The 922,746-nt window shown below is 71.0% G+C and carries 739 protein-coding genes, 6 tRNA genes, 2 other RNA genes and 1 pseudogene (2 of these 748 running past the window's edge); 361 read left to right on the top strand and 387 right to left on the bottom strand.

Annotated features, from left to right (window positions below):
- The 6 genes from ETAA1_RS23125 to ETAA1_RS23100 all read left to right on the top strand — a co-directional run.
- Positions 1-1,353: the 3' portion of a serine/threonine-protein kinase gene (locus ETAA1_RS23125; protein WP_145242717.1), read on the top strand. It extends 501 nt beyond the left edge of the window; only the last 1,353 of its 1,854 coding nucleotides appear in the window; its start codon lies off the left edge, out of view; it ends in the stop codon at positions 1,351-1,353.
- Between the two features lie 16 nt (positions 1,354-1,369).
- Positions 1,370-2,002, top strand: coding sequence for a hypothetical protein (locus ETAA1_RS23120; RefSeq protein WP_145242715.1), 633 nt, complete (start codon positions 1,370-1,372; stop codon positions 2,000-2,002).
- Between the two features lie 79 nt (positions 2,003-2,081).
- The gene (locus ETAA1_RS23115; RefSeq protein ID WP_145242713.1) at positions 2,082-4,055 is read left to right on the top strand and encodes a phospho-sugar mutase; all 1,974 of its coding nucleotides are present in this window, start codon (positions 2,082-2,084) and stop codon (positions 4,053-4,055) included.
- Between the two features lie 74 nt (positions 4,056-4,129).
- Entirely contained in the window at positions 4,130-4,900 is a 771-nt protein-coding gene (locus tag ETAA1_RS23110; protein ID WP_145242711.1) for a Rad52/Rad22 family DNA repair protein, read from the top strand.
- 67 nt (positions 4,901-4,967) lie between these two features.
- Entirely contained in the window at positions 4,968-5,861 is an 894-nt protein-coding gene (gene dapA, locus ETAA1_RS23105) for a 4-hydroxy-tetrahydrodipicolinate synthase (RefSeq protein WP_145242709.1), read from the top strand.
- A 30-nt stretch (positions 5,862-5,891) separates the two neighbouring features.
- The gene (locus ETAA1_RS23100; protein ID WP_145242707.1) at positions 5,892-7,559 is read left to right on the top strand and encodes an N-acyl-D-amino-acid deacylase family protein; all 1,668 of its coding nucleotides are present in this window, start codon (positions 5,892-5,894) and stop codon (positions 7,557-7,559) included.
- Here the strand turns inward: ETAA1_RS23100 and ETAA1_RS23090 are convergent.
- The 3 genes and pseudogenes from ETAA1_RS23090 to ETAA1_RS23080 all read right to left on the bottom strand — a co-directional run bounded on the left by ETAA1_RS23090 (position 7,547) and on the right by ETAA1_RS23080 (position 10,155).
- Positions 7,547-8,218 (bottom strand): annotated as a pseudogene (locus ETAA1_RS23090) (DUF4058 family protein). The gene ETAA1_RS23100 and the pseudogene ETAA1_RS23090 overlap by 13 nt on opposite strands.
- A gap of 49 nt (positions 8,219-8,267) precedes the next feature.
- Positions 8,268-8,714, bottom strand: coding sequence for a hypothetical protein (locus ETAA1_RS33050; RefSeq protein ID WP_238389286.1), 447 nt, complete (start codon positions 8,712-8,714; stop codon positions 8,268-8,270).
- 157 nt (positions 8,715-8,871) lie between these two features.
- Positions 8,872-10,155 (bottom strand): dihydroorotase, encoded by a 1,284-nt coding sequence (locus tag ETAA1_RS23080; RefSeq protein WP_145242696.1) that lies wholly within the window; start codon positions 10,153-10,155, stop codon positions 8,872-8,874.
- A gap of 79 nt (positions 10,156-10,234) precedes the next feature.
- Here ETAA1_RS23080 and ETAA1_RS23075 point away from each other — a divergent pair, with 79 nt between their 5' ends.
- The 5 genes from ETAA1_RS23075 to ETAA1_RS23055 all read left to right on the top strand — a co-directional run bounded on the left by ETAA1_RS23075 (position 10,235) and on the right by ETAA1_RS23055 (position 14,367).
- The gene (locus tag ETAA1_RS23075) at positions 10,235-11,083 is read left to right on the top strand and encodes a hypothetical protein (RefSeq protein WP_145242694.1); all 849 of its coding nucleotides are present in this window, start codon (positions 10,235-10,237) and stop codon (positions 11,081-11,083) included.
- 73 nt (positions 11,084-11,156) lie between these two features.
- The gene (locus tag ETAA1_RS23070) at positions 11,157-11,552 is read left to right on the top strand and encodes a response regulator (RefSeq protein WP_145242692.1); all 396 of its coding nucleotides are present in this window, start codon (positions 11,157-11,159) and stop codon (positions 11,550-11,552) included.
- 27 nt (positions 11,553-11,579) lie between these two features.
- Entirely contained in the window at positions 11,580-13,808 is a 2,229-nt protein-coding gene (gene glgX / locus ETAA1_RS23065; protein ID WP_145242690.1) for a glycogen debranching protein GlgX, read from the top strand.
- A 38-nt stretch (positions 13,809-13,846) separates the two neighbouring features.
- Positions 13,847-14,071, top strand: coding sequence for an addiction module protein (locus tag ETAA1_RS23060; RefSeq protein ID WP_202920351.1), 225 nt, complete (start codon positions 13,847-13,849; stop codon positions 14,069-14,071).
- Entirely contained in the window at positions 14,068-14,367 is a 300-nt protein-coding gene (locus ETAA1_RS23055; protein ID WP_145242686.1) for a type II toxin-antitoxin system RelE/ParE family toxin, read from the top strand. Before ETAA1_RS23060 ends, ETAA1_RS23055 begins: the two co-directional genes overlap by 4 nt.
- Here the strand turns inward: ETAA1_RS23055 and ETAA1_RS23050 are convergent.
- The 8 genes from ETAA1_RS23050 to ETAA1_RS23015 form a co-directional block, all read right to left on the bottom strand.
- Positions 14,364-15,455 (bottom strand): hypothetical protein, encoded by a 1,092-nt coding sequence (locus tag ETAA1_RS23050; RefSeq protein WP_145242684.1) that lies wholly within the window; start codon positions 15,453-15,455, stop codon positions 14,364-14,366. The two genes, ETAA1_RS23055 and ETAA1_RS23050, sit on opposite strands and share 4 nt — an antisense overlap.
- Positions 15,456-15,571: 116 nt before the next feature.
- A complete protein-coding gene (locus ETAA1_RS23045) occupies positions 15,572-16,618 on the bottom strand; it encodes a hypothetical protein (RefSeq protein ID WP_145242682.1) in 1,047 nt (348 codons plus the stop codon).
- Positions 16,619-16,700: 82 nt separating this feature from the next.
- On the bottom strand, positions 16,701-17,870 hold the full coding sequence (locus ETAA1_RS23040; protein ID WP_145242680.1) for a cystathionine gamma-synthase: 1,170 nt from the start codon (positions 17,868-17,870) through the stop codon (positions 16,701-16,703).
- Positions 17,867-19,228 (bottom strand): cystathionine beta-synthase, encoded by a 1,362-nt coding sequence (locus ETAA1_RS23035; protein ID WP_145242678.1) that lies wholly within the window; start codon positions 19,226-19,228, stop codon positions 17,867-17,869. The genes ETAA1_RS23040 and ETAA1_RS23035 overlap by 4 nt, the downstream gene beginning before the upstream one ends.
- A 38-nt stretch (positions 19,229-19,266) precedes the next feature.
- A tRNA-Arg gene (locus ETAA1_RS23030) sits at positions 19,267-19,340 on the bottom strand.
- A gap of 178 nt (positions 19,341-19,518) precedes the next feature.
- Entirely contained in the window at positions 19,519-20,004 is a 486-nt protein-coding gene (locus ETAA1_RS23025; RefSeq protein WP_145242676.1) for a VOC family protein, read from the bottom strand.
- Between the two features lie 156 nt (positions 20,005-20,160).
- The gene (locus tag ETAA1_RS23020) at positions 20,161-20,685 is read right to left on the bottom strand and encodes a PEP-CTERM sorting domain-containing protein (protein WP_145242674.1); all 525 of its coding nucleotides are present in this window, start codon (positions 20,683-20,685) and stop codon (positions 20,161-20,163) included.
- A 95-nt stretch (positions 20,686-20,780) separates the two neighbouring features.
- Entirely contained in the window at positions 20,781-21,602 is an 822-nt protein-coding gene (locus ETAA1_RS23015) for a hypothetical protein (protein ID WP_145242672.1), read from the bottom strand.
- A gap of 104 nt (positions 21,603-21,706) precedes the next feature.
- Between ETAA1_RS23015 and tnpC the strand changes: the two genes are divergently transcribed.
- Positions 21,707-23,089, top strand: coding sequence for an IS66 family transposase (gene tnpC, locus ETAA1_RS23010; protein WP_145238044.1), 1,383 nt, complete (start codon positions 21,707-21,709; stop codon positions 23,087-23,089).
- Here the strand turns inward: tnpC and ETAA1_RS23005 are convergent, their stop codons facing one another.
- Positions 23,090-23,641, bottom strand: a complete 552-nt coding sequence (locus ETAA1_RS23005; RefSeq protein ID WP_145242670.1) for a hypothetical protein — start codon at positions 23,639-23,641, stop codon at positions 23,090-23,092.
- Between the two features lie 358 nt (positions 23,642-23,999).
- Here ETAA1_RS23005 and ETAA1_RS23000 point away from each other — a divergent pair, with 358 nt between their 5' ends.
- Positions 24,000-25,031 (top strand): IS630 family transposase, encoded by a 1,032-nt coding sequence (locus ETAA1_RS23000; protein WP_145235399.1) that lies wholly within the window; start codon positions 24,000-24,002, stop codon positions 25,029-25,031.
- 273 nt (positions 25,032-25,304) lie between these two features.
- On the opposite strand, the gene ETAA1_RS22995 is transcribed toward ETAA1_RS23000, so the two are convergent.
- The 4 genes from ETAA1_RS22995 to ETAA1_RS22980 form a co-directional block, all read right to left on the bottom strand.
- Complete coding sequence (locus tag ETAA1_RS22995; RefSeq protein ID WP_145242668.1) at positions 25,305-26,018, bottom strand: hypothetical protein; 714 nt, start codon at positions 26,016-26,018, stop codon at positions 25,305-25,307.
- A gap of 122 nt (positions 26,019-26,140) precedes the next feature.
- Positions 26,141-26,728 (bottom strand): hypothetical protein, encoded by a 588-nt coding sequence (locus ETAA1_RS22990; protein ID WP_145242666.1) that lies wholly within the window; start codon positions 26,726-26,728, stop codon positions 26,141-26,143.
- Between the two features lie 69 nt (positions 26,729-26,797).
- A complete protein-coding gene (locus ETAA1_RS22985; RefSeq protein ID WP_145242664.1) occupies positions 26,798-28,015 on the bottom strand; it encodes an MFS transporter in 1,218 nt (405 codons plus the stop codon).
- A gap of 39 nt (positions 28,016-28,054) precedes the next feature.
- Positions 28,055-29,068 carry a hypothetical protein gene (locus tag ETAA1_RS22980; protein WP_145242662.1) on the bottom strand — a complete coding sequence of 338 codons (1,014 nt, stop codon included), beginning with the start codon at positions 29,066-29,068 and terminating at the stop codon, positions 28,055-28,057.
- A gap of 441 nt (positions 29,069-29,509) precedes the next feature.
- Between ETAA1_RS22980 and ETAA1_RS22975 the strand changes: the two genes are divergently transcribed.
- The 3 genes from ETAA1_RS22975 (at position 29,510) to ETAA1_RS22965 (ending at position 32,688) form a co-directional block, all read left to right on the top strand.
- Positions 29,510-30,640: a sigma-54 interaction domain-containing protein gene (locus tag ETAA1_RS22975; RefSeq protein ID WP_145242661.1), complete on the top strand. Its 1,131-nt coding sequence runs from the start codon at positions 29,510-29,512 to the stop codon at positions 30,638-30,640.
- Positions 30,641-30,698: 58 nt separating this feature from the next.
- On the top strand, positions 30,699-31,952 hold the full coding sequence (locus tag ETAA1_RS22970) for a PQQ-binding-like beta-propeller repeat protein (protein WP_145242659.1): 1,254 nt from the start codon (positions 30,699-30,701) through the stop codon (positions 31,950-31,952).
- Positions 31,953-32,073: 121 nt separating this feature from the next.
- On the top strand, positions 32,074-32,688 hold the full coding sequence (locus tag ETAA1_RS22965) for a metallophosphoesterase family protein (RefSeq protein ID WP_145242656.1): 615 nt from the start codon (positions 32,074-32,076) through the stop codon (positions 32,686-32,688).
- Positions 32,689-32,692: 4 nt separating this feature from the next.
- Here ETAA1_RS22965 and ETAA1_RS22960 read toward each other — a convergent pair whose 3' ends face one another.
- Complete coding sequence (locus ETAA1_RS22960) at positions 32,693-33,682, bottom strand: hypothetical protein (protein ID WP_145242654.1); 990 nt, start codon at positions 33,680-33,682, stop codon at positions 32,693-32,695.
- Positions 33,683-33,793: 111 nt separating this feature from the next.
- Here ETAA1_RS22960 and ETAA1_RS32315 point away from each other — a divergent pair, with 111 nt between their 5' ends.
- Complete coding sequence (locus ETAA1_RS32315) at positions 33,794-34,198, top strand: hypothetical protein (protein ID WP_202920349.1); 405 nt, start codon at positions 33,794-33,796, stop codon at positions 34,196-34,198.
- A gap of 53 nt (positions 34,199-34,251) precedes the next feature.
- Here the strand turns inward: ETAA1_RS32315 and ribF are convergent, their stop codons facing one another.
- Positions 34,252-35,187, bottom strand: coding sequence for a riboflavin biosynthesis protein RibF (gene ribF, locus ETAA1_RS22950; protein ID WP_145242652.1), 936 nt, complete (start codon positions 35,185-35,187; stop codon positions 34,252-34,254).
- Positions 35,188-35,268: 81 nt separating this feature from the next.
- Here ribF and rnpB point away from each other — a divergent pair.
- An RNA gene (gene rnpB, locus ETAA1_RS22945) (RNase P RNA component class A) lies at positions 35,269-35,757 on the top strand.
- A gap of 98 nt (positions 35,758-35,855) precedes the next feature.
- Here rnpB and ETAA1_RS22940 read toward each other — a convergent pair.
- The 3 genes from ETAA1_RS22940 to ETAA1_RS22930 all read right to left on the bottom strand — a co-directional run bounded on the left by ETAA1_RS22940 (position 35,856) and on the right by ETAA1_RS22930 (position 40,966).
- Positions 35,856-36,722, bottom strand: a complete 867-nt coding sequence (locus ETAA1_RS22940; RefSeq protein WP_145242650.1) for a hypothetical protein — start codon at positions 36,720-36,722, stop codon at positions 35,856-35,858.
- A 103-nt stretch (positions 36,723-36,825) separates the two neighbouring features.
- A complete protein-coding gene (gene treS, locus ETAA1_RS22935; protein ID WP_145242648.1) occupies positions 36,826-40,149 on the bottom strand; it encodes a maltose alpha-D-glucosyltransferase in 3,324 nt (1,107 codons plus the stop codon).
- A 154-nt stretch (positions 40,150-40,303) separates the two neighbouring features.
- Complete coding sequence (locus ETAA1_RS22930) at positions 40,304-40,966, bottom strand: BON domain-containing protein (RefSeq protein WP_202920348.1); 663 nt, start codon at positions 40,964-40,966, stop codon at positions 40,304-40,306.
- 281 nt (positions 40,967-41,247) lie between these two features.
- Here ETAA1_RS22930 and ETAA1_RS22925 point away from each other — a divergent pair, with 281 nt between their 5' ends.
- The 3 genes from ETAA1_RS22925 (at position 41,248) to ETAA1_RS22915 (ending at position 44,370) form a co-directional block, all read left to right on the top strand.
- A complete protein-coding gene (locus ETAA1_RS22925) occupies positions 41,248-41,505 on the top strand; it encodes a hypothetical protein (protein WP_145242644.1) in 258 nt (85 codons plus the stop codon).
- Between the two features lie 74 nt (positions 41,506-41,579).
- Positions 41,580-42,965 (top strand): sulfatase family protein, encoded by a 1,386-nt coding sequence (locus tag ETAA1_RS22920; RefSeq protein WP_145242642.1) that lies wholly within the window; start codon positions 41,580-41,582, stop codon positions 42,963-42,965.
- Between the two features lie 58 nt (positions 42,966-43,023).
- A complete protein-coding gene (locus ETAA1_RS22915; RefSeq protein ID WP_202920347.1) occupies positions 43,024-44,370 on the top strand; it encodes a sulfatase in 1,347 nt (448 codons plus the stop codon).
- A gap of 47 nt (positions 44,371-44,417) precedes the next feature.
- Here ETAA1_RS22915 and ETAA1_RS22910 read toward each other — a convergent pair whose 3' ends face one another.
- A complete protein-coding gene (locus ETAA1_RS22910) occupies positions 44,418-44,606 on the bottom strand; it encodes a hypothetical protein (protein WP_145242640.1) in 189 nt (62 codons plus the stop codon).
- Positions 44,607-44,743: 137 nt separating this feature from the next.
- Between ETAA1_RS22910 and ETAA1_RS22905 the strand changes: the two genes are divergently transcribed.
- Together ETAA1_RS22905 and nikR are read left to right on the top strand one after the other, a co-directional pair.
- Positions 44,744-45,295 carry a DUF2721 domain-containing protein gene (locus tag ETAA1_RS22905; RefSeq protein ID WP_145242638.1) on the top strand — a complete coding sequence of 184 codons (552 nt, stop codon included), beginning with the start codon at positions 44,744-44,746 and terminating at the stop codon, positions 45,293-45,295.
- A gap of 2 nt (positions 45,296-45,297) precedes the next feature.
- Positions 45,298-45,735, top strand: coding sequence for a nickel-responsive transcriptional regulator NikR (gene nikR, locus ETAA1_RS22900; protein ID WP_202920346.1), 438 nt, complete (start codon positions 45,298-45,300; stop codon positions 45,733-45,735).
- Between the two features lie 11 nt (positions 45,736-45,746).
- Here the strand turns inward: nikR and ETAA1_RS22895 are convergent, their stop codons facing one another.
- The gene (locus ETAA1_RS22895; RefSeq protein ID WP_145242636.1) at positions 45,747-46,091 is read right to left on the bottom strand and encodes a helix-turn-helix domain-containing protein; all 345 of its coding nucleotides are present in this window, start codon (positions 46,089-46,091) and stop codon (positions 45,747-45,749) included.
- Between the two features lie 162 nt (positions 46,092-46,253).
- Here ETAA1_RS22895 and ETAA1_RS22890 point away from each other — a divergent pair, with 162 nt between their 5' ends.
- Positions 46,254-47,486, top strand: a complete 1,233-nt coding sequence (locus tag ETAA1_RS22890; protein ID WP_145242634.1) for a patatin-like phospholipase family protein — start codon at positions 46,254-46,256, stop codon at positions 47,484-47,486.
- A 6-nt stretch (positions 47,487-47,492) separates the two neighbouring features.
- Here ETAA1_RS22890 and ETAA1_RS22885 read toward each other — a convergent pair whose 3' ends face one another.
- The 6 genes from ETAA1_RS22885 to ETAA1_RS32310 all read right to left on the bottom strand — a co-directional run bounded on the left by ETAA1_RS22885 (position 47,493) and on the right by ETAA1_RS32310 (position 54,442).
- A complete protein-coding gene (locus ETAA1_RS22885; RefSeq protein ID WP_145242632.1) occupies positions 47,493-50,264 on the bottom strand; it encodes a hybrid sensor histidine kinase/response regulator in 2,772 nt (923 codons plus the stop codon).
- Positions 50,261-50,926 carry a chemotaxis protein CheW gene (locus ETAA1_RS22880; protein WP_145242630.1) on the bottom strand — a complete coding sequence of 222 codons (666 nt, stop codon included), beginning with the start codon at positions 50,924-50,926 and terminating at the stop codon, positions 50,261-50,263. The genes ETAA1_RS22885 and ETAA1_RS22880 overlap by 4 nt, the downstream gene beginning before the upstream one ends.
- Complete coding sequence (locus tag ETAA1_RS22875) at positions 50,923-52,107, bottom strand: CheR family methyltransferase (RefSeq protein ID WP_145242627.1); 1,185 nt, start codon at positions 52,105-52,107, stop codon at positions 50,923-50,925. Before ETAA1_RS22875 ends, ETAA1_RS22880 begins: the two co-directional genes overlap by 4 nt.
- Positions 52,104-52,535 (bottom strand): chemotaxis protein CheW, encoded by a 432-nt coding sequence (locus tag ETAA1_RS22870; RefSeq protein WP_145242626.1) that lies wholly within the window; start codon positions 52,533-52,535, stop codon positions 52,104-52,106. Before ETAA1_RS22870 ends, ETAA1_RS22875 begins: the two co-directional genes overlap by 4 nt.
- A 6-nt stretch (positions 52,536-52,541) precedes the next feature.
- Positions 52,542-54,203 carry a methyl-accepting chemotaxis protein gene (locus tag ETAA1_RS22865; protein WP_145242624.1) on the bottom strand — a complete coding sequence of 554 codons (1,662 nt, stop codon included), beginning with the start codon at positions 54,201-54,203 and terminating at the stop codon, positions 52,542-52,544.
- A 151-nt stretch (positions 54,204-54,354) separates the two neighbouring features.
- A tRNA-OTHER gene (locus ETAA1_RS32310) sits at positions 54,355-54,442 on the bottom strand.
- Between the two features lie 15 nt (positions 54,443-54,457).
- On the opposite strand from ETAA1_RS32310, the gene ETAA1_RS22860 reads away from it, so the two are divergent.
- From ETAA1_RS22860 to ETAA1_RS22850, 3 genes are all read left to right on the top strand, one after another.
- Positions 54,458-56,920: a PSD1 and planctomycete cytochrome C domain-containing protein gene (locus tag ETAA1_RS22860; RefSeq protein WP_145242622.1), complete on the top strand. Its 2,463-nt coding sequence runs from the start codon at positions 54,458-54,460 to the stop codon at positions 56,918-56,920.
- A gap of 86 nt (positions 56,921-57,006) precedes the next feature.
- A complete protein-coding gene (locus ETAA1_RS22855; RefSeq protein WP_145242620.1) occupies positions 57,007-58,464 on the top strand; it encodes a DUF1501 domain-containing protein in 1,458 nt (485 codons plus the stop codon).
- Positions 58,465-58,736: 272 nt separating this feature from the next.
- Positions 58,737-61,337 (top strand): cation:proton antiporter domain-containing protein, encoded by a 2,601-nt coding sequence (locus ETAA1_RS22850; protein ID WP_145242618.1) that lies wholly within the window; start codon positions 58,737-58,739, stop codon positions 61,335-61,337.
- A 127-nt stretch (positions 61,338-61,464) separates the two neighbouring features.
- Here ETAA1_RS22850 and ETAA1_RS22845 read toward each other — a convergent pair whose 3' ends face one another.
- The 3 genes from ETAA1_RS22845 to ETAA1_RS22835 form a co-directional block, all read right to left on the bottom strand.
- Positions 61,465-63,723, bottom strand: a complete 2,259-nt coding sequence (locus tag ETAA1_RS22845) for a bifunctional SulP family inorganic anion transporter/carbonic anhydrase (protein ID WP_145242616.1) — start codon at positions 63,721-63,723, stop codon at positions 61,465-61,467.
- 119 nt (positions 63,724-63,842) lie between these two features.
- Complete coding sequence (locus ETAA1_RS22840) at positions 63,843-64,973, bottom strand: hemolysin family protein (RefSeq protein ID WP_145242614.1); 1,131 nt, start codon at positions 64,971-64,973, stop codon at positions 63,843-63,845.
- Between the two features lie 81 nt (positions 64,974-65,054).
- Complete coding sequence (locus ETAA1_RS22835) at positions 65,055-65,378, bottom strand: hypothetical protein (protein WP_145242612.1); 324 nt, start codon at positions 65,376-65,378, stop codon at positions 65,055-65,057.
- 229 nt (positions 65,379-65,607) lie between these two features.
- On the opposite strand from ETAA1_RS22835, the gene ETAA1_RS22830 reads away from it, so the two are divergent.
- The 4 genes from ETAA1_RS22830 to ETAA1_RS22815 all read left to right on the top strand — a co-directional run bounded on the left by ETAA1_RS22830 (position 65,608) and on the right by ETAA1_RS22815 (position 69,268).
- Positions 65,608-66,726, top strand: a complete 1,119-nt coding sequence (locus tag ETAA1_RS22830) for a methyltransferase domain-containing protein (protein ID WP_145242610.1) — start codon at positions 65,608-65,610, stop codon at positions 66,724-66,726.
- Positions 66,727-66,813: 87 nt separating this feature from the next.
- Positions 66,814-67,677 carry a zinc ribbon domain-containing protein gene (locus tag ETAA1_RS22825; protein ID WP_145242608.1) on the top strand — a complete coding sequence of 288 codons (864 nt, stop codon included), beginning with the start codon at positions 66,814-66,816 and terminating at the stop codon, positions 67,675-67,677.
- A 59-nt stretch (positions 67,678-67,736) separates the two neighbouring features.
- A complete protein-coding gene (locus ETAA1_RS22820; protein WP_145242606.1) occupies positions 67,737-68,783 on the top strand; it encodes a class I SAM-dependent methyltransferase in 1,047 nt (348 codons plus the stop codon).
- Positions 68,780-69,268 (top strand): cupin domain-containing protein, encoded by a 489-nt coding sequence (locus ETAA1_RS22815; RefSeq protein WP_145242604.1) that lies wholly within the window; start codon positions 68,780-68,782, stop codon positions 69,266-69,268. Before ETAA1_RS22820 ends, ETAA1_RS22815 begins: the two co-directional genes overlap by 4 nt.
- A 276-nt stretch (positions 69,269-69,544) precedes the next feature.
- Here ETAA1_RS22815 and ETAA1_RS22810 read toward each other — a convergent pair.
- Positions 69,545-70,664, bottom strand: a protein-coding gene (locus tag ETAA1_RS22810) for an IS3 family transposase (RefSeq protein ID WP_390621225.1) whose coding sequence is annotated in 2 segments (ribosomal slippage) — positions 69,545-70,385 and positions 70,384-70,664 — 1,122 coding nt in all. Because the reading frame shifts where the segments join, the coding sequence is not laid out codon by codon here.
- 108 nt (positions 70,665-70,772) lie between these two features.
- On the opposite strand from ETAA1_RS22810, the gene ETAA1_RS32305 reads away from it, so the two are divergent.
- From ETAA1_RS32305 to miaA, 3 genes are all read left to right on the top strand, one after another.
- Entirely contained in the window at positions 70,773-71,267 is a 495-nt protein-coding gene (locus ETAA1_RS32305; protein WP_202920345.1) for a hypothetical protein, read from the top strand.
- A gap of 172 nt (positions 71,268-71,439) precedes the next feature.
- On the top strand, positions 71,440-73,086 hold the full coding sequence (locus ETAA1_RS22805) for a hypothetical protein (protein WP_202920344.1): 1,647 nt from the start codon (positions 71,440-71,442) through the stop codon (positions 73,084-73,086).
- 23 nt (positions 73,087-73,109) lie between these two features.
- Entirely contained in the window at positions 73,110-74,063 is a 954-nt protein-coding gene (gene miaA, locus ETAA1_RS22800) for a tRNA (adenosine(37)-N6)-dimethylallyltransferase MiaA (protein WP_145242600.1), read from the top strand.
- Here miaA and ETAA1_RS22795 read toward each other — a convergent pair.
- Positions 74,041-74,721, bottom strand: a complete 681-nt coding sequence (locus tag ETAA1_RS22795; RefSeq protein WP_145242598.1) for a 3-keto-disaccharide hydrolase — start codon at positions 74,719-74,721, stop codon at positions 74,041-74,043. The two genes, miaA and ETAA1_RS22795, sit on opposite strands and share 23 nt — an antisense overlap.
- A gap of 125 nt (positions 74,722-74,846) precedes the next feature.
- Between ETAA1_RS22795 and ETAA1_RS22790 the strand changes: the two genes are divergently transcribed.
- Positions 74,847-75,635, top strand: coding sequence for a carboxypeptidase-like regulatory domain-containing protein (locus tag ETAA1_RS22790; protein ID WP_202920343.1), 789 nt, complete (start codon positions 74,847-74,849; stop codon positions 75,633-75,635).
- Entirely contained in the window at positions 75,632-77,143 is a 1,512-nt protein-coding gene (locus ETAA1_RS22785) for an FAD-dependent monooxygenase (RefSeq protein WP_145242596.1), read from the top strand. Before ETAA1_RS22790 ends, ETAA1_RS22785 begins: the two co-directional genes overlap by 4 nt.
- Before the next feature lie 27 nt (positions 77,144-77,170).
- Here ETAA1_RS22785 and ETAA1_RS22780 read toward each other — a convergent pair whose 3' ends face one another.
- Both ETAA1_RS22780 and ilvB read right to left on the bottom strand, forming a co-directional pair.
- Positions 77,171-78,007 carry a hypothetical protein gene (locus ETAA1_RS22780; protein ID WP_145242594.1) on the bottom strand — a complete coding sequence of 279 codons (837 nt, stop codon included), beginning with the start codon at positions 78,005-78,007 and terminating at the stop codon, positions 77,171-77,173.
- A gap of 76 nt (positions 78,008-78,083) precedes the next feature.
- Positions 78,084-79,847: a biosynthetic-type acetolactate synthase large subunit gene (ilvB, locus tag ETAA1_RS22775; protein ID WP_145242592.1), complete on the bottom strand. Its 1,764-nt coding sequence runs from the start codon at positions 79,845-79,847 to the stop codon at positions 78,084-78,086.
- A 324-nt stretch (positions 79,848-80,171) separates the two neighbouring features.
- On the opposite strand from ilvB, the gene ETAA1_RS22770 reads away from it, so the two are divergent.
- On the top strand, positions 80,172-80,858 hold the full coding sequence (locus ETAA1_RS22770) for a HEAT repeat domain-containing protein (protein WP_145242590.1): 687 nt from the start codon (positions 80,172-80,174) through the stop codon (positions 80,856-80,858).
- Between the two features lie 66 nt (positions 80,859-80,924).
- On the opposite strand, the gene ETAA1_RS22765 is transcribed toward ETAA1_RS22770, so the two are convergent.
- The gene (locus tag ETAA1_RS22765) at positions 80,925-81,314 is read right to left on the bottom strand and encodes a bifunctional nuclease family protein (RefSeq protein WP_145244747.1); all 390 of its coding nucleotides are present in this window, start codon (positions 81,312-81,314) and stop codon (positions 80,925-80,927) included.
- 123 nt (positions 81,315-81,437) lie between these two features.
- On the opposite strand from ETAA1_RS22765, the gene ETAA1_RS22760 reads away from it, so the two are divergent.
- The 6 genes from ETAA1_RS22760 to ETAA1_RS22735 all read left to right on the top strand — a co-directional run bounded on the left by ETAA1_RS22760 (position 81,438) and on the right by ETAA1_RS22735 (position 91,628).
- Positions 81,438-82,466 carry a SpoIIE family protein phosphatase gene (locus ETAA1_RS22760; RefSeq protein ID WP_145242587.1) on the top strand — a complete coding sequence of 343 codons (1,029 nt, stop codon included), beginning with the start codon at positions 81,438-81,440 and terminating at the stop codon, positions 82,464-82,466.
- Between the two features lie 97 nt (positions 82,467-82,563).
- Entirely contained in the window at positions 82,564-86,121 is a 3,558-nt protein-coding gene (locus ETAA1_RS22755; RefSeq protein WP_145242585.1) for a hypothetical protein, read from the top strand.
- 115 nt (positions 86,122-86,236) lie between these two features.
- Positions 86,237-87,313, top strand: coding sequence for a hypothetical protein (locus ETAA1_RS22750; protein WP_145242583.1), 1,077 nt, complete (start codon positions 86,237-86,239; stop codon positions 87,311-87,313).
- 209 nt (positions 87,314-87,522) lie between these two features.
- The gene (locus ETAA1_RS22745; protein WP_202920342.1) at positions 87,523-88,251 is read left to right on the top strand and encodes a segregation and condensation protein A; all 729 of its coding nucleotides are present in this window, start codon (positions 87,523-87,525) and stop codon (positions 88,249-88,251) included.
- Positions 88,252-88,377: 126 nt separating this feature from the next.
- Positions 88,378-88,596: a hypothetical protein gene (locus ETAA1_RS22740; protein WP_145242579.1), complete on the top strand. Its 219-nt coding sequence runs from the start codon at positions 88,378-88,380 to the stop codon at positions 88,594-88,596.
- An 80-nt stretch (positions 88,597-88,676) separates the two neighbouring features.
- Positions 88,677-91,628 (top strand): FAD-binding and (Fe-S)-binding domain-containing protein, encoded by a 2,952-nt coding sequence (locus ETAA1_RS22735; protein ID WP_145242577.1) that lies wholly within the window; start codon positions 88,677-88,679, stop codon positions 91,626-91,628.
- Positions 91,629-91,804: 176 nt separating this feature from the next.
- Here ETAA1_RS22735 and ETAA1_RS22730 read toward each other — a convergent pair whose 3' ends face one another.
- From ETAA1_RS22730 to ETAA1_RS22680, 11 genes are all read right to left on the bottom strand, one after another.
- Positions 91,805-93,865, bottom strand: a complete 2,061-nt coding sequence (locus tag ETAA1_RS22730) for a hypothetical protein (protein WP_145242576.1) — start codon at positions 93,863-93,865, stop codon at positions 91,805-91,807.
- A gap of 106 nt (positions 93,866-93,971) precedes the next feature.
- Positions 93,972-96,398 (bottom strand): hypothetical protein, encoded by a 2,427-nt coding sequence (locus ETAA1_RS22725; protein WP_145242574.1) that lies wholly within the window; start codon positions 96,396-96,398, stop codon positions 93,972-93,974.
- A gap of 54 nt (positions 96,399-96,452) precedes the next feature.
- Positions 96,453-98,675 (bottom strand): BatA domain-containing protein, encoded by a 2,223-nt coding sequence (locus tag ETAA1_RS22720; protein WP_202920341.1) that lies wholly within the window; start codon positions 98,673-98,675, stop codon positions 96,453-96,455.
- A 232-nt stretch (positions 98,676-98,907) separates the two neighbouring features.
- Positions 98,908-99,369 (bottom strand): hypothetical protein, encoded by a 462-nt coding sequence (locus tag ETAA1_RS22715; protein WP_145242570.1) that lies wholly within the window; start codon positions 99,367-99,369, stop codon positions 98,908-98,910.
- Positions 99,366-100,256, bottom strand: a complete 891-nt coding sequence (locus ETAA1_RS22710) for a DUF58 domain-containing protein (protein ID WP_145242568.1) — start codon at positions 100,254-100,256, stop codon at positions 99,366-99,368. The genes ETAA1_RS22715 and ETAA1_RS22710 overlap by 4 nt, the downstream gene beginning before the upstream one ends.
- Before the next feature lie 156 nt (positions 100,257-100,412).
- Positions 100,413-101,426: an AAA family ATPase gene (locus ETAA1_RS22705; protein WP_145242566.1), complete on the bottom strand. Its 1,014-nt coding sequence runs from the start codon at positions 101,424-101,426 to the stop codon at positions 100,413-100,415.
- Between the two features lie 181 nt (positions 101,427-101,607).
- Entirely contained in the window at positions 101,608-101,787 is a 180-nt protein-coding gene (locus ETAA1_RS22700; protein ID WP_145242564.1) for a hypothetical protein, read from the bottom strand.
- Positions 101,784-102,404 carry a hypothetical protein gene (locus ETAA1_RS22695; RefSeq protein WP_145242562.1) on the bottom strand — a complete coding sequence of 207 codons (621 nt, stop codon included), beginning with the start codon at positions 102,402-102,404 and terminating at the stop codon, positions 101,784-101,786. Before ETAA1_RS22695 ends, ETAA1_RS22700 begins: the two co-directional genes overlap by 4 nt.
- Positions 102,405-102,439: 35 nt before the next feature.
- Positions 102,440-103,153, bottom strand: a complete 714-nt coding sequence (gene trmB / locus ETAA1_RS22690; protein WP_145242560.1) for a tRNA (guanosine(46)-N7)-methyltransferase TrmB — start codon at positions 103,151-103,153, stop codon at positions 102,440-102,442.
- Positions 103,146-103,649, bottom strand: a complete 504-nt coding sequence (locus ETAA1_RS22685) for a 3-hydroxyacyl-ACP dehydratase FabZ family protein (RefSeq protein WP_145242558.1) — start codon at positions 103,647-103,649, stop codon at positions 103,146-103,148. The genes trmB and ETAA1_RS22685 overlap by 8 nt, the downstream gene beginning before the upstream one ends.
- A 27-nt stretch (positions 103,650-103,676) precedes the next feature.
- Entirely contained in the window at positions 103,677-104,624 is a 948-nt protein-coding gene (locus tag ETAA1_RS22680; protein ID WP_145242556.1) for an HAD family hydrolase, read from the bottom strand.
- Between the two features lie 115 nt (positions 104,625-104,739).
- Here ETAA1_RS22680 and ETAA1_RS22675 point away from each other — a divergent pair, with 115 nt between their 5' ends.
- The 4 genes from ETAA1_RS22675 (at position 104,740) to ETAA1_RS22660 (ending at position 111,920) form a co-directional block, all read left to right on the top strand.
- Positions 104,740-105,717 carry a ketopantoate reductase family protein gene (locus ETAA1_RS22675; protein WP_145242554.1) on the top strand — a complete coding sequence of 326 codons (978 nt, stop codon included), beginning with the start codon at positions 104,740-104,742 and terminating at the stop codon, positions 105,715-105,717.
- Between the two features lie 50 nt (positions 105,718-105,767).
- On the top strand, positions 105,768-108,083 hold the full coding sequence (locus ETAA1_RS22670; protein ID WP_202920340.1) for a hypothetical protein: 2,316 nt from the start codon (positions 105,768-105,770) through the stop codon (positions 108,081-108,083).
- 69 nt (positions 108,084-108,152) lie between these two features.
- Complete coding sequence (locus tag ETAA1_RS22665) at positions 108,153-109,427, top strand: DUF1501 domain-containing protein (RefSeq protein ID WP_145242552.1); 1,275 nt, start codon at positions 108,153-108,155, stop codon at positions 109,425-109,427.
- Between the two features lie 111 nt (positions 109,428-109,538).
- On the top strand, positions 109,539-111,920 hold the full coding sequence (locus ETAA1_RS22660; RefSeq protein ID WP_145242550.1) for a DUF4838 domain-containing protein: 2,382 nt from the start codon (positions 109,539-109,541) through the stop codon (positions 111,918-111,920).
- A 58-nt stretch (positions 111,921-111,978) separates the two neighbouring features.
- Here ETAA1_RS22660 and dps (ETAA1_RS22655) read toward each other — a convergent pair whose 3' ends face one another.
- Complete coding sequence (gene dps, locus ETAA1_RS22655; RefSeq protein ID WP_145242548.1) at positions 111,979-112,467, bottom strand: DNA starvation/stationary phase protection protein Dps; 489 nt, start codon at positions 112,465-112,467, stop codon at positions 111,979-111,981.
- Between the two features lie 93 nt (positions 112,468-112,560).
- Positions 112,561-113,205, bottom strand: a complete 645-nt coding sequence (locus ETAA1_RS22650; protein ID WP_145242546.1) for an HAD family hydrolase — start codon at positions 113,203-113,205, stop codon at positions 112,561-112,563.
- Between the two features lie 83 nt (positions 113,206-113,288).
- Between ETAA1_RS22650 and ETAA1_RS22645 the strand changes: the two genes are divergently transcribed.
- The 3 genes from ETAA1_RS22645 to ETAA1_RS22635 all read left to right on the top strand — a co-directional run bounded on the left by ETAA1_RS22645 (position 113,289) and on the right by ETAA1_RS22635 (position 115,608).
- Positions 113,289-113,885 carry an RNA polymerase sigma factor gene (locus ETAA1_RS22645; RefSeq protein ID WP_238389283.1) on the top strand — a complete coding sequence of 199 codons (597 nt, stop codon included), beginning with the start codon at positions 113,289-113,291 and terminating at the stop codon, positions 113,883-113,885.
- Positions 113,885-114,127, top strand: coding sequence for an anti-sigma factor (locus ETAA1_RS22640; protein ID WP_145242544.1), 243 nt, complete (start codon positions 113,885-113,887; stop codon positions 114,125-114,127). Before ETAA1_RS22645 ends, ETAA1_RS22640 begins: the two co-directional genes overlap by 1 nt.
- 131 nt (positions 114,128-114,258) lie before the next feature.
- Positions 114,259-115,608, top strand: coding sequence for a hypothetical protein (locus tag ETAA1_RS22635; protein WP_145242542.1), 1,350 nt, complete (start codon positions 114,259-114,261; stop codon positions 115,606-115,608).
- A 135-nt stretch (positions 115,609-115,743) separates the two neighbouring features.
- On the opposite strand, the gene ETAA1_RS22630 is transcribed toward ETAA1_RS22635, so the two are convergent.
- The 3 genes from ETAA1_RS22630 to ETAA1_RS33045 all read right to left on the bottom strand — a co-directional run bounded on the left by ETAA1_RS22630 (position 115,744) and on the right by ETAA1_RS33045 (position 118,928).
- Positions 115,744-117,633: a TlpA disulfide reductase family protein gene (locus ETAA1_RS22630; RefSeq protein ID WP_145242540.1), complete on the bottom strand. Its 1,890-nt coding sequence runs from the start codon at positions 117,631-117,633 to the stop codon at positions 115,744-115,746.
- Between the two features lie 205 nt (positions 117,634-117,838).
- Positions 117,839-118,540, bottom strand: a complete 702-nt coding sequence (locus ETAA1_RS22625) for an RluA family pseudouridine synthase (RefSeq protein WP_238389282.1) — start codon at positions 118,538-118,540, stop codon at positions 117,839-117,841.
- Between the two features lie 52 nt (positions 118,541-118,592).
- A complete protein-coding gene (locus ETAA1_RS33045; protein ID WP_238389281.1) occupies positions 118,593-118,928 on the bottom strand; it encodes a hypothetical protein in 336 nt (111 codons plus the stop codon).
- Positions 118,929-119,090: 162 nt separating this feature from the next.
- On the opposite strand from ETAA1_RS33045, the gene ETAA1_RS22620 reads away from it, so the two are divergent.
- Both ETAA1_RS22620 and ETAA1_RS22615 read left to right on the top strand, forming a co-directional pair.
- Complete coding sequence (locus tag ETAA1_RS22620) at positions 119,091-119,315, top strand: hypothetical protein (RefSeq protein ID WP_145242536.1); 225 nt, start codon at positions 119,091-119,093, stop codon at positions 119,313-119,315.
- A gap of 218 nt (positions 119,316-119,533) precedes the next feature.
- Positions 119,534-120,544, top strand: a complete 1,011-nt coding sequence (locus tag ETAA1_RS22615; RefSeq protein WP_145242534.1) for a hypothetical protein — start codon at positions 119,534-119,536, stop codon at positions 120,542-120,544.
- Positions 120,545-120,603: 59 nt separating this feature from the next.
- On the opposite strand, the gene ETAA1_RS22610 is transcribed toward ETAA1_RS22615, so the two are convergent.
- The 4 genes from ETAA1_RS22610 to ETAA1_RS22595 form a co-directional block, all read right to left on the bottom strand.
- The gene (locus tag ETAA1_RS22610; RefSeq protein ID WP_145242532.1) at positions 120,604-120,999 is read right to left on the bottom strand and encodes a hypothetical protein; all 396 of its coding nucleotides are present in this window, start codon (positions 120,997-120,999) and stop codon (positions 120,604-120,606) included.
- A 187-nt stretch (positions 121,000-121,186) separates the two neighbouring features.
- Positions 121,187-121,990, bottom strand: coding sequence for a 3-methyl-2-oxobutanoate hydroxymethyltransferase (gene panB / locus ETAA1_RS22605; RefSeq protein WP_145242530.1), 804 nt, complete (start codon positions 121,988-121,990; stop codon positions 121,187-121,189).
- A gap of 27 nt (positions 121,991-122,017) precedes the next feature.
- On the bottom strand, positions 122,018-122,719 hold the full coding sequence (locus ETAA1_RS22600; protein WP_145242528.1) for a YggS family pyridoxal phosphate-dependent enzyme: 702 nt from the start codon (positions 122,717-122,719) through the stop codon (positions 122,018-122,020).
- A gap of 9 nt (positions 122,720-122,728) precedes the next feature.
- Positions 122,729-123,073, bottom strand: a complete 345-nt coding sequence (locus ETAA1_RS22595; protein WP_145244744.1) for a histidine triad nucleotide-binding protein — start codon at positions 123,071-123,073, stop codon at positions 122,729-122,731.
- A gap of 69 nt (positions 123,074-123,142) precedes the next feature.
- On the opposite strand from ETAA1_RS22595, the gene ETAA1_RS22590 reads away from it, so the two are divergent.
- The 3 genes from ETAA1_RS22590 (at position 123,143) to ETAA1_RS22580 (ending at position 127,423) form a co-directional block, all read left to right on the top strand.
- Positions 123,143-124,108, top strand: a complete 966-nt coding sequence (locus ETAA1_RS22590; protein ID WP_145242525.1) for a ribonuclease H family protein — start codon at positions 123,143-123,145, stop codon at positions 124,106-124,108.
- Between the two features lie 61 nt (positions 124,109-124,169).
- Complete coding sequence (locus ETAA1_RS22585) at positions 124,170-124,904, top strand: BPL-N domain-containing protein (RefSeq protein WP_145242523.1); 735 nt, start codon at positions 124,170-124,172, stop codon at positions 124,902-124,904.
- A gap of 65 nt (positions 124,905-124,969) precedes the next feature.
- The gene (locus ETAA1_RS22580) at positions 124,970-127,423 is read left to right on the top strand and encodes an RNA polymerase sigma factor (RefSeq protein WP_145242521.1); all 2,454 of its coding nucleotides are present in this window, start codon (positions 124,970-124,972) and stop codon (positions 127,421-127,423) included.
- 80 nt (positions 127,424-127,503) lie between these two features.
- On the opposite strand, the gene ETAA1_RS22575 is transcribed toward ETAA1_RS22580, so the two are convergent.
- Entirely contained in the window at positions 127,504-129,399 is a 1,896-nt protein-coding gene (locus ETAA1_RS22575; RefSeq protein ID WP_145242519.1) for a DUF4394 domain-containing protein, read from the bottom strand.
- A 201-nt stretch (positions 129,400-129,600) separates the two neighbouring features.
- Entirely contained in the window at positions 129,601-132,261 is a 2,661-nt protein-coding gene (locus ETAA1_RS22570) for an FG-GAP repeat domain-containing protein (protein WP_145242517.1), read from the bottom strand.
- 712 nt (positions 132,262-132,973) lie between these two features.
- On the opposite strand from ETAA1_RS22570, the gene ETAA1_RS22565 reads away from it, so the two are divergent.
- On the top strand, positions 132,974-133,888 hold the full coding sequence (locus tag ETAA1_RS22565; RefSeq protein ID WP_145242515.1) for a hypothetical protein: 915 nt from the start codon (positions 132,974-132,976) through the stop codon (positions 133,886-133,888).
- Positions 133,889-134,084: 196 nt separating this feature from the next.
- Here the strand turns inward: ETAA1_RS22565 and ETAA1_RS22560 are convergent, their stop codons facing one another.
- Entirely contained in the window at positions 134,085-135,773 is a 1,689-nt protein-coding gene (locus tag ETAA1_RS22560) for a transglutaminase-like domain-containing protein (protein WP_145242513.1), read from the bottom strand.
- Positions 135,774-136,118: 345 nt separating this feature from the next.
- Here ETAA1_RS22560 and ETAA1_RS22555 point away from each other — a divergent pair, with 345 nt between their 5' ends.
- The gene (locus ETAA1_RS22555) at positions 136,119-136,754 is read left to right on the top strand and encodes a hypothetical protein (protein WP_238389279.1); all 636 of its coding nucleotides are present in this window, start codon (positions 136,119-136,121) and stop codon (positions 136,752-136,754) included.
- 25 nt (positions 136,755-136,779) lie between these two features.
- Here ETAA1_RS22555 and ETAA1_RS22550 read toward each other — a convergent pair whose 3' ends face one another.
- Positions 136,780-137,625, bottom strand: coding sequence for an SDR family NAD(P)-dependent oxidoreductase (locus tag ETAA1_RS22550; RefSeq protein WP_145242510.1), 846 nt, complete (start codon positions 137,623-137,625; stop codon positions 136,780-136,782).
- Positions 137,626-137,726: 101 nt separating this feature from the next.
- Here ETAA1_RS22550 and ETAA1_RS22545 point away from each other — a divergent pair, with 101 nt between their 5' ends.
- Complete coding sequence (locus ETAA1_RS22545; RefSeq protein WP_145242509.1) at positions 137,727-138,905, top strand: N-acetylglucosamine-6-phosphate deacetylase; 1,179 nt, start codon at positions 137,727-137,729, stop codon at positions 138,903-138,905.
- A gap of 64 nt (positions 138,906-138,969) precedes the next feature.
- Here ETAA1_RS22545 and ETAA1_RS22540 read toward each other — a convergent pair whose 3' ends face one another.
- The 4 genes from ETAA1_RS22540 to ETAA1_RS22525 all read right to left on the bottom strand — a co-directional run bounded on the left by ETAA1_RS22540 (position 138,970) and on the right by ETAA1_RS22525 (position 144,796).
- The gene (locus tag ETAA1_RS22540; RefSeq protein ID WP_145242507.1) at positions 138,970-141,306 is read right to left on the bottom strand and encodes a DUF4139 domain-containing protein; all 2,337 of its coding nucleotides are present in this window, start codon (positions 141,304-141,306) and stop codon (positions 138,970-138,972) included.
- Between the two features lie 49 nt (positions 141,307-141,355).
- Positions 141,356-142,648, bottom strand: coding sequence for a glycosyltransferase (locus ETAA1_RS22535; protein WP_145242505.1), 1,293 nt, complete (start codon positions 142,646-142,648; stop codon positions 141,356-141,358).
- A 99-nt stretch (positions 142,649-142,747) separates the two neighbouring features.
- A complete protein-coding gene (locus tag ETAA1_RS22530; protein WP_145242504.1) occupies positions 142,748-143,437 on the bottom strand; it encodes an ABC transporter ATP-binding protein in 690 nt (229 codons plus the stop codon).
- Between the two features lie 99 nt (positions 143,438-143,536).
- Positions 143,537-144,796 (bottom strand): HlyD family secretion protein, encoded by a 1,260-nt coding sequence (locus tag ETAA1_RS22525; protein ID WP_145242502.1) that lies wholly within the window; start codon positions 144,794-144,796, stop codon positions 143,537-143,539.
- A gap of 131 nt (positions 144,797-144,927) precedes the next feature.
- On the opposite strand from ETAA1_RS22525, the gene ETAA1_RS22520 reads away from it, so the two are divergent.
- Both ETAA1_RS22520 and ETAA1_RS22515 read left to right on the top strand, forming a co-directional pair.
- The gene (locus ETAA1_RS22520; RefSeq protein WP_145242500.1) at positions 144,928-145,386 is read left to right on the top strand and encodes a hypothetical protein; all 459 of its coding nucleotides are present in this window, start codon (positions 144,928-144,930) and stop codon (positions 145,384-145,386) included.
- Between the two features lie 95 nt (positions 145,387-145,481).
- Positions 145,482-146,072: a peroxiredoxin gene (locus ETAA1_RS22515; protein WP_145242498.1), complete on the top strand. Its 591-nt coding sequence runs from the start codon at positions 145,482-145,484 to the stop codon at positions 146,070-146,072.
- Positions 146,073-146,200: 128 nt separating this feature from the next.
- On the opposite strand, the gene ETAA1_RS22510 is transcribed toward ETAA1_RS22515, so the two are convergent.
- The gene (locus ETAA1_RS22510) at positions 146,201-150,469 is read right to left on the bottom strand and encodes a hypothetical protein (RefSeq protein WP_145242496.1); all 4,269 of its coding nucleotides are present in this window, start codon (positions 150,467-150,469) and stop codon (positions 146,201-146,203) included.
- Positions 150,470-150,732: 263 nt separating this feature from the next.
- On the opposite strand from ETAA1_RS22510, the gene ETAA1_RS22505 reads away from it, so the two are divergent.
- From ETAA1_RS22505 to ETAA1_RS22495, 3 genes are all read left to right on the top strand, one after another.
- Positions 150,733-151,749 (top strand): sialate O-acetylesterase, encoded by a 1,017-nt coding sequence (locus ETAA1_RS22505; RefSeq protein ID WP_145242494.1) that lies wholly within the window; start codon positions 150,733-150,735, stop codon positions 151,747-151,749.
- A gap of 337 nt (positions 151,750-152,086) precedes the next feature.
- Complete coding sequence (locus ETAA1_RS22500) at positions 152,087-154,909, top strand: serine/threonine-protein kinase (RefSeq protein WP_145242492.1); 2,823 nt, start codon at positions 152,087-152,089, stop codon at positions 154,907-154,909.
- A gap of 21 nt (positions 154,910-154,930) precedes the next feature.
- Positions 154,931-156,829, top strand: coding sequence for a matrixin family metalloprotease (locus ETAA1_RS22495; protein ID WP_145242490.1), 1,899 nt, complete (start codon positions 154,931-154,933; stop codon positions 156,827-156,829).
- Here ETAA1_RS22495 and ETAA1_RS22490 read toward each other — a convergent pair.
- The 6 genes from ETAA1_RS22490 to der form a co-directional block, all read right to left on the bottom strand.
- Positions 156,826-158,175 carry a DUF1501 domain-containing protein gene (locus tag ETAA1_RS22490; RefSeq protein WP_145242488.1) on the bottom strand — a complete coding sequence of 450 codons (1,350 nt, stop codon included), beginning with the start codon at positions 158,173-158,175 and terminating at the stop codon, positions 156,826-156,828. The genes ETAA1_RS22495 and ETAA1_RS22490 overlap by 4 nt on opposite strands.
- 85 nt (positions 158,176-158,260) lie before the next feature.
- Entirely contained in the window at positions 158,261-159,832 is a 1,572-nt protein-coding gene (locus ETAA1_RS22485) for a GH3 family domain-containing protein (RefSeq protein WP_145242486.1), read from the bottom strand.
- On the bottom strand, positions 159,832-160,434 hold the full coding sequence (locus tag ETAA1_RS22480; RefSeq protein ID WP_145242484.1) for a class I SAM-dependent methyltransferase: 603 nt from the start codon (positions 160,432-160,434) through the stop codon (positions 159,832-159,834). Before ETAA1_RS22480 ends, ETAA1_RS22485 begins: the two co-directional genes overlap by 1 nt.
- A complete protein-coding gene (locus tag ETAA1_RS22475) occupies positions 160,434-161,285 on the bottom strand; it encodes an alpha/beta fold hydrolase (protein ID WP_145242482.1) in 852 nt (283 codons plus the stop codon). Before ETAA1_RS22475 ends, ETAA1_RS22480 begins: the two co-directional genes overlap by 1 nt.
- Positions 161,286-161,393: 108 nt before the next feature.
- Positions 161,394-162,566, bottom strand: a complete 1,173-nt coding sequence (locus tag ETAA1_RS22470) for an AAA family ATPase (protein ID WP_145242480.1) — start codon at positions 162,564-162,566, stop codon at positions 161,394-161,396.
- Positions 162,567-162,778: 212 nt separating this feature from the next.
- Positions 162,779-164,281: a ribosome biogenesis GTPase Der gene (der, locus tag ETAA1_RS22465; RefSeq protein ID WP_145242478.1), complete on the bottom strand. Its 1,503-nt coding sequence runs from the start codon at positions 164,279-164,281 to the stop codon at positions 162,779-162,781.
- A gap of 194 nt (positions 164,282-164,475) precedes the next feature.
- On the opposite strand from der, the gene ETAA1_RS22460 reads away from it, so the two are divergent.
- Together ETAA1_RS22460 and ETAA1_RS22455 are read left to right on the top strand one after the other, a co-directional pair.
- Positions 164,476-164,829: a hypothetical protein gene (locus ETAA1_RS22460; RefSeq protein WP_145242476.1), complete on the top strand. Its 354-nt coding sequence runs from the start codon at positions 164,476-164,478 to the stop codon at positions 164,827-164,829.
- Positions 164,829-165,383, top strand: coding sequence for a hypothetical protein (locus ETAA1_RS22455; RefSeq protein WP_145242474.1), 555 nt, complete (start codon positions 164,829-164,831; stop codon positions 165,381-165,383). Before ETAA1_RS22460 ends, ETAA1_RS22455 begins: the two co-directional genes overlap by 1 nt.
- Positions 165,384-165,467: 84 nt before the next feature.
- Here ETAA1_RS22455 and ETAA1_RS22450 read toward each other — a convergent pair whose 3' ends face one another.
- From ETAA1_RS22450 to rdgB, 3 genes are all read right to left on the bottom strand, one after another.
- On the bottom strand, positions 165,468-166,526 hold the full coding sequence (locus tag ETAA1_RS22450; protein WP_238389278.1) for a LacI family DNA-binding transcriptional regulator: 1,059 nt from the start codon (positions 166,524-166,526) through the stop codon (positions 165,468-165,470).
- 280 nt (positions 166,527-166,806) lie between these two features.
- The gene (locus tag ETAA1_RS22445) at positions 166,807-167,724 is read right to left on the bottom strand and encodes a site-specific tyrosine recombinase (RefSeq protein WP_145242472.1); all 918 of its coding nucleotides are present in this window, start codon (positions 167,722-167,724) and stop codon (positions 166,807-166,809) included.
- A complete protein-coding gene (gene rdgB, locus ETAA1_RS22440; protein ID WP_145242470.1) occupies positions 167,718-168,326 on the bottom strand; it encodes an RdgB/HAM1 family non-canonical purine NTP pyrophosphatase in 609 nt (202 codons plus the stop codon). Before rdgB ends, ETAA1_RS22445 begins: the two co-directional genes overlap by 7 nt.
- Positions 168,327-168,532: 206 nt before the next feature.
- On the opposite strand from rdgB, the gene ETAA1_RS22435 reads away from it, so the two are divergent.
- Together ETAA1_RS22435 and ETAA1_RS22430 are read left to right on the top strand one after the other, a co-directional pair.
- On the top strand, positions 168,533-169,339 hold the full coding sequence (locus tag ETAA1_RS22435) for a hypothetical protein (RefSeq protein WP_145242467.1): 807 nt from the start codon (positions 168,533-168,535) through the stop codon (positions 169,337-169,339).
- Positions 169,340-169,364: 25 nt separating this feature from the next.
- Positions 169,365-170,123, top strand: a complete 759-nt coding sequence (locus ETAA1_RS22430; protein ID WP_145242465.1) for an energy-coupling factor transporter transmembrane component T family protein — start codon at positions 169,365-169,367, stop codon at positions 170,121-170,123.
- A gap of 90 nt (positions 170,124-170,213) precedes the next feature.
- On the opposite strand, the gene ETAA1_RS22425 is transcribed toward ETAA1_RS22430, so the two are convergent.
- On the bottom strand, positions 170,214-171,218 hold the full coding sequence (locus tag ETAA1_RS22425) for a M28 family peptidase (RefSeq protein WP_238389277.1): 1,005 nt from the start codon (positions 171,216-171,218) through the stop codon (positions 170,214-170,216).
- A gap of 645 nt (positions 171,219-171,863) precedes the next feature.
- On the opposite strand from ETAA1_RS22425, the gene ETAA1_RS22420 reads away from it, so the two are divergent.
- A complete protein-coding gene (locus ETAA1_RS22420) occupies positions 171,864-172,619 on the top strand; it encodes a FliA/WhiG family RNA polymerase sigma factor (protein ID WP_145244742.1) in 756 nt (251 codons plus the stop codon).
- Here the strand turns inward: ETAA1_RS22420 and ETAA1_RS22415 are convergent.
- The 4 genes from ETAA1_RS22415 to ETAA1_RS33515 all read right to left on the bottom strand — a co-directional run bounded on the left by ETAA1_RS22415 (position 172,525) and on the right by ETAA1_RS33515 (position 177,383).
- Positions 172,525-173,796, bottom strand: coding sequence for an acyltransferase family protein (locus ETAA1_RS22415; RefSeq protein WP_202920338.1), 1,272 nt, complete (start codon positions 173,794-173,796; stop codon positions 172,525-172,527). The genes ETAA1_RS22420 and ETAA1_RS22415 overlap by 95 nt on opposite strands.
- Before the next feature lie 205 nt (positions 173,797-174,001).
- The gene (gene kbl, locus ETAA1_RS22410; RefSeq protein WP_145242459.1) at positions 174,002-175,192 is read right to left on the bottom strand and encodes a glycine C-acetyltransferase; all 1,191 of its coding nucleotides are present in this window, start codon (positions 175,190-175,192) and stop codon (positions 174,002-174,004) included.
- 14 nt (positions 175,193-175,206) lie between these two features.
- Positions 175,207-177,093, bottom strand: coding sequence for an aspartate kinase (locus ETAA1_RS22405; protein WP_145242457.1), 1,887 nt, complete (start codon positions 177,091-177,093; stop codon positions 175,207-175,209).
- 164 nt (positions 177,094-177,257) lie between these two features.
- Positions 177,258-177,383, bottom strand: coding sequence for a hypothetical protein (locus tag ETAA1_RS33515; RefSeq protein WP_261341992.1), 126 nt, complete (start codon positions 177,381-177,383; stop codon positions 177,258-177,260).
- A 62-nt stretch (positions 177,384-177,445) separates the two neighbouring features.
- Between ETAA1_RS33515 and ETAA1_RS22400 the strand changes: the two genes are divergently transcribed.
- From ETAA1_RS22400 to ETAA1_RS22390, 3 genes are read left to right on the top strand one after another with little or no spacing between them, the layout of a single operon-like run.
- Entirely contained in the window at positions 177,446-177,712 is a 267-nt protein-coding gene (locus tag ETAA1_RS22400; protein ID WP_145242455.1) for a hypothetical protein, read from the top strand.
- Entirely contained in the window at positions 177,709-178,320 is a 612-nt protein-coding gene (locus tag ETAA1_RS22395) for an Ig-like domain-containing protein (protein WP_145242453.1), read from the top strand. Before ETAA1_RS22400 ends, ETAA1_RS22395 begins: the two co-directional genes overlap by 4 nt.
- Entirely contained in the window at positions 178,305-178,526 is a 222-nt protein-coding gene (locus ETAA1_RS22390) for a hypothetical protein (protein WP_145242451.1), read from the top strand. The genes ETAA1_RS22395 and ETAA1_RS22390 overlap by 16 nt, the downstream gene beginning before the upstream one ends.
- Before the next feature lie 55 nt (positions 178,527-178,581).
- Here ETAA1_RS22390 and ETAA1_RS32300 read toward each other — a convergent pair whose 3' ends face one another.
- The 7 genes from ETAA1_RS32300 to ETAA1_RS22360 are packed head-to-tail and all read right to left on the bottom strand — an operon-like array spanning position 178,582 to position 185,176.
- Entirely contained in the window at positions 178,582-179,220 is a 639-nt protein-coding gene (locus ETAA1_RS32300) for a class I SAM-dependent methyltransferase (RefSeq protein ID WP_202920337.1), read from the bottom strand.
- Positions 179,217-179,981: a hypothetical protein gene (locus ETAA1_RS32295; RefSeq protein WP_202920336.1), complete on the bottom strand. Its 765-nt coding sequence runs from the start codon at positions 179,979-179,981 to the stop codon at positions 179,217-179,219. Before ETAA1_RS32295 ends, ETAA1_RS32300 begins: the two co-directional genes overlap by 4 nt.
- A 24-nt stretch (positions 179,982-180,005) precedes the next feature.
- A complete protein-coding gene (locus ETAA1_RS22380; protein ID WP_145242449.1) occupies positions 180,006-180,890 on the bottom strand; it encodes a PP2C family protein-serine/threonine phosphatase in 885 nt (294 codons plus the stop codon).
- A 53-nt stretch (positions 180,891-180,943) separates the two neighbouring features.
- The gene (locus ETAA1_RS22375) at positions 180,944-182,047 is read right to left on the bottom strand and encodes a TIGR02996 domain-containing protein (RefSeq protein ID WP_145242447.1); all 1,104 of its coding nucleotides are present in this window, start codon (positions 182,045-182,047) and stop codon (positions 180,944-180,946) included.
- Positions 182,044-183,132, bottom strand: a complete 1,089-nt coding sequence (locus ETAA1_RS22370) for a TIGR02996 domain-containing protein (protein ID WP_202920335.1) — start codon at positions 183,130-183,132, stop codon at positions 182,044-182,046. The genes ETAA1_RS22375 and ETAA1_RS22370 overlap by 4 nt, the downstream gene beginning before the upstream one ends.
- The gene (locus ETAA1_RS22365) at positions 183,129-184,313 is read right to left on the bottom strand and encodes a TIGR02996 domain-containing protein (RefSeq protein ID WP_145242442.1); all 1,185 of its coding nucleotides are present in this window, start codon (positions 184,311-184,313) and stop codon (positions 183,129-183,131) included. The genes ETAA1_RS22370 and ETAA1_RS22365 overlap by 4 nt, the downstream gene beginning before the upstream one ends.
- Positions 184,310-185,176 carry a TolB family protein gene (locus ETAA1_RS22360; RefSeq protein ID WP_238389276.1) on the bottom strand — a complete coding sequence of 289 codons (867 nt, stop codon included), beginning with the start codon at positions 185,174-185,176 and terminating at the stop codon, positions 184,310-184,312. The genes ETAA1_RS22365 and ETAA1_RS22360 overlap by 4 nt, the downstream gene beginning before the upstream one ends.
- Before the next feature lie 172 nt (positions 185,177-185,348).
- Here ETAA1_RS22360 and ETAA1_RS22355 point away from each other — a divergent pair, with 172 nt between their 5' ends.
- Together ETAA1_RS22355 and ETAA1_RS22350 are read left to right on the top strand one after the other, a co-directional pair.
- Positions 185,349-185,759, top strand: coding sequence for a hypothetical protein (locus ETAA1_RS22355; RefSeq protein ID WP_202920334.1), 411 nt, complete (start codon positions 185,349-185,351; stop codon positions 185,757-185,759).
- Between the two features lie 59 nt (positions 185,760-185,818).
- Positions 185,819-187,582 (top strand): S8 family serine peptidase, encoded by a 1,764-nt coding sequence (locus ETAA1_RS22350; protein ID WP_145242438.1) that lies wholly within the window; start codon positions 185,819-185,821, stop codon positions 187,580-187,582.
- Here ETAA1_RS22350 and ETAA1_RS22345 read toward each other — a convergent pair.
- Positions 187,575-187,934 (bottom strand): hypothetical protein, encoded by a 360-nt coding sequence (locus ETAA1_RS22345; RefSeq protein ID WP_238389275.1) that lies wholly within the window; start codon positions 187,932-187,934, stop codon positions 187,575-187,577. The genes ETAA1_RS22350 and ETAA1_RS22345 overlap by 8 nt on opposite strands.
- A 56-nt stretch (positions 187,935-187,990) precedes the next feature.
- Here ETAA1_RS22345 and ETAA1_RS22340 point away from each other — a divergent pair, with 56 nt between their 5' ends.
- Positions 187,991-188,746: a carboxylesterase family protein gene (locus ETAA1_RS22340; protein WP_145242434.1), complete on the top strand. Its 756-nt coding sequence runs from the start codon at positions 187,991-187,993 to the stop codon at positions 188,744-188,746.
- A 15-nt stretch (positions 188,747-188,761) separates the two neighbouring features.
- Here ETAA1_RS22340 and ETAA1_RS22335 read toward each other — a convergent pair whose 3' ends face one another.
- Together ETAA1_RS22335 and ETAA1_RS22330 are read right to left on the bottom strand one after the other, a co-directional pair.
- Positions 188,762-190,135 (bottom strand): arylsulfatase, encoded by a 1,374-nt coding sequence (locus tag ETAA1_RS22335; protein ID WP_145242432.1) that lies wholly within the window; start codon positions 190,133-190,135, stop codon positions 188,762-188,764.
- 7 nt (positions 190,136-190,142) lie between these two features.
- Positions 190,143-190,571: a hypothetical protein gene (locus ETAA1_RS22330; RefSeq protein WP_145242430.1), complete on the bottom strand. Its 429-nt coding sequence runs from the start codon at positions 190,569-190,571 to the stop codon at positions 190,143-190,145.
- 117 nt (positions 190,572-190,688) lie between these two features.
- Between ETAA1_RS22330 and folE the strand changes: the two genes are divergently transcribed.
- Both folE and ETAA1_RS33510 read left to right on the top strand, forming a co-directional pair.
- Complete coding sequence (gene folE / locus ETAA1_RS22325; RefSeq protein WP_145242428.1) at positions 190,689-191,348, top strand: GTP cyclohydrolase I FolE; 660 nt, start codon at positions 190,689-190,691, stop codon at positions 191,346-191,348.
- 97 nt (positions 191,349-191,445) lie between these two features.
- Positions 191,446-194,364, top strand: coding sequence for an FAD-binding and (Fe-S)-binding domain-containing protein (locus ETAA1_RS33510; RefSeq protein ID WP_202920333.1), 2,919 nt, complete (start codon positions 191,446-191,448; stop codon positions 194,362-194,364).
- Between the two features lie 59 nt (positions 194,365-194,423).
- Here ETAA1_RS33510 and ETAA1_RS22310 read toward each other — a convergent pair whose 3' ends face one another.
- A complete protein-coding gene (locus ETAA1_RS22310) occupies positions 194,424-195,581 on the bottom strand; it encodes a lactonase family protein (RefSeq protein ID WP_145242423.1) in 1,158 nt (385 codons plus the stop codon).
- A 105-nt stretch (positions 195,582-195,686) separates the two neighbouring features.
- On the opposite strand from ETAA1_RS22310, the gene ETAA1_RS22305 reads away from it, so the two are divergent.
- Both ETAA1_RS22305 and ETAA1_RS22295 read left to right on the top strand, forming a co-directional pair.
- Positions 195,687-196,427 (top strand): 3-keto-disaccharide hydrolase, encoded by a 741-nt coding sequence (locus ETAA1_RS22305; protein ID WP_145242421.1) that lies wholly within the window; start codon positions 195,687-195,689, stop codon positions 196,425-196,427.
- 146 nt (positions 196,428-196,573) lie between these two features.
- Entirely contained in the window at positions 196,574-200,053 is a 3,480-nt protein-coding gene (locus ETAA1_RS22295) for a hypothetical protein (protein ID WP_202920332.1), read from the top strand.
- A gap of 57 nt (positions 200,054-200,110) precedes the next feature.
- On the opposite strand, the gene ETAA1_RS22290 is transcribed toward ETAA1_RS22295, so the two are convergent.
- Complete coding sequence (locus ETAA1_RS22290; protein ID WP_145242415.1) at positions 200,111-201,640, bottom strand: xylulokinase; 1,530 nt, start codon at positions 201,638-201,640, stop codon at positions 200,111-200,113.
- 53 nt (positions 201,641-201,693) lie between these two features.
- On the opposite strand from ETAA1_RS22290, the gene ETAA1_RS22285 reads away from it, so the two are divergent.
- Positions 201,694-202,062, top strand: a complete 369-nt coding sequence (locus tag ETAA1_RS22285) for a response regulator (protein ID WP_145242413.1) — start codon at positions 201,694-201,696, stop codon at positions 202,060-202,062.
- 69 nt (positions 202,063-202,131) lie between these two features.
- Here the strand turns inward: ETAA1_RS22285 and ETAA1_RS22280 are convergent, their stop codons facing one another.
- Positions 202,132-202,773, bottom strand: a complete 642-nt coding sequence (locus ETAA1_RS22280) for a sigma-70 family RNA polymerase sigma factor (RefSeq protein ID WP_145242411.1) — start codon at positions 202,771-202,773, stop codon at positions 202,132-202,134.
- Positions 202,774-202,899: 126 nt separating this feature from the next.
- On the opposite strand from ETAA1_RS22280, the gene ETAA1_RS22275 reads away from it, so the two are divergent.
- Entirely contained in the window at positions 202,900-204,144 is a 1,245-nt protein-coding gene (locus tag ETAA1_RS22275) for a vWA domain-containing protein (protein ID WP_145242409.1), read from the top strand.
- Positions 204,145-204,192: 48 nt separating this feature from the next.
- On the opposite strand, the gene ETAA1_RS22270 is transcribed toward ETAA1_RS22275, so the two are convergent.
- The 6 genes from ETAA1_RS22270 to ETAA1_RS22245 all read right to left on the bottom strand — a co-directional run bounded on the left by ETAA1_RS22270 (position 204,193) and on the right by ETAA1_RS22245 (position 210,490).
- On the bottom strand, positions 204,193-204,738 hold the full coding sequence (locus ETAA1_RS22270; RefSeq protein ID WP_145242407.1) for a hypothetical protein: 546 nt from the start codon (positions 204,736-204,738) through the stop codon (positions 204,193-204,195).
- A 96-nt stretch (positions 204,739-204,834) separates the two neighbouring features.
- Positions 204,835-206,379 carry a tetratricopeptide repeat protein gene (locus ETAA1_RS22265; RefSeq protein WP_238389273.1) on the bottom strand — a complete coding sequence of 515 codons (1,545 nt, stop codon included), beginning with the start codon at positions 206,377-206,379 and terminating at the stop codon, positions 204,835-204,837.
- 287 nt (positions 206,380-206,666) lie between these two features.
- Positions 206,667-208,007, bottom strand: a complete 1,341-nt coding sequence (locus ETAA1_RS22260; RefSeq protein ID WP_145242403.1) for a sigma 54-interacting transcriptional regulator — start codon at positions 208,005-208,007, stop codon at positions 206,667-206,669.
- A 12-nt stretch (positions 208,008-208,019) separates the two neighbouring features.
- Positions 208,020-208,313 (bottom strand): hypothetical protein, encoded by a 294-nt coding sequence (locus ETAA1_RS22255; RefSeq protein ID WP_145242401.1) that lies wholly within the window; start codon positions 208,311-208,313, stop codon positions 208,020-208,022.
- Entirely contained in the window at positions 208,310-209,119 is an 810-nt protein-coding gene (locus ETAA1_RS22250) for a GAF domain-containing protein (RefSeq protein ID WP_202920331.1), read from the bottom strand. The genes ETAA1_RS22255 and ETAA1_RS22250 overlap by 4 nt, the downstream gene beginning before the upstream one ends.
- Before the next feature lie 216 nt (positions 209,120-209,335).
- Entirely contained in the window at positions 209,336-210,490 is a 1,155-nt protein-coding gene (locus ETAA1_RS22245; RefSeq protein ID WP_202920330.1) for a metallophosphoesterase, read from the bottom strand.
- 148 nt (positions 210,491-210,638) lie between these two features.
- On the opposite strand from ETAA1_RS22245, the gene ETAA1_RS22240 reads away from it, so the two are divergent.
- The 3 genes from ETAA1_RS22240 to ETAA1_RS22230 all read left to right on the top strand — a co-directional run bounded on the left by ETAA1_RS22240 (position 210,639) and on the right by ETAA1_RS22230 (position 212,471).
- Complete coding sequence (locus ETAA1_RS22240; protein WP_145242395.1) at positions 210,639-211,457, top strand: hypothetical protein; 819 nt, start codon at positions 210,639-210,641, stop codon at positions 211,455-211,457.
- A gap of 120 nt (positions 211,458-211,577) precedes the next feature.
- A complete protein-coding gene (locus tag ETAA1_RS22235; protein WP_145242393.1) occupies positions 211,578-211,973 on the top strand; it encodes a TIGR03066 family protein in 396 nt (131 codons plus the stop codon).
- A gap of 117 nt (positions 211,974-212,090) precedes the next feature.
- A complete protein-coding gene (locus ETAA1_RS22230) occupies positions 212,091-212,471 on the top strand; it encodes a TIGR03066 family protein (protein ID WP_145242391.1) in 381 nt (126 codons plus the stop codon).
- A 56-nt stretch (positions 212,472-212,527) separates the two neighbouring features.
- Here the strand turns inward: ETAA1_RS22230 and ETAA1_RS22225 are convergent, their stop codons facing one another.
- Positions 212,528-214,228, bottom strand: a complete 1,701-nt coding sequence (locus ETAA1_RS22225; RefSeq protein ID WP_145242389.1) for a sigma-70 family RNA polymerase sigma factor — start codon at positions 214,226-214,228, stop codon at positions 212,528-212,530.
- A 620-nt stretch (positions 214,229-214,848) separates the two neighbouring features.
- Between ETAA1_RS22225 and ETAA1_RS22220 the strand changes: the two genes are divergently transcribed.
- The 6 genes from ETAA1_RS22220 to ETAA1_RS22200 all read left to right on the top strand — a co-directional run bounded on the left by ETAA1_RS22220 (position 214,849) and on the right by ETAA1_RS22200 (position 220,184).
- The gene (locus tag ETAA1_RS22220) at positions 214,849-216,180 is read left to right on the top strand and encodes a hypothetical protein (protein ID WP_145242387.1); all 1,332 of its coding nucleotides are present in this window, start codon (positions 214,849-214,851) and stop codon (positions 216,178-216,180) included.
- Between the two features lie 50 nt (positions 216,181-216,230).
- On the top strand, positions 216,231-216,857 hold the full coding sequence (locus tag ETAA1_RS22215) for a Uma2 family endonuclease (RefSeq protein ID WP_145242385.1): 627 nt from the start codon (positions 216,231-216,233) through the stop codon (positions 216,855-216,857).
- Positions 216,858-216,889: 32 nt separating this feature from the next.
- Positions 216,890-217,054 carry a hypothetical protein gene (locus ETAA1_RS32290; RefSeq protein ID WP_202920329.1) on the top strand — a complete coding sequence of 55 codons (165 nt, stop codon included), beginning with the start codon at positions 216,890-216,892 and terminating at the stop codon, positions 217,052-217,054.
- Positions 217,055-217,072: 18 nt separating this feature from the next.
- Complete coding sequence (locus ETAA1_RS22210) at positions 217,073-218,323, top strand: DUF3754 domain-containing protein (RefSeq protein ID WP_145242383.1); 1,251 nt, start codon at positions 217,073-217,075, stop codon at positions 218,321-218,323.
- Between the two features lie 55 nt (positions 218,324-218,378).
- Positions 218,379-219,716: a PQQ-binding-like beta-propeller repeat protein gene (locus tag ETAA1_RS22205; protein WP_145242381.1), complete on the top strand. Its 1,338-nt coding sequence runs from the start codon at positions 218,379-218,381 to the stop codon at positions 219,714-219,716.
- A gap of 114 nt (positions 219,717-219,830) precedes the next feature.
- Entirely contained in the window at positions 219,831-220,184 is a 354-nt protein-coding gene (locus tag ETAA1_RS22200; RefSeq protein ID WP_261341991.1) for an ArsC family (seleno)protein, read from the top strand.
- A 5-nt stretch (positions 220,185-220,189) separates the two neighbouring features.
- Here ETAA1_RS22200 and ETAA1_RS22195 read toward each other — a convergent pair whose 3' ends face one another.
- Positions 220,190-222,013: an RNA polymerase sigma factor gene (locus ETAA1_RS22195; RefSeq protein WP_145242377.1), complete on the bottom strand. Its 1,824-nt coding sequence runs from the start codon at positions 222,011-222,013 to the stop codon at positions 220,190-220,192.
- Positions 222,014-222,290: 277 nt separating this feature from the next.
- Here ETAA1_RS22195 and ETAA1_RS22190 point away from each other — a divergent pair, with 277 nt between their 5' ends.
- Together ETAA1_RS22190 and ETAA1_RS32285 are read left to right on the top strand one after the other, a co-directional pair.
- Positions 222,291-225,542, top strand: a complete 3,252-nt coding sequence (locus ETAA1_RS22190) for a hypothetical protein (protein ID WP_145242375.1) — start codon at positions 222,291-222,293, stop codon at positions 225,540-225,542.
- A gap of 28 nt (positions 225,543-225,570) precedes the next feature.
- On the top strand, positions 225,571-231,012 hold the full coding sequence (locus ETAA1_RS32285; protein WP_202920328.1) for a hypothetical protein: 5,442 nt from the start codon (positions 225,571-225,573) through the stop codon (positions 231,010-231,012).
- Between the two features lie 144 nt (positions 231,013-231,156).
- Here ETAA1_RS32285 and ETAA1_RS22180 read toward each other — a convergent pair whose 3' ends face one another.
- The 4 genes from ETAA1_RS22180 to ETAA1_RS22165 all read right to left on the bottom strand — a co-directional run bounded on the left by ETAA1_RS22180 (position 231,157) and on the right by ETAA1_RS22165 (position 233,659).
- Positions 231,157-231,936 (bottom strand): NIPSNAP family protein, encoded by a 780-nt coding sequence (locus ETAA1_RS22180; protein ID WP_145242373.1) that lies wholly within the window; start codon positions 231,934-231,936, stop codon positions 231,157-231,159.
- A gap of 104 nt (positions 231,937-232,040) precedes the next feature.
- Positions 232,041-232,490 (bottom strand): hypothetical protein, encoded by a 450-nt coding sequence (locus ETAA1_RS22175; RefSeq protein WP_145242371.1) that lies wholly within the window; start codon positions 232,488-232,490, stop codon positions 232,041-232,043.
- 30 nt (positions 232,491-232,520) lie between these two features.
- Positions 232,521-232,763, bottom strand: coding sequence for a hypothetical protein (locus ETAA1_RS22170; RefSeq protein WP_145242369.1), 243 nt, complete (start codon positions 232,761-232,763; stop codon positions 232,521-232,523).
- A gap of 41 nt (positions 232,764-232,804) precedes the next feature.
- Positions 232,805-233,659: a UTP--glucose-1-phosphate uridylyltransferase gene (locus ETAA1_RS22165; protein ID WP_145242367.1), complete on the bottom strand. Its 855-nt coding sequence runs from the start codon at positions 233,657-233,659 to the stop codon at positions 232,805-232,807.
- Positions 233,660-233,738: 79 nt separating this feature from the next.
- Between ETAA1_RS22165 and ETAA1_RS22160 the strand changes: the two genes are divergently transcribed.
- Genes ETAA1_RS22160 through ETAA1_RS22155 form a run of 3 tightly spaced genes read left to right on the top strand, consistent with a single transcriptional unit; the run spans position 233,739 to position 239,343 of the window.
- Complete coding sequence (locus ETAA1_RS22160; protein WP_145242365.1) at positions 233,739-235,121, top strand: APC family permease; 1,383 nt, start codon at positions 233,739-233,741, stop codon at positions 235,119-235,121.
- 44 nt (positions 235,122-235,165) lie between these two features.
- Entirely contained in the window at positions 235,166-236,098 is a 933-nt protein-coding gene (locus ETAA1_RS32280; protein WP_202920327.1) for a hypothetical protein, read from the top strand.
- Entirely contained in the window at positions 236,029-239,343 is a 3,315-nt protein-coding gene (locus ETAA1_RS22155) for a DEAD/DEAH box helicase (RefSeq protein ID WP_202920326.1), read from the top strand. Before ETAA1_RS32280 ends, ETAA1_RS22155 begins: the two co-directional genes overlap by 70 nt.
- A gap of 59 nt (positions 239,344-239,402) precedes the next feature.
- On the opposite strand, the gene ETAA1_RS22150 is transcribed toward ETAA1_RS22155, so the two are convergent.
- From ETAA1_RS22150 to ETAA1_RS22140, 3 genes are all read right to left on the bottom strand, one after another.
- Positions 239,403-240,284, bottom strand: coding sequence for a DUF58 domain-containing protein (locus ETAA1_RS22150; RefSeq protein ID WP_145242361.1), 882 nt, complete (start codon positions 240,282-240,284; stop codon positions 239,403-239,405).
- A 3-nt stretch (positions 240,285-240,287) separates the two neighbouring features.
- Positions 240,288-241,340 (bottom strand): AAA family ATPase, encoded by a 1,053-nt coding sequence (locus tag ETAA1_RS22145; RefSeq protein ID WP_145242359.1) that lies wholly within the window; start codon positions 241,338-241,340, stop codon positions 240,288-240,290.
- A gap of 87 nt (positions 241,341-241,427) precedes the next feature.
- Positions 241,428-242,714 carry a PQQ-binding-like beta-propeller repeat protein gene (locus ETAA1_RS22140; RefSeq protein ID WP_145242357.1) on the bottom strand — a complete coding sequence of 429 codons (1,287 nt, stop codon included), beginning with the start codon at positions 242,712-242,714 and terminating at the stop codon, positions 241,428-241,430.
- 253 nt (positions 242,715-242,967) lie between these two features.
- Here ETAA1_RS22140 and ETAA1_RS22135 point away from each other — a divergent pair, with 253 nt between their 5' ends.
- Genes ETAA1_RS22135 through ETAA1_RS22125 form a run of 3 tightly spaced genes read left to right on the top strand, consistent with a single transcriptional unit; the run spans position 242,968 to position 246,123 of the window.
- Entirely contained in the window at positions 242,968-243,333 is a 366-nt protein-coding gene (locus ETAA1_RS22135) for a DUF3307 domain-containing protein (protein WP_145242355.1), read from the top strand.
- A gap of 16 nt (positions 243,334-243,349) precedes the next feature.
- Complete coding sequence (locus ETAA1_RS22130; RefSeq protein ID WP_202920325.1) at positions 243,350-244,534, top strand: HlyD family efflux transporter periplasmic adaptor subunit; 1,185 nt, start codon at positions 243,350-243,352, stop codon at positions 244,532-244,534.
- Positions 244,535-244,551: 17 nt separating this feature from the next.
- Positions 244,552-246,123: an NAD(+)/NADH kinase gene (locus tag ETAA1_RS22125; protein WP_145242351.1), complete on the top strand. Its 1,572-nt coding sequence runs from the start codon at positions 244,552-244,554 to the stop codon at positions 246,121-246,123.
- A 150-nt stretch (positions 246,124-246,273) separates the two neighbouring features.
- Here ETAA1_RS22125 and ETAA1_RS22120 read toward each other — a convergent pair whose 3' ends face one another.
- The 4 genes from ETAA1_RS22120 to ETAA1_RS22105 all read right to left on the bottom strand — a co-directional run bounded on the left by ETAA1_RS22120 (position 246,274) and on the right by ETAA1_RS22105 (position 248,316).
- Positions 246,274-247,467, bottom strand: a complete 1,194-nt coding sequence (locus ETAA1_RS22120) for a sialidase family protein (protein WP_145242349.1) — start codon at positions 247,465-247,467, stop codon at positions 246,274-246,276.
- Positions 247,468-247,491: 24 nt separating this feature from the next.
- Positions 247,492-247,713, bottom strand: a complete 222-nt coding sequence (locus ETAA1_RS22115; protein ID WP_145242347.1) for a hypothetical protein — start codon at positions 247,711-247,713, stop codon at positions 247,492-247,494.
- Positions 247,710-248,006 carry a ParB N-terminal domain-containing protein gene (locus ETAA1_RS22110; RefSeq protein ID WP_145242345.1) on the bottom strand — a complete coding sequence of 99 codons (297 nt, stop codon included), beginning with the start codon at positions 248,004-248,006 and terminating at the stop codon, positions 247,710-247,712. Before ETAA1_RS22110 ends, ETAA1_RS22115 begins: the two co-directional genes overlap by 4 nt.
- A 130-nt stretch (positions 248,007-248,136) precedes the next feature.
- On the bottom strand, positions 248,137-248,316 hold the full coding sequence (locus ETAA1_RS22105; RefSeq protein ID WP_238389272.1) for a DUF1328 domain-containing protein: 180 nt from the start codon (positions 248,314-248,316) through the stop codon (positions 248,137-248,139).
- A gap of 144 nt (positions 248,317-248,460) precedes the next feature.
- On the opposite strand from ETAA1_RS22105, the gene ETAA1_RS22100 reads away from it, so the two are divergent.
- From ETAA1_RS22100 to ETAA1_RS22070, 7 genes are all read left to right on the top strand, one after another.
- Entirely contained in the window at positions 248,461-248,892 is a 432-nt protein-coding gene (locus ETAA1_RS22100; RefSeq protein ID WP_145242343.1) for a hypothetical protein, read from the top strand.
- A gap of 176 nt (positions 248,893-249,068) precedes the next feature.
- The gene (gene def, locus ETAA1_RS22095) at positions 249,069-249,620 is read left to right on the top strand and encodes a peptide deformylase (RefSeq protein WP_145242341.1); all 552 of its coding nucleotides are present in this window, start codon (positions 249,069-249,071) and stop codon (positions 249,618-249,620) included.
- A gap of 246 nt (positions 249,621-249,866) precedes the next feature.
- The gene (fmt, locus tag ETAA1_RS22090; protein ID WP_145242339.1) at positions 249,867-250,862 is read left to right on the top strand and encodes a methionyl-tRNA formyltransferase; all 996 of its coding nucleotides are present in this window, start codon (positions 249,867-249,869) and stop codon (positions 250,860-250,862) included.
- A complete protein-coding gene (gene rsmB / locus ETAA1_RS22085; RefSeq protein ID WP_145242338.1) occupies positions 250,859-252,238 on the top strand; it encodes a 16S rRNA (cytosine(967)-C(5))-methyltransferase RsmB in 1,380 nt (459 codons plus the stop codon). The genes fmt and rsmB overlap by 4 nt, the downstream gene beginning before the upstream one ends.
- Before the next feature lie 57 nt (positions 252,239-252,295).
- Positions 252,296-253,822, top strand: a complete 1,527-nt coding sequence (gene miaB, locus ETAA1_RS22080) for a tRNA (N6-isopentenyl adenosine(37)-C2)-methylthiotransferase MiaB (protein WP_145242336.1) — start codon at positions 252,296-252,298, stop codon at positions 253,820-253,822.
- A gap of 84 nt (positions 253,823-253,906) precedes the next feature.
- The gene (trxA, locus tag ETAA1_RS22075) at positions 253,907-254,239 is read left to right on the top strand and encodes a thioredoxin (RefSeq protein WP_145242334.1); all 333 of its coding nucleotides are present in this window, start codon (positions 253,907-253,909) and stop codon (positions 254,237-254,239) included.
- A gap of 177 nt (positions 254,240-254,416) precedes the next feature.
- Positions 254,417-255,697, top strand: a complete 1,281-nt coding sequence (locus ETAA1_RS22070) for a coiled-coil domain-containing protein (protein ID WP_145242332.1) — start codon at positions 254,417-254,419, stop codon at positions 255,695-255,697.
- 98 nt (positions 255,698-255,795) lie between these two features.
- Here ETAA1_RS22070 and ETAA1_RS22065 read toward each other — a convergent pair whose 3' ends face one another.
- From ETAA1_RS22065 to ETAA1_RS22055, 3 genes are all read right to left on the bottom strand, one after another.
- Entirely contained in the window at positions 255,796-256,476 is a 681-nt protein-coding gene (locus ETAA1_RS22065) for a hypothetical protein (protein WP_145242330.1), read from the bottom strand.
- Positions 256,477-256,650: 174 nt separating this feature from the next.
- Positions 256,651-257,499 (bottom strand): aspartyl protease family protein, encoded by an 849-nt coding sequence (locus tag ETAA1_RS22060; protein WP_145242328.1) that lies wholly within the window; start codon positions 257,497-257,499, stop codon positions 256,651-256,653.
- 2 nt (positions 257,500-257,501) lie between these two features.
- Positions 257,502-258,368 (bottom strand): PDZ domain-containing protein, encoded by an 867-nt coding sequence (locus ETAA1_RS22055; protein WP_145242326.1) that lies wholly within the window; start codon positions 258,366-258,368, stop codon positions 257,502-257,504.
- 119 nt (positions 258,369-258,487) lie between these two features.
- On the opposite strand from ETAA1_RS22055, the gene ETAA1_RS22050 reads away from it, so the two are divergent.
- Complete coding sequence (locus ETAA1_RS22050) at positions 258,488-261,787, top strand: hypothetical protein (protein ID WP_145242324.1); 3,300 nt, start codon at positions 258,488-258,490, stop codon at positions 261,785-261,787.
- Complete coding sequence (locus ETAA1_RS22045) at positions 261,784-262,005, top strand: hypothetical protein (protein ID WP_145242322.1); 222 nt, start codon at positions 261,784-261,786, stop codon at positions 262,003-262,005. The genes ETAA1_RS22050 and ETAA1_RS22045 overlap by 4 nt, the downstream gene beginning before the upstream one ends.
- A 1-nt stretch (position 262,006) precedes the next feature.
- On the opposite strand, the gene ETAA1_RS22040 is transcribed toward ETAA1_RS22045, so the two are convergent.
- Entirely contained in the window at positions 262,007-265,519 is a 3,513-nt protein-coding gene (locus ETAA1_RS22040; protein WP_202920324.1) for a protein kinase domain-containing protein, read from the bottom strand.
- A gap of 191 nt (positions 265,520-265,710) precedes the next feature.
- On the opposite strand from ETAA1_RS22040, the gene ETAA1_RS22035 reads away from it, so the two are divergent.
- On the top strand, positions 265,711-266,820 hold the full coding sequence (locus ETAA1_RS22035; RefSeq protein WP_145242318.1) for an N-acetylglucosamine-6-phosphate deacetylase: 1,110 nt from the start codon (positions 265,711-265,713) through the stop codon (positions 266,818-266,820).
- A 46-nt stretch (positions 266,821-266,866) separates the two neighbouring features.
- Here the strand turns inward: ETAA1_RS22035 and ETAA1_RS22030 are convergent, their stop codons facing one another.
- Positions 266,867-267,676 carry a hypothetical protein gene (locus ETAA1_RS22030; protein ID WP_145242316.1) on the bottom strand — a complete coding sequence of 270 codons (810 nt, stop codon included), beginning with the start codon at positions 267,674-267,676 and terminating at the stop codon, positions 266,867-266,869.
- A gap of 221 nt (positions 267,677-267,897) precedes the next feature.
- On the opposite strand from ETAA1_RS22030, the gene ETAA1_RS22025 reads away from it, so the two are divergent.
- Positions 267,898-268,446, top strand: coding sequence for a peroxiredoxin (locus ETAA1_RS22025; protein WP_202920323.1), 549 nt, complete (start codon positions 267,898-267,900; stop codon positions 268,444-268,446).
- A 72-nt stretch (positions 268,447-268,518) separates the two neighbouring features.
- Here ETAA1_RS22025 and ETAA1_RS22020 read toward each other — a convergent pair whose 3' ends face one another.
- Positions 268,519-269,586: a family 16 glycoside hydrolase gene (locus ETAA1_RS22020; RefSeq protein ID WP_145242313.1), complete on the bottom strand. Its 1,068-nt coding sequence runs from the start codon at positions 269,584-269,586 to the stop codon at positions 268,519-268,521.
- Positions 269,587-269,612: 26 nt separating this feature from the next.
- Positions 269,613-269,939: a hypothetical protein gene (locus ETAA1_RS22015; protein ID WP_145242311.1), complete on the bottom strand. Its 327-nt coding sequence runs from the start codon at positions 269,937-269,939 to the stop codon at positions 269,613-269,615.
- A 110-nt stretch (positions 269,940-270,049) separates the two neighbouring features.
- Here ETAA1_RS22015 and ETAA1_RS22010 point away from each other — a divergent pair, with 110 nt between their 5' ends.
- On the top strand, positions 270,050-270,940 hold the full coding sequence (locus tag ETAA1_RS22010) for an alpha/beta hydrolase (protein WP_145242309.1): 891 nt from the start codon (positions 270,050-270,052) through the stop codon (positions 270,938-270,940).
- A gap of 3 nt (positions 270,941-270,943) precedes the next feature.
- Here ETAA1_RS22010 and ETAA1_RS22005 read toward each other — a convergent pair whose 3' ends face one another.
- The 6 genes from ETAA1_RS22005 to ETAA1_RS21980 all read right to left on the bottom strand — a co-directional run bounded on the left by ETAA1_RS22005 (position 270,944) and on the right by ETAA1_RS21980 (position 279,672).
- On the bottom strand, positions 270,944-272,929 hold the full coding sequence (locus ETAA1_RS22005) for a DNA/RNA helicase domain-containing protein (protein WP_145242307.1): 1,986 nt from the start codon (positions 272,927-272,929) through the stop codon (positions 270,944-270,946).
- A 16-nt stretch (positions 272,930-272,945) separates the two neighbouring features.
- Positions 272,946-273,974, bottom strand: coding sequence for a zinc-binding alcohol dehydrogenase family protein (locus ETAA1_RS22000; protein WP_145242305.1), 1,029 nt, complete (start codon positions 273,972-273,974; stop codon positions 272,946-272,948).
- A 172-nt stretch (positions 273,975-274,146) separates the two neighbouring features.
- On the bottom strand, positions 274,147-275,526 hold the full coding sequence (locus ETAA1_RS21995) for a DUF1501 domain-containing protein (RefSeq protein ID WP_145242303.1): 1,380 nt from the start codon (positions 275,524-275,526) through the stop codon (positions 274,147-274,149).
- Between the two features lie 22 nt (positions 275,527-275,548).
- On the bottom strand, positions 275,549-275,893 hold the full coding sequence (locus ETAA1_RS21990; protein ID WP_145242301.1) for a hypothetical protein: 345 nt from the start codon (positions 275,891-275,893) through the stop codon (positions 275,549-275,551).
- A gap of 485 nt (positions 275,894-276,378) precedes the next feature.
- Entirely contained in the window at positions 276,379-279,024 is a 2,646-nt protein-coding gene (locus tag ETAA1_RS21985) for a PSD1 and planctomycete cytochrome C domain-containing protein (protein WP_145242299.1), read from the bottom strand.
- A 111-nt stretch (positions 279,025-279,135) separates the two neighbouring features.
- Positions 279,136-279,672: a CBS domain-containing protein gene (locus ETAA1_RS21980; RefSeq protein ID WP_145242297.1), complete on the bottom strand. Its 537-nt coding sequence runs from the start codon at positions 279,670-279,672 to the stop codon at positions 279,136-279,138.
- Between the two features lie 183 nt (positions 279,673-279,855).
- Between ETAA1_RS21980 and ETAA1_RS21975 the strand changes: the two genes are divergently transcribed.
- Entirely contained in the window at positions 279,856-280,704 is an 849-nt protein-coding gene (locus ETAA1_RS21975; protein WP_238389271.1) for a metallophosphoesterase, read from the top strand.
- 8 nt (positions 280,705-280,712) lie between these two features.
- Complete coding sequence (locus ETAA1_RS21970; RefSeq protein WP_145242295.1) at positions 280,713-281,405, top strand: class I SAM-dependent methyltransferase; 693 nt, start codon at positions 280,713-280,715, stop codon at positions 281,403-281,405.
- 60 nt (positions 281,406-281,465) lie between these two features.
- Here the strand turns inward: ETAA1_RS21970 and ETAA1_RS32275 are convergent, their stop codons facing one another.
- From ETAA1_RS32275 to ETAA1_RS21950, 4 genes are all read right to left on the bottom strand, one after another.
- The gene (locus ETAA1_RS32275) at positions 281,466-282,560 is read right to left on the bottom strand and encodes a hypothetical protein (protein WP_202920322.1); all 1,095 of its coding nucleotides are present in this window, start codon (positions 282,558-282,560) and stop codon (positions 281,466-281,468) included.
- A 72-nt stretch (positions 282,561-282,632) separates the two neighbouring features.
- A complete protein-coding gene (locus ETAA1_RS21960; protein ID WP_145242293.1) occupies positions 282,633-283,736 on the bottom strand; it encodes a cis-3-hydroxy-L-proline dehydratase in 1,104 nt (367 codons plus the stop codon).
- A 36-nt stretch (positions 283,737-283,772) separates the two neighbouring features.
- Entirely contained in the window at positions 283,773-284,138 is a 366-nt protein-coding gene (locus ETAA1_RS21955) for a hypothetical protein (protein WP_145242291.1), read from the bottom strand.
- Positions 284,139-284,141: 3 nt separating this feature from the next.
- Positions 284,142-284,888: an SDR family NAD(P)-dependent oxidoreductase gene (locus tag ETAA1_RS21950; protein ID WP_145242289.1), complete on the bottom strand. Its 747-nt coding sequence runs from the start codon at positions 284,886-284,888 to the stop codon at positions 284,142-284,144.
- An 80-nt stretch (positions 284,889-284,968) separates the two neighbouring features.
- On the opposite strand from ETAA1_RS21950, the gene msrA reads away from it, so the two are divergent.
- The 3 genes from msrA to ETAA1_RS21935 are packed head-to-tail and all read left to right on the top strand — an operon-like array spanning position 284,969 to position 287,056.
- Positions 284,969-285,649, top strand: coding sequence for a peptide-methionine (S)-S-oxide reductase MsrA (msrA, locus tag ETAA1_RS21945; RefSeq protein ID WP_145242287.1), 681 nt, complete (start codon positions 284,969-284,971; stop codon positions 285,647-285,649).
- Between the two features lie 11 nt (positions 285,650-285,660).
- A complete protein-coding gene (locus tag ETAA1_RS21940) occupies positions 285,661-286,281 on the top strand; it encodes a nucleotidyl transferase family protein (protein ID WP_145242285.1) in 621 nt (206 codons plus the stop codon).
- 52 nt (positions 286,282-286,333) lie between these two features.
- Positions 286,334-287,056, top strand: a complete 723-nt coding sequence (locus ETAA1_RS21935) for a Bax inhibitor-1/YccA family protein (RefSeq protein WP_202920321.1) — start codon at positions 286,334-286,336, stop codon at positions 287,054-287,056.
- Positions 287,057-287,119: 63 nt separating this feature from the next.
- Here the strand turns inward: ETAA1_RS21935 and ETAA1_RS21930 are convergent.
- Positions 287,120-287,204: transfer RNA gene (locus ETAA1_RS21930), tRNA-Leu, on the bottom strand.
- A gap of 59 nt (positions 287,205-287,263) precedes the next feature.
- Between ETAA1_RS21930 and ETAA1_RS21925 the strand changes: the two genes are divergently transcribed.
- Positions 287,264-287,893 (top strand): MarC family protein, encoded by a 630-nt coding sequence (locus tag ETAA1_RS21925; RefSeq protein WP_145242281.1) that lies wholly within the window; start codon positions 287,264-287,266, stop codon positions 287,891-287,893.
- Positions 287,894-287,913: 20 nt separating this feature from the next.
- On the opposite strand, the gene ETAA1_RS21920 is transcribed toward ETAA1_RS21925, so the two are convergent.
- The gene (locus tag ETAA1_RS21920; protein WP_145242279.1) at positions 287,914-291,474 is read right to left on the bottom strand and encodes a tubulin-like doman-containing protein; all 3,561 of its coding nucleotides are present in this window, start codon (positions 291,472-291,474) and stop codon (positions 287,914-287,916) included.
- 162 nt (positions 291,475-291,636) lie between these two features.
- On the opposite strand from ETAA1_RS21920, the gene ETAA1_RS21915 reads away from it, so the two are divergent.
- The 13 genes from ETAA1_RS21915 (at position 291,637) to moeB (ending at position 302,880) form a co-directional block, all read left to right on the top strand.
- Positions 291,637-292,080, top strand: a complete 444-nt coding sequence (locus ETAA1_RS21915) for an ASCH domain-containing protein (RefSeq protein ID WP_145242277.1) — start codon at positions 291,637-291,639, stop codon at positions 292,078-292,080.
- A gap of 19 nt (positions 292,081-292,099) precedes the next feature.
- On the top strand, positions 292,100-292,798 hold the full coding sequence (locus ETAA1_RS21910) for a (5-formylfuran-3-yl)methyl phosphate synthase (protein ID WP_145242275.1): 699 nt from the start codon (positions 292,100-292,102) through the stop codon (positions 292,796-292,798).
- Positions 292,795-293,292 carry a hypothetical protein gene (locus tag ETAA1_RS21905; protein WP_145242273.1) on the top strand — a complete coding sequence of 166 codons (498 nt, stop codon included), beginning with the start codon at positions 292,795-292,797 and terminating at the stop codon, positions 293,290-293,292. The genes ETAA1_RS21910 and ETAA1_RS21905 overlap by 4 nt, the downstream gene beginning before the upstream one ends.
- Before the next feature lie 17 nt (positions 293,293-293,309).
- Entirely contained in the window at positions 293,310-295,067 is a 1,758-nt protein-coding gene (locus ETAA1_RS21900) for a DUF885 domain-containing protein (RefSeq protein ID WP_145242272.1), read from the top strand.
- 69 nt (positions 295,068-295,136) lie between these two features.
- Positions 295,137-296,408: an outer membrane protein assembly factor BamB family protein gene (locus tag ETAA1_RS21895; protein WP_145242270.1), complete on the top strand. Its 1,272-nt coding sequence runs from the start codon at positions 295,137-295,139 to the stop codon at positions 296,406-296,408.
- Between the two features lie 2 nt (positions 296,409-296,410).
- The gene (locus ETAA1_RS21890) at positions 296,411-297,100 is read left to right on the top strand and encodes a class I SAM-dependent methyltransferase (RefSeq protein ID WP_202920320.1); all 690 of its coding nucleotides are present in this window, start codon (positions 296,411-296,413) and stop codon (positions 297,098-297,100) included.
- Between the two features lie 77 nt (positions 297,101-297,177).
- Positions 297,178-298,179, top strand: coding sequence for a type I phosphomannose isomerase catalytic subunit (locus tag ETAA1_RS21885; protein ID WP_145242266.1), 1,002 nt, complete (start codon positions 297,178-297,180; stop codon positions 298,177-298,179).
- Between the two features lie 67 nt (positions 298,180-298,246).
- Positions 298,247-298,441, top strand: coding sequence for a 50S ribosomal protein L32 (gene rpmF / locus ETAA1_RS21880; RefSeq protein ID WP_145242265.1), 195 nt, complete (start codon positions 298,247-298,249; stop codon positions 298,439-298,441).
- Between the two features lie 66 nt (positions 298,442-298,507).
- Complete coding sequence (gene fabD / locus ETAA1_RS21875) at positions 298,508-299,416, top strand: ACP S-malonyltransferase (protein ID WP_145242263.1); 909 nt, start codon at positions 298,508-298,510, stop codon at positions 299,414-299,416.
- A gap of 283 nt (positions 299,417-299,699) precedes the next feature.
- Complete coding sequence (gene acpP / locus ETAA1_RS21870; protein WP_145242260.1) at positions 299,700-299,948, top strand: acyl carrier protein; 249 nt, start codon at positions 299,700-299,702, stop codon at positions 299,946-299,948.
- Positions 299,949-299,968: 20 nt separating this feature from the next.
- Positions 299,969-301,219, top strand: a complete 1,251-nt coding sequence (gene fabF, locus ETAA1_RS21865; RefSeq protein ID WP_145242258.1) for a beta-ketoacyl-ACP synthase II — start codon at positions 299,969-299,971, stop codon at positions 301,217-301,219.
- Between the two features lie 18 nt (positions 301,220-301,237).
- Positions 301,238-301,669, top strand: a complete 432-nt coding sequence (locus ETAA1_RS21860) for a hypothetical protein (protein WP_145242256.1) — start codon at positions 301,238-301,240, stop codon at positions 301,667-301,669.
- A 29-nt stretch (positions 301,670-301,698) separates the two neighbouring features.
- Positions 301,699-302,880 carry a molybdopterin-synthase adenylyltransferase MoeB gene (moeB, locus tag ETAA1_RS21855; protein ID WP_145242254.1) on the top strand — a complete coding sequence of 394 codons (1,182 nt, stop codon included), beginning with the start codon at positions 301,699-301,701 and terminating at the stop codon, positions 302,878-302,880.
- Positions 302,881-302,983: 103 nt separating this feature from the next.
- Here moeB and ETAA1_RS21850 read toward each other — a convergent pair whose 3' ends face one another.
- Together ETAA1_RS21850 and ETAA1_RS21845 are read right to left on the bottom strand one after the other, a co-directional pair.
- On the bottom strand, positions 302,984-304,276 hold the full coding sequence (locus ETAA1_RS21850; protein ID WP_145242252.1) for an MFS transporter: 1,293 nt from the start codon (positions 304,274-304,276) through the stop codon (positions 302,984-302,986).
- An 84-nt stretch (positions 304,277-304,360) separates the two neighbouring features.
- A complete protein-coding gene (locus ETAA1_RS21845; RefSeq protein ID WP_145242250.1) occupies positions 304,361-305,950 on the bottom strand; it encodes a vWA domain-containing protein in 1,590 nt (529 codons plus the stop codon).
- Positions 305,951-306,126: 176 nt separating this feature from the next.
- Between ETAA1_RS21845 and ETAA1_RS21840 the strand changes: the two genes are divergently transcribed.
- Positions 306,127-307,314 (top strand): molybdopterin molybdotransferase MoeA, encoded by a 1,188-nt coding sequence (locus tag ETAA1_RS21840; protein WP_145244736.1) that lies wholly within the window; start codon positions 306,127-306,129, stop codon positions 307,312-307,314.
- An 8-nt stretch (positions 307,315-307,322) separates the two neighbouring features.
- Here ETAA1_RS21840 and ETAA1_RS21835 read toward each other — a convergent pair whose 3' ends face one another.
- Positions 307,323-307,601 carry a hypothetical protein gene (locus ETAA1_RS21835; protein ID WP_145242248.1) on the bottom strand — a complete coding sequence of 93 codons (279 nt, stop codon included), beginning with the start codon at positions 307,599-307,601 and terminating at the stop codon, positions 307,323-307,325.
- 198 nt (positions 307,602-307,799) lie between these two features.
- The gene (locus ETAA1_RS21830) at positions 307,800-309,014 is read right to left on the bottom strand and encodes a lysophospholipid acyltransferase family protein (RefSeq protein ID WP_145242246.1); all 1,215 of its coding nucleotides are present in this window, start codon (positions 309,012-309,014) and stop codon (positions 307,800-307,802) included.
- A gap of 56 nt (positions 309,015-309,070) precedes the next feature.
- Between ETAA1_RS21830 and ETAA1_RS21825 the strand changes: the two genes are divergently transcribed.
- Positions 309,071-309,141 (top strand) — tRNA-Gly (locus ETAA1_RS21825).
- A gap of 31 nt (positions 309,142-309,172) precedes the next feature.
- On the opposite strand, the gene ETAA1_RS21820 is transcribed toward ETAA1_RS21825, so the two are convergent.
- From ETAA1_RS21820 to ETAA1_RS21800, 5 genes are all read right to left on the bottom strand, one after another.
- Positions 309,173-309,877 carry a Uma2 family endonuclease gene (locus tag ETAA1_RS21820; RefSeq protein ID WP_145242244.1) on the bottom strand — a complete coding sequence of 235 codons (705 nt, stop codon included), beginning with the start codon at positions 309,875-309,877 and terminating at the stop codon, positions 309,173-309,175.
- A gap of 31 nt (positions 309,878-309,908) precedes the next feature.
- Entirely contained in the window at positions 309,909-311,081 is a 1,173-nt protein-coding gene (locus ETAA1_RS21815) for an acetyl-CoA C-acetyltransferase (RefSeq protein ID WP_145242242.1), read from the bottom strand.
- 90 nt (positions 311,082-311,171) lie between these two features.
- A complete protein-coding gene (locus ETAA1_RS21810; RefSeq protein ID WP_145242240.1) occupies positions 311,172-312,332 on the bottom strand; it encodes a prenyltransferase/squalene oxidase repeat-containing protein in 1,161 nt (386 codons plus the stop codon).
- Between the two features lie 514 nt (positions 312,333-312,846).
- Positions 312,847-313,008: an addiction module protein gene (locus ETAA1_RS21805; RefSeq protein WP_145242238.1), complete on the bottom strand. Its 162-nt coding sequence runs from the start codon at positions 313,006-313,008 to the stop codon at positions 312,847-312,849.
- An 81-nt stretch (positions 313,009-313,089) separates the two neighbouring features.
- On the bottom strand, positions 313,090-314,562 hold the full coding sequence (locus ETAA1_RS21800) for a Gfo/Idh/MocA family protein (protein WP_145242236.1): 1,473 nt from the start codon (positions 314,560-314,562) through the stop codon (positions 313,090-313,092).
- Positions 314,563-314,718: 156 nt separating this feature from the next.
- Between ETAA1_RS21800 and ETAA1_RS21795 the strand changes: the two genes are divergently transcribed.
- Both ETAA1_RS21795 and trxA (ETAA1_RS21790) read left to right on the top strand, forming a co-directional pair.
- The gene (locus ETAA1_RS21795) at positions 314,719-316,845 is read left to right on the top strand and encodes an RNA polymerase sigma factor (RefSeq protein WP_145242234.1); all 2,127 of its coding nucleotides are present in this window, start codon (positions 314,719-314,721) and stop codon (positions 316,843-316,845) included.
- A gap of 43 nt (positions 316,846-316,888) precedes the next feature.
- Positions 316,889-317,737 carry a thioredoxin gene (gene trxA / locus ETAA1_RS21790; protein ID WP_145242232.1) on the top strand — a complete coding sequence of 283 codons (849 nt, stop codon included), beginning with the start codon at positions 316,889-316,891 and terminating at the stop codon, positions 317,735-317,737.
- A gap of 99 nt (positions 317,738-317,836) precedes the next feature.
- Here the strand turns inward: trxA (ETAA1_RS21790) and ETAA1_RS21785 are convergent, their stop codons facing one another.
- The 3 genes from ETAA1_RS21785 to ETAA1_RS21775 form a co-directional block, all read right to left on the bottom strand.
- A complete protein-coding gene (locus tag ETAA1_RS21785; protein ID WP_145242230.1) occupies positions 317,837-319,315 on the bottom strand; it encodes a hypothetical protein in 1,479 nt (492 codons plus the stop codon).
- Positions 319,312-320,496 carry a glycosyltransferase family 87 protein gene (locus tag ETAA1_RS21780; RefSeq protein WP_145242228.1) on the bottom strand — a complete coding sequence of 395 codons (1,185 nt, stop codon included), beginning with the start codon at positions 320,494-320,496 and terminating at the stop codon, positions 319,312-319,314. The genes ETAA1_RS21785 and ETAA1_RS21780 overlap by 4 nt, the downstream gene beginning before the upstream one ends.
- Positions 320,497-320,585: 89 nt before the next feature.
- Complete coding sequence (locus ETAA1_RS21775) at positions 320,586-321,755, bottom strand: hypothetical protein (RefSeq protein ID WP_145242226.1); 1,170 nt, start codon at positions 321,753-321,755, stop codon at positions 320,586-320,588.
- A gap of 301 nt (positions 321,756-322,056) precedes the next feature.
- On the opposite strand from ETAA1_RS21775, the gene ETAA1_RS21770 reads away from it, so the two are divergent.
- Positions 322,057-322,797: a 3-keto-disaccharide hydrolase gene (locus ETAA1_RS21770; protein WP_145242224.1), complete on the top strand. Its 741-nt coding sequence runs from the start codon at positions 322,057-322,059 to the stop codon at positions 322,795-322,797.
- A 52-nt stretch (positions 322,798-322,849) separates the two neighbouring features.
- Here the strand turns inward: ETAA1_RS21770 and ETAA1_RS21765 are convergent, their stop codons facing one another.
- On the bottom strand, positions 322,850-324,601 hold the full coding sequence (locus ETAA1_RS21765; RefSeq protein ID WP_145242223.1) for an arylsulfatase: 1,752 nt from the start codon (positions 324,599-324,601) through the stop codon (positions 322,850-322,852).
- Positions 324,602-324,704: 103 nt separating this feature from the next.
- On the opposite strand from ETAA1_RS21765, the gene ETAA1_RS21760 reads away from it, so the two are divergent.
- From ETAA1_RS21760 to ETAA1_RS21750, 3 genes are all read left to right on the top strand, one after another.
- Positions 324,705-326,048, top strand: coding sequence for a sensor histidine kinase (locus ETAA1_RS21760; RefSeq protein ID WP_145242221.1), 1,344 nt, complete (start codon positions 324,705-324,707; stop codon positions 326,046-326,048).
- Positions 326,049-326,210: 162 nt separating this feature from the next.
- Complete coding sequence (htpG, locus tag ETAA1_RS21755; RefSeq protein WP_145242219.1) at positions 326,211-328,082, top strand: molecular chaperone HtpG; 1,872 nt, start codon at positions 326,211-326,213, stop codon at positions 328,080-328,082.
- A gap of 271 nt (positions 328,083-328,353) precedes the next feature.
- Positions 328,354-328,653, top strand: a complete 300-nt coding sequence (locus ETAA1_RS21750) for a hypothetical protein (protein WP_145242217.1) — start codon at positions 328,354-328,356, stop codon at positions 328,651-328,653.
- Positions 328,654-328,720: 67 nt separating this feature from the next.
- Here ETAA1_RS21750 and ETAA1_RS21745 read toward each other — a convergent pair whose 3' ends face one another.
- Together ETAA1_RS21745 and ETAA1_RS21740 are read right to left on the bottom strand one after the other, a co-directional pair.
- Complete coding sequence (locus ETAA1_RS21745; RefSeq protein ID WP_202920319.1) at positions 328,721-329,161, bottom strand: GatB/YqeY domain-containing protein; 441 nt, start codon at positions 329,159-329,161, stop codon at positions 328,721-328,723.
- Positions 329,162-329,266: 105 nt separating this feature from the next.
- On the bottom strand, positions 329,267-329,671 hold the full coding sequence (locus ETAA1_RS21740) for a response regulator (RefSeq protein ID WP_202920318.1): 405 nt from the start codon (positions 329,669-329,671) through the stop codon (positions 329,267-329,269).
- 170 nt (positions 329,672-329,841) lie between these two features.
- Here ETAA1_RS21740 and ETAA1_RS21735 point away from each other — a divergent pair, with 170 nt between their 5' ends.
- From ETAA1_RS21735 to ETAA1_RS21725, 3 genes are all read left to right on the top strand, one after another.
- Positions 329,842-330,897, top strand: a complete 1,056-nt coding sequence (locus tag ETAA1_RS21735) for an agmatine deiminase family protein (RefSeq protein WP_145242211.1) — start codon at positions 329,842-329,844, stop codon at positions 330,895-330,897.
- A 420-nt stretch (positions 330,898-331,317) separates the two neighbouring features.
- Complete coding sequence (locus ETAA1_RS21730; protein WP_145242209.1) at positions 331,318-332,007, top strand: hypothetical protein; 690 nt, start codon at positions 331,318-331,320, stop codon at positions 332,005-332,007.
- 363 nt (positions 332,008-332,370) lie between these two features.
- Positions 332,371-333,102, top strand: a complete 732-nt coding sequence (locus ETAA1_RS21725) for a hypothetical protein (RefSeq protein ID WP_145242207.1) — start codon at positions 332,371-332,373, stop codon at positions 333,100-333,102.
- A gap of 126 nt (positions 333,103-333,228) precedes the next feature.
- On the opposite strand, the gene ETAA1_RS21720 is transcribed toward ETAA1_RS21725, so the two are convergent.
- From ETAA1_RS21720 to lpxK, 7 genes are all read right to left on the bottom strand, one after another.
- Entirely contained in the window at positions 333,229-333,810 is a 582-nt protein-coding gene (locus tag ETAA1_RS21720; protein ID WP_145242205.1) for a DUF4149 domain-containing protein, read from the bottom strand.
- A 177-nt stretch (positions 333,811-333,987) separates the two neighbouring features.
- Positions 333,988-335,154, bottom strand: a complete 1,167-nt coding sequence (locus ETAA1_RS21715) for a glycosyltransferase family 4 protein (protein ID WP_145242203.1) — start codon at positions 335,152-335,154, stop codon at positions 333,988-333,990.
- Positions 335,154-336,074, bottom strand: a complete 921-nt coding sequence (locus ETAA1_RS21710; protein ID WP_145242201.1) for a lipopolysaccharide kinase InaA family protein — start codon at positions 336,072-336,074, stop codon at positions 335,154-335,156. Before ETAA1_RS21710 ends, ETAA1_RS21715 begins: the two co-directional genes overlap by 1 nt.
- Positions 336,074-337,393 (bottom strand): lipopolysaccharide kinase InaA family protein, encoded by a 1,320-nt coding sequence (locus tag ETAA1_RS21705; protein WP_145242199.1) that lies wholly within the window; start codon positions 337,391-337,393, stop codon positions 336,074-336,076. The genes ETAA1_RS21710 and ETAA1_RS21705 overlap by 1 nt, the downstream gene beginning before the upstream one ends.
- On the bottom strand, positions 337,383-338,453 hold the full coding sequence (waaF, locus tag ETAA1_RS21700; protein WP_145242197.1) for a lipopolysaccharide heptosyltransferase II: 1,071 nt from the start codon (positions 338,451-338,453) through the stop codon (positions 337,383-337,385). The genes ETAA1_RS21705 and waaF overlap by 11 nt, the downstream gene beginning before the upstream one ends.
- A gap of 24 nt (positions 338,454-338,477) precedes the next feature.
- On the bottom strand, positions 338,478-339,956 hold the full coding sequence (gene rfaE2, locus ETAA1_RS21695) for a D-glycero-beta-D-manno-heptose 1-phosphate adenylyltransferase (protein ID WP_145242195.1): 1,479 nt from the start codon (positions 339,954-339,956) through the stop codon (positions 338,478-338,480).
- Positions 339,957-339,989: 33 nt separating this feature from the next.
- Positions 339,990-341,042 (bottom strand): tetraacyldisaccharide 4'-kinase, encoded by a 1,053-nt coding sequence (lpxK, locus tag ETAA1_RS21690; RefSeq protein WP_238389270.1) that lies wholly within the window; start codon positions 341,040-341,042, stop codon positions 339,990-339,992.
- Positions 341,043-341,215: 173 nt separating this feature from the next.
- Here lpxK and ETAA1_RS21685 point away from each other — a divergent pair, with 173 nt between their 5' ends.
- The 4 genes from ETAA1_RS21685 to ETAA1_RS21670 all read left to right on the top strand — a co-directional run bounded on the left by ETAA1_RS21685 (position 341,216) and on the right by ETAA1_RS21670 (position 345,287).
- Positions 341,216-342,196 (top strand): DUF1559 domain-containing protein, encoded by a 981-nt coding sequence (locus ETAA1_RS21685; protein ID WP_145242193.1) that lies wholly within the window; start codon positions 341,216-341,218, stop codon positions 342,194-342,196.
- Between the two features lie 87 nt (positions 342,197-342,283).
- Entirely contained in the window at positions 342,284-342,757 is a 474-nt protein-coding gene (locus ETAA1_RS21680) for a hypothetical protein (RefSeq protein ID WP_145242191.1), read from the top strand.
- A gap of 91 nt (positions 342,758-342,848) precedes the next feature.
- The gene (locus tag ETAA1_RS21675) at positions 342,849-344,141 is read left to right on the top strand and encodes a hypothetical protein (protein WP_238389269.1); all 1,293 of its coding nucleotides are present in this window, start codon (positions 342,849-342,851) and stop codon (positions 344,139-344,141) included.
- A 30-nt stretch (positions 344,142-344,171) separates the two neighbouring features.
- Complete coding sequence (locus tag ETAA1_RS21670) at positions 344,172-345,287, top strand: hypothetical protein (protein ID WP_145242189.1); 1,116 nt, start codon at positions 344,172-344,174, stop codon at positions 345,285-345,287.
- 302 nt (positions 345,288-345,589) lie between these two features.
- On the opposite strand, the gene ETAA1_RS21665 is transcribed toward ETAA1_RS21670, so the two are convergent.
- Together ETAA1_RS21665 and ETAA1_RS21660 are read right to left on the bottom strand one after the other, a co-directional pair.
- Positions 345,590-346,237: a hypothetical protein gene (locus tag ETAA1_RS21665; protein ID WP_145242187.1), complete on the bottom strand. Its 648-nt coding sequence runs from the start codon at positions 346,235-346,237 to the stop codon at positions 345,590-345,592.
- 92 nt (positions 346,238-346,329) lie between these two features.
- A complete protein-coding gene (locus tag ETAA1_RS21660) occupies positions 346,330-346,632 on the bottom strand; it encodes a hypothetical protein (protein WP_145242185.1) in 303 nt (100 codons plus the stop codon).
- A gap of 736 nt (positions 346,633-347,368) precedes the next feature.
- Here ETAA1_RS21660 and ETAA1_RS21655 point away from each other — a divergent pair.
- A complete protein-coding gene (locus ETAA1_RS21655; RefSeq protein WP_145242183.1) occupies positions 347,369-349,183 on the top strand; it encodes a hypothetical protein in 1,815 nt (604 codons plus the stop codon).
- An 85-nt stretch (positions 349,184-349,268) separates the two neighbouring features.
- Here the strand turns inward: ETAA1_RS21655 and ETAA1_RS21650 are convergent, their stop codons facing one another.
- From ETAA1_RS21650 to ETAA1_RS21635, 4 genes are read right to left on the bottom strand one after another with little or no spacing between them, the layout of a single operon-like run.
- Entirely contained in the window at positions 349,269-349,925 is a 657-nt protein-coding gene (locus tag ETAA1_RS21650) for an RNA polymerase sigma factor (protein WP_145242181.1), read from the bottom strand.
- Positions 349,922-350,173 (bottom strand): hypothetical protein, encoded by a 252-nt coding sequence (locus tag ETAA1_RS21645; RefSeq protein ID WP_145242179.1) that lies wholly within the window; start codon positions 350,171-350,173, stop codon positions 349,922-349,924. The genes ETAA1_RS21650 and ETAA1_RS21645 overlap by 4 nt, the downstream gene beginning before the upstream one ends.
- Positions 350,174-350,194: 21 nt before the next feature.
- Entirely contained in the window at positions 350,195-351,058 is an 864-nt protein-coding gene (locus ETAA1_RS21640; protein WP_145242177.1) for a hypothetical protein, read from the bottom strand.
- A gap of 52 nt (positions 351,059-351,110) precedes the next feature.
- Positions 351,111-352,709, bottom strand: coding sequence for a serine/threonine protein kinase (locus ETAA1_RS21635; RefSeq protein ID WP_145242176.1), 1,599 nt, complete (start codon positions 352,707-352,709; stop codon positions 351,111-351,113).
- Between the two features lie 297 nt (positions 352,710-353,006).
- Between ETAA1_RS21635 and ETAA1_RS21630 the strand changes: the two genes are divergently transcribed.
- Positions 353,007-354,881, top strand: coding sequence for a M6 family metalloprotease domain-containing protein (locus tag ETAA1_RS21630; RefSeq protein ID WP_145242174.1), 1,875 nt, complete (start codon positions 353,007-353,009; stop codon positions 354,879-354,881).
- A gap of 91 nt (positions 354,882-354,972) precedes the next feature.
- A complete protein-coding gene (locus ETAA1_RS21625; protein WP_145242172.1) occupies positions 354,973-355,329 on the top strand; it encodes a 2Fe-2S iron-sulfur cluster-binding protein in 357 nt (118 codons plus the stop codon).
- 3 nt (positions 355,330-355,332) lie between these two features.
- Here ETAA1_RS21625 and ETAA1_RS21620 read toward each other — a convergent pair whose 3' ends face one another.
- Positions 355,333-359,133 carry an outer membrane protein assembly factor BamB family protein gene (locus ETAA1_RS21620; protein ID WP_145242170.1) on the bottom strand — a complete coding sequence of 1,267 codons (3,801 nt, stop codon included), beginning with the start codon at positions 359,131-359,133 and terminating at the stop codon, positions 355,333-355,335.
- A gap of 78 nt (positions 359,134-359,211) precedes the next feature.
- Here ETAA1_RS21620 and ETAA1_RS21615 point away from each other — a divergent pair, with 78 nt between their 5' ends.
- Complete coding sequence (locus ETAA1_RS21615; RefSeq protein WP_145242168.1) at positions 359,212-360,579, top strand: c-type cytochrome; 1,368 nt, start codon at positions 359,212-359,214, stop codon at positions 360,577-360,579.
- A gap of 53 nt (positions 360,580-360,632) precedes the next feature.
- Here the strand turns inward: ETAA1_RS21615 and ETAA1_RS21610 are convergent, their stop codons facing one another.
- Positions 360,633-361,076 carry a hypothetical protein gene (locus ETAA1_RS21610; RefSeq protein ID WP_145242166.1) on the bottom strand — a complete coding sequence of 148 codons (444 nt, stop codon included), beginning with the start codon at positions 361,074-361,076 and terminating at the stop codon, positions 360,633-360,635.
- Positions 361,077-361,221: 145 nt separating this feature from the next.
- On the opposite strand from ETAA1_RS21610, the gene ETAA1_RS21605 reads away from it, so the two are divergent.
- The 3 genes from ETAA1_RS21605 to ETAA1_RS21595 are packed head-to-tail and all read left to right on the top strand — an operon-like array spanning position 361,222 to position 366,562.
- Positions 361,222-364,197: a PSD1 and planctomycete cytochrome C domain-containing protein gene (locus ETAA1_RS21605; RefSeq protein ID WP_145242164.1), complete on the top strand. Its 2,976-nt coding sequence runs from the start codon at positions 361,222-361,224 to the stop codon at positions 364,195-364,197.
- Positions 364,194-365,633, top strand: coding sequence for a DUF1501 domain-containing protein (locus tag ETAA1_RS21600; RefSeq protein WP_145242162.1), 1,440 nt, complete (start codon positions 364,194-364,196; stop codon positions 365,631-365,633). The genes ETAA1_RS21605 and ETAA1_RS21600 overlap by 4 nt, the downstream gene beginning before the upstream one ends.
- On the top strand, positions 365,630-366,562 hold the full coding sequence (locus ETAA1_RS21595) for an amidohydrolase family protein (protein WP_202920316.1): 933 nt from the start codon (positions 365,630-365,632) through the stop codon (positions 366,560-366,562). Before ETAA1_RS21600 ends, ETAA1_RS21595 begins: the two co-directional genes overlap by 4 nt.
- Here the strand turns inward: ETAA1_RS21595 and ETAA1_RS21590 are convergent.
- The 3 genes from ETAA1_RS21590 to ETAA1_RS21580 form a co-directional block, all read right to left on the bottom strand.
- Positions 366,559-368,061 (bottom strand): PPC domain-containing protein, encoded by a 1,503-nt coding sequence (locus ETAA1_RS21590; protein ID WP_202920315.1) that lies wholly within the window; start codon positions 368,059-368,061, stop codon positions 366,559-366,561. The genes ETAA1_RS21595 and ETAA1_RS21590 overlap by 4 nt on opposite strands.
- Positions 368,062-368,195: 134 nt before the next feature.
- Positions 368,196-369,515 (bottom strand): DUF1501 domain-containing protein, encoded by a 1,320-nt coding sequence (locus ETAA1_RS21585; protein ID WP_145242156.1) that lies wholly within the window; start codon positions 369,513-369,515, stop codon positions 368,196-368,198.
- Between the two features lie 26 nt (positions 369,516-369,541).
- Entirely contained in the window at positions 369,542-371,713 is a 2,172-nt protein-coding gene (locus ETAA1_RS21580) for a DUF1549 and DUF1553 domain-containing protein (protein WP_145242154.1), read from the bottom strand.
- A gap of 133 nt (positions 371,714-371,846) precedes the next feature.
- On the opposite strand from ETAA1_RS21580, the gene ETAA1_RS21575 reads away from it, so the two are divergent.
- The 10 genes from ETAA1_RS21575 to ETAA1_RS21530 all read left to right on the top strand — a co-directional run bounded on the left by ETAA1_RS21575 (position 371,847) and on the right by ETAA1_RS21530 (position 382,379).
- On the top strand, positions 371,847-372,131 hold the full coding sequence (locus ETAA1_RS21575; RefSeq protein WP_145242152.1) for a YgaP-like transmembrane domain: 285 nt from the start codon (positions 371,847-371,849) through the stop codon (positions 372,129-372,131).
- Between the two features lie 36 nt (positions 372,132-372,167).
- The gene (locus tag ETAA1_RS21570) at positions 372,168-373,556 is read left to right on the top strand and encodes a DUF1501 domain-containing protein (protein ID WP_145242151.1); all 1,389 of its coding nucleotides are present in this window, start codon (positions 372,168-372,170) and stop codon (positions 373,554-373,556) included.
- Positions 373,556-374,476 (top strand): aldo/keto reductase, encoded by a 921-nt coding sequence (locus tag ETAA1_RS21565; RefSeq protein WP_145242149.1) that lies wholly within the window; start codon positions 373,556-373,558, stop codon positions 374,474-374,476. The genes ETAA1_RS21570 and ETAA1_RS21565 overlap by 1 nt, the downstream gene beginning before the upstream one ends.
- Before the next feature lie 37 nt (positions 374,477-374,513).
- Positions 374,514-375,608 (top strand): tRNA 2-thiouridine(34) synthase MnmA, encoded by a 1,095-nt coding sequence (gene mnmA, locus ETAA1_RS21560; protein WP_145242147.1) that lies wholly within the window; start codon positions 374,514-374,516, stop codon positions 375,606-375,608.
- 44 nt (positions 375,609-375,652) lie between these two features.
- On the top strand, positions 375,653-377,932 hold the full coding sequence (locus tag ETAA1_RS21555) for a type 1 glutamine amidotransferase family protein (RefSeq protein ID WP_145242145.1): 2,280 nt from the start codon (positions 375,653-375,655) through the stop codon (positions 377,930-377,932).
- A gap of 166 nt (positions 377,933-378,098) precedes the next feature.
- Positions 378,099-378,530 (top strand): response regulator, encoded by a 432-nt coding sequence (locus tag ETAA1_RS21550; protein WP_145242143.1) that lies wholly within the window; start codon positions 378,099-378,101, stop codon positions 378,528-378,530.
- 20 nt (positions 378,531-378,550) lie between these two features.
- Positions 378,551-379,414 (top strand): carboxylating nicotinate-nucleotide diphosphorylase, encoded by an 864-nt coding sequence (gene nadC, locus ETAA1_RS21545; protein ID WP_145242141.1) that lies wholly within the window; start codon positions 378,551-378,553, stop codon positions 379,412-379,414.
- Positions 379,411-380,211: a biotin--[acetyl-CoA-carboxylase] ligase gene (locus ETAA1_RS21540; RefSeq protein WP_202920314.1), complete on the top strand. Its 801-nt coding sequence runs from the start codon at positions 379,411-379,413 to the stop codon at positions 380,209-380,211. Before nadC ends, ETAA1_RS21540 begins: the two co-directional genes overlap by 4 nt.
- A 57-nt stretch (positions 380,212-380,268) precedes the next feature.
- Entirely contained in the window at positions 380,269-382,038 is a 1,770-nt protein-coding gene (locus ETAA1_RS21535) for a SpoIIE family protein phosphatase (RefSeq protein WP_145242137.1), read from the top strand.
- A gap of 11 nt (positions 382,039-382,049) precedes the next feature.
- Positions 382,050-382,379, top strand: coding sequence for an ATP-dependent Clp protease adaptor ClpS (locus ETAA1_RS21530; protein WP_145242135.1), 330 nt, complete (start codon positions 382,050-382,052; stop codon positions 382,377-382,379).
- Positions 382,380-382,755: 376 nt separating this feature from the next.
- On the opposite strand, the gene dnaK is transcribed toward ETAA1_RS21530, so the two are convergent.
- Positions 382,756-384,702, bottom strand: a complete 1,947-nt coding sequence (dnaK, locus tag ETAA1_RS21525; RefSeq protein ID WP_145242133.1) for a molecular chaperone DnaK — start codon at positions 384,700-384,702, stop codon at positions 382,756-382,758.
- 425 nt (positions 384,703-385,127) lie between these two features.
- Here dnaK and pheA point away from each other — a divergent pair, with 425 nt between their 5' ends.
- From pheA to ribA, 9 genes are all read left to right on the top strand, one after another.
- The gene (gene pheA, locus ETAA1_RS21520) at positions 385,128-386,243 is read left to right on the top strand and encodes a prephenate dehydratase (protein ID WP_145242131.1); all 1,116 of its coding nucleotides are present in this window, start codon (positions 385,128-385,130) and stop codon (positions 386,241-386,243) included.
- 203 nt (positions 386,244-386,446) lie between these two features.
- Positions 386,447-387,478: a 3-deoxy-7-phosphoheptulonate synthase gene (gene aroF, locus ETAA1_RS21515; protein WP_145242129.1), complete on the top strand. Its 1,032-nt coding sequence runs from the start codon at positions 386,447-386,449 to the stop codon at positions 387,476-387,478.
- 34 nt (positions 387,479-387,512) lie between these two features.
- Positions 387,513-388,271, top strand: a complete 759-nt coding sequence (tpiA, locus tag ETAA1_RS21510; protein ID WP_145242127.1) for a triose-phosphate isomerase — start codon at positions 387,513-387,515, stop codon at positions 388,269-388,271.
- A 97-nt stretch (positions 388,272-388,368) separates the two neighbouring features.
- Entirely contained in the window at positions 388,369-388,722 is a 354-nt protein-coding gene (gene secG / locus ETAA1_RS21505) for a preprotein translocase subunit SecG (protein ID WP_145242125.1), read from the top strand.
- A gap of 18 nt (positions 388,723-388,740) precedes the next feature.
- On the top strand, positions 388,741-389,634 hold the full coding sequence (locus ETAA1_RS21500) for a YicC/YloC family endoribonuclease (RefSeq protein ID WP_145242123.1): 894 nt from the start codon (positions 388,741-388,743) through the stop codon (positions 389,632-389,634).
- A 13-nt stretch (positions 389,635-389,647) separates the two neighbouring features.
- Entirely contained in the window at positions 389,648-390,241 is a 594-nt protein-coding gene (gmk, locus tag ETAA1_RS21495; protein WP_145242121.1) for a guanylate kinase, read from the top strand.
- Between the two features lie 3 nt (positions 390,242-390,244).
- Complete coding sequence (locus ETAA1_RS21490) at positions 390,245-390,556, top strand: DNA-directed RNA polymerase subunit omega (protein ID WP_202920313.1); 312 nt, start codon at positions 390,245-390,247, stop codon at positions 390,554-390,556.
- Between the two features lie 161 nt (positions 390,557-390,717).
- Positions 390,718-392,205, top strand: coding sequence for a hypothetical protein (locus tag ETAA1_RS21485; RefSeq protein ID WP_145242119.1), 1,488 nt, complete (start codon positions 390,718-390,720; stop codon positions 392,203-392,205).
- 24 nt (positions 392,206-392,229) lie between these two features.
- Complete coding sequence (gene ribA, locus ETAA1_RS21480; RefSeq protein WP_145242117.1) at positions 392,230-393,498, top strand: GTP cyclohydrolase II; 1,269 nt, start codon at positions 392,230-392,232, stop codon at positions 393,496-393,498.
- Positions 393,499-393,531: 33 nt separating this feature from the next.
- Here ribA and ETAA1_RS21475 read toward each other — a convergent pair whose 3' ends face one another.
- Both ETAA1_RS21475 and ETAA1_RS21470 read right to left on the bottom strand, forming a co-directional pair.
- On the bottom strand, positions 393,532-394,824 hold the full coding sequence (locus tag ETAA1_RS21475; RefSeq protein ID WP_145242115.1) for a hypothetical protein: 1,293 nt from the start codon (positions 394,822-394,824) through the stop codon (positions 393,532-393,534).
- An 83-nt stretch (positions 394,825-394,907) separates the two neighbouring features.
- Positions 394,908-396,038: an SPFH domain-containing protein gene (locus ETAA1_RS21470; protein ID WP_145242114.1), complete on the bottom strand. Its 1,131-nt coding sequence runs from the start codon at positions 396,036-396,038 to the stop codon at positions 394,908-394,910.
- 180 nt (positions 396,039-396,218) lie between these two features.
- On the opposite strand from ETAA1_RS21470, the gene ETAA1_RS21465 reads away from it, so the two are divergent.
- A complete protein-coding gene (locus tag ETAA1_RS21465) occupies positions 396,219-398,348 on the top strand; it encodes a cytochrome c3 family protein (RefSeq protein ID WP_145242112.1) in 2,130 nt (709 codons plus the stop codon).
- A 1-nt stretch (position 398,349) separates the two neighbouring features.
- Here ETAA1_RS21465 and ETAA1_RS21460 read toward each other — a convergent pair whose 3' ends face one another.
- The gene (locus tag ETAA1_RS21460; RefSeq protein WP_145242110.1) at positions 398,350-398,580 is read right to left on the bottom strand and encodes a hypothetical protein; all 231 of its coding nucleotides are present in this window, start codon (positions 398,578-398,580) and stop codon (positions 398,350-398,352) included.
- A gap of 213 nt (positions 398,581-398,793) precedes the next feature.
- Here ETAA1_RS21460 and tatC point away from each other — a divergent pair, with 213 nt between their 5' ends.
- Together tatC and cobA (ETAA1_RS21450) are read left to right on the top strand one after the other, a co-directional pair.
- Entirely contained in the window at positions 398,794-399,966 is a 1,173-nt protein-coding gene (gene tatC, locus ETAA1_RS21455) for a twin-arginine translocase subunit TatC (protein ID WP_145242108.1), read from the top strand.
- Positions 399,967-400,075: 109 nt separating this feature from the next.
- Positions 400,076-401,650 (top strand): uroporphyrinogen-III C-methyltransferase, encoded by a 1,575-nt coding sequence (gene cobA / locus ETAA1_RS21450; RefSeq protein WP_145242106.1) that lies wholly within the window; start codon positions 400,076-400,078, stop codon positions 401,648-401,650.
- 30 nt (positions 401,651-401,680) lie between these two features.
- Here cobA (ETAA1_RS21450) and ETAA1_RS21445 read toward each other — a convergent pair whose 3' ends face one another.
- Complete coding sequence (locus ETAA1_RS21445; protein ID WP_145242104.1) at positions 401,681-401,866, bottom strand: hypothetical protein; 186 nt, start codon at positions 401,864-401,866, stop codon at positions 401,681-401,683.
- A gap of 274 nt (positions 401,867-402,140) precedes the next feature.
- Here ETAA1_RS21445 and ETAA1_RS21440 point away from each other — a divergent pair, with 274 nt between their 5' ends.
- Genes ETAA1_RS21440 through ETAA1_RS21430 form a run of 3 tightly spaced genes read left to right on the top strand, consistent with a single transcriptional unit; the run spans position 402,141 to position 404,272 of the window.
- On the top strand, positions 402,141-403,706 hold the full coding sequence (locus ETAA1_RS21440) for a UxaA family hydrolase (RefSeq protein WP_145242102.1): 1,566 nt from the start codon (positions 402,141-402,143) through the stop codon (positions 403,704-403,706).
- Between the two features lie 12 nt (positions 403,707-403,718).
- Positions 403,719-403,967 carry an addiction module protein gene (locus tag ETAA1_RS21435; protein ID WP_145242100.1) on the top strand — a complete coding sequence of 83 codons (249 nt, stop codon included), beginning with the start codon at positions 403,719-403,721 and terminating at the stop codon, positions 403,965-403,967.
- On the top strand, positions 403,964-404,272 hold the full coding sequence (locus ETAA1_RS21430; protein ID WP_145242098.1) for a type II toxin-antitoxin system RelE/ParE family toxin: 309 nt from the start codon (positions 403,964-403,966) through the stop codon (positions 404,270-404,272). Before ETAA1_RS21435 ends, ETAA1_RS21430 begins: the two co-directional genes overlap by 4 nt.
- Positions 404,273-404,276: 4 nt before the next feature.
- Here ETAA1_RS21430 and ispG read toward each other — a convergent pair whose 3' ends face one another.
- Positions 404,277-405,473 carry a flavodoxin-dependent (E)-4-hydroxy-3-methylbut-2-enyl-diphosphate synthase gene (gene ispG / locus ETAA1_RS21425; RefSeq protein WP_145242096.1) on the bottom strand — a complete coding sequence of 399 codons (1,197 nt, stop codon included), beginning with the start codon at positions 405,471-405,473 and terminating at the stop codon, positions 404,277-404,279.
- Positions 405,474-405,646: 173 nt separating this feature from the next.
- Between ispG and ETAA1_RS21420 the strand changes: the two genes are divergently transcribed.
- The gene (locus ETAA1_RS21420; protein ID WP_145242094.1) at positions 405,647-406,261 is read left to right on the top strand and encodes a DUF1353 domain-containing protein; all 615 of its coding nucleotides are present in this window, start codon (positions 405,647-405,649) and stop codon (positions 406,259-406,261) included.
- A 4-nt stretch (positions 406,262-406,265) separates the two neighbouring features.
- On the opposite strand, the gene ETAA1_RS21415 is transcribed toward ETAA1_RS21420, so the two are convergent.
- Both ETAA1_RS21415 and ETAA1_RS21410 read right to left on the bottom strand, forming a co-directional pair.
- Positions 406,266-407,105, bottom strand: a complete 840-nt coding sequence (locus ETAA1_RS21415; protein ID WP_145242092.1) for a TatD family hydrolase — start codon at positions 407,103-407,105, stop codon at positions 406,266-406,268.
- Positions 407,106-407,146: 41 nt separating this feature from the next.
- Complete coding sequence (locus ETAA1_RS21410) at positions 407,147-408,529, bottom strand: DUF1501 domain-containing protein (RefSeq protein ID WP_145242090.1); 1,383 nt, start codon at positions 408,527-408,529, stop codon at positions 407,147-407,149.
- A gap of 149 nt (positions 408,530-408,678) precedes the next feature.
- Between ETAA1_RS21410 and ETAA1_RS21405 the strand changes: the two genes are divergently transcribed.
- A complete protein-coding gene (locus tag ETAA1_RS21405; RefSeq protein ID WP_145242088.1) occupies positions 408,679-409,857 on the top strand; it encodes a glycosyltransferase family 4 protein in 1,179 nt (392 codons plus the stop codon).
- Here the strand turns inward: ETAA1_RS21405 and ETAA1_RS21400 are convergent.
- The 8 genes from ETAA1_RS21400 to ETAA1_RS21365 all read right to left on the bottom strand — a co-directional run bounded on the left by ETAA1_RS21400 (position 409,854) and on the right by ETAA1_RS21365 (position 419,601).
- Complete coding sequence (locus tag ETAA1_RS21400; RefSeq protein ID WP_145242086.1) at positions 409,854-411,221, bottom strand: DUF1501 domain-containing protein; 1,368 nt, start codon at positions 411,219-411,221, stop codon at positions 409,854-409,856. The genes ETAA1_RS21405 and ETAA1_RS21400 overlap by 4 nt on opposite strands.
- Positions 411,222-411,367: 146 nt before the next feature.
- A complete protein-coding gene (locus tag ETAA1_RS21395; RefSeq protein WP_145242085.1) occupies positions 411,368-412,792 on the bottom strand; it encodes a DUF1501 domain-containing protein in 1,425 nt (474 codons plus the stop codon).
- Between the two features lie 105 nt (positions 412,793-412,897).
- Positions 412,898-415,093, bottom strand: a complete 2,196-nt coding sequence (locus ETAA1_RS21390; protein ID WP_145242084.1) for a PSD1 and planctomycete cytochrome C domain-containing protein — start codon at positions 415,091-415,093, stop codon at positions 412,898-412,900.
- 107 nt (positions 415,094-415,200) lie between these two features.
- Positions 415,201-416,037 (bottom strand): DUF1559 family PulG-like putative transporter, encoded by an 837-nt coding sequence (locus tag ETAA1_RS21385; RefSeq protein ID WP_202920312.1) that lies wholly within the window; start codon positions 416,035-416,037, stop codon positions 415,201-415,203.
- A gap of 213 nt (positions 416,038-416,250) precedes the next feature.
- Complete coding sequence (locus tag ETAA1_RS21380) at positions 416,251-417,063, bottom strand: alpha/beta fold hydrolase (RefSeq protein WP_145242082.1); 813 nt, start codon at positions 417,061-417,063, stop codon at positions 416,251-416,253.
- Entirely contained in the window at positions 417,063-417,548 is a 486-nt protein-coding gene (locus ETAA1_RS21375; protein WP_145242081.1) for a hypothetical protein, read from the bottom strand. Before ETAA1_RS21375 ends, ETAA1_RS21380 begins: the two co-directional genes overlap by 1 nt.
- A 182-nt stretch (positions 417,549-417,730) precedes the next feature.
- Positions 417,731-419,305: a S41 family peptidase gene (locus ETAA1_RS21370; RefSeq protein WP_145242080.1), complete on the bottom strand. Its 1,575-nt coding sequence runs from the start codon at positions 419,303-419,305 to the stop codon at positions 417,731-417,733.
- Between the two features lie 110 nt (positions 419,306-419,415).
- Positions 419,416-419,601 (bottom strand): hypothetical protein, encoded by a 186-nt coding sequence (locus ETAA1_RS21365; RefSeq protein ID WP_145242079.1) that lies wholly within the window; start codon positions 419,599-419,601, stop codon positions 419,416-419,418.
- Positions 419,602-419,706: 105 nt separating this feature from the next.
- On the opposite strand from ETAA1_RS21365, the gene ETAA1_RS21360 reads away from it, so the two are divergent.
- Positions 419,707-420,762, top strand: a complete 1,056-nt coding sequence (locus ETAA1_RS21360; protein ID WP_145242078.1) for a hypothetical protein — start codon at positions 419,707-419,709, stop codon at positions 420,760-420,762.
- Here the strand turns inward: ETAA1_RS21360 and mfd are convergent.
- The 9 genes from mfd to ETAA1_RS21315 all read right to left on the bottom strand — a co-directional run bounded on the left by mfd (position 420,752) and on the right by ETAA1_RS21315 (position 433,815).
- On the bottom strand, positions 420,752-424,042 hold the full coding sequence (mfd, locus tag ETAA1_RS21355) for a transcription-repair coupling factor (protein WP_145242077.1): 3,291 nt from the start codon (positions 424,040-424,042) through the stop codon (positions 420,752-420,754). The two genes, ETAA1_RS21360 and mfd, sit on opposite strands and share 11 nt — an antisense overlap.
- 226 nt (positions 424,043-424,268) lie before the next feature.
- A complete protein-coding gene (locus ETAA1_RS21350; RefSeq protein ID WP_145242076.1) occupies positions 424,269-424,961 on the bottom strand; it encodes a response regulator in 693 nt (230 codons plus the stop codon).
- Between the two features lie 5 nt (positions 424,962-424,966).
- Positions 424,967-427,666: a sensor histidine kinase gene (locus ETAA1_RS21345; RefSeq protein ID WP_145242075.1), complete on the bottom strand. Its 2,700-nt coding sequence runs from the start codon at positions 427,664-427,666 to the stop codon at positions 424,967-424,969.
- A gap of 15 nt (positions 427,667-427,681) precedes the next feature.
- On the bottom strand, positions 427,682-428,257 hold the full coding sequence (gene kdpC / locus ETAA1_RS21340; protein WP_145242074.1) for a potassium-transporting ATPase subunit KdpC: 576 nt from the start codon (positions 428,255-428,257) through the stop codon (positions 427,682-427,684).
- A gap of 13 nt (positions 428,258-428,270) precedes the next feature.
- Positions 428,271-430,337, bottom strand: a complete 2,067-nt coding sequence (kdpB, locus tag ETAA1_RS21335; protein WP_145242073.1) for a potassium-transporting ATPase subunit KdpB — start codon at positions 430,335-430,337, stop codon at positions 428,271-428,273.
- Between the two features lie 19 nt (positions 430,338-430,356).
- On the bottom strand, positions 430,357-432,081 hold the full coding sequence (gene kdpA / locus ETAA1_RS21330; RefSeq protein WP_145242071.1) for a potassium-transporting ATPase subunit KdpA: 1,725 nt from the start codon (positions 432,079-432,081) through the stop codon (positions 430,357-430,359).
- Complete coding sequence (locus tag ETAA1_RS21325; RefSeq protein WP_145242069.1) at positions 432,078-432,170, bottom strand: potassium-transporting ATPase subunit F; 93 nt, start codon at positions 432,168-432,170, stop codon at positions 432,078-432,080. The genes kdpA and ETAA1_RS21325 overlap by 4 nt, the downstream gene beginning before the upstream one ends.
- A 394-nt stretch (positions 432,171-432,564) precedes the next feature.
- A complete protein-coding gene (locus ETAA1_RS21320; RefSeq protein ID WP_145242067.1) occupies positions 432,565-433,263 on the bottom strand; it encodes a sulfite oxidase-like oxidoreductase in 699 nt (232 codons plus the stop codon).
- Positions 433,264-433,350: 87 nt separating this feature from the next.
- Positions 433,351-433,815, bottom strand: a complete 465-nt coding sequence (locus tag ETAA1_RS21315) for a flavin reductase family protein (protein ID WP_145242065.1) — start codon at positions 433,813-433,815, stop codon at positions 433,351-433,353.
- A gap of 263 nt (positions 433,816-434,078) precedes the next feature.
- Between ETAA1_RS21315 and ETAA1_RS21310 the strand changes: the two genes are divergently transcribed.
- From ETAA1_RS21310 to ETAA1_RS21285, 6 genes are all read left to right on the top strand, one after another.
- Complete coding sequence (locus ETAA1_RS21310; protein ID WP_145242063.1) at positions 434,079-436,943, top strand: TolC family protein; 2,865 nt, start codon at positions 434,079-434,081, stop codon at positions 436,941-436,943.
- Complete coding sequence (locus ETAA1_RS21305; RefSeq protein ID WP_145242061.1) at positions 436,849-438,843, top strand: hypothetical protein; 1,995 nt, start codon at positions 436,849-436,851, stop codon at positions 438,841-438,843. Before ETAA1_RS21310 ends, ETAA1_RS21305 begins: the two co-directional genes overlap by 95 nt.
- Positions 438,844-438,953: 110 nt before the next feature.
- A complete protein-coding gene (locus tag ETAA1_RS21300; RefSeq protein WP_145242059.1) occupies positions 438,954-439,670 on the top strand; it encodes an ABC transporter ATP-binding protein in 717 nt (238 codons plus the stop codon).
- Positions 439,671-439,805: 135 nt separating this feature from the next.
- Positions 439,806-441,233 carry an ABC transporter permease gene (locus ETAA1_RS21295; protein ID WP_145242057.1) on the top strand — a complete coding sequence of 476 codons (1,428 nt, stop codon included), beginning with the start codon at positions 439,806-439,808 and terminating at the stop codon, positions 441,231-441,233.
- Between the two features lie 75 nt (positions 441,234-441,308).
- On the top strand, positions 441,309-442,328 hold the full coding sequence (locus tag ETAA1_RS21290) for a WD40 repeat domain-containing protein (protein ID WP_145242055.1): 1,020 nt from the start codon (positions 441,309-441,311) through the stop codon (positions 442,326-442,328).
- 52 nt (positions 442,329-442,380) lie between these two features.
- On the top strand, positions 442,381-444,483 hold the full coding sequence (locus ETAA1_RS21285; RefSeq protein ID WP_145242053.1) for a hypothetical protein: 2,103 nt from the start codon (positions 442,381-442,383) through the stop codon (positions 444,481-444,483).
- A 25-nt stretch (positions 444,484-444,508) separates the two neighbouring features.
- On the opposite strand, the gene ETAA1_RS21280 is transcribed toward ETAA1_RS21285, so the two are convergent.
- The 3 genes from ETAA1_RS21280 to ETAA1_RS21270 form a co-directional block, all read right to left on the bottom strand.
- Entirely contained in the window at positions 444,509-445,861 is a 1,353-nt protein-coding gene (locus tag ETAA1_RS21280; protein ID WP_145242051.1) for a DUF58 domain-containing protein, read from the bottom strand.
- Positions 445,862-445,927: 66 nt separating this feature from the next.
- Entirely contained in the window at positions 445,928-447,103 is a 1,176-nt protein-coding gene (locus ETAA1_RS21275; protein WP_202920311.1) for an anhydro-N-acetylmuramic acid kinase, read from the bottom strand.
- 2 nt (positions 447,104-447,105) lie between these two features.
- Positions 447,106-447,879, bottom strand: a complete 774-nt coding sequence (locus ETAA1_RS21270) for a gamma-glutamyl-gamma-aminobutyrate hydrolase family protein (protein WP_145242047.1) — start codon at positions 447,877-447,879, stop codon at positions 447,106-447,108.
- A gap of 189 nt (positions 447,880-448,068) precedes the next feature.
- Here ETAA1_RS21270 and ETAA1_RS21265 point away from each other — a divergent pair, with 189 nt between their 5' ends.
- The 16 genes from ETAA1_RS21265 (at position 448,069) to ETAA1_RS21190 (ending at position 467,577) form a co-directional block, all read left to right on the top strand.
- Complete coding sequence (locus ETAA1_RS21265) at positions 448,069-448,812, top strand: DedA family protein (protein ID WP_145242045.1); 744 nt, start codon at positions 448,069-448,071, stop codon at positions 448,810-448,812.
- Positions 448,813-448,925: 113 nt separating this feature from the next.
- On the top strand, positions 448,926-449,939 hold the full coding sequence (locus tag ETAA1_RS21260) for a S1C family serine protease (RefSeq protein WP_145242043.1): 1,014 nt from the start codon (positions 448,926-448,928) through the stop codon (positions 449,937-449,939).
- Positions 449,940-449,942: 3 nt separating this feature from the next.
- Positions 449,943-450,689, top strand: coding sequence for a M90 metallopeptidase family protein (locus ETAA1_RS21255; protein WP_145242041.1), 747 nt, complete (start codon positions 449,943-449,945; stop codon positions 450,687-450,689).
- A gap of 92 nt (positions 450,690-450,781) precedes the next feature.
- A complete protein-coding gene (locus ETAA1_RS21250) occupies positions 450,782-451,591 on the top strand; it encodes a succinate dehydrogenase cytochrome b subunit (RefSeq protein WP_145242039.1) in 810 nt (269 codons plus the stop codon).
- A gap of 25 nt (positions 451,592-451,616) precedes the next feature.
- Positions 451,617-453,551 carry a fumarate reductase/succinate dehydrogenase flavoprotein subunit gene (locus tag ETAA1_RS21245; protein WP_145242037.1) on the top strand — a complete coding sequence of 645 codons (1,935 nt, stop codon included), beginning with the start codon at positions 451,617-451,619 and terminating at the stop codon, positions 453,549-453,551.
- Between the two features lie 89 nt (positions 453,552-453,640).
- Positions 453,641-454,393 carry a succinate dehydrogenase/fumarate reductase iron-sulfur subunit gene (locus ETAA1_RS21240; protein ID WP_145242035.1) on the top strand — a complete coding sequence of 251 codons (753 nt, stop codon included), beginning with the start codon at positions 453,641-453,643 and terminating at the stop codon, positions 454,391-454,393.
- Positions 454,394-454,452: 59 nt separating this feature from the next.
- Positions 454,453-455,229: a DUF4058 family protein gene (locus ETAA1_RS21235; protein ID WP_145242033.1), complete on the top strand. Its 777-nt coding sequence runs from the start codon at positions 454,453-454,455 to the stop codon at positions 455,227-455,229.
- 66 nt (positions 455,230-455,295) lie between these two features.
- Positions 455,296-455,850, top strand: coding sequence for an inorganic diphosphatase (locus ETAA1_RS21230; protein ID WP_145242031.1), 555 nt, complete (start codon positions 455,296-455,298; stop codon positions 455,848-455,850).
- A gap of 213 nt (positions 455,851-456,063) precedes the next feature.
- The gene (locus ETAA1_RS21225) at positions 456,064-457,122 is read left to right on the top strand and encodes a hypothetical protein (protein WP_145242029.1); all 1,059 of its coding nucleotides are present in this window, start codon (positions 456,064-456,066) and stop codon (positions 457,120-457,122) included.
- Complete coding sequence (locus ETAA1_RS21220; RefSeq protein ID WP_145242027.1) at positions 457,119-458,129, top strand: galactose-1-phosphate uridylyltransferase; 1,011 nt, start codon at positions 457,119-457,121, stop codon at positions 458,127-458,129. The genes ETAA1_RS21225 and ETAA1_RS21220 overlap by 4 nt, the downstream gene beginning before the upstream one ends.
- Before the next feature lie 23 nt (positions 458,130-458,152).
- A complete protein-coding gene (gene nadD, locus ETAA1_RS21215) occupies positions 458,153-458,758 on the top strand; it encodes a nicotinate (nicotinamide) nucleotide adenylyltransferase (protein WP_145242025.1) in 606 nt (201 codons plus the stop codon).
- 4 nt (positions 458,759-458,762) lie between these two features.
- Positions 458,763-459,533 carry a CpsB/CapC family capsule biosynthesis tyrosine phosphatase gene (locus tag ETAA1_RS21210; protein ID WP_145242023.1) on the top strand — a complete coding sequence of 257 codons (771 nt, stop codon included), beginning with the start codon at positions 458,763-458,765 and terminating at the stop codon, positions 459,531-459,533.
- Positions 459,534-459,625: 92 nt separating this feature from the next.
- Entirely contained in the window at positions 459,626-460,945 is a 1,320-nt protein-coding gene (locus ETAA1_RS21205) for an ATP-dependent 6-phosphofructokinase (protein WP_145242021.1), read from the top strand.
- 149 nt (positions 460,946-461,094) lie between these two features.
- A complete protein-coding gene (locus ETAA1_RS21200; RefSeq protein ID WP_145242019.1) occupies positions 461,095-461,634 on the top strand; it encodes a hypothetical protein in 540 nt (179 codons plus the stop codon).
- A 168-nt stretch (positions 461,635-461,802) separates the two neighbouring features.
- Complete coding sequence (locus ETAA1_RS21195) at positions 461,803-464,877, top strand: HzsA-related protein (RefSeq protein WP_145242017.1); 3,075 nt, start codon at positions 461,803-461,805, stop codon at positions 464,875-464,877.
- A 90-nt stretch (positions 464,878-464,967) separates the two neighbouring features.
- Complete coding sequence (locus ETAA1_RS21190; RefSeq protein ID WP_145242015.1) at positions 464,968-467,577, top strand: c-type cytochrome; 2,610 nt, start codon at positions 464,968-464,970, stop codon at positions 467,575-467,577.
- A 60-nt stretch (positions 467,578-467,637) separates the two neighbouring features.
- On the opposite strand, the gene ETAA1_RS32270 is transcribed toward ETAA1_RS21190, so the two are convergent.
- From ETAA1_RS32270 to ETAA1_RS21180, 3 genes are all read right to left on the bottom strand, one after another.
- Entirely contained in the window at positions 467,638-467,829 is a 192-nt protein-coding gene (locus ETAA1_RS32270) for a hypothetical protein (protein WP_202920310.1), read from the bottom strand.
- Between the two features lie 335 nt (positions 467,830-468,164).
- The gene (prfA, locus tag ETAA1_RS21185; protein WP_145242013.1) at positions 468,165-469,229 is read right to left on the bottom strand and encodes a peptide chain release factor 1; all 1,065 of its coding nucleotides are present in this window, start codon (positions 469,227-469,229) and stop codon (positions 468,165-468,167) included.
- Between the two features lie 128 nt (positions 469,230-469,357).
- Entirely contained in the window at positions 469,358-469,621 is a 264-nt protein-coding gene (locus ETAA1_RS21180) for a type B 50S ribosomal protein L31 (RefSeq protein ID WP_145242011.1), read from the bottom strand.
- Between the two features lie 143 nt (positions 469,622-469,764).
- On the opposite strand from ETAA1_RS21180, the gene ETAA1_RS21175 reads away from it, so the two are divergent.
- The 4 genes from ETAA1_RS21175 (at position 469,765) to ETAA1_RS21160 (ending at position 474,830) form a co-directional block, all read left to right on the top strand.
- Entirely contained in the window at positions 469,765-471,033 is a 1,269-nt protein-coding gene (locus tag ETAA1_RS21175) for a patatin-like phospholipase family protein (RefSeq protein ID WP_145242009.1), read from the top strand.
- 259 nt (positions 471,034-471,292) lie between these two features.
- The gene (locus ETAA1_RS21170; RefSeq protein ID WP_145242007.1) at positions 471,293-472,144 is read left to right on the top strand and encodes an HAD-IIA family hydrolase; all 852 of its coding nucleotides are present in this window, start codon (positions 471,293-471,295) and stop codon (positions 472,142-472,144) included.
- A gap of 121 nt (positions 472,145-472,265) precedes the next feature.
- The gene (locus tag ETAA1_RS21165; protein WP_145242005.1) at positions 472,266-473,771 is read left to right on the top strand and encodes a HEAT repeat domain-containing protein; all 1,506 of its coding nucleotides are present in this window, start codon (positions 472,266-472,268) and stop codon (positions 473,769-473,771) included.
- A gap of 36 nt (positions 473,772-473,807) precedes the next feature.
- Positions 473,808-474,830 carry a DUF4349 domain-containing protein gene (locus ETAA1_RS21160; protein WP_145242003.1) on the top strand — a complete coding sequence of 341 codons (1,023 nt, stop codon included), beginning with the start codon at positions 473,808-473,810 and terminating at the stop codon, positions 474,828-474,830.
- A 1-nt stretch (position 474,831) separates the two neighbouring features.
- Here the strand turns inward: ETAA1_RS21160 and iscX are convergent, their stop codons facing one another.
- Complete coding sequence (iscX, locus tag ETAA1_RS21155) at positions 474,832-475,041, bottom strand: Fe-S cluster assembly protein IscX (protein WP_145242001.1); 210 nt, start codon at positions 475,039-475,041, stop codon at positions 474,832-474,834.
- Between the two features lie 123 nt (positions 475,042-475,164).
- Here iscX and ETAA1_RS21150 point away from each other — a divergent pair, with 123 nt between their 5' ends.
- Complete coding sequence (locus tag ETAA1_RS21150) at positions 475,165-475,419, top strand: hypothetical protein (protein WP_145241999.1); 255 nt, start codon at positions 475,165-475,167, stop codon at positions 475,417-475,419.
- An 11-nt stretch (positions 475,420-475,430) separates the two neighbouring features.
- On the opposite strand, the gene ETAA1_RS32265 is transcribed toward ETAA1_RS21150, so the two are convergent.
- Complete coding sequence (locus ETAA1_RS32265) at positions 475,431-475,958, bottom strand: c-type heme family protein (protein WP_202920309.1); 528 nt, start codon at positions 475,956-475,958, stop codon at positions 475,431-475,433.
- Positions 475,959-476,051: 93 nt separating this feature from the next.
- A complete protein-coding gene (locus ETAA1_RS21140; RefSeq protein ID WP_145241997.1) occupies positions 476,052-477,152 on the bottom strand; it encodes a glycosyltransferase family 2 protein in 1,101 nt (366 codons plus the stop codon).
- 144 nt (positions 477,153-477,296) lie between these two features.
- Between ETAA1_RS21140 and ETAA1_RS21135 the strand changes: the two genes are divergently transcribed.
- Entirely contained in the window at positions 477,297-478,202 is a 906-nt protein-coding gene (locus ETAA1_RS21135) for an extracellular catalytic domain type 1 short-chain-length polyhydroxyalkanoate depolymerase (protein WP_145241995.1), read from the top strand.
- A gap of 156 nt (positions 478,203-478,358) precedes the next feature.
- Here the strand turns inward: ETAA1_RS21135 and ETAA1_RS21130 are convergent, their stop codons facing one another.
- The 5 genes from ETAA1_RS21130 to glgX (ETAA1_RS21110) form a co-directional block, all read right to left on the bottom strand.
- Complete coding sequence (locus ETAA1_RS21130; protein ID WP_145241993.1) at positions 478,359-479,378, bottom strand: GNAT family N-acetyltransferase; 1,020 nt, start codon at positions 479,376-479,378, stop codon at positions 478,359-478,361.
- Between the two features lie 129 nt (positions 479,379-479,507).
- Entirely contained in the window at positions 479,508-480,221 is a 714-nt protein-coding gene (locus tag ETAA1_RS21125) for a radical SAM protein (RefSeq protein ID WP_202920308.1), read from the bottom strand.
- 7 nt (positions 480,222-480,228) lie between these two features.
- Positions 480,229-482,085: a malto-oligosyltrehalose trehalohydrolase gene (gene treZ, locus ETAA1_RS21120; RefSeq protein WP_145241991.1), complete on the bottom strand. Its 1,857-nt coding sequence runs from the start codon at positions 482,083-482,085 to the stop codon at positions 480,229-480,231.
- A gap of 2 nt (positions 482,086-482,087) precedes the next feature.
- Positions 482,088-485,042, bottom strand: a complete 2,955-nt coding sequence (treY, locus tag ETAA1_RS21115; protein WP_145241989.1) for a malto-oligosyltrehalose synthase — start codon at positions 485,040-485,042, stop codon at positions 482,088-482,090.
- Positions 485,043-485,046: 4 nt separating this feature from the next.
- A complete protein-coding gene (glgX, locus tag ETAA1_RS21110; protein WP_145241987.1) occupies positions 485,047-487,167 on the bottom strand; it encodes a glycogen debranching protein GlgX in 2,121 nt (706 codons plus the stop codon).
- Between the two features lie 190 nt (positions 487,168-487,357).
- Here glgX (ETAA1_RS21110) and ETAA1_RS21105 point away from each other — a divergent pair, with 190 nt between their 5' ends.
- The 3 genes from ETAA1_RS21105 to ETAA1_RS21095 all read left to right on the top strand — a co-directional run bounded on the left by ETAA1_RS21105 (position 487,358) and on the right by ETAA1_RS21095 (position 491,618).
- A complete protein-coding gene (locus ETAA1_RS21105; RefSeq protein ID WP_145241984.1) occupies positions 487,358-489,280 on the top strand; it encodes a protein kinase domain-containing protein in 1,923 nt (640 codons plus the stop codon).
- Positions 489,281-489,291: 11 nt separating this feature from the next.
- A complete protein-coding gene (locus ETAA1_RS21100; RefSeq protein WP_145241982.1) occupies positions 489,292-489,990 on the top strand; it encodes a hypothetical protein in 699 nt (232 codons plus the stop codon).
- Positions 489,991-490,073: 83 nt separating this feature from the next.
- Positions 490,074-491,618, top strand: coding sequence for a class I SAM-dependent methyltransferase (locus tag ETAA1_RS21095; RefSeq protein WP_145241980.1), 1,545 nt, complete (start codon positions 490,074-490,076; stop codon positions 491,616-491,618).
- On the opposite strand, the gene ETAA1_RS21090 is transcribed toward ETAA1_RS21095, so the two are convergent.
- The 5 genes from ETAA1_RS21090 to ETAA1_RS21070 form a co-directional block, all read right to left on the bottom strand.
- Complete coding sequence (locus ETAA1_RS21090; RefSeq protein ID WP_145241978.1) at positions 491,619-492,410, bottom strand: polysaccharide biosynthesis/export family protein; 792 nt, start codon at positions 492,408-492,410, stop codon at positions 491,619-491,621.
- A gap of 80 nt (positions 492,411-492,490) precedes the next feature.
- Positions 492,491-493,588 (bottom strand): Gfo/Idh/MocA family protein, encoded by a 1,098-nt coding sequence (locus tag ETAA1_RS21085; RefSeq protein ID WP_145241976.1) that lies wholly within the window; start codon positions 493,586-493,588, stop codon positions 492,491-492,493.
- Positions 493,589-493,755: 167 nt separating this feature from the next.
- Entirely contained in the window at positions 493,756-493,977 is a 222-nt protein-coding gene (locus ETAA1_RS21080) for a hypothetical protein (RefSeq protein ID WP_145241974.1), read from the bottom strand.
- 84 nt (positions 493,978-494,061) lie between these two features.
- Positions 494,062-494,748, bottom strand: a complete 687-nt coding sequence (locus ETAA1_RS21075; protein WP_145241972.1) for an SGNH/GDSL hydrolase family protein — start codon at positions 494,746-494,748, stop codon at positions 494,062-494,064.
- A 68-nt stretch (positions 494,749-494,816) separates the two neighbouring features.
- A complete protein-coding gene (locus ETAA1_RS21070; protein WP_145241970.1) occupies positions 494,817-498,404 on the bottom strand; it encodes a beta strand repeat-containing protein in 3,588 nt (1,195 codons plus the stop codon).
- A gap of 330 nt (positions 498,405-498,734) precedes the next feature.
- On the opposite strand from ETAA1_RS21070, the gene uvrB reads away from it, so the two are divergent.
- The 8 genes from uvrB (at position 498,735) to ETAA1_RS21030 (ending at position 511,817) form a co-directional block, all read left to right on the top strand.
- The gene (gene uvrB / locus ETAA1_RS21065; RefSeq protein ID WP_145241968.1) at positions 498,735-500,882 is read left to right on the top strand and encodes an excinuclease ABC subunit UvrB; all 2,148 of its coding nucleotides are present in this window, start codon (positions 498,735-498,737) and stop codon (positions 500,880-500,882) included.
- A gap of 205 nt (positions 500,883-501,087) precedes the next feature.
- On the top strand, positions 501,088-502,173 hold the full coding sequence (locus tag ETAA1_RS21060; protein ID WP_145241966.1) for a hypothetical protein: 1,086 nt from the start codon (positions 501,088-501,090) through the stop codon (positions 502,171-502,173).
- Positions 502,174-502,258: 85 nt separating this feature from the next.
- Positions 502,259-503,512, top strand: a complete 1,254-nt coding sequence (locus tag ETAA1_RS21055; protein WP_145241964.1) for an NPCBM/NEW2 domain-containing protein — start codon at positions 502,259-502,261, stop codon at positions 503,510-503,512.
- 158 nt (positions 503,513-503,670) lie between these two features.
- Entirely contained in the window at positions 503,671-505,518 is a 1,848-nt protein-coding gene (locus ETAA1_RS21050; RefSeq protein ID WP_145241962.1) for a S1C family serine protease, read from the top strand.
- A 109-nt stretch (positions 505,519-505,627) separates the two neighbouring features.
- Positions 505,628-506,752, top strand: coding sequence for a S1C family serine protease (locus tag ETAA1_RS21045; protein ID WP_202920307.1), 1,125 nt, complete (start codon positions 505,628-505,630; stop codon positions 506,750-506,752).
- A gap of 44 nt (positions 506,753-506,796) precedes the next feature.
- Positions 506,797-508,866, top strand: a complete 2,070-nt coding sequence (locus tag ETAA1_RS21040) for a PDZ domain-containing protein (protein ID WP_145241958.1) — start codon at positions 506,797-506,799, stop codon at positions 508,864-508,866.
- Between the two features lie 107 nt (positions 508,867-508,973).
- Positions 508,974-511,010: a phosphate ABC transporter permease subunit PstC gene (gene pstC, locus ETAA1_RS21035; RefSeq protein ID WP_145241956.1), complete on the top strand. Its 2,037-nt coding sequence runs from the start codon at positions 508,974-508,976 to the stop codon at positions 511,008-511,010.
- Positions 511,011-511,064: 54 nt separating this feature from the next.
- The gene (locus tag ETAA1_RS21030) at positions 511,065-511,817 is read left to right on the top strand and encodes a 3-keto-disaccharide hydrolase (RefSeq protein WP_145241954.1); all 753 of its coding nucleotides are present in this window, start codon (positions 511,065-511,067) and stop codon (positions 511,815-511,817) included.
- A gap of 52 nt (positions 511,818-511,869) precedes the next feature.
- Here ETAA1_RS21030 and ETAA1_RS21025 read toward each other — a convergent pair whose 3' ends face one another.
- The 3 genes from ETAA1_RS21025 to ETAA1_RS21015 are packed head-to-tail and all read right to left on the bottom strand — an operon-like array spanning position 511,870 to position 514,913.
- Positions 511,870-513,225 carry an NAD(P)/FAD-dependent oxidoreductase gene (locus ETAA1_RS21025; protein WP_145241952.1) on the bottom strand — a complete coding sequence of 452 codons (1,356 nt, stop codon included), beginning with the start codon at positions 513,223-513,225 and terminating at the stop codon, positions 511,870-511,872.
- Positions 513,226-513,255: 30 nt separating this feature from the next.
- The gene (locus tag ETAA1_RS21020) at positions 513,256-514,422 is read right to left on the bottom strand and encodes a glycosyltransferase family 87 protein (protein ID WP_145241950.1); all 1,167 of its coding nucleotides are present in this window, start codon (positions 514,420-514,422) and stop codon (positions 513,256-513,258) included.
- Complete coding sequence (locus ETAA1_RS21015) at positions 514,422-514,913, bottom strand: DinB family protein (protein WP_145241948.1); 492 nt, start codon at positions 514,911-514,913, stop codon at positions 514,422-514,424. The genes ETAA1_RS21020 and ETAA1_RS21015 overlap by 1 nt, the downstream gene beginning before the upstream one ends.
- A 97-nt stretch (positions 514,914-515,010) precedes the next feature.
- On the opposite strand from ETAA1_RS21015, the gene ETAA1_RS21010 reads away from it, so the two are divergent.
- The 4 genes from ETAA1_RS21010 to ETAA1_RS20995 all read left to right on the top strand — a co-directional run bounded on the left by ETAA1_RS21010 (position 515,011) and on the right by ETAA1_RS20995 (position 519,710).
- The gene (locus tag ETAA1_RS21010) at positions 515,011-515,895 is read left to right on the top strand and encodes an NAD(P)H-hydrate dehydratase (RefSeq protein ID WP_145241946.1); all 885 of its coding nucleotides are present in this window, start codon (positions 515,011-515,013) and stop codon (positions 515,893-515,895) included.
- Between the two features lie 19 nt (positions 515,896-515,914).
- Positions 515,915-516,883 carry a hypothetical protein gene (locus ETAA1_RS32260; RefSeq protein ID WP_202920306.1) on the top strand — a complete coding sequence of 323 codons (969 nt, stop codon included), beginning with the start codon at positions 515,915-515,917 and terminating at the stop codon, positions 516,881-516,883.
- Between the two features lie 135 nt (positions 516,884-517,018).
- Entirely contained in the window at positions 517,019-518,152 is a 1,134-nt protein-coding gene (locus tag ETAA1_RS21000) for a prenyltransferase/squalene oxidase repeat-containing protein (RefSeq protein WP_145241944.1), read from the top strand.
- 79 nt (positions 518,153-518,231) lie between these two features.
- Positions 518,232-519,710, top strand: coding sequence for a HoxN/HupN/NixA family nickel/cobalt transporter (locus ETAA1_RS20995; RefSeq protein WP_145241942.1), 1,479 nt, complete (start codon positions 518,232-518,234; stop codon positions 519,708-519,710).
- Here the strand turns inward: ETAA1_RS20995 and ETAA1_RS20990 are convergent.
- The 7 genes from ETAA1_RS20990 to ETAA1_RS20960 all read right to left on the bottom strand — a co-directional run bounded on the left by ETAA1_RS20990 (position 519,691) and on the right by ETAA1_RS20960 (position 529,620).
- Positions 519,691-520,896, bottom strand: a complete 1,206-nt coding sequence (locus ETAA1_RS20990) for a glycosyltransferase family 87 protein (protein WP_202920305.1) — start codon at positions 520,894-520,896, stop codon at positions 519,691-519,693. The genes ETAA1_RS20995 and ETAA1_RS20990 overlap by 20 nt on opposite strands.
- Complete coding sequence (locus ETAA1_RS20985; protein WP_145241938.1) at positions 520,889-522,151, bottom strand: dihydrolipoamide acetyltransferase family protein; 1,263 nt, start codon at positions 522,149-522,151, stop codon at positions 520,889-520,891. The genes ETAA1_RS20990 and ETAA1_RS20985 overlap by 8 nt, the downstream gene beginning before the upstream one ends.
- Before the next feature lie 105 nt (positions 522,152-522,256).
- Positions 522,257-524,818, bottom strand: a complete 2,562-nt coding sequence (locus ETAA1_RS33505) for a protein kinase domain-containing protein (protein WP_145241936.1) — start codon at positions 524,816-524,818, stop codon at positions 522,257-522,259.
- Between the two features lie 14 nt (positions 524,819-524,832).
- On the bottom strand, positions 524,833-526,248 hold the full coding sequence (locus ETAA1_RS20975; protein WP_145241934.1) for an AAA family ATPase: 1,416 nt from the start codon (positions 526,246-526,248) through the stop codon (positions 524,833-524,835).
- Complete coding sequence (locus ETAA1_RS20970) at positions 526,245-526,925, bottom strand: tetratricopeptide repeat protein (RefSeq protein ID WP_145241932.1); 681 nt, start codon at positions 526,923-526,925, stop codon at positions 526,245-526,247. Before ETAA1_RS20970 ends, ETAA1_RS20975 begins: the two co-directional genes overlap by 4 nt.
- A gap of 73 nt (positions 526,926-526,998) precedes the next feature.
- Positions 526,999-527,913 carry an aspartate carbamoyltransferase catalytic subunit gene (locus tag ETAA1_RS20965; protein WP_145241930.1) on the bottom strand — a complete coding sequence of 305 codons (915 nt, stop codon included), beginning with the start codon at positions 527,911-527,913 and terminating at the stop codon, positions 526,999-527,001.
- 147 nt (positions 527,914-528,060) lie between these two features.
- Positions 528,061-529,620 (bottom strand): N-acyl-D-amino-acid deacylase family protein, encoded by a 1,560-nt coding sequence (locus ETAA1_RS20960; protein WP_145241928.1) that lies wholly within the window; start codon positions 529,618-529,620, stop codon positions 528,061-528,063.
- Between the two features lie 76 nt (positions 529,621-529,696).
- Here ETAA1_RS20960 and ETAA1_RS20955 point away from each other — a divergent pair, with 76 nt between their 5' ends.
- Positions 529,697-531,010, top strand: coding sequence for a dicarboxylate/amino acid:cation symporter (locus tag ETAA1_RS20955; protein ID WP_202920304.1), 1,314 nt, complete (start codon positions 529,697-529,699; stop codon positions 531,008-531,010).
- On the opposite strand, the gene ETAA1_RS20950 is transcribed toward ETAA1_RS20955, so the two are convergent.
- The 3 genes from ETAA1_RS20950 to ETAA1_RS32255 are packed head-to-tail and all read right to left on the bottom strand — an operon-like array spanning position 530,988 to position 533,637.
- Positions 530,988-531,437, bottom strand: coding sequence for a 6-pyruvoyl trahydropterin synthase family protein (locus tag ETAA1_RS20950; RefSeq protein ID WP_145241924.1), 450 nt, complete (start codon positions 531,435-531,437; stop codon positions 530,988-530,990). The two genes, ETAA1_RS20955 and ETAA1_RS20950, sit on opposite strands and share 23 nt — an antisense overlap.
- Positions 531,425-532,135 carry a 7-cyano-7-deazaguanine synthase gene (locus ETAA1_RS20945; protein ID WP_145241922.1) on the bottom strand — a complete coding sequence of 237 codons (711 nt, stop codon included), beginning with the start codon at positions 532,133-532,135 and terminating at the stop codon, positions 531,425-531,427. The genes ETAA1_RS20950 and ETAA1_RS20945 overlap by 13 nt, the downstream gene beginning before the upstream one ends.
- Before the next feature lie 38 nt (positions 532,136-532,173).
- Positions 532,174-533,637, bottom strand: a complete 1,464-nt coding sequence (locus tag ETAA1_RS32255; RefSeq protein ID WP_202920303.1) for a zinc ribbon domain-containing protein — start codon at positions 533,635-533,637, stop codon at positions 532,174-532,176.
- Positions 533,638-533,796: 159 nt separating this feature from the next.
- Between ETAA1_RS32255 and ETAA1_RS20935 the strand changes: the two genes are divergently transcribed.
- From ETAA1_RS20935 to ETAA1_RS20915, 5 genes are all read left to right on the top strand, one after another.
- A complete protein-coding gene (locus ETAA1_RS20935; RefSeq protein WP_145241919.1) occupies positions 533,797-534,570 on the top strand; it encodes a hypothetical protein in 774 nt (257 codons plus the stop codon).
- A gap of 81 nt (positions 534,571-534,651) precedes the next feature.
- Complete coding sequence (locus ETAA1_RS20930; protein ID WP_202920302.1) at positions 534,652-535,209, top strand: hypothetical protein; 558 nt, start codon at positions 534,652-534,654, stop codon at positions 535,207-535,209.
- Positions 535,209-536,441, top strand: a complete 1,233-nt coding sequence (locus ETAA1_RS20925) for a glycosyltransferase (RefSeq protein WP_145241915.1) — start codon at positions 535,209-535,211, stop codon at positions 536,439-536,441. Before ETAA1_RS20930 ends, ETAA1_RS20925 begins: the two co-directional genes overlap by 1 nt.
- 3 nt (positions 536,442-536,444) lie before the next feature.
- Positions 536,445-536,792 carry a TfoX/Sxy family protein gene (locus ETAA1_RS20920; RefSeq protein ID WP_145241912.1) on the top strand — a complete coding sequence of 116 codons (348 nt, stop codon included), beginning with the start codon at positions 536,445-536,447 and terminating at the stop codon, positions 536,790-536,792.
- 36 nt (positions 536,793-536,828) lie between these two features.
- Positions 536,829-537,083 carry a hypothetical protein gene (locus tag ETAA1_RS20915; protein WP_145241910.1) on the top strand — a complete coding sequence of 85 codons (255 nt, stop codon included), beginning with the start codon at positions 536,829-536,831 and terminating at the stop codon, positions 537,081-537,083.
- A gap of 50 nt (positions 537,084-537,133) precedes the next feature.
- Here ETAA1_RS20915 and ETAA1_RS20910 read toward each other — a convergent pair whose 3' ends face one another.
- The 7 genes from ETAA1_RS20910 to argH all read right to left on the bottom strand — a co-directional run bounded on the left by ETAA1_RS20910 (position 537,134) and on the right by argH (position 546,367).
- Positions 537,134-538,072 carry a DUF1559 domain-containing protein gene (locus ETAA1_RS20910; protein ID WP_145244732.1) on the bottom strand — a complete coding sequence of 313 codons (939 nt, stop codon included), beginning with the start codon at positions 538,070-538,072 and terminating at the stop codon, positions 537,134-537,136.
- 42 nt (positions 538,073-538,114) lie between these two features.
- Complete coding sequence (locus ETAA1_RS20905) at positions 538,115-538,696, bottom strand: hypothetical protein (RefSeq protein ID WP_145241908.1); 582 nt, start codon at positions 538,694-538,696, stop codon at positions 538,115-538,117.
- Positions 538,697-538,804: 108 nt separating this feature from the next.
- Positions 538,805-539,581, bottom strand: a complete 777-nt coding sequence (locus ETAA1_RS32250) for a tetratricopeptide repeat protein (RefSeq protein ID WP_202920301.1) — start codon at positions 539,579-539,581, stop codon at positions 538,805-538,807.
- A 312-nt stretch (positions 539,582-539,893) separates the two neighbouring features.
- Positions 539,894-540,376 carry a DMP19 family protein gene (locus ETAA1_RS20895; RefSeq protein ID WP_145241906.1) on the bottom strand — a complete coding sequence of 161 codons (483 nt, stop codon included), beginning with the start codon at positions 540,374-540,376 and terminating at the stop codon, positions 539,894-539,896.
- Positions 540,377-540,469: 93 nt separating this feature from the next.
- Positions 540,470-543,340, bottom strand: a complete 2,871-nt coding sequence (locus ETAA1_RS20890) for a hypothetical protein (protein WP_145241904.1) — start codon at positions 543,338-543,340, stop codon at positions 540,470-540,472.
- 135 nt (positions 543,341-543,475) lie between these two features.
- On the bottom strand, positions 543,476-544,765 hold the full coding sequence (lysA, locus tag ETAA1_RS20885; protein WP_145241901.1) for a diaminopimelate decarboxylase: 1,290 nt from the start codon (positions 544,763-544,765) through the stop codon (positions 543,476-543,478).
- 222 nt (positions 544,766-544,987) lie between these two features.
- Positions 544,988-546,367, bottom strand: coding sequence for an argininosuccinate lyase (gene argH, locus ETAA1_RS20880; protein WP_145241898.1), 1,380 nt, complete (start codon positions 546,365-546,367; stop codon positions 544,988-544,990).
- Positions 546,368-546,465: 98 nt separating this feature from the next.
- Between argH and ETAA1_RS20875 the strand changes: the two genes are divergently transcribed.
- A complete protein-coding gene (locus tag ETAA1_RS20875) occupies positions 546,466-548,082 on the top strand; it encodes a hypothetical protein (protein ID WP_145241896.1) in 1,617 nt (538 codons plus the stop codon).
- Positions 548,083-548,152: 70 nt separating this feature from the next.
- Here the strand turns inward: ETAA1_RS20875 and ETAA1_RS20870 are convergent, their stop codons facing one another.
- The 6 genes from ETAA1_RS20870 to ETAA1_RS20845 are packed head-to-tail and all read right to left on the bottom strand — an operon-like array spanning position 548,153 to position 555,757.
- Entirely contained in the window at positions 548,153-549,055 is a 903-nt protein-coding gene (locus ETAA1_RS20870; protein ID WP_145241893.1) for a Gfo/Idh/MocA family protein, read from the bottom strand.
- Positions 549,056-549,058: 3 nt separating this feature from the next.
- Positions 549,059-552,394, bottom strand: a complete 3,336-nt coding sequence (locus ETAA1_RS20865; RefSeq protein WP_145241890.1) for an FtsX-like permease family protein — start codon at positions 552,392-552,394, stop codon at positions 549,059-549,061.
- A gap of 1 nt (position 552,395) precedes the next feature.
- On the bottom strand, positions 552,396-553,064 hold the full coding sequence (locus ETAA1_RS20860) for an ABC transporter ATP-binding protein (RefSeq protein ID WP_145241888.1): 669 nt from the start codon (positions 553,062-553,064) through the stop codon (positions 552,396-552,398).
- A 7-nt stretch (positions 553,065-553,071) separates the two neighbouring features.
- Entirely contained in the window at positions 553,072-554,010 is a 939-nt protein-coding gene (locus ETAA1_RS20855) for a prenyltransferase/squalene oxidase repeat-containing protein (RefSeq protein ID WP_145241886.1), read from the bottom strand.
- Positions 554,007-554,420, bottom strand: coding sequence for an acyl-CoA thioesterase (locus ETAA1_RS20850; protein ID WP_238389268.1), 414 nt, complete (start codon positions 554,418-554,420; stop codon positions 554,007-554,009). The genes ETAA1_RS20855 and ETAA1_RS20850 overlap by 4 nt, the downstream gene beginning before the upstream one ends.
- Positions 554,421-554,467: 47 nt before the next feature.
- Positions 554,468-555,757, bottom strand: a complete 1,290-nt coding sequence (locus ETAA1_RS20845) for a glycosyltransferase family 4 protein (protein ID WP_145241884.1) — start codon at positions 555,755-555,757, stop codon at positions 554,468-554,470.
- A 97-nt stretch (positions 555,758-555,854) separates the two neighbouring features.
- On the opposite strand from ETAA1_RS20845, the gene ETAA1_RS20840 reads away from it, so the two are divergent.
- Complete coding sequence (locus ETAA1_RS20840; RefSeq protein WP_145241882.1) at positions 555,855-558,251, top strand: WD40 repeat domain-containing serine/threonine protein kinase; 2,397 nt, start codon at positions 555,855-555,857, stop codon at positions 558,249-558,251.
- Between the two features lie 11 nt (positions 558,252-558,262).
- On the opposite strand, the gene hisH is transcribed toward ETAA1_RS20840, so the two are convergent.
- Genes hisH through ETAA1_RS20825 form a run of 3 tightly spaced genes read right to left on the bottom strand, consistent with a single transcriptional unit; the run spans position 558,263 to position 560,528 of the window.
- Complete coding sequence (hisH, locus tag ETAA1_RS20835) at positions 558,263-558,880, bottom strand: imidazole glycerol phosphate synthase subunit HisH (protein ID WP_145241880.1); 618 nt, start codon at positions 558,878-558,880, stop codon at positions 558,263-558,265.
- Entirely contained in the window at positions 558,880-560,016 is a 1,137-nt protein-coding gene (locus tag ETAA1_RS20830; RefSeq protein WP_145241878.1) for a prepilin peptidase, read from the bottom strand. Before ETAA1_RS20830 ends, hisH begins: the two co-directional genes overlap by 1 nt.
- Positions 559,962-560,528, bottom strand: a complete 567-nt coding sequence (locus tag ETAA1_RS20825) for a shikimate kinase (protein ID WP_145241876.1) — start codon at positions 560,526-560,528, stop codon at positions 559,962-559,964. The genes ETAA1_RS20830 and ETAA1_RS20825 overlap by 55 nt, the downstream gene beginning before the upstream one ends.
- An 80-nt stretch (positions 560,529-560,608) precedes the next feature.
- On the opposite strand from ETAA1_RS20825, the gene ssrA reads away from it, so the two are divergent.
- Positions 560,609-561,010: a transfer-messenger RNA gene (gene ssrA / locus ETAA1_RS20820) on the top strand.
- A 104-nt stretch (positions 561,011-561,114) separates the two neighbouring features.
- The gene (locus ETAA1_RS20815; protein WP_145241874.1) at positions 561,115-563,007 is read left to right on the top strand and encodes a CocE/NonD family hydrolase; all 1,893 of its coding nucleotides are present in this window, start codon (positions 561,115-561,117) and stop codon (positions 563,005-563,007) included.
- A gap of 13 nt (positions 563,008-563,020) precedes the next feature.
- Here the strand turns inward: ETAA1_RS20815 and ETAA1_RS20810 are convergent, their stop codons facing one another.
- Positions 563,021-563,407: a virulence factor gene (locus ETAA1_RS20810; protein ID WP_145241872.1), complete on the bottom strand. Its 387-nt coding sequence runs from the start codon at positions 563,405-563,407 to the stop codon at positions 563,021-563,023.
- A 220-nt stretch (positions 563,408-563,627) separates the two neighbouring features.
- On the opposite strand from ETAA1_RS20810, the gene ETAA1_RS20805 reads away from it, so the two are divergent.
- Positions 563,628-567,032: a hypothetical protein gene (locus tag ETAA1_RS20805; RefSeq protein WP_145241870.1), complete on the top strand. Its 3,405-nt coding sequence runs from the start codon at positions 563,628-563,630 to the stop codon at positions 567,030-567,032.
- 104 nt (positions 567,033-567,136) lie between these two features.
- Positions 567,137-568,165, top strand: coding sequence for a prenyltransferase/squalene oxidase repeat-containing protein (locus ETAA1_RS20800; protein WP_145241869.1), 1,029 nt, complete (start codon positions 567,137-567,139; stop codon positions 568,163-568,165).
- A gap of 7 nt (positions 568,166-568,172) precedes the next feature.
- Here ETAA1_RS20800 and ETAA1_RS20795 read toward each other — a convergent pair whose 3' ends face one another.
- From ETAA1_RS20795 to grrA, 4 genes are read right to left on the bottom strand one after another with little or no spacing between them, the layout of a single operon-like run.
- Positions 568,173-568,571 (bottom strand): DUF1559 family PulG-like putative transporter, encoded by a 399-nt coding sequence (locus ETAA1_RS20795; protein WP_145241867.1) that lies wholly within the window; start codon positions 568,569-568,571, stop codon positions 568,173-568,175.
- Positions 568,572-568,616: 45 nt separating this feature from the next.
- Complete coding sequence (locus ETAA1_RS20790) at positions 568,617-569,465, bottom strand: hypothetical protein (protein ID WP_145241865.1); 849 nt, start codon at positions 569,463-569,465, stop codon at positions 568,617-568,619.
- Entirely contained in the window at positions 569,462-570,634 is a 1,173-nt protein-coding gene (gene grrM / locus ETAA1_RS20785; protein WP_145241863.1) for a cyclophane-forming radical SAM/SPASM peptide maturase GrrM/OscB, read from the bottom strand. Before grrM ends, ETAA1_RS20790 begins: the two co-directional genes overlap by 4 nt.
- Before the next feature lie 29 nt (positions 570,635-570,663).
- Complete coding sequence (grrA, locus tag ETAA1_RS32245; RefSeq protein WP_202920299.1) at positions 570,664-571,014, bottom strand: GrrA/OscA1 family cyclophane-containing rSAM-modified RiPP; 351 nt, start codon at positions 571,012-571,014, stop codon at positions 570,664-570,666.
- A 215-nt stretch (positions 571,015-571,229) separates the two neighbouring features.
- Here grrA and ETAA1_RS20775 point away from each other — a divergent pair, with 215 nt between their 5' ends.
- Positions 571,230-571,823, top strand: coding sequence for a hypothetical protein (locus tag ETAA1_RS20775; protein WP_145241862.1), 594 nt, complete (start codon positions 571,230-571,232; stop codon positions 571,821-571,823).
- Positions 571,824-572,289: 466 nt separating this feature from the next.
- Here ETAA1_RS20775 and ETAA1_RS20770 read toward each other — a convergent pair whose 3' ends face one another.
- Entirely contained in the window at positions 572,290-573,753 is a 1,464-nt protein-coding gene (locus ETAA1_RS20770; RefSeq protein WP_145241860.1) for a DUF1501 domain-containing protein, read from the bottom strand.
- Positions 573,754-573,791: 38 nt separating this feature from the next.
- Positions 573,792-575,018, bottom strand: coding sequence for a sensor domain-containing diguanylate cyclase (locus tag ETAA1_RS20765; protein WP_145241858.1), 1,227 nt, complete (start codon positions 575,016-575,018; stop codon positions 573,792-573,794).
- Between the two features lie 129 nt (positions 575,019-575,147).
- Here ETAA1_RS20765 and ETAA1_RS20760 point away from each other — a divergent pair, with 129 nt between their 5' ends.
- Entirely contained in the window at positions 575,148-576,827 is a 1,680-nt protein-coding gene (locus tag ETAA1_RS20760; RefSeq protein WP_145241856.1) for a hypothetical protein, read from the top strand.
- A 47-nt stretch (positions 576,828-576,874) separates the two neighbouring features.
- Here the strand turns inward: ETAA1_RS20760 and ETAA1_RS20755 are convergent, their stop codons facing one another.
- On the bottom strand, positions 576,875-577,471 hold the full coding sequence (locus ETAA1_RS20755; protein ID WP_145241855.1) for a hypothetical protein: 597 nt from the start codon (positions 577,469-577,471) through the stop codon (positions 576,875-576,877).
- A gap of 116 nt (positions 577,472-577,587) precedes the next feature.
- Here ETAA1_RS20755 and ETAA1_RS20750 point away from each other — a divergent pair, with 116 nt between their 5' ends.
- The 10 genes from ETAA1_RS20750 to ETAA1_RS32240 all read left to right on the top strand — a co-directional run bounded on the left by ETAA1_RS20750 (position 577,588) and on the right by ETAA1_RS32240 (position 588,596).
- Positions 577,588-578,976, top strand: coding sequence for an MFS transporter (locus ETAA1_RS20750; protein WP_145241853.1), 1,389 nt, complete (start codon positions 577,588-577,590; stop codon positions 578,974-578,976).
- A 51-nt stretch (positions 578,977-579,027) separates the two neighbouring features.
- A complete protein-coding gene (locus ETAA1_RS20745) occupies positions 579,028-580,431 on the top strand; it encodes an oxidoreductase (RefSeq protein WP_145241851.1) in 1,404 nt (467 codons plus the stop codon).
- Positions 580,432-580,548: 117 nt separating this feature from the next.
- Positions 580,549-581,649, top strand: coding sequence for an alanine dehydrogenase (gene ald, locus ETAA1_RS20740; RefSeq protein WP_145241849.1), 1,101 nt, complete (start codon positions 580,549-580,551; stop codon positions 581,647-581,649).
- Between the two features lie 80 nt (positions 581,650-581,729).
- The gene (locus tag ETAA1_RS20735) at positions 581,730-582,212 is read left to right on the top strand and encodes a hypothetical protein (protein WP_145241847.1); all 483 of its coding nucleotides are present in this window, start codon (positions 581,730-581,732) and stop codon (positions 582,210-582,212) included.
- Positions 582,213-582,321: 109 nt separating this feature from the next.
- Positions 582,322-583,791 carry an ArnT family glycosyltransferase gene (locus tag ETAA1_RS20730; RefSeq protein ID WP_202920298.1) on the top strand — a complete coding sequence of 490 codons (1,470 nt, stop codon included), beginning with the start codon at positions 582,322-582,324 and terminating at the stop codon, positions 583,789-583,791.
- Entirely contained in the window at positions 583,788-585,056 is a 1,269-nt protein-coding gene (xseA, locus tag ETAA1_RS20725) for an exodeoxyribonuclease VII large subunit (protein ID WP_145241843.1), read from the top strand. Before ETAA1_RS20730 ends, xseA begins: the two co-directional genes overlap by 4 nt.
- On the top strand, positions 585,043-585,357 hold the full coding sequence (xseB, locus tag ETAA1_RS33915; protein WP_145241841.1) for an exodeoxyribonuclease VII small subunit: 315 nt from the start codon (positions 585,043-585,045) through the stop codon (positions 585,355-585,357). The genes xseA and xseB overlap by 14 nt, the downstream gene beginning before the upstream one ends.
- A 75-nt stretch (positions 585,358-585,432) precedes the next feature.
- On the top strand, positions 585,433-586,341 hold the full coding sequence (locus ETAA1_RS20715; protein ID WP_238389267.1) for a polyprenyl synthetase family protein: 909 nt from the start codon (positions 585,433-585,435) through the stop codon (positions 586,339-586,341).
- Positions 586,342-586,353: 12 nt separating this feature from the next.
- Entirely contained in the window at positions 586,354-588,255 is a 1,902-nt protein-coding gene (gene dxs, locus ETAA1_RS20710; RefSeq protein WP_145241839.1) for a 1-deoxy-D-xylulose-5-phosphate synthase, read from the top strand.
- A gap of 173 nt (positions 588,256-588,428) precedes the next feature.
- Positions 588,429-588,596 carry a hypothetical protein gene (locus tag ETAA1_RS32240; protein ID WP_202920297.1) on the top strand — a complete coding sequence of 56 codons (168 nt, stop codon included), beginning with the start codon at positions 588,429-588,431 and terminating at the stop codon, positions 588,594-588,596.
- 104 nt (positions 588,597-588,700) lie between these two features.
- Here the strand turns inward: ETAA1_RS32240 and ETAA1_RS20705 are convergent, their stop codons facing one another.
- The 3 genes from ETAA1_RS20705 to ETAA1_RS33500 all read right to left on the bottom strand — a co-directional run bounded on the left by ETAA1_RS20705 (position 588,701) and on the right by ETAA1_RS33500 (position 593,675).
- A complete protein-coding gene (locus ETAA1_RS20705) occupies positions 588,701-591,313 on the bottom strand; it encodes a YXWGXW repeat-containing protein (protein ID WP_145241836.1) in 2,613 nt (870 codons plus the stop codon).
- Between the two features lie 259 nt (positions 591,314-591,572).
- The gene (locus ETAA1_RS20700) at positions 591,573-593,474 is read right to left on the bottom strand and encodes a BBP7 family outer membrane beta-barrel protein (protein WP_145241834.1); all 1,902 of its coding nucleotides are present in this window, start codon (positions 593,472-593,474) and stop codon (positions 591,573-591,575) included.
- Positions 593,475-593,546: 72 nt separating this feature from the next.
- Positions 593,547-593,675: a hypothetical protein gene (locus ETAA1_RS33500; RefSeq protein ID WP_261341990.1), complete on the bottom strand. Its 129-nt coding sequence runs from the start codon at positions 593,673-593,675 to the stop codon at positions 593,547-593,549.
- Between ETAA1_RS33500 and ETAA1_RS20695 the strand changes: the two genes are divergently transcribed.
- On the top strand, positions 593,674-594,000 hold the full coding sequence (locus ETAA1_RS20695; protein WP_145241832.1) for a hypothetical protein: 327 nt from the start codon (positions 593,674-593,676) through the stop codon (positions 593,998-594,000). The two genes, ETAA1_RS33500 and ETAA1_RS20695, sit on opposite strands and share 2 nt — an antisense overlap.
- 119 nt (positions 594,001-594,119) lie before the next feature.
- Here ETAA1_RS20695 and ETAA1_RS20690 read toward each other — a convergent pair whose 3' ends face one another.
- Positions 594,120-595,268, bottom strand: a complete 1,149-nt coding sequence (locus ETAA1_RS20690) for a DegT/DnrJ/EryC1/StrS family aminotransferase (RefSeq protein WP_145241830.1) — start codon at positions 595,266-595,268, stop codon at positions 594,120-594,122.
- A 221-nt stretch (positions 595,269-595,489) separates the two neighbouring features.
- Here ETAA1_RS20690 and ETAA1_RS20685 point away from each other — a divergent pair, with 221 nt between their 5' ends.
- Complete coding sequence (locus ETAA1_RS20685; RefSeq protein ID WP_145241828.1) at positions 595,490-595,720, top strand: hypothetical protein; 231 nt, start codon at positions 595,490-595,492, stop codon at positions 595,718-595,720.
- A gap of 2 nt (positions 595,721-595,722) precedes the next feature.
- Here ETAA1_RS20685 and ETAA1_RS20680 read toward each other — a convergent pair whose 3' ends face one another.
- Both ETAA1_RS20680 and ETAA1_RS20675 read right to left on the bottom strand, forming a co-directional pair.
- The gene (locus ETAA1_RS20680; RefSeq protein WP_145241826.1) at positions 595,723-596,667 is read right to left on the bottom strand and encodes a CHAD domain-containing protein; all 945 of its coding nucleotides are present in this window, start codon (positions 596,665-596,667) and stop codon (positions 595,723-595,725) included.
- 75 nt (positions 596,668-596,742) lie between these two features.
- Positions 596,743-597,573: a metallophosphoesterase gene (locus ETAA1_RS20675; protein WP_145241824.1), complete on the bottom strand. Its 831-nt coding sequence runs from the start codon at positions 597,571-597,573 to the stop codon at positions 596,743-596,745.
- 81 nt (positions 597,574-597,654) lie between these two features.
- On the opposite strand from ETAA1_RS20675, the gene ETAA1_RS20670 reads away from it, so the two are divergent.
- Complete coding sequence (locus ETAA1_RS20670; protein WP_145241821.1) at positions 597,655-598,104, top strand: hypothetical protein; 450 nt, start codon at positions 597,655-597,657, stop codon at positions 598,102-598,104.
- A gap of 60 nt (positions 598,105-598,164) precedes the next feature.
- On the opposite strand, the gene yidC is transcribed toward ETAA1_RS20670, so the two are convergent.
- Positions 598,165-600,603, bottom strand: coding sequence for a membrane protein insertase YidC (yidC, locus tag ETAA1_RS20665; protein WP_145241819.1), 2,439 nt, complete (start codon positions 600,601-600,603; stop codon positions 598,165-598,167).
- 78 nt (positions 600,604-600,681) lie between these two features.
- Positions 600,682-603,432 (bottom strand): tetratricopeptide repeat protein, encoded by a 2,751-nt coding sequence (locus ETAA1_RS20660; protein ID WP_145241817.1) that lies wholly within the window; start codon positions 603,430-603,432, stop codon positions 600,682-600,684.
- Between the two features lie 313 nt (positions 603,433-603,745).
- Here ETAA1_RS20660 and ETAA1_RS20655 point away from each other — a divergent pair, with 313 nt between their 5' ends.
- The gene (locus ETAA1_RS20655) at positions 603,746-604,342 is read left to right on the top strand and encodes a hypothetical protein (protein WP_145241815.1); all 597 of its coding nucleotides are present in this window, start codon (positions 603,746-603,748) and stop codon (positions 604,340-604,342) included.
- A 53-nt stretch (positions 604,343-604,395) separates the two neighbouring features.
- Here ETAA1_RS20655 and ETAA1_RS20650 read toward each other — a convergent pair whose 3' ends face one another.
- Both ETAA1_RS20650 and dps (ETAA1_RS20645) read right to left on the bottom strand, forming a co-directional pair.
- Positions 604,396-605,193 carry an alpha/beta fold hydrolase gene (locus ETAA1_RS20650; RefSeq protein WP_145241813.1) on the bottom strand — a complete coding sequence of 266 codons (798 nt, stop codon included), beginning with the start codon at positions 605,191-605,193 and terminating at the stop codon, positions 604,396-604,398.
- 34 nt (positions 605,194-605,227) lie between these two features.
- Positions 605,228-605,737, bottom strand: coding sequence for a DNA starvation/stationary phase protection protein Dps (dps, locus tag ETAA1_RS20645; protein WP_145241811.1), 510 nt, complete (start codon positions 605,735-605,737; stop codon positions 605,228-605,230).
- A gap of 155 nt (positions 605,738-605,892) precedes the next feature.
- Between dps (ETAA1_RS20645) and ETAA1_RS20640 the strand changes: the two genes are divergently transcribed.
- The gene (locus tag ETAA1_RS20640) at positions 605,893-608,193 is read left to right on the top strand and encodes a carbon starvation CstA family protein (RefSeq protein WP_145241809.1); all 2,301 of its coding nucleotides are present in this window, start codon (positions 605,893-605,895) and stop codon (positions 608,191-608,193) included.
- Between the two features lie 143 nt (positions 608,194-608,336).
- Positions 608,337-608,513 (top strand): hypothetical protein, encoded by a 177-nt coding sequence (locus ETAA1_RS32235; protein ID WP_202920296.1) that lies wholly within the window; start codon positions 608,337-608,339, stop codon positions 608,511-608,513.
- Positions 608,514-608,568: 55 nt separating this feature from the next.
- Here ETAA1_RS32235 and ETAA1_RS20635 read toward each other — a convergent pair whose 3' ends face one another.
- From ETAA1_RS20635 to ETAA1_RS20625, 3 genes are all read right to left on the bottom strand, one after another.
- The gene (locus ETAA1_RS20635) at positions 608,569-609,825 is read right to left on the bottom strand and encodes a tetratricopeptide repeat protein (protein ID WP_145241807.1); all 1,257 of its coding nucleotides are present in this window, start codon (positions 609,823-609,825) and stop codon (positions 608,569-608,571) included.
- Positions 609,826-609,958: 133 nt separating this feature from the next.
- Entirely contained in the window at positions 609,959-610,912 is a 954-nt protein-coding gene (locus ETAA1_RS20630) for an alpha/beta hydrolase family protein (protein ID WP_145241805.1), read from the bottom strand.
- Positions 610,903-611,631, bottom strand: coding sequence for a two-component system sensor histidine kinase NtrB (locus ETAA1_RS20625; RefSeq protein ID WP_145241803.1), 729 nt, complete (start codon positions 611,629-611,631; stop codon positions 610,903-610,905). The genes ETAA1_RS20630 and ETAA1_RS20625 overlap by 10 nt, the downstream gene beginning before the upstream one ends.
- A gap of 106 nt (positions 611,632-611,737) precedes the next feature.
- Between ETAA1_RS20625 and ETAA1_RS20620 the strand changes: the two genes are divergently transcribed.
- The gene (locus tag ETAA1_RS20620) at positions 611,738-614,356 is read left to right on the top strand and encodes a serine/threonine-protein kinase (RefSeq protein ID WP_145241801.1); all 2,619 of its coding nucleotides are present in this window, start codon (positions 611,738-611,740) and stop codon (positions 614,354-614,356) included.
- Positions 614,357-614,363: 7 nt separating this feature from the next.
- On the opposite strand, the gene ETAA1_RS20615 is transcribed toward ETAA1_RS20620, so the two are convergent.
- Together ETAA1_RS20615 and ETAA1_RS20610 are read right to left on the bottom strand one after the other, a co-directional pair.
- Complete coding sequence (locus tag ETAA1_RS20615) at positions 614,364-615,596, bottom strand: LL-diaminopimelate aminotransferase (RefSeq protein ID WP_145241799.1); 1,233 nt, start codon at positions 615,594-615,596, stop codon at positions 614,364-614,366.
- Between the two features lie 96 nt (positions 615,597-615,692).
- Positions 615,693-617,132: an amidohydrolase gene (locus tag ETAA1_RS20610; RefSeq protein WP_145241797.1), complete on the bottom strand. Its 1,440-nt coding sequence runs from the start codon at positions 617,130-617,132 to the stop codon at positions 615,693-615,695.
- A gap of 225 nt (positions 617,133-617,357) precedes the next feature.
- Between ETAA1_RS20610 and ETAA1_RS20605 the strand changes: the two genes are divergently transcribed.
- Both ETAA1_RS20605 and ETAA1_RS20600 read left to right on the top strand, forming a co-directional pair.
- Complete coding sequence (locus ETAA1_RS20605) at positions 617,358-618,389, top strand: WD40 repeat domain-containing protein (protein ID WP_145241795.1); 1,032 nt, start codon at positions 617,358-617,360, stop codon at positions 618,387-618,389.
- A gap of 76 nt (positions 618,390-618,465) precedes the next feature.
- Positions 618,466-619,488, top strand: coding sequence for a WD40 repeat domain-containing protein (locus tag ETAA1_RS20600; protein WP_145241793.1), 1,023 nt, complete (start codon positions 618,466-618,468; stop codon positions 619,486-619,488).
- Between the two features lie 145 nt (positions 619,489-619,633).
- Here ETAA1_RS20600 and ETAA1_RS20595 read toward each other — a convergent pair whose 3' ends face one another.
- Positions 619,634-620,950 carry a 3-isopropylmalate dehydratase large subunit gene (locus tag ETAA1_RS20595; RefSeq protein WP_202920295.1) on the bottom strand — a complete coding sequence of 439 codons (1,317 nt, stop codon included), beginning with the start codon at positions 620,948-620,950 and terminating at the stop codon, positions 619,634-619,636.
- A gap of 119 nt (positions 620,951-621,069) precedes the next feature.
- On the opposite strand from ETAA1_RS20595, the gene ETAA1_RS20590 reads away from it, so the two are divergent.
- Positions 621,070-621,408, top strand: a complete 339-nt coding sequence (locus tag ETAA1_RS20590) for a heavy-metal-associated domain-containing protein (RefSeq protein ID WP_202920294.1) — start codon at positions 621,070-621,072, stop codon at positions 621,406-621,408.
- A 60-nt stretch (positions 621,409-621,468) separates the two neighbouring features.
- Here the strand turns inward: ETAA1_RS20590 and ETAA1_RS20585 are convergent, their stop codons facing one another.
- Entirely contained in the window at positions 621,469-622,506 is a 1,038-nt protein-coding gene (locus tag ETAA1_RS20585) for a DUF1559 domain-containing protein (protein WP_145241789.1), read from the bottom strand.
- Positions 622,507-622,799: 293 nt separating this feature from the next.
- Positions 622,800-624,059 (bottom strand): DUF1501 domain-containing protein, encoded by a 1,260-nt coding sequence (locus ETAA1_RS20580; RefSeq protein ID WP_145241787.1) that lies wholly within the window; start codon positions 624,057-624,059, stop codon positions 622,800-622,802.
- A 150-nt stretch (positions 624,060-624,209) separates the two neighbouring features.
- Here ETAA1_RS20580 and ETAA1_RS20575 point away from each other — a divergent pair, with 150 nt between their 5' ends.
- Positions 624,210-624,725, top strand: coding sequence for a general stress protein (locus ETAA1_RS20575; protein ID WP_145241785.1), 516 nt, complete (start codon positions 624,210-624,212; stop codon positions 624,723-624,725).
- A gap of 70 nt (positions 624,726-624,795) precedes the next feature.
- Here ETAA1_RS20575 and ETAA1_RS20570 read toward each other — a convergent pair whose 3' ends face one another.
- Positions 624,796-626,406 (bottom strand): DUF1549 domain-containing protein, encoded by a 1,611-nt coding sequence (locus ETAA1_RS20570; RefSeq protein WP_145241783.1) that lies wholly within the window; start codon positions 626,404-626,406, stop codon positions 624,796-624,798.
- Positions 626,407-626,507: 101 nt separating this feature from the next.
- On the opposite strand from ETAA1_RS20570, the gene ETAA1_RS20565 reads away from it, so the two are divergent.
- Entirely contained in the window at positions 626,508-627,695 is a 1,188-nt protein-coding gene (locus ETAA1_RS20565) for a hypothetical protein (RefSeq protein WP_145241781.1), read from the top strand.
- A 6-nt stretch (positions 627,696-627,701) separates the two neighbouring features.
- On the opposite strand, the gene ETAA1_RS20560 is transcribed toward ETAA1_RS20565, so the two are convergent.
- Both ETAA1_RS20560 and ETAA1_RS20555 read right to left on the bottom strand, forming a co-directional pair.
- Positions 627,702-628,526, bottom strand: coding sequence for a phosphoenolpyruvate hydrolase family protein (locus ETAA1_RS20560; RefSeq protein WP_145241779.1), 825 nt, complete (start codon positions 628,524-628,526; stop codon positions 627,702-627,704).
- Between the two features lie 15 nt (positions 628,527-628,541).
- Positions 628,542-628,970, bottom strand: a complete 429-nt coding sequence (locus ETAA1_RS20555; RefSeq protein ID WP_145241777.1) for a hypothetical protein — start codon at positions 628,968-628,970, stop codon at positions 628,542-628,544.
- Positions 628,971-629,044: 74 nt separating this feature from the next.
- Here ETAA1_RS20555 and ETAA1_RS20550 point away from each other — a divergent pair, with 74 nt between their 5' ends.
- From ETAA1_RS20550 to ETAA1_RS20535, 4 genes are all read left to right on the top strand, one after another.
- Positions 629,045-630,265 (top strand): Tm-1-like ATP-binding domain-containing protein, encoded by a 1,221-nt coding sequence (locus ETAA1_RS20550; protein WP_145241775.1) that lies wholly within the window; start codon positions 629,045-629,047, stop codon positions 630,263-630,265.
- 112 nt (positions 630,266-630,377) lie between these two features.
- Positions 630,378-630,767 (top strand): PDZ domain-containing protein, encoded by a 390-nt coding sequence (locus ETAA1_RS20545; protein ID WP_145241773.1) that lies wholly within the window; start codon positions 630,378-630,380, stop codon positions 630,765-630,767.
- 96 nt (positions 630,768-630,863) lie between these two features.
- Positions 630,864-631,898, top strand: coding sequence for a zinc-dependent alcohol dehydrogenase (locus tag ETAA1_RS20540; RefSeq protein WP_145241771.1), 1,035 nt, complete (start codon positions 630,864-630,866; stop codon positions 631,896-631,898).
- A gap of 1 nt (position 631,899) precedes the next feature.
- Positions 631,900-633,051, top strand: a complete 1,152-nt coding sequence (locus ETAA1_RS20535) for an FAD-dependent monooxygenase (protein ID WP_145241769.1) — start codon at positions 631,900-631,902, stop codon at positions 633,049-633,051.
- A 14-nt stretch (positions 633,052-633,065) separates the two neighbouring features.
- Here ETAA1_RS20535 and ETAA1_RS20530 read toward each other — a convergent pair whose 3' ends face one another.
- The 6 genes from ETAA1_RS20530 to ETAA1_RS20505 all read right to left on the bottom strand — a co-directional run bounded on the left by ETAA1_RS20530 (position 633,066) and on the right by ETAA1_RS20505 (position 638,616).
- Positions 633,066-633,440, bottom strand: a complete 375-nt coding sequence (locus ETAA1_RS20530) for a DUF4190 domain-containing protein (RefSeq protein WP_202920293.1) — start codon at positions 633,438-633,440, stop codon at positions 633,066-633,068.
- Between the two features lie 79 nt (positions 633,441-633,519).
- Positions 633,520-634,248, bottom strand: coding sequence for a hypothetical protein (locus ETAA1_RS32230; protein WP_202920292.1), 729 nt, complete (start codon positions 634,246-634,248; stop codon positions 633,520-633,522).
- Between the two features lie 138 nt (positions 634,249-634,386).
- Positions 634,387-635,163, bottom strand: coding sequence for a TIGR03009 domain-containing protein (locus ETAA1_RS20520; RefSeq protein WP_145241761.1), 777 nt, complete (start codon positions 635,161-635,163; stop codon positions 634,387-634,389).
- Positions 635,164-635,336: 173 nt separating this feature from the next.
- Positions 635,337-636,701 (bottom strand): prolipoprotein diacylglyceryl transferase family protein, encoded by a 1,365-nt coding sequence (locus ETAA1_RS20515; RefSeq protein WP_145241759.1) that lies wholly within the window; start codon positions 636,699-636,701, stop codon positions 635,337-635,339.
- Between the two features lie 100 nt (positions 636,702-636,801).
- Complete coding sequence (locus ETAA1_RS20510) at positions 636,802-637,779, bottom strand: AAA family ATPase (protein WP_145241757.1); 978 nt, start codon at positions 637,777-637,779, stop codon at positions 636,802-636,804.
- 117 nt (positions 637,780-637,896) lie between these two features.
- Positions 637,897-638,616 carry a lipoate--protein ligase family protein gene (locus ETAA1_RS20505; RefSeq protein ID WP_145241755.1) on the bottom strand — a complete coding sequence of 240 codons (720 nt, stop codon included), beginning with the start codon at positions 638,614-638,616 and terminating at the stop codon, positions 637,897-637,899.
- A gap of 75 nt (positions 638,617-638,691) precedes the next feature.
- Between ETAA1_RS20505 and ETAA1_RS20500 the strand changes: the two genes are divergently transcribed.
- Both ETAA1_RS20500 and ETAA1_RS20495 read left to right on the top strand, forming a co-directional pair.
- Positions 638,692-639,006: a Dabb family protein gene (locus ETAA1_RS20500; protein ID WP_145241753.1), complete on the top strand. Its 315-nt coding sequence runs from the start codon at positions 638,692-638,694 to the stop codon at positions 639,004-639,006.
- A 111-nt stretch (positions 639,007-639,117) separates the two neighbouring features.
- Positions 639,118-639,537 carry a hypothetical protein gene (locus ETAA1_RS20495; protein ID WP_145241751.1) on the top strand — a complete coding sequence of 140 codons (420 nt, stop codon included), beginning with the start codon at positions 639,118-639,120 and terminating at the stop codon, positions 639,535-639,537.
- Positions 639,538-639,604: 67 nt separating this feature from the next.
- On the opposite strand, the gene ETAA1_RS20490 is transcribed toward ETAA1_RS20495, so the two are convergent.
- Complete coding sequence (locus tag ETAA1_RS20490) at positions 639,605-640,762, bottom strand: aldose epimerase family protein (RefSeq protein ID WP_145241749.1); 1,158 nt, start codon at positions 640,760-640,762, stop codon at positions 639,605-639,607.
- Between the two features lie 242 nt (positions 640,763-641,004).
- Here ETAA1_RS20490 and ETAA1_RS20485 point away from each other — a divergent pair, with 242 nt between their 5' ends.
- The 3 genes from ETAA1_RS20485 (at position 641,005) to ETAA1_RS20475 (ending at position 645,685) form a co-directional block, all read left to right on the top strand.
- Positions 641,005-642,957, top strand: a complete 1,953-nt coding sequence (locus ETAA1_RS20485) for a YjhG/YagF family D-xylonate dehydratase (protein WP_145241747.1) — start codon at positions 641,005-641,007, stop codon at positions 642,955-642,957.
- Between the two features lie 50 nt (positions 642,958-643,007).
- On the top strand, positions 643,008-643,532 hold the full coding sequence (locus tag ETAA1_RS33015) for a hypothetical protein (RefSeq protein ID WP_238389266.1): 525 nt from the start codon (positions 643,008-643,010) through the stop codon (positions 643,530-643,532).
- Between the two features lie 134 nt (positions 643,533-643,666).
- A complete protein-coding gene (locus ETAA1_RS20475; RefSeq protein ID WP_145241745.1) occupies positions 643,667-645,685 on the top strand; it encodes a DEAD/DEAH box helicase in 2,019 nt (672 codons plus the stop codon).
- A 124-nt stretch (positions 645,686-645,809) separates the two neighbouring features.
- On the opposite strand, the gene ETAA1_RS20470 is transcribed toward ETAA1_RS20475, so the two are convergent.
- Positions 645,810-646,790 (bottom strand): alpha/beta hydrolase, encoded by a 981-nt coding sequence (locus tag ETAA1_RS20470; protein ID WP_145241743.1) that lies wholly within the window; start codon positions 646,788-646,790, stop codon positions 645,810-645,812.
- Entirely contained in the window at positions 646,787-647,236 is a 450-nt protein-coding gene (locus tag ETAA1_RS20465; protein WP_145241741.1) for a YaiI/YqxD family protein, read from the bottom strand. Before ETAA1_RS20465 ends, ETAA1_RS20470 begins: the two co-directional genes overlap by 4 nt.
- Before the next feature lie 84 nt (positions 647,237-647,320).
- Between ETAA1_RS20465 and ETAA1_RS32225 the strand changes: the two genes are divergently transcribed.
- A complete protein-coding gene (locus ETAA1_RS32225) occupies positions 647,321-647,479 on the top strand; it encodes a hypothetical protein (RefSeq protein WP_202920291.1) in 159 nt (52 codons plus the stop codon).
- A gap of 336 nt (positions 647,480-647,815) precedes the next feature.
- On the opposite strand, the gene ETAA1_RS20460 is transcribed toward ETAA1_RS32225, so the two are convergent.
- The 3 genes from ETAA1_RS20460 to ETAA1_RS20450 form a co-directional block, all read right to left on the bottom strand.
- The gene (locus tag ETAA1_RS20460; RefSeq protein ID WP_202920290.1) at positions 647,816-657,448 is read right to left on the bottom strand and encodes an Ig-like domain-containing protein; all 9,633 of its coding nucleotides are present in this window, start codon (positions 657,446-657,448) and stop codon (positions 647,816-647,818) included.
- A 937-nt stretch (positions 657,449-658,385) separates the two neighbouring features.
- A tRNA-Met gene (locus ETAA1_RS20455) sits at positions 658,386-658,458 on the bottom strand.
- Between the two features lie 128 nt (positions 658,459-658,586).
- Entirely contained in the window at positions 658,587-661,169 is a 2,583-nt protein-coding gene (locus ETAA1_RS20450) for an ATP-dependent Clp protease ATP-binding subunit (protein ID WP_145241737.1), read from the bottom strand.
- Between the two features lie 262 nt (positions 661,170-661,431).
- Here ETAA1_RS20450 and ETAA1_RS20445 point away from each other — a divergent pair, with 262 nt between their 5' ends.
- Positions 661,432-662,142 carry a YceH family protein gene (locus ETAA1_RS20445; protein ID WP_202920289.1) on the top strand — a complete coding sequence of 237 codons (711 nt, stop codon included), beginning with the start codon at positions 661,432-661,434 and terminating at the stop codon, positions 662,140-662,142.
- Here ETAA1_RS20445 and ETAA1_RS20440 read toward each other — a convergent pair.
- Positions 662,113-662,715, bottom strand: a complete 603-nt coding sequence (locus tag ETAA1_RS20440; RefSeq protein WP_145241733.1) for a hypothetical protein — start codon at positions 662,713-662,715, stop codon at positions 662,113-662,115. The two genes, ETAA1_RS20445 and ETAA1_RS20440, sit on opposite strands and share 30 nt — an antisense overlap.
- 153 nt (positions 662,716-662,868) lie before the next feature.
- On the opposite strand from ETAA1_RS20440, the gene ETAA1_RS20435 reads away from it, so the two are divergent.
- The 7 genes from ETAA1_RS20435 to ETAA1_RS20405 all read left to right on the top strand — a co-directional run bounded on the left by ETAA1_RS20435 (position 662,869) and on the right by ETAA1_RS20405 (position 671,836).
- A complete protein-coding gene (locus tag ETAA1_RS20435) occupies positions 662,869-663,336 on the top strand; it encodes a hypothetical protein (protein ID WP_145241731.1) in 468 nt (155 codons plus the stop codon).
- A gap of 105 nt (positions 663,337-663,441) precedes the next feature.
- Complete coding sequence (locus ETAA1_RS20430; RefSeq protein ID WP_202920288.1) at positions 663,442-664,431, top strand: DUF1559 domain-containing protein; 990 nt, start codon at positions 663,442-663,444, stop codon at positions 664,429-664,431.
- Between the two features lie 14 nt (positions 664,432-664,445).
- Positions 664,446-665,252, top strand: coding sequence for a DUF4198 domain-containing protein (locus ETAA1_RS20425; RefSeq protein WP_145241727.1), 807 nt, complete (start codon positions 664,446-664,448; stop codon positions 665,250-665,252).
- Positions 665,253-665,325: 73 nt separating this feature from the next.
- Positions 665,326-666,972, top strand: a complete 1,647-nt coding sequence (locus tag ETAA1_RS20420; protein WP_145241725.1) for a hypothetical protein — start codon at positions 665,326-665,328, stop codon at positions 666,970-666,972.
- Positions 666,973-667,348: 376 nt separating this feature from the next.
- Positions 667,349-669,052: a hypothetical protein gene (locus ETAA1_RS20415; RefSeq protein ID WP_145241723.1), complete on the top strand. Its 1,704-nt coding sequence runs from the start codon at positions 667,349-667,351 to the stop codon at positions 669,050-669,052.
- Between the two features lie 376 nt (positions 669,053-669,428).
- Complete coding sequence (locus ETAA1_RS20410) at positions 669,429-670,901, top strand: reverse transcriptase family protein (protein ID WP_238389265.1); 1,473 nt, start codon at positions 669,429-669,431, stop codon at positions 670,899-670,901.
- Positions 670,901-671,836 carry a beta-propeller domain-containing protein gene (locus ETAA1_RS20405; RefSeq protein ID WP_145241720.1) on the top strand — a complete coding sequence of 312 codons (936 nt, stop codon included), beginning with the start codon at positions 670,901-670,903 and terminating at the stop codon, positions 671,834-671,836. The genes ETAA1_RS20410 and ETAA1_RS20405 overlap by 1 nt, the downstream gene beginning before the upstream one ends.
- A 19-nt stretch (positions 671,837-671,855) precedes the next feature.
- On the opposite strand, the gene ETAA1_RS20400 is transcribed toward ETAA1_RS20405, so the two are convergent.
- Together ETAA1_RS20400 and ETAA1_RS20395 are read right to left on the bottom strand one after the other, a co-directional pair.
- On the bottom strand, positions 671,856-672,590 hold the full coding sequence (locus ETAA1_RS20400) for a hypothetical protein (protein WP_145241718.1): 735 nt from the start codon (positions 672,588-672,590) through the stop codon (positions 671,856-671,858).
- A gap of 112 nt (positions 672,591-672,702) precedes the next feature.
- Positions 672,703-673,107, bottom strand: coding sequence for a secondary thiamine-phosphate synthase enzyme YjbQ (locus ETAA1_RS20395; RefSeq protein WP_145241716.1), 405 nt, complete (start codon positions 673,105-673,107; stop codon positions 672,703-672,705).
- Positions 673,108-673,196: 89 nt separating this feature from the next.
- Here ETAA1_RS20395 and ETAA1_RS20390 point away from each other — a divergent pair, with 89 nt between their 5' ends.
- Complete coding sequence (locus ETAA1_RS20390; RefSeq protein ID WP_145241714.1) at positions 673,197-673,937, top strand: hypothetical protein; 741 nt, start codon at positions 673,197-673,199, stop codon at positions 673,935-673,937.
- A 3-nt stretch (positions 673,938-673,940) separates the two neighbouring features.
- The gene (locus ETAA1_RS20385; protein WP_145241712.1) at positions 673,941-674,999 is read left to right on the top strand and encodes an RluA family pseudouridine synthase; all 1,059 of its coding nucleotides are present in this window, start codon (positions 673,941-673,943) and stop codon (positions 674,997-674,999) included.
- Positions 675,000-675,009: 10 nt separating this feature from the next.
- Here ETAA1_RS20385 and ETAA1_RS20380 read toward each other — a convergent pair whose 3' ends face one another.
- From ETAA1_RS20380 to ETAA1_RS20370, 3 genes are read right to left on the bottom strand one after another with little or no spacing between them, the layout of a single operon-like run.
- Complete coding sequence (locus ETAA1_RS20380; RefSeq protein WP_145241710.1) at positions 675,010-676,569, bottom strand: hypothetical protein; 1,560 nt, start codon at positions 676,567-676,569, stop codon at positions 675,010-675,012.
- Between the two features lie 45 nt (positions 676,570-676,614).
- Complete coding sequence (locus tag ETAA1_RS20375) at positions 676,615-677,133, bottom strand: hypothetical protein (protein ID WP_145241708.1); 519 nt, start codon at positions 677,131-677,133, stop codon at positions 676,615-676,617.
- An 18-nt stretch (positions 677,134-677,151) separates the two neighbouring features.
- A complete protein-coding gene (locus ETAA1_RS20370; protein WP_145241706.1) occupies positions 677,152-678,099 on the bottom strand; it encodes a polysaccharide biosynthesis/export family protein in 948 nt (315 codons plus the stop codon).
- Between the two features lie 205 nt (positions 678,100-678,304).
- Here ETAA1_RS20370 and ETAA1_RS20365 point away from each other — a divergent pair, with 205 nt between their 5' ends.
- From ETAA1_RS20365 to ETAA1_RS20355, 3 genes are all read left to right on the top strand, one after another.
- On the top strand, positions 678,305-679,288 hold the full coding sequence (locus ETAA1_RS20365; protein WP_145241704.1) for an AAA family ATPase: 984 nt from the start codon (positions 678,305-678,307) through the stop codon (positions 679,286-679,288).
- Positions 679,289-679,573: 285 nt separating this feature from the next.
- Positions 679,574-680,632 carry a WD40 repeat domain-containing protein gene (locus ETAA1_RS20360; RefSeq protein WP_145241702.1) on the top strand — a complete coding sequence of 353 codons (1,059 nt, stop codon included), beginning with the start codon at positions 679,574-679,576 and terminating at the stop codon, positions 680,630-680,632.
- Between the two features lie 39 nt (positions 680,633-680,671).
- Positions 680,672-681,610: a dihydrodipicolinate synthase family protein gene (locus ETAA1_RS20355; protein WP_145241700.1), complete on the top strand. Its 939-nt coding sequence runs from the start codon at positions 680,672-680,674 to the stop codon at positions 681,608-681,610.
- A 58-nt stretch (positions 681,611-681,668) separates the two neighbouring features.
- Here the strand turns inward: ETAA1_RS20355 and ETAA1_RS20350 are convergent, their stop codons facing one another.
- From ETAA1_RS20350 to ETAA1_RS20340, 3 genes are all read right to left on the bottom strand, one after another.
- Positions 681,669-683,480: a prenyltransferase/squalene oxidase repeat-containing protein gene (locus ETAA1_RS20350; protein ID WP_145241698.1), complete on the bottom strand. Its 1,812-nt coding sequence runs from the start codon at positions 683,478-683,480 to the stop codon at positions 681,669-681,671.
- An 838-nt stretch (positions 683,481-684,318) separates the two neighbouring features.
- On the bottom strand, positions 684,319-684,597 hold the full coding sequence (locus tag ETAA1_RS20345) for a hypothetical protein (protein ID WP_145241696.1): 279 nt from the start codon (positions 684,595-684,597) through the stop codon (positions 684,319-684,321).
- On the bottom strand, positions 684,594-685,211 hold the full coding sequence (locus tag ETAA1_RS20340) for a hypothetical protein (protein ID WP_145241694.1): 618 nt from the start codon (positions 685,209-685,211) through the stop codon (positions 684,594-684,596). The genes ETAA1_RS20345 and ETAA1_RS20340 overlap by 4 nt, the downstream gene beginning before the upstream one ends.
- A 546-nt stretch (positions 685,212-685,757) precedes the next feature.
- On the opposite strand from ETAA1_RS20340, the gene ETAA1_RS20335 reads away from it, so the two are divergent.
- Entirely contained in the window at positions 685,758-687,269 is a 1,512-nt protein-coding gene (locus ETAA1_RS20335; protein ID WP_315851278.1) for a sulfatase family protein, read from the top strand.
- A gap of 3 nt (positions 687,270-687,272) precedes the next feature.
- On the opposite strand, the gene ETAA1_RS20330 is transcribed toward ETAA1_RS20335, so the two are convergent.
- From ETAA1_RS20330 to ETAA1_RS20315, 4 genes are all read right to left on the bottom strand, one after another.
- On the bottom strand, positions 687,273-688,661 hold the full coding sequence (locus tag ETAA1_RS20330; protein WP_145241690.1) for a WD40 repeat domain-containing protein: 1,389 nt from the start codon (positions 688,659-688,661) through the stop codon (positions 687,273-687,275).
- Positions 688,662-688,673: 12 nt separating this feature from the next.
- Positions 688,674-689,096 carry an EamA family transporter gene (locus ETAA1_RS20325; RefSeq protein ID WP_145241688.1) on the bottom strand — a complete coding sequence of 141 codons (423 nt, stop codon included), beginning with the start codon at positions 689,094-689,096 and terminating at the stop codon, positions 688,674-688,676.
- Positions 689,097-689,111: 15 nt separating this feature from the next.
- Positions 689,112-689,918: an Mrp/NBP35 family ATP-binding protein gene (locus ETAA1_RS20320; protein WP_145241686.1), complete on the bottom strand. Its 807-nt coding sequence runs from the start codon at positions 689,916-689,918 to the stop codon at positions 689,112-689,114.
- A gap of 104 nt (positions 689,919-690,022) precedes the next feature.
- Entirely contained in the window at positions 690,023-690,349 is a 327-nt protein-coding gene (locus ETAA1_RS20315) for a DUF971 domain-containing protein (RefSeq protein ID WP_145241684.1), read from the bottom strand.
- 264 nt (positions 690,350-690,613) lie between these two features.
- Here ETAA1_RS20315 and ETAA1_RS20310 point away from each other — a divergent pair, with 264 nt between their 5' ends.
- The 4 genes from ETAA1_RS20310 to ETAA1_RS20295 all read left to right on the top strand — a co-directional run bounded on the left by ETAA1_RS20310 (position 690,614) and on the right by ETAA1_RS20295 (position 696,241).
- Entirely contained in the window at positions 690,614-691,186 is a 573-nt protein-coding gene (locus ETAA1_RS20310; RefSeq protein WP_145241682.1) for a hypothetical protein, read from the top strand.
- A gap of 24 nt (positions 691,187-691,210) precedes the next feature.
- Positions 691,211-692,497, top strand: coding sequence for a cytochrome c biogenesis protein ResB (locus ETAA1_RS20305; protein ID WP_145241680.1), 1,287 nt, complete (start codon positions 691,211-691,213; stop codon positions 692,495-692,497).
- Positions 692,494-694,956 carry a cytochrome c biogenesis protein gene (locus ETAA1_RS20300; protein WP_145241678.1) on the top strand — a complete coding sequence of 821 codons (2,463 nt, stop codon included), beginning with the start codon at positions 692,494-692,496 and terminating at the stop codon, positions 694,954-694,956. The genes ETAA1_RS20305 and ETAA1_RS20300 overlap by 4 nt, the downstream gene beginning before the upstream one ends.
- A gap of 139 nt (positions 694,957-695,095) precedes the next feature.
- Positions 695,096-696,241 (top strand): Gfo/Idh/MocA family protein, encoded by a 1,146-nt coding sequence (locus ETAA1_RS20295; protein ID WP_145241676.1) that lies wholly within the window; start codon positions 695,096-695,098, stop codon positions 696,239-696,241.
- A gap of 35 nt (positions 696,242-696,276) precedes the next feature.
- On the opposite strand, the gene truD is transcribed toward ETAA1_RS20295, so the two are convergent.
- Both truD and ETAA1_RS20285 read right to left on the bottom strand, forming a co-directional pair.
- A complete protein-coding gene (gene truD, locus ETAA1_RS20290; RefSeq protein ID WP_145241674.1) occupies positions 696,277-697,425 on the bottom strand; it encodes a tRNA pseudouridine(13) synthase TruD in 1,149 nt (382 codons plus the stop codon).
- Positions 697,422-698,351 carry a hypothetical protein gene (locus tag ETAA1_RS20285; RefSeq protein ID WP_145241672.1) on the bottom strand — a complete coding sequence of 310 codons (930 nt, stop codon included), beginning with the start codon at positions 698,349-698,351 and terminating at the stop codon, positions 697,422-697,424. The genes truD and ETAA1_RS20285 overlap by 4 nt, the downstream gene beginning before the upstream one ends.
- A 249-nt stretch (positions 698,352-698,600) precedes the next feature.
- On the opposite strand from ETAA1_RS20285, the gene ETAA1_RS20280 reads away from it, so the two are divergent.
- Positions 698,601-700,973 carry a PSD1 and planctomycete cytochrome C domain-containing protein gene (locus tag ETAA1_RS20280; RefSeq protein WP_145241670.1) on the top strand — a complete coding sequence of 791 codons (2,373 nt, stop codon included), beginning with the start codon at positions 698,601-698,603 and terminating at the stop codon, positions 700,971-700,973.
- A 9-nt stretch (positions 700,974-700,982) separates the two neighbouring features.
- Here the strand turns inward: ETAA1_RS20280 and ETAA1_RS20275 are convergent, their stop codons facing one another.
- Positions 700,983-702,386, bottom strand: coding sequence for an SGNH/GDSL hydrolase family protein (locus ETAA1_RS20275; RefSeq protein WP_145241668.1), 1,404 nt, complete (start codon positions 702,384-702,386; stop codon positions 700,983-700,985).
- A gap of 155 nt (positions 702,387-702,541) precedes the next feature.
- On the opposite strand from ETAA1_RS20275, the gene ETAA1_RS20270 reads away from it, so the two are divergent.
- Positions 702,542-703,948, top strand: coding sequence for a DUF1501 domain-containing protein (locus ETAA1_RS20270; RefSeq protein WP_145241666.1), 1,407 nt, complete (start codon positions 702,542-702,544; stop codon positions 703,946-703,948).
- A gap of 50 nt (positions 703,949-703,998) precedes the next feature.
- Here the strand turns inward: ETAA1_RS20270 and ETAA1_RS20265 are convergent, their stop codons facing one another.
- Entirely contained in the window at positions 703,999-704,910 is a 912-nt protein-coding gene (locus ETAA1_RS20265; RefSeq protein WP_145241664.1) for a sugar phosphate isomerase/epimerase family protein, read from the bottom strand.
- Between the two features lie 56 nt (positions 704,911-704,966).
- Here ETAA1_RS20265 and ETAA1_RS20260 point away from each other — a divergent pair, with 56 nt between their 5' ends.
- Both ETAA1_RS20260 and ETAA1_RS20255 read left to right on the top strand, forming a co-directional pair.
- Positions 704,967-705,290 (top strand): cupin domain-containing protein, encoded by a 324-nt coding sequence (locus ETAA1_RS20260; protein WP_145241662.1) that lies wholly within the window; start codon positions 704,967-704,969, stop codon positions 705,288-705,290.
- A gap of 58 nt (positions 705,291-705,348) precedes the next feature.
- Positions 705,349-708,447, top strand: coding sequence for a DUF6797 domain-containing protein (locus ETAA1_RS20255; RefSeq protein ID WP_145241660.1), 3,099 nt, complete (start codon positions 705,349-705,351; stop codon positions 708,445-708,447).
- Here the strand turns inward: ETAA1_RS20255 and ETAA1_RS20250 are convergent.
- Positions 708,432-709,163 carry a hypothetical protein gene (locus ETAA1_RS20250; protein WP_145241658.1) on the bottom strand — a complete coding sequence of 244 codons (732 nt, stop codon included), beginning with the start codon at positions 709,161-709,163 and terminating at the stop codon, positions 708,432-708,434. The genes ETAA1_RS20255 and ETAA1_RS20250 overlap by 16 nt on opposite strands.
- 18 nt (positions 709,164-709,181) lie before the next feature.
- A complete protein-coding gene (locus tag ETAA1_RS20245) occupies positions 709,182-710,558 on the bottom strand; it encodes a DUF1501 domain-containing protein (RefSeq protein ID WP_145241656.1) in 1,377 nt (458 codons plus the stop codon).
- A gap of 158 nt (positions 710,559-710,716) precedes the next feature.
- Here ETAA1_RS20245 and ETAA1_RS20240 point away from each other — a divergent pair, with 158 nt between their 5' ends.
- Positions 710,717-713,128, top strand: a complete 2,412-nt coding sequence (locus tag ETAA1_RS20240) for a hypothetical protein (RefSeq protein ID WP_202920286.1) — start codon at positions 710,717-710,719, stop codon at positions 713,126-713,128.
- A gap of 7 nt (positions 713,129-713,135) precedes the next feature.
- A complete protein-coding gene (locus ETAA1_RS20235) occupies positions 713,136-715,286 on the top strand; it encodes a DUF1549 and DUF1553 domain-containing protein (protein WP_145241652.1) in 2,151 nt (716 codons plus the stop codon).
- Positions 715,287-715,365: 79 nt separating this feature from the next.
- Here the strand turns inward: ETAA1_RS20235 and ETAA1_RS20230 are convergent, their stop codons facing one another.
- From ETAA1_RS20230 to ETAA1_RS20220, 3 genes are all read right to left on the bottom strand, one after another.
- Positions 715,366-716,502, bottom strand: a complete 1,137-nt coding sequence (locus ETAA1_RS20230; RefSeq protein WP_202920285.1) for an FG-GAP repeat domain-containing protein — start codon at positions 716,500-716,502, stop codon at positions 715,366-715,368.
- A 39-nt stretch (positions 716,503-716,541) separates the two neighbouring features.
- Complete coding sequence (locus ETAA1_RS20225; protein WP_145241648.1) at positions 716,542-718,332, bottom strand: FG-GAP repeat domain-containing protein; 1,791 nt, start codon at positions 718,330-718,332, stop codon at positions 716,542-716,544.
- Between the two features lie 246 nt (positions 718,333-718,578).
- Positions 718,579-720,054, bottom strand: a complete 1,476-nt coding sequence (locus tag ETAA1_RS20220; protein ID WP_145241646.1) for a N,N-dimethylformamidase beta subunit family domain-containing protein — start codon at positions 720,052-720,054, stop codon at positions 718,579-718,581.
- A 93-nt stretch (positions 720,055-720,147) separates the two neighbouring features.
- Between ETAA1_RS20220 and ETAA1_RS20215 the strand changes: the two genes are divergently transcribed.
- The 3 genes from ETAA1_RS20215 to ETAA1_RS20205 all read left to right on the top strand — a co-directional run bounded on the left by ETAA1_RS20215 (position 720,148) and on the right by ETAA1_RS20205 (position 722,869).
- Positions 720,148-720,441, top strand: coding sequence for a ubiquitin family protein (locus ETAA1_RS20215; protein WP_145241644.1), 294 nt, complete (start codon positions 720,148-720,150; stop codon positions 720,439-720,441).
- 5 nt (positions 720,442-720,446) lie between these two features.
- Positions 720,447-721,547, top strand: a complete 1,101-nt coding sequence (locus ETAA1_RS20210) for a WD40/YVTN/BNR-like repeat-containing protein (RefSeq protein ID WP_145241642.1) — start codon at positions 720,447-720,449, stop codon at positions 721,545-721,547.
- 74 nt (positions 721,548-721,621) lie between these two features.
- Entirely contained in the window at positions 721,622-722,869 is a 1,248-nt protein-coding gene (locus tag ETAA1_RS20205; RefSeq protein ID WP_145241640.1) for a PQQ-binding-like beta-propeller repeat protein, read from the top strand.
- A gap of 98 nt (positions 722,870-722,967) precedes the next feature.
- Here the strand turns inward: ETAA1_RS20205 and ETAA1_RS20200 are convergent, their stop codons facing one another.
- Complete coding sequence (locus ETAA1_RS20200; protein WP_145241638.1) at positions 722,968-725,481, bottom strand: sigma-70 family RNA polymerase sigma factor; 2,514 nt, start codon at positions 725,479-725,481, stop codon at positions 722,968-722,970.
- 161 nt (positions 725,482-725,642) lie between these two features.
- On the opposite strand from ETAA1_RS20200, the gene ETAA1_RS20195 reads away from it, so the two are divergent.
- From ETAA1_RS20195 to ETAA1_RS20185, 3 genes are read left to right on the top strand one after another with little or no spacing between them, the layout of a single operon-like run.
- On the top strand, positions 725,643-726,461 hold the full coding sequence (locus ETAA1_RS20195; protein WP_145244727.1) for a dimethylarginine dimethylaminohydrolase family protein: 819 nt from the start codon (positions 725,643-725,645) through the stop codon (positions 726,459-726,461).
- Positions 726,462-726,489: 28 nt separating this feature from the next.
- Entirely contained in the window at positions 726,490-727,602 is a 1,113-nt protein-coding gene (locus ETAA1_RS20190) for a mandelate racemase/muconate lactonizing enzyme family protein (protein WP_145241636.1), read from the top strand.
- A gap of 44 nt (positions 727,603-727,646) precedes the next feature.
- Positions 727,647-728,195, top strand: a complete 549-nt coding sequence (locus ETAA1_RS20185; protein ID WP_145241635.1) for a VOC family protein — start codon at positions 727,647-727,649, stop codon at positions 728,193-728,195.
- Between the two features lie 426 nt (positions 728,196-728,621).
- On the opposite strand, the gene ETAA1_RS20180 is transcribed toward ETAA1_RS20185, so the two are convergent.
- From ETAA1_RS20180 to ETAA1_RS20165, 4 genes are all read right to left on the bottom strand, one after another.
- Positions 728,622-729,143, bottom strand: coding sequence for a transposase (locus ETAA1_RS20180; protein ID WP_261342025.1), 522 nt, complete (start codon positions 729,141-729,143; stop codon positions 728,622-728,624).
- A gap of 7 nt (positions 729,144-729,150) precedes the next feature.
- Positions 729,151-729,678: a helix-turn-helix domain-containing protein gene (locus ETAA1_RS20175; RefSeq protein WP_145241631.1), complete on the bottom strand. Its 528-nt coding sequence runs from the start codon at positions 729,676-729,678 to the stop codon at positions 729,151-729,153.
- A gap of 282 nt (positions 729,679-729,960) precedes the next feature.
- A complete protein-coding gene (locus tag ETAA1_RS20170) occupies positions 729,961-731,724 on the bottom strand; it encodes a copper amine oxidase (RefSeq protein ID WP_145241629.1) in 1,764 nt (587 codons plus the stop codon).
- 85 nt (positions 731,725-731,809) lie between these two features.
- On the bottom strand, positions 731,810-732,451 hold the full coding sequence (locus ETAA1_RS20165; protein WP_145241627.1) for a DNA-3-methyladenine glycosylase family protein: 642 nt from the start codon (positions 732,449-732,451) through the stop codon (positions 731,810-731,812).
- A 110-nt stretch (positions 732,452-732,561) separates the two neighbouring features.
- Here ETAA1_RS20165 and ETAA1_RS20160 point away from each other — a divergent pair, with 110 nt between their 5' ends.
- Positions 732,562-733,713 carry a Gfo/Idh/MocA family protein gene (locus ETAA1_RS20160; RefSeq protein ID WP_145244726.1) on the top strand — a complete coding sequence of 384 codons (1,152 nt, stop codon included), beginning with the start codon at positions 732,562-732,564 and terminating at the stop codon, positions 733,711-733,713.
- A gap of 29 nt (positions 733,714-733,742) precedes the next feature.
- On the opposite strand, the gene ETAA1_RS20155 is transcribed toward ETAA1_RS20160, so the two are convergent.
- From ETAA1_RS20155 to ETAA1_RS20140, 4 genes are read right to left on the bottom strand one after another with little or no spacing between them, the layout of a single operon-like run.
- Positions 733,743-734,792 (bottom strand): SGNH/GDSL hydrolase family protein, encoded by a 1,050-nt coding sequence (locus tag ETAA1_RS20155; RefSeq protein WP_145241625.1) that lies wholly within the window; start codon positions 734,790-734,792, stop codon positions 733,743-733,745.
- Positions 734,793-734,832: 40 nt separating this feature from the next.
- Positions 734,833-735,807: a Gfo/Idh/MocA family protein gene (locus ETAA1_RS20150; protein WP_145241623.1), complete on the bottom strand. Its 975-nt coding sequence runs from the start codon at positions 735,805-735,807 to the stop codon at positions 734,833-734,835.
- Between the two features lie 40 nt (positions 735,808-735,847).
- Positions 735,848-736,678 carry a sugar phosphate isomerase/epimerase family protein gene (locus tag ETAA1_RS20145; protein ID WP_145241621.1) on the bottom strand — a complete coding sequence of 277 codons (831 nt, stop codon included), beginning with the start codon at positions 736,676-736,678 and terminating at the stop codon, positions 735,848-735,850.
- Positions 736,679-736,680: 2 nt separating this feature from the next.
- The gene (locus tag ETAA1_RS20140; protein WP_145241619.1) at positions 736,681-736,911 is read right to left on the bottom strand and encodes a NifU family protein; all 231 of its coding nucleotides are present in this window, start codon (positions 736,909-736,911) and stop codon (positions 736,681-736,683) included.
- 136 nt (positions 736,912-737,047) lie between these two features.
- On the opposite strand from ETAA1_RS20140, the gene ETAA1_RS20135 reads away from it, so the two are divergent.
- From ETAA1_RS20135 to ETAA1_RS20115, 5 genes are all read left to right on the top strand, one after another.
- Positions 737,048-738,688: a PfaD family polyunsaturated fatty acid/polyketide biosynthesis protein gene (locus tag ETAA1_RS20135; RefSeq protein WP_145241617.1), complete on the top strand. Its 1,641-nt coding sequence runs from the start codon at positions 737,048-737,050 to the stop codon at positions 738,686-738,688.
- Between the two features lie 39 nt (positions 738,689-738,727).
- Positions 738,728-745,189, top strand: a complete 6,462-nt coding sequence (locus ETAA1_RS33495; protein WP_145241614.1) for a type I polyketide synthase — start codon at positions 738,728-738,730, stop codon at positions 745,187-745,189.
- A 96-nt stretch (positions 745,190-745,285) separates the two neighbouring features.
- Positions 745,286-751,918 carry a beta-ketoacyl synthase N-terminal-like domain-containing protein gene (locus ETAA1_RS20125; protein WP_145241612.1) on the top strand — a complete coding sequence of 2,211 codons (6,633 nt, stop codon included), beginning with the start codon at positions 745,286-745,288 and terminating at the stop codon, positions 751,916-751,918.
- A 39-nt stretch (positions 751,919-751,957) separates the two neighbouring features.
- The gene (locus ETAA1_RS20120; RefSeq protein ID WP_145241610.1) at positions 751,958-753,124 is read left to right on the top strand and encodes a 3-oxoacyl-ACP synthase III; all 1,167 of its coding nucleotides are present in this window, start codon (positions 751,958-751,960) and stop codon (positions 753,122-753,124) included.
- 24 nt (positions 753,125-753,148) lie between these two features.
- Entirely contained in the window at positions 753,149-754,057 is a 909-nt protein-coding gene (locus ETAA1_RS20115) for an alpha/beta fold hydrolase (protein ID WP_145241608.1), read from the top strand.
- A 14-nt stretch (positions 754,058-754,071) separates the two neighbouring features.
- Here the strand turns inward: ETAA1_RS20115 and ETAA1_RS20110 are convergent, their stop codons facing one another.
- Complete coding sequence (locus ETAA1_RS20110; protein ID WP_145241606.1) at positions 754,072-755,349, bottom strand: DUF1501 domain-containing protein; 1,278 nt, start codon at positions 755,347-755,349, stop codon at positions 754,072-754,074.
- Here ETAA1_RS20110 and ETAA1_RS20105 point away from each other — a divergent pair.
- From ETAA1_RS20105 to ETAA1_RS20095, 3 genes are all read left to right on the top strand, one after another.
- Positions 755,348-755,560 (top strand): H-X9-DG-CTERM domain-containing protein, encoded by a 213-nt coding sequence (locus ETAA1_RS20105; protein ID WP_145241604.1) that lies wholly within the window; start codon positions 755,348-755,350, stop codon positions 755,558-755,560. The two genes, ETAA1_RS20110 and ETAA1_RS20105, sit on opposite strands and share 2 nt — an antisense overlap.
- Before the next feature lie 123 nt (positions 755,561-755,683).
- Positions 755,684-756,097 (top strand): hypothetical protein, encoded by a 414-nt coding sequence (locus ETAA1_RS20100; protein WP_145241602.1) that lies wholly within the window; start codon positions 755,684-755,686, stop codon positions 756,095-756,097.
- A 79-nt stretch (positions 756,098-756,176) separates the two neighbouring features.
- The gene (locus ETAA1_RS20095; protein ID WP_145241600.1) at positions 756,177-758,117 is read left to right on the top strand and encodes a tetratricopeptide repeat protein; all 1,941 of its coding nucleotides are present in this window, start codon (positions 756,177-756,179) and stop codon (positions 758,115-758,117) included.
- Here the strand turns inward: ETAA1_RS20095 and ETAA1_RS20090 are convergent.
- Genes ETAA1_RS20090 through ETAA1_RS20080 form a run of 3 tightly spaced genes read right to left on the bottom strand, consistent with a single transcriptional unit; the run spans position 758,104 to position 761,564 of the window.
- Complete coding sequence (locus ETAA1_RS20090; protein WP_145241597.1) at positions 758,104-759,369, bottom strand: competence/damage-inducible protein A; 1,266 nt, start codon at positions 759,367-759,369, stop codon at positions 758,104-758,106. The two genes, ETAA1_RS20095 and ETAA1_RS20090, sit on opposite strands and share 14 nt — an antisense overlap.
- A 13-nt stretch (positions 759,370-759,382) precedes the next feature.
- The gene (locus tag ETAA1_RS20085; RefSeq protein ID WP_145241595.1) at positions 759,383-760,333 is read right to left on the bottom strand and encodes an ornithine cyclodeaminase family protein; all 951 of its coding nucleotides are present in this window, start codon (positions 760,331-760,333) and stop codon (positions 759,383-759,385) included.
- A 25-nt stretch (positions 760,334-760,358) separates the two neighbouring features.
- The gene (locus ETAA1_RS20080) at positions 760,359-761,564 is read right to left on the bottom strand and encodes a pyridoxal phosphate-dependent aminotransferase (RefSeq protein WP_238389262.1); all 1,206 of its coding nucleotides are present in this window, start codon (positions 761,562-761,564) and stop codon (positions 760,359-760,361) included.
- Between the two features lie 32 nt (positions 761,565-761,596).
- Between ETAA1_RS20080 and ETAA1_RS20075 the strand changes: the two genes are divergently transcribed.
- The gene (locus ETAA1_RS20075; RefSeq protein ID WP_145241592.1) at positions 761,597-762,859 is read left to right on the top strand and encodes a glycosyltransferase family 4 protein; all 1,263 of its coding nucleotides are present in this window, start codon (positions 761,597-761,599) and stop codon (positions 762,857-762,859) included.
- 36 nt (positions 762,860-762,895) lie between these two features.
- On the opposite strand, the gene ETAA1_RS20070 is transcribed toward ETAA1_RS20075, so the two are convergent.
- Genes ETAA1_RS20070 through ETAA1_RS20060 form a run of 3 tightly spaced genes read right to left on the bottom strand, consistent with a single transcriptional unit; the run spans position 762,896 to position 765,556 of the window.
- Positions 762,896-763,093, bottom strand: a complete 198-nt coding sequence (locus tag ETAA1_RS20070; RefSeq protein ID WP_145241590.1) for a hypothetical protein — start codon at positions 763,091-763,093, stop codon at positions 762,896-762,898.
- 49 nt (positions 763,094-763,142) lie between these two features.
- Positions 763,143-764,663: an ArnT family glycosyltransferase gene (locus tag ETAA1_RS20065; protein WP_145241587.1), complete on the bottom strand. Its 1,521-nt coding sequence runs from the start codon at positions 764,661-764,663 to the stop codon at positions 763,143-763,145.
- A 32-nt stretch (positions 764,664-764,695) separates the two neighbouring features.
- Positions 764,696-765,556, bottom strand: coding sequence for a 3-methyladenine DNA glycosylase (locus ETAA1_RS20060; RefSeq protein WP_238389261.1), 861 nt, complete (start codon positions 765,554-765,556; stop codon positions 764,696-764,698).
- A 119-nt stretch (positions 765,557-765,675) separates the two neighbouring features.
- Between ETAA1_RS20060 and ETAA1_RS33690 the strand changes: the two genes are divergently transcribed.
- On the top strand, positions 765,676-766,905 hold the full coding sequence (locus ETAA1_RS33690; RefSeq protein ID WP_145241585.1) for a SpoIIE family protein phosphatase: 1,230 nt from the start codon (positions 765,676-765,678) through the stop codon (positions 766,903-766,905).
- Between the two features lie 11 nt (positions 766,906-766,916).
- Here the strand turns inward: ETAA1_RS33690 and ETAA1_RS20050 are convergent, their stop codons facing one another.
- The 6 genes from ETAA1_RS20050 to ETAA1_RS20030 all read right to left on the bottom strand — a co-directional run bounded on the left by ETAA1_RS20050 (position 766,917) and on the right by ETAA1_RS20030 (position 773,825).
- Positions 766,917-767,144, bottom strand: coding sequence for a hypothetical protein (locus tag ETAA1_RS20050; RefSeq protein ID WP_145241583.1), 228 nt, complete (start codon positions 767,142-767,144; stop codon positions 766,917-766,919).
- Between the two features lie 59 nt (positions 767,145-767,203).
- On the bottom strand, positions 767,204-767,380 hold the full coding sequence (locus ETAA1_RS32220) for a hypothetical protein (RefSeq protein WP_202920282.1): 177 nt from the start codon (positions 767,378-767,380) through the stop codon (positions 767,204-767,206).
- A gap of 21 nt (positions 767,381-767,401) precedes the next feature.
- Positions 767,402-768,466 carry a DUF1559 family PulG-like putative transporter gene (locus tag ETAA1_RS20045; protein ID WP_145244723.1) on the bottom strand — a complete coding sequence of 355 codons (1,065 nt, stop codon included), beginning with the start codon at positions 768,464-768,466 and terminating at the stop codon, positions 767,402-767,404.
- Between the two features lie 351 nt (positions 768,467-768,817).
- Entirely contained in the window at positions 768,818-771,979 is a 3,162-nt protein-coding gene (locus ETAA1_RS20040) for an AAA family ATPase (RefSeq protein WP_145241581.1), read from the bottom strand.
- A 121-nt stretch (positions 771,980-772,100) separates the two neighbouring features.
- Positions 772,101-773,333, bottom strand: coding sequence for a metallophosphoesterase family protein (locus ETAA1_RS20035; RefSeq protein WP_145241579.1), 1,233 nt, complete (start codon positions 773,331-773,333; stop codon positions 772,101-772,103).
- 39 nt (positions 773,334-773,372) lie between these two features.
- On the bottom strand, positions 773,373-773,825 hold the full coding sequence (locus ETAA1_RS20030; RefSeq protein WP_145241577.1) for a hypothetical protein: 453 nt from the start codon (positions 773,823-773,825) through the stop codon (positions 773,373-773,375).
- A 137-nt stretch (positions 773,826-773,962) separates the two neighbouring features.
- Between ETAA1_RS20030 and ribH the strand changes: the two genes are divergently transcribed.
- Positions 773,963-774,421, top strand: coding sequence for a 6,7-dimethyl-8-ribityllumazine synthase (ribH, locus tag ETAA1_RS20025; RefSeq protein WP_145241575.1), 459 nt, complete (start codon positions 773,963-773,965; stop codon positions 774,419-774,421).
- Between the two features lie 53 nt (positions 774,422-774,474).
- Here ribH and ETAA1_RS20020 read toward each other — a convergent pair whose 3' ends face one another.
- Positions 774,475-775,896: a protein kinase domain-containing protein gene (locus tag ETAA1_RS20020; protein ID WP_145241573.1), complete on the bottom strand. Its 1,422-nt coding sequence runs from the start codon at positions 775,894-775,896 to the stop codon at positions 774,475-774,477.
- A gap of 401 nt (positions 775,897-776,297) precedes the next feature.
- Between ETAA1_RS20020 and ETAA1_RS20015 the strand changes: the two genes are divergently transcribed.
- Both ETAA1_RS20015 and ETAA1_RS20010 read left to right on the top strand, forming a co-directional pair.
- Entirely contained in the window at positions 776,298-777,263 is a 966-nt protein-coding gene (locus tag ETAA1_RS20015) for an NAD-dependent epimerase/dehydratase family protein (protein WP_145241571.1), read from the top strand.
- A 317-nt stretch (positions 777,264-777,580) separates the two neighbouring features.
- Positions 777,581-777,802, top strand: a complete 222-nt coding sequence (locus tag ETAA1_RS20010; protein ID WP_145241569.1) for a hypothetical protein — start codon at positions 777,581-777,583, stop codon at positions 777,800-777,802.
- A gap of 44 nt (positions 777,803-777,846) precedes the next feature.
- Here the strand turns inward: ETAA1_RS20010 and ETAA1_RS20005 are convergent, their stop codons facing one another.
- Positions 777,847-781,551 (bottom strand): PVC-type heme-binding CxxCH protein, encoded by a 3,705-nt coding sequence (locus tag ETAA1_RS20005; RefSeq protein ID WP_145241567.1) that lies wholly within the window; start codon positions 781,549-781,551, stop codon positions 777,847-777,849.
- A gap of 190 nt (positions 781,552-781,741) precedes the next feature.
- On the opposite strand from ETAA1_RS20005, the gene ETAA1_RS20000 reads away from it, so the two are divergent.
- From ETAA1_RS20000 to ETAA1_RS19960, 9 genes are all read left to right on the top strand, one after another.
- Positions 781,742-781,814, top strand: a tRNA-Met gene (locus tag ETAA1_RS20000).
- Between the two features lie 108 nt (positions 781,815-781,922).
- Positions 781,923-783,167: a tyrosine-type recombinase/integrase gene (locus tag ETAA1_RS19995; RefSeq protein WP_145241565.1), complete on the top strand. Its 1,245-nt coding sequence runs from the start codon at positions 781,923-781,925 to the stop codon at positions 783,165-783,167.
- A gap of 265 nt (positions 783,168-783,432) precedes the next feature.
- On the top strand, positions 783,433-783,765 hold the full coding sequence (locus ETAA1_RS19990; protein WP_145241563.1) for a hypothetical protein: 333 nt from the start codon (positions 783,433-783,435) through the stop codon (positions 783,763-783,765).
- 297 nt (positions 783,766-784,062) lie between these two features.
- Positions 784,063-784,689 carry a hypothetical protein gene (locus ETAA1_RS19985; RefSeq protein WP_145241561.1) on the top strand — a complete coding sequence of 209 codons (627 nt, stop codon included), beginning with the start codon at positions 784,063-784,065 and terminating at the stop codon, positions 784,687-784,689.
- A gap of 3 nt (positions 784,690-784,692) precedes the next feature.
- On the top strand, positions 784,693-786,993 hold the full coding sequence (locus ETAA1_RS19980; protein ID WP_145241559.1) for a DNA polymerase: 2,301 nt from the start codon (positions 784,693-784,695) through the stop codon (positions 786,991-786,993).
- A gap of 17 nt (positions 786,994-787,010) precedes the next feature.
- Complete coding sequence (locus ETAA1_RS32215) at positions 787,011-787,370, top strand: hypothetical protein (protein WP_202920281.1); 360 nt, start codon at positions 787,011-787,013, stop codon at positions 787,368-787,370.
- A 20-nt stretch (positions 787,371-787,390) separates the two neighbouring features.
- A complete protein-coding gene (locus tag ETAA1_RS32210) occupies positions 787,391-787,852 on the top strand; it encodes a terminase small subunit (RefSeq protein WP_202920280.1) in 462 nt (153 codons plus the stop codon).
- Positions 787,849-788,871: a hypothetical protein gene (locus tag ETAA1_RS19970; RefSeq protein ID WP_145241555.1), complete on the top strand. Its 1,023-nt coding sequence runs from the start codon at positions 787,849-787,851 to the stop codon at positions 788,869-788,871. Before ETAA1_RS32210 ends, ETAA1_RS19970 begins: the two co-directional genes overlap by 4 nt.
- 366 nt (positions 788,872-789,237) lie before the next feature.
- Positions 789,238-789,825, top strand: a complete 588-nt coding sequence (locus ETAA1_RS19960; RefSeq protein ID WP_145241550.1) for a hypothetical protein — start codon at positions 789,238-789,240, stop codon at positions 789,823-789,825.
- Between the two features lie 80 nt (positions 789,826-789,905).
- On the opposite strand, the gene ETAA1_RS19955 is transcribed toward ETAA1_RS19960, so the two are convergent.
- Positions 789,906-790,640 (bottom strand): C1 domain-containing protein, encoded by a 735-nt coding sequence (locus tag ETAA1_RS19955; RefSeq protein ID WP_145241548.1) that lies wholly within the window; start codon positions 790,638-790,640, stop codon positions 789,906-789,908.
- A 427-nt stretch (positions 790,641-791,067) separates the two neighbouring features.
- Here ETAA1_RS19955 and ETAA1_RS19950 point away from each other — a divergent pair, with 427 nt between their 5' ends.
- From ETAA1_RS19950 to ETAA1_RS19930, 5 genes are all read left to right on the top strand, one after another.
- Positions 791,068-791,685 (top strand): TlpA family protein disulfide reductase, encoded by a 618-nt coding sequence (locus tag ETAA1_RS19950; protein ID WP_202920279.1) that lies wholly within the window; start codon positions 791,068-791,070, stop codon positions 791,683-791,685.
- A gap of 3 nt (positions 791,686-791,688) precedes the next feature.
- Positions 791,689-792,963, top strand: a complete 1,275-nt coding sequence (locus tag ETAA1_RS19945) for a tetratricopeptide repeat protein (protein ID WP_145241544.1) — start codon at positions 791,689-791,691, stop codon at positions 792,961-792,963.
- A 174-nt stretch (positions 792,964-793,137) separates the two neighbouring features.
- The gene (locus ETAA1_RS19940; protein WP_145241542.1) at positions 793,138-794,172 is read left to right on the top strand and encodes a DUF1559 domain-containing protein; all 1,035 of its coding nucleotides are present in this window, start codon (positions 793,138-793,140) and stop codon (positions 794,170-794,172) included.
- A 106-nt stretch (positions 794,173-794,278) separates the two neighbouring features.
- On the top strand, positions 794,279-794,785 hold the full coding sequence (locus ETAA1_RS19935; protein WP_145241540.1) for a carboxypeptidase-like regulatory domain-containing protein: 507 nt from the start codon (positions 794,279-794,281) through the stop codon (positions 794,783-794,785).
- A gap of 128 nt (positions 794,786-794,913) precedes the next feature.
- A complete protein-coding gene (locus ETAA1_RS19930; RefSeq protein ID WP_202920278.1) occupies positions 794,914-795,990 on the top strand; it encodes a tetratricopeptide repeat protein in 1,077 nt (358 codons plus the stop codon).
- A gap of 290 nt (positions 795,991-796,280) precedes the next feature.
- On the opposite strand, the gene deoC is transcribed toward ETAA1_RS19930, so the two are convergent.
- Positions 796,281-796,961, bottom strand: coding sequence for a deoxyribose-phosphate aldolase (deoC, locus tag ETAA1_RS19925; RefSeq protein ID WP_238389260.1), 681 nt, complete (start codon positions 796,959-796,961; stop codon positions 796,281-796,283).
- A gap of 102 nt (positions 796,962-797,063) precedes the next feature.
- Between deoC and ETAA1_RS19920 the strand changes: the two genes are divergently transcribed.
- Positions 797,064-798,257 carry an SH3 domain-containing protein gene (locus tag ETAA1_RS19920; RefSeq protein ID WP_145241537.1) on the top strand — a complete coding sequence of 398 codons (1,194 nt, stop codon included), beginning with the start codon at positions 797,064-797,066 and terminating at the stop codon, positions 798,255-798,257.
- Between the two features lie 82 nt (positions 798,258-798,339).
- On the opposite strand, the gene ETAA1_RS19915 is transcribed toward ETAA1_RS19920, so the two are convergent.
- Complete coding sequence (locus ETAA1_RS19915; protein ID WP_145241535.1) at positions 798,340-800,331, bottom strand: DUF1549 domain-containing protein; 1,992 nt, start codon at positions 800,329-800,331, stop codon at positions 798,340-798,342.
- Between the two features lie 381 nt (positions 800,332-800,712).
- Here ETAA1_RS19915 and fusA point away from each other — a divergent pair, with 381 nt between their 5' ends.
- The 6 genes from fusA to ETAA1_RS19885 all read left to right on the top strand — a co-directional run bounded on the left by fusA (position 800,713) and on the right by ETAA1_RS19885 (position 807,000).
- On the top strand, positions 800,713-802,872 hold the full coding sequence (gene fusA / locus ETAA1_RS19910; protein WP_145241533.1) for an elongation factor G: 2,160 nt from the start codon (positions 800,713-800,715) through the stop codon (positions 802,870-802,872).
- 156 nt (positions 802,873-803,028) lie between these two features.
- Positions 803,029-803,625 (top strand): peptidylprolyl isomerase, encoded by a 597-nt coding sequence (locus ETAA1_RS19905; RefSeq protein WP_202920277.1) that lies wholly within the window; start codon positions 803,029-803,031, stop codon positions 803,623-803,625.
- A 75-nt stretch (positions 803,626-803,700) separates the two neighbouring features.
- Positions 803,701-803,970, top strand: a complete 270-nt coding sequence (locus ETAA1_RS19900) for a hypothetical protein (protein WP_145241531.1) — start codon at positions 803,701-803,703, stop codon at positions 803,968-803,970.
- A 94-nt stretch (positions 803,971-804,064) separates the two neighbouring features.
- On the top strand, positions 804,065-804,622 hold the full coding sequence (locus tag ETAA1_RS19895) for an RNA polymerase sigma factor (RefSeq protein WP_145241530.1): 558 nt from the start codon (positions 804,065-804,067) through the stop codon (positions 804,620-804,622).
- Positions 804,623-804,628: 6 nt separating this feature from the next.
- Positions 804,629-805,303, top strand: a complete 675-nt coding sequence (locus ETAA1_RS19890) for an anti-sigma factor family protein (RefSeq protein WP_145241527.1) — start codon at positions 804,629-804,631, stop codon at positions 805,301-805,303.
- A 14-nt stretch (positions 805,304-805,317) separates the two neighbouring features.
- Positions 805,318-807,000: a DUF4175 domain-containing protein gene (locus ETAA1_RS19885; protein WP_145241526.1), complete on the top strand. Its 1,683-nt coding sequence runs from the start codon at positions 805,318-805,320 to the stop codon at positions 806,998-807,000.
- A gap of 10 nt (positions 807,001-807,010) precedes the next feature.
- Here ETAA1_RS19885 and ETAA1_RS19880 read toward each other — a convergent pair whose 3' ends face one another.
- The 6 genes from ETAA1_RS19880 to ETAA1_RS19855 all read right to left on the bottom strand — a co-directional run bounded on the left by ETAA1_RS19880 (position 807,011) and on the right by ETAA1_RS19855 (position 812,005).
- Positions 807,011-807,181, bottom strand: a complete 171-nt coding sequence (locus ETAA1_RS19880) for a FeoB-associated Cys-rich membrane protein (RefSeq protein WP_145241524.1) — start codon at positions 807,179-807,181, stop codon at positions 807,011-807,013.
- A gap of 27 nt (positions 807,182-807,208) precedes the next feature.
- Complete coding sequence (feoB, locus tag ETAA1_RS19875; protein ID WP_145241522.1) at positions 807,209-809,407, bottom strand: ferrous iron transport protein B; 2,199 nt, start codon at positions 809,405-809,407, stop codon at positions 807,209-807,211.
- Between the two features lie 42 nt (positions 809,408-809,449).
- Complete coding sequence (locus tag ETAA1_RS19870; RefSeq protein WP_145241520.1) at positions 809,450-809,677, bottom strand: FeoA family protein; 228 nt, start codon at positions 809,675-809,677, stop codon at positions 809,450-809,452.
- Positions 809,677-809,916, bottom strand: a complete 240-nt coding sequence (locus ETAA1_RS19865) for a FeoA family protein (protein WP_145241518.1) — start codon at positions 809,914-809,916, stop codon at positions 809,677-809,679. The genes ETAA1_RS19870 and ETAA1_RS19865 overlap by 1 nt, the downstream gene beginning before the upstream one ends.
- 133 nt (positions 809,917-810,049) lie before the next feature.
- A complete protein-coding gene (gene rfbD, locus ETAA1_RS19860; RefSeq protein WP_145241516.1) occupies positions 810,050-810,916 on the bottom strand; it encodes a dTDP-4-dehydrorhamnose reductase in 867 nt (288 codons plus the stop codon).
- A gap of 69 nt (positions 810,917-810,985) precedes the next feature.
- Positions 810,986-812,005: a DUF6263 family protein gene (locus ETAA1_RS19855; RefSeq protein ID WP_145241514.1), complete on the bottom strand. Its 1,020-nt coding sequence runs from the start codon at positions 812,003-812,005 to the stop codon at positions 810,986-810,988.
- A 169-nt stretch (positions 812,006-812,174) separates the two neighbouring features.
- Here ETAA1_RS19855 and ETAA1_RS19850 point away from each other — a divergent pair, with 169 nt between their 5' ends.
- Positions 812,175-813,284, top strand: coding sequence for a hypothetical protein (locus tag ETAA1_RS19850; protein WP_145241512.1), 1,110 nt, complete (start codon positions 812,175-812,177; stop codon positions 813,282-813,284).
- A 16-nt stretch (positions 813,285-813,300) separates the two neighbouring features.
- Positions 813,301-814,710 (top strand): MBOAT family O-acyltransferase, encoded by a 1,410-nt coding sequence (locus ETAA1_RS19845; RefSeq protein WP_202920276.1) that lies wholly within the window; start codon positions 813,301-813,303, stop codon positions 814,708-814,710.
- Between the two features lie 10 nt (positions 814,711-814,720).
- Here ETAA1_RS19845 and ETAA1_RS19840 read toward each other — a convergent pair whose 3' ends face one another.
- The 3 genes from ETAA1_RS19840 to ETAA1_RS19835 form a co-directional block, all read right to left on the bottom strand.
- Positions 814,721-814,930 (bottom strand): hypothetical protein, encoded by a 210-nt coding sequence (locus ETAA1_RS19840; RefSeq protein WP_145241509.1) that lies wholly within the window; start codon positions 814,928-814,930, stop codon positions 814,721-814,723.
- Complete coding sequence (locus ETAA1_RS32205; RefSeq protein WP_202920275.1) at positions 814,927-815,103, bottom strand: hypothetical protein; 177 nt, start codon at positions 815,101-815,103, stop codon at positions 814,927-814,929. Before ETAA1_RS32205 ends, ETAA1_RS19840 begins: the two co-directional genes overlap by 4 nt.
- Positions 815,104-815,266: 163 nt before the next feature.
- Positions 815,267-816,988 (bottom strand): PAS domain-containing hybrid sensor histidine kinase/response regulator, encoded by a 1,722-nt coding sequence (locus tag ETAA1_RS19835; protein WP_145241507.1) that lies wholly within the window; start codon positions 816,986-816,988, stop codon positions 815,267-815,269.
- Between the two features lie 83 nt (positions 816,989-817,071).
- Between ETAA1_RS19835 and ETAA1_RS19830 the strand changes: the two genes are divergently transcribed.
- Positions 817,072-817,923, top strand: a complete 852-nt coding sequence (locus ETAA1_RS19830; RefSeq protein WP_145241505.1) for an alpha/beta hydrolase — start codon at positions 817,072-817,074, stop codon at positions 817,921-817,923.
- Positions 817,924-817,997: 74 nt separating this feature from the next.
- Here the strand turns inward: ETAA1_RS19830 and ETAA1_RS19825 are convergent, their stop codons facing one another.
- The 8 genes from ETAA1_RS19825 to ETAA1_RS19790 all read right to left on the bottom strand — a co-directional run bounded on the left by ETAA1_RS19825 (position 817,998) and on the right by ETAA1_RS19790 (position 827,902).
- Positions 817,998-818,762: a PIG-L deacetylase family protein gene (locus tag ETAA1_RS19825; RefSeq protein WP_145241503.1), complete on the bottom strand. Its 765-nt coding sequence runs from the start codon at positions 818,760-818,762 to the stop codon at positions 817,998-818,000.
- A gap of 75 nt (positions 818,763-818,837) precedes the next feature.
- Entirely contained in the window at positions 818,838-820,925 is a 2,088-nt protein-coding gene (locus ETAA1_RS19820; protein WP_145241501.1) for a hypothetical protein, read from the bottom strand.
- 109 nt (positions 820,926-821,034) lie between these two features.
- The gene (locus ETAA1_RS19815; RefSeq protein WP_145241499.1) at positions 821,035-823,059 is read right to left on the bottom strand and encodes an ABC transporter permease; all 2,025 of its coding nucleotides are present in this window, start codon (positions 823,057-823,059) and stop codon (positions 821,035-821,037) included.
- A 39-nt stretch (positions 823,060-823,098) separates the two neighbouring features.
- Positions 823,099-824,001, bottom strand: a complete 903-nt coding sequence (locus tag ETAA1_RS19810; RefSeq protein ID WP_145241497.1) for an ABC transporter ATP-binding protein — start codon at positions 823,999-824,001, stop codon at positions 823,099-823,101.
- Positions 824,002-824,079: 78 nt separating this feature from the next.
- The gene (locus ETAA1_RS19805; RefSeq protein WP_145241495.1) at positions 824,080-824,790 is read right to left on the bottom strand and encodes an arginyltransferase; all 711 of its coding nucleotides are present in this window, start codon (positions 824,788-824,790) and stop codon (positions 824,080-824,082) included.
- Between the two features lie 15 nt (positions 824,791-824,805).
- Positions 824,806-825,660, bottom strand: coding sequence for a menaquinone biosynthesis family protein (locus ETAA1_RS19800; protein ID WP_145241493.1), 855 nt, complete (start codon positions 825,658-825,660; stop codon positions 824,806-824,808).
- Positions 825,657-826,373: an amino acid ABC transporter ATP-binding protein gene (locus tag ETAA1_RS19795; RefSeq protein ID WP_145241491.1), complete on the bottom strand. Its 717-nt coding sequence runs from the start codon at positions 826,371-826,373 to the stop codon at positions 825,657-825,659. Before ETAA1_RS19795 ends, ETAA1_RS19800 begins: the two co-directional genes overlap by 4 nt.
- A complete protein-coding gene (locus tag ETAA1_RS19790) occupies positions 826,370-827,902 on the bottom strand; it encodes an ABC transporter substrate-binding protein/permease (RefSeq protein ID WP_145241489.1) in 1,533 nt (510 codons plus the stop codon). The genes ETAA1_RS19795 and ETAA1_RS19790 overlap by 4 nt, the downstream gene beginning before the upstream one ends.
- A gap of 711 nt (positions 827,903-828,613) precedes the next feature.
- Here ETAA1_RS19790 and ETAA1_RS19785 point away from each other — a divergent pair.
- The 3 genes from ETAA1_RS19785 (at position 828,614) to ETAA1_RS19775 (ending at position 833,519) form a co-directional block, all read left to right on the top strand.
- On the top strand, positions 828,614-831,631 hold the full coding sequence (locus ETAA1_RS19785) for a Tad domain-containing protein (RefSeq protein ID WP_202920274.1): 3,018 nt from the start codon (positions 828,614-828,616) through the stop codon (positions 831,629-831,631).
- 125 nt (positions 831,632-831,756) lie between these two features.
- The gene (locus ETAA1_RS19780; protein ID WP_145241485.1) at positions 831,757-832,527 is read left to right on the top strand and encodes an ABC transporter ATP-binding protein; all 771 of its coding nucleotides are present in this window, start codon (positions 831,757-831,759) and stop codon (positions 832,525-832,527) included.
- A complete protein-coding gene (locus ETAA1_RS19775) occupies positions 832,524-833,519 on the top strand; it encodes an ABC transporter permease (protein WP_145241483.1) in 996 nt (331 codons plus the stop codon). Before ETAA1_RS19780 ends, ETAA1_RS19775 begins: the two co-directional genes overlap by 4 nt.
- Here ETAA1_RS19775 and ETAA1_RS19770 read toward each other — a convergent pair.
- Together ETAA1_RS19770 and ETAA1_RS19765 are read right to left on the bottom strand one after the other, a co-directional pair.
- Positions 833,513-835,288: a serine/threonine-protein kinase gene (locus tag ETAA1_RS19770; RefSeq protein WP_202920273.1), complete on the bottom strand. Its 1,776-nt coding sequence runs from the start codon at positions 835,286-835,288 to the stop codon at positions 833,513-833,515. The two genes, ETAA1_RS19775 and ETAA1_RS19770, sit on opposite strands and share 7 nt — an antisense overlap.
- A 222-nt stretch (positions 835,289-835,510) precedes the next feature.
- Entirely contained in the window at positions 835,511-835,948 is a 438-nt protein-coding gene (locus ETAA1_RS19765) for a hypothetical protein (protein WP_145241479.1), read from the bottom strand.
- 128 nt (positions 835,949-836,076) lie between these two features.
- Here ETAA1_RS19765 and ETAA1_RS19760 point away from each other — a divergent pair, with 128 nt between their 5' ends.
- Complete coding sequence (locus tag ETAA1_RS19760) at positions 836,077-836,895, top strand: vWA domain-containing protein (RefSeq protein ID WP_145241477.1); 819 nt, start codon at positions 836,077-836,079, stop codon at positions 836,893-836,895.
- A 3-nt stretch (positions 836,896-836,898) separates the two neighbouring features.
- Here the strand turns inward: ETAA1_RS19760 and hemH are convergent, their stop codons facing one another.
- The 6 genes from hemH to ETAA1_RS19730 all read right to left on the bottom strand — a co-directional run bounded on the left by hemH (position 836,899) and on the right by ETAA1_RS19730 (position 840,822).
- The gene (gene hemH / locus ETAA1_RS19755) at positions 836,899-837,867 is read right to left on the bottom strand and encodes a ferrochelatase (RefSeq protein ID WP_145241475.1); all 969 of its coding nucleotides are present in this window, start codon (positions 837,865-837,867) and stop codon (positions 836,899-836,901) included.
- A gap of 151 nt (positions 837,868-838,018) precedes the next feature.
- Positions 838,019-838,327 (bottom strand): 4Fe-4S dicluster domain-containing protein, encoded by a 309-nt coding sequence (locus ETAA1_RS19750; protein WP_145241473.1) that lies wholly within the window; start codon positions 838,325-838,327, stop codon positions 838,019-838,021.
- A gap of 162 nt (positions 838,328-838,489) precedes the next feature.
- The gene (locus tag ETAA1_RS19745) at positions 838,490-838,903 is read right to left on the bottom strand and encodes a Mov34/MPN/PAD-1 family protein (RefSeq protein WP_202920272.1); all 414 of its coding nucleotides are present in this window, start codon (positions 838,901-838,903) and stop codon (positions 838,490-838,492) included.
- A gap of 13 nt (positions 838,904-838,916) precedes the next feature.
- The gene (locus ETAA1_RS32200) at positions 838,917-839,405 is read right to left on the bottom strand and encodes a hypothetical protein (RefSeq protein WP_202920271.1); all 489 of its coding nucleotides are present in this window, start codon (positions 839,403-839,405) and stop codon (positions 838,917-838,919) included.
- A 28-nt stretch (positions 839,406-839,433) separates the two neighbouring features.
- Positions 839,434-840,156: a hypothetical protein gene (locus ETAA1_RS19740; RefSeq protein ID WP_145241469.1), complete on the bottom strand. Its 723-nt coding sequence runs from the start codon at positions 840,154-840,156 to the stop codon at positions 839,434-839,436.
- A 387-nt stretch (positions 840,157-840,543) separates the two neighbouring features.
- On the bottom strand, positions 840,544-840,822 hold the full coding sequence (locus tag ETAA1_RS19730) for a glycine-rich domain-containing protein (protein ID WP_145241465.1): 279 nt from the start codon (positions 840,820-840,822) through the stop codon (positions 840,544-840,546).
- Between the two features lie 190 nt (positions 840,823-841,012).
- On the opposite strand from ETAA1_RS19730, the gene ETAA1_RS19725 reads away from it, so the two are divergent.
- Entirely contained in the window at positions 841,013-841,936 is a 924-nt protein-coding gene (locus ETAA1_RS19725; protein ID WP_145241463.1) for an isoaspartyl peptidase/L-asparaginase, read from the top strand.
- Positions 841,937-842,001: 65 nt separating this feature from the next.
- On the opposite strand, the gene ETAA1_RS19720 is transcribed toward ETAA1_RS19725, so the two are convergent.
- The 10 genes from ETAA1_RS19720 to ETAA1_RS19675 form a co-directional block, all read right to left on the bottom strand.
- Complete coding sequence (locus ETAA1_RS19720; RefSeq protein ID WP_145241461.1) at positions 842,002-847,065, bottom strand: hypothetical protein; 5,064 nt, start codon at positions 847,063-847,065, stop codon at positions 842,002-842,004.
- 70 nt (positions 847,066-847,135) lie between these two features.
- Positions 847,136-848,455, bottom strand: coding sequence for a type II secretion system protein (locus ETAA1_RS19715; protein WP_145241460.1), 1,320 nt, complete (start codon positions 848,453-848,455; stop codon positions 847,136-847,138).
- Positions 848,456-848,505: 50 nt separating this feature from the next.
- Complete coding sequence (locus ETAA1_RS19710) at positions 848,506-849,669, bottom strand: type II secretion system protein (protein WP_145241458.1); 1,164 nt, start codon at positions 849,667-849,669, stop codon at positions 848,506-848,508.
- A 32-nt stretch (positions 849,670-849,701) separates the two neighbouring features.
- Complete coding sequence (locus ETAA1_RS19705) at positions 849,702-850,832, bottom strand: prepilin-type N-terminal cleavage/methylation domain-containing protein (RefSeq protein WP_145241456.1); 1,131 nt, start codon at positions 850,830-850,832, stop codon at positions 849,702-849,704.
- A gap of 5 nt (positions 850,833-850,837) precedes the next feature.
- Entirely contained in the window at positions 850,838-851,809 is a 972-nt protein-coding gene (locus tag ETAA1_RS19700; RefSeq protein WP_145241454.1) for a prepilin-type N-terminal cleavage/methylation domain-containing protein, read from the bottom strand.
- A gap of 20 nt (positions 851,810-851,829) precedes the next feature.
- Positions 851,830-852,753, bottom strand: coding sequence for a type II secretion system protein (locus tag ETAA1_RS19695; protein WP_145241452.1), 924 nt, complete (start codon positions 852,751-852,753; stop codon positions 851,830-851,832).
- A 68-nt stretch (positions 852,754-852,821) separates the two neighbouring features.
- Positions 852,822-854,060 (bottom strand): type II secretion system F family protein, encoded by a 1,239-nt coding sequence (locus tag ETAA1_RS19690; RefSeq protein WP_145241451.1) that lies wholly within the window; start codon positions 854,058-854,060, stop codon positions 852,822-852,824.
- Positions 854,061-854,153: 93 nt separating this feature from the next.
- A complete protein-coding gene (locus ETAA1_RS19685) occupies positions 854,154-856,151 on the bottom strand; it encodes a GspE/PulE family protein (RefSeq protein WP_202920270.1) in 1,998 nt (665 codons plus the stop codon).
- 51 nt (positions 856,152-856,202) lie between these two features.
- The gene (locus ETAA1_RS19680) at positions 856,203-857,393 is read right to left on the bottom strand and encodes a type IV pilus twitching motility protein PilT (protein WP_145241449.1); all 1,191 of its coding nucleotides are present in this window, start codon (positions 857,391-857,393) and stop codon (positions 856,203-856,205) included.
- A gap of 252 nt (positions 857,394-857,645) precedes the next feature.
- On the bottom strand, positions 857,646-859,367 hold the full coding sequence (locus ETAA1_RS19675; protein ID WP_145241447.1) for a GspE/PulE family protein: 1,722 nt from the start codon (positions 859,365-859,367) through the stop codon (positions 857,646-857,648).
- A gap of 259 nt (positions 859,368-859,626) precedes the next feature.
- Between ETAA1_RS19675 and ETAA1_RS19670 the strand changes: the two genes are divergently transcribed.
- Positions 859,627-862,092, top strand: coding sequence for an outer membrane protein assembly factor BamB family protein (locus ETAA1_RS19670; RefSeq protein ID WP_202920269.1), 2,466 nt, complete (start codon positions 859,627-859,629; stop codon positions 862,090-862,092).
- Between the two features lie 36 nt (positions 862,093-862,128).
- Complete coding sequence (locus tag ETAA1_RS19665) at positions 862,129-862,593, top strand: RidA family protein (protein ID WP_145241443.1); 465 nt, start codon at positions 862,129-862,131, stop codon at positions 862,591-862,593.
- 109 nt (positions 862,594-862,702) lie between these two features.
- Here the strand turns inward: ETAA1_RS19665 and ETAA1_RS19660 are convergent, their stop codons facing one another.
- Positions 862,703-863,095, bottom strand: a complete 393-nt coding sequence (locus ETAA1_RS19660; RefSeq protein ID WP_145241441.1) for a hypothetical protein — start codon at positions 863,093-863,095, stop codon at positions 862,703-862,705.
- 282 nt (positions 863,096-863,377) lie between these two features.
- Here ETAA1_RS19660 and ETAA1_RS19655 point away from each other — a divergent pair, with 282 nt between their 5' ends.
- The 7 genes from ETAA1_RS19655 (at position 863,378) to ETAA1_RS19625 (ending at position 872,259) form a co-directional block, all read left to right on the top strand.
- A complete protein-coding gene (locus tag ETAA1_RS19655; protein WP_145241439.1) occupies positions 863,378-864,322 on the top strand; it encodes a sugar phosphate isomerase/epimerase family protein in 945 nt (314 codons plus the stop codon).
- A 75-nt stretch (positions 864,323-864,397) separates the two neighbouring features.
- Entirely contained in the window at positions 864,398-866,632 is a 2,235-nt protein-coding gene (locus tag ETAA1_RS19650; protein WP_145241437.1) for a DUF4838 domain-containing protein, read from the top strand.
- A gap of 201 nt (positions 866,633-866,833) precedes the next feature.
- Complete coding sequence (locus tag ETAA1_RS19645) at positions 866,834-867,598, top strand: hypothetical protein (protein WP_145241435.1); 765 nt, start codon at positions 866,834-866,836, stop codon at positions 867,596-867,598.
- Between the two features lie 154 nt (positions 867,599-867,752).
- Positions 867,753-868,100 carry a hypothetical protein gene (locus ETAA1_RS19640; RefSeq protein WP_145241433.1) on the top strand — a complete coding sequence of 116 codons (348 nt, stop codon included), beginning with the start codon at positions 867,753-867,755 and terminating at the stop codon, positions 868,098-868,100.
- 101 nt (positions 868,101-868,201) lie between these two features.
- Positions 868,202-870,313: a DUF1549 and DUF1553 domain-containing protein gene (locus ETAA1_RS19635; RefSeq protein ID WP_145241431.1), complete on the top strand. Its 2,112-nt coding sequence runs from the start codon at positions 868,202-868,204 to the stop codon at positions 870,311-870,313.
- An 18-nt stretch (positions 870,314-870,331) separates the two neighbouring features.
- Positions 870,332-871,744 (top strand): DUF1501 domain-containing protein, encoded by a 1,413-nt coding sequence (locus tag ETAA1_RS19630; protein ID WP_145241429.1) that lies wholly within the window; start codon positions 870,332-870,334, stop codon positions 871,742-871,744.
- Positions 871,741-872,259, top strand: coding sequence for a hypothetical protein (locus ETAA1_RS19625; RefSeq protein WP_238389259.1), 519 nt, complete (start codon positions 871,741-871,743; stop codon positions 872,257-872,259). The genes ETAA1_RS19630 and ETAA1_RS19625 overlap by 4 nt, the downstream gene beginning before the upstream one ends.
- An 81-nt stretch (positions 872,260-872,340) precedes the next feature.
- Here ETAA1_RS19625 and ETAA1_RS19620 read toward each other — a convergent pair whose 3' ends face one another.
- The 14 genes from ETAA1_RS19620 to ETAA1_RS19555 all read right to left on the bottom strand — a co-directional run bounded on the left by ETAA1_RS19620 (position 872,341) and on the right by ETAA1_RS19555 (position 897,280).
- Positions 872,341-873,735, bottom strand: coding sequence for a transposase (locus tag ETAA1_RS19620; RefSeq protein ID WP_145233609.1), 1,395 nt, complete (start codon positions 873,733-873,735; stop codon positions 872,341-872,343).
- A gap of 435 nt (positions 873,736-874,170) precedes the next feature.
- Complete coding sequence (locus ETAA1_RS19615; protein ID WP_145241427.1) at positions 874,171-876,696, bottom strand: DUF4159 domain-containing protein; 2,526 nt, start codon at positions 876,694-876,696, stop codon at positions 874,171-874,173.
- 120 nt (positions 876,697-876,816) lie between these two features.
- Entirely contained in the window at positions 876,817-878,841 is a 2,025-nt protein-coding gene (gene ftsH / locus ETAA1_RS19610) for an ATP-dependent zinc metalloprotease FtsH (RefSeq protein ID WP_145241425.1), read from the bottom strand.
- Positions 878,842-878,976: 135 nt separating this feature from the next.
- Positions 878,977-882,048: a Tex-like N-terminal domain-containing protein gene (locus ETAA1_RS19605; RefSeq protein WP_202920268.1), complete on the bottom strand. Its 3,072-nt coding sequence runs from the start codon at positions 882,046-882,048 to the stop codon at positions 878,977-878,979.
- A 327-nt stretch (positions 882,049-882,375) separates the two neighbouring features.
- The gene (locus ETAA1_RS19600) at positions 882,376-882,660 is read right to left on the bottom strand and encodes a DUF1801 domain-containing protein (protein ID WP_145241421.1); all 285 of its coding nucleotides are present in this window, start codon (positions 882,658-882,660) and stop codon (positions 882,376-882,378) included.
- Positions 882,661-882,744: 84 nt separating this feature from the next.
- Positions 882,745-884,094: a nitrate/nitrite transporter gene (locus tag ETAA1_RS19595; RefSeq protein WP_202920267.1), complete on the bottom strand. Its 1,350-nt coding sequence runs from the start codon at positions 884,092-884,094 to the stop codon at positions 882,745-882,747.
- A 23-nt stretch (positions 884,095-884,117) separates the two neighbouring features.
- Positions 884,118-885,554, bottom strand: a complete 1,437-nt coding sequence (locus ETAA1_RS19590; protein ID WP_145241419.1) for an FAD-dependent oxidoreductase — start codon at positions 885,552-885,554, stop codon at positions 884,118-884,120.
- Positions 885,551-887,653: a molybdopterin oxidoreductase family protein gene (locus tag ETAA1_RS19585; RefSeq protein ID WP_145241417.1), complete on the bottom strand. Its 2,103-nt coding sequence runs from the start codon at positions 887,651-887,653 to the stop codon at positions 885,551-885,553. Before ETAA1_RS19585 ends, ETAA1_RS19590 begins: the two co-directional genes overlap by 4 nt.
- 4 nt (positions 887,654-887,657) lie before the next feature.
- On the bottom strand, positions 887,658-888,014 hold the full coding sequence (locus ETAA1_RS19580; protein ID WP_145241415.1) for a Rieske (2Fe-2S) protein: 357 nt from the start codon (positions 888,012-888,014) through the stop codon (positions 887,658-887,660).
- 103 nt (positions 888,015-888,117) lie between these two features.
- Positions 888,118-890,544 (bottom strand): nitrite reductase large subunit NirB, encoded by a 2,427-nt coding sequence (gene nirB, locus ETAA1_RS19575; protein ID WP_145241413.1) that lies wholly within the window; start codon positions 890,542-890,544, stop codon positions 888,118-888,120.
- Positions 890,541-891,326 carry a uroporphyrinogen-III C-methyltransferase gene (gene cobA / locus ETAA1_RS19570; protein WP_145241411.1) on the bottom strand — a complete coding sequence of 262 codons (786 nt, stop codon included), beginning with the start codon at positions 891,324-891,326 and terminating at the stop codon, positions 890,541-890,543. The genes nirB and cobA (ETAA1_RS19570) overlap by 4 nt, the downstream gene beginning before the upstream one ends.
- 505 nt (positions 891,327-891,831) lie before the next feature.
- A complete protein-coding gene (locus tag ETAA1_RS19565; RefSeq protein ID WP_145241409.1) occupies positions 891,832-896,007 on the bottom strand; it encodes a tetratricopeptide repeat protein in 4,176 nt (1,391 codons plus the stop codon).
- Positions 896,008-896,147: 140 nt separating this feature from the next.
- Complete coding sequence (locus tag ETAA1_RS19560) at positions 896,148-896,492, bottom strand: transposase (protein ID WP_145234610.1); 345 nt, start codon at positions 896,490-896,492, stop codon at positions 896,148-896,150.
- A 29-nt stretch (positions 896,493-896,521) separates the two neighbouring features.
- The gene (locus tag ETAA1_RS19555) at positions 896,522-897,280 is read right to left on the bottom strand and encodes an ISAs1 family transposase (protein ID WP_145234612.1); all 759 of its coding nucleotides are present in this window, start codon (positions 897,278-897,280) and stop codon (positions 896,522-896,524) included.
- A 164-nt stretch (positions 897,281-897,444) separates the two neighbouring features.
- Between ETAA1_RS19555 and ETAA1_RS19550 the strand changes: the two genes are divergently transcribed.
- The 5 genes from ETAA1_RS19550 to ETAA1_RS19530 all read left to right on the top strand — a co-directional run bounded on the left by ETAA1_RS19550 (position 897,445) and on the right by ETAA1_RS19530 (position 903,585).
- Positions 897,445-898,377: a hypothetical protein gene (locus ETAA1_RS19550; protein ID WP_145241407.1), complete on the top strand. Its 933-nt coding sequence runs from the start codon at positions 897,445-897,447 to the stop codon at positions 898,375-898,377.
- A 92-nt stretch (positions 898,378-898,469) separates the two neighbouring features.
- On the top strand, positions 898,470-899,558 hold the full coding sequence (locus ETAA1_RS19545; protein WP_145241405.1) for an IS4 family transposase: 1,089 nt from the start codon (positions 898,470-898,472) through the stop codon (positions 899,556-899,558).
- 138 nt (positions 899,559-899,696) lie between these two features.
- Positions 899,697-901,820 (top strand): recombinase family protein, encoded by a 2,124-nt coding sequence (locus ETAA1_RS19540; protein WP_145241404.1) that lies wholly within the window; start codon positions 899,697-899,699, stop codon positions 901,818-901,820.
- Positions 901,821-901,952: 132 nt separating this feature from the next.
- Positions 901,953-903,124, top strand: a protein-coding gene (locus ETAA1_RS19535; RefSeq protein ID WP_145241203.1) for an IS3 family transposase whose coding sequence is annotated in 2 segments (ribosomal slippage) — positions 901,953-902,208 and positions 902,208-903,124 — 1,173 coding nt in all. Because the reading frame shifts where the segments join, the coding sequence is not laid out codon by codon here.
- Between the two features lie 59 nt (positions 903,125-903,183).
- Complete coding sequence (locus ETAA1_RS19530; protein WP_145241402.1) at positions 903,184-903,585, top strand: hypothetical protein; 402 nt, start codon at positions 903,184-903,186, stop codon at positions 903,583-903,585.
- A 12-nt stretch (positions 903,586-903,597) separates the two neighbouring features.
- On the opposite strand, the gene ETAA1_RS19525 is transcribed toward ETAA1_RS19530, so the two are convergent.
- Both ETAA1_RS19525 and ETAA1_RS19520 read right to left on the bottom strand, forming a co-directional pair.
- Positions 903,598-905,397 (bottom strand): DEAD/DEAH box helicase, encoded by a 1,800-nt coding sequence (locus ETAA1_RS19525; RefSeq protein ID WP_238389258.1) that lies wholly within the window; start codon positions 905,395-905,397, stop codon positions 903,598-903,600.
- Positions 905,387-905,920: a hypothetical protein gene (locus ETAA1_RS19520; protein WP_145241400.1), complete on the bottom strand. Its 534-nt coding sequence runs from the start codon at positions 905,918-905,920 to the stop codon at positions 905,387-905,389. Before ETAA1_RS19520 ends, ETAA1_RS19525 begins: the two co-directional genes overlap by 11 nt.
- Positions 905,921-906,173: 253 nt before the next feature.
- Between ETAA1_RS19520 and ETAA1_RS19515 the strand changes: the two genes are divergently transcribed.
- A complete protein-coding gene (locus ETAA1_RS19515) occupies positions 906,174-907,898 on the top strand; it encodes an NADPH-dependent assimilatory sulfite reductase hemoprotein subunit (protein WP_145241398.1) in 1,725 nt (574 codons plus the stop codon).
- A gap of 102 nt (positions 907,899-908,000) precedes the next feature.
- Positions 908,001-908,786 (top strand): uracil-DNA glycosylase, encoded by a 786-nt coding sequence (locus tag ETAA1_RS19510; RefSeq protein ID WP_145241395.1) that lies wholly within the window; start codon positions 908,001-908,003, stop codon positions 908,784-908,786.
- Between the two features lie 3 nt (positions 908,787-908,789).
- On the opposite strand, the gene ETAA1_RS19505 is transcribed toward ETAA1_RS19510, so the two are convergent.
- Positions 908,790-909,659 (bottom strand): alpha/beta hydrolase, encoded by an 870-nt coding sequence (locus ETAA1_RS19505; RefSeq protein ID WP_145241393.1) that lies wholly within the window; start codon positions 909,657-909,659, stop codon positions 908,790-908,792.
- 140 nt (positions 909,660-909,799) lie between these two features.
- On the opposite strand from ETAA1_RS19505, the gene ETAA1_RS19500 reads away from it, so the two are divergent.
- Positions 909,800-910,762, top strand: a complete 963-nt coding sequence (locus ETAA1_RS19500; protein ID WP_145241391.1) for a hypothetical protein — start codon at positions 909,800-909,802, stop codon at positions 910,760-910,762.
- A 111-nt stretch (positions 910,763-910,873) separates the two neighbouring features.
- Here the strand turns inward: ETAA1_RS19500 and ETAA1_RS19495 are convergent, their stop codons facing one another.
- Entirely contained in the window at positions 910,874-912,094 is a 1,221-nt protein-coding gene (locus ETAA1_RS19495) for a molybdopterin-dependent oxidoreductase (protein WP_145241389.1), read from the bottom strand.
- A gap of 84 nt (positions 912,095-912,178) precedes the next feature.
- Positions 912,179-913,795 (bottom strand): amidophosphoribosyltransferase, encoded by a 1,617-nt coding sequence (locus tag ETAA1_RS19490; protein ID WP_145241387.1) that lies wholly within the window; start codon positions 913,793-913,795, stop codon positions 912,179-912,181.
- Positions 913,796-913,989: 194 nt separating this feature from the next.
- On the opposite strand from ETAA1_RS19490, the gene ETAA1_RS19485 reads away from it, so the two are divergent.
- Positions 913,990-914,646, top strand: a complete 657-nt coding sequence (locus ETAA1_RS19485; RefSeq protein ID WP_145241385.1) for a hypothetical protein — start codon at positions 913,990-913,992, stop codon at positions 914,644-914,646.
- A gap of 245 nt (positions 914,647-914,891) precedes the next feature.
- Here ETAA1_RS19485 and ETAA1_RS19480 read toward each other — a convergent pair whose 3' ends face one another.
- Together ETAA1_RS19480 and ETAA1_RS19475 are read right to left on the bottom strand one after the other, a co-directional pair.
- Positions 914,892-915,851, bottom strand: coding sequence for a DUF58 domain-containing protein (locus ETAA1_RS19480; RefSeq protein ID WP_145241383.1), 960 nt, complete (start codon positions 915,849-915,851; stop codon positions 914,892-914,894).
- Positions 915,852-915,866: 15 nt separating this feature from the next.
- On the bottom strand, positions 915,867-916,307 hold the full coding sequence (locus tag ETAA1_RS19475) for a hypothetical protein (RefSeq protein WP_145241381.1): 441 nt from the start codon (positions 916,305-916,307) through the stop codon (positions 915,867-915,869).
- 208 nt (positions 916,308-916,515) lie between these two features.
- Here ETAA1_RS19475 and ETAA1_RS19470 point away from each other — a divergent pair, with 208 nt between their 5' ends.
- Positions 916,516-917,805 (top strand): BBP7 family outer membrane beta-barrel protein, encoded by a 1,290-nt coding sequence (locus ETAA1_RS19470; protein WP_145241379.1) that lies wholly within the window; start codon positions 916,516-916,518, stop codon positions 917,803-917,805.
- 40 nt (positions 917,806-917,845) lie between these two features.
- Positions 917,846-919,126, top strand: coding sequence for an outer membrane protein assembly factor BamB family protein (locus ETAA1_RS19465; protein ID WP_145241377.1), 1,281 nt, complete (start codon positions 917,846-917,848; stop codon positions 919,124-919,126).
- Positions 919,127-919,184: 58 nt separating this feature from the next.
- On the opposite strand, the gene ETAA1_RS19460 is transcribed toward ETAA1_RS19465, so the two are convergent.
- The 3 genes from ETAA1_RS19460 to ETAA1_RS19450 are packed head-to-tail and all read right to left on the bottom strand — an operon-like array spanning position 919,185 to position 921,186.
- Complete coding sequence (locus ETAA1_RS19460; protein WP_202920266.1) at positions 919,185-919,919, bottom strand: GNAT family N-acetyltransferase; 735 nt, start codon at positions 919,917-919,919, stop codon at positions 919,185-919,187.
- Positions 919,916-920,683, bottom strand: a complete 768-nt coding sequence (locus ETAA1_RS19455; RefSeq protein WP_238389257.1) for an MBL fold metallo-hydrolase — start codon at positions 920,681-920,683, stop codon at positions 919,916-919,918. The genes ETAA1_RS19460 and ETAA1_RS19455 overlap by 4 nt, the downstream gene beginning before the upstream one ends.
- A gap of 14 nt (positions 920,684-920,697) precedes the next feature.
- The gene (locus ETAA1_RS19450; RefSeq protein ID WP_145241375.1) at positions 920,698-921,186 is read right to left on the bottom strand and encodes a glutathione peroxidase; all 489 of its coding nucleotides are present in this window, start codon (positions 921,184-921,186) and stop codon (positions 920,698-920,700) included.
- Positions 921,187-921,291: 105 nt separating this feature from the next.
- On the opposite strand from ETAA1_RS19450, the gene ETAA1_RS19445 reads away from it, so the two are divergent.
- Positions 921,292-922,746, top strand: the 5' portion of a protein-coding gene (locus tag ETAA1_RS19445; RefSeq protein ID WP_202920265.1) for a G8 domain-containing protein. It continues 834 nt past the right edge of the window; the window shows 1,455 of its 2,289 coding nt (coding positions 1-1,455); the start codon lies at positions 921,292-921,294; the stop codon falls past the right edge of the window.

Below are 922,746 nucleotides of genomic sequence, written 5' to 3'. Positions count from 1 at the left end.
GCCGTCGCCAAGTTACACGCCGCGGACGTGCTCCACCGCGACCTGAAGCCGCACAACATCCTCCTCGACGACGACGACGAGCCGCTCGTCGCCGACTTCGGGCTGGTGAAGTATCTGGGCGAGGACTCGGACGCCAGCGTGACCGGCGCCCCGATGGGGACGCGGCAGTACATGTCGCCGGAGCAGACGTTCGCGCAGAAGGCGGACTACAGCCCGTCGTGCGACATCTGGGCGGTCGGCGTCATCCTGTACGAGCTACTGACCGGCGAGCGGCCGTTCCCGGGCACCGACCCGGTAGAGGTGTACCTACAAATCCGCGAGGCGAACCCGAAGCCGGTGCTGGAGGCGAACCCGGCCGCGCCGCCGGAGTTGGCGGCGGTGGCGCACCGGTGCCTGGCGAAGCGGCCGGCCGACCGCTACCCGTCGGCCGCGGCCGTGGCCGACGACCTGGAGGCGTGGCTGGCCGGCGGGGCGGTCACGGCGACGCTCCCGCCGCCGCCCCGCCCGACGAAGCGGCGGGGCCCCGTGTGGGTCGTCGCGGCAGGCGCGGTCCTCGCAGTGGTCGCCGCGCTGGTCGCCGCCAGCCCGGGTCGGCAGGTCGTCTCCGAAGCCAGTGCCCGCGCGAGTGATCCGCTGGTACCGCCGCCCCGCCTGGCGCCGACCGCGGCCGAGCGGCTGGCCCGGCGGGAGGCGTTCGACTTCATCAGCCCGGCGGTCGGCTTCCGCTACCCGCACTCCGTCCTCCCCGGGAGCGCGCCCGGCGGGGTCGAGGTCGACGCGACCGGCCGGGTTTCGGTCGGGTCGGTCGGCTGTCTGGGCGTCGAACTTCTGAACCACCCGCTCCCGCCAGGCACCCGCCTCGAAGCCGAGATGCAGTTCACCGCGACTCGCGACCAGACTTCCTGGGCCGGGTTGTTCGTCGGCGCGGCGGACTGGCCGTCGCCTCAGGGCAAGCGGTCGGCGCTTGTGCAGCTCGTCCGTACGGTGGTCCCGCCGAAGCTGCCCGAGCGGCCGTTCTACCGGGTCAACACCGGCCTCGAACTGCTCCGCTGGACCGAGAAATTGCCGGGCCCGCGCTTCGCCAACCCCCCCTGGGAGCAGCGGCTCGCCGACCCGCCGACGGACGGCGACGCGTGGCACCAACTCGCCGTCACGGTCTGGCCCACGCACGTCGAGGCGACCTGGGACGGGGTGGGGGTTCCGCCCCTCCACGGCGCCCGGGTGGTGACCCTCCTCGCGGAGGACGGCGTGGTCGCCGCCGCCGGCCCGATCGGCCCCCGGCTCGGTCTGGTCGTGAACCACGCCGGGGCCGCCTTCCGAAACGTCCGCCTCGTCACACCTCCCACCCCCTGACCCGGAGTAGTCGCCCGTGCCCACCCTGAAGACCACCGGCCGCATCGCCCGCGTCGTCCGCCGCGCGCTCGTCTCCGCGCTCCCAGACGCCTACCCGACGATCGATGACCCGACGAGCGGGAGTGTCGTGAAGGGCGGGACGATCACCGTGACCGTCAGCACCAACCGCCCGGACCGGCCCCACATTGTCTCGGTGCTCGCGAGCGACGGGAGCGGGACGGTCTTCGACAGCCAGTCCGTCACATTCCCGGGCGGCGACAGCCCCGGCACGGCCGACGTCACCCTCCCGATGGGAGGGGGGGCCGACGTCGAGTACTTCATCGAAGTCGTGCCGACGAGCGGCCCGCCACACCGGATCGTGGTCACCGTGCTCGCGGCCGGGACGCCGCTGGAGGTTGGCGTCGACACCGGGGGGAACCCGCCGTGCACCTACCCCGCGCCGCTCGACCTGTCGCTTGTTGGCGTGGCGAGCGGGGGGAGCGGCTCGTACACGTTCGACTGGTTTTCAGGAACTCTGCCGCTCTCGACGACGGAGACACTGAAGATCACCCTGACCGTCGGTGGCGGGACGATCTACACGTTCACCTGCCGGGCGACCGACAGCGCGGGCGCGGTGGCGTCGGTCGACGTGGTGTACACGATCAACTGACCCGGCCGCGGGGCGCGGCCGACATATGCTACCCGGGCGGCCCTGCGGGGCTGCCCGGTCCCGTTTCCCGAGGGCGTTTATGGACCTCCCCGCCTCCGCCCGCCTGGGCTTCGCCAGCGTCGACGCCGACTCCGCCCTGAAGGACAAGGCGCTCGTCAACCTCATCACCTGGCTCACACACCGCGACTTTTCCGGCTACCTTCCGCAACTGCAGTGGCTCGTCGAATCGGCGAAGTGGTCGGTGCTCGTGGACAGCTTCTACCAGGTGATGCCGTTCGGCACCGGCGGCCGCCGCGGCTCGGTCGGCATCGGGCCGAACCGCATGAACCTGTGGACGCTCGGCGCCAGCGTGCAGGGGCACTGCGAGTACCTGAAGCAGCGCTTCCCGGGCGTCGGGCCGCTCCAGGTGGTGCTCGCCTTCGACGTGCGGCAGTTCGAGGACAAGCGCGGCGTCTACAACCGCGACCTGCCCAACCCGGTGCTTCACCTGTCGAGCCGCGAGTTCTGCCAGTACGCGGCCGGGGTGTACGCCGCCAACGGCATCGTGGCCCACATCCTGCCGCCCGACTCGCCGCGGTACACGCCGACGCCGGAACTGTCGTTCAGCATCCGCTACCTGCGGGCGCACGGCGGCCTGAACATGACGGCGAGCCACAACCCGCCCGACGACAACGGCAGCAAGTTCTACGACGAGCGCGGCGCCCAGCCGGTCCCGCCCGAGGACCAGCTGATGAGCGAGTTCGTGGGCCGCGTGACGAACATCAAGCACCTGCCGTGGGCGGACGCGGTGCGGACCGGGAAGGTGAAGTTCTTGGAGGACGCGCCGCACCGGGCGTACATCGAGTTGTGCCGCAGGCAGAGCCTGGTGCCGCCGCCGAAGCGGGACGAGATGCGCGTGGTGTTCACCCCGCTGCACGGGTGCGGCTGGTTCTGCGCCGGCGAGACGCTGGAGGCCCAGGGCTTCGCGCCGATCCAGGTGCCGGAGCAGCAGACGCCGGACGGCCAGTTCCCGAACGTGACGAAGACGCCGAACCCCGAAATCCCCGAGTGCATGGACCGCGCCGAGGCGAAGGCGAAGGAGAAGAACGCCGACCTGGTGCTGGCCACCGACCCGGACGCGGACCGGATCGGCGGGATGGCGAGCACCTCGCCGGCCGGGGGCGGCACCTTCCGCGCCATCACCGGCAACGAGATCGCGGCGCTGCTGACGCACTTCAAGTTGGCCCAGCTGTCGCGCAGCGGCTCACTGCCGGCGAACCCCATCGTGGTGACGACGGAGGTGACCACCGGCCAGATCACGCGGATCGGCCGGCACTTCGGGGCGCAGGTGGTGGCGGACCTGCTGGTCGGGTTCAAGTACCACGCCGACGTGCTGTGGCAGCTCGAAAGCACCGGCCGGTACGGCGACGTGACCGGCACCCCGGACGACTTCGTGATCGGCACCGAGGAGAGCCACGGCATCCTGGCGACGGCCGGGATACGCGACAAGGACTCGGCGTGCGCCGTACTGCTGATGGCCGAGGCGGCGCTGGTGCAGAAGCGCGCCGGGCGGACGCTCGTGGACTACCTCGACGACCTGAACCGCCAGTTCGGCTACTTCCGCAACGAGGTGCTGAACATCGTCATGACCGGCCTCGAAGGGAAGCAGAACATGGCGAAGATGCTCGACACGCTGCGGGCGTCGCCGCCGCGCGAGATCGGCGGACTGGCGGTGACGGGCTTCGAGGACCTGCGCGACGAGAACGGCCGCATGGGGCTGTTCAAGGGCGACACCGACAAGGCGGCGCGGAACTTCCTGATCTTCCGCATGGCGGGGCAGGGCGGACTGGCCGCCAAGGTGTCGCTGCGGCCGAGCGGCACCGAGCCGAAGGCGAAGGCCTACCTGGAGGTGAGCACCGACCCGCGCCGCGCCGGCACGACCGACGCCGAGTGGGCGGCGCTGACCGCCGCCGCCGACGTGCAGGTGCAGAAACTGGCAACGGCCTTCCTGGCGACGGCGCTCGCCACCGTGGGCCAGACCCCCACGCCGGGCGCGGACAAGCTGAGCCGCTGAACCGCCGCTACCGTCATTGTCCTCCTCGTGGGTACGGGTGTACACTTCATCCATTCCCCCGAGGAGGTTTCCCGATGGTCGCGCTCCCCACCCCCGCCGTGCGGTCCGTCACCGACGCACTCTCGGCCCCGTTCGAGCCGCGCGAGATCAAGTTCAAGCCGCAGATCGTGAAGAACAACAAGGCGCTGGCGATCGCCTACGTGGACGTGCGCCTGATCGAGGACCGGCTCGACGACGTGCTCGGCGTCGAGAACTGGCAGGACGACTACGACATCCTGCCGGACGGCTCCGTGACGTGCAAGTTGCGGGTGAACCTCGGCGGCGAGTGGGTCACCAAAATGGACGTGGGTTCGCCGAGCGAGCAGCCCGACGGCGGCGACCGGCTCAAGGCGGCGTTTTCCGACGCGCTCAAGCGCGCGGCGGTGAAGTTCGGCATCGGCCGCTACCTGTACCGGCTGCCGGCGCAGTGGGTGGACTACGACCCGGCGAAGAAGCAGATCGTGCGGCCGCCGCAGTTGCCGGCGTTCGCCGTGCCCGCGGCGAAGGACCCCGCCCCGAAGCCGACGAAGCCCGGCCCGCAGACGACGACTGCGGCGCCGGTCGAGAAGCCGGCCGCGCTGCCGGCCGACGGCGCCGAACTGCACCGCCGGTTGCAGGACTACGACGCCAAACTCGCGGCCCAGAAGTTGAGCTCGCGCGGGGCGCTGCTGGCCCACGTGACGCAGGCCGGCATCAAGGCCGGGTACTCGGCGAACCTCACCGAGTGGAGCGGCGCCGCCATCGCCTTCGCGGCCGACGCGGTGAAGGCGTTCGACCAGGCGGCCCGCGCCGCGACGGCCGCGTGAGGCGCGGTCGCCGGGCGGCGGGCGGGGTCGTACCCTGACCCTTTCCGTCGCCCTGCCGAGGTCCGTCATGCCCGCCACCCGCGGCGAACAGTTCGCCGGCGTCACCGTCGCCCTGGTCACCCCCTTCACGAGCGGCGAAATCGACTGGGCCGACCTGGGCAAACTCGTCGACTGGCACGCCGAGCAGGGCACCCACGGGCTCGTGCCGTGCGGCACGACCGGCGAGTCGCCGACGCTCGACCACGAGGAGCACGAGCGCGTCGTCGCCTTCGTGTGCGAGCGCGCCCGCGGCCGGCTGAAGGTGATGGCCGGCACCGGGTCGAACAGCACCCGCGAAGCGATCCGCATGACGAAGGCCGCGAAGAAGGCCGGGGCCGACGGCACCCTCCAGGTCGGGCCGTACTACAACAAGCCGACGCAGGACGGCTACTTCCGCCACTTCGCGGCGATCGCCGACGCCTGCGACCTGCCGCAGGTCATCTACAACATCCCCGGCCGCACCGGCTCCGAGATCGCCGCCGAGACGATCGCCAAGCTCGCCGACGCCTACCCGGTCGTGGTCGGCGTGAAGGAGGCGACCGGCAAGCTCGACATGGCTTCGCAGGTGATCGCGCTGACGGACCTGACCGTGCTCAGCGGCGACGACAGCCTGACGCTGCCGATCATGGCCGTGGGCGGCCGCGGCGTGGTGAGCGTGGTCGGGAACGTGGTGCCGCGCGACCTGATGGCGCTGTGCGCGGCGTTCGACGCCGGCAAGATCGACGAGGCCCAGCGGTGGCACCGGAAGCTGTTCCCGTTGTGCCGCGACATGCTCGGCGTGGCGACGAACCCGATCCCGCTGAAGGCCGCGATGAAGTTGCTCGGCCGCGGCACCGGCGAACTGCGGCTGCCGATGACCCCGCTCGACGCCGCCGGCGAAGCCCGCGTGCGGGCCACGCTCTCGGGGTACGGCCTCCTGTAAGGCCGGCCCGCACATTCCCGCGAGGTTCCCATGCGTCTCCTCGCCCTCTCCGCGCTCGGCCTCCTCGCCGTGGTCGCCGTCCCCGCGCGGCCGGCGGACCCCGACTACGACCTCGTTATCCGCAACGGCCGCGTCGTGGACGGCACCGGTAACCCGTGGTTCGCCGGCGACGTGGCCGTTCGCGGCAACACCATCGCCGCCGTCGGCCGCGTCACCGGCACCGCCGCGCGGACGATCGACGCCAAGGGCAAGATCGTCGCCCCCGGCTTCATCGACATCCACTCGCACTCCGACGAGACGCTGTTCGAGGACGGCAAGGCCGAGAGCAAGGTGCGGCAGGGCGTCACGACGGAGGTGCTCGGCGAAGGCCGCTCTGCGGCCCCGCTCGTCGGCAAGCTGTCGGCCCGCAAGGTGACGGCCCGCGGCAAGACGTTCGAGTGGACGACCGTCCGCGGCTACCTGGACGAGATCGACCGCGCCGGCGTGGGCGTGAACGTCGCCACCTACGTCGGCCTCGACAACGTGTGGGAGTCGGTCATGGGGCAGTCGCACGCCCGGCCGACGCCCGCCGAGTTCGAGCAGATGAAGGCCGTGATCGACGCCGCGATGCGCGACGGGGCGTTCGGCCTGTCGTCGCTGCTGGCGATGCCGCCGGGGTCGCTCGCTACGACCGACGACCTAGTCGAACTGGCGAAGGCCGCGGGCCGGCGCGGTGGCATCTACTCGGCGCACACCCGCAACGAGGGGACGGGCGTGTTCGACGCCGTGCGCGAGATGATCGCCGTCGCCGAGCGGGCCGGCGTGCCGGTGGACATCATCCACATCAAGATCGCCGACCAGCAGTTCTGGGGGCGGATGAATGAGGTGGTGGCGCTGATCGACGCCGCGCGCCGCCGCGGCGTGGACGTGCGGGCCAACGTGTACCCGTACACCCGCGGCAACAACAACCTGTCGAGCATCGTGCCGCCGTGGGCGCACGAGGGCGGCCGGGCGAAGCTACTGGAGCGGCTCCGCGACCCCGCCGCCCGCACGCGGATGAAGGCCGACATCACGGGCGGCATCCCCGGGTGGTACAACCACTTCACCGCGGTCGGCGGCGACTGGTCGCGGATGCTCGTCAGCGGCCGCGGCCCGTACGAGGGGCTGACGATGGACCGCGTCATCAGCGAGAAGCAGAAGGGGAAGACACCGCTGCCCGACGCGCTGGACGTGCTGTTCGACGTGCTGGTGGAGCAGGACGGGTCGGTGCCGACGGTGTACGCCCACCACGACGAGAAGGACATGACGCTGGCGCTGGCGCAGCCGTGGTGCTCGGTCGGGTCGGACGGCTACGCGCTGGCGACGGAGGGGCCGCTGCGGCGCGGCAACCCGCACCCGCGAAGTTTCGGCACGTTCCCGCGGGTGCTCGGCGAGTACGTCCGCGATCGCGGCGTGCTGAGGCTCGAAGACGCGGTGCGGAAGATGACGAGCCTGAACGCGGCGAAGCTGGGCCTGCGCGACCGCGGCGTGCTGCGGCCGGGGGCGTTCGCCGACGTAACGGTGTTCGACCCGGCGGCGGTGGCCGACCGGGCGACGTACACGGCGCCGTTCCAGTACGCGGTGGGGGTGGAGTACGTGGTGGTGAACGGCAAGGTGGTGCTCGACCGCGGCACGCACACCGGGGCGCTGCCGGGGAAGGCGCTGCGTCACGCCCCCTGACGGGGCACGAAGGTAGCCGCCCACGCGTCGTCGTCCGGGGCGAGCCGCGGCTCGGGCTCGCCGGTGTAGATCGCGTCCTCATATCCGGCCGCGTCGTACACGCGGTGTAGGAGCGCTTGCAGGTCGATCTACGCGGCCGGTTCGCCGGCCCGCACGGGGATCGGGATGCTCGGCAGCCGGTCGCGGAGGGCGACGGGCCACACGTCCGTCCGCGGCCTCGTCTCGGGCCGGCTGACGAGGGCGTAGTAGTCGCACGCCGGCAGGTTCCCCCACGGCATCCGCGGGCCGCCGCGGAGCAGGTCGATCTCGACGAAGTTGGCCGACGACGACAGCACCCGCCGCACCCTCGCTCGGTACGCCTCCCGGTCCGGCCCGGTTCGCTTGTTCGACGGGCTGAGGAGTTCGATCGTGGTCACCACCTCAAGGCCGGCCGTATCGCGGATCTCCAGGTAGACCGAATGAATCTCGTCCTGGAAGGCGGAGGTTCGCCCGTCGTCCACGTTGTGGGTGTGGACATGCTCCTCCAAGCGGCCGACGTAACGCGGCACCAACTGCGGGGTAAGGAGTTCCCGCATGGTGACCAGGAACGTCTTGTGGAAGTCGTTCCACACGCCATGCTGTTCGAGGTACGGGTTCATCCCCGGGAAAGGTGACGGCATCGGTTGCCCTCGGCGGGTGTCGCCCGCATTCTACCACGCCCCGCCGGCGTCACGTCTTGCCGAGGAGCAGATCGACGACCCAGCACCCGCGGGCGTGCGGGCCGGGGCCGCGGCAGTGGCCGAGCACGTCCGCGTCGAAGCAGCCGGCGTCCTCCAGGGCGTCGGCGAGGACCGGCAGCCGGTCGAACGCGCGGTCGGCGTAAATGCCGGTGGCGAGGCCGACGACCGCTTCCGTCCGCCACGCCGGGTCGAGCGCGACCGGGCGGAACGGGTTGCCGAAGATGCAGCGAAGGAGCCGCGCCGCCGCGCTCCGGCTGATCTCCCGATCCCGGTCCCGCGCAGGTCTCGTTGCCTCAACTGTTAATTGGGCTGCAAGCCCAGCCGAAGCGTTGAAGAAGATGACGTTCGGACTCCGGCTGACTCGATAGCGGTGGCCCAACTTGCCCGTCTCGGCCCAGCGTGAAAATGCCTCCGCTCGCCGGATCGTGTCCTCCATCGCGCCACCAGATAGTCGATGATGAGCCTGCCAATCCCAAAACGCGGCGACAAATAGCCGTAGGGTTCGTGGCGTCCATCGCGGCCGACCCTGTACCAACTCCCACATACGCGTAGGATCGGCGTCGGTCGCTAGCCACTCCGCTTCGGTCACGGTGTCACCCCAGCTGGCTCATCTTCACCGCCCCGTTCACGATTGTCGCCACGGCCCGTCCCGTCACCTTGCAGCCGTCGAACGGCGTGTTGCGGCTCTTCGACTTCGACGCCGCCTTGTCGATCGTCCACGTCGCCGTCGGGTCGATCACCGTCACGTCGGCCGGCACCCCCGGCTGCAGCGTGCCGCGGTTGATGCTCAGCACCCGCGCCGGGTTCACCGTCATCTTCTCCAGCATTTGCGGCCACGTCAGGTGGCCCGGCTCGATCAGGTGCGTCACGCACAGCGGCAGGAACGTCTCCAGTCCCAGGATGCCGTTCGGCGCCTGGTCCAGCTCGCGCTCCTTCTTCTCCGGCGCGTGCGGGGCGTGGTCCGTCGCCAGCACCGACAGCGTGCCGTCCTTCAGCCCCGCGATCAGCGCGTCGGCGTCCTTCCGGGTGCGCAGCGGCGGCGACATCTTGTAGTTGCTGTCGAAGCGGCGCAGCTCGTCGTCGGTCAGGATGAAGTGGTGCGGGCACGCCTCGCCGCTGATCTTCACGCCCTTCGCCCGGCCCTGGCGGATCAGGTCCACGCCGCCGGCCGTCGAGACGTGGAGGATGTGGCAGCGGCCGCCGGTCAGCTCCGACAGCATGATGTCCCGCGCGATCATGATGTCCTCGGCCACCGCCGGCATCCCGCGCAGGCCCAGCGACGTGCTCACGAGTCCCTCGTTCATCACGCCGCCGACGGTCAGCTCCAGGATTTCGGCGTGAACGAGGACGGCCTTGTCGAGCATCCGGCAGTACTCGAGCGCCCGCCGCATGATCTCCGCGGAGTAGACCGGGGCGCCGTCGTCGGTGAAGGCGACCGCCCCGCCCTCGACCAGCCCGCCGAGCTCGGCCAGCTCCTTCCCCTCGCGGTTCTTCGTCACCGCGCCGATCGGGAAGACGTTGCAGTTCCCCGCCCGCTTCGCCTGAAGAATCACGAACTCGGCCATGGCCCGGCTGTCGAGCGCCGGCTCTGTGTTCGGCATGCACGCCACCGACGTGACGCCCCCCGCGACGGCGGCGGCGGTGCCGGTGGCGATGGTCTCGTCCTCCTCGCGGCCGGGCTCGCGGAGGTGGACGTGCATGTCGATGAGGCCGGGCGACACGATGAGCCCGGTGCAGTCGAGGGTGCGGTCGGCGGCGCGGCCGGGCTGCGGGCCGACGCCGAGCACCTTGGTGCCGTCGAGCCACAGGTCGGCGACCCGGTCGAGGTTCTGCGCGGCGTCGATGACGCGGCCGTTGCGGAGGAGGAGGGTACTCATGTGGCTGGTATACAGACCGCCGCCGGCACGGGGGTTGCTGTGGAGCATTCGTGGACACTCGCGCCCCGGGAGCCGAATCATGAGCACCGCCCCACCCGCCGGACTCGCGCCGACAGACGCCGTACCGGACGAACAGATCCGCGTGTTCGGGCACACCAACCTCGTCTACTGGTGGCCGGTGTGGCTGCTCGGGTTCGTGTTCGCGTTCCTCACCTGGATGGACGGGCACCGGATGGCCGTCGTCCCCGCCGGCACACTCGTCGAGAAGGGACAGACCATCCCCGGCGAGGCCGGCCCGCGCGACGTTCTCGTCGCCCCGCAGGGAACCTCACTGCCGACGCAGCCGAAGGCCGGCGAGGGCGACAACCAGCCCGGCATGCTCGTGGCGCGGAACAACAACTACGGCGTCATCTTCGTGATGACCATCCTCCTGGTCGTGGTGTTCACGAACCTCACCGTCCGCGGGCTGGCGTCGATCGTCGTCATCGCCGGGCTCATTATCGCCACCCTGGTGCTCGCCCAGTTCCACATGTGGGACTCCATCTTCCAGTGGGTCGGCGGGCTGGACATCCGCATGAACGCGGGCGGCTACCTGGCCATCGCCGTGCCGCTGCTCGTGGTGTGGCTCTTCGCCACGTTCGTGTACGACCGGTACGTTTACCTCATCTTCACCCGCGGGCAGATCCGCTTGCGGCAGGACATCGGCGACGGCGAGGTCGCGGTGGACACCCACTCCGTCGTCCTGGAGAAGCGGCGGAACGACCTGTTCCGCCACTGGGTGCTCGGCCTCGGGTCGGGCGACCTGCACGTCAAGACGGGCGGGCCGGCGAACCTGGAGTTCGACCTGAACAACGTGCTGTTCATCGGGTCGCGGCTCGGCCGCATCCAGGAACTGATCCGCGAGCGGGAGATGAACACGCAGACGTGATCGGGTCAACGCGGTTGTACCCCGCCGGAAAGCGGGGTAGAATCGGGTCAACGTGAGTGACACCACCCCGCCCATGACCGCGACCGATTTCGCCGCGCGCCCGCTCGGCGGCGCGCGGGTCGTCGTCCTCGACGCGGATTCCGACGGGTCCGCCAGCCTCGCGGGGATGCTCCGGCTCAGCGGGTTCGACGCCGACGAGGCGCACACCGTCCGCGACGCGATTCGGCTCGTCGCCGCCACCCGCCCGTCCGCCGTGCTGATGGACCTGTCCCTCGACTCCGACCCGCTCCGCCTGATCCGCCAGTTGCGGGGCACGCCCGGCGGCCCTGTCGTCGTCGTCGTCACCGGCGACACGGACCCGGCGCAGCGCTCGGCCGCGACCGCCGCGGGGGCCGCCGACTTCTTCCTGAAGCCGGCCGACCCACTGACGCTCGTGCGCCGGCTGCACCACCTCTGCCAGCCGTCTTAAGCCGCTCCCTACTCCTCCGGACGCCCCATGCCCGAGTACCGCACCAGCCGCGGCCGGCCGCTCCCGCTCGGCGCTCTTACGCTGCCGGACGGCGTCAACTTCGCCCTCCTGTGCCGTCACGGCACCGACGTGACGCTCGTCATCCTACCCGAGGCCGGCGGGAACAAGCCGCTCGCGGAGTTCAGGCTGTCGGGGAAGCGGCACCGCACCGGCGACCACTGGCACGTCGCGGTTCACGGCCTGCCGGAAGTATTCTGCTACGGGTGGCGGGTGGACGGGCCGAAGGGGCAGCGCAACCGGTTCGACCCGTCGCGGCTCCTGCTCGACCCGTCGGCGCGCATCATCTCCGCCGGCGAGAGCTGGGCCGCGACGTGCGAGACCGACCCGGCCCGCACCAGCCGCCGTAGCCTCTACCGCCGCCACGCCCGCTACGACTGGGGCGACGACGCCCCGCCGCTGACGCCGCTCGAAGACAGTGTCGTCTACGAGGTCCACGTCCGCGGGTTCACCTGCGACCCGTCGAGCGGCGTGCGGTTCCCCGGCACCTACGCCGGGCTCATCGAGAAGATCCCGTACCTCCAGGACCTCGGGGTCACGGCGGTGGAGCTCATGCCGGTGTTCGAGTGGGACGAGTGCGACTGCCCGTTCACCGACCCGACGACCGGCGAGAAGATGACGAACTTCTGGGGCTACCAGCCGATCGGGTTCGCGGCCCCGAAGGCGGCGCTCGCCGCGACGGCCCGCGACCACGGCCAGCTGACCGAGTTCCGCGACATGGTGAAGGCGTTCCACGAGGCCGGCATCGAGGTGATCCTCGACGTGGTGTTCAACCACACCGGCGAGGGGAACGACCACGGCCGGACGTACTCGTTCCGCGGGCTCGACAACGAGTTGTACTACCTCCTCGGCGAGAACGGCGACTACCTGAATTACTCCGGCTGCGGCAACACGGTGAACTGCAACCACCCGGTCGTCCGCGACATGATGATGCACTGCCTGCGGTACTGGGTGGGCGAGATGCACGTGGACGGGTTTCGGTTCGACCTGGCGAGCGTGCTCGGCCGCGACCGCCGCGGCAACGTCATGATCGACCCGCCGGTGATCGAGTCCATCACCGAGGACGGCGTGCTGGCCGACACGAAGCTGATCGCCGAGCCGTGGGACGCGGCGGGGCTGTACCAGGTCGGCGGGTTCCCGTTCGGCCGGCGGTGGAGCGAGTGGAACGGCAAGTACCGCGACGACGTGCGCCGCTTCTGGCGCGGCGACACCGGCCTCGCCGGCGTGCTCGCGGCCCGCGTCTGCGGCAGCGCCGACATCTACCAGTGGAGCAGCCGATTGCCGCGGCACACGGTCAACTTCGTGACCTGCCACGACGGCTTCACCCTCAACGACCTGGTGAGCTACAACGGCAAGCACAACGAGGCCAACGGCGAGGAGAACCGCGACGGGCTGGACGACAACTGCTCGTGGAACTGCGGCGCCGAGGGTCCGACCGACGACCCCGCGGTGCGGGCGCTGCGGGCGCGGCAGGCGCGGAACATGATGGCGACGATGATGCTGTCGCAGGGCGTGCCGATGCTGCTGGCCGGCGACGAGTTCCTGCGGACGCAGCGCGGCAACAACAACGCCTGGTGCCAGGACAACGCCGTCAGCTGGGTGGACTGGTCGCTGGCCGAGACGAACGCCGACTTCCTCCGCTTCACCCGCGAGATGATCGCCCTGAGGAAGCGGCACCCGGCGCTGCGGCGGCGGCGGTTCTTCGTCGGCCCGGTCGGGCAGATGGTGCCGGGGCTGGACACGATCTCGTTCCCGCCCGGCGGCCCGGTCCGCCCGGCCGACGCGGGCCTGCCGCCGACCGCGACCGGCGACGCGACGGCCGCGGCGCGCCGCTCCGGCGAGTGGGCGACGGCCGGCCTGGCGGACATCCACTGGCACGGGGTGGAGCCGTTCCGGCCCGACTTCGGCGAGGGCGCGCGGACGCTGGCGTTCGCGCTGGACGGCCGCTTCACAGGCCGCGAGCTGGACGACGACTACCGCATGGACACCGACTTCTACGTGGCGATGAACTCGTGGATCGACCCGGTGGAGTTCGTGGTGCCGCGATCGCCGACGCGCCGGCCGTGGCGCCGCGTGGTGGACACCGCCGCGGAACCGCCCGGCGATTTCCTTGCGGAAGGGACCGGCCCGGTGATCGCGGAGGGCGAGGTGTTGCGGCTGGCGGCGCACTCGCTGGTCGTGCTGGTGAGCGAGCCGTGACCGCTGGTATGATGGCGGCAAACGCGGAGGGCCGACTGATGACGGTGGAATCGCTGCTGCGCCAGGCCGAGGCGCTGACCCCCGACGAGCGCCGCGAGCTCGCGGCGCGGCTGATGGAGGCGGAGCCGGCGGATGACGCGCCGGTCACCGACTCGCAACTCGCCGAGTTCCGGCGGCGCGACGCCGAGATGGACGCCGACCCGAGCAAGCGGCTTCCGTGGGAGGAGGTCTACGCGGCCACGATGAAGAGGCTCGGACAATGAGCCTGCCGGTCGAGATTCACGCCGACGCGCAGGCCGAATTCGACGAGGCGGTCGATTGGTTTCAGGGCTTGCGGTCCGGGTCGGGTGTGGCGTTTGCCCGTGCAGTGAAGCAGACTCTCGATCGGATCGCCGCCCAACCGCGGATGCACGCCGTCGTGTCCGACGACTACCGCCGCGCGCCAGTCACAGGCTACCCGTACTACCGGGTGTTCTACCGTGAGTTGGCCGACCGCGTCCGAATCGTGTCGGTGTTCCACACCAGCCGCGACCCGTCCGTGTGGCAGGGCCGGGTTTAGCGTATCTCGAACGACCGCGACACCGTCTTCGACTCGATGCGCCGCTGTACGGGGCGGAACACGTCCACCTCGAACGGCTCGCCGACGCGGTTGCCGCACACGTCCTCCAGCCGCGTGTCCACCACCAGCCGGTATCGGCCCGCCCGCCACGGCCGCGACGGCTCCACCGTCACCACCCGCTCGCCGCCGCCTACCGTCGTCACCGCCTCCACGCGCTTCCCGGCCTCGTCCTCCACCCACACCATCGATTGGAGTAGCGCCCGGTCCAGCGGCTCGGGGAGGCGCAGGATCAGCGGGCCGCCCGGCCGCGGGGGGATCAGCGTCCACCGGTCGGGGTTCACCGGTTCGTCGTCGGCCGCGGTCGCCAGGAACGTGCGGCGGTACTCCGACACCAGTGGCCGGCCCTCGGCGTCCTTCCAGTCGCCGGAGATGACGAACGTGTAGCGCCGCCCCGCTTCAAGAATGGGGCCGAGTTCCATCCGCGGGATCAGCCCCTGCTTGATCCGGCCGGGGTGGAACAGCACCGTCAGCCGCAGGCCATCCGTGGACCACAGCTCCTCGCCGATCTCAAGGAACGGCGACTCGACCTCGCGGCCGTCGTCGCGGACCAGGCGGAGGAAGCGGTACACGTCGCCCCGGGCGACGGGGCCGGAGAACTGGATGTAGAAGCGGAGCGTGTTCTCCGGGAGCCGGTCGGCACTCGGGTACAGCGCCACCACCGACACGCGCGGCCCCGGCGCCGGCTTCGGCAGCGACAGCGCCGCGGTGACGGGCCGGCCGCCGAGCTTGAGCGGGGCGGGGTCGAAGGTGGCGCGGTACGTCACCCCGGGGACGAACGCGAACTCGGGTGTGAAGCGGATCGCCTTGTCGGTGACGGCGACCATTCCGGCAACGGGCGGGCGGGCGGCCTCCTCGGCGGGGGTGCCGCCGGCGACGACGACGCGGAGTACGGCCGGCCAGCGGTCGGGGGCGAGCTTGGCGTCGCGGGCGGCGGCGAGGTCGCGGGGCGCGAGGCCGGTGACCTCCACGGCGGCGGGGGCGTCCGCTGTCGGCGAGGTGAGCGAGAGCGCGAGGGTGAGTGCGAGCATGGTGTCGTGATGGGATGTGAGAAGGCGAGCGGCCCGCGTCAGCGGGCTGTTCCCGAGCGCACGAAATGCGCTCGGGAACAGCCCGCTGACGCGGGCCGCTCGCCGGGCGAATGGGCTTACGGCAGCGGCACCGTCTTCAGGTCGGCCCCGTCGCCGTTCTTGACCAGCAGCAGCGCCCGGTCGGCGTCGAGCTTGTCGAGGTGGAGCACGTCCTTCAACTCGGACACCGTCGTGTAGGGGACGCCCGACGGGATGCGGTCGAGCTTGGCGGTGATGGCCGTGGCGCTGCCGAAGCCCTCCGTCGGGATCTTCATCACGCCGCGCTTGTTGTTGGCCATCAGCAGGTAGTCCTTGCCGCCCTTCGCGTACACGATCATGTCCAGCGGGCTGTTCCCGTTGCCGAGCTCGGCGATGGTCGTGCCCTTCACCTTGGCGCCGGCCTTCAGGTCCGCCAGCGGCACCTTCACCAGCGGGGTGCAGGTGTACGCGGCCATGATGTTGTCCTCGCCGTTCACCTTGTACGGCACGAACGTGCGGATCGGGGCGTGCGTCTCGATCTTGTTGTGCGCCCCGTGGAAGATCTCGATCCCGGCCCCCTTGTCGGCGGCGGCGAACGGGTACGGGATGACCCGCAGCGTGCTGGCGAACTGCTCGTTCGACAGGCCGGCGACGATGAGCTTGCCGTTCACGAACGACATGCTGGTGATGACGGTGGCGGCGCCCTTCCCCTGGGCCGGGTTCGGCAGGGTCACCGACGTGGCCTTGGCGTTCTTCAGCGACACCGACTCGACCTTGCCGGCGCGGGTGATTCGCACGACGGCCGGGGTGCCGGCGCCGGCGCCGCGGGTCACGGCCACGTACACGTTGCCGCTCGCCGGGTTCACCTTGAAGTCGTTGATGCGGATGTCCTTCTCGGTGGTGCCGAGGACGCCGGCGATCTTGGCGTCGACGCGCTCGATGTCCACGGCGGCGGCGCCGTCGGCCTTCGTGTCGCCGGTGGGGACGGCGTGGACCGCGGCCCCGGCCGGGTCGCCGACGAACAGGACGCCGTCCGGCCCGAACGCCAGGGCGGAGACGGACTTCACTTCCGCGGCGCTGGACTGCGCGGCGGCGGTGGCCGCGACCGCGGCGACGACGGCGGCGGTGAGTAGAGCGGAACGCATGACGAGTTCCCGAGAGGAAAGAGGGGCGGCTGCTTATCTTGTGCGACCGGCGCCGGCGGAGCAACCGGCAAGTTGTGAGAAATCAGCCGGCCACCCGCGCCAGCGCCCCCGCGAGGTCGGCCCGCAGGTCGGCCACGTCCTCGATCCCGACGCTCAGCCGGACCAGTCCGTCGTCCACGCCGCGGGCCTCGCGCACGGCCTTCGGGATGCTCGCGTGCGTCATCGTCGCCGGGTGGTTCACCAGCGACTCGACGCCACCCAGGCTCTCGGCCAGGCTGAACAGCTTCGTCGCGGTCGTGAACCGGCGTGCGCCGTCCATCCCGCCGGCGACGCGGACCGAGATCATGCCGCCGAACGCGCGCATCTGCCGGGCCGCGACGGCGTGGCCGGCGTGCTCCGGAAGACCGGGGTAGAACACCTTCGCGACGCCCTTCTGCGTCGTCAGCCACGCGGCCAGCTCGGCCGCGTTCGCGCAGTGGCGGTCCATCCGAACGGCGAGCGTCTTGATGCCGCGGAGCACGAGGTAGCTGTCGAACGGCCCCGGCACGCCGCCGGCCGCGTTCTGGAAGAACTTCACCGGCTCCAGCAGCTTCGCCGGGCCGACGACCGCGCCGCCGATCACGTCCGAGTGGCCGCCGAGGTACTTGGTGGTGCTGTGGACAACGACGTCGGCGCCGAGCGCGAGCGGCTGCTGCAGGTACGGCGACGCGAACGTGTTGTCCACGACCAGCAGCGCCCCGCGGCTGTGGGCCAGCTCCGCGAGTGCGGCGATGTCCAGGATTTGCAGCAGTGGGTTGGTCGGCGTCTCGATCCACACCATCTTCGTCTGCGGCGTGAACTTCGAGGCGAAGCCGGCGGGCGTGGGGTCGTCGGTGTACGTCGCGGTGACGCCCCACGGCTTGAAGACGCGCTCGAGCAGGCGGAAGGTGCCGCCGTACAGGTCGGCCGCGGCGAGGACGTTGTCTCCGGGCTTGAGGAGGCTTTGCAGCACCGCAGTCGTGGCCGCGAGGCCGGACGCGAAGGCGAGGCCGCGCTCGCCGCCTTCGAGGGCGGCGAGGCACGTTTCGAGGGCGGTGCGGGTGGGGTTGCCGCTGCGGGCGTAGTCGTACCCCTTGTGCTCGCCGGGGGCCGCCTGGGTGAACGTCGAGCTGACGGAGATCGGCACCACGGTGGCGCCGCTGGTCGGGTCGGCCGGCTGGCCGGCGTGGATGGCGCGGGTGCTGAAGCCGTGGCCGTCGTGGTTCGAGCTCACTTGCCGTCTCCCGACGAACGTTGCCGCGTCCAGTAGTCGATGAGGTCCATCCGCGTCACGATCCCGACGACCTCGCCGTTCAGCGTCGCCAGCACCCCGGTGTTGCCGGACAGCAGCAGCCGGTACGCCTCGTCCAGGTGCGTCCCCACGTCCAGCTGCGGCAGCGGGCGGGCCATCACCTCGCCGACCGTCACCTTCGCCGGGTCGCGGTGGTCGTGCAGCACCCGCGCCAGCGTCACCTCGTGGACGCTGCCGACCGGCTTGCCGCGGTCCAGCACCGGCAGCTGCGAGATGCCGCGCGACCGGAACAGGTCCGCCGCGTCGGCCGCGGTCGCCGTCGGGGCGATGGTCACGAGCGGCCGGTCGCCGCGGCCGGCGAGCAGCTCGGCCACCGTGTGCGGCACCTCGGGCACCATCTGGAGGTTGTTCGCGGCCAGCCAGCTGTCGTCGTACATCTTGCTCAGGTAGTTCCGACCCGTGTCCGGGCACAGCACCACCACCAGGTCGGACGCCGTCAGCCGGCGGGCGTAGCGGAGGGCCGCGGCGATCGCCGTGCCGCACGACCCGCCGACCAGCATCCCTTCGCGCCGCGACACCTCGCGGGCGGTGTGGAAGCTCTCGGCGTCGCCGATGCGGACCCAGTCGTCCACCAGCTGCGAGTTGAACGTCCGCGGCACGAAGTCCTCGCCGATCCCCTCCACCTTCCACGCCGCCGGCGAGCCGCCGGACAACACCGACCCCTCGGGGTCCGCCCCGATCACTTTTACGTCCGGGTTCATCTCCTTCAGGTACTTGCCCACGCCGGTGAGGCTGCCGCCGGTGCCCACACCGCCGACGACGTGCGTGACGCGGCCGTCGGTCTGCTCCCAGATTTCGGGGCCGGTGGTGCGGTAGTGCGCTTCGGGGTTCGACAGGTTCGTGAACTGGTTCGGCCGCCACGCCCCGGGGATCTCGCGGGCCAGCCGGTCGGCGACGCCGTTGTAACTGTCCGGCGAGTCGGGGGGCACGTTCGTCGCGGTGATGACCACCTCCGCGCCGTAGGCCCGCAGCAGGGCGATCTTCTCGCTGCTCATCTTGTCGGGGAGCACGAACACGCAGCGGTAGCCCTTCACGGCCGCGGCCATCGCCAGGCCGACGCCGGTGTTGCCGGCGGTGGCCTCGATGATGGTGCCGCCGGGCCGCAGCCAGCCGCGCTTCTCGGCGTCGGCGATCATGGCGACGGCGACGCGGTCCTTGGTGCTGCCGCCGGGGTTCAGCGATTCGAGCTTGGCCGCGATCGTGGGGGCGAGCCCGGCCGTGACGCGCCGCAGCTTCACGAGCGGCGTGCGGCCGATGGACTGGAGAATGGTGTCGTGCACCGGGGCTCCTCCCGCGGGCGAGACGGCGAGACGTGAAGTACACCCGAGAGGATTTGAACCTCTAACCCTCGGTTCCGAAGACCGATGCTCTATCCAGTTGAGCTACGGGTGCGGCTCGCGGGCATTGTACCGGCGGGTGCCGTCCGGGGGAAGGTTGGCGCTTCAGCTGTTGTGTCGGTAGATTGGGGGCACCAGCCGTTAGGCCGGGGCGCAAGCCCCGTCGGGCGTCAGAACCCCGAACGGGGATTGCGCCCCGGCCTAACGAGCGGCCGAACTCCGAATGCGACCCCTCAGCCGCGGACGGCGGCCTCGACGGCGGCCACGTCGATCTTCCGCATCGTCATCATCGCCGCGAACGCCCGCTTGGCGGCCGCGGGGTCGGGGTTCGAAATCGCTGTGGACAGCGCGACCGGCGTGATCTGCCAGTTCAGCCCCCACTTGTCCTTGCACCAGCCGCACTGGCTCTCCCGGCCGCCGTTGCCGACGATGGCGTCCCAGTAGCGGTCGGTCTCGGCCTGGTCGGCGGTGGCCACCTGGAACGAGAACGCCTCGGTGTGCTTGAACATCGGCCCGCCGTTGAGCCCGAGGCAGGGGATGCCGAGCACGGTGAACTCGACGGTGAGCACGTCGCCCTGCTTGCCGGAGGGGTAGTCGCCCGGGGCGCGGTGGACGGCGGTGACGGCCGAGTCGGGGAAGACGCTGGCGTAGAACCGCGCCGCCTCCTCGGCTCCGCCGTCGTACCACAGGCAAATCGTGTTCTTCGCGGGCTTCGGCATGGGTCGTTCCGGTGGGGAAGGGTGCGGCGAACGGGGGGCGGCCGACTCGTTAGGCCGGGGCGCAAGCCCCGTGGGCGTTAGAGCCCGACGGGGCTTGCGCCCCGGCCTAACGAGCATACCCGAGTCCCGGGCCGATGCCGTGCCGCAGGCGTACCGTCAGCCGCGCCGCCGCGGGATCGCGACCCCCGCCAGCCCCACGGCCCCCATCAGGAGGGTCGCCGGCTCCGGGGTCGTGGTGACGCTGACGTTCAGGGTGAGCCACGGCCCCGGCTCGACGTGGTACTTGTGCGTGCCGAGCTTCACGTCGAACGGGGTGATACTGCCGATGCGCGGGACGTGCGTGTCCCACTCGCCCTCGGGGGCGGGCTCGTTGTCGGAGAAGACGACCGGGATGCGGAAGGTGTACGCCTCGGCGGCGGCGGTGTCCCAGAGGGTCACGTGGGTCCAGAGGGTCGGCCCCTCGACGGGAATGGGGCTGACGAACCACGGCGCGTACGCCCCGTTGGCCGGGTAGATCTGCTGGACTTCGCCCTCGTCGGTGGTGAACGCGAGCGCGGCGGGGTCGAACCCGTAGCCGGCTTCGCTGGCGCCGGAGCTGGTGTAGGACCAGCTGATGGGGCCGGCGGCCGCGGCGGTCGGGGCGAGCAGCGCGGCCAGGACCGCCAGGCGGAATCGGGTCATGGTCACCTCCGAAAGGCGGCGGAGGTTAGCCGGGGATGTGCGGGTGGGGCAAGGGGAGTGCCGGGTCGCGTGGGATACCCGCCCGCGAAACACACTTACCTGAGGGCAATGAGGTCAGCCGCGTCTGGAGAATCTTCGACCGGTGTGACCGTGCCCCCGGTGACCGACGGACTCGCGAGGACAGGTGCCGGGACGGCTTCTGGTGCAACTGAGTTCTCGGGTCGAGCGGGCACGAACGGAACGAAGCTCGGAGCCTGCTCGGCAATAGCGGCTCGCATCGCGGACAATTCCGGAGCCAGGAAGCGAGCGCCCACCGACCCGACCGCGTTCGCCCCGCCGGCTGGCGCCGACACAGGTGAGTAACCCTCACCACCGCCGCCGTCGCTCTCGACCGCGAAGTTCACCGCGTCCAGGTCCAACCCGGTCAGGCCGCCGTGCAGGAAGATCGGCCCGGGGTCTTCTTCCTCCAGGAACGTCTTCGCGTCGAGCCGCGGGACGTACAGGTCGTCGGCCCCGTAGTCGGCGATGAGCGGAAATTGGGCGCCTGGCGGAAGCGTCACCACGAGGCTGAACGAGCCGTTCGCGTCGGTGGCGGCCGTGCCCACGAGTAGGGCATGCTGGCTAAGCGTGTCCCCCTCGGCGACGACATCAAACGGCGTGTAGGCGTAGATCGGCACCGCGGCGTTCGGCAGGAACTGGCTGCCGGAGAGGGCGTACTGCCGGAGCAGGCCGGTCGGCACCGCGTTCATCGTCTGCAACCAGTTGTCGAGCAGCACGCGGGCGGCGGTGCAGTTGGCGTTCCCGGCGGCGTCGGTGGCGGTGACGGTGATGTTGTAATAATCGTCCGGGAACGCCCCCTTGGCGTTGTTCACCGCCTCCGTGGCGGTGATGTCGTTCCACGCCTTCCCCTCGCTCACCTTCGACCGCCAGTAGCGATTGCGGTCCGCGAAGTGTACTTGTTTAGCGCCCCCGCTGGCACGCAGGGGGAGCTGATCGCGGCCCGATTTCCTACCCTGCCGTCATGGACGAGCCCGCGTGTCCCGGCTGCCGGGAACTCCTCCAACGCGTCGCCGCTCTCGAAGCCCGGGTCGCCGAGCTGACCCGGAAGCTCGAGGACGCACTCCGCGCGGGCAAGCGGCAGGCCGCCCCGTTCCGCAAAGGTCCGCCCAAGCCCGACCCGAAGACGCCCGGCCGCAAGTCGGGCGCCGCCCACGGTACCCACGGCCACCGGCCCCCGCCGCCGCCCGACCAGATCGCCGAGTGCCACGACGCCCACCTCCCCGACGCCTGCCCGCACTGCCCGGGCCGCATCGTCGAGACCGGCACCGCCGACCAGTTCCAGACCGACATCCCACGCCGCCCGCTCGTGCGGAAGTTCCGCATCCACGTCGGTCACTGCGACACGTGCGGCAAGCGGACCCAGGGCCGGCACCCGCTCCAGACGTCCGACGCCCTCGGCGCGGCCGCCAGCCAGGTCGGCCCCGACGCCCAGGCCGCGGCCGCGACCTTGCACACCCGGATGGGGCTGTCGCACGGCAAGGTGGCCGCCGTCTTCGACGCCCTGTTCGGCATCACGCTCACCCGCGGGGCCAGCGCCCAGATCAACCTCCGGGCGGCGACGCGACTCGAACCGGACTACCACCTCATCCTCGGTGAGGTGCGGACGTCCGAGCAGATCGCGGCCGACGAGACGGGGTGGCGGATCGGGGGGCACCCCGCCTGGCTCCACGCCTGGGTCGGTGACCGGGCCACCGCGTACGCCATCGACTCCCAGCGCAGTGCGGCCGTCCTGGAGCGGGTCATCGGCGTGGACTGGTCGGGCATCCTGAGCCACGACGGTTTCGCCTCGTACGACCGGTTCGAGGGCGCGATCCATCAGCAGTGCGTGGCCCACGTGCTGCGGCGCGCCCGCGACCTGCTGGCGACGGCCACCCGGGGAGCCGTGCGGTTCCCGCGGCAGGTGATCGCGTTGCTCACGGAGGCGATCCACTGGCGGAACGGGTACGCGCCCGGGGCGTGGACGTCGGACCAGTTGGAGGAGCACCGGGAGGGGTTCGACGACCGGTTGCGGCGGCTGGTGCTCCGGCCGCGTGCGGTCCCGGCGCACGCCACGCTGGCGCGGCACCTGTGGCGTCACTTCGAGCAGTGGTTCGGGTTCGTGTTCGACCCGCGGGTCGAGCCGACGAACTGGGCGGCCGAGCAGGCGATCCGGCCGGCGGTGGTGAACCGGAAGGTGTGGGGCGGGAACCGAACGGCGGCTGGCGCGTGGGCGCAGGGGGTGCTGATGTCAGTACTGGAGACGTGCCGGCGACGGGGTCATGCGGTCGTGGACTACATCAGCCAGACGCTCCGCGCGGCCGGCAACGGGCTGGTCCCGCGACCGGTGCTACTGCCGACGGGCTAATCAAGTACCCGCGAAGTCCACGATCGTGTTCGCCGCGTCCGTGTTGGTGAGGATGTGGAAGAAGCTCACCGGCCCGACGGATGATAGTCCGTTTGACGGACTTCGGTAGTCGTTCTCGTAAGCCACTCGGACCAAGTCCGAGATATTCAGGGCGTCGCCATCCTGGGTGCCGGCAGGCTGATTCGGATCCCAAACGAACTGGCCGGCGAAGTTGAACTGTCGGACGAGTGGAATCGACTTGCCGCCGAGTTCGCCGGAGGCACTGAACTCCATCGATCGCACGCCGACATCCCAGTTCCCTTTCACTCGGTCCGTGGCGTTGGCGATGATCTCGATGTTCGAGGTGCCGCCGAGCGGGCTGGGCATCGGGGAACCCGTCTGGGCCGGCGCCAAATGGCCGACGATCCGCGCGTCAGAAAAGTCCTTGCTCTCGAAGTACCCGTGGTCCTGGCGACGAGCTTCATCTTGATTAAGTTGGTACTTCCCCGCGGAAGACGAGTGCTCACCATTGACCAATGCGTGCGGAATGTTGTTGTCATCCTCGCCCCGCATGAAGTGGACATCTCCGAGGGTCGGAGCAACGGTATCGCCGATGACAGTGGGATCAAGCAATGCCAGAGGGTCGTCGACCGGACGAAGGTATGACGTGTCGTCAGTTTCTGTGCCCCCGCCCGCATCGAGGTGGAGGTGAACCGGAACAGAACCCTTCCCAGTCCACGAGGCGACCGTCCCGATCTGGTCGCCTTGCGTGACTGTCGCGCCAAGCGCGATGGAGGGATTAAGGTGAGCGTAGTTCCACCCGTGGGTTGAATCGGTGGCTACCGAAACCCATCCGGCGTAACCACCGCCGGGACTGCGCCCGATAACCGTGCCGCTCTAAGCAGTTGGCCCCGATTGCGTACCATGTTTCATGATCCGCGTTCACCTCACCGTTGCGACGCAGTCCGAGTTGCAGGCTCTCCGGCGGGACCCCCTCCCGCCCCGGGTACGGGATCGGCTGGAGATGGTCCTGCTGTCCGACGCCGGGTGGTCCCCGCCCCGGATCGCCCGGCACCTCGGGTGTGACCCGCAGACCGCCCGGGCCGTGATCCACGGGTTCAACGCCCGGGGGGTGCCGGCCCTCTACCCCGGCAAGCCCGGGCCGGCCCCCAACTACGCCCGCCGGGATCAGGTGGCCGCCCGGCTGACCGACCTGCTCGGCCAGGACCGGACGTGGACGGCGGCCCAACTGGCCGACGCCCTCCGCCCCAACGGGATCCGGCTCCGTGCCCGTCAGGTCCGTCGGTACCTCGCCCGACTGCGGGCCGGGTACCGGCGGACGGCCTCGACCCTGGAGCACAAGCAGAACCGGCCCAAGGTCGCCCGGGCGGCGGCCGTCCTGGGCGGCCTGCAACGGAAGGCCCGGGAGGGCCGGCTGGTCCTGGACTATCTCGACCAGTGCGGGTTCGCCCCGTCGCTGCCCGGTGGGTACTCGTGGTGCCTGCCGGGCCAGCGGAAGCGGGTCCGGTACGAGTACCCCCAAGGTCGGCGGGTCAACGTCCTGGCCACCTACGAGCCGCTCGGCCCGGCCCCCCGCTTGGATGCCGTGCCGTTCGAGCGGACGCTCACGTCGGACGACCTCGTGGCCTACCTGCGGGGGAGGCCCGCGGTCGGGCGACCCCGGGTGGTGGTTCTGGACAACGCCCCGATCCACACCAGCAAGGTGGTCAAGGCCGCCCGGCCCGAGCTGGCGAAGTCGGGGGTCTACCTGTACTACCTGCCGGCGTACAGCCCCGAGTTGAACCGGATCGAGGCCGTGTTCAAGCAGGTCAAGCACCACGAGATCCCGACCCGCAGTTACGCCACCCGGTCCGATCTGCGGGCGGCCGTCGAGCAGGGCTTCAACTCATATGCCCAAAAGCTCCGCCCAGAACCTGGGAAACAACTACGGCCGGCTGCTTAGACGGCGTAGACCGGCTTATTAGTGGTTGTCGAGATGTCGATCCCGGAGTGAAAGTGGATTCCGCCCTCGTTTTCGGCGGTGCGGTTGTCGAATTCGCCGTAGGTGCCGAGGATCCCGAGAATATCTCCCGAGTCGAGAGGCCACGGTAAACCCGCGAGGACACAGCGGGCCTCAAGTTGTTCGAGTCGAAATCGTTCTGCCGCCGAATGGCTTGTTCGCGCCATCGATACTCCTAAACGTCAGTGTTGCGTTTCCGGTCTCTCGACGGTTCAGCTATTTTAACTCAACTACCTCGACGACGGGTGACCAGAGCTTTCCGGTCCATGCGTCGAGGGTCCAGCCGGCCCCCTTCGTCGTTATCCCGGTCTTGGGGTCGAAGTGCCGCTCGAAACCGTCGCCTCGGTCCGTCGGTGTGTGCTCGAGTTGAGCCCACAGCGACGGGTCGCCGGACTTCGGATACCGGCCGAACCCCCCTCGCAGGCTGGTGATGCCGCGCTCTAGATGGCCACTCACCGCTTTCCCGTCGGGCGAGATCGCGTACATGCTCTTCTGTTTGGGTGGCTCCTTGTGATAGCTCGCGCCGCCCCACCCCGTATGGCAGGTGGCCACCCCGCCCTTGGAATCGAGATACCAGAAGTGGAGCAGCGCCGCGTTCTCGCCCCCCCCAGGTTTGAGAATGGTGAACGGGCGACGGGGGCCGTCGTAGTCGATCGACCAGGTCGCTCGAATCAACGGTTCTATGCGCCCATCGTCAACCCACTTGGCGGTGATCGTAAGCAGCGCGCCGGTCTGCCGCTTGTGGAGTTGGTTCCGCTCCTGAAACACCTTAGCCAGGGCAGCTGGCACCTCGCGCGGCGCATCAGCGGCCTTCGCCTCGGGCGCAGGTGCGGGCGGTTGCTCGGGCTGCGGCTCGGGCTCCGGCGGCCGCGCGCAGCCGAACGCGATCAGTACCGCACATCCCATCGCCGCAGCAGCGAGCACCTTCATGATCGACCCCAAGAGCGGGCGAGTCCGTCAGTCGCAGTGTGCGTCATGGTAGCTGTTCCGAGCCGCCTGTCAATCACTAGCTTGACTGCAAGTGCGACAACGGACGACCAGAGTTTGTCGGTTCAACAGCGGGCCTGCCCCTGATATTTCCCTCCCAACTGCCTTGACTTCCCCCAACCGGAGTTTACGGTACACCTGTACACTTCATCGCCCGCCCGTCCCCGGGGGCAGCCATGTCCCACATCCCCGACGAGTTCCTGTCGCGCACCGCCGACATGCGGGCCGCCGGTACGTCCTGGGAGGCCACCGCCGGCCGCCTCGGGTTCGACGCGGACGAGCTCCAGCAGCACACCCGCGACGCCGGGCCGGACTACCGCAAACTCCTCCGCGACGCCCGCCAGAGCATCGTGGACGAGGGGTTCCACGAGGCCATGTTCACCCTGCGGAAACTCCTCCGCACCGGCGACGACAAGGACGCCGCCAAGGCCGCCGACGCCCTCGCCCGCATCTGGATGACCACCCGCCGCCACCGCCGCAGGGCGTCCGCCGCCGGCCGCAAGGAACCCCCGCCGCCGCCGATCGACGCCGCGCTCCGCGAGGAGGTCGAGAAGTACCTGGAGTTCCAGAAGCTGTGCGAGTCGTCCGAGGGGCTGGCGGCCGTCTGCGACCAGCAGGCCAACGAGATGTTCGAGCGACGGTTCGGGTTCCACCCGGACGAGCCGCCGGACTGGCTCCGCCGGCCGGTCCCCGACACCGGCCTGGACCGGACCTACCTCCGCTCATGGTGCCCCGGCGCCGTCCTGTCGGGGGCGGATGAGCAACACGAGCACGACGGAGAGAACGGCCGTTCCGGCGAACGCCCCGAAGATCAGGTTGAGCGGCGTCTGGGCGTCGCGGAGGGCGCCGAACCCCCAGTCGGCGAAGCCGCCGCAGCTGATGCTCACCAGGTTCATGACGCCGTAGCCCGTCGCCCGCAGCTCGGGCCGCACGATCTGCGACAGGATCGGCATGTTGTTGCCGTCGAACACGCCCCAGCCGAGGCCGAACAGCATCAGGAAGGCGACCGCGACGGCGAGCGTCGGGGCGTTGCCGATGCCGAACGACGCGGGGACGAGGAGGGCGATGCCGACGGCGCTGACGGCGGTTCGGCCCCGCGGCGTCCGCCGCGCGGCCCGGTCGGCGGCCCACCCGCCGAGGAACGCGCCGGCGAAGGCCGCGACGTTGACGTACAGCGTGGCGCTGACGCCAGCGGTGCCTTGCCCCAGGGCGAAGCGGTCCTTGAGGATGGCGGGCATCCAGTCGCGCACGACCCACGCGGCGATGGCCGGCAGCGTGAACACCAGCACCAGCAGCAGGAACGACGGGTTCCGGAGCAGTTCGAGGAACGCGGTTTCGGGGCCGGGGCGCTCGTCGTCGGAGTGGGTTCGCGGGGCGTCCTTCAGCAGCAGCAGCAGGGGCAGAGCGTAAGCGATGCCGACGAGGCCGAGGGCGGCGAAGGTGGTGCGCCAGCCGAGTTCGGGCGCGTCCGCGGCGTGGCCGCCGAAGCCGCCGAGAATGAGGCCGCAGTAGATGGCGGTCTGGTGGACGCCGACGGCCCGGCTGCGGGTGCGGCCGGTGTGGTAGTCGGCGATGAGGGCGAGCGCGGCCGGGATGTAGAACGCCTCACTGATGCCCATGAAGGTGCGGGTCCAGAGCAACTCCTGGTAGGTGTGAACATGACCCGTCCAGAACGTGACCGCGGACCACGCGAAGAGACTACTTGCGATGACAACGCGGCGGCTGAAGCGGTCGGCGAGGTAGCCGCCGAACGGGCTGAGGACGGCGTACACCCACTTGAACTGGCCGAGCATGTAGCCCCAGTTGGCGTCGTTCATCACGTCCGGGACGTCGCCCATGACGGAGAACTTCATCGCTGCGAGGAGCTGCCGGTCGAGGTAGTTGAGGAGGGCGACCGGCCACAGAAGTGCGACGGCGAGCCAGGCGGTGCGGAGAGTCATGCGGGAAGTATGCCCGCTCCGCACCGCGTTGAACAGCGACTAATTCCGCGGGAACTCCGGCGGCAGCAGGACGGGCACCGGCCGCTCCGGGTTCACCCGCGGGGCGGCGGCCGGCTCACGCTCGGGGGCGGTGCCGCGGGCGGCGCGGACCGGCGGTTCGAGCAGCGGCACGACCGGCGGGGCCGAGCTGCGGACGGCGACGGCTTCTGGCTGGCGGGCGGTCGGGGTGCCGGGCGCCCGGTCGCCGCGGGCCGCGACGCGGGCCGGCGGGTTCTTCAGGGCGTCGAGCCACTGCTGCTCGAGGGCGTCGAGGCCGTTCACGCCGTAGACCTGCCGAGCGGCCTGGTTCCAGCTGTCGGGGGTGCCGTGGTTGCGGGTGTCGCCGCCCTGCATGCCGATGGCGAGGAACTGGAGCAGCCGCTGCCGGCCGCCCACGCCGCTGCCGCCGCGGTCGACGAGGTAGGCGCTGACGGAATACCCCTGGGCGTAGAGGACGATCATGTCGCGCGGGTACTCGGCCATGCGGAACAGCACCGACAGCCGGATGCCCCGGCCGGCGTTCAGCAACTCGCGGCAGCGGACGTCGTGGTTGTACCGCTCCTCGTCGTTCTCGCTGAGCACGCTGCCGCCCTCGTCGGCCCAGCGGGGCACTGGGCGGCCGAAGTGGTGGGCCAGCACCGTGTGCGTGATCTCGTGCGGCAGCACGCTGTCGAGCAGCTGGCGGGCGGGGCCGTGGATCTCCATGTGCTGCGAGGTCACGACGCCGCGGCCGCCGTCGCCGCCGAAGGTGAACGTGGTCGCCCCGCCGGCGCCGCCCGCGGTGATCTTCACCTCCAGGGGGCAGCGGCGGCTCCAGTTGGGCATCTCCTGCCCGAGCCACTGCAGCGCCTTCTCCTTGCGGTAGTGCTCGGCCATGTCGCCGAACTGCCGGGCGAGGGCGTCGGTGGGCGCCGTCGTGCTGAAGTTGGCGGTCTGGTACGAGGCGGCGGACGCCCTGCCGGCGGAGGCGAGGGCGACGACGAGCGCGTACAGCGGAAGCCGACGAAGCGTCATTCCCTTGACCCTCGTTTGGGACTGGGACGCCATTTGGGCCGTGAGGCCGGGCGCGTACCTGCGCGGCGTCTGAAGGGTACATGGCAACGGCGGTGCCGCGAATCGGAAGCGCGGCTCCTGCCGCGGAAAGTACGCCCGCAAGGTCCGTCGCTGACGGCGGTTCGGGATTCGACCGGCCCTGCGGGTTGGGCAACCGGCCGCACCCGGCGGTGTAACTTCTACAGTCCGAACCCGGCGTCGGTTCCTTGTAACTCTTACAGGGGCGAACGTGAGACGAAACCCCAGAGAGCTGAACCAGCATCCCTGTGGTGGAGATTCGGCGAAGGTGCCCGTTTCCAGCGCGAATCGTGTGGCGTTTTCGGGCACACGATGATACACTTCCTCTATCAGAGCTCGGAACGGCTCGAATCCCTGGCTTCCTCTCCCGGAAGCGATCGGTCGATGCCCAAAAACGAGCATGTTGAGCCGCCGCTGCCCGAGATCGTGGGCACAGCGACCGCCATGCAGGACGTCTACCGGCTGGTGCGGCTCGCCGCGCCACGCACGACCACCGTCCTGCTCGTCGGCGAGACCGGCACCGGCAAGGAAGTCATCGCCAAGGCCGTCCACAAGCTCAGCCGCCGCGCCGACGGCCCGTTCATCCGCGTCAACTGCGGAGCCCTCCACGAGAACCTCTTGGAGAGCGAGCTGTTCGGCCACGTCAAAGGCTCCTTCACCGGGGCCGTGGCCGACAAGGTGGGTCGCTTCGAGGCCGCCCACGGCGGCACCATCTTCCTCGACGAGATCAACAGCACCTCGCCCAAACTCCAGGTCAAGCTGCTGCGCGTCCTCCAGGAGCGCGAGTTCGAGCGCGTCGGCGAGAGCAAGACCATCCGCGTGGATGTCCGCGTCATCGCCGCCACGAACGCCTCCCTCGAAGAACTGGTCGAGAGCGGTGACTTCCGCGAGGACCTGTACTACCGGCTGAACGTCATCCCGGTGGTGCTGCCGCCGCTGCGCGAGCGCCGAGACGACATCGCCCCGCTGGCCCAGTTCTTCCTCCGCCGCTACGCCGAAACGCACAAGGTGGCGGTCCCTGAACTCACGCCGCCGGCGGTGGACGCGCTCAAGATCCACGACTGGCCGGGCAACGTCCGCGAGCTGGAAAACACCCTCGAACGGCTCATCGTCCTGGCCGACGGCGGGCCGATCACGGCGGAGTACGTCCGCTTCGGCCGGCCGCGCTACACGCTCCGTACCGCCCGCGGCGCGGCCGCGACGCCCGCCGGGCTCGACGTGAACACCCAGATTCGCCACCTCGTCCGGGCCGGCGTGCAGACGCCTCTGCCCGCCGGGCTCAAGGGGCTCCACCCGTTTCTCGTCGACGGACTCGAGCGCGAGCTGATCGAGGAGGTGATGCGGCAGTGCGGCGACGTGCAGATCAAGGCCGCCGACCGCCTCGGCATCAACCGCAACACCCTGCACAAGAAGCTCGAGCAGTACCGGGTCGACGACGCCCGCGCGGCCGCGGCCCTCACGCCGACGGAACAAACCGCCAACGGTACGCCCGAGCCCGCCGCCGAATCCGCGTAGCCCACCCGCCACGTCCGGCGTAGCCTGTCGGGGGTCACTTCTCCCCGGGAGATTCGCCATGATTCGCTCCCTTCTCGCGTGTTCCGTCGCCGTCGCGATCGCCGGTTCGCTCGCCCTCCGGGCCGACGACTGGCCGCAGTGGCGCGGCCCGGCCCGCACCGGCGTCAGTCAGGAAACCGGCCTGCTGAAGGAGTGGCCGAAGGACGGCCCGCCGCTGCGCTGGAAGCGCACCGACATCGGCCCGGGCTACTCGGCCCCGGCCGTCGTCGGTGGCAAGGTGTACCTCCAGACCACGGCCGGCGAGCAGGAGTTCGCCCTGGCGCTCGACGAGAAGACCGGCAAGGACGTCTGGAAGACGCCGATCGGCGCCGTCGGCGAGAACTACGGGGTGAAGGAGTACCTCGGCACCCGGGCCACGCCGACCGTGGACGGCGACCGCCTGTACTGCCTGTCAAGCGCCGGCCAGCTCGTCTGCCTCGGGACCGACGGGAAGGTCCGCTGGCAAAAAGACCTGATGAAGGACTTCGGCGGCAAGGTCGGCCGGCCGCCGACTCAGGGGTGGGCGTACAGCGAGTCGGTGCTGGTGGACGGCGACCGCGTCGTCTGCACCCCGGGCGGGGCGAAGGCCACACTCGTCGCCTTGAACAAGCTCACCGGCGCGACCGTGTGGGAGTCCGCCGTACCCGGCGGCGACGCGGCCGAGTACGCCTCGGTCGTGCCCGTGGAGGTCGATGGGGCCAAGCAGTACGTTCAGTTCCTGGAGAAGGGCGTGGTCGGCATCGACGCGGCCGGCGGCAAGTTCCTGTGGCGGTACGAGAAGACTGTTGACAAGGGGGCGAACATCATCACGCCGGTCGTGCAGGGGAACAAGGTGTTCACGGCCGGCAGCCGCACCGGCGGCGGGCTCGTCGAACTGACCGCGGCCAGCGGCGGCGTGACCGCCAAGCAGGTGTACTTCGACAAGCAGATTACGCCGAGCATCGGCGGTGCGGTGCTGGTGGACGGTCACCTGTACGGGACCGGCGGACAGGCGCTGATCTGTGTCGAGTTCGCCACCGGGAAGGTGAAGTGGACGGAGCGCGGCGTCGGGGCCGCGAGCCTGTGCGCGGCCGACGGCCGGCTGTACGTCCGCGGCCACGCCGGGGACGTGGCGCTGGTGGAACCGAGCCCGGCCGAGTACCGCGAGCGCGGCCGGTTCAAGCAGCCCGACCACGGGAAGACGCTGGCGTGGCCGCATCCGGTCGTGGCCAACGGCGGCTTCTACCTCCGCGACATGGGCGTGCTGCTGTGCTACGACGTGCGGGCGAAGTGACGCCGCCGATGTGTACGGCTGTACCGTAATGTCCGACTGGGAGGAGTCAAGGAATTCAGCGCGGATTCTTCGTGGGGGAGCTACGAGCTGCTCCCCCGCGAGTCGCAACCACACCTACACCATGCGCCTCCTGTTGTTCAGCGACCTACATGCCGATCGCCCCGCCGCCGTCGCGCTGGCCCGCGCCGCGGCGGCTGCCGATCTGCTCGTCGGCGCCGGCGACTTCATCAACGGCCGCGATACTTCTCGCTTCCCGGACTGTCTCGACGTACTCCGCGGCACCGGTAAACCGGCTGTGCTCGTTCCCGGGAACAACGAGTCGGCCGACGAGCTAACCGATGCCTGCCGCGGGTGGCCCGGCTGTCACGTTCTCCACGGCGCGGCAGCGAGCGTCGACGGCATCACGTTTTACGGCGTCGGTGGCGGCATTCCGGTCACGCCGTTCGGCAGCTGGAGTTATGACTTCGACGAACAACAGGGCACGGCACTCCTCGCGGCGGCGCCGAGCGGGTGCGTGCTCGTCGTTCACTCGCCGCCGAAGGGGGTCGTGGACGTGTCGAGTCGCGGCGGCAGCATCGGCAGCACGGCGATCCGCGACGCCGTGCTGCGCGTGCGGCCGCGACTCGTGGTGTGCGGGCACGTCCACGGCAGCAACGGCACCACCGGCGAGTTGGCCGGGGTGCCCGTCGTTAACGCCGGCCCCCGCGGCGTGACGTGGGAACTCGCCAACGCCTGAGCCGTCACTCCGGCGCGGCGGTTAGCCGGGCCACGCGGTCGGCCAGCGCCCGCAGGTCGGCGCGCTCGCCGGCCTGCGGGTAGGGGAAGGGGATCACCCACCACCCCTCGGTGAACGACGCCGATTCGCCCGGCCGCAGCCGCTCGCGGGGGCCGATCGGCTCCAGCTCGATCCGCGGTCCGGTCGGGTACCACACTGAGAGTGTCAGCCCCGCGGCCTCGTTGTAGACGCGGTCCGGGAACGTCGGGAATCGCTTGACGAACGCCACGTTGTTCGGCATCAGGTACGCCAGCCAGCCGGCGTAGGTGTCGAACCCGAGCTTCGGCTTCCGCGGCGGGGCCAGGATTTCCAGAAAGCCGTCGCGCTCGCGGATGTTCGGGTCGGTGTTGCGCACGTTGATCGTCGCCCCCTCCTCGTACATCGCGTAGCGCGACGGGAAGCGGCTCGGGCGGTCCCCCAGCGGGATCACGCAAATGCCGCCGCCGGGCGAGAACGACCGGCCCCAGTGGCACACCTCGCGGACCTCCTTGCCCACGTTCGTCATCGTTTGCTTGCAGTTCAACCCCACGAGCGCCCCGCGCGGCACCAGCCGGAACTCGCGCACCAACTGCACGCCGGCCGGGTCGTCGCGCGGACTCGTCAGCCGCACGGCGTTGTCCTTCGTCACCTCCGCGGACCAGTCGCCGCCCCACGTCTTCGGGTGCGCCGGCACGGTCAGCTCGGGGCCGAAGTCGAACCGGCCGGCGCTCGACGGCGGCGGCTGGCCCGGCTTCCAGGCCTTCTCCGCGGGGTCGAGCCACATGGCTTCGGCGGTGCCGGCGGTGAACGACAGTACACGCCCGCCGGCCTCCGGGGCGACGACGGCCCGGCCGCTGCCGAGCGTCAGTTCGACGGCTCTCTCGTACCCGTGGAAGGGCGTTTGGCGGGCGGTCGGCTCCTGGGCCGCGGCGGGGGCGGCGGCCAGCAGCAGGGCGGCGAGGGTGCGGGCGGGCATGAATTGGCTCCGGGGAGGGTGCGGTTCCGCGATTCGGGCCGCGGTCTGGTCTACTCAAACCCCCGAGAATGCGGTAGAATACATGCCCCGCCCCTACCCACGGAGTGATCGATGGCGTTGTCCCGGCTAGCGAAGAAGTTGCGAGAACTCGAGCCCGACCAGTCCGCCGACGGTTCCTCGTCCAAGAAAAACAAGAAGAACAAGAAGGCTCCCACGGGCCAGGGCCCGGCCCCCACGCCCGCCGCCCCGGTCGCGGTCGCCCCGGCCGCGCCGCCGGAGCCGGTGGCCCCGCCGGAGCCGCCCAAGCCCGGGAAGCGGCAGCAGGAAAAGGTGAAGCGGCCGAAGTTCGTGTACGTTCCGGATAAGACGGAGCGGAAGCCGCTGCCCGAGAAGAAGACCGTGCAGGCGCCGCCGGTCACCAGGCTGGCCGCCCGGCTGATGACGCAGAACCTGGCCCTCCCGCCCGACGACGAGCCGGCCCGAGGCCCCACCCTGCCGGGGTTCGGCCGCCTGTAAGTCGACCGCGAGATCCCAGGCGTACCGGGGGCGCGAGCCCCCGGTTTTTTCATTTACCCACCGCCCAGCACCCCCCGCGCGGCAGCCACGTCGCGGGCTAGCTGCGCGACCAGTTCTGCCGCGCCGCCGAACGGCCGCGTGTCCCGCAGTTTCGCCACGAACTCGACCGGCAGGGCCGCCCCGTACAGGTCGCCGGCGAAGCCGATCAGGTGCACCTCGACCTTCCGCGCGTCGTCGCTGAACGTCGGGTTCGGGCCGACGTTCGCCGCGGCCGGCCACGTCGCGCCGTTCACCGCGGCACGGACGGCGTACACGCCGTTTCCCGGTAGCAGGGTCGGTACGTCGCCGAGGTTCGCGGTCGGAAAGCCGATCGTGCGGCCGCGGCGGGCGCCGCTCACCACCTTCCCCGTCACGCGGTACGGCCGGCCGAGGAGCGCCGCCGCCCCCTCGACGTTTCCCGTCAGCAACGCCGCCCGCACCCGGCTGCTCGACACCGGCCCGTCGGCGTCGGCGAGCGGCGGCACCTCCTCGAACCCGACGCCCGCGGCCGCGCACAGGTCCGCCAGCATCGCCGTGTCGCCGGCCCGGCCGCGGCCGAAGCGGAAGTCGTACCCCTCGACGACGGCCTTCGACCCGAGTTGGCGGAGGAGCACGTCGCGGACGAACGCCGCCGGCGGCAGCGCCAGCAACTCCCGGTCGGGTCGGTACACGATGACACGATCGGCCCCGGCGGCGCGCAACAGGTCGGCCCGGTCGGCGGTCGTGGTGAGCGGCGGCCGCGGCGGGGCGTCCGGCACGAGCACCGAATACGGCGGCGGGTCGAAGGTGACGGCGACGGCGGGGCCGCCGAGCCGCGCCGCCCACCGGGCGGCGGCGGCGACGAGCGCCTGGTGCCCGCGGTGGACGCCGTCGAAATTGCCGACGGTGACCGCCCCGCCCGCGAACCCCGGCGGGGCGGCGGCTGTCCGGTCCAGCGTGGCGGTGGTCATCGGGCTATTGTGGGCGACGGGTCGAACCCGGCCACCACTCTACCCGGAGCCGCCGCCGCGGGTAGGTTGAGAACGGGTCTGACGGCCGGCGGGACGGCCGCCCCGCAAGGGGAGGAAAGTCCGGGCTCCACAGGGTGCGGTGGTGGGTAACGCCCACCCCCGGTAACGGCTTCGGGACCGGCCCGGGCCGCCAGCGGGCGGGACAGTGCAACAGAAAGATACCGCCTCGTCGTCACTCGTCATTCGTCATCCGTCATTCGAGGGGCGTGAACCTTTCGGTCTGCCCCCCGAATGACGAATGACGAATGACGAGTGACGAAAGGTAAGGGTGAAATGGTGCGGGGCGAAAGCCCTTAATGTAAGAGCGCACCAGCGGCCGGGTGACCGGCCGGCTCGGCAAACCCCACCGGGAGCAAGGCCAAGCAGGGGACAGGACCGGCCCGGTCCGTTACGATCCCCGGGTAGGCTGCTCGACCCCACGGGCAACCGTGGGGCTAGATAAATGGCCGTCGCCGCCGTGGTCGCAAGGCCGCGGCGGGACAGAACCCGGCTTACACGCCGGCCGGCAGACCCTCCGGCTTTTTCGGCGAGCGGCCGGCGTCAGCCGGCTGGTGGCGGACTCAGACACCTGAGGTCGCCACCAGCCGGCTGACGCCGGCCGCTCGCCGTCACCGGATCCGCACGTCGCACTCGCCGACCGCCAGGTCGTCCCACACCGTCGGGCCGAAGCCGTCGTCGTCCGGCGCGAGGACCGGCAGTTCCAGAATGCCCGTGACGCGGTACGTCCCCGGCCGCGGGAATGTGAACCACTTCGTCACGTCCACCTCCGCGCGGAACGCCTCACCCGGCCGTAGCGCCCGCACCGACATGATGCCGCCGAAGTTGGTCGCGTCGCCGGTGTCGGGCAGGCCCTTGCCGTCCTGCCCCTCCTGGGCGACGAAGCGGAACTGGTTGTCCCGCCGGCCGCGCTGCTTGCCGCCGAACGTGAACCGGAGCGTCTCGGTCCCGGTGTTCTTCAGCGCGAGCTTCAGCACCACCGGCTCGCCGGCCTTGAACGTCGGCTTGTCCGGCGTCCAGCGGACCTCGAAGCGGTGGCCGGGGTGGTTCCGCCGCTCCGGCGTGATGCGGTACTTCGCCCCCACGGTGCGGGCCGCGGCCGCCGTCCACAGGTTCGCACCGGCATAGGTCACCCCGTCCGCCCCAAGCGTACCGGTGCCGAGGTGGATTACGACGCCGTCCACGACGAGCGCCGCCTGCCCCCCCGTCGGGTCTTTCAGTACAGGCCCGAGGCCCGTCAGCGTCAGGTGGTAGCGGCTGTTGTCGTTCGTCTGCGACTTCAGCGCCGTCGCCTTGCCGATCCCCGGCGACAGCCGCTTGCCGAGGACCGCGGGTGCGCCGTCGGTGAGTGTCACCGGGCGGCCGGGGCCGTCGAAGCGGAGCTGGTAGACGCCGTCTTCGAGTGGGTCCTCGGCCGGCGGCTGGGCGCCGACGGTAAGGGCGAGCAGCGCGGCGGCGACGAGGGTGCGACGGGGCATCGGGTCGGCTCCAGTGGCGACTCCCGCATGGTGACCGGTGCGCGGTCCCGCGTCGAGCGGCTGTTACGGACGGGTGACGGTGCCCGCGCCGCCGCGAGCGGCGTCATCCCGGCGTCCCGAGCAGTTGCAACAGCCCCGCCAGCGGCACCGCGGCCCGCTCGGGGCTCGTCGCCAGTTCCGCGTCCAGCTCTTGCAGCGCCTTCTCCAGCACCAGAGCCTCCAGTAACGCTCGCCGGCCGGCGTCGTCCGGCGGCAACAACCCCGTCGGGCCTACGACTTCCAGGTACGCCGCCACGAACTCCCGCGACACGCGACGCTGCCAGGCGTCGGCCCAGGGCGTCAGCGCGGCCACGTCCTCGGGGCGGATCACGCCCTGCGCCCGGCCGCGGCGGCCGTTCAGGCCGAACAGCACCGACCGACACGCGAAGTCGAACGAGCGGATCATGCTCGCCACGTCGCGCAGCGGCGACCGCTTCACCCGCCGCTCCTCGACGGTGCGGGACACCTCGCCGTCGAAGTCGGTGACTACGAAGTCGCGGCCGGTGTGGAGGAGTCGGCCGAGGTGGTAGTCGCCGTGGACGCGGATACGCGAGCCGCCGAGGTCGGAGGTCAGCACGATCCGGAACCGGTGGCTCAGCTCGCTCTCGCGGTCGAGCAACTCGGCCGCGCCGGGGACGCGGTCGGCGACCGTCCGCACGGTGCGCAGGACGCGGCCGGCGGTGTTCCGCATCGTCTGGTAGACGGACCGCTGGTACAGCTTGCCGAACGGCTCCGGTGCGAACGCCGGGCCGCCGATCGGGTCGGCGAGCGCCACGTGCATGTCGCCGGTCAGCCGACCGAGGTGGCGGGCCGTGTCCACGAACCCGCGGGCGAGTTCCTCCCAGCCGCTCGTGTCTCGCGGTTCCGCCTCCACCCACGGGCCGATGAGCGGCTCGTGGTGCGGCGGTTGGGGCGCGGCCTCCTTCGACAGCGCGGCCACGCGCTCGAAGTAGCGGCTGAGTTCGTCCAGCGAGTACAGCCACGCGGTGCCCTGGTGCGGGACGTGGCGGTACAGCACGCCCAGCGTCGCCGGCTGGCTGCCGCGGCGGCGGTACTCGACGGACCCGGCCACGGGGGCGAACGCGGTGAAGTTCGGCCGCCCGGCCAGAACTTTGCCCACTTCCGCCGCCGGGGCGATGCCGTCGTCGACGCGCCGGTACGACTTGAAGACGTACTGGTCGCCGAACAGCACGGTCAGCGTGTGCCGGCCGGTGCGGCGGACGCTGACGGGCAGGGCGTCGGCCGCGTCCAGGTCGGCGGCCGGCAGTGGCGGCTCCGTCGGCTCGAACACGACTTCGCCCTCCGGCAGGGGGCGCGCCCGCCGGCCGAGGACCGCCCGTAGCACGGCGCGGGCGCACGCCGGCACCGCCAGCGCGTCCACGAACACGCCGGGCTCCGGGCCCCGCACGCGCGCCAGCCCGACCTCCGCGACGGGGGCGGTGAGTTCACCCAGTTGCTCGTCCGGTACGAACGCCAGCGACAGCGACAGGAGCTCGGGCACGCCCGTGCGGTACTCGACCGTCAGCAGGAGGAACCACACCGGCAACTCGCGGCCGACCGGGACGGCGGCTCGGACGTGGGCCGCGGTCACGACCGTGTGACCGGTGATGCCGCGGCGGGTGAGGTAGTCCGGCAGCACCGCTTCGAAGTCGTCGAGGCCGCTGGGGTCGAACCGGTCCGACAGCGGCGACTCGCCCGGCAGCGCCGGCAGTTCCGGGACCGGGTGCGCGTCGGTCACGACGTGCGGGTCGGTGTGCGGCAGGGAGAGGCAGTAGACGGCGTGCGGCCCGAGCGTCAGCAGGTACGGCAACTCGCCGACCCGCGGGAACGCGGTGCGGCCGAACACCTCCTCGGGGACGACGCCCAGGAACTCGCGCAGGTCCAGTTCGGCGAACTGCACGAACCGCGACAGGTTGGCCACGACCAACAGCCGCTCGTCGCGGAACTCGCGGAGGAAGGCCAGCACCTTCGAGTTCGCGGGCCGCAGGAAGCGGATGGTGCCGCGGCCGAAGGCCTGGAACCGCTTCCGCAGCGCGATCAGCCGCTTCGTCCACCACAGCAGCGAACTCGGGTTGTTCTGCTGCGTCTCGACGTTCACCGCCTCGTAGTGGTACTCGGCGTCGATGACGACCGGCAGGTACAGCTTCTGCGGGTTGGCCCGGCTGAACCCGGCGTTGCGGTCGCCGCTCCACTGCATCGGCGTCCGCACCCCGTTCCGGTCGCCGAGGTAGATGTTGTCGCCCATGCCGATCTCGTCGCCGTAGTACACCACCGGCGTGCCCGGCAGGCTGAACAGCAGGGCGTTCATCAACTCGATGCGGCGGCGGTCGTTCTTCAGGAGCGGGGCGAGGCGGCGGCGGATGCCCAGGTTGATGCGCGCCGTGCGGTCCTCGGCGTAGGCGCGGTACATGTAGTCGCGCTCCTCGTCGGTCACCATCTCCAGCGTGAGTTCGTCGTGGTTGCGGAGGAACGTACACCACTGGCAGTTGTCCGGGATCGGCGGCGTCTGTTCGAGGATGTCGAGGATCGGAAAGCGGTCTTCCTGGTGGAGCGCCATGTACAGCCGGGGCATGACGGGGAAGTGGAACGCCATGTGGCACTCGTCGCCGTCGCCGAAGTACGGCAGCACGTCCTCCGGCCACTGGTTCGCTTCGGCCAGGAACATGCGGCCGGGGTACTTCTCGTCCATGCGGCGGCGCAGCGCCTTCAGGAAGACGTGCCCCTCCGGGAGGTTCTCGCAGTTGGTCCCTTCGCGCTCGTAGAGGTAGGGGATGGCGTCGAGCCGCATGCCGTCCACGCCCATGTCGAGCCAGAAGTCCATGAGCGGGAACAGCGCCTCCCACACGGCCGGGTTGTCGAAGTTGAGGTCCGGCTGGTGGTGGTAGAAGCGGTGCCAGTAGTACTGCCCGGCGACCGGGTCGAGCGTCCAGTTCGACGGCTCGAAGTCCTTGAAGATGATGCGGGCGTCGGCGTACCGCGTGGGGTCGTCGCCCCAGACGTAGAAGTCGCGCTCGGGGCTCCCCTTCGGCGCCCGGCGGGCGCGCTGGAACCACGGGTGCTGGTCGGACGTGTGGTTGATGACCAGTTCGGTGATGACCTTGATGCCGCGCTTCTTGGCCTCGGCGACGAACTCCTGGAAGTCGGCGAGCGAGCCGTACTGGGTGTGGACGTTGGTGTAGTCGGCGATGTCGTAGCCGTCGTCGCGGAGGGGCGACGGGTAGAAGGGCATGACCCAGATGGCGGTGACGCCGAGGTCTTCGATGTAGTCGAGCTTGCGGGCGAGGCCGCGGAAGTCGCCGTACCCGTCGCCGTCGCTGTCGTGGAAGGCCCGGACGTGGACCTGGTAAATGACCGCGTCCTTGTACCAGAGCGGGTCCGAGTCGGGCATGGCGGGGCGGCTCGCGCGGAGTATGACGTGACGGCCCGCGGTGCGAACAGCGTGCCGGCTCACACGACCCCGCCCGACGCCCGGGCCGGGGGGCAATGCGAAACGCCCGGGGGAGGCCCCCGGGCGTCATCATTCTACCCGCGACCGCTCGATCTCACCAGAACCGGACGCGCCAGTAGTCGTGCGGGGCGGAGTTGCGGCCGAGGTACCAGTGGCCGTCCTCCCACTCCAGCGTCACCTTCCGCCAGCCGAGCGGCACCTTCGGGAACGGGTAGTACGGCCCGATGTACGGGAACGCGTTGTACGGGTACGCCTCCGGGTAGCCGACCCGGCTCACGTTGTTGTGCGGGGCGTACGTCGGCCACGCGTACGGCGGCAGCGGCGGGGCCTGCAGGTCCGGGGTGATCGAGCCCGGGACGCCGAGCGGCACCGGCTCCACGACCGGGTTGCCGCCGCCCAGGTGGGCCGGCGGCACCGGCGGGGCGACCGGCGCGGCGCCCGGGGCCGGGAACTGCACCGGGGTCACGGCGGTGCCGCGGACCACGATGCCGTCCTCGACCAGCGTCACCCCGGGGGTGCCGCGGACGGCGGCGATCACCGCGTCCTTCTGGACGGCGGACACGGCCGTGCCCAGAACGCGGACGGTGCCGCCCTGGGTGAGGACCGACAGGTCCGCCCCGCCGACACTCGGCAGGGCGCCGACCCGCGCCTTGACGGCGTCGGCGAGCGGCTGGTTGGGGTTGGCAGACTGAGCGCCGGCGGTGCCGGCCGAGATCCCGGCGGCGGCGGCGAGCGAGAACAGGGCACGCACCTTCACGGCGAACCTCCTTGTCACGAGAACGTGCGCGGATTCCGACGCCGTTCTTATCAGCCCGCCGCCCTCCCGAACCGAACCGCCGATCCCGCTTCCCCGGCCCGAACCTGCCGCCCGCGCCGCTCCCGCCGGCACCACCCCACCCGGCCCACCGACCCGCACATTCGGCCCGCCCGCCGGCCCGGCGCCGCGGTTTCGCTCAAGTCGCGCCGCAAGTGCCGGCGCGGGGCGAACATGCGGGCGACCAAAAAGTGGGGTTGTGCGGCCGGCGGTCTGCTGAGATGATGCCGCGTCCGTCCCACCCCGACATGGAGGTCGTGGTCATGATCGTGACGAATCCGTCCGCGTTCGCGCCGCAATCCCCCGCCATCGACGTGTCCGAGGCCCGCTGGGCGACCGAGGAGCTGGCCGCTCTGATCGGCCGGCTGGAAGCGGATTCGCCGGTGGCCCTGGTGCTGAAGCACGCCCGCCGCGAGATCGCCAGTCTGACCCAGCAACAGCAGCCCGCGCGGGTCGTCGGCCCGCTCCGCATCGCGGCGTGACAATCGACGTTTGACGCCGGCCCAGCTGCCGGCGACAATGCGGCCCGGCCCCTCTCCGCCGAGGCCCGCGTGTCATGCCGCGTCTTGTCTGCCTTGTCCTTGTCGTGGCGTCCGCCGGCACCGCCCGCTCCCAGGAGCCGGCGGCGCGGCCGAACGTCGTCGTGTTCCTCGCCGACGACCTCGGCTGGGGCGACCTCGGCTGCTACGGCCACCCCGCCATCCGCACGCCGCACCTCGACGCGTTCGCCCGGGAGGGCGTGCGGCTGACCCAGTGCTACTCCGCGTCGGCGGTCTGTTCGCCGTCGCGGTCGGCGATCCTGACCGGCCGCACGCCGTACCGCAACGGCGTGTACACGTGGCTTCAGGAGGGGAGCGAGGTCCACCTCCGCACGAGCGAGATCACCCTGCCGCGGCTCCTGCGGGCGGCCGGGTACGACACCGCGCACGCCGGCAAGTGGCACCTCAACGGCAAGTTCAACGACCCGGCCCAGCCCCAGCCGAACGACCACGGCTACGCGTACTGGCTCGGCACGCAGAACAACGCCGCCCCCAGCCACAAGAACCCCACGAACTTCGTCCGCAACGGCAAGGCGGTCGGCCCGCTGGAGGGGTACTCGGCCCCGCTCGTGGTCGGCGAAGCCGTGACCTGGTTGCGGCAGCACCGGGACAAGGCGAAGCCGTTCTTCCTGGCTGTGTGGACGCACGAGCCGCACCTGCCGATCGAGAGCGACCCGCAGTTCCAGGCGCCCTACGCCGGCATCGCCGACGCCGACGTGCGGCAGCACCACGGCAACGTGACGCAGTTGGACCACGCCTTCGGCCGGCTCATGGCGGCGCTGAAGGACGAGAAACTCGCCGACAGCACACTCGTGATCTTCACCGCCGACAACGGCCCGGAGGGCGACGGCACGAGGGGCCGCACCCGCGGCTCGACCGGCGGCCTCCGCGGCCGCAAGCGGAGCATGTACGAGGGCGGCATCCGCGTGCCGGGCATCGCGCGCTTCCCGGGCCGCATCCCCGCGGGTCGGACCTCGGACGTGCCGGTCGTCGGCTCCGACCTGTTCCCGACCGTCCTCAACCTGGCCGGCGTGCGGCCGCCGGCCGACCGCGTCGTCGACGGGGCCGACGTGTTCCCGGTGCTCGCCGGCCGCGCCACGGCCGTGACCCGCGCCCAGCCGCTCTACTGGCGGCTCGACATGGCCCCGAACAACCTCCACATGGCGCTCCGGCAGGGCGACTGGAAGATCGTCGCTGCCCGCGACCTGTCGAAGGTCGAGCTGTACAACCTCCGCGACGATCCGAACGAGGCGACCGACCGCAGCGGCACCGAGCGCGACCGGCTGGCGGCGATGACGGCGGCGCTGCGCGAGCACAACACGGCGGTGGAGCGCGAGGGGCCGGACTGGTGGCGGCGGCTCAGCCCCAACGGGGCCGGGGCGCCGAAGAAGGGAAAACAGTAGCCGGCCCAAGCCCACCCGTTGCAACGGGTGGGCTCTCACCCCTCTCAAGAGGTCCGCGGTGAACCGCGTCACGATCCTGGCGATTCTGCTTGGTTTCGCGCTCGGCTCCCCCGCCCGGGCCGCCGACCCGCCGAAGCCGAACATCCTCCTCGTCGTCGGCGACGACATGGGGTACGCCGACGTCGGCGTCCACGGCTGCCGCGACATCCCGACGCCGCACCTCGACGCGCTGGCGCGCGCCGGCACGCGGTTCACGAGCGGCTACGTGTCCGGCCCGTACTGCTCGCCGACCCGCGCCGGGCTGCTGACCGGCCGCTACCAGACGCGGTTCGGCCACGAGTTCAACCCCGCCGCCGGCCCCGACGTGGGCCTGCCGCTGACGGAGACGACGCTCGCCGACCGCCTCCGTGCCGCGGGCTACGTCACCGGGCTCGTCGGCAAATGGCACCTCGGCAACGCCCCCGCCCGGCACCCCCAGCGGCGGGGGTTCGACGAGTTCTTCGGCTTCCTCGGCGGCGCCCACCCGTACCAGCCGGGGAAGGGGAAGGCCGACACGGTCCTCCGCGGCACCACGCCCGTGGACGAGAAGGAGTACCTCACCGACGCCTTCCGCCGCGAGGCGGTGGCGTTCGTCGAGAAGCACCGGGCGCGGCCGTTCTTCCTGTACCTGGCGTTCAACGCCGTCCACACGCCGATGCAGGCCACCGACGCCGGCCTCCGGCAGTTCGGCTCGATCCCGAACCAGACGCGACGCACCTACGCGGCCATGATGGCGTCGATGGACGACGCCGTCGGCGCCGTGCGGGCGAAGCTGCGGGAGCTGAAGTTGGAGGAGAACACGCTCGTGTTCTTCGTCAGCGACAACGGCGGGCCGACGATGGCGGGGACGACGACCAACGGCTCGGCGAACACCCCCCTGCGCGGCTCCAAGCGGACGACGCTGGAGGGCGGCGTGCGGGTGCCGTACTTCGTGGCCTGGCCGGGACGACTCCCCGCGGGGCGGACCGACGACCGGCCCGTCATCCAGCTCGACATCCTCCCCACGGCGCTGTCGGCGGCGGGCGTCGAGGTGAAACCCGAGTGGAACGTCGAAGGCGTGAACCTGATCCCGTACCTGTCGGGGCCGACGCTGCGGCCGCCCCACGAGGCGCTGTACTGGCGGTTCGGGCAGCAGATGGCGGTGCGGCAGGGCGACTACAAGCTCGTCCGGTACGACACCGCGGCCGACGGGGGCAAGGGCGGCGTGACCGGGCCGCGGCTGTACAACCTCGCCACCGACGTCGGCGAGAGTACCGACCTGATGACGCGGGAGCCGGAGAAGGCGAAGCAACTGCAAGCGCTGTGGGACACGTGGAACACGCGGAACGTGGCCCCGCTCTGGGGCGGTGGGAAGCAGAAGGGCTAGCGCACGAAAAAGCCCGGGGACGACTGCCCCCGGGCTTCGCGTCAGGGTCACGCCCCGCTCTTGTCCTTCAGCTTCTGGCCGGCGTCCTTGGCCGCCTGGCCGGTGGCGTGGGCGGCGTCGGCCGCCTTGTCGCCCAGCTTCTCGGCCCCGTCCTTGACCGCCTCGCCGGCGTTCTTCGCGGCGTTCTTCGCGGCCTCGCCCGCGTCCTCGATCTTCCCCTTGATGGTGTCGGCCACGGTCCTTCTCCTGGGGCGGCCGCGGCGGGAGTGCCGCGGTCCGGTCCCGCCGGTAATGCACGTCGTGAGCCGGAACGGGTCGGCTCGTCCGGATTCGTCCCGCGGGTGTAGAACACCCACTCGCCCCGGAGCCCGCGATGCCCGTGCTGTTCGAGCCGGCGACCGCCGCCGACGTCCTCGGCGGGATGATCACCCCGGCCGTGCTTATCTCCGCCTGCGGCACCCTCACGCTGTCCACCTCGAACCGCCTCGGCCGCATCGTCGACCGCGTCCGCGACCTGCTCAAACAAGCGGAGAGCCTGCCGCCCTGGAACCCGGCCGACGAGGACGCCCAGGACCGGCGGGCACACATCGCCGACCAGATCGCCCAGCAGTCGGCCCGCATCAAGTGGCTGCAGGGGGCCGTCATCTGCCTGTACTCGGCGATCGCTCTGCTGGTCGGCTCCAGCCTGGCGATCGGGCTATCGGCCGTGGCCCGCGGCTCGTTCGCGTGGGCGCCGGTGGCGCTGGGCCTGCTCGGGGCGTGTACCATGCTCGTCGCCGGCGGGCTGCTCATCCGCGACGCCCGCCTCGCCACCCGCTCGACGCTCGCCGAGATGGCGTACATTCACCGCATGGTCGCCCGCCGCACCGGCGAGCCGCTGCCGGCCGCCCACGCGGAGGCGACCAGCGCCCAAGCCGGGGGGTAAGCGTGTCCGAACTCGTGCGGTTTTCGGTGTCGCTCGAAAAGGACTTGCTCGACAAATTCGATCGTTACTGCGCCGACGGCCGGCTCGCCACCCGGAGCGAGGCCATCCGCCAGCTGCTGCGCGAGAAGTTGACCGCGGCCGCGTGGCAGGCCGACGCCGCCGACGTGGCGGCCAGCCTGACCCTGGTCTACGACCACCACAAGGCGCGGCTCACGGACAAGATGCTGGAACTACAACACGCCCGCGCCGACCGGGTGGTGTCGAGCATGCACGTCCACCTCGACCATGATTTGTGCCTGGAGGTCATCGTCCTCCGCGGCCCCGCGCCGGACTTGCAGGAGCTCGCCGCCGAACTGAGCGGCTTGAAGGGGATTCATCAAGCCCAACTGGTCATCGCCCGTGCCGTCGGTCACGGGCACGACCACACGCACCCACATTAATCCCGCTGGCGTCACAACGACGTCGGCTCGTCTCTCCCCACGACTTCCCGCGAGACAGGCGTCCCGTTGTGGCCGGCGGTGGATTTCCGCCGCCCGTCGGCGGAGAGGCCGGCAGCACGCAGTTTCCCGCGCAGCGTTGTGCGCGAAATGCCCAATACCTCGCTCGCCCGTACCTGGTTGCCCCCGACGTGCCGCAGCACGGCGGCGAGGGCGACGCGGTCCACGGTGCCGAGCAGCACGCGGTACAAGTCCTGGGTGCCTGCAGCCAATAACTGCTCGGCATACGCCCTTAAATCCGGTAGCTCACGGCTCTGAACCGGTTCCTCTGTGTCCGGGTTCGTTGCTGTGTTGGTCATTCGCTCCCCCCGGGCACCCGCCGGTGCGGCGTCTCGCCCGGGGGGGATGGGGCAACCGGCGTGCCAGAGTGGGAAGTGGCCAGCACACTGATGCCGCGGGTCGTTACGGTCCGATAAGAGAAGCGGGTCGTGTCGGTCGTCCGGGCCCTCGTCGGAGCATTGATGCGAACCGTCCTGGTCGTCCTGACCGTCACCCTGATCGCCCCCGGGTGCAACCGCCGCCACTGCGTTCCGGCCGAACTCGCCGAGCGGAAATACGTCGACGTCTCGGGCGGCGCCGAGGCCCGCGCTTCGGTCGGACCGTCGCGCCTGCGCGAGGTCGAGGCCGAGTTCCAGCGCCGCACCACGCCCGCCGCCCCGCCGGCCCGGCCGTACAACTTCCTGGCCCTGTCCGGCGGCGGCTTCTACTCGGCCTTCGGGGTCGGCGTCCTCACCGGCTGGACGGAGAGCGGCACCCGCCCCGAGTTCGACGCCGTCACCGGCATCAGCTCCGGCGCGCTCATCGCGACGTTCGCGTTCCTCGGCCCGCGGTACGACGCGCCGCTCTACGAGGCGATGGTCGGCGTCGAGCGGAAAGACCTTCTCGGCCACCGCATTCCGCCCGCGCACCTGTTCGCGCCGTCGCTCTTCAACAACCGCCGGTTCCGCCAGCGGATCGACAAGTACATCACCACCGAGGTGGTGGCCGAGGTCGCCGCGGCTCACGCCGCCGGCCGCCGGCTGTACGTGGGGACCACCGACGTGGACCGCCGCAAGCTCGTCATCTGGGACATGGGGGCGATCGCCACCCGCGGCACACCCGAGGCGCTGGAACTCTACCGCACGGTCCTGACGGCGTCGGCGTCGGTCCCGCTCGCGTTCCCGCCGGTGCGCATCCCGGTGGAGGTGGACGGGCACTGCTACGACGAGTTGCACGTGGACGGGGCGGCGAGCGACGAGGTGATCTTTCGCCGGGTCATGGTGGAGGAACTGAACCGCGCCAACGGCCTCCCGGGGTCGGTGGCGCCCGCCGGGTCGGTGTTGTACGTGCTCAACAACGGGAAGGTCTACGCCGAGCCGTCGTGCGTGCCGCGGCGCGTCTTCCCGCTCGTGAGCGCGTCGTTCGCTTCCGTGCGGTACGGGAAGTCGCGCGACGAGCTGTTCCGCGTCTACCTGAACTGCCTGGAAACGGGGGTCCTCTTCCGCTCGACGGCGCTCCCGCAGGACGTGCCGGTGGACGGGGCCGGGCCGCTCGGCGTGAGCAACGAGTCGCAGCGCCGGTTCTACCAGGCCGGCGTGGAGGAGGGTCGCCGCCCCGGCGCGGCCCCCGGCTGGCGCGACCTGCCGGTGGGTGCGGACCCGGGCGAGCAGACCATGCCCCGGGCGGGGACGCGGTTCGTGACCGAGCCCCGGTAGGGCCGCTCAGTCCACCCCCAACAAGTCCTCGACCGCGCGGATGAAGCGGTTGTCGTGGAAACTGCTCTTGGTCAGGTAGCAGTTCGCCCCGACCTCCAGGCCGAGCATCTTGTCCTCCTCGCGCTCCTTGTACGACACGATGATCACCGGCAGGTTCTTCAGCCGGTCCTCGGCGCGAACCGCCCGCACCAGCTGAATCCCGGTCATCCGCGGCATGTCCACGTCGGACACCAGCAGGTCGAAGTTCGCCGCCCGGACCTGGTTCCAGCCGTCCATGCCGTCCACGGCGACGGTCACGTCGTACCCGTGCTGCGTCAGCAACTGCCGCTCCACCTCGCGGACGGTGATGGAGTCGTCCACCACCAGGATTCGCTTCTTCCGGGCCGGCCCCGCGTCGCGGCTCTCGCACCGCCGCAGCGACCCGGACTGGATGAACTGGTCCATCGCCCGCACCAGGTCTTCCACGTCCACGATCAGCACCGGCTCGCCGTCGTCGAGCACGGCCGCGGCGCTCAGGTTCGGCACCTTGCCGAGCCGCGGGTCGAGCGGCCGCACCACCAGGTCCTGCTCGCCGCGGAAGCGGTCCACCACCAGCCCGTAACTCCCTGTCGCGTCGCTCAGCAGCACCACCGGCAACTCGCCGGTCGCGGCACTCGCCGCCGGCACGTCCAGTAGCTGCGCCGCGACGACGAGGCCGATGTTCTGCCCGTCCACGGCGACGAACTGCCGGTGCTCGAGGGACCGCACGTCGGCCCGTGGCACCCGCAGGAGGCGGTCGATGCGGTTGTGCGGGAAGGCGTAGGGCTCGCCGCCGACGTCCACCACGACCGCGCGGATGACCGAGAGCGTGATCGGCAGTTGCAGGTGAAACGTCGTGCCGGTTCCGGCCTTCGTGGTGATGCGGACGCTGCCGCCGACCTTCCGCACGGAGTCGAGCACCACGTCGAGCCCGACGCCGCGGCCGGACACCTCGGTCACGCCGGTGGCGGTCGAGAAGCCGGGTAGGAACAGGAATTCGAGCAGCTCCGGCTCCGTCATCTGGCGGACCAGTTCGGCCGTGGAGAGGCCGCGCTCGACGACCTTGGCCCGCAGCCGGTCGAGGTTCACGCCGCGGCCGTCGTCGGCGACGGTGACGAGCAGCATCCCGGCCCGGTGGCGGGCTTCGACGCGGATCGTGCCGACCTCCGGCTTGCCGGCGGCGAGGCGGTCTGCGGGCGGGTCGATGCCGTGGTCGACGGCGTTGCGGATGAGGTGGCCGAGCGGCGCTTCGAGCTTTTCGAGCACGTCGCGGTCCACGTCGGTGGATTCACCGGTCACGTCGAGGCGGGCCTGCTTGCCGAGCGAGCGGGCGAGGTCGCGGACGGTGCGGGCCAGACCGTGAACGCCGTCGGCGAACGGTCGCATCCGGCTGGCGATGACCTCGCGGTAGAGCCGGCTGTTCAGGTCCTCGGCCCGGCCGGCGTGGTCGTCGAAGTCGCCGGCCTGCGTCGCCAGTTCCATCCGGCAGGTCGCGACCTGCTGGCGGGTGTCGGCGATGAGCGTGGCGACGTGTTCGACCGGCCGGCCGGTGGCGGCCGCCTGGTAGGCCTCGTCGAGGAGGCCGGTGAGGGCTTCGTGCTGCTTCTTGAGCTTGCCGAGGGCGCCGGAGAAAAGGTGCAGCCAGCGGGCCTGCACGAGCGACTCGCCGGCCAGCCCCATGAGCCGGCTGAGGCTCTGAGCGGTGACGCGGACCACGGCCTCGCCGGCGGTCGGCGCCGGCTTGGCGGCGGCGGGCTCGGGCGGCGGCGGAGGAGGAGGAGGAGGAGGCGAGCCGCCGGCGTCAGCCGGCGCTTTCTTCGGCGCCGGGGCGACCGCCGGCACGGCCTGCGGGAAGACGCCGGCCAGTTGTTCGAGGCCGTCGCCGACGGCCGTCAGCCGTTCCTGGAACGTGTCGGCGTCGGTGTCGATCAGGCTGGCGAGCGCGTCCACGGCGTAGCGGAGCCAGCTGAGCGCGGCCGGGTCCGGCGGCGCCTTCGCGTCGCGGAGGGCGGCCCAGAACCCGCCCACGGCTGCGGCGGCTGACGCGACGGGAGCGCACTTCATGACGCGCGCGGCGCCCCGGATCTGGCGCAGGCTCTCGGCGGCGTCGTCGCGCGGCGGCAACTGCCCCGCCTTCAGGGCCGCGACGCCCGCGGCCACGACCAACAGGTGGGACCGCAACTCCTCCCGGAACAGGCCGAGCAAGCCGTCGTCGGGGCCGACCGGGAGCGGGTCGATGGGGATGGCCACTGGCCGAAGCGCCGGCGGCTCGGGGAGCGGCCCCACGACCACGGTCGGCGTCGGCGTCGGCCTCGGCGCGACTTCCACCACCGGCGCGGGAGGCGGCGCGGTCGCCACGCCGCGGCTGAACTGCTCGAGTTCCGGCGCCAGCCGGTCGATCGCGGGTTCGTTCGCCGCGGCCCAGGCGTGGAGGCCGCCGGCGTCGGCCAACGCCCCGAGGCCGGCCAGCACGTCTGCCGCTTTCAGGAAGCGGTCCACGTCGGCGGGCGTGATGGTCGCCCGGCCCGCCTGCGCGGCCACGAACGCGTCCTCCATCACGTGCGCGAGGCGGACCGCCGGCTCGACGCCGACGATCCGCGCGGCCCCCTTCAGCGAGTGGGCGGCGCGCATCAGCGGCTCGATCCGCTGGGGGTTGGCGGCGTCGTTCTCCAGCGCGAGGAGGCCGGTCGAGAGCGCGTCCGCGTGGGCGCGCACCTCGTCGCGGAAGAGCTCGAACAGCGACGGGTCGATGCCGGTCATCGGACGCGCTCCCGCAGCGCCTCGAACAGCCGCGTCTCGTCCAGCAGGCCGATCGCCCGGCCGTCGCGGTGGACGACGCCGCGTGTCACGCGGGCCGCGGCGCGGGCCAGCGTCGGCGGGGCGGTCACCAGGTCGGCCGTCGCCACCCGGCGGACCAGGTCCACGTCGTCGGCCGCGAACGCCCACCGGTCGGTGTCCCGACGCATCACCACCATCCGCGGCCGGGCCGTCGACTTCGCCGGCTCCGCCGGCCGCTCGATCCCCAGCAGCAGGTCGAGGCGGACGCACAGGTGCAACTCGCCGCGGACGTTCACCAGCCCCGCCAGCAACCCGCCGCGGTGCGGGATGCGGTGCGGCCACCGCGGGTGCGTCACCTCCACCAGCACCCCGACCGGCAGGGCCAGCCACTCCTCGCCGAGGCGGAACACCAGCGCCCCGAACACGCCGTCGGCCGTGCGCCGCACCGGCTCCGCGAGGCGGGCCGTCCACTCGTCGAGGTAGCCGGCGGGGGAGGGGGCGTCGAGGAAGCGGCGGCCGGCGGCGGCGAACACCGGGCAGTTGTGGCAGTGGGTGTGCTGCTTCAGTTCGGGGCACGTCCGGTCGCCCCAGACGCCCACGGCCTGCCAGCACGGGTTCGCGGCGATCACGGGGAGGTCGGTCACGCGGTCGCCTCCGGGAGCCGGGCCAGCCGGCGGCGCAAGCCCGACGCGGGCCCGGCGTCGCCGCGGCGGTCGCACAGCATCGCGAGGTGCGTCAGCGCCTCGCGGTGGTCGGGGTCGAGGTACAGGGCGCGGCGGAACGACGACTCGGCGTCGCCGGCGCGGCCCGCGGCCAGGTCGATCACGCCGAGCAAGCTGTACCACTCGGCCGACGGCCCGGCGCGAACGGCGCGCTCGCAGGCGGCGCGGGCGGCGTCCAGGTTGCCGGCGTCGGCAAGCTCGCGGGCCGCGGTCGTGCTCGCCGGCGGGTCGAGACGCGCGGCCGGTACCACGGGCGCGTCGGCGCTCGCCGCGGGTCGGGGTATTGCCCCCGACTTTGCCGCCGGCTTCGGCCTCGCCTCTTCGGTGCGGACGAACGTGGCGAGCCCGGCGGACCCCTCGGCTGTGAACAGGCCCGGCGGAAGGCGGTCGGCCTCGGCGGGTGTCAGGCACAGCCGGCCGCCGGGGGCGAGGAGGCGGTGCAGGTTGACGACGGCCCGGCCGCGCGCCTCGTCCGTGAGGTAAATGAACAGGTTGCGACACAGGATCAGGTCGAACGGCGCTTCCGCGGCCAGGAAGTCGGCGGCCACGAGGTTGCCGACGCGGAGCCGCACGGCGGCGCGAACGCGGGGGTCGAGTTCCCAGCGGTTCGCCCCCACTTCGCGGAAGTGCTGCGGCCGCGGGTCGGCCCCGGCCTCGCGGAAGGCGAACGCCGGGTAGCGGGCCGCCTCCGCCCGGCGGACGCTCGCCGGGCTGAGGTCCACGGCGTCGATCGTCGCCAGCCCCGGCACGCCCTCGTCGTCCAGCGCCAGGGCCAGCGAGTACGGCTCCTCGCCGCAGCCGCACGGCACGCTCAGCACCCGCGGGGTGCGGCCGGCGGCGCGCTCGCGCAGCCACTTTGCCAGCTCGCGGAAGTAGGCCGCACCCCCGCGGAAGAACCAGCCTTCCGACACCACCAACTCTTCGACCAGCGCCGCCCACTCGGTCGGGTCGGCGGCCAACACCCCGGCGTAGTCGGCGGTCGATCCCACGCGCCGCGCGCTCATCCGGGCGGCGACCACGCGCGGGAAGGTGGCGGCGCCGAGCGACAGGGGGTCGAGGCCGATGCGGGCCCGGACCAGCTGTTCGACGGGGGGGAGGGTCATGGCCCGGTTCCTGGGCGGGGCGGTTCCAGGTGCGCGAGGAGGCGGTCGGGGTCGAGCAGGCGGAGGACGCCGGCCCCGTCCGCGACCGGCGGGCCGAGGAGCGGGCCGCCGGCGGCCGCGGGCGGGAGGGCGGGCAGGTCGCGGACGTCGGCCACCTGCGTGGCGAGGAGGCCGACCAAGTCGTCCGGCGCGTCCGGCCGGGGCACGAGGATCACCCGGCTGCTCAGGTGCGGCGGGCACTCCCCGGCCCCGACCAGTCGGTACAAGTCTACCACGGGCACGACCCGGCCGCGATACACGAACACGCCCGCCAGCCACGCCGGGCCGCCGGTCGCGGGCGTCACCCGCACCCGGGGCACGACCTCCCGCACGCGGCGGACGTCGACCGCCACCCGGTCCGTGCCGACCTGGAACGTCAGCGCGAGCATGGGCACTCAAATCTTGAACTGCACGATTTCCTGGTTCAGCCCCTCGACCGACGCCCGCAGGTGCTCCGTCGCGCGCTCGAACTCCTGCACCGACTGCGCGTTCCGCTTCGTGCTCTCGGCGATCTGCCCCATGGCGTCGTTGATCTGCTGCGCCCCGGCCGCCTGGTTCTTCATCCCCTCGGTCACCAGCTGGAACCGGTCGCTCAGCCCCGTCACCTCGGTGATGATCTCGTACGTCATCTGGTTGATCGTGGTCACCTGCCCGACGCCGCTGCGCACCTCGTCGGCGAACTTGTCCATCTGCATCACGCCGGCGGAAACCGCGTCCTGCATCTGGCGCACCATCGTCTCGATGTCCAGCGTGGCCACCGCGGTCTGGTCCGCGAGGCGGCGGATCTCCCGCGCCACGACCAGGAAGCCGCGGCCGTACTCGCCCGCCTTCTCGGCCTCGATCGCGGCGTTGATCGACAGCAGGTTCGTCTGGTCGGCCACCTTCGTGATCGTCGTCACCACGGCGTTGATGCGGTCGGCCTTCTCGCGGATCATGCCGAGCTTCGACGACACCGACACCGTCGATTCCAGGAGGTTCCGGATCTCGCCGGCCATGTGGTTGGTGTTGTCGCGGCCGCGGGTCGCCAGGTCGGCGGCGTGCCCGGCCGACTCGTTCACCTCGTTCATCGTGCCGGACAGGTCCTGGCTCGTCGCCGAGATCTCGCGGACGCTCGCGGCCACCTGGACCGTCGAGGCGCTCAAGTCCTGCACCGTCTGCTCCTGCCGGCGGGCCGTCGCGGCGATCTGCGAGGCGACGGTGAGGAGTTGCAGGCTCGACTCGCGGACCTTGGCCACGATCGCCTGCACGCGGCCCATCACGCCGTTGATCCCCTCGGCGAGCTGGCCCATCTCGTCGGCCCCGGGGACGACGAGCCGGGTGTGCAGGTCGCCGCTGCCGCTGGCCATCTCGCGGACGCGGTTGCGCAGCTCGCGGGCGGTGCGGATGAGCGACGTCGCCACCCACCAGCCCGTCAGGCCCATGACGACGACCAGCGCGACGCTGACCCAGGCCAGGGTCGACGCCCAAAAGTTCGAGTCCCCATAAGCCCTCAGCTCGTCCGATTCGGTCTCGGCCCGGATCTTCTCGACCACGGCGACGGACGCCCGGCGGTGCTCGTAGAACTTCGGGCGGATGCGGGTGTTCAGAATCTCGTTGGCCTTCTTCGTCGCCTCCGGGCCCTTGCCGATGAGCGGCAGGTACTCCTCGTTGGCGATCCGAAACACGTCGGCGGCGGGTGTGTGGACCGCCCCTTCGAGCCCGCGGCGGATCTCGCCCTCGGGGAGCCGGCCGGGGGCCAGCCAGTACGCCCGCCGCTCGTTGTACTTGGCCTCGTAGTCGCGGAACTTCTGGGTGTTGTCGCGGATCTCGGCCGCGTCGCTGCCGAACGAGTCCAGCTCGGACAGCATGAGGTACGCGGCGCCGATGCTCATCATCGGCGGGTCCATGTCGTTGAGCAGGCGGTAGTCGGACGCGATCTCCTCGTACACCGGCCCGTGCACGCGGTACGTGCGCATCAGGTAGCCGGCGAACACGAGCACGCCGGCCACGAGCACGGAGTAGCCGACGACCAGGGCGTACAGTTTGGCCGGGAGGGACCAGTCGCGCAGCCGGAACATGATGCGTGCCCGCGGGAGCCGGGAGGGTGGCAGATTCGATCCTACCCGCGCCGGCCGGCCGAACCAGCCCGGATTCCCCAGCCCGCGCAGACTCGCCGCCCGCCGGCTTCGGCGCGACCGCTACGACCCGGACACTCGTTGTACCTTCCCGCGGCGTGGGGCCGGTTTCGAACCGGCGGTGCCCGAACCGGCCGGTTGGAATCCGGCCCCACGTCGGTTATCCTGACAAATACCCACCCGCCGGGCTCCGCGCCATGCCGCTCCGCCTCTCCCTACTGCTGTTCGCCCTCGCCCCCGGCACCGCGCTCGCGGACGCACCCCCGAAAGTTGACTTCGCCCGCGACGTGCTGCCGATCCTGTCCGACAACTGCTTCGCCTGCCACGGCCCCGACGCGAAGGCCCGCAAGGGCGACCTGCGGCTCGACACCAAGGACGACGCCCACGCCAGCGGCAGCATCGTGCCCGGCAAGAGCGCCGACAGCGAGCTCTACAAGCGGATCACGTCCGCGGACCCGACCGAGGTGATGCCGCCGGCGAAGAACGTCAAGCAACTGACGCCGCAGCAAAAGGACGTGCTGAAGCGCTGGATCGACCAGGGCGCTCCCTGGGGTCGGCACTGGGCGTTCGAGCCGCCGACGCGGCCGCCGGTGCCGGGGAACGGCAACCCGATCGACGCGTTCGTGCAGGCCCGCTTGCGGAAGGAGAAGCTGACGCCGGCGCCGGCCGCGACGAAGGAGCAACTCATCCGCCGCGTCACGCTCGACCTGACCGGCCTGCCGCCCACCCCGGCCGAGGTCGATGCGTTCGCCGCCGACCCGGCCCCCGACGCCTTCGAGAAGGTGGTCGATCGGCTGCTGGCGTCGCCGCGGTACGGCGAGCGGATGGCCTGGGACTGGCTCGACGCCGCCCGCTACGCCGACAGCAACGGCTACCAGGGCGACAACGAGCGGACCATGTGGCCGTGGCGCGACTGGGTGGTGCGGGCCTTCAACGACAACATGCCGTACGACCGCTTCACGGTGTGGCAGCTGGCCGGCGACCTGATGCCCAACGCCACCCGCGAGCAAATCCTGGCGACCGGCTTCAACCGCAACCACATGATCAACGGCGAGGGCGGCCGCATCCCGGAGGAGAACCGCATCGAGTACGTGTTCGACCAGACGGAGACGCTCGGCACCATCTGGCTGGGCCTGACGCTGACGTGCTCGCGGTGCCACGACCACAAGTTCGACCCGATCAGCCGCCGCGACTACTACCGGCTGTTCGCGTACTTCAACCAGACGCCGGTGAACGGCGGCGGCGGCAACGGCCAGACGCCGCCCGTCATCGACTTCAGCACGCCCGACATGGAAACGCGGCTGAAGGCGGCGCAGAAGTCACTCGACGAGGTCGTCGGGAAGCTGACCCCGGTCGAGAAGAGGTTCCGCGACGACGCCGCGGTGACGACGAAGGACGGCAAGTACGAGTCGAAGCTGCCGGCGGTGATCGAGTCGGCGCTGCGGAAGGGGCCGAACGGCCGCACCGACGCGAACCAGGACGAACTCGCCAAGCACTACGAGAAGTCCGAGCCGGCGTACGTGGCGCAACTGAAGGAATTTCGCAAGCGCAAGGGCGAGCGCGACGCGGCCGCCGGGGCGATCCCGAAGGTGATGGTGATGGGCGACATGCCCAAGCCCCGCGACACGTTCATCCTCACCCGCGGCACCTACGACAAGCACGAGGACAAGGTCCAGCCCGGCGTGCCGGAGTCGCTACCGGCGCTGCCCAAGGACGCACCGGTGAACCGGCTGGCGCTGGCGAACTGGGTCGTGGCGAAGGACAACCCGCTGACCGCGCGCGTGACCGTGAACCGCTACTGGCAGACGTTCTTCGGCACCGGCCTCGTCAAGACCGCCGACGACTTCGGCGTGCAGGGCGAGCGGCCGAGCCACCCCGAACTCCTCGACTGGCTCGCCGTCGAGTTCCGCGACGGCGGCTGGGACGTGAAGAAGTTGGTGCGCCTGATCGTGACGAGCCAGACGTACCGGCAGTCGTCGAAGGTGACGGCGGAGGCGCGGGAGCGCGACCCCGAGAACCGGCTGCTGGCGCGCGGCCCGCGGCACCGGCTGCCCTCCTGGATGCTCCGCGATCAGGCGCTGTTCGCGGCCGGGATCATGACGCCGACCGTCGGCGGCACCCCGGTGCGGACGTACCAGCCGCCGGGCATCTGGGAGGAAGCCACCTTCGGCTTCAAGCGCTACCAGCAGGACACCGGCGCGGCGCTGTACCGCCGCAGCCTGTACGTGTTCTGGCGGCGGATCGTGGGGCCGACGATGTTCTTCGACACCGCCAACCGCCAGACGTGCGCCGTCAAGACGACCACGACCAACACGCCGCTCCACGCCCTCACCACGCTCAACGACACGACCTTCGTCGAGGCCGCGCGGGTGCTGGCGCAGCGGGCGATGATCGAGGGCGGGAAGGACGATGCGGATCGACTGCGCGCCGCGTTCCGCCACGCGGTCGGGCGCGTGCCGGCGGACGCGGAGGTGGGGATTCTCCGCGGTGCGCTCGACCGGCAGCGGCGGCTCTACTCCGCCGACCGGGCCGCGGCGTCGCGGCTGCTGAGCGTCGGCGAGATGCCGCGGCGCACCGACCTGGACGTGGTCGAGCACGCGGCGCTGACGGCGGTCTGCACGCTGATCCTGAACCTCGACGAAACACTGACGAAGCAGTGAGCCACCCTGGTTTCGCCGCTTGCGGCTTAGCGGCGTCCACGCCGCTAAGCCGCAAGCGGCGAAGCCCCGAGCATCGGAACCTCGACATGCACCCGGCCGCCGAACGCGCCCTCCACCTGTCGCGCCGCCACTTCTTCGGCCGCTCCGCCGTCGGCATCGGCGCCGCCGCGCTGTCCTCGCTGATCGGGAAAGACGCCGCCGCCGCCCCGGGCCAGCGCGTCGGCGGGCTGCCGACGCTGCCGCACTTCGCGCCAAAGGCGAAGCGCGTCATCTACCTGTTCCAGAACGGCGCGCCCACGCACGTGGACCTGTTCGACTACAAGCCCGAGCTGACCCGCCGCAAGGGGCAGCAGATTCCCGACTCCGTGGTCGGCGGCGCCCGCTTCAGCACGATGACCAGCGGCCAGGCCGCCCGGCCGTGCCTCCCCGAGATCACGAAGTTCGCCCGCCACGGCAAGAGCGGCGCGTGGGTGTCCGACTTCATGCGGCACACCGCGGCCATCGCCGACGACGTGTGCTTCATCAAGTCGATGCACACGACGCAGGTGAACCACGCCCCGGCGATCACGTTCTTCATGACCGGCAACGAGATGCCCGGCCGCCCGAGCATGGGGAGCTGGCTCACGTACGGCCTCGGCAGCGAGTCCGAAGACCTGCCCGGCTTCGTGGTGATGACGAGTCGCGACAAGGAGGCGAGCTGCGGCCAGATCTTCTACGACTTCTACTGGGGGAGCGGCTTCCTGCCGACGCGGTTCCAGGGCGTCAAGTTCCGCGGCAGCGGCGACCCGGTGCTGTACCTGTCGAACCCCGACGGCATGAGCCGCGAGAGCCGCCGGGCCGTGCTCGACGACCTGGCCCGGATGAACGAGCTGGGCCTCCGCGAGTTCGGCGACCCCGAGATCGCCACCCGCATCGCCCAGTACGAGATGGCGTACCGGATGCAGAGCAGCGTGCCCGAGCTGACCGACTTCAGCAAGGAGCCGCTGAAGGTGCTGGAGACGTACGGCCCGGACGTGCGGCGGCAGGGGAGCTTCGCGTACAACTGCCTGATGGCCCGCCGGCTGATCGAGCGCGGCACCCGCTTCGTGCAGCTGTTCCACGCCGGCTGGGACCAGCACCGCAACCTCAACACGCAGCTGAAGATTCAGTGCGAGGACACGGACGGCCCGAGCGCCGCGCTCGTCCGCGACCTGAAGCGCCTGGGGTTGCTCGACGACACGCTCGTGATCTGGGGCGGCGAGTTCGGCCGCACGCCGTTCCTGCAGGGGCCGATCGCCGAGGTGAAGACGTGGGGCCGCGACCACCACCCGTACGTGTTCTCGATCTGGATGGCCGGCGGCGGCGTGAAGGCCGGCACGACCTACGGCAGCTCCGACGACTTCGGCTTCGGCCCCGCCGAGAACCCGGTCCACGTCCACGACTTGCAGGCCACGATTCTCCACCTGCTGGGCATCGACCACGAGAAGCTGACGTTCCGCTTCCAGGGTCGCGCTTACCGGTTGACCGACGTGCACGGTCACGTCGTGCGGGGGGTGCTGGCGTAAACCCGCAGGTGTGCTCAAGCCATCACGTCGTGGCTGTCCTGCGCGTCGATGCGTCCGGCCCGTGGCCCGGCCGACCGTCCGGACGATCGAAGTCCTCGGCCCCGACGACCGGGTGGTGCTGACGATCCAGTAGCCGCCCGGTCCCGGGTGTGGCGCGCGGCGGGGTCGGATGACCCCGCCGCGCGCGTTTTCAAGGGGTGACGAACCCGCCGCCCGGCCGCATCTCTATCCGGGTGGCCCGGCGCAGTGACCGCGGCCGGGAAGGAGCACGGATGCACGAGTTCCCGCTCATCTCCACCATCGCCGTCGCGTTCACCGCCGCGTGGGTGCTCGGCCTCGTCACCCAGCGGCTGCGGCTGTCGCCGATCGTCGGCTACCTGCTGGCCGGCGTCGCCATCGGCCCGCACACGCCCGGCATCCAGGGCGACGTCCACATCGCCCACCAGCTCGCCGAGGTCGGCGTCATCCTGCTGATGTTCGGCGTCGGCCTCCACTTCCACCTCGCCGACCTGCTCGCCGTCAAGTGGGTGGCCATCCCCGGGGCGGTGGTGCAGAGCCTCGCCGCCACCGCCGTGTGCGTCGCCGTGTTCGCCGCGTTCGGCGTCCCGCCGCGGACCGGCGCCGTCATCGGCATGGCCGTCGCCGTCGCCAGCACCGTCGTGCTCATGCGCGTGCTGATGGACGCCGACGCGCTCGCCTCGCCCGCCGGCCACGTCGCCGTCGGCTGGCTGCTCGTCGAGGACGTGATCACCGTCGTCGTGCTCGTGATGATCCCCGTGTTCGGCGAGCACCCGGCCGCCGAGGCCGCCGAGCCGGTCCACCCCGTCCTGGCCGTCGGCGTCGCGCTGGCGAAGCTGTCCGCGCTGATCGCCGTCGTGGCCGTGGCCGGGGCGCGGGTGGTGCCGTGGGCGCTGACGAAGGTCGCCCGGCTGCGGTCGCGGGAGCTGTTCACGCTGACGGTAATGGTGTTCTCGGTGGCGATCGCGGCCGGCGCGTACTCCCTGTTCGGGGCGTCGATGGCGCTCGGGGCGTTCCTCGCCGGCATGATGGTCGCCCTGTCGCCGGTCAGCCATCAGGCCGCGGCCGACGCCCTGCCGCTGCGCGACGCCTTCGCCGTCCTGTTTTTCGTGTCCGTCGGCATGCTGTTCGACCCCGCCTTCCTCGTCCGCCAGCCGCTCATGATGCTCGCTGTCATGGCCGTCATCCTGGTGGTGAAGCCGGTGGTGGCGCTGGTGCTGGTTCTCGGCCTGGGGCACTCCGTCCGCACCGCGCTCGTCGTGGCCATCGGCCTGGCGCAGATCGGCGAGTTCTCGTTCATCCTGTCCGAGACCGCCCGCAAGGCCGGCCTCATGACCGACGACGGGCACAACGTCCTCGTCGGCGGCGCCATCCTGTCGATCACGCTGAACCCGCTCCTGTTCCGCAGCATCCCCGCGATCGAGCGCTGGCTGAAGCGGCAGCCGCGGCTGTGGGCGCTGCTGACCGCCCGCGCCGAGCGGCGTGTGCAGGGCGCGAACGCCGAGGTGGCGCCGCCCGCCGCGGGGCGCCGCCGCGCCGTCGTCGTCGGCTACGGCCCCGTCGGCCGCACCGTGGACCGGCTGCTCCGCGACGCCGGCCTCGACACCGTGGTCATCGACCTGAACATGGACACGGTGGACGAGATCCGCCGCGAGGGGCGCACGGCCGTATACGGCGACGCGTCGCAGGCCGCGATCCTGGAGAGCGCCGGCGTCGGCGGCGCGGCGTACCTGGTGCTGACGCTGCCGCAGGCCGCGACCCGGGCGGCGATCGTGGCCACCGGACGGAGCCTGAACGCGACGCTGAAGATTCTCGTGCGCGCCCACTACCTCCGCGAGCGCGGCGAGCTGGAGCACGTCGGCGCGACGGCGGCCATCTTCGAGGAGGCCGAGGCCGCGGTGGCGTTGGCCCGGCTCGTGCTCGCCGACACCGGCGCCGGCCGCGAGCGGATCGAGCACGCCGTCCGCGACATCCGGGCCCGGCTCATCCTGGAGAACGTGACGGGCCTGCGGTCGCAGCCGGTGCGGAACATCATGGTGCCGTGGACGCGGGTCCGCCGGCTGTCGGACGCGGCCGGGCCGGACGACGTGCGGCGGCAGGTGCGCGAGAACCGCTTCTCGCGCTGGCCGGTGGTCGAGGCCGCGACCGGGCGCCCCGTCGGCTACCTCCTGGCGAAGGATTTGATCGGCCTGCCGAGCGACGGCACCGCGTGGACGACGCTGGTCCGCCCGCTGACCGCCGTCGGCCCCGACGACGACGTGGAATCGACGCTGCAGTTCTTCCAGCGAGAGGGGGCGACGGTGTGCGTCGTCCGCGACGGCGACACGCCGGTGGGCATCGTCACCATCGAGGACGTGCTGGAGCAGGTGGTCGGCCGGTTCGAGGACGAGTACCCGCGGCACCCGAAGGTGGTGCTCCGCGACCTGCTCGTGACCAACGAGGCGCTACTGGACCTGAGCGCGACGACGGCCGAGGGGGCGATCGGCGAGCTGGCCGCGGCGATCCCCGCGGGGGCGGTGCCGGCGGGGGTGTCGGCGGCGGAGCTGGCGATCGAGCGGGAGCGCGACCTGCCGACGAACCTGGGGCTGGGTGTGGCGGTGCCGCACGCGCGGTGCCCGGGGCTGCGGGCGCCGGTGGTGGTGTTCGGCCGCTCCGCCGCGGGCGTGACGTTCGGCGGCGCCGAGGCCGCGGCGGTCCACCTGATCTTCCTGCTGGTGACGCCGGCGGAGCAGCCGAACCTGCAGGTGCTGCTGCTGGGCAGCGTGGCGCGGGTGGCCGGCGACGCGGGCAGCCGCGAGAAGCTGCGTGCGGCGGCGACCGTGGCGGACGTGGGCGACGTACTCGCGGGTGGGTGACGGTGGTTTCGTAGGTCGGGTGTTCGAGACCTGACACGCGGCGCGAACGACTTCCCGCGGTCGTCCGCTCTGATCGGTGCCGCTGTCAGGTCTCGAACACCCGACCTACGAAAACCCACCCGGGCCCTTACGGGGCTCGGCTCGCCACCGCCGCCTTGTCCGTCGGCAGGAACTCGATCGCGCCGGTCGCCACGTCGTACATGCCGCCCACCACCAAGATCCGGCCGTCGCGCACCAGCCGGGCCAGCGTCCCGCTCTGCTCCACCAGCTCGGCCACGGCGCGGGCCACGTTCCGCCGCGCCACGCCGTCCACGAACGCCTGCTTCTCCGCCGGCGCCAGCCGCGTCGCGGCCTGGCACTCGGCCCGGTCCACCGACCGCTGCACGTCGTCCACCACGTCGTCGATGTGCTCGCAGCCGGTCGCCTCCCGCGCCGTCTGGCCCGCCGCCGCCAGGTCCACCGCCGCCCCCACCGCGCCGCAGCGGGTGTGGCCGATCACCACCACCAGCTTCGCCCCCGCCACCGCGCAGGCGTACTCGATGCTGCCGATCGCCTTCCGGCTCGTCACGTTCCCCGCCAGCCGCACGCTGAACACGTCGCCCACGCCCAGGTCGAAGATCAGCTCGGCCGGCGTCCGCGAGTCGATGCAGCTGAGCACGGCCGCCAGCGGGTGCTGGCCGGCCGCCGTCGCCCCGATCTGCCGGCCGAGGTCGCGCGTCAGCCGCCGGCCGGTGCGGAACCGCTCGTTCCCGTCGGCCAGGATTTGCAGCACCTGCTCCGGCGCCAGCTTCTCCTGGAGGTCGCGGGTCGAGTGGTCCACGAACTGGATGCGGTCGTCGAGCTGGTACTTGCTGCGGAAGCCGACCAGGCTCACCTCCACGCCGCGGGCCGGGCCGGTGCTGTCGTCGAACTCGCGGAGCAGCTCCAGCACGTCCGGGTCGATGTAGTCCGTTTGCGTGGCGTCCAGCAGCACGCGGCCGCCGCGCGGCACCTCGTCCAGCACGCGGGCCAGCGCGGCGCGGTTCAGGAAGCTCACCTGGTTGGCCAGCTCGATCCGCACCACCTCGCCGCCGAGGTGCTTTTCCTGGAACCGCCGCACCGGCCGGCGCATGTTGCTCCACAGGATGAAGCTGGTGCTGACGACGAGCCCGATCACCACGCCGATGAGCAGGTCGGTGAACACGATGGCCAGCACGGTGATGATGAACGGGGCGAACTGGTACTTGCCGGCCGCCCACATCTGGCGGGCCAGCGCCGGGCTGGCGAGCTTCACGCCGGTCACGAGCAGGATGGCCGCCAGGCACGCCAGCGGGATGCGGTTCAGCGCCGCCGGCAGCAGCGCCACGCTCCCCAGAAGGAGCACGCCGTGAAAGATCGCGGCGAGCCGCGTGCGGGCGCCGGCGTTGATGTTGACCGAGCTGCGGACGATGACCGACGTGACCGGCAGCCCGCCGATCAGGCCCGACGCGACGTTGCCGACGCCCTGCGCGAACAGCTCGCGGCTCGGCGGCGAGTTGCGCCGCCGCGGGTCGAGCTTGTCCACGGCTTCCAGGTTCAGCAGCGTTTCCAGCGACGCCACCGCCGCGAGGGTGAACGCCGCCGTGTACACCGCCGGGTTCCGCCACTGGTTGAAGTCCGGCAGCTGGACGAAGTTCAACACGCCGGCCAGCGTCTCGGCCACCGGCACCTGCACGAGGTGCGACGGCTCGATGAGCCACACGCCGCCCATGCCGCGGAACAGTTCCGCGAGCCCGACGCCGAGCAGCACCACGATCAGCGGCGCCGGCACCGGCGACTTCTTCAGCGCCTTCGTGCGGTCCCACACCACCAGCAGCAGCACCGACAGGATCCCGACGGCGGCGGCCCCGGGGTGGATGTCGCCGAGCGTCTTCGCCAGCTCGGTGAACGTGTTCTCGTGGTCCGGCTGCTCGAACGACATGTCGCCTTCGGGGTCGGGGTCGTGGCCGACGACGTGCGGTAGTTGCTTCAGGATGAGGATGACGCCGATCGCCGCGAGGAGCCCCTTGATGACGGCGTTGGGCACGAACGCGGCGACGAACCCGGCGCGGAGCAGGCCGAGCGCGATCTGGATGAACCCGCCGACGACGACGGCCAGGAGGAAGGTGTTGAACGAGCCGAGGCTGGCGATCTGGGCCAGGACGACGGCGGTGAGCCCGGCGGCCGGGCCGGCGACGCTGGTGTGCGACCCGCTGAGGACGCCGACGAGCAGGCCGCCGACGATGCCGGCGATCACGCCGGCCAGCAGCGGCGCCCCCGACGCGAGGGCGACGCCGAGGCACAGCGGCAGGGCGACGAGGAAGACGACCAGCCCGGCGGTGAGGTCGCGCGGCAGGGTCGCGGAGAGCGGCTCGTTCGTATGGGGCATGCGGTGAGTCCTGGTCGGGTTGGATTCGGGTGGTTGGTCGGTTCTCGGCGTGGCCTGGGGGGCGTGCGTGGCCGGTGGTTCACACCGTGGGAGCGAACCCCACACGATGAAACGCGGCATTACGCCCGCCCCCCGGACACGGCCAGCGCCGGCAGCGGCCAGCGGCGGCGGTCGTGCTCGTCCTCGATCGGGCCGACGATCTGTTCCAGCACGTCCTCCAGCGTAATCAGCCCCAGCACCCGGCCGGCCGCGTCGCGGACCACGGCCAGCGGCCGCCGCGCCCGGCGGAACAGGTCCAGCGCGTCGGCCACCCCGTCGTCCGGGCCGACGAACTGCGGCGGGTACAGCGCGTCCTCCAGCGACACCAGCCCGCGCAGGCTGAACAGGTGGAACAGGTCCTTCGTGTTCACCACGCCCACGACGCGGTCCAGGTCGCCGTCGTACACCGGCATCCGCGTGTGCGCCCCGGCCCGGACCTGGTCGAGCACCCGCTCCGGCGGCGTCCCCAGCGCCAGCGCCGCCACCTTCTCGCGCGGCACCATGCAGTCGCGGACCCGCCGGCCGGCCAGGGTGAACACCTTCCGCACCAGTTCCGCCTGCCGCGCGGTCAGCGCCCCGGCCCCCTCCGTCTCGCCGACCAGCTGCGACAACTCGTCCACGGAGTGCGCGTTCGACTCGGACCCCGCCGGCCCGCACCCGATCGCCCGGAGCACGAGGTTCCCGGTCCCGTTCAGCAGCGCGATAGCCGGCCGCGTCAGCCGGACGAACAGGTTCAGCGGCGCGGCCACCCGCAGCGACGTGCCCTCCGGCGAGCGGAGGGCGAGCGTCTTCGGGATGAGTTCGCCGAACACGACGTGCAGGAACGTGATGAGCGCGAACGCCAGCGCCACCGCCGCCGCGTGGGCGGCGACCACGGCGCCGCCGGCCGGCAGCAGCGCTTCCGCGGCGGGCGTGACGAGGCGGGCCAGCGTCGGCTCGCCGACCCAGCCGAGGGCGATGCTCGCCAGCGTGATCCCGAGCTGCGTCGCGGCGATGGTGCGGTCCAGGTGCGCGACGGCGTCGCGGGCCGCGGCGGCGCCGGGTTTCCCCTGGGTCGCCAGCTCCTCGACGCGCGTCCGGCGGACGGCGACGAGGGCGAACTCGGCGGCGACGAAGAACCCGTTCAGGGCGACGAGGGCCGGCACGGCGGCGAGGCCGGCGGCGGACCAGGCCCAGTGCGCGCCCGCCGCGTCGGCGGCGAAAAGAACCATGACACTCTCCCGGGGGTGGGGCGGCCGGCGGCGCGTGCGGCGCACGTGCGAGCCGTCGGCCGGTGGGGGGAGCGTGCGGGTCTAGCAGCGCGGGTGCGGACGGAGCGCGCCGCGGCCGGGCGAGCCGGCCGCGGCGCGGGCGGCCGAGCGGACCGAGCCGGACGCGAGCCGGTTCGCGTAAACGTGTGTCGGAGGTGAAGCCGCGAACGGCGGGCCGCCGGCGCCGGCCGCCCGGCGCGGGCACGCCGACGACAGCGTTTCCACGTCCGCGTCGGCCTCCTCGCCGACGGGCGCTGCGGCGACGGCGGACTGAATGAGCGGCAGCGGCGACGCGGTGAGCAGGACGGCGAGCGTGAGAAGGCCCGCGAGCAAGCGCACGGCGATCGCGGCGGGGGCGCGAAACATGGCGGTATGATACGCCCGCCGGTCGCGGCGCGGCTAGCCGAAGGGGCGCGGCGTCGATCCAACATTAATTTGTGACATTGACTCAATGCGTGCCGCGACCCCCCAGGGGGGAGCCGTACACACAATACCGTTCGTCCCGGCAACGAGCGTGCGACCGACGCCGTGGCGTGGTGCTATCCCGAATCCGTAGAATCACTTCCGACCCCGCCCGCACCCCACGACGGTCCCGATGTCCCGCAAAGGCCGCCCCGAGTCCGACGCCGCGCCGCTGCCGCCGCTCTACGCCATGACCCACGCCGGCCTCGAAGCCGTCGCGGCGGACGAGATCAACCGCGACCTCGGCGGCGAGGTCAAGAAGACGACCCGCGGCCTCGTCGTCTTCCGCGTCAAGGACGTGACGCCCGACCTGCTGAAGCTCCGCACCACCGAGGACGTGTACCTCCTGGCGTGGGGCTCGGACAGCCTCGCCTTCACCGCCGACGACCTGAACCTGATCCGCACGTGGACGGCCCGCAAGCCCGACTGGCCGCGGCTGTTCAAGCTGCACCACTCGCTGCGGCCGAAGACGAAGGGCCGGCCGACGTTCAACATCATCGTGCAGATGCAGGGCGAGCACGGCTACCGCCGGACGGACGCCCGCGAGGCGTTCGCCGAGGGGCTCGCGGGTGTGATTCCCGCCGGCTGGCAGCGGACCGACGAGAACGCCTGGCTCGAGATCTGGCTGACGATCCGCGGCAAGGTCGCCACCTGCGGCGTGCGGCTGTCCGACCGCACGATGCGGCACCGCACGTACAAGCTCGACCACGTGCTGGCGTCGCTGCGGCCGACGGCCGCGGCGGCGATGGTGCGGCTGGCCGGCGTCGGCCCCGGCATGACGGTGCTCGACCCGATGTGCGGCGCGGGCACGATCCTGGCCGAGGCGCTGGACGTGGCCCGCAGCCGCCGCGGCGACCCGGTCCGCGTGGTCGGCGGCGACATCGACCCGAACGCGATGTTCGTCACGTCGCAGAACCTGGATCAGGTCGGCAAGGCGTCGCTGTTCCGCTGGGACGCGACGGCGCTGCCGCTGGCCAGTGCGAGTGTCGATCGGGTGGTGTCGAACCCGCCGTTCGGCGTGCAACTGGGGTCGCCGGAGGAGATCGGCCCGCTGTACGCCGCGGCGGCGCGGGAGTGGGACCGGGTGCTGAAGCCGGGCGGCCGGGCGGTGCTGCTGGTGTCGGAGTTCGACTCGCTCCAGCCGCCGCTGCGGTCGCGCCGGTGGGCGATGACGCGGCAGCTGAAGGTGCGGCTGCTGGGCCAGCCGTGCGTCCTGAGCGCGTGGGAGAAGCCGGACTGGGTGGGCAGTTAGCCGGAACGGCCCACCCGTTGCACCGGGTGGGCGTCGTTCGCTAGGATGAAGCCGGACCGCTCGGTCCGCACGTCCCGGGAGCCTGAGATGGCCGTCACGTACACCTGCCCGCACTGCGACGCGGCGATCAAGACGCCCGCCGCGGTCCCGGCCGGGCGGCGGGTGAAGTGCCCGAAGTGCGAGCAGGGGTTCGTCCCGGTCGCCGCGGACGAGCCGGCCCCGACGGCCGGCGCCGGCACGTTCAACTTCAAGGACGACGACGGCGGCAAGAAGAAGAAGCCGGACGCCGGCGGGTTCAAGTTCAGCGACGACCCGAAGAAGAAGCCCGCGAGGCCGAAGGACGACGGCGCCAAGCCGCCGCCCCCGGCCCCGGCGTCGGCCAAGCCGAAGGTGGACGAGGACGACGACGAGGACGCCGAGTCCATCAAGCGCGGGTACGGCGTGGCGCAGGAGACGGACGAGGAGAAGATGAAGGCCGAGCAGGCCAAGGTGAAGTTCGGCGAGGTGCAGGACAAGTACAAGAAGAGCGCCAAGGGGCCGGCCGTCGGGCTGATGGTGATGCCGGCCAACCTGATGACCGGGGCCGGGCTGATCGCCGCGGCGGCGGGGCTGGTGTTCTTCGTGATCGGCATGTGGCCGCTGGTGTTCAGCGACGCCCCGGTCGGCGACGAGGAGTTCGACGACTCGATCCTGACGATGTTCCTCGGCTTCATGGTGTTCCTGTGGGGCGCCTTCATCTGCTTCGGCGCCAGCCAGATGTCGGACCTCGGCAACTACGCCTTCGCGACCGCCGGGGCGGTGATGGCCATCCCGCTGCTGGTCGGCATCTACGGCGTGGTGATGCTGCAAGACGCGAAGGTGAAGGAGGGCTTCGCCGAGACCGAGGGCGGCCCCGAGGACGAGGAGGAGTCGGACGACGACGAGGACGACGACGACGAGGACGACGACTGACCGCGACACCCGCCGCCTGACGGCGGTCGGCTCGCCCGCGGTCGTCGTACAATCCCCCCATGAAGCACGCCGCCGACCTGTTCCGCGTGGTCGAAGACCGCGTCCGCCCGCCGGCGTGTATCGCCCTCGGGCCGCCGTGGGCCGTCGCCTCCATCGCCAGGCGAATCAACCGCCCCGACACCGTTTGCTTCCAGATGGACCTGCACCAGGCCGGCCGCGTCCGCGAGTGCCTCGACGAGCAGGGCGCGGCCGCCGAGGTCGTGAGCGGCCCCGACCTGTGGGACCTGGAGCAGCGGTTCGGCACCGTGGTCTACCCGGCCGCGGCTTTCGGCGACCGCGAGCTGAAGATCGACACGATCGAGCAGGCCTACCACGTCCTGGCGCCGGGCGGCCTCCTCATCTCGCTGTCCGAGTACGAGCGCGACAACCAGTTCGCCAAGTGGCACAAGAAGGTCTTCGGCAAGTGCGGCGAGAGCCCCGCGGGGCCGAACGGAATGGCGTTCTGGAGCACGAAGACGGACGACGTGCCGGACCGCCGCCGGCACGAGGTGAAGTACCACGCCAAGATGCCGGACGGCACCGGCCTGGAGTTCGTCAGCCGCCCCGGCACGTTCAGCTACGGCCGGTTCGACAACGGCTCGCGGGCCATGCTGGAGGTCGCCGACATCCGCCCCGGCGACGCCGTGCTCGACCTCGGCTGTGGCGCGGGTTCGGTGGGCTGCCTGGCCGCGGGGAAGATTGGGCCGACCGGCCGCGTCACGTTCATCGACAGCAACCTCCGCGCGATCCAGCTGGCGAAGCTGAACGCCGCGGCGAACGGCGTCACGAACGCGACGTTCGTTGCGGCGACGCGGTTGCAGGGGCTCGAAACGGACAAGTTCGACGTGATCCTGGCGAACCCGCCGTACTACGCCAAGGCCGAGATCGCGCGCCTGTTCGTGGAGGGCGCCCGCGACCTGCTGACGCCGGGCGGCCGCTACCACATCGTGACGAAGATGCCGGAGGCGGTGGTGCCGATGATCTTCGAGACGTTCGGCGACTGCTCGGTGATCGAAAACCGCGGCTACTCCGTGATCCTGGCCGAGCGCCCGGGGGGGCGATCGTGACCGCCGCCGACGTGATCCGCGTGCTGGAGTTGCAGCCACACCCGGTCGAGGGCGGCTACTTCCGCGAGACGTACCGCAGCGCGACAATGATGTCCGCGCACGGCGGCACCCGCGCCGTATCGACGGCGATCTACTACCTGTTGAAGCCGGGCCATGTGTCGGAGCTGCACGTCCTGCCGGGCGAGGAGGTGTTCCACTTCTACTTCGGGTCGCCGGTGCGGATGCTGCAACTGTGGCCCGACGGCAGCGGCCGCGAGGTGGTTCTCGGAAGCGACTTGGCGGCCGGCGAGGTGCCGCAGTTGGTGGTGCCCGGCGGCGTGTGGCAGGGTACGCGGCTCGTCGGCGCCGACGGCTTCGCGCTGTTGGGCTGCACCGTGGCCCCCGGCTTCGACTACGCCGACTACCGCGGCGCGACCCGGGCCGAGCTGACGGCGAAGTGGCCGGCGTTTGCGGAGGAGATCGCCCGGCTGACGCCGCGGGGGTAGCGGGCTTTTCGTAGGTCGGGTCGAGGCTTCGAGACCCGACGCGAGGCGCGAAAGACTACCCGGTCCGAACACGAGACGACCCCGCGCGGGGGTTTCCTTCCCGGTCAACACCTTTCGTCAACCGCACCCCGCGTCGGGTCTCGAAGACTCGACCCGAGCTACGAAACCATTCGCAGGAGTCGTGACGTGACTGATCCGCGACAGAAGATCATCCACGACTATACAGTGGACCCCATTGTCTAGACCAAAAAGTGGCGATCCTTCGCTACTGTTTCGTCAGGCCGTCTTGGCCCCGACGCCGTACACCTCGGCCGGGGTGCGGTAGTCCAGGGACTGGTGCCGCCGCTCGGTGTTGTAGAACCCGAAGTACGCCCGCAGCCCGCCCTCCAACTCCGGCACCCGCTCGTACCCCTTCAGGTACACGTCCTCGTACTTCACGCTCCGCCACAGCCGCTCGACGAGCACGTTGTCCAGGCACCGCCCCCGACCGTCCATGCTCACCGCCACCCCGGCCCGCTCCAGCCGCCCGGTCCACGCACCGGCCGTGAACTGCACCCCCTGGTCCGTGTTGAACACCTCCGGTCTGCCCCGGCCCAACGCCTCCTCCAGCATCTCCTGGCAGAACGCCCCGTCGAGCGTGTTGGACAGCCGCCAGGCGACCACGTACCGGCTGAACCAGTCGATCGTCGCCGCCAGGTACATGAACCCACCCGGCAGCGGCACGTAGGTGATGTCGGCACTCCACACCTGGTTGACCCGCTCGACCGCCACGCCCCTCAGCAGGTACGGGTAGACCTTGTGCCCACGGCCTGCCAGCGACAGTTTCGGCTTGGGGTAGATGGCCTCCAGCCCCATCACCCGCATCAGCCGCCGCACCCGCTTGCGGTTCACCTCGTGGCCCCGGCCGATGAGCCACTGCGTGATCTTTCGGCTCCCGAAGAACGGGTGGGCCGTGTACTCCTGGTCGATGAGCCGCATCAACTCCAGGTTCTCGGGCGTCTCCGGGGTCGGCTCGTAGTACCGGGTCGAGCGGTTCAGACCGACCAACTCGCACTGCCGGCGGATGCTCAGCTCGGGGTGATCCTCGTCGATCAACGCCCGCCGGGCGTCAGCCGAGGGGGGCAGATTTTTTTTTCACCCAGTCGAGTTCGACCTTGAGTCGCCCGATCTGCTCGAACAGCTCGGCCGTCTTGTCCTCCGGGGGTCCGGTGGTCTTGGCTCCCGAGGCGAACACGGCCTCGACCCCGGCCAGGAGTTGCTTCTTCCACCCGTGGATCAACGTCGGGTGGACGCCGTAGTGGGACGCCAGTTCGTTGATGGTCTTGTCACCCTTGACCGCCGCCAGGGCGACCTGAGCCTTGAACGCCGCCGAGTGGCTCTTCCGCTTGCCCGCCATCGGTTCCCCTTTCCTGGCTCGCCGGTGTAGCTTAACCGGCGGTCCAGTTTTCGGGGTCCACTATACTACGCACGGTGGACGGCACTGTCCGCCCTCAAGCGATCTCCGGTGAAGTCACGAATCGAGGTCTATCCGCTTCTTGACAACGTCGTATTCGGCACGGTTTTACTGCCTGGAACGCCGATCACTCCCACTGAGTTTGACGACTGGCACAGGGACAGCACGAGCGCGTTATGTAACCGAAGCAATCGGCTCGTAGTCGGGTGGGCCGTCAAGATGTTGAACGTCTACCTCAAGACGGCAGCGTATGTCGGCGACCTCGGCCGGCCCGGACTCCGGGACGTACTCCATCCGCCCATCGACGGCGGTCTGTGGTCGGGGCTTAGCGAGTTAGCCGCCAGCCCCAAGCGAAAAGTCAGCCCGGAAGTATTGGCGAGATTGCTCCAACTGAATGGTCCGATCAACGGGATCACGGACTACCCTGCGTACCTGCAGATCATCACTGCCTGCCGCAATGTTGCTCTTGGCGAAGGCTGTTCGCTCATCGAACTCGAACAGTTCTGGCTCGGCTCCGCGACACCACCCAGCGAGCCGGGGGCGTGAGCCCTCGGATTCTCGTGACACGCGCCCCACGAATCCGGGGGCTGATGCCCCCGGCTCGCCGGGTTCGAGAGCGCCTGGTCCGTGTATTTCGCCCCAACTTGTATTTCCGTCGCGCCGTAGCCCGGCTTGCAGAACCCACCCCGCCTCGCTATCCCCCCGGGCGAGGTGCGGCATGAAGCGGTGGCCGGACGCGCTGTGGCTCTTGCTCGTCGGCGTGTACTCGTCGGCGTGGTGCGTCACGGCCGCGGCCGAGCTCGGTGCCACGTTCGACGAGCCGTTCTACCTTGCCTCGGGGCTCAACGCCTGGCGCACCGGCAGCAACAAACCTCTTATGTCGGCCGGCACCCTGCCACTCGCCGTCGACGCACAGACGCTACCGCTCTACCTGTGGGAGCGCGGCCGCGGCGAGCCGTTCCACGTCTACCGCGAGATGGACGTGATCCTCCCCGCGGCGCGGGCCGCGAACCTGCCGTTCTGGTGGCTACTGCTCCTGTACGCGATGCGGCTCGGCCGGACCTGGGGCGGCGTGTGGGGCGGCCGCATCGCCGTCGGCCTCGTCGGCTTCGACCCGAACCTCCTCGGCCACGCGGCGCTGGCGACCACCGACATCCCCATCGTGGCGATGATGCTGGCGCTGGTGTACCACGCCCACCAAGGCGCCGGCCGCGGCTGGTGGCCGCGCGTATTCGTGCCCGGCGTGTGCTTCGGGCTGGCGACGCTGGCCAAGGCCAGCGGCATGGTGTTCGGCGTGCAGGCGCTCGTGGTGATCGGCCTGTGGCACCTGGCGAAGGCCGGGGCGCTCACGCCGACACCGGGAACGGGCTGGATCGGCCGAGCGGCCCACGTCTGGCACGCCTGCCACGGGTTGCGCAAGGACATCGCGGTGTCACTGCTCGTCGGCTTCACCCTGGTGTTCGTCTACACCGGGTCCGACTGGGTGGTCGAGCCGACGTTCGTCACCTGGGCCGCGGGGCTGCCCGACGGGCCGGTCAAGGACGTGCTCGTGCCCGTGAGCACACACCTGCGCGTCTTTCCGAACGCCGGTGAGGCGATGGTCCAGCAGGTGAAGCACAACTTCCGCGGGCACGGCACGTACCTCCTTGGCGAGTGGCACGACCGCGCCACGCTCAGGTACTTCCCGCTGGCCCTGGCAATGAAGACGCCCCTGCCGGCGCTGCTGCTCGTGCTGCTGACGCTGGCCGTGCGGCCGCGGGCGTGGAACACGCCGGCCGGGTGGTTCGCCCTGCTGCTGCTGCTGTTCAGCCTCAACTGCCGCGTGCAGATCGGCGTGCGGTTCATGTTCACGCTGATGGCCGTGGCCTACGTGTGCGCCGCAGCTGCCGCGAGTCGCGGGGTACTCCGGTGGGTCGGCTGTGGGCTCGTTGCCGTCACGGCCGGCGTCTCGCTGTCGGCGTGGCCGCACGGCCTCGGCTACTTCAACCGCCTGTGGGGCGACCCGGCGCTCGGCTACACGCACTTGCACGACTCGAATTTCGACTGGGGCCAGGGCCTGCCTGAGTTGAAGGCGTGGTACGCGGCCCAAGGCGGCGGCCGGCCGCTGGCCGTGTGGTACTACGGCACCGACCCCGACATCCTGTACCCGCCGTTCCGCCACGTCCCCGTCAGCCACGCCAAGCTGACCCGCGGCGACCAGCTGCCCGGGGTCGCCGGCCGCGGGCTGTTGGCAGTGTCGGTCACGTCGCTGTACGGCAACCGCTGCATCACACCGTCCACGCGCGTTGCTTCCGAGTGGGTGCTGGCGCGCGAGCCGGTCGGCCGGACGCACACGTTCCTCATCTACGACCTGGCGCGCGAGTGACGGCGGAGCGCTACAATCCTGCCATGTTCCCGAACGCCCTGATCCTGACCGGCCCCACCGCGTGCGGCAAGACGGCGCTCGCGCTCGCCGTCGCGCCGCGGCTCGGGGCCGAGGTCGTGGCGACGGACTCGATGACCGTCTACCGCGGCATGGACGTCGGCACCGCGAAGCCGACCGCGGCCGAGCGCGCCGCCGTACCGCACCACCTCGTCGACGAACTCGACCCGTCCGAGAGCGGCACCGTGGCGTGGTGGCTGGGCCGCGCCGCCGCGGTGAGCCGCGAGCTGGCCGCGCGCGGGAAGCGGCCGCTGTTCGTCGGCGGCACGCCGTTCTACCTCAAGGCGCTGCTCCACGGCCTGTTCGACGGCCCGCCCGGCGATCCCGAGTTGCGGCAGCGGCTCGAAGCGGAGGCCGAGCGCGTCGGGAAGGAGGCGCTGCACGCCCGGCTGGCGGCGGCCGACGCGAAGACGGCGGCGCGGCTCCACCCCAACGACGTACGCCGCGTGGTGCGGGCGCTCGAAGTCTTCGAGCTGACCGGCAAGCCGATCTCGGCGTGGCAGCAGGGCTGGGACACGGCTGCTTTTGCTGGCGAATCCGCCCCGCCGCCGGCCGCGATCCCCGGTGTGGTGTTGGAGCTGCCGCGCGAGATGCTGTACGACCGGATCAACCGCCGCGTCGGGGCGATGCTCGACGCCGGCTGGCTGGACGAGGCCCGGCGGCTGCGCGAGCGGCCGATCAGCCGCGAGGCGGCGCAGGCGCTCGGCTACCGCGAACTGTGGGACTACCTCGACACGCCGGGCGCAGACCTGGACGCCACCGCGGACCAGATCCGCACCCGCACCCGGCAGTTCGCCAAGCGGCAGCTGACGTGGTTCCGCCACCTGCCGACGCTTGTCGGCGTCCCGGCAGACGCGCCCGACGCGGCCGAGCAGGCGCTGCGGGCGTGGGGTGCCGTTACTTCAGCGGCCGGATCGTAATGTCCTTGAATTCCACGTCCGTTCCCTCGGACTGGAGAGCGATGCGGCCGCGCGTCAGGTTGCAGTCGGTGCCGCCGTTCACGACGCGGCCGTTCACCGCCAGCTCGACCGACCCTCCGCGGCACGCGATGCGGTAGTCGTTCCACTCGCCCGCCGGCCGCTCCACGACCTCGTCCTTCGGGCTGCGCCAGACGTGCCGCTTCGTCTTGTCGTCGGCGTCGCGGCGGGCCGGGTCCACGGTCAGCTTCACCTCGGCGGCCGTTTGCAGCCAGATGTCGCCGGCGCGGCCGGCCCGCAGTTGCGCCTCCACGCTCACCGGCCACACCACGTCCGCCTTCTGCACGTGGAGCAGCACGCCGCTGTTGCCGCCCTTCAGGCCCGCCGGGTAGCGCCACCTCAGTGTCAGCTCGTAGTCGCCGTACTCGGCCTCGGTGGCGAGGTAGCCCGTCGGCTTCCCCGTACACCGCAGCACGCCGTCCGTCACGCTCCAGGTGTCTTTCGCGTCGATCGGCGTGGTTGGGCCGTCCTTCACGAGCCGGCCGAACGCCTTCCAGCCGGTCAGGTCTTTGCCGTTGAACAGCGGCACGGGGGCGGCGGGCTGGCCGGCGGCGAGGGTGGCCAGGGCGGACGTGAAGGCGACCGCCAGGAACGTGCGCATGGGAAACTCCGGGAGGGGACGGGGGCATTGTCGCCGGCGGGGGTGGTAACCGCCACTGCCGCGACCGGGCGGCCGGCGTATGATGCCCGCGACCTACCGAACCCACTCCCGTCGGAGTCCGAACCATGTCCCGCCTGTTCCTCGCCGCAGCTCTCGCGGCCCTCGTCGCCGGCGCGGCCGGGGCCGCCGACCCGGTCTTCGACAAGGCGCTGCGCGACTCGCTGGCCGGCGTCCACAACTCCGGGGCCGACCTGTACAACCAGGGGAAGGACTACGCCGGGGCGTTCCGTCTGTACGAAGGCGCCCTCCGCACCTCCCGCCCGCTGCTGGCCCACCGCCCCGCCACCCAGGCCGCCATCGACGACGGCCTCGCCGCCGCCGCCAGGGAGTCGGACGCGGCGAAGAAGGCGTTCCTGCTGCACGAGGCCATCGAGAAGGTCCGCTCCGACCTGAAGGAGCCGGTGAAAGGCGCCGTCGTCCCGGAGCCGAAGAAGACGGTGACCCCGGAGCCGAAGAAGACGGTGACGCCGGAGCCCAAGAAGACGACGGAACCGGAGCCGAAGAAGACCACCACCCCCGAGCCGAAGAAGACTACGGTGCCCGAGGTGAAGAAGGGCGCGGCCGGCGGCCCCGAGGTGAAGGGGAAGGTGACGTACAAGGGGCAGCCGGTGGCCGACGCAACGCTGACGTTTACGACGCTCGACCGCATGGTCGGGGTGCCCGCGGTGACGGCCAAGACCGGCGCCGACGCGACCTACCGGGCGACCCTCGTGGCCGGCCGGTACGCGGTTACGGTCACCGCGACGGCCAACGGCAAGGCGGTGCTGCCGGCCCGGTACGCGGCCGCCGACACGTCCGGGCTGACGTTCGTCGCCCCGGCCGGGGCGAGCACGTTCGACGTCGACCTGCAATGACCGGCCCCGAGGTGTTCGTCGCCGGCGCCGGCCCCACCGGGCTCGTCCTCGCACTCTGGCTCGCCCGCGCCGGCGTACGCCCCCGCGTCGTGGACAAGGCGCCCGGCCCCGGGCTCGCCTCCCGTGCGATGGCCGTGCAGGCCCGCGTGCTCGAGTTCTACCGGCAACTCGGCGTCGCCGACGGGGTCGTGGCCGGCGGCCTCCTCATGTCCGGCGGCCGCTTCTGGGACCGCGGCCGCCTCGTCGCCCGGTTCTCCCTCGGCGACATCGGCGCCGGCATCAGCCCGTTCCCCTTCGTCCTCAGCTACCCGCAGGACGACCACGAGCGCTACCTCCTCCGTCTGCTCGGCGACGCCGGCGTCGCGGTCGAGTGGAATACCGAACTCGTCGGCGTGCGCCAGACACCCGGCCGCGTGTTCGCCCGCCTCCGTGCCGGCGGCACCGAGTCGGAATCCGAGCACGCCTACCTCTGCGGCTGCGACGGCTCACACAGCGCCGTCCGCCGCGCGCTCGGCGTCGGCTTCCCGGGCGCGAAGTACGACAGCCGCTTCTACGTCGCCGACGTGGCCGGCGAGGGCTGGTCGCCGGGCGCGTTCGTGAACGCCAGCCTCGGCCGCGACACGTTTTGTCTCGGCTTCCCGGTCCGCCGCGACGGCATGGTCCGCCTCATCGGCATCCTTCCCGCCGAGCTCGCGGAGCGCACCGACCTGACGTTCGACGACGTGCGGCCCATCGCCGAGCAGTTGCTCGGCCTCCGCACGACCTTGGTGAACTGGTTCTCGACGTACCACGTCCACCACCGCGTCGCGGAGCGGTTCCGCGTCGGCCGGGCGTTCCTCGCCGGCGACGCCGGCCACGTCCACAGCCCGGCCGGCGGGCAGGGGATGAACACCGGCATCGGCGACGCCGTCAACCTGGCGTGGAAGCTGGCCGCGGCGCTGCGCGGGACCGCAGCCCCGGACGTGCTCGACAGCTACGAGGCGGAGCGGATCCGCTTCGCGCGGGTACTCGTGGACACGACCGACCGGGCGTTCGGGTTCCTGGTCGGCGGCGGCGTCCGCGGCTGGCTGATGCGGCGGGTGGTGATGCCGCGCGTGCTGCCACTGGCGGTCCAGGTGCCGGCGCTGCGGCGGCAGATGTTCCGCCTCATCTCGCAGACGCGGATCGAGTACCGCCCGAGCCCGCTGAGCGCCGGCGGTGCCGGCCGAGTCCGCGCCGGCGACCGGCTGCCGTGGCTCGGTGAGCCCGACAACTTCGCGCCGCTGGCGAACCGCGAGTGGCAACTGCACGTTTACGGCGACGTGGGAGTGGCCCTGCGCGACGTGGCGTCACGGGCGGGGTTGCGGGTGGAGCGGTTCGCGTGGTCGGCGGCGTGCCGGCGCGTGGGCGTCGCGCGGGACGCGATCTACCTCGTGCGGCCGGACGGGCACGTCGGCTTCGCCGGCCGGCAGAGCACCATGGCCGAGGTGGAAGCGTACCTCGCGCGGTGGGCGATCCGCGGCGGCTGAGGCCGTTCGGCGCACGGCGGTACGGCCTCAGCTGCCCGCGTCGGGCTCCGCATGCGGGGCCAGCAACTTCAGCACGCGCAGAGCCGTCGCCAGCCGGTCGGGCAGGTCCGCGGGCGGGAACTCCTCGCCGTCCCAGTACACCAGCAGCGACCCGTCCAGCGCCTCCACCACCAGCGACCGCTCCTCCAGACACACCCCGATCAGCTCGTCCGTGAAGCACGCGGCGACGGCGTCGGCGTCCGTGCCCTGGAGCACGTAGGCGTCGTTGAACTCGCGCTCGCCAGCGAGGCGGATCGACCCGCCGCCGGCGCCCACGGCGTCGGCCAACTTCTGGCGCCAGCCGCGCGGGTACAGCGCCAGCCGAGGCACTCCCCGCGCCTCGCCGTCCCACACGATCGTCGTGCGGGCCACGACGTTCGACCCGCCGTAGCCGCTGCGGTAGTCCATGACGCGGACCCGGCGGCCGCGGTAGCTCCCTTCCAGGCGGTTGCGGCGCAGCTCGTGCTCGGCGTCGCCGATCGTCGCGCAGCCGCGGAGGAACGCGGCGGCGCTGCGGCCCGGTTCTTCGGTGTAGTCGAGGCCGAGGTCGTCGCCCGCGCGGGCGAAGCCGAGGGCGCGGTTCCAGCGGGCGCGGTCGCCGCCCATCAGGAGCAGGCCGCCGAGCGCCACGAACGGGCTGAAGATGCCGACGAAACAGCAGCAGATGCCGGGGCCGTCGGAGCCGAAGACGTTGACGCCGCCGCAGGCCATCAGCGGGCCGACGACGAGGAAGGAGAGCGAGGCGATGAGCCAGCCGTTGGCGCGGTACGCCTTCCGCTCCAGACGGCGGATCGCGGCGCGGGTGCCGCGAGACTTACGGGCCATGCGTCCCTCCTCACGCGAAAAGCCCGGGGACGGCCGTCCCCGGGCTTTCACTCCCACCCGCACTCCCACCCACACGCTACGTCTTGATGATGTCGTGGACCGTCATCCCCGCCGGGATCATCGGCAGCACGTGCTCCTGGTGCGGCACGTGGACGTTCAGCAGGAACGGCCCCTCGCTCTCGATCATCTCGATCAGCGCCGCGTCCAGGTCGGCCTTGTCGATCACGCTCCGCGTCGCCACGCCGAAGCCCTTGGCGATCGTGCAGAAGTCCGGGTACGGCGGCTGGTCGTCGCCGGCCCCGAGGTAGGTGTGGCCGCGGTTGCTGCCGAAGAACCGGTCCTCCCACTGCATCACCATGCCGAGGTGCTGGTTGTTCAGCAGCAGCACCTTCGCCGGAATCTTCTCGGCGAATGCCGTCGCCAACTCCTGCACGTTCATCAGGAAGCTGCCGTCGCCGTCGATGTCGATGACGAGGTTGTCGGGGTGGGCCACCTTGCACCCGAGCGCCGCCGGCAGGCCGAAGCCCATCGTGCCGAGGCCGCCGCTGGTGATCCACTTCCGTGGCTGGTTGAACCCGAAGAACTGCGCCGCCCACATCTGGTGCTGGCCGACGCCGGTGGTGATGATCGTCTTGTCGAGCTGGCCGCGGTCGCGGAGGATTTCCCACAGCCGGCGGATGGCGTGTTGGGGGATGATGGCGTCCGGCCGCTCCGGGCAGCGCATCGGGTCGGCCTCCCGCCAGGCGTCGATCTGCCGCCACCAGTCCGGGTAGCGGCCGCCGGCCACGAGGTCCGCGTTCGCGTCCTCCTTCAGCATCCCGTTGAGCGTGGCGAGCGCCGCCTTCACGTCGCCGTGGACCGGGACGTGGGCGAACTTGTTCTTGTGGATCTCGCTGCGGTCGATGTCCACGTGGACGATCTTGCCGTGCTTGACGAACTCGGTCAGCTTGCCGGTGACGCGGTCGTCGAACCGCACGCCCAGGGCGATGAGCAGGTCGGCGTCGTTGATGGCGTAGTTGCTGTACACGGTGCCGTGCATGCCGAGCATCTGCAGGCACAGGTAGTGGTCGGCCGGGAAGTTGCCGAGGCCGTGGACCGTCAGGCCGACGGGGATGCCGGTGAGCTCGGCGAGTTCCCGCAGCTCGGCCGACGCCCCGGCGTGGGTGATGCCGCCGCCGGCGTAGATGAACGGCCGCTTGCTGGCGCGGATGGCCGCGACAATCGGTTCGAGCTCGGCGCGGGTCGGCTTGCGGAACGGGCGGTAGCCCGGCAGGTCCATCGGGCCGTCCCAGTCGGGCACCGTGCTCTTCACCTGCACGTCCTTGCAGATGTCGATGAGCACGGGGCCGGGCCGGCCGGTGGTGGCGATGTGGAACGCCTCCTTCACCACGCGCGCCACGTCCTCAACCCGGGTGAGCAGGTAGTGGTGCTTGGTGATGCCGCGGCAGATCTCCACCATCGGCGTTTCCTGGAACGCGTCGTTGCCGAGCACGGTCGTGGACACTTGTCCGGTGATGAAGACCAGCGGCACCGAGTCCATCTTGGCGTCGGCGATGCAGGTGACGAAGTTGGTGGCGCCGGGTCCGCTGGTGCTGAAGCAGACGCCGGCCTTGCCGGTGGTGCGGGCGTAGCCGTGGGCCATGAACCCGCCGCCCTGCTCGTGCCGCGGCAGGATGGTGCGCAGGCGGTCTTCCACCTTCGTGAGCGACTGGTGGATGGGCATGGAGGCGCCACCCGGGTAGGCGAACACGACCTCGACGCCGTGGCGGATGAGGCTCTCGACGAGGATGTCGGCCCCGGTCATGGGGGTGCCGGCGGGGGGTTGCGAGGGAGCGGCCATGGTCGTACCCGGGTCGGGAGGCGCACAAACGGAGTTACCAGTATAGCGGCCCGCGCCGGGGGTGTAAGCGCGGGCCGGGGAAAGATTTCGAGAAGATCGGTGCATCCGAGCCGCCCCCGTCAGGGGTCGGAGCGGGTGACGGTGCGAATGCGCCGACCCCTGACGGGGCCGGCCCGGATGCGGTCGCCGCGCCGAACGCGCCCGATGTGCCGCGTGCGCCGCCGCGCCGCCGGCGCTCCGGCCGCTTCGCGGCCGAAGTGCCGCTGACAACCGCCCCGCCGTCCGATGCCATGAGGAGGAACGCCGCGCCGCAGGAGCACCACCGTGACCGTCACCCGTCTGGCCGCCTTTGTACTGCTCGTCGCCCTCGCGCCGCGGGCCGACGCCAACCCGTTCTGGTCGAAGGCGAAGGGCAAGTCCGACGCGCAGGTCCGCACGCTCGTCACGACCCTGAGAACCGATCCCGACGAGAAGCGCCGCCGCGCGGCCGTCGCCGAGCTGCGCGACGCCGACCCGCGGGCGCAGGCGGACGTGATTCCGGCCCTGGTTGCGACGCTCCAGCGCGACCCCGCGGCGCACGTGCGGGCCGACGCCGCGGACGTGCTCAGCAGCTACCGCACGGTGTTCCCGCTGGCCGGGTCGGCTCTGGAGGCGGCCGCGGAGACGGACCCGGCCCCGGTCGTCCGCGACCTGGCGAAGCAGGCGCTGTGGGAGTACCACCTGCTCGGCTACCGGAGTTCCCGCGGGGCGGACGGCTTCCTGGGCCAAACCGCGGAGCCGCCGGTGGTCGCCCGCGCCGCGCCGCGGCCGCCGGTGGCGCAGGTTCCGACGGTCGTGGCGGTCCGGGTCGAATTGCCGCGCGTGCCGACGCCGACGGCCGTGTCGTCGTACCGGCCGCCGGTCCGGCCCGAGCTGCCGGCGCCCGCGCCGACCGGCCCGCGGATCATCTTAACGACGGCACCGCCGGTCCGGCTGGACCTGACGGAAGAGCCGCCCCTGGCGCGGAAGTAAGCCGAAAGCCCCAAATCCGAGGCCCGGGCACCGGCCCGGGTTCGATTTTCGGGCTCCGGGGGTTCGTCAGTCCTCATCGAGAGCTTCGCCGAGCACGTCCTCGTTCACGTAGATGGGCACCTTCGCCGTCACCGCCAGCGCGATGGCGTCGCTCGGCCGGCAGTCGATCTCCACCAGCTCGCCCTCCTGCCGCACCCGCAGCTTTGCGTAGTACGTGTGGTCCTTCAACTCGCTGATGACGATGTCCTGAATCTCCGCGCCGAGCTGCTCCACGGCGGCCACGACGAGGTCGTGCGTCAGCGGCCGCGGCGACTCCATCTTGCGGACGCGGCGGTCGATGCTCGTGGCCTCGAAGATGCCGATGACGATCGGGAAACTCCGCTCCCCGTCCACCTCGCGGAGGACGATGACCTGGTGGTCTTCGACCTCGCTGATGATGATCCGGCGGAGCTCCATCTGCACGGGCACGGGATGCTCGCGGTCGTTGTGAGGGCGGTCGGGCTTCCGGCCGGCGCGGCCGTCGGGTAGAAGTTTACCCACCCGGCCGCGCCGTTTCGAGTACCCCGGCCGAACCATCCCATGCCGACCGTCCTGCTGAGCGCCGCCGACCCGACCGCCGCCCTCCCCGCGGCCGGGTTCGATGTCGTCGCGCACGCCCTCGGTAGTACGCCGCCCGTCGACTTCGCCGCCGTCGCCGTCGCCGTCGTGGTCGCCGAGCCCGTCCCCGCCGCGGCGGCGCAGACCCGCCGCTGGCGTGCCGAACTCGCCGACGAATTCGTCCCCGTCGTCTGGCTCGTCACCCGGCCCGAAGCCGTCCCCGTCGGCCTCGACGCCGGCGCCGACGTGTGCCTGATGATGCCCGTGGAGCCGCCGCACCTCGCGGCGCAACTCCGCTCGCTGGCGCGAACCCGGGCCGCGTCGGCGCGCGTCGGCACGCGTGCCGCGGAAGCCCGGCTGCTCGGCGACCAACTCCGACAGGCGTTCGCCCGCCTCGACGCCGAGCGCGAACTGGCCCGCCGCGCTCATCAGGCCGCGCTGCCGAACGAGCTCCCCGGCGGCGTTACCGTGTGCCGCCGCGGCCGCGCCGGCTTCCACGACGCCCGCCGCCTGCCCGACGGCCGCATCGCCTTCCTCGTCGGCGACGTGCCCGGCCGCGGCGGCACCGTGGGAAGCCTGCTCGGTCTACTGGCGCTGCGGGCGGCGTTCCCGCCCGGCGCCGAGCCCGACCCCGCCGCGGCGCTCGAGCGCGTCAACCGCGACCTGCTCGCGCTCGGCCTCGACGACCCGCCGCTGGTGGCGCTCCTGGCCGGCGTCGCGGATCACGAGTCGATTACGGTGGCGCGGGCAGGCCTGACGGCTCCGGTGTGGCTGCCGTCGGGCGGTGAACCGGCGGCGTGGTCGGCGCCCGGCCCGTTCCTCGGCACGGCCGAAGCGTCGTACCCGGCGCTGACGCGCCGCGGCGGCCGCCTGCTCGTGTCCACCGCTGGCGGCGACGCGCTACTCGCCGCGGCCCGGCGACACGGCGCGGACGTGGAGGCGGTCGCCACGCACGTTCTCGCGGCGACGCCCGGCGCCGAAGATGTCGTGGTGATGGCCGTCGCCCCTTGACGCCGCCGCCCGGCCGGTAAGAATTCACATCACGGAACCAACCGCGCCCGCCGCCCGTCTCACCCGGTGTCCCGCCCGGCCACCCGGAGCCGCCGCCATGCCCCGTCCCGCCGTCTGGCTCGTCTTCGCCCTCGGCATGGCGTGCGTCGCCTACGACCCCGTCGGCACCACCACCGCCCAGCAGAAGACCGATCCCAAGACGAAGGCGAAGGTCGACCCCAAGCAGCCGCCGAAAGTCGAGCCGAAGCCGCAGCCGAAGCCGCCGGAACCGAAGGCTCAGCCCAAGCCGCCGGAGCCGCCGGAGCCCGAGCCGCCGGCCATCGACGGACCGCCCAGCCCGCTCGAACTCGTCCGCGGCCTCCGTCAGGAAGGGCAGTCCGAACTGGCCGTCGAGCTGATCGCCGAGCTCGAAGCCAAGAAGGACACGCCGGCGGCGGTGAAGGCCGAGCTGCCGCTGGAGCGCGCCCGCTGCCTCCTCGAAGCCGCCGACGACGAGCCCGACGAGGCGACGCGCCTCGGGCTCGTCGGCGAGGCGAAGGACGGGTTCGCCACGTTCCTCCGCAACACCCCCGGCCACCCCCGCGCCGCCGAGGCGTACCTGGCGCTGGCCCGGCTCACCTCGCTCGAAGCGAAGGCGCAGCTGGCGAAGGCCCGCCGCATCGACGTGCCGCCGGAGAACGAGAAGGGGCACGACGAGGAACTAGCCAGGCAGAAGGCCGAAGCCGCCGCCTCCCGGCCGCTGTTCCTCGGCGCGGCCAAGCAGTTCAAGTCCGCCGCCGACAAGATCGGCGCCCAGCTCGCCGGCAACGTCGACACCAACACCCGCCGGGCGCTGATCCTGTCGAAGGTGGATGCCGAGCTCGCCAGCGCGGTGAACCAGATGTACCTCGGCGACACGTACATCGCCGCCACCGCCGACGAGAAGAAGGAGCGGTCGAAGACGATCGACCAGGCGCGGAACGAGTTCAAGGAGCTGGCCGCCGGCGCCGGGGTGCCCGGCCGCATCGGCTGGGTCGCCAAGGCGTGGATGGCCGAGTGCGAGTTCCAGAAGGACAACAACAAGGTGTCTGAGGCCCAGTTCCAGGACGTGCTCAAGGCCGCCGGCGGCGACTCCGACGACGGCAAGCGGCTGGCCAAGTTCTTCCTCATCCGCCACAAGGTGATCGAGGGCGACGACAAGGCCGTGGAGAAGGACGCCCGCGCCTGGCTGAGCCAGTACGGGGCCAACCGCAAGGCCGCCGGCGAGGCCGTGGCCGTGCGCTGGTACCTGGCGACCGTCCGCCAGCGCGAGGCCGACCAGATCGTGGCCAAGGTGCCGGTGCCGAAGGGGTCGAAGGCCGTGCCGCCGACGCCGTCCACCGCCCTGCCGGCGTACCGCGAGGCCGAGAAGCTGTACCGCGTCATCGCCCAGTCCGACAACGAGTTCACGTTCCGCGCCCAGAAGCGCCGGTTCTACGTCGTCCGCCGGCTGCTCGGCGAGGCCGAGCTGCCGCCGACGGCGTACAAGACGTTCGAGGAGGCGCAGATGGCGTCCCTCATCCAGATGGCCAAGTTGCAGGACCAGGAGCGGGCCGACCCGCCGGTCGGCGAGGCGGCGCTGAAGGAGCGGCGGAACAAGATCGTCGGCCTGCTCGAGCACGCCCGCGAGATCGCCACCGAGAAGGACAACCCGGCCGACGTGAACGAGGTGCTGCTCCGCCTCATCTACTTCTACACCGAGACCGACCAGGCCGGGCGCGCGGCGATCCTCGGCGAGTACCTCGCCCGCCAGGTCCGCGGCACCGGCGGAAAGTCGTCGGCCGGCGGGGCACTGGGCGTCCGGGCGTACATCAACGCCGCCGGGTCGATCCGGATCACCGAGGCCGAGCCCGCCGCGGCGGCGCGCCAGGCCGACCGCGACCGGGCCATCAAGCTCGCCCGCTACGTCGACGAGCGGTTCCCCACCGAGACTGCCACCGACAACGCCCGCCACATGCTGGCCGCCCTCCTGTACGAGGAGGGGAAGCCGGTCGAGGCCTACGACGCCTCGCTGAAGGTCCGCCAGGGGTACGAGCGGCTGTCCTACGTCCGCCTGTTCCAGGGCGCCGTCGCCACGCAGCTGCTCGCCCCGCTGAAGGACTCGCCGCTCCCGGACGCCCGCCGCACCGACGTGTTCCGCCGCACCGTCGCCGACCTGGAAAAGCTGTCGCCCCCGCCGGCGACCGCGAACGAGGACGACGCCCGCACGTTCGTGTCCGTGCGCGCCCGGCTGGCGTTCCTGTACCTGCTCCAGAAGCGGATCGACCCCGAGGCCGAGAAGAACGAGGTGGGCTACACCCGGGCGGCGCGCACGGCCGAGGAGGCGGCCAAGCTCATCGGCACCTACAAGTCGCTGATGGCCGGCGACAAGGGGCCGAACCTCGACGGGTGGGAGGCGTTCCTGACCACCGAGGACTCGCGCACCCGGGCCGTGTTCCTGGAGGGGACCGACCTGTTCGCCGCGGGCAAGTACGAGGAGGTGTTCGGCGCCGCCGGCAAGATGCTCACCGAGATGAACGAGAAGGGGCCGCTCGCCGAGCAGGTAAAGGTGGTGGCGGCGATCGACCCGGACGAGGAGAAGGCGAACAAGGACCCGGACAAGGCCCAGAAGGTGAAGGTGACGAAGCTGGCCGACGGCGTGGACAAGCTCCGCCGCGACCTGCTCGTGCTCGGCCTCAAGACCCGCGTCCAGCAGGGGCAGGCCGACAACGGCATCCAGCTGTTCGAGCTGCTCAAGAAGTTCGGCGGCAGCGCCGAGACGAACCAGCGGACGCTGGAGCAACTGACCACCGAGATGAGCGGCCGGATCGAGGCGCTGCGGAAGGCCGGCAAGGCGCCGGAGGCGCAGGCGCTGTCCGGGGCGTTCGGCAAGCTGGTCGAGCGCATCTCCGCCGAGCCGAACCTGCCGACGCCGATGATGCTGTTCCTCGGGCAGGCGCTGGTCGTGGTCGGCGAGTACGACAAGGCCGTGGAGACGCTGGCGAAGATTCCCCGCCCGGCGACCCTCGGCGCGCCGCCGGCCGACGACGCCGCCCGCGTCGCCGCCGCGCAGTTCCGCCGGGCCGCGCTCGACACCGCGCGGGCGCAGCGGATGGCGAAGAAGTTCGACCCCGCCGAGAAGCTGCTCGCCGAGGCGATCGGCACGAAGGAGAAACAAGGCTGGGCGTACACCTCGCTCGACTTCCGCAAGGAGGCGTGCTATTTGTCCGAGGCCCGCGGCGCGGAGACGAAGGACGCCAAGGAGGCGAACAAGCACTGGGGCACGGCCGTGAAGGGGTGGAACGAGTTGCAGGCGATCGCCCGCAACCGGCTGACCGCCCCGCCGCCGAAGAACATGGCCGGCGAGCTGGACAACGCCCAGATCCAGAAGAACAAGAACGCCTTCTACGACGCCTACTTCGACTCCAACCGCTGCATCCTCAAGGCGAACATGCAACTGCTGGCCGGGAACCCGAAGCTCGACGACACGATGGGCCGCATCGCCAAGCTGTTCGTGGACCTGGAGGCGAAGGAGGGGCCGAACATGTACGCCGAGGTGAAGAACCGCTACCACGAGCTCCTGTCCGAGGTGCCCCCGCTGCGGCAGAAGTACGAGGCGGCCGGCGGCAAGCTGTTCCTCCAGGCGACCGAGAATTGAAGATGAAGGGGTGAAGGGGTGAGACTGACAACCTGGTGTCACCCCTTCACCCCTTCACCCCTTCACCCGTTCATGCGACACTAACCACCAGAACCTTCTCCCCAAAGGTAAACACATGTTTCGATTGGCCCGCGGGCCGCTGGCCCTGGCGCTGTTCGCCGGGGCGTTCGTCGGGGTCGCGCTCGGCCAGCCGCCGGGGCCGCAGGACCGGGTCTTCTACGTTCCCAAGAAAGGCGCCGCCGTCAAGGAGGAGGACGCCGAGCTGAAGCTGGACGGCGGCGCCCTCAAAATCATCAACACGGGGAAGGTGTCGGCCACGGTGACCATCGCCGACGTCGTCCGCACGTACCCGGTGGACATGAAGGAGATCACCCGCGAGCAGGCGCAGGAGCCGGTGAAGCACGAGCTGGCCCGCGACTGGGACAAGGCCCGCGCGGCGTACGACGTGCTCCGCGAGAAGTACAAGGGCGGCGCCCCCGAGCGGCTCAAGAAGTGGCTCGCCTTCCGGCACGCCGTGGCCAGCACCCGCGCCGCCGACGACACCGCCGTCGACAGCGGCTGGAAGGACAAGGCCGAGGCCGGGCTGACGCTGCTGAACGACTACCTCGCGCTCTACCCCGGCGGGTGGGAGGCGTGGTACGCGACGCGGATGGCGGCCCGGCTGAACCACGAGCTCGGCAAGGCTGAGGTCGCGGCCCGGCTGTGGGCCAAGCAGGCGAAGGCGCCGGAGGCGACGCCCGACCTGCGGACCGAGGCGGCGTACCAGGAGGCCGACTCGCTCATGCGCTCCGGCCGCTACACCGAGGCCGCGGCGAAGGCCGACGAGGCGAAGAAGAGCGCCGCCGCCGGCGCCCCGAAGGACCGGCTCAACCTGATCTCGGTGGCGGCGAAGGCGGCCGCCGGCAACCCGCTGGACGGGATCGCCCCGCTCGAGGCGGAGATCGGCAAGACGAAGGACGCGGCGGTTCGGGCGACCGGGCAGGCGATGCTCGGCGAGCTGTACCTGGCGGGGAAGAAGCCGCGCGAGGCGATGTGGGCACTGCTCTGGGTGGAGGTGGTGTACAACCAGGACCGCGACGAGGTGGCGAAGGCGCTGGCCCGGCTGACCGAGGTGTACAAGCAGCTCGGCGACGAGGACCGCGAGCGGACCAACCACGACCGCATGCGCCGCAACCGCGCCCTCCTGCTGTGACGGCGGACGGGGTCCGACGATTTCAGACGACGCGTTAGGCCGGGGCGCCAGCCCCGTCGGGGCTTGACTCCCGACGGGGCTGACGCCCCGGCCTTAACGCGCTTCACGGCCCGACTCAGTCCAAGGGAACCGCACAAGCGACACGCCGCGGAGTGCCGATAAGTCCGGAGGGCGCACCCGCCCCGGTTCCGCAGGAAGGATTCCTCCCGGTGCCGTACACCGTCGCCCTCGACGCCTTCCACGGCCCGCTCGACCTTCTCCTCTACCTCGTCAGGCGGAGCGAGGTGGACGTCCTCGACATCCCCGTCGCCGCCGTCGCCGACCAGTTCCTCGACTACCTCCGCGTGATGCGCGACCTCGACCTGGAGGTCGCCGGCGACTTCCTCGTCATGGCCGCCACGCTCATGGAGATCAAGAGTCGCGCCTTGCTGCCGGCCGACGCCGCGGACCCGGCCGACTCCGACAAGCCCGACCCGCGGGCCGAGCTCGTCAAGCAGCTGATCGAGTACCGCCGTTTCAAGGAGGCCGCGGGCGCGCTCGAGGAACTCGCCGGCGCCCAGTGCGCGCGGGTGCCGCGGCACGAGTCGCCGGACGCGGCGCCCGCCGCCGGGCCGGTCGTGAAGCCGGTCGAGCTGTGGGACTTGGTGAGCGCGTTCGCCCGCCTCGTCCGCGAGACCCAGGCGGCCGGGGCCACGGTCGCCGTGGACGACACGCCGCAGCACGTTTACGAGGCGCAAATCCGCGAGCGCGTGGCAGCCGAAGGCCGGGTACGGTTCCGCGACGTGTTCACCCCCCCGCACCACAAGGCCCGGCTGATCGGCATCTTCCTGGCGGTGCTCGAGTTGATCCGCCACCACGGCCTCGGCCTCGACCAGCCCGACCCCGCCGGCGACATCTGGCTCGTGGCCGTAGCCGCGCCGCTCGACGTCGCGGAATAAATTTCGCTTTCGGGCCGACCGCCGCGGTGTTAGCGTACCGGTAGCGGCCCCGTAGCGCTCGGGCACGGGCGTTGCTTCACTTCCGACCCTGGCCGCCACCCGGCGGCTCCCAATCGAGGGCGTCCGATGAGCGAGTTCAGCCGTATCGACGATCACGGTGACGACCGCGGGCTGTGCAAGAGCTGTCGGTTCTGGGACGCCGAGCACGACGGCGCCCGCGAGGAGGACGCGACCGTCGGCCTGTGTATGCACGCCGAACTGACGCACTTCTCCCTCCAGGTGAGCGGGCACTGCGGCTGTAACCGGTACGCCGCAGTCCTTCTGGCGGCCGCCGCCGGGAAATGACGAATGACGAATGACGAATGACGACGGCGGTCTCGGTCATTCGTCATTCGTCATTCGTCATTCGGGCTATACCACCCCGCATGGATTCCGACTTCCACGCCGTCCGGTGCGAGTCACTGGTCCGCTACCTGCGCCGGCACGTCGCCGGCGAGGTGCGGTTCGACGACACCTCGCGCCGCCTCTACAGCACCGACGCCAGCCACTACCAGGTTCAGCCGCTCGGCGTCGTCGTGCCGCGGACCGTGGACGACCTGGCGGTGACGGTGCAGATCGCGGCCGAACTCGGCGTGCCGATCACGGCCCGCGGCGCCGGCACGAGCCTGTCGGGGCAGGCCATCGGTCCGGGCGTCGTGTTGGATTGCTCGAAGTACCTGAACTGCGTCGGCGAGGTGGACGCAGTCGGCCGGCGGGTGACGGTTCAGCCGGGCGTGGTGCTGGACCAACTGAACCGCGCCGTGGCGCCGTTCGGGCTGGTGTTCGGCCCGGACGTGGCGACTGCCAGTCGGGCCACGCTCGGCGGCATGATCGGCAACAATTCCGCCGGCTCGCGGTCCGTCGTCAACGGCCGCACGGTCGACCACGTCCGGTCGCTGACGGCGGTTCTGTCCGACGGAACGGTGGGCACGTTCGGCCCGCTGTCCGCCCACGAGTACGAGCGGAAGCTGGAGTTGCGGACCCGCGAGGGCGACGCCTACCGCGCCACCGCCGCCGTGGTCCGCGACCACGCCGCCGAGATCGCCGCCCGCACGCCGCGCATCCAGCGGAAGGTGAGCGGGTACAACCTGCTCTCGCAGTGCGACGCCCCGCCCTCGCTCGTCCCGTTGCTCGTCGGCTCCGAGGGCACGCTTGCCGTCACCGCCGGCGCCGAGCTGAACCTGCTGCCGCGGCCCAAACACCGCGGCCTCCTCGTGCCGCAGTTCGCCACCCTCGCCGCGGCACTCGACACGCTGGCCGCGTGTCTCGAACTCGGCCCGTCCGCCGTCGAGCTGATGGACCGGATGCTCATCGAACTCGCGGCCAAGCAGCGCGGCCTGAAGGACACGATGGCGGCGGTCCGCGGCCGGCCCGAGGCGCTGTTCATGGTCGAATTCAGCGGCGACGACGCGGCCGAGGTGGCGCACCGCGTCCACGAGCTGGCGCGCCGGTTGAAGGGCGTCCCGGGCCTGACCGCGGCCGTGCCGGCGCTCGACCCGGCGACGCGCGACCCCCTCTGGAACCTCCGCAGCGCCGCGCTGCCGCTGCTGTTCGGCACCGTCGGCGACCGCAAGCCGGTGACGTTCGTCGAGGACTGCGCCGTCGCCCCGGAGCGGCTGCCGGAGTTCACCGCCCGGTTCCGCGACGTGCTGCACCGCCACGGGACAGACGGCTGCTTCTACGGCCACGCGTCTGTGGGGTGCCTCCACATCCGCCCGGTGCTGAACCTCCACGACCCGGCCGACGTGCGGACGATGCGCGCCATCATGGCCGACGTCGTGGCGCTGACGCTGGAGTTCGGCGGCAGCCTGAGCGGCGAGCACGGCGACGGCATGGTGCGGAGCGAGTGGAACCGGGCGATGTTCGGCCCGGTGGTGTACGAGGCGTTCCGCCGGGTGAAGCGGGGGTTCGACCCCGGCAACGTGCTGAACCCCGGCAAGGTGGTGGACGGCCCGGCGATGGACGAAGGCTTCCGCCACCCGCCCGGCCGGCCGCTGCCGGAGTTGCCGACGGTGTTCGACTACGAGGCGCAGGGCGGGTTCTTCCGCAGCGTGGAGCTGTGCAACGGCGTGGGCGTGTGCCGCAAGACGCAGGGCGGGGCGATGTGCCCGAGCTACCGGGTGACGCGCGACGAGCGCGACACGACGCGCGGCCGGGCGAACGCGGTGCGGCACGCTATGGAGGGTGACACGCTGGCGAGCGGCCGGCGTGAGCCGGCTGTTCCCGGCGCGACGCAACGGCCGGCTCACGCCGGCCGCTCGCCGCTGTCGCAGCGCTGGGTCGCCCCTGTGATGGACCTGTGCCTGTCGTGCAAGGCGTGCAAGAGCGAGTGCCCGAGCAACGTGGACGTGGCGAAGCTGAAGGCCGAGTTCCTGCACGCCTACTACGCCCGCCGGGTACGGCCGCTCGGGCACCGGCTGGTGAAGCGCGTCCACCAACTAAGTCCGCTCGCGGCCCGCTTCGCCGGCGTCGGCAACTGGCTGGCGCGCCAGCGGTGGGTGCGGGGGGCGCTCGAAAACCTCGCCGGCATCGACCGCCGCCGAAGCCTGCCCGAACTGCACCGCGAGCACTTCCGCGCGTGGTTCGCACGGCGTCCGTCGTCCTCCGTCCGCCGTCATTCGGCCGGGCCGAACCGCGTCGTGCTGCTCGACGACTGCTTCACCACCTTCCAGGAACCCGACATCGGCCGTGCCGCGGTCGGGCTGCTGGAACGCGCCGGGTTCGCCGTCGAGCTGGCGGGCGTGTGCTGCGGCCGGGCCATGATCTCGAAGGGGTTCCTCGGTGACGCCCGCCGGCTTGCCCAGCAAGGGGTTGCAAAGCTGGACCGGTACGCGGCGGCCGGCGTGCCCGTGCTCGGCCTCGAGCCGAGTTGCCTGCTCACGCTCGTCGACGAGTGGCCGGAGTTGGTTCCCGGCGCGGCGGCGAAGCGCGTCGCGGCGGCGGCGCACCTCGCCGAGGCGTGGCTGGCGCCGCGGCTGCGTGACAGCGGGGTGTCACTCGCGGCCGAGCCGGGGAAGGTGCTGTTCCACGGCCACTGCCACCAGAAGGCGCTGGTCGGCACCGCGGGCACGGCGGCGGCGCTGAAGCTGGTGCCGCACCAGGACGTGACCGTGCTCGACGCCGGCTGCTGCGGCATGGCGGGGGCGTTCGGCTACGAGCGGGAGCACTACGACGTGAGCGTGGCGGTGGCGAACCTGGCGCTACTGCCGGCGCTGAACGCGGACCCGGGGGCGACGGTGGTGGCGACCGGCACTTCGTGCCGCCACCAGGTCCGCGACCTGACGGGCCGCCGCGCCTGGCACCCGCTGGAGGTGCTGGCCGCCGCGGCCGACGGGTGACCTGCCGGAGAGGTGTCGCAACCCGTTTACGGGCCGCGGCCTGCGCCAATCACCGGATTTGCGGCTGGTACGAACCAACTTTTTTATGAGTCGGTGACATGTTTCCGGAACCCGACCCCCCTCCCGCCGCAGAATCATTCCGCCGGCCGGTCGGAGATCGAAGTCGATAACCGGCGTCAGTTCTTCGGCCGCGGCGGCTGGAAGACGTTCCGCTGGTCGTTGGCCAGGTCGTTCAGCTTGTCTTGCAACTTCCGCTGCGCCTCGTCACGCTGGCGGGTAAGGAGGTACGCGTCCTCCTCGGTCACGATCGTCTTGCGGCGCGCCTCGCGGGTGTAGCCGGCGGGGCGTGCGTTGCCGCCGCGGGCGACGAGCCACTCCGAGTAGCGGTCGAACACCTCCATGTACACCTCGATGGTGTCGCCCACTTCCAGGCGGCCCGGAGTGCCGTCGGCGCGGCGCTTCCGCAGGCCGTCGGTCTGGAAGTTGTACCGCCCGCCGGCGTCCAGCCCGCCTGGCTCCGTCGCCGGGTTCGCCGCCGCCACCGCGTAGAACTCCACCTGCACCTTCGGCCGGGCGAAGCGGTCGAGGCCGGCGAACGACTTCTCGAACAGCCCCAGCTCAGGCACCCACCGGCCGACCTTCCGCAGGTCGGCCGTCACCGCCTTGAGCGGCAGCCGGGTGAACACCGCCCCCGCCGGGTCCTGCCGCGGGTGGTTGATGTCGCGCGTCGCCGCCGGGAGCGTCGCCGGGTCGAGCCCCTTCGGCACCACCCGGTACGCCAGGTTGACCCGGCCGACGCCGAGCTCGGAGCGGGCCGAGTAGATGATCTGCATCGGGCCGGTCTCGCCGTCGCCGCCGGCCGTCGGGCGGAACGCTACCGGCATGCTGTCCCACTCGTACAGCCGCGGGTCGCCCTTGCCGTCGAACTGCGCCGGGTCCGGGTTCCGCGTCGATTCCTTCTGAAAGGCCACCGCCGGCGGTTCGTCCGGCAGCATCCGCACGCCGCGCCGCGCCGGCGCGGGGCTCGCGAAGCCGCGGGTGTCGGTCAGGTCGATGCGGTATCCGATGAGCTTCTCGCTCGCCGGGAACGTCCACCCGGCCAGGAGCCCGTCGGGCGAAAGCTCGTCGGGTGTGAGCGGCGTGCCGTCCACCTCCTTGTTGCCGCTCCCGCGGAGGACCGGCGTCAGCACCGCCTTGACCACCTGCTTGGTGAACGTCGCCTCGACGCGGATGCCGGACAGCGGCAGGGCCGCGGTCACCTCGCCCTTCGGCTGGTAGCGCTCGAACGGCAGCGGCACGTCCTTGCCGTCCACGCTGGCGGTCCGGGTGCCGAGGTACGTCGGCAGCAGCAGCCACGCCTCGATGTCCTTGACCTGCGGCGGCGGCTCGAACTTCACGGTACCGGGGGTACGCGTGCGGCCGTCGCGAAGGCGGGCACGGAACGTGAAGTCCACCGACGACGGCGGCAGCTTCGCCGCGAACACCGCCGAGCCGTCGGGGTTCGTGCTCTCGTGGGCGAGGCGGTAGGTGTCTTCGGGGTTGTCCTCGGGGCGGACGAAGGCGCTGCCCGTCGCGTCCTCAGTCCACTCGCCGGTGACGCGGTAGCGGAGCACGACTTCGGCGCCACTCGGCCACACGTCCGGGGTGACGTTTTCGAGTTGCACCGAGCGCGGGATGTCGGCGCCGGCGAGCATCTGCCGCTGGAGCAGGATGCCGGCGAGGGTGGGGTTGATCGCGGCGAACAGCCCCCACCCGAGGACGGCGGGGGCGGCGGCGGCGAGCCCCCACCCGGCGGGGCGGTAGTCGATGAGCTTCGTGAGCCGGTGGCGCGCGGCCATCTCGCCGGCTTCGCGAGTGACCTCGGCGATCAGCACCGCGGACATGCCCGCCGTCTTCGCCCCGGCGCGGTTCAGTTGTAGCGCGGTGACGAGGCGGTGGTCGAACTCGGGGATGGCCTTCTCGGCGCGGAGCGCGAGGTCGTCCACGGGCGGCGCGGCGACCCACGGGCGGAGCACGAGGAAGTAGGCGAGCCCGGCCGCGAGCGCGATCTGGCCGCCGGTGACGAGCAGGCGCAGCGCGAAGGGTACGTCGGCGAAGCGGTCGTAGAGCCAGTCGGCGAAGCAGGCCGCGCCGAGGACGGCGAGGGCGACGCCGACGAGGCCGCCGGCGCCGAGGGCCAGGCGGACCAGCCGTTCGCGGAACCGCCAGTGGCGGAGCTGTCGGAGCAACAGGTTCATCAGCGGTTCTCACCCTCTCGGCCAGCGGCCCACGTCAGTGGGCTGTGCCTGCCGAGGACTCGCGCCATGAAACAGCCCACTGACGTGGGTCGCTCGCCACGACTCGTCAACTCAGCCCGTTGAACTTCCGCGCCACCCACTCCAGCGTTAGCAGACCGACAACCAGCATGAGTGCCCACTTGTTCCACATCACGTACTCGGTCCGCGTCGTGAACGGCACCGTCTGCGGCTTCACCTGCTCGGCCAGCGTTGCCAGGTCTTCCTCGCGGTAGAACCGGCCGCCGCTCGCCTCCGCGAGTTTGCGCATCTCGCCCTCCGCCATCCCGCCCGGGGCGCGCTCGTCGTCCGGCGGCAGGCCCACCCGGTAGTCCAGGTTCGCCGGGGCGCCGTTGCCCGGGTCCACCTTCAACTGGAAGCGGCCCTCGGTGTTGAACGGCAGCGTCGCCACGTACTCGCCGGTCGGCGCCCCGCCGGGGCCGCGCACCGCCGACAGCTTCACCGGCACGTCCGCGGCCGCGTCGTTCGGGTCGGCCGCCACCTTCACCAGCCGGGCCTCAACCTCGTCGGCCGTGACCGGGGCGAAGTCCTTTGTGAACAGCCGGGCGTACACCTGACCCGCCTTGCCGCGGACCGGCTCGGTCGTGTCCAGCGACAGCTGCGTCAGCTTGGTGCCGACCGTGCGTGGCACCCCGGCCGCGTACACCGCCTGGCTCCAGAACCGGCCGAAGAACCGGTCGGCCTCGTTGAACCGCCACCGCCACGTCTCGTCGAACCCGAGGAACAGCACGTACCCCTTGCCGAAGTAGTGCCCGGCCAGGAGCGGCATCGGCTTGTCGTCCTCGGTGCGGAGGGTCGGGTGCTGCAGGAACACCTCGCACGCCGGCCGCAGCCGCTTCACCGGGTAGGCCCAGAAAATCTCCGGCAGCGTCCGCCACGTCTTGGCGTTGTCGAGCGGGTCGTCTTCGAGGCTCAGCAGCGGCGCGCGTACGGCACCGGGCGCGACCACCGGCCGGAAACCGCTCGGCCGTTGCACGCTCTCGATGGGGAAACGCACCGGGTCGAACTCGACCGGCAGCACGTCCGCGATTGGCCCCTTGGCCCAGCCCGCGGGGGCGTTCCAGCGGCCGGCGATCTGGATGAGCCCGCCGCCCTCCGACACGAACTCCTTCACCACCTCCTGCTGCTCCTGGTTGAAGAACGTCCCGGGCACGTCGCCGAGCACGACGAGGTCGTAGGCGAACAGTTCCTTGCGGAACGCCTCGCGGCCCTTGGCGAACTCCGGCACCCACGGGACGCCCGACTTCAGGGCGCTGCGGTCGGCGTCGGTCAGGTGGAACTCGGCTTCCACGCGCCGGTCGCGGAGCAGCGCCCGCTGCAGGAACTTGAAGTCGAACCGCGGTACCGAATCGACCACCAACACCTTGAGCTTGCGGTCCACGACCCGGACGGGCTTGAGGATTTCGTCCGTCAGCACTTCGGCCGCGGCGCCCTGGCCGCTCGTCACCTTCACGGTAACGGTCAGCTCCTGCTTCGGGGCCATCGCGTCCTGCTTGGTGGGGATGAAGCTCAGCGTCTCGCGCAGGTCGTCGCCGGTCTGCACGGGGTCGATCACCTTCTTGGCCACCTCGTTGCCGCCGTAGCTAATCACGATCTCGGCCTTGCCGTCGGTCACGCCCGCTACCCGGTAGCGGACCGGGATCGACACCAGATCGTCAACGAACACCGAGTCGGGCACAGCCACGTCGCGCAGCCGGAGCTGGCCGAACGCCGAACTGCCGACGCCGTACACGTGCAGCGGCACCTTCAGTCGGGCGCACTCGCGGGCCAGGTCGTCGAGGCCGACCCGGCTGGCGTTCTCGCGGCCGTCGGTGACGACGAACACCGCAGTGGGGAGGTCGTTCTCGTCGCGGCCGACCAGCTCGTTGACGGCGTCGGCGAGCGCGGTCGAGGGCTCGGTGGCGGTAGCGGTCTTGAGCCACGTCAGGTCGCCAGTCTCGCGGCCGGTGCGGCGGCTGCCGAACGTGGCGATCTCCAGCGGGCCGGCGGCGTCGCGCAGCTTGTCGAACAGCTTGAGCTTCGGGTGCGTGAGCGCCGCCCGCGCCACCTCGAGCCGCTTCGGCCGGTCCGGTAGCTTGTCGGTCGCGGCGAGCGGGGTGGCGTTCAGGTCGCTGGGGATGCCCTTGTCGGCGGGGATGAGGTCGAAGGCGATGGCGGCGCGCCACTGGTCGGCAGTGTTCGGCCGCGGGTCGTCGCGGTCCATGCTCTGCGACACGTCCACGAGCACGGCCACGGGCCGGCGGCGGTCGCCCTTCGACTCCTTCACGAACACAGGCCGGAGCAGCAGGAACGCGATGGCGGCGACGGTGGCGACGCGGATGATGGCCAGGAACGTCTTGGCCGGCAGACCGACGCGGCCGCCCTCCCGGAAGTACAGAACGACGACCCACCCGGCGGCGGCGAGCCCGAGCAGGGCGGCGAGCCACCACGGGAACCAGCCCCGGAACGACAGTTCGGCGAACAACGGGGTCGTCATGGGAACCCAATCGGCCAAAGGAATCCGATCCGCAGTCGGCGGGCGGCTGTGCCGTCACCACGCCCGGCCGCACAGCCACGCCCACGCCGACTCGCCGACCGCCGCCAGAAGCAGTAGCAGCAGCACGTACTCCGTCCACTCGCGTCGGGCGCGCTGTTGCGTCACCGCCGCCTCGGTGCCGGCCCCGGCCTGGATCACCGCCGGCTCGAAGCCCAACATCTTCGTCAGATCGGCGACGGAAGCCACGTCCAGGTTCGCCGAGTCGCGCAGGTCCGGGTTCACCGCGAACACCGGCCCCGTGCTGTCCGGCCGACCCTCGGCCACGATCCGGTACAGACCGGAATCGGCTGTGTCGGTCGCGGTCAGTGTCGCCTTGCCGCCGGCACCCGCCCGCGCCTTGTCGAGCCGCACGCGGCGGCCGTCCTTCTCGCCGTCGCGCGGCGGCTTCACCAGGTCGAACAGGCCGTCGGCCTCCGGCGGGTGCCAAACCAGCGGCTCCCCGGCCGTGCGCGTCCCGCCGGGCACCTTGCGGGCCGTCAGGTGCGCCAGCGTGTACTGCGTGAACGGCACGAAGGCGTCCGACGCCCGGCCGGGAAAATTCGTCCACCGCTCGTCGAGCGAGGTGGCGACGAACACCACCTCGCCCTCGCCGACCACCCGCGAGGTGATAAACGGCTTGCCGTCGCCGGTGCGGACCAGCACGCGGCCGCCGGCCGCGCCGGGGCCGTCGGTCGCCAGCGGGTGCAGCTTCGTGATGGTGACGCCGCGGAGGGCGTCGCTGAACGGCCGCTCCTTGAACGCCGCCAGGAACGACGGCACCTCCACCGACTCCGGCGCCGGCACGAACGGCGCCGTCTCGGTGGCGTTCGCCGGCTCGCCGCTTAGGTCGAACGGCAGGAGCCCGGCGCCGCCCGAGCCCAGCACGCGGTTGTAGTCGGTGGGTATCGCCTGGTCGCCGCCGCCGATGACAAGGCCGCCGCCGGACGCGACGAACTCGCGGAGACGCGCCACGAAGTCGGCGGGGAGGCCGGCGCGCGGGTCGGCGGGCGTCGCGGCGGGGGCGTTCAGCAGGTACACGATGTCGAAGTTCGCCAGCATACCGGGGCCGACCTCGCTCGCCGCCGCGACCGCCGGGCGGACGAAGTAGTCCTCGGTGCGGTCCTGCGCCACCGGCGTGAGCGCCGTCCGCACGAAGTGCGACGCCGACTCCACCGGCATCTCGCGGTTCGGGTTGCCGTCCACGAGCAGCACGCGGATCGCCTCGCGGACCAGAATCACGCGGTCGAAGCGGTTGTCGCCCGGCAGCCGGTCGCCGCTGACGCGCACCGTCAGCACCTGCGGCCCGGCGTCCTCCAGGTTGCCGGTGAGCGTGACGGGCACGACTTGCCCCGGCTCGATGCCGTCCACCTGCACCACGTCCTGCACCTGCTTTCCGGCCAGCTCCAGACCCACCTTGATCCCCTTCGCCACCTCCGCGCCGGTGTTCTTGACGCTCACCACGAACGGCACGCGCGACTTGGTGTGCGGGATCGTGCCGACGGCGGTCACGTCGGTGACGGCGACGTTGCTCACCTTGCGGCCCTCGCTGCCGCAGCGGACGAACACGAGGTTCGACTTCCCCCGCAACTCGTCGCACTTGTCGCGGAGGGCGCCCTGCTGCCGCTCGAAGCCGAGTTTCTGCAGGTCGCTGAACAGGTACACCTCGCGCACCGGCGCCGTGCCGCTCTCGGCGGCCGTGTGGGCCGCGGCGAACCCCGGCAGGAAGTCGCTCGACAGTCCCGTGGTCTGAAGCGTCGGGATGAGTTGCCGGGCCTGATCGAGGTTCGACCGCGACTTCGGGCCGATGTTCTCGGCCCGGTCGCCGCAGAGAATTACCTGCACCGTGGACTTCGGCGGCAGCGACTCGATGACGCCGAGCGCCGCCTCCTTCGCCCGGTCGAGCCGCGTTTTGCCGTCGCCGTCGTCGGCGCCCATGCTGAAGGACGTGTCGAACACGAGCACCGCGTCCACCGCTTCACCACGGCCGCCGGCGCCGGCGGCGTCGAGACCGGGGCGGGCGAGCGCGAGCGCCAGCAGCAGGATGACGAGGCAGCGGAGCGCGAGGAGGATCCACTCCTGGAACTTGAGTCGGCGGCTGGTCTGCTCGATGGCTTCCTTGAGGAAGTCCATGGCGGCCCACGGCAGCCGCTGGTAGCGGGCCTTGTAGAAGAAGTGGAGCGCGATCGGGATTCCGACCGCGGCCGCGCCGGCGAGCATCCACGGACTCAGGAACGTCATCGCGGGCATCCTACGGGCAACAGTCTGGTGGCGATCATTGTGTGCGGCCGACCCCCCACCCCTTCGAGTCACGCAATGAGTGCAAAACACAAAAGATCATCACGGCGATCGGCGGCCGCTGCACTCGCCGGAAGTCGTTTCCGGGTCGGTGGATTCGTCGGAGCCGGCCTCCAGCCGGCCAGAGCCGACACGGCCGGCTGGAAGCCGGCCCCGCACCCGCAGCGGACCGTCTCTACTTCAAACGCACCAGGGTCAGGGCGGGCGTCTCGGCGTCGTCCAGTGACTTCGGACGGGCGCCGCCGTGCCACTCCGGCGTCTTGGCGATCCGGAACTCGTCGCCGCGCAGGTCGTACACGCCGACCTCCTTCATCTCCACGCCGACCGCCCCGCGGGTGAACGTCCGCGGCCGGCCGTCGGCTTCCAGCGCCGTCAGGTCAATCTCCCGCGCCGCCGGGTTCAGCGTGATCCGGCTGCGGCCGCGCTCCTCGTCGCCGACGTGGTACGTCCAGCGGTCGCCCGCGATCCGCACCACCACCCGGTCGCGGCCGTCGGCGCCCTTCAGCACCCAGTCGCCCTGCATCCGGCCCAGGTCGTCGGACGGCCCGTGCAGGAACAGGAAACAGCCGGCGGCGCCGAGCAGCGCGAGGAGCGGCAGCGCCACCAGCAGGCCACGCCGCAGGCGGCTTCGGGTCATCGCCGCCCCGTCTGGAGGCGGCGCACCAGGTACTCGCCGAGCGCCGCCACCAGCGGCCGGCTCGTCATCAGGCGCACGTAATCGACGCCGCTCCCGTCGCACCCGCGCTGCATCCGGTCGAGGTAGTTCCCCACCACCCGCAGGTACGCCGGCCGCAGCAGGTGCGGCCGCGTCATCAGCTCCTCGAAGCCCTCCAGGCCGATGAAGCGGATGTTGCCGTCGAGTGGGAACTCCACCTCGTCGAGGTGCAACACGTGGAACAGCATCACCTCGTGGCCGCGGAAGCGGAGGTGCCGCAACCCCGCGAGCGTCGCGTCCACGTCGTCCAGGGCGTCGGTGATGACGAACACCAGCCCGCGGCGGCCGATGCGGTCGGCGACTTCGTCCAGCAGCGGGCCGATGCGGGTGCGGTCGCGCGGCTGCGTCTCTTCGAGGGTGTGCGTGATCGCGTGGATGTGGCCGAGTTGGCTGCTCACGGGCAGTTCCGCGGCCCAGCCGGCGTTGAACACCCGCAGCGACACGCTGTCCCGCTGCCGGAGGATCAGGTAGCTCAGGGACGCGGCCAGGAGCTTGGCGTACTCGAGCTTGTTCGTGTCGCCGGCGCCGTATCGCATGGAGTTGCTGTTGTCCACGAGCACGTGGGCGATGTAGTTCGTCTCCTGCTCGTACTGCTTGATCGTGTACCGCTCGGACCGGCCGTAGCTCTTCCAGTCGATGTGGCGGATGTCGTCGCCGGGGACGTACAGGCGGTGCTGGACGAACTCGACGGAGAACCCCTTGTACGGGCTCTTGTGGTCGCCGACGCGCAACCCCTCGACGACCTGTCGGGCCGCCAGGCCGAGCGACTCGGCCCGGGCGAGGACGTCGGGTTTGAGGTACGTCGGCATCGCACGCGGCCTGAAAGAAGTAGACGGATTGGCCACAAAAAGGCACGAAAAGACACAAAAAGAAGAGGAAGCCAAGACCGAGCCGAATTCAGGTTTTGCTCGGTCTTCCTTTTTGTGTCTTTTCGTGCCTTTTTGTGGCCAATGTTCTTGGTTCGGTTACGCCGCCACCGCCCGCGCGGCGGCCTTGATCAGCTGGCGGATCACGTCGTCGATCGTCACGCCCTCGCTCTGCGCCGCGAAGTTCAGAATCAGCCGGTGCCGCAGGATCGGCAGCGCCACCGCCACCACGTCGTCGCCGGCCACGTGGTTGCTGCCGCGCAAGAGCGCGTGCGCCTTCGCCGCCAGGATCAGGTTCATGCTCGCCCGCGGGCCGGCGCCCCACGTCAGCCACTTGCTCACGAAGTCGGCGGCCTCCGGCGTGCCCGGCCGGCTCAGCCGCGTGATCCGCTTGGCGAAGTGGAACACCTTGTCCGACACCGGCACCCGCCGCACGATCTGCTGCAGCCCGAGGATGTCCTCGCCGCTCAACACCGACGACACGCTGATCTTCGTGTCGGAGGTGCCGATCCGCATGATCTGCTCCTCTTCCTCGTCGGTCGGGTAGTCCACCTTGATGAGGAACAGGAAGCGGTCGAGCTGCGCCTCGGGGAGCGGGTAGGTGCCTTCCTGTTCGATCGGGTTCTGGGTGGCGAGCACGAAGAACGGGTTCCGCATCGGGTGGTCCACGCCGCCGATGCTCGCCTTCCGCTCCTGCATCGCCTCCAGGAGCGCCGCCTGCGTCTTCGGCGGGGTGCGGTTGATTTCGTCGGCCAGCACGATGTTGGCGAACAGCGGCCCGGGGAGGAACTTGAACATCCGCTCGCGGGTGACCGGGTCGTCCTGGATGACTTCGCTGCCGGTGATGTCCGACGGCATCAGGTCCGGCGTGAACTGGATGCGCTTGAAGCTCATGTCGAGCGCCTGGGCCAGGGTGCTCACCATGAGCGTCTTGGCGAGGCCCGGCACGCCCATGAGCAGCGCGTGCGACCGGCAGAAGATGGCCATCAGCAGCTGATCGACCACCTGCTCCTGGCCGATGATGACCTTGCCGATCTCTTTTCGCAGCCGCCCGTGGGCCGTCCGCAGCTTCTCGATCATCTGCACGTCGTTGGCGTCGGTGGGCGTGCTCATGGGCCGGCTCGCGGAAGGGAAGCGGGGCGGGGAGGGCAAGGTGTTATGGTAACCGCGCCGGCGGCGGATGCAACGGCTCGGGCGGAAGAATGAGCGAGGCGAGCGGCCCGCGTGAGCGGGCTGTTGATCCGCGCGTGCGGCGCATCAACAGCCCGCTCACGCGGGCCGCTCGCCTGCCGGCTCAGTCGTCGTCGTTCACTTCCACCGGCAGCGGGTCGGCGGTCAGCACGCCCGACACGGCGCGGCGGTCCGGGGTGAACGTCAGTCGCACCGGCATCCGCTCCTTCAGGTCGGTCGGCGCCACGTCGCGGCCGGCGTGCCGCACCCTTGCCGGCGTCGTCAGCGGGAACGAGACCGTCACCACGCGGTCCTCGCGGAAGCCGGCCGCCCGCACCTCCACCAGCAGGCTGTCGTCGTTACGTCGTAGCGCTTCAACAGGCCCGGGAGCGTGTCCGCGGGGCCCTCGGCCTCCACGCCGAGTACGCCCTTCTTGTCGATGGTCAGCTCCAGCCGCACCTTCTTGCCGGGGGGCACGTCGGCGAGGCCGGCGGGGAGCTCGTCTACCGTCACCTTGGCGGCGGGGGCGAGCGTCAGCACGGACTCGAGGCCGCCCTCGTCGCCGCCGGTTTCGACGCTGAACGACTTCGTCGCCGGGTCGGCGGCCTTGAACACGACCTCGCGGTGCGGCCACCCGGCCTTCACCTCCCGCAGGTCGGTGCTGTTCCCCTGGTACGACAGCACCACCCCCATGCCCGGCTGCAGGTCGCCGACGGCGACGGTTGTTGCCCCGAACCGTACCCGCGTGGCGCCGCCCACGGTGACCGTGCGGTCAGCGGGGCCGTCGTCCTCCGTGGTCGTCACCACCAGTTGATTCTTTTCGGCGGCCACCGCCCGGATGACGCCCTTGACCGACTCGACTGCGGGTGGTGGGCCGCCGAGGGCGGCGGCTAGAACCGCGGCGAGAAGCGTGCGGGTCATGGGTGACCGGGGGTAAGTGGGTGCGTTCCGGGCCCTCAACCGGTGGCCGGGTCCGGTGCCACCGTCACCGCCTCGGCGGTCCGCTCGTACCGCGCCCGGCCGACGGGGGTGCCCTGTGCCCGCGCCTTCCGCTCGAAGTTCGTCTCGAACCCGCCGCCGTCGGTCGTCTCGGCGGCCAGCTCGCGGAACGCCGGCATCGCCCGCAGGATGCCGGTCATCACGCCGAAGTACTCAGCCACGTCCGACGCCACGTGCAGCGCCCCGCCGACCGGCAACGCCCGCGCGATGTCGGCGGCGAACTCGGGGGTGAAGACGCGCCGCTTCTTGTGCCGCGCCTTCCACCAGGGGTCAGGGAACAGGACGTGAACTGCCGACACGCTGCCGGGCGCGATGACGTCGCGGAACAGCGCCTTGGCGTCGGCGTAGGCTGTCTTGACGTTCGGCAGCCGGCGGACGGCGAAGCGGGTGGTGGCGAACTGCTGGTACTTGCGGACGACTTCGATGCCGAAGAAGTTGACCGCGGGCCGGGCCGTCGCCTGGGTGAGGAGGAACAGCCCCTTCCCCATGCCGACCTCGACCTCGACGGGGTTCGGGTTGCCGAACAGGGCGGGCCAGTCGAGTGCGGCGAGCGGAGTCGGAACCGCGTCTTCTAACCGCACTTCGCCGACGCCCCAGCGGCCGAAGCGGCGCGGCGGGTGCCACTCGAACGGTGCGAGCTCGTCGGGGGTCAACCGCCGCGGCTTACGCACCCGTGAGCTCCTCCCGCTTGCCGATCGGCACGCCGACCACGGTCGTCTCGAACGCCTTCTCGGCCCCCACGTACCCGATCACGCGGAACCGCGTCAGCCGGCGGTGGACCTTCAGCCCGCAGCCCACGAGCACCAGTCGGTCGCCGGGGCGGACGGGGCGGTGGAACTTCGTGTCCTCGATGCCGCCGAGGCCCATCAGTGAGCCCGGCGCGCTGACCAGCTGCGTGACGGTGTAGTAGCAGCACAGCTGCGCCGCGGCCTCGACCATCAGGACGCCCGGCAGGAGCGGGTAACCGGGCATGTGGCCGCGCGCCCAGAACTCGTTCGGGCCAAAATCCTTGTACCCTACGACGAGGTGCCGGCCGCGGTCGATCAGGACCACGGCCGATATCATCTCGAACTCGAACCGGTGCGGGTTGACCGCTCGGATGTCGTCGATCCCGGCGATCGGGTGCGACAGGTCGAGGCTGGTAACGTCGAACTCGTCGGCGCTCATGCGCCCCCTCCCGGCGGGCCGCTGGACTCAGGCGAATACTTCTATCACCTGCGTCAACTCGGTCAACAGCACGTCCGGCCGAAGGGCCGGGTCTTTGAGTTGGTCGCCGCCAGCGACGAGCGAGTTCTTGTCGCCGGCGAACAGGGCCGTCCGGAACCCGTGCTTCTTCGCCGGCCCGATGTCGCGCGGCAGGCTCGACCCCACGTGCAGCGTCTCCGCGGGCCGAATTCCCTTCGCCGCCAGCGCCGCCGTCGCGGCCTTCCAGATGCCGTCGGCCGGCTTCCGCGCCTTCACCTCGGCTGACAAAATGCGCAGTTCCGGCCGCACGAACAGGTTCGGCTCGTAGCCGGGGTCGTCCTTGCGTAGACAGCGCCGCAGCTGGCCGAAGGTGAAACTCTGGCCGTTGTCCAGGAGCCCTTGTGCGCGGCCGGCCTCAGCCACCATCCGCAGTGCGTCGGCGGCCCCGGGGTAGGCGCCGGCCCCTTGCAGGCTGGCGTGGAAGAAGTAGGCGATCTTGCGGCAGTACTCCTCGACGCTGCCGTACAGCCCGGCGTCGTAGGTGTACTCCTTCTGCTGCAGCTTGCGGACGATGTCCTCCCACACCTTCTCGGCGGGCGCCTCGCCGCCGTGCGTGAGGCGGAGCGTGGCGAGGGCGTTCTTGTGGAGCGACGCCATGTACTCGGACGGCTTCCCCGGCTTGCGGCTCATGGAGTTCCACATCTTGAACTCCTTGATCGTCTTCTCCAGGGCGTTCTCGAAGACGAAGTCGCCGAGCGGGCCGGGCGGCGGCTCGTACACCAGCTCGCCGTGCGGGACGGCGACGAGCGTGCCGTAGACCGTCCACAGGACGGCCTTCACCGGCAGCCGGGTGATGTGCGGCTTGGCCTTGGGCGGGTCGAGTTTCGGGGCGACCGGCCAGGGGAGGTCTTTCCGCCCGTCGAGGTCCTCGATGTACTGGTCGAGCGAGATCGGCATGAGTGTCCCGAGAGGCGGCGCGGCGGGTGCGGCCGACCTGTACCGTACCCGGACCGGCGGGGCGATTCAAGCGTCGCGATTGACCCGCCGCGGCGCCGCGGGGTAGCCTGCGGGCATGGAACCGGTGACCATCGTCGGCGCGGGCGGCATCGGGTGCGCCGTCGGCTACGCCCTGCGGGCCGGCGGTACGGCCGTGCGATTCGTGGAAGCGAACCCCGCGAAGGTCGCCGCCGGCCGCCGCGACGGCGTCCGCGTGGACGACCGCCCGCCGCTGGCCGCGGAGTTCGTGCCGTTCGCCGAGTGGGCGCCGCAGCCGCGCTCGACCGTGCTGCTGTGCACGAAGTGTTACGACAACGCCGCCGTGCTCGCCAAACTGCCAGCGGACGTGAACCTGATTCCCATCCAGAACGGCTTCGACCCGCAGCTCGCGGCGCACGGGCACGCGCGGGAGGGGATCGCGTCGTTCGTGTCCGAGTGCGCCGCCGACCGGCCGCACACGCGCGTCACGCGCCCCGGCGAGCTCCACCTCGGGGGGCGCGACGGGGGCACGGGGGCGACCCCCGCCGAGCTTTCGGGCGCCGGCCTGTTCCGCGTCGTGCGCGTGAACCAGATCGCGCCGTTCAAGTACGCGAAGCTGATGTACAACGCCGCAATCTCGCCGCTGGCCGCGGCCGCGGGGATCGACAACGGCCAGCTCCTGTCGGTGCCGGCGGCGCGGCGGCTGTTCTTCGCGCTGCTCCAGGAGAACTACCGCATCCTGAGCGCGGCCGGCGTGCCGCTCGGCAAGGTGGGGCCGTTCGCGCCGCGGACGGTGGCGTGGATCCTGCGGCGGAAGTGGCTCGCGGGGCTGATGGCGAGGCGGTTCGAGCCGTCGCTGCGCGGCACGTACTGTTCGATGGCCGGCGAGATCGCCAAGGGGCGGACCGAGCTCGACAACTACACCGGCCACCTGCTGTGGCTCGCCGACGCCACGGGGGAGCCGGCGCCGTTGAACCGCGAGGTGTACGACCTGGTGAGTGGCATGACGGCGGCACGGGCGGCACCCGGAATCGATCGATTGTCGGGGCTCGGGGCTTCGCCGCTCGCGGCGTAGCACGGCGCCACAACCTTGCACCCCACGCCGCCGCGGGCGAGAATACCCCCATGCTCCGCCTTCTCCCCTTCATCCTCGTCGCGGTCACCGCCGTCGTCGGCGCCCGTGGCCAGGACAAATCCGCGCCCCCGAAGCAGGTCTACGACTGCGCCGCAGCCGTCGATTCGTTCTTCGCCGACGAGGTGTGGGCGAAGGTGGCGCTGCCGAAGTGCCTGACGTGCCACTCGGCCGGCGGCGACGCCGAGGAGAGCAAGCTCGTCCTCCGCGACCCGCGGAAGCTGCAAGGCCCGGCCCGCGACGACGCCATGCGGCACAACCGCGCCGCCTTCGCCAAAATGGCCGCCGCGAAGCACAAGGACCAGTCGCGTCTGCTGCTCAAGGTCGTCGGCGAGCTCGACCACGGCGGCGAGGACGTGCTCCCCGCCGACTCCGCCGGGTACCGCGTGCTGCAGACGTTCGTGAAGCGCGTCAACACGCCCGTCGCGCCCGGCGACCTGACGAAGATCGACCCCAAGGCGCCGCCGTTCTTCGCCGGCGTCGTGATGCTCGACGACGCCCGGCTGCTGCGCCGCGTCACGCTGTCGCTGGCCGGCCGGCTGCCGACCGACGCCGAGCGCGCCGCCGTGGGCAAGGACGGCCTCAAGGCGCTGCCGGGCCTGATGGACAAGCTGATGACCGAAGACGCCTTCTACCTGCGCCTCCGGGAAGGCTTCAACGACATCTTCCTGACGCTCGGCGTGGACGGGAACGCCGACCAGACGGTCCTGTCCTACGACCACTTCCCGAACCGCCACTGGTACCAGAAGCACGACCTGACCAAGGCCGGCGACGAGAAGGCGCAGACGCAGGCCCGCTACAAGCTCGCCGCCGACTACCGCAAGTCGCTCCTCGAGGAACCGCTGCGGCTCGTCGAGCACATCGTCCGCACCGACAAGCCGTTCACCGAGGTGGTGACCGCGGACTACGTCATGCAGTCGCCGTACACCGCCCGCGGCTACGGTACCTTCGACGAGGTGAAGGGGCGATTCAAGAACGCCGACGACCCGTTCGAGTTCACGCCGGTGAAGCTCAAGGCGCTGGTCGGCCGCGAGCGGGACAAGTCGCAGAACCAGGACTCGGCGACCGGCTTCTACCCGCACGCCGGGGTGCTGGGCAGCTTCCAGTACCTGACGCGCTACCCGACCACGGAAACGAACCGCAACCGGCTGCGGGCGCGAATGTATTACCAGCACTTCCTCGGGGTGGACGTGCTGGAGCTGGCCGCCCGCGTGTCCGACGCCGCGGCGGCGCAGGCCAAGTACGCGGTGCCGACGATGCAGGCGGCCGAGTGTGTGGTGTGCCACAAGACGCTCGACCCGGTGGCGGGGCTGTTCCAGGACTACTGGCGGTTCGCCGACCGCGGCGTGTACGGCAAGCGGAAGGGCGGGTGGTTCACCGACATGTTCCCGGCCGGGTTTGAGGGCGAGGATCTGCCCGCGGCCGAGCGCTGGCGGGCGCTCCAGTGGCTCGGCGATCGAACGGCGAAGGACCCGCGCTTCGCCGTCGCCATGACCGAGCACGCCTACTTCATCCTGACCGGCCGCAAGTCGCTACTGCCGCCGAAGGATTTGGACGACCCGCTCTACCCGGCGAAGCGCCGCGCCTACGCCGAGCAGCGACGCGAGGTCGAGCGCATCTCGGCGGCGATGGTCGGCCACGGCTTCAACCTGAAGGTGGCCTTCAAGGAGTGGGCGCAGTCGCCGTTCTACCGCGCCGACGGGCTGCAAACGGCGACCGCCGACCCGGCGCGGCGGGCGGAGCTGGACGACGTGGGGCTGGTGCGGATGCTGTCGCCGGAGCAGACGGAGCGCAAAGTGTTCGCGGTGTTCGGCGAGCGGTGGGGCCGGCTGACGGAGCAGACGGCGATGCTGTACGGCGGCATCGACTCGCAGGAGGTGACGGAGCGGGCGACCGACCCGAGCGGGGCGATGGGGGCGATCCAGCGAATCCTGTCGAACGACGTGGCGTGCCGGCACGTCCCGAAGGACTTCTCGCGGCCGGCGAACGAGCGGAAGCTGTTCCCGTTCGTGGACCCGCAGACGAAGCCGGGCACGTCGGCGGCGTCGGACGCGGCGATCCGCAAGCAGGTGGTCTACCTGCACGAGCGCATCCTGGGCCGCGCCGACGCGGCCGACGTGGACCGCACGGTGAAGCTGTTCGCGGGAGTGGTGGCGGACGCGGCGGGTAAGAAGGGGATCGAGGGCCGCGAGACGTACCACTGCCGCCGCGAGGACGCGACGATCCCGGCCGACCCGCACTACACGATTCGCGCCTGGCGCGCGGTGGTGACGTACCTGCTGCGGCGGCCCGAGTTCCTGTACGAGTAGTTCTTCCGCCGCTTGCGGCGTAGCGCCGCGGCGCCACCCCGCGAGCGGCGGGTCCAAAAGGCTTCCTCCATGCGCCGCGACTTCCTGAAGCTGTGCGGGCTCGCCGGGCTCGGCGTCGCGGCGCCGATCTTCCGCGCCGTCGCGCAACCGCCCAAGGACGCCCCCTACGACGGGCCGTTCTACGTCGTGTTCAACGCCTCCGGCGGGTGGGACACGACATATCTCATGGACCCGAAGGGCGTCAACAACATCAACCGCCTGTACCGCGAGGGCGACATCCTCACCCGCGGCGCCCACAAGTTCGCGCCGCTCAAAAAGCACGTCACCGCCGGGCTCGCCAACGAGGACTTTTACGCCGAGTTCGGCAACGACCTGCTGACGTTCAACGGCCTCGACTACTCGGTGAACAACCACTCGCCCGGCGCCCGCTACATGGCGACCGGCAAGCTCGACAGCCTCGCCTACCCCACGTTCGCGGCGCTCGTCGCCGCCTGCCGCGGCTCGACGTGCCCGCTGGCGTTCCTCACGTTCGGGAACTACTCGAACACCGGCAACCTCGTCGCCATGTCGCGGGTGCCGTACCTGCCGTCGCTCCGCACCATCGCCAACGCCGACGCCGTCGGCGGCAACGAACGCGCCCCCTACCACGACCGCTTCGCCCTCGACCGCATCGAGGAAGCGCTGCGTGACACCAACGCCGCCCGCGCCGCACAACCCCGGCTGCCGCGGGCGGAGCGCGGCGAGAGTATGCTCTACGCCGCGCAGGCCAACTCGAAGGCGCTCGAGCGCGTGACGCAGTACATCCCGCAGAACGTGCCGCGGGAGCGGCTGTCGCAGCAGGCCGAGATCGCGCTGGCGTCGTTCAAGGCGGGCGTGTGCGTGAGCGCGAACCTCAGCATCGGCCAGTTCGACAGCCACGCCAACAACGACCCCGACCAGCTGCGGCTGCTCCCCGAGTTCCTCGCCGGCATCGCGTACCTCGTGCGGCGCGCCAGCGACCTCGGCCTCCGCGACAAGCTGGTCGTGGTGGTGCAGAGCGAGATGGGCCGCACGCCGACGTACAACGCCGGCAACGGCAAGGACCACTGGTCCGTCGGCTCGGCGTGGTTCTTCGGGAAGGGGATTAAAGGCAACCGCGTGGTCGGCGCCACCGACGCCGGCCAGTTCGCGGTGCCGCTCGACCCCGCGACGCTGGCCGTGAAGCGCGACGGCGGCATCCGGGTGCGGCCGGAGCACGTCCACCTGGCGCTGCGCGAGCTGGCGGGGATCGCCGACCACCCGCTGAGTAAACGCTTCCCGCTCGGCGTCGCCGACAAGGACCGGCTTGCCGGGCTGTGGGGGTAATGGTTGGGTGGGGCCGGCGTCCCGCCGGTCGGAGCCCAGACCGGCGGGACGCCGGCCCCACCAAATCAAGATGCCCGCACCCACCGATTAATCCCTCCTCTCGGGATCGACATGCGCCCGCTCCGGCTCGCCGTGCCCCTCGTCGCCCTCGCCTGCGTTCTCCCCGCGGCCGCTCAACCCCCCGCGCCGCTGGTCGTCGCCGGCGGCGGCAAAGCCCCCGCCGTCGTGGTCGTCTCCCCCACGGCCGGCCCCTGGGAGAAGAAGGCCGCCGCCGAGGTCGTCCGCTGCGTCGGCCTCATGACTGGCACCGAGCCGAAGCTCGCCGACACCGCGGAGGCCGTGGACGCCGCCATCAAGGGCGGCGGCCGCGTCATCGTCGTCGGCGGCGCGGCGCTGAAGGTCGATCCGTCGCTCGCCGCGGCGCTCGCGAAGGTGGCGAAGAAGGAACCCGTCCTGCGCGCCGACGCCATCGCCCTCCGTCGCCAGGGCGACCGCATCTTCGTGGTCGGCACGAACGACGACAGCCACTACTACGCCGCGGCCGAGCTGCTCCGCCGCTGGGGCTGCCGGTGGTACCTCCCCACCGCCATCGGCGAGTGCATCCCCGAGACGAAGACGCTCACGGTCGGCGACCTGGACTACGCCTACGCCCCGCCGTTCGAGGTGCGCAACTACTGGGTGTCGTGGAACGGCGCCAACGACGGGCAGGACGAGTTCATGCGCCGCAACTACCTGAACAGCGGCGTCGGCGTCCCGAACGGCCACGCCATCGGCGAGTACGTCCAAGAGCTCATTCCCAAGGGAAAGTCGGTGTTCGACATCCCCATCGCCGACGACGCCACCGCCGACCACGTCGTGAAGAAGGTGGCGCCGAAGTTCGCCAAGGGCGAGTTCTTCTCGCTCGGCATGGAGGACGGCGTCTACCGCTCGGAGTCGAAGATCGACAAGGAATTGCAGGCCGGGCTGAAGGACAAGTACTTCCTGGCCGCGTCGCTGACGGACCCGTTCCTGACGCTCTACAACAAGGTCGCCGACAAGCTCTTGAAGGCGCACCCCGACAGCAAATCGAAGATCGGCTTCCTCGCCTACGGCAACCTCACCATCCCGCCTCAGCGGAAGATGCTCGCGGCGAAGCCGCTGGTCGCGTACCTCGCCGCGATCGACGTGGACCCCATCCACGGCATGGACGACCCGAAGAGCCCGCCGCGGCAGGAGTATCGCGACATGATGTACCGCTGGGCCGAGGTGATGCAGGGCCGCGTCGTGGTCTACGACTACGACCAGGGAATGCTGGTGTGGCGCGACCTGCCGAACCCGTCGATCGGCGCGATCCGCCAGGACGTGAAGCACTACAAGAAGGCCGGCATCCTCGGCGTCAGCACCGAGAGCCGCAACGCCATCGCCACGACGTTCCTGAACCTGCACGTCCGCGGGCAGTTGTACTGGAACCCCGACGCCGACGTTGATGCGCTGCTCGGCGAGGTCTACGAGCGCTTCTACGGCCCCGCCGCGAAGCCGATGGCGGCGTACTGGGGCGCCATCCTCAAGGCGTGGGACGACACCGTCGTCACCGAGCACGAGCACTTCGTGATCCCCGCGGTGTACACGCCGGCGCTCGTGACGCAGCTGCGCGGCCATCTGGTCGAGGCGGAGAAGGCAGTCGCGCCGCTCGCGGGTCACGCGGGCCGCAATGAGAAGCTCTACTCCGAGCGTGTCCGCTTCGCCCGGCTCGGCTTCAACGTGCTGGACCACTACACGGCGATGGTAAAGGCCGCGGCGGCGGACGTGGACTACGGCGCGGCGGTGGCCGCCGGCGAGAAGGGGCTCGCGGCCCGGCTGGAGCTGGCGAAGATGAACCCGACGTTCACCACCCGCGTCGTCGGCGTCGCGCCCGAGGGGAAGGACGCCGGCCCGGCGTGGTTCCCCGGCGAGGTGCAGCAGTACCGCGACCTACTGGCCGCGACCGACGGCACGAAGGGGAAACTGCTGACGAAGCTGCCGACGGAGTGGGCCTTCCGCCGCGACCCGCACGACACCGGCGTCGTGAGCGGCTGGGCGTACCGGCCGGTCGACCTGACGTGGTGGAAGGGCCGCAAGGACGCCGGCAGCGTGGACAGCCACCGCGAGAACCCGGGCCACTGGGGGATGCTGCGGACGGACGTGTACATGCAGGCGCAGGGCGTGGTGAGCCCGGACTACCACAGCTACACCGGCTACGCCTGGTACCGCACCGACGCCGACGTACCCGCGGCGGCGAAGGCGCAGATTCGCTTCCCCGGACTGTTCAACGAGGCGTGGCTGTACGTGAACGGCCACCTGGTAGCGCACCGCGAGTACCGCGAGCCGTGGTGGCTGAGCGACTACAAGTTCGAGTGGGACGTGGACGTGACGGCACACATGCGGCCGGGGTCGAACAGGTTCGCGGTGCGGGTACACAACCCGCACCACTTCGGCGGCATGTTCCGGCGGCCGTTCCTGTATCAGCCTCGATGACTTTGCCGCTTGCGGCGTAGCGGCGTCGACGCCGCTACGCCGCAAGCGGCAACTTCGGTCACCCCTGCAAGTGTGACTCCAGAAACCAGAGCGCCTTGTCCAGCTCCCGCGACGCGGCCGTGAACAGGTCCGCCGTCGCGGCGTCGCCGAGGGTGTCGGCGGCGTCGATCGCCTCGCGGGTGCTCTTGGCCAGGTCGGCATACCGCACCGCCAGCGCCTCCACCACCGACAGCCCCGCGAACGTCTGGCTCGGGAACTCCGGCAGCCGACTCTGCGCCGCGGCGGCGCGGATCGTCCCGTCGGCGACGCCGCCGAGCGCCGTCGCCCGCTCGGCCGTGGTGTCGGTCAGCTCGTCGAGCGTGTCGGTCAGCTCGTCGAACAGCTTGTGCAGGGCGATGAACGTCGGCCCCTTCACGTTCCAGTGGGCGTGCTTCGTCTGGCTCCGCAGGTCGGTCAGGTCGGCGACGTGGGCGTTCAGTAGAGCGATGAGGTCGCGGCGGTTGTCGGCCGGCAGGTCGTGGCGGGTCGGGAACAGGCGCGGCGGCATGGCGGGCTCCGGTGCGGGTGTGGAGGGGAATACCGACACGCTCACCCGGCCTTGCGGCGGGTCCGGCGGTAAGTCATCGGCGGGGCCGATGTGTCATCCGCGTAGCAGGTCCAGCAACTCCGCGAAGCCGGTGAGCACGCGGTCCGGCCCCGCGGCCGCGGGCGACTCCTTCCCCGCCGCGCCGCCCGGAACGAGCCACACCGGCAGCCCCGCCGCCCGCGCCACGTGAACGTCGATGGCCATGTCGCCGACGTAGACGGTGGTGCCGACAGTGCCGCCGGTGAGGATCATGCCTTCGTGCAGCATCGCGGGGTCCGGCTTGGCCCGGCCGCCCACGTCTTCCGGTCCGAGTACCGCGTCAAAGTACGCGGCCAACCCCAGCGCCGCGATCAGGTCGCGGGTGAATGTCACGCTCTTGTTGCTGCACACCGCCAGCCGCAGGCCGCGGCGGGCCAGCTCGGGGATCGTCTCCGCGACGCCAGGGATGAGCTTCGTTTCGGCCCGCGCGATGCCGGCGTGGTGCTCGCGGTAGACGGCCACGGCCGCTGCCGGATTGGCAGTCGGCACCAGTTCCTGCATCAGGTTCGGCAGGCCGTAGCCGACGTACTCGCGGACCACGGCTTCCGGAAGTGCGGGCAGGCCGTAGTGGTGGCGCGTGAAATTCGTGCTGGCGGTGATCGCGGCGAAGCTGTCGGCCAGGGTGCCGTCGAAGTCGAAGAGCGCGGCGGTGAACGGCATGAGGTTCGCTTTCGGTGCCGGGTGGGGTTCGCGCCCCTCTTTCGCCGGGTTATCGTACAAACCGGGTCGCCCCGCGAGCCGCCATGACGCAAGCCCCCATGCTGCCCGACACGCCCGGCCCCGAACCCGGGGGCGCGCCCGCCATCACGCCGGAACTGGTGTTCCGCGAGTACGCGCCGCGCATCTACCACATCGCCCGGCGGATGCTCGGCAACGACGCCGACGCCGAGGACGTCACGCAGGACGTGCTCGTCCAGGTGATCCGCAAGCTGGACACGTTCCGCGGCGACGCACAGCTCTCGACGTGGCTCCACCGGGTGACGGTGAACGCGGCGCTGGCGTACCGCCAGAAGCGGGCCAACCGCCAGAAGCACGAGACGCACGACGCCGACACCGACACGCTCGAGGTGAGTGACGGCCCGGTGTCGCGGTGGACTGTGGGGCCGGACGAACCGGTGCTGGCGGCCGAGCAGACGGCGGTCATCGAGGACGCCATCAGCCACCTGCCGAGTCCGTTCCGCGACGTGTACGTGCTGGCCGACGTGGAGGGGCTGCCGAACCAGGAGATCGCCGACCTGCTCGGGCTGAGCATCCCGGCGGTGAAGAGCCGGCTCCACCGCGCCAGGCTGCGGATGCGGGACGCGCTGGCGCCGCACTTCGAGGGGGGGTTGGCGCCGTGATGACCTGTACCGAATTCCGCGCCCTTCTCACCGACCACCACGGCAACGAACTGGTGGCCGAGGTCCGCACGAAGTTCGAGTCGCACCGCGTCGGCTGCGCCCACTGCGAGGTCTTCCTGGAGAGCTTCACCTTCACGGTGAAGCTGACTCGCCGGCTGCCGCGGCCGATGCCGGCGGGGTTGGAGGAGCGGCTCCGCGCGGGCGTGGCGAAGAAGATGGCGGACGAGCCGGCCGAGGCGTGAGCTACACCGCCGGGAAATGGACAGGATAACAGGATGAACGGGCTCACCAAGCCGGGGCACCCGGTTTTGGTTCGGTGATCCCGTTCATCCTGTTATCCTGTCCAATACTTCCGCCCGCACACGGGGCCGCCATGTACGCCGCCGCCGTCCTTCTGGCCGTCGCCCAGCCGCCGGCGCCGCCCGGCCTCACGCCCTGGCCGTTCGACGAACTCACCCTCAAGAACGGTGCCGTCTTCCAGGGGCTCATCCTGAGCGAGACGCCCGCGGACATTACCTTCCAGGGCGTCCGCCGGCCGCCCGGCAAGCCGACGTTCACGCTCACCACGCGCTTCACCCGCGGCGAGATTGCCAAGGTCAAACGGCTCGCCGAGAAGGACCGCGAGTATCTCCGCGAGCGGATCGCCGAGCTCGACCCCGACGGCTCCGGCGAGCGGAAGCGGATGGAGGGCGTCGAGTTCGCCGCCGCCGACTGGCTCGGCAAACGCGACGCCGCCCGCCGCTACGACAGCGAGTTTTTCACCCTGATCTCGGACGCCCCCGAGGAAGTGACCCGCCGCGCCGCCGTGCGGCTCGAACACCTCTACACCGCGTTTACTCGCTTCCTCCCCCCCGCGGTGCCGACCGCGCGCCCTACCACCGTCTTCCTCGCGCCGACGCCCGACGAGTACCGTCAGCTGTTGGCCCCGCTCGGCCGGGCGGACCTGCTCAATCCGGCGGTGTTCGACCCGGCCGGGAACCGCATTCTGTGCGGCACCGACCTCGACCGCTTCGGCGACGAGCTGGCCGCGGCGAAGCTCCACCACGCGCAGCAGCTCGCGGCGCTGGACCGGTACGAGGAGGGCGTGCGGAAGCTGTACCGCCGCCCGGAGCTGGAGCGCTACCTGACGGCGGTGAGCGCCGAGCGGCGGCGCGTGTTCGCCGCCGACCGCGCCAACATGGCCAAGCTCGACGCGCACACCGGGCGGCTGTTCGCGGTGCTGTACCACGAGTCGTTCCACGCCTACGCGGCGTCGTTCGCGTACCCACAGCTGCCGGCCGACCGGGTGAAGGCCGGCGAGGGGACCGGCGAGCTACCGCGCTGGCTCAACGAGGGGCTGGCCCAAGTGTTCGAGCGCGCCGTTGTGGAGGCCGGCGAGGTCCGCGCCGACGCGCCGGACCAGAAGCGGCTGGCGCGGGCGAAGGAAGCAGTCGGCGCGAAGGGCGCCGGGCTGATGCCGCTGACCGAGCTGCTCGCCGCGGGGCCGGGGGCGTTCCTGGCCCACCACGCCGGCGGCAAGGCCGACGCCGATCGCGCGTACCTGACGTGCTGGGCGCTGGCCCACTACCTGACGTTCGAGCGGCGCGCGGTCGGCTCCGAGCGGTTCCGGGCGTACCTCGTCGCGGTGAACACCGGCGGCGACCCGCGGCGGGCGTTCGAGGACTTGGTGGGCCAACCGTTGCCGGCGTTCGAGGCCGAGTGGCACGCGGCGATCAGGCGATAAGCACAAAGCAGATTGGCCACAAAAAGGCACGAAAAGTCACAAAAAGTAAGCCCAAGACAAAGGACCGTTCGAATCCTGTCTTGGTCTTACTTTTTGTGTCTTTTCGTGCCTTTTTGTGGCCATCCTCCGGCTGCCTTACGGCAGCAGCCGGCGCAGTTCGTCCTCCAGCGTGGCGATCTGGGCGTTGCGGTTGGTCACCTTACCGTCCTTGCCCGTCAGCAGGATGTGCGGCACCACCATGATGCCGTACCCGGCCGCCAGCGGGCTGCGGTCCAGGCCGCCCGGGGCGTGCAGCACCACGCCCGGCAGCTGCGCGCTCTGGACCGCCTGCACCGCCGCCTTCGCGTCGTCGTCCAGGCACACGGTCACGACCGCTAGCCCCTTCGGGCCGAACGTCTTCTCCAGGTCGCGGAGCTTGCGGGCGTCGTCGGCCAGCGTCGTGCTCCAGCTCGCCCAGTAGTACACGGCCACGGCCTTGCCGCCGAGTGACGCCGCCGAGAACGGCTGGCCCTGGAGTGTCGTGCCACTCAGCTCCAGCGCCTTCCCCTCGCTGTCGAGGCGGCGCACGGCGCCCGCGGCCTTCGCCGCGTGCGGGTGGCTCTTGTACGTCGTGGTCAGCGTGGTGTACCACTCCTTCGCCTTCGGCTCGCCGTCCTTGCCGAGGAACTCGTTTGCCATGCCGAGCCGCAGCACCGCCTCGCCGGCGTCGTCCGCGGTCGGGTGGGCCTTCACGAAGTTCTCCAGGTTCAGCCGCCAGGCGTCCTGCACCTTCTGGAGTTCCGGCCCGGTCTTGGCGCCGGCCAGGGCCATGCCGTTCTCGGCGACCAGCAGGCGGAACGACGAGTACGCGAACAGCGGGTTCTGCGGCCCGAGCTTCGACAGCTGGTGGTTCCACTGCTGGAACCGCTTGTGCGACGCGCTCTCGGCCGCGCCGCCCTCGGTCGCCGCGGACAGGCTGTCGATCAGCAGCCGCGTCCAATCGGCCTGCTGGGTGGGGTCGAGCTTCTGCACGATCTGCTCCAGCACCGCGGCCCGGCGGCCGTAGTACTCGCCCAGCGCCGGCTGCACCGGCGGGTTCGGGGCGCTCTTATCGATCTGGTCGAGCTGGTTCACCAGTTCGCGGATGCCGTCGGTGACGACCGGCCCGGCGCCGTTCGACGGGCCGCCGTCGGCGCTGACCACGCCCGGGCCGACGGACGGGCCTTCGACCACCTTCCACGACCGGCCGACCTGGACCAGCTCGCCCGTCTGCAGGAAGTGCGTCTTCCCCTTGTCCTCGATCAGCACCGTGCCGTTGCGGTGGACCACCAGGTCGTCCTTGCCGCCGAAGGCGTCCTGCGGCGTGGTGTTCGGCACGCCCAGTTCCAGGTGCACCCAGCGCGCCTCGGGCGACAGCTGGAGCTTCTGCGCCGCGTCGGCCAGCCGCTTGGCGGCGCCGGCGGTCTTCTCCTTGATGCGGGCCAGCTCCGCCGGCTGGAGGCCGTGGCCCTTCAGGCTCTCCTCCGTCGCCAGCAGCGCGTCGAGGCGCTTGGCGTCGCCGGTGAGCACCGCGGCGAGCAGCTCCTGGCTCACCTCCTCCGGCGAGATGACGAGCCACTCGTCGATCTTGCCGTCGCGGTCGCGGTCCACGCCCCACTTGCCGCCGTTGGCGCCGAGCCAGCGGAACTGGTACGGCTCGCTCGGGCTCGGCGGGTAGAACTCGCGGTACGCCTCCTGGCCGTTCAGGTAGAAGGCGACGACGTTGTACCCCTTGCCGTCGTGGCTCACGAGCTGCCGCACCGGCCGGCCGTCGCCGTCGCGGACGACGTAGCCCATGTTCTGGCCGGGCGTCTTGGGGTTCGGAATCGGGTCGAGCCGGTAGCGGGCGACCTGGTCGGGGGCCGGCGTGGTGACGTTCACGCCCGGCTGGCGGGGCTTCACCTCCAGCACCTTCTCGACGGTCGGGGGCTGGGCGGCGACGACGCCGAACCCGGCCCACAGGGCCAGGGCGGCGAGCACGCGCATGGTGATCCGCGACGTCCGCATCGGTGTCCTCCGTGACACAAAGTGGCTTCCTCGGTTATCGACCGGAACGCCGCCGCGGGATGAATGCAAGGTGTGGTGTGTTACTCAGGCCGGGATCATTGTTTCCGGCCGAGGGGGGTCGATTCCCGGAAACATGTCACCGACTCATAAAAAAGTTCGCACGGGCGAGCTGTGGGACGATCGATATGCCCGAAGTCGTGCTGCGTCAGGAGGTTGGGCCGATCACCGGCTCCCAGTACGCCGGCAGGGGCGCTTCCAGCGTCAGGGGTTGCTTCGTGGACGGGTGGGAAATGGTCAGTCGGCGGGCGTGCAGGGCGATCACCTTATCGCGGGGAAGGTCGGCCGGTGGTCCGAACGCTACTGTGGAGCCGTAGGTGGTGTCGCCGAGGACGGGGTGGCCGCGCCACGCGGACTGGACGCGGAGCTGGTGCATCCGCCCCGTCAGCGGCTCCAGTTCGACCAGCGTCTTGCCGTCGAACCGGCGCAGGACGCGGTACTCGAGCATCGCCAGCTTCGCGCCGGGCTCGCCCTCCGCGGCCTTCACCGTCCGCGCCTCGTCCGCGATCTTGCGGACCCAGTCTTCCCACACGCCGCTGTCGGGGGTGATGTCGCCTTCCACGATCGCCCAGTACACCTTGCGGGTGGTGTGTTCCTGGAACTGCTTGTGGATGCGCTGGGCGGCCTTGGTGTTGCGGGCGAACACGACGACGCCGGACACGGGCCGGTCGAGGCGGTGGGGGATGCCGAGGTAGACGTTGCCGGGCTTGTTGTGCTTGGCCTTGAGGTACGCCTTGACGCGGGCTTCGAGGCTGGGCACCGCCGGCGGCGCCTGGGTGAGCAGCGGCGCCGGCTTGTTGACGGCGAGGAGATAAATGTCGTCGTGGAGCAGCGCGAGGTCGTCGGGCACGGATGGACTCGGGGAGGGGGTGGCGTTCACCCCGAAGGAGCAACACCGCCACTTAGTTGATGGTACGTACCGCCTCGCCGCGGAGGCAGCGCTCGAACTCCGCCCGGTAGTCCATCCACCGGCCGTCGGGAAAGTTCGTCTCGAACCGCTCAATATCTTCCCAGAATTGCGCCTCCGAGAAGCCCGTGAAGTCATGCAGGGCAAATGTGGCCAAGTTGTGGAACGCAGCCGAGCGGAACGCCGCACGGCGGGCGCCCCGCACCTGATGACGCGAGCGCCACGGTCTCAGCCAGGCGAACCTGCCATACCAACAGGCGAGATCCCATTTTACGTGTTGTAACGCGGCTGAGAGTATCATCAGGTAGGCCCGTTGTCGCTCGGCTTCCATTCCCACCCACCTACACCCCTGTAGGCGAACCGTGGTTCGCCGTAGCGGCAAGTTGTTCTGACTCGGGCGCGCCAGGATCGTGGATGTCGCCCGCTTGCGACCGGCGGTCTTGTGGTTGTCTCCCGCCAGAAGGATAATGCTACTGAGCCGCGAGGGCCACCCATGTCGAGCGTCGTGGAAGCGCCGATCGACCTGATCGAGAGCGTCGCGGCATTGCGATTGCCGCCGCGGGGCGACGCCCGGGTGCGGGCGCTGATGGACCGCAACACCAACGGCCAGCTGTCGCCGTACGAGAAGGCCGAGCTGGAAGCCTGGGTCGAGGTAAGCGAGAACATCGCCCTGGTCCGCGCCCCGGCGCTGTGGGTGCTCGGGCGGACGCGGCCGTGACGCCGACCTTGGCCGGTCCTCATCAATTGTGGTCCGCCCCCTCACCCCGCGTGCTTCGCCGCGACCCTCTCCCCCGAAGCGGGGGAGAGGGTGGGAGCCGGCGAGCCGGGAGCGTGAGCGACCGGAGTGGCGCGCCGGACTGAGCCCGAAATCGCGTTGACCCGGTCGCGGCCGCACGCCATAGAGCGAAGCGGAACACCCTCGCCGTTCGAGCCGACATGCCTTCCCGCGCCCTGGCCGTGATCGGGGTCGTACTCGCGTCCGCCGCGCTGGCGCGGGCCGACGACGACGCGCCGCCCGACCCGCCACCGCCACCCCGGGTGCCCCTCGGCGACCGGCCGGGCGGGATGCCCGGCGCGGGCGGGCCGCCCGGCTACAACGCCACCTGGTACCCGAATCAGCCCGTCGGCGGGCAACCCGCCGACCTCGGGTTCGTCCGCCAGGGGTTGAACGCCGGCTTCCCGGTGTGGAAGTCGGACGGGGACATGGTCCTCACCACCGTCGGGGTGCGCCACACCCTGTTCTTCACCGACGCGGTCCTGCCGGACACCGGCCGGCCGTTCCCCGAGCAGCTGTGGAACCTGAACCTCGGCCTGAGCTACATGCACCGGTTCGAGAACGGGTGGACCGGGATGCTCATGACCGGCGTCGGGTCGCCGAGCGACAAGCCGTTCCACTCCGTCCACGAGGTGAACCCGAGCGTCGGGGCGATGCTCCGGGTGCCGGTGCGGGACGGGCGAGACGCCTGGCAGTTCATGCTGATGTACATGCCCGGCGGGGCGATCAACTTCCCGCTCCCGCTGGCGTCCTACGCCTGGAACCCGACCGACACGTTCCGCATGAACCTCGGCCTGCCGCTGTCCCTCGACTGGCGGCCGACGGACGACCTGCAGTTGACCGCGTCGTACGTCCCGCTGCTGAACGTGAACGCCCGGCTGACGTACCGGCTGGCGCCGGGGTGGTGGGCGTTCGGCGGGTACGAGTATCTCAACGAGTCGTACCTGCTCGCCGACCGGCCGGACAACCGCGACCGGTTCTTCGTACTCGAGCAGCGGGTGGTCGGCGGGCTCCGGCGGCAGGTCGGGCGGGCCGGGACGGTGGACGTGACCGGCGGGTACTCGTTCGGCCGGCGCTACGGCGAGGGGCGGTCCCAGTGGGGGGCGCTGCGGGACGAGGTGAACGTCGACCCGGGGCCGTTCGTCGGGCTGGCCGCCGGGCTCCGGTTCTGACCGCCGCACGCGGCGCCGCCGCGGTGTCACGCCGCGAGCGGCGGGGCGGCCCGCCCGCGTCACTTCGCCTTCTTCTCGCGCGTCCCCTCGATGTCGAACTCGGTCGCCTTGCCGCCGAAGTCGGACTTGCCCTTGCCCGTCAGCTTGTCGCCGGTCACCTTCAGCGTGTAGTCGATCGGAATCTTGTTGTCCATGAACTCGCGCACGGCCGAGAACGTCAGCGCGCCGTCCTTCATCTTCACGTCCGTCAGCTTCGCCCCCTTCTGGTCCGGCCACGTCATCGTGCCGGCCAGCTTGTCGCCGTCCTTCGTGATCGTCAGCGACGACGTCCGCTTCTGGTCGCCGATCTTGTACTCACACGCCCACGTCCCCACCGGGTCGGCCTTCTCGTCCCGCGCACCCGCCACGCCGCACACCCCGACCGCCGCCAGCGCCGCCACGAGGGCCGTTCGCATCTTCGCCTCCGGGTTGTGGCCGCCGGGCGCCGGCAGCCGCGGGCGATTCTAGTCTCCGCTCGATGGGAGTGTACCGAGCCGTTAGGCCGGGGCGCGAGCCCCGTCGGGCGTCTGACCCCCGACGGGGCTCGCGCCCCGGCCTAACAGGCTGATCCAACGCACCAGGACCGACACGACGAACGCCGCGCTAGCGGAACGAGTGCTCCGGCCCCGGGAACGTGCCGTCGCGCACCTCCCGGGCGAAGGCGCCGATCGCGTCCCGCGCCGCGGTGCCGAGGTCGGCGTAGCGCTTCACGAACTTCGGCGTGAAGTCGGCGAACAGGCCGAGCAGGTCGTGGAACACCAGCACCTGCGCGTCGCACCCGGGGCCGGCGCCGATGCCGACCGTCGGCACCGGCAGAGCCGCCGTGAGCTTCGCCCCCACGTCCGCCGGCACGCTCTCCACCACCACCGCGAACGCCCCGGCCGCCACGACCGCGGCCGCGTCGGCGAGCAGCTGCTCGGCGTCGCGCTGCACCTTGAACCCGCCGAACTGGTGGACCGACTGCGGCGTCAGCCCGACGTGCGCCATCACCGGGATGCCGGCCGCCACCACCGCCCGCACCGCGTCGGCGACGCGCTCGCCGCCCTCCAGCTTCACCGCGTGCGCGCCGCCGAACTTCATCAGCTTGCCGGCGCTGCGGACGGCCTGCCGCGGGCTCACCTGGTACGTCAGGAACGGCAGGTCGGCGATCACCAGGGCGCGCTTCACCCCGCGGACCACGCACTGCGTGTGGTAGATCACGTCGCGCAGCGTCACCGGCAGCGACGTGGCGTGCCCCTGGATCACCATGCCGAGCGAGTCGCCGACGAGGATGGCGTCCACGCCGGCCTCGTCGGCGAGGCGCGCGGAGGTGTAGTCGTAGGCGGTGACGACGGCGAGCCTGCTGCGCCCCTTCGCCGCCCGGAAGGCGGGGGCGGTGACCGGGCGGGGCTCTGCGGATACGGACATACGGCGACCTCGGGCGGAACGACGCGGCTATTCTAACGCCGGCAGCCCCTCGAATAAGGTGGTGCCGACGCGGACCAGCGTGGCGCCCTCTTCCACGCCCACCTCGAAGTCGCCGCTCATCCCCATGGAAAGCTCCGGCAGCGGCAGCCCGGTGACGCCCCGGAGGCGGTCGCGCAGCTGCCGCAGTTCGGCGAACGTCGGCCGGGCGGCTTCGGGGTCGTCGGCGTACGCGGCCATCGTCATCAGGCCGCGCACCTCGACGCCGCTGCGCGCCGGCAGCGTGTCCGCGAGCGCCGGCAGGTCCTCGGGGCGGAGCCCGCCCTTCGCCGCCTCGCGGCTGCAATTCACTTCGAGCAGCACGGGCACCGGCGTGCCGCGCTTGCGGCCGAAGTCGTCGAGCGCGGCGAGCAGCCGTTCCGAATCGACGGAGTGAATCAGCGCCGCGAGCGGCACGGTGCGGTCGAGCTTGTTGCGCTGGAGGTGGCCGACGAGGTGCCAGCGCGCGGCGGGGAGCGCGGCGGCCTTCTTCCACAACTCCTGCGGCCGGCCTTCGCCCAGGTCGGCGGCGCCGAGCTCGAACACGACCGCGGCGACGGCCGGCGTCACAGTCTTGGTGACGGCGACGAGGGTGACGGCGGCGGGGTCGCGGCCGGCGCGGCGGGCGGCGCCCGCGATGCGGCCGCGGACCGCGGCGAGGCGCTCGGCGAGGAGGGAACGAACGTCGGTCATGCCCGCATCTTACCCCGGCGGCCAGCCGAAATCGCGGCCGCCGAGCAGGTGCATGTGCAGGTGCGGTACCGTCTGCCCGCCGCGGTCGCCGCAGTTGACCACGAGCCGGTAGCCGTCGGCGAGGCCGAGCTGCGCCGCCAGCCGGGCCGCTACCACGTGCAAGTGGCCGAGCAGCACCGCGTCGTCGGGCGTGATGTCGGCGTGCGTGCGGATCACCTTCTTGGGGATAAGGAGCACGTGGACCGGCGCCTTCGGGCCGATGTCGTGGAACGCCAGGCACAGGTCGTCCTCGTGGACGATCTTGGCGGGGATGCTCTTGTCGATGATCTTGAGGAAGATGTTGTCGGCGAGCATCGGCATGGGGCGGCTCCCGGGCGGGCGGCGGTTGAGGGGGTATGATACCCCGTATTCCGAGGATCTACGATGCCCTGGGTGGTGGGAATCGACGAGGCCGGGTACGGCCCGAACCTGGGGCCGCTGGTCCAGGCCGCGGTCGCGCTGCACCTCCCCGACGACGACCCCGCCGGGTGGGACGCGCTAAAAGCCGTCGTGCGCCGCGCTCACGAGCCCGCCGACGGCCGGCTGCTGATCGACGACTCGAAGAAGGTCTACACCGCCGGCGGCCTCGCGGCGCTGGAGCGCGGGGTGTATCCCGTCTTCGGGTGTATCCCGAATGTGCTCGGGCGGTTCCTCGACCACACGGTGCCCACCGACGTGGCGGACGATCTCCGGGCGGAGCCGTGGTTCGACCCGGCACAGTCGCTCCCTGCGTTGTTGGAAGCCGGGGAGTTGGAGGCGAGCGCCGCGACGTGGTTGAGATCGATGGATGTGCTCCAGACGAACACGTGGTGCGGGCAGGCGATCCTCACCCCGGCCACCCGGTTCAACCGCGTGGTGGACGCCGCCGGGTCGAAGGCGGCCGCGCTGGCTCACGGGCTGGTTTCGCTCATGCCGTTCCACCTCACCATCGGCCGGCGCGGCGTCTATTGCTACCCCGATGCCCCGGTTCTGTTCCTCTGCGACAAGCTCGGCGGGCGGAACTTCTACGCCTCGATCGTGCAGCAGGCGTTTCCCGACGGGTGGGTGGTGGTCGAGAAGGAGGGCGCCGCCGAGAGCCGCTACCGCGTCGAGGGGCTGGACCGCCCGGTCAGCATCAGCTTCCGCCCGCGGGCCGACGGCGACAGCGTCGCGGTCGCGCTGGCGTCGATGCTGGCGAAGTACCTCCGCGAGGTGTGCATGCTCCAGTTCAACCGCTTCTGGGCGACGCACGTCCCCGGCCTGGCCCCCACCGCCGGCTACCCCAACGACGCGAAGCGGTACTACGACGCCATCCGCCCCGCGATGCAGAAGCTTGGCCTCGCACCCGACCAGGTGTGGCGCAAGCGGTGACGCCGCGCCGCGGCCGCGGTACAATTTCACTCCTCTCACCCACCCTCGTCCGGCCCCCACCATGCGACCCCTCGCGTTCTTCGCCCTCGGCCTGGTCGTAGTTCCCGCCGCCGCGCAGTCGCCCGCCGTCGTTCCGGTCGCGCTGTACGTGGACGGCGGCGTCAGCGGGAAGGGGCCGGACATGTTCGAGGCGACCGCCAAGGCGTCGCCCGATCTGAAGGTGACGCGCGTCACGGCCGCCGACATCCGCGCCGGCAAGTTGAAGAACTACCGCGTGCTGGTGATGCCCGGCGGCAGCGGCAGCGGGCAGGCCAAGGCGCTGGAGCCCGCCGGCCGCGACGCCGTCAAGCAGTTCGTGAAGGACGGCGGCTGCTACGTCGGCATCTGCGCCGGCTGCTACCTGGCGAGCACCGGCTACGACTGGTCGCTGGACCTGCTGCCGGCGAAGGTGATCGACCGGGCGCACTGGCTCCGCGGCACCGGCAAAGTGAAAGTCGAGTTCACCGCCGACGCGAAGGACTGGCTGAAGGTGTCGGAGCCGTTCGCCGCGTGCCGGTACGCGAACGGCCCGATCCTGGAGCCGCTGCCGGGGGCGAAGCTGATCCCGCTGGCGCACTTCCGCGAGGAACTGGTGCCGAAGAACGGCATCCCGGGGGTGATGATCAACACGCCGGCGGTGGTGGCGGCGCGGCACGGCAAGGGGTGGGTGCTCGGCGTCAGCCCGCACCCGGAGCAGACCGACGGCCTGAAGCAACTGGTGCCGTCGGCCGTGCGGTGGGCGCTGGCGCACCCGTAGGCCATTTTCCTGTCCGCCCTCGGCGCCCGAGCCGCACTACCCGGGTGTCACCCTGAGGGTCACGGATGCCCGGCCTGCTTCACCTCCTCGCGGCCGCCGCCCCGGCCGAGCCCGACGCCGACCTGCTGGCGCGGTTCGTCGCCGGCCGCGACGCCGACGCCTTCGCCGAACTCGTTCGTCGCCACGGACCCGCCGTGCTCGGCACCTGCCGCCGGCTCGTCGGCCGGTCCGCCGCGGACGACGCGTTCCAGGCCACGTTTCTGGTGCTAGCGGCGCGGGCCGGGTCGGTCCGCAAGGCGGCGTCGGTCGGCAGCTGGCTCGTCGGCGTCGCCGGCCGTGTCGGCCGGCGGATGCGGCAGCGCGACCGGCGACCGGAATCAGCTAACGCGGAACCGGCGTGTCACCTGCCTCCCGACTCCGGCCTCCTGTCTGCCGAACTCGGGGCGGTTCTCGCCGACGAGTTCACGCGCCTGCCGGACAAGCTGCGGGCGGCGGCGGTCGCGTGCCTGCTCGACGGCCGCACCCAGGACCAGGCCGCGGCCGCGCTCGGGTGGAGCAGCCGCACCGTCCGCCGCCGGCTCGACGAGGCAAAGGAACTGCTGCGGTCGCGCCTCGAACGGCGCGGCATCACCCCCGCCGCGGCGCTCGCCGCGCTGGCGGCCACCGCCGAAGCGGTTCCGGCGTCTCTGGTGGGGAAGGTGACGGACGGCGCGACCCTCTTCCTGGCCGGCGGCGGGGCGGACCTGCCCGCCGCGGCCCTGGCCCACGGAGTGCTCGCAGCTATGACGACGACCCGTTCCGCGGCAGCGGCCGCGCTGTGCGTCGCGGTGCTGGCCGGCCTCGGCGTCGGCTGGGCGAACGACGCCGCGCCGCAGCCGGAGCCCGAGCGCATCCCCGCGCCGGGTGCGAAGGCGCACCCCGCGAAGGAACCCGCGGCACCGGCCGCGCCGTTCGTCCACAAGACGGCGAACTTTGAAGTGACGGCGCCGACCGCGGCCGTCGCCCGCGCCCTCGGCGAGGAGTTCGAGCGACAGCGGAAGGCGGTCGCCGTCGAGTGGCTCGGCAAGGACCTACCGGCGTGGAAGGAGCCAGTCTTAGTGGGAGTGAAGGCGCACCGGACGGCCGGCTGGTACACGGGCGAGGTTCGCTTCCGGGGTGTGACGGGCGTTCCGTACGACGCCACGGTCCACGGCGGCCTCGACGCCCTCCTCGGCGTCGAGGCGCCCCGGACGGCCGCCCGGCTCGTCCTGACGACGCGGTTGGGGCGTCGCCTGCCGCGGTGGGTCGATAGCGCGATCGAGGCGGGCTACTCGGCGGACCCCGACGCCGCCTTCGCCCGCAGCTTCAACCACCTGTACGACGGCCGTTCCCTGCGCCTCTCGACTCTGTTCGTCGGCCGCGGGGAGAAGTCCGACTGGGACGTGTACGAGGCCCAGGGTCACGCGGTCGTCAAGTTCCTCCTCGCCCACGTGGGCGTGTCGAAGGCCAATCCCGCCCCGGGCTCACGGCTGGCACGCCTGCTCGACGGCGCCCCCGAACCGCAACGTGGCCGGGTGGTCGCGTTCGTCGCCGCGGGGGCGGAGGCGAACACCGCCGCGGGCTGGGACGCGGCCGCGAGGGACGTGTACGGGTTCGACTCGGTGGACCGGATGGAAGTCGCATGGCTCGACTGGCATCGGCGGAACGCACCGCCCAAGGGAGAACCAGAACGCGCCGACCCCGACCGCATCCCGCCGCCGGACGCACGCCGCGACCGGACCCACTTCCGGCACTTCGGCATCCTCCCGAGCTTCAACGTCATCGCACCATCGACCGATGTCGCACACGCGGTAGGCATCGCGGCCGAGAAGCACCGGCGCGAGCTGGCGAAGCGTTGGTTCGGCGCCGAACTGCCGGACGCGGCCGACTCTGTCACGATTCGGGTGACGATCACCGCCGGCGGCTCGGGTGGGGCCACCACGTTCACGTTCGGCGAGGCCGACGGCAAGCGGCCGCCGGGCGTGAAGACGGCGTCGATGGAACTGCACGGCCCGCTCGACGCGGTGCTGAAGTCGGTGCTGCCGCACGAGGTCACGCACGTCGTGCTGGCGACGCACTTCGGCCGGCCGCTGCCGCGCTGGGCCGACGAGGGCATCGCCGTGCTCGCCGAGGCGGACGCGGAGCAGTTCAACCACGAGATCCGAGCCCGTGAGTTGCTCAACGCGGGCCGCGCCATCCGGCTCGACACCCTGTTTCGCATGACCGACTACCCGCGCGACCAGATCGTGACGTTCGCGCAGGGGCACTCGGTGTGTCGGTTCCTGCTGGAGCGCGGGGCGACCGGCGTGCGGGCGGACACGCCCCGGTTCGCCCGCGGGGACAAGGAGCCGGCACTGATGGCGTTCCTGGCGCTGGGGATGGGGGAGAACTCGGCCGCGTCGTGGGCGACGGCGGCGAAGGAGGTGTACGGGTTCGAGTCGCTCGACGCGCTGGAGCAGGCGTGGATCGACTCGCTGCGGGCGCCGCCGCGGCGGCGCTGAAAAGCCGTCAGCCCGGGGCGCGAACCCCGGGCTGACGAGTGGAACTCCGGGGGCTGACGCCCCCGGCTCGCCGTTACGGATCAGCCCACGAACACGCCGCCGGCCAGAGCGCCGCCGCCGAACAGGTCGATGTCCTGGAACGTCGTCGGCTCGGCAGTGCTGGTGAAGTTCTTGCCCAGGTACGCCCTCACCTTCGCCGGCGAACCCTCGCCGCTGCCGACCACCAGGTCGCCCTTGCTGTCGGCGTCGAGGTTGGCGTAGGCCAGCCGCACGCCGCCGCGGTCGGTCGTGTTACCGCCCACGAAGAAGTTGGCGATCGGCGCGGCCTGCGTGGCGGCCACGTTCCCGGCCGCCACCTGCGCGCCGTCCAGGATGAACACCCGCGGGGCGCCGCCCGGGCCGCCGCCGAACACCAGGTCGTCGGTCCCGTCGCCGTTGATGTCGCTGGCGGCCACGAACACGCCGTTCCGCAGCGTCGTGGCGTCGGTGCCGGGGAAGGCGAAGAAGTCGTTCACCAACCGGGTCGGTGTGCCGAACAGGCTGGTGCCGTCGAAGATCGCCGTGCGCGGGCCGCCGCCGAACCCGGCCACCACGACCAGTTCGGGGATCGCGTCGGCGTTCAGGTAGGCCACCGCCGAGCGGGCGCCGCCGCGGAAGTTCGGGTCGTCGATGCCGAAGAAGTTGGCCCGCACGGTCGGGGCGGCGCCGATGCCGGCGAAGGTGAAGATGCTCACCCGCGGGCCGCCGCCCTGGTCCGGCGTCACGACGAACTCGGCCTTGCCGTCGGCCCCGGTCGTCCCGACCGGGCCGTCGAAGTCGACGGCCGACACGTACCCGCCGCCGGTGAAGTTGCCGCCGAACGGGTCGAACGGCGCCACCAGCTGCGTCGTGCCGTCCACGCCGCTGGTCACCGACACGCGGATCGGCGTGCCCGGCCCGGTCACGAGGATGTAGTCGGCGACGCCGTCGCCGTTCACGTCGCCGGTGGCCGTGCGCGTGTTCGCGGTGGCGCCGGCGGTCGGGCCGGGGACGGAGCTGCCGACGGTCAGCTGCCCGGCGTCGGTGCCGTATTGCGTCGGGTTCAACAGGGTGACCGACCCGGTGGTCTGGCCGCTGGCCAGCGTCGGGACCGCGGGCGGGGCCACCGACACGTCCTGGAAGGTGATGGCGCCGAGGCCGACCAGCCCGACCACCGTGGCCGCCCCGGTCGTGAGGTTCACGGTGTACAGGCTCGACACGCCGGCCGTGTTGAGGATGGCCACGGCCGTGTTGGCGGTGCCGTAGATGTCGAACCCGGTGTTGGCGTCGGTGTCGAAGCCGAGGGCGCCGATCGACGTGAGGGTGTTGAACGACGGGGCGTTCAGCGTGTTCGACACCAGGGCGTTGGTGCCGCTGATAAGGCCGAACAGGGCGGTGCCGGTGGCGGTGTCGGTGTCGTTGTTGGTGTAGGCGACGGCCACCTCCGGCCCGTCGGCGAAGCCGCCGGCCAGGCCGGTGTAGTCCAGGTCGGCGTCGATGGCGACCAGGGTGCCGTCGTTCGGGTTGACGCGGAAGTTGTTGGTGGTGCCGCCGACCCCGTCGCTGGCCAGGTTGGTGACCACCCGCAGCCGGTCGGCCGTCGGGTTGAAGTCGACGCCGAACTTGGTCGCGGTGCTGATGCCGGTGACGGCGAACGCCGCGGCGACGGGCGTGGCCGCGCCGGTGTTCGGGTCGATGGTGTACAGCTGGGCGTTGTCGGCGTTCGTGGCCAGGCCGTACAGCACGCCGTCGGCCGGGCGGAAGTCTGTGCCGACGAGGCTGTACCCGGCGTCCAGCCCGGTGACCGGGATGCCGACGCTCAGGGTGGCCGGGGTGGCTGTGTCGAAGCGGAACAGCGTGTCGGCGAACGCTCCGGAGCCGAGCGCGAACGCGGTTGCCGGAACCTCGCGGGCTTCTAACTGCTCGGGGGAGAGGAGGTTACGAGCGAAGCGAGCCATGTGCGGGTCCTGTGGTTGGTGCAAGTGGGCACTAAAAACGCCCCCCGCAGAATCGGCACATGCCGCGCCGCCGGGCCCACAAAATGGACCTCGCAAACTGTTTTTCTTGCCCAGATTCGCCAGAGCGACAGGAGCGGGGCGAGATAACGAAAACGCCCGGGAGAACACCCCCGGGCGCGTTCGACTTCAACGACCGGCCACTCACCCCACAAACACGCCCTCGGTGAGCGCCACGCCGAACGGGTCCACGTCCTGGATCACCGCCGGCTCGGCCCGGCCCCGGGCCGACGAGCCGGCGTACACCCGCATGAACGACGGCTGGTTCTCGCCCGAGCCGGTGACGATGTCGGCGAACTGGTCGCCGTCCACGTTCTTCGCCGTCACCCGCACGCCGGTCCGCGAGTCGGAGTCGCCGTTGACGAAGAAGTCGGAGATCGGGGTCGCCAGCGCCGCCCCGGGGCCGCCGCCGAACACGAGGGTCCGCCCGCTCAGCACCCGCACCGCCGGCGCGCCGCCGGAGCCGGCGCCGAGCACCAGGTCGCCGAAGCCGTCGCCGTCCACGTCGCCGATGCTCGCGAACACGCCGTTGCGGAGGCCCTGGTCGAAGGCGAAGAAGTCGCTCGTGATCGGAACGAGGCCGGCGGTGAACACCTGCTTGCCGTCGTAGAGCGCCACCCGCGGGCCGCCCTGGAAGCCGGCCGCCACGAGCAGGTCGGCCCGCCCGTCGCCGTTCACGTCGCCCAGGGCCGTGCGGGCGCCGCCGCGGAAGTTCGGGTCGTTGATGCCGAGGTAGTTGGCCCGCACCCGGGCGCCGACGTTGTAGACGGTGAAGATGGTGACCCGCGCGCCGCCGCCCTGGTCGGGCGTCAGCACCACCTCGCCGCGGCCGTCGCCGTCCAGGTCGCCGATCGACACGAACCCGCCGCCGGTGAAGCTGTCGCTGCCGGCGAACGCCGTCGTCAGCGGCACCAGCAGCGTGTTGCCGGTGCGGCCGTCGATCACGGCCCACCGCACCGACGTGCCCGGCCCGGTGACCACCGCCACGTCCTCGACGCCGTCGCCGTTCACGTCGCCGGTGGCGGTGCGGTAGGTGCCGTCGAACGGGGCGTCCGGGAACAGGACGGGGAAGTTGATGACGCTGGCCTGGCTGAGCTGGCCGTTGACGGAGCCGTACACGCTCACCGCGCCGGGGCCGCCGCCGACGGCGACGGTACGCCCGCGGCCGCCGATGCTGCCGCCGCCCCCGCCCAGGCCGCCGCCGGTGCCGAAGTCCAGCCCGCGGACCGGCACCAGGTTGGTGATCGACGCCGGCAGCTGCGCCCCGCCGATGGTGCGGATCGAGTAGTCGCCGTCGAGCAGCCCGCCGACCTTGTACGACCCGTCGGCCGCGGTCGTGGCCGACGACTCCGGGGTGGTGAACCGCAGGTTGTCGAAGTAGGCGTTCGCCGTCGTGCTCGGGTCGGTGTAGGCGATGACGTAGGCGATGTCGGCCTGCGGCCGGTTGATGATCATCGTGCCGCCGGTGGTGCCGCGCTGGACGGACACCAGCACGACGTCGAGCAGGGTGCCGTTGGCCGCGTACGCCTCCATCCGCCCGGTGCCGCCCGCGCCGGTGCCCGGCACGTCGTCGAAGTAGTCGAGGCTGACCGAGCTCGACGGCCGGTAGAGGTCCACCCGCAGCTGGTGGAAGCTCGCAAAGAAACCGACGTTGTTCGACCCGATCCGCTGGCTGGTGTTGAACACCGTGTCCGACACCTGGATCGACCGGCCGACCTGGTTCACCCCGGTGTTAATCAACGTGAGGGTGGCGCCGGGGATGGCGTTGGTCAGGTCGGCGTTCACGGGCAGGCCGGACGCCGCGATTGAGAAGGTCGTCTCGTAACTGTCGAGTACGCCGTTGGCGTTCTGGTCGGCCCACACCGTCTGCCCGGCGACGGGGGCGTCGCCGGCGTCGAAGGTGTTGTTGCCGTTCGCGTCGGTGTACACCCGGCCGTACGCCGCCGACACGAAGTTTGCCCCGCCGAGCTGGTCGACGCGGAGCCCGGCAGTGAACCGGTTCGGGTCGGTCGGGCGGCCAAAGATGCCGTTCTCATAGCGGTACTGGCCGGGGGCGTTCCCCGAGTCGTCGGGCCGCCCGGCCACCCAGTCGGCGGCGGTGTACCCGGTCGACTCGCCGACCCGGGCGACGTGGCCGTGGGCGGTGGCGTTGATCGTCACCGAGCTGTACAGCGCCCGACCGACGCCGCCCTGCGACACGGTGATCTTGCCGTAGCTCGTCTCGTTGGCGTTGGCCCCGAGCGTCGGCCCGAGCACGCCGACCGAATCCAGCACGGTCCACGTGCTGGCCGCGCTGTCGAGCAGGCCGTCGTCGTTCACGTCCACGTCGGCACCGGGCACGGGCGCGGTGTTGGCCGTGACCAGCAGGAACGTGTTGCTGCCGAAGATGAACTCGAACTCGTTGGACAGGGCGCTGCTGTCGGAGAACCGGTCCGGTGCGGTGCCGCCGAGGCCGCCGAACCCGGTGGTGGTGCCGCGGAGCACGGCCGACCGCGAGTCGACGGTGTACGGGCTGTTGGCCTGCACCACGGCGAGGTAGCCGGACGACCCGAGCTGCACGCCGCCGAGGTCGAACACCGAGTTGATGACGCCGGCCGCGGTGCCGGGGTCGCCGTTGACGGTCACGAGGTACGTGCGGCCGGCGATGGTGGCGCCGGGGTCGCCGCGGAGCTCGAAGAACTGCTCGGTGGGCGAGTTGAAGAACACGCCGGAGTAGCCGACGTCGCTGAGCAGCAGCGCCGGGACGCAGCGGTCTTCGAGCGGCTGGACGCTCAGGCGGGGCCGGAGGCGGGTCGTGCAGTCCATGGCGTCGCGGCTCGCGGGGCGAGGGTTCCTGAATGGAGACTCTACCCACTGTTTTGGCCGGACGCCATCGGCGGGGGTGTGTCCGGCGAAACCGCGGGGTGGGGCCGTCGGAACAACGCGCACGCCGGGCGCGGGCGGGTCCGTCGGGAGGCAAGCTTTGCCCGTCCTATGGGATTCGACGGCGACGGTGGGCAGTTGGATTGTGGCGCGGGCGCGACTTCGGGGCGGGAGAGGGAAGGGGAAAAAGAAGTGGGGCGCGGGATTCGGCCGGGGACTCGCAGACCCGGCTAGTCCCGCGCCCTTGTTTCGAAGGGGGTGTTCGGCGCTGACGGTTAATCAGTTCCGTTGTGGGCGGGACTCGCAACCGCCCACGAAAGAGTTCAAAAGCAGGCTCGGTGCCAATTCGAAAAGTCGCCATCCGATTCCGCCGACGGATCGCAGCAATCCCTTTCCGGAAAGCGAGTTCGGCAAAAGTGGAAAAGACGATGAGGAACCCGGCTGCAGTCATGAGATTGTCGGGAAAGGCGCCGTTGATCGGTTTCGCAGCAGGCGGGTGCGCGTTTTGAGACGATGCGAATCGGGCCGATTCGGGGCTTGTGGCGGCGATCCCGTCCGGAGTACAACATCGGTGTCGGCCCGACCGAGTCGGAACTGTGGGGAACGCGTCGCCGGGGGGAACGGTGGCGCGGGCCGGCCGTGAAGGGACTCCGCAATGACGCGCTACCTGTGCTGCCTGGCCGTGTTCGGGGTGGCCGCAGTACCCGACTGGGCGACGGCGTACCACCCGTGCTGGGCGCCGCCCCCGCCGTGCGCCCCGGTGCCGGCCTACCCACCACAGTTCTACCTGATCCCGGCGCCCGTGCCCGTGTACGAGGTGCCGCTGCCGCCGCCGACCATTCAGCGGGTGCCGGCCGCCGCGACGCGCCCGCCGGCCCTCGCCACGCCGACGCCCGCCCCGGCCCCCGAGCCCGTCCGGCCCGCAACGAACGTCACGCCCGCCCCGACGCCGATGCCAGTGCCGGTGCCGAAGGCGCCGGAAGTGAAGTTGCCGCTGCCGAAGCCGCCCGAGCCGACGCCGATGCTGACGCCGAAAGCGCCGGAGGTGAAGACGCCGCCGTCCGACGTGCCGCCGCTGGTGCTGCCGGAGGAGCCGAAGGCCGCGCCGAAGGTGCCCTCGCTGGTGCCACCCGACGCGCCGAAGGCGTCGTCGCCGCTGGTGCTGCCGCCGCTGCCGTCGGCGGTGCCGTCGCCGGCCCCGGCTCCGGAAGCCGACCCGAAGCGCGATTCGATCCCCCCGCTAGTGCTGCCGCCCGACGTGCCGACGGGCACGAGCGGTGTGATCCCGACGACGGCGCGGTCGAGCCCGCTGGCGTCGCTGCCGCGGGTGGAGGTGTTCCCGGCGGCGGGCGCTTCGGCGGGGGCGCTGCGGAAGGTCGGCTTCTTCAACCACTCCGACCGGCCGGTGCGGTTGGTGATCGAGGGCCGGCCGGTGGTGCTGCCGGCGAAGAACTACCTGCACGCCCAACTGCCGCCGGTGTTCCGCTGGTCGGAGGTGGGCGGCCCCGAGCGCCGCGAGACGGTGCCGGCGGACGCCGCCGGCGTGGACGTGCTGATCCGCGGCGAGTGAGCGCGACGACCCCCCTCGTTCCGCCGCTCGCGGCGGACCGAGTCCGCCGCCGCTGCGTGGCCTACCCGATGAACCTCACCGCTTACTGACGGTGAGACGGCTTCCGGGAATGTGAACCGATCGGAGCCCGGTCCCACTCCAACCCCGCCGATCCGGCGGGCGACCCGATTACTACGGTTGACGGAGCACGCCGTCGTCAGGGCGTGGCCCGCAGCACTTCCACGGACGGCTTCGCATTCAGCACCCGCAGTACGGGGAACAGCGGGGCGAAGCTCCGCTCCTCGTGCCACGAGTGGTCCGCGATCTTGATGTGACCCGGCCCCACACCACCGAGGCCGAGCGTCGGGTCGAGCGGTAGCCACTGGCCGGCGGCGAACGCCTCGAACCACATGTGGTACGCCAGGAACGGCCGGCCGCCCGGCCCCGGGGCGTACACGAGTCCCAGCACCGTCCGCGACGGCACCCCCACCGCCCGGCACATCGCCGCGCCGAGCATCGCGTACTCGGTGCAGTCGCCGCTGAGCGTGCGGGCCACGTTGTCCGCCGTCGCCATCGACTGCGAGAACTCGGCGGCCTTCATGTTCTGGTTCACCCACCGCTCCACGGCCTTCGCCTTGTCCCAGGCGCCGGCGGTGGGCGGCAGCCCGGCGACGGCCCGCGCCGCGTGGCCCTTCACCGCGGCGTTGTCCCAGTTCACGAAGAAGCTGCTGCCGAGGAATTCGGGGCCGGGGGCCGGCGCCGGCACCGCCTTCATGCCGGGGCCGCGCACCGCCTGCACGTGCAGCTCGAACGTCTTCGCCTTCGCGTCGAGGTTCTTCACCTCCTGGCGGGCGTCGGTCGGGAACAGCGTGCCGGGCTCGTCGTCGCGCGCGGCCGTCACCTTGTACACGGCGGACGTGCGACCGTGGACGTCGGCGATCTCGCGGTCGAGGCGGATGGACTGGGCGTTGAACAGCTGCAACGGCTTGGCGATCGGCGCCTTGGCGGCGGCCTCCGTGGTGCGGAGAAACGTCACCCTGCCGCCGAGGCCGGGGAAGTCGAATTCGGTGCGGAACGGCTCGCCGGTGTCGGGGTCGGCCCAGGTGGTGGCGGCCGGCAGCTTCAGGGATCCGAGCGGCTCCATCCGCGACGTGTAGCGGGCGAGCCGTCGGGCCGGCACGCCCTGCCAGAGCACGGTGTCCTCGGTGGCGTCGTACGTCACGGTGACCTTGAGGACGCGGTTCCCCTGGGCGAAGTACGTGAGGTAGTCGAAGCTGGCGCCCGGGGCGAGTTTCTTGCCGGCGAACAGCTTGGCCTCGCCGGCCACGCCGACGACGCCCATCGGCCACGCCACCGAGTCGGCGGCGGTGGCGGCGACGCCCTCGCCCTTCACCTTCAGGGTGCGCCCCTCGACGACGCCGGTGAGGACGAGCATCTGGTCCTTGCCGAGCCCCTGCCGGGCCGTGGTCAGCAGCACCTCGCCCTCGGGCGTCTCGACGGTGCTCTCCTCGCCGAACTGCACGACGACCTGGCCGAAGCGGTCCACGGTGAACTGCTGGTGCTTGGTGCCGTGGCGGTACTTCTTGCCGTTCATCTCGACGGACTTCGCGGTCCATTGCAGGTAGCCGATCCGCTCGCCCTCGACGGCGGCGGCGAACCAGTAGTCGAAGTTGCCGTCGGGGTTCGGGGCCGGCGCCGGGTTCTGCGCGGCCGTGGGCGTGACGAGCGTCGGCGTCTGCGCCGCTGCCGGGGCCACCTTCCCGCCGGGGCGGATGACGATGAACCCGGGCGGGTCGGCGTCGGGCCGCTTCGGGGAGATGACGATGGGGCCGCTCGGCCGCGGCGGCTGGGCGACGAGTCCGGGGGCGGCCGCGACGGCCAGAATGAGGGGAAGCCAGGTCCGCACGGGGTCGCCCTCCGGGTGCGGCGCCGCGGGTCGGCAGGCGCCTCCGCTCATTGTCGGACGCGGGCCGCCGCCGCTCCAGCCCAACCGGCCGCGTTCGCCGGCCCGCGCGCGCCGCCGGCCGCGCCGGCGGCGCGGCGCCACCGTCCCGACCGGAAACCCCCGGCGGGGCGGCAGGTTCGCACCATCCGGACACCCGGGCGGCCTAGAATGCGGGCGGCACGGACGCCGCCGTCGGGAACACGCACTATGGTTAGGTGCCCGAACCCTCCTGACGCACCCGCCACGACGCGACACCACCGGATTCTCCCCCGGGCCGGTTCCTTCTCGATGTCGCGAGGTCGATTCGTGAACCCCGAACGGCTGGCGGAACACTTGCTGATCAAGCAGTACGGCGACTTCACGCTCACGGACGCGGTCCGCCCCGGGCCGGGCGTGCCCGTCCGCCCACGCTCCGGCTACCGCACCGACGTGTACCGCGACCGCGCCGCCCGGCTGAAACTGCCGATGCTCTCGGCCGCGGTCTCCGCGGAGTTACTGTTCGACGCCTTCTTCGCGCTGCTGGAGCCGGTCGGCGAGGTGGTGCACGTCGTGCTCGAAAGCAGCCACGGCGTCGGGGCCGACGAGCACCGCGACTTCCGCCGCGGGGACATCGATCTGCCGGTGCTGCTGAGCCACTTCTGCGAGTTCGAGGACCTGCTGACGCAGGACGGCTGCACCGGCGTGGCGGTGATCGCCGACGGCCGGCCGGTCGAGGTGCAGTTCGACGAGCACAAGCTGCTCCACGTGTACGCCCCGGACCTGAAGCCGTTCCGGCGGGCGCTGCGCGACCTGGGCGTGCGGAAGCGGAAGGTGCTGCCGCTGATCAGCGAGGCCGAGCACCTGCACCACACGACGGACGACCACGCCGACGCCTTCCGGCAGCTGTGCCTGCGCGTCGGCGTCGGCGACTTCGACCGCGTGTTTAGCGACGAGAACGGCTGACGCGCGGGGCCGGAAGCCGCGTCTGTCACGACGCGGCGGCCGCCCGGCGCTTCTCGCGGGCGGCGATCTCCTCGGCGAACAGCTCGCGGACCTTCTTGCGGGCGAAGAGGTCCACGACCCACGGCGCGAACCGGTTCACCAGCACCAGCAGCTTCCCCTTCAGCGTCAGCGTCACCTCGGTCTTGCCGGCCGCGATCGCCTTCAGCGTCGCCTCGGCGACCTCCTCGCTGGTCATGCCGCGCATGTGGTCCATCTGCATCCGCGCCTTCTGCTCCAGCATGTTCTTCGAGAAGTTCGTCTGCGTCAGGCCCGGGCTCACCACCACGACCTGGATGCCGTCCTTCGCCAGCTCGGCGCGGATCGCCTCGCTGAACCCGGCCACCGCGAACTTGCTCGCCGAGTACAGCGACCGCGCCGGCAGCGCCCGCCGCCCGACCACCGACGAGATGTTCACGATCGCCGGCGTCACGCCCTCGCGCAGCAGCGGCAGGCACGCCCGCGTCGTCTCGATCAGGCCGAAGAAGTTCGTCTCGAAGATGGTGCGGAGCACCTGCGGGTCGGAGTCCATGAAGTGCCCGGTGGCGCCGATGCCGGCGTTGTTCACGAGCACGTCGAGGCCGCCGAACGCGGACCGCGCCGCGGCCGCCATCGCCTCGCGGTCGGCCGGCACGGTCACGTCGGCGACGACCGTTTCGATGGTGCCGCCGGCGGCGCGAACTTCCGCGGCCAGCTCGCCGAGGAGCGGCTGCGAGCGGGCGGCGGCGAGCACCTTGCAGCCCTTCTTGGCGGCGACGACGCACAGCGCCCGGCCGATCCCCTGGGACGCCCCCGTGACCAGCACCCGCAGCCCGGCCAGGTTCCGACGCGGCATCGCTCTACCCTCGCGGTTCGTACCCTGTTCTTTGTAGCGGCGGGCGGCCGCGGCCGCTGCGCCGGCGGGCGGCGGCGGGCCGGCAAACCCGGGGGGTCGTGATGGCTGTGACGGTTCTCACGAACGCGACGCTCGTCCTCCCCGACCGCCTCGTGCCGAACGGCTCACTCGCCTTCGAGAACGGCCGCATCGTCGCCGTGAGCGAGGCGCCGACGGCCGGCGGGATCGATCTCGGGGGCGCGTACCTGGCGCCGGGCTTCGTGGACCTGCACGTCCACGGCGGCGACGGCGCCGACTTCATGGACGGCACCGCGGAGGCCTTCCGTGCTGTGTGTCGCTGCCACGCCCGCCACGGCACCACGTCGCTGACGCCGACCAGCACCGTGGCGAAGATGGATCAGTACCTCCGCTTCCTCGAACTGTGCGGCGAGCTGGCCGGCGACGTGCCCGGCGGCGCCCGGATCGTCGGGTGCCACTTCTACGGCCCGTACTTCGCCCGCCCGGCCCGGGGCTGCCACCCGGATCAAGAGTTTCTGACGCCCGACGAGCCGAACGCCGACGCCTTCACGAAGCTGGCCGCGACGATGCCACTAGTCGTGACCGTCGCCCCGGAGATTCCGAACGCCGAGTGGCTCGTCCGCACCTACTCCGCGCGCGGGGTGCGCTTCAACGCGGGGCACTCGCACGCCACGTTCCCGCAGGTGGAGGCCGCGGTGGGCTGGGGCGTGCGGCACGTCGATCACCTGTTCTGCGCCATGTCCGACCGGGCCCGGCTGCGGCAGACGCAGACCTTCCCCATGCGCGCCGGAGTGATGGAGGCGACGCTCTACTTCGACGACTTGACCACGGAGGTGATTGCCGACGGGAAGCACCTCAGCCCTGAGCTGCTGCGGCTGGCCTACAAGCTGAAGGGGCCGGACCGGCTGGCGCTGGTGACGGACTCGATGCGGGCCGTGGACATGCCCGACGGCGAGTACTGGTTCGGGGCCGTGGGCAGCGGCGAGCGGATCGTGAAGCGCGACGGCGTGGGCGTGACGCTCGACGAGACGGCGCTGGCGTCGGCGGTGATGGGCATGGATCACTGCGTGCGGACGATGCACCGCGCGGCCGGCGTGTCGCTGCCGGAGGCGGTGCGAATGGCGAGCCTGACGCCGGCGCGGATTCTCGGCATCGACGCCGACGTGGGGAGCCTCACGGTGGGGAAGCGGGCGGACGTGGTAGTGCTGGATTCGGAACTCGACGTGCGGCAGGTGTACGTCGGCGGCGCACGCGTGGCGTGAGTGACGCCGCTTGCGGCGTAGCGGGGGCGTGCCCCGCTACGCCGCAAGCGGCGAACCGACACACTCAATCCGTCAGGTTCGCCAGGAAGTCTTCGAACGCCTTCCGGGCGGTGAACTCGCTCGCCATCAGCGCCTTCTCGCGGGCCGTGAGCGCGTCGATCTCGCGCTCCTGCGTGGCCAGCCGCGTCAGGTAGGTCTGGTAAACCTCGGCCTCGCGCGGCGTCGCGGCCAGGTTCTTGCGGATGCGGTCCTGGTCGGTGGCCACCCGCGCCAGGTCGGCCTTCACCTGCGTCAGGTCGCGCTGCTGGCCGTCCCACGCGGCCTTCATCTTCAGCGCCTCGGTCAGCTTCTGCTTCAGCGCCGGCGGCGCCTCGGTCAGGCTCAGCACGAAGCGGATCTGCTGGTCCGGGTTGTTCGACAGCTGCACCGTCGTGGCCACGTCGCGCTCCTCGTTCACCACGAACGTCTTCTCCTCGCCGGCCTTCACCGCCACCTGGAAGCGGTACACGCCGGCCGTGTCCTCGATGGGCCGGTCCGTCTCCACGAGCTTGAACTGCTGGTTCGTGCGGTTCGGGTGCTCGATGACCAGCGTGCGGTCGGTCTGACTGCGGTTGGCGATGCGGTACTTCTTCTCCTCGCGCACCTTCCGCACGGTCGTGACGTGCCCCTTGTTCGCCTTCACGCTCGTGATGCGGCCGCTCCCCGGCCCGTTCTGAGGATCGACCTCGGTGCCCAGGTCGATGGCGTAGGACACGAGCCGCTCTTCGCCCGGCTGCACGTCCAGGACGCGCGTGTCGCCGGCGTACGTGCTCCCCTCGAACACCGTGATCGGCCCCTGGCTGAGGTGCACGCCCGACGTGTTCTTGAAGCGCAGGCCCAGCAGCGGGTGCTTCGCCTGCACGGCCGGGTTGTAGATGCTGACGCGCGTGGCCTCGATGTCCTTGCCGACGATCGGCAGCAGGGCGCTCTTCTGGCGGGCCAGCGACACCGGGTGGTCGATGGCGTACTGGAAGTAGTCGCCGAGCTTGCCGGCGGTGGCGGCGTCGGTCACGGCCCCGGTGCTCAGTCGCTCGGCCAGTTGCGCGCCGAGGTTGGCGGCGTTCTGCTTCTCGGCCTTCGCGTCGGCGAGCCGGGCCAGCTGCATCCGGTTCTGCGCGAGCTGCTGCTGGAGCTGCGGCGTGTTGGCGACCGCCATTTGCGGGGCAGCGTAGTTGTTGGCGAGGCCGCCGCCGAGGTTGCCGCCGAACCCGCCGCCGCCGAACCCGCCGCCGCCGTTGACGAACCCGTTCTGGAACGCGAAGTTGTTCCCGACCAGCCCCTGGCCGTTGAAGTTCGGGTTGGCGAACATCGGGTTGAAGATCGCGGAGTTCTGCGTCGCCGGGTTCATCGCCACCGGGTCGGGGCGGACGCCGCGCTGGGCGAACCCGCCGTCATACGTCGGCGGCCGCAGCGACGCGAACAGCTCCGGCTCCACGGTCGGCCGCGGCACGAACAGCGGGTCGTACAGGTCCATCTTGAACGAGATGGGGCGGCCGCTGATGAGCGCCATCCGGACGTTTGCCCAGTCCTCATCGGTCGTGTTCTCGACGACTGCCCAGCCCTGGAGGTACGGCTTGCCGCCCTTGCCCTGGGCGTCGAGGACGAGGCGGTAGCTTGTCTTCCAGATCGGCGACTCGATCACGTACCCGACCTGCACGCGCCGCTTGCCGTCGCCGGCGAAGTGGACGCTCACGGCCTTCTTCTGGGCGTCGTGGTTGCGGGCCAGCACCTCCAGCGCCCGGCGGAACTCCGACTCCAGCACCGGGTTCAAGAACCGCAGCTGCTGCACCTCCTGGAGCCGCACGCTGCGCAGCCCCTCGGCGCACCACATGTTCAGCACCTGCACCGGCATCTGCGTCTGGCCCACGGGCACGGCCTGCAGCTCGATGCCGACGATGGAGCCGGTCAACTTGCCCGGCTGGTTCTGCGCCGTGGGGTTGGTGGTAACTTCGATCCGCTCGCCGCGGGCCTGCTGGAGCACGCCGGCGAGGCTGGGGTCGCCGTTCAGGTTGATCGAGAAGCTGGCGAGTGTCCGCTCGATCGGCTCGCGGCTGTCGTAGCTCACCGCCGCGACGCGGCCGCCGCCGAAGTCTTCCAGGACCATCGACTTGATCAAGTCGTTGATGTCGAGTTCCTGGAACGCCAGGTCGACGCGGGCGTCGCCGTCCACCTCGCCGCTGCGGGAGAAGTAGCCGACGCCGCTGTTGAACATGACGACGCGGGTGACCGGCAGGGTGACCGCGGGGCGGAGGTCTTGCTTGCCGTCGGCGAGTGCGGTGGCGGCGAGCCACCGGTCGGCGGCGACGCCGGCCCCGATCGCGCCGGCCAGGGGGACGGACCAGACGAGCTTGCGGCGCAGCATGGCGGACCCTCGGGGAGTGTGGCGGCGCCGACCGCGCCGCGGCGACACTCTACCCGGGCCGAACGGCGGCGCCTCTCCCGCGTTGGCGGGTTGTTACGAGTTCGTGACCGACCGCGCGCCGCCACACCGCGTCGAGCCGGTCCGCGAGCGGCCCCCAGTCGTAGAGTTCGAGCACCTCGTCGCGGCCGCGCTCGGCCTGCTCGGCGAGCTCGTCCGGCCGGCGAATCCCGGCCACGATCGCGTCGGCCATCCCCTCGTGGTCGGGCGTCACGACCAGGTCGCGGCCGGGCGTCAGGGTCAGCCCCTCGGCGCCGACCCGGGTGCTGACCACGGGCGTGGCTGTGGCGAGCGCTTCGAGTATCTTGAGGCGCGAGCCGCCGCCGATCCGCAGCGGCACGGCCAGCATCCCACACGTGCCCAGGAATGGCCGCACGTCCGGCACGTCGGCGTACAGTTCGACGCCCGGCGTCGCGGCGGCGCGGGCGCGCAACCACTCCGGGGGGTGCCGGCCGACCAGCGCCAGCGTCGCGTTCGGCACCTGGGCGCGGACGGCGGGGAAGATGCTGTTGAGCAGCAGGTTCACGCCGTCGAGGTTGGGCCGCCAGTCGAGGCTGCCGAGGAACAGGACCCGCGCCGGGTCGCGCTCCACGTCGCGCTGCGGGCGGAAGTACGCGGTGTCGACGCCGTTCTCGACCACGGTCGAGTTACGCACGCCGAACCGCTCGCGCATCAGGGCGGCGTCGTCGGGGCTGACGGCGACGGTGGTGGTGGCGGCGGCCATCGCCCACCGCTCGAACCGCTCGAACTTGTGCCACTGCTTGCGGACGTACCACCGCTTCACCGGGTTCTGCTCCGCCTCCACGTAGCGCCGCCAGATCAGCGACTCGACGTTGTGCGCCATCACCACCCACCGGGCGGCGGCGAGGCCGGCGTCGCCGAGGGCGTCGCGCAGCACCTGGGCGTACGGCGTCCACTCGCAGTGCCACAGGTCCACGCGGCCGGCCGCGGCCAGCTGCTTCGCCGCGGCCGCGAGCGCCGGGCTGGCGTGCGTGGCGACCGAGTACGGCAGCGGCGACAGGAGGTTCCCCGCGAGGCGGGCGTAGAACCCGGGGCCGGACTTCGACGGTACCGTCCGCTCGACCACGACCGCCTCGACGCCGATGCCCTTGAACGCGGCCTCCGCGGCGGCGGCCTCGTCGCGGTCGGGATTCTTGTGACACAGGACTGTCACGCGGTGCCGGTCGGCGAGGCGGGCGAGGAGGTTGAACGTGCGGATGCGCTTCCCGGAGGTGAGCGGGTACGGCAGTTCTTCGTCGAGCACGGCGACGCGGAGCGGGCGCATGGCGGAATCCTTCCCCCGGGTGGGCCGCCGATTGTGCCCGAACGGGGGAGGGGGGTGCAACCGCAAGTTGGTGAGGTGCCTTGCCGCGAGCGGCGAAGATTAGACGGCCGCCGTGTCGAGCACCAGTTGCCCCTTCTCCAGGTGCAGCGTCCGCTGCGCCCGCGCGGCCGCCTTCGGGTCGTGCGTCACCATGATGATCGTCTTGTTCAGCTGGCCGCGTACCACGTCCAGCAGCGTCAGGATGGCGTCGGCGCTCTTCGTGTCCAGGTCGCCGGTCGGCTCGTCGGCCACGATCAGCGTCGGGTCGGTCACCAGCGCCCGGGCGATGCCGACGCGCTGCTGCTGGCCGCCCGACAGCTGCCCGGGCCGGTGCGTCATCCGGTCCGACAGGCCGACCAGGTCCAGCGCGTTCTCCACCTGCTTCCGCCGCTGCGCCTTCGACAGCGGCAGCAGCAGCAGGGGCAGCTCGACGTTCTCGTACGCGGTGAGGACCGGCAGCAGGTAGTAGAACTGGAACACGAAGCCGACGTGCCGCGTCCGCCAGCGGGCGAGTTCGCTCTCGGACATGGCCGAGATGGCGTTCGGGCCGACGGTGATGCTCCCGGCCGTCGGCCGGTCGAGGCCGGCGATGAGGTTCAGAAGCGTCGTCTTGCCGGAGCCGGACGGCCCCATCAGTGCCAGGAATTCACCCTCGCCAACGTCCAGCGTGAGGCCCTGCAACACCTCGATGGTTTCGGTGCCGCGGGTGAACGACTTGTGCAGGTCGCGGACTTCGACGATCGCGGGCATGAGCTATCCGTGAAGGTGTGAAGGTGTGAAGGGGTGAAGGGGTGAGCGGGTGAAGCGGGGATCGTTCACCCCTTCACCCGCTCACCCCTTCTACCGGGGTCACTCCCACGTCTGGTCGCCGGGCGTCGGCGTGAACGGGCGGTTGATGACCATCGCGGTGACGCTCATCCTCGGCTTCAGGAACGACCCCGCCTCCTCGTCGCGCGGCAGGAACACCCGGATCCGCACCTTGATGACGTTCTTGCTGTCGTCGGCGATCGGCATCACCCGGTGGAGCACGCCGCGGTAGACGCGCGCCGGGTCGGCGTCGGCCATCAGCTGGCACTCCAGACCGGGGCGGATGCGCGTGATCTGCCGCTCCGGCACGTCCAACTCCACCTCCAGCTTCGCCAGGTCGGCGATCTCGCACAGGCTCGCCGACACGTTGAACGCCGCCGGGCTCACCAGGCTGCCGCGGTCGGCCTTCTTCGTCAATACGGTGCCGTCGATCGGGGCGACGATCGTGCAGTTGTCCAGCAGCCGCTTCGCCTCGTCGCGGCGGGACTCGGCGGCCGACACCTCGGCCTTCGCCGCCCGGGTGTTGGCCTTGCTCGTGGTCCGCTCGGCCTCGGTCGCCTCCACCTCGCGGGTGGCCGTCTCCACGTCCGCGCGGGCGGCGACGGTGTCGGCGTCGGCAACCAGCTTGTCGGCGTCGAACTTCTGGTACTCCTGCGCCGAGATGCCGCCGGCCTGCCGCTGCTGGCGGGCCTGCTCGAAGTCCTTCGTCGTGCGGTCCTGCACGGCCAGCGCCCGCGTCACCCGGGCCTCGGCCGCGGCCAGCGCCGACTTCGCCTTCGCCACCCGCACCGCCGCCGCCACCTCGCCCGCCTCGGCCTTCGACACCTGCGCCTCGGCCGACCGCACCGACGCCTCGTCCGTCTTGAACCGGTTCGCGTACTGCGAGTTCAGCAGCGTGGCGAGCGTCTCGCCCTGCTTCACCCGCTTCCCTTCCCAGAAGGTGATGCTGGTAATTTCCCCGGCCACGTCTCGCGGGCTGACCGCGATCTGGAGGTACGGAATCAGATTCCCCTTCAGCGGCAGCAGCACCTCGCCCGGCGCCGCGGCCGGCCCGGACGCGGCGGGCGCGGCGGTGGTCGGGGCCGCCTTCGCGGCAGGTTCGACGCCGTCGGCGGTGCGTGCCGCGCTCGGCTGGCGGTAGTAGCGGACGCCGACGCCGACCCAGCTGAGGGCGAGGAGGCCGCACAGAAGCCACGGCACCCACGACCCGCCGCGGCCGGAGCCGGTGTCGGTGCCGAGCTGGCCGTCGAGGCGGAGCTGCTGCACGCGGTTGACGAGTTCCCCGTTCACGGTCGGCGTCATCGCGGCTCCAGCGGCGGGTGCGAGTGGGATGGTGTGATCTTAGCCTCACCGACCGACCCGGGAACAGGCCGGTCGGCCGTCATCTGTACTTCGTACCATGACCTCCGGGTTTCAACCGGGGGCGGAACGGCATGTGGTATCGGGTCTTCGGGCGGAGCGACGTGCAGGTTGCGCCCTCGGAACTGGCGGCGGAACTGCACGCGGCCGGGCTGCCGGTCGAGCCGCACTTCCGTGGCGACGAGCTCGGCTGGACCGGCGGCGAGCTCCGCCTCCCGGGCCTGAACACGCCCGTTTCGCTCGACCGCTACCTGACCGCGGAGGACGACATCCGCGCCGAGTTGAACGCCCACGCGGCTGAGCTGGAGACGTGCGACTACAGCCCGCACGCCGCCGGGCTCGTGGAGCGCGTCGCGCTCACGAAGCAGCTGGTGGTCGTTCGCAAGCCGGTGGACGCGGTCGACGAGGTGGCGCTGGAGAGGCTGCTGACCGCGACCTGCCGACTGCTCGCGGCGCGGACCGACGGCGTGTACCAGATCGACGGGCAGGGCTGGTTCGCGGCGGGCGGCGAGCTGCTGGTGCAGGAGTATTGATCGGCCGGGCCGATGCCGTGCCTTCCCGCCGGCGGTGGAAACCCGGCCCCCCGTCCCTAATCATTCACCGTTGGCCCACCACAGGAGACAAACCGATGCCGGCCCAGGTCCAGAAGGAAGCCCCCGACTTCACCGCGACCGCGGTGGTGAACGAGGAGTTCAAGCAGGTCAAGTTGTCCGACTACCGCGGCAAGTACGTGGTGCTGTTCTTCTACCCGCTGGACTTCACCTTCGTGTGCCCCACCGAGATCGTGGCGTTCTCGGACCGGATCAAGGAGTTCCACGACCGCGGGGCCGAGGTGCTCGGCTGCTCCATCGACAGCCAGTTCAGCCACCTCGCGTGGATCCAGACGCCCCGCGCCACCGGCGGGCTCGGCGGGCTGAAGTACCCGCTCGTCGCCGACCTGACGAAGAAGATCGCCGCCGACTACGGCGTGCTGCTCGACGGCGGCATCGCCCTCCGCGGCACCTTCCTCATCGACAAGCAGGGGGTCGTCCGCGCGGCGACGATCCACGACCTGCCGCTCGGCCGGAGCGTGGACGAGGCGATCCGGGTGCTCGACGCGCTGCAGTTCTTCGAGAAGAACGGCGAGGTGTGCCCGGCCGACTGGAAGCCGGGCGCGGCGACCATCAAGCCGGGGGTGAAGGAGTCGAAGGCGTACTTCGAGAAGGCGGCGGCGAAATAACGAATGACGAATGACGAGTGACGGACTTCTCTGCCGTCCTCGTTGCCGCTGCTCGACTATCGTCATTCGGCGAAACGCAAAACGCCCGGGGGTTCACCCCGGGCGTCCGCGTTTCGCTCAACCATCCGTTAGCGGTTGCCCAGCGGGCCGCCGCCCTCGGTCTGGTTGTACTCCTCCTCGGCGTTGATGATGATCCGCGGCGTCACCATGATCATGATGTGCCGCGTCTCACGCCCGATGCCGACGTTCTTGAACAGCCGGTTCAGGTACGGGATCTTGCTCAGGAACGGCGGGCCGAACTCGTTCCGGCTCTCGCCCAGCGTCTTCAGCCCGCCGAGCAGCACCGTGCCGCCGTCCGGGCACACCACCGTCGTCTGCACGGCCAGGGTGGTGAACGCCGGCTGCTGCAGGAACTGCGTGAACGGGATCGGCTGGCCCTGGCTGCCGCCCTCGAAGATCGGGGTCACGAACGTCGTGAACGGGAACAGCGGGATGGTCGCCCCGGACTGCGCGACCATGGTGATCGGCAGGTTCAGCCGGACGAACCGGCGGTCCGCCGACACCACCGCCTGCACCGAGATGGCCACGTTCGCCAGGCCGATCTGCCCGGTCGGGTCCTGCACCGGGTTCGCCGGCAGGATGTTGTTCTGCGGCACGAACACGATCTGGCCGTTGACGGAGTAGACGGCCACGTTCGTCACCACGAACTGCGTGTCCTGCACGGCCAGGTTCGCCGTCTGCCCGTTGAACAGCGTGATCTTCGGGGCCTGCATCACGTTCACCCGGCGGTCGCCCTGGGCGGCCTCCATGAACATGTACACCTGGATGTCGTTCAGGAACGCCAGCCCCAGGCTCACGCCGCCGTTCGCCCCGGGGTTGTTCGGGTAGTTCCCGAACCCGGGGATGGCGTAGTTGAAGCTGGTCGCCCGCAGCGGCACGTCCAGGTCGGGGGTGAAGCTCCCGGCCGGGGTCAGCCCCACGGTCGCCCCGCGGCTGTTGATGTCGTTGATGAACGGCTCCGGCCGGAACTGGTTCGTCGTCAGCGACGGCTCGAACCGGGTGTTGTGGGTCTTCACGTTCATGGAGAAGTCCACGCCCATCCGCTCGAACCACGTCTCCGACAGCGAGATGATCCGGATCTCGACCGCCACCGCGAGGTCTTGCAGCTGCCGCAGCGACCGCAGCAGGTCGTCGATCTCGCGGATCACGTCGGCCGTCTGGTTCACGACCAGCGCGTGCCCGATGTCGAAGTACTCGACCTTGCCGTTGCCGCCGGTCGGGCCGTCCCAGCTGCCGGGGCGGACGAGCGACCGGAGGAGCTTGATCAGCTGCTCCTCGCGGGTGGTCCCGGTGGCGGCGTACCCGGCCGAGCCGAGCGACTCGTTCTGCAGGGTGCCGCGCTCGTTCCCGATCACCTGGCCGCCGGCGATGCCGGGCATGGTGGCCTGCGACCCGCTGACCGGGTTGCCGCCCTGGAGCCCGCCGCGGACGTTCGCCGGGCCCTGCGGGGCGTTCAGCCCCGGCATGACCACGTTCCCCGAGTTGAACGGGTTCTTGTTCAGCATCTTGCCGAAGTCGGCGTAGTCCGGCAGGGCGAAGTTCGGGATCGGGGTGACCAGGTCGGCCACCGCGTACACCTTCGTGTACAGCCGGCCCTTCACCTTGTCGGCGGTGGTGATGCGGACCGTGTCGTACTCGATGACGTACGCCAGCTTGGCCCCGTCGAGGATGATGCTCAGCGCGTTCTTCGCCGAGATCGAGGCCACCGACTGGCTCACCGGGACGGCCAGGCTGATGCCCGCCTTGCTGATCGAGTCGGTGTCCCACGACACCGGCAGCCCGGTCAGCGCCCGCACGCCCTCCACCGCCTCCGACAGCGGCGTCTGCACGAAGTCGATCGACACCTGCCGCTCGAGCTTCGTCTCGATCTCGTACTCGGCCGGCGAGCGCGTCCGCAGGTACGACTCGTCCAGCGTGCCGCGCTTCCGCGACTTCAGCACCGAGTCGATCCGCACGGAGACGGGGTTGTCCACGTCCACCAGCGGCCCCTGCTTCTCGGCCGCGTTCAGCCCGTTGAGGACGAACGCCTCCTTGTTGCTCTTGATCTCCTCGGCCTCCCGCACGCGGCGGGTCATCTTCGCCATGTGGGCCAGGGCGGCGACGCCGGGGTCGTCCGGCTCCAGCTGCTTGGCCTGCAGGGCGACGCGCTCGGCGGCGGCGAAGTCGCTCCGCTGCACGAGGGTGTGGTACTGCCGCACGAGCCGCTGCACCTCGGCCTTCCGCTGCTCCTCGGCGGCGCCGCGGCCGGTCACCAGTTCGCGGGCCTCGCGGCGGGTGTTGTTCTCCCGGGCGAGGGCTTCCGTCTGCCCCCGCATGACGCGGAACATCTCCAGCCGGGCGTCCACCGGCCGCAGCAGCAGCGCGGTGCGACCGGCGTCGAGGTTCTCCCCCCGGACGCGGTTCGCGTAGTCGGTCAGCATCTGGATGGCGAGGTCGGTCTCGCCGCGGCCGAACGCGGCCTGCGCGTCGGTCTGCACCTTCAGCCCTTCGGACCGCAGCTTGTCCGCCGCCACCTTCCGCATGGCGTCGGCCTGGTTGACGAGGTCGCCGCCCTTCGTGGCGTCCGGCCCGATCCGCGCCACGCCGGGGGCGCTACCCGTCGGCGGGGTCGTGCTCGGCGGCGCCACCGGCGGCATGTCGCCCGTCTGACCGCCGACGGTCACGACGCCGCCGGTCTTCTCCAGCGCCGCCTTGCAGTTGTCGATCAGCTCCTGGCGGCGGGCCTTGCCGTCGGCCGGGAGGAGGTTCGGGTCGATGAGCACGAGCACGCCGAGGGCGTGGCCGTGGTCCTTGTTGTTGGCGGCGCCGGCGGCGGCCTCCAGCGACCGGGCGGCGGTCCGCTGCTTGGCGGCGAACACCTCCGTGTCGATCTGGTTGAGCAGCCCGCGGGCCTCGGCCTGGACGCCGCCGACGTTGTGCGCCTGCAGCGCGATGCGGCGGGCGGCCTCGAAGTCGCCCTGCCGGAACGCCAGCGTGGCCTGGTCGATCAGCTGGCGGCCGGTGACGGAACCGGTGGTCGGCTCCGGCGCCTTGACCAGCGTCTCGGGGCCGCCGGCCGGGGTGACGACACCCGGCGTCGGGTTGCCGGACGAACCGTTCGACGCCGTCCGCAGCGCGGTGCGGGCCTCGTCGATCGGGCGGGCGAACAGGCTCAGGGCCGACGCGATCTCGCCGGCCGCGTCGAGGGCGGCCTCGGCGCGCGGGAAGTCGCGGGCGGCGGTCTTGGCGGCCGCCTCGCGGACGAGGCGGTCGATGGCGGCCGCGCCGCGGACGTTCAGGTCTTGCAGCGCCAGGCCGGGGTTCGGCTCGCTGGCGGCGAACTCGGCCCCGACGCGGACGGCCTCGACGTACTTGGCGTGGGCGCCGCCGAAGTCGCCGCCGTCGGCGAGCCGCTTGCCCTCGGTCATCAGCCGCTGGGCGGTGGCCTTCTTGGCGTCGGCGGCCGGCGCGGCGGCCACCGGGGCCGCCGGGCTCATCGGGCTGAGCGGCCCGGCGACGGGCATGGCAGGTGCCTTCGGCGTCGGCGGCGGGTTCACCGCGGTCGGCATGACCGGGGCGACGGGTCGACCGGTGCCGGCGGCCGGCATCACGCCACTCGGCGCGCCGGGCGTGTTCGTGCCGACGGCCGGCCGGACCGGGCTCGTCGGCGCGGCCTTGTTCGTGGCCATCGCCGTCGGGCTCGGCGGCGCGGCCTTGTTCGTGGCCATCGCCGTCGGGTTCGGCGACGCGGCCTTGTTCGTGGCCATCGCCGTCGGGCTCGTCGGCGCGGCCTTGTTCGTGGCCATCGCCGGCAGGGTGGTCACCGGGCCGAGCTTGGCGCGGGCCGACTCGAACTCCTTCACCATGCGGTCGGGCCGGTCGCCAAACTCCAGGACCCCGTAGCTCGGGCCGTGGAGTTGGTCGGCGCGGCGGGCCAGCTGGAGCGCCTGGTCGAGGTTGCGGGCCTTCTCGCCGTCGTTGGCGGCCGGCCGGGTGGCCACCGCCTTGGCCTGCTTCGTCAGGTTCTCGACCTCGGCCGACTTGGCCTTGGCCTGGGCGCTCTCGATGTCGCGGCGCAGCGAGTTGGGCGTGTCGTCGAACAGGCCCCACTTGCCGGTCGGGTTGCTGGCCTCGGCCCGCTGGGCGAGGTCGCGGGCGTCGTTGAACCGGCCCTCGGACAGCGCCTTGCGGGCGTCCTTGAGCATGGACTTCGGGTCGCCCCCGGCGGCCGGCATTTGTGCGCCGGGGCGGGGCGGCTGGGCGGTGGCCAGTGCGGCGGCGCCCCCGGCCAGCGCCGGGACTAGTAGCAGCCGGGCCGCGAACCGCCTCCAGCCCGTCTTCGTAGCCTGGAACACCATGGCCTCCTTCCCCTCCCCGAGGAACCCCGTCGCGGCCCGGCCGGCGTCCCCCGACGCCGGCCGCGAACCGCCCCGGCCGGTGGGCCGGGGGCACGGGGTGATCGGTCCCCGCGTCGAGAGTGTGTGCGAAAGCGGGCCGGCCATAGCCGCAGGATTTCGGCTGGTCAAGCGAAAACGACTGAAGTTCGGGCCGATTCGGCGCTTGACGGGCCTTCCCCGGTCCCCGACAGTGAGCGCGTCTTCCCCCCGCCCACGAGTCCGCCATGCCGCGCTTCTTTGCCGTGCTTGCCCTCCTTGCCGCGCCCGCCGCCGCGCGGGCGCAGGAACCGCCTGTGCTCGTGTTCCTCCTGGCCGGTCAGTCGAACATGGAGGGGCACGCGAAGGTGAGCGTGATGGACTTCCAGGCCGCACAGCCGGCCACTCGCGACTTGTGGGCGCCGTTCCGCCACGGCTCGGCCTGGGCCGAGCGCGACGACGTGCTCGTGAAGTTCCTGATGCGGAAGGGGAAGCTGACGGCGGGCTACGGCGCCCCGAAGTGCATCGGCCCGGAGCTGGGCTTCGGCCAGGTGCTCGGCGACCGCTACCCGCAGCCGGTGCTCCTCATCAAGGCGGCGTGGGGCGGCAAGAGCCTGTACCGCGACTTCCGCCCCCCGTCGGCCGGAATGCCGCCGCGCGAGGCGCTCGACAAGATGCTCGCCGACCTGAAGAAGCGCAAGGCCGACGCCACCGAGGCGGACGTGACGGCGCCGTTCGGCGCGAGCTACCGGGCGATGCTGGACGAGTACCGCAGCACGGTGAAGGACGTGGCCGCCCACTTCCCGCAGCTGGCGGGCAAGAAGACGGAGCTGGCGGGTTTCATCTGGTTCCAGGGGTGGAACGACATGATCTCGGCGGAGGCGACGGCCGAGTACGCGACGAACCTCGGTCACCTGATCCGCGACGTGCGGAAGGATTTGGGTGCGCCAAAGCTGCCGGTCGTGGTCGGCGAGATGGGCGTGGACGGCGACAAGGCCAACGACGGCGTCAAGCGCTTCAAGGCGGCCCAGCAGGCGGGGATTGCCAAGGACGAGTTCCGCGGCAACGCCGTCCTGGTGAAGACGGACGCGCACTGGGACGCGGAAGCCGACGCGATTTACCGCAGGGGCTGGCGCGAGAACCTGGAGGCGTGGAACCGCGTCGGCAGCGACTACCCCTACCACTACCTTGGCAGCCCACGGACGATGCTGGGCATCGGGCGGGCCCTCGGCGAGGCGGCGGTGGCGCTGCGGGAGCGGAAATGATTCTCCCGCCGCGCCACACACCAGTCGCGGGAACCTGTCACACCGTCAGTGCGACGGCGGGTTGAATCCAAGAACTGGACAGAACCCGTTATCCTACAACGTTTTCGGGTGCAGCAGCGCCGCCCGAGAGCCCCTGTCACCCGTCAGAAGCGGTCCGCACCGTCGTTCGGGCGTCCCGGCGAACACCGATCCCCGAATTTCCTCCTACAACCGGCACAGCCCGCATTCGTGTTGTAGGGTTCAGACGAGTCGGACCGCCTCGCCCGCCGGTCGTCGCCCTCTCACTTCGCCCCCGCAACCCGTCGGCGTGACCCCTCATCCGCCCGCCGGCGCGTACATGAGCACGACCCAACCGCCGCCCCCGTCGGCCGATCGGCGCGCCAAACGCCGTGCGTCCGACCACGACGACCTGCCCGACACCAACCTCATCGACACGCCGCTGCCGGTCGCGCCGTCGTCGGTCGCCATCCCCGCGGTACTTCTCGCCGGCGCCGGCCGGCTCGACGCGTTCGACCGCGCCACGGCCCAACTCGCCGATACCGCTGCGGCACTCCTCCGCGCGGGCGGCGAGTTCCTCGGCTTCCAGCTGGAAGAAGAAATCGGCCGCGGCGGCTACGGCCGCGTGTACCTGGCCCGGCAGGCGGACCTGGCGGGCCGCCAGGTCGCGCTCAAGGTGACGCTCGACGCCGCCGGCGAGACGCGGGCGCTGGCGCAGTTGCAGCACCAGAACATCGTGCCGATTTATTCGTTCCACCAGGCCGGGCCGTTCCAGGCGGTGTGCATGCCGTACCTCGGTCGCACCACCCTGGTCGAGGTCGTCCGCACGGTGCGCAACCGGGCGTCGTTGCCGCGGTCCGGGAGGGAGCTGCAATCGACGGTCGCCCGCCGCGGCGGCACGGCTCTGGAAGTCGCAACGGCACCCCCTTCCGGGGTCGGCACGCCGGAGCCGACGCTCGGCTGGGAGCGGGTGAGCGAGCTGCCGTATCCCGACGCCGTGCTGATACTGGCCGGCGAGCTGGCCGACGGCCTGGCCCACGCCCACGCCCGCGGCATCCTCCACCGCGACCTGAAGCCGGCGAACGTGCTGCTGTCCGACGACGGCCGGGCCATGCTCCTCGACTTCGGCCTGGCCGAGGACACCAAGCGGCGCGGCCTCGGCGTCGCGCCGGTCGTCGGCGGCACCGTACCGTACATGGCCCCCGAGCACATCGACGACTACCGCCTCGGCCGGCTCAACCTCGACGCCCGCTGCGACATTTATTCCCTCGGCGTGATCCTCTACGAGCTCCTGACCGGTCGCCACCCGTTCCCCATGCGCCTCGGCGATTCCGCCGACGTGTTGCTGGAAAGCGCCGCCGACCGCCGCGGGCCGGCGCCGGCGCTGCGGCCGTTCAACCCGGCCGTGTCGCCGGCCGTGGAGTCGCTGGTGCGGACGTGCCTGGCCCCGGAGCCGGCCGACCGCTACCAGACGGCCGCGGACCTGGGTGACGACATCCGCCGGCACCTGGCCCACCGCCCGCTGCGGCACGCGGCGAACCCGTCGGCCGGCGAGCGGGTGCGAAAGTTCGCCCGCCGCTGGCCGCGACTCGCCTCGGCCGGGGCCGTCGCGGGCGTGGCACTCCTGCTACTCGGCGGCGGGCTCGCGGCGGCCGGCGTGGCGCGCGACCGAAGCCGCGCGCTGGAGGCCCGCGGCCGGCTGGCCGAGCACGACATCGCCTTCCGCGATGCGCAGCTGTTCCTCGACGACCGGCAGCGCTCGTGGCCGGCGCTGGACGACGGGCTGAGCCGCCTCCGCGGCGTGCTCGACCGGTACGACGCCGCCGGCGATGACAACTGGTTGTCATCGCCGGCGGTGAGGTCGCTTCCCGCCGCCGACGGCGAGCGTCTCCGGCAGGACGTAGGCGAAACGTTCTACCTCATGGCCCAGGTGGCGCTGCTGAAGGCAGGCGCGGTGGCGGACGCGACCGAGCGCGGGCTCGAACTCGACCGCGCGGCCGCGTGGAACGAGCGGGCCGAGCGGTTCGCCGGTGACCGGCTGCCGCGCGCGGTCCGCGAGCAACGCGCGGCCCTCCTCGCTCTCCGCGGCAGCCCCCTTCCAGTCGAGGCGCCCCCGGAACCGGGTTCGGCCCGCGACCGCTTCTTGTTCGGGGCGCAGCTGGCCCGCGGCGGCCGGCACCGGGACGCGATCCCGCACCTCACCGAGGCGACCCGGCAGGACCCGTCGAACCTGTCGGCGTGGTTCGTCCGCGGCACCGCGCACCTGGCGCTGGAGCAGAACGAGCTGGCCGCGGTGTGCTTCGCGGCGTGCGTGGCCCTGCGGCCCGACTTCGCCCCGGCGTGGCAGAACCGCGGCGTGGCGCTTGCCCGCGTCCGCCAGTTCCCCGCCGCCCGCGCCGACTACGACCGGGCCCTGGATCTCGCCCCGACCCGCGGCGAGGTGTACGTTCTCCGCGCCGGCCTCCGCGACGCCGCCGGCGACCTGAAGGGCGCACACGACGACCTGACCGCGGCGCTGGCCGCGGGCGTGAGCCCGGTCCGCGTCCACTTCCTCCGCGCGGCCGTGCGCGACCGGCTCGGCGACACGGCCGGCGCCGCCGCCGACCGCGCCGCCGGCCTGACGTTGACGCCCGCTGACGAACTGAGCTGGGTGGCCCGCGGCGAGGTGCGGAAGGCCCGTGACGCGGCCGGCGCCCTGACCGACGCCGACGCGGCGCTGAAGCTGAACCCGACCTCGGCGCCGGCGCTGCAGTTGAAGGCGCACCTGCTCGCCGAGCACCTGAACCGCCCGGCCGACGCCCTCGTGGTGATGGACCGGGCGGTCGGCTTCCACCCCGACTACGTGCGGGCGCGGGCCGGCCGGGCCGTGCTGCTGGCCCGCGGCGGGAGGCGCGACGCGGCGGTGCAGGACGCGAAGGCGGCACTCCTGCTCGACACCCGCGGCCCGAACCTCTACCAGGTGGCGTGCGTGTACGCCCTGACGACCGCGACACACCCTGCGGACAAGCCCGAGGCGCTGCGGCTGCTGGCGGCGGCGCTGCGGGCCGGGTTCGGCCAGCAGTACGTCGAGGCGGACCCCGACCTGGCTGCGCTCCGCGGCGACGCCGAGTTCCAGCGGCTGCTGGCGACGACGACGGGGCCGCGGCCGGCGCCGCGCCCCTGACCCCGCGTGAGGATTCCCCCGATGCCGCTCCGGATCGAAGCCCTGGAGGACCGCACGGCGCCGGCCGCCCTCGGCTCGCCGTGGCCGGACCCGGGAACCCTCACCCTCAGCTTCGCCGCCGACGGGACCCGCGTCGGCGAAGCCGCGTCCGACACCGCCACCGCGTTCGCCGGCGTCCCCGCCGCCGTCTGGCAGCGCGAGGTGCTCCGCGCCTTCCAGACGTGGGCCGTGCAAATCCCCGCCAACGTCGCCCTCGTCGCCGACGGCGGGCAGGCGTTCGGCACCCCCGGCCCGGCCCAGGGCGACTTCCGCTTCGGGGATGTGCGGGTCGGCGCCGTGCCGCTGTCCGACGACTCGCTGGCCAACGCCTCGGCCTTCGACTGGAGCATCGGCACGTGGTCCGGCGACGTGCTGTTCAACACCCGCGCCCGCTTCGCCGCGGTCGCCACGCCTACCGCCGCCGACGTCTTCACGGTGGCACTGCACGAGGCCGGCCACGTCTTCGGGATGGAGCACTCGAACGACCCGACCTCGGCCATGTCGGAAAACTACACCGGCCCCAAAACCGGCCTGAGCGCCGCCGACATCGACGCCGTCCGCTCGTACTACGGGGCGCGGCAGCCGGACGCCCACGAGCGCGTCGGCGGGAACGGTAGCCGCCTCACGGCCACGCCGGTGGACGCCGTGCTCGGCTCCGACCGCCTCACCGCCGACATCGGTCCCGGCGACACCGACGTGTACTCGCTCCTGAACGCGTCGCAGCTCGGGCAACTGGAGGTGCGGGTGAGGACCTCCGGCGTCAGCCTGCTGGCGGCGCGGGTGGAAATCACCGACCGCTGGGGTCGGCTCGTGGCGGCCGGCACCGCCACCGGCCCCGGGCAGGACGTGACTCTGGACGTGCCGCAGTCGCTCGTCAAACTCGGCTGCTTTGTGACGGTGACCGGCGCCACCGGAGACGTGTTCGCCGTCGGCGGCTACGAGGTGAGTGTGGCCCGCACGAGCGGACTGACGCTGCCCCCGCAGGTGGCCGAGAGGCTGATCGACAACACGCCGCGGGGCGCCGCCGCCCTGGACGGCCGGGGCGCCGGGGCGGACGGGTTCGCGGCCGACGCCAACGTGGATTCATCGGCCGACGTGGACGTCTACACCGTCCGCGTGCCGCCGACCACGAACGCGGCCCCGCGGGCGATGGTGGTCTCGGTCACGAACCTCGACGGGAAGGCGCACCCGGAACTGGCCGTACTCGACGCCGCCGGCCGATCGGTGCCGTTCCAGGTCCTCGCCAGTTCGGGCGGCGTGCTGACGATTCAGGTGACGCAGGTGCCCCGCGGCGGGGCGTTCTACGTCCGCGTGTCGAACCCGGCCGGCGCGGACGCCACCGGCCGCTACCGCCTGACCGCCGACTTCCATCCGCCGGTCGAGGTCCGCTACTCGCGGCTGGCGGCGGGCCGACTCACCACCGCCGCGCCGGCCGCGGCGACCGGGCTGACCGTGAACAACGCCCGGCTGTTCGAGTTCGTTCTGGTGTCGACCGCGGCCGACGGCGCGGCGACCGGCGGGGCGACGCTGACCGTCCGAGACGCGGCGGGGAAGGTGGTGCTGACGCTGGTGCGGGACCGTGAGGGGGCGACGAACAGGGCCGTGTACCTGGCCCCGGGGGTGTATACGGTGACGATCAGCGCCTCGCCCGGGGCCACGAATTACTGGGCCGGCGTGCGCGAGGTGAGCGACCCGGCCGGGCCCTACGACCCGGGTACGTCCACGACCTACCCGGAGCAACCGCCACCGGACGACGGCAACGCGACCGGCGCGGTCGGCGAGCCGCTGCCGCCGGCGGAGCCGGCCCCGGTGCGGCCGGCGGGCGACGAGTCGCTCACCTTCGAGGCGCCGGCGCCCCCGCCGTGGTACTACGGCTTTTAGACGACGGCGCGGATCACCTCGCCGCGGCTCGCCGGGAACGGCCGCCCCTCGGTGTCGCGCAGCTCCGCTTCGGGCGGGAGCCCCAGCAGGTGAAGCACGGTGGCGATCAGGTCGCGCGGCGCCACGCGGCCGTCGGCCGGGCGGGCGCCGTGCTTGTCGCTCGCGCCGTACACCACGCCGCCGCGGACGCCGCCGCCGGCCAGCGCCAGCGAGAACACGTGCCCCCAGTGGTCGCGGCCGGCGTTGCCGTTGAACCGCGGCGTCCGGCCGAACTCCCCGAACCACACGACCAGCGTCTCGTCGAGCAGGCCGCGCACCTCCAGGTCGGACACGAGCGCCGAGAAGGCGCGGTCCATCATCGGCATCAGGAAGTCCTTCGCGGCGTCGTTGTGCTTCGCGTGCGTGTCCCAGCCGCCCTGGTTCGGCAGGTTGGCGATCCGCGTCCAGTTCACCTGCACCAGCGACACGCCGGCCTCGACCAGCCGCCGGGCCAGCAGGCAGCTCTGGGCAAACCGCGAGTTCCCGTACCGCTCGCGGAGCTTCGCCGGCTCGCGGTTCAGATCGAACGCCTCGCGCGCCGCCCCGCTCGCCACCAATTCGAACGCCTTCCGCACGCCCGCGTCGTACGACTCGGACTCCGCCCCGGTCGGGAAGCGGTCGAGACCGCCGAGTAGTCCGCGGCGGTCGCGCAACCGGGCCGCGGGCACTTCGTCCGGCGCGGCCAGCGAGTCGATCTTGAAGCGGGCGTTGCTCGGGTCACACGGCACAAGCCACGGGTCGTGCTTCCGGCCGAGCAGCCCGGCGTCCTGGCCGGGCCACGTGAAGCCGCCGTCGTTCCACATGTGTTCCGGCAGCGTGACCGCCGCGGGGAGCTTGCCCGGCGCCGGCCGCAGGTAGCGGACGATGCTGCCGAGGCTCGGGGCGTTGTTCGGCGCCCGCGGGGTGGCGTTCTCCTGGCTCGGCGGCTGGTGCGGCACGCCGGTCAGCATCTGGTAGCCGCTCGACGAGTGGGCGTTGTCGTCGGTGGCCACGGCCCGCAGCACGGCGAGCTTGTCGGTGAGCTGTGCCGTGAGCGGCATCAACTCGCCGACGCGAAGGCCGGGCGTGCGGGTGGCGATGCTGCCGAACGGCCCGCGGACCTCGGCGGGGGCGTCGGGCTTTGGGTCCCAAGTGTCGTGCTGCGACGGGCCGCCGAGGAGGCCGAACACGATGACGGACTTGGCGCGGCCGGCGGGGCGGGCGGCGGCCAACTGCGGGAGCGCGAGGCCGCCGAGGCCGACGGCGCCGGCGCGGAGCCAGGCGCGGCGGGATAGCGGGTCGCGGTCGGGGGTGAGTAGGGTGAGCATGAGGCGGGAGAGGGCTCGGGGTGGGTGTTGGTATTGGAGCGGATCCGGCGTCGGATTGCAACCGCTTCCCGCGCCGCGTGTGGCGTCAGAGGAGCCACCCCTCCCGCGCGAACCACTCCGCCAGCTCCGCGGTCCGCGCCCCGGTGTTGTCCATCCGCGGCACCTTGTGCTGGCCGCCGAACGCGCCGCGGGACTTCATCCACGCCGCGAACCCGCCGCGCCGCACGGCCGCCACCCGCGGCACCCGCATCGTCAGGTCGCCGGCCCGGTGCGCCGCGTAGTCCTCGTTCAGCCTGGACAGTTCGGCGTCGATGTCGGCCGCGAACCGGGCCGCGTCGGCCGCCGCGCCGGCGAACTCGACCAGGTACAGGTGCCGGCCGGGCGTCCGCGGGTCGGGCGGGAACTCGGGGCCGACGTGGTACTCCGGCACGTCCGCCGCCGCCGCCCGCGCCGCCGCCGCGACCGCCCGCTCCACCTCCTCCTGGATCAGGTGCTCGCCGAACGCCGACAGGAAGAACTTGGTGCGCCCCGTGAAGCGGAGCAGGGGCGGGTTGCGGCTCTCGAACGCCACCGTGTCGCCGAGCAGGTACGCCCACAGGCCGGCGCACGTCGTCAGCACCACCGCGTACGGCACGCCGGGCTCCACCGTCGCCAGCGTGTGCCGCTCCGGGTACGGCTGCGCGAGCTGGTCCACCGGCACGAACTCGAAGAACACGTCGTGATCGGGCACGACCCGCAGCAGGCCGTGGCGCGGGTCCTCGGCGGCGACGAAGCCCTCCGAGCAGGCGTAAACCTCGCAGAAGCTTACGCGGTCGTCGCCGATCTCGCGGCGGAACAGGGCGCGGTACGGGTCGAAACTCGTGCCGCCGTGGACGACGAGCCGCAGGGCCGGCCACGCCTCCGCGACGGTGCTGGCGCCGGTCGCCTCCTTCACCCGGTCGAAGAGCGTCAGCAGCCACGCCGGCACGCCGCTGACCGTGGTGATCCGCTCGCGGACGGACAACGCCGCGGCGCGGGTGAGCTTCTCGTCCCAGTCGGTGAGGGCGGCGAGCGGCGGCGGCGGGAACACGTAGGGGCGCACCACGTCGGTGACCTCGCGGAAGGCGATGCCGCTCAGGTCGCCGGCCCGGCTGCCGTCGCTCAGCGGGCGCAGGTCGGTGGTGCCGCCGAGGAAGAAAATCTTCCCCGTCAGCGTCCGCGCCTCGGGGCGCGAGTGTCGGAACAGCGCGGCGGTCGTGCGCGCCGCCTTGCGGTTGCTGGCCAGCATCTCGCGCGACACCGGCACGTACTTCGTGGCGCCGCTCGTGGTGCCGCTGGACAGTGCGTAGTAGGGCAGCCGGCCCGGCCACGTCACGTCGTCGAGCCGGGGGAAGGTGGGCTTCCAGTACGTGTCCCAGAAGAACTCGTAGCCGCGGACGGGGACGCGGGCCTGGAAGTCGGCGACGGACGTGATGCGGCCGAAGTCGTGGTCGCGGCCGAAGCGGGTGTCGCGGGCGCGGCGGACGAGGCTCATCAGCGTGGCGCGCTGGAGCCGGCCGGCGTCGACCCGGTCGAGGTACGCGGCGCGCGCGTGCGCGTAGCGGACGAATCCGGCGTCGGCGGCGCGGCGGACGAGGCGGCTGTCGGCGAGCGGGGCCAGGAACGACGTGCGCGGCATCAAGTACTTCCGGCGCCCCCGCGGTAGCCGCGGCACACGTACACCCCGCCGGGCGGCAGGTTCGCGGCCACGAAGTGGAACCGCACGTCGTCGAACGAGCGGCGGTAGAGTGGGTAATAGACCCACGGCATCACGGTGAGTTGGCGGAACGTACCGGCCGGGCTCAGCACCCGCGCCGCCGCCGCCAGCAGAGAATCGCGTTCCGCCGCGGGGAACGACGGGAGCGGCAGGCCGCTGAGTACGTGATCGACCTGCCGGACGCCGCGCCCGGCGAGCAACTCGTCGAGGCGGGCCGCGTCGGCCTGAACCACGTCCAGGTGCGGGAAGCGGGCCTTCAGCCGGGCGCACAGCACCGGGTCGAGCTCGACCGCCACGAACGTCGTCCCCGGCCGCAACCGCGCGGCCACCTCCGCGGTGACGGGGCCGGTGCCGGCGCCGAGCTCGACGACGCACCGGGTGCTCTCGAAGTCGATGCCGCGGAGCATAGCGCGGGCCATGGCGCGGGAGCTGGGGGCGAACGACGCCACCTGCCGGCCGCGCCGCCAGAAGGCGCGGAGCATCAGCCACCAGTCCGGGCCGGCGGGGGCGTCGGTCGGGGGCATCACTTCGCTCGCGGGCGGGGGGGCTTGGTCAGGAACAGCGTCGACCACGACGGCGTGGTCGTCGGGTCGGCGCTGGTGAGGAAGTGGGCGACGAGGCGGTTCACCTTCCACGCCTTCTCGATCTGCGGGGCGTGGCCGCACTTCGGCAGCGCCAGGAACAGCCCGCTGGGCAACTCCTTCGCCGCGTCCCGCGCCACCGCCGGGTCGCACACCTTGTCCTCCTCGCCGGTCACCAGCAGTGTCGGCGCGGCCACGTCCTTCAGCTTGTCGCGGACGGTGTGCTCCAGGGTGCCGCGGACGGCCTTGACGAACCCGAGCTTCCACCGGCGGGAGTCGAACTTGGCCTGGTAGTACTCCAGCACGTCGTAGTCGGCGCACTTCCGGGGGTTGTAGAAGACGCTCTTCACCATGGCGTCGGCGCCGCGGCCGCCGAGGCCTTCCATGATGGGGAGCTTCTCCTCGTCGCCCATCCCGGACGGGCACAGGAGTACGATGCGGTCCACGAGATCCGGGTACCTCACGGCGAACTCGACGGCCACCTTGCCGCCGAGGCTGCTGGCCACGAGGTGGTACGGCGGCGTCTCGACGAACCGCGTCAGGTACGTGTGCAGCTCGCAGACGAGGTACTCGACGGTGATGGGTTCCCGGGTCCGGATGCGGTGGTGGAGGGTGTCGCCCTCGTAGGCCAGGATGTTGGGGGCGAGCACCTCGAAGTAGCGGCTCCAGAACTCGCGGTTGCGGTACCACGACTCGGCCTGCTCGGCGAGGCCGTTGAGCAGGACGAGCGGCGGCCGGCGGCCGTAGTGCCGCGGCCGGAGGCGCGCGAGGAAGCCGTTGAACGGCGAGGACATAAGCGGGAAACCCCGGAGCCCGGCGCCGCGCCGGGGACAGCAGTTAGGATAGCCCGGGGGGCCGGCGGCGGCGTGAATAAACCGTGACAGATGGGGGCCGGGCCGCCGTCAGAATCCGTTCCGGGCCGCCTCCGCGACGCCGAACCCGACGTGCCGCGACGACGCCCGGTTGGCCAATTCCTGGCGGTTGAGGGCGAACTGCTGCGTCGCCCACGCCCAGTCCCACCCGTTCCCCTCGATGAAGTTCAGGATGAGAAGGTTCTTGAGCTCCTCCACCTCGGCGAAGCTGTACCCGGCCGTCTCGCGCACCGCCGCGTCCACGTCAATGCCGGCCAGTACGTCGGCGTGCCAGCGGGCGATGAGCGCCCGCCGCAGGCCCGGGTCCGGGGCGTGGAAGTGGAGCACCAGGTCGATCCGCCCTGGCCGCTTGAACGCCGGGTCGATCAGGTCGAGCGAGCAGTTCGTGGTGAACACGTAGGCCACGCCCTCGTTCACCTCGATGCCGTCGAGCGCGCTCAGGAACACCGCCTGGTCGTCCGTCTCGTGGACGGTGTTGCGGTCGCGCAGGGCGATGTCCATGTCGTCGAAGAACACCAGCCCGCGGCGGTCCACGGTGAACAGTTCCTTCACCGCCTGCACCGGGTTGCTCGAACTGCGGGCGGCGCGGTAGGCGTCGGGCGTCACCATCTTGTACTCGTAGCGCAGCCGCACGCACTCCTGCCACAGCCAGCGGCAGGCGCTCGTTTTCCCGTTGCCCGGCGGGCCGGTCAGAAGCAGGCCGCGCTTGGCCCGGCCGCCGAGTTCCTTGATGCGTCGGAGGTTCGTGCGGTCCAGGTAGCCGAGGGTGTTCTGCCGGAGCGTTTCAAGGTGATCCGGCGGCAGCACCGGCGGCAGCCCCGGCTTGGCCGCCTCGCGCTTCGCCTGCACCGCGAGGCGGAACAGCTTGAGGTAGTCCTTGCGGTCCACGGCCACGAAGTCGTAGGCGTAGTCGTACAGGTCGGAGTGGAAGGTGCAGCAGCAGCGGGCGAAGCGGACGCCGCCGAGGGTGTAGACGCGGGCGCCGAACTTGATGCCCGGCCACGTCTTCGTGTGGTCGCGGTCCCAGTCGCGGACGAGGACGCCGTTCACCGGAACGATCGGCCCGCGGGTGGCCTTCGTCAGCACCGGGTGGAAGTAGGCGTCGAGTTGCACGGCGACGGGGTCATCGATGCCGGCGGCGGCCGCGGTGGCGGCGAGCAGCGTCTTGTGGTCGGCCGTGTACAGGTCGAGCGGCGTGGGCATGGCGTCCGGGGGCGGGCGGCAAGAATGAGGGTACGACAGGGAATTGTAGCCGCGGGTTCGCGGAAGGGGCAGGAGCGAAGCCAGGACAGGTTGGCCACAAAAGGCACGAAAAGACACAAAAGGAAGACAAAGTCAAATCTAAACTCAGGCTTTGCCCGGTCTGCCGTTTTGTGTCTCTTCGTGTCGTTTTGTGGCCAAGCTGTCAGCGCCGATCACAGCTCCCACGTCCCGGGTTCCTTCTGCTGCTTCTTCTTCCGCGGCCGCCGCGGCGGCAGGGCCGGCGGCTTCGCGTCCGCCTCGGGCTGTGCCCGCCGCGGCGGCGCTCGCAACACCGGCACCTCGTCCGCCGGCTCCTCGCCCGCCTCCTCCTCGGCCCGCACGTCGGCCGACCGCACCGGGCCTTCGCCGCGCGCCCGCAGCACCACCTTCAGCGCCACCTCCGAGAACGGGAAGTTCTCCCGCAGCGCCTTCGTCAGGTAGCGGACGTACGTGTCCTCGAAGTGCTCGGGGCCGTTCGTGAACAGCACGATGGTCGGCGGGTACGTCCCCACCTGCGTCGCGTAGAAGATTTTCGGCGCCCGGTTGCCGCTCATCGGCGGCGGGCTCATCTCGACGGCGTGACGGATCACGCGGTTCAGGTCGCCGGTCGTCACCCGCGCGCCGGCCTGCTTGTGGAGCTGCACCGCGAGTTGCAGCAGCCGCAGCACGTTCTTGCCGACCTTCGCCGTGATGAACGCGATCGGCACGTGCTCCAGCATCGGGAACATGGCCCGCATGTACGTCCCCATCTTCTCCGTCGTCATCGACTCCTTCACCAGGTCCCACTTGTTCACGACGAAGATCGCCGGCTTGTGGTGCTCCAGGATGTAGCCGGCCAGTTGCTTGTCCACGCGGCCGACGCGGTGGCGGGCGTCGAAGAACTGCACCACCACGTCGGCCCGCCGCACGGAGCGCTCGGCCCGGTGGGCGCTGTAGAACTCGATGCTGTCGGCGATGCTCGTCCGCTTCTGCACGCCGGCCGTGTCGATCGCCAGGAACGCCTTGCCGTCGCGCTCGAACCGCACGTCGATGCTGTCGCGCGTGGTGCCGGGCACCTCCGACACGATCACCCGGTCCGCCTCCGCGAGGCTGTTGATGAACGTGCTCTTGCCCACGTTCCGCCGCCCGACGATCGCCAGCTTCAGCGTCGGGTCGGTCGGCGGCAGTTCGCCGGTGTCCGGGGGGAGCACCGGGAGCACGGCTTCGAGCAATTCCTGCCGGCCGAGCTTCTGCTCGGCGCTGACGCGGATCGGGTCGCCGAAGCCGAGCCGGTTGAACTCGCCGCCGAGGGTGCCGATCCGGTCCGTGTCGGCCTTGTTGGCCACGAACACGACCGGCTTGCCGACCGTCCGCAGCCGGCGGGCGACCTCCTCGTCGAGCGGCACCACACCGTCCCGGATGTCCACGAGGTAGAGCACGACCGCGGCCTGCTCGATGGCCACGCGGATCTGGTTCTCCACGTCCGCGGTCAGGTCGTCCTTGTCCTGGATCCCCATGCCGCCGGTGTCCATCAGCTCGCAGAACCGGTCGCCGACCTCGATGACGGTCGAGACGCGGTCGCGGGTGACGCCGGCGGTCGGGTCCACGATGCTGATCCGCCGGCCGGCCAGCCAGTTGAACAGCGACGACTTGCCGACGTTCGGGCGGCCGACGATGGCGACGATCGGGAGCGGCACGGGAAGCCTCGGAGCAGAGAATCAATTGGCCGCAAAAAAGCACAAAAGGCACAAAATAGAACCAGGAACAGACCAGCATTATTGATCTGAACAATGCCGATTTTTGTGACTTTTGTGCCTTTTTGCGGCCAACCCTGCCCCCGGTTTGGGGGCGGTATCCGTTTATCATATGCTCGGGAAGCAAGGAGGGCGGTGTGGCCCGGTGCGACGAGGGGTATCGGTGCGAGGTGTGCGGCCGCGACGTCGAGGCCGTCACCGACTCGGACTTGTACCTCCGCTTCGTCCTCGGCGAGGTGCCGCTGGACGTGCTCCACACGCAGCCGGAACGGCACCTGCGCTGCAACCCGGCGCTGGCGCAGTTCATCGCCGACCCCGGATTCGAGCCCGTGGCCTGCCCCGGCCCGTTCGACAAGGTGGCACTCGACCCGGCGTATGTTAACGACGAGGAGCGGCGCGTCACGCGCGGGTGGCGCCGCCTGCAAGCCATCCCGACCTTGGGGCTGGCGATCCCCGAGTACCCGCTGACCGTGACCCCGGAGGACGACTGATGACGAAGTTCGGCGCGGCCGCACTGGCGGCCCTGGTGGTGCTGGCGACCGGCTCGGCCCAGGATATCGACTCCGGGCCGAAGGCGGGCGAGAAGGTGACGGTACTAAAGGCCTACGGCGTGGTCGGCACTGTGGAGGGGAAGGAGGCCGACTTCGCCGCCGAGCGGAAGAACGACCCCACGGTTTACCTGTTCGTGCAGTCCGAGCACTTCGGCCGGCCGATGGCGCGGTTCATCAAGGTGCTCGACGAGAAGCTGAAGACGGCGAACGAGAAGGCCGGCGTGGTGGCGGTGTGGATCGGCGACAAGGAGGCGTTCACGAAGAACAAGGACTACCTGCCGCGGGTGCAGATGTCGCTGAAGCTGGAGAACACGGCCTACGCCGCGCACGAGGGCGAGAAGTCCGGCCCGAACGGGTGGGGGCTCAACGCCGACGCGCACGTCACGGTGGTGGTGGCCGACAAGGGGAAGGTGGCGAAGTCGTTCGCGTTCGTGTCGGTGAACGAGACGGACGTACGGTCGGTGCTGGCGGCGGTGAAGGGCGAGAAGAAGTAAGGTGCCCTCGGAGCCGGCCCCGTCAGGGGTCGGAGGCCTGCCGCGCGGCAGGCCTCCGACCCCTGACGGGGCCGGCCCGGTGAATCAACTCGCGCTGCTCCCCCGCACCACCAGCCGCCCCGGCACCTGCACCTTGACCGCCGGCCGTCCTGGGTTCGCCAGCCGCTCCGCCATCAGCCGGACCGCCTGCTCGGCCATCGCCTCCGCCGGGTATGCGTAGCTCGTGACCCCCACCGCGCCCGAACCCGCTGGCAGGTCATCGAACCCCACCACCGCCACGTCCCGGGGCACCGCCCGGCCCCGCGCCGTCAGCTCGGCGATCAACCCCGCCGCGGCGTAGTCGGCGTAGCAGACCACGCCGTCGAGGCCCCGCGCCGTCACCTCGTCGGCCAACTTCAACGCGGCTTCCTCCGGCGCCAGCCCGTCCGGCTGGCGAATCACCACCGGCTCGAACCCCGGCCCGGCCGCGTGCAGTGCCACCAGGTAGCCGGCCACCCGGTCGTAATGGCTGCTCGTCGGCGACGCCACCACCACCGCCACCCGCGTCCGCCCACCTTCCAGCAAGTGCCGTGTCGCGCACGCGGCCCCGGCCACGTCGTCCACCGCGACCAGGTCGGCGGACAGCACCCGGTCGTCGCCGCGGAGGTTGCGTTCGAGCAGCACCACGGCCAGCCCTTCGGCCTGGCACGCGGCCAGTAGCGCCTCGTCGGTCGCCATTTCGGCCGCGCAGGCACGCGAGGGCAGGAGGAACACGCCCCTCACGCCGCGCTCCTTCGCCTGCCGTGTCAGCGCCGGCACGTCGTCGGCGGCGAAGCCGGCGGGGAACAGGTCCGGCTCCAGGTGCATCGGCCGGCGGCGGGCCACCGCCTCGAACCCGGCGCGGGCGAGGGTGCGCGTATCAGCCTGCCACGGCCCCGCCGTCGTGCGGAGCACGAGCGCCCACCGGTCGGCCGACGCGGGCGGCTGGCGGAACGACCCGGACCGCTCGACGGTGCGGACGAGTCCCTTGTCGCGGAGCACCTGCAGCGCCCGCGACGCGGTGACCGCCGAGACGCGGTAGTGCCGAGCAACCCAGCGGACGCTCGGCATCTTGCCGCCGTCCCACCGCCCGGTTTGCACCTCGGCCTCGAGCGATTCGGACACGTCAAGATACTTCGGCGTCGCGGCAGTGGATGCGGGAACGGTCAAGGGGGCAGCTCCGACGCAGGCGAGTGCGTTCCTGTGCTTCACAAGTGGCAAGATGGCATAATAGCGAACGCGAAAATTGTGGCCAATCACGAAGCGAGTCGTAACTCGTTTTGCAAAATAGAGATCGGTGAAAAGTACGGGGCGGATTTTGCTCTGACTATCGTTCTCATTGTTGACTCGGAGCTGCTCGCGACACGGGGTGAGTGTCGGCAGTAGTCAGTGAGCGTCGGGCAGGTCAGGCGGCCCCGTCGGCAGGCTTGCCGCGTGGGTGGAACTGCTTGTGGATGGCCTTGAGCCGGTCGCGGTCGACGTGGGTGTAGTGCTGGGTGGTGCTGATGGAGGCGTGCCCGAGCATCTCCTGAACACTCCGCAGGTCGGCGCCGCCGGCGAGGACGTGCGTGGCGAAGCTGTGCCGCAGCGTGTGTGGGCTGGTGGTCGCCGGCAGGCCGGCCCGCTGGCAGTACTTCTTGACGAGCCCCCACAGGAAGATGCGGTCGAGCGGCCGGCCGGACTTACTGACGAACACCGACTCGGGGCCGTCGGCAGGCTTGGCGGCGCGGCCGTCGGCGAGGTAGGCCCGCAGCGCCGCGATGGCGGGGCGGCCGAGCGGCACGACGCGCTGCTTGCTCCCTTTCCCGAAGCACTTGAGGAACGCGGCGTCGAGGTACACGTCCTGCACCTTCAGCCCGACGACTTCGGAGGCCCGACAGCCGGTGGCGTACAGCGTTTCGAGGATGGCCCGGTCGCGGAGGAAGAAGCGGTCGCCGGGCTGCGGCGCCTTCAGGAGTTCGTCCACGGCGTTGGGCGGCAGTACCGACGGGATGCGTTCCCACAGTTTGGGCGAGGCGAGCAGATCGACCGCGGAGGCGTCGGCTTTCTCTTCCAGCTTGAGGAAGCGGTAGAACATCTTGAGCGACACGAGGTGCCGGGCGATGCTCGGCACGGCGAGCTGTTCGTCGTGCAGGAACGCGAGGTAGCGAGCCAGGTCTTTCAGGGTGGGGGAGGTGTAGCCGTCGTAGCGGACGAGGGCGCACCACCTGGCGAAGCGTTCCAGGTCGCGGCCGTAGGCCTGGACGGTGTTGTCGGCCATGCCGCGCTCGGCGCGGAGGTAGTGGCGGAAGGCGCCGAGGTCCGATTGCAGTTCGTTTAGCATGACGCGGCGATCCGTTCCAGAGCGGGCCGGAGCTGCGCGAACGCCTTCGCCCGGTGGCTCATCCGCTGCTTCACCTCGGGCGGCAGTTCGCCGAACGTCTTGTCGTACTCTGGCACCAGGAACAGCGGGTCGTAGCCGAAGCCGCCGGCGCCGCGGAGGGCGTCCACGATGACGCCGTGAGACCGCCCCTCGGCCGTCGCCACCACCTTGCCCGTGGGGTCGGCCAGGACGGCGGTGCTGACGTAGTACGCGGCACGGTCGGTGCCCGGCGGCAGCTTCGCCAGCTCCGCCAGCAGCTTGGCGTTGTTGCCGGCGTCGTCGCCGTGCGTGCCGGCGTACAGCGCCGAATCGACGCCCGGGTCGCCATTCAGTGCGGGGACGACGAGGCCGCTGTCCTCGCCGATCACCCAGGCGTTCAGCGCCGGGGCGAGCGTGACAGCCTTGAGGGTGGCGTTGCCGACGAACGTGCCCGCCGTCTCGGCGACTTCAGGGGCGTGCGGGTACGGCGACAGGTCGGACAATTCCAGCTTCAGGTCGCCGAGCAGGTCCAGCATCTCGCGCAGCTTCTTCTTGTTGCGGCTGCCGAGGATCAGCTTCGTCATCGGGCACCGGCGGTGGGTGGGCCGCACTACCCTACCACCTTCGGCGCCGCCGAACCACGCCGCGGCGGCGCGAAGCACGGTTGGCGGCGCAAGCGGTGCCGGTTGTGCGGGTGGCGCACGGTCCGGCGTGGCCGGCGTTCGACGGGTCACGGTCGCGGCGCCGCACGCCGGGCCGAATAATCGCGTTGTCGCTCCGGAGGCCGCCCGTGACCCGCGCCGTCGTGCTGATGTTCGCGCTGGCCGTCGGCTGCGCCGCGTACCGGCCTACCGCCGACGCCGTGGTCGTCGCCCGCGCCGCGGCGCCCGGTCGGCAGCCCGATCCGGCCGATGTGAAGGCGCTCGAAAGCACCCTGCGCGCGCTGTTGTTGAAGAACCTGCCCGAGCCACTCGTCTCGTCGTCCGACGACTGGGGTCGGCAGGCCGAGGGCGTGGTCGGGCACAAGTTCCACAAAGACGGCCTGCGGCTGCGGACGGAGCAGTTGCGTGGGATGCGCAACGACGGCACCTGGCGCAAGATCGAACTGCGGGCGGTGAACCCGTCGCACACGCTCGGCCTCGGCATCGTCGAGGCGGCGTACCCGGAGCCGGGCCGGGCCACGTTCACGGCCCACGTCGGCACCGACTGCGCCATCAAGTTCGAGCAGCAACTCTGGCGGAACGGCACGCGGCTGTACAGCGGCGAGACCCGCGCCCGCTGCCGGGCCGCGGTGGCGATGAAGTGCGAGGCCGTCACCCGCGTCGAGCGGAAGGACGGCGGCATCATCCCCGACGTTGTGTGTCGGCTGAAGGTGACCGACGCGCAACTCTTCTACGAGAAGCTGGTGGTCGAGCACACCGCCGGCATCGGCGGTGACGGCGCCCGCGTCCTCGGCGACGCGGTGATCGAGACCGTGCGGCGGGTGAAGCCGCAGTTGGAGCGCGACCTGCTGGCGAAGGCCAACGCCGCGGTCGTGAAGGCGGCCGACACGAAGGAAGTGCGGCTGTCCGTCGATTCACTGCTGAAGGGCCGCTGACCGGCGGCGGTCGTACCCTTCTGGCATGGCCTTTGGGTTCCGCTACCGCCCTGTTCCGCCGTCCCCGCTGGCGCGGTGGGACGCCCGCTGGAAACTCGCCGCCGTCCTCCTCGCCGCGGCCGCCGTCGCCACCCTCCGGCAACCGCTTCCGTCGGCCGCGGCGCTGCTGCTGGGTCTAGCGCTGCTGCGGCTCGGCAACCTCCGCGGCGCGTGGGTGCGCGTCCGGCTCGGGGCGTTCGCGCTGGCGGCACTTCCGTTCCTGATCGTGCTGCCGTTCACTCTCGAAGGCCCGACCTGGGACTTGGGGCTGCTCCGGCTCTCCGAGCGCGGCGTGACGGTCGGTGCCGGCGTGGTGTGCCGCGGCGTGGCGATCGGGGCGCTCGCGCTGGTGCTCGTCGGCACGGCGCCGGCGCACCACACACTTGCCGCAGCCCACCGCCTGCGAGTGCCGGGGCTGCTGGTGCTGGTGACGCTGCTGGCGTACCGCTATGCCTTCCTCCTCGCCGACGAGCTACGGCGGCTGCGGGTGGCGCTGCGGGTGCGCGGCTTCCGCCTGAAGCCGGACCGCCACGGCTACAGCACCGCGGGGCACGCCGTGGGGGCGGTGCTGGTGCGCGGCGCCGACCGCGCCGACCGCGTGGCCGAGGCGATGCGCGCACGCGGCTTCGACGGCCGCTTCCACACGATTACCGCGTTCCGCTCGACGAGGTGGGACGTACTGGGTTTCTTGGCTCTGGTATTGCTTACTGCGGTACTGATGGCGTGGGATCGACTCCCCGAATGACCAATCACCAATGACCCACCACTGACCAAGGAAGAAACGGCCCCTCCTTCCTTGGTCAGTGGTGGGTCATTGGTGATTGGTCATTCGGCGTCAGCGAACGATCCCCGCCCAGCTGACGAGCACCTTGGCGACCTCGGCCATCTGCTCTCCCGAAATCTTGTCCGGCGTGTCGGTCAGCTTGTGCCAGTGCGGGTAGTCGAAGTCGATCACGTCCACGCACGGGATGCCGACGCGGTTCAGCGCCAGGTGGTCGTCCTGCACCTCGTGCCCCGGCTCGGCCCGGAACGACTTCGCGTTCACCGCCCCCGCCACCGCCCACACCTGCTTCACCAGGTCCGGCGCGAGCGCCCACGAGTTCCCTTCCACCCTTAGCACCGCCCCCTTCGCCGTGGCCAGGTCCAGCAGCACGCCGCCGGCGTACGCGTGCTTGCGGGTGTCGCGCGTCCGCTGGTACTCGTCGGCGAAGTGGTCGGAGCCGAAGAAGTAGCGGTCGCTGCCGCCGAACTGCCGCGGCTCGAACACGTACTCCTCGCCGTCGAACAGGACGAAGTCGATGCCGACCTCGCTCTTGACGCCCTTCATGTGGTGGGCCAGTTCCATGAACAGGGCCAGCCCGCCGGCCCCGTCGTTGGCGCTCACGAACGGCCGGTTCCAGCTGGCCCGGTCCGGCTCCTGGTCCGCGATCGGGCGCGTGTCGTAGTGGGCGCAGAACAGCACCCGCTTGGCCTTCTCCGGGTGCCACGACACGATCAGGTTCGTGAAGTTCGTCGGCTCGCGCTTGCTGGCCTGGCGGGCCTTGAACTCCTGCCGGGTGACCGTGGCGCCGTGCGCCTTGAAGTGCTTCTCCACCAGCTCGATCTGCTTCGCCATGCCGTCGGTGCCGCTGACGCGGGGGCCGATGTCGCACAGCTGCTTGACGTACCCGACGGCGCGGGTCTGGTCGAACGGGAACTCGACGGCGGGGATGGCCTTCGGCACGGCGTCCTCGGCGAACCCGGACTTCTTCGTCGGCGACTGCGCCCCCGCGGAGCAGCCGGCCGCCAGCCCCGCGGCGGCGACGAGCCCCGCGAGTACGGCCCCGGTCGGACGGTTCATCCTCACCCCTCCTGCGGCACCCGCGGGTCGTCCACTGCCGCCCATCTTACCGAACCGGCCCGGCCTGTACGAGACGGAGTGAAGACGGGTAAGCCGCGCGGCCGGAACCACCGAACCCGCAGGGGGATTTGTAAATCTTGCCCTGTTCATCGGTCATCTTCGCCGGCATAGACACGCCCACTCACCCGCACCCGTGGGGCGAGCGAGTCGGAACACCGTTGGGGAACGGTGCCCGGCCCGTCGCCCGCGCCGACGCCACCGGTTCCGCCGGCGAGCGAAGGGGGACCGTTCGTCGGACTCGCGCCCCGGGCGCCGGTCGGGGCGGGGGCGGGTGGGGCCGAACCGCGGAATCCGTGCAGGATGCCCGCGGGCCGGGTCGATAGGGGAGCAGAGTAGCGTCGGTGTCTTTCGACCCGATGCCACGGGGGACGGGCGGGCCGAGCGCCGCCGCCCGGGGACGACCGGAACAACCGAACCGCCGCGGGCAGGGGAAGCCGCGGCGGGGGCGAATCCGGCGGACCGGGGGCGGGCGGTGGCGATCGAACCGGGTGACGGGAACGGCTCGCCGTTCGTCGTCGCCCCGGTTCGCCCGAGATCAGGGAGGATGGAAGCGTGATCCAGACCCAGACGCCGGTCGACACCGACATGTCGGCCGTGTGGCAGGAGTACCGCGACCGGCCGACGCTGGAAATGCGGAACCGGCTGGTCGAGCGCTACCTGTCGCTGGTCAAGTACAACGCCGAGCGCATCTGGGCCCGGCTGCCCGACGGCGTGGAGCTCGACGACCTGATCTCGGCCGGCGTGTTCGGCCTGATGGACGCCATCGACGCCTTCGACCTCACCCGCGGCGTCAAGTTCGAGACGTACTGCGTCCCCCGCATCCGCGGGGCCATGCTGGACGAGCTGCGCACGATGGACTGGGTGCCGCGGTTGGTTCGCAGCAAGGCGAGCAAGACGGAAGCCGCCCGCAAGGAGCTGGAAGCGACGCTCGGGCGCCCGCCGCGGCCCGAGGAGATGGCGGCGCGGCTCGGCATCCCGCTGGAGCAGCTCGACGCCCACATGGGCGAGGCGACCGCGGTGAACCTGGTGTCGCTGAACAAGAAGTGGTACGAGACCGACAGCTACAAGGACGTCCGCGAGATCGACATCCTCGAGGACAAGAAGGCGGAAGACCCGACGCACCGCCTCCAGAACCGCGACCTGATGCGGCTCGTGACCCGCGGCCTGAACCGGAACGAGCGGCTCATCGTCATCCTCTACTACTACGAGGAGATGACGATGAAGGAGATCGGCGCGACGTTGAACCTCAGCGAGAGCCGGGTGAGCCAGATGCACTCGAGCATCGTGCAGCGGCTCCAGGCGCACCTGCACAAGCGGAAGGGCGAGTTCGGCACGAACTGAGGTCCGACGTAGGTGACACCGAAAGCCCGGGGACGGCCGTCCCCGGGCTTTTCGCGTCGGGCAGCCACTTCGACTCCACCCGCGCGTGGAACCACTTCGCCACCACCAATGACAGCACCACGCAGACCGGCACGACGCCGAACAACACCGCCCGCGGGTCGCTGCCGCCGGCTCGCAGGCCCAGGTGCCCGACCGTGATGCAAATCGGGTAGTGCACCAGGTACAGGCTGTAGCTGTACGCCCCCACCGCCCCCAGCCGCTTCCCGACGCCGCTCGCGGCGATGCCGCCGTCCCACCGCTTCAGTGCCAGCAGCAGGAGCGCGAAGGCGAACGCCGGCGCCTGCTCGCGCGGCTCCGCAACGGGGTCGTAGAAGCGCGTGTCGAGAAACCTCGCGGGCTCGCGCAGCGAGTACGCCAATCCCGCGACCAGCGCCGCGACCATGAGCGCATTCCGCCTCCGGCCGCCGCGGGTGACCGCCCAGTACACGCCGACGCCCGCGGCGAACATCAGCCACCGGCCGTCGAGGAACGTGCCCGTCAGGTCAACGCCGTTCCACCGCGTCAACACGCCACCGACCACGACCGCGGTGACGGCTAGACACCCCGCGAAGAACCACCGCCGGGCCAGCAGCAACACAACGCCGGTGACCGCGTAGAATTGCTCCTCGTAGCACAGCGTCCACGCCGGGCCGACCTGGTAGCGGTTGGGCCGGCTCGGGTCGATCAGCGGCCGCCAACTCTCCGTCAGCGTCAGGTTCGTGAGCCATTGCAGCGGCGACAGCGTGGCCGGGTCCGGCACCGGCGCGATCGGCCCGAAGTCGGCGCCGACCAACCCCGGCGACACGCCCCGCTCGACAACGAGCGCGAAGGCCGCGACCAGCGCCACGGCCATGAGGTACGGTGGGAAGATGCGACGGAACCGCCGCGCGAAGTAGCCCCCGACGCTGCCGCCGCGCTGAATCGTGGCGTCCGCGGTGGCGGCGATGCAGTAGCCGCTGATGACGAAGAACAGCGGCACGCCGACGACCATCCACCCGCACGCACCGACGAGCCGCCCCCAGATGCCGTTGTCGGCGACGCCGGGGACGTGGCTGGCGAAGACGGTCGCGTGGCTGACCACGACCATGAGGCAGGCCAGCCCGCGCCAGGCGTCGAGGGTACGGTAGCGGGCGGTCATGGCGCTCCGGATTCCGGCGGGCGCCGAAGTGTAGATCACTCCGCACTGGGCGGCGACGTTCGGGCCGCCCTCATTGTGTGTACGGCTCCCCCCCGGGGGGTCGAGGCACGAATTGAGTCGATGCCACAAAAGATTGTCGGAGCGATTCCGCGGCGGTCCGCGGAACACCAGCAACATCTAAGTCGTTATCCCACTGCCTATTAATTCAGCGGATCGCCCCCACCAGCCGCCCCACCTCCGTGAACGCCGCCACCGCCTGGTCGATCTGCTCCGTCGTGTGCGCCGCCGAAACCTGGAGCCGGATGCGCGCCTGTCCTTGCGGCACGACGGGGAAGCTGAACCCGATGCAGTAGATGCCGCGCTTCAGCAACTCGTCGGCCATCCGAGTTGCCAACGCGGCGTCGCCGAGCATTACCGGCAGGATCGGCGTCGGCCCCGGCTTCACGGTGAAGCCTGCGGCTTCGAGCCCGCCGCGCAGCCGGGCCGTGTTCGCCTTGAGCGTCGCGCGCAGGTCCGTCGCCGTCGCCGCCAGCTCGAACGCCTTCATCCCCGCGGCCACGAGCGCCGGCGGCACCGAGTTCGAGAACAGGTACGGCCGGCTCCGGTTCCGCAACCAGTCCACGACCTCGGCCGACGACACCGTGAACCCGCCGCTCGCGCCGCCCAGCGTCTTGCCGAGTGTGCCGGTGATGACGTCGATGCGGTCGAGCACGCCCAACTCCTCGGCCGCGCCGCGGCCGGTCGCGCCCAGGTGCCCCGTCGCGTGGCAGTCGTCGATGCCGACCGCGGCCCCGTACTCGTCCGCGAGCGCGCAGATGTCGGGGAGCTTCGCCAGGTCGCCGTCCATGCTGAAGACGCTGTCGGTGAAGATCAGCTTGAACCGGCACCCTTTCGCCTCCTCCAACTTGGCGCGGAGGTCGGCCATGTCGTTGTGCTTGTAGCGGAACCGCTTCGCCTTGCAGAGCCGCACGCCGTCGATGATGGAGGCGTGATTCAGCTCGTCGGACAGCACCGCGTCGGCCTCGCCGAGCAGCGGCTCGAACAGGCCGCCGTTGGCGTCGAACGCCGAGATGTACAGGATGGTGTCGCCCTTGCCGAAGAAGTCAGCGACCTGCCGCTCAGCCTGCTTGTGGATGTCCTGCGTGCCGCAGATGAACCGCACGCTAGACAGGCCGTAGCCCCACGTCTTGAGGCCCTCGAACGCGGCGGCGACGATGTCGGGGTGGTTGGCGAGGCCGAGGTAGTTGTTGGCGCAGAAGTTCACCACGTCGCGGCCGGCGACGGCGATGCCGGTGTTCTGCGGCGTCTCGATCCGGCGCTCGGCCTTGTACAGCCCGGCGGCCTTGAGCCCGTCGAGCTCGCGGCGGAGGTGGGCGTTGATCGCGTCCAGCGGCATGACGACTCCAGGAGTTACCCGATGCGGAAGGCCTCGCGGAGGCAGGCCAGCGCCTCCTCCCCGCGGCTCCGCTCGACCACCACGCTCACGCACACTTCGCTCGTGTTGATCATGCTGATGTTGATGCCGCGCTCAGCCAGCGCCCCGAACATCGTCCGGGCCACGCCGGTGTGCGTCCGCATCCCCACGCCCAGCACGAACAGCACCGCGATGTCGGCGTCGCCCGACACCCGGCACGCCGGGTCAATGCCGCGCACCACGTCCTGCGTCCGCTTCAGCGCCCGCGTCAGGTCGGCGGCGGGCACGGTGAACGACAGCTCGGCCCGCCCGTGTGCCGTCAGGTTCTGCACGATCATGTCCACGAGCACGCCGCCGGTGGCCACGGCGCTGAACACCCGCGAGCAGTTCCCGGGCAGGTCCGGCAGGTCGAAGATCGTCACCCGGCTCTGATCGGTGTTCAGGTGGACGCTGCTGACGAGAACGTCCTCCATGCCGCCGAGCCGGGCCACGGCCGCTTCGCGGTCGCGTTCGCCGGGCACCACCGCCGGCGCCGGCTTGTGGCGGAATTCGCCGGCTGCAGGCACGCCGGCGCCCTTTCGGGCGTCGGCCAGGGCGAACGCCCTGTGAACGGCCCGCAGCGCCTTCCGCCCCAGCACCGCCTTGCGGGCGTCGAGGTGCGCCTGCTTGATCTTTTCCCCCGGCACCGCCTCCGGCGGCGGGTCGCCGCTGCCGTCCTCCTCAATCAGGACGCTGATCTTGATGTCGCCGGTGGTGATCATCTTCATGTTCACCCCCTCGGCCGCCAGCGCCGCGAACATCCGCTCGGCCACGCCCGCCACCGTCCGCATCCCCGCCCCCACCACCGACACCTTGCTCACCTTCCCCGTCTCGCGGAACGTCGCTCCCAGCTCCGTCGCCAGTGGTTGCAGCACGCGCCGGGTGCGGTCCAGCTCCACGCCGGGCACGGTGAACCCGATCGTCGCCTTGCCGCCGCCGCCGGCGCTCTGGGCGATCATGTCCACCGCCAGGTTCGCGCCGGCCAGCGCCGCGAACACGCGGTGGCTGACGCCCGGCACGTCCGGCACGCCGTCCAGCACCACCCGCGCCTCGTCGGTGGCGAGCGCGACGCCGCACGCCGGGAACTCGCGCATCCACTCGGCTTCCGGCATGATCCACGTCCCCACGGCGTCGGACCGGCTGTTGCGGACCATCAGCGGCACGTCAAACTTCTTGGCGAATTCGATGCTCCGCGAGTGCATCACGCCGGCGCCCATGCTCGCCATCTCGAGCATCTCGTCGTAACTGATCGCGTCCATCTTGCGGGCGTCGGGCACGAGCCGCGGGTCGGTCGTGTACACGCCGTCCACGTCGGTGTAAATCTCGCACTCGACTTCGAGCCCGGCGAGCTTCAGCGCCGCGGCCACGGCCACGGCGGTGGTGTCGCTGCCGCCGCGGCCCAGCGTGCTGATGTCGCCGAGCTCGTCGTGCCCCTGGAAGCCGGCGACGACGACGATGTTCCCGGCGTCGAGGGCGTCCTTGAGGCGGCGGGTGTCGATGCTGCGGATGCGGGCCTTGCGGTGGGTGCGGTCCGTCACCACGCCGATCTGCGGCCCCGTCAGGCTGACCGCCTTCTCGCCGAGCTCCTGAATGGCCATCGCCGTCAGGGCGATGCTGATCTGCTCGCCCGTCGCCAGCAACACGTCCATCTCGCGGGCGTCGGGCGCGGCGCTGATCTCGGCGGCCTTGGCGATGAGGTCGTCGGTCGTGCTCCCCTGAGCGGACACGACGACGATGACCTGGTCGCCGGCGTGCTTGGCGCGGACGGCCTTGCGGGCGGCTTCCATGACGTTTTCGGCGTCCTTGAGGCTGGACCCGCCGAACTTCTGAACCACGAGCCCCACGGCGCACCCCAATCGGCAGAGGAGACGGCAGGCGACTGTTTTACGCCCCCGCCGCCCCGGCGGAACCGGCCGGGGTCGTCATTCGGGTGCAGATCATTGTTTCCGGCAACGGAGGGTCGGGTCGCCGAAACATGTCACGCGGTTTGAGAGACGAGCGTCGCTCGCTACACACGCACCGCACCGGGGGCGTCCTTCAGCGCCTCGTCCGGGAGTACGAACGAGTTCTCGATCGCCTCATCCCCCGGCTCGTTCAGCAGTTCCGGGAATCGCACCCCGGGCAGCACCCGCACCGCGAACACCTGCCTGTACCCCCGCCTCGAAGCGGAGGAACGCCACCGTCTCGCCGCGGTCGATGTCCACCACCCACATGCCGCACGCCCGCTCCTCCACCGGCAGCCGGTCGGTGTTCGTGGAGGGGCGGAACGACGCGCCGGTGACCGCCGTGGTGGTCGGCTCGCCGACCACGTTCGAGGAGCAACATGTGTCGGTGCCGGGCGTGTCGGTGTCGGACATCGACCTCGGCGCCGCCCCGCTGCAGCTGACGGTGAGCGCCGTGGACGGCGTGCTGACCGTCGGCACCGCCGGCGTCACGGTGACGGGCAACGACTCCGCCCGGTGACGGTCGAGGGGCCGGTCGCGGCGGTGAACGCGGCCCTCGGCGCGCTCACGTTCACTCCGGCGACCAACTTCGTTGGGTCGGCCATCATCACCGTCGTGTCCGACGACCAGGGCGGCAGCCACGGGGCGGCCCTGACCGACACCGACTCGTTCACGGGCAACGTGAACCCGGTCAACGACGCCCCGTCGTTCAGCCGCGGCGCGGACGTCGCGGTGACCGAGGACTCGGGCCTGCGGACGTTCGCCGGGTGGGCGCGCGGCGTCAGCACCGGCCCGGCCGACGAGGTGAGCCAGACCGTCTCGTTCATCGTGTCCAACAACCACCCCGCGCTGTTCACCGCCGGCGGCCAGCCGGCCGTCTCCCCGGACGGCACGCTGACGTTCACCCCGGCCCCCGACGCCAACCCCCCGACGCTCGCCGACATCGTCACGGTGACCGTGCAGGTGCGCGACAACGGCGGCGGGGCGAACACATCGGCCGCGCAGACGTTCACCATCCAGGTCGCCGTCGGCGCCACGAACAGCCCGCCGACGGCGACGGCCGGGCCGAGATCGTCACCGGGGCCGGGGCCACCGGCGGCCCCCACGTCGGCGTGTACGACGGCGTGACGGCCGCGTCGAAGGCCCAGTTCTTCGCCTTCGCCCCGTCGGACTACGGCGGGGTGACGGTGGCGGTCCGGCCGCTCTCGACCGGCGGTACGGCGCTGGTGGCGGCGTCGGGCACCGGCGGCCTGCGGTCGTTCGCCGCTCCGAGCTTCCAGGACGTGGACGACGTCCTCAACGGCACCCTGCTCGGCGGCATCGCCGTCGGCTGACGCGGGGCGAAGCCCACGCGGCGCCCCGGGGACCACCCCCCGGGCGTCGTTCGTTTCACGCCCGCCGCCACAGCGTCGCCGCGAGGAAGCCGCCGAGCCGCCGCTCGGCGCGCACGACGTCCAGCCCCGCGGCGCGGAGCGCCGGCGCCGGGTCGGCGAGCCGACCGGCCGGGATGCGCGTCGTCAGCCGGAACGCGGCGTACATACCCGCCAGTGCCCCGCGCGCGGCCGCCCGGCGCACCCACGTGCCTGGAGGCACCGCGAAGTCGCCGACCAGCCAGCGGCCGCTCGGTTCCAGCGCCCCCGCTAGCCGCGGGACCAGCCGCGCCAACTCCGCCGCGGGAAAGCAGTCGAGCCAGAAGTTGGTGACGATCAGGTCGTACGCCGCGGCCGGCCAGTCGAGGCGGCGCGCGTCGGCGACGTGCCACCGGACCCGGCCGTCGGCCGCGACGCGGCGGCGGGCCAGCGCCACCATCGCGGCGCTGGCGTCGACCACGTGCACGGACGCAACGCGATTCGCCGCCAGGAACGCCGCCAGGAACCGGCCGTCGCCTTCGCCGAGGATCAGCACCCGGCGGGCGTCGGCGACGTCCGGCAGCAACGCGGTGCGGCACCACTGGAGCAGGCCGCCGAAGGTGACGGCTTCGACCCGGGCGTAGTGCGGGGCGAGCCAGTCGAAGCGAGGCGGCGTCACGCCAGCCCCCACGCGGCGAGCGGCGTGAGCAGCACGACATCGGCCAGCACCCGTGCCGCCCGGGGCGCCGACCCGGCCGCGACGTGGACCACCACCAGGGCCCCGACCGCCGCGCCGACCGCGCCGCCGACCACCGGCGGCGGCCAGGTCGCCGCGACCAGGACGCCGGCCGCCAGGAGCGCGTCGGCCCGGGTCGGACGGGCGCCGGATTCCCAGCGGTCGATGAGCCGGCAGTTGAGCCAGCACAGCGCGGCGAAGGCGGCGACCGCCGGCGGCCACGCGGCCGGCGAGCCCTCGGCCATGAGCGGCACCGCCACCCCGGCCGCGAAACCCACTCCGACCAGGAACTCCTTCGCCCCCGGCAGCCGCCCGAGGCCGCCAGCCGCGGCGTGGACGACGGCCAGGTACGCGGCGACGCCGCCGCCCACACCCGCCCCGAACAGCACGTAGGACTCCGGGAGTTGGGTGGCGAACGCGAGCGCGAGTGCGGCAGCGAGCCCGGCCCCGGCCGCAAACAGCCGGGGGGAGCGGGCGGCGACGCGATGGCGGTCGGAGCGCGGGTCGCCGCGGCGGGCGTCGAGCCGGCGGTCGGCGAGGTAGACGGCCCACACCGCGGCGGCAAGCGCGGCGGTCGCCGCCCACGGCACGTCGACGCCGAACCGGTCGGCGAGGAAGCGCTGCCACACGGCGGCGACGGCGGGGGCGTCCAGGGCGGCGACGTTCGGCAGCACCCACCACGGCGGCGGGGGGTCGGCGGACATTCCGCCATGATACGCGGCCCGGAGTCATGCCGGCGGCAGCAGTGCGGTGCCGTCCGCCGGCGTCTGCGCCACCGCCGCCGGGTCCGGAGCCGCCCGCACGACCACGACCGTGACGTTGTCGCTGCCGCCGGCCTCGTTCGCCGCCGCCACCAGCTCCCGCGCGGTCGCCTCGGCCGACTCCCCCTTCGCCAGCGAGGAGGCGATCGCGGCCGGCGCCAGGTACTTGCTCAGCCCGTCGGTGCAGAACAGGAGGGCGTCGCCGGTCCGCAGCTTCACCTTGAGCACGTCCACGTCCGCCTCGGGCGTCCCGGCCGAGACGCACCGCATCAGCGCGTGCCCCCACCGCGACGCGGCCGCCTGGTCGGGCGACAGCAGCCCCTTCTCGACCATCCGCTGCGCGACCGTGTGGTCGGTCGTCAACTGCCGGGCCTCGCCGTCGCGGAACAGGTACGCCCGGCTGTCGCCGACGTGAACGACGTACAGCCACGGCCACATCAGGTACCCGAGGGTGAGGGTCGTGCCCATGTCGGCGTACCCGCTGGCCCGGCCGACGGCGGTCACCTCCTCGCGGCAGGCGTGCAGCGCGGCGCGGAGCTGCTGCTCCAGGTCGTCCGCGCCGTCGTCGTGGAGGCGGAAGAACCACGGCATCGTGTGCAGGACGTACCGCGCGATCGTCTCGGTGGCGACGCCGCTGGCGAGTTCGCCGCCGGCCTGCCCGCCCATGCCGTCCGCGACGAGGAACAGCTTGCCGTGCTCCTTACCGCCGAGCGCGCCGGAGACTTCTTCCGGCACCGACGTGGCGCGGACGCGGAGGGACTTCGTCAGGTCGGCGACGAGGAACTGGTCCTCGTTGCGGCTGCGAACGCGGCCGCGGTCGGTGAGTCCGAAGCAGTCGAACGCGACGCCCACGTGCGGGCCCTCCGGGGTGACGGTGGCCAGGAGTTGAGCAACTCGGGTGCCACTCAGCCGACGACGACCGCCTCCGGGAACCGCGCCCGCAGTTCGGCCAGCAGCGGCGGCGAGATGTCGTTGCCGGTCACGTCGAGGTGGTAGAGGTGCAGGTGCCGCGACTCCAGCAGACGACTTGCGCCGCCGTTGCCGAGGTGGTTCCGCGCCAGCCCGAGCCAGCGGAGGCCCGCCGCCTCGCGGCGGTCGGTGATTTCGCGCACGCCGTCGTCGCCGAGCCCGTGCCCGGCCAGGTCGAGGAGCCGCAGCTTCGCCCACGGCAGGAGCCAGCCGAGGTCGATCATCGTGGCCGGGCCAGGCGGGGTGAACGTCCACCCGAGCCGCAGTTCCTCGACGGCGGCGACCGCGGGGCTCTTCAGCAGCCGGTGCAGGTCGCGGGACAGCAACCGAACGCCGGTGACGTTGAGGCGCGTGAACGTCCGGTGCGCCGCCGTCCGGAGGCCGTCTCCGAGCGCGAGGCCGAGGTTGGCGATGTCCGAGAGGTCGAGCGCCGCGAGCGCCGGCAGCTCCGGACCTTGCAGGAAGCGTGTCAACCACTCCGGGGGCACGAGCCGGCCGGCGAACGACAGTTCCGAGAGCCCGGCCAGCGTGGGTGCGGCAGCCAACTCCTCGAAGTCGGCTGAACTGTAGAGGCTCGCGTGGCTCGCGTCGAGGCCAGTGATGCCGGCCACCGCCGGCGCCGCGAGCACCTCGGCGATGTTCAGGAGGCTCGCCTCGAAGGTGCTGCTGCCGACGAACCCCAGGAGGCGGACGCGGCGGACGGGGTCGGACGCGCGGAAATCGCGGAGCCGGTCGCCGAGGTCTTCCGCGAGCAGTTCCACGCCCTCGACGAACCCGCGGACGAACTCGGGCCTGCGGTACCTGTTGCTCGACTGCGACCACTCGAACTCCATTTGTGCGAGTAGTGCCGCCGCCCGTGCCTCGGCGTCGCGCGCCGCGGGGCTCCACGGTTCCGCCCGCGCCGCCTCCACCTGCGCGCGGATGAACGCCGCCCGGTCGGCGTCGCCGGCGTCGTCGCACCAGTCGGCGTAGACGAGCCGGGGGGTGTCGTCGCCGGGGTGGGCGAGCACGGCCGCCCGCAGCGCTGCCTCGTCGGTCACGGCTCGTCCTCCGGCAGGAGCGCGAGCCGCACCGGGTGCTCGGCGTCGTCGGTGAGGACGCGCAGGTGCGGGAAGGCGGCGCGGAGCGGGCCGAGGTCGTCGGCCTTTACGTCGTTGCCACGCAGGTCGAGGACGGACAGCGACGCGAGCCCCGGGTTGGCGGCGAACGCGTGGAGCGCCGACGCCGGGATACCGTTGCCGCGGAGGCCGAGCCGCTTCAGCCCCGGCCAGGCGAAGGCTGCCGCGAACGCCTCGGCCCCCTTCTTGCGTAGTTCTTGGTTGCGCAGCTCAAGTTCGATCAGCCCGCGGAGGTGCGTCGACTCCGCCAGTGCGACGGCCCCCGGACCGCGGAGGGGCACGTCCGCCGCCTCGCCGCCGTGGCAGACCCGCAGCGCGGTCAGGGCGGCGAGCGAACGTGACTTCGCCACCGCCTTCGCATCGTTCGTCCCGTACACGACGTTCCAGAGCTCCAGTTCGCGGAGCCCGGGGAAGCATCGTCCGCCGAACCGACCGACCGTGGCGGCGGTCGCGCCGCAGTCGCCGAGCGTCAGGCACCGAACGCCCGCCGCGTGCGGCGACTGTCCGACCACGGAGACGTAGGCGTCGTCCACCGCGCGTCCGCTCAGGTGGACGGTGTGGAGTCGGGCGAGGAGTGGGGACGCGGCCAGTTCCGCGGCCGTCGCGGCGCCGCGGGCGGAGTTCATCTTCGCAAACTTCACCCCGCGGATGGGGTGGAGATCGAACAGCTTCGCGCCGTCGGCCACGAACCGCTTCGAGAAGCACGTCACCCGCCCGAGGAATCCGCGCTCGAAGGCGTTGCCGTCGGGGATCACGATGCCGTCGACCCCGGTCACCCACGCTTTGCGGTAGTGAACCTCGACCGGTTCCGTGTCGCGGAGCAACCGGTCGGCTTCCTCCGACCACGGCTCGGCCCGCGCCAGCGCCACCTGGTTGCGGATGAACCGGGCGCGGATGCCGTCGGCGCGGACGCCGGTGTCGTCGAGGTAGTCGGCGAACACCAGCCGCGGCGTGTCGTCGTCGGGGGCGGCCAGCACGGCCGCGTACAGCGCGTCACGGTCGGTCACGGGGCGTCCTCCGGGGCGAGCGTCGGTGGGGGCCGCCACTCCATGCCGTCGGCCAGGATGCGGGTGCCCGGCAGCGCCTGCCGGAGCGAGTCGAAGTCTTCCACCGTCAACCGGTTGGACAGGAGATCGAGTTCCGCCAGCGAGCGGAGCTGAGGGTTGGCGGCGAAGGCAGCCACGGCGCGGCCCGGGATGGCGTTGCCGCGGAGCGAGAGGCGCTTGAGTCCGGGCCAGGCGTAGACCTCGGCGAACGCCACCGCCGCCGGTTCATCGAGCCCGAAGAAATCCAGGCTGAGGGATGTGAGGCCGCGTAGTGTCGTCGATTCGGCGAGCGCGACGACTCCGCCGCGATCGAGCGCGGCCCACCCCTCGACACCGTCGTCGGTGCCGTCGAGCGCGAGGTCGGTCAACCCCCGGAGGAGTGGCGATCCTGCCAAGGCCCGGGCGACCACGGGGGCCGAACGCACACGACCGAGGCGGAGGCGGTCCAGCCCCGCGGCCCCGGGGGCTCGGACCAGTGTCTCGATCATCTCGTCGTCACGGCCGGCGAGTTCGTCGTAATGGAACGACAGATCAAAACCGGTCAACTCCGGCAGCCGACCCCCGAGAAGGGCAGTGACACCGCCGGGTGTGAGCCGAGTGAAATCGAACCCGAGCCGGCGGAGAGAGCGGGCGGCGCGTGAAGCAGCCAGGGCGGCGACGAAGGTGTCATCGACCAACTCGCCCCCAAAGTCGGTGACCCGCAGCCGTTCAAACGGCGCGCAGGCCAGGAGGCGTTCGACGGCCGGCCGGGATGCCTCGTCGAACAGATCGTTGAACATCACGTTGTCAATTGGGTGCGAATCGAGCATCCGTGACCCGTGATCGACGAACCACTGCGACCCGCAAGCCACCCACCCAACGAAGCCACGGCTGAAGGTAGCGGACTTAGGGTTCTCGAGGTTCGGCGTCGCCCAATCCGCCTTGTACTGCTGTTCGACCGGTGCCGTGGCGCGGTAGAGCGTCTCGTGCTCGTCCGACCACGGCTCGGCCCGCGCCAGCGCCACCTGGTTGCGGATGAACCGCGCGCGGATGGCGTCGGCGCGGACGCCGGTGTCGTCCAGGTAGTCGGCGAACACCAGCCGCGGGGTGTCGTCGTCGGGGGCGGCCAGCACCGCCGCGTACAGGGCGTCGCGGTCAGTCACGGGGTGGGCTCCACGGGGACCACGTACACGTCACTGCCGCCGTGACGGGTGGACACGAACGCGATTCGCCGGCCGTCGGGGCTCCACGTGGGGCTCGTGTCCTGCGCCGGATGAGCCGTCAGGTTCCGCAGGCCGGTGCCGTCGGCGTTCACGAGCCAGACGTCGTTGTTGCCCGTGCGGTGCGACACGAAGGCGATCCGCTTGCCGTCCGGGCTCCACGCCGGCCAGGCGTCCAGGCCGTCGCCGTCGGTCAGCTTCTTGGTGCCGCTGCCGTCGGCGCTCATCACGTACAGCTTCTGCTTGCCGCTGCGGCCGCTGGCGAAGGCGATCCGCTTGCCGTCCGGGCTCCACGCCGGGTGCAGGTCGTAAGCCACCTCCGTCGTCAGCCGCACGACACCTTTGCCGTCGGCGCCGACGGTGTACAGCTCCGGGTTCTTGTCGCGGGTGGACACCCACAGCACGCGGCCGCCGTCCGGGCTCCACCGCGGCGACTCCTCGAACGCCTTGTGCGGCACCAACACCCTGTCGTCCGAGCCGTCAGCGGCACAGTGGTTGATTTGCAGCTTGCCGTCGGTCCCTTCGAGGCGGTCGTACACGTACACGACGCGCTTGCCGTCCGGCGACCAGTGGCCGTCGAAGTGCGGTTCCTTGTGCTGGGGCAGCAGCCGCTTGGCGTCGGTGCCGTCGGCCGCCATCGTCCACAGGGCCATCTTGCCGTCGTGGATGCGGGTGAACAGCAGCCGGGCGCCGTCGGGCGACCACTGGAGGTTCTGGCGGAAGCTGCCGTCGGTGGTGAGGCGGACGGGGGCGGCGGCGGGGGCCGTTGCGGTGAACAGAATCAGCGCAGGGACGGCGAGGCGCATGACCGGCGGCTCCGGCATAAACTATTTCCCGCTTCCCTTCCATGCTACCATACCGGAAGGCTGCACGACCCGGTCGGCCGCGCAAGTCGGGCCGGTCGGGGCGTCCTGGGTACGGGGGTTGTTCGCCGGCGGCACGTCGGTCGCCGGTCGGCACCACACGGAGGGTTCAACCATGTTTCGCATCGCAGCGTGTGTGCTTACGCTGGCCGGGGCGACGACCGTCGCCCGCGCCGGCGAGCTGGACAGGGAGGCGCCGAAGGCACCCGCCCCGGCCCCGCTCGTGACGGCGGCCCCGGGCGGCAGCGAGCTGGACGCCGAGTCGCCGACCGCGGCCCACCGCTACCACGGCGGTTGGGGCCACGGCCACGGCTACTACGGCGGCTACGCCTACCGGCCCTACTACGGCGGGTTCAGCGTCAGCTACGGCTACCGGCCGTACTACGGCGTCGGGTTCGGCTACCCGGCGTACTACGGCGGGTTCGGCGGCTACGGCTACCGCCCGGTCGGGATCAGCATCGGGTACACGTCGTACTACGGCGGCGGCTTCGGGTACGGCTACGGCGGCCCCGGCTGCTGGTGGTGACCCTCCCCGGCCGGGTGTCCCGCTCACCCGGCCGGCTCATCCCTTGCCCGCCCCACACCATGACGCGCCTCCTCGCCTTCGCCGCCGGGTCGCTCCTCGCCGGGCTCGCCGCCGCGGCCGACGCCCCCGCGGTGTCCCGCCCCGCCAACGCCGACGAGGCGCGCAAGCAGCTCGGCCTCCTCCCCGACTACGCCGCCCCCGAGAACCTCGCCAACGTCACCGTCGCCGTCCTCGACACCGGGTTCGCCGGCGTCGACGGCAAGCGGCCGTACCTCCCCGCCACGGCCGCGGTCGTGGAGCACTACCCGGCCGACTTCGTGCAGCGGAACAACCTCGGCGACCCGGCCTTCCAGCGGCCGTTCGCCCCCGGCGACGCCCACGGCCGGCTCATGGCGCAGCTCGTGTGGGCGGTCAGCGGCAACAAGCCCGAGGGGCCGAAGTTCCTGCTCCTGAACGCCAACGGGCCGACGCTGTTCCGCCGCGCCGTGAAGTACGCGATCGAGCAGAAGGCGGACGTGATCCTTTTCAGCGGCACGTTCGAGGGCGCCGGCAACTACGACGGCCGCGGGCCGGTCAACGCCGCCGTGGATGAAGCGGTCGCCGGCGGCATCCTGTGGGTGAACGCCGCCGGCAACAACGGCGGCAAGGTGTTCAACGGCCCCGTGGACGTCGGCCCCGACGGCTACGTCCGCTTCCGCGGGGCGCCGCTGGGCACGGCTCTGCGGTTCAGCAACCGCTTCGACGAGAGCGCGGTCACGGTCACGCTCACGTGGAACGACTACAAGGACGCCGAGGACGCCGGCACCGACAAGGACCTGGACCTGATCGTGGAGGACGCCCGCGGGACAGTGGTGGGCAAGAGCGACCTCGTGCAGGTGACCGCGGCGAAGGCGGCCGGCCAGGGTGAGACGCGGAACCCGCGCGAGCGCGTCGTACTCACCGACCTCCCCGCTGTCCTCGCGGGGCAGGAGTACCGCATCCGCGTGAAGTCGAAGGCCGGCGCGTTCGGCCCGCGCGACCGGCTGCGGGTGCAGATCGCCCCGGCGAAGGACGCCCCGTTCGCCGACCCGGCTACCGGCAAGCAGGCGCTGCCGGTCGAACTGCTGGACGCGAGTGCGGGCGGCGAAATCTACCCGCCGGCGGACCACCCCGGCGTGCTGACCGTGGGCGACACGTCGGCGTCGTCGGCAGTGGGGCCGACGGCCGACGGGCGGGTGAAGCCGGACGTGCTGTTGCGGGCCGGGGTGGCGCGGTTCACCGGCGGCGACGAGACGGCCGGGTCGTCGAACGCGGCGGCCTATTTCGCGGGCGTGCTGGCGGTGATGCGGGCGAAGGCGCCGGCGCTGACCACGGGCCACGTGCGGGCGTGGGTGCGGCGGCTGGACACACTCGCTGTGGCGACGGGCGAGATGCCGCCGGCGCCGCTGCCGGTGGGGAAGGCGGTTCCTCCGCCGCCGGTGCCGGTGGGCCAGCCGATCCCGAGGACCGTGCCGGGGCTGATGGCGGGGCCGAACCCCCCGCTGTCGCCGAACACGGAGCGGGCGCTGCGGTACGCCGAATCGACGCTGAAGGAGCCGTACCGGCCGGCGAACGCCGGCGGGGTGATCGTGAGCACGCCGGCCGGCACCTTCACCGTGCAGCGCGGCGGCTCGCCGCCGGTGCGGTACACGCCGCCGGGTGTGCAACCACTACCGCTGCCCGCGCCGCAGCCGGTGGCACGGGCGCAGGCGCCGGATGAATCGGCGCCGTCGCGCCGCCCGGCGCCGCCGCACGCCGCGTGGACGACACCGACTCCGCGGCAGTTGTCCGAGTTGGTCAGGTGAGCGGCGGCGGCTCCAGCGGGTGATCCAGGTACGGGTGCAGCCCGCGCCACCTCAGCCACATTGCGACAAGCCAGTACGCCGGCAGGAGCAGCGGCCCCCACTGCTCGTACTGGCGGACGTGCACCAACTCGTGCCGCCGGCTTCGTTCCAGGCAGGCCGCGTCCCGCGCCAGTATCACGTGCCCGAGGGCCATCGCCGCCCCGCCGCGGAGGAGCCGGCCGGCCGCGCCGCCCCACACTTCCACGACCCCGCCGCGCGCCCGGACACCGCCGCCGGTCGCCGCCGCGAGGAGCGCGAGCGGCAGGCCGACGAGCGTGACCGGCGCCGCCCACAGGTAGCCGACGATCCGCACGGGCCGCCCTCCGCGGGTTGTAAGATCATACCCGATCCCAACCCCGAGGCACCCCCATGACCCCCGCCGTGCTCATGCTCGCGCTCGCGACCCCCGGCCAACCCGCGGAGCCCGAGGCGAAGACGTTTACGGCCCCCGGCGGCAAGGCGCTGCCGTACCGGCTGATCCGCCCGGCCGGCGTCGAGCCGGGGAAGAAGTACCCGCTCGTGCTCGTCCTCCACGGCGCCGGCGAGCGCGGCAGCGACAACACGAAGCAACTCATCCATGTGTGGGAGAAGGGGACCGGCCCGCTCGGCCGCGCCGAGGTCAAGGAGGCGAAGGCGTTCGCGCTGCTGCCGCAGTGCCCGGACGGCAAGCAGTGGGTGAACGTGCCGTGGGCGAAGGGGAGCTACACGTCGCCGGCCGTGAGCGAGCCGCTCGACCTGGCGCTGCAACTGGTCGACGCCAGCCTGAAGGAGTTGCCGATCGACCCGGACCGGGTGTACGTGATGGGCCTGAGCATGGGCGGGTACGGCACCTTCGACGCGATCCAGCGGCGGCCGGGGCTGTTCGCCGCCGCGGTGCCGGTGTGCGGGGCGATGGACGTGTCGAAGTCGAAGGACGTGGCGAAGGTCGCGGTGTGGGCGTTCCACGGCGACAAGGACACGGTGGTGCCGCCGAGCGGGTCGCGGGAGGCGGTGGCGGCGCTGCGGGCGGCGGGGGCGCAGCCGCGCTACACCGAGTACCCCGGCGTCGGGCACAACAGCTGGGCGCCGGCGTTCCGCGAGCGCGAGTTGTGGACGTGGGTGTTCGCGCAGCGGCGGGGGAAGTAACGCCGCGAGCAGGGGTCACTTCTTCGCGGCGCGAACCGGGAACTCAGGCGACTCGGTCCGCGCCGTTCGCAGGTACGCCTCGACGCGCGCTACCACGTCCGCGTTCGCGGCCGCCACGTCGCGCGATTCGCCCGGGTCGGTCACCACGTCGTACAGTTCCAGCGCCGCACCCGGTGCCTGCCGCAACGCCTTCCAGTTGCCGTGCCGGACCGCCTGCTTGAAACCGCCCTCGTGGAACTCCCAGTACAGGAAGTCGTGCCGCCGCTGCTCCCCCCTCCCGGTCAGCGTCGGGGTGATGGAGATGCCGTCGAGGCCCGCTGGCGTCGGCACGCCGGCGAGGTCGCACGCCGTCGGCAGGACGTCCCAGAACGCCCACACGTGCTCGGAAGTGGCCCCGGGGCGGATCGTGCCGGGCCAGCGGGCGATGGCCGGCACGCGGATGCCGCCGTCGGTGAGGGCGCGCTTGATGCCGCGGAACGGGCCGCTGCTGCGGAAGAACGCCGGGTCGTTCCCGCCCTCGCGGTGCGGGCCGTTGTCGCTGCTGAAGACCACCAGCGTGTCCCGCTCCAGGCCCAACTCGCGGAGCTTCGCCAACAGCACCCCCACGTCGGCGTCCAGCCGGGTGATCATCGCCGCCTTGTTCTTCTCCGCCTGCGGCCACGCCTCGGCCGTGTACGGGGCGTCGGTCGGCACCTCGTTCCCCTCGCCGGTGGCGCGGGTGCGCTCGTTGTTGGCGTGTGGCGCGGTCGTGGCGAAGTACAGGAAGAACGGCCGGTCCTTGTTGGCCGTGATGAACCGCAGCGCGTCCTGGCGCAGCAGGTCGGGTGCGTAGTGCGCGAACTTCGCGGCCACGTTCTCGGTCGCGCTCTGAGGGTTGGCGACCGGCTCCCGCGTGGCGCCGCGCCACAGGAAATCGGGGTAGTAGTTGTGGGCGTGGTGCTGGTTCAGGTAGCCGAAGAAATGGTCGAAGCCCTTCCGCGTCGGGACGCCGACGCTCCCCTCCTCGCCGAGCCCCCACTTGCCGACGAGGGCGGTGGCGTACCCGGCCCGCTTCAGGATATCGGCCACGCACGGGTCGTCGGGCCGCAGCGGCACGTTCGCCCGCGGGCCGCCGCCGCCGCCGTTCCCGCGCACCCGGCAGTGGCCGGTGTGCAGCCCGGTCATCAGCGCGCACCGGCTCGGGGCGCACACCGTGCTGCCGGCGTAGCACTGCGTGAAACGCACGCCGTCCTTCGCCAGTTGGTCGAGGACCGGCGTGCGGACGCGGGCCTGGCCGTAGCAGCCGAGGTCGCCGTAGCCGAGGTCGTCGGCGAGGACGAACACGACGTTCGGCGGGCGGGCCGCGGCGGGCGAGGCGAGCACCACGAGGGCGAAGAGGGCGCGGGTCATGCGGCGGTCACCCCAGCGGGTCGTCGGTGTGGACGGTGTCCCAGATCGCGCCTTCGAGGCCGGCGAACACCATGTCGCGGGTCAGGGTGCCGTCGCCCCAGGCGCGGAGCGAGCGGCACGCCGCCCGCCGGTGGTCGTCGCTCGGGAAGTCGAGCGCCAGCAGTTCCGCCACCGACGTGACGCCGGTGAGCCAAAAGGCCACGCAGCCCTCGGTGGCGGCGCCGGCGCCGCGGCGGAAGCAGTGCGCGACGACGCGGCCGTCGTACAGCTTGTCGCGGAGGCGGTGGAGGCGCGGCGCGTCGGCGAGCGACAGCAGGGCGCGCAGGTCGGCGGCGGGGTCGGCCGGGCCGAGGAGGGCGTCGAGCTCGGCGGCGTCTCCGCGGACGAAGGCGTCGTGGAGGGCGGGGACCAGGTCGAGGGTCGGGAGAGGAACCATGAGCGGCCTCCGGCGCGGGTGTGGGGTGCGTCCGGCATCCCACCTCGATGGTAACCCCGGCCGGCGTCGCCCGCCAGGGGCTAGAATGTAGGAAGATTTCCCTCCCGGAGAGCCCGTGTGTCGAGTGCGACCCCCAAGCCTTACCCCGGCTGCGACGACGACGACCCGGTGACGCTCGCGGCGCTGGCGCAGCTGGCCGCCGCCCCGTTCGGCCCCGTCGACCACGCGCGGATCAAGAACGCGGTCCGCGAAATCCTGTACGCCGTCGGCGAGGACCCGGACCGCGAGGGGTTGCAGGAGACGCCCGACCGCGTGGCCCGGATGTACGCCGAGGTGTTCGCCGGCCTCCACACCGACCCCGCGGTCTTCCTCGCCAAGACGTTCACGCAGTCGGCCGACGAGTTGGTGCTGGTCAAGGACATCGAGTTCGCGTCGTGCTGCGAGCACCACCTGCTGCCGTTCCTCGGCAAGGCCCACGTCGGCTACCTGCCCGACGGCCAGGTGGTCGGCCTGTCGAAGCTGGCCCGGGTGGTGGACGCCGTCGCCCGCCGGCCGCAGGTGCAGGAGCGGATGACGGAGACGATCGCCGACCTGGTGATGAACGAGTTGAAGCCCCGCGGCGTCGGCGTGGTGGTGGAGGCGACGCACAGCTGCATGTCGATCCGCGGCGTGCGCAAGCCCGGCGCCTTGACCGTGACCAGCGCCGTCCGCGGGTTGGTGAAGACCAACGCCAGCACCCGGGCCGAGTTCATGTCGCTGGCGTTGGGCCGGGGCTGACAGGGGACGGGGGACAGGAGACCAGAGGCCAGGGGACGAATTCATCCCGTATCTTGACTCCTGTCCCCTGTCCCCTGTCCCCTGTCCCCTGTCCCCTGTGCCCGAGCCCACCCAGATCGCCGACGACCTCCGCGGCGAGTTTCGCGGGCGGCTGGCGTTCGACGCCGTGCGGCGCATGCTGTACGCCACCGACGCCTCGCCGTTCCAGGTCGCCCCGTTCGGCGTCGCCTTCCCCGAGGACGCCGAAGACCTCGCCGTCCTCGTGAGGTACTGCCACGAGCACGCCCTGCCGCTGGTGCCGCGCGGCGCCGGCACCGGCGTCGCCGGCGAGTCGCTCGGGCCGGGCCTCGTTGTCGATCTCAGCGCCGAGTTCCGCGGCATCCTCCACGTCGGCGCGGACACGGCGACGGTCGAGCCGGGGGTGGTGCTGGCGGAATTGAACGCGGCACTGGCGAAGGTCGGCCGGCGGTTCGCCCCGGACCCGGCCAGCGGGGCCAGTTGCACCGTCGGCGGGATGGTGGCGACGAACGCCAGCGGCGGCAACGCCGTTCGCCACGGCTACACCCGCGACCACGTCCGCGGCCTCGGCGTCGTGTGGGACGACGGCACCCGCGATGCCCTCTTCTCGCCCGGCAGCCCGGCGGCGACCGGGCTCACGGTGCGGACGCTCACGCTGGTCGAAGGCACCGCAAAACTGCTGCGCGCCAACCGCGACCTGATCCACCTCGCGCGGCCGCAGACGCCGTTCAACCGCTGCGGCTACCTCCTCCACGACGTGCTCACCGACGCCGGCCTCGACCTGCCGCGACTGCTGTGCGGCTCCGAGGGCACGCTCGGCTTCCTCACCGAAGCCACGGTCGCCACCGTGCCGCTCGCCGGCGGCACGTGCCTGGCGTTGCTCGGCTTCCCGACGCTCGACGCCGCGGTGGGCGCGGCCGCCGACCTGCACCCGTTCGAGCCGACCGCCGCCGACCTGCTCGACCGCCGGCTGCTGTCGCTCTCCGGCCGCGGGGTCGACGCCGTGCCACCGGCGGTCGGGGCGGCGCTGCTGGTCGCGTTCGAGGCCGACACCGAGCGCGAGGCCGCCGAACGCGCCTGGGGCGCCGTCGAGAAGTTGAAAGAGACGCACAAGCTGGTCGTGCTCGCCGAGCCGACGTGCGACCCCGACGGCGTCGCCCGCGTGCGGGCGGTGCGGGAGGCCGCGGTGAACGGCCTGTACGGCATCGGCCGCGGGCCGCGGCCGGCGGCGTTCGTCGAGGACGTGGGTGTCCCGCCGGCGGCCGTCGCCGAGTTCCTGGCCGGCACCCAGGACGTGCTGAAGCGGTTCGAACTCAGTGCGTCGTTCCTGGTCCACGCGCTCGCCGGGCAGGTTCACACCCGGCCGCTGATCGACCTCGCCGACCCGGCCGACCGCGCGAAGATGTGGCCGGTCGCCGAGGCCGTTCACGCACTCGCGCTCGCGCTGGGCGGGACGGTCAGCACGCAGCACGGCACCGGCATCGCGCGCACGCCGTGGGTGGAGCGGCAGTACGGCCCGATCCTGCCTGTGTTCCGCGAACTGAAGCGCGTGTTCGACCCGAAGAACGTACTGAACCCCGGCAAGATCATCGGCCCCGACCCGAGCCGCCCGGCGTGGCCGTTGCGGGGGGCGGGACAGGAGACGGGAGCCGGGAGCCTGGAGCCTGTGGTCGAGGGACCGGCCGCGCCGCGGGCGTCACTGTTGGTCTGGAAGGAGACGGAGCCGACCGCGGAAGCGGGGAAGTGCTCCGGCTGTGGGGACTGCCGGCCGCGCGGCGGGGCGGCGCGGATGTGCCCGGCGTTCACCGCCGCGGGGCTCGAGGAGGCCGCGCCGCGGGCCATGGCCAACCTCGTTCGTGGGCACGCCGACCTCGGCTCGGACGACGCCCGGCCGGTGGTGTCGCGGTGCGTCAACTGCAAGATGTGCCGGGACGAGTGCCCGTCGCGGGTGGACGTGCCACGGCTCATGATCGAGGCCAAAGCCCGCCGCCACGCCGACCACGGCCTCGACCGCGTCTCGTGGGTGCTCGCCCGCGCCGACCGGCTCGCCGCGTTCGCGTCGCGGCTGGCGCCGCTGTCGAACGCTGTTCTGGGGAATCGGCCGGCCCGGTGGGTGATCGAGAAGCTCATCGGCCTGTCGCGCCGTCGGCGGCTCCCGTCGCTGGCGCACCAGACGTTCTTACGGGCGGCTCGCGGCGAGCGGCGGGGGCCGGTGAACCCGGAGGCGCCGAAGGTGGCGTACTTCGCGGACACGTTCGCCAACGTCTTCGACCCGTCGGTCGGGGCCGCGGCCGTGGCGGTGCTGCGGCACAACGGCATCACGGTCGTGGTGCCGCAGCGGCAGGTCGGCAGCGGGGCCGCCCCGCTCGCGCAGGGCGACCTGGAGACGGCCCGCGAACTGGCCGTGCGAAACGTCCGCGCCCTCGCCGACTACGCCCGCGACGGGTACCGCATCGTCTGCTCGGAGCCCACCGCGGCGATGACGCTCACGCAGGATTACCTGCTCCTGCTCGACGACGCCGACGCCGCCGCGGTCGCGGCCGCCACAACCGAGCTGACCACGTTTCTCGGCGGCCTCCACGCGGACGGCCTGCTGCGCACCGACTTCCGCCCGCTGAACCTGGAGCTGGGCCATCACGTGCCGTGCCACCTGAAGGCGCTGCGCGGGCCGGTGTCGGGCCCCGGCTTGCTCGGGCTCATCCCCGGAATAACGGTGCAGCCGATCGACGTGGGCTGCTCCGGGATGGCCGGGCCGTGGGGGCTCGCGGAGGCGAACTACGACGCCTCGCTGCGCGCCGGCCGGCGGATGATCGAGGCGTTCGACCGGCCGGGCCTGCTGCTCGGGGCGACGGAGTGCGGGTCGTGCCGGCTGCAGATGCAGGAGGGGACGGGGAAGCGGGCGTTCCACCCGGTGCAGTACCTGGCCCACGCCTACGGGCTGCTGCCGGAGCTGGGGGCGCGGCTGCGGTCGCCGCTGGGAGAGCTGGTGAGCGATTAGGGTTCCGCCGCTCGCGGCGTTGCACTGGGCAACGAAACGCCGCAAGCGGCGGAACAGAATTACTCCTCGACCGGCACGAACCGCACGCACACCGGCCGGCTCACCGCGGTGGTGCTGCCCGTCTCCTTCCCGGCCCCGGTCGTCGGGTCGAGTTCCCACACGCCGACCTTGCCGCCGTCCTGGCCGGCGATCAGCATCCACTTTCCGGTCGGGTCGATGGCGAAGTTCCGCGGCGTCTTGATGTCGCCGGTGATGTGCCCGGCCGCGGTTAGTTTGCGGTCGTCGTTCACCTTGAACACGGCGACGCTGTGGTGCCCGCGGTTGGACACGTACACGAACTTGCCGCTCGGGTGCAGCACGCACTCAGCCGTGGACTGACCCGCCGCTTTCATCGGCACGGTGCTCAGCGTCTGGATCACCTCGCTCTTGCCGGCCAGGTTCAGCCGCACCACGTTTACGGTCATGTCCAGCTCGCCGCAAGCGTAAGCGAATTTCCCGTCCGGGGCGATGGCGATGTGCCGCGGGCCGGACCCGGGCGGGATCACGACGTCCTTCTCCGGCTGCTCGGTCGCCCCGTCCGCGGTCAGGGCGAAGACCTTCACGCGGTCGATGCCCAGGTCCACGGTGAGGGCGTACTTGCCGTCCGGGCTGAACTGCGTGCAGTGCGCGTGCGGCTCCTTCTGCCGGCCCGAGTTCGGCCCGTTGCCGGCGTGCTGGAAGAACGCGACCCGCTTACCGACCGCGCCGGTCTTGTCGACCGCCAGCAGCGCCGTGCTGCCGCCGCCGTAGTTCGCCACGCCGAGGAGTTTCCCGCCGGCGCCGACCGACACGTAACACGGCCCCGACCCGCCGCTGGTGCTCTCGCCGGTCTTCTTCAGGGCGCCGGTCCTGCGGTCGACGCTGTAGCTGAAGACACCGCCTCCGTCCTTTCCACCAGTCTCGCCGACGGCGTACAGTGCGGTGCCCGGCGCGTTCACCGCCAGGAACGACGGGCTGGCGACTTCCGCGGCAAGCTCGGCGGGCGACAACTTGCCCGTCTTGATGTCCAGCTTCGCGCGGTAAATCCCCTTGCTGTCGCCGGCCTTGGCGCCGGTGTAGGTGCCGAAGTACACCCAGTACGCGGTCGGGGCGGCCTCGTCGGCGGCGGGGGCGAGCCGGGGCGCGAGTGCGGCGAGGGCGAACAGGCCGGCGGCGAGGGCGCGACGGGAGAGCGGCATGGGGTTCCTCCGGAGCGTGCGGAAATTCGGCCCCCGGTCGGGGCGGACTGATGATAATGACCCCGACCCGCACCGGGTACCGAATTCACCCCGAAAGGACCGCCCATGCGTCTCGCCGCGTGCTGCCTGGTCGCCGCCGTCTTGGGTTGGACTCCGGGGGCTGACGCACCCGGCTCGGACGCGCCCGCCCCGGCCGGCTGGATCGACCTGATGAAGCCCGAGGCGTGGAAGAAGGTCGATCCGGGCTGGATCGTCACCGACCGCGTCAGCCTCGACCCCGAGAAGGCGACGAAGCTGAAGGCCGAGAAGGCCGCCGGCGGCACGATTTGGGTGAACGGCGACAAGGGCCGCATCGCCGACCTGTACACGCGCGCCAGCTTCGGTGACTGCGACGTTCACGTCGAGTTCATGGTCGCCAAGAACAGCAACAGCGGCGTCAAGCTCCAGGGCGTGTACGAAATCCAGTTCATCGACCGCACCCCGCCGAAGGAGCCCACCGGCGACTCGATGGGCGGCATCTACCCGCGCGCGGACACGACGCCGAACTACCACCACATCGACAAGGGGATCGCCCCGAAGGCGAACGCCGGTCGCCCGGCCGGGGAGTGGAACACGCTCGACCTGACGTGGCGCGCCCCGCGGTTCGGTGCGGACGGCAAGAAGTCGGCGAACGCGGCCGTGGTCCGCGCCGTACTGAACGGGCAGGTGATTCACGAGAACCAGGAGCTGCGAACGCCGACCGGGAACAACTACCCGAAGGCCGAGACGCCGACCGGGCCGCTCATGCTCCAGGCGGACCACGGCCCGGTGGCGTTCCGGGCGGTGCGGATTCGCCCGACGAAGTGAAAGGCTCGGGGCTTCGCCGCTCGCGGCGTAGCGGGGCCCCCTGCTACGCCGCGAGCGGCAACCGGACCGCGCCACCGACCCACCGGGGTCGCTTGACCGTAGAACGGGGGGAGCTAGCCTGACCCCTCCCGCAGCACGAGGTTGCCGTGAAGTTGACCGCCCCGCCGCCGACCCCGCCGGAGCCGCCGACCCCCGGTGACCCGCCCGGCGCCGAGGCGCCGCCGGGGCCGGACGCCGCCGCCCCGGCCGAACTGCCGCCGCTCCCACCGCCGCCGCCGGTCGCGACCAAGCCGGCGAAGTGGCCGCAGTGGTACTCCGGGGCCGACACCCTGCTCGTCGCGCTGGCGGTGGCGCTGGCGTTCCTCGTCGCGTCGTTCGCCGCCCGCAACTCGGACCTGTGGGTTCACCTCGCCGCCGGGCGGATGCTCACCACCGGCGACTACACACCCGGCACGGACCCGTTCAGCTACACCGCCGCCGACCGGCCGTGGGTCAACCACGCGTGGCTGTTCGACCTCGGCGCCTACGTCCTGTACCGCAGCGACGGGTTCGCCCTCGTGTTCGCCAAGGCGCTGGCCGTGGCCGTGGCCGTCGGGCTGCTGATCGGCATCCGCCGCACGCCGCACGCGCTGTGGCCGTGGGCCGTGGTCGCCGCGGTCGCCGTCGTCGCCGCGGGGCCACGGCTCACGCTCACGCCACTGACGGCGTCGTTCTTCTTCCTGTCGGTCACGCTGTTCCTGATCTTCCGCGTGCCGAGCCCGCCCGGGTCGTGGCGGCTTCCCATTTCAATCGGCGTCACGTTCTGGTTCTGGGCCAACTGCGACGCCTGGTTCTTCGTCGGGCCGCTGTCTCTGCTGCTGCTGCTGGTCGGCGAGGTGGTGCGCACGAAGGCGTTCAACGCCGACGGCCCGGCGCTGCCGCCGGACGACCCGCTCGGCCCGCTGCCGGACGCGACGACGCTGGCGAAGGCGCTCGGCGTCGGCGTGCTGGCGTGCATGTTGAACCCGCACCACGTCCGCGTCTGGGACTTGCCCTACGAACTCGTCGGCGGCCCCGGCACCGAAGACCCGTACCTCCGCCGGCTCCTCCTGGCCCCGATGACCGGCGAGTACTGGGACAACCCCGCGCTCGGCTACAACGGCAACGGCCTGGCACTGGCCGTGCTCCTGTTCGGCGGGCTGTACGCCGTCGCCCTCACCGGCATCGTCGCCCGGCTGGCGGGAAAGCCGTGGGACGTGGAGCCGCTGCCGCTGCCGCACGCACTCCTGTGGTTCGGGATCGCGGCGCTGGCGCTCAAGAGCATCTTCGCCGTGCCGTTCCTCGCCGCCGTCAGCATCCCGCTCCTGGCCAGCCGGCTGAACGAATACTCCGCCCGCGTCGAACTCGGCTCCGAGGACGACACCGGCACCCGCATGGCGCTGGCCCTCTCGACCGTGGGCCGCGTCGCGTCGGTGATCGTGCTGGTGGCGCTCGGCGCGTGCGCCTGGCCCGGGTGGCTCCACCCGCAGTCGTCGAACCCGGCGACGGCCCGGCGTGTGGGGTGGGAGGTGGTGCCCGACCCGGCGCTGGCCCGCGCCGCCGCGCAGGTCGGGAAGTGGCGCGCCGACGGCCGGCTCGGGCCGGACGACCGCGGGTTCGTGGCCGCGCTCGACCTGTCGAACTACCTGGCCTGGTACGCCCCCGGCGAGCGGGTGTTCGTGAACGGCCGGTACAACCACCACCGCGCCGAGTGGCCGGCGTTCGTCAAGGCCCGCCAGGGGCTCGGCGTCACCCGCGCGGCCGAGGGCGTCAATTTCAAGGACGCCGTCGCGGTGTTCGACGACGCGAAGGTGAGCTACGTGTCCGTGTCGGCGTCCGCCGCGGACACGCCGCTGGCGCGGCTGCTGACGAAGGTGGCGAGCCACCAGTTGTGGGCGAACGAGGCCCGCTGCGCGGCGTGGTACCTCGACGGTCGCAGCACCCTGTGCGGGTGGCGGGGCGCCGGCGCCGCGTCGTTCGACCGCCTCCGCGTCGACCCGGTAGCGCTGGCGTTCGGCCCCGACGCCGAGAAGCTGCCGCCGGGGCAGGTCGTGCCGGTGCCGCCGCCGCGGTCGTGGGAGACCGACTTCACGCACCCCGTCCGCCCCGCCCCGCCGGCCGCCGAGGAGGCGCTGGCGTGGCTCGAGTACAAGGAAATCATGATGGCGTCGCGGTTCGCCCCGGCGTTCCAGGCGGCCGTACTGATGGGCCGCATCGCGCCGCTCGGCTTCGACCCGCCGCTCGGCGCGAACATGTTCCAGATGGTGATGGAGAACCAGTACGCGCAGGGGAACTCGCGGTCGATTCAACCGGCCGACGGGAGCCTGCGGGCGGCGCCGGTCCTGGCCCTGAAGGCGGCCCGCAAGGCGATCGCCGACAACCCCGACCACCCCGACGGGTACAGCGCGCTGGCCAGGGCGCTGGGCGACCCCGAACTGCCGGTCAACGACAGCGAGCGCGCCGTCGGCGTGGTGTGCGCCCTGCGGCAGTGCCTGTCGCGACTCCCCCCGCCCGAGGAGATCGAGCCGGGCGTGACCACCACCGAGGGGTGGTCCGTGGCCCGGCAGTTGGCCGCGATCTATTCCGGCAACCCGCAGCGGAACGGCGGCGTCCCCGGCCTGCCGGTGGACCTGCCCGGCCTCAGCGACCTGGCCGCGCAGTCCGTGCAGACCCAGGGCGGGCAGGTCGTGAAGGTGCCGTACCACTACCCGATCGACCTGGCCCACGAAGCCGTGATCCTGGCCGGCCGGTACGCCGACCGCGAGGTGCAGGCCCGGCCCGAGGACAAGGAGGGCCGCGAGCGCCGCGAGCAAATTCTGAAGGGGCTCAAGGCGCAGGCCGACCGGCTCGGGGCCGCCCGCCAGCAAGCGATCGACAACTTCCGCCGGGTCAGCGAACTGAAGCCGGCGAAGAAGGACCAGTTCGACGCGGCCGTGTCGCTGCGGCTGACCGGGGCGGCGATCCAGATGGTGAAGGACCTGTCCGAGGGCGAGGCCCAGGCCGAGTTCGGCGCCGACCTGGGGCGGCGCTACCTTCAGGTCGTCGGCCTGGAACTGGCCGTCGGCCGGGTCGAGGACGCGGCGGCCGACCTGGAAGGCTTGCGCGAGTCGTTCGACAAACTGGCCGCGGCCCAGCCGCCGGTGCCGGGCGCGGCCGTGAACAAGGCGTACCTTCGGATGGTGGAGAGCCAACTGCTCGTGGTGACCGGCAACTACGACGGCGCCGGACGGATGCTGGAAGAGACGGAGGGGAGGGTGGCGCTGTTGCCGGCGGCGCCGCCGCCCGCCGACGCCCTGCCGTTCGGCTGGCCGGCGGCGACGGTGGTGCCGTCGCTCAACACCACGACCGAACTCGGGCGGTTCTACCAGCAGCGGGTCGGGATGTACCTGCAGGTGCGGCAGAACGTCCTCACCCAGTCGGACCAGCAGGCGGCGTTCTTTTTCCGCCGCGGCTACCTGGCTCTGCTGGAGGGTGACATCGAGGGCGCCCGCCTTCGGTTCGCGGCGTCGCGGCGGCCGCCGATCCCGGCGTGGGAGATTCCCGAGCTGGTACCGCCGGTGGCGCCCGTGTACCTGCGGATGATCGACGCCGCGGCCGCGAAGAAGTGATGAGATTTCGCCGCGTGCGGCGTAGCGATGCACCACGCTACGCCGCACGCGGCGGGGCTACTTGATCCGCCCCGCGAACGTCGCCAACCCCGTCGCGTAGTCCGCTACCCACTCGCGCCGCGGCTCCACGCGACCGCGGAACTTCACCATCGTCGCCACCGCGTCCGCGACGGTGAACGGAACCCCCTCGCCGACCGCCGCCCGCAGGCTCGTCTCGTACCCGGCCAGCGCCGTGACCGCGGCCCCCAGCGCCGGCCCCTCCGAAGACACCAGCAACTCCAGCGGCTTGTTCAGCACGCTGGCGAGAATTTCCACCATCAACGGCGACCGGGCGATGCCGCCGCTGACGGTCACGCGGGTGATGGACTGCCCGGCCGCCTCGTGTTCCCGCACGCCGAGCGCGATCAGGTACGCGATGGCCTCGAACGCCGCCCGCAGCCTCAGGCCGGCGCCGTCGGGTTGTTTCGGGAACCACTCCACGCGCGGCGCCGGCACGCCGACCGACGGCTCGCTGAGCACGAACGGCAGCACCGCCACGCCGCCGCACCCCGCGGGCACGGCGGCCGCCGCCGCTTCGAGCTTCGGCCAGTCGGGGTTCGCGCCGACGACGCGGTCGAGGAACTGCGCCCCGTTCGAGTAGCAGCGCATCCACAGGTACGGCCCCCAGTTCAACTTCATCGCGTCGAGCGAGCCGCCGCTCGGCAGCGCCGCCGATGAAGAGTTGACGACGGCCGAGTTGCCGAGGATGACGGCGACGTGGCCGGCGTCGGTGGCCCCGCCGCCGACGAGCCCCGCGGCCTGGTCGTCGAGCGTGGGAAAGACGAACGGCCGCACGTCGGGCGGCAGCCGGGCGTCGAGGGCGACGTGCTCCGCGAGCGCGCCGACGGCCTCGTTCATGTCGATGATCTGCGGCAGGCTGTCCCACGCCTGGTCGCGGTACCCCGGGCTGGCGAGGGCGTTCAGCATCTCGCGGCGCCACTGGTTCGTGCGCAGGTCCATGATGCCGGTGGACGCGGCGCTCGACACGCTCGTGACGCCGAACCTCCCCGTGAGGTACGCCGCGGCGAGCGGGCCGTGGCCGAGCGTCCAGCGCGTCCGCTTCCAGTCGGCGGGCGAAAGCGTAGCTTCGTCCTTCACGAAGTGGCTGAGCGAGTAGCGGACCGCCCACGGGCCGCCGGTGAGGTCGCGCGGCACGTCCGGCCCGCCGAGGCGCTTCAGGCCGTCGGCGTGGTACCGGGCGAGCGTCTGGTCGTTCCAGCAGATGGCGCGGCGTACCGGATTACCGTCGGTATCCACTCGGCCGGCACTGTGGTGGGTCGCGGAGATGCCGCCGACGAGCCAGTCGTCGAGCCGGCCGAGTTCCCTGAGCCGCGCGGCGAGGGCGCGGGTGCTGGCGCGGGCCTGGCCTTCGAGCGTCATCAGGTTCAGCTCGGAGACGCCGCCCTCGGTCCACAGGTCGGTGGGGAAGCGGCATTCGGCGACGACGTTGCCGGCGAGGTCGAAGGCGAGCGCCTTCACGGCCCCGGTGCTGAAGTCCCACCCGGACACGAGGGCGGACGCGGGGACGCGGCGGAGCGGTTCGGGCATGGGAGAGCGGGGGGTTCGAGTTCGGCGGTCGCAGTTCAGAGTATAAAGACGGAATGACGAACGGCGTGATGCTGTGCGACGACCTGATCTTCTTCAGCCGCGTGGCCGCGACCGCCCGCGCCGCCGGATTGACCGTGAAGCAGGCCCGCACGACCGCGGCGCTACTGGCGCTGGCGCGTCAGGAGCCGCCCGGTGGGGTGATTCTCGATTTGCACGCGGACGGGCTCGACGTGCCGGCGCTCCTGGCGGGGTTGCGCGAGGCGTGCCCGGTGATGCCGACGACGGTGGCGTTCGGGTCGCACGTCGAGGCCGAGACGCTGCGGGCGGCGCGCGAGGCGGGGTGTAACCGGGTGCTGCCGCGGAGCAAGTTCGTGCAGGAGCTGGAGACGGATTTGCGGGAATGGCTGGAGCCCGCGGGGTAGCGTGGGTCCGGTTCGGTTCCCGCTTGCGGCGTGGCGTCGCCCGACGAGAAGCCACGAGCGGGAACCGAACTACAAGTCCGCCTCGCCCGCACTCCCGTCCGGCACCAGCACCCCGCGGAGCCGCCGGAGGGCCCGCAGGTAGCGCATCGACGCCGCTGCCTCCGTCAGGCCGAGCGCGTGTGCCACCTCCTGGTTCGACAGGCCCTCGGTGTGGCGCATCAGCACCACCTCGCGGTCGTCGTCACCCAGCTGGTCCACGGCCGCCTCAAGCCGCCGGCGTAGTTCGTGGGCGATGGCCTCGGACGTCGGCGTCCGTTCGGTGTCGATTAGCTGGGCGACGAGCGAGGCGCTGCTCTCTTCGGCCCACGCCGGCCGGGCGATGGGTTGTTCGCGGTCCACGCTGCGGCGCTGGGCCAGGCGGTGGCGGCGGTGCGTGTCGATGATGCGGTCCTGGGCCAGGTGCCGCAGCCACAGGTGGAACGGCATGTCCGGCTTCTTCAGGTAGTCCGTCAGGCGCTGGTTCGCCTCGATGAGCACGTCCTGGACGATGTCGGAGGCGTCCACCCGACGTGCCACCGCGGGGTCGAGCCGCAGGCCGATGACGCGGCGCAGCGGTTCGCGGAATTCGCCCAGCAGCCGGTCCACCGCGGCCGGGTCGCCGGCGCGGGCGTCGTCGAGGAGGCGGTCGGTCGAGTCGCGGTTCGGCCACATGCCGGAATTGTACGAACGCCCGGACGGTACAATGCCGGCGGGGCGCGGGCGAATCACCACCCGCGAACCGCCGCGCCGCCGGGCGTGTCCGGTTCCCGTCACTTCCTTCCCAACCCGGAGTCCGTCATGCCCGACGCCCGCGTCAGCGTGCTGCCGTCTCGCCCGGCCGTCCGCGCCGACGGCGCCTGCACTCTCGACCTGCTCGTGACGATCACCCCGCCCGCCGCCGCCCCCGCGGCCGGCCGCCCGCGGCTGAACCTCGGCCTCGTCCTCGACCGCTCGGGCTCGATGGGGGAGGTCCGCAAGCTGGCGTTCGCCAAGCAGGCCGCCGTGTTCGCCGTCCGCGAACTGGCCGACGGCGACCGCGTCAGCGTCACCATCTTCGACGACCGCGTCGAGACGATCGTGCCGAACGGCGTCCCGGACAAGACCCGCGTCGCCGGGCTGATCGAGTCGGTGGCGCCGCGCGGCAGCACGGCCCTGTTCGGCGGGTGGGCCGAGGGGGCGGCGCAGGTGAGGGCCGGCCACGTGGCCGGCGGGCTGAACCGCGTGCTGCTCCTGTCCGACGGCCTGGCCAACGTCGGCGAGAGCCGGCCGGACGTGATCGCCACCGAGGTTCACAAGGCGGCGACCGCCGGCGTGAGCACGTCGGCGATCGGCCTGGGGGCCGACTACAACGAGGACCTGCTCGAGGCGATGGCCCGCAGCGGCGACGGGAATTACTACTACGTCGAGAGCCCGGCCCAGCTGCCGGGGCTGTTCGGGGCCGAGTTGCGCGGCCTGAGCGCGACCGTCGGCACCGACGCGACGTTCGCCGTGGAGTCGGCCCCCGGCGTGGTGTTCAGCGAGGTGCTGAACGAACTCGACACCACCCCCGACGGCCGCTACCGGCTGCCGAACCTGATCGGCGGGATGCCGGTGAGCGTGGTCGTGCGGGTGACGGTGCCCGGCGGGGAAGGGGAGGTGCCGGTGGCCCGGTTCCGCGTCGAGTGGACGCCGGCGAACGGCGACGGCAAGCGCGTCGCGGTGGCGGGGCTGACACTGCCGGCGGTGCCGTCGGCGGTGTGGGACGCGCTGCCGGAGAACCCCGAGGTGAAGGAGCAGGCGGCGCTACTGGTGGCGGCGCGGGCGAAGAAGGCTGCGACGCGGGCGTCGGAGGCCGGCGACCGGGCGGGCACGGCGGCGTTCCTCGCGATGGCCCGCGAGGCTACCTGTGCCGTCCCGGGGACGCCGGCGACCGCGGCCGAGCTGGCCGCGCTCGACCAGCTCGACGCCCTACTCGTGGACGACGAGGCGAAGTTCCGCAAGCAGGCGAAGTACGAGTCGCACCAGCGGCACCGCGGCAAGTCGTACCGCCCGGACGAGGAATGAGTTCCGCCGCTCGCGGCGTTGCACCGCGGTGCAACGCCGCGAGCGGGGTCACTTCTTGAAGAGTTGCGGCGTCGCGGCCACGACCTGCTCGACGACCTTGTCGGTGAGTTCGCCCTTGCGGAAGGCGAAGTTCGCGACCACCTGCGTCTTCACGAACAGCATCACCGTCACGTCGGCATCCGGGTTCAGGCGGTACGCCGGCGGGCCGTCCGGCCCCTCGAACGCGCCCACCGGTACGCCTTTGAGCCCCTGCTTCTGCGACCACGCGGCCAGGCCGTCGAGGTCGGCGGTCGGCGTCACTTGCGTCATCCACACCTTGTAGCCGGTGGCGTCCTTCCCGGCGCCGGCGGCGTCGAGCTTTGTCAGCAGTTTGCCGAGCGGGTCGGACAGCGACCGGGCGAACACGACGGCGGCGGGCTTGCCGCCCTCGTGCTGCTCGCAGACGTAGCACGTCGGCTGGCCGCGCTGCGGCCCGGTGGCGACGAGGAAGCTATACGGCCCCGGCCGCTTGCCGACCGGAATCCCGGACTGCACCGGATCGGCGGCGACGGCGGCGGACGCGAACACGAGAGCGACGAACGCGGTGCGGATCATGAGAGTCGTGGGTTTGTGGTCGATCGTTCAGCCGGGGCGCAAGCCTCGTCGTGGTTCGTATGTCGACCGGGGTTTGCGCCCCGGCCGAACGAGTGGTTACTCCCGCCCCGCGGCCATCGTGCTCAGGCGGGTTGCTTTCGAGGCAAGTACATTCTTCAGCCGGAGGAAGTCGTCGGGGTCGGCCCGGCTCCAAAGCCTTTGCGCCAGCGCCAGGAAGCGCTCCGCCTCCGTAGCGCGGCCGAGGCGGTCGCACACGGCCCACATGCCGAGCGCCCCGCGGACGCTGCCGCTGTCGTGGGCCAAGGCCTCCAGGAAGGCTTCCTCCGCCTGCACCGCGTCGCCGGCCTCCAGCGCCCCGACGCCCCACGCCTCCATCAGCACGGAGCCGTTGCCCCAGGCGTGGTGTCCGTAGTCGTTCTTGGTCGCGTCCACGGCCTTCTTGAGCAGCTTCAGCCCCGCCTCGCCCTGTCCGCTCTGGCACAGGTGGCGGCCCTGCACCTCCCACTGCCGCAACTCGGCCCGCTTGTCCGACTTCTTCAGCATCCCGCCGCTCGGAGCCTGCTTCAGCGCGTCCACCTCGGCGCCGGCCCGCTCCGTCTCGCCCTTTTCCAGGTAGAGCAGGGCCGCGTAGTACGCCCCGTCGGCCTTGTTTCCCTTGCGGAACTGCTCGACCAGCTTCGTCGCCCCGTCCCAGTCGCCCTCGGCCAGCGCCATGCGGAACCACTCGGGGCGGTAGCTGTACTTGTAGCCCTCGGCTTCCTTCTTCAGTCTCTCCGCCTCGTAGAACCGGCCGTCGTGGACGAGGCTGCGCGTCAGCGTCTCCATGTGGTGGTTAAACTGGTGGTCCTCGCCGGGCGTCACCTTCTGGAGGGCGTGGTAGTCCTTCTGCAACTCGACGGCCCGCGAGCTCCAGTCGGTGGTCGGCCCCCACTTGCCGATCCGCATGGCGAGGTGGGCCTGCATGTGCAGCGCGTGCGGGATGCCGGGCGACGAGCGGATGTAGCCTTCGGCGTACGGCCAGCCGAGCGCCGGCCGCCTGATGTTCTCGTAGAAGTGAACCAGCTCGTGGTTCGCCCCGGGGTTGTTCGGGTTGACGCGGAGCAGCGCCTTGTAGAACGGCGCCTTGCCGTTCACCCCCTCGGCCAGCTGCGCCCGCCAGAACCAACCCTCCTGGTCGTCGTCGTGGAGCGTCAGGAGCTCGTCGAGCGTCGCGGCGGCCTTCTTGTTGCGGGCGTCGGCGGGGGTGTCCGGCCACATCCCTTTCTCTTGCAGCCGGGCCTGCACGAGCAGCCGCTCGCGGTGGGTCGCCTTCGGGGCCAGTTGCTTGGCCTTCTCCAGGGCATACTCCGCAGCGTTGCGGCCGACGCGGTCCGGCAGCTTGACGTGGGCCGGGCCGCCGAGAGCCGCGACGTAGGGCAGCACGCTCGGTGCGGTGCCGGTGCGGCCCCACTTCTCCAGCGACCGCGACAGCATGAGCCAGGCGTAGGCACACTCGGGGTCGTGCTTCAGCGCCGTCTCGAAGCCGCGGACGGCCTCGATCCAGACGTAGGAGTAGTACATGCCGAGCGCCTGGTCCACGAACGCCTGACACTGCGGGTTCGTGGTGCCGACCGGGTAGCTGTAGGTGCACGCGTTCGGCATTGGGACCGCCGGCGCGAGCCCGGACAGCGGCATCTTGTCGGCCTTCGGGGCCGGCCCGGTCGGTGTCGGGGCGGCCTTCGGCCGTGGGGCAGGGAGCGCGTCCTGGGCGGACGACGCGGTAACGCAAAGGACAAGCGCGAGAGCGCAACTGGACAGACGGAACATGGCGGGACGGCCCCGGGGGCGGGAGGGATGTTGAAAGTTTACCCGACGGGTGACGATTGCGGAAGGGGTGGGGCTGCGGAAAACGCGATGAGAAGTGCAGCAGCCGGCCAGAGCCGGCCCCGTCAGGGGTCGAAGTGTTCGGCGTGCGGAAGGCCCCGACCCCTGTCGGGGCCGGCGCCGGGCTTTATCCCCAGGGCCACGATCCGTCGCAGCAGCGCCGCACGCGACAGCCCCAGCAACTCGGCCGCCTTCGCCGCGTTGCCGCGGGTGCGGGCCAGCGCCCGCTCGACGTAGCGCTTTTCGAGCGCCGCCAGCGCCGGCTCCAGCGTCAGCGGCGGCTCCGTGGGCGGCTTCTCCAGCCCCGCACGAACTCGCAACTCCCGGGGGAGCGACTCGCGCGTCAGTGGCCCGCCCACACCCGCGATCACGCCGGCCAGTTCGCGCACGTTCCCCGGCCACGGCTGCGCCGCCAGCACCGCCAGAGTGGCGTCGTCGACGTCGGGCGGAGCGCCGATCGCGTCCAGCACTCGTGATGTGATCCGCGGCAACTCGGCAGTCCGTTCGCGCAGCGGCGGGATCGTGAGCTCCAACACCGACAGCTGCGCGTGAAATTCGGGCAGGAGCCGCCCCGCGTCCACGTCGGCGGCCGCGCTACGGGCGGAACCGCAGATCAGGCGAGGCGTGTCGGGGCGGTCGTCGGTGAACAGATCGACGAGCTGCTGCTGCACGTCGCGGGACAGGGCCGCGGGGTCGGCGAGGAACACGGTGCCGATTTGGTTGGTGCCGGCCAGCCCGCCGTGGCCCCAGAACAGGCTCTCGACCAAATACGGCTGCAACTCGCCGCACCCGACGCGGACGAACATCCGCTCCCGCGCCGCCCCACTGTGGTGGATCGCCCGCGCCGCCGTTTGCTTCCCCGAGCCGGGTTCGCCGACGAGCCACACCGGGGCCGCCGTTTGCCCAGCGAGCCGGAGTTGCGCCGCAAGCCGTGGCGGGAACAGGTCGGGCGTGAACGTCGCGGCGTGCGTCTCGCGCAGCGCCGCGACCGCCGCCGGGATGACGCGCTCGGCTGCCCGCACCGGCGTGCCGACGACGCGGACGGTGGCGACGATGCCGTGCAGCCCGTCGGCCGCGGCGAGCGGCACGAACGACACGTCCCACCACGGCGGACCGGTGCGGTTCGGCGGCGCGGCCCGGCGACTGGTGTCGGCGCGGCCGGCGAGGGCTTCGGGGGTGGGGGCCAGCGCCGCGGCGAGGGGCGAGCTGTGGCGGCGGGCCGAGCAGACGAGGCCGAGCGACTCGGCGAGTGTGGCCCCGGCCAGCCGCTCCCACGCCGGGTTGGCGTACCGAAGCCGACGGTTGCGGCCGAGGACAAAGACGGGTGTGGTGCTGCCGTGGAAGAACGCCCGCCAGCCGAACCCGGCGGCGCCCTTGGGTCGGCCCTTCCGCGGCGGGTCGGCCACCGGGTCACTCCGTCAGCGCTTCGACCAGATGACGAACCACACGGCCTGCGCCGCCAGAATGCCCAGCAGGGCGAACGGGTACCAGATCCCCGGTACGCTCGCGGCCACCGATTCGGGCGTGTCTGGCGGCGGGGGCGGCCTGCGCTTCTCGCGGACCCACATGCCCAGGAGTACGAGACCGAGCACCAATACCGCCGCGGCGAGCCAGACGAGTCCGTCGATGCCCCCGGCCACGGCGAGGAGCATCACCCCCATCCCGGTGGACGCGAGACCGCACACCAAGACGGGGCCGCTGAAGCGGATCACTGCGCCTCCACGAGCGGCTCGTGCTCGCCGGTGTCGTCCGACAGGCCGGTCGCGGTCGGCGCCTCTGACGCCGGCTGGGCGGGTTCGCCGAGCAGCTTGTGCAACAGGGCCGAGCCGCGGTGCGTGGCGGCGATCAGCTTCTCGACGCGCGCGGCCGCGGACGGCGGCAGGCCCGGCGTCCGGGCCACGAGCTCGGCGTGCGCCAGAATCTCGCTCAGCACGTTGCGGAAGTCGTGGCCGGCGTTCCGTTCCGCTCGCGGGGTCGGCGGCGCTTCCACGCGGTTCGGCGACCGCAGCGCCGACTCGGCCGCGGTCATGCGGGCGACCACGACGTCCGCGGCGGCGCGGGCCGCGCGGCGCTCGGGGTCCGACCACACCCGCGGCGGGCCGACGTGCTCGTGGCACAACACGCCGACGAGCCGGTCGTCGCGCATCAGCGGGGCGTCGAGGACGGACGTGATGCCGTTGGGGGCGAGGTAGGCGTCGCCGAGTTCGGCGGTGCGCGGGTCGGTGCGGGCCTCGGGGGCGGCCAGGAGCGGGGTCATCGCCACCGCCCGGACGTACTCCGACGGCACCGCCAGCGGCACGCACGCGCCCTTCGAGTGCCGCCGCTTCGACCGCTCGAACAGGCTGACGCACCGCAGCGCCCGGTCGCCGTTGACGAACAGCCACACACCGACACGCTCGACCCGAACGGCGTCGGCCGCGGCCTCGCAGACGCGCCGGAACACCTCCGGCAGAGGCGCGTCCGGCGCGAGCGCGAAGCCGGCGGTGTCGTTGTTCGGTGCGTCCGGAGCCGTCGTCACGTCAGCCTCCGCCGTGTGACATGAGCGGGGGACGGGGAGAGCCACAACCAGTTTACACCGCGCCGGCCGCCGGTTGATACCGGAATCCGGTGGCGCCGCTGCCACGGGTCACGGTCGTCGTGGGATCACTGTAGCGGTCAGAGGGGTCGCGGGAAGGCCACGTTGCGGCGCGCAGCTCCGCGCTGCCCGACGCGAAGCCGCAAGCGGCAACGTGGCTCACCCGGCTCGCTCCGCGGTGGTGAGGGTGATTCGCACCACCTGCGGCCGGCAGCGGAACCGCAGCGGCTCCTTGCCGCTAAGGCCGCGACCGACCGCCAGCACCGTCCGGCCCGCCTGAAACACGCCCGCGTCGAACCGCCGGCCGTAGACGCTTGGCACGAAGATCGACCCCACCACCGGCAGCCGAATCTGACCGCCGTGGACGTGGCCGGACAGCATCAACCGCACCCCGTTCGCGCCGCCCCAGTAGACGTTGTCCGGCGTGTGGCTCAGGCACCAGCGGAACAGCCCGGCCGGCGCCCCGCTCAGGTCCGGCGGCGGGCCGAACCACGGCCCCTCGTGGCCGACCAGCACCGTCGGCACGCCGCGGACCGTCACCTCGCGCCAGCGGTTGCTCACGACCGTGTAGCCCGCCGCCTCCAGCTCCGCGCGCAGCGCCTCCGGCCGGTGGTGGTCGTCGTGGTTGCCGAGGATGGCGAACTTTCCTTCGGTTGCGGACACCCCCCCAAGCAGCGGGGCGATCCACGTGTGGTGCGTGTCCGTGTCCACGTAGTCTCCGCCAAGGCAAACCACGTCCGGCGTCGGCCACCGGGTTCGCACCTCGGCCAGCACCCGCTCGAAGAACGCCCGGCTCGGCGTGCCGTGGAAGTGGAGGTCGCTCAGGAGCAACACCGTGAGCCCCTCCCACGCCGGCGGCAACTCCGGGACGGCAAGCGTCCAGTCGGTGAAGTCCACGCGGAACACGTCGTTCAGCAGAAGCGTCGCCACCCGCCGCCACTTCCCGTCGCCGACCACCGCCGGCCCCAAATCGGCCCGTACGTCGAGGGTGTGCGTCGTCTCCGACACTAGTGCCCCCGGCCGCGCCCGGAGCAGGCGGACCGCTGTGATGACGGGGAAGACCACGCCGCCGAACACGAGGCAGACGCCGTAGTACGCGACGACCGCGTCGAATGCCGGGCCGAGGGCGTCGGCCGTGGCCAGGTTCAGCAGCGGGAACGCCAGGATGACGGCGCCCGTGACCAGCCGCAGCGGCTTGAGGAAGGCTTTCGGGAAGGGCCGGCCGTAGGCGTTGTTCAGCAGCGCCGTCAGTACGCAGGCGTGACCTACCCACGCGACCAGAAACGCCGCCCACAACAGCACTTGCTTCCCCATCCGGGCAAGATACGGGGCGCCCGGAAGCCCGGGGACGGCTGGCGGCGCGGTTCCGCCCGAAAAATCGGCGCAAGAACTTCCGTCGACACGCGAATCCTCCCCATATGCCGGCCGGGGTGGTCCCCCGGCCCACATCCGGGAGGCGCTGATGATTAAGAAGCTCATCCTGATGGCCGTCGTCGGCGGGGTCGCCGTCGCCGCCCTGAAGGGGACCCGCGTCGGGTCGTTCGTCCGCAACGAAATCCGCTCCGTCCGCGAGGCCGCCGAGGAGCAAATTCCGCCGGAGCGCGAGATCGCCCGCCTCCGCGCCGAGGTCCGTAACCTCGACGGGGATCACGTCAAGGTCGTGAAGCAGCTGGCCCACGTCATGGCCGAGCAGGTCGAGACCCGCGACCGCGTCGCCGCCCTCACGAAGCGGAAGGGCGAGGTCGCCGAGGTGATGCGGGCCCGCGAGACGGCCGTCCGCGCGGCCGAGGAGAAGGCCAAGGCCGGCGAGGTGAACGTGTCCGTGTCGATCGGCGACCAGAGCTACTCGCTCGCCGCCGGCCGCACCCGCCTCAAGGACGCCGTGTCGACGTACGTGGACGTCGACCAGAGCCTGACCCGCACCCGGGCGAAGCTGGAGTCGCAGAGCCGGATCATCGAGCAGCTGGAGCGGCAGCGGGCCGCGTTCGGCCGGCTGAAGGCCGACCTGGACGCCGCCATCGACGAGCTGGAGGAGCAGGTCCACGCCCTGAACCTGCAGCAGATGGAGAGCCGCTACCAGACCGACGGCACCCGGGCGGCGCAGATCAAGGAGTCGATCGCCGCGGCCCGGAAGCGGCTGCAGGAGAAGCGGATCGAGCTGAACCTGCTCCAGTCCGACGGCCGCCCGGCGGGTGCCGGCGAGACGGTGGACGAGATCATGGCCCCGGTGACGACCCCGCGGCCGGCCGCCCCGGCCGTGCCGGCGGCCCAGACCGACTGAGCCGAGTCGCCTCCGGCTCCCCCACACGACGCCCCGGGTGTTCCCGGGGCGTCGCTCGTTTCGCAGGCGCAGTTGCTACAACGAGCGGGTTGGTTCCCCTACTCACCCCGAGGTGCGGCGATGCGGACGGTCACGGTCGGGCTGGCGGGTGCGTTCCTGGTCCTGGCGGTCGGCGGGACGACCGTCGGGCAGGACGCCAAGCAGCTCGACGCCAAGCTCCTGGTCGGCAAGTGGACGCCGGACGACGACGCCAAGCGCGACAAGATGATCATCGAGTTCACCAAGGACGGCAAGCTGGCGATCGCCATCAACTTCAACGGCAAGGAGCTGAAGCTGGACTGCACCTACAAGCTGGACGGCGACAAGCTGGCGATCAAGATGGCGTTCATGGGCGAGGAGAAGAGCGAGGTCATGACGGTCAACACGCTCAACGCCAAGACGCTGGTCACGACCGACGAGAAGGGGAAGAAGGACACGCTCCTCCGCGTCGCGGCCAAGAGCGAGAAGAAGGACTGACGACCGCCGCCGACGCCGTCACCGCCCGGGGTCACCCCCGGGCGGCTTCGTTTGGCCCGCGGCACTCGTCCCGAATAAGACGGATGCGGCCGAGTCCTCAAACCCGGGGGGTGGGTCATGCGCGCGGTCGTGGTCGGCGTGGTGGTGGCACTGCTGGTCGCGGTGGTCGGTGGCGGCGCGGACGGGCGGCAACCGGAGAAGATCGACGCCAGCCTCCTCCTCGGCAAGTGGACGCCGAAGGACGCCGGGAAGAGTGGCGACTTCCTCATCGAGTTCATTAAGGACGGCAAGGTGAAGCTCGAGGCCGGCGACGGGAAGGCCTTCAAGGCCGAGGGCACCTACAAACTCGACGGCGACAAACTGACCCTGTTGCTGAAGATGGGTGAGAAGGAGAAGACGCAGACGCGGACCGTCCACTCGCTCACCAAGACGGAACTCGTCAGCTCGGATGAGAAGGGGGAGAGAAAAGACACGCTCGTCCGCGTGACTGGGAAGTAAGGGAAACGAAAAAGCCCAGCCGTCGCGGCGGCTGGGCTTCGCGCTTCTGACACGGCTCACACCCCGTCGCCGTTCTCCTTCGCGGCCCACTCGCGGAGTTGCTTCATCCCGCGGACGTTAATCTGCCGCACCCGCTCCTTCGTGATGCCGAAGTGCTGGCCGATCTGCTCCAGCGTCATCTCGCGGCTGCCGTCGAGCCCCACCCGCATCCGGATCACCTCGCGCGTCCGCGGGTCGAGGTGGTCCAGCAGCTTGCTCACCCGGGCCTTCGCGGCGTCGGCCACGGCCAGCACCTCCTGCTCGTCCGTCCGCACGTCGGCCTTCGCCTCGAACACCTCGTCGTGGCCGGTCATGTAACGCTGCTTGTGCGTCTTCTCGTCCGGAATGCTCCGGGCGAAGTTCTTGATGATGGCCCACGTCGCGTACGTGCTGAACTTGTTACCGCGGCTGTAGTCGAACTTCTCGACCGCCCGCATCAGCGACAGGTTGCCGTCGCTCACCAGGTCGTCGATGTTCTCCAGGCCGCTGGCCAGGTGCTTCTTGGCGTTGTTGTACACCAGCCGCTGGTTGCAGTTGATGAGCACGTCGCGGACGGCCTTAACGCCCTCGCGCAGCTGCTCGGCCTGCCGCAGTTCGCTGACGCGCGCCCGGGCCGGGTCCACGGCCTCACCGAGCTTGCGGAGCTTGTGCTTCAGGTAGTTCATCTTGCGGAACAGGTGCTGCTCCTGGTCCTTCGTCAACAGCGGCCACTCGTACAGGTGGGCCATCTGCGGCGGCACGTCCTTCGGCGGCCGCATGGACAGCAGCTTCGCGTCGAACTCGGCCTTCCCGGGCATCTCAGCCAGGAACTCGGCGTCGCGGCCCTCGTCGGCGAACTCGGGGCTGTCGATGTAGTCCACGGGGCGGGCGATGAGCTCGCGCGCCCGGACTTCGTTCACCACCCGGTACATGGACGACCGGGTGCGGCCGAAGCGGGTGGCAAGGGTATTCACGGTATCACCTGTGTGGTTGGCTGTCACTCGGGTCAGGTCCATCTGGCGCTTCGCTTCGTAGATCGCGTCCTTGTCCGTATTGGTCAGCCGGCCGGCGGCCGGGTACAGGGCGTGCGCCGGGTGGGCGCGGTCGTGGCTCTTGATGGTAGTCCGTACCGACTCCGTCGAGCGACCCAGTCCCGCGGCGATCCGTCGGGTCGCCTCGGTGAGGCACAGCCCGGCGGCTCGCATGTCGCGTGCCGCCTTCAGAATCTCGTCCTTCTCGCCCTCGCTCAGGTGCGAGAACTTTGCCCCGCGGCTGACGAGGTTCGGGTGCTCGGCGACGAACCGCTCCACCGCCGCAGTCGGAAACCCCAGCTGGCTGCGGCCGGCGACTTTCATGCGGCGGGCGGTCAGCCCGCGGAGGCGCCACCGGCCGATCGTCTTCGTGGACACCCGGAACCGCTCGCTCACCTGTTCGAGGGTGAGCATCGGCTCGACGACCTGCTCCGCCGGCACCGCCGGGATCGACCGCTCGACGCGCCGGGCGAACAGGGCCAGGTCGTGCCGCAGCAACGGGCCGGGGATGAGCAGGTCCGGGTGCGCGTCCGAGCGGTACTCGGTGAGCTTGAAGCAGACCCACTGGTACGGGTACTGCTTGCCCGGGTCGATCTCGGCGACGAGCCGCTCGGCGCGACCCACCTGCTCCTGCCGGCGTGCCGGCGGGGCGAAGCGGGTTTGTTGCTCCGTCAGCTCTCGCAGCGCTGAAACCTTGAAGGCGCTCACCGCCGTTCCTCCCGCCACGGGCCGCTCCGCGGCACCGGGTGTGTTCGGTGTGTCAGGGGATACCGTTTCCGGCCCCCTCCCTTTCCGACGCCGCCGGGCTTTCGGGGTTGCAGTGCCTGCCCCGATTAGATACACCCGGCCCGATCGGGGTTCGCCCGGATGTCCTGCGTATTCAGGACAGGACACCCGGTGTACGACTTCTCTCGGCGTTTCGCTCGTGGGCTCGTCCGATCGACAGCCGGGAATGCGATCCGGCAGGGATTGGGCGATCCGCGTTGTCAGGGGTGCCGACTCGAAGGTGCGATCTCTTACGCAGCAAAGAGGTTGCCGAAGCCGCGGTCCGACCCTACGATTCGCCGCCGACCAGTCGCGATCTCCTGAAATGACAGGGGGTTGTGGCTCCGGTCGTGTCCGACATTTTTGCGACACCGATTGTCGGCGCCTTGAATTAATCACGACAGTGGTCGGATTTACAGGTTCGTGGTGAGTTTTGCTGCAAGCCTTTCTGGCAACGTCGCCGTAGGGGTTCCGGGCAGGGGGTAGAATCGGGTGCGTCGCCGCTAGCGGCGCTGCACCGCCGCTGGCGGCGGAAAGCCTTCCCCTGTAACCCCTTCACCAGTATGCGTCACATTCGCACCCTGTTCGCCGTCGTCTGTGTCGGCTGGGCGACACGTGCCGACGCCCAGGAGGCCGTCGCGCTGTCGGAGGGGTTTCGCCCGAACCACGCCTACAAGGTGGACGTGCGGGTGCAGCTGTCCGGCAAGTTGGCCGTCCCACAGGGGAAGGACAAGGCGCCGCAGCTGCTGCCGGTACTCGGGTCGAGCAAGGTCGTGTACGACGAACGCGTCCTGGAGCCCGACGAGGCGAACGCCCAGAAAACCGTCCGCACGTACCGCGACGTCGAGTTCCGCCGCATGGTCGGCAACGTCACCCAGGACGCGGTCGTACGCCCGTCGGTGCGGCGGATGGTGCTGATCCGGGCCAACGACCGCCGCGCCCCGTTCTCGCCCGACGGCCCGCTCACCTGGGGCGAGATCGACGTGGTCCGTACGGACGTCTTCCTCCCGGCCACGGTGCCGGGCCTTCTCCCGGCGAACGCCGTGAAGACCGGCGAGAAGTGGGCCGCGTCGGCGGCCGCGGTCGCCGAGCTCACTGACATGGAGAAGGTGGACGACGGCGGCCTGACGGTCGAGTTCCAAGGCGTCGCCAACACCGACGGCAAGCGGCTGGCGCGGCTGCGGATCAGCGGCACCGTCCGCGGCGTGAACGAGGACGGCCCCAACCGCCAGAAGCTCGAAGGCACCGCATTCTTCGACCTGGACGCCAAGTTCCTCACGTACCTGTCGGTGAAGGGCACCCACGAACTGCTCGACGGCACCTCCGGGCAGACGACCGGCGCCATCGAAGGCTCCTTCATCCTGACGCGCACCCCGCTCGCGGCGCTCCCGCCGGACCTCTCCGACGCCTCGCTCCGCGGGCTGGCGCTGAAGCCGGACGCGGAGAACACGCTCCTCCTGTACGACGACCAGCGGCTCGGGGTGCGGTTCCTCTACCCGCGCAGCTGGCGGGTGGGGGCGGTGCAGGGGAAGCAGGTGACGCTCGACCACTCCCGCCTCGGCGGCGGCATCCTGGTGACGGTCGAGACGGCGGCGAAGACGCCGGCGGTGGACGATTACTTGCGCGAGACGACGGCGTTCCTGGAGAAGGAGAAGGCCCGCGTGTCGGTGGCGGCGCGGCCGGCGCGCATCCGGGCGGAGCCGATCACGGTAGACCGGTTCGCGCTGGACGTGGCGTTCGGCACCGAGCTGGCGAAGATGGAGTACGCCGTGCTGAAGCAGACCGACGGCGGAGCGACGGTGGCCGCCCGGCTGCCGCTGGGGCCGGCGGCGGAGCTGCGGGCTGACCTGGAGCGGGTGGTGCGGAGCATGTCGATCACGCGGCGGATTGAGTAGCCGCGCCGCCCTTGGTACGATTCCCGGTGCCCGCCCGTGAGGTGCGACCAATGACGACCGCCGCCGCCCCCCGCCCAGCCCCCGCGCCGCCGCTGACGTCCGACGACCTGTTGCGCATGGGAGACGCCGGGAAGGGGTACGAATTGGTCCGCGGCCGACTTCAGGAGTTGAACATGAGCACCGAGTCGTCGCGGGTCGGCGGCGAGGTCCACTTCCACATCCGGACGTTCCTCGCACGGAACCCGCTCGGAACGGTGTTCCCGCAAGAGACGGGTTTTCGATGCTTCGCCGCCGACCCCACGGACCCCGGTCGCGTGCGGAAGCCGGACGCAGCATACGTGTCCTACGCAACCCTTCCGCCTAGCCGGTACAAGCGCGACGGGTTCTGCGAGGTGGTGCCCGACATCGTGGTGGAGGTGATTTCGCCGAAGGATTTGGCCCGCGAGGTGGACCTCAAGCGAGACGAGTGGCTCCGCACCGGGGTGAAAGATGTGTGGGTGTTGAACCCCGACACCGAAACCGTCCTGGTCTGCCATGGCGGAGGGGCATCGGAACTGCTGCGCCCCGGCGACACGATCACCTCGCCCGTCCTGCTTCCCGGCTTCGCCGTCGCGGTCGCCGACCTGTTCCGCTTCCCGCCGATCCCGCTGCAAGCTCCGGCCGCGGGTGGCGAATAGCGGGGCAGAGCGCCCGCCCGCAGGAGCCCGCCGTGGCCGATGTCGAAGACGACTTCGCCGACTACCAGGACACCCGCGACCGCGAAGGCGGCCTCCACCCCGGCCGGTCCGACGTTCCCCGCGGGCTCAACTTCGTCGTCGCGGTCGCCGCCGCCGTCATCCTCGCCGCCGCGGCCGCGCTCGTGTTCATCCGCTGATCCGCCCCAGGTGATCCCGTGGCCGAGTACGCCGACCGCGAGCACTACATCCCCGTCCGCGTTACGGACCTGATCGACTACCTCGCCTCCGACGCCGGCCCGGCCGGCGGGCAGCCGCTGACCCCCGACGACCAGACCCGCTTCCGCCGCTTCGCCCGCGCCGTCACCCTCCACATCCACGCCCTGTACCACGCCGAGCTGCGGCAGCTCGAAGACAGCTACGCCTCGTTCGACCCGGACGGCGACCCGAAGCCGCTGAAGAAGCTCGACCCCGGGGCGTCGGCCGCGGCCCAGAAGGAGCTGTTCGGCACGTTCACGCACCTGATGGGCCGGGCCAACTACACGCACCTGTCGCGGCCGGAACTCGAAGTCGTGATGGCCGGGGCCAGCGACTGGGGCATCGACATGGACATCCCGTGGGGCGCCTTCGACCAGGTCGAGGTGTTCGTCCGCGGGAAGGGCATGAGCAAGCGGTTCAAGCGGAACTGGCGGAACCGGTTCCGGCTCGAGGAGGTCCGCGTCCCGACGTTCAACCGCGTCGCGGTCATCTTCAAGCAGCGGCCGCACAAGCGGCTCGGGAAGGAGGCCGACACCGACAGCGTGTTCCTGAAGCTGTTCAAGGACATCCCGCAGATGGACATCGAGATGCTCCTGCCGGGGGGGCGGGTCAAGATGCCCTGGTTCGAGCGGGTGAAGCTCGGCGGGTCGCTGTCCAGCACCGTCGGGTACGTCGGGTGGAAGCTGAGTGCGGCCAACCTCGGCGGCCTGGCCGCGGCGCTGTTCGCCGGCTCGACAGCCGCCCTGCTGGCGCTGTACGCCCCCGTCGCGCTCGTGCTCGGGTACGGGTACAAGACGTGGTACAGCTTCCAGGTGTCGAAGCAGACGTACTCGCTGCAACTGACGCAGAGCCTCTACTACCAGAACCTCGACAACAACGCCGGCGTGATGTATCGGCTGCTGGACGAGGCCGAGGAGCAGGAGTGCCGGGAGACGCTTTTGAGCTACTTCTACCTGTGGCGGTACGCCGCCGACCGGGGGTGGACGGCCGCCGAGCTGGACGACTACGTCGAACTCGACCTGGAGCGGCGGCTGAACATGGAAGTGGACTTCGAGATCGCGGACGCGCTGGCCAAGCTGGAGCGTGCAGGGATCGTGTCGAAGACCGGCGACCGCTACCGGGCGGTGCCGCTGGAGGCCGCGCAGGCGACGCTCGACCAAATGTGGCAACAATACCCGTCTCGGGGCATCCCCGCCTCCGGGGGCGCGTAAACGCTGGCGTTGCGCCCGGTATCCTCTCCGGTCCACCTGCTCGGAGCCGACTCGCATGACCCGCCGCGCCGCGATCCTTCTCCTGCTCCTTCCCGCGCTCCTGGCTGCCGACTGGCCGCAGTACCTTGGGCCGACGCACAACAGCGTTTGGGCCGAACCCGGCGTCCTGAAGGAGTTCCCGAAGGGCGGTCCCAAGGTGCTGTGGCGGGCGTCCGTCGGCGGCGGGTACGCCGGGCCGGCGGTCGCCGGCGGTAAGGTGTACGTTGCCGACAAGGTCATGAAGGAGGGCGCTAAAGACCCCTCCGACCCCTTCGAGATCGTCAAGACGGCCACCACCGAGCGCGTGCTGTGCCTGGACGCGAAGACCGGTCAGGAGGTGTGGAAGCACGAGTGGCCGGTGACGTACGCGATCCAGTACCCGGCCGGGCCGCGGTGCGTGCCGACGGTCAGCGGCGGCAAGGTGTATGTGCTCGGCGCGATGGGCGACTTCCTCTGCCTCGACGCCGCTTCCGGGAAGAAGCTGTGGGCGAAAAACTTCCCGAAGGACTACGGGGCCAAGGTGCCGGTGTGGGGCTTCGCCGGGCACCCGCTGGTGTACCAGAACCTCGTCGTCTGCCTCGTCGGCGGCGAGGGGAGCACGGTCGTGGCGTTCGACAAGGACAGCGGCGTGGAAGTGTGGAAGGCACTTTCTGCGACCGACCAGGGGTATAACACGCCGGCCGTCATGAAGGGCGGCGGCACCGACCAGTTGGTCGTGTGGACCCCGAAGGCGCTCCACGGCCTGAACCCGACCACCGGTAGCAAGTACTGGGACGTGCCGCTCCAGCCGGAGTACGGCATGTCGATCATGTCGCCGCGGCAGGACGGCGACCTGGTCTACGTCGGCGGCATCGGCAACGTCGCCGTCACGCTCCGGCTCGACGCCACGAAGCCCGCGGTGAAAGAGGTGTGGCGCGGTAAGGGCGGCCCGCGGGTGAAGGAGGGGCTTTACCCCGTGAATATGACGCCGTTCGCCGAGAACGGCGTGATCTACGGGGCCGACCAGCCGGGGCAGTTCCGGGCCGTCGAGATGGCGACCGGGAAGCGGCTTTGGAGCACGTTCAAGCCGGTGATCGGGGAGGATAAGGAAGAGGACTACGGCAAGGCGACGAGCGGCACGGTCTATGTCGTGAAGAACGGCGACCGCTTCTACCTGTTCTCGGAGACGGGCGAGCTGGCCGTGGCAAAGATGTCGCCCGCCGGGTACGAGGAAGTGAGCCGGGCGAAGGTGCTGGCGCCGACGGGGCCGTCGTTCGGCCGGCGGGTCGCGTGGGCGCCGCCGGCGTTCGCAGAGCGCTGCGCGTTCGTGCGGAACGACAAGGAAGTGGTCTGCGTGTCGCTGGCCGCGGAGTAGGTGAACAAGAATCTCGCGCGAAGGCGCAAAGCCGCCAGAAGGGCGGAGCCGATCATTCTCTCTGGCGGCCTTGCGCCTTCGCACGAGATTGGGTTTTCTTCCTGGGGGGCTGCCGTGCCGCGTGACATCGACTGGCTGTACTTCCGCCGGTCCTGAGTGACGTGCCAGAATGCCCGGGGGTTCCTCGGGCCGGCCGGCGTCGCGGTGGGCGAAACCGTCGACGCCTCGAAAGTTCGCCTCGGCCCGGACGAGGCGCTCGCCCTCCTTGACGGCGTTCGCACGCTCGTCGCGGCGAAGGGGAAGAAGCTGGAGACGTTTGACCTGAAGACGGAGCGGCCGACCGACGCGGAACTGCTGGCCCGGCTGATGGGGCCGACCGGCAACCTGCGGGCGCCGACGGCCCGCGTCGGCACCACGCTCGTGGTTGGGTACAGCGAGGCGGCGTACCGACAGGTGCTCGGCGACTGACGCCGCTACCGCCAGTCCACGCCGCCGAGTACGATCTCGCGCGTGCTCCGCCCCTTGTCCGTCAGGATGGTCCGCTGGTTGCCGCCGTCGGGGTCGCACACCGTCAGGTGGCTTTGTGTCTCGGTGTCCGGGTCGGTGTCGGCCGGGTGCGTCTCGCGCCACGTGTACGCGATCCGCCGGCCGTCGGGCGACCAGCAGAAGCCCAACAGTTCGGCGTTCAGCGGCACGTCCCGCACCGGCATCCCCTTTGCTGCGGCCACGTCGAACACAGTCAATACGGGTTGCGGGCGGGGTCGGGCCGCCCCGAGCTTCTGCCGCTCGGCCTGCTCCTTCGGCGTCTCATCGGGTAACGCCTTCAGCACTCCCCCGAGTACCCGCCGCGCGTCCGGCGAGAACCGCCCCATGAACACTGCGGCGTCCGGCCCGGCCAGCTTCTTGTGCGGCGACCCGTCTCGGTTCGTCACCCACAGCCCGGCCAACGTGGCGTCCTTCTCCGTGCCGAGCTCCGCCGTCAGGAAGTGCCGGCCGTCGCGGGACCAGTCGGTGAGGATGTGGTTGTCCGGCAGCTTCACCGGGATGTGGGTCTTGGTCGCCACGGTGTACACCGTCGTGGTCGATTTCACGTCCTTCGGGCTCGGCCCGTCGGTAAACGAGCACACGACCAACTGCGTCCCGTCCGCCGACCACGCGGCTATCGCGGCGTCCCCGACCTCCTCGGGCTTGGCGTCGGCCGTGCCGAGGTCGACAAGGTGCAGCTTCCCCACCCCCGCCGCGCCGGCCTTCTTGACCCCGTCGGGGGCCATCACCGCCGCGACGCGCTTCCCGTCCGGCGACACCACGAACATGCTCGGGTGCGTGCCCAGGCTGGTCGGCAGCGCGGGCTTTGGGTTAGCGCCGGTCGGGTCCATCGAGACGACCTGCCCGTTCTGCCACAGCAGGATGCGGTTCGGCCCCGTCACCCCCTTGGGCGCGGCTTTCGGTGGGTCGGCCGCGACGCGGGCCGGTGGCGCCGCGGGTGGTGGCTGCGGCGTGGGCGAGGCGAGCAGGCCGGCGGCCAGCGCCGCGGACGCAGCCAGCGCCAGCGGGACGTACTTGAGTTTCTGAAGGAACATGACGCGCAGCACTCCCTGAGACAGGGCCGAGACGGCGGCCGGTAAGAGGTGCGGGGTCGTCGCCGCGGCGGCCGCCCGCGCCGACAAGTCCGGCGGCACCGCCGCCAGAACCGCCGGAGCGAGCGCCGCCGGGAGCGAAAGCCCCCGCGAACGCAACCGGGCGGCGAGCGCCTTGCGGGCGGCCGCCAGCCGGCTGGAAAGCGTCCCCTCCTTCACCCCGAGTTCGGCCGCCGCCTCGGCCCGCGACCGGCCGCCGAGTTCGCACAGCACGACCGCCGCCCGCTGGGCGTCGGGCAGGCGGGCGATCTCGGCGTCGAGCACCGCGGCCAGGTCGTCGGGCGGGTCCGCGGGAACGGCTTCCGGCCGGGCGGCGGCCCGTTCCCGCCGGCGGTGGCGGTCGCGCATGGTCCGGGCCCTCAGCGCAGTGCGGTGGGCGACCCCGTACAGCCAGCCGCCGAGCGCCGCCGCCGGCCGAACGCAATCCGCCTTCGCGGCGAGCACAACGAACACCGCCTGGAAGGCGTCTTCCGCGAGGTGGTGATCGCCGGTGACGCGCCGACAGACGCCGAGCACGGCCGGCCCGTGCCGCCGGACGAGTTCGGCGAACGCGGCGGCGTCGCGGCCGGCGACGAACCGGGCGAGGAGGTCGGCGTCGGCGGCGTCGCCCGGGTCCGCGCCGGCGATCCGGTGAACCAGGGCGGACAGCTTGGCGGTCATGCGGCCCCGGGGTGGGTGGGGAGCGCTCGTCGAGGAGGTAATCCCCGCCGCCGGGGCGGCGCGTCGGCGAAATCGGCGAACCGGCCTCGGAGCCGACCAGTCGGGGGTCGGAGCGCCCGCTGGGCAGACGCCTAGTCGCTCGCCGGGGGGTCGCACCGCCTACACGGGTCGTGCGGCCGGCGCGAGAAGACATTCCGCCCCTGCGGGTCGGTGCGGCTGCGGGGTTTGGGTATACTGAGAGGTACGGAACAATCCCGTCACCCGGTCGAGGCCCGCGATGCCGGCCGCCCCGCCAACCGCCCGGCTCGCGGCCCTCGCCGTCGCTCTGGCGTTGGCCTCGACCACCGCCGGGCGGCAACCCGATCCGCCGAAGCTCGGCCCCAAACTCCCCGACGGCACATTCACCCTTCCGCCCGCCGCCGGCGGGGGTGTCGTCCTGTCGCCGGACGACTATGCGAAGCTGCAGGCGCAGATCGACCAGCTGAAGAAGCAACTCGCCGCCCGCAAGCCCGGTCCGCCCAGTGGATGCGCCGTCCGCGGCAAGGTCGAGAAGCGCGGCGACACGCTCGTCGCCGCGCTGTCGTTGAAGGTCACGTTCCGCACCACGGCCCCGAACTCGGCGGTCGCTCTTGGCGGGAAGAAGGGCTTCCTCGTGTCCGCGAAGCTCGACGACGGGCCGGCGCCGGTACTGGAGACGGCCGAGGACGGGCTCGTCGCCCTGGTCGAAGCGGCGGGCGACCACACGGTCACGCTGGAACTCGAATGCCCGGTTGCGGGCCGGGCCAACAAGGCGGAGGTCGGGTTCGAGCTGGGCCTGCCGCGGGCCGCGATCACCACGCTGGCACTGGACGCGCCGCCCGGTGTCGGCCGGGTGTCACTGGCGACGCGCCTGCCGGACGCGAAGACGGCCGACACCCGCCGCGGGGTCGACGTGAAGCAGTTGGCCGCGCAGCCGGGCCGCGACGGCTACCCGGTCGGGCCGGTGGAATCGCTCGACGTGACCTGGGAGCCGCCGGCCGCCGCCCCGCCCACCGAGGCGGCGTTGACCGCCGACTGGGAAGTGGTCACCGTCATCGGGGCGGGGTTCGTGGAGACGGCGGCGAAGCTCCGCCCGCGCGGGCCGGCCCGCGTGTGGAAGGTGGCCGCCCCCGCCGACGCGGTCGTGACGCCGGAGCGCGTCGCACCCGCCGTCGGCGACGCCACCCCGTCCGACGCCCCGACGATCCTCCGTCCGACCGACGCGAAGAAGGCTGTGTGGACGGTCGAGTTCCCCGCCGGCACCAGCCCCGCCGATTGGGGGCTGACGGCGGTCGTGCGCACGTCCCGGCCGAAGTCCGACGACCCGACGCACGCCGGCCCGTACGCCGTCGGCCCGTTCGCCCTGCTCGACGCCGCGCGGCAGACCGGCACCCTCCGCGTGGCCGCCGCCGCCCACACCCGCCTGTCGGTGCGCCACGGCCCCGACGTGCGGCAGGACGTGCCCCCCGGCCCGGCCACCGACGAGGCCGTGAGCTTCTTCCGCTTCGCGAGCGGCGCCGCCGGCCCGGCACCCCCGCCGGCGCCGCTCGCGGAGGTGGAGGCGCGGCCGACCACCGGCCTCGTCGAAGTCCGGCCGTCCTACCGGCTGACACTCACCGAGGGCGGGTGGCGCGTGCGCGCCGAGTTAAAGGTTACTCCGGTCCGCCGGGACTTGGAGACGCTGACGATCGACGTGCCGGCCGACTGGCGGGCGCCAGCCGTGACGCCGCCGGACCTGGTCGACGGCGTGGAACCCGGTAAGGACGGCGGCCCGCGGCGGACGCTGACCGTCCGCCTCGCGGCGGCGCACAAGCAGCCCATCGACCTGGTACTGACCGCGACGCTCTCCGTACCGCCGGGTGCGTCGTCGGCGCAGGTGTCGTTGCTGCGCTTCCCCGGAGCGACGGAGCGCGACGCGGCGGTGACGGCGACGGTGGCGGACGGGTTGGACGTGCGCGGCGCGGCGCGCGAGTGGGACGGCGACCAGCCGGCCGGGTGGGGCCAGCCGCTCGCCGCCGACCCGAAGGCGGCGAAGGGGCCGCCCGCGATCACCGGCCGCACCGACGGCGGACTGGCCCGGGTCGATCTGAACTGGTCGCCGGACCGCGTCGAGTTGACGGCCGAGTTGCGGGCCGAGGTGACGGCGCAGGCGACGCAGGTGGTGGTGACCGAGACGCTGCGGCTGAGGGCCCCGGAGGGCTTCGGCAAGGCGGTCCGGCTTCGCGGGCCGGCGGTGCCGAAGGGGCTGAAGACGAGCCCGCCGCTGACCCCGGCCGGCCCGGGCGAGTGGACGCTACCGGTGGCCGCGGACGCGAAGGAGGCGACGCTGACGGCCACTTACGCGCTGCCGACCCGCGACGCGGCCGCCCCCGTGGACCTGCTGTGGCCGGCCTCCGCTACCCGCGTCGAGAGTATCGTTCGCGTATGGAACGGCACCGCCGACCGGGCCGTCGGCGTGGACGCCGGCCCCTGGCGCGAGTTGCCCCCGGAACCGGCGCCGGGCCGCGACGTGCTCCCCGTTCGCACCCTCGCCGGGTCCGGCTCCGACCTGCCGTTGACGCTGTCGCTGGCCGCACCGGCCGACCTGAGCGGCGCGACGGCGCGGGCCGACCGCGGGCTCGTTCAAGTGTGGCTCGGCGCCGACGGCACGGCCACGGGGCGGGCGCGGTTCGTGCTGTCGAGGTGGCCCGCGGACGGGATCGACGTGTCGCTGCCGCCGCTGGTGTCGGGCACGGTCGTGAAGGTCGCGGTAGACGGAAATGAGGCGCCCGCCGGCGTGGGGCCGTACGGGCTGCGCGTGCCGCTGCCGGAGGCAAAGGCCGGGCGGACGGCGGTGCTCGACCTGCAGTACCAGTTCGCGGCGGGCGGGTGGCGCCCGCTCGCGGTTCCGGAACTGGCCGGCGCCGCGGTCGAGGTCGTACGCGTGCAGGTGACCGCGCCGGACGCCGTGCCGCTGCTACTAGGCGGCCACCCGGAACAGCGCTGGGCGCTACGCGGGTTCACCTTCGCGCCGTACGCCCCGGCCGCGGACGAGCTGGACGACTGGCTGTTGAAGGGGATCGAGCCGAAGTGGAATGGAGTGGCGCTGCACGCGGCGGCGGTGCGGGCGGACGGCCCGGTGCGCGCCGCGGCGGTGCCTCTCGTCGCGCTGATCACGGCGTGCTCGGCGGTGGTGCTGGTCCTGGGGCTGTTGGCGGTTCGGCTGCCGGGCTCGGCCGCGGGTCCGGTGGTGACGGTCGTGGCCGGGGCGGTGGCCGTGGCGGCGGCCCTGGCGCCGCAGCCGGCTGGCGCGGCGGCCGCGGCGGCGCTTCCGGGCTTGGCGGTGCTGGTGCTGGTGCTGGCGGCGCGGGCGCTAACCCGACGCGCGGCTCGGCGGCGGGTGACGCACCTGCCGGGCTTCGCCCGCGGGCCGGTGGCCGACGACGCGACCCCGCGGCCGACGCCGTCGGTGAAGCCGCGGCCGGTGCCGACCGGCTCGACCGGCGACCTCGGCGCCGCTGCCTCGGGGTGACCACGGTGACTCTTCACTCTGGATGCTCATGTCCCGCCCGAGGTTGTTGCTGATCGGTGTGGCGGCGGTGATCGCGGCCGTCGCCACCGCATCCCCGCCGGCCGCGCGCGGGCCGGCCGGTATGGCTGCCGCCGGTGCCCCCGTCGTCGTCGGCATGACGACCGACCTGCCCGACCCGTTCCCGATCGCGCGCGTCCGTGTCACCGAGGCGCAGCTGGCGGACGCCGCGAAGGCGCTCGCCCCCGGCCCGCTCACCCGCCTGCCGCGCTCCGTGTTCGAGGCGAAGGTCCGCGCCGCCGGCAACGCCGTGCTGGCCGGCAAGGCACAACCGCGACTCGTCGAGGCCAGGTACACCGCCGCCGCGGCCGGCGCGTCGCTCGCTGGTACGGTCGAGTGGACGATCACCCACGGCGGCCGCGGCCCAGCCTTGCTCCCGCTCGACCCGTTGAAACTGGCCCTCGGTGAACCGGTGTGGGCCGACGGCGCCCCCGCCGCGGTCGGCGCCTTCACCGGCCTTCCCGGCGGCGTCGGCGTGTGGGTGCCCGGCCCCGGCCGGCACGTCCTGCGGGCCAAATGGACCGCCGCCGCCAGCGGCCCGCCCGCCGAGCGGGTTTTCGACCTCCGCCTGCCGCCGTGCCCTGCCTCCGTCCTCGATCTGGAACTCGCCGCCGACCGCACTCCGACCGCCGGCCCGGACGTGCTCCTCACCGGTCCCCTGCACGGGGCTCCTGCGGGGAAGAAGAGCTGGCGACTCCGCTTCGGCGAAAAGGCGCGGCCCGATCTGGTCGTGCGCGGCCCGGCGGGTGCGGGTAGTGGCATGCCGGTCGTGTACGTCGCCGCGACTCGGTACGATCTGACGCCCGGCGAGGTGGCGTGCGAGTTCGACCTGGACCTGCGCGCCGCCCGCGAGCCGCTCGCCGAATGGGCGTTCGCGCCGTCGCCCGGCCTGCGCGTCCTCGAAGTGACGGTCAACAACCGCGCCGGTTGGCGGACCGATGCCGTCACCAATGAGCTCCGGGTGTCGCTCCGCCAGCCGGCGGCGTCGGCGAAGGTGCGGGTCACGGCCGTGGCCGCGCTGCGGGCTGGTGCGGGGGCGCCCGCCCCACTTCCGACGTTGCGGCCGGTGGACGGGCTGCCGACACAGGAGCAGGCCGATGTGCACGTCGCCGCTGGGCTCGACCTGGCGGGCTGGGAGCCTGGCGACTTCCGCATCACCGACGCGGCGACGGGAGCGGACGGCGGCCGCGTTCTAGCGATGGCGGGCACGCTGCTGCCGGCCGGCAGCGACCAGCCGACGCGGCGGCCGCCGGCGGTCCGCGTCTCCGACGCGGGACCGCTGTTCGACTCGACGGAAGACGTGGTGTGGGTGGCGGACGCCGGACCGACGCACCTGAACGCGATCGTGCGGCTACGGGTGCGGCGCGGGCCGCTGTTCCGCGTGACCGTCCGCCCCACGCCGGGCTTCACGCTCGGTCGGGTCACGACCGACCCCGCCGACGGGTTGGCGTCCGCCCGCCCTGGTCCCGCGGGTGCCGTGACGGTCGAGTTCGCGCGGCCGCTCGCGGCCGGTCAGGAGATCGGGCTGACGCTGGAGTTCCGAGGCCCGGCGGTCCCGGCCGGGCCGGTGGCGCGGCTCCCCTTTCCGGGCGTCGCTGTGGTCGGGGCCGCGGAGCGGCAGGGGTGCGTTCGAGTCGTCGCCGCCCCGGCGTGGGAGGCGTACCCGGTCGTGCCGGTACTGCCCGTGCCGCACGCCGAGCCGGCCGACGTGCCACACCTGCCGCACGAGTCCTTCCGCCACGCGTACCGCGGCCCGGAACCGGCCGGTTACCTCCTCCTAGCGGCGGTCAGGCCGTCATTCGCGTCGTCGGTCGACACGCGGATCGACTTCACGAACGGGCAGATGACAGCCACTTCGGTCGTGCGACTAGACGTGTCCGCGGGTCTGGTCGGCGGAGTCGCCGTGGTCGACCCGGCGGGTGGCACCGGCCGGACGTGGAAGGTGGCCGACGGGTCGAACACCGTCGCCGCCGCGACCTCCGCCCGCCTCGGCGGCCTCTCCGCGGCAATGGCACTGCTCGGCGGCAACGGACTCGGCCCCTTCGCCGCGTCGGCCGCAGCCGGGCGCCTCGAACCGGGGACGACTTGGCTCGTGCGGTTCGCGCGGCCCGTCGAAGGCGAACTGGTCCTGGAGACGACGGCGGTGCTCGGCACCGGCCTGTCGCACACCGAGGCCGCCCGCCGGGCCGCGGCGTGGACCGGATTGGCCGTCTTCGGCGCGTCTTCCCGGGCGACGCGGACCGACTTGCCGCCGGCGCTGGGCGGTGCCGCCCACGCGGCCCCCGAGCGGGCCGAGTGGGTGGTCGGCGACCTGGTGTTGACCACCGAGTGCGGCACGCACGACCAGTCGGCCACACTTCGCGGTACGGTCAGCGGCCGCGGCGGGAACGAACTGCCCGTCCGGATTCCGCCGGGCGCGGCAGTGCGGTGGGCGACCGTGGCGGGCAAGCTGGTCGATCCGGCGTCGCTGGCTCGGACCGACCTGCGACTGCCGGTGCCCACCGGGGACGGACCGGTGGCGGTCGAACTACGCTACCGGCTGCCGCGAGAGCCGCGCGGCGTGGCGTGGCAGGTGACGAGCCCGCTGCCCGAAGTCGCCGGCGCGACCGACGGCGCGCGGCGCGCGTGGCTGTACGGGCCGGGCGTCACCGCCGCGTGGCCGTTCGGCCGGGACGCCGACGACACCGCGGTCGTGATCCCCGTCCCGCTGGCGACTGCGGCCGGGTTCGGGCTGGCGGCGCTGGTATTCGGGCTTGGCTGGGTGGGCGTGCGCAGCGCGCATCGGTCCGCCGGATTCGCGCTGCTGACGCTGCTGGCGGCGGCCGGCGTGGCGGTCTCGGTCGGGCCCGCGGCGTGGGCGCGCGTCGGCTGGCCGGTGCTCGGCGTCGGCCTACCGGCGGCCTTGGCCGTCGTACTCGTGCGCGGGCGGTTGCCGCGGCGGGCCGCTGCGGTCGCGACGATCATCACGGCGGCGGTCGGCGTTTCGGCCCAGACCGGCGGGGCGGACGTGGTGCTCGTCCTGACCGGCGCCGACGGCGAGACCGTGCTCGCGCCGCCGGCTCTGCTCGACCGGCTAGAGGCACTGGCGAACCCGGCCGCGCCGGCGCCGGTGGTCGCCTCCGCGGCCTACGACGGGCGCGTCGACGACGGCCTGGCTCGAGTCACGGCGGCTTACACCGTGCAGGCGTTCGGCGGCGGGGAGCAATCGGTTCTGCTGCCGCTTGCCGACGTGCGGCTGGAACGGGTGGCCGTGAACGGCGCGGCAGCGAACCCGGCCGCGCTGGGCGGTGGGAGGTACGCGGTGCCGCTGCCGGGGCCGGGGCGGCACGCCGTCGAGGTGCGGTTCGCGGTGCCGGTCGGCGGGAGCGTCGGCGAGCGCGAGGTGAAGTTCGGCGTGCCCGAGGTGCCGGACGCGCGGCTCACGTTCGCCGCGCCGCCGGCCGCCCGGCAGGTTCAGGCGGTCGGCCGGTTCGGCGAGCAACGGCAGGCGGGCGACCCGACGCGCATCGCCGCCGAGTTGGGGGCGTTGAAGACGGTGAGCGTGCGGTGGCGCGACGCCCCGACCGGGGCCGGGAAGACGACCGTCCGCGAGGGGTGCGTGTGGGACGTGTCCGAGGCCGGGGCCGTGCTGACGGCGTGCTACGACATCCGGCCCGACGCCGCCGCCGGATTCCGCTTCGACCTGCCGCCGGGGCTGGAGCCGGTCCGCGTCGCCGCCCGCGGGCTCGACGCCGCCGGCGGCGCCGCGGCGGTGCAGTCGTGGGACGTCACCGCCGAGAAGGGCGGCGGCCGAACCCTCCGCGTGGACCTGGCGGCGCCGGCCGACGGCCGCGTGCTGGTGACAGTCGAGTGCCACGCGCGGGCGGCGCCGACCGCGCAGCCGGTACTCCGCTTCCCGAAGCCGCTCGGGATGCAGCCGACCGGCGGCGTGTACGGCCTCCGACCCGCCGGCGTCACCGTCGGCGGTGTGCCGCGGGCCGGTGTGATCGACTTCGCCGCCGACGGGCTCGTCCGCGAGTTCGGGTCGGTGCCGGAACTGCGGCTCGTCCTGGTGCCGGGCCTCCAGGCGTTCAGCCCGCGGCCCGACGGCGACCCGCCCGAACTCCGGCCGCTGCTCCGCGTCACCACCGACCCGGGCACGGTCCGCCTCGAAGCCGCGTGGGGCGCCGACGTGCGAGTGGCGGCCGGGGCCGGGACTCTGACGTGGACCTCGGCCGAGCCGGCGGCGCTGCTGGAGTTCGAACTCGCGGCGCGGGTGCGGGAGATCCGCTCCGCGGACCTGGCCGGCTGGGCACAGGCGGGCGAGCGCGTTCAGGTGTGGTTCCGCAAGCCGGTGACCGCGGCGGCGGTCGAATGGTTCGCGGACGCGACGCCGGGCGGGAAGGGTGCCGACGAGGTGGTGTTCGAGCCGCCGCTGCCCAGGCCGATCGGCGCTTCGGTCGGAGCGACGGCGTTGCGCGTCCGGCCGGCTGAGGGTGTGGGGCTAGCGGTCGAGCGCGACGCCGGGTGGACGGCCGAGCGGCTCGGCGACGGCCGCGAGTGGGGCTTCAAGGCGCCCGGCGCGGCGGCCCCGGTGCGGGTACAGTTGGCGACCACCCGCGTCGGCCGGGTGGCGGGGTGCGGCCTCCTCGACCTGACCGCGACGGAGCCGACGTACCGCGTCGCGGTCGACCTGCCGGTCGCGGCCGGGCGGCCGGCGAACGTACGGGTTCGTGTGTCGGGGTTACCGTCGGGGACGGTGCCGGAGTTCGAATCACTCGCCGGCGCGAAGGTGACCGGCCGCCGGTCCGAGGACGACGAGGCGGCGTGGGACGTGGACCTGCCGTCGCCGTCGTCGTCACTCCGAGTCGTGGTGTCCGTCCGGCTGCCGTCGGCGTGGGTGGGGCCGCTGCCCACCGTGTGGGCCGGCGCCGGCGACGCCGTGCCCGGTGATGCGAGCGTCGTGCGGTTCGTCGGACGGATCGGGCGGCCGGCCGCGCGATTGATTGGGGCGACGGAAGCCACGCCAATCGAGTACGCGGAAGCCCGTGCGATCTGGCCAGGGGAGGTCGAACGGTTGCGGCGGACGGGCGGCGAACTCTTCTCAGCAGGCGGCCCCGTGACGCTGGAGTTCCTGGCCCCGGCGCCCGTACCGGTACTCCCCGCGGCGTCTCCACCGCCGGTCGTAACGGCGCCCGCCCCGCACGCCGCCCCGCCGCCCGGCGCCGCGGAGGCGGCGGGGTGGCTTCTAGCGATGCTGGCGGTCGGCGTGCTGTTCGCACGCCTACCGCAGGCGACTTGGCCAGAACAGGTCGCGGCGCTGGCCGCGCTGTTCGGCCACGCGGTTGCCGGGGTGTCGTTCGTGGGGTTGGGGGTGTGGGTGACGGCTCGGGCGGTGTGGGCTGCGGACCGCTGGCGGCGAGTGAATTCGTAGGTCGGTTCGGGGCGTCGCGGCCCGACGCGGGGGCGCCAGGGGCGTGAGATGAAGACGTGCCGCGCCGACGCGTCAGGCGGTCGCGGCACGTCGTTGGGTATTCAGGTCGGGCCTCGAAGACCCTGTCCGACTTCCCAGAGCACCTCACTTCAGCGGCGAGTAGTCGGTCGGCACCAGGTACTCCGACAACACGCCGTTGGTCGCCTCCGTGAGCGAGCCGCCGGCCTTGTCCTCGCTCGCCTTCCGGGCGGCCAGCCAGTCCGGGTCCATCCGGAAGGCGTCGAACGCCTTCAGCCCCGCCGCCTTCGACGGGTGCGCCATCAAGTACGTCAGGTTGTTCTCGGCGCCCGGCTGGCCGGCGGCGCGGTGCCAGTACACCACGTTCGTCATCCCGTGCTTCTCGAACAGCTTCATCGTGTGGTCGCGGAACCGGGCGTCCAGGCCGGGCAGGTTCCCCTTCGTCGTCGTGTACGTCCGCAGCTCGAACACGCGGTTCCCCTTCGCCTCGATCTTCGGCACCGGCGAGTAGTCGGTCGGCGTCAGGAACACCGACTCGATCTTGGTGAGAATCTTGCCGTCCTTCTCGGACGCGGCGGCGGCGGCCTTCCAGGCGGGGTCGGCGGCGAACGCCTTGAACGACGCGTCTCGCGCCGCCTTGTCCGGGAACGAGATGAAGTAGACGAGCTTGTTGTCCTTGTTCTCCCCCTCGGGGACGAAGTAGCCGACGTTGGTGATGCCGTGCTTGGCGAACAGCTTGACGGTGTGGTCGCGGAAGCGGGCGTGGAGCGCGTCGAGCTTGCCGGGCGGGCTGTAGTACGTCCGCATCTCGTAGAGCGGGGTGGCCTTTTTTTCCTGGGCCGGGGCAGGGGGGGTGAGCATGGCGAGGGCGGCGGTGAGGCCGGCGACGGGGACGAGGAGGCGCATGGGGAGGGTGGGTTGTGAGGGTGGGGTGGGCGCCAGGTCAGTGTATGCGCGACGAAGCCCGGAGACGGCCGTCACCGGGCTTTCTGTCGATCCCCACGCCCGCGTTACTTCTTGGGCAGCTGCGGCAGTAGCTCGGCCTTCGCGTACCGGGCCGGGTCGCCCTCGAACCGCTTCTTCGCCAGCTCGTTCCAGAAGTACACCTTCACCCCCTGGTACGTCGTGGACGGGTCCTTCGACGACACCCGCTTGTCGGGGTACACGGGGCAGTACGCCTGCTGGATGTCGCGCGGCGGCAGTTGCTTGCCGGCCAGTCCGGGGATGAGCTTCGGGTCGGCGTAGGCGGCCGGGTCGCGCTTCCACCGGCTCACACACGTGTCGCAGCACAGGTACACCTTCACCCCCATGAACATGACCGACTCGGACGCCTGCGGGTCGATCTCGTCCTGGGTCATCACGGGGCAGAACTTCTGGGCCTTGGCCTTGTCCTGGGCGACGCCGGACGGCGCGACGACGGCAAAGGCGGCGAACAGGAACGGCAGCACCAGGCGGCGCATTGGGGGCTCCAGGAAGAGGGTACGGGCGGGTTACGGCGGGGTGGGGCGGCCGTGCCCGAGGAACGACAGTGCCACGAGCAGGAAAAGCACGTTGGCGACGGCCACGGCCAGGAACAACAGGGCGACGCGGCTCAGCTCGCGCACCCACTCCAGGGCGGACGGCCGCGACCGACTCTCGGCGGAAACGAGAGGCGGCTCGGCGAACCGAGCCTTGATCGCCGGCGGCAGGTCGTCCCACCAGCCGGAGGTACCGCCGTCGTGTCGGTTCCGCATCACCATCGCCGTCCCTCGGCCGTCGAGGAGCCACGGCAATTCTAACACCGTCCCGCGGCGGAAGGTAGCGGGTCGGCGGCCAGCAGGTCCACGATCTGCGTCAGGATGCGGTCGCGGTCCACGCCGTCGAGCGCCAGCGCCAGCTGCGCCGTCAGCAGGCCGTACTTCCGCCCCGTGTCGTACCGCTGGCCGGCCACCTCCAGCGCCAGGTAGCGCTCCCGCCGCGCCAGCTCCCGCAGCGCCCACGCGAGGTCCGGCGGGTTCGCCCCCGCCCCCTCGGCCAGCACGTCCAGCAGCGCCGGCGTGAACACGTGGACGCCGAAGAAGCACAGGTAGAAGCCGGCCCGTAGCCCCGGCACGTGCAGCACCTGCTCGGCCTCGCTCGGCGTCGGCTTCTCCAACACCTCCTGCACCTCGTACAGGTCGGCCCGCTGCGGCACCCGGCGGCCGCCGACCGCGCCGTAGAACCGCAGCACGCCCTCCCGCGTCGGCTGCACCGCCGACACGGCGCACCCCTCGGCCCGCGCCAGGTCGGCCACCTGCTTCGCCGACCGCACCGGCCCCCGCGCCACGTACAGGTGGTCGCCCACGAGGTGCAGGAACGGCTGACCCGCGGTGAAGCCGCGTGCCAGCAAGAGCGCCGGGCCGTAGCCGGTCGGCTGCTCCTGCGTCACGAAGTGCAATCGGCCGGCATGCGGGCCGGCGGCGGCGCGGTAGGCGGCCTCGTCGCCGGGGGCGACGACGAGGCACACCTCCTCGGCCCCGGCGTCCACCGCCTCGTCGAGCACGACCTCGAGGGCCTTCTTCTCGGCGCCGTCGCGGTCGACCAGGGTTTGCAGGGGGAGGCCGCGCTGGGCGCGGCCGGCGGCGGTGATGACGGCCTTGGTGAGAAGCATGATGTAGTGGTATGAAGGGGGCGTGGGGCCGGCGCCCGCCCGACCTCGCAGAACCTCCTTCGCCCCCGGACCAATCCCCGTGCCCGACCAGACCGCGCCCGCCGACGCCCGCCGGTTCGGGCCGTGGGCCGGCTACCTGGTCGTCGTCGGCAGCATGATCGGCGCCGGCATCCTGTCCACGTCCGGCTACACCCTCCGCGACACCGGCAACCCCGCCGGCCTGCTCGCCGTATGGGCGCTCGGCGGCGTCCTCGCCGTGTGCGGCGCCTTGACCGTCGCGGAGCTGGCGACGACGCTGCCGCGCTCCGGCGGCGACTACGTGTACGTCCGCGCGGCGTTCGGCCGCGGCACCGGCGTCGTCGCCGGGTGGGCCGGGTTCGCACTCGGCTTCGCCGCGCCGACGGCCCTGATCGCGCACATGGCTCTGGCCCACCTCGTCGGCCCGTTCGCCGCGTCGCTGTCAGGCGTGTTCCCGTGGTGGAACACGGAAGTGGCGGTGAAGGGCGGGGCGACGCTGCTCGTGACGGCGGTCGCGCTCGGGCACACGCTCGGCCACCGGCACAGCGCCTGGCTCCAGACCGGGGCGACGCTCCTGACGGTGGCCGTGCTGTTGGCCCTGAGCGTCGGCGGGCTGCTGTTCGGACGCGGAAGCTGGACGCACTTCGAGCAGGGCGGGTGGCCGCGCGGCGACAGCTGGCCGGCGCTGGCGATCGGGCTCATCTACGTCGGCTACGCCTACGCCGGGTGGAACGGCGCGGCGTACATCGCCGGGGAGTTGCGCGACCCGGCGCGGTCGCTGCCGCGCTGCCTGGTCGGCGGTGCGGTGACGGTGACGGCGCTCTACCTGTTGGTGAACGTGGCCTACGTGTACGCCCTCGACCCGGCGGGCATGACGACCCGGCCGCGGGGCGACGTGGAGCGCGTCGCGGAGCTGGCGGCCGCGGCGCTGTTCGGCTCTGACTTCGCTCGGGCCACATCGGCGGCGCTGGGCCTGAGCCTCACGGCGGCGGTGAGTGCGTACCTGCTGACCGGCCCGCGGGTGGCGTACGCGATGGCCCGCGACGGCGCCTTCCCCGCCTACGCCGGCCGCCTCCACCCCGTGCGAGCCACCCCCGCCGCGGCGACCCTGACGCAGGCGGCGCTGGCCGTGGGGCTGCTGTGGTCGGGCACGTTCGAGCAACTGCTGAGCTACACCACGGTGGGGCTGGCGGCGCTGACGGGGCTGACGATCGCGAGCGTGTTCCCCCTGCGGCGGGCGGCGCTGCCGCGGCCGTACGGGCTGCCGTTGTACCCGCTGCCGCCGCTGGCGTTCCTGGTGCTGACGGCGTGGACGGTGGGGTACGCGCTGTACGACGACAAGACGCGCGAGCCGGCGCTGTGGGGGCTGGCGACGATCGCCGTCGGCGTGCCGCTTGCGCGGCTGCTGCCGGACGTTCGTCCGGCGTCGTCCGACCCGAGGTGAAACGTCCGCCCCCGACCGTCGTCGTGTCGGCGGAGGGAACCGCGATGCGGAAGTTGCTGCGCGTCCTCGCCGCAGTCCAGACGTGGACGGCCGCGGCGGTCTGCGGTCTTGCCGGGTTCGGTACCGTCGTGTTCGTGGCCGCCGGCGAATCGGGCGCGGTGTACTTCCTGGTCCCGGTCGCGTTGGCCGCCGCCCTCGTCGCGTCCGTCGGCGGCATCTTGTGGTGCCTCACGGTTCTGACGGCCCCCCCACCCGCGCCGTCCGCCCCGCCCGGGGCGCGATTCGGCCTGCGCGTCCTCTCACTGGTGCTGATGTCCGGGGCGCCTGCCGCGGCGGTCGGCCTCGCGGTCGACCCAATCCGTCCGCAACCCGGGGGCTCCGGGGCGATCGTGCTGGTCGTGACGTTCGCCACGCTCGGGCTCGCCGGAGCCGGCGCGGTCTTGTGGTGCCTCGTGCGGCTGGCCTACCCCGATCGGCCGGCGGACGCGACTCCCACGGCCGCGCTCCGTCCGGCCCGCTCCTTCGTCAGCGGGAGTGCGGGGTTGATCGCGCTCGGCGCCACGGTCGGCACCGCGTCCGCCACGGCGTGGCTGACGTGGGACGGGGCGGGCAACTCGTGGGGCGCGATCGGCCGGCGCGGCGTCGCGGTGGTGGCGGGTGCGGTAGCCGTCGTGGCTGCGGGGCTCGTCTGGTGCGGGCCTGTGATTGCCCTCGCACCGGTGGCGCCGCCGGGCCGGCCCGGGGGGCGATGGCTCCGTGTGCTGGCCGGATCGCAAGCGACTCTCGGCGCCGCGCTGGCGGCCGCGGCTGGCGCCCACGTGGTGACGCACGCCGGCCCGGACCCGTGGCCGCCGAACGAGCGCGTGCTCGTCGGTGTGAGTGTGTTCCTGCTGGCGACGGGAATGTCATGCGTCGGCGGCGTGTTGTGGTGCGCGGTGCGGGTGGCGTACCCGCCGCAACCATCGCCGCCGTCGTAGGCCGCGCCGCTACAATCACCGGCATGGGCATCTCGGCCGCGCTCGCGTCGCACGTGTCGTCCCCGGTCCGCGACCGCGGCTGCACGTACCTCCGGGCCGGTGCAGTCCGCCTCGACTCGGTCCGCGCCTCCGAGGTCGCCGCCACTGTCTCCGGCACCGACGAATACGAGGTCGATCTCGTCGTCGAGGGCCGCGTGGTTCATGCGTGGTGTACCTGCCCGTACCTTGCCGAGTACGGCGCCGTGTGCAAGCACATCTGGGCCACCGTCCTCGCCGCGGAGGCGCGCGGGTTCGGCGCCGCCCTCACGCCGCCGCTCCGCCTCGTCCTCGAAGGCGAGGACGACGACCCCGACGATTCGACCCTGGAGTTCGAGCCCGGCCGCCGCGAGCGCCGGCCGCGTGCCGTGCCCCGCGAGGCGTGGCTCGACCAACTCGACGCCCTCCGCCGCCAGCTCGAACCGTCCGCGGGGGCACAGCCCGAGCGCCTCATCGTCTACGTCCTCGACGCCACCGGCGGCGCCGTCACCCCGCGCCTGACGGTCGAGACGGCCGTGTCGGAGCGCAAGAAGAACGGCGACTGGGGCAAGCCGCAGGCCCGCGTCGTCTCGCAGACGCAGGTGCCGCACCTCCCCGACCCCGTCGATCGCCGCCTCCTCACGCTCCTGAACGCCTCCGAACCCGTGTACAGTTCCAGCGGCTGGTACAACCACTACTCCGCTTCCAACCGCAGCCGAGTTCAGGTCGAGGGGCCGCTACTCGACGTGGTCATTCCGCTGCTCGCCGAGAGCGGCCGCGTCCGCCTCCGCCCACAGCAGGATGCCGAGCTGCGCCCGCTGACGCACGACGCCGGTCCGCCGTGGGAGCTGGCCGTGGAGGTTGCCCGCGACCCCGCCGGCAAGGAATGGCGGCTCGTCGGCTCGCTCCGCCGCGGCGACGAGGCTCGCACACTCGCCGCGCCCGACCTGCTGACGCCGGGGCTGGTCGTGCTCGGCGACACGTTCGCCGCGTTCCGCGACGGCGGCGCCTTCGCCTGGGTGCAGACGCTCGCCCGCGGACCTGTTCGCGTGCCGGAGAAACAGGGGGCCGACCTCGCCGCGCAGCTGCTGCAAATGCCGCGGCTGCCGCGCGTCATCTTGCCCGACGAACTCCGCCTTACCGAGGAAGCGGTCACCCCGCGGCCGCGGCTCGTGGTGCGGCCGACCGACCGCACCTACGGCCCGCCGATGCTCCGCGGCGAACTGACGTTCCTCTACGCCGATCGGTCGGTACCCGCAAACACGCCCGGCCGCGGCGTGCTGCTGAAGGACGAACGCCGCTTCCTGCTGCGCGACCCCGCCGCCGAGGCGGCGGCGCAGTCCGAACTCGCGCGGCTCGGCTTCCGTCCGACGTGGAATGGCAAGGAGCAGGTGCCTGAGGTGAAGCCGGCGGCGCTGCCGAAGATCGCCCGCGAGCTGGCCGCGGCCGGGTGGCTTGTCGAGGCCGACGGCAAGGTGTACCGCACGCCGGGCCTGTTCAAGCTCGCCGTCCGCACCGGCACCGACTGGTTCGACCTCAGCGCCAGCGCCGACTTCGGCGGCGAACTCGTGGCCCTGCCGAAGCTGCTCGAAGCGCTCCGCCGCGGCGACGGCACGGTCGTCCTCGGCGACGGCAGCCTGGGGCTGCTCCCCGAAGACTGGCTGAAGAAGAACGGCCTCCTCGCGGCGCTCGGCACCGTCGAGGGCGACTCCGTCCGCTACGCCAAGGCGCAGGTCGGCGTGCTGGACGCGCTGCTGGCGAGCCGACCGGAAGTGGAGTTCGATGCTGCCTTCGCCCGCGCCCGCGCCGAGCTGAAGAAGTTCACCGGCGTCGCGCCCGCCGACCCGCCGAAGGGGTTCGTCGGCGAGCTGCGTGATTACCAGAAGGAAGGCCTCGGCTGGCTGCGGTTCCTGCGCCGGTTCGGTTTCGGCGGCTGCCTCGCCGACGACATGGGGCTCGGCAAGACCGTGCAGGTGCTGGCCCTGCTCGCCGGCACGCGCGGCGGCCCGGCGCTCGTGGTGGTGCCGAAATCGCTGGTGTTCAACTGGAAGGCCGAGGCGGCGCGGTTCGCCCCGAGGCTGAAGGTGCTCGACCACACCGGCACCGCCCGCGACCGCACCGGCTCCGACTTCCACAAGTACGACCTCGTGCTGACCACCTACGGCACCCTCCGCAACGACGCGGAGACGTTCTCGACCTTCCGGTTCGACACGTGCGTGCTCGACGAGTCGCAGGCGGCGAAGAACGCCGAGACGGAGACGGCGAAGGCCGTGCGGCTGATCCGCGCCGACCACCGGCTGGCGCTCAGCGGTACGCCGGTCGAGAACCACCTTGGCGAGTTGTGGACACTGTTCGACTTCCTCAACCCCGGGATGCTCGGCAAGGCGGCGCTGTTCGGCGTCGGGGCCGGCGGCCGCAGCATCGACCCCGAGGCGCGGGAGCTGCTGGCCCGCGCCCTGCGGCCGTACATCCTCCGCCGCACGAAGGACCAGGTTGCCAAAGACCTGCCGGCGAAGACGGAGCAGACCGTGTACTGCGACCTGGGGCCGGAGCAGCGGAAGCTCTACGACGAGCTGCGCGACCACTACCGACAGGTACTCCTCGACCGCGTCGACGCCGTGGGCATCGGGAAGGCGAAGCTGCAAGTGTTGTCGGCGCTGCTGCGGCTGCGGCAGGCGGCGTGCCACCCGGGGCTCGTCGATCCCAAGCGCGTCGGCGAGCCGTCGGCGAAGCTCGACGAGCTGGTCCCCCACCTGGAGGAGTTGGTCGAGAGCGGGCAGAAGGTCCTGGTGTTCTCGCAGTTCACGTCGCTGCTGGCGATCGTCAAGAAGCGGCTGGACGCGGCCGGGCTGGTGTACGAGTCGCTCGACGGCCGCACCCGGGACCGGGCGGCGCGGGTCGAACACTTCCAGTCGGACCCGGAGTGTCGGTTGTTCCTCATCAGCCTGAAGGCCGGCGGCGTGGGGCTGAACCTGACCGCGGCCGGGTACGTGTTCCTGCTCGACCCCTGGTGGAACCCCGCGGCCGAGGCGCAGGCCGTTGACCGCACGCACCGCATCGGCCAGACGAAACCGGTGTTCGCGTACCGGCTGATCGCGCGGGACACGGTCGAGGAGAAAGTGCTGGCGCTGCAGGCGAGCAAGCGCGAGCTGGCCGACGCGATCCTCGGCGGCGACGCGGGGCCGATCACCGAGTTGAAGCGCGAGGATCTGGAACTGCTGCTGTCGTGACTGGTTTCGCCGCTCGCGGCGTAGCGCCGCGGCGCTACGCCGCAAGCGGCGGACGTCGGTCACCGGCCCCGGCGACTCTGCAAATACGCCGTCAGGTCGTGACCCAGGTCGGCGTCGGTGCGCAGCCGCACCATGTCGATCTCCATGCCGCGGCAGCCGTTCTCGAGCGCCGCGACGTGGTCGGCGAACGCCTTCAAGTACCCCTCGCGGACGCCGAGCGGGTCGGTGAGGATTTCGGGCAACCCCTCCAGCCCGCGGAACAGCGTCGTGTGCCGGAACGGGAAGTCCACCTCGGCCGCGTCGAGGGTGTGGAACAGCACCACCTCGTGCTTGTGGTAGCGGAGGTGCTGCAGGCCCGCGAGGATGTCGGGTACGTCGTCGAGCAGGTCACTGAAGACGAACACGATGCCACGGCGGCCGGTGCGGCCGGCCAGTTCGTGGAGGGTGCGGCCGAGGTTCGCCGGGCCGGCGTGCGGCCCGTCGGCCAGCGCCCGGCACGCCTCGCGGAGCTGGTTCATCTGCCCCGACGGTCGCAGGAACGCCCGCAGCCCGCCTGCCACGGTGGCGAGCCCGACGCTGTCCGACTGGCGCAGCACGAGGTAGCCCATCGCGGCGGCGGCGGAACACGCCAGGTCGTATTTGGTGAGCTTCGCGGAGCCGTACCGCATGGAGTCGCTGGCGTCGACGACGAGCCAGGCGACGAGGTTGGTCTCCTGCTCGTACTGCTTGAGGTGGAACCGCTCGGTGCGGCCGTAGACCTTCCAGTCGATGTGCTTGATGTCGTCGCCGGGGGCGTACTCGCGGTGCTGGGCGAACTCGACGGCGAACCCGTGCCGCGGGCTGCGGTGGCGGCCGGCGAGGTAGCCCTCGACGAACTGCCGGGCCTCGAGTTCGAGTCGGTCGACGCGGGCCAGTACCGTCGGATCGGGCAGCGGCGGCATGACCTACTGCTCCCCGTCGCGGGGCACGAGCGCCAGCAGCTTCCGCACGATCTCGTCCGGCGTCACGCGGTCGGCCTCGGCGTTGTAGTTGGTGATGACGCGGTGCCGCAGCACCGGTAGTGCCACCGCCTTCACGTCCTCCAACGCCACGTAGGGGCGGCCCTTCAAGAGCGCCCGCGCCTTCGCCGCCAGGATCAGGTTCTGACCCGCGCGGGGGCCGGCGCCCCACGTCACGTACTTCTTCACGAAGTCCGGCACGTCCGCGTCGGGCGACTCGCCGTTCTGGCCGGCCGGCCGCGTCAAGCGGACCAGCTTCAGGGCGTAGCGGATCACGTACCCGGCCGCGGGGACGCGCCGCACCAGCTCCTGCATCCGCAGTACCTCGTCCGCGTCCACCACCCGCTCCACCCGCGGGGCCGCCGCCGACGTGGTGCTCTCGATCACCCGGAACTCGTCGTCCTCCGACGGGTAACCGACGTGGATGGTGAACATGAACCGGTCCTGCTGCGCCTCCGGCAGCGGGTACGTCCCCTCCTGCTCGATCGGGTTCTGCGTCGCCAGCACGAAGAACGGGTTCGGCAGCGGGTGCCGCTGGCCGGCGACGGTGACTTGCTTCTCCTGCATCGCTTCGAGGAGCGCGGCCTGCGTCTTCGGCGGGGTGCGGTTGATCTCGTCGGCCAGCACCAGGTTGGCAAAGATCGGCCCGTGGAGGAAGCGGAACGCCCGCCCGCCGGTGGCCTTGTCCTCTTGCAGCATCTCGGTGCCGGTGATGTCCGACGGCATCAGGTCGGGCGTGAACTGGACGCGGTTGAAGGACATGGCCATGCCGTCGGCCAGGGTGCGGATCATCAGCGTCTTGGCGAGGCCGGGCACGCCGACGAGGAGGGCGTGGCCGCGCGACAGGACGGCGATGAGCAGCTGTTCGAGCACTTCGGCCTGGCCGACGATCACCTTGCCGCACTCGGCGACGAGGCGGTCGGCGGCGGTGCGGAGGTGCTCGGCGGCGTCCAGGTCGTCATCGGTCAGGTCGGTCACCGGCTCGGCTCGGAGTGCCACGCAAGACCCTCGGGTGGGCGTCGGGATGAGACAATTATAGGCCCGCCGGTTGCGGCGCAGCACCGCGGTGCTGTGCCGCAACCGGCGTCACTTCTTGCCGACCAACTCCAGGCAAACCAGTTTTTCCTTGCCGCGTACGTACATCCGCCCGTCACTCACCACCGGCGGCGCCCAGCACGGGTAGCTCAGCTCTTGGAGCCGGTAGCGGCTCACCTCCTCGTACCGGGCCGGGTTCGGCCTGAAGAGGAACAGCTCGCCGAACTCGCCGAGCCCCACCAGGTGCCCGTCCACCGCCGTGAACGTGCAGCGCGACGCCCGCCGCAGTGTCCACTTCACGTCGCCCGTCGCCAGCTCGACGCAGCGCACGTCGGCGTCGTTGTCGTGCCGGCCGCTGCTGCCGTACACGAAGCCGCCGGCGTGAATCGGGGTACTCCAGTGCGACAGCAGCGACTTCTCAAATCGGTCCTTGTCGTCGTCGGTCCAAACGGCCTTCACGCCGCCGTTCTTTGCCTCCAGGAGCGCCGCCCCGGGGCCGTAGCACTCCGTCAGCAGGATGCGGTCGCCGACCACGAGCGGGTTCGCGGCGTTCACGCTCTCCTCGCTCTTCGCCCGCCAGCGGAACGTGAAGCGCTTCGCCCCCGTCTGCGGGTCGAAGGCGAACAGCCCGCCGCGGGCGAAGTAGAGGCCCGTTCGCTTGCCGTCGATCGTGCGCACGACCGGGCTGCTGTAGCTCGCCAGCTCGTCGCCGGCCCGGTACCGCTCGGCGCCGCTGAGCTTGTCGAGGCCGACCACCGCGGAGCCGTCGGGCGTGGCGTCGCGCAGGTCCACCGGCCGCGGCCCCTTCGGGCTGCCGCCGACGGCGACGATGAGGGTGTCCCCTTCGACCACGGGAACGCTCCCCACCCCGAAGAAGTTCTGGTGGAAGCGGTACTTCGCGCGGGTGTCCAGCTTCCAGCGCTCCTTGCCGTCGGCGGCCGAGACGCACGCCAGGATGCCCTCCGGGCCGAGGACGTAGACGCGGTCGCCGTCCACGACCGGGCAGGCGCGGGGGCCGGGGTCGTAGCCGTAGAAGTCCTCGTAGGCGGTGGGGTACTCGTAGCTCCACAGCTGTTTGCCGGTGGTGGCCTCGCGGCAGGTGAGCCGGCAGGCGTCGGCGTGGCGGTCGAAGTGGTAGAGTTTGCCGCCGGCGACGACGGGCGGGGCGTAGCCGACGCCGAGGGGGCACTCCCACAGCTTCTTCAAGCCGTCCTTGGGCCACGGGCGGATGATGCCGGTTTCGGGGCTGACGCCGTCCTGCGTGGGGCCGAGGAAGGTGGGCCAGTCGGCGGCGAGGAGCAGCGGGACGGCGAGCAGCGCGAGGGAACGGCGGGTCATGGCGGCCTCCGGGGGAGCGGGCGCCATCATAGCGGACGCCCGGCGGCGCGTCGCTCCAACACTAATTCGTGTCATTGACTCAATGCGTGCCGCGACCCCCCGGGGGGGAGCCTGGCACGAATCCGGGGGGCGGGCCGGGAGGTGGGATTGGGGGGGCGATGCGGGGGGAATCGGGGGCATCAACCGGGCGGGAGAATCTCCCCGGACCGTCCGGCGGGGGGTAAGATCGTGAGACACCCGCCGGGGAGGCGACATGCTGTTCTTCCTGCTCGCCGGCCACGCCCTGATGGATTACTCGCTTCAGAACGACGCGATGGCGGCGTGCAAGTGTCGGCGGACGACCAACCCGCTCCAGCAAGCCGTTCCCTGGTACTACTGGCTGTCGGCGCACGCCTTGCTGCACGGGGCAGCCGTTGGTGTGATCGTCCGGTGGTCCGGCGCCCAGTACGAAGTCGCCGTCATGTTCGGGTTCGCCGAGACGATCCTCCACTGGTTCATCGACCTGGGGAAGTGTGAGAAGCTGTACAGCATCCACATCGACCAGGGGCTGCACGTGCTGTGCAAGGTGGCGTGGTGGGCGCTGTTCGCCGGCGGCGTGGTGTCCTACGGGGCCGTGTAGCACGGGAGGGCGAGGTGTGGTCCGCCGCGATGCCCGCGCGTGGGTGACCCTGCTGGTGGTCCTGGTCGCCTTCGCGGCGGGTGGCGCCGTCGTCTACTACCTTTTCCTCCCAGCCCCCGTCGTACAGCCCCACTCCGGGCGCACCGACGGCCCGGCGCCGACCCGCGTCGCGGCGCTGGGCCGCATCCAGCCGGCGGGCGGCGTGGTTCCCGTATACGGCCCGCCGGGCGACCGCCTCTCCGAGATGAGGCCGCTCGCCCCCGGCGACAAGTTGAAGGCCGGCGACGCGATCGCGGTGCTGGCCAGTCGCGACATCCGGGCCGCCGAAGTGAAGGTGGCCGAGGTGCAGCTGGCCGAGGCGAAGGCGGCCGTCGCCGCGGCGACGGAGGCGGGGGCGAAGAAGATCGCTGCCGCGAAGGCGGAGATCGCTTCCGCGCAGGCCGGCGAGAAGGCCGACCTGGCAGCGCTGGACGCGAAAGCCAGTCTGGTGGTCAAGCAGCGCGACGCCGCCGCCCGGCAACTGGCCCGTATCGCCGACGCCCGCGCCGCCGGCGCCCGCATCGCCGACGAGGACCTCGACAAGGTTCGGCTGCTGATCGACCAGGCCGACGCCGAGCTGACCGCGACGACGGCGGCGCGGGAGAAGGCGGCGGCGACCTACGCCGGCAGCCGCACCGCCGCCGAAGCGCGGGTCAAGGCCGCGGAGGCGGAACTGGCCGAAGCGGAGGCCCGCGCCCCGGTGAAGTCCGGCGAGGAGAAGCTGACCGTCGCCCGCAAGGCACTCGAACTGGCGACGCTGACGGCTCCGGTCGATGGCGTGGTGCTCCGCGTCGCAGGGCGGGCCGGCCAGCCGACCGGGGCCGGCGAGCCGGTGTTGCAGATGGCGGCGCTCGGCGACATGGTCGTGGTCGCAGAAGTGTACGAGTCCGACGTGGACCGCCTGAGCGAGTGGGTGAAGGCCGGGCCGGTCCCGGTCGAGATCACACACCCGGCGCTGCCGAGGCCGCTGAAGGGCGTGCTGAAGTCGGAGTCGGACGTGGCCCGCATGATCGCCCGCAACCAGGTCTTCCCGCTCGGCCCGCGCGAGGACGCCGACCGCCGCGTGGTCGAGGTCACGGCCCGGCTCGACGCCGGGAGCGCGCCGGTCGCGGCTCGGTTCGTGGGCTTGCAAGTGACGGCTGCGTTCGCCCCGGCGCGCTGAACGGGTACACTGGCCGAATGACCGACCTCGCCACCGCCGCCCGCCGCGCCGCCGCCGACCCCGACGACCCCGCCGCCGTCGGCGCCGTCCTCGCCGCCGCGCGGGCACTCTGCGCCGCCCGCGGGTGGGACGCCGACGAACTCGCCGCCGCGGCCCAGGTCGAACCGCCGCCCGACGCCGTACCAGTTCCCGCGGTCCTCTCGGCCCGCCGCATCGCCCTGTACGCCGGCTACTTCGACCCGCCCACCCGCTTTCACCGCGACGGCGCCGACCGCCTCCGCGCCGGCGGCTTCGCCGAGGTGGTGCTCCGCCCGGACTTCCCACGCCCCGACCGGCCCGAGGCCGAACACGCGGCGTCCATCCACCGCGCCGTGATGACCGACCTGGCGTTCGCCGACGCCCCCGGCGTCACCATCGACCTGGACGACCTCGACGACCAGCGGTTCACCCCGCACGCCGCGCTGGAGCGGAAGTACGCCGCCCGCGGCGAGGTGTGGCACGTCGTGTCCGACGAGTTCGTCGCCGGCGGGGCCGAGGGTACGTCGGTGGTGCAGACGCGCTGGGAGGACGGCGCGCGGATGTGGCAGCAGTCGCGGTTCGTCGTGTACCACCCGCCGGGCTCGCCGCCCGCCGCCGCCGACCTGCCGCCGCACCATCAGTTGCTCGAAATCGACGGCCACATGCCCACCGCAGATGTGCGGGCGATGGTGTTCAACGGCGGGGCCGACGCCATCGAGGGGTTCGTCTGCCCCTCCGTCGCCGAGTACATCCGCCGGCACGGGCTGTTCACCAGCGCCATCCCGCGCGGCGAGGTGCGCACCCGCTTCGACCGCCCGCGGCTCCTGATCGTCTGCGGCCCGCAGAAGGAGGCCCAGGACCGCGCCGCCGCCTTCCGCCACCTCGAAGACCCGGACCCGAACCTCATCCTGGTCGTCGGCGGCGACGGCACGATGCTCCACGCCATCCGGCAGCACTGGCGGCTGCGGCGGCCGTTCCTCGGGCTCAACGCCGGCCACCTCGGCCACCTCATGAACGAGATCGTCTCCGCTGACCTCCACGGCGCCGAGTTCGTCCTCCACCGCATGCCGATGCTCCGCGTCGATTACGTGACCGACGACGGCGTGGAGGGCCGCGGGCTGGGCTTCAACGACGCCTGGGTCGAGCGCGACAGCGGCCAGGGGGCGTGGCTCCGCGTCGACGTGGACGGCGAGACGCGGCTCAAGAAAGTGGTGTGCGATGGCCTGCTGATGGCGACGCCGTCCGGGTCCAGCGCCTACGCCCGCGCCATGGGCGGCACGCCGGTGCCGCTCAGTTCGCCCGTGCTCACCCTGGCCGGGTCGAACGTCTTCCACCCGCGGTTCTGGAAGCCGCTGGCCCTGCCCGACGACACCGTCGTGAAGATGACCAGCACCGGCGACCCCGGCAAGCGGCCCGTCCGCGGGTTCCTCGACGGTCTGCCGCTCGGTCGCGTCACGGCGATGGAGGTGCGCGTCAGTCAGGTTGCGGCCGTTGAGCTGGCGTTCACCCCGGCGTTCGACCTGTCCGCCCGGCTGTTGCGGTCGCTGTTCCCGCCCGACGAAGGGTACTGACGGCCCACCCTCAAGCCGGGATACTTGTTTCCGGCCGAGGGGGGTCGATTCCCGGAAACATGTCACCGACTCATAAAAAAGTCGGTTCGATCCAGGTTTTGATCCTGTTTCCGCCGCAGCGCCCAACTCGGACACGGGTTACGCTGCCGTTCAGTCCGGCCGTAGCCACGCGGCGGGGAGGTGGGCCAGCGTCAGCCGGCCGTAGCGAAGCTCGGTCGCCCCTTCAGTTCGGGCACGTTCGTAGAAGAGATACGCCCCGCCGTCGGGGGCCGGCGCCAGGTCCGAGTAGGCGCTCCAACCCGGCTCCACGACCTTTGCCTTGCCCCACGTCTTGCCGGCGTCGGCACTCACGCGCAGGCTCACGTTCTTGCGGTCGCGCCCCTGCCCGGGTACGGCCTTGCCGCCGGTCTTCTCCAGCGTGTCGGGGTTGCTGAACACCAGCAGCGGCCGCGGGCCGGGGAGGCTCAGCAGGCTGCCGAAGCAGATCGGCTCCGGCAGCGCCGCGTCGAACGCCGGGGGGCTCCACTTCGTCGCCCCGTCGGGGCTGACGGTCACGACGCGGCGGTTCGCCTTCGACTCGGTGCGGGCGTTCAGCATCACGCGGCCGTCGGGCATCTCGGCCACCGTCGCCTCGTTCGGGTTCACCCACTCCGCCGTGTTGGGGACGGCGATGTCGCCGCGCGTCCAGGTGGCGCCGCCGTCGTCGCTGACGACGGTTGTGGTCACGGACGGCCGGTGGGCGTGGCCGCCGGTGCCGAGCGACAGCCACACGGGGACGACGAGCCGGCCGCTCTTGAGCTGGATGCCGTGGCCGGGGCCGGTGGCGAGTACCTGCCAGGCGTACTCGGGGCGGAAGGCGTCGAAGGCCGAGGTGATCTCGCGCGGGGCGGCCCAGGTACGGCCGTCGTCGGTGCTGCGGCTGTAGAAGCATCGCATGTACTCGACGCAGAACAGCAGGTGAACGCTGCCGTCGCGGTCGGCGATCATGACGGGGTTGTTGTACGTCACCTCGCCTTCCTTCCCGAGCTTCTGCTTCTCGGCGAGCGGGTTGCGGCGGTGCGGGCCGGGGGCGGTCGGCAACGGCGCCGGCGGGTCGAACGTCTTACCGCGGTCGGCGGAGCGCCGCACGAGCAGGTCGATGTGCCCCCAGTCGCCGCGCTCCGACTTGCGGGCCTCGCAGTACACGAGGACGCTCCCCTTCGCGGTGACGACGACGCCGGGGATGCGGTAGAGCGCGTACCCGCCGGTGCGCGACTCGAACAGGTCGAGCTGCGCCGGCGGCGGGTCGGCGGCGACGGCGGCCGCGGCCGTGCCGAGGAGGGCAAGGAGGAGCGCACGGGACATGCGGGCACCAGGGCGGGTGAGGTGTCAGACCGTGGGGGTTGGCGTCACGCCGCGAGCTTCCAGGTCGTGGCGGAAGCGGCGGGCGGCGGCCAGCAGTTCGGTGTCGTCGGCGTCCCACAACGTCCTGCCGCACTCGTCGGCGGCGAGTTCGCCGAGCGCCGCGACGAGCTGGCCGACGCGCATGTCCGGCACCTCGTCGGCGAGGGCGTGGAGGGCGGTGAGCAGGTCGGCACGGGGGTCGGTCACAGGCGGTCCCTCACGGTCGGTGAGCCGGCCCGGCTCCGGCGGTAGCGGCCGATCACCACAACGGGAACGGGCGTGCCCGGGGCCAGCTTGGCGGCGCGGGTCGCGCGGGTCACGCCGTCGATGATCTCCAGCAGGCCGTCCGGGTCTTCGTAGACGAACAGCGGTGGCATCCCGTCGGTGGCCGCTCCGTACTTCCGAATCTGCTGGTGAAGCTTGAGTGGGTCGGCCCCACCCGCCCGAGTCGGCGGCAGCCGCAGGTCGGCCGGATCGACCTGGCGGGTGGGCGAACTCATGTCAGAAGCGTAGCCGACGAGTCGCCCGCACGCAACCGCACGCAGACGAGCCGACCGCCGTGAGGCGGCGGGTGATGCACACATCACCCGCCGCCTCACGGCGGTCGGCTCGTCGCGCGGTCGAGGGCCGCTACGTCACCGCCTTGTACGCCGTGACCCCCAGCACGGCGAACACCACGACCAGCAGGAGGAAGATGCCGAACAGCACCTTGGCGACGTCGGCGAAGCCCTCGGCCATGCCGCCGAAGCCGAACAGGGCCGACAGGCCGGCCAGGACCAGGAAGATCAACGCCCACTTCAGCAAGCCCATGATCGCTCCTCCACGTGGGGCGACGAGCAATCCCCGTCGCATGAGCGAGACATGAGCAACATCGGTGCCACGGAATAGGTTCAAGTTCCGCGGTCCGCCGGCCGATGGCAGCGATACATCCTGCTCCGCACCCGGGTTCCCGACATGCTCCGCACCCTGATCGTTGCTGCCCTTCTTGCCGCGAGTGTCGCCCCCCTGGGTGCGGACGACGCACCGCCGGTCGTGGTCGCCGCCGCAGCCCCCGACCTGTCGGGCGACTGGTCCGGCTACTGGGAGAGCGGCAAGAACGGCCACCGCGGGCCGCTCCGGGCCACGTTCACGCGGGTCGGGCCGAACTGCTACCAGGTCCGGTTCGCCGGTCGATTCGCGAAGGTCATCCCGTTCCGCTACAGCACGCCGCTCACCGTGGTCGGCGGCGGCGACGGGGTGGCGCTGCTGTCGGCGAGCAAGACTCTCGGGCCGGTGCTGGGCACCTTCTCGATGAGCGCGACCGCCACCGCGACCACGTTCGACGCCGACTTCACGGCCAGGGGCGATCACGGCAAGTTCGTGCTGACGCGGGACTGTGGGCGCTGACCGGGGGACCGGCCCCGGCGGGTTCCTGACGCCCGACTGCGGGCGTTAGGCCGGGGCGCCAGCCCCGTCGGGTTCCTGACGCCCGACGGGGCTGGCGCCCCGGCCTAACGGGTGGTTCGGCGGGCGGAGTTGCTATAATTCAAGCTCCGCCCGCCCCGCCCCGAACCGCCGCACCCATGAAGATCGTCAAGTACCCGCACCCCGCGCTCCGGGCGGTCGCCCGGCCGGTGACCGCCATCGACAAGGACGTGCAGCTCGCCGCCGGCGCCATGCTCGACCTGATGTACACCGCCGCCGGCCTCGGCCTCGCCGCCCCGCAGGTCACACTCGACTTCCAGCTCATCGTCATGAACTTCGAGGGCGACCCGGCCGTGAAGGAGGCCGAGTTCGTCGCCATCAACCCGGTGATCGTGGAGAGCAAGGGCACCCTGAACGACCGCGAGGGGTGCCTGAGCTTCCCCGGGTTGTACCAGAACGTGCGGCGGGCCAAGAGCGTGAAGGTGCAGGCGTACAACCTGAAGGGCGAGCTGTACGAGATGACGTGCAGCGACCTGCCGGCCCGGGTGTGGCAGCACGAGATCGACCACCTGAAGGGCGAGCTGTTCATCGACAAGATGGGCCCGCTCGGGAAGCTCGGCAGCAAGCGCGACATCGAGAAGTTCCTCGCCGACTTCGAGAAGGACAAGAAGAAGGGCGAGCTGCCGGCGGACCTGGCGCCGAAGCTGTGACGACCGCGGTTGGTGGTAATCAGGCCGAAGGCCTGACAGCCCTCAGCCCAGGGCAAGGTGCGCAGCACCGCCGCCCTGGGTCGGCGGCGCGAACCACCCCGCAGGCTGAAGGCCTGCGAGCCGGCTCGCAGGCCTTCAGCCTGCAAACTCAACGACACCCCGAACCCAGGGCGTTGCCCTGGGCTGAGGGCTCCCAGGCCTTCGGCCTGAAGTCCATCGACCCGATCCGCACCACCCCAGAGTCGTATGCGTCTCCTGATGATGGGCACCGGCACGTTCGCCGAGCCGACGTTCGAGGCGCTGCTCGCGGCGTTCCCGGGCGAGGTGGTCGGCCTCGTCACGCAGCCGGAGCGCGACGGCGGCAACAAGCGCGGCAGCACCCGCCAGACGGGGAAGGGGATGGCCGCCATCGCCGCCGCGGCCGGGTTGCCGGTCGTGCAGCCGGAGAGCATCAACACGCCGGAGGGGCTGGCGGCGTACCGCGACCTACGGCCCGAGCTGGTCGTCGTCGCCGCCTACGGGCAAATCCTGTCGAAGGACGTGATCGCAACGCCGACCGTCGGCATCATCAACGTCCACGCCTCGCTGCTGCCCAAATTCCGCGGCGCGGCCCCGGTTGCGTATGCCATCCTGAGCGGCGAGGCGCGGACGGGCGTGACGATCATCAAGGTCACCCCCGGGCTCGACAGTGGCGACATGATCCTTCAGGAGGCGACCGACATCTTTCCCGACGACACTACCGGCACGCTCGAAGCGCGCCTCGCGGGGCTGGGGGCGCGGCTGGCGGTGGAGGCGGTGCGGAAGTACCGCGCCGGCGGCCCCGTCGAGGGGGCGAAGCAGGACGCCGCGCTGGTCACGAAGGCGCCGAAGATCAAGAAGGAGTTCGGCCTGATCGACTGGTCGAAGCCCGCCGCGGAGGTCGAGCGGCACGTCCGGGCGATGCAGCCGTGGCCGACGGCGTACACGTTCCTCCATCGCCCCGGCAAGGAGCCGATGCGGGTGATCGTGAGTCGAATAGGGGAGGGCTGCTCGGTTCCACCCGAACGGGTGGCAGAGATCGGAGCGGCAATCGATTTCGTGGGCGGCGGGCTGGGTGTGAAGTGTGGCAACCCCGATGACCTGTTCGTGCTGCCCGTTCTGGAACTCCAGCCCGCCGGGAAGAAGCGGATGACCGCGGCCGAGTTCCTCCGCGGCCACCCGATCGTGCCCGGGATGCGGTTCGGGCCGGAGGTGCTGTCTTGACTGCCCGACAGGCCGCGGCCGACATCCTTCACCGCTCCGTCAGCCGCGACGGGTTCGTCGCCGACCTGATCGACGACCAACTCGCCCGCGCCCCGCTGTCGCCGCAGGACCGGCGGTTCGTCACACAGCTGGTGTTCGGCGTCGTCCGCCGCCGGGCCACGCTCGACGCCCTCGTCCGCCCGTTCGTGAACCGCGCGCCGAGCACCGTGGACGACCGTCTGTGGGACGTGCTCCACCTCGGCGCGTTCCAGCTCGCGTTCCTCACGCACGTCCCCAAACACGCTGCGGTGAACGAGACGGTGTCGCTCGCCGCCCACGTCGGGCTGCCGCAGGCGACCGGGTTCGTCAACGGCGTGCTGCGCCGCGTCGCCGACCTGATCACCGACGCCTTCACCGAGACGCCCGGCCCCGCGGCGCTGCCGTTCGACGCGGGCGCGGAGCCACGCTTCCGCGTGCTGGCCGTGCCGATGCTGCCCGACCCCGTTGCCGACCCGGTGGGGTATCTCGCGGCCGGGTTCTCGTGGCCGAAGTGGCTGGCGACGCGGTGGCACGCCCGGTACGGCGACTGGGAGGCGGCCCGGCTCGGGTTCTGGTTCAACGCCGCGCCGCCGCTGTGGGTGCGCACGAACAAGCTCCGCACCGACCGCGAGAGCTACCGCCTGCAACTCGCCGCCGCGATGATCGACGCCGAGCCCGGGTCGCACCCGCAGTCGCTGCGGTTCGCCGAGCACCACCCGGTGCGCGACCTGCCCGGCTACGCCGCCGGCGACTTCGCGGTGCAGGACCACTCGTCGATGCTGGTGGCGTCGGCGCTGAACCCGCAGCCGGGGAACCGCATCCTCGACCTGTGCGCCGCCCCCGGCGGGAAGACGACGCACCTCGCCGAGCTGGCCGACAACCGCGCGAAGATCGTCGCCTGCGACCCGGACGCCCGCCGCCTCGAAACGGTGACCGCGCTGTGTCAGCGGCTCGGCATCAAGGGCGTCGAGACGGTGCAGTTGAAGGAGGGAGGCGACCCGCCCGCGGGGCCGTTCGACGCGGCGCTGGTGGACGTGCCGTGCAGCAACACCGGCGTGCTGGGCCGCCGCCCCGAGGTGCGGTGGCGGCTGAAGCCGACCGAGTTCGAGCACCTGATCCGGCTGCAGACGAAGCTGCTGATCCAGGCGGTGGAGCGGGTGAAGCCGGGCGGCGTGGTGGTGTACTCGACGTGCAGCATCGAGCCGGACGAGAACGAGGGCGTGGTGGCCGTCGTGGTCCGAGCGCTCCGCGGGCTGACGCTGGAGGCGGAGCACCACTCCGTACCCGGCCGCCCGTCCGACGGCGGCTACTGGGCGCGGCTGCGCGTGCCGCGCGTCGCACCCCACCCGCGGTCGTAGCCGCTACAATAACGGCTTCCCCGCGTCGGCCCCGTCTTTACAACGGACCCCCCGATCATGCCCCGGACCGTGTACATCGAGACCGTCGGCTGCCAGATGAACGTGCTCGACAGCGAGCTCGTCGTCGCCGCCCTCCACAAGGCCGGCTACCGCATCGCCGACCAGCCCGCCGACGCCGACCTCCTCCTGTTCAACACCTGCTCCGTCCGCGAGCACGCCGAGGACAAGGTGTACTCCGCCCTCGGCCGCGTCGCGCCGCTGAAGAAGGCCCGGCCCGGCACCGTCGTCGGCGTCCTCGGGTGCATGGCGCAGAAGGACCAGGACCTCATCCGCAAGCGGGCGCCGTTCGTCGACCTGGTCGTCGGCACGGGGCAGCTGGCGCGGGTGCCGGAGCTCGTCGAGGCGGTTCGCGCCACGGGGCAGCCGCAGTTCGCGCTCAGCCTCGGGCGGGCCGACGCCGGGAAGCACGCGGTCGAGGCCAGCTTCGTCAGCTTCGACCCGGCCCGCGACTCGGCCGCCCGGCCGACGCCGTTCCAGGCGTTCGTCCGCGTCCAGTTCGGGTGCGACAAGTTCTGCACGTACTGCGTCGTGCCGAGCACCCGCGGCCCCGAGCAGAGCCGGCCCCCGGACCACATCCTCGCCGAGGCGAAGCAACTCGCCGGGCAGGGGTGCAAGGAAATCACCCTCATCGGCCAGACTGTCAACAGCTACGAATTCGACCACGGCGACGGCCGCCGCACCCGCCTGTCGGACGTGCTGGCGAAGCTCGACGCCGTGCCGGGCCTGGAGCGGGTGCGGTTCGTCACCAACTTCCCGAAGGACATGACCGACGACCTGCTGACGGCCGTGCGCGACCTGCCGACGGTCGTGAAGTACCTCCACGTGCCGGCGCAGAGTGGGTGCGACGACGTGCTGAAGCGGATGAAGCGGCTCTACACCGCCGGCGAGTACCGTGACATGCTCGCCCGCTGCCGCGAGTTGGTGCCCGGCGTGTCGGTCAGCTCGGACTTTATCGTCGGCTTCTGCGGCGAGACGGAGGCGAGCTTTGCGAAGTCGATGGAGCTGGTGCGCGAGGCGCGGTTCAAAAACAGCTTCATCTTCAAGTACAGCGAGCGGCCGGGGACGAAGGCCGCCGAGCGCTACCCGGACGACGTGCCCGAGGACGTGAAGAAGCGCCGCAACAACGACCTGCTGATGGTGCAGAATGCGAACAGCCTCGCCGACCACCGGGCGCAGATCGGCACCACCGTCGAGGTGCTGGTGGAAGGGCCGAGTAAGCGGTCGGCGCGAACCGATGCGGGGGGCGAGGTGCTCCAACTGACGGGCCGGTCGATGGCCGACCACATCGTCGTCTTCGACGGCCCGACGCGATTGGTGGGCAACACGGTGCGGGTGCGCGTGGACGACGCCAGCGCGTTCACGCTGTACGGCCGCGTGCAGACCGGCGAGGGCGTCGGGGCGGTGGTAGCGTTCACCCCGGACGCCGCCCGCGCCGCGGCCGACGGCGAGGACGCCCCGGCGTACCCGGCGCCGCTCGACTTCGCCCCGCCGGCCGAGAAGCGAATCGGCCTGCCGCTGGCGTAAGAGCACGCCACTGGTGCGGTATCCGATCGCAAGTAGAATAAAAGTCCAACCGCGGCCGGTGGCCGCGCCTACCCGGGAGACGACATGGCCAGCCCGAACGTGGTCGAGTTCACGACTGACAACTGGAACGAGCACGTGACCAGCGGCAAGCTGGTGGTCGCCGACTTCTGGGCGCCGTGGTGCGGCCCGTGCCGGCAGCTGTCGCCGGTCATCGACCAGCTGGCCGACCAATACGCCGGCCAGGTCACCGTCGGCAAGCTGAACGTGGACGAGAACAGCGCCATCGCGGTGAAGTACGACGTGATGACCATCCCGCGCGTGCTGTTCTTCAAGGGGAGCGACACGCCCGTCCACCAGGAGATCGGCGTGCTGCCGAAGGTGGAGCTGGAGAAGCTGGTGAAGAAGTACAGCGGGTGAGCGGCAGATCGACCTCTGAGCCGGCCCCGTCAGGGGTCGGAGTGTCACGCGCACTCCGACCCCTGACGGGGCCGGCTCCGTTGTGCCTCCGGCTACACCCCGTCTCGCCGGCTCAAGTTCCCCGGCCCCGCGTGCCGATAAACCCTGCGGGTTGTTCCGCTTGCAGGGGGTTCCGCGTTGGCCCACGAACCCGACCCCGCCGACCTCCTCCGCGACGCCCACTTCCTCCGCGAGGCCGCGGCGAAGGACCGCGCCCGCGCCCGCAAGCTGGCCGTCCGCTTCGCCCGCCGCGTCCGCGAGAAGTGGTCCGCGGTGCGCGCCGATCTCCTCGCCCGCCGGGCCGAACTCGACGAGGCCCGCGGCCAGCTCACCGCCGAGGCGATGCGCTTCCAGCAGGCACGCTCGGATTACGCCGGCCGCGCCACGGAAGAATCGCAGCGCCTCCGCCAGGAGTGGGACGCGCTCGACGCCCAGCGCCAGCGGCTCCACGCCGAGTGGACCGAGATGCAGGCGACCGTCGGCCGGCAGGAAGCCGCGGTGGCGCAGCGCGAGGCCGAGCTGGCGGCGCGCGAAAAGGAACTGGCCCGCGGCAGGAACGAACTCGCGGCGCAGGCCGCTGCGGTGCGGGGCGAGGCCGCCGGGCTCGCCGCCCGTGCCGAGAACGCCCGCGCCGTGGTCGCAGAATTGGAGGCGAGGCGCGACAAGCTCCACGCCGAGTTGCTGGCCGCGGCGCCGAAGGTGAACCCCGACCCGCCCGGAACGGTGAAGTTCGCCCTGTCACGGTCCGCCGACCAAGACCTCGCCGACTTCTCCGCGGCGCTCGACGCCGAGGCCCTGAGGCTGGGAGCGGAGCGGGCCGCGCTGACCGAACTGCGGGCGCGGCTCGACCGCGAGGCGGTGGACGCCGAGGACCAGCGGCGCGTGCTGGCCGAGCAGTTCGTGCTGCTGGCGCAGGCCCGCGGCGGGTGGCAGGAGGCGGAGCGGCGGGCGCTGGCCGACCTGGAAGACCTGACCCGCGCCCTGCGGCAGAAGGAAGCCGAAAGCGCGGCCCGCGACGAGTGGCTGGTGCGGTCCGACGCGCGGCGGCGGGAGGAAGGGTACGACCTGTGGCAGCTGCGGCTGCGGCTCGAAGCGTGGCAGTCGAAGCTGGTGGCGACCGAGCGCCGCTGGCACGCCGAGCGCGAGGCCCGCGACGCCGAGTACGCCCGCCGGTTGCACGCGCTGCTGGAGCGCGAGCACGGCGGCGAACTGGTCGACGACGAACTGCCGGTGGCCGACGAGGCGCGGGTGGTGCCGTCGGAGGGGACGACACTGCGGGACGAGTTCGAGCGGCTGGCGGCGGTGCTGATCAAGGCCGACCTGCCGGAGCCGCCGGACAGCCAGCTGCCGTGGGGCGGCGAGGAGTCGGACGAGCCACCGCCGACGATCCTGCCGTTCCCGGACCGCCGGGCGGCGTAGTTGAATCGGCAGGCGAGCCGGGGGGCGTCAGCCCCTCGGCACGCATTTCTGATCCTCAATGTCTGTCCCGCGCGGCCTTTGCAGCAACGAGTGGCGCGTCAGGTGATAGGGTTCTTACCGAGGAACTCGCGAACCTCTCTCAGCAGCCACGAGACCTCGTCCAGTTTGAGCCCGGGCTTGTTGTGGGCAGCGGTATTGCCGACAGCCGCCATCGCCTCGACGTGTTTCATCTGCATTACACTCAACTCACTGCCCTTGTAGAGCCATTGGTTGTAGTCACCGAGCATAGCGGGCTTCTTTCCGGCCTTCGCTTCGACCAAACACTTGGCCTCGCACCACCGTCGCAAATGCTGCTCCAAAACAGCACGGCCAAGCGCTCCAGCCGCAAGCGAAAACCCTTCCCTGAGCAAGTAGTCGGCTTGACCGAGTAAGTCATCGAACGCCTCAGCCCGCACCAAATCTTCGACACGAGCGAGGAGGTTGTCGTTCGCGGCTTCTTGGATCGCCAAGACAGACCCGAGCATGAGCAGGGCACGATTTGGTGTCGCCTCGTCGGAAGCGAAGTCCTCCGCCCAAGTCTGGCCGATAGGGCCAAGCAACCGGACAAGGTTCAGGCAAGCCGCCCTAAAACGACCGAACACCTCTACATCGAGGTCTTTCGGAGGCTCACCCAAAAACCTCCCGTTTTTCGGTGGCTTCCGCTCGTGAATCGAGCCCTTAGCCACAGTGCCTGCGTGGAGCGCGTTACGAAGCGCCTTCTTAAGGATGTCTTGGGTCATGTGCACGATTTTCTGAGTGTGGCGTGATTCACCTCAACTCATCACCTAACCGAGCGCCCTGCAACCCGGTTCGCACTACTTCACTGCGTCTTTCCAACCTGAACCGGGCGCGGGAGCCTTCTCGTTACCAAAAGGTATGGGCAGTTCGGCGCTAGGGAGATTCAGGTTGCCTGCTCACACCCCGCGGACCGGGCGCACGGTCAGCCGCACCTCCTTGCCGCCGCGCTCCACCACCAGCACCACGTCGCGGCCGGCGCGCACCAGGCTCGCCGCCAGGTACGTGTCGCCGATCGTGTCCGTCCACCGGGCGTCGAGCGTCAGCAGCCGGTCGCCGGCCTTCAGCCCCGCCTTGCCGGCGGCGCCGTCCTTCAGCACGTCGGTCACCGCCACGCCGGCCGCGTCGTCGCCCTTCGGCTTGTCCACCGCGAACCCGAACAGCGCCGCCGGGCCGACGATCCGCGGCCCCTTGTCGCCGCTCTGGGCCGCCATCATCTTCCCCATCAGCGCCTCCATCGCGTCCGTCGGCACGTAGCCGTTCGGCACCAGCGTCATCTCGCGCTTCTGGTAGTCGATCGTCGCCTTGTACCGGGCGAAGAATGGGAACCCGACGATGCCGTCGATCGGCCCCAGCGCCTCGGAGATGGCCGCCACCGTGGGGTGGTCCATCACCACCGCCGTGGCGTTCTCCAGCTTCGCCGGGCCGACTTCGAGCAGCGCCACCTTCTTCTGCCCCATCGTGCCGAACAGGCCGACCGGCCCCTGCTTGTTTTTCGGGTCGAGGACGCCGGACTCCTTGGCGATGCGGTTGTTGATGAGGTTCATCGGGGCGCCGGTGTCGAAGATCAGCCTGTACGGCCCCTTGCCGTTGAGCTTCACCATCACGGCCATGTGCCGGCTGTCGAGCAGCTCGAACGGCACCACCACCTTCTCGCCGGAGCCGGGCGTCTTGTTCGGCACGCGGTCCTGCGACACGGCCAGGGCCGGCGCGGCGGCGAACAGCGCGAGTGCGATCAGGTTGCGCATGGTTACAGCCCCCGCCCGAGGTCGATGGTCAGTTCCACGTCTTCGCCGCCGCGCTTCACGGTCACGCGGAGCCGCTGGCCGACGCCGGCCTTGGCCAGCGCCCGGGCCAGGCTGCGGCTCGTCTCGATCTCGACGTTCCGCACCTCGACGAGCTTGTCGCCGGTCTTCACGCCGCCCTTCTCGGCCGGGCTCCCGGCCAGCACCTTCGTGACGACCACGCCGTCCTTGTCGTCGAACTCGACGCCGACGAACCCGCGCGGGGCCACGTCGAAGTTCGGCTTCATCCCCATGAGCGCCGCCAGCGTCTTCATCAGCGGCCCCATCATTTCGAGCTGCCCGCTCCCCTTGCCGCCGTTGATGCGGACGAACCCCGGCGGCTCGAACCCGGGGATCTCCTCGAACCCGAGCCGGTCGGCGGTGAAGTCGTACTCGATGCGGTACTTGGCGAGCACGTTGTACCCGACGACGCCGTGCAGCTCGACGCCGGCGAGGCCCATGCCGTTCATGCCGTCGAGCTGGAACAGGTCTTCGACGCGGCCCTTGGCCCCGGGCACGACGAGCCCGCCCTCGATTTCGAACTTGTCGAACTCGGACAGCCCCTTCTCGGTGACCGGCACCCCGGCCTTCTTGGCGACGGCCTTGGTGACGAACACGGCCGGGGCGCCGGTGTCGAGGATGAGGTTGAACGGCCCCTTCCCGTTGATCTTCACCCGCACCATGACGTGCTTGGTGTCGGTGAGCCGGTAGGGGATTTCGACGCGCTTCCCCTTCGCCGCCGCCGTCGCGGGCGCGGGGTCGGCGGCGGGCGCGGCGGACAACACGAGCAGGACCCCGGCGAGGAACGCCGGGGGTGCGAGAAAGCGTCTCATGCGGGTCGGTCCTCGGGTGAGCACTGCCGCTATTGTAGCGCATCGGCGCCGGCGGGGCGGGGTTGACCCGCCCCCGCGAAACCGGAAGATTCCCGTACCCCCGTCCGCCGGAGCGCCGCGTGAGCGTACCCCCCGACCTGGAAGCCGCCCTCCGGGCCGTCGAGCCGGCGGCGCGGCTGGTGTCCGAGCGGAAGCTGCGGAAGGTGCTCATGTACCTCCGCGACCACGGGTTCGCCCTGCCGCCGAACCCCGACTTGCCGCTGTGGATCGACCGCCAGGACGCCATCGCCGCCGACGTGTTCCTCCCCGACACCCTCGCCGGCACCGAACCGCGGCTCCTCCTCCTCACCCCGCCCGACGACCGCGGCTGGCACCACTACTCCCCGCCGGACCTGCTCCGTCACTACTGGCGCCTCCTGTACCAGGGCGCCGTCCGGGCCGCGATCGACGCCAAATTGATGAAGGACGCGTTGACCGTCGGCCGCTGCCGCGACCGGCTCCATCGGCTCGGCGCGGTCGCGGCGCGGGAAATCGAGTACGTGCTGGAAACGGACCACCTCGCGGACCACGAGGAGACCGCGGCCGGCGTTTACCGGGCCTTCGCGGCGACGTACCTCGACCTGCACGCCTTCGCCCCCGAGTCGCTGGACGAGTTCTTCCCGTCCCTCCCGCCGCCGGCCGACGTGCTGGCCGTGCTCCAGACGGACGTGCCGTTCCGGGAGCTGCTGCCGAAGACGCGCCCGGCCGGCGCCGCCGACGCCCACGTCCCCGACGACCCCGCCGCGACGTGGGCCGAGTCCGGCGAGCCGACGGAACCAGCGCCGTCCGCGGTCGGCGAACGTTCGTCGCTGTTGGCACGCGCTCAGGACGCCGAGGGGAAGGGGAACCTGGTCCGCGCCGCGGTGCTGCGCACGCAGGCCGCCGCGGCCGGCGACGGCGAGCCGGCGCGGCAGGCGGCGCAGGCCACGATCGGCCAACTGGTCGAGGCGCTCGGCCACGTCCTCCACTGGGACGACGACACCCGCCGCGAGTGGCGGCAGGCGCTGCTGCCGCTGCTGGCGCCGGCCGCGCGGGCGAACTGGTCGCGGGCCGCGCGGTGCCTCTACGAGCTGCAAACGATCCCCGCCGACCTCGGCCGCGAGGTGTTCGCGGTGGACCTGGCCGAGTACCTGCGCACGTTCGGCCGCCGGCCCGTGAAGCGGCCGCTGCCGCACGCCCGCGGCGTGATGCTGCTGGTGCGCCTCCGCGCCGCGTACGGGCAGCTCGTCCGCGCCGGCCTCCCGCCGCGCGAGCACCTGCGGCTCGACCGGCTGTTCCACCACGAGTTGCACCGGCTGGAGCACCACGTCCGCCACGACCTGGCGCCGGTCGTGCGCGAGGCGCTGGGGGCCAGTGGGTTCGTGCCGGCGAGCCGCGTCGAGGAGGTGGCCCGCGAGAAGGTGGTGGCGGAGCTGCTGGACCGGGCGTGCGAGCGCGGGTTCTTCCGCCTCGGCGACTTGCGCGACACGGTGGCCCGCAACCAGCTCAAGATGCCCGACCTGGCCGGCCCCGGCGAGCTGCTGTTCGGCGACCCGCTCCTCCGCGCCGACACCCGGCTGGCCCACGACCTGGACGGCGTCTACCGCCGCGGCGAGTTCTACCTGCGGCTGCTGCAGCGCCTCAGTGCCGTGTTCTTCGGCACGCCGTGGGGCCGCCTCCTCACGCTGTACGTGCTCGCGCCGTTCCTCGCCGCGTACCTCGCGCTCATGATGGTGGACGAGGTGACGCACCTCGGCGGCAGCGCGGGCCGGTTCGTCGCCAGGTCGTTCGCCGGGAAGCCGAAGCCGGAGCCGGAGGCCGCGGTGCCGGCCGACGACACCTTCGCCCTGGACGAGGACGGGTGGGTCGTTCTCAACCCGCAGGCGGCCATCAGCCTCGGCAAGCAGACGGTCACGTCGTCGGCGAAGACCGGGGCGCCGGAAGCGCACCACGGCGTCACGTCGGTGCCGTCGGTGTTCTGCTGCGGCGTCTTCCTGCTGCTCGTCTTCTACGTGCCGCCGTTCCGCCGGGCCGTGTTCGCGGTGCTGCGCGCGCTCGGCCGGGCGGTGCGGTTCGTCCTGTGGGAGGTGCCGCGGATGGCGCTGCGGTCGGAGGCGGTCCGCGCCGTGCGGTACAGCGGGCCGGTGCGGCTGTTCAACCGGCACATGTCCGGCGCGGTGTCGTTCACCGCCGTCGTGCTGGTCGTCCTCGTGCTCCTCGGCGCGAGCCCGGGCCGGCTGCTGCGCTGGGGGCTGTTCGTGTTCGCGCTGGCGGTCGTGTTCTTCAACACGTCGTGGGGCTGGCTGCTGCAGGAGCGCCTGGCCGAGCGCCTCGCGGACTGGTGGCGCGTCGTCCGCGTCGAGATGCTGCCCGGCATCCTGGGGGCGATCCTCGAGGCGTTCCGCCGGCTGGCGAACTGGGTGGAGCGGCAGCTGTACGCCGTGGACGAGTGGCTCCGCTACCGCGGCGGCGACTCGAAGGGGACGCTCGTGTGGAAGGCGGCGTTCGGCCTGCTGTGGTTCCCGGTCGCCTACGTGACGCGGTTCGTGTTCTACCTCCTGTTCGAGCCGCAGGTGAACCCGCTGAAGCACTTCCCGGTGGTCACCGTGTCGCACAAGGTGATCTGGCCGTTCCTGCCCGAGTTCGCCGAGTTCCTCGACGGCAAGCTGGTGGCGCTCGGCGTCGAGGCCGGGAAGGCGGAGGTGTACGGCGGCGGGCTGGCCGCCTTCGTCATCAACGGCTGCCCCGGCATCTTCGGGTTCATCGCGTGGGAGCTGAAGGAGAACTGGCGGCTGTACCGGGCCAACCGCCCGGAGCGGCTGCGGCCGGTGCTGGTGGGCTCGCACGGCGAGTCGGTGCGCGGCCTGCTGCGGCCGGGCTTCCACTCGGGCACGGTGCCGAAGCTGTACCGCAAGCTGCGGGCCGCCCGCCGCAGGCACGACCACGACCGCGAGGCCCGGCTGCACCACGACCTCGAGCACGCGGCCGAGGGCGTCCGCCGGTTCGCCGAGCGCGAGCTCGTCGGCGTGCTGCTCGCGAGCGCCGACTGGGGCGGTCGCGCGGTGGCGGTGTCGGCCGTGCGGTTCGGGGCGCAGCGGGTGGTGATCGAACTCCAGGCTCCGGGGCTGGAGGGCACGGTGGCGGTGGCGTTCGAGAACCGCGACGGGGTGATCACCGCCGAACTCGCCGCGACCGGGTGGACGTCGGCGCTGGGCGAGCGGGAGCGGGCGGCGCTGCTGGCGGCGCTGCGCGGGCTGTTCGACATGGGCGCCGCGGCGCGGCTCGGCGAGCACGACCGCACGCCGGAGGCGATCCCGGCGGGGCCGCTCGGCGAGCTCGTGCGGCCGTACCCGTGGGCCGACTGGGTGGCGCGGTGGGAGCCGAAGGCGGACGCACGATGACCCGCCTCCGGGCCCGCACCTACTACGCCGTCATCGCCGCCGGCGTTGGCCTCGGAGCTGCTGCGGCGGGCGGGGCGGCGTACCTCGCGGGCGCGAAGTCAGACGGGAGGCGGGTGCTGGGGGACGGGCTCGTCGTCCCGGTGGCGGTGATGATGGGCGGCACGTTCGGCGGGCTCGCCGGCGTCGCCGCCGCCGTCGCCCTCGACCGGCGGCGGTGACCTACTCCCCGATCGGCATCCAGTCGGTCACGTCGAACCGGGCGTGCGGGTTCGTGTGCGGGCTGGCCACGGCCTGGTAGTACGCATGCAGGCAGCCCGACAGCATCCCCGCCAGCTCGGCGGGCTTCAGGCACGCCTGCTCGCGGCAGAACATCAGGTCCGTCGCCGAGCCGGACACCGGAATCGTCTGGGCCGCGCTCACCGCCCGCCGCACCGTCTCGGCGAACGACTTGCCCGCCTCGCTGTCCGGTACGATCACGAACGTCCGCTGCTCGGCCGCGCTCTCGGCCGGCGGGTGGGCCTTGTCGTGGTAGTCGCGCACCCGGTCGGCCGCGTCCACGTTGCGGGCGCGGCACGCCGATACCTCCACCTCCGTCACGTCCGTCACCGGCAGCAGGTCGCTGAGGAACGCGGTCGTCTGCTCGATCATCGGCGCCAGCAGCGTGCGGCTCAGGTCGGCGTTGATGCCGCACAGGCTCAGCAGCCCCCGCCGCGGCTCCAGCACGAGCTTCTGCAGCGCGTGTTCGAGCCGGAGCAGGTCGCTCGGCTTGAGCGACTTCACGACCCGGCCGGCGGAGCGGTCGATGTGGTTGTCGCCGCTCGGCAGGACGACCTGGAGGGTGTTCGTCGGGTGGATCGTCTGCTGGAGCGACTCCTCGGGCATGGCCACGGGCGTGTCGCCCGCCGCCGGCAGGTGCGCCAGCGGCGACTCCATCGTGGCGACGAGGTGGTCCAGCCGCGACCGGCAGTACGCGAGCGTCCGCAGCCGCGCCTCCACCTGGCCGCGGAGGGCGCGGTAGAACCGGCCGGTGGCGTCGTGCATGTCCTCCTGCAACCGCAGTCGGGCGTAGCCGCGGAGCTGTTCGAGGAAGTGCCGCATGCTGCGGTTGCCGCGGCCGCCGAAGAAGCTGAACGCGCCGCTGCCGGCCTTGCAGGCGTCCATCGCGGACTGCACGTCGGCGCGGGACTGCCGCACCTTCAGGCCGAACGTGTTGAGCTTCTTGTCCACCGCCGCGGCCGCGTCGTCGCACAGGCCGACGAGCCGCTTCAGCGCCGCCTCGACCGACGCGAGCCGGTTGCCGGGGTACTCTTCCAGCGTGCGGGTCTGCTCGGCGAACTCGTTGCCCCACGCCTCGGCCACACGGCGGACGGCCTCGTCCAGCGACCTGCTCAGCCGGCCGCGGCGGACGGTGCTGTCCGCGTCGGACGCGGGCCGGACGCCGATGAACTCGCGGGCCTGCTCCCACGCCCCGCCGGCCCATTTGCCGGCTTCCGCGCGGCGGGCGGCGGCCTCGATCTGCCCTTCGAGGCCGTGCAGCCAGCGCTCGATCTGGTCGGCCGGCGGGCCCTCGGGGCCGCGCGGGGCGGCCTCGTCGAGCTGCAACTGCACCGCCTCGGGGCGCAGCCTCGGGTCGCCCATCACCTGCGTCACGGCCAGGTCGATCTTCACCGGGTCGGCCGGGTGAACGTCCGCGCCCCACGTGCGGAGCAGCCGCAGACAAATCTTCGAGGCCGCGGTGCGGAGGAGGAGGCCGCGCGGGAACCACACCCCGTACGTGCCGAAGCCGCGGAACGGCGTGCGGCCGAACGGCTGCGGCGCGGCCCGCACCTTCTCCAGGGCGGCCCCCAGCGGCGTCGTCAGGTCGTGACTGACGTACCCGGCCAGGTGCGAGACGCAGTCGCGGAACGCCTGCCCGGTGCGCTCGGCCATCGGCAGCAGGTACGTCGCCGAGAAAGGCAGGCCGGTCCCTTCCACCTTCGGCCCCTCGGGCCCGCCGTAGTGGGCCACGAACGACACCTCGGGGTCGGCGAAGTGGTTCAACTCGGTGAGCGTGGCGTGGACGTTGGCGAGCTCGTGGTCGGGGCTGCCGGGGTCGGTCGGGGCCGCGGCGTACACGAACGCCGTGACCGGGGCGTCGGGGGTGTTCATCCGCGCCAGTACGCGGCGGACGGCGTAACCGAGGTCGGGCAGCATCCCGCCCGAGCCGCCGGTGCCGCTGGCGAACACGTACACCCGCGGCGCCCCGTCGCGGGCCAGCAGGCCGGTCTGGTCGGCGGACTGCGTCAGCGACTCGGGGTGCGTGGCGATCTGGAGCTCGCGCCGCATCCGGGTGACGAAGCGGAGGTAGTTGTCGCAGAAGGCGAGCCGGCCGAGCGCCCGCTGGCCGCCGACCTGGAGCGTCCGCGGGATGGCGTAGAGCTTCTCGCGCGGCAGCCAGTCGAGGATCTGGTCGAGCTGCCGGCGGCGGTAGCCGGTCACCGGCTGGAGCGGCACGGGGAAGACTTCGTCCGGCGACAGCGCCACGTCCGGCGGCGCCGCCACGGCCTTCGCGGCGGCGTCGGGGTCGCAGTCGACGTACAGGAAGCGGAACGCCGGTACCTGGGCCACGTCGCCGAGGCGGTCGATGAGGCGGCAGCGGATCTCCTGCAGCGCCCGGCGGCCGAAACTGCCGACGCCGATGAGCACCGTCGGCCGGAGGACGCCGACTTCCTTCAGCGGCATCGACGAGGCCAGCAGGTGGTCCTCGTCGATCTCCACGACCGGGGCGGACTTCCTCGCCGGCCGTTCCATCACGGCGGCGCCGCCGCGGCTCGGCGCCCGCGGGGTCAAGTCCACGTCGTGGGCCGTCTTGCGGGCCTTCGCCCACGCGGCCGGGTCGGCGACGGCCGGGCCGGTGCCGCCGCTGCTGTCGCCGCTGCGGACCACGCCCGAGAGGGCGCGGATGAACGACGCGCAGTTCGGGAAGCGCTCGTCGGCGTTCTTGGCGAGCGCCCGCGCCACCGCCGGCCGGTCGCACTCCGGGATGATCGACAGGTCCGGCGCCTCGGTCATGTGCTGGAGCGCGAGCTGCCGGATGTTCTTCCCGTTGAACGGCTTCTTCCCCGAAATCAGCTCACAGTAGACGATCGCGAGGCTGTACTGGTCGGAGTGCCGGCTCACCTTGTTCGAGAACGTCTCGGGCGCGGCGTACACGGGCGTGACGCCGCCCATGAGGCCGGAACTGCTGGAGCGCTCGAGCTGCTTGACCAGACCGAAGTCGGCGACCTTGACGCGGTCCGCGACGGTGAACAGGTTCCGCGGCTTCACGTCGAGGTGTTGCAGGGCGTGCTTCTCGATGAGGTGGTCGAGGCCGACCGCGGCGTCGTCCAGGTAGCCGAGGAGCACGTCCCGCGGGATGCCGGGGCGGCCCGCCGCCTGGTACTCGCAGAGGACGTCGTGCAGGTTCTTGTCGGCCAACTCCATCACGATCAGGAGCTCGCCGCCGATCTCGCGGATCTGCTCGATCGACAGCAGGAACGGGTGGCGGGCTTCCTTCACGCGCTCGAGCGCCTTCATCTCCTGGAGGGCGCGCGCGTCGTCGCCGTCGAGCGAGTTGAGGTTGCCGTAGACGAACTTGATGGCCTTGTGGATGCCGCCGGGGGCGACGCACTTCCACACCTCGCCGAACCCGCCGGTGCCGATCGGCTCGACGAGCCGGTACCCCGGGATCGGTTCCGTGTCGGGTTCGCGCATCCAATTCATCGCGGGTCCGCCGGTGGGGGCCGGGCGCCGGGGCGGTCGGGGCCGGAGTGCGTCGCCTGAACCGTAATTCACACCCGGCCCGAAGTCCAATCGGGGGGCGGGTGTGGTGCGGGATTCGCGCCGCGGGGCGTACAACGAGTTGAGGGCGGACGCGAACCGGGCCGCCCGACGGGAACCCACCGATGCCCCTCCACGCCCGCCACTACGCCACCGGCGAACCGCTCGAAGTCGCGGTCGCCGACGGCCGCATCGCCGCGCTAGGCCGGTCGAGTGAGTCGCCCACGGCATGGGTGGCGCCGGCGTTCTTCGACCCGCAAATCAATGGCTGCCTCGGCGTCGGCTTCAACTCGCCGACGCTCACCGCCGACGGCGTCCGCGTGGTCGCGGCCGAGTGTCGGCGCCACGGCATCGGCGGCTTTCTTCCCACGCTGATCACCGCGAGCTTCGATTCGCTCCGCCACGGCTTCGCCACCCTGGCCGCGGCGCGCGACGCCGACGCGGAGCTCGCCCGCGCCATCCCCGGCTACCACCTCGAGGGGCCGTACCTGTCCGGGGAGGACGGCCCGCGCGGCGCCCACCCGCGGGAGCACGCCCGCGACCCGGACTGGGACGAGTTCCGCCGCCTCCAGGACGCCGCGGCCGGGCGCGTCCTCATGGTCACGGTCGCGCCGGAGCGGACCGGCGCCGTCCGCTTCATCGAACAGCTCGCCGCGGCGGGCGTGGTCGTGGCGATCGGCCACACCGCGGCGACGACCGAGCAGCTGCGCGCCGCCGTGGACGCCGGCGCGAGGACGAGCACGCACCTCGGCAACGGCGCCCACGCCGTGCTGCCGCGGCACCCGAATTACCTCTGGGACCAGCTCGCCGACGACCGCCTGTGGATGAGCGTGATCCCCGACGGGCACCACCTCCCCGCCGCGGTCGTGAAGTGCCTGGTGCGGGCGAAGGGCGTATCGCGCACGCTCGTCACCTGCGACGCGAGTAGCCTGGCGGGGATGCCGCCGGGCCGCTACCACGAGTGGGGCACCGAACTCGACGTGCTGCCGAGCGGCAAGGTGGTGTTGGCCGGCACGCCGTACCTCGCCGGCAGCGGGCACTTCACCGACCGCTGCGTCGGCAGGCTGATCCGCGACGCCGGGGTGACGCTGGCCGAGTCGGTGGAGATGGCGTCGGTCCGGCCGCGCGAGTTGCTGGGGCTGCCGGTACCGCGGCTGGAAGTCGGCGCGGCCGCGGAGTTGGTCGTGTTCGACTGGGAGCCCGGCGGCGAGGTGCGCGTCCGCGAGGTGCTGTAAACGAAGAAGCCCACCCGTTGCCGCGGGTGGGCTTCGGTCCGAACGGCTACTGCTTCGGCTCGGCTGGCGCCGCCGGCCCCCTCCGCTGGAGGCGGCCGCTCGCGCGGTACAGCCACGTCTCCGCCGGGCCGTTGCCGGTGTCCGGGCGGATGTCGGTCGGCTCCGGGCGGTTGTCGTCGGTCGGGCGGATGAAGTCGAGCCGCAGCGTCTTGCGGGTGATGAGCGTGATCGGCTCGTTGCTCGGCGGCACCGGCCGCGACTGCTGCGTCGCCACGCCGTTCGACAGCCCCGTGACGAAGATCGAGAACTGCGCCGCCCGCGGGGCGCGTTCGGCCATGTTCGTCCAGATGGCCAGCCCGGACACGAGCCGCGGGAAGGCGTCCGGCAGGCTCGGGGGGATCGGCCGGCGGCTGATCTGGATCGTGCTCATCAGGTTCTGGTCGCCGCCCGGCCGCTCCGGCGTGATGTTCCGGTCTTCGAACCGCTTGATCTGGTCGAAGATGTACGGCTGCGGCTCGTCCAGGTTGGCCGTGGGCGGGTTCCGCGTCACTAGCTCGAACTCGGGCGTGAAGAACACCGGCTCGCCGGACCGGTTGTACACCTGGTACCACAGGTACCACGCGGTCTGCCGGGCGGGGTTGCCGCGGGCGTCGAAGCCGTCCACCTCCATGATGCGCGGCGGCTTGTAGCGGAAGTGGAGAGTCCACACGCCGGCCCGGTCGAGGGGCAGGTCGGCGGGGTCCACCGGCCGCTCGCCGGGCTGGAGGCCGCGGGTTTCTTGCGCGAGCACGGCGGGGGCGGCGGCCCCGGCGAGGGCCGCGGCCAGGAACCGCCGGCGGTCGGGTCGGTGCGTCATGGGCCTGGGCCGTGGTGAGCGGGGACGGGCGTCATCCTGAACCATACCCGCCCGCCGCTCCGCGATCAAGCGGACCCCCCGCCGGCGCCGCCCGCCGCGGCCGGCCCCACCGGCGCGACCGGTCCGACCGGCCCCGGCGGGGGTTGAATCCGGTGCGGCGGGGCGCACTCTAGCCCCCGTCGGTAGCCGCCCGCATCCCTTTCCTGCACCGGAGCCTCCCCGTGACCCGCTTCGCCTCGCTCGCCGCCGCCGTCGGCCTGTGCCTGTCCGCCGCGTCCGCCCAGGACGTCAGCACCCTCAAGGTGAAGGCCGGCGACGCCTTCCCGAACGTGCCGCTCGTCGCCGCCCAGGTCGAGAAGCTCCCCGGCAAGAAGGCCGGCGACACCGTCGGCATCGCCGACCTGAAGGGGAAGAACGTCGTGGTCTTCTTCTACCCGAAGGCGCTGACGAAGGGCTGCACCATCGAGTCGTGCGGGTTCCGCGACATCGCGAAGGACTTTCCGGCGGACACGGTGATCATGGGCGCCAGCGCCGACGACGAGAAGTTGCAGGACAAGTTCATCGAGAAGGAGATGCTGCCGTACCCGCTGCTGTGCGACACCGACCTGAAGCTGATCCAGGCGCTCGGCATCCAGAGCCCGAAGGGGAAGACGCCGCTGCGGAAGACGTTCGTGGTCGGCAAGGACGGCAAGATCGCCAAGATTTACGAGGCGGTGAACCCGGCCACGCACCCGGCCGAGGTGCTGGCGTTCGTGAAGGGGCTCAAGTAACCGAACCGGCCGCCGCTTGCGGCTTCGCGCTGCCCCGCGCGAAGCCGCAAGCGGCAACCCCGCTCCCGCCGCCTACTTCAATTCCTTGACGAACACGTTCATCAGCTCCAGCCCGGCCATCGGCGGGAACACGATCGGCCCCACCGGCCCGGCCTCGCGGCGGATCGTCTGGCGGTGCCAGCCGCCGCCCTTCGCGCCGGCCGGGAGGCTCACCATGATCGGCGTCGGCCCGCCGACCTTCACCGGCACCGCCACCGCGTCGACCTTTGCGGACACCTTCCAGTCGAAGATCAGCTCGCAAGCCCCGAATTGCTTCTCGCTCGTCAGCGGCGCCTTCCCTGTGGCCCGCAGCACGCCCCCGCCGGCCTTCCACGCCCCGGCCTCCGTCTTCCAGCCGGTCAGGTCGAGCCCTGTGAACAGGCTGACGTGCCCCTCCCACACCTTCGCCACCTCGTCGGCCTTCGGGTTGGTGCTGGGCAGCTCCTTGATCTTCACGTTCTTGAAGTGGCACTCCGCGCCCTCGCTCTCGAACGCCAGGTAGCCCTTGCGCGGGCTGCTCTTGCTGACGCCGGACACCTCCTTGCCGTTCACGTGCAGCTTGATGGCGCCGTCGTTGGCGATCACCTTGTAGTGGTTCCACTCGCCGCCGCCCTTCACGCGGTTCTCGCTCGGCAGGCAGCGCTCCATCTTGGGGTTCACCGGGTGGACGCGGTCGGGCGTGCACTTCGCCCCCCAGATGCTGAAGATGTCGCCGTGGCTGGTGGCCCAGCCGTCCTTCGGGGCGAAGTTGATGAGCACCTGCACCTCGATGCCGCGGGTGTACGGGGTGCCGACGGCCGGGAGCGGGTCGCCCCACACGAACAGGCCGCTGTTGGCCATGTTCTTCTTCTCAACGTGCATCCAGTCGAAGTCGAGCTCGAAGTTCTCGTAGTGCTTGTCGGTGGCGAGGAACCCGGTCGGGTTGCCCGTGGTGACGATCTCGCCGTCCTTCACGAAGAACGTGCCGGGGGCGCAGTTGACGTTCCGGAACCCGGTGAGGTCCTTGCCGTTGAACAGGTCGCGTGTGCCGTCGGGCTGTACGGCCGGGGCGGGGAGCACCGCGGCGAGCACGGCCGCGGCGGCGAGGAGGGCGGGGCGCATGGGAGGGGGCTCCGTCGGGTGGGGGGCTAAACGCTGATCGTACCGGAACACCAGCCTTCGACCAGTTCCGCCAGGGTCGCGGCCTTCCAGACGAATTCATGTCCGATCGGATAGTACGCCCAGAGTCCTTGCAACCCGAACCGGTAGCCGAAGCGAATCCCGTCGGCGCCGGCGTCGCCGACTGCCAGGAAGCCGAGACGCATCCCGGCGTCGAGTTCGTGGAACGGCTTTACCACCCACAAGTGGGCGGGCGCGTCGTAGTGCCCGCGCTGGGCATAGCCTCCCGAAAAGTAGTCGTCGCAGTCGAACCCGGTGAGGTGATTCGACGGCGTGCGGGTGTCGTGGTCGTCCACGGCCGACTCGGAAAGGGTGTTGAGGCGGGGCCGGCGGGCGGGCACAATATGCCGACCGGGGGGTCATTCTACCCCACCGGCTGCCCCGGGTTCACGCCGGAATCCCTCCCATGCGCCGTCTGCTGTTCACAGCCGCCCTCGCGGCCCTCCTCCCGGCCGCCGTCCCCGCCGCCGATCCGGCCGCGGCCATCGACCTCTGGCCCGGCAAGGCGCCCGGCGAGACGAAGGACATCGGCCCCGAGGTGTACAACGAGCCGAAGGCCGGCCAGATCGACGTGAAGCGGCTGGCGAACGTGTCGAAGCCGCAGTTGCTCGTGTACCCCGCGCCGAAGGGGAAGGCGAACGGGACCGCGGTCATCGTCGCGCCCGGCGGCGGCTACAGCATCCTGGCGTTCGAGCACGAGGGGACGCAGACGTGCGAGTGGCTGAACTCGCTCGGCGTGACGGCGTTCCTGCTGAAGTACCGCGTGCCGAAGCGCGCCATGCAACTGCCCGACAACCTCGCCGCGATCCAGGACGCCCAGCGGGCCGTGAGCCTCGTTCGCAGCAAGGCGGCCGACTGGAACCTCGACCCGAACCGCATCGGCATGCTCGGCTTCTCCGCCGGCGGCAACCTGACCGCGTGGGCCGCCCTCACCGAGAAGCGCCACTACGACGCGATCGACGACGCCGACAAGGCGTCGAGCCGGCCGAGCTTCGCGGCACTGATCTACCCCGCGTACCTGACGGACAAGGACGGGAAGCTGAAGGCCGAGTACCCGGTGACGAAGGCGAGCCCGCCGATGTTCATGGCCCACGCCCACGACGACAACGTGACCCCGGTGGGGAGCGTGGCGATGTACCTGGCGCTTCAGAAGGCGGGGGTGCCGGCGGAGGTGCACGTGTACGAGCGCGGCGGCCACGGCTACGGGATGCGGGCGGGGCCGAACCCGGTGTCGAGCTGGCCGGCCCGGTGTGCCGACTGGCTCAAGACACGGGGCTACCTCGACGCGAAGAAGTAAGCCTCACGGATCCAACTGGCCGACACCACAGGCCGCCAGGTACGCTGCAGCTTCATCGTAATGTACCGGCGGCCGGGTCTGATCCGCGGATGACCCGGGTGGCACCCAAATCACAAGCCCTTCGCGAGCCCGGGTGAGGAGCACCCGGTACTTGTTGAGAAGGTAACGCTGCCGAGTGGCATCCGCTACCCGCTGCCAACTCGTACCGACGAACCGGTGGCACGACCACTTCCCACCCACTCGCCGCAAGTCCGCATCCCACCCGAGCCCGACCCAATCCAACTCCAACCCCTGCACCGCGAACTCGGTCGCGACCAGTTCCAGGAACGATGACGACCGAACATCGTCCTCCGGTTGAAGGAACCATTGCGCTTCGTCGAGTTCGGCAGTGACGTCAAGCCCATAGGGTCTGAGGCGTCGGCTGCCAGAACTGGCGATGAGTCCGGCGCGCCGTAGGCCCCGGGCACGACATCGTAACCAGTACCTGGCCGCTTCGAGATCGCGGGTCAGTGCGAGCGGGAAGTCGGGCAGCGACTGTCGGATCGACGCGGCCAATGCCTCATCCCCAGCCAGGACCGCCTCGACCCAGTCCGCGTATGCCTCGGCCCGGAACGACCGGAGCGGGATCGACAGGTGGAGTCGCGGGTCAGCGCCGACGAGAACGTCGCCGGCACCCTCCGCGAATAACGGTGGGAACGCACCGCCCGTCGTACCTAGCATCTCTGACGACGCCCGAACCTGCCAGTGTGGGAATCGTTCCCGCAGCACCCGTCCCCACTCGGGAAGTCCCGCCTCCCCGGTGTTGATCTCCTGCCCGTTCCCGACGAGCGCGACCACCACCGCCCAGTCGAGTCGGTCCATCACGCCGAGGAGTTGCTCGGGCTCGGACAACTCGCGGTTAAACTTCCGGCGGGATTGTTCGAGGTCCCAGGCTCGCTGTGCCTCGTCGAAGACGACAACGTTTTCTGGCGGGATCGGGGCGTTCGACCCGGTATGCGTGGGGAGGAAGCGGTGCACGTTCTGGATGAACGTGGTCACCCGGCGACGGGCGTCGCCGACTCGCTCCCCGAGACGAGCCGCCCGGTCTTGCGCCAACGCCTCTGTCAGGACTCGGACGAGCGGCCCATTTCCGGACAGGAAGACGCCGAGGGTGTCACGGTCCTGGTGAAGCCCTCTGGCGTGGACGATGTTGAGCCCGGCAAGAGTCTTGCCGGCTCCGGGCACACCGGTCACGAAGCAGATGACCTTCCCCCGGTCCCGCTGAGCGTCTGCGATGACACGCAGGACCGCCTCGGCCGTCGCCGTGAGGTTCTCTGCCCCCGCGTGAGACCGCGCAATGTCGTGAACGCTGTGGTTCGCGTAGAGGTGCTGGGCGGCTTCGATGATGGTCGGGACCGGCCGGTACTCGCCCAGGTCCCAGGATGCCGCCTCGATCGGCTCTGTCCCGATGCGCCGATGGCTCCTGACAACTTCCGCAAGGGGCTGGGCGATCGACGGCCCCGCCAGGACGTGAACACGTTGCACCGCTTCGCCGGGGAGCACGCCCGGAGCTTCAACCCCCGGCGTGTGTTGCGGCGTCAGCAGGACCGGAACGATGACCCGCCCGCGGCTCGCAACGTGGAAATCGCGGAGGTCGAGGGCGTAGTCTTCGACCTGACGTCGGTCTGCGGCGGTCAGGCCTCCACGCCCGGTCTTGAGTTCAAGGACACCGATCACGTCGCCGGCGAGGAGCACCGCGTCGACCCGTCTCGCCCGACGGGGTATCGGGTATTCCAGGAGCACGTGCCAGCCCGTGCTGAGTGGCTCGACCAAGAGTAGCTCGCGGGCCATCTGTTGTAGCGCGTCAACCTGCACGTCCCAAGCGTCAACCGCGTCGCGCCGTTGGGTCGCGTACCCCTCAGCGGCGTGGCCTGCGGCCAGTCGTCCGCGGACGGCGTCCGGGTCCGTCTGGGCGAACTCGGCCAGGGTGTATCGGGCGTAGGCCGGCATAGGTAAGGCCGGCGGGTCAGTTGATCTCGACGACGGCCTTGACCACACCCGTTTCGGGCTTCAGCCACGTCGGGAACACGTCCAGCACGGCGTCGAACGGGGCGGTGTGGGTGATCCACGGCCGGGTGTCCAGCATCCCGCCCTCGATCAGCCGGATGATCCGCGTGAACTCCGGCGACAAGGCGTTCCGGCTCGCCAGGAACGTCATCTCGCGGCGGTGCATCAGCGGCTGCGTGAACCCGAGCTGGTCCTGCGTGATGCCGACCCACACCAGCCGGCCGGCGAAGCCGACGTAGTGGTACGCGCTCGACATGCTCTTCGCGGAACCGGTCGCGTCCACCACCACGTTGCCGAGCTTGCCGGCGGTCAGGTCGGTGAACGCCTTCACGTCGGCGTCGAAGTCGCCCTTCGACAGCAGCGTGTCGCACACGCCCATCTTGTCCCGCGCGAACGCCAGCCGCTGCTCGTTCAGGTCCATCACCACCACCCGCGACCCGGCCAGCTTGGCGAACTCGATCACGCTCAGGCCGATCGGGCCGGCGCCGATTACCAGCACCGTCTCGTCCGCCTTCGGGTTGGCGCGGTTGACCGCGTGGAGGCCGATGCCGAGCGTCTCGACCAGGGCCAGCTGCTCGAACGTGAGCTTCTCCGAGACGTGCAGCTTGCGGGCGGGGATGGTGAAGCGCGGCCGCAGGCCGCCGTCGCAGTGGACGCCGAGCGTCTGGTGGTTCTCGCAGGCGTTGGTGTGGCCGCGGGCGCAGCTGTAGCAGTTCTGGCAGTTGATGTACGGCTCCACCGCCGCCCGGTCGCCGGGCTTCACGTTCGTCACGCCCGGCCCGACCGCGAGCACCTCGACGCCGAGTTCGTGGCCGGGGATCCGCGGGTAGCTGAAGAACGGCATCTTGCCGAGGTAGCCGCTGTAGTCGGTGCCGCAGACACCGACGCGCGACACCCGCACCACGGCCTCGCCCGGCCCCGGCGGCGGCGGCTCGGGGATGTCGATGAACCGGAACTGCTTGGGCTGTTCGAGCTGAAGTGCTTTCACGGTGTGGCTCGGAGAGAGGAAGAGAGATTGGCCACAAAAAGGCACAAAAAGACACAAAAAGGGAGAGGTCGAAATCAGAGTTCGGATCAAACTCTGCCTCTCTTCATTTTGCGTCTTTTGTGCCTTTTTGCGGCCAATCTCCGGTGCGATATCAGGCGGCCATCCTCCGGTTCTACTTCAGGATGTCCTTCACGACCACGCCGCTCACGTCCGTCAGCCGGAAGTCGCGGCCGCTGTAGTGGTACGTCAGCTTCTCGTGGTCGAGGCCGAGCTGGTGCAGGATCGTCGCGTGCAGGTCGTGGACGTGGACCTTCTTCTCCACCGCCGCGAACCCGAACTCATCCGTCGCCCCGTAGGCCATGCCGCCCTTCACCCCGCCGCCCGCCATCCACACGCTGAACCCGTGGTTGTTGTGGTCGCGGCCGTTCGAGCCCTCGCTCGTCGGCGTGCGGCCGAACTCGCCGCCCCACAGCACCAGCGTCTCGTCGAGGAGGCCGCGGGCCTTCAGGTCGCGGAGCAGCGCGGCCACCGCCTTGTCGCTGTCCTTCGCCTTGTTGCGGTGGCCGTTCGCCACGTCGCCGTGGTCGTCCCACGGCTGGCCGTTGCCGTAGAAGACCTGCACCATCCGCACCCCGCGCTCGACCAGCCGGCGGGCCGACAGGCAGGCGTCGGCGAAGTAGCCCTTCCCGTACTGCTCGCGCACTCGGACCGGCTCCTTGTTCACGTCGAAGGCGTCGGTGGCTTCCGTCTGCATGCGGAAGGCCATTTCGAGCGACTGGATGCGGGCGTCGAGTTGGTCGTCGCCGGCGCGGCGCTCCAGGTGCATCCGGTTGAGCCCGTTGAGCAGGTCGAGCTGCTGCCGCTGCGTGGCGGGGGTGAGGTTGCCGTTGCGGATGTGGTCGATGACGCGCTTCGGGTCGAGGTTCTGGATGTGGCAGCCCTGGAACACGCCCGGGAGGAAGCTGTTGTTCCACAGCGCGGGCCCGACCACGGGCTTGCCGGGGCAGAGCACGACGAACCCGGGGAGGTTCTGGTTCTCGGTGCCGAGGCCGTACAGCAGCCAGCTCCCCATGCTGGGGCGGATCGGCTGCGTGTTGCCGCACGTCATCAGCAGCAGGCCCGGCTCGTGGTTCGGGATGTCGGTGTGCATCGACCGGACGACGCAGATGTCGTCGATGCACTTGCCGATTTCCGGGAAGATCTCGCTGACCTCGATGCCACTCTGGCCGCAGCGCTTGAAGGCGAACGGCGACTTGTACAGCCCGCCGGTGCGCCGCTCGGTGCGGAGGCCGGCGCCCGGCGGCTGCTGGCCGTGGTACTTCTCCAGGCTCGGCTTGGGGTCGAACGTATCGACCTGCGACGGGCCGCCGTTCATGAACAGGTGGATGACGTGCTTCGCCTTCGGTGCGAAGTGCGCGGCGCGGGCCGCGAGCGGGTTGGCGGCCGGCGGCCGGGCGACGGCGCGGTCGCCGAGGAGCCCGGCGAGGCCGAGCAGGCCGAGGCCGGTGCCCGACCGGGCGAGGAGTTCGCGGCGGCTGATCGGAAAGGTCATAACGTTAGCTCCATACGTCCGCTTACTTCACTTCCGATACCAACGAGATTGGAACGTCGTTCTCGCCGAGCAGATCCGAAGTCCCCAGCACCGTTGGGGCTACAAATCGCTTAATCTTCTTGGGGACAGCCTTACTGTGATCTCGGCAAACGGCGTGTGCCGCCGCAAATCCGTACTCGCACCCTTCCTTGAACTTGGCCTCCACGAGCAACCGCAACTTGTCATGCATCAACTGTCGGAGTTCTGCACTTGGATGAATGTCCTCGCCCTTCAGCAGTGCCTCGATCTCTCGAATCGTCTTTATCAAAGTTTTGCTGCTTCCTCTCGCTTCTGCCCGTTTCTGACCTAGCGATCTCGCGTTCGGCATTGTTGCCTCCCACGCCACGATGGCGAAGAGAATCGTTGGTTCAGCCTTGTTGTGCCCTTGCCGCCGCTGCCATTTACGACCCCCACGATGGGTTTCCGCCCAGCCTTGACCCGACCTACAGGACTAGAAATAGGTACAGCTGTTCCCCACGGAACACCTAACGCGAACCCGACCCATGCCTACGAGCGAATTTGCACGCGCGTATTGGCTAGCCATAGAGCATGCCTCTCCGATATCGCTACTCACCCATTGCTCTTTCCATCTGCCACCCACGTTTTCTTCCATGAACCACGTCGGAGGCGGCGAAGCAGCAGGTTGGACCCGCGGTACCGGAGCTGGATTCGGGGTGTAGCGGCCTAAACGCCACAGAAGATAATCCTTCGCATTCATCGGTCACCCACTCATCTTGTGTGCTGACGCAATTCAGCCAGTCCCCCATTGCACTCTGCACCACCAATAAAGGCACCGCGTTTGTGATCCTGAGGTCAGTCTACGTACATCATCTCGTTGCTCGCCAGCAGCGCCTGGGCGTACTGCTGCCAGCGTGTCAGACGGTCGTCGGGCGTCGTCGGCTGGCGAAGGAACGCGAGCCCCAACGCCGCCTCCTCGGACGCCGGCGGGCGGTTGAACGCCAGCCGGTACGCCGCGTCCACCCGCGCCTCGTCCGTCGGTCCCAGCTTCTCGACGCGGGCAGCGAAAGCGCGGGCCTGGTTCACCATGAACTCGCTGTTCAGCGCGAACAGCTGTTGCTGCGGCACGGTCGTCACGGTGCGGCGGTCGGCGGTCACGTTCGCATCGGGGAAGTCGAACAGCCGCAGGAGGCCGTCGAGCTCGTGGCGGCTCACCTTGGCGTACAGCGTGCGGCGCCTGGCGTTCGCGTCGTGGAGGTCGAACGTCGGACCGCCGAGCTTGTCGTCGAGGTTGCCGCTCACGGCCAACAGCGAGTCGCGCCACGCCTCCACGTCGAGCCGGCGGCGGCTGCCGCGCCACAGGAACACGTTCGCCGCGTCGATCGTCGTGTTCCCGGCCTGCGGCTCGGCGGCACGCTGGTACGTCGCGCTCAGCATGATCTGGCGGTGGAGCCACTTCGTACTCCAGCCGTTCTGCACGAAGCCGACGGCGAGCCAGTCGAGCAACTCCGGGTGGCTCGGGCGGCCGCCCTGGACGCCGAAGTTGCTCGGCGTGTCCACCAGCCCCCGGCCGAAGTGCCACGCCCACACCCGGTTGACGAACACCCGCGCCGTCAGCGGGTTGTCCGGCGTGGCGATGCTCTTGGCCAGGTCGAGCCGCGAAAAATCCTTCGCCGGCGCCGCGGCCAGCACCTGCAAGAAGCCCTTCGGTGCGTCCTCGCCCTTCGTCGCGGGGTTGCCGCGGATGTACACTTTCATGCCGCTGCCGGCGCCGCTCAGGATGTGTGCCTGGAGCGGGGCAGGGGGGGATGCCTTCTTGCGGGCGTCTAGCTCGGTCCGCATCGATGCGAGCTTCGGCTTCTGATCCGCGGACACGAACAGCTTCTCGGCGTTCTCGGGCGTCACGAACAGGGGGGCGTTCGCGTCGAGGAACATCGCCTTGGCCAGCGGGTCGGCACCTTTCGCCTTCCCCTTCGGCGGCAGCGGGTCGGGCACCTCCAACGCCGCCAGCTTCGCCTGCACCGCGGCCGCGGCGGCCTTCACGGCGTCGGCCTTGGCGTCGGCCTTCAGCGCGAACCAGTCCTTCGTGATCGCCGGCGCCTTGCTCGCGTTCGCGGGGTCGGTGAACTTCACCCACCGGTCGAGGAAGTACGGCTCCAGTTCGTTCGCCTTCGCGGCGGTGTTCACCTTCGCCTTGCCGGCCTGCACGTCGCGGGCGGCGACGAGGTAGTCGGCGGTGCGGGCCACGGCCTTCGTCGCGGCGGCCTTCCCGGCGGCGGTCAGCACGCCGGTGATGGCGGCTTCTTGCTGCTTCACCCGGCCCTGCGCCTCGTTGTAGGTCTTGAGTTCGGCCTGCGTGGCGAGCGGCGCGTCGCTCAGGTTCGTGCCGTAGAACAGGCCGGCCAGCGAGTAATAGTCGCGCGTCGGGATGGGGTCGAACTTGTGGTCGTGGCAGCGGGCACAGCTGACCGTCAGCCCCAGGAACGCCCGGCTGACCACGTCCACGCGGTCGTCGAGCTCCTCGGCGATGGCCTGCTCGCGGGCGGTGTTCTTGTAGTACTCGGCGCCCAGCCCCAGGAAGCCCATGCCGGCAAGCCGCGTGAACAGTTCGTCGGCGCTCTCGTTGGCGTTCCCTGGCAACAGGTCGCCGGCGAGTTGCAGTGTCACGAAGCGGTCGAACGGCATGTCGGCGTTGAACGCGCGGACGACCCAGTCGCGGTACAGGTAGGCGTTCCGCTTCGGCGTCACGGCGAAGGTGTGTGCCTGGTCCTCGGCGTAGCGGGCGACGTCGAGCCAGTGCCGCGCCCAGCGCTCGCCGTACCGCGGCGACGCGAGCAGGCGGTCGATCAGCTTCTCGAACGCCTTCGGGTCGGCGTCGCTCACGAACGCCTCGACCTCCTCCGGCGTCGGCGGCAGGCCGTGCAGGTCGAACGTGGCGCGGCGGATCAGCGTGCGGCGGTCGGCACTGCCGACGGGGGTGAGCTTCTTCTCGGCGAGCTTCGCGGCGATGAAGCTGTCGACGGTTCGCTCACCGGCCGAGGCCTTCGGCGGCTGGATCGACCAGAAGGCGCGGCCTTCGTCGAGGCTCAGCCCCTTGAGCGCCTTCGCCACGCCGGCGGTGCCGGTGCGCGGGTCGGGGGCGCCCATCTTGATCCAGCGCTCGAAGTCGGCGGCGACCGCGGCCGCCAGCTTCCCGCTCGGCGGCATCTGCACGTCGCCGTCGTAGCGGAGCGACTTCAGCAGCGTGCCCTTACTCGGGTCGCCGGGGACGACCGCGGGGCCGGTGTCGCCGCCCTTCTCCCAGTGGGCCCTGGTGTCGAGCTTGAGGCCGCCGCGGAGCTTGTTCTTGCTCTCGGCGTCGGCGGAGTGGCACTTCACGCAGTGCTCGACGAGCACGGGGCGAATTTTCGTCTCGAAGAACTCGACGGCTTTGGGGTCGTCCGCGGCACGGGCGGCGGGCGCGGCCAGAGCGGCGAGCGCGACAACGAGCGGGAACCGCATGAGCGCCTCGGCGGCGGGAACGAACGGGGGCGGACCGGCGGGAGTCGGCGGCGGGAGGGTGGGCCGACGAGAAGATTCTAGCCGACGGGCGGGCGGGGTGCAACAGGCTCGTTACGCCCCTTCCGGCGCGTCCGGGTAGCGGTGCGGGTCGGGCGGGTGGTTGTACACCAGCGCCGGGAAGTGCTCGACCAGGTAGTGCATCACCCGCCGCACCGACAGGATGCCGACCGGCCGGTGGGCGTCGTCAATGACCGGCAGGTGGCGGTAGCCGCCCTTCTCCATCTTCCGCAGCGCCGTTTGCACCGGGTCCTTCGGGTGAACGCACACCGGGTTCGGCGTCAGGCACTCGGCCATCGGCGCCGACAGCGGCAGGCCGGTCGCCAGCACCCGCGTCAGCAGGTCGCGGTCGGTGAACAGGCCGACCAGTTTCCCGGCGCGCGTCACGAGCACGCAGCCGACCTTCTCGCGGCGCATCGACTCGACCGCGGCCGACACCGGGGCCATGTCGTCGACGGCGAACGGCGGCGTTGGGTCGAGGCGCGACACGCTCTCGACACGGAGGTTCCGTGCGAGTTCGACCGGGTAGAGGCTGAGCGGTGGCGGAGGCGGGGCGGAACGCGACCGGTCCGGGTTCGGAAGCGGGCTCATGCTGGGGGTGTGCTCGGTCTGGTATGGGGATTGTCCGACCCGTCCGGCACCCGGCAAGGGGCTGTGCGTAACAGCCGCCGCCGAAGTATGACACACGAACGACGCCTACGTCGTGGAGCCGCCCTGTCCGCGGCGCCCGGCGTGGTAGAATGACCCGCACGACCTGCCCGCCGGATGCCGCGAATGCCCGCCCCCGACCGGATGCTCACCTTCCTGCGCCAGGCCATCGTCCTGGCCCGGGCGACGCCGGGGCGGCGCGGCCGCATGATTGAACCCGTCGGCTGCACCGAAGTCCTCGTGGCCGGCGACCTGCACGGCCACGTCGGCCACTTCCAGGGGCTGCTCAAGGCCGCCGACCTGGCGAACCACGCCGGCCGGCACCTCGTGTTCCAGGAGCTCATCCACGGCAACTACCGCTACCCGTCGGGCGGCGACAAGTCGCACCAGCTGGTCGACCTGTTCGCCGCGCTGAAGGCCCAGTTCCCGCGGCAGGTCCACTACCTTCCTGGCAACCACGAACTCGCCCAGTGGACCGGCCGGAAGGTGCTCAAGGCCGACGCGGACCTGAACGCGGCCTTCGAGCAGGGGGCGACGGCCGCCTACGGGCCGGAGTTCGGGCCGCAGGTGTACCAAACCTACCTCGACCTGTTCAAGGCGCTTCCGGTGGCCCTCCGCACCCCGAACCGGGTGCTGGTCAGCCACAGTCTGCCGTCGGCCCGTCAGATGTCGCAGTTCGACCCGCTCCGGCTGCTGGCCGCCGAGTACACCGACGCCGACCTGCAACCGGGCGGCTCGGTCCACGGCGTGCTGTGGGGCCGCGACGTGACGCCGGCGAACGTGGCCGACTACCTCCGGCGTATGGCCGCCGACTTCCTCGTGAGCGGCCACATCGCCAGCGACACCGGGTACAGCGTGCCGAACGACATGCAACTGATCGTGGACTGCGCCGAGAGCCCCGCCGGCTACGCCCTGTTCCCCGCCGACCGCCCGCTGACGCACGAGGAGCTCGTCGCGTCCGTCCGCTTCCTGTGAACCTCGAAATGCCGCCGCACTACCACGCCACGCCGCCCGAGGCCGTCACCGAGACGGTTCAGGACACCGTCTTCATCGACGACTACCGCTTCCGCATCGACCGGCCGGCCGACTCGGACAAGCTGCTGGACCACCCCTGGGTGCGCTCGGCGTACGCGGCCGACGAGTACGTGCCGTACTGGGCGCAACTGTGGCCGGCGGCGCGGATGCTGGCGAAGGTCGTGGTGCGCGAGAAGTGGGAGAGCTACCCGCAGCCGGTGCGGGTGCTCGAAGTCGGCTGCGGGCTCGGGCTGGCCGGGGTCGCGTGCCTGGCCCGCGGGCTCGACGTGACGTTCACCGACGTGGACGAGACGGCCCTGAGCTTCGCCGACCGCAACGCCCGGCTGAACGGCTTTACGGCCGGCTTTCGCACGCGGCCGCTCGACTTTCGCGCCCCGGAGGGCGTCGGCCGCTTCCCGGTGGTGATCGGTTCCGACCTGATGTACGAGGAGCGGCTCGTCGAGCCGCTAATCGGGCTGCTGGAGGTGGTGCTGGCGCCGGGCGGCGTGTGCCTGATCGCCGACCCGGACCGGCTGGCGGCACGGGTGTTTCGGTGGAAGCTGGAGGAGGCCGGGTACGCGGTGGCGCCGGAGTTGATCCGCGCCGGCGAGCCCGGCGGCGAGCGCGTCAAGGGGACGCTGTACCGCATTCGGGTGGCGTGAGGCGGTTCGCCGCTCGCGGCTTCGCGCTGGGCGACGCGAAGCCGCAAGCGGCAAAGCGCCTCAAGCCACGTCTTCCTCGTCCAGGTCGTCGATCGAGTCCCAGAAGTCGTCGTCCACGAGCTTCCGCTTCGGGGCATTCGGGTCGGGCGGCGGTAGCGGCTGCCAGCGGCCCAGCACCAGCTCCACCGCCCAGCAGCCGCGGGCGTGCTGTGGCGGCTCCTTCACCACCTTCTCGGTGCCGCGCAGGTGCCGCAGCAGTTGCTCCTCGTCGCAGTCGGCGTCGAGCAGCGCGTCCGCCAGCACCGGCAGCCGGTCCCACGCCCGTTCCGCGAAGATGCCGCGCGCCAGCCCCACGGCCGCCTCGGTGCGCCAGCTCGGCTCGAAGCGCGGTTCCTTGAACGGGTTGCCGACGACCTCGCGGAGCGTCCGCGCCAACAGCTTCTCGGCGGCGAGCCGCAGCCGGTCATCGCCCGTGCCCTCGCTGCCCGGCGCCAGGCCGGCGCCCTCCTCGCCCTTGCGGACCATCTCCTCGGCCCTTGCCGCTTCGAGCCGCTTATTCTTCGACCCCGCCGCGGTGTCGGCGAGTTCGTCACCCTCTTGCTTGAAGCGGCGGGCCAGGTTCGCGGCGCGGGCGGCGTTGTTCCGCGTCTCGGCCGCCCGATCGACCGCCCGGCGGACGCGCGAGAACGTGTGCTCCCCCGGCTCCTCCAGGAGTCGGCGGACGGCCTCTGCGGCGTCGGTCACGGCGTCCGACGCCCACTCGATGGCGTTGCGGGCGTGGCGGCTCGCGGCGGCGAACAGGGGGAACGCCGGGGCGATCTGCGTCGGCCGCGCCAGCACCGGGCCGGACACGTCGGCCGCGTCCGGGTCGGCCAACCTCACAACCTCGAGTTGGGCCGCGCCCGCGGCTTCCGCGGCTTCCGGCTCGGCCGCCGTGACCCGCCGCACCCACTCGGCGCGGGCGTCCGCCGATAGGGTTTCTTCCGACTCCACGGCTTCGACGGCGGCGCGGAACGGGCCGTCCGGCAGGGTGTCCCACAGGCGGCGGACGTGGGCGGCGGCGAGAAACGCCCACTGCCGGGGCGTGAGCCGGTCGGCGACGAACAGCAGCATGTCGTCGCCGTCGGTCCCGGCGAGCCAGTCGGTTTCGGTCATGAGGGGTTCCGCGGGGGGCGTCGTCCGCGGTTCACGATACAGGGGGCGGCCGGCGGCAGGAAGTGGCGCGGCTCACCCCACCACCAGCACCGGCTCGCCGAGCACTTCGGGCCGCGGCTTCACGCCGAGGCCCGGCGCCGTCGGCGCGGCCAGCCGGCCGTGCGCCCGCCGCGGGGCGCCGTCGGCGATCGACAGCGTGACGTAGCTGTTGAAGTCCGTCGCGGTGAACAGAAATTCCGTCGGGCAGCTGTGCGCCAGGTGCGCGATCGCGGCCGTGACGATGTCGCCGCCCCAGGTGTCTTCGAGCGTCATGGCGACGCCCAGCTCGACGCACAGGTCGCGGGCCTGCCGCGTCTTCGTGAGGCCGCCGAGCTTGCTGATCTTCAGGTTGACCACGTCCATCGCGCGGTCGGCGTGGCCGCGGACGAGCATCCCCACGTTGTCCACTACTTCGTCGAGCACGAACGGGTGGTCCGTCGCCCGCCGCACGCTCAGACACTCCTCGTAGCTGAGGCACGGTTGCTCGATGTACACGTCCACGTCGCGGACGGCGCGCACGACGCGGACCGCTTCGTGGAGTCGCCAGCCGGTGTTGGCGTCGGCGACGAGGCGGTCGCCGGGTTGCAGTTCGGCGGCAACGGCGCGGATGCGCTCGATGTCGGTGTCGGGGTCGCCGCCGACCTTCAGCTGGAAGCGGCGGTAGCCTTCGGCGCGGTACCCGGCCACCTTGCCGGCCATGTCGGCGGGGCTCTCCTGCGAGATGGCCCGGTACAGATGAAAGTCGTCGCCGTAGCGGCCGCCGAGGAGTTCGCACACGGGCATCCCCGCGTGTTGGCCGAGGATGTCCCAGCAGGCCACGTCCACGGGCGCCTTGACGTAGGGGTGCCCCTTCAGGGCGGCGTCCATGCGGCGGTTGAGCTTCGTGAGTTCGAGCGGGTTCTGGCCGAGCAGGTGCGGCGCGAGTTCGGCGAGGCCCGAGCGCACACCCGCGGCGTAGGCCGGCAGGTACGCCGGCCCGAGCGGGCAGGACTCACCCCAGCCGACGAGCCCGGCGTCGGTCTCGATCTTCACGACGGTGCTGTCGAAGACGGTGACGGCGTTGCCGCCGGACCACTTGTAGGTGCCCTCGTGGAGCGGCAGCCCGACCCGGTAAGCCGACACCCGCGTGATGCGCATGAGGAACCCCGTTCGCCCGTTGGACTGGCGGGCATTCTAGCGGGGGACCGTGTGCTGTGCTATCGCGGCGCGGAGCACACGCGCCCCGTTGCGAAACGCCTGCCGAACCTCTCGCAGTTGTTGCTCATACTCCGCGGTCGTAAACGCCCTTGTAGCGGTGCTGATTTGGAAAAAGCAGTGGGATGCCCACCCAGCTTCATCCTCGTCGGACGGCAAGCCGGCAACTTCGGACAGGACCATCTCCAGCAGATCGGCTGGACACGAGGCGAGAAACTGGTTCACGTTCGCGTCATTCAGTGACCACAGAGAGCAGTTGCGAAACTCCGACTCGGTGATCGCACCTTTCAGATACAGTGGGACGAACCGCATCGGGTCGTCGAGTAGTTCGGGACGTGGCAGCATGTTTCACTCCGGCGCGTACACGGTGCGGCCGCCGTCCACGGGGAGGCACACCCCGGTGACGAAATCGTTGTCGAGAAACGACAGCACCGCCAAAGCCACGTGCCGCGGGCTCCCCTCTCGCTTCACCAGCGTGGCGCGGACGGCCTCGGTCTTTTCGGCGTCTGTCAACTCCGGCGGCAGCATCACCGGGCCGGGCAGCACCGCGTTCACCCGCACGTTCGGGTTACGGGTGCCGAGCTCGACCGCCAGGCACCGGGTCAGCGCCGTCACCGCCCCCTTGCTCGGGAAGTACGCCGCGTAGTTCAGGTACGGCCGCACCTCCGCCCAGTCGCCGACGCACACGATCAGCCCACCCTCCGGCTGCTTCACCATCGCCAGCCCGGTGTGCTGCGAACACAGGAACGTACCCAGGGCGTTGGCGTCGAAGTGGAAGCGCACGTCGGCCGCGGTCACGTCTTCGAGTCGCTTCGGCTGCCAGACGGCGGCGCAGTTCACCAGCACGTCGATGCGGCCGAAGCGGGTCAGCACGCCGGCCACCATCCCCTTCACGTCGGCCTCGTCGCCCAGGTCGGCGCGGAAGGCCTCGGCCTCGACGCCGAGCGCCCGCAGTGCCGCGACCGTGTCCGCGGCCTCGGCTTCCGACGTGCGGTAGTGAACGGCGATGTTGTACCCGCGGCGGGCCAGTTCCTCCGCGACCACGGCGCCGACGCGCTTCTTGCCGCTGCCGGTGACCAGCGCGACCCGCCGCATGTGCGTTCCTCCCCCCGCGGTGATAGAATCGGGTGGCCGCGGTGTATCCGATTCTAGCCGCCGCCCCGGAGCGCCGACGAATGTGGGTTCGCCTCCTGCCGCTCGCCCTCGTCGCCGCCGGCGTCGCGGTCGCCGTCTTCACCCTTACCCACCGGGATGCCCCGATGCCGACCGACCTGCCGACCCTGACGGCCGACGAGCTCGGCCCCACGACCGCCGCGGCCGGCGACGAGGTCGCCACCTTCGGCACCGGCTGCTTCTGGTGTACTGAAGCCGTGTTCCAGCAGATCCGTGGCGTGAAGCGCGTCGTGTCCGGGTACACCGGCGGGCAGCGGCCGAACCCGACCTACGAGCAGATTTGCACCGGCACCACCGGCCACGCCGAGGCCGTGCAGGTGACGTTCGACCCGGCCGTGGTGAGTTACCCGGAGCTGCTAGAAGTGTTCTGGCGGTCGCACGACCCGACCACGCTCAACCGCCAGGGCGCCGACGTGGGGACGCAGTACCGCTCGGCGATCTTCTACCACACGGATCGGCAGCGTGAGCTGGCCGATCGCTACAAGCGGAAGGTGGACGAGGCCGGCGTGTTCGCGTCGCCGATCGTCACGGAGATCACCCCGGCGGCGACGTTCTACCCGGCGGAAGCGTACCACCAGAACTTCTTCAACGACAACCCGCGGCAGCCGTACTGCCGGGCGGTGGTGGGGCCGAAGGTGGAGAAACTGCGGCAGGTGTTCAAGGGCCGGTTGCTGGCCGAGTGACGAGAACCCCCATGCCCCACGCCCCTGCACCGGGTCCTGAGGCGGTACGGTTCCCGTACCCCGTTGTCGGCGGGGCCGTGGTCCGGGGTCATGCCCCGCCGCGGGCACTCCTCCCGGGCTCGTTCAACCCGCTGCACCACGGCCACGTCTCGCTCGCGGCCGTTGCGGCCCGGCGGCTCGGGACGCCGGTCGCGTTCGAGCTCAGCGTCGCCAACGTGGACAAGCCGGATCTCGACGCCGCCGAAGTCGAGCGGCGCGTTGCGCAGTTCGCCGCCGCGGGGCCGGTGTGGGTCACCCGCGCGGCCACGTTCGCCGAGAAGGCCGAGCTCTTCCCCGGGGCCGCGTTCGTCGTCGGGTACGACACGGCGGTCCGCCTCGTCGACCGCCACTATTACGCGAACGACGACCGCCTCCGGGATGCGGCGCTGGCGCGACTCGCGGCGACCGGCTGCCGCGTCGTGGTCGGCGGGCGGGTCGATGCCGCGGGCGTGTTCCGAACGTGGGACGGGGGAGGTGGGCCGTTCCCCGAGCTGTTCGTCGCGCTCGCGGAGTCCGACTTTCGCACCGACGTTTCGAGCACGGCGCTGCGGGCGGCGTGGATTGCTGCCGCGCGCGGTAGTACAGTGGGATAGAATGTTCGAGTCCCCGGCGGCGTCCGCGCCGGCCCAACCTTCGGAGGCGCCCGTGAGTTACGCGTACGACGACACCTACGGCGACGGCTACTCCGTCGCGTCCCGGCCCGTCAGCGAGCGGGCGGCGTTCATCAAGCGCACCTACCTCCACCTCGGCGGCGCCGTCCTGGCGTTCGTCGCCATCGAGGCGGCGCTCATCTCGTCCGGCGTCGCGCTGGAGATCGTGCAGACAGTGTTCGTCGGCCGGGTGGCGTGGATCGGCCTGATGGTGCTGTTCATCGGCGGCGGGTACGTGGCCCAGTACATGGCCCGGTCCGGCCAGTCGGTCGGCGTGCAGTACGCCGGCCTGAGCCTCTACGTGCTGCTCGAGGTGCTGATCTTCCTGCCCATCCTCACGATCACGCAGTTGGTCCCGGCGTACGCGAACGTGCCGATGCAGGCCGGGATGGTGACGCTGCTGGTGTGCGGCGGGCTCACGGCCGGTGTGTTCCTGTCCGGCAAGGACTTCTCGTGGATGGGGCCGATCATCGGGGTGGCGTCGATGCTGGCCCTCGGGCTGGTGATCGCGGCCGTGGTGTTCGGGTTCAACCTCGGGCTAATCTTCTCGGTGGCGATGGTCGGGCTGGCGGCGGCGGCGATCATCTACCAGACGTCGAACGTGATGCACCACTATGGCCCGCGGGAGCACGTGGCAGCGAGCCTGGCGCTGTTCGCGTCGGTGGCGACGATGTTCTACTACGTCCTCCGCATCTTCATGGCGTCGCGGGACAACTGACCGGCGCACTGGGTTGAACGACAACGCCCGGGGATGACCGTCCCTGGGCGTTCTCGTTTGATGTGGGCACCGCGGGACTCGAACCCGCACGGCGGTTGCCCGCCTGCGGCTTTTAAGGCCGCTGTGTCTGCCATTCCACCAGGTGCCCGGTGGGTCGTCATCTTCCCGCCCGCGGCGGCGCCCGGCAAGGGCCGTACAACAGCCCCGATGCTCGACTTCGCCACCACCGCGTTCGTGTCCGTGCTGTTCCTCGTGGACCCGCCCGGCACCGTCCCCGCGTTCATCGCCCTGACGAGCCGCTTCACGCCCGCCAAGCGCCGCCGCACCGCCCTCGTCGCCAGCGTCGCCGCGACCCTCATCCTCATGGCCTTCGCGGCCGTCGGGAACTACCTCTTCCGCGTCCTCGGCCTCACCCTGCCGGCGTTCCAGATTGCCGGCGGGCTCGTACTCTTCGTCGTCGCCCTCGACATGATCCGCGCCCAGCGGACGACGCAGGAGGAGCCGTCCGACATGGAAGAAACGTCGGCCGCCGCGGAGGTCGCGATCGCCCCACTGGCCATCCCGATGCTCGCCGGGCCGGCAGCGCTGTCCACGGTGACGGTGCTGATGGCGCAGGCCGAGGAGACGGCCGCGGTCGGGCTCGTGTTCGCGGCGATCGCGCTGACGGGGGTGGTGTGCTACCTGACGCTGCGGCTCGCGGAGCCGATCCAGCGGCGGCTCGGGCGGACCGGCGTCCACGTCCTCGACCGCGTGCTCGGGCTCGTGCTCGCCGGCATCGCGGTGCAGTTCGTGTTGAACGGCCTGGCCGCCGCGAAGTTGATTCCCCCGCCGCAGTGAGTCGCCGGGGGTTCGGTCGTTCACACGATGGGGGCCCACGCCACGTCCCCCCGCGCGTGCGGCGGGTGGTCGCCCGACTGTAGCACGGCGAGTGCCTCCCGGCCGTACTGCCCCAACTGCGGCAGCGCGGCGAGCTCCAGCCGCGGGTACTCGCGGTAGAAGGCGATGTCGTCCGCCAGCGGGGCCGCGGTGAACTCGACACTCGGGATCGCCGCGGCAACCACGTCGCGGAAGCGGTCGCCGTCCGCGCCGGGCGGGGCCGCCAGAACCGTGACCTCCTCGGGCCGCACGCCGCCGGAGCCGGGCAGGTCCGGGGTGGCGCCGTCGAACGCCTCCGCGATGAGCGAGTGGTCGGCCTGGCTGCCGGTGCGGTTCCGGAAGAACACCGTCGCCGGGTCGGCCGCGTCGAGCCGGCCGTCGAGGAACTCCCGCGACCGCGTCGTCAGGAGCTCGCGGAACACCGGCCCCTTCTCGTTCGGCTTCAGGCACACGCCGGCCAGCCCGCGGAACTTGCGGGACACTTCCTTCTGGAAGCGGGCGTCGAAGTCGAGTACGTCGTCCGGGTTCAGCCCCGCGAGGAAGCGGTCGGCCGCGTCGTCGAGGGTGGCGCACCCCTCGGGCAGGATCAACTTCCCCGGCCCGACCGACCCGCCGGCGGCGGCCCCGGCGTCGAGCGCGGCGTGGAAGCCGTCCAGCCCGGCGCGGCACATGCTCACCTCGCGCAGGTACTCGGGCGTGCTGCCGAACAGCTTCCGGTACGCCGACAGGCACTGCGACAGGATCATCAGCCGCAACTTGCTGCGCGGGTACAGGCGGAGGAGGTCGAGCACCTCGCCCGTCGCCGCCACCTTCCACCGGCCCTCGCTGAGGGCGGCCAGCGCCTGGAGCATCTTCGAGTAGTCGGACTTCGTCTGCTTCGTCAGGTCGGCGTGGATCGGCTCCAGCGCCTCGATCTGCCGCTTCAGCCGGTCGCCGACCTGCCGCACGGCCTCCTCCGCGCCCGCCAGCCGGTACTGCGGCTGCTCGATGAACGTGACCGTCATCGTGGCCAGGTGCGACTCGGCCTCCTTCGCCCACTTCTCGAACTGGGCCATCAGCGGGGCGTGGAGGACGCCGCGCTGGGCGTCGTCCTCGGCGTCCGGCCGGCCGACCATCGCCAGCAGTTGCTCGACGACCGGGAGCACGGCGTTGACCTCCATCCGCGAGCCGGACGGGGTGCGGGTGCGGAGCGGGTCGATGAACGCGTCGATGACTCGCTCGGGCTCCTCGCGGAGGTGGTTGCGGGCGGCCGCCTCGAACGCCTCGACGACGTGCTCGAATGCCAACTTCCGCTCGGCCCACTGGCTGTCGAGCCACGCCCGGATCGGCTCCTTGAGGCCGCCCGCGTCCTTCGCCGCCCACTGCTTCGTCAGCCGCATGGCGAACCGCCGGGTCGCCGCCGACAGCACCTCGGGCCGCGGCCACGTCAGCCGGAACAGGCCGAACGACTGGCAGACCGGGGTCGGACTCGGGAAGGCGTTGCGGTGGATGTCGCGGAGCTCGTCGGTGACGCGGCCGGCGGGCGTCAGCATCTCGTTGAACAGGGCGCGGGCGGCGCGGCCGGCGGCCAGCGCCCGGCCCTTCGGGTCCACGCCCTTGGGGAGCACCTGCACGGCGACGCGGGCGAACGGGGCGTCGCCGTCCTGGATCGGCGGCTCGCTCCGGTCGAACGTGGTGACGTACTTCGTCTTGCGAGCCTGGTAGTGGTACAGCTCCGTGAGCGCGGCGTGGGTGTTGCCGAGGGCCGCGGTCCGCGGGGCGTTCTTCTCCGCCGGCGGCACCAGGAACACGCCGGCGACCTCGGGCCGGACGTACCCCACGGCCCGGAGTTCCTGCCGGATGATGAACGCCAGGTCGAGGAACATGCCGCCGCCGGTGCCGCCGCCGAGGCCGGCGAGGACGTAGGCCCGCGGGCGGTTCGTGCGGAGGCCCAACTGCGTCGCCTTCTCGGCCTTCGCCAACGGCTCGTCGGTCTGGAAGTTGCCGATCTCCTGGCGGAGGCGCTGGGCGATGGCCTTGTAGTGATCGACGAGCGCGAGCCGGCCGAACGCCCGAACCCCGGCCGCGGCGACCGGGCTTCGCGGCAGCTTGTACAGCACCCCTGGCGGCAGCCACTGGTCGACCGGCGGGAGGCCGTCTCGCTGTAGGTAATGGACGGACCGGTTGAGCCGTGCCAGCACGAGGCCGCGGGTGCTGGCGGCGTCGCCCAGTTGGTCGGCGACCGCGGGGTCAGTGTCGATGGCGACGAAGCGGATGTTCGGCACCTTGTCGGTGTTCCCGTAGCGGTCGGCGATCACCTGTCGGAGTTGGTCGGCGATCTGACGGCCGATGCCACCCACGGCAACGACCAGCGCGGGGAACAGCACGCCGTCGCCGGCCTTCTCCGGCGGCGCCAGGCCGATCGCGTTCATCAACTGCGTCTGCACGACGTCCGGCTTCTGGAGCGTGACTGCTGGCGCGGGGCCGAGCGCCGACGACCCCGGGGTGACGAGCCGCGGCACCACCGTCCCCGCAGGGCCGACGGTGACCAGCCCCGGCATCGGGCCGAGCGGCCCGGTCGGGCGCGGGGCGGGTGTCGGGTCTTTCGCCGCGGCGTCGTGGCCGAGCCGGCCGGACCCGCCGACCTGCACGCGGGTCGCCCACTCGGACGCCGGCAACTCGGAGTCGGGCGGCCGACGCCGAGGCGTCTGGTCCGGGGACGGCGTCTGCGGGGGGGCGGGCAAGCCGGAGTTCTTGAGCGCCCGCACCATCTCGGAGCAACTCGGCCAGCGGTCATCGGGCTTCTTGCTGAGCGCCCGCGCGATCACCGCCCGGTCGCCGACCGGCAGCGAGTTCAGCTCCGGGGTGCCGTTGAGGTGCTGCATGAGCAGCTGGCGGGTGTTCGCCCCGGTGAACGGCCGCGCGCCGGTCAGCAGCTCCTGGAAGACGATGGCGAGGCTGTACTGGTCGGAGAACCGCGAGACGTAGCCCTCGAACGTCTCGGGCGCGGCGTACACCGGCGTGACGCCGCCGGTCACCGTGGCCCGCACGCCCTCGAGCAGCTTGGCGAGGCCGAAGTCGCCGACCTTCACGTGGTTGAACACGATGAAGAGGTTCTGCGGCTTCACGTCCAGGTGTTGAATCTGGTAGTGGTTGTTCATCAGGTCCAGGGCCTCGGCCGTCTCCTCCATGTAGCGGAGGAGCTCGTCCCGGGGGATGCCCGGGAGGCCCTGGCTGCGGCACCGGCGGAACCGGTCCCACAGGTTCTCGTCGGCCAGCTCCATGACGATCATGAGCTGGCCGTCGATGATGTCGTACCGCTCGAGCGACAGGACGTAGGGGTGGCGGATGGTCTGGACGCGCTTGAGCGCCTTGAGCTCCTGTTCCGCCGGGCGGCTGTCCTCGTCGGCGGCGTCGAGGTCGCCGAAGACGAACTTCATGGCCTTGAGGAGACCGCCGGGTGCCTCGACGCGCCACACCTCGCCGAACCCGCCGCGGCCGAGCCGCTCCTGGAGCCGGTAACCGGGCAGCGGTTCTTCGTTGCTGACCAGCTTGACAGCCATGACTCGCCGGTACGGGTGCGCGGGAGTTAACGGGGCGGGCCGCCGGCGCTGCCGGGGCTACGGGCGTACGTATCCTTTAGCTCACCCCCCGGGGTTTGGCAAAAACTCAAAGCGCCGGTCCGCCCGGCAAAACCGCCCGAACCGGACCCCGGGTGAGCTGCCATGAGCAATGCCTTTGCGCTGTCGGTGAAACAGCCGTGGGCCGCCCTGCTCGTGGCCGGAGTGAAGCTGGTGGAGGTGCGGACGTGGGCCACGCGTCGCCGCGGCCGGGTGCTGATACACGCCGGGCTCGTACCCGACGACCGGCCCCAGGCGTGGGAGCAGGTGACCACCCCGGAATTGGAGGAGGCTGCCCGGCAGCGCGGCGGCATCGTCGGCGAGGCGGAACTGGTCGGCTGCCGGACCTACGACTCGGCCGACGCCTTCGCCGCGGACGCCGGCCGGCACCTGAACGACCCCGGTTGGTTCGCTCCGCCGAGGCTGCACGGGTTTGAGTTCCGAGCCGCCCGGCCGCTGCCGTTCCGCCGGCTGCCGGGGTTCACCATGTTCTTCCGTGTGCCGGACAGCACCGCCGAAAGCCCGGGGACGGCCGTCCCCGGGCTTTGACCCGAAAGGAATTCGCGCCATGCCCGACACCCCCGGTCTGCTCGTCAGCGTCCGCTCGGCCGACGAGGTGGACGACGCCATCGCCGGCGGCGCCGACCTGATCGACGTGAAGGAGCCGGCCCGCGGCCCGCTCGGCGTCGCCGAGCCGGAGGTGGTCGGGGCCGTCGTCGAGAAGGTGAAGCGCCGCGTGCCCGTGAGCGCCGCCCTCGGCGAGTGGGGGCCGAACGCACTGACGGAAGCGCACTGGCACCTGGAGTTGAAGCTCGACTACGTGAAGTGGGGGCTCGCCGGCTACGCCCACACGCCGGGCTGGGGCGAAGACCTGCTCGACGCCCGCCGCAGCCTCCCGGCCGGCATGGAGATGGTCGCGGTGGCCTACGCCGACTGGGAGCGGGCGAAGTCGATCCCGCCGGCGGAGGTGGCGAAGTTCGCCAAGCGGTTCCGCTTCCGGGCGGTGCTCATCGACACGTGTGTGAAGGACAGCAAGACGCTGCTGGACTTCATCAAGCCGGCCGAGCTGGCGGAGCTGGTGGACGGGCTCAAGCGGGTGTACACCAAGGTGGCGGTCGGCGGGTCGCTGAAGCCGGAGCAGCTGCCGAAGCTGAAGGGCGTGGTGCCGGACTACTTCGCGGTGCGCGGGTCGGCGTGCGCCGGCGGCAAGCGCGACGGGGTCATCGACAAGAGCCGCGTCAAGAAGTGGAAAGAGGCGCTGGGGTGAGCCACCCGTTTCTCGACCTCGCCACCGAGGCGCTGAACCAGCTCCACCCGCGCTTCGCAGGCAAGGGGGCGCTCGCCTACCCGCCGGGCGACGCCGACGGCCCCGCGGCCGCCCGCAAGGAGCGCGAGCGGCCGTTCGTCCGCGAGTTCTACCACCAGTTCCGCCGGCTGTGGGACAAGGCGCTGCCGGTGCGGCTCGGGCTTGGGCACGTCGTCATTCAGCCCGACCCCGCCCCGCCGCCGGGTCGGCAGCCGGATTTACTCGTCTGGCAGCTCGGCGAACACGGCGCCGCCGACCGCCCGCTCGCGGCCCTGTGCTTCGTCAGCGGAACTAACACCGACGCACTCGCCGTCGACCTGACGGCTCTGACGCGCTACCGTACCGCCGGGTACGCCGTGGCGGTGCTCGTCGTCGTCGGCACGACGGAAGCCGTCGCCCCCGAGGGCGTCACGATTCTCCGCTTCGACCCCGACCGCTGGCTAGCAGTCCCGTAGCCCCCGCGAGAACCCCCATGCGATTCGCCGCCCCCGCCGCCCTGGTCCTCCTGGGAATCGCCGTCATGGCCACCCCCGCCGCCCAGCCGCCGGCCGCCGTGAGCGCCGAGGACGCCCGCCTCGCCAACTTCTTCCAGAGCTATCTCGACCAGCAGTTCCGGCTCCACCCGGTCTACGCGACGCAGCAGGGGAACCACGACCACGACGACCGCATGGACGACCTCTCGCCCGCGGCCCGCGCCAAGGACGTGGAGCTCACCCGCAAGACGCTCGCCGACGTGAAGAAGGAGATCGACCCCAAGAAGCTGTCCCGCGACGGCCGCATCGACTTCGAGGTGTTCACCCACAGCCTCGACTACTCGCTGTGGAGCGTTGCGAACGACAACCGCTTCGAGTTCGACCCGCGAGTGTACGGCGAGTTCCTCACCGACAGCGTGTTCCTGTTGTTCACGCAGTCCACGCTGCCGCGCGAGCGGAACGTGCAGAACGCCGCGAAGCGCGTCGCCGCGGTGCCGCAGGTGGTTGCCGCCGCGAAGGCCGGCCTGAAGAACCCGCCCAAGATTCTCACCGAGGTGACGATCCGCCGGAACAAGGGGGCGATCGCCTTCTACGAGAAGGACATCTGGGAGTTCGCCGGCGAGACGCCCGGCAGCGAGCCGCTGGCGACGCCGTGCCGCGCCGCCGTCGCGGCGCTGAAGGACTACCAAACGTGGCTCGAAACCGACCTGCTGCCGCGCTCCACGGGTGAATGGCGGCTCGGCGAGGCGAAGTTCGCCAAGAAGCTCGAACTGGAACTCGACGCCGGCCTGACCGCGGCCGAGGTGCTGAAACTCGCCGAGGGTGAGGCCGACCGCGTCGAGCGCGAGATGTATTACGTCGCCAAGCAGCTGTGGTCGAAACTGTTCCCCGGCCGCGTGCTCCCGCCCGACGACGCCGACGGCCGCCGCGCTACCACCGCCGCCGTGCTCGCCGAGCTGGGCAAGGACCACGGCAAGCCGGAGAACCTCCTCGCCGACGTGCGCAAGACCGTGGACGGCATCCGCACCTTCATCCGCGAGAAGAAGATCCTGACGCTGCCGGACCCGGACACGTGCAAGATCGTGGAGATGCCGGAGTTCCAGCGCGGGTTCTCGGCCGCGTACCTGAACCCGGCCCCGCCCCTCGACCCGAAGGCGGACAGCCTGTACGCCGTCGCCCCGCCGCCGCGGGACTGGAGCGCCGAGCGGGTGGCGACGTTCTTCCGGGAGTACAACACGCCGATGCTCCAGGTGCTGACCATCCACGAGGCGTACCCCGGGCACTACGTCCAGCTGGCGTACTCGAACCGCTGCCCGTCGCTGGTGCGGAAGGTGCTGTCGTCCGGCGTCTTCGCCGAGGGGTGGGCGGTGTACACCGAGCAGATGATGCTCGACCAGGGCTACGGCGCCGGCGACCTGTCGCTGCGGCTGCACCAGCTGAAGTTCTACCTGCGGGCGGTGCTCAATGCGATCCTCGACCACCGCATGCACTGCGCCGGCATGACCGACGAGCAGGCGCTGGCGCTGCTGATGGGTCGGGGCTTCCAGACCGAGGCCGAAGCCGTGGCGAAGGTGGCGCGGGCGAAGCAGAGCAGCACGCAGCTCTCGACGTACTTCGTGGGCCGGACGGCGTTCTACCGGCTGCGGCAGGACGTGCAGCGCCGCCGCGGCGACGGCTTCGTGCTTGGCACGTTCCACGAGCAGGTGTTGAGCCACGGCACGCTGCCGGTGAAGTACCTGCCCGAACTGGTGCGTTGAACCCGCGGGCGGGTTCGGATACGCTGGTCCGCATTCCCGCCCTTGCACTCCCGCCCGGAGCCCGTCCCCGTGCTGACCCGCCTCCCGCTGGCCGCGATCGCCGCGGCCCTCCTCACCGCCCCCGTTGCCGCCGACAACTGGCCGCAGTGGCGCGGCGTCAAGAACGACGGCCACGCCGCCGGCCCGGCCCCGACCGAGTGGGGGCCGGACAAGAACGTCGTCTGGAAGGTCAAGCTCCCCGGCCGCGGGTCGTCCACCCCGTGCGTCTGGGAGGACAAGATCTTCATCACCTCCCTCGACGCGGCGGGCACCTCGCTCCTGTGCTTCGGCGCCGACGGGGTGGAGAAGTGGAAGGCGAGCCTCGGCGGCCCGTCCGGCCGCGGCGGCCGCGGGGACGAGGGGAACGACGCCTCGGCGTCGTGCAGCACCGACGGCAAGCACGTCTGGGCCTTCGCCGGTAACATGAAACTCGCGTGCTTCGACATGGCCGGCCGCGAGACGTGGTCGGTCGACCTGGACAAGTACGGCAAGGTCGGCACCCGGGGGATCCAGTTCGGGATCCACTGGACCCCGGTCCTGTACAAGGACAAGCTGTTCCTCCAGGTGATGCACAAGAACGCCCAGAAGGTGGTGGCGCTGGACGCCGCGACGGGCAAGGAGCTGTGGGCGGTCGAGCGGCCGGGGTACAGCAAGGGCGAGAGCCCGGACGTGTACGCCTCGGCATTCGTCTGGGAAGGGCCGGGCGGCGAGGCGCTGCTCGTGGCCCATGGAAACGACTACTGCACCGGCCACCGGCTCGACACCGGCGCAGAGGTGTGGCGCGTGGCCGGGCTGAACCCGACCACCAACGGGGCGTGGCGGTTCGTGTCGTGCCCGCTGGTCACCCCGGACCTGATCCTGGTGCCGTCGTGCAAGAACGGGCCGCTCGTGGCGTTCAACCCGGTCGGGGCGACGGGGTCGATCAGCCCCGGGAATCCGGCCGAGAAGTGGCGGCACAAGGAGACGCCGGACGTCGTCTCGCCGCTCCGGGTCGGCAACATCGTGTACACGCTCAACTCCGACAACGGCGGGCTGACCGCGCTCGACGCCGGCACCGGCAAGCAACTGTACCGGCAGTCCCTGCCGGCGAAGCAGATCTACCGCGGCAACATGGTCCACGCCGACGGGAAGATTCTGATCGTCGGCCGGGAGGGGGTCGGGTTCGTGATCCAGGCCGGGCCGGAGTTCAAGGTCCTGGCCACGAACGACCTGAAGGAGAAGGTGTACGCGTCGCCGGCGGTCGCCAACGGCCGGCTGTACGTCCGCACATGGGACCACCTGTACTGCTTCGGCGCGAAGTAGCCGTGTCCGCCGAGCTGTTCCGCGGGTGGGAGCTGTACGACCGCATCACCCGCGCCAACCACATGAAGCACGCCGAGACGGAGGCCGCCGTCCGGGCGGCCCTCGCCCGGCGGGCCGGCCCGCTCCGCGTGCTTGATCTGGGCTGCGGCGACGGCCGCGTGGCGGCCGACGTGCTCGCCGCGAGCCGGGTGAGCGATTACGTCGGCGTCGATCTGTCCGAAGGCGCACTCGACCTGCACGCCCGCCGGCCCGCGCCCGGGTCCTGCCTCACCGCCACGCGACGGCTCATCTGCGGCGACATCGCCGGCACGCTTGCCACCCTACCCGCCGGCGGGTTCGACCTCGTCCTCGCCGGCTTCTCACTCCACCACTTCCCGACGGACCGGAAGGCCGGTGTTCTCGGCGACACCGCCCGCGTGCTGGCCCCCGGCGGGTGGTTCGTTTGGACCGACACCTACCGCCGGGAAGGGGAGTCGCGGGAAGCGTTCCTCGCCCGGTTGTTCGTGGAGGTGCGCACCGCCTGGGTCGCGGCCACGCCCGACGAGCGCGAGCAGTTCGTCAGCCACATCGGCGAGTTCGACCACCCCGAGCCGCTGTCGTGGATGACGGGCCGTCTCGCGGCCCGCGGGGTGGCGCTGGCCGAGGTGCTGTACCGGGACGAGTTTTACGTGTCCCTCCACTTCACGAAGTAGGCCGGCGGCCGGGTCGGGTGGTGCCCCCGCCGGGCGTGAGGTATCCTTCCAAAGCCCCTCCCGGTCAGGATGCCCCGATGTCGCTGCCGCCGCTCCGGTTCGAGCCGATCTTCAAGGAAAACCTCTGGGGTGGCAGCCGGCTCCCCGCCTTCCTCCGCCGCCCGGCTCCGCGCGCGGGAGCGATCGGTGAGGCGTGGGTGCTCTCGGACGTGGACGGCAGCCCCAGCATCGTTGCCGACGGCCCCCACGCCGGTAAGACCCTCCGCCAGCTACTCGCGGCCGACGCCCGCGCCATTCTCGGCAGCGCCCCGCTCGTCAACGGCCGCTTCCCGCTGCTGCTGAAGTTCATCGACGCCCGGCAGGAACTGTCGGTGCAGGTCCACCCGGACGACGCCCAGGCCGCGGCTGCTCAGCCGGGGGCGAACGGCAAGACGGAAGCGTGGGTCATCCTCCGCACGAACCCGGACACGAGCCGCGTCTACGCCGGCTTCCGCGAGGGCGTCACGGCCGCCGACTTCCGCGCCGCCCTGGTGACGAAAACGGTGCCGCAGACGCTCCACTGCTTCACGCCGGCGCCCGGCGACTGCGTCTTCCTGGAGGCCGGCACCGTCCACGCCATCGGGGCCGAACTGGTCGTGTTCGAGGTGCAGCAGACGTGCGACATCACGTACCGGCTGTACGACTGGGACCGGGTGGACGAGAAGACGAAGCAGCCGCGCGAGCTGCACGTCGAGCAGGGGCTGGCGTGCGCCGACTTCACCCGCGGCCCGTGCCCACCGGTCACGCCGACCCGGCGGCGGGTGTCGGCCCGCCGGGAACCGGTGGAGTGGCTGGCCGACTGCCAGTATTTCACGTTGTTCCGGCAGACGAGCGAGACGCCGTTCGTCGTCGGGGAGAACGGGCTCTGCCGGCTGGTCGTGTGCGTGGCGGGGTCGGGCGAGTTGGTGAACGGGACGCGCACGCCGGTGTCGGTCGGGGATGTGGTGCTGTTGCCGGCGTCGTCGGGGGCGGCGGTGTGTCACCCGGCGGGGTCGATCACCCTGTTGGAGTGTGGCGTCGGACCCGGGCCTGCGCGTTGACGCCCCCCGGCCGCGGTCCTACGATATCCGTCTTGTTTCCGTCCACCGCTCCGGCTGGGGGTTAGAGATGGCCGTTCCGAAGCGCCGCACGTCGCGGTCCCGCAAGGGCACCCGCCGCAGCCACCACCACGTCACGCCGGTGCAGGTGCAGTACTGCCCGAAGTGCAACGAGGCGGTGATGCCGCACCGCCTGTGCCCGAACTGCGGCTCCTACCAGGGCCGCGAGGTCATCAACATGGACGCCGGCGACGACGCGAAGTAACGCGGCCCGCGGCTCGTCGGTCGGGCCGCGCCTCCGAGGCCCGACCTCCGACGCGGACCCCTCCCGATGCCGAACACCGCTCTCCTCTTCCCCGGCCAGGGTGCCCAGGCCGTCGGCATGGCCGGCGCGCTGTGCCAGAGTCACCCGCCGGCCCACGACCTGTTCCAGCACGCCTCGGCCGCCCTGGGGTACGACCTGCTGGACGTGTGCGTCAACGGCCCGGCGGAGCGGCTCAACGCCACCGACGTCAGCCAGCCGGCCATCTTCGTCGCCAGCCTCGCCGCCCTCGACCAACTCCGCGCTACGCAGCCGGAGGCGCTGTCGGCCGTCACCGCGACCGCCGGCCTCAGCCTCGGGGAGTACACCGCCCTCGTCTTCGCCGGGGCGCTGTCGTTCGACGACGGCCTGAAGGTCGTGAAGGCCCGCGGCGCGGCCATGCAGGCGGCCGCGGTTGCCACGCCGTCGGGAATGGTCGCGGTGCTCGGCGTCGACGCCCCGGACGTGGAGGCGCTGGTGGCCGAGGCGCGGGCCGCCGGAACCCTGGAAGTGGCGAACTACCTCTGCCCGGGGAACACGGTCGCGTCCGGCGTGCTGCCGGCGCTCGACCGGCTCGAACAGCTGTGCCAGGAGAAGGGCGGCATCCGCACCGCCCGGCTGGCCGTGGCCGGGGCGTTCCACACCGCCTTGATGAAGCCCGCCGACGACGCACTGGCGGCGGCCCTGGCGGGCGTCGAGCTCAAGCCGCCGACGACCCCCGTGTGGTCGAACGTGGACGCGCGGCCGCACACCGACCCGGCCGAAATCCGGGAACTGCTGGTGCGTCAGGTGCTGTCGCCGGTGCGCTGGGAGGACACGCTGCGCGGGCTGATGGCGGCCGGCGTGGAGCGGTTCTACGAGGTCGGCCCCGGGCGGGTGCTGGCCGGGCTCATGAAGCGCGTCCACCGCAAGGCCGACTTCACCAACGTGACGGCATAATGCCGAAGTCCGAAAGCCGACATTCGAGCCACACCGCCGGTTTCGGATTTCGGGCTTCGGATTTCGAATTTCGGGCTTCCGCGCGACGCCCGCGGGTGTCCGTTCGCCCGCGGGATCGCTAGTATCTGTCGTGTCCGCCCGGCTTTCGGGAGTCGAGGAGTGATCCGCCCGGCCCTCCGCTGGCCGCCGCGGGCCGAAGCCATACCGTTCCCATTGCCGCGGCGGCCGGTCGGAGCCGGTCCGCGGGGCTCGGCGGGGCCGCCCGCCGCCGGAGGGTGTAACCGTGTCCGTCGAGCAGCGCGTCACCGAGATCGTCTGCGAGCACCTGGCCGTCCAGAAGGACCAGGTCAGCCGCACCACCAAGTTCATCGAGGACATCGGGGCCGACTCCCTCGACATCGTCGAGCTGGTGATGGAACTCGAGGAGGAGTTCGACATCCAGATCCCCGACGACCAGGCCGAGAAGATCAAGACGGTCGGCGAGGCCGTCGACTTCATCGAGGCCGCCCTCAAGAACAAGCCCCAGGGCTGACGACTCAGGTGCCCGCACCCATGACACGCCGCCGGGTGGTCATCACCGGCCTCGGGACCGTCAACCCGCTGGCCCACGACGTGCCCGCGTACTGGCGGGCGCTTCTCGCCGCACAGTCCGGCATCGCCCCGATCACGCTCTTCGACGCGTCCGCCTACAAGGTCCGCATCGGCGGCGAGGTCAAGAACTTCACCCCCGCCCCGGTGATCGACGCCCGCGCCGCCAAGCGGCTCGACCGCGTCGTCCAGCTCGGCATGGTCGCCGCCGACGAGGCCATCAAGGACAGCGGGTTCGACGTCTCGAAGGCCGACCCGTTTCGCTGCGGCGTGATCATCGGCAGCGGCATCGGCGGGCTGGCCGAGTTCGAGAGCGGCCACCACGACCTGCTGAACCCCGCCAAGGGGCCGAACCGGCTCAGCCCGTTCATCATCCCCAAGATGATCGCCAACTCGGCGGCCGGGAACATCTCGATCCGGTACCACCTCCAGGGGCCGAACACCACGGTCAGCACCGCGTGCTCGTCGGCGGCGCACGCCATCGGCGACGCCATGCGGCAGATCGCCTACGGGTTCGCCGACGTGATGGTCACCGGCGGCACCGAGGCCGCGATCACGCCGATGGGCCTGGGCGGGTTCATCGCCTGCCGGGCGCTGTCGGAGCGCAACGACGACCCGGCCCACGCCAGCCGCCCGTTCGACGCCGGCCGCGACGGCTTCGTACTCGCCGAGGGGGCCGGCATCCTCGTCATTGAGGAGTTGGAGCACGCGAAGGCCCGCGGCGCGAAGATTTACGCGGAAGTGGTCGGCTGCGGGAACACGGCGGACGCGTACCACATCACGGCCCCGCACGAGGACGGCGCCGGCGCGGCCGCGGCGATGCGGGCGGCGCTGGCCGAGGCCGGCTGGAACCCGACCGACGTGGACTACATCAACGCCCACGGCACGAGCACGCCGCTGGGCGACGTGGCCGAGACGAAGGCGGTGAAGCACGTCTTCGGCGACCACGCCAAGAAGCTGATGATGTCGAGCACCAAGAGCATGATCGGCCACCTGCTCGGCGCGAGCGGCGGCGTCGAGGCGATCGCGTGCGCCCTGAGCATCCAGCAGGGGAAGGTGCACCCGACGGCGAACCTGACGCAGCAGGACGTGGCCGGCGGGTGCGACCTGGACTACGTGCCGAACGTGGCCCGCGACGCCCGCGTGCGGCGTGTGCTGTCGAACAGCTTCGGCTTCGGCGGCCACAACTGCTCGCTCGCGCTGGCGGCGGTGTAGTCGTATTCGGGGCAGCCCATGCCCGATGAAGCGATCGTCGCCGTCACGATCCTCGGCGTCGCCGTCTGGTGGGTGGTCCTGATCTGGTCGGTATCCTGGTGGACCGGCTGGCGCACGCTCGCCCACCACTACCACCTCGCCGGCCCGTTCCACGGCCACACCCACCGCTTCCAGCACGTCAGCCTGGGTTGGAGCAACTACGGCGGGTGCGTCACCGTCGGCAGCAACGCCGACGGCCTGTACCTTGCGGTCATGCTCCCGTTCCGACCGGGGCACCGGCCGCTGTTCATCCCGTGGGTTGAAATCAAGTCCGCGGAATTCGTGCGGAAGTGGTACGGGTCGTGGCTCGAATTCCGCACGGCGGCGGCCCCGTGGGTGCGGCTGCGGCTGACGGAGCGCCTCGGGAAGCGGGTCGCGGCCGACGCGAATCGCGCGTGGTCGGCGGCGTAGAATAAGGCTCTTTCCCACGAGACGAGTTGATGCCCCTCCCCGACCTGCTCGCCGGCCGGTGGCCCGACGTGGCCCTCACGCAGAGCGAGTACGCCCGCTACTCCCGGCACGTCATCATGCCCGAGGTCGGGCTCGACGGGCAGCGGAAGCTGAAGGCCGCCAGGGTGCTCGTCATCGGCACCGGCGGGCTCGGCTCGCCGCTGGCTCTGTACCTCGCCGCCGCCGGCGTCGGCACCCTCGGCCTCGTCGATTTCGACACCGTGGACGCCTCCAACCTTCAGCGGCAGATCATCCACGGTTCGAAGGACATCGGCCGCTCGAAGTGCCAGTCCGCCGCGGACAAACTCCGCGACATTAACCCCGACATCACCGTCGTGCTCCACGAGGAGCGGTTCACGTCAAAGAACGCAGAAGCGATCGTGCGTGACTACGACATCGTCGTGGACGGCACCGACAACTTCCCGACGCGCTACCTCGTGAACGACGTGTGCGTGCTGCTGAACAAGCCGAACGTGTACGGCAGTATCTTCCGGTTCGACGGGCAGGCGACGGTGTTCCACCCGGCGGTGGGGCCGAGCTACCGCTGCCTGTACCCCGAGCCGCCCCCCCCGGGCGAGGTGCCGAGCTGCGCCGAGGGCGGGGTGCTGGGCATCCTCCCCGGCGTCATCGGCTGCATCCAGGCGACCGAAACCGTGAAGCTGATCCTGGGCATCGGCGAGCCGCTGATCGGCCGGCTGCTCCACTACGACGCCCTGAACATGACGTTCAAGACGTACAAGATTCGCCGCGACCCCAAGTGGCCGGTCGGCGAGCCGCACCCGACCGTGAAGGGGCTCATCGACTACGAACAGTTCTGCGGCGTGCGTGGGGTAGCTGCACCGCCGGCGGGCGGCGTCGGGGAGATCACGCCCGAGCAGTTGAAGAAGCGGGTCGATGCCGGCGAGGCGGTGTACGTGCTGGACGTGCGGAACCCGAACGAGTTCCAGATCTGCCGCATCCCGGGCACGGTGCTGTTGCCGTTGCCGGAGCTGCCGGCGCGCTACGCCGAGGTGCCGAAGGACCGCGAGGTCGTGGTCCATTGCAAGAGCGGGATGCGCAGCGCCAAGGCGATCGAGTTCCTGACGGGGCAGGGGTACACGCGCCTGCTCAACCTCACCGGCGGCATCCTGGGGTGGGCCGAGAAGGTGGACCCGGGGATGCCTAAATACTGAGAATGACCAATTCCCGATGACCCACCAATGACCAAGGAAGGCCAGCCGTGTCTTCCCTGGTCATTGGTGGGTCATCGGGAGTTGGTCATTCCCGGCTTCCGGTTCACGCTCCCCACTTTTCCTCATCCGTTTCCGCCGGGGCCGGCGGGCGCTTCGGCGTCATGCGGAACAGCACCACGAACACCGCCAGGCACACGAACACGCCGATGCTCGGCACCATCCAGAAGCCGTTCCAGTCCACGGCCTTCGTCGCGGGGTCGGTGTAGCGGTCGAGCAGGACGCCGCTCAGGACGCTGCCGAGCCACATCCCGACGCCGTAGGTGAGGAAGCTGAACAGCGCCTGGGCGCTGGCGCGGATCTCCTTCGGCGCCTCGTTGTCGCAGTGGATGAACCCGGCCGCGAAGAAGAAGTCGAAGCAGAACCCGTGTAGCGCGACGCCGACGATCGCCAGCGCGAACCCGACCCCCTCCGGCCCGGCGTGGGCGAAGCACAGGTAGCGAATCCCCCAGCAGGCCATGCCGAGCACGAGCACGCCCTTCATCCCGATCCGGAAGAGGAACAGCGGCAGCAGCGGCAAGAACACCGTCTCACACACCTGGCCGATGAGCATCGTCGAGCCGGTCTTCGTCACCCCGCACGCCTTCTCCAGGAAGTTGCCGGTGATGGAGTAGTAGAAGGCGAGTACCACGGTGATCGCCAGCGACACGAGGAAGAACACGGCGAACGAGAAGTCCTTGAACAGCCCCAGCGCCTGGACGAACGGCACGGCGTCGCCGGCCTTGGCGGTCGGCGGCGTCTTCGGGAGGAGGAAGCTGTACACGCCCAGTACGCCGGACAGGCCGGCGGCCAGCAGCAGCGGGCCGTTCGTGTCCGACGCCTTGCCGCCGTCGCGGGCGAACACGAAGTCGATGGCGAACCCGGCGGCGATCCACCCGAGGGTGCCCATGACGCGGACGCCGGGGAAGTCGCGCTGGCCGTCCGGCACGTGACGGAAGGTGATGGAATTCGCCAGGACCAGCGTCGGGTTGTACAGCAGCGCGTACCCGAACGTGAGGGCGAACAGGGTCCAGTACTGGCCGGGGTCCTGGGTGGTGGCGATGAGGTACAAGAACCCGGCCCCGAGCAGGTGGCACAGGCCCATGAACTTCTCGCTGTCGATGAACCGGTCGGCGACGTACCCGGCGAAGATGGTGGAGAAGATCGCCCCGAGGGCCATGTTCCCGAAGATGGCGCCGGTCTGCTCGCCGGTGAACTTCAGGTTCAGCAGGTACGGGAAGAAGACGACGAACCACGACCCCCAGACGGCGAACTGGAGGAACATCATGACCGAGAGCTGCCCGCGGACGAGCGGGTCGAGCGGCGGGGCGGACGAACTGCCGGACGCGGCGTGAGCCATGAGGGGGCTTCCGTTCGGGGGTGGGTTGCTCCCGAATGTAAGCCCCCGCGCCGCGGCCGGCAACCGGGAAAGCGCGGCCCGGGGTCACTCCTTCGCGGCCAGCGCCATCGTCTTCCGCACCAGGTCCAGGAACGCGTGCCGGTGGCCGCCGGGGTCGTACCCGCACGCCGCCTCGGCGCGGGCCAGCGCCGCCGCCGCGTTCGCCCCGCCGCGGTACTCCGACTGCCGGAGCACCAGCCCCCACTCGGCCACCGCCGCCGCGAACGCGAAGTCCTCGGCCGCCGGCCCGCCCGACCCCCGCAGCGCCGCCGACAGTTCCTTGCTCGTCTCGCCGAGCGGCGCCTTGTAGCGCATCCGCACCGTCAGCCACTCGTCGGCCGGGCCGGCCGGCTGCGGCGGCGCCTGGTACTTCAGCGGGTCCACGCCCGGCACCTCCACCGACACGCCGACGGGAACGATCTCGTACAGCGCCGTCACCGTGTGGCCGCTGCCGAGGTCGCCGGCGTCCACCTTGTCGTTCTTGAAGTCCTCGTCGCGGAGGAGGCGGTTCTCGTAGCCGAGGAGCCGGTACGCCGCCACCCGCGCCGGGTTGAACTCCACCTGGAACTTCACGTCCTTCGCCACCACGCTCAGGGCCGCGCCCTGCTCCACGAAGACGCGCCGCGCCTCGTCCAGCGTGTCGATGTAGCCGTAGTGGCCGTTCCCCTTGCGGGCCAAGCTTTCGAGCCGGTCGTTCTTCAGGTTCCCCATGCCGAAGCCGAGGACGGTCAGGAACACCTGCGAGTTCCGCTCGCGCTCGATCATCTGGTCCAGCTCGCTCGGGCTGACGACGCCGACGTTGAAGTCGCCGTCGGTGCAGAGGACGACGCGGTTCGTGCCGCCCCCGACGAAGCTGGCGCGGGCCAGCTCGTAGGCCTTGGTGATGCCGCCGGCGCCGTTCGTGCCGCCGGCGGCGCGGAGCCCGTGCAGCGCGGCCAGGATGGCGTCCTTCTTGCTCCCCGGGGTCGGCATCAGGGCGACGCGCGAGTCGCCGGCGTAGGTGACGACCGACACCTGGTCGTCGTCGCGGAGCTGGTGGACGAGGAGCTCGAGCGACTGCTTCACGAGCGGCAGGCGGTTCTCGGGGCTCATGCTGCCGGACGTGTCCACGAGGAACACGAGGTTCCGCCGCGGCGCCTCGCCGGGCTCGAACGACTTCGCGCGCACCCCGACGCGGGCGAGCTGGTGGTCTGCCTTCCACGGGCACGGGGCCAGGTCGAGCGTCAGTGACACCGGGGCGTCACCGGCCGGCTGCGGGTAGCGGTAGGTGAAGTAGTTCACCAGCTCGGCGAGGAACACGGCGTCGCGCGGCGGCAGGCTGCCGTTGGTGAGGAAGCGGCGGACGTTGCTGTAACTGGCCGAGTTCACGTCCGCGGAGAACGTGCTGAGCGGGGCAGCCTGCGCGAGCCGGAACGGGTTCTCGACGATGCTGGCGTAGGCTTCACCGGTCTTCGCCGGGTCGCCGGCCTTGGCCTCGGGCGAGGTGGCGCTCTTCCGCTCGGCGCCGGCGGGGGCGTCTCCCGCCGGGGCACCCATCTTGAACCTGTCCCCGCAGCCGGCGACGGCGATGCCGAGGGTCGCGAGGACGGCGGCCGGGATGAAACGGCGGAGACACAACGGCCAGTGGCAGGACATGGGCCACCTCGGACGTGGGAAAGGGAGCCGAACGAACGGATCGGCACACCTGTGATCCCGCCGGCAGGCCGATATTCCCGGCAAGTCTGGCCGGTCGCTCCCGTGTGGCGTTACAGTTCCCCTGGTGGAGCCTTGTCGCGTCCGGGTGCGTCATGCTGCCGTTCCGAGATGTCCGCATGACCGGGTTCGCCGCTCGCAGCCCCGTCGCCGACGTACTCGCCCTTCTCGACGCCCGCGTTCCGCCCCTCTCGTCAGGAGTCGTAACCGTGACGGCCGCCGCGGGGCGCGTGCTGGCCGCGGCCGTCACCTCGGCCGTGGACGTGCCCGCCGTCCCGCGCTGCATGATGGACGGCTATGCGGTCCGAGCCGCCGACTCCGGTCCGCGCCGCCTCGTGGGTGCGGCGTACCCCGGTCGGCCGTTTTCAGGTGTGGTACACGACGGCGAGTGCGTCCGGGTGACGACCGGTGCTGCGCTCCCGACCGGCGCCGAAGCGGTGTTGATGGCCGAGCTGGCGGACGCGGCCGGCGACACGATTACGGCGCGGTCGGCGGTGCCGGCCGGCAAGCACGTCGGCCGGGTCGGCGAGGACGTGGCCGCGGGCCGCGAAGTGCTCCCGGCCGGCCGCGTCCTTCGCCCGCAGGACGTGGGGCTCCTCGCGTCGATCGGCGTCAGTCGCGTTGATGTCGTGCGACGGCCGCGGGTCGCGGTGCTGGCGACCGGCGACGAACTCCTGCCGCCCGGTTCGACGCCGGACGGCTCACGCATCGTGGACAGCAACTCGCCCATGCTCGCGGCGCTGGTGGCGCGCGACGGCGGCGACTGCGAGCCGACGCGCTACCTGCCCGACGACTTCGACACGACCCACGCCGCGCTTCGGGATGCGACCGCAGACGTGATCCTGGTGACCGGCGGTACGTCGGTCGGCACCGAGGACCACGCCCCGCGGGCGCTCGCCGATGTGGGCGAACTGGCCGTTCACGGCATCGGCGTGAAGCCGGCCGGTCCGACCGGCGTGGGCTTCGTCGGCGGGCGGGCGGTGTTTCTGCTGCCGGGGAACCCGGTGTCGTGCCTGTGCGCCTACGACCTGTTCGCCGGCCGGGCGGTGCGTCGGCTCGGCGGCCGGCCGGTAGCGCTGCCGTACCGGTCGGCGGTGCTGCCGCTCGCGGCGGCGGTGGCGTCCGCGGTGGGGCGGGTGGATTACGTGCGTGTGCGTGTCGAGGGTGGCGGCGCGGTGCCGCTCGGGGGCGGGGCGTCGAACCTGAGCGGCGCGGTTGTCGCGGACGGGTTCGCGCTGGTGCCGGCGGCGCGGGAGGAGATGGCAGCGGGGGAGGCGGTCGAGGTGTGGTTCTACGACGGGCCGTGACGCTCGCATTAATCAATTATCAGGATCGCGCCCGCGACGACGAAGATGAGTGCACCGATGTTCCATGCCGGCACCTTGAGCATTTCACTCCCGCGCGTGGTGTCCCAGAGTGAAGCGCGGAGCATCCGACGGCTCAGCAAATCGCACCCGATTGTCGCTGCGCCGAACGTCAAGGCGATCCAGCCCCCACCGACCTCTAACCCGGCCACGGCTACGGCGGTGATCAAGGCGGCCATCCCGACCACGGCCACGGAGGTCGCGTTAATTCCGGTCATGACGAGCAGCATCAAGGCGTCGAAAAGACTGCCAGGGTGAATCGTCGGCATCCCGTCGTGGACGAACTCGGGGTCGGTGGGGGCGTGGGGGCCGGGGCGCGGCGACGGGGCGTACTCGTACCCGCAGTGACACCGGGCGGCGCCCCGCGGTCGAGGCGCCCGACAGAAGTAGCAAGACGTTTCCATCACTCGTCACGACAGGTTGGTGGGTCACCCCTCGTCCTTGTCGTCGCCGCGCTCGGGCACCTCGTACTCCGGCAGCGGCGGTAGCCCGAGCAGCAGCCGCGACGCGGCCACGCGGTTCATCAGCCCCAACCGGGTCGTCAGGTGCGTCTCCAACTCCGCCGCAGGGATCGTCTCCGGCAGCGGCACGCCCACGGCGATCGGGCGGAGAACGTCGGGCCGCTTGTTCTTCGTCGGCCGGCCGCCGCGGTACGACGTGAAGCTGCCCCACGCCCCCTCGATCCAGCAGGCGTACACCGGCACGTCCGGCCGGGCGGCGAGGATGTGCCAGATGCCGCGGCCGAACCGCCTCATCGGCCGGTCGTCGGTCCGCCGCAGGTAGCCCTCGGGGAACAGTACCAGACAGTCGCCGCGGTCCAGCGCCGCGATCGCCTCGACGATCTCGGCCGGCGTCTCCTTCTTCATCTGCTTCTCGGGCACGCGGATGGTGCCGAACACGTGGACCATCAGCCAGCGGATGCCCGGCAGGTCGTAGAACTCGCTCGTCATCATCGGCGTGATCGGCCGCGGCAGCACCCGGCCGAGGAACACCGGGTCGAACCAGCAGGCGTGGTTGGCGATGACGACGCACGCGCCCGTGCGCGGGAAGTCGGCCAGCCCCGGGCCGGTGACGCGAATGCGGTACGACAGCGCCAGCAGCGGAACGACCGTCAGCTCGACCAGCGGCCGCACCAGCCGCGCCCACGCGAGCGCGGCTGCCGGGAGGAGTGCGACGACGGCGCCGAGGGTGAACGTCCCGCGGAGCCGGTCGGCGTCGGCCCACCCGGCCCGCACCGCGACGACCGGCAGCACGCCCAGCAGTGCCGCCAGCCAGTAGCCGAGGCCGACCACCCACCCCGGCACGTCGGCGAGCCGGGCGGCCGGGCGCGGCTCCAGGAACGCCCCCGCGGCGAGCCCGAGGCCGAAGCCGGCGAACCCGGCGCCGACGTCGCCCCAGCCCCAGAATCGGGCGACGACAGCCGCGCCGGCGCCGAGCGTGAGCCCGTACGGGACGTAGCCGAGGGTTTGGAACGGGTGGCGGTACACGAACGTGACGGCGACGCCGGCGGCGAAGGCGGCGAGCCACGCCCAGCGCGGCGGGTCGGCGGCGAAGGCCGGCCAGGCGGTGAGGGCGAGCCCCACGAGCGCGGCCGCGCGGAGCAGCGGCAGGGTGGTGCGGTCGGGGGGCAGGGGTGGGGTCATCGGTGCGACAAAAGCGCCTTGCCGGGCCGCGGCGGGTTGTTAGAATCGGGAGTGTTGCGGGATTGGTATATCGGTTGTGCCCAGCCTTCCCAAGGCTGTGAGAGGGGTTCGACTCCCCTATCCCGCTCTCGCCGGCCGCTCGGCCGGCGTGCTCGTTTCTACCCCCCGCCGCCGTTCCGCTCGCCCCTGAGCCTGGCCAGTTCGCGCTTCAGACGGGCGATCTCCGCTTCCGCGGTGTCGGCCCGCACAGCCTCCGCGCTCGCCCGGTGCGATTCCGCGTCCGCCCGTTCGGTCGGCGTCGGCAGCAACTCGCCCGTCGCCGGGTCGCGGAAGCGCAGGCTCGTCCCGTGGCGCTCCAACCCCAGGCCGAGCACCCGGCTCGTGAACCGGCCGGTGGTCGGCTTCACGTGGCGGAAGCCGGCGCCGAACCGGCGGTACATCTGGAACGACGGCGTCAGGTACTCCTCCCGCGGGTCGAACAGCACGTACTCCTTCACCGCCAGTTTCTCGACGTACAGGTTGTACTTCGTCTCGATGTCCTCCATCATCGTCGTCTTCGAGGTGAGTTCGACCACGAAGTCGAGCCCCCGGCCCTCCTGCCAGAGCAGGTAGTTCTCGCGAAGGTGGTTGCCGATGCCGGGGACGACGAAGGCGTCCGGCGCGACGTGGATGCGCTTGTTCCCCTTCTCGTAATAGACCAACAGGTTGCCAGAAACGTACACGTCGGCGCGGTCGCGGAACCACCACTTCAGCGTCTGAATCACCTCCGCCATCAGGTCGCGGTGCAAGTCGGTTTCGGCCATGGGCTTGCCGTCCGAGGTGGGGTAGTCGTTGCGCGGCTGCGCGCGCGGCGGCCGGATCATGGCGCCTCCCGGGGTCTTCTGCCGTGCCATGCTACACCCGCTCCACGACCATCGCCACGGCGTTGCCGCCGCCCAGGCACAGACTTGCCAGCCCGTACCGGCCGCCGCGGGCGCGCAGGGCGTACACCAGCGTCGTCAGTACCCGCGCCCCGCTGGCGCCGATCGGGTGCCCGAGCGCGATCGCCCCGCCGTTCACGTTCACCCTCGACTCGTCCAGCCCCAAGTGGCCGCCGCACGCCAGCATCTGCGCCGCGAACGCCTCGTTCAACTCGAACAGGTCGATGTCGCCGGGCTTCAGCCCCGCCTTCTCCAGCACCAGCCGGACGGCCGACACCGGGGCCACGAAGATGTCCTTCGGCGCCACCCCACTCGTGGCGTAGGCGAGGATTCGCGCCAGCGGCGCCGTGCCGATCCGCTCGGCCGCCGCGGGCGACGCCACCACCAGCGCCGCGGCGCCGTCGGACAATTGTGAGGCGTTCCCGGCCGTCACCGTGCCGTCCTTCTGGAACGCCGGCTTCAGCCTCGCGAGTCCCTCGGCCGTCGTGTCGGCGCGGATCCCCTCGTCCTTCGACACCACCACCGGCGTGCGGCCCGGCACCGTGACCGGCACGACCTCGGCGGCGAAGTCGCCGCGCTCCCACGCGGCCGCGGCGCGGCGGTGGCTCTGCGCCGCGAAGCGGTCCTGGTCGGCGCGGGAGACGCCGCACGTCGCGGCGGTGTACTCGGCGGCGTCGCCCATGGCGCGGTTCTCGAACGGGCACCACAGGCCGTCGCGGACGAGCGAATCGACGGCGGGCTGGTCGCCGTACTTGAAGCCGGTGCGGGCGCCCGGCAGGAGGTACGGCGCGCGGCTCATGCACTCCATGCCGCCGGCCACGACGACGCTCGCGTCGCCGGCCTTGATCGCCTGCGCGGCGAGCATCACGGCCTTCAGCCCGGACCCGCACACCTTGTTGACGGTGACGGCCGGGACGGTGTCGGGCAGCCCCGCGCCGAGCGCCGCCTGCCGCGCCGGCGCCTGCCCCTGGCCCGCCTGCACGACGGTGCCGAGGATCACTTCTTCGACCTGTTGCGGGGCGACGGCGGCGCGGCGGACGGCTTCCGCGACGGCGAGCGCGCCGAGCTTCGGGGCCGGGAGCTCGGCGAGGCCGCCGAGGAACTTCCCGACCGGGGTGCGCGCGGCGGACAGAATGAGCGGGTGCATTTGGGACCGTTCGACTCGGGGAGAGCGGGATGACGGTACCAGGAAGATCGGGGTGCGGGATCGGCAACCACCGGCCCCGCTGTCCCCATTCTACTTCTGCAAGATGGGAAGGTAGTTGTTCGGCAACTGCAGCACGATCAGGCTCATGGCCGTGGCGTAGGCGGGGCCGTAGTGGTCGTCCGACCACACGCCGCCGGCGCCGCGGACCCGGCCGAGCAACTCCTCCCGCGCCGCGGGGAACCACTGCGCCCAGTGCTCGCCGCCGGCCGTCCACATCGCCAGCGCGGCGTAGTAGTGCCCGTAGTAGTAGTGGTGGGCGGGGATCTCGCGGAAGGAGAACCGCTTGCTCGGCAGGAACTGCATGACGTACCGCAGCCCGCGCTCGATCGGCGGGCCGGAGTACTGGCCGGCGCTGAACAGCCCCACGAGGCTGGCGGCGCTGCGGGCGAACATCGAGTACGGCATCTGGCTGCGGGTGTAGCCGAACCCGCCGTCCGGCTGCTGGCACCCCTTCAGGAAGTCGACGCCGGCGTCCACCACGCTCTTGCGGACGAACAGGCCGGCGTTGCGGGCCGCCCGCAGGGCCATCATCTGGGCCACCGTGACGGACACGTCGGCCTGCTGCGGCTGCGGCTCGTACCGCCACCCGCCCTCCTTGTTCTGCGCCCGCACGGTGAACGCCACGGCCTGCTCGAGTGCGGCCTTCACCTGCCGCTGCCGGGCGGGGTCGGGCAGCATCCCGGACACCTCGCTGAGGAACAGGCAGGCGAACCCGTGCGAGTACATGGCCTCCTGGTTCTGGCCGCCGCGGAACCCGCGCTGGGCGTCGGGCGACACGACGAACCCGGGGGTGGCGCCGGACGCGCAGCCGAGCAGGTAGTCGACGATTCGGGACACGGTGCGGGCGTAGCGGCCGCGGCCGGGCTGGTGGCCGCCGGCCATGAGGGCGAGGCCGGCGAGTGCGGTGATGCCGCTGGCCCGGCCGCCGCCGACGCGGTCGGACGCGAGGGAGCCGTCGTCGAGCTGCGCGCCCGCGAGGAACCCGAGGCCGCGGTCGATGGCGGCCTGCGCCTCGGGGGTTACGAAGTCGTTGCCGGCGGCGTCTGGGGCGCGCGGATCGACCTGCGCCGGGGCGTCGTGGCCGGCCCAGCCGAGGAACCCGGCGACGCCGCCGGCGGCCGCCAGGCGGAGGGCGGACCGGCGGGTGAGCGGGAGGCGCGGGGTCATGGCAGTGCCGGCGAGGAAGGTCATGTTATTCTAGCCCGACGGATTCCGACTCGGCTTGGGTAGCGTGTCGGCGCGGAACCGGCCGGAACAGCTGGATCGCGGAGAACACCGAACAGAGAGCGGCGATTCCGAGCGCTTTCAACGGGGGTCGGTCCCCGCTGGCGAAGAACGCGAACAACACGGCACCGAGAACCAGGATGATGCCGTATACCACTCCCATGCCACATGCCCGGAGTTTCGCCCCGCAGCCACGGCATTTGTAGCCCGGGTGAGGTGTGATCGCGCTCGGCGGGAGCCGGACGACCGCAGTGGAGTTGCACCGCGGGCACTCCCACTTCGGCGGCACGACCGGGGGCGGTGGGACGGATCGCCGGAGCTCGCCGAGCGTCGGAACTGCTACCGGCCGGCCGCACTGACAGCCGACGGTTGTGCCTGCGTCGCCGGACGTAACATCGACACTGCGGCCGCACGGGCAGGCTACCACGAATCCCATGCGGCCTCCGGCACCCCACGTCGGGCCTCGAAGACTCGACCCGACCTACGGAAGCCCCGAGCCGTCGAACCGCGCGCGTGCCGCAGCCTCCACCACTTCCCACGGGACGACGTCGCCGGGGTTGGCGTCGGCGTCCGCCAGCCGGCGGGCCAACTCCTGTCGCTTGGCGTCGGTGAGCGGCGGCAGCGGCTCGTGTTTTTCGGGCATCGGTGTCACAACTTGGTGCGAAGATCAGCCGCCGCTTGCGGCTTCGCGCGGCACGCCGCGGAGCCGCAAGCGGCGGAAAACTCACACCGACTCGCGGACCTCGAACCCGCGGCGGTACTCGCGGAACAGCATCGCGTTCGCCTCGGCCGCGCGGGCGCCGGTGAACCGCTCCGTCGCCGGGTCGAACGTCAGCTTCGGCCCGGCCCGGCCCGCGACCGTCATCGGGTCCACCTTGTGCTCGCGCAGGTGCTCGCGCATCCGCGTCAGGGCGTCGGCCGCGGCCGGCGAGCCGGCGAACCCGGCCACGTCGCCGATCGGGGCCTCGTTCCCCAGCCGGTAGCTGATGTTCGCCAGGTGGCACAGCGCCGCCGAGATGTGGCCCTCGGCGATGTCGCAGTTCAGGTCCGCCACCCGCCGGCTGCGGACGGCCTTCACGAAGTTGTCGAAGTGCAACTGGTCGCCGCCGCCGTTGAACCGGGCCACCTCGCGGCCGTCCTTGTCGTACTGGATGCCGCCGGCGTAGTTCGGGCACACCACCATGCCGGTGCTGCCGACCCAGATGTTGCCGATGCCCGCGCCCTTGAACGCCGGGCTCTTCATCCCGCGGACCTCGAACACCATCTTCGACTCGCCGTAGTCGAACAGGCAGACCTGGGTGTTCGGCGTCTGGCCGTCGTCGGTGTAGCCGAACCGACCGCCGACCGCGCACACGCTGTTCGGCATCCCCTTGCGGAGGCCCCAGCGGGCCTTGTCCATCTCGTGCACGCCCTGGTTGCCGAGGTCGCCGTTGCCGTAGTTCCAGACCCAGTGCCAGTCGTAGTGGACGGTGCCGTTGCCGGTCTTCCGCCGCGGCGCGTCGGCCGGGGCCGGGCCGCACCACAGGTCGTAGTCCATCGTCGCCGGCGGCGCCTGCGGGCCGTCCACCTTCCCGATGCTCGGGCGGTTCTTGTAGCACAGGCCGATCGCCAGGTCGACGGTGCCGATCTTCGTCTGCACCGCCTCGATCGACTGCCGCATCCCGGGGTTGCTGCGGCTCTGCGTGCCGACCTGGCAGATGCGGCCGTACTTCCGGGCCGCCGCGGTCATCAGCGCGCCTTCCTTCACGTTGTGCGTCGCCGGCTTCTCGCAGTACACGTCCTTGCCGTTCTGCATGGCCCAGATCGCCATCAGCGCGTGCCAGTGGTTCGGCGTGGCGATGCTCACGATGTCGACGTTGCGGTCTTCGACGACGCGGCGGATGTCCTTCACGTAGGTCGGGGCGCGGCCCTGGACCTTCTCGATCGACCGCATGGCGTTGCCGATGACGGCCTCGTCGCAGTCGCAGACGGTGGTGATCTCGCAGTTGTTCTTGCCGAGGAACCCGGACACGTGGCTCATGCCGCGGCCGCGGACGCCGACGACGGCGACGCGCAGCTTGTCGCTGGCCCCGCGGGCCGTGGCGGCGGCGGCGGAGCGAGGCGCGTCCTGCGCGGCGGCGGTGCCACCGAGGGCAGCGGCGGCGGCTGACAGGATGGCGGCGCGGTCGAGGAACTCACGACGGTCGAACACGCTCATGACGGGGCTCCGGGGCGGGGGAGGGTGCGAGTCGGGGCTAAGTCTGATTAAACCAACAAACTCGACCGGCCGCAACGGGTTGGATCCGTTCGCGGGCTGGTACACTGACGCGCGACGCGCCCCGGGTCGGCCGGGGAGTACGGGGTGGAGGGGCCGATGTCCGCGACCCGACCGGGCCAGTTGCTGCGGCGGCTGGCCCCGCCCGACCCCGACGACGGGCCGCTCCTGGCCCGGTTCGCCGCCGACCGCGACCCGGCCGCGTTCGCCGCCCTCGTCCGCCGGCACGGGCCGCTCGTTCTGGCCGTGTGCCGCCGCGTGTGCGGCCACCCGCAGGACGCCGAGGACGCCTTCCAGGCCGTGTTCCTGGTGCTCGCCCGGAAGGCTGGCGGGCTCCGCGACCCCGGCCGGCTCGGCAACTGGCTCTATGGCGTGGCCGCGAAGGTGGCGAGCCGCGCCAGGCGCGCCGCCGCCCGGCGGCGCGTGCGGGAGGTGCAGGCCGTGGACCCGCCGGACCCCGCCGCCCCGGACGTTGCGCCGCCCGCCGACATCGGCCCGGCGCTGCACGAGGAGCTCGCCGCGCTGCCGGCGCACTACCGCGAACCGATCGTGCTGTGCGACCTGCAAGGGGCCAGCCGCGCGGAGGCGGCGCGGGCGCTGGGCGTTCCCGAGGGGACGCTGTCCAGCCGGCTGGCGAACGGGCGGAAGAAGCTGGCCGAGCGACTCACCCGCCGCGGCGTGGCGCTGTCGGCGGTGGGCGTGCCGGCGGTGGTGGCGGAGGGCAGGGCGGCGGTCCCCGAAGCGTTGGTTCAACACACCTGTGGGGTGGTGGCGGCGTGGGCGGCCGGGGCGGCCGTGCCGGCGTCCGTGCTCCGCCTCGCGGCCGGAGGATTTCCCGTGAGAACCGTCTTACTCGGCGGCGTGCTGGCGCTGTCGCTCGTCGCCGGGGTCGTGATCGCCGGCTCGGGGCCGAACCCCGCGGCCGTCCCGAATCCGGCGCCTTCGGTGGTTGCCGCGGCCGAGGAGCCGCAGCAACCGCCGGCCGAGGCGAAGGGGCCGAAGGCGAAGGCCGCTGCGGTCGGCGCCCCGCGGTTGCAGGAGGCGCTCGACCTGCCGGTGCGGAACGGCCGGCGCGTGGTGTGGAGCCCGGCCGGCGACCGCTTCGTCGTCACCTTCCCTCCGGAGCCCGGCCCGGGAGCTGTGGCGGCACCCGGCGGCGAGTGGACGGGTGAGGCGCTGATGGTCATCGACTTCGCGGGGCCGAAGGGGCCGCACGTCTACGGCACGACGAACGGGCACGACCCGGAGCGGTTTGCCGGCTTCACGCCGGACGGCAAGGAACTGCTGCTGGTGCGCCGCGAGCAAGGGCTGGTGAGCGGCCGGCACCTGGCGTCGTTCTACGTGTTCGGCAACATCGGCCGGCCCGGCCCAGGCGGGCTTCTCGGCGGCCCTCCGGTCGAGCCGGAGGGCGCCGAAGGTGGCGCCGGCCCGGCCGGGCCGGCGCTGTCGCTCGTGCCGTCCCCGAAGCGCTTCCCGCTCGACAACGAGCAGACCGACGACTTCGCCTTCGCCGCGGACGGCAAGAGCTACACGACGCTGGTCATGACCCGCCGCGACGACCGGAACATCCGCGAGGCGGAAATCCGCCGAGTGAGTACCGAAACCGGAAAGACGATCGAGTCCCTCGGCGGGGTTAGCGGCGGCCCGTTCCGCGCAGTCCGACTCACCGCCGACGGCAAACAGGTGGTCAGCATGAAAGTCGATGGGCCGAACCCCTCCGTCGCCAGACTGACCGTCGGCACTGAGAACCGCTGGTATGTGGGGAGCGACATCGAGCAGGTCGAGAACTCCGGCACCGACCCGCTGTTGGTCGCCTCGCGGGACGGCGGGCGGGTGCTCTTCGGCTGCGGGGTCAGCAAGCTGGTCCTGGTCGCCCCGACGGCCGAGAAGCTACTCCCGGCCCTGGAGGGCGTGGACCTGGTCGACGCCACCCGGATGACCGCTGCGTTCTCGGGCGACGGCCGGCTCCTCGCGGCGTCGTATGTCCGGTTCGAGAAGCGTGAACTACCCCCCCGCAAGGGCGGGTTCCCGGGACTGCCGCCGACGGAGCTCAAGGCCGGCGAGCCGCGGTTCGCGGTCTGGGACACGACGACGGGAAAGGTGATCCGCTCGTGGCCCGGCCGGGTGACGGCGCTGGCGTTCCACCCGTCGCGGCCGGTGCTCGCGGTGCTAGAGCCGAACGGCGCCCAGACGCGGCTCGGGCTGTGGGACTTCGCCGCGGAGTGACCGGGCCGGCCGCTATAACACCCCTTCAACCGGGAGGTGGGTCATGGCGGCGTCCGCGTGGGTGGTCGAGGTGACGGCCGACACCTTCCAGCAGGAGGTGATGGACAAGTCCCGCGAGGTGCCGGTCGTCGTGGACTTCTGGGCGCCGTGGTGCGGGCCGTGCCGGGCGCTCGGCCCCGTCCTGGAGAGCCTCGCCGCCGAGAAGGGCGGGGCGTTCGTCCTCGCCAAGGTGAACACCGACGAGGAGCAGGAACTCCCCGGGGCGTTCGGTGTGAACGGCATCCCGGCCGTCTTCGCCATCAAGGACGGCCAGCTCGTCGATCAGTTCACGGGCGCCCTGCCCGAAGCCCAGGTGCGGCAGTTCGTCGAGAAGTTGCTGCCGAACGCTGTGCCGGCCGAAGACCCGCGCGAGGCCGAGGCCCGCGACCCGGCCGCGGCGCTGTTCACCTACCGCGAGCGGTTCGCGGCGAACCCCGACGACCCCGCCGCCCGCGTCGCCCTGGCCCGGCTGCTGCTCACGAAGCCCGGCGGCGAGGCGGAGGCGACGAACCTGCTGGCCCCGGTCGATAGCGGCGACGAACTCGCCGAGGCGGACCGGCTGCGGGCCGTGATCGCGCTCCGCGAGCCGCCGCACGCCGACGCGGACCTGGCCGCGGCTCGGGCGGGCGTGAAGCCGGACGACGCGGCGAGTCGCGTCCCGCTGGCGACGGTGCTGGCGGCCCGCGGCGAGTACGTGCCGGCGATGGACGAACTGATCGCCGCCGCCGAGCTGGATTCGGCGCTGGGCCGCGGCCCGGTGCGGGAACTGATGGTGCGCATCTTCAACGCCATCGGGCCGCGCAGCCCCGAGGCCGACGACTACCGCGGCCGGCTGCGGAACCTCATCTACTGACGCTCGCTGCTGTGCCGCTTGCGGCGTAGCGGCGTAGCGGCGTAGCGGCGTAGCGGCGTAGCGGCGTCTACGCCGCAAGCGGCTGCCGAACCGTTACTGCTACCGCCGCCGGTAGAAGCTCGCCACGTCCGTGCGCTTCACCAACTCCCAGCCCGGCGCCGTGCGGACGTACGCCTCGAAGCCGGTGCCCGCACGCACCAGCGCGAAGTCGAACCGGCCGTACCGTTCCTCCCAGCCGGCCATCGCGTCGGCGGTGCCCTCCGAATCGGCGCGGACGAACGCCAGCAGCCAGTCGCCGCCGAACACCTCGCAGCGGTCGTCCACGAACACCTTGTAGCCGGGGGCGTGGTAGATCACGAACCCGCCGTCGATGTAGCCGTTGAATATGCGGTGCGGGTCGGCCGGCGACCGCGGCTCGAATTCGCGCAACTCCGGCAGCAGCTCCACCGGCCAGTGCGCCGGGTCGAGCCGCGCCCATCGGATCGGCACCAGCGCCACCGCGATCACCAGCACGGCCGGGAGCCACACGTTCCGCCAGAAGCCGGTGCCGCCGTCGCGCGGCCGGTACACGTCGGGCCGGTGTTCCGCCAGCCACGCGGCCCAGCGCGTGTGCGGCCACGCCGCCGCGACCACGACCAGCCCCGCGACCGCGAACAGCGGGGCGTGGCGGACGCGGTCCAGGGTGAGGACGAACCACACCGCCGGCAGGAACCACGACACACGGAGTTCGCCGCGGTGCACACCCGCGAGCACGGCGAGGTACACCGCCGCGAGTGCGAACACCGGCCACGCGTACGGCGCGGCGGGGTCGAGGGCGCTGTGCTCCTGCACGATCGCCTTCAGCGCCGGCTCGCCCATGATGACGTGCCACGTCTTCAGCAGGTCGAGCCCGTACGGGTTCACGAGCGCGCTCAGGACGCAGCCCGCGGCGGCGGCGCAGGCCAGAACCGCGTCCCGGCGGGACCGGAGCGGCCCGCGGCCGATCACCGCGAGTGTCAGCCAGCCGGCGACGGTCAACCCCACCGTCCCCATGCCGGCCAGGACGCCGCCGTGGACGTTGGTCCAGAGCACGAACGCCGGCACGAGCCACAATAGCCGCCGCACCGGCGCGCGGCCGCCGTCGACCGCCACGAGCAGAAGCATGGTGCCGGTCATCCCGGCGATGGTGGCGAGGTGCGGGCGGACGTGGAAGTGCGACGCCGCCGCCGCAAGGCCGATCAGCAGCACAACGCCGGCCGCGGCCGGGTTCAACCCCGTGCCGTGCAGCCGGGCGTACAGCACCGCGAACGTGCCGGCGAGCATCGCGCACGCGCCGACGAGAAGCAGGTCGAACCCGCCGCACCGGTGGGCCAGCGCCATCGCCACCTCGCCGAGCCACTGGTACGGCACCCACCACGTGCCGCCGAAGGTGAACGTGTACGGGTCGGCGCGGAGGAAGCCGTCGGCGAGGATGCGGTCGCCGGTGGTGACGTGCCAGAACGTGCCGGGGTCGCGGAAGAAGCTGCTGCGGCCGGCGGCCAGGAGCAGTACGAACAGGGCGACGAAGGCCACGGCCCCGGGGCCGACGCGGCGCGTCATGCCGTCGCCCCGACACCCCGGGGAATCCCCGGGCTGATGCCCGGGGCTCGCCGGGAGTTCACGCCCACGACGTACACCCCCAACAGCGCCGGTGCGACCCACAAGAACGGGAACGAGCCAGTCTGCATCAGGTTCATCGCCAGACAGGCCGCGTTCACCGCCAGGAGTCCGGCGAGCACCGGCCGCGGCGCCCCGCCGGCCAGGAGTCGAACCACCGCCGGCAGCAGCAGCACGAGGTCGAACGGCCACGCCCCATACGGGGCCGTCACGAACGACACCAGCAGCAGCAGCGGCAGTTGCTCGGCCCAGTCCCACGTCCGCCCGGCGCGCCGCCAGTGCCACGCGAACCAGGCCAGCCCCGCCGCCACCGGCACGAACTGCAACCCGAACCGCCCCTCGCCGAACACCAGTCGCAGCACCGTGCCCAGCGTCGGCGACACCCACTGCTCCGGCGGCCGGTTCCCCATCGCGTCGCCGTACTGCGTCAACACGTGCGGCGCGAACACCAGCGGCACTGCCGTCGCCAGCCCGCCGGCGAGCGCCCCGCCGAGCAGCATGCGCGTGGACGCCCGGTCGCGCCGCGTCAGCCACAGCACGCCGATGGCGAGCCACACGAGGTACGCGAGGTGCGGCTTGATCGCGAGCAGCACCGTCGCCGCGCCGGCGAGTGCGTACCAGCCGCGGCGCTCGGCTTCGAGGAACAGCACGGCCCCGAGCAGCAGTAGCGGCCCGATCTGGCCCGATTGCAGGGCGAACAGCGTCGGCACGAACGCCAGCGCCGCCGCCCAGCCGGCCCAGCGGCGCGCCGGGTCGCCGCCGAAGCGGAGCCACAGGCGGTCGCCGCACCACCCGGCCGCGACGAGGTTCACGGCGAGCCACAGCAGTTGCGCCTCGCGCGCCGGCAGGAGCCCGAGTGGCAGCACGGCCGACAGCGCCCAGGGCGGGTTCCACATCATGACGGCTTCGTCGGTGGCCCGGCCGGCGGCGACTTGCAGCGGCAGGAGTTGTTCGGCGTCGTAGGGGTTGCCGCCGGTCAGCGTCAGGCGGGCGGCGGCCCAGTACTCGACGAAGTCGTCCGGCGGCCAGACGGATGGGTCGGCGAGTAGCTGGCGCACTTGCCCGACCAGCAGCACGGCGGCCAGCGCGACGCCGGCGGCGGACAGGAGGCGGCGCAAGTTCATGCCGAAGCGTAGAACACGTTCGCGGTGGGAAAAACGAACCGGCCCCGGGGGAAACCCGGGGCCGGCCGCGTTTGCTCAGGCCGTGCCGCTTAGTGGCAGCAGACCGGGGCCGGGGCGCACGGGGCCGCGACCGGCACCTTGATCGTCGTCACGTAGGCGACGCGCTCGCAGTACGACACGTCGACCGTCTTCTTGGTCGTCGTCGGGACGCACACCTTGCGGGTGCCTTCCTTCTCGACCGGGACCATCCGGGTGACGGTGACTTCGCGCTCGACCTGCGTCGGCACCATCACCGTGCGCGTGCCCTCCTTGCTCACCGGGACGCACTTGCTCACGGTGACTTCCTTCTCGACCCACGTCGGGGTGTGGACGATCCGCTCGCCCGCCTTCTCGACCGGGACGCACTTGCTCACGGTGACTTCCTTCTCGACCCACGTCGTGGTCGGGACGTTCACCTTGCGGGTGCCCTCCTTCGCCACCATCGAGCAGGTGGTCACTTCGACCGGGACCTGCTTGGTGACGACCTGGCGGACCATCACCGTCTTCATGCACGGGGTGGCGCAGGCGTCGGCACACGGGGCGGCGCAGGCGGTCGGGCACGGGTCGCACGACGGCTTCTTGCACAGCCGGCTGAACAGACCCTTACGGCCGGTGTCGCAGCTCGGGGCGGCGGCCGGGGCGCAGGCGACCTGGGTCGGCACGCACACCGTCTCGCACACCGTCTTCATCACCGTCGACTTCGTGTACACCGGCTCGTGGCACGTGTACTTCTGATCCTGCACCGTCCACTTCGTCTCGGCGACCTTGACCTTCTCCTTGACCGCCACGATTTCGTTGACCGTGTACTTGAAGGCCTGCTTGGACGCGACCATCTCGCAGACCTTGACCTTCTCCTTGACCGCCACGATCTCGTTGACCATGTACGTGTACTTCTGCTGGCTCGCCACGAACTCGGTGACCTTGACCTTCTCCTTCGTGCTGACGGCCTCGCAGACGGTGTACTTGTACTTCTGGTCCACCCACTTGTTCTCCACCACGTCCATCTCGACCTTCTTCGTCTTCCACTCGGTCTTGTAGCAGGTGACCTTCTGGTCGACGTAGGTCACGGCGGTGGCGCACGGGGTGGCGCAGGCCGGCTCGCAGCTGGGGGCGTCGCAGCCCCGCTTCCGCTTGCCGAACGCCGAGGCGTCCTGGGCCAGAACCAGCAGCGCGGCCGCGGCGGCCGCAGCCCCCAGCCCGAACAGGCGACGAGTCGTCATTACGAGTCTCCGGAACAACGGTGTGAAACCAGGTGCGGGGTGCGTCCGTTCGGTTCGCCGGGCGGGGCGGGCGTGGCCGGGCGGTCCGCCCAGAGCCCCTATCCTGCCGCATCGGCGTCAAGTTACCCGTCGTCACCCGCGACGACAACGCAATCTGAGCAGTTTGGGGGGAATTATTCCGCCGCGCCGGTCAGGTTGTACAGGCCGGTCGGGCGGGCTCTGGCCGACGCGCGCCGGGCCGGGTAGCATCACCCGGCGGCCGGACGCCGGCCCTCCTCCCCCTGCATCCGGAGCGACTGCCATGCAACCCCTGTTCCGCCCCGTCTGCCTTTCCGGCGCAATCTGCCTGGGCTTCCTCGCCGGCAGTAGCCACGCCCAAGACTCCAAGAGCTCCGACGGCTGGATGCCGCTGTTCAACGGCCGGACCCTCACGGGCTGGATTACTCACCCGAACCCGAATCCCGGCGCCTACCAGTCGGTGGTGCCCGTGAAGGACGCGGGCGGCGCCGTCGTCGGGTTCAGCGGCGAGGCGAAGGACGGCAAGCTCATCCCGCTGTGGCAGGTCAAGGACGGGCTGCTGATCGGCAGCGGCCCGCACAGCCACCTGTTCACCGTGAAGGACGACTTCACCGACTTCCGCTACCGGGTGGAGGCGAAGATCAACGACAAGGGGAACAGCGGCCAGTACTCGCGGGCCACGCTCGCCCCCGGGTTCCCGCCGGGCTACGAGGCGCAGATCAACGCCACCGGCGGCGACCCGATCCGCACCGGCAGCCTGTACCCGGACGGCCGCACCAAGCTGACGCAGTTCAAGAAGGACATCACCGTGATGAACAAGGCCCCGCACGGGCCGGACGAGTGGTTCGTGCAGGAGGTGGTGGCCGAGGGGGCGCACATCCAGATCTTCGTGAACGGCAAGAAGACGGTGGACTTCACCGACCCGAACAACACCCACACGAAGGGCCGCTTCGCCCTGCAGGGGCACGACCCGGGCACCGTGGTGACGTTCAAGAAGGTGGAGTGGAAGCCGCTGGCCAAGTAGCCTGAACGGTTGCGGCTTCGCGCCGGGAAGCGCGAAGCCGCAAGCGGCAATTTCACTTCGGGACCGGACCCAAGAATTCGAGCTCCACGTAGGTCGGCCCGCGGCGGGTCGCGCCGTCCCCGTCGCCGAGGGTCAATTCGACGCGGGCGTCGCCGGCGGGCAACTCGATCGTCGTGGTCATCACCGCCAGGGGGTCTGCGGACCGCAGCTCGACCCGCCGGCCACCGACCGCCCCGGCACAGGCCGTGAACGGCCGCGCCGCCCGCACCCCGAGCCGGTACCGGCCGGGACGTTCCACCCGTACCTCCCAGTGCCCGACGCTATCCGCGGCCCAGCCGGCCTTCGAGCCGCGCCAGTCCTGCCGGCTCAGCCGCACCGGGTTCTCCTTCTCGCTGCCGACCACGATCCGCGCCGGGTCGAAGCCGCGCTTCGTCACGTCGGTGAACCAGGCGTCGTAGGCGGCCTTCAGCCGTGCCACCTCGTCCGGCTTCTCGGCCGCCAGGTCGCGCTGCTCGAACGGGTCGGCGGGGATGTCGAACAGCTCGTAGCGCGGCGTCCACTTCGCGTCCGGGGCGACGCCGTTGGCTTGCACCAACTTGAAGCGCGGCCCGCGCGCCGCAAACGCCCGGTACCGCTCCGGCACGTCGCCGCGGTGCCACTGCACGAACAGCGTCCGCGCCGGCAGGTCCACGTTACGCCCCGTCAGGAGGCCGAGCGCACTGACGCCGTCGAGCGGCAGCTTGATGTCCGGCAGCGGCACGGCGCAGGCGTCGATCAGCGTCGGCACGATGTCGACGTGTGCCAGCGGCGTCTCGACGACGTGGCCGGGGGTGACGCGGCCCGGCCAGCGTACGTAGCACGGCACACGGGTGCCGCCCTCGTAGACGGTGCCCTTACGGTTGCGCAGGCCGGCGTTGAACCGCGTGTCGCCGGGGCCGTTGTCCGTCAAGAAAATCACGATTGTGTTCTGCGCCTGGCCCGCGTCCTCGATCGCCTTCAGCAGCCGGGCGAAGTTCGTGTCGACGTTCTCGATCATGGCGTAGGCGCGGGCGATGTCCTCGGCGTTGTCCTTCTTCCCGGCCCACGGCTGGCCGATCTGCGGGAAGCCGGTGGCGCTCAGGTCGCGGCCGCGGTACGGCGCGACGAGCGCCGGCGGCACCTGGTACGGGCCGTGCGGCGCGTTGTACGCCACGTAGGCGAAGAACGGCCGCTCCGACTTCGCCCCCACGAAGCGCACGGCCGCGTCGGTGAACACGTCGGTGCAGTAGCCCTTGGTGCGTTCCTCCTTGCCGTTCCGGGTGAGGAACGGGTCGAAGTAGGCGGTGGCGAAGGTGCTGTCGGGGTGGTCGCTGGGCTGGGCCAGGCCGCCGCCGCGGGACCAGAGCGTGTCCTGGAAGCCGCGGTCCTCGGGGCGGAGCGGGTAGTTGTCGCCGAGGTGCCACTTGCCGAACAGCCCGGTGCGGTAGCCGGCGCCGGCGAGCAGTTGCGGCAGGATCGTGACGTCCGGCCGCATCAGCGACCGGCCGATGAACGTGTCCACGACGCCGGTGCGGTAGTTGTACTGGCCGCTCAGGAGCGCCGCGCGTGTGGGCGAGCACACCGGCGAGACGTGGAAGTTCTTCAGCCACGCGGACTGCTTCGTGAAGGCGTCGAGGTTGGGGGTGCGGACGACGGGGTTGCCGTGGGCGCCGAGGTCGCCGAAGCCCTGGTCGTCGGTGATGACGAGGAGCACGTTCGGCCGCTGCTGCGCGAGGGCGGGCGTGCCGGCGGCGAGGCCGCATAGGATGGAGAGGGCGTAGCGCATCTGTTGCTCCGGGGCTCAGGGGCTCCGCCGCTCGCGGCTTGGCGGCGTACACGCCGCCAAGCCGCGAGCGGCGGAGCCCCTGAGCCGAAGCCCACCATACCCCATGCGGCTGTCCCTCCGCTACCGTCTACTGCTGCCGCTGACGCTGCTCCTGGCCGGCGACGTGGCCGCGACCGCGTGGGCCGCCGCCGGCGCCGCCCGCGCCGCGGAACGCCAACTCGCGGCGCAGCTGTGGGCCGTCGCCACCACCGTCACCGAGCCGCCCGGCTACCCCCTCTCCGAGCGCGTGCTGCACCTGATGAAGGGCTTCAGCGGCGCCGAGTTCATCCTCGACCGGCCCGGCGCCGCACCCGTCGGCACGCTCGCCGACCCCGCCACGCCGCCCCCGGCCGACGTGCCTCCCGCGCCGCGCGACGAGGACGACCACCTCGGCCCGCCGGTCCTCGTCGGCGGCGTCGAGTACCGGTGCCTGCGGTTGCCACTGAGCCGCCGGCTGGCCGACCCCGGGCCGTCGCGCGGTGAGCTGTACATCCTGCTGCCCGAGGAGCGCCGCCGCACCGCCGTGCAGGCCGCCGCCCGGCCGCTGATCGTGCTCGGCGGTGCCGGCGGGCTCGTCGCCGTGGCGCTGGCGCTGGCGCTGGGAACGGGCCTCGTGCGCCGGTTGCACACCCTCGACGGCCACACCCGCCGCATCGCGGGCGGCGACTTCACGCCGGTGCCCGTGCCCGGCCCCGCCGACGAGGTCGCCGACCTGTACCGGGCAGTGAACGCGATGGCCGGGCAGCTCGCCGAGTACCGCGACGCCCTGGCCCGCGCCGAGCGGCTCCGCGTGCTGGGTCAGTTCGCCGGCGGCCTGGCGCACCAGCTCCGCAACGCGGCCGCGGGGGCGAAGCTGTCCATCGAGCTGTTCCTGACGGAGAACCCGGCCGCCGACCCGGAGCCGTTACGGGTGGCGCTGCGGCAACTGGCCCGCATCGAGGCGAACCTGCGGCAGTTCCTCACCGCCGGGAAGCCGCCGCCGTTCGACCCCCGCCCGTGCGACCTCGCGGAACTGCTGGCGCAGGCCGTCGAGCTGGCCCGCCCCCGCTGCCAGCACGCCGGCATCACGCTCCACTTCGACCCGCCGCCGCCGCACGCCTTCGCCGGCGACCCCGCGCAGCTCGCCCACCTGTTCGGCAACCTCATCGACAACGCCGCCGACGCCGCCGGGCCGGGCGGTGACGTGGCGGTGTCACTCGCCGCCGGCGTGGTCGTGGTGAGCGACAGCGGCGCGGGGCCGCCGGCGGACTTGGCGGCCAAACTGTTCGAGCCGTTCGTGACGGGCAAGCCCGAGGGGATCGGCCTGGGCCTGGCCGTGGCGAAGCGTGCCGCCGACGCCCACGGCGCGGCCCTGACGTGGGGCCGCGAGGGCGGCCGGACGGTGTTCCGAGTCGCGTTCCCGTCATAAGCTAACGACACAAACCCGAACCCGGAGATTGGCCACGAAAAGGCACAAAAAGACACAAAAAGTAAGACCGAGCCAAGACCGAGGTCAGGTTCTGTTCCGTCTTCCTTTTTTGTGCTTTTTTGTGCCTTCTCGTGGCCAATCTGTCTGAGGAGTACCACTCCCATGCCCGCCGAGACGCTGGAGTTCAAGGCCGAGCTCAAACAGCTCCTCCGCCTCATCACGCACTCGCTCTACTCCGACCGCGAGATCTTCCTCCGCGAACTGATCTCGAACGCCTCCGACGCGGTCAACAAGGTCCGCTTCGACGCCCTCGCCAACGCCGACAAGCTCGAAGGGAACACCGACTGGAAGATCAAGATCGCCCCCGACAAGGAGGCGAAGACGCTCACCATCTCGGACAACGGCATCGGTATGACCCGACAGGAGGTCATCGACCACCTCGGCACCGTCGCCCAGAGCGGCACCCGCGCCTTCCTCGAAGCCGCGAAGGCCAGCGCCCAGGGCGCCGGCCCCGGGCTCATCGGCCAGTTCGGCGTCGGCTTCTACTCCGCGTTCATGGTCGCCGACACGGTCACCGTCGTCACCCGCGGCCCGGGCACGCCGGCCGACGGCACGAAGTGGGTGTCCGACGGGCAGGGCGCCTTCACCGTGGAGGCGGTCGAGAAGCCGGGCCGCGGCACCGACGTGATCCTCCACCTGAAGGAGGACGCCGCCGAGTTCCTCGACCCGTGGAAGCTCCGCTCGCTGGTCCGCAAGTTCTCCGACTTCATCGAACACCCCGTCGTCATGGACGAGGTGACGGAGAAGGACGGCGAGAAGACCACGACCGAGGAGACGCTGAACAGCCGCAAGGCGGTCTGGCTGCGGAACAAGGCGGAGGTGAAGCCGGACGAGTACGCCGAGTTCTACAAGCAGATCAGCCACGACAGCGACCCGCCGCTGACGACGATCCACTACGCCGCCGAGGGAAACACCGAGTTCAAGGTGCTGTGCTTCGTGCCGGCCAAGAAGCCGTTCAGCTTCGACTGGGAGGAGCCGAAGGCCGGCCTGCGGCTGTACGTGCAGCGCGTCCTCATCATGGAACGCTGCGAGGAGGTGCTGCCGTTCTACCTGCGGTTCGTGAAGGGCGTGGTGGACTCGGCCGACCTGCCGCTCAACGTCAGCCGCGAGATTTTGCAGCAGAACCCGATCCTGACGACGATCCAGAAGAGCGTCGTGAAGAACGTGCTGGACGCCCTCGCCGGCATGAAAAACGTCGAGTTCGAGAAGTACCGCGAGTTCTACGCCGGGCTCGGGCCGGTGCTCAAGGAGGGGCTCACCCGCGACTTCATGAACCGCGAGAAGATCGCCGACCTGCTCCTGTTCGAGAGCGCCAACACGCCGGCCGGGCAACTGACCACGCTCGCCGAGTACGTCGAGAAGATGCCCGAGGGGCAGACGGACATCTTCTACCTCATCGGCGAGGACGTCGAGCCGCTGCGGCGGTCGCCGTACCTGGAGGCGTTCCGGGCGAAGGGGCAGGACGTGCTGCTGCTGTCCGACCCGATCGACGAGTTCGCCCTGCCGCAGCTCGGCGAGTACAAGGGGAAGAAACTCCACGCGGCCGACCGCGGCGCGGCCCCGACGGCGGACGACATCCCCGCCGACGTGAAAGAGCAGTTCGCGCCGCTGGTAGCCGCCTTCAAGGCGACGCTCCCCGAGACCGCCGACGTGCGGCTGACGAAGCGGCTGACGGAGAGCGCCGCGGTGCTCGTGGCCGAGGAGCACGGCACGAGCGCGCACATGGAGCGGCTCATGGAGCGGATGGGCCGCGGCGAGGGGAAGGGGAAGCGCGTCCTGGAGCTGAACCCCGACCACCCGGCGGTTCAGGCGGCACGGGAACTGCATTCCAAGTCCGCCGACGACCCGCGAGTCGCGGTCTACGCCCGGCTCTTCCACGAGCAGGCGGTCATCGCCGAGGGATCGAAGGTCGCCGACCCGACGGCGCTGGCGGCCCGGGTCAACGAGTTGATCGCCCGCGACGCGGCGCGGTAGAATAGGCTCAGCCGGACCGACGGAAACGACCCCCCCGGCTTCGTGCCGGGGGGACACAGCAAGTCATTTTCGCTTCCCTTTGTTCGCCCCGGCCGGCGCGGCCGTCCGATGCCAGTCGTGTCAGGAACGAGCCGCTCGGTTTCGCCCCGCCCTGAACCCAGTCGCCCGTCCGCCGATCGGGTGGAATTATTCCGGTTTTTCGGCGCACGCCCGGCGGGACGTGTTCTAGGGATTACAATCAGCACCGAGCGACCCCGAGAGGAAGGCCGACATGGCCATCACCGCACTGGTCTTCGCCGCCGCCGGCCTCACGGTCGCCGGCATCGTCGCCACCCGCTCCGGTGTTCACCCGGCGCTGGCGTCGCAAGACACGGTGGTCGGGCTGTCTGACGCCGCCAGCGATACCGTGGCCGACGACCGCTACGCGACCCGCCCGGCCGAGTGGCAGCTGACCTGCGTGGACGACCTGAGCGCGGCCGAAGACCTGCTCGACTGCCTGGAGGCCCACGGCTTCGCGGAGCGCGAGCTGGTGATGACCGGCAACGCCACTTTTGCCGTCCGCTGGCGGTAAGGTGAAACCCGCATCAACGCGAACGCCCGGGGTGATTCCCCCGGGCGTTCGCGTTTCGGGTGGTGCCTCAGGCGCGGGCCGCCGCCACCACCGCCTTCACGTCGTCCGGCGTGGTGACGGCCCCGGCCGCCTTCAGCGCCTTCATCGCCACGCCCATCGCCTGCCCGTCGTTCTTCGCCGCCCGCAGCTCGTCCCGCACCGCCTCCAGCGCCGCGGTGATCGCCGCCCGGTCCCACGCCTTGGGAAGCAACCCCTCCAGCAACGCCAGTTCCGTCTCCTGCGCCGCGGTGTCGCGGCCGGCCTTCTTGGCCAGCGGGATGGTCTCCTTCAGCCCGGCCACGCCCTTCTTGACGACGCCGAGCACGACCTCGTCCGACACCTCGGCCTTGCGGCGGAGGGCTTCCATCTGCGCCTCGCCGAGCACGGTCCGGAGGGTGTCGCGGGTCGCGGCGTCGCCGGCCTTCACGGCGGCGTTGACGCGGGCTTTCAGGTCGTCGTGCAGACTCACGGGCGGCTCCAGACAGCGGCTTCAACGTAGTAGGCACACTCCGTGTGCCGTCGCTGTGCCGGACAACGGCACACGGAGTGTGCCTACTACGTTGCCGACGCGGCGCTACACCGCTTCCGCGAATTGTACGACGGCCCGCGGCACCGGGCACAGCCGGCCGACCGCCGCCAGCAGGTCCGACGCCTGAAACGGCTTCGCCAGCACCTCGTCGGCCCCGGCCGCCCGCGCGAAGTCGAGGTGGGCGCCGGCCGCCAGCGCGCTCAGCATCACCACGGGCACCCGGTCGTCGGACAGCGCCTTGGCCAGCTCGGCGACGCGGACGCCGCAGCCGCCGGGCATCAGGAACTCGGCCACCAGCAGGTCGGGCAGCGCTTCGCGGAGCCGGCCCTCGGCCTCGGCGGCGGTGCGGGCGTGTTCGACCGCGTACCCCTGCCGGCGGAGCAGGGCCGACACGGTGCGGTAAACGGCGGGGTCGGACTCGGCCAGGAGAACGGTCGGACGGGCGGACACGTGGTGCCTCCGGTGCAACCTTCGCCCCGTGCGGGGGGCTCTTCCGTGAGCGTGGAACACACTCTAACACCCGGCCGGCCCGGCGCCAACCTTTCCCACGCCCCCGCCCTTCCCGGCGCCGTAAAACCTTCCCGGTCTGCGCCCACAGCATAATCCGAAACTCCGACGCCATGCCCGACACGCCGTTCCGAATGCCCGCCGAGTGGGAGCCGCACGCCGCCACCTGGCTGGCCTGGCCGCACCGCCGCTCCGACTGGCCCGGCCGGTTCAGCCCCATCCCGTGGGTGTACACCGAGATCGTGCGGGCCGTGAGCCGGCACGAGCCGGTGAACCTGGTGGTGCCCGGCCCCAAAACGCAGGCCCGCGCCGCGAAGCTGCTGGCGACCGTCGGCGTCGACCTCGGGCGGGTGCGGTTCTTCGTCCTCCCCACCGACCGCGGCTGGGTCCGCGACTCGGGGCCGATCTTCGTGGTAGACGACGCCGGCAACCGCGTGGCCCTCGACTGGCACTTCAACGCCTGGGCCAAGTACCCCGACTGGACGCGCGACGACAAGCTCCCCGCCTTCGCCGCCGCACAGCTGGGGCTTCCGACCCGCCAGCCGACGCACCGCGGCTGGCGGGTGGTGCTGGAGGGCGGCAGCATCGACGTGAACGGCCGCGGGCTGATGCTGACGACGGAGGAGTGCCTGCTGAGCAAGCAGCAGGAGCGGAACCCACCGTTCGACCGGTCGGACTACGAGGCGGTGTTCGCGGCGGAGTTGGGCGTGCGGAAGGTGCTGTGGCTGAACCGCGGCATCGCCGGCGACGACACCCACGGCCACGTGGACGACCTGGCCCGCTTCGTGACGCCGACGACGGTCGTGACCGTGGTGGAGGAGAACGAGGCGGACGACAACTACGCCCCGCTGCGGGAGAACCTGGACCGCCTGCGCGGCTTCACGGACGCGGACGGCGGCAAGCTGGAGGTGGTGGAGCTGCCGATGCCGGCATTGCGGGTGTACGACGGCATGCGCATCCCGGCGAGCTACGCGAACTTCTACATCGCGAACGGCGTGGTGATCGTGCCGACGTTCAACGACCCCGCCGACCGCCGGGCGCTGGGGGTGTTGTCGGAGCTGTTCTCGGGCCGCGAGGTGGTGGGCATCTCGTGCGTCGACCTGGTGTGGGGGCTGGGCACGCTCCACTGCATGACGCAGCAAGAACCGGCGGGCTCGGGGGCTTCGTAGGCCGAGTCTTCGGGGAGCGACGGCGGGGCGGTCGGCTTGCGAGTGGCACAACTTACCCACGACCCCGCCTCTGCCAGAGGCGCCCGGTCCGCCCACGACGACGCAGCAGATTGATCCGAGGGCGGAAAAAGAAGGCGATCAGGCCCAGCGGAGCGCAGGGGGATTGATCGCGGCGCATATAATTGGGGTGGACGGGGCGCAAGCCAAAGGGCAGAATTCCCGGCGCACCGGAGTCGATGCAGCCTGCACAATCGGAAAAGTCGTTGTGGTCGGCGCGGACTCCTGCGGTGTATTCTGCGCTAATTCCTTGCGGGTGACCGGCTCCGCCCCTACCTTGATCCCAATCCGATCAGCTACCCCAGACGAGCAGGACGCCCCGGGAGGGGTAGGGGTTGTCGTTCGTGAGGTCGAAAACGCAACATGGCTCACTGGCTGTACTTGCCGGACGACGCCGTAGAGGACCTGGCCATCCTCGCGAGGATGAGCGCGGACCAGATCGGGTCACTGCGAAAGCACTTCGATGACAACGAATATGCGCATAGGTCTAGCTACTATACGGCAGTGGCGGACCTCTTGGCGATTTCCGATGACGCCGCCGCAGGTCTCTGCTCGCTGATTAACTCGGTTCAGTCCCAGCGAACGCGACAGGGCCGTGAGGCCGAGTCCGTCCCGGGCGAGTTCCTTCAATTCCTGAAGCGACTCCCGAAAAACAAAGAGTCACAAGAAGAACTGGTGCGTATTGCCAACTTCATTACGGACAATAGATCGCTCATAGTCGAGCTATTTTCTGACTTTCCCAACCGGGACTATTCCGACAAGTTGCGGGGCTTGGAGACAGGTCCACTCCCTCACTTGCACAGTTTCCGCACTGTTTGCGATCTTCGTCCTGTTTACAACGCAGACGCTACGGATATCGTGACATATCTTCCTCTAGTCACGATGTGCATGACCATTCACAAGAGTATGTCGGATGACTTTGAGGAAGTCTCGGTGTTGCTGTCGGAGGACGACATTGACGACATCCGTGACGCGCTAGATCGACTTGATCAGAAGTTGTCGCTTTTGAAGCATCGCCATCAGTTGGACGCCCCGAAGAATGGGGAAGGGTGATCATGCCGGAACTCGACTGTCCCCCACGGAAGCGTGATGCGTGTTCAAGCCGTGGCGGGGAACTCTACAACGAGCGGGGCCGCGCCGCGAAATACCAGCGGCGCAAGTTCGCACGGCCCCTACAACGGTATTCGAGGGCTGAAAAGCCGGGTTCGCGTGGCGCAGTGAACGACCAGTCACGCCAAATTGTCCCACCGCTAGCGCGGGCAGGGCAGGTCGCTTTTATCGCCGACGCGGTAACGCTAGCGGCCCTTAGGGATGACGTTCCAGTGCCAGAGGAACGATCTCGCCGCCAGACTTCCGAAATCCTCGACCCCGACGCAGAGTTGCTGGTGTTCGAGGGCGAATAACTGGTAAGAACGAATGCTCAAAGACGCTTTAGCAGGGCGGCCTCTCGGTCAAGGGGACATCATCGCTGATGTCCCCTTCTTCGTCATCCCGAGGACGCTGCAACTCAAAATACAAGGGGAGCAGGGTCAGTCGAAGTGCCGCGCGGAAGACGCCGAGTCGTTTCGCAGGGCGAAGGAGAAGGCCGCAGGCAGACCAGTCGTTGCCGCAGATTTGCCAGTAGTCATCGAGCCCGGTGTGATCATTACGCAGGATTGCGACATCGAACACAAGTCTTACATGACTGTAGCAAGGATATTCAAACTCGAATCTGTCGTTGTCGATGCCCGGGATGCCGTGAAGTATGACGAGCCCTGTGTCTTGTGGGACGTAAAGCGGTCAATCACGGAAGGCACCGACCACGCCAGTTTCATCTATCTTGGTCGGCCCATCGGCGATGCGGCAGTTGTGGCGGACCTGCTCAAAGTTCAGTCCTTCGCAAAGGACCCCTGGGGAGCCTATTTCTTACAGAATCGCGTAAAGTGCTTGACGGACGATGGGGCCAAATATCTGCAAGGACGGCTGGCTACGTTCGTCGGTCGTTACGCTACCGAAGCCGGTTTCTGGTACGAAGCTGGGGATCAGGAATTGGCGACAAAGGTCAAGGGCGACAAGTACCTCATCGATAAGGCTTATGACTCGCTAAAGAGCAAGAGAACCGGGGCACCTATGCCGTCACCCCCACGGGCCGACCCTACAGCTTCCTGAACGGAATCACCATCCTCGCTTCTTCCACGGGCTCGTCCTGCCAGAACACCGGCTCGATCACGCGTCCCATGATCGACTGGTGAACCACGACAAATGTCGTGGCAATACAGGGCGACTTATACCGACCTAGAACGGACCCGAGCCCCCAACGGGTCGCTCGTCGGCCGGCAGCTTCGCCGCCATCGCTAGCCCCGCGCCTGCGAGTAGCACCGTCACGGTGCTCAGCCCCAGACTCCACAGGTGCCACGCCTTGAACGCCGCGTCCGCGGCCTCCGCCACCGCCCGGTCCGGGTCGAAGCGCTGCACCCGCAGCCGCGTGATCGCGTCCGACAGCGGCCACCCCGCGGACACGCACACCACCGCCCCGCCGATCACGACCACCCGCCAGCGGTGAACGCCGCCGAGCCGCCACCACGCCGCCGCCGTCGTCAGAGCGACCGCCCCGCAGACGAGTTGCCACAGGAAGTAGCGCGGGAACACCGGCCCCACCGCCGAGCCGGCCAGTGCGTTGGCCAGCGCCGCCTTGTCCTTCGCGTCCGCACCCGGCCGGCCGAGCGGCTGGAACGCCGTGCGGTCGGACGGGCCGGCCTCCACGACTTGCTTGAACGACTCGAAGATGGTCGGGGCGGTCACGAAGTTGAAGAACGCCGCCCCGCCGACCCACAGCCCGAGGGCGAGAACGTGCAACGACTTGAGTGCGGTCGGCATGGTCGGGCACCCCGCGCGGCGGTGAGACGGCGTCGCGGGTTGGTGTACGGCGGGCGGTGGTGCGCGGCGAATCGTCAGGCGGCGGCAAGACGAAGACGAACTTTTTTATGAGTCGGTGACATGTTTCCGGAGATCGACCCCCCTCGGCCGGAAACAAGGATTTCGGTCCGAAGGTGGTCAGGCCGCCCGCTTCAGCCGCCGAACCTCGGTGAACACGTCGAGCAGCGCCCGGTAGTGCTGCTCGAACGTCCAGCGGGTGCCGGCCGCCCGCGCCGCCGCGGACATCGGCGCCCGCCGGCCGTGGTCGAGCAGGCCGGCCATCGCCGCCCCCAGCGCCGGGGCGTCGTGCGGGTCGTCGATCACCACCCCGTCGGCGGCGGAGAGCAGCTCGGAGGCGCCGTTGTACCGCGTGGTGACGACCGGCAGCCCGCACGCCAGCGCCTCCAGGGCGACGAGCGAGCACGGGTCGTAGAAGGTCGGGTGAACGAGGAAGTCGGCGGCGAAGTACGCGTCCTTCGGGTCGCCGCGGTGGCCGAGGAAGCGCACGCGGTCGGCGACGCCGAGCCGCTCGGCGAGCCGGCGGTAGCGCTCGAACTTCGGGTGCCCCACGACGGCGAGCGCGAACGGCTTCGTACGCGGGACGTGCGGCAGTGAGCGGATCAGTGGCGCGAGCCCCTTCAGGCGGTAGTTCATCGCGACGAACAGGCCGACCGTGGTGTCGGGCGTGACGCCCCAGCTGTCGCGCTCGTGCTGCCGCCGCACGAGCCGGTCGTCGGCCGCGAACCGCAGCGGGTCGATGGCGCTGTGGACGACGCGGACCGCTTCCGGCGGCACGCCGTAGAACCGCTCGAAGTGCCCGCGCACCATGCGGCTGTTCACGACGACCAGCGGCTGCTTCGGGCTGAGGTATTGCTTCCGTTCGAGCCGCGCGAACGACCACGCGGCCGGGTCGAACCACTTGCCCACGGTGGCGACCGCGCGTTCGATCCCGGTGGCGAACTTGAGCTGGTTGTGGGCCGCGGACGCGGCGTGGAGCCCGCCCTGCGGGTAGAGCACGTCCTGGCCCCACGTCTTGTCGAAGCCGACGGTCACGTCGTGGTTCGCGCCGCGCAGTGCCGCCTCACACGCCTCCCCGAACCGCCACGGCCGCAGGAAGCGCGGGCCACTCGGCACGTCGAGGCGGTGGAAGTGCGTGCTGGGCGGGAGCGACGCGGCGTCCCACCGGCAGGCGTAGAGGTGGACGGCGTGGCCGTCGCGGGCCAGCCGGCGGGCGAGGTCGCCGAGGTACGTCTCGGCCCCGCCGCGGGCCGGCAACACGCTCTCGTAGCAGAGGGCGATGTCCATCACGCCGCGCTCCGGGGGGCCACCGACTGCCGCCGCCGGTGGTTGCGGCGGTACAGCTTCCACTTCCATGTCACGAACCGCCGCAGGAGTGAGCCGCCGCCGTACAGCTTCCAGAACCGCACCCGGTCCCGCGCCGTGACGCCGGCCACGTCCGACGAGTACAGCAGCTGGCCGAGGTCTTTGATGCGGAACCACAGCGCCCGCAGCGGGTGTCGGTCCAAGCGGTGCAGGTCGATCATGAACACGCGGCCGGGCCACCCCTCGGGCACGCGGCGGGTCAGATCCTCGGGCACGTAGAAGTGGCAGAAGTACAGGTCTTTGTGGAACCACTTCTGGTCGTGCAGCCGGCGAGACAGTCGAACCAGTTCCGCGGTCAGGCCGCACTTCCAGCGGGCGAACGCGGCCGCGTCGAGGCGCTCGGCGGCGAGCGGGACCGCCTCGTGGAGCGGCAGCATGCCGTACAACTCTTCGACGGCGAGGAACCCTTGCAAGCGGAAGCCCGGCCCGACGTACTGCCCCGCGGCGACGGCCCGCGGCACCGGGAAGCCGGCGTCGCGCGCCCACTTCAGCCGCTGCCACTCTTCGAGACCCGGCGACCACGCCCGGTTGGGGAACAGTGTCGCCAGCAGGCCGCGGACCCAGCCCAGGCGGTAGTGCCGCTTCAGGTACACGCCGAGCCGCGACCGGCCCTGCGTCAGGATCAGCCGGCCGATGCTGCGGCCCTGCTTCTCGTGGAGCCGGTCGGTGACCGGGTCCGTCATCACGCGGTCGGGCCAGTCGTCGCCGGCGAGGCGGTTCCAGTCGGGCTCGTGGCGGAGGAGGCGCGTGCCGTTACGGAGCCGGTGCCACAGCGACGAGACGGGGTCGCGGACGGTCGGCAGGAACCGTGCGGAGGCCGGGGTTCGCGTGGTCGGGTCCATCAGCCTCTCACGATCCGGACGTGCCGCACGCCGCCGACGGTGACGCGGCCGTCGGCGTCAACCCAGAACACGGGGCCGGCCGGTTCACAACTCGCGTCACGCAGTTGGGTCGTCAGCCGCTCGCACTGCCGGGTTACGGCTTCACGGCGCTCGGCGCTCGGGCTCGTGGCGAGCCAGTCGGCGAGCGGTTGACCGGCTGGCGGCTCGTACAGCGCGAACCAGTCGGCGGACGCGGGGCCGGTGAGGCGCTGGCCGAAGGCGAGGAGCCGCGGCGCGGGCAGCCCGTACCGCTCCAGGTGGAACAGGACGCGGCCGAGGGTCGCACCCGGCGATCGCCAGGGCCTTCCGCGCAGCCAAGCCCGAAAGCGGGCCGCCGGCGAAAACGACGTTCCGGTGACGAGTTCGGCGGGGCGGCCGTCCGGGAGCGTGACACGCCGAATGCCCGCGTCGTCGCCGTAGAACGGGGCACACACTGCGGGGCGGGGCCACGTCTCGGCGACGGCGGGGACGGCGCACACCGCCTCACCCGCGAGCCAGACGAGCCGCTGGCCAACGGCGGTGACAACGGGTTGTCGTTGGTCGCGGATCGAGCGGCGCTGCCGGGCAGTAGTGGCGAGTCGTTCGACGGCGCGGGCGTCGATCGGCAGATTGGCCGCTCGGGAGTACGCCCGCAGGAACCGAAGGCGCTCCCGTGGTGTCGCCAGATAATCGGCGAGCGAGGCGTGCAGTGCCGCAATCGCTCGCAGCCGAGCCCCAACAGCTACAGCCGGCCCGCGGTGGGCAGATTGCCAGTCGATCAGGGTGACTTCCTCACCGATGAACACGTGCTTCGCCGTCAGGTCAGGGGTGTCGAACCCCGCGTCGTGGAGGGCGGCGACCGCGCGGCCGAGCCCGCCTGCATCTGGGTGAAGTGCCTGCCGCAGCTCGACCGCGTCGCTCAATTCTTCGACAAGGAGAAACGCCCGCCCGCGGCCGTCCTCGCCGTGGGCCACCCAGCGCGGCGCCGGCAGACCCGCGGCCGCGAGTTGCTTCAGCAGCTCCGCCTCCCGCCCGCAGCGCGACCGCCAGCCGAAGCCGGCCCGCCACTGCCGGAAGCGTTCCTTCCACGTCACGCGGTGCTGCCGCTTCAGGTACAGCGGCCGCTCCCAGCCCGGCAGCTCGACGCGCACGACGTGCCGGTCCGGGTGGCCGCTCACCACCTCGCCGGGCAACTCCAGCAGCTCGGTCGCGGTGGCAGCTTCGAGCCGGTCGGCGAAGTCGGGATGCACCTCGACCCAGCCGGCGGCGCGGGCCGGGGCTTCGAGCACGCTAGGCGGCACGGCGCACCTCCGCGCTCAGCGGCAGTGGGAATCGACCCAGCAACCCGGCCGCGGCGGCGAACACCGCGTCCGGTGTGATGCCCGTCATGCAGCGGTGGTCGAGGTGGCAGACGCGCTGCTGACACGGCCCGCACGGCACCTTCAGCCGCAAGTTGACCGCTTTCGGGAAGTACGTCTCCGTCCACTCCAGGTGCGTCGGGCCGAAGATCGTCACCACCGGCCGGTCGAACGCGGCAGCGAAGTGCCGCGGGCCGCTGTCCGTCGTCACCAGCAGGTCGGAGCGGCGAACGACGGCCTTCGTCAGGCCCAGTGACAGGGGATTGTCAGCGAGCGAGTAGACGTGCGGGCTGCGGCTCGTCTCGGCGATGCGGCGGGCCAGCTCGCGCTCGGCCGGGCCGCACAGCACCAGCACGCCGGCGCCGGTGCGCTGCACCAGCATCCGGGCCAGGGCGGCGAACGAGTCGCCGGGCCAGAACTTCGCCGCGCCGAACGCCGCCCCGGGGTTCAAGAGCGCCACGCGGCCGTACCGCCCGAGGCCGAACTGCTTCCACACCGCGTCCGCGGTGGCCTCGTCGGCGGGGGTCGTGAACAGCTCCATGCGGTGGCCGGGGTCGGCCGACCCGAGCGCCACGGCGAGGCGGTTGTAGTCGTCGATGATCGGCGTCGGCACGAACCGGCCGCGCTCCGTCGTCGCGTCGAGTTTCGGCGGACTGAGGAGGAAGCCGCGGCCGTAGCGGCTGAAGCCGACGACGCGGCCGCAGCCGCCGAGCCGGGCGAGGAGTGCCGCGCGGAAGGAGTTCGGGAACAACAGCGCGGCGTCGATTCGTTCGGACCGGAGTCGGCGGGCGACGGCCCAGAAGCGTTGGTCGCGTGGCCCCGACTTGTCGAAGCGGATCACGTCGCGGAACCACGGCGCGCCGGCGACCACGTCGGCGACGTAGGGCTTGCACACCGCCAGCAACTCGGCGGCGGGGTAGGCCGCGCGCACGGCGCGGATCGCCGGCGTGGCCATCACCACGTCGCCGACCCAGTTCGGCAGGAACAGTGCGATCCGGTTCATCCGTGAACCCGTGAGCCAACTTCGTTACGCGGCCCGCATCCGGTCGATGATCGTCGTCGTGGACACGCCCGGCCGCAACCCCGCGAGGTGGACGCGGCCGCCGGCCGCCTCCACCACGTCGGCGCCGACCACCTCGTCCTTGCGGTAGTCGGCCCCCTTCACCAGCACGTCCGGCCGCACGGCACGAATCAGCGCGAGCGGCGTCGCCTCGGCGAACACGCACACGTAGTCCACGTCCTGCAACCCGGCCAACACCAGGGCGCGGGCGTCGGCGGCGTTCACCGGGCGCGTCGGCCCCTTCAGGTGTCGGACGCTGGCGTCGCTGTTAAGTCCGACGACCAGGCAGTCGGCCTGCGCCCGGGCCTCGTGCAGGTACTGGACGTGGCCGGCGTGCAGCACGTCGAAGCAGCCGTTGGTGAAGGCGACTCGCTGGCCGGCTTGCCGCCGGCGGTCCAGCTCGGTGAGTAGCTGCGGTAGCGGCAACGACTTGCCGGCGCCGGGCGCCCGCTCCGCGGTGCGGAACAGGTCGGCGAGTATCTCCTCGCGGCTGACCGTGGCAACGCCGATCTTCTCGACTTCCAGGCCGCCCGCGACGTTCGCCAGGCGGATGGCCGGGTCGTAGTCGGCGCCGGCGGCGAGGGCCAAGCCCAGTGTCGCCATCACCATGTCGCCGGCGCCGGTGATGTCGTACACCTGCCGCGGCCGGGTTGGGAACACGACGGAACGCCCGTCGCCGTGGGCCAGGGCCATGCCGTCCTTGTCCAGTGTGACGATGCCGGCTTCGAGGCCGAGCCGGTCGCGCAGGTCGGCCGCGGCCCGCAGCGCGTCGGCGTGAGTTTCGATCGTTCGGCCGACGGCGAGGCCGGCTTCGAGGCGGTTCGGCGTCATCGAGGCACAACCGCGGTACTTGGCGTAGTCGCCGCCGCGGGTCGGGTCGGCGATCACCCGCACCCCGCGGGCCTTCGCGGCGGCGATCAGATTCTGGAGCAGGCCGGGGGTGCAGACGCCCTTGTCGTAGTCGCTCACGAGCACGATGTCGGTGGCCCGCAGTTTCGCCTCCAGCACCGCGGCCAGGTCACGCTCCACGGCGGCGTCGAGGGCCGAGCGATCCTCATAGTCCACGCGGATCATCTGCTGCGGGTGCTTGGCCTGGGCGCGGCCGATGTAGCGCTCCTTCACCGTCGTCGGCCGGTTCGCGTCGGTGCGAACGCCGTCCGCGTCGATCCCCAGGTCGGAGAGCATCTGCCGCGAACGGAGGCCGTCCGCGTCCGGGCCGACGACGCCGACCAGACTCGTCTCGGCGCCGAGCGCGGCGAGCATGGTGGCGACGCTGCTGGCGCCGCCGAGGCGTTCCTCGCGGCGGTCGGCGCGCAGCAGGATCACCGGCGCTTCCTGGCTGATGCGCTCGGCGTTGCCCCAGACGTAGCGGTCGAGCATCACGTCGCCGACCACCAGCACGCGCGGGCGGCCGAGCCGGTGGACCAGGTCGATAAGGTCGGTCATCTCGCACACCACATGGGCGGTGGAACAGCCGACTTACTCCGGCCGCTCGCCGGTTACGACGCGCGCGAGAGCCGCCTCGAAAGCGTCCCGGCCGTCGCGGACCGCGAGGCCGACGCGCACCGCCCGCAGCGGTCGGCCGGCCAACTCGGGCAGCCGCAGCTTCACCCAGTCCTTCTGCGTCGTCGCCACCAGGGCGTCCGGGGGCAGCCGCGCCGCCCACGCCCGCAGGTCGTCCACGTCGGCCCGGGTGTACGGGTGGTGGTCCGGGTAGGCCCGGAAGTCCGCCACCGTTGCGCCGAGCGATTCGAGCGTGCGGCGGAAGGCGGGCGGACTGCCGATCCCGGCGAACCCGGCCACCACCTTCCCGCGCAGGCTCTCGACCGGTTCGGGTACGTCGCCTCCCAGCAGTTCAATCGGCCGGTGCTCGCTCGTCGCCACAGTCAGGTGCGGGAAGCGTGTCGTCAGCCGGGTGCGGGTGGCGTCCGCGTCGGGCGCCTGGTCGCAGCGCGTCAGCAGCACCACCGCCGCACGCTTCAAGTTCGCCTCGGGCTCACGCAGGGTGCCGCGCGGGAACATCCGGTCGCGGTGCGGCGGCAGCGTGGCGTCGATCAGCACGACGTCAAGGTCGCGGTGCAGGCGGCGGTGCTGGAAGCCGTCGTCGAGCACCAGCACCTCGCTCTCCAGTTCCTCGACCGCCCGCAGAGCCGCCGCGGCCCGGTCGGCGTCTTGCAGGTGCGGCACGTCCGGCAGGTTCTCTTCGAGAACAAGTGCCTCGTCGTTCGGCCCCGCGGCCGCGCCGTAGCCGCGGCTCAGGATCGCCGCCTGCAACCCGATGTCGCGGTAGAACCCGGCCACGTACTCGACGCACGGCGTCTTCCCGGTACCGCCGAGCGTCAGGTTGCCGACGCTCACGACCGGCACGCCGGCGCGAACGACGGGTCGGCGGCCGCGGTCGTAGCCGCGGTTCCGCCACCACACGCCGAGGCGGTACGGGCCGCTCGCCGCCCACAGCCCGAGCCGGGCCGCCGCCGCCAGCGGCCCGCTCCGGTCGCCGCGGACGATGGCGTGGAACGTCTCCGGCCGCACGGCGCCCTCCGGGTGGGGCGGGACTGTAGCCGGTCCGCGGGAGGCGTGTCAACCGCGGCCGGGGGCCGTAAAAAAATGATGAAAATGGGCTCTCCTCTCGGAGGACCGTGGGTTAGAATTTCCTCCTGGTCTCCGTTCTCGTTCCGACTCGTCTCCCATCTCCGAGGTTCTGGATGCGCTCTCCAACATTCCGCCGACGTGCGTTTACGCTTATCGAGTTGCTGGTCGTCATCGCCATCATCGCCATCCTGATCGGGCTCCTCCTGCCGGCCGTCCAGAAGGTCCGCGAGGCCGCGGCCCGCGCCAAGTGCGCGAACAACCTCAAGCAACACGCGCTCGCCCTACACGGGTACCACGACGCGAACAACCAGTTACCGCCCGGTGCCCAAGAAGACGTGTTGCCCGTACCGAACCCGGCCGGCAACACGGCGTTCATCCGGGGCACCAGCTGGATGGTGTTCAACCTCCCCTACATGGAACAGAACGCGCTCTACACCCGGTACAACTTCGCCCTCGCGTACAACAACCCGGTGAACGCCGCGGTCGGGGCGAACGTCGTCCCGACGCACTACTGCCCGTCCGGCCCGCCGCCGTCGCAGTTCCTCGACCCGAACACGAACCTGACCACGAACCCGTCCACCCACTACTACGGGGTCATGGGGCCGGCCGGGGCCTCGAACCCGACCGCCAACGTGGTGAACGGATCGACCTTCAGCTACACCGTCGGAAACGTAGGCGCCAACGGGGCGTGGTCGGCCCACGGCATGCTGAGTCAGGTCCGGCAGAGCGCCGGCAGCGTGAGTACGAACCGGATCGTCCGGCTCACGGACGTGAGGGACGGCACCTCGAACACAATCATGGTCGGAGAGATCTCGGTCATCCCGCTGAATAACGTCAACCAGTACCGCTCCTGGATCCGCGGGAACAACGGCGGGGCGGGGGCCGCGAAGTGCGTCTCGTTCCCGCCCAACTCGACGACGTACAACGGGAGCAACAACTTCAACGAACTCAGCTTCGGCAGCAACCACACCGGCGGGTGCAACGTCGCCCTCGGCGACGGCACCGTCCGATTCCTGCGAAACTCGATCGACCTCGCCATCTACAAGGCGTCCGCGAGTATGAACTCCGGCGAGGTCGCCTCGCTCGACCAGTGACCCGCCCCCCGGACCCCGCCCGGTCCCGGCCGGGCGTGGTCCTTCGTTCCTACCCCTCCCACTCCGGCCCCGCCGGGGAGCAACAGCATGACCACGGTCGTCCGCACGCGACTCTTCCCCAGCCTCCCCGCGCTGGCCCTGGCCGTGCTCGTCGTCGGCTGCGGTGACGGGAAGGGCTACCGTCTCCAGGGGAAAGTCACGTTCAAGGGGCAACCGGTCGCGGCCGGCAGAATCTACTTCAGCCCCGACGGGTCCAAGGGGAATTCCGGCGCGTCCGGGTTCGCCGACATCAAGGCCGGGGTGTACGACACGTCCGCGTCCGGCGGGCGCGGCTTCGGCGGCGGCCCCGCCATCATCGCCATTGAGGGCTACGACCCGAGCGCCGCGGGCGGCAAGGACAAGGGCGACACGTCCGGCGAGGTCACCATCAAGGCGCTGTTCCCCCGCTACGAATTCACCGTGGACCTGGCGAAGGAAAGCCAGACGAAGGACTTCGACGTGCCCGCCGAGGCCGCGACCCGGCAGCCGAACAAGAAGGAGACCGGCGAGGTCGTCCCGTAACCGATCCAGCACCTTGACCGGCCCGGCGGCGCGGGTATGATGTAATCGGACAAACGTGTCCGATTTTCGCCCCGCCGCCGGAACCCGCCTCGTGACCACCTCCCACCTCCTCGCCGCCGCCGCCGTCGTGGCCTCGCTCGCCGCGCCGGCCGCCGCGACCGACCTGAACCAGCCGCCGATCAACTACGAGACGGCCACGCCGGACAACGTCGTCACGCGCGTGCAAAAAGACGTCGCCGCTGGCCGCGTCACGCTCACCCGCGACGACGAGCAGGGCTACCTCCGGTCCGTACTCAAGGCGTTCGGTGTCCCCGAGTCGTCGCAACTGTTCGTCTTCTCGCGGACCAGCCTGCAGCGGTCGCGTATCGGGCCGCGTACCCCGCGCGCGCTCTACTTCAACGACGACGTCTACGTCGGCTACTGCCAGCGCGGCGACGTGCTGGAGGTGTCCGTCGCCGACCCGGTGCTCGGCACCAGCTTCTACACGCTGGACCAGGAGCCGGCCGACCGGCCGCGGTTCAACCGGCACACGGAGCAGTGTCTGATCTGCCACGCCTCGTCCGCCAACCGCGGCTTCCCCGGCCACCTGCTGCGGTCCGTTCACCCGGACCGCACCGGCGAGCCGATGCTCGGCTCCGGCAGCTACCGCACCGACGACACGAGCCCGTTCGATCAGCGGTGGGGCGGGTGGTACGTCACCGGCCGGCACCCGTTCGAGCACATGGGCAACCGCACCCACCGCGGCCGGTACGACGACGAGCGGGAGGAGCCGGCGAGCCAGAACGTCACCGACCTGCGGCGGTTCTTCACGACCGGCGCCTACCCGACGCCGCACAGCGACGTGGTGGCCCTCATGGTGCTCGGCCACCAGGCCGCCGTCCACAACCGCATCGCGCGGGCGACGCTGGAGACGCGGGCGGCACTGTACTACCAGGACGAGTTGAACCGCGCCCTCAAGGAGCCGCCGGGCACGCGCTACGACTCGGTGAAGGGCCGGATCGCCTCGGCCGGCGACGACCTCGTGAAGGCGCTGCTGTTCAGCGGCGAGGCCAAGCTGACCGGCCCGGTGGAGGGGACGACGACGTTCGCCCGCGACTTCGCCGCCCGCGGCCCGGTCGACGCGGCCGGCCGGTCGCTCCGCCAGTTCGACCTGAAGACGCGACTGTTCCGCCACCCGTGCAGCTACCTGATCTATACCGAGTCGTTCGACCGCATGCCGGACCCCATGCGCGAGTACGTCGTGAAGAAGCTGTACGACGTGCTCACCGGGGCGAACCAGGAGCCGGCGTTCGCACACCTGTCGGCGGCGGACCGGGCCGCGGTGCTCGGCATCCTCCGGGCGACGAAGCCGAACCTGCCCGCGTACTGGCGCTCCGGGCTATAACACCCGCACCCCTCCGCCCGGGTGCCCGCCGTGCGCCTGCTGCTCGTCCGCTCCGTCGTCGCGGCCGGCCTCGCCGCGGGGCTGCTGCTGTCGCCGAACCTCTGGCAGTCGGCCCGCGCCTACCCTACCGTCCCCGTCTGGGACGCGCTCCCCGACATCCCTCCCGCCGGCGGGCGCGTCGCCTTCGGCGTACTGCTCGCGCTGCTGGCACTCGTCGTTGCGCTCCCGCGGCGGCGCTGGCCGGTGCTGGCGTTCGTCGCGGTCGCCGGGCTCTGGAGCCTGTGGGACCAGACGCGCTGGCAGCCGTGGTTCCTCCAGTACCTCGCGTTTCTGCTGGCCGTTGGTGCCGCGCGCGACGGCGCGCTCGACGCCTGCCGCCTCGTGCTGGCCGCAACGTACTTCTGGAGCGGCCTCCAGAAGGTGAACGTGTCGTTCGTCACCGACATCTACCCGTGGATGATCGCGCCGGTGCAGCGGCACCTGCCGGAAGGGGTGGCCGCCTGGCTGGAAGGGCAGGGGTATCTCGTCGCGGCCGGCGAGTCTGGCCTCGGCCTGCTGCTGCTGGTGCCGCGGTTGCGGCTCGTGGCCGTGCCGATGGTCGTGGTCATGCACCTGGGGCTGCTGTTCTGCCTGGGGCCGACCGGGCACAACTGGAACACCGTCGTCTGGCCGTGGAATGCCACCCTGGCGGCGCTCGTTGTCGTGCTGTTCGCGCGGTCGCCGGACGTGGCGGCTCGGCGAATACTGTGGCCGGCGTCGCGGGTCGGCCGCGGGCTGCTCGTGCTGTTCGGGGTGATGCCGGCGTTCAGCTTCGTCGGGTGGTGGGACGCGTACCCGGCGATGTCGCTGTACTCCGGGACGACGCCGTGGGCGCGGATCACGCTCGACGAGACGGCGGGCGAGACGCTGCCGGCCGAAGTGCGGGCGCGGTTCGTGACCGACGGCGAACTCGACCTGCAAGCGTGGGCGATCGACGAACTGAACGTACCCGGCTACCCGGCGCGGCGGGTGTTCCGCGGCATCGCCCGGCGGCTCGGCGGGCCGAACCACGTACGGCTCGTGACGTACGACCGGCCCGACTGGCGGACGGGTGTGCGGCCGGAGATCGAGGAGGAGTTGGAACGCCGGCGGACGTCAGACGAGTAGCCAGCGCGGCAGCGGCGTAGTCGTGGCTGCCGACACGGGCACGCTCTCCGGCCAACGGACCTGCTGTTTTGACCGACGAAACGGCCCGCCATGGTGGCGATCCGAGACGGGACACCTCGGCCGGGCAGGTTGTTGCGCCGAATCGGCGACACCGGACAACCGTCGTCGCTGCTTGTGCCCGGATGGGCGGTTGGAATCGTCGCCGCGGCCGCACTGGCGGGGCCAGTCTAAGGTGGACGCGGCGGCGGTGATCCGTGCGTGCCGACCGTTCCTCCGGCGGCGGGCGGCTCGCCTCGCTCACGTCACTCCCGTACCTCGGTCCCCGACACGACCAACAGCCGCGACCGCGCGCCCGGCCCGAGCGGCACCTCGCGCTCCGACTCGAACGTCTTCCCGTTCGCGGTCCACCGGCCGCGGACGCGGAACGTGACCGTCTCGCCACGCTTCAGGTCGCGCGACGTGAACGTCCACGTCGTGTCGGCGTCACCCGGCACCTCGACGCCGTCCAGCCACACCTTCGCCGGCGCGGGATACTCGAGCACCAGCGTCGCCGGCAGAATCCCGCTTACCAACGCCGCCCCGGATGGCTCAGCCGGCACGACCGTGGCGCCACCTCCGATCACGATCGGAGGTGGCGCCGTGTAGTACGGCGTGAACGGGTATCCGCCGCCGTAGTAGACGCCGCCGTACCCGTAGCCGTAGCCACTCCGGAAGCCGCCGCCAATGCCGTAGGGCGTTCCGACCCCCACGCCCAACCCGAAGCCGGTCGAACGCGGCGGCGGGGGCGCTTGAATCATGCGGAACCCGCCGCCGGCGGGCGGGCCGAGGTTGCCTCGCATCGCCGGCCCGCTGCGGTAGCCCGGACCCGGACTGAGCCCGCCGCGAAACTGGGCGCCGGCGGGTGTCGTGGTGGCGATGACAGCCAGTGAGCCGAGGAGCAGGTGGCGCATGGGACGGCCCCGAGGTGCGGGGGTGCGGCCCAGTCCGTGGGAACAGCGCTACCCGCGTTGGGAAGGCCGCTTCCCTTGCGACCCGGGGAGACTCAGTTGCCGCTGAAGCGGGGTGCCGCCACGCGACTGCGGCCGAGTGGGTTCGACAGGAACTTACGGTGGCACGGCACGCACAGGTCGAAGGCGCTCTTGCGGGTCGTCGTCGGCACGTCCTCGCCCGCGTCTTCCGCCTCTCGGAGGAGTTGGGCCACCTCCTCCACCACGTCCGTCTCGGCGAAGTCGTCCGCCGCATCGACTTCGTCCGGGGCGGGGTAGCTCTCCAACTTCAGGACCATCCGGGGGCCGGTCGCGGCGGTGATGCCCTTGCCGCACAGGTCGCAAGAGAAGTGGCGCATGGTGGTCGTGATCCTCGGCGATCCCAATCCGCGGGCGCGAAACCCGCTCCTTCCATTCGTCGCCGTTTGGGGCCGGCCTGTCAAGCGGAAACCCGCTTCCCGCGGCACGACCCGCACCGCCCGAACGGGTCGAGGAACTATCCCGCGGCGGTCTGGGCAGTTTGGCACGGGGCGTGCTTTCATATCGGTCGTCAACGACCACAACCCGGCGGCGAGCGATCAGGACCGGACCTGCGGTGTTGACGCGCATCCGACCGACTTCCCCCCGACGACCCGGGAGCGCCCCCGAGTCGGCCACACCCCCGAGCCCTTCAACCTGACTTGTCACGAACGGCCGGCGGCTCCGACGAGCCAGCCGGCCCGTCTCTTTTTGGGGTTGAGGGTTGGAGGTCGTGGGTGGGTTGTCGGGGTCGCAGCGGTTACGAATTCCGACCGCCGCCGCTCGATTCGGTCACGCCGAATGTGCCGACGGCACCGCTGCCCGGCGCCGGTCCTAACCTCCCAATTGCAACCACCCACCCGCAACTCACACCCGCCACAACCGCCCCCGGCGGCAACCCCGCGACAACACGAAAGCCGGTCGCGCCGATCCGCCCGGATGCGGCGTCGCCGCGTCATCCGCCGGGAAGTCCGGTTCCGATACGAGAGCCGAACGGACCACCGGCCCGGGCGCATCCGCCGCCCGCGCCTCCCGCAGGACGCGGGGGCGGCCGTCGGTCCGCAGGAGGCAGTACCGATGACTCTCAGCCGATGGGGCCGGGCCGTCGCCCTCGGCGGCCTGCTCGTAGGCTTGGCCGCCGCCCGCGCGGCCGACCCGCCGAGCACCCTCCCCGACATTCCCAAGGCGACCGCCATCCCCGTCGCCCCGCCCGCGGCGGCGAGCGGCGCCGCCCGCCCGGCCACCCGGCCGGTGCAGGAGACCGTGTACCGGAAGGTGACCGAGCAGGTGACGCGCCCGGTCGAGACGGTGGTGATGAAGGAGGTCCGCGAGATCGTCACCCGCAAGGTGCCCGAGACGGTGAACACCACCGTCACCGAGACGGTGATGAAGCCGGTGACGGAAACCGTGCTGCGCGAGGTCCGCACCACGCACTGCAAGACCGTCGAGGAGACGCACTACCGCGAGTGCCCCGTCACGGTGTGCCGCACCACGACGGAGCCGTTCTGCAAGACCGAGTACTTCCAGGTGTGCAAGCCGGTCTGCGAGACGGTCCTGAAGGACTGCGCGACGACGACGCAGTGCCCCGTCCGCGAGACGCACTATAAGGACTGCGTGCAGGTGGTGTGCAAGCAGGTGCCCGAGACGTGCTACCGCGAGGTCCGCAAGACGACCTGCCAGGACGTCTGCGAGCAGGTCACGAAGACCGTGTGCAAGACGGTCTGCGAGCCGGTCGCCGGCACCCGGGCCGTCTGCAAGTCGGTGCCCGAGACGGTGTGCGAGTCGGTCGTGGTGAAGGGGAAGCTGCGGCGCCAGACGGTGCCCGTGTACGAGTGCGCGTTCGACCCGTGCGCGTGCGGCACCGTGCAGAAGCAGACGGGCACGAAGACGGTGTGGGTCCGCGACTGCGACCGCGTCGAGACCCGGCAGGTGACGCGCCACCGCACCGTCGTCGAGCAGGTGCCGGTGACCACGTACCAGCGCCGCACCGTCAGCGAGAAGGTGACCGAGACCGTCCACAAGAAGGTGCCGGTGACGACGGTCGAGAAGGTGCCGGTGACGGTACTGCGGACCGTGCGCGAGGAGGTGACGGTGAAGGTACCGCACACGGTGACCAAGATGGTCCCCGTCACCGAGGTGAAGAAGGTGCCCGAGACGGTGCGGCGGAACGCGCTCGGCGCCTACGCCGACGCCGCCTCGCTGGCCGGCGACGCGGCCGCGGCCGCCAAGGGCGGGGCCAAGGTGGTCGGCGGCGGCGACGCCGCCCTCGCCCCCGGCGCCGTCACCCACGACACCGACGGCCCCGGCCGCGTGTTCGTCGAGGGCGCCCGCGTTGCCAAGTCGGTGACGTACCACGTCACCCGGGTCCACCCGGTCACCGAAGTGCGGCGCGTGCCGTACACGGTGACGCGCCAGGTGCCGGTCGAGGACGTGAAGCACGTCCCGACGAAGGTGACGCGGATGGTGCCGACCGAGGTGACGAAGTGCGTGCCGGTGACGACGTGCAAGACGGTGACGGAGGAGGTGGTCCGCCGCGTCCCGGAGCGGGTCACGGTGATGAAGACGGAGTGCGTGACGAAGTGCGTGCCGGTGGTGGTGACGCGCGACGTGCCGTGCGAGGTGCGGGTGCCGTGCGGGCCGGTGTGTGGCTCGGCGTCCGCGTGCGGCCCGCGCGCGACGAAGGCGGCTGCCTGCGGGTGCGGCCCGTGCCTGACGAAGGCCGCGGCCTGCGGGTGCGCCCCGTGCGCGTGCTCGGTCGGCTGCGGCATGCGGTGCGTGCTGGGCGATTCGAACGGCAACGGCACCCTGCGGGACTTCTTCAAGCGGGTGTGCGGCCAGCGGCTGGCGTGCGACCCGTGCCCGCCGCCGGCGTGCCCGAGCCCGTGCAAGTAACGCACGGCGAGCGGCCCGCGTGAGCGGGCTGTTCCGTAGGCGTTACAAGCGCCTCGGAACAGCCCGCTCACGCGGGCCGCTCGCCTTACTCTCCCGCCCGCAGTTCCGGGAACACGTCCGCCGACAACTGGGCCGCGGCGAGCGTGTCGTGCAGCCGCCGCTTCGCCTGGAACTTCAGGTTCGCCACCTGCTGCTCGGTGATCCCCACGCGGGCCGCCACGTCCTTGTTCGCCCACCCCTTCACCAGCAGCAACTCCAGCGTCATCACGCTCACGAACTCGCCCTTCGTCAGCCACTCGCGCACCAGCAGCGTCAGCGCCCGGCCGAGTGCCTCCTCCTCACTGTCGCGGCGCTCGGCGCTGCGGGCCAGGCTGCTCGCCGGCCGCTGCCGCTCGTCCGCAGCGCGGTCCATGCCTTCTTCCTCGGCGTCGCCACCCGGCTGCACCGGCCGCCGGCCGACGCGGCGGAGGTGGTCCGTCACCTTGTGCGAGGCGATGGTGAAGAGCCACGTCTGGAGGTCGCGGCGGTCGTCGAAGTTGGACAGGCTGTTGCCGAGGCCGACGAACGTCTCCTGCACCACGTCGTCGACCGCGGCCTGGTCCTTGAGCCGCCGCCGCACGTACGCCGCGAGCCGGCCGCGGTAGCGGGTGAACAGCTCGTTCCACGCCTCCTCGTAGGCGCGGCTCTTACGCGGGTTCTCCTTCACCCGCTGCACCAGCAGGCGGTCGGACTCGGTGGTCATCGGGCGGCCCGGGGTGCGGGGTGGGTGCGGCGGCGGTACAGGAGCCAGCCGACGCTCAGGAGGGCGATCGCCGCCCACACGGCGGCGAACCGGTAGCCGCGGGTGGGGTCGGCGGCCGCCACGAGGGCGTCGGGGGCGACGACGCGGACGGTGTCGCGGAAGGTGGCGGCGCGGTCGGGGCTGTCCGCCTCGGCGGCGGCGCGGAGCAGGGCCGGCACGGGAAGCACGGTGAGGAGCCGCCGCGCCATCGGTGCCCCCGGGCGGGAGGGTCAGGCGAACACATACGCCGCGACCGCGCCGCCGGCCAGGGCCGCGGCGACGAACGCCAGCCAGCTCGTGAGATACCCCTGCGACCACGCGTCCAGCCGCAGGAACACGAACCCGACCGAGGCGGCCGCGGCCAGCAGCCCGAACAGCTTCAGGCCCCCCGCCACGCGCTCGCGGCCGCGGATCTCGCGCACCTGCTCGGCCGTCGCCTCCAGCGTGTACTCCACGTACACCCGATCGGACGCGTACCCGACGCGGGCCAGGGCGGTCTTCTCGGCCTCCGTCGGCGGGCGGACGCGGCGCTCGCCGCGGAGGAACTCGGCCTTCACCGCGGCCGGGCTCGGCGAGTAGTCCAGCGGCGGGTCGAGCTTGGCGAACGCCTCGCGGATGCGGGTCGCGGCGGCCTGGATGGTCGCCTCCTCGGCCTCGGCCTCGGTCGGCAGCGGCAACTCGCTCGCCACCCGCTCCCGGACCAGCACCGACCCGCTCGGGGGCGGCACCGGCTTCACCGCCAGCTCGACGCGGACGACTTGTTCCGGCGGCGGCGGCGGCGTGGGGGCGGGCGGTGGGGTCGGCGCCGGCGGAGGCGCCGGGGTCGGCGTGGACACGCGCTGCTCCGGGTGCAAGAAGACCTCGATGCCGGCCTTCACCCGCGACGCCAGCGTCTTCTTCTCCAACTCCGGGTGCGCCGCGACCTCGGCCGTGGCCGCGCCGACTGCGGCGGCGACGGCCAGGTTCTCGGCCAGCCTGCGATTTTCCTGCGCCTTGGGCGTGCGCGCCCCGCCGTCGGCCGGGGTACGCGGCCCGCCGCACCCGGCCAGAAGGGCGGCGAGCAGGGCGACGGCGGTAATGCGAATCCTGTTCATGCTGCCTTCCGGAGCAAAGCTCGCCCAATCTGACGGGTCCGGCGTTGTGGCCTTATGCGTACTGCCGGCGCCGCGGGGCCGGGCCGCGCACCACCTGCGGCCGCGGCGGGGGCGGAGGCGGCGCCTGCCACGGGCTCACCACCTGTACGGCCACCGACGCGATCACCAGGGGAAACACGCTCAGCATCGCCGACGAGTAGCCCCACGGCCACAGGAACAGCAGCACCCCGCCGGCCAACCCCGTCAGCACCACCCGGCCGAACTTGAACCGCTCCTTCCGGTTGCGGTTCGTCATGCCCCACCACGGGCACGCGGCCACGGCCAGGCCGTAGTACAGGGCGTACCGCGTCGCCGTGCTGAACAGCTCCGGGCTCACCCGCGCCCACGAGCCGAGCGTCAGGTCGCGGCCCGTCTCCACCGCCGGGCCGGCGCTCGGCGCCGACCAGCCGTCGAGCCAGAAGGCGAACCCGCCGAGCGCGAGGCCGACCAACAGCATCTGGAACTTCCGGCCCCAGCCCGAAGCCTTGTCCTTCGGCGTGCGGGCGACGGAGAGTGCGCCCCAGCTCAGGGCGGTGGAGAGCAGGATCATCCGCCCCAGCAGCGACCACGGCTGCGGCGCGCCGAACAGCACGAACGGGGCGGTGCAGAGGCCGGCCACGACCGGGGCCAGGGCGAACGCCCCGAGCCGCTGCGTCAGCCACGTCCGCACGCCGACCGGGATCGGGCCGGAGGCGAACCGCGGCGACGGAGGCGCCGCCACCGGAGCGACACGCGCGTCGGGCAGCGGCCCGGCGGGTGGTGATGCCACCGGCACGGCGGTTGTCTTCAGCAGGCCCACGGGCACGGCCTTCGTCACGGGGTCGGAGCCGACTTCCTCGACCGCCCGCACGAACTCGCGCATCGTCGGGTAGCGAACGGCCGGGTCTTTTTCCAGCGCCCGGCCGACGACCGCGCGGTACGCCGCCGGCACCTTCGCCAGGTCCGGCGTGTCCGTGAGGTGCTTGACCAGCACCTCCATCGGCGTCTGCCCCTCGAACGGCGGCAGGCCGGTCAGCATTTCGAACAGCATGACCCCGCAGGCGTAGATGTCGATCGACTGGGTGTAGTTGCCGCTCTTGATCTCCGGAGCCATGTAGTGCGGGGTGCCGACGCCCTGCGTCAGCTCGCCGCCCTGGCTCAGGCTGATCCGCCGCGACAGGCCGTAGTCGCCGATCTTGAGGTGCCCGTTCTCGACGAAGATGTTCGCCGGCTTCAGGTCGCGGTGGACGACGCCTTGCTCGTGGAGGTAGGCGACGCCGCGGCCGATGGCGGCGAACCATTCGCGGACCAGGTCGCTCGGCAGGCCGGTGGGGTACCGGTTGATCCACTGGGCGAGCGACTCGCCGAACACGTACTCCATGACCACCCACTTCGCGCCGCGGTCGTCGGTGCGGAGGTCGTAGAGGTGAACGAGGTTCGGGTGCTTGAGGTTGAGGCAGTGGGCGATGCCGCGGAGCTCGGCGTCCTGGTGGCGGAACAGGAGCTTGAGCGCGACTTCCTTGCCGGCGTCGGAGACGGCGAAATAGACCTCGCCGAAGCCGCCCTGGCCGACGCCGCGCTTGATGGTGAACCCGTCCAGCGGGCGCTGTCCGGATCGGTGGGTGAACTTCATCGCCACGCGCGCCCCCGTGCGAAACCGGTCCTCCGGTTCTTACTCTGGAGGTTCGCCGCCCGGGGCGGAATATTGGGCGCCGCGGGCGGGTTGGGAAGAAGTATACCAGAACGCCACCCCCGGTGTCGCTCCAACACTAATCTGTGTCATTGACTCAATGCGTGCCTCGACCCCCCGGGGGGGAACGTGACACACAATGCACCCGGTCCGAATGACGGGCCGCGCCCCCTCTCATTTCCGCTTCACCTCCGGGGGGCTAAAACCGCCTTATCCCCTCCCGGCACCAGGGCTCGCGCCATGACACGCACCACGCTCGCCTCCGCGGCGCTGCTCGCCGCCGTCGTCGCCGCCGTCGCGGCCGACCCGCTCCCCGTCGCCCCGCCGCCGCGCCCCGGGGTCGATCTCACCGGCTACCGCACCGTCGCCGACGCCGTGAAGGCCGACCCCAAACTGTTCGCCGCCAGCGCGTCCGCCGCCCCGACCGCCGCCGGCTACCTCGGCCTGCTCGTCGTCGGCAAGGACGGCCAGGCCGTCGTCGACGCGGTGGAGCCGGACTCGCCGGCCGAGGCCGCCGGACTGAAAGTGGGCGACGTCGTCGCCGCCATCGACGGCACCCGCTACACGTCGCCGACTGCGGTTCAGGACGCGCTCCGGTCGCGCCTGGCCGGCGAGTCGGTGAAATTGGCCGTGGACCGCGGGAGCAAGACCGTCCAGGTGGCCGCCACGCTGAAGGCCACGACCCGCCCGCTGGCCGCCGCCGGCCGGGCCGTCCTCGGCATCCAGCTGGGCGCGTCGAAGGGTGCGGGCGTGAAGCTGACCGACGTGACCGCCGGCGGCCCGGCGGCCGCGGCCGGCCTGAAGGCCGGCGACGTGATCGTGAAGATCGACGGCAAGGACGTGGACGGCGACACCGCCTTCCGCGACCTGATGGCCGACCGCCGGCCCGGCGACCGGATCAACGTGCTGGCCGAGCGCGACGGCAAGCGCGTCGAGGCCCAGCCGACGCTCATCGCGGAGGGCGTGATTCAGCCCGGCCCCGGGGGGAGGGGCGGGTGGGACGACCGGATTCCGTCGGCGTGGAAGAAGGGCACCTACCGCCTGGCGATCGTCGGCGTCGAGTACCCCGACGTGAAGCACAACCCGACGATCACCGACGCCGACTGGGAAGCGTCGCTGTTCAGCCTGGGGACGTACACCGACCGCAACGCCACCGGCGAGAAGGTGCACGGCAGCATGCACGACTATTACAAGGAAATCAGCTACGGCAAGCTGCACCTGGAGGGGAAGTTCCTGGGCTGGATGCAGATGTCGAAGAAGCGGTCGGAGTACACGTCCGGCGTCGGGGCCGGGATCGAGCAGCGCGAGAAGCTGGCCCTGCTGACCGAGTCGCTGACCAAGCTGACCGACAAGAAGAAGGACGCCCTCGACGGCTTCGACGGCATGTTCTTCATCTACGCCGGCGGGCGGGTGCCGAACGTGGCCCGGTCGACGATCTACTGGCCGCACCGGGCGAACGTGACGTTCGGCGGGAAGCGGTGGCCGTACTTCATCGTGGACGAGGGCGGCTCGAAGATGCGGAACATCAGCGTGTTCTGCCACGAGTTCGGCCACATGCTCGGCCTCCCGGACCTGTACGCCCGGCCGGAACTCCCCGGCTCGGAGGGCGTGGGGGTGTGGTGCGCGATGTCGAACCAGGTGGACACGGGTAAGCCGCAGCACTTCTCGGCGTGGTGCCGCGAGCAACTCGGGTGGGTGAAGCCGACGCTGATCGACCCGCGGGTGAAACAGAAGCTGGTGCTGGGGCCGATCGAGGACGACCCCACGCAGTGCGTGAAGGTGGCGGTGCGGGCCGACGGCAGCGAGTACTTCCTGCTGGAGAACCGCCAGAAGAAGGGGTTCGACGAGTCGCTGCCGGCGAGCGGGCTGCTGGTGTGGCGCGTGGTGAACGGCCGGCCGATCCTGGAGGAGTCGCACGGGGTGGAGGGCGCGAGCGGGCCGCGGGTGTACCTGGGCTCGGTGCCGTACCCGAGCCAGTCGAACACGGCGTTCACGCCGTACACGGTGCCGAGCAGCCGCAGCCAACTCGGTGGCGGCCTGCCGGTCCACGTGACGAACATCCGCCGCCTGCCGGACGGGCGGATCACCTTCCACATCGGGTACGAGTACCAGTAAGGGGGACAGCCGGGGGAAAGGTAACGGGCGTGTCGCGGTCCGCGGTTTGCTCGGCCGCCTAGGATGAGGTTACTCTATCCGGAGAATCGCCATGCCGATGTTGACCGTCGAAGGAACCGCCCCCGTGGACGTGCCGGCCGGCAAGCGGCTGGTACTGGCGCTCACCGACGAGGCTGGTGTCGACCAGTTACACGCCTGCGGCGGCAACGCCCGCTGCACGACGTGCAGGGTTGAGTTCGTGTCCGGTGAGCCGGACCAGATCACGGAGGCGGAGAAGGCGGTTTTGGCGGCGAAGGGGCTGACCGGCGTGCGGCTGAGTTGCCAGATGACGTGCGACGCCGACATGACGGTGCGGCTGATCTCGCGGCTGGCTGGCAGCGGCCGGGCCGACGCCGGCAAGCGGCCGACGGACGACATCGCCCCCCCGCCGGCGTGGACGACGAAGTGACGGCTACCGCAACCACGTCACCCCGGCGCCGGTGACCACCACCGCCGCGTTCCCCGCGGCGTGCGCCGTCACCCCGGGGCCGCGGGCGGTCAGCGTCACGCGCTTCAACAACTCGCCCGTCTCGGGGTCGAACAGCAACACCGGCACCGTTCGCTCGCCCCAGGTGTCGGCGAGCGTCTCGGCCAACAGCGGCAGCCGCCACGCCGTCGGCACGCGTGCGAATGACCGCACGACGCGCCTCCACACGTCGGCCACCGGCTCATCGGGGATCGCCTCCGCGGGGTAAGCCAGCACCACCTCGGTTCCCACCCGCACGTGCCAGCCACCGGCGCCGCGCAGCTTCGGTAGGTCGGCCGACCACGCGGCCGAGCCGTCCTCCTTGTCGAACGCTCGCAGCCTCTCGCCGACCGGCACGTACAGCCGTGAAGCGTCCGCGTCGATCGCCGACAGGTCGATGCGACCCGCGTCCAGGAAGAGTGGTTCCTCCCAGGCCTGCGTGCCGTCGAGCGACGACAACCGCTCCAACTCGCAGCCGTGGTTGCGGCGGACGAGCACGAAGGCGTCGCCGCCGAGCGCCCGGACGCGCGGCGGCTCGCCGCTCAAACTCGCGTCGCCGGTCGCGGCATACGTCCAGACCGTTTTGTCGAGCGACGGCCGGAACACCTGCACGAGCCCCGGCCCGTCCGAAAAAGCGATCCGGTCGCCGGTCAACCGCGCCGGCGGCGCCGTCCACAGCGCCCCGGCCGTGCGCTCGCCGTGGCCGGTCGGCACCGAGCCGTCGAGCGAGCGGCCGCCGCGGTCGCAGACGCAACCCGTCGCCACGTTGACGAACCACCGCCGGCCGTCGGACAGTTGCACCGCGGCGAGCGGCCCCGCGGCGTACAGGTGCGGCCCGAACGCCGGCACGCCCGGGAATACGACCGGCTCGTACCGCGGCCGGCCGTGCCCGCCGAGCACCCAGCCGACGCGCCGGCCGGCGAGGTCGAGGCCGACGAGGTGGTGCTCGCCGACGCGGGCGAGGAGCCAGTCGCCGGCTAGCGTGAACGCCGACAGGTGCGGCGGCGGGCGGCGCTCGCCGGTGCGGAACGGCACGCGGCCGGGGCGCTCCGGGAGCGCGTCGGTGGTGGGTAGGCGGAACACCCACTCGGCTTCGTCGCCGGCGCCGTACACGGCCACCGCGAACGGTCCCGCGACGACGAAGCCGGCGCCGAGGTCGGCGGCGTGCGTGAATAGATCGGCCGCGGGCAACCGGCGCGGCGCGCCGCCGGCGAGCGGCAAGGCGGTGATCTGTTGCGGGCTCGCGGCGAAGGCGTGGGTGCTGGTCGCGCCCGGGACGGGGGAAAGGGGGAACGTCGCCGGCGGGAACGGCACCATTCGGCGGACGCGGGCGTCGGCGCCGAGCGCGAAGGGTACGTCCGGGGTGACCGGTTGAACCGCAGGCGGAGCGCGAGCCGGGGTGCCGCGGCCGGCCTGGCGCGACAGCAGTTCGCGGAGCGTGACGAACTGCCCGTCGGCGGTCAGGAGCCATTCCGATCGAACGGACGGGGTGAGGAGCGCACGCACGTCCGGGGGCAGGTTCGCTTCTTCAGTCCCCGGCGGTGTCAGCAAGACGAGACGAGCCGCGGCGCGGGCGCGCTCCGCGGCGGAGCCCTTCGCCGCTTCGAGCAGCAGTTTCTCGGCGCCCGCACGGTCGCAGGCGGCGAGCCGGCGCTCGGCACCGTCCAGGAGGGCGTCGAACCGCGGCGGGCCGGGCTCGGAGCGCGGCGGTGGCGTGCGGTCCTCGGCGACATAGCCCATCACCTCCGTCGCGGTCACCACGACGAGCACGCCGTCGGCGTACGCCAGATTCCCGACCGGGCCCCCCGGCCCGAGCGGCGACGGCAGCGGCGGCGCCAGCGGGTAGCCGGTAGCCGAATTCAGCAACGCCAGCCCGGCCGACCGCGTCGGCCAGAAGACGACGCCGTCGGCAACGAGGCCGCGGCCGAACGTCAACTGGCCGCCGCCGTCGTGCTGCGCCCAGCCCTCCGGCGGCCGGTGCGAGCCGGTGGCCACGCTCAGCCCGCGGGCGCCGCGGAGCGGCCCGGTGACCGTTATCACGACGCGGCCGTCAGTCACGCCGAGAATCTGCGCCCCGTCGACGGGCGCGCTCTCCCACACCGCGCGGCCTGTCTCGGCGTCGAGGGCGTACACCCGGTCGGCGTCTGCGGGGGCGACGAACACCCGCCCGCCGGCCGCGACCGCCGGCGCCGGGTCGGCCGAGCGGCTGGCGTCGTTGGCCCGCTTCCCCGCCCGCGGGTAGGCGAAGCCCCACGCCCGCTTCCCGGTCGCAGCGTCCACCGCCACCACCGCCCCGGCGTTCGTCGCCAGCACCACGTTCCGCCCGGCCCGCGTCACCAACTCCTGCCGCGGCCGGCCCTCGGCCCCCACCGACAACGGACTGTCACTCACCTCCGTCACCCACGCCGGGCGCGGGACGGTGACGGCGTCGGCGGGGTCGTAGCACGCCAGCGCGTGCGCCACCCGGCCGCCGTCGAACCGGGCGAACGCGGCGTACAACCGGCCGTCGGCCGCGAGCGGGGCACCCTCCCACACGGCCGGCCCGCGGTTCTCGCCGGCGGCGGGCGGCGGCAGTTTCCACGCCTCCCGCAACGGCAGGGCGCTCGGCGCCGACCCGTCCGGCCGGGCGACTGCGGCGAGGGCGGTCTCGTCCGCCTTCCCGGCCTTCGCCTCGGGCGGCCGCACCGCCGCCGGCCCGGTCCGCTGGAACAGCCGGCCGGCGAACGCCGACAACGTGCCGCCGGCGTCGGTGTCGAGGTTCCGCACACCGCCGCTGTGAGTGCGGTCGCCGGTCTTCAGGTCGAACGCCTGGATCCGGTCGCCGGGCACGAACACCGTGCCACCGACGATGACCGGGTGCCGCGTCGGCGGGCGGAGGCGGCCGGGGAGGAACGCCATGTTGGCGTCCACGAGCGGCTTGCGCCAGGTCGGCGTCGGCGGCCATCGGTACGGCACCGGCCCGGTAACGCGGCCGGCGCGGTCGGGGCCGCCGCCGAACGTCGACCACGCGCCGGTCGCCGCGTCCGGCGCCAGCCGCGGCGGGCTGTCGAGCAGCGCCCGCAGCGTCACGGCGTACGGCCCGTTTCGGCCCGCGACCGGCCCGGCCGCGCCCGCGTGCCGCGCCTCGAACGCCTTCAGTTCCTCGGCCGCGCGTTCGAACTCGTGCTCGAAGATGACCGCGAGCACCACCCGTGCCCGCAGCGCCGCCGGGTCCGACGGCGGCGTCGGGTGCGCCAGGTCGGCGCTGCCGTCGGGGAGGAGCCGGCGCCACACCAACTCCGCGGCGCGGAACTCGCCCCGCTCGAAGAGCAAATCGCCGAGCAGCCGCCCGCCGTCTTGTGCGGGCCGCGACACGAAGTATCGGTCGAGCAGCTGCCAGAGCGGGAGCGGGTCGCGGTCGCGCGCCCCGGCGTCGAGGAGCAGCTTGGCCGGTGCGTCGACGCGATTCTGGTACGCCTTCAGGGCGTCGGCCGGGAGGCGAGCGAGGAGCCCGTGGGCCACCAGCCGGGCCGGGCGGAAGTGCTTGCCGTCCAGGCCGACGAGGTCGTCGCCGGCCTCGTCGAGCACGCGCTGCAAGTCGTCGGCCGCGTCGGCAGCCTTGCCCGCGAGGAGCTTCGCCTCGGCCTCCGCGAGCCGCTTGCGGGTCTGCGGCGAGTCGCCGCGGAGGACCGCCGGCTCGAGCGGCTGCTGCCCGCGCGCCGCGGTCGCGGCGAGGAGGAGGACGGCGACGGCGGCGCGGCGCGGCATCCCGCTATTCTTGACGGCCCGGCCGGAAACACAAGAATAGCCAAAGAAAAAAGTCGCTCCCGTCGCCCGTGGGTGGTCATGCGTCGCCTCCTCCTCGCGCTCGTCGCCGCCGCCACCGCCGCTGGGTGCGATAGCCCGGCTCTCACCGTCGACATCGCCCACATCGCGGACGCGACCACTGCCCGCTATCCCGTCCGCTCCGACCTGATGCCCGTCGGTGACCTCGGCGCCCCGCCGCGCTGGTACAGCGCCGGCGCGCCGCCGCTCCGCGTGCTGAAGCTCGACGCCGCCGCCCCGGACGCCGAGTTCGTGGCGCAGCTGAAGCCCAAGCTCGGCAGGGCGATCCTCGACCCCGAAAAGGATTTGACGCCGGAGCTACGGAAGGAGCTGGCCGCGTTCCTCGACGCCGCGTTCGGCACGCCCGCGGCCCCAGTCGTGCGCCCGGTGACGGTGAAGGACGCCGAGAAGCTAAAGGTTTACGAGGCGTACACCGAGGGCCGCGCGGGGAAGTCGGCCGCGCAGGCGACCGAGGAGGCGGCCACCGAGGCGGCGGCGGCCGTGGAGCAGCTGGGGCTGACGGACGCAGCGCTAGCCCGCGGCGCGGTGCTGTACCGCCGCTGGTGCGCCGAGTGCCACGGGCCGAGCGGGGCCGGCGACGGCATCCATGCTGTCGCGGGGACGGCGATGCCGCGCGACTACCGCCGCGGCGTGTTCAAGTTCGTGACCGCGTTCCCGCCCGGCACCCCGCGCAAGGGCGAACTCGGCAAGCCCCGCAAGGACGACCTCCGCCGCAGTATCACGAACGGCCTGCCGGGCTCGATGATGCCGGCGTTCGCGCAGCTCACCACGGCCGACATCGACGACCTGGCCGGGTACGTGATCCACCTCAGCGTCCGCGGCGAGGCCGAGTTCGACTGGATGACCCGGATGATCCAGCTGACGAAGAACCCGAACGAGGACGACCCCGACTACTCGCGCGCCCTCGGCCAGCAAACGCTAGCGCTGCGGGTGCTGCTGACGCTCGGCAACTGGGGCCGCGCGGAGGCGAACCGCATCCCGGTGCCGCCGGAGAACACGCCGACGCCGACGGACCGGCTGGCGTCCGCGGCCCGCGGCTTCCGCGTGTTCACGAGTACCTGCGCGAGCTGCCACCAAAACTACGGCCGGACGCAGCAGTTGAAGTTCGACGTGTGGGGCACGGTGGTGCAGCCGCGGAACCTGACGCTCGGGGTGTACCGCGGCGGCCGCCGCGGCGAAGACCTGTATGCCCGGGTGTACGCCGGCATTTATGCCTCGACGATGCCGGACTCGAAGGCGAAAGCGGGGGCGGTGCCGGCCGACCAGCCGGACGCGATCTGGGACGCGGTTCACTTCCTGCAAGCGCTCGCCGACCCGCGCGACCGGATGCTGCTGGGGCAGTTCGACCCGACGATTCGGATCGAGTAGTGACGCATGGCGAGTCGCCCGCTGCCTCGCGGCGGGCGGCTCGCCGTGTGTCACTACTTCGCCGACTTCTTCAACTCGAACGCGAACCCGTGCTTGCCGCTGAAGTCGGTCGGCTGCTTCTCCTTGTCCAGGCTGTACGCCAGCTTCAACGTGTCACCCTTCGCCGCAATCAGCCCGTAGGCCTGGGCGCCCTTGGCGTCGGCGAACGGCGGCGGCGCGTCCAGAATCTTCATCTCCATCTTCGTCGGGCTGTCGGTCCCCACGAGCTTGTACGCGATCACGAACCCCTTACCCTTCTCGCCGAGGAACACCTGCTTGGCGTCGATCGTCACCACCGTCGGCTTGCCGTCCTGGTCCACCTTGGCCTTAACCCCGTCTTTCACCCCGCCGACGATGGTGTAGGTTCCCTCGATCTTCGGGGCGGCCTTCTCGTCGGCCGTCACCACCCCGCCGAACCCGACAATCCCGGCCACCAGCACCGCGTACAGCGTTTTCATCAGTGACTCCGGCTCGTGTCTCGGCCGGGGCGGACCTGCTCCGCCCCGGCCGCGGGTGAGTGTACGTTCACCATCCCGCAGGACAACGGAATTCGCCACGGCCGGCGGCCGCGATAAAATGCCCTCTCCTCCCCGGAGCCTGCCGATGCCGCGGTCCGCGCTGGCGCTCGCCGCCGCCCTTCTTGCCGCCACGCCGGCCGCGGCGCAAGAGCCCGACTTCAACCGCGACGTGCGGCCGATCCTCGCCGGGAAGTGCTTCAAGTGCCACGGGCCGGACGACAAGAGCCGCAAGGCCGATCTGCGGCTCGACGACCGCGCCGCCGCCTTGGAGGCACTCCGCCCGGGTAACGCGGACGCCAGCGAAGTCGTGAAACGGATCCACTCCGCGGACCCCACCGAGGTGATGCCGCCGCCGGCGGTGAAGAACGCGCTTACGGCCCGCGAGAAGGACATCCTGAAGCGCTGGATCGCGGCCGGCGCCCGCTACGACCCGCACTGGGCGTTCACTCCGGTCCGCCGGCCGCCGGTGCCGCCGGCTCCTGCCGGGGCGGTGGTCCGCAACCCGATCGACAACTTCGTGCTCGCCGCTCTCGCCGTTCGCGGCCTCACGCCGTCCGCGGAAGCCGACCGGCCGACGCTCGCCCGCCGCGTGTTCCTCGACCTGATCGGCCTGCCGCCGACGCCCGAGGAGGTCGGTGCGTTCGTGAACGACGCCGCCCCCGACGCCTACGAGCGGATGGTGGACCGGCTGCTGGCGTCGCCGCAGTACGGCGAGCGCTGGGCGCGCCGCTGGCTCGACCTGGCCCGCTACGCCGACACCAACGGCTACGAGAAGGACCGCGCCCGCTCGATCTGGCTCTACCGCGACTACGTGGTCCGGGCGATGAACGCCGACGTGCCGTTCGACCGCTTCACGATCGAGCAGCTGGCCGGCGACCTGCTGCCGAACCCGACGCAGGACCAGTTGATCGCCACCGGCTTCCACCGCAACACGATGCTGAACGAGGAGGGCGGCATCGACCCGCTGGAGTTCCGCTACCACGCCATGACCGACCGCGTGGCCGTGACCGGTATGGTGTGGTTCGGTCTCACGGTCGGCTGTGCCCAGTGCCACACGCACAAGTTCGACCCGATCTCGCACACCGAGTACTACCGCCTCTTCGCGTTCCTGAACAACGCGGACGAGCCCATGCTGGACGTCTTCACGCCCGAACAAGAGCAGCAGCGCGACCGGCTGCGGGCAAAGATCGGCGGGCTGGAAGCCGCCCTGCCGGACCGCGTGCCCGTGGCCGTGCGCGAGAAGCAGTTCGCCGCGTGGCTCGCCGCCGAACGGCCGAAGGCCAGGAAGTGGACCGTGCTGCGGCCGACCGCGCTCGACGCCGGCCCGCACACCAAGCTGACCGTTCAGCCCGACGGCTCGATCCTGGCCACCGGCGACCCCCAAAAGCGCGACGTGTACGCGGCGACGCTTCCCGCGCTCCCGGCCGGCGTGACGGCGGTGCGAATCGAGGCGCTGCCGCACGACAGCCTTCCGGCGCGCGGCCCCGGTCGGGCGTTCTACGAGGGGCCGTTCGGAGACTTTCTGCTCAGCGAGTTCGTGCTCACCGCCGGGGGGCAGCGGGTGACGTTCGCCGGCACCAGCGAGTCGTTCGCCGCGATGGCGAAGGGGGCCAACCCCACGACCGCGGCGCAGGCGATCGACGGGCAGCAGCAGTCCGGCTGGGCGGCGACCGGCCGGGAGGGGACCGCGAGCCAGGCCGTGTTCGTTCCCGCCGCGGCACTGCCGGCGTCGGCCGCGACGCTGGAACTCGCTTTCGAGCGCCACTACTCGGCGAGCCTGGGCCGGTTCCGACTCGCGGTGACGACGGCGCCCGGCGGAGCGAAGGCGAGCACACTCCCGGCCGAGGTCGAGGAGTTGCTGACGCTTCCCGACGATCGCCTGACAGCCGACCAGCGCCGAACACTCCTGGCCGCGTGGGCGAAGGCGGCCCCCGAACTCAAGGCGGCGCGCGACGAGATCGACGCGGCCCGTAAGCAACTGCCGAAGCCGACGACGACGCTCGTGTTCCGCGAGCGGCCCGCCGACTTCCCGCGCGAGACGCACCGCCACCACCGCGGCGAGTTTCTTCAGCCGAAGGAACCGGTCACCCCCGGCGGTCTCGCAGTGTTACCCCCCGTGCCTGCTGCCGCGCCGCAGAACCGGCTCACGCTCGCCCGCTGGCTCGTCTCGCCCGACAACCCGCTGACCGCCCGCGTAACGGTGAACCGCCAGTGGCAGGCGTTGTTCGGCCGCGGCATCGTCCGCACCGTGGACGACTTCGGCTACCAGGGCGACGCCCCCTCGCACCCGGCGCTGCTGGACTGGCTCGCTGCGGAATTCGCCGGCCCCGGCGGCTGGTCTATGAAGAAGCTGCACCGCCTCATCGTCACGAGCGCGACCTACCGGCAGGCGTCGCGCGCGGCCCCCGAGCAGCGGTCGAAGGACACTGAGAATGTGTGGCTGAGCCGCGGCCCGCGCGTGCGGTTGGAGGCCGAGCAGATTCGCGATTCACTCCTGCGGGCGAGCGGGCTCCTCTCCGCGAAGATGGGCGGCCCCGGTGTGTTCCCGCCGCAACCGGCAGGGGTGGCGACCGAGGGGTCGTACAACGGCCAGCCGTGGACGCCGAGCCCGGGCGAGGACCGCTACCGCCGCGGGTTGTACACGTTCACGAAGCGCACCGCCCCGTTCGCCATGTCGGCGACGTTCGACGGGCCGAGCGGCGAGGCGTGCCAGGCCCGCCGCGAGGTGTCGAACACGCCGCTTCAGGCGCTCACGATGCTGAACGACCAGGTGCTGACGGAGGCCGCCCAGGCGCTCGGCCGACGGGCGCTCGCGCACCCCGGGGACGCGTCGGCGAAGGCCGCGCACCTGTTCCGCATTGCGCTGGCGCGGACGCCGCAGGCGGAGGACCTGGCGGTACTGGTGCGCTTCCACGCGGCGCAGCGCGAGCGATTCGCCGCGGACGCTGCCCGCGCCACGGCCGCGGCCGGGCCGGGCGACGGGCCGGCGGTGGAGCGAGCGGCGTGGGCCGCGGTCGCGCGGGCGGTGTTCAACCTGGACGAGTTCGTGAACAAGGAGTGACCGTGACGGACCTCCCCGTTCCCCGCCGGTACTTCTTCCGCGACTGCGGCTACGGCGTCGGCAAGGCCGCGCTCGCGTCGCTGCTCGCGGGCTCGGCGCGCGCCCAGAATCCGGGAGGTGACGCCCCCGACTCACCGACCCTGATGGCGCCGAGGCGGCCACACTTCCCGGCGAAGGCGAAGGCCGTTATCCACCTGTTCATGGCCGGGGCGCCGAGCCAACTCGACCTGTTCGACCACAAGCCGGCGCTGGCGAAGCTCGAAGGGAAGCCACTGCCGCCGGAGGTGATCCGCGGCCAGCGCTACGCCTTCATCCGCCCCGACGCTGCGGTACTCGGGCCCCGATTTCGCTTCGCGCGGCACGGGAACAGCGGCGCCGAACTGTCCGAGATGCTGCCGCGCCTGGCGACGGTTGTGGACGACATCGCGATCCTGAAGGCCGTCCACACTGACCAGTTCAACCACGCCCCGGCGCAGATCTTCTTCAACACCGGCTTCTCGCAACCGGGTCGGCCGAGCATCGGGTCGTGGGCGCTGTACGGCCTCGGCAGCGAGACGCGCGACCTGCCGGCGTTCGTGGTCATGAGCACCGGCGGCGGCATCAGCGGCGGGCCGGCGTGCTGGTCGAGCGGATTCCTCCCGACCACGTACACCGGCGTGCGCTTTCGCAACGGCGGCGACCCGATCCTGAACCTGTCGCTGCCGCCGGGCGTGGACGCCCGGCAGCAGCGCGACACGCTCGACCTCGTGACCGAGCTGAATCGTCGCCGGCAGGGTGCGGTCGGCGACCCCGAGATCGCAACCCGCACGGCCGCCTACGAGATGGCGTTCCGCCTGCAGACCGCCGCCCCGGAGTTGACCGATCTGAGCCGCGAGAGCAAGGAAACGCTGGAGCTGTACGGGGCCGAACCGGCCAAGCCGAGCTTCGCGCGGGCGTGCCTCCTCGCGCGGCGGATGGTGGAGCGTGGCGTCCGCTACATCACGATTTACCACGAGGGCTGGGACGGACACTCGGACGTGGCCGGGAACCTGCGGACGAACTGCGGCGCCACCGACCGCGGCAGCGCCGCCCTGGTCGCCGACCTCAAGCGGCGCGGGCTGCTCGACAGCACGCTGGTGGTGTGGGGCGGCGAGTTCGGGCGGACGCCGATGGTGGAGTCGAACCCGACGCTCGGCCGCAGCCTCGGCCGCGACCACCACCCGCAGGCGTACACGATCTGGATGGCCGGCGGCGGCGTGAAGCGCGGCGTCACCTTCGGTAGCACCGACGAACTCGGCTTCCACCCGGCCGAAAACGCCGTCCACGTCCACGACGTGCAGGCCACGATGCTCCACTGCCTCGGCCTCGACCACGAGCGACTGACGGTCCGCCACGCCGGCCGCGACTTCCGCCTCACCGACGTCCACGGCCGCGTCGTGAAGGAGATTCTCGCGTGACCGTTACCCGCCGCGAGGCTCTGGCCGCTGGTGTCACCGCGCTGCCACTCGGCGCCGCGGCCGGGCAGCCGGCCGCCGAGGTGATCGACACTCACACCCACTTCTACGACCCGACGCGGCCCGGCGGCGTGCCGTGGCCGGCGAAGGACGACCGCGTGTTGTACCGCCCGGTGCTGCCGGCCGAGTACCGCCGGCTGGCGGCGCCGCTCGGCGTCACCGGCACCGTGGTCGTGGAGGCGAGCCCGCGCGTCGAGGACACCGACTGGCTGCTCGGGCTGGCGAAGGACGACCCGTTCCTGCTCGGCGTCGTCGGCCGGTTGTTCCCACAGGATCGCGAGTTTACCCGCAACCTCACCCGGCTCGCGGCCGACCCGAAGTTCGTCGGCATCCGCGTGACCGCGGACGAGGTGCGGGCCTGTCGGGCCGACCGCGACCAGTTCGATCGCCTCAAGGCGCTCGCCGACGCCGGCCGAACACTCGACGTGAACGGCGACCACGCGGCGTTCACCGAGGCGGGGTGGCTGGCGGGACGGCTTCCCTCGCTGCGGATCGTCGTGAACCACCTCGGGAACCCGCATATCGACGGTCGTGACCCGCCGGCGGAGTGGCTCGGCGCGCTGAAGGCCGCGGCCGCGGCGAAGACCGTGTGGTGCAAGCTGTCGGCGCTCGCCGACTCGACGCGCCGCCGCGAGCAACGGGCGCCGACCGAGGCGGCGTTCTACCGCCCGGTGCTCGACGCCGCGTGGGCCGCGTTCGGCGCCGACCGGCTGGTGTTCGGCACCAACTGGCCGGTGAGCGACCACTACGCCCCGCTCGCGCGGGTGGTATCGCTCGCGACCGAGTTCGTGAAAGGGAAGGGCGACGCGGCGTACCGCAAGGTGATGGCCGCGAACGCCCGCGAGGCGTACCGGCTGCCGCGGCGCGGCTAGCGCTTCTTCTTCGGCGGCGGCGGTGACACCGGGGTGTCGCTGACCGTCACCCACAGGTCCGCGGTCGGCTCGTCGAACTCGCCGTTCGGGGCACGGGCCGGTCGCGACAGCGCCGGCTCACCCGCCACCCGCCCGACCAGCCGGAGCGCCCCGCTCACCCCCGCCTTGCCGGCGGACAGCGACACGACGACGGCGTTCGGGTCCGCCTTCCCCGCCGGGGCCTTCGTCGCCAGCGTCACGCCCTCGGGCAGCCCCTCGGCCACGACCTCGACCGGCTTCGAGAAGCCGTTCCGCCGCGCGACCTTCACTGTGACATCGACGGACTTCCCGGGCGGCACCGCGATCCGGTCGGCGGGGACGCTCAGGTCGTAGTCCGGTTCGGGGGCGGCCACCTTCAGGAGGAACACGCCCCGCCGCCCGGCCGCGCCGTACAGGTCGGACACGGCCACGCGGTACTCGCCGTCGGCGGGCGGCGTGAACGTCAGCGCGGTGTCACTGTGCAGCTTTCCGGGTTCGGCGCGGGCCAGTTGTTTGCCGTCCGGGCCGAGCACGCGGACGACCGGGTTCACGTCGAGCCCGACCGCCCGGCTCTCGGCGCGGACCGCCAGCGGTTGACCCTTCCGGCCGGCAACCGTGGTCTCGAACGGGGCACCGGCGGATTCGACTTTCCCGGTCACCGTTCCGGACTCGCGGCGGACGCGGATCGTGTTGCCGAGCAGCGGGTGAAACAGGTCCACCGGCCCGGGCTCGCCCTTCGGGACGGTCAATCGCCGCGCCGCGTCCGGCACATTCCAGCCCGTCACCTCGACGATGCCGCCGTCCGGAGCAACTGCCAACGGCGTGGCGAATTCGGCGAACCCGCCGGTGGTGATCGTCAGCCGGTACACGCAGGCATCGGAGCCGAACAGGCGGATGCTCGAATCCGGCGTCGCCGGGAAGGCGAACAGTCGGACGACGTAGGTGCCCGCGGCGGGAGCCGTGAAGGTCAACTGCGAATCCATGCCGCGGCGGTCGTTGTTCTGGTCCACGACGAAACCGCCGGGCGAGACGACCTGCAACACGCCGTCCATCGGCGACTTCAGGGTGTCGTTCGCGGCGACGGACGCCACGAGCGTCTGGCCCTGCTTCAGCGCCACGGCGAAACTATCCACGTCCCCGGCCTTCGCGAGCCGGCCGTTGACCACGACTCCAGGTGCGTCGATCACCTTCGCCTGTGCGGTTTCGTCGTTCGGTTCCGACTCGACGATCTCGGGCAGCGTGCCGACGACGAACGGGCGCAGCGGGCTGGCGCCGTCGGCGTTGTGGGCGCGGAGCCAGTACACCCCCGGCGCGGCGTCGGCCGCGACGGCGACCGTGAACTTGCCCTTGTCTTTCGCCGGGGTGACGGTCAGGCCCGGCCGGCTGACCCAGACCTTCGCCGGCCACGGGTCGAACGTGCCGGAGGCGGTCACCTCGACGGTGCCGCCGCGCGGGCCGCCCGCGGGGAAGAGGTAGGTCAACGCCGGAGGGGCCGCGACGGCAGTAGACGGGTTGGCCGCAAAAAGGCACAGAAGACACAAAATGAAGACAGAACGCAGGGTCGTATTCGTCTTCATTTTTGTGTCTTCTGTGCCTTTTTGCGGCCAGCCTCGCTTCACATCAGCTCGCGGATCGGCGTCGGGTCGCTGACCAGGTGCGCCGGCCGGCCGTTCGGGCCGTACAGCACCTTGCCGGGGTCGATACCGAGCTTCGCGTACACCGTCGAAACGAAGTTCTCCGGCGACAACACCCGTTCGACCGCGGCGAACCCGCGCGTGTCCGTGGCGCCGATCACGCGGCCGCCGGGCGTGCGGCCGCCGGCGAACAGGATGCTCATGGCGTTCGACCAGTGGTCGCGGCCGGCGTCCTTGTTGATCTGCGGCGTGCGGCCGAACTCGCCGAGCGCGATTACCAGCGTGTCGTCGAGCATGCCACGCTGCGACAGGTCCTCGATCACCGCCGCCACGCTGTTGTCCCACGCCGGCAGCCGGCCCTTCAGCGTCTCGAACAGCTTCGTGTGGTGGTCCCACCCGCCGTCATACACGGTCACGAACGGCACCCCCGCTTCGACCAGCCGGCGGGCCAGGAGGAGGCGCTGGCCGAGCGGGTTGCGGCCGTACCGCTCGCGGGTGCGCTCCGGCTCGCGGCCGATGTCGAACGCGGCCTGCGCGGGCGCCGAGGTCATCAGGTCGTGGGCCTGCACGTAGTGCTCGTCCAGCGCCACGGCCGGGTCGGCGGCCGCGCGGTCGGTGTCTCGGCGGAACGTGTCCACCTCGCGGCGGATGTCGGTGCGGGTGGCGAATCTGTCGTCGGTGAGGCCGGCCGGCAGTGCCACGTCGCGGACACGGAAAGCGGGCGAGCCGGGGTTGCCGTCCACCACGAACGGGGCGTACTTGGCGCCGAGGAAGTTCGGCCCGCCGGACCGGCTCATGGTCGGCATCGAGAAGTACGGCGGCAGCCCGGCGGGTGCCCCCTTCTCGGCGGCGACGACCGAGCCCATGCTCGGGTGGAAGCTGACGAACGCCCCGCACCCGACCGGGATGCGCGGCGGCGCCCCGGTCATCATGTAGTGGTTGCCCGCACCGTGGTTCCCCTGGTCGTGCCGGACCGAGCGGATCATCGCGTACTTGCCGAGGAGCCCGGCGAGCTGCTTCATGTGCTCGGAGTAGCGGACGCCGGGCACGGCCGTGGCGACGGTGCCGAACTCGCCACGGAATTCGGCGGGGGCGTTCGGCTTGGGGTCGAACATCTCGTAGTGCGTGGGGCCGCCGTCCATCCAGACCAGTATGCACGCCTTCGCGTTGCCCGGGAGGGCGCCCGGGCCGCTCGCCTTGGCGCGGAGGGCGGACGCGAGCCCGCCGCCGAGCAGGGCGCCGAGCCCGAGTTGGAGGCAGTCGCGGCGGGAAACGCCGGCGCAGTTCGTGTGGGCGGGCATACCGACGACTCCGTGGTGGGTCGTGATCAGTCGTTGAATACAAACTCGGGCGTGTTCAGCAGCGCCCACATCAGGTCTTCCGTCGCTTGCCGGCGGCTAGCGCCGGGGCGCTCGAAGCGGCGCACGGCCGCGGCCTTCTCAGCGTCTGTCGGCAACCGGGAGTAGGCGAGCAGGTACAGCTCCTCGACGATTGCTGACAACGGCTTGTCACTCGTGGCCAGCTTCGCCGCTCGACCGCTGTCCGCCGTCACCTTCCGGTGGAGGTTCGGGCTGTTCATCAGGTGGAGCGCCTGCACCACGGTCGTGTCGCTCGTCCGTTCGCACGGCGGGTCCTGGTTCGGGTCGGGGCGGCCGAAGCTGTCCAGGAACTCGTTCGGGGTCCGTGCCGTCCACACCTCCACGGCCCGGCTCCCCGGCGGCATCGCGGCGAACGCCTCCGGCACGCCCGTCACGTCGCTCGCCATGTCCAGCAGCACCTCGGCCCGTAGCCGCTGGCGGTAGTGGCGCGAGTAGTTCCGCAGGTCCGCGGCATTGCGGTCGTTCGGAGCGGTACTCAGCCCGTACACGTGACTCGTCGTGATCGTGCGGATCAGCTTCTTCAGGTCGTAGCCGTTGCGGCGGAAGTCGGCGGCCAGGGCGTCGAGCAACTCGGGGTTCGACGGCGGGTTCGTGGCGCGGAGGTCGTCCACCGGGTCCACGATGCCGCGGCCCATCAGGTCGGCCCACACCCGGTTGACGATCACCTTCGCGAAGAACGGGTTGTCCGGCGCCGTCGCCCAGGCGGCCAGCACGTCGCGCGGGTCTTGATCCGGCGGGATGTCCAGCGCCTTGCCGAGCAGCGGCGTCGGCGTCATGGTGCGGCCGGTGAGCGGGTGCTTCACCGCGCCCGCGGGCGCGGCGAAGACCGTTTCCTCGCCGCCGGAGATGGGGGCGGAGATGCCGACGCCCTTGCGGCCGATGCGGGCGAAGAACGACGCGAAGCTATAAAAATCGTCCTGGCTCCACACCTCGAACGGGTGGTGGTGGCACTTCGCGCAGTCGAGCCGGACGCCGAGGAAGATTTGCCCGACGAGCGTTGTCAGCTCGGCCGGGTCGCGGCGGTCACGGTACATCACCACGGCGCCGTTCGTGAACGTGCTCCCCTTCGCGGCGATGAGTTCGCGGGCGAACCGGTCGTACGGCATGTTCTCGCGGAACGCCCGCCGCAGCCACTGGTCGAGGTTGTAAGTCGCCTTGATGCCGACGTGGTACGGGTTCGGCCGCAGCAGGTCGGTCCACTTGTTCGCCCAGAAGTCGGCGTACTCCGCCCGCTGCAACAGCCGTTCAATCAGCTTCTCGCGCTTGTCGGCGGCGGTGTCGGCGAGGAAGGCGCGCGTCTCGTCCGGGGTCGGCAGCCGGCCGATCACGTCGAGGAAGGCGCGGCGGTGGAACGTGGCTTCGCCGGCCGGGTTGGACGGCGTCAGACCCAGCTGACGGAGCTTCGCCCAGACGTGGCCGTCGATGAAGTTCCGCCGCGGCAGCCGGTCGTACGCCTCGGCCGGCACGGCGCCGGGCAGCGGGATTACGATTGGCGCAACAGCGAAACGTTCCATGAACCGCGCCATGATCGCGGCTTCGCCGGGGATCGGCCCGGCGGTGACGAGGCCGCTCGGGTCCACGGCGGCGTACACGCTCTCGCTGGAGGAGAACTGCGCCAGTCGGGTTACGTCGGTGGTGCGGCCGTCGGACCAGTGCGCGGTCACCGACAGCGGCACCTTCGCGCCGAACGTCAGCTGCTTCGTCGGCGGCGTGACGCTGATGCGGACGAGCTTGGGCGCGTCGGCGGGCGTGCGCGGCGCGCCGGCAGCGATCCACGTCAACAGCGTGCGGTACTCGGGGCCGTCGGGGGGCAATTTCTTGCCGCCGCCGTGGGGCACAATTCCGGTCCCCTTCGTGAGCAGCAGGCTGTTCTGCGGGCTGGCCGGAAAGACTCGACGCCCGCGGGCTTCGGCGGTCAGCGCCGCGTAATCCGCGTCGTGGTCGAAGGCGAGGAGCGACAGCTGGAAGCCGTTCTGCCCGCGGGCCTTGCCGTGGCACGCGCCCTGGTTGCAGCCGTAGCGCGTCAGCACGGGCTGCACGTCCGTCTCGAACGTGGGCGGGCCGGCGGCCGCGGGGCCGGCGAGAACGAGGGCGCAGAGGGCGGACAGTCGGAACGGCATAAGGCGGGACCGCGGGAGGCGGTGGGGTAGGCACCTTCAGAATAGCCCGATCGGGCCGGTGACGCCAGAGAGTTCGCCCCACGGCACCCGAGTTGCGTCCACCGTCGTCGGCTTTTCCATTGGAGGACGCGTCATGGCGGAAGGAACGATCGGCACCGTGAACTACCCGATGACCCGGCAGGGCGTCCGCGACCTGGACCACCCGGTCCGCCCCAGTACGGGCGGCGGCGTGAACGTCGGCCCCGCGGAGCGTGCCGCGTCTGCGTTGGGCGGCGCGCTGCTCGCCGGCCTCGGGATCGGGAAGGGCGGAGCGACCGGGCTGGCGATGGCGGCGGTCGGCGCCGCACTCGCGTACCGTGGTTACAGCGGTCACTGCTCGGCGTACTCGGCGCTCGGCGTCGACACGAACCACGGCTAGCTGGCACCGGCGCGGCGGCGCGGGTAGACTAAACTCATGCCGACCGCACGCTTCTTCAACCCCGCCGTCCGCCGCCGCGAGTTCCTCCGCGCCGGCGGGCTCAGCCTGTTCGGCCTCGGCCTCCCCGACTACCTCCGCGCCGCCGACAAGCCCAGCCCGCGCCGCGGCCGGGCGAAGTCGTGCATCGTCCTGTTCATGTGGGGCGGCCCCGCACAGCAGGACACCTGGGACCCGAAACCGGACGCCCCGGACGTGTACCGCGGCGAGTTCGGCACCATCCCGACCGCCGTCCCCGGCTTGCGCGTCTGCGAACACCTGCCCGAGCTGGCGAAGCGCGCCGACAAGCTGTGCCTCATCCGGTCGATGACCCACCCGGACGTAAACCACCTGACCGCCACGCACCACCTGCTCACCGGCCGGGCCGCCCCCGCCGGGCCGATCGCGGACGACTGGCCGAACTACGGCGCGGTGCTGGCGAAGCTCGGCCGCGGGGCGGGGGCGCTGCCGCCCTACGTATCCATGATGCCGGTCGTGCCCGACGGCGCGCCGCGGTTCGTGGAAGAAAGTCACGGCCAGGGCGCCGGCCTGCTCGGCCCCGTGTACAACCCGATGCGGATCGACGCCGACGCCAGCTCGCCCGACTACAAGGTCGGCGAACTGACCCTGTCCGCGGGGCTCGACGCCGACCGCGTCGGCGGCAGGCGGGGGCTCCTCGACTCGCTCGACCGGCAGGTGCAGCGCATGGCCGCGGCCGAACTCGACGCCGCGGAGGCGAACCGCCGGCGTGCCTTCGAGCTGATCGCCAGCCCGGCGGCGCGGGCGGCGTTCGACCTGACCCGCGAGCCGATGGCGGTCCGCGAACGCTACGGCATGAACCGCCACGGTCAGAGCGTGTTGCAGGCCCGCCGGCTCATCGAAGCCGGGGTGCCGCTCGTCACCGTGTTCTGGCCGAACGACGGCATCACAAACGTGAGCGTCTACTGGGACACGCACAGCCGCAACTTCATCGACCTGAAGACGCGGCTGTGCCCGGTCACCGACCGCGCCTTCTCGGCGCTGCTCGACGACCTGTCGGCCCGCGGCATGCTCGACGAGACGCTTGTAGTGTGGACCGGCGAAATGGGTCGCACGCCGAAGGTGGGTCAGTCCGTGCCCGGCGGCGCCGGGGCCGGCCGTGACGGTCGCGACCACTGGGGCCGGGTGTTCACGACGGTGCTGGCCGGCGGCGGCGTGAAGGGCGGGGCCGTGTACGGCGCCAGCGACAAGTATGCGGCCGAGCCGGCAAACCTGCCGACGACCCCGGCCGACCTCGCCGCGACGGTGTACCACAGCCTCGGCGTGGACCCGCGGACCGAGATTCACGACCGCCTCGGCCGCCCGCTGACGCTCTGCGACGGCGAGGTGATCCGCGGGATCCTCAGCTAATGTTCACCCCCCGCCGCCCGCTCGGCCGCACCGGGTTCGTTGCCACGCAACTCGGCGTCGGCGACCTCGCCGACCGCAGCGTCCCCTTCGACACCTGCGTCGCCACCGCCCGCCGCGCTCTCGACGCCGGCCTGAACGTGATCGACACCGCCCCCAATTACGAGGACGGCTACTCCGAGGAGATCGTCGGCGCCGCCGTGCGCGGGCGGCGCGACGGCGTGTTCGTGATCGACAAGATCGACCACCACGACGCGCCCGTCGGCCTGCAAATCGAAGGCTCGCTGTCCCGCCTCGGGCTCGGTCACGTCGATCTGCTCGTGTTCCACGACCTGTCCGACCCCGCGACCTTCGACCGCCTCTGCCACCCCGGTGGCGGCTTCGACCAGCTCGCGGACGCGGTCCGCGCCGGCACCACGCGATACCGCGGCATCAGCTCGCACAACCCGGACGTGCTTCAGAAGGCGCTCGAAGCGGGAGTGTGCGACGTGGTGATGTTCCCGCTCGGACCGTTCGTGGACGACCGCTACGTTACCGACGTGCTGCCGCGGGCGAAGGCGGCCGGAGTGGGTACGGTGTGCTTCAAGACGTTCGGCGGCGGCAAACTGCTCGGCGACACGACCGGCTACAACCAGCCGCTGACGGTCCGCCCGCGCGGCAAGGTGTCGAGCGGCGGCGCCGACGACGGTGCTGCCGTGCTGCCGCGGCTGACGGTCGAGGAGTGCCTGCACTACACGCTGACGCTCGACCCCGACGTGACGCTGCTCGGCCTCAGCTACCCGAACGAGCAAGACGCCGCGTTCGCCGCCGCGCGGTCGTTCCGCCCGCTTGGTGACGCGGAGATGGCCGACGTGCGTCGTCGTGCTGCCGAGGCCCGCCGCGACAAGGGGCCGTGCTGGTGGAACCCGGACCCGCTCGCCTGACCCGGCCGTAGAATGGCCTTCCGAAGGAGGCCCGCGGATGCCCCGGGTGGTGCTGGCGATGAGCGGCGGGGTGGACAGCTCCGCGTCGGCCGTGCTGCTGAAGCGGCAGGGCTTCGACGTGGTCGGACTGTTCATGCGCACCGGCGTCGACCACCCCGGCGACCACTCCGCCGGCCGGCCCGACCACAAGAAGGGCTGCTGCTCCGCGGTCGACGCCACCGACGCCCGCCGCGTCGCCGACCGGCTCGACATCCCGTTCCACGCCCTCGACTTCGAGGCCGAGTTCGGCCGCGTCATCGACTACTTCGCCGCCGAGTACGCCCGCGGCCGCACGCCCAACCCGTGCGTCGTCTGCAACACCTGGCTGAAGTTCGGCCAGCTGTGGACGTTCGCCCAGGGGCTCGGCGCCGACTTCATCGCCACCGGCCACTACGCCCAAATCGTCAGCGGGCCGGACGGCCCCGAGCTTCACCGCGGCGCCGACCCGGAGAAGGACCAGAGCTACGTCCTGCACGGCATCCGCCGCGAGGTGCTGCCCCACCTGCTGTTCCCCGTCGGCGACCGGCAGAAGCGCGACATCCGCGAGCTGGCCCGGGAGGCGGGGCTCGGCGCGATGGCCGACAAGCCGGACAGCGTGGAAATCTGCTTCGTCCCCGGCGGGGACCACACCGAGGTGGTGCGCCGCCGCCGGCCCGAGGTGGCGAAGGCCGGCGTGGTGCGCGAGCGCGACGGCACGGTGCTCGGCGAGCACGACGGCATCGACCGCTTCACCGTCGGCCAGCGGAAGGGGCTCGGCATCGGCGGCGGGCGGAAGCGGTTCGTGCTGGAACTGCTGCCGGACACGAACGAGGTCGTTGTCGGCGACCCGGAGGAGCTGCTGAGTGAGGGGCTGGTCGCGTCCGGGATGAACTGGCTGACCGCGGTCCCGGCGGACGAACTGAGCTGCGCCGCGAAGATTCGTTACCGCCACGCCGCGGTGCCGGCGACGGTGTCGGCGACGGCCGACGGTGGGGCAGTGGTGCGGTTCGCGGAGCCGCAGCCGGCGGTGACGCCGGGGCAGGCGGTGGCAGTCTACGACGGCCCGCGGCTGCTCGGCGGCGGGTGGATCGACCGGGCGCTGCGGGGCGAGTAGACTGCCCGGGTTCCGCCGCTCGCGGCGAAGCCCGGAGCCCGTGCATGACCTCTCCCACCCGCCGCGATTTCCTCGCCACCTCCGCCGCGGTCCCACTCGCCGACCTGCCCGTCGCCCCGCCGCCGCGGCCCGCGGGGCCGCTGCCGTTCGAGCCCGTCCGCATCCCGGCGTGGGTCGAGGAGACCATCGGCGCCGGCTACACCCTCTCCGGCATGGACACCGCCGCGCGGACGGAAGCCGCCCGCCAAGGCGTCACGCTCAGCGAGGTGAACTTCGTCGATCCGTTCTTCGCGTACTACGACAGCAAGCTCCTCCGCCGCCGCAGCCCGCACGTCCCGCCCGGCCGGCTCGAAGCCGACCTCGCCGAGTACAAGCGGCTCGGCGTCCGCGTCCTGGGCGTCTACCCGCCGACGCTCCAGGGCGAGGTCTACGAGCTGCACCCCGACTGGCGCCGCGTCAGCACCGACACCACCGACATCCCGACGATCGACCTGAAGAAGTACCCCCACGGCGGGATGCTGTGCCCGCTCGGCCCCTACGGCGACTTCTTCGTCGACGTGCTCGCCGAGATCGTGACGCGCTTCCCGGACGTGGCGGCGTTCAGCTTCGACGGCCTCCACCACGGCGGCGGGTGCTACTGCCGCCACTGCCGCGAGAACTACCGGCGTGACAGTGGGGCAGCGATCCCCAAAGCAGACCTCAGCGACGCCGCGTTCCGCCGCTACCAGAAGTGGGCGGATTCCCGGTTGGAGTCGCTCGTCGAGCGGATGCAGCGGCGCCTCAAGGGCATCAACCCCGACATCGCCCTCGTAACGTGGACGACGAACGCCGGCCGGTTCGGGCACTTCCTGAGCGTGCCGCGGAACATGCCGGCCCGGTTGAACCTCCTGTTCGACGCCCCGGACCAGGAACTGTGGCTGGACGAGACGAACCGCGGCAACACCATCGTGCCGGCGTTCGGCGTCGCGTATGCCTGGGCGGTGACGAACCACCGCGTGGCGTTCAGCGAGCCGTACCTGATGAGCCACGGCAACCCCTACGGCAAGGACTCGTTCCCGGCCCACGAGATCGAACGGCGCATGTTGCTGTGCGTCGCCCACGGTTGCCGGCCGAGCATCGCCGTGGCCCAGCCGAAGCGGCTGCAAGCGGGCTTGTACCAGGCGATGGACGCGGTGCAGAAGCGGAAGCCGTGGCTGACGCGGACGCGGCCGGAGAAGTGGGCAGCTCTGCTGATGAGCGACGACACGAAGACCTTCTACGGCCGCAGCGCCGGCCGCGTCGAGGAGCGCTACCTGGCGAACGTGTTCGGCACGTTCCGGGCGTGCGTCGAGGAGCACCTGCCGACGGCGGTGGTCAACGACTGGAACCTGTCGGGCGAGGGGCTGGCCGGGTACGCGGTGCTGGTCCTGCCGAACGCCGCCTGCCTGGACGACCGGCAGGCCGACGCCGTGCGGCAGTACGTGGCCAACGGCGGCGGGCTGGTGGCGAGTCTCGACGCGTCGCTGTTCGACGGTCACGGCGACCCGCGGCCGAACTTCGCCCTCGCGGATGTGTTCGGCTGCGACTACCGCGGCATCCCCGAGCAGCCCGGCGCGCTACCTGGCGCGAAAGAGGAACTGGACGAGAACTTCGCCCGCGCCCTGCCGCCGGACTACTGGGAGAAGCGGCGTGGCGTGTTCGACTCGAAGCTCGTCGCCGGCTCGTTCCTCGACCGCGGCAAGCTCGCCGAATACGTCGGCACCGACCCGGTGACGTTCAAGGGGCCGGCCGTGCGGGTGCGGCCGCGGCCCGGGGCGGAAGTGGTCGCCACGTTCGGCGCGAAGGGCACACCAGGCGCGTCGCCGGCCGTCGTCGTAAACCGCTTCGGCCGCGGCCGGGTGGTGTACCTCGCGGCCGGGTTCGACGCGGCGTACTACCTCTACCCGTACCCGTACCAGCGGCTCGTCGTCGCCGACGCGATTCGGTGGGCGGCGGGCGGCGTGCCGCAGCCGGTGACGGTGCAGGCCCCGATGTGCGTCCACGCCACGACAGTACGTCAGCGAACCGTGGCCGGTGAACGGCTCGTCGTGCATCTGTTCAACGACCTGAATAGTACAGCTGGTCACGCGCACCCGACCGACGACGTGCCGTTGCGCGAGGAGGCAATACCGGTCGCCGGGATTCGTGTCGGCTTCCCGTTACCCAATTCCGTCCGGTCTGTGACGTGGGAGCCCGGGGGCCGCGCTTTGGAAATGGGGCACGACGGCGGTCTCGCCTGGGTGACGGTGCCGCGGCTTGACGTTCACGGAATGGTGGTAGCGGAACTCGGGCCGCCCGGCGGATGAGAACGCGACTTCCTGATTGTGTCAGTAGTGAGAAGCCCGCTTCCCGGTGCGAGGAGGCACGGCCGCGACCGGCCTTGCGGCCGGAGTGGGATTTCCGACCGGGCACGGGAGTTGCCTTCACCACTTCTGCACTGTGGATATCAATCCGACGACCGGGTGGGCCGATATGTCCGGCGCGACCGTGGGAGTGTGCGACGTGGCGGACGCCGGCGCGCGTGTTACGGGTGGCAGACGGAAGGTACTGGTCGCGGACGACAACACCGACGCGGCGGAAAGCCTGGCGACGCTCCTGGAGTTGCTGGGAAACGAGGTCCGTACCGCGGCCGACGGGATGGAGGCGGTCGACGTGGCGGAAGAGTTCCGGCCGGACGTGGCGGTGCTGGACATCGGCATGCCCCGGCTCGACGGCAACGGAGTCGCCCGCCGCATCCGGGCGGCGGCGTGGGGGGAGCGGGTGGCGCTCATCGCGCTGACGGGGTGGGGCCAGGCCGAGGACCGCCGCCGCACCGCCGAGGCCGGCTTCGACCTGCACCTCACCAAGCCCGTGGACCCAACCACGCTCGACGCGATGCTCACGGAAGTGTGCCGGCGGAAGTGACCGGCGCGTATGCTACCCGCATGTCTGCGTTCAACCCGGCCGAAACCGCCGCCTGCCGCGCGCTCGTGGCCCTCGCCCTCGCCGAGGACCTGGGCGACGCCGGCGACCGGACCAGCGCCTCCCTTATCCCCGCGGAGCAGCCCGGACGCGCCGCATTCGTCGCCCGGACCGCCGGCGTGGCCGCCGGCCTCCCCGCCGCGGCGCTGGTCTGCGCCGCCGTCGATCCCGCACTCGCCTTCACGCCCGTGCTCGCCGACGGCACCCGGCTCGCCCGCGGCGACGTGCTCGCCACCGTCGCCGGGCCGTTGCGCTCCGTCCTCGCCGCGGAGCGCACCGCGCTCAATTTCCTGCAACGGCTGTCGGGCGTCGCGTCGCTGACGCGGCGGTATGTCGACGCGGTTGCCGGCACGCACGCCGCGGTTCTCGACACCCGAAAGACGGCGCCGGGCTGGCGATTGCTGGAGAAGTACGCCGTGCGGGCGGGCGGCGGCACGAACCACCGCGTCGGGCTGTACGACGGCGTGCTCATCAAGGACAACCACCTCGCCGGCCTCGGCGGCGACGTGCGCCGCGCCGTCGAACTGGCCCGCGCCGCCAACGCCGGCCTGCCGATCGAGGTGGAAGTGGACACCATGGAACAGCTCGAACACGCCCTCGCCGCGAAGGCCGACATCGTGTTGCTCGACAACATGCCGCCCGGCGTGATGCGCACCGCGGTCGCCCGCCGCGACGCGGTTTCGCCCGGTACGAGGCTCGAAGCGTCCGGGGGAATCACGCTCGACACCATCGCCGCGGCGGCCGCGACGGGCGTGGACCGCATCAGCGTCGGCGCCCTCACGCACTCCGCCCCCGCCCTCGACATCGCCCTCGACTACCAATCGTGACGCCCCCCGCCGAATGGACGTTCGCCACCGAGCGGGTCGGCCGCCGCGTCCTCGTCTTCGACGAACTCGACAGCACGAACTCGTTCGCCGCCGCGCTGCCGGCCGGGACGGACGATGGCCTCGTGATCGTGGCGCGGAACCAGACCGCGGGCCGCGGTCGCTTCGGCCGGCCGTGGCGGAGCCGGCCCGGGGCGGCCCTGCTGATGTCGGTCGTGCTGACCCCGCCGGCCGACCTCCGGCGCCCGGTGATTCTCACCGCGTGGGCGGCGGTCGCGGTCGCCGCCGCGGTGCGCGAGTTGGCCGGCGTCGAGGCCCGGATCAAGTGGCCGAACGACCTGCTGGTTCAGGGCAAGAAGGTGTGCGGCATCCTGATCGAGCAGGCGGCGCGGGTCGTGTGCGGGGTCGGGCTGAACCTCGCGCAGTCGGCCGACGAGTTCGCCGCGCTGGGCCTCCCGGACGCGACCTCGCTCGGGCTGGTGACCGGCTCGCCGGTCGAGCTGCGCGACGCGGCCGGGGCCGTGGTACGGAACCTGGACGCGGCGTGGCGGCGGCTGCTGGCCGGCGACCGGGCCGCGGTCGAGGCGGCGTGGGCGGGCGGCGTCGGCTTCGTCGGCCGCGACGTGGAGCTGGAACGAGCCGACGGGTCGCGCCCGACCGGCCGCCTCCGCGCGCTGTCGTTCGACGGGCTGGAACTCGAGCGCGGCGACGGCACGGTGGAACGCGTCCCGCCGGAGGCGGTCGAACACATCCGCGACGTGTCGGCCAGCTTCCTTGCCTTACCCGCCCGGCGGGGGTAACATCGGGGTGGCTCGCCGGGCCGCCTTCCGGCCCCGCGCCCCAGCCTCCGGACCGCCATGCCCGCGCTCGTCCTCCTGAAGTCGCCGACCGGCGGCACCCCGGGCGACCGAATCCCGCTCGACGGCGACCTCATCGTCCTCGGCCGCGACGCCGAGACGTGCCAGATCGTGCTGCCGCACCACGCGATCAGCCGCCGCCACGCCCAGATCAGCCGCGCCAACGGCCACTACTACGTCGAAGACCTCAAGAGCCGCAACGAGACCGTCCTCAACGGCCGCAAGGTTACCGCCCGCACGCAGCTCCGCGCCGAAGACCGGCTGAAGCTGTGCGACTTCCTGTTCAAGTACGAGGACGAGCGCGCGAGGTCGGCCGACAAGCCGCCGCTGCCCGAACACTTCACCCGCGACGCCGACGACGAGCCCGACTCCAGCGGCGCCACCACCATCGAGGCCACCGGCAGCCGGATCAACGCCCAGCACTTCCTCGACACCCAGCCGAACGACCGGCTGCGGGCGCTGCTCGACATCAGCACCAGCCTGTCGCGGACGCTCGACCTGGACCCGCTGCTGAACCAGGTCGCGGAGACGATGCTGAAGGAGTTCAAGCAGGCCGACCGGTGCTTCATCATCCTGCTGGACGACGCCGGCCGCATGGTGCCGCGGGCCGTCCGCGTCCGCCGCGGCGACCCCGAGGAGGCCCGGTTCAGCCGCACCATCATCCGCAAGGCGGTGGACACGCAGCACTCGTACCTGAGCGAGGACGCCAGCGCCGACGCCTCGCTCCCGGCCAACGCGTCGATCGCCGAGTTCAAGATCCGCAGCGTCATGTGCGTGCCGCTGGTCACCGCCGAGGGGAAGTCGCTCGGCGCCATCCAGCTCGACACCCAGGACCGCTCCAAGAAGTTCCGCGAGGACGACCTGAACCTCCTCACCATCGTCGCCAACCTGGCCGGCGTGGCGGTCGAGAAGGCGAAGCTGCACGAGAACGCGCTGAACGCGGAGAAGGCCAAGAAGGAGATGGAACTGGCCCGCGCCGTGCAGCTCGGGTTCCTGCCGCAGTCGATGCCGACCGTGGACGGGTACGAGTTCTTCGCCCACTACTCGCCCGCGCAGACGATCGGCGGCGACTACTACGACGCCGTCGTGCTCCCGAACGGGCGGCTCGCGGTGGTCCTCGGCGACGTGGCGGGGAAGGGCGTGCCCGCGGCGCTGCTCGTCGCCAAGCTCAGCTCCGAGGTGCGGTTCTGCCTGCTCAGCGAGCCCGACCCGGTGAAGGCGGTCGGGATGCTGAACGACCAAATGATCAGCGGCGGGCTCGGCGATCGGTTCGTCACCCTGGCCGTGATGCTCATCGACACGGTCGCCCACCAGATGACGGTCGTGAACGCCGGGCACATGAACCCTCGCATGTTTCGCGTCGGCCCGCACGACCTGGACGACGCCATCAGCACCGACCAGACCGGCACGCCGCTGGGGGTGATGCCGGGGTACGAGTACGAGTCGGTCACGCTGCGGTTGGAAGTCGGCGACGTGGTTGCCGTGTTCACCGACGGCGTGACCGACGCGATGAGCCCGTCCGGGGCGCTGTACGGCCCCGAGGGCGTGGACGAGTGCCTGCTGCCGCCGAACGACGCCATCGCGGCGGCGAACTGGCGGCCGCGGCGCGTCGGCGACCAGCTCGTGACGGCGGTGAAGCGGCACGCCGCCGGCCGGGCTCAGAACGACGACATCGCGGTGATCGTGTTCGGCCGGGTGGACCCGGCCCACGGGCCGGTTACGAACACGACGCGGACCGACCCGAAGGCGCCGGCCCTGCGCCCGAGCTGACGGAGGAATCGATGAGCAGCGGACCGGCGGTGCTGCCGGAACTCGACGAGCAGACCGAGACACGAACGCGGCACCAGCCGCCGTACCACGTGATCCTGCTGGACGACGACGACCACACCTTCGAGTACGTGGCCATCATGCTGCTGGACCTGTTCGCGCACCCGCTCGAAACCGGGTTCAAGCTCGCCGAGGAGGTTCACAAGACGGGCCGGGCGATCGTGTGCACGACGAGCCTGGAACGGGCGGAACTGAAGCAGGAGCAGATTCACGCGTACGGCCCCGACCCGCGGAGCCAGCACAGCAGCGGGTCAATGACCGCGGTGCTGGAGCCGGCGGAATAGTGGGCGGCGAGCCGGGGGCCGTCGCCCCCCAGCTCGCCGAACCCCTACACCCCGCACAGCCGGACCTCCAACGCCCACCGCCCTCGAAACACCGCACTTCCCCGCTCCCCGCCCCACCCCGCCTCGCCGATACCTGTCGCACGTCGGCCACGGGACGGCCGGCAACACCCCCAGGGAAGGGCCTTCCGATGCGTAAGCTTCTCATCTGCCTCGCGCTCCTCGCCGGCGTCGTCACCGTCACCAGCACCGGCTGCAAGAGCACCAAGAGCGGCTGCTCGACCTGCGGCGGCTAAACGCACGAAGCCCGGGGACATCCGCCCCGGGCTTCCGCGCTTCTCGACGCCCACCCGTCAGACCGGGTGGGCTTTCTCGTTGGTTACTTCTTCACCTCGTACTCCGCGTCCATCACGTCGTCGCCGGGCTTGCCGGCGCTGCCTGGCGTCGTCGCCCCCGGCGGGGGCGACCCGGCCGCGGCCGCCTGCAGGTGCTGCGCCATCGCCGCCGACACCTGATCCAGCTCCGCCGTCGCCGCCTTCACCGCCGCCACGTCGCCGCCCTTGATGGCGTCGCGGACCTTCTCGACCGCCCGCGTCACCGGCGCCTTGTCGCCCTCGCTGACCTTGTCGCCGGCCTCGGCGATCGCCTTCTCGATGGCGTGAATCTTCCCCTCGGCCTCGTTCTTCGCGTCGGCCAGCTCGCGCTTCCGCTTGTCCTCGTCGGCGTGCAGCTCGGCGTCGCGCTTCATCTTCTCGACCTCGTCCTTGCTCAGGCCGGACGAGCCCTCGATGCGAATCTGCTGCGACTTGCCCGTGCCCAGGTCCTTCGCGGACACGCTCAGCACGCCGTTGGCGTCCAGGTCGAAGCTCACCTCGACCTTCGGCGTCCCGCGCGGGGCCGGCGGGATGCCGTCCAGGTGGAACGTGCCGATCTGCTTGTTGTCCCGGGCCATCGGCCGCTCGCCCTGGAACACCTGCACCTCGACCGACGGCTGGCTGTCCGCGGCGGTCGTGAACACCTCCGTCTTCTTCGTCGGGATGGTGGTGTTCTTCGGGATCATCACCGTCAGCACGCCGCCGAGCGTTTCGAGGCCCAGCGACAGCGGCGTCACGTCGAGCAGCTGGATGTCGGCCGCGGCCCCGAGGAGCAGCTGCGCCCCCTGGATGGCGGCGCCGATCGCCACCACCTCGTCCGGGTTCACGCCGCGGTGCCCCTCCTTGCCGAAGATGTCCTTCACCAGCTGCTGCACCCGCGGCATCCGGGTCATGCCGCCGACCATCACGACCTCGTCGATCTGGTTCGGCTTCAGCCGCGCGTCGCTGAGGGCCGTCAGCACCGGCTTCTTGCAGCGCTCGAACAGGTGGTCCACCATCTTCTCGAACTGCGTCCGGGTGACCGTCAGCATCAGGTGCTTCGGGCCGCTGGCGTCGGCGGTGATGAACGGCAGGTTGATGTCCGTCTGCGTCTGCTGGCTCAGGTCCTTCTTGGCCCGCTCGGCGGCCTCCTTGAGCCGCTGCATCGCCATCGCGTCCTTCCGCAGGTCGATGCCGTTCTCCTTCTGGAACGTGTCGGCGATGAAGTCCATCAGCACCTGGTCGAAGTCGTCGCCGCCGAGGTGCGTGTCGCCGTTGGTGCTGAGCACCTGGAACACGCCGTCGTCGCCGACGTCCAGCACCGAGATGTCGAAGGTGCCGCCGCCGAGGTCGAACACGGCGATCTTCTGGTCCTTCTTCTTGTCCAGCGCGTAGGCCACGGCCGCGGCCGTCGGCTCGTTGATGATGCGCATCCGCTGCTTGACGACCTTGCCGTCCTTGCCGCGGATCTCGTACTCGGTGTCGAACCCGGCGATGGCGGCGGCGTCGATCGTGGCCTGCCGCTGGGCGTCGTTGAAGTACGCCGGCACGGTGATGACCGCCTTGCGGACGGTCTGCCCGAGGTAGGCCTCGGCGCTCTCCTTGAGCTTGCGCAGCACCATCGCGCTGATCTCGGGCGGGGTGAACGACTTGCCGTCGATGTCCACCTTCACCAGGTCGCTCTTGCCGCCGACGATCTTGTACGGGACGAGCTTCTCCTCGCTCTCCACCTCGTCGTGCCGGCGGCCCATGAACCGCTTGATGCTGTAGATGGTCCGCCGCGGGTTGGTGACCGCCTGACGCTTCGCCGGGTCGCCGACGATGCGGTCGCCCTTGTCGGTGAACGCGACCACGCTCGGGGTGATCGCGTTGCCTTCCTGGTTGGGAATGACCTTGGCCGCGCCGCCTTCCATCACGGCGACCACCGAGTTGGTGGTGCCGAGGTCGATGCCGATGATCTTTTCTTCCGCCATGACTTGGGTCTCCGGTTTCGTAGTGTTCTAGCCGGTCGGCCGGGCAGCGGACCGGGTTTGTGACACGTGTTGGATTCGGGCGGGGGCGCACCGGATTCGTAGGTTTTGTCGCGTTGCTCAGCAACCCTCATACCAGCCCACGCGCTTGCGACGTGGCGGCGACGCAAGTCATAATCTGGTCAATGCTTCCGCACGCCGATCGCCGCCGAATCGGGGAGCTCGCTGATCCCGCCACCCGCGGCGACTGCCGTTTTGACGGCTGGCGGCAAGTCAGTGATAGCGAACGGATTGCGACAACCGGGATTCTCGCTACCGCCGCTACAACCGGAACCGCCCCTTCACTCGGACTTAACTCTGTTCGTTGACGCCCGCGCGGCCGGCCGGTACATTCCTACCCAACTACTCATCCCCTCGCGGGTTCCGCCATGGCGCGCAAGACCGACGACGGAGCCGACAAGACCTCCGCCGACCTCAAGGGGCTGCGCGTCCAGATCGACAAGTTCGACCTGCAGATCCTTGACCTGTTGAACAAGCGGTCGGCGGTCGCGGCCCGCATCGGCAAGGTGAAGGCCGACCAGGGCGGCGAGGTGTTCTCGGCCGCCCGCGAAGAAGAGGTGATGAACAACATCCTCGCCGCCAACAAGGGGCCGCTCGAGGAAGTCACGCTGCGGGCGATCTTCCGCGAACTCATCAGCGGGTCGCGGGCCATTCAGAAGGTGCAGAAGATCGCATTCCTCGGCCCGGAATACAGTTACAGCCACCTCGCGGCGCTGGAGCGGTTCGGCGAAGCGATGACGTACCTCCGGACCGGCACCATCGCGGCCGTCTTCGAGGAGGTGCAGCGGAAGCACGCCGACTACGGGGTCGTGCCGCTTGAGAACAGCACCGACGGCCGCATCACCGACACGCTGGACATGTTCATCCGCATGCCTCAGGTGAAGATTTGCGCCGAGGTGCGGTTGCGCGTCCGGCACCACCTGCTGGCGAACTGCGAGCAGACGGAAATCCGCCGCGTTTACAGCAAGGCCCAGGCGCTGAGCCAGTGTCGGAACTGGCTGTCGAAGAACCTGCCGCACGCCAGCCTGCACGAGGTGTCGAGCACGGCGCACGCGGCGTCGCTGGTGCAGAGCGAGCCGCACGTCGCGGCCGTGGCCGGCCGGCAGGCGGCGGTGCGGTACGGCATCCGCATCCTGTACAACAACATCGAGGACAGCCCGTTCAACGAGACGCGGTTCGCCGTCATCGGCCTGTCGGACAGCGCCAAGACCGGCGCCGACAAGACGGCGTTGATGTTTCAGACGACCAACAGCCCGGGCTCGCTGGCGGACGCACTCCAGGTCTTCAAGCAGAACAAGATCAACCTGACGTGGGTGGAGTCGTTCCCGTACCGCGAGGCGAAGGGCGAGTACGTGTTCTTCCTGGAGATGGAAGGCCACCGCGACGACCCGAAGGTGAAGAAGGCGCTCGCCGGCCTGGAAGCCGTGTGCGACGAGGTCTCGCCGCTGGGGTCGTTCCCGGCCGCGAAAGCGTCCGAGGAGTAGCGACAGCCCGGGTCGCCCTCACACTCTTTTGTGTCATAGACTCAATGCGTGCCTCGACCCCCGGGGGGGAGTCGTGCACACAATCACGCCGGCTCGACCGTCCGCCGTCCGCCCGGGTGTTCCCGCCCGGGCCGCGTCCCTACGTTAACCGCATCCCTCACCCGCGCCCCCGTCGGCCCGGCCGGCGGTCGAAAGTTTCTGCCATGATCCTCGTGATTCGGCCCGACGCCAGCCTGGAACAGATCGAGCACGTCATCGAGCGGGTGAAGGAACTCGGCTTCACGCCCCACGTCTCTCGCGGCGAGACGCGGACGATCGTCGGCGTGATCGGCGACGAGCGGAAGCCGCAGACGGAGAACTTCTCCGCCATTCCGGGCGTCGAGCAGGTCCTGTCGATCATGAAGCCGTTCAAGCTGGCGTCGCGTGAGTTCCACAAGGAAGACTCGGCGGTGTACGTCGGCAAGGTGAAGGTCGGCGGCGGCAGCCTGGCCATGATCGCCGGGCCGTGCGCGGTCGAGAGCTACGAGGTGATGGACACCGTCGCCAAGTACGTGAAGGCCGGCGGGGCGAACATCCTACGCGGCGGCGCGTTCAAGCCGCGGACGAGCCCGTACAGCTTCCAGGGGATGGGCGAGGACGGGCTGAAAATCCTGCGGGACGTGGGCGACAAGTACGACATGCCCGTCGTCACCGAGGTGATGGACCCGCGGCAGGTGGACCTGGTGTGCCGGTACGCCGACATGCTCCAGTTGGGCGCCCGCAACATGCAGAACTTCGACCTGCTGAAGGAGGTCGGCCGGGCGAAGAAGCCGGTGCTGATGAAGCGCGGCATGAGCGCCACGGTGAAGGACATGCTGATGAGCGCGGAGTACATCCTCGCCGAGGGGAACAAGGACGTGGTGCTGTGCGAGCGCGGCGTGCGGAGCTTCGAGGACAGCACGCGGAACATGCTCGACATGAGCGCCGTGCCGAACGTGAAGGGGCAGAGCCACCTGCCGATCATCGTGGACCCGAGCCACGCGACGGGCCGGCCCGACCTGATCCCGAGCATGTGCCGGGCGTCGGTCGCGGCGGGTGCCGACGGGGTGCACGTCGAGGTTCACAACTGTCCCGAGAAGGCGATGTCGGACGGCCCGCAGGCGCTGCTGCCGCATCAGTTCCTCGACCTGATGGGCGACCTGCGGCGGCTGGCTGCGGCGCTGGACCGCGAGTTCTGGGCGCCGGAACAGAACTGACCGCTCGCCAGTTGTGTAGTTCCCGAGGAGCCTCATGCCCCGTCGCAAGCTGATTGCTGGCAACTGGAAGATGAACACCACCCGCGCCGAGGCCGTCACGCTGGCGAAGGCCGTCGCCGCCGGCGTAGGTGCGTCCCCGGCGTGCGACGTGGCCGTCATCCCGCCGTTTCCGTGGCTCGTGCCCGTCGCCGACGCCCTCGCCGGGACGGCGGTGGCGCTCGGGGCGCAGGACGTGTACTCGGAGACGAAGGGGGCGTTCACCGGCGAGGTCAGCCCGGGGATGCTCCTAGAGGTCGGCTGCAAATACACCCTCGTCGGGCACAGCGAGCGGCGGCATGTCATCGGCGAGACCGACGCCGCGACCAACCAAAAGGTTCATGCCGCGCTCGAGGCCGGACTACACGTCATCCTGTGCATCGGCGAGACGCTCGCGGAGCGCGAGCGGAACCTACAGGAGCGCGTCTTCCAGCGCCAGGTGTACGCCGCGTGCGCCGGCCTCACGGACGAGCAGTTCGCCCGACTGATCTTCGCCTACGAGCCGGTATGGGCGATCGGTACGGGGAAGGTCGCCACGCCGGAACTGGCGCAGGAGGCGCACAAGAACATTCGCGCCCGAATGGGGATGCTCTACGGCGATAATATCGCCGCTGCCCTTCCTATCCTCTACGGCGGGTCGCTCACAGGCGAGTCGGCGCCGGGGCTGTTCGCGCAGCCGGACATCGACGGCGGACTGGTCGGCGGAGCCAGCCTCAAGGCCGACGCCTTCCTCAAGATCGTCGCCGCCGCGGGCTGACGGCCCTACCCGACGCCGACCCGCGCACTAGACTAACCGTTCACCCGTTGGGGCGGGCCGGGTCGCCCGTCGTGTCGTTCGCACGGAGGTTCGCGCCGTGTCCTTGCTCGCCGTCTGGTGGGTGTCCCACGTTCTGAACGTGCTCGTGGTCGGCATCGGCCTGTTCCTGATGCTGATCGTCCTCATCCAGCGCGGCAAGGGCGGCGGGCTCGCGGGCGCGTTCGGCGGCGCCGGCGGGTCGAGCGCCTTCGGCTCGCGTGCCGCCGACGCCTTCGTAAAGATCACCCTGTACCTCGCCGCCGTGTGGGTGCTCGTCATCATGATCCACGTCAAGGTCGTGAAGTACGAGATCTCCGAGGACGCGAACGTGAACCAGATCGAGGTTCCGGCCGAGAAGGCCGCCCCGGCCCAGCAGGGCGGTGGGGGCAACCAGCTCCCGCCCGTACAGTAGCACCCACGGGGAACCGGTGTGTTGCTGAGCATGACGGGGTACGGGGAGGCCCGGGGCGCGACCGCCGCGGCCGCCGTCGCCGTCGAGGTCCGGGCGGTCAACAACCGGCACCTGAAGGTGACCGTTCGCGGGTCCGACCCGTACCCGCTGTTCGAGGCCGAGGTCGAGAAGGTCGTCCGCCGGCACGTCCGCCGCGGCACCCTGCTGGTTCACGTGCACGCCAACCGGCGGGCGAAGCCGACCGACGCCGCCCTGAACACCGACCTGCTCACCGCCTACCTGAAACAAGCTCGCACCGCCTGCGACGCCGCCAAATTGCCGGAACTGTACGCGGCACAAGTCTTCGCCGCGGCGCTGACGCTCCCCGGCGTCGCCCCCGAGCCGACCCGCCACGGCGGCCTGCCCGACGACGAGTGGCCGGCCGTGGAGACCGCGCTCGGCGAGGCGTTGACGAAGCTCGACGCCATGCGCCGCGAAGAGGGGAAGGCGATGGCAGCCGAGTTGCTGTCGCTGCACGGGCACGTGTGCGAGGAACTTGGTCGGGTGCGGAGCCACCTGCCGGCGGTCACGGCCGAGTACCGGCAGCGCATCCTGGAGCGGGTCCGGCAGGGCGTCGCGGACGCCGGCGTGGCGGTGTCGCAGGACCACGTCATCCGCGAGGTGGCGCTGTTCGCCGACCGCACCGACGTGGCCGAGGAGGTGACGCGGCTGACCGCTCACCTCGAGCAGTTCGCGGAACTGGTCCGTAAGGGGGACGAGGCGGGGCGGAAGCTGGAATTCGTGCTACAGGAGATGGGCCGGGAGGTGAACACCCTCGGCTCGAAGGCCGGCGACGTGACCGTGTCGCGCCACGTGTTCGAGATCAAGGCGGCGCTGGAGAAGGTCCGCGAGTTGGTGCAGAACGTTGAGTGACGCGGAGCGCGGAATGACGACCCCGACCGGCCGCACCGCCCCGCTAATCGTCTTGTCGGGCCCGAGCGGGGTCGGCAAGACGACGCTCGTGGACGGGCTCATCGGCCGTAACGTGCTGCCACTGCGCCGGGCGATCACGGCTACGACCAGGAAGCGGCGGCCGGGCGAACTGGACGGCGTCTCGTATCATTATTGGACGCACGACCAGTTCCGCGAGGCGATCGCCCGCGGTGAAATGCTCGAATGGGCTGAGGTCCACGGCGTCGACTTCTACGGCACCCCACGGGCGGAGGTCGATCCGTACCGTGCCGCCGGCGTGGGTGTCATCCTGGTCATCGACGTGCAGGGCGCCGGGCAGGTCCGGCTACTGTACCCTGGCGACCACCTTTCGCTGTTCGTGATGCCGCCGGCCTTCGACGTGCTCCGCCACCGGCTCGACGGCCGCGGCGAGCCGGAGGCGTCGATCCACCGCCGGCTCGAAACCGCCCGAGGCGAGTTGGCCCGCGCCGACGAGTTCGACAAGCGGTTGGAGAACGCCGACCTGACGGCCGCGACCGACGCCCTGGAACGACTGATCCGCGACGAATTCACCCGCAGGGGGTTTTAGCTCATGCTCGACGACCTGAAGGAAGAGGCGATTGTGAACAAGGTGGGGGGGCGGTTCAAACTGTCCACCCTGATCCAGAAGCGGATGGTGGCGCTGAACACCGGTGCCAAGCCGCTCGTGGACGCCCGCGGCGTGTCCGACAAGATGGCGATCGTGATCCAGGAGATCCTTCAGGACAAGATCTTCCTGGACGCCGCCGGGAACGTGCAGGTCGGCAACGCGACGATGATGGCGAACATCCCCGGTGCCTACCCCGGCATGCCGGGCGCCGTCGCGCCGACGGCCGGCTCGGCGTCGCAGGCGACGGATGAATAACTCGCGCGGCGCGGAACTGACGAATTCCCGCTGACCCACCAGTGCCCAAGGCAGAACCACTGGGGTTTCTTGGCCGTAGGTGGGTCAGCGCGAATTGGTCGTGGGCCCGAACCCCGTGCCCCCAACGGCCGTAGAACGGGTGTCCCCGCCGGAGTGCCGTAATGGCCGACACGCCCCCGACCGCCCGCGACCCCGGCCCGCCGCTCGGCTCCACCGCCGACCCCGTCGGGTACGTTCCGGTCTCGTGGATGGCCGTCGCCGCGTTCGTCGTCACCGTGATCTTTGTCGGCGTCCTGGCCGTACTTGCGGTCACCTCGTGGAAGTCGAAGTCGCCGCTCATCGCGCCACAGATGCTCTTCCTGCCGGTCGTGGCCGTCGTGCTGGCGTTTGCCGCCCGGCGGATCGTCCGCAACTCGGAAGGCACCCGCACGGGCGAGCTGTTCGGGTTCGACCTCATCAACGCCGCGTGGTGGGGGGCCGTGGTCGTCGGGCTCGTGTACTTCACGTACCTGTTTGCCATCGAGGTGGCGGTGCGGGCGGAGGCCGAGTCCGAGGTCGGCAAGTGGGTCGGGCAGGTGCTCGACGAGAAGCTGACGCCGGCGTTCTACCGCACCCGCGACCCGGCCGAGCGGGCGAGCATGGGCCCCGACAACGCCACCGCGCTGGAAGCCCGGTACAAGGTTGACTGGGTTGCGTTCTCGCAGTGCGACCTGGTCCGCACCGCGCTGCGGAACCCGAAGGCGTGTACCTACGTGCCCGGCGGCCTCCGCGACTGGTCGATCCAGGCGGGCGGCGTTGCCTGCGTCGCCACCGGCACCCTCGTCTGCCCCGAGGGGAAGTTCCCGATGCAGTTCCCGCTGAAGGCCGTGGACGCCGTCGCCGGCAGCGAGGGGAGCCTCGGCCGGCAGTGGCAGGTGGTGCCGTCGCAGAACGGCTTCCAGCGCGACGACCCGCAGCTGACGTCCTACGGCTGGCTCGTCCGCGACCTACAACTGCAGGGTCGCAGCGTCGTCCAGCAGTTCATGGCCGACGGCCGCGACCGGGTTTTCCGCCCCTACGCCGCCTACGTCCACGCGGGGTTGGCCGGCGATCCGGATTTGCGGTTGCTCAGCCCCGACGGTGGTGCGACCCGGTTGGCGGGCGTCGGCGTGCCGGCCGGGCTCGGCTGGCAGATGCCGGATCACGTCTTCAGCGTGACCGCTGCCAAGCTGTTCCGCCTCCCCGGCAACAAGTCGCCGGGCGCCGACCAGTCCCGGCAGTTCTTCAACGTGTGGAATGCCGGCGGCATCGTGCCCGCGGGGGAGCGCCTCCGCAACACGCCCGACGTCCACGAGCTGATGACGTTCACCGACTCGGCCGTCGAGGTGCGGGTGCCGGTGGAGCTGCCGGTGGAGTCGAAAAAAGCCGACCTGGCGGCCCGCGGGCGGGTCGTGGTGGAGTGTACCGACCCGGCCCTTCTGGCCGACCTGAAGCAGCTGCGGGCGTCGGCGAACCCCGAATCCGGCACGATCTCGCCGCCGGCTGGGAGCGGCCCGCGGCAGGGGCTACGGTGGCGGGTCGTGCGCGTCGAGAGCGACATGCGACCGGTCCAGACGCGTGAGTCTGAAGGCCCGCCCGGCGGTGGCGGCCCCGGTGGCATGGGGATGTGACGGCCGGCGGGCTATAATCCTGGCATGTCGCACCGCACTGCCGCCGGGTTCTGCCCCATCGACGACGCCCTTGCCGAGCTGACGGCGGGGCGGATGATCGTCCTGGTCGATGACGAGCAGCGGGAGAACGAGGGCGACCTCGTCATGGCCGCCGAGCACGTCACGCCGGCGGCGGTGAACTTCATCGTCCGCCAGGCCGGCCGGCCGTGCGTCGCCATGTCCTCGGCCAACGCCACCCGCCTCGGCCTCGACCTGCTCCCGGGCGTCCACCTCGACCCCACCGCCACGCCGTTCACGCACAACTTCGACGCCCGCGACGGCGTCACCACCGGCATCTCCGCGTTCGACCGCTGCCGCACGATCCAGGTGTGCGCCGACCCCGCGAGCGGTCCGAGTGACCTGGTGCGCGACAAGGGGCACATGGACGGCCTCATCGCCCGCCAGGGTGGCGTCCTGGTCCGCGCGGGCCATACCGAGGGGAGCGTCGATCTGTGCCGGCTGGCGGGGCTGCGCGAGGTGGCGTTCATCTGCGAGATTCTGAACGAGGACGGGTCGATGGCCCGCCTGCCGGACCTGCGGGCGTTCTGCGACCGACACCAGCTGAAGATGTGCACCATCGCCGACCTGATCGAGTACCGCCGCCGCCGCGAGAAGCTCGTCAAGCGCGAAATCGCCCTGAAGTTGCCGACGGAGTTCGGCGAGTTCGACCTCTTCGCGTACACGTCGGTCGTGGACCAGGAGCCGCACCTGGCGCTGACACTCGGCGGCGTCGGCGTCGAATCCGCACCGGGGGTGGTGGCGGAGCAGGCGGAGCCGGTGCTGGTGCGGATGCACAGCGAGTGCCTGACCGGCGACGCGCTCCACTCGATGAAGTGCGACTGCGGGCCGCAGTTGCAGCTCGCCATGCGGAAGGTCGCGGAGGCGGGCAAGGGCGTGATCGTGTACGTCCGCCAGGAGGGCCGCGGGATCGGGCTGCTGAACAAACTGCGGGCGTACAAGCTGCAGACCGAGGAGAAGCTGGACACGGTCGAGGCGAACCGCCGGCTCGGCTTCCCGTCGGACCTGCGGCACTACGGCATCGGGGCGCAAATCCTCCACGACCTGGGCGTGCGCGACATCCGGCTGCTGACGAACAACCCCGCGAAGGTGATCGGCCTGGACGGGTATGGGCTGCGGATCACGGACCGGGTGCCGATCCAGATTCCGCCCGGCGAGCACAACCGCAGCTACTTGCAGACCAAGCGCGAGAAACTCGGCCACATGCTCGACCAACTCGACTCGGCCGGTAACTGACCCGACCGGACGGCGCCGACCGTCGAGCCGAAATCATTGTTTCCGGCCGAGGGGGGTCGATCCCCGGAAACATGTCACCGACTCATAAAAAAGTTGGTTCGATCCAGCTGCGGCTTCGGCGATCGGGCCAAGCCGTGACGCCGCAACCGGTTGTGACCTGGCGACGGTCGCGGCGGCGACGCGCGGCTCCGCCCCCCGTGCCTTCCCGGACGACACCGCCATCACCAGCGCGATCACGCCCACGAGGAGTAGAACCGCCAGTACCACCCCGAGAATCTTCCAGGCGCTCCACGGCCGATCGCCGGACACCTGCCCGGTCCGCCCGTTCACCAGAATCTGGTACAGCGTCTCGTGGTAGCGGTAGTGAGCCACCCACACCGGCAGCAGCAGGTGCTTGAACGTCACCGCCGCGTAGTCGGTCCGCTTCCAGGCCACGCGCTGGTGGTCGCCGCCGATGTCGCGGCGGACGAGCGTGTCGATCGTCGGCGCCATCAGTTGCTTGGCCTCGGCGTATCCCTCGCGCAGCCCGACGGCGTAGCGCTCGGTGTTGAACCCGCCGAGGAACTCCGGGCGGAACGGCTCCAGGTTCTCCAAATCCCACGGCTCCAGTGACGCGATCAGGTGCGGCGGCACGCTCTTCGAGCCGCACACGAGCACGTCGTCGAAGAAGTGCTCGACCCGCCCCGACGCCGGCCACCAGCGGACGCGGGTGACCGTCCGCGTTTTCGTGACGGTGTTCCCCTGGGCGTCGCGGTCGGTGTACGTCTCGGTGTCCTGGTAGTTGTCGCCACGCTCGCCGCGGTAGGCCGTGTACGTCATCGCGTCGTAGGTCCAGTACGGCACGTAGACGCCGGAGAGCTGGCCGAGGTTGGCGACGGTCTTCAACTCGCTCGGGGCGAACCAAAGGTTGCCGAGCCAGCCCGTGAACGCCTCGCGGGCGCCGCGCAGGTCGACCGCGAACGGCACCAGCGATTCCGGTGGGATCATCCCGGTCGCGCGCTCGGGCTTGTTCTCCAGGTGCGTGCCGCAGAACGGGCACTCCTTCGTCACCACCTTGTCTTCGAGCAGCACGGTGGCCCCGCAGCCAGTGCAGCGCGTCTGCGACGTGTGGCCGGCGATGACGCCGCCGTCGCCGCCCTCCGCGCGCCCCAGGTAGGCGTCGAAGTCGCGCTCGACGACCGCGGCCGCGGCGTCGTCGGCCGGGTCGGGGACGGCGGTGGTGTGGCCGCAGTAGGGGCACTTGAGCGACCGTGTGGCCGGGTCGAACGCGACCTTCGCCCCGCACTGCGAGCAGGGGAACAGTTTGCCTTGGGTGGGGGTAGACATAGGCGAGCCGGCGGCTGGCGCCGCCGGGTGGTTGAGTCAAGGTGAGAGCCGTGCCCGCCCGGCGGCTGCCGCCGCCGGTTCGCCTACGTCGGCAACGGCGGCGGCAGGTGCGCGAACAGCGGCGCCAACTCGGCCACGTCCGCGGCCGCGGTCCAGCCGCTCATCCCTTGCTTCCACACCAGCGTCGTCCGCGTCAGCTTGCCGGCCGCCAGCTGCGCCTGAAGGCCGGCCGTGTCGAACGGCCCGGCCTGGGCGCCGCCGATCGCGGCGAAGTACTGCGCCCCCGTGGGCAGCGGCGGCGGGGCCCCGTAGGGTTGCGTGTTCCCCGGCGTCACGACCCCCGGCGCCCCGGCCGCGCCGGCGAGGACGCTCCCCATCTGGCCGCCGATCGCCACCCCGGCCCCGATGCCGGCGCCGAGCCCGGCCACGCCCCCGGGGTTGTTCGCCGCGTCGCGGATGGCCTCGGCCGACTGAAACTTCGCGTACTGGTCCAGGTTGCCGAGGATGCCCATCTGGCTCCGCTTGTCCAGCGCCGCCTCCACCTCCGGCGGCAGCGACACGTTTTCCACGAAGAACTGCGTCAGCGAGATGCCCATCTTCGCCAGCTCGGGGCTGATCTTCTCCAGCGCCAGCTTGCTCACCTTTTCGTAGTTGCCGGCCAGGTCGAGCATCGGGATGCGGCTCGACCCGAGCACGTCCACGAACCGCGACACGATGGCGTTGCGGAACTGGGCCGTGACCTCGTACGCCTCGAACGACGGGTCGGTGGCGACGAGCTCCCGCAGGAACGTGGCCGGGTCGGTGACCTTGAACGCGTAGCTGCCGAACGCCCGCAGGCGGACGGGGCCGAACTCGGGGTCGCGGACCATGACCGGGTTCGACGTGCCCCACTTCTGGTCGGTCCACTGGCGGGTGCTGATGAAGTACACCTCGGCCTTGAACGGCGACTCGAACCCGTACTTCCACCCCAGGATGGTGGACAGGATCGGCATGTTCTTGGTGTCGAGGGTGTACGTGCCCGGCCCCTTCACGTCGGCGAGCTGGCCCTCCTTCACGAACGCCGCCGCCTGCCCCTCGCGGACGATGAGCTTGGCCCCGTTCTTGATCTCGTTCTTGTACCGGGTGAAGCGGTACGACAGCACCTCGTTCTGGCTCGGCTCGGTCCACTCGATGATGTCGATGAACTCGCCGGTGATCTTCTCCCAGAGCCCCATGACGGCCTCATCGGTGCGGGTGGTGGGTCGCGGGGTATTGTCGCCCGGCCGGCGGCGGCGCGGCAACCGAATTACCCGCTACTGGTGGGGATTCGCCGCCCGCCCCGGAGTATTCGCGCCGGCTACTTCCGGTGCCCCGCGTGTGATACCCTGACGGTTCCCCCGTCACGAGTCGCCGCGATGACCGCAGACCCGCACCGGCGCACGAACCTCCGCTGGCTCGGGGTCGGGCTGCTCGTGGCGGCCGCGGCCGTCGGCTGGTGGAAGTGGCCCCGCCCGGTCCCGCCGCCGGCCCCGCCGGAGCTCGCGACGCTCTTCCAGGAACCGGAGGACGGCCCCCCGCCCGCCGAGACCAATCCCGGGTACGTCGGCCCGCAGGCGTGCCGGGAGTGCCACGCCGCCCGCGTCGAGGGGTTCGAGAAGACGCGCCACTTCCGCGCCTGCTGGCCGGCCGAACGGGGGCCGATGCCGGCGTCGGCGTTCCCGGCCGCGTACACGCCTTATGCCCCCCCCGGCGCCCGCATCGAGGTGTCGCAGCGGGGCGGAGAGTACACCCAGACCGTGAGCCGCGGGGCGACCCGCCACGCCGGCCGCATCGACCTCGTGTACGGCTCCGCCGGCGGGGCGGACGAGGTGTACTTCACCTGGAAGGGCGACCGGCTGTTCGAGTTGCCCCTCGGCTGGCTCCACCCGACCGGCGAGTGGGGCGAGCAGCGCTTCGACCCGAACCACCCCAGCGACTTCACCCGCACCACCACCACGCGGTGCGTCGAGTGCCACAACACCTGGCTCGCGCACGTCCCGGGTACGGCCAACGAGTTCCGGCGGTCCGATTCAGCGCTCGGGGTCACCTGCGAGAACTGCCACGGCCCCGGCCGGGACCACACCGCCTACCACCGGGCCAACCCCGCCCGCGGCGGCGACGGGCACGCCACCGTCCACCCCGGCCGGCTGCCGCGCGAGCGCCTCACCGACGTGTGCGGGCAGTGCCACAGCAACGCCATGCGGGCGAAGGGAAAGCCGTTCGCGTTCCGCCCCGGGGACAAGGTGGACGACCACTTCTACACGCTCGCCGCGACCGGGCGGGAGAACGACCACGTCGCCGGTCAGGCCGGCTACATGCGGCAGAGCAAGTGCTACACGAAGTCGGACACGCTCACCTGCGTGACCTGCCACAACCCGCACAAGCCGTCCGAGCCGGCCGCCGTACGCGCGGCGTGTGCGACCTGCCACACCCCGGCGAACTGCCGCGAACAGCCCAAACTCCCCGAGGCGGTGCGGGCCGACTGCGTCGGCTGCCACATGCCGCGGTACACCCGGGTGGCGGTCAACTTTCACACCGCGGCCGAGCAGTACGTCTTCCCGGTCCGCCCGACCGACCACCGCATCGCCGTCCACCCGATGGCGCGGGAGGAGGTGCTGTGGGAGCACTACCGCGCCCGGCCCGACGCGGCGGACAAGGCCCGGGCCGCGGAGCTGGCGGCGCAGTTGGCCCGCCACTACGCCTCGGAATCAGAGCGGGACGCGAAGGAGTACCGCTTCTTTCAGGCGATTGGCTCGGCCCGCGAGGCGGCCCGGTTCGACCCGTCGCCGCAGGCCACGGCCCGCGTGAAGGCGGCGGTCGAGCGGAAGGTTTCGCTGGACGACGGGTTCTACGCGGCGGAGCGCGACCAGGCCGCGGGACGCACCCGCGAGGCCGTCGCCCGAATCGAACAACTGCTCAAGGTGAAGCCGAACTGGGCGTCCGCCCAGGGGAAGCTCGGCACGCTCCTCGCCACCCTCGGCGACCGCAAGGCCGCGGTCGGCCACCTGGAGGCGGTCGCCGGGTCCGACCCGGACGACCCCTACGGGTACAACATGCTCGGCTGGATGGCGTACCTGAGCGGCAACCCGAAGGACGCGGCGAGCTACTTCGAGAAGACGGACCGGCTGACGCCGCGGTCGGCGGACGTGCTGTACCGCTGGGGGCTGGCGCTGCTCGATCTGGGGGACGGGGCCGGGGCCGCCGACCGGTTCGCCCGGGCGACGGCCGCCAACCCCCGGCACTCGGGCGCCTGGCAGGGGCTCTCCCACGCCCGCCGGCAACTCGGCAACGCACCGGCGGCGCTCGACGCCGCCCGCCGGGCGGCGCGCCTGACGCGCTACGACAGCGCCGACGTGCTGGTGTCGCTGGCCGACGCGCTGGCGGCCGCGGGGAACCGGCCGGAAGCCCTCGCGGCCGCCCGGCGAGCGCTGGCCGTGGCGCACGAGAAGCAGCCGAACGCGATCCGGGCGGCCGAGCGGAAGCTGACGGAGTTGGAGGGGTTGTAGGTTACCGCCCCACGCCGCCGGGTCGGTCGACGCCGGCCGACGGGTAGCGCTCGGGGTTGTCTTCGAAGGTGGTGAGCCGCTCGCGGGCGCGGGCCTTCTGCTCCTCGATGGTGTACCCGGGCCGGTCGGCCCGGTCGCCGGCGCGGTTCTTCTGGTACACCTCCAGCGGCCCCTCGTAGCGGGTGCAGCCGACGACCGCCAGAATCAGCCCGAGCAGCACAAGCCGCGTCATCGCCCGGCCTCCCGGTAGGTGGGTCCGTCCGGCACAATTCTACCCGCCCCGGGTGTCCGGGGCGGCCCGCGGTCGCCCCGGAACTTGAGTCGCGGGGGTCGGGTCGATAGGATACTCCCGACCTTCCGCCGAGTCCGTTCCTGCCAACCGGTCGAGCACCTTCGCCTCGTGGTTGGGATTCGTCCCGCATCCACCCGCGCGGGGGGTATACCGATGCTTTCCCGGAAAAGCCAGCGCAGCCACGAATACCCGGACGACATCTTCGACGACACCCGGATGACCTTCGGGGAGCACCTCGAAGAGCTGCGGATGCGGATGATCCGCGCCCTGGTCGGGCTCGTCGTCCTGATGTGCGTCGGCTTCGTCCTCGACGGCATCGGCAGCGCCGTCGGCAACCCCAAGATCGGCGTCGGCAAGCCGATGTTCGAGATCATCACCGACCCGGTCGAGACGCAGGTCCGCGACTTCTACTACCGCCGCACGCTGAAGGCCCAAGAGGAGAAGCTGAAGGACAAGCAGACGTCCGCGGAGGACGAGGTCGAGGGGGTGCGGCAGAAGCTGCGGGACAACGACAACTCGCTGACCGTCCTCACCGACGACGAGCGGCGCGTCCTGCTCGGCGCCCCGCAGGAGATGCCGGTGATGATCCCGGTGGAGGCGTTCGTGCCGGTGTTCGGCGCGCCGAAGGAGGGGGCGCCGAAGGAGATCATCACCACCCTCAAGGTGTACCCCGGGTACATCAGCTCGTTCAGCAACCAGGGCGACGCGCTGGTCGGGGCCAAGGGGTATCTCACCACCCTGAGCGCGCAGGAGTCGCTGGTGGTGTACTTCAAGGTGTCGATCGTCTGCGGCATCGTGCTGGCGAGCCCGTGGCTCTTGTACCAGTTCTGGGCGTTCGTCGGGGCCGGGATGTACCCGCACGAGAAGCGGTACATCCGGATCATCTTCCTGCCGAGCCTGTTCCTGTTCGTCGCCGGCGTGCTCCTGTGCCAGTTCGTGGTGCTGCCCGGGGCGGTGAAGGCGTTGTTGAAGTTCAACGAGTGGCTGAACATCGACCCGGACATCCGGCTGAACGAGTGGCTCGGCCTGGCGCTGATCCTGCCGCTGGTGTTCGGGCTGTCGTTCCAGACGCCGCTGGTGATGATCTTCCTGAACCGCATCGGCCTGTTCAGCGCCGCCGACTACCTGCGGAAGTGGCGCGGGGCGTGCTTCGTACTGGCGCTGTTCGCGGCCCTCATCACGCCGACGCCGGACCTGGTGACGATGGGCTACCTGTTCGTGCCGATGTTCGGCCTGTACCTGGCGGGCATCGTGTTCTGCTACTACTTCCCGGGGTTCGACCCGGCCGCCGCCGACGAGCCGGCGGCCGAGGAGATCGCCGTCTGACCCGCCGCGCGGGAATGACCACTTGCCGATGACCAAGGACGGAGCACCAGGTTTTCCTTGGTCGTTGGCGGGTCATTGGTAAGTGGTCATTCCGCGACGCAAGTGAGCTATGAGTCCCCCGCTGCAACCTGATCCTGCCGAGCCCACCGTCTTCCTGGTGGGCGCCGGCCCCGGCAACCCGGGGTTGCTGACCGTCCGCGCGGCGGAGGTGCTGGCCCGCGCCGACCTGGTGCTGCACGACCAGCTCGTTCCCCTCCGGCTACTCGACGTGGCGAACCCGGCCGCGGAAAAGGTGTGCGTCCGCGACCTGCCGGGGACGCACCCCGACAAGTACCCGCACATCCACGAGATGCTCATCCGGTACGCCCGCGCCGGCAAGACCGTGGTGCGGCTCAAGGGCGGCGACCCGCTCGTCTTCGGCCGCGGCGGTGAAGAAGCCGAGGCGCTGCGGACGGCCGGCGTCGGCTACGAGATCGTCCCCGGCGTCACCGCCGCGCTCGCCGCCGGGGCGTTCCTCGAGATCCCGCTCACGCACCGCAACTACGCCAGCGCCGTGGCGCTCGTCACGGGCCACGAACTGCCGAACAAGCCCGGCAACCGCCTCGACTGGAAGGCCCTCGCGGCGTTCCCCGGCACGCTGTGCATCTACATGGGCGTGGCCCGGCTGCCCGTTATCGTCGCGGAACTGTTGAAGCACGGGAAGAACCCCGACACGCCGGCCGCGATCGTGGAGCGGGCCAGCACCGGCGAGCAGCGTGCGGTGTACGCCCGCCTCGCCGACCTGGAACCCGCCCGCCGCAACGCCGGCCTCGAAGCCCCCGGGCTCATCGTCGTCGGCGACCCGGTGGCGCACCGCCCGGCGGCGGCGTGGTGGGAGTCGCGGCCGCTGTTCGGCCGGCGCGTGCTGGTGACCCGACCGGCGCACCAGGCCGCGGGAATGGTGCGGCGGCTCGAACACCTCGGGGCCGTCGTGTCCCAGATGCCGACGGTCGAAATCCGCCCGCCCGCCGATCCCGCGCCGCTCGACCGGGCGTTGGCGGAAGTGCGCGACGGCGGCTGGGACTGGCTCGTGTTCACGAGCGCGAACGGCGTTCACGCCGTGGTCCGCCGCCTGGACGAGCTTGGGCGCGACCTGCGCGACGTGGGCCGCGTGAAGTTCGCCGCCATCGGCCCCAAGACGGCCGACGCCCTCCGCGAGTACCGCCTCCGCGCCGACGTGGTGCCGGCCGAGACGTTCTCGTCCGAGGGGCTGGCCGCGGCTCTGGCTCCGCACGTCGCCGGGCATCGGGTGCTGCTGGCACGGGCGAACCGCGGCCGCGACGTGATCCGCGTCGAGTTGGCGAAGGTGGCGTCCGTCGTGGGGCAGGTGACGACCTACGACCAGACCGACACCGCGGCACCCGACCCCGGCGTGCTCGACGCCCTCCGCCGCGGCGAGATCCGCTACGTGACGCTGCCGAGTTCGCGCATCGCGGAGAACCTGCTGGCCGGATTCGACGACACGATCCGCGGCCGGGTCGAGCGCGGCGAGGTGAAACTGGTGGCGATCAGCCCCGAGACCGGCGGCGCCGTCCGGCGGCTGGGCTACCCCGTGGCCGCGGAGGCCACGACGTTCACCATTGACGGGTTAATCGACGCGCTGATCCGGCTGGTGCGTGAAGAAGGGACCGAACACCATCCCTGATCGCCCGCCCGTGGCAACGGGTGGGCCGCGTCACTTCAAATCCTGGCTGGCGTTAAATGCCAGGTAGCCGATGATCCCGGCCGAGATGATGCCGAGGATGTCGAGGAGCATGAAGGGGCTGCCGCCGAACGGGAACCCCGCGACGAGGTCGAGCAGGAAGACCACGAGCATCAGTGCGGCGACGCCGAGCGCCCCGTAGCAGAGCCCTTTTTCCATCGCCGACCTTTCCGCGGTGCGCCCCCGGGGTCCGGCGGGCGAGGTGGTTGGCCGTCAGGATAGGGGAAGACCCGGCAACGGACACGTCTCCCGCTTGCTTCCGTGAGTTTACCGGGGTACGGCACCCCCGCCGCGCTTCCGGGCGACTGCCTCGGCTGAAACCCGACGCGGCCGCCCGCCCGCCCGGCACAACCCCCCCGACCGGCCCGGGTTCCCGGCCGCGCCGCCATCCGGTAGAGTGAACGGATTCCCCCTCCCGCAGGAACCCGCCGCGATGTCCTCCGTGCCTCTGTCCGAGTTCGCCGTCCACCTTCGCCCGGGGGACAACGTCGCCGTCGCCCGCAAGCCCATCCCCGGGGGCACCGCGCTGCGGCTCGACGGCACGACCGTCACCGTGTCCGCGCCGGTGAAGATGGGGCACAAGTTCGCCGTCCGGCCGATCCCGGACGGCGAGGCGGTGAACAAGTACGGCCAGGTCATCGGCTTCGCGGGGCGGAACATCGCCGTCGGCGAACACGTCCACGTCCAGAACGTGAAGCTCGGCAGCTTCGAGCGCGACTACGCCTTCTGCGCCGACCTCCCGGCGCCGCTGCCGCCGCCGGCCGAGTACCGCACGTTCCTGGGCTACGACCGCGGCAGCAGCCGGCCCGACCACCAGCGGTACGGCACGCGGAACTACGTCGCCATCATCAGCACGGTGAACTGCTCGGCGAGCGCCAGCAAGTACATCGCCGAGAAGGTGCGGACGAGTGGCATCCTCCGCGACTACCCGAACGTGGACGGCGTGGTGCCGATCGTCCACCGCGGCGGGTGCGCGATGCAGTACGAGGGGCCGGACCACCGCCAGTTGGAACGCACGCTGGCCGGGTTCGCCAAGCACCCGAACATCGCCGGGTTCATCATCGTCGGCCTCGGCTGCGAGATCGTGCAGGCCTCGCACCTGGTCGAGGCGGAAGGCCTGATCCAGATCGGCGGGTCGAAGCAGCCGCCGACGGTCATCACCATCCAGGAGGCCGGCGGCATCGGCAAAACGGTCGACGCCGGCGTGAAGGCGCTGGCCGAACTGCTGCCGCGGATGAACGACGTCAAGCGGGTGGAACTGCCGGCCAAGCACCTCATTCTGGGCACGAACTGCGGCGGCTCCGACGGCAACAGCGGCGTGACGGCGAACCCGGCGCTCGGCGTCGCGTCCGACCTGATCGTGCAGCAGGGCGGCACCACCATCCTCGGCGAGACGACCGAGATTTACGGCGCCGAGCACGTCCTGACTCGGCGGGCCGTCAGCAAGGAAGTCGGCGAGAAGCTGGTGGAGCGGATCAAGTGGTGGGAGTGGTACACGGGCGTGTTCGGGGCGGAGATCAACAACAACCCGAGCCCGGGGAACAAGGAGGGCGGGCTGACGACGATCTACGAGAAGAGCCTGGGCGCGATCGCCAAGGCTGGCAGCACGGCGATGGTGGACGTGGTGCGGTACGCCGAGCCGGTGACGGCGAAGGGGTTCGTGGTGATGGACACGCCCGGCTACGACCCGGTGAGCATGACCGGCATCGTGGCCGGCGGGGCGAACGTGTGCGTGTTCACGACCGGCCGCGGCAGCGTGTACGGGTGCAAGCCGACGCCGTGCCTGAAGATCGCCACGAACACGCCGCTGTACGAGAAGATGGAGTCGGACATGGACATCAACGCCGGCCCAATCCTGACCGGGACGCCGGTCGAGGACGTGGGCCGCGAGATTTTCGAGGCGATCCTGGCGACGGCGAGCGGGGAGAAGACCAAGAGCGAGCTCCACGGCGTCGGCGAGGAGGAGTTCGCCCCGTGGTCGATCGGCCCGACCCTGTGACGGAGGCGACCGATGAGCGATGCCGCAACCGCGTTGTTGCAACAGGCGCTGACTCTGACCGAGGACGACCGGCGGTGGCTCGCCGACCAACTGGACGCGACCCTCGGTCCGGCCGAGAGCCAGCTCCCCGACGACCCGGCGTTCCGGGCCGAGCTCGACCGCCGACTCCAGTCGATCGCCGACGGGACCGCGGTACTGCTCGACGGGGAGCAGGTGATGCGCGAACTGCGCGCCCGGTACGCCCGCGGGCCGCAGCCATGACGTACCGATTTTTGGATGTCGCCCGTGCGGACCTGGACGACGCGGCTGCCTGGTACGAGGCCCGTCAGGCCGGCCTCGGCGGCGAGTTGATCGACGAGGTCCACGCTGCGGTCTCGCGTGTCTTGGCGATGCCGCTCGCGTACCCGAAGGTGGCCGGCTGCCCCCGCGGCCGGGAAGTCCGGGTCGTTGTCCCCCACCGCTACGACTTTCTCGTCGTCTACGAGGCAACCGCGTCCGAGGTCATAATCATTTCGGTGACACACGGTCGCAGTGCCCGTCATCAATGGCGGCAACGACTCCCGTAGCGGCTCAACCCGCCACCACTGGCAGCCGGCGGCGGCCCAGCCCCTCGGCCTCGCCCGGCCGCGACGGGCTCGCCGCGGCGATCTTGTCGGCGTTCTCAACCTCCCAGCGGGCCAACTCCTCCATCAGGCCGTCCACGATTTCCGCCTCCGGCACCCGCCGCACCATCTCACCGTTGCGGAAGATCATCCCCTGGCCGTTCCCCGCAGCGATGCCGATGTCCGCCTCCTTCGCCTCGCCGGGGCCGTTCACCACGCACCCCAGCACGCTGATCTTCACCGGCAGCTTCTTACCGGCCAGCTTTACCTCCAGCTCGGCAATGATCTTCTCCAGGTCGATCGCCAGCCGGCCGCATGTCGGGCACGCGATCAACTCCGGGCGGCGGACGCGGCGCTGCGTCGCTTGAAGGATGTCGAACGCCGCCGCGATCTCGGGCACCGGGTCACCGAGCAGCGAGATGCGAATCGTGTCGCCGATGCCGTCGAGCAGGATGGGGGCGAGCCCGGCGGCGCTCTTGGTCACCGCGTAGGGCGGCTTCCCGGCCTCGGTGATGCCGATGTGCGTCGGGTAGTCGGCGAGCCCGGCGTAGAGCCGGTACGCCTCCACCGCCACGAGCACGTCCGACGACTTCAGCGACACCACGATGTCGTGGTACCCCTCGCTCTCGGCCATCTCGATGTACCGCAGCGCGCTCTCGACGATCGCCGGCGGGCAGGGGAAGCCGTACTTGTCGATCAGCTCCCGCTCCAGGCTGCCGGCGTTGACGCCGATGCGCATGGGGAGGCCGCGGTCCTTCGCCTTGCGGATCACCTGCCGGAACCGCTCGTGGCTGCCGATGTTGCCGGGGTTGATGCGAATCTTGTCCACCGGGTGGTCGAGCGCCGCGAGGGCCATCTTGTAGTCGAAGTGGATGTCGCAGATGAGCGGGATGCCGACCCGCTCGCGGATGCGCGACAGCGCCCCGGCGTCCTCCGGCTTCGGCACTGTCACGCGGACCAACTCGCAGCCGGCTTCTTCGAGGGCGTGGATCTGCTTCACCGTGCCGTCCACGTCGAACGTGTCGGTGGTGGTCATCGACTGTACCCAGATCGGGTTCGACCCGCCGAAGACGCGGCTACCGACCCGCACCTCGCGGGTCTTGTGGCGGGGCTTGCCCGGCACCTTCTGGGCGGCTTCGAGGCGGGACAGGTCGAACCGAGACATTGCGGCCTCCGCGGGCTTGTGCCGTGCTAACCGCGGTTACTTTACCGGGTAAACCGGAGCGGCGTCCATGCCGCACCGCGGGACGGAAATCGTGGTCGGAACTATTTGCTGCCGCGGCGGGCGGACGGTAGTATCGGCGTGTCGCAATTCCCTCCCACCACCGGACCCCGACTATGGCCCGCGCCCGCCGCTCGCCCGCCGCTTCCCGCGTCCAGGCCGTCCAGCTTGTCGCGCGCTCGCCGGCCGCTCTGTTCGGGGGCGGGGCGCCCGACATCGCCGCGTCGTTCGCCCCCGCCGAGACCGCGGGGCCGAGCCTGCTGGAACTGGTCGAGTACGTCCCGCCGCCGCTGCCGGCAGCGCCCGACGCCGCGGCGGGGATGTTCGGGTTCGTGGCGGCTAACACGACGGCGGCGGCCGTCGCGCCGGTGCCGATCACCTACGACGCGAGCCGCCGCTCGTGGCGGCTGTTGGCCAACTACTCCTACGTCTACGAGGGGACGACGCTGACCGCGCTGGAGGGGTTCTCGTTCGACCTGGCGTCGATCCCGCGGCCGCTGTGGTGGCTGATCGCCCCGAACGAGTTGTCGGTCGTCGCCCCGCTGTTCCACGACTTGCTGTACCGCTACAAGGGGCAACTCGCGCAGGTGCAAGTGGACCCGTACCGGACGTTCACCCGGCGCGAGGCGGACGACCTGTTTTACCACCTGATGGAAGTCGAGGGCATCGCCGCCTGGCGGCGGCGCGCGGCGTACTCCGCCGTCCGCGCCGCGGGCGGGTTGTCGTGGTAGCCGGTCAGTAGCCGGCCTTCGCGCCCGCGGCGGGCGCGTCGGCCCACTCGACCCAGTTGTTGGCCTGCCGCCAGAAGTTGAGCGGGTTCTCGTACACCACCTTGCGGACCGCCGCCTCGGGGTGCCCGCGGCGGCGCATCTCCTGGATCAATTCGGGCACGGCCAGCGGGTCGGACTTCCCCCAGTCGCCGGCCGAGTTCGCCATGATGCGGTCGGTGCCGACCATCTCGATGATGTCGCAGGCGCGGGCGGGGGTGCACTTCGTGGTCGGGTAGAGCGTCATCCCGCACCAGAACCCGTTGTCGAGCGCCAGCCGGACGGTGTGCTCCTCGACGTGATCGACGCAGACGCGGTGCGGCTTCACCCGCGAGTCGCCCTTGAGCATGTCCACGATCATCCGCGTGCCTTTCAGCTTGTCCTCCAGGTGCGGGGTGTGGATGAGGACGAGTTCGTCGGTCTTCGCGGCGAGGTCGAGGTGCTCCTGGAAGACGGTGGCCTCGTTGCGGGTGTTCTTGTTGAGGCCGATCTCGCCGATGCCGAGGACGGTCGGCTCCTTGAGGAACTCGGGGATGAGGGCGATGACCTCGCGCGACAGCGACACGTTCTCGGCCTCCTTGGCGTTGATGCACAGCCAGGAGTAGTGCCGGATGTGGAACTGGGCCGCGCGCTTCGGCTCGTACTGGGTCAGCTGGCGGAAGTAGTCGTGGAACCCGGCCGCGGTGCCGCGGTCGAACCCGGCCCAGAACGCGGGCTCGGAGATCGCGGCGCACCCGGCGTAGGCCATCCGCTGGTAGTCGTCCGTGGTCCGCGAGACCATGTGGATGTGCGGGTCGATGTAGTTCATGGTCGGCTCGGTTCGGCTCTGCACGGCACCGGTTGATGATTCTATCCGTGCAGGCCCGGGATCGGCTCGTGGTCGGCGAGCTGGAGCACCTCGCGGCCGACGCCACGGGCCACGCGCAGGCGGCCCACGTCGAACAGCGTGTGCATCACCGTGCCCAGCAGGTGCGGGATGCGGATCGGGGTCGTCGCCGGGGTGCCGGCGTCGCGGGCCGACTGGCCGATCACCTGACCCATCCGCAGCCCGCCGCCCGCCAGCAGCAGCGGGGCCAGGCCGCCCCAGTGGTCGCGGCCGCCGTTGCGGTTGATCTTCGGCGTCCGCCCCATCTCGCCGCACGCCACCAGGAGAATCTTGTCCTCCAGGCCGCGCGCCCGCACGTCGTCCAGGAACGCGCTCACCGCGTGGTCCAGCGGCGGGGCCATGTAGCTCATCCCCTCCTTCATCGTCGCGTTGTTCACGTCCGCGTGCATGTCCCACACGAAGTTCGTCGTCACCGTCACGAACCCCGCCCCGCGCTCGCACAGCCGGCGGGCCAGCAGCAGCAGCTTCCCCAGGGTGCGGGCGTTGTCCGCGTAGTGCTTGTGGTTGTTCCACTTCTTGTCGATCGCCGCCACGTTCACCCGCGTCGCCGTGTCGTAGCGGGCCACCGTGCGGGCGTCCTCCTTCGACAGGTCGAAGGCGTCGCCGATGCCGCTCGTCAGCACCGTGAAGGCGCGCTCGCGGGTGCTGTCGAGGCCGCCGGCCTCGTCGCCGGCCACGCGGGCGGCGTCGAACGCGGTCAGCAGCGAGCGGCGGTCGTTGACGCGGCTCAGCGGCAGGTTGATCCGCATGTCGGCGCGGAGGCCCGTGTCGCCCTCGGGCTGGAACGGCACCGCCCCGGCGCCGAACGGGCCGTTGCTGGCGAACCGGCCGAAGTTCGCCTGCCCCGGACCGGCCTCGGGATCGACCGCCCGCGGGAACAGCAGCACGTTTGACGGCAGCGACGTCTCGGGGTTGACGCCGCCCGCGACGGCCGCGTAGGCGGAGCCGAGGTTCGCCCCGAACGAGTCCTTGCCGACCACCGGCTTGATGTCGTGGTTGCCGTCGCCGGTGGCGAACGACCGCACCACCGTGAACCGGTCGGCCCGGCGGGCCAGCTCCGGGAACGACGCGCCGAACGTGACGCCCGGGATCGCGGTCTGCACCTCGCCGGTGGCCGAGCGGATTTCCTCGGGGGCGGTCATCTTGGGGTCGAAGGTTTCGATCTGGCTCGGGCCGCCGTGGAGGAACAGGAAGATGACCGACTTGTCGGTGACGGGGCGGTTCGCGGCCGACAGCGGGGCGCCGCCGCGGACGAGGCCTGGCAGGGAGAGCACGCCGCCGGCCAGCCCGCCGACGCGGAGGAAGTCGCGGCGGCCGTGGCGGGTGGTGTCGCCGATGGTGAGCATGGGCGGGCGTCCGGAAGGGGAGGGGGCGGCGGGCCGCGGCGGGTTTGACACCAGGGTAACCCGGACGGGGGCCGCGATCAACGGTTCACCCGCGGACGAGCGTCGAGCGACGGCGTAAACCGGACCGCAGGTATCGCCCGGGAAGGGATATGCTCGTGCCAGACGATAACGCCCCGCTCGCCGGCCTGCGGGTCGCATTCCTGACGCACTACACCGAGCTGTACGGCGCCAACCTGTCGATGCTGAACCTGCTCGACGGGCTCGTGCGCGCCGGCGTTCGCCCGCACGTCGTCTGCCCCGAGGGGGGCGACCTGCTCGGCGTGCTGGCCGAGCGAGCCGTCCCGGCCGCGGTCGTGCCGTTCGAGTGGTGGGTGTCGCCGGCCCGCACGGTGCTCGGCGCTGCGACGCGGATCGTGCGCAACCTCCGGCGGGTGCGGGCGATCGCGCGGCAGGTGCGGACCTGGGGGTGCGGGCTGGTGTACTCGAACTCGTCGGTGTTCGCCGCAGGGGCGCTCGCGGCCGCGGAGCTGGAACTGCCCCACCTGTGGCACCTGCGCGAGTTCGGCCGCCGCGACTACGACTTGAAGCCCGACCTCGGGGTGCGGCTGTCGCGGCTCGGGTTCCGCACCGCGGACGCCACGATCTTCGTGTCGCACGCCCTACGACGGGCGTTCCTGGGGCGGGTGACACCTGCGAACTCGCACGTCATCTACAACGGCGTGGCCCGCGAGGAGCAGTTCGACGAGCGCCGCCGCGCCGCCGAGGCGGTCCGCGGGCGAAGCCAGCCGTTCACGTTCGTGCTGGTCGGCCGCTTCCGCGAGAGCAAGGGGCAGGACGTGGCGATCCGGGCGGTCGCGCGCGTGCCCGGAACGCGGCTCCTCCTCGTCGGCGGCTCCGGGCAGACGGGTGACCAGGCGTACTACGAGCAGTGCCGTACCCTGGTGGCGGAGTTGGGCGTCGCGGACCGGGTCGAATTCTGGGGCTACATTCCCGACCCGGAGCGGGCGTTCCTGGCGGCCGACGTGGCGCTGATGTGCTCCCGCAGCGAGGCGATGGGCCGCGTGACGGCGGAGGCGATGTCGGCCTGCCGGCCGGTGATCGGCTACGACGCCGGCGGCACGAGCGAACTCATCGACGCCGGCCGCACCGGTGCTCTCTACCGCGGCGGGGCCGACGAACTGGCCGAGTGCATGGCTCGTTACGCGGCTGCCCCGGAGTTGGCGTGGCAGCACGGCGAGGCGGGGTGGAACGTCGCCCGCCGGCGGCATTCGACCGAGAGCTACGTCGCGCAGGTGATGGACGTGATCCGCGGGGTCGTGGCCCGTTAGAGCATCACCGCCGTCACCGGCCGGCCGCCGTGGCTGATGTGCGTGGGGCGGTTGGTGTGGTCGGGCACCATCGCCTCGGGGTCTACACCGACGAGCTTGTACACCGTCGCCACCAGGTCGCCGGCCGACACCGGGTGGTCGGTCGGGTACGCGGCGATCTTGTCCGTCGTGCCGTGGACGACGCCCGGCTTCGTGCCCCCGCCCGCGAACAGGCCGAACCCGCACTGCGGCCAGTGGTCGCGGCCGGCGGCGCCGTTCACCTTGGGCGTCCGCCCCATGTCGCCGGTCACCACCACGAGTGTGCTGTCGAGCAACCCGCGGTCGTCGAGGTCGTCGAGCAGGGCCGAGAAGGCGTGGTCGAGGAACGGCAGCAGGACGTGGCGCAGCATCTTGAAGTTGTTGTTGTGCGTGTCCCAGTGGCCGTTCGGCTTCGCCTCCGTGTGCACGGTCACGAACGTCACTCCGGCTTCGATCAGCCGCCGCGCCAGCAGCACACTCTGGCCGAACAGGCCGGCGCCGTAGCGGTCCCGGACGCGCGTCGGCTCGCGGGACAGGTCGAACGCGGCGCGGGCCTTCGGCGACACGAGCAGGTCGAACGCGGCGTCGCGGCGGGCGGCGTGGCCGCGGGCGTCGAGGGCCGCGGCGGCGTTGTCGATCTGCTGGGCGAGGGTGCGGCGGGTGTTCAGCGCGTCGAGCGAGAGGTTGCCGTCGAGCCGCGGCAGGCGCGGCTCGCCGCGCGGGATGGTGGTGTGGCTGTAGAAGTCCTTGTCGTCGCCGAGGTCGTCGCGCTTGTGCTCGTCGGCGGTGGCGAAGACGGGGTCGAAGGCGGTGCCGAGGTAGCCACCGTAGGGGCCGGCGCGGCGGAGCCCCTGGGTGTAGCCGGGGGCCGCCGGCAGCATGACGTACCCCGGCAGGTCGGTGCCGCGGCCGAGGCCGAGGTAGCGGCACACGGTCGGCACGCTGGGGTGGTTCGTCGGCCGGGCGAAGTAGTCGGTCTGGTCCTGCCCGCCGTCGTAGCCTGTCATCACCCCATACGGGTTGTGCGAGTTGTACCGGTGGCTAACCGTGCGGATGGTGGCGAAACGGTCCAGGCGGCGGGCGAGTTCGGGCAGGTGCTCGCAAACGCGGAAGCCGGGGAGGGCGGTGGGGATGGTGCCGAACTCGCCGCGGACCTCGGCGGGGGCGTTCGGCTTGGGGTCGAACGTGTCGATGTGGCTCGGGCCGCCGAACAGGTCGAGGAGGAGGACGGACTTGGCCGGCGGCGCCGCTTGCGGCGTCGCACGAGCCACCCCTGCAACGCCGCAAGCGGCGGCGAGGGAGCCGGCGTGGAGGAAGTCGCGGCGGGTGACCTGCACGCGGAGCATGGGGAGAATTCCGAGCAGAAGACAGATTGGCCGCAAAAAGGCACAAAAGACACAAAATAGAAACAAGGCAGGATCAGTTCATTCGGTCGCTTCGTTCTTCATTTTTGTGCTTTTTGTGCGTTTTTGCGGCCAATCTCCGATGCGGCCTATGCCAGCAGGTCGCGCACGACGTGGCCATGCACGTCGGTCAGGCGGTAGTCGCGGCCCTGGAAGCGGTACGTCAGCTTCGTGTGGTCCAGCCCCATCTGGTGCAGGATCGTCGCCTGTAGGTCGTGGACGTGGACCTCGTTCTCGACCACGTTGTAGCCGATCTCGTCCGACCGGCCGTACAGGAAGCCGCGCTTCATGCCGCCGCCGGCCAGCCACATCGTGTAGGCGTCGATGTGGTGGTCGCGGCCGATCGTCTCGCGCGTCTCGCCCATCGGCGTGCGGCCGAACTCGCCGCCCCACACGACCAGCGTGTCGTCGAGCATCCCGCGCTGCTTCAGGTCTTTGATCAGCGCCGCACACGGGCCGTCCACCTCGCGGCAGATGTTGTCCAGCGGGCGCGTCAGGTCGAGGCTGCCGCCGTGGTGGTCCCAGTCGGTGTGGTACAGCTGGATGAACCGCACCCCGCGCTCGACCAGCCGGCGGGCCAGCAGGCAGTTCGCGGCGAAGCTCGGGCGGCCGGCCTGCGCCCCGTAGGCGTCGAGCGTCTGCCGCGTCTCCTTCGACAGGTCCATCAGCTCGGGGGCGGCCGTCTGCATCCGGTAGGCCATCTCGTAGGCGGCGATGCGGGTGTCGATCTCGGGGTCGGCGGTGGCGTCGCGGCGGAGGCGGTTCAGGTCGCGGACGGCGTCGGTGAACTCCCCCTGACGCTGGTTGTTGAACCCGGGCGGCGGGGTGAGGTCGAGGATGGGGCTCGGGCCGCGGAGGAACGGCACCCCCTGGTGGACGCTCGGCAGGAACCCGGACGAGTACAGCGCCGCCCCGCCGCGCGGCCCGCGCGGGCCGGACTGGAGCACCACGAAGCCGGGGAGCGAGTCCGACTCGCTGCCGAGTCCGTACGTGAGCCACGAGCCCATGCTCGGCCGGCCGAACTGCGGGCTGCCGGTGTTCACGAAGCACTTCGCCGGGCCGTGGTTGAACACGTCCGTCTTCATGCTGCGAATCCAGCACAGCTCGTCCGCGATCTCGCGGTGGCGGGGGAAGAGTTCGCTGATGTCCATGCCGCACTGCCCGGCCTTGACGAAGCGGCGGCGGGTGCCGAGGAGCTTGGCGTCGCCCTTGATGAACGCGAACCGCTTCCCCTGCGTGAACGACTGGGGCACGACCTGGCCGCTGAGGCGGTTCAGCTCGGGCTTCGGCTCGAACAGTTCGAGCTGGCTAGGCGCCCCGGCCATGAACAGGAAGATGACCGCCTTCGCCTTCGCGGGGTAGTGCGGCGGCTTCGGCGCGAGCGGGTCGCGGCGCGGCTGCGCGGCGGCGTCGCGGTTCAGCAGAGCGGACAGCGCCATGGCGCCGACGCCGACCCCGCAGTCGCGGAAGAAGTGGCGGCGGGTGGCGGCGAGGAGCGGGTCGTGGGGGGGCATGTCGGGATGTCCGCGGTTCGGGCGAACGGCCGGCGTCAGCCGGCTGGTGGGGGTGGCAGTTGCCTGTACCAACGACCAGCCGGCTGACGCCGGCCGTTCGTCAAGTCACTCCCGGGTGATGAACTCGTCCAGGTTCATCAGCACCCGTGCGGTCGCGGGCCACGCGCCGACCGCGTCGGTGCGGCGCTGCGCCTCCAGGTACGCAAGCACCCGAGCCGCCTCCTGCGTCGTCGGGTCGCGGCCGAAGCAAGCCCGGTAGGCGAAGCGCACCTTCGCGGCGTCGTCCGCGCCGCCGTCCGTGTCGACGCGGCGGCCGAGTTCGGTCGCCAGCTCCACGAACACCGGGTCGTTCGCCAGGTGCAGTGCTTGCAGCGGCGTGTTGCTGCGGTTGCGCTTCGTGCAGGCGGTCTGGGCGTCGGCGCCGTCGAACGTGGTCAGGAGCGGGTGCTGGCTCTGCCGCCAGATGTACGTGTACACGCCGCGGCGGTAGCGGTCCGGCCCCTTGCTCTCGGGCCACGTCCGCTGGCTCTGGGTGAACGCGAACACCTCCTTCGGCTGCGGCGGGTACACCCCCGGGCCGCCGACCTTCGTGTTCAGCTTGCCGCTCGCCGACAGCGCCGCGTCGCGGATCACCTCGGCTTCGAGCCGAAGCCGCGACTGCCGGCCGAGCAGCAGGTTCCGCGGGTCGCGCTGCGTCAGGTCCGGCCGCACCACCGACGCCTGCCGGTACGTCGCGCTCAGCACGATCTGCCGGTGCAGCTTCTTCATCGACCAGCCGAGTGGCTCCATGAACTGGACGGCGAGCCAGTCCAACAGCTCGGGGTGCGTCGGCAGCGCGCCCTGCATCCCGAAGTCGTTCTCCGTCTCGACCAGCCCGCGGCCGAAGAACTTCTGCCACTCGCGGTTCACCGTCACGCGGGCCGTCAGCGGGTTGTCGCGGCTCACGAGCCACTTTGCCAGATCGAGGCGGGTCTGCCGCTTGCCGGCGGGCGTAGCGCCCAGCGCGGCGGGAAAGCCGGGCTGCACCACGTCGCCCTTGCGGAGGAAGTCGCCGCGGATCTGGACGTGCGTCGTCCGCGCCGCGGGGCGCTCGCGCATGACCAGCGTCGTCGTCACCTTCCCCTGCACCCGCTTGATCTCGGCCTTCACCAGGTCGATGTCCTCGCGGCTGCCGCCGTTCTTCTGAATCCACGCCTCCATCTGGTTCAGCCGGGAGATCGCCTCCTCCATCTTCGCGGTGCCGCCGATCGGCATCGTCGGCTCGTCGCACGAGTCGAAGAAGGCGTAGAGGCGGTAGTAGTCGTGCTGCGTCACCGGGTCGTACTTGTGCGTGTGGCACTGGGCGCAGCCGACCGTCAGGCCGAGCCACACGGCCCCGGTCGTGTTGGCGCGGTCCACGGTCCGCTCGACGCGGAACTGCTCCGGGTCGGTGCCGCCCTCCTCGTTGAACGACGTGTTGCGGTGGAAGCCGGTGGCGATCTTCTGGTCCGCCGTCGCGCCCGGCAGCAGGTCGCCGGCCAGCTGGTGCGTCGTGAACTGGTCGAACGGCAGGTCGGCGTTCAGGGCGCGGACCACCCAGTCGCGGTACGGCCAGATGCTCCGGGCGCCGTCGATGGTGTAGCCGTTGCTGTCGGCGTATCGGGCGAGGTCGAGCCAGTGGCGGGCGTGCCGCTCGCCGTAGTGCGGCGACGCCAGCAGCCGATCGACCGCCTTCTCGTAGGCGTCCGGCGAGCGGTCGTCCAGGAACGCCAGCACCTCGACCGGCGTGGGCAGCAGGCCTGTCAGGTCGAGCGTGACGCGGCGGAGTAGCGTCGAGCGGTCGGCCTCCGCGGACATGGTGAGCCCGGCCTTCTCCAGCCGGGCCAGGACGAATCGGTCGATCGCGTAGCGCGTCGCGGTCTTCGTGGTCGGTGGCTGGGGCCGGACGACCCGCTGGAAGGCCCAGTGCGGGGTGTACTCCGCCCCCTCGGCGATCCACTGCTTCAGGGTCTTCACCTGCTGGGCCGTCAGGCGCGGGCCGGCCTCGGGGGGCGGCATGCGGTCGTCGTCCGACGGCTCGCACACGCGCTCCACCAGCGTGCTCTTGTCCGGGCTGCCCGGCACGATGGCGCCCGACTTCACCGCCGCCTCGCGGGTGTCGAGCCGCACCTTCCCCATCTGGCTCGCCGGGCCGTGGCACTTGAAGCAGCTGTTGGACAGGAGCGGGCGCACGTCGCGGGCGAAGTCGACCGGCTCGTCGGCGCGGGCCGGCGCGGGGGCGAGCAGGAGCAGGGCCGGGGCCAGACGGGAGAGCGGCGGCATGGCGGGGGTCGGCACCGAGGAGGCGGGGCGGCGGGTCACCCGTCAGCATACCCGACGCGGCCGCCGGGGGGAACGGGCAAGTTCCCCGTTCCCCGGTTCCCCGGCCGTCAGTTGTTGTTCGGGCTGGGCGGGTCGGGGGCCCCCGACCGCAGGCACGCCCGCTGCCACACCGCCGGGTCGATCGTGTACCGCAGCGGCCGCACCGACCCGTCCGCGAACGCGGCGCAGAAGATGCCGCCGGGGTGCGACGCGCCGAACCCGCCGCGCGGCTCCAGGTTGCCCGGCTCGGTCACGTCCGGGGCCGGCGGCACCGCGGCCGTGCGGTACACCTCGAAGTCCGGGCCCCACCCGGCCGTGGAAAAGGCGTCGTCGTCGTCGCGGCTGGTGCCGAGCGCGGCGAGGTTCAACCGCTTTCCGGCGAGAACCACCACGCCCGACGTGCCGCCGCTCAGGTCGCACAGGCGCAGCGGCATCACCCCCGTCGGGGCGATCACGCCGGTCAGATTCGCCGCGTCGGCGGCGCCGTTGGCGCCGTAGTCCAGCTTGGCCAGGCCGGACGGGTCGGCGGCACTCCGGCGGGCCGCGCACAGGTAGAGGTCCACCTTGCCGCGGCGGACGGCCTGGGGGTCGGCGTCGCGGTACAGCTGGTCGTGGCCGATGTAGGGCAGCAGCGCGTACGCCCACGTCCAACCGCCGGCCTCGCGGGCGGGCGGCGTCGTCGCCGTCAGGTCGGGGTTCGCCGCGCCGCCGGGCGGGAAACTGCCACGAGTCTGGTGATACGTTTGCAACCCGCCGCCGATCTGTTTCAAGTTGTTGACGCAGCGCGCCCGCACTGCCGCGGCCCGGACCTTCGAGACCGCCGGCACGAGGATGCCGACCGCGACGACCACCACGGCCGCCGCGACGAAGCATTCAGTGACCGAGTACCCACGCGACCGAGCCACGTAGCGGCTCCCCCGGTTGGACCGGGTGAACGAATGCGAAATGGCAGGGGAACACTTGGGGGGTGGAGTGCGAGTCGGCCCCCTCAATCGTGTTTGAAGTAGAAACCCCGAAGGCGGGGGAGTCAAGACTGAAATGAGGAAATTCTGAGAACCCGACCTGCGGCACGTGCCGAATCCGCTCGGTCTGACACGATGCGGCCCGCGGACCTCCCGCTACGAAACCCGGTCCGCCGCCGTCAGGTGCTCCCGCAGCAGCGCGTTCGTCTCCGCCGCGTGCGTGATCGGCAGCCCGTGCGACGCCTCCACGAATTCCACGAAGCGTGCCCCCGGTATGCCGTCCGCCAGCGCCCGGCCTACTCGCGGCGGCGCGATCGGGTCGTGCGCCGCACTCGCCACCAGGGTCGGCACGCCGGCCAACTCGCCGAGGCGCGGCAACACGCTCGCCGCACGCATGGCCTTTAACTGCGCGCCGACTACCGCTGGGGTGTCGCCGAGGTCGTGGCCGAACAGTGCCGCCAGCGCCCCGAAGTCGGCCGCGGCCGCGCTGCCCGGCGGGTAGATGAGCGCCGCGAACCCGCGCCGCCGCATCGCCCGCGTGCCCACCCGCGACCGCATCCCGAGCCACATCATCCGCATCGTCAGCGGCGCCGCCGCGCGGCCGTCGGCGAACGTACACAACAGTGCCAGGCTCTTCACCCGCCCGCGTGCCGCCAGCGCCAGCTGCGCGGCCACCAGCCCGCCCAGGGAGTGGCCGACGACGTGTGCCGCGGCGACGCCCTCGGCGTCGAGCACGGCGAGCGCGTCGGCGGCCATCTCGGCCACGGTGATTGGCCCGTTCGCCGGCACGCTGCGGCCCATGCCGCGGTTGTCGAAGGTGAGGCACGTGAAGCCGTCGCTCAGGGCCTCGACCTGCGGCCGCCAGCCGTCGCCGTGGACGCCGACGCCCTGGATGAGCAGCACGGCGCTGCCACTGCCGCGGCGGTCGTACGCGAGGCGGCAGCCGGCGCGGTCGGCGAACTGGCCCATCAGCGCTTCCCCGGAGCGGTCTTGATACTTGTCACGAGTACCGTCGGGTGGAGGTACCACGACGGCATCGGCTGGTAGAACCCGGACCCGCCGCCGAACGGGTTCCCGCCGGTCAACCCGCCGGGCGGCGCCGGTGGCGGCGCGAGGTGCCTCAGTTCGCTCAGCCCGGTGACGACCGCCTCCTTGCCGTTCAGCGCCTTTGCCAGCTCCCGCAACTCGGGGTTTCGGGTGAAGTCGAGTTCGATCTTGTGCGGGGGCACCCCCTCCCGCGTGGGGAGGACGGTCTTCGCGTCCCGCTGGTCGTGGTACTGGTACTGCGTGACCAGGACGGCGGTTTTGTCGGTGATCTCCAGCACGCCGCGCGTCTCGACCTCGACACGGACCTTGACGTACCCGAGCTTGACGGGCGGTAGCTGGGCCGTGACGGACCCACCGGCAACGACCGTTAGTGCGACCGCGAACGTGAACAGCGGGGAGAGCTTCATCGGCCGGACTCCCGTGGTGCGGTGGAACCACACTCCGATACAACCGCCGGCTGGAAGTGTTGGTAACAGGAGGCTCTCGTGAAGTGGTCGGCGTCGCGCCGAGGCGCTTGTGTCTCGCCGACTAGCTGCCTCTGGCGACGCCCGAGGGGGGGCATGTGTACGAATGGGGATCGGCGACCGGATCAGGGGACGAGCATCGGCCGCGGTGCGGAGAGTTCAGCGGCACGGTCGGCCGCAAGCTCCAACTGCCTGTGCGGGTCGGTCTCGATGAGGTGCGGCGCGACGCCGGCCGACAGCGGTCCGGACGGCGCCACCAGCCGGGCGATCGTGACGCGGACCGAACCTGGGCCGGACAGCTTGAGGGGGAACTGGAGCGTGCCTTTGCCGAACGTGGAGGTGCCGACGAGAACGGCCCGCTGGTTGTCGCGGAGCGCCGCGGCCAACACCTCGGCTGCGGAGGCGGTGTCGCCGTCCACGAGGAGCACCAGCGGCAGGTCGAGCGCGGCCGGGCCGGACGCGGACGAGAAGGTGTGACCCGCGACCTGCGGGAGTTGGCCGTGCGTCGTGACGATGGCGGCCCCGGCCGGGAGGAAGCGGCGGGCCGCCTCGACGCCGGCGAGGAAGGAGCCGCCGGGGTTGCCGCGCACGTCCAGCACCAGGGCACGCAGCCCCTGCTCCTTGAGGCCGGCAATCGCTTCCGCCAGTTCGCGCGGCGTCGCGGGTTGGAACTCGGCCACGCGGAGGTAGCCGACGCCGTCGCGGCCGCCGACCATGCGGCCGCCGAACACCGTGGGGGGGACTACCGGCAGCCGCGCCTCGGACAGCATCCCGGTGCCGGGCACCATCAGTTCGAGGGTGTGGAGGCCGCCGTCGGGGTTGCGGAGGGCGTCGGCCAGCTCCATCGGGGTGAGGATCATCGACCGGCCGTTCACGCGCGCCACCCGGTCGCCGCGGTGCAACTGCGTGTGGAACGCGACCCACGACCCGGGGGCGATGCCGTCGACGAACGGGCCGTCGGAGTCGAAGCCGAGAAAGAGGCCGTGCCCGCCGAGGTCGGCGGGTTGCTCGGCGGCGGGTTCGGGTGTGAGGAAGGCGGTGTACTCGTCGAGCCCGGCACAGGCCCCGCACAACACCTCGGCGGCGAGCGCGGCCGGGACCCGCGGGGCGAGTTCGTCCTGCGCCGCACCGATGAGCCCCTTCAGGAGCGCCCGCGCCTCGCGCGGGTCGCCGACGGGCCGGGCCGCCCAGTCGGCGCGGAGCGCGAGGCGGAACGATTCGATCTTCAGGGCCGCGGTGTCGGTGAGGAACAGGGCGACGAACGCCCGGCTGCCGAGGGCGCGGTCGAGTTCCTCGACGCCAGCCGCCCAGAGGCGTTGGGGCGTGGCCCGGCCGGGGTCGGCGAACGCGCCGGCGAGTTTCCCGACGGCGTCGCCGAACACCTGGCCGGCGTCGCGGACCGGCAGCGCGGCGACGAACTGCTGGAAGGCCGGGTCGCGGTGCCGGCGGGCCTGGGTGGCGCGGCGGGCGGCGTTGACGAGGCGGTCGCGGGTGGCCGGTTCGGCGCGGTCGGCGGCGGGCAGGTCGAGGAGGGCGGCGAGGGCGGCGTCCCAGTCGCCGGCGCGTTCGGCGGCGGCGGCGCGGGCGCGGAGTTGGGCGGGGCTGCTACCCGACAGGGGGGCGGCGGGCGCGGCCGACCCGAGCGCGGCAAGCAGGACCGCGGCCGCCGCGAAGCGGCGGAGTGTCGCCGGTGCCGTCATCGCCGATTCTCCCGGTGGCGTGTTGACGTAACGTGGGGAGAGGGAGTTTGCTGCGATCTTACCCGGCCGCGGGGGCCGGCGTCAAACGGTTGTTGCGCCTGCGTGACACGTCACGGCAACAGGTCGGCGACGCGGACGGCCGCGGCGGGGGCGGCGAGAGGGCTCACGGTAGCGGATTCCGCGAGGGTGAGGTGGGTGGCGTACGCGTCGCCGGCGGGGTCGCGGAAGACGTGCAGTTGCCGGCCGTTCATGCCGAGCACCCGGTAGTCGGCAATGCCTGCTTGCTGGGCGGTCATCGACCAGGTACGGCATATCGAACCGCTTTCTCATCTGCTTTTCGGCTTCCCGCGTTGCGACCGGTCACTCAGAATCACGGCGCCCACCTCGTGGAGGTCCGACTCGTGCGCATCACCGGCCTGCTCCTGTGTCTCGTGTGCGTTTACACCGCGGGGGTGTCCGCTCGCCAACCCGCTGTGCCGCTGGAGACGTGGGCCGGGAGGCAGCAACTTCCGGCGACCCGGTACGAGCTACGCTGGGAGAAGTTCCCGGCCGGCGAGCCAACGCCCCACGATGACAGAGCCTTCACCGGAACGGGCCTCGTCATCCTCGACGCGGCCGGTGGCCGCACAAGGGTGGATCAGGACGAACGACTCCGCTTCAAGAACCGCCCGGGGCAGCTGAACCGGGTCCGGCAGTCGGTCCGCTATGACGGACAGGAGCAGACGTGCTTCTTCAAAATGGAGCCGGCCGCGAACGCGGCGGAGGAGCCGGCCGGGGTGAAGGTTGCCGTCGGCGTGTGGGGTGGGTCAATGCACTGGCCCGACGAATTCGCTCCTCTCGCGTGGGCGCACGGGCTCGTCGTCCCGTCCGGCGGCCCCCAGATCGGTCCGTTCCCGACGGCTTGGTGGCCGACCAGCGAGCGCTTCCGACCCGCCGGCACCGACGTAATTGACGGGCGCCCGTGTGCCGTACTCCGCGATGCGACCGCGGCCGAGGGTGTCACCGCGACGCTACACGTGGACGCGGCCGACGGGGCCGTTCTCCGCACCAGCCGCGTTCGGGCCGGTGGTTCGACGCAGGTCGTGGCGGTGACGTACCGCGACACGCCACACGGCCGACTTCCAGCCGGATGGGAGGTGACGAACACGCGGCCTGGGCAGCCACCTGCCGTCGAAGCGAAGGTGACGGTGTCTGCGGCCCGTTTCGACCCACCGGCGGCCGACGACTTTCGTGTCGCGTTGCGACCGGGCATGTACGTCGAGCGCCAGGGGCAGACGTGGAGTGTGGGGCCGGAAGGGGTACAGGTGCCGCTCGAATCGTCGGAGGGTGAACGGCCGACGCTGATGGCGCGTGCGCTCGCCGTCGTTGGGCCGATCGGCTTCCTCGGCCTGGTAATGGCCGCGTGTCTGGTGGTCGGCCTGCTGGCCCTTCGACGGCGGGTGCGGGCTACGTCATAGTTACACCGCCGAGTACGTCCAGCAGCAGGCGGTACGTCGCCTCCGGGCCGTCGTCCTCGACCTTGAGGCGGAGGTACAGGCTCTTCTCGTCCACCACCTTCACCCGGTTGCGACTGAACGCCTGCAACTGCTCCGCCGCCTTCCGGTTCCTGTAGCTGAACACCAGGTCCGGCCCGTCACGGTGAACCCCCGCCACCTTCCACCGCACGCACAGCAGTCGCACCTCCGTCGCCCGCAGCAGCCACTCGACCGGGTCCGGCGGCGGGCCGTAGCGGTCGCGCAGTTCCTGGCGGAAGTCGGCGAGCTTGTCCGGGTCGCGGAGGCGGGCCAGGCGGCGGTACACCTCGATGCGGAGCTTCTGACCGGGCACGTAGTCGCGCGGCAGGAACGCCGGCCACGGCAGATCGACGTTCACCTCCACCGCTTCCTTCGGCGGCTGTTGCTTCATCGCCCGCACCGCGTTTTCGAGCAGCTGGCAGTACAGCTCGTAGCCGATGGCCGCGATGTGGCCGCTCTGCTCGGAGCCGAGGATGTTGCCGGCGCCGCGGATCTCCAGGTCGCGCATCGCGATCTTGAACCCGGCCCCGAGCTCCGTGAATTCTTCGATCGCCTTCAGCCGCTTCTGCGCATTCGGCGTCACCAGCTTTAGCGGGTTCACGATCAGGTACGCGTACGCCCGGTGCTTCGACCGCCCCACCCGGCCGCGAAGCTGGTGGAGATCGGCCAGCCCGTAAATGTCGGCGTCGTCGATGATCATGGTGTTCGCGTTCGGGATGTCCAGGCCGCTCTCGATGATGGTCGTCGCCACCAGGATGTCCGCCTCCTTGCGGACGAACTTCACCATCGCTTGCTCCAGCTCGTCGGCGCTCATCTGGCCGTGACCGACGACGATCCTTGCTTCGGGAACGAGAGCCCTCACCTTCGCCGCGACCTCGTGGATGTCGAACACGCGGTTGTGGACGAAGTACACCTGCCCGCCGCGGGTCATCTCGCGGAGGATGGCGTGGCGCAGCAGCTGGTCGTCCCAGCGGATGATGCGCGTCTCGACCGGCTGGCGCTCGGGCGGCGGCGTTTCGAGGTTCGAGATCTCGCGGATGCCCAGCAGCGCCGAGTGAAGCGTTCGCGGGATCGGCGTCGCCGTCATCGTCAGGACGTGGACCGTGGCCCGGAGGCGTTTCAGCCGCTCCTTGTGCTCGACGCCGAACCGTTGCTCCTCGTCGATGACGACGAGGCCCAAGTCCTTGAACTTCACGTCCTTCGACAGGAGCCGGTGCGTGCCGACGATCACGTCGATCTCGCCGGCCGCGAGCCGCTTGAGGGCGTCCTTCGTGGAGCCGTGCGACTTGAAGCGGTTGACCACCCCGACGGCGAACGGGTACTCGGCGAACCGCTGCGTGAACGTGCGGTAGTGCTGTTCCGCGAGGACGGTCGTCGGCACCAGGATGGCCACCTGCTTGCCGCCGTCCACGGCCTTGAACGCGGCGCGGATGGCGACCTCCGTCTTGCCGTAGCCCACGTCGCCGCAGATGAGTCGGTCCATCGGCTTCGGCTTGGTCAGGTCGCCCTTCGTCTCCTGAATGGCGGCGAGCTGGTCGGGCGTCTCCTGGTACGGGAACGCGGCCTCGAACTCCGTCTGCCACTCGCTGTCCGGCGGCAGCGCTTCGGCGGCGACGGCCTGTCGCACCGCCTGGAGCTGGATCATGTCCGCGGCCATGTCGCGGACCGCCTCGCCGACGCGATCCTTCTTCCGCCCCCACGCGCTGCCGCCGAGCTTCGACAGCTCCGGCTCCGTCGCCTGCCCGCCGACGTACTTCTGCACCAGGTCGATCCGCGACGCCGGGACGTACAGCATCACCCCGTCGCGGAATTCGAGAACGAGATTCTCTTCCTGGGCCGCAGTCTCGTGGTCGGTCACCTCGGCCGTCCGGTCCAGCATGACCATGCCGCGGAAGCGGCCGATGCCGTGGGCGACGTGGACGACGTAGTCGCCGTCGTTGAGTTCGAGGAACGTGTCGATCGCCCGCCCTTCGACGCGGCGGCTCGACCCCTTTGCGGCCGGCGCCTTCACGCCGTGCGGCTGCTGGTCCTTGTGGAACAACTCGTGACTGCCGAGCACCACTACCCCGGCGCCCACGAGGCGGAAGCCGGCGCGGACGTGCCCCGTGACCAGCTTCAGCCGCTGCGACTCGGCCAGGCGGCCGGCCTTCAGCACGTCGGTGAGGCGGTGGCACTCGGCGTCGGTCTGGCAGGCGATGAGCACCCGGCTGCCGTCGTCCGCGGCCACGGCGTCGAGTTCGTCGCGGACGCGCTGCACGTTGCCGCTGAACCGCTCCACCGACTCCACCCGCAGGTGGACCGACGCCTCCACGCTCGGCCGCGGCATCGCCGACACCGCCACCGTCGGCAGCTTCAGCAGGTTGGCGAAGGTGCCGTCCACGGTGAACAGGCCGGTCGAGTCGCCGACGCGCTCGAGGAACAGCTTGGCCTGCTCCTTCAGGTCGCCGGGCTCGACCAGCGCCGCGACCGAGCCCGCGGGGAGGTGGTCGGTGAAGAAGCCGCGCTCGACGCCGCCCCCGCCCGACCCGCCGACGGGGAGCAGCGTCAGCGCCGGGCGCGTGTCGAGGCTGCGCTGCGAACCCGCGGAGAAGGTGCGGAGCGATTCCAGTTCGTCGCCGAAGAATTCGAGGCGCACCGGGTCGGGGCTGTCGGGCGGGTACACGTCGAGGATGCCGCCGCGGCGGCCGAACTCGCCGGGATACTCGACGGCCTCCACGCGCTTGTAGCCGTTCGCTACCAGCCACGCCACCAGCTCGTCGGGGTCGATCACCTCGCCGGCCGCGAGCTTCTTGCCGCGGGCCGTCAGGTCGGCCCGCGGCGGCACCGGTTGCACCAACGCGGCCACGGTACAGACGACCAGCCGCGGCGGGTCGAGGGCCAGCTGTTGCAGCAGTCGCAGGCGCGACGTGGTGGCCGGGTCGAGCTTCCCCTTGTGAGTCGGCGGCGGCCACGCCTCCCAGGCGTCGAACACGGCCGGGCGCGTGCCGGCGAACGAGGCTAGGTCTTCGGCCCAGGCTTCGAGGTCGGCGGGGGAGGCGACCACCGCGAGGACGGTGGCAGGCGAGTCGGACGCGAGTGCCGCGACGGCGAGGGCGGCGGCCGAGCCCCAGGCGCCGTCAATCGTGCCGCTGCGGCCGGCGGCCAGCGCGGCGCGCAGGTTCGCCCAGCCGTCCGCGCCGTGGAGCGTCCGGGTCAGCTGCGCCAGTCCCTCCTCGCTCGCCATCCGGGTATCCTACGCCTCGCGGAACCGCTGCCCGTCGCCGCTCGCGTCCGCCGCCCACGGGTCGCCGTGTAACCTGGATGCTAAAGGTCGCGCGGACCTGTTCCAAACCCTTTGACGAGAGACCCTTTCGGTTCTGGCAGCAAGAAAAAAGCGGCCGGCGGGACCGGCAGAATTCCTGAATCGTAGGCCGGCTCGGCCCCACTCGGTTGGGCGGCCAGAACGACTCTCATTCTGCGGCGAAGCGGTAGCCGACGCCCTGCTCGGTCAGGATGTACCGGGGCTGGGTCGGGTCGGGTTCGACCTTCCGCCGGAGCGTGGCGACGAACACCCGCAGGTAGTGGCTCTCGTGAACGTCGTGCGGCCCCCACACGTCCCGCAACAGTTGCCGGTGGGTCAGCACCTTCCCAGCGTTCCGCACGAGCAGGACCAGCAGCTTGTACTCCAGCGGGGTCAGGTGGACCGACTCGTCCTTCAGCGTGGTGGTGCGGGCGGCGAGGTCGATCCGCAGGTCGCCGACCTGGAGGACGGTCCCCTCGGCGGTCTGAGGCCGGGCGTGCCGGAGGGCGGTCCGCATCCGGGCCAGCAGTTCCCCCATCCCGAACGGCTTGGCCAGGTAGTCGTCGGCCCCGGCGTCCAGGGCCTCCACCTTCTGTTGCTCCTGGTCCCGTGCCGACAAGACGATGACCGGGGCCGTCAGCCACTCCCGGAGTTGCCGCAGCACGTCCTGCCCGTCCAGCCCCGGCAGCCCGAGGTCGAGGATCACGAGGTCGGGCGGCTGGGCCGCCGCCTTTTTGATCCCCTCCTCGCCCGACGTGGCTTCCTCGACCCGATACCCCTGCTCGGTGAGGGAGGCCCGCAGGAAGCGGCGGATCGGCGTCTCGTCCTCGATCACCAGCACGAGCGGGTCGTTGGTCCGCATGGCGTCTACTCCACCGGCATCCGGGGCGGGTGCTCGGCCAGCGGGAGCCGGATCGTGAACTCGGCCCCGCCCCCGGGCCGGTTGGCCGCACCGACGGTGCCGCCGTGCAGCCCGATGATCGCCCGGCAGATCGCCAGGCCCAGGCCGCTCCCCCGCCCGGCGTCGGGGCGGGCTGCCCCCCGGTAGAAGCGGTCGAACACTCGCTCCTCCGACCCGGCCGGGAGTCCGGGGCCGTCGTCGGTTACCGAGACGACCAGTTCTCGGCCCCCGGCGGTCGCCGAGATCAGGATGTGAGAACGAGCGGGGGTGTAGCGGGCCGCATTCTCTAACAGGTTAGAAAAAACCTGTTCCAGCAGCAGGCCGTCCACGAACAGGAGCGACATCTCCGGCGGCAGACGCACCTCGACGTGGTGGCGGTGCAGGAGCGGCTTCGTCCGCCGGAGGGCCGACCCGATGACGTCCTCCAGCACGTGCCACTGCTTGTTGGGGGACACGGCCCCGGCGTCGAGCCGGGCGATTTGCAGGATGTTCTCCAGCAGGCCGTTGAGCCGAACGGCCTCCTCGGAGATCGTTTCGAGGAGTTCCCGCCTCGTGCCGGCGGCGGTCGGCTCCAGTTGGAGCAGGGTGCTGCTGGCCCCGGCGATGGCGGCCAGCGGCGTCTTCAGGTCGTGCGAGACGCTGCTGAGGAGCGTACTGCGAACCTGCTCCGTCTCGGCCCGGAGGCGGGCGTCGGCCGCGCTCATCGCCATCCGGTCCCGCTCCACGGCCAGGGCCAACTGGCTCGCACAGTTTTCGAGCCACTGCCGCTGGTCCGGCTGGAGCAGGCGGTCCGCCGCCTCGACCCGGACGGCAATCGCACCGAACGTCGATTGCGAGCCGGTGAGGGGTACGAACAGGGCGGGAGCGTTGGGCAGCGTGTCGGTCCCCCGCCCGGCGATCTGGTCGTGGGTCATGACCCAGTGGGCGGCCGGGCCGCTGACCGGGTGCGTGGCGATGCCGGTGTTGTGTCCGAAGACGACGGCGGGAGGGTTCTTCGCCCCGGCGGGGTCGCCCGGGGCGAGGTAGATCGCCACCTCGCCGCCGGTCGTCTCTCGCAAGTGCTGCCCGGCCGCACCCACCAGGAACACGTCCCCGGCCAGCGAACTCAGCTGCTTGCCGAGCCGGTGCAGGGCCAGCGTGCGGCGCTCCCGCTGCCGGCCGAGTTCGAGTTGGGTGCGGAGTCGGGCGGTCAGGGTACTGATCAGCAGCCCGATCACGAGCAGCACGCCGAACGTGACGAGGTACTGCGTGTCGTCCACCGTGAGGGAGTAGTAGGGCAGGACGAAGAACACGTCGAACACCAGCACCGAGACGACGCTGGCCCAGACCGCCGGGCCGCGGCTGTACCGGAAGGCGACCCAGGCGACCGCCGCGAGGAACACCATCACGACGTTCGCCTCGGCCACCCGGAGGCGGGCGAACCACCCGGCCAGCAACGACCCCACGGCCACGACCCCGGTGGCGGCGAGGTACTCGGCCCACGGCACCCGGGAGGGCGGCCCGGGGACGGCTTGCGTCCCCCGGCCCTCGGCCGCCCCCTGGATCAGGTAGACGTCGATGTCGCCGCTGCCATCCAGCAGTTCCTCGACCACGCCCCTCCGGAGCCACCGCCGCCAGGGGGGCGTGCGGGTCTTGCCGACGAAGATCTTGGTCACGTTGTTCGTGCGGGCGTAGTCGAGGAGCGTCGCCGCCACCCCCGTCCCGGTCAGGGTGACCGTCTCGGCCCCAAGCCGCTCGGCCAGTCGGAGGTGGTCGGCGACCCGCTGGGCGGCGGCCGGGACGCTGGCGACCCCCGGCTGCTCGACGCTGACGGCCAGCCACGGGGCGTCGAGGGCGGCGGCGAGTTGCCGGGCGGTGCGGATGACCCGGGCGGTGGTCGGGCTGGGGCCGACGCAGACGAGCAGCCGGTCCGTCGTCGCCCACGGTGCGCCCGCCGCCGACCGGCGGCGGGCCGACTCGACCTCGGTGTGGACCCGCCGGGCCGCTTGCCGGAGGGACAGTTCCCGCAGGGCGACGAGGTTCGACCTCTGGAAGAAGCTCTGAATCGCCCGCTCGGCCTGCTCCGAGCGGTACACCTTGCCCTCACGCAGCCGCCCGAGCAGGTCTTCGGGCGGGATGTCGGTCACTTCCAGTTCGTCGGCCATCTCGAAGATGCGGTCCGGGACCGTCTCCCGCACGGTCACGCCGGTGATCTGCCCGATCACGTCGTTCAGACTCTCGATGTGCTGGACGTTGAGCGTCGTCCAGACGTTAATCCCGGCCTCCAGCAACTCGGCCACGTCCTGCCACCGTTTGGCGTGTCGGCACCCCGGGGCGTTGGTGTGGGCGAGTTCGTCGACCAGGATCAGGTCGGGGCGGCGGGCGAGTGCGGCATCGACGTCGAACTCCCGCAGCACGACGCCGGCGTACTCGACCCGGCGGGTCGGCAGGGCCTCCAGCCCGGCCAGCAGGGCTTCCGTCCCCGGCCGCCCGTGCGGTTCGACGTAGCCGACGACGACCTCCCGCCCGGCCGTCCTGGCGTGCCGGGCCGCTTCGAGCATGGCGTAGGTCTTCCCGACCCCGGCGGCGTAGCCGAAGAAGACTTTTAACTTCCCCCGCTTCGCCTGCCGTTCCTCGGCCCGCAGTCGGGCGAGCAGGTGTTCGGGGTCCGGCCGGGTGGGTGTCATGATGCCCTCCGGGTGTTACCGTGCGGCCCCGGCGTCCAGCGCGCGGTTCAACGTCAGCACGTTCACCCGTGGCTCCCCGAGGAGGCCGAACTGCCGGGGTTCGGTCTGCGCCCGGACGAGTGCCCGGACCGCTTCCTCGGTCATGTTTCGGGCGGCGGCGACCCGGCGGACCTGAACCTCGGCGGCGGCGGGGCTGATGTGCGGGTCGAGGCCGCTGCCGGAGGCGGTCACGAGTTCGACCGGGACGGCCCCGACGGTCGGGTCGTACTTCCGCAGATCGTCGATCCGCCCCCGGGCGTTCTTGGCAAGGTCCGGGTGCTGGGGGCCGAAGTTGGACCCCGACGAGGCGACGGCGTTGTACGGCACCGGACTGGTCGCCGACAGCCGCCCCCAGAAGTATTCCGGCTTCGCGAACGGTTGGCCGATTAGCTCCGACCCGGCGGGCCGACCGTCGTGGGCGATCAGGCTGCCGTTCGCAGGGCCGCGGAACAGCGTTTGAGCCAGCACGGTCACGACGAGCGGGTACACGACCCCGGTGAGCAGGGTCATGACGCCGAGGACGACCAGCGATGTTCGCAGGTGGTGCCACATAGGGGTTCTCCGGTCAGCCCGTGAACAGCGAGAGCAGCAGGTCGATGGCCTTGATGCCGACGAACGGCACGAGCAGCCCGCCGACGCCGTACACGAGCAGGTTGGTGCGCAGCAGTTGGGCCGCCCCGACGGGCCGGTAGCGGACGCCCCGGAGGGCCAGCGGCACCAGGGCGACGATGACCAGGGCGTTGAAGATCACCGCCGCCAGGATGGCGTTCGCCGGGGTCGACAGCCCCATCACGTCGAGCGTCTTGAGGGCCGGGTACGTCGAGGCGAACGCCGCCGGGAGGATGGCGAAGTACTTCGCCACGTCGTTGGCGATGCTGAACGTGGTCAGTGCCCCCCGGGTCATCAGCAGTTGCTTGCCGACGTGGACGACCTCGATCAGCTTCGTCGGGTTGGAGTCGAGGTCCACCATGTTCCCCGCCTCCTTGGCCGCCTGGGTGCCGGTGTTCATGGCGACGGCGACATCGGCCTGGGCCAGGGCCGGGGCGTCGTTGGTGCCGTCCCCGGTCATCGCCACGAGGCGACCGCCCTGCTGGTACTCCCGGATCAGGGCCAACTTCGCCTCCGGGGTGGCCTCGGCCAGGTAGTCGTCCACCCCGGCCTCGGCGGCGATGGCGGCGGCGGTGAGCGGGTTGTCGCCGGTGATCATCACCGTCTTGATCCCCATCCGCCGCAGTTCGGCGAACCGCTCCTTGATCCCGCCCTTCACGACGTCCTTGAGTTCGATCACCCCGAGAACCCGGGCGTCCCGGCTGACCACCAGCGGCGTGCCCCCGGCCTGAGCGATCGCCCGCACCGCCTCGCGCACCGTATCGGGGAAGGTGCCGCCGAGGGTGCGGGCGTGGGCCTCGACGGCGTCGGCGGCCCCCTTGCGGATTTGCCGGCCGTCCAGGTCCACGCCGCTCATGCGGGTCTTGGCCGAGAACGGGACGAAGTGCGGGCCGATCTGTTCCAGATCGCGGCCCCGCAGCCCGAACTCCCGCTTCGCCAGCACGGCGATGCTCCGACCCTCGGGCGTCTCGTCGGCGAGCGAGGCCAGGTGGGCGGCGGACGCCAAGTCTTCCCCGCTCACGCCGTCGGCCGGGACGAACCGGGTCGCCTGCCGGTTGCCGAGGGTGATGGTGCCGGTCTTGTCGAGGAGCAGCACGTCCACGTCCCCCGCCGCCTCCACGGCCCGGCCGGACATGGCGACCACGTTGGACCGGCCGAGGCGGTTCATGCCGGCGATCCCGATGGCCGAGAGCAGGGCACCGATGGTGGTCGGGGCGAGGCACACGAGTAGTGCCACCAGGACCGTGAGCGTGACGGGCCTCCCCGCCCCGGAGACTTCAACGCTGTACGCCGAGAACGGCAGGAGGGTGACCACCACGAGCAGGAAGACGAGGGTGAGGGCGGCGAGGAGGATCGCCAGGGCGATCTCGTTCGGCGTCTTCTGCCGCCTCGCCCCCTCGACCATTGCGATCATCCGGTCGAGGAAGCTCTCCCCCGGCAGGGTCGCCACCCGCACGACCAGCCAGTCGGAGATGATGCGGGTGCCGCCGGTGACGGAACTGCGGTCGCCGCCGCTCTCCCGGACCACCGGGGCACTCTCCCCGGTGACGGCACTCTCGTCCACCGACGCCACACCCTCCACGACCTCGCCGTCGGCCGGGATCACGTCGCCGGCCCGCACCAGCACGAGATCGCCGACCCTCAGATCGGCGGCCGGAACGTCGGCCGTCTCACGGGTCTTCGGGTCGGTCAGCCGCCGGGCGGTAACCTCCGTGCGGGACTTCCGCAGGGACGCCGCCTGGGCCTTGCCGTGCCCCTCCGCTATCGCCTCGGCGAAGTTGGCGAACAGCACGGTCGCCCACAGCCAGGCGGCAACCCCCAGGACGAACCCCGACGACTCGCCGGAGCCGCCCGACGGCGACCGCACCCAGAGCAGCGTGGTCAGGATGCTGCCGAGGTACACGGCGAACATCACCGGGTTGCGGAGTTGGGTGCGGGGGTCGAGTTTCGCCAGGGACGCCACGACGGCACCCCGGAGGATGTCCGCACGGAACAACGCCGGGGCTTCGGATCGAGTGTTCATGGGTGTTCGGTGGCTCCGGTTACGACCGCATCATCAGGTGTTCGACGACCGGCCCCAGGGCCAGGGCCGGGAAGAAGCTCAGGGCACCGACCACGACCACCACGGCCACGAGCAGGAACACGAACAGTGGCGTGTGCGTCGGCAGCGTCCCCGGCCCCGCCGGGACGTGGTTCTTCCGGGCCAGCGACCCGGCGACGGCCAGGACCGGGAGCATCACCCCGAACCGGCCGACGAGCATCGCCAGCCCGAGCGTGCCGTTGTAGAACGGGGCGTTGGCCCCCAGCCCGGCGAACGCCGAGCCGTTGTTGTTCGCCGCCGACGAGTAGGCGTACAGGATTTCGCTGAACCCGTGCGGGCCGGCGTTGGCGACCCCCTTCTTGCCGTCCTCGACCGTCACGCCGAGGGCCGTGCCGATCAGCACCGCGGCACACGGCAGGATGATGACCAGGGAGGCCATCTTGACCTCGAACGCCCCGATCTTCTTGCCGAGGTACTCGGGGGTGCGGCCGACCATCAGCCCGGCCAGGAACACCGTGATCAGGGCGAACACGAGCATCCCGTACAGCCCGGACCCGACCCCGCCGAACACGACCTCGCCGAGTTGCATCAGCCACATCGGCGCCAGCCCGCCGAGCGGCGTGTACGAGTCGTGCATGGAGTTCACCGACCCGTTCGCCGCCGCCGTCGTGGCGACCGCCCACAACGCCGAGTTCGGGACGCCGAACCGGACCTCCTTTCCCTCCGTGTTCCCGGCGGTCTGGTCGACCCCGAGGGGCGTCAACGTCGGGTTCGGCTGGAGTTCGGCCCAGACGGTAACGCCGAGCAGCGGGAGGAAGATCACCAGCATGGCGGCCAGGATCGCCCACCCCTGTCGGCGGTCGCCGACCATCTCGCCGAACGTCCAGCACAGGGCGGCGGGGATCAGCAGGATTGCCACCAGTTGAAGCAGGTTCGACAGCGGGGTCGGGTTCTCCAGCGGGTGCGCCGAGTTGGTGTTGAAGAACCCGCCGCCGTTGGTGCCGAGCTGCTTGATTGCCACCTGGGAGGCAGCCGGACCGACGGCGATTCGCTGGGTCGTGACCGGGTTTCCGTTGGCGTCCACGGTCGGCTCGACCAGCGGAACCTCGTGGGAGGCGGACACCGTTTGCGGCACGCCCTGCGACACGAGTGTGACGGCCAGCACCAGCGACAGCGGGAGCAGGACGTACACCGTCCCCCGGACCAGATCGACCCAGAAGTTGCCGATGGTGTCCACGCCGCGGCGGGCGAACCCCCGGACCAGGGCCACCAGCACGGCCATCCCGGCCCCGGCGGACAGGAAGTTCTGGACGGCGAGGGCGGTCATCTGGGTGAAGTAGCTCATCGTGGTCTCGCCGCCGTACCCCTGCCAGTTGGTGTTGGTGGCGAAGCTGACGGCGGTGTTGAAGCTGGAGTCCGGCGAGACGGCGGCCTGCGACTCCGGGTTGAGCGGCAGCACTGCTTGGAGGCGTTGCACGCCGTACACGGCCAGCACGCTGACGAACCCGAACGCCAGCACCGCCCCGGCGTACCGCTGCCATGTCATCTCGGCACCGGGGTCGATGCGGGCCAGTCGGTAGACCGCCCGCTCGACGGGGCCGAGCAACTGGCCGGGGCCGGGCACCCGCCCGGCGTACACCCGGGCCATGTACCAGCCCAGCGGCCGGACGCACGCCAGCACGAGGCCGAGGGCGAGGCCGAGTTGGAGGACGCCGTTGGCGGTCATGAGAACCACTCCGGTTTCAGCAGGGCCACGATCAGGTAACCGGCCAGGGCGACGGCCGCGAGCAGGGCGAGCAGCAGGAAGCCGTCCACGGCTAACCCTCCCCTTGAAGTGAGGTCAGCAACCGGATCAGGTGGTAGGAGCTGGCGAAGAAGACCGTGACGACGGCCAGCCAGGCGAAATCCATGTGAGCGTCCTCCCGTGGGTCCACAGGAAGTATGCCGGGACGTGGATCAAGGTGGCGTCAATTGTGACCGGCAGGGCGTCAAGAAAGGATCAAGACGGGCGGTTCCCGTGCGTGCCGGTCGAGGGGAATAAGCGGGCGAACGCGGCGGTACTCGCCAGGGCCCGCCACCGGATCATCGTGTGGCCCCGGGCGGGGGAGAGCCGCCACAGGACGTTCCTGCCGTGGTTCAACCCGGACTGCAACACGCCGGTGCAGGTCGTGAGCGACATGTTCGGCTTGATGGCGGGGCGGCCGTACCCCTACCGTCGGGATTCTTCCGAGGGACGGGAAGGCGAACTTGAAGCCCCAAGTGCCTCCTCAGCCTCCTCTTCAGCATTTCTGAACCGCTGGCCGTCGGGGTGTCTTCCATTTTGGGTCCACGGGTCGCCGCGCATGTGATAGCCGCCGTGTTCCGGGCTCTCCCAGAAGCCCGGCCGGTCGTCGGTCATGAACTCGACGCCGCGCACCCACTTCGCACTCTTCCAGGCGTACAGCCGCGGGATCACGAGTCGCACCGGGTGGCCGTGTTCCGGTGTCAGGTCGGCGCCGTCGTGCCGCAGCGCGAAGACGGCGTCGTCGGCGAAGAAGTCCTCCACCGGCAGGTTCGTGCTGAACCCGTACTCACCGTGGACCATCACGTACTTCGCCGCCGGGCTCACCGTCACGTGCTTCAGTAGCTCCGTCGTGGCGACGCCCTCCCACAGGTTGTTCAGCTTCGACCAGCGGGTGACGCAGTGCATGTCGGCGAAGACGGCGACGCGGGGCAGCGCCGCGAACTCGGCCCAATTAAACCGCCGAATCTTGTCCACGAGCGGGATCGGGAAGACGGTCAGGTCCCACGTCGCGGGGTCGAACGGCGGCACCGGGCCGGCGTGCAGCACCGGCCACTTCTGCGTCAACACCTGGCGCGGCGGCAGGCGCTCGGGCCGGCGGGTGTCGGGGGAGATGATCGGGTCCATGCGTCGCGAGGGACAGGAGGCGGGAGACCGGAGTCAGGATACGGGTCTCTGACTCCTGTCTCCTGTTTCCTGTCCCCTGTTCTCCCGTCAGTAGTGCGTACCGGTCCGGCGGACGTGCGTCGCCGGGCGGGCGTCGTGGTGGACGGCCCCGCCGACGACATCGCCCACCACCAGCACGTGGTCGCCGGCGTCGAACCGGGCGGCGACGCGGCACGTGATGAACGCGTGCGCCGCCAGCAGCACCGGCACGCCGTCGCGGGTCACGTCTAAACCGGCAAACGCGTCCGCGTCCGGGGCGAAACCCTTCCCGAAGTGCGCGACCAACTTCTTGTCGCCCTCCGCCAACACGTTCACCACGAACCCCGTGCCCTCGACCAGTTCCGGCAGCACCCAGCGCTCCTTGCTCACGGCCACCGACACGCGTGGCGGCTGGAAGGAGCACTGCTGCACCCAGCTCGCGAGCATCCCGGTCTCCCGCCCGCCGGCGCTCACCGTCAGCACGAACAAGCCACTCGGAATCCGACCCACCGCCGCCATCATCGCGTCGATCATGCCCGCACCCTCGTCGTAAGTAGCATCCTAGTCGGCGTTCCGGGCCGGTCACACGTCTCCGGCGGAATGTGTATCGCGGAGGGGGGGAGGGGGTCGCGATCCGCGTCGAGTCGGACAGGCAGCTCACCGTCGGCGCGACGCCCGCCCCCGTGCCTTCCCCGTTTACCGCTGGAACCGGGGGTTCCGGTTCAACCCAGCTTACCCCGATGGTCGATACCCCCGTTACAGGCCGTCGCCCGCCCGCGCCCGATTTGGGTCTCCCGATGCAACAAACGGACCTCGCGCCGTTCGCCCGCCGCGCCCGCACGCTGGGCCTCGCCCTGCTGCTGATCGCCGTAGGCGTCGGGTGCAACCGCCAGCACTACCGGCAGCGGGCCGACCACGACGTGGAAGGGATCATCAGTCAGAAGAACGTCTTCCCCGACTGGCAGGTCAAGAACTTCCACGCCTACCCGAACCCGGCCGCGCGGTTCGCCGACCCGTCGGACCCCGACCACCCCCCGTACCCGCCCGACGACTACGCGGCCCGCGTGCTCAGCCCCAACCCCCAGCACCCCACCAAGCGGGCCGGGGCCGGGCGGTTCGAGGGGAAGGGCTACCTCGACTACCTCGGCGCGTGGGACGCCACCAACCGCGGCGCCGAACCGGCGAAGGAACAACTGCCTCCCCCGAACATGGACGAGGTCGTGCCGAACGTCGTGCGCACGCACCCGTCGCCCGACGTCGTCCGGCTCGCCAAGAACACTCGCCCGGCCTCCGCGCTCGAGGGCGTGCAGTCCGGCGTCCTCCTCGTCTCCGGCGACGCCCCCGACGGCTCGCCCGTCGTCGTGGCGGTGCAGCAGGGGCCGAAGGGCGACGCGCCCGCGGTGGTCGCCACCGGCGAGGCGGCCGCCAGCGTGCTCAAGGTGCTGGAGAGCCAGCAGCAGGGCTACCGCATCAAGCTCGAACAGGCGGTCGAGCTCGGGCTCGTGAACGCCCGCGAGTTCCAGGACCGCCGCGAAGACCTGTACCTCGCCGCACTCCCCGTCACACTCGAGCGGTTCAGCTTCGCCGCACAGGGCTTCTTCGCCGAGACCGCGGCACTGGACTTCGCGGGGGGCCTGGCCGGGCGGAACCCGCGCAACGCCGCGACGTTCGGCAGCGACGCCACGCTCGGAAAGCTGTTCCCGACCGGGGCGCTGCTCGCCGTCCGACTCGCCAACCAGGTCGTCGTGGACCTGACCGGCGACCGGCCGACGGCGACGCTGTCGAACCTGTCGGTGTCGCTGTCGCAGCCGTTCCTGCGCGGCGGCGGGTACGCGGTCACGCTCGAGCCGCTGACCCAGGCCGAGCGGAACATGGTGTACGCGATGCGCTCGTACGCGCGGTTCCGCAAGCTGTTCTACGTCGCCATCGCGGCCGGCGGCGGGTACACGAACAACCCGTACGGCCTCCAGGGGCTGTCGGCCAACCTCGGCCGCGGCGTCGGCAACAACCTCACCGCCCCGAACGTCGGCTACCTGCCGATCGTGCTCCAGGCCGCCACCCTCGCCAACCAGCGGCGCAACGTGGATTCGCTGGAGCAGTACCTGAAGCTGTACCAGGCGTTCCGCGAGGGCGGGCAGCAGTCCGACCTCCAGGTGGGGCAGGTCGAGGTGCAACTGCTCAACAACCGCAACCAGCTCCTCGGCCAACAGACGGCGGCGACGGGCGGCGGGTCCGGCACGAGCGGCGGCATCCGCGGCCTGCTCGACCAGCTGGACCAGTTCAAGCTCCAGCTCGGCCTGCCGATGACGGTCGGCCTCGACCTGGACAGCACGCCGCTGGCCCCGATGCAGAAGCAACTGGCCCGGTTCGAGGCGGTGTACGCCGACATCCGCGCCGCCGAGGAGGCCGGCCGGCAGTTCGACCCGGCGGCCCCGGTGGACCAAATCCGCGCGCGCCTGAAGCGCCTGCTCAGCGACGCCCCGATCGTGAAGGGGACCGACTTCGCCGCGAAACTCCCGAATCGCTGGGCGGCGTGGGAGGGTCTATCCCCGGACGCCCTGGGCAAGAGCATGACGAAGGCGGCCGAGGAGCGCCGAGTGCTCCTCGAGCGGCGGGCCGACCGGCTGGCGAAGCAGTTGCCCGAAGACGCCGCCGAGTCGGCCCGCGTCGCGCAGCTCGAAGCCGAGTTGGACCTGGGCGGGTTCGAGCAGGCGCTGCGGGCCTACGAGGCCCGGGCGTGGGCGAACCTGCCCGGCCCGGCCCGGGCGGCGGCGCAGTCGGCCGCGTTCCGCGAGGTGTTCAACGGGTTCTACCAGTTAATCCTGGTGGCGCGGAACGAGCGGTTGGACGGGATCCGCCGGCTGTGGCCCAAACTCCCCGGGGCCGAGGTGGACGGCACGGACCTGCTCGCGGTCGGGATCGACGAGGCGTACACGGCGTCGATGCAGGCGGCGTTGTCGCGCCGGTTGGACCTGATGAACGCCCGCGGGCAGGTGGTGGACGCGTGGCGGCAGGTGAAGGTGCAGGCGAACTCCTTGCAAGGGGTGCTGGACATCGGCTACAATCTCGATTCAGCCACCCCGCCCGGCGGGGGCAACCCGGTCGCGTTCTCCGGGGCGCGGACCACACACAACGTGACGTTCAACGCCGAACTCCCGCTCGTCCGCCGGGCCGAGCGGAACAATTATCGGGCCGCCCTGATCGGCTACCAGCGGCAGCGGCGGACGCTGCAGGCGTTCGAGGACAACATCAGCAACGACGTCCGGGCCGACGTCCGGGAACTGCGGACCATCGCGGAGCTGTACCGCGTTCAGCAGCGTCTCATCGAGCTCGCGTACTCTCAGGTGGACAACGCGCAGGCGTTGATCCTCGAACCGCCCGCCCCGAACGCCCAGACGAGCGCCGGCAACGCCGCCGCCCTCACCAACCAGCTGCTCCAGAACCAGAGCCAGCTCGTACAGGCCCAGAACACGCTGTACACAATCTGGGTGAACTACCTGATCTCGCGGCTGGCCCTGTACACCGACACCGAACTCCTTCAGATCGACGACAACGGGGGTTGGAACGATGAGTCTCTCCCAACCGACGAAGGCCCCGGCCGAGCCGACCCCCGGCCCGAACGGCTCCCCGCTCCCCGGGCAGCTCCTGCCCCCGGGCAGTAGCGTCGGCCCGAAGTCGCTGCCGAGCCACGGCGGCCGGCGGAGCCGGCTCCCCCTCGTCCTCGGCGCCCTGGTCGTCCTCGCCGCGGCCGGCGGCGTCGGTGCCTACTTCTACCTCCGCCAGCCGGCCGCCCGCGCCGACGTTCTCACGCACACCGTCAAGAAGGAGCCGCTGGCCGTCACCGTCACCGAGAAGGGGCAGGTGGAGTCGGCGGACAACAAGGACGTGGTGTGTAAGGTGCGGGCCGGCAGCAAGGGCTTCGCCAGCACGATCAACTGGGTGATCGAGGACGGCGCCCGCGTCGAGGGCGGCCAGCTCGTCATGATCCTCGACGACTCGGCCCTCCAGGACCAGGCCCGCGCCCAGCGGATCGCCCTGGACCAGGCCTACGCCGCCAAGGTGAAGGCCGAGAAGGACTACGAGATCACCGTCGAGGACAACGAGCGGCTGATCGCCGAGGCCGAGAACACGCGCCTCGTGGCCGAGATCGACCTGGACAAGTTCGTCGGCCTGTCGTTCGACCCGGAGCGGCTGGCCCTGTCGGCCCTCGTCGGCGCGCCGGCGGCGCTGGCCGAGGGCGGCGACTACAAGCGGCAGGTGGACGACCTGACCGGTAAGGTGTCGCTCGCCCTGTCCGACGTGCAGCAGTACCAGGAGCGGGCGTCGTGGGCCGACCGCATGGTCCGGCAGAAGTACATGAGCGCCGCCCAGGCCCAGGCCGAGAAGAGCAAGCTGGAGAGTTCCCTGGAGAGCTGGCGGAGCCTCAGCCGCCAGCGCGACCTGCTGCTGGCCTACGACCGCTCGAAGCTCCTCGCCGACTTCCGCAGCAAGGTGGACAACGCCCGCCGGCTGGTGCGGCAGAAGGAGCTGGAGGCCAGCGCCAAGAACGTGCAGGCCGAGATCGAGCGGAAGACGAAGCGGTCCATCTACTCGCAGGAAGGCGACAAGCTGAAGGAGATCGACGACCAGATCAAGGAGTGCCGCATCTACGCCCCGCAGTCCGGGCTGGTGGTCTACTTCAAGAACGAGTCGAGCCGGTTCGGGAGCAGCCCGCAGGGGCTCATCGAGCAGGGGGCGCAGGTGAAGGAGGGGCAGAAGCTCCTCCGCATCCCGAACCTCGACCGGATGCAGGTGAACACCAAGGTGCACGAGGCGATGGTCAGCCGCATCAAGGGCGACATCCGCGTCAGCACCGGCCTCATCACCGGGCTCCGCGCCGGCCAGCTGACGGCGGTGGACCCGTTCCACCGGCTGGTGAGCCAGCACGAAGAAATGATTACCGACCTCGCCCAGCAGTACCGCGACTTCGAGTACAAGACGGCCCGCAAGGGGCAGCGGGCGACGATCCGGGTGGACGCCTTCCCCGAGCAGTCGTTCGCCGGCCGGGTGCGGGTGGTGGCCGGCGTCGCCAGCCAGACCGAGTCGTGGATCTCGGACGTGAAGGTGTACCAGACGCTCGTGCAGATCGACGACGTGGTGCCCGGCCTCAAGCCTGACATGACGGCCGAGGTGACGATCCACATCGAGGGGCTGAAGGACGTGCTGACGGTGCCGCTGCAGGCGGTGGTCGGCGGCGCCGACCTGGGGGCGAAGCGCAAGCTGTTCGTCCGCACGCCGACGGGGTACGAGGAGCGCGAGGTGTCGCTCGGCCTGATGAACGACCGCGTGGTCGAGGTGCGGGAGGGGCTTGTCGAGGGCGACGAGGTGGTGATCAACCCCCGGGTGTTGATGGCGCCGGACAACCGCACGCGGACGGGCATCGGCGGCGGCGAGGGCACCGGCGGCGGCAAGGGCGGCCCCCCGGGCGCGGCGGGCGGCGGCGAGAAGAAGGCGTTCGACCCGTCGAAGAAGAAGGGCGGCGGCGGGGCTCCGGGTGGCGCGCCGCCGCAGGGCGGGCAGTGACTTCGGAGGGATGAGGGATGAGGGATGAGGGATGACCGGCCGAGCCGGGCTCCCTCACGGTTCCTGATTCCGGACTCATCCCTCATCCCTCATCCCTCATCCCTCCCGACATGCCCGCCATCGTCCGCATCGTCGATCTGGTCAAGAACTACTACATGGGGACGCAGACGGTTCACGTCCTCAAGGGGCTGAACCTCACGTTCGACGAGGGCGACTTCATCGCCCTCATGGGGCCGTCCGGGTCCGGCAAGAGCACGCTGCTGAACGTGCTCGGTTGCCTCGACCGGCCGACCAGCGGCAGCTACTTCCTCGGCGACGTGGACGTGGCCCAGATGGCCGACGACCAGCTGAGCGAGGTCCGCAGCACGTACCTGGGGTTCATCTTCCAGTCGTACAACCTGCTGCCGCAGTACACGGTGGTGGAGAACGTCGAGCTGCCGCTGCTGTACCAGGGGATCAAGCTCGACGAGAGCACGAAGGCCCGGTGCACCGCGCTCGCCGAAATGGTCGGGCTCGGCGACCGGCTCGACCACCGGCCGCTGCAGCTGTCCGGCGGGCAGCAGCAGCGGGTGGCGATCGCGCGGAGCCTGGTGAACGACCCGCACCTGATCCTGGGCGACGAGCCGACCGGCAACCTGGACACGAAGACGAGCGTGGAGATCATGCAGATGCTGCGGGCGCTGAACCGCTCGGGCAAGACGATCATCATGGTGACGCACGAGAACGACATCGCCGAGTGGGCCCGCCGGGTGGTGCGGCTCCGGGACGGCATGGTCGAGTCCGACACCCGCAACGACGCCCGCACGATCACCGAGCTGGGGCACTGACGCCCCCCAGCCGACCCAGGGTTTACACCCTGGGCTATTGGCTGCTGCCCCTTCGGGGCTCCGAGCCCGAGCCCCGAAGGGGCGATAGTCAATAGCCCAGGGCGCAAGCCCTGGGTGCGGAGATGAGCCTGCACCATGAACGTCTACCTCACCCTCTCGCCGCGGAACCCCGCCCTGATCGGCCTCGCGGCGCTGCTGCTGCTCGGGGTGTTCGCGTGGCTGTTCGTCACCGGGCGTGTCTTCACCGGCGGCGGGGCGGCGAAGGTCCGCCGCAGCGTGTCGCTCGCCGTCAAGAGCCTGTGGCTCCACAAGCTGCGGTCGTTCCTGTCGGTGCTCGGCATCATCATCGGCACCAGTGCCGTCATCTCGCTGATGGCGTTCGGCGAGGGCTCGATGCAGGACGCGCTCGCCGACATCAAGCGGCAGGGGGCCACGAACATCATCGTCCGCAGCGTCAAGCCGCCGGACGACTCCGCCACCGCCGGCCGGTCGTTCGTGACCACCTACGGCCTCACCAACAAGGACCTCGGCCGGTTCGAGACGTTCGGCGCCGCCATCAGCCGGACGGTGCCGATCCGCGTCCAGCCCACGGAGGCGCGCTACCTGGAGCGGATGAGCATCGCCCGCGTCATCGCCACCGTGCCGGGGTACGCCGACGTCAACCAGCTGGAGATGGCCCGCGGCCGGTTCATCGTCGAGAGCGACGACAAGGAGGTCAAGAACATCTGCGTGCTCGGCTCGGAGATCGCCGACAAGCTGTTCCCGACCGAAGACCCGCTGAACAACTCGGTGCTGCTGCGGTCGATGAAGTTTACCGTGGTCGGGGTGGTGAAGGAGCGGATGCCGACCGGCGGCAGCGGCGGCAGCCAGGCGGCCGAGGAGTACAACAAGGACATTTACGTCCCGCTGAAGACGAGCGTGGCCCGGTTCGGCGGCATCATCTTCACCCGCAGCAGCGGCTCGCGCAGCGCCGAGAAGGTGGAGATCAGCCAGGTGACGCTCACCGTCGACGCCGAGGTGGACAGTGCGGAGGGGCGGCTGAAGGTCCAGGCCGTCGGCGACGAGATCAAGCGGATCCTGGAGAAGGACCACTACAAGCGCGACACCGCCGTGACCGTGCCGCTGGACCGCCTCGAAGAAGCCGAGCGGGCGCAGAAGCGGTTCACGAACCTGCTCGTGCTGATCGCGTCGATCTCGCTGGTGGTCGGCGGCATCGGCATCATGAACATCATGCTGGCGACGGTGACGGAGCGGACCCGCGAGATCGGCATCCGCCGCGCGCTCGGGGCGAAGCGGCGGGACATCACGCTGCAGTTCCTGGTGGAAGCCGTGGTGCAGACCACGGTCGGCGGGCTGTGCGGCGTCATCCTCGGGCTCGGCATGGTGTTCACGGTGCCGGTCGTGTGGAACTGGATCGCGGGGAGCCCGCTGCCGGCCGTGGTCCACGTGCCGAGCATCTTCCTGTCGCTGTTCGTGTCGGTGGGCGTGGGCGTGCTGTTCGGCTGGTACCCGGCCCAGCGGGCGGCCCGGCTCGACCCCATCGAGGCGCTGCGGCACGACTAGAAGTGTGAGTGCGAGTGTTGGTGTGAGTGGAAGCCCGGGGACGGCCGTCCCCGGGCTTTCGGCTTGGAGGGTGGTATGGCACGAATTTCCGACAACAAGCTCCGCCCCGCCTGGGCCGCCGCCGTCCCCGACCACGTCGTCGGGCTGACGTGGAGCCCCGACGGGCGGTTCGTCGCGGCCGCCGCCGTCAGCGGGCCGGTCGTCGTCTTCGACGCGGGCGGCAAGTCGGTGCACCAGTTGCCGGGCCACGGCTTCGGCACGGCCGCGGCGGCGTGGCAGCCGGGCGGTAGCCTTCTCGCCACCGCGGGTCAGGACGGTAAGGTCCGCGTCTGGGACGGCGGCGCCGAGGTGCGGGCGCTCGACGGCGGTGCGGCGTGGGTCGAGCGGCTGGCGTGGCACCCGTCGGGCAACCTCCTCGCCGCCGCGGCCGGCAAGACCGCCCGCGTGTGGGACGCCGCCGGCACGCTCGTGTTTACCTCGCCCGCACAGGCCGGTACCGTCACCGACGTGGGCTGGCGGCCGAACTCGCAACAGCTCGCGGTGCTCGGCTACGGCGCGGCGAACGTGTACGACCTGAGCGGGACGGCCGCCCACATCTTCGCCTGGAAGGGATCGCCGCTGGCCCTGGCGTGGAGCCCCGACGGCAGCGTCCTGGCCCACGGCAACCAGGACGCCACCGTCCACTTCTGGTACGCGGCGACCGGCAAGGATTTGCAGATGTCCGGCTACCCGTCGAAGGTGCGGGAGCTGTCGTGGGACGCGGGCGGCCGCTACCTCGCCACCGGCGGCGGGCCGATGGTGTGCGTGTGGGACTGCGGCGGCCCGAAGGGGCCGGAGGGGACGCAGCCGGCGATGCTCGAAGGGCCGGAGGACACGGTCACGGCGGTGGCGTGGCAGCGCCGCGGCTACCTGCTCGCGGCGACGGCCCGCGACGGCCGGGTGCTGCTGTGGCAGCCGGCGAACAAGAAGGCGCCGAAGGCCGGCGAGTACCGCTTCAAGGGGGCGGAGGCGTCGGCGCTGGCGTGGTCGCCGGACGACAAGGTGCTGGCGGTCGGGGCCGGCTACGGCACGGTGGCGGTGCTGCGGGTGGGATGAGTGTGGGTAATCCCGGCACGCCGCCGGCCCCGGCGGGCGATACAACACCCGGATGCCTCCGAGCGCTGATTCCGACGACTGGTCCGCCCGCGCCACCGCCGCCCTCACCGCCTACGCCGAGCCGCTCCTCCGCGCCGTCGCCGGCCGGCTCGTCCGGCCGCGCACCCAGGTGCCGGTCGAGGAACTGGTCGAGAAGGCGGTCGCCACGCTGCTCAACCCGCCGGTCATCGACCGCCGCGTCAAGGAACTGCCGGCCGCGGCGCGAAAGCTCCTGGCGTTCGTCGGCCGCAGCCGCCAGCCGCGCTGGAAGGTCGGCCACCTCATCGCCCTGCTGTCGTCGCTCGGCCACGTCGAAGGCTTCACGCCGGTGCAGGTCGCACTCGACGCCGGGCTGCTCTTCCCGGAGGTGAGCCCGCACGCGCCGCCCGTCGCCGACTTCGCCGCGTGGCTCGGCAGCGCCGGGAGCATGGCGGCGACGGTGTTCGTGCACCCCGCCGTGGCCGCGCGGGCGCGCGGCGAAGACCTGGAGTTGCCGAACCTGACGACGGCCGAGCCGCCCGTCGGGGTCACGCCGCGGGTCGCGGACGGGCTCGAATGGCCGCTGCGGCTCGCGGCCGTGTGGCAGCAGGTGGCGGCCGGCCCGGTGCGGATGACGCAGGCGAACCTGCTGTTCAAGCGCGACCAGACGCGCCTCCAGGCCGACGAGGTGCTGAGTGCCCCCATCGCCGACGGGCTGGCGCCGGTGCCGGAAGCGGGCGTGCTGGCGCTGTTCTGGGCCGCGACCGCCGGCCTGCTCGACCACGGGGCGGAAGAACTCCGCGCCGCCCCCTTCCCGCCCGAGTGGGACGCCGGGCTGACGCCGGTGCTCGTGCGCCTGGCGGCCGCCTTGCCGCACGTCGAGGCGTGGGACCCGCTCGCCGGGTACGCCCCGACCGAGGACGGGATGAGCGCCACGCCGTCGGCGGGGCTGCTCGCGCTGCTGCTCCTGGCCGGCAGTGAGGACGGCTGGGTGAAGCCGGCCGACCTGGCCTCGTGGCTGTGGGAACACCACCCCTCGTGGGCGGGCACGCTGCCCGCGCCGAAAGACCGCGGCGCGGCGTGGGTCGCGGGTTACCTGCTCGGCGTCAGCTACCCGCTGCGGCTCGTCGAGGCGGCGCCGGCCGAGGGCGGGTACGTGGTGCGGCTGTCGGCGCTCGGCCGGCATCTGTACGCGAACGCCGCCGAGCCGCCCGGACCGCCGGCGTTCCCGCAGACGCTCCTCGTTCAGCCGAACGCCGAGATTCTGGCGTACCGCCAGGGGCTGACCCCGGTCCTGATCGGCACGCTGTCGCGGTTCGCCCGGTGGAAGGGGATCGGCCCCGCCTGCACGCTCGAACTCACCCCCGAGCACACCTACCGCGGCCTCGAATCGGGGCTGACGCTGCCGATGATCCTCCAGGCGCTGGCCCGCCACTCGGCACGGCCGGTGCCGCCGAGCGTCGCCGACCTGCTGCAGCGATGGTCGAACAAGCGAGAGCGGATCACGGTGTACGCCTCGGCCGTGCTCGTCGAGTTCCCCACGCCCGCGGACCTCGACGCGGCCGTGGCGCGCGGCATCGTGTCGGTGAAGCTGACGGACCGCATCGGGCTCACGGCCGACGGCAAGGAGCCGCCGCTGGGGCAACTGCGGCTCATCGCCAACCGCGACTACGAGGGGAAGCCGCAGCGGTGCGTGACCGTCGCCGACGACGGGTTGACGCTGACCGTGGACGCGGCGCAGGCGGATTTGTTGCTCGACGCCGAGATCGGCCGCTACGCCGAGCCGCTGCCGGCGGAGAGCCACACGGCGCGGCGCTTCCAGCTGACGCCGGCGTCGCTGCGGCGCGCGGCCGAGCTGGGGCTGACGCCTGCCGACATCGACGGCTGGTTCCTCGACCGCACCGGCGACGTGCTGAGCGCGGCGGGCCGGCTGTTCCTGACGGGGTCGAAGCTGCCGCCGCCGGCCGCAGCCGTGCAGACGGTGGTGCGGTTCCCGTCGGACGCGATGACGGACGGCGTGATGCAGTGGCCGCGGACGCGGGAGCTGATCGCCGAGCGGCTCGGGCCGACGGCGGTGGTGGTGGACGACGTGGAGGCGCTGCGGCGGGCACTGGCGGAGATCGGCGTCCAAATGTGACAGCGGTCGGCTCGCTGCGACGCGGTTACACCAGCGGAATCTCCACCGAGTAGCTCGCCGGTGCCGCGACCGCGGCGTTCGCCGCCAGCGCTGCCAGCTCCGGCTCGCTGTTGACATAGCGGATGTCGCGCACCGTCTCGGCGAGCAGCCGGCCGTGCGCCTCCAGCCGGGCCGTTTCATCCAACCCCACCAGGAACGCCGACACCGCGAACCCCTGCCGCCGTAGCGTTCCTAGCGCCACGGCCGTCTCGACCGGCACCCGCGGCAGCACGGCCATCACGGTCGCGTCGCGCGGCATTCGCGTCGCCAGCTCCAGCGCCAGACCCGCGAACGACATCCCGTCCGACAGTTCGAGCCGGGCCAGGCCTTCCCGAATCTTCTGGAACTGGTCGAACCCGCGCCGCGTGTCCACGACCACCGGCCGCAGCCGGTCCGACTCCTCCTTCAGCTCGAAGCGGTCACGCGCGCCCTCGCGGCTGGCGTACTCGCTGTCGCCCTTCGCCAGCGACTCCTCGCGGATGCGGTCGGCGGCGTCGCGGCCGTTGCTGGCGAAGCCGACCTGCTGGTTCAGCACCGACACCGCGTAGACCAGGCTGCACGCCACCGTGACGACGAGGTCGGACCGATACGGTTCGCCGCGGCTCGGGAAGCCGGCCGAGTGGAAGTCCACGAGCACGGTCGCGCCGGCGAGGCTCGTGGGCTCGTAGAGGCGTGAGTGGAGCTGGCCGGTGCGGGCGGTGGCGCGCCAGTGGATGCGGCTGAACGGGTCGCCGGGGATGTACGGGCGGACGCCGGCGGTGCGGGTTACGTCCTCGAACAGCCGGTTCTGCAGCCGCACCTCGCCGATCGGCCGCTGCGAGGCGAAGTCGTACTTCGGTAGCAGCACGATCTTGGGGTACACCATGACGTACGCCGGGGTGCCGATCACGCGGTGGCGGCGGTGGAGGCCGAACACGTCGCCAGTTTCCAGCACGGTCGGCCCGAGGGGGTAGTAGCCGCGCAGGCGGAACGTGACGGTGTAGCGGAGCGTCTTCGTCTTCCCGCCGCCGAGCGCGAGTACGCGGACGCGCTTCCCCTTCACGTCGAGTCGGGTGGGGCGGCGGAGCATCCGCTCGGGCAGCAGGTCTTCGACGAGCACCCACAGGATCGGCAGCGCCCCCGTGTTGCGGAGCGTGACGACGACCTCGACGGACTCGTCGACCTCGCGCGGGTCGGTGGGGCACTTGCGGGTGGCGTCGAGGTTTTCGGCCCAGCGGCGGGCGAGGGTGCGGCTGAGGAGGTAGACGCCGAGGAGGACGTACCCGGCGAACGCGACGAGACCCGCTTGCAGCACGAGCGCCAGCACGGTGACGGCGACCGCGACGAGGAGCCAGCGCATCGACGGGTTCCCCGGTGGTGTCTCCGATGGTAGCAGAGACGCCGCCGGCCGGCGACGGTTCCAGGGTTACGCCGCCCGCGAGGCTCGGGGCACGTCGGCAGTCTGGTCCGCAGCCCACGCGAGGAGCCGCGCCCAGTTGCGGCCGTCGCCCGGGGCGAGCTGGCCGACCAAGCGGCCACCCGCGGCGCCGGTCCAGACGGGAAGGTTGCCGGGCACGCCGTCGCACGTCAGCGCCGCGAGTACCGCCGCGGCGGCGGCGTTCCGCGCCAGCGGTGGCAGGCCGGCGTCGTCGGTGCGGCCGACCGTGGTGCCGTCGAACTCGTGCGCGAGCCGCTGCCACAGGAAGCCGTTGCGGACGCCGCCGCCGCTGAGCAGCACGCGGCGCGGGCCGGTCGCCGGCGGCACTTGCGCCGCGGCGGCGCGGGCGACCAGGTGCGTCGCGGAGCAGAGCAGGTCGGGCAGACCCGCCCCGAGTTGGCGGGCGGCGTCGAACGCGGCGAGGAGGAACGACCGGCCGAAGGCGTCGGCGTGGACGGCCTTCGGCGGCTTCCGCGTCAGGTGCGGGTGGTCGAGCCAGCGGGCCAGCAGCTCGTCGCGGAGGCGGCCCTGTACGGCGGTCTTGCCGCCCGGGTCGGTCAGGTCGCGGCCGCGGGTGCCGTGGTAGGCCATCGCGTCGAGCAGCTGGTTCCCCGGCCCGGCCTCGAACGCGGTCACGTCCTTGAGCTTGCCGCCGGCGGGGACGTGGACGACCTGCACGACCGACCCCAGGTGGACCAGCACCCGGTCCTCGGCGTCGGCCTTCAGCAGCAGGAAGTCGGCCGCGGCGGTGATCGGCTGGCCGGCGCCGCCGGCGGCACGGTCGCGGCCGCGGAAGCCGTGGACGACGCTCACGCCCGTCTGCTCCGCGACGCGGTCGGCGACCTCGGCCCAGGGGATCAGGTTGTCGGCGGCGCGGGCGGGCGGCAGTAGCCCGGCCACGAAGGCGTCGCGGGCCGACACGCCGGCCTGAACCAGGACGGTTCGCGTTGCGTGGGCGAGCGTGTCGGCGACGTTGCGGACGAGTTCCGGCGTGGGCGTGGCGCCGGGGCGGAGTTGGTCGCGGGCGGCGGGCGGGAACAGGACGCGCACGGCCTTCGGCACGGCCGGCGTCAGCGCGAGGCCGACGCCGGGACAGCGGACCGCCGCGGCGTCGGCCCCTTCGAGCCCGGAGCCGACGGCGAGACCGACCAGTACGCGGGACACGGTTATGCCGCCACCAGCTCGTCCGCGCTGCGGACGGCGGCCTGCACGAAGCACTCGAAAATCTGGCCGTCGAGCGCGCTGGCGGTGTCGGCCTCGGGGTGCCACTGGACGCCGACGCAGAACCAGGTCGGGTCGGTGCTCTCGATCGCCTCGACGACGCCGTCCGGGGCGCGGGCGGCGACGCGCATCTTCTTGCCGAGCTGGTTCACCGCCTGGTGGTGCTGGCTGTTCACCCGCAGCTCGGGGGCGCCGTAGATCTCGTCGAGCCGGGTGTTCGGCTCGATCAGCACCATGTGCCGGTGCGGGGCGCCGGTCTGGTCGTAGTGCGGCATCGCCCGCGGGTTCTCGGCCGGCAGGTGGAGGTACAGCGTGCCGCCGGCGAACACGTTCAGCTGCTGCATCCCGAGGCCGATGCCGAGCACCGTCGTCTTCCGCTCGAAAATCTTGGCCAGCAGGTAGCGGTCGGCGTCCTCGCGGCGCGCCGCCATCGGCGTGACCGCGGCCGTCGGCGCCTGGCCGTTGCGGCGCGGGTCCATGTCGGCGCCGCCGGTGAGGATGACGCCGCACACCGTGTCCAGCAGGGCGTCGATCTCGGCGAGGTTGTCCTTGCGGAGCGGCGGGATGATGACCGGCAGCGCCCCGGCGGCGATGACCGCGTCGAGGTACGCGGCGTTGAGCTTCAGGTGGGCGGTGCCGTTCTTCGGGTTGAAGAATTCGGCGTTGATGCCGATGAGGGGGCGGGCGGGCGGCGCGGGCGGGTCTTTACGTGCGGCCATTCTCGGCGTCCCTCCGTGAGTCCCCAGCGGCGTCGTGCCGGCGGTGCGGGTGAAACCGGACCGGGGGATTGGGAGTGTAGTGGGTTTGAGCTCGCGCGTGCAAGCCGATTTTTCCGACACCCGGTTCGCCTTCCCGCGCCGCGGCGTGTTCCCGTACCCTAACCGCGTCCCGCCCCGCAGGAAGCCGCCATGGACGAGTTCTTCGCACAGCTCTGGAACCTCATCCTCGTCTTCATCGACCCGCGGAACCTGCCGCACCCGGAGCGCTACGTCGAGGCGCTCAAGGCGCCCGGCGTGATGTGGACGGCGTTCGCCGCGGTGAACCTCATCGTCTTCACCGAGACGGGCCTGCTCATCGGGTTCCTGCTGCCGGGCGACTCGCTCCTGGTCGTCACCGGCATCGTCGCCCGCACCGCCGAGTGGCCGATGCTGCCGCTGACGCTGAGCCTGATTGCGTGCGCCATCATCGGCGACTCGGTCGGCTACTGGATCGGGGCGAAGGCCGGGCCGGCGATCTTCAACCGCCCGTCGAGCCGGTTCTTCAAGCGCGAGCACCTCCTCGCCGCGAAGGCCTACTACGAGCGGCACGGCGGCAAGACGATCATCATCGCCCGGTTCATCCCGATCATCCGGACCTTTGTGCCGGTGGTGGCCGGGGCGGCGAAGATGGAGTACCGCACGTTTCTGACGTTCAACGTCGTCGGCGGCGTCGCCTGGATCACGAGCATGCTGGCGATCGGCTACTTCCTCGACGACGCGTTGAAGCAGGTGTTCGGCCCCGAGTTCATGATCGCCAAGCACGTCGACAAGGTGGTGATCGTGGTGGTGTTCCTGTCGGTCGCGCCGATGCTGCTGAAGGGATACCGCCACTGGCGGGACCGTCGCCGGGTGGCAAACATTGGGGCAGGGAGCCCACCGACTACGATCGCGTGACGCCGGGCCGCAATTGCCTGTCGCACACTGCCGCGCCGGCGGGTTAGCCCCTTGCCCGCACGACCGGGGCGGGGGACAATTCACCTACCCCGCTGCCGTCCGGAACGTCCGCCATGCCCGTCGTCCACTGCCCGACCTGTCGCCAGGCGCTGACCGTCGGCGACGGCCTCGGCGGCACCGTCGTCACCTGCCCCGCCTGTCAGCAGCCGATGACCCTGCCGCCGATGCCGGCCGCACCGGCGGTCGTCGCGCAACCCGACTTCGTCGAATCGTTCGCCGTCCCGTCCCGCCCGCCGCGCCGCGAGTACGAGGCCGACCCCGCCCCGCTCCGCGTGGGTTCCACCAACTGGACGCTCGTCGCCCTCGGCGGCGGGGCCGCCGCTCTGCTTGGCATGGTCGTCGTCGGCGTCGTGGTGTGGGTGCTCGTCGGCCGCACGACCGCGACGCCGAGCACGAAGGACAAGGGGCCGGTCGCGAAGTCCGCACCCGCTCCACAGCCGAAGGGGAAGGTCGAACCGCTCGCCGCCACCACGCCCGGCCGGATGGACGACGCCAACCTCGCGCGGATCAAGAAGGCGACGGTGTACGTCCGGATCCGCACCGCGAAGGGGGTCTCGTCCGGCAGCGGGTTCTTCGTCGAGCCGGGGTTGATCGTCACCAACCACCACGTGATCAACCACCCCGGCCGGCTGGAAGTCGTGACCCAGAGCGGGACCGTGGAGACGCGGACCTACCCGGCCCGCGTGCTGTTCCAGGACGCGACGAAGGACCTGGCGCTCGTCGAGGCCGCGGGCGCGACGACCCCGGGCGTACTCCAGGTGGGTGACACCACGGCCCTCCGCGAGACGCACGAGGTGTACGCGTTCGGGTTCCCGCTCGGGGAGCGGGTCGGGCAGGAGATCACGGTGACGAAAACGACCGTCAGCAGCATCCGCACCGGGGGCGACCGGAAGCGCCGCGAGGTGCAACTGAACGGCGGCCTGGAGCACGGCAACTCCGGCGGCCCCGTCACCGACGTGACCGGCCGGGTGGTCGGCGTCGCCGTCTCGAAGTTCGACAACACGAGCGTCCACTTCGCCATCGCCGCCGAGGAAGTGACGCAGTTCCTCGCCCGCTACGAGCGCTAATCCATGACCCGCCTCCTCGCCACTTTGCTGCTGACGGCCTCCGCCACGGCCGCCGACCCGCTCCCGGTCGCCCCGCCGCCGCGGCCGGTCGTGCCGCTGCCGGCGGCCCACACCACGCACGTGATCGAGGGCTGGAACGTCCGCGTGGACGACCGGCTCAAGCTGCCGGGGAACGACGACCTGCGGCGGACGTCGCTGCGGTTCCTGGAGAACAAGCTGGCCGACATCATCATCGTGATGCCGCCCGACCGGCTGGCGAAGCTGCGAAAGGTGACCATCCAGCTCGACCTCGACTACGGCCAGATCGGCCCGATGCAGTACCACCCGAGCGCCGGCTGGCTGAAGAACAACGGGTACGCCACGAACCTGGCGAAGTGCGTCCACCTGCCGCGGGCCGCCGACCTGGCCACGAAGCGGAACGTCAGCGACATGCCGTGGGTAATCCTGCACGAGCTGGCGCACGCGTACCACGACCAGGTGCTGGGGTTCGACAACCCGCGCGTCCGCGAGGCGTTCGAGGCGTACCGGGCGAGCGGCCGCGGCGAGAAGGCGCTGCTGTACGACGGCCGGCGGGTCAAGCACTACGCCCTGACGAACCCGATGGAGTTCTTTGCGGAGATGACGGAGGCGTACTTCGGAGTGAACGACTTCTTCCCGTTCACGCGGGCCGAACTGAAGGAGAGTGAGCCGGCGATCTACGAGCTGATGGCCGACGTTTGGACGCGGCCGCTGCCGGCGGGCGGCCGCTGATCCGGCCGTTGTCGGTCAGCTTGTGGGACGCGGGCGGGCGGCGCTCCTAGAATGACGTAGCCGTCCCGCCACCCTCACCGCCCGCACACCGCATGGAAACCGCCACCACCGGCGTTCGCCACCCGAAGGGGCCGGCCAAAGACCGCAAGGGGCCGGACGCCAAGGCGTTCACCGCGTCCCTGCTCGATTCCACGGTCGGCGGCAAACTCCTCGTCGCACTCACCGGCACCGCGCTGGTCGGGTTCGTCGTGTTCCACATGATCGGCAACCTGAAGGTGCTTCAGGGGCCGGACGCGATCAACGCCTACGCCTACTTCCTCAAGCACGATCTCGGCGCCCTCATCTGGATCGCCCGCGGCGGGCTTCTCGCCCTGTTCGTGTTGCACCTCGCACTCGCGCTGCGGTTGAAACTTCGGTCCGTCGCGGCCCGGCCGGTGCCGTACCAGGTGTACCGCCCGGCGCAGGCCGGCGTGGCCAGCCGCACGATGGTCTACACCGGCGTCGTGGTCGGGCTGTTCACGCTGTTCCACCTCGCCCACTACACGTTCGGCTGGGTGAAGGGCGTGCAGGTGACCGACGCCACCACCGGCCAGAAGGTGTGGAAGAACTACTTCGACCTTGTGGACGCCAAGGGCCGGCACGACGTGTACGAGATGGTCGTGGCCGGGTTCTCGAACTGGGGCATGATCGCCGTCTACCTCGTCGCCCAGGTTGTGTTGTTCGTCCACCTGCGGCACGGGATCCCGAGCGTGTTCCAGACCCTCGGCCTGAAGAACGCCCGCCTCCGCGGCGGCATCGACATTCTCGGCCTGCTCGTCGCGCTGACGATCCTCGTGGGGAACGTGGCGCTGGTGCTAGCGGTTCAACTCGGGTGGCTGAAGTCACAGTACCCGGCGGGCTGAAGACACGGACTCGGGTGACCCCAAAATGAATCTCGACGCGAAGGTGCCGGGCGGCCCGCTGGCCGAGAAGTGGACGCGGTTCAAGGAGAACCAGCGCCTCATCAACCCGGCCAACAAGCGGAAGTACACCGTCCTCGTGGTCGGCACCGGCCTCGCCGGCGGGGCCGCCGCCGCGACGCTGGCCGAACTCGGGTACAACGTCCGGGCGTTCTGCTACCAGGACTCGCCGCGCCGCGCCCACAGTATCGCCGCCCAGGGCGGCATCAACGCCGCCAAGAACTACCGCAACGACGGCGACTCGGTCCACCGCCTCTTCTACGACACCATCAAGGGCGGCGACTTCCGCAGCCGCGAGGCGAACGTCCACCGGCTCGCCGAGGAGTCGGTGAACATCATCGACCAGTGCGTCGCCCAGGGCGTGCCGTTCGCCCGCGAGTACGGCGGGCTTCTGGACACGCGCAGCTTCGGCGGCGCGCAGTTGCAGCGCACCTTCTACTGCCGCGGGCAGACCGGCCAGCAACTCCTCCTCGGCGCGTACCAGGCGCTCAGCCGGCAGATCGGCCTGGGCACGGTCAAGATGTTCCCCCGCTGCGAGATGATCGACCTCATCGTCGCCGACGGCCGCGCCCGCGGGATCGTCACGCGGCACCTCGAGACCGGCAAGATCGAGTCGTTCACCGCCGACGCCGTGGTGCTGGCGACCGGCGGCTACGGGAACGTGTTCTACCTCAGCACGAACGCCAACGGCTGCAACGTCAGCGCGACGTACCGGGCGCACAAGCGCGGGGCCGCGTTCGCCAACCCGTGCTACACCCAGATCCACCCGACGTGCATCCCCGTCACCGGCGACCACCAGTCGAAGTTGACGCTGATGAGCGAGAGCCTCCGCAACGACGGCCGCATCTGGGTGCCGAAGAACACCAGCGACATCGGCAAGCACCCGGGCCAGATCGCCGAGCCGGACCGCGATTACTTCCTGGAGCGGAAGTACCCGAGCTACGGCAACCTGGCCCCGCGCGACATCGCCAGCCGGGCCGCGAAGGAGGCGTGCGACGCCGGCCGCGGCGTCGGCCCCGGCGGCCGCGGCGTTTACCTCGACTTCGGCGCCGCCATCCAGAAGCAGGGCAAGGACAAGATCGCCGACAAGTACGGCAACCTGTTCGAGATGTACGAGCGGATCACCGCCGAGAGCGGGTACGAGCGGCCGATGCGCATTTACCCCGCCGTCCACTACACGATGGGCGGGCTGTGGGTGAACTACGAACTGATGTCGAACGTGCCCGGCCTGTTCGTCGCCGGCGAGGCCAACTTCTCCGACCACGGGGCGAACCGGCTCGGGGCGAGTGCCCTGATGCAGGGGCTGGCCGACGGCTACTTCGTGCTGCCGTACACGCTGACGCACTGGCTCGCGGGCGAGAAGCCGGGGGCGCTGCCGCTCGACCACCCCGAGGTGCGCCGCACCGAGGCCGAGGCGACGGAGAAGATCAAGAAGCTGCTGGCGATCAAGGGGAAGAAGACGGCGACCGACTTCCACCGCGAGTCGGGGAAGGTGATGTGGGACAATGTGGGGATGGCCCGGACGCGGCAGTCCCTTACGGAGGCGATCGCCCGGATACAGGAACTCCGGGCCGAGTTCTGGGAGAACGTCAACGTCCCCGGCTCGGCCGACGACCTGAACACGGCGCTGGAGCGGGCGAACCGGGTCGCCGACTACCTGGAGTTTGGCGAACTGCTGGCCCGCGACGCGCTGGCCCGCGAGGAGAGCTGCGGCGCCCACTTCCGGCTGGAGTACCAGCAGAAGGACGACAACGGTAAGCCGAACGGCGAGTGCGAACGGGACGACGACCACTTCCAGCACGTCGCGGCGTGGGAGTACGCGGGCCCCGGCAAGGAACCGGCCCGTCACGTCGAGCCGCTGGCGTTCGAGGTCGCGAAGCCGACGAAGCGGAGCTACAAGTAACAGTTCCTCGTTTCGAGTTTCGAGTTCCGAGTTGAGCCGGTCGGGCTCAACGGCTCGAAACTCTGGACTCGAAACTCTGAACTCGAAACATGAAACTGATCCTTCACGTCTGGCGGCAGCAGAACCGGACCGCCCCCGGCCGGATGGTCTCGTACCCGCTCGACGGGGTAAGCCCGGACATGTCGTTCCTGGAGATGCTCGACATCCTCAACGAGCAGCTCATCAAGAAGAACGAGGAACCGGTCGCGTTCGACCAGGACTGCCGCGAAGGCATCTGCGGGTCGTGCGCGCTCATGATCAACGGCCAGGCGCACGGCCCGGAGCGCGCCACGACCGCGTGCCAGCTGCACATGCGCAGCTTCCGCGACGGCGACACCATCACCATCGAGCCGTGGCGGGCGAAGGCGTTCCCGGTGGTCCGCGACCTGTGTACCGACCGGAGCGCGTTCGACCGCATAATCCAGGCCGGCGGGTTCGTGGGGGTGAACACCGGCGGCGCCCCGGACGGCAACTCGCTGCCGGTGGCGAAGGTGCAGCAGGAACTGGCGATGGACGCGGCCGAGTGCATCGGCTGCGGGGCGTGCGTGGCGGCGTGCCCGAACGCGAGCGCGATGTTGTTCACGGCGGCGAAGGTGAGCCACCTGGCGCACCTGCCGCAGGGCCAGGCGGAGCGGCACGACCGGGTGCGGGCGGTGGTGGCGGCGCACGACCGCGAGGGCTTCGGGCACTGCACGAACATCAACGAGTGCGAGGCCGCCTGCCCGAAGGAGATCAGCGTCGAGCACATCGCGCAGCTGAACCGCGACTACGTCGGCAGCACCCTGGCGACGGCGGTGAAGTAGCCGCCTTCGGCGGGTCGCGGCGGCGTGGTACAATCCCGTCGTCCCCCGCGGAGGTCGCCATGCCGTCGCCGTTCCCCGGAATGGACCCGTACCTGGAACACCCGGCCCTGTGGCCGGACGTCCATCACGAACTCATATCGGCGATCCGCGAGCAACTGAATCAGGTCGTGCGCCCGCGGTACATCGCGCGGGTTGAGGAGCGGCTGTACCTCGCCTCCGATTACGACCCGACCGACCCGTTCCAACGTGTGCCTGACGTGACCGTCGGCCTTTCCCGGCCCGATGCCGCGGCGACGACCGCCGCGATCGCGATTGCTGAACCTCTGGTCGTCCGCCAGGCCGAGCCGACGCGGGAAGCCCGGGTCGAGGTCCGCGACGCCCGCACGCACGAGGTGGTGACCGTCATCGAAGTCCTGAGCCATGCGAACAAAACCCCGGGCTCGGCGGGTCGGCGGAGTTTCCTGGAGAAGCGGGACGAGGTACTGGCGTCGCCGGCCCACTGGGTCGAGATCGATCTCCTCCGGGCCGGGGCCGGACACCGCCTCCGGCAGCGCTACCCGCACCACACGTACCTCGTGTATTCGTCCCCGACGGACCTGAGGCCGGACGGCAAGGCGTGGCGGATTCGCCTTCAAGACCCGCTTCCCGTCGTCGGTGTCCCGCTCCGCGAGCCCGACCCGGACGCCCCGCTCGACCTGGGCCGGGCGCTCGTCCTCGCCTACGACCGGGCCGCGTACGACGCAACAGTTGACTACGCCGCCGAGCCCACGCCGCCGCTCCCGCCGGACCTGGCCGCCTGGGCGGACGGACTCCTGCGGGAGAAGAAGCTCCGGTGAGCGGCCCTCGCATCCCCCGGGGCCGACCGTAGACTAGCGGCACGATCCCGGCACCCGAGGCCCCGCATGTTCGCACGCCGCGACTACGTCCGCGACTACATGATGATCCCGCCCGGCACCGGCGAGACCGGCGTCGCCAACATGATCGTCGAGATCCCCCGCGGCCGCCGCACCAAGTTCGAGGTGGACAAGGCCACCGGCATGATCAAGATGGACCGGTACCTGTACTCGTCCACGATGTACCCCGGCGACTACGGGTTCATCCCCCAGACCCTCGCCGAGGACGGCGACCCGTCCGACATCCTGGTCATGGTCAACGAGCCGACGTTCAGCGGGTGCCTCATCGAGGCCCGCATCGTCGGCGTGTTCAAGATGCGCGACAAGGGGCAGAACGACTTCAAGCTGCTGGCCGTGCCGCACAAGGACCCGCTGTTCGGCGACATCCTCGCCCTCGACGACGTGCCGCACCACTTCCTCCGCGAGGTCGAGCACTTCTTCAGCACGTACAAGGTGCTCGAAGGGGTGACGATCGAGCCGCTCGGGTGGGCCAACGCCGAAGAAGGTGCGGTCGAGGTGCGGGCGTCGATCGATCGATTCCGGAAAACTCTCGGCAACTTCTGACGGCCGCGGCCGGCCGACCGGCCGCACCCGCCCCCTTCGCCCCTCCCGTCGTTCCGGTCCGGCCGGCGCCACCCGGCCGGGATTCGCCCCGACTCCGGCCGCTCGGCCGGTTTCCGGTTTGCCCGACAATCGGCCGGGGGCCAAACTACGTCGTGGTTACAGGGACCGCGACCCGGCGGCCGACCGGCCGTTGACGAGCTTCCGGAGGAAGTCATGCCCACCCCCGTCCGCCGCCGCCTGGGCTTCGAGCGCCTCGAAGACCGCGACGTGCCGTCGTTCTCCCCCTTCCAGCTCAACGGCGGCGAGACGATCGCCGTCGGCGACGTGTTCCCCGAGGTCGGCGGCGGGGTCGAGAACGAGTACGTGGTCGGCTCGGGCAAGGGGCAGCAGCCGTACGTCCGCGTGTTCAACCTGGCCGGCATCCTCGAGGCCGAATTCCTGGCGTACGAGCCGACGTTCACCGGTGGCGTCAACGTCGCCCTGGCGGACGTGGTGACCGGCGACAACCTCCAGGAAATCATCACCGGGCCGGGGTTCGGCGGCGGGCCGGTCGTGAAGGTGTTCAACCCGGCCAGCCGGAACGTGGTGCGCTCCTTCGTCGCCTTCGAGGCGAGCTTCCGCGGCGGCGTGAACGTCGCCGGCGGGCAACTGAACCTCGTCACACCGGCCGAGGAGGTCGTCGTCGGGGCCGGGTTCGGAGGCGGGCCGGTCGTCCGCGTGTTTAACGAGAACGGTAGTGCTTTCTCGTCGTTCTTCGCCTACGAGTCGAGCTTCCGCAACGGCGTGAACCTGGCCGTCGGCGACGTGCTCAGCCCCGTGGCCGGGGCCAACGCCGGCGAGGAGATTGTGACCGGGCCGGGCGAGGGCGGGGCGCCGCTGCTGAAGGTGTTCGGTGGGATCGGCGACCTGCGTCGGTCGTACTTCGCGTTCGACCAGACCGGCCGCAACGGGCTGGTCGTCGCCGCCGGCAACACCGACGGCGCGCTGTCAGAGGAGATCTTTGCCGCGGCCCAGTTCACGCCGCTGTTCGAGGCGCCCCGCATCCGCTCGTTCAACGGCAACAGCTCCGGGCAGATCCAGTCGGACTTCAACCCGTTCCCGGCCGGGTACACCCGGTACATCAACTTCGCCGTCGGCGAGACGGTGCTGTTCCCAAGCGTGCTGCTGAACGCCGGCGACCTGAGCGTGATGGCCGGGGAAGGGCAGATCAACCAGGTGCCGCGGACGTTCTACGGCGTCCGCGGGTCGGCCGCCGGGAACAACGGCCCGTGACCCCCGACCCCGCCCCGCCCGCGCCCGGGGATGCTCCCCGGGCGTCGGCGTTTCCCGAGTACCGCCGCGACCCGGTCACCGGCCGGTGGGCGGTCGTGGCCCCGGCCCGGGCGCTGCGGCCGCTGGTGCCGCACCCCGCGCCGGCCGACCCGGAGCCGCCGGCCGACTGTCCCTTCTGCCCCGGCAACGAGCACGACACGCCCGGCGAGCTGTTCGCCGACCGCGACCCCGGCACCCGCGCGAACGGCCCCGGCTGGCGGCTCCGGGTCGTCCCCAACCGCTACCCGGCCGTCGAACCCGACGCGCCGGCGGTCGGGCGGCACGAGGTCGTCATCGCCTGCCCGGAGCACGTGACGCGCGCCGCGGAGTTGCCGCGCGGGGCGTACCGCGGCCTGTTCCGGGCTTACCGCGAGCGGATCCGCGCCCACGCCGCCGACCCGCGGCTCGGCTACACGCTGGCGTTCAAGAACGTCGGCGCCGCGGCGGGGGCGTCACTGGCGCACGCCCACGCGCAGCTCGTCGCCACGCCCTTCGTGCCGCCGGTCGTCGCCGAGGAACTGACTCGCTCCGAGGAGCACCACGCCCGCACGGGGCGGTGCGTGTTCTGCGAGCTGATCGCCACCGAAGCCTCGGGGCCGCGGCGAATCTGCGAGACGGCCGGGGTCCTGGCCGTGACGGCGTTCGCGCCGCGGTTCGCGTACGAGGTGTGGGTGCTGCCGAAGGCCCACGCCGCCCGGTTCGAGACGACCGCGGACGCCGACGTGGGCGAACTTGCGGGCGTCGTGCGGCGGGTGGTACAGGCGCAGGACGCGGTGCTCGGGCCGGTGGCGTTCAACTGGGTGCTGCACACGGCGCCGCTGCGGTCGGCCGAGTTGCCGCATTACCACTGGCACCTGGAGATTCTCCCGCGGACCGCGACGCCGGCCGGGCTCGAGTGGGGCGGCGGGTGCTTCGTGACGACCGTGGCCCCGGAGGAGGCCGCGGGGCAGCTGCGCGGGCACGTCTAGGGCCGTTCTCGTACACCAACCGCATGCGCATCGGCATCTTCGGCGGCACGTTCGACCCCGTCCACATGGGGCACCTCATCCTGGCCGAGCAGTGCCGCGACCAGGCGGGGCTCGACGAGGTGTGGTTCCTGCCGAGCTACCACCCGCCGCACAAGGCCGCGGCCGCGGTCACGCGGTTCGAGCAGCGGTGCGACATGCTCGAACTCGCCGTCGCCGGCCACCCGGCGTTCCGCATCGAGCGGATCGAGAAGGAACTCCCCCCGCCGAGCTACACGGCCGAGACGCTGGCCGAGCTCCGCCGCCGCCACCCCGGCGCGGAATTCGCTCTGCTCATGGGTTCGGACGGCCTCCCCGACCTGCCCGGGTGGTACGAGCCGCAGCGGGTCATCGAACTGGCGAGCCTCGTGGTAGTACCCCGGCCGGGGGTCATGCTCTGGACCGCCGACCGGTTGGCGAAGGCGTTGAACGTCACGACCGACGCGGTCCGGCTCCGCTACGTGGCGTGCCCGATGATCGAGATCGCGAGCCGGGAGCTGCGGCGGGCCGTGACGGACGGCCTGAGCGTCCGCTACCTCGTGCCGCGGGCGGTCGAAGAGTACCTCCGCGACCGGAAGCTTTACGCCCGGTGACGCGATGCCGCTGGCCGACACCCACGTCCACCTCCTCGCCGGCCTCGACGACGGCCCCGCGTCGATGTCCGAAGCCGTGGCCATGTGCCGCTTCCTGGTCGCCGAAGGGGCCGGGCTCGCCACGGCGCTGGCGCACCAGAACCCCGACTACCCCGAGAACACGCCGGAGCGGCTCCGGGCAGCTGCGGTGGCGCTCGCGGCCGAGCTTCAGCGCAAGAAGGTGAAGCTGGCGGTTCGCCCGACTGGCGAGGTGATGCTCGGCCCGGACACGCTCGCCGACTGGCACGCCGGCCGGCTCCTCACGGTCGGCGACACCGGGGCGTACCTGCTGGTGGAGATGCCGCACCGCGATTTCGTGGACGTGCTGCCGCTGGCCGCGGCCGTGGCGCCGACGCGGCTCGTGATCGCGCACGCCGAGCGCTACACGCCGCTGCTGTTCGACCCGCCGCGGGCGGCGGCGTGGGTCGCGGCGGGGTGCCTGCTACAGGTGACGGCGTCGGCGCTGGCCGACCCGTGGGACGACGACATGGCCGGCGGGCTGCGCGAATGGGCCGACGCCGGGATGATTCACCTCATCGGCTCGGACGGGCACGGCATCGACCGCCGTCGACCGCTGCTGGCCGAGGGGTATCGGGCGCTGCGGGGGTTGGCCGGCCGCGCGGCGGCGCGACGCGCCGGCGAGGAGTGGGGCGCCGCGGTGCTGCGCGGGTCGGCGCTGCCGGTGCCGATGCCGGCGGTGCGGCGGTCGTGGTTCGCGCGGGTGCTGGGTGCGTAAGGCGCCGTTCGTAGAATCCCCCCACCGCTCCCTCTCCCGACCCCCGCCCGCGCCGCCGACCGCGGCCGCGGCGGGGCCGTGGAGTACACCCCGTGGTCAACCGCGACGAACTCGTCGTCAAGTCGCTCGGCCCGTGCCGGGTCGAGTCGCCGATGCTCCACCTCCTCAAGCCGCGCGAGCGGAGCTACTACAACGTCGACCCCGCCGACCGCGTCCTGTTCGACGACACCGCCTCCGCCCTCGCCCGCCGCGGCAGTTCGCCCGACGACATCCCCGGCTTCGAGCCGGCCGGCCCGCGGCCCGAGATCTACTTCGACCCGTCCAAGACGCACGCCGGCATCGTCACCTGCGGCGGCCTCTGCCCCGGGTTCAACGACGTGATCCGGGCGCTCGTCATGGAACTCCACTTCCTCTACGGCGTCCGCCGCATCAGCGGGTTCTGCAACGGGTACCAGGGGTTCATCCCCAAGTACAAGCGGCCGGTCGTGGACCTGACGCCGCAGTCGGTCAGCCAGATCAACGAGGCCGGCGGCACCATCCTCGGCACGTCCCGCGGCGAGCAGAACGCCGGCGAGATCGTGGACTGCCTGGAGCGGATGGGGGTGAACGTGCTGTTCGTGGTCGGCGGCGACGGCACCCTCCGCGGGGCGCAGGCCATCAGCCGCGAGGTCGAGGCCCGGGGGCGGAAGATCGCCGTCGTCGGCATACCCAAGACGATCGACAACGACATCTGCTTCATCGACCAGAGCTTCGGCTTCCAGACGGCGTTCTCCGTCGCCGCGGACTCGATCCACTCGGCGCACGCGGAGGCGAAGGCGTCGCCGAACGGCATCGGCCTGGTGAAGCTGATGGGCCGGCACTCGGGGTTCATCGCCTGCTACGCGGCCCTCGCCCGCAACGACGCCAACTTCGTGCTCATCCCCGAGGTGCCGTTCCGGCTCGACGGGGAGAACGGCTTCCTGGCCGCGCTGCGGCGCCGCGTGCAGCGGAGCGGGCACGCGGTCGTGGTGGTGGCCGAGGGGGCCGGGCAGGAGCTGATGGAGTCGGCGACCGGCGCCGACGCCTCCGGGAACGCGAAGCTGGGCGACGTCGGCGTCTTCCTGCGGAAGCGGATCACCGAGGACTTCGCGGCGGCGAACCTGGAACTGAACCTCAAGTACATCGACCCGAGCTACTCGATCCGGAGCGTGAAGGCGAACTCGTTCGACGCCGTGTACTGCCTGCGGCTGGCGCACAACGCCGTTCACGCGGCGATGGCGGGGCGGACGGAGGTGGTGGTGAGCCGGTGGCACGGCCGGTTCGTGCTGCTGCCGATCCCGCTGGCGGTGCGCGACCGGCACACGGTCGACCCGAACGGCGACCTGTGGATGAGCGTGCTGGAATCGACCGGCCAGCCGGCGGCGTTCGGATGAAGTCGGGCGGGAATCGAATGTCAGACCCGCGCCGGGCGTCTGTATGTCCGCACGGGGCCGGGCGGGCTAGAATCGCCCTCACCGGCCCCCACGCCCTGCCGCCTCTCCGGCGGGCGGGGCCGGACCGTGGCACCCTGGAGGATGATGTGATGCGCGTGATGCTGTCGCTGGCGGCGGTTGTCGGGCTGGCCCTCACCGGCGCCAAGGCCGACGACGTGAAGTCGGGCCCGGGCAAGAAGATCGGCGGCGCCTTCAACGTGAAGGCGTTCACCGGCGAGAAGGCCGGCGAGACCCTCTGCTACGTCTGCAAGTTCTCCGCCGACCAGACCCCGGCCGCCGTCCTGATCTTCACCCAGAAGGCCGACGAGAACGTCGCCAAGCTGGTCCAGGCCGTGGACGCCGTCCAGAAGACCAACGCCAAGCTCGGCACCTGCGTCATCGGCATCGGCGGGGTCACCGGGTCGGACCTGGAGAAGCTCCAGACCACCCACAAGCTGACCGCCCCGCTGACCGTGGCCACCGACACCGACGGCCCGGGCGCGTACAAGCTGAACAAGAGCGCCGCCGTCACCGTGCTGGTCTACAAGCGCGGCGGCGAGATCACCCAGAGCTACGGGTTCAGCGACACGAAGTCGGCCGTCGCCAAGGCCGCCGACATCGCCGCCGCCGCCCGCACCGCCGTCGAGTGAGTGATCGAGTGACGGCGTGTTAACCACAGAGTCACAGAGGGCACAGAGAGGAAGACAGAAGGCCGAGGGAAGACAATTGCAGCAATTGTTCGATCTCGGCCTTTCGTCTTCTCTCTGTGTTCTCTGTGACTCTGTGGTTAATCTTGTTTCCCACCCTTTGGAGGCCGCATGTCCCGCCTCGCCGCCCTGCTGCCGCTCGCGGCCCTCGCCTCCGCCGCAATCGCCCAGCCCGTCGCCGCCCCCCGCCCGCTCGACATCAGCCCGAAGCCCGTCGCCACCGACCCCGCCGTGCGGATCGACTACGACATCGTCTACGTCCGCATGCCGCGCAAGGGCGACGCCGTCGGCACCAGCTGGGCGGAGATCGCCAACCCCACGTACACCGACCCCGGCGCCGACCTCATGCTCCTCCACCCGGACGGCACCGAGGAGGTGCTCGTGCCCGGCGGGAAAGGGGCCGTCACCGACCCGGTGATCTCGTTCGACGGCGAGTGGGTCTATTACGCCCTCTTCCACGACCTCGCCGGCGGCAGCCACACGCAGGGGCCGCCCGCGGGTGCGGACATCTACAAGCTCCACCTGAAGACGCGCGAGAGCCGCCGCCTCACGACGCAGACGTTCACGCCGAACCTCGGCGCGGGGGCGTGGTCGAAGGACTTCCGCACCGCCGAGCCCGCCAAGAACTCGATCCCATACGGCGTGTTCAACCTCGGCCCGTGCCCGCTGCCGGGCGGGAAGGTGATGTTCACGAGCAACCGCAACGCCTTCAAGCCGCCGAAGCGGCTGCCGCACCTGATGCAGCTCTTCGTGATGGACGACGACGGCACGAACGTCGAGTGCGTCGGCCACCTCAACCTCGGCGGGGCGCTCCACCCCACGGTGCTGCAGGACGGCCGGGTGATGTTCAGCAGTCTGGAGAGTCAGGGGCTACGGCACTCGATCCTGTGGGGGCTGTGGACGATCCACCCGGACGGCACGAACTGGGGACCGATGGTGTCGGCGTTCAACCCGGGGCCGAACCCGACCGCGTACCACTTCCAGACGCAGCTGAGCGACGGCCGCGTGGTCGCCGAGGAGTACTACAACCAGACGAGCAACGGGTTCGGGTCGCTGGTCGTGTTCCCGCCGGGGCCGCCGGCCGGGCAGCCGCCGTTCGGGCCGGGCTACGCCGACGACCCGCGCAACCCCGCGCTGCAACATGGCCGCGAGGGCGCCACGCCCCGCACCCGCCGCCTGCCGTTCAGCCCGGTCGGCATCGCGTCGCTGACGCGATTCGCCCGCGCCGACGAAGGCCCGGCCGACTTCGCCTCCGGTGCAATGGCCCCGGCCCCGATCCCCGGTACGATCCGGCCGCGCCAGCAGCCCACCGGCCCGCGCGTCGGCAAGGTGACGCACCCGTCGGCGGCGCCGAAGAACCACTTGTTGCTGGCGTGGTCGCCCGGCCCGGTGAACGGCGGGTACACGGTCCACGTCCCCGCGGTGGACAGCGGCATTTACCTGCTGAAGGACGGCAAGGCGATTGACGAGCCGGGCCGGCTGCTCAAGATCAAGGACGACCCGCGCTACAACGAGCACTGGCCGCGGGCCGTCGTGCCGTACTCCGCCGTCCACGGTGTCAAGGAGCCGGCCCGGCTGCCCACGCTCGCCAACGACGGCAAGCTGTCGAAGCACCTGCCGGCGGGGACGCCGTTCGGGCTGGTCGGCACGTCCAGCCTACTCAAGCGCGAGAGCTACCCGAACGGCGTCGTGAAGGGCGTGACCGCGGCCGCGCCCGACGCCACCGGCTACGCCGACCTGGGGGCGTTCAACTCCGCCGAGCTGCCGTCGGGGAACTGGTTCAACCAGGGGGCCGACGCCGGACGGTACAGCAACGCCGACGTTCACGCCGTGCGGATCCTCATGATGGAGCCGATGACCGACCGGCCCGTCGGCCCCGCGAGCGGCCGCACGTTCCGCAGCCACGCCACGGAGCGCCTTCGCATCCTGGGCGAAATCCCGGTCCGCAAGTTCACCGACGGCAAGGAGCCGCTGGACCCCGACGGCAACCCGGACACCAGCTTCCTGGCCAGGATTCCGGCCGACGTGGGGTTTACGTTCCAGACCATCGACCGGCACGGCATGGTGCTGAACATGGCCCAGACGTGGCACCAGGTGCGGCCCGGCGAGATCCGCAACGACTGCGGCGGGTGCCACGCCCACAGCCAGAAGCCGACGCTGTTCGAGACGACGGCCGCGGCCCGGCCCGACTACGACGTGTTCGACCTGACCCGCGGCACGCCGCTGGTCACCACCCGGGCGAACGATTCGTCCGGCAAGCGCTGGGACGACAAGGCCGAGACCGGTCTGAAGACCGCGGCCGGCGTCGTGGACGTGGAGTACTTCCGCGACATCAAGCCGATCCTCGACCGCAGCTGCGCCGCGTGCCACACGTCGAAGGCCGGCAAGGCCGCGGGAAACCTCGTGCTCGACGACGCCAGGACGGTGAACCTGCCGGACTGCGACGACGTGCCCGGCACGTACTACCGGCTGGCGATGGACGGGGCGGCGCGGTTCGGCCACAAGCCGCTAACGGAGTCGTGGCGGCTGCCGAACGCGTCGCGGTACGTGCGGATGTTCCAGTCGCGCCGCAGCCTGCTGGCGTGGAAGGTGTTCGGCCGGCGGCTCGACGGCTGGAGCAACGACGACTTCCCGACCGAGACGGAGCCCGGCAACGCGCGCACGTTGAGCCTGAAGGGCGAGCCGGTGACGAACACCGTGGCGAACCGCAACCGCGCCGACCTGGACTACGTCGGCAGCGTCATGCCGCCGCCCGACGCGGTGAAGGCGGGGAAGGTGAAGGGTCTTACCGACGAGGACCGGCTGACGCTGGTCCGCTGGATCGACCTGGGGTGCCCGATCGACCTGGACCGCAAGGGCCGCGGCTGGCTCGCCGACGACCAGCGGCCGACGCTGACCGTGGCCCAGCCGCGGGCCGGGGCGAACCCCCCGCTGACGCGGCTGCTGATCGGCGCGCACGACACCGTCGGGCTGGACGCGACCGGGTTCACCGTAACTGCCGACGTGGCGATCGACGGGTCGGCGGCGGGGACGAACCTGGCACCGCGGTTCCGCCCCGCGGGGCCGGGCGTGTGGGAACTCCCCCTGGCCGCGCCGCTGACTACGCCGCGTGCGGTGCTGACGGTTGCGGTGCGAGATCGCGCCGGGAACGTGACGCGCGCCGAGCGAGTTTTCAGCGCCCAGTAACGCCGCTTGCGGCTTCGCGTCGCCCAGCGCGAAGCCGCAAGCGGCGGCACTTCTTGATACACTTCCACCACCCGCACGGAGCCCTCCCCGATGCCCCGCGTTCGACTCGCCGTCGCGCTCGCCGCGCTCGCGGCCGCAGTGTTCACCGTCGCCGGCGTTCCGACCGCCGACGGGCAGATCAAGAAGAAGGCCGCCCAGCCGCCGCCGAAGGCTCCCGCCAAGGCGTCGCCGGCCACCGACCCCGCGACCATGAAGGTCGCCAAGGGCTTCAAGGTCGAACTGCTCTACACCGTCCCCAAGGCCGAGCAGGGGTCGTGGGTCGCGCTGTGCGTCGACCCGAAGGGCCGGCTCGTCACCTCCGACCAGTACGGGGCGCTGTACCGCATCACGCCGCCGCCGCTGAACGGCAAGTCGACCGACACGAGGGTCGAGAAACTGCCGGTGGACATCGGCATGGCGCAGGGGCTGCTGTACGCCTTCGACGCGCTGTACGTCGTCGTCAACCACAACGAGAAGGGCGGGCTGTACCGCGTCACCGACACGAACGGCGACGACGTACCCGACCGGGTGCAGTTGCTGCGGAAGTTCGAGGGCTACAAGAACGGCGGCCTCGGCGAGCACGGCCCGCACGCGGTGCTGAAGCACCCCGACGGCAAGCGCCTCACCGTCGTGTGCGGCAACCAGACGGCCCTCACCAAGTTCGACACCACCCGCGTGCCGCCGGTGTGGGGCGAAGACCACCTGCTCCCGCGGCTCCCCGACGGCAACGGCTTCATGGCCGGCGTGATGGGGCCGGGCGGGGCCATCTACAACGTGTCGCCCGACGGTACCAACTGGGAGCTGTTCAGCGTCGGCTTCCGCAACCAGTACGACGCCGCGTACAACGCCGCCGGCGACCTGTTCACCTACGACGCCGACATGGAGTGGGACTTCAACACGCCGTGGTACCGGCCGACGCGCGTGTGCCTGGTCACGAGCGGCAGCGAGTTCGGCTGGCGGAACGGGGCCGGCAAGTTCCCGCCGTACTACCTCGACAACCTGCCGGGCGTGGCGAACATCGGCCCCGGCTCGCCGACCGGCGTCGCCTTCGGCTACGGCGCCCGCTTCCCGGCCCGCTACCAGCAGGCGCTGTTCATCTGCGACTGGAGCTACGGCAAGCTGTACGCCGTGCACCTCGCGCCGGAGGGGAGCGGCTACAAGAGTGAGGTCGAGGAGTTCATCACCGGCACGCCGCTGCCGCTGACCGACCTGGTGGTGAACCCGACGGACGGCGCCCTGTACTTCACCATCGGCGGCCGCCGCACCACCAGCGGTCTGTACCGCGTCACGTACTCCGGCGAAGGCGTCGAGCCGCCGACGACCCGCCGCGGCGACGGCCCCGCCGGCGTGTCCCGCGCCGACCGGTTGGCGGTCGAGCAGTACCACACGAAGCAGGCGCCCGAGGCGGTGCCGGCGGCGTGGAAACTGCTCGACTCGAAGGACCGCTTCGCGTCGTTCGCCGCCCGCGTGGCGCTGGAACACCAGCCGACGCCGACGTGGGCCGACAAGGCGCTCGCCGAGGCCGACCCGCTCAAGGCCATCCCCGCCGTGCTCGCACTGGCCCGGGTGGGCGCGCAAGACCCGTTCCACCGCGCACCCGGCGCCGCCCCGCCGAGCGCCGACCTGCGCGGCAAGCTTCTCGCCGCGCTCGGCCGCATCGACCCCGCCAAGCTCGACGACACCGGAAAGCTCGACCTGCTGCGGACGTACCAGGTCGTGCTCAACCGTTACGGCAAGCCCGAGGCCGCCGACGCCGCGGCACTCGCGGTCCGGTTCGACGCCGCCTTCCCGGCCAAGAACCGGCTCGTGAACGCCGAGTTGTGTCAGGTGTTAGTCTTCCTGGAATCCCCGACCGCGGCCGCGAAGACGATGAAACTCCTGGCCGACGCCCCGACGCAGGAGGAGCAACTCGAATACCTCCGCGCCCTCCGCGTGCTCCGCACCGGGTGGACGCCCGAACTGCGGCAGCAGTACTTCACGTGGTTCCTCCGCGCCGCCAACTTCCGCGGCGGCAACAGCATGGCCGGGTTCATCCGCCGGATAAAGGCCGACGCCGTCGCCACGCTCACCCCCGCCGAGGCGACGGCGCTGAAGCCGATCATCGACGCGCAGCCGGGGGCGGTCCGCATCCCGGAGGAGGCGCCGCGGCCGTTCGTGAAGGCGTACACGATGGCCGACCTGGCGCCGGCGCTGGAGAAGGGGCTGGCCGGGGGCCGCGACTTCGAGAAGGGCCGCCGGCTGTTCGGCGCCGCCAAGTGCTTCGCCTGCCACCGCTACGACAACGAGGGCGGCAGTTACGGCCCCGACCTGTCGGGCGCCGCCGGCCGGTTCAACGCCCGCGACCTGCTGGAGTCGATCGTCGATCCGAACAAGGAGATCAGCGACCAGTACGCGGCCGTGGAGATTCGCACGGCCGACGACCGGGTGGTCGTGGGCCGCATCGTGAACCTGAACGGCGACGTCGTGAAGGTGAACACGAACATGCTCGACCCGAACGCGCTGGCCGACGTGAACCGCAACAACATCGAGAGCATGCGGCCGTCGCGTCTGTCGATGATGCCGGCGGGCCTGCTCGACACGCTGAAGGAGGACGAGGTGCTCGACCTGATGGCGTACCTGCTGTCGCGCGGCGACCGCACCGCGCCGGCGTTCCGGAAGTGACCAAACGGAAAGCCCACCCGTTGCAACGGGTGGGCTTTTTCGTTCACACCGGCGGCCGAGTTAGGACCGCGCCCCGGTGCCGGCGTCGTCGAGTACCTCGCGGATCACCCGGCGGAGCAACTGGCCCATTGTCATGCCGCGCTGGCGTGCGGCAGCCTCCAACTCGACCGCCTGCCACTTCGGCAGCAGCAGAGGGAGTTCCACCACCTCCTGATCCTGGCGCGTCATGCCGGCTTCGAGGAGCGGATGCACGGGGTCACCTGTCCTGGGATTCATGGGTGCAGGCCGGGGCCGATCGACCGGGACTTCCGGTCGTGTGCGACAAACTGGCGTTCCGGGAGTGGAGGAGGCACCGAAGCGGCAGTCCTTCGATGTCGGGGTCACAAAGCAATGCCGGTGCCGGACCGGGAATATCCACGTCTTGACGCCGTAAGTCGCTTAAAAATCAGGGGATAAAGCGACTGACGGTAATATGACAAGGCCGGTCAGTCGCGCACGGGCTGTGCAAGATTGCACCGCGCACGGCACAACTTGCAGGCGGCGTGAGTTTGACTCGGGATTCCGGCCGGCTGGAAGCCGGCGCCGGGTCAAGCTCCGCCGAGTTTCTCGCGCCTGGCGTGGTCGAGCAGCGGCTGGATGATCCCGTCCATCTCGCCGGTCATGACGGTGTCGAGCTTGTAGAGTGTGAACTCGATGCGGTGGTCGGTGACCCGGTTCTGCGGGAAGTTGTAGGTGCGGATGCGGGCGTTCCGGTCGCCGGTGCCGATCAGGCTCTTGCGCATGTCGGATCGCTCCTTGTGGAGCTTCTGCTGCTGCTTCTCGAACAGCCGGCTCCGGAGGACGCGCATCGCCTGCTCGTAGTTCTTCCCCTGGCTCCGCTCGTCCTGGCACTTCACCTCCATCTCCTCGGGAGTGCCCTTCTTGTACCAGATGCGGACGGCGCTCTCGGTCTTGTTGACGTGCTGGCCGCCGGCGCCCCCGGCCCGCATCCGCTCCCACTCGATGTCCTGCGGGTTGATCGTCACCTGCACCTCGTCCGGCTCGGGCAGCACCGCCACCGTGGCCGCCGAGGTGTGGATGCGGCCCTGCGTCTCGGTGGCCGGGACGCGCTGGACGCGGTGCCCGCCGGACTCGTAGCGGAGCCAGCGGTACACGTCGTCGCCCTTCACCCCGAAGCTGACCTCCTTGAACCCGCCGGCCTCGCCGGGGCTGTACGCGATCTCCTCGACGTGCCACCCCTTCGTGCGGGCGTAGCGGGTGTACATCTCGTACAGGTTGCCGGCGAACAGGGCGGCCTCGTCGCCGCCGGTGCCGGCGCGGATTTCGACGATGAGTGTGTCGAAGTCCTCATCGGGATCGACGAGGAGCTGGTCTTCGACCTTGGTCTGAAGGGCGTCGCGCTTGGGACGGAGCTGGGCCAGCTCCTCCTCGGCGAGGGGGGCCATGTCGGCGTCGGCGAGCAGCGCCTCGGCCCCGCGGACGGCCGCCTCGACCTCGAGCAGTTCCTGGTACGGGCGGACCTGCTTGGTGAGTGCGGCGAGTTCCTTGGCGACGACGGAGAAGCGGGCGTGGTTGCCGGCCACGTCGGGGTCGGCCATCTGCGCTTCGAGCTCGCGGAACCGGGCGAGCTTCAGGTCCATCGCGGGAATCATGGGTGCCGTCCCAGGGGCGAGAAAACTTTTGACAGGATAACAGGATGAACAGGATGCCGAACCCTTGCTCGGTTCGGCATCCTGTTCATCCTGTTATCCTGTCAAAAATGCCCGGCCAAACCGCCGGCTTACTTCTTCTGGCCGTACCCGACCTTCTTGTACTTGTTCTGGAACTTCTCGACCCGGCCGGTGGTGTCCACGAACTTCATCTTGCCGGTGAAGAACGGGTGGCTGGCGCTCGAGATTTCCACCTTGTACAGCGGGTACTCGTTGCCGTCGGTGTGCTTGACGGTCTCGTCGGTCTCGACGCACGACCGGGTGAGGATGGACACGTTCGCCGACACGTCGTGGAACACGACCGCGCGGTAGTTCGGGTGGATGCCCTTCTTCATGGCTCGGCTCCGGGGGCTCGGGTGAGACTCGTTATCGTAGGAAGTCGCGCCCGGCGCGGCGAGCCGGGGCGGGTCCGGCGCTCGCCTTGACCCGCCGCCGGCCCCGCGGTATCCCCCGCCCCGGGGGACTCTCTGGGGGCGACATGGCGATCACGACCCGCGGCCGACGGCCGCGGCTGCCGGACTTGCTCGCCGCAACGCTCGTCGTCGCCCTCGCGGCGGCGCTCGGCTGCACCCCCCGGTCGTTCACCAACCCGCCGACCAACCTCCTCGACAGCAGCTGGTACAACCGCACCCCGCCGCCCGACCCGTACCCCGACCCCGACAGCACCCTCTCCGACGGGCTCGCGTCCGTGTTCGGCGACGGCATGCTGCCGATGCCGACCGCCGGCGGGCCGCAGAACGTGCTCGTGATTTCCGGCGGCGGCAAGTACGGCGCCTACGTCGCCGGCATTCTGTGCGGCTGGACGGAAAACGGCACCCGGCCGACGTTCGACGTGTGTACCGGCATCAGCAGCGGCGCCCTCATCGCGTCGCTGGCGTTCCTCGGCCCGAAGTACGACGCCCGCCTGGCCCGCGAGTTTAACAACGTCGGGCAGCGCGACATCCTCCGCTTCCGTCCGGTCCGCGGGCTGCTGTTCAACCGCGGCCTGGCCACCTCCGCCCCGCTGCGCGAACTCGTCGAGCGGAACCTGGACGACGAGGCGTTCGCCGACATGCGGGCCGCCCACCACGCCGGCCGCCGGCTGTTCGTCGCCACCGTCAGCCTGACGACCCAGCGGGCCGTCGTGTGGGACGTGGGCGCGGTGGCCACGAGCGGCCGGCCGGACGCCCGCGAACTCGTGTACAAGATCATGATCGCGGCCTGCTCGATCCCGGGTGTGATGCCGCCGGTCGAGTTCGACATCGAGCTGAACGGCCAACGCTACCAGGAACTCCACGTCGACGCCGGGAACGTCATCCAGGCGTTCGTCCAGACGCCGCGCGGCCTGCCGCCGGGGTCGAACGTGTACATCGTCGCGTCCGGGAAGATTTACCGCGACCCGCTGGACGAGAACCCGCGGTTTCTGAAGGTGATGGCGGCGTCGGTGTCGAACACGATGTACGCCCTGTTCCGCGAGAGCGCGTACAAGATGTACGCCCTGTGCGCCGTGACCGGGTCGAACTTCCACCTCAACGCTGTGCCCACGACGCTGAAGATCGAGCCGGGGAGCATGACCTTCAAGAAGGAGGAGATGCGCCTGCTGTTCGACGTCGGCCGGCAGTCCGCGGTGGGCGGGGTGCCGTGGCGGCGCACGCCGCCGTCGAGTCAGCCGGGTGAAACGATGGTGCCGCGGACCGGGTTGGAGTACACCGCCGAGGGCTGCGGGCCGTGGCAGGGGCGGCCGGTCGAGCCGGTGCCGGGTCCGTGATGCCCCGGCACCCTCCGGGCTGAACGCTCTCAACCCGCCGGACTGCCCACTGGTTACGCACCCTCGCCGCCGTTCGGGCCGCGGGGCGATCGTCGGCCGGCCGCCCAACCCCTGCCCGTACCGCCGGTTAGTAAACGTCATCGGTCCCACACGCCCGCCGGCACGGCAACTGCGTTATACCCCTTCGTTCTCCCCCTCTCGACCTCTCGATTCCGCCCCCCGGCCCCGCCGGCCGGGTTCGCACGTATTCCGAGGCGACATGCACAGCAACGGCAGCAGCCCGCGGTTCGGGTTCCTCATCGACATGGACGGCGTCCTGTACCGCGGCCCCGCGCTCATCCCCGGCGCCGACCGGTTCGTCGCCGGCCTGCGCGAGAACGACATCCCGTTCCTGTTCCTGACCAACAACAGCCAGCGCACCCGCCGCGACGTGGCGGCCAGGCTCGCCCGCATGGGCGTGGACGTGGGCGAGGAGCACGTCTTCACCAGCGCCATGGCGACGGCCCGCTTCCTGGCGGACCAGAAGCCCGAGGGCACCGCCTTCGTCATCGGGGAAGGGGGGCTCCTGACCGCGCTCCACCAGCACGGGTACGCCGTGGTCGATCACGACCCCGACTACGTGGTCGTGGGCGAGGGGCGGACGTTCAACCTTGAGCAGGTCGAGGCCGCGGTGCGGATGATCCTCGGCGGCGCGAAGCTGATCGCCACGAACCTCGACCCCAACTGCCCGACGCAGGCCGGGGTGCGGCCCGGGTGCGGGGCGATGGTGGCGATGCTGGAGACGGCGACGGGCGTGAAGGCGTTCAGCGTGGGGAAGCCGAGCCCGGTGATGATGCGCGCCGCCCGCAAGGAACTCGGCCTCCGCACCGACGAGACGGTGATGGTCGGCGACACGATGGAGACGGACATCCTGGGCGGCGTGCAGCTGGGGTTCCACACGGTGCTGGTGTTCAGCGGCGGGACGAAGCCGGACGACCTGCCGCGGTACACGTACCGGCCGGAGACGGCGGTGCCGTCGCTGGCCGAGCTGGCGGACCTGCTGGAGGCGAACGACTGGCGGCCGCCGTGGCGGCCATCGCCGCGCGCGGCGCGGGCGGCGGTGGGAGTGTGACTCGGCGAGCCGCCTGCCGCCTGACGGCGGGCGGCTCGCCCGGGCGCGGTTGCGTGCGGGCCAACGGAGGGAGTATGCTGCGCGTTGTAAAACGACGGGGCCGAGCAGTCGAGGAGCCGTCATGCGCCGTCCGACCACCGCCAACACCATCCTGTTCGCCGCCCTGATGGCGCTCGCCGGGTGTGGGAAGAAGCCGCAGCCCGCCCCCGGACCGGAACCCGAAGCCGCCCCGTCCCGCCCGTCGCCCGACGTGCCGCCGCCGCCGAAAGAGCCGCCCGCCCCCGCGCCGGCGCCCGAGGCCACACCGCCGAGTCCGATCCCGCCGTTCGTCGCCTACGGGTCGGTGCCGATGCCGCCGCCGGTCGCGCCGATGCCGGCCGACCCGGGGAAGGGCGTCGCCGCGCAGCCGCCGGCCCCGCCGCCGGTGTTCCCCCCGCCGCCCGAGAGCAAGGACAAGGACAAGGACAAGGGCGGCAGCACGTCGGTGAAGGCCGAGTGGCCGAAGACGATCAACGGCCGCACGCTCGCCGAAACCATCCGCGACACCCGCGACCTGGACCCGGCCGTCCGCGAGCGGTCGCTGCGGACCATCCCCGGGTTCGGCCCCGAGATCGTCCGCCAGGAGAGGGACTGGCCGAAGGCGGTGTTGGAGCGGATGGCCGCCGACAAGGAGCGCGACCCCGGCGTCCGCGCCGGCGCCTACGAGGCCGTCGGCGCCGTCGGGCTGGAGAAGGACGCGGACGTGAAGGAGGCCGTCCGCATCCTGTTCCTGGCCGCCGAGCAGGGGGCCAGCGGCGGCGGCGCCCGCCTCCACGCCATCCAGACGCTGGCCGCGTTCGGGTCGAAGGCCGAGGGGGCGGTCAACTACCTCGTCGGCCCGCCGATGATCGACTTCGCCTACGAGACGCGGCGGTCCGTCGCGTTTACCCTCGGCCGCATCGCCTACAACGACCATTCCGGCCCGAGCGCGCGGGCGCAGGAGGCGCTGTTCAAGCTCGCCGCCGACCACAGCGCCCCGGTGCGGATGGAGGCGTACCAGTCGCTCGTCATCCTCGGCCCGCCGCTCGCTCCGCGCGACCCGAAGGCGCCGCCGCTGAAGGACCTGAAGGCCGACCCGCCGCGGTCCGAGGACCGGGTGGCGGCCTACGTCGCCAGCATCAAGAAGCGGCTCGCCCCGGCCCCCGCCCCTAAGACGGGTGAGTCGCCGTCGCCGACCGGCGTGGTCGAGCGCGACAAGCAGGTGGAGATCATGGCCCGGCTGGTGCTGATGCGGTACGAGCCGAAGGAACTGAACGACGAGAACCTGTCGGCCGTGGCGAAGTACGCGAACGACAAGGAGGTCGGCCCGCGGCTCCAGGCGCTGAACGTGCTCGGCAACATCGGGCCGGCCGCGGCCCGCAAGATCGACGACGTGGTGAAGGCGCTCACCGCCGAGGACGCCGACGTGGTCTTGGCCGCCGTCACGACGCTGGTGCAGTTCGGCCCGACGAGCAAGGCGGCGATCCCGGCCGTGGAGCGGCTCCGCACCCGCGGCACCACCGACGACGAGAAGAAGTACTGGCAGAAGCTGACCGACGACGCCGTGAAGGCCATCCGCGACACGGAGAAGAAGGACAAGAAGCCGTAGGACTGCGGCCCCCTTTCCCCAGCCGAGGGACGACCCGTGATCCCCGCCGAGCCGCCGGTTCGCCCACCTGCCGCCGCTGCCCGCGGGTCGGCGCGGCCGTTCTTCGTCGTCTTCGGCGTGACGATTGTCCTGCTGATCGTCGGGGGCGTCTTCCTCGCCACCAGTACCAAACACGCCTTTAGGGAGTCGTTCTCATTCGTCGGCTCCGCGATCAAGCCGACGAGCGCGAGTAGCCCGCCCGCCCCGGACCGGGCCGCGCGCGAGGCGGCGCCGGCCGGCGCCGTCTTCGACCCGCTGGTTGCCGCCCAGGCACCGGTTCCGGTGCCCGCCGGGCAACCGAAGGCCGAGCCGGTCGACCGCAAGATCGTTTACACCGCGCAGCTCGACCTCGTCGTCAAGAACCTCGACGCGGCCGACAAGCAGGTCGACGAGCTTCTCACGGCCAACGGCGGCCGCCTGGTCAGCTCCGAGTCGCGCGGCGACGCCGGCAGCAAGCGCACCGCGACGTTCAAGCTCGAGGTGCCGGCGGGGAAGTTCCGCGCCTTCATGTCCGCGCTGCGGCCGCTCGGCGTCCCCGAGCGCGACAAGGTCGATTCCGACGACCTGACGGACGAGTTCGTGGACATCCAGATCCGCGTGAAGCACCTGAAGGCCGAGGAGGACAACCTCCTGAAACTGCTGACCGAACGCGCCCGGTCGGTGGAGGAGTCGCTGGCCATCCGCCGGCAGATGCTGCCGATCCGCGAGCAGATCGAGAAGGCCGAGGGGCGGCAGAAGTACATCGAGGCGAAGGCGGCGTTCTCGACGGTGACGCTGAAGCTGCGCGAGGAGGCGAACTACGTCCCGCCGACGGCCGACCCGCCGCCGACGCCGCCGACGTTCGGCGACCGCGTGGCGGCGACGTTCGGCGGCTCGTGGAGCCTGCTGGTGACGGTCGGCGAGTGGATCGCGCTGGTCGGGGTGGCGGTCGCGCCGTGGCTGCCGTTCGTGGTGCCGCTGGCGTTCGCGGGCGTGTGGGTGTCGCGCCGCCGCGCCGGCCGGGCGACGCCGCCGGCATAAGTTACTCGCCGTACTCGTCCTCCCACTCCTCGTACCACGCCATCTGGATGGCCTCCAACAGCTTCTCGTTGGACGCCTCCGGCTTCCCCTCGAAGCCGTCGAGCGCCAGCACGTGCTTGTGCAGGTCGGTGAACCGAACGGTCAGCGGGTTCAGCTTTCCGAACTTCTCGAACAGCTGCTCGCCGATGTCGCGGGAGTCGTGCCACGTCATCAGAGAACCCTCGGGGGTGGGGCGTCCATCTCCCCCATTGGTGTATCGATGGGCAGCGCCGGGGACTCGGCACGGTGGCGTCGGTTCGTGCGGAGTCCGGGTGACCGAGACGGAGGTGAGACGATGGGCGCGGTGATGATCGGGGCGGCCGTCGTGGCCGTGGTGCTGGGCATCTACGCGACAATCGTGCTCCGTGAGGAGGACTTCAAGACCCGGTTCCCGCCGATCTCGGACGACGAGTTCCTCGCCCGCTGCACCCCGGGCACGAGCCGGCACGTCGCCCTGACGGTGCGGCGGATCGTCGCCAAGAACCTGGCGATCGAGTACGTGCGGATCCACCCGTCAATGCGGTGGGTCGAGGACATCGGGACCGGCTGAACCGGGCCGCCTCACTCGCCCTTCAGCGGCACGCCGAGGACCAGCCCGGCGAACCGCGGCGTCTTGTCCGGGGCGGTCGCGAACCGGGTGTGGCAGCTGACGCACCCGGTCCCGAGCGGGATCGCCCCGGCCCGCCGGTAGACGCCGCCCTCGACCCGCTCGTACGAGTCCTTCCCGGCCGCGATCGCGGCCGCCGCCTCCTTCTCGAAGGCCGTCTTCGGCTCGTGGTCGGTCGACATCGCCGGGGTGTTCACGGCGATCCACTTCGCCTCGACCCCGGTCCGCCGGCCGACCTGGGTGAACACGTCCTCCAGCGCGCGGGCCGGCAGCACCGCACGGTCGCGGCGGAAGAAATGGTGGTGCATCGAGTCGAGCGTGGCGACGTAGACCTCGTGCGCCAGCTTCGCCCGGTCCCGGGCTACGGCGACTGGCACGCGGCGGTCGGCCCCCTCCTCGTCGGCCCGGGTCGGGCTCACGGCCAGCGCGAGAGGGAGCACGAACAGCCCGGCCGCGAGGCCGGTGCGGGTGGAAGCGGACATGTGGAAGTGCCCCGGAGCGGGTCGTGTGGCAGGCTACGACCAGCATACCCCGAGAAAATTGGATATCAAGGTCCAATTTGTTCGGCGGTCGCGTCAGCTCGTGCGCCCGTCCTGCTCGGCGGCGACGGGGTGGAGGAACGCCGCCGCCGTGCGGATGCGCTTCCGCGCCGCCTCGAGCCGGCCGCGGGCCACGTCGCCGACCAACCGGCGCGTCTCGGCGTGGCAGCGGGCCGCGTCGCGGTCGCCGCGGACCGCCGCCCACGCCTGCCGCACGCCGGCCTCCGCCCACACCAGCCACGACAGCGCGCCCGCCTGCCAGCCCGGCCAGTGCTTCCGGGCGTAGGTCAGGAGCGCGTGCCGCGTCATGAGTCGCAGCGGCGGCGGCACCCGCCGCGCGTGCAGCGGCCAGTGGTGCGTCACTTCGAGCCGCGGGTCGTACCACACGCCCCAGCCGGCGTCCGCGGCCCGCCGGCAGAGGTCCACGTCCTCGTAGTAGAGGAAGAAAGTTTCATCCAGGCCGCCGAGTTGCTCGAAGCAGTCGCGGCGCACCAGCAGGCAGCCGCCGGTCACCCACGGCACGGCGGTACGGTCGGCGGCGTCGACGTGCCGGCACTTCCGCCGGGAGCGCGGCCGGATCATCCCGCCGACGGTGTTGCCGAGCGTCGGGAACGGCCCGGCCGACGCCTGCCCGGTGCCGTCCGGGTTCATCAGCCGGAAGCCGACGACCCCGGCCCGCGGGTCGTTCGCCGGCAGCCGGCGGACCGCGGCCAACACCTCGTCCAGGAAGCCGTCGGGGACGGTCACATCGGGGTTGAGGAGGAGCAGCCAGCGGCCGCGGCCGACGCGGCAGCCGCGGTTCACGGCGCGGGCGAAGCCGTGGTTGCGGCCGAACCGGCGCACGGTGACGCCCCGGAGGGCGGTGAGCCGGCGGACGACCGGGTGGGACGGCGAGTGATTATCGACGATGACCACGTCGGCCGTGCCGGTGCGGGCGGCGATCGAGCGGCGGAGCTGGGTGACGAGGCGGGCGGTGTTGCGCCACTGGCAGAAGTTGACGACGACGACGGACAGGTCGGGCGTCCGGGGCGGTGCGGCGCGGCTCGGGCGGCGCGTCCGGGTCGGCACGGGGACGGGGACCGCGGCCGGCGGCGGGGTGGGCGGCGTGGGGCCGCCGGGCGGGACTGCCAGGGCCATTCCGGTTTCCTTCCCGGTGCGTGCGGGACGCGTCCGTCCGTGGACCGCGGATTCTAGGCACAACGATTCCGCCCGTGCAACCGCAACTGTCCCGGCGTACGATAATCGCACGGCGACCCGCCACGCCCGTTCCCGGAGCCCCCCGTGCGCCACGCCGCCCTCCTCGTCCTGCTGCTGGCCGCCGCCGCGCCGGCCGACACGCCCGCCGCCCCCGTCCCCGTCGCCGCGCGGAAGGTGAAGTCTGGCGGTAAGGAGCGCACGTATCTGGTCCACGTCCCGAAGGGGCTCGACGCGAAGACGCCGGCGCCCGTCGTGGTCGTGTTCCACGGGGCCGGTATGACCGCCCGCATCATGCGCGCGGTCACCGGCCTCGACGCCGTCGCCGACAAGCACCGGTTCGTCGTCGCCTACCCCGACGGCACCGGCCTCATTCCGACGTGGAACTCCGGCGGCATCCCGTTCGTCGTGAACAAGACCGACGACGTGGTGTTCGCCCGCGACCTGCTCGACGACCTGAAGGCGGTGGCGGCGGTCGACCCGAAGCGCGTCTACGCCGCTGGGTTCAGCAACGGCGGCATGATGACGTACAAGCTGGCAAACGAACAGGCCGACGCGTTCGCCGCCGTGTGCGCCGTCGGCGGCACGATGACCTACGAGGAGCCGGCGCCGAAGCGGCCGGTGCCGGTGCTACACTTCCACGGCACCGACGACGCCTTCGTGCCGATGACCGGCACGCCGAGGACCGGGAAGGGGCCGGCGTTCAAGTCGGTCGAGGCGACGGCGGCGGCGTGGGCGAAGGCCAACGGCTGCGCCGCGGCGCCGGTCGAAGCGGAACTGCCCGACGCCGACCCCGACGACGGGTGCAAGGTGAAGCGAAAGACGTTCGCGGGCGGCACCGGCGGCGCGGAGGTGGTGGTCTACACGGTCGAGGGCGGCGGCCACAACTGGTTCGGCCGGCCGTCGCTCGGCGGCCTCACGGGCCGGTCCACGACCGACGTGGACGTGAACGGACGAATGTGGGAATTCTTCCAGAAGCACGCCCGGCCGTGACGCCGCGGCCGAACGCCAATTTAGACAGGCACTTACCGACGAAACTGGTGCCGCCGCAGGATCGAACCAACTTTTTTATGAGTCGGTGACATGGTTCCGCGGATCGACCCCCCTCGGCCGGAAATAAGCATCGCGGTCCGAATGTGAGTCGTGGCGTCAGACCCCGACGGGAGTGAGCCCCGTGGCCTGTCTCAGAGGCACCTGCCGGTCTTCGGGCACGGGCTTGAGGTACGTCGTGCCGGTGTCCACCAGCTCCATCGTGGCCGCCTTGCACAGCCCGGTCAGGTCGGCCCGGTCGGTGGGGGCGTGGAGCTCGCACACGCCGAAGAACTGGTCCTGAAGGAAGCGAAGCACCTGCGACACGAGCAGCTTGGCCATCCCCTGCCGGCGGAGGTCGGGCCGCACCTGCATGTCCAGGATGCCGGCCGACGGCGTGCCCCAGCGCCAGCCGTAGCCTTCCAGCTCCCACACGACGGCGCGGGCGGCCGGGAAGTTGTTCGCCAGCTTGTCGACGAGCCGGAACTCGACCGGTTCGAGGGTGCCCCACACGGCGTCGTGCCACCAGCTCTGCACCGCGGCGGCGCGGAGCACCTGCGTCTCGTAGCGGCGGCGCAACATGCCGAACCGGGCGTCGGCCAGTGCGATCGGCTGGTCGAGCTTCTTCTGGTAGACGGCCGTCTGGCCGGCGGGCTGGTAGCCGAGGGCGCGGAAGAACGGGTCGGCGTCGGGGTCGGAGGCGAGGAAGCCGGGGGCGTTGGTGCCGCCGTACAGGCCGAACCCGAACGGGCACTGCGGCCACGTCGGCCCGGCGCGGAGGGTGCGGGCGCCCTTGCGGATCAGGTACTCCTCGGCCGCCGAGACGAGTCCTCGGCCGACGCCCTTCCGCCGCGCCGTCGGCCGTACGGCCACGGAGCTGATGACCCCTTCGGCGAAGTTGAGGGCGTTCAGCTCGGCCGTGGGGGCGAACCCGGCGAGGACATACCCTTCGACGAGGTTGCTCTCCTCGTCCGCGGCGACGATCAAGCCGTCGGGGTCGAAGTAAGGCTTGCTGAAGATCCAGCGTTCGAGCAGGGCGGGGGTGCGGACGGGGTACGCCCCGCGGGCGGTGTGGGCCTCGTTCCAGACGTCGGCAAGGGCCGGCGGGTCGGTGTTGCGGAAGCGGCGGTAGGTGGTCACGGCCGGCTCATGGGGTCCGCCGCCGGGCGGGGGAGCGTAGGCCGCCGGGGAGAGGGGCGGCGGGTCCAATCCGCTCACTGTATCGCCGCCGGGCCGCGGCCGCAAGTTGCGCCGACTGGCATGGGCGTTCTACACGCCGCGGGCGGCTGGGTCCCAGACGAATTTGTGCATCTGCAATTGCATACGCACGTCCCCCAGCTTCGCGGCCACGAGCCAGTCGGCCAGGTCGGACAGCTTCACCGCCCCGAACACGGCCGACACCAGGCACACGAACCGCCGGTCGAGCGCGTGCTCGCGGATCGTGCGCTCGGCCCACTCCCAGTCGCGGCGGCTGGCGACCACGAACTTGATCTGATCCGTCGGCTTCAGGGCGTCGAGGTTCGCCCAGCGGTTGCGGTGGGCCTCGCCGCTGTCCGGGCACTTCAGGTCCATGATAACGTGGACGCGGCGGTCCACCGGGCCGACGTCGTGGGCGCCGGCCGTCTCCAGCAGCACGGTGCGGCCGGCGTCGCACAACTCGGCCATCAGCGGCAGCACGTCCGGTTGCAGCAGCGGCTCGCCGCCGGTGACCTCGACCAGCGGGCAGTCGAACGCCAGCGCCCGGGCCAGCACCTCGGCGCGCGGCATGCGCTCGCCGCGCGTGAAAGCGTGCGGCGTGTCGCACCACGAGCAGCGGAGGTCGCACACGCTGGTGCGGACGAAGACGCACGGCAGCCCGGCGAAGGTCGATTCGCCCTGCACGCTGAGGTACAGTTCGTGGATCAGGAGTTCGCCCGCCTCCAGCCCTCGGAGCGGGGCGAGCCGCGGACGGGCCTCGGGCGGGACGGACGGCAACGCGATCATCCTTCCATCATACCCCGCGGTCCCCGGCCAGCCACACGGCCGACTCGCCGGGGATGAGCCAGCCGAGGTCGGTGTCCAGCGGCGCGGTGCCGTGACCGCCGTAGCTGGGCTCCTCGCTCGACCAGCCGGCCGCCCAGCGCGTCGCGCCGTCGGGCGGCGCCAGCAGCGGCTCGGGGATCGGGTCCAGCTTCAGGTCGCGGCCGAGGTTTACGACCAATAGTCGGTCGTCGGTGCCGTCCACGATGTAGCGCAGCACGAACGCCGCGGGGCTGATGACGGCCCCGTCGATACGCACGCCGGGGTGAAAGGCGGGGTCGGTTTTGCGCACCGCCAACAGGTCGGTGTGGAGCGCGAGCCAGTCGCGGCGCCGCTCGCGCTCCGACCAGTCGAGCTTCGACGCGAAGAACGTCTCGGCGGCGGCGGGGTCGGCGACCTGGGCCAGCACGGCCGGCGATGACTGGCTGCGGAATCGCTTCAATTCGCCGCGGCGGCCCTCGTGGACGAGCTTCGCCAGGTCGGGCTCGTGGTGCGCGAAGTAGAGGAACGGCCGGGTGCTGGCCCACTCCTGCCCCTGGAACAGCATCGGCGTCGCCGGGCCGAGTAACAGGTACGCCGTCAGCGCCCGCAGCTTGCCGGGACTCGCCAACTGATTCAGCCGCAGGCCGCGGCAGCTGTTGGCAACCTGGTCGTGGTTCTCGAGGAAGGCTACGAAGTTGTGCGGCTTCAGGTCGAACGCGGCCCGGCCGCGCGGCCGGGCGTGCCAGCGGTAGCGCTGCCCCTGGTACAGGAAGCCGTACTTCGCGGCGCTGATCAGCTCCTGCGGCGTGCCGAGGTAGTCGGAGAAGTAGCCTTCGTTCCGGGCCGTGAGGGCCACGCGGCAGGCGTGGTGCAGGTCGTCGTTCCACAGCGCGTTCAGGCCGCTGCCGCCGCTCTCGGACGGCCTCGCCAGCCGGGCGTCTTGGGGCTCGTTCTCGGCCACGACGTAGATTGACTTGCCGCGGCCCGCCTCCCGCGCCCGGCGGGCGATCGATGTCACGACGTACTCCTTGGAGTCGTCGAAGATGGCCTGCGTGGCGTCGAGGCGGAGGCCGTCGAGGTGGAACTCGTCCACCCAGTAGCCGGCGTTGGCGACGAAGAACTCGCGGACCGGGCCGCTGTCCGGGCCGTCGAAGTTGAACGGCTCGCCCCAGTCGGTCTTGTGGACCGTGCTGAAGAACTGCGGGCTGTACTCGCGGGTGTAGTTCCCGCTCGGCCCGAAGTGGTTGTAGACCACGTCCAGGATCACGCCGAGACCGAGAGCGTGGGCGCGGTCCACGAACCGGCGGAAGTCGTCGGGCGTGCCGTACAGGCGCGTCGGCGCGAACATGTGGACGCCGTCATAGCCCCAGCCGAACTCGCCGGGGAACTCGGCGACCGGCATCACCTCGACCGCCGTGACGCCGAGTGCTGCCAGCTCAGGCAGCTTGTCCGCGGCGGCGGCGAAGGTGCCGTCCGGCGTGAAGGTGCCGACGTGCATCTCGTAGAAGACCTGGCCCGTTTCGAGGACTCCCTTCCAATCCTGATCGGTCCACGGGAACACCGCCGGGTCCACGACTTGCGACGGGCCGTGCGGGCCCGCCGGCTGATACCGCGAGGCCAGATCGGGGTGCGTGTTCGGCCGTCCGTCCAGACGGAACTTGTAGCGGTCGCCCGCGGCCACGCCCGGCACCAGCGCCGAGAAGTACCCGCCGCCCTCGGCCGCGAGCGCGGCCGTCGGGCCGGCCTCGATCACCACTTCGACCGTCGTGCGGATCGGCGCCCAGACGCGAAAGTGGACGCCGCCGGGGACGACTTCGGCCCCGACGGGGAGGCGGCGGGTGGGCATGGTCACGACCGAGGGCTGTAGGTCAGGACGGCGACTGGGAACGACGCCAGCACCTCGGCCAGCGGCAGCCGCCGGCCGGCATCGATCGCTGCGCCGGTGAACACGTTCGTCCAGCGGCCCGGCGGCAAGTCGTCGAGAGACACCGCGGTGTCACCCCACGCGGCGGCGCCGACCGGCGCGCGGCCCGACTCGGGGACGAGCGCCGCCGCCAGCTGCGGCACCACGACCGCCACCGCGGCGCCGTTGTGCCGGCGGGCGAAGGCGAAGACGTGGTCGGCCTTCGGCCCGATCGCCGCGAGCGGCACGTACTCGCCGCGTTCGAACAGCTCGGTGTGCTCCCGCCGCGCCCGCAACGCCCGCGACACCGCGAACAGCTTCACCCGCGGGTCGGCCAGGTCCGGCGCCGCCGGGTCCGCGAGCCACGCCTGCCGGGCGGCGTAGTCCACCGGACGGCGGTTGTCCGGGTCTACGAGGCTGTAGTCCCAACTCTCGGTTCCCTGATACGTGTCCGGCACGCCCGGGGCCGTGCAGCGGATTACGCTCTGTGCCAGCGACGTCACCCGTCCCAGAAACGCGACGCGCCCCACGAACGCCGCCAGGTCGGCGAGGAACTCGGCCGACTCGTTCGGGTTCAGCACGCGCTCGACGAATCGCGCTACCGTGGCCTCGTAGTCGGGGTCGGGGTTGATCCACGAGCTGTGGACCTTCGCCTCGCACAGCGCCTTCTTCACGAACGCCTGGACGCGGCCGTTGAACTCCTCCGACGGGCCGCCGTCCCACACCGCCACCAGCGTCTGGTACAGCAGGTATTCCTCGTTCCGGTCCGGCACGGGGCCGTCGTCGCCGTCCTCGCGGTGGCGGGCGTTCAGGTGCGCCCACCGGTTCACGCGGTCGGCCCACTCGCCGGGCAGTTCGCTGATCGCGTTCAGCCTCGCGCGGGCGTCCTCGCTCCGCTTCGTGTCGTGCGTACTCAGCGGCGACAGGCTCCCGGCGCTCTGCTCCTGCCGGTCCATCATGAAGGCGTGGACCTTGTCCGGCCGCCAGCCGAAGTGGCCGGGCTCGCCGCCGACCTCGTTCAGCGACACGAACCGGTTGTACACGTAGAACGCCGTGTCCTCGATCCCCTTCGCGGTGACCGGCGACGTGAGTTGCTGGAACTTGCCGGCGAACCGCTTCTGCTGGGCGCGGTAGTCGTCCGACGCCGGGCCGCTCGGCGGGTCCTTCAGCAGCAGCGTGTCGCGGATGAAGTCGAACAGCGGCCGGCCGAGCATCGGGTTCCGCTTGCGGGCCTTCGACACCGCCTTGCCGATCAGCGCCTTGTCGACGTCGCGGACGCCGCCGTTGACGTAGGAGCGGTACACCGGGAAGCAGGCGATCACTTCGCGGAGCGCGCGGCGGATGCCGTTCAGGGTGAGGTCGCGGCTGCGGCGGTCGAGCCGGGCCAGCCGGTCGAGCTGGTGCGACAACGCCGTCAGCTCGCTGGACAGCGACGACGACAGGATTTGTGCCTTCTTCTCGTACACGATGGTCGGGAACGCGTCGGTCTGGCCGGTGAAGTCGCCGTAGAAGCGGGTCAGCCCGGTCTCGCCGGCGGGGTCCACGAACAGGTTGTTCACCGCGGTGACGAACTCGTACCCGGTGGTGCCGTCGCACGCCCACTCGCGCGGCAGCGGCTCGGCGTCGGCGAGAATCTTCTCGACCACGACGTACAGCGGGCGCCCCTTCGCCGCGGGCTCCGCGACGCGCTCCAGCAGCGCCGCCTCGTCGCGCTCGGGGTCGAAGCCCGGGTAGTCGGCGGGCGCGTCGGCCGCGAGCTTCTTGGCCAGCGCGAGCACGTAGTGGGCCTGGAGGCGGTCGAGGTACTGCTTGGGATCGAACAGGCCGTCCGGGTGGTCGATGCGGAGGCCGTCCGCGGTGCCGTCGGCGAGCCAGCCGAGGAGCTTGCGGTGGACGGCGCGGAACACGTCCTCCCGCTCCGTGCCGACGGCCGCCAACTCGTTCACGTCGAAGAAGCGGCGGTAGTTGATCTCGTCGGACGCGACGCGCCAGAAGCACGGCCGATACGCCTGGGCTTCGAGCCAGTCGTCGAGCGGGCCGTAGCTGGCCGGGTCGCCCGCCGTCCCGGCGAACCGATCGACGCTCGCCGTCACCGCGACCGCGGCCTCGGGAAAGCGGTCGCTCAGCTCGCCGAGGCGGCGTTTCACCGCGGCCGTCTCGACGCGGCCCATCGCCACGCGCACCGCGTCGGGTTCGCCGCGCGGCGGCAGGTGCTCGACGGCGTTCAGGATGCTGGTTAACTCGATGGTGTCGGCGTGCTCGACGCCGAGGCGCGTCACCAACTCGGCGGCCGCGGGGCCGAGCACGCGGCCGTACGTGCGCGGGTCGATCGGCAGGCGTGTGTCGAAGTACCAGACGGAAAACTGCCCGGCGTCGAAGGCCACGCGCAGCTGGCCGCTCTCGAGCACCGCCCCGTACGGGTCGCCGAGCACCGGGAGTAGCAGGCGGCCGTTCATGCCGGGGCGCGGCGAGTCGTGCCAGGCGATGTCAAAGTAGTCGGCGTAGGGCGACGACGGGCCGTGCTCGAGCACGTCGGCCCACCACGGGTTGTCGGCCCCGATGCACATGTGGTTCGGCACGGTGTCGAGGATCAGCCCCATGCCGCGGGCGTGTAGCGCGGCGGCGAGCGCCCGCAGGTCGTCCTTGGTGCCGAGTTCGTCGTTCAGCCGGCCGGGGTCGATCACGTCGTACCCGTGCGGGCTCCCGGGCCGGGCCTTCAGGATCGGCGAGGCGTAGGCGTGCGTGACGCCGAGCGCGTCCAGGTACGGCACCAGCGCCAGGGCGTCGGCGAACCGGAATTCCTTGCGGAATTGAAAGCGGTACGTCGCGCCGGGGACGCGGCGGCGGGCGGCCGCCGTGTCGAGCGCCGCGGCGGCGAGGCGGTCGAGGATGTCGGTCACGGCGTCACCCCTTCGCCCGGAACACGGCCACCGACCGGTCGGCCAGCGGGTACACCGTCCGGCCGTAGAGCGGGTCGGACTGGCGGGCGTCGTCGGACGTGTCGAACTCCAGGTGCCAGAGGTGGTTCTCGTTCGTCGTCGGGAGTGAGAAGTCGGTCGGCGTCGGCGTCGGGTTGAGGAGGATCAGCAGTGTGTCGCCGCGGACCGGCTCGCCGCACTCGTCGGTTTCTTCGATCAGGTCGCCGGCCAGGCGGCACCCCATCACGGCGGCCGGCTTGTCGAAGTCGTCGTCGGCCAGCTCGCTGCCGTCGGGCGCGAACCAGCTCACGTCGGCGACGCCCTCGCCGCGGATGGCGCGGCCCTGGAAGAACGTCCGCCGCTTCAGCACGGGCTCGGTCCGCCACAGGGTCGTGACCTTGCGGACGAACGCGAGGAACGCCTGCTTCTCGGGCGTCTCCGTCCAGTCGATCCACGTCAGGTCGTCGTCGTGGCAGTAGGTGTTGTTGTTGCCGCCCTGCGTGTGCTGCACCTCGTCGCCGGCCAGCATCATCGGCACGCCCTGCGACAGCATCAGCGTGGCAAACTGGTTCCGCATCTGCTTCTGCCGCAGTCGCTGAACCTCCTCGTCGTCCGTCGGACCTTCGGCCCCGCAGTTCCAACTCAGGTTGTCGTTCGACCCGTCGCGGTTGTCCTCCTGGTTGGCCTCGTTGTGCTTCTCGTTGAAGCTCACGAGGTCGCGGAGGGTGAAGCCGTCGTGGCAGGTGACGAAGTTGACACTCGCGTACGGGCGGCGGCCGGTCTGTTGGTACAGGTCGCTCGACCCCGTGAGGCGGGCCGCGAGCTTGCCGGCGGTCACCGCGTGGCCCGCCCACAGCCGCCGGACGGCGTCGCGGTATTCGCCGTTCCACTCGGCCCAGCCGACGGGGAAGTTGCCGACCTGGTAGCCGCCCGGCCCCACGTCCCACGGCTCGGCAATGAGCTTGACGCGGTTCAGCACCGGGTCCTGGTGGATCACGTCGAAGAACGTGCTGAGCTTGTCGACCTCGTACAACTCGCGGGCCAGCGCGGTGGCGAGGTCGAACCGGAAGCCGTCCACGCGCATCTCCAGCACCCAGTGCCGGAGGCTGTCCATGACGAGTTGCAACACGCGCGGGTGGCGCAGGCTCGGCGTGTTGCCGCAGCCGGTGAAGTCCATGTAGTACCGTCTGTCCTCCGGCGACAGGTGGTAATAGCTGGCGTTGTCCACGCCGCGGAACGACAGGGTCGGGCCGTTCTGGTTACCCTCGGCGGTGTGGTTGTAGACCACGTCGAGAATGACTTCGATGCCGGCGGCGTGGAGCGCCCGCACCATGCTCTTGAACTCTCGGGCCGCGGCCGCGGGGTTGGTCGGGTCGGCCGACAACCGCGGGTCGGGGGCGAAGAAGCCGAGCGTGTTGTAACCCCAGTAGTTCGTGAGCCCCTTCTCGGTGAGGTAGTGGTCGTCGAGCCGGTAGTGGACCGGCAACAGCTCGACGGCCGTGACGTTCAGGCTCTTCAGGTGGCGGACGGCCGCGTCGCTCCCCACACCGGCGTAGGTGCCGCGGATGCGGTCCGGCACGCCGGGCAGTTGCTTGGTGAAGCCCTTGACGTGGAGCTCGTAGACGAACGTCTCGTGCCAAGGCACCTGCGGCGCGCGGTCGTCGCCCCAGGTGAACGCCGGATCGACCACAGCCGCGAGCGGGGCGAACGGCGCGCTGTCCCGCTCGTCGAAGCTCAAGTCGCCGTCGTCGTGACCGATGGTGTAGCCGAACAGGGCGTGGTCCCAGGTAGCCTCACGCCCGACAGCCTTCGCATACGGGTCGAACAGCACCTTGTTGCGGTTGAAGCGGTGGCCCTGTGACGGCTCGAACGGTCCGTCCACGCGGTAGCCGTACAGTTGGTCCGGCTGCACGTCGGGCAGATAGGCGTGGAACACCAGATCGGTGCGCTCCTTGAGCGGGATCACCCGGGCGGGCGCGGCGTCGGTCGGGTTGTCGAACAGGAGAAGTTCCGCGCCGGTGCCGTTCTCGCTGAAAAGGGCGAAATTCACGCCCATCCCGTCCCAGGTGGCCCCGAGGGGGTACGGGCGGCCTGGCCAGACACGCATGCGGTCCTCGTCGCTGGGTCGAATCGGTGCCGTCGGCCAGAAAGTGAGCGAATGACGTGCCGCAGGCCGACTGAAGAATTCGGGATCGGCGCTTGCATTTCGGGGACGCCCGGCTGACAATCCTACCACACCCACGAATCGAGGTGCGGCCGACCCGCGACCCGCCTCCGCCTCCGGCCGTGGTGCCTCGATGAGTTCCCGCCCCTCACGTTTCGGCCCCTGCCCGACCCGGGACGCGCTCTCGGCGTACCTCCGCGGCAGCCTGCCGCGGGCCGCGCAAGACGGGCTCGAGGCCCACCTGTCGGACTGCGAAGCCTGCATCCTCCGCCTAGGCGACCTGGCGACGCCGCCGGCGACCGGGAAGACCCCGGCCGACCGCCCGCCCGGCTGGACGCCGTTCGACCCGCCGCAGCCCGACACCGGAAGCGGCCCGCGCCGGCTCGGCCAGTACCGCCTCCACGAAGTAATCGGCCGCGGCGGGATGGGGAAGGTGCACCGCGCGTGGCATGAGCGGCTCAAGCGGTGGGTCGCGGTCAAGGTGCTGCCCGCGGGCCGGTCCGGCGACGCCGACTGGGTCGCCCGGTTCGACCGCGAGATGGAGGTCGTCGGCCAACTCGACCACCCGAACATCGTCCGCGCGACCGACGCCGGCGATGCCGAGGGGGTCCGCTACCTGGTGATGGAACTACTCGACGGGGCCGACCTGGCACGGGTGTGTAAAACGTGTCACCCGGTGCCCGTGGCCGACGCCTGCGAGATCATCCGACAGGCCGCGCTGGGGTTGCAGCACGCCCACGACCACCAGCTCGTCCACCGCGACGTGAAGCCGCACAACTTGATGCTCGCGGCCGGCGGGGTAAAGGTGCTCGACCTGGGGCTGGCGCTATTTCGGACGCCCGGGCCGGTCGGCGGAGGGCTCACCACCGCCGGGCAGGTGATGGGCACGCCCGACTACATGGCCCCCGAGCAGTGGGACGACTTCCGCCGGGTCGACGCGCGGGCCGACCTGTACGCCCTCGGCTGCACCCTCTACCACCTGCTGACCGGGAAACCGCCATTCGACCGCTGCGGCACCCCGACAACCCCGGGCGGGCTCGCCGCGGAGCGGCCCGAGGTGCCCGCGGAGGTGGTGTCGCTCTGCGACCGAATGACGGCGCGCGACCCGGCGATGCGGCCGGCCACGGCCACCGAGGTGGCTGTCGCGCTGGCGCCGCTCGCCGCCGGTGCGGACCTGCCGGCGCTGCTCGCCCGCGTTCCTGTAGAAGTCGCTGTCACTTCCGACTGGGCGTTTCTGCCGCCCGTCCCGGCCTCGACGCGGACGCCCGTGCCGGCCCCGCGCCGGTCACGCCGGATGTGGGTGGGCGTCACGACGGCGGCCCTCGCGGTCGTCGCGGTCACTGCGGTCGTCTTCGCCCGGGGTAACGGAGACGCCACCCCGCCCGTTCCACCACCGGCGCCGGATACGCCAAGCAAAGAAGCACCGATCCCGGACGCCGCCCGGGCTCCGGAGAAGGGCGAGTGGGTGAGGCTGCTCAAGAAGGCCCCGGAACCGCGGCTGTGGAAGGGCGGCTTCGGCACGCACGTCTTCCACGATCCGGCGGCCGAAGCCCTTTCAATCCAGACCATCAGCCGGGCACTGATCCCGCTCGGCCACATGGCCGAGTGCGGGTATCACATCCAAGTCTCGGTCCGCCAGACCCGGTGGACCGGTTACGTCGGTGTGTACTTCGGTGGTCGCACGGGAGCGGACGGCCGGTTCACATTCCAAGTGATCGAGTTGCGGCCGTTCCAACCGCAGGCCGGGCAACCCTTCGTCGTGTCGCGTGAGACGGGTGAGATTCAGCCCGGCGGGCAACTGGCTCATAGCAGCACCCACTTGTTCGCCAGCACCATCCTGCCTCACCCGCCGGGGAACCAGGAACAAATGGTCGAACTGATGGTGGACCGGCGGAAGCTGCAGTGGGTTCGCTGGGACGGCGTGCCGTGTCACGAACTGACCGGTACCACGGAAAATAACCGGTTCCAGCCGGCCGATTACGTCGGCGAGTTCGGCATCTACGTTTCGACTGGCGCCACGTTGGTACGGAGCGCCCGGTACATGTCTCGACCCTAGTAGGAGTACCTGTGTCTCTGGAATTCGTGTGCCCCACGGGCGGCCTGACCTTCGCCGTCCGGCCGCAGGCTTCCGGCCCGGCGCTGATGTGCGTTAGCGGCGAATACGGCGACAAGGACGGCGACAAGGTCCGGGTTCTCATTCTCCCTGCTCCGGCTTCAGGCGTTCCGTCGCCCGACCCGAGCGACTCGAACTGCCGGGATGGCGAGGTCGTCGGCCAGGTTTGGTGCGTCCCGAACGTCCCGGTCCCGACGTGCACGCCGGCGGGGACGGCGCTGGTCGTGTACGGCTGGGTCTTCGACACCGCGCCGGTGAATCCTTACGACCAGTCTGCCGAATTCACCGGCCAACTCCGGGCCACCGGTGGCAACGACTGCTGCGCCGGCTGCGGGTCGGGCTCCGGGGCCATGATGGCACCCCAGTTCGCTCAGGCGGCGGCGACCCTATCGGCCGGCAAGGGGGTCCGCGTCACCGTGCCCGACGGGCCGGACGCCGGCCACCACTCCGCCGCTCCCACCGCCCAACTCACGTGGCAGGCCCGCGTCGGAACGGCCGTCTGCGAGGTCAAGCTGTGTCCCACGGACGGGCTGCTCGTCCGCGTGGACGGCAAGCCGGTCGAGGCGACGGACGTGCAGTACGAACCCGTCTCGGCACTGCTGCCCGGGACGGTGTTCGGTGCGACGGGGCCGGTGCTGGTGTCGCAGGCATGAGCCGACCGGTTCGCCCGTGTATTTGCGACCGGTTCCTGCCGGCCCGCCCGTTCAAGCCGTCCCGCGACTGTTCGGCGTGTTGGATGTTCGCCCACCGCCCGGAGGTCCGGGCGGCGTGGGGCGGCGACCCCGCCGGCTGTGTTCCGCCGGTCGACTTCCGGCCCGACATGCCCGCCGCCGCGCTGGCCGAATTGCTGACCGAGCCCCCGTACGTGATGCCGGACGGCTGGAAGTTGTGGCCGGTGGCTCGCGAGGCCCACCTGATCCTAGCGGAGCGCTTCCTGGCCGAGATGCCGGCGTACCCCGAGGGGCGGTTCGCCGGCCGCGGGGCCGTGATCTGCGGCGGCGGACGGTACGAGGCGAGCGTCTACGTCGCCTGCCGGATGCTCCGCGAGGTCGGCTGGCGGCACCCGATCCAGGTGTGGCACCGCGGCCCGGCCGAACCCGTCAGCGACCGCGTCCGACAACTCCCCGGCGTGGAGGTGGTGGACGCCGAATCCCACCCGGCCCGTGCCGCCCGGCGCCTGCTCGGCGGCTGGGAGGTGAAGACGCTCGCCGTTCTCAACTCGCCGTTCGAGGAGGTTTTGTTCCTCGACGCCGACTGCTACCCGATCTACGACCCCAACGAGTGCTTCGAGCCGGAGCACAACCCGCACGGCATCGTCACGTGGCCGGACAACCCGATCGGGGACGAGTGCGTCCACTGGCCGTCCTACGGCGTCGCCCCCGACGACGGCTACGCGCTCAACGGCGGGCACTACGTCTACGCCAAGCGGGCGGCCTGGCGCGTGCTCCAACTCGCCGGGCACTACGACGACCACAGCGACTACTACTACTGGCGGTCGGTCACCGGGGTGGCCGTCGGCGGGTTCGGGGACCAGGAGCAAGTGCGGGCCGCGCTGCACCGGCTCGGCGCCCCGCACCACCGGTATACCCGGCGGCCGCTGGCGTGCCGCCACGGAAGCTACATCCAGGCCGGGCCACACGGCCGGCCGCTGTTCGTACACCGGTTCTTTAACAAGTTCGCCCCCGCCGGCGACTTCGCCCTCCCGCCGCAGTGGCACCCGGGCTCCAACCCCATGGAACTCGTGGCCTGGCGGTACTTCCTCGACTGGATGAGCGCGGCCGGCGCGGCGGACCCCGCTGACGAGGTTCCCGGCTGGTTCACCACGGCGGAGTGCCGGCTGTGGGCGGAAGCGTGCCGCGGCCGCGACGTGCTGGAACTCGGCCGCCACCTCGGCCGGAGTACGACGGTCGCGGCCGTGACCGCCAAGCGGGTCGTGTCGCTCGACCGGGCCGACGACGGCCCGGCCGACTTCTGGCTCCAGCGGTACGGCGTGCGGCACAAGGTGTGGCTGCGGGTCGGCACGTTCGCCGCACTCGGGCCGAGTAGCGGCGGACCCTTCACCGCCTGCTTGATCGACGGGGCGCACGACAGGGACAACGTGGCCGCGGACATCGCCAACGTCGTCCCGCACCTCGCCCCGGGAGCGGTGGTCGGGTTCCACGACCACGACGACCCGAACTTCCCCGGCGTCGCGGAAGCGGTGGCCGAGGCCGTCGCCGCGCACGGCTGGAAGCCGGCCGGCCGGGCCGACTTCCTGGCACTGTTCGAGACGCCGCGCTGACTACCTACACCCGGCGGGGGCGCAGTTGCCGCCCCACCAGCACGCCACCTGCGGGCCGGCGCAGGGGCCGCCCTTGAGGCACTTCGCCGGCAGGATCCCTTCCAACAGCCCCCTCCCGGGGACGTAGACGCGGTCGCCCGGCTGGAGTTGGTAGTTCGTCGTCGTGTCGCCCAGTTGCACCACGTTCGTGTAGCAGACCGGGTACACGACCCGGCAGCCGTCCGGCGGCGTCGGGCGGCTCAGCACCACGTTCTGCTCGCTCGCCCGCTGGGTGATGCCCCCGGCGGCCAGGATGCCGTCCAGCACCGTCTCGTTCCCCTTGATCGGGAACGCACCGGGGGCGTTCACCTCGCCGAGCACGTAGTACACCTTGCTGTTCCGGCCGATCAGCCGCACCGTGACGGCGACGTTCCCTTTCTCCTTCGCGGTGATCAAAGCCTTCACCTCGGCCTCGATCTGCGGCAGCACCTTCCCCGCGACGACCGGCCGGCCGTACACTCCGAGGTCGATGGTGCCGTCGGCGAAGACCGTCTGGTCCGGCGGGAGCCGCAGCGGGGCGTCGAGGTCGGCGGGCTGCACCAGGAGCACGTCGCCGGGCTCGACGACGAACGCCGGGTGAAGCTCCTTGGCCAACTCGCGGGGCACGGCTGGTGGCATCGGCGCGGAGTTGCGCATGTCCTTCGTGACGGGCAGGAGTTGGTTCGCCGGCGGGCTCAGGCCGAGCGTCTCGCACCCGACGGCCACAACCAACAGCGTCAGGGCGGCGCCGGCGACGCGGGTGGGAGTGGGCATTTTCCGATCCTTGCGGGCGATAGGCAGGATGCGGAATGTATCGGGTCTGCGGACCGGGCCGCTTCACCGGAACGTGCCGGTCAGCCGGTTATCCCGACGGCGCGGCCGCCGTCGCGGGCCGACTTCAGGCAGGCGTCGAGGACCAACTGCGTCTTCAACGCCATCTCGGGCCAGCTGGCGTCGGGCTTGCCGCCGAGTACCAGTTCCCCGAACCGGCGGGCCATGTTCGTTTCCTGGGCGTCCTCGCGGCCGTCGCTCGCCTCCGCGGCGGCGTAGCGCGTCGGGTGCGACTCCATCTGGAAGCTCGTGCCGCGCACCCGGAAGTGTGGCCGCTGCACCACGAACGCCGACTCGGCCCCGTGGTACGGCAGCACGAAGTCCTCGACCGTCACCGCCCCCTTCGTGCCGCTCACGTGCGCCCACTGCTGCAACTCGGTGCGGAACGAGCAGTAGAAGGAGCCGGTCACGCCGCCGGGGAAGAACAGCTCGCCGGCGAACTCCAGCGGCACCGGCCGGCCGTCGGTCGCGTACTCGTTCAGCACGCGGCCCACCACCGCCTCCGGCAGCTGGAACTTCATCACCCACAGGGCGAAGCGGAGGTTGTACCAGCCGAGGTCGCCCAGCGCCCCGAGCGGCTCCAGGGCCCCGCTCACGCGGATGTTGCCGCCCAGGAAGCCGGCGTCGGCGGCGAAGCTGAACTGGCTCGTGACCCGCCGCAACTCGCCGACCGCGTCCGCGTCGTCGAGCACCTTCCGCAGCAGCGGCAGGCGGGCGCTGTGCATGAACATGACGCCGTCCATGAACTGCACGCCGGCGGCCCGGCAGGCGTCCACCATCGCCTTCACTTCCGCCGCGTCGGCGCCACACGGCTTCTCGCAGAGCACGTGCTTCCCGGCGGCCGCGGCCTTCAGCACCCACTCCTTGCGGACGCCCGTCGGCAGCGGCACGTACACCGCGTCCACGTCCGTACTCGCCAGCAGTTCGTCGTACCCGACCGGGGTCGGAACCTGCTCGAACGGCACTTCCGACTGGCACTCGGCGATGAACTGCCTGGCGCGTTCCGGGGTGCGGCTGGCGACGGCGGCGACGACGCCGTTGCCGCTCAGGCGGATCCCCTTCCAGTTCTTGCGCGCGATGTTGGCGGTGCCGAGAATTCCCCAGCGGCAGGCGGGCGGCATGGCGTGACTCCGGGTGAGGCGGTCGGTCCCGACTGGTATAGGACTGCCGCCCCGCCCCGGGTGACGGGCCGACGTTCAAACCGGGCGCATTGTGTGTCGCCGACCCCCCCGGGGGGTCAGGGCACGCATTGAGTCAAATACACAAATTTGCGTCGGAGTGCGCCGGTTCAGTTCCCCGTGCCGCCGTAGGCACCGGTGCCAGCCGGTCGGCTGGCCGGAACCCCCGCCGGGGTCGGCGGTTGTGTCGTGGCCGGCGATGCCGGCGTCGCAGGCGGCGCCTCGGCCGAGAAGCCGGTGCGCGCCGGAGTGTCGTCGTGGCACCAGCCGCACGTCTTGCAGCAGCCCGTTCCCAGCGTCGTCAGTAGCACCGCGGCCAGAATCGTGCGCATGACTGTCCCCCGGTTGGATCGTTCACCCGGCGGGGACATACCGGGGGGTGGAACGGCGGTCAACCCGACGGGAGTCGTTCGACCCTACTTCGTGAGCACGCCCAGAATCGTCTCGGCGACGAGCCGGTTGCCGGCCTCGTTCAGGTGGACGGCGTCCGTCGTCAGCACGCCGCTGGCCTTGTTGTCCGGGTTGTTCTTCGCCAGGTGGTCCACGAACGCCTTGCGCAGGTCGCACAGCTTCGAGCCGGTGTCGGCGGCGACCTTGCGGCTGATGCCGGCGTACTCGTCCAGCCGGGCGTCGAGCTTGTTGCCGCCGGCCTTCTTTTCGCCGATCACGGTCGGCGTGCACAGCACCACCCGGGCGCCGCTCGCCTTGATGCGGCCGACCACGTCGCGCAGCCCCTCGTCGAACCGCTCCTTGCTGGTGCCGCGGCTCGGGTCGTTCTCGCCGTGCCACACGTCGTTGATGCCGATGTACACGACCACGACGCTCGGCTTCTTCGCCAGCACATCCTTGTCGAGCCGCTTCTGGATGTCGGGCACCTTGTTGCCGCTGATGCCGGCGCCGACCAACTCGACGCCGTGCTTCTCGGTCAGCGTCGCCTTCAGCTGCGTGATGTAGCCGGACTTGCCGACGGCGGCCTGGGTGATGCTGTCGCCGAGGAAGACGACGCGGTCGCCCTTCTGGAGCCCGACGGGGTCGGCGGCCGCGCACGAGGCCGTGAGGAGGAAGGCCGCGGCGGCGGCGACGACGGAGACGCGGACGAACATGGGGTGTCCTTTCGGGCGGGTGGGACCGCCATGATCGGACACCCCGCGGGCGGCGTCAAGGGGCTGGATCAGCCCACCCACACGCCGCCGGGGACGACAGCGGCGAACGGGTCGAGCACCTGGTTCACGCCCGGCTCGGAGCTGGTGCCGAACGCCGCCGCCAGCGCCAGCCCCGTGTACACCCGCACCGACGACCCCTCGCCGGTGCCGCTGCCGGTCACCAGGTCGGCCCGGCCGTCGGCGTCCACGTCGGCCACCGCCACCCGCAGCCCGCCGCGGAGGTTCCCGTCGCCGGCGATGAAGTTGTTCAGCACCAGCCCGTTCGCCAGGTTCGCCGGGTCGTCCAGGTTCACGTCGAGGTTCGACAGGCCGAACAGCTTCGCCCCGCTCACGATCCGCACCCGCGGCCCGCCGCCCGGCCCGCCGCCGACGATGATGTCGGCGACGCCGTCGCCGCTCACGTCGCCGGCCGTCAGGAACGCCCCGCCGCGCTGCGTGCTCTCGAACACGAACAGGTTCGTGAGCGGGTTCACGGTGGGTTTGCCGCCGGCGGCGCCGGGGAAGCCGGCGCCGCTCCACACCGTCACCCGCGGGCCGCCGCCGTTCCCCGCGGCCACGAGCAGGTCGGGCGTGCCGTCGCCGTTCACGTCGGCGATGGCCGGCCGGCCGCCGAGCTTCGTGCCGTCGTTCTCGCCGCTGGCCCCTTGCAGGTCGGCCAGCCCGTTGAACGCCGCCACGAGCGAGAAGTCGGCGCCGCTGTACACCCGCACCGGCAGCTCGCGGTTGATCGGCCCGGTGAAGGCGTCGGCCGCGTCCGGCATCACGGCGATGTCGGCCTTGCCGTCGCCGGTCAGGTCGCCGACCGCGACGAACAGCCCGCCGGCGTAGCCGGGGAACGGTTCGATCTGCGTCACCGCGGCGCCGTCGCTGCCGCGGACCACCTGGAATACCCCCGCACCGGGGCCGGTGGCGGCGACGATGTCGGGAACGCCGTCGTCGTCCACGTCGCCCTGCGCGACGTGGATTTCGCCGAGGAAGCCGGGGAAGAACGCCACCGTCTGCGGCGACACGAGCTGCCCGCCGGACGAGGCGAACCGCAGCCCGCTGCCCCCGCCCGGCCCGGTCACGACCAGCGCCGTCGGCAGCGCCGCGCTGATGGTGGTGCTGTCGGTCGCGGTGTTGTCGGCCGTGTTGCCGTCAACCAGCCCGGCCGGCACGGTCGCGGTCGCGGTGTTCGTGAACGACCCGGCCACGTCGGTGCGGAGCCTCGCGGTCACGGAGTACGTCACGCTCCCGCCGGCCTCCAGGTTCACCAACTCGGCGATGTCGCCGCTGCCGCTCGCCGCCCCGGACGAGCGGTTGCCGGTGTACGCCGCCGTCCACGTGACGCCCGTGAGTTCCGGCGGGAACAGGTCGCTCACGCCGATGCCGCCGATGCCGACGGGCGAGGTGTTCGTCACCACGACGGTGATCGTCACCGTGGAACCCACGACGGAGATCGTGCGGCCGTCGGTGGCGGTGACGGTGAGGAAGTTGAACGGTTCCGGCGGCGGCTCGATCTGGGAGAAGAAGATGCTCGACGGGGTCGGGATCGTGTACGTGGTGCTCCCCGTCACCCCGCCGGCCGGGTCCGCGACGGGCGTGACGAACGGGTCGGTGGGCCCGGTCGTCGGCCCGAGGTTCAGCGTGTCGGTGCCGCCGCCGCCGAACACGCTCACGGGCACCGTGGACGGGGTGACTTCGAACGTGTCGGTGCCGGCCAGCCCGAACAGCTGCACCGACTGGAGGTTGGCGACCGTCGAAAGGTCGCTGACGGTGAACGTGTCAGCCCCGCCGACGCCGGCCACCCGCATCGTCTCGACGGTGCCGATGTCGAGGCTGAACGGGCCGGCCGATGTGCGGTCGAAGTCGACGCGGGAGCCGTTCGCGGCGACGGTGAATACGTCGGCCACGGTCAGGTTCCCGTTCACGGCCACGGTGTCATTCCCCGCCTGCCCGTCCATCACGTCGGAGCCGTCGCCGTTGCTCCAGATGAGCGTGTCGTCGTTCGCCCCGCCGAGGAACGTGTCCGCCCCCGGCCCGCCGAGGAGGACGTCGTTCCCGCCCAGGCCGTTCAGCACGTTTGCCGCGGTGGTCCCGATCAGGCTGTCGCCGGCCGCCCCGCCGGTCGCGTTCTCGACGCCCGTCACCGAAGTGATGCCGGTCGCGGTGCCCGACGGGAGGGCGACGTTCCCGGTCGAGAACACCTGCCCGCGGATGGCGCCGTTCGGGAACGCCGCGGTGTGGACGTTCAGGTACGTCTGCCCGCCGAGGAACGCGGCCTCGTTCGCGGCCCCGCCGAGGAGGAAGGCGTCCACGTCCAGGCCGTTGAGGGCGAGCGTGAACCCGGTGCCGTTCGGGAGGAGGGTGCCGAGCGCGAGCAGGTCGAGCACGATCGGTCCGTTCGCCCCGAGTCCGCCGCGGTGCAGGTGGATGCCGGTCACGGCCGCCGGGGCGAGCCCGCCGACGGTCAGGTTCAGGTCGAACGTCCGGGTGAGGGCGTTGTAGTTCGAGACAGTCCCGGTCCCGGCCGCGGCGATGCCGTTGGACGGCACCTCCTGCCCGCCGTCCAGTGCGGCGGTGAGGCCGGCCACGCCGAGGCCGAGGTTCACGGCGACCGGCGTGGTGTACGCGGTGTAGTCGAGGGTGTCGGTGCCCGCCCCGCCGTCGAGCGTGCCCCCGGACAAGGTCGCACCGGCGGCGAAGGCGACGACATCGCCCCCGTCGCCGGCGGTCACGTTCGTCTGGTTGATGGTCGCGGTGACGTTGATGACGTCGGCGGCGCCGCCGGTCGTCAGGTTGACCACGGAAATGTCGATCGGCGTGAAGATGACCGGCGCGCCGGCGAGGCTGGAGGTCACCTGCCCGGCCGTGAGGGTGTAAGTTGCGGCCCCGTCGGCCGAGGAATCGATGTTGACGGTCGTGAGCGACGGGGTGTTGTTGACGGTCACGGTCGAGGACAGTTCGGACATCGCTCCGATGTTGACGGTATCGAGCCCGTTGGCCGAGTTCAGGGTCACCTCTTGCGAGTTGCCGAACGTGCCGGTCACGTTGACCGTGTCCGACCCGGTCCCGGTGGTCAAGAAGAACCCGCCAGAGTGAAACGCATTCAGGGACACGTTGTACCCCGGCCCGGCGAACGCGACCCCAACCCGGTTGTAGGTGTACGTCGCCGCCGTGGTGCGGGTGCTGTCATCGACGGTGATCGAGTCCCCCGCGTCGCCCCCCAGGTTGTCGATGCCCACGGTCGCGTCCACATCCCCGCTGCCAGTCGCGCCGTCGGACCCGCGGACGATCCGGAGGGCGTCGTCGCCGTCCCCGAGGTCGCTGATGATGAGCGAGCTCGCGGCTGTGGCCGCGAGCGTCTGTACGCCGGCCAGGGTGCTGTCGAAGTCGAGGTTGCTGACGAACCCGGCGTCGCCGGCGGTCACCCGGTTGTGGGCCAGGAACGGACCGCCGGCCGTTGCAGTATCGACCGTGACGACAAGCGTGTCACTCACCGCGTCGCCGGTGATTGTCGCCGTCGCCCCGGCCAGCGCCATCGCGATGGCCGGGGTGACGCGGTCTTCGAGCGATTCGACGCGGCCGGACAGGGGGCGCGGCACGGGGCGGGGCATGGGTGGGCTCCGGAGTGAACCGCCGAGCCTACTCGCCTTCGGCCGCCGCCGCAACGATCGGCATCCCGAATGGGCGTGCGAACTGGCGCAAGCTGTGTCGGTCGTCCGGGATGGCCCGGTCCGCACTCCGACTCGGCCCGGTGCGGCGGCCCCTCGCCGAACGCGGCCGCGGAGATCGGCCCGAGCACGGGCGTCCTGACCGCCCTGCCGGCGGGGAGGGAGAACGGCACGTCCGACAGCGGGTCGCCGAAGTCGTGCATCGCATCCGACATCCCCCTGCGGCGCGGCACCGTTACAATTCACCTCTCCCCGCCCGCCAGGAGCCGCTCGATGGCCGCGAAGTTCCAGCTCGTCAGCGACTACCCGCCGGCCGGCGACCAACCGAAGGCCATCGAGCAACTCGTCGCCGGGTTCGAGCGCGGCAAGAGCTTCCAGGTTCTCCTCGGGGCCACCGGCACCGGCAAGACGTTCACCGCCAGCAACGTCATCGCCCGGCTCGGCAAGCCGACGCTCGTGCTCGCCCACAACAAGACGCTGGCGGCGCAGCTGTACAAGGAGTTCAAGGGCTTCTTCCCGCACAACGCGGTGCAGTACTTCGTCAGCTACTACGACTACTACCAGCCCGAGGCGTACATCCCGCAGCGCGACATCTACATCGAAAAAGACAGCTCCATCAACGAGAACATCGACCGCCTCCGCCTCGCCGCCACGTCCGCGCTCGTGAGCCGGGAAGACGTGATCATCGTGGCGTCGGTGTCGTGCATCTACGGCCTCGGCTCGCCGTCCGACTACAAGCGGATGATGGTGTACGTCCAGAAGGGCGAGGTCATCGACCGCGACAACCTGCTGCTGCGGCTCGTGGACATCCAGTACCAGCGGAACGACGTGGCCTTCGAGCGCGGCAAGGTCCGCGTCCGAGGCGACACCATCGACATCTGGCCGGCCTCCGAGGAAGTCGCGTACCGGATGGAGCTGTTCGGCGACGAGGTGGACGCGCTCTCGGTCATCCACCCCGTCAGCGGCGAGACGATCAAGCCGCTGGAGGAGCTGTACGTCTACCCGGCGAAGCACTTCGTGACGCCCGAGGAGCGCGTGAAGGAGGCGATCACCGGCATCGAGGCCGAACTGACGGCCCGGCTGGAGCAGTTCAAGACCGAGGGCAAGCTGCTGGAGTACGAGCGGCTGAAGGCCCGCTGCCGGTACGACCTGGACATGCTCCGCGAGGTGGGCTACTGCTCGGGCATCGAGAACTACGCCCGCTGGTTCAGCGGCCGCAACCCCGGCGACCCGCCGTACACGCTCATCGACTTCTTCCCCGAAGACTTCCTCGTCGTGGTAGACGAGAGCCACGTCAGCCTGCCGCAGGTCCGCGGCATGTTCCACGGCGACTTTGCCCGCAAGACGACGCTCGTCGAACACGGCTTCCGCCTGCCGAGCGCGCTGGACAACCGGCCGCTCAAGTTCCCCGAGTTCGAGGGGCGGCTGAAGCAGTGCCTGTGCCTGTCGGCGACGCCCGCCGCGTACGAGTTGGAGCGCGTCGGCGGCGAGGTGGTCGAGCAGGTGATCCGGCCGACGGGGCTGGTCGACCCGGTGATTCACGTCAAGCCGGCGCGCGGGCAGGTGCCGGACCTGAAGAGCGAAATTCAGGCCCGCGCCGCGAAGGGCGAGCGGACGCTGGTGACGACGCTGACGAAGCGGATGGCCGAGGACCTGACGACGTTCTTCCGCGACGCCGGGATGCGCTGCGCCTGGCTGCACAGCGAACTCGACGCCATCGAGCGGATCCAGGTACTCCGCGAGCTCCGCGAGGGCACGTTCGACGTGCTCGTCGGCGTGAACCTGTTGCGCGAGGGGCTCGACCTGCCCGAGGTGTCGCTGGTGGCGATTCTCGACGCCGACAAGGAGGGCTTCCTGCGGTCGGAAACGTCGCTGATCCAGACGATCGGCCGGGCCGCCCGCAACGTGAACGCCGAGGTGATCCTGTACGCCGACAACGTGACTGACAGCATGGCGCGGGCGATGGGCGAGACGAACCGCCGGCGCGACGTGCAGCTGGCGTACAACGCCGCGCACGGCATCACCCCGCGGTCGGTGGTGACGGCGATCCGCAACTCGATCGAGGACGAGATCGAGGCGCACAAGATGGCGACGGAGGCGGCGACGGGCGCGACCGCTGCGGCGGAAGCGGACTACGTGACGATCGAGTACGTGCAGTCGCTGTACGCCGAGATGCTGGAGGCGGCGAAGGGGCTGGACTTCGAGCGGGCCCAGAAGCTGCGCGACCAGGTGGTGAAGCTCGAATCGGAGCTGAAGAAGAAGTACGGCGACGGCGCCCCGCCGAGCGTGCTGGGCGGGAAGGTGATCGCCCCGCGCCTGCCGGAGAAGAAAAAGCGTGGCAAAGGTCGCCGCGGCGGAGCTGATCCGACACTGCGACCAACGAACCTACCCGGCCCTCGCCGAAAGCCTGAGGGGGCCTGATGGCCTGTTATTCGCTTCGGTATTGCTCGTCAGCCCTCTAAGCCGTGACGGCCCGGAGCGGTGATGGGGAATTCCTGAGAAGTTTCGGATAAGAATTGTTTTTCGTCTGTGCCGAAGTTAAGGTAGGCGATTAGGCGGCCCGCTCTTCCCCCCGCCCGACCGCGCTTTCCGGACCTCCCGCCCTTTCGTGACCGAGGAGGATGATGTGACGCCCCGCTCGTGTCTCGCAGCCGCGGCCCTCGCCACCGGCCTGTTCGCAGCACCCGCCACCGCCGCCGAAAATACCATCCCCCGCCCGGGTTACGGCTTCAGCTCCCTTCGCCCGATGGCCGCCGACGTGGCCCGTGCGAAGGCCGAGGCCGTCCTGAAGGCCGCCGGCCGCCACGACGCCGCCCGCGTCCAGGCCGTGTGGGACAAGAAGGACCTGACGCTCCTCGACAAGGTCGCCGAGACGGTCGCCATCGGCAGCCCCGAAGCCGAAGCCGTCATCGCCGACAGCCGCCGCGCCGAGGCCGCCTCGACCGTGCCGGCCCTGTTGAAGGACTCGAAGTTGGACCCGTTCGCCCGTGCCAACCTGGCGCTGGTGTTCGCGCGGGCCAACGCCAACAAGCGGGCCTACGAGGAGGCGCTCGACGCCCTCGCCGGCGTCACGCCCGAGCAGGTCGTGGACCCGGCCGGGTTCTTCTTCTTCAAGGCCGTGGCCGAGCACGCCACCATGAAGCGCGACGCCGCGCTGGCCAGCATCGTGCGGCTCCGCGACGACGTGACCGACAGCCCGGACCGGTACAACCGCGTCGGCCTGATGATGATCGCCGACATGATCGCCTGGAACCCGGACCCGAAGGACTTCACCAACATCAGCCGGCTGATGGACAACAGCGGCCGCCGCCTCGACCTGTCCCGCCCCGGCGACAAGACTCAGGACATCCAGAAGCGGATCGTGTTCCGCCTGGACGAGTTGATCAAGGAGGCCGAGAGCAAGAGCAAGGGCGGCCAGTGCAACGGCGGGAACTGCCCCAACGGCGGCAAGCCCGGCGACAAGCTGGCCGGCGGCTCGACCAACCCGACCCAGCCGGCCCCGGACAGCGGGATCATGGGCGGGGCGGGCGCGGGCAAGGTGGACGACCGCAAGTTGCGTGAGGCCGCCGAGCAGTGGGGCACCTTGCCGCCGGACCGCCGCGACGCGCTGGTGCAGGAGCTCACCCGCGACCTCCCGGCCCGGTACAAGCCGATGATCGACGAGTACTTCCGCTCGCTCAACCGGCTGCACGGGTTCGCCCCGCGGCAGTAAGGGTTCCCCGGTGATAGCAACCACCTGAAAGCCCGGGGACGGCCGTCCCCGGGCTTTCTGCGTAAGACGGGTTCAGGAGCACAGCATGTTCACCCGCCCCCTCGTTGCGGTCGCCCTGCTTGCCGTCGTGGTCGCGGCCCGCGCCGACGACATTACCCTCGTCGGCGGTAAGAAGCTGACAGGGAAGCTCGTCGCCGTCGATGCCGAAGGCGTGACGTTCAACGCCGGCGGCACCGAGGTAAAGGTGCCTGCCAAGGACGTGCTCCTCATCGACTTGGGGAACAAGATCGGTGTCCCCGTCAAGGACCAGAAGTACCACGAGGTCGAGCTCACCGACGGCTCCGTGCTGCGGGTCGGCAAGTTCGCGGTGAAGGGGAAGAGCCTCGACGTCGAGCTCCTGGCGGGGCCGGCTGGCGTGACGGCGCCGGCGTTAGAACTGCCGCTGTCGAGCGTCTTCTCCGTCTGCCGCAACGCCGACGACGCCAAGCACCGCGACAACTGGCAGGCCATGCTCCGCACCCGCGGCAAGCGCGACCTCTACGTCATGCGGACGGCCGAGGGGCTGAACTTCGTGCAGGGCACGATCCACGAAGGGAACGCCGACGGCACCGAACTTACGTTCGAGAAGGAGGGCGGGGCGAAGGAGCAGTTGCGGCTGTCGCGCGCGACCGGCGGGCTGGTGTTCAACCAGCCGTCCGACGGGCGGCCGCCGGCGACGCTGTGCAAGCTCAAGGACGTGTTCGGCAACTCGCTCGTGGCCCGGGAGATCGGCGTGAGTGGTGGCGGCGTGAAGGTGAAGACCGTGAGCGGCGTGTCGGTCGCCTACCCGGCCGCGGCGGCGGTGGCGCAGCTGGACTACGCCCAGGGGAACGTGGCCTACCTGAGCGACCTGACGCCGCAAGTGGAAGCGGCGGGTGTGGCGGACGCCGACGCCAAGGCGTTCCCGCTGCTCGAAGGAAAGACGCGGCCCGGGGCCTTCCTGCGCGACCGCTTCCTCGGCGACAGCCCGACGCTCACCCTGGACGGGGCGCCGGTGCCGAAGGGGCTGGCCGTGTCGGCCGACTCGGCGCTGACCTTCCCGCTCGGCGGCGAGTACCGCGAGTTCCGCGCGACGGTGGGCTTCGCCGACGCCCGCCACGGCAACGCGGCCGAGCTGAAGCTGACGATCGAGGCCGACGGCAAGGTGATCGCCACGGACGCGTTCAAGGGGAAAGACAAGGCCCGCGCGCTGAGCGTGGACGTGAAGGGCGTCCGCCAGCTCCGAATCGCCGTGGACCGCGACTACCCCTCGGAGACGGCCGCGTACCTGATCCTCGCCGACGCGAAAGTGCAGAAGTAACGCAGGTGTTTTCGTCGGGCGATCGATCACGACCGGCGACGAACCCGAGGCGCCGACGCGCGTGGTATTCGTCCCCGTGTTGTCCGCGCCCCGCGTCGGGTCTCGACGACCCGACCTACAATGCCCGAGCCGACCCGCCCGCCCGGAACCCCACACCCATGACGCGACGCCACCTCGTCCGCATCCTCCGGGCTCTCGCCGTCGCCGCCCTGCCGGCCGGGCTCCTCGCCGCCGCCGTCGCCGTACCCGCGCCCGTCGCCGCGCAGCCGCCGGCCGCGCCGATCGCGCTCGCCCCCCTTGTGCAGACCTCCGAGCAGGACCGCATCGCCGTCATCGAGAAGGTGTCGCCGGCGGTCGTCGCCGTGAACATGCTGAACGGGAAGGGGTGCGGCTCGGGCGTCATCATCGACCCCGAGGGCTACGCCCTCACCAACCACCACGTGATTTCCGCCCCGGGCATGGCCCCGGGCGTCATGCGGTGCGGGCTCGCCGACGGCGTCTTCTACGACGCCGTGCTCGTCGGCTACGACTTCCTCGGCGACGTGGCGCTCATCAAGCTGCTGCCGAAGGAGCCGGGCAAGCCGTTCCCGTTCGTACAACTTGGCAACAGCGACGAGGTGCGGCTCGGGGAGTATGCCTTCGCGGCCGGCAACCCGTTCTCGGTCGCGCTCGACTTCACGCCGACGGTCACGTTCGGCATCGTCAGCGGCACGAACCGGTACGAGCCGCTCGGCAGCCGGCCGGGCGGGCAGGAGTACACCGACTGCATCCAGGTGGACGTGCCGATCAACCCCGGCAACTCGGGCGGGCCGCTGTTCAACATGCGCGGCCAGCTCATCGGCATCAACGGCCGCATCTCGCTGGAGAAGCGCGGCCGGGTGAACGTCGGCGTGGGGTACGCCATCTCCATCAACCAGATCAAGAACTTCCTCGTTCACCTGTACGCCGGCATCGCCACCGACCACGCCACGCTCGGCGCGCTGGTACTGACGGAGAACGAGGACGCCGACCTGGCCCGCATGGTGGTCCGCCAGATTCTCGACGACGCCGACGCCTACCGCCGCGGCCTCCGCGCCGGCGACCAGTTGACGAACTTCGCCGGCCGGAACATGTCGAGCACGAACCACTACAAGAACATTCTCGGTACCTTCCCCGCCGGCTGGCGCGTGCCCATCACCTACCGCCGGGAGAACGAGAGCCGCGAGATTCTCGTGCGGCTCCAGACCGCGACGCCCGCCGAGAAGTCGGAGCGGCCCGCCGACCCGAAGCAGCCGCGGCCGATGCCCGTCGGCGGGCCGGCCCCGAAGGTCGAAACGCCGGCGTCCAAGTTGTACAAGCCGGGCGGGAAGGGGCTGGCGAACGCCTACTTCAACGACCTGGCCCGCGACAAGCTCCTGGCCGCCGCGAAGAAGCACGGGGACTTCGCCGCCGCGCAGGGGAGTTGGGTCGCGGACGGCACCTACGAGGCCGACCAGCGGAAGGGCGACATGCGGCTCGAAATCGCCCCCGGCGGCGGCGACGACGCCCGGGTGACGCTGAAGCTGAACATCGAGCACAAGCTGCAACCGCTGAAGCAGACCGACCTGCGCGAGCAGGCCGAGCCGATCGGCAGCGGCGGGTTGATGATGGCGCTCTACCACTACCGCCGCTTCCTGACGGCCGGGCCGAAGGGCTTCGAGGGCGAGTTCCTCCACGGCGGCGGCGAGCCGTTCTACCCGCCGCCGGCCGACGGCGCGACGCCGAAGAGCCTCGCGGCGCTGCGCGTGGACGCGGACGTGATGCGGACCCGGCACGGCCCGGTGACGTGCAAGTGGTACCACAGCCGGGCCGACGCCAGGCTGATGGGCTTTGAGGCGTACCTGTCGAAGGACGCCGACCCCTGCGAGGTGTACCTCTCCGACTACCGCGACGCCGGGGCCGGCCGGCAGTTGCCGCACCGCGTCGAGTGCCGCTTCGCGGACAAGCGGTACGCCGTGCTCACGGTCACGCGGTGGGCATTGCAGTGAAGGGGTGAGGGGGAGAAGGGGTGAAGGGGTGACAAGCGTGGGGTACTTTCTCACCCCTTCACCCCCTCACCCCTCCGCGCGATTCGACCACCTGAACTGGACCCGAACAGTGAAGCGAATCACTGCACTCTTCGCCGCCGCCCTCGTCGGCATCACTCCCGCCGTGCGGGCGCAGCCGCTCGTGCAGGTGGCCGAGACGGTGAACGGCAAGCTCGTCAAAATCTTCGGGGCCGGCGGGTTCACCCGGCTGAACAACTTCGGCACCGGCGTGCTCGTCTCGCCCGACGGCCACATCCTCACCGTGGCCAACTCCCTCATCGACACCCCCAACCTCGTCGTCCACCTGTACGACGGCCGCCGCCTCAAGGCGGAGGTGATGGTGATCGAGCCCGAACTCGATGCCGCGCTGCTGCGGGTGGTCGTGGAGGGGAAGAAGGCCGGCGAGCCGACCGGCCTCGACCTCGCGTTCTACGACATCGCGGCCGAGGCCAAGCGCCCCATCGCCGCGCCCGGCGACACGGCCGTCGGCTTCACGAACCAGTTCGAGATCGCCCTCCGCGACGAGCCGCTGACGGCCCAGAAGGGCGTCATCGGCGCGTACACGAAGCTCAGCGGCAAGCTCGGCTCGTTCGACTTCCCGTACAAGGGCGACGTGTACGTCACCGACGCCATCACGAACAACCCCGGCTCGGCCGGCGGGGCGCTGGTCAACCGCAAGGGCGAACTGCTCGGCGTGATCGGCCGCGAGCTGAAGAACAACGTGACGAACACGTGGATGAACTACGCCGTCCCGGTCGGCGCGAAGGTCGACGTGACCGTGAAGGAGAAGGACAAGGACGCGACGGTGACGGTCAGCCTGCCGGAGTTCGTGGCGAAGGGGATGAAGGGCGAGTACCGCCCCACGAAGCGCGAGCGGCCGACGGCCGGTGAGGGCGGGTGGGCCGGCATCGTGTTCGTGCCGAACGTGCTGGCGCGGACGCCGGCGTACGTGGAGGCCGTGCTGCCGGGGTCCCCAGCGGAAAAGGCAAAGCTGCAACCCGACGACCTGGTGAGCTTCGTGGACGGCGAGCCGGTGGCGAGCATCGCCGCGTTCGACGACTACCTCCGCACCAAGACGCGGCCGGGGAGCACGATCCGGCTGGAGGTGCGCCGCGGCGGCACGCTGCAACCCGTGGAGCTGACGCTGACGGCGCCGCCGGCGCGGGCGGCGGTGGCGGCGCCACCGAAGAAGTGACCACCCCCCCCGGCGCGACGTTTCCGACGAACGCAGGACACCCCATGACCCGCCGCCGCCTCGCCCTGCTCGCCGCGATCGCTGTCGTGCTGCCCGCCGCGGCGCAGGACGCCGACGAGGCCGCCGAGAAGGCCGTCCGCACCGCCGCCGGCCGCGCCGCCCCGTCGGTCGTGATGATCCACACCGCCGGCGGCCTCGACGCCGTCGCCGGCGGGAAGGACCCGAAGGGTAAGACCATCTTCATCGGCCGCGGCACCGGCGCAACCACCGGCGTCGTGGTCGGGGCCGACGGGTACGTCGTCACCAGTTCGTTCAACTTCGCCAACAAGCCCACCGACATCTTCGTCACCGTGCCCGGCAAGGAGCGCGAGGTGGCTACGGTCGTCGGCACCGACTTCAGCCGGATGCTGACGCTGCTCAAGATCAAGTCGACCGGCCTGCCCGTGCCCGCGGCGGTGCCGAAGGCCGAGGTGAAGATCGGCCAGACTGCCCTCGCCCTCGGCCGCGCCCTCGACCCGACGCCGACCAGCGCCCCGTCGGTGAGTGTCGGCGTGGTGAGCGCCAAGAACCGCCTGTACGGCCGGGCCATCCAGTCGGACGCGAAGTTTTCGCCGGCCAACTACGGCGGCCCGCTCGTGGCGCTCGACGGTCGCGTGCTCGGCGTCATCGTGCCGGCGTCGCCGCAGGGCGAGGGCGAGACGGCCGGGTTCGAGTGGTACGACTCCGGCATCGGCTTCGTCATCCCGTTCGAGGACGTGCTCGCGAAGCTGCCGGCGCTGAAGGAGAAGAAGGAACTCCGCCGCGGGCTCCTCGGGTTTAACCCCGACCCGAAGACCGGCACCTACGCCGAGCCGCCGGTGGTCGCGGCGGTGCAGCCGGACTCGGCCGCGGCCCGCGCCGGGCTCCAGGTCGGCGACACCATCGTGAAGGCCGACGGGCGGCCGGTGCCGCACTTCTCGGCCCTCCAGCACCTGCTCGGGCCGAAGTACGAGGGCGACGCCGTCAAGCTGACCGTGAAGCGCGGCGACAAGGAGATCGAGTTGCCGCCCGCGACGCTGCTCGGCAGCTCGCCCGCGTACGTGAACGCCTTCCTCGGTATCCTGCCGATCCGCAGCGCCACCGTGGCCGGCGTCGGCGTTCGCTACGTGTACCCGAACAGCGCCGCGGCCGCCGCCGGCATGAAGGCCGGCGACCGCATCCTGTTCGCCTCCCGCGACAAGGCGCAGGTGCCGGTCAAGGACCGCGCCAGCCTCGCCACCTTCCTCAGCCAGATGGCCCCCGGCACCGAGGTCGGCATCGACGTGATCCGTAAGGAGGGGAGCAAGACGGTGACGCTGAAGGCCAAGCTCACGCCGGTCCCGGACTTCATCCCCGAGAAGGTGCCACTGGTCGGGGCCGCGCCGGCGGCCCGCGCGAACGAGGCCTTCGTCGCCGCGTTCCAGGACGACCCGTTCGCCCCGAAGAAGAAGGACGCGAAGAAGGCCGACACCGGGCTGCTGGAGCGGACCGACGCGGTGACCGGCCGGAAGCACTGGGTGTACGTGCCGGACAACTACGACCCCGCGGTGCCGCACGGCCTGCTCGTGTGGCTCCACCCTGCCGGGGCCGGTGGCCCGCGCGACGCCGAGACCATGATCAAGAGCTTCCGCCCGTTCTGCGAGAGCTCGCGGACCATCCTCCTGGGGCCGAAGGCGGAGGCGGCCGAGGGGTGGACGCCGAGCGAGAGCGAGACGGTGCTGGCGGACGTGAACCGCGTGATGAGCGAGTACGCGATCGACAAGGCGCGCGTGGTGGCGCACGGCCTCGGCCGCGGCGGCCAGATGGCGTACTACCTCGGTTTCCAGGCACGCGACGTGTTCCGCGGCGTGGCCCCCGTCGGCGCCACGCTCGGCAACCCGCCGCGGGACAACGTGGCGACCCAGCCGCTGAGCTTCTTCGTGGCCGCCGGCGGCCGCGACCCGGAACTGAAAGAGATCGAGGCCGGCAAGGCGCAGCTGGACGAGAAGCGCTTCCCCATCAGCTACCGGCTGATGAAGGACGCCGGCAAGGAGTACCTGGACGGGCCGACGTTCGCCGAGTTCCTGGCCTGGTTGGATGCGATCGACCGGCTGTAACCGATGACGGGGTGAGGGGGTGAGCGGGTGAAGGGGTGATGAAGTTCGGTCAGCCGTCACCCCGTCACCCCTTCACCCCGTCACCCGTTCACCGTAGCTATCACCGTATGAGCCCGCCCGCCGCCCCGGCCCCGTCGTCACTGCCCGAGGTCGTCTTCCAGGGGCTCACGCGCGCCGCCGGCGTCGGCATCCTGGTTCTGGTCGCGTCGCTCGTCGCCGTCCTGCTGCACGACGCCTGGCCGGTCCTCTCGCGGGCCGGCGAGTACCGGCTGTTCACCAGCTCCGAGTGGGTGCCGAAGCCGGCCGGCGGTGGCAGCCCCGTATACGGCGTTCTCGCGTTCGTGTGGGGCACCGTCGTCACCTCCGTGCTCGCCATGGTCATCGCCGTGCCGCTGGGCGTGGCGAGCGCGGCGTACATGTCGGAGATCGCCCCGCCGTGGGTCAAGAAGGTCGGCGCCTTTCTGATCGAGTTGCTCGCCGCGATCCCGAGCGTGGTGTACGGCTTCTGGGGCTTGTTCTTCCTCGCGCCGCTGATCCAGAAGGCGTTCGACGCCGTCGGCGGCCCGAACACCGGCGGCAACGGCGTCGTCGCGGCCGGGCTCATCCTGGCCATCATGGTCCTGCCGTACATCACGGCGATCGGCTACGACGTGTGCCAGGCGGTTCCGCGTAGCCAGCGCGAGGGGAGTCTCGCGCTCGGGGCCACGCGCTGGCAGACGATCTGGAACGTGGTGCTCCCCTACGCCCGGCCCGGCATCATCGCGGCGTCGTTCCTGGCGCTCGGCCGGGCGCTCGGCGAGACGATGGCCGTGACCATGCTGATCGGCAACCAGGCGGTCATCGACGCCTCCCCGTTCGCGCTCGGCGATTCGATCGCCAGCCGCATCGCCAACCAGCTGAACGAGGCCGACACGCCCGACTTCCGCTCCGCCCTCGTGGCGCTGGGGCTGGTGCTGTTCGCGGTGACGGCGGCGTTCAACGTGACGGCCCGCCTCCTGCTGCGGCAGCTGGTGGGCGGGCCGCGGGTCAGGAGGCATGAGACGGGAGACAGGAGGCAGGAGACAGGGAACCCGAACCCGACAGCTGCCAGCTCCACGTCGGATGCGACGAGCACTGAGCCGAGCGGGAGTGCCGATTCGGTCTTGTCTCCAGTCCCCCGTACCACGCCTCCGGTCTCTCGCGCCGGGCTGTGGGACAAGGTCATGACCGGCGTGCTGGCCGCGGGGCTGGTCGCCACCATCGTGCCGCTGTTCCTCATCCTCGGGTACATCACCGTCCGCGGGGCGTCGGCCGTGGACGCCACGCTGTTCACCGAGTGGACCCGCGCCCCGCTCACCGACACGCAGTACGAGCAGTACCAGGCGTGGCAGGACAACCGGGCCGAGTACCCGAAGACCGAGACGGGCCGGAACGTCCGCCGCGGCGGCCTCGGCAACGCCATGGTCGGCAGCCTCATGATCGTCACCATCGCCACGCTGCTGGCGGTGCCGTTCGCGCTGATGGCCGCCGTGTACCTCGCCGAGGCGCGACGCAGCCGGGTGGCCGCCGCCGTACGCTTCGTCACCGAGTTGCTCGGCGGCGTGCCGTCGATCGTGATCGGCATCTTCGCGTACGCGGTGCTGGTGTACCCGTTCTGGTACCCGAGCCCGTTCGGGTTCAACGCCTGGGCCGGGGCGTTCGCGCTGGCGGTGATGATGATCCCGATCATCGTCCGGAGTGCGGAAGAGTCGATGAAGCTGGTGCCGGAGAACATCCGGCAGGCGAGCTACGCCCTGGGCGCGTCGCGGATGCAGACGACGCTGCGGGTCATCCTCCCGGCGGCGCTGCCGGCGATCGTGACGGGCGTGTTCCTGGCCGTCGGCCGCATCGCCGGCGAGACGGCGCCGCTGTTGCTGACCGCCGGCGGCAGCGACCAGTGGCCGGTCACGGTGGACGGCACCTTCCCGTTCCTGCACGCGCGGCCGGCGTCGCAGACGGCGTTCCTGCCGGGGAACATCTTCAACTACTCGCGCAGCCCCTACGCCGACTGGCGCGACCAGGCCTGGGGTGGGGCGGTCGTGCTGCTGGCGGTCGTGATGGTGCTCAACATCGGCATCCGCCTCGCGGCCGGGAAGCGGGTGGTGGCAGCGGCGCGGGCGGACTGAACCGCGGCGCGCCGGTTCGTATCGTGACTCCGTCCCTCCCCACGGAGCCGCACGATGACCCGGAAACTCTGTACCGCCGTCCTCATCCTCGCCGCCGGCGGCGTTGCTCTCGCCGTCCAGCAGGGCTGGGAGAGCGGCATCATCTGGCCGGAGCCGAAGGTGGTCGCGCCCGGCGACGCCCCCGGCGCCCCGCCGGCCGACGCCGTCGTGCTCTTCGACGGCAAGGACCTGTCGAAGTGGGTCAACGGCGACAAGTGGGAGATCAAGGACGGCTACGCCGTGGTCCGCAACGCCGACATCACCACGAAGGAGTCCTTCGGCGACTACCAGCTACACGTCGAGTTCGCCACGCCGGAGGTGGTGAAGGGGAGCGGCCAGGGGCGCGGCAACAGCGGCGTCTTCCTGTCGAACCGGTACGAGGTGCAGGTCCTCGACTCGTTCGGCAACAAGACGTACTTCGACGGCCAGTGCGCCGCCCTGTACAAGCAGATGCCGCCGATGGTGAACGCCAGCCGCGGGCCGGGCCAGTGGCAGACGTACGACATCGTCTACACGGCCCCGCGGTTCGGCGACGACAAGAAGCTGACGAAGCCGGGACATGTGACCGTCATCCACAACGGCGTGGTCGTGCAGAACCACTACGAGCTGACGGGGACGACGTGGTTCCATCAGGCGCCGGCCTACGAGCCGCACCCGCCGAAGCAGCCGATCCGGCTGCAGAACCACGGCGACCCGGTGAAGTACCGCAACATCTGGCTGCGCGAACTGACGCCGGTCGTGGGCAAGATGCCGGCGCCGAAGTCGTGACGCTCCGGAGACTCGGGGCGACCAGCCGGCCCACGCCGGCCGTTCGCCCCACTCACCCCTTCACCACGGCCTCGCCCGGCGGCACGGCCCGGTGCGGCTCGGCGGGGTTGGCCGCGTTCTCACCCGTGATCAGGCGCGCCGCCCGGTTGCGGGTGAAGTAGTTGAACGCCCACTGCCACAGCACCAGGACGCGGTTCTCGAAGCGGGCCAGGTAGAGGATGTGGATGAACAGCCACGCCAGCCACGCCAGCACGCCCGTCAGCCGCAGGCCGTTCGTCTCGGCCACCGCCTTCGCCATGCCGATCGTCGCCATGCTCCCCTTGTCCCAGTACTTGAACGGCCGCGGCGGCGACGTGTCGCCCTTCAGCCGGGCCGCGATCACGCCGCCCACGTAGTCGCCCTGCTGCATCGCCACCGGGGCCACGCCCGGCAGCGGCTTCCCGTCCGCGCCCGTCTGCACGGCCAGGTCGCCGAGCACGAACACGTCCGACCGGCTGCCGACGGTGCAGTCGGGGTTCACCGTCACGCGGCCGGGGCGGTCCGTCGGCACGCCGCCCACGGCGTCGGCGAGGAGCTTGCCGAGGCCGCTCGCCTTCACCCCCGCGGCCCAGATGACGGTCTCGGTGGGGATGGCGGCGGCGACCGCGTCCGGGCGGTCGGCCTTGACCTCGACCTGGTCGGCCTGCACGCCGACGACGTGGCAGTCGAGCCGGACCTCGATGCCGAGCTTGTGCAGGGCGTTGAGCGCGTACGCGGACAGCTTCTCGTGGAACGCCCCGAGCACGCGCGTCTGGCCCTCCACGAGGATGATGCGGGAGTCACGAGGGTTGATGGCGCGGAAGTCGTTGCGGAGCGTCTGGCGGGCCAGCTCGCTGATCGCGCCGGCCATCTCGACGCCGGTCGGCCCGCCGCCGACGACGACGAACGTGAGGAGCCGCTCGCGGGCCTTCGGGTCCGGCTCGCGCTCGGCCCGCTCGAACGCACTCAGCACCCGCCGGCGGATCTCGGTGGCGTCCTCGACCGTCTTCAGCCCCGGGGCCAGGTCGGCCCAGTCGTCGTGGCCGAAGTACGTGTGCGTGGCCCCGGTGGCGAGCACGAGCGTGTCGAAGGGCACCGTCGCCCCGTCGCGGAGGGACACGGTCTTGGCCCCGAGGTCGAAGCCGGTGACCTCGCCGAGGAGGACGTTCGTGTTGCGCTGGCGGCGGAGAATGGAGCGAAGCGGGGCGGCGATGTTGGCCGGGGAGAGGGCGCCGGTGGCGACCTGGTACAGGAGCGGCTGGAACAGGTGGAAGTTGCGCCGGTCGATGAGGGTGACGCGGCACGGCGCCTTGGCCAGGCCGCGGGCGGCGTTCAGGCCGGCGAACCCGCCGCCGACGATCACCACCCGGTGCTGCGCGCCGCCTGCCATGTCCGTCGCCCTCCGTCGGTCAGCGGTATGCTACGAACCGCGTGCCGCGGGGCGTGTCATTCCCGCGGCCACGCAGAGGAGCAGGACCACCGGCGCGACCCAGAAGAACCCCGGCAGCGAGCCCGCCCACGCCAGCGACACGGTGGTGACACCGAGCTGCCCGAGGGTGAACAGCGCCAGCGCCACGAGCCGCGATCCGGCCGCGAGGCGGGCCGCGACCGCGACGACCGGCACGAGTAGCACGGCCAAGTCGAACACCCAGCCGCCGTAAGGCGTCGCCAGAACCGACGCCCACACCGCCCACGGCAGCGCCGCCGGCCAGTCCCAGCGCTCGCCCCGCTTCCACCGCCATGCCGCGATGACCACGCACGCCGCGGCACATGGCATGAACTGCACCCAGAAGCGCTCCGGGGCGACGAGGACGCGCAGCCAGTACGACGCGACCGGCAGCACCCACTCCGTCAGCGGAACCGCTCCGGGCGGCGGGTAAGCCGTGGCCCGGGCGAACTGCTCAACAACGTCCGGGTTCAGCAGCAGCACGCCGCCGAGGGCTGCCGCCAGAGTGCCGACACCGGACGCGAGCGCGGTTCGCCCGGGGCGGCTCATCGCGTCCAGGACGAGCAGCACGCCGAACACCGCGAGCAAGTGCGGCTTCAGCGCCGTGAGCGCGGCGCACGCCCCGGCGCGCCCCGGCTTCCCCGCCACGCGGAAGTGAACGAAGCCGGCCAACCCCAGGAGCAACAGCCCGGCGTTCTGGCCATACAGCACGTTCCACACGACGGGAGCAAAGGTGAGGCCGAGCACCTGGGGCACCCACCGCAACCGAGCCGGGCCGCGGTACACTCGCCAGAGCCAATCGCAGCTCAGCATGACCGCGGCGAGCTGGAGGCCGATCCACACGAGCGTCGCCCAGCGAACCGGCAGCAGCCCCACGGGTACGTACACGGCCAGCGACCACGGGGGGTTCCACATCATCACCGCGGCGTCGCGGCCCGGCTCGGCGCGGCGCTGCTCGGCGAGAAGCACGTCGGGGTCGTAGGGGTTGCCGCCGCGGGCCACGACGGCGCCGGCGGACCAGAATTCGAGGAAGTCGCGAGGGTTGAGAAACGCCGGGCTGTTCACCACCCGGTCGGCCGCGACCCCGGCGACGAGCAACCCCACGACCGCAACCAGCGCCGACCGCAGACGCGGCGCCATCACACCACCGGGGGCTTGCCGAGGCTGCGGCGGATGATCGACAGTTGTCCGGTGTGCATGGCGATGTGGAGCGCCCCGAACAGAACGCCTTCGCCGAACGTGGTTGCGAACCCGGGCCGCGTCGCGGGTTCGGTCAGCTTCGCGGCGGGGATCGTTGGCACGGCGTCGATGACCTTCGCGAGGCAGGTGTCGAACAGCGCGAGCAGCGCGGCGGGGTCGACGAGGGAGGACTGGTCGCCGGCGGGTTTGCCGGTCTGGGTGAAGGATTCGAGCAGGCCCGGCGGCAGTGGCGCGAGGTCGGGGGCGCCGAGGCGGTCGGCGGTGCGCCAAAGCGTGACGGCGAGGTGGCCGACGACCCACGCCGCGGAGTTCGCCCCCGGCACGGGTTGGTGCGCGAACTCGGCCGGCGTCAGGTCGTGCGTCATGCGGTGGACGAGCTGCCCGCCCATGCGGTAGCCCGCGGTAATCGCCTCGTGGGCTGTTTGGCTCATCGTTCGTCCTCCGGTACGAAATGTGTTCTATCAACCTGGCTCTGGTGTCGGAAGCCGGGAGCCGGCGGGCAGTCGTATAACGGACGCGGGGGTGACGATGAGCGACGCCGCGGCCACGCCGGTCTTCGAACTACCGCGGATGCCGCGCCGCGCGGCGGACGGCCACAAGGGCACGTACGGCCAGGTGCTCGCCGTCGCCGGCAGCCGCGGCATGGCCGGGGCCGCGGTCCTCGTCGGCCGCGGGGCGCTGCGGGCCGGGGCCGGTCTCGTCCGCGTCGCGTGCCCGGCCGAGGTTCAGCCCACCGTCGCCGCCGGCCACCCGTGCTACATGACGGTGCCACTCCGCCAGCACGTCGACGGTACTCTCGGCGCGGGCGTCGCGGCAGAGTTGATCGAGCTCGGCCGCGCCGCCAACGCAATTGCGATCGGCCCCGGGCTCGGCCAGGCCGACGACGCCGCGGCACTGGTGAAGGCCGTGCTCCGCGAGCTACCGCGGACGCCGACGGTCGTGGACGCCGACGGGCTGAACGCCCTCGCCCCGCTCGGCGACGACTTCCGCGACCGGCCGATGCCGCTCGTGCTCACGCCGCACCCCGGCGAGTTCGCGCGGCTGGCCGGCGTCGCCACCCACGACGCCGTGGCGCGCCGCGCGGAACTGGCCGTCGGCTTCGCGTGGAAGACCGGCGCCGTCGTGCTGGTGAAGGGCCCGGGCACGGTCGTGACCGACGGCCGGCGCGTGTACCGGAACACGACCGGCAACCCCGGCATGGCCACCGGCGGCAGCGGCGACGTGCTCACCGGCGTGGTCGCCGCACTGCTGGCTCGTGGGCTGTCGCCGTTCGACGCGGCCGTGCTCGGCGCCTGGGTCCACGGCCGGGCCGGCGACATTGCCGCGGCCGCGATCGGCCAGACCGGCTTGACCGCCGCCGACCTCCCCGACTACCTCTCCGCCGCGTTCCGCGAACTGGAAGCCCGCTGGTAATGCCCCGAGGAAGCCGCCCGTGCCGAAGCTGATCTGCCCGAACTGTGCGAAGTTCGTGACCGTGCCCGACGAGGCCGCTGGCACGACCGTGCCGTGCCCCGAGTGCCAGGCCGCTTTCCCCGTGCCGGCCCGGTACGACCCGGTCGTTTCGGTGCCGCCCGCGTCGCCGGCGCCGGTTCCGCCCCCGGTCGCGCCGCCCCCCCAGCCGCCCGCGCCGCCCCCGGGGCTGACGCCCGACGCGCTCGCCGCGGTGACGCAGCCGGCACCGGCCGCGCCGGGGTACGAGCACAACGTCGGCGTGTCGCTGAAGCCGGCGACACTGGCGTGGGTGCCGGCCGTGGGGCTGACGCTCGTGTTGGTGCTGACGCTGTTCCCGTGGGTCGGCTCCTACGTCGGTGGGTCGGCGGTCTACTCGCAGACGCCGTGGCGGGCACTCGCCGGCAGCCCGGCGCGGAACTTCCACCTCGAAGAACTGTCGCGCCAGCAGTCCGGCTGGCCGGCGGACGTGCTCAACAAGGTGTCGTCCGACTGGCTGCTGATGCTCCCGTACCTGCTGCTTCTGATCCTGGCCGTCGTGGTGGCGTGGGCCGAGCGGCTCGTGACGGACGTGAGCCGCCTCCCGCGGCAGGTCGCGTTCCTCCGCGACGCCTGGCCGTACCGCGTCCCGGCCCTGGCGGGCGCCGCGGTGCTGATGCTGGTGCTGCTACTCGCACAGGCCGCGCACGGGTTCGGTCTGGAGCGGGCGATGCGGCAGGCCGTGGCCGAGCGGTACGCCGACGAGCAGGCGAAGGCCGCGGGGAACCAGGCCGAGCTGGACAAGATCGAGTTCCGCGCCGACCAGGAGTTGGCGAAGTTCAACCTGGAATGGACCGCGTGGTTCGGCCTGGCCGTCGCGCTGCACCTGCTCGTGGTGCTGGCGATGAGCGGCCGGTTCTGGCTCGACCGCCGTGGCAGCAAGCCGCCGCCGAGGCTCGTCCTGCAGTACTGACCCGCGCGTGACCACCGCTGGTCACCGGCTGACCGCGCGACCGGCCCCGGGGCGTCACGTCCCCGGGGTTTCGCACGTCGGCACCCGGTTTGCCTGGCGTACCATAACCCGCATCCCGTCTTCGAGGTGCCACCGATGTCGCTCCGGTCCCGCGCGGTCGTGCCCGCCGTCCTGTTCGCCGCGGCCGTCGCCGCGGTCCCCGCTGTCGCTCAGCCGTCGGCCGACGCCGCGACGTTGGCGAAGAAGGCCGCCGCGTTCCTCGCCAAGAGTCAGAACGAAGACGGCAGCTGGGGGCCGGCGCCGAACAACCGCGGCGTCACCGGCATCGTCGTGACGGGGCTGCTGCGGACCGGCACCGGCCCGGACACCGAGCCGACCGCGAAGGGGCTCCGATTCATCGAGTCGCTGGTGAATCAGAAGGAAGGCCACATTGCCGGCAACGACCTGAAAGCCGGGCTCATCAACTACACGACCAGCATCAACGTCATGGCGCTGTCGGAAGCCGGGCGGGCGGAGAAGTACCGGCCGGTGATCGGCGACGCGGTGAAGTACCTCCGCGCGTACCAGTGGGACGACGCCCGCGGCAAGGACGCGAACACCGACTTCTACGGCGGCGCCGGGTACGCCGGCGACAAGTCGCGGCCCGACCTGTCGAACACCGCGTTCTTCCTGGAGGCGCTGAAGGCCGCGGGCGTCCCGTCGGACGACCCGGCGTTCAAGAAGGCGGCCGTGTTCGTCAGCCGCTGCCAGAACCTCAAGAGCGAACACAACGGGGCCGCGTGGGCGGCGAAGAACAACGACGGTAGCTTCATCTACACCGGGGCCAACGGCGGCGAGAACCGCCGCACCGACGGCGACGGCACCAAGACCGACATGGGCGGCTACGGCAGCATGACCTACGCCGGCGTGAAGAGCCTGATCTACGCCGGCGTCGGCAAGGACGACCCGAGGCTGAAGGCGGCGCTCGGGTGGATCGGCAAGAACTACACCCTCGACCGCAACCCGGGGATGCCGGAGGCGAATTCGCAGCGCGGCCTGTTCTACTACTACCACACCTTCGCCAAGACGATGGACGCCCTCGGCGTGGACACCTTCGAGGACGCGAGCGGCGTGAAGCACGACTGGCGCGCGGACCTGACGGCGGCGCTGGCGAGCCGGCAGCGCCCGGACGGCAGTTGGGTGAACCCGACCGACCGCTGGATGGAGGGCGACCCGAACCTCGTCACTGGGTACGCCCTGATGGCGCTCAGCTACACGCGGAAGAAGTGATGCTGTAGCCCACCCGCTCGCGGCTTCGCGCTGGGCGACGCGAGGCCGCAAGCGGCGGGGCTTCCGGTATGATGAAAGTATGACCCGCCTCCTCCCCGCCGCCGTACTCGGCGCCCTACTCGCGGCTTCCGCCTCGACCGCGCACCCGCTGCCGAACACGCGCTACGACCGCACCGTTGCCGTCCGCGTCGGGCCGGAGTCGGTGCAGGTGAAGTACACGCTCGAAGTCACGCAGTTCACCATCTTCCTCGACGGGGCCAAGCTCTTCACCGCGGACGAGATCGCCAAGCTCGACAAGACCGGCCGCGGGTTCGTGCTCGCCTACGCCAAGAAGGTCGCCCCCGAGATCGCCCGCGACCTCCGCGCCGCCAGCGACGGCACGCCGCTGACGTTCGCCGTCGAGAAGATCGAGCTGGAGGGCGGTGAGCACCCGCGCTTCCGGTTCGAGTTCCGCGCCCCGTGGCCGCCCGGGCCGGAGAAGCGCAGCCTCGTCTTCGACGACGACTCGTTCCCCGACAAGCCCGGCGTCCTGGCGCTGACCGTCGCCGCGGCCGGGAGTGACAGCGGGGTGTCGTTCGACGACCTGATCGAGCCCGACCCGCGCTGGCGCGACCGGCCGGCCATCGACCTGACGCCCGAGCAGGCGGCGCGGCTGCGGAAGGCGTCGGCGGTCGTGAAGCTGCCGCGGGCGATCGTGGACCCCGCGGCCAGACCGAATCCGGGGGCTGCCGCCCCCGGCTCGCCGGCCGTCACCGTAACCGAGGAGCCGCGCACGCTCGCGGCCGACCTCGTGGCCCGCGGGCTGCCGGCGCTGTTCGACTCGTCCGCCGGCCTGGGGGTGCTGCTACTCGCGGCGTTCCTGTTCGGTGCGGCCCACGCCTTCACCCCGGGGCACGGAAAGACGCTCGTCGCCGCGTACCTCGTCGGCGAACGCGGCACCGTCGGCCACGCCCTCATCCTGGCCGTGACGACGACGGTGGCGCACACCGGCTCGGTGATCGCCGTCGCCGCGGTGCTGTGGGGCGTGTACGGGAACGAGGTGCCGGGCACGACGCAGGGGGTGTTGCAGTTCCTCGGCGGGGTCCTGGTCGCGGCCGTCGGCGCGTGGCTGCTGATGCGCCGCCTCACCGGCCGGGCCGACCACGTCCACTTCGGCGGCGGCCACCATCACCACCACGACCACGACCACGGCGACGGCCACCATCACCACCACGGCCCGCCGCCGGAGGACGCGAAGACGACGTTCGGCTGGACGCGGCTCATCCTGATGGGCCTCGGCGGCGGGCTGATCCCGTGCTGGGACGCGGTGCTGCTGCTGCTCGCGGCGACGGCGCTGAACCGCATCGGCTTCGCGGTGCCGCTGCTGCTGGCGTTCAGCATCGGCCTCGGCGTCGTGCTGGTGCTGTTGGGGGTGAGCGTTGTCTACGCCCACCGGGCCGGGGCGGTGCGATTCGCCGAGAGCCGCTGGTTCCGGGTGCTGCCGATGGTGAGCGCCGCGCTGCTGCTCGGCATCGGCCTGTGGCTGTGCCGCGAGGGGCTCAAGGCGGCGACGGGGTGAGGCCCGGCCGCAGCGGGCCGCACAGCACCACCAGTGCGAACGCCATCGCGCCGCCCGGGCGGTGCCACTCGATCCCGAGCGCCTGCATCGTTGGGAACGGCACCAGTTGCACGCCGAGGAGCAGTACCGCAGTCAGCCCCCAGCCGTGGCGACCGGCGGCGAACAGGTCGCGGACCCACGGGACCGCCAGCACCAGCCCCAACAGCTCGTAACCCAACACCTGCGGGCACACCACCGCGAGCGCGGCCGCCATCGCCAGTGCCCACGCCTCCGACGGCCGCGTTCGTGACGCGACACAGCGGAGCCCGACCAGCCCGAAGCCGACGGCGTAGCTGAGGAGCATCGTCGCCGCCGTCTGCTCCACGAGCACGCGCTCGCCGCTGGCGAGGTACAGGAGGCGGTTCCAACTCGTCATCTCGTAGGCCAGTTCGGCACGGTTGAACGCCACCGCCTGGTGCCCCGCCCCGGCCTGTTTCACGTAGTCGAGCAGAAACAGCGGCGTGCCGCCGACGAACGTCGCGCCCAACAGGTTCAGCCCGCCGACCACCAGTAGCACGCCCGCGGCGCGCTTCCAGCCGCCGAGAAGCCACGCCAGCGGGAGCAGCGGCAGGGCCACGTGCGGCTTCACGAACGGCAGCGCCCACAGCACCGCCCCGGCGACGTTCCAGCCGCGGCCGAACGCGACCAGACCGGCGACGACGCACCCGGCCGCGACCAGCGTCGTCTGCCCGACCAGCACGACGGCCAGCGTCAGGAAGTTCAGGACGAGCGCGAACGGTACGAGCATTCGCACCAGGTCCGGTCCGGTCGGCTGGCCTGCGGGGCGAACGAGCGTGACGACTCGCGCCACCGCGAAGGCCGCAAGGCCGTTCACGACGGCCCACAGGAGTTTCGCGTCGGGCCACGGCAGGAGCGCGAACGGCGCGAACTCCACGACCGCGCTGGGCGGCAGGAAGAATCCACAGTTCTCGCCGAGCGGCGCCGGGCCGGTGTTCAGTTCGGGGAACTGCTCGACCACAGCCGACCGCACGGTCGCGGTGTCGTAGGGGTTTTGGGCACGGAGGCCGAGCTGCGAGCCGAGGCGGTAGATGAACAGGTCCGGCGCGACGTTCGCGGCGAGCGCCTGGAACACGCCGAACGCGAACACCAGCAGCGCGGCGGCCGCCGCCGGGAGGGCGTCACGCACCATAATTCTCCGGCAGGAGCAGCGTCGCCGGGCTCCGCAGGTGGCGAGCCACGGCGTTGCCGAACACCGCCCCCACCGCCCCGTCCACGACCCGGTGGTCGAACGAGATCGACAGGTACAGGATGTCCGCGGGGTGAAGGCGGCCGGCGTCGTCGTACACCGGCCGCCTCACCACCTTGCCGACGCCCAGGATGCCGACTTCGGGATAGTTCACGATCGGCGTCGAGATCAGCCCGCCGACGTTACCGACCGACGTGACGGTGAACGTGCCGCCCTTCAGGTCGTCGGGCCGCGCGCGGCCGGCCTTCGCCTCGCGGCCGAGGCGGTCGATGTCGGCGGCGACCGCGGGCAGGTCTTTCTTGTCGGCATCCTTCACCACCGGCACGATCAGCCCGCCGGGCGTGGCGACGGCGACGCCGACGTGGACGCGGTCGTGCAATACGATCTCGCCGCCGGCCTCGTCGAGGGTGCTATTTGCGATCGGCACTTCCTTCAGGGCGCGCGCCACGGCCTTCACCACGAACGCCAGGTACGTCAGCTTCACGCCGGTGCGGGCGAACGGCTCGCGGAGCTGCGCCCGCAGCCGCACCAGGTCGGTCACGTCGCACTCGTCGATGTACGAGTAGTGCGGCACGCGCCGCTTCGACTCGACCATATGATCGGCGATGCGGCGGCGGAGGCCGACGAGCTTCGTCCGCGTCCCGGCGGTGCCCAGGTCGAACGCGGTCGCTTCGGCCTTGGGCGGCGGCGTCGCTGCGGGGGCGAGGAGCGGCGTGAGGTCGTCGAGGAGGATGCGCCCGTGCGGCCCGGTGCCGCGGACGCGGGCCAGGTCCACGCCGAACTTGCGGGCCAGTAGGCGGACGGACGGGGAAGCAGGGGGAAGCGACTGTGGGACTGTGGGACCGTGGGACTGCTGGACCGGCGGTCGGGCGACGGCGACGGCCGATCCGTTCGTCGATCTTGATTCCGCCCGCACGGCCTCCTTCTGTCCCACGGTCCCTGAGTCCCCCGGTCCCACAGTCCCCCCAGGCGAGTAGGCGAGGATCACCTGCCCGACCTGCACCTTGGCGCCGGGCGTCGCCGCGAGCGACGTGATGGTGCCGGCGAACGGGGCCGGCACCTCCATCGTCGCCTTGTCCGACATCACCTCGGCCAGCCCCTGCCCGCGGCCGACCGCGTCGCCGGGCTTCACCAGCCAGCGGACCAGCTCCACCTCGATCAACCCTTCGCCGACCGGGGGGAGGGGGAAGTCCATGAGCCGCTCCGAGGGCGAACCGGCGGCGTCAGCCGCCGGGTAGAGGTACGTCCGACTTGAGGTGTACACCCGGCGGCTGACGCCGCCGGTTCGCCCACCCGCCTGCTAGAACCATTCCTTCTTGTCCCGGAGGTAAGTCCGGGCGTACTCCTCGTCGGACATGCTGAAGTATTGTATCCCCTCGACCACGCCGACCAGCAGCGTGACCGGGCAGAAGAGTACGCCGATCACGGCGCGGATGATGCCGCTGGTCGTACACCCCTGCACGAACTTGTGGACGCCCCACGTGCCGAGGAAGATCGCCAGAAGCGCATGACTCGTGCGGTCGGCGCCGCTCGGGCCGCGGGGCGCGTCGTCGCGCTCGCGGTCGGGCCGGCGCGGGCGCCGCTCCTCCGCGCGGGGTTGGCGCGGCTCCGGGACGCGCTCCTCACGCGGCGCGGCGACCGGCCGTGGTCGGGTTGGCGGTGGGGGAGGGGGCGGTGGGGGTGAAGCACCGGCGACCGCCGACTCGACCGCCTTCGTCACCTTGCCCCACACGTCGGCGAGCGCCGCGGTCGGCTTCGGCTCGGGGCGCGGGCTTCTGTCGCCGCCGTCGACCGCCGCGAGTTCGGCCTGCACCTCGCCGAAGCCGCGCGGCCGCTCCTCGGGCTCGCGCGACAGGCAGCGGCCGATCAGGTCGGCCATCCGCGGCGGAAGCTGGTTGTAGTGCCGGTTCGTCGGCTCGGTCGTCTTGAACAGCGCGAAGCAGAGCGTCTTGGCGAACCCGTACACGTCCGCGGCCGGGCCGACCTTCACGCCGGGGAGTTTGCCGAGCTGCTCCGGGGCGGCGTAGTCGAGGGTGCCCGCGATGGCCGACCCGTACACCGTCAGGCCGCGCGCCGTCGAGCCGCCGCTCAGCGCCGCGGCCGGCATCGCCAGGCCGAAGTCGATCACCCGCACGTCCCACCGGCGGCCGCCGTCGGTCGTCACGCGGTTCACCATCACGTTCGCCGGCTTGATGTCGCGGTGCAGCACGCCCTGGTCGTGCGCCGCCTTCAGCGCCCCGGCCAGCGTCCGCGCCAGCGGCAACAGGTCCGCGAGCGGCACCGCGCCGTTCGCCTCGACGTAGCTCTGGAGCGTGGGGCCGTCGAAGAACTCCATCACGAGGTACGGCCGGCGGCGGTCCGCCTCGTCGGCGAAGCCGCAGTCGCGGAGGCCGACGATGGCGCGGTGCTTCAGCTGGTCGAGCGTCATCGCCTCCTTCAGCACGCTGGCGGCGTCGCGGTCGAGCCCGCCGTCGTGGATCGCTTTCACCGCCACGGGCGCGGCCGTCAACTTGTGCCGGCAGAGGAACGTAACGCCGAACCCGCCGGCGCCGAGGATGCGGTCCGGCGGGTACTTGTCGAACGGGAACGGGGCGAACCGCGCCGGGTCCAGCTCGACGGCCTGCCGCAGGTCGGCGAGCGCGCCCGGAAAGTCGTCCTGCTCCAGCTTGGTGCGGTAGGCGTTGTGGTACGCCTCGGCCCGCTCCGGGGCCGACTCGGCAATCGCCGCCGCGACCGCGAACGACTCGCCGGCCCCATCAAAGTCGCCGACCGCGAGTTGCAGCTTGCCGACGTCGGTGACTAGCTGCGGCCGGGCGGCGCGGGCCTCGTCCGGCAGGCCGCGCACCTGCGTCAGTAGCTCCTTCACCAGCTCGCGCTCGCGGTCGGTCCGCAGCGAGAGGCTGTGCTTCGGCTCGACCGGCTTGTCGAGCATGTCCAGCTTGTCGAGCAGCGCCGCCATCCGGCCGTGCAGGTCGTCGAGCTTCCGGCCGGTGTCGGCGCCGTGCAACTCGGCCGCGGCCTGCGCCGCCATCGCGGCGGCCGTGGCGTGCTCGACCACCAGATGGATGTCCGCCACGCGGCTCTCGACGCCGCGGACCGAATCGTGAACCAGCTTCACCGAGTCGCCGACGGCCCGCACCTCCGCCACCACCTGCCCGGCGACCGCGGCGAGGCCGGCGTCGAGGCGTTCGGCCTGCTCGTCGAGGAGGCCGGCGAGGCGGTCGAACCCGGCCGCCTGGTTCTCGGCCAGCGCTTCCGTCGCGGCGAACTGAAGCCCCTGGAACAGCTCGGGGTTCCGCTCCACCTCGCGGCGGAAGAAGAAGCGCACGGCCACGACCACGACCGACCGCCCGGCGTCGGCCGGCGTGGCGAGGAGCGTGCCGAGGGCGGGATAGCCGGCGAGCGCGACCTGCGCCCCGAGGTCGTCGAGCGCGGCCTTTTCGGCGGCGAGCAGCGCCTGCGGGTCGGCGTGGCGGGCGAACGCCCCGGCGCGTTCGACCAGGTCCCCCGCGACGAGCCGGCCGAGGAGCACGCCCCTGCCGAGGGCGTCGCGCAGCTCGCGGAGGCACGCGGCACGCGCGTCGGCCCGGCCGGCCAGCTCGGGGAATTCCACGGTGTCGATGAACGCTTTGATCTCGCGGCGGAGGGCCTTGTTCTCCTCGCGGTCGAACCACGTCCACAGCGACTCGCCGGCGAGGGCGATCTCGAGCGACCGCCACGCCTTGCGGTTGGACGCTTCGAGGGCCGCGAGGAGCGTGCGCGAGTGGTCGGAGGCGTGGTCGGTGGCGAGGCGGAACAGCACGTCGACGCGCTCGGTCAGCGTGCGGACGGCGAACGCGGACAGGCACTCGCAGACGGGCACGGGCATCCCTCCGGTCAGTTCCGCGGGCCGAACCCCATGCCCGCGTTCCCGCTGTCGGGCTCGTCGCGGAAGCCGAGCAGGTTCCGGGTCAGCGCCCCGCCGAACTCCACCAGCTCGCGCAGGGCGCTGTCGAAGTCCGCGGTCGTGAGCCGCAGCGGGTGGGACTTCTCGCCCCGCTCCGCGGCCAGGAGCGCGGCCTTGCGGAACAGCTCCTCCACGAACGCCGGGCTCGCACCCTCGGTGCGGTCGAGCAGCGGGCCGGCCTCGACCGCGGAAAGGTCGAGGCCGTGCGTGAAGTGCTCGAACAGGCGGCGGCGGCAGTCACGGTCGGGCAGGGGGAAGTACACCGCCTGGTCGACACGGCCCGGCCGCGCGGCCAGCGCCCGCTCCAGCATCCGCGGGCGGTTCGTCGTCAGCAGGAAGATGACGTCGGCCTTCGTGCCGAGGCCGTCCATCTGGTCCATCAGGTCGTGCAGGAGCGTCGTGTCCGGGTTGTCGGCCCGGTCGAGGGCGATCAGGTCCACGTCCTCGATCACCACGAGCGCCGGCTGGAGGAGGCGGGCCAGCTGGCACGACTCGCGGACGAGCCGCAGCTGCCGGCCGGTCAGCAGGATGACGGTGTACGCCGGGCAGGCGCGGGCCAGGTACTTCGTCACCAGCGTCTTGCCGACCCCGGGCGGGCCGTGGAATAGCACGCCGTGGCGGGTGCCGCGGCCGGCTTTGCGCAGCGTGTCGGCGTGCGTCAGTAGGCCGATGACGTTCCGCTCCACCACCTGGAGCACTTCGTCCGGCAGGATGATCTGGTCGCGGCTGACGGCGGGCAGGTCGTGGAAGCGAATCTGGAAGTCGGGCTCGCCGTCGGCCCCGGCCGGGCCGGCCTGCTCGACCATCAGCACCTGCCCGCGGTAGACGTTCCGCTCGCGGGCCTCGGCCAGCACGCGGTCCAGCGCCTTCTGCGCGTCGTCGGCGGTCGGGGCGAGGATGTCCAGCGCCGTCCGCGACAGCATGGCCACGAACGGCGCCAGCCCCGGCGTCGCCAGCAGGTACAGCCCCGAGACGACGACCTTCGTCGACCGCGAGAGCGACGTCGCGCGAACGGTGTACTCGACGGGGGCGTTGCGGGAGGCGTTCGCGGCCAGCGCCGGCGTCAACTCGTTCCAGTAGCCCATGCCGATCACCGGCCGGGCGTCGGAGGCCTCGCGGAGGGCTTCGAGGGCCAGGAACAGGTTGACGCGCTCCCACTGGAGCAGCGGTCGGGTGATGACGGCGCCGCGCTTCCACGGCCGGCCGAGGTGCTTCTCGACGACCGGCGACACGCCGGCGAAGTAGCTGACGACGACGCCGGCCGCCACCAGCCCGATGAGGACGAGGGCGACGGCCGCCCCGACGGTGGCGAAGTCGACCGCCAGCAGCGGCGGCACGCGGCTCATTCCGAGTCCAGCGCCTCTTTCAGCGCCTGGATGGTTTCGTGGAGGTGTTCGAGCGTCGGGTTGATGTCCAGAGCCTGGCGGAAGGCGCGGAGCGCGGCGCGGGGCTTTTTCAGCTTCAGGTAGCACTGCCCGAGCCCGGCCGCGGCCCCGAAGTGAACGGGGTTCAGCCGCAGCACCACCTCGCAGTCGGCGACCGCCTTCGGGTACTGCCCCTGCTTGAAGAACCAGATCGCCCGCTGGTTCCGCGCCTCGGCGAAGTCTGGGGCCAGCGTGATGAGGTCGTCGAGTGCCGCCTTGCGGGCGGCCGGCTCCTTCTCGCGCACGGCCAGCTGGAGCGCCCGGTTCTCGTCCTCGGTGCCGCCGCGGAACCACACCTCCCACAGGGCGTCGGACGCGAGCCGCTGCACGAGCGGGTCGTCGTCGCGGAGGCGGGCGGCCAGCGGCTGGTTGCAGCCCATGGTGCCGAGGAGGCCGACGGCCAGCGCCGCCGCCCGGCGGGTGCGGACGTCCGCCGCGGCGAGGAGCCGGGCCAGGGTGCCTTCCGTGTACTTGCTGCGAACCTCGTCCTTGAAGTGGTTCACCAGCGGGCCGGCGCCGGCGGCCCAGAGTTCTTCGTCGTCCCCCGGGTTGAGCGGCGGCAGACGGTCGAAGTAGGTGACCAACAGGGGGGCGGTCACGGCTGGTCCTCGGGCGAGTCGCGGGACGGAGTCAGTGTAGGGCACACGGGCAAGGGCGTGCAACCCCGCGATGCTACGCCGCGCGGCACAACTTGCTCAGCACCGCCATCCGCACCGCCAGCCCGTGCGTCACCTGGTCCAGGATCGCCGACGCCGGCCCGTCCGCCACGTCGGGCGTGATTTCGACGCCGCGGTTGATCGGCCCCGGGGCCAGGAGCAGCACGCCGGGCTTGGCCCGCGTCATCCGGTCGCCGTCCATCCCGAACAGGAGGCGGTACTCGCGGATCGACGGGAACAGCCCGCTCCGCTGCCGCTCGAACTGGATGCGCAGCAGGTTCAGCACGTCGCACGTCGGCAGGATGTCGTCGAGGTTGTGGGCGATCTCGACGCCCAGCGCCGCGACCTCGGGCGGCACCAGCGTCGTCGGCCCGCACACGATCACCTTCGCGCCGAGCTTCAGCAGGCCGTGGATGTTGCTGCGGGCGACGCGGCTGTGGGCGATGTCGCCGACGAGGCCGACCGTGAGGCCGGCGACGCGGCCGAGGCGCTTGCGGACGGTGAAGATGTCGAGCAGTCCCTGCGTCGGGTGCTCGTGGGCGCCGTCCCCGGCGTTCACCACGCGGACGTGCGGGCGCAGGTGCCGGGCGAGCACGTGCGGGGCGCCGGGCGACGAGTGCCGCACGACCACGGCGTCGATCCCCATCGCCTCGATGTTGCGGGCCGTGTCGATGAAGGTCTCGCCCTTCGACGTGCTCGACCCGCCGGGGGTGAAGTCGAGGGTGTCGGCCCCGAGCCGGCGGGCGGCCAGGCCGAAGCTGACGCGGGTGCGGGTGCTGTTCTCGTAGAACAGGTTGGCAATCACCTTCCCCTTCAGGTCGTCGCGCTTCGGCACGGCGCCGTACCCGACGCCGAGGTACCCCTCGGCCGCGTCGAGAAGCGCGGTGAGGTCGGCGGCCGACAGGTCTTCGAGGCCGAGCAGGTGCTTCATGGGTGAACTCGTCCAGGTAGACTAACCACAGAGTCACAGAGGGCACAGAGAGAAGACACAAGGCAGAGATGAAGCAAGTTTGAATTCAAATCCGGTCATTCACTCGGTCTTCCCTCTGTGCCCTCTGTGCCCTCTGTGACTCTGTGGTTAATCCGGTTTCCTCTTCAGCCCGCGCCCCGGCAGCGCCGCCGTGCGCGCCCCGTTCCGCAGCACGAACTCGCCGTTCACGAGCACGTCCGTCACGCCGGCCGCGAGCGCTCTGCCGTCGTCGTAGGTGGAACGGTCGGTGATGGCGTCGGGATCGAACACCACCACATCCGCCGCGAACCCGGCCCGCAACAGCCCGCGGTCGGCGAGACCGAAGCGGCGGGCGGTGTGGTGGGCGCACTTCATCACCGCCTCCTCGAGCGACCAGTCGCCGGCGCGGACGTGGTGGCCGAGGTAGCGGGCGAAGCAGCCGGTGCCGCGCGGGTGCGGGCGGCCGCCGACATAAATGCCGTCGCTCCCGGCCATCATCAGCGGGTGCCGCATCAGGGCCACCACGTCGGCGTCCTGCCGGGCGGCGAAGTGGCGGATGACGCAGCCCGCGGCGCACGTCGTGGCGATCAACAGGTCGCACACGAAATCCACGAGCGACTGCCCGGCGTCGGCCGCGGCGGCGGTCAGGCCTTTCCCCTCGTAGTGGCGGTACTCGTCGCTCGGCACGCTCGCCAGGCGGATGGTTTCGATCGGGAAGCGCGGATTTTCGAACGCCGCTTGCAGCCCGGCCCGCACCGCGGGTTGCTTCAGCCGTTCGACCGTCGCCGCGGTGCCGCCGGCGCACACCTCCGGCGGCAGCGTCAGCATCGACACCAGCGTGCTGCCGTAGAGGTAGGGGTACAGGTCGAACGTCACGTCCACGCCGTCGGCCCGCGCGGCGTCGAGCAGCGGCAGGGTTTGAGCGGCGAGGCAGTTGAAGTGCGAGACGTGGACTGCCGCCCCGGAGCGGCGGCCGACGTTGAACACCTCCTCGAGCGCCGCCGGTGCCTTCTGCTGGTTGTACCCGCGCATGTGGGTGACGTAGACACCGCCGAACGGGGCGATCTCGCGGCACAACTCGGACAACTCGTCCTCGTCGGCGTAGATGCTGGGGACGTAGTCGAGCCCGCTGGACAGGCCGACGGCGCCCTCCTCCATGCCGACGCGGATCAGCCGCCGCATCGCGGCCAGCTCGGCGGCAGTCGGCTTCCGCGGGTCGAGGCCCATCACCTCCATCCGCACGTTCCCGTTGGGTATCAGCGTGCAGACGTTGAGGGCGCACGCGCCGTCGAACAGCGCCAGGTACTCGGCGACGCTCGCCCACGTCTTGCCGGGCGTGGGGAAGTTGCCGTTGAAGCCGGCGGTGTACTCCCGCATGTACGCCTGCACCGCGGCCGACCCCGGGGCGAAGGCCACGCCGTCTTGGCCCAGCACATGCGTCGTCACGCCCTGGCGGACGGCGGCTTCGTGGTACGGGTCCACGAGCAGCGCCAGGTCGCCGTGGACGTGCGCGTCCACGAAGCCCGGGCACACCACCTTCCCGGCGGCGTCGAGCGTGGCGCGTGCGGCGGATTCGGGGAAGCGGCCGACGGCGGCGACGCGGCCGGCGGTGACGCCGACGTCGGCGTGGGTCCAGGGGAGGCCGGACCCGTCCACGACGCGGCCGTTGCGGATGATGAGGTCGAACATCCCCGACACGATAGGCGGGGGACGGCCCCTCGCCTATCGTGTCCCAAGCCTCCCCCGCCCCCACCCCGGACCCGACATGGCTTCGCCCGCTTCGGTCCCGCACACCCGCATCCTGGCCGGGCTCGTCCTCGGCGCGGCCGCAGGCTGCCTCGTCAACTACCTGTTCGTCGGGGTGGGTGCGGACCAGCGGCCGGTCGTGCCGCAGTGGCTCCGGCTCCTCAACCAGAACGTCACGGAGCCGATCGGCCAGGTGTTCCTGCGGCTGCTGTTCGTCACCGTCGTGCCGCTGGTATTCGCGTCGCTCGCCGTCGGCGTCGCCCAGATCGGCAGCGTCGGGGCGGTGGGCCGGGTCGGGGGGAAGACGATCGCGTACTTCCTCGTCATCACCACCATCGCGACCGTCATCGGGCTGGTGCTGGTCAACGCGGTCAAGCCCGGGGAAGGGCTCCCGCCCGGCGACCTGGCCGAACTTCAGAAGCAGTTCGCGACCGGCGCCGGGGAGCGGAAGCCGGCCGAGTACACGGTCATGTCGTTCGTGCAGTCGGTCGTGCCGAACAACCCCTTCCGGGCGGCGGCGAACCTGGAGATGCTCGGCATCATCACCTTCGCCCTGCTCGTCGGCGTCGGCCTGACGAAGCTCGACGCCCACAAGGCCGAGCCGGTGGTGCGGCTGCTGGAGGCGATCGGCGAGCTGATGGTGTTCATCATCACCCTGGCGATGAAGCTCGCGCCGGTCGGCGTGTTCTGCCTGATCTTCGCCACCACGTCGCAGCTCGGGTTCGCGCTCCTCGGGCTCCTCGGGAAGTACGTGTTCGTCGTGCTGCTCGGGCTGGCAATCCAGGGCGGGCTCGTGCTGCCGGCGCTTGTCCGCGTGCTCGGCGGGTACGGGCCGCTCACGTTCTTCCGCAAGGCCCGGGCGTCGATCGTCACCGCGTTCAGCACCAGTTCGTCGAACGCCACCCTGCCGACGAACCTGCGCACGGCCGAGGTCGAGTTCGGCGTGCCGCCGCGGATCGCCGCGTTCGTCCTGCCGCTCGGGGCGACCATGTGCATGGCCGGCACCGCCCTGTTCGAGGGCGTCACCGTAATGTTCCTGGCGCAGCTGATGCTGCCGGAGCCGATGGCGCTCGGGCAGCAGGCGCTGGTGGTGATGCTGTGCGTTCTCACGGCCGTCGGCGCGGCCGGCGTGCCCGGCGGGTCGATCCCGCTTCTGATGCTCGTGCTGGAGACGGCCGGTATCCCGCCCGGGGCGATCGCCATCGTCCTGGGGATCGACCGCATTCTCGACATGTGCCGGACCACGGTGAACAACATCGGCGACCTGTCGGCCGTGGTCGTGGTGGCCCGCAGCGAGGCCGGCCACGCGGCTAGCGTGCCGCCCGCACCGTGACCGTGATCGGCCGCGACGTGGTGCCGGCGGGGCGGTAGGTGGCGAACGCGTTGGCCGTCTCCCACAGCGTCACCTCGGTCACCGGCAGCCCCACGGCGGCGGCGTGGTCGAAGATCAGTCGGGCGATGTTCTCCGCCGTCGGGTTCACGTCCAGCAACACGAGCGGCTCGCCCTGCCGCTCCAGTTCCGGCACGACCGGGTCGTCGCGGTGCAACAGCATTCGGTGGTCGAGGCTGTCGTCGACCCACCTGCCGAGGACCCTCTTCATCTCGCCGAAGTCGAGCACCATGCCGAGGCGGTCCAGCTCCGGGGCTTCGAGCGTGACCACGGCCTTGCCGTTGTGCCCGTGCAGGTGCCGACACTTGCCGGCATAGCCGAGGAGCCGGTGGCCGTAGCAGAAGTGGATTTCCTTCGTCACCGCGAACATCGATCGCCCTCGGTCGCGTACCTCGTCGGGTCCGGTACTCCCGCCGCGCGGAAGCCCGCCTGCCGCTCCCCGCACTTGATGCACTCCCCGCACGGTACGTGCCCCGCCGGCCGCACGCACGAGAACGTGAACTCCAGCGGAAAGCGCAGCCCGCGGCGGAGCACGTCCGTCTTCGTCAACTTCGCGTACGGCCGGAGGACGCGGACCGGCGGCAGGTTCATCCCGCGTGCCACGACCGCGGCGAGGCCGTCATAGAACGCCGGGGTGGCGTCCGGGAAGGGGTTGGTGCCGAGCGGGGCCGTGGCCAGTTCCGGCACGCCGTGGAGGTGACACCACAGCAGAGGCTTGGCGAATAGTAGGACGTTGCGGCCGGGGAGGAAATCGGCGTCGTGGGCGGCGGTCGCCGACGGGACATCGGTGCCCGTCACGCTCCAGTGGCCGCCGTACAGGTCGGCCGCGGGCTGCGCCAGTTCCACCAGTGGTCGGAGCGCCGGCGTGCGGACGGCGGCCAGAAAGCGGTCGAGGTGCGCGCGCTCGGCGTCCTCCCACAGCATCCCGACGCGGACGTACACCGGAACGACCGCCGGGTACGCCCACGCCGCCTCGGCGAGGAGAACGGCGCTGTCGAGGCCGCCGCTCACCAGGACGGCGAGCGGGGCGTCGGGGCGCGGCGGCGGCCAGGCGTCGGTCGGAGTCACGCGATGATTCTAGCCGCCGCGCGGCCGGCCGGGCGAACTCACGGTATGGCGACGCCCGCTTCCGCCGCACCCGGGCGGCCGCCCGCTCCCTGGCCGGCCGGGCCATTCATCCCCGGCGGCGGGCCGGGGCCACGACCGCCGCCCCCACCCCCGCCACCGCCGGCGCCCGATCCGGTCATCTTCCCGACCAGCGTGCTCGACGACTCCATCAGCGAGAGCGTGTCGCACTCGCTGGAGATGATGAACAGGTCGCCGGAAGTTGTGGCCCCGAGGTTGGTGTACAACTCGACGCCGACCTTCTGGTTGCCGATCATCTTGCTCACGAACTGCTTCCAGTAGCGCGGCGGGTCGAGCGAGGCGTCGTCCGTCTTGGCCAGCGGGCTGTCGCGGAACCGGTCGCGGAGCGCCTTGGCGGCGTCCGAGTCGGCGAACTCCAGGCACCCCTCGAACCGCACGTTCCGCGAGCCGACGCTGATCTTGAAGCCGCCCGCCTTCGGCGACTTGGTCGCCTGGGCGAACTGCTTCTCGAAGTCGCCGCCGGCGGCCCCCGGGTCCTTGTTGTCCGGCTCCTTCGGCCGGGAGTTGTTGTCGTACGTCAGCATGTACCAGGCGGTGCCGCGGACGATCCGCTTGCCGAGCGGGCCGAACCGGGCCGCGGTAGCGTTCTCCAGGTCGCCGGCGTTCCCCGCGATCATCTTGTTGAACGTGCCGCCGGACACGCCGGCGGGGCAGAGAACCACCAGCTTCGGCGTCGGGCTGAACACCTTTAGCGGCCCGTTGAAGACGCCGGGGATGGCGTCCACGGTGTAGTAGTCGCGGCCGTCGGCGGCCGCCTTGCGGGCGCCCGGCATCTTCGACAGCAGCGACTGGTCGAAGGGGGTCCGCGTCTTCAGGACCATCGCCTCCTCGCCCTTGCCGTTGGTCCCCATGACCATGTAGTCGAGGAACTCGTTCTTGTCGCCGCCGACCGCCGCGGAGACGACGTCGGCGGCCCGTTTGAAGGACGACTCGTTCACCTGCGACTCGAACTTCTTGTAGAACTCGATGTACTTCCGGACGTGGCCGATGTTCGACCCCGACACCGAGGTGCAGTCCGGCGGCAGGTAGTTCATCAGCTCGTAGGCGGCCGGCTTCTTCAGGAAGAACCACGCCAGCATGAAGACGTTCAGGGCCAGGAAGGCCAGCCCGCCGGCGATCAGGCCGATGAGCAGCGGCTTGTTCGTCTCCTTCTTCTTCGCCTTGCGCTTCCTGGGCGTCGGGGCGCCGGCGGCGGGCTTCTCCTTCTTCGGCTTCTTCTTCTTGCGCGGGCGGTCGTCGTCGTCCGCGTCGTCGGCCGGGCGGCGGCGCGGCGGCGGGGTGTCGTCGTCGGTGCGAACGTCCTCGGCCTCGGGGGCGTCGAACACGGCGTAGCACTCGGGGCACTCGACCTCGGTGCCGGGCTCCGGGGCTTTCTTCAGCTTTAGCTTGGCCCGGCAGTCCGGGCACCGGAGTTCGACGGCCATTGGCGCGACCTGTGGTGGTGGCGACGGGGACCGGGGATAACGTATCGATCCTAACGGGTCCGGCCGCCGGACGCAAACGGCTGTCCGGACTGCCGGGTTGACGCCCGCCGGTCGGGGCGTCAGGCTAGAGTGGGACACCCGTACCACCGAGGAGCAACGATGCCCCCCCCCCGCCGGACCGTCGGCCTGGCCGCCGGGCTCTTGCTCGCCGCGGCCGCCGCCGCCCAGGAACCGAAGGTCGAGCCGAAGGCCGACCCCAAGGCCGCGTCCACCGCCCAAAAGGGCGAGTGGGTGCCGGAAACGTTCCGCGCCTTCCTCGTGGCCGACGGGCGCTTTCCGCCGAAGGTCAGTCCCCCGGTGAAGGCCGACGACCGCGACCCCCGCGACCGCACCCGCAAGATGCACGACCTCGTGAGCGAGAACGGCCTCAGCCCGGTCGTCGCGGTGTTCGTCCGCTCCGACGCGACGGATCTGTCGAACTCCGGCGTCGTCAAGCTGGCCCAGGCGCTCGACAAGAAGATTCCCGAGTACCGCGGCGACAAGCTGACCGGGTTCGTGCAGTTCTTGTGGATCGACGCCCCGGCCAAGGCGGTGGCGCTGGCCAACGCCGACGGCACGACCACGAACGTGACGCTGGACGGCGAGTTCCCCGACGACGAGAAGCGGGACGTTCACGCCGACGCGGTGCTGAAGCTGGCGAACGAGGCGAAGGCGCCGAACGTGCCGTTCGGGCTGGCCCCGAACAAGGGCAAGGCGATCGACTCCTGGGGGCTCAAGGCCGACGACAAGGTGACCGTGGTGGTCTACAACCGCATGCGGGTCAAGGACCGGTGGACGTTTCCGGCCGGCGGCCCGACCGACGAGCAGGTGGCCACCATCATCAAGGCCGCGGAGGACGCCGTCGCAAACGTCGGAAAGGACGCCCCGAAATAATTCGGCCGGCGCGGCGAATCGCAGCCCGGGGACCGCCGTCCCCGGGCTCACTGTTTTGTGTGTGACGACGAGGACACCCCCGTGCCGACCCGCCGCCCCGACGACGACGATGACTACGACGACCCGCCCCGCCGTGACGACCGCGACGACCCGGACGACCGCCCGCGCCGCCGTCGCCGCCCCGCCGATGACCGGCCGGCCGCGAAGTCCGGCGGCGGCGTCGGGAAGATTCTGCTGATCCTGCTGCTGATCGGCGGCGGCGGCATGGCCCTGTGCTGCGGCGGGTGCGGCGTGATGCTGTACCTCGCCTCCGGCCGACAGGTGACGATGGTGGACGGCAGCCGCACCAAGTCCCCGCAGGGCGGCACGCAGTCGGTCACGGTGAAGGTGCTGATGTCGGGCGAGAACCCGGGCGGGTTCTTCAAGGGCGACTTCTACTTTAACTTCCGCTCCGGCAGCCGCACGTCCTCTCACGACCGCACCCTGAAGGCCTTCGGCGGCGGCCAGGGGCCGGCCGAGTACCGCGAGACGTTCATCACCCCGGAGCTGGCGAACGAGCCCGGGCCGGTCGAGTTCTGGGTGGAGCGGCGCGACGGGAACAGCGTCTCGAAAGTGTCGCCGACGTATACCATCCCCTGATGCGACTCCTCGTCAGCACGTTCGGTAGCGCCGGGGACGTGTTCCCGATGCTCGGCCTGGCCCTGGCGCTCCGCGGCCGGGGCCACGTCGTCACGTTCGCCACCAACCCCTATTTCGAGGAGCCGGTCCGCCGGCACGGCTTCGACTTCGAGCCCCTCGGCACCGCCGCGCAGTTCGAGGACACGATCCGCGACCCGGGCCTGTGGAAGCCGCGGACCGGCTTTCGCACCGTGCTCGACCGCCTCGGTGACGCCATCCGCCAGCAGTACACCCTCCACGAGAAGTTGCGACTGCCCGGTGTCACGAACGTGTTCGGCTTCGGGGCACTGACCGCACGCGAGAAGCTCGGCCTGCCGGTCGTGAGCGTCCACCTACAGCCGTCCGTGATCTGGAGCAACGTCGTGCCGCCGGACTTCGCCGGACTGGCGGGGCCGCTCTGGCTCCGGCGGCTGCTCTACGCCGCCGGCATCAGGTTCTTCGCGCACCCGACGGTGGCCCGCTCCCTGAACCCGTGGCGCGCCGAACTCGGGCTCGGGCCGCTGCCGCGCGTCGACCGCTGGTGGCACTCGCCGGACGGCGTGGTGGGGTTGTTCCCCGACTGGTTCGGCCCGCCGCAGCCGGACTGGCCGCCGGGAGTGGTTCTAACCGACTTCCCGCTGTGGAACGACGGCACGGCCGACGGCCTGCCCGCCGACCTGGCGGCGTTCCTGGACGCCGGGGAGCCGCCACTGGCGTTCACGCCGGGCTCGGCGAACGTCCACGGCCGGGCGTTCTTCGCTGCGGCGGTCGATGCGGCGCAGCGGCTGGGCCGGCGGGCGCTGCTCCTGACGCGGTTCCCGGAACAGCTCCCGGCAGCGCTGCCGCCCGGCGTGCGGCACGTGACCTACGCCCCGCTCGACGTCCTGCTGCCGAGGACGGCGGCCTTCGTGCACCACGGCGGCGTCGGCTCGATGTCGCAGGCGCTCGCGGCGGGCACGCCGCAACTGGTGATGCCGCTGGCGCACGACCAGTTCGACAACCTGGCGCGGGCCGTCCGGCTCGGCGTCGGGGAAGGGCTCGCCGTGAAGCGGTTCACCGGCCGGCGTGTGGCCGCGGCGCTGGCGCGGCTGCTCGGCTCGGCCGAGGTTGCCAGCGCGTGTCGTGCGGTGGCGGCGAAACTGACCGTGCGCGACGGCCTGGCCCGCTCCGCGGCCGCGGTCGAGCGGTTGATCACCGCACGGAATCCCGGGTGAGCCATGCACTCCGACCCCGGCCTCGTGGCCCGCGTCCGCGACCACATCGGCCGCACCCGCGGCGTCTCCGAAAAGGTCATGTTCGGCGGCGTCGCCTTCTTCCTCGACGGTAACATCGTCGCCGGCGTGTGGCACGAAGACTTGATCGCCCGCCTCGGCCCCGCCGCCGCGGACGCTCTCGACGAGCCGCACGTTCGCCCGTTCGACATCACCGGCCGGCCGATGACCAACTGGGTGATGGTGGACCCCGACGGCATCGACACCCAGCGCCAACTCGCCGACTGGCTCGGCCGGGCACTCGCATTCGTGGGGACGCTCCCGGCGAAGCCGCTGAAGCCGCGCCGGTCGTAGGATGAGTCGCGTCACCCGCCCCGTACGGAGCCCGTCATGCCGCTGTTCGCCGACCTGAACGACGACATCAACAAGTGGCTGGCCGGCAAGCCGCTGGTGGTCGCGGCCGGGGCCGCGGTCATCGGGCTGATCCTGCTCGGGCTGGCGGTGTCGGTGTTCGTCACCGGCAAGGCGGTGACCAAGAAGGGGCCGGACCTGGAGGGCGGGCAGGCCAAGGCGATGGGCGTGGTCTGGCTGGTGTTCGGCGTGCTGGCGCTGGGGTTCGCGGTCTACAAGGCCGTGGCCGGCTGACCAACGAGAACGCCCACCCTTACTACGGGTGGGCGTCGGCCGCACGTCACTCAGTTCAGGTTGATCGGCGTGGTGCTGCGCATGTTGCCGAACTGTCGCCACATGGCGCCGTCCACGCTGTAGCGGATCGTGCGGACCGACCCGTCGCCGAGGGCGACGTTCAGCCCGCCGATGTGGGCGCTGCCGAACCGCAGGGTGTCGCCGAGCCCCTGGCGGTCCTGGAGCGGCGGGTTGTACGTGGTGCGGTACACGTCGTTGTTCAGCCCGGTGTACATGCACTCGTTGTCGCCGCCGTCGGTGCCGGTCACGTAGTTGTTCGGATTCAGGTACTTCTCGGCGACCATGCACTGGTTGCTGGTGCCGGTCAGGATGTCGGCGATGCGGGTCTGGCTCTTGCGGCCGAAGATGCCGTCCCACCCGGCGGGGGCCATCGCGTCGCCCGCGGCGAGGGTGCTCGGCCCGCCGTCGATCTCGTTCGCGTTCGAGTTGCCCGACACGCACGCCGCGTAGTCGGTGCGGCCGAACGTCGGCAGGATGGAGTTGCCGGGGTTGTAGTAGCCGTAGTTGTAGTAGTTCGGGTACGGGGCCGCGGCGCGGCGGCTCGGGCAGCTGAAGATCGACAGCGACGTCTGGTTCCGCGTGCTGAACCCGGCCGCCCCTTGCAGTTGGGCCAGCGCCCCCTGCTCGGCGTACGGCAGGATGCTGTACACCCACCCGCCCGGCTGGTCCTTGCCGGACCCGCGGCCCGGCTCGCCGACCCAGTTCCAGCCCCACCCGCCCGACGGGAAGTACCCGTTCACGTCGTGGCAGTTGTGCATGGCGATGCCAACCTGTTTGAGGTTGTTCTGGCACTTCGCCCGGCTGGCCGCCTCCCGCACCTTCTGCACCGCCGGCAGCAGGAGGCCGATGAGGATGGCGATGATGGCGATGACGACGAGCAGTTCGATGAGTGTGAACGCGCGGCGGGGCCGCGGGACCGAGGAATGCATGACGACCTCCACGGGCGGACGAACGGAATGAAGCCACCCCGGCTAGCGGCCGGGGATGTTGACGTCGAGGGAGCCGGAGCCGCCGCGGCCGCCGCTCACCTCGCACCCGACGGTCGTCTGCGTGGAGAACGCCGCCGGGATGGTCTCGCCGGACTTGGACACGGACACGCGGTACATCCCGGGCGGCAGCCCGGGGACGGTGTCGCCGCCGAACGTGAAGTTGCTCGCCTCGCCGCCCGAGTCGGTGGTTGCGGTCGCCTCGCGGAGTGAACTGAGGAACGGCTCGGGCGTGAACGTGACCGTCGCGCCCGCCAGTGGGGCTCCGTTGCGCGTGACTTTGACGCGGTAGCCGAGCGCCCCGACGTTGCCGGCGCGGTACGATTCAATTCGGGTCTTGAGGGCGTCGGCCGTGACCTTCTTGCCGCCGAAGGCCGCCTTCAGGCCGGGGACGGCGTCCAGCTCGGGGCCGTCGATGGCACCGTCGCCGTTCTTGTCGAATTGCTTGAGGGCGTCCTGCGCGGCGCCGTCCGGGTTGTAGGTGGGGACGGAGATCGACGGGCTCGACCCGCCGCCGCACCCGGCGGCGACGAGGAGCACGAGCGCGGGCGTGAAGGGGGCACGCATCGGAACGGCAGCCCGGGGAGAGCGGTTGCAGTGTCGGCTGCCTGACAATCTACCACAACGCCCACCCGTTGCAACGGGCGGGAGTTGCCCCGGGGACGATTGTTGGAATTACCCGTGAATCTCGGCCAGTGTGCGGTACAACTCGGCCAGGTCGCGCCAGCCACTCCCTTCGGGCAGGGCCGAAATCGCGGCCGTCAGCACGCCCTTCGCCTCGGCCGCGCGGCCCAGGAACAAAAGTGCCATGCCGCGGTTGAAGCGCACGGCCGGGGCGTCGGGCAGTGCCTCCCAGCGGGCCAGGGCGTCGGCCGCGTCGCCGCGGTGCCACGCCAGTGCCGCCCGCTCGTTCTCCCACCGGCCGCGGTCGTCGCCGGTACACAGCGCCTCGGCGTCGGCCAGCAACTCCGCCGCCCAGTCCAGCTCGCCGGCCGCCCGCGCGACCCCCGCGGCCACCAGCGCCGCGGCGGCGGTCCGCTTTTTCGCCTCGCGCACGACCCACGTCCGCAGGCCGCTGAGGCCCGGGGCGGGGGTGCCGGCCGCCGACGGGCGGAGGGCGGCGGCGTCGAAGCGGCCCAGCAGCGGGGCCACGTCGCGGACGCGCTGCGGAAAATTCCCCGCGGCCATCGGCACGGCGTAGGCTGCGACCGGTAGCGACACGAGCGTCGCCCACTCGGTCGGCGTCGCGGCCGGGCTGGCGGGAAGGGTGGCGGTGGCGTCGGCCCAGGCGGTCCGGGGTTCGATCCGGAACCCGGCCGTGACCTCGTGGGGCTCCACTTCGCTTCCGACCGGCTCGACTGCCGCCGCGGCGGCGTCTGAGCGGGTGGCCAGGAAGGCGGTCGTGAGGTCCGCGAGGGTCGGCTGGGCGGCGGAGTCGTAGGTGCGGCTCATGGCTGGCTCCGGTGTCCCGGACCGTCCCGCCGGGGTTCGCCGCTGGAACGGGATACCTCACCCGACTTGCGCGCTTGCTCGCACTTCGTCCCCGGAGTCGCCGTCGGAGCGACCGCGGCGATTGTGTGCCACCGACCCCCCGGGGGGTCGAGGCACGCATTGAGTCAATGCCACAAAAGTTTGTTGGATCGAAACGAGGCGACGCAATGCACTCGAATGCGTTGTGGTGAAAGAAGTTGCGTACTGAAAGGCGGTGCCGGTTCCGGCCAACTCAGCGGACGTGGCGTCGGTTCCAGTCCACCCCTCGCACGGTTACTCCGGCTTTGCCAGGTGCGGGTGCGGTCGGTTGCGCGAGCGCAGCCAGTTCGCCAGCCGTTTGGGGATATCGTCTTGAGCCGCGTAGAAGGCCCGGTCGGGTGAAGTCCCCATCCCCGGGAAGTGATGTAGGTACGCCCGCTCTCGCTTGGCCTGGTTCACTGGCGGGACGCAGTCCGGAAACGCCGACAGCGCCTCACGAAATGCCTCGGCCGCTTCCGGGCATCCGATCGCCTCGAACGCCCGCCGGGTGAGGGCGTAGTTCGGGTCGCCGCGGACGCTTCCCTCGAACAGGTAGCGGAAGCCGCCGTTGCCGATGACACCGAGCGAGCCCCACACGAGGGACACGGTCCGTTCTTCCTCGGTCAGCCGGGAGACGTCGGCCCCGTTGCCGTGAACCTCGCAGATGCGGACGAACACGCGGTCGCAGAAGTCCGTGTCGCCGCAGTGGTCGAACAGGTCGGCCAGCGTGTCGGCCATCACGTCGCCTGGAAATGACGCCGGCGGGTGCCGGGTCGGGAGCCGCAGGCAATCGCCTGCGGCTCCCGACCCGGCACCCGCCGGCTAGCGGAGTCAGTCCTTCTTCGGCTCCTCGGGCGGAGTCGTCGCCGGCGGCGTCATCGGCGCGGCGGCGGCCGGGGGCGGGACCAGCGGCGGGTTGTAGCTCCGCAACCCCGTCACGAAGCCCGACGGGCTCGGCGCCAGCAGCCCCCGCAGCACCATAAGCCGGCCGCGCAGGTCGGCGTCCGCCTCGGTGCCGGACTGTTGCGCCACCGTCGTCGTCAGGGCGTCGGGCGTCAGCTTGCCGTGCGCCTGGACGTGCCGAACCGCGGCGTCCGCCGCCCGCGCCCGCAGCGGCAGCGGCCGCATCGGCGTCACCGCCAGGCTCACCAAACCCGCCTGCGCCTCGGCCGTCGGGAGGCGGGCGACGCCGTCGATCGCCGGGTCGGCCAGCTCGTCCGTCCGCAGCGCCGCCAGCAGCTCGTTCGACGCCAGCTTCGCGTCGAAGCCGGGCACCTCGCCGGTCGCCATGCGGGCCAGCCACTGCACCGCCAGCCGGGCCGTCGCGCGCTTCTCGGCCGGGTCGCGCGGGCGGTCGGCGGGGTCCTGGAACGCCGCGTTCACGTCCTGCTCGAACCACGTCTTCGAGTGCGGCTCGGGAATCACCTTCACGCCCGGGTAGTGGCCCACCAGCCGCGTCGTCCGCGCCTCCGCGGGGAAGTCGCGCGGCTGGCGCACCACCAGCCCCAGCGCCTCCGGGTCCACGCGCGAGCGGAACGCCTCGAACCGCGCCTGGGCCACCGGGGAAGCGGCCACGTCCTCCGCGAACCGGGTCAGCAGCGTCAGCAGGTGGTCCTGCCCCAACCGCCGCGTGTACTCGGGCACCGCCGGCTGAACGGCAATCTGCTTGAACAGCGTCTCGTAGGTCTGGTACGCGCCCGGGGCCGACGCCTTCGACAGCGGGAACTCGGCCGCCAGCACCGCCCACGTCAGCTGGTCGATCCGCAGCTTCACCTGGAACTTCTGGTTCGGCGACAGCTCGATGCCGCTGGTCTCCAGCACCCGCGCCAGCCGGTCCGCCCGCGCCTTTTGCACCGTGGCGAACACCGCGTCGCGGCGGTCCTGGATCTGCTTCCGCTCCGAGGCGTCCGTCTCGGGCGTTCGGCGGATGTCCGCCACGTACGGGTCGGGCATCCCGACCGGGGCCGTCTCGGTGGCGGCGATCAGCAGCGCGAACCGCAGGGCCAGTTGCTCGATGCTTGGGGGGATGGGCTGGTCGGCGGACGCGACCACGAGCACGGGCCGGCGGGCGGCGTTGCTGTCGGCGCGGAGGTGGCCGACGAGGTCTCGCAGCTCCGGGTTCGGCACGTGCCGGTCGATCACGACGAGGTCGAAGTCGCTGGCGCGGGCGATGCGGCGGAGCATGTCGCGGCCGGTGCCGTACACCTCCACGTCGTAGCCGATCTGCCGCAGCAGCGCGGCCGTGTCGTCGGCGCGCTTGCGGTCGGGGTCGGCGAGGAGCGCCTGCCCCTTCGCCCCGCTCGGCACGCCGGGGTCGACCGCCGCGGCGCGCTTCAGCACGTCGAGGACGCGGCCGCGGACCCGGCCGTCGATCGGCACCGGCGACCGCAGCAGGGCGTTGGCCGCGGCGAACTGCACCCGCGGGTTCGGGTAGTCGAGGGCGCGCTCGAGCCGCGACGGGCGGTTGGGGGTGCTCGTCGCCGCGGCGCGGTCGGCCCGGTCGCCGAGCACCTGCACCAGGGCCAGCACCAGGGCCGAGCGGTTCTCGGCGAACGCGCGGTCGAGCAGGTCGTTGAGCACGTTCGCGGGTGCGTCGGCGAGCAGCCGGTAGACCGTCGGGTCGGTGCGGGCGAGGTCGCCGAACTTGCCGCGCTCCATCGCCGTCTCGGCGGCGAGCGTCAGCACGAGCGCCTGGGCGGCCTCGTAGTCGGGCCGCACGTCCAGCGCCCAACGGGCGTAGCGGAGGCCGAAGTACTCGTCGGCCTGCGGTACGGGCACGGCCGGTTGCTTCACGAGCCTCTCGTCCTTCGCGTCCCACTGCCACACGGCCACGGTGGCCGGGGCGCCGGTGCCGGGGTTCATGGCGCCGCCGTAGTTCGCCTTGTGGTTGGCGAACGGCCGGGCGAGGCCCACCAGCTCGGCCGCGGCGTCGCGCCGCTCCACGTCGCGGTACAGCCGGTCGAGCGCCGCCTTGGCGTACTCGCGCAGGCCGGGCAGGGTGTCGGCCTTGCCGTAGGCGTACCACAGCCGCGGGGTGAAGTCCGTCTGCGCCGCCTTCGTCAACTCCAGCACGTCGGGCCGGGTGGCGATCGCCGCGAGGACGGCGTACTGGAACTCGGGCGGGAGGCCGTCGAGCGCGGCGAGCCAGCCGCCCATCGTGTGGGCGTCCTGCTTCGCGATGGCGGCGAGGATGCCGCGGGTGAGCTTGGGCGTGCTGTTGCGGCGGAGGGCGTCCACCATGAACGGCACGGCGTAGTCGCCGGTCCGCTTCAGCTCCAGCTCCGCGAACAGGCGCTCCTCCTCGGTCTCGCCGAGGTTGCGAATGTACTTGTTGACGCGCTCGGGAGTTTCGAGCTGCTTCGTCACCGCGGCGCGGGCCTTGGCGATGACGGCCTCCACGTCGGCGCGGGCCTGCGTGTCGGTCTTGGGGTCGTCGGACCAGCGGCGGATCGTCCGCAGGTCCTGGAAGACGGTGGTGCCGTAGTCCTTCTCGATCTTCAGCAGTAGCGGGTCGGTCGGCTCGCTCCCGACGAACGCCCGCAGGTACGCGGCGGCGAGGTCGAACTTCCCCTCGCGGATGAGGCCGCGCATGTCGCGGAACAGCTCCTCGGGCGGCGTGGCCTGCCCCTTCGCCTCCTGCTGGGCGGGGAGGGGGCTGCCGGCGGCGAGGACCACGGCCGCGGCGGCGAGGCCGGCCAGCACCCACCCCCGGCGGCCCGGCGTGCGGCGACGAGCGCTCCGACGAACGATGCGGCAGTCACCGGGGGTTCCTCCGGGCGCGGAATAGGCGCAACGCCGGCGCGAGAGCCGGACACCCTCCGATTGTGACGCCGCGCATCACCGGAGGCAATCGTCTTCGCACGCGGTGAGGTCGGCGAACGTCTCGCGGCGGCGGATCAGTCGGTGTGTGCGGCCTGTAACGAGAACCTCGGCCGCCCGGAGCCGGCTGTTGTAGTTGCTGGCCATCGCCATCCCGTACGCGCCGGCGCTGAACGTCGCCAGCAGGTCGCCGCGGGAAAGCGCCGGCAGGTGCCGCCCCTTTGCCAGGAAGTCGCCGCTCTCGCACACCGGCCCGACCACGTCCACGGGCTGCGTGTTCGGGATGGCAGCTTCGCAGTCCTCGGGCCAGGTCGGCACGTCCGCGGCCGGCGTCACCGGCCAGACGCGGTGGAACGAGTCGTACAGCGTCGGGCGGATGAGGTCGTTCATCGCCGCGTCCTGGATGACGTAGCGCTTGCCGCCCGTTTCCTTGGTGAACACGACGCGGCTGACCAGGATGCCCGAGTTGCCGACGATGAACCGCCCCGGTTCGAGAACGAGCTGGCAGCCGGTCTCCTTCACCGCGGGGAGGATGACCTCGGCGAAAGCCGCGGCGGGAAGCGCTTCCTGCTTCCGGTAGCTGATCCCGAAGCCGCCGCCCATGTTGAGGAAGCGGATGTCGTGCCCCATCTCGCGGAACGCCTTCACCAACTGCACCGCCTTCGCGGCCCCCTGGCGGTACGGCTCGGCGCTGAGGATCGGCGAGCCGAGGTGCATGTGGACGCCGACGATCGCCAGCCCGGGGTGGCCGACGACGGACCGGGCCACGTCCACGACGGTCTCGATGTCGAGGCCGAACTTGACGCCCTTGACGGACGTGTCGGTCTTGGCGTGCGTCTTGGGCGGCAGATCGGGATTAACCCGCAGCGCCACCGGCGCCTTCACCCCCAGGCTCTGCGCGACGGCGCCGAGGGCGTGCAGCTCGGCCTCGCTCTCGACGTTGAACAGGAAGACGCCCTTGGCGAGCCCGTCGCGCATCTCGGCGTCCGACTTGCCGACGCCGGCGTAGACGATCTTCTTCCCCGAGCCGCCGGCCGTGAGGGCGCGGTGGAGCTCGCCGCCGGAGGTCACGTCGAAGCCGCTGCCGTGCTGGGCCATGAGCCGGCAGATGCTGAGGTTGCCGTTCGACTTCACGCTGTAGGCGATGATCGGGTCGGCGGCCTTGAAGGCGGTCTGCACCTCGGTGAGCCGCGCGAGCAGGGCCGCTTCGCTGTAGACGTACAGCGGCGTGCCGTACTTCTCGGCCAGCTCGGGGACGGGCACGTCCTCGCAGAGCAGGGTGCGGTCGCGGTAGGCGAAGTGGTCCATGAATGCCGTTTCCAGGTGGGTGTTGTGATGGGGTTAGCTTATCGGCGCGCCGCGGACGCCGCCCAGGGTTTCACCCTGGGCTACGCGCCGACGCCCCTCCGGGGCTCTGACCGCTTGTGGTGTGTTCGTGGCACGAGTGACGTGATGGGGATTCAGCCCGGAGGGCGTCGGAGAGTAGCCCAGGGTGAAACCCTGGGCGGCGTCCGCGGTGTCACAGCGCAGTTAAACCAGCCGCTCCCGCCACTCCCGCACCTGCCGCTCGACCTCAAGCGGCGCCGTGCTGCCGACGCTCGTGAACGCCGCCAGCGCGTTCGCCACGCCGAGCGTGCCGCGTAGTTCGGCGCCGCGGCCGGGGCACGCCGCCTCGAACGCCGCGTCCGGCAGGTCCGCCAGCCGACACCGCTTCCCCTCGCACTCGCGCACCAGGTTCCCGACCGCCTCGTGCGCCGACCGCATCGGCACGCCGCGGGCGATCAGCCCCTCCATCAGCGTCGTCGCGTCCAGGAAGCCGTCTTCGAGGCGGGCGGCGATCACGTCGCGGCGCAGCTTCGTCTCGCGCACCAGCGGCGCCGCCACGCCGAGGCAGCCGGCCACGGTGTCGAATGCGTCGAAGATCGCCGTCTTGTCCTCTTGCAGGTCGCGGTTGTACGCCAGCGGCAGCCCCTTCACCAAGAGGAACAGTTGCTGCAACCCGGCGATCACCTTGCCGGCCTTGCCGCGGGTGAGTTCCAGCACGTCGGGGTTCTTCTTGTGCGGCATGATGCTCGACCCGGTGCAGAACGCGTCCGGCAGGTCGAGGAAGTTGAACTCCGTCGTGCTCCAGATCACCCACTCTTCCGCCCACCCGCTCAGGTGCGCCGCCACCACCGACAGCGCGAACACGAACTCGAGGGCGAAGTCGCGGTCGCTCGACACGTCGAGGCTGTTGCGGGCCACGGTGTCGAACCCGAGCTGCCGCCGCACCGACTCGCGGTTGATCGGCAGCGACGTGCCGGCCAGCGCCGCGGCCCCCAGCGGGAGGATGTTGACGCGTTTGCGGCAGTCGGCGAGGCGCTCGCGGTCGCGCTGGAACTTCTCGACGTAGGCCAGGAAGTAGTGCGCCGCCAGCACCGGCTGCGCCCGCTGGAGGTGCGTGTATCCCGGCAGCACCACGCCGGCCTCCCGCCCGGCCGACGCCACGAACGCCGCCTGCACGTCCTTCAGCAGCGCGTCCAGCTCGTCGATCGCGTCGCGGACCCACAGCTTTACGTCGGTGACCACCTGGTCGTTGCGGCTGCGGCCGGTGTGCAGCTTCCGCCCCAGGTCGCCCAGCTTCGCAATCAGCGCCCGCTCGATGTGCGTGTGGATGTCCTCCAGCGAGATGCGGAACTCCATCCGCCCGGCGTCGATGTCGGCCCCGATCTCGTCCAGCGCCGCGGCGATCTGTTCGGCCTCGGCCGGGGTGAGCATGCCGACTTCGCCGAGCATGCGGGCGTGGGCCTGGCTGGCGATGATGTCGTGGCGGTACAGCCGGCGGTCGAACGTGATCGACTCGGTGAAGGCTTCCACGCGCCGGTCGGTGCCGCCGGTGAACCGGCCGCCCCACGTCTTCTGCCCGCTCATGCCACGCCCCGTGTGATGACCCCGACCGTTTTATTGACACCCCACGCCGGCCGGCCGGGTATACCACCCGTTCCCCCATTCCCGGAACGGAGACGGCTATGCGGACGTGGTGTTGGGCGGCGGCGGTCGCGGTCGCCGGGTTACTCCCGGGCACGGCATCGGCCCAGCCGGTGAAGGCCGTCGAGCCGACCGTCGAAATTCGCTTCCGGTCGGTGAACGACCTGCTCGACAAGGCCGAGTACGTCGGCGGCCTGTTCGACCAGGAGAACGGCGTCACCCAGGTCCGCGACCTGATCAAGCTCGTGTCCACGGAGGGGAAGGGCGTCCTCGGCATCGACCCGGCCCGGCCGATCGGCGCCTACGGCGTCCTCACCGCCGACCTGGGGAACAGCCCCGCCGTGGTGATGCTCCCGATCGCGGACCGCGGCCAGTTCCTGAAGGAACTCAAGGACCGCCTCGGCGTCGAGCCGATCGACGAGGGGAAGGGCGTACAGAAAGTATTCGTGCCGATCCTGAACGAGGCGTACTTCACGTTCGCCGACGGCTATCTGTTCGCCGCCCGCGACCCCAAGCACCTCGACGCCAAGCTCCGCGTCAACCCGAAGACGTACTTCGACGCGGCCGACAAGTCGGTGGCGTCGGTCGTGGCCCGCATCGACCGCGTCCCGGCCGACCTGCGCGACCTGGTGACCGGCCAGTTCGAGCACCAGATCAAGGAGAAGCAGCGGGAGGGCGCCGGCGGCAAGCGGCCCGCCGAACTGAAGATCGAGGGGTTCCTCCTCGACACCGCCGCCGGGTCGGTCAAGTCGATCGTGGACGAGGGGAAGGAACTGTCCCTCCGCATCTTCGTGGACGAGAAGAAGGACGAAGTGTCGGCCGTGCTCAACTTCGACGCGAAGCCCGGCACGGGGCTGGCGAAGACGATCGCCGGGCTCGCCGGCAAGAAGAGCCTCCCCGCCGCGATCGTGAAGGCGAGCGCCCCCGTCGTCTCGGCGACCGGCAAGCTCGCGCTGACTGACGACCTGCGGAAGCAGCTCGAGCCGGTGCTGAAGGCGGTGTTCGAGGACGCCGCCGCGCAGGCCGGCGACCGCGGGGCCGCGGAGCGCGTGCTGGAGGCGCTCCTGCCGACCGCCAAGGCCGCGGCGCTGGACGCCGCGGTGACGATCACCGGCCCCGACGCCAAGGGGAAGCACGCCCTGCTGGGGGCGCTCGCGGTGAAGGAGGGCGGCGAGATCGTGAAGCTGGCGAAGGAGTTCGCCGGGTTCGTGCCCAACGACGTGGTGTCGTTCACGTTCGACGTGGAGAAGGTGGGGGCGTTCAGCCTCCACAAGGTCGAGCTCGGCCAGGTGGACGCCGGGTACGACCGCGTGTTCGGCACCAAGACGATCTGGCTGGCCACGTCCGACGACGTGTTCGCGGTGGGGATCGAGCCGGACGGTAAGGCGTTGAAGGCCGGCCTGAAGGCGGCGCCGGTGGCGGTGCCGGTGGCGACCTCGACGGCGGCCCTGGCGCGGGCGATGCCGCTGTTCGGCGACAACCTTCGGCCGGACGAGCTGAAGGCGCTGGTCCGGGATGCCTTCGGCGAGAAGGGGCCGGCCGGCCGCGACGGCGTGACGATCACGGTCGAGGGCGGCGCGGCGCTGACGGCCCGCCTCACGGTGCAGGGTGGGGCGGTGAAGTTCGGCCGGGCGGTGGACGCGTTCAACAAGAAGTGATGGGGTCGAGTCGCCGCTCGCGGCGTAGCGGGCGCCCGCTACGCCGCGAGCGGCGAAACCCCGAGCCCAGTCACGTCCGCACCGCCTCCGCGGCGCCGTGGTTCGCGCCGCTCTTGTTCGCCGCCTCGATGAACGCCATGATTTCGAGCGTCACCGCCGGGTCCACGGCCGGCGTCTTCTTCTCGAACGCCTCCACGATCTTCTTCAGCAGCTCGCGGTAGATGAACCGCGTCCCCACGGTCACGCTCTGTACCGTCTTCTCGGCGAAGCCGACGAACCCGTAGTCGGCCTTGCCGGTGCGGATGCCGCGGAGCGTCGCCACGCGGCCGTCGCCCCAGTGGCCCGTCACCACGTCCACGCCGGCGTCGCTCGTGCAGGTCACGCGGCGGCAGCCCGGCCCCATCAGGGTGTAGAGGATTTCCGCGCCGTGAATGCCGTAGTGGTACAGCCCCGCGTTCCGGGCCGGGATGGGTGACAGCGGCGCCGGGCAGTACACGTCGCACCCCAGCAGCCGGCCCTTCGCCGCGTTGCCGACGTACTCCACCACCTCCGGGGCGTACCGCAGCGACGACGACGAGAACACGAACGTCTTGTGCCGCGCCGCCAGGTCGATGAGGGCGCGGGCGTCGGCGGCCGAGCAGGCGAACGGCTTGTCCACGAAGCACGGGATGCCGCGCTCCAGGAACGGCCGGGCGCGGGCGAGGTGAACGGTGCCGTCCACGCTCTCAATGAGCATCGCGTCCACGCGGCCGATCATGTCGGTCGGCCGCTCCACGAGCGGCACCTCGTACTTCCGCATCTCGGCGGTGAAGCCGGCGATCCGCTCCGGCGACAGGACCGACTCGCCGGGGCAGCCGACGACGATTCGCGCCCCCTCGACGAACTGCTCGCGGTCCACGCCGACGTGGTGGAGCCGCTGGGTGAAGGCGGTGCAGTGCGACGTGTCGAAGTCGAGGATACCGAGGCGGATCATGGCTCACTCCCGACGGAGGGCGGGGACGACCGGCACCCGCAGGATACCCGCCGTCGCGGCCGCCGCCACGGAGAATCCGGCCACGAGCACGCCGCCGAGCATCAGCGCCAGCCGGCCCCACGGCACGCTCGCCCCGCCGGCGACGTGCGGCGCCACCGACGCCAGCGCCGCCAGCACGCCGGCCGCGAGCCCGAGCAGCAGCAGGAAGGCGTTCTCCGACAGCACCAGCACCTGCAACGCCCGCGGCCGGTAGCCGACGGCCCGCAGCAGCGCCAGTTCGCCGACGCGCTCCCACACGCCGCGGAGCAGTACGACGGCGAGCCCGAGCACGCCGAGGAGCAGCCCGAAGCCGCCGAGCAACTGGAACGTGGACAGGTACGCCCCGACCACGGCCTGGTACGCCGCCACCTTCTCGCGCGTCGGCGTGACCACGACGCCGTTCGGGCGAAGCGCGGCTTGTAAGGCGCGGGTGGCGTCGCGCTCCGCGTCGGCGTGAACGAGAAACACGCGGCTGCCGTCCTGCTGCGGGAACAGCTTCAGGAAGCGCCCGTCGGCCATCAGCAGCTCGCTCTGGAACGGGCTGTCGGTGAGCGTGCCGACGAGGCGCAGCTTCACGTCGTTCCCGGCGTCGTCCGGCAGCGTGACGGTCCCGCCGACCATGACGTGCAGCATCCACACGGCCGTGTTGTTCTCCGCGAACACCGGCACCGAGCCGTCGGGGTACGTGCGGTTCAGCAGCAGCCAGGGGTTGTCGCGCTCCTCGGGCGTGTCCGCTTCCGTCTGGTAGAAGTGGAACCCGCCGCGGGTGACGAGCGACTCCGGGACGCCGAGCACCCGCGGCCGCGTCGCCTGGTACAGGTTCATGCAGCTGGCGTCGTCGCCGCCCTTGAGCCGCAGCGGCACCACCTCCGCCCCCGGCGCGCGGACGGGGTCGTAGACCGGCACGTCGACTTCGGCGAGGAGGTTGAACCCGCCGCTGCCGCCGCCGACCGCGGCGAAGTCTTTACCGGTGTCGCGGCGGAAGCTCTCGACGGCGACGAGCAGGAACGCGGCCGCGGCCAGCAGCGCCGCCGTCAGCAGTGACCGGCCCGGGTTGCGTGCGGCGTTGCGGCTGCCGAGTCGCGCCAGTGCCGCCAGCCCGCGGCCGTTCACCTCGGCGTGTCGGGTGCGCTTCATCCACAACCACACTCCCGCGAGCGCCGCCGTGAGCAGCAGCCCGCCGCCGCCGAAGAACGTCATCGCCCGGTAGTCCGGGTTGCCGACCCACGAGCCCGCCGCGATGAGGACGACGCCGACCGGCACGCCGAGCAGCAGCCAGCGAGCGAGGCGTGGCGGCTTCGGAGGGCCGGCGACCGCGACGGTGGTTTCGCCGCGGAGCAGCGCCGGCGGCGCGACGCGGACGAGGCCTCGCACACTCAGCCACAACGCGCCGACGGCCATCAGCACGGTCAGCCCGAAGCCCACGCCGAAGCTCAGCGGGGCGGCGTGCGGTTCGAGGAAGGTGCCGACCTCGGGGTCGGGCCACAGTCGAATGAGGAGCGCGAGCAGCAGCCGGTTGTACGCCACGGCCGCGCCGAGCCCGACGGCCGCGCCGACGACCGCGAGCAACAAGCCCTCCGCGAGGACGAGCCGGCGGACGTGCTTCACCGCGAACCCGGCCGCGAGCAGCAGGCCGATCTCCTTCGCCCGCCGGTCCAGCGACAGGCGGAACAGCAGGCCCACGAGCATCAGCGCCGCCGCGATCAGAAAGAAGCTAAAACCCAGGAATAGCCCGCCGAAGTCGGTGCCGCCGCGGCTCGCGGCCAACAACCGGTCCCGCACCGGCTGGAACGCCATGCCGGACGCCGCGGGGTCGAGGCGTGTCAGCAGCGCGGGGCCGAACCGGTCGGCCAGTTGCTCAGCCGTCTCGCCCTCAGCCGGGGCGACGCGGACCGACGTGACCGTGCCGAAGCGGCCGGCGAAGAGGCGCTCCGCGGTGGCGAGGTTGACGTAGGCCATCGGCGTGGCGCGGTAGGCGTTCCAGAACTTCGCGCGCGGGCCGTTGTCCGGCACCCGCTCGCGGATGCGGGCCTTCGGCAGCATCGGCGGGCGGTCCCAGTCGAAGAGGTTGGCCCGCTCGTCGGTCACGCCGCGGACGGCCGGCGTCAGGTCGCGGTCGTTCGCGGCCCCGGCCAGCGGGATGAACCCGCGGAACGTCAGCGCCGCGGTCAGCACCTTGCCTTCGCCCTCGATGTCGGGGTGGTAGTACGTCAGCGTCAGCGGCGTGCCCGGGGCGAGGCCGCGGAATGGGTTCTCGGGCCACTCCGGCAGCACCACCTCGTCGTCCTTCAACTCGGCGACGCCCTTTGGCAGGAAGGGCCCCAGTGGCGCCGCGGCCGAGGCGTTCAGCCCCGCGACCACGGGGTACGGCAACTCCTTGCCGCCGCCGGCGAGCGTGTCGGCGACGTACACCACGGTCGGCTCGGCGCGCCGCTTCAGGTCGGCGGCGGCCGCGCGGGTCGCGTCCACCTGCGCCGCCGGCAGTACGAGCTGGTCCGACTCGACGCTGAGGTATCGCTCCTTCCGCGACACCCGCAGGCGGACGCCGTGGTCGGCGGGCGTCAGGTTCGCCTTCAGCGCGTCGGTAAGGGTGTCGGCTCTGCCCCACCCGAACAGGGCGGTGGCGAGGGGCGCGGCCGAGCGGTCTGTCTCGTCGCGGGCCTGGTCCGAGAGGGCGGCGATGGGGACGAACACGTTCAGCGGCGCGGCCGGCGTCGGCGACAGGCTGAAGTCGCCGGCCTGCGCCTCGGGCGGCAGCACGGCAGCGACTACGTAGCCATCGGCGGCGGCCACGTCGTCGGCCCCGCGCTTCGCCAGCGACGACGCGCGCGGCAGGTCGGAGAAGCGCTGCACGCCGATCGTAATGCGGTCGCCGACCTTCGCCCCGAGCCGGTCGGCGACGCGGTGCGGCAGCACGACGGGGGCGGTGCCGCGCTTGAAGGTCGCGTTCCAGTCCACGGCGGCGAACACGCCGCGGCCGAAGCTTCGGTCGACGCCGTACACTGTGACGCGGCCGAGGTAGCCGTCGTCGCCGAGTTGCAACGACCCCGGCAACACGAGCGCGGGGGCGGCCTCGGCCGGGGAGACGGCGGCGCGGACGGGCCGCGGGAAGAACGCCGCCGCCTGCACGCCGGCGAGCTGGCGCTCGGCCTTGGCGCGGAGGCTGCCGCGGAGCGAGTCGCCGACGAGCAGCGCGCCGGTAAGCACCGCCGACCCGACGGCGACGCCGAGCAGCACGGCGACGTTGCCGCGCCAGTGGAAGCGCAGGTTGCGGGCGACGAGGCGCGGCAGGGTGAGCATGTTAAATCAGCGCCCCGTCGGTCATCTCCGCCCGGCGGGGGAACAGCTTCGCCAGCTCCGGGCTGTGCGTCACCACCACCAGCACGGTGTTCTCCTGCCGGTGCAGCTCCAGCAGCAGCTCGCCGACGGCCCCGGCGGTGGCGCGGTCGAGGTTCCCCGTCGGCTCGTCGGCCAGCAGCAGCAGCGGTTTCAGCACCAGCGCCCGCGCCACCGCCACGCGCTGCCGCTCGCCGCCAGACAGCTCGGCAGGCCGGTGGTCGAGCCGGCCCACGAGGCCGACGCGCTCCAGCAACTGCCGGGCGTACGCCTCCGTTTCCTTCGGGTCGGTGTCGCGGCTGACGAGCGTCGGGATCAGCACGTTCTCCAGCACGCTGCACTGCGGCAAGAGGTGGTGGTCCTGGAACACGAAGCCGATGCGCCGGTTGCGGAACGCGGCCAGCTCCGCCTCCGGCAGCGTGAACGGGTCGGTGCCGTCGAGCGTGACGCTCCCCGCGGTGGGCCGGTCGAGCGTGCCGAGGATGTGGAGCAGCGTGCTCTTGCCGGAGCCGGACGGCCCCATCACGGCGAGCGACTCGCCGCGGGCCAGAGCGAGGTTCACGCCGCGGAGGATCGGGAGCGGCCCGGACCGCGTGGGGTAATCCTTCGACAGGTCGCGGACGGCCAGTGACATCGCGGCGTCAGTCCGTGTGGAGGGCGGCCAGGGCGAGCGTGCCGAGGCCGTAGAAGGTGTATTCCACGTCGGTCCGGTCGTCCCACAACCCGCCGCGGAACCCGCCCGCCGCCGCCTCGCACGCCAGCGCGAAGTCGCGCACGCCGGGCCAGTCGAGCTTGTCGGCGCGGCCGAGCTGGTCGAGCGTCCAGCCGCCGGTGAAGGTGGAGAGCAAATCGGCGGCCGGGATGCGGTCGTTGGCGCGGAGCCCGCCCTCGAACGCGGCCGGCAGCGCGGCCAGGAAGTCGGCGACGGCGGCGCGGGCGTCGTCGGTGAGGGCGTCGAGCACCTGCAACACGCCGACGCCGGCCGCGGTCGGGTTCGTGCCGCTCCGCTTCATCGCGCCGATTTCCACGTACCCGCCGTCGTCGCGCCGCCGGCCGCGGACGAACGCCGCCAGGCGCGCCGGTTCCGGCGCGGGGACTCCGAGCAACTGCTGACAGAGCACGACTAGGAAGCTGGTGTACGTGCTGCCGTGCGGCGCCGCGGGCGTCTTGCCGTAGCCGCCGTCGGGCGAACGGTGCGTTTCCAGCACCGCGGCAACGCGCTCGCGCCAGTCGGGCGGCGCTTCGCCCAGCACGTCCGGCCCGCCCCCGAGCGGCACCAGGTAGCCGCACACGACCAGCGAGAACAGGTCGATCACGCTGCCGGACCCGCCCATGCGCGTGCGCAGGAAGCCGGCGGCGTTCGTGCAAACGACGGGGTCGAGGGCTTGCAGCACGGCCAGCGAGCGGAGGGCGAAGCCGGTGTAGTACACGTCCGACCCGCCCTCGCGGCCGGGCCAGCCGCCGTCGGGCAACTGTTGGCGAAGGACGTAAGCCGCGGTCCGCTCCCGGACATCGGCCGGGAGGCGTTCGACGCCGTCGAGCAGGCGCGTCGTCAAGCGGGTGAGGTACGGCTCGGTCATGCCGCCGGGCCTTCCAGCTTTGCGCGCACGTCCGGCGGGATGTCCACACTCTCGATGTGATCGGGCCCGAGCGACCGGCAGAACACGGACGTGATGCGGCCGACGGCGACCGCGGCCCCGTGCTGGTTCGTGATGTCGTGGCGGTAGCTGACCGACTTGGTACCGATCTTCTCGACCGTCACGGCGATGGTCAGCACGTCTTCGAAGCGGGCGGGGGTCTTGAAGTCGCACGCCGCGGAGACGCGGGGGAAGCCCCACTTCACGCCGTCGCGGCGCCAGCTCACGCTCAGCCCGCGGGCGCGGAGGAAGTCCGTCTCCGCGACCTCCATGAAGCGGAAGAACTGGGAGAAGTGCATGATCCCGGCCATGTCGGTGTCGCCGAACTCGACGCGGCGGGTGGTGGTGAACATGCGCAGTTTCGAGTTCCGAGTTCGGTGTTTCGAGTTCGTCGCCGGGGTCATCTTACCGCGGCCTGCTGCAGAACGAGTTCGGTTTCCCGCGCCATCACGTCGGCCGTGAACCGCTCGCGGACCGCCGCGGCGCCGGCCCGGCCGGCGGCGTCGCGCCAGTCGTGATCTGCCAGCGCCCGCCGCAGCGCCGCGGCCAGCGCCGTGGGGTCGCCCGGGGGCACGAGCAGGCCGCCGCCGTCGGCCAGCAGTTCCGGGAAGGTGCCGTGTTCCGGCAGCACCACCGGGAGCCCGTTCGCCCACGCCTCCAACACGTACAGCCCCTTCGGCTCGCGGTACGTCGTCGGCACGCACAGCACGTCCGCGGCGCGGAGGAACTCCACCTTCGCCTCGTGCGTCGGGCTCTCCACGTACTCGAAGCGCTCGGCCAGCCCCGCGGCCGCGAGCTTCGCCACCTGCTCGCGGAAGAACGGCTTGTCGTTCTCCCCGAGCCACCCGGACGCCCGCAGGACCGCGTCCGGGGCGTCGGCCCCCTTCATCAGCGTGACGAACCCCTCGACGGCGTGGTGGAACCCCTTCTCGGGGCAGACGCGGGCGAAGTAGCCGACCGTCAGACGGCCGTCGCGGCGGGGCGGCCGCTCGCCGCCGTGGCCCTCCAGCGTGATGCCGGGGTACACCACCCGGACCATTTCCCGCGGCACGCCCAGGTACGCGCTCATGTGGTCGGCGTAGAACCGGCTCGTGCTCAGGAAGCCGGCCACGTCGGCGGTGTTCGCGCGGATGAGGTCCACGCAGGCGGCCCGGTCCTTCTCGGGAAGCGCGTCCAGAAAGATGTCGTCGCCCTGAAGCGTCACCCAGATCGGCACGCCGAGCCGCTTGCGCAGCGGCGGGATGACGCCGGACAGGAGCGCGTTCGTGAACAGGATCACGTCCGGCTTCACCTCGGCTTCGAGCCACGCGACCAGCTTCTCGACTTCCTTGCGCTGGTGGCCGTGCTCGCCCCGCAGCATCGAGACGGCGAGGCCGCCGAGCTCACTGTACTTCACCCGGCCGGCGAACCGCGACACCCAGCGCAGGAGCCGCGGCACGTCGAGCAGGCGGTCGGTGAGCCACGGCGTGTGGCGGAACAGCCACGACTTCTCTTGCAGGTAGACGTTGATGCCGCCGAAGAAGACGCGGCCCTGGCTCACGTCCGCCTCGTCGGTGCGGATCGGCGTGTAAGTGGGGATTAGCAGGGCGTCGTGGCCGCGGCGGCGCAACGCGGCCACGAGGGTGTTGTCCCTCATGCAGCTGCCGCAGAACATGCCCGCGGCGCCGGCGGTGACGAACGCGATTCGCATCGGCCCTCACACGAACTACCCGCGGTTGCGGCTAGGCTTTCAGCCCGCCCGTGAGCTATTCTTAGGGGATAGGCCCGTCCCGCGACCCGGACCGTACATGCCGGCCCCCACCGCGGACACCATCCTCGCGGCGCTGAAGCGGGTCCCGCTCCTCAGCGCGTCGCAGCTCCGCCGCGTCGAGGACGCGGCCGGTCGCGGCCGCCACCCGCCCGAGCGGGTCGTCGGGCGGCTCGTCGAGAAGGGCTGGGCCACGAAGTTCCAGGCCGACGCCCTTCTCGCCGGCAAGGCGGACACCCTCGTCGTCGGCCCGTACCTGCTCCTCGACCTGCTCGGCGAGGGCGGCATGGGCCGCGTCTACATGGCCCGCCACGTCCGCCTCGGCCGTATCGACGCGGTTAAGGTCATCCGATCCGACCGGCTGTCGTCGCGCAACATCGTCCGCCGGTTCGCCCGCGAAATCCGCCTCACCGCCAGCCTCGAACACCCGCACGTCGTCCGCGCCCTCGACGCCGGCGAGGCCGGCGGGCGGCTGTACCTCGCCACCGAGTACATCGACGGGCAAGACCTGGCGAGCACCGTGATCCACGGCGGCCCGCTCACCCCGGCCGACGCCTGCCTCGTGGCGTACCAGGCGTGCCAGGCGCTTCAGTACGTCCACGAGCGCGGCCTCGTCCACCGCGACATCAAGCCCTCGAACCTGATGCGCGAGCGGGCCACCCGGGTGGTCAAGTTGATGGACCTCGGCCTGTCCGGCGTCCGGGCCGGGGACGCCGCGGCCTCGATGGCCGGCGGGCTGCTGACGACCGACGGGGTGATGCTCGGCACGCCGGATTTCATGCCGCCGGAGCAGGCCCGCAACCCGCACGGGGCGGACATCCGCGCCGACCTGTACGGCCTCGGGGCGACGCTGTTCTTCCTCCTGAGCGGCCGCCCGCCGTATGCCGGGTCCGCGGTCGAGAAGCTGATGGCGCACGCGAGTCTGCCGGTGCCGCCGGTGGTGACGCCGGGCGGCCCCGCCCCGCCGCCGCTGGCCGCGCTGGTGACGAAGCTGATGGCGAAGGACCCGGACGACCGCTACCCGACGCCCGCGGCCGTGGCCGAGGCGCTGCTGGCGCTGCGGGCCGGGGCGCGGGCGGAAGTGGTCGCGCCGGCCGCGGCGCAGGCGGCGGGGCCGGTCGAGCCGTCCGACGTGCTGCCGGCGGAGGCGTGGCAGTCGGAGTTCGAGCAGCTCGTGGACGAGGCCGAGTCGCAGGCCAAGGCGCGGGTGCAACCGCGGCGGATCTCGCGGCCGACGCGGTGGGGCTGGGTGCTCCCGGCGGCCGCGGTCACGCTCGGGCTTGGCGTACTGGTCGGCACCGGCGTGCTCCGGCGGCAGCCGTCGCCGCCCGTCGAGCGCCCGCCGCCGCCGCCGACGCCCGCCGAGGAGTTGCGCGACCTGCGCGCCGCGGTCGCGTCGGCCGAGGACCGTGACGCCGTCCGCCGCCGCGTCATCGACTTCCGCGCGAGGCACCCGGCGACCCCGATCGCGGTCGCGGCCGCCGGGCTGCTGCGGAAGCTGCCGGCGCCGACGGACAAGTTACAAGCGAAGGGGGCGCCGTTCGTCGCGGCGACCGCCACCGGCCGGGCCGTGGGCGCGCTGGCGTTCGCGGGCGACGACTCGCGGCTCGTCGTCGCCCGCGCCGGCCGGGCGCCCGAGGAGTTGACGCTGCCGGAACTGACGCCGACCGGTCGGTTCCCGGCCGCGGAGGTGTCGGACCACGCGGCCGCGCTCGCCCCGGACGGCCGCGTCGCGGTCGCGGCCGACGGCGCCGGTCGGCTCGTGGCGTGGGCCGCCGGCGCGGTGCGCGTCATCGACCTGCCCGACACCCGGGCGCGAACCGCCGCCGTGGCGCCGGACGGCAAAACCGCCGTCGTCGTGCCTCAGGACGGCGACCTGTGCCGCGTCGATCTCGCCGCCGGGCGCGTCACCAGCCGGCTGGCCGTGCCCGCCGACGGCGTCCGCGAGGTGCTCGTCGTCGCCGACGGGTCCGCGTGCGTCGCCTTCGGCGACACCGTCCGGGTCGTGCCGTTCGCCGGCGGGGCCGTGCGGACGATCGAGCCGATGACGGACGTACCCGGCCCGCCGCTCGGGGCCGTCGCGCCGGAGTCGGGGCGGCTGTACCTCGCCGGGATCGAACCGGTTCCCGGCCGACACCTGCCGGGGGCCGACCGCTCCGACCTGCGCTACGAACTGCCGCTGGAACGAAGGCAGTGGTTCTTTCAACCACCGACGAGGCCGCGGGCGACGGCAGTGGCGGTGTCCGCGGACGAGGCGGTCGTCGCGGTCGGTACCGGTAGCGGGAAGCTGGTCGTGTTCGCGGCGGCGACGGGGAAGATTACGGGTGAACTGGCGCTGCCCGGTGGCGTGAAGGCACTGGCGTTCTCGACGAGCGGGCGGGTGCTCGCCGCGGCGCTCGACGGCGGCCGCGTGGTGCTGGTACCGCTGGGGAAGTAGGTGCGGAGGCGTTACAGCCGGGCGAAGTTCCGCAGCATCGCGAGCCCCACGTCCTGGCTCTTCTCCGGGTGGAATTGCGTGCCGAACACGTTGCCGCGCCACACCGCCGACGCGAACGGGGTCGGGTAGTCGGTCTCGGCCGCGGTCAGCGTCGGGTCGGCCGGCACCGGGTAGTACGAGTGGACGAAGTACACCGCCGGGTCCGCCGGCAGCCCCGCCAGCAGCGGGCACCCGGGCCGCGTGGGCCGAAGCGTGTTCCACCCCATGTGCGGCACCTTCAGGCCGCGCACCTCGGGGAACCGCACCACGTCGCCGGGGAACAGGTCCAGGCCCGGGAACACGCCGTCCTCGAAACTGCGGCTGAACAGCAGCTCGTAGCCCAGGCAGATGCCGAGGAACGGCCGGTCGGCGCGGACGTGGTCGGACAGCACCTCGGCGAGGCCGGTCTCGCGGAGCCGGGCGATGGCGTCGCGGAACGCCCCCACTCCGGGCAGCACCACCTTCCGCGCCGCCGCGACGCGGTCCGGGTCGGGCGTGACTTCCGCGGCGGCGCCGACCCGCTCGAACGCCTTCTGGACGCTCCGCAGGTTCGCCATCCCGTAATCGACGATCACGACGTCGGCGGCCATTACTTCCCCACCGGCTGCGGCTCGGGCGGGGCCGGCTCGGCCTTGCGCCGCAGGAGCAGGCCCGACGCCAGCATCCCGACGCCGATCACGCCCACGATCAACAGCATGGATTGCAGGTCGAACAGCACCGGCTGCACCCGCGGCGCCAACCACGGCCACCCGAACCACGTCACCACCACGCCGACGGCCAGGCCGGGGCCGAACGGCAACTCGCGGTCCACGCCGGTGCCCCGGACGGCGGCCAGGAGCAGCGTCGGCAGCTTGAAGACCAGCAGTGCCGCGAACGCCCCCACGAACAGCGACAGCACCACCGGCTGCCAGCCGAGGAACGCCCCGGCCATCATCAGCAGGTCGGCGTCCCCGAGCCCCAGCGCCTCCCGGCCGAAGCCGGTCTCGAACAGCCGCTTCACGACGCGCACCACCAGCGACCCGGCCAGCGCCCCGACCAGCGAGTTCAGCAGGCCGAGCTTCCACGACCCGGCCGCGGCCCACGCCGGCGGCGGGCCGACCGCGGGCCACGGCTGCGCCCCGATCGGCACCGGACCCGCGTCGAGCACCAGCATCCACGGCATCGCCTTCGGCCCGCCGACGGCCGCCGCCGCGCCCGCGGGGTGCGGCCACGGCCAGCCGATGAGCGCCGCCCCGGCCACGCCGACCACCAGCCCGGTGAACGGGATCAGCGGCGGGATGACGCGGTGCTCGGCGTCCACCACCGCCGCGGCGATCAGGAGTGACAGCAGCGTCGCGTGGTAGCAGAACAGCGCCACCGCCGGCCACGCCGGCATCGTCGCCCGCAGCGGGTCGAAGCCGAACCCGGGGAAGTTGAACCAGTTGAACACCACCTCCGCCAGGAACAGCGCCAGGAACGCCAGCCCGGTGCCGACCTCGACCCACAGGTAGCGCGACGAGAACGTCGCCCCGCAGAACCGGCAGCGGCCGCGGAGCACGAGGTAGCCGATGATCGGGAGGTTGTCGAAGATTCGGACGGGGCGGTAGCAGCTGAAGCAGCGCGAGCCGGGCCAGATGATGCTCTTTTCGAAGGGAAGGCGGGCCACCAGCACGTTCAGGAACGACCCGACCATCAGCCCGAGGACGAGCGCGGCGCCGGACCAGACGTAGAGCGGAAGTTGGTCCATGCCGTGAGGATAGCGGCGGCGGCGGCGTCCGGCGACGCGCCGCCCGTGTCGCAGGTGAAATCGGCCACCGCCCGGTAAAGCGGCTCGCGGGACGCGATGAGCTCCCGCAGTTCACCGAGCCCGCCGGCCGCCGTCAGGTTCGGGCGCCGGGCTGCGGTCGTGGGGTCGGCCGTCATCCGCTCGAACGCCACCTCCGGCGTCACGGTCAGCCACACCACGAACCCGGACCGCTTCAACAGCGCGCGGTTGGACTCGCGCAGCACCGCCCCGCCGCCGGTGGCGACGACGCGGTTCGGCAGCGCACACAGCGACTCGAGCGCCGCCGCCTCGCGGTCGCGGAACCCGGCCTCGCCCTCGGCGGCGAAGATGGCCGCGATCGACATGCCGGCGGTGCTCTCGACCAACTCGTCGGCGTCGGCGAAGGCCCAGCCGAGGCGCCGGGCCAGTTCGGGGCCGACGGTGGACTTGCCGGAGCCGCGCGGGCCGACGAGCAGGATCAAGGTGGCGGACATGGCGGTGTTCTATTCGGATTTCTTTCCGCCGCGGTGAACCGTATACTGCGGGTGCCGCATCGAAGGGTGTGGCGGTATTCGGGGGCGATCTGGTATCGACCGGGTATCGGACGTGTCCGGTGGCGTGTCGTGGTTGATCAGTAGGCCACGTAAAAAACTGATCGAACTTTAACTGCTGAACCGCAGTTCTCCCTCGCGGCGTAAGACCCGCAGGCCGTATCGGTTCCTTCGCCTGAAAGGAACCGAGTCGGACGCAAGTCAGGCTCGTGGGGGTTCGAGGGCCGGGCGACCGGCTCGATTCGGCGGCCACCCCCGCTAAAAACTCTGGCCGATAGCCGACCGCGAACCCTGCCCGCTGGGGTCGCGAAAGGCGAACACGGGGCAAGCCCTCGGGACAGGCTCCAGGCATAGGCGGGCTACACACGTAGATGCCGGCACGAAAGTGCCACGGGACCCGGGTTCAATTCCCGGCGCCTCCACTCGACAACCCGAAGCCCGGGGGCCGCGGTCCCCGGGCTTTCTCGTTGCCCTCACACCTCCTCGTACCCGACAATCGGCGTGCCTCCCCGCCCCCGGAGCCCCGCCGATGCCGCGCCGCTGCCTGCTCGGATTCGCCCTTCTCGTCGGCCTGTCGGCCGCCGCCTACGCCCAGACCGCCTTCACCACCCCGGCGGACGACCTCGACTACGTCCGCTCGAACTACACGAAATTCGAGTACCGCGTCCCGGTCCGCGACGGGGCCAAGCTCTTCACCGTCGCCTACGTCCCGAAGGACACGTCGAAGACGTACCCCGTCCTGTTCACGCGGACGCCCTACGGCGTCGGCCCGTACGGCCCCGACCAGATGCCGACGCGGCTCTCCCCGTCGCCGCACTTCTGGCGGGCCGGGTACATCTTCGTCCACCAGGACGTGCGCGGGCGGATGAAGTCCGAGGGGACGTTCGTCCACGGCACGCCGCACAAGGCGAAGAAGCCGACGCCCGCCGACGTGGACGAGAGCACCGACGCCTACGACACCATCGAGTGGCTCACCAAGAACCTGCCGGGCCACAACGGCAACGTCGGCATGGCCGGCATCTCGTACCCCGGCTTCTACGCGGCCTGCGGCATGATCGACGCCCACCCGGCGCTCAAGGCCGTGAGCCCGCAGGCGCCCGTCCTCGACTTCTTCGACGGCGACGACTGCCGGCACAACGGGGCGTTCGTGCTCGCGCACAACTTCCGCTTCTTCGGCATGTTCCCCAAGCTGAACCCCAAGATGTACGGCCTCAGGGACACCCGCGACCCCGACTACGGCACGCCCGACGGGTACAAGTACTTCCTCGACATGGGGCCGCTGCGGAACCTCGACAAGGTGCTGCCGACGATCGACCCGTTCTGGCAGGACCAGAAGGCGCACGGCGACTACGACGACTACTGCGCCGCCCGCAACCTCCGCCCGCACATCAAGGACATCAAACCGGCGGTGATGACCGTCGGCGGGTGGTACGACGCCGAGGACATCGCCGGCACGTTCAACTGCTACAACCGCGTGGCGGCGACCAGCCCGAAGTCCCCGCAGAACGTGCTCGTGGTCGGCCCGTGGACGCACGGCGGCTGGGCGTCCAACGACGGCGACGCGCTCGGGGCGGTGAAGTTCCGCGCTAAGACCTCGGCGTGGTACCGCGAGAAGGTGGAGCTGCCGTTCTTCGAGCAGCACCTCCGCGGCGGCCCGGCGGCCGACCTGCCGAAGGCGGCGCTGGCGTTCGAGACCGGTACCAACCGCTGGCGCCGCTGGGACACCTGGCCCCCGGCCGACGCCACGAAGGTGACGTTCTCATTCGCCCCGAACGGCGCCCTGACGACGGCCCGGCCGACGGGGGAGGGCGGGTTCGACGAGTACGTGAGCGACCCGCGGCGGCCGGTGCCGTACACGGAGAAGACGTCGCCGCGCATGGAGAACGACTACTTCACCGCCGACCAGCGGTTCGCGTCCCGCCGGCCGGACGTGCTCGTCTATCAGACGCCGGTGCTCCCCGCGGACGTGTGCGTGGCCGGCCCGATCGAGGTGGAGCTCCACGTCAGCACCACGGGCACCGACTCCGACTTCGTCATCAAGGTGATCGACGTGTACCCGGACGATTTTCCGGACCCCGACCCGAACCCGACGGGCGTAAAGATGGGCGGCTACCAGCAGCTGGTGCGCGGCGAGCCGTTCCGCGGGAAGTACCGCAACAGCCTGTCGAAGCCGGAGCCGTTCGAGCCGGGGAAGCCGGCGGTGATTCGGTTCTCGATGCCGGACGTGGGGCACTGCTTCCGCAGCGGGCACCGCATCATGGTACAGGTGCAGAGCAGCTGGTTCCCGCTGTTCGACCGCAACCCGCAGACGTTCTGCGACATCTACAGCTGCGGCGAGGACGCCTTCAAGCCGGCGACGCAGCGGGTGTACCGCTCGGCGGCGATGCCGAGCGGCGTGACGCTGCGGGTTGTGAAGCCGTGAGGCGCGATGCGCCTCACTCGTCAGTTAGCCCGGCGACGCGCTGAACGACCGGCATCAGGTCGTTCAGCTCCTCGATCCGCAGCATCCGGATGTCGCGCACCGCCGACGCCAACCAAGGCAGCGTGGTCGTCAAGTCGATCACCGCGACCATCACGGTCGCCGCCGTGACCGTCGGCGAGCCGAAGTACACGCTCCCCTGCTGCCACTGGAATCCGTGCCGCTCCAGCACGCGGCGGATTTCCAGGTACGCGTTGTTGTAGGGGTCGCCGTAATGCGTCCGCAGCAACTCCACGTCCATGGCGAAGGCGATGGCGTACACCGTCCCCTCCCGCTTGAACGAGGCTGGCAGGCCAGGCCGAATCGTCCCCGTCCGGGGTTCCTGCGTCGTCGTCGCGGCCATGTGCGGCTCCGGTCCGTTTCTTGCCCGTCGGGGTTGATGCTACCGCACGCCGCGCCGTGGTGCCTGTCGGCCGGTCGCGGGCGACCACTGTAACGCCCTGTAACGGCCGTCTGCGCAACCGGCAGTTTCCGGTTGCAATCCCCGGCCGTCGGTCGAATACTGGTAGAACCCACCCGGTCGCGCCTCCCCGCGGCCACGCCCGTCGCCTCGGAGGCTTCACATGCCCGCCGGTCGCTGGTTGCAACTCCCGGTCGCGGCCCTCCTGCTCACCCTCGTCGTCGGCCTCGCCTCGAAGGGGAACGACGCCGCGAAGCAGCGCGACGAGCAGAAGAAGGTGCAGGCCCGCGTCGCCGACGCCTCCCGCCGGGCGTCGTCCACCATCGACGCCATGATCTACCAGCGGCTGTCGCCGTCCGCCGAGCGGAAGATGATCGAGGACGTGGCCGACTCCTTGAAGGGGCTCAGCCAGACCGAGATCCAGGCCATCATCGCCCACCTCGAAGCGGCCGTCGCCGCCCCGGACCAGGAGAAGGCGTCGGCCGAGCAGGTGCGGGCGTACGACAAGCACCGCGAGGTGGTGGCCCAGCTCCGCGGCATGCTCGTGCGGCTCGAACTGATCCGCAACCTGAACGAGGCCGCCGCCCGGCTCGACCGCGCCGCCTCCGAGCAACTCGACGTGTACAAGGACACGCAGAGCAACCTCGTGGCCCGGCGCCCCGGCCGCACCCCCCGCGAGCTCGCCGTGGACCGCGACGACGTGGCCGACAAGCAGGCCCAGCTCGGGGCCGAGGTCGCGGAAGTGTTCCGCCAGATCGACAAGCTCCTCCCGAGCATGACGCCCGCCGAGAAGGAGCGGGCCGACAAGGCCGACGTGAAGGCCCGCGGCGCCAAGCTCGGCTCCGAGATGACGTTCACCACCCGCATCCTCAAGCAGGACGCCACGAGCGAGGCGGCCGAGCGCGAGCGGAAGCACGCCAACGAGCTGAAGGACCTGGCCGCCGCGCTGCGGCAGCCGCCGACCGACCCGCTCCGCGCCGCCCGCGACAAGGTGGACGCCGCCCTGAAGGAGCAGGAGAAGCTGAACGAGGACACGGCGAAGAAGGCCGACCCGGACGACCGCCGGGCCAACACCCCCGACGCCCGGCAGGACAAGGCGCAGGCCCTGGCCGCCGCGCAGGCCCGCGCCACGCTGACCGCCCGCGACGCCCGCCGGCAGACCGAACAGGTCGCCCCCGAGGTGGCCGAGGGGCTGCGGAAGCAGGCCGAGGAGAACCAGTGGCAGGCCGAGGACAAGCTGCGGGCGCAGAAGGCCGACCCGGCCAAGGAGGCCCAGGAGAAGGCCGTCGACGCGCTCCGGAACGCCCGCGAGGAACTCGACCGCCGCATCGCCGCCGCCGAGCTCGCCAAGCGCGACCCGCTCGCCGCCGTGAAGACCGCCAGCGAGCAGATCGAGAAGCTGATCCAGGAGCAGAAGGAGGCGCAGGCCGCCACGAAGGAGGCCGAGAAGCAGAACGCGAAGCTTCCCGAGGCGACCGCCAAGCAGGCCGACGTGACGAAGAAGGCCGACGCCCTGAAGAACACGCCGCTGCCGCCCAACACGGAGGCCAAGCAGGCACTCGACATGGCCGCCGCCGCCACGAAGGAGGCCAAGGCCGACCTCGACATGAAGAACCCGGCCGAGGCCCAGCCGGACCAGAAGGACGCGATTCGCAACCTGGAGATGGCCAAGGCGGCGCTCGACAAGCAGGCCGCGGCGATCGAGCAGCGGCGCGACGACATCGCCAAGCTGGAGGACGCCAAGCGCGACCTGGAGAAGCTGGCTGCCGCAGAGAAGCAACTCGCCAATGACGCCAAGCAGGCCGCCGACAAGGCCGAGCCGAAGAAGGGCGACCCGATGGCCGGGATGCCCGACCCGAAGGCGGGTGACCCGAAGGCGGGTGACCCGAAGGCGGGTGACCCGAAGATGGGCGACCCGAAGATGGGCGACCCGAAGATGGGCGACCCGAAGGCGGGTGATCCGAAGATGCCGCCCGACGGGGCCAAGATGCCGGACACGGGCAAGCTCGCCGACGAGCAGGCGATGCTCCAGCCGCCCACGAAGGAGGTCGGCGAGAAGCTCAAGGACGCCGCCCCCGAGGCCGCCAAGAAGGTGGACGAGGCCGGCATGAAGCAGGAGGGCGCCAAGAAGGACCTGGCGAAGAACGACCCGAAGGCCGGCGCCGAAAAGGCCGCCGACGCCGCGATGAAGCTTGCCGAGGCCGCCAAGGCCGTGGACATGGCCCTCGCCGACAAGCGCGGCATGGAGGCCAACGACCAGGCCGCGCTGATGCCGAACAACACGGACCCGATGGCCGCCGCCCAGAACCTCGCCAAGGCGCTGGAGAACGCCAACAAGGCCGCCGAGGCCGCGAACGAGGCCGCGAAGGCGCTCCCGCCGCAGCCGATGGCGGGGATGCAGCCCACGGCCGACAAGGGGAACATGCCGCCGATGAACGGCATGCCGCAGGACGCGATGCCGATGCCGCCGAACCTCGCCGACCTGCAGAAGCAGGTCGCCAAGCAGGCCGCCGACGCGAAGCAGAGCGATGCCGCCAAGGCCGCCAACGACGCCGCCAAGGCGCTCGACAAGGGCGACCTCATGGGAGCCCTCGAGAACCAGCAGAAGGCGCTCGACGCACTCAAACAGGCCGCCCAGGCGATGCCGAAGGACGGCCAGCCGATGGCCGGCATGCCGATGGAGGGTATGCCGAAGGACGGCCAGCCCAAAGACGGCCAGCCGAAGGACGGCCAGCCCAAAGACGGCCAGCCGAAGGACGGCATGCCGATGGGTGGAATGCCCAAGGACGGCATGCCGATGGGCGGAATGCCCGGTGGCATGATGCCGAGCGGCATGCCTTCGCCCGGCGAGATCGCGAAGACGCAGGAGAAGCTAATCGACGCCACCAAGGCGCTGCAGCAGTCGCAGATGGCGAACCAGGCCGCGCAGGCGGCACTGGCCCAGGCCCAGGCCCAGGCCCCCATGTCGGTGCAGGGGCAGATCGGCATGGCCGGCGAGCAGCTCGGTATGGCCGGCGAGAAGCTCGGCATGGGCCAGCCGATGCAGGCCGGCATGAACCAGATGGCCGCCGCCGACGCCCTGCAACAGGCGCTCAACGCCCTCAACGCCGCGGCGATGGCCAACGGCATGATGGGCACGCAACCCGGTCAGATGCCGATGGCGACGGCCGGCATGCAGCCCGGCATGGGCATGGGGATGCAGCCCGGTATGGGCATGGGGATGCAGCCCGGCATGGGCATGGCGAAGGGGATGGGCATGGGGATGGGCATGCAACCCGGGATGCAGCCGGGCAAGGAGCCGGGCAAGGGCGAGCCGCAGAACGCCGGCGTCTCCGAGGGCGACAAGGACGGCGACGAGAAGCTCCGCAACAAGGCCTCGGGTGGCACCGCCCAGAGTGGCGACGGGGCGTTCATCCACCTCCGCAAGCGGGAGCGCGACAGCGTCCAGCAGGCCGGCGAGGCCCAGTTCCCCGCCGAGTTCCGCGAGCTGATCCGGCAGTACAACATCAACGTGAAGAACAACCGTCCCACCGCCCCGGCCCCCACACCGGTGCCGACCCGCCCTTAGTCCCGGTGAAGGGGTGAAGGGGTGAAGGGGTGGAGGGGTGAGCCGACCGGCCGCTTCGTCACCCCCTCACCCCTTCACCCCTTCACCCCTTCAAAGGTGAAGTCATGCGCCGCCTCTACCTCCTTCCGGCCGCCGTCGCCCTGCTGCTGACGTACACCCCCACGGCTCCCGTCGCCGCCCAGCCGCCGGCCGAGGCGCCCCGCGCCGCCCCGGTCAAGGACCGGGTCAAGATGGACGACGCCACCAAGAAGGCCGTCGCCAAGTCGCTCCGCTGGCTGAAGGACCAGCAGGCCGCCGACGGCTCGTGGGGCAACACCGCCATCACCAGCTTCGCCCTGCTGTCGTTCATGGCCAACGGCCACCTGCCGAACCAGGGCGAGTACGGCCCCGAGGTCGCCCGCGGCGTGCGCTACCTCCTCGCCTGCACCCGCGACGACGGCTACGTCGTCGGCCCCCGCGGCGGCAACATGTACTGCCACGGCATGGCCGCGCTCGCGCTGTCGCAGGTGTACGGCATGACCGGCGACGAGGACGTCCGCAAGACGCTGAAGAAGGCCATCGACCTGATCGTGCGGACGCAGAACCACGAGGGCGGGTGGCGGTACGACCCGGCCCCGACCGGCGCCGACATCTCGGTGACGATCATGCAGGTGATGGCCCTCCGCGGGGCGAAGGACGGCGGCATCCACGTCCCGGACCGCACCATCGCCGAGGCGGTGCGGTACATCAACCGCTGCTACGACCGCCGCACCGGCGGCTACCGCTACCAGCCGTTCAGCAGCGGCCCCGGCTACGCCCGCACGGCGGCCGGCGTGTGCGTGCTGCAACTCAGCGGCGACTTCGACGCCGACGAGATCAAGAAGGCGGTGGAGTACATGGAGCGGACGGGCGAGGACCGGCAGCACTACTGGTACGGCGAGTACTACGCGGCGCACGCCCTGAACCAGATCGGCGGCGAGCAGTGGGAGGCGTACTACAACCGGATGCGGACGCAGCTGCTCGGGAGCCAGCGGCCGAGCGGCGAGTGGTACGACAGCCGCCGCGAGGCGGCGTACGGCCCGGTGTACCAGACGGCCATCGCCGTGCTCGTCCTCAGCGTGCCGACGCACTACCTGCCGATCTACCAGAAGTGACGTGAGGCTACTCCGGCGGCCCCGCCGCCTCGCGGGCGGCGAGCGCCGGCATCACCTCCGCCGCCGAGTACGGCAGGAAGCGCACGGCCCCGTCGGCGAACAGGAAGTTGCCGCCGCCCGGATGCGTACTCCAGTAGTGCATCACGTCGCACCACGAGGTTAGGGCGCCAGGCCGGAACGACGTGGACCCCGGGCCGCAGTCGGGCATCTGCGGGTAGTCGGGGCTGGCCCGCTCGCGCACGCCGAGCACCGTGTCGGCGGTGCCGCTGAAGTCCACGCCGTAGCCGGCGTACCACCACCCGACCCACATGTCCGGGCTCGGCGGCCGCTCGCCGGCGGCGAGGGTGTTGCTGGCCCCGTCGGTGATGTCGGCCACGCGGACCGCGGTTGACCGCGCCTCGGCCACGGAGGAATCTGCACGAGACCGGGGGCCATGGTCTGTTAAGGGTTTTCAGTCCCCGACCCGGGGGTCGGAAATAAGCAGCAGCATGTCGGGGTCCCGCTTCCCGGTCGGGTCGCCGTCGAGGACCAGCCCGCCCGGTGGGACGCGGCAACCCTCGCCCGAGCCGAGGGCGACGCGGACGGGCGGGTAGTCCGGGAACGCTCGCAGGAACCGCGCGACCAACTCGCCGACCGTCGCCGGGGGCGCGTCGGGTTCCCTCGACGCGAGGGCGGCTGCGAGGTCCGGCAGCGAGAGGTTGACCAGGACCACGCCGGAGGGTTCGTCCCCGAGGTTGACGACGCCCCAGAGGCGCGGCGGCGAGCGCCCGGCGTTCGGTGGCCAGGCGGCCCACGCCGCCACCGTCGGGCCCAGGCCCGACGGCCGGCCAGTGTCGGGGTCGCGGCGGATCGACCGCTCCCCGGCCGCGGTCACGATCGCCTCCATCCCCGCGGCGGCGGGGAGTCCCAGCCGCTTGAAGCCCAGGAACTCACCCACCCGCGCGGCGAAGCCGTCGAACCCGCGCACCCCGCCGCCGTCCCCGGCGGCCGCGTCGAGCAGGTCCCACCACGCCTCCCGCAAATGGTCCGGGAGTTGAAACAGGCCGAGCGTGTCTGGCGTGTCGGGGGCGTCGGCCGGGGGCGGGTCCGGCTCCCCGAGCAGCGGGAGGGAGCGGCCGGGCGCGTCCGCCGCGACCAGCAGCGCGAGTTCCTGAGCCGTCGGGGCACGCCACGGCCCGCGGGGGAAGAACCGGCCGTCGGCCTCGTCGGTCCCGGCCCCGAGCGTGAGCCGGGCGGGCCAGTCGGCGGCGAGGTGGAACCGCGCCGCGACCGCGACGCGGCAGCCGGGGAGGAGGGTCATGGCGCCGCCCGCTCGGCCGGCGGGTGGCGTTCCATCCGGTCCGCCGTCACGTCCAGGCAGGCCTTCACGTGCAGCCGGCAGAACAGCGTCTCGGTGGCGGCGAAGGTGCCGGCCTCGAAGTGCTTGTTCCCCGGCGGCCCGCCCCCGCAGAACGGGAAGTAGCGGCACTCCGCCCGGCACATCGCCACCCCGGCGGCGACCTCCGCCTCCATCCGCGCGAACCGCGGCGACGCCAGCACGGCGTCGAGCGGGTCGGTCGCCACGTTCCCCAGGGCGAACGCCCCGTAACGCGGGCTGTCGAGCCCGAGCAGCTCCGGGGAGAAGGTGCTGAAGTTGCCGGCGCAGTCCACGTTGACGACGCCGAACGGCCGGTTCTCCTGCGTACGGCGGGGCGGCCCGGCGCGGCGGGCGTGGAGGATGGCGGCGGCCGACAGCTCGAACTCGCGGACCTCGATCGGCGGATCGGCGGCCCGCGCCAGGTCGACGAACCGGGCCAGGAACCGCCGGAACCGCGGCTCCGTCCCCTCCGCCTGGAGCGACGACGTGGTGTTCGGCCCCTCCACCTCCTCCGGGTTGAACCCGACCGACCGCACGCCGTGCGCCCGGTAGAAGTCGAACAGCTCGTCCGGGTAGTCGAGCGCGGCGGCGGTGAGCACGGTGATGACCTTGAACGGGACCTCGTGCTCCCGCAGCAGGCGGACCCCGGCCAGCACCCGGTCGAGGGTGCCGCCGCCCCGGCGGGTGCGGCGGTGGCGGTCGTGGAGGAACGCCGGCCCGTCGATGCTCACGCCGACGTCGATCCCGTAGCGGCGGAAGTAGTCGCACCACTCCGCGGTGATCAGCGTGGCGTTCGTCTGGACCGCCTGCGTCACCTCCCAGTCCGGGCCGCGGCGGCGGAGCAGGTCGGCGGCCGCCTCGTACCACGCGATCGGGGCGACGAGCGGCTCGCCGGCGTGCCACAGGAGGGCGAAGGGCTCGCGGACCAGCCCGCTGGCCGCGACCCAGCGGAACGCCTGGTCCAGGGTGTCGAGCGACATGCGCCGGGTGTCGGCGCGGTCGGGCAGGTAGCAGTACGAGCAGTCGAGGTTGCAGAACGGGGTGGGCTGGACGACGAGGAGTTCGAGCGGCCCCGCGCCGCCGCGGGCGGCCGGCGGTTGGGTGTCGGACATGGCGCGGCCTCCGGGGGCGGGGCCCCGGCTCACCAGTTGCGGAAGGCGCCGTTGCGGAACCCGCCGCTGACCCCGTTGCGGAAGGAGCCGTTGCGGAACCCGCCGCCGAACCCGTTCGCGAACCCGCCGTTGCGGAACCCGCCGCCGACGGCGTTGCGGAACGCGCCGTTGACGAACGCCTGCACCGAAACTTCTTCCTCGGTCGCCCCGGCCGCGCCGGCGATCCGGTCGGCCCGGTCCTGGATGTCGTCGGCCGGCGCCGCGGGCGGGGTCGCGGCTTCCTGCCCGGTCGCGGTGGAGGCGAGGACCACGGTGCCGGCGGCCCCGGCCAGCGTGCCGAGCATGTCCTTGAGGAACCGGCGGCGGTCGGAGGGTGCCATGGTGTCGGCTCCGGCGTGGGGGTGGGTCGGTAGTGGAGAGCGTACCCGCCGGCTGCGGCGGTCGTCAACGACGCAGCCGAGAATAATTCGAGAAACGCGGGTCGCGATGAAATTCCCGCGTTCGGGCAGTTTCGTTGTTGCATTTCGGCCCCGCCACACCGACAGTTCGACTGTAAGCGTCTCCGCCGCCCGTCCCCAACCCCAGGAGTTCCCCCATGACCGCGTTCCTCCGCGTCCCCCTGGTTGCCGCCGCCGTCGTCTTTGGCGCGTCGCTGATGCCCGCCCAGGAGATGGCCGACAACCCGTTCTACAAGTTCTGGGGCAAGTCGAAGGTGGGCGACTCGGTCACCCTCAAGGAGACGACCAAGCTGACCGGCCCGGCCGCCGGCGGGGAGACGGGCGGGGACGAGGTGAAGGTGATCGTCCACAAGCTCGTGTCGTTCACGCCGGAGAAGGCCGTGGTGAGCACGGTCGTGACCGAGGGCGAGGTGTTCGGGTTCGTCGAGACCGCCCCGACCAAGCACATCTACCCCGCGAAGATGAGCAAGGACGTGCTGGAGGAGCTGATCCAGGAGACCGGGGCCAAGGCCGTGGACGCGACGGTGAAGGTCGGCGGGAAGGAGCACAAGGTGAAGTACCTGACCGGGACGATCAAGGGGAAGGGCGGGGACGAGGTCGAGTTCAAGGTGTGGCTGTCCGACGAGGTCCCCGGGTCGATCGCCAAGCGGATCCGCACGACCCGGGTCAAGGGCGAGGTCGTCGCCGAGACGACGATCGAACTCGTCAAGTACGGCAAGAAGGGCGAGTAGCGGTCGGGCCGGCGAGGTGCCGCATCCCGTTGGTCGCGGACGGGGTGATTTTCATTCGGCCGCGCCGGGGGAGCAGTCCCCGGCGGTTGAGTGAGTTCCATGCTCTGATGAAACCATCTACCCGTGAGCCGCAAGGAGCATGAGGTTGTGTGTCAGCACCCGGAGCTGGCACTCTCGCTCACGGGAGGCGTCCGACCGCCCGCCGAGTGCGCTGCCGCTAGCGGACCTGGTGGCGCGGTCGAGGAGGCTGACGGTTTCCCCTTTTTGAGCAGCCGGCCGGCCGCGTACCAGAGGGTGGAGCAGAACGCCCTCCGTCGGCCCGACGGCACTACCCGTGAGAGGGAAACGGGTTCCGGACCGAAGGCAGGTCACGGCTCGCCCGAACGGACTTTTTTATGAGTCGGTGACATGTTTCCGGGAATCGACCCCCCTCGGCCGGAAACAATGATCCACGCCCGAGCGATGCCTACCGCAGCAGCCCCTCGATGACATGGCCGTGGACGTCGGTCAGGCGGCGGTCGATGCCGTTGTGCCGGACCGTCAGTTTCGTGTGGTCTATGCCCAGCAGGTGTAGCACCGTGGCGTGGACGTCGTACACTTCCGTCGGGCTGCGGCGGACGGCCGGCTTGTAGCCGAACTCGTCGCTCGGGCCGACCGTCGCGCCGCCCTTGATGCCGCCGCCGCACAGCCAGTTCGTGAAGCAGTACGGGTTGTGGTCGCGCCCCTTGCCGCCCTGCGAACTCGGCATCCGGCCGAACTCCGTCGTCCACAGCACGATCGTGTCGTCGAGCAGGCCCGTTCGCTTCAGGTCGGCGATCAGGGCGGCGGCGCCGCGGGCCATGCCGAGGGCCAGCGGGCCGTGGTCGCGCAGCACGTCCTCGTGGCTGTCCCAGTTCCGCCGCGGGAAGCCGTTGTCGTTGCCGCTCCACACCTGCACGAACCGCACGCCGCGCTCCAGCAGCCGGCGGGCGACCAGGCACTTGCGGGCGAAGTAGTCCGTCTCCTCGACGGCGTTGATGTCGCGGTCGAAGGCGGTGCGGCCGTGGTCGAGGCCGTACAGCTTCAGCACGCCGGCGGGTTCGCGCGTCAGGTCGAGCGCCTCGGGGGCGGCCAGCTGCATCCGGGCGGCCAGTTCGTAGCTGCGGATGCGGGCGTCGAGCCGCTCGTCGCCGGGGCGGGCGGCGGCGTGGGCGCGGTTGAGATGGGCCAGCACGTCGCCGGCGGCGCGGTCTGCGGCCGGCGTCAGGTAGCGGGCGCGGGCGTCGGGGAAGAGGTCGTCGATGGGCGTCGGCGAGCCGGGGTAGATGGACGTGCCCTGGTGCTGGGCGGGGAGGAAGGCGCTGTCCCAGTTCTTGGTGCCGTTCGAGGCGAGGCCGCGGTGGTCGGGCAGTACCACGAACGTCGGCAGGTTGTCGTTCGCGGAGCCGAGGCCAAAACTCACCCAGCAGCCCATGCCGGGGAAGCCGGGGCGGTTGAAACCGGTGGTTTGAAGAAGCGTCCCCTGGCTGTGGACGCCCGTCTTGCCGACGACGTTGTGGACGAACGCCAGCTCGTCCGCGACGGCGCCGAGCGGCGCGACGGTGTCGGAGAGCATGCGGCCGGACTGGCCGTAGGGCTTGAAGTCCCACAGCGGCTTGAGCCACGGGCCGAGGCCGTTCTGGAACGCCTCGACGCGCTCGCCGAAGTCCGACGGCTGGCCGTGGCGGCGGATCAACTCGGGCTTGTAGTCGAAGAGATCGACGTGGCTGGCGCCGCCGGCCATGAACAGCTGGACGACGCGCTTCGCCTTCGGGGCGTGGTGCAGCCCGCCGTCCGGGCGGCGAGCGGCGGGTTGCGCGAGGAGTTGGTCGCGGCCGAGCATCGCGGCGAGGGCGACGCCGCCGAGTCCGCCGCCGGACTGCCACAGGAATTCGCGCCGGGTGGTGTGCATACCCCGATGATGACGGTTCGGGGCAGGGGTGTCCAGCGTCAGGCGCGCGCCGCGGCCTTGCGCCGGGCCTTCTCCGCGTACATCGCCTGGTCGGCGCGGGCCTGTGCGGCGGGGAACTCGGCCGGCGATCCGAAGTCGGCCAGCCCCCACGCCACCACCAGATCGACCGGCGCGGGCAGGCCCGGTAACCGCACGCCGCGGATGGCCGCGTCCACAGCGGCGAGGCGGTCGGCGAGGTCGGCGGCGCGGCCGCCCTCGGCCAGCGCCAGGTACTCGTCGCCGCCGGTGCGGAAGACGGGGTCGGAGATGCGGAAGTGCGCCCGCAGCGCCCGCGCCACCAGCTTGATGGCCGCGTCGCCGGCCTCGTGGCCGTAGGTGTCGTTCAGGTGCTTCAGCGAGTTCAGGTCCACCACGGCGACGGCCCCGGCGAACGACGTGCCCTGTCGCGCGGCCAGGAGCGCGTCCAGTGCCCGGCGGTTCAGCAGCCCGGTCAACGCGTCCGTCCGCGCGGCCACCTCCAACTGGTCGGACGCGGCTTCGAGCCGGTTGTTCGACTCCTCCAACCGCAGGTTCATGTCGGCGAGGCGGTGGTTGGCCGCGTCCAACTCGTCGCGGACCTGTTCGACGGCGACGAGGGCCATGCCGAACGCCAGCCCGACCTCGGCGAGGGTGTCGTACATCGGGCTGAGGAGCATGTACTCGGGCGGGGCGCCGCCGAGTCTCAGCGTGTGGTAGCTGACCGGCCCGTAGTGGACGAACAGCCCGCCGAGCAGCAGCAGGCACAGACGCACGACGTGGATGCCGAAGCGCGTCCGCGGCCCGGTCGGCGTGTAGCCGCGGGTGGCGGCCAGGGCCAACAGGAAGAAGCTGCCGAACATCGGGGCGTGGAACGGGAACACGTCGCTGACGTGGTCGGCGACCCACGGGGCGACGAGGCCAAACGCCATCGCCGGGCCGAGCACCCAGGCGTCGGGCCAGCGCGGGCCGGGGCGGCCGACCAGTTCGCGGCAGCCGACCCACACCAGGTAGCCGAACAGGTATTCGAGGCAGTAGTAGACGCTGGTGACGAGCCCGGCGGGGAGCAACCCGCGCGGCAGGAGGAAGGCCGCCCGCAGGCTCAGCAGCGCCGCGGCGAGGGCGACCCAGCCGACGGCCCAGTGGCGGAGGAACGGGCGCGGCACAGCCCGCGCCAGTAGCACCACGAGGAGCGCGACCGGCGGGGCGGCGAGCGCCTGGACGGTGAACGCGAGGCGGGTCAGCTCCATCGCGGCGGCTGGTCAGGTGTCGGGGCGATCCCCGCCCGAAGCATACCTCCTCCGCCGCCCGGGTGCGCCGGAATCCGACGCCGCCCGTATCCTGACGGTCGGACTCACGACCGCCCCGGAGGCACCGCCATGCGGCTCAGGCTCCTCGCACCGCTCCTCGCCCTGGTCGCCGCCGGCCCCGCGGCCGCCGCCGACCCCGCGATCACGTTCCAGACGCAGCCCGTCGGCCGCATCCTCGGCGACGCCCGCGCCGTCGTGGCGAAGCTCGTCGACGAGAAGGCCGTCGGGTCGATCAACGACGCCATCAAGGCCAAGCTCGGTGACAAGGGCTTCTCCGGGCTCGACCTGGGCCGGCCGGTCCTCGGTTACGTCCACCTCCCGGCCGACCCCGCCAAGGCTGTCGGCGTGTTGGTCGTGCCGGTGACCGAGGAGAAGGCGTTCCTCGACTTCTTCGAGCGGCTGACGGGCGCGGCCCCGGAGAAGGCCGCCGGCGGGATGTACACGGTGCCGGCGCCCGACCCCGGCGTCTCGATCGGCCTTCGGTTCGCCGAGGGGTACGCGTACCTCGCCGCCGGGGGCAAGGGGAACGGCCCGGCGACGGTTCTGGCCGCGGACCAGCTCGTGCCGACGGCCAAGCTCCTCGACCCGGCCGAGCAGTCGCTGCTGGCCACGCGGGTCTACTTCGACCGGCTGCCGAAGGAACTCCGCACGCAGGCAAGGGAATACATCGACCGCGGCAAGAAGGCCGCCGGGATGCTGCCGTTCCCGCCCGAACTCATGTCGCCGGTCGAGAAGGGGCTGCTGGAGGGGCTGGCGCTCGGCGAGCGGTGGCTGAAGTTGAGCGAGGGGGCCACGGAGGCGACGGCCCGATTCACCCTCGACGCCCCCGCCGCCGAACTGGGGGTTGAGTTCACCGTGTTACCGCGGCCGGGCTCGGACCTGGCCAAGCTGCTCGCGGAGCGGAAGGCGACCACGAACCGCTTCGCCGGCGTACTGACGAAGGACACGGCCGTCGGCTTCGTCACCCGCCTCCCGTTCTTCAACAAGGAGCTCCGCGACGCCGGCACGGCGGGGCTCGACGCCGCGCTGAAGGCCACGGGCGGCTTCGGCGGGCCGACCGGCGACCTCCTCCAGGAGGCGCTCAAGGGGGCCAAGCGGACGGTGGCCACCGGCGAGTTCGACGTGGCCGGGTCGTTCCGCGGGCCGAACAAGGACGGGCACTTCACCGGCGTGCTGGGCGTGGCGTTCGAGGACACCAAGGCCCTGGAGAAGGCGGTGAAAGCGGCCATCGACGCGGAGGCGCCGCCGGACTTCCAGCGGGTGGTGAAGTGGAACGCCGAGAAGGTCGGCGGGGTGGCGATCCATGTCATCGAGCTTGGCAAGCTGGCGGGCGAGGGCGGCTTCCTCGGCGGCCCGGAGAAGGCGCTCGGCGGGCCGGACGCGAAGGTCGCGCTGGCGTTCGCGCCGAAGGCCGCCTACGGCGCCGTGGGGCCGGACGCGGTCGCCGCGCTCAAGGCGCTCCTCGCCGCGCCCCCGGCCGAGGCGCCGGTGCTCACGGTCGTGCTGAACCCGGCCCGGTGGATCAAGTTCATGACGAAGGGCGAGGCGCCTCCGCGGGAGATCGAGGACGTGAGCAAGCTGTTCGGCAGCGAGGACCGGCCGATCACGATCGTTTCGCTGGCGGTCACGGGGGGCAACGATCTGAAGGTGACCGGCCGGCTGAGCCTCCGGTCGGTGATCGGCTTCTTCGGGGCGCGGGCGCATTCGACCTTTGAGGCCGTGGACCCGCCCCCGCCGCCGAAGAACTAAAGGTACCGGGTCACCGCGGCGCACGACCGGTGCGCCAGCGGTCGCGATCACCTCACCCACCCGCCCTGGCCCGGCAGTGTTGGCACCGACACCGGGCCGCTCGTCGCCCCGAGCATGACCATCGCCGCGCCGAGCAGTACGACCGGGACCACGCAGAGTACGAACTGCCAGATCACGACCACGACCGCCCGGACGATCGTGGTCGGCAGGGCGAACTTCAGCACCACGACCGCCCCGAAGACGTTCGCGAGCTGGGCGACCGCGAGCACGCCGAGCAGGGCCGTCGCCGCGGCCGGGTCGAGCGACGCGGTCGGCTCCGGCACGGCGAGGCCGAGGGCCACGCCGCCGACGGCGAGCGCCGCCCACGAGCACGCACAGCCGACGGCGGCACTGGCGATGTTGACGAGGATGGCGTACCCCACGCCGGGGACCGGGATGCGGATGCCGCCGAGCGACTTCGGCCGCGGAATCGCCTCGTAGGCCGAGGCGCGGTGGCGGTAGTCGTTCTCCTCCAGGTCGCGGCCGCCGAGGCACGCGTTGGTCAGCCGCACCGCCGTGCGCAGGATCGCCGCGCCGATGCGGAGCGCGAGCCAGAACAGCACGACGCAGCACGCGAGGACGACGAGGCCGACGATAATGGCCATGGCGGTCGGGCCGGGTTCGTGGTGCGGGACGGGGCGGCACGTCAACCGTAGAACACGAACGCGGGGGAGGGACGGGAGCCCCCGGGCGGCGGGCACAACCAGGGAAGGGGCGGGCGGTGGTCGACCACACGGCGGGCGGGCGGGCGGTGCCGGCCCGGCTGGCGGCGATGATGCTGCTGTTCTACTTCGGCCTCGGGGCGTGGGTGCCCACCCTGTCCACGTACCTGATGTCCGCCCCGCCCCGCGGCGGCCTCAACTTCACCACGCAGGAAGTCGGCTGGCTGTACTCGTCGTTCGCGTTCGGCGGCATGCTCGCCCCGCTCGTCATCGGCCTGCTCACCGACCGGCTGTTCCGCGCGGAACTCGTGCTGGGCGTGTCCAGCCTCGTGTGCGCGGGGCTGCTGTTCGCCGCGGCGACGTGGTGCGACGAGAACGCCCCGAAGGCCGCCGCCGCGTACCAGGCCGCCGCCGCCCGCGAAGGTCCGGCGCCGACGCCCGAGCAACTCGACCGCGTGAACGACGACGCCGACGTGCGCCGCGCCGCGGCCGTCACCTTCGGCCCGCTGTTCGGGCTGATGCTCACGTACTGCGTGTTCATGCAGCTGGCGATGACGCTGACCACGGTCATCGGCCTGCGCAACCTCGCCGACCCGAGCCACCAGTTCGCCGGCGTCCGCCTGTACGGGACCGTCGGCTGGATTCTCGCGGGCCTCGCCGTGGGCCAGTTCTTCCGGGCGGTGTCGTCCGACGTGCTGTACCTGGCCGCGGCCGGGTCGGCGCTCGTCGGCGCGTACGCCTTCACGCTGCCGCGGACGCCGCCGCTCGGGGGCGGGCGGAGTGTCGCCGACCTGTTCGGGCTGCGGGCGCTGGTGCTGTTCCGCGACCGGTCGTTCGTGGTGTTCGTGCTGGTGGCGTTCGTGACCACGGCGATGAACCAGTTCTACGTCGTGTACGGCCACCGCTACCTGACCGACCACGGCGTGCCGAACCCCGTCCAGATGATGACGGTGGCCCAGGTGATCGAGGTGGGCTGCATGTTCTGCCTGCCGCTGCTCCGGCCGCGCGACCGGATGAAGGGGCTGATGCTGGTCGGGCTCGGCGGCTACGCCCTGCGCGGCTGGGTGATGGCGGCCGGGTGGACGCCGGCGGTCGTGGCGGTCGGCGTGCCGATGCACGGGATGGGCTACACGTTCTTCCTGCTGGTCGCCTCGACGTACCTGGACCGCGAGGCGCCGCCGCACCTGCGGGCGAGCGCGCAGGGGATCATCACGTTCGTCTCCGGCGGCGTCGGCGTGTGGGCGGGGAACGCCTTCGCCGCCGCCGTCGTGGACCGCTACCGCGTCGGCAGCGCGATCGACTGGCACGCCGTCTGGCTGTTCCCGCTCGTGGTGTGCACCGCCGTCGTGCTGGCGTTCGCGCTCCTCTTCTACCCGCCCCCGGCCCGTGACCCGCAGATGGAGGACGCGAGCCCGGACGCGGACGACATCGACCCCACGAGTCGGTGACCGCGACCCGTATTCTGTTCCCTGTCTCCCGCCTCCTGCCCCCGGTGCGGCATGGCCCGGTTCTTCAAGTACAAGTCGGTCGCCGAACTGGTCGCCGAGAACGCCCGCCTCGGCACCGACCTGCGCTTCTCCGACGACCTCGCGCCGCTAGCCGCGCCGCTGTCGATCGGCCCGCGCACGGCCGGGAACCGCTGGTGCATCCACCCCATGGAAGGCTGCGACGGCGAGCCCGACGGCGGGCCCGGCGAACTCACGTTCCGCCGCTACGTCCGCTTCGGCGACGGCGGGGCGAAGGTGATCTGGGGCGAGGCGTGCGCCGTCACCGACGACGGCCGCATGAACCCGCGGCAGATCTGGCTCGCCGACCACACCCGCGACGCCTTCGCCAGGATGGTCGCCGCCCACCGGGCCGCCCACCGGGCCGCGAACGGCGACGACGCCGACCTGCTGTTCGGCCTGCAACTGACGCACTCCGGCCGCTACAGCTACCGCCGCCCGCTCATCGCCACCCACGACCCGCTGCTCGTCGGCCGTTACAAGGTGGCCGCCGACACGCCGCTGCTCACCGACGACGACCTGAAGCGACTCGTGGACGACTACGTGGCCGCGGCGAAGCTGGCGGTCGCGGTCGGGTTCGACTTCCTCGACGTGAAGCAGTGTCACCGCTACCTGCTGAGCGAGTTGCTCGGCGCCCGCAACCGCCCCGGCCCCTACGGCGGCAGCTTCGAGAACCGCACCCGGTTGGCGCGCGAGATCATTCAGGCGATCAAGGCCGCGGTGCCGGCGCACGTCGTGATCGCCACGCGGATGAACGGCTTCGACGGCGTCCCGTTCCACAAGGCGGATAGCGGCGACGGCGAGCCGGACGCCTTCGCCACGCCCGTCGTCAACGGCTGGGGGCTGAACCCCGATTCGCCGCTGACGCCGGACCTGACGGAGCCGATCCGCTGGGTGCAGGAGATGCGGCAGCTCGGCGTGTCGCTGGTGAACATCGCCCTGGGGAACCCGTACGCGCAGCCGCACTTCGGCCGGCCGTTCGAGTACCCGCCGCCGGACGGGTACGAGTCGCCCGAGCACCCGCTCCTCGGCGTCGATCGGCACTTCAAGATCGCCGGCGCCATCCAGGCCGCGAACCCGGGGTTGGCGGTCGTGGGCACGGGCTACAGCTACCTCCAGGAGTTTCTGCCGCAGGCGGGTGCGGCGAACGTCCGTGACGGCCGCATCAGCCTGGTCGGCGTCGGCCGCGCGAGTCTGGCGCAGCCAGACTGGGTGCGGCAGCTCCGCGACCACGGCCGGCTCGACCGCAAGCGCGTGTGCCGGACGTTCAGCTACTGCACGGCGCTGATGCGGGCGAAGGACCACCCGCTCGGCCAGTACCCGACCGGCTGCCCGCCGTTCGACAAGGACGCCTACGGCGACGTGTGGAAGGAAGTCCAGCAACTCGGGCGGAAGTAGTTCCGCCGCTCGCGGCGTAGCGGTGGAATCGCTACGCCGCAAGCGGCGAAGCCCCGAGCCGGTTGCCCTTGATTCGCCACCTCTCCCGCCCCCACAATCTCGCCCTGGAGGAATCGCATGATCGTCGGCGTGCCCCGCGAGGTGAAGGCGGACGAGTACCGCGTGTCGCTGACGCCCAACGGCGCCGAGGAACTGAGCCGCGCCGGCCACCGCGTGCTGGTTCAAACACACGCCGGCGACGGCAGCGGCATCAGCGACGAGCAGTACGCCGCCGCCGGCGCCGAGATCGTGCCCGCCACGGCCGACGTGTGGGGCCGCGCCAACCTCATCATCAAGGTGAAGGAGCCGCTGCCGGACGAGTGGCCGCTGATGCGCCCCGGGCAGACGCTGTTCACCTACTTCCACTTCGCCGCCGACGAGAAGCTGACCCGCGCCGTCATGGCGTCTGGCGTCACCGCCGTGGCCTACGAGACGATCCGCGACGCGAAGGGCGGTCTGCCGCTGCTGACGCCGATGAGCGAGGTCGCCGGCCGCATGAGCATCCAGGAAGGCGCGAAGTTTCTGGAACGCCCCTTCGAGGGCCGCGGCATTCTCCTCGCCGGCGTACCCGGCGTCGCCCCCGCGACGGTGGTGGTGCTCGGCGGCGGCGTGGTCGGCGCGAACGCGGCCCGCGTCGCGGCCGGGCTCGGGGCGAATGTCTTCCTCCTCGACGTGAACCTCGACCGCCTCCGCTACCTCGACGACGTGATGCCGCGGAACGTGACGACGCTGTTCTCGAACCGTCACAACCTGCTGGAAGTCCTGCCGTGGGCCGATCTGGTGATCGGGGCGGTGCTGATCCCCGGGGCGAAGGCGCCGCACCTGGTCCGCCGCGAGGATTTGAAGCGGATGCCGCCGCGGGCGGTGGTGATCGACGTGGCCATCGACCAGGGCGGCTGCTTCGAGACGAGCCGCCCGACGACGCACGCGAAACCGACGTACATGGTGGACGACATCGTCCACTACTGCGTGACGAACATGCCCGGCGCCGTGGGCCGCACCAGCACCTACGCCCTCACCAACGCGACGTTCCCGTTCGCGCTGCAACTGGCGAACAAGGGCGCCGACCGCGCCGCGCACGACAACCTCGGTTTGGCCGCGGGCGTGAGCGTCCGCGCGGGGAAGGTGACGAACGCGGCCGTGGCGGAGACGTTCGGATACCCTCTGGAACTGCTGTGAGCGAGTCGCCGTGACCCCCGACCCGCGACGAGTCGTGATGAGGTGTTAGCTCTGTCGCACTCGGCCACGGAGGGCCGGAGATGATTGCCGCCGTCTTCCAGGTCCACCCGCGACCGCCTCGACCCGTCGGCCCAAGAACGACGGCGCGTGAACGAGTTGAGCGACTCGTCGCGGTCACCCACTACCTTCTCCGCGCACTCACGTTCGCGGCTCTCGCCATCCTCACATGGCTGGTGACTTCTCGCCGCGGTCGCTACGTTCTCTGTGCCGTCGCGGTGGTCGGCTGCTTTCGTGGGTACTCCGCGTATCGAGAATCCGTCCTCGCTGCCGAGCGCGAACGACTGGTCCTGGCAGTCGAGGCGTTTCGCACCGCACACGGCCGCTACCCGGTGTCGCTAGAGGAGGCCGGCATCGCTCCAAACCAGACGCTTCTCAGCTTCAACGTCCGCTACGGATCGGAGCCCGCCTCGCGCGGCCCGTGGCTGGAATTGGAACAGGATTCGTTCATCTCGCCGCGAGAGTGGGAGTACGACTTCCGCCGGAGTGTGTGGCACGACTACTAGGATTGATTCGAACAGTAGCGACCGCTCACACACCGCCTGTCGCTCGTAGCACGGAGGCTGCCTCATCCGCGTCACGCCCCGCTTCGCCGGCCGGCTCGCGCTGCCGCAGTTGTCGCTCGCCCCGGTCCTCCTGGTGGGGTGGTGTGCGGCGCTGTTCCTCTACGGCCTCGGTGCCGGGCCGCTGTACCGCACCGAATCGCTCCGCGCCATCATCGGCGCCGAGTGCCTCCGCGGGCACTGGGTGTACCCCGTCCTCCACGGCGAGCCGTTCCTTACGAAGCCGCCCGGCCACTACGCCGCCATCGGCCTCGCGTCGCTCCCCACCGGCCGCGTCACCGAGGTGACGGCACGATTGCCTTCGGCCATCGCTGCAACGGTGAGCGTGTTGCTGATGGCGGGGCTGTTCCGCCGCGTGCTCGGCGACCGGGCCGGGTTGCTCGCGGGGCTCCTCGTCCCATGCTCGATCCTCTGGCTCGACAAGGCGCCGAGCGCCGAGATCGACATGACGTTGGTCGGCTGGGTGACCGCGGCACTCATTCTGTTTCACCGGGCACTCGAAGCCGGCGAGCGGCCGTCCCCGGGCTTCCTGGCCGCGTCGCTCCTGTGCGTCGCTGCCGGCACCCTGACGAAGTGGACCGCTCCGGCGTTCTTCGCCCTCACCGCCGTGCCGATTCTCGCGTGGCGCAGGCAACTGCAGCTCCTCGTCGGCTGGCCGTTCCTCGCTGCTACCCTCGTCGCGGTCGCAGTCGTGGCCGGGTGGGCAGCACTCGTGACGCAGCAGGTCGGCTGGGACGCGCTCGCCGACACCGTGCGGAAGGAGGCCGCCTACCGCTTCGCCCCGAAGTCGGCCGCGAAGGGCTACCCGTGGTCGGAGGTGCTGACGTACCCGCTGCTGGTGTGGGCGGCGCACCTGCCGCTGTCGCTGTTCGCGCTGCGGACGCTGCGGCGCGGGTTCGCCGCCCGCTGGGACGACCGCGGCCGGCTGCTGCTGGCCTTCCTCCACTGCTGGGCGTGGCCGAACCTCCTGTTCTGGGCGCTGGTGCCGAACCACAACGTCCGCTACGCGCTGCCGGTGAGCCCGGCACTGATGGGGCTCGGTGTGATGGGGCTGCTCGACTGGTGGTGCGCTCGCTCGGCGAGCGGCCGGCGTGAGCGGGCTGTTTCTGAGCGCGTCGATGACGCTCGACAACAGCCGGCTCACGCCGGCCGCTCGCCGGCTGTGCTCCTCGCCGCCTTCCTCGCGCTGTGGCTCGCCGCGAAGGTCGTGTTCGTCGAGGTCGTCGTCCCCCGCCGCACCGCCGGCCGCGACGCCGAAGCCACCGCCGCCGCCCTCCGCGAGTACGTCCCCGCTGGCGAGCCGCTGTATCTGCTCAAGCTGAAGGACGAGGGCGTCCTGTTCTACTACGGGCGCCCCAGCCGCAAGCTGAGCTCGCCCGCACAGCTTCCCCAGGGTGCCCACGTGGCCCTGATCGAGGCCGAGTGGCGCGAGTGGGAGGCCAACCGGACTGGTGAGCTTGTCCGGTGGATGTATGATCAGCAGGGTGACCCGTTGATCCTGGCCCGAGTGCTGCCCCCATGACCGCGGCCCCGCCGACCGACCGCGAGGTGATGAGCGTGTCCGCGCTCGTCGCCCGGCTGCGCGGAACGGTCGAGGCGAAGTTCGCCGCCGTGTGGGTCGCCGGCGAGGTCGTCAGCTTTACGAAGGCCGCGTCCGGCCACATGTACTTCACGCTCAAAGACGAGGCCGCCAACCTGCGGGCCGTCCTGTTCCGCGGCGTGAACCTGCGGATGAAGTTCGAGCCGCGCAACGGCATGGAGGTGCTCGCCCGCGGCCGCCTCAGCGTGTTCGACCAGCGCGGCGACGTGCAACTCCAGATCGAGGAATTGCAGCCGAAGGGCGTCGGTGCCGCCGAACTGGCTCTGCGACAACTCAAGGAAAAACTCCTCGCCCGCGGGTACTTCGACCCGCGCCGCAAGAAGCCGCTGCCGAAGTACCCCAAGCGTGTGGCGCTGATCGCCAGCGCCACCGGGGCCGCGATCCGCGACATGCTCGAACTGCTCGCCCAGCGCTGGCCGCGCGCCGACGTGATCGTCCGCCCCAGCCGCGTGCAGGGGACCGGCGCCGCGGAGGAGGTGGCCGTCGCGCTTCGCGAGCTGAACCGCCTCCACGCTTCGGGCAAGCTGCCGTTGTGTGCCGTGGTCATCGGCCGCGGCGGCGGCAGCTCCGAAGACCTGGCGGCGTTCAACGAGGAGGCCGTCGCCGACGCCGTCTTCCAGTCGGTCGTGCCGGTCGTGTCGGCGATCGGGCACGAGACCGACGTGACCGTCGCCGACCTGGTCGCCGATCACCGGGCCGAGACGCCGACGGCCGCGATCGTGGCCCTGACGCCGCACCGGCTCGAACTCCTCGCCGACGTGGACGACCGCGCCGCCCGCCTCGGCGAGGCGATGGCCCGCCGGCTGGAAGTGGCCCGCGACCGGCTCGACGCCGTCGCGTCGCGCCCCGCCTTCCGCCGCCCGCTGCAGCGCGTCAACGACCTGGAACAGCGGCTCGACGACACCGCGGCGCGCCTCCACCGCGCCGCCCGCGCGCGGGTGACGGGCGCCGCCGAGAAGCTGGCCGCGGCCGCGGCGCAGCTCGACGGGCTGAGCCCGCTGAACATCCTGAAGCGCGGCTACAGCCTGACGCGGACGACGGCCGGGACCGTCGTCACCGACCCCGCCGCCGTGCGCCCCGGCGACATCCTGCTGACGCGCGTGGCGGGCGGCGAAATCCGCAGCGTCGCGGTCGAGGCGGCGGTCCACGGAACCCCGAACCCAACAGGCGCCGATGACTCCGAGTGACGCCGAGCCCGTCCGCTTCGAGCAGGCGCTGGCCGAACTCGACCGCATCCTCCGCGAGCTGGAGGACGGCACCACCACCCTCGACGACGCCCTCGCCCGGTACGAGCGCGGCGTCGCCCTGCTGCGGCTCTGCTACGGCAAGCTGAAGGACGCCGAGCAGCGCGTCCGCCTCCTGAACGGCACCGCCGCCGACGGCAGCCCCGACCTCCGGCTGTTCGAGCACGTCGCGACCCTCGCCGCGGCCACGGCTTCGCTCGGTAAACCGCTTCGTGGTGCAAAGTTGCCGGGAATAGACGGCTGACGTCGGGGTCGAATCCTCGGCGGGTTGCTATACTTTTTCCAACTGCCCCCGCGGGGGCGCCCGGAAGGATCGGCCGTGGGCGGGGAGTTGTGGGCTGACCTGAAAGATCGGCAGGACGCCGTCGAGGCCGCGTTGCGACTCACCCTCGCCCGGTACACGTCGGACGCCCCCACCGCGTTGTCGGCGGCGATGGGCTACTCCCTACTCGCCCCCGGCAAGCGGCTCCGCCCGCTCCTCGCCCTCCTCGCCTGCGAGGCGTGCGGCGGCACGCCCGAACAAGCCCTCCCGGCGGCGTGTGCGGTCGAGATGGTCCACACCTACTCGCTCGTCCACGACGACCTGCCGGCGATGGACGACGACGACCTGCGGCGCGGCCTGCCGACGTGCCACAAAGTTTACGGCGAGGCGCTGGCGATCCTGGCCGGCGACGCGCTGCTAACGCTGTCGTTCGAGGTGGTCGCCGCAGGTTGCCCGCCGCGCACGGCCGCGGTTAGCTGTGTGGAACTCGCCGCCGGCGGCGGTGCGGTCGGGATGGTCGGCGGGCAGGTGCTCGACCTGGCGGCGGAAGGGCGGATCGAGTCCGGCGGCGCGGTGAACACGGTCGAGGCGCTGGAGGCGATCCACCGCCGCAAGACGGGCGCGCTGTTCCGCGCGGCGCTGCGGCTCGGCGTTCACGCGGCGCAGGGCGAGAGCGGGGCCGACCCCGCCGCCCTGGCCGCGGCCGACGACTATGCCGCCGCCTTCGGGCTGGCGTTCCAGGTGACGGACGACCTGCTCGACGTGGAGAGCACGGCCGAGAAGACGGGCAAGCGGGTGAACAAGGACGCCGCCCGCGGCAAGCTGACCTACCCCGGGCTCCTCGGCCTCGCCGAGAGTCGGGCGCGGGCGGCCGAACTGGTGCAGGACGCCGAACACGCCGCAGCCCGGCTCGGGAGCGCACCGCTCGCCCGGCTGGCGCGGTACGTCGTGCAACGCGATCGCTAACCGGGGGATACGATGTCTGCCCTGCTGCCCACGATCACCGGCCCGGCCGACCTGCACAAGCTCTCGGACGAGCAGCTGCAGCAGCTTACCCGCGAGATCCGCGAGGAACTCGTCCGGGTGCTCACCACCCGCCCGGCCCACTTCGCCAGCAACCTCGGCGTCGTCGAGTTGACGCTGGCGCTCCACATGACCTTCGACTTCTCGAAGGACCGCCTCATCTGGGACACCGGCCACCAGGTCTACCCGCACAAGCTGGTGACGGGCCGCTACGACCGGTTCCACACCATCCGCACCCGCGGCGGGCTGATGGGCTTCCCGCACCCCGGCGAGTCGCCCTACGACCTGTTCATGACCGGCCACGCCGGGTGCAGCGTCTCCACCGTCTCCGGCCTGAAGGCCGCCGACGACCTCATGGGGAACGGCGACCGCAAGGCCGTCGCCGTCATCGGCGACGGGGCGCTGCCGAGCGGCATCGTGTTCGAGGCGCTCAACAACATCGGCGGCCTGAACCAGGACTTGCTGGTCGTTCTGAACGACAACAAGATGAGCATCTGCCCCCGCACCGGCGGCCTCGGCCAGTACCTCGACCAGTGCCGCATCACCGGCCTGTACCAGGGCGGCAAGCGGCAGATCAACCGCGTCCTCGGCAACATCCCCGTTCTTGGCGAGATGGCCCACTCGGCGCTGGAGCAGGTGCGCGACGGGCTGAAGGCCTTCTTCAAGGACGGCATGCTGTTCGAGGAGATGGGCTTCCGCTACTTCGGCCCGGTGGACGGCCACGACCTGCCGGGGCTGCGGAAGATTCTCCGCGACCTGAAGGGGCAGAAGGGGCCGATCCTCCTCCACGTGTTCACCAACAAGGGGCACGGCATCCCCGAGGCGGCGGCCGACCCGGTGACGTACCACACGCCGCCGGTGTTCGAGGAGATGGGGCCGAACGGCACCATCAAGTCGTTCCGCAAGAGCAGCGCCAAGGCGTACACGGACCTCATCAGCGCCGGCATCCACGCCGCGATGGCGGCCGACCCGAAGGTCGCGGTCCTCACCGCGGCGATGTGCCAGGGGAACAAGCTCGAACAGGTGCGGACCGATTTCCCCGACCGCTTCTTCGACGTGGGCATCTGCGAGAGCCACGCCGTGGCCTTCGCCGCGGGGATGGCCAAGGCCGGGATGAAGCCGGTGGTGGACATTTACAGCACGTTCCTGCAGCGGAGCTTCGACCAGATCTTCCAGGAGGTGTGCCTCCAGAACCTGCCGGTCGTGTTCGCCATGGACCGCGCCGGCCTCACCGGCCCGGAGGGCCCGACGCACCACGGCACGTTCGACGTGCCGTACATGCGGCTGTTCCCGAACATGACGGCGATGGCCCCCGGCGACGAGGCCGACGCCGTGCCGATGCTGAACTTCGCGCTCGGCCACCCCGGACCGATCGGGATGCGCTACCCGAAGACGAACATCGACCGGGTGGAGCGGTCGGGCGAGGCCGCGCCGATCGAGCTGGGCAAGGCCGAGGTGATCGACTGGGGCGAGGACGGCTGCTTCGTGGCGTTCGGCACGCTCCTCTCGACGTGCGTGGCGGCGGCGGCGAAGCTGCGGGAGGAGGGGCTCCACGTCGGCGTCGTCAACGCCCGGTTCGTGAAGCCGCTGGACCGCGAGACGATCCTGCGGGCGGTCGAGACGCTACCGGTGGTGGTGACGGTGGAGGAAGGCACGATCGAGGGCGGGTTCGGCTCGGCGGTGCTGGAGGCGGCGAACGCGGCGGGGCTGGACGCCCGCAACGTGGTCCGTTGCGGCATCCCGGACCGGTTCATCGAGCACGGCGACCGCGGCGAGCTGCTGGCGACGCTGGGCCTGAACGCGGACGGGCTGGCCGACGCGGTGCGGAAGCACCGCGAGGCGCTGCGGCCGGTCTAAACGAGGCGAGTTGTCGACTGGCGAGCCGTCCGCCGTCAGGCGGCGGGTGACGCGATCGTCACCCGCCGCCTGACGGCGGACGGCTCGCCGGCTTTACAGGTCGTCGGAGCCGCCGATGGCACCGCCACGGCGCGGGCCGGGAGCCACTGGCCGGCTTCCGCGAGTGGCTCGTCGTGCGGGCCGACGGGTGGAACAGCCTCGACTGGGTCGGGCTCGTGTTCCGCGAGGTCGCCGGCACCCTCGACATGTGTCTGCCCCGCGACGACCACGAGGAACTGATTGCCGCCCTTCGCGGGATGATCCGCGAGTTTCTAGCGTACCGGGCGGAGCACGCCGGGTGAGGGGGCGAACCACGATCGATGTGACCCAGAAACCGCTCGAGAGCGTGAGCCACCTACGACGCGGCCCACCCGAGTTCCGGGTGGGCCGCGTGCTTTTCAGCGACTCACTCCCGCTCCCGCTTTCCCTTGGGCGTCGGCTGCGTCGGCGGTTTCGGCCGCGGCGGCTGCGCGACCGGCGGGGTCGGGCGGGGCGGCTGCGCGACCGGCGGGGGCGGCGGCTGGACCGGCGGCGGTTGCGTCACCGGCGGTCGCTTCGGCTGCGTCGGCTGGGTCACCGGCGGGGTGAGCCGTGGCGGCGGCGGTTGCGTCACCGGCGGCAGCTTCGGCTGCGGTTGAGGCTGCGTCACCGGCGGGGTGGGCCGTGGCGGCGGCGGTTGCGTGACCGGTGGTCGCTTCGGCTGCGTCGGCTGGGTCACCGGCGGGGTGGGCCGTGGCGGCGGCGGTTGCGTGACCGGCGGCAGCTTCGGCTGCGGTTGAGGCTGCGTGACCGGCGGCAGCTTCGGCTGCGGTTGAGGCTGCGTGACCGGCGGCAGCTTCGGCTGCGGCGGCGGCTGCGTGACCGGCGGGAGCTTCGGCTGCGGCGGCGGTTGCGTGACCGGCGGCAGCTTCGGCTGAACCGGGGGCTGCGTGACCGGCGGCAGCTTCGGCTGAACCGGCGGCAGCTTCGGCTCGACCTTCGGCATCGGGACCGGTGTGGGAACCTTCGGCTCGACCTTCGGCTGCGGCACCGACGGCGGCAGCTTCGGGTCCACCTTGGGCATCGGGACCGGTGTCGGCAACTTCGGGTCGACCTTGGGCTGCGGCATCGGGACCGGCGGGTCGATCTTCCCCTTCCCCTTCGGGAGCGGGTCTACCCCCTTTGGGTCGACCTTGGGCTGCGGCATCGGGACCGGCTGCGGCATCGGGACCGGCGGGTCGACCTTCCCCTTCCCCTTCGGGAGCGGGTCCACCTTCGGCGATTTCGGGTCAACCTTGGGGTCGATCTTCGGCATCTTAGGATCGACCTTCGGGTCGAACGGCTGCTTCGGATCGACCTTCGGCATTGGCACGGGGCCGACCTTGGGATCGATCTTCGGCATCGGGCCGACCTTCGGGTCCACCTTCGGCGTCGGGGCGAGCTTCGGAGTCGTGATGGGCAGTGGCGGCGGGGCGCCGGCGCCCTTCGGGTTGTTCGCCTGGGCCTGCGCCCGTGCGACCGCCGCCTTGGGTACGTCCACCTTCACCCGCACCGGCTGTACCTGCGGCTGCGGCGTCGGGCTCGGCGACTTCGGGTCGATCTTCGGCGTTACCGGCCGGGGGTTCGCCTTCAGCGCCGCCGTCTCGGCGTCGCGGCGCTGCACCGACACCTTGCGGATATCCTGCGCCGCCTTCGCCTCCTGCTGCCGCACCTCCGCGGCGATGGGGCGGATCTGCTGCTGCGGCTGGAGCTTCGGGGCTACCGTCAGCGGGGCCACCATTACCACGTTCGACACGTCCTTGTTCGCCACCCGCAATCCGCCGAGCTGCGCCGGCGAGCTGTTGTTCACTGTCGTGTTGTTGTTCACGACCGTGATGTTGTTGGTGACGTTGTTCACCGTCGTGTTGGTGATCTGCTGGATGGCCGTGTTCTGCTGCACCAGCGTCCGCGGCGGCCGCGGAACGCTCCCCTGGTAGCGGCCGACGAACGTCGTCGCCACGGCGACGTTCCACTGCGGCTGCGACCGGTACGACACGCTGTAGTAGCTCCAGAGTGGGTCGTAGGAGTACCCGCCGCGGCCGAACGCGAAGTTCACCTGCGTGGCCACCGCCGGGGCGCACCACGGCCGGTAGCCGACGCCGACGTAGCGGCGGTCGTAATAGTCGCCGAAGTAGTAGCCGCCGTACCCGCTGCGGACGAACAGCGCGCCGAACAGCACCGGCTCGGCCACGACGTAACTCGGCGTGTACACGAACCGGTGGGCCAGGAGCGGCCGCGGGAAGTACACCGGCGTGAACAGCACGCCGCGCGTGGCCAGCGGGTAGTCCCAGTACCCGTCCACGAAGACGTAGCCGACCGGCGACCACGTGTAGCGCGCGGGCACCCACACCCAGCCCGGCCGGTGGGTGATCCACACCCCCGGCCGCCAGAAGTACCGGCCGCGGTACACCCAGCTGCCCGGCACGTAGACGTAGTCCACGCCCGGCGACGGCACCACGGGGCCGGACTCCAGCGTCACCGGCGGCGGCGGCAGGTATTCGATTTCCTGCTGCGCGAAGCCGCCGGCCGGCTGCACCGCGACGGGCTGCCAGAAGCCGCTCACCCACTGGTGGCCGCCCTGTACGACGTGCCAGCTACCCGGCACCCACACGCGCCCCGGCGGCGGCACGCGCCAGAAGCCGCTGATCCAGACGTAATCCGTCCGCTCCTCGTCCCAGTCCCAGTAGCCGGGGATCCAGATGACGTTGTCGCCTTCGGGCTTCTGGTCCGGCGGCAGTTCCTCGATCGGCTCCGGCGGCGGCTGCGCGACGACTTCGCCGGCAATGGCCTGCTCGGCAGTCGCGGCATAGGCCTCGTGGACGGCTCCACGGGCGAGCACTTCCGTGCCCTCAGGCTGACCGGGTTGCTGCTGGGCGGCGGCCCCGGAGGCTGGCAGGGGCAAGGGTTGCGGCGGCTGGGCGGGGGCGGCGTTGATGCTGACGCCGACGATGAGGCCGGCGAGAACGACCGCGGCGGCGAGCTGGGTCGGTCGCGGAAGCATGGGGTGACTCCGGGGAGTGCGACGGGGGCGCAACAGGAGGCGCGGGGCGGGGGTGGGCTTGCGCCAACGGCCAGAGATTGTGGCGAACGACGTGCCGATCCGTCCACCCGAATGCGGCGGGCGCAGAAAAACAGCGGCGACTTGCACTTACGACCGACGTTCGCGGCGCGGCTTGTTCGCGGGAACTTCTTTATGAGTCGGTGACATGTTGCCGCGACCCCACCCCCCTCGGCCGGAAACAAGAATTCCAGTCCGACCGTCACCACCGCCATTCCGCGCCGAACTGGATGCCGTTCACCCAGAGGTGATCCTGCTTGAACGGCACCGCCGGCCGGTTCAGACCCGAGAACGCCGGCACCTGCCCAGTCGCCGGGTTGATCGGCGGGTTGGGGATAAACGTCACGTCGATGGTGCGGTCCACCTGGTCGCCGGGGCGGACCACGTTCGACCAGTACATGGCGTTGTAGCCGACGTACGCCTTGACGCTCGGGGTCAGCCAGTAGCCGAGGTTGAGGGTGAATTCCGGGACGACGGTGAAGCGGTCGTCGGTGAAACGGCCGAGGTTCGGCCCCGCGGCCAGGAGGCCGCCGTTGGGGAAGAACACGGCGTCTTCGCCCGGCCGCTGCCGCTGCTGGAAGCCGGACACCTCGACGGTCTGGTGCGTGTTGCCGAGCGCGACGGAGACGCGGCCGTCGAGCGAGAGGCGGCCCCAGTTGCGCTCCGCGGCGTAGCCCAGCTGCCCGCCGTTGAACCGGTTCGTGGTCTTGAACTGATCCTGCACGACGATCCGCGTGCCGGCCGGGTCGGCGGTGTTGCCGGGCAGGGCGACGATGTTCTCGGTGACGGTCAGCGACTCGTTCAGCGCCAGGTGGCGGTAGCCGACGAACACCTCGTCGCGGAAGCCGCACGTGCGGCAGAGGGCGTGGCGGATGTTGGCGTCGAACCCGTACAGGGCGCTGGTGGCCTCGGCTTCCAGGCTGCCGCGCGAGAAGCCGGGGCGGGCCACGCGCTCGCCGAACTCGAACCCGCCGTCGTTGGCGGCGAAGAACGGCCGGGTGATGGTGGGCGTGGTGCCGGAGTCGAATGCGGTGCTGACGGAGTCGCGGCCGAGGAAGAAGAAGCTGCCGTCGAGGCCGAGGTGGCCGTCCTCGTCGCACCACCACCCGCCGCGGACGCGCATGCCCGCGCGGAAGTCGTCGCCGAGGCGGCCCGGCCCGAGGAGCAGCGCGGTGCCGGGCTCGCCGATGAAGCCGAGACCGCCGGCGGTGCTTGTGCTGGCCAGCACCGGGACGCGCTGCGGGTTCACCCACCACAGCAGGAGTTCGAGCCGGACGTAGCCGCGGTCGTCGGCCGGGGCGGCGGCGGGGTCGTCGGCCCCGTCGGCCGTCCGGTCGTGGTGGAGGCGGAACAGGTCGTGGAGGCTCGGGTAGTCGCGCGAGATGCGGACCGGGTCGGAGCCGAACGCGGTGTGCCGCGCGGGGAGGCCGTATACGCTGGGCACGAGGAGTTCCGGCGGCGCGGTCGGCAACTCGGGCGGCGGCGCCGGCCGGGCTACGGGCGCGTCCGAGGGCGGGACGGCGGCGCGCGGCGGAGGCAGCGACTCGGCCGTCTTCGCGGGCGGGATCGGCGGCGGCTCTGCGGCCTTCGGCAGCGGCGGCGTCGGCACCGGCTCAGTGGTCTTTGGTACGGGCGGGATCGGCAGCGGCTCGACGGCTTTCGGCGGCGGCGCGGGTTGCGGCTGGGCCGTCGGCCGGGTGGGCATTGCGGTCGGGATCGGCGGCATCGGTGGTAGGTCGGACGCAACCGGGAACGGTTGCGGCGCGGCGACCACGTCCGGCGGCGCGGGGATGGCCGGCAGCGGCCCCAGATCGGTGGACGCGGCGGCGGTCCGCGGGCCGTGAACGACCGGCTCGGATTCGGCCTGAACCGGCTTCACCACGGCTGGCACCGGCGCGACCGCGGGCGGCGGCGGAAGCATCGGCGGTTGCTTCGAGGCGGGCGTAGAACCGCGCGCCGGGAACCAGACGGCGTCTGCCGGCGCGCCCGCACTCCACTCACCGCCGCGGACGGTCGGCGGCAACAGAGCGGGCTGTTGCGCGGCGAGCGGGGCGGCCGCGAGGGCCAGCCCGAGCCCCAGCGCTTTCCCTCGGAAACGAATCATACCCGCTCCTCCCACCGCAGCGCGGTCACCCTTCCATCGGCATCCGCGGCGGCCCGACCCGCACGATTCCTGTCACCGCTTCGACCCGGACGACCGGCGCAGCTTGCCCCGCTTGCCGGTACGGTCGGGGTTGACGCGGCGGGCCGGGTCGGGGATGAGGGCGCGGTCCGGGGAGGCTTCCCGGACGCGGAGGGACACCATGCGACTTCCGACGCGCTTCGTCTGGGCGGCCGCCGCGGCGCTGGCGGCCGGCGGCCCGGCTCAGGCCTTTTACTGGGACGGGTGGCCCGGCAGTGCCGTGCCCCGGCCACGGAGCCTGGTGCCGACCGATGCGGCCAAGCTGCCGCCGAACCCAACTGCGGACCCGACGTTCCCGCCCGGCGGCGAATCGAACCCCCCCGGCACGCCGCCCGGCGGCCCGCCCGGGACCGTTCCGAATCCGGAGCACGTCCCCGAGCCGACCGGCGGCGTGGCGGCGCTCGTGGGGCTGGGTGTGCTGGCGGCGCGGCGACTGCGGCGGGGTTGATTGTTCCGACAAAGCAGAAGGCCCACCCGGAACTCGGGTGGGCCTTCTGCTTTGTCTTCGCGCAGCAGAAGGCCCACCCGAGTTCCGGGTGGGCCTTCTGCTGCGCGAATGCGTAGAGTTTACGCCGCCGTCCGCAGCCGGCCGCGGAGGTAACCCGCAACCACGTCCAGCACCCGGGCTTGCTGTGCCTCGGTGATCTCCGGGAACATCGGCAGCGCCAGCACCTCCCGCGTCGCGGCCTCGGCCGCGGGGAAGTCGCCGGCCCGGTAGCCGAGGTACGCGAAGCACTCCTGCAGGTGCAGCGACAGCGGGTAGTAAATCTCCACTCCCACCTTGCTGTCCTTGAGGTGCTGCACGAGCGAATCGCGGTGCGCCGCCGGCACCCGAACGACGTACTGGTTGAACACGTGCCGCCGGTCCGGCCGCGCCGCGGGGCGGCGCAGGAAGCCGTGCAACTGCGTCGCCTCGATCATCGCGTCGTACCGCTTCGCCGCCGCCTCGCGGGCCGCCAGCCATCCCGGCACGTGCGGCAGTTTCACCCGAAGCACGGCGGCCTGCAGCGCGTCGAGCCTCATGTTGTAGCCGAGATACTTGTGGAAGTATTTGACCTCCGACCCGTGGACCCGCAGTGCCTTCAGCCGGGCCGCCAGTTCCGGACTGTTCGTCGTCACCATGCCGGCGTCGCCGACGGCGCCCAGGTTCTTGGTCGGGTAGAAGCTGAACGCCGCGATCTCGCCCAGGGTGCCGCACTGGACGCCGCCGTACTCCGCGCCCTGCGACTGCGCCGCGTCCTCGACCACGTACACGGCGTTGTCCGCGGCCACGCGGCGGATCGGCCCCATGTCGCAGCACTGGCCGAACAGGTGCACCGGGATCACCGCCCGCGTCTTGTCCGTAATGCGGGCGGCGACCTGCGACGGGTCCAGGTTGAACGTCACCGGGTCGATGTCGGCGAAGACCGGCTTCGCCCCCAGCCGCGCGACCGCGCTCGCCGTGGCGAAGAAGGTGAAGGGCGGCACGATGACTTCGTCACCGGGGCCGACGCCGACCGCGTGTAGGGCCAGGACGAGAGCGTCGGTGCCGGACGAGCAGCCGACGGCGAACGCGGCTCCGGTGCTGGCCGCGGCCTCCTTCTCGAAGGCCTCCACCTCGGGGCCGAGAATCGCCTGCCCGGTGCCGAGCACGCGCAGCACGGCCGCGTCGATCTGGGGTTGAAGCGCTTTGTACTGCGCCTGGATGTCGCAAAGCGGTACGGGGGCGGGCGTCACGTTGGCCTCCTGGCTGCCCGGTCGATCGGAATCCGTTCCGGTCGGAGTTTGTGAAAGTCCGCACGAGTTACCCGAAGCCCCCAGACGTGTCAAGCCGGGCGCCGTCGTTCGGGTCGCGGCACTTGTGACTTGCGGAGGGGGAGTGCGTGAGCCCGACACGTCCGACCGGGTCGTGCAGATCTTGGCTTGAGTTCGAGTCGGCGGGTGGCTATTCCGCCGGTATGACGCGACTCCTGCCCGCTGCCGTCCTCCTCGTCGCGCTCGGGTGCAGCAACGCCCCCATCGCCGGCACGCTCGACGCCGTCTGGCCGTCTCGTACCGTCGACCGGGAGCCCGATCGAAGGCCCGTCATTCCCTCGGTTCAGCCACCAGACGTGAGGCCCATCACGCCGCCGTCGAACGACGTACTGCCGCCGCCGGCTGACCCGTTCCTCGGGGGAGTGAAGGGGTAGGTTCACGAAGTCGGGTCGTCGCCCGACAGTAGCGTCGGTGGGTGCATCAGCCACAACTCGTCCCAGCCGGCGCGCCAAGAGGCGAACCGCTCCTGACCTGCGACTAGGGCGGCGTCGTGGCCGCGCAGCAACTCCGCCACGCCCGGCTGGTATCGCGGCCAGTCTGCGGGGAGCACGAGCGTCAGTCGCTCGCGCAGGTCGTCCAGCCGCGCCCGGCCGACGGCCGCGTCCTGAACGTCCCCCAGGGCCTCTTGCACGGCCTCGACCGAACGGTACAGCTCCGCGCGGAACGAATCCGTGAAGCACGGGGCGAACAACTCCATCGCGTAGCGGACGCGCTTCGTCAGAATGCGGAGTTGGTGCAGGGCGTCCGGCGCGGACGGGTCCGAACTCACCTCCCGGTTGAACTCGGCAAATAGTGTGGTCATCTCGGCTCGGGCCAGTTCGCCGTACGTGACGGGTGCGTCGGCCCCGCGCGGCGAGCGAACGCGCTTGGGCAACTTCTCCGCGTCCGCGGCGAAGCGCGGCCCCACGTCGTCCGCGGCGGCGACGAGGCGGGTCTGAGCTGCGGCCCGCTCGCCGAGGGCGTAGCCGGCGAGGAAGTCGTAGGTCGCGTCGGGCCCGGTGCCGCGGGCGTCGGCGAGGGCGAGGAGAAACACGTCCCAGTCGCGGGCGTCGCCGGCGGCGCGGCGAATGCCGCGCAACGATTGTTTCGCGGCCCGCAGGTGCTTCCGCGGCAGGCAGGCGCCGAACACCCGCAGAGCCGCCCCAGCCCGCCGGGTGCCGACGCGGAGTTGGTGGACGTACTCGACGTCCTCGTAGGGCCGGGCAGCCGCGAGGGGCAGGTACTGGCGAACGACCTCGAACCGCGCCGCGATCACGACGCGAGCGGCTTCCTCGACCGGCATGTCCGGGCTGAGGCCGCCGATCCACTTCCCCTCCGCCATCTCTAACCCCCGGTGGTGTGAGGGTTAGCGTATGGGGAACGGGTGTGGGTTGTGTGAAGGTCGGAGGCTCACTGGTCACCGGTCGCTGAACACGAATTCCGGAATCGCCCCGGGGCCGCGTAGCAGACACGCCGTAAGCGGTTCGCGGACGCCGCCGCTGGTGTCGACGCGGATTCGCACCTCCGTCGCGTCTGGCGCGTCGATGAACACGTGCCCCGTCACCTGCACCCGGCCCGGCAGCGGCAGCGGGCTCGCCGACAGCTTCTTGTCGGCCCCAAGCCACACCGGGTACTCCGGACGGAACTCACGGTCGGTCGTCGTCCCGAGTCTCGGATTCACGACCGCGCGGTCCCAGATGCGCTCCCGGAGGCAGTGCAGTTGCGTCTCCGCGGGGCAGTCGAGCTCCGGTGACAGGCCGCAGTGCAAGAAGACGTGCCCTTCCGCCTCCGCGACCCACGGCAGGTGCGAGAGGAACACGCGGTGATCGTCCGGCACGGCACCGCGGAGGGCAGCGAGGTCGGCCTCCCACTCCGCGAAGTTGTGGTAGTCGGGGGTACGGCCGAGGTAGCTGCGGAACGTTTCGGCGTGATCGTAGGCCTGGCCGTAGCGCTTGACCCAGTACGGCCGCGGCACGCCGTCCAGGAGCCCGGCCGCGCCGACGAAGGCACGGTCGTGGTTCCCCATCACGCAGGCACTGCCGGGCTTGTCCGCGAGGACTTCGAGCACGCGCGACACCACACCCTTCACGTCGTCGCCGCGGTCCACCAGGTCACCGAGGAACACGACGCGCGCGTCCGGCCAGAGCGGGTGGGCGCGGAGTTTCGCCAGGAGCTTGTCGAGCCAGCGGAGCCGGCCGTGCAGGTCGCCGACGGCGAAGATTGGGTACGCAACGGCCGTCGGGAGCATGGGCACCTTTCCCGCCCACCCGGCGGCCGGTACAGTTCCAGAATCGATCTTACGGGCACCGGCCCGGGTGCGGAGGCGGCCATGCGTGTGGAGTTGTTCGGGCTGGCGATGGACACGCCCGGGGTCACCTTCTACCTGTGGTCGCCGTGGCGGTGCTCGACCCTGGAGCACAAGCTGTTCGACGCCCTCAAGCCGGTGCCGCACGCCACCCTCGAAAAGGCGCCCGACGAGCTACGGCTCCACGTCACGGACGCGAAGGGGTGGAAGGCGGCGGTGCAGAACATGTCCCGCGTGCTGAAGGGCTGGCAGGAGGAGGCGAGCGACGCCGGCAAGGACGAGCGCCGCAGCTGGCGGTGGCTGCTCGAGGCGGACGTGGACGCCGCCGGGTACGACATGCAGGGCGAGAAATCGAGCTTCTGGCTTTACTTGCGACTCTCACTGGACCGCGGCGGCCCGAGCGACGGCGAGAAGGGGGAGGACATCGACCTGAACGGGTTCGGCGTCCAGGTGTGGGGCGCGGCGAGCGAGTGACTTCGCCGCTCGCGGCGTAGCGCGCGGCGCTACGCCGCGAGCGGCGGAACCAAACCGGTGTTACTTCTTCCGCTTGCGGTCCTTCCCGTCGCGCCGCTCGGGGTTGCGGATCGGCTGCGGCCGGCCCCCCGGTGGCGCGTTGCGGTGCTGCCGCGACGACTGCTCCGCCGCCTGCTTCTGCAACTCCTCCAACCGCGCCTGAATCCGCGCCTTGAACCGACCCAGGAAGCCCTTGGGCTTCGGCGGCGTCGGCGGGCCGCCCTTCCCGCCGTCACCACCGCCACCCCCGCCCACGTCGTCGATGTCCACCTTCGGCTTGGGGATGAACTGCCGCTCGATGATGCCCCAGCCGGTGCTCACGATGAAGTACAACGCGAGGCCGGCGGCCACCTTGTAGAACAAGAGCGCCATCACCCCCATCATGATCTTCATCATCCGCTGCTGGGCCGCCATTTGCTCGTCGGTCGGCTCCGGCATCATCTTGTTCTGCTGGTACAGCATCAGCCCCACGGCGATCAGCGGCAGCACATTCAGGTACGGACCCAGGTACAGGAAAGACCACGTCCCGTGGCGATTCTCCGGGTCCGAGATCAGCGGCACCGTCTCCGTCCACCACACGGTCATGTCGGGTGCAGCGAGATTCTGGACCCAGAGGAACGGCTGGAGGCGGAAGAACACGCTCTCCTGGAGGCAAAAGTAGAGCCCCATGAAGATCGGCATTTGCGCGAACAGCAGCAGGCACCCGCCCATCGCCGAGAACGGGTTCATCCCGTGCTTCAGCATGAGCCGGGTCTTCTCCTGGTTGTAAGTGCGGTAGTCGTCCTTGTACTTCTCGTGCAGCTTGTCCAGTTCCGGCTTCAGCCGCTTCTGCACCTCCACCATCTTCATGTTCATCGCCGTCTGCTTGCGGCTCGGGAGGAACAGCAGCAGCCGGACCAGGACCGTGAGGATGATGATGCTGTAGCCCCAACTGCCGCCGGGAATCCACTCGACGGCCTTGTGGATGGCCCACAGTCCGGTGTGCATCAGGTTCGTGAACGTGACGACGATGTCGGTCCAGTAGATGGCGTTGGCGAACGTGCCGAACGCCGTCGGCGACTGGAAGTCGGTAATGGTGCGGAGCTGGAAGTCGTTCAGGTAGCGGTCCACGATCGCCGCATCGACGGCGTTGTCTTTCGCGAGCAGGTTCAGCAGCCGGACCTTGGACGGGCCGTTGTAGATGATGTAGGTGTGGACCACCGGCTGCCCCGGTTCCGGTGTGAGGCTCTCGGACATGCACCGGATGGTGATCTCGTCCAGTTCCTGGAGCGGGCGGTTGATCATGGCACGGAGGCGGGCCACCTCCACGGCCGCGACCGGGTTGCCGGCCTTCGCCTCCTTCTCGAGCTTGGCCAACTCCTCCTCCGACGGGAGGAACGCCGGCAGCTCGCTGGTGGCGCGGACGTAGGCCCACGGGTTGGCCTTCGGGTCGGCCGAGCGGTCGACGGCCAGCCCCGAGGCGAAATACGGCGTAGCGATGGCGGCGTAGTGGAACATGTTCTCGCCGTTGCCGCTGTGCAGCGCCTCGCCGCCGCGCTTGATGTTGATGGAGGCCGCGTCCTCGTACTGGCGGCGCGGCCGGCCGCGGTTGTCGTAGCCGACGAGTGCGGTGCGGGTGGTGCTGGTGTACCACTCGCCCTCGACCGGCAGCCCGCGCGGGCCGGACAGCTGGTAGCGGAACGGCCGGGGCTTCTTGCCCCCGCTGTCGGTGCGGCTGATTTCGAGCTTGAGGCCGACGTGGTAGTCCGTCCTGGTGAGTGTGTACGTCTTGCGGATCCGCACGAAGAACGGCTCGCCGAGCGTGGTCTCGAACACGACCGTATGCTGGTCGGCGGTCGCCCGCGTCTCTTCAGGGACGACTTTCCAGTTGACGGTGCCGAGGAGCGGGTCGGGGTACCTGTCGTCGGCGCTGGCGTAGTGGAACAGCGTGTACGACGGCTCGGCGAGTCGCTTCAGCTGCTCGGGGTCGGTCACGCGACCGGGCTGAAGGTGCGGGACGACGAAGTCGGTCTTCAGCTTCGCGTCGCGAACGCGCCGCTCGCCGGGGATGAGGTGGAGCGGCACCGGCTTGCCGTCCTCCTTCACTTCGTGGCCGAGGCGGTCGGCCTCGTCGAACGCGGGGAGGATCACCTGCTGGACGCCGGCCCCCTGGGTGGTGAGGACGACGCGGTTGGCGAACCCGTCGCCGCCGAGGGCGATCAGCGTGGGTGGCTCGGCGGGCGGCTTCGGCTCGGCCTTCGGAGCCGGCGGCGCCACCTTCGGCGGTGCGTTTGCGATCCCGGCCCCGGCGACGGCGGTGACGGCATCGGCCGTCGGCGGGCCGCTGGGGGATGCTTTTTCGTCGGTCTTCGCGGCCGGGTCGGGCTTGGGAATCCAGTTCTTGTCGGCGTACAACCACAGCCCTGTGGCGGCGGCGGCGAGGACGACGAACACGGCGATGTTGGGAGCGTGTTGGCGCATGAGTCCGGTCGGGAGGCGGGCGGCGGCGCGTTCGCGGGCATTCTAGCGATTCGCCCGCCCGGCGGATTTGTTGTCGGATCAGTCGGCGTCCGCATCGGGCAGGTCGCCGGCCGGGTCGCCGGTGCGGTAACGTGCCAGCTGCCGGCGGTACAGCCGGCTCCGCGGGTACTCTGTCGTCAGTGCTTCCATCAGCTTCACCGCTTCGGCCCGCTCGCCGCGGCGGAACAGCACCTCGGCCAGAGTCTCGCGGTAGCCGGCCGCCTTCGGGTCGGACGCGACCGCCTCCCGCGCGTAGGTCCGCGCCGCGTCCAGTTCTCGCCGGCAGTGCGCCCCCAGCGCTGCTAGCGCGTTCCGCGATGAGGCGCTCGCCGGGAAGTCGGCCAGCACCTTGCGGTGCGCCGCCCACACCCGGTCGAACAGCTCGTCGGCTTCCTTGTTGTTGCCGCGACGCTCCAACTCGGGCACCATCCCCGCCGACAACTCGACGGAGCCGGGCGTCACGTCGAGGTATTGGCGCGCCAGCACCATCGCCGCGGGAACGTCGCCGGCGGCGAGCTTGGCTCGGGCGCGGTACTGGAGCATGTCGTGCGGCACGTGCAGGTATGCGGCGGGGTCCACGTAGCTCACGTCGGGCGTCTTCAGGAGCACGAAGATGGCGCGCTGCACGCACCGCTCGGCGGTCGCCCAGTCCTTGTTGAGCACGGCCGCGCGGCCGGCCTGGTTGATGACGTTGCCGAAGTAGAAGTCACGGCTCCAGCACGCCCGTAGGAGCAGGTCCGTCTCGCGGGCGGCGGCCTTCGCCTCGCCGCGCTTCACCAGGTCTTCGAGAAACCGACCCCGGACGCGCTCGTTGCCGAGCGGCACCCAGTGGCTCAGCTCGACGCGCCGCCGCCCCTCGTCGACGCGGCCGGCCTTAATTAGCGCCTGCCCGGACAGGAACAGCAGTAGCGGCGCGTCGGGGAACTTCTTCCACCCCTCCTCGAAGCGGGCGGCGGCGTCGACGAACCGGCCGCGGTCGGCGAGGTAGTCGCCGTACTCGACCCACGGCCGGAAGGCGTCGGAAGTACCGTACACCCACGCCCGTGCCCCGCCGGCGACCGCGTCTTCGGCCGCGCTCTCGGCCGCCTTCGCGAACGCCGCCTCCGCCTCCGGGTGCTTGCCGGCCGCCCGAGCGACCAGGCCCGCCGCGGTGAGCCGACTCTGCCTCTGCCGCCGCTGCGAGCCGGCGTCGCCGATGAAGGGCGAGCCGCCGGGCAGCGGCGGCGGCTCGCCGGCGAGCGCGTCCAGCGCCGCGCCCACGGCCGCCGGCGGGGCGGTGCCGAGCAACAGTTCTCGGACAAGTTTCATGGTCGGCCCGCCGTCGGCGAGCTGCCCCGGCCGGTGGGCGCGGAAGATCGCCTCGGCGGCGTCGGCGTCCGCCCCGAACAGCAGGTCGAAGAACGACTCGGTGCGCGCTTCCGGTAACGACGCCCCGGCCCCGCCGCCGCTGGTGAGGAAGGCTCCGGCGTGCTCGCATGCGAGTTCGCGGAAGCCGGCGCGGAGTTCGGAGCGGATCAGCCCGCGGCGCGCGGCGCTGAAGTCGCCCCAGTCGGCGCCGACGACGGGGTCGGGCAGTTCGGTCAGCGTCTTGGCGATCTCGGCGAACAGCTTCGTAGCGCCGGCCCGGTCGCCGGTGAGCGCGAGCACGCGGCCGCGGCGCAGATCCGTATCGACGCGACCAAAGGCGCTGGCCGGCTCGATGGCCGGGAACGTGTTCCACAGGGCGTCGCGGTAGCGGAGTCGTGCGATGTACACCTCTGCGAGCAGCCCCGTGCTCTGTCGCCGGCTCGCTAAAAGTTCCTCGGCGTCAGGCACGCGGAGGTTCAGCATCAGGGCGTGGGCCGCGTCGCGGACGTTCTCGTCGCTCCCCTGACCGAGCGCCGCCACCTGCTTCACGCCGGCGTCGAACTGCTCCGGCGTTCCGGTGAGCCGCTGGTAAGTGAGCCGCAGCGCCTCGGGTAGGTTCGCCGGCCGCGACGCCGGCAGGTCGCGGGCCGCTGACCAGTCACCCTCTTCTTCCAGCAGAGTCTCGACGAGCGTCGGCGGTGGCTGGCCGAGCTTGGAGCGACGGTCGGCGTCGGCCTCGTCCACGCGCTTTGCAGCGGCACGGGCCTTCGGCCAGGCGCGGGCGGCCCGGTACAGGTGGGCCAGCACACGATCCGCGGCGGGGGAGGGTGGGGCAGCTTCGGCGTCGGCGACGGCCTGGGGCAGAGTACCGCTCAGGACGTGAAATGCGGCGAAGTCTGCGGCGCCGGCCGGCGTGCCCGAGCGAGTGGCGTGGAGCGCGACCAACTCGGCCGCGGTGGCGGTGTCGCCGGCGCCGACTCGGGCGGGCACCTCGCGGCGGAGGTGCGTGAGTATGAAGGCGGCGAGCGGGTCGCGGACGGCGGGGTCGAGGGCGTTGTCGAGGACGGCCCGGCCGGCGGCGCGGCCGCTCGGGCTGAGGGCGACGAGGTCGGCGAACGCGGCGTGTCGTTCGCGGCCGGTCGCGTCGAGGAATCGCCGGAGGGCGGCGCGGACGTCGGGCGGGGTGTCCGGGTAGTCGAACCACTCGAACCGGGCGAGGACGCCGCGGGCGCGGCGGGCGACTTCGGGCCGCGGGTCGGCGGCGGCTTTGCGGAGGGCTGGGGCGGCGTCTTTGCCGGCGGCCCAGAGCGCGGCGGTGGCCTTTTCGCGGACGGCGAACGACGGGTCGCCCAGCAAGCCGACGAGCTCCTCGGGCGTGGCCCGCGGCGGGTCCGCGGCGGCGCTGGCGGCGATGAGCAGAGCGACGACGGTGGCGGTGCGCACAGCCCGGTTCCCTTCGGTAGCGGTATCGTACCACGTCGCTGTCGGCGACCGGAACCCAATCCGCGGGCGGCCGCGCCGCGCCGACTCGGGCTGTCAGACGCTTCGGCCTTAGGATCTCCGCCCCGCGAGCGGCCCCTGCTCTCGAGCACCCGGATCCGGGGACTAACTGGCTGCACACGGTGCCGGCTGGCGCGGTCCCGCTGGTCGTGCCGGTTCGACGGCCGCCGGGGCGCGGATAACGGGTTAGGCCCGATTCCCCCGGCCGGCCGCGCCGGGTTATCATCGCAGCGTTACGCCCGCCGGAGTGTCGTTCGTGATCCGGTTCCGCTGCACGTCGTGCGACCGGGAGTATCACCTCCCGGACGCGCTGGCCCGGATGCCGCTCCTGTGTAAGGGGTGCGGCACGCGGCTGGACGTGCCCGAACCTACGCCCGAACCAACCCCCGAGCCGCCGCCCGCGCACTCTTTCCCGGACCCGACTGGCACCGTCGATCTGTTCCCGGAGTCGGACGACGTGCGGACTCGCGGCCCGGTCGCGAAGGACGTTCCCGACCCCGCGGACTCCGTCGACCTGTTCCCGCGAGCGTACTCGGAGCCGCCGCCCATCGAGATGCCGACACCAGCCGCGCCGGCCCGCCGCGGGTTGCGCGTGGTTGTCGATGGTGCGGTGGGCGTGCTGTTGGCGGTGGTCGGGGCGCTGCTCGGCGGGCTGGCCACCCAGAAGGGGACGGTCGAGGTGCTCCGCGAGGCGGGCGGGGCGGCGAAGTTTCCGACGACGGACCTGCTGGTGTGGCTCGGCTGCGTCGCGGCGCCGGTGATGGGGTACGTGCTGTTCGTGAATCGCGGCAGGTCAATCGGCGTGTGGGTGAGCTCCCGCATGGCAAGTCGGGGCCGTAAGACCCCCGGGTGAGCCGACTGGCGTGTACCACCCACCGCCCTCGGGGTCGGCCCGCCGCGACCGTTTCACGCCGTCGCCGGCTTCACTGCCGGGGTCCGCTCGGCCAGGAAGCGGGCCACCGCGGCGTTGAACTCGTCCGGGTTTTCGAGGTTCGACAGGTGCCCCGCACCCGACACCGTCACCAGCTCGCTACCGTACACACGGCCGGCCATCGCCGCGGCCAGCGTCGGCGGCGTGACCGCGTCGTGCTCCCCCACGAGCACCAGCAACGGCGCCGTCAACCCGTCGAGGCCGGGACCTGCGTCGGGCCGGTCGCGCAGTGCCGCCAGCGCCGCCGCCACCCCCTCGCCGGCCTGCTTCGCCCCCATCGCACGAACCGCGTCCGCCACACCGGGCCGTTTTGCTCGTGTCTCCTCGCCCAGCAGCTTGGGTAGCATCGCGTCCACGACCGGTGCCGCCCCTTGTGACTTCGCGGTGACGATCAGCTTTTCGCGATTGGCTTTCGCGGTGTCGTCGTCGGGTTCGGCGCGGGTGTCGGCCAGGATGAGGCCGGCGAGCCGCTCGGGGTAGCGGCGGGCGAACGCCATCGCCACGTACCCGCCCATCGACAGCCCGCCGACGACGACGCGGCCGCTCTGGCCGAGGGTGTCGAGCAGGGCGGCTACGTCGTCGGCGGCGGAATCAACGGTCCACCCCTCGGGCGGGAGCGGCGACTTGCCGAAGCCGGGCAGGTCCGGGGCGATGACGCGGGCGGTGCCGGCCAGCGCCGCCAACTGCGGCCGCCACATTTGCCGGTCCAGCGGGAAGGCGTGGAGGAGCACGAGCGTCGGCCCGGCGGCGGTGTCGGTGTAGGCGAGTGACATGAGCTTCTCTCGGGTGGTCGGGGAGGACCGTTTATTACTCGCCAGCCTGGAGGTGCGACTCGAGGAAGTACAGCGACTTGTCCAGGTAGCGGGACACGGCGGTGAGCAAGTCGGCGGTGTCAGCGTCGCCGTGCTCGTCGGCCTGGGAGATGCCGGTGCGGGCCTCCTTGCCGGCGGCCGCGTACCGGTCGGCCAGCACGCCCACCACTTCGAGCCCGGCATGGACGCCCTCCGGGAACTCCTCCAGCCGGCTGTTCGCTGCCGCCATCCGAGCGGTCCCCTTCGCCGTTCCGCCGAGCGCGGTCAGCCGTTCGGCGGTGTCGTCGATGTGTTCCTCCAGCCCTTCCGCGAGCTGGTCGAACAGCGTGTGCAGGCCCCAGAAGTTGCCGCCCTTCACGTTCCAGTGGGCGTGTTTGGTCTGGGTGTACAAGTCCGTCAGCGTGGCGAGCTGGCGGTTGAGCATGGCGACGACCTGCTGACGGACATCGCCCGACAGGTCGATACGGGTCGGGAACAGGCTTCCGGCGGGCGCCTTCGCTTTCATGGCGATTGATCCTCGGGTACGATGCCGGGCAGGAACTGAGCAAAGACGGTGCCACGGTTCGCCCTGGCGAGCCGACAGCCGCCAGACGGCGGTCGACTCGCCGGGGCTTGCTCGCCGCGTACCCTGTTCTGCACCCACCGCGCGGAACTCCTCCCATGCCGCCGTTCGCAGTCGCGCTCTACCACACCGACCCCGCCACCGGCCGGCTCATCCTGCACGCCATGCCGGTGATGGTCGTGGTGCTGTGCATCCTCGCCGTCGCCTACCGCTACTACTCGGCGTTCCTGGCGGCGAAGGTGGCGGCGCTCGACGACAGCCGCGTGACGCCGGCCCACCGCTTCAACGACGGCCAGAACTACCACCCAACGAACAAATGGGTGCTGTTCGGCCACCACTTCGCGGCGATCAGCGGCGCGGGGCCGCTGATCGGGCCGGTGCTGGCCATCCAGTACGGCTACGCTCCGGGGTTGGTGTGGCTCGTCATCGGCGTGTGCCTGGCGGGGGCTGTGCAGGACATGCTCGTGCTGGCCGCGAGTGTCCGCCGGGAGGGGAAGTCGCTGGCCGAGATCGCCCGCCACGAGCTCGGCTTCCCCGCCGCGGTGATCGCGTCGGTGGCGATCCTGTTCATCGTGGTGATCGCCCTGGCCGGTCTCGGCTTCGTGGTGGTGAAGGCGCTCGGCGGCGAGGACGTGAAGCTGCCCGCGGGGATGACTGTGACCGCGCCGCAGTATGAGTCGGCGAAGGTCGTTGGGGACACGGCGGACGCAAAACTGCTGGAATTCCCGCCGGGATGCACGGTCCACTACACCGCCGGCGATGGCGGCTCCAACCGGCCGGAGTCGTTCCGCGTTCGCTGCCCGGCCGCACCGAAGGTCACGCAGGAACTGCTCGGCCCGCCTCCATCTCCATTCTCTTCGACGGTCCCGCACCGCGAGGTCTACACTCTGCCTGCGAACTGCTTCCAGGTCATCCCCGGCAGCTCGTGGGGCACGTTCACCATCGCGGCCACCATCCCCATCGCGCTGCTCGTCGGCCTGTGGATGTACCGCATCCGGCCCGGCCGCGTCGTCGAGGCGTCGCTCATCGGCGGCGTGCTGACACTCGGCGCTGTCGTCCTCGGCGAGCCAGTGTCGCGCTCGGCGATGGGGGCGTGGTTCTCGCTCACCCGCGACCAGACGATCATCGCCCTCGCCGTCTACGGGTTCGTCGCCGCGGTGCTGCCGGTGTGGCTGCTGCTCGGCCCGCGCGACTACCTGTCCAGCTTCCTCAAGATCGGCACCGTCGGGTTGCTCGTCGCCAGCGTCATTGTCGCCAACCCGCCGTTGCAGGCGCCGCCGGTCAACGAGGTGTTCTTGAACGGCGGCCCGACCTTCCCCGGCAGCATCTTCCCGTTCGTGTTCATCTGCATCATGTGCGGCGCGATCAGCGGCTTCCACGCGCTCGTGTCCAGCGGCACGACGCCCAAGATGGTCGAGAAGGAGAGCCACATCCGCACCATCGGCTACGGCTCGATGCTGATTGAAGGGCTAGTCGGCGTCACGGCCCTGGTCGCGGCCGCGGCGTTACCGCCGGACCTCTACTACGACATCAACGTCGCCATCGACCGCGCCCCGCAGTTCCAGGCGCAGGTGAAGGAGGTGGATGACCGCTACGGCACCCGGCCGAAACTGCCGCCCGAGGCCGGCGACCGGCTCCACGCCGCGAACGTCGATTCGCCCGCCCACCTGGACTTGGGCACCGTCGAGGAGAAGGTCGGCGGCGAGTCGCTGCGCGGCCGCACCGGCGGGGCGGTGACGCTGGCGGTGGGGATGTCGGTAGTCTTCGAGCAGGCGTTCCGCTGGGTCGGCGTCACCGGCGACTGGCTGCTGAAGTACTGGTACCACTTCGCGATCATGTTCGAGGCGCTGTTCATCCTCACTACCATCGACGCCGGCACCCGTATCGCCCGCTTCCTGCTGCAAGAGACCGCCGGCCGAGTGTACGCGCCGCTGGCCCGGCCCGACTGGCTCCCCGGGGCGGTCATCGCCAGCGCACTCGTCACTGCCGGGTGGGCCGGGCTGGTGTGGACCGGCTCCATCGACACGATCTGGCCGATGTTCGGCATCGCCAACCAGATTCTCGCCGTGCTCGCCCTCACGCTGGTGACGACGTGGCTCGTCAACAACGGCCGGGGGAAGTACGCCCCGATCACGCTGGTACCGATGCTGTTCGTCGCCAGCACGACGCTGACGGCGGCGACGAAAATGGTGACCGGCCGGTTCGCGGGAATGATCGCCGACGGAGAGAAGCTGGTAGCGTCGGGCTCGGTGGACGCCGGCCGGAAGTTGATGGTGACGGGCTACCTGAACAGCGGGCTGACGATGTTCGTGGTGTCGAGCGTGTGCGTGCTGCTGCTGTGGGCGGCGGCCCGGTGGGTGGTGGTGCTGCGTGGGTCTGGGCGGGCTGGCGAAACTTGATCGAACCGCGGCTCGCCCCGCGGCGCGGGAATGTGAACAACTTTCGGAAATCTTCACTACCCGCGGCATTCGGCCGGGTTAGTATGCCTCGGCCGGTCGTCGTGACCGGCAGCCACAGTCCACCGTTGTCCGGAGGATCGTTGATGTTCCGCCGTCTGGCCGCGCTGACCGTCCTCGCCTTCTCGCTCGGGATCGTCTCCTACGCCGGCATGGCCACGGGCCAGGAGAAGGAGAAGCCCAAGTCGAAGTCCACCACGAAGGGCACCGCCAAGGGCACGAAGAAGGGCAAGGCCCCCGAGAAGACCGAGAAGTCCGAGTAGTTCGCGGCTCCGGCACTCTCCCGCCACCGCCCCGGCCGTGTCCCCCGGCCGCGCGTCAATCCCCGAGCCCGCCCTCCACCCGGGCGGGCTTCCCCCGACGGTACAGCTCCAACCGGGTCTCGTAGTCCGCTTCCTTGGCCGCGTCGCCGGCCACGGCTGCGATCGCCTTCTCCTGCCACCGCACCGCCTCGTCGAACTCGCCGCACTCGGCGCACGCGGCGGCCAGGGTGTCGAGGTAGCCGGCCTCGGCCCACTCGGTGAGCTCGCAGGCGCGGGTGGCGCACTCCTTCGCCCGCGGGCCGTTCCGCACGTCCGGGTCGGGGCACGTCGCCCACACCCACCCGAGTTGGTTGAACGTGGCGGCGTTGCGCGGGTCGCGCTTGAGCGCCTCCAGGTGGTCGCGGGCGGCGGTGGCGTAGTCCTTCTTCGCGTAGTGTGCCCCGGCCCGGTAGTTGAACGGCATCGCCGCCTGCGGGGCGAGCCGGATCGCCTCGTCGAAGTTCTGCAGCGCCTCGTCCGGCCGGCCGAGCGCCCGCAGCGCCGACCCGCGGAGCTCGAACACCCGCGCCACGTTCGGTAGCAGCCGGACGGCCGCGTCACAGTCGGCGACGACGCCGGCGAAGTCCTTTTGGAGGAACCGGCACACCGCCCGCCCGAGCCGCGCCGGCCCGTGCTGCGGGTCGCGGGTAATCGCCGCGGAGAAGTCGGCTTCCGCCCCGGCCCCGTCGCCGGCCTGTTGGCGGACGGCGCCGCGGAGATGCAAGGCGTCCGCGTCGTCGGGCCGATGTAGCAGCGCGGCGGTGCAGTCGGCCTCGGCGGCGTCGTAGTCTTCCGTCTCGAACCGCAGCCCGGCGCGCCACATCAGCACCCGCGGGGCGTTCTCGGCGTCGGCCTCGATCGCCTCCGCGTAGTCGGCGAGCGCCGAGGGCGTGTCGCCGCGGGCGGCGTGGCAGCGGCCGCGGAGCGCCCGGATCGGGGCGCGGCCGGGGTCCAGTGACAGCACCTTGTCGCAGTCGGCGACGGCCTGGTCGAACGCCTTCTGGGTGAACAACTCGGCGGCCCGGTCGGCGTAGGCCTGGGGGTCGTCGGGCTTCAGCCGCACGGCCTGGTCGAGGTCGTTGAGGGCGCGGATGCGGTCGCCGAGTTCGAGGAACGCGTAGGCCCGGTAGCGGTAGCCGGCGGCCACGTCGGGGCGGAGGGTGATGGCCCGGGAAAAGCACTCGACGGCCTCCGCGAACTGCCGCTCGGCGAAGGCCTTGTGGCCGCGGGTGAACAGGTCTTGGGCGTCGTCGTGGGTCCGGTCGCGGGCCATCGTGCGTCCTGTCGGGCGCGGGACGTGGGGCAAGTGGCAATTGTCGGCCCGCGGGCGGCGAGTGTCCAGGCGAACGGCCGCTCGGACCGGATCGACCTCCACCCCGTGCGGCGGAGCCCGCGCTGCCGGCCGGTCACCGCGGCCCCAACTCTCGCCGCAGGAACTCGTCCAGCGCGGGAAGGAGGTCCGGGTGGAGTGGGAGCGTGGGGTCGGCGTAGCTCGGGAGCTGGGCCAGTCGGTCGACGGTGGGGACCGGCTTGAGGACGTGGTTCATACCGGCCACTGCCGCCGCCCGGGCACCCGGTCTGGCGGCGACGAGCCGGCGGGCGTCGGCCTCCGACACCTGGATGTCGGTCGAGCCGGAGGCGACCAGCAGCGGCGCCTTGAGGCCGGCGGCGAGCGCCGCCGGGTCCCGCCGGAACGTCGAGATCAGGTACGGCTGTACGCTCGGCCGGAACAGCGCCTGAAGCTCTTTCGGTGTGTCCTTCACCTCTCGCCCGGCCTCCAGTTCCCGGATGACCGCGTCGCTGGCCTTGTAGAGTTCGGCCGGGAGCCCCCGCCGGAGTTGCTCGCGAAGCACCTCCTGGAGCGGCCGCCCGGGGCCGCACAGGGAGACGAAGGCGTCGAACCGGGCCTCACCCGCCGCGACCAGGCCGATGAGCGCCCCCTCGCTGTGGCCCACGAAGCCCACCCGCCCGAACCGCCGGTCGGCCCGGAGGGCGGCGGCCCACCCGAGCACGTCGGCGGCGTAGGTATCGAGGCGGATGTCTTCCTCCCGGGCGAGCGCCTTCGCGCTGGCCGCGATCCCCCGCTTGTCGAACCGCAGGACTGCGACCCCCCGGGCGGCGAGCGCGCGGCCGAGCATCCGCAGGTTGTTAGAGCGGGTGAGCGGGCCGTTCCCGTCCCGGTCGGTCGGCCCGGACCCGGCGTGGAGGATGACGACCGGCCACGGCCCCGCCCCCGGCGGCAGGTCGATCGCGCCGTAGAGGATGCCGGTGGGCGTCGCCAACTCGACCGGCTCTCCTACCAGGCGCGGGGGCGGGGCGGGCGCAGCGGCGGCGGTCGCGAGCAGGACGGTCAGGAACACGGGGACTCCTCCGGGGGCCGGCTGGGCTGGCCTCGCGGCCCGGGACGCGCGGGGAGCCGGATGGTGAACTTCGTACCGCGGCCGGGTTCGCTCTGCACGTCGAGGGTGCCGCCGTGGGCGACGATCACCTGTCGGGCGGTCGGCAGGCCCAGGCCGGTGCCGGTCTTCTTCGTGGTGTGGAACGGGCGGAACAGGTCGGCGAGTACGTCCGCGTCCATGCCGCAGCCGGTGTCGATCACGTCGAGGCACACGGCATCGCCGTCGGCGCGGCCAATCAAGGTGAGGGTGCCACCGTCGGGCATCGCCTGCTCGGCGTTCAGCAAGAGGTTCAGCAGCGCCTGCTCGAACTGGTCGCGGTCGAGGTCCACCGTCGGCAGGTCGGCGTCGGCATACCACGCCAGCTCGACGCCGGCGGCGCGGGCGGTGGGGGTGAGGAAGTCGATGAGCCGGGTGACGACGGCGCCGAGGTCGGTGGGGGTGCGGCGGAGGACGCCGGCGCGGGCGAAGCGGAGGAAGGCGTTGGCGAGGTCGGCGAGTTTCTGGCACTCGCCGTGGAGGCGGTTGACGCGGTCGAGCGCCTTCCGCTCGCGCGGGTTCTGAGGGTCGGAAAAATCCTCGGCGAGGAGCTGCAGGTTCAGCGACAGCGTGCCGAGGCGGTTCTTGACGTCGTGGATGAACCCGCCCGCGTGGGCGGCAATGTCGTCGGCGGGGTCGGTCACGCGGCGGCCCTCCGGAGAGAGTTTTATTCACGGATTCGTTTCCGGTGTGGGCGGGCCGCCGCGTAATATCCCATAGACCGGTGCCCCGCCCACCCCCGGACCCGTCATGTCCAACCCCGACTCCGGCGTCACCCGCACGGCCGCGCACTACGCCGGTCCCGACTCGGCACCGGGCTTCGACCCGGCGACCCGGCCGGCGGTCGTCGGCGTGGCCGTCGCGGCGTTGTCGTTCGGCGACTACGACGTGGTCGCCGAACTCGGCGAGGGCGGCATGGGGCGGGTGTACAAGGCCGCCGACCGCAACCTGCCGCGGTTCGTGGCGATCAAGGTGCTCCGCACGCCGGACGAGTTCGAGGCCAGCCGGTTCCGCGGCGAGGCGGCGATCACGGCCCGGCTCGAGCACGCGAACATCACGCGTATCTTCGAGATCGAGACCACGCCCGACGGCCGGCCGTACCTGGTGCTCGAGTACGCCGAGGGCGGCAGCCTCGACCGCGAGCTCCGGGGCCAGCCGCAGGAGCCGCGGCGGGCGGCGGAGATGGCCGAGACGCTGGCCCGGGCCATCCAGTACGCCCACGCCCAGGGCGTCATCCACCGCGACCTGAAGCCGGCGAACGTACTTCGGGCGAAGGACGGCACACTCAAACTCACCGACTTCGGCCTGGCCAAGCAGTACGAGGTGTCGTCCGGGCTGACGCCGAGCGGGGCCGTGATGGGAACGCCGAGCTACATGGCCCCGGAGCAGGCGGCGGGCACCCGCGAGGTGGGGCCGGCGGCGGACGTGTACGGCCTCGGCGCCATCCTGTACGAGTTGCTCACCGGCCGCCCGCCGTTCCGCGGCGTGAACATGGTCGAGACGCTGGAGCAGGTGCGGTGGGCCGACCCGGCCCCGCCGAGCCGGCTGGCACCGCGGCTGCCGCGCGACCTGGGGACGATCTGCCTGAAGTGTTTGGCGAAGGCACCGGCCCGCCGGTACGCGAGCGCCGGCGAGCTGGCCGACGACCTGCGGCGGTGGATGAACGGCGAGACGATCGCCGCCCGCCCGGCGCCGGCGTGGGAGCGCGGGTGGCGGCAGTTCCGCCGCCGGCCGTGGGAAACCGCCGCCGTCGCCGGCGGGGTGGTGGTGGCGATCCTGTTGGCAGTCGGGACGCTGTACGCCCAGCGGAAGGAAGCGGAGCAGGAACACGACCGGGAGCTGACCGAGCAGCGGAACGAGGGGGAGCGCGTCCGCCGCGAGGCCGAGCAGGAGGCCGCGCGGCTGCTGCGCGAGCGGGGCCTCAAGTCGCGGCAGGCGCTCGACGCGATCAAGGGGCACCTGGCGTCCGGCGCGCTCAAGAGTACGCCCGGGCTGAACGACCTGCACGGCGTCCTGGCCGACTACTACAAGCAGCACATCGACGAGGCGCTGGCCGACCCCGGCCCCGACCGCGCGGCGCTGGCCGGGCTGGCGTTCGAGGTCGGTGGGCTGGCCGAGAAGAGCGGCCGCCTCGAAACCGCCGAGCAACTGTACCGCCAGGCGCGGGCAGGCTTCGGCGCCGCCCCACGCGCCCCCGCGAAGGAGGGCGACGCGCTCGTGAAGGTCGCCCGGGTGCTGTTCGAGCGGACCCGCGACGACGACGCTCGCGCCGCCTGCGACGAGGCGGAAAAGCTGTGGCGCGGTCTGCACGACGGTACCGCCGACGGCCGCCCGCGCGACCACGCCGACCTGCAACTCGCCGAACTCGACCACCTCCGCGGCGAGCTTTGCCGCCGCCGGTCGGACGCGGTCGGGGCGTGCGCGGCGTTCAGCCGGGCCATTGACATCCGGGTGAAGATCGCCCGCAAGTACGCCGCCGCCACGCCCGAACAGGTGCGCGACCTGCCCGACCTCGCCGAGCGCGAGTGGGCGGTGCGCTGCCTCCGCGAGGTCGGCCGCGGGTACGGCTTCCGCGGCGACGATCACCTGACGCTCGGCGCCGTCACCGACGCCGACCGCGACTACTGGGAGTCGCACCGGGTGCGCGAGGTGTTAGCGCTGGCGTTCGAAAAGCCGCGGACCCCGGCCGAGCGGGAGGAGGGGGAGTTGGCCGCGCTTCAGTTCGGCCGGAGCTGGATGAACCTGGCGTCGGTGCAGGCCCGCCACCGGGCGTACTCGACGGCCCGGCACTTCGCCACGCAGGCGCTCAAGCAGCGCGACTTCCTCAAGCTCTCCGGCCCGAACAACGCCGAGTACCTGGCCGACTTCGCCGAGAACCACACGGCACTCGGCCGGTATCTGCTGCTCCAGCGCCGCGGCACGGCCGCCGACCGGACGGCCGCGGTCGAACACTTCACGACCGCAGCGACCGCCTTCGGCGGGGCCGGCCAACTCACGTTCCGGACGCAAGAGGTCGTCGCCGGCGCCCGTGCCGAGCGGGCCGAGGCGCTGGCCGATTCCGACCCCGCCGCCGCGCGAAAGGACGTGGATGCGGTCCGCCAGTTCCTGGCGGACGCCCGCAAGCGCTTCCCCGAGTTGCAGCGGCTCCAAGTGCTTGAGGCCCGCATGGACGCGCTCGACGCCGACCTCGCCGCGGGCCCGCCGGCCGACCCGCGCTGGAGTCGGGTACTTGCCGCGCTCGGTTCGCTGTTCGGGGGCGAGCGGCCGTACCGGGACGAGCACCCCGCGGAGGTGCGGCAGCGGCGGTGCTTCCAGGGGCTGGCTCGCGACGAGCGGTTCGAGAAACTGTTCGCCGACCTGCGCCCGTAACGGCCAGTCAGAACGTCAGGCTCATCCCCTTGAGCCGGCTCACCGTCTCGGCCATCAGCCGGTCCTCCTCGGCCTCGTCGGCGGCGATGTACGTCACCGAGAACCGGAGGAACGCCCCCGCGTCGTCCCAGGGCACGCAGCACACGCTCTGCTCGTGGATCAGGTACTGGCTCGCCTCCTCGGCGTTGGCGAAGCTCCGCCCGGCCGCCCCCTTCGGAGAGCGAGTGTACAGGAAGTACGTACCGCCCGGCATGGCGCAATCGAATCCCACCTGCCCCAGCGCGGCGACCAACTTCCGCAGCCGCCGCTCGTACTTCGTCTTCACGGCGACGGGGATGGACGGGTCGCGTAGGGCCGCGGCGGCGGCCTGCTGGATGGCCATGAACTGCCCGCTGTCGGAGTTGTCCTTCACGTCGGCGTAGGCTTGCACAATCTTCGGGTGCCCGGCCACGAACCCGAGCCGCCAGCCGATCATGTTGAACCCCTTCGACATCGAGTGCACTTCGACGCCGACCTCCTTCGCCCCGTCCACCTGGAGGAAGCTCAGCGGCGCTCCCTGGTAGCTGAGGAGGATGTGGGCCGCGTCCTGAACCACGACCACCTGGTTCTTGTGGGCGAAGTCGATGACGCGCTTGTAGAAGTCGGTCGTGGCCACGGCCCCGGTCGGGCTGTTCGGGTAGTTGATGACGAGCAGCTTCGCCCGCTTCCGCACGTCGGCCGGGATGCCGTCCAGGTCGGGGAAGAAACCGTTCTCGGCCTTCAGCGGCAGGCGGACGACCTCGCCGCCCAAATACTTGGTCCACGTCCCGGCGACGGGGTAGCCGGGGACGGTCATGAGCGTCACGTCGCCGGGGTTGATGAAGCACGCCGGGAGCATGGCGTAGGCCGGCTTCGACCCGATGCAGTGACAGACCTCCGTCACCGGGTCGAGGGTGACCCCGAACTGCCGCTTCATGAACTCGGCGGCGGCGTCCTTGTAGGCCTGGATGCCGTTGTCGGCGTAGCCGCGGTTCTCGACCTTGTTCGCCTCTCGGGCCAGGGCCGCCCGGACGTTCTCCGGTGCCATGTCGTCGTTCTCGCCGATGCCGAAGTCGAGCAACTGCCGCTCCGGGTGCTCGGCGAGCGCCTTCCGCTTGGCGCGCTTGATCTTCTCGAACTTGTAGATGTCGGTGCTCTTGCCGTAGCTCGCGCCGCCGATCCGGTCGGCGAACAGGGTCTGGAACCAGGGATCGACGGACATGCCGGCAGCTCCGCGGGAGGGGAAAGCGTATCGGGTTGTTGTAGGGAGTAGTCGAGAGTTCCGCCGCTTGCGGCGTTGCAGCACAGCATGCGGTGGTCACTCCGCCCCGCGGCGGCGCGGCGGGTCGCGGTAGTCGAGCGGCGGGCGCTGGTCCTTCTCCAGCAGCGGCACGTACGTCCGGCCGTCCAGCCGCCGAGTGTGCTCCTCCTTCGCGGCGGCGAGTAGCTTTGCGTCGGTCATCAGGTCGTAGGCCGTCGCGGCGAGCGTCTTCGACGCCAGGGTCATTCCCTGTTTGGCAATCGTGGTGCCGCCACAGGCCACGGCCTGCCACGAGTGGCCCGGGGTTCCCGGCACCCAGCACGCGGTGCTGAACCCGACCGTCGGCACCACCCACGACACGTCCCCCACGTCGGTCGAGCCGCCTGACGACTTGCCGCTCACGTCCTCCACCTTCGTGATCGTGTCGAGCGGCACCTTCGTCTCGAACGTCTCCTGGAGCCGCAGCGCGAATTTCGTCTCCTCGGCGTCGTACTTGAGGTCGTTGAGCTTCGTCAGGTTCGCCTTCGCCACCTGGGCCAGCGTGTTGTTCGGCAGGATTTCCATCGTGCCGCCGAGGTAGGCGACTTCGAGCTTCGTCTCGGTGGCGAGCGCGCCGCCCTGGGCGCACTTCGTCAGGCGCGGGTACAGCTTCTGCACCACCTCGGCCTTCGGGTGGCGGACGTAGAAGAAGCCCTCGGCGAACTCCGGCACCACGTTCGCCGCCCCGCCGCCGCCGGTCACCGTGTGGTGCAGTCGGGTTCCGTCCGGGGTGTGCTCGCGGAGCAACTCCACGCCGTGCATCGTTAGCAACAGCGCGTCGAGCGCCGAGCGGCCCTTCTCGGGCGAACCTGCGGCGTGGGCGGCGGTGCCGTGGAAGCGGAACTTCACCGCGATGCGGGCCAGGCACGACGCATCCCCCGCGCTATTGCGCGAGCCGGGGTGCCAGTGGAGGCAGACGCCGCAGTCGTTGAACAGCCCGGCGCGGGCCATGAACGCCTTCGCGCTCCCACCCTCTTCCGCAGGGCAGCCGTAGAACCGGATCGTGCCGTTGAGCCGGCCGGCGCGAATCTCCTCGGCGATGGCGATGGCCGCGGACAGTGACGCGACGCCGAACACGTGGTGCCCGCAGGCGTGGCCGTAGCCGTTGCCGCCCTGGCGGATCGTTCGCACTGGGTCGGTGGTCTGGGCCAACTCCGGAAGCGCGTCGTACTCGCCGAGGATGCCGACGACGGGGCCGCCGCTGCCGAACTCGGCGATGAAGGCGGTGGGGATGCCGGCGACCCCGCGGGTCACTTTGAAGCCGGCCTTCGCGGCCAGGTCGGCGAGCGCCTTGGCGGACTTCGTTTCCTGGTAGCCGGGTTCGGCCCACTCCCAGATGCTCAGGGCGGTCGGCCAGTTGGCGGCGGCCTGCACGGCGGCAGCCTTCACCACGGCGTCCTTCTGGGCTCGGGCGAGCGACGGCGACGCAAGCACGACGAGGACGGCGAGCAGACGCATGGGAGCCTCCGGGGGATGGGCTGATTTTCGCGGCCGCCGGCCAGACGGGTAACCGATAGGAAGTGGCGGGCGGCCCTTGGAAGGTGTACAAATGTAACCTACGGTTGTGGGGAGTCAAGGAATTCTGACAAGGTCCCTCCACGTCCTTCGCCCCACGTTGACCCGACCCTCTTGAACCTTCATGGCAGTCGTGATTCAATCGGGTTCCCGCCCCGGAGTCGTCCCATGACGCGCCTTCTCGCGCTCGCCGGCATAGTGCTGCTAGCCGCGCTGCCCGCCGCCCCGGCCCGGCAGGCGAAGGACAAGAAGCTCACGCTCCAGGCCGTCGGCGACGTGCGGTTCAAGGTCGAAGGGCACGCCCACGAGGTCGCCGTCAGCCCCGACGGCAAGCTCGTCGCCGTCGGCACCGAGGACGTGTTCCTCTTCGACATCACCGGCCCGGAGGCGAAAAAGGTCGCGTTCTTCGATTCCACCGTGGGGTTCGGCATCACCTCGCTCACGTTCACGCCGGACGGCAAGCACGTCGTCTTCGGCGGCCGCGACCACAGCGTGCGGGTGTGGAACGTCGCGGACAAGCGCGAGACCGGCCGCGGCAAGGAGCACAAGAGCGACGTCCGCTCGGTGGCCGTGTCGCCGGACGGCAAGGTGGTCGCCACCGGCGGCCAGGACCGAACCGCCATCCTGTGGGACCTCGGCGACGACGGCTCGCTGAAGGAAAAGCACGTGATCCGCGGCGAGGAGAACTTTTTCGACGCGGTCGTCTCGGTGGCGTTCGTGTCGAAGGGGAAGGGGCTGTACACGGTGACGCCGAACGGCACGTTCCGGGGCTACTCGCTGGCGAAGGGCGAGCCGAAGCTGACCGGCGGGTTCAAGCCGCCGAAGGGCGGGGTGAGCTCGCAGAAGATCGTGCCGAACGCGGCCGGTACCCTGTTCGCCGTCGCCGACAACAACGCCGTGTTCCTGGTGTCGCCGACCGGGGGCGCGTCCGGCACGCTCGGCGGCCCGGCCGGGCACAAGGGCGAGGTGACGGGGGCCGCGTTCTCGCCGGACGGCAAGCTACTGGCCAGCTGCGGGCGGGACGGCACGTTGGTGGTGTGGGACGTGGCGACGAAGGCCGCGAAGTACACGAAGGTCCGCCCCGGCACGTTCAGCGGCGTGGGCGTCGGCCAGACCGCCGGCGCCGCGAGCGCCGAGACGGTCGTCGCCGCGTGCCAGGACGACGGCACGGTCCACGTCGTCCGGCTGGCGCACCGGTAGTGGCGGGCGGGAACTTGCTTCCCGCCCGCGCGTCTATCCAATAGCCGTCCCGCCGCACCCGCCGGAGCCGCTTCCCATGTCTCGCCCGCCGCTCCTCGCCGCCATGCTGTTCGTGCTGGCCGCGATCGCCCCCGGCCTCGCCCAGCCGAAGAAGACGCAGGTCTCGCTCGAGTCCAGTTACGAGGTGGCGATCGAGACGGAGGGGAAGCTCCGGTCGCTGGCGTTCAGCCCGGACGGCAAGATGCTCGCGGTCGGCGCCGAGGACGTCCACCTGTTCAACGTCGGGCCGAAGGCGGCGGCCGAGATCGCCGTCGTGAAGGCCGGCGTGTTCATGGGGAAGACTTCCGTCCGGGCGATCGCCTTCTCGCCGAACGGCAAGTACCTGATCTTCGGCCACGGCGACAACTCCGTCCGCGTGTGGGACATCGCGGCCAAGTCCGAGTCGGCGGTTGCGAAGCTGCACCAGGGGAAGGTGTTTGCCGCGGCCGTGTCGCCGGACGGGAAGTACGTCGCCACCGGCGCCGCGGACAAGTCGGCGGTCGTGTGGAACGTGACCTCCGACGGCCGGCTCACCGAGTACGCGGTGCTCCGCGAGGAACTGAAGTCCGACCAGGCAGTCCGCGGCCTGTCGTTCTCGCCCACCGGAAAACTGACCGTGGCCACCGACGGCGGCGCGTTCCGCTCGTTCACTCTCGACAAGGCCGGCCCGAAGGCGGCCGGCGGGTTTCAGCCGAAGACCGGCCTCGGCGCCGGCCGGATCGTCGGCAACACCGCCTCGACGCTGTTCACGGTCCCCAGTGGCGGGAACGTCTTTCTGGTGAAGGACAGTGGAGCCCTCTTCGGCACCCTGGCGACGACGCACAAGCGCGTCCACGACGCGGCATTCTCGCCGGACGGCAAGCTGGTGGCGTCGGGCGGGCAGGACGGGGCGGTGGTGGTGTGGGAGGTGGCGAGCAAGTCGTCGAAGTACAGCAAGAGCCGGCCGGGCGAGTTCACCGCGGTCGCCTTCTCCCCGAAGCTCGACGACGACGGCGACGTGACCCTCGCTGCCGGGCTGGAGGGCGGCATCGTCCACATCCTGAAGCTGAGCTACAAGTAGCCGGGCATTCCCGCCGGGAGCGGCCTACCCCCGGACGGGTGACGGTCGGTTCGAGGGCACGACTCCGGTGTGTCAAGCACCGGAGCGCCCGCCGCCTCGGCCCGCCCGAAGGACCTCGTCCCTGGCGGCGAATCGCCCGTGCCGGTCAGACTACCAGATCCCGGCAGTCGGCGATGCTGCCCGTCAGCGCGCTGGCGGCGACCGTCAGCGGCGAGGCGAGGAACACCTTCGCCTCCTTGTGACCCATCCGGCCGGGGAAGTTGCGGTTCGTCGTGCTGATGCACGAGATCGGTGTGTTCAGCCGACCAAACGTGTCGGACGGGCCACCCAGGCACGCGGCGCAGCTCGCGTCGCCGATCTTCGCCCCGGCGGCGACGAAGATTTCCCGCAGCGACTTCCCGCCGATCGTCTCCGTGTCGAGGCCGCGGGCCACCTCCGTCGTCGCCGGCACCACGAACGTGTCGATCTTTACCGACTTGCCGTTCAGGAGCCCGGCCGCGGCGCGGAAGTCGGTCAGCTTGCCGCCGGTGCAGCTGCCGATGTACGCCCGGTCCAGTTTCGTCCCCTTCACTTCGCTTACCGTCGCCTTGTTGTCCGGCGAGTGCGGCTTGGCGATCACCGGCTCCATTTTCGACACGTCGTAGACCTTCTCGAACACGTAGGCAGCCCCGGCGTCCGGCCGGAACAGAGTGTGCGCTTTGCTCCCCGTCTTACGACCGCGGTCAGCCACGTAGGCCAGCGTCACCTCGTCGGCCGGGATGACTCCGTTCTTACCGCCGGCCTCGATCGCCATGTTGCACAGCGTCATCCGCTCTTCGATGTTCAGCGCGTACACCGCGTCGCCGTCGAACTCCATCGCCCGGTACGTGGCGCCGTCGACGCCGATGTCGCCGATCACGGCCAGGATCAGGTCTTTCGCCATGAGGTACGGCGGCATCTTGCCCGTGAACACGAAGCGCATCGTCGGCGGCACCTTCAGCCACAGCTTGCCGGTGCCCATCACGAACCCGGCGTCGGTGTTGCCGATGCCGGTGGCGAACTGGCCGAAGGCGCCGGCCGTGCAGGTGTGGCTGTCGGTGCCGAGGAGTACCTCGCCGGGGCGGACGTGGCCTTCCTCGGGCAGCGCGATGTGGCACACGCCCTTGTAGCGGTCGGTTCCCACGTCGTAGAAGTACGGCAGGTTCTGTTCCTTCACGAACTGCCGCAACACGTCCACGTTGCGGTTGGCCATCGCGTCCGTGGTGAAGATGTAGTGGTCGGGGATGATGACCACCTTTTCGCGGTCCCAGACCTTGGCGTCGCGGCCGAAGTGCTTGTGGAACACGCCGATGGTGCCGGGGCCGCACACGTCGTGCGTCATGAGTACGTCCACGTCCACCCAGACGTTCTCGCCCGGGGCGACGGCCGGCCGGTCGGCGGCCTTCGCCAGGATCTTCTCGGTCATCGTCATCGGCGCGGGCATCGGCGGGGGCTCCGGGAGAGCGCGAGGCGTGGGGTCGGCTTGTGCCTATCCCCATGATATCGCCCCGGCCTGCCGCCGGGCGGGCTACAATGGCGCGAACCGGGGTGGAGGGCCGACCGATGAGCGTGTGGTGGGGCGTGCCGGCGGCGGTCGCGGTCGTCGGGGTCGAAGCGCGGAGTGTCGAGCCGCCGCCGCGACCGGTGCCGACCGACGGGCCGAATCAGGTCGTGATCTACGTGCCGGCGATGACGTGCGCCAGCTGCCCCGAGAAGGTGGCTGCGGCCTTGGCCCGCGTCACGGGCGTGCGGGCCGACTCCATCCAGGCCGACCGCCGCACCCGGCAGGTGAAGTTCACCGTCGCCGACCGGGCCACGTTCAACGTCGCCAAAGTGCGCGAAGCGATCGCCGCCGCCGGGTACCGCCGCACCGACCTGCTGACCGGTCCGACCGAGCGCTGAATACGAAAAAGCCCACCCGTCGCAACGGGTGGGCTTCGTGAGTGCCAAAAGCCGCTTAGCTTACCAGTCGCCGGGGATCGGCTTGCCGTCGGCCCGGGCGCACAGCGCCTGGAGCGTCGCGAGCGACATGCTCTCGCGGATGAACCGGACCGACCCGTCGCCCATGCACACGTTCGACCCGCCGGTGTGGAAGGCGTAAATCTCGCCCTGGTTGCTGCAGTTGATGACACAGGCCGTCGGCACGGCGGCGGCGGAGTTGAGAGTGCTGTAGTTCGGCGCGGCGGTGGAGCCGTCCACGGCGATGTCGTTGGTATGGTGGCCCCAAGCGCCGTTCATGTACGTCACGTCGGCCGCGCGGGCCTTGCCGCGCCAGTTCTGCGGCCGGGCGCCCGCCTCGGCCAGCATGATCGTGTTGCTCAGCCCGTCGAGCACCGCCGCGAACGGGGTGTACGAGTTGGTCGACAGCACGCCCTTGATGCCGTCGGGGCCGGGGTAGCTGGTGTCGTTGAAGATCGCGTTCCACACCGCGCCGCTCGAGTTCGAGTTGCCGCGGTTCACGGCCATGTAGTCGCTCGTCGCCGGCACCCAGCCGCTGCCGTAGACGGCCGGCTCCAGGATCGGGTCGATCTTGTGCTCGAACGGTACCGTGGGGCACTCGAACGTCGGGATGCGGGTCGCGCACGCGGTCCGGTTGTTCACGTCGTACCAGTCCAGCTTGAAGTTGTAGCTCACGCCGCTGGCCTGAAGGACGTTCCCCTGCTCGATGTGCGGCAGGAGGATGGCCAGGAAGCAGTGCTTGGCGAAGTCGGCCCCGCTGGTGCCGGCCGTGCCGACCTTCTGGAACTCGCCGAGCCGCGGCCGGTCGGTCGCGCCGGGGTTGTTGACGCTCGACGGCGGCAGACCGCCGCGGGTGTCGTGCATGCCGTGCGCGGCCAGGCCGAGTTGCTTCAGGTTGTTCTGGCACTTGGCGCGGGCCGCGGCCTCCCGCACCTTCTGCACGGCCGGCAGTAGAAGCCCGATGAGGATGGCGATGATGGCGATGACGACGAGCAGTTCGATCAGCGTGAAGGCGCGGGCGTGCGTCCGCGTGCGAGGCATGTGAGCTCCCCTGGATGAAAACGGGCGTTCGGTTGGTCCGAGCCGGTCGGTTCCGAAACACGTTTCCCCGTCGGGGGCCGGGCGGCTGAGCCCCCGGCGGTACGTCAGAGTGGCGGGCCGACGGGCGCCCGCGTCGCACGTAATCCTATTCCTGTGTGCCGGGGCCTGCGCGAAGTTCCGATGAAGACGCTGCGAACATCCGCACGGCGGCCGGGAGAGTATGTCGACATTGTAGCCGACGCACGACCGCGGGGAAGGCGGCACCGGGTGAGAATTCGGACGCCTCCGTCGGATTATCCCAAGAGCACCCTCAGCGGTGTGCCGTCGCTGCGCGGGAAGGTGCGTCCGATCGGCGAGCGGAGAGACCGCAAGTGATCGATCCCGACGGCCTGGAGGACGGTCGCGTGAAGGTTCGACACCGGCGTCGGATCGGCCGGCTGCCGTCCGCCGCTGGGGTCCGTCTCGCCGACCACGACGCCCCCGCGCAAACCCCCGCCGGCGACCGCAGCGCTGAACCCGTGCGGCCAGTGGTCCCGGCCGCCGAGCGGGTTCACGACCGGCGTCCGGCCGAACTCGCCGACGCACAAAACCACCGTGTCTTTCAGCGTGTCGCGCCGCTTCAGGTCGCGGAGTAGTGCCGCGAACGCCGGGTCGAGCACGCCGACGAGGCGCGAACAGATCGCGTGGTTGTTGGCGTGGCTGTCCCACCCGTCGAGCGTCACCTCGACGCACCGCACGCCGGCGTCGAGCAGCCGGCGGGCGGCGAGGCAGCCGCGGCCGAACGGCGTCTCGCCGTACTCGCGGCGCACGGCCAGCGGCTCGCGCGACACGTCGAACGCGGCCAGCTGCTCGGAACTCATCAGTCGGCGGGCGCGCTCCAGGGCGTCGCGATGGCCGGTGTTGCCGGCGCGAGCTCCGCGGCCCGCGGCGAACACGCCTTCGACCACGTCCAGGTCGGCGAGCCGGCCGTCGAACCGGTCGGTGCTCACCCGCGGGGTCACGTCCGGCACCTTCTCCGCGGGGTCGAACACCTTGAAGGCGTCGTACCGGGCGCCGAGCATGCCGCCGCGGGCCGGCCACTGCCCCGGCAGGATCGACACGTGGCGCGGGATGTCCACCGTCCCGGCCGGCAGGTCGTGGCACACGATCGCCCCGAGCGACGGGTGGACCACGGTCGGGTCGGGGCGGAAGCCGGTCTTCAGGAGGTACGTGCCGCGCTCGTGGTCGCCCTCCGGGCTGACCAGCGAGCGGACCAGCGCCACGTCGCCCATCAGGTCGGCGAGTTGTTCCAGGCCGGGAGCGAGCTGCACGCCGCGGGTCGCGGTGGGGATCGCCCCCGTGCCGCCGGCGATGTTCGTGCCGGGCTTCGGGTCGAACGTTTCGAGCTGACTGGGCCCGCCGCCCATCCACAGCACGACGACCGACCTGGCCGGGCGGCGGGTCGCTCCCGCGTCCTGCGCCAGCGCCGTCGCGAGCGGTGTGAGCCACGACAGCCCGAGCCCGCCGAGGAACGCCCGGCGGGTGTGTGACCGGCTGTGGCAGGTGGGAATCATGTCGCGTCCGGGGTCGAGGGCTGCCCCATCATACCTCGCGGCAAGTGACCCGGTTTCGCCCACCGCGTTGGCATCGAAGCTGCTTTTCGTGTGGGGCCGAGCTGCTGGCCCGATGGCCGGCGGGGCTTTCTCTCCGAGGGAGGACACACCATGGCAACGGCAACATCGCACGCCACGACGGTCGGCGTGTTCCAGAGCCGCGACGCGGCCGAGCGGGCGGTCGCCGACCTGCGGGCGGCCGGGTACCGCGACGATCAGATCGGGCTGGTGGCCCGCGACGCGCGGGGCAACGCGGTGCGCACCGGCGCCGACGGCGACACGAACGCGGCCGAGGGCGCCGCCATCGGCGCCGCGGCGGGGGCGGGGGCGCTGGCCCTTGGCTCGCTGGCGGTGACGTTCGGGGTGATCCCGGTGATCGGCCCGATCCTGGCGGTCGGCCCGCTGGCGGCGGCGCTGATCAGCGCCGGGGCCGGGGCGGCGGCAGGCGGCGTCGCTGGGGCGCTGATCGGCTGGGGCATCCCGGAGGAGGACGCGAAGTACTACGAGGGCGAGGTGAAGGCCGGCCGGTACGTGGTGACGGTGGACGCCGGTGACCGCCACGACCACGCCCGCGCGGTGTACACCCGCCACGGCGGCTACGACCGCCACAACCCGCCGCCGATGTAGTGCCGTACAGTGACGAACGACGCGGCCCCCGGGTTCTCACCCGGGGGCCGAGTTTCAGACCGGCCCACGGTCAGTGGTTGTAACTCAATTCCGTGCTGTTGAACAACACCCAGAACAGGTCCGCGAGCCGCCTCTGACGCGCCCCGCCGGTCAGGCCGGACAACTGTGCCGAGAAGTGTGACAGCTCGCGGCCCGTCGGCCGGCGCGTCAGCACCGACAGGTACGCCGTCTCTACCGCGGCCTCGTCCGTCGGCGCCAGCAGGGCGATGCGGGCGGAGGCGTTCACCAGGTCGTCGCGGGCCTGCTTGTCCACCAGTTCGCCGTTCATCAGCAGCAACCGCTGCGGCAGCGTCCCCGGCGCCTGGGCGGAGTCGTCGTCGTCGGGGTCGCCGTAGCGCTGCACGAAGTCGCGCTCCGAGGCGTACCGGATCAGCCGGACCAGGACGTGCGAGTTGCGGTCGATTGTCTTCACCGATGCCGCCTGCAACACGCCGCCGATCACCTGCTCGGGCCGCAGCCGCGTCAGCGGGAACGCCGCCCACACCTTCTCGTGCTCGTCCGTCACCTCGTCCGGCGAAGTGCTGTCGAGGCGAAACACCTCGGTGGACGCGATCAGCAGAATCAGCCGGCGGAGGTCGTGGCCGTGGGCGGCGAAGTCGGCGGCCAGAATGTCCAGGGCCGCGGGGGCAGGGTCGTCGAGCGTCTGGGCCTCCACCTTCGCCCGCAGCGGCCGGCCGAACAGCATCGCCCACACGCGGTTCACCGCAGCCCGGGCGAAGTGCGGGTTGCGACGGTCCGTCAGCCAGCCGGCCAGCTTCTCGCGGCGCGTGCCCTCGGCCGGGATCAGTTCCGGCAGGAACGGCACCGCCGGCTCGATGGCGACGGTCCCGCCGTTGACGCGGTCCTGGAAGCGGTACTCGCCGTCGCCGTCTGTCACGTTCGTGACGATCTGCCGCGTCTGGCCGAAGAACGCGGCCAGCGCCTGGAAGTCGGTCTGCTTCCAGCTCGGTTCGAGGAAGTGGTCGTGGCACTGGGCGCAGTCGAGCCGCAGGCCGAGGAACGCCCGCGACACGCGGATGGCGAGCTTCTCGGGGTCGGCCTTCTCCTTCCCCTCGTCGTAGGCCGCGGCGATGAAGTTGACGGCCGGCGTGGACGTGTTCAGGCCGCTGCTGGCGATCATGTCGCGGACGGCCTCGCCGTAGGGGCGGTTTGCGAGCAGTTGGTCGGACAGCCAGGCCAGGAAGCGGCGCTTGCGGTAAACGACGAGCGGCCCCTCCTCGCTGCCGAGGTAGGCGCGCGACAGCCGCTCCGCGAAGTAGTCGGCGAAGCGGCGGTCGTGCAGCAGGTGGTTCGTCCAGCCCTCCAGCCGGCCGGCGCCGGGCTGCTCCTCGAACTGGCGGATTTCCTCGAGCGACGGCACGGTGCCGGTGAGGCCGAGCGACAGCCGGCGGGCGACGAGCAGGTCGGCGGCACGGGGGGCGGCGCTGAGCCCCTTCTCGGCCCAGTCCTGGTGAAACGCCTCGTCCACCCGGGCGACCACGGCGGAGAAATCGTCGCCCGCGGCGGGGCCGGGGTCGAAGGCGATCTGGCGCGCCTTCGAGTCGAGCGGGAACAGGCTGGCCCGGAGCGCGAGGAGGGCGACCACGACAGCCGCGGGGAGGATCAGGTGCTTGGCCCACATCGGCGCGGCTCCGCGGGACAGGTGACGGTGAACTGTACCACGGGGCGGGGCCGGCGGTTTCGCGCCGAAACCCGGCCCGGTCCCCGCGGGTATCCCCGTTCATGACGCGCGTCGCCGCTCTCAAGCCGATCCCGCTCCACCGCGAGGTGTTCGACGCCGAACTCGACGTGTTCGACGCGGCCGTCGCCCCGGAGCCGCCGAACCCGCTCGGGGTGGTCGGCCGGGTCGCCGAGTGGCTGTTCGGGGCCGCCACGTTAACGCTGGGTTTGGCGCTGCTCACGGCCGTGCCGCTCGGGCAGGTGCTGGTCCTCGGCTACCTCCTCGAAGTGACCGGCCGCGTCGCCCGCACCGGCCGGCTGCGTGACGGCCTCATCGGCGTCCGCACCGCTGCCCGGCTCGGAGGCGCCGCGCTCGGCGCAGGCGTACTGTGGGTGCCACTGTACGTCGTGTCGGGAATCGCCGAGTCGGCGCGGATCATCGACCCCGCTGGCACCCCGGTCCGGCTGTGGGAAGGGCTACTACTGGCGCTGATGGCGGTGTACGTGCTGCACGTCGCCGGGGCGCTCGTCCGCGGCGGGCGGCTGCGGCACTTCCTCCACCCGCTGAACATCCCGTGGCTCGGGCTAAAGCTGATGCGGGGCAGCCTGTACAGCGACTGCCGCGACCGGCTGTGGGGATCGCTCGTGCGGCTCCGGTTGCGGCACTACTTCAGCCTCGGCGTGCGCGGCTACCTTGGGGCGTTCCTGTGGCTGGTGGTGCCGCTAGCACTGCTGGGTTCGGGGCACCGCCTGCCGCTGCTCGGCATCTTGGGAGCGGGGCTGCTCGGGATCGTGGTGCTGTACCTGCCGCAGTTGCAGGCCCGGTTCGCGCGCGACAACCAACTCCGCGCCTACCGCGAGTGGCTGAGTGTGCGCCGCGACTTCGGCCGGGCGCCGCTGGCGTTCGCGTTCGCCGTCTGGGTGCAACTGCTGGCCGCGAGCCCGCTGTACCTGCTGAAGATCGAGGCCATCCCGCGCGACCTGATCTTCCTGGAAGGGTTCGTATTCCTGGCGTTCATGTTCCCCGCCCGGCTGGTGACGGGCTGGGCCTACGCCCGCGCCGGCCGGCGCGACGAGCCGCGGCACTTCGTGTTCCGCTGGCTCGGCCGCCTGGTCGTGCTGCCGGTCGTGGTCGCCTACGTGGGCGTGGTCTTCACGTCGCAGCACATCGGCTGGCACGGCGTCAGCAGCCTCTACGAGCAGCACGCCTTTCTGCTACCGGTTCCGTTCACGGACGTGGACGCGAAGTAAGCCGGCTCACAACTTGAGCCCCTTAAACTCGCGCACGCAGCCGGTGATGGCCACCTCCGTCGGCAGCCGCTCCACGCTCGACGCGCCGAAGAAGCCGACAATCCCGCGGGTGTTGTCCAACACGTAGCGCACGTCCGCCGGCTCGCTGATCGGGCCGCCGTGGCACAGCACCAGCACGTCGGCGCGCTCTGCGTGCGCGGCGTCGGCTAGCTCCTGCACCCGCTTCGCCGACTCCTCCAGCGTCAGCGCCGATTTCGCGCCGATTGTCCCCTTCGTGGTCAGGCCCATGTGCGGAATGAGTACGTCGGCGCCGGCACGGGTCATCGCCACTGCCTCCTCCGGGGTGAAGACGTAGGGGCACGTCAGCAGGCCCATGTCGCGGGCCAGCTTCACCATGTCCACCTCCTTGCCGTAGCCCATGCCGGTGTCTTCCAGGCCGGCGCGGAAGGTGCCGTCGATCAGGCCGACCGTCGGGAAGTTCTGCACGCCGCTGAACCCGGCGTCCTTCACGTCTCGCAGGAAGTTCCGCATGATTCGGAACGGGTCGGTGCCGCACACGCCGGCGAGCACGGGCGTGCGCTCGACCACCGGCAGCACCTCGCGGGCCATGTCCATCACGACGGCGTTCGCGTCGCCGTAGGGCATCATGCCGGCGAGGCTGCCGCGGCCGGCCATGCGGAACCGGCCCGAGTTGTAGATGATGATGAGGTCGATGCCGCCGAGCTCGGCACACTTCGCGGAGATGCCGGTGCCGGCGCCGCCGCCGATGATCGGCCGGCCGGCGGCCACCTGCGCCCGCAGGCGGGCCAGGCATTCGTCGCGGGTGAACATGTAGAGCGTCCCGGGTTACCCGAGGGTCGGGGTGACTCGGCTATTCTCCGGGACCGGCTCCGAAGGGGTAGAGTGTGCCGCGGCCTGTTTCGCCTCGGCCTCACGCATCAGCTGTTCAAGCAGCTGCTCGGCCGGGTCCGGGCCGGGCGGCGGCGGCGCGGGCGCTGCCGGCGGCTTCGGGCGCCGCTTCAGCACGTACCACAGGAACAGCTCGGCGAGCACGACGAAGCCGACCCCGTAGGTCGCCATCATCAGCGGGATGCGGTAGCTGACCACGTCCGTGCCGGCTTCGGCCGGGGTGGCGGGGGCGTTCGGGTCGGCGCGGGCGGGTGCCTGGGCGATGAGCCACATCCGTGCCAGCTCGGTGAGGCCGACGCCCATCACGGCCAGGAGCGAGCCGGCGATCAGGCTGTTAGTGAGAAGCCGTTTGAGCAGCGGGTGCATGGCGCGCGGGAGGCTCTGGCTGGGCGACCGGGTATTGCCGTAGCATAACTCACAATTCTCCCCGGGGTCGCCGCATGCCCGTCCTCCTGATCGGCACCCTCGACACGAAGGGCGCCGAGACCGCGTTCGTCCGCGACCGACTACTCGCAGCCGGCGTGTCCGTCACCGTTCTGGACGCGGGCGTCCTCGGCCCGCCGGCGTTCGCCTCGGACATTACGCGGGAGGCCGTCTTCGCGGCGGCGGGTGCCGACCCCGCCGAAGTGAAGGCCGCCGGCGACCGCGGCCGCGCCGTCACGTTAGCGGCGACCGGGGCGGCCAAATTGGCGGTGCAGCTTCACCGCGACGGCAAGCTGTCCGGCGTGTTGGGCCTCGGTGGCTCCGCCGGAACGACGATCGCCGCGGCGGCGATGCGGGCGCTGCCGGTGGGCGTGCCGAAGCTCGTCGTCAGCACGCTGGCGAGCGGTCAGGTGGCGCCGTTCGTCGGCACCCGCGACGTGACGATGATGCACTCGGTGGTGGACGTGGCCGGCCTGAACCGCATCAGTCGGGCCGTGCTCGCGAACGCCGCGGCGGCGATGGCGGGAATGGTCCTGGAAGCCATCAACCCGAAGCTCGAAGTTCGAAACTCGAAACCGGTCATCGCTGCGACGATGTTCGGCGTCACGACGCCGTGCGTCGAGGCGGCCCGCGGCATTCTGGAGGCGGCCGGGTACGAGGTGCTCGTCTTCCACGCCACCGGCACCGGCGGGCGGACGATGGAGGGGCTGATCCGCGACGGCCTCGTCGCCGGCGTCCTCGACATCACCACGACCGAACTCGCCGACGAACTCGCCGGCGGCGTCCTGAGCGCGGGGCCGGACCGGCTCACGGCAGCGGGGGCCGCGGGGGTTCCGCAAGTGATCTCGGTCGGGGCGCTGGACATGGTGAACTTCGGCCCGCCGGACACGACACCGCCGCGCTACGCCGACCGCCGCTTCTACCGCCATAACCCGAACGTCACGCTGATGCGGACCACGCCCGCGGAGAACGCCGCGCTCGGCACCGAGCTGGCGCGAAAGGCGGCCGCGGCGACCGGACCGACGACGGTGATGCTGCCGCTGCGCGGCGTCTCGGCCATCGACGCGCAGGGGAAGCCGTTCTGGTGGCCGGAGGCAGACGAGGCGTTGTTCGCGGCCATCCGGGCTGATACGGGACCTGAGGTGGATCTGGTCGAACGCGACGAGCACATCAACGACCCGGCGTTCGCGGCGGCGTGCGCGGGGAAGCTCCTGGCGATGCTGGCCGCCCGCGGGTGACGCCCCATTTTCGCTAACCCCCGCCACCTTCCGTGCGTTACAGTGTCCTTGACACCCGTTCTCCACGCCGTCATACCCGGCGGGTGTCCGCCGCGATGTGGAGGGTTCGTTTGTGTTTGCCACCCCGATCCTGCTCCTGACGACGCTCGCGCCCGCCGCCCCGGTCCCGGCTGCGCCGCCGCCCAACCCGGCCGGGCCGCCGGTGATGGGCGTCATGGCCGACACCACCAGTTGCGTCATCACCCAGGTGTACCCGAACCTGCCGGCCGCGCGGGCGGGCATGAAGGTCGGCGACCGCATCGTCCGCGTCGGCAGCATGGAGCCCACACACTTCAATCAGGTGTTCAGCCACGTTCAGACGTACCGCCCCGGCGCCCTGCTGGAAGTCGAGGTCGAGCGCGACGGCCGCAAACAGGTCTTCCGGCTTCGCCTGGTGCCGCGGCCCGCGGAGTTCGAGTCGCTGCGGAACGACCTCGTGCTGCCGCGCTTCCCGAACGACTGACGCCCGGGCGAGCCGCCCCACGGCGGGCGGCTCGCCACGCACTTCCGCGCCGCTAGAATTCGCCACATCCGTCCGCCGTTCTCGCGAGCAACGCCAATGGTCCGCGCCCGTCAGGCCGTCATCACCGAGCCGTTCAAGACCACCGTCCGCGAGGTGGACATCGCCGACCCGGGGCCGACCCAGATCCTCATCGCCGCGGAATACTCCGCGATCAGCGCCGGCACCGAGCTGGCCGTCTACACCGGCACCCACCAGTGGCTGAAGGACCCGAACCTGCCGGACTGGAAGTTCCCGTTCCGCTCCGGGTACTCGGCCGCCGGCCGCGTCCTGAAAGTCGGCAAGGACTTTCCCGGCGGATTGAAGGAAGGCGACCGCGTCAGCTACCCCGGCAACCACGCCTCGGCCGAACTGCTGACCGTCGGCCACGAGCGCTGCCGGGTGTGGAAGATGCCCGACGACCTGACGTTCGAGAAGGCCGCAGCCGCGGTCATCGCCCGGTACGGCCTCGGCGCGTCGGTGCGGGCCGGCCTCACGCTCGGCCGCAGCGCCGCCGTGCTCGGCCTCGGCATCATCGGCCAGTTCGCCCTCCGCTGCCTCCTCGCCGCCGGCGCGTCACCCGTCGTCGGCATCGACGCCGTGAAGATGCGACGCGACGCCGCGAAGGCGGCGGGTGCGGATCACGTCATCGACCCGTCGGCCGGCGACGCGAAGGAGCAGTTGAACGCCTTCCTGGGTACGCGCGGGGCCGAGCTGATCGCCGACGCGACGGGCGTGCCGGACGCCATCCCTGTGGCGATGTCGCTGGCCTGCGACGCCGGGCAGGTGGTGGTGGTCGGCAGTCCGCGCGGGAAGGCGAAGGAGGTGAACTTCTATGACGACCTGCACCGCCGCTACATCGAGGTGACCGGCGCGCACGGGAACATGCTGTTCGAGCCGGCGCACACGCGGCTAGCCGGTGCGTGGGACATCAACAAGGCCCAGACGTGGCTGTTGCGCCAGCTCGCCGCCGGGCGGTTGAGCCTCGCGGGGCTGGTGACGCACACTATCACGCCCGAGCAACTCGGCGACGCCTACGAGGGGCTGCTGAAGGACAAGGACAACTACCTCGGCGTGCTGATGAAGTGGGTGTGACGTGCGTGTCCTGATCGTCGGGTCCGGGATCGGCGGGTTGGCTGTGGCCCTTGCGCTGCGGCAGGTCGGCTTCGAGGTCGTCGTCTACGAGCGCGCCCCGGAGTTGCGTGAAGTCGGGGCCGGCATCAGCCTGTGGGCCAACGCACTCCGGGCGCTTGACTACCTGGGCGCCGGCGACGCCGTCCGAGCGGTGTCGCTGCCGATGCGGCAGTCCGAAATGCGCGCCTGTGACGGATTCAAGGTTCAGCTCACGCTCTCGGCCGAATACTTCGAGCAACAGTACGCCGTCCGCCCGTTCGTCGCGATGGTTCACCGGGCAGAACTCGTCGCGGTCCTTGCGGCGCGGCTCCCCTCCGGCGTCACCCGTTACGGCTTCGAGTGCGTCGGGGTCGAGCAGGACGACCGTGGCGCGACGGTGCGGTTCAAGAACGGCCACGCCGACACCGCCGATCTCGTGGTCGGGGCGGACGGGCTGAACTCGGCGGTGCGGGCCGCACTCTTCGGCCCACAGCCCCCTCGCTACGCCGGGCACACCTGCTGGCGTGGGGTCGGCCCGCGGCCTGCGGCAGTCGCGCCCGGCTACCTCGGAGAGTGGTGGGGGCGGGGTCGGCGCTTCGGCATCACCACGCTACCCGGCGACCGTGTGTACTGGTTCGCCGTTCTGAACGCGCCTACGGGCGAACACGCCGCCGACGAGCGGTCCGCGGTGCTCAACGCTTTTCGCGGGTGGGCCGCACCGGTGGAAGAGTTGGTGGACTCGACCCCGGCCGATCGGGTGATTCGGAACGACATCCTCGACCGCCCGCCGGCGAAGCCGTGGCACGTCGGCCGGGTTGGGCTCGTCGGCGACGCGGCCCACCCCACGACGCCGAACTTCGGCCAGGGCGGGTGCATGGCGATCGAGGACGCCGTGGTGCTGGCCCGGCGCGTCCGCGCGGCGGCGACGCCCGCGGCGGCGTGGGAGGGATTTACCGCCGAGCGCTTCAAGCGGACTGCGGCGATCACGAACGAGTCGTGGCGGTTCGGATCGGTCGCACAGTGGGAGAGCCCGCTGGCGTGCCGATTGCGCGACGGGGTATTCGGGCTGCTCTTCCCACTGGTCGGCAAACGCCAACTGCCGAAGCACGCGGCGTTCGACGTGGGGCCGCTCTGACGCGGCGCCCACGGTTACTTCGCAAACGCCGCTGCCACGACTGCCGTCAGCCCGAGTAGCGTGAACAACACCCCCATCACGATCCCGAAGATCGCCCGCCCCTTGCCGTGCTGGCCCGGGTTCCGCTTGAGTTGCCTCAGCGCCAGGATGCCGAGTAGCAGCGCGAACGGGGCCGGGAAGCACAGCAGCGACACCAGCCCGGCGTAGCCGGCCAAAATCGCCAGCACGTTCGTGTTCACCGGCACCACGTACTGCAACCCGTCGTCCGTCGGCGGCGGGCGGCGCCGGCGGCGCGGGCGGTCGTCGGGATTGTCGTCGTCCTCCTCGTAATCACGGCGGGGACGCCGACGCGGGGGGGCGTCGTCGTAGTCGTCGTCCGGGTCGGGCACGGGTGGGCTCCCGGTGGGAAAACGGAACCGGCCCGCGGGGTGCCCGCGGGCCGGCGCGACACTCGGGGAGTGTACGAACTCAGTCGATCTTCTTCTGCTGCTTCCCCTTGCCGAACGCCCCGCCGGCGCCACCGAACCCGCCGAACTGGCCGGCGCGGAGCTTGGCGATGTCGGCCACCGGGGTGCCGCTCAGGTCCATCCAGGCCTTCCGCTGGGAGTCGTTGAGCACGTCGGTGATGTCGGCGAGAGCGCCCTTCTCGAGCTTCTCGCGCTTCTTGGCGGCCTCGGCGGCCTTCTCCTTGTCGAACCCGCCCTTGCCGAACCCGCCGAACCCGAGTTCCTTGCTGTCCTTGGCGTACTCCTCGAGGATCCCCTTGATCTTGGTCTTCTGGGCGTCCTCGAGCTTCAGGTCGGCAGTCAGCTCATCGTTGCTGAACGCCCGCACGCCCGCGACCTGCCGCTCGACCTGCTTCAGGCGGGTCTTCTGGGCGGCGGTCAGCGTCTCGTTCACGACCTTGGCGGTCTCGGCCTGGATCTCGGCGAAGATGGTGCCGAACTTCTCCTTGTCACCGCCGGCGTCCTTGAACCGGTCCTTCATGCTGGCCAGCGACTTCTCGCTGTGGGCCTTGAGCTTGGCCTTCTGGTCCTCGGTGACCTTCAGCTCCTCCTGGAGGGCGGCGTTGGTGAGCACCTGCGCCGTCAGGCCGCCCTTGCCGCCGCCCTGCCGGCCGCCCGGCTGCTGGGCCGACACCATCACCACCATCGCGCCCGTCAGGAACGCAACCAACGGCCACCGCATGGTCCGCATGGGACACCCCCCAAGGAGAACGGAATCGCGGCGGCCCGCGGCCGCCGGTTCGCCCTCAGGGTACGCGACAAGGGTGAGGATGTGGTGAGAAATGGCAGGCTTCGCCCACCCGCCGCAACGGGTGGGCGGTGGACCGGCTTACCGCGGGGCGCCGGGCGGCGGCGGGGCCGGCGCCTGCTGCACCTGCCAGCCGGGGATCGCCTTGAACTGGAACAACTCCGGCCCGACGCCGGTCTGGTTCGTCTTGTGGTTCTTCAGCGTCCACGTCTCCTCGTCGCCGTTCGGGTGCTGGAGCCACACGACGGCCGGAAGGTACGCCGGCAACTTCGCCACGTTCGTCGGCGCCAGCAGCGCCATCCGGGCGTCCACGAACTCCTGCTTGTCGCGGGCCCGCAGCGGCTGAATCCGCAGCACCACGTAGTTCGGGTCCTTCGTCGGGTCGTCACCGACGACGGTGATCTGGAACCGCTGCTGGGCGGCAGCCGCCTTCATGCCGCCGAGGAACTCGAGCATCAGGTTGTCGGCCGCGCCGGCGGCGTTCAGCTTGAACTCGGTCACGGTCTTCTTCGGCGTGTCGAAGTGGTACACCGACTTGCCGTTGCTCAGGAACGCCTCGTAGTCGTTCTTGTCCGCCTTCCCCTGGATGGCCAGCAGGGCGAAGTTCGGCTTCATGCACAGCACGCTGCCGCTGTACGTCCGCGGCGTCGGGAACACCGAGTTCTTCTTCGTCAGCTCGAACTCGGCCCCGTAGTTCACGAGCGCCCCCATCGTCCGCTCCCACCCGTCGAGGTGCTGGGTGAGGCGCGGGTTCGGCGTGGCCGGCTGCGGCTGCAGCGGCTGGCCGGGGACCGGCTGTGCGAGGACGGTGGCGGCGGCGGTGACGAACGCGGCCAGGGTGGGGCCGAGGCGGCGCATGGGTGCGACTCCTGTACGTGGGGCTGCCCGGGAACGCCCGGCCGGCCCGGAGTTGCGCCCTTGTACCGCCCCGGCGGAAACCGGGCAACCCCGGGTGACGTTCGGGCGGCTGCACTTGGTTCCACGGAAGGGAGGGACCCCGCCCCAAGAAGCACTGAGTCAGCTGGAAGAAACTATGTTGGAACGACGCCCGGCGGTGCAGCGGGCGGAACCTCCGGCGGCGGCAGCGGTTCCGGCTTCCACCGGCTCGGCTTCGTCCGCCACAGGTACGTTTCCATCCCCACCGCCGCCGTAAGGATGCCGACGCTCACCCACTGCGACAACGTCAGACCGAGGGCGTAGGTCGGCTCCACCCGCAGCGACTCGTTCACGAACCGGTGGACGGCGTAGCACGCCATCAGAAGCACCATCAACTGCCCGTCGTGCCGGCGGAACGGGTGGTACGTCAGCAGGAAGCCGATCAGCAAGACCATGCTAACCGTCTCGTACAACTGCGTCGGGTAGAGCCCGACCGAGCGCGGCACGAACGGCGCGAGTTCCACCGTCTCGGTGCCGCGGCGGACGGCCAGCGTCAGGTCGTGCCGGCCGCGCGGCCAGTCGCGAGCGAGCTCGCCGAGCACGTCGTTCGGCACATACGTCACACCCGCCGGCGGGACGGCGAGGACGGCCTGAACGTAGTCCTCGAACTCGGCGAAGTACGCCGCCGGCGGCCGCTTGTCCGTCGCCGGCATCACCTCGCCGCGGTGCTTCGCCAGTGCCCCGGCCACGTCTTCCGCGTTCCCGCCGAGCACCTCAAGGATCACGCCGTTCGGCTGGCCGTTGACCTTCACGATGCGGTCGCCGGCCTTCAACCCCGCCTCCGCGGCGGGGGAGCCGGGCTCGACCACCAGCACGCGGGAGCGCGGGTCGGCGCCGGCGCCGCGCTCCCGCGGGTAGAGGGCGAAGCCGGTGGACGTTTGCAGGTGGTCGTCGCGAACGAGTTGGTCGCGGCAGTGGGCCGGCATCAGCGGGAAGTGCGCGCCGCCGAGCGGCACCGGGGCCACCTCCTCGACGGCGACCTGCCCCCAGCAGCAGCCGTTCAGGTAGCAGCCGACGCGGCCGATCGCCAGTCCGAGCGCCAGGATGGGGGCGACGGCGTCGGCCAGCGCCCACGTGTTGACGCGGAGGCGGCGCAGCACGAACCAGTAGAAGAGGCCGTAGGTGGCGGCGCCGCCGAGGGCCGACCCGTAGAAGACGATGCCGCCGCGCCAGATCTGGAAGAACGCGACGAACAGCGCCCACGGCGAGTGGTCGGGGAACTGGTTGCTGAACTGGTACATGTACAGCAGCCGGGCGCCGGTGAGGCCGCCGAGCACCACCCACAGGAACATGTCCTGGATTTGCGCCGCGGTCATGCCGGCGGCGCCGCCGCGGCGGACGCCCCAGTACGTGCCGAGGGTGAACGCCAGGAACAGCATGACGCCGAACCCGGCGACCGGGAGGCCGTTCGGGTCGAGGACGCCCTTGAGGACCGGGATGGTGAACAGGACTTGCTGCATGACTTCTCGGGATTGATGAACGGGGATTTGTGGTCGATGATTGACGAGCCGTGGTCCGCCGCCCGGCAATCATCAATCTTCGCTCGCAAATCATCAATACTCAGGGCACCGGCAGCCGGTCGAGCACCTGCTTCACCAGGTGGTCCGGGCGCAGGTCTTCGGCCTCGGCCTCGAACGACACCACCAGCCGGTGCCGGAGCACGTCGGGGGCCATCGCCTTCACGTCCTCCGGGGCGACGTAGTTGCGGCCGGCGAGCAGCGCGTGGGCCTTCGCCGCCCGGTGGAGCGAGATCGTCGCCCGCGGGCTGGCGCCGAGTTGAATGAGCCCGGCCAGGTCGAGGCCGTACTCGGCGGGGTGGCGGGTGGCACGGACCACGTCCAGCAGATAGCCCTTCACCTTGGCGTCCACATACACGGCATCCGCCGCCCGCCGCAACCCCTCCAGCTGCGGCGCCGACAGCACCGGCGACAGGTCCGTGGATGAATCGACGCCGCCCATGCGGTCGAGGATCGCCAGTTCGTCCGCGCGGCCGGGGTAGTCGATGAGCACCTTCAGCATGAACCGATCGACCTGCGCCTCGGGCAGCGGGTACGTGCCCTCCTGCTCGACGGGGTTCTGCGTGGCCAGCACGAAGAACGGCCGCGGCAGCTCGAGCGACGAGTCGCCGATGGTGACCTGGCGCTCGGCCATCGCTTCCAGCAGCGCGCTCTGCACCTTCGCCGGGGCGCGGTTGATCTCGTCGGCGAGCACCACGTTGGCGAACACCGGCCCCTGCTTGACGGTGAACTCGCCGGTGCGGGGGTTGTAGATTTGCGTGCCGATCACGTCGGCCGGCAGCAGGTCGGGCGTGAACTGGACGCGTTTGAACGACAGGTCGAGCGCCCGGGCGACGGTGCGGACGGCGAGCGTCTTGGCGAGCCCGGGTACGCCTTCGAGGAGGACGTGGCCGTCGGTGAGGAGGCCGATGAGGAGGCGGTCGAGGAGCCGCCGCTGGCCGATCAGAACGCCCTCGACGGCGGTGTAGAACGGCTCCAGGGCGGCCCGGAGGCGGTCGGCGTCGGTGGCCCCGTCTGTCATGGTCGCTCCGCGGCGCGTGACGAATTGTATACGGCTTCCGAGCCGGCCCCGTCAGGGGTCGGAGGCTGCGGCGCCGCGAAAGCTCCGACCCCTGACGGGGCCGGCTCGGGGTGCGGTTCAGCGCCGCAGGTTCCACTCGTCGCGCCCGTACTTCTCGGCGACCAACTCCCGCACGCGCCCGATCGGCGGGTTCGGGTACACACCGACCGGCTCCCATACGGCGATCACGTCGCGCCGCAGATCCGCGTCGGCGCGGAGAACGCACGCCAGGAAGTCGAGGTGGTCGCGGCCGACCCGGTACGCGGGCTCGCGTTCCGGCGGGCGGAGGTAGCGGGCGATGCGGTCGCGGGTGTCCGTCGACGGGCCGAGGATGCTCGCGTGGTGGAGCAGGTGCGTCCGCTTCCGCTGCTGGGCGCTGCCGGCCAGCTTCCGCCCGCCCGCCGCGAGGTCGCCGCTGCCGGCGACGACGACGTCCGACATGCCCGCGCGGACCGCCTCCCGTAACCGGCCCATGACGAGCGCCGTCGCGTCGGTGATGGTCCCGAGGCCGGGCCGGTCGGTCCGCAGTACCACCGACACACAGAGGCAGCCCGGGTCGAGGAGCACGGTGCCGCCGCCGCTGGACCGCCGCACGACCGGCACGCCGTCCGCGGCGCAGGCCTCCCGGTTCACGTCGATCGCCACCGACCCGCCGGCCCCCACGACCACCGCCGGCGTGGGCTGGGTCCACAGCCGCAGCACCTCGCCGCCGGTGCCGTCCTCGGCGGCGAGGAGCAGCGCCTCGTCGAGGGCCAGGTTCTCGGCGGCGGTCGGCAGGGTGAGGTCGAGGAGGGTCATCGGCCGTTGACGGGGCGGGGGCGGGGCGTATCCCAACCCCGTCACCCTACGCCCTCTCTCCGAAGGCCGCCACCGATGCCCGCCACGCGACTCGCGCACAACGTCTTCTTCAAGCTCAAGGACTCGACCCCGGCGAACGTGCAGGCGCTGGTGGACGCCTGCCACAAGTACCTGAACGTGCAGCCCGGCATCGTGTTCTTCGCCGCCGGCCCGTGTTGCCGGGAACTCGACCGCCCGGTGAACGACCGCGACTGGGACGTGGGCCTCCACCTCGTGTTCGACACGAAGGCGAGCCACGACGCCTACCAGGACGACGCCACGCACAACAAGTTCATCGAGGAGAACAAGCCGACGTGGGCCGGCGTGCGGGTGTTCGACTCCTACGTGTGAGATCCCCCGGCGAACGGCCGGCGTCAGCCGGCTGGTCGCTGGTACAGGCGCTTGCCACCCCCACCAGCCGGCTGACGCCGGCCGTTCGCCCGAAACACAAGCCGCACGACCATGACGCCGATCCGCCCCCAAGACCTGACCACCTTCCTCCGCCGCTACCGGCTGCCGGGCGGTCGCGTCCGCGCCGTGCGCGTCCGCTACCCGTCCGCGCAGAACGCGACGGTCGAGTTCCGGCTGGTCGTCCGCGAGGCGATCACGGAGTTGGGGAAGGAGCCGCGGACGGTGCAACTGCGGTTGCGGCTGACGGGCGTGGACGAGTTCCGCGTGCAGATGCGGCCGGGGCAGGCGCGGGTGAAGATCAACGACGCCCGCATCAGCCACATCAACGGGCTGTTCTGGCTGAACCTCGACGCGTTCGGCCTCGACCCCGGCGAGCAGCCGAAGCCGCACGACTTCCGCGCCAGTGAGACCTACGCCGCGGGGCGCGAGCTGGAGTGGGAGGAGATCGCACCGGGTGAGCGGCCCGCGTGAGCGGGCTGTTCCCGGGCGCGTCAGGTGCGCACAGCAACAGCCCGCTCGCGCGGGCCGCTCGCGGAGTTCACCGCGCCACCCCGAACTTGTAGACCGTCGTCTGCCGGTACGTCTCGCCGGGCCGCAGCACCGGGTTACTCTTGTCCTTCCACTCCGGCTTGTTCACCGAGTCGGGGAATTTCTGCGGCTCCAGGCAGAACGCCCCGTACTGCCGGTACACCGCCCCGCCGCGGCCGACGTTCGTGCCGTCGAGGAAGTTGCCCGTGTAGAACTGCAAGCCGGGCTCCGTCGAGTACACCTCCAGCGTCCGCCCCGTCTTCGGCTCCGTCACCCGCGCCGCCAGCTCCGGCCGATCGCTCGCCCCCTTGTCGAGGACGAAGTTCAGGTCGTAGCCGACCGGGTCGCCGCCGGCGGCCTTCAAGTCCTTGCCGATGGCCTTCGGCGCCGTGAAGTCGAACGGCGTCCCCGCGACGGGCGCGATCTTGCCCGTGGGGATGAGCGTGTCGTCGGCGGGGGTGTAGTTCTTCGCCATCGCCTGGAACTGATGGCCGAGGATGTCGCCGCTGTCGTGCCCGGCCAGGTTGAAGTAGCTGTGGTGCGCCAGGTTGCAGAGCGTCGGCTGGTCCGTCGTCGCCCGGTAGTCCACCACCAGCTCGTTGTTGTCCGTCAGCGTGTAGCTCATGGTGACGGAGAGGTTTCCGGGGTAGCCTTCTTCCTTGTCCGGGCTGCGGTAGGTGAACTTCACCCCGGGGCCGGTCGCGCCGAGGAACGGCTCGCCGCGCCACAGCTTCTTGTCGAACCCGGCCTTGCCGCCGTGCAGGTGGTTGGGGCCGTTGTTCGTCGCCAGCGTGTACTCCTTGCCGTCGATGCTGAACTTCCCCTTGGCGATGCGGTTGGCGCTGCGGCCGGCGTTCGACCCGAAGTACGGGTGGCCCTTCAGGTAGTCCTCCAGCTTGTCGAACCCGAGCGCCACGTCGGCCAGCTTGCCGTCCTTGTCCGGGACGCGGATCGACGTGACGATGGCGCCGTACTCGATGGCCTGCACGGTGACGCCGTTGCGGTTGACGAGCGTGAACCCGGTGACGGCCGTGCCGTCGGGCATCTTGCCGAACGGCGCCTGGTCGAAGGCCGGACCGGCCTTGGCGCCCTTCGGCTGGGCGGGGAGCGGTTGCGGCATCATGGCGACCACAGCGGCGACAGCCGCGAAGGGGAGAGCGAAGCGCATGGGGAGCCTCCGGGGGAGCAGGTGACGACACGATATGCGCCCGCGCCCCGCCGGGAAAGCTACCGCCCGCGGGGCCGAATCACGATACTAGGCACAGAACCCAACCAGAACAATGGCCACAAAAAGGCACGAAAAGACACAAAAAGTTGGACCGAGCCAAGAATCGAACCGTGTATTGTCTTGGTTCACTTTTTGTGTCTTTTCGTGCCTTTTTGTGGCCATCCTGCTTTCGGATTTCTGCCATGCCCCATGACCTGCTAGAACCGGCCGACGCCGCCGCCTACGACATCGTCACCACCACCCGCGGCCCGGCCGGGCACCTGCCGCTGACAGCGGACCTGCTCCGCCACGCCCCGAGCGGCGACCTGTTCGGGTGGACGCAGAACGTCGGCATGGGCTGGAACCCCGACCGCCTCGGCGGCAAGGAGTTCCTCATCCTGTCCACCCACGGCGGGTTGCGGGCGGAAGACGGCTCGCCCGTTGCGCTCGGCTTCCACAGCGGTCACTGGGAGGTGGGGCTGCTCGTGAAGGCGGCCGCGCAGGAGTTGGCCCGGCTCGGCTGCGTGCCGTTCGCGGGCGCCGTCACCGACCCGTGCGACGGCCGCACCCAGGGCACGCCGGGGATGTACGACAGCCTGCCGTTCCGCAACGACGCCGCGATGGTGATGCGCCGCCTGATGCGCAGCCTGCCGACGCGGGCCGGCGTGCTCGGCGTCGCCACCTGCGACAAGGGGCTGCCGGCGATGATGATGGCGCTGGCGAGCCAGCACGACTTCCCGACGATGCTCGTCCCCGGCGGCGTGATGCTGGCCGGCGAGACGGGCACCGAGGATACCGGGAAGGTGCAGACGATCGGCGCCCGCTTCGCGCACGGCGAGATCACGCTGGAGCAGGCCGCGGAAGCCGGCTGCCACGCCTGCGCGAGCCCCGGCGGCGGCTGCCAGTTCCTCGGCACCGCGGCCACGTCCCAGGTGATCGGCGAGGCGCTGGGCCTGTCGCTGCCGCACTCGGCGCTGTCGCCGTCGGGTCAGCCCATCTGGCTCGACATGGCGAAGCGGTCCGCGACGGCGCTGCTCCACCGTGCGAACCGCGGCATCCACACGAAGCACGTCCTGACGGATGGCGCGTTCCGCAACGCGCTGGCGGTGTTCGCCGCGTTCGGCGGTAGCACGAACCTGCTGCTCCACACCCCCGCCATCGCCTTCCACGCCGGCGTGACGCGGCCGACCGTCGCCGACTGGACGCACTTCGCGCGGGCCGTCCCGCGGCTGGTGGATGCACTGCCGAACGGACCGATCGGTCACCCGACGGTGCGCGTCTTCCTGGCCGGCGGCGTGCCCGAAGTCATGTTGCACCTGCGCGAACTCGGCCTGCTCGCGCTCGACGCCCTCACCGCGACCGGCGAGCCGCTCGGGGCCGTACTCGAGTGGTGGGAGAAGTCCGAGCGCCGGCAGCGCGTGCGGGCCATGCTGCGGGAGCGCGACGGCGTCGACCCCGACACGGTCATCATGTCGCTGACGCAAGCGAAGGCGCGGGGGCTGACGAGCGCCCTGACGTTCCCGTTCGGCAACCTGGCGCCGCACGGGTCGGTCATCAAGTCCACGTCGATCGACCCGTCGGTCGTGGACGCCGACGGCGTGTACCGCAAGACCGGCCCGGCGAAGGTGTTCACGACCGAAAAGGCGGCGATCGCGGCGATCAAGGGCGACGGCCCGAAGCGAGTGCAGGCCGGCGACGTGCTGGTGCTGTGCGCCCGTGGCCCGATGGGGAGCGGCATGGAGGAGACGTACCAGGTGACGAGCGCCCTGAAATTCCTCCCGTGGGGGAAGCACGTCGCAGTGCTGACGGACGCCCGCTTCAGCGGCGTGAGCACCGGGGCGTGCGTCGGCCACGTGTCGCCGGAGGCACTGGCCGGCGGCCCGATCGGCCGCCTGCGCGACGGAGACATTGTTCGCATCGTGATCGACCGCAACACGCTGGCCGGTCACATCGACCTGGTCGGCGACGCGACCGGCGAGCACGGCCCCGACTGGGGCACCGCCGAACTGGCCGTGCGCCCGCCGCGCGAGGACCTGGCCCCCGACCCGCAACTGCCCGCGGACACGCGGCTGTGGGCGCTGCTGCAGAACGCCAGCGGCGGTGTCTGGGGTGGCTGCGTGTACGACGTGGACATGATCGCGGAGCGACTGCGGTGAGATCAGAACACTGGGAACGAGTACGCAGCCCGTTGCCGTTGCTCAATCACATGCAGGATCGCGCGAGCGAGCGGAAGGCGCGGCTGCTCGGGGCGGCGCGGGTGCGGTGGGCGCTCCGGGGTGTTTCGGCCCCCGGCCGCTACGCCATCATCGATCTGGTCGAGCGTTTCGCGGACGGTGGAGCGACGGCAGAGGAACTCGAGGCGGTCTGGTCGGTTCGAGAGGACTACGTCAGATTCCTCACGTACCCCGCCCCAGCCGCTCGTTACATCCTCGGATTCGTCGGCAACGCATACCCGCTTCGCGAAGAGCGTGAGGCGACGCGTGACCTGGTCCGTGATATCTTCGGGAACCCGTTCCGACCCGTCCCGTTCGACCCGTCGTGGCGCACCGAGGCGGTCGTCGGCCTCGCACGCGGCATGTACGAGTCGCGCGACTTCGGCCCGATACCGGTGCTGGCCGACGCGCTGGAGGACGCAGGTTGCGCCGACGCCGACGTGCTCGGCCACTGCCGCGGCCCGGGGCCGCACGTCCGCGGCTGTTGGGTGGTCGATCTGGTACTCGGTAAGGAGTAGCCGAGGGAATATTCGAACGCGGTCAGCCCTCCGCCCGCGTTCACGGTCGCGGCGAGTCGGGCTGTTTCAGCCGGCCGTTCGGCGCCGGCGTCACTACAACAAATCTTTTACGGCACCTCCACCGACGAGACACCATGACCGACCCCGAACCCACGCCCCCCGCCGAGCCCGCGGTGCCGCCGGAGCCGGCAGCGGTCGAGCCGCCGAAGCCCGAACCCGTCGCCGAGTCGAAGTTCGCCGGCCTCGGGCTCGACGCGAAGTTGCTCGCCGCGCTCACCGTCCTCGGGTACGAGGAGCCGACGCCCATCCAGAGGGAGGCGATCCCGCTCGTCCTCCAGGGGACCGACATCGTCGGCCTCGCCGCCACCGGCACCGGCAAGACGGCCGCGTTCGCCCTGCCGCTCATTCAGCGCCTCGCAGCCAACACCTCCAAGGTGAAGCCCGCCGCCCTCATCCTCGTGCCGACCCGCGAGTTGGCGATGCAGGTGGCCGAAGCCGTGCACAAGTACGGCCGGCCGTACAGCACCCGCGTGCTGCCTGTGTACGGCGGTGCCGCCATGGGCCAGCAGGCCCGCGCGCTCGACCGCGGCGTCGACGTCGTGGTCGCCACGCCCGGCCGCGCCCTCGACTTCCTTCGCCGCGGGACCCTCAAGCTCGCCGGCGTGTCGGTCGTCGTGCTGGACGAGGCCGACGAGATGCTCGACATGGGCTTCGCCGAGGACATCGAGGCGATCCTCAACGAGACGCCGAAGGAGCGGCAGACGATGCTGTTCTCGGCGACGATGCCGCCGCGGATCGAGGCCATCGCCCGCAAGCACCTCCGCGCCCCGGCCACCGTCCGCGTGTCGCAGGAGCCCGTCGCCCCCGGGCAGATGCCGAAGGTGAAGCAGGTCGCCTACCTCGTGCCGCGGCAGTACAAGCTCGCCACGCTAGTCCGCGTCCTCGACGTGGAGGCGCCCGCGGCCGCGCTCGTGTTCTGCCGCACGCGCACGGAAGTGGACGAACTGACCGAAACGCTCGCGGCCCGCGGCTACCGCCCCGAGGCGCTGCACGGCGGCCTGTCGCAGGAGCACCGCGACCGCGTCATGCGGATGTTCCGTAGCGGCACCGTGGACCTGCTCGTGGCCACCGACGTGGCCGCCCGCGGGCTCGACGTGGAGCACCTCACGCACGTCGTGAACTTCCACATCCCGGCGGAGGTGGAGACCTACGTCCACCGCATCGGCCGCGTGGGTCGGGCCGGCCGCGAGGGGACCGCGATCACCCTGGCCGAGGCGAAGGAGCACCGGCTGCTGAAGAACATCGAGCGGGTGACGAACCGCAAGATCGAGGTCGGCCGCGTGCCGACCGTGGCCGACCTGAAGGCCCGCCGCATGGAACTGACCCGCCAGGCGATCCGCGAAGTCATCGAAGGCGGTGAGACGGACCAATTCCGCGTGATCGTCGAGACGCTGTCGGCGGAGTTCGACGTCGTGGACATCGCGCTTGCGGCCGTGAAGCTGGCCCACGACGCCGAGACGGGTGACGCCAAGGACGCGGAGGTGGAGATCCCCGCCCCGCCGCCGCTGCGGGAGCGCTTCCCGGCGCCGCCGCGGCCGCAACGCTTCGACGGGCCGCGGCAAGGCGCCCCGTTCTACCCGCAGGGGGCGCCGCCGTTCCGGCAGGAGCCGGGCGGGCCGCCGCGGCCGAACCCGCGCCGCGGCGACGGCGGCCCGCCGACGGCCCGGCTGTTCTTCAGCCTCGGCCGCGAGGCGGGCATCCTGCCGCGCGACCTGGTGGGGGCGATCGCCAACACCGCGGGCGTGCCGGGTCAGGACATCGGCGCGATCGAGGTAACGGACCGCTTCTCGCTGGTGGAGGTGCCGGAGGACGCGGCCGACTACGTGGTCGAGTGCATGCAGGGGGTGCGGCTGCGCGGCCGGCCGGTGATGTGCCGCCGCGACCAGCGTGAGGGTGGCGGTGGTGGTGGCGGTTTCCGCCCCGGCCCCGCTCCGGGCGGCCCCGCCGGCTTCCGGCCGGGCGGCGGCTACCGGCCTGCGGGTGGCGGCGGGTTCGGCGGCCCGCCGCCGGGTGGTGGGGGCTTCGGCGGTCCGCCGCCGCGCGGCGGCTTCGGCGGCCCACGCCCGCGGCCGTGGGCGGAAGACGAAGAGTAAGCGGCGTCGCGCCAACGCCGTCTGCGTGGCGAGTTAACAGATCCCGAGCGGGGTCGCGTCAGCGCCCCGTGCGAACCCGTTGCTTGAAGGCGCGGGTTCGCACGGGGCGCTGACGCGACCCCGCTCACTTGCTCACCGACCCCACCAACCGCCCCACCGCGGCCGCCCACCGCGGCCGGTCCGCGGCGCACAGCGATGTGTGGCCGACGCCGTCGAACACCACCAGTTCCTTGCGGTCGGGCAGGGCCTCGAAGATCGCCCGCCCCTCGGCCGGCGTCGCGTTTCGGTCGGCGCCGCCGTGCAGCACCAGCGCCGGCACGCGGCAGCCGCGGGCGTACTCGGCCGGGTCGTGGGCGAAGGCGTCGAACCCGCCGCGGACGCTGCCCCAGAACACCAGCATCTCCGCCCCCGGGAACGACGGCAGGCCCATCAGCGCGAAGCGGTTCCGCACCGTCGTCAGCGTCCGCGCGAACACCGCCTCCACGACGATGCCGTCCGGGTCGGCCCCGAGCGCGCCGACGGCCCGCAGCACCGCCGCGCCGCCCATCGACTGCCCGAACAGCACCACCGGCCCCGGCAGCTTCCGCTCACGCGCGAACCGTAGCGCCGCGGCCACGTCCCGCGCTTCGTCGTGGCCGAGGGTGCAGTCCGAGCCGTCTGACCCGCCGGCGCCGCGGAAGTCCACCACGAGCGCCGCGTACCCGAGTTCCACCACGGCCGCTGCCTCTGGCAGCAGCGCCGACCGACACGCCGCGTAGCCGTGGAACAGGATCACCGTCCCCTTCGCCCCCGGCGGCGCGACGAGCCACGCCTCCAAGTTCACGCCGCCGGCGGCGAACCGCACCGTCTCCGCTGACAGCCCGCTGTCACTCGGCGTTCGCCCAAGCGCCGGCCGCGGCACGGTGACGCCGAGCGCCAGTGCCTTCGCCTTGCCCCACGCTGTTAGCCCCTCGGGCGGCGCCGTCTTGGCGCCGTCGGTGGCGAACGCCAGCATCGCCCGCGCGTGCCGGTACGCCACCACGTTCACGAGCACCACCCCCGTGAGCAGAACCACCGCCGTGGTCCGCCACGGGTGCCGGCGGGCCCACGCGAAGCGGCGCGTCATCGCCCCCTCCGCACGGCGACCAGCACCTCGTCAAGCTTCCCCAGGAAGCGCGAGCGGTCCTTTGCGCTCATGGGCGACGGCCCGCCGCTCGCCTCGCCGCGCGCGCGGAGTTCCTCCATCAACTCGCGCATGCCGAGGGCCGCGCCGATCTCGTTGTCGGTGATCTCGCGGCCGCGCGGGTCGAGCACCCGCGCCCCCTTCAGCAGCGCCCGCCCGGCCAGCGGGATGTCGGCCGTCACGACCACGTCTCCGGGGCCGCACACCTCGGCGATGTGGTCGTCGGCCGCGCCGAACCCGGTCCGCACCACCAGCTCGACGAGCGGCCCGGCGGGCACGCGCATGTGCGAATTGGCGACCACGACCGTCAGCACCGTGTACCGGGCGGCGACGCGGTAAGCCTCGTCCTTCACGGGGCAGGCGTCGGCGTCGAGGTACAGTGTCGGCACGGGCACTCCAGTTGACGGCCGTCCGCCGGCCGGGTCTGATGCGCATTCTACCGATCGAACCGGGTCTACGAGATCGAGTCCGTCGTGGGCCAGGTCGCCCGCGAGCTGAAACTCGTGGCGCGGGTGTGGGACGAGGGCTCGGACAACCGGCCGGGAAAGCTGGCGTCTAGCGGTGTGGTACTAGCGCGGACCGGGGTCAAACGGAAGCCCAGCGTGCCGAACTTCTTCGAGATTCCGATTTGACTTCCCGAAGTGGGAGCTTACGGTTCGTTTGTACACCTCTTCGCCCCGTCCCTGTCTTCACACCCAGGTGCTCGCATGGCCGCCGCCGGCACCGGGGCCGCACGCCCCGCTATCGCCGAACTGCCGATCGACGAGCTGGTCCGCACCGCGCGGGCCGGCGCGGCCACGGCCCTGGCCTTCGCCGATTCGCGGGCCGCGATTGCCGCGTCGTTCACCGCCGCCGTTCGGGCGCTGCGGCGGCTGTTGAAGTCCGAGCGCGAATCGACTGCCTTCCGCGCCGCCGACGCGCTCACCCGCGTCTGGATGAGTTGCCGCCGACACCGCCGTCGCGCCCACCTATCCCACGCGGACGCCCGGGAGCAGCCCCGGCAGCATGTCCAGCCCGCCGTCCGCCTGCGGGTCGGCGGCGTTCAGGGCGGCGTTCCCGTACACGAACACGGCGCCGGTGTCGCCGGAGCCGGTGACCAGGTCCGTGCGGCCGTCCCCGTCGAAGTCCTTGGCGGTCACCTGCACGCCGCCGCGCAGGGTCGTCGGCCCGGCGAAGAAGTTCGCCACCGGCGTCAGGGTGTTGCTGGTCACCAGGTCGAAGCCGCTGAGCGTCAGCACGCGCGGGGCGCCGCCGGGGCCGGCCCCGCCGATCACGTCGCCGTACCCGTCGCCGTCCACGTCGCCGACCGTCACGAACACGCCGTCCCGCAGGTCCGGGGCGAACAGGAAGAAGTCGTTGAACAGCTTCTTCGGCTCCTGGCCGGCCGCGACGCTCGCGCCGTCGTAACCGGCGACGCGCGGCCCGCCGCCGAACCCGGCCGAGACCAGCAGGTCGGCCACGCCGTCCGCGTTCAGGTCGCCCACGGCCACGCGGGCGCCGCCGCGGAAGTTCGGGTCCTGGATGCCGAAGAAGCTGGCGAGCTGGGTGCCCGTCGCGCCGTCGAACACGAGCACGCGGGCGCCGCCGCCCTGGTCCGGGGTGACGACGATCTCCGACTTGCCGTCGCCGTTCATGTCGCCGGCCGCGACGTACACGCCGCCGGTGAAGCCCTCGAAGACGTCGCGCGAGAACAGCGTGGCGCCGGTCACGCCGTCGAGGACGCGGACTGCGGCGGGCACGCCCGGGGCCGTGCCGGCGATCACGTCGGGGACGCCGTCGCCGGTCACGTCCGCCACCGCGACCCGGACGCCGAACGGCGATTCGTCGCGGGTGAACGGCTGGACCGTGCCGCGGACGGAGCCGTCGGCCTCGAACAGGGTGACCGTGCTGCCGGTGACGGCGGCGTAGACGCCGGTGCTGTTCTGCCCCTTCGGCAGTGCCGGGAGTACGGTGACGCCCGCAGTACCCGTGCTGTCGAGGAACCCGCCGGTACCGGCGAACGCGGCGGTTACCGCGTAGCCGCCGGCGGGTACGCCGGTGAACGCGACCGCAGCGCCGAGTGCCGGCACGGTCTGCGTGAAGCTCCCACCCGGACCGCTAAGGGTGACCGTGACCGTGCCGCTGACCGGCACGCCGGCGGTGTGCGAGACGAGGACGCCGATCGGCAGCAACTCGCCGGCGCGGACCGGCTCGCCCGGCACGGTGACGACGGTTGTCGTTGCGTACTGCACGGCGACGACCTCGCCGGCCGGCGAAGCCAGCGTCGGGTTCCCGGCGGCGTCGGCAGCGGCGCCCGCGGCGACGGCAACGGACACGCCGCCGGGCCGGGTGATACCACCGACCGTGACCAGGAACGTGGTGCCGCTTCCGCTGACACCGGTGACCGTGCCGCCGGCCGTCCCGACGACGCTCACCGCTGCCGGGTCGAGCGGGCCGACCGCCTGCGTGATGGTGACGGTGAAGGTGACGCTGACGCCGCCGGCGGTGCCGAGCACTGTCGCGGCCTGGCTGGGGCCGCGGGTCACGCTCACCGCCGGGCGCGTGGTGTCGACGGTTACGGTGACCGGCGCGGAGTCGGAGACGTTCCCGGCCGCGTCGGTGGCGCGGGCGAACACCGTGTGCGGCCCGTCGCCGAGGAGACTGCTCGTGATCGTCCAGCCGGCCGCCGTGGCGGTCGCGGTGCCGAGCCGGGTGCTCCCCTCGAAGAGTTCGACGGTCGCGCCGGCTTCGGCGGACCCGGTGAACGTCGGGGTGGCGTCGGCGGTGACGCCGTCGGCCGCGCCGGTGTCGCTGGCCGGGTCGAGAGCGGGGCTGCCGACGGCGGGCGGGACGGTGTCGAGTGTCACCGCGTTGTCACCGCCCGTGGACCCGGTGTTGAGGTTGCCGGCCACGTCGGTGACGACGCCGGCGGGGACGGTGAGTGTGACCAGCCCGTCGGCCGAGAGGCCGGACACGGTGACGACGAACGTCTGCCCGTCGCCGCTGACACCCACCGTCGCCCCGGCCGCGCCCGGCCCGCCGAGTTGGACGCCGCCCGGCCCGAATCCGACGACCTGTTCGCTGAACGCGACCGCGAACCGTACCGACTGCGAGTTGGTGACCGCGGCTTGCCCGGCGGCGCGGGCGACGGTGACGGTCGGGGCGGCGGCGTCCACGGCCAGGACGCGGCCCGTCGCCGGCAGCACCGGGGCGTTACCCGCGGCGTCGGTAGCAGCGGCCCCGGCCCTGAGCCGCAATTGGAGCGTGCCGCCCGACGTCGGCGTGACCGCGAGCGTGAACCGCTTGCCGCCGCTGATGGTGTTTTCGGTGACCGCCCCGACCGTGGCGCCCGCGCTGCCGGCGTTCTCGAAGTCGCTTGCGGTCAGCGTGCCGAGTACGCCGCCGGCGTCGAGTACGTCCACGGTGAATGTGACCCCGACGTTCAGGGCCACGACCCCGTCGGCGTCGCCGTCGGTGATCGAGACGGTCGGCCGCACGTGATCGACGGTCGTGAAGCCGCTCGCGGCGGGGAGCCCGCCGACGGCGTTACCGGCCCCGTCGGAGATGACCGTGTTCGCGCCCAGCACCAGACCGACGGTTCCTTCTCCGACGCCGGTGGCGACCGTGACGGTGAACAGGCCGGCCGTTCCGGGCACGATGCTGAGGATGCTCGCACCAGGGGCCGTGCCGGTGACGGCAAAGAAGACGAAGCCGCCGGCCGCGTCGGTGTCCACGCCGAGTACGGCTTCGCTGAAGCCGACGGTGAACGCGACCGTGCCGGCGTTCGTCGGACCGGCGACGACGGGCGTAATGGTGACGGTCGGCGCCGCGACATCGACCGTGAAGGTGGTGCCGGCGTCCGCAGCAAGCGCGTTGCCGGCCGCGTCGGTGACGCCGGAGCCGGTTGCGGTCAAGGTCAGGACGTAGACACCGCCGACGCCGGTGAGCCCGGCGAGGTTGCCGAGCGCATAGACGGAGCCGCCACCCGACAGCTGAGCGACGGACAGGTTGATCGGGAGTCCGTCGCGGGTCAGGGCGAAGTCGGTCGCGTCCAGGCCAGTCACGGCCTGGTCGAACGTTACGGTGATGCCGCCGACGGGCGTGTTCCGCAGGGCCGGCGTCGGCGCCACGATTGTGGCGGCCGGCGGCGTGCGGTCGAGGTCGTACACTTCGCCCGTGAATCCGCCTGTGACGAGGCTGTTGCCCGCGGTGTCGGTCACGGTGGCGGCCGGCCGCAGGTCCAACCGGAGGGTGCCGCTGCCGCTGCCGGTGCTGACCAACACCGTCCAACTCGTGCCTCCCCCGCCGACACTTGTGATCGACGCCCCGCTCAGGCCGGTGGTGACGATCGCGAAGTCGCCCAGGTCCACGCCACTAACGGCTTCCGAGAAGATCACCGCGTAGCCGACCGACGAGGCATTCGTGGGTGTCGAGCCGAGGCGGGTGATGCCCGTGACGAACGGTGCTGTCAGGTCGAGCGTAACCGTCGGGGACGAGACGGCGACCGCGGACAGGTTGCCGGCGGCGTCTGCCGCGGCGCCGGCGGGCACGATGAAGCCGACCGTCCCGTCGGCGGTCAGGCCAGACACGGCGACGAGGTACGTCCGGTCGTCTCCGCTCGGGTTCGTGACCGACGTCGTGGCGGTGGCGATCCCGCCGGCCGTGCCGACGAGTGCGACGTCGGCCGCTTCGAAGCCGGAGACTGGTTCCGAGAATGTGACTACGTACCGGACCGGCTGCTCGTGGGTGGGCGTTGGCTGGCCGGCGGCGAGGGCGATGCTCGCCGTCGGGGCGGTCCGGTCGATGGTGATCGCGGCAGCGGTCGTGAACCCGGTGGCGAGCGGATTCTCGGCGGCGTCGAGAATCGTGCCGTCGTTCAACACGTCGAGCCGGAGCGTGCCGTCTCCGGTGCCGGTGCCCAGTGTCACGGTGTACGTGCTGCCGCTACCCGACACCGACACCGCCCCGGGTACGATAGAGCCCGTTGTGGTGACGAAGAAGTCGGCGCCGCCTACCCCGGTCACGGGCTCGGAGAACGTGACGGTGTAGGCGACGGTCGCGGCCGCGGTCGGGCTCGAGCCGACGGGCACGACCGACAAGACAGTCGGGGCGGTTCCGTCCGCGGCGAGCAAGGTGGTATCGGTGACGGGGACGCTGAGCGGGTTACCGGCCACATCGATGACCACAGGGGCGGCGAGCCGCAGGCGGAAGTCGCCCTCGCCGGTCAGGGTCACGTCGAACGTGTAGGTGGCAACCGAGTCGAACGTGAACCCGCTGACGCCGAACGGCGCCGCGCCCGCGGTGACGGCGTTGGTCACGTCCCCGGGCGTGAGCCCGAGTACGCCAATGCCGGTGTCGTCGGCGAAGGTGACGGTGTAGCGGACCGCTTGGTTCACACGGATCACCGCACCCGGGGCATCGTTCGAGACCGCGACGGTCGGGGCGAGGCGGTCGAGTGTGTAGACCGCACCGACGACGGTCGCCGATGCGACGACCGGCGTGAGGTTCACGTTCGACACGTAATTGAGGCCGAGGTCGCCCGTGCCGGCCGCAGGGGTGCTCGCGGTCACGTCCCAGGCGACGGCCGGCGCCGCCCCGCCGACCGGAGTTGCGTTGGTGATCGCGGCGCCGGCGGCGAACGACCCGACGAGTGCGAAGTTCGCGGCGGTCACACCGGAAACGGGGTCGGAGAAGTTGACACGCCAGGTGACCGGGGCGGTCGTGTTCGAGACTGCCACCGACGGTGTCAGCCGCGCGATGGTCGTCACCTCGGGCACGTTCACGGTGAAGTCGACGGACGTGACTGGGCCGATGTTGCCGACGGTATCCCGGCCACGGGCCTCGACTCGGTAGCCGCCGGCAGCGGGGAAGTTGGTGAACGCGAAGGCGTCGGACCAGGTTGTGGTGCCGGTCGCGGCGAACCAACTCCCGGTGGCGGCGAACGCCCCGCCGTTCCACACCAGGCCGCCGGCCGTGAGGACACGGAATTCAACAAGTTGCACGCCCGCCCCGCCGTCGGCCGCGCTGCCGGCGAGGCCGCCCCAGCCGGAAGCGGTGACCGTCGAGCCCGCGGCTGGAACGCTGATCGTGACGGTCGGCCCGGTCGCGTCCAGGGTGAAGGACGTGACGTCGGACGTTCCCACGTTCCCGGCCACATCGCGGGCGGTCGCATCGAGGGTGTACGTGACTCCGTCCGCGAGGTCAGCTGGGTTGAAACTGTACGACCAGTTGCCGCCGGCGATGGAGGCGAGCACGGACGCCGAGCCGCTCACGAACGCAACTCCGTTCCACACTAAGCCGTCGGAGGTGCGGGTCAACGTCAGGCTCACGGTGGCGACGCCGGACGCGGCGGCGCCGGGGTCGGCCGTGGTGCCTGTGAAGCCGGTGAAACCGACTGGATTCACAAACGACCCCGCAGTGGGCGTCGTGATTGTCTGACTCGGGATGGCTGCGTCCCACGTGAACGACCGGCTACCGGGTGCTGCCTGAACGTTCCCGGCGCCGTCGGTCGCGGTGCTCGTGACGGTGTACGTCACCCCGTCAGTGAGGGCAGCCGTGGGGAGTGTGTAGGACCACGAGCCGGCTGATACCGTTGCGGCGACGCTCGTGGGGGCCGCCTGCCAGGTGCTGCCGTCCCAGAAGAACCCGTCCGACGACCGAACGATGCGGACCGCGACGCCAGCGACGCTCGAACTGCCGGAGTCGCTGACGATGCCCGCGATCTGACTCGACGCCGGCCACGCGGCCGGCCCGACGAATGCGGCGACCGGTGTCGTGACAGCGGATATCGGGGCAACGTCGTCGAAGCTGAACGTCCCCGACGCGGGGCTGCCCTGCTCATTCCCGACGGCGTCCACGGCAGCCGCGGTAACGGTGTAACTGACATCGTGGGCGAGCTGGGTCGTTGGCACGAGCAGGGACCAGGCACCGCCGGCCGGCGTCACCGCGTTCGTAAACGCGCCGGCGGCCCAGGTCTGGGTCGTCGAGTCGTAGCTGAAGCCGTCCGCGGAGCGTGTGACGACCACGTGAACGACCGCCACGCCAGCCGGGCCGGTGTCCGTCGCATCTCCGCCGACATTTCCGGACCAGTTGCCGGGGCCGAACACGCTCCCGGCGAGCGCGACGGTCGCCGCGGCCGGGGCGGCGTCCCACTGGTAGGCCACCGCTACGGCCGTTCGGTCGTTTCCGGCGGCGTCGGTCGCCGTGCTGCTGATCGTGTACGTGAGACCGGTGTCCTGAGCCGCGGGAGGGAAGGGGACCGACCACGCCGTGCCGCTCACCGCCGCGGCGAGGCTGCCGCTGCTGGCCCACGCGGACCCGGTCCAGAACATCGAGTCCGACGAGCGCCGGATGGTGACAGACACGGACGGCACCGTGCCGCCAAGGGCGTCGGCCGCGGTGCCGCTGACGGAGCCGCCATAGCCGATGGGGCCGACGACGCTGCCGTTCGCGGGGCTGATCGTGGCCACGGCGGGTGCGGTCTTCAGGACGGTGAACGCCTCACCGGTCGTGAACCCGACGGCGAGCGGGTTGCCGGCCGTGTCCGTGATGCCACCTGCCGACGAGATGTCGAGCCGTATTGTGCCGTCGCCGCTGCCGGTCGCCACTGCGACGGTGTAGGTCCGGGCGTTCACCGGCGTCACCGACGTGACGCTCGCGCCCGACAGGGTGCCGGTGCTGCTCAGGGAGAACGCGCCGAGCGCCGGGGTGCCGACGTCCTCGTCGAAGGTCACGGTGAACGGCGCCGACGCGGCATTCGTCGGGTTCGCCGCAGCTCGCACCACACTGGTGACCGATGGCGCCGTGTTGTCCACGGTGAACGTGGCGCTCGGGCCGGCGGACGGGGCCGGGTTGGTGGCCCCGTCCGCGGCGGTGTTCGGCGCGATCGAGATGCCGAGCGTACCGTTCCCCGTGATGCTGGTTAGCGTGACCGTCCGGGTGTTGCCGCTTCCCGTCACCTCGATGGTCGCGGTCGCGCCGCCGGTCGGGTCCAATGTCACCTGCCCGGGTACGAGGCTCGGAGTCACCCCGTTTGCGTCGGAATAGGTGATCGTAAAGGATACCGGGCCGCCGCGGGTCAGCGTGACGGACGGCGCACCGATACTCACGGTCGGGGCGGTGCGGTCGAGGGTGAAACTCTCGCCGCTGGTGAACGTCGTCGCCAGTGCGTTCCCGGCCGCGTCCGTGATGGACAGATTGGCCGGCACGTCGAGCCCCAAGGCGCCGTCGCCGCTGCCGGTGTTCACGTCGACGAGGTAGTTGCTCGGGCCGCCCGTCACCGGGCTGACGACGGAAAGCCCCGTCAGCGACGCGCCCACGGGCGTGAAGCCGGCCGGCGAGACCCCCGAGACGGCTTCGCTGAAAGTGACCGAATACCGTACCGTCGCCGCGTTCGTGAGCGCGCTCCCCACCCGGGTCACGGCCATGACCGTCGGGGCCGTGTTGTCGACGGTCACGGCCGTACTCGGGCCGGCCGCCGTCGCCTGATTGCCGGCCGCGTCCGCTGCCGTGCCCGGCGGCAGGCTGATGCTGAGCGTGCCGTCGCCCGTAATTCCCGTCAGCGTCACCGCCCGCGTGTTGCCACTGCCGCTCACGCTCACGGTCGCGTTCGCGCTGCCGGTCCGGTTCAGCTGAACCTGTGCCGCCAGCAGCGTAAACGGGATGAGATTCGTGTCGGTGTACGTGACCAGGAACGACACCGGGCCGCCGGCCGTGAGCGTCGCGGAGGGCGCTCCGATCGTGACGGCCGGGGCCGTCCGGTCGATCGTGAACACCTCGCCGACGGCGAACGGCGCCACGGCGTTCCCGGCCGGGTCACGTACGGTGGACCCCGCCGGCACGTCCAGGCGTACTGTGCCGTCGCCTGAGCCGGTGTTCACCGTCACCGTGTACACCGTCGGGCCGCCGGCCACGCTCTCCACGGACACGCCGGACAGCGTGCCGGTCGTCGTAGTCGTGAACGGCGTCGCGCCGAGACTCACCGCCTCGCTGAACGTCACCGTGTACTGCACCGTGCCCGCGTTGGTCACGCTGGCGGCGCCGAAGCGGTCCACGCTCACCACCGTCGGCGGCGTGTTGTCGACCTGAACGGTCGCGCTCGGCCCGGCGGCCGCGGCACTGTTGGTGGCGTTGTCGGAAGCCGTGCCCGCCACAAGGCTGATACCGATGGAGCCGTTTCCGGTGATGCCCGTGAGTGTCACCGTTCGCGTGTTGCCCGAGCCGGACACGCCGACCGTCGCCGACACCCCGCCGGTCGGGCTCAGCGTCACGTCGCCAGGAGCCAACGTGATGTTGTCTGCCCCCGTGTACGTCACGGTGAAAGACACGGGACCGCCCGCGGTCAGCGACACGGACGGCGCGCCGATCACGACCGTCGGAGCGGTCTTATCGACGGCGTAGTCGGCCGTGGTGACGTTGGTCGGCAGGTTGATGAGCGTCGGTGTCACGCCGGCAGCGTCGGTCGCGTTCAGACGGAGCGTGCCGTCGCCGGTGCCGGTCGAGGCGGTCACCGTCCACTGCGTCGCGGGTGCCCCGCCGACCGGGACGACCGAGGTGATCCCCTCGCCGGTGAGGCTGTTCGACAGGTCCGTCAGCGTGAAGTTCGTGTCGGCCAACCCGGACACGGCCTGGTTGAACGTCACCGTCCAACTGACCGCGGCGGCGTTGGTGTCCGGCCCGGCCGTGCGGACGATCGACGACACACTCGCCGACGGCGCGACGACCACGCTGTACGACCGGCTACCCGACCGGCCGGCGCCGTTCGTCGCCGTGATGGTGAAGTTGAACGTGTTCGCCACGCTCGGCGTGCCGGTGATGGTGCCGCTATTCGTGTCGAGTGTCAGCCCGTCGGGGAGGGCGCCGGCCGAGACGGAGAACAGGTACGGAGCGACGCCGCCGGCGACGGTGACGGCTTGGCTGTAGACGACTCCGAGGGTGCCGTCGGGCAGGCTCGCCGGGCTCAGGACGAGCGGCACGACGAGGGTGTAGGGGCGGGTTCCGGTGCTGCCAAAGGCGTCGGTGGCCTGCACCGTGAATGTGTACGTGCCCGACAGGGTCGGCGTGCCGGTCAGGGCGCCGGCGCCGGACAAGGTTAGCCCGTCGGGGAGGGCACCCGCGCTGACGTTGAACGCGAACGTGTTACTCCCGCCGGAAGCGGTCACGGACTGGGAGTACGCCGTCGAGAGGACCGGGTCCGGCAACGTCGCCGGCGAGACCATGATCGTGGCCGAGTTGACGGTAAGGCTCACCTCGTCGGTCGTCGCGCTGCCACTACCGTTCGTGTAGACGGCCCGGTACAGGTTGCCGCTGAGCGACACGTTGGAACCGGTGACGGTCAGCGTGTTCGTGTCCACGCCGCTGTAGACGCCCCCGTTGATCAGGTCCGTGAAACTGCCACCAGGCACCTTAACCTGCCAGATCACGCCCGGCGTCGGCGAACCGCTCGCGGCCGCGGTGAACGAGGCAACTCCGCCCGCGGTGACCGACTGGTTCGTCGGCTGGGTGGTGACTGAAGGCGCCGCGCTACCTGAACCGGTGGAGAACACGACATCGTCGAGTGCGAGGCCGTCGTCACTACTTGTGACGTTCAGGTCAACCCAGCGGAATACGAGCAGCTGGCCCACGGCCCAGGCGCCCGACGAAAACTCGAGCGTGAATGACTTCGCCAGACGACCCGCTGCGTTTCCGTCGATGCTGCTTACCGCGGTCGAAGAGATGATCGCGGAGGTGGCGTCGAGATCGTTGATTGGTATCCATGTCCCGCCCGAAGTAATATCGATGGCGCCGAGTTGAAACGCGAAGTCGAGATGGTCTTCAAACGACGAGCCCCCTCCCCGCCGGTACTGCTCGCTGTTGAACGACACTGTCAACGTCGTGATCGGGTTGGCTGAGTCATTTCGCAGCACGACGCCGATGGTGGAGGTGAAGCTCCCGCTTAGGAGGGTTCCGAAGGCTCGATCTGTCGGAACCGCAGCGGTCGCGAAGTTGTACGCCCCACCGGCGTTACTCGAACCCGTACCGGCGGTCAGCGGGAAATTTGTTGTATTTGCATCGGTGCGGTCAATCGCCCAGCCGTTCAGACTCGCCACCGACACAGGCGCCTCGTCCAGGTACTGAACTTCTGCCCCGTTGAGGTTCGTGATCGTGGTAGTGCCCAAGGCGTTGAAATTCTGGGTGTATGTCGCACCCGTGAAGCTTACGAAAGATGCTGGAACATCACGCGCTTCCAACCCCTCCAGACGAAGTATGACTGGCTCGATGGCTGCGAGACGCTTCTTGGTTGATGTCGTGCGGCGCATGGGTGCCACTCCGGGGTGCGGCAGCGTGGTGGGTTGTCTTGATCGGCCAGCAGTCGAGTGAGTCCGGCCGCCCGCAAAGGGGAGAGCGAGGGCGGCTAACGATCCGTGTCGTGTTTCGGTACGGTGATGATAAATAGGACCGACCAGGCGCTTAAGGGTGACTTTGCCGTTTCACCCAATTTTTACCGTCAGGACGACGGCATTTCCGACACGCGGACAGTGAAATGGAACGACTCCGAGGGGTTGCCTCGGAGTCGTCGAGTTGCGGGGGCGGGAATTGAACGCCGCGACCTGCAGGTTATGAGCCTGCCGAGCTACCACTGCTCTACCCCGCACACTCATCTTAAGCTCGGGGCCGGGAGAGTCAACCCGCCCGCGGGTTTATTTTCGGCCTCGTCGCAAAATGCAACCGGGCCGCGGGATACCCCCGCGGCCCGGCAAAGAATCGACACTCGTCCTGGCGTTACTTCGCGTCGGTGGCAGCGACCGCCACCGACGGCTCGGCAGCGGGGGCGACTTTCGTGGCGTCGAAGGTCAACTTCTTCTCGCCCTCGACCTCCGCCAGCCGAACCGTGATGGTGTCCTGGCCGTGGAACGAACCCTTCAGCAACTCCTCGGAAAGCATGTCTTCCAGGTGCTGCTCGATCGACCGGCGCAGCGGCCGGGCGCCGAACTCCAGGCTGCTCCCCTTCTCGATCAGGTAGTCCTTCGCCTCGTCGGTCACCGTCAGCGTGAGCTCCTTCTCCTTGAGCCGCTTGGCGACCTTGCCGAGCTCCATGTTTACGATCGCCTTCAGGTCGTCCTTCGTCAGCGACCGGAACACGATGATGTCGTCGAGGCGGTTCAGGAACTCGGGGCGGAACTCCTTGTCCATCCGGCCGCGCAGCTTCTTCTGCATGTCCTGGTAGCTGGCCTCGTCGTTCTTCCGCACGCCCTTCGTGAACGGGCTGCTCAGGTCGTCCGACGCCACGATCGTCTCGGCCCCGATGTTCGTGGTCATGATGAGCATCGTGTTCTTGAAGTCGATCACGCGGCCCACGTTGTCGGTCAGCCGGCCTTCCTCCATGATCTGGAGCAGCATGTTCCACACGTCCGGGTGGGCCTTCTCGATCTCGTCGAGCAGCACCACCGAGTACGGCTTGCGGCGGATCTTCTCCGTCAGCTGGCCGCCCTCCTCGTAGCCGATGTAGCCCGGCGGGGCGCCGACCAGCCGGCTGACGTTGTGCTTCTCCATGTACTCGCTCATGTCCAGCTGAACGATGTTGTTCTCGTCGCCGAACATGAACTTCGCCAGCTGCTTGGCCAGCAGCGTCTTCCCCACGCCGGTCGGGCCGGCGAAGATGAAGCTGCCGATCGGCCGCTTCGGGTCCTTGAGGCCCGCGCGGCTCTTGCGCACGGCCTTGGCGATGGCCTTGATCGCCTCGTTCTGGCTGATCACCGCGTTGTGCAGCTCGGCCTCCATGTTCAGGAGGCGGCGCGTCTCGTCCTCGCCGACCTTCTTGAGCGGCACGCCGGTCATCTTGGAGACGACCTCGGCGATCACCTCCTCGTCCACGACGCCGTCGGTCTCCTTGGCCTTCTCGCGCCACTCCTTGGTCGTCTGCTCCTTCTTCTTGCGGAGCTTCTCGGCCTGGTCGCGGAGGTGGGCGGCCTTCTCGAAGTCCTGCTCCATCACCGCGGCTTCCTTCTCCTGGTTGAGCTTCTCGATCTGCTCGTCCAGCTCCTTCAGGTCCGGCGGCCGGGTCATGGCCTTGAGCCGCACGCGGGCGCCGGCCTCGTCGATCACGTCGATGGCCTTGTCCGGCAGGCAGTGGCCGCTGATGTACCGCTCGCTCAGCTCGACGGCGCTCTTCAGGGCGGCGTCGGTGATTTGTACGCGGTGGTGTGCCTCGTAGCGGTCGCGGAGCCCCTTCAGGATCTCGACGGCCTCGGCCATCGACGGCGGGTTGACGATGATCGGCTGGAAGCGGCGGGCCAGGGCCGCGTCCTTTTCGATGTACTTGCGGTACTCGTCGAGCGTGGTGGCGCCGATGCACTGGATCTCGCCGCGGGCCAGCGCCGGCTTGAGGACGTTGCTGGCGTCGATGGCGCCTTCCGCGCCGCCGGCGCCGACGAGCGTGTGGAGCTCGTCGATGAACAGCATCGTGTTCTTGGCGCGCCGGACCTCGTTCATCACGGCCTTGATCCGCTCCTCGAACTGGCCGCGGTACTTCGTGCCGGCGACCATCATCGCCAGGTCGAGCACGACGATCCGCTTGTCGCGGAGGAGTTCCGGCACGTTTTGGTCCACGACCAGCTGGGCGAGCCCCTCGACGATGGCGGTCTTGCCGACGCCGGCCTCGCCGAGCAGCACGGGGTTGTTCTTCTGCCGGCGGCTCAGGATCTGGATGACGCGCTCGATCTCGTTGGCCCGGCCGATGACCGGGTCGAGCTTGCCGGTGCGGGCGAGCTCGGTCAGGTCGCGGCCGAAGCTGTCGAGCGCGGGGGTCTTGCTCTTGGTGCGCGACGAGCGCTCGCCGCCGCTGCCGCCCTCGCCGCGGCCCTCGCGCCCGCCGCCCTCGCGGCCGCCGCGGCCGCCCTCGTTCTCGCTCTCGTTCGGCATGTTGTGCCCCAACAGGTTGAGGACTTCCTCGCGGACGTCCTCGAGCTTGAGACCCAGGTTCATCAGCACCTGCGCCGCCACGCCCTCCTGCTCGCGGAGCAGGCCGAGGAGGAGGTGCTCGGTGCCGACGTAGTTGTGGTTGAGGTTCCGGGCCTCCTCGACCGAGTACTCGATCACCTTCTTGGCCCGCGGGGTGTGCGGCAGGCGGCCCATCACCACCTGGTCGCCGCCGGGGCCGTGCTGCACGATCTTCTCGACCTCGAGCCGGATCTTGCGCAGGTCGATGTCCAGGTTCTTGAGCACGTTCGCGGCGACGCCCGAGCCTTCCTTCACCAGCCCGAGCAGGACGTGCTCGGTGCCGATGTACTCGTGGTTGAACCGCTGGGCCTCCTGGTTGGCCAGCTGCATCACCTTTCGGGCGCGGTCCGTGAAGCGTTCATACATCGAGCCGTCTCCGGAGGTCGGCCGCGGGGCCGTCGTCTGTCCCCATCTTATGCGCGGCGGGCCGGGCCATCCAATCCGCGTCCGGCAAGGGCTCGACCCGGGTTGGAGGGCCGACGGGGCGACAAGGATTCGGAGCGGCCCGGGCGCGGGAAAGGGGCGTCTGGCCGCGGGACATTCTAGCCGTCGTTCGGGGCGAATCAAGGCGACCGGTCGGCCGCCCGGCGCCCTAGAACAACGCCCCGCACCCCACCGAGGGCCGCCGATGAGCACCGACCCCAACCCCCCGTGGCAGCCGCTCCCCGAGTACGAGCGCCGCGTTCTCGGCGTGCTGGTCGAGAAGCAGAAGACGGCCAAGACCGCCGACGCGTACCCCCTGACGCTCAACTCGCTGACCACCGGGTGCAACCAGAAGAGCAACCGCGACCCGGTGCTCGACCTGCTGGAGGACGAGGTCGAGGAGGTATTGTCGTCGTTGCAGAAGAAGGGGCTCGTGAACCGGCTGACGGGCGGCCGCGTGGACAAGTTCCGGCACCTGCTTTACGACGTGTGGACGAGCAACGGCCCGCAGCTGGCCGTGCTCGCGGAGTTGTTGCTGCGCGGCCCACAGACGAAGGGCGAACTCCGCGGCCGCGCCAGCCGCATGGCCGCGATCGAAACGCTGGACGACCTGGAAGAAGTGCTGAAGCCGCTGGCGGAGCGGAAGCTCGTCGTCTACCTCGGCCCGCCGGACCGCCGCGGGGCGTTGGTGACGCACGGCTTCCACGGCCCCGACGAGGCGGCGGGCCTGTCGGCGCGGCAGGCGCATGCCCCCGCTGAAACCGAGCCGCCGCGGGCAAGCGCTCGCGTGGAGGCGGGCGGGCTAGAAGCGGAAATCACGGCGCTGAAGCGGCTGGTCGCAGAACTGACGACGCGCGTCGCGGCGCTGGAGAACCGCGGCTCCGGCTCACCGGCAGGATTGAATCCGCCGCAGTAGTTGCTGCTCGAGTGCGAAGTCGCGGCCGACGCGGAACCAGCCCGTGCCGGCCGTCGGTGCGGCCGCGGCGGCCGGAATCACTTCCAGCCCGCGGTCCACGGTCGGCGCCTCCTGGAAGACCGCCCCCACTGTCTGCCGGCTCGGTCGCGGCAGGTCTTCCAACTCCTTCTCCACGACCACCTCGACGAGGTAGCCGCCCCGCTCACCCGTGCGGATGGTGACGACGGCCGTCTGGCGGATGGTCTGGAGCGTCGCCAGCAGCCGCTCGCGCGGGTCGGGGTTGCCGCCCTTCCAGATTTGCTCGAACCCCGGGGCGATCCGCGGCGTGGTAATGATGACGCCGGCGTGCGGGTTCGCGGCCGCGATCTCGAAGTAGTCGTCGACCACCTCGATGCACTTCTCGAACACCTCGCGGTACGACGCGGCGGTCGGCTGGCCCGGCGACACGAGAACGGGGTTCTCGCAGTCGTCGCGCAAGCCGCGGACGGCAGTCGGGTTGTCCGCGGGCGGGGCGGTGGCGCACCCGGTCAGGCACACGGCCGCCGCCCAGCCGAGCCACACGCCCCTGGCCATGAACTTCCCCCGTACCGTCCCCGGAACCCGGCGTATGCCGCCGGCCGGCCCGGGCGTCAACCCCGACCGCCGTGAGGAATTCCGGCCGCACGCCGCTTGCACTCGTGGTCCGGCGGGCCTACAGTCAGCAGCACCCACCGGACCGGCTCTTCGATGTCCCGTCTGTTCCGCACCCTCCGACGACTCACGCGACCCGCGCTCGCGGTCGTGCTGGTGTTGGCGCAGGCGGTCGGCGCGTTCGGGTTCCCTGTGCTGCGGTCCGAGGCCGGCGCGGTGAAAGCCTGCGGGTGCGTCGTCGCCTGCGGAACGACGCCCGATTGCTGCTGCACGACACCACCGCCGCAACCTGAGCCGGAACCGGAGCCGCCGGCCTGCCCGAAGTGCAAAGCCCGAGAAGCCCCCAAGCCCGTCGCCGATACGCTGACGTGGGTGGCGGCATGGAAGGCTCGCCAGTGCCGGGGCGAGTCGCCCGCTGGAGTGCTCGCCGAACTGCCCGCCGTACCGCCGTCCGAACCCGTAGCTCCTCTCGCGTTCCCGGTCCCGTCCGCCTTCGCGCCGCCGGCCGACGCGGGTGAAGCCCACTTCGTCACCGATCCGTCCGATCCCCCGCCGCGCGGCTGACCCTCACCAACCGCGTTCTTCCTGAATCGTCCCGTACCCCGGCGGCCGCGCGCCCGCGCCGCCGGTTCCCGCACCATCGCGTCGCATCCCGTGAGGGGGTCTGTCGTGCTCCGCCGCCGTGCCTTTACGCTCATCGAACTCCTGGTGGTGATCGCCATCATCGCCATCCTGATCGGGCTGCTGCTGCCCGCCGTCCAGAAGGTCCGCGAGGCCGCCGCCCGCATCAAGTGTCAGAACAACCTGAAGCAAATCGGCCTGGCTATGCACAACTTCGAGGGCACCGAGCAGAAGTTGCCGCCGGCCCGGCTCACGTCGTCGCTCGTCCACTCGGCGCTCTCTCGGCTCCTGCCGTACTGCGAGCAAGCCGCGCTGCGGCAACTCGTCGATTACAACGTGTCGATCAGCACCGGCACGAATGTAACGGCCGGCTCGACTCGGCTGCCGTTCGGCGTCTGCCCCAGCGACCCGGCCAACGGGCAGGTGCCGGGCTTCGCTACGCAGGGCACAAACTATCTCGTGACGAACGGTACCGGCACCCTCCGCGACGCGGCCGGGAACGCCACCGACACCGTCCACCTGAACATCGGCGACGGGCTGTTCCAGCTCACGCCACGGCGGTTCGCCGACGTGATCGACGGGCTCTCGAACACGGCCGCGTTTTCGGAGTCGCTCCTCGGCAACGGCTCGCCGCCGCCGTCGGGCGCCGCCCCGCCCGACCCGCGCACGGCCATCCTCCGCGTGACCACCGCGACGACGGTGCCGTACCTCACGTCGAGCCGCTCGCCGGACATGCCGGGGCTGTGCCAGAGCCCCGGGAGCGGCACGTGGGTCGCCGACCGGGCCAACAACTGGCTCAACGGGCACCTCACGTTCAGCATCTACAACCACCACTTCACGCCGAACCAGGCCGGGGCGTGGGACTGCAAGAACTCCAGCAACAGCCAGGCGCTCGTCGCCGCCCGCAGCTTCCACACCAGCGGTGTGAACGTGCTGCTCGCCGACGGCTCGGTGCGATTCGTCACCGACCGCGTGCCCGTCAACACGTGGCGGGCGCTCGCCACCGTCGCCGGCGGCGAAGTGCTGAATGACCTCTAACCCGGAGCCACCCCATGACCCGCTATCTCCTGCCGCTCGTGGCGGTCGCCGCCGCGGCGGTCGCGGCCCCGGCCCACGACACCTGGGTGCAGACGAACACCCACATCGTCCGCACGGGCGACGCCGTCCACGTCGACCTGATGCTCGGCAACCACGGCAACGACCACCGCGACTTCAAGATCGCCGGCAAACTCGCCGCCGCGTCCGTCGGCTCGTTCGTCGTGTACGCCCCGGACGGCAAGCACTACGACCTGCGCCCCGACCTGATCGACCTCGGCTACGCCCCGAAGGAGGGCTTCCACACTGCGAAGTTCAGCCCGACGGTGCCCGGCGTGTACGTCGCGGCGCAGGCGTCCGACACGGTCGTGAACCACGGCAAGATGGTGCGTTCGGTCCGCAGTGCGAAGGCGTACTTCCTGGCGAGCGCGAGCCTGGACAAGGTGCGCGACGACTGGGGCGGCTTCGACAAGGCGATCGGCCACCCGCTCGAACTGGTGGCAATGAAGAACCCCGTCGCGCCACTGGGTCCGGGCACGCCGATCCGCGTGAAGCTGCTCCACCAGGGCAAGGCGCTGCCGGGGGTGAAGGTGAGCTTTGTGCCACGCGGGGTGACGCTCAAGGAGGGCGACGACCCCGAGTACGAGCGAGTGACGCCGGCCGACGGCGTGGTGTCGTTCACGCCGAAGGCGGGGAACTACTACCTGGTGGTGGCGCACCACACGGTGCCGGCGCCGGCCGGCGAGACGGCGTACGCGGAGGTGAAGTACGCGGCGACGCTGACGGTGTTCGTGCCGGACCGGTGCCCGTGCTGCGCGGAGTGATTCCAGCTACGGCGCTTGCGGGGCGCCGCGCGCGGGCGTACCATCCTCCCCAATTACCCCGCGAGCCACGACTATGGAGTTCTTCCGCAGGAGCAGCCCGCCGCCGCCGCCGGACCCGCGCTGGTCCCGGGCGATGGAGCTGTTCCGCGCGGGGGATGCAGCGTTCGTCGACGCCGTCCGCGGCATTCACGAGTCGAAGGCGCTCGCGGTGTTCGCCGAGACGTGGTACTCCGACCCGCGCATCGAAGCCCGGCGGCTACTGCACCGCTACCTCCTGCTGCCACTGACCGTTGCCGCGCACAAGCCGCTCGTCAAGCGTGTCTTCAAGTTCGCCGAAGCCGCCGGCGACGACGCCACGATGGCCCGGTACCTGGTGGCGTTCGACCGCTCCGTCCGCCGCGGCCCCCGGCGACCAGACGCCGAACCGCCGGCGGTTCTGTTCACGTCGCAGACGCGGAACTACCTCCGCCGCCGGGCGTGGCGCTACTTCCGCAAGCTCGGCCGCGTCGCCCCCGAACGCTTCCTGCCGGCCGTGTGCTACGCCCTGAAGCAGTACACCGACGCCGACGTGCCCGACGGCCGGGCACTGCTCGACAACTGGGGGCTGGTCCACGTTTTGTTCCACTTTTCTCCGGCGCTGGAGGCGAAGCCGACCGGCTGGCGGCTGGTCGGGAACACGACGCTGTCGAAGCTCCAACCGGAGCCGATGTTCCGAAAGCTGTGGCTGAAATCGCCGGAGCCCGCGTTCGAGCTGCTGACTGCGAACTGCGGCACCGTGCGCCAGTGGGCCATCGCGTGGCTCCGCAAGAACGCCCCCGACCGTCTCACCCGCGTGTCGCTGGAAGAACTGCTGCGCTGGCTCGAGCTGCCGTTCCCCGAACTGAACGACCTCGCCGCCGACCTCATCGAGAAGGTGCCGGGCCTGGACGCGATCCCCGTGGCGCGCTGGCTGGCGATCCTGGACGCGGCGAAGCCCGAGGTGCTGGACCGCGTCGCCGGCCTGATGCTGAGAGTGCTGAAGCCGGCGAAGGTGGATTTCGCCGACGCCATCCGCCTGGCGATGGCCCGCCCGATCCCGGTGGCCCGGCTCGGACAGTATCTGCTCGCCGACAAGCGGCCGACGACGCCCGACGAGGTGCGGGCCGTGTTCGGCCTCCGCGACGCCGAGGCGGAACCGCTACGCCCCGCGCTCGTGTCCTGGGCGTGCCTCGTGCTCGGCGAGCGGCCCGACTTCCAACCGACGTGGGTGCTCGAATTCCTGGACGCCCGCCACGAGGACGTGCGCGAGGCCGGCTGGGAGTGGCTTCAAACCGACGACCGCGCCCGTGAAAGTGCCGTGGTCTGGCAGCGGTTGCTGGAGTCGCCACACGACAATATTCGACTCCGACTCGTCGCCATGCTGGAGGAGCGTTCCCGCGAGGCCGGCGCGATCGACGCGCTGCCGGCCGACCGGGTCCGCTTCCTGTGGGCGGCAGTGCTGCTGAACGTGAGCCGCGGCGGGCGGGCGAAGCCGTTCGTGGTGCGGCAGATACTCGACCGGTTGGGCAAGAAGCCCGACGAAGCGGGCGTGCTGCTGCCGATCGTGGCGGCGGCCCTGCGGTCGGTGCGCGGGCCCGAGTTCCGGGCCGGGCTGGCGGGCGTGGCCGGGTTCGTGGCCCGCTTCCCGCAGCACCGGCCACTAATCGAAACGACCTTCCCGGAGCTGACGCTGGGAGGATGAGCCACGGTGTCCGTCGCGGTCGAGCCTACCATGCTGCGGCGTTCCGCCGCGGTTGCGCTTGCCTGCGATTGCGTCCCCGGAGCCGTTGGTCTGTTCGCCCGACACGGCTGCCGTGCGGCGGACTGAGCCAACCTGCGTTCCCGCCGCACGGCAGCCGTGTCGGGCGTCGTGAACGTCTCCGGTCCACGGCTGAAGTCGGCCGCGGCGGACACCGCTGATCCAGGACCAAGCCCAAGACAGATTGGCCACAAAAAGGCACGAAAAGACACAAAAAGGGAACCCAGACAAAGGACAGAATGAATCTTGGCTCGGTCTTACTTTTTGTGTCTTTTCGTGCCTTTTTGTGGCCATTGTCTTCTTCCGGATCGAGCGTTTCATGCAGCTGTCCGTTGCCTACTGCGGTCGCAGCCAGGTCGCCCGGACGACCGCGGGGCTTGCCGTGTCGCTCGCCCCGAACCTGCGGCGCGACCGCGTCAGCTTCACCGGCACGCTGCGGCAGCCGCTCCGGTTCCGCGAGGCGGTGTCGGCCCTGCACGACGTGGTAGTTTCCGACCTGCGCTTCAAGCGGAAGGACAAGACCGGCTACGAGCAGTGGAAGCGCGAGGAGAAGGAGCGCGAGGGGCGGATCCGCCGCGAGGCCGTCGCCGCCCGCCGCAAGGATTTGCTCGGCGAGTTCAACACGCCGGTCGCCGCGGGGCTGGAGGCGAACTTCAACCGCTGCAAGTCGCGCTACTGGGCGGCGCGGCAGAAATACAGCTCGTACCTGCAGCGCGAGGACCCGCAGTTGTGGCGGCTGCTGATGCCGTGCGACCCGGTCATCACCGTCAGCCCGGACGTGGTGTTCTTCGAGTGCTTCAGCGCCGACGAGAGCAGCTACGGCTGTCTGACGGTGGACCGCGGGGCGTTCGAGGCCGAGCGCGACGTGTCGCTCGGCACCACGAACGTGGACTACTCGTGGCGGTTGTACGACCACTTCCAGGAGATCCGCAGCTACCGCGAGACGCGGTTCACGATCGACCCGCTCGGGTTCGAGGTGCAGACGCAAGCCGACGCGGCGACGTACCGCGAGGAGAAGATCGAGCTGCCGCCGAGCTGGCTCCGCGGCTTCTCGACGCTGCAGTCCGCGATGAGCCTGCCGATGCGGCGCGTGCCGGTGAGCCGGGAAGGGGTGTATTCGCTCCTCGCGTTCCTGAAGCGGAACAAGGCGAAGGCGTCGCCGCGGGCCGTGCGGTTCGAGCTGATCCCGGGCCAGCCGACGGCCATCGTGCTGGAGCCGTGGGAGCGGCGGGTCGTGCTCCACTCGATCCCGTACCAGGGCTCGCGCGCCGAGGTGATCCGCGTGTGGGGCCGCGATCGCCTGCGGGTGCTGGCCCGGCTGCTGCCGGTCCTCGACGGGGCTGACGTGTACCTGCTCGGCACCGGGCTGCCGAGCTTCTGGGTGATGCGGATGGGCGAGATGCAACTGACGCTCGGCCTGAGCGGCTGGACGACGAACGACTGGACCAGCGGCGGCAGCGCGCTCGACCAGCTGGCTCCGCCGGTTGACCCGGCGCCCGCGATGCTGAACGAAGTCGCCGCCGCCTTCCGCGAGAACACGCGCTGGACGCTGGACGCGCTGGCGACGCGGGTTCGCGCCCCGGCGCCGGCCGTGTCCGCGGGGCTGAACAAGCTGGCGCTGTTGGGCCAGGTGATCCACGACCTGCCGCACGAGGTGTACCGCTGGCGCCAGATCATGCCGGTGACGCTGTCCGCCGAGGTGATCGGCCCCGAGAATCCGGAGACGGTGGCGGCGCGGCAGATGCCGCCGCGGGCGGTGCGGCTGACGCTCGACCACACCGACGCCAAGGGGATGCGCCACCTCGCCGGCAGCGCCGACGGTCGGACCGGCGTTGAGGTCACGCTCGACGCCGACGAGCGGATCGTCGCCGGGCAGTGCGGCTGCTCGTACTTCTTCACCGGGGGCTTGCGGAAGGGGCCGTGCCGGCACCTGCAGGCCGTCCGGAACAAGGCACTGAACCCCGACCCGTCCGGCGGCACGCTGGAGACGTGGTATCGCCGCTTCGCGCCGGTCGGGGTGTGAGAACAGGGGCACGGAAGCCCCACTAACCCTGGGTCGTCGCGTCCGAGCCTCACCAATGCTGCGGCGTTCCGCCGCGGTTGCCGATGCTTGCGATTGCGTCCCCCGAGCCGTTGGTCTGTTCGCCGGCACGGGGTACTCCCCGCCGGTCTGAATCGACCTGCGTCACCGGCGGGGAGTACCCCGTGCCGGCGTCGTGAACGTCTCGGGTCCACGACAGACGTCGGGCGCGACGACCCAGGAATTCACGGTGTGAGCGATGAGCCTGTACGACTGGATGGCCCGCCGCCCGACGCCGCCTGATCCGGAACCGGTGGCGCCAGCCGTTGCACCGCCGCAAGCGGCGGCTACGCCGTCACCATCTCCGCCGTCTGCGGCGGTGCAACCTCTCCCGCCGGCCGACCCCTACGCCGCCCCGGACTTCCTGCCGATCGCGCGCGGCGAGATCGTGAGTGCGGCGGCCGGCAAGAATCTGATGGCGAACGCCTGGCAGACGGGCCGCACCAGCATCATCCCCCCGGCCGACGACCCGCGCACCCGGCTCATCGACCGCGCCCTCGTCACCCACGGCCTGCTGACGCCCGAGGATCTCGCCGAGATTCACCGCGTCGGCGCCGAGTACGCCCGGCTCAAGCCGAGCCTGGAGAACGTTGCCCTCCAGGCCGGGTTCGCCGGCGAGGCGGCGGTCCAAGCGTACCGCGAGGCGAAGGAACGGCTGAAGCAGCTGAAGCGAGAAGAGGCCGCACGCCGCAAGAACGAACGCGCCGAGGCCGTTCAGCGGCGGCGCGACACGGACGTGATCTTCCTCGGCCGCGGCGTCTCGGGTCGGCTCCACCTTCGTCTCAGCGACCCCGATCGCCTCGCCGAGTACGGCCTGCCGGTGCTCCACGCCCCCGCTGAGGTCGCGGCCGCACTCGGGCTCAGTATCAAGCAGTTGCGATGGTTGGCCTTCCACACCGAGGCCGCGACGCGGACGCATTACGTGAAGTTCCAGGTGCCGAAGCGCTCGGGCGGCGTCCGCACGCTGGCCGCCCCGCACGCCACGCTGAAGCGCGTGCAGCACTGGATTCTCGAACACGTCGTGAGCAAGTTCCCGGTCACGGAGCCGGCGCACGGGTTCGTGCCGGGCCGCGGCATCCTGTCGAACGCGACCCCGCACGTCGGCAAGGCGGTGGTGGTGAACCTCGACCTGTCGGACTTCTTCCCGAGCGTGACGTTCCCGCGGGTGCGGGCGGTGTTCGAGCGGCACGGCTACTCCGGCAGCGTCGCCACGGTGTTCGCGCTGCTCTGCACCGAGTGCCCGCGCACGAGCGCGACCTACGCCGGCACCCCGTACGAGGTGGCGATCGGCCCGCGCGGCTTGCCGCAGGGGGCGCCGACGAGTCCGGGGCTGTCGAACCAGGTGGCCCGGCGGCTCGACAAGCGGCTGACCGGCCTCGCGGCGAAGCTCGGCTTCGCGTTCACCCGATACGCCGACGACCTGACTTTCTCCGGTGACCCGGAGCAGGCCGAGAAGGTCGGCTATCTCCTCTCCCGCGTCCGGCACCTCGCCGCGGAGGAGGGTTTCACCGTCAACGAGAAGAAGACCCGCGTCATGCGGCGGAACGCGGCGCAGACGGTGACCGGCATCGTGGTGAACGATAAGCCGTCGGTGTCGCGGGAACTACTGCGACAGCTGCGGGCGATCCTCCACCGGGCAAGGGCCGAGGGGCTGGACGCCCAGAACCGCGCCGGCCGCGAGAACTTCCGCGCCTGGCTCGACGGCACGATCTCGTTCGTGGCGATGGTCCGCCCCGACGTGGGGGCGAAGCTGCGGGCCGAGTACAACGCCCTCTCCGAACGGAGTTCCTGATGCGACTGATCCTCTCCGGTGTCATCGCCCTGTCACTCGCCGCCGTCGCCGCAGCGGACCCGCCAGTGTACCGCGTCCTGGCGCAGGACAAGGGGCACGTCGCGCTCGTCGGGAAGGACGGCAAGGTCGAGTGGGAGGTGGAGTGCAAGTACAATTCGCACGACATCCAGCTGCTGCCGAACGGCAACGTCCTGCTCCACACCGGCCCCGCGACCGTCACCGAGATGACGCCGGACAAAAAGGTGGTGTGGCGGTACGAGGCGAAGCCGGCCGGCGACAACAAGGGCCGCGTCGAGGTCCACGCCTTCCAGCGGTTGGCGGACGGGACAACGATGGTCGCCGAGAGCGGAAACCGGCGGATCGTCGAGGTGGACGCCGCCGGCAAGATCGTGCGCCAGGTGTCGCTGTCGGTCAAGCGGCCCGACGCGCACCGCGACACGCGGCTGGTGCGGAAGCTACCGACCGGCAACTACCTCGTTTGCCAGGAAGGCGACGGCCTCGTCCGCGAGTACGACCCGGCCGGGAAAACGGTGTGGGAGTACGCCCTGGAGTTGGGTGGGAAGAAGGAGGCGCCGGGTCACGGCCCAGAGAGCTACGGCACGAGCGTGTTCGGGGCGGTGCGGCTGGCCAACGGCAACACCGTGATCGCCGGCGGGAACAACCACCGCGTTCTCGAGGTGGACCGCGCCGGCAGGGTGGTGTGGAGCCTCGATCAGAAAGAGTTGCCTGGTATCACACTGGCGTGGGTCACGACGCTGCACGCGCTGCCGAACGGGAACCTGATCGTCGGCAACTGCCACGCCGGCCCGGACCAGCCGCAGCTCTTCGAGGTGACGCGGGACAAGAAGGTGGTGTGGACGTTCCGCAACCGGCAGGTGTTCGGCAATGACCTGGCCGCCGCGCAAGTGCTCGACATCCCGGGAGTGATTCGCTGACCTCGCAACCGGCGGGGTGTCACTTCGACCGGGCTAACGAACTCAGCCGCCCCCACCACCCACCGGCCGGCTTCGACTCGTCGTCGTCGTCGCGGGCGTGGCCGTGGTCATCGCGCTCACCGTGTCGGTCGACTTTCTTTCCCTTCTGCTCTTCGGTCTTCTCCGCCGCCGCCGCCGCCGGCGTGGGCTCGGGCGCCTGCTTCGCCTGTACCACGACCCCCAGCACCGTCAAGCCCACGACCACGCCGTTGAGCGCCACCAGGTTCGCGCTGCTCCACGCCACGGCGTCGAACTTCAACACTTGTTCCAGAAGAAGGAGTGCCGCGTGGCCAGCGATAAGCGTGCCGATCAGGCTCGTCAGCAGCATCGTCCACAGGCGGTACAGCAGCAGCCCGAACAGGCCGCCGGACAGGAACACGGCCCACAACTCCTGCGCCTGCGGCAGCACCCACTGCACCGCCAGCCACGCCCCGATGCCGCCGGCGACGAAGGCCAGCACCTTCGCGAGCTCCAGGGCCATCATCCCGGCCGCGACCGCCAGCAGAATGCCGACGGCCATCACCTGTCCGCCACTCGTCTTGCCGGCGTTCAGGCCGATCAGCCCGGCCCCGAGAGTCACCCCGGCCACGACCCAGAAGCGGTGCCACCGCCAGCCGAAGAGCCACAGCGCGAAGCCGAACACCCACGCCGTGCCGGCGAGGGCGCCGCTCACCCCGCGGGCTTCGGCCAGAATGTCAGGGGCGATCAGGTGCATCAGACGGCCCGGCACGTGGAGGGGGGTAACGGACCTTACCGGCGCCCCCGCCGGGCCGTCAAGGAGGATCGTCGGGGAACCCGACACCAGAGGCGGCCGACCGCGGCGGGGTTTACAATTTGTTCCCGATGGTTTGCACCTTCACCTCGCGGCGTCGGGGGCCGTCGAACTCGCAGAAGTACACGCCCTGCCACCGGCCCAGCACCAACTCGCCGCCGGCGACCGGCACCAGCACCGACGGGCCGACCAGGCAACTCTTCAGGTGCGCGTCGCTGTTCCCTTCGGCGTGGCGGAAGCCGGGCACGTCCTTCGGTATGTTCCCGTTCAGCCACAACAGCAGGTCGTGGACGACGTCCGGGTCGGCGTTCTCCTGCACGGTCACGGCGGCAGTCGTGTGCGGCGAATAGACGACGACGGCCCCGTCGGTCAACCGCTCCTCCCGGACGGCGCGGCGGACGTCGGCGGTGATGTCCACGAACTCGGTCCGCCGGTCCGTCCGCACGTCGATCGTCCGCATGGCCCGCCCCTTCGTTGCGACCTGCCGCCCACAACCGTATTCTAACGCGGTGCCGACCGGCGACTCGGCGTCCACGAGGGAGAGCGGTCATGGTGCGGGCGGGGATTCTGGTTCTGACGGTGGTGGCGGTCGCGGTGGCTCAGCCCGCCGGGCCGGCGCCGGCGGACGTGGTCCGCCGGGCCATCGACGCCCACGGCGGGCTCGACGTGCTGAAGAAGTACCCGGCCGGCACCTCGAAGATCGGCGGCAAGGTGGCCATCAACGGCACCGAGTTCCCGTTCACCGGGTCGCTGGCGTTCGCCGTCCCCGGCAAGGCCCGGCTCGAAATGACGATCGAGGCGTTCGGCCAGAAGACGACGCTGGTGCAACTGGTGAACGGCGACAAGGTGCGGCAGACGGAGGCCGGCCAGCCGAGCCGCCTCGACCCGCCCGTGCAGGCCGAGTTGAGGGAGTCGGCCGTCATTCAGGAGATGTCGCTGCTGTACCCGCTCCTGGACGCGACCAAGTACACGCTGTCGGCCGAGGCGCCGGGCGCGGTCGACGGCCGGCCCGCGGCGGTGCTGTTGGTGAAGGCCAAGGGGCTGAAGGACGCCCGTCTGTACTTCGACCAGAAGACCGGCCTGCTGGCGGGGATGCGGCGCGAGGGGCTGAACCCCGAACAGAAGAAGGTGGACGAGTTCACCGCCTTCTCCGAGTACAAGGCGGTCGGCGGCATGATGGTGCCGATGCGGTCGCGGGTGAGCCACGACGGCAAGGCGTTCCTGGAGATCACCGTGGCCGAGTACCGGCCGCTGGGGTCGATCGATGAGAAGACGTTCGCCGTGGAGTGACCGATGCCGCCGATCGTGTTCGTGGTTGACCGCCGGGAGAACGGCAAGACGCTCGCCGCCGTCCTGAAGACGCGCTACGGGCTGTCGTGGGCGCACGCCAAGCGGATGATCGAGAACCGCCACGTCCGCGTCGGTCAGCAGGTCGAGACGGACGTGGCTCGGCGGCTCAAGGTCGGCAAGAGCGTGCAGCTGGACAGCGGCATGGTCGAGGTGAAGAACGCGACCCCCACCACGACCCCGCCTCCGAAGCCGAAGCCGAAACCCGTTCCGAAGCTGGTCCGCCTCCCGGGCCAGCTGCCTGACGGCGATGGAGTTGGGTCGCTGCTAGCGGCCGAGGCCATCGTTTACGCCGACGACACGATCGTGGTCGTGAACAAGCCCGCGGGGCTGACCACGATGCGGCACAAGGAGGAGGCCGAGGAGTTCGGCCGCGGCAAGCGCTTCCTGCCGAAGACGCTCGCCGACCTGCTCCCGGCCGCGCTCGGGGCGCCGACCCGGCCGGTGACCGCCGTCCATCGCATCGACCGGGACACGTCCGGGCTGGTGGTGTTCGCCCGCACTCGCGCAGCGGCCGAGCACCTGACGAATCAGTTCCGCAAGCACACCGCCGACCGCCGCTACCTCGGACTCACTCGCGGTGCCCCCAAGAGCGGGCGGATCGAGTCGCTGTTCGTGCCAGACCGCGGCGACGGCCGGCGGGGCACCTCGCGCGACCTGCTGACCGAGGACGGCAAGAAGGCGGTGACGCACGTAAAGGTGCTGGAGCAGCTGGGGCCGTTCGCCGTGGTCGAGTGCCGGCTGGAAACGGGGCGGACGCACCAGGTACGCATCCACCTCGGCGAGGCGGGAACGCCGCTGTGCGGGGAGCGCGTGTACGACCGGCCGCTGAACGGGAAGCCGCTGCCGGACCGTAGCTCGGCGGAGCGACCAATGCTGCACGCGGCCCGGCTCGGGTTCGTTCACCCCGCGACGGACCAGCCGGTGAGCTGGGACGTAAAGCCGCCCGAGGACTTCGCCGAACTGTGGGCGACGATGCGGCGGCGGGCGGGCGACGCGGGCTGACGCCCGCGACTCACTTCACCAGTACGCAGAAGTTCACTTCGTACCGGGCCAACTCCGGCCGCGCGCTCAGGTCGCGGACCAGCGCCGTGGCGTCCGTCTGTGACCGTGCCTCGAAACAAACCGTCACTTGCAGCGGGCCGGTGTGCCGCACGTCGATCCCGGTCGCCCGGCCGCGGCAGACGGCCTGTACCACCGCCTCCACCGCGTCGGTCGGCTCCTGCACCTCGTCGCCGATCTGGCCGCGGGCGATCGGCCGCCGTGGTTCGGCGGTCGAGCGGAGGCGGTCGCCCGGCTGCCCCCACGTCCCCGGGGGAGGCGACGGGCGGTGCGTAGGGTTCGACTTCCAGCGGACATCGTCCTCGGCTGCCGCGGGCGCAGACACGGGCGCCACCGCCGGTGCCGACACGGGCGCCACCGCCGGGGCCGCCGTCGGCACGAGCGACGGCACCACCGGCGCCGGGGTCGCCGGCATCACCGACAACGGCGGCAGGATCGGTGGAGCGGCGGGTCGGCTGGCAACGGGTTCGGGGGCTCGCACGGCCGGCGGCGGCGGCAGCGGGATCGGCGTGAACGCCGGCGGCGCTACCGACACCGGAGCCGGCGCGGTCATCGACGGCATTGTAGGCAGTGGCAGCGGCGCCGCGGCCAGCGGCTCGGCGGTCGGCATCAGCCCGAGCTTCGGCGGCGGCAGCGGGGCCGGGTTCAGCACCGGCGGCGGCGGCAGCGTGTTGTCCGTCAGCATCGGCGTGAACGTCGGCCGCGTCGGCACGGGCGTGTTGCCGGCGTAGCTCGGCGGCTCGGTGCCTGAGCCGCCACGGTACGGGTTCACCACCGGCACCGGGAACGCGCCGGGCGTCGCTTTCGTCACCGAGTACCAGTTGGCCGAAGCCCGCGGGTACTGGCCGCTCGGCGCGTACGCGTTGGCCCCCGGGGTAACGGAGCCGTAGCCGTACCACCGCCACGCCGGCGGGCCGGCCAGCACGGGTGCGCCGTTCGGTGCCTTCCCCGTGTGGGGGTCGTGCGGCGAGCGCGTGTCCGCGGGCGGTGACCCGGCCGGCGACAGGGCGGCGGTGCCGTCCTGCGTGGCGAAGCCCTTGAACGCCTCGACGCCCTTCGACAACGGGTTCGGATCGCCGGCCTTGAACAGCGGCGGTGGGGCGGTCAGCTTCGGCGACGCGGCCGGCGGCAGCGCCGACACCGGTTGCGGGGCGAGCGTCAGTTTCGCCGGCGTCACGCCTTTTGCGGTGGTCGTCGCGGCCGCGGTGATGAGGTTCGGATCGACGCCGCTCAGCCAGTGGTCCGGTGCGGCTCTCGTCGCGGTCGGCGGCGTGAGCGGGCGCGGGGTCGAACCCTTCCGCACGACGGGAGTCGTGGCGAGGGGGTCGTCGTCGATGGCGCCACGGGCTACGACCGCGGCCGGCGGCGCGGCGCCGACGCGCGGCGGCAGCAGCGCCGCGGCGCGGGGGCCGTCGGCGGCGGCGGCCGCGGACACGGCCGAGGCCACCGCCAGTCCCGACGCCCCGCGTACTGCCCACGACCAGCGGCCGGCCTTCTGCGAACCGACATCCATGTCGGGCTCCTTCTCACGCCGGGGTCCGTCCCGGCGGCCTGTTCGTTAGCGGCGCCCCGCCCGCGGTTGCTGCACCGGCGTGTTCCCCGACCGCGGCCGCTGCCCGCCCATCCCCGCGCCTCCGGCGCCGGGGCCGGACGGGAAGTAGCCGAGGGTGTTGTTGAACACCGTCGGGTGCCCGGCCGGCGGCAGCACGTAGCCCTCGCCCGGCTCCGGCAGCAGCAGGGCGTCGTCCGGCGTGTACTGGAACTGGAACCCGCCCGCTCGCGGCCCGACCCCGCCGGACCCGCCGGCCCCGTACGTGGCCCCGCCGCCGGTGGTGCCGGGGCGGACGCCGTAGTAGTAGTTCACGCCCGGGCTGCCGCCGCGCATCAGGTTCAGGTACGGGCTCAGCGGCTGCGTCCGCGGGTTGTAGATGTTCGGCATCGCGTTCTGCGGGTTGAACGTCGGGTAGCCCGGCACCCCGTAGTTCAGCCCACCAGAGGGGAAGCCCCCCGGCTGCTGGGCGGCGGCGGTCGCCGCCAGCCCGAGCAGTGCCGCCGCACTCAGGATCGTGGTTCGCATGGTGCCGTCCTCGTGGTGTTAGAAGCCGTTGTTGTTGAACCCGTTGCCGCGGCCCGAGATCTGGTTCACCGTACTCGTCCCGAGCAGGGTGATGCCGAACATCCGCTCGATCGGGCTGAGCATCCGGGCCATCGCGGTGTCGATCGTCACCAGCCGCTGGGCCTTCACGTACACGCGGTCGCCGGGGAGAATCTGGTAGTTCGTGAACGACTGCCCGTGCTGCGTGATGCCGACCCAGTCCACCGGCAGGATCTGCCACGGCTGGTCGGGGTGCGGGCAGCGGCGGGCCACCCAGATGTTCCGCTTGCTGGCCACCGCCGGCAGGCCGTTGATGTTGGCGATGGCGTCCAGCACCTTCTCGCTCCCCTGCACGGGGAACGGGTACACCTGCTCGCCGTAGCCGCCGCCGTCGGTGATGACGTAGTACCGCTTGCTGTTGTAAGAGATCACGTCCACGATCACGACGAGGCTCTCGGGCCGCACCCCGGACCGCGTCAGCACCTCGGACCGCAGCAGGTGCTGGCGGATCGCCTCGACGGCCTGGTCGAGCGTCAGCCCGGCGACCATGACCGAGCCCCAGAAGCCGAGCCGCACCGTGCCGTCGGGGTTCACCAGGAACGGCCCGCCGCCGTTGATCGCCTGCACCGGCAGGTCCTTCGTCGCGTCCTTCTTGACGGCCTTCCCGTCGTCGCCGATGATTGCCTTCCCGTTCGCGTCGAGGTCGTCCACCCGCGTCCGCTGCACGACCTGGATCATCAGCGTGTCGGGCGCCTCGATCACGTAAGGCGGCAGCGTGATGGGGTCGAGTTCGCGCGGCACCGCGCCCTGCGGCGGCACCGCGATCGGCGGCTGGCCGTGGACGCCGACCCCGCCGCCGGGCGGCGGGCTGCCCATGCCGTGCGGGTGGAGGCACCCGGACACGCCGCACAGCAGCGCCGCCGCGAGTAGTCCGCACGCCCCCCGCATAACGCCCCCTCCGCTAGGCTCCGCCGTCGTCACCGGGAATATCGGCGCCGCCGGACCGCGGACGTGAACGTTTCAGCCGGCCCGTCAAGTTTTGCTCAAGCTTGGCAGGGTGGGGTGGATGGGCGCCCGACTTCCCGCGGAACGCCGGCCGCCGGCCGTCGTCTCCCTCCGTACCCTACCCTACACCCTCCGCCGCCGAGCCGAGATGTCCCAACCCGACGTGGCCGCCGTCGCCGGCCGGATCATCGCCAACATCGAGAAGGTCATCATCGGCAAGAAGCCGCAGGTGACCCTCGCCGTCGCCGCGTACTTCTGCGAAGGCCACATCCTCCTCGAAGACGTGCCCGGCGTCGCCAAGACGATGCTCGCCCGCGCCCTGGCCCGCAGCGTCGGCTGCACCTTCAAGCGGCTCCAGTGTACGCCGGACCTGCTGCCGTCGGAGGTGACCGGCGCGTCGGTGTTCAACCAGAAGTCGGGCGAGTTCGAGTTCCGCTCCGGGCCGGTGTTCGCCCAGACGCTCCTGGCCGACGAGATCAACCGCGCCACGCCGCGCACGCAGGCCGCGCTGCTGGAGGCGATGGCCGAGCGCCGCGTCAGCGTGGACGGGCAGACCTACATCCTCAAGGCGCCGTTCCTGGTCATCGCCACGCAGAACCCGGTGGACCAGGAGGGCACGTTCCCGTTGCCCGAGGCGCAGCTCGACCGCTTCCTCGTCCGCCTCAGCCTCGGCTACCCGACTCTTGAGGAGGAGAGCAAGATGCTGAGCCGCCTCCAGAAGGGGCACCCGATCGACGACCTGAAGGCGGTGGTGAGCGCCGAGGACGTGCTGGCGTGTCAGGAGAGCATTCGCGGCATCTTCGTGGACGACAAGGTGAAGCGGTACGTGCTGGAGATCGTCCACGCGAGCCGCAGCCACGAGGACGTGCTGCTGGGCGGCAGCCCGCGGGCGTCGCTGGCGCTGTACCGCACGGCACAGGCGCTGGCGGCGATCGGCGGCCGCGACTTCGCCCTGCCGGACGACGTGAAGAAGATGGCCCACCCGGTGCTGGCCCACCGCATGATCCTGAAGCCCGAGAGCCGCCTGCGCAAACGGACGGCCGAGCTGGTCGTCAAGGACCTGGTGGCCGACGCCCGCGTGCCGATCACCGACCGGCAGCGCGAGACGAACACCGACGACTTCGACCGCTGACGTTCGCCCCGCGGGCATTGTGTGTACGCGACCCCCCCGGGGGGTCGAGGCACGCATTGAGTCAATGTCACGAAAGTATGTTGGAGCAAGACGACCGGCCTGGTATGCTCGCGGTGCATGGTAGGCATTGCCAGCTGGTGACTTATGACACGAGTTCTCACGGCCGCACTCATGCCGGCCGCAGCTCTAATGATGGTCCCGGCGACGGCCCGCCCTCCCGTACCAGCCAACACGCCACACATTCTCGACTTGGACCGGCACGGTTGCCCGTTCCCCGGCTCCTGCGTGTTCTCGCCCGACGGCGCGATCCTGGCGGTGTCCGGGAGTCGGCCGCGGGGAAAGGAATACGACCCGGTTCTGACCCTGTGGGACGCCGCGAGCGGCCGCCACCTACGCACACTCCCCGACGCCTCGTCCGACTTCTCTCCCGACGGCAAGCACCTGGCGACGCCGTACCCCGCGACCGGTGAGGTCGTGATCCGAGACATCAAGTCGTGGGCGGAGGTTCGACGGCTGAAGTGTTCGCGGGTCGAGTCCGCCAACTACTCGCCGGACGGAAAGCACTTGCTGTCGCACTGGGGACACTACGACCGCGATACCGGCCGGATCACAGGCGGCGAGCAAGTCTGGAACCTCGCCGACGGCCGGGTCGTGTTCGAGCCGACGTGGGAGAAGGACGAACGTTGTGAGTGGCACTGGATCACCCGCGACGGCCGCCTTCTGATGGCCACGAACAAGCAACGCCTGCGGACGTGGAACCCGCGCGACGGCTCCGACACCTCCGTGAAACTGGAGGGCGGCGAGCGGCTCGGTCATTACACGACCGACCTGACCGGCACTCGACTGCTGTACTCCGGGGTCGAGGCGATTCAGACGCTGGACATGACCAACGGGAAGGTGGTCCACACCTTCGGCGGGGACGGCGTGGGCGGGGAAGTGGCGTGGCTCACCGACGACGGTACCGAGGTGGTAACGACCTCGAAAGACGGCCGGGTCGTTATCTTCGACGCTGCGAACGGCCGGCAGCGTCACGCCTTCTTCGTGGCCGGTGTCGAGAAGGGCCATCCGCCGAGCGTGCACCCCGGGCCGGACCCGCGCTGGCTCGTGGTTCACCGCTCGACGCCGCGGAATAACGACCCTCTGTTCGACAGCTGGGTGTCACTCTACACCCGCGGAGGCCGACTGGTGCGCGACGACCAGCACGTCATCACCGCGGCATTCGACCCCGCCGGCCGCCGCGTCGCCGTTCGCGCCTACACTCCGGAACTGCCCGGCCGGCCGTCGCGGATGACCGTGACCCTCCACGATGCGGCGGCGTGGCTGGCCGGCGGGGCGAAGAACTGATCCGTATCATGTCCCGCGTTCCTCGCGCGGGGCCGTCCGATGCTCGACCCGATCGCCATGATCCGCCCGCGGCGGCCGGTCACCGGCATGTCCGCCATCCTCCTCCCGTTCACCGACGACGGCGACATCGATTGGCCGGCGTTCGACGCGCACGTCGCCCGCACCGCCGCGGCCGGGCTCGTCCCCGCCGTCAACATGGACACGGGGTTCGGCAACCTCATCACCGACGACACCAAGTGCCACGCCCTCGACCGCACCCGCACCGTCCTCGGCGGCGGCCGGTTCGTCGCCGGGGCGTTCGTCGGCGACGCGCCGGGCAGTCGCTTCGATGCCGACGCCTACGCCCGCGCGATGGCCCCCATCGTGGAGCGCGGCGGCACCCCGGTCATCTTCCAGAGCTACGGCCTCACCAGGCTTCCCGACCCGGAACTGGTCGCCGCCTACGAGACGCTCGGGCGGCACTGCGACGGGCTGATCGGGTTTGAACTCGGCACCATGTTCGCCCCGTTCGGCAAGATTTACTCGCTCGACGCCTACCGCGGCCTGCTCGGCGTGCGGAAGCTGATCGGGGCCAAGCACTCGTCGCTCGACCGCGTGCAGGAGTGGGAACGCCTGCAACTCCGCGACGCGGTGCGGCCCGACTTCCTGGTGCTGACGGGGAACGACCTGGCCATCGACATGGTGATGTACGGCAGCGACTACCTGCTCGGCCTGAGCACGTTCGCGCCGGACCTGTTCGCGCTCCGCGACCGCTACTGGAAGGACGGCGACCCGCGGTTCCACGGGCTCAACGACGTGTTGCAGTACCTGGGGTTCTTCGCGTTCCGGGCGCCGGTGCCGGCGTACAAGCACTCGGCGGCGATGTTCCTGAAGCTCGGCGGCTGGGTCGGCTGCGACAACACCCACCCGCGGAGCCCGACGCGGCCCGACAGCGACCGCGCGGTGCTGAAGGGGATCGCGGAGATGCTGGGGGTGTGAATCTGCCGCCGCTTGCGGCGTAGCGCCGCGGCGCTACGCCGCAAGCGGCAGAACTCGTTTACTTACGCCGCCGGCGCGGCCGCTCGTCTTCTTCCTCGTCGTCGTCATCCTCGTCGCGGGGGCGGGCGGCCTTCTTCCCCTTCTTCCGCGGCCTTTCCTCCGGCTGCTTCCGCATCATCAGGAACGCGAGCAGTCCCAGCAGCGCCAGCAGCACGCCGCCGCCGAGGGCCAGCCACAGCCACAGGTTCGACGACGCCTTCGGCGCCGGCGTCGATACCGGCTCCGGCGGCGGGGCCGGCGCCGCCTTCGGCGCGGGCGCGGGGGCCGGCGTCTCCACCTTCGGCTCGGGCGTCGGCTCGGGGGTCGGCTCCGGCGGCGGGGGAGGGGGAGGCGGCGGGGCCGGCGCGGGCGTGTTCACCGTGGCCGTCAGCCGCGACGGGTCGATCAGCAGCCGCCGCGACAGGTCGGGCGTGAGGTTGGCCCGCTTCAGGAACAGCACCGCCAGCGCCGTGTTGATCGCCGGGTGGTCGGCCGGGTAGCCGCCGTCCTCCCAGCTGCCGTTCGGCTTCTGGTGGGTGCAGAGGATTTCGGCGCCCCACTTGTACCAGTCCTTGTTGTCCAGCTGCGCCACGTCGTACAGCACCGCGATCCGCTCCAGCGCCCACAGGTAGTACAGCCCGCCGGCCGCCTTCGGCGTCGGCCGGTCGCCGCCGACGAACCCGGTCGGCGCCCCGACCCGGCCCCCGAGCATCTTGAACGCCTTCAGGATGCGCGGGTCTTGTTCGGGCCGCACGTTCTCGTTCTTGTCCAGGTCGAGAGCGTGGCCGATCGCCAGGCCCAGCAGCGCGACGCAGGTGAGGGCCGGGGAGCCGCCCGACTTCCCCTCCGCGGAGAAGTCGTAGCCCCAACTGCCGTCGGCGGACTGGCTCGTCTGGAAGCGGCGGTTCAGCAGCGCGAACGTCCGCTCGGTCGGCACCTCGTGACGGCGGGCGCACCACAGGCCGATGGTGGCGAAGTGCGTGTTCGAGTTGTCCGTGGTGCCGACGATTGGGTCGTTCCGCTTGTCCTTCGGCTCGACGAGCGGCAGCCGGGCGGGGTCGATGAACGTCGGCAGGCCGCGGAGCTTGGCGGCGAGGTTGGCGAGGGTTTTGGTGGTGTCCGCGGCCGCGCCGGTCGCCAGCTTCGCCGGCGGCTTCGGGCGGACGTCGTCGGACATCTTGATGCACAGGCCCAGCGAGCCGGGGCGGTCGCGGAGGCTCGGCGTGCTGCCGGTCTGCGGCGGGTTCAACTGCTTCAGGGCGCCGAACATCAGGTTCGCGTCCGACTGCGGGACGATCGGCACCTTGTAGCCCCAGCCGCCGGTGCCGCTCTGGCCGGCGATGAGGCGGAGGGCCAGCCCCTGGATCAGCGGCTTGTCCTTCTTCTCGCCGACGCGGTCGAGGAAGATGATGGCGAGCGCCGCCTCGTACGTGTGGTCGATCTTCGGCTGCGCGGCGCGGACGACGTTCGCGGCCTTCTGGATGCCGGGGTCGTTCGGCGGGATGCCGGCCTCGATCAGGGCGATGCCGCACAGGGCGGTGTAGCCGACGGCCCAACCCCCGCCGGGGCCGACGTTCGTCCCCTTGCCCCACGAGCCGGCGGGCGTCTGCGTCTGGCGTAGGAAGCTCACGCCGCGGTCGACGGCCTCGTCGATGACGGCCTGGGTGAGCGGCCGGCCCGCCTGGGCGGGTGGTGCTTTTTTGGCGGGCGGTTGCACCTCGCCGGGCGGCTGTCCGGCCGGGGGCGGTTCTTGTGCGCCGCCGAGGCTCGTGGCGGCGAGGAGGGCTACGACCGCGGCGGCGCGGACCGCGGGCACCCGGGGGAGAGGCATGGATCGACCTCGGCGGACGGCGAGCCAGACGGGATACCCGAGCCTACCCCCGCAGTCGGGGGAGGGCAAGGACAAACCCGCGGTCGGGAACGTCGGCGTCGCCGTCCGCGAGGCGCGTGGTTACGAGACGGTGATCGTGACGTGCCGTGGCGCTCCCACGCCGGCCCGGCCGACGTGCGGAGGAGCTTGACGAAGACCGCGGTGTCGTCCAGCCCCTACGGGGCCGTACCCGAAGCGACGAACTTGTTACCGAAGAGGCGGATGGTCGCCCCGTCTCGGGGGAACGGACGCGCCACATCGGAGCGACTCCTGCGCTCGGGTGATCACGGGTCGAGCGGTCCGCTGCGACCCACGGCCGGTGGTCGTGCCCGGTGCGGATCGTCTTCAGCGCCACCTCCACTGGCAGCTCGCGGTGGCGGGCGTGGAACACCTCGCCCATGCCGCCGCCGTTCACCCGGCGGACCACGCGGTACGGCCCGATCACCCGGTCCGGCGTGGTGTCGCGGCCGGCGGGGGAGGGCGTCCGCGCGTCGGGGCCGGCGGTCGCCGTACGGCGTCGCCACGTCCGGGTGATACCGGGTGACCATCCGGCGTGTCGGGCACGGAGCCCCCGTTGAGGAACGAGAGCATGTCCTCGACGAGCCGGTCGTCGGCGTCGGGGCCGGAACCCGGCGGTACGTCGGCGTGGGGCATCGGACTCCTCGCTTCCCTACCCCTGAGTACGAGACCCGGCGTTAAAACCAGACAAACCCGGCGCCGAAATACGAAAAAACCGCGGCCGGGGCCGCAGTCGGGAGCGACACCCGGGGGCAACCGCCCCCGGGACAGCCACGTCGGGTTAGCCGACGAACACGCCGTTCAGGGTGTCGTCGAGCAGGAACTCGTACATCGCCGCGGCGGTGTTGCCGATGAGGGCCGAGCCGCGGTAGGCGGTCGCCACGGCCCAGTCGCCCTTGCCGCCGCCGGTCATCACGTCGATGAACTTGTCGCCGTCCAGGTTCTTGGCCGCCACCTTCACCCCGCCGCGGTTGTCGACGTTGCCGGCGAAGAAGTCGGCGAACACGGTCGCCGCGTTCCCGCCGACCGCCAGCAGGCTGCCGGCGTCGTAAATCTTCACCCGCGGGCCGCCGCCCGGGCCGGCCCCCGCGAGCAGGTCGCCGTGCCGATCCCGGTGCTGATGAGCCCGACGTCGCCGGTGATGATGTTGTCGCCGCCCAGGTTGATCAGCGCGCCCTTCTGATTGATGAAGCTGTACGGGTGCTGTTCCTGACCCGGGAGCGAGCCGAGGCCAAGCCCCTCCAGGACGATGTGCTCTTCCGCGAGAGTCAGAACCACGCCCGGGGCGGTGAGAGCGAGGTGGAGCGACGCCCCGGCCGACACGATCGTCGGCTGCTGGGCCGTCTTGCCGAGGGCCGTGGCCGGGACCACGTCGCCGAGCGACCGGTTGTTCTGAACCGTCACCCACCCCTGCTCGATGAGGGTGCGGCCGAAGTAGGGGTTGGCCTGCGGCAGGATCAGGTGCCCGGCCCCGAGCTTGACGAAGTCGGTGCCGCGGCCGCCGACGATGCCGATGGTGCCGGTCGTCGCCGGGTCCTGGATCGTCAGGCTGTAGTCGCTGCGGAAGTAGCTGTTGTCCGGCGTCGGGTGGCCGGGAACACCAGGTCGAGCAGGGTGCCGGGCGCGACCTGAGCCGGGCCCGAGTCGCCAACCCAGTTCGCCGCGGTGTTCCACAGGGAGTTGGCCCCGCCGCCGTCCCAGGTGAAAGTGGCCGGCGCCAGCCGGTCTTCGAGCGGCGTAAAGTTCAGCCCCGGGCCGGGAGTTCGGCCTGCGGCTTGCGGGACAGCCAGGGGGACCGGGCGTTCTTCGACATGTTCCTGCTCCCGCGGGTTCAACGAGGAGGTACGGCGCGTGTGCGGACCAGGGCGCGCGGGGTGGCCGCGCACGGATAACCGCCGGGTCGGCGGCGAACAACCGAACGCCGGGCAAGACTTTACAAACCGCCCCGCCCCCGCGCCGGGTGGGGCGACGGGTTGGGTTATCCCGGTTCGTCGGGTCGGCACTGCGGGCCGGGTTGTCGCAGCCGGGACGGTTCGGTCCGGGCAGGGACGGGCGCGTGGGGCTGGGCGAGACGGTCGGGTGAGTCTTGCGGGTCCGGAACGGGACGTACCCGTAGCGCGGCGCGACGGTCTACCATGAGCCGAGGCGGTTCAGCGGGCAGATTGGCGCCCACCCCGATTTCGCAGCCGCGGCACGGCCGGTTGACAGCCTCCGAAACTCGTGGGACACTCGGCCCACCACGCGAGGAATCCCACCGTGCGGATCACTCCCCGAGCCTGGGCTCTGGTTGCGGCGATAGTCCTTCCTGGAACGACAGTTGCGTCCGAGATTCGGCCCCCCAACGTCGTCCTCATTGTGGCCGACGACCTGGGCTACGGCGACCTCGGGTGCTATGGCGCGAAGAAGCTCCGCACCCCGCACCTCGATCAGCTCGCGGCGAAGGGCACTCGCTTCTCCAGCTTTTACGTCTCGCAGCCGGTCTGCACGGCCTCGCGGGCGTCGCTGTTGACCGGCTGCTACGCCAACCGCGTGTCGCTGTTCGGGGCGCTCAACCACCAGAGCACGGTCGGCCTCCACCCCGCGGAACGGCTTCTGCCCGAACTCTTGCGGGAGGCTGGGTATGCGACTGCGATCTACGGCAAGTGGCACCTCGGGGACCGACCGCCGTTCCTTCCCACCCGCCGCGGCTTCGACGACTTCGCCGGCCTGCCGTACTCGAACGACAACGGCCCGCTCCACCCGACGATGCCGGGCCTGCCGCCGCTGCCGTTCCTCCGCGGCGAGCGGGTGATCGAAACGAACCCCGACCAGGGCCGGTTCACGCGCCGGTTCACCGACCTGGCCGTCGAGTTCATCGGGGCGAACGCCCACCGGCCGTTCATTCTGTACCTGCCGCACGTGATGCCGCACGTGCCCATCTTCGCGTCGCCGGAGTGGCGGCACCGCTCGGCCGCCGGCGTCTATGGCGACGTGGTCGAGGAATTGGATTCGGGCGTGGGCGAAGTGCTGGCCGCCGTCCGCCGCCACGGCCTGGAGGCGAACACGCTGGTGCTGTTCATTTCGGACAACGGTCCGTTCCTGTCCTACGGCAGCCACGCCGGCAGCGCCGGGCCGCTGCGCGAGGGGAAACTCACGACCTGGGAGGGCGGGGTGCGGGTGCCGGGGATCGCGTACTGGCCCGGCCGCGTCCCGGCGGGGCGGGTGTGCGACGAGCCCGTCATGACAATCGACCTGCTCCCGACGCTCGTCCGACTGGCCGGGGCGAAGTCGCCGGCGCTTCCGATCGACGGCAAGGACGTCGGCCCGATCCTGCTCGGCGAGCCGAACGCCCGTTCGCCGCACGCCGCCTACTTCTTCTACGCCGGAGACGAGCTCCACGCGGTGCGGGCGGGGCGGTGGAAGCTCCACCTGCCCCACGACTACCTGACCGTGAACGGCCCGCCGGGCGAGGGCGGCAAGCCGGCGAACTGGGGCCGCGCGAAGCCGGAGGCGATGAGCGTGAGCGGCCTCCGCGGCATCGCCAGCCGTCATGGCTACCGGGTGGAGCGGACCGGGCAAGCGCTGTACGACCTGCACGCCGACGCGGGCGAAACTCGCGATGTCGCCGCGGCGCACCCGGACGTGGTGCGCGAGCTGCTGGCCCACGCCGAGCGGGCGCGGGCGGAACTGGGCGACGCGCTCACCCGCCGCAAAGGCACGGGCGTGCGGCCGTGTGGCGACTTGAAGCCGTGACGGTCACCGCCACTGCGGCCCATCAGGCGTGAGTTCCAGCGTCCGCCCCGGCATCGCGGCCGGCGCCGGGACCGAACCCAACGCCGACGGCTCACGGCCCCCGAAGCTCCGATCGAAGGCGTACCACAGGGCGCCGCCGGGCGTGTCCGGTGAGACGAGCCGGCTCGACCCCGTAACCTTCGTTTCGACCTTCACCACGATCTCGCCGGTCGCCACAGCCATGACCTCGGCCGAGCCGAGCCCGCCCTGCGACAGCAGGACGTGATCCGGCCCCCAGAAGGCCATCGCTGTGCCGCCCGCGCCGGGCCGGAGCGGGGCGGTACTCAGTCGCGCCCCCTTCGCCACGTCCCACACCGCGAGCGCGGTCAGCGGCTGCGGCGAGTACGTGGTGGTGATCGCGGCGAACCGCTTGCCGTCCGGCGCGAACGCGGCCCCGCGGAACCCGGCCGTCAGGCCTTGCACGAACGCCTCGGTCCTGGCCGTCCGCGCGGCCGTCGTGGTGTCGTGGAACGCGAACCCGGTGCCGTCGAAGAGCGCGAGCGTCTTGCCGTCCGCGGACAGGGCGGCGTTCTTCGCGCGCATGCTGAACCCTTCGCGCTCGACCATCGGCATCGAACTCGGCGGCCGGCCCGGCTGGCCGCACACCCGCGTCATCTTCGGCAGTTGCCACACGTCGAACCCGCTCGTCTCGTGCGCCGTGAGGAGCCGGTCGGGGCCGACGAACCCGACGAACACCAGCCCGGGGTTGGTGATCGCCCCCTTCTTCGAGTACGGCGTGAACCGGTACGACTGCTTCGACGCCAGCTCATGGAGCACGACCACGTCGCCGTCGAACGGTGCGGAGACGTGCACGGCGGCGTACCGGGCGGAGGTCGAGATGGCGACCCCGTTCACCGACTCGCCGTTCGGCAGGAGCACCCGCCCGACCAGCTCGCCGGTCTTCGCCCTGGCGACCGTCAGATTCTGGTCGGCGGTGAGGCCGGCGGAGCCGACGAGGCCGACGTACCCGTCCGGCCCGCCGCCGAAGGCGATCTGCCGCACGCCTTCGGTGCCGGCCGGCAGTGAGACGCCGAACAGCGGCTTCTTTGCCTCCACGCCAGCGGCCGGCCCGGGAACGGGGAATGGGACCGGACGGACTTCCGGAGCCGGGGCGGGTGCGGGTGCCGGGCCGCCCTTCGCCTCCAGCGGGCCGGCCTTCCTCATCGTCAGCGCGAGCACGATCCCGCCGACCAGGAGAAGCACGCCCGCGACGCCGCCGCCGACGATGAGGCCGATCGGCGGGCCGCCGCCGCGCTTCTTCCGGGGGCGGAACGGGTCGTGGTCGTCGTCGTCGCGCCTCCGCCGGCGGCGCGGGCGGTCGGCGTCCTCGTCATCCTCGTCATAGCGGGGCATGAGTACACCTCATCAACTGCGAGATGCAACGACCAACCCGGCGACCACCAATCCGCACCCGACCAGCAGCTGCGGCGTCGGCTCCTCGCCGAGCAGCAGCCACGCCAGGAGCACCGCGACGACCAGACTTCCCTTGTCGATCAGTGTCACGCCGGCGACCGGGCCTTGCTGGACGGCGCGGTAGTAACACACCCACGACGCGGCGGTCAGGGCCGCGGACAGGGCGAGGAACAGGACGTCGCGGCGGCCGAGCTTCGCGTACTCGTCGTTCGGCACGACCACGGCAGCGAACGCGAGCATGAACAGGAACACGAAGGCGGTGCGGACGGCCGAGCCCAGGTCGGCCGACACCGTGGCGAGGCCGATTTTGGCGACCACGGCCGTGGCCCCGGCGAACGCCATCGACGCCAGGGCGTACCACACCCAGCGGTCCACGACCGGCCCCTCGCGTCAGAGAACGACTTCCGGCAGCCCCGTCACCGGGTTGGCCAGCTCGTCGATGACTCGCTTCGCCAGCGCCGCGTACGCAGCCGACACGGGGGCGTCGGGGTACTTGCGCACGAACGGCTCGCCGGCGTCGCCGCACTCGGCGATGCGTGGGTCGATGGGGAGTTCGCCGAGCAGCGGCACGCCGATCTCGTCGGCCAGCCTCCGCCCGCCGCCGGAGCGAAAGATGTCGTACCGCTTGCCGTCGTCGCCGACGAAGTAGCTCATGTTCTCGACCACGCCGAGGACCGGCACCCGCACCTCCTGGAACATCTTCACGCCCTTGCGGGCGTCGATCAGGCTCACGTCCTGCGGCGTCGTCACGATGACGGCGCCGGTCAGCGGGGCGCTCTGCGACAGCGTCAACTGCGCGTCGCCGGTGCCGGGCGGCAGGTCGATCACGAGCGTATCGAGCTGGCCCCAATCGACCTGCCCGAGGAACGACTGCACCGCCTGCGCCACCTTCGGGCCGCGCCAGATGACGGCCTGGCTGGGGTCCACCAGGAAGCCCATCGACATCAGGCTGATGCCGTACTTCTCCAGCGGGAACGGCGTCGTCTGCGGGTTGACGGTGCCGAGGCCGAACATGATCGGCACGGACGGGCCGTAGATGTCGGCGTCCATGAGGCCGACTTTCTGGCCGGCCATGCGGAGCGCCAGCGCCAGGTTGGCCGCGACGGTGGACTTGCCCACGCCGCCCTTGCCGCTGGCGACGGCGACGACGTGCTTCACGCCGGGGAGTGAGAGCTTCGGGGGAGCTTGCGGGTTCATGGTGCGGACCTTGCGAGTGCGTTCAATGCATCCGAACGACCAACTCCCAATGACCCACCAACGACCAAGGAATACTTGCGGTTCTGTCCTAGGTCATTGGTGGGTCATTGGGAATTGGTCATTTCCCCGAGCCGCCGTAGCAACTCTAGTGGGTAAATTCCCGTGTCGTGGCCGTCGTTCCACTCGATCTGGTACGCGTACCGGCCGACGGGCCGCATCGCGGTCGGCGCCGGCGGCCCGGCCGCGGCCTCCTGCGGCGTCAGCACGCGGAACGGGTCCGGCGGCTTCTTGCCGTCCTCGGTGCAGGCCGCACACGGGCACGCCTTGCGGAGCGTCCGCCACGCGGTGAACGTGCTCGCGCCGTCGGCCCAGTCGATGCGGAGGCCGTCGCCCTCACGCCGCAGTGCCGTCGGACTCGCCGCCGTCGCCATCGCACGCCCCCGTTCGGTCGGACGCCGCTGATTATAGGTACGGCCGCCGGCCCGGGTTGCCTTGGCGTGCCACTCCGCGGCGAACCGGCGGCGTCAGCCGCCGGGTGGGAGCCGCGGACCACAGCCGTGCTTCCGCCCGGCAGCCGCGGGCCCGGGTTGCCTTCCCGCGGGCCCGGGTTGCCTTGACGTGCCGCTCTGCGGTCTGAACAATGACACTACCCCGCCCCCCCGGCCGCCCGCGGGCCGTCCCCGAGACCGAACGCGATGCCCTCCCGCCGCGCCCTGCCGTTCGTCGCCTTGTTCGCCGCGGCGTCGTTCGTCGGCTGTGGCGGTGGCGACGGGGTGAACTCGTACCACGCCCCGCGGGCCGCGGTCGCGACGGCGCCGGCCAACACCGGCAAGTACCGCCTCCTCGGAGCGATGGTGCCGGCCGACGAGCCGGTGTGGTTCTTCAAGCTCAGCGGCGAGTCCGACGCGCTCGCCAAGCACGAGGCCGGCTTCGACCTGCTGCTGAAGACGATCCGGTACAAGGGAGAGAAGGCGACGCCCGACTTCACGCCGCCCGCCGGTTGGAGCATCGGGCCGGGCCGCGCCGGGCTCGTTAAGCTGACACTCAAGCTGCCCGACCCGCAGCTGGAGGTCACGCTGGTGGCGTCCGGCGGCGGCGTCGAAGGGAACCTGGATCGCTGGGTAAAAATGCTCGGCAACGCCGCCGCCGCGGGCGACGAGGCGCGGTACACGACGAAGGTGGACGCCGCCGGCGGCCCGGTGCGGCGCGTGGACATCCGCGGCAACAAGAATCCGTCCGCCGCGCCGATGATGGGCAAGGGCCGCTGAGCCGTTCGGACGCACGAGGACATCATGACTCCGACCACGGTCGAACCCGCCCCGGCCTCCGAGCCGCGCCCCGGGCGCCAGCCGCACGACTACGCCCTGCTGGCACTCAAGGGGCTGGCGTCGCTGCGCCTCACCGTCTGGCTGTTCGGCTTCGCCGTCGCCCTCGTCTTCTTCGGCACCCTCGCCCAGATGGACAACGGCATCTGGACCGTCGTCGATCAGTACTTCTGGTCGTACTTCGTGTGGGTTCCCTCCGACCTGATCCGGCAGTTCTGTTCCGTGTTCCTCGCCGAGTGGGTGTCGAAGGACGCCCGCTGGGGCGGCGGGTTCCCGCTCCCCGGCGGCAAGCTCCTCGGCGGGGCGATGCTCCTCAACCTCATCGCCGCCCACATGGTCCGCTTCCGCCTCACGTGGAAGCGGTCGGGCGTCATCCTCATCCACTCCGGGCTCATCCTCCTGTTCGTCGGCGAGTTCGTCACCCGCGAGTTCGCCGTCGAGCAGCGGATGACGATCGACGAGGGCGGCTCCGCGAACTACGCCGAGGACTCGCGGCACGTCGAGCTGGCGTTCGTCACGCCCGACGGCGACAAGGACAAGGTCGTGGTGGTGCCGCAGAGCCTGCTACAGGGCGGCGGCAAGGTCAGCGACCCGGCCCTGCCGGTTGACGTGCAGGTGACCAAGTACATGGCGAACTCGTCGCTCCTCCGCGCGGCCGAGACGAAGGAGCCGAACCCGGCCACCGCGGGCCTGTTCGGCAAGATGTTCGTCGCCATCCCGAAGGGCGAGGAGTCGGGCGTCAGCACCGAGTCGAAGGTGGACATGCCGGCGGCCTACGTCACGTTCTTCCGCAAGGGGACGGGCGACAGCCTGGGGACGTTCCTCGTCGCCCTGCGGTTCTCGCTCCAGGAGCAGCAGGACGAACTGACGGTGGACGGCACCAAGTACCAGTTCGGGATGCGCTTCGCCCGCTACTACAAGCCGTACAGCCTGGAGCTGATCAAGTTCCGCTTCGACCGCTACCTCGGCACCGAGAAGGCGAAGAACTATTCGAGCCGGGTCATCCTCCGCGACCCCGACCAGCAACTCGAGCGCGACGTGACCATCAGCATGAACGACCCGCTGCGGCACCGCGGCGAGACGTTCTACCAGAGCAACTTCGACCACACGACCGAGAAGACGACGGTCCTGCAGGTGGTGAAGAACCCCGGCTGGCTGATCCCCTACGTGTCGTGCGTGGTCGTGTCGGCGGGGCTGCTGCTGCACTTCGGCATCTACTTCTCCCAGTTCCTCACCCGGAGGGCCGCGGTATGACCCCGACCGACCCCGCGCCCGCCCGCGCCCCGCGCCCGTCCGGCTGGTACCTCCCCTACGTCTGCCTGGCCGTCGTCGGCATGTACCTGGCGTCGGCGGCCGGGCGAATGAACCCGCCGCGGCAGCCGTTCGACCTCGAAGCGTTCGCCCGCATCCCGGTCGTGGAGGGCGGCCGGGTGAAGCCGCTCGACTCGGCCATCCGCCTGTACATGCGGTCGATCAGCGGCCGCGAGGAGTACATCGACCTGAAGGGCGACCGACAGCCGGCGATCAAGTGGTACCTGGAGGTGCTGGCGAGCAGCCGCGAGGAGAAGAGTTCGGTCTACAAGTACAAGGTGTTCCGCATCGACAACGAGCAGGTGCTCACCGAGCTAAAGCTGGCGCCGAACGCCGACCTGCGATACTCCGTGGAGGAGATCGGCAAGAGCATCAACGTCGTGCTGAAGACCGCGTCGGTCACGGCGCAGAAGCGGCAGGCGGGGCAGAAGGTCTCGCTGTACGAGACGAAGATGTCGGAGCTGGCCAGCCGGCTGCAGCTGTTCATGAACCTGGCTCGCTTCCGCGGGCTGGATCAGCAGTCGAACGCGCTGCTGCTCCTGCCGCCGCAGACGGACGACACGAAGTGGACGAGCCTCGGCGACTACCGCGACAACGCCCTCCGCGACGCCCTGCTCGCCGCGATGAACAAGCTGCGCGAGTTGCTCCCGGACGCCCGCATCAACGCCCTCACGGCCGACGAGGCGATCCAGCTGATCGGCCCCGTGGAGGGGATCGACCCGGCCCGGCTGTCGGCCGAGCAGAAGGCGGAGTTTCTGACGTCGGTGCAGGAGCGGCTGAAGATTAGCCCCGCGTTGATTCCGGACGAGGAGCGACGAGAGTGGGTCGAGACGGCGCTGCCGCTGCTGCCCCAGGCCGACCAGTCGGCGGTGCGGTCGTACCTCCGCTCCGAGGGGGAGGCGCGGCTCGTCGCCGACCCGGTGGCCGCCGCGTGGCAGGGGATGGTGACCGCGTACCGCGAGAACAAGCCCGACGAGTTCAACCGGATCGTCGCCGAGTACCACGCCAAGTACCTGGACCACGTCAGCCCGCGGGACAAGGCCGCGGTCCGCGTCGAGACGGGATACAACCGGTTCGCCCCGTTCTACTACTGCACCGTGCTGTACGGGATGGTCTTCCTCCTGGCCGCAGCCGGGCTGATCGCGTCGGCGTCGGAGAAGCCGGCGTGGGGCGCCGCACTCCAGAAGTCGGCCGGGTGGGTGCTGTACGCCACGGTCCTCGTCCACACCGCCGCGCTGATCGTGCGGATGTACGTGATGGACCGGCCGTTCGTGTTCGTGACGAACCTGTACTCGTCGGCCGTGTTCATCGGCTGGGGCTGCGTGGTGCTCGGCCTGGTGCTCGAGCGCATCTTCCGCATCGGCATCGGCAACGCCGTCGCCGGCGTACTCGGGCTGGCGACCACAATCGTCGCCCACAACCTGGCGACCGACGACACGCTCGAAATGATGCAGGCGGTGCTCGACACCAACTTCTGGCTCGCCACGCACGTTACCACCGTGACGCTCGGCTACACCGCCACGTTCTTCGCCGGGTTCCTCGGGGCCGTATACGTGCTGTTACAGTGCGCCACGGTCGTGAAGGACGGCTTCACCAGCCCGCAGCCGCCGTCGCTGGGCGGGCTGCTGTCGTTCGGCGCGGCCGCGGCCGGGATCGTGGGCGTGCCGATGATCCTGCTGTGGTTCTTCTGCACCGCCGCGGCCGCGAAGTTCGAGTGGTTCCACCCGAACATCCCGCTGGTGATCCTGGTGGTGGCCGGCGGCGCGGCCGCGTTCTACGCCGGCGGCCTGCTGTTCCTGAAGGCCGGCGACACCGCCGTGGACGCGAACGGGAAGCCGCTGGCGACCGGGCAACTCCCCGCGGCCGCGAAGCCGCTCGCCGGCATGGCCCTCGACGCCGAGAAGGGCAAAGTGCTCGGCCAGATGATCTACGGCGTCGTGTGCTTCGCCACGCTCCTGAGCTTCGTCGGCACCGTGCTCGGCGGCATCTGGGCCGACCAGAGCTGGGGCCGCTTCTGGGGCTGGGACCCGAAGGAGAACGGGGCGGTGCTGATCGTGCTGTGGAACGCGCTGATCCTGCACGCCCGCTGGTGCGGCATGGTGAAGACGCGCGGCGTCGCGGTGCTGGCGTTGTTCGGCAACGTGATCTGCGCGTGGAGCTGGTTCGGCACCAACCAGCTCGGCATCGGCCTGCACGCCTACGGGTTCGACACCCGCCTCGCCGACGGCTGCACTAACTTCTGGCTGAGCCAACTGCTCATCATGGGCCTCGGCCTGATCCCGGCACGGTTCTGGGCCAGCGCCACGCGGCGTCGCACGGAAGTGCCCGTGGTCGCAGTCGCGGCGACTACTGCGCCGGCCGCGGGGCCGACGGTGGTGAAGAAGAAGGCGAAGAAGCGTTGATCGGTTCTGCCGCTTGCGGCGTAGCGGCGTCCACGCCGCTACGCCGCAAGCGGCGAACGGAGTGCCCCACACTTTCTTGCTTCCCGCCCCGCCGTTCCTATCTTTCCGACAACTCAATTCATCCCACAGAGGCACTCCCATGTCGTCGGACAAAAAGGTCCGGGTCGCCGTCGTCGGCCTCGGGTTCGGGGCCGAGTTCATCCCCATCTACCAGAAGCACCCGAACGCCGAGATCGTCGCCGTGTGCCGGCGGAACAAGGCCGAGCTCGACAAGACGGCCGACAAGTACGGCATCCCCAAGCGGTTCACCAGCTACGAGGACCTGCTCAAGGACCCGGACATCGACGCCGTCCACATCAACAGCCCGATCCCCGACCACGGGCCGCAGAGCATCGCCGCGCTGAAGGCCGGCAAGCACGTCGCCTGCACCGTGCCGATGGCCACGACGAAGGAGCAGATCCGCGAGATCGTCGAGCTGCAGCGGCGGACCGGGAAGGTGTACATGATGATGGAAACCGTCGTGTACGCCCGGGAGTACCTGTTCGCCCGCGAGCTGTACGACAAGGGCGAGTTGGGCCGCGTGCAGTTCCTCCGCGGCAGCCACCAGCAGGACATGGACGGCTGGCCCGACTACTGGCCCGGCCTGCCGCCGATGTGGTACGCCACGCACTGCGTCAGCCCGTGCCTCGCGCTGCTCAGCAAGCCCGGGGCGCCGGCCCTGGCGGGGAAGGTGAGCTGCTACGGCTCCGGCCGCATCCGCGAGGAGCTGGTGCCGAAGTACAACAGCCCGTTCGCGGTGGAGACGGCCACGTTCACCATCAAGGGCACCGACGTGTGTGCCGAGGTGACCCGCAGCCTGTTCGACGTGGCCCGCCAGTACCGCGAGAGCTTCGACGTGACCGGCTCGAAGAAGAGCTTCGAGTGGCAGCAGGTCGAGGGCGAGGACCCTGTCGTCCACACCAAGAATACGCCCGAGAAGCCGCTGACGGAGCTGGAGATCCCGAGCCGGGTGAAGGTGCCGGACTTCGCGCACCTGCTGCCGGAGCCGATCCGCACGTTCACGATGCCGCAGGCGATCCAGGACGCGGACCACCTGAGCTTCCTGCAGGGCGGCGGCCACGGCGGCAGTCACCCGCACCTGACGCACAACTTCCTGATGGCCGTGCTCGGCGACCGGCCGGCGTTCCCCGACGCGCCGACCAGCGCGAACTGGACGCTCGTCGGCATCTGCGCCCACGAGAGTGCCCTGGCCGGCGGCCAGCAGGTCGAGATTCCGGCGTACTGATCGAGCCGTGGGGCCGGTTTCCGACCGGCCCCACGTTACACCTCCGTCACCCGCTTCACCAGCATCGTCGCGTAGCTCCCGCGCGGCAGGTCGAACCGCAGTTCCAGCTTCACCCGCCCGGCGTTCCGCTCGTCCGCACCCGCACTGTGGCACAGCCCCTCGGGGCGGACACAGCCGGCCCGGTCGCCCTTCGAGAAGAACGGCTTCTGCAGGCCCTTCACCTTCAATTCCGGCAGCGTCAGCCCCTCGGCCGCCAGTACCTCGGCGGCGAGTTCCGCCCACTCCTCGCCCGGCTGCGGTCGCATCCGCGCCGACGGCAGCGGCAGCGTCAGCGTTTCCCACTCGCCCCCGGGCGCACGCCGCGGCACCGGCACCCGGCCGAGCTTCAACTCGACCGTGGCCAATTCTGTCGCCTGCCGGGTCAGCCACGCCGCGAGCATTCGGTTCCACAACATGCTCTGGTACGCCGCGAGGTACAGCCCCTGCAACTCCGGACGCAGTCGGGCGACGGCACCCTTGAAGTCGGTCGGGTGGTGGACCAGGTAATCGACCAGACTACGGGCGTGCCCCTTCGGCAGCTTCGCCTTCAGCTTCGGCCAGTCGCCCCAGCCGTCGCGCAGCTGTTGCTTCTCGCGCTTGGCTTCGGCCCGGTCGAACTCGTACGGCGCGGCCAGGGCCAGCCACAGGGCGCGCTCGAAGCGGCCGAACACCATTTCCTTCGCCACGAACTCGCCGGTGTCGCCGACGGACCCGAACCGCTGGTCGTCGAAGTAATTGGGCAGTCCGGCGTCCGCGACTTCGGTCAGGGCGACTTCTGCCCGTTCGATCGCGCCGCGGTCCAGGGACCGCAGCGTGATCGTGAAGCGGTTCGCACGGATGCCGGCGGCGGTGAACGGCTCCTGAACCTGCCCCAGATACGTCAGCGTGACGCGCTCGTGTTGCAAGCCGCGTGGCGGGCCGCGCCACACCGTGAGGTGCTGGCTCGTCACGGCGTGGCGGTCCTTGAGGCCGCCGTAGCTCACCCGCCGGGCGTCGAGTTGCCAGCGGCGGCGGACAGCGCTGATGGCGTCGGGCGTGGTCCAGCCGGTCTTGTCGAGCCGGTACAGGCTGAATTCGCCGCCGCCCGGCGCCACGTCGGTCAGTTCCTCGACGCGGAAGTCGTCGGGCGTCTGCTTCAGCTTCATCGGGTCTGTGATACGGGGCCGGCTTCCACGGGTCGCGGTGACGGCAACGGCTGCCCAGGGACCGGGACGGGAACCTGCCCGGGCCACGGGGTGAACTGCGGCCGCGGCAGCCGTTCGGGGAAGACGTACCCGCCGCGCGGCACCAGCGACGGGGCGATCGGGCCGACGTTCGGGTACGGGCTCGGCAGCGGCGGCGGCACGTAGCCCGGCTGGTCGTGCAGGAACAGCCACTCGCCCGGCAGCCCCGGCGGCGGCGACAGGTCGCGCGGCTGCCGCGTGTCCGGGTCCACAATCACCTCGGTAATCACCGCCGGCAGTTCGACGCGGCTCGCCGACTCGGTGAGCAGCCTGCACACGAAGTCGACCGTGCCCGAATGGCCCGGCAGCGTCAGGCGGTTCGCCCCCTCCACGGCCGCACGCTCCGTGTGGGCGCAGGTGGAGTCCCCGCCCGTCGTCACCAGTACCGTGCGGACCGGGCAGTCGGCCGCGGTCGGCATCAGCACCGGGTCGAGGAGGACGAGGGCGTCCACGACGAGGCCGTCGGCTGCGGCCTGACGCGCCAGCCGGGCGGCGAGCGGGCAGCCGATGTCGGCACCCACCACAACGAACCGCGCGGCCGGGTCGCATTGCGCCACGCCCCGCATCTCGTACGCCAGCCAGGGCGTGTGGACGACCTGGCCGAAGTAGTTCTTGACGAAGCCGCGCTCCACGAGTCCGTCGCGGAGCCCTTCGAGGCTGCACCCGCCGGCCGGGCAGGCGCCGTTAACCAGGACCGTGTAGACGTGCTGTCGCTCGACCACCGGCACGGGGCAGGTCGGGCCGGCTTCCCAGTTCACGCGGGCCGCGTGGGTGGCGCAGCTGACGCAGCCCCCGCCGCCGGCCAGGGTCGCCACCGCGGTCAGGAGTAAGCACGTCACCCTGGTCATCCCGCGTCCTCCGGCCCCGCCGGCTTCGCCGGCTTGCGTCACACCCACAAGATCGGCAGGGCTCGCAGGACCGCGCCAACCGTTGCAGCTTGCCACGCCACGGATCGGGTGAGAGTGCGGTGTGTGTTACGGTCCGGTAAGCGGGGCAAGTTGGGAGAGGCCTTCGCCGCTTGGCCGCGCCCGCCGGTGCGGGCTAGAATGTCCACAGCCTACCCCCCCGCTCGTCCGGCCTGTTCGCAGGGTTTCCGCATGTCGCTCCGAGCCGCGCTCGTCGCGTCTGTCGTGTTGTTGAGCCCCGTAATTGCAGCGGCCCAGCCGGCGGCCGAGCACTTCGAGAAGCACGTCCGCCCGCTACTTCTCGAACACTGCGGCGGCTGCCACGGCAAGGACGGCAAGGCGAAGGGCGGCCTCAAGCTGACGACCGCCGCGGAGCTGGCGGCCGGCGGCGAGAGCGGGCCGGTCGTGGTGCCGGGGCACGCCGACAAGAGCCTCCTGGTCGAGACCGTCCGCTACGGCGGCGACCTGAAGATGCCGCCGAAAGGTAAGCTGCGGCCGGACCAGATCGCGGCGCTGGAGAAGTGGGTGAAGGACGGCGCCGTCTGGCCCGGCGGAACGGGCGTCACCGCCGCAAGCGGCGGGAGATGGGACGGGGGCATCACCGACGATCAAAAGCGATTCTGGGCCTTTCAGCCCGTTCGGGAGCCGAAAGTACCCGACACGAATCACCCAACGCAGTCCCGGATCGACGCCTTCGTTCGCACCCGGCTCGACGCCGCGGGGCTGACCCCGGCGCCGCCGGCCGACCGCCGCACCCTCATCCGCCGCGTCACCTACGACCTGACGGGCCTGCCGCCGACGCCGGAGGAGGTCGCCGCGTTCCTTGCCGACCGGGGCGATGGTGCGTTCGCCCGCGTGGTCGATCGGTTGCTCGCCTCGTCGGCCTACGGCGAGCGGTGGGCGCGGCACTGGCTCGACGTGGCCCGCTACGCCGACAGCAACGGCCTCGACGAGAACACCGCCTTCGGCAACGCCTGGCGCTACCGCGACTACGTCGTCCGCGCCTTCAACACCGACAAGCCCTACGACCGGTTCGTGCTCGAACAACTGGCCGGCGACCTGCTGCCGGACGACGCCGCGACGCGCGAGGACCGCCTCACCGCGACCGGCTTCCTGGTGCTCGGGCCGAAGCTGCTCGCCGAGCCGGACAAGGCCAAGATGGTGATGGACATCGTGGACGAGCAGATCGACGTGGCCGGCAAGGCGTTCCTCGGGCTGACCGTCAGCTGCGCCCGCTGCCACGACCACAAGTTCGACCCCATCCCGACGCGCGACTACTACGCGCTCGCCGGCATCTTCAAGAGCACGAAGACGATGGCCACCCTGGCCACGGTGGCGAAGGCGCACGAGCGGCCGCTCGGCCCGAAGGACTCGCCCGAGACGCTGCTCTACCGCGACCGCCTGAAGCTGGTGACGAAGGAACTGCGGACGCTGGAGCAGGAGTTCGGCAAGCTGCCGGCTACCGACAAGGACAAGCGGCACGCCCTTCACCTGAAAGCCGAGGAGCGCCGCGCCGAGATCAAGCAGTTGGAGAAGACCGTGCCGCCGCCGGCGGTCGTGCTCGCGGTGCAGGACGAGGCGAATCCGGCCGATGTGAAGGTTCACGTCCGCGGCAATACGCAGACGCTCGGCGAGCTGGCCCCGCGCGGCTTCCTCCGGGTTGTGAGCGACAAGGCACCTTCGATTCCGGCGAAGGCCAGCGGCCGGCTCGAACTGGCGCGGTGGGTCGCGTCGGCGGACAACCCGCTGACGGCGCGGGTGCTGGTGAACCGCGTCTGGCAGCACCACTTCGGCGAGGGGCTGGTCCGCACGCCGGACGACTTCGGCACCCGCGGCGAGCGGCCGAGCCACCCCGAACTCCTCGACTGGCTCGCCGCCCAGTTCGTCAAGAACGGTTGGAGTCTGAAGTCGCTCCACCGGCTGATCCTGCTATCCGACACGTACCAGATGGCGAGCCGGCCGGTGCCCGCGGCCGCGGCGGCGGTCGATCCCGATAACCGGCTGCTGTCGCACTTCCCGCGGCGGCGGCTCGAAGCCGAGGCGGTCCGCGACGCGATGCTCGCGGTCGCCGGCACGCTCGACCGCACCGCCGGCGGCACGCTGTTGGAGAACGGCAACTTCGAGTACATCAACAACGATCGCGCCCGCGGCGTGGCCCGCTACGACAACGCCCGCCGCAGCCTGTACCTGCCGGTGATCCGTAACAACGTCTTCGACTTCTTCCAGACGTTCGACTTCGTCGAGCCGCACGTGTCGAACGGCAAGCGCGCCGTGACGGTGGTCGCCCCGCAGGCGCTGTACCTGATGAACAACCCGTTCGTGGCCAGGCAGGCGGCGGCGCTCGCGGAGTCGTTGCTCAAGCTACCGGCCGACGACGCGGGCCGTGTGGCCGCGGCCTACGAGCGCGCCTACGGTCGGCCGCCGACGACGGAGGAGACCGCGCGGGCACTGGCCTTCGTGGGGCGCTACGCCGCGGCGCTGGAGGGTGCCGAGCGCCGCCCGCGGGCGTGGGCGGCCTGGTGCCACGTGGTGTTCGCCAGCAGCGAGTTCGTGTACGTGGAGTAACGCGCGGCGTCAGCGGAGCGGCGGGTTGTAGACTCGCACCGCCTCCAACGCGGCGTCTGTTCCGGCGGTGAGTTCCAGGACGTGCCGGCCCGGGCGGAGCCCCTGCACCGCGGTCACCGCGGCCTCGAACCCCGGGCCGCGGGCCGGCGGCGCGGCGGCGGAATCGACCGACTGCGGGACGACGTTCCACCGCGTCACGAGCCGGGCCTGCTTGTGCAGCGTCATCGTCTCGGTCAGGGCGTAGGCGTTGAAGTCGGCCGGGTCGATCGCCACCCGCCCGGACTTGGACACGAACGGCGCCGCCGAGTCGCCGCCGCCGTCGGGGCCGGTCACCGAGCCGGCCACCGTGTACTTGAAGCGGCGGCCGCCGTCGGTGAAGTCGGTCGCGGTGAGCGTCCACTCCTCGACGACGCGCGGGGCCGTGGCGCCGACCCGCATCAGCAGCGGCTTCGGCTGCGGCGGCTCGACGTTGTACGTCCGCGTCGCCAGGAGCAACTCGGGGAATTCGGACGGCCGCTTGCCGTCGACCCGAACCTCGACCGGACTGCCCGCCGCGCCCGGCCGGAACAGCAGGTCCACCCGGTTGCCGTCGAACGGGAGGGACAGCTTGCCGTTCTCCCAGCGGACGTCGGTGCCGACGGCGTGGGTGCGGACGCGGTCCTTCCACGCGTCGGCCGGCAGGTCGGGGCGGTGGCGGAGGTGGGCCTTGACGATCTCGGCCATGAGGTAGTCGCCGTGGGCGTTCGGGTGGATGGGGTCGCCGTTCAGGTCTTCGACCCGCAGCTTGTGGTCGCGGAGGTACTGCCGCCACAGCCCGCGCACGTCGGCCAGCTCGGTGCCGTACCGCCGCGACAGGTCGGGGTAGAAGACGTGGTTCTGCCACCGGTGCGGGTTGGCCTTCTCGGTCAGCTTGGCCGGGTCGATGGCCTCGTCCACGGCGTCCAGGTGAATCGGCGTGAGGTGGTCGGTGGCGTGGAAGATGTCGGCGGTGGTGCGCTCGCGGACGCGGCGGATGATGGCCTCGTACTCGGCCGGCGGCCCGTACACATGAAAGATGAGCAGGTCCGGGTACGCCGGGTACAGGTCGGCCTCGGCGGTGCGGACGAGCATGTTCGACGAGTAGCCGCCGATCGCCCGGTTCTCGACGTTCAGGTCGGCGAACGGGTAGCGGGCGCGGAGGTCGCGGGCCACGGCGGCGGTCCACGCCTGGGCGGTGATCGACTGGCCGTAGAACAGCACGCGGACGGTGTTCCGCTTCTCCGGCGTACTGGTCGCCAGCAGCGTCATGGCGCGCTGCACGTTCGCCCCGTACGACGCGACGGGGCCGAGCGTCTTCGGCGGCGGGTACGGTGCCGACTGGGCAACGAGCAGCGCCGGGGCGAGCAGCAGGCCGGCGGCCACGAGTCGCGTCATGCTTGTGTTCGGTGTTTGGTGTTTCGTGTTCCCGAGCCGACACCACCTGAACGGAATCGGCACGCTCGCCGCCTCGCCACCCGCCGATGAGCAGCCGGAACAAACCCCGCACGACCCGCCGCCCGTACGACCCGCACAACCGGAACCGTGACCCGATGCGAACCTTCTGCCACGCCACGACACCCGTCTACTCCCGCCGCGACTTGCTGACGGCGAGCGCCAACGGGTTCGGCCTCCTCGCCCTGGCCGGGTTGGCGAACGCGCAGCCGACGGCATCGCCGCTCGCGCCGCGGCCGCCGCACCGGCCGGCGAAGGCGAAGCGCGTCATCTTCTTGTTCATGCACGGCGGCCCGTCGCAGGTGGACACGTTCGACCCGAAGCCGCTGCTGGCGCGGCACAACGGGCAGCCGTACCCGGGGCAGAAGCCGCGGGTGCAGTTCGCCGCCACGGGCAACCTCCTCCGCTCGCCGTGGGAGTTCCGCCCCGGCGGCCGGAGTGGTACCCCCGTCAGCGACCTGTTCCCGCACGTCCGCCGCATGGCCGACGAGTTGTGCGTCATCCGCTCGATCCACGCCGACAACTCGGCCCACGGCGGGGCGCTGCTGCAACTCCACACCGGCAGCGACACGTTCGTCCGGCCCAGCGTCGGCAGCTGGGTGACCTACGGCCTCGGCAGCGAGAACCAAAACCTGCCGGGGTTCGTGACCATCTGCCCGACGCTCGGCCACGGCGGCGTGCAGAACTGGTCGAGCGCGTTCCTGCCGGCCGCGTTCCAGGGCACGGCGATCGGCCACTCCGGCATCCCGGCGCGCGAGTCGAGCATCCGCGACATCCGCAGCACGGCCCCGTCGGTCGAGTTGCAGCGGATGCAACTCGACCTCCTCCGAGAGATGAATCACGGCCACCTCGCCGCGGCGGGCGCCGACCCGGCGCTGGAGGGGCGTATCGAGTCGTTCGAGCTGGCGTTCCGGATGCAGGCCGCGGCCCCGGGCGTGGCCGACCTGTCGAAGGAATCACGCCGCGTGCTCGACCAGTACGGCGTGAACCAGCCGGAGACGGACAACTTCGGCCGGCAGTGCCTGCTGGCGCGGCGGTACTGCGAGGCCGGCGTGCGGTTCGTGCAGGTGACGCACAGCTACAAGTGGGACCAGCACGGCGACCTGACCCGCGACCACGCCAAGAACGCGCGCGAGGTGGACCAGCCGATCGCGGCGCTGCTGACCGACCTGAAGCAGCGGGGGCTGTTGGAAGACACGTTGGTGTGGTGGGGCGGCGAGTTCGGGCGCACGCCCACGGCACAGGGCGGCGACGGCCGCGACCACAACCCGCACGCGTTCAGCATGTGGCTCGCCGGCGGCGGTGTGAAGGGCGGCAGCGTCGTCGGCGCGACCGACGACTTCGGCTACTACGCCGTGGAGAACAAGGTCCACATGCACGACCTGCACGCGACGCTACTCGCGGCACTCGGCATGGATCACGAGAAGTTGACGTACCGCCACGCCGGCCGCGACTTCCGGCTGACCGACGTGAAAGGCCGCGTGGTGCGCGAGGTGTTCGCGTAGTTCCGTTGCCGCTTGCGGCTTCGCGTCGCCCGACGCAAGCCGCAACGGAACTACTTCTTCCCGACCGGCACATGGAGCCCCGCGACCACGACTTCGAGAAACTCGCGCGCCCGCTTCGCCAGCGCGTCCACGCCTTCCGCACGATCCGGGCGCGGTACCAGCGGTGCGAAGATGTTCTCGCACGCCAGCGGCATCGGCAGGCCCGTGAACGCGACCGGGTGGAGTAGCCGGTAGTGGTCGATCTCGCCGAAGCCGGGGCCGCAGTCCTCGTCGCGCGGCCAGTTGCGGTGGTCCTTGATGCACAGGCTCCGCACCTCCGCCGCGCACGCGCGGATGTCCGGGATGGGGTCCTTGTCGAGGTAGTCGAGCACGTTGCCGGCGTCGTAGTTCACCTTGACGTTCGGGTGGTTGACCTCGCGGGTGACGGCGGCGCACGCCTCGCCGGTGCCCGTCTCGCCGCCGTGCTGCTTCACCACGACCGTGACGTTGTTGTCGCGCGCGATCGGCCCGAGCCGGCGGAAGCGGTCCACCCACACGGCGCGGCTCGCGCCCTTCGTGTGGCCGAACGTCAGCACTTGTTGAACCCCCGCGGCCGACGCCTGGAGGATACGCTGGCGATGCACCTCGAAACCGTCCGCGGCTTCGGGGTAGGTGCCGCTGAACAGCATGACCGGTTCGAGCCCCAGGTCGCGGCAGCGGCGGCCGAGTTCGCGGGCGCGGGCGGGCTCGGCGTCCTTCGGCATCACGGGCGTCGGCCGGCCGTCGCCCTCGTCGTGCGTCGTGCCCCAGGCGACGAACCGGAAGCCGGCGCCCTTGATGCCGTCGAGCGCGCGGGCGAGCGGGAAGCGCGAGTACGGCAGCGTCATGCAGGCAATCTGGAAGCGCGTTGGGGCGGGCTCGGCGGCGCGAGTCGGGCGGGCGGCAGTAGCGAGTGCGGCGGCAAGGAACGAGCGGCGGTCCATGACGGGCCTCTGGGTGCGGGGCGGCCCGATTTTACCCGACGGCACGAGGCGACACCATGACCACGAACCTGTTCGCAGACCTGCCGACGAACCTGGCCGCGGAGCTGACGCAGACGCTCGCCGCCGGCCCCGGCGTGCGCGTCGAGCGGATTGTGTCGCAGGGCCACGCTTCGCCGCCAGGGTTCTGGTACGACCAGGACGAAGCCGAATGGGTGCTCGTCGTCCGCGGCGCGGCCCGGCTCGGCTTCGAAGACGGTGCCCTCGAACTGCGCCCCGGCGACCACGTCACCATCCCGGCGGGTCGGCGGCACCGTGTCGAGTGGACGACGGCCGACGAACCGACGGTGTGGCTGGCCGTGTTCTTTTCGGCCGGGGGCTGAGGATTGCCCGTGGCGGCTCTTATCCGCACACTGCCACGATCACCCCGGGGGCCGCCCAATGTCGCGCTTCGCCGCCACGCTCCTTTTGCTCACTGCGGGCGTGCCCCGGGCGTTCGCCGAGCCACTTCAGCAGCAACTCGCCGCCGAGCCGCCGGCGGCGCTGGCGAAGGCCGCCCGCGAGCGCGGCGACGCCGGCCGTGGGGCCGCGCTGTTCTTCCAGCCGGCACTCAGTTGCGCGAAGTGCCACGACGCCGAGGCCGAGACGCGCCTCGGCCCCGACCTCGCCGCGGCGGGGAAGGAGGCCACCGCCAAGTACCTCGTCGAGTCGGTGCTGTTCCCGTCGCGGGTGCTGAAGAAGGGCTTCGAGACGATCACCGTCGTGACCGCCGCCGACCGCACGATTACCGGGCTGGTCGCCGCCGAGACGGCCGACGCACTGACGCTCGTCGATCCCGCCGCGAACGGCACGCGCGTCGTCGTCCCGAAGGCGGACATCGTCTCCCGCAAGGCCGGCACGCAGTCGCTGATGCCGGACGGGCTCGTCAACCTCCTCTCCGACCGGCAGCAGTTCCTCGACCTGACGAAGTACCTGATCGAGGTGGCGGAGCAGGGGCCGGCACGGGCGAAGGAACTGCGGCCGGCCCAGACCGCGCTCGTCATCCCCGAGTACGAGAAGGACATCGACCACGCCGGCCTCATTCGCGGGCTCGACGAGAAAGCCGTCAAGCGCGGCGAGGCGATCTACAGCCGCGTTTGCGCCAACTGCCACGGCACGAAGGAGCAGCCAGGCTCGCTCCCCACGTCGCCGAAGTTTGCCGCGCACGTGTTCAAGAACGGAAGCGACCCGCTGAGCATGTACCAGACGCTGACGCGCGGCTACGGCCTGATGCCGCCGCAGACGTGGATGGTTCCGCGGCAGAAGTACGACGTGATCCACTACCTCCGCGAAACGTACCTGCGGCCCCACAACCCCGGCCAGCTCGTGCGCACGGACGACGCCTACCTCGCAACCCTGCCGCAAGGACGAAAGGGCGAGTACGGCCCGGCGCCGTCGAACGTCGAGCCGTGGGTGGCGAACGACTACGGGCCGAGCCTCGTCAACACGTACGAGGTCGGCGGTACGAAGGCGGCGCCGAACATCGCCTACAAGGGGCTCGCGGTGCGGCTCGACCCCGGCCCCGGCGGCGTGTCGCGCGGCAAGCGCTGGGCGATCTTTGACCTGGACACCATGCGCGTCGCCGCGGTGTGGGCCGGCGACGGGTTCATCGACTGGAAGGGGATTCACTTCGACGGCCGGCACGGCGTTCACCCGAAGATCGTCGGCGACGTGCGGCTGGTGAACCCGGTCGGCCCCGGCTGGGCGAACCCCGAAACGGGGAGCTTCGACGACCCGCGGATGAAGGGCCGCGACGGCCGGCCTTACGGGCCGCTGCCGAAGGGGTGGGCGAAGTACCGCGGCAGCTACGCGTTCGGCGACCAGACTCTCCTGTCGTACATGGTTGGCGACGCGGACGTGCTCGAAGCGATCGGCGCGGAAGGCGACGCCGTCACACGCACGCTCGAGGTCGGCAAGTCGAGCCGCGACATGCTCGCGCGCATCGCCCCGGCGGGGGCCAACGTCCGCGTCGTCGGTGACAGCCGGGCGTCACTCGGCGTGCGCGACGGGTTCCACGTCCTGAGCATCCCCGCGGTCGCGACGCCGGCGCTGCTGAAGGTCGTGATCGGCGAGGCGAAGACGGTCGCCCTTCCGCGGCCGCTGAAGCCGCTGACGACCGGCGGCCCGCGCCGCTGGCCCGATGTGCTGAAGACGAGCGTGAGCGTCGGGAAGGATGCCGGCCCGTTCGCGGCAGACACGTTCGGCCTGCCGGAGCGGAACCCGTGGAACGCCCAGCTGCGGCTCACCGGCTTCGACTTCCTCCCGGACGGCAACCGCATGGCCGTCTGCACCTGGGACGGCGACGTGTGGCTCGTGTCGGGGCTACTCGACCCCGCGGGCAACCTGTTGTGGCAGCGGATCGCCTCGGGCCTGTTCCAGCCACTCGGGTTGAAGGTGCGCGACGGCCAGCTCTTCGTCTGCTGCCGCGACCAGATCGTGCGGCTGCACGACCTGAACGGCGACGGCGAAACCGACTACTACGAGTGCTTCAACGGCGACCATCAGGTCACCGAGCACTTCCACGAGTTCGCCATGGGGTTGCAGACCGACGCGGCCGGCAATTTCTACTACGCCAAGAGCGGCCGCCACGCCCTGCAAGCGGTGGTGCCGCACCACGGCACGCTGCTGAAGGTGAGCGCCGACGGCGCGACGACGGAGATTCTGGCCACCGGCTTCCGCGCCGCGAACGGCGTCTGCCTCAATCCGGACGGCTCGTTCTTCGTAACCGACCAGGAGGGCTTCTGGACGCCGAAGAACCGCATCAACCGGGTTGAGAAGGGCGGCTTCTACGGCAACCTGTGGGGCTTCACCGACATCACCGACCCGTCGGACGCGGCGATGAAGCAGCCGCTGTGCTGGGTCACGAACGAGTTCGACCGCTCTCCCGCCGAGCTGATTTGGGTGACGAGTGAGAAGTGGGGCGCGCTGAAGGGCTCGCTACTGAATACGTCCTACGGCACCGGCAAGCTGTACGTGGTGCCGCACGAGACGGTGAAAGGGCAGACGCAGGGCGGCATGTGCCCGCTGCCGCTGCCGGCGTTCCCGACGGGGATCATGCGGCCGCGCTTCCACCCGACGGACGGGCAGCTGTACGTGTGCGGCATGTACGCCTGGGCCGGCAACCAGACCGGCCCCGGCGGCTTCTACCGCGTCCGCGCCACCGGCAAGCCGGTCGACGTGCCGGTCGGGCTGCGTGCGAAGGCCGACGGGTTGGAGATCACGTTCACCGACGCGCTAGACGCGACCGCGGCCGCGGACGCGGCGAATTACGCGGTGAAGGTGTGGGGGCTGAAGCGGAGCCAGAACTACGGCTCGAAGCACCAGGACGAGCACCCGCTGACGGTGAAGCAGGCGGTGCTGCAAGCGGACGGCAAGACGGTGCGGCTGACGCTCGACGGCATCGCGCCGACGATGGGGATGGAGGTGCGATTCCGTCTCAAGGGCGCCGACGGCCGGCCGGTGACAGGCGTGATCCACAACACGATTCACGCGCTACCGTGACGTTGGGCCGGCACGATTGCTGCGGCCCGTTTGTGCCGCCGTTTCCGGAAAAAGCGGAAGGACAGCCACGCCACGACCGCGAGCACTGCTGACAGGGCGACACCGACCCACAACGACCAGCGGGTACGGGACACAATGCGGCCGGTCCGCAGGTCGAACACATACCAGTTCCCGTCGTAGGTCCGGGCCGTGCATTCCAGCTTCTCACGGTCGAAGCCGACGGCCTCCAGGTACTTGTATTGCAGTCGCTGGCCGGCAAACTTCGGCATGCTCGGCACGAGGCCCGGCCACGAGAGGAGTTCGCGGGCCGAGTACCCACCGATCCGCTCGCCCCGAGCATAGAAGCTCAGCAGCCCGTGATCGGGGTCTTGCGCGACTTTGCAGTGAACGACGAGGTGAACCCCGTCGGGGAAGACAAAGATGTTGTCGCGGTAGACGTAAGAGTTGGGCTCGCCGAACGGCCAGATCAGAGTCGCCGACCCGTCATTACGATACATCCCGCTACGCGGGTAGACGGCACGGATGGCCGCAGTCTCCGGGTTCGCGTTGTCGTCGTAGTACGGCCACCCGAGCGGGCCTATCATCACGAACACGAACTCGCCCGCCGAAATCGTGTACGACCGGGCGGGCGGCGGGATGTACGCCGCCGCGCCCGCAGGGGTAAGACACGTCCCCACGAGCACGAGCACTGCGACGAGAAGCCAACGACGGGTCATTTCAAATGCGACCGTGGTTCAGCCCACCAACTCACGGATCGGCGTGCCGCGCGACAGCGCGATCGGCCGGCCGCCCTGGTCGTGCGTCTCGCCGGCGGGGTCGATGCCGAGCAGGTGATAGATCGTCGCCGTGAAGTCGGCCGGCGTGATCGGCTGCGTCGCCGGCCGCGCGGCGATGCGGTCCGACGCGCCCACCACCTGCCCGCCCTTCACGCCACCGCCGGCGAACACCACGCTGAAGCAGTCCGGGTGGTGCTCGCGACCGGCGTTGCTCCGCGTGATCCGCGGCGTCCGCCCGAACTCGGCTGCTACTACCACCAGCGTCTCGTCCAGCTTGCCGGTGCGATCCAGGTCGGTCATCAGTGCGTGGAACGCGCGGTCGAACGGCGGCACCAGGTCGTCCTTGTGGGCGGTGAAGTTGTTCCAGTGGGTGTCCCACGCGAAGCCGTTCACGCCCTGCACGCGCTGCCAGTTGCACTGCACGAGTCGCACCCCCGCACCGAGTAGGCGGCTCCCCAGCAGCACCGACTGGCCGAACAGGTTCCGCCCGTACCGCTCGCGCTCGGCGGTGGCGACGGCGCTCAGATCGACCGCCCGCCGCACCGCGTCCGACGACAGCACCTCGACCGCCTTCGCCTGCCCGTCGCGGATGGTGCCGCTCATGGCGTGGGCGTTCAGCGCGCCGGCCTCGGCGTTGAGCTGGTCCACGAGCGACAGCCGGCGGCGGACCACGGCCGGCGGCTCGTTCGCCACCAGCGGCAGGTTCTCCAGCTTGTAGCCGTCGTCGTTCGGGTTGCCGCCGGTGAGGAGCGGGTCGAACCGCGGCCCGAGCGCCCCGGCGAACTGACCCGCGCGCCGGCCGCCGGCCACGTCCATCCGGTGCGGCACCACGGCCCACGCCGGGAGCGGGCCGTTGCCTGGGGCGAGCTTTGCCACCACCGCCCCGACCGGCGGCATGTCCTGGCGGCTCATGTTGTTCACGTCCGGCACGCTGCCGAGGTACGGGTAGCCGGTGAACATCCAGTACGACCCGCGGCCGTGGTCGTTGTGGTCGTGGCACAGCGTCCGCACCACCGCCGTTTTGTGCGTCCACTGCGCGGCCAGCGGCAGCAAGTCGGAGAAGCGCACGCCGGGAAGGCGCGTCTGAATTGTGCCGAACTCGCCGCGGATGTCGTCGGGCGCGTCGGGCTTGGGGTCGAAGGTGTCGAGCTGGGCGGGGCCGCCGGACAGGTACAGGACGATGCAGTTCTTCGCCTTCCCGAAGCTGCCGGGGCGAGCCGGGGACGCGAGACCCCGGTTGTGCAGTGCCGGTAGCGCGAGGCCGCCGAGGGCGAGGCCGCCGGCGCGGAGGAGTTCGCGGCGGTCGAGCGCGGAGCGGCCCCACAGGCGGATCATGGCGATGTCTCGGGCGAGCCGCAGGGCGTGAGCCCCGGGTGGAGGCGGCAGATTCCGGCGTGCAATCCGTTCCTGCCGAGTGTAGCATGGAACAAAGTCGGACTGCCAGCCCCGCCCCGCCAGAATCCGGGGACTTACGTCCCCGGCTCGGCTTCCCGATGAGACACCTCCTCGCCACCCTGACGGTGCTGCTCGCGCTTCCGGCCGCACGCGCCGCCGACCCGCGCGTCGGGCTTCGCCCGGCCTACGGCTCCGTGCCGGCGACGTTCGTGGACTCGATCACACCACCCGCTGCGGAGCGCGGCACGACCACGCGCGTGACATTCACCGGCCACGGCTTCGGCCCCGCGCTCGACGTGTGGGCGTCGCTCCCGGCGGGCGGCTTGAAGGCGGTGCCGGTCGAGAGCCGGCCGGACCGCGTCGTCTTCGACGTGACCGTTGCGCTGGACGCGCCGGTGGGCGTGTGCGGGCTACGCGTCGCCACCGCTCACGGGCTGTCGAACTTGCACCTGTTTCTGATCGACGACCTGCCCGTGCGGCCGGGGGCGGCTGACAGCCCGCTGTCACTACCGGCCGCCGCGTGGGGCACGCTCCGCGAGGGGAGCCGCGACCGCTACCGGATCGCAGTCGGGGCCGGCGAACGGGTAAGCTTCGAGGCGGTGGCGAACCGCTTCGGGAAGGACGCCGACGCGCTGGTGACGATCCGCGACGCGGCCGGGGCGTTCGCGGCCGAGCACGACAACAGTCCCGGCCTCGGCTTCGACTGCCGCTTCGAGCACCGCTTCGCCGCGGCGGGAACGTACACCGTGGACGTGCGCGACGCCCGGTTCCGCGGCGGCGACACGCACCACTACGTCCTCCGCGTCGGCCGCTTCCCCGCGGGCCGCGTTGCGGTGCCGGCGGCCGTCGAGGCCGGGTTCGTGGGTCCCGTCTCACTCCCGGAGGTGCCAGACGCCGCGTTCGCGATCGCCGCCCCGCGGCGGGTGCCGCTCGGGCCGTTCGACGCCGTTCTGAAACGCCCCGGTGACCACGGCTCGACGTGGGTGCCGGTCACGACCGCGGCCGGGCCGGTGACCGTGGCCGAGCCGTTCGACGCGGGGCGTGACAGCGGGCTGTCACAACTCGCCTCGCCGCCGGCCGCGTTCGCGTACCAGCTCGGGCCGGGCCGCTTGAACCCGTTCCTGGCGATCGACCGCACGCTGTCACACGGCCGCGCCCAGGCCACGCCGGCGGTCGTGCCCGGCACGCTGTGCGGCGTGCTGCGGACGCCCGGCCGGGCCGACACGTTTCGCGTCCGGCTGGCGAAGGGTGAGCGTCTGTTCCTCCGCGGCGAGGCACAATCGCTGAACTCGCCGGCGGAGCTGGAACTCGCTGTCACGGACCGAATCGGCCGCGAGCTGGCCCGCGGCGCGGAGCAGAACGACGAGGTGAACCTGAGCTTCACCGCCCCCGCGACCGGCGACTACGGCGTCGTCGTGCGCGACGCCCTCCGCGACGGCGGCGACGCATTCGCCTACCGCGTGACCGCCCGCCGCGACCCGTTCCCGCCGACGTTGACGGCCGAGGTTGAGGGGTTGACCGTGCCGCAGGGGTCGTACCAACCGGTACCCGTCGTGCGGACCGGCACCGGCAGTGCCGTCAAGCTGCGACTCGTTGGCGCACCACCGGGCTTGCGTCTGACACCGGACGAAATCCCGACCGGGGCCGCCTCGGTCGTTTGCAAGCTCGAAGCCGACGCGGCGCCGCTCGGCGTGCACACCGTGCAACTCGCCGCGGAGGTCGCTGGCGAGTGGGTGTCCGTGCGGACGCGGCCGCTGATCGACCGCAAGCTGGAGAACGTGGACCTGATCTCGCTCGCCCTCCGCGAAGACCAGCGGCGCCTGCCGGCCGCGGTCGCCGACCGGCTTGCGGTGCAGGTCACACCGCCGGCGCCGTTCACGTTCGAACTGCCGGAGTCGGTCGTGGTACTGCCGCGCTACCAGAAGGCGCCGATCCCGCTGGCCACGACCCGCGCCGCCGGCTTCGACGGGCCGCTCACCGTCACCGCCGCCGGGGGCCAACTCGCCGACAAGAACGAGGGTCGCACCCGCCTGTACGCCGAGTTCCCGGACGCGACCGCCGGTGTGGTGGCGGCGAAAATCCTGTCGAACCTCGGAAAGACGCGCGTGGCCGTCACCGCCACCGGCACCCACGCCGGCCGGCGGATCGCGCTGACGCGAACGTTCGACCTGGAGGTGACGACCGCGTTCCGGGTTGCCGCCGAGCCGGCGCAAGTGAAGCTTCTTCCGGGCGAGTCGGGGCGCATGAAGCTGCTCGTGAGCCGGGCGAAATCTTTCGACGGCCCCGTGACGCTGCGGCTGACGCCGATGGCGGACGTGACGTTTCCCGAGGTCGTGATCGTGGCGAAGGGAGCGACCGCGGCCGAGATTGACATCGCGGTGTCACCAGCCGCCGCGGCCCGGCAGCAGAACCTGACGGTGACGGCGACCGCCGACGTGGACGGGTTCGAGGAGGAGGTTCGTGCGGCGGTGCCGGTCGAGGTGCGGGCGGCCGCGCCGAAGAAGAACTGAGGTTCCGATGCGCTCCGCCCTCGCCGCCGTGTTCGCCCTCGCCGCCGCGCCGGCGTGCGCCGCGGAGTCGGTCGAGTTCCGCCGCGACGTGATCGCCGCGCTGTCGCGCGCCGGGTGCAACGCGGGTGCCTGCCACGGCTCGCCGCAGGGGAAGAACGGCTTCCGCCTCTCCCTCCGCGGCGCCGACCCCGACCTCGACCTCGTCACGCTCACGCGAGAGACCGGCGGCCGCCGCGTCAACCCGCAGAACCCCGACGACAGCCTCATCCTTCTGAAGGGGAGCGGCCGCGTGCCGCACCAGGGCGGCCGGCTGTTCGGCCCCTCCGACGCCGCCTATCGCGTCCTCGCCGAGTGGATCGCCGCCGGCGCCCGCGACAGCGCCCCCGCCGGCCTCGCCCGACTCGAAATCCGTCCCGGCGACACTCGGAAAACCGACCCGCCGGCGCGACAACTCGCCGTGTTCGCTCACTTCCGCGACGGCACCCGCCGCGACGTGACCGACCTCACCGTGTTCACGTCGAGCGACCCGGCCGCCGTTCTCGTCACGCCCGGCGGGCTCGTCACGCACCCGCGTACGGCCGAGGCGTCGGTCCTGGCTCGCTACCTCGACCAGATCGCCGGCGTGCGGCTCGTGCGCGTCGATCTCGATCCGGCGTTCACGTTCCGCGGCCCCCCGCCCGCGAATGCGATCGACGAACTCGTCTTCGCCAAGCAGCGCGAGCTGCAACTCCTCCCCGCCGTGGTCTGCTCCGACGAGGTGTTCCTGCGCCGCGTCTACCTGGACGTGACCGGCACCATCCCCACCCCCGAGGCCGCCGCCGCGTTCCTCGATTCGCGCGAGCCCGACAAGCGCGCGAAGCTGATCGACCGGCTCCTCGCGACCGACGACTACGCCCTGTTCTGGGCGATGAAGTGGGCCGACGTGCTCCGCGGCAGCCCGACCACGATCAGCGACCGCGGCGTCCACAGCTTCCACCGCTACCTCGTCCGCACGGTCGCCGACGACCGGCCGGTCACCGACTTCGCGCGCGACCTGCTGACCGCGAGCGGCAACACGCTGCACCGCCCGGCGGCGAACTTCTTCCGCGTCAGCCGCACGCCCGAGGAGGCCGCGGAGGCGACGGCCCAGCTGTTCCTCGGCGTCCGCGTGCAGTGCGCGAAGTGCCACAACCACCCGTTCGAGAACATCACCCAGGCCGACTACTACGGCCTCGCCGCGTTCTTCGCCCGGGTGCAGCTGAAGGGCGCCCAATTCGGCCTCGACGACGAGATGGTCGCGCTCGCCCCCGGCCGCGAGCTGAACAACCCGCTCACGCGCCGCCCGCAGCCGCCCGTCGCGTTCGGCGACCGCCCGCCGGGCCTCGGGCCCGACGACGACCGCCGCCGGGCACTCGCCGACTGGCTCACTGCCCCGGGTAACCGATTCTTCGCGCCGTCGGTAGCCAACCGCGTCTGGTACCACCTGCTCGGGAAGGGGGTCGTCGATCCGGTGGACGACTTCCGCGACACGAACCCGCCCAGCAACCCGGAGTTGCTGAAGCGCCTCTCCGACGAGTTCGCCCGCGGCGGCTTCCGGCTGAAGCCGCTGCTCCGCACGATCCTGAACTCGCGGACGTACCAACTCGCCGCGGACGCGCCGGCCCAGTCGCCGCGGGCCGCGGACCCGGAGCGGTACTTTGTGAAGGCCGCGGTGCGGATGCTGGCCGCGGAGCAGGCGCTGGACGCGGTGTCGGCGGCGACCGGCGTTCCCGAGGAGTTCAAGGGTTATCCGAAGGGGACTCGGGCGCTCGACCTGCCCGAGGGCGGGGTGTCGCACCCGTTCTTGCAGGCGTTCTCGAAGCCGGTCCGCGACGCGGTGTGCGAGTGCGCCCGCGAGGACGACCCGGGTTTGCCGCAGGTGCTGCACATGCTCAACAACGCCGGCGTGGTCGGCAAGGTGCGCGCGGCCGACGGCCGCGTTGCCGGCTGGCTGCGGGCCGGGAAGGACACCGAGTGGATCGTGGAGCGCGTGTACCTGGCGACGCTCAGCCGCCGCCCGACGGCTCGGGAACGCGAGCTGGTGACGCGGCACCTGGCGACGGTGCCAGACCGGGCCGCGGGGTTGCAGGACGTGCAGCACGCGCTGCTGAACACGAACGAGTTCCTGCTGCGGCACTGACGACTTGGACTGTCGGCAGAGTGCGCCGGGAGCGCGCGGCACGGGTGGTGGCCGGCGCGACACCTCCGCCACTTCCCGGTCAGCGCCCGGCGACGACGACACCGGTGTTGTCGAACGGCGCGGTGTACGCGGCGAACGAGATTCGCTCGGCGAGGGTCGTTGCGTCGAGCACCCGGACCCGCGACCCGCCGCCCGGCCCGGCCCCGGTGACGATCTCCGCCAACCCTTCTCCGTCGGTGTCGATCCCCGCCACATTCGCCCCGCCGCGGAATGACGATTCGAAGGCGTAGAAGTCCTTCACCACCGACCCGGACGCGCCGTCGAACACCCGGACGCGCGGCGAGCCGCCGCGACCCGCCCCGACCAGCACGTCCGCCGCCCCGTCCCCGGTCACGTCGGCGGCCGCCAGGCTCACCCCAAGGGTGAAGTCCGGCTCGAACGCCAGGAAGCCCGCCAGCCGCGACCGGTCCAGGCCGCTGAACACCGTCACCTCCGCCACCCCGCCGGCCCCGGTGGCGGTGATGATGTCGGCCGCCCCGTCCCGGTTCACGTCGGCGGCCGCCACCACGAGGCCGAAACGCAGTGTCTCGTCCGCGGCGAAGAAGTCGGCCAGCACGGCCCCGTCCGCCCCGCTGAGCACCCGGACGCGCGGCCCGCCCCCGGTCCCCGCCGCCACGATCACGTCCGCGAACCCGTCCCGGTTCACGTCCGCCGCCGCCACGCTCACCCCACCGGTGAAGCCCGCCTCGAATGCCTGGAAGCTGCCGAGCGGGCCGGCGGCCTGGGCGCCGCTGGCCCCGTCGTACACCCGGACCTCCGACCCGCCGCCCGGCCCCACCCCGACGACGAAGTCGGGCACGCCGTCCCCCGTCACGTCGGCCGCGGCCGGCCGCACCCCGCCCAGGAAGTCCGGGGCGAAGGGGACGAAGGGGAACATCCGTATCCCGGTCTGCGGGTTGTTGAACCGCACGACCGGCGGCGCTTCCCCCTGCGGGGCGAGGGCAAGGAACGGCAGCCCCAGGGCGCCGGCGGGGAGCGAGGTCGCCTCGGACGGGACCGGGAACAGCGTCCCGTCCGGCCCCTCGACGAACCCCGCCGTGGCCGGCACGACCCGGTCCTCGAGTTGCCACACCTCCAGCCGGACCCGGTGGGGCAGCCGCGCGAGTCGTCCGAGACGGGAGCGGGCGCCGGTCGGCCCGGGAACGTGGGTCGGCATGGGAGTCTCGGTGTGTCGTGCCATCGGCCTGCGCCGGGGTCAGCCGACGAACAGCCCGCCGGGGAACCGCTGGGTGAAGTCCAGCGAAATCAACACCCGTGGGGTCCCGCCGGTCGGGGTCATGGAACTCGTGTCGTACGCGTTCAGCCGCGTCCCGGCGTCGTCCCCGGAGCCGGTGATGACGTCGGCCCGCCCGTCGGCGTTCAGGTCGCGGGCGGTCACCCGGACGCCGCCCCGGCTGCCGGTGTCCCCGGCGAAGAAGTCGCCGAGCGGCTGCTGGACCCCGCCGACCAGGGCCTGCCCGCTCAGGACGAGGACCCGCGGGCCGCCGCCCGGGCCGCCGCCGGCGATCAGGTCGGCGCGCCCGTCGGCGTCCACGTCCCCGACCGCGATGAACGCGCCGTTCCGGAGGGTCTCCTCGAACACGAAGAAGTCGGGGAACACCGGCGCGAACGCGCCGGCCGCGAGCGACTTCCCGTCGTACCCGGACACCCGCGGGCCGCCGCCGACCCCGGCCGCCACGAGCAGGTCGCCGAACCCGTCGCCGTTCACGTCGCCGACCGCCACCCGGCACCCGCCGCGGAAGTTCGGGTCGGCGATGCCGAAGAAGTCCGCGAGTGTGGCGAAGTTGTCCAGCCCGCTGAGGGCGAGCACCCGCGGGCCGCCGCCCTCGTCCGGGCTGATCACCAGGTCGGCCACCCGGTCGCCGTTCAGGTCCCCGGCCGCGACGTAGACGCCGCCGGTGAAGTCGCCGAACGGGGTGATCGCGAACAGCTCGCGCGCGTCCCGCCCGTCGAGCACGCGGACCCGCGCCGTCGTCCCGGGGCCGGTGCCGACGACCAGGTCCGGGATGCCGTCGCGGTTGAAGTCCGCGGCCGCCGTCCGGACGCCGCCGGCGAAGTCGGGGAACGGGGTGGCCAGGAGCACGGGCGTCCCGTCCGGGTTGCTGATCGCGGCCACCTCGCCGCCGCCCTGGCCGACGGCGAACCGGCCGGAGAGCGTGCTCGGCGGGTCGTTCAACGGGTCGCCGAGGCCGGGCGTCCCGCCGGTCGAGCCCAGCACCCCGCGGCCCGGCGGCGGGACGCCCGACTCCCACCCGATGTCCGCGAGCAACGCGGCGTCGAGTGTGCTGAGCCGCTGGTTGGTCTGGTACGGCCCCATCAGCGCGGGCACGCCGTCGATCGTCAGCCCCGGTGCCCAGTGGCTGCCACCGGTCGGGACCGGCTGGCCGGTCAGGGCGAACACGGCCGGGCCGATGAACTCCAGGGCCGGGTTGATCCACCGCACGGTGGCGGGGTTCGAGCTGGTGAACCCGAGCCCGTGCAGCAGTTCGTGCTGGAGGGTGCTGACCAGATCCGACGGCGAGCCGGGCGGCGGCGGGGTGGTGCTCTCGTACTGCGGCACGTCCATGTTCACGTCGATCCGGATGGCGAAGACCGACGTGTCGGAGACCGGCGTGGCCAGCCGCCCGGTCTGCCCCCGCGCGACGATCGTGTCGTACCACGCCGGGTAGCCCTGGGCGCTGAACCCGGCCGACGCGCCGGTCGCGAGGGTATCGGGCCTCGGGAAGCTGCCCGCCGGGGCGCCCCAGGCGTAGATGCGGATGACGCTCGCCGGGATGGTCGGGTTGGGGATGACGACGTTTTGCCCGGTCGCGGTGTTCAGGAACTGGATCGACCAGTTGTTCCCCCGGGCCGGGTCGGGGGTGATGGCCGCGAGGTTGTCCTGAAGGTAGGGCAGCAGTTGCTGCTGGGCGTACTCGAGCAGCGCCCGCCGCTCGGGGGTGAAGTACCCGAACACGTCCTGCGAGTAGTCGTTCTCGAAGACCACGGCCGGGCAGTCGCGGGACTCCAGCCGTTCGCCACCGAGACGGACGCACCAGGAAGACGAGGGATGAGCCGGGGGCATTGGGATGCCTGGCCAGAGTGAGGGAGTTGAACGGATTATTCCTGATCTCAGGGTATCACGCCCCCGCCCGTTCCTCAAACCCACCGGCGGACCACCCCGCGGGCCACTCAGGTACCCGTCCGGACAGTTCTCCCAATCACTACGACCCGAACCGAGTCGGGCGTGGCGTCACCCGCCGACTCCCGTCCACCGTCGCAGGAGGTTGTGCGTGATCCGCTCGACGCGCGGGTCGGGCCCGTGCGGGCGGCCGTTGTGGACGAACGGCAGCCAGTGACCCGGCGGCGACGCCAGCCCCTGCGCCCAGAAGATCGTCGCCGCGTTGAACACCGTGTTGCCGCGCGGGCCGGGGTAAATCGTCGCCTCGTAGTGGCTCTCCTGCTCGGCCCCGTTCCACGTCTTGCCCGCGGCCAGCACCTCCAGCCCGGGAATCGGCGCCGGGTTGCCGTGGTGCTCCCAACCGACCAACCCAGGAATGCGGTCGCCCGCTTTCATTCCGGTGCCTGCGAAGGCCCAGTGGTCCGGCTTCGTACACACCCAGTCGCCGGAGCCGTTGAACGGGATGACGGTCCGCGCGCCGATCAGCGTCGCCTCGTCCGGGCCCGGTTCGGGGAGGTCGGCCATCCACTTCTCCTCCTCGGGCCGGATGCCGCCGTACCGGCCGCGGCGCTCGATGATCCGGTTCGGCCGGCCGTCGGAACTCGGCGAGAAGGGCGTGACGAAGCACACCGCGTTGCCGCTGAAGAAGCCGACGTTGACGCCGCGGCGTACGGCCTCGGAGACGTGGTCGAACTGCGGCCGGCTCCAGTACTCGTCGTGCCCGATCGACAGGAACGCCTTGCGGCGTGTCACGGTTTCGAGCGACGCATGCACGTCCTCGTTCGTGCAGTAGGTCACGTCGTAGCCGTGCTTTTCGAGCCAGTACGCGAAGGGGAACTCGAACAGCAGGAATTCGCCGGTGCCGAGTGACAGCGGGTTGTCGCTCACCTGCGGGTACTTGGCGAACGGCCGGTCGAAGCTGGCCCGCACGCCGGACACGAGCGGCTTCCGGTCCGGCCGGTCGTTGTCGTACAGCGAGTGGGCGTCGGGCCACTTGTTGTACGCCTGCCAGGTGTTCGTGCTGCACTGCACGAGCACGTCGGCCGGGCGGTCGTCGGTGACGACGAAGACGACCGCACTCTGGTAGCGGTGCGCGGCGGCGGACAGCTTGGCGAGGTAGACGCCGCTCGGCCAGTCGGCGGGAACGGTGAGCGCGGCGGCCGCCGGCCAGCGGCACTCGCGGAGCCGCGCCGGGCCGACCGGCGGCGTCGGCTGTGGTGTGACGTTCACCGGCCCGAGTGAGCGCACCAGCCGGCCGCCGGCGCCGCCGTAGTAGCCGAGGCGGTAGACGTCGATCGTCACGGCCGACGCCGGCACGCAGCTGACGCAGAAGCCGATCTCCTGGCCCGCCTTCACGCTCATCCGGGTGGCGTAGCCTTCGAGCACGGACTGCCGGTACTTCGCGGCGGCGTCGAACTTCACGTAGGAGAGCTGCCAGTCGGTCGAGCCGGGGCGGGCGTTCTCGTCGGCGATGAGCTTCGGCCGTGCGGGTTGGGCGCCGGTGGCGGCGAGGGCGGCAAGCGCCTGGCGGCGGGTCGGGCGGGGCATGGGCGGCTCCTGGGGTGGCCCCACTGTACCGCACCGCCGCCGCGCCGCAACCGCCCTTCGCGCCGCCGGCGCCGAATGGTACAGCCGCACACCATGCCGACCGTCGTCGTCGCACCCGCCGTCGCCCGCTGGCTCACCGCCGCGCCCGGCAACAACGTCGGCGAGCGCTCCTGCACTGTGAGCGGCACGACAGTGCGCGAAGTGCTCGACGCGCTGTTTGTGGCGTACCCCACGCTCCGAAGCTACGTCGTGGACGAGCGCGGGGCGCTCCGGCACCACGTCGTCGCGTTCGTGGACAACGTCGCCGTCGCCGACAAGGCGCGGCTCGCGGAGCCGGTGCCGGCCGACGCCGAAGTCTACCTCTGTCAGGCTCTTTCCGGGGGATGACGCCCATGTCCGACCGCGTGCTCGTGTCCACCCGCAAGGGGCTGTTCACCCTCGACCGCGGCCCCGCGGGGTGGGGTGTCGGTGGGGTGTCGTTTCTCGCCGAGAACGTGACGCTGACCCACGTGGACCCGCGCGACGGCGGCTGGTACGCGGCCCTGAACCTCGGCCACTTCGGGGTGAAGCTGAAGTTCTCGCCCGACCAGGGGAAGACGTGGGAGGACCGGGCCGCGCCCGCGTACCCGGAGGGCGAGGTGGTCGGCACCGGCGACGGCAAGCCGCCGAACCCCGCGACGCTGAAGCTGATCTGGGCGCTGGAGTCGGGCGACGCCACGCAGCCCGGCCGGCTGTGGTGCGGTACACTGCCGGGCGGGTTGTTCCGCTCCGACGACGGCAGCCGGTCGTGGGAGCTGGTCCGCGGGCTGTGGGACATGCCGGAGCGGATGCACTGGATGGGCGGCGGCGCCGACCACCCCGGCATCCACTCCGTCCTCCGCGACCCGCGCGACCCGAACGTCCTTCGCGTGGCCGTGTCGACCGGCGGGGTGTGGACGAGCACCGACGGCGGGGCGACGTGGGCGGTCGGCACCGGGATGCACGCCGACTACATGCCGCCGGAGTTGCGCCTGAACCCGGTGGCGCAGGACCCGCACATCATGCGGCACTGCCCGGCCGCGCCCGACCGGCTGTGGATTCAGCACCACAACGGCGTGTTCCAGTCGGCCGACGGGGCGCGGACGTGGGCGCACGTCCCGAACGCCGCCCCGAGCGGCTTCGGCTTCGCGGTCGCGGTCCACCCGACGGACCCCGACACCGCGTGGTTCGTGCCGGCGACGAAGGACGAGCGGCGCGTGCCGGTGGACGGGAAACTGGTGGTGAGCCGGACGCGCGACGGCGGGGCGTCGTTCGACGTGCTGCGGAACGGGTTGCCGACCGAGCCGGCCTACGACATCGTCTACCGGCACGCGCTGGCGATCGACGCGACCGGCGACCGCCTGGCGTTCGGCTCGACGACCGGCGGTGTATGGCTGACGGAGGACGGTGGCGACAACTGGGCGCAGCTCGCCGCCCGGCTGCCGCCGGTCCACGCGGTCACGTACGCTCCGTAATCGCTTTTCGCTGGCGTTCCCGGGCCGCGGCGGGGATCATATCCTTCCCTCCCCGCCGCCCCTCCGGAGCCGCCATGTCCCGCCTCGCGTTCCCACTCCTCGCACTCGCCGCCCTGCCGGTCGCCGCGACCGCCGACTGGCCGCAGTTCCGCGGGCCCACCGCCCAGGGGCACGCCGACAAGGCTGACCCGCCCATCACCTGGAGCCCGACCAAGAACGTCCGCTGGCGCACGCCCGTCGCCGGCTCCGGCTGGTCGTCGCCGGTCGTCGCCGGCGGCCGGGTCTACATCACAACTGCCGTGCCACAGAGCGAGGAGAAGAAGGCCAGCCAGTCGCTGCGGGCGCTCTGCCTCGACGCCGCCACCGGGGCCGTGCTGTGGGACGTGGAGGTGTTCCAGCAGGACGGCAAGGACGCCCCGAACATCCACTCGAAGAACAGCCACGCCAGCCCGACGCCGGTCGTGGACGGAGACCGCGTCTACGTCCACTTCGGCCACATGGGCACAGCCTGCCTCAACGCCGGCACCGGGGCGACGCTGTGGCAGACGCGCGAGTTGCGCTACGCCCCCGTCCACGGCAACGGCGGCAGCCCGGTTCTGACACACGGCAAACTCGTGTTCAGCATCGACGGCACCGACAAGCAGCAGGTCGTGGCCCTCGACGCGGCCACCGGGAAGGCGTCGTGGACGACCCCGCGCGACGCCAAGCCGGGGAAGCCGTTCTCGTTCGGCACCCCGCTCGTGGTGTCGGTGAAGGGCTCGGACCAGCTCGTGTCGGTCGGCAGCGACGTGGTGATGGGGCTGGAACCCGGCACGGGCAAGGAGGTGTGGCGGGCGAAGTTCAGCGGCTACTCGGTGGTGCCGCGACCGGTGGCGGGGAACGGCATGGTCTACTTCAGCACCGGTTACGACAACCCCGTGCTGTATGCGGTGAAGCTCGGCGGCACCGGCGACGTGACGGCCACGCACGTGGCCTGGACGGCGAAGAAGGGCGCCCCGCGGAACGCCTCGCCGCTGCTGATCGGCGACGCGCTCTACTGCGTCAGCGACTCTGGCGCGCTGACCTGCTTTGACGCGATGACGGGGCGGGAGCGGTGGGCCGAGAACCTGGGCGGGGCGTACTCGGCGTCGCCGGTCTACGCCGGCGGCCGGGTGTACCTGCTGGCGGAGGACGGCACCGGCGTGGTGTTCAAGCCGGGGGCGGAGTACGAGGAACTGGCGAAGAACCGGCTGGAAGAGAAGGCACTGGCGAGCTACGCGGCCGAGGGGCCGGCGCTGTTCGCCCGCACCGCGAAGGCGGTGTACCGGCTGGAGGGGAAGTGAGGCAGTCTCCCGCAGAGGCGCAGAGCCGCGGAGAAGAACGAAGCCAATTCCGTTCTCCTCCGCGGCTCTGCGCCTCTGCGGGAGCTTGAATTTCTTCCTTACTCCACGTTCCACAACACCGCGGTCGCGTCCGTCGCTCCGGACGCCAGCCGCTTCCCGTCCGCAGAGAAGCCCAGCGCCGTCACCGCGCCGCGGTGCCCGTCCAGCGTCAGACCCCCGGCCCCGGTCGCGGCCGCGAACACCCGCACCACCGTCGTGCCGACCGCGAGCCGCGAGCCGTCGGGGCTGAACGCCAGGCTCGTCACCGCCGCGTCCGCCACCGGGGCCGACCACAGCACCGCCCGTGTCGCCCGGTTGAGGACGTATACCCGGCCCCACCCCTGTCCCGGCGGGAACGTCGCCACGCCGACGGCCACCCGCGACCCGTCCGCCGACACCGCTACCGACTTCACCACCGCCGGCGGCACCCCCGGCTGCTGCGGCCCGAGCGGCCCTGCCAACCCCAGCGCGGCCGGCACGTCGAACCCCACGTCGGTTTCCGGCGGCGACTGCCGATCGGTCACGGTCAGGTGTTGCTGCTTGCCCGTGGTCACGTCCCACGTCGCCAGTCGCCCGAAGTGGTCGGTCGTCACCACCCCGGACCCGCCGGCCGCGAACGCGACCCCCTGCACTGGCCCCGGCATCCCGTCCGGCGGCACGCGCTCCACGCCAGTCACGCCGTCGAACACACGGATGACCCCGCGAGCGGAGCCGGAGCCGCTGCCCACGGCCAGGGTGCGCAGGTCGTTCGCCACGGCCAGCGGCTGCGGCGGCGTCCCCTCACTCATTGCCGTCCAGTGGCCGGACCCGTTGCCGTCCAGCGCCCACCAGCGGACCTCCAGCGTGCGGTTGCGGACGTGGCCCACGGCGGCGACGTGCCGGCCGTCGGGGGTGAACGCGACCGCCCCACCGCCGGCCACGAAGCCGATGAGCCCGGGGAGCGGGAACCGCCGCACCACCGTGCCGCGGGCCGTGTCCCAAACGACCACCTGCCTCGGGCCCGTGTTGCCGGCCGGGTCGGGGTCTTCGCCCACGACGGCCACCCGGGTGCCGTCCGCCGACGCCGCCGCGGCGATGTGGGGGGCCGGGTCGCCGAACGCCCGCAGTTCCTTCCCGTCGGCGGCGTCCCACACGCGGAACGAGCCGTCGGGGCACGCGGTCACGAGTTCTCCGCCGCCGGGCAGGAACGCTGCCGGGCCGTGCTCGCGCACCTTCCCCGCGAGCTTCGCCCCGGTCGAGCAGTCGGCGTGCCACAGCCAGCCGTCGCCGTTGCCGTCGGTCTGAGCGAACCGGGTGCCGTCGGCACTCACGGCGGTCGGGCCGATCACGTCGCCCTTGCGGCCAGTGTGGCGGGCGAACGCCAGCACCGGTCCGGCCCTGCGATCCACGAGGGTCCACACCCGCGCCGCCGGGAGGAGGTTGCCGGCCGCGTCCTGCTCGGGGACGAGGAGGCGGCGGCCGGCGTCGAACGGAACGGCCCGCAGTACCCACCGTGACCCGACCGCGACACCGGGTCCGTCACGCTCGACGCCAGTCGCGGCGTCCCAGAAGCGGACGCGCCCGCCGCCGACGGAGGTGAGCGTGCCGTCGGGAAGGAAGCCGAGGCGGGTGACGCCGAGCGGATCGACCAGGCCGAAGGCGCCGTCGGTGCCGTGGCGGAAGCGGGTGGTGCCGAGCCGGACGATGGCCCGCGGGGGCAAGGGTGCCGCGGGAAGGGCCGGCAGCACCTCGGGCTTCGGCGGCTCGGGCATCGACGCCGTTGCCGGGGCGGGCGACGGCGGCTGGTGGTTGGATCCGAACCACGCAGCCGCCCCCACGGCCACGCCGACTGCGGTGACGCCGGCGACGACCCACGCGGGGCTGAGGCCGGCCGGCGCACCGCCGCGCGCCAACTCCGTCACGCCCGCGGGGGCGGTGCCGCCGGCGGCCAGGTCGAGCGTCGCGGCCCGCACCTGCGGAGGGAGTGCGCTCACCGCCGACGGCGCGACCGCCCCGGCGACGAGGGCCACGGCCGGGGCGACGCCGCGGGTGGTGAGGCGAGAGCGGAGGAGTTCGCGGCCGCGGTCGAGCCGGCGGCGGAGCGTGCTGAGGGTCCAGCCGAGTTCGGCCGCGGCCTCGTCCTGGGTCTTCCCGTGGTACAGGCACGGCAGCACCGCCGCCCGCAGGTCGTCCGGGAGCGCCGCGATCTCCTCGTCGACGACGGCGAGCAGGTCGTCCCACTTGCCGGCCGGCACGGCTTCCGGCTTCGCCCCGGCCCGGCTCGCGCGCTCGTGCCGGGTGTCGCGGCGGCGCGCAGCCGCCGCCACCCGCCGGGCCACGCCGAACAGCCAGCCGGGGAGCGAGTCCGGATCGCGGAGCCCCGCGGCCTTGCGGGCGAGGACGAGGAACGTGGCCTGGAACGCGTCCTCGGCGGCGTGGGCGTGCCCGCCGACGGCGCGGCGGCAGGCGCCGAGCACGAGCGGCCCGTGCCGGTCGAGCAGTTGCGCGAACGCGGCCGGGTCGCCGGCGGCGTAGCGGCGGAGGAGGACGCGGTCGGGCTCAGTGGTGTCGGGGCGGTACGCGGGGCGGATCATGGTCGGCCTCGGGGAAGCGACTACCCGGGTACTGCCCGCCCGCCGGGCCGGCCGCTCAGGATTCCGCCTCAACACGTCACGGGGCTTCGAGAAGTGTACCACGGCGGCCGCGTAGAATGGCGTGCCCGCCCCGGAGGTGACCCGTGGCCGCCCGCGTCCTCATGTGCCCGCCCGACCACTACGGCATCGAGTACGAGATCAACCCGTGGATGAACCGCTCCCTCGGGGCCGGCCGCGAGCACGCCTTCACCCAGTGGCGCGCCCTGCGTGACACGCTGCTGTCACTCGGCGCCGCGGTCGAGGAGCTGACCCCGCGGCCGGGCCTGCCGGACCTCGTGTTCACCGCGAACGCCGGGCTCGTGTTCGGGAAGAGGTTCCTCAGCAGCCGGTTCCGGCACGAGGTTCGCGCCCGCGAGTCGCCGGTGTTCGACGAGTGGTTCGCGGCGCACGGGTTCACGGTCGAACACCTACCCGAGGGGATGTATCACGAGGGGGCCGGCGACGCCCTGTTCTGCGGCGACACCCTGTTCGCCGGCTACCGCACCCGCTCGGCCGCGGCCGCGCACCAGTGGGTCGGCCAGGCACTCGGCGTACGCGTGCTGCCGGTCGAACTCGTGGACCCACGCTTCTACCACCTCGACACCTGCTTCTGCCCGCTCGCGCCAAGCGAAGCGCTCTACTTCCCTGGGGCGTTCGACGACTACGGCCGGAAGGTGCTGGCGGCACACGTGCCGAAGCTCATCCCCGTTGGTGAGGCGGACGCGGTGCGGTTCGGCTGCAACGCCGTGGTCGTGGGACGGACGGTGGTTCACAACAGCCGGTGCCCGGAACTCGGGGCCGCACTGCGGGCCGCGGGGTACGAGCCGGTCGAAGTCGAGCTCGACGAGTTCCTGAAGGCCGGCGGCAGTGCCAAGTGCCTGACGTTGCGCCTCGACGGGGAGGAGGCCGCGGGGTGGAAGCAGCGGGCGGCGGGTTCGTAGGTTGACCGCAACCCGAGGAACCCCGTCCATGAAGATCACCGCCGTCGAAGCGATCGTCCTCCGCCTGCCGAACGTCGTCGCCGCCGCGGACGGCACCCAGGACACCTGTCTCGTCCGCGTCGACACCGATGCCGGCATCTCCGGTTGGGGCGAGGTCGATTCGAGCCCCGAGGTGGTGAAGGCCGCCATCGACGCGCCGATGAGCCATACCCAGGCCTCGGGCCTTGGGCGCGTGGTGGTCGGGCTCGACCCGCTGGCCGTCGAGGTGTGTAACGAGCGGATGCGCCGCGCCGCCGTGTACTTCGCCGGCGGCGGCGTCGCCGTTCACGCGATGGCCGGCATCGACATGGCCCTGTGGGACATCGCCGGCAAGGCGCTCGGGCAGCCGGTATACCGGTTGCTCGGCGGGCCGTTCCAGACGCGGTTCCGGGCGTACAGCAGCGTGCTGTTCGGCGACACCCCTGCCGCGACCTACGAAGCCGCCCGCCGCTGGGCCGACCGCGGGTTCACGGCCGTTAAGTTCGGCTGGGGGCCGATGGGGCAGTCCGAAGCCGGCGACGTGGCGCTCGTCCGCGAGGCCCGGCGCGGGCTCGGCGACGGGATCGACCTGCTGGTGGACGCCGGCGAGTGCTTCGACGCCCGCACCGCGATCCGCCGCAGCCACCAGTTCGCCGAGTTCCGCCCGTACTGGCTCGAAGAGATGCTCCACCCCGCCGACCTGGCCGGGTACAGGCAGCTGTCCGCGGCGAGCCCGACGCCCATTGCCGCGGGCGAGACGGAGTGCCGGCTGAGCGAGTTCGTGCGGATGCTGGACGAGGGCGGGCTGGACTGGGTGCAGCCGGACCCGGGGCGGTGCGGGATCAGCACGATGCTGGCGGTCGGGCGGGCGGCGCGGGAGCGGTTCAAGCGGGTGTGCAACCACAGCTTCAAGAGCGGCATCACGATCGCCGCGAGCCTCCACGTGATGGCCGCGCTGCCGGGCGTGGACGTGTTCGAGTTCTGCATGGCCGACTCGCCGCTGCGGCACGACCTGACGCGCGAGGTGTTCGAGGCGCCGGGCGGCTGGGTGACGGTGAGCGACGCGCCGGGCCTCGGCGTGACCATCAACGAGGCGACGGTGGCGAAGTACCGCGTGAAATAACGGCCGTAGAATTCCAGTGGCACGACCGCACACGAGGGCAAGCCATGAGGCTCGATCACATCGCCTACCGGGTCGCCGACCGCGACGCGACGGTGAAGTTCCTGTCGGACGCGTTCGGCTACACGTTCCAGGCCGAGTTCGACATCTTCTTCAACGACGAGAAGACGGACGCCGCCCGGTGCGTGGCGCTGGAGCCGCCGGAGAAGCCGGGGAAGCACGCGGCGTTCTCGCTGCCCGGGCCCGACGGCGTGGTGTACCACCTGGCCCCCGAGGTGTTCGTGAGCGAGGGGACGCCGGGGAGCATCGTCGGCAACTGGGTCGCGGCCCGCGGCGGCGTCGGCGGCATCCACCACCTGGCGTACGAGGTGCCGGACGTGGAGGCGAAGCGGCAGGAGTGGGTGGCCAACGGCTGGGGCGACTTCACCTCCGACCACGCCTTCAAGTGCGACGACCTGACCCAGATCTTCACCACCCCGCACCGGCTGACCGGCGTGATCTTCGAGTTCATCGAGCGAAAGGGATACGGCTTCTGCGCCGCGAACGTGAAGGAGTTGATGAAGAGTACCGTCGCCGCCGACGGGAACATGAAATGACGCCAGTGGGGTACAATCCGCCCTCAGCATCAATGAGGACGCCACCAGGGAAAGTCTCATGCAGCGTGAGCAGTCTCGGGCACACGCGGAAAACACTTGCCTCTTGCAATCCGATCGAAGCTGGGTGATACTCTCTGAAATTGGACATCATCCTTGAGCGAGACCTATTCAGTGAAAGAGATAGGCGAGCAGTTTGAGGCGCTCATTTATCGAGCGATTCGGCAACAAGCCGAGGGGGCAATCACCGATCTGGTCGACGATGTTGTGCAGAATGCGGTGGACAAGTACGTCAATGACTTCGTTAAAGAGGAGTATAACAGCGACTTCATTTGTAGCCTTATTCACCGCGTACTCGACAAACGGATTGATTTGGAGCAGGAGATCGACAACAGCATTAGTGATCTAAGCAGGTCCGCAGAAGTTCTTTCACAAGACGTTCCCCAACCAGAAGTCGTCAGAGAAGACGCCGGCGGTCTTCAAGGCCCACGCGGGTGACTGGCTCTCGAGGTAAGCGATGAACCGCTCGACCTGCTCCTCCAGGGTGGCGTACTGCTTGTCGGCACTCACCACGTCCTTGGCCTGGCCCCACAACGTGTCCATCGGGTTGAGCTGGGGTGCCCGCTTGGGCAGCCACAGCAACTCGAACCCGAACTCGTCGGCCAGCCGGACCGACCCCTTGGCCGTATGGCTCGGGTCCTCGTCCAGCAGCATCGCCACGTGCCAGCCCCGGTAGGAGCTGCGCACCACCCGCAGGAACGCCTGGAAGTCGGCCGCCCGCTGGTGCTCCCGGGGCACCAACAGCCGGTGGCCGGTCCGCAGGTTCATCGCCCCGAAGACCACCCGCCGGCCGTTCCGCCCGCAGAGGAGAACCTCCTTGGGCTGGCCCCGGGGCGACCAGGCGGACCGCAGCGGCGGGAACAGCAGCAGGTCGGTCTCGTCCTCCGCCAGGACGACGCTACGTGCCGGCAGTCGCCGGATGTGCCGCCGGATGCGCCTCTTTTTTCCCCCCGAACTCGGGGTCCGGGTCGAGGGTGTAGCGGGACCGCTTCCAGCTGTACCTCATCCGCTGCAACTCGCGCCGGAGGGTGTCGTCGGAGAACGGCCGGCCGGTGCGGCGGGTCAGGTGCTCGCGGAGCAACGGGACGGTCCACTGGGCGGCGAAGTAGCCCACCTCCTGGGGAGAGCGGCCCAGGAGTTCGCGGAGCAGCTCCCGGTCCGACGGGGTCAGCAGGCGGGGCCGCCCGGACCGGTCGCGGTCGGCGAGGGCCGCCGGGGCGTGGTCACGGCCGTAGGTCGCGACCCAGTGGTAGACCGCCCGGAGTGTGACCCGGAGCCGGCCGGCGACGGAGGCGACCGGTTCCCCATCGGCGACCCCCAGGACCGCGAGGGTGCGGCGGTACACGCGGGCATCGCGGGTGGAGCGGAGTTGCTGTTCCAGGTGCCGTCGCTGCCAGTACGTCAGTGTCAAGGCGTCCACGGCCATCCTCCCCTACCCGGGAGGCTACCACGATAGGGCCGCTTGCGAAAGAACTTCTGCGGACCTGCTTAGTCGCCGAGCGAGTTCATGAAAACGTTGAAAGTGAGATCCAAGACATCAAGATTGGGGAGAAGAGTTACCTGGCGTGGTTGACGGAGGTCGTGATTGAACGAATCATTGAGAAAGATTCGATACAGATATTCGTGGAAGAGTGTGTTAAGACGCAGATTCAACAGGCTGCCCAAAGGATATTCGCAGCTGGGCTATCTGGTCTAAACGCAGCTACTATTACTTCGCCTCCTCGATCGGGCGCGTGAACAGCGGCGTGCCGTCGAACAGGTTGCGCGGCTTCAGCGTGAAGCCCACCCACTCCGTCAGCGCCGCCCCGCGGGCCGCGTCCACGCCGCCGGGGCCGAAGTCCTCGTCGCGCGGGGCGTGCAGGCCGCCCACCGAGTGCCACACCGTCGCCCGCTCGCCCGCCAGCGGCCGCCCGCCCGCCGCCAGCAACGGCACCTTGTAGTAGTGCCGGAACACGTCCGGCGTCCGCGTCACCCAGTAGTCGTAGTTGATGAAGTCCATGTCCACGTATTTCGTGTTCCCCAGCGGCAGGAACTCCGACGCCGCCCCCGTCCGGCTCGACATCAGGTCGTAGGCGATCGGCTGGCCGCGCGTGTTCTTCACCGCCTTGCTCTCCGCCCGCAGCGTCGTGAACTCCGTCGCCACCCACTTCGCCTTCCCCTCCCGCGGCTCCGTCACCGCCTTGCCCGCTGCGTCCACGCCGGGGAAGGGCAGCGGCTTCAGCCCGAACTTGCCGTCGGCGAACTTGCGGCTCACCAGCTGGATCGCGTTCTGATCGCCGCCGCCGAGGTTGCGGTCGGGGTCGTGCAGGTCGAACTCCATCCGCCAGCAGCCGAAGTGGGCGTGGACGTCGCCGTCCTTCGTGCGCATGGCCCGGTGCGGTACGCCCTTCTCCTTCGGGAGCACGGCCCGGTCGAACAGGTTGTGCGCGGTGAACCCCAGCCGGCTGACGATGCGGCCGTCGTCGGTGAAGTTGTACTCCATCAGGAAGGCGTAGTTCCCCGACCGCATCGCGGCCCACAGTACCAGCTTCTCGCCGCCGCGGGCGTGAACCTTGTCGTACACGCCCATCCAGCGCAGGCCGTCGTAGTGGAGCTCCTGGTACACCTTGCCGTCGTGGTCGGCGTTGGTCGACGCCAGAATCTTCCCTGGGCCGACGCACAGTGGGCCGAGGAAATCCTTGTTGGCCTTTAGCATCGGGGTGCCGATCTTGGCCACGTCCAGGAAGCACGTCTCCTTGTTGTCGTACTGGCTGAACGCCTCCGCCAGCATCAGGTTCCGCGCCACCACCAGCGACCGCGGCTGCTTCTTCGCGTCCTTCCACGAGAACCTGGCGCTCACGATCCGCAGCACCCGGCTGTCGCTCATGCCGCCGCGGCGCGTGAGATTTGGGATGTCCCAGGTGACCTCCCAGCCGGTGTCGCTCTTGGCGGGGTCGTCGGGGTCGAACCGGGCCGCGGGGAAGCCCATCTTCACGACCTCCGGCGGGCCGGTCGTCTCGGGCGGCGGTGGCTTCACCCCGCCGAAGTGCTTGCTGAAGTCGGCGTGCTCCCTGTTGAAGCGGTCGTAGAAGGCCTTCAGCTGCGCCGGGGTCGCGCCGTCGGCGAGGCTCATGACGGCCTCGTACTTCACGCCGTTGCCGCCGGTCGCCAGGAAGGCGCGCGAGTAGATGGCCTTGCGGTTCCAGTCGTTGATGCGGTCGAGCGTCGCCTCCGCGGTCAGCCGGCCCTTCGGGTGCGTGACGTGGAAGTTGACGTACTTCGCCTTGTCGTTGAACGACGCGAAGTACGGCGTGCCGACGAGGTCGTAGGTGAAGCCGTTCGCGCCGTCGCCCTTCTCGTACTCGAGCTTCAGGGTCGTCTTGAGGAACGCCTCGAAGTCGGCCGACGTGAACGCCTTTGCGGGCGTGTCCTGGGCCGGGGCGAGGGCGGGTAGGACGAGGCAAGCACCCAACAACGCGAACCACCGCGGCATGACCGGCCCCCCGGGTCGGGACGAAGCGCACGTTGTGACGGGGAGGAGTGGTAGTGTCGCCGCCGCGAGAAAGGCTGTCAAGCGATCAGCCGCCGTCGCCGGACTGCGGCACGGGGCCGCCGAGGCTCCGCCAGATGTACCAGGTGCCGACGCTGCTGTACGGCTTCCAGTGGCCGCACAACTCCGCGACTTCCGCGGGTGTCGGTAGTGCTGCCAGCTCGAACGCTTTCATCACGCCGGCGCGCAACCCGTAATCGCCGACCGGCAGCACGTCGGGCCGGGCCAGGCCGAACATCAGGAACATGTCCACGGACCAGTTGCCGATCCCCTTGATCGCCACCAACTGCTTCCGCAGCGTCAGCTCGTCGCGCTCCTCGATTCCGGGCAGCAACTCGGGGTTGCTGCCGACGTGTTCGGCGACGGCCCGGATGGCGCGCTGCTTCGGCCCGGACACGCCGCAGGCGCGGAACTCGGCCTCGGTCAGCGCCAGCACCCGCTCGCGGCCGAGCGGCGCCCCGCCCAGCGCGGCGAGGAGCCTGTCGAAGATCGACTTCGCCGCCTTCGTCGAAATCTGTTGGTAGACGACGCAGCGGACGAGCATGGTGAACGGGTCGTCGCTCGCCGGCGCCCAGGTGCAAGGGCCGACCTGTGCCACGAGTCGCTTCATGACCGGGCACTTGCGCGTGAGGTGGCGGACGGCCTTGGCGTGCGGGTTGGTAGTGGACATGCGGCCATTGTAGCACGCGGGGCGGGCGGGTGCTTACAATCTCGGCACGCTTCCCCCTCCCCGGAGACCCGCCCGTGCCCACCAACGCGCCACTGAACCGCAAGCTCCGCATGGGCCTGATCGGCGGCGGCCAGGGGTCGTTCATCGGCCGCGTCCACGCCACCGCCGCCGTCCTCGACAACCGCGCCGCCCTCGTCGCCGGGGCGCTCTCCTCCGACGCCGCCCGCGCGAAGGCTTCCGCCGCCGACTACGACATCGCCGAGGAGCGCGCCTACACCTCCTTCAAGGAGATGGCCGCGGCCGAGAAGAAGCGGCCGGACCCGGTCGATTTCGTGTCCGTCGCCACACCGAATCACACGCACTTCGAGATCGCCAAGACGTTCGCCGAGGCCGGGTTCAACGTCATTTGCGACAAGCCGCTGACGTTCGACCTCGCGCAGGCCGAGGAGCTGCTGAAGGTGGTCGAGAAGTCCGGCGTCGTCTTCGCCGTGACGCACAATTACACCGGCTACCCGCTCGTGCGGCAGGCCCGCGAGATGGTGCTGAACGGCGAGCTCGGCGAGATCAACGCCGTCCGCAGCAACTACATCCAGGGCTGGCTCCGCACCCGGCTGGAGAGCGACAACCAGAAGCAGGCGGCGTGGCGGACCGACCCGTCGAAGAGCGGCATCGCCGGCTGCTTCGGCGACATCGGCACCCACGCCTACAACCTCGGCCGCTACATCACCGGGCTCCAGCCGAAGCAGATCAGCTGCCTGCTGAAGGTGTTCGTCGAGGGCCGGGCGCTGGACGACTACGGCGTCGCCGCGGTGCGGTTCGAGAACGGGGCGCTCGGCACGGTGACGGCGAGCCAGATCAGCCACGGGCGGGAGAACGACCTGTTCATCGAGGTGGACGGGACGAAGGCGGCGCTGGAGTGGCACCAGGAGGAGCCGAACAAGCTGATCGTGCGGAAGAACGGCGAGCCGCACAAGATCTACACCCGCAACGGCGGCCCGTACCTGGGGGCGGCGGCGGGGGCGGCGTCGCGGCTGCCGAGCGGCCACCCGGAGGCGTTCTTCGAGGCGTTCGCCAACGTGTACACCACGGCCTACGACGCGATGGTGAAGCGCGCCGCGGGCCAGAGCTTCGAGACGACGAACACGGTGTACCCGAACGTGTACGACGGCGTGGAGGGAATGCTGTTCATCACGAAGTGCGTGGAGAGCAGCAAGGCCGACGGCGGCTGGGTGCCGTTCCGCCACCCCAAGAGCCGGGCCTAACCGTGTGCCCGGTTTCCAACCGGCCGTGGTCAGCGCGGCCGGTCGGAAACCGGCCCCAGGTCTGCAACCAGCCGGGCCGTGAAGGCCACCGACCCGCGGTGCAGTGGGTGGTGCGAGTCCATGAAGTCCGACTCGGCGAGCCAGTCGCGGGCGTCGATCAGACGCACGCCGTTCTCCCGCGCCACGTCCGCCACGTACCCCTCGAACCGGGCCAGCGCCGCGGCGTTGTAGAAGGCGCGGAAGGTCGGCCCCTCCGGCGAGAACACCAAAACAGGCGTGATGCCGCGCTCGCGGCACAGCTTCAGCGACGCCCGCAGGGCGCGGTCGGCCTCCGGGCGAACGGTCACGCGCTTCAGGGCCGCGCCAAGGGCCCGCGTCTGAACGACCAGCCTCGCCGCTCGATCCTCCTCGGTCACGTCGATGATCGGCGTCGGGTTGCCTCCATAAGGGAGCGGCGGGATGATGCCGGCGAACGGCTCGGCGACACGGGTGAGTCGGGCCGGCCGCGTCAGTCGGAAGCGGAGGTAGCTCAGGTCGAGTTCGCCCGGCGGCGTGTAGCGGTGAATGCCGGCCAGGTCGCGGTGCGTGAGGTGGTGAGCCAGGAACGGGGCGTTCTCGCTCACGCAGAATGCCGGCATCACCTCGAACACGACCACGTCGGGCCGCACGCCGTCGGCGAGGAGGCGCGACAGGACGACGCTGTTGAGCACTGGCCCGGCGCCGAAGTGCGAGGCGTTGAACCACAGCACCGGGCCGCCGGCCGGGTCCGGGAGCGTGTCGGGGGAGAACCCCTGCACCATCCGCGAACTGCCGATGACGACCGCGAGCGGCTTGCCGGGGTTCTCGGCGACGCGGGCGCGGAGGGTGTCGCGGCGCTGGAAGTAGTCGGGATCGACGACCTCAGGGCGGACCGTCTCCACCCCCACCCATGCGGCAGACAGGATCAGAGCGGTGGCAAGCGGGGTGAGGAGCACCGCGAAGCGCGCCCGGCGGGCGCGGGTCGCTCGTAGCGCCGGCCGCGCGAGCGCGGGGCGCGGCCGGCGCCAGCCGGCGAGCGGGCGGACAAGTGCGGCGCGCATGCCGATGGTATCGGTCGCGCGGGTGAGGCAACTTGAGTCGTTACAGCTTGACCACGCTCTTGTCGCGGATCGACGCCTCCGCGGCCTCGATCATCCGCTGCGCCGTCGCCGCGTCGGCGAGCGTGCTCAGCGGCTCCGCCCCGAGCCGCAGGCAGTCCACCAGGAAGTGCCGCACCTCGTTCATCACCGAGCCTTGGTATGCCGTGTACGTCTGACTGTGAACTAGCCCCGGCTTGATCTCGACGTGGTCGCGGTAACTGTAGCGCGTGCTGCCGGCGGTGCCGATCACCTTCACCATCACCGTCCACGGGTCGGCGGCGTGGTCGTCGGCGGCGAAGCTGGCGCAGAAGTGGGCCAGCGCGCCGTTCTCCAGCCGCATCTGCACCATGGCGATGTCCTCCTCCGGGTACTCCTGGTAGTGGAGCGTCGCCTTCATGGCGCACAGCTCGACCGGCTTCCCAACGAGGTACAGCAGGATGTACGAGTGGTGGGTGAGGATCTGGCGCACGACCCCAGGGTAGCGCTTGGCCACCTCCTCGGGGTGGTGGATGTTGTACATCACGTAGGCCGACACGATCTTGCCCAGGTCGCCGTTCCGTACCAGGTCGCGCGTCCGCTGCATCGACTGCTCGTAGATGTAGTTGTGCCCCGGCACCACCACGAGCCCCTTGGTTTTCGCCAGTCGGTCCATCTCCTCGATCTCGGCGACCGACACGCCGACCGGCTTCTCGACCAGGACGTGCTTGCCGTTCTCGAGCGCCAGCTTCGTGTACTCGAAGTGCGTTTCCAGGTTCGTGAGGATGAATACGGCATCGACGGCCGGGTCGGCGCAGGCCTCGGCAGGGGTGGCGTACACCTTGCACCCGAACTCGGCGGCGCGTTGCTTGGCGCGGTCCTGGGAGCGGTTCCACAGGCCGACGAGGCGGGCGCCGGGCACCTTCTTGACGGCGGCGGCGTGGAGGACGGCGATGTCGCCGGCGCCGATGAAGGCGACGCCGGGGGAGTCGATGGGCATGCGCGGGGCTCCGGGAGGGAGAAGACGTTATAGCGGCGCGTCAAATCCCGTACGCGCTGAGGAACGCCTTCGCCTTCCGGGCCGTGTTCACCGCGTCGTGGCTGTGCCGGCTCAGCTCGACGTACACCCCGCCGGCGTACCCCGCGACGCGCAGTCCGGCGAACACGTCCGCGAAGTCGACCTCGCCCTCGCCGAACATGACGTGGTCGTGGACGCCGCGCCGCATGTCCTCGATGTGGACGTTCCAGAGGACGTGCTTCCAGTCGGTGAGGAACCGGCTGACGGGCAACTCGCCGTTGCAGACGAGGTGGCCGATGTCGATGGTGAGGCCGAACGCGGGGTGGTTCACCTTCGCGTGCAGCTCGGCGAACTTGTCCATCGTGTCGATGAACATGCCCGGCTCGGGCTCGAACGCGAGGCGGACGCCGGCGGCGGCTGCGGCGTCGGCGAGGCGCTTGCACATTTCGACTAGCCGGCTCATGAGCTCGGATGGTGGCGCCGCACAGACGGGGGCGCCCGACCAGTAGCTGACGCAATCGGCGCCAATGGTCGCGGCGGCGTTCACACATCCGTGAAGGAAGTCGAGTCGTACCTGCTGCTCGGCCGCTGTCGGGCTCAGAAGCGTCGGCTGGTGCTTGCGACGTGGATCGAGGATGAACCGGGCGCCGGTTTCGATCACGCAGCGCAAGTCGAACCGGGCGAGTTGTTCACGGCAGTCAGGGAGTTGGCGGTCGCGGTCCGGTGCGAACGGGTCGAGGTGGTGAACATCGAGCGTGAGGGCGATGCCGCCGTAGTTGAGCTCTGCAAGGATGGCGACGGCGTCGGCGAGGTGGTGGTGGGCGAAGCCGTTGGTGTTGTACCCGGCGAACATGGTCAGCCTACCGCTTCCACCAGTTCGATCTCCGGCACCCGCGCCCGCAACTCGGCCTCGATCGACCCGAGGAGCGTCCACACCGTCGCGGGGCAGCCGCCGCAGACGCCGGCGAGCCGGACCGAGGCGATGCCGTCGGTCACCTCGACGACCTCGATGCGCGATCCGTCCAGGGAGAGGGCGGGGGCCACCTCGTCGCGGAGGGCTTGTTCGACGCGGGAACGTAGGTCCATCGGTCGATTCTCCGGGCGAATTCGAGCCACACCTATCCTACGAAAGTCGGCCCAGCCGCGAACCCTGTACGGGGCAGAGGGGTTTCCCTAAGTCTTACTGTGACCGCACGATCCGCCCCACGAGCCACCCCCCGCGATGTCGCACCCGGCCGGGACCAGCCGCCCGTTCGCCCCCCTCGGTTCGTGGGTGCCCGGCGACTCCGCCCCGACCGACGACCCGGCCGCTCTCCGCGCCGCGGTTAGCGATCTGGGTTCGCCCGTCGTCGTCGTCGAAACCAAACACGGCCCCGCTATCGCGGCTGGTGGGCGCGTTCAACTGGGCGCCGCGGACGGCGTGCCGGTGCTGGCGTATCTGCCGCCGCTGCGGCCGGAGCAACTCGGCGACCCGACGTTCCGCGCCGATCACGCCCTCCGCTTCGCGTACAAGACCGGGGCGATGGCGAACGGCATCGCGTCGGCCGAGGTGGTGATCGAGATGGCGAAGGCGGGGATGCTCGGCAGCTACGGCGCCGCCGGCCAGTCGCTGCCGCGGATCGCGCAGGCCATCGACGAGATTCAGGCCGCGGTCGGCGGCGCGACGTACTGCGTCAACTTGATCCACAGCCCCGGCGAGCCAGCGCACGAGATGGCGACGGCCGAACTCCTGTTGCAGCGGGGCGTGCCGCTGGTGGAGGCCAGCGCCTACCTCGACCTCACGCCGGCGATCGTGCGCTACCGGGTGGCTGGGTTCAAGGGCGGCGTCGGCGGCATGGCGTACCCGCTGAACCACGTCATCGGGAAGGTGAGCCGCGTCGAGGTGGCGACGAAGTTCCTTTCGCCGCCGCCCGAGCGCATCCTCAAGGAACTGGTCGCCGCCGGGCACGTCACTGCGACGCAGGCCCAACTCGCGGCTCGCTTCCCGGTCGCCGACGACGTGACGGTCGAGGCCGACAGCGGCGGCCACACCGACAACCGCCCGGCGATCACGCTCCTGCCGACGATCCTGGCCCTGCGCGACAGGTTGCAGGCGCAGTTCAAGTACGCCACGCCGCCGCGCGTCGGGTTGGCCGGCGGCATCGCCACGCCGTCCTCCGTGGCCGCGGCCTTCGCCATGGGTGCGGCCTACGTCGTGACCGGCAGCGTGAACCAGGCGTGCGTCGAGTCCGGCAGCTCGGACGCCGTGCGGAAGATGCTCGCCGAGGCGGGTCAGGCCGACGTGACGATGGCCCCCGCGGCCGACATGTTCGAGATGGGCGTGAAGCTGCAGGTGCTCAAGCGCGGCACCATGTTCCCGATGCGTGCGCAGAAGCTGTACGACCTGTACCGCGCCTATCCGAGTTGGGAAGCGATCCCGGCCGCGGAGCGCGTCCAGGTTGAGAAGACGCACCTGAAGGCGTCCTTCGAGCAGCGGTGGGACGAGACGCGCGCCTTCTGGCAGGGCCGCGAGCCGGGTCAGGTGGCGAAGGCGGACGCCGACCCGCGGCACCTGATGGCGCTCGTGTTCCGCTGGTACCTGGGGCTGTCGAGCCGGTGGGCGAACGCGGGCGAGCCGACGCGGCAGCTCGACTACCAGGTGTGGTGCGGCCCCGCGATGGGGGCGTTCAACGAGTGGGCGAAGGGCTCGCCGCTGGAGAGCCCCGCGAACCGCACCGTGGTGGGCGTCGCGCTGAACCTGTTGGCCGGGGCGTGCGTCGTGCTGCGGCGCCAGGCGCTGCGGCAGCAGGGCGTGAACTTCCCCGACGAGTGCTTCGCCCTCGCACCCGTCGATCGCGCCGAGATCGAACAGCGTCTGAGCTAGAGCGGCCGTGTCGCCCCCGCGCTTCGAGGAACCCCTGCGTTGAACACCGCGACCGGCAACACCCCGCTGGCGATCGTCGGCATCGGCTGCCTGTTCCCGAAGGCGGCGGGGCCGGGCGCGTTCTGGGCGAACGTCAAGAACGGCGTCGACGGCATCACCGAGATCCCGGCGTCGCACTGGAACCCGGACGACTACTTCGACCCCGACCCGAAAACGCCGGACATGACCTACGCCCGCCGCGGCGGGTTCCTGGACGCAGTGCCGTTCCGGCCGATGGACTTCGGCATCCCGCCGCGCGACGTGGAAGCCACGGACACGAGCCAACTCCTCGGGCTCGTCGCTGCCCGCCAGGCGCTCACCGACGCGGGCCTCGGGAACGCCTCGAAGCGGCTCGAACGGGTGTCCGTCATCCTCGGTGTCACCGGCACGCTGGAGCTGGTGATCCCGCTCGGCGCCAGGCTCGGGCACCCGAAGTGGAAGCGGGCGATGAAGGACGCCGGCGTCCCGGACGACGCCGCCGCCGACGCCGCCGCCCGCATCGCGGCCAGCTACGTGCCGTGGCAGGAGAACAGCTTCCCCGGCCTGCTCGGGAACGTCGTCGCCGGCCGCATCGCCAACAAGCTCGACCTCGGCGGCACCAACTGCGTCGTGGACGCGGCGTGCGCCAGCTCGCTGTCGGCTGTGCATCTCGCCGCGCTCGAATTACAGGCCGGGCGGTCGGACGTGGTCGTGACCGGCGGCATCGACACGTTCAACGACATCTTCATGTACATGTGCTTCTCGAAGACCCCGGCGCTGTCGCCGACCGGGGACGCGAAGCCGTTCGACGCCGACGGCGACGGCACCATCCTCGGCGAAGGCCTTGGCGTCGTCGTGCTGAAGCGGCTGGCCGACGCCGAGCGCGACGGCGACACGATCTACGCCGTCCTGAAAGGGATCGGCTCCAGCAGCGACGGCAAGGGGAACGCGATCTACGCCCCGAGCGCCGAGGGGCAGCGGCGCTGCCTCCGCACGGCGTATTCAATCGCCGGCGTGGACCCCGGCACGGTCGAACTGGTGGAGGCGCACGGCACCGGCACGAAGGTCGGCGACACCGTGGAAGCCACGGCGCTGGTCGAGGTGTTCGGCGGCGACACGTCGAAGCCGCGGCCGTGGTGCGCCGTGGGTTCGGTGAAGTCGCAGATCGGCCACACGAAGGCGGCGGCCGGCGCGGCGTCGCTGGTGAAGGCGGCGCTGGCCCTGTACCACAAGGTGCTGCCGCCGACGCTCAAGGTGAAGCAGCCGGTCGAGCCGTTCCGCGCGGCCGACTCACCGTTCTACGTCAACACCGTGGCCCGCCCGTGGCTGCCGCGGGCCGAGCACCCGCGGCGGGCGGGGCTGTCGGCGTTCGGGTTCGGCGGCAGCAACTTCCACGCGGTGCTCGAAGAATACCGCCCCGCGAAGGCCGCCCCCGACTGGGACGGCGGCGTCGAAGTCGTCGCTCTCGGAGCCGCGACGCCGGCCGAGTTGGCCGCAAAGGTCGAATCGCTGCCGACCGAATGGGACGACTTCGCCCGCGCCGCGGAGGCGAGCCGGGCCGCGTTCGACACGTCCGCGGACTGCCGGCTGGCGTTCGCGGCGCACCGCACCCGCACCGAACTGTCGAAGGTGCTCGGCGCGGTTGCGGCGAAGCTTCGGGGCGAACCGAACGCGGCGAGCTGGCACACGCCGGACGGCGTCCACTACGGCCGCGGCGCGGCTCCGGGGGCGGTCGCGGTGCTGTTCCCCGGGCAGGGCTCGCAGCAGGTCGGGATGCTCCGCGACCTGGCGTGCTTGTTCCCGGAAGTGCTGGAATCGCTGGCCGCGGCGAACGACGCCGTGCCTGCCACAGCGGGCGTCCGCCTCACGGACCGCGTCTACCCGCCGAGCCGCTTCGACGCCACCGCCGCGAAGGCGGACGACGATTCCCTCCGCGACACACGCTCGGCGCAGCCCGCGATCGGTGCCGTGAGCTGGGGGGCGTGGCGCGTGTTGAGCGAGCGGTTCGGCCTGAAGCCGGCCGCGTTCGCCGGGCACAGCTACGGCGAACTCGTTGCCCTGGCCGCCGCCGGCCGTCTGAGCGCCGCCGACCTGTTCACGCTGTCCCGCCTGCGCGGCGAACTCATGGCCAAGGGCCGCGACGGCGACGCCGGCGCCATGCTCGCCGTGTTCGCCCCCGCGGCCGACATCGACGCCGTGATCCGCCGCGAGAGCCTGAACGTCGTCGTCGCCAACCGCAACGCCCCGGCACAAACGGTACTCTCGGGCGGCACCGCCGAGATCGAGCGGGCCGCGGGGGCGTTCGCGGCCGCGCGCGTGAAGTGCGCCCGGCTGCCGGTCGCCGCGGCGTTCCACAGCGCGTTCGTCGCCGACGCCGCCGGTCCGCTGAGGGAGGCACTGAACGCCGTGGAGCTCGCCGCGGGCGCGGCCCCGGTGTTCGCCAACACGACGGCCGCGCCGTACCCCGCCGACGCGGCCGCCGCGAAGGACTTGCTGGCGAACCAACTGGCGAATCCCGTCGCGTTCGTGGACGAAGTAAAGGCACTGGCCGCGGCCGGGGTGCGGACGTTCGTCGAGGTCGGCCCCGGGGCGGTGCTGACGCGGCTCGTCGAGGCGACGCTGGCCGACGCCGGCGTGGGCGACGCGGACGTGTTCGCGGTCGATGCTACTGGGGGGAAGCGGCCCGGCGTGCTAGACTTCGGGAATACGCTCGCCCGCCTCGCGGCGCGCGGCGTGGCCGTGCGGCTGACCGAGTGGGAAGCCGGCAGCCGCTGCCGGCCGCCGGCCCCGGACTCGAAGCCCGGCCTGATCGTCCCGCTGACCGGGGCGAACCACATAAACCCGCGCCCCGCCCTGCCGCCGCGGCCGACGCCACACGTGAACGGCAAGCCGAAACCGTCTCCCACCCCCGCCCGGGGCTCCGCGATGACCGACCCCACCGCCCTCGCTCAGGCGCTGTCCGCGACGCAGCAGAGCCTCGCCGCACTCCAGCGGATGCAGGAGCAGGCCGCGTCGCTGCACCGGCAGTTTCTCGAGTCGCAAGAGGCGGCACAGCGTACGCTCCAGGCGCTGGTGGAGCAGCAGCAGGCGTTGCTGATGGGGAGCATCGGTGCGGGCGTGGCGCTGCCGCCGCTCCCGCCGCCGGTTGTGCTGCCGCCGCTCCCGCCGCTGGTCGCGTACGCGCCGCCGGCTCCGGTCGCCGCGCCCGTTCCCCGGCCCGCGCCGGTCCCGAACCCGGTCGTGCCGGCGGCGCCGAAGCCGACCGGCAACCGGGACCGAATCGAGCGAACGCTTCTCGAGGTGGTCGCGGAGAAGACCGGCTACCCCGTCGGCAGCCTCGACCTGTCGCAGGGGCTCGACACCGACCTGGGCGTGGATTCGATCAAGCGTGTGGAAATCCTGTCGGCCCTGCAGGAGAAGCTGCCCGACGCCCCGGCCGTGAAGCCCGAGCACCTCGGCACGCTGCACACGCTCAAGGACGTGGCCGACTTCCTCGGCGGTGGCACCGCCGTCGCGCCCGTCGGCGATGACGACTTGACCCGCACCGTCCCGGTCGGCCCCGAGAAGTTGCCGTTGATCGTTCAGGCCGAACCTGAGAAGCCGGCCGACCCCGCCGCCGACGTCACGCGCGTGCTGCTGGAGGTGGTCGCGGAGAAGACCGGGTACCCCGTCGTGAGTCTCGACCTCACGCAGAGCCTCGACACCGACCTGGGTGTGGATTCGATCAAGCGTGTGGAAATCCTGTCGGCCCTGCAGGAGAAGCTGCCCGACGCCCCGGCCGTGAAGCCCGAGCACCTCGGCACGCTGCACACGCTGCAAGACCTGGCCAACTTCCTCGGCGGTCGCAAGTCGTTCCCCGTGCCCGAAGCCCCCGTTACGGCGCGGATGCCGATCGTGCCGGCGACGGACGGCGGGCCGTCCACGTTCCGCACGCCGGTGCTAGCGGCGCCGCCGACCGAACTCTCTGCACCGCTGACGGAGCAGGTGACGCACATCCACCCGGCCGCCGCCCCCGCCAACGGCCGCACCGACTCGCCGCGTCAGTCCGCCGGTTCGACCGAGAAGGTGGACCGCAGCATCCTGCAACTCGTGGACCTGGACACGGCCACGCCGCGGTCGCGCGTGCCGGTCCCGGCCGGGGCCGAGGTGTGGGTCGTCGGCGAGCCGGACGCCCTGACCGACGGCGTGGCCGAACGGCTGGCGGCGGCCGGGTTCGCGGCGCGGGTCATGGGCTGGTCCGGCCCCGGCACCAACAAGCCGGCCGCGCCGCTGGCCGGGCTCGTGCTCCTCGCCCCGCCGACGCCGTGGCCGGACAACACGCTCAACCGCCGGGCGTTCGACTGGCTCCACGCCGTCGGCGGGCGGCTCCGGCAGACGGGCCGGCAGAGCGGCGGGGCCGTCTTCGTAACGGTCGCCCGGCTCGACGGCGCGTTCGGCCTCAACCACCTGTCCCCGGACACCGACCCCGCGGCCGGGGGCTTCGCCGGGCTGGTCAAAACGGCCCGGCACGAGTGGCCCGAGGTGAACTGCAAGGCCATCGACCTGGACCCGGCGTTCGACGGCCCGTCCGCAGCCGCGGCACTGGCGGAGGAAATCCTCGCCGCCGGCCCGCTCGAAGTCGGCGTCACCGCGACACACCGCGGGACCGTTGAACTCGCCCGCACCGTCCGCCGCGCCGGCGGACAGCCGGTCGGTCTCGGGCCGAAGGACGTGATCCTCGTCACCGGCGGCGGCCGCGGCGTGACCGCCGAGGCCGCCGTTGCCCTCGCCGAGACGTTCGGTTCGACGCTGATCCTCACCGGCCGCACGCCGCCGCCGAGTGCCGAGCCGGACTGGCTCGTCGGGCTGACTGCCGAGGCCGACATCAAGAAGGCGCTGGCCGCAAGGCTCGGCCCCGACGCCGGCCCGAAGCAGATCGGCGAGCAGTACGGCAAGGTGACCGCCCAGCGCGAGATCCGCCGCACGCTGGCCCGGATCGAAACGGCCGGCGCGAAGGCGGAGTACTTCGCCGTCGACGCCGGGGACGAGCGCGCCGTCGCCGACCTGCTCCTGAAGGTGCGGTCGAAGTACCGCCCGGTCTCGGCCGTCGTCCACGGCGCCGGCGTCCTCGCCGACCGCCGCATCGAAGACCTGACCGGCGACGACTTCGACCGCGTCTACCGCACGAAGGTGGACGGCCTGCGGAACCTGCTCGACCTGCTGGCCCACGAAGACTTGAAGGCGCTGGTGCTGTTCGGCTCGATGACCGGGCGGTTCGGCCGTACCGGGCAGTTGGCCTACGCCTGCGCGAACGAGGTGCTGAACAAGACGGCGCAGGTGGAGGCCCGCCGCCGGCCGGGGTGCCGCGTGGTGTGCGTGAACTGGGGGCCGTGGGAGGGCGGCATGGTGACGCCCGGCCTGCGGAGGCAGTTCGAGGCCGAGGGCGTCGGGCTGATTCCCCTCGCCGACGGGGCGACGTTCCTGGTGAACGAGTTGTCCGCGGCCGGGCGTGCCGTGGAAGTGCTGGCGATGGGGAAGGCTCGCGCCGGCGGGTCGGGCACAGTTCCGGTGCCGGCGGGGTTCGGCACGGCCACCCCGGCGCCGCCCGGCTCCGGCACCCACTCTGCCGTGCCGAACCCCGACCTGGCGCTGGCGTTCGAGCGGGCCCTCGACGTGGACACACACCCGGTGCTGCGGTCGCACGTGCTCGACGGCCGGGCCGTGCTGCCGATGGCGCTGCACCTGGAGTTCCTGGCCCACGCCGCACTGCACGGCCACCCCGGGCTCGTGTTTCACGGGTTCAACGACTTGCGCATTACCGCCGGGGTGAAGCTCGACCCCGGGGACTCGCTCGCCGTCCGTGCCTACGCCGGCAAGGCGGCACGGCAGGACAAGCTATTCCTGGTGCCGGTCGAGCTGCGCGGGAAGAAGAAGGACGGCCGCGAGGTCATCAAGTCGCGGGCCGAGGTGATCCTGGTGTCGGCGCTTCCGAAGCCGCCGGCCGCCGACCGCCCGCCGGCGGTGGCGCCGTACCCGCACCCGATGGCCGACGTGTACCGCGACCTGCTGTTCCACGGCCCCGACCTGCACGGCATCGAGCGCGTGGACGGCGTGGCCGAGCTGGCGATCACGGGTGCCGCGACGACGGCCCCGCCGCCCGCCGACTGGCTGACGTACCCGCTGCGGAGCCAGTGGGTGGCCGACCCGCTGGTGCTCGACGCGAGCTTCCAGCTGATGATCCTGTGGAGCCGGCACCAGCACGGGGCGGCGAGCCTGCCGAACTTCGCCGGCCGGTACCGCCAGTTCCGCCGCCACTTCCCCGACGGCCCGGTGACGGTGGTGGCCCGGGTGACGCGCGACAACGGCACGTTCGCGCGGGCGGACATCGACTACCTCGACGCCGACGGCCAGGTGGTGGCGCAGCTCCAGGACTACGAGTGCATGATGACGGACACGCTTAACGCGGCATTCACCCGCAACAAACTCGGGGCGGTGAAGGCGTAGACGGTGCGGGCGTCGGTTGCGGGACAGCGGCCCGTCCCGACGAGGGGCGGGCCGCGGCGCGTCCGGCAGGGGTGGATACACGGGAAAGGACCGCGGATGACAGCTGTGCCGGAGCGGGTAGCGATCGTCGGAGTCGGAGTGCGGCTGCCCGGGGCCGGGGCCGACATCGCCGCCTTCTGGGCCGACGTGGCCGCCGCCCGCGATCTGGCTCGCGACGTGCCCGCCGGCCGCTGGCACCTGCCGCCCGAGAAGTGTCTCGACCCGCGCGTCCCGCACCCCGATTCCGCCCCGCACTCCCGCGGCTATTACCTCGACCCCTTCACCCCTGACCTGACTGGCCTCGGCATCGAGGCCGCGCTCGTCGCCCAGCTCGACACGCTGTTCCACACCGTCCTCGACGCCGGCAACCGCGCCTGGCGGTCCGCGAGGACCGCCGCCGTAGACCGCTCTCGCGTCGGCGTCGTACTCGGGAACATCTGCCTGCCGACGATGGGGGCCAACGCCCTGTGCCGCGAATACCTCGGCGGCGAGGAGCGGCGTACGCACCCGCTCAACCGCTACGTCGCGGGGCTGCCGGCGGGCGTGCTTGCCAAGGCGCTCGGGCTCGGCGGCGGCAGCTTCACACTCGACGCGGCGTGTGCCTCGTCGCTGTACGCGCTCAAGCTCGCGGCCGACGAACTCCTCGCCGGCCGGGCCGACGCCATGCTCGCCGGCGGGGCCAACGGCGCCGACCCGCAGTACACGCAGCTCGGCTTCGCGCAGCTTCGGGCGCTCTCGGCGACCGGCCGGTGTGCCCCGTTCGACGCGGCCGCCGACGGGCTCATGGTCGGCGAAGGGGCCGCGGTGTTCGTGCTGAAGCGGCTCTCCGACGCGCTCGCGCACGGCGACACGATCCTGGCCGTGATCGCCGGCTGCGGCCTGTCGAACGACATGCACGGCAACCTGTTGGCCCCCGCGAAGGAGGGCCAGTTGCGGGCCATGCGTCGCGCCTACGCCGCGGCCGGGTGGTCGCCCGGCGACGTGGGGTTGGTCGAGTGCCACGCCACCGGCACGCCCGTCGGCGACGCGGTCGAGTTCGACAGCCTCCGCGAGCTCCGGGGCGACGCCGGCGGTCGGTGCGTCATTGGCAGCGTGAAGTCGAGCGTCGGCCACCTGCTGACCGGGGCCGGAGCCGCGGCGGTGGCGAAGGTACTCGGCGCGTTCGCCGCCGGCACGCTGCCGCCGCAGGCCAACTTCCGCGCGCCGGCGCCCGGGTTGAAGTACGCCGACGGACCGTTCCGCGTGTTGGAAGCGGTCGAGCCGTGGGAGCGCCGCGGGAACGAGCCGCGCCGCGCGGCCGTGAGCGGCTTCGGCTTCGGCGGCGTGAACGCCCACCTGCTGCTGGAGGAGTGGACGGGGCAGGAGCCGCCGGTTCCCGCGAAGCCGGTGGGGGCGCCGCTCAAACTCGTCACGGCCCGTCAGGCGAAGGTCGAGCCCGCCCCCGCCGCGGTCGTTCGCCCGCAGCCGCCGGCGGTGCCCGTCGCCGTCGTGGGGATGGCCGCGCACTTCGGCCCGTGGGCGGACCTGCGAACCTTCCAGGAACACGTCCTCAACGCCGCGCCAGCCTCGCCCGTGCCGAAGGTCAACGGCTGGGGCCGCGCCGCCGGGCCGTGCCCGCCGGGCTTCCTGATCGACGAGCTGGCGGTGCCGATCGACCGGTTCCGCGTCCCGCCGAAGGAACTGGAGGACGCACTGCCGCAGCAGTTGCTCATGCTCAACGTCGCGGCCGCGGCGCTCGACGACGCCGTGCGAGGGCGGTTCGAGCCGCCGGCGGACGGTGACCCGGGCACGGCCGTGTTCGTCGGCCTCGGGCTCGACCCGAACACGACGAACTACCACCTCCGCTGGGCCGAACTGGCCCGCGGCGGCGACGCGGACGCGGCCTCGCCGCCGCTCACCGCTAACCGCGTGATGGGCGCCCTCGGCAGCATCGCCGCGAGCCGCATCGCCCGCACCTTCCACTTCGGCGGGCCGAGCCACACCGTTTGCAGCGAAGAAGCGAGCGCTGCCCGCGCCGTCGAACTGGCCGTGCGCGCCCTCCAGGCCGGCGAGATCGACCGGGCCGTGGCCGGCGGCGTGGAACTCGTCGGCGACCCGCGGACCGTCCTGGGGGGGAACCTGGCGACGCCCGGCGACGGGGCCGCGGCGTTCGTGCTGAAGCGGCTCGCCGACGCCGAGCGCGACGGCGACCGGGTGTACGCGCTGGTCCGCGGGGTCGGCGTGGCCGGCGGCGGCGATCCGGCCGGCGACAGCCCCACCGCCGACGTGCTGACGCTCGCGCTGAACCGGGCGCGCGACGAGGCCGCGACCGACGGCGCCGTGCCGTTCGACGCGGGGCCGGACGTGGGTGCCGTTGGCGCGGCGTCGGCCGCGGCGTCGCTGGCGAAGGCGTGCCTGGCGCTGTACCAGGGGGTGCAGCCGGTGCCGGGTTCACCGCGGTACTGGCTCCACGATCGGACCGAAGGCCCGCGCCGCGCCGTGGTGCCGGCTCGCGGCGCGGACGGCTCGTGCCTCGTGTTCGCGCTCGAGGAGTACCGCGGGGCTGCTGACGCCACCGACCGCCGGCAGCCGCTCGGGGCGCGCGACGAGGCCGTATTTGTGGTCGAAGCCGCGACTGCCGATGCGCTCGTACCGGCGACCGCTGACCTGACGTTCGCGGCCGCTCACCGGGATGGCGGCGTCGAGGCGCTGGCCCGCCGCTGGTTTGCCGCAAACCCACCCGACCAGCGGGCGAAGGTCGCTGCCGCGTTCGTCGCCCGGTCGGCGGGCGAGTTGGTCGAGCAGGCCGAGTACCTGCGGGCGCACCTGCGCTCGGACCCGACGCTGCCGCTGCCGCCCGACCCGCGGCCGGCGCTCCGCGACCGCGTGTTCTATTCGCCCGCCCCACTCGGCCCGAAGGCGAAGGTGGCGTTCGTCTACCCCGGCTCCGGCAACCAGTTCGACGGCATGGGCCGCGACCTGTCCGCGCAGTGGCCCGCGGTGCTGCGCCGGCAGCACGCGGAGAACGAGTTGCTCCGCAGCCAGTTCGCCCCCGAGCTGTTCTGGGACGCTCCCGCCGACGCCGCCCCGCACCGCGACCTGATGTTCGGACAGGTGACCGTCGGGTCGCTCGTGTCCGACGTGGTCCGTTCGTTCGGCGTCCCGTGCGACGCCATGATCGGCCTGAGCCTCGGCGAGTCGGCGGGCCTGTTCGGCGTCCGCGCGTGGCCCGGCCGCGACGAGATGTACCGGCGGATGCGCGAGTCGTCGCTGTTCGTGTCGGACCTGGCCCCGCCCTACGACGCGGCTCGTGCCCACTGGGGCGTGCCGAGGGAGAAGGAAGTCGATTGGGCGGCCGGCGTGGTGGCCGCGTCCGCGGACGACGTGGTGGCGGCGCTGCGGCCGGGGCTGCGGGCGTACCTACTGATCGTGAACACGCCGACGGAGTGCGTCATCGGCGGCGATCGGGCCGACGTGGCGAAGCTGGCCGCGGCGCTCGGCGGGCCGTTCTTCCCGCTGTCCGGCGTGACGCTCGCCCACTGCGACGCCGGCCGGCCGGTCGAGGTGGCGTACCGCGAACTCCACACGCTGCCGGTGACTCCGCCGCCGGGCGTCACCGTGTACAGCGGCGCGTGGGGCAAGAGTTATCCGGTGACCGAGCGCGCCGCCGCGGACTCCATCACGGCCGGGCTGGTGGGGCCGATCGACGTGCCGGCGGTGGTGCGGGCGGCGTACCGCGACGGGGTGCGGGTGTTCGTCGAGGTCGGGCCGGGGGCGTCGTGTACGCGGATGATCGGGACGATCCTCGCCGACAAGCCGCACCTGGCGCGGGCCGCACACGCCGGCAAGGCCGACGCCGTCTCTCAGGTGTTGCGGTTGATCGCGGCGCTCGCCGCCGAACGGGTTCCGGTCGACCTCGCGGCGCTGTACGGCGGCGAGTCGCACTGCGTCGGCCACCGGGTTGCCGCGGCCGAGAGCGGCGCGGTGGTCGTGGTGCCCGTGGGGAACCGTCCGCCGGCGCCGCCCGAGCCGAAACCGGAACCGGCCGGCGACGTGTGGCACGTGTCCGCGCCGACGATCCCCGAGCCGCCGGAGACGGTGACCCACACCCAGACGTGGCTCGACCTTCCGGCGATGGAGGTGGTGGACACGCACACGGAGCCGAGGCTTGAGCGAGTTACTGACACCGTGGTGTCACCGGCGTTCGATTTGTCGCCGGCCATTGCCGCGACGTGCGACGCCCGCGCCGAGATGATGCGCGCCCAGGAGACGTTCCTTCGGCTGAACCAGCGCCTGCTCGACACTGCCGCCGGCGTCGTGCGCTTCCAGACGCAGTTGCTCCAGATGGCGGGCGGCGCGCCTCCCGTGGCGCCCGACAACAGCCGGCTGACTCCGGCCGCTCGCCCGGAGGCGAGCGTGCCCCGAGCCCTCAGTTTCGAGCAGTGCTGCACCTTCGCTGCGGGTAAGGTCGGCGACGCGCTCGGACCGCTGTTCGCCGGCGCGGACGCCTTCCCGACACGGGTCCGCCTCCCCGACAAGGAACTCCAGTTGGTGGACGCCATCACCCTCATCGAGGGCGAACCGCGCTCCATGACGAGCGGCCGCGTCGTCACCACGCACACCGTCCGCGCCGACCGCTGGTACCTGGAAAGTGGCCGCATCCCGACCGCCATCTCGGTCGAAGCGGGCCAGGCCGACCTGTTCCTGTCCGGCTTCCTCGGTATCGACTTCGAGACGCGCGGCCTCGCCGTCTACCGCCTGCTCGACGCCGTCGTCAGCTTCCACCGCGGGCTGCCGGCCGTGGGTGAAACCGTCGTCTACGACATCCGCATCGACGGCTTCGAGAAGCAGGGCGACGCCTGGCTGTTCCGCTTCCGCTTCGACGGCACCGTGAACGGCGAGCCGTTCATCACGATGCGGAACGGTGTGGCCGGGTTCTTCACCGCCGCGGCGCTCGCGGCCGGGAAGGGGATCGTGCAGACGGCGCTCGACCGCCAGCGCCTCCCCGGTGTGAAGCCCGCCGACTGGGCCGACCTGGTGCCGCAGGCGGTGGGCGCCCTGGACGCCGCACAGGTGGACGCGCTGCGGGCGGGCGACCTCGTCGGCGCGTTCGGCCCGGCGTTCGTTGCGGCGAAGCTGCACCGCCCACTGCCGCTCCCCGGCGGCAAGTTGCGGCTCGTGGACCGCGTGCCGCTGATCGACCCCGCCGGCGGCCGCTTCGGCATCGGCTTCGTCCGCGGCGAGTTCGACATCCACCCCGACGACTGGTTCCTGACGTGCCACTTCGTCGACGACCGCGTCATGCCCGGCACGCTGATGTACGAGTGCTGCCTCCACACGTTGCGCGTGTTGCTGATGCGCATGGGTTGGGTGTGCGAGGCGGGCGAAGCCGCGACGGAGCCGGTGCCGGGCGTGAACAGCCGGCTGAAGTGCCGCGGGCAGGTGCTGGAGACGACGAAAACCGTCACCTACGAGGTGACGGTGAAGGAACTCGGCTTCCGCCCCGAGCCGTACTGCCTGGCCGACGCCCTGATGTACGCCGACGGCAAACCGATCGTCGAGATCACGAACATGTCGCTGCGGATGTCGGGGCTGTCCCGCGAGCGGCTGGAAGCGGTCTGGGCGGAGAGCCCGCCTGCGGCACCGGCCCGTCCGCGCTACGACCGCGCGAGCATCCTCGCCTTCGCCGAAGGGAATCCCTCCGACGCGTTCGGCGAGCCGTACCGCGTGTTCGACCACGACCGCAAGATCGCCCGCCTGCCGCGGCCGCCGTTCGCCTTCGTCGATCGGGTGACCGAGGTCGTGGGCGAGCCGTTCGTGCTGAAGGCCGGCGCGGCCTGCGTCGCCGAGTACGACGTGCCGCCGGGCGAGTGGTACTTCGACGCCGAGCGCTCGGGCCACATGCCGTTCAGCGTGTTGCTCGAAATCGCACTCCAGCCGTGCGGCTGGCTCGCGGCCTACTGCGGCTCGGCGCTCACGAGCCCCGAAGACTTGAAGTTCCGCAACCTCGGCGGCAAGGCGACGCAGCACCGGCCCGTGACGCCGGACACCGGCACGCTCACGATGCGGGCGAAGATGACGAACGTGTCCAAGTCCGCGGGCATGATCATCCAGCACTACGACATGGCAGTGAGCGACCGGCACGGGCCGGTGTACACGGGCACCACGTACTTCGGCTTCTTCTCGCACGCGCAGCTGGCGAACCAGGTCGGCATCCGCGAGGCGGTCGTCCCGTGGCCGTCGGGCGTCGACCGCTACGGACGCGACACGCTGCCGCACGACCCGCCGTTCCCCGCCCCGCAGATGCGGATGGTCGACCGCATCGAATCTTACCTGCCGGCCGGCGGGGCGAAGGGGCTCGGCCTCGTCGTCGGCCGGATCGCGGTCGATCCCGGCTTCTGGTTCTTCCAGGCGCACTTCTACCAGGACCCGGTGTGGCCCGGTTCGCTGGGGCTGGAATCGTTCCTGCAACTGCTGAAGTATGCCGCGTGGCGCCGCTGGGGCGACCCGCCCGCCGGCGGCTGGCAGCTGTCGCTCGGCCGCGCGCACTCGTGGACGTACCGCGGCCAGGTGCTGCCGACCGACCGCGAGGTGACGGTGCTCCTGGAGGTGACGGCCGCCGACGACGCGACCCGCCGCCTGACCGCGAACGGCTTCCTCACCGTGGACGGCCGTGTCATCTACCAGATGACCGACTTCAACCTAGAATGACCGGGCCCCGCCTCTCCGGGCTAGGGACGCCGGACCACCATGAAGTACAACCGCGTCCATATCGAGTCGATCGGCTACGAACTCGCGCCGGTCGTCGTCTCGACGGCCGAGCTGGAGTCGCGGCTGTCCACGGTCTACGACGCGATGGGGATGAAGCCGGGGCACCTCGAGCTGCTCACCGGCATCAGCGAGCGCCGCTGGTGGGAGCCCGAGTACCCGCTGTCGGAGGGTGCGGCCGCGGCCGGCAAGAAGGCGCTCGACGCCGCCGACATCGACCCGTCCGAGATCGACGTGCTGATCTATGCCGGCGTGTGCCGAGAGAACTTCGAGCCGGCGACCGCGTGCGCCGTCGCCCACCGCCTCGGCATCAGCGCTAACGCCGCCGTGTACGACGTGTCGAACGCCTGCCTCGGCGTCCTCAACGGTGTCGTGGACGTGGCCAACCGTATCGAACTCGGGCAGGCCCGGGCGGGGCTGGTCGTGTCCGCGGAGACGGCCCGCGAGATCAACGAGCACACCATCGACCGCATGCTCCGCACCCGCAGCCGCGAGCTTTTCGTCGAGTCGGTGGCGACGCTCACCGGCGGCTCGGGCGCGGTCGGCGTGCTGGTGACCGGGAAGGAACTGAGCCGGGCGAAGCGGCGGCGGCTGGTCGGCGGCGTGGTGCAGAACGCGACGCAGCACCACCACCTGTGCAAGTGGGGCTTGCAGTCGGTGCTGCCGGCCGCGGTCGGGGCCGTGGACAAGGTACTCGGCCAAGGCGCGTCGGCGCTGGTCAAGAAGGGGATCGACCTCGGCACCGGGGCGACGGCGCTCTTGAAGCAAGGGCTCGACCTCGGCCTGCGGCACGTCCGCATCCCGTTCATGGAGACGCACGCCAGCGAGGTGCTGAAGCACGGCGTCGAGCTCGGCGGCCGCACCTGGCAGATGTTCCAGGCGAAGTTCGGCTGGCGGCCGGAGTACGTGGACAAGGTGATCTGTCACCAGGTCGGGTCCCAACACCGCGACACCGTGCTGCGGTCGCTCGGCATCCCGCTGGAGAAGGACTTCAGCACGTTCCCGTTCCTGGGGAACATCGGCACCGTGTCGCTGCCGCTGACCGCCGCCCTGGCCGAGGAGCGCGACTTCCTCCGCCCCGGCGACCGCGTCGGCTGGCTCGGCATCGGCAGCGGCCTGAACTGCCTCATGCTCGGGATCGAGTGGTAAGCCGTGTGGAACGCGGAGCGCGGAATGCGGAATGAAGTAGCGGCTCTCCCCCACCCCGGCCTGTACCCGTTCACGCCCCACACCTTCGACCGCAGCGGCCTCCACCTCAGCTACCTCGACGAGGGCGCCGGCGACCCCGTCGTCATGGTTCACGGCAACCCGACGTGGTCGTTCTACTTCCGCAACCTCGTCCTCGCGCTGCGCGACAAGTACCGCTGCATCGTGCCCGACCACATCGGCTGTGGCCTGTCCGACAAGCCGCCCGAGTCGCTCTACGACTACGCGCTGAAGTCCCGCGTCGACGACCTGGAGGCGCTGCTGGAGCACCTCGGGGTGCGCGAAAACGTCACGCTCGTGGTGCAGGACTGGGGCGGCATGATCGGCATGGCCTACGCCGCCCGCCACCCGGAGCGCGTGAAGCGGATCGTCGCCACGAACACGGGGGCGTTCCCGCTGCCGGCGTCGAAGCCGCTGCCGGTCACGCTGCGGGTCGGCCGCAATTCGCGGCTCGGGGCGTGGCTCATCCTCAAGCGGAACGCCTTCTGCCGGGCCGCGGCGCGGTGGTGCGTCACGCGACGGCCGCTGCCGCGGGACGTGCGTTCGATGTACCTCGCACCCTACGACACGCCCGAACACCGCGTCGCCGTGCTGAAGTTCGTGCAGACCATTCCGTTGTCGGAATCGGACCCCGGCTACGACATCGTGCGTGACACCGCGTTGTCACTGGAGCGGTTCCGCGGGGTGCCGACGCTGCTGCTGTGGGGGATGAAGGACTTCGTGTTCGACAAGCACTTCCTGGCCGAGTGGCAGCGCCACTTCCCGCACGCCGAGACCCACACGTGGCCCGACTGCGGGCACTACCTGCTCGAGGACGCCGGCGACGAGGCGATCGGGAAGGTCAAAGAGTTCCTGGCGAAGCACCCGCTCGGCTGAAGCCTCAGGCTGCGTCACCCGTTCAGCTCGCGCACCGGCGCCCGGTCGTCGAGGAGGTGCATCGGCCGGCCGGCGTGGTCGGGGAGCGTCGTCGCCGGGTCGATGCCGAGGTGCCGGTACAGGCTCGACAGGACGTTCGCCGGCGTGTACGGCACCCCGCGCGACCGGCCGCCGTGGCCGTCAGTGTCGCCGATCACCTGGCCGACGCGGAACCCGCCGCCGAAAACCACCGCCGCGCCGGCGTCCGGCCAGTGGTCGCGGCCGTCGCCGCGGCTCACCCGCGGGGCGCGGCCGAACTCGCCCCACACCACCACCGCCACGTCGTCCTGCAACCCGCGGTCGTACAGGTCGGTCACGAGCGCGTGAACGCCGCGGTCCAGTTGCGGCAGCTGGTCCTTGTGGTCGATGAAGTTCTTCTCGTGCGTGTCCCAGTCGCCCACCTTCAGCGTCACCACCGCGACGCCGGCCTCGGCCAGCCGGCGGGCTTGCAGGAACGTCTCGCAGTACTTGCCGTACCGCTCCCGCGCCGCGAGCGGCTCCTTCGACAGGTCGAACGCCTCGCGCACCCGCGGCGACGCCACCATCTCCAGCGCTCGTTGGGCGTGTGAGTCCAGCGCGGCCATACCGCCGGTGTGGTCTAGCTCGCGGTTGATGGTGTCGAAGCGGCGGAGCAGGGCGGTGCGGTCGTTCAGCAACTCCGTCGAAACGCCGCGCGCCGGGCTGAGGTTCGCCAGCCCTTCGCGCCGCGGCACGAACGGCCGGTGCGCCGGCCCGAGGTACGTCGGCCCCTCGTTGTCGTAGAGCTTCGGCGGGTCGTACATGAGGCTGACGTACGGCGGCAGCCCGCCGGCCGGGCCGCGCAAGTGGCTGACCACGGAGCCGAGGACGGGCCGCCTGCCGCGGTCGGGGAAGCCGGTCAGGATGTAGTGCGGCGTGTGGTCGCCGATGTCCACGGAGTGGATGCCGCGGATGACGGCGAGCCGGTCGGCGAGTCGCGCCTGCAACGGCAGGTGCTCGGTGAAGCGGACGCCGGGCAGCGCGGTCGGGATGGTGCCGAACTCGCCGCGGATCTCGGCCGGGGCGTCCGGCTTGGGGTCGTAGCTGTCGATGTGGCTCGCCCCGCCGCGGAGCCACACCATGATGACCGACTTGGTGCGCGGCGCGCCGGCGTCACGGGCGCGGAGCACGTCGGCGAGTGTCAGCCCGCCGAAGGCGAGCCCGCCGACGCGCAGCACCTCGCGGCGGGTGATTCCGTCGCAAAGCCGTGTGGGCCGGCCGTATACGCTCAGCATGGGTGTGCCCTCGACGTGGCAGGATGATACCACAGCCTGCCGACGGCGTCACGATTTGTGCGGCATGTTCCACTTCTGGAGCCCGCACCCCGGCGGCGCCAACTTCGCCCTCGCCGACGCCTCGGTGCGGTTCCTGCGGTACGACGCGGACGCGGTGATGCCGGCGCTGGCGTCCCGCGCCGGCAGCGAGGCCGTCAACGCGGGGGGTTGAACCGCCAAGACGCCAAGACGCCATTACCGGACAAGCCACTGAATCGAGAAAAATTGGGTCGTGGTTAAGTTGGCGACGTGGCGCCTTGGCGGTTCAACTTCGCTGCAAACCGGAGGGCGTGCTTTGCGTGCGGCGGCGTGCCTGAGCGGACTCGCGGAGGTGGTGTGCGGCGTCCTGGCCGTCGTCGAGTACCGCCGCGAGCAGCGGATGAACGAACCCGAGCCGCCGTGGGTAGTGGCGCCGGAAGTCCTCGACGTGGGCGAGGTGCCCGTCGGCGACCGCGTGCTGACGTTCGAGATGACCAACCCCGCCGACCGGCCGCGGCGGATCGTCGGCCTGAACGAGGGGTGCGCCGGCACGGTGTGCATCCGGTCGCGGCACCACGGGCAGGTCACCGTCGGCCCCGGCGAGACGTTCCGGTACGAGTGCGACCTGAAGGTCCGCGAGCCCGGCCCGTTCGACCTGCGGATCGCCGTGTTCCTGGAGGACGGCGGCATCCGCACCGTCGAGATCGGCGCGAGGGGGACCGGCCGGTAGCGGTCGCACGCCGGGCGGCGCGGCCGGCGCCGGTGGGTCGTAGAATCACCCCGCGTGTCCGCGCCGGAGCCGGGGAGCCATGACCACCGCCCGAACGTCGCCGCTGCCGGCCGTGGTCCTCCTCGGCGTGTTCGTCGCGGCCGTGGCCGCCGGCGGGTGGTTCCTGTTCCGCACGCCGGCGCCCGAGCCGCCGCCGGTCGAGCCGGACGAACCCGAAGTCGCCCACGGCCCGCCGCCGCCCGACCCGCGCGTGACGTTCGCCACCGACTTCCGCAACGTCCGCCCCGACGCCCGCTACGTCGGCGACGCCGCCTGCGCCGCGTGTCACCCCGCGGTCACGGCCGCCTACCGCAGTCACCCGATGGGCCGGTCGGCGGCGTGGGTCGGCGGCGGCGGCGGGCCGGTGGAGCGGTACGACGCCGCGGCGCACAACCCCTGCAAGGTCGGGCCGCACGAACTCGCCGTCGAGCGCGACAAGGACCGCGTCGTCCACCGCGTCCGCACCGCCGTGGGCGACTACGTCGTGCCCGCGGACCTGGCGATCGGCTCGGGCACGCGCGGCCGGTCGTACCTCACGCTCGATCACGGCGCGGCGTGGCAGTCTCCGGTCAGCTGGTTCACGCCGGACGGCGGCCGCTGGGACCTGTCGCCGGGCTTCGACCTGGCCGGCAACGGCGGCCGCCGACCGGTCATCGCCGGCTGTCTGTTCTGCCACGTGGACCGGGTCGAAGCCGTGGCCGGGGCGGTGAACCGCTACCGCGAGCCGGTCGTGGCGCCCGAGCCGTCCGTCGGCTGCGAGCGCTGCCACGGGCCGGGGTCGCTTCACGTCGCCGAGCGAACCACGGGGCCGGCGACTGCCGGCCGCGACACGTCGGTCGTGAACCCGAAGCACCTGCCGCCCGCCCTCCGCGGCGCGGTGTGCGAGCAGTGCCACCTCCAGGGGCAGGCCCGCGTCGCCCGCCGCGGCCGCGACGTGGCCGAATACCGCCCCGGTCTACCGCTCGAACTGTTCGTCACCGTGATGGTGCGGCACCCGGACCTGGTCGAGGCTCGGCGCTCGGTCGGGCAGGTCGAGCAGATGGAAAAGAGCAAGTGCTTCACCGGCAGCGGGGGGGCGCTCGGCTGCGTCAGCTGCCACGACCCGCACGCGGTGCCGGCACCGGCGGCGAAGGCGGCGTTCTACCGCGGCCGCTGTCAGACGTGCCACGAGTCGCGGCCGTGCGTCGCCCCGGCGGCCGAGCGGGCCGCGCGCGCCGACAGTTGCGTGGCGTGCCACATGCCGCGCGGCGACAGCTCGAACATCGTCCACGCCAGCGTGACGAACCACAGCGTGCCGCGCCGCCCGGTCGCCGACACGCCGCCGCGCGGCTTCACGCCGGGGACCGACCCGCTCGTCACCTTCCGCACCGGGCCGCACGCCGTGGCCGGCCTCGAAGCCGACCGTGCCGTCGGGATCGCCCTGGCCGAATTGGTTGGCGCCGCGCCGTCGTCGGGAAAGGCATCGCTCGCGGCCTCCGCAGCGGACCGGCTGGCGGCGGCAGTGGAAAAGTGGCCCGACGACACCCACGCGCGCGTGGCCCGTTCGATCGCGCTGGGCGTGGCCGGCCGCGACCCCGAACGGCTCGCCGAAGCGCGCTCGGCAGCGAGAGGCGCACCCGAGTCGGAAGCGGCGCTCGCGGAACTGGCGGCGGCCGCGACCGCGGCGGGGCGCTACGACGTGGCGGAGGAAGCGGCTTCGGCGTGGGCGCGACTGACACCTTCGGCGGTCGAGCCGCTGTTGGCACGGGGCACCTCGCGCGGCTTGCGCGGCGACTGGCCCGGGGCGGAAGCCGACGCGCGGGCGGCGCTGGTGCTGAACCCGATTCACCCGCGGCCGAGGTTGCTGCTGGCCGCCGCCCGCCAGCGCCAGGGCGACGCGGCCGCCGCCCGCCGCGAGGTCGACGCCGCACTCGCCCTCTACACCCGCCCCGACGCCCGGCAGGCCGCGTCCGACTGGTACCTGCTACTCATCCGCCGGTGACCCCGGCCGGCGGCAAGCGGCTCAGATGGAGCCGCACCAGATTCAGCGCGAACTTCGCCGTGCGACTCATCACCTCGGCCCGCGTGCCGAGCCACCCGTACCGCGCCGCCTCCGTGCCGCCGGCGTGTGCCAACGCCACGTACGCCGTCCCCACCGGGTCCGCGTCGGTGCCGCCTCCCGGCCCGGCGAAGCCGGTCGTGGCCACGCCCAGGTCGGTGCCGAACTTCGCCCGCACGCCCTCGGCCATCGCCCGCGCCACCGGCTCGCTCACCGCCCCGACCCGCGCCAGCAGCTCGCGCGGCACGCCCAACTCGCGGGCCTTCACGTCGTCCGTGTACGTCACCGCCGCGCCGCGGAACACGTCGCTCGCCCCCGGCACGAGGCACACGCGGTGCGCGACCAGCCCGCCGGTGATGCTCTCGGCGCTCGCCAGCGTCACGCCGCGCTCCTTCAACTCGCGGACGACCACGTCCTGAAGCTCCTCGTCCTCGGCGCCGAACACCAACTCGCCGAGCCGCTCGCGGACCGCCTGCTCGACGGGGGCGATCTGCGCCTGTGCCTCGGCCAGTGAGCCGGCCGACGCCAGGATGCGGAGCGAAACCACGGCGTCGCTCACGGTGATGCCGACCTCGGGGACGTGCCCGCGGCGGGTCAGGTCGGCGACCTTGTCCTCGACGGCCGACTCGCCGAGGCCGAACGTGTTCAGCTTCCGCTGCACGACCACGCCGCCGCCGACGCCGGCCCGCAGCAGCCGCGGCTTCACCTGCTCCTCGAACATCCGGAACATTTCGCTCGGCACGCCGGGCATCGCCGCGATCGTGGAGCGCCCGATCCGCATCCACACCCCGGGTGCGGTGCCGGCGGCGTTGAACAGCACCTCGGCACCGACCGGGAGCAGCGCCTGCACGCGGTTCCGCTCCGGCATCTCGCGGCCGCGGCGGGCGAACATGCCGCGGATGTGCGCGAGCGAGTCGGCGTCCTCCACGAGCGGCACCCCGGCGACGGCGGCGATGACCTCGCGGGTCAGGTCGTCCTGCGTCGGCCCGAGCCCGCCGGTGGCAAGAACCAGGTCGGCCCGCTCGGTGGCAGCGCGGAAAACCGCGACGTTGTCGGCCAGGTCGTCGGCGACGGTGGTGTGGAACCCGACGGCGATGCCGATCTCGGCGAGCCGGCGGCTGAGCCACTGGCCGTTCGTGTCGAGGTTCTGGCCGCTGGTGATCTCGCTGCCGATCGACAGAATCTCGGCCTTCATGGGGTGTCCCGGGTCACAAGAGTTCGCGGCCGATGCCCTGCTGGCGGGCCAACTCCAGCACGCGGGCGGCGACGGCCACGTCCTCGATGCCCAGGCCGAGCGACTTGAACACCGTCACGTCCGCCGGCGACTCGCGGCCCGGGTACTTGCCCACCAGCAGCGGGCCGAAGTCGAACACGTCCGCCCAGCTCAGCACGTGCTCGTTGATCGGCGCCACCAGGTCGCCGGCCTCCAGCCGGGCCTGCTCCTTGCTGTCGACCGTCACCACGGCGGCGCGACGAAAGACCTCCACGTCCGCCTCCGCCCGCGACAGGAAGTTCGAGCCCGCGAGGTTGACGTGGCAGCCGTCCGCGAGCCACGCGCCGTTCAGCACCGGCTCGCGAGCGTTCGTGACGGTGATGACGATGTCGAGGCCGCGCACGGCCTCTTCCGCGGACGCGACGGGCACGACCTCGACGCCCGTCTCGGCGGTCAGTCGCGCGGCGAAGGCGGTGCGGCGGTCGGCGTCGCGGCCGTACACCTTCACCTGCTTCAGAGCCCGCACCTTGCACACCGCCAGCACCTGCGTGCGGGCTTGCTTGCCGGTGCCGATGCAGCCGGCAGTCGCGGCGTCGGCGCGGGCCAGTTTCTTCGTCGCCACGCCGGACGCGGCGCCGGTGCGGAACTGGCCGAGCAGGTCCGCCTCGATCAGTGCCGACATCTCCCCCGTAGCCGGGTCGAACAGCGTGACGTGGAAGCGGGCTGGACCGTCGCGCGGGGTGGTGTAGGCCTTGAAGCCGACGGCACCGAGCGTCTTGGCCGCGGCGGGGAGGACGTGCAGCATCAGCCGGTCGGTCTGGCAGCGGCGGCGCGGCACGTTCTCGGCCTCGTCGCACCCGAGCTTGCGGAACGCGGCGGCGACCGCGTCCAGCGCCAGGTCCATCGTCAGCAGCCGGCCGACCTCGGCCTCGGTCAGGTACAGCATCGTCGCACCCCGGTGGGCGGTTCAGTCACACCGCGGTGGCGAGCCACTCGCGGAGCTTGCCGAGCCCCGCCTCGATCGTCGGCCGGCCGGTGGCGAACGACATCCGGGCGAAGCCCTCCGCGCCGAACGCGGAGCCGGGCACGAGGTTCACGTGCGCCTGCTCCAGCAGCGCCGCGCAGAACGAGAGCGAGTCCGTGACCGGCTTGCCGCCGAAGCTCTTGCCGAAGAAGTGTGACACGTCGAAGAAGGCGTAGAACGCCCCCTCCGGGTTCGGCACCACGAGGCCGGGGATGCCGTTCAGCAGCTTCAGCGTCAGCTCGCGGCGGGCGGCGAACTCGGCCCGCATCTCGGCGACGCACGCCTGCGGGCCGTCGAGCGCCGCGATCAGCGCGGCCTGGCTCACGCTCGACGGGCAACTCGTCTCCTGGCTCTGGATCGTGTCCATCGCCTTCACCACCGCCGCGGGGGCCACGCACCAGCCCATCCGCCAGCCCGTCATGGCGTAGCTCTTGCTCGCGCCGCTGACGGTGATCGTCCGCTCGCGGAGGCCCGGCTTCAGCGTCGCCACGCACGTCGGGCTCGCGGTGCCGTAGGTGAGCTGCTCGTAAATCTCGTCACTGAGGATGGCCACCTCGGGGGGCAGGGCGTCCACCACGGCCTCGATCTCGGCCCGGGTATAGACGCTGCCGGTCGGGTTCGACGGCGAGTTGAGCATCAGCATCCGCGTCCGCGGCGTCAGGGCCGCGGCGACCTGCGCGGGGCTGGCCTTGAAGCCGCTCGCCGCGGTCGTGTTCACCAGCACCGGCGTCGCGCCCGTCATCGACACCAGGTCGGAGTAGCTCACCCAGTACGGGGCCAGGATGACGACCTCGTCGCCCGGGCCGACGGTGGCGGCGAGGGCGTTGTGGAGCGAGTGCTTGGCCCCGTTCGAGACGATGACGTTCTCCGGGCCGAACTCGTAGCCGTACACCCGCTTGTACCAGCGGACCACGGCGGCCTTCACCTCGGCGGTGCCGGCGGTCGGCGTGTAGTGCGTCTGGCCGCCGAGTGCGGCCTTCTCGGCGGCCTCGCAGATGTGCTTCGGCGTGTCGAAGTCGGGCTCGCCGAGGCTGAAGTCGAACACCTTCACGCCGGCGGCCTTGAGTTGACGGGCCTTCGCCCCCGCGGCTATGGTGGCGGACGGCTGGATCGACGCGGCCAGCTTCGACGTGCGGATCATGTCGCGGGTCACCCGTGAGGGTCGGTTGAGGGAGCGGCGGGCCAGTGGATCATCCTACGTCGCCCCTGCGCGTCGCCCACTTCGTCCAGCGCTACCCGCCCGCGGTCGGCGGGAGCGAGGCGTACTTCGCCCGGCTGGCGGACTACCTGACGGCGCACGGGGACGCGGTGACGGTGTTCACCAGCTCCGCCGTCGGACTCACCGACATGTGGCGAGGTTCGCGCGAAATCGCCGAGCCGGATGACGGACCGGTGACCGTTCACCGCTTCCCGCCGCTCGCGCTCCCCGGCCGGCGCTACGTGCTGAAGGCCGCGTCGCTCGTGCCGGTGCGCCGCTGGCAGGCGCTGACGGCCCCGTGCAACCCGGTCTGCCCCGCGATGTGGGCCGCGGCCGGCCGATACGCAGAACCACTCGACGCGGTCCACGCCACCGCCTTCCCGTACTCGTTCCCGATCGCCTGCGCGCTTCGACTGGCGCGGCGCCGCGGCGTGCCCTTCCTCATCACGCCGTTCCTCCACACCGGGGACCCCACCGACCCCCACGACCGCACCCGCCGGCAGTACACGACGCCGCACCTCCGCTGGCTGCTGCGACAGGCCGACCGCGTGTTCGTGCAGACCCGCGTCGAGCGTGACACCGTGGTGTCACTCGGCGTGCGTCCCGAGCGTGTCGTGTTGCAAGGGCTCGGCGTCGATGCCGCGGAGTGTACCGGCGGCGACCGCGCTGCGGCCCGGCAGGCGTGGCGCGTCGGCCCGGGCGAACCCGTGGTCGGGCACCTGGCGAACGCCAGCGTCGAGAAGGGTACGGTCGACCTGCTCGACGCCGCGGCCCGGGTGTGGGCGACGGGGAAGGACTTCCGCCTCGTCCTGGCCGGGCCGGAGATGCCGAACTTCCGCGCCGCGTGGGATCGCTGCCCGCACCGGGACCGCGTCGTGCGGCTGGGCGTGCTGTCGGAGGCGGCGAAGCGCGACTTCTACGCCGGAATCGACGCCTTCGCCCTGCCGTCGCGGTCGGACTCGTTCGGGCTGGTGCTGCTGGAGGCGTGGGCGAACGGCAAGCCGAACCTCGTCTACCGCGCGGGCGGGCCGGCGGAACTCGTGCGCGATGAGGTCGACGGGTTGCAGGCGCGATGCGGTGACGTGGCCGGGCTGGCGGATCGGTTGCGGCGGCTCGTGTGCGATGCCGGGTTGCGCGTCCGGCTCGGCGAGGCCGGACGGGATCGCGCGGGGCGGGAGTTCCGCTGGGCGGACAAGCTGGAGATGGTGCGGCGGGAGATGTTGGTATTGCGGCGCGGTTCGCCGACCTAGCCGACCCCTTACGGGACCGGCTCAAAAGCGGTACGACTACGCCGCGGCCCGTCGCGGCCGCTCGGCGGACCGGCGGCCGCGAGCCGCGGGGCGGACTTCGGCGCACCCCAGCGTGTACGCCCCGCACGACGGGCACGGCCGGCTCTCGACGGACTGCCCCTCGTACGCGCTCAAACTCCCCGGCTTCTGCCAGCGGAGACCGCACGACGCACACGCCACGGTGTAATGACTCACGAGCTGGAACCCGGTATGTGAACCGCCCGACTCCGCCGGGCGGGCTGAATCAGTAAGTCGGGCGGGTAAGCCGGTATCCTTCGGGAAATCCCCGGAATCCGTGGCCCACCCAGACCGTCCAGACCGACACCGGCACCCCGAATTCGGTGTGTACCACCTGAAACGGTGGCTCCACCTGCTCGAAGACCCGGTCGGCACCTGGAATTTCTTCCCCGACGTAAAGAAACGACCGGCCGCGGAAGGCTTGCGCGTCGGCCGTCGGGTTCGGCCGCCACAGGTTGTACTGGCTGTGCCGGTCCTCCAGCGCCGGGCCGAACGAGTACGCCTCGGGCCGGCCGCGGCAGTAGAACGCCAATTCGCCCGGCACGTGCCACCGCACCCCGGCCAGCACGGGCTCCGTACCGGTTTCCTGCGCGATTCGACCGCGGACGCGGTCGATCTCGGCGGCGAGCGTTCGCCAGCCGCGGAGGCGGGCGGTCGGGTCGAAGCGGCGGACCGGCGTCGGGTTCGCTTCCGTCGCTTCCCCGGCGAGCGGGAGCAGTAGCGCCGGGTAGCGCACGACCACACTCACGACCAGCCCCACGACCGCGGTGCCCATGACCGTGTGCCGGAAGCCGTGCCGCCTCACCCACTCCGCAGCGAGGACGAGGCCGCCGACGTAGGCCGCCGCCGGCCAGTTCGGCTGCCCGGGGTTGCGTAGGCTCGCCACCAGGAAGACGCCCCACACCGGCACCGACGCCCACCACAGGAGTGACAGCCGAGTGTCAGTGGTGCGGTGGAACGACCACCCGGCGGCGGCGAAGGCGGCGAACCCGGTGCCGAGTAGCACCCCGCCCTGCGTTCCCACGAAGCGGACGGCGTTCAGCCCGTCGGCGCTCCGCGGCTTCACCCCGTCGCCGACGCCCGACTGCCCGAGCACGTGCCGCAGCGAGACCCAGTCGTTGGCCGCGTTCCACAGCACGAGCGGCACACACCCGACGCCCGTGAGCGCGACGAACAACCAGAAGCCGGGCCGCCGCAGTTCGTCGCGGCGCGTCGTGAGCAGGAAGCCCAACACGGCCGCGGGCAGGAGCAGCATCGGGTACTTCGCCAGCACACCGAGCGCGGAGCAGACGCCCGCCAGCAGCCACCCCCCGAGCGACCCGCGCTGCACGCCGACGAGCGCCCACGCCCAGCACGCCAGGAACGGCGGGTCGATCGTCATCAACACCGCGCCGGCGCTCACCGGCGGCAGCGTCATCGCCACGGCGACGGTGACGAGCGCCGCCCGGTCGTCGCGGAGGGTGTTGCGCGCGAGTACGAACACGGCGGCGAGGAGGGCCGCGCTCGACAGCACGGCGGGCAGGCGGACGGCGAACGCGGACGTGCCGAACAGGTCGCAACTGCCGCGGACCAGCCACGCGACCAGCGGCCCCTTGCTGTAGTAGCCCCAGTCCAGATGACGGGACCAGTGCCAGTAGTGGGCCTCGTCCGGGGACAGGTCCAGCGGGCAGAACCAGCCGAGGTACGCGAGGTTGAGCGCGACCCAGCCGAGAATCAGCAGCGCGGCGACTCGCAGGGCGGGCGGCATCCGGGGCTTCTACGCACTCCAGGGGGACGGCGTCAACCCGGAACCGCCGCCAGCAGCCGCCCGTACACCGCTCGTAGCGCCTCCCGGACCGGCGCCGCGCGGGCCGCGAGCACCCGCTGGTGCTCGACGTACTCCTCGCGGCCGTCCTTCGTTTCGATGCGGATCGGCTCGTACCCGTACCCGGTGAGGTCGTAGGGGCTGGCCCGCATGTCGATCGCCCGCGCCGCCGCGGCCAGCTCGAATGAGTCGGCCGTCACGCCCGACGGGCAGAACGGCGCCACCTTGTACGCGAACCGGTACAGGTCCATCGTCACGTGGACGCAGCCCGGTTGGTCGTGCTCGCTGGTCGCGGCGCGCGTCAGTTCCAGTCGGTTGCGGGGAACTGCGTCCGCGGTGAAGAAGCGGAAGGCGTCGTAGTGCGTGCAGCGGAGCGGCTGGCTCTCGACGACGGCGTCGGTGTCGGCGCGCGACAGCCGCAGCGGCACGTAGGGGTGGCGCACGTTCGGGTCGCGGTACACCATCGCCCACTCGTGCAGCCCCAGGCACGCGAACGACGGCTCCCGCGCCGCCACCGCGTCCAGGTACGCCGCCGCCCAGCGGAGGTATTCGACCCGATGCGCCGGGAACGCGGCCGCGGGTAGGAGCAGCCCGCCGTCCGCGGGCTCGAACTCGCTCCACGCCAGCTCGCCGGGTGACGCACCTTCCAACAGCACGTCCGCGCCGGGGGTCCAGCGGAGGAGGTGGGCCGGGCGGAAGCTGTAGTACTCGAACAGGAAGTCGTGGACCGGGTGCTTCTCGCCGCGGCTCGCGCGACGGATACGCTCGTCGGCGAGGGGGCGGAGGCGGGCCAGGTCGCCGGCGCGGGCGGCCTCCCACGCCGGGCGCGGCAGCACGGCCGGTTGGCGCGGTCGAATCGGTTGCGCCGCCGGTCCCGCCGTCACGATCGCCCCTCTCCACTTCCCTTCGCCATCTTACCGGGGTGTAATACACCCGACTCGCCCCCGAGCCCGCCATGCCCGTCGCTCCCTCCCAGCCGGCCCCCGTCCGCGTCCTCCTCGTGGACGACCAGCCGATCGTCGGCCAGACCGTCCGCCAGATGCTCGCCGGCGAGCCGGACGTGGCGTTCGAGTACTGCGCGGACCCCGCCGCCGCCCTCGACGTGGCCGCCGAGTTCCGCCCGACCGTCGTCCTGCAAGACCTCGTGATGCCCGACGTGGACGGGCTCCTGCTCGTCAAGTTCTTCCGCGCCAACCCGGCGACACGCGACGTGCCGCTGGTCGTGCTCTCCAGCAAGGAGGAGCCGGTCATCAAGGCCCGCGCCTTCGCCCTCGGCGCCAACGACTACATGGTCAAGCTCCCCGACAAGCTCGAAGTCGTGGCGCGCGTGAAGTACCACTCCCGCGGCTACACCGCGCTACTGGAGCGCAACGAGGCGTACCGCCGGCTCGCCGAGAGTCAGAAGGAACTCGCCGCGGAGTTGCGGCAGGCCTCGCGGTACGTGCAGTCGCTGCTGCCGCCGAAGCTCACGACGGGGTCGGTGCGGATCGACTGGCGGTTCGTGCCGTCCACGCAGCTCGCCGGCGACATGTTCGGCCACCACTGGCTCGACGCCGACCACCTCGCCGTCTTCCTGCTGGACGTTAGCGGTCACGGCGTCGGCTCGGCGCTGCTGGCGGTGTCGGTTTGCAACCTGCTCATGGCGAAGTCGCTGCCGGACACCAACATCCGCGACCCCGCGGCGGTCGTGTCCAAGCTCAACGACTCGTTCCCGATGGACCGGCAGGACGGGAAGTACTTCACCATCTGGTACGGCGTCTACCGGCCGGCCGACCGCACGCTCACGTACTGCAACGCCGGTCACCCGCCGGCGCTGCTGTGCCACGCGGGGCAGGTCGAGCAGCTCGCCGCCGACGGCCCCGCGGCCGGGATGATGCCGGGCATGCCCTACGACAACCGCACGGTGCCCGTGCCGCCGGACGCGCGGCTCGTCGTGTTCAGCGACGGCGTCTTCGAGATCGAGGTGGCCGCGACCCGGCAGATGTGGCCGTTCGAGGACTTCCTCGGCTACCTCGGGGGTCTCATCGGCCGCGAGGGGATGATCGAAGAGCAGCTGGCGCACTCGCGTACGCTGAGCGGCCGGGAGACGCTGGACGACGACTTCTCGATGATGGAAGTGTGCTTCCCCGCCGGGGACCACGAGGCGAAGCGCAAGAAGAAACCCCCCGCGGAGCGGGGGGCATAACGGGGCGAGAATTAGCCCTTCCGGCTCGCGCTGCCGCCGTCGTTGAGCGCCCCCGGTTGCTGTCGGGAGTGCTCGCCGGCGGTCGCGTAGCCGCCGAGTCGGCGCTTCGGGTCTTGCTCGTTGAAGTCGGCCCCGGCCGGCGCTTCCGACGGGGTGAATTCGGAGTCGGTCCCCGGCCCCGTCTGCCGCTGGTTGCCCGGCGGGACCGGTGCAGGGCCGCCGTGGTGCTTCTTACACATGCGTTAATCTCCGGGCGACGTTCCGCCCGGAGATTAACGCAAGCGCCGTGCCGTCGCGGCTACTTCTTCGCCTCGGGCGCACCCGCGCCCTTACGCTTCGGCGGCCCCTGGCCGGCCGGCGGGGCCGGCCCCAGGTCGGGGTTCGGCGTCGAATCACTCCGCTTGTCGCCGCACCCGGCCGGGAGGAGGATCACACCCCCGGCCAGGAGCCAAAACTGTCGACGGGTCGGTCGCACGGGTTCGGCCTCCAGGGTGGGTCAGTTCAGCGGGGCGAGGTCGCCGTCGGCGCGGCTGGCCAGCGCCTCCAGCACCGTCACGCTCGGGATGCCGTTGAAAGTGCCGACGACCGCCGTGCCGGCGCTGTACGTGATGAACCGCACGCTGCCGTCGCCGAACAGCCACATGCTGCCGCCCGTGTGAAGGCTCCAGAAGTGGCTGAAGTGCGAGTCGTCGTTCAGGTTACCCGGGCGGTAGAAGTCGAAGAGCGACGGCGCGCTCGGGTTGTACAACACCTCGCGGACGCCGAGCACCACGTCGCCCGCGCCGAACGCGCTCTCGTCGTACCCGGCCCCGGCCCACTGCCAGCCGTACTCGAGGCTGTTGGCCGGCGGCCGCTCGCCGACCATCACCGTGTTGCTCGTGCCGTCGATGATGCCGGTGAAGGTGACCCCCGAGTTGACGTACAGCAGGCCGTTCTGCCCCGGCCGGGTGCCCCCGCCCTGCGTCGAGGGGTAGGGAACGCCGACCTTCCACGTGTGCCGGCCGACGACGCCCAGGTAGTCGGTCAGCGCCGCCTTGTTGTTGGCGTTGCCCGGGTCCGTCCACACCAGGTCGGCGCGCGGGTCGGACGGGCACTTGAAGCCCTTCACCGACACGCCCACGATGGTCTGGGTGGTGCCGGGGAAGTACTGCCACCACGGCCACCCGGCCCCCGACCCGCTCATGTTGGCCTTGCTCTGAACCGTGCCCTGCTCGATGTGCGGGGCGATCCGCATCATCCACGACCAGAACGGCCCTTCGGCCGGGTAGGAGCTGCCCTTCGTGCGGCCGCCCGGAGGGTCCTGCATGTGGGTCGGCCCGTTGTACGGGCCGTACCACGTGGTGCCGATCTGGTGCGCGGAGGGCAGCCGGCCGACGGTGTCGTGGTGAGAGTGGAGGGCGATGCCGATCTGCTTCAGGTTGTTCGTGCAGCTGATCCGCGCGGCGGACTCGCGGACCTTCTGCACCGCGGGTAGCAAGAGCCCGATCAGGATGGCGATGATGGCGATAACGACCAGCAACTCAATCAGTGTAAACGCGAATCGCGTACGTCGGGTAGCCATGTGCGAACTCCGGATGCGAGATAGGACCGGATGAACACAGACGGGAACTCGGTCGGGCGGATGCGGCGAGTTCGAGACGGTCGATGCGAGTCGAGTCTCGAGCGTCCAACCCAACCTAAACCGAGATTACCCATCTCTTCGAGTCGTTGTCAACAAGGCAAGTCCGGTGCCTGACAGGGTTTGCGGACGTACCGATTGGCGCAACTCGTTCTAGGCATTCGCGTTGAAGCCGAAGACGGGTCGAGCCCGGGGCGCGAAAATTTTGTGAAAAATGAGTTGGAGCGCGGCTTTTCATGCACGGAAAAGCAGCGGAGCGGCCAATTGGCGGGGTGGAATCGAGCCCGAACCCGATCAGCGCGCCAGCCGTGTCACGCGCGTCGCGCCGTCCTGGAGTTCGAACCGGTAGCCGTCCGGGAACGCGTCCGCGAACTCCTCCTGATGGCTCACCAACAGGATGCAATGCAGGTGCCCGCGGAGGTTTTGCAACTCCTGGATCATCACCTGCCGCCCAGCCCGGTCGAGGCAGCCGAAGCCCTCGTCGATGATGACGCTCTCGATCGGCCGGTGCTGCCGGCCCGCGTACTGGCCGATGCCCAGCGCCAGCGCCACCGCCACCCGAAAGCGCTGACTGCCGCTCAGGAATGCCACATTTATGGGCGACCCGCCGGTGACGCGGTTGGCGCACTCCAGGTCGAGTGCCTTGTCGGCGCCCGTGCCGTCCTCGGTGCCGACGAGCTTCAAGAACAACTGCCCGCCGCTGAGGCGGTCGAGTACGGCGTTGCCGTAGTCCACGATCTGCCGCTCGGCCTTCCGCACGAGGTGGCGCTGGAGCCGGTCGCGGCCGAGGAGTTCCGCGAGCGCCTTGTAGCGGGCGTGACTGAGGTCGGCGTCCTTGTGCTGGTCGGCCAGGTCGCCGCGGCGGCGGCGAAGGTCTTCGAGGCCGGCGTGGTCGCGCTGGGCCGTCAAGAGGTCGCGGGCGGCGGCGTCGGCGGCGCTGCGGGCCGCGGCGACTTCCGCCTTCACCTCGTCGGGGTTGCGTCGCGCCTCGGGCGGGAAGGTGTTCGCCTCGGCGTCGAGCGTGGTGATCTCGGCGCGGAGCGAGTCGAGGCCGCCGCGTGCGGCCTGGAGCTTCGTGAACTTGCCTTCGGTGTCCGCGGCCGTGAGCGCCTCCAACTCGTCGGTCCAGCGGGCGCGCTCGGCCATGCCGGCGTCGGTGGCGGGCTTGCGCCACTCGGCCGGCAGGTGCTTCAGCGCCCGCTCGATCGCCTCCTGGCTGTGCTTCCGCGTCACCTCTTCCGTCTGGAGCGAGCCGGCGAGAGCGGTCAGGTCGTTCTCGGCGGCGGAGAGCTGGCGGGCGAACCGTTCCGTCTCGGCCTCCGCGGCGGTGATGCTGACCTTCACGCCCTTCAGGTGGTTGCCGACGGCCTGCTCCTCGCCCTGGGCCGTCGCGTGCTCCGCCCGCAGCGCCGCCGGGTCGCCGGCGGGGAGTGAGGCCCGCACCGCCGCCAGCCGCTCGCGCGCGGAGTCGAGTTTGGCGCGGACCGTGCGCGCGGCGTTGGCGTTGTCCTGGGCCGCCCGCAGCTCCCGCTTCGCGCCGTCGGCGCCCTTCGCCTCCTGCTCCAGCGCCGTGACGGCAACGCGGTCCGGGTACGTCGTCGCCGCCCAGTCGGTCGGCTGCGAGGGGCCGATCTTCTGCTTGTACGCCGGCGGCAGCGGGTAGTACGTGTTGCTGCACGACTCGCGCAGCCGGGCCGCTTCCGCGGCCGCCTGCTTCGCGTCGCCGGCGGCCGTCTTGTACTTGTCGCGCAGCTCGTCGACGCGGCCCCGCGTCTCGGCCTCGCGGGTGGTGAGGGTCGTTTCCTTTTCGCGTGCCGCCGCCGCCGCGGCCGCCGCCGCCGCGGCCTTCCGCTCGGCGACGGCGGCGTCCAGGTCGCGCTTCTTCCGCTCGCTCTCGAAGTGGGCCGGCGTCAAGTCCTGGCCGCAGGCGCGACACGTCTTCGCGCCGGTCAGCTCCTTGAACTCGTCGGCCAGCGCCCGCGCCTGCTGCGCGAGTGCCCGCGCCTCCGCGGCCGCGCCGTCGAGCCGCTCGCGCTCGGCACGCACCTTCTGGAGCTCCGCGGCGGTGGCGTCCAGTTCGGCGCGGAGCTTCACGCCTTCGGCTTTGAGCCGGACTTCGTCGGCGCGGGCGTCGGCCTCGCGGTGCGCCACCTGGATCAGCTCGGTGCGCTCGGCCAACAGTCGCGTCAGCAGCGGCACCACCTGACTGACGACGCCGAGCGCGTCGACGCGCTCCTGAGCCAGCCGCACGGCCGCGTCGGGGTCGGCGGGGTAGCGGGCCAGTTCGTCGGCGAGCCGAGTCGCCTCCGCCTCGGCGTCCTCGGCCTGCCGCACCTTCTCCAGCACGCCGGCGAGCTCGCGAAGTCGGCCGTTCAGTGACTGCTGCTTCGCCTCGCTCTCGGCCTGCGACTTCTTCAGCGCCAGGACCTTCTTCCGCGTCTGGTCGAGGGCGTTCTCCGCCTTGCGGCGCTCGTCGGCGACGCCGTCGCGTTCCGCGCTCAGGCGCTGGCTCTTGCGCTCCGACTCGCCGACGCGGCCGCGCTCGGTGACGATCACGCCGACGGCCGGGAGTACGTCGCGCAGCTCGCGCAGGCGGGCGAACTCGCGTTCCACCTTCACCGCACTGCCGAGCAGCGCCTCGGACTGGTCGAGCTTCGCCCGCGCCGCCGCGAGCGTCTTGGTCTTGTCGGCCCAGTTGCGGGCCTGAAGCTCGACCGTGACGAGCGAGTCGATCCGTTCCTGCGCCGCGGAGCGGGCCTCCTCCGCCAGTGCGATGCGGTCGCGGGCGGCCGCGAGCTCCTCGTCGGGGACGGCACGCAGGTGTTCGAGCTGGCCGGCGAGCGATTCGAGCCGCGCCTTCAGCTCGCGGCGCTTGTCGTCGGCCCGGCCGTGGAGCTTCTGGTACCGCTCCAGATCCACGATCCGCGCCAGCACGCTGGCCCGGCCGGCGGGCGTCGAGTCCAGCAGCTTCTCCGACTTCCCCTGCAGGAGCAGCACCGACGACGTGAACGTCTCGTAGTCGAGCCCGATGGTGTCGCGGACCCAGGCGTCGAACTTCGCCTTCAGCTGCGTGTCGGCGATCGGCTCCCACTCGACCTCGCGCGTCGCGCCGGTCTGCGTCAGCGAGGTCGGCGGCACGGCGCGGTACACCTGCTGCGTCCCGGCGACGCCGCTGGTGCGGCGGCGGACGGTGCGCTTGATGCGGTACAGCTGCTTCTCGACGGTGAAGTCGAACTCGACGGCGAGGGTGTTCGACTCCTTGTTGACGAGCTCGGTGGCGCCCGTGCTGCCGCCGCGGTGGTGGCCGAACAGGGCGAACGTGACGCCGTCGAAGATGCTCGACTTGCCGCTCCCGTTGGTGCCCGAGAGCATCCACAGGGGCGACCCGTCGAACCGCACCTCCTGCTCGTCCTTGTACGACAGGAAGCCGGACAGTTTCACGCGCTGCGGGATCATGTGCGGGTCGCCGAGCGGATGCAAGTTGGCCGCAAAAAGGCACAAAAGACACAAAAAATAAAATCAAAAATCAGTTCTATTTTTGTGTCTTTTGTGCCTTTTTGCGGCCATCCTGCCTGGGTTAGTTTTCGAACTCTTTCAGCAACTCGTCCGCCAGCGCCACGATGGCGTCGCGCTCGGCCTCGGCGTGGTTCGTGAGCTCCTGCTGCAGGTAGTCACGGACCGTCTCGCCGAAGCCGCGGGCCGGCCCCACCTCCGGGCCCGCGATCGAGTCGCCGAGTGCTCCGGCTTCTTGCCAGTCGCGCGCGTACCAGCGCGGGAAGATGGCGTCGAGGTCGGCGAGCACGTCTTCCAGCACGTCCTTCCCGGCCGTGTAGTGGATGTGCAGGTTCACCAGGTCGGTCTTCGCGTCCGGGAAGTCGGCCCGCAGCTGCGGGACATCCAGCCCCGGGTCGTGCACGGTGATCTCGTAGACCGGCGTCGCCGGCAGCGGCAGCGTCGCCGGCTCGCCGCGGAGCCCGCCGGGGCCGAGGTCCACGAGCACGACGCCCTTCTGGTCGGCCTGCTCGCCCAGGTCCATCCGCTCGATGCTGCCGGAGTAGCGGACGTGCGGCGCCGTCAGCGCCTGCGGCTTGTGGATGTGGCCGAGCGCGACGTAGTCGAACTGCGCGGCCAGGTCGTCGCCGTTCACCACCACGTCTTCCTCGGCGCTGAGCCGGAACAGCGACGGGCCGATGGTGCTGCCGAACATGTGCACGTGCGCCGACAACACGCTCGGGGCCGCGGGGTCGTAGCTCGGGTGGGCGCGGAGGGCCGCCAGCGCGTCGGACCACGCCTTCACCAGCAGGCGATTCTTCTCGTCGGGGCTGGCGTACTTCTGGCCGGCGTCGCCCTTCAGGAGGCGGTTCGGCGTCGGGTACGGCATCAGCACGAACTGCACTTCGGTGCCGTGCTCCCGGTCGGCGAGTTTGACGAACGTGGGGTCGGTGGCGAGGTACAGGCGGCCGGGCGGGATCAGCTCGCCGGGCTTCCCCACGGTCGGGGCCGCGAGCGACATGGCGTGGACGAGCGTCTGGCAGAAGTTCTCGTTGTCGTGGTTGCCGGTCAGGGTCAGGATGGTGCCGCCGCCTTCGAGGAACTCGCGGAACACGTCCTGCCAGTGGCGGATCGTCTCGCGCAGGGCGTCGGGGCGGGCCAGCTCGCTGAACAGGTCGCCGGCGACGAGTAACACGTCGACCGCTTCCTGCTCGCAAATCGCGCCGACGCGCTCGACCGCCCGGCGGAGGTCGTCGGTGCGGTCGATGCGGCCGAGGCGGTCGCCCAGGTGCCAGTCGGCGGTGTGGAGGAGCTTCATCTCCCGCCATTGTGCCGTCGGGCGGCCGGGGGCGGAAGGTCAGAAGGAGTCGAGGTCCTTCCAGTCGTCGGGCATGGTGTTGGTCAGCGCCTGGACGATGCTGACGACGCCGATGACGGCGAGCGTGACGCCCCCCACCAGCACCTTCCCGCTCCACTCCTCCTGCACGAGCGTCAGGATGAGCAGGAGCAAGCCCGCCACGATGGAGAGGAACCCGCAGCCGAGGTAGACCTGTTTCTGGGCGCGCTTGCGGCCCTCGCCGCGGCGCGACTTCCACCGCACCGGGCGCTCGCGGCGCGGGGCAGGTTCCGCCGCAGGCGGCGGCGCGTCGGCGTCGCGGACGGCGTAGTTCGCGGGCTCGGCCGAGTCGGGTTCCTCCGCCGCCGGCGCGGTCAACACGCCGCCGCAGGCCGGGCAGCGGACCTGCCGCCCGGCGGCGGTGTCGGGCACGCGGAGGAACTTCCCGCAGGCGCAACTCAAGAGGAGTGACATCGGCGGACCCACGTTTCGGCGAGCCGGGGGCGTCGGCTCCCGGGTTCTCGGACGTCGCGCAGTGCGAATCCGGCGGCCGGCGCCCCCGGCTCGCCGCGCGCCTGCTATTCTGGAGTCATCCCCCGAGGCCCGCCGCGATGCTCTACGAAGGCGACTTCCGCTCCCCGCCCGGCCGGTTCGCCCTGGTCGCGGCCCGGTTCAACGCCGTCGTCGTGGACCAACTCACCGCCGGCGCCCTCGACGCCCTCAAGCGGCACGGCGTGCCGGACGACCGCGTCGACGTGGTGAAGGTGCCCGGCTCGTTCGAGATCCCCGTGGTCGCCCAGCGGCTCGGCAAGTCCGGCAAGTACGCGGCGGTGATCTGCCTGGGCTGCATCATCCGCGGCGACACGGACCACTACGACCACGTCGCCGGGGCTGCCACCAGCGGCATCGCACGGGCCGGCCTGGACGCGGGGGTGCCGGTGGTCTTCGGCGTGCTCACCACCGACACGCTGGAGCAGGCCGTGCACCGGGCCGGGGCGAAGGCCGGGAACAAGGGCTTCGAGGCGGCGGTGACCGCGGTCGAGATGGTGAACCTGATGGCGCTACTCTGATCCGCCGCTTGCGGCGTAGCGAGGTTCACGCCGCTACGCCGCGAGCGGCGAGCTCATTCTTCCTCCTCGAAGAAGCGCAGCTGCCCTTCGAGCCGTATCGTGTCGGTCACGTCGCGGGCCACGGCGAAGATCATCCCCTCGCCGACGAGCGGCTTGGCCTGCCACTCGAACCAGTGGTACTCGCCGCGGGCGTCGCGGTAGCGGTTGCGGAACCGCACGCAGAGTTCGCCGCGGTTCAACCCCGCCACCACGGCCTCCGTCGCCGCCCGGTCGTCGGGGTGGACGAAGTTCACGAACGGTTCCGCCAGCAGCGCAGCCGTTGGGTGGCCGAGGATGCGGCTGAAGTTGGCGTTCACCCGGCGGAAGTGGCCGTCCATGCCGGCGATGCAGAACAGGTCCGGCGTCAGCTCGAAGAACCGCACGAGGTCGCGCTCGGCCCGGCGGAGGTCGTGCGACAGGCACTCGGCCAGCGCCGCCGCCAGCACGCCCGCGTTCCTCGGCCGGTCGACCGGCTCCGGGGCCAGGCTCCGCTTGCACAGCGCCACGAGTTCCGGGTCGGCCCCGACGGCGTCGAGCCGGGCGAAGCCTTCGGCCAGGTCGGCCCGCGCGGCCTGCTTGTACGCCGAGCGCGCGTCCGCGCCGGCGTACGGCGGCGCCCCCGTGAGGATGTTGCACAGCAGGCCGCCGAGGGCGAACACGTCGGTCCGCTCGTCCATCTGGTCGAGGTTCCCGCGGGCCTGCTCCGGCGACATGTACGCTGGCGTGCCGAGCACCCGGCCGAACCGCGTCTGCAGGTTCGTGGTGTCGTCCTGGGTGTCGCCGTCGGCGCTGGGCTCGGGGCACGGAACGCCGACCGGGCTCTGCGGCAGCACCTTCGCCACACCCCAGTCCATCAGTTGGACGAGGCCCAGCGCCCCGACCATGACGTTGTCCGGCTTGATGTCGCGGTGGATGACGCCGCGGGAGTGGGCGAACGCCACGCCCTCGCACACCTTTTCGAACACCTTGAGGAACCGAGACCGGTCGTGCCCCGGGTCCGGCCGCGCCGCCAGCAGCGTCTCCAGCGTTTCACCCTCGACCAGGCGCATGACGTAGAACGGCCGGCCGCCGGCGCAGCAGCCGGTGTCGTAGACCGGCACCACCGACGGGTGCTGCAGCGACGCCGTGATGCGAACTTCCTCGGCGAACCGCCAGCGGAGCTCGGCGCGGTTCAGGTGCTCGTCGAGGAGCATTTTGATGGCGACGGGCCGGCCGAACAGCGTGTCGCGGCCGCGGAACACGGCCCCCATGGCGCCGCGGGCGATTTCCGCGTGCGGGTGGTAACGGGTGCCCGTGTCCGGCAGCGGGGCCGGGAGGGACGGGGCGGTCGACGTGCCCGGGCCGAGGGGGAGGGTCGCGGCGGCCGGGGCCAGCTCGTCGGGCGGCAGAAAGTCGCCGTCGGCCGTGAAGCCGGCGGGGAGGTCGGAAAGGGTCATAGGTCACCGCATCCGAACCATTCTTGGTCGGCAGTGGGGCGTTCCTCCTGATGCCCCGCCGTGGGCGAATTCCGTAGTGGCTACATGCTGACGAACAACCGTGGTGTTGTCAAACCCTTGTCCGGATTTTTCTCAGATGCCGGCGCAACCGGAATTTCCGCTAACACCCCACCGCTGAGGCGCGTTGTTCCGCGAACGGGGGCCCAATGCCCCTTGCTCGCCTTCGCTTGAGGAGGTCGTCGCGTGAAGGTCACGTCACTCGGCGGGGCAATGCTCACGTTCGCCCTGGGCTTCGGGCTGGCGGCGTCACCCGAGGCGGCCGGCCGCCGCCGTCGCTTGCGGGGGTGAAGCGGCCCGCGTACACTACCCGCCTTCCCCATCCCCGCACGGAGGCGGCCCACGTGGACGAGCTTTCCCTGGTCACCGGCGGCGCCGGCTTCATCGGCTCCCACCTCGTCGACGCCCTGGTGAAGGCCGGCCGCCCGGTCCGAGTCTTCGACGACTTCAGCACCGGCCTCCGCTCGAACCTCGCCCATCACGCCGGCCGCGTCGAGGTCGTGGAGGGGAGCCTGACCGACCCCGCGGCGGTCGCTCGCGCCGTACAGGGGGCGGGGGCCGTGTACCACCTCGGGGCGCTGGCGTCCGTGGCCCGCAGCGTCGAGACGCCTGCCGTGTCGCACGCCGCCTGCGCCACCGGCACCCTGAACCTGCTCGACGCCGCCCGCCGCGCCGGCGTCCGACGCGTGGTGTACGCCGCCAGTTCCAGTGCCTACGGCGGCAGCACCGGTGACGGCGGCCAGCGGGAGGATCAGGCCGTGGCCGCGAAGTCGCCGTACGCCGCGGCGAAGCTGGCCGGCGAGCTCTATTGCCAGGCGTTCGCCCACACGTACGGCCTGGAGACCGTCCGGCTGCGGTTCTTCAACATCTTCGGCCCCCGCCAGCGCTCCGACAGCCCGTATTCGGGCGTCATCGCGCTGTTCACTGCGGCCATGAGCCGGGGCGAGGCGCCGACCGTCCACGGCGACGGAAACCAGTCGCGGGATTTTACTTTCGTGGCGAACGCGGTGCAGGCACTGATGAAGGCCGCAGAGGCGCCGGAGGCCAGCGGCAACGTCTACAACGTGGGCACGGGGCGGACGGTGTCGGTGCGGGAACTCATAGCGGCGCTGAACCGATTACTGGGCAAGGATTTGGAGCCGACCTACGGTGCCCCCCGCGCCGGCGACGTGAAGTTCTCCCGTGCGGACATCAGCCGTACTCGGAGCGACCTGGGCTACGACCCGGCCGTGAGCTTCGAGGACGGCCTGCGCCAGACGGTGAACGCATTCACCTCGGCGAATCCGAAGCCGGCTCGCGTCGTGTCCTGAGCCGTCAGGCAGCTTTCGCGTTGTCGTAACAAGCGACGTGAGTTGGTGTTATGGCGGAATATCCGACAATCGGCTGGTTCGAACCGACTTTTTTATGAGTCGGTGACATGTTTCCGCGACCCTACCCCCCGCGGCCGGAAACAATCATTTCTGTCCGTGCGACGCGGTGGGGTTGAAAAATCGGCGGATTGCTCAAGACCGGTCCGACCGGTGCCGATGATACAGGTGTGACCCGGAGTGAGGGGTCGGCCGGTGGCTCGGTTGGGGGATCGAGCCGGTCCGGCGGGGGAGATCAGTCCGGGAACGGAGGCGGGGTCATGGGGCGCAAGTTGATCCTCGGGGCGGTCGCGGCGGTCGGCCTGACGGCCAACAGCGGCTGCCTCCTGAACCAGTACAGCAGCGACCCGAACGTCCGCATGCAGCAGCTGCTGTACAACTCGGAAGACCTCCGCCAGATCGGCGCGGAGTGGCGGCGGTTCTGGTTCAACGACCAGCCCGGCCACCTGACGCCCGAGCGGATCCACGGCGGCATCATCTGACGTGACCGAAGGCCCGGGGACGGCCGTCCCCGGGCCTTCGTGCGTTACTGCGGCAGCCCCGCGGTGCGGACGCCGTCGCCGCTGAACCGCAGCCCGAGCCGGTGCCCGCGGCCGCCGTTGCCCACCTTCACGAGCACCGCGTTCCAGCCGGCCTTGAGCGCCACCGGGAACGTCTCCTCGACCGCCGTCACCGGCGCCCCCGGCCGGTCGAACGCGGAGCGATCACCCACCCAAATTCGCACCGGGTCGTCGGCCAGCACGATCCCCGTCGCTGCCTGCTCCTTCGGCGAGTAGACGAAGGTGCGGACGTAGACGCCACCCGGGTCGGTGGTCGGGAAGACAGCCTTCAGGTCGAACAGGCCGTTGGTGTCGGCGCGGGCCGGCTCCCACTTCGTCGCCTTCGAGGCCGGGTCGGCTGTGACCTCGGCGCGGGCCACGCCCAGGTTCGCCGAGAAACCACTGACGACCGAGCCTTCGACCGTGACGCCGCGGAGCAGTTCCTGCTCGGGTCGGTTCTTCAGGAACGCCAACAGGTCGATGAACTGGTCGAAGCTGAGCGGCGAGACCGTGTTGTCGGGCATGAGCGACAACCGGGACGGCGTCACGCTCTCGATGTCGGACTTGGCCAGCCGCAGGTCGCGGCCGTTGGCGTCGCGCATCACCAGCTCGGTCGCCGTTTCCGACACCTTGAGCCCGGTGTGAACCTGGCCGTCGGCGCCGACGACGCGGTACGCCTGGAAGCCTTCCTTGATCTCCTTGCTGGGGTCGGCGATGGCTTCGAGAATCTTTTCGAGCGTGTGCGTGTCCCACAGCCGCGTCAGGTCGGGGCCGGTGCCGCCGCCGACGCCCTCCATGCGGTGACACGTCGCGCAGTTCAGCAGTCGCGTGTTCAGGAACAACTCCCGCCCGCGCGCCGCACTCCCGCGGGTGGCGACGAGCCCGCGGATGCGTTCCACCTGCGTCGGCTCCATCGACAGGAGCAGCCCGCCCCGCATCACCTCGGCGAGCAGCTGGGAGACGGCCGGGTCGTCGGTCGTGAAGCGCCGCAGGGCGTCGGACACCTGCGGGAACAGCTCGCGCGGCAGCTTCTTGGCGACGTACCGCTCGCCCACCAGCTTCGCCCCCGCCTTCGTCGCCCCGAGGATGACGACGGCTTCGGTTTGGAGCGTCGGGTCCGGCTGGTCGAGCATCGCCTCGGCGACGAGCTGGGCGGCCTTGGCGTCGAGCGCCGCCAGGGTGCGGATCGCTTCAAGCTTCAGAGCCGGCGGGTTGGCCCCGGTCAGGATCGAGGTCATGGGCGCCACGGCGTCCTTCGCCCCGAGCACCCGCAGGGCCTTCACGAGCCCGACGCGCTCCGCCGGGGCGCGGTCTGCCTGCCCGAGCGCCTCGATCAGCTTCGGCGCGGCCGAGACGAGCCGCGTCGCCTCGACGGCGCTGACGCCTGCCGCGCGGACCGTGGGTGCCCGGTGGTCCAGGAGTCCTGCGACGAACGCGCGGCCCTTCGGTGACAGGTTGCCGTCGGACGCGGCGAACACTTCCGCGGCCGCGGCCACGACCGCCGGCGCCTCGTCGCGGCGCGTGCGGAGGTAATCGACGAGCGGGTCGAGTGAGACCGGCGGGTCGAGCTGGTAGTTCGTGTACGACCGCACCAGCGCCTCGCGCTGGGCCGGCGTGGCGTGCGGGGTGGCGAGCAGGTCCGGCAGCCCCGCCGCCGCCTCGCGCGACCGGAGTGTCAGCATGATCTCTACTGCAGCCTTGAACTCGTTGTCGCCGCTCTGGGCCAGCGTCAGCAGCGCGTCGACGCCGGCCTTGCCGAGCCGCTCGACGCCGCGGACGTGGGCGTCGCGCAGGTACACGTCGGCGGCCTCGTCGGTGCGCCACGCCGCGAGCAGTGCCTCCGCGGCGGCGGGAACGCCGACTCGACCGAGCCCCAGCGCCGCGGCGCGGCGCACCGTCTGGTCGCTGTCGCTGAGCGCGACCAGCAGCACCTCGAAAGTGCGGGCGTCGCCCTTCGGGGCGTTCAGGGCCAGCCCGTCGACGGCGAGCCGCCGCACGTCCGGCGATTCGTCCACGAGCAGCTTGCGGAACACGTCTTCCACGTCCGCGTTCCACCCGGCCGACAGCACCCCGAGGCCGACGAGCCGGGCGTCCCCCTGAATCTGGTCGGTCTTGAAGCGGCTCAGCACCAGGTCGCGGGCCTTCGCGCCGCGGCGGACGAGTTCCTTGCGGGCCTCGACGCGGTCCGTCAGGTCGGGCAGGCCGAGGGCGTCCACCAGCGCCGCGTCCGGCAGCGCCTTCACCTTCGCCCAGCTGTCCGTGCCGCGCAGCGGCAACTCCGGCGTCGCCGCGTTGCCGGCCCAGCGGATGCGGTAGACGCGGCCGTTGACGCCGTCGCCGGACAGCTTGCCGGCGCCGCCGGAGTCGGTCCGCCAGTCGCACACGTACATGGCCCCGTCCGGCCCGGTGACCATCTGGCACGGCCGGAACAGCGGGTCGTCGCTCTTGAGGAACTCGAACTCGCCGGTGATCTGGAACGTCGAGCCGGTCGGCACCGTGCGGTACGCCCGCACCACGCGGCGGTACACGTCCGGGTAGTAGAGCAGGCCGCGGTATTGGGTCGGGATGCGGGTGTCGTTGTAGATGAGGAGCCCGGCAGGGGACCCGCGGCCGGTCTTGATCATCGGCGGCAGGGTGCCCGGCAGCTCGCCGGCGACGGAGACGCGGGCCTCGTCCGGGCGGCAGCAGCGGGCGCCGTAGCGGAGCCGCCAGCCGAAGTCGGCCGCCTCCGCGACGTGCATGATGCGGCAGCCCATGAACTTGCTGCCGTCCTCGTTGTCGTTGTCGGCGTGGAACCAGTTGAAGGCGCCGTCGTACGCCAGGTCGCGGTACGGGTTGCGGTAGCCGATCGAGAACGTCTCCATCCGCGAGCCGTCGGGCCGGCAGCGGAACACGGCCCCGGTGCGCAGCACGGTCGCCCGGCTGCCGTCGGAGCCTTCGACGTAGTTGTCGTCGTCGCCGCTGGTGAGGTAGAGGAGGCCGTCGTTGCCGATGGTCAGGCCGGACACCTGATGGTGGTGGAAGCCGCAGAAGCCCTGGGCCACGACCTCGCGGATGTTCCACGGGTCGGAGGGGTTCGGCGCCCGGCTGGTGTCCACGCCGCTGATGTTGCCGGCGGTGGCCTGCCGCCAGCGGCGGACGGTGCCGCGGCCGGTGACGTACAGCCAGCCGTCGTGCCACAGGATGCTGCTCGGCAACTCCTCCGACAGGATGGTGCGCGGCGGGTCGAACTTGCCGGTCTTGGTGTTGGGCGTGAAGTGCTTCACCAGGTCCGTGGTGAACTTCTTCATGGTGGTGATTTCGCGGGTCGTGCCGTCGCGGTAGCGGAACGTCTCGACCACGGGGAACCAGCGGTCGCGGGTGACCGGGTCGGGCCGCCACTCCATCACGAACAGGCTGCCGTCCGGGGCGAACGTCATCCCGACGGGGTTCACCACGTCCGGCTCGCTCAGAACGATTTCGAGGCGGAAGCCGTCCGGCAGGAAGTAGCCCTTGAGCCGCGGGTCGAACTGGCCCTGATCGACCATGCTGACCGCGAACGGCGCGGGTTTCGGGGCCGACTGCGGCTGACTGAACTCGGGCGGCGGCGGGACTCGGTTGACGACGGGCGGCTGGGCGGCGGCGGGGCGGGGCACGGTCAGCAGTGCGCCGACCGCGGCCGCGAGGCCGGCGAGGGAGAGGAGGAGGCGCATTGGGGGGAGTGCTCCGGCCGTGTCGGAGGGATGAAGAGGGCAGGGGGGTTGGGGAAGTGTACCCCATTCCGCCCGGGCGAGGAGGTGGGAACGGGCGCGAACCGCCGGCCTGCCGCGCCAGTCTTGTCGGACGCGGGCGGCGTCATAACGTATTGGCGAGGCCGCGACCGGGGTCGCCCGGGGCTTTCGAGGCGGGGTAGCTCAGGGGTTAGAGCAATCGCTTCATAAGCGATGTGTCGCCGGTTCAATTCCGGCCCCCGCTATTGGATGTAACTCAAATCGGCTGAAGCCTTTAGTGCTTACCCTCCGAAGGTCGGAGGTGCGGCCGGAACGCCTGCAACTGCGGTAGTTTACCGCAGGAGGGATTCCGGATGCCCCGCACCCCGACCGTTCCCACCTACCGCCTGCACGCGCCGAGCGGCCAAGCCGTCGTCACCGTCCGCACCCCCGAGGGCGGCCGCCGGGACGTGTATCTCGGCACCTACAACACCCCCGTAAGCCGACAGGAATACGCCCGGATTGTGGCCGAACTGGCCACCGCACCCGCCGGCGTCTGTCTCGCCGCACCGGTCGCCGGCCGGACGGTGAACGAGCTCCTCCTCCCGTTCTGGGAACACGTCGAACGCCACTACCGCCGGGCCGACGACACGCCGACGAACGAGGTGACCGAATACCGCGTCCTGATCCGCGACCTCCGCGCCCTGTATGGCCACACCCTGGCCCGGGAGTTCGGCCCGCTCGCCCTCAAGGCGCTACGCGGCCGGTGGCTCGATGCCGGGCTGGCCCGGACCTACATCAACCAGCGCGTCGGCCGGGTCCGCCGGCTGTTCAAGTGGGCGGCGGGTGAGGAGCTGGTCCCGTTCGCGGTGTACCAGTCCCTCACCGCCGTGAGCGGGCTCCAGAAGGGGCGGACGACCGCCCGCGAGACGGAGCCGGTCGGGCCGGTGGCCGAGGAACACGTCCGGGCGACGCTGCCGTTCGTCCGCCCGGCCGTGCGGGCGATGGCCGAGGTGCAACTCCTCACCGGGATGCGGCCCGGCGAGCTGGTGCAACTCCGGCCGTGCGACCTGGACACGTCCGGCGACGTGTGGGTGTTCCGCCCCGAGCAGCACAAGAACGCCCACCGCGGGAAGGCCCGGGCGGTGCCGATCGGCCCCCGCGCCCGCGCCATCCTGGAACGCTTCGCCCCGGCCGATCCCACGGACTACTACTTCTCCCCGCGGCGGGTGGTGGCCGCGCTCCACGCCGAGCGGCGGAAGGTGCGCGGAACGCCCCTCTACCGCTCGCACGCCGCGCGGTACGCCGCGCAGCGGACGGCCGCGCCAAAGCGGGCCGCGGGCCGGCGGTACACGACGCACAGCTACGGCGTGGCGGTGTCCCGGGCGGTGCGGAAGGCGAACGAGCGGCGGGAGCGGCTCGCCGGGCCGGGGAACTTCGACCCGGTGGCGCACTGGCACCCGAACCAGATTCGCCACGCCCACGGCACCGAGGTCCGGCGGCTGTACGGGCTGGAGGCCGCCCAGGTGGCGCTCGGCCACGCCCGGGCCGACGTGACCGAACTGTACGCCGAGCGGAACCTCACACTGGCCGCGAAGGTGGCGGCCGAGATCGGGTAACCCCGTTCCCTCGTCGAGCCGAATGGACACAGACATCCGCGGCCCACGGCTTGGATTTGTCCGCGTCGGTGAGAGGGAAGCCATTTTCTAAAAAAAACTTCCCGCGTAGTCGGTGCGGTTCCTTGCGGTTCCGTGCGGTTCCGTGCGGTTCCTGGCGGTCGGGCGAAAATCAGTCGGACATCGCCGCTTGTTCGAAGCCCCCTGTCAATCAGGACGTTTTAGATCGATAGTGGCGTGTACCCTCGCAAACGGAGGCACGCCACGCATGGTTTCGACTTCTCCCGCCACCACCTACCGCAAGCTCACCGCCTACCTCGATCAGATCCCCGGACACCGGCGGAACAGCCGGCCGCACCCCTCGACGTTGATCCGGTGGGCGTCGGTCGGGGTGAAGTTGCCCGACGGCGCCCGTCTCCGGCTCCGCGCCGTGCGTCTCGGTGCCAAGTGGGTGACCCGCGACGACTGGTTCGCGGAGTTCGTGGAGTCGCTGACAAACGCTTACATCGCCACCGACTCGCCGGCCGGGTTCCGCACCCCCGGCGAGCGCTCCGACGCCAGCAAGGCCGCCGAGGCCAAGTTGAAGGAACTCGGACTGTAGCCCCCCGCCCTGGCTCGTCGCCGGGGCGGTCGCGTTTCCACACCCACCAATGGCCACGCCCCGGGTGCTAGCCGGGGCGGTGGCGGTAGGCAGTCTGGGGAGAGAGCCTGTGAATCCCATCTTACCCGCGGCCGACGCGGGAACCAACGACCTGTTATGGGCGCACCTCGCGCCCCACCCGCAAAGCTCACCCGACGGCCGGGAGTTCCTGGCATTCGTGGACGACCCGGACGAGTAACGCCCAACTCCGCCGCGGCACCGCCCCGCGGCCACATCACGCTTGAGGAACTCGACCCGATGGACAAGACGACGACCGACCCGACCGACTTCCCGTTCGGCGCCAACGCGCCGGCCGCCGACGCCCCGGACCCGTTCGACGTGGCCCGGCTGGCGCTCCCCGACGACTCCGACGCCGACCTCGGCGTGCGGGAACTGCTAGTGTCCGTGCCGTTCAGGAAGCCCAGCAAGGAACAGTTCTTCCGGGTCCACCCGGACCCCGTCTACCGGTGCGTCGGCGGGCTGATCGAGCTGAAGGACGACGACGCGGATTCATTCTGGGTGGACCGGTCCCTCTGGCCGGCGCTGGCCGACGAGCCGACGTTCTCCCGCCGGCTGATGGTCACGGCCGTCACGCGCGGCGGGCTGGTGTTCGTGTGGGGGCTGCGGATGCCCGGCCCCGACGGGAAGATTCCCGACTGGGTGAGCATCCCGCAGGAGGCGGCGCGGGTGGCGTCCGAGCGGTGGACGAAACTCTACTGGGACCAGGGCCAGAAGCGGCACCGGATCAAGGTGTCCGAGCACATCACCGACGAACCGACGTGGCCCGACCTCCCGTTCCCCGACCTGTTGCGGCTGGCGTTCAAGGACCGCACCGTGACGACCCTCGACCACCCGGTTCTGCGGAAGCTCCGGGGGGAGGTCTGACCGGTGGACGCGCTCGGCTGCTACCGGCAGGTGTGGTGCGTGGACTTCGAGTTCCACGCCCCGAGCGGCCACCGGCCGACGCCGCTGTGCGTTTGCGCCCGGGAGCTGCGGACGGGGCGGGCGGTCCGCCACTGGCTGACCGACGACCCGCCCGCCGTCGCGCCTTACCCGACCGACGCGGGGGCGCTGTTCGTGGCGTACTACGCCTCCGCCGAGCTCGGGTGTCACCTCGCGCTGGGCTGGCCGCTCCCGGCCCGGGTGCTCGACCTGTACGCCGAGTTCCGGCTCCTGACGAACGGCGGGCCGACGCCGCATGGCTCGGGGCTCCTCGGGGCGCTGGCTCACTTCCGGCTCGACGGGCTGGCGGCGGGCGAGAAGGACGAGCTGCGGGCGCTGGCGATCCGCGGCGGCCCGTTCACCGCCGCCGAGCGGGCCGCGCTGCTCGACTATTGCGCGGCGGACGTGGACGCGCTGGCCCGGCTCCTCCCGCGGATGGCCCCGCGGCTCGACCTTTCGCGGGCGCTGCTCCGCGGGCGGTACATGACGGCCGCCGCGCGGATGGAGTGGACCGGGGTTCCGATCGACGCGGCGGCGCTCGCCGCACTCCGGGAACACTGGAGCGGGATCAAGGAACGACTCGTCCGCGTGGTGGATGCCGACTACCGGGTGTTCGCCCCGACCGGCCGCCAGCTCGACCCGGCCAGCCGGTTCGGTGCCGCTGTTATCGATGCGGCCCGCCAGTGGGAACTCGACCCGGACGCGCTCGCGGCCGCCGCCGACCACCTCCACCGGGAGGAGGTCGAGGCGACCGCCGGCCGGCTGGCCGCGGTCCGCGCCGCCCGCGCCGCTACCGGGCTCACTTCGGCACGGGTCGGTCGGCTCCTCGACGCCGGGCGCGACCACCTCGACGTGCCGGGGCTCGACGTGGCGGCGCGGGAACTCGCCGGCGAGCTGCCGGACCTCGGCATCGGCGGCGGGTACGACCCAGACGGGGTAGACGACGACTACGCCCCGAAGCTGTGGGCGGTCCTGGCGGACCCCGACCCGGCCCCGCGGCCGCGGCACGACCCGGGGCTGATCCGCGACGCCGCGGACCGACTCGGCCCCGACGACGGCGCCACCCGGCCCCCCGGCCCGTTGTCGTTCTCGGCCGACCGGTGGGCGCGGTATCTGGCCCGGAAGCGCATCCCCTGGCCCCGGCTCCCGTCCGGGTCGCTCGACCTGAAGGACGACACGTTCCGCGAGATGGCGAAGCGGTTCCCCGCCGAGGTGGGGCCGATCCGCGACCTCCGTCACTCGCTGGGGGAGTTCCGGCTCAACGAGCTGGCCGTCGGCCCCGACGGGCGGAACCGGTGCCTCCTGTCCGCGTTCCGGTCCCGGACCGGGCGGAACCAGCCGTCGAACACCGCGTTCATCTTCGGCCCGGCCGCGTGGCTGCGGTCCCTGATTCGACCCGGCCCGGGGCGAGCGGTCGTGTATGTGGACTGGTCCCAACAGGAACTCGCCATCGCCGCGGCGCTGTCGGCCGACCCGCAGATGATGGAGGCGTACACGAGCGGCGACTTCTACACGACGTTCGCCAAGATGGCCGGGGCGATCCCGGCGGACGCCACGAAGCACACCCACCCGGCCGAGCGGGAGGCGTTCAAGGTGGTGAGCCTCGGCGTCCTCTACGGGCTATCGGCCGACGGGCTGGCGCGGCGGCTCGGCGCCCCCCGCGGTCGCGGGGTCGAGCTGCTCGACCTCCACCGCCGGACGTTCCGCCGGTTCTGGGAGTGGTCGGATTCGGTCGAGGAGCGGGCGCTCCTCACCGGCCGGTTGCGAACCCGGTTCGGGTGGGCGACCGGCGTTCCGGCGGGGCTCGACCCGGCAACCGGCCGCCCGCTGGCGAACCCCCGGAGTCTGCGAAACTGGCCGATGCAGGCCCACGGCGCGGAGATGATGCGGCTGGCCGCGTGCCTGGCCACCGAGCGCGGGCTGGCGGTGTGCTGTCCGGTTCACGACGCCTTCCTGATCGAGGCGCCAGACGACCGCGCCGAGGATGAAACGGAGCGGATGCGGGACGCCATGCGGGAGGCGTCCGAGCTCGTCCTCCCCGGCTTCCCGCTGCGGACGGACGCGAAGATCGTGCGGCACCCGGACCGCTGGACGGACGCGCGCGGGGCGCGGATGTGGGGGCTGGTGTGCGGGCTCCTGGCCGAGCTCGGGGCGGACCCGACCCGTACCACCGGTGACACCGGACCCGTACCACCGGTGATACCCCCGCCCAGTGTTATCTCTGAGTTCTGTTCTCTTCCCCTATAGGGGCGGTGGAATGCCCGATGCCCGACCCGTTCGACCCGGCCCGGCTCGCCCCGGCCGACTTCCCGCCGCCGACATCCCCGCCGCGCCCCCGGCCCGGGGTGAAGTTCCTCCGCGGGCCGATCCCGCTGGACTGGCTCACGGCGGCCGCGGCGCTCCCCGGCCGTGCGCTGGCGGTGGGGCTGGTGGTGTGGTTCCTGGCCGGGTGCGAACGGCGGCGGACGGTCGCCGCGACCCTCAGCCGTCTGGCGGCACTCGGCGCCGGGACGCGGGCGGCGGCGCGGCGGGGGCTAGCGGCGCTGGAGGCGGCCGGACTGGTGACGGTGGAGCGGCACGCCGGCCGGGCGCCGGTGGTGACGATCCTCGACGCGCCGGACTGAACGACCGGCAACGGCGGTTCGTGGCCGAGTACCTCACCGATCCGAACGCGGCCCGCGCCTACCGCACCGCCTACGCGCCGCCCGCACCCGCCACCGCGGCCGCGAACGGCTCGCGGCTGCTGAGGAATGCTGAGGTCTGGAAGGCAGTAGCGGACGGTCGCGCCGAACTGGAGCAGCAGGCGGTGGCGACCCGGCGGCGCGTGCTGGAGGAACTCGCCGCGGTCGCGTTCTCGGACCTTTCGGACCTGTTCGACCCGACCGGCCCGGGGCTCCGGCTGCTGCCCATGGCTCACATACCGCCGACCGCCCGCCGGGCCGTCCACCGCATCCGGGTGCGGGTCGAGCCGAACGGGACGGCCGAGGTTCTCGAAGTGACGTTCCGGGACAAGGGGCGGGCGCTGGCCCTCCTGGCCAAGCTCCTCGGGATGACCGGCCGGCGGGCGGGCGCCCGCCGCAAACAACAACGAAAGGCAACGGCATGACGACCGAGCGCCGGCTGGTTGCGAATAGGGCGAACGCGGTCCAGAGTACCGGGCCGCGGACGGACGCGGGCAAGGCGGCCGTCGCCCTGAATGCGCTGGGACACGGGCTGTTCTCGGGGGCCGCACTGGTGCCGGGTGAGTCCCCGGACGAGTGGGAGGAGCACCGGGCCGGGGTGGTGGCATCCCTGGCGCCGGTCGGCGCCCTCGAGCTCGCCCTGGCCGAGCGGGTGGCGCTGACCCTCTGGCGGATGCGGCGGGTGACGCGGCACGAAGCCGGCGCCCTGTCGGCCGCGGTCGCCGGCTCGGCTGTCCCCGAGCCGGTTGAGGAATCCCCGGCGGCCGCCTTCCTCCACCTCAAGGGTTACAAGCGCGACCCGGAGCGATTGGCCGACGCCCGGCGGCTGGCGACGACGGCCGAGGCGCTCGCCGGCGCTGCCGATGAACTCGTGAGTCTCCTCGGCCGGCTGGCCGACACGCCGGCGGCGGAACCTGTCCCCGCCGGGGTGGCCCGACTGGTGTTCCGGCTCGGCTGGGAGATGGCCGAGGGGATGGGGCGGGACGCCCTCCCGGCCGCCGAGCCGACGTTCTTAAAGCGGATCGGGGCGGACTGCCGGCGGGTCGATGACGTGACGTGGACGGTGGGGCTCGTGCGCGCCGGGCTCGACTACTACGCCAACCGAATCGGCTGTCCCGCGGCCCGGGTGGTGGCGACCGTGACCCGCCACGCGGCGACGGTGCGGGCGGACGCCATGCGGGACGCAGCCGCGAGGCGGGCGGCCGAGGCGGCGCTGGTGGCCCGTGCCGAGTTCGGCCCGCGGTGGCGGGCGGACGCGGCACTACTCCCGGGGGCGGACGTGGCCGAGCGGGTCATGCGGGTCGAGGCTCACCTCGGCAGGCAGCTCCAACTCACCCTCGGCCAGATCGAAAGGCTCCAAGCGATTCGAGCCGGACAGGCAGTCGCGCCACCGACGGCACTCAACGTCACGTTCACCTCGGACACCGAGTTACCCAAGGCGTAAAAGGGACGCGGGTGGTGCGTGGCTTTGTTCCGCAATGAGGGGGCGAGACGTATCGCCCGAAAGGCGTCGCGTCACTGGTGCATGATGGCGAGTGTCTTGCGTCAGCCGGCGTGGTACAATCCGGCAACGGCCCGCGGAGTAATTACCCGCGATAAAGCTGGGGCAAACAACGAGAGGGCGTTCTCCACCTCGTCGCTTGCCCCGGCTTGGTCGTTTCGGAGAACAGCCCATGCGTGCTCGGGAGGCCGCGTCATCGCCACCGCCACCCAGCTCCCCGTCACCCCCTCCACCGCCCCCTCCGTCGCCGCCCCCGGTGGACTCGGATTGGCCGGAGAAGATCGTGAAGTCCATCCCGCGGGAGTGGGAATGAGCGTCCCAGCCGATCTCGCCGCGGACGCCGCAGGCGACCCCGCCGCACTCGCGGCTATCCAGTTCGTTCAGGACTTCACGCCGAAGCCGGGGGTCGATTACGCATGGGTGGAGGAGAACGCACGCAAGGCATACGAACTGACGGCGGCTGCCTTCGACGCGCTCGACGCGAAGGCCGGGGCCATCATCGGCTACGTCGGGGCGGGTGCCGGCCTCGCGGCGTTCGGTACGGTGAACACCGCGGCCACAGCCGCCGTTCATCCCGCGGTCGCTGCTGCGGCAGTGCCGACGATCCTGTTCGCGGTTGCCGCGCTCGTGTTTGCTGCCCGTTGCCGCAAGTCCGAACCGGTCTACACCCTGCCATCAGCGATACGATTGGCCCGCCGAGCGGAGCAGAACGCCACCGCTGCGGAAGCCCGTGCCTATTTGATTCCGCAGTGGAACCTATCTGCCGCCATGCTTCGGGTCGTCATCCGCCGAAAGGGCGAATTGGTGGATAATGCGACTTGGTGTTTTGGGTGTGCGGTTGCGTCTCTCCTTCTGCCACTACTCGCCGTAGCTTGCACGCGGAATTGGGCGTGGTGACTCCTTCCCCGCCCGCAACCCCCTGACTCCCTTCCTCATTTCCAGAGTGTACGACTGCCCAATGCCCACTACCCGAAAGGTCATTCGTTGTAGACCGCCGCGTCAAAGATGTTGATGAGGTGAATGACGACCCCCGGGACGAGACAGAAGAACAAGCCGATCACTTCGGCAACCAGGAACACCAGCCCGCGGCCGACCTGCCCTTTCACCATCTGGCCGAGCCCCGGGAACAGCCAGCTCAGGAACGCGGCCCCGGGGTAGAAGCTCTGCCGACGCCCGGCCCGCTCCCGCTCATCTCGCAGGCCCGCGTCGAGGTACTCGCCGCAGCGCCGGCACTTCAGCGCCCACCGGCTGACGGGGCTGCCGCAGTAGTCGCACGGCACCGGCTTCGCCGCCCGACGGCGCCGGCGGTCCTCCTCATCTTCGGCGGCCTCCTCTTCCTCCGCGATTGCTTCCCGCAACTCCAGCCGCGTGTCGAGGAGCGTCGCGCGGGTCTGGTCCGCCCGCGCGGCTATCACGTTGTCGGCCGGCCCGAACACGAACACGGCACTTGTACCCCACGCGACCAACAGCGCGGCGCCGCCGATTCCGAGTCCGTAGCCGATCGGCGCCCCTGTCGCCATCGACACGCCGATGATGACCAGGAAGAAAACCGCCCCGACGACCGCCGCGGCCGCGAGCCGTTCCGCGGCGCCGTCGCCGAACCGGAAGAGGTCGAGGAAGCGCCGGGCGCCCTGGCGGACGGTCAGTAAGTAAAGGCGGGTGTTGAGGCGGCGGACATCGCCGCGGAGTGCGGCCGAGTCGGGGCGGGACATGAGCGGTCCAGTATGGGGGATGCACCTACTGGCTGTACGAGCCGCGGTTCGGAAACCGGACACGAAACCCGGCCCGTCGGTCAATCACCCACCTGGACCGCCGCGAATTTGCTACCGCACTTCTACCGCACATCCCCCCGCTATTACCGCATTTCCAAGCGATTCATGCGCGGTAACTACCGCCTTGCAACGGGGCGGATTCGGTGTAAAATCCCTTCGTTTGCAGGCGTTCTCGCGTCCCAGCCGGTCCGTTTGAGTCCGCTTCATAAGCGATGTGTCGCCGGTTCAATTCCGGCCCCCGCTATTCGCGAGACCCCCGGCGACCCCGGGGGTCTCGTCCTTTCTGAACGCCACACCACGCCACCGTTGAACTTCCGCCCCCACACGCGGATAATCCCTTCACCTGTACCGTTCGTCGGAGCCTGCCGTGCGCGCCGCCGTCGTCCTCGCTGTCGCGCTGCTCGCCGCCGGGTGCGAGCCGGCGCCGCCCCCACCGCGCAAGGGGAACATCGCCGACGACGTGCCCGAAGTGACGACCCCGGTGCCGCCGACCCCGCAGCTCAAAGTGGGCGATGTCATCCCGCCGCTCGAGGTGAAGGGGTGGATCAACGGCCCGCCCCCGGCCGTCGGGGCTCCGGGGCAGAAACTCCTCCTCGTCGACGTCTGGGCCGAGTGGTGCCCGTTCTGCAAGAACTCCGCCCCGCAGTTGGTCCGGCTCTACGAGAAGTATTCCTCCCGCGGCGTGCAGTTCGTCGGCCTCACGAACATGCCCGACGACATGGTCGGCCAGTACGTTTCTAGAGCTCGCATCCCGTGGGCCAACGGCTACCTGATGAGTACCGACACGATCATCCGCCTGGGCGTCGGCACTGGCATGCGAGGGGTCGGTTACCAGGTCGCCCCGACCATCTACCTCGTCGGCCCGGACGGCGTCGTCCGCTGGACCGACCAGCGGATGCGGATGAACCACACGCCGCCGAGAGACTGGAATAAGATCGTCGACGCCGCCATTGCCGCCCAGCTCGATGCCCTCGAAAAGCCGTAACCGATGGCCACGCCTCCCGCCCGCCTCTCCCGCCGACAGACGCTCGGCGTCCTCGGCGTGGTCCTCGTCACGCTCGTCGCCGGCGGCTGGGTGGTCGCCGACCAACTCCTCGCCGGACGGGCTCTAACGCAGGGCCGCGCGGCCCTCGCCGCCGGCGACCCCGCCGCGGCCCGCGGCCACCTCGCCCGGACGTTCGCCACCCGGCCGCACGACGCCGAGGCTCACTTCCTCGCCGCCGTGGCGGCGCGCCGCTCCGGCGACCGCGCTGCCGCCGCCCGTCACCTCGACGAGGCCGACCGCTACGGGTGGGATGCCACGGCCGTCCGCGGGGAGCGCGCCCTTCAGGCGGCCGTGAACGGCGGGCACTTCTCCGCCGTCGAACCGGCCCTCCGCGAACTCGCCGGGGGGGCCGACCCGAACGCCGCGGACGCACTCGCCGTACTCGCCACCGGGTACCTGGCCCAGTTCCGCATCACCGAGGCCGACGGGCTGACGGCAAAGTGGGTGGAACTGGCACCGACCGACGCGCGGGCCTGGGCGGCGCGAACGGATGTGCTCGAACGGCTGGAACGCCGCGAGGCGTGCCGGACCGCCTTCGCCGCGTGGGTAACTGCCATTCCCGACGACCGCCGTGCCCGGCTCGGCCTGGTGCGGATGATGCTCGACGCCCGGCGCCCGCCGGCGGAAATCGCCCCGCATCTGGATTGGCTTCAGGCCGCGACTCCGGACGATCCCGATGTGCTCCGGTTCCGCGCCGCCGCGCTCGAGGCCGAGGGGCGGACCGACGAGGCGGTTTCGGTCCTCGACCGGGCGGCCGCTCAGCCCGCGGCGACGGCGACCGTGCTGACGCACCGGGCCCGGCTGGACCTCGACCGCGGTCGGGCTGCCGTAGGCCTGCCGTTCGCCCGCCGGGCCGTCGGCGCCGACGCGTCCGACCTGGAGGCGCGGTTCACGCTGCTTCGTTGCCTCCAGCAGGCGGGCTCGCCGGAGGAAGCGGCCGAAGCTGAGGCCCGCTGGAAGCAACTCCGCGACGATTTGGCCCGCGTCCGCGAACTCGGCCGCCGAATCTCCGCAAACCCGGCCGAGCCTGAACTCCGCCGGGAGATGGGCGAGTTGTTCCTCCGGAACGGCCGCGACGCGGAAGGCGTCCGCTGGCTCGAGTCGGCGCTGATCGTACGGCCCGACCACGGCCCGACCCACCGGTTGCTCGCCGATTACTACACGCGTACGCACCGGCCGGAGCTCGCCGCCGCCCACCATGCGGGATCATCACCTTGACCGTGAATGCCACTGAACATTGCCTGTAAAGCCCAGCCGGGCAGGGGTTTGAATCCGGGAAAAACTTCGCGCATTTTTCGCCCGTCCTCTTGACACGCGTGTCGCGTTAGGTGATTGTCTCATGTAGCGGATTCTCCCGCTGCGCGCTCTATTCTCCCAACTCGCAGGTTCGCCATGACAGCGATCCGTTCCCACTCGCGTGGCAGCCCGGCCCGCAAGGCCGCGTTCACGCTGATCGAGCTACTTGTCGTCATCGCCATCATCGCCATCCTGATCGGGCTGCTGCTGCCCGCGGTCCAGAAGGTCCGCGAGGCCGCCTCCCGGGCGAAGTGCCAGAACAACCTGAAGCAGCTGGGTCTGGCCCAGCACAACTACAACGACACGAACGGCCGCTTCCCGCCCGGCGGACAGATGGGGCCGTTCATGGGCCAGCCCGGCTCCCAGACCGGCGACTGGGGTGACGACCGCGGCTCGTTCCTGACCTACAGCCTCCCCTACATGGAGCAGATGGGTCTGTGGAACCTGATGAGTTCGTTCGGCGGCTCCCCCGAGACGGTGCACAACTCGGCCGGCAAGCTGCGCGCCGCCGCGAACTTCTCCGGCGGCAGCGGCATCGTCAGCACCTACCGCTGCCCCAGCGACGCGTGGAACTCCGACTGGCGGATGACCAACTACGCCGGCAGCGCTGGCCCGCAATGCATGGCCGGGGGCTGCGGCGCGGACATCTACATCGCCAACTGCAACCGTGGTGGCATTACCCACCCCGGTTACGCCGAGAGCCCGGACCACGGCAACGCGTGGGGCGAGGCCGACATCCGCGGCCTGTACAACCGACTCGGGGCCAAGATCAAGTTCGCCTCCGTGACTGACGGCCTCTCCAACACGATCATGATCGGCGAAGTCCTCCCCGAGCAGCACGACCACTACTGGGACGGCTCGTGGACGCACTTCAACGGTGGCGTGGCCCACCACGGGACGAACGTGCCGATCAACTTCGACACCTCCGACCGGGCCGGCCGCTGCGGCAGCGTTCCGGCCAAGAACATCGGCAACTGGAATACGTCCTGGGGCTTCAAGTCGAAGCACAGTGGCGGGGCCAACTTCGTCCTCGGTGACGGCAGTGTCCGCTTCCTGACTCAGACCGTTGACATCCGCACGTACCAGTACCTCGGCTGCCGGAACGACGGCCAGCCCGTCTCCCCCCCGTAAGCGTCGCGGGTCTCCGACACACCGGACGACCTACCCGAGCCCGGCGCGGCCTGCCCGCCCGGGCTCGGTTTCTCTCCAAACACCCGACCGACACGGACACACCCACATGCGACGGCCCTTCCTCCTCTTCGCCTTCACCGCCGGCCTGGTCGCGGGGTGCGGCGAAAAGCTAACACCCGTCAGCGGCACGGTGACCTACGACGGCACCCCGGTCGATGGCGCGGCGGTCGTGTTTACGAACGAAACCGGATCGAAGATGGCGACCGGGCGGACCGACGACAGCGGCAAGTTCACGCTGGAGTACGACAACAAGCCCGGCATCCCGCCCGGCACCTACAAGGTCATGGTGACGCGGACCAAAATCGTCGAAGGCCAGGCACCGGGCGACCCGGCAGCGGGCGGTAAGGTGGACAAGGCCTACCTGGAGAAGATGAAGGGCGACAAGGTCGCCAAGTCGGCCGACGGAGCGCCGCCGATCTACGGTAAGGCGAAGGCCGAAAAGGTCGACATCGGCGACCTGCCCCCGATCTACTCGTCGCCCACGTCGACGCCGCTGTCCGTCCAGGTGCCCGTGAGCGGGCCGGTCGAGTTGAAGCTCGAGAAGAAGAAGTGATTCCCGATCCGGTCGTACCACCGCCGGAACCCGCCCCGCCCCCGCCCGGCCGTCGCGCCCGGCGGGGGTGGCTCGTTCTCACGGCTTTCGTGATAGCCGCGGCCGCGGTCGGGGGCTGGCGCTACCGGGTGACGCGCCCCGACTACGTGCTCGCTCGGGGCGACGAGGCCGTCCGCGCCGGGGACTGGGCTGCGGCCTCGCGGGCGATCGACCGGCTGGAGGCGGCCGGCGCCGGCGACCACGCCGCCGTCCTGCGCGGCGAGTACTTCCTGGCGACCGACCGGCCCGACCTTGCGCTCGGCGCCCTCAGCGAGATCAAGCGAGAGAGTCCGTTCCACCTCCGCTCCGCGGCGAAAGTCGGCCGCTGCCTCCTCGCGCTCGGCAACCTCGCCGAGGCCGACCGGGTTCTCAACCACGTCCTCGACTCCGAGCCGGACAACATCGACGCTCTGCGCGCGCTCGCGGCCGTGGCCTACGACCTGGGCCAGATGCCCGCCGCGGTCGAGCACCTGGAGGCCGTCGCCCGGCTCGACCCGGCCGACGCCCGGCCGCACCGGCTGATGGGGCTGATCAACAAGGACTTGAACCGCTACGAGCCCGCGGAGGCGGCGTATCGCGAGTCGATGCGGCGGGGCCTGGCCGAACCGGCGCGTGGCGAGGTCGTCGTTGAACTCGCGGACGTGCTGGTCCGGGCCGGGAGGTTCGCGGACGCGCTCGCGCTGCTCGACGCCGGGCCGCCCGCTCCCGGGCCGGCAGGCGAGTTGGCTCGCGCGGAGGCGCTGCGGGGGCTGGCCCGCCGGGCCGACGCCGTCGCGGTTGCGGACCGGGCGATCGTCGAGCACCCGACCGACGGCGCGCTCCTGCGGCTTCGCGGACAGCTACACCTGGACGACGGGAACGCACCCGCGGCGGTCGTCGCACTCGAGGCGGCGGCGGCACGGCTGCCGGCGGACTACCAGACGCACTTCCTGCTCGCGCAGGCGTACACGGCCACCGGCCGCACCGCCGACGCGACCCGGTCCGCGGCCAGGGCCGAGGAACTCCGAAAGGCCCTTGAGCGGGCGACGACGCTGACCCGCGAGGCGATGGACCGACCGTGGGACGCGGCGGTGCGGCTCGAACTGGCGACGGTAACGGAGACGCTGGGTGAGCCGAAGCTGGCCGCACTGTGGCGGGCCGCGGCCGCCGCGTGCCGGACGAGGTGACGCCGGCCGAACGCGAAGGTCCTGTGAATGCGCGGGCGGGCGTGGTTTTGGGGTTGGCGGCGAGCTCGCCTCGAGCTATTGTTTCATCGCCTTCACGGTGACAAGGTTCGGAGACGACCCGGGTCCCCGGTGCGGGGGTGCGAGGTGGTGACGGGAACGGGCGGGTCGCCGGGAAGCCGGCGCCGACCGCACTCGACCCCTCACCCCAGTCGGGCGCGGTAACGGATCCCGCCCGATTCATGCCCTCGACAGGCCGGCGGCCCCGGGTTGATCCCCGGGGCCGGTTTCGTTCAAAGCCCTAACTTCGCCCGCGCGTCTTCCAGAATCGCCTTCGTCGCCGTCGCCCCCACCCGCGTTACGCCCACCTCGCGCACGGCCATCAGCGTGTCGAACGATCGCACGCCGCCGGCGGCCTTCACCTGCACGTGCGGCGGGCTGAAGGCGCGCATCAGCTTCAGGTCGTCAATCGTCGCGCCGCTCTCGGCGTAGCCGGTGCTTGTCTTCACCCAGTCGGCCCCGGCGTCGCCGCAGATGCGGCACAGTTCCTTCTTGTGCTCGTCCTTCAGCAGCGCGTTCTCGAAGATCACCTTCACCTTGGCCCCGCGCCGGTGCGCGGCGTCGACCACGGCCGTTACGTCGGCCGCCACGTAGCCGTAGTCGCCGCTCAGCACCTTGCCGACGTTCACGACCATGTCGAGCTCGACGGCCCCGTCGTCCATTGCGGCCTCGCTCTCGAACACCTTCACCTTGGTGAGGTGGCCGCCGTGCGGAAAGCCGATGGTGGTGCTGACGAAAACCCCGGTGCCGGCCAGGAGCTTCGCGGCCAGCGGCACGGCGTAGGGCTTGATGCACACCGACGCCACCTTGTACTCGGCGGCGAGGGCGCAGCCGGCTTCCAGGTCGGCGTCGGTAAGGTGCGGTTGGAGGAGCGAGTGGTCAAACATCTTGGCCAGTTCGGCGAGCGTCGGCATCGGGCACCCGGGAACGGGGACAGGGGACGGGGGCAGTATAGGCGAGCTTGACGGGGCGGGCGGGCGTGCTATGCAGGTGCCGCCCGTCCCACGGAGGAGAGCATGCGCCGCGCCGCCCTGGCCGGGTTCGTTCTGGCCGCCCTGCCGGCCTCTGCCGTCGCCCAGACGCTGCCGTACCGGGCGGTCGTCGCCGACCCGGAGGTGACGCTCTACGCCGGCCCCAGCGACCGCTTCCCGAACACCGGCCGCCTCGCCCGCGGCACCGAACTCGTCGTCCACGAGGACGCCGGCAACGGTTGGGTCGCCGTCCAGGCACCGCGGTCCGTCAGCTGGGTGCCCATGGCCCTCGTGGACTACGACCCGTCGCGGAAGGCCCCGCAGGACGTGACGACGCAGGCCGAGGTCACACTCGCGCCGGGGAAGGTGGGGCTGGCGCAGCCGCTGGCCGAGGTCCGCCGCGTCAGCGTGCCGGCCGGGACGATCCTGACGGTGATCGGCGACAAGGCCGCGTTCGACGGCAAGAGTTGGTATCCGGTGCTGCCGGTGCCCGGCGACTACCGGTACGTGCCGAAGTCGGCGGTCCACGCGGCCGGGCCGGCAAACACCAGCTTCGTCGTCCGCGACACCGCCCCGCCGGGCCTGCCAGCGGTAACGCCGCCGGCGTCGAGCGGCGTGCTCCCCGCAGCCGCGGTCGGGACGGAGCCGGCGTCGAAGGCGGGAAGCAACCACCCGTTGTGGGCGCAGGCCGACGCGGCCGAGAAGGACGGCCGGTTCGAGGACGCAGAGCGGCTCTTCTTCCAGCTGGCCCGGCTCATGAACGAGCCGAACGGCGACCACGACTTGGCGAACCTGTGCTACACGCGCATCCACGGTATCCGCGAGCGGCGGCGGACCGGCAGCACCGGCGTCACAGCACCCGCGGTTTCGATCCCGGGTCCCGGGCGCGCGACGGACCTGCCGAAAGAGGACCGGCCGACGCTGCTGCCGCCGGTCGGCAACACCGGCAAGGCGCCCCCGCCGGCAGTGACGCCGCAGCCGAAGGATTCGGCCGCGGACGCGGCGCCGCGCTGGTCGGGCGTCGGCATGCTGACGCGGTCGGCGCTGGCGCTGGATGGCCGGCGGACGTACGCGTTGGAGTCGTCGCCGGGCGTGGTGCGGACTTACGTGGTGGGCGGTCCCGGCGTCGATCTGGACCGGTACGCGAACCGCCGGGTGGACGTGTACGGCGCGACGCTTACGCGGCGCGACCTGTCGAAGCCGTACATCGTGGCGACGGACGTGAACCCGAACCCGTAGTCTGTCGGGGGCCGTGAAACGACGCAGCCCGGGGATGTCTCCCCGGGCTGCGTCGTTTCACGGCCCCCGACAGACTACGGGGTTAGTGGTTGATCATGAACTCGTTCGTGTTCAGCAACGCCCAGAGCACGTCGCGGTAGAAGTTCTCGTCGCCGGGGGCCGCGCCCGAGGCGTACGCGACCGGCCCGCCGCCCTTCGGGGCCGGACCCTTACCCTTCGGTGCGGCCGTGGGCGGCCCGAGCGACACGGCCGCCTTGCCGGCCCGAACTTCCTCCAGCCGTGCGACCTCGGCGGGCGTCGGATGGCGGCTTAGAGTTAGCAGGAACAGGTCGTCGTACATCCGGACCGGGGCCGCGCCGTTCTTCCCGAGCAGGTCGCGGACGATGTTCTGCTGCGCGGCGCCGCGGCCGGTGCCGATCTCGTTGTTCAACTCGGCCCCGTTCATCATTAGCAGCGCCTGCACGATCGTGCCGTTGAAGCTCAGCTCGTTCCCCTCGTCGTCGCCGAACTGGCGGACCAGCTTCCGCATCCAGGCGTCGCGGGCGTCCATCCGGGCGTTCTTCGCGGCCGGCGTCAGCTTCCGCGGGCTCGTCGCCGTCATCAGCGACTCGAACAGCACCTCCGGCGACATGGCCTTCAGCGGCATCCGGGCGAAGTACGGCTCGTACTTCATGTCCGAATACTCCTTCTTCGCCACGTGGCTCAGCGAGTACGCGTCGCTGGTGCAGATCCACTCCATCAGCGCCTTCTGGTTGTGCCCGTACTTCACGAACTCGTCGCCGAGGTACTGCAACAGCTCGGGGTGGACGATCTCGTTGTTGCTGCCGAAGTCGTCGGCCGACGGCTCCTTGTTCAGGCCGCGGCCGAAGAAGTGCGCCCACATCCGGTTGGCGTACGCCTTGCCGAAGTTGTCGTGCGTCGTCATCCACTCGGCGAGCTGGGCGCGCCGCGTCTTGCCGCCCTCGGGCGTGCCGGCGAGCATCTTCGTGGACTTCAGGCCGTTCAGGGCCGCGTCGTAGTCCTTGAGCATGACCGGGAAGGTGCCGTCGCGGGCGCCGTTCCGCTTGTCGTACTTCACGATCATCTTCGGGTTCAGCGACGGGTCGTCGGTCAGCGTCACGGACGTGGCGTTGGCCATCTTCGCGTTGTTGCCGACCGGCGGGCCGCTCGGCGTGGCGCTGCGGACGGTCTGGCGGAAGAAGGCGTTCACGCCCCAGTAGTCCTTCTGCACCCATTCCTTGTTGAACGGGTGGTCGTGGCACTGGACGCACTGCGTCTGGAGGCCGAGGAACAGCTTGGTGGACCGCGACGTGATCGGCACGGCGTCGAACGCCCCGTCCTCGATCTTCTCGTTCACGTCGCCGCTGTCCTTGTCGTCCTTTACCGGGTCGCCGAGGTGGTGGACCAGGAAGTTCGCGGCGTAGCTCTCCTTGAACGTCCACCCCTTCTCGGTGGTGGGGAGGCCGCCGCCGACCTGCCCGGTTGCCGTCAGGAGGCGGGTGACGATCTCCTTGTGGTTCGTGTCCTTGGCGAACTTCTCCTCCAGCCACACGCGCATCTGGTCGCGGTACGTCTGGTGCCCGCTGCGGGACATCAGCCACACGGTCCAGATTTCGGCCCAGTGGTCAGCGTACTCCTGCTTGTAGTTGAACTTCAGGGCTTCCTTCTGCTTCTTGCCGTTGCCGTCGAGGTACTCGCTGAACGCCGGCACGCCGTTGAGGTTCTTCGGCTGGTAGTCGCTGTCGTGCATGAGCCGGCGGACCAGCTTCACCCGCTTGTCGGAACTCTTGTCCCGCTCGAAGTCGACGACCTCCTCGATGCTCGGGATGCGACCGATCAGGTCGATGAACACCCGGCGGCAGAACTCGTGGTCGGTGGCCTTGTCGGCCGGCCGCTTGATCCCGGCCGACTCGTAGCCCTTCTGGATGTACTCGTTGATCTTCACCACCTGGAGGGCGGCGGGGCCGGTCGGCACCTCGGACTTCGCGGCCGGCTGCTGGGCGGCGGTGCCGACGGCGAGGGCGGCGAGGAGCCCGCCCGCGGCGGCTGCGCGGGCGAGGGTGAGGCGGTTCATCCGGTTTACCCCCGTGAGGATCGGGTCGGCGGGCGGGTTCGGCCCGGGACGTGGCGGGTTAGTTGTTTCAGTGTAGAGCAAACCCGGAAGCCCGTGCCAGAGTTTTTCCAGCGCCGGCGGCCGTGCGGGGAGAGCCCTGAGGGTGCGACGCCGCCGGCCGCGGAAAGTTCCCGAATCGACCACCGCCGGACCTTCACGAACCCCACTCTGGACGCGGGTGCGGCCGACACTACGATAAACGATTGACCCCGTTCCGCCCGGCCGGCCGAACCGTATCGCCCCCCGGAACACTCTATCTCCAGAACCCCCGGGCCGTGTGGCCCCGGGCGCGACCGACCTTCCCCGTAGCAGGAGCCGGCGGCCCCCGACCGGCCGAATCAGATGCTCGACAAAGTACGCAACATCGGGATCATGGCGCACGTGGACGCGGGTAAAACCACCACCACGGAGCGGATCCTGTACTACAGCGGCACCAAGCACAAGGTCGGCGACGTCGACGACGGGGACACCACGACCGACTTCGACCCGCTCGAGCGCCAGAAGGGCATCACGATCAACTCGGCGGCCGTGTCCATCGACTGGGCCGACCGGTCCGGCGGCGACATCGCCATCAACATCATCGACACCCCCGGCCACGTGGACTTCACGGCCGAGGTCGAGCGGAGCCTGCGCGTCCTGGACGGCGCCGTCGGCGTGTTCTGCGCCAAGGGCGGCGTCGAAGTGCAGAGCGAGACCGTGTGGCGGCAGGCCACCAAGTACAAGGTGCCGCGCGTCGCCTACGTCAACAAGCTCGACCGCATGGGGGCCGACTTCTGGGCCTGCGTCGAGCAGATGAAGACGAAGCTCCACGCCAACCCGGTCGTGGTCACGATCCCCGCCGGACAGGACTCGGCGCTCGAGGGGATCGTGGACCTGATCGAGATGAAGCTGATCACCCGCGACCTGACCGACCCGACGAACCGGAAGTTCTTCACGGTGGACGTGCCGGAGAAGTACAAGGCCGAGGCCGAGAAGCGCCGCGAGCAGATGCTCGACGGCCTCTCCGCCGCGTCCGACGAGGTCACCGAACTGATCCTCGACGGCAAGGAGGTGCCGATCCCGATGATCCGCGCCGCGCTCCGCAAGGGGACGCTGGAGAACGTTTTCACGCCCGTCCACTGCGGCAGCAGCAAGATGTTCCACGGCGTGCAGCACCTGCTCGACCTCGTGGTGGACTGCCTGCCGAGCCCGCTCGACCGGCCGCCGGTGGACGGCGTACACCCGAAGACAAAGGAGGCGTTGAAGCGCGCCCCGGACGCCAAGGAGCCGATGAGCGCCCTAGCGTTCAAGACCGTCGCCGAGAGCAACGGCGACCTGGTCTACATCCGCGTCTACAGCGGCGAGATGAAGCCGGGCGAGACGTACCTGAACGTCATCAACGGCAAGAAGGAGCGCATCGCCCGCTTCTACCGGATGATGGGCGACAAGCGCATCTCGCTGGAGAAGGCCGGCCCCGGCGACATCGTGGCCGCGATGGGCCTGGCGGACACGTTCACGGGGAACACCCTGTGCGATGTTGACCAGCCGATCGCGCTGGAGGCCATCCAGTTCCCGAAGCCGGTGATCTCGCAGGCGCTGACTTTCGCCAAGACGCTCGACGCCGGCAAGGTGGGTGAGGCGCTGAACCGCCTCGTGCGCGACGACCCCACGCTGAAGACGCACACCGACGAGGAGACGAAGGACACGATCATCAGCGGGATGGGCGAGCTCCACCTGGAAATCTCGATCGAGAAGCTGAAGCGCGCCGTCGGCGTGGCCCAGGAGGACACGAAGCAGATCACCCTGGGCCGGCCGCGGGTGGCGTACCGGCAGTGCCTGGCGAAGATGGTGGACTTCCAGTACAAGTTCGCCAAGCAGACCGGCGGCCGCGGCAAGTTCGCCGTCATCGACGTGAAGTTCTCGCCGCTGACGCCGGAGCAGATCGAGGAGAAGGTGAAGGAGATCGAGGAGCTGGGCGACCCGAAGATCAAGCCGGACCCGAACAACGTGTACTTCGTGAACAGCATCAGCCAGGGGGCGATCCCGAAGGAGTACATCCCGAGCGTCGAGGAAGGTCTGCGGGAGGCGTCGAAGAAGGGGTACAAGTACCCGTTCCCGTTCGTCGACCTGGAGTTCGACCTCCACTTCGGCAAGTACCACGACGTGGACTCGTCGCAGGACGCGTTCTACCTGTGCGCCCTGGAGTGCTTCCGCGAGGCCGAGAGCAAGGCCGGCATCCAGCTGCTGGAGCCGATCATGAAGGTGGTGGTGGTGAGCCCGAAGGACTACCAGGGGCAGATCAGCGGGAACATCGCGTCGAAGCGCGGCATCATCGAGGAGACGAGCGAGGACAAGGGCGTGGCCCAGGTGATGGCGAAGATCCCGCTGGCGAACCTGTTCGGGTACACCAGCGACCTCCGCAGCGCTACGAAGGGCCAGGCGAGCTTCAGCATGGAGTTCAGCCACTACGCCCCAGTGTCGGTGGAACTGGCCGACCTGCCGAAGCCCGACGCGAAGAAGTAACCCGTAGCGCCGCCTGCGGCGTTGCACGGGAACGCGAACCGGCGGCCGCAAGGCCGCCGGTTTTCATTTGGGTGTCCGCGTCAGTATCCGGCGCAGTGAGTAAACTGCACCCGCCGGGCGGCACTCGGTCCGCCCCACCCACCGGAGGCCGACCGCATGCTCGCGTACAGGCTCGCCGCCGCCTGCATTCTCCTCACCCTCGGAGCCGCCACCGCCATGTCGCAGCCCGGCGCCAACCCGGTCGTCGTCATCGACACCAGCATGGGCGCGGTCAAGGTCGAGCTGTACCCCGACAAGGCGCCGCTCACCGTCAAGAACTTCCTCGACTACGTCGACGCCAAGCATTACGACGGCACGATCTTCCACCGCGTCATCGGTAAGGAGAACAGCGGCAAGGACTTCATGATCCAGGGCGGCGGGTTCGACGCCGCCATGAAGGAGAAGCCGACCAAAGGCGGCGTCAAGAACGAGGCCGGGAACGGCCTCACCAACGCCCGCGGCACCCTCGCCATGGCCCGCACCCCCGACCCCGACTCGGCCACCGCCCAGTTCTTCGTCAACGTCGGCGACAACAAGTTCCTCGACCGCGGCCAGGCCGACCCGTCCGGGTACACGGTGTTCGGCCGAGTCGTCGAGGGGATGGCCGTCGTGGACCGCATCAAGGCCGTGAAGACCGGCCGGAAGGGTCGGTACGACGACGTGCCGGTCGAGGACGTGACGATCAAGTCGATCCGCCGGGCGGACAAGAAGTAGCGGCCGAAGCGCGGGTAGAATGGGGGTGTCGGGCGGCGCCCGCCCCCCGTCCCCACCCCGCGAAGGCAACCGGTCATGGCGAAGAAGAAGAGCCGCCGCAAAGCCGAGCCCACGGTCGGCGGCATCCTCGGCGTCGGCCTCGACAACACCGACGGCCACAAGCGCGTCACGAAGACCGAGGAGATGGTGCTGGTCGGCGGCTCGGAGGAGACGCACGAGCGGATGCAGGAGACGGCCATTCGGTTCTCCGAGGAACTGGAGAAGCGGGGCAAGCCGCTGCCGCAGACGAGCGTCCGCGAGGCGATCGACCTGCTCCGCGAGGCGATCGAGCGCACGGGCCGGTGACCCGAGCCGGCCCAATACTGCCGCCCGCCGAGCGAATCACTTCCGTTGAAACTCAACCTGCCTCATTCGGGTAAGTCCCGGTAGAGGGCCGCCCGTGTCCGACGCCGCCCTGGTCCGACGGTGCCTCGCCGGCGACCCCGCCGCCGAGCGCGCGTTGGTCGAGCGGTTCCAGGCGGACGTGTTCGGCCTCTGCACGCGGCTGCTCGGCAGCCCGCACGACGCCGAAGACGTGGGGCAGGAGGTGTTCCTCCGCGTGTTCCGCAGCCTCCGGCGGTGGGACGAGTCGCGGCCGCTGCGGCCGTGGATTCTCGGCATCGCCGTGAACCGCTGCCGCACCTGGGCCGCGAAGCGGGCAAAGGGGCCGGAGCTGGCCGACTACCTCCACGAGACGGCCGACCACCGCCCCGAGGACGACAGCGGCGAACTCACCGCCGAACTTCGCGCCGCGGTCGACGCCCTGCGGCCGGACTACCGGGCGGTGTTCGTGTTGTTCCACGAGCACGCCCGGCCGTACGAGGAGATCGCGGAGGCCGTGGGTCGGCCGGTCGGCACCGTGAAGACGTGGCTGCACCGCGCCCGCCTCGAACTGATGGAACGCCTCCGCACCCGCGGCCTGGTCCCCGACGACGCCCCGACACGCCCGACCGGGTGATCTGACATGCCCGCCCCGCTTCCGATCGCCGACTGCGACCGCGTCGGCTCGGCGATTCAAGCCGTGCTCGACGGCCACCGCCCCGACTTCGACGCCGACGCCCACGTGCTCACGTGCGCCGCTTGCCGGGCGCGCGTGGCCGAAGCGCGGGTACTGCTCGCGGCGCTGGCAGTGCCGCCGGAACCGATCGCGGTGCCGCCCGGGTTCGCAGACGGCGTTCTGGCGGCCGTCCGTGCCGACCGCCCGGAACCGAGCAGCCGACGGTTGCTGGCAACGGCTGGTGCCGGGTTCGCGGTCGCCGCGTCGCTGCTGGTCGCCGCGTGGCTGCTCAATTCAACTGCCGATCGACAGGTGGTCGTCGAGGCGACGCGGTCCGCGCCGCCGGTGCGGGTGTCGGCCGAGTTGGCGAAGGCGGGTGACGCGTTCCGCGAGTCGTCGCGGCCGCTGACCGAGCCCGCGGCCGCGGCGCCGAAGGTGCTCGCGTCGATCGCCGACGCCATGTTCCCGCCGATGCCGACGCCGGCGGGTGACACCGTGGCCCCCGCCGCGGCGTCGATCGCCGAGCTTCCCGCCGCCGCCCGCACGGGCCTCGAACCGGTCGCCGGCACGACACAGAAGGCGTTCAGCCGGCTGCTCCGCGACGTGAACGTGTTCTCGTCGTCGGCCCGCCCCAAGTCCTGAGCCACGGATTCCCCATGACGCGGGTCCGCTCTCTCGCCGCGCTGGCCGTCGCGCTGGTCGCGGCCGCGCCGTCGACCGCCGCCCCGCGCGACGACCTCCTCCGCGTCGTGCCGCCGGACGCGGCCGTCGTCGGCCTGGTGCAGAACGGCGCGTCACACGCCAAGGCCGTGATGGGGTCGCCATTCGCGGCGTGGTTCCCGTCGACGCCGCTCGGCCAGTCAGTGGCTGCGGGGTTGAAGTTCGGCGACGCCCGCGACGGGTTTCGGACGGCCCTCGCCGCGCTGGGCACGACGCCGGACGAGGTGGCGGCCGACGTGCTCGGCGACGCCGTCGGCTTCGCGTACTCACCAGCCCCGGCCAACAACCCCGCTGCCGAGCGGATGGTGATCCTGATCCGCCCGCGCGTTCCGGCGACGCTGTCGCGACTGGTCGAGCGGCTGAACGACCTCCAGACGCGCGACGGGGAGCTCAAGGCGGTCGAGCGCCGCGAGCACGGCGGGGCCGCGTACCACGTCCGCCGCCGGACAGACGGTACCGACGAGTTCTACACCCTGCGGAACGGCGTGTTCGCGTTCTCGCGGTCGGAAGCCGACGTGAGGGCGGTCATCGACCGCGACCGCACCGAGCCCACCGACCGCGCCCCGGCGCTGGCGGCGAAGCTCGGCCGGCTCGGCGTCGCTGACGCGGTCGTCGTCGTGCTGGTGAACCCGCGGCCGCTCGACGCCGAACTCGCCGCCAAGACCGCTGCCGCGGGCGCGGACGAGCGGGCGTTCCTCGGGCGGTTCGGCGAGGCGTGGCGGGCGCTCGACGCGGCTGCAATCTATCTGACGCTCGGCGAAGGGATCGAGGCGGGCGTGGCGCTCGACTTCCGACCCGGCGAACTGGCGCCGGCGGCGCGGGCGTGGTTGACCGGCGGGCGCGCGCCGTCGGCGCTGTGGGCGGCCGTGCCGGACCACGCCCTCGGCGCGGTCGCAGTCCGCTTCCGGGCCGCGGAGGCGGTGGAGGCGCTGCGGGCCGTGCTGCCCGAGCCCGGGCGCGCGGCGATCGATTCGACGCTCGGCAGCTACCTCGGCCCGGTGCTGGGGCGGGACCGGTTGCCACGGGTGTTGGAAGCGCTCGGCCCCGACTGGACCGTGTGGGCGGAGCCGCCCGCGGCGGGGGCCGGGCCGCTGCCCGTACTCGTCGGCGCGGTTCGGCTGAAGGGGGACGCCGACGTGACGCGGGCGGTCGAGCGGGCGGTGGGCTTCGGGTTCGCGGCGGCGCGGGTGGCGTACAACGCAAAGCACGCCGACCAGATCGAGATCGACGACGAAGTGACTGCGGACGGCCGGGTGACGACGCTGAGCGGCGAGAAAGCGTTCCCGGCGGGGGTACGGCCGGCGTTCGCGGTGAAGGGCGGGTACCTCATTCTGGCCACCACCCCGGACGCGGTCCGCCGCTTCCGCCCGCCGTCGGACGCGGAGCCCCCGGCGGGCGAGGCGGTGATCGCCCGACTCTCGGGGCGGGCGCTGGGGGCGTACTTGGGCGAGCACCGCGACGCACTCGCGCGGGTGCTCGGCGACGCCGACGCCGGCCGCACGTTCGACCAACTGATGGTGCTGCTCGAACCCGTGGAGCGGGCCGACGTGGTGGTCCGCGGGACGGAGACGGGCGTGCGGTTGGCCGTGCGGATCCGGCCGGTGCGGCCGCTGAAGTGACAGCGGGTTGTCACGCAAGCGGGAGCGAGATACGCCCGGGAACCGTCGGTACCACCGGCGCGGCGCACTTCCCGCAGCCCGAGCCGCAACCGGCCTTGCGGCCCACGACCGTCCGCCAGGCCGACCGCAGCACGTAGCCGGCCGCCAGGCTCACGATCACGATCACGGCAGCGAGTTGCATCACGTCCCCCTGTTCGGCGCGCCCGGCTCACTTCATCGCGTCCACGACCAACCGCCCGACCTGGAACGTCACCAGCGCCCCGACGTAGGCCAGCCCCGTCATGTACGCGAACGTGAACGCCGGCCACCACCAGTTCCCCGTCTCGCGGCGCATCACGGCGAGCGTCGAGACGCACTGGAGGCACAGCGCCACGAACACCATCAGCGACAACGCGACCGGCACCGGGTAGCTCGCCGCCGCGCCGCTCGCCGCCCACTCCTTCCGCATCACCTCCGCGAGTGCCGAGCCGTCCTCGCCGGTGTACTCGCCCACGTCGTACACCATGCCGAGCATCCCGACCACGACCTCGCGCGCGGGAAAGCTCGCCATCGCCGCGGTGCCGATCCGCCAGTCCCAGCCCAGCGGCGCGAACGCCGGCTCCATCGCCCGCCCGACGCGGCCCAGGTAGCTGTTCCGCTTCCACTCGCCGTTGATCGCGTTCCGCTCCTTCTCGGCCGCGGCGACCGCCTCCTCGTCCTCGCCGGCCGCGTCCTTTTTCGCCTCCGCACCGGCGACGCGGTCCTCGTAGGAGACGCCCGCCGCGTCGGTGTGCGGGAAGTACAGCGACGCCCAGATCAGGACCATCGCCGCGAGGATGACCGTGCCCGCCCGGCGGACGAACGCCCAGCCCGCTTCCACCATCCGCCGCACGACCGCCCGCAGCGTCGGCCGCTTGTACGCCGGCAACTCCATCACGAACACCGGCGTCGCGCCGCGGAGCAGCGTCCGCTTCAACAGCAGCGCCACCACCGGGGCGGCGACGAAGCCGATGAGGTACATGGCGAAGAGCGTCAGCCCCGGAACCCACCAGCCGAAGCCGTCGGGATTCTCGTCCGACTTCACCGGCAGGAACGCGGCGATGAGGAGCACGTACACCGGCAGCCGGGCCGAGCAGCTCATCAACGGGGCGACCAGGATCGTGGTCAGCCGGTCGCGACGATTCTCGATCACGCGCGTGCTCATGATGCCGGGGATGGCGCACGCCACCGACGAAAGCATCGGGATGAACGACTTGCCGCTCAGCCCGCACCGGCTCATCAGCCGGTCCATCAGGAACGCGGCGCGGGCCATGTAGCCGCAGTCTTCCAGCACGGCGATGAAGCCGAACAGGATCAGGATCTGCGGCAGGAAGATGACCACACTGCCGACGCCCTTCACGACGCCGTCCACGAGCAGCGCCCGCAGCGGGCCTGGGTCCATCGACCCTTCCACGCCCTTCGCCGCCCACTCACGGCCGGCGTCGATCGTCTCCATGAGCGGCTTCGCCCACGTGAAGATCGTCTGGAACACCAGGAACATCACGGCCAGGAACGCCAGGGTGCCCCAAACGCGGTGCGTCAGTACCCGGTCGAGCCGGTCGGTCCACGTCGTCGGCCGCACGGCGGGTCTGGTCACGGCCGCGGCGACGGCGTTTCGCACCCAGCCGAAGCGCGTCCGCGCCTCGACCGCGGGAACCGGGTGGCCGGCCGCCGCGAGCCGCTGTCGGGCGTCGGCCAGCCGCGCCTTCAGCCCGTCCCCCTGGGTGCCGACGAGCCACTGCTCGACGTAGCCGTTCACGTCGAGGATCAACCGCCGCACGAGGACGCCGGGCACGTCGCTTAGCGCGGGCTGCAGCGCGGCAACTTCCTTCTCGAACTCGACGGGGAAGGCCGGCCCGCGCGGAGGCTCGGTGCCCGCGGCGGTGAGAATCCGTCTCGTCAGCACGTCGAGGCCGACGCCCTTGTTCGCCTGGATCGGCACCACGGGCACGCCGAGTTCCCGCGACAGCTTTTCGTAGTCGATGCGGACGCCCTGCGCCGCGGCCGCGTCGGTCATGTTCACGGCGACGACGACGGGTTCGCCCAGGTCGAGCAGTTGGCTCGTGAGGTAGAGGTGGCGGTCGAGGTTGGTCGCGTCCACGACGGACACCACCACGTCCGGCCGCGGTTCTTCCGGGCGCCGGCCCAACAGCAGGTCGACGGCGACCATCTCGTCCGGGCTGCGGGCCGCCAGGCTGTACGTGCCCGGAAGGTCGATCAGCTCGACCGGCGTCTCGCCGGCGTCGAGGCGGCCCTTCTTCAACTCGACGGTGACGCCGGGGTAGTTTCCGACGCGCTGCCGCAGCCCGGACAGGGCGTTGAACAGCGTCGACTTTCCGGCGTTCGGGTTGCCGACGAGCGCGACAGTGAGCGTCTTGATGGTGGTCATCATCCGAGCCGGCGGCGTCAGCCGTCGGAAGGGGGCAGGAAGCTAGGACGCGGTCACGGTGACGTTCGCGGCCTCGGCCTTGCGGAGCGACAGCCGGCTGTTGCCGACGCGCACCTCGACCGGGTCGCCGAGTGGGGCGAGGGCCAGCACCTCGACCGGCTCGCCCTCGAACAGGCCGAGTTCGTACAGCCGCTGGACGAGGGCGGGGTCGCCGGCGAGGGACACGACGGTGGCGGACTGGCCGGGGCGGAGGTCGGCGAGGGTGGGCATCAGACGACTGCCGGCGTGTCGTCCACCGGGCGGACGAGGATTTGCGAGCACTCGCCGGGGCGGAGGCACAGCCTGCACCCGGCCACGTTCAGCAGGCACGGCGAGCCCGGCTGCACGACCTGTACACGGCAGCCCTGGCGGATGCCGAGCTCGGCCAGGCGGCCGACCCATGCGGGTTGGCCACTGACGTCCTCGACCTCGGCCCACTCCCCGGCCCGCAGCATGTCCAGCGGCAGCATCGCCACCTCGGCCGACGGCTTATTGAGACGCAATCTCAGATACGTGTAGTATCCGCTGTGGAGCGGGCGGAGTCAAGGAGGGGAAGTGAGAAACCCACCGGCTGGGACCGGTGGGTTTCGTTCGTGTGAACAATCACGCTCGCGGCCTGGCCCTTTCCTCCAGGTATGCGGCCAGCGCTTCCGGCCACGGGCGCGGTGCGGGCACGCCTGCCGCTGCCAGTTTCGCGTTCGACAGCACGCTGTACGGCGGCCGCCGCGCCGGAGCGGCGAACTGTGCGCTCGTGATCGGCGACAGGTCGGCCGTCACTCCCGCGCGGCGGAAGATTTCGGCCGCCAGCTCGTACCAGGTGCAGGAACCGGAATTGGTTACGTGGTACAACCCACTCGCCCCGGCCCGCACCAGCCCGGCGACGGCTTCGGCCACGTCGGCGGTGTAGCTCGGGGTACAGCGCTGGTCGTTCACGACTCGCAAGGGCTTCCCCTGGCCGGCGACTCGGAGCATCGTCTCCACGAAATTGCCGCCCTTTCCGCCGCTCCCCCACACGCCGTACAGGCCACACGTTCGCACCACGAGGTGCCCGGGGTGCGCCGCACGGGTCGCGTACTCGCCGACCAGCTTGCTCAGCCCGTAGGCGCTCACCGGCCCCGGGGCGTCGTCCTCGGTGAACGGCGTGGTACGGTCGGCGTCGAGGCCGAACACGTAGTCGGTGCTGACGTGGACGAGCTTCACGCCGGCCGTGGCACACGCCTGCGCGAGCAGGCGCACGCCGAGGCCGTTGGCCGCGAACGCGGGGCCGGGGTCGGCCTCGGCCTTGTCCACAAAGTTGTACGCGGCGCAATTGACGAGGACGTCCGGCCGGTCGGCGGCGAGGTGCGCCGCGATCGTCTCCGGCTTCTCAAGGTCGATGTGGGCGCGAGAGAGCGGCACCACGGTGCCCGACAGGCGGGGGCACAGGTCGCGGCCGAGTTGGCCGGCCGCGCCGAGGACGGCGACGCGCATGACGGCTCCGGGAAACGCCGCCGCCCGGCGCGAGGCCGGGCGGGGCAGGGGACCGAACTCAGTCGGTCGTTACTTCTTCGCCGGGGTCGGGCTCCCCTGGCCCGGCGGGAACGGGTCGTTCTGCTGCTCGACGGTCGTCGTCTGCCGCTGCGACAGTGCAACCTTTGTGTCGTTGCCGCCGATGCCGACGAGGAGCTCGCCTTCCATCTTCAGGCTGATGGTGGCCTTCTCGATCCGCCCGAGCGCCGAGTTGAACAGGATCACGCTCGGCGTCTGGTCCGGGTCCAGAGCCTTCGTCTCCAGCGTGCCCGACTTGATCTTGAACAGCAGCCCCTCGGTGCTCTCGGTCGGCGACTTGAAGGTGATCGTCGGCGAAACCTCGATCCGGTCGAGGTGCTTGAGCTTCTCGTCCTTGCCCTTGTAGGTGAAGTCGTACTTCACCTCGTAGGAGCCGACCGGGCCGAGGTTCAGGGTCGTCTTGCGGTCCCACTTGTCGCCGACGGCACGGCCCGCGTCCGTCAGCAGGCCGGCGGTCGGGTCGGCCATCTGCTTCAGCGAGTCGTCGGTGAGAATCTTCTTCAGCAGGCTGTCCATCTGGGCGCTGCCGGCGCCGAGCTTCTTCGCCAGCTCTTCCTTGCCGTCCACCTTCTCGACCGCCCCGCTCTTGGTGTTCAGGACGACGGTGAACTCGGTGCCCTCCAGCCCCTTGAAGAAGTCCATCAGGCCGGGGTTGCTGGCCGAGCCGGCCGGCTCCTTCTTGGCCGAGTCGTAGATGATGGGGTTGCCCGAGATGTCGATGGACATGAACAGCCCCTCGACCTTCTGCTTGAGGGTGGCCTTCTCGCCCTCGATCTTCTCGGGGGTCCACTTGAAGAAGAACGTGCTCTGCTGCTTCTGGGTCAGGTCCTGGCCCTGGACCTTGATAATCTGGGCGACGACGGTGTCGGTCTTCTGGTAGAAGGCCTTGTCCTTCTCGAGCTTGAGCGTGAAGGATTGCTTGTCCTGGGCGTCGGCCCGGGAGGCGACCAGGGCGACCACCGCCAGGGAGGCGAGGAACAGGCCGGCGACGCCGACTCGAACGCGCGACACGATAGCGACCTCCGCGGTGACCGTCCGGCCGGGGCCGGGGTGGGTTAGTCCGATTGTTCTACCCGGACCGCCGGGCCGGGCAAGGGCGGGGGCGAATTCCGGGGCGCGAACTCGACTTGCCCGGCGGGTCGCGGTTCTGGCACACTCGGCGGCCCCCGAGGGTTTGCTCGTGCCCCGCGTGCTGACCGAGACGACGCCCTTCGGCCGACACACGCCGACGGTCCGCGCCACGGTCGTGGTCGCACCGCCGGCCCGCGAGGGGTTTCTGCGCCGCCACCGCACGCTCGTATACTTCGCCGCTCTACTGCTGCTCGCCGACGTCCTCGTCGGCCGGTTCGCGCACGTCTGGGAACGGCACTCCCCGGACGACTACGCCGCCCGAGTCACGGCCTGCGCCCGCGAGCCGCGCGACCTGGTGTTCGTCGGCGGGTCGCCGGTCGCCGAGGGGATCGACCCCGGCCGCGTCGCCGGGGTCGTCCGCGACGGGCGGGAACTGCGTTCCGCCTACGCCGTGGGTCTCTCCGGAGCGACAACCTCGGACGTGTACCACGCGGTGCTGCGGGCGTGCCCGACCCAGCCGCGGGTGCTCGTGTACGGCATCACCGCCACCGACCTGAACGACGGCCGCAACGAGCCGCACGGCCCGCACTCGCTCATGACCTGGGGCGACTGGATCGACTGGATTCGGCTCCGCCCCGATTCAGCCGAGTGGGTGTCGCGGCACTTCCTACAAGGGCGCGCGGCGAGGGTGTCGAACCTCGTGCAATACCGCCACGGCATCCGCATGTGGGCGGCGTGCCGGGCCGAGGAGGTGTTTCCCGGACAGGCGCCGGAGGCGTTCCGCGAGGCGGACGAGCTGCGCGAACGGGCCGTGTTGTTGCGGGCGGGGAACGGTTACGTGCCGGCCCGCGGGTTCGCGGCGGGTCGCTACGACGCCGCGAAGGCGGCCGGTGTGCGGCCGCAGGCGTTCCCGTTCTTGCAGAACTACCGCACCGGCTCGCACCTGAAGTACCTCCACCGCCTGATCGACTGGTGCGCCGACGGCGGAACCGAACTGCTGTTGCTCGACGTGCCGGTGACGGCGGACCTGGAAGCGGCGTACCCTGCGGCGTTCGCCGAGTACCGTGCCCGGCTGACCGAATTGGAGCGCGACCGCGGCGTGCGCGTGCTCCGCCCGGCCGCGGGACTGACGGACGCGGACTTCGCGGACGTGATCCACCTGAACCGGCGCGGCGCGGCGCGGCTGAGTGACCGGGTGCGCGACGAACTCGCACGCTGACCGCACGGAGGCGGTGGTGGTCTTCGCCACGAAGGCGTTCTGGCTGTTCCTGCCGGCGGTGCTGGTGCTGTACCACGCCGCCCGCGGCCGCGCGCCGAAGTACCGCGTCCTGCTCGCCGCCGGGTGGCTCTTTTACGCCTGGCTCAGCCCCCAGTACCTGTGGGTCATCCTTCTCTGCACTGCGATCGACTACGTCGCCGCCGTCCGCATCGAGGACGCCGCCACCGGTCGCGCCCGCCGGCGCTGGCTGTCCGCCAGCGTCGCGGCGAACCTCGGCCTGCTCGTCGCCTTCAAGTACACGGCGTTTATCTACGACAACGTGGTGTCACTCGGCGGCCCGCTCCCCGCCCGGGCGTGGGACATCCTGCTGCCGCTCGGGATCAGCTTCCACACGTTTCAGGGGATCGCGTACACCGTGGACGTGTACCGCGGCGCCGTCCGCGCCGTCCGCTCGCCGCTCGACTACGCCCTGTTCGTGTCGTTCTTCCCGCAACTCGCTGCCGGGCCGGTCGTGCGCGCCGCCGAGTTCCTGCCGCAGATGGCAACGCCGCCGGCGGTCACCGCCCGACACGCGGCGGACGGGCTCCACTTCCTGCTCCTGGGGCTGTTCAAGAAGTTGCTCATCGCCGACCAGCTGGACGCGCTGGTCGTGTCGCCGGTGTTCGCCGACCCGGCCGCGTTCGGCCCGGCGGAGCACCGCTGGGCGTGTCTGGCGTGGGCGACGCAGCTCTACTGCGACTTCAGCGGCTACTCCGACATCGCGGTCGGACTGGCGCTGTGGTTCGGGTTCACACTCCCTCTGAACTTCCGCTTCCCGTACCTGGCGACGAGCGTGCCCGACTTCTGGCGCCGCTGGCACGTGTCGCTGTCGGCGTGGCTGCGCGACTACCTGTACGTCCCGCTCGGCGGCGGCCGCGGGGGCGGACTCCGGGCGTACCGGAACGTCATGATCGTGTTCGTGGCCTGCGGGCTGTGGCACGGCGCGGCGTGGGCGTGGCTCGCTTTCGGGGTGTGGAACGGGCTGCTGGTGTGCGCCCACCGCGCCTGGGACCGCACCCTTACGGGCGTGCCGTGGGCCGATGCGGTTCGCGGCAGCCGGGCGTGGGCCTTCGTCGCGTGGGGGGTCACGCTGTGGCTGACGGTCGCGGGGATGGTGGTGGTGCGGATGCCGGACTGGGCGAGTGGTGAGCTTCTGCTGCGGTCGTGGTGCGCGTTCGGTGTGGTCGCCGACGGCGTGCCGGTCTGGGTGCCGGGGTTGGTGGCGCTGGTGGCGCTGGGGCACGGCTTCAGCGGGCTTCGCGGCGCGACGTGCCGGCTGCTCGACCTGCCCCCGGCGGTGCGCGCCACCTGCTACGTCGGCATCGTGGTACTGCTCGTCACCCTCGGCCCGGCGGCCGGGCGGCCGTTCATCTATTTCGTGTTTTGACCGCGTCCCCTTACGACGCCGCCGGCTGCGTCAGCTGGGCGAGCTGCCAGCGGGCCGCGGCAAGGAGTTCGTCGTCATTCACGTCCCACACAACCCCCGCTTCGGGCCCGCGGGCCACGGTCGCCAGGTTTGCCACCAACTGCCCCAGCCGAAGCGACGGCAGCGCCTGGCGAAGTTCCGCGAGAGCCTCGACCAACTCGTCGTGCGACGTCGGGTTCACGGCAACTTCTCCTGAACGGTCGGCAGGTGCCGGATGGGGTATGGTCGCACGCCGAGCAACTCCGCGGGGATCGGCACGCCGGGGCAGAGCTTGGCGGCACGCGTCGCCCGGGTCACGCCGTCGGCGATCAGCAACTCGCCGTCCGACCCGCGGTACACGTACACCGGCGGCATGCCGGCGAGTGACCGGCCGTGCCGGGCGATCTGTCACTGGAGCTTTCCCGGGTCGGCCCCGTCGATCCGCTCGCGCGGGAGCCGGAGCGGGCCGGGATCCACGTCAAAGAACACTCGGCCGGACATGCTTGATACTACCAGAAGTGACCACGCTGCGGGATGATCAACCATCCAGCAACAGCCGCACAGCGGCCAACAATTCGGCAGGAGTGTAAGGCTTCGGAAGCAGCGGCCCCGGCACCTCGGCCGCCGAGCCCGACGCGAACAGCACCCGCAGCCCCGGCCGCGCCGCCCGCAGGGCCGACGCCAACTCGCGGCCGTCCTGCTTCGGCAGGCCGACGTCCGTGACCAGCAGGTCGATCGGCCCGGCGTACAGCCGCGCCCGTTCCTCGCCGGCGACCCCGTCGTCGGCCTCCAGCACGCGATACCCGGCGTGCTGAAGCGCCGACGCGGCCAGGTCGCGGACGCGCGTCGCGTCCTGCACTAGCAGCACCGTCGCAGGCCGCGGCGGCGCCTCGGGTGCCGTCGGCGGCACGACCGCGGGCGGGTAGTCGGCCGGCGGGAAGAACACCCGCACACTCGTGCCCCACCCCGCCGCCGATTCCACCTCGATGTGCCCGCCGGCGGTCCGCACGATCTCCGCGACGGTCGCCAGGCCGACGCCGTTCCCGGCAGGCCCCTTCGTCGTGAAGTACGGGTCGAACATCCGCGCCCGCACCGCCTCCGTCATTCCCACGCCGGTGTCCGCTACCGTCAGTGCCACGTACCGCCCGGCGGGTAGGCCCTCGGGCCAGCCCTCGCGGGCGCGATCGACGACCGCCTCAGCAACGCGAAGCGTCACCGTGCCGTGGCGCGGGATGGCGTCGCGGGCGTTGGCGACGAGGTTGAGCACCACCTGCGCCAGCGAGCCGGCGCCGACCGGGATCGGCGGAACGCCGGGGGCGAGAAGCACGTCGAGTGTGATGTCCTCGCCCGTGAGCCGTCGCAGAAGCCGGTCCAGAACGCGGATCTCGTTGGCCGGGTCGGTGGGGCCCGAGCACGCCCCCGTCGGCTTGCCGAACGCCACCAACTGTCGGGCCACGAGTGCCGCCGACGCCACGTGCGCGACGATCTCGCCGGCCGTGTCGCGGAGCGGGTCGTCGGCCGGCAGCAGTTCGCGGAGCAGTTCGGCGTTCCCGGACACGACCGTCAGGCAATTGTTGAAGTCGTGGGCCACGCCGCTCACCAGTCGTCCCAGGGTGCCGAGCCGCGCCGTCGCCCGCAGCGCCTCTTCGGCAACCGCCAGCTTCGCCCGCAACTCGCGCTCGGTGGCCGTCTCCGTCAGTTCGGTTGTGCTCCCGTCCACGCGTATCGGTCGGCCGTCGGGGCGGAGCAGCAACCGGCCACGCGTCACGACGCGCCGCCCGCCGGCGGTGTGCTCGACGACGAACGACCCGGCGGCCGAGAGGCCGGCGAACGCGGCGCGGAGGCGGTCGGCGTCGTCGTCGGGGAGGGCGGAGAGCCAGCCGTCGGACTTGTCGAGGAAGAACTCGGCGGGGTGGCCGAACAGTCGCTCGACGGGGCCGCCGAGGAGGTACACGAGAGCCCCGTCGGGCGACACCGACCACACCACGTGGTCGAGCCCCGCGAGCACGGCGTCGGTCGTGACGACGGCGCGCGACGCGCCCGGAATCGGCGTCGGCGACGGCTCGCGCGGGGCCGGCCGGGGGATGACCGCGGGCGTGGGCAGGGCCGCGTTCAGCTTCGTGTCCGGCGGCAGCCCGCCGGGCGGCGCGGGGAGGAGTGCGGTCGGCGGCGGCCCCTCCGGGAGGACGAACGGCCCGCCCCTGGTCAGGAACTTGTCCAGCGCCCGCTGGAGGCGCTCGTCGGGGTGGGGCGTGTTCACGGCCGGGCCCCGCGGCGCTGGCGGGGCGGGGGCCGTGTCCATACGCTTGGCCCCGTCCCCTCTCCCCGCGAAAGGCCCGTCCGATGCGCTGCCTCGTACCCGCGCTCGCACTCGCTCTCGCCGCCGTGCCCGCCCCGGCGGCCGACGACTACACCCTCGGCCCCGACTCGGAATGGCAGCCGGGCGTGCCGAAGGGCTCCGTCACCGGCCCGCTGAAGTTGCCGAGCAAGGTGTTCGCCGGCACCGAGCGCGACTACTGGGTGTACGTGCCGGCCCAGTACCGGGAGGCGGAGCCGGCGTGCGTGATGGTCTTTCAGGACGGCGGTTCTTACGTGGCCGAGAAGGGCCAGTACCGGGTGCCGGTCGTGTTCGACAACCTCATCCATCGGAAGGAAATGCCCGTCACGGTGGCGGTGTTCGTGAACCCCGGCACGTTCCCGGCCGAGGGCGGCGGGAAGGGCCGCTCCAACCGGAGCTTCGAGTACGACACCCTTTCCGACCAGTATGCCGGCTTCCTGGAGAAAGAGCTTCTCCCGGAGGTGGGGAAAACCGTGAAGCTACGCCAGGACGCGGCCGGTCGTGCGATCTGCGGTATTAGTTCCGGCGGCATCTGCGCGTTCACCGCGGCGTGGGAACGGCCGGACCTTTTCTCGAAGGTGCTCAGCCACGTCGGCAGCTTCACCAACATCCGCGGGGGGGACGTGTACCCGGGCCTGATCCGCAAGACGGAGCGGAAGCCGATCCGGGTATTCCTGCAGGACGGGTCGGGCGACCTGGACAACCTGCACGGCCACTGGCCGCTCGCGAACCTGAGCATGGCCGCGGCACTGCGGCACATGAGCTACGACTACCGCCTGGTGTACGGCGACGGCGGGCACAACGGCCGCCACGGCGGCGTGATCCTGCCGGATAGCTTGAAGTGGCTGTGGCGGTGATTGGGACGGAGGGACGGGCAGTCAGAGCATTCTTCAGCTTTCTGTCCCTGAGTCCCTCTGTCCCACGGTCGGAGCTACACCCGGCCGAGGAGTTCGGCGACGAGGTTGTCGTGCGGGTAGCTGTGGCCGAGGTGCTGGCGGAAGCCCTCGGCGAAGGCGACGCCCGCGGCCGCCCCCTGCGTCGCGCCCCACGCCCTCATCGAGTCCACGAGGTTGTCGACGCCGTGGTGCTTCCGCAGCCACGCCCGCTGGCTTTCGTGGCACGCCAGCATCCGCCCCTTGTCGTCGATCACCGCCGACACGTCCACGCGGAACGCCGGCGCGATCGCGTTTCCGAAAGCGTCCACGCCCTCGAGCGGGTCGCAGTAGTAGAGGTGCGGGATGTGGTCGAGCGGCGGGTGGCGTTCGTCCGCGCCGGGGCGGTTGTGGAGGAAGTTGCCGATCGGCGCGGCGAACGTGGCGGCGCGGACCAACTTGCTCGTCTGCTCGTGGTCGAGGTGGTAATCGTCGGGGCTGTGCGTGAACACGACCCGCGGCCGCACCTTGTTCAGAAGCCGCACCACTTTCTCCAGCGCCGGCTCGTTGTAGATCACGCGCAGGTCGCGTTCCTCGAGGCAGTGGTACGCCGCGCCGATCGCGGCCGCCGCGGCCGCGCCCTCGCCGCGGCGGATGCGAGCGATTTCTTCCGGCGTGTGCTCGGCCGAGCCGCAGTCGCCGGGCGTCATGCTGGCGACGTGGACGGCCCAACCCTTCTCCTTGGCCAGGCGGATCAGGGTGCCGGCGCAGAGGAATTCGGCGTCGTCGGGGTGGGCGAGGATCGCGAGCGCGATGTCGGTCATGACGAGCGGTGACGAGGGGGGAAGGTGGGCAACGCCCACCCGTCGGGGCGGGTGGGCGTTGGACTGGGGGTCGGGTTACGGCTGGCCCGGAGTCGGCGTCGTGCCCGGACCGCTGGGCGGCGTGACCACCACGCCCTGACGGCCGAGTACGGTGTTGCGGATGTCCGGCCGGATCCACGGCGTGCCGCCGCGCCCGTCGGTCAGGGTCGTCGGCATCGTCCCGCCGAACACCGAAAAGAACTCGTCGGCGACACGGAGCTTCAGGTCGTACGACACCGGGATCGCCACCCTGGCACCCTGGAACGGCAGGACCGCCGACACGCCCTCGCGGAGCACCTCCAGCGCCTTGTCCTGCACCCGCCGGTCGTCCTGGGCCAGCAGCCGGAGGTAGTCCAACTCGAACTCGAACGTCTCCTCCTCGACGCGGTCGAACCGCTCGGGGCGGTGGTACGCCGGGTTCGCCAGCAACACGCTCTTCCACTGCTCCAGCCCGTCCTTGTACAGCCGGATGGCCTCCAGGCGGTTGCCGGCGCGGCGGGACTGGTCGGCCTCGAACAGAGTCTTGCGGGCGCGGACGGTGTCGGCCCGCGCCTCGGCCTGAGCGTTGGCGAGGTAGTACGGGAAGTTCGTCACCGTCCGGTTCTGGTGGTAGAAGAACAGCGCCGTCGTGGCGGCGTGGCGGCGGGCGAACGCCGGGTCCGCGGCCGCCTGATCGGGCGTGATCTCGGGTGGCAGTGGCACGAAGTCGGACGCCCCCAGTGGGATGCGGGCGTCTTCACGGTAGCGCGCGAGCCGGGCCGCGTCGAGGAGCTGGCCGTAGTTCTCGCCGTGCGTCCGCCACATCTGCGCCGCCTGCTCCCACGCCTCGCGGGACCAGTCCCGGCCGGTGCCGATGACCACCGTCCGCTTCCGCGGCCCGCCGGGGCTCGGCTCGGCGAACCACGCGCTCGACTCGTCGACCCGGCCGTCCACGTCCCAGCCGTCCTTGTCGAACCACCCGTCCTTCGTCAACATCTCGGCCTGGTACGACTGCGCCCGCGGCGGCCCCTGGCGGAAGATGATGAGCATCGGCAGCCGGGGCACCCGGTACTTGAACTGGTCGAACTCGCCCGGCCGCGGCGTCGACGCCGGCAGTGGGTTGTCGTTGGCGTCCTTCGGGTTCGGAGGGACCAGCGTGTTGGCGTAGGCGAACCACGCCCGCGCCGCCATGAAGCCGGTAAACGCCGGGTCGCGGGTCAGTTCGCCGGCGCTGGCCTCGTCGCGGCCCTCGTCGAACTTCGGCGGCAGGGCCGGGAACTGCCGCTCCGGGTCGGCCAGCTCGCCGCCGGCGTTGCGGAACCGGCTCGGCACCTTGTAGTTGGTCCGCAGGAAGTCCACCACGTCCGCCGGCGTGCGGGCGCGGAGCGTCTCGAAGCTCTTGTCCTTCCGGTCGCGGTCGCGCCGCTCCTCGCCGCGGAGCCGCCGCACCAGGAGCGGGTTCTTCTCGCAGAACGTCTGGAACCGCTTCAGGTCGACGCCGCCGTCCTTGTCCAGGAAGTCGGCCGGGTTCCGCTCGCCGGTCGGGATGTTGCTCAGGTCGTACAGGCAGCGGAGCGTCTGCACCTGGTCGGCGACGCCGAACTTGTTCTGGTAGTAGAAGCCGATCTGGTACCGCATGTCCGGCGACTTCTTGTTCCGCCGCTCGCCCTCCGACAGCAGCTCGATGCCGCGGGCGATGTAGAAGTACATGTCGCCCATCGACTGCATCTCGACGGACACGTTGTAGGCGATGTTCCAGCTCTGAAAGATCCACGGCGTGATGAAGTGCGGCTGGAGCGTGGTGACGGCCTTGACCGACTGCTCGAATTTGTGGAAGTCGTTCCGCTTCTGCTGGTCGATGGCGTTGTACCATAGCGCCGTCATCGCGAACCCGCGGGAACCGGTGAGGAGCAGCCGGGCGACGGTGCCGAGGATTTCGGGGTCGCCCTGCTCCAGTTCGCGGAGCTCGTGCCGGGTGGCCTGGTACTTGATGGTGCGTTCGGCCAGAGCGGTGGCGAACCCGACCTTGCCGGCGAGCGGGATGTCGAGGGTGCCGCGCCAGTACATGCTGACGGTGAAAAGCCCGAGGATGACCCCGAGGTACCACAGCTTGCGGCGGACGGCGGCCTTCTGGAGCGGGTTCATTGCAGAGTTTCGAGTTTCGAGTTTGGAGTTTCGAGTTCGGCGCCTCGTGCTCCGTGCGGCGGCAAGTGCCACCACTCGAAACTCGAAACTCCAAGCTCGAAACTCGAAATCAGTTCGCCACTTCCCGCGACTTCATCAGGAAGTACCCGAGCACGAACCACGGCAACAAGTAGCCCGCGGTCACCAGCAGGTTCACCAGCAGGTACTCGGAGTTGACGTTGAACCCCTCGGACACGAAGTCCGTCCACACGAACGATTCCACGTCCGGGATCATGTTCTGGATGCGCCTCACCACCCACGCCCAGCCCTTGTCCATGACCTGGAGCGCCTTGCCGCCCGCCGTGTCCGACGACGGTGCGGTCGGCGTCTCGGCCTTCACGAGCCGGGAAATCGACTCGAACGGCCCGCCGCCGATGTTGCGGTTCAGCGCCAGGTCGGACAGGTGCTCCGTGGCGTACCCGGTCAGGAAGATCAGCCCCGTCACCAGCAGGCTGAGGACGCCGCTCTGGTACGTGCTGCACACCACGGCCAGCGCCACCACAATGCACAGCCGGCACCACAGCCCGACCATGCCCTTGATGAAGTTCAGGGTGAACGGCTGGCTCCCCTCCAACAGGTAGAGGTCGGGTTGGGCCATGCCGAGGAGTTGCCCGCGGCTCTCGCACTTCACCTGCACCGAGACGCGCGGGCCGGGCACCTGCTTGCCGGTGGGGTCCGTCACCGGCGGCGGGTTGCCCTGCTGCGCGTTGCGGAACAGGCCGGCGGGGATGTCCACGTAACCCACGGCGTAGTCGAACGCCTCGCGGTTGCGAATTTCGTAGAAGCCGTACTTCTCGGCCAGTTCGTTGGCGGCCTTCCAGCCGTCGGTGTCCGGGGGGGCGCCCTCGGGGTTACGGCCGGCCTTCCGCATGGCGTCCAGGTCAGCCTTGTACCGGGCGAAGGCGTCCTTGTCGGCCCACTCCCACTCGCCGCTGTTGTCCTTCGGCGGGACCTGGGGGCAGGCGTGCGTCACCACCCGGAAGGTGGCGAACACGCCCTTGTTCTCCTCGCCCTTGGTCAGCTTGAACACGTCGAACGTGAACTCGCACCGGACCGCGTCCTTGGCCGCCCGCGGCAGCGCCCCCGGCACGTCGCCGAACTCCCAGATGCCGCGCTGGGGCGAGAGGGGGTCGCCGGCGATGTACTTGCGGTACTCGAACTCCCGGCCGACGTTCGTCCCCTCGAAGTCGAGCTTCTTGCTCCCGAACTTGAGCGCCCCGCGGACCGGCACGCGGGCCGTCGCCGTCTCGGCCTCGGCCTTCGGGTCGATCGTCGCCGTGTTCAGCATCAGCAGGCTGAACGCCGTCAGTGCCGCCATCGCCAGCGTCATCAGGGCCGTGTAGCCGACGAACCGCCCGAGCACGATCTCGAACCGCTCGACCGGCTTGGTCACGACGGTGTGGATGGTCTGGTTCTTGATGTCGTTGGGGATGCTGAACGCGGCCAGCAGGGCCGCCGTGAAGAGCACCAGCCCGGTGATGGCGAAGATCGACGCGGTGACCAGGATGCGGAACTCGTCGGACGGGCGGACGGTGGCCATCCACACGTTGCGGAACAGGAAGAACGGCAGGATCAGGAGCCCGAGCCACAGCAGTTTCGACCGCACCGCCTCCTTGAACCCGAGCTTCGACAGCGCCCAGATGCGCCGCGAGCGGAGCTTGAGCAGGTCGCGGACGAACGGCTGGCCGAGGCCGACGATGGCGAACATGCCGCCGACCATCAGCAGCATCGGCTGTAACTGCCAGTGCCAGACCGGCGGCGGGAGGATGACGGCGCTTCCCGGCGGCGGCGGCGGCGGCTCGGGAACGGCGCCGCGGTTGCCCGGCAGCAGCATCAGGGCGAACACGCCGGCGTAGCAGATCGCGGCCATGAGGCCGGCGATGAGCATCCACGACGTGACCGGCACGCGCAGCTTCTCGGACTGCGACAGCTGCGTCGGCACCGAGCGGGCGTAGAGCAGGTACAGGACGAGGCCGACGGCGGCGAACCCGCCGGCGTCCTGGAGCCACGCCTGGACGAGGCCCGGCACCTGCGAGTACCCGAACGGCTCGCCGCGGTCGAGCTGGAGGATGCCGAAGAGGGCCGGCGACGTCACGGGAGCGACCTCGGGGACGGTGGGCGGTGGGCGGGTTCCTTACTTCGCCGCCTCGGCCGGCGGCAGGTAGCGGCGGCCCGGCCGGGCCTTCGACTCCTCGACGATCTTCAGGAACAGTTCTTCGAGCGTCGTCGTCGGGTGGCCCATGGCTTCCATCGTGCCGCCGTGCTTGCGGAACAGCGCCTCCAGGTCGGCCTTGAGCTCCGGCGTCTCGCGGACGGACGTGGCCCGCACCTGGATGCGGTTCTGGTCCTCGACCAACTTCGACACCGCGCCGAGCTCCTGCAGGTCGCCGTTGTACAGGATGGCGATGCGGTCGCAGACGTCCTGCACGTCGTCGAGCCGGTGGCTGCACATCAGCACCGTCTTACCCTGCTTGCGGAGCTCGAGGATCAGGTCCTTCATCCACCGGGTGCCGAGCGGGTCGAGGCCGCTGGTCGGCTCGTCCAGGATGACGAGTTCGGGGTCGTTGATGAGCGCCTGGGCCAGGCCGATGCGCTGCCGCATGCCCTTGGAGTATTCCTTCAGGATGCGCTTCTTGTCGGCGGAGAGGCCGACCATGTCGATGAGCTTGGCGGCCCGCTCGCGGCGCACCGTGGCGGGCATGTCGAACAGCCGGCCGTAGAAGTCGAGCGTTTCCTCGGCGTTGAGGAAGCGGTAGAGGTACGATTCCTCGGGGAGGTAGCCGATCCGCTCGTTCTTCTCGACCTTGGCCGCCGGCTCGCCGAAGACGAAGGCGTCGCCGGCGGTGGGGAACAGGAGGCCGAGCAGCAGCTTGATCGTGGTCGTTTTCCCGGACCCGTTGGGGCCGAGGAGGCCGAAGATTTCGCCCTTGTGGATGCTGAGGTCGAGGGCGTTGAGGGCGGTCTTCTTCTTGCGGCCCCAGAAGTCCCGGTAAACCTTGGTGAGGCTCCGGGTTTCGACGACGAGGGTCTGCGACATCGGGAGGGCTCCGGACCGCACGCGCGGGCTACAAATTGATATACGGGCGCCGGCGGCGGGTGGTTCGCGCCGGGCGGGTTACGTCAGAAAAGGCTGCCACGCACCGTTGCCGGCGAGCACCTCGTTCGGCCGGAACCGCGCCTTGTACTCCAGCGACCGGCACCCCTCGACGTAGTAGCCCAGATAGACGTGCTCGTACCCCAGTTCCGCGGCGCGGCCCAGGATCGACAGCACGTTGAACGTCCCCGGCGACCGGTCGCGCTCGTCCGGGTCGTAGAAGAAGTAGATCGCCGACAGTGCCCCCGGCAGGTGATCGACGTACCCGACGCCGGTCAGCCGCCGGCCGCGGAAGTACCGCCACTCCTCGGTCGGGAACGGATTCACCGTGAACGACTCGGCGTACTCCAGCGCGTCCTTCGGGCCGTGCCCGGGCCACCCCTTGCTCTCGGACTGAAAGACGTGGAACCGGTCGTACAGCGCAAGCTTCGCGGGCGTCACCTTCGGCGCGTCGATGACGAGGCGGGTGTCGGCGTTCGCGGCCGCGGCGCGGCGCTGGCTGCGGTCGGGTTTGAACGTAGCGACGGGTACGCGGAGCGACTGGCAGGCGGTGCAACCGGCGCAAACGGGGCGGAAAAACTGGTGCCCGAAGCGGCGCCAGCCGGCGGCCATGCGGGCGGCGTAGTCAGCCGCGTCGGCCGCGGCCACGACCTCGTAGTCGAGCGTCGCCGCGCGGTCCGGCAGGTACGCGCACGGGTACGGCGGCGTCGTGAACGTCAGCAACGAGACCATGCACGCCCCGGCTGGCTACTCCACGAACTCGACCGCCACCGGCGCCGGGATGACGCCCGCCCGGTGGGCCTCGTCCAGCAGCTTACGGATCGCCGCCCGGCCGCGGTCGCCGTAGTCCAGCGTCCAGTCGTTCACGTACATGCCGACGAACTTGTCAGCCAGGTCGATGTCCATGTCCCGCGCGTATTGTAGCGCGTGGGTCAGTGCCTCGCGGCGGTGGTCGAGGCCGTACTGGATGCTCTGCTTCAGCAGCCGGCTCACCTCGCTCATCAGCGGGGCGCCCAAATCCTTGCGGATCACGTTCCCGCCCAGCGGCAGCGGCAGGCCGGTGCGGTCCTGCCACCACACGCCCAGGTCCACCGCCAGGTGCAGCCCCTGGTTCTGGAACGTCAGCTGCCCCTCGTGGATGATGAGGCCCGCCTCGTACTTCCCGGCCGCGAGCGCGGGGATGATCTCGTCGAACGGGATCACCTCGTACTTCAGCTGGTCCTTCGCGCCGATCGACTCGAACAGCAGCTTCAACGTCAGGAACGCCGTAGTCAGCGTGCCCGGCACCGCGATCGTGACACCGGGCAGGTCTTCGACCGTCATCGGCTCGCGCGTCACGACCATCGGGCCATACTTGTCGCCCATGCTGCACCCGCTCGGCAGCAGAGCGTACTTTTCCAACAGGAAGCTGTAGGCGTGGATGCTCACGGCCGTGACTTCGAGCTCGCCCCTGAGCGCCCGCCGGTTCAGCGTCTCGATGTCCTGCAACTCGTGCGTGAAGCGGAGGTTCCCCGTGGGAATCTTGTCGTTGGCGAGCGCGTGGAACATGAACGCGTCGTCGGGGTCCGGGCTGTGGCCGACGCGGATGAGTTGGGTGGTCATGGGTGGTCCAGGTAGCCCGGCGGGGCGGCGGCCGGGTCGCCGGCGTAGGCGACCACTCCGCGGTCGAGCACGACCAGCGTGTCGGCCACCCGCCGCAGCGCGGGGATGTCGTGGGTGACGATCACCATCGTGGTTTGCAGCTGTTCGTCGTCGGCCAGGTCGTCGATGACGCGCATGACCTCGGCGGCCATGCGGGGGTCGAGGGCGCTGGTCGGTTCGTCGAACAGGATCGCCGCCGGATTAACCGCCAGTGCGCGGGCGATCGCAACACGCTGCTGCTGCCCGCCGGACAGCTGCGCCGGCTTCGCCGCCGCCTTGTCGGCCAGCCCGACGCGGTCGAGCAGCCTCTTGGCGGTAGCTTCGGCTTCCGCCGCCGGCTTGCCGAGGGCGTGGACGGGGCCGCTCATCACGTTCCCGAGCACGGTCATGTGCGGGAACAGGTTGAACGACTGGAACACCATGCCGACGCGCCGCCGCAGCTCGACGAGCGTCGCCTTCGGGGGCGTGCCGCCGCCGACGAGCCGCACGCCGCCGACCGCGACTTCGCCGGCCTGGAAGGGTTCGAGCCCGTTGACGCATCGGAGAAGCGTGCTCTTGCCACTCCCCGACGGGCCGACGACGCCCGTGACCTTGCCGCGCGGGAACTCGACCGACAGCCCGTTCAGGATGCGGTGCCCGGTGTGCTCCTTGACCAGGTTCGTGACGCGGATCATCGCGCGCCCCCGGTCGCGGTCCGGCGTTCCAGCCAGTTCGCCAGCACGGCCATGGGGTAGCTCATCAGCAGGTACAGCAGCCCGACCGCGAGCGCCAGCTCCAGCACGAGGCTCGGGTAAATCTTGTACTGGTAGTACAGCCCGGTCAGTTCCACGATCATGATCGTCGAGCACACCGCCGTGTCCTTGAACAGGGCAATGAAGTCGTTCGTTACCGGCGGGATCACGATGCGGAACGCCTGCGGCAGCACGACGCGGCGGATGGCCACGCCCGGCGTCATGCCGAGCGCCAGTGCCGCTTCCAACTGACCGCGCGGGACGGCGAGCAGTCCGGCACGGTAGTTCTCGGCCTCGGCCGCGGAGTAGTTCACGGCGAGCGTCAGGATCGCGGCCACGTACTTGTTCAGCGACAGCCACTCCTTCAGCGTCTCCGAACCGAGCAGCACGCCGAGCTGCGGCAACAGGTAGAACACGACGAACAGCTGTAGCAGCAGCGGCGTCCCGCGCAGCACCTCGACGTACACCGCCAGCGGCGCCCGCACCAGCCACGGGCCGTACACCCGGCCGAGCGCCACCAGCACGCCCAGAAGCATCGCCAGCGGGAACGACGCGAACGCGAGCAGCAGCGTCCGCCCGGCCGCCCACGCCAGCTTGTCGAGGACGCCGCGGAACGTCGGCGCCACCGGCGGCTCGCCGCCCTCGGCCGCGTCCAGCTCGTTGGTCACGTCGGGCCACGGCTGTTCCGCCAGGTAGCTGAGCCGCTGCTGGGCCGCGTTCCACAGCTTGTACTTCTGGTACAACTCCCGCAGCTTCCCGGACCGGATACCCTTGCGGATCGCCTCGTTCAGCCGCTCCCGAAGCGCGTCGTCGCCGGGCTTGGTGAGGATGACGTAGTACCCGGCCCCGGCCGGCTCGTCGACCACCTTCAGCTCAGGGTAGCGGCCTTCGAGCACGTAGTAGGTCGCGGCCGGGGCGTCCTGCACCGTCGCCGTTACACGGCCCTCTTTGACCAGGTCGAACATCTCCGTCACCGTCTCGCTCGACTCCAGCTTCACGGCGTCGCCGAACCGCTGTTGCAGGTAGCGCTCGGACGCCGACCCGCGGAGCACGCCGACGGTCATCGGCTCCTTCTGGCGGCCGAGGTCGGCCCACGACGCGACCGTCGTGTTGGTGACGGGAACGATCAGGCGAAGGGAGTAGACGAAGTAGGGGACGGTGGTCGGCGTGTCGGCGTGGCGCTCGGCACTGAACTCGTAGCCGTTCAGGACAATATCGAGGTCGGTGCCGCGCTTCAGCAACTCCGGGAGGTTGTCCCACTGGTTCTGGACGAAGACGGGTTCGCGGCCGAGTTCCTTGCCGAGGAAGTCGGCGAACTCGACCTCGAAGCCGACGAGCTGGCCGGCGGCGTCCTCGAAGATGTAAGGGGCGCCGCCGTTCTTGTCGCCGCCCCAGCGGAGCGGCGGAGCCTGGGCCGCGGCGGGGTCGGCGGCGAGCGCGCACACGACGACGGCGAGCAACCCGCGGGTCACGGCGTTCTCCGGAAGCGTCCGCGAAAGTGTACGAGGGTGGTGGCGAAAGCCCACCCGGTTCGACGGCGCGCCTGGGGCAGCCTCCGGGCTGATGCCCTGGCTGCGATTCAGCGGTTGAAGGCCCCGGCTCAGGTGGTGCTCTGCCGAACGTCGCTCGTTGTTCCAGATTTCCGCCGCGACTCAGTTGACATCCCGAAAGGGGAGGTTAGAGAACATTCGTTCACCATTTCGTCCCCTAACCCCCGGGTACCGTCATGACCGCTGCCCCCGACATCGCCGCGCTCGCCGCCGCCGCCCGCGGCGTCGCCCCCGCGAGGGCAGGGGACGCGGTTACGGACGCCTTCCTGGACGCCATTCACGCTCTCCGTCGAGTGCTCGGCAGCGACAATCCGCGGTTCGTGCTCCGCGCCGCGGAAGTGCTCGCGCGGGTGTGGATGGCCCGCCGCCGCCACCGGGCCGCGCTCCGCAAGCTGCGGGCGTCCGGAGCTCACGCCAAACCTCTCGCCCGCACGACGCAACCTCCAACCCTGCCAATCGCTTCCGCCGAATTGACGCCCCGCCCGACTTCGGCCGCCACCTCAATCACTCCAACGGCGATGCCATTTCCGATCTCGCGGGCGGCGCCCGGATCGGCCGTGTTCTATGAACCCAACAACCCGTACTCCGTGCGGACCTGCGTTCCCGCCGGGCCGCCTTGTGGAGCCGACGACCATGCGTGCCACCCGCCGAACGACCCGCCGCCGGGGCACCGTCCTGCCGATGATCGGCATCTGCCTGATCGCCATCTTCTCCTTCGTCGCCCTGGCGGTGGATCTGGGGATGCTGGCCGTCGCCCGGACTCAGTGCCAGAACGCCGCCGACGTGGCGGCACTGGTGGGCTGCCGGACGCTCGACAACAAGCAGCCGGAAAACCCGAGCTACGACAACAACCGCCCGGCCGCAGTTCAGGCGGCGAAGGACGCTGCCAACGGCAGCCCGCTCATGTCGACGTCGTTGTCGAAGGCCACGACACCGGCCCCGGTGACGTCCATTCGGGTCGGGACGTACGAGTACAACACGACGACGCAGACGTTCGAGGTGTCGTACCCGACGACGCCGCCGGCTGGTCGATCGTGGACGGCCGTCGAGGTGTCGGTGTCGCTGGATCAGCCGACGTACTTCGCCCGGCTGTGGGGCGTGAACAGCATGCCGGGCGGGGCGCGGGCGGTGGCCGTGTACCGGCCGCGGGACGTGGCGTTCGTGCTCGACATGACCGGGTCGATGGCGTTCAGCAGCACGTTCAACTACAGCGGGAAGCACCTGAACGCGGACCCGCTGGCCCCGGCCTTCGGGCACTACGTCAGCGTCCAGAGCTCGCTGATCGCGGCGGCCAACGAGACGAACGCCAGCGGCGAGGCGATCTCGCGGAACAACTACACCATGACGACGCCGGGCGGCCCGCCGATCGTCCGGGACTACTACTTCAACCCGGCGAACGCGGGCGACCCGAGCGAGGAGACGACGCTGCCGGCGGACCGGTCGCTGCTGAAGCCGGCGTTCCATGCGTGGAGTCCGGCGGAGACGGCCGGCAACCCGTCCTCCTACGTCAGCCAGACCTACGACTTCAGCGGGTACAACGCCTTCAGTGCCCGCGACGCCGCCAACCCGACGGGCCCGACGCCGGCGCCCGACAACTTCAAGTCGATGACCGACTCGGGGGCGATCACGTACGTGGGCGACCGGTGGCGGCGGGCCGACGGGTCGATCAACAAGACGAACACGAGTTGGGCGACCGGCGCGGCGACCACCCGGGCGGCGGGTACGGCGCTCGAGTTGCTGGGCTACACCGTCAGCTCTGGCACGGTCCGGACCTCCGGCGGTACGAACATCATCGCCGAGGCACGGTTCCGCGACCCGGTGTGGGAGGCGTACGGTTACGACCTGGACATCGTGAAGTACCGGGCGGACCGAGGGACGGGCAACCCGCTGCTGCCCAAAGTCGCGGGCGGGACGTACGACGCGACGACGACGCTGGTGCCGACGGCCGACCGGTACCAAGGCTACTCGATGGGGCCGGGGTATTGGGGCAAGACGTTCTTCATCTGGCCGCCCGACCCGCGGGCACCGGTGGGTAACCCCGGCGACGCCGGCTACCAGGCGGGCGACTGGCGCCGCCGGTACTTTGCCAAGATGGGCACAGTGACGGCCGCCGTGGCCAGCGGTAACACCACGGTCAACTACGGGGCGGTCGGCACGTTCGACCCGCAGACTGACGCCAACCCCTACAACGGGAGCGGGTCGGGCAGCTACGAGAGTATTAACGAGGTGCTCTTCAACACCGGCAGCGGGATGACGCTGAAGGCCGCGACCGGCAACCAGTCGATCCCCATCACCTCGGGTGGAAGTGGCAACACAACGCAGACGGTAGACAGCTACCGGATCGATTACGCCCAAATCCTGCGGTGGATCAAGAGCGGCCCGCAGGCGCTGCCGCCGAACCTCCGGGCCGGGCGGGTGCTGTACTACTCGTCCATCCCCAACGACGTGGACACGGCCACGGGCACGACCCAGCAGAAGCTCGATAAGCGGTTCTGGAAGGAGTACATCGACTACGTGCTGGGGTACCGGTACACGTCGAGTACGAACCTGGCCGGGAACGCCGACAGTTGGTCGAGCGCCGCCCGCTCGATGACCACCGGCGACCTGACGGCGTGGACCGGGCCGACCGGCACCTGGGCGAGCCAGCGGCCGTACATGCGCTACAACGACAGCCCGAACCGGCCGCGGATGCACTTCTGGTTCGGCCCGCTGAGCATGATGGACTTCATCGGCAACGCGGGCGGCACGAGCGGCGGCAACTGGAACCCCGGCACCTGCCGCGAGGCCCAGTGCTGGCAGCTCAAGGCGGGTATGAACTCGGTGCTGGACGACATCCGCAACAACCACCCGAACGACGCCGTGGGCATGACCATGTTCTCGTACAGTTCCGCAGGGGCGTACAAGTTGCCGCGGGTGCCGACGGGCCAGAACTTCACCGCGCTGAAGAACGCCCTGTTCTTCCCACGGACGCTCCTCACGCAGATCAACGCCGGCGACGCCACCGCGGAGATGCGGCCGTACACCCAATCCTACACGTCCGTGGGGATCGACGTGGTCCCGAACTCGAACGGCAGCACCGACCCGAACACGGGGCTGATGGTGGCGTACAACCTGCTCAGCTCCTCGTCCTCCCTGCCGGCCGAGTACGGCACGATCCGCGGCCGGCGCGGGGCGAGCAAGATCGTGATCTTCGAGACGGACGGCGTGCCGAACTCGTACAGCAGTGGGACGCTCAACACCGCGGGGTACAACTCCTACTACTCGAACTTGGCCAACGGCGGGAGCCCTGGCAACGGCACCGAACCGTCGATGAGTTCGGCGGTCAACGTCGTGAAGCAGATCGTCAAGCCGCTGGCCACAACTGCGAGCGGGGACAGCGGGCACAGCCTCAGCAACGCCCCGGCCCGGGTCTATCCGATCGGCTTCGGGGACCTGTTCGACACGACTCTGGCCCCGAGTGCGACGTTCCGCACGACGGCCCACCAGTTCCTTTCGAACGTCGGCGTCGCGGGTGGCACCCTGCCGAGCGGCACGACCACCCTGCCGAGCTACCTGGTCATTACCGGCACCTACCAGAACCGGATCGATACTCTGAAGTCCTGCATGGAACGCATCTTCCAGAGCGGCGTGTCGGTGGCACTGATCGAGTAGTGCGAGTGCGTGGAGCGTTGCGGCGAGCCCGGGGACGACTCTCCCCGGGCTTTCCCGTTTCTGGGGCGTGCCCGGTTCCGATCGTGAGCTAGAGTGTTAACGTCCGGCAACACCGGGGGCCAGCGTTGACAACCGCCGCCACCTTCGAAAAGGTCGAGAAGACGTACAAGACCGGCCCGTTCGGCCGTGGCGGTGTGGCGGCCGTCCGCGGAGTCACACTGACAGTTCCCGCCGGCGGCGTCTTCGGCCTCCTCGGCCCGAACCGCGCGGGGAAAACGACCCTCGTCAAGCTGCTGTTGTCGCTGTCCGCACCGACCGCGGGCACGGTGACGAGGCTCGGGCAGCCACTCGACCACCGCGGCACGCTCGGGCGCGTCGGCTACATGCACGAGAATCACGCCTTCCCGCGCTACCTGACCGCGGCCGAATTGCTGGCGTTCTACGGCGGGCTGTCGGGCGTCCCGTCCGCCGAACTGGACGGCCGGGTCGAGAATCTGCTGGCGCGGGTCGGTCTCGCGGACCGGAAGTCCGAGCCAATCGCCCGGTTCAGCAAGGGGATGGTTCAGCGGCTCGGGTTGGCCCAGGCGCTCGTCAACGACCCCGACCTGCTCGTCCTCGACGAGCCGACTGAGGGGCTCGACCTGGGAGGCCGGCAACTCCTCCGCGAAGTCGTCCGCGAGTTCAAGTCCGCCGGGAAGACGGTGTTGTTGGTGTCGCACGTCCTCCCTGAAGTGCAGGAATTGTGCGACCGAATCGCGGTCCTTGTCGCTGGCAGAGTCGTCCACGAAGGGCCGCTGTCAGAGTTGCTGAAGGACGCGAAGGTGGGGAAGGACCGGGCGCTCGAAGGGGCGCTGCGGCCGCTGTACGAGCAGCACGACAAGGGGGGAGCGGCGTGACCCAGTACCCGGACGCGATCCGCACCGTCCGCTGGATGGTCCGAGACACCTTTCGCCAGTCGGTCGCTACGAAGCTGTTCTGGGCCATGCTCGGCCTCACGCTGTTGTGCGCGGCCTTCTGCTTCAGTCTCACCGTCGAGGCGGCCACGGAACGACCCCGCCATCCGGCCGAGTTGCCGACGTACCTGCCGAAAGGGGAGAAGACACCCGAGGTGGTCGCCGAGGGGGTCCGCGTCGCGGACGGCAAGGTGACGCTCGGATTCGGCCTGTTCGAGTACCCGATCACGAAGAACAAGTCCGACGCGGTCCGCGTGATCCTCGTGTGGCTCGCCGGAATTGTAGCCGACACCGTCGGCGTACTGCTGGCGCTGCTGTGGACGGCGGGCTTTCTGCCCACGTTCCTCGAACCCGCGGCGGTTACCGTCCTCCTCGCCAAGCCGGCCCCGCGCTGGGCGGTGCTGGCCGGCAAGTACATCGGGGTGGTGCTGTTCGTCGCGCTGCAGTCGACGATGTTCGTCGGGGCGACGTGGCTCGCCACCGGCGCGGCGACGGGCGTCTGGGAGGGCACGTACTGGGTCGCGGTTCCGCTCCTGGTCGTGAACTTTGCCGTGTTTTACGCCGTCAGCGCACTGCTGGCTGTCTGTACCCGGAGTACCGTCGTCAGCGTCTTCGGCACGCTCCTGTTCTGGCTCCTCTGCTGGGCGATGAACTTCACCCACCACAAACTCGCGTCCGACCCGGTGCCCGGCTCGACGCGGGCCGCGAGCGTTCTGGTTCAAGCCGGGTACTGGACGCTGCCGAAACCGCTGGACATGGGCGGTATTTTCTTCGACGCGATGAAGGCCGAGGAGTACGCCAGCCCGATCCCGGAACTGGCTGCGGCGAAGGCCCGCGGTACATATCACCCGGAGATGGCAGTCCTCACCTCGCTGGTGTTTGCTGCAGCCGCCCTGGCGGTCGCCGGGTATGAGTTCCGGCACATGGACTACTGACGCGGTGCGGCGCGGACCGCTGTGCTCGACCGCCGCGAGTCCCACGGCACCTGAGCAGGCGTTTCCGGGTCCGTCTCCACCTCCCATACCGCGGCCAGGCGGGCGATGCGGCGCGTCAACCGCTCGGCCATCCCGACCGCGACGACACCGAAGCCGATCAGCCCGACCACGAGTAGGCGGAACGCCAGAGTCATCCGGTCGTCACTGAGGCTGACGAGCATCATCGCCCCGGTCAGCGGCACGGCGCTAGCCAGTAGGACGAACGGACCAAACCACCAGGCCAGTGGCCGGAGTTCGGCGCCGACCTGACCGGGGCGATACGTGTCCGGGTTACCCGCGATCGGGAACACGGCCCGGAGTAGCACGTACATCACGCTGAGAAAGCTGAACACAATGCCGATCAGCCCGGACAGCACGAACGAAACGGCGAAGTGACCGTAGAGAGCGAGTCGCTTGTCCGGCTCGATCGGTGCTGTGCCCCTGGTCGCCAGATCGATGCCGAGGGGGAAGAGGACGGCCCCCGGAAACCAGCCGACGCAGCCGAGGCCGATTGCCACCCAGCCGAGGTGTCGGCAGCGCCGGCGGAGCCCGTCGGCTGCCGCGACGCGAGACGCAGGTAGCGCCCGGATGCCATTGCCGATGCGGCGCAAGAGCAGGAACAGGTACGCCGCACACGCCGGGTAGACGACGGCGTTGTACCCTATAACGAGTGCGTTGAATGCGGCTTCCTGCGGCTTCGTCAGGTCAATCTGAACCGCGTTGTAGCTGATGTTCACGACCGACCCCGCGAGGTGCGGCACCAGGCCGGCGAGGGCCAGCGCCCACACCGGGTTGGCTACGACCCAGCGGCCGAACTGACCGGGCTTCGGCATCGCCCGCCGCGCCGCGAGCAGGTGCCATGCCCCCGCGAGGGCTCCGGCCAGCGCGCCGGCACTGGAGTACCGCGCCGCCGGGTCGGGCTCCAGGCAACAGCGGATCACCTGAGCGACTTCTTGGGGAAGGGCGGCGAGGGCGTCGGTAGCAGGCTGCTGGTCGGGACGCAAACCGGTCGCCAGTTCGTGCAGCACGACGCCGAGTGAAAAGATGTCGCACCGCTCGTCGACCGTGCCGGCGGCGCCGGCCTCGGACGCGGCGAGGTGCTCGGGGGCCATGTACGCCTCCGTCCCGCCGACACCGCGGCCGACTTTCGCCCGGTCGAAGGCGACGTTGAAGTCGGCGAGCATCGGCCGGCCGTAGGGCGTGACGAGGATGTTCGCCGGCTTCACGTCGCAGTGCAATACTCCGCGGCCGTGGGCAAACGCCAGCGCCTCCGCGAGCCGGCCGCCGAGGCGACACACGGCCTGTGCGAAGTCGTCGGCCGACAGCGCCTCGCGGTCCCGGAGTGCGGCCGGATCGAACCCCGCGTCTTTCCGTCCCGCATCGTCTACGGCATCGAGAATGTCCTGCCCCGAGAGCGGAGCCCCGTCACGGTGCAGGCGTGTGATGACGCCACGGAGGTCGGTACCGGGCACGTACTGCAGACACAGACAGTGCCAGTTGGTGCCGGGTGGTGCGAACGACGAGTACACCTTGACGATGTGGTCGTGCTCGAGGCCGCCGAGCGACTTCCCCTCTTCGGCCGTCATCTCGCGGCCGAGCGACACCTTCAGCGCCACGCGACGGTTCAGCCCCTTCTGGTCGGCCAGGAACACGCGCCCGAATGCCCCGCGGCCGAGTTCCAGGCACAGTTCGAACTCGCCGACCACCATCCCGGCGTTCGGAAGGTCCACCACGCTCGGACGGACCGAGTGGTCGCAGGGAGCAGTGGCGGGGAGCGGGCTTGCAGGGACGTGTGGGTCGTGGCCCGGCCGTGGGGCGGTGGAAGAGTCACTCGGGTTCGCCGCCGGCGGGTGAGGCCGGGTATCGGCGAGCGGGTCGTGCGTCATCGCGAACCGGGCACGGGTGGGTGGGCGTGGAAGATGCTACGCCCGCCACCCCGCGCCCGCAACGACTCACGGCGCCGCCGGGGGGATGGCCCGCACCGGAAGCGGCTTCGGCGGGGGCATGTACTCCGGCACCCGGACGTAACCTGCCGGGACGACCCCCGAGGAGGTGATTGTCGGCAGGGCGGGCGTTGTCTCGGGCAAAGGCGGGAGCGCGACGGGCCGCGAGCGATGCTCGACGCGGAGGGGCATCGGGGCACTCTCGACCGGTTCCGCACGCGACAACCCGCGGACCTCGACGCTCCCAGTCAGGCCACTCGTGCTGTTGATCCCGATCCCGATGATCAGTTGTCGTGTCGGCTTCATGACGGGGCGCGGGGCGGGCGCGGTCGGCAGCGTCGTGCTTTCGCCGCGCCACGGATTCGGCGCCTTGCCGGCGACGGGGCCGCCGAGGGCGGCGACGAGCAGGCCGGCGACGACGGCCCGCGGGAGTGTCCGACGTGACATGCGGACTCCTTTCCGATCTGTGTGAAGCCTACGGACCATGCCGACGGCGGACGGAACCCGCAACCCCAACCAGTGGGCTCTTGCGGATCGGGCCGAGGGCCGGTATCGGGCCGGTGGGAGGGATGCCGATGCGTGTGCGAAGCCGGGCAAGTTGGGCGGTAGCCGCGTCGGTCGCGATACACGCCACGATCGTCGCCCTTGTGTCGTTCTCGACACCGGGCGAGCTTCCGCCGACTGCGCGGCCGGCTCTCGACACGTGTGTGCGGATCGGCGCCGAGCCGATCCCCGAGGTGCCGGTTCAGGTGCAAATGACGGTGCTGGCGGACGCCGAGTTGGTAGCACCGGTCGAGGTGCCCACGATTGCCGAGTCGCAAGATGTACCCGTTGCCAAGGAAGGTATATCTACCCGCTGTGCTCCGCGCATGACGTACGTGCCGTCGGCGCTGCCGGACTCCGTGCTGGCGCACGTTCGCCGCGTCGCTCCCGCTCCGGGACCGATCTCAGACCCGGGTGTTCGACCCGCGGCGGCCGTCACCCGACCGGTTCACGGCACGCTGACCGCGGGCCAGCGTGTCGTCTACCTCCTCGATGCGTCCGGCAGCATGGGCGAGTGGGGGAAGTTCAGCGCGGCCCGTGACGTACTCGCCGCAACTACCGCGGCTCAACCAGCGACTGTGGACGTGAAAGTTGTGGTCTACGCCGCGAGTGCTGAGGTCGTTACGCTTACCCGGCTCGCGACCTGCTCACCGGCTGGAAGGGGTGACCACCTCGCCGGATTGCGACTCGCCCTCGACCAGATGCCGGATTTCGTCGTTTGGTTCACCGACGCCTACGACCTACCGACGGCTGCGGTCCGCACCCAGTTGCGGCGGGTGAGGAAGCCGGTGACGCTTGTCACGGCACGAGTCGGGCCGAACGGCGTCGCTGCTCCCGTCGAGTTCCGCTGACGGTCACATCCAGCCGGCCGCTTCGTCGCGGACGATTCGGGCCATCGCCTCAATCCAGCGCGGGTGGTCGTTGAGGCAGCGGCCGTTGTGCAGCATCTCGCCGCCCGCGTGGAGGAAGACCTCGCGGCTCTCGTGCCCAATCTCGTCGATCGTTTCCAGGCAGTCGGCCGTGAACCCGGGCAGCAGCACGTAGACGCGCCGCACACCCCGCTTGGCCAGGCGTTCGAGTACGTCGTCCGTGTAGGGCTTGAGCCACGGAGACTTGCCGAATCGCGACTGGTACGTCTGCGTCCAGTAGCTCCGCGACCAGCCCATCCGCTTCACCAGCGCCTGTGTCGTGCGAACGACGTGCGTCGCGTACGGGTCGCCCTTTTGGGCGTACTTCTGCGGAATGCCGTGGAAGCTGATGACGACGTGCTCCGGCTCCCAGCCGAGGCCGGCGATGTCGTCGCGGAGGTTCGTGACGACTGCGTCGACGTACGCCGGGTGGTCGTAGTACGGCGGCACGACACGGACCGCGGGTACGCGGCGCTCCTTCATCAACGCCCCGAAAAGGGCGTCGGTCGCGCTGGCGGACGTGGTCGCCGAGTACTGCGGGAACATCGGCAGCGCCACGAGCCGATCCACCCCGGACTCGATCATCTGCCTCACCGCATCGCGGACCGACGGGTTGCCGACCATCATGCCGAAGCGGACAGGCGTGTCGGGAAAGTGTTCCTGCAGTAACGCCGCCTGGCGGGTCGTGTAGTGCATCAACGGCGAGCCGGTGTCGGGGCTCCAGATGCGGCGGTACTTCGCGGCCGAGGCTCCGCTGCGGAACGGCAGGATGAACCCGTACAGCAGCGGGACCCACACCGGCCGCGGCACCTCGATGACGCGGCGGTCGGAGAGGAACTGGCGGAGGTACGGGAACAGCCCGCGGTAGGTGGGGGCGTCCGGGGTGCCGAGCTGGACGAGGAGGAGGCCAGTCATGAGTAGTGGACAGCGGTCAGAGGACAGCGGGCAGTTGGGACCACGACGTCGCTAAGGAGATGGTAGGGGCCGCTGCAACGAAAAAGACAGCGGCCCCGGTGATACCGGAGCCGCTGCGTCGCACTGGACACTAACCACTCGCCGCCGGCCACTACTTCTTCGCCGAGCAGTCCGGCCCCTCGAGCGGGTCGGCCTTCTCGGTGATGTGGCCGCCGGAGCCCTTGAGGGCGGCGCTCTTGTCGGCGTTCAGCTGGATGTAGCTCTGCCACTGCCCGGGCACGTTCGGCTCGGAGTAGATGGCCTCGACCGGGCACTCGGGGACGCACGCCTCGCAGTCGATGCAGTCCGCCGGGTCGATGTAGAGCATCTTCTCGTCCTGGTAGAAGCACTCCACCGGACAGACGACGCAGCAGTCGGTGTACTTGCAGTCGTTGCAGTTGGCGGTGACGACGTGCGGCACTAGCGGGAACCTCCGGGCTCAGGGCTTCGGGGCCACGGCCCGCCCGCGGCCTGACGTGCGCGGACGGGCGTTTATCCCGTTATGCCAACGGAATCGCTCCGACGCCAGTCCTGCTCCGAGGTTTTTTTCCGACTTCCGCGCCTCGAGCAGCCGTCCAGCCGGTCACCGGCCGGCAAGAATCCACTCGGCCTGTTCGTACCCGCCCTCGGTGATGTGCCAAGCCCGAAGGTCCGGCTCCGGGCCGGCGAGGCCGACGATCAGGTGGACGACGGAGTCGCCCCAGTGGTTACCGGCCACGTCTCTCGTGCTCGGGACCGGGGCGGAAGTCGGGTGCGAGTGGTAGATCGCCAGCACCTCGGCCCCCGCCGAGCGGACGGCCTTCGCCGCCGCGAGCAGGTCGTGGGCGTTCGTCAAATACTCGGTTGGGCTGGCGAGGTCGTTGCGGATCGGGAAGTGCAGCCCGACGCGACCATCGGGCGAGCCGGCGAGAAGGCCGCAGCACTCGTACGGCGCCTCGGCGCGGGCGTGCGCCACGACGGCGGCGAGAACCTCGGCGGGAATGCGGAGCGGCGACACGGCGAGAGTAAGTTTACCGGCCGCCCACCCGGCCGGTCGCGCCGCCGACGTTGGCGCGGGCGGCGCGGATGCGCTCGAGCAGGTTCTGCCGGGCGATCGCGCCGGGGTCGGTCGGGCCGAGCGGCGTCGCCATCGGCGGCGGGGTCTTCGACGCGTCGCCGGCCGACGTCTCCGCAGCGGGGTCGGCGTCCGGCTTGTCGGCCGCCGCGAGCAGAGCGTCCTCCGCGTCCACGAACCCGCTCTCCCCGTACATCGACTTGATCTCGCCGAGCTTTACCACGCGCTCGAGCCGGAAGTAGGCGATCTCTTCGTAGGGGACGAAGAACGCCCGCCCCTCGTCGGTCGAACCCTGCTCGCGGCCCCGGAGCACGACGTAGTGCGACTCGAACCGGATGACCACGTCCACCGTGATCATCCCCTGCCCGCGCAGGATCAGGTTGATCTGGGGGTGGTACACCTGCGGAATCTTGCCGAACAGGTCCACACAGTCTTCACGCCGCATCGTCGTCCTCGCGCGAAACGGAGCCGGCCTACGAACTGCGAACCACGACCAGCGCCCGCGGCGGTGCCGTGAGCCGGCGGTACAACCACACTTGTGTCCCCGCCGCGGCCGCACCGCCGAAGCCGCAGATCACCCGCCAGTCCATCCAGCCGATCCACTGCTCCAACGGTGACATCGCGGCGTCGCCCGGGTTGCCGAGGCTGCCCGCGGCGGGAATGCTCACCACCCCCGTCGGGCGGTCGTGAGCGTTTTCGTCGAACGAGCTCACGGTCAAGGTGAGTACCGCGGTCAGAAGCAGCACGGCTGCCAGTAGCCCGAGCGGGGCTGCGGCCAGTGCCCACCCTTCGCGGCGGTAGGGGCGGAGCACGCAGTCCTGGCCCATGCGACGCCAGAGTTTCGTGAAACAGGAATCGGCCGCGTCGGCGGCATCGAACTCGATCCGCACCCGGGTCGTGCCCGCGGGGCCGGCATAGGCCAGCGTGACCGCGTTCCGCAGCAGGTCGAGCGTCGCCCGCCCAACGCTCCGTAGCTCGATTGTCGTCGCCAGCGGGCCGAACAGTTCGTCCAGGTCGTCGCCGAGTTCGGCAGCCGCCCGCACCTCGGGGCGGGGCGGTCCGCGGTCGGGCGAGAGAACGAGTTGGTCGGCGGTGAGGACGATGAGGCCGTGCGAGCGGAGAGCCGGCGCAGCCCACACCCTGCGGCGCGTCGCCGGGATGGACGGGTTCGGGTCGGATGTCGGGGACAAGGGCATCGGCGGCGGTCTCGGGCGAGCGGGCGGTTCGTCGCCCACCTCAACCCGTAGCACCCGATTCGACCGCGGTCAAACGCCCGTCGGCTCAATCGCCACCACCGCCACCACAGCCCCCACCGCCGCAGCCGCCACATCCCCCGTCTCCGCCGTCGCCCACGCCACAGCCGCCGTTTCCACCCGCGCCACAGCCCGAGCCGCAACCGCCGCTCGACCTGGAATGCGCTTGCCGTGGGTACCACGACCGTAGGAAGTCGTGGGCTGTGCCCGTCAGTACGACCGTCCCGAACAGGGCTACCGCCAACCCCACGTCGGCCCCAGCGGGTACCTTCTCGCTCAGGTTCCAGTGCCGGTCCCGCGTCCGGTGCAGCGCCGCCTCGCCTCGCCGCGTCAGTGCACCTCGCCGCAGAACCGCGTCCAGTAACTGCGGATGTAGGTCAGGTGGAGGTGCCACGCCGCGTCAACGTCCTCGGACGGGCACACCGGCCCGAACCCGGCCGCGGCTAGGAACGCGAACCGCTTGTATTCGTGGAGCACGCGGTCTTCGTAGGGCCGGCTCCAGCCGTGCTCGCGCGCCAGCCGTGCAGCGAAGGGGAGGGCAGGGTTAGTCGGGCCGCCGATGTCAAAGGCTTCGACCCGAGCGAGGAGCGCGGCACGGTCTGGCGTCATGGGGCACCGTGGGTGTCTGGGTCGGCTCTACAGGGTACTTCGTCCGCGGCCTGGGGTCGTGGGTGAAGACGAGATCAAGGCCGGGGCAGAGTTTCGTGATTCGTGTTTGATCGAGTGGTTCCGCCGCCTAGCGCAGGCTGGTACGCTATCCAGGGCCGTAACACGAAACTCCGAACCCCAGAACCACCGCATGCCCACCATCATCGCCACCTGGCCCTTCGGGAAATTGGCCGTCGAGACGGGACTCGCCCGGCTCATCAAAGGGGAGGCTGCACTCGATGCCGCCCTCGCCGGGGCGCAGGCCGTCGAGGACGACACCGCCAGCCGCACGTCCGTCGGCTTCGGCAGCCTCCCGGACCGCATCGGCCGGCTGACGCTCGACGCCTGTGTGATGGACGGCCGCACCCTGTCGTGCGGCGCCGTCGCCGGGCTCGAACACGTCCGCCACCCGGCCGCGGTCGCCCGCCGCGTCATGGAGAAGACGCCGCACATCCTCCTCGTCGGCGAGGGGGCGAAGTGGTTCGCGCTGCAGGAGGGGTTCCCGCTGGAGTACCCGTACACCGTGGCCGCGATGCGCGAGTGGGAGGAGAAGCACCCGAACCGCCGGCCCGCGCCCCCGCCCCCGAAGAAGGACGGCCCCGCCCCCCCGCAGCAGGTGGACGAGGGGAATCACGACACCGTGACGGTGCTGGCACACGACCAGCGCGGCAACCTCGGCGGCGTGTGCACCACCAGCGGCCTGGCCTATAAGTTGCCGGGCCGCGTGGGGGATTCCCCGATCATCGGGGCCGGGCTGTACGTCGACGACCAGGCCGGCGCCGCGGGCGCGACCGGCGTCGGCGAAGAGATCATCCGCATCGGCGGCAGCCTGTTCGTGGTCGAGCAGATGCGGTCCGGGAAGTCGGCGCAGGAGGCGTGTGAGCTGGCCTGCCGGCGCGTCAACGCCGCCGCCGCCCGCCGCGGTGTGCACCCGGCGCAGGTAGCGTTCCTGGCGCTGGACCGGCAGGGCGTGCCGGGGGCGGCGTGTACCAGCCGCGCCGACTTCGTGTACGCCGTAGGCCGCGACGGCCGCGTGGAGATGCTGCGGGCGAAGGAAGTGCCGCCGACCGCTTAATAGCACCAATGCCGAACGCCCGGGGACAACTACCCCGGGCGTTCGGTTTCGACTCGACAGAACGACTACCGCACCCGGGTGGCCGTCGGGATGAGCAGCGGGTAGTTCCGCCGGAAGGTGTCCGGCGCCTTGATCGGGTTGAACAACGACCCGGGCTGCGTCGGCCTGCCGAACGCCGCATTCGTTACCACCGTCCCGGCCGGGTGCGGCCGAGCGAAGCCACCAGCTCCGAGCCGAAGCGTGCCCGCTGACGGGATGCTACTCACGGTCACCAACTCGGCCTCGACCCCGCTGCCGACCACGATCGTATCGCCGGGCCGAATCTCCATCAGGTTGCCGTCGGCGTACACGAGCACCGAGTTCGTGCCGTTCGCCGTCCCGTTAGTAATCGTGAAGTCGGTGTCACCCTTGTTCACGTTCGCGTCCAGTGCGACGTAGTACGGGATGTTTTGCAGCGTCTGGCCGGTGTAGTTCGTGTCAGGCTTCACGACGGCGCTCGACCGATCCACCACCGCCATGTACTGCTGCCGCATGTCGCCGGGCACCTCGCGGAACGCTTCCGCTCCGATCCGGTTGCGGAGCTTCGTCGAAACAGTGGTGCCGTCGTTTTCCAGGACTTGCACCTGCTCGTCATTGCCCACCCGCACCTGGTGGTACACGATGGTGAGGTGGACGGTAAAGATGTTGCTCACCGTCGTGGTGTTGTTGGCGATCTTCCGAGTCAACTCGGCGTCCAGGTACGGGTGGGCCGTCGAGCCGTAGAGCCGCGGCTGGCCCGTCACCGTCATCAGTGTGGGGTCGGCCCGGAAGATGGTGTCCTGCAAGCCGGCCCCGCCGGGGGCGATCATCGGCGGAGTCCACATCCCGGCCGCCGGCGGGCGGGCCGCGTCGACGCCGCCGAACGGCTTGAACGGCCGGTCCAGCGACGCCAGCCGGGCGTTGTAGTTCTTCGCCTCCGGGTCGATGTAAGGGTCGGCGTCGTCCACCGTCTCGCCCGGCGCCGGCACCGTCCACTTCTGGCTGATGGCGTCTGTCAACTGCTGAGAGGTGTACGTGCGGACGCCGCTGCCCGGGGTACCGCCAGTGGTCGGCGACGTAAACAGACTCGTCCACAGTTTGTCCGAGTCGGCCTGCGTGAACTCCTGAACCTTCCGCGGCTCCTGCGGGTCGGACAGGGCGTTCCAGACGCGAATGTCCTGAGTCGTGTTCACGTTCAGCTTGCCGTGGAAGCGGCCGCCGGCCGGCACGCCGTAGGTCCACGGCTTCACCCGCAGGTACTCCAGGCCGCGGACGAGGCCGTTGTTCGACCGGCCCCCCATGTCCACGGCCGAGCGGCCGAGGAGGGTGTACGGGTGGCCCCCGATCTGGGGGGCCGTTGCGCCTTCGGGAGCCACCCCGAACCAGGGGGCGAAGCCGACCTGCTTGCGAATGCTCTCGTTCGTCGCCGTCGGGGGCTGGAGGAAGTAGTACGTCACTTCGTGCGGCTTCCCGGCCTGGAGCGTGAGCAACTCCATCTGGCTGACGAGCGACCGGTCCAGGTGGACGAGCCAGTCGTAGGGGGCCATCACGGTGTCGGTCAGTTTCGCCGGCGCGGCCGCGGCGGGCGGAATCGTGGCGGGCGTGTACGTCGCCGCCGCCGGCGCGGTGGCGCCCGTGCCGTTGTGCCGGCCGAGGGTGTGCTTGGGCTCGGTCATCGCGGCCGTCGTCGGGGCCTGGTACAGGCTCATCGATGTCGGGAACGAGTAGGTCAGCAGCGCGGCTGCCGCGATGTCGTCCGGGTAGGCGTGGCCGGAGTACGGCTGCACGCGGCCGAGCGCGACGCGATCGGTGATCAGTACGCCGCCGAGACCCGGACCGGCCCCATTGCCGCTGAAGAGCGCGTTGTTCGCCGGCACCCAGTCCGACGAGTCGACGGTGACGTACGGGTTCGTCGCCGTGTTCTCCGGCAGGTACGGGTTGGCCAGCCGGCGGAGGAGGACGACGTGCCGGCGGTACTCGTCTGCCGGATTCTTCAGATCGACACTGTTCAACTGGGCGTTCGGAATGACGTACTGAAGGGCCGGAGCCACGATCATGCCGTTGGCCCACGCGGGCGGCGCCGGCTTGATGTTCTTCGGATCGAACTCCGTGGTCGTCGGGGCGCTCTTCACTTCGGAGCCGACCACGACGACGCCCTGGGCGGCGTTCCCGGCCGGGTCGTAGAGCCCGTTGTTCGGCTCCACCTCGGCGTTCTTTGGCGTCATGCCGGTGCCGTCGGTGGCGTCACTGAAGGTGTAGTCGATGTCCTGGTCGCCGGCGGGGATGGCTCCGGCGACGTTGGCCGGGTTGTACCGGATGTCGTCGGCGAGGGTCTTGCCCCCCTTCTTGCCGCGGGCGATGGTCAGCTTGTACGGCACCACACCGGGCGTGGCGAAGTCCTTGATCACCACCTTGCCGGTGCCGAGGACGCCGTCCGGCGCCCCCGTCGGGATCGCCGGCGATGTCGGGTTCATCAACTCGACCCAGAAGCGGACGATGCCGTCGTCGTCCGAGCCCTTACCCTGACCCTTGCCCTTGCCCTTGCCCTTTGGGCCGTTCGGGTCGTCCACGATCTCCGAGTAGACCTCGTTGATGACCAACCGCGGCACCTCGACGCCGAACACGACGCGCTCGCCGAACCTGGTCGGGTCGGTCATCGAGGCGGCGGCGATGCTGGCGACGTTAGCATCGGTCACGTAGCCGAGCACGTTGTTCGTCGAGTCCGTGCCAGAGGTGGCCGGGTTCCACACGAACACGGTCGAGATGTCGTCGCCGTCGATGTAGTCCACGACGTTCGCTGCCAGCTGGGCCAGGTAGCGGAGGCCGTTGTAGCTGTCGGTCGTGGTCGTCTCCGTCGGCAGCGACACCTTGCCGTAGTCCTTCGACGTGGGGTCGGTGTCGATGCTGACGCCGCTGGCGCCGACGCCGAACACGAGCCGGACGAAGACGTCGCGGGCCATATTCTGCCGGTCAGCCCACGCCTTGTTGGCGCTCGTGGCGGTGATGTTCGTGGACGACAGCGGCGCGTTCGTCTTGTCGCGGTAGTCGGCCAGCGGGCGGTTGAGGTTCACGCCGCCGAGGCCGCCGTAGGCCCACGACTGCGACGACACCAGCCCACTGTTCGACGCGTGCGCCGGCGCCGGCAGTGTCGCCGGCGGGTACGCGCCGGGAGTCTTGAACCCGAACTGGGTTCCGGTGTTCTGCCCCTGCGGCATGGTGCCTGGCAGGTCGAGACCGGCGCTCAGCGACGTGAACAACATCCGCCGCGGGTGGGCCGGGTCCTGCCGGTACGTCGCCCCGGCCGGGAACGACCCGACCAGCGTGCCGCTCGGCGCGCCGGCCAGCTTGTGGAACGTCGTCTGCTGGTACAGGTCAAGCTCGCCGGCGTACCGCTGGCGGAGGCGGCGGGTTTCGGTGTGCGGGTACGTGTACCCGTACGGCATCGTCGTGGTGCCGCCGTTCGGGAGCGGGTTGAGCGACTGCCCCTCGGAGAACGCCGACCAGTCGGCCGGGTTGTACAGCGACGGGTGATTCTGTGCCTTCTTGATGTCGGTGTTGTCGTCGAAGAACCCGGCCGCGTAGTTCGGCGACACGGCGAACGGGTTGGCCCCGGCCGTGAACGACGGCACCAGCACCGCCTTGCTGACGCCCATGGCGAGCGCGCCGGTCGAGTCCCAGTTCACCTGGCCGTACTGCCCGAGCCGCCGGGAGGAGCGGTCGAACGCGGCCTCGGTGGCCGTCTTGAGGACGGCGTTTCGCGCCCCGGGCGAGCCCCACTTGCCGTACCGGGCCGACACAATCGTGCTGGCCTCGCCCTTGTTCGCCGTCGCCGACTCCAGGTTGATCTCCCACGGGCCGAACCCGTGGTACGAGGCGTGGTTGCCGGCGTCGCGGACGTTACCGTGGGCGTTGACGTTCAGGAACCCGTCGGTGTCGGTGACGAGAACCGCGGCCAGCGGCTTGACCATCTTGCCGCTCCCCTTCGGCCACTCGAACGCGGTGGCCCCGAAATCGATCAGGATGCTGTCGTTCTTCTGCACGCCGACGTTGCCGATCGAGCTGAACACGTCGCCGGTGGTGCTGTTGTCGGCGTTCGGGCGCGGGTAGCCGATGATCGAGCCGTCACGAACCTTCTCGTCGATCTTGTTGTAAAGCCCGACGGCGTTGAACCCGGCGGCGCCGTACTCGGCCACGGTCGGAACCCACGCCTTCCCCCAGGCAGCGGTGAGTTCGGCCGGGGTCAGCTGGTCGATCGGCCGCGGGCGCAGGATCTTGGCGCGGCCCTCGGCCGTCACCCAGTCGGTGTTGGCGACGAGGACAGGGTCGGACGGGTTCCACGGGGCGAGGCGGCCGCCGAGCGGGGCGGGTGCGGGCGTCTTCTGGCCGTTCAGCGTGGCCGGCCGGTCGTTGAACGCCCAGGGCCGGAAGTACGACGGCACCATCACGTCGCCGGTGGCCGGGCTGACGCTTGCCAGGTACAGGTTGTTCAGGTCGGGGTACGTGTACGGCGCGTTCTTCGGCACGTACTTCTTGCCCGTCATCGTCGCGTTGTTGGTCGGGTCGCTCGGCTGCGTCTTGGCGATCTCGCGCGGGCCGTCGCTGATCTCGGGGTCCACGACGTAGTACGCGCCGCCGACGTTCATCGCCGTGTTGTTCACCACGCGGGCGCGGTCCGAGACGGCGCCGAGGGTGGTGACGGTCGTCTTGGTCAGGTCCTCGTGCATGAGGCCGGCGCCGCTGTACGGCGGGTTCAACTGCTTCGTGGTGGGGCTGTCCTGTCGCCAGCCGTGGGTGCCGTACATGCCGCCGAGCAGGTCGTGCCCGCGGAGCGAGTTCGTGACCTGGGCCGTCGGGTCGGTCGGCGACGCCCCGAAGATGACGGAGGACAGCGCCAGCTCGGCGTCGTCGTCGAACGCCGGCGGCGTGGGCGTCATCTGCCCGTTGCGGTTCTCGGCCTCCTTCGCGTAGCGGGCGGCGACCATCTCGCCGTCTGAGTAGAAGACGAACGCGATGCCCACCACGGCGAAGATCGTCAGAAGGGCGAGCACGACGACGAGGATGGCGCCGCGGCGGGCGGCGGGCCGGCGGCGAGCGGTGGTCGGCCGATACATGGCGGCGGCTCCGGTGGCCTGGGCGGTCGGGCGACGGTACGGGTGGCGGGCCGGGCGCGGCCCGGGGCGGTTACAGGTCCTGGACGAACGTGATCTGACGGCCGGCCTGCATTTTCTGGTCCCACACCCGGATGCGGACCTGTACGGCCCGCACGGTGATGACCAGCGGCGGCCGCTTCGCGTCCGGCGTGGCCGGGTCGTAATTCGTTGTCCAGTCCAGGCTGGGGTCGTTGGTCCAGCTGTCGTAGGTGTGAGTCCCGGCCAGCCCGCCGTTCGTCCACGTCGGCAGCACTCGCGGCAGCGTGTCGAACGGGTGGTCGGTCTTCCGCGTCTCGCCCTTCGCGGGCGTCGGGTTGAAGTCGTCCGGGTAGCGGTTCGGCTTCACGGTCGGGTCGGTCGGCCCGTACGGCAGCAGGTCGTTGTCCGCCTTGGTGAAGCTCGACGGCGTCCAGTGAACCTGCACCTCGAACGAGATGACGTTCGACAGCACCGTGTCCTCGCCGGGCCGCGACGCCATTGGCGCCAGGATGTCATCCTGTGGCGGCGTGCCCTGGAACGCGTACCCCGGGCCGACCTGGTTCGTCGCCGACGTCCACTTGGTACCGCCGAGCCGGTTCGACGGGTTCGTCAGCTCGGCCAGCGTGCTGAGGTACGTCGTCGTCTGGTTCGGGCGGCGGAGGCTCAGGACCGCCTCGTCGGGGATGTTCGGCCACGGGCGGTCGCGGCGGTCGGTGTCGCTGAGTGCGGCCAGCCGCTGCCGCCGGATCAGGCGGTGGAGGGTCGGGCCGCCGCCGACGCTCGCGCCCATAGGCTCCAGGAACCACGCCACCTCGGCCGCGATCGAGTGGTACGTCTGGCCGTTCGCCGGCACCGCCGCGCGGAAGTACTCGTCGTCCGAGTTGCCGCTCAGGATGCTCGTGAAGTGCAGGTAGTGCGTGGTGGCCACGCCCGTGCCGGCACTGAGCTGATCCGCGTCGGGCAGCGGGTTCCCCGAGGCGTCTGTCTGGTACGTGATCGGCGTGCTGCAGATGCGGAAGAAGCCGTTCGTCGGGCACTTCCACTCGTATCCGTTCTCGAAGGTGTAGCGCGGCGTCACGCCGGTGCCGTTGTCCTTAATCTTCGTCTGGTCGGCCCGGATGCTACTGAGCTTCTTCGGCGTACCGTCTGCGTCGAGCAGGTGGTTGGCGGCCAGGTCGGTCTTCAGGGCCACGCCGGCGCCGCGGAGTTGGTCCATCATGTCGCCGGAACTCTTCATGTGCCGGACGGTGTCGATGCCGAGCGAAAAGGCGGTCGCCATCACGGCCATGATGAGCACGCACACGGCGGCGGCGACCAGCAACTCCACCAGGGTGAAGCCGGGGCGGGCACGGCGGGCGGCGGTGGTCAGCATGATCCCCTCGCGGGTCGGGGCCGGGGCGGCGGCCGGGGTCGGGGTGCGGGTCAGTTCAGGTCGAGCGGGCGGTCGCGCACGAACACCTCGGCCACGCCGCTGAAGTACGTGAAGCGGCGTTCCGACAGGGGCAACTGCGGGTCGTTCGTCTTCCAGCCCGTGTCGGTCTTCAGGGGCGTCTCCAACTCCACGTCGATCCCCGTCGGGGTCTCGGTCACGCTCACGACGCGGTAGAAGTTCGCGTTCCGAATCCACATCTGCGCACCGGCCGGCGGGTTGCCCGTCGAGCGGAACGGCACTACCACCGGGGCGCCCGTGGGCGGCCGGTTGATGAGGGCGATGCTGGAGTCCAGTAGCCAGCCGCCTCGCTGCACGTTCGGCAGCGTGTTGGTCGCGTAGGAGCCGGCGAACTGCAACTTGGTCTCGCCGCGCTGCAGCAAGCTCGGCACCTCCGGCACGGCGTAGGTCGGATTCCACACCGTCTCCAGCGGCACGCCGGTCGGGGCGTAGCCGGGGGCGCGCTTGTCGAACACCACCACCGTCACCGTCACCGGTGAGGTCGCGGTACCGGAGTGCCGCTGTACGAGCCACATCCAGTTGTAGCGCCCGTCGCGGTCAATCGTGCCGCCCACGGTCGCCGGCAGGCCGGTCGTTTCGTACCCGAGGCCGTCGAGCAGGGAGCAGATGCGGATGGCCAGCGCCTGCTGGTTGCCGACCGGTTGGGCGAGGACCGACCGGAGCGTGCGACGGCTCAGGGCGGTCGTATGGGGAGTTGTGATTCCGTCGCCGAAGCCGTTGTCGGCGCCGAACCAGGTGTTGGTCGCTTGCACGCCGCCTGCGTCAGTGGTGCCGCCACGGGCTTTGAACCCGATCGGGTCGATCAGCACCGGGTAGCTGATGCTGCCGCCACTGTCGTCGCCCACGAAGTAGTTGCTGAACGTCTTCTTCTGGTCGGGGCTGGTCAGCGCCTCGTAGAAGCCCTCGCCACCCGGCGGCGCGGGCGTCAGTCGGCCGGTGTCGATCCGCTCGCGGACGTAACTGCGGAGGAATGCGTCGGCCTGCGCCGCGCCCTGCGTGCAGCGGTCGTCCCGGAAGGCCTGCGCCATGTTCAACGCGCCCAGCGGGAACAGCGTGAGCACGGCGATCGTGCCGATGCCCATGATGAACAGGGCGACCAGTACCTCGGTCAGCGACAGCCCGGGTCGGCGGCTCATGGATGTCTCCGGTCGCACGGTCGGGGCGAGGGTCACGGGGAGCTCGAGTCCTTGGCCGCCAGCGTGTACGGCCCGGGTGTGGTGGCGTAGATGCCGGTGGCGTTCGGCCAGTTCACCGGAAACACGCCCATGGCCCCGGTCTTGGCCTTGATCGCCACCAGCTGCTGGTCGCCGCCGATCTCGAACTGGAACTGGTTCCCGTAGTCGAACGCCGCGGCGAGGTTGCCCGCGTTCGGCAACGCCGGCCGCATGTCCAGCGGCTTGCCGGTCGTGGGGTTCGTCTTCGTATAGTCGCGCACCCAGAGGTAGATCTGCCCGGCCGAGACCGGGTCCACGACCTGCCCGCTCGGCGCGAACATGACCTCGAAGTCGATCGGCTGGCCGTTCACCACCCGCGCCCCGGGGAGGCTCACGAACTGGTTCAGGTCCACGCACACGTTCTTCGGGAGCGGGATGTTCGGCTCGCCGAGCAGCGCCCGCGACCGCGGCTCAATGGCGAACCGGTACACGCGCTCCGTGGTGCCGGCCCCGATCAGGCTGTGCGGCTGGCGGTCCAGCACCACCGTCCAGTTCCTCGAACTGCCCTGCTGCGTCAGCCGGTGGATCTCGAAGCGCTGGGTGCGGCCGAAGGCGTCCGGCCCGAGTACCGGGCAGTACAGCTTCGGGAACCACCGGGCGGCCAGGTCGTTCTGCATCACCAGGATCGCCTCGGACAGCGGGTCGAGGTTGAACAGCGTGCAGGCGCTCGTGGTCGGGTCGAACTCGACGTAAGCCGGATCCAACCCCGTGACCGGGTCTCGTGTCGTCAACCCGAGCGGGTTGGGCACGATGGTCGGGGCGGCCTCGATGTACTGCATCTCGGTGCTCAGCAGCGCGCCGTACACGAACCCGCTGGCGTCCACGCCCGACAGCCGGGACGGGTCGCTCAGGCCGCTGTCCAGGATGAACCGGACGCCGCGGCCGTTGCTCTCGCGGGTGGCGCGAGCCTTGGCGATCATCAGGTGCTGGCGGATCGTCGCCGCCGCGTCCGTCGTGCGGTCCTGCTCCACGATCGACGGGAGGACGGCGGCGCTGATCGCGGCCAGCACGACGATGATGGCGATTGCCACCAGCAGCTCGACGAGCGTGAAGCCGGCCCGGCGGCCGGAGCGGTGCCGCGTCATGGTCGCTACTCCTTGTTCCCGTCGCGGAGGACCCGGTAGCCGTACGTGTTGTCGTTGTCGTTCGGCGGGCGGAACGCCAGGTGCTTCTGGCCGTCCGTCTGATCCCGACTGTCCGGCCCGGCCGAGATCGGCGTGGCGATGCGGTTCCGGCCGTCGAACGTCTGAAGGTTGACGGGATTAAAGACTGCCGCCACGGCCGCCGTCTTGACCGTCGTGTTAGCCCAGAGCTTGAGTTTGCCGCGGTCGTCGAGCGGGTCGTCCATCGGGTCCACGCCCTTCTGGAGCATCGCGGTGTTGCGGCCGCGGCTGTACTCGGGCGAGTTCAACTCGGGGCTCTGGTAGAATCGCTTGAACGCGACGTAGTTACTGAACCCGTCCTTGAACGCCGGCAGCGACAGCCCGTTGCTGAAGTTGAGCGAGGTCTGCGCCCCCTGCATGGCGTCGTCGATGGAGAAGTTCGCCCCTCGGGCGCCCTTGCCGAGGATGATGTACAGCAGTGCCGCCGACTCCTCTTCAGGCTGTCCGCCGGCCGTGAGGTTGTTCTGGATCTCCTTGAACGCCGACGACCTCGGAATTGTGACCGTCACGCCGTTGCCGGTGAGCGTCACGTCGGACCGGGCCTCGGCGAAGCTCTCGGGCATCTCGCGGCGGAGGTTCAGGAACATCCACAGCGCCTCGGCCCGGTCCACGTCGTTGTCGCAGATCGTCACCATCTTCACGAAGTCCGGCTGCTTGTTCGGCGTGGCGAAGGTCCGCCGGTCGTCGCGGCACTTGTCGCAGGTCACCCGCCACTGGTTGTCGATGGCCTTCTGCAGCTTCACGAGCGTCTGCGTGGTCACGCTGCTCTGGGCGCCCTCGCGCACCTTGCCGATGCCGGCCGCGACGAGCGCGGCCAGCAGCGCCAGGATGGCGATGACGACCAGCAGTTCGACCAGGGTGAAGCCGGCCCGGCCGGCCCGGCGCTGTCCGCGGCGCATGGGTGTTCCTCCGGTCCGGGTCAGTTCTGGGTGATCAGCTTGCCGTTGCCGTTGAAGTTGGCGATGTCGTCGGCACCACGCATCCCCTCGGCATACTCACCGGCACCAGGCGTCCACGCCGTACCGCCAGACCCGAAGCCGAAGGTGCCCGGCGTGGTCTGGTCGTCCTTGCCGTTGTCGCCGGCCGAAATGATCTGGAAGCCCTTCGGCTCCAGGTATTTGTTGTTCAGGATGTACGGCATGACCGTCGTGCCGTTGAACGCGAACCCCTGGTCAACGGTGTACGCCCCGGTCGTGGGGTGCGGCGCCTTGTACGTATTCACGTACGGGTTGAACGCGAAGTACGCGAACGGCGAGCCGAACGTGTCGAGCAGCGAGGAGAATCTCTTGTCCGCTCCAGTCACAGCGGTGCCCGGGGCGTAGCGGTTCGCCTTGAACGTCAAGAACGGCCCGATGCGGCTCTCGGTGGAGCCGACGGCCACCTTGGTGAACGGATTCGTCCTGTTCGTCGAGAAACCCTGGAACTCGGTCACGTCGCCGCCGGTCAGGAAGAAAACAAGCGTCTGATTACAATCGAGGTCGGCGTCAGGCAGACCGGTGCTCTCGCCTTTCACCCCCGTGCAACCCGGCAACTGCGGCCACACCTGCTTCAGGTACACCGCCTCGGGCTCGTTCCCGGCGTACAGGCTCCGCAGCCGGAACAGGCCGCCACCGGTGCCGCCGGCCCCACACGACGGGATGTAGCCGACGTTCATCTTCGACTTGTACGTGCTGATCGCACTGGCGATCTGGCCGATGTCGGCAGCCGTCTCGGCGGTCTTGGCCGTGCGACTGACTTTCCCGATGACGACGACGAGTAGGCCGGCCAGAATCGCGATGATTGCGATCACGACCAGTAGTTCGATCATCGTGAAGCCCCGGCGGGGGGCGGCGTGCCGGATCATGGCATCTCCTTGTGCGGATGGGGCGGGGGGGAGCCGAACTGTAGCTCACCCCCGCCGGCGCGGCCCCGTTACTTGCTCAACCCCTCGAGCAGCTTGATCAGCGGCAGGAACAGCGAGATCACGATGGCCCCGATGGTGAAGCCGAGGAACACGATCATGATCGGCTCCAGCAGCGAGATCAGCGACTTCACCAGCGTGTCCACGAGCTCGTCGTAGAAGTCCGCCACCTTGTACAGCATCGTGTCCAGGTCGCCGGTCTCCTCGCCGACCTCGACCATGTTCGTCACCATGTCGTCCACGAGGCGGCTCTCGCGGAGCGGGTCGGCGATCGTCTCGCCCTCGCGGATGCTCTCCAGCACCCGCTGGAACATCCGCTCGAAGACGGCGTTGTTGGCCGTCTCCTTCACGATGTTGATGGCCTCCAGGATCGGCACGCCCGAGCTGATGAGCGTGCCGAGCGTGCGCATGGTGCGCGACACGATCGTCTTCTCGATCAGGTCGCCGAGGATGGGCACCCAGAGTAAGGCTCGGTCGAGGGCGTAGGTCCCGGCCCGGCTGAGGCGGATCAGCTTGATGAGCAGGTACACGCTCAGGGGGAACATCGGGATCGTCCACCAGTAGTCGCTCATCCAGGTGCTCACCTTGATGAGCGTCTGGGTGGCCCACGGCAGGGTCAGCCCGAACTCGTCGAAAATCTTCTTAAACTTGGGGATGATCGCCACCATGATGAAGGTGAGGATCGCCACCGCGACGAAGATCACGACCGCGGGGTACACCATCGCCCCGACGACTTTCCGCTTGAGCGTCTGCCCCTTTTCGAGGAACTCGGCCAGGCGCTGCAGAATCACTTCGAGCGCACCGCCGGCCTCACCGGCGCGGACCATGTTGACGTACAGCCGGCTGAACACCTTCGGGTGCCGGCCGAGCGCCTCGGACAGGCTGGAGCCGCTCTCCACGTCCTCGACCACGTCGATGAGCGCGTTCTTCAGCACCGACGGCTTCATCTGCCGCTCGAGGATGCGGAGCGACCGGAGGACCGGGAGGCCGGCGTCCTGGAGCGTCGAGAGCTGGCGGGTGAAGGTGACGAGCGCCTTCGACGAGACGCCGCCGATGGTGAACGTCTTGCGGCTCTTGCCGGTCTTGGCTTTCTTCTTCCCCTTCTTCCCCTTGTCGGTGGCCGTGAGCTTGGTGACGAAGTAGCCCTTGGCCTTGATCTTCTGCGACGCCTCCTCCTCGTTCGTCGCCTCGATCGAGTCCTTCACCTCCGCCCCGGAGGTGTCCATCGCTTCGTACTTGAAAGTCGGCATTGCCGCCTCCGGGTGCGAGTCCGCCGCGTCGGTCCGTGGTGCCGGGCGGTCACGGAATGACGCCCCGGCGGTCGTGTCGATTTCAGCTTCGGGCTAGTCTTCCATCACCGTCTCGCGCACCACCTCGTCGAGCGTGGTGACGCCGTTGAGCAGCGCCTCGATGCCCGACTCGCGCAACGTCTGCACGCCGAGTTTGCGGAGGTACACCTTCATCTGGTCGGTGCTGCCGCCGCGGCTGATCATGTCGCGGATGTTGTCGTCGATCATCATCAGCTCGTAGAGGCCGGTGCGGCCCTTGAAGCCGAGGTTATTGCACTTGGCGCACCCCTCGCCGTAGAAGAACTCCTTCCCGGCCATCGTGTCGGGGGCGACCGCCAGCTCCATGACCTGCTCGCGCGTCGGCGTGTACGGCGTCTTGCACGCCTGGCAAATCTTCCGCACCAGCCGCTGGGCCTGGATTGCCTCCACGCACGCGGTGATGAGGAACGGCTCGACGCCCATGTCGCGCAGCCGGGTCACCGAGCTCGGGGCGTCGTTCGTGTGGAGCGTGCTGAACACCAGGTGCCCGGTCAGCGACGCCTGGATGGCGATCTGGGCCGTCTCTAGGTCGCGGATCTCGCCGACGAGGATCACGTCGGGGTCTTGCCGCAGGATGGCCCGCAGCGCGGCCGCGAACGTCAGGTCGATCTCGTGGTTGATCGGGCACTGGATGATGCCGTCGATCTCGTACTCGACCGGGTCTTCGGTCGTGATGATCTTGGTTTCCAGGTCGTTCAGCTCGGACAGGGCCGAGTACAGCGTCGTCGTCTTGCCCGAGCCGGTCGGGCCTGTCACCAGCACGATGCCGTTCGGCTTCTTGATGACCTGGCGGAACTGGGTGAGGATCACTTGCGGCATGCCGATGCGGTCCAGGCTCAAGCCGACGGCCGACTTGTCCAGCACCCGGATGACGGTGCTCTCGCCGAACAGCGTCGGCAGCACCGACACGCGCATGTCGATGCGGTTGCCGCCGAGGTTTAGCTCGATCTTGCCGTCCTGCGGCAGCCGCCGCTCGGCGATGTCGAGGTTGGCCATGACCTTGATGCGGCTGGCGATTGCGGTGGCGAGGTGGCGCGGCGGCGGCACCATCTCGTACAGCACCCCGTCGCACTTGTAGCGCATCTTGTACTCCTCTTCGAACGGCTCGAAGTGGATGTCGGACGCCTTGTCGCGGATGGCCATCAACAGCACCATGTTGATGAGCTTCCGGACCGGGGACGAGTTCGCCAGTTCGATGGCGTCGTCGAGGTCGATGCTCGTCTCGCGCCGCATCGACGCCGCGCCGATGGTCGGGTCGCTCTCCAGCTCGGCGAGGAGCGTCGTCATCGACTCCTCCTTCGAGGTGGAGTACGCCCGCTCGATCAGCCCCTCGATCTGCTTCGCCGGCGCCAGCAGCGGCGTGACGGTGGGGATGCCCAGCAGGTTCTTCAGGTCGTCCATGGCCTGAAGGTTGTTGGGGTCGGACATCGCCACGGTGAGGACGTTCTGCTCGAACGACACCGGGCACAGCCGGTACAGCTCGGCCATCTGCCGGGTGACCAACTTGACGGCCTCGGGCGTCGGCTTCGTCTCCTCGACGTTGGCGACGCGCATGCCGTGCGCCTCGGCCGTGGCCTGTAGCAGCTGGTCGTCGTTGGCGAGGCCGCGCTCCTTGAGGATGTCGGTGAGCGTCCCCTCGGTGACGCGCATCTCCTCGAAGATCGACTCGAGCTGCGCCTCGTCGAGGGCCCCGAGGTCCACGAGCTTCTGCCCGAGGAGCTTGGTGTTGGCGTCGATGTGCGTGAACTTCGGCTTCGGCGCGGCCGGCTTCTTGGCGGGCGGTTGGGCCGCGGCGGGCGGCTTCGCCGGGATGCCCGGCCTGGCCGGCTGGCCGGGCTTGGCGGAGCCCGGTACAGGGATGCCGGGCTTGGCCGGGCCGACGACGGGCTTCGGCGCAGGCTGGCCCGGCTGAGCGGGCTTCGGCACGGGCGGGCCGTTCCCTGCCGCCGGCGGCTTCTGGCCGGGCGTGGCGGGCGGCATCGGCTTCTTCGGGTCGTTCGGCGTCGGGGGCATCGTGCGTCTCGCGTTCGGGATGAGGGATCGGGTTCGTGGCCGATTCAACGACTACCGCCGCCGACGCTTGGGGCCGTCGTCGTCGTCATCGTCGTCGTCCTCATCCTCGTCGTCATCGTCGTCGTCCTCATCCTCCTCGTCGTCGCCGCCCTCCTCGTCGTCGTCCATCAGGCCACGCTCGGCTTGCGCGATCTTCGCGGCCAACTCAGCAGGGTTGGAGGCCTTCAGGAGCGCCTCTTCCTTCTCGATCAGGTCCTCCCGCCACATGCGGAACAGGCAGTCGTCCAGCAGGAACATGCCGTGCTTGCGGCCGGTCTGCACCGACGAGTTGATGCGGTACGTCTTGTTCTCGCGGATCAAGTTGCGGATGGCGGGCGTCACCACCATCATCTCGTAGGCCGCGATCAGCCCCTCCGGCTTCTTCGGCATCAGCGCCTGCGACAGGACGCCGATGAGCGACCCGGCCAGCTGCGTGCGAATCTGGTCCTGCTCGTTCTCGGGGAACACCGTCACGACGCGGTCCACGGTCGAGGCGGCCCCCGAGGTGTGCAGCGTGCCGAACACCAGGTGTCCCGTCTCGGCGGCTTCGAGGGCGGCGCGGATGGTTTCGAGGTCGCGCATTTCGCCGACGAGGATGGTGTCGGGGTCCATCCGGAGGGCGCGGCGGATGCCCTCCTTGAAGTCCGGCACGTCGATGCCGATCTCGCGCTGGTTGACGGTGCTCTTCTTGTGCTTGTGGTAGTACTCGATCGGGTCTTCCAGCGTGATGATGTGCCGGTCGTAGTTGTCGTTGAGGAAGTTGATCATGCTCGCCAAGCTGGTCGTCTTGCCGGACCCAGTGGGGCCGGTGACGAGGATCAGCCCGCGGGGCCGCACGATCAACTGGCGGATAACTTCCGGCGTCCGCAACTGCTCGAACGTCAAGAACTGACTCGGGATGCGGCGGAGGACCATGCCGATGGTCCCCTTCTGCTTGAACACCGCCACCCGGAACCGGTACCCGTCGACGTACTCGATGGCGAAGTCGGCTCCGCCCTTTTGCTGGAGCTCCTGCTGGCAGCGGTCCGGCGTGATGCTCTTCATCAGGCCGGTGGTGTCGTCGTTGTCCAATACTTTGGCGTCGAGCTTCCGCATCCGGCCCTGGTGCCGGACGACGGGAGGCTGACCGACGCTGATGTGGAGGTCGCTGGCCTTGATCTGGATGACCGTCGCCAGCAACTTCTCCATGGAGACCGAAGCCACGGAACCCTCGGCCAGATTCTGGCCAACGAGCGGACGACGACGCGAAACTCAGACGTGCGGCTTCCGACCGGCATCTGTCAGACGGGCTCCCGACCTCCGCGTCGGGCTGCCGCATTATCCGGGGGCGTCGTCGGCGCACCAAAAAAGGGACGGCGTCGTGCCAAATGTGCCCCGCGTCCTTGCGGAGCATACGGAACAATTGTATACTACCTGTACGTATCCGAGGCCTGGGGGCGGCAGTCCCCTGGGCTTTCAGTGGGCGTCTACCGTCAGTTGCTCGGCGTGGCAGGTGCTGAGCACCTCGTCCGCGGTCGTCGTCCCCTTAAGGATTTTCAGGCAACCGTCTTCCAGCAACGTCCGCATGCCGCCGGCGCGAGCCTTGCGGCGAATCTCCTGAGTCGGAGCCTGCGCGAACGTCAGTTCGCGGATGATGGAACTCATCTTCAGCATCTCGAAGATGCCCTGCCGGCCGCGGTAACCCGTCTGACGACAGTGGTTACAGCCGCGGCCCTTCATCGGCGTGGCCTTGGCTATCTGTTCCTGCGAGATGCCGGCGGCTCGCAACTCGTTGGCAGGAGGCATGTAGGGTTCCTTGCACTTGACGCAGTTCACACGCACGAGCCGCTGCCCCATGATGGCGATCACGGAGCTGGCGATCAGGAATGGCGGTACCCCGATGTCCGCGAGGCGGGTCACGGCGCTGGGCGCATCGTTCGTGTGGAGTGTACTGAAAACCAAGTGTCCGGTCAGCGAGGCTTGAACGGCGATTTCCGCGGTCTCTTTGTCGCGGATTTCTCCGACGAGGATAATGTTGGGCGCCTGCCGCAGCATCGCCCGGATGATGCGCGCGAAGTCGAGCCCGATGCCGTGCTTCACCTCAACCTGGTTGATGCCGGGAAGGTAGTACTCGACGGGGTCTTCCGCGGTGATGATCTTGCGGTCCGGCCGGTTCAGTTCGTTGAGCGCCGAGTAGAGCGTCGTCGTCTTCCCGGACCCGGTCGGGCCGGTGACCAGGAAGATGCCGTTCGGCCGCTTGATGATCTGTTGGAAGCGGATGTAGTCCTCCTCGGAGAAGCCGAGGTCTCGAATGTTCACCTGGATGTTGCCGCGGTCCAGGATGCGCATCACAGCCGACTGTCCGTGAACCGACGGGAGCATACTCACACGCAGGTCGAAGTGCTTCCCCTGAATCGACATCTTGATGCGGCCGTCCTGCGGGCGGCGCTTCTCCGAGATGTCGATGCTCCCCATGATCTTCAAACGCGAGAGAAAGGGGGCGAGCAACCGCCGGGGAGCGGCGTCGCGCTCGACGAGAACGCCGTCGATCCGGTAGCGGACCCTCACCCGGTCGGCAAACGGTTCGATGTGGATGTCGGACGCCCGGAGATTGACGGCCTCTTGAATGACGAGGTTACAGAGCTTCACGACCGGGGCGTCCGACTCCTCGGCGTTGGCCAGGCTGGCGATCGACTCCGTCTGGGTGAACTCGATGGCGGTGTCGGTGAACTCGACGAGCATCGAGTCGACCGACTCGGTTTCCGTCTGACCGTAGTTCTTGTTGATGGCCTCCTGAATCTGCTCCTGGAGGGCGAGCACCGGCACCACGTCCTTGTTCAGAATGAACTGGAGCTTCTGAATGGTTTCGTAGTTGGACGGGTCTGCGGTGATGATCTTGAGGACGTTCCCTTCCAGCGACAGCGGCAGGACGACGTTCTCGCGGGCCACCGACTCGGGGACGAGTTCGGTGACGGCCTTGCTGATCTCGGCCTCGTTCAGGTCGATGAACTGGACGCCGTAGTGCTCGGCGACGGCGTTCATCACCTCGTTGGTGTTGAGCGTCTGGAGCTTGATGAAGGCGTCCTGCAGCTTGATGCCGGTGCTGGCGGCGAGGCTCTCGGCCTCGGCCAGTTGGTCGGGGCTGATGAGCTTCCGCTTGATGAGCACGTCGGTGAAATCGCCGCGGGCCTTGGCCATGGCTGCTCCTACAGGGGTGGTCGCACCGAGAGTCGGCGCGGCGAGCGGGGCCGGGGGAACGAGGGCGGTGCTGGTCGGTGTCGGGCGACGATGACGAGACCCACACCGGATCGGGGCGGAGAGCGCCCGGGAACGATGATGAATGCCGAATGAATTCACTGTGGCAGAACGCTGGTGCTGCTTCAAGCGAAAAGTTCCTCGAAGGCGCGGGGGCGGGTGGGGGCTATCATGTTCCCACCCACCGCCCGGAGGCCGTCCTGTGGCCCGCGTCCGCCTGCCCCTCCTCGCGCTGCTTCTGCTGGCGGTTCCCGCCCAGGCCGTCATCCTCCGCCTCGTCTCGCTTCAGGAAGTGCTCGACGGCGAGCAGCTCATCTTCGTCGCGGCAGTCGATTCGGTGCTGCCCGAGAGGCCAGCGCTCGTGCTGAAGCTGGACGAGAAGCTGAAAGGCGACCCGCCGTTCGACCGGCTGCCGGTCAACATGACGGGCGACGACGAGGCCAAGAAGGGCGAGCACACCAAGCTGATACTCGACCGCCTGGACGGGGGCCGCAAGGTGGTGGTGTTCGCCAGCAAGAAGGGGAAGCGCTACAACGCGATGGCCTTCACCGAGGGAACGTGGTTTTCCCTGCAAGGGGTTGTGGACGACGACGGCAAGACGGTCCGCTGGGCGTTCCTGCACGGCGAGCCGTACCTGCGGCGGACTTTCAAGGGGACGACGGCTGAGCTTCGGCAGATATGCGTGGACGGGCTGGCGAAGAAGGCCCCGCCGCCGGCGCCGAACGAGAAAGAGGCGCCGGGATTCGGACCTGCCCCGAAGAAGGAGGGAGGGGGGAGTGAGGGGGGTGGGAGACGCGGCTCGGTTGTGGGTGGCGCCGCGTTGTTCGGTGTCATCCCGTCGCTGGCGCTGGTAGGCCCGTTGGCTATCATCGCGGCGCTATTCCCCGGCGCTGCCGCGAGCATGGCAGTCGCCATGAAGCGGTGGCGGGCCTTCCTCGTAGTCGCCAGCGTGAACAGTACCGCCGCCCTGGTCTACTGGTTGGTCCGCGAATACTGGGGGCTACCAGACTGGTGGTTATTCACGTACCAGGGGTTCACGCTGCTGCTGGTCGGGTTCACGTTCGGCGGCATGGTGTGGGCCGACCGGCGATACCGGCGGCTCGTGGGTGAAGACCCGACCGCGACCACGACCCCGACGCGCAAGGAACTCCGCATCCTCCTGGGCGTCGTGGCCGTGATCGGGCTGCTGGTCGCGTCGGCGCGGTTCTTCGGGCCGTGGAGCGCGGCGGTCGATTTCCCGATGCGCGAGTTCGCGCTCATCGGCGTGTCGCTCCTCGCTTCGGCAGGCTACGTCGGCTACCGCCGGCTTACCGCGGCCCACGACCTGCGCGCCGACGGCACCGAGCCGCCGCTGCGGGTGAGCATCTCGGGCGAGCTTGCCGGGCTGTCCGCGCTGTTCACCGTCACGCTGGCAGCGGCACTCGTAGGCGGCCTTCCTGCGTCCACGACTACGCCGCCTCCCGAGAGTGCGGGTGGCGGCGTGAGGCTGCTCGACGTGCAGGTCTACGAGCTGCCCGACGCCAATCAGGTGATGTCCTCCGTTACCGTGAACGGTGACCGTCTCTACGTCGGGGCCGCGAAGTCGGGCGGGTTCGGCTCCGACGGGTTTGTCTTCGCCCTCGACCGCGACAGTAAACAGGTGGCGTGGAAGTTCGCCGCCGACGGCGACCTGATGCCCGTGTTCAGCACGCCGACCGTGAGCGGCGGCAAAGTGTTCGTCGGCGAGGGGCTCCACACCGACAAGGGAAGTCGGCTGTTCGCCCTCGACGCGGCGACCGGCAAGACCGCGTGGCCGAACCCGTTCCCGACGACGAGCCACACCGAGGGTCAGCCGAGGGTGGCGAACGGCAGACTGTACTTCGCCGCCGGCGACGACGGGCTAATCTGTGCGGACGCCGCCAAAGGCACGAAGGTGTGGCAGTTCGCGGGTAAGGAGCAGAAGCTGCACATCGACGGCGCCCCGGCCGTGAGCGGCAAGCGCGTTTTCCTCGGCAGCGGGCTGTACACGCTGGCCCGCGTCGCGGTCGATGCCGACACCGGCAACGAATTGTGGCGGCAGCCGCAGGCGTACCGATCGTTCGGGCCGCCGCTTGCGACGGGCGAACACGTCTTGTACGGCATCGGCACCGGGAACATGACGAACGACACATTCGCCTACGCCGAGGAGGGCACTCCGTCGGAGGCGGCGCCCGGTGGCGCAGTCGTGTGCGCGAGCGTTACCGACGGCAAAACCGTGTGGGAGGCAAAGCTGCCACGCTCGGTCCACACGCCGCTCGCGGCGGACGCGCTCTTCGTGTACGTCGCCTGTCGCGACGGCTCGGTGTACTGCTTCAACCGCGCCACCGGCGCCGTGTGGTGGTCGGTATCACTCGGCAGCACGTTTACCGCCGGTCCGGCGGTCGCTGCGGACGATCAAGGCCGCCCGACGGCCGTGTACGCCGCCACTCCGGAGGGCCGGGTCGCGTGCCTGAATCCATACACGGGCAAGGCCTACTGGGTGCGTGAGCTGGCGGAGGTAGGTGGCCGGCGTGTCACCGAACTGTACTCGACGCCTGCCGTGGTGCAGGACGGGCGGCGGCGGTCGGTGTACGTCGGGGCGCAGCTCGAATCGCGTACGCGGAGCAAGTCGGCGGCGGTGTTCCGGTTCGACGACGAGACGGGGGAGTGACCGGCCCTATACCAATCTGACCCACGGAGCCTTGCGATGCCCAGCCCCGAGACGCGCGTCCAGGAATTGCACCTCACCCTGCCGCCTGCCCCGAAGCCGGTCGCGGTGTACAAGACTGCTGTACGCCACGGCAACCTGCTGTACGTCTCCGGCCACGGCCCCCTGAAGGCCGACCGCTCCCTCATCACCGGCCGCGTCGGCGACACGCTCACGCCGGAGCAGGGGAAGGATGCCGCCCGCCAGGTCGGGCTTGCAGTCCTGGCCACAATCCGCGACGCGCTCGGCTCGCTCGACAAGGTCAAGCGAATCGTCAAGACGCTGGGATGGGTCAACTGCACGGCCGAGTTCACCGGTCAGCCGGCGGTCATCAACGGTTTTTCGGAGTTGATGAAGGACGTGTTCGGCGACGACGCCGGCATTGGGGCACGGAGTGCGGTGTCCGCGCACACACTGCCGGGCGGCATCGCGGTGGAAGTCGAGTGCATCTTCGAGGTGGAGTAGCAGGATTCCGGGAAACGAAGGCCGAGAAACGCGACGGGTCCGGCACCGGGTGCTCCCCAAGTGCCGGACCCGTTCTTGTCTTTACAAACTCCCGAACCCGGAACCCCGGCTAGATCAGCTTCAACACAACATCCGCAGCGGTAGTCTCGGTGGCGAATCGGGCCCCGACGAACCGGGCCAGGTTCTCCGCCCGCGCACTCGCCTCGCCGACCAAGATCACCCGCATCCTCGGCCGCATCAGCCGGAGCTTGGCACACGTCAGGTAGCCACTCTCGCCCGCGGCCTCGACCGGAAGGATCACGGCCGTCGGGTTCTTGCGGGTGGCGATGGCGTGCAGCTCGTCCAGGGCGATGGCGGTGCACACGTCCACACCGCGGGCCAGGAACCGCTCGGCCGTCCGGGCTGCGAACCCGGCCCCGCCGCCGACGACCACCCGGGCCGCCCGCTTCTTCGGGGACGCCAACCCACACCCGCCGGGACTGCCAAACACGTTGCTACTCACGATCGCCTCCCAACCAAAAGTCTGCCGACCTGTTGCAGACACGCCGTTCACGAAGATGTTCGCTCCCAGCAACCGGAACTTGCGCGCCGGCCGCCGGATTTCTCCTTGCCTCTGCCGGAAGTGCCGGCTAGAACCGACCTTCCGGTGAGATACCGCCCCTGCCGAGAGGTCTTACGGCACGGGGCGAATGGGGTAACATACGGACCCTCAACCCACCAGTCGAGGTCGGTTGCCGGTGGCCCGTGGTTCGCCCGTCCCGGCCACCTTTCCCGGAGCGCGTACATGGCCAAGGCCCGCATCTCGATCGGCACCTGGGCGTACCTGTTCAACCAGGAAGTCCCCACCACCGACTTCCACCAGATCCTCCACAAGCTGCAAGACCTCGGGTACGACGGCGTCGAGCTTGGCAGCTTCGGCCCGCACCCCAGCCCCGCGACGCACCCCACGAAGGCAAGCCGGGCCAAGCTCCGCAAGGAGATCGCCGACCACGGCCTGGCTCTGTCGGGCATCGCCGTGGACCTGTGGGCGTTCAAGACGCCCGGCACCTCCATCATGGACGAGATCCCGGCCGCTTATCTCACGGCGTTCCTCGGCTGGTGCGCGTTCGCGTCCGAGCTCGATGCCAAGACCATCCGCGTGGACACGGTCGTGGCCCCGAACTTCTTCGATGCCGACGCCGAGGGGCAGAAGATCGGCGCCGAGAAGGGGATGGAGCGGTTCATCAACGTCTGGGACAAGAGCAGTAAGATCGCGGCCGACTACGGGTTGAACGTGTGCTGGGAGTTCGAGCCCGGGTTCGCGTTCAACAAGCCGTCGGAGATCGTGAAGCTGGTGGACGGCGTGCGGGCGAAGGGGAACCCGAACTTCGGCGTCCTGTACGACACCTGCCACGCCCACATGTGCGCGGTCGTGGGGGCGAACCAGACGGGCGCGAAGGAAACGCTCCCGGGCGGCGAGTTGGAGTTGCTGGAGAAGCTTAAGGGGAAGGTGACCCACATCCACCTCATCGACTCGGACGGCAGCCTGAACGAGCACAACACCTCGACGCACAACCCGTTCGGCACCGGAAAGCTCGACTTCGACAAGCTCGTGCCGGCGATGCAGGCCAGCGGCGTGCCGCACGACTGGTGGACGGTGGACCTGTGCTTCTGGCCGCACGCATGGGAGGTCACGGCGCAGAGCAAGAAGTACCTCGACAAGCTCCGCGAGAAGTACGCCGCGGCGTAAAGCCAGCTTGCCGCGTGCGGCTTCGCGTTGCCCAACGCGAAGCCGCACGCGGCTTCATCACCTTGAGGCGCCCCCATGTCCCGCCTCGTCGTCGCTGTCGGGTTCCTCCTGCTCACCTCCCCGGCGTTCGCTGCCGACCTGGCGAAGGGCGGCAAGTCCCTGGCCACGATCGTCATCAACCCGGGCGACACGCCGAAGGCCAAGAGCAAGGTGAAGGCTCTCGCCACCGGCGACGCCGTAGCCGCGCAACTGCTCGCCGACTGGCTCGGCAAGATGGTCGGTGCCCCCACACCCGTTCAGAACTCAGCCCCCGCAGCCGGCACGCCCATCTACGTCGGCCGCGCCGCAGTCGCGGCCGGGTTGAAGCTCGACGACATCGACAGCCGCACGAAGGAGGGGGTACGGATCGTCGTTGAGGCGAACCGCGTCCTGATCGCGGGCCAGTCCGACGCCGCGACGCTGAAGGCCGTCTGCCGCTTCCTCGAACACCTCGGCTGCCGCTATTTCATGGACACGCCACTCGGCGAGGTGTTCCCGCACACGCCCGACCTGACGGTCGCCGCGGTGACGATCACCGAGAAGCCGGGTCTCCTGTACCGCAACCCCAAAGGGCCGACGTGGCCCGGCGGCTCGTGGAAGTCGTGGAACGGAGCCGGCGGCGAGGACTTCGCGCACGCCCACTCGTGGGGCCGATACATCCCGAAGGGGCTGTTCGCCGAACACCCCGAGTACTTCGCGATGGGGGCCGACGGCAAGCGGAAAGACGGCGACTGGCTCTGCACGTCCAACCCCGGGGTGCGGGGCGTGTTCGCCAAAAACGTCGTCGCGGCGATCAAGGCGGGTGCGAGGAACCCGTCGATCTCACCGCCGGACGGCCGCGGCTACTGCCAGTGCCCGGCGTGCAAGGCCCAGGACGACCCCAAGGTCATCGAGCCGTCGAGCGGCAGCGTGGCCGTCTCGACCCGCTACGCCGACTTCTTCGACGACGTGGCCCGCCGCGTGGCGAAGGAGGCGCCGGACGTGATCCTCAACTTTTACGTCTACGCCGACTACACGCAGCCGCCGACGCGAACTACGAAGCTGGCGCCGAACTTATGCGCGGTGATCGCCCCTATCCGCTATTGCCGCCTGCACGCACTCGGCGACCCGAACTGTCCGAGCCGCAAGCAGGCCGTGGACATGATCGACGGGTGGGCGAGGGTGGCGCCCCGACTCGGGTACTACAACTACATGTACAATCTCGCCGACGCCACGCTGCCGACGTTCAAGTTCACGCCGTGCCGGCTCGAATTCCCGCTGCTGGCCGACCGCGGGCTGGCCTTCATGACCATCGAGGTGCTGTCGAACTGGCACCTGTACGGACCGCAAATCTACCTCAGCCTCCGCATGGCGTACGACCCGCGGCTCGACCCCGTGGCGCTCATGGACGACTACTTCACGAAGTTTTACGGCCCCGCCGCCGCGCCGATGAAGGCGTATTGGATGGGGATCGACGGCGCCACGGCGGTCCTGCCGAATCACGCTGGCGGTTTCTACGGCATGAGCGGCGTCTACACCGACGAGTTCGTCCGCGCGTGCGAGTCCCGCCTGAAGCAGGCCTCAGACGCGGCGACCGGCGTGTACGCCGAACGCGTCGCGCTTCATGCGGCGGGCTTCCAAAACGTCATCGATTACCGCTCCATCAACGAGGCGATGGCCCGCGGCGACTTCCGCGCCGCGAAGACCTCCTACGACCGCATGACCGCCCGCATCGACGTCCTCTCGGCGAAGCGGCACGCGAACCCGGAGTACGGCACTGCGTACCTTCGACGCTTCCTGTCGAAGGCGATCGACGGCGGCCTCACGGCGACCGCGGCGCCGACCCGGGTGGTAGCCGTGCTCCCTGACCGCTGGAAGTTCGCCCCGGACGACAAGGACGATGGCGAGGCTAAGGGCTTCGCCAGCCCCACGCACGACGACACCAGGTGGCGCCAGGTGGCGACGTACTCGAACACGCTGAGCGGTCAGGGGCTGGAAGAGAACACGGTCCTGTGGTACCGCACGACTGTGAGAGTGCCGGTGGGGAAGGGGAGTCTCGCGCTCGTATTCCCCGAGGTGGACGGCCCCGCGACGGTGTACGTGAACGGCAAGGCGGTTGAAGCGGAGCCGATTCTGCCGAACCCGAAGGCGGTGGCGGACGTTCCCCGTCGGGCGCCGTTCCGCGTGCCGCCCGGCGACGCCGTCGTCGCGGTGCGGGTGGACAACCGACGCATCAGCGAACTGTTCCTCGGTGGTATCCTGCGCCCCGTCGTACTGGTTGAAGCGCCCTGACACGAACCGTGGGGGTGTGACTTCGCGGGCGGCGGGCGCAAGTCCCGCCCCACCCCCGCGTTCCCACGGCTGACCAGCGTTCGCGGCCTGCCGAGACGACCAATCCGGGTGAGCTTGCCTCCCAGGAACGGAGCCGGTATACGCCGCGACCCAAGTTCCCCCGGCCCCCGCCGCCGGCACGACCCCCGAGGACGGACCCTCGTGAACCCGAAGCGATTCCAGGACGACGAACAAACGACCGACGACACCCCGGTTCTGGTCGAGAGCGTGAGGTCCGGGGCCACCCCGCCGGCCGCCGGGAGCGGCGACGAACACAAGATTTCGGTCTTCTGGCGAGTCTTCGGCGGCACGATCCTCAGCATCGTGGCGCTGGTGTCGATCACGCTGTTCAACAGCATCCAGTCGTCGATCAGCGAGTTGCGGGCGGAAGTCGCCCGCACCCGGGAGGCGCTCGGGGCGGCGGTGAAGCGCGAGGACTTCGACCGCGAGCGCGAGGCCCGTGGCGCGCTCGCAAAAAAAGAGGATGTGGATGCGCGCGTGAAGACGCTGTACGAGCGCATCCGCGTCATCGAGGGGTACAAGGGCGACATCGAGGCGGTGAAGGAGCGGACCAGCGCGGCGACGCTCGCGGTCGATTCGTTGAAGAAGGACTTGAATACGTCGGTGGACGCCTTCAAGCGTGACACGGCGGGAGTGGAAGTGCTGCGGGAGCGGTTCGCGGTGCTCTCCGGAGAGGTGAAGCTGTCGACGGAGGCGGCCCTGCGGGTGCAGGGCGAGATCGAGAAGAACAAGGCCGGCGACATGGAGCGGAAGCTGGCCCGCGACGCGCAGTACCGCAGCTTCGAGGAGTCGCTACGGGAACTGCAGCGGGCCGTGCAGGACTGCCGCGAGAAGTTGGCCCGCCTGGAAGGTGCTGGCCCGCAGCCGCGGCCGGCGCGGCCGCCGGAGCCGAAGACGGGTGATTGACCACCACAGGAGGCCCACCCGTTACGACGGGTGGGCTTTTTCGCTTGACACTTCTGCCACCCGTGGTATCTCCCGCCTGTTTCATGCGACCACACCCGGGGGACAGCGGCTCCGCGGCCGCGGGTGGGGGCGCCGCCCGGCACAGGGGGAAAACATGACGCGCTGGTTCACCGCCGCCGCGCTGGTGGCGCTGGCCGCCGGCCCGATCGCGGCCGACAACGGTCGGTTCGTGCCGATTGACACGAACAAGTTGGTGGTCCGCCCGAGCCGGGCGATCGCCAACGTCGCCGCCGGGACAATCAACCTCGCCGGCGACGCCGCCGCCGGGCAGGTGCAGAACGACGGGTTCATCAAGACCTTCAACAACCTGTTCGGCTACACCCGCCCGAGCATGAATCCGATCCAGCCCGGCCCGAGCGCGCTGCCGAACCCGCTGCGGTTCCCGTCCACGCGCTACCCGAACTACAACAGGCCGGTCGCGCCCACGGTGATGCGGCGGTAGGCGTGTCGCCGCATGCGACGGTTTCGGTTTGCTCGTCGCGTCGGAGCGGGTACAATCGGCAGAAGCGGCCGCCCCGCTCCCGCCACCCAGGACCGCGTCCGATGCGACGGTTCGCTTCCCTTTTGGTCGTCGCGCTCGGCGCCGGCCCCGCCACTGCCGCCGACATCCCCGCCGACTGGGCGTTCAAGCCCGTCCTCCGGCCCGGCGTCCCGACGGTCAAGGGGACGACCCGCACGCCGGTCGATGCCTTTCTCCTCGCCCGCCTCGAAGCGAAGAGGCTCACCTTCGCCCCGGCCGCCGACCGCCGCACGCTCGTCCGCCGGCTCTCCTTCGACCTGCACGGCCTGCCGCCGACGCCTGAGGAAGTTGCCGCGTTCTTGAACGACGCGGCCCCCGACGCGTATGAGAAGCTTGTCGATCGGCTGCTGGCGTCGCCGCGGTACGGCGAGCGGATGGCGCTCTTCTGGCTGGACCTCGCACGCTACGCGGAGAGCGACGGGTTCAAGGCCGACGACGCCCGCCCGAACGCCTGGCGCTACCGCGACTATGTCATCCGCTCGTTCAACGCCGACAAGCCGTTCGACCGCTTCGTGCGCGAACAACTCGCCGGCGACGAACTCTTTCCCGGCGACCCCGACGCCCTTACCGCTACCGGGTTCTTGCGGCACTACCCGTACGAGTACAACGCCGTCGACGTGGAGCTTAAGCGGCAGGACATTCTGAACGACCTGACAGACACGACGGCCGGCGCGTTCCTCGGACTGACGCTGGGGTGCGCGAAGTGCCACGACCACAAGACGGACCCGGTGACGCAGGAGGACTATTACCGCGTCCAGGCCTTCTTCGCCGGCTACTGGCCCGTCGACGGGCCACTGCTCGATGCGGTCGCGCGGAAGGACTACGACACGAAGCGCGCCGCCTGGGAGGCGAAGACCGCCGCCGACAGGGCCGAGTTGGCGGCACTCGAGGGGCCGTACCGCGAGAAGATGGTGAAGCGCGAGCGGATGCGGTTCGCGCCGGAACTCCTTGCGCTGGTGGACATGCCCGAGGCGAACCGCACACCACTCCAGAAGCAGATGGCGGCGATGGTCGCGAAGCAGGTGTCGGCCGACGGCAAGGATGTCGGCAAGACGATGAAGGGGGCCGACAAGGAGAAGTGGGACGCGCTAGCGGCGAAGCTCGCGGCGGTGGCGAAGGACAAGCCCGCCGACCCGCCGCGCGTGCCCGCCATGACCGACACGGGGCCCACGCCGCCGGCCACATTCCTGCTGAAGCGGGGCAACTGGCGCAGCAAGGGCGAGAATCTCGAACCCGGCTTCATCGCGTCGATCACGCCCGCGGACCCGACCATCACGCCGACGGCGACGACGAGCGGCCGGCGCGCGGCGCTTGCATCATGGATCGCCGACGCGAAGAACCCGCTGACCGCCCGCGTGATCGTGAACCGCGTCTGGCAGCACCACTTCGGCGTCGGCATCGTCCCGAGCAGCAGCGACTTCGGCGTCGGCGGTGACCGGCCGAGCCACCCCGAACTGCTCGACTGGCTCGCAAGCGAGTTCGTCACTTCGCACGGCTGGTCGCTGAAGAAACTGCACCGCCAGATCGTCACGTCGGCCGTGTACCGCCAGAGTGCCCGCGGCGCCGCCAACGACGCCGACCCGGACAACGCCCTACTGTGGCAGTACCCGCGCCGCCGTCTCGACGGCGAGGCGCTCCGCGACGCGGTGTTGATGACAGCCGGTGTGTTGAACACGAAGGCCGGCGGGCCGAGCGTGTACCCCGAGCTTCCGGCGGAGGTGAAGACCGGCGGCTGGAAGGTGTCGGCCGACCCCGCGGAGCGTAACCGCCGCAGCGTGTACGTTGGGGTCAAGCGGAACCTCCGCTACCCGTTCTTCAGCCTGTTCGACAGCCCGGAGCGCGTGGAGGCGTGCAGCCGCCGGTTCGTCACCACGACCGCCCCGCAGGCGCTGACGCTCCTGAACGACGCGATGATCCTCGGCCACGCCAAGACGTTCGCCACGCGCGTGACCCGCGACGTGGGGAATGACGGCGACAAGGTGGTGACGCGGGCCGTGGAGTTGGCGTTGGGCCGCCCGCCGAGTTCGGAGGAGAAGGCGGCGCTAGTGGCGTTCCTCCGTAACGGCGGCGCGGACGCGGTGACAGACCTGTGTCATGCGCTCCTGAACCTGAACGAGTTCCTGTACATCGATTGATGCTCCCAGCGAGCCGCCATGACTCCGCACGTCCCCCTGTTCCGCAACCGCCGCGACTTCCTACGCCTTGCCGGCGGCGGGTTCGGCGCCCTCGCGTACTCCGCCCTCCAGGCGGCCGACGGGCCGTCGGTCGCGGCCCCGTTCGCGCCGCGGCCGACGCACTTCGCCGCGATGGCGAAGGCGGTCATCTTCCTGTTCATGGAGGGCGGGCCGAGCCACATCGACATCTGCGACCCGAAGCCTGAACTGACGCGCATGAACGGCAAGCCGCTGCCGGCGAGCTTCGGCCGCGTCATCACCCCGATGGGGGCGGGCGGCAACAACCTCCTCGCCAGCAAGCGCACCTTCCGCAAGTACGGCCAGAGCGGCATGGACTTCAGCGACTGGGTGCCGAACCTCGCCACCTGCGCCGACGACTTCGCGCAGCTGCGGGCCTGCTACGCCGACGGCCTCAACCACGTCGGCAGCGTCTGCCAGATGAACACCGGGACCGTCCTCGCCGGCAAGCCCGCGCTCGGCAGCTGGGCGGTGTACGGACTCGGCACCGTGAACCAGAACCTCCCCGGCTTCGTCGTCCTCACCGACACGCCGAACGAGGTCGCCGGCGGCGCACGCAACTGGGGCACCGGCTTCCTCCCCGCCACCTACCAGGGGACGCAGTTCCGCAACGGCAGCAGCCCCATCCTGAACCTGTCCACGCCCGACAGCGTCAGTGCCGCGCGGCACCGGGCGAAGCTTGACCTGATCGCGCAGATGAACGACATCCACCGCCGCGAGCGCCCCGGCGACACGTCGCTCGACGCCCGCCAGTCCGCGTACGAACTGGCGTTCCGGATGCAGGCGACTGCCCCCGAGGCGGTGGACCTGTCGCGCGAGGACCAGCGCACGAAGGACGCATACGGCCTGAACCGCCCCGAGACCGCCGAGTACGGCCACCGCTGCCTGCTGGCCCGCCGGCTGGTCGAGCGCGGCGTTCGGTTCGTGCAGGTGTACTGCGGGGCCGGCAGCCAGTGGGACTCGCACGCCGACATCGAGGGGAACCACGGCCGCATGTGCCGCCGCGCCGACCAGCCGAGCGCGGCACTCATCAAGGACCTGAAGCAGCGCGGCCTGCTGGACAGCACGTTAGTGATCTGGGGCGGCGAGTTCGGCCGCACCCCGCAGACCGAGGGCGTGAGCGGCCGGGACCACAACCCGTTCGGCTTCTCGATGCTAATGGCCGGCGGTGGCGTAAAAGCCGGCACGATCCACGGCACGACCGACGAGTTCGGCCTCCGCGGCGTCGAGGGGCGGGCACACGTAGCCGACTTTCACGCGACGATTCTGCACCTGATGGGCCTCGATCACACCAAACTGACGTTCCGCCACAACGGTCTGGACGACCGCCTGACCGGCCAAGCCGGCCGCGTGGTGCGCGAGGTGGTCGCGTGACGCCGTTCGTGTTCGACCCCTCCGCGTACGGCCCGGCCGTGGCCGCGCTCCTGGCCGTCGATCGGCTCCCCGACCTTGGACCCGGAACGCCTGACGAGGCACGTCGCGCCGCCATCGCCACGGCTGCGAATGAGCTACCACCGGCCTATGCCGCGGGGCTGTGGCTGCGTTTCGATTTCTTGGACGAGTGCCACCAGATTTGTCAGGCGGACGAGGGGAACCCCGACCGCGACTTCTGGCACGCCGTCATGCACCGGCGTGAGCCGGACGCGGTCAACAGCAAGTATTGGTGGCGCCGCGTAGGCCCGCACCCGGTAGTGAAGCAGCTGCGTGAACATGCCCCGGCGCTAGGGTACGCCTACACCACACCGGAAGCGTTCGTGGACGAGTGCGAACGGGTGCGTGATTGGGAGATCGATGCAGAGACTACCGCACGGCGGGTTCAGCGGCTCGAGTGGGAGTTGATGTTCGACCACAGTCACAAGGCGAGCCGCCCGCTGTCAGGCGGCGGGTGACCTACCCATTTCGCACCGCCTGACGGCGGCCGGCTCGCCCGGGCTTCAGAGCCAGCGTCCAGGCCATTCACGGTGTGAGACTCACGGATTCCGGCTGACTTTCGCCTGACGGGTCTTCTTCCCCTCGTCGAGCAACCGGGCCGTGGAAACATGTGGGCTCTTGTCCTTGATCCGTCGGGTCGCCGTCCTCGTCGGCTTCCGGGGCGGCGCTTTCTTGATCCTCCCAAGGTCGACCTTGCCCGCCCACTCGCGGAGGTGGCCGGCCAACTCCGGGCTGGGCATCGGACCGAACGCCTCCCATTCCGACGCGGGCAGGGCGATCATCATCCCCGCGTACACCATCGCCCACTCCAGCGCCAGGTAATACCCCGACACCTCCTCCTGCACCTTCTTCTCACCATGCACCGCCCGCAGGGCCGCCTTCAGTACGGCCAGCACGTTGTACGCGGCCACCGCCACGCAGAACCCGAACAGCGCGGCCCTGGGGTACCCCAGGGTGTTCACCTCACAGTTCAAGGCGACTGTCAACTCGTGGAAGGCCCCCTCGATCTTCCACCGCTTGAGGTAGATCTCGGCCACCTTCTTGGCCGGCACCTTCGCCGGCAGGTTGGTCAGGATCTCCACCTCCGCGTCCCCGTCCGCGGTCGGCGCCCGCAGCCGCACCCGCACCTGCCGCAGGCGCACCAACCGCGCCCCACCCCAGCAGACCCAGACCCGCCGCTCGCCCACCCAGCCCCGGTCCGTCGCGACCTCGGCCCCGTACCCGGCTTCGGCCTCGACGCTCAGGTTCCCGTGGCGTCGGATGACGACGTAGGCCCGCCGGGCGGCCACCTCACACAGGAACTCCGCCGTGCAGAAGTTGCGGTCCGCGACCCACACGTCCCGCTCCCGCACCAGCGGCACAATCTGGTCGATCAGCGCCCGCTCCTGGGTGTGGGCGTCCTCGCACGGGACGATGTCGGTGACCAGCATCAGGGCCGGGTCGAGCACGACCAAACTCTGCCCGGGCAAGGGGCCGGCGGTGTGCCCCCGGGTGACGCCCAGCCGCCGCTGGGTGGCGGCCAGGTGGTTGCCGTCGAGGACCCGCACCCGGTAGCCCGGCAGCAGGCTCTTGCACCCCCCGCCCAGCGCGGTGATCAGCCCCTCGCACCGGCCCGACACGTGCGCGACCAGCCCCGCGGACACGCCCGTCTCGATGTTCCGGAGCTTGTCGTAGACGCACTTGAGGGTGACCGGGACGCGGTCCCGCAGGTGCCGGTAGGCGGCCTGGACGTGGAGGGCCTTGCCGCCGACCACCAGGGTCATCAGATCGACCGTCGTGGAGAACAGCAACTCCCGGGTGTACCCGCGCTCGGCGGTCCGGTCGAACAGCGCGTCGAGGGCCGAGGCCGAGAGGGCGTGCTCGATGGTCGCCCGGGACATCACGCTGAGCGGGCTCTCCTCTAGGAACCGCTCGAAGACCCCACCGAACAGCATGGGCGCGCCCTCTCCCTGGCTTGGCCAAGTCCCTGCCAGCGGACGGCTTACGACCGGGATGCGTCACCGTGAATGGCCTGGAGCCAGCGTCCCAACGCCCAGACGCAGCGAGCCGCGAGTACGCTGCTGATCCCGACAGCAGCGAATCCGACCCATCTGGGGCGCTCCCGTCGTGCGGACCATGACCCCATTCCCAGCGCCACTGCGGCGATCGCCCCGAAGATCACCGCTTCTTGAAGCCGGGCCTCCGTCCACTCCCAGGTCAGGCGTCCAACCGAGGAGGCGTTTGCGAGGAGACACCAGTCGAGAAGCGCAAGACCGAGCCCGACCCAGCCGATGCTCGCAGCGGGCCTCACGGGTCGCCGACGTAGGTGATCGTCCTGGTCCACGTTCATCACCCGCCGCCTGACGGCGGTCGGCTCGCCGGCGAGTTGCTCATCGTCGTAGCGAATACAGCACGACCGCACTCGCCAGCCGCATCGCGCTCTCGCGGTCGTGGCCGAGGCAGTCGGCCGACTTGTGTCCCTCCAGCGCACAGCCGATGTCGTACTTGCTGTAGACCACCACCCACCGGCCATCCACCTTCACGCCCTCCAGGAACGGGGCGTAGTTCCGCAGCTCCGCCTCGGGGCCGCTGCCGTCCGGCTTCTCGCGCCGGCAGCGCACCTGCGAAATCGCCTGCCCGCCGTTCAGCTTCGCCGAGAAGATTGGGTCGTCGGCCGGGATCACTTGCAGCGGCGCGTCGGGAAACAGCTTCTTGCACGCGGACCGGAACGAGGCGTCGAACCGCTTCCAGGCGTCTGTGCCGTTGCAGCTGGCGTCGGCTAACAAGAGGCCGCCGGTCTGCAACACGCCCTTCACGTTTTCGGCGTCGAAGTCGGACAGCTCCACCGGCCGGCGGCCGTGCAGGTACAGGAACTTGTACTTGAACACGGCGTCGTCGCCGGGGAACAGCGACTCCGACTTCGTGCTCACCTGCAGCTGGTACTTCTCCTTCAGGTGCCCCATCAGGTTCCGCAGCGCGGCCGGGGCCGGCTCGGCGTCGCCGGTCTTCAGCTGCGCCGGCTGGAACATCCCGCGGCGCGGGCCGCGGTCGCCGGCGTTCGGGTCCACCAGCACGGTTCGCGTCAGCCGCGGCTTCGGCAACTCCAGCCCCGTGGCGTAGGCAATCACGTTCCCGGCCAGTTTGTAGGCCATCTCGCCGCGGTGGAGTGGGCTCCCGACCGGGCTCGGCGGCCGGCCGCTCGGCATGAACCGGTGTTCTTCCCAGTACCCCGCCATCGGCCGCGGGCTGAACGCTACCACCGTGCGGCAGCCCTTTTCGAGCCCCTCCAGGCCGGCGAAGTGCGCCATCCCCGGGTCGCGGAAGTACGCCGTCCAGATGGGGTGCGCCTCCGGGATCGGCCGCAGCTCGTTGTTCGGGAAGATGCGATTCATCAGCGCCCGGAACGAGTCGGCGAATTCCTTGTCGCCGCAGCACGCCTCCGCGAACAGGAACCCGCCTTCCTCGACGTACCTCTGCAACACCTTCTCGTTCGTCGTCAGCCCCTCGCCCTGCAAGCCCACGAACGGGATGCGGCCGTGGCCGTTCAGGTACAGCACCGGCGACTGCACCAGCGTGCCCACCTCCCGCAGGACGGCGTCGTCGGTTTCGAGGTTCTGCCGGCGCGGGTCGTAGACCTGCCACGCCAGTGGCGCGCCTTTGAAGAGCTCCTTGCTGGCGAACTCGACCAGGTGACGCGTGTCGTTGTGCTTGCGGTTCCAGCTTACCTCGCCTCGGGCGCCGGTACTCACCTCCTGGAATTGCCCGCCGGCCGGGTGGCGGAACTCGCCCCAGGCGTACTTGCTGACCAGCACCGGCGTCCGCCCCTTCGACAGGAACAGCAGCGCGAACGACGTGGACAATACTTCGGCGCCGTCGATGCCGCGCGGCTTCGAGAACGCGCCGGTGCCCGGCTCCTGTGCCTTCAGCAGGTACTCGCACCCCTCGCGGTACCAGTCGTAGCGGCCGATGAACCGCTCGCCCGAGAGGCGGCCCAGCCGCTCGATGCCGTACACGTTGTAAAAGATCGACTTGCCCGAATCGAAATTGAAGTTCGCGGCGATCCAGTTCATCCCGCGCGCGACCGCGCTCGTCTCGGCGTACACGCCGCAGTTGGCGGCGACGCCGGTGGCGGGGTCGAGCCCCTGCGTGCTCTCTTCGAGCCCGAGCCCGGCGATGAGCAGCCCGCACACGCCGGCCACGGTCATCGTGAAGCTCACCGCGGGGTCCAGCGGTGGGTTGTGGTAGCTCCACCCCCCGGAGGTTGCGGTCACCGGAATCTGGTAGCCGGTGTAGTGCTTCTGGATGGCCCGCCAGACGTTGTCGTCCACCTTCGCCCCGGCCTGCTTGGCGGCGTACAGCCCGAGCAGGGCGTACTGCGTGTTCGACCCGTCGCCGAGCGAGTTGCCGCCCTCGTAGGTCCACCCCTTCAGGTCGCCGTTGCGCAGGCCGATGGCCCGCTCGACGAGCCAGTCGGCGTTCCGCTGGATAATGGGCAAGTCCTTCGGCTGGCGTGCCTCGGCCAGCGCCAGGTTCTGGAGCCCGACGACGTAGGTCTTGCGCGGCGGCAGCGTGCGGAGGTAGTCGAGCGCCTTGCGGACGGACTCGTCCTTCTCGGTGAGCCCGGCGTTGAGCAGCGCCAGCGTCACGAGGGCGGTGGTGCCGCCCTCCATGTTGACGACGAAGTTGAGGACGAACTGCTCGCCCTCCCAGTTGCCGGTGGCGCGGTTCTGCTTCGACTTGAGGTAGCGGACGCCGCCGTCGATCCCCTTCCGGACGCGCTCGACCAACTCTTCGTCGGCCTTGCCCGGGGCCGGGGGCGGGCCGGGCAGCGGCTGCTTCGCCGGGGCTGGTGCGGGAAGCATGACGAGGACGCCGAGCCCGGCGAAGAGGGCGGTGGACAGGAGCAACCGCGTCATGCCGAACGCCTCCCCGGGGCGGGTGTGGGGTATTGTACCGCGGCGCCGCGCGGCGCGAATCAACGAACAAAGCCCACCCGTCGCAACGGGTGGGCTTCCGCGCGTGTTTGCGGAATCGGCTCAGCCGAAGGCCAGGCCCGGCTTCGGTTGTGCGTCCGGCGCCGGTTCGGCGGCCGGTTCGGCGGCCGGCGGTGGGGCGGGGGGCACGTCCGTCTTCACTTCGGTCAGCGGTACGCCGGCGAACACCCGCTCCACCTCGTCGGCGTCCAACTCCTCGTGCAGCAGCAGAGCCTCCGTCAGCCGGTCGAGCTTGTCGCGGTTCGCCGACAGCAGTTCCGTCGCCCGGTCGAGGGAGGCGGTCATGATCCGCTGCACCTCCTCGTCGATGATCTTGGCGGTGCCCTCGGAAAAGTCGCGCGGCTCGTGCATGTCCTTGCCGAGGAACACGTGCTCCTCGCCCTGCCGGTAGAAGACCGGGCCGAGGCGGTCGCTCATGCCGAACTGCGTCACCATCAGCCGGGCCAGCCGGGTGCCGTGCTTCAGGTCGCCGATCGCCCCCGACAGCGGCTCGCCGACCACCATCTTGTCCGCGGCCCGCCCGCCCATGCTCATCACGAGTTGGGCCATCAACTCGCTCATCGACTGGTCGACGCGGTCCTCGTTGGGCTGAAACATCGTCACGCCGCCGGTACGGGCGCGGGGGATGATGCTCACCCGGTCGAGCTTGTGGGCGGACGGCTGGAGCCACGCACACAGAGCGTGTCCGGCCTCGTGGACCGCCGTGCGTCGGCGCTCGTCCTTCGAGAACGGCTCCTCCCGCATCGCACCCAGCCGGACGCGGTCGGCCGCCTCGTCGAAGTCCACCTGTTCGAGCTTGTTCTTGCCGGCGCGGGTCGCGGCCAGCGCGGCCTCGTTGCACAGGTTTCGCAGGTCGGCCCCGCTCATGCCGGCCATGTTGCGGGCGATCCGCTCCAGGTCCACCTCGTCGGCCAGCGGCTTGTTGCGGGTGTGAACCTTCAGGATTTCCAGCCGCCCGCGCCACGCCGGCTTGTCGACGGTGATGTGACGGTCGAACCGGCCCGGGCGCAGCAGCGCCGCGTCGAGCACGTCGGGCCGGTTCGTCGCGGCCATGACGATAACCGTCTCGGTCGGCTGGAACCCGTCCATCTCGCTGAGGATCTGGTTGAGCGTCTGCTCCCGCTCGTCCGACCCGCCGCCGACGCCGGCGCCGCGCATCCGGCCGACGGCGTCGATCTCGTCGATGAAGATGACACACGGCGAGTTCTCCTTCGCCGTCTTGAACATGTCGCGGACCCGGCTGGCGCCGACTCCGACGAACATCTGGATGAACTCGCTGCCGTTGATGGAGAAGAACGGCACGTTGGCCTCTCCGGCGGCGGCCTTCGCCATCAGCGTCTTGCCGGTGCCAGGCGGGCCGACCAGAAGCACACCCTTCGGCACCTGCGCCCCGAGGCGGGTGAACTTCTGCGGCTCCTTCAGGTAGTCCACGATCTCCTGGAGCTCGCGCTTCGCACCCTCCATGCCGGCGACGTCATCGAACGTCAGGCGGCCCTTCCCCTTCTCGTACCGCTTGGCGGGGCTGCGGACGTAGTTGTTGAGGAAGCCGCCGCCCATCGGGTCGCGCAGCCGCGGCAGGATCAGGAAGAAGAACAACGCGAGGGCGACGCCGATGAAGAGGACGTTCACGATCAGCGTGCCGAGCCACACCGGCTCCTCGCGCTTGTCGACGCTCAGCGGCTCGGGCTCGGAGAGCTTCTGTTCCTTGAGCTTGTCGCGGTACGCCTTGTCCTTCGCCTCCCAGTCCTTGACGAGTCGCTCTTGGTCCTCGACCCGCGGCAGGCTGACGGTGAACTTGCCGTCACGCAGGCCGATCGCCTTCGCGGTGTCGGCCGTGCTGTCGCGGACCTCGCCACGGAGTCGGTCTGGGCCGACGAACGTCAGCTTTTTCAACTGCCCGGCGTCAACCAGGGTGCGAAACTCGGTGTAGCTGATATCCTTGGTGACGTTCGAGAAGTACAGGACGAACGCGATCACCGTGATGACCGCGAGGGCTATCCAGCCGCCGGGGAGCAAGGGGCTGCCGCGCTTGGTCGCGGGAGACGGGGTGGTGGGTGGGGGAGGCATCCGATCCCTCGTACCGTGGCGGCCCCGCGGTGAGGGCGGGGTCGGGTGACCCTATTCTAGCGGGCGAGTGGTGCGAAAAAGGTGCCGACAAGAAAGCCCCGTGACGACCGTCCCGAGGCTCTGGTAGATAACAACTTACGACGCCGGCGGGGTGTCCGGCTTGGGCTCCTCCGCGGCCGGCGGCTCGGGCGGCTTCGGTGCTTCCTCCGGCTTGAAGAACGCTGCCAGTTCACCGAACGTGTTCAGCGGCGCCTTCCCGGACTTCTTCGCCGTCGTCAGCTTCGGCAGCGGCTTCGGCGGCATCGGCTTCCTCGGCGGCGGGGGCGGCGCAGCCGGCTTCGGCGCCTCGCCCTGAGCGTCGCCAGCGGACTGCTGCTGCGGACGGGGCTGGAAGCCGGGGCGGGGGCCGCCGGGGCGCGGGCCACCCGGCCCCTGCGGCCGAGGCGTGAACCCGGGCCGGTCGCCGCGAGGCGGTTGCGGCGGGCGGTCGCCGCGCGGGTTATGTGGCGGACGGTCCCCCTGTGGCGGCCGCTCGCGCTCACCCTGGCGATCGCCCTGCTGCTGCGGCGGACGGTCGCCGCGCGGCGGACCGCCCTGGAAGTTGCCGCGTCCGCCGCCGCCACCCGGCGGCGGCATCCGCCGCTCCTGACCCGGGGCGATCATCGTCAGCGAGATTTTCTTCTCGCCGGGCTTCACCTCGATCACCCACACGGTCACCACGTCGCCGACGGCCACCACGTCGTAGGGGCTCTTGATGTACCGGTTGGCCATCTGGCTGATGTGAACGAGGCCACTCTCCTTGAGGCCGATGTCCACGAACGCCCCGAACGGCACGACGTTCAGGACGGTGCCCTTCAACTCCATCCCGGGCGTGATGTCCTCCAGCTTGAGGACGCCGGTCTTGAAGATCGGCGGCGGCAGGTCCTCGCGCGGGTCGCGGCCGGGGCGGGCCAGCGCGTCGAAAATGTCGCGGACGGTTGGCTCACCGGCGTTGAGCCGGGCCGCGACCTCGGCCGGGTTCAGGTCGTTCAGCTTGCCGCGCAGTTCGTCTAGCTTTGCCTTGTCCTTGAGGTCAGCGGGTGTGAGGCCGAGCTCGGTCAGGATTTGGCGGGCGAGCGGGTAGCTTTCGGGGTGAATCCACGTCGCGTCGAGCGGCTCGGGCGAGTCGTTCAGCTTCAGGAACCCGGCCGCCTGCGTGAACCTCTTGTCGCCAAGGCCGGCGACCTGGAGCAACTGCTCGCGGCTGGTGAACGCCCCGTGCCGCTCGCGGTGCTCAATCACCCCGCGGGCCACGAGCTGGTTCATGCCCGACACGTGCCGCAGCAGCGGGACGCTCGCCGTGTTCAGGTCCACGCCGACGGCGTTGACGCACGAACCGATCACGCCTTCGAGAGATTCCTTCAGGTGTTTCGGTTTCACGTCGTGCTGGTACAGACCGACGCCGATGTGCTGCGGGTCGATCTTCACCAACTCGGCGAGCGGGTCTTGCAGGCGGCGGCCGATGCTGATGGTGCCGCGGGTGGTAGCGTCGAGGTTTGGGAACTCCTCGCGGGCGACCGGGCTGGCCGAGTAGTCGCTCGCACCGGCTTCGATGACGATGACGTATGCCAAGTCCGCTGGAGCCTCCGGAAGCCCGTCGAGGATGATCTCGGGCGCCTTCGGCACGGGCGGGGCGGCAGCCGCGACCTCGGCGGTAGTGACGGTAGCGGCGTCGGGCGCGGCAGCGCCGGTCGTCTCGACCGTGGCCGGACCGGACAGCACGTCCGTCGTCAGCGTAAGCGACGAGGTGGTCGGGATCGGATCGGACGTAAAAGTGCCGCTGCTCTCGGAGTGCGTCGGGGTGTGCGTGTGCGTCTGGACGACCGCCTCGGCCGATGCCGGGGCGGGGGCGGCGGTGTGCGACTCGACCACCGCCGCCGGGCCGGTCGGCGCCGGCTCCGCGGGCGCTGGTGCGACCATGGTCGGCGTCGGGTTGAGGCGGCGGTTCTCCAGATCGGCGATCAGGTCGGCGACGAGTTGCTCCGTCTCGCGGCAGCCGGTGCCGTTGCCGATTGCCACCACGGAGAGCTCGTACTTGCGGACGAGCTGTTCGAGCTTGCGGCGGGCCTCGGCCTGGTTCTTCTTCTGGCCGTGCGGGTAGACGACGGCGTCCTCCAGCAGCTTGCCCGTCTCGTCGAGAACGGCCAGCTTGCAGCCGGTGCGGATACCGGGGTCCACAGCCAGCACGCGCTTGCCGCGCAACGGCGGCTGCAGCAGCAGGCTGCGGAGATTCTTGGCGAACACCAGCACCGCGTGATCCTGCGCACGCTCGGTGAGCTCGCGCCGCACCTCGCGCTCGAGGCTCGGGAGCACCAGCCGGTCGAGGGCGTCCACCATCACGGTGAGAATCAGGTCGCGGTGCGGGTGATCAGCCACGTTCAGGTGGTACGCGGCGATCTCGCGGGCGGTGTCGCGGTTGATGTCGAGGTGGACGCGAAGTACGTTCGCCTTTTCGCCGCGGTTGATGGCCAGCACCCGGTGCGGCGGGATGTCGCGGACCAACTCCTTGAACGCGAAGTATGGCTCGAACTCCTTCCCTTTCCCTTCGGGAAGCGTCTCGATCTTCGTGGCGGCGATCTGGCCCACGTCCCAAATGAAGTTCCGCAGCGGGCCGCGCACGTCGGCCTGGTCGGCGACGATGTCGGCGAGGATGTCCCGGATTCCGCTCATCACGTCGTCGGCGTTCAGCAGCCACTTGTCCGGATCGACCAGCCCGGCGACGACGGCGTCGAGGTCGTTCACGGCCGGGTCGCGGAAGAAGATGGCCTCCGACACCGGGCCGAGCCCCTTCTCGCGGGCCTCGGTGGCCTTCGACTTCTTCTTCGGCTTGTACGGCAGGTACAGGTCCTCGAGCCGCTTCGGCGTCTCGGCGGCGAGCACGGCCTCGACCAGGCCGTCGGTGAGCCGACCCTGGTAGGCGATGCTCTTGAGGATGGTCTGCTTGCGGTCGGCGAGGCTGCGGAGGGAGTGGACCCGGTCCTGAATCCGACGAATCATGTCCTCGTTCAGCCCGCCGGTGCGTTCCTTCCGGTAGCGGGTGATGAACGGGACGGTGTTGTCCTCGTCGAGCAACCCGACGACGGCCTCGACCTGCTGCTTGCGAATCTGCAGGTCCTGGGCGATACGGCTCAGGTCGTGCGGCTGCGGCGCCGGCGGGACGACGGGCACCGGTTGGCTCGGCATCGCGGGGGCCGTAGGCGCGGCCTCGACCACAACTTCCGGCGCGGGCGCGTCCGTCGGTGGTGTGGGGTCCGCGACCGGCGGGGCGTCGGCGGTCGCGGCCGTAGGGGGCGTTTCCGGGGTGTCCGGGGAAGGAGTCGGGTCGGACGGGTTCATCGGAACGTCCCTGGGACTACGCGGTCGGCCCCGGTCGGGCCGGGGTCGGACGGGTCGAACGGCCTACGGGTTCGCCGGCACACCACCGGACGGCAGTTGAAGTGTTTTCTGTACGGGACACCCGGCGGACGGCAAGATGAGTGCCGGCCCGGCGGCCGCTCATTTCCGCTCCGCCCTCGCCACCGCCCGCTTGACGAGCTTCCGCAGCACAGCGAGGTCGATGCGGTCGAGGGACTTGACGTAGGCACACGCCTTGCCGGTCGTGTGTTCGCCGAGTTGCCCCAGCAGGTCGGCGACCTCCGTCACGTCGTTGGTGACGTACAGCGACAGGCTCGCCTTCCGCGGCGATAGGCCGACCACGCACGTGTCGCCGGAGTGGCCCGACTGGTACTCGTAGTGGTAACGGCCGAACCCGACGATGTCTGGGGCGAAGGCAAGCACCATTCTACAGTGGATTTGAGCCCGGGGGCGTCGGCGTGACACGCCGGGTGGCACGCCGACGCCCTCCGGGCTGAACCGTCCGACAAATCACGACTCAGCCGAAGCCAGCGCTAGCGCCGGCTCCGGTTCGGCCATCATCCGCGCCTCGGCCCGCTTCATCGCCACCACCACCAGGTGCAGCCACGCCAGCGAGCCCACCGTCAGCGCGAGCAGCGCCACGAACGCGGCCTGCGGGCTGCCGGTCGCTCGGCCGACCATGCCGAACACCGGCGGCAGCACGAACCCGCCCAGCGCCCCGAGCATCCCCACCAGCCCGCCCACGGCCCCCACGTCCTTCGGAAAGTAGTTCGGCACGTACTTGTACACCGACGCCTTCCCGATCCCCATCCCGACGCCCACCACGACCATCAGCCCCGTGAACAGCGTCACGCCCAGGTCGAGGACGTGCGTCGGCAGGCACAGCGGAATCAGCGCCACGGTCATGCCGACGAACACCGCGTAGGTGACGACGCGCGGGCCGAACTTGTCCGACAGGTAGCCGCCGAGCGGCCGCAGCAGGCTGGCCGGAAAAATGTACATAGCCGTGAGGAGCGCCGCGGTCCGCAGGTCGACGCCAAACGTGTTGCGGTAGTAGTTCGGGAGCCACGACGAGAGCGCGACGTACGCCCCGAACACGACGACGTAGTACAGGCTGAGTCGCCACACGCGGACGTGCTTGAGCGGGGCCAGCATCTCGCCGAGCGGACGGCCGCGGCCGGGGCAGTGGTCCACCTTCGGGCACACGAACCACACGCCGACCGCGGTGAGAACCAGCAGCGCCGCGTACAGCACCGGCACGAACCGCCAGCCGCCGGGGATGAGGCCGCCGAGGTAGCCGCCGACGGGGATGAGCGTCAGCACGGTGGGGACAAGTACCACCAGCAGCTTGGTGCCGGACGCCCCGACGTTGCCGGCGCCGAACACGCCGAGGGCCGTCCCCTTCTGCCGGGTCGGGAACCACGCCGAGTTCCAGGCGATGCCGACGGTGAACGAGTTCCCGGCGAGCCCGAACAGCGTGGCCGCGGTGAGCAACTCGGCGTAGCTGGACGCGAACGCGAGCCCGTAGGCAGGGATGGCGCAGAACAGGAGGAGGCCGACCATCATGTTGCGGCCGCCGTGTTTGTCGGCCCAGATGCCGAAGTTGAGCCGCGGCAGCGATCCGGCCAGGATGGCGGCGGCCAACAGCCACTCGAACCGGCTCTCGACGGCGGCCTTGATCTGATCCGGGGTCATCGACGCGGCGTCGTCGGCCCCGAGCATGAGGGCGGTGTCCTTCTTGATTTCCAGGCCGAGAACGCCGAGCATCAGCCAGACGGCGAACAGGACGGTGAACGCGAACGTGGACATCCACATGACCCGCAGCCGCGGGCCGGTCGGTTCGGTGTCGTCGGGCGTCACGGGCGGGCTCCCAGGAACAACGATTAAGCGTGTGCCGCGGTCCCGTTGACCACGGCCTTGGGAGAGTTCTTCAGGATCAGCCGTGCTAGAGCGCCGCGGCAGGTGCCGCACCCGGTCCCGGCCCGGGTGGCGGCGGAGAGTTGGGGGAGGCTCGTACACCCGTCGCGCACCGCCCCCACAATCGCCGACTCGGTGACGTGATGGCAGTTGCAGATTTCGGGGTCGCCGGCCGCGGCCGACACGTCCGGCGAGCAGAACACGTCGAGCCGGTTCGGCGGCAGCGGGTCGGCGCGGTCGAACCACCGGGCCAGTGCCGGGGCCGAATCCGATTCGCCGACCACGACCGCGCCCGCCAGTTTGCCGTCACGGATGACGAGCTTGCGGTAAATGCCGCGCCGGTCCTCGATGACCTGAATCACCTCGTCGCTGTCGTTGGTCGCGTCGACCGCTCCCATGCTGGCGACCTCGACGCCAGCGACCTTCAGCCGCGTGTACAGCTTCGACCCGCGGTAGCGGGCCATCGGGTTCGCGCCGGTCAGGATGTCGGCCAGCACGCCGCACTGCTCCCAGATCGGCGGCACCACGCCGTACACCTTTCCGGCGTGCTCGGCACACTCGCCGACGGCAAACACCCCGGGCACGGCCGTCGCCAGCAAGTCGTTCACGACGATGCCCGTCTTCACCGGCACGTTCGACGCCTCAGCCGCGTCTACGCGCGGCCGCACGCCACACGCCAGCACGAGGATGTCGGCGGGAAGGATCTCGCCGCTCTTTAGCGCGACGCCCGTGATTCGATCGGTCCCGCGCACAGCCGCAGCCTCGGCGCCAGTGCGAACGAATACGCCGGCCTGCTCCACGGCCTGCCGCAAAAACATCCCGCCGGTGCGGTCCACCTGGAGGTTCATCAGCGTGTCGGCCCGGTGCGCGACTGTTACGTGCAGGCCGAGGTCGCACAGCCCCTTCGCCGCTTCGAGCCCGAGCAACCCGCCGCCGAGCACCACGGCCGAGCTCGCCGGCTTCGCCTCGGCGCGGATGCGCTCGCAGTCGGCGACCGTTCGGTACACGAACGCCCCGGCCTTCGGCGCGCCGTCCGGCCCGAGCAGGTTCTCAATCGGCGGCACGACGGCGCGGCTGCCGGTGGCGAACACGGCCACGTCGAACTGGTACGTCTTGCCGCCCGCAGCGTGAATCACCCGTGCCGTCGTGTCCAGCCGGCACACGCGCACCCCGACGTGGAAGTCAATCCCCTTCTCGGCGTACCACGCGGTCGTCTTCAGGGTGATGTCGTCGGCACTACCGCCGCCCAGGACACGGCCCAGAAGGATGCGGTTGTAGCAGCCGTGCGGCTCGTCGCCGAACACGGCGATGTCGAACCGCTCCGGCGCGCCGCGGCGCAGAAGTTCGTCGAGGAGCCGGCCGGCCGCCATGCCGTTGCCGATGATCACCAGCCGCTTCTTCATCCCGCCGCCCCCACGATTCGCACCGCCGCCAGCTTGAACTCCGGCATCCGACTCACCGGGTCGAGAAACCCACCGACCAGGCGGTTCGCCGCCTCGCGGCCGCCCCAGTGGAACGGCGCGAACAGCGTGTCCGGCCGGATCTCCGGCGTCACGTCCGCGGCGAACTCGGCCCGCCCGCGGCGGCTCTCCAGCGTCACCTTCGAGCCGGCGCCGATGCGATGCCGGCCGGCCGCGGCGGGGTGGATTTGTAGCACCGGCCGCGGCTTGGCCTTCGCCAGCACTCCTACGAGCCGCGTCTGTGCGCCCGAGTTGTAGTGCTCGCGGTAGCGACCCGTGGTGAAGAAGAACGGGTACCCGGCGTCCGGCTCCTCGCCCGCGGCGCGGTGCTCGACCGGGAAGAACTTCGCCCGCCCGTCGGTGTGGTGGAACCGCTCCGTGAAAAGCCGCGGCGTACCCGGATGTTCCTCCGACGGGCACGGCCAGAACACGCCGTCCTCGCGGTCGATCCGCTCGTAGGTGATACCGGCGTAGTCGGCGGTGCCGCCGGCGGTGGCGCGGCGGAACTCCTCGAACACGTCGGCCGGCGCGGCGAAGTCGAACTTGTCCTTGTGCCCGAGCCGCTCGGCCAGTTCGCGCAGCACGTCCAGGTCGCCGCGGACGCCGGTCGGCGGCCGGGCTACCCGTCGGCGGCGGATGACGCGACCTTCCAGGTTCGTCATCGTGCCTTCCTCTTCGGCCCACTGGTAGACCGGGAGGACGACGTGAGCATGAGCGGTCGTATCGTTCAGGAAGCTGTCGCAGACCGTGAGGTGATCGAGCGATGACAGCCGGCTGTCAATGCGGTTCAGGTCCGGCGACGCGACGGCGACGTTCGAGCCCATCACGAACAAGGAGCGGATGCCGCCTGACGGGCCGCAGGCGTCCAGTAGCTCGAACGCGCTTTTCCCCTTGCGCGGTAGCGAGTCTGGCTCGACGCCCCATACGTCGGCGATGTGTTGGCGATGCGCCTCGACCTCGATTAGTCGGTAGCCGGGGAGTTGGTCGGCCTTTTGGCCGTGCTCGCGGCCGCCCTGGCCGTTCCCCTGGCCGGTGAGGCAGCCCCACCCGCTCGAGGGCTTCCCCGGCAGCCCGAGCGCCAGCGCCAGGTTGATGAAAGCGTGAACCGTGTCCACACCCTTGGTGTGCTGCTCCGCCCCGCGTCCGCTCAGGATCATCGCCGACCGCGCCGTACCGAGCCATCGCACCAGCTTTCGCAGCGTCGGCTCGCCCACGCCGGTCAGCCGCTCGACGTGCGCCGGGTGGTACTGCAACGCCACGCGCCGAACGGCGTCGAACCCGTTCGTGCGTGCGGCGACGTACTCCTCGTTGACGAGCCCTTCCTCAATGGCGAGGTAGAGGAGCCCGTTGGCGAGCGTCAGGTCGGTGCCGGGGGTGGTTTGCAGGAACAGGTCGGCGAGCTTGGCGGTGGCTGTCTTGCGCGGGTCTATCACCGCGAGGCGGCCGCCGGCCTTCTTCTGCCGCTCGAACCACTGCGTGATGGGCGGCAGCGTGTCGGCCGGGTTCGCCCCAACCAACAGGATCACGTCGGCCCGTTCCAGGTCGTCGATCGGAAAGGGGAGACCGCGGTCGATGCCGAACGCCCGGTTGCCGCCGGCCGCGGCGCTCGACATGCAGTAGCGGCCGTTGTAGTCGATGTTCGCGGTGCCCACGGCGACACGGGCGAACTTGCCGAGTAGGTACGCCGTCTCGTTCGTCAGCGCCCCGGAGCCGAAGAAGCCGACCGCGTCGGCGCCGTACTCGGCCTTCGTGCGGCGGATGGCGTCCGCGACATCGTCCAGCGCCGCGTCCCAGCTCGCGCTCCGCAATTCGCCGCGGTGCTTCACCAGCGGCGTCGTCACGCGCTCGGGGTGGCGCAACAGCGTCGTCGCGGTCCAGCCTTTGATGCAAAGCTGGCCGTTGTTCACGGGGAAGTGCGGGTCGCCCTGCACGCCGGCGGGCGCGTCCGAGCTGCCGTCGCCGACCAGCATCCCGCACTGGTACGCGCAGTACGGGCAGTGCGTGCGGATCGACAGCGGCGGGGCGAGGGGCAGGGCGGTCATCGGGTCACGCCGCCGGGAGGGTGAGGAACACGGCGGTGCCTTCGACCTCGACCAGGTACGTCGTCACGGCGCAGACGTTCGGCTGGTCGCACTCGCCCGAGTCCGCGGTGAACCGGAAGGCGTGCATCGGGCAAACGACCTGGTGCCCGACGAGCATCCCGTCGGCGAGGGGGCCGGCCTTGTGCGGGCAGGCGTTGGCGGTGGCGAAGACGTTGCCGTCGCGGGTGCGGAACACGGCGACGGTGCGCCCCGCGACGACGAACGCGCGGCCGAGGCCGACGGGCAGTTCGTCGAGGTCGCACAGGCGGACACGGGCGGCGCGGGCATTGCGGCCCGGGGACTTCAGCGCGAGGGTTTGCATCAGAACTCCTGGCGAGCGGCCCGCGTCAGCGGGCTGTTCTCTTGCGCCACTGAAACCCAAGGGAACAGCCCGCTGACGCGGGCCGCTCGCCAGGGCGAGCGGGTCACGACAGCATCGGCAGCGCCACCGTCTTCGCGTCTTCGAACTGGCCCGCGTACACCGGCCGCTCGCGCTCCAGCCACGGGTCGCGGTACGCGGCGATGGTCGCCTCGACCTCGCGGTCGAAGTACTCCCACAGACCCGTCGCGTTCTCCAGGATCACCCGCTTGATCGTGTCGAGGCCAACGCGGGGCACGAAGTCGTACGTCCGCTCCAGCCACTTGGCGTTGTCGCGGTAGTAGATGAGGAACCGGCCGATCACCGTGAGTGCCTCGGCCTGCGTCTTCACCCGGCACAGCACGTCCGTCTTGCGGACGCTCGCGCCGGCGGCGCCGCCGACCGACACCTCCCACTCGCCGCCCTCGGTGGCGATCACGCCCACGTCCTTCACCGTCGCCTCGGCGCAGTTGCGGGGGCAGCCGCTGACGCCTAGCTTCACCTTCGCCGGGAACTCGAACCCCTGGTAGCGCTTCTCCAGGGCGATGCCGAGCGCGGTACTGTCGTTCGTGCCGTAGCGGCAGAACTCGCTGCCGACGCACGTCTTCACCGTGCGCAGCGCCTTCGTGTACGCGTACCCGCTCGGCATCCCCAGGTCGGCCCACATCTTCGGCAGGTCGTCCTTCTTCACCCCGAGCAGGTCGATCCGCTGGCCGCCGGTCACCTTCACCATCGGCACGTCGTACTTCTTCGCCACCACGCCGATCTTGATGAGGTCGTCGGCACTCGTGACGCCGCCGTACATGCGCGGGATGACCGAGAACGTGCCGTCCTTCTGAATGTTGGCGTGGACGCGGTCGTTCACGTACCGGGCGTCGCGCTCGTCGACGTACTCGTCGTTCCACAGGCTCTTGAGCAGCGACGCGAGGCCCATCTTGCTCTTCTCGTCCACGCCGGTGCCCAACTCGCGGAACACCTCCGACACGCTCTTGAGGCCGCGCTTCCGCACCTCCGCGACCAGCGTCGGCTTGTCCATCGGCACCGCGGGGACGTACCACCCCTCGCTCGGGTCAGCCTTCACGGCGCCCGCCACGGCCTCGATCAGCCCCTTCACCAGTCCCTTGCAGCTGCCGCAACCGGTGCCCGCACGGGTGGCCTTGCCGACGGACGGGACCGTACACTTGCCCGCCTTGATGGCCGTGCAGATGGTCCCCTTGCTGACGCCGTTGCAGTCGCAGATTTGGTGCGAATCCGGCAGGTCGGCGAGCGACACGTCCTTCTTCGCGGACCCGGCGGTGAAGAAGATTTCGAGCCGCCGCTCGGGCACGGGCGCGTCGTTCTTGAACAACTCCATGAGGTTGTCGGCCGGTCCCAGGTCGCCGAGGAGGCACGCGGCCGAGAGCTTGCCGTCGCGGACGATCGCCTTCCAGTACACCTGCCGCGCCGGCTCGCTGTACTGCACCACCTCGTCGGTGTCCTTCAGGTCGCCGATCCGCCCCATGCTCGCCAGCTCGACGCCCATCACCTTCAGCTTCGTGGCGATCTTCGACCCCGTGTACACCTTCTCCGGCGCCGTCCCGGTCAGCACCTCGGCGAGCACCTTTGTCTGTTCCCAGAGCGGGGCGACGAGGCCGTACACCATGCCGCGGTGCTGCACGCACTCGCCGACCCCAAAGACGTGTCCGTCGCTCGTTCGCATCTGGTCGTCAACGACGATCGCGCGCTCGCAGGCCAGCCCGCACTCCTTCGCCAGGTCGATGTTCGGGCGGATACCCGCGGAGATGACCACGATGTCCGCGGGGACCGTACTGCCGTCCGCGAACTTGACGCCGGTGACGTGCGTGTGCCCCTGAATCTCGGCGGTGCTGGTCTTCGTCAGCGCCTTCAGCCCGAGCTTCTCGATCGTCTGCCCGAGCACTTTTCCGCCGGCCTCGTCCAGCTGAACGCTCATCAGCCACGGCGCCATCTCGACGACGGTCACGCTCGCCAGGTCGTGCGTCATCAGCCCCTTCGCCGCCTCCAGGCCGAGGAGCCCGCCGCCGATCACGACGGCGTTCGACTTCCCCTTCGCGTAGTCGGCGATGTTCCGGCAGTCGTCCAGGGTGCGGAACACGAACACGCCGTGGAGCGTGGTCCCCGGCACCGGCGGCACGAACGGCTTCGACCCGGTGGCGAGCACGAGCACGTCGTAAGGCTGCTCGACGCCGTCGGCGTAAACGACGCGTTGTTCGCGGTCGATCCGCGTGACCTTCTTTCCGGCGTGGAGGGTGACGTTGTTCTCCTCGTACCACGCGAGCGGGTTGAGGAAGATTTCCTTGGGATCCTGAGTGCCGTTGAGCACGTTTGAGAGCAGGATGCGGTTGTAATTGCCGTACGGCTCGTCGCCGAACATCACGACCTCGAACCGGTCGCAGTCGAGGGCGAGTACGTCCTCGACGAGCCTGGCACCAGCCATGCCGTTGCCGATGACGACGAGCTTCTGGCGGGTAGTCACGCGACGGCTCCTTGGGCGGCAACCAGGGACATCATGCGGGTGCGGTGGGCGACAACCTGGCCGACCACGATCACGGCGGGGGCCGCGGCGCCGGCCGCGCGGGCGGCGGTGGCGAGTTGGGTCAGCGGGCTGTCAATCACCTGCTGGTCCGGGAGCGTGCCGCGGCAGACCACCGCGGCCGGCGTCTCGGGGTCGAGCCCGGCGCCGATTAGGCGAGCGGCGATGGCGTCGAGGTGACGCAGGCCCATGTACACGACCAGCGTGCCGGCGCAGGCGAGGGCCTTCCAGTCAAGTTTGCACTCGGGCGAGTCCGGGTCGAAGTGGCCGGTGACGAGCGTGACGGCCTGCGTCTCGTCTCGGTGCGTCAGCGGGATGCCGGCCGCCGCACACGCCCCGACCGCGGTCGTGACGCCCGGCACGATCTCGACCGGGATGCCGCGTTCGGCAAGGTACTCGGCCTCCTCGCCGCCGCGGCCGAACACGCACGGGTCGCCGCCCTTGAGCCGCACGACCGTGAGGCCGGCGCGGGCGCGGTTCGCCATCACCTCGTGGATCGTTTCCTGGAGCGTCGAACCGACGCAGTAGCCGCGCTTGCCGGCGTACACGCGCTCGGCGTCGGCGGGGGCGTGGGCAATCAGTTCGGGGTGAACGAGGGCGTCGTAAACGACCACGTCGGCCCGGCGGATGGCGTTCAGCCCGCGGACGGTGACCAGGTCCGGGGCGCCGGGGCCGGCGCCGACGAGGTAGACCGTGCCGGCGTGTGTGGGTTCGGTCGGCGTCACGGGCGCACGATCTCCGCGGCCGCGACGCGAACGTTGCGGCGAATGTCAGGAAGTCGATTCAGGCAAACAACAAGACCCGCGAGCCGCCCGGGGTGTTGGGCGGGCCGTGTGCAGCGGCAGAGCGGTTTGGCAGTGGGGATAGCAACCCGCGGACCGGACCTGCGATTCGTCCCACATCAGGATTGTGAGACGGAGCGGTATGCGTGGAAAACCACGTCATTTCGTGGCAAGAACGCGCTGGTCGGGGAGCGGAGATTTTTCCCGTGGCGTGAGCATCAGGCGAGATCGATGCCCGCGGAGCGTGCGACCGGGCGGTGAACCCCGCCCGCGATATAGGCAGGAAACGGATGCGGACCGGCGAGTCGCCATAAACGCAAACCGGTGGCTCCCTTCGGAGCCACCGGCAGGCGGGCGTCACTCTCACGATCATTCGTCCAGCCGACTCATTGCTTCCACGGAAGGGGGGGGTGGGGGCGCCGCGGAAACAATGAAGACGGCCGTACTGCTACGGGTTTGCTGCCTCCAGCAGCCGGAACGTCGCCAGGTCGGCGGGGTGGACCGTGCGGGCGTCCAGGCCGCGGCTCTTGGCCTCGCGGAACGCCAGGGCGACGGCGTCCGGCCGCGGCGGCGACTGGGTCGTCCGCAGCACCGCGACGTGGAACCAGCGGAGGGCGCTGGCGTCCCGGCCGATCGCCTCCATCAGGTCGCGCTCGGCCGCCTCGAACTCCCGCAGGGTGATCCGCACCCGGCCGCGGGTGTCGAGCAGGTCGGCGGAAATGCCGGCTTCGCGGGCCGCGCGGTCGAGCAGTTCCAGCGCTCGGGGGGCGGTGGTCGCGTCCGCGGCGAGCAGCCACGCCAGGTTGTTGAGCGCGACGACGTTCCGCGGGTCGCGTTCGAGCAGCTTGGCGTACACCTCCGCGGCCCGCTCGGGCTGCTGCTTCAGTGTCAGGAACTCGGCCTCGGCGAGCTTCATCGGCACGTCGGCGGGGGCGGCCGCGAGGGCCGCGTCGAGCCAGCCGCGGACGAGTTCGAACTGCCGGTCGGTGGCGCCGCCGGTCCGTAGGACCGCAAGGCCGGCTTGGGCGCGAACGCGGTCCGGCAGGTAGCGGCCGAATTGTTCCACCTTTGCGAGCGCTTCAGCGGGTTGACCGTCGTCGGCAAGCACGCCGGCAACTCCGACGGCAGCTTCTGGACGTGACGGCACGAGCGCCGCGTACCGCTGCGCTGCGGCCGCGGCCATCGCCCGGCCGGCGGGCGAGCCCTTCACGCCGGGGAGGCGGCACAGCTCGTCCAGCAACTCGGCCACACGAGCGGAACGGGCGAGGTAGTCGCCGGCACCCGCGTCGGCGGCGCCGGCGTACGCCTCCGCCAGCGCGAGTGCCCGGTCCGCCTTGCCGGCCTTCGCCTCGTACCGGGCTACCGACGCGACCGCCCGGAACTCGCCGGGGTACAGTGACCGCAGCCGGCCGGCGAAGGCATCGGCGGCGGCGAAGTTGCGATCCTCGGTCAGTTCGTCGAGCGCGGCGACGAGGTAGTAGAGGTTTCGCGGGTCGGCTTTCATCAGGGCGTTGAGCCCGTCTCGGGCCGCCTTCTTGTCGCCGGCGACGCGGTGCAGCTGCGACAGGTTGTACAGGTCGCGCGGCGACTGTGTCGTCTGGTGGACGCTCTCCAGCGCCGCCGCCGCGCGGGCGAGGGCGGCGCGCCGGTCGGCGCCTTCCAGGAAGCGGGCGAGCGTAGTCAGCACGCCGGCGGTGGCGCGGAGGTCCTCGACCGTCGCCCCGCCCTCGTTCGCTTCCGCGAGCAGAGCTGCTGAGCGGGTGCGGCCCTCGGGCGTGCCGCGAGACGCCAGCAACATCGCGAGATTCCGCTTCGCCCAGCCGGCGTCCGCCGGGCGAGCGGCGGGGTCGGCGACGAACGCTTCCAGCACCTTCACGGCGCCGTCGCTGTCGGCCCGCGAAAGTGCGACGGCGAGCCGGGCCTGGGTGAAGGCACGTTTCTCCGCGGGGTCGGCCACGGGCGGGGTCCACCCGTACCCGTCGGGGGTCTCGGCGAAGACGGCGACGGCGGCGAAGAACGCCGACGGCGGGAGCTTCGCGCGGGCGGCCTCGAACGTTGGAGCCGCGCGGTCCGGCGAACCCTTCCCACCAGTCTGGTACAGGGCGAGCCGGAGCCAGTCGTCGGCAGTCGCACCCGGTGCGCTGGTCGCCGCAGTGAGAATCGACTCGGCAACTGTAGGGGACCGGGCAGCGAGCCACGCCGGGCCACCGGGGTCGCGCTCGACGACCGGTCTGCACAGCGCGAGCACCTGCGTCGCGGCCGCTGGTGGGACCCGCTCAACGACACCGGCCATGAGCCGGCGGAACGGCTCACCGGCCCACCGAGGGTCGGCCGCGAGCCGGGCCACGGCCTTCGTCACGCGGTCGTCGGGGCCGGACTTCACCAACGCCACCACCCACGCCCGTGCCGCCTCGACGTTCGTCGGCTCCAGTTGAAAGGCGCGCTCAACGAGCCGCGCGGACTCGGTGGCGTCGGCCTTGACGCGGGCGAGCGCAAGGCAGGCGTCGCCGCGGTTCGGCGACGGCCCCACGGCCGCGGCCAACTTCTCGGCCGCGGCCGGTGACAGCCGGGCGTCACAGACCAGGACCGAGACACCGGCGTCGCCTTCGAGTTTGACAAGTGCGGCCCGTGCTTCCGCGGCGACTTCCGCCCTGCCGGCGTCGGCCGCGCGCTCGGCGAGGCGGACCCAACCGGCGATGTCGGTGGGGCGGCGGGCGCAGACGGCGCGAACGAGTTCCACCGCCCGCGCTCGGTCGCCGACCTCGTCGGCCACGTCGGCGAGCCCGTAGAGCAGCCGCAGCTGATCTGCCTCGGCCCAGCCGTCGGTCCGGTCGGCGAGTGGGGCGAGCGGGCGGATGCGACCCGGCTCGCGGCCGTAGAGCCGGGCGCGGGCGATGCGTACGTCGGGTCCGTCACCGGCGGATGCCTGTGCCTCGTCGATCACCGTCAGGCCCGCTGCGGTGCCGCCGGCGTCGGCCGCTGCGTGGGCCAGTGCTGCCCACAGGCGTGTATCGCCGGGCCGCCGCGACGCCTCGCGGCGGAGCAGTTGTGCGGCCTCGGCGTACTTCCCTTGCGCGGCCAGAACGTCGGCCCGCAGGACGGTCGGTTCGCTCGACGCGGGGCCGAATCGCGGTGCCAGAGTCGTGACCGCCGCCTCCAGTTTCCGCCAGTCGTCGGGGCTCCCGTTCGACTGCCGGAGTCGGTGGGCTTTGAACTTCACCCACTGCGCCACGACCATTCCGGGGGCGAGGGGAGAACCCACTGCGACCTCCAGTTCGCGGAGGGCGTCGTCGAACCGGCCCAGGTTTTGGTACAGCACGGCTACGCCGACGCGCGCCGGGACGTGGCTCGGGTCGGCGGCCAGGACCCGCTTCAGCGCCCGCTCCTGGTTCTCGGCGTTGCCGACGCGCTCGAAGCACGTGGACAGCAACAAATTCGCCTGGGCTTCGAGGCCGGGCAGGGTGCCGGCGCTGGTGCGGAGTTTCTCCAGGTGCTCGATCGCCTCGGCCCACTTCTCCTGCTTCATCGCTAGCCGAGCTCTCAGGTACGTGACCTGCGACGGCGGTAGCCGCCGGGCCTCCAGCCGGCGGAGGATGTCGGCGGTCCGCGCGGTATCGCCTTGCTGCACGAGCAGGTCGGCGAGTGGCACCAACAGGTCGTAGCCGTCCGGCGTGAATTTCAGCCCATCTTCCAGGGCCGCGAGCGCCGCCGGGACGTTGCCGCGGATGAGTTCGAGCCACGCCAGCGCCCGAACCAGCTTCAACTCGCGGGGGTAGAGCGCGGCGGCGTCGCGGAGGATGGCGTGCGCCGCGGGGATGTCGCGGCCCTTCTGGAGTATCTCGGCCAGCAACAGCGAGGCGTCTGCGTTCTCGGGATCGAGTTCGAGCGCGCGCCGCAGGTCGCGGCAGGCCGGGTCCAGGTTCACGGTTCGGTTCGCACGCTCGTCCTCCTCGGCGACGTAGCTCTCGAAGCGTGCTCGAATGAGATACGCCTGCGGCTCAAGCGGCAGGGCGGCGACCATCTGGCCGAGCACGGCGCGGGCGCCGGCCGCGTCGGACTGGTTCTTCCACAGGAGTTGGGCCAGCCGTTGGTAGTTGAGCATCTGGTCGGGCGACTTGGCGACGGCCGACTCGAACGACTTTCGGGCGTCGGCGACCTGGTTCAGGCCGAGTTGCGCGCCGCCGAGTTGCTGCCACAGCGCTCCCTCGTCGGGGAACTTCTTGAGTAGAGCGTCGGCGTGGGCGAGCGCGTCGGAGAAACGGCCGGCCTTCAGGCAGTGGGTCAACGCCTCGCGGCGGGTGGCGTCGCGCTCGGGGTCGAGTCGGAGGACTTTGTCGTAGAGGAAAACGAGTTCGTTCTGCCCGCGGCCGGTGGTCGCCCGGGTACGGATCAGGTCGATTAGGCGGACGTGCGCCTCTACGTCTGTCGGCTCGAATTCGAGGTACTGGCGCAGGTAATGGACCGCGGCGTCGGTCTTTCCGGCGTCGGCCGAGCGGTCGGCCTGACGGCGGAGGGCGTCCGGGATGCGGCGAGCCTGGAGGGCGTGAGCGGCGGCGAGGGACCCGCCGAGCCCGAGTACAACCAGAACCAGCTTCAGGAGGAACCGCCTATTGATCGTCGGCATGTCGCGGCGTCCGTGCGGCGGCCGCGCGACGGTGGGGCGGCGCGGCCGGACGCGGATGCTACGGCGGCCCGGAGCAGCCGGTCAACCCCAACGAGCGGCCAGCGGCCGGGCGGCCCAGGACGATTGCAAAGTCGCAGGTATCAGCGGGTCATGAGGTTGATGGCGCGTTCGATGTCCCAGTTGAGGGCGTCGGCTTGCGCCTTGAGCGGCTCGCCCTTACCCCCGGGGTTGAGTACCCGCAACACGCTCACGGCCGCGCTCAGCAGGGTCGTGAAGCGCTCGGCCAACCCCGGCCGGCGGCACACGTGCCGGTCCTCGTCCCACCACCGGTCCTTCTCGAAGTGCAGGCTGTTCTCCACCGACCAGTGCCCGCGAACGAGCCGGAGCAACGCGGCGGCGGTCACCACGGCCGGGTCGAGACTGGTGGCGAAGTACCGCGTCTCGCACGTCCGGGCGCCGTCGGCCCCTCGGGTCTCCCGGTCCACCCGCACGACCGCCCGCAGGCCGGGGACGTTCAGCGCCTCGCGGGCGTAGTCCGCCGTCGCCGCGTCGCACCAGACCCGCCGGGTCTCGACCGCCCCGCGTTTTTTCCCCGCGCCGTCGCGCTCGCCGACGCCGGGGTGGCGTCGGCGAACGCGGCCCGGATCGTCTCGTGCAGGTCGGGCTGGTTGTCCTTGACCGCCAGCACGTAGTCCCGCCCGGCCTCGACGATCGCCCGGGCCAGCGGGCGCTGGCAGAACAGGGCGTCCCCGGTCAGCACCCGGAGCGACGGCCAGGCGGCGAACAACTCGTCCAGGTGGGCCTTGAGGACCTCGGGCTCGGTCTCCTTCCCGTCCCCGATCGGCCAGTCGGCCAGGCACACCCGGGCGTCGTGGGCGAACACGTTGAGGACGTGGATCGGGTCGCCGTCGGCGTCGTGGGCCTGCTTGCTCGTCTTCCCGTCCACCGCGGCCGCGGTCGGGGCGTCGGCCATCACCCGGGCGAGCCACCCGGCCAGGGCGCCGCGGAACTCGTCGATCGAGAAGGCGGCGGCCGCGCGGCTGTAGGTCGTCGCGTGCGGGGCGTACGGGCGGGTCAGCCCGAACGCCTCCCGGAGGGCCGGCCAGTGCCGCTTGGCCCACCGGGCGAGGGAGGCGAAGTCGGGGTGCCGGCTCAGCAGCCCCAGGAAGACGACGGACAGTAACCCCGCGAACGGGTGGCGGACACCACGGCGGTGGCGAGGGTCCGTGAGTTGGCGGAACGCGGCGACCAGTGAGTCGGAAGTGGGTGACATCGGGGCTCCATCCCGAGGTGAGTAACTCGCAACCCGTCAACACGTTAACCGGAATTCTGGACTTTGCAATCGTCCTGCCGGGCGGCCCCGGCGAGTTGTCCCCAGCGCGAATGCGTTGTAGCATCAACTTCATCACCCTCGACTCGCCCGCGGGTTCCCGCCCAGTGACCATTCGCACCTACCAACCCGGCGACGAGCGCACGCAAGCCGTCCTCTTCAACGGCGCCGCGTTCGCGCTCCCGGGCTTCAAGCCGGCCACCGAGGACGATGTCCGTCGGCGGACGCGCGCGCGCGGGTTCGACCCGACGAGCCGGTTCTACGCCGTCGAGAACGACATGGCGGTCGGCTACTGCGTACTGGAGCCGGACCAGGGGCGGCTGGGCTACCCGTGGTGCCGCAAGGGCTACGAAGCGGTCGCCGCGGCGCTGTATGCTGCGGCCGTACGGAGTGCCCGCGATCGTGGCGTGCGGTCACTGTTCACCGCGTACCGCCGTGACTGGGACGGCGTGCTCGGGTTTTTCGCCGACCGCGGGTTCCATAAGGCGCGCGACATGGTGAACTACGCCGCCGACCCGGTGGACCTGCCGACCATCGCCAGCCGCGGCGGCAACCCCGTGCGCCGGCTGACGCGGGCCGACATCCCGGCGCTGGCGGCGATGGGCCGCGGCGTGGTACGGGTGTCGGACGCGGAACTGGAGCAGCACGTGTTCAACAGCCCCCACTTCCCGGCGGAGGCGTTCTGGGTCGTGGAGGGTGGCGGCGGACCGGTGGCGGTCGGGGTCGGGCTCGACAACCCGAACTGGCCGGACGTGAAGAAGGTGGACCCGCTCGCGCCGTGCTTCCGACTCGGGGCGTTCGGCGCCGAGGGGCTGAACGCGAAGCGGGTAAACGGCCTGTTCAGCTACGTCGTGACGAAGCCGGAACACGCCCTGCCAGCTGGGCTCGCACTGCTCGCGGAGGTCAGCCAGGAACTGACTGAGGGGTCGGTCACGTCGTTGGCGGCGCAGTGCCCGACGGACGCGCCGCACCTTGTCGGATTCTACACGAGGTACTTCAAGGAGCAGGGGCGGTTTCCGGTGATGGAACTGACCCTCTAGGCCCAATGCCGCTCAGATAGGCGTAAAGCCAGTGCCTCCTTGGTACTGTGGGGTTGCTACCGATCCCACGACGCAAGGAGGCACCGGTGTGCATGGCCACTGACCCGACCCCGTTCCTGCGGGGATTGTACCACCTGATCCCGCCCGATCGTATCGCCCACATCCTGGACGTGACCGGCCGGCAGTCCCGTCGGGTCCGCCGCATCCCGGCCGACGCGACCGCCCGGCTGGTGGTCGCCCTCGGGCTGTTCGCCGACCTCCCGGTCCCCCAGGTCTGGCGGCGGCTCCACCCGGGGACGGACGACCCGGACCCGGTCTCCTCGGCCTTCTGCCAGGCCCGCGACCGGCTCGGGGTGCCGCCCCTCCGGCGGCTGTTCGAGGAGGTGGCCCGCCCGATGGGCACCCACCAGACGGTCGGGGCGGGCTACCGCGGGTGGCGGCTGATGGGGCTCGACGGGACCACCCTCGACCTGCCCGACACCCCGGACAACGCCCGGGTGTTCGGCCGGCCCGGGACCGCCCGGGCGGCCGGGGCGTTCCCCCAGCTGCGGCTCCTCGCCCTGTGCGAGTTGGGGACGCGAGCCATCTGCGGGCTGTCGATCAAGCCCGGGCGGCGGGGCGAGCAGGTCATGGCCGGGCCGCTGGTCGACCGGCTCGGGCCGGGGATGCTCCTGCTGTGGGACCGCGGGTTCTTCGGGTACCCGCTGGCCGAGCGGGTGCTGCGGACCGGCGCCCACCTGCTCGCCCGGGTCCCGGCCCACGCCATCCTGACCCCGACCCGGCGGCTGCCCGACGGGTCGTACCTGGCCGCCCTCTACCCGTCGCCCGCGGACCGGGCGGCGGGCCGCCGCGGGCTGGAGGTGCGGGTGATCGAGTACACCCACGACGACCCGGGGCGGCCCGGGTGCGGGGCGCGGACCCGGCTCCTGACCGACCTCCTGAGCCCGGACGACCTGCCGGCCGCCGACGCCCCGGTCGTGTACCACGAGCGGTGGGAGCAGGAGAAGAACCAAGCAGACTGCCCCTCAAGCCGGGGGTGGGTCTCCGCCCGGCGGACCGGTTACCATCGGGGTGATGGCGCTGCTGGAACTGGCCGCGTGGTGTCGAGACCGGCTCGCCGTCGCACCCGGAGGACCCGCATGTCAGCCCCCGCACGACGCCTCGCGCCCCCCCGCGCCTGACGCCCCCACCGCCGCCGGCGACCAACCCGCCGCCGGTCTGGGCGCACCTCCCGGCCGATCGCCAGAGGCAACTCCGCGACCTGCTCGGCCAACTCCTCGTCCGGATGCACGCGGCCCGCGCCCGCGAGGAGGCCGGTCATGACTGACCCCCTCCGCTCCCCGAAGCTCCGGCCGTGGCACCTCGACCGGGCGGCCGTCGTGTACGTCCGCCAGTCGACCCCGCAGCAGGTCCTCGACCACCGCGAGTCGACCGCCCGGCAGTACGCCCTGGCCGACCGCGCGGTCGCCCTCGGCTGGCCCCGCGACCGGGTCACCACCATCGACGACGACCTCGGCAAGAGCGGCCAGTCGATCGAGGGCCGGCCCGGGTTCCAGCGGCTGCTCGCCGAGGTCGCCCTCGACCGCGTCGGGCTGATCCTCGGGCTGGAGATGAGTCGGCTGGCCCGGTCGTGCAAGGACTGGCACCAGCTGCTGGAGCTGTGCGCCCGGTTCCGCGTCCTGCTCGCCGACGCCGACGCGGTGTTCGACCCGACCGACCACTCGGACCGGCTGCTGCTCGGCCTGCACGGCATGATGAACGAGGCGGAGCTTCACGTCCTGAAGCAGCGGATGTACCAGGGCAAGTTGAACAAGGCCCGCCGCGGGGAGCTGTTCGCCATCCCGCCGATCGGGTACGTCCGGGCCGACCCGGGCGGGTGGGCGATCGACCCGGACGAGCAGGTGCAGGCCGTCGTCCGCCTGATCTTCGACCGGTTCGACCGGGAGGCGACCCTGCACGGCCTGCTCCGTTACCTGGTCCACCACCAGGTCCGCATCCCGGTGCGGGTCCGCGGCGGCCCGGCCCGGGGGCAGCTGGAGTGGCGGCGGCCGAACCGGGCGACGCTGCAGAACCTGCTCCGGCACCCGGGGTACGCCGGGGCGTACCGGTTCGGCCACCGCCCGGTCGACCCGCGGAAGAAGCAGCCGGGGCGGCCGGGCACCGGCAAGCAGATCCGCCGCCCCGAGGAGTGCCTGGTGCTCATCCGGGACCGGCTGCCGGCGTACATCACGTGGGACCGGTTCCAGGCCAACCAGGACCGGCTGACCGCGAACCGGAACACCGCGACCACCTGCGGGGCGCCACGGAACGGGCCGGCGCTGCTGGCCGGGCTGGTCCGGTGCGGGCGGTGCAACCGGCGGATGGTGGTCCGCTACCTGGGGCCGAAGGGGCGGCCGTCGTACACCTGCACCCGCGGGTCGTCCGACTACGCCGACCCGCTCTGCCAGGGCCTGTCGGACGGGGCCGCTCTGGACGCCCTGGTCGCCGACCAGCTGCTCGCCGCGGTACAGCCGGCCGCCCTGGAGGCGAGCCTGGCGGCGGTGGCCGGGGTCGAGCGGGAGCGGGGCGAGCTGGCCCGCCAGTGGCACCTCCGGCGGGAGCGGGCGGCGTACGAGGCGGACCGGGCGGCCCGACAGCACCGGGCGTGCGAGCCGGAGAACCGGCTGGTCGCCCGGGAGCTGGAGCGGCGGTGGGAGGACGCCCTGAAGCAGCAGCGGCAGCTCGACGACGAGTACGAGCGGTGGCAGCGGGCGGCCCCGGCCCGGCTGAGTGACACCGCGGTGTCAGCGATCCGCGCCCTCGCCGCCGACCTGCCGGCGGTGTGGGCGGCGGCCACCACGACCCCGGCCGACCGCCAGCGGATCGCCCGGTGGCTCCTCGACCGGGTGGTGGTGACGGTGGACAAGGGCAGCGAGCGGGTCGGCGTGGCGGTGCACTGGGTCGGCGGTGCGGTGCGGTCGCACACGCTGACGCGGGCGGTTCGCCGGTACGACCAGCACTCGGACTACCCGCGGCTGACGGCCCGACTGCGGGAGCTCTGCGGGGGGCGGCGAACGGCGGGCGCGATCGCCGACCGGCTGAACGCCGAGGGGTTCCACCCGCCGAAGCGGACGGCGCGGTTCACCCGGGACATGGTGCTGCGGCTGGTCGGCCAGCTCGGGCTCGGGTGCCGCCCGCCGCACGGCAGCCCGACCGGGCTGGGTCCGGACGAGTACCGGCCGGCCGGGCTGGCGGGGCGGCTCGGGATCAACCGGGACACGGTCCGGCGGTGGGTCCGGGTCGGGTGGGTGCATGTCCGCCGGGACGCCGACCGGCACCACGTGATCTGGGCCGACGCGAGCGAACTCCGCCGGCTGCGGGAACTGCACCAACTCCCGCGAACGTGGGCGAACAAGGACCGGCTGGCGGAATTGACCAAGCCGAAGCCGCGGCCGGTGCGGTAGTCTCCCGATGGCCCGGTTGCCGGCCGACCGGGCCACCCCACCCACAGGTTTGGAGGCATCGTGGCTGAAGTTCCCCACGGATCGTGGACAGCGGGAAAGCGGTGTAAGCTCTAATCACGAGGAGACACACCGATGGCCGGTTCCCGCAAGGTCTACACGCCGGAGTTCAAGCTCCAGGCCGTGAGGATGATCACCGAGCAGAAGCTGTCCGTGGCCGAGGTCGCCCGCCGCCTCGGGGTCACCGAGAACCGGCTCCACGACTGGAAGAAGGCGGTCCTCAAGAAGGGGGCCGACGCCTTCCCGGGATCGGGGCACCTCACCCCCGTCGAGGAAGAACTGCGCCGCCTCCGGGCCGACGTGAAGCGGCTGGAGATGGAGCGCGACATCCTAAAAAAAGCCACGGCGTTCTTCGCCACCCAGTCGAAGTGACCTTCGGCTGGATCGAGGAGCGCAAGGGCGAGTGGCCGGTGACGCAGTTGTGCCGTGTCCTGGAGGTGTCCCGCTCGGGGTTCTACGCCTGGCGGTCCCGCGAGCCCAGCCACGCCGAGGTCCGGCGGGAGGAGCTGACCGAACAGGTCGCGACGATTCACGCCGAGGTGAAGGGGCGGTACGGCAGCCCGCGCGTCCACGCCGAGCTGGTGAGCCGGGGCCACGAGTGCTGCGTGAACGTCGTGGCCGAGGTCATGCGGGAGGCCGGGATTGCCGCGAAGACGACGCGGAAGTTCCGGCAGACGACGGACTCGAACCACCCGCACCCGGTGGCCGAGAACGTCCTGGATCGGCAGTTCGATCCGGAGGAGCCGAACACGTCGTGGGTCGCGGACGTGACGTACATCCCGACCCGCGAGGGGTGGCTGTACCTGGCCGTCGTGGAGGACCTGTTCAGCCGGATGGTGGTGGGCTGGGCGATGGCCGCGACGATGACCAGTCGGTTGGTCGTGGATGCCCTGGAGATGGCGGTGGCCGACCGTCTCGGGGGGTCTTCGGTCCCGGCCCTGGTGGCCCACTCGGACCGCGGGAGTCAGTACGCCAGCGAGCACTACCGGCGTCGTCTCGCGGAGGAGGGGATCACGTGCAGCATGAGCCGGCGTGGGAACTGCTGGGACAACGCGCCGATGGAGTCGTTCTTCGCCAGCCTCAAGAAGGAGCTGGTCCATCACGAGGACTACGCCACGCGCGAGGAGGCGCGGGCGAGCATCTTCGAGTACATCGAGGCGTTCTACAACCGCGTCCGGCGGCACTCGTCACTGGGGTACGTCGCCCCCGCCGAGTACGAGCGGGCGCACAACCCGACCCACCGCTAAACGCTGTCCACTTTCCGTGGGGAACTCCAGGCTGTGCCATCGAGCTGGCGTTCGACGAGTTGAAGACGCACCTGAGCGGGCGGGACGTGCCGGTCCGGAGCAAGACCCCGGCCGGGGTGGTCCAGGAGGTGTACGGGCTGGTGCTGGCGTACTACCTGGTCCGGCGGGTGATCCGCGACGCCGCGGCGACGGCTTCGGTGGACCCCGACCGGGTGTCGTTCGCCGGCACCCTGCGGGTCCTGTGGTGCCGGCTGCCGGAGGCCCCGGGGCGTCCCCCGGCGGACTGGTACCAAGACTTGCTCCGGGAGGTCCGGAGGCAGCGGCTGGGAGCGCGGCGGGACCGGTGGTACCCGAGGGTCATCAAGCGGAAGATGTCCAACTGGGGGAAGAAGCGGGCGGAACACCTCCACCCGCCGCAGCCAACCAAACCCTTCCGCGAGGCTGCCCGCGTGCTTATCTGAGCGGCATTGCCTCTAGGCCGCCCCGCGCTTCGGCCGCGCCTTCAGGTCGAACAGCCCGAAGATTTCGTCCTCGGTCAGCCCCATCGTCGTCGGCTTGTCGGCCGCCTCCATCAGATCCAGGAACACTTTCCGCTTCGCGTCCAGCAGCAGGGCGATGCGCTGCTCGATCGTGTCCTGCCCGGTGAACCGCGTCACCGTGACCGGGTGCCGCTGGCCGACGCGGTGGGCGCGGTTGATCGCCTGGTCTTCGATGGCCGGGTTCCACCACCGGTCGAACAGGAACACGTAGTTCGTGAACTGGAGGTTCAGCCCGACGCTGCCGGTGCCGTAGCTCATCAGGATGACGTGCTTGTCGGGGTCGCTCTTGAACCGGTCGAGAATCGGCGTGCGCTCGTGCTGCGGGATGCGGCCGTGGTACTGGAGCGGCCCGAACGGCTCCAGCGCCTTTGCCAGAATCTCCAGCGGCTCCACCCACTGGCTGAACACGATCGCCTTCCGCCCACTCGCCGCCACCTCCTCCATGTCGGTAACGAGCCGTTCGAGCTTCGCACTCTCGCCGGTGAGCGGGTCGAAGTTGCAAATCTGCTTCAGCCGCATCACCAGCTGGAAGACGTGCTGGACGCTGATCGTCTCGCCGAGCTCGTTGAGGTGAATCACCCCTTCCTCTTCGGCGAGGCTGTACGCCTGCCGCTGGGCGGGGGTGAGGTCCACCTCCAGGTCGCGGTAAATCTTTGGCGGCATGTCCGACTGCACGAGGTCTTTCGTGCGACGGAGGATGCAGTCCGCGGTGTAGCGCGGCAGGTGCTTCGGCGGGCAGTCCGGCGGGATGCGGTCCGGGTCGATGAACGCGAACAGGTTCACGAGGTCTTCGTGGCTGTTCTCGATCGGCGTGCCCGAGATGGCCCAGCTGCGGCCGCGGCGGATGGAGCGGACCGTCTGCGCCGTCTTCGAGTCGCGGTTCTTGATCCGCTGCGCTTCGTCGAGCACGACGGCGTCGAAGTACACGCGCGGGTCGGCGGCGAGGTCGGCATCGCGGGTGAGCGTCTCGTAGTTGATGAGCTTGAGCGGGCAGTTCGAGACGAACCACGTCGTGCGGCGCTGCTCGGCGTCGCCGTCGAACGGCTCGAACGGCAGGTCGGGCGCCCAGAGCTTTAGCTCGCGCGCCCAGTTGTGCATCAGCGGCTTCGGGCAGATCAGCAACGCCTGCCGAATCTGGCCCTGGTGGAACAATAATCTTAAGCTCAATATGGCTTGTGCGGTTTTGCCGAGCCCCATCTCGTCGGCGAGTAGCGCCGCGTGGCGCGGCATCAGGAACGCGATCCCCTCCAGCTGGTACGGGAACGGCTCGAACGGCACCGAGAGCGACTTGCCGTCGAACAGGCCGTCAAGCGGTGGCTGCAACAGCATCAACAACCGGTCTTTGAACAGCACCGTGTCAGCCGTCGGCATCGTGCGGATGCGGGCCTTCGGGGGCGAGTTCGGGTCGTCGGGGAGCCTCGGAAGATCGACGGCGTGGCGGCCAACAGCGGGTTCGCTCGGCAGCCGCGGCGGGGGCGTGTACTCGGGCGGCGGGGCGGGGAACTTCCAGCCCTCGGTGGTGACGCTCAGCGTGAGTTGGCCCGCCGACCGCACCCACGGCGAATCGGTCAGTAGCCGGGCTTCTCGCACGCCCGTGTCGAGTGGTCGGTCGAAGCGCGGGAACGGCAGCACCTCGACGGGCATGGCGTCGCCGGACGAGCGGCCGGCATCAACCGGCTGTTCGCCCAGTGCTTCGCGTAGTTCCTCGACCACCGGATGATCGTCACGCGACACGGCCGCTCACCCCCAGCTTGCGGGCCTCGGCCACTGCCTCGCGAATGCGCGCGAACGGCTCTGCCAAATCAACCGCCGGGTCCACGGCGTCGAGCCGAGCCGCCACCGTGGATTCGTCGTCCCCGAATGCGGCCGGCAGGAGCAACGCCAGCGAGCTGCGTGGGTGGGTTAGCGTGCGCGTTTCGGCCGGCAGCACCGCCGCGTCCGGCCGCAGCGCCACGACCGGCACGTCCACCCGACTTCGCAGCGCCAGCGCGGGCGGCGAGTCCGTCACGATCAGGTCGGGCTTCAGAGAGGTCTTCTCGAACAGCGCCTTTCCGATCACGTCAGCGTGGAGGTAGTCGAGCAGCGTCGGGCCGTACAGCGCGGTTTGCACGCGGTTCGGCTGCACGGCCGAAGACATGCGGAATTCGAGCGGGCGGCCCCAGGCGTTCGTCACGAGGTAATACCCCGCCCAGCCCGCCGGCTCCTGCTGTACGGTCAGAAAGCCGAGCGTTGGCGGCGCGGCGGTGCGGTCACTCACGCGGTGTCCCCGAAGCCCAGGTGTGCGTCGATCGCACCCCATCATCGGACCCCGCCTGCGGGTTGCTTCACCGCCTTCGGTGTCGCTCTAACCGCAACTCGGGTCAACGGGTGGGTTGTTCCGCCCGTGATACCCGACTTCTCTGATCAACTATACGTGCCGACTGGGCTTCCGATTCCGGACGGTTCCGCTACAACACAGTTATTACGCTCGCCGATGCACTGGCATCACGGCACTGAGGACTGGACGGATCATGTCAACCGAGACGGCCCCCGCGACCGAGCCGAAGGTGTCGCCGGTCGAGGCGATGAAGGAAAGCAGCAACTTCCTCCGCGGCCGCATCCTCGCCGAGCTGGCCGACCCGGCACTCGACCACCTGTCGGACGAAGCCAAGAACATCATCAAGTTCCACGGCAGCTACCAGCAGGAGGACCGCGACGCCCGCAAGAAGCGCGACAAGCCGGGCGTCGGCAAGGCGTACATGTTCATGATCCGGCTCAAGCTCCCGGGCGGGGTGCTGACGCCGCACCAGTACCTCGAAATGGACCGCCTCTGCGGGCAGTACGCGAACGGCACTCTGCGCTTCACGACGCGGCAGAGCATCCAGTTCCACGGCATCCTGAAGGGCGACTTCAAGACGATCATCGGCGGCATCAACGACGCGCTCGTGTCCACGCTCGGGGCTTGCGGCGACGTGAACCGCAACGTCGTCGCCTGCCCGGCGCCGCTGAAGGACCCGGCCCGGAAGCAAATGCAGGAGTTGGCCCTGGCCGTGGCGGCGCACCTGGCCCCGCGGGCCGGCGGGCACGCGTACCACGAGATGTGGGTGAACGGCGAGAAGCAGGCGGCCCCGGCCGGTCCGAAGGACGCCGAGCCCATCTACGGCCCGACTTACCTGCCGCGGAAGTTCAAAGTCGGCTTCGCCCTCCCGGACGACAACTGCACCGACATCCTGGCCCAGTGCCTCGGCTTCCTCTGCGTCCGCGGCGCGGACGGCCAGCCGGTCGGGTACAACCTTTACGCCGGCGGTGGGCAGGGGCAGACGAACAGCAAGCCGGACACGTACCCGCTGCTCGCACAGCCGGTGTGTTTCGTCCACCCGGAAGAGGTGGTGGCGGCCTCCGAGGCCATCATCAAGCTGTTCCGCGACCACGGCAACCGCGCCGACCGCAAGCGCGCCCGGCTCAAGTACGTGATGAAGGACTGGGGTCTGGAGAAGTTCCGCGAGGTGTTCGCCCGCGACTACCTTAAGACGCCGTTCCGGCCGGTCGTGGACGCCCCCATCACCGGGCTCGACCTGCACCTCGGCTGGCAGTCGCAGGGCGACGGCAAGTGGTTCCTGGGCCTGAGCGTCGAAAACGGCCGGGTGAAGGACGAGGGGAACTTCCGCCTCCGCGCCGGCCTCCGAGAGATCGTGACGCGCGTCGGGTGCAGCGTCCGCGTCTCGACGCAGCAGGATGTGCTCCTGTGCGACATCGCCACCGCCGACCGGCCGACGGTCGATTCGCTGCTGAGCGAGTACGGCATCCCGCGGCCGGAGGGGCTGAGCCAGGTGCAGAAGTGGAGCATGGCCTGTCCGGCGACTCCGACGTGCCCCCTGGCGATCACCGAGAGCGAGCGGTCGATGCCGGCCGTGGTGGACCAGCTCGAACCGATCCTTTCCGAGTTGGGGCTGGAACAGGAGCCGATCAGCGTCCGCATGACGGGCTGCCCGAACGGTTGTGCCCGACCGTACCAGAGCGAGGTGGGGCTGGTGGGCCGCGGTGGCACGAAGTACACGCTGTACATCGGCGGCGACTCGTACGGCCGGCGGATGAACGTCGAGTTGCAGGACTCGGTGCCGATCGAGCAGATCGCCCCGAAGCTGAAGCCGATCTTCGCCGCGTTCCGTGACGAGCGCATGCCGGGCGAGCTGTTCGGCGATTATTGCGAGCGTGTGGGTCTGGAGAAGCTCAAGGCGCTGGCGGGGGCGAAGTAAGCACATGGCGAGCCGGGGGCGTCAGCCCCCGGATGCCATGCGGAGTGCGGGGGTATCCGGGGGCTGACGCCCCCGGCTCGCCGGGTCTATTGGGGCGCCCACATGTCGCCGGACGACCTGCGCCGCCAGCTCGTGATTCACCTTGAAGCGCTGAGGGCCGCGGGGGTGCAGTTCGTCCCCCGCGCGCCGACGGTCGCGTTGCCGGTCTCTGACACGGTGAAGCAGGGCATCCCCGCCTCACCGCCCCCAACCCAACCCGAGCCGTTCGCCGCCCCGGCCGTTGTTCCCGACGGGCCGACGGAGCGACGACATGAGCTAGTGGTGCTCGCCGAGCGGGTCGCGGCATGCGACCGCTGCCCCGAGCTGTTCGGCACCCGCACACAGACGGTGTTCGGCGTCGGCCCGATCGACCCGGACGTGTGCTTCATCGGCGAAGCACCCGGCGCCGACGAGGACGCGAAGGGCGAGCCGTTCGTCGGTCGGGCGGGTCAGTTGCTGAACCGAATCATTGCCGCGTGCGGCTTCCAGCGCGCGGAGGTGTACATCTGCAACACTCTGAAGTGCCGCCCGCCGAACAACCGCACCCCGACCTCCGACGAGCGCGACAACTGCCGCGACTACTTCGACAGCCAGCTGGCGCTGGTGCGGCCGAAGTACATCGTCTGCCTCGGGGCGACGGCCGCGAAAAACGTGCTGAACACGTCGCTCGGCATCGGCCGTATGCGCGGCCGCGTCCACTACTACCGCGACATCCCGGTGGTGTGTACCTACCACCCGTCGGCCCTGCTGCGTGAGGAGTCGGCGGGCGGCAATGCGATGCGGAAGGACACCTGGGAGGACATGAAGCTCCTCCTCCGCGAGATGGGGCGGCCCGTCCCGGGGAAGTAGTCCTTACTTGGCCTTCAGCTGCCGGTCGAAGAACGCGAACAGTGCCGCGTCGGCCTTCTCCGCGTCCGCGCCGCGGAAGCCGTGCCCCGCCCCTGGCAGCGTCAGCAACTCAGCCTCCACGCCGCACGCCTTCAGCCGGTCGATCATCCACACCGCCTGTTCGTGGGCCACGTACTTGTCCTCGGTGCCGTGGATGCACAGCGTCGGGGCGGCGTTCGGCGTCACCCAGTTCAGCGGGCTGCTGCGGACGTGCGCGGCGCGGGCCGTTTCCAGGTTGCCGCCGAGGAACAGCGGCAACACTTCGGCCGCGTCCACGCTCTTGCCGTAGCTCTTGGTGAAGTCGCTCGGGCCGTAAACGTTCACCACGCACTTCACCCTGCTCGACACGCCGGGATTGCCGCCGTCGCCCTCGAACTCCTCTACGTCACCGGTGACTCCTAGGAACTGCGCCAGGTGCCCGCCGGCCGACCCGCCGGTGACGCCGATACGGTCGGGGTCGATCTTCAGCTTCGCGGCGTTGGTGCGCACCCACCGCACCGCCGCCTTCACGTCGTGGACCGCGGCCGGGAACGGGTGCGCTGGCGCCAGCCGGTAGCTGACCGTGACGGCGACGTAGCCGCGCTGCGCGAGCTTCACCGTGAGCGGGTCGTAGCTCTCGCGCTTGCCGGCGCGGAAGCCACCGCCGTGGATGCATACCACCGCCGGGAACGGGCCGTCGCCCTTCGGCCGGGCCAGGTTCAGTTGCAGGCTCACGCCGCCGGCCTTGCCGTACTCGACGCCGCGCTCGACGGTCACGGCGTCGGGCGTCGGCTGGCTGACGGCGGGGAGTGCGAGGGCGGCGACGAGTGCGGCGGCCGCGAGGAGGCGGGGCATTGGCGAGCTCCGGGAGAGGGGGGCGGGCTTATCCTGCCCGCAGCGGTCGCAATCGGCAACGGGTCGGCTTGGCGCCGCGCCGCGACCCGCTTATACGGCAGGGGGCCGGGTTGCGGCCGAATAGGGTTTCGAGGTCACGGATGGCCGTCTCCCCCCGGCTCCTCGCGGCGCTGGCGATCGGGTTCGCCCCCGGCTGCCTCCACGTCCACGGCGACGTTGCGCACCCCGACCACAAGCCGCCTGCAAGGGCCGACGGGTTCGCCAGCCTGAAGCCGGGTGAGTCGATCGTGGCCCGGCCGGCGAGCGAGCCGAAGCCGATCGCCGACACGCCGGCAGCGCCGAAGTTGGCCACGGTCGAACCCGACCCGCTCGTGCCGCCGCCGGAGAGCGTGCTGACGGTGAAGGCAGAACCCGGCCCGTTCCCGCTGCCCGGCGTTGCACCGCTGCCGGAACCGCCGCTGCTGGCCGCGATGCGGGCGTACGTCGAAAACCGGCCCGAGGACGCCATCCGACACCTCGAAAAGCTCGACAAGCCGAACCAGGACTTCGCCCTGGCAGTGATGCCGGTCCTGGCCCGCGGCGCGGCGATGAACCTGAGTGCCCCCGACCCGCAGGAGGCCGGCCACCTCGCCGACCAACTCAGCGGGGCGGCGGCGAAGCTGGAGGCGAAGGCGGCGCTGCGGGTGGAGAAGGTAGCGTTTTGCCGGAAGATCGGCGGCTTCGGCAAATTCGAGCCGTGGCCGCAGGCCCAGCCGTACCGCCCGGGCGACCTGGCCCGGCTGTACGTCGAGGTGCGGAACCTCGGCTGCCAGGCCGCGGCCGACGGGTACGTCACTCGTGCGGTCACGCTCCTGGAGGTGCGCGACGCGAAGGGGCAACTGGTGGAGCAGGTCGATCCCGCCGACTACCGTCAGCGGGTGCAGGTGGTACGGTTCCAGCACGACGAGCGCTCGCAGTCGCCTGTCCGCGACTATTTCCAGCCGTACCAGATTCGCATACCGCCGCAGGTCGGCGTGTACACGGTCACGGTCGAAGTGCGCGACCCGCTGACCGGCCGCGCGGCCCGCAGTCAGGCGGCCGAATTCCGCGTCGCCGGGCCGTAATCTGACGCCCGTCCCTCTGCCCGTTGGCATTGTTTCTCCGCCCTCCCCCCGGGGGGTCAGGAGAAGCAATGAGTCAATGACAAGAAAGTTTGTTGGAGTGTCGCCGCCGGTTCACCCCACTTCGAAGCGCCGTACCTGAATGCCGTTCTTGCCCGTTTTCTGGAGTGGGCGCGGCTCCGGCTGTGCGAAGCCGTTCAAGTCCACGGTGCGGGCGCGGAATTCGTACCGCCCAGCCGCGAGCCCGTGGACCGTCGCCGTGAATGGCGCCGAGCTGTATCGCAGCGGCCACTCCCGCGGTCGCCCCGTTGTGCGATCGAAGCCGAGTACCTCCTGCGGCCGCACCCCGGCCGGCATCACCGCTCCCCAATCCGGCTGCGGGTCGAGCTGGCACTCGGCCCAAGGCGCCCGCAGCAGTTCGGGTGAGTCATCGGCCAGCGGCGGGCTGTCGGCGGTCACCGGTCGCACCCAGAACTCGACACGCCGTACGCCCGAGGGGCCGCACATCACGACCCCGCGGAACGTCAGCGGCCGGTCGGCCGGCAGCTTCTCCGGAACGCGGTCACTGAACGCCGCCGATTTTAGATACGCTTCGGGGTCGTTGTTCCCCTCGGCGTAAGTGTCGGTGTTGCGGGGGATGTTCGTCACGACGATTTGTTGCAGCCACTTGATCGACTTGAACCCGTAGCTCCACGGCACGACCATTCGCACCGGCCCGCCGCGCTCGAGCGGGATCGGCTCGCCGTTGAGCCGGTAAGCGAGAAACGCCGGCAACTCGCCCGGCGGCGTCTCCATCGCGTGGGTGTAGTCCACGGACGACTGGAAGCGCTGCTTCGGGTCGTTGTTGTGGAAGCCGTAGAAGAACACGCGGCGCACGTTGTTCATGCGGCCGGCGAGTTTCAGCACCTCACGCAGCGGCACGCCAGTCCACAACCCCTGGCCGAGCGGCGTGTCGATGTTCAGGCACTGCATCGCCTTGAGGAAGTGAACCTGGTGCGACTTGCCGAGGTTGAGCAGCATCGGCAGGTCCAGCGCGGTGCCGGCGGCGATGGTGAGCGGCTTGGCGATCGCCGCCGGTTGCTTCGTGTGCGGCTCCTCGACGGTCGGGTCGGCGGTGAGTTCGAGGCGCCACGTCTCGGGTGTGAGGCGGGCGGCTTCGAGCGCGGGGCCGCGGAGGGTGTGAGGCACGGGGTTGCCGCGCGACACGTCGCGGAACTCGGCGGCGGGCGTGAGAAAGGGCCGGGCCGGCGGTGGGGCAGGGGGCTCTGCGGCGGCAGCGGCGCAGGCGGACGCCGCGGCGACGGCGGCAAACTCGCGGCGGGTAGGGGCGGGCATGACGATTACCTTCTGAGCCGGGCCCGTGAGGGGTCGGAGTGCCGAATGCTCCGACCCCTCACGGGCCCGGCTCGGGCGGGCCTGTTACACGCTGACGCGCTCCGGCGGGCACGTTCCCGTGGTGGCCTCGTATGTCCGTCCGGCTGGCGTCGCCCCGGTGGCGTGCGTCCGCAGCGCGAGCTGGTACAGCTGCTGCCCGTGCGCCGTCGGGTACTCGCCGGTGATGCACGCCCGGCACAGCTTCTCCGCCGGCAGGTCGATGCACCGGGCGATCGACTCGGCCGGCAGGTAAAACAGGCTGTCCGCCCCCAGTTCGGCCGCCATCGCGTCCTGCTCCGTCACCGAGGGCACCAGCCCGGCCATGAACTTCGGCGCGAACAGCTCCCGCACCGTGCTCATGTCGATGCCGTAGAAGCACGGCGCCAGGATGGGCGGGCACGCTACCCGCACGTGAACCTCTCTCGCCCCACCCTGCTCGCGGACGTGCCGCAACAGGCTCTGCAGCGTCGTGCTGCGGACGATCGAGTCCTCCACCAGCAGCACCCGCTTGCCTTGCATCACCTCGCGCAGCGGCGTGAATTTTTGCTTCACCTTGTCCGCCCGCTGGTTGCCGCCCTCGATGAACGTCCGGCCGATGTAGCGGTTGCGGATCAACCCCTCGACGCTCGGGATGCCCAGCGCGAAGGCCATCGCGTCGGCCGCCGCCTTCCCCGTGTCCGGTACCGGTACCACCACCGTATCTTCGGGGTCGAGCGGCACGCGGCCGAGGGCACGCTCCTGCTTCGCCAGCTCCTGCCCCAGCCGCGCACGGCTGAGGTAGACGCTGCGGTCGTCCAGCGTGCTGGCCACGTTGGCGAAGTAAATCCACTCGAAGAAGCAGTGACTCGGCCGCCGCTCCGGGGCGAACCGGTGCGTGGTCAGCTTGCCGTCGCGGATCAGGATCATCTCGCCGGGGGCCAGCGACTGGATGTTGCGGAAGCCGAGGTTTTGAAGGGCCACGCTCTCGCTCGCGGCCCCGAACATGTTCCCTTCGACCGAGTACGTCATCGGCCGCAGGCCGGTCGGGTCGCGGAGCACGACCATCTCGCCGAGGGCGTTCAGGAACACGATGTTGTACGCCCCGTCGAACTTCTGGCTGAGCCGGCGGAACACCTCCACGAGGTCCGGCCGATCGTCGGCCCGTACCTCGTGGGCGAGGTAGTGCATGATGACTTCGGTGTCGTTGTCCTTGGCGAGGTGGTAGCTGTGGTTCTGCAGGAGCTGGTCGCGGAGGCTCTTGAAGTTCGTGAGCTGGCCGTTGAACCCGAACGCGAACCACTTCCACATGCAGCCGTGCCGCCGCTCGAACGGCTGAGCGTAGCGCCGGGTCGTCGGGCCGCACGTGGCGTACCGCGTGTGGCCGATGGCCGCCCGCCCGGCGTGCTCGGTCATGATGTCGGCGAACTTGCCCGGGTGGTTGATCCTGAACGCCTCGATGACCGTGCCGATCTCCTTGTACGTGGAGACGAGCTGCTCGCGGCCGGGGCTATACGTGCTCATGCCGGCGGCGAGCTGGCCGCGATTCTGCAGGTCGAGGAGCAGCCGCGGCATGAGCCGCGACACTTGATCGGGGTGGCCGGCCCAGACCGGATGGTCGTCGTCGGCTGGACCGGAGAGCCGGTAGAGAGCCGCGACGCCGCATTCGTGGTACAGATCGGCCATGTCACCGCCGGGTGAGGGACGTGCGGCCGGGTGCGAGCGCCCGCCCCGTCACTATAGAGCAGCCCGACCGGGCGGGACACCGGGAACGGCCGAACCGCCCCGGCCGCGGTCGTGACGAGCTCGTGACAATCGGCCGGGCCGGCTCCATAGTCTGAAGGGGGTACAGGTCGCCCGACCCAGTTTGGAGGCGTGTGATGGTCCGATCGATTCGCGCGGCGATGACGGCGGCGGGGCTCGCTGCGGCGGCGGTGCTGACGACCGGGGCCTCGGCCGACGAGGCGAAGGCGCCGCCGAAGTCGGTGCCGCCGGGCGTGCCGCTGGTGCTTACGGTGTCGGGAAAGGTGAAGTACACGTTCGACCCGGCGCCGCTGACGGCCGACGCATACAAGAAGGCGATCGACAACGCCGCCAAGCCAGGCAAGAAGGGGCTCGGCTTCGGCGGCAAGCTGCCGAACCCGCCGGTGGTGGACCTGACGGTCGAGCTGAAGAACACGTCCGACAAGGCGCTGACGGTGTGGACGAAGGGCGACCCGGTGGTGCTGACGCTGAACCTGGCGGGCGCGGGCTCGGCGAACCTGGACCCGCCGATCGCCATGACGCAGGAGTTCCGAATCCCGCAGGAGACGAAGCTGGAGCCGGGCAAGTCGTACTCGTGGCCGGTGAAGCAGCTGAAGAGCGGGATGCGCGGCGCGACGCACTACAGCTACTGGACCGGCCCCGGCGAGTACGAGCTGACGGCGTCGCTGCGGACCGGCGTGCAGCCGGTGCCGAAGGGTGCGACGGACAACGACGGCTTTGGCGTGGTGACGCTGACGAGTGTTCCGCTCAAGTTGACGGTCGAGGGAAAGTAGCCGGCGGGTTGCCGTGTTCGTCGAGCCCGTAGCCTGGCGAACACCTCGGCAGGCGTCCGCCACACGACACCGCTCTCAGTCCAAGCCGGGAGCGGTCGGCCGAGCCGGGCGTGGGTCAGGGCGGCCTCTCGGGCCGCACCCTTCAGGGCGGCGTCGATCCGGTCGTTGTCTGCGATCAGCGCGTCGAACTCGCTTCCGTTTCGGTCAGCCACGGCCGGCCCCCTTCCGAATCGAGCCCCGAACCGTCACCCGAACCGTCGCTGCCGCATCTGCAAGTAGTCCAGCAGGGCCTTGTCGAAGCCCACCGACGTGTCGATCGGCACGTAGTCCACGTTCGCCCCGGCGCACTCCCGCCGGTACGTCTCGCGCAGCTCGCGGACGGCGCTCAGGTAGTCGTCGCGGATGCCGGCGGCGTCCACCTCCAGGTGCCGCTCCGGTCCCTCCACGTCGGCGAAGTCCACGAGGCCCGTCAGCGGAAAGTTCGCCTCCAGCTCGTCGAGCACGTGGAACAGGATGACCTCGTGGCCGCTGTAGCGGAGGCGGTACAGGCTCCGCAGCACCGGCTCCGGGTCGGTGATCAGGTCGCTGAACACCATGACCAGGCTCTTGCCGCGCAGCATCGGGGCCAGCTGCGTCAGGCTGCCGGCGATGTCGGTGTCGCCGGTCGGCTTCAGGTTGGCGAGCACCGACAGGATGGTGCCGAGCTGAGTCCGCTTGCTCTTCGGCGGCACCACGGTGGCGAGTTTGGTGTCGAACGCGACAAGACCCACCGGGTCTTGCTGGAGGATCATCAGGTAGCCGAGCGCGGCGGCGAGGCAGACGCAGTAGTCGAACTTGGTGAGTGTCTCGTCGGCGGGGCCGGGAGAGGTGCGGTCGAGGCGGACGCCGGCCGCCTTTGCGGCGGCCCGGCCGTTCCAGTCCATCGACTTCGACAGGTCCATGACGAGGTAGCCCGTCATGTTCGTCTCGGCCTGGTACTTCTTGACGTAGTACCGGCCGGTCTTCGCGTAGACGTTCCAGTCCAGCGTCTTCAGGTCGTCGCCGGGCGTGTACTTGCGGTGCTCGGAGAACTCGACGCTGAACCCGTGGAACGGGCTGGCGTGCAGCCCGGTGAGGAAACCCTGCACAATGAACTTCGCCCGCAGGTCCAGCCGCGACACCTGGCGGATGACCTCCGGGCGGAGGTACTTCTCGGCGCTGCTCATGCCGGCATTGTACGGCTACTCCTTCTTCCCCTTCACCCGCTTGTACTCGCCCTCGACCACGGGCTTCACGTTGTCGATGTTGTCGCCCTGTAGGTCGGACAGCTCGGCCGTGTCACCGGCCGCCTTCCACTTGAAGCTGAACTCGAAGCCCACGGGGGGCTTGTTCGGGAAGTTCCCCTTCTCCTCGACGTCCTTGATCTGTGCCGTCACGACCCCGCCCTTGACCTCGACCTTGCACCCGGCCACGACGCCGTTGTCGCCGTTCATCACGGTCAGCTTCAGGGAGCCCGCTTTGGCGTCGGTGAAGTCGAACTTCAGTTCCAGGCCGCCGGCCTCGCGGGTCCACACGCCGGCAGGGCCGTCGGCCTTCTTGTCGGTTTTGGCGTCCTGTGCCTGGGAGCCGCCGGCGGCGACCAGCACGGCGGCGAGCGCGAACGTCGTGAACACGCGGAGCATTGGAGTGCCTCGGTGAGCGGAACCGCGGGACAGGATCGTCGGCAGCGTATGGACGCCGGCCGGCGGCGGACATTCCGGCGTGACCGTTACGCCGCGGCGGGTTTGCCCAGTTTCGCGCGCGTTCGGCGGGTTCCGGTTGTCCGGAGTCGTCCGGGCTTGCCGCGGCCGCCGATTCTACCGGCACCGCCGCCTCTCCGGGGGATCGATCATGCGCCACACCGCCCTCCTGGTCGCCGCCGTTTGCGCGACCGCTACGACCGGCACCGCCGCCGACTTCGGGAACGCCATCTTCGCCGCCCCGACGCGGTCCTCGACCGCGACCGTCGTCCCCGGCGGCGGGCCGCTCGTGGCGCCGGCCATCACGCCGACTGGCACCACGCACTTCGGCCGTCAGGAGTTCGAACTCATCCCCGCGGGGTGGGAGCGCGAGCCGTTCTTCACCCGCGACCCGGGCCGGTACACGTCGAACGCCTGTGACTCGCCGGTGCAGTGCTCGGCCGTCGGCTTCGTGGCGCTCGACTTCCTGCTGTGGGCAACGCAGGGGCCGGGCGCGCCGGCCGTCGTCACCACCGGGCCGGCCGTACTCGGGCCCGGGTTCGCGGGCACGCCGGGGGTGCCGGGGACGGTCGCGTTGTTCGGCGGGTCGCGGGTGCTGAACGACGTGCGGCCCGGCTTCCGCTTCGACTTCTTCCTCCCGGTCGCGGCCGACGGCCGGTGGGGCGTGGGCACGCGGTTCGAGATGCTCGGCGCCTCGGCCGACTCGCTCGCCGCGGTCGCCGACGGTACCACGGTGCTGAACGTCCCGCAGTCGGTGGGCGGGCTCCCGGTGCCGGTGTACGTCGGCTTCCCGGGCCAGACCGCCGGCACGGTGACGGCCTCGACGCACACGAACTACCTCGGCGGTGACGTTCACCTGCGGCGGAACCTGTGGGCCGGCGACACTGTCCGCCTCGACGGCGTCCTCGGCTACCGCTACCTGCACCTCGGTGATCGGATCGCGTCGTCGTGGGACGTGTTCGGCCCGACGGCCCCGCCGCCGCTCGGCGGCCGCGTCATGGCCGACGACGGCGTCCGCACGCGAAACGACTTCAACGGCGGGCTGCTGGGTCTGGCCCCGACGGCGAACTTCGGCCGCTTCTCGGTCACCGGTCGGATGGCGGTCGCTCTCGGCACCACGACCAGCGAGCGCGACGTGACCCGAACGCGCGTCGTGGTGCCGGGCCTGACGAACGGCGGCCTCGCGGGCCTGACGCCGGTGACGCTCGTGAACGTGGGCGCGCGGGACCAGCAGAGCGACTTCGCGGTCGCCCCGGAGTTCGGCCTCAAGTTCGGCTGGCGGGCGGCGGACGCGCTGCACCTGACGGCCGGCTACTCGTTCCAGTACTGGAGCCGCGTCCGCCGGGCGCAGGAGCATTTCGACCTGGGCGGCTTCGCCGCCAACCCCACGACCGACTTCTGGGCGCAGGGGCTGTCGCTGGGGCTGGAACTGCGGTACTGATAGCGGTGCGTGGTCGCCGACCCCCCACCCGAGCCACCCCATGCCGCGCTCGTCCGTCGTCGTCACTTTGTTCGCCTTGAGCACGCCGCTATTAGCGGCGGACTGGCCGCACTGGCGCGGGCCGACGCGCGACGGCCATACCGGCGAGTCGTCCGGATGGGCCGACGGACGCTGGCTCCCGGACCGACCCGCGTGGACGGCGAATGTCGGTGCCGGGGCCAGTTCCCCGCTTGTTGTCGGCGACAGCGTCTACGTCCTCGGTCGGACCAGCGGTCACGACGCACTCCGGTGCCTGGACGTGCGCGACGGCAAGACGCTGTGGACGGCTCAACATCCCGGCCCGCTCTACGGCCGGTTCCACGCCGGCGACGAGGGTTTTTATTCCGGCCCGTCGGCCACGCCCGAGTACGACCCGCAGACGAAGTTCCTGTACACCCTCGCCCCGGACGGCGACCTCCGCTGCCGCGATGCCGCCGCGGCCGGCAAGCACGTGTGGGCCGTCAACCTGTACGACGCCTACGGAGCCAAGCAGCGGCCGCGTGTCGGCCGCTCACCCGTCCGCGACTACGGGTACACGTCGAGCCCACTCGTTCATGGCGGCTGGCTCCTGGTCGAGGTCGGGTCGCCTCGCGGCACACTTGTCGCGTTCGACAAGCGCACCGGGACGGAAGCGTGGCGGTCCGAACTGACCGATGAGGCCGGCCACACCGCGGGTCCCGTGCCGATCACCGTCGAGGGCGTGCCGTGTGTCGCCGTCCTCACGATGCGGCACCTGGCCGTGATCCGGCTCGACGCCGGGCGAGCGGGAAAGACAGTGGCCGCCGTCCCGTGGGAGACGGAGTTCGCCAACAACGTGGCTTCGCCGGCGGTGCGGGACAACTTTGTGGTGGTCACCTCGGCGTACAACCAGAACGCGATCAGCAAGCTGCGCGTGACGCTGACGGGGGCGACGGAGGTGTGGCGGAAGCGGTTCCCGTCGAAGGTGTGCACCCCGGTGGTCGTCGGCGGGCACCTCTACCTGGCGTGGCAGCGGCTACGGTGCCTCGACTGGGAAACCGGCGAGCAGAGGTGGGAGGGCGGGGCGTTTGGCGACGCGGGTTCGTGTGTGGCGACCGCCGACGGCCGGCTGGTGGTGTACGGCGGCACTGGTAAACTCGCGCTGGTGGAGGGCGCGGCACGGTCCCCGACGGCGTACACCGAACTGGCGGTGCGCGACCGCGTCGTCGGGGCCGTGGCGTGGCCGCACGTGGCGTTGGCCGGCGGGCGCGTGTTCTGCCGGGACCGCGAAGGAACCCTGGCGTGCTTCACCGTCGGGAAGTGAGCACGGGGTTGAACCGTGGTACGCACACCCCACGTGCCTACCACGTCCGGTCGAGGCGTCACCCGACACCGAACGGCGGCGCGTAGAACACCTGCCCCTCGAAGCCGGCCAGCGCCCCCGGCACGAGTTCGAGTGCCATGAAGTGCGGCCCCGGGAACGGAGACCGCAGCCGCTCCGCGAGCGCGGCCGAGAAGCCGAACCGCGGGTAGTAGTCGGCGTGCCCGAGCACCACGACCGCCCGGTGGCCGCGCCCTCGGCATGCGTCGAGGGCGGCGCGGAGCAGGTCGGCGCCGACGCCCTGGCGCTGCCGGCCCGGGGCGACGGCCATCGGCGCGAGGGCCAGCGCTTCGATCACGCCAGTCGCTGATTCGACCGGCAAGCGAGTGAACAGGACGTAGCCCACCACTTCGCCGTCGAGTTCCGCCACGAAGGCCGCGCGGACGTACCCGCCGGAGCGGAGTGAGTCCACGAGGTCCGCCTCGTCGCCTCGACCGAACGCCGCGCGGACGACGGCGCGGACCGCGGGCTCGTCCGCCGGCGTCTCGTCGCGGATCAGCGCGCCGGCGACAGCGACAAACCCGTCACCGGCCCGGACCAAGATCGGCTCCGGCAACTCGACCCACCCGTCGGCACCAGCAAGGCTGCGGGTCAGCACGTCGCCCGGTTCTTCGCCGACCAGCCGGTAGACGGTGACGCGGCTGCCCGAGGGCACGCCCTCGACGCGGACGCGGTCGATGCGGCGGTCGTCGGCGAAGCGGAAGGTGTAACGCGAGTCACGGTAGAGCGGCGTCACGGCTGAACCCACCCGGGCGGGAACTCGCCCACGTCGTGGTAGCCGATGACGTCGAGCTCCAATGCATGGTCGCGCGTCAGGCGGCGCAACGCCGCTACTGCGCGCCGCCGCGCGACGTCGTCCTCGGCCCGCGCGGCCGCGAGCGCCGACACCGGGTGATCGTCTCGCTCCAACTCGACGCGGAGGTAGTACGCGTCCCCGGCGTGGAGCAGCCACCGCCCACCGGTTCGGACCGCGACGCCGCAGTGCCCACTCGTGTGGCCGAACAGTGGGACGAGCAGCACCTCCGCCCCCAGGTTCAGCGGCCGGGCGGGTAAGCCGAACCACGTCATGCCGGAGTGAGCGTGCGGCTCCCAGCGCGGCTCGTGGGCGAACTGCGCCGGGAGGTACCGAGCGTTTCCGGCACTCAGGGCGTCGAGCTCTTCCGCGGCGAGGTGGACGCGGGCGAAGGGAAAGTCGGCGAGCCCTCCGGCATGGTCTGGGTCGGCGTGCGTCAGCACGATGTCGCGCACGTCGTCGGCCCGGAAGCCGAGCCGTTCCACCTGGCGGAGCGCCGTGTCTTCCTCGCGGAACTGGAAGCCGACCAGCTCGATGAGTTCGCGGCCGATGCGTCCCTCCGGGTCGCGCACGTCGTGGAGGCCGACCCCGGTGTCGATCAGCGCCAGGCCGGTGGGCGCTTCGAGCAGCAGGCAGTGGCACGACGCCCGCGGGTTCGGGGGGGCGTGGAGCCAGCCGCAGTTCAAATGACGGGCCACCACCGACACGGTTCCCTCCGGTGTCACGCCAACAGCTTCTCGATCGCCCCCACCAGCTTCTCCGGCTTCGTGGACGTGCCGTAGCGCGCTACCACCTCGCCGTCACGGCTCACGAGGAACTTGGTGAAGTTCCACTTGATCGCCTTCGTCCACAATAACCCGCGGCGGGCGGCCTTCAGATGACGGAACAGCTGGTGGGTGCCGGGGCCGTTCACCTTCACCTTCTCGAACAGCGGGAACGTCACGCCGTAGGTCGTCGAGCAGAATCCGGCGATCTCGCCGGGGTCGCCGCGCTCCTGCCACAGGAACTGGTTGCACGGGAAGCCGAGGACGACGAACCCGCGGTCCTTGTAGCGGCGGTACAGTTCTTCGAGCCCGGCGTACTGCGGCGTGAAGCCACACTTGCTGGCCACGTTCACGACCAGCATCACGTGCCCGCGGTACGGGGCGAGCGTGCCGGGGGTACCGTCCAGCGCCGTCACGGGGATGTCGTAGATGTTGTCGTCCGGCATCGCGCCGCCTCTATTGTGCGCCTTCCAGATTACGGGTTGACCGTCTCACAGTCTCGGTGGACACTGGCGGCATCCCGCCCCGCTCTCCCTTTTTCGGAGCCGCCCGTGCGCCTCGCCGCCCTCCTCGTGCTTCTTCTTCCGTCCGTCTCGCTCGCGCAAGAGACACCAATCCTGAGATCGGCTCGGTCCGGCAACTGGTCCGACCCCGCCACGTGGATCGGCAACGTCGTGCCCGGTGCCGGCAGCCGCGTCGTGGTCCGCGCCGGCCACACGGTCACCTACGACGTGCGCTCCGACGCTGTGGTCCGCGGCCTGAACGTCTCGGGCTCCGTCGTGTTCGCCACCGATCGCGACACGGTGCTGAACGTCGGCCTCATCAAGATTCAGGCCGGCGACGAGTACAGCGAGGACGGATTCGACTGCGACCACGCCCCGCCCGCCGACCCCACCGCCGTCCGCCCGGAACTGGTGATCGGCACGCCCGACCGGCCCGTCGCCAAGGGGAAGACGGCGCTGGTGCGCCTGCACTACGTTGCCGGAATGGACAAGGACAAGTGCCCGGCGGTGGTGAACTGCGGCGGGCGGATGGATCTTCACGGCCAGCCGCTGAACCTCGCCTGGGTGCGACTCGGCGCGAACGCGAAGGTCGGTGACACCAGGGTGACACTCGAAACGCCCGTGACCGGATGGAAGGCAGGGGACCGTGTGATCGTGACCGGCACCAGCACCCACGGCCCGGCCAAGACGCAGTCCACGACTGAGGAACGGACCATCACGTCGAACGACGGTTCGGGCATCACGCTGAACGAGCCGCTGACGATGGCCCACCTCGGCGGCGGCGACTACCGCGGTGAGGTGGCGAACCTGAGCCGCAACGTGATCGTCGAGAGCGCGGCGCCGGAGGGCGTGCGCGGGCACACGATGTACCACCGCGGCAGCACCGGCTCGCTGAGCTACGCCGAGTTCCGCCACCTCGGCAAGCCCGGCGTACTCGGGAAGTACGCGCTCCACTTCCACCTCTGCCGCGAGACGATGCGCGGCAGCTTCGTCGTCGGGAATTCGATCTGGGACAGTCAGAACCGCTGGCTCACGATTCACGGCACCGACTACCTCGTGGTCCGCGACAACGTCGGGTACAAGAGCGTCGGCCACGGCTACTTTCTGGAGGACGGGACCGAGGTCTACAACGTGATCGACCGCAACCTGGCCGTCGGCGTCAAGCGCGGCAAGCGGCTGCCGCAACAGGTGCTCCCGTTCGACGCCAACGAGGGGGCCGGGTTCTGGTGGACGTGTAGCCTCAACAGCTTCACCCGCAACGTGGCGACCGAGTGCGGGGAGTACGGCTTTCGCTACGAGGCCACCCCGACGAGCGCGCTCAAGCTGTCCTTCCCGATCCGCCAGGCCGACGGCTCGCGCAGGCTCACAGACCCGCGGACGCTGCCGTTCGTGCGCTTCGAGGACAACGAGGTCCACAGCACGAACGGCCTGTACGGCGTAAACCTCGGCGAAGGGGTCAACCGCGTCGGCCCCGACGAGCGGCACCCGTTCGTGGTCAAGAAC

This window comes from Urbifossiella limnaea (assembly GCF_007747215.1).
Classification (GTDB): Bacteria; Planctomycetota; Planctomycetia; order Gemmatales; family Gemmataceae; genus Urbifossiella; species Urbifossiella limnaea.
The sequence above is the reverse complement of the archived record's forward strand: the minus strand, read 5'-3'. Positions and strand labels throughout refer to the sequence as shown.

Coding starts and splice junctions, on each gene's coding strand:
- ETAA1_RS22940 (WP_145242650.1), bottom strand. CDS start 36,722: ATGCCCCGTCGCACCCTCGTCGCCGCCGCGCTGCTCGCCCTTACCGTC.
- ETAA1_RS21200 (WP_145242019.1), top strand. CDS start 461,095: ATGCGCGTGATGCTGTCGCTGGCGGCGGTTGTCGGGCTGGCCCTCACC.
- ETAA1_RS21350 (WP_145242076.1), bottom strand. CDS start 424,961: ATGCGGACCAACGACCCGCTCGTGCTGGTGATCGAGGACGAGACGCCG.
- ETAA1_RS21750 (WP_145242217.1), top strand. CDS start 328,354: ATGGCCATCACCGCACTGGTCTTCGCCGCCGCCGGCCTCACGGTCGCC.
- kdpC (WP_145242074.1), bottom strand. CDS start 428,257: ATGTGGCACCACCTGCGAACATCGCTGGTCGTCCTCGGCGTCATGACC.
- ETAA1_RS32200 (WP_202920271.1), bottom strand. CDS start 839,405: ATGCGGCGTGAAGACTGTGTGGACCTGTTCGGCAAGATTCCGCAGGTG.
- ETAA1_RS22795 (WP_145242598.1), bottom strand. CDS start 74,721: ATGCGCACGTTCCTGGCGGTCGCCTTCACGTCCGCCCTGGCCACCCTC.
- ETAA1_RS21845 (WP_145242250.1), bottom strand. CDS start 305,950: ATGTCCTGCCACTGGCCGTTGTGTCTCCGCCGTTTCATCCCGGCCGCC.
- glgX (WP_145241987.1), bottom strand. CDS start 487,167: ATGCGTGTCTGGCCAGGCCGCCCGTACCCCCTCGGGGCCACCTGGGAC.
- ETAA1_RS32295 (WP_202920336.1), bottom strand. CDS start 179,981: ATGTCCGCCGACCCCCCGCCGCCGTGGTGGGTGCTGCCGAACGTCGCC.
- ald (WP_145241849.1), top strand. CDS start 580,549: ATGATCGTCGGCGTGCCCCGCGAGGTGAAGGCGGACGAGTACCGCGTG.
- ETAA1_RS21080 (WP_145241974.1), bottom strand. CDS start 493,977: ATGCGCACGATTCTGGCCGCGGTGCTACTGACGACGCTGGGAACGGGC.
- ETAA1_RS21180 (WP_145242011.1), bottom strand. CDS start 469,621: ATGAAGAAGGGCATCCACCCGAACTACCGCGCGGTCGTGTTCCACGAC.
- ETAA1_RS21125 (WP_202920308.1), bottom strand. CDS start 480,221: ATGATCGCGTTGCCGTCCGTCCCGCCCGAGGCCCGTCCGCGGCTCGCC.
- ETAA1_RS19825 (WP_145241503.1), bottom strand. CDS start 818,762: ATGACCGACATCGCGCTCGCGATCCTCGCCCACCCCGACGACGCCGAA.
- ETAA1_RS22350 (WP_145242438.1), top strand. CDS start 185,819: ATGACGCGCCTCCTCGCCTTCGCCGCCGGGTCGCTCCTCGCCGGGCTC.
- ETAA1_RS21445 (WP_145242104.1), bottom strand. CDS start 401,866: ATGGAAAAAGGGCTCTGCTACGGGGCGCTCGGCGTCGCCGCACTGATG.
- ETAA1_RS20585 (WP_145241789.1), bottom strand. CDS start 622,506: ATGCCTCGCACGCGGACGCACGCCCGCGCCTTCACGCTGATCGAACTG.
- ETAA1_RS20505 (WP_145241755.1), bottom strand. CDS start 638,616: ATGACCCTCCTCGACCTCACCCTGCCGACCGCCGCCGAGAACCTGGCC.
- ETAA1_RS20040 (WP_145241581.1), bottom strand. CDS start 771,979: ATGATCCCGCAGCGCGTGAAACTGTCCGGCTTCCTGTCGTACAAGGAC.
- ETAA1_RS20450 (WP_145241737.1), bottom strand. CDS start 661,169: ATGTATGAACGCTTCACGGACCGCGCCCGAAAGGTGATGCAGCTGGCC.
- ETAA1_RS19590 (WP_145241419.1), bottom strand. CDS start 885,554: ATGAAGAAGCGGCTGGTGATCATCGGCAACGGCATGGCGGCCGGCCGG.
- ETAA1_RS21615 (WP_145242168.1), top strand. CDS start 359,212: ATGCGTCGCCTCCTCCTCGCGCTCGTCGCCGCCGCCACCGCCGCTGGG.
- ETAA1_RS21195 (WP_145242017.1), top strand. CDS start 461,803: ATGTCCCGCCTCGCCGCCCTGCTGCCGCTCGCGGCCCTCGCCTCCGCC.
- ETAA1_RS22330 (WP_145242430.1), bottom strand. CDS start 190,571: ATGGTTCCTCTCCCGACCCTCGACCTGGTCCCCGCCCTCCACGACGCC.
- ETAA1_RS22510 (WP_145242496.1), bottom strand. CDS start 150,469: ATGGTGTTCCAGGCTACGAAGACGGGCTGGAGGCGGTTCGCGGCCCGG.
- ETAA1_RS19740 (WP_145241469.1), bottom strand. CDS start 840,156: ATGCCCTTGTCCCCGACATCCGACCCGAACCCGTCCATCCCGGCGACG.
- ETAA1_RS20910 (WP_145244732.1), bottom strand. CDS start 538,072: ATGCATTCCTCGGTCCCGCGGCCCCGCCGCGCGTTCACACTCATCGAA.
- ETAA1_RS21950 (WP_145242289.1), bottom strand. CDS start 284,888: ATGCGGCGGGTCGCGCTGGTCACCGGCAGCGGCAAGAAGCGCGTCGGC.
- ETAA1_RS22280 (WP_145242411.1), bottom strand. CDS start 202,773: ATGTGGCCGAACCGCGACTCGACCGACCGCCTCCTCGACGACGCCCGC.
- ETAA1_RS20050 (WP_145241583.1), bottom strand. CDS start 767,144: ATGTGTAAGAAGCACCACGGCGGCCCTGCACCGGTCCCGCCGGGCAAC.
- ETAA1_RS19580 (WP_145241415.1), bottom strand. CDS start 888,014: ATGCAAACCCTCGCGCTGAAGTCCCCGGGCCGCAATGCCCGCGCCGCC.
- ETAA1_RS19600 (WP_145241421.1), bottom strand. CDS start 882,660: ATGGTGCTTGCCTTCGCCCCAGACATCGTCGGGTTCGGCCGTTACCAC.
- ETAA1_RS20400 (WP_145241718.1), bottom strand. CDS start 672,590: ATGCACCTGATCGCCCCTGACATTCTGGCCGAAGCCCGCGGGGTGAGC.
- ETAA1_RS21305 (WP_145242061.1), top strand. CDS start 436,849: ATGAGTCTCTCCCAACCGACGAAGGCCCCGGCCGAGCCGACCCCCGGC.
- kbl (WP_145242459.1), bottom strand. CDS start 175,192: ATGCCGCTGGACGCGATCAACGCCCACCTCCGCCGCGAGCTCGACGGG.
- ETAA1_RS22480 (WP_145242484.1), bottom strand. CDS start 160,434: ATGCCCCCGACCGACGCCCCCGCCGGCCCGGACTGGTGGCTGATGCTC.
- ETAA1_RS21095 (WP_145241980.1), top strand. CDS start 490,074: ATGTTCGCCCACCGCCCGGAGGTCCGGGCGGCGTGGGGCGGCGACCCC.
- ETAA1_RS20240 (WP_202920286.1), top strand. CDS start 710,717: ATGAGACACCTCCTCGCCACCCTGACGGTGCTGCTCGCGCTTCCGGCC.
- ETAA1_RS22750 (WP_145242583.1), top strand. CDS start 86,237: ATGTTTCGATTGGCCCGCGGGCCGCTGGCCCTGGCGCTGTTCGCCGGG.
- ETAA1_RS20370 (WP_145241706.1), bottom strand. CDS start 678,099: ATGCGGGGGGCGTGCGGACTACTCGCGGCGGCGCTGCTGTGCGGCGTG.
- ETAA1_RS20860 (WP_145241888.1), bottom strand. CDS start 553,064: ATGTCACTGGCCGTCCGCGACCTGTCGAAGGATTACCCCACGCGGTCC.
- ETAA1_RS20165 (WP_145241627.1), bottom strand. CDS start 732,451: ATGTCCACTACCAACCCGCACGCCAAGGCCGTCCGCCACCTCACGCGC.
- ETAA1_RS23045 (WP_145242682.1), bottom strand. CDS start 16,618: ATGCGTTCCGCTCTACTCACCGCCGCCGTCGTCGCCGCGGTCGCGGCC.
- ETAA1_RS21725 (WP_145242207.1), top strand. CDS start 332,371: ATGCTCAAAGACGCTTTAGCAGGGCGGCCTCTCGGTCAAGGGGACATC.
- ETAA1_RS22765 (WP_145244747.1), bottom strand. CDS start 81,314: ATGGAGCTCCGCCGGATCATCATCAGCGAGGTCGAAGACCACCAGGTC.
- ETAA1_RS20390 (WP_145241714.1), top strand. CDS start 673,197: ATGGTGCGGGCGGGGATTCTGGTTCTGACGGTGGTGGCGGTCGCGGTG.
- ETAA1_RS21645 (WP_145242179.1), bottom strand. CDS start 350,173: ATGGCGCGGCGGCTCCTCACCGTGCTTCCCGTGCCGGCCCTGCTCCGC.
- ETAA1_RS20285 (WP_145241672.1), bottom strand. CDS start 698,351: ATGACCAGGGTGACGTGCTTACTCCTGACCGCGGTGGCGACCCTGGCC.
- ETAA1_RS20255 (WP_145241660.1), top strand. CDS start 705,349: ATGTCGCGCTTCGCCGCCACGCTCCTTTTGCTCACTGCGGGCGTGCCC.
- moeB (WP_145242254.1), top strand. CDS start 301,699: ATGCCCCTCCCCGACCTGCTCGCCGGCCGGTGGCCCGACGTGGCCCTC.
- ETAA1_RS19620 (WP_145233609.1), bottom strand. CDS start 873,735: ATGCTGTTCGGTGGGGTCTTCGAGCGGTTCCTAGAGGAGAGCCCGCTC.
- argH (WP_145241898.1), bottom strand. CDS start 546,367: ATGAGCGGGCAGAAGACGTGGGGCGGCCGGTTCACCGGCGGCACCGAC.
- ETAA1_RS21685 (WP_145242193.1), top strand. CDS start 341,216: ATGCGCTCTCCAACATTCCGCCGACGTGCGTTTACGCTTATCGAGTTG.
- ETAA1_RS22045 (WP_145242322.1), top strand. CDS start 261,784: ATGACCCGCCTCCGGGCCCGCACCTACTACGCCGTCATCGCCGCCGGC.
- grrA (WP_202920299.1), bottom strand. CDS start 571,014: ATGGCACCCTCCGACCGCCGCCGGTTCCTCAAGGACATGCTCGGCACG.
- ETAA1_RS22970 (WP_145242659.1), top strand. CDS start 30,699: ATGATTCGCTCCCTTCTCGCGTGTTCCGTCGCCGTCGCGATCGCCGGT.
- ETAA1_RS22355 (WP_202920334.1), top strand. CDS start 185,349: ATGTTTCGCATCGCAGCGTGTGTGCTTACGCTGGCCGGGGCGACGACC.
- ETAA1_RS20575 (WP_145241785.1), top strand. CDS start 624,210: ATGGCAACGGCAACATCGCACGCCACGACGGTCGGCGTGTTCCAGAGC.
- ETAA1_RS21490 (WP_202920313.1), top strand. CDS start 390,245: ATGCTCGACGACCTGAAGGAAGAGGCGATTGTGAACAAGGTGGGGGGG.
- dps (WP_145241811.1), bottom strand. CDS start 605,737: ATGAAAGCGAAGGCGCCCGCCGGAAGCCTGTTCCCGACCCGTATCGAC.
- ETAA1_RS21535 (WP_145242137.1), top strand. CDS start 380,269: ATGCCCGCGCTCGTCCTCCTGAAGTCGCCGACCGGCGGCACCCCGGGC.
- ETAA1_RS20435 (WP_145241731.1), top strand. CDS start 662,869: ATGTCCCGTCTGTTCCGCACCCTCCGACGACTCACGCGACCCGCGCTC.
- ETAA1_RS20985 (WP_145241938.1), bottom strand. CDS start 522,151: ATGGACTTCCCCCTCCCCCCGGTCGGCGAAGGGTTGATCGAGGTGGAG.
- ETAA1_RS21265 (WP_145242045.1), top strand. CDS start 448,069: ATGGACGAGTTCTTCGCACAGCTCTGGAACCTCATCCTCGTCTTCATC.
- ETAA1_RS21820 (WP_145242244.1), bottom strand. CDS start 309,877: ATGATCCGGCCGCCGCGCGCGCAGCCGCGCAACGACTACCCCACCTCG.
- ETAA1_RS20365 (WP_145241704.1), top strand. CDS start 678,305: ATGTCCCAACCCGACGTGGCCGCCGTCGCCGGCCGGATCATCGCCAAC.
- ETAA1_RS20065 (WP_145241587.1), bottom strand. CDS start 764,663: ATGCCGCCCGCCCTGCGAGTCGCCGCGCTGCTGATTCTCGGCTGGGTC.
- ETAA1_RS19955 (WP_145241548.1), bottom strand. CDS start 790,640: ATGTCCCGCCCCGACTCGGCCGCACTCCGCGGCGATGTCCGCCGCCTC.
- ETAA1_RS20030 (WP_145241577.1), bottom strand. CDS start 773,825: ATGTCACTCCTCTTGAGTTGCGCCTGCGGGAAGTTCCTCCGCGTGCCC.
- pstC (WP_145241956.1), top strand. CDS start 508,974: ATGAGCCCGCCCGCCGCCCCGGCCCCGTCGTCACTGCCCGAGGTCGTC.
- xseA (WP_145241843.1), top strand. CDS start 583,788: ATGACCGCGGCCCCGCCGACCGACCGCGAGGTGATGAGCGTGTCCGCG.
- ETAA1_RS22215 (WP_145242385.1), top strand. CDS start 216,231: ATGACGACCGCCGCCGCCCCCCGCCCAGCCCCCGCGCCGCCGCTGACG.
- ETAA1_RS20220 (WP_145241646.1), bottom strand. CDS start 720,054: ATGCCCCGCCCGACCCGCCGCCAGGCGCTTGCCGCCCTCGCCGCCACC.
- ETAA1_RS32205 (WP_202920275.1), bottom strand. CDS start 815,103: ATGCCGCCGGTGTACGTGTACCGCGGGTCGGACGGCGAGTTGCTGATC.
- ETAA1_RS20895 (WP_145241906.1), bottom strand. CDS start 540,376: ATGGCCGACACGCTGGCCGACCTGTTCGACCACTGCGGCGACACGGAC.
- ETAA1_RS21990 (WP_145242301.1), bottom strand. CDS start 275,893: ATGCCGAACGCGAGATCGCTAGGTCAGAAACGGGCAGAAGCGAGAGGA.
- ETAA1_RS22005 (WP_145242307.1), bottom strand. CDS start 272,929: ATGCCGGCCTACGCCCGATACACCCTGGCCGAGTTCGCCCAGACGGAC.
- ETAA1_RS19510 (WP_145241395.1), top strand. CDS start 908,001: ATGTCGCCGGACGACCTGCGCCGCCAGCTCGTGATTCACCTTGAAGCG.
- ETAA1_RS22230 (WP_145242391.1), top strand. CDS start 212,091: ATGCGCGCGGTCGTGGTCGGCGTGGTGGTGGCACTGCTGGTCGCGGTG.
- ETAA1_RS22830 (WP_145242610.1), top strand. CDS start 65,608: ATGTCCCGCAAAGGCCGCCCCGAGTCCGACGCCGCGCCGCTGCCGCCG.
- ETAA1_RS19805 (WP_145241495.1), bottom strand. CDS start 824,790: ATGGTCTCGTTGCTGACGTTCACGACGCCGCCGTACCCGTGCGCGTAC.
- ETAA1_RS22425 (WP_238389277.1), bottom strand. CDS start 171,218: ATGAACCGTCCGACCGGGGCCGTACTCGCGGGGCTCGTCGCCGCCGCG.
- ETAA1_RS32280 (WP_202920327.1), top strand. CDS start 235,166: ATGCGGAAGTTGCTGCGCGTCCTCGCCGCAGTCCAGACGTGGACGGCC.
- ETAA1_RS20875 (WP_145241896.1), top strand. CDS start 546,466: ATGCGGACGTGGTGTTGGGCGGCGGCGGTCGCGGTCGCCGGGTTACTC.
- ETAA1_RS21440 (WP_145242102.1), top strand. CDS start 402,141: ATGTCCTCCGTGCCTCTGTCCGAGTTCGCCGTCCACCTTCGCCCGGGG.
- ETAA1_RS20265 (WP_145241664.1), bottom strand. CDS start 704,910: ATGGACCGCCGCTCGTTCCTTGCCGCCGCACTCGCTACTGCCGCCCGC.
- nadD (WP_145242025.1), top strand. CDS start 458,153: ATGCGCATCGGCATCTTCGGCGGCACGTTCGACCCCGTCCACATGGGG.
- ETAA1_RS22240 (WP_145242395.1), top strand. CDS start 210,639: ATGATTAAGAAGCTCATCCTGATGGCCGTCGTCGGCGGGGTCGCCGTC.
- ETAA1_RS20520 (WP_145241761.1), bottom strand. CDS start 635,163: ATGCGCCGCCTCGGCCCCACCCTGGCCGCGTTCGTCACCGCCGCCGCC.
- ETAA1_RS22575 (WP_145242519.1), bottom strand. CDS start 129,399: ATGGCTCGCTTCGCTCGTAACCTCCTCTCCCCCGAGCAGTTAGAAGCC.
- ETAA1_RS20110 (WP_145241606.1), bottom strand. CDS start 755,349: ATGCTGAGCGTATACGGCCGGCCCACACGGCTTTGCGACGGAATCACC.
- ETAA1_RS22150 (WP_145242361.1), bottom strand. CDS start 240,284: ATGCCGCCGCTGCCCGATCCGACGGTACTGGCCCGCGTCGACCGACTC.
- ETAA1_RS19555 (WP_145234612.1), bottom strand. CDS start 897,280: ATGTCACCCACTTCCGACTCACTGGTCGCCGCGTTCCGCCAACTCACG.
- ETAA1_RS21805 (WP_145242238.1), bottom strand. CDS start 313,008: ATGCCCGAAAAACACGAGCCGCTGCCGCCGCTCACCGACGCCAAGCGA.
- ETAA1_RS20155 (WP_145241625.1), bottom strand. CDS start 734,792: ATGCGCGCCGCACTTGTCCGCCCGCTCGCCGGCTGGCGCCGGCCGCGC.
- ETAA1_RS22545 (WP_145242509.1), top strand. CDS start 137,727: ATGGCTGTGACGGTTCTCACGAACGCGACGCTCGTCCTCCCCGACCGC.
- prfA (WP_145242013.1), bottom strand. CDS start 469,229: ATGATTCCCGCGATGGACCTGAAGCTCGCCCGGTTCCGCGAGCTCGAA.
- ETAA1_RS19635 (WP_145241431.1), top strand. CDS start 868,202: ATGCGACGGTTCGCTTCCCTTTTGGTCGTCGCGCTCGGCGCCGGCCCC.
- ETAA1_RS19485 (WP_145241385.1), top strand. CDS start 913,990: ATGGTCCGATCGATTCGCGCGGCGATGACGGCGGCGGGGCTCGCTGCG.
- ETAA1_RS19480 (WP_145241383.1), bottom strand. CDS start 915,851: ATGAGCAGCGCCGAGAAGTACCTCCGCCCGGAGGTCATCCGCCAGGTG.
- ETAA1_RS19705 (WP_145241456.1), bottom strand. CDS start 850,832: ATGACGCGGCACCGCTCCGGCCGCCGGGCCGGCTTCACGCTCGTCGAG.
- ETAA1_RS22125 (WP_145242351.1), top strand. CDS start 244,552: ATGACCGACCTCGCCACCGCCGCCCGCCGCGCCGCCGCCGACCCCGAC.
- ETAA1_RS33050 (WP_238389286.1), bottom strand. CDS start 8,714: ATGGAGGACACGATCCGGCGAGCGGAGGCATTTTCACGCTGGGCCGAG.
- ETAA1_RS19710 (WP_145241458.1), bottom strand. CDS start 849,669: ATGAGCCGCCGACCCGGGCTGTCGCTGACCGAGGTACTGGTCGCCCTG.
- ETAA1_RS21570 (WP_145242151.1), top strand. CDS start 372,168: ATGCCGACCGCACGCTTCTTCAACCCCGCCGTCCGCCGCCGCGAGTTC.
- ETAA1_RS19935 (WP_145241540.1), top strand. CDS start 794,279: ATGCGACGGCCCTTCCTCCTCTTCGCCTTCACCGCCGGCCTGGTCGCG.
- ETAA1_RS21140 (WP_145241997.1), bottom strand. CDS start 477,152: ATGGCCCTGGCAGTCCCGCCCGGCGGCCCCACGCCGCCCACCCCGCCG.
- ETAA1_RS21345 (WP_145242075.1), bottom strand. CDS start 427,666: ATGACACCCACCCGGCCGGACCCCGAACACCTGCTCGCCCGACTGCGG.
- ETAA1_RS21620 (WP_145242170.1), bottom strand. CDS start 359,133: ATGCCGCGCCGCGCCGCCGTCGCCGTCCTCCTCCTCGCCGCGACCGCG.
- ETAA1_RS20275 (WP_145241668.1), bottom strand. CDS start 702,386: ATGACGCGACTCGTGGCCGCCGGCCTGCTGCTCGCCCCGGCGCTGCTC.
- ETAA1_RS22965 (WP_145242656.1), top strand. CDS start 32,074: ATGCGCCTCCTGTTGTTCAGCGACCTACATGCCGATCGCCCCGCCGCC.
- ETAA1_RS19725 (WP_145241463.1), top strand. CDS start 841,013: ATGCCCACCATCATCGCCACCTGGCCCTTCGGGAAATTGGCCGTCGAG.
- ispG (WP_145242096.1), bottom strand. CDS start 405,473: ATGTCTCGGTTCGACCTGTCCCGCCTCGAAGCCGCCCAGAAGGTGCCG.
- ETAA1_RS20680 (WP_145241826.1), bottom strand. CDS start 596,667: ATGGCGGAGGGGAAGTGGATCGGCGGCCTCAGCCCGGACATGCCGGTC.
- ETAA1_RS22780 (WP_145242594.1), bottom strand. CDS start 78,007: ATGGCCCGTAAGTCTCGCGGCACCCGCGCCGCGATCCGCCGTCTGGAG.
- ETAA1_RS20500 (WP_145241753.1), top strand. CDS start 638,692: ATGCCCGCCACGCGACTCGCGCACAACGTCTTCTTCAAGCTCAAGGAC.
- ETAA1_RS21225 (WP_145242029.1), top strand. CDS start 456,064: ATGCCCACCCCCGTCCGCCGCCGCCTGGGCTTCGAGCGCCTCGAAGAC.
- msrA (WP_145242287.1), top strand. CDS start 284,969: ATGTGGGTTCGCCTCCTGCCGCTCGCCCTCGTCGCCGCCGGCGTCGCG.
- pheA (WP_145242131.1), top strand. CDS start 385,128: ATGGCGCGCAAGACCGACGACGGAGCCGACAAGACCTCCGCCGACCTC.
- trxA (WP_145242334.1), top strand. CDS start 253,907: ATGGCCAGCCCGAACGTGGTCGAGTTCACGACTGACAACTGGAACGAG.
- ETAA1_RS22270 (WP_145242407.1), bottom strand. CDS start 204,738: ATGATCCGCACCGCGTTCGTCGCTCTCGTGTTCGCGTCCGCCGCCGTC.
- ETAA1_RS20295 (WP_145241676.1), top strand. CDS start 695,096: ATGTCGTCGGACAAAAAGGTCCGGGTCGCCGTCGTCGGCCTCGGGTTC.
- ETAA1_RS20260 (WP_145241662.1), top strand. CDS start 704,967: ATGACCACGAACCTGTTCGCAGACCTGCCGACGAACCTGGCCGCGGAG.
- ETAA1_RS19880 (WP_145241524.1), bottom strand. CDS start 807,181: ATGCAACTCGCTGCCGTGATCGTGATCGTGAGCCTGGCGGCCGGCTAC.
- ETAA1_RS23060 (WP_202920351.1), top strand. CDS start 13,847: ATGACGGTGGAATCGCTGCTGCGCCAGGCCGAGGCGCTGACCCCCGAC.
- ETAA1_RS22610 (WP_145242532.1), bottom strand. CDS start 120,999: ATGCGAACGGCCCTCGTGGCGGCGCTGGCGGCGGTCGGGGTGTGCGGC.
- ETAA1_RS21585 (WP_145242156.1), bottom strand. CDS start 369,515: ATGCCCGCCCACACGAACTGCGCCGGCGTTTCCCGCCGCGACTGCCTC.
- ETAA1_RS20755 (WP_145241855.1), bottom strand. CDS start 577,471: ATGGCCATTATCGTCGGCCTCGTCGTCCTCGCGTGCTGCGTCGTGCTG.
- ETAA1_RS20350 (WP_145241698.1), bottom strand. CDS start 683,480: ATGCCTCTCCCCCGGGTGCCCGCGGTCCGCGCCGCCGCGGTCGTAGCC.
- ETAA1_RS22680 (WP_145242556.1), bottom strand. CDS start 104,624: ATGCCGATCTCGCTCGACCAGTACATCGAGGACCTCGACGGGCGGAAA.
- ETAA1_RS21830 (WP_145242246.1), bottom strand. CDS start 309,014: ATGACCCCACCCCTGCCCCCCGACCGCACCACCCTGCCGCTGCTCCGC.
- ETAA1_RS22190 (WP_145242375.1), top strand. CDS start 222,291: ATGCCGGCCGCCCCGCCAACCGCCCGGCTCGCGGCCCTCGCCGTCGCT.
- ETAA1_RS21760 (WP_145242221.1), top strand. CDS start 324,705: ATGCGGCTGTCCCTCCGCTACCGTCTACTGCTGCCGCTGACGCTGCTC.
- ETAA1_RS19685 (WP_202920270.1), bottom strand. CDS start 856,151: ATGCCCCCGACGCCGAACGACCCGAAGAAGCCGATGCCGCCCGCCACG.
- ETAA1_RS20230 (WP_202920285.1), bottom strand. CDS start 716,502: ATGCCGACCCACGTTCCCGGGCCGACCGGCGCCCGCTCCCGTCTCGGA.
- tnpC (WP_145238044.1), top strand. CDS start 21,707: ATGGACGAGCCCGCGTGTCCCGGCTGCCGGGAACTCCTCCAACGCGTC.
- ETAA1_RS21605 (WP_145242164.1), top strand. CDS start 361,222: ATGCCGCGGTCCGCGCTGGCGCTCGCCGCCGCCCTTCTTGCCGCCACG.
- ETAA1_RS20580 (WP_145241787.1), bottom strand. CDS start 624,059: ATGATTCCCACCTGCCACAGCCGGTCACACACCCGCCGGGCGTTCCTC.
- gmk (WP_145242121.1), top strand. CDS start 389,648: ATGACGACCCCGACCGGCCGCACCGCCCCGCTAATCGTCTTGTCGGGC.
- ETAA1_RS19695 (WP_145241452.1), bottom strand. CDS start 852,753: ATGATCCGGCACGCCGCCCCCCGCCGGGGCTTCACGATGATCGAACTA.
- ETAA1_RS21720 (WP_145242205.1), bottom strand. CDS start 333,810: ATGCCGACCGCACTCAAGTCGTTGCACGTTCTCGCCCTCGGGCTGTGG.
- ETAA1_RS21655 (WP_145242183.1), top strand. CDS start 347,369: ATGACTCTCAGCCGATGGGGCCGGGCCGTCGCCCTCGGCGGCCTGCTC.
- ilvB (WP_145242592.1), bottom strand. CDS start 79,847: ATGGCCGCTCCCTCGCAACCCCCCGCCGGCACCCCCATGACCGGGGCC.
- treZ (WP_145241991.1), bottom strand. CDS start 482,085: ATGCCCACCCGCCGCCTCCCCGTCGGGGCCGAAGTCGTCCCCGGCGGC.
- ETAA1_RS20800 (WP_145241869.1), top strand. CDS start 567,137: ATGCGCCGCCTCTACCTCCTTCCGGCCGCCGTCGCCCTGCTGCTGACG.
- ETAA1_RS23020 (WP_145242674.1), bottom strand. CDS start 20,685: ATGACCCGATTCCGCCTGGCGGTCCTGGCCGCGCTGCTCGCCCCGACC.
- ETAA1_RS21000 (WP_145241944.1), top strand. CDS start 517,019: ATGTCGCTCCGGTCCCGCGCGGTCGTGCCCGCCGTCCTGTTCGCCGCG.
- ETAA1_RS21040 (WP_145241958.1), top strand. CDS start 506,797: ATGACCCGCCGCCGCCTCGCCCTGCTCGCCGCGATCGCTGTCGTGCTG.
- ETAA1_RS20305 (WP_145241680.1), top strand. CDS start 691,211: ATGACTCCGACCACGGTCGAACCCGCCCCGGCCTCCGAGCCGCGCCCC.
- ETAA1_RS22175 (WP_145242371.1), bottom strand. CDS start 232,490: ATGCGCCGCCTGGTGCTGCCGTTCCTGTTCGCCGCCTTTGCCGTCGTC.
- ETAA1_RS22205 (WP_145242381.1), top strand. CDS start 218,379: ATGACCCGCCGCGCCGCGATCCTTCTCCTGCTCCTTCCCGCGCTCCTG.
- ETAA1_RS21410 (WP_145242090.1), bottom strand. CDS start 408,529: ATGCTCACCATCGGCGACACCACCCGCCACGGCCGCCGCGACTTCCTC.
- ETAA1_RS19715 (WP_145241460.1), bottom strand. CDS start 848,455: ATGCTGACCACCGCCGCCCGCCGTGCCCGCCCCGGCTTCACCCTGGTG.
- ribA (WP_145242117.1), top strand. CDS start 392,230: ATGTCGCACCGCACTGCCGCCGGGTTCTGCCCCATCGACGACGCCCTT.
- ETAA1_RS19675 (WP_145241447.1), bottom strand. CDS start 859,367: ATGGCCAAGGCCCGCGGCGATTTCACCGACGTGCTCATCAAGCGGAAG.
- ETAA1_RS20270 (WP_145241666.1), top strand. CDS start 702,542: ATGCGAACCTTCTGCCACGCCACGACACCCGTCTACTCCCGCCGCGAC.
- ETAA1_RS22590 (WP_145242525.1), top strand. CDS start 123,143: ATGCCCTGGGTGGTGGGAATCGACGAGGCCGGGTACGGCCCGAACCTG.
- ETAA1_RS19730 (WP_145241465.1), bottom strand. CDS start 840,822: ATGACGCCAGACCGTGCCGCGCTCCTCGCTCGGGTCGAAGCCTTTGAC.
- ETAA1_RS21850 (WP_145242252.1), bottom strand. CDS start 304,276: ATGGCTCACGCCGCGTCCGGCAGTTCGTCCGCCCCGCCGCTCGACCCG.
- ETAA1_RS20620 (WP_145241801.1), top strand. CDS start 611,738: ATGTCCAACCCCGACTCCGGCGTCACCCGCACGGCCGCGCACTACGCC.
- nadC (WP_145242141.1), top strand. CDS start 378,551: ATGTCTGCGTTCAACCCGGCCGAAACCGCCGCCTGCCGCGCGCTCGTG.
- ETAA1_RS22585 (WP_145242523.1), top strand. CDS start 124,170: ATGCGACCCCTCGCGTTCTTCGCCCTCGGCCTGGTCGTAGTTCCCGCC.
- ETAA1_RS19765 (WP_145241479.1), bottom strand. CDS start 835,948: ATGTCACGTCGGACACTCCCGCGGGCCGTCGTCGCCGGCCTGCTCGTC.
- ETAA1_RS20205 (WP_145241640.1), top strand. CDS start 721,622: ATGTCCCGCCTCGCGTTCCCACTCCTCGCACTCGCCGCCCTGCCGGTC.
- mfd (WP_145242077.1), bottom strand. CDS start 424,042: ATGGCGAGCGAGGAGGGACTGGCGCAGCTGACCCGGACGCTCCACGGC.
- ETAA1_RS20760 (WP_145241856.1), top strand. CDS start 575,148: ATGCGGCTCAGGCTCCTCGCACCGCTCCTCGCCCTGGTCGCCGCCGGC.
- ETAA1_RS19545 (WP_145241405.1), top strand. CDS start 898,470: ATGGCCACTGACCCGACCCCGTTCCTGCGGGGATTGTACCACCTGATC.
- ETAA1_RS21475 (WP_145242115.1), bottom strand. CDS start 394,824: ATGTCTACCCCCACCCAAGGCAAACTGTTCCCCTGCTCGCAGTGCGGG.
- ETAA1_RS21630 (WP_145242174.1), top strand. CDS start 353,007: ATGACACGCACCACGCTCGCCTCCGCGGCGCTGCTCGCCGCCGTCGTC.
- ETAA1_RS33015 (WP_238389266.1), top strand. CDS start 643,008: ATGCAGGATCGCGCGAGCGAGCGGAAGGCGCGGCTGCTCGGGGCGGCG.
- miaA (WP_145242600.1), top strand. CDS start 73,110: ATGTTCCCGAACGCCCTGATCCTGACCGGCCCCACCGCGTGCGGCAAG.
- feoB (WP_145241522.1), bottom strand. CDS start 809,407: ATGACCACCATCAAGACGCTCACTGTCGCGCTCGTCGGCAACCCGAAC.
- ETAA1_RS22670 (WP_202920340.1), top strand. CDS start 105,768: ATGCTCCGCCTTCTCCCCTTCATCCTCGTCGCGGTCACCGCCGTCGTC.
- ETAA1_RS22035 (WP_145242318.1), top strand. CDS start 265,711: ATGCCCCTCCACGCCCGCCACTACGCCACCGGCGAACCGCTCGAAGTC.
- ETAA1_RS19945 (WP_145241544.1), top strand. CDS start 791,689: ATGGCCACGCCTCCCGCCCGCCTCTCCCGCCGACAGACGCTCGGCGTC.
- ETAA1_RS19690 (WP_145241451.1), bottom strand. CDS start 854,060: ATGCCGACTTTCAAGTACGAAGCGATGGACACCTCCGGGGCGGAGGTG.
- ETAA1_RS19615 (WP_145241427.1), bottom strand. CDS start 876,696: ATGACGCGGTTGCTCCTGTCCACCGCCCTCTTCGCCGGGCTCGGCGTC.
- ETAA1_RS21785 (WP_145242230.1), bottom strand. CDS start 319,315: ATGACGCGCCGCGTCGGCCCCGGGGCCGTGGCCTTCGTCGCCCTGTTC.
- ETAA1_RS20135 (WP_145241617.1), top strand. CDS start 737,048: ATGTCGCACCCGGCCGGGACCAGCCGCCCGTTCGCCCCCCTCGGTTCG.
- ETAA1_RS21025 (WP_145241952.1), bottom strand. CDS start 513,225: ATGGCAGGCGGCGCGCAGCACCGGGTGGTGATCGTCGGCGGCGGGTTC.
- ETAA1_RS21975 (WP_238389271.1), top strand. CDS start 279,856: ATGCCCGCCCCCGACCGGATGCTCACCTTCCTGCGCCAGGCCATCGTC.
- deoC (WP_238389260.1), bottom strand. CDS start 796,961: ATGCCGACGCTCGCCGAACTGGCCAAGATGTTTGACCACTCGCTCCTC.
- ETAA1_RS20870 (WP_145241893.1), bottom strand. CDS start 549,055: ATGATCCGCCTCGGTATCCTCGACTTCGACACGTCGCACTGCACCGCC.
- ETAA1_RS21660 (WP_145242185.1), bottom strand. CDS start 346,632: ATGCGCCACTTCTCTTGCGACCTGTGCGGCAAGGGCATCACCGCCGCG.
- ETAA1_RS20245 (WP_145241656.1), bottom strand. CDS start 710,558: ATGATCCGCCTGTGGGGCCGCTCCGCGCTCGACCGCCGCGAACTCCTC.
- ETAA1_RS19720 (WP_145241461.1), bottom strand. CDS start 847,065: ATGTATCGGCCGACCACCGCTCGCCGCCGGCCCGCCGCCCGCCGCGGC.
- ETAA1_RS21795 (WP_145242234.1), top strand. CDS start 314,719: ATGTCCGCGACCCGACCGGGCCAGTTGCTGCGGCGGCTGGCCCCGCCC.
- ETAA1_RS20965 (WP_145241930.1), bottom strand. CDS start 527,913: ATGAAGCACCTGCTCGGCCTCGAAGACCTGTCGGCCGCCGACCTCACC.
- ETAA1_RS21420 (WP_145242094.1), top strand. CDS start 405,647: ATGGCCCGCGCCCGCCGCTCGCCCGCCGCTTCCCGCGTCCAGGCCGTC.
- ETAA1_RS20540 (WP_145241771.1), top strand. CDS start 630,864: ATGGTCCGCGCCCGTCAGGCCGTCATCACCGAGCCGTTCAAGACCACC.
- ETAA1_RS22805 (WP_202920344.1), top strand. CDS start 71,440: ATGAAGCGGTGGCCGGACGCGCTGTGGCTCTTGCTCGTCGGCGTGTAC.
- ETAA1_RS21175 (WP_145242009.1), top strand. CDS start 469,765: ATGGCGATCACGACCCGCGGCCGACGGCCGCGGCTGCCGGACTTGCTC.
- ETAA1_RS20125 (WP_145241612.1), top strand. CDS start 745,286: ATGACAGCTGTGCCGGAGCGGGTAGCGATCGTCGGAGTCGGAGTGCGG.
- ETAA1_RS33690 (WP_145241585.1), top strand. CDS start 765,676: ATGCCCGTCGCTCCCTCCCAGCCGGCCCCCGTCCGCGTCCTCCTCGTG.
- ETAA1_RS19865 (WP_145241518.1), bottom strand. CDS start 809,916: ATGCTGCCGCTGGACATGCTGCGGGCCGGGGAGTGGGCCGAGGTCGAG.
- ETAA1_RS21680 (WP_145242191.1), top strand. CDS start 342,284: ATGACCACGGTCGTCCGCACGCGACTCTTCCCCAGCCTCCCCGCGCTG.
- ETAA1_RS21250 (WP_145242039.1), top strand. CDS start 450,782: ATGGAAACCGCCACCACCGGCGTTCGCCACCCGAAGGGGCCGGCCAAA.
- ETAA1_RS20635 (WP_145241807.1), bottom strand. CDS start 609,825: ATGGCCCGCGACCGGACCCACGACGACGCCCAAGACCTGTTCACCCGC.
- ETAA1_RS22530 (WP_145242504.1), bottom strand. CDS start 143,437: ATGCCCGCGATCGTCGAAGTCCGCGACCTGCACAAGTCGTTCACCCGC.
- ETAA1_RS20695 (WP_145241832.1), top strand. CDS start 593,674: ATGCGACTTCCGACGCGCTTCGTCTGGGCGGCCGCCGCGGCGCTGGCG.
- ETAA1_RS19830 (WP_145241505.1), top strand. CDS start 817,072: ATGCGCTGCCTCGTACCCGCGCTCGCACTCGCTCTCGCCGCCGTGCCC.
- ETAA1_RS20955 (WP_202920304.1), top strand. CDS start 529,697: ATGGCTTCGCCCGCTTCGGTCCCGCACACCCGCATCCTGGCCGGGCTC.
- ETAA1_RS21030 (WP_145241954.1), top strand. CDS start 511,065: ATGACCCGGAAACTCTGTACCGCCGTCCTCATCCTCGCCGCCGGCGGC.
- ETAA1_RS22340 (WP_145242434.1), top strand. CDS start 187,991: ATGACCCCCGCCGTGCTCATGCTCGCGCTCGCGACCCCCGGCCAACCC.
- ETAA1_RS23055 (WP_145242686.1), top strand. CDS start 14,068: ATGAGCCTGCCGGTCGAGATTCACGCCGACGCGCAGGCCGAATTCGAC.
- ETAA1_RS22960 (WP_145242654.1), bottom strand. CDS start 33,682: ATGCCCGCCCGCACCCTCGCCGCCCTGCTGCTGGCCGCCGCCCCCGCC.
- ETAA1_RS20120 (WP_145241610.1), top strand. CDS start 751,958: ATGAAGTACAACCGCGTCCATATCGAGTCGATCGGCTACGAACTCGCG.
- ETAA1_RS21260 (WP_145242043.1), top strand. CDS start 448,926: ATGCCCGTCGTCCACTGCCCGACCTGTCGCCAGGCGCTGACCGTCGGC.
- ETAA1_RS22165 (WP_145242367.1), bottom strand. CDS start 233,659: ATGCTTCTCACCAAGGCCGTCATCACCGCCGCCGGCCGCGCCCAGCGC.
- ETAA1_RS19760 (WP_145241477.1), top strand. CDS start 836,077: ATGCGTGTGCGAAGCCGGGCAAGTTGGGCGGTAGCCGCGTCGGTCGCG.
- ETAA1_RS22100 (WP_145242343.1), top strand. CDS start 248,461: ATGCTCCGCACCCTGATCGTTGCTGCCCTTCTTGCCGCGAGTGTCGCC.
- ETAA1_RS20855 (WP_145241886.1), bottom strand. CDS start 554,010: ATGACCGAGCCGTACCTCACCCGCTTGACGACGCGCCTGCTCGACGGC.
- ETAA1_RS20420 (WP_145241725.1), top strand. CDS start 665,326: ATGGAGTTCTTCCGCAGGAGCAGCCCGCCGCCGCCGCCGGACCCGCGC.
- ETAA1_RS20140 (WP_145241619.1), bottom strand. CDS start 736,911: ATGGACCTACGTTCCCGCGTCGAACAAGCCCTCCGCGACGAGGTGGCC.
- ETAA1_RS19900 (WP_145241531.1), top strand. CDS start 803,701: ATGGCGAAGAAGAAGAGCCGCCGCAAAGCCGAGCCCACGGTCGGCGGC.
- ETAA1_RS20600 (WP_145241793.1), top strand. CDS start 618,466: ATGTCTCGCCCGCCGCTCCTCGCCGCCATGCTGTTCGTGCTGGCCGCG.
- ETAA1_RS23025 (WP_145242676.1), bottom strand. CDS start 20,004: ATGCCGAAGCCCGCGAAGAACACGATTTGCCTGTGGTACGACGGCGGA.
- ETAA1_RS21715 (WP_145242203.1), bottom strand. CDS start 335,154: ATGGACATCGCCCTCTGCTACGAGAGCGTGTTGCCGGCCCGCGGCGGG.
- ETAA1_RS19470 (WP_145241379.1), top strand. CDS start 916,516: ATGCGCCACACCGCCCTCCTGGTCGCCGCCGTTTGCGCGACCGCTACG.
- dps (WP_145242548.1), bottom strand. CDS start 112,467: ATGCCGCCGCGCCTGTTCCCGACCCGCCACGACCTGCCGGCCGACAAC.
- ETAA1_RS20590 (WP_202920294.1), top strand. CDS start 621,070: ATGAGCGTGTGGTGGGGCGTGCCGGCGGCGGTCGCGGTCGTCGGGGTC.
- ETAA1_RS21940 (WP_145242285.1), top strand. CDS start 285,661: ATGCCCCACGCCCCTGCACCGGGTCCTGAGGCGGTACGGTTCCCGTAC.
- ETAA1_RS21015 (WP_145241948.1), bottom strand. CDS start 514,913: ATGAGCCAAACAGCCCACGAGGCGATTACCGCGGGCTACCGCATGGGC.
- ETAA1_RS21775 (WP_145242226.1), bottom strand. CDS start 321,755: ATGACGACTCGTCGCCTGTTCGGGCTGGGGGCTGCGGCCGCCGCGGCC.
- dnaK (WP_145242133.1), bottom strand. CDS start 384,702: ATGGCGGAAGAAAAGATCATCGGCATCGACCTCGGCACCACCAACTCG.
- ETAA1_RS20210 (WP_145241642.1), top strand. CDS start 720,447: ATGTCCGACCGCGTGCTCGTGTCCACCCGCAAGGGGCTGTTCACCCTC.
- ETAA1_RS19800 (WP_145241493.1), bottom strand. CDS start 825,660: ATGACCACCCAACTCATCCGCGTCGGCCACAGCCCGGACCCCGACGAC.
- ETAA1_RS23110 (WP_145242711.1), top strand. CDS start 4,130: ATGGTCGCGCTCCCCACCCCCGCCGTGCGGTCCGTCACCGACGCACTC.
- ETAA1_RS22155 (WP_202920326.1), top strand. CDS start 236,029: ATGCGTCGGCGGCGTGTTGTGGTGCGCGGTGCGGGTGGCGTACCCGCC.
- ETAA1_RS32230 (WP_202920292.1), bottom strand. CDS start 634,248: ATGCGGACCATGCGGTGGCCGTTGGTTGCGTTCCTGACGGGCGCGATG.
- ETAA1_RS20915 (WP_145241910.1), top strand. CDS start 536,829: ATGCCGCTGTTCGCCGACCTGAACGACGACATCAACAAGTGGCTGGCC.
- ETAA1_RS20035 (WP_145241579.1), bottom strand. CDS start 773,333: ATGAAGCTCCTCCACACCGCCGACTGGCACCTGGGCGACCGCCTCGGC.
- ETAA1_RS22550 (WP_145242510.1), bottom strand. CDS start 137,625: ATGCCGCGTCGGAACCTGGCCGGGCTGCGGGTGCTGGTCACGGGGGCG.
- ETAA1_RS20745 (WP_145241851.1), top strand. CDS start 579,028: ATGGCCCGGTTCTTCAAGTACAAGTCGGTCGCCGAACTGGTCGCCGAG.
- rpmF (WP_145242265.1), top strand. CDS start 298,247: ATGGCCGTTCCGAAGCGCCGCACGTCGCGGTCCCGCAAGGGCACCCGC.
- ETAA1_RS19905 (WP_202920277.1), top strand. CDS start 803,029: ATGCTCGCGTACAGGCTCGCCGCCGCCTGCATTCTCCTCACCCTCGGA.
- ETAA1_RS22845 (WP_145242616.1), bottom strand. CDS start 63,723: ATGCCCCATACGAACGAGCCGCTCTCCGCGACCCTGCCGCGCGACCTC.
- ETAA1_RS21430 (WP_145242098.1), top strand. CDS start 403,964: ATGACGTACCGATTTTTGGATGTCGCCCGTGCGGACCTGGACGACGCG.
- ETAA1_RS20020 (WP_145241573.1), bottom strand. CDS start 775,896: ATGACCCTTTCCGACCTCCCCGCCGGCTTCACGGCCGACGGCGACTTT.
- ETAA1_RS32315 (WP_202920349.1), top strand. CDS start 33,794: ATGGCGTTGTCCCGGCTAGCGAAGAAGTTGCGAGAACTCGAGCCCGAC.
- ETAA1_RS22760 (WP_145242587.1), top strand. CDS start 81,438: ATGCCGACCGTCCTGCTGAGCGCCGCCGACCCGACCGCCGCCCTCCCC.
- ETAA1_RS21070 (WP_145241970.1), bottom strand. CDS start 498,404: ATGCCCCGCCCCGTGCCGCGCCCCCTGTCCGGCCGCGTCGAATCGCTC.
- def (WP_145242341.1), top strand. CDS start 249,069: ATGAAGATCGTCAAGTACCCGCACCCCGCGCTCCGGGCGGTCGCCCGG.
- fmt (WP_145242339.1), top strand. CDS start 249,867: ATGCGTCTCCTGATGATGGGCACCGGCACGTTCGCCGAGCCGACGTTC.
- ETAA1_RS22725 (WP_145242574.1), bottom strand. CDS start 96,398: ATGACGACCCCGTTGTTCGCCGAACTGTCGTTCCGGGGCTGGTTCCCG.
- ETAA1_RS20995 (WP_145241942.1), top strand. CDS start 518,232: ATGACCCGCCTCCTCCCCGCCGCCGTACTCGGCGCCCTACTCGCGGCT.
- ETAA1_RS22710 (WP_145242568.1), bottom strand. CDS start 100,256: ATGCCGACGTACCTCAAACCCGACGTCCTCGCCCGGGCCGAGTCGCTC.
- miaB (WP_145242336.1), top strand. CDS start 252,296: ATGCCCCGGACCGTGTACATCGAGACCGTCGGCTGCCAGATGAACGTG.
- ETAA1_RS20920 (WP_145241912.1), top strand. CDS start 536,445: ATGCACTCCGACCCCGGCCTCGTGGCCCGCGTCCGCGACCACATCGGC.
- ETAA1_RS21235 (WP_145242033.1), top strand. CDS start 454,453: ATGCCGTCGCCGTTCCCCGGAATGGACCCGTACCTGGAACACCCGGCC.
- ETAA1_RS19810 (WP_145241497.1), bottom strand. CDS start 824,001: ATGTCGCAGACCCTCGTCGTCGAAACCCGGAGCCTCACCAAGGTTTAC.
- ETAA1_RS22895 (WP_145242636.1), bottom strand. CDS start 46,091: ATGACCAACACAGCAACGAACCCGGACACAGAGGAACCGGTTCAGAGC.
- trxA (WP_145242232.1), top strand. CDS start 316,889: ATGGCGGCGTCCGCGTGGGTGGTCGAGGTGACGGCCGACACCTTCCAG.
- ETAA1_RS22415 (WP_202920338.1), bottom strand. CDS start 173,796: ATGACCGCCCGCTACCGTACCCTCGACGCCTGGCGCGGGCTGGCCTGC.
- ETAA1_RS20960 (WP_145241928.1), bottom strand. CDS start 529,620: ATGTTCGACCTCATCATCCGCAACGGCCGCGTCGTGGACGGGTCCGGC.
- ETAA1_RS22505 (WP_145242494.1), top strand. CDS start 150,733: ATGCCGCGCTTCTTTGCCGTGCTTGCCCTCCTTGCCGCGCCCGCCGCC.
- ETAA1_RS23080 (WP_145242696.1), bottom strand. CDS start 10,155: ATGAGTACCCTCCTCCTCCGCAACGGCCGCGTCATCGACGCCGCGCAG.
- ETAA1_RS22595 (WP_145244744.1), bottom strand. CDS start 123,073: ATGCTCGCCGACAACATCTTCCTCAAGATCATCGACAAGAGCATCCCC.
- ETAA1_RS19495 (WP_145241389.1), bottom strand. CDS start 912,094: ATGCCCGCCCCTACCCGCCGCGAGTTTGCCGCCGTCGCCGCGGCGTCC.
- ETAA1_RS19515 (WP_145241398.1), top strand. CDS start 906,174: ATGTCAACCGAGACGGCCCCCGCGACCGAGCCGAAGGTGTCGCCGGTC.
- ETAA1_RS21190 (WP_145242015.1), top strand. CDS start 464,968: ATGCCCCGCGTTCGACTCGCCGTCGCGCTCGCCGCGCTCGCGGCCGCA.
- ETAA1_RS21310 (WP_145242063.1), top strand. CDS start 434,079: ATGCAACAAACGGACCTCGCGCCGTTCGCCCGCCGCGCCCGCACGCTG.
- ETAA1_RS20095 (WP_145241600.1), top strand. CDS start 756,177: ATGACCACCGCCCGAACGTCGCCGCTGCCGGCCGTGGTCCTCCTCGGC.
- ETAA1_RS20565 (WP_145241781.1), top strand. CDS start 626,508: ATGACGCGCGTCGCCGCTCTCAAGCCGATCCCGCTCCACCGCGAGGTG.
- ETAA1_RS19985 (WP_145241561.1), top strand. CDS start 784,063: ATGGACAAGACGACGACCGACCCGACCGACTTCCCGTTCGGCGCCAAC.
- ETAA1_RS22570 (WP_145242517.1), bottom strand. CDS start 132,261: ATGGACTGCACGACCCGCCTCCGGCCCCGCCTGAGCGTCCAGCCGCTC.
- ETAA1_RS20705 (WP_145241836.1), bottom strand. CDS start 591,313: ATGCTTCCGCGACCGACCCAGCTCGCCGCCGCGGTCGTTCTCGCCGGC.
- xseB (WP_145241841.1), top strand. CDS start 585,043: ATGACTCCGAGTGACGCCGAGCCCGTCCGCTTCGAGCAGGCGCTGGCC.
- ETAA1_RS21230 (WP_145242031.1), top strand. CDS start 455,296: ATGTTCGCACGCCGCGACTACGTCCGCGACTACATGATGATCCCGCCC.
- ETAA1_RS32235 (WP_202920296.1), top strand. CDS start 608,337: ATGTTCCGCCGTCTGGCCGCGCTGACCGTCCTCGCCTTCTCGCTCGGG.
- ETAA1_RS23070 (WP_145242692.1), top strand. CDS start 11,157: ATGACCGCGACCGATTTCGCCGCGCGCCCGCTCGGCGGCGCGCGGGTC.
- ETAA1_RS22835 (WP_145242612.1), bottom strand. CDS start 65,378: ATGTTTCGCGCCCCCGCCGCGATCGCCGTGCGCTTGCTCGCGGGCCTT.
- ETAA1_RS20300 (WP_145241678.1), top strand. CDS start 692,494: ATGACCCCGACCGACCCCGCGCCCGCCCGCGCCCCGCGCCCGTCCGGC.
- ETAA1_RS21470 (WP_145242114.1), bottom strand. CDS start 396,038: ATGGGGCTCTGGGAGAAGATCACCGGCGAGTTCATCGACATCATCGAG.
- ETAA1_RS22515 (WP_145242498.1), top strand. CDS start 145,482: ATGCCGGCCCAGGTCCAGAAGGAAGCCCCCGACTTCACCGCGACCGCG.
- ETAA1_RS19820 (WP_145241501.1), bottom strand. CDS start 820,925: ATGAACCCGCTCCAGAAGGCCGCCGTCCGCCGCAAGCTGTGGTACCTC.
- ETAA1_RS20470 (WP_145241743.1), bottom strand. CDS start 646,790: ATGACGCGCCGCTTCGCGTGGGCCCGCCGGCACCCGTGGCGGACCACG.
- ETAA1_RS21770 (WP_145242224.1), top strand. CDS start 322,057: ATGCAACCCCTGTTCCGCCCCGTCTGCCTTTCCGGCGCAATCTGCCTG.
- ETAA1_RS20440 (WP_145241733.1), bottom strand. CDS start 662,715: ATGGCCAGGGGCGTGTGGCTCGGCTGGGCGGCGGCCGTGTGCCTGACC.
- ETAA1_RS21915 (WP_145242277.1), top strand. CDS start 291,637: ATGAGCAATGCCTTTGCGCTGTCGGTGAAACAGCCGTGGGCCGCCCTG.
- ETAA1_RS21835 (WP_145242248.1), bottom strand. CDS start 307,601: ATGCTGCTCGTCATGACCGGAATTAACGCGACCTCCGTGGCCGTGGTC.
- ETAA1_RS21280 (WP_145242051.1), bottom strand. CDS start 445,861: ATGCGCTGGCTCCTCGTCGCGGTCGCCGTCACCGTGCTGGCGCTCGTG.
- ETAA1_RS20560 (WP_145241779.1), bottom strand. CDS start 628,526: ATGTTCACCCGCGACGAATGCCTGGCCCGCCTGCGGGCGCAGGTGGCC.
- ETAA1_RS19960 (WP_145241550.1), top strand. CDS start 789,238: ATGAGCGTCCCAGCCGATCTCGCCGCGGACGCCGCAGGCGACCCCGCC.
- ETAA1_RS19995 (WP_145241565.1), top strand. CDS start 781,923: ATGCCCCGCACCCCGACCGTTCCCACCTACCGCCTGCACGCGCCGAGC.
- ETAA1_RS22220 (WP_145242387.1), top strand. CDS start 214,849: ATGCGTCACATTCGCACCCTGTTCGCCGTCGTCTGTGTCGGCTGGGCG.
- ETAA1_RS22695 (WP_145242562.1), bottom strand. CDS start 102,404: ATGACCCGCACGCTTCTCGCCGCGGTTCTAGCCGCCGCCCTCGGCGGC.
- tpiA (WP_145242127.1), top strand. CDS start 387,513: ATGCCCCGTCGCAAGCTGATTGCTGGCAACTGGAAGATGAACACCACC.
- ETAA1_RS20700 (WP_145241834.1), bottom strand. CDS start 593,474: ATGATTCGTTTCCGAGGGAAAGCGCTGGGGCTCGGGCTGGCCCTCGCG.
- mnmA (WP_145242147.1), top strand. CDS start 374,514: ATGCCCCGGGTGGTGCTGGCGATGAGCGGCGGGGTGGACAGCTCCGCG.
- ETAA1_RS19885 (WP_145241526.1), top strand. CDS start 805,318: ATGACGCGGGTCCGCTCTCTCGCCGCGCTGGCCGTCGCGCTGGTCGCG.
- ETAA1_RS20510 (WP_145241757.1), bottom strand. CDS start 637,779: ATGACAGACGGGGCCACCGACGCCGACCGCCTCCGGGCCGCCCTGGAG.
- ETAA1_RS22675 (WP_145242554.1), top strand. CDS start 104,740: ATGGAACCGGTGACCATCGTCGGCGCGGGCGGCATCGGGTGCGCCGTC.
- ETAA1_RS22040 (WP_202920324.1), bottom strand. CDS start 265,519: ATGCGCGAACCCGACACGGAACCGATCCCGGGGTACCGGCTCGTCGAG.
- ETAA1_RS20975 (WP_145241934.1), bottom strand. CDS start 526,248: ATGAGCCGCGTGCCGCCGCTGCTGGCGGTCGACTTCGCCACCGTCGGG.
- ETAA1_RS20380 (WP_145241710.1), bottom strand. CDS start 676,569: ATGGATGTCGGTTCGCAGAAGGCCGGCCGCTGGTCGTGGGCAGTACGC.
- ETAA1_RS22120 (WP_145242349.1), bottom strand. CDS start 247,467: ATGTCCCGTGCGCTCCTCCTTGCCCTCCTCGGCACGGCCGCGGCCGCC.
- ETAA1_RS22360 (WP_238389276.1), bottom strand. CDS start 185,176: ATGCGCCTCGCCGTCCCTGCGCTGATTCTGTTCACCGCAACGGCCCCC.
- ETAA1_RS22010 (WP_145242309.1), top strand. CDS start 270,050: ATGCGCCGTCTGCTGTTCACAGCCGCCCTCGCGGCCCTCCTCCCGGCC.
- ETAA1_RS19650 (WP_145241437.1), top strand. CDS start 864,398: ATGTCCCGCCTCGTCGTCGCTGTCGGGTTCCTCCTGCTCACCTCCCCG.
- ETAA1_RS22020 (WP_145242313.1), bottom strand. CDS start 269,586: ATGCGCCCCGCCCTCCTCGCCGCCGCGGCCGTGCTCGCCGCGGTGCTC.
- ETAA1_RS19970 (WP_145241555.1), top strand. CDS start 787,849: ATGACGACCGAGCGCCGGCTGGTTGCGAATAGGGCGAACGCGGTCCAG.
- tatC (WP_145242108.1), top strand. CDS start 398,794: ATGCTTTCCCGGAAAAGCCAGCGCAGCCACGAATACCCGGACGACATC.
- ETAA1_RS21370 (WP_145242080.1), bottom strand. CDS start 419,305: ATGACGGCACCGGCGACACTCCGCCGCTTCGCGGCGGCCGCGGTCCTG.
- ETAA1_RS32215 (WP_202920281.1), top strand. CDS start 787,011: ATGCCCGACCCGTTCGACCCGGCCCGGCTCGCCCCGGCCGACTTCCCG.
- ETAA1_RS22825 (WP_145242608.1), top strand. CDS start 66,814: ATGGCCGTCACGTACACCTGCCCGCACTGCGACGCGGCGATCAAGACG.
- ETAA1_RS32275 (WP_202920322.1), bottom strand. CDS start 282,560: ATGACCGAAACCGACTGGCTCGCCGGGACCGACGGCGACGACATGCTG.
- ETAA1_RS20595 (WP_202920295.1), bottom strand. CDS start 620,950: ATGCCCGCGCCGATGACGATGACCGAGAAGATCCTGGCGAAGGCCGCC.
- ETAA1_RS20845 (WP_145241884.1), bottom strand. CDS start 555,757: ATGCGAATCGCGTTCGTCACCGCCGGCGCCGCGGGCATGTTCTGCGGC.
- ETAA1_RS20105 (WP_145241604.1), top strand. CDS start 755,348: ATGGGTGTGCCCTCGACGTGGCAGGATGATACCACAGCCTGCCGACGG.
- ETAA1_RS32265 (WP_202920309.1), bottom strand. CDS start 475,958: ATGTCCGCTTCCACCCGCACCGGCCTCGCGGCCGGGCTGTTCGTGCTC.
- ETAA1_RS21465 (WP_145242112.1), top strand. CDS start 396,219: ATGACCGCAGACCCGCACCGGCGCACGAACCTCCGCTGGCTCGGGGTC.
- ETAA1_RS22975 (WP_145242661.1), top strand. CDS start 29,510: ATGCCCAAAAACGAGCATGTTGAGCCGCCGCTGCCCGAGATCGTGGGC.
- ETAA1_RS19940 (WP_145241542.1), top strand. CDS start 793,138: ATGACAGCGATCCGTTCCCACTCGCGTGGCAGCCCGGCCCGCAAGGCC.
- ETAA1_RS20825 (WP_145241876.1), bottom strand. CDS start 560,528: ATGTCCGCCACCTTGATCCTGCTCGTCGGCCCGCGCGGCTCCGGCAAG.
- ETAA1_RS21285 (WP_145242053.1), top strand. CDS start 442,381: ATGCCTCCGAGCGCTGATTCCGACGACTGGTCCGCCCGCGCCACCGCC.
- ETAA1_RS22265 (WP_238389273.1), bottom strand. CDS start 206,379: ATGCCGAACGCGTGCACCTACAGCTACCCGGTCGGCACCACGAACCCG.
- ETAA1_RS21020 (WP_145241950.1), bottom strand. CDS start 514,422: ATGGCGCCGCGTCTGCGGTCGGCGCTGGTTGCGGTCGTGGGGTTGCTC.
- ETAA1_RS20235 (WP_145241652.1), top strand. CDS start 713,136: ATGCGCTCCGCCCTCGCCGCCGTGTTCGCCCTCGCCGCCGCGCCGGCG.
- ETAA1_RS21210 (WP_145242023.1), top strand. CDS start 458,763: ATGCCGCTGGCCGACACCCACGTCCACCTCCTCGCCGGCCTCGACGAC.
- ETAA1_RS20935 (WP_145241919.1), top strand. CDS start 533,797: ATGCCCCCCCCCCGCCGGACCGTCGGCCTGGCCGCCGGGCTCTTGCTC.
- ETAA1_RS20950 (WP_145241924.1), bottom strand. CDS start 531,437: ATGTTCGCGGTGACGAAGGAAATCCACTTCTGCTACGGCCACCGGCTC.
- ETAA1_RS21735 (WP_145242211.1), top strand. CDS start 329,842: ATGCCCGACACGCCGTTCCGAATGCCCGCCGAGTGGGAGCCGCACGCC.
- ETAA1_RS22110 (WP_145242345.1), bottom strand. CDS start 248,006: ATGAGTTCGCCCACCCGCCAGGTCGATCCGGCCGACCTGCGGCTGCCG.
- ETAA1_RS21245 (WP_145242037.1), top strand. CDS start 451,617: ATGAATCTCGACGCGAAGGTGCCGGGCGGCCCGCTGGCCGAGAAGTGG.
- ETAA1_RS21625 (WP_145242172.1), top strand. CDS start 354,973: ATGCCGATGTTGACCGTCGAAGGAACCGCCCCCGTGGACGTGCCGGCC.
- cobA (WP_145242106.1), top strand. CDS start 400,076: ATGAGTCCCCCGCTGCAACCTGATCCTGCCGAGCCCACCGTCTTCCTG.
- ETAA1_RS22470 (WP_145242480.1), bottom strand. CDS start 162,566: ATGCCCACGCCGCTCGACCTGTACACGGCCGACCACAAGACGCTGCTC.
- ETAA1_RS22650 (WP_145242546.1), bottom strand. CDS start 113,205: ATGCCGTTCACCGCCGCGCTCTTCGACTTCGACGGCACCCTGGCCGAC.
- ETAA1_RS22140 (WP_145242357.1), bottom strand. CDS start 242,714: ATGACCCGCCGTTCCCTCGCGCTGCTCGCCGTCCCGCTGCTCCTCGCC.
- ETAA1_RS21960 (WP_145242293.1), bottom strand. CDS start 283,736: ATGCGCATCACGCGGGTGTCGGCTTACCGGGTCGGGCTGCCGCTCCAC.
- ETAA1_RS21300 (WP_145242059.1), top strand. CDS start 438,954: ATGCCCGCCATCGTCCGCATCGTCGATCTGGTCAAGAACTACTACATG.
- ETAA1_RS19500 (WP_145241391.1), top strand. CDS start 909,800: ATGGCCGTCTCCCCCCGGCTCCTCGCGGCGCTGGCGATCGGGTTCGCC.
- ETAA1_RS20005 (WP_145241567.1), bottom strand. CDS start 781,551: ATGCGCCTCCTCCTCTCCCTCGCCGGCCTCGCGGCCGCGGTCGGCGCA.
- ETAA1_RS20160 (WP_145244726.1), top strand. CDS start 732,562: ATGGGCCTGATCGGCGGCGGCCAGGGGTCGTTCATCGGCCGCGTCCAC.
- ETAA1_RS20475 (WP_145241745.1), top strand. CDS start 643,667: ATGACCGACCCCGAACCCACGCCCCCCGCCGAGCCCGCGGTGCCGCCG.
- fabD (WP_145242263.1), top strand. CDS start 298,508: ATGCCGAACACCGCTCTCCTCTTCCCCGGCCAGGGTGCCCAGGCCGTC.
- ETAA1_RS19700 (WP_145241454.1), bottom strand. CDS start 851,809: ATGCGCCGCGGACAGCGCCGGGCCGGCCGGGCCGGCTTCACCCTGGTC.
- ETAA1_RS19585 (WP_145241417.1), bottom strand. CDS start 887,653: ATGACCGCCCTGCCCCTCGCCCCGCCGCTGTCGATCCGCACGCACTGC.
- ETAA1_RS21390 (WP_145242084.1), bottom strand. CDS start 415,093: ATGCCGCCGCTCTCCCGTCTGGCCCCGGCCCTGCTCCTGCTCGCCCCC.
- ETAA1_RS21910 (WP_145242275.1), top strand. CDS start 292,100: ATGCCCGACACCCCCGGTCTGCTCGTCAGCGTCCGCTCGGCCGACGAG.
- waaF (WP_145242197.1), bottom strand. CDS start 338,453: ATGAACCGGATCGCACTGTTCCTGCCGAACTGGGTCGGCGACGTGGTG.
- ETAA1_RS20765 (WP_145241858.1), bottom strand. CDS start 575,018: ATGGAGCTGACCCGCCTCGCGTTCACCGTCCAGGCGCTCGCCGCCCCG.
- ETAA1_RS20310 (WP_145241682.1), top strand. CDS start 690,614: ATGCCCTCCCGCCGCGCCCTGCCGTTCGTCGCCTTGTTCGCCGCGGCG.
- ETAA1_RS20320 (WP_145241686.1), bottom strand. CDS start 689,918: ATGAACCCGCAAGCTCCCCCGAAGCTCTCACTCCCCGGCGTGAAGCAC.
- ETAA1_RS19920 (WP_145241537.1), top strand. CDS start 797,064: ATGCGCCGCGCCGCCCTGGCCGGGTTCGTTCTGGCCGCCCTGCCGGCC.
- ETAA1_RS22305 (WP_145242421.1), top strand. CDS start 195,687: ATGCGTCTCGCCGCGTGCTGCCTGGTCGCCGCCGTCTTGGGTTGGACT.
- ETAA1_RS21075 (WP_145241972.1), bottom strand. CDS start 494,748: ATGTTCGTCCGCGTCTCCGTCGTCGCCGCCGCCGCGGCCTTCCTCCTC.
- ETAA1_RS23100 (WP_145242707.1), top strand. CDS start 5,892: ATGCGTCTCCTCGCCCTCTCCGCGCTCGGCCTCCTCGCCGTGGTCGCC.
- ETAA1_RS20490 (WP_145241749.1), bottom strand. CDS start 640,762: ATGCGCTTCGCTCTCCCCTTCGCGGCTGTCGCCGCTGTGGTCGCCATG.
- ETAA1_RS22475 (WP_145242482.1), bottom strand. CDS start 161,285: ATGTCCTCGCCGTTCAACGGCTTCCTCGCGCGCCTCCGGCCGCGGCAC.
- fabF (WP_145242258.1), top strand. CDS start 299,969: ATGACACGCCGCCGGGTGGTCATCACCGGCCTCGGGACCGTCAACCCG.
- ETAA1_RS20905 (WP_145241908.1), bottom strand. CDS start 538,696: ATGCGTGCCCCCTTCACGCCCGCGCTCGTGCTCCTCGTCGCCGCCGGG.
- rfbD (WP_145241516.1), bottom strand. CDS start 810,916: ATGCGCGTCGCCGTCCTCGGCGCGGCCGGCCAACTCGGCCGCGACCTG.
- ftsH (WP_145241425.1), bottom strand. CDS start 878,841: ATGCCTCCCCCACCCACCACCCCGTCTCCCGCGACCAAGCGCGGCAGC.
- ETAA1_RS20090 (WP_145241597.1), bottom strand. CDS start 759,369: ATGAAGGCCGAGATTCTGTCGATCGGCAGCGAGATCACCAGCGGCCAG.
- ETAA1_RS22715 (WP_145242570.1), bottom strand. CDS start 99,369: ATGACCCGAAGCCGCCTGCGGCGTGGCCTGCTGGTGGCGCTGCCGCTC.
- ETAA1_RS22620 (WP_145242536.1), top strand. CDS start 119,091: ATGTCGAGCGTCGTGGAAGCGCCGATCGACCTGATCGAGAGCGTCGCG.
- lysA (WP_145241901.1), bottom strand. CDS start 544,765: ATGGACCACTTCGCCTACCGCGACCGCACCCTGCTCTGCGAGGACGTG.
- ETAA1_RS20190 (WP_145241636.1), top strand. CDS start 726,490: ATGAAGATCACCGCCGTCGAAGCGATCGTCCTCCGCCTGCCGAACGTC.
- ETAA1_RS22400 (WP_145242455.1), top strand. CDS start 177,446: ATGTCCACCACCCACATGCCGCACGCCCGCTCCTCCACCGGCAGCCGG.
- ETAA1_RS33500 (WP_261341990.1), bottom strand. CDS start 593,675: ATGGTGTCCCTCCGCGTCCGGGAAGCCTCCCCGGACCGCGCCCTCATC.
- ETAA1_RS22785 (WP_145242596.1), top strand. CDS start 75,632: ATGACCGGCCCCGAGGTGTTCGTCGCCGGCGCCGGCCCCACCGGGCTC.
- ETAA1_RS20405 (WP_145241720.1), top strand. CDS start 670,901: ATGCGACTGATCCTCTCCGGTGTCATCGCCCTGTCACTCGCCGCCGTC.
- dapA (WP_145242709.1), top strand. CDS start 4,968: ATGCCCGCCACCCGCGGCGAACAGTTCGCCGGCGTCACCGTCGCCCTG.
- ETAA1_RS21565 (WP_145242149.1), top strand. CDS start 373,556: ATGTTCACCCCCCGCCGCCCGCTCGGCCGCACCGGGTTCGTTGCCACG.
- ETAA1_RS23005 (WP_145242670.1), bottom strand. CDS start 23,641: ATGCGGGGCGAGGATGACAACAACATTCCGCACGCATTGGTCAATGGT.
- ETAA1_RS22490 (WP_145242488.1), bottom strand. CDS start 158,175: ATGCTCACCCTACTCACCCCCGACCGCGACCCGCTATCCCGCCGCGCC.
- ETAA1_RS20865 (WP_145241890.1), bottom strand. CDS start 552,394: ATGCTCACCCTGCCGCGCCTCGTCGCCCGCAACCTGCGCTTCCACTGG.
- ETAA1_RS22925 (WP_145242644.1), top strand. CDS start 41,248: ATGCCGCGTCCGTCCCACCCCGACATGGAGGTCGTGGTCATGATCGTG.
- ETAA1_RS21165 (WP_145242005.1), top strand. CDS start 472,266: ATGCGCCGTCCGACCACCGCCAACACCATCCTGTTCGCCGCCCTGATG.
- ETAA1_RS19465 (WP_145241377.1), top strand. CDS start 917,846: ATGCCGCGCTCGTCCGTCGTCGTCACTTTGTTCGCCTTGAGCACGCCG.
- truD (WP_145241674.1), bottom strand. CDS start 697,425: ATGAAGCTGAAGCAGACGCCCGACGACTTCCGCGTCGAGGAACTGACC.
- ETAA1_RS21295 (WP_145242057.1), top strand. CDS start 439,806: ATGAACGTCTACCTCACCCTCTCGCCGCGGAACCCCGCCCTGATCGGC.
- ETAA1_RS20735 (WP_145241847.1), top strand. CDS start 581,730: ATGATTGCCGCCGTCTTCCAGGTCCACCCGCGACCGCCTCGACCCGTC.
- hisH (WP_145241880.1), bottom strand. CDS start 558,880: ATGGCCGCCGACGTCGTGATCGTCGATTACGGGATGGCGAACCTGCGG.
- ETAA1_RS19450 (WP_145241375.1), bottom strand. CDS start 921,186: ATGCCGGACGACAACATCTACGACATCCCCGTGACGGCGCTGGACGGT.
- ETAA1_RS19475 (WP_145241381.1), bottom strand. CDS start 916,307: ATGCTCCGCGTGTTCACGACGTTCGCGCTCGCCGCCGTGCTGGTCGCC.
- ETAA1_RS20445 (WP_202920289.1), top strand. CDS start 661,432: ATGAGCACCGACCCCAACCCCCCGTGGCAGCCGCTCCCCGAGTACGAG.
- ETAA1_RS22030 (WP_145242316.1), bottom strand. CDS start 267,676: ATGACGCACCGACCCGACCGCCGGCGGTTCCTGGCCGCGGCCCTCGCC.
- ETAA1_RS21085 (WP_145241976.1), bottom strand. CDS start 493,588: ATGCCGCCCGCCTGCCGCTGGGGAATTCTCGGCACCGCCAACATCGCG.
- ETAA1_RS21920 (WP_145242279.1), bottom strand. CDS start 291,474: ATGGCTGTCAAGCTGGTCAGCAACGAAGAACCGCTGCCCGGTTACCGG.
- ETAA1_RS20570 (WP_145241783.1), bottom strand. CDS start 626,406: ATGTGGGCCAAGCACCTGATCCTCCCCGCGGCTGTCGTGGTCGCCCTC.
- ETAA1_RS20605 (WP_145241795.1), top strand. CDS start 617,358: ATGACGCGCCTTCTCGCGCTCGCCGGCATAGTGCTGCTAGCCGCGCTG.
- ETAA1_RS21840 (WP_145244736.1), top strand. CDS start 306,127: ATGACCGGGTTCGCCGCTCGCAGCCCCGTCGCCGACGTACTCGCCCTT.
- panB (WP_145242530.1), bottom strand. CDS start 121,990: ATGTCCGTATCCGCAGAGCCCCGCCCGGTCACCGCCCCCGCCTTCCGG.
- ETAA1_RS20195 (WP_145244727.1), top strand. CDS start 725,643: ATGTGCCCGCCCGACCACTACGGCATCGAGTACGAGATCAACCCGTGG.
- ETAA1_RS22500 (WP_145242492.1), top strand. CDS start 152,087: ATGAGCACGACCCAACCGCCGCCCCCGTCGGCCGATCGGCGCGCCAAA.
- ETAA1_RS21985 (WP_145242299.1), bottom strand. CDS start 279,024: ATGCGGTTCCCGCTCGTTGTCGCGCTCGCCGCTCTGGCCGCGCCCGCC.
- ETAA1_RS21550 (WP_145242143.1), top strand. CDS start 378,099: ATGTCCGGCGCGACCGTGGGAGTGTGCGACGTGGCGGACGCCGGCGCG.
- ETAA1_RS22855 (WP_145242620.1), top strand. CDS start 57,007: ATGCACCCGGCCGCCGAACGCGCCCTCCACCTGTCGCGCCGCCACTTC.
- ETAA1_RS20550 (WP_145241775.1), top strand. CDS start 629,045: ATGCCCGTCCTCCTGATCGGCACCCTCGACACGAAGGGCGCCGAGACC.
- ETAA1_RS22310 (WP_145242423.1), bottom strand. CDS start 195,581: ATGCCGCTCTCCCGTCGCGCCCTCGCCGCCGGCCTGTTCGCCCTCGCC.
- ETAA1_RS19785 (WP_202920274.1), top strand. CDS start 828,614: ATGCGTGCCACCCGCCGAACGACCCGCCGCCGGGGCACCGTCCTGCCG.
- ETAA1_RS19655 (WP_145241439.1), top strand. CDS start 863,378: ATGGCCAAGGCCCGCATCTCGATCGGCACCTGGGCGTACCTGTTCAAC.
- ETAA1_RS19990 (WP_145241563.1), top strand. CDS start 783,433: ATGGTTTCGACTTCTCCCGCCACCACCTACCGCAAGCTCACCGCCTAC.
- ETAA1_RS22565 (WP_145242515.1), top strand. CDS start 132,974: ATGACGCGCTACCTGTGCTGCCTGGCCGTGTTCGGGGTGGCCGCAGTA.
- ETAA1_RS22495 (WP_145242490.1), top strand. CDS start 154,931: ATGCCGCTCCGGATCGAAGCCCTGGAGGACCGCACGGCGCCGGCCGCC.
- ETAA1_RS22235 (WP_145242393.1), top strand. CDS start 211,578: ATGCGGACGGTCACGGTCGGGCTGGCGGGTGCGTTCCTGGTCCTGGCG.
- aroF (WP_145242129.1), top strand. CDS start 386,447: ATGATCCTCGTGATTCGGCCCGACGCCAGCCTGGAACAGATCGAGCAC.
- ETAA1_RS22995 (WP_145242668.1), bottom strand. CDS start 26,018: ATGAAGGTGCTCGCTGCTGCGGCGATGGGATGTGCGGTACTGATCGCG.
- ETAA1_RS22740 (WP_145242579.1), top strand. CDS start 88,378: ATGAGCGAGTTCAGCCGTATCGACGATCACGGTGACGACCGCGGGCTG.
- ETAA1_RS21955 (WP_145242291.1), bottom strand. CDS start 284,138: ATGCTGCCACGTCCCGAACTACTCGACGACCCGATGCGGTTCGTCCCA.
- ETAA1_RS21710 (WP_145242201.1), bottom strand. CDS start 336,074: ATGGACCCGACCACGCGAACCCCGGCCTCCGCACGGTTCCTGCCGACC.
- ETAA1_RS22840 (WP_145242614.1), bottom strand. CDS start 64,973: ATGGTTCTTTTCGCCGCCGACGCGGCGGGCGCGCACTGGGCCTGGTCC.
- ETAA1_RS21995 (WP_145242303.1), bottom strand. CDS start 275,526: ATGACCTTTCCGATCAGCCGCCGCGAACTCCTCGCCCGGTCGGGCACC.
- ETAA1_RS20330 (WP_145241690.1), bottom strand. CDS start 688,661: ATGCCCCGCTATGACGAGGATGACGAGGACGCCGACCGCCCGCGCCGC.
- ETAA1_RS19795 (WP_145241491.1), bottom strand. CDS start 826,373: ATGATCCGCGTCACGAACCTGGTCAAGGAGCACACCGGGCACCGCATC.
- ETAA1_RS21400 (WP_145242086.1), bottom strand. CDS start 411,221: ATGCTCCGCGTGCAGGTCACCCGCCGCGACTTCCTCCACGCCGGCTCC.
- ETAA1_RS19870 (WP_145241520.1), bottom strand. CDS start 809,677: ATGCCCACCCTCGCCGACCTCCGCCCCGGCCAGTCCGCCACCGTCGTG.
- ETAA1_RS22335 (WP_145242432.1), bottom strand. CDS start 190,135: ATGACCCGCGCCCTCTTCGCCCTCGTGGTGCTCGCCTCGCCCGCCGCG.
- ETAA1_RS21365 (WP_145242079.1), bottom strand. CDS start 419,601: ATGACCGCCCAGCAAGCAGGCATTGCCGACTACCGGGTGCTCGGCATG.
- ETAA1_RS22615 (WP_145242534.1), top strand. CDS start 119,534: ATGCCTTCCCGCGCCCTGGCCGTGATCGGGGTCGTACTCGCGTCCGCC.
- ETAA1_RS19915 (WP_145241535.1), bottom strand. CDS start 800,331: ATGAACCGCCTCACCCTCGCCCGCGCAGCCGCCGCGGGCGGGCTCCTC.
- ETAA1_RS20115 (WP_145241608.1), top strand. CDS start 753,149: ATGCGGAATGAAGTAGCGGCTCTCCCCCACCCCGGCCTGTACCCGTTC.
- htpG (WP_145242219.1), top strand. CDS start 326,211: ATGCCCGCCGAGACGCTGGAGTTCAAGGCCGAGCTCAAACAGCTCCTC.
- kdpA (WP_145242071.1), bottom strand. CDS start 432,081: ATGACCGCCAACGGCGTCCTCCAACTCGGCCTCGCCCTCGGCCTCGTG.
- ETAA1_RS21485 (WP_145242119.1), top strand. CDS start 390,718: ATGGCCGACACGCCCCCGACCGCCCGCGACCCCGGCCCGCCGCTCGGC.
- ETAA1_RS21970 (WP_145242295.1), top strand. CDS start 280,713: ATGCCGCCGCACTACCACGCCACGCCGCCCGAGGCCGTCACCGAGACG.
- ETAA1_RS22980 (WP_145242662.1), bottom strand. CDS start 29,068: ATGACGCTTCGTCGGCTTCCGCTGTACGCGCTCGTCGTCGCCCTCGCC.
- ETAA1_RS22790 (WP_202920343.1), top strand. CDS start 74,847: ATGTCCCGCCTGTTCCTCGCCGCAGCTCTCGCGGCCCTCGTCGCCGGC.
- uvrB (WP_145241968.1), top strand. CDS start 498,735: ATGGCCGCGAAGTTCCAGCTCGTCAGCGACTACCCGCCGGCCGGCGAC.
- ETAA1_RS21290 (WP_145242055.1), top strand. CDS start 441,309: ATGGCACGAATTTCCGACAACAAGCTCCGCCCCGCCTGGGCCGCCGCC.
- ETAA1_RS19630 (WP_145241429.1), top strand. CDS start 870,332: ATGACTCCGCACGTCCCCCTGTTCCGCAACCGCCGCGACTTCCTACGC.
- ETAA1_RS22420 (WP_145244742.1), top strand. CDS start 171,864: ATGTCGGCCGTGTGGCAGGAGTACCGCGACCGGCCGACGCTGGAAATG.
- ETAA1_RS22195 (WP_145242377.1), bottom strand. CDS start 222,013: ATGACCGCCAAGCTGTCCGCCCTGGTTCACCGGATCGCCGGCGCGGAC.
- ETAA1_RS19890 (WP_145241527.1), top strand. CDS start 804,629: ATGCCCGCCCCGCTTCCGATCGCCGACTGCGACCGCGTCGGCTCGGCG.
- ETAA1_RS22865 (WP_145242624.1), bottom strand. CDS start 54,203: ATGTTCCGGCTGCGCGACTGGTCCCTCCCGGCCAAACTGTACGCCCTG.
- ETAA1_RS22580 (WP_145242521.1), top strand. CDS start 124,970: ATGCCCGGCCTGCTTCACCTCCTCGCGGCCGCCGCCCCGGCCGAGCCC.
- ETAA1_RS21405 (WP_145242088.1), top strand. CDS start 408,679: ATGCTCGTGCCAGACGATAACGCCCCGCTCGCCGGCCTGCGGGTCGCA.
- ETAA1_RS22520 (WP_145242500.1), top strand. CDS start 144,928: ATGTGGTATCGGGTCTTCGGGCGGAGCGACGTGCAGGTTGCGCCCTCG.
- ETAA1_RS20150 (WP_145241623.1), bottom strand. CDS start 735,807: ATGCCCATCGACTCCCCCGGCGTCGCCTTCATCGGCGCCGGCGACATC.
- ETAA1_RS20670 (WP_145241821.1), top strand. CDS start 597,655: ATGCGTGTGGAGTTGTTCGGGCTGGCGATGGACACGCCCGGGGTCACC.
- ETAA1_RS22705 (WP_145242566.1), bottom strand. CDS start 101,426: ATGAGCACGCCCACCGACGCCAACGACGTGCAGATGATCGAGAAGCTG.
- treS (WP_145242648.1), bottom strand. CDS start 40,149: ATGCCCGACTCGGACCCGCTCTGGTACAAGGACGCGGTCATTTACCAG.
- ETAA1_RS20200 (WP_145241638.1), bottom strand. CDS start 725,481: ATGATCCGCCCCGCGTACCGCCCCGACACCACTGAGCCCGACCGCGTC.
- ETAA1_RS22630 (WP_145242540.1), bottom strand. CDS start 117,633: ATGCGGACGTCGCGGATCACCATGCGCGTGCTCGCCGCCCTGGCCCTG.
- yidC (WP_145241819.1), bottom strand. CDS start 600,603: ATGCGCCAACACGCTCCCAACATCGCCGTGTTCGTCGTCCTCGCCGCC.
- ETAA1_RS21665 (WP_145242187.1), bottom strand. CDS start 346,237: ATGCGCCACCTGCTCCTCGGCTCACTGGCTGTCATCGCCACCACGACA.
- ETAA1_RS20675 (WP_145241824.1), bottom strand. CDS start 597,573: ATGCTCCCGACGGCCGTTGCGTACCCAATCTTCGCCGTCGGCGACCTG.
- ETAA1_RS20425 (WP_145241727.1), top strand. CDS start 664,446: ATGACCCGCTATCTCCTGCCGCTCGTGGCGGTCGCCGCCGCGGCGGTC.
- rdgB (WP_145242470.1), bottom strand. CDS start 168,326: ATGACGAAGCTGATCCTCGGCAGCCGCAACAAGAAGAAGCTGCGCGAG.
- ETAA1_RS21150 (WP_145241999.1), top strand. CDS start 475,165: ATGGGCGCGGTGATGATCGGGGCGGCCGTCGTGGCCGTGGTGCTGGGC.
- ETAA1_RS22275 (WP_145242409.1), top strand. CDS start 202,900: ATGCCCGACGCCCGCGTCAGCGTGCTGCCGTCTCGCCCGGCCGTCCGC.
- ETAA1_RS20185 (WP_145241635.1), top strand. CDS start 727,647: ATGAGGCTCGATCACATCGCCTACCGGGTCGCCGACCGCGACGCGACG.
- ETAA1_RS20215 (WP_145241644.1), top strand. CDS start 720,148: ATGCCGACCGTCGTCGTCGCACCCGCCGTCGCCCGCTGGCTCACCGCC.
- ETAA1_RS32255 (WP_202920303.1), bottom strand. CDS start 533,637: ATGGCCGTCGAACTCCGGTGCCCGGACTGCCGGGCCAAGCTAAAGCTG.
- ETAA1_RS19540 (WP_145241404.1), top strand. CDS start 899,697: ATGACTGACCCCCTCCGCTCCCCGAAGCTCCGGCCGTGGCACCTCGAC.
- ETAA1_RS21090 (WP_145241978.1), bottom strand. CDS start 492,410: ATGCCCACTCCCACCCGCGTCGCCGGCGCCGCCCTGACGCTGTTGGTT.
- ETAA1_RS23075 (WP_145242694.1), top strand. CDS start 10,235: ATGAGCACCGCCCCACCCGCCGGACTCGCGCCGACAGACGCCGTACCG.
- ETAA1_RS21530 (WP_145242135.1), top strand. CDS start 382,050: ATGAGCAGCGGACCGGCGGTGCTGCCGGAACTCGACGAGCAGACCGAG.
- ETAA1_RS20650 (WP_145241813.1), bottom strand. CDS start 605,193: ATGTCACTCGCCTACACCGACACCGCCGCCGGGCCGACGCTCGTGCTC.
- ETAA1_RS20355 (WP_145241700.1), top strand. CDS start 680,672: ATGCTCGACCCGATCGCCATGATCCGCCCGCGGCGGCCGGTCACCGGC.
- ETAA1_RS22290 (WP_145242415.1), bottom strand. CDS start 201,640: ATGCCCGAACCGCTCCGCCGCGTCCCCGCGTCCGCCCTCGTGTCCGGG.
- ETAA1_RS21435 (WP_145242100.1), top strand. CDS start 403,719: ATGAGCGATGCCGCAACCGCGTTGTTGCAACAGGCGCTGACTCTGACC.
- ETAA1_RS22635 (WP_145242542.1), top strand. CDS start 114,259: ATGTACGCCGCCGCCGTCCTTCTGGCCGTCGCCCAGCCGCCGGCGCCG.
- ETAA1_RS21010 (WP_145241946.1), top strand. CDS start 515,011: ATGAGCGACGCCGCGGCCACGCCGGTCTTCGAACTACCGCGGATGCCG.
- ETAA1_RS22685 (WP_145242558.1), bottom strand. CDS start 103,649: ATGAGCGCCGACGAGTTCGACGTTACCAGCCTCGACCTGTCGCACCCG.
- ETAA1_RS20515 (WP_145241759.1), bottom strand. CDS start 636,701: ATGCAGCAAGTCCTGTTCACCATCCCGGTCCTCAAGGGCGTCCTCGAC.
- ETAA1_RS22905 (WP_145242638.1), top strand. CDS start 44,744: ATGCCCGTGCTGTTCGAGCCGGCGACCGCCGCCGACGTCCTCGGCGGG.
- ETAA1_RS33045 (WP_238389281.1), bottom strand. CDS start 118,928: ATGGAAGCCGAGCGACAACGGGCCTACCTGATGATACTCTCAGCCGCG.
- ETAA1_RS21375 (WP_145242081.1), bottom strand. CDS start 417,548: ATGAAGCTCTCCCCGCTGTTCACGTTCGCGGTCGCACTAACGGTCGTT.
- ETAA1_RS22455 (WP_145242474.1), top strand. CDS start 164,829: ATGACGAAGTTCGGCGCGGCCGCACTGGCGGCCCTGGTGGTGCTGGCG.
- ETAA1_RS23050 (WP_145242684.1), bottom strand. CDS start 15,455: ATGCTCGCACTCACCCTCGCGCTCTCGCTCACCTCGCCGACAGCGGAC.
- ETAA1_RS21270 (WP_145242047.1), bottom strand. CDS start 447,879: ATGGCCGCACGTAAAGACCCGCCCGCGCCGCCCGCCCGCCCCCTCATC.
- ETAA1_RS19565 (WP_145241409.1), bottom strand. CDS start 896,007: ATGCCGACGATCAATAGGCGGTTCCTCCTGAAGCTGGTTCTGGTTGTA.
- ETAA1_RS20805 (WP_145241870.1), top strand. CDS start 563,628: ATGCCCGCCGGTCGCTGGTTGCAACTCCCGGTCGCGGCCCTCCTGCTC.
- ETAA1_RS22890 (WP_145242634.1), top strand. CDS start 46,254: ATGCGAACCGTCCTGGTCGTCCTGACCGTCACCCTGATCGCCCCCGGG.
- ETAA1_RS22535 (WP_145242505.1), bottom strand. CDS start 142,648: ATGCGCCCGCTCCGCGTCGCCGTGCTCGACGAAGAACTGCCGTACCCG.
- ETAA1_RS22885 (WP_145242632.1), bottom strand. CDS start 50,264: ATGACCGGCATCGACCCGTCGCTGTTCGAGCTCTTCCGCGACGAGGTG.
- ETAA1_RS21885 (WP_145242266.1), top strand. CDS start 297,178: ATGTCGCTGCCGCCGCTCCGGTTCGAGCCGATCTTCAAGGAAAACCTC.
- kdpB (WP_145242073.1), bottom strand. CDS start 430,337: ATGAACACTCGATCCGAAGCCCCGGCGTTGTTCCGTGCGGACATCCTC.
- ETAA1_RS21900 (WP_145242272.1), top strand. CDS start 293,310: ATGCGATTCGCCGCCCCCGCCGCCCTGGTCCTCCTGGGAATCGCCGTC.
- ETAA1_RS22720 (WP_202920341.1), bottom strand. CDS start 98,675: ATGACGTTCCTGAGTCCGTGGATGCTCGCCGGCGCGGCCGCGGTCGGA.
- ETAA1_RS20085 (WP_145241595.1), bottom strand. CDS start 760,333: ATGCTGTACCTGACCGAGGCCGAGGTCGGCCGGCTGCTGACGATGGAC.
- ETAA1_RS20315 (WP_145241684.1), bottom strand. CDS start 690,349: ATGGCGACGGCGGCGAGTCCGACGGCACTGCGGCGTGAGGGCGACGGC.
- ETAA1_RS22485 (WP_145242486.1), bottom strand. CDS start 159,832: ATGCCGCGCACGTCGTTCCTGGCCCCGCTCGCCGACAGCCGCCTCGTC.
- ETAA1_RS21810 (WP_145242240.1), bottom strand. CDS start 312,332: ATGACCTTCCTCGCCGGCACTGCCATGACCCCGCGCCTCCCGCTCACC.
- ETAA1_RS22055 (WP_145242326.1), bottom strand. CDS start 258,368: ATGAGACGCTTTCTCGCACCCCCGGCGTTCCTCGCCGGGGTCCTGCTC.
- ETAA1_RS20770 (WP_145241860.1), bottom strand. CDS start 573,753: ATGCACACCACCCGGCGCGAATTCCTGTGGCAGTCCGGCGGCGGACTC.
- ETAA1_RS22285 (WP_145242413.1), top strand. CDS start 201,694: ATGACGAACGGCGTGATGCTGTGCGACGACCTGATCTTCTTCAGCCGC.
- ETAA1_RS23115 (WP_145242713.1), top strand. CDS start 2,082: ATGGACCTCCCCGCCTCCGCCCGCCTGGGCTTCGCCAGCGTCGACGCC.
- ETAA1_RS22445 (WP_145242472.1), bottom strand. CDS start 167,724: ATGCTAAACGAACTGCAATCGGACCTCGGCGCCTTCCGCCACTACCTC.
- ETAA1_RS21635 (WP_145242176.1), bottom strand. CDS start 352,709: ATGAAGTTCACCCACCGATCCGGACAGCGCCCGCTGGACGGGTTCACC.
- ETAA1_RS19505 (WP_145241393.1), bottom strand. CDS start 909,659: ATGCCCCGCCTCCTCGCGGCCGCCGCACTCGTCGCCGCCCTCGCACTC.
- ETAA1_RS22860 (WP_145242622.1), top strand. CDS start 54,458: ATGCCGCTCCGCCTCTCCCTACTGCTGTTCGCCCTCGCCCCCGGCACC.
- ETAA1_RS22540 (WP_145242507.1), bottom strand. CDS start 141,306: ATGCTGCGCCGCAAGCTCGTCTGGTCCGTCCCCCTGGCCGGCGCGATC.
- ETAA1_RS22920 (WP_145242642.1), top strand. CDS start 41,580: ATGCCGCGTCTTGTCTGCCTTGTCCTTGTCGTGGCGTCCGCCGGCACC.
- ETAA1_RS21555 (WP_145242145.1), top strand. CDS start 375,653: ATGACCTCTCCCACCCGCCGCGATTTCCTCGCCACCTCCGCCGCGGTC.
- ETAA1_RS21650 (WP_145242181.1), bottom strand. CDS start 349,925: ATGACCACCGAGTCCGACCGCCTGCTGGTGCAGCGGGTGAAGGAGAAC.
- ETAA1_RS20640 (WP_145241809.1), top strand. CDS start 605,893: ATGCCGCCGTTCGCAGTCGCGCTCTACCACACCGACCCCGCCACCGGC.
- ETAA1_RS22180 (WP_145242373.1), bottom strand. CDS start 231,936: ATGCGCCTCCTCGTCCCCGTCGCCGGCCTCACCGCCGCCCTCGCCATG.
- ETAA1_RS21255 (WP_145242041.1), top strand. CDS start 449,943: ATGACCCGCCTCCTCGCCACTTTGCTGCTGACGGCCTCCGCCACGGCC.
- glgX (WP_145242690.1), top strand. CDS start 11,580: ATGCCCGAGTACCGCACCAGCCGCGGCCGGCCGCTCCCGCTCGGCGCT.
- ETAA1_RS20790 (WP_145241865.1), bottom strand. CDS start 569,465: ATGACCCTCCTCCCCGGCTGCCGCGTCGCGGTCGCGGCGCGGTTCCAC.
- ETAA1_RS22645 (WP_238389283.1), top strand. CDS start 113,289: ATGACGCAAGCCCCCATGCTGCCCGACACGCCCGGCCCCGAACCCGGG.
- ETAA1_RS20395 (WP_145241716.1), bottom strand. CDS start 673,107: ATGCGGACGATCGACGTGCGGACGGACCGGCGGACCGAGTTCGTGGAC.
- ETAA1_RS22755 (WP_145242585.1), top strand. CDS start 82,564: ATGCCCCGTCCCGCCGTCTGGCTCGTCTTCGCCCTCGGCATGGCGTGC.
- ETAA1_RS20775 (WP_145241862.1), top strand. CDS start 571,230: ATGACCGCGTTCCTCCGCGTCCCCCTGGTTGCCGCCGCCGTCGTCTTT.
- ETAA1_RS21800 (WP_145242236.1), bottom strand. CDS start 314,562: ATGAGCGTGTTCGACCGTCGTGAGTTCCTCGACCGCGCCGCCATCCTG.
- ETAA1_RS22985 (WP_145242664.1), bottom strand. CDS start 28,015: ATGACTCTCCGCACCGCCTGGCTCGCCGTCGCACTTCTGTGGCCGGTC.
- ETAA1_RS21320 (WP_145242067.1), bottom strand. CDS start 433,263: ATGGACCCGATCATCTCCCCCGACACCCGCCGGCCCGAGCGCCTGCCG.
- ETAA1_RS22850 (WP_145242618.1), top strand. CDS start 58,737: ATGCACGAGTTCCCGCTCATCTCCACCATCGCCGTCGCGTTCACCGCC.
- ETAA1_RS20145 (WP_145241621.1), bottom strand. CDS start 736,678: ATGTTCGCCGGGTACAACACCAACGGCTTCGCCCACCACCACCTCGCC.
- ETAA1_RS21240 (WP_145242035.1), top strand. CDS start 453,641: ATGAAACTGATCCTTCACGTCTGGCGGCAGCAGAACCGGACCGCCCCC.
- ETAA1_RS20815 (WP_145241874.1), top strand. CDS start 561,115: ATGCCGCGCCGCTGCCTGCTCGGATTCGCCCTTCTCGTCGGCCTGTCG.
- ETAA1_RS20830 (WP_145241878.1), bottom strand. CDS start 560,016: ATGGACCAACTTCCGCTCTACGTCTGGTCCGGCGCCGCGCTCGTCCTC.
- ETAA1_RS32250 (WP_202920301.1), bottom strand. CDS start 539,581: ATGAGCCGCACCTACGACTCCGCCGCCCAGCCGACCCTCGCGGACCTC.
- ETAA1_RS21780 (WP_145242228.1), bottom strand. CDS start 320,496: ATGAACTTGCGCCGCCTCCTGTCCGCCGCCGGCGTCGCGCTGGCCGCC.
- ETAA1_RS21815 (WP_145242242.1), bottom strand. CDS start 311,081: ATGCACCCGCTCATTCTGTCCGCCGCGCGCACCCCGGTCGGGAAGTTC.
- ETAA1_RS21765 (WP_145242223.1), bottom strand. CDS start 324,601: ATGCGCTACGCCCTCTCCATCCTATGCGGCCTCGCCGCCGGCACGCCC.
- ETAA1_RS22135 (WP_145242355.1), top strand. CDS start 242,968: ATGCTGTTCTTCCTGCTCGCCGGCCACGCCCTGATGGATTACTCGCTT.
- ETAA1_RS20175 (WP_145241631.1), bottom strand. CDS start 729,678: ATGGCCGTGGACGCCTTGACACTGACGTACTGGCAGCGACGGCACCTG.
- ETAA1_RS22525 (WP_145242502.1), bottom strand. CDS start 144,796: ATGACGCCGACCGTGAACGGGGAACTCGTCAACCGCGTGCAGCAGCTC.
- ETAA1_RS22640 (WP_145242544.1), top strand. CDS start 113,885: ATGACCTGTACCGAATTCCGCGCCCTTCTCACCGACCACCACGGCAAC.
- ETAA1_RS20010 (WP_145241569.1), top strand. CDS start 777,581: ATGGGGCGCAAGTTGATCCTCGGGGCGGTCGCGGCGGTCGGCCTGACG.
- ETAA1_RS20615 (WP_145241799.1), bottom strand. CDS start 615,596: ATGTCCGTCGATCCCTGGTTCCAGACCCTGTTCGCCGACCGGATCGGC.
- ETAA1_RS22875 (WP_145242627.1), bottom strand. CDS start 52,107: ATGACCCTCCCCCCCGTCGAACAGCTGGTCCGGGCCCGCATCGGCCTC.
- ETAA1_RS21980 (WP_145242297.1), bottom strand. CDS start 279,672: ATGAGCCCGCTTCCGAACCCGGACCGGTCGCGTTCCGCCCCGCCTCCG.
- ETAA1_RS20495 (WP_145241751.1), top strand. CDS start 639,118: ATGACGCCGATCCGCCCCCAAGACCTGACCACCTTCCTCCGCCGCTAC.
- rfaE2 (WP_145242195.1), bottom strand. CDS start 339,956: ATGACCGACCTTATCGACCTGGTCCACCGGCTCGGCCGCCCGCGCGTG.
- ETAA1_RS21925 (WP_145242281.1), top strand. CDS start 287,264: ATGCTCGACTTCGCCACCACCGCGTTCGTGTCCGTGCTGTTCCTCGTG.
- ETAA1_RS21460 (WP_145242110.1), bottom strand. CDS start 398,580: ATGACGCGGCTTGTGCTGCTCGGGCTGATTCTGGCGGTCGTCGGCTGC.
- ETAA1_RS21105 (WP_145241984.1), top strand. CDS start 487,358: ATGAGTTCCCGCCCCTCACGTTTCGGCCCCTGCCCGACCCGGGACGCG.
- ETAA1_RS21860 (WP_145242256.1), top strand. CDS start 301,238: ATGCCCGATGAAGCGATCGTCGCCGTCACGATCCTCGGCGTCGCCGTC.
- ETAA1_RS22105 (WP_238389272.1), bottom strand. CDS start 248,316: ATGGGCTTGCTGAAGTGGGCGTTGATCTTCCTGGTCCTGGCCGGCCTG.
- ETAA1_RS20375 (WP_145241708.1), bottom strand. CDS start 677,133: ATGCGAACCACGATCCTGAGTGCGGCGGCACTGCTCGGGCTGGCGGCG.
- iscX (WP_145242001.1), bottom strand. CDS start 475,041: ATGACGTGGCACGACTCCCGCGACATCGGCGAGCAGCTGTTCGAGAAG.
- ETAA1_RS22730 (WP_145242576.1), bottom strand. CDS start 93,865: ATGAACCTGTTGCTCCGACAGCTCCGCCACTGGCGGTTCCGCGAACGG.
- ETAA1_RS22600 (WP_145242528.1), bottom strand. CDS start 122,719: ATGACCGACGTTCGTTCCCTCCTCGCCGAGCGCCTCGCCGCGGTCCGC.
- ETAA1_RS22870 (WP_145242626.1), bottom strand. CDS start 52,535: ATGCTCGCGCTGACGTTCCAGGTCGGCACGGACCGGGTGGCGGTCGAC.
- ETAA1_RS22820 (WP_145242606.1), top strand. CDS start 67,737: ATGAAGCACGCCGCCGACCTGTTCCGCGTGGTCGAAGACCGCGTCCGC.
- ETAA1_RS20610 (WP_145241797.1), bottom strand. CDS start 617,132: ATGCGTCTGCTCGCCGTCCTCGTCGTGCTTGCGTCGCCGTCGCTCGCC.
- ETAA1_RS21730 (WP_145242209.1), top strand. CDS start 331,318: ATGGCTCACTGGCTGTACTTGCCGGACGACGCCGTAGAGGACCTGGCC.
- ribF (WP_145242652.1), bottom strand. CDS start 35,187: ATGACCACCGCCACGCTGGACCGGACAGCCGCCGCCCCGCCGGGGTTC.
- ETAA1_RS20555 (WP_145241777.1), bottom strand. CDS start 628,970: ATGCACCCGCTGCTCAAACGGCTTCTCACTAACAGCCTGATCGCCGGC.
- ETAA1_RS21415 (WP_145242092.1), bottom strand. CDS start 407,105: ATGAACTACATCGACCCGCACATCCACATGGTCTCGCGGACCACGGAC.
- ETAA1_RS21640 (WP_145242177.1), bottom strand. CDS start 351,058: ATGAACAGGATTCGCATTACCGCCGTCGCCCTGCTCGCCGCCCTTCTG.
- ETAA1_RS21050 (WP_145241962.1), top strand. CDS start 503,671: ATGACGCGACGCCACCTCGTCCGCATCCTCCGGGCTCTCGCCGTCGCC.
- dxs (WP_145241839.1), top strand. CDS start 586,354: ATGTCTGCCCTGCTGCCCACGATCACCGGCCCGGCCGACCTGCACAAG.
- ribH (WP_145241575.1), top strand. CDS start 773,963: ATGCTCTACGAAGGCGACTTCCGCTCCCCGCCCGGCCGGTTCGCCCTG.
- hemH (WP_145241475.1), bottom strand. CDS start 837,867: ATGACTGGCCTCCTCCTCGTCCAGCTCGGCACCCCGGACGCCCCCACC.
- ETAA1_RS21610 (WP_145242166.1), bottom strand. CDS start 361,076: ATGAAAACGCTGTACGCGGTGCTGGTGGCCGGGATTGTCGGGTTCGGC.
- ETAA1_RS20685 (WP_145241828.1), top strand. CDS start 595,490: ATGACGCGACTCCTGCCCGCTGCCGTCCTCCTCGTCGCGCTCGGGTGC.
- ETAA1_RS22170 (WP_145242369.1), bottom strand. CDS start 232,763: ATGCGGAACCGACACGACGGCGGTACCTCCGGCTGGTGGGACGACCTG.
- ETAA1_RS22660 (WP_145242550.1), top strand. CDS start 109,539: ATGCGCCCGCTCCGGCTCGCCGTGCCCCTCGTCGCCCTCGCCTGCGTT.
- ETAA1_RS22060 (WP_145242328.1), bottom strand. CDS start 257,499: ATGCGCAACCTGATCGCACTCGCGCTGTTCGCCGCCGCGCCGGCCCTG.
- ETAA1_RS21315 (WP_145242065.1), bottom strand. CDS start 433,815: ATGATCGACGCGATGATGGCGGCGGTGGGTCGGATTCCGAGTGGCTTG.
- fusA (WP_145241533.1), top strand. CDS start 800,713: ATGCTCGACAAAGTACGCAACATCGGGATCATGGCGCACGTGGACGCG.
- ETAA1_RS21580 (WP_145242154.1), bottom strand. CDS start 371,713: ATGCCGTTCCGACTGTCCGCCCTCTGCGCCCTCGTTCTCGCCGGCCCC.
- ETAA1_RS22665 (WP_145242552.1), top strand. CDS start 108,153: ATGCGCCGCGACTTCCTGAAGCTGTGCGGGCTCGCCGGGCTCGGCGTC.
- ETAA1_RS23000 (WP_145235399.1), top strand. CDS start 24,000: ATGATCCGCGTTCACCTCACCGTTGCGACGCAGTCCGAGTTGCAGGCT.
- ETAA1_RS22735 (WP_145242577.1), top strand. CDS start 88,677: ATGGATTCCGACTTCCACGCCGTCCGGTGCGAGTCACTGGTCCGCTAC.
- ETAA1_RS22245 (WP_202920330.1), bottom strand. CDS start 210,490: ATGGGGAAGCAAGTGCTGTTGTGGGCGGCGTTTCTGGTCGCGTGGGTA.
- ETAA1_RS20170 (WP_145241629.1), bottom strand. CDS start 731,724: ATGCCGCGGTGGTTCGCGTTGTTGGGTGCTTGCCTCGTCCTACCCGCC.
- ETAA1_RS19665 (WP_145241443.1), top strand. CDS start 862,129: ATGCCCAGCCCCGAGACGCGCGTCCAGGAATTGCACCTCACCCTGCCG.
- ETAA1_RS21380 (WP_145242082.1), bottom strand. CDS start 417,063: ATGGGCCAGTTCGCCGACCGCGCCGGCTGCCGCCTCGCGTACGACCGC.
- ETAA1_RS19490 (WP_145241387.1), bottom strand. CDS start 913,795: ATGGCCGATCTGTACCACGAATGCGGCGTCGCGGCTCTCTACCGGCTC.
- ETAA1_RS21170 (WP_145242007.1), top strand. CDS start 471,293: ATGCACAGCAACGGCAGCAGCCCGCGGTTCGGGTTCCTCATCGACATG.
- ETAA1_RS21055 (WP_145241964.1), top strand. CDS start 502,259: ATGTTCACCCGCCCCCTCGTTGCGGTCGCCCTGCTTGCCGTCGTGGTC.
- ETAA1_RS20840 (WP_145241882.1), top strand. CDS start 555,855: ATGCCGGCCCCCACCGCGGACACCATCCTCGCGGCGCTGAAGCGGGTC.
- ETAA1_RS22430 (WP_145242465.1), top strand. CDS start 169,365: ATGGCCTTTGGGTTCCGCTACCGCCCTGTTCCGCCGTCCCCGCTGGCG.
- ETAA1_RS22065 (WP_145242330.1), bottom strand. CDS start 256,476: ATGACCCAAGACATCCTTAAGAAGGCGCTTCGTAACGCGCTCCACGCA.
- ETAA1_RS20485 (WP_145241747.1), top strand. CDS start 641,005: ATGCCCCATGACCTGCTAGAACCGGCCGACGCCGCCGCCTACGACATC.
- ETAA1_RS20850 (WP_238389268.1), bottom strand. CDS start 554,420: ATGTTCACCACCACCCGCCGCGTCGAGTTCGGCGACACCGACATGGCC.
- ETAA1_RS21575 (WP_145242152.1), top strand. CDS start 371,847: ATGGCGGAAGGAACGATCGGCACCGTGAACTACCCGATGACCCGGCAG.
- ETAA1_RS20415 (WP_145241723.1), top strand. CDS start 667,349: ATGCAGCTGTCCGTTGCCTACTGCGGTCGCAGCCAGGTCGCCCGGACG.
- ETAA1_RS20385 (WP_145241712.1), top strand. CDS start 673,941: ATGCCGCCGATCGTGTTCGTGGTTGACCGCCGGGAGAACGGCAAGACG.
- grrM (WP_145241863.1), bottom strand. CDS start 570,634: ATGTCCGACACCCAACCGCCGGCCGCCCGCGGCGGCGCGGGGCCGCTC.
- ETAA1_RS20925 (WP_145241915.1), top strand. CDS start 535,209: ATGCGACTCCTCGTCAGCACGTTCGGTAGCGCCGGGGACGTGTTCCCG.
- ETAA1_RS32285 (WP_202920328.1), top strand. CDS start 225,571: ATGTCCCGCCCGAGGTTGTTGCTGATCGGTGTGGCGGCGGTGATCGCG.
- ETAA1_RS20045 (WP_145244723.1), bottom strand. CDS start 768,466: ATGGCTACCCGACGTACGCGATTCGCGTTTACACTGATTGAGTTGCTG.
- ETAA1_RS20810 (WP_145241872.1), bottom strand. CDS start 563,407: ATGGCCGCGACGACGACGCAGGAACCCCGGACGGGGACGATTCGGCCT.
- ETAA1_RS21395 (WP_145242085.1), bottom strand. CDS start 412,792: ATGCCCCCCCACGACCCGCTCCTCGCCGCCACCCGCCGCCACTTCTTC.
- ETAA1_RS20250 (WP_145241658.1), bottom strand. CDS start 709,163: ATGACCCGTCGTTGGCTTCTCGTCGCAGTGCTCGTGCTCGTGGGGACG.
- ETAA1_RS19640 (WP_145241433.1), top strand. CDS start 867,753: ATGACGCGCTGGTTCACCGCCGCCGCGCTGGTGGCGCTGGCCGCCGGC.
- ETAA1_RS20280 (WP_145241670.1), top strand. CDS start 698,601: ATGTCGCTCCGAGCCGCGCTCGTCGCGTCTGTCGTGTTGTTGAGCCCC.